The sequence below is a fragment of the Pseudomonas vranovensis genome (assembly GCF_040438935.1).
GTDB lineage: Bacteria > Pseudomonadota > Gammaproteobacteria > Pseudomonadales > Pseudomonadaceae > Aquipseudomonas > Aquipseudomonas vranovensis.
This window is the reverse complement of record NZ_CP159259.1, coordinates 2804266-3703700: the sequence shown is the minus strand read 5'-3', so window position 1 is coordinate 3703700 and position 899435 is coordinate 2804266. Positions and strand designations below refer to the sequence as shown.

Sequence of the window (899435 nt, the reverse complement as noted above, 5' to 3'; positions counted from 1 at the left end):
CCAGCGCATTGACCCTGGAAATTGTCGAGACCCACAGCTGCGCGCTGGATTACCAGCAGCTCGAAGAGCTGCTGCACCTGCGCATTCTCGGTTGCCAACTGTCCATTGATGATTTTGGTACCGGTGTTTCCAACCTGCAGCGTCTGCTGGAGCTACCGTTCAGTGAGTTGAAACTCCCCAGCGAATTTGTCCGCGGCATGGCCCAGGACGGCAAGAAGGCCGCCGTGGTGGCTGGTGCTCTGATGATGGCCCGGCGCATGGAATTGAGTGTGGTGGTCGAAGGCGTGGAGACGGTCGATGATCTACTGGCGATCAAGGCGCTGGGGCGTCCGGTCATGCAAGGCTACTTCTTTGCCCGACCGATGCCGGAGGCCGAGCTTGAGCAATGGATGAATGATCGCAACCGTACTGGCACGCCCCTGAGCGGCCCGGCACAGCCCGCCGGTCAGCTCAAGCCCTGCGCCTGAAGGTAGAGAAACAACGCCGCGTCGTTGGCTATACCCAGCTTGCGCATGGCATTGATCTTCTGCGTGCTGACGGTTTTCTTGCTGCGATTGAGCAGGACGGCGATCTCGTTCACGGTGTGGCCGGCGGCGAGCAGGCGGGAGACTTCCAGCTCCTTGGGTGACAGGGCCTGGGGGGCGCCGATACGGTCGCCTTCCTGCAACAGCAATTGCTCGACCGAGGTTGCCAGGTACGTCGTGCCCCGTGGTATGCCTCGAATGGCCTGAGGCAGTTCCTGGGCGAGGCTCGCCTTGCTCAGCAGCCCCTTTACCCCCAGGGCGAGCATGGCGCGAAACAGGCCGGCATTGTTGAGCATGGTCACCACCAGGATGGGCAACTGCGGAAAGTGTCGGCGAATCTGCTCCAACAGTTTCAGTCCGTCGTTCTGCTGTTCGACCGGCATCATGAAGTCAGTGACCAGCAAATCGCACGCCATATGCTGCAGATGCTCCATCAGTTGCTGGGGGCTGCCAGCTTCAGCAACCACCTGCACGCCAGGTATCTGTTCCAGCACAGCCCGCAAGCCAATGCGAAAGATCGGATGATCGTCCGCAAGGATTATGCGCAGGTCACGGGTGGGGGATGTACTCAAAGTTGGCTCCGCTCGATGTTCTTTGCCAAGTGAAGCACTGCTGCGCCACGAGGTCACGCCGGATATGCAGATACCCCTGTCGGCGTGGCAACTGACAAGGCTCAAGGCTGATCGTTGAAAAACTGCTGGCTGTCCTGCAGGTAGTGCTCGCGCAGGTCAGGGTCCAGCCACTGGGCATAAAGCCTGGGCAGGACAGTGCGACGCAGAGGCTGCAGGAGTTGATCGATATGGGTGACGGCTTCACGACCCAGCGGTGTATCGGAGCATCCTACATGGATGAACTGATAGGGGGCCGCGCCCTTGAGCGGATAGAACCGATAGTCATCTGCCGACCAACCTTGTTGCGCAAGCATGTAGCGGACCTCGGGCCAATAGCCGAGCAATAGCTGCAGGCGTCCGCGCTGTTGCATTTGCAGCAGGTTGGTGGCCGCATCATTGCCGTAATGGCGACTGAGCGTATTGCTGGGCAGCGTCTTGAGCAGGGCATCGACCGGGGGGCTGTAGCTGCGTTCGGCGACGACACCCAGCTTGAGTGAGGTGCTGCTGAGTACCGCTTGCAGGTCTATCTGCTGATCCTTGATGAAGGGCGCCAATAGTGCCTGATCGTGCTGGCGAGCGACCAGGCCGCTGCTGAGCATGCCCAGGCTAGGCACAGAATAGTACACGTAGCGGGCACGGTCGGCCGTCCACAGCAGGGTTGGATCACAGGTGAAACTGCGCTCCTGCAGCATCTGTATGCCGCGTGCGCGGTTGACCCGGACGATGCTGTGATCGTATTCGGGCATGTTCTCGATCAGCATGGGCAGCAGTTGGTCGATCACGCCCTGGCCTTTGCGCTCGCCTTCGTAAATGGTCAGCGGGGGCAGGTCGCGCAGTAGCCATATCAACCGTTCCTTGGCCCAGACAACGCCCGGAAGGCTACTGCCCAGCAGGCTGCACAGCAGCATCGCCATTAAGGTGCGGTGCCTGCACTTGATCATTTGCGAGTCTCCGCCGTCGAGCCGGGAGCAGGGTTGAGCACGGTGGTCTAGACAGCCCCTTGTTCACGCAAGCGAGCGATTCGCGGGGCGTCGTAGCCCAATTCACCGAGCAGCTGCTCGGTATGGGCGCCAAGCTCCGGCCCCACCCACTCGCTGGAACCTGGCGTCTGCGACAGCTTGGGTACGATGCCAGGCATCTTGAAGGGCTTGCCGTCCGGCAGTTTGGCCTGCAGGAACATTTCGCGGGCAAGGAACTGCGGGTCGCTGAACATGTCTTCGGCGCTGTAGATACGGCTGGCCGGCACCTGGGCGTCGTTGAGCACTTGCATCAGGTCATCCAGCGGCAGGGTGTGGGCCCAGCGGTCGATCACCCCGTACAACTCGTCGCGGCGCAAGTCGCGACCATCGTTGCTGGCCAGTTGCGGATCGTCCGCCAGGTCCGGGCGGCCAATGGCCTGCATGAAACGCTTGAAGATTGCATCGCCGTTGGCGCCGATCTGCACGTGCTTGCCATCGGCACTGGTATGGATCGAGGAGGGCGTGATCCCGGGCATGATATTGCCAGTGCGCTCGCGGATAAAGCCGAACACGTCGAACTCCGGCACCATGCTCTCCATCATGGCGAAGATCGCCTCGTACAAGGCGACATCCACCACCTGGCCTTCACCGCCGTTGACCTCTCGATGACGCAAGGCCATCAACGCACCAATCACGCCCCACAGCGCTGCAATCGAGTCGCCGATGGAGATCCCCGTGCGTACCGGCGGGCGATCCTCGAAACCGGTGATGTAGCGCAGCCCGCCCATGGACTCGCCTACGGCACCAAAGCCGGGCTGGTCCTTCATCGGGCCGGTCTGGCCGAAACCCGACAGGCGTACCATCACCAGTTTCGGGTTCAGCGCGTGCAGGGTCTCCCAGCCCAGGCCGAGTTTTTCCAGCACGCCGGGACGAAAGTTCTCGATCAGGATATCGGCGTCGGCCAACAGCTTCTTGAGGATCTCGATCCCTTCAGGGTGCTTGAGGTTGAGCGTCAATGACTGCTTGTTGCGGGCCTGGACGAACCACCACAGCGATGTGCCCTCATACAGCTTGCGCCATTTTCGCAACGGGTCGCCGCCGTCGGGGGACTCGATCTTGATCACCTGGGCACCGAATTCGGCGCAGATGCGCGAGGCGAACGGACCGGCGATCAGGGTGCCGAGTTCGATGACTTTGAGGCCGGCGAGAGGTTTGCTGGGCGTAGACATGGGGCATCCGTGGCGGCAGGTCAGAGCCCCCGTTTTTATCATACGCAGGCGCGCTCAGATACTGCTGCGGGGCAAGGATTGCCAGGATCGGTTAGACTGGGCGACTTTTCTTGCCGCAAGATGCTCACCATGGCCCAGCCGTCCACGACCTACAAATTTGAACTGAACCTCACCGATCTCGATCGCGGTGTGTACGAAAGCGTCAAGCAAACCATTGCCCGCCATCCTTCGGAAACCGAAGAGCGCATGGCCGTACGCTTGTTGGCTTACGCCCTGTGGTACAACGAGCAGCTGTCGTTCGGACGTGGTCTGTCGGATGTGGACGAGGCTGCACTGTGGGAAAAGAGCCTGGACGACCGCATCCTGCACTGGATCGAGGTCGGTCAACCCGATGCCGAGCGCTTGACCTGGTGCTCGCGCCGCACCGAGCGCACCAGCCTGCTCGCCTACGGCAGCCTGCGGGTGTGGGAGACCAAGGTGGTCGGTGCGGTCAAGGGCCTGAAGAACCTTAATATCGCCGCCGTGCCCCAGGACGTCCTCGAGACCCTGGCCACCGACATGCCACGTTCGATCAAGTGGGATGTGATGATCAGTGAAGGCACGATCTTCGTCACCGATGATCGCGGCCAGCACGAAGTCCAGCTCGAATGGCTCCTGGGTGATCGCGGCTAAGGCCGCCTCGCACACAGCCGTCCACTCCTGATTCACGAGAAGCCCCTTCGCCCCATGCGCATCGAACCCCGCCCGCTGCCCTCCACCTTGCCGTTTCTTGGTGATCTGCCGCCCTTGCTGACTCGCCTGTATGCCGCGCGCGGCGTGCAATCGGCCGATGAACTGGACAAGAGCCTGGCGCGCCTGCTGCCTTACCAGCAGCTCAAGGGTATCGAGGTGGCGGTCGACCTGCTGATCGAGGCGCTGACGCAGCGCCAGCGCATCCTGATCGTCGGTGACTTCGATGCCGATGGCGCGACGGCCAGCACCGTTGGCGTGCTGGGCTTGCGCCTGCTGGGCGCTGCCCATGTCGATTACCTGGTTCCCAATCGTTTCGAGTACGGCTACGGCCTGACCCCGGAAATCGTTCAGGTGGCCCTGGAGCGCCAGCCACAGCTGTTGATTACCGTGGATAACGGTATCTCCAGCGTCGAAGGCGTGGCCGCAGCCAAGGCCGCCGGGCTCAAGGTGTTGGTGACCGATCACCATTTGCCTGGCAACGAGCTGCCTGCCGCCGATGCCATCGTCAACCCCAACCAGCCGGGCTGTACCTTTGCCAGCAAGGCCCTGGCCGGAGTGGGGGTGATCTTCTACGTGCTGATGGCGTTGCGCGCACGCTTGCGCAGCCTGGGTCACTACGACAGCCGGCCGCAGCCGAACATCGGTGAGTTGCTCGACCTGGTGGCCCTGGGCAGTGTGGCCGACGTGGTACCACTGGATGCCAACAACCGCATCCTGGTGCATCAGGGGCTGGAGCGGATCCGTGCCGGGCGCGCCCGTCCAGGGCTCAAGGCGATCCTGGAAGTGGCGCGGCGCGATCATGCCCGCATCACCTCCACGGACCTTGGCTTTATCCTCGGCCCCCGCCTCAACGCCGCCGGGCGTCTGGATGACATGAGCCTGGGTATCGAATGCCTGCTCAGCGACGACCCTGGCCTGGCCCGGGAAATGGCCGGGCAACTGGACGATCTCAATCAGGATCGCAAGTCTATCGAGCAGGGCATGCAACGCGAGGCGCTGGCCCAGCTCAAGGACCTGCCGCTGGAGTCGATGCCGTTTGGCTTGTGCCTGTTCGAGCCGGACTGGCACCAGGGAGTGATCGGTATCCTGGCCTCGCGCCTCAAGGAGCGCTATCACCGGCCTACCATCGCTTTTGCCGACGCAGGCGAGGGCATGCTCAAGGGGTCGGCGCGTTCGGTGCCCGGTTTTCATATTCGCGACGCACTGGATGCGGTGGCGGCGCGTTATCCGCAGTTGATCAGCAAGTTCGGCGGCCACGCCATGGCCGCCGGGTTGTCACTGCCCGCCGACAACTTTCCGGCATTCGCCCAGGCGTTCGATGAAGAAGTTCGTCGCCAACTACAAGAAGATGACCTGACCGGGCGTCTGCTGTCGGACGGCACCCTGGCCGTCGAAGAGTTTCACCTGGAGTTGGCCCGCGCCCTGCGTCATGCCGGCCCTTGGGGCCAGCACTTCCCTGAGCCGCTGTTTCATGGCGTGTTCCAGCTGGTCGAACAGCGAGTGGTGGGTGAGCGACACTTGAAGGTGGTGCTCAAGAGCGAGTGCGGCTCGGTCCGTCTCGATGGCATCGCCTTTGGTGTGGATCGTGATGTCTGGCCTAACCCGACGGTTCGTTGGGTGGAGCTTGCCTACAAGCTCGACGTCAACGAATTCCGCGGCCAGGAAAGCGTGCAACTGATGATCGCGCACATGGAGCCGCGCTGAGGCCAGGGGCAAAGTGGTCTAGGCTCAGTAGGATTGGTCGAAGAACCTGCGGGGAAGATTCTGTAGTCGGCCGGTCAACCATCTGGAGCCTTACCACTTGATTTGAGAGGTGCCCCATGAGCCTGCTGCTTGAGCCCTACACCCTGCGCCATCTGACCCTGCCCAACCGAATCGCCGTTTCACCCATGTGCCAGTATTCCAGTGTCGATGGCCTGGCCAATGACTGGCACCTGGTTCACTTGGGTAGCCGCGCGGTCGGGGGCGCCGGGTTGATCTTCACCGAAGCCACGGCGGTGACTGCCGACGGACGGATCACTGCCCAGGACTTGGGCCTGTGGGACGACGCCCAAATTCCGGCGCTGCAACGCATTACCCGCTTCATTACGGCCCAGGGTGCCGTGCCTGGCATTCAACTGGCCCATGCCGGGCGCAAGGCCAGTACCTATCGACCCTGGTTGGGCAAGCAGGGCAGCGTCAAGCCGGAAGAGGGTGGCTGGGTTCCGATCGGGCCATCGAAAATTGCCTTCGATCCGCAGCACACCGCACCTGTCGAGATGACCAAGGCGCAGATCGACGAGGTGATCCAGGCCTTCGTCGATGCGGCGCATCGCGCGTTGAAAGCTGGCTTCAAAGTGGTCGAGGTGCATGCGGCGCATGGCTATCTACTGCATCAGTTTCTTTCGCCGCTGAGCAACCAGCGCCGTGACGAGTACGGCAGCTGCTTTGACAATCGTATTCGCCTGACCTTGCAGGTGACCGAGGCTGTGCGTGAGGTCTGGCCGGAAGAGTTGCCGGTGTTCGTGCGGCTGTCGGCCACTGATTGGGTCGAGGATGGCTGGAATCCGGACGAAACCGTCGAGCTGGCCAAGCGCTTGAGAAAGCTGGGTGTGGACTTGATCGATGTATCGTCCGGCGGGACGTCGGTGAATGCCGAAATTCCCACGGGGCCTGGGTACCAGACCCAGTTTGCGGCGAAGGTGCGGGAGGAGTCGGGGATCGCCACCGGCACGGTTGGGATGATCACCGACCCGATGCAGGCCGAAACCATCTTGCGTACGGCCCAGGCCGATATCATCTTCCTGGCTCGGGAACTGCTGCGTGACCCGTACTGGCCCTTGCATGCCGATGACGACCTGGGGGGCAACAAAGCCACCTGGCCGGCCCAATACCAGCGGGCGACCAGCCGGGCCAACCCGATTCACGAGTCTGACCTGCGCGATTGAAGGGGTTGGACACCTGTGGGCGGCAGCTTGCCAGCGATGAGGGCCAGGATTACATACGGCCGCTCTGCGGCTGATCGAGGGCAAGCCCGCTCCCACAGGTTCTATGCAAGGCAGTTGATTCCGTACTACGCCAGCTCACCTACCGCGCGCCAGGCTTCGTCAATGGCCGCATGGGCATACGCACTCCAGGCCGCATCGGAGTTGGCGATGCTCACCTTGCCCACGGGCTTGCGCGCCAGTTCCATCCATTGTTCGGTCTGCTCGGGGTCGTCATAGAGGGTGTTGGTGAAGCAGGCATAGCCGTGTGGCCAACGGTTGACGGTGATTGCCAGGATGTCCTGTTGGTGGTCGAAACCGCCAGGTCCCAGCATGCGCTGCAACTGCTCGCGCAGTTGGCTCTCCAGGGTTTCAAATGGGGTGCCGTACAACCGTGCACGCCCGGCGCGTGCCTGGTCGCGACCGTTCATCTTGCTGTCGGGGCTGGTGGGTACGTAGACCATGTGCAGGCCAATGGGCTGCGCCGGATCGCGGGGGTGCTCATAGCCACCCATGCTTACCGGGTAATCCAGCTTGATGCGGCTATAGGGCTGGGTCGCGGCATAGATCTCGTGTACACGAAGCTTCTTGAAGGCCTGCCAGTTGCGCACGATCACCTTGGTGTACACCAGCGGGAACTTCACGTTCTGGCTCAAGGCATGGGCCTGTTCAACCGACAGGTCGCGAAGCAGGTAGGGGATCATCATGTTGTAGCAGGCCAGGATGCAGTGCTTGCCGCGGACCTGGGTCAGTTTTCCGCCCTGGCTGTAGCCGACATTCACCGCGCCGTCCTGATTGCGCACGCTGACTGCGGTGCTGTTCAGGCGCAGGCGTACTGGCTGGCCTGCGCGGTCGAGTTGGCTGTAGTCGAAGTTGGCCAGGACAATGTCTTCCATGCCGGTGCCCGGCGCGACACCAGGTATCAGGTTGCGCACCAGCAGGCGCGCCAGTGAGGCGTTGCCATCCGGGAAGTGATAGATGTAGGGCTCTTCCATTTCGGCCCTGGCTTCTTCGCTGATCGGCTCCAGGTCCATGGCGGCAAAGCCTGGGAAGCCAACGTAATAGGCATCGGCGGCGGCGACGGTATCGATGCTCAGGGCCATGAAATCGTTGGTGCGCCCCTGGAAGTACTTTACCGCCACGGGCGACAGGCCGACGTCCTTGAGCAGGAAGTCCTGGTAGCTGGTGCGCTCCAGGTAGGCGGTCTTTTCGTCCTGGGACTTGCCGGCGAGGTAGTCCCGGGGCGCTTCGTGCAGGTCGACCAGAGCCTTGCGGTCGCTGTCGGACAAGGGAAAGTCGTTGATGAAGTCGCGCACCGTGCGGGCATTGAGCTGCTCGGGGGCTATATCGTCGGCGACCATGGGGGTTGGGTCACCGGTCACCAGTTTGTCTTCGCCAAAATGCTCCTTGTCGAAAAACACCCCGCGCGAAAGTCCAAGGTCCGGGTAGAAGCTGCGATCGAAGGCGGTTTCAAAGCGCTTGATGTCTACCCCAAGGTCTTTGAGCAGGCCATTGACCTCGGCGCTGTACAGGTGGTTGGGTGACTGGAAGGCTTCACTGCCGCCATAGCCGATGATCATCCGTCCGCCGGCAGTGAACTCGTTGCGCTTGGCATGGCCACCGAAGTCGTCGTGGTTTTCCAGGATCAGAATCTTTGCCTGGGGGTGCTTCTGGCGATAGAAATACGCCGCCGACAGCCCACTGATGCCGCCGCCGACCACCACCAGGTCATAGGTCTCGCTGATCGGCAGGGCATCGGTGGCGAAGGCTTTTTTCTCCCAGCCCATCTGGTGCGCGACTTCAAAGGCGCCGACGTGGCTACCACGCAAGCCGGTCAGCGCCGGAGGATAGTAGCGCCCGCCCTGGGCAGCCTGGAGCAGTTGCAGCGGGGTCAGGCCCGCTGCAATGCCGATGGCGACTCCATTGATGAAGTCGCGCCGGGTAATTTCCATGGGTTTCCTTACCTTAGTGTTTGAACATCACATGCCGAATGCAGGTGTAGTCTTCCAGTCCGTACATGGACATGTCTTTGCCGTAGCCAGACAGTTTCTGACCGCCGTGGGGCATTTCGCTGACCAGCATAAAATGCGTATTGACCCAGGTACAACCGTATTGCAGGCGTGCCGAAACACGATGGGCGCGTCCGACATCCGCCGTCCACAGTGACGAGGCCAGGCCGTAGTCGGAGTCGTTCGCCCAGGCCAGGGCCTGCGCTTCATCATCGAAGCGGGTAACCGAGACCACCGGGCCGAAGACCTCGCGCCGCACGATCTCGTCATCCTGCTGGGCATCGGCCAGCACCGTCGGCTCGAAGAAGTAACCGTCGCCCGGCACTGCTTTGCCACCAGTCACCAGGCGGATATGCGGTTGGGCGATGGCGCGCTCGACCATGGCGGCAACCCGGTCGCGATGTTGCGCGGTTATCAATGGGCCCAGCTCGGTGTCAGGGTCGTTCTGCAGGCCGTGCTTGAGGCTGGCGACAGCCTTGCCCAGCTTTTCCACGAACTGCTCGTAGATGCCGCTTTGGACGTAGAGGCGGCAGGCCGCGGTGCAATCTTGCCCGGCGTTGTAGAAGCCAAAGGTGCGAATGCCTTCGACGGCCGCATCGATATCGGCATCGTCGAAGATGATCACCGGCGCCTTGCCGCCCAGTTCCATGTGCATGCGTTTCACACTGTCGGCGGTGCTGGCGATGATGTTGGCCCCGGTCGGGATGGAGCCGGTCAGCGAGACCATGCGCACTTTCGGGTGGGTAACCAGCGGGGTGCCCACGCTCGGGCCGCGGCCGAAGAGGATGTTGAGCACCCCCGGGGGAAATATGTCGGTAGCCAGTTCGGCCAGGCGCAGCGCGGTCAGCGGCGTTTGCTCCGAAGGTTTGAGCACCACCGTGTTGCCAGCGGCCAGCGCCGGGGCGATTTTCCAGGCGACCATCATCAACGGGTAGTTCCAGGGGGCAATCGAGGCGATCACGCCCAGCGGGTCGCGACGGATCATCGAGGTATGGCCCGGCAGGTATTCACCGGCCGCCGAGCCGCTCAGGCAGCGTGTGGCGCCGGCGAAGAAACGGAACACGTCGGCGATGGCCGGGATCTCGTCCTTGAGCGCCGCAGCGTAGGGCTTGCCGCAGTTGTCCGACTCCAGGCGCGCCAGTTCCTCAGCGTGAGCCTCGATGGCGTCCGCCAGTTTCAGCAATAACAATGAGCGGTCCCTGGGTGTGGTCTGCGACCAGGTTTCAAATGCGTGGTCGGCGGTGCGCACGGCCGCGTCGACCTGGGCCTCGCTGGCTTCGTTGATGTCCACCAGCACGCTGCCCAGGGCCGGGTTCAGTACCGACAAGGCCGGGCCATCGCCAGCCACCAGTTGGCCATTGATCAGCAGTCGGGTTTGCATCGTTGAGTCCTCCAGGCGTTATTTGCCGCTGCCGGCAACGCTTTCGCCGCCGCGGGTCAGGTAATAGGCGCCCAGAATGGGCAGCATGGTCACCAGCATCACCAGCATGGCCACCACATTGGTCACCGGCACATCCCGTGGGCGGCTGAGCTGGTTGAGCAACCAGATCGGCAAGGTTCGTTCGTGGCCGGCGGTGAAGGTGGTGACAATGATTTCATCGAACGACAGGGCAAAGGCCAGCATGCCACCCGCCAGCAGGGCCGAACCGAGGTTGGGCAGGATGATGTAGCGAAAGGTCTGCCAGCCGTCGGCACCGAGGTCCATCGACGCTTCGATCAAGTTCTGGGAGGTACGGCGCAGGCGGGCGATGACGTTGTTGTAGACGATCACCACGCAGAAGGTGGCGTGGCCGACCACGATGGTGAAGATGCCAGGCTCGACTCCCAGGGTCTTGAAGGCCGATAGCAGGGCGATACCGGTGATGATGCCGGGCAGGGCGATGGGCAGGATCAGCATCAGCGAGATGCTTTCCTTGCCGAAGAAGTTGCGCCGGTACAAGGCAGCCGAGGCCAGGGTGCCGAGCACCAGGGCGATCAGCGTGGCCAGGCAGGCCACTTGCAGCGACAGTTTGATCGACTCCAGCACATCGGGCCGGGAGAACGCCACGCCGAACCACTTCAAGGTGAAGCCCTGGGGCGGGAAGCTGAAGGCGGCATCTTCGGTGTTGAAGGCATAGAGGAAGATGATCAGGATCGGGAAGTGCAGGAACACCAGCCCGCCCCAGGCCGCCAGGCGCAGCCCCATTGACGCGCGTTCAGAGTGCATCGAAGGCCCCCAGGCGTTTGACGATGGACAGGTAGATGGCAATCAGCACGATCGGTACCAGGGTGAACGCGGCGGCCATCGGCATGTTGCCGATGGCGCCTTGCTGGGCGTAGACCATGCTGCCGATGAAGTAACCGGGGGGGCCGACCAGCTGCGGCACGATGAAATCGCCCAGGGTCAGGGAGAAGGTGAAGATGGAGCCCGCGGCAATTCCCGGCACCGACAGCGGCAGGATCACCTGCACGAAGGTTTGCCGTGGCTTGGCGCCCAGGTCCGCCGAGGCTTGCAACAGCGAGGGCGGCAAGCGTTCCAGGGAGGCCTGGATCGGCAGGATCATGAATGGCAGCCAGATGTAGACGAACACCAGGAAGCGCCCCAGGTGCGAGGTCGACAAGGTGCTGCCGCCCACTCCCGGAATACCGAGGATGAACAACAGCACCGAATCCAGGTGCATGTGCTGGACGAACCACTGGGCCACGCCGCCCTTGGCCAGTAGCAGTGTCCAGGCATAGGCCTTGACGATGTAGCTGGCCCACATCGGCATCATCACCGCGATATAGAAAAACGCCTTGGTCTTGCCGCTGGTGTAGCGGGCCATGTAGTAGGCAATGGGGAAGGCCAGGATGGCGCTGGCGATGGACACGGCGATGGCCATGCTCAGGGTGCGCAGGATGATGTCGAAGTTCGAGGGGTTGAACAGCGCGGCGAAGTTGGCCAGGGTCAGTTCCGGGCTGACCGCCATGGTGAAGTCGTCGAAGGTGTAGAAACCTTGCCACAGCAGGCTCAGCAGCGAGCCCAGGTAAATCGCGCCGAACCAGATCAGCGGCGGAATCAACAGCAGCGCCAGGTACAGATTGGGGCGCCGGTACAGCAGGTTGGAGAAGCGCCGCAGTGGCGATGTGGCCTGGGCGCTGGTGTCCGGGCTCATGTCACGGCCCCTCCTGCAGCACGGTTTCCTGCAGTGCTGTCATGGCCTGGCGCGCCCAGCTGGCCTTCAGTTGCTGGCCGGTCTGCCAGGGAGCGGTCTGCGCCTGCCATTGGTTATTGGCCTGGCTGACGCAAAGCAATTGGCCGCTGTCCAGTTTCAGTTCGTAGCGGGTGGCACTGCCCTGGTACTGGATGTCGTGCAGCAGGCCACTGACCTGGATGTCATCGCTGGTCGCAGGTTGTTCGCCCAGGCGTATGTGTTCGGGGCGAATCGAGAAAGGCTGCGGGCTACCGCTCAACTGCACGGCCAGCTCGCCGCGCAGCACGTTGGAGGTGCCGACGAATTCGGCGACGAAGGTGGTGGCCGGCTTCATGTAGAGGTTGCGCGGCGTATCGACCTGCTCGATGCGGCCACGGTTGAACACGGCAACCCGGTCGGACATCGACAAGGCTTCGGTCTGGTCGTGGGTGACGAAGATGAAGGTAATGCCGAGCTGGCGCTGCAGTTTTTTCAACTCGCCCTGCATCTGTTCGCGCAATTTCAAATCGAGGGCACCGAGAGGTTCGTCGAGCAGCAATACCCGTGGGCGATTGACCAGCGCCCGGGCCAGGGCCACACGCTGGCGCTGGCCGCCGGACAACTGCACCGGCTTGCGCTGGCCGTAGCCATCCAGGGCGACCATGGCCAGGGCCTCCTCGGCGCGGGCCAAGCGCTCCTGCTTGGCGACGCCCTTGACCTTCAGGCCATAGGCGACGTTGTCGCGCACGTTCATGTGCGGGAACAGGGCGTAATCCTGGAACACCGTATTGACGTCGCGCTGATAGGGCGGCAGGCCGGCGGCCTCGGCGCCGTGAATGCGAATGGAGCCTGCGCTGGGCTGCTCGAAGCCTGCGATCAGGCGCAGGCAGGTGGTCTTGCCTGAGCCTGAGGGGCCGAGCATCGAGAAGAACTCGCCGTCTTCTATGTCGATGGATACCCGGTCAACGGCCTTCACCTCGCCGAAGTGGCGTGATACCTCGGTGAACTGGACTGCAAGGGTCATAGCGTGCTCCGAAAAGTTGCGCGTTTTCGCGGGGCGATGTCTCGACTTGCCCGGCGATAGGGGCTTAACGGCCACCCATGATCGCAATGTAGTCCTGGGTCCAGCGACTATAGGGCACGAACTTGCCACCCTCGGCCTGTGGTGTCTTCCAGAAGGCGATCTTGTCGAAGTTGTCAAAACCATTGGTCTTGCAGCCCTCTGCCCCCAGCAACTCACTGCCGGTACACGCTGCCGGTACCGCTGGCAGCGAGCCGAACCAGGCAGCCACATCGCCCTGGACCTTGGGTTGCAGCGACCAGTCCATCCACTTGTAGGCGCAATTGGGGTGTTTGGCATCGGCATGCAGCATGGTGGTGTCGGCCCAGCCGGTGGCGCCTTCCTTGGGAATGGTCGAACTCACCGGCTGCTTGTCGGCCTTGAGGGTATTGACCATGTAGCCCCAGGAGCTGGTGGCCACCACCCCTTCGTTCTTCACGTCGCTCATCTGGACCGTCGCATCGTGCCAATAGCGGTGGACCAGCGGTTGCTGCTGACGCAACAGGTCAAGCACCGCCTTGTACTGGGTCTCGTTGAGTTCGTAGGGGTTCTGGATGCCCAGCTCGGGCTTGGCCGATTTCAGGTAGAGCGCCGCATCGGCAATGTAGATCGGGCCGTCATAGGCCTGTACGCGGCCCTTGTTCGGCTTGCCGTCGGGCAGGTTCTGCGGCTCGAACACCACGCCCCAACTGGTGGGTGCTTCCTTGAAGACGTTGGTGTTGTAGAGCAGTACGTTGGGGCCCCACTGGTACGGGGTGCCATAGGCCTGCTTGTTCACCACGTACCAGGCCCCGTTGGCCAGGCGTGGGTCGAGGTTCTTCCAATTGGGAATCAGGGCCGTGTTGATCGGTTGTACCCGCTTGCCGGCGATCAGACGCAGCGAGGCGTCGCCTGATGCAGTCACCAGGTCGTAGCCACCCTTGGTCATCAGGCTGACCATTTCGTCCGAAGTGGCGGCAGTCTTGACGCTGACCTTGCAGCCGGTGTCCTTCTCGAAGCCGCTGACCCAGTCATAGGCCTTGTCGCTTTCACCGCGCTCGATGTAGCCGGGCCAGGCGACGATATCCAACTGGCCTTCGCCGGCCCCCACGGCTTTGAGCGGTTCTGCAGCCTGCACGCTGGCGCTCGCCAGCAGGGCGGTGCCCAAGGCACAGAATGTGGCGGTCTTGTTCACGAACATGGTGTTCCCTCTTGTTCAAATTATGATCGAGGCAGTCATGGCGGCAGTGACACATCCCCATAAGCGTAGTGCCGATATTCGGGTCCATCCCGGGGGCGTATCCGGGCATGTCGTTTTTTGACTGCTTCGAGCAACATCTGGAAGCAAATGCATTCAGCTTCGCTTCAGCCAGCGGCAGTACTCTTGGGGTTTCTTTCCTCCCCATGGAGATGCTCGATGAACACCCGTGGCTTGCTCGATCAGTTGCTCAAATCCGGCCAGGACATGCTGCAGAACCAGTCAGGCAAAACCCCTGCCGGCAAATCCGGCGCAGCCGGCGGGCTCGGCGACCTGCTGGGCGGTAAAGGTGGCAGCGGTGGCCTGGGCAGCCTGCTGTCAGGCGCCGGCGGTGGCGCACTGGCTGCCGGCGTAATGGGCTTGCTGATGGGCAACAAGAAAGCCCGCAAGTATGGCGGCAAGGCCCTGACCTATGGTGGCCTGGCGGCACTCGGCGCACTGGCCTACAAGGCCTATGGCAACTGGCAGGCCAAGCAGGGCGCTACCAGCCAGGTCGAACCGCAAACGCTGGATCGCCTGCCGCCTGCCCAGGTCGAGCAGCACAGTCAGGCGATCCTCAAGGCACTGGTGGCCGCCGCCAAGTCCGACGGGCATGTCGACGAGCGCGAGCGGGCACTGATCGAGGGCGAGTTCGTCAAGCTCTCCAGCGACCAGGAGCTGCAGCACTGGCTGCACGACGAGCTCAACAAACCGCTGGACCCAGCCGATGTGGCTCGTGCTGCCAGAACCCCGGAGATGGCTGCCGAGATGTACATCGCCAGCGTGATGCTGGTGGATGAGGAACACTTCATGGAGCGCGCCTATCTCGATGAACTGGCTCGCCAGCTCAAGCTTGATCCAGCGCTTAAAACCGAGCTTGAAAATCAGGTGAAACTGGCCGCCAACCAATGATTCCGGGCTAATGGCCACCAGGGCGACCTGGTGGCTGGTACCTGTGCGAATGTCGCCCGCAAAACCGCGTAACACCTGGGCTATACTCTGCCCATTTTTCTGCGCGCGTAGAATATTTGAGGGCTGACTGTGAAAAACTGGACCTTGCGCCAACGGATCCTGGCAAGTTTCGCCGTGATAATCGCCATCATGCTGTTGATGGTGGTTGCCGCTTATTCGCGCCTCGAGGCGATCGAGACCGACGAGGAAGCGGTTCGCACCGACAGCATCCCGGGCGTCTACTACAGCTCGATGATCCGCAGCGCCTGGGTCGACAGTTATGTGTTGACCCAACAGTTGGTGGGGCTCAGTGGCGACCGCGAGCTCACTGCAGCCGACAAGCTGCAGTACAAGGAATTCGACGATCGCCTAAAACAGCACATGGCCAGCTACCAGGCAACCATCCAGGACCCGAGCGACCAGGCCAGCTTCGATGAGTTCGGACGTCTGGAAAGCGCCTATGACAAGTCCATCGACGCAGTGCTGGACGCATACGCACGCAAGGACTTCGCCCAAGCCCGCCTGTTGATCGACAATGAGCTGACCCCGGCCTGGATCGCGGGCCGCAAACACTTGAACGGCGTGATCGAGCACAACCGCAAGTCGGCCGAAATGGCGGCCGAATCCATTGTCAGTGCGGTGATCACCGCCAAGTTCAGCATGATCATTTCCCTCGTCCTGGCGATCATCGCAGCCGCCATCTGCGGCCTTTTGCTGATGCGCGCCATCACCGCACCGATGCAGCGCATCGTGCATGCCCTGGACAAGCTCAGCAGCGGCGACCTCAGCGTGCGCATGAAGCTGGACCGCAAGGACGAGTTCGGTGCCGTGGAAACCGGCTTCAACGACATGATGGGCGAACTGACCAACCTGGTTTCCCAGGCCCAGCGTTCCTCGGTGCAGGTCACCACCTCGGTGACCGAGATCGCCGCCACTTCCAAGCAGCAGCAGGCCACCGCCACCGAGACCGCCGCCACCACCACGGAAATCGGCGCCACCTCGCGTGAAATTGCCGCCACTTCCCGGGACCTGGTACGGACCATGACCGAGGTTACCTCGGCCGCCGACCAGGCCTCGATCCTGGCCGGTTCCGGCCAGCAGGGCCTGGCACGCATGGAAGAGACCATGCACCAGGTGATGGGCGCAGCCGACCTGGTCAACAACAAGCTGGCGATCCTCAACGAGAAGGCCGGCAACATCAACCAGGTGGTGGTGACCATCGTCAAGGTTGCCGACCAGACCAACCTGCTGTCGCTCAACGCCGCCATCGAGGCGGAAAAGGCCGGCGAATATGGCCGTGGATTTGCCGTGGTCGCGACCGAAGTGCGCCGCCTGGCCGACCAGACCGCCGTGGCCACCTACGACATCGAACAAATGGTCCGCGAGATCCAGTCGGCGGTTTCCGCCGGGGTCATGGGCATGGACAAGTTCTCCGAAGAAGTGCGCCGCGGCATGTTCGAAGTGCAGCAGGTGGGCGAACAACTGACCCAGATCATCCATCAGGTCCAGGCCCTGGCACCCCGCGTGCTGATGGTCAACGAAGGCATGCAGGCCCAGGCCACCGGTGCCGAGCAGATCAATCACGCCCTGGTACAACTGGGTGATGCCAGTAGCCAGACCGTGGAGTCGCTGCGTCAGGCCAGCTTTGCCATCGACGAGCTGAGCCAGGTGGCGACCGGGCTGCGTGGCGGCGTTTCGCGGTTCAAAGTCTGACCGCCGATGGACGACCTTAACGTTCACCGCCGCCAGGATGCGGCCAGCAACGCAACGCTGCACCTGTTGTTCCGGGTCGGCGACCAGCGTTTTGCCATCGATGCCCATGAAGTCGCCGAAGTGTTGCCACGCTTGCCGCTCAAGCCGATCGCCCAGACGCCTGCCTGGGTGGCCGGGGTGTTGACCCATCGTGGCGCAGTGGTGCCGGTGATTGATGTAGGTGCCTTGAGTTTCGGCCAGCCGGCCCGGTGCGTACCAGTACCCGCCTGGTGCTGGTGCACTACCGGGTCGACCCGCAGCGCCCGGAGTTACTGCTGGGGTTGATTCTGGAACAGGCCACCGACACGTTGCGTTGTCGCACCGAGGAGTTCCAGCCCTATGGGCTGGACAATCATCAGGCGCCTTATCTGGGGCCGGTGCGCGAGGATGCCCGGGGGCTGGTGCAGCGCATCAGTGTCCAGGACCTGCTCAACGACGAGGTGCGTGCGTTGCTGTTTCCGCTGCCCGACTCCCAGGCCCCTGACGCGTGGGAGCCTCGATGAGCAGCGAGCAGCGCTTCTTCCGTTTCCTGCAGGACCGTATCGGCCTGGATGTCGCCTCGGTTGGCGCACCAATGATCGAGCGTGCCTTGCGCCAGCGCTGCACGGCGCTCAATGCCCGTGACCTGGATGATTACTGGCTGCAGTTGCAGCAATCGCGGGACGAGCAGCAGGCATTGATCGAGGCGGTGATCGTTCCGGAAACCTGGTTTTTCCGCTACCCGGAATCGTTCACCGCACTGGCAGGCCTCGCCAGCAAACGCCTGGCGGAGTTGGCTGGAACGCGCCCGTTGCGCATTCTCAGTCTGCCATGCTCCACGGGCGAGGAGCCTTACTCCATTGCCATGGCCCTGCTCGATGCGGGAATCCCCGGGCAGGCCTTTCAGGTCGACGGGATAGACATCAGTCCCAACTCGATCGCCCGTGCCGAGCACGCCCTGTATGGGCGCAACTCGTTTCGCGGCTCGCACCTGGATTTCCGCCAGCGGCATTTCGATGAGTCCGGCGACGGCCAACGCCTGCACGAACGGGTTCGCCTGCAGGTCAATCTGCAGGTGGGCAATGTGCTCGATACTGCGTTGAAGTCCCGTGAAGGCGCCTACGATTTTGTCTTCTGCCGCAACCTGCTGATCTATTTCGACGTGCCCACCCAGCAGCGGGTGTTCGAGGTGCTCAAGGGCCTGATCCATGAGCACGGTGTGCTGTTCATCGGCCCGGCCGAGGGCAGTCTGCTGGCGCGCATGGGTATGCGGCCGCTGGGGATCGCCCAGTCGTTCGCCTACGTTCGCCAAGCGCCCGTCGAGCCGCTGGTCGTCAGCAAGCCGGTTGTTGCGCCGCCGGCTGTCAGCCTTTCCCGGCCGTTGCCGCCACCTCTGCGCAGGGCCACCAGCGCCCCAGCGAAACCGCTTTCCCGTCCTGCGCCTGTCGATACGGGCGCCGATCTGTTGGTAGAAATCGCCCGGTTGGCCAACGCCGGCAGCAGTGCTGAGGCCACCGCAGCCTGCGCACGCTACCTGCAGCTCTATCCGCCCAATGCCCAGGTGTTCTATTGGCTGGGCCTGCTCAGCGATACCGCCGGTGAGAGCGCGCAGGCGTTGAATCATTACCGCAAGGCGTTGTACCTCGATCCACAGCATCATGAGGCGCTGGTGCACCTGGCCGCGTTATTGGCCTCCCAGGGCGACAGCGCCGGTGCCAGGCGCCTGCAGGAGCGCGCCGCACGCCGGGCCGATCGGGAGTCTGAACAATGATGGGAGAGCATGATGTGCAGTTGGTTGCCTCCGATGCCGCCGCCATCGACGATTGCTGGAACCGTATCGGCGTGCAGGGCGACAAGAGCTGCCCTTTGCTGGTCGAACATGTCCACTGCCGTAACTGCGCCGTATACGCGACCGCTGCAACCCGGTTGTTGGATCGCTACTCACTCAGCCAGACCGTGCATGAGCAGGTCCATGTGCAGGAGGAGGGTGTTGGCCGCTCGATGCTTCTGTTTCGTCTGGGCGAGGAGTGGCTGGCGCTGGCCACCCGTTGCCTGGTCGAAGTGGCGCCGCTGCAGCCGGTGCATTCGTTGCCGCACCAGCGCGCACGCATGCTGCAAGGCGTGGCTAATGTACGCGGCTCCCTGGTGCCGTGTTTGTCGCTGGCAGACCTGCTTGGCCTGGAGGTGCTCGGCGACGGCGTCACCTCGGCCCGGGTCATGCCACGCATGTTGATCATCGCGGCAGCCGGAGGCTCGGTGGTGGTACGGGTGGATGAAGTGGATGGAATCCATGGCCTGGACCCGGCGCGGGTGGTGCACGAGCAGGGTGAAGCACGCTTTACCGCAGCGGTCCTGCAATGGCGCGGACGCAGCGTTCGGGTACTGGACGAAGAACAAGTGCTGTCTGCCGTGAACCGGAGCCTTTCATGACACCAGAGCAAATGCGCGATGCCTCCTTGCTCGAGCTGTTCAGCCTGGAGGCCGAGGCCCAGACCCAGGTGCTCAGTGCCGGGCTGCTGGCCTTGGAGCGTAATCCGACCCAGGCCGATCAGCTTGAAGCCTGCATGCGCGCAGCCCACTCGCTCAAGGGGGCGGCGCGCATCGTCGGTGTCGATGCCGGTGTCAGCGTCGCCCATGTAATGGAAGATTGCCTGGTGGGTGCCCAGGAAGGTCGACTGCTGTTGCGCCCCGAGCATATCGATGCCTTGTTGCAGGGCACCGATCTGTTGATGCGTGTCGCCACCCCTGGGGACCCTACCCTCGATTCGGCGGTACAGGCCTTTCTGGTGCAGATGGCGGGCTTGCTCGATCCTGCTGGAATGGCCGCCGCAGCGGTGCCCGCACCGCTGCAGGCGCCGCCGCCTGCTCCGTTGCCGCCAATGACCGACGCTCTGTTCGTGCCGCCGCTTGAAACCGAGCCCGAACCTGAGCCTGTGGCTGCGCCCAAGGGCATGCGTGGCGGTGAAGGGGGCGAGCGGGTGCTGCGGGTCACGGCCGAGCGCCTGAACAGCCTGCTCGATCTGTCGAGCAAGTCGCTGGTCGAAACCCAGCGGCTCAAGCCCTACCTCGCCACCCTGCAGCGCCTCAAGCGCATGCATGGCCAGAGCATTCGCGCCCTGGACGGGCTCAAAAGCCAGCTTGAGGCCAGCGGCCACAGCTCGGAAGTTCGGGAGGCATTGGCCCAGGCCCAGCAACTGTTGGGCGAAACCCAACAGATGTTGCTGCAGCAGGCTGCCGATCTTGATGAGTTCGGTTGGCAGGCCAGCCAACGGGCGCAGTTGCTCTACGACACGGCCCTGGCCTGCCGCATGCGTCCGTTTGCCGATGTGCTGACGGGTCAGAGCCGCATGGTTCGTGACCTGGGGCGTTCGCTGGGCAAGCAGGTGCGGCTGGACATCGAAGGCGAAAAGACCCAGGTCGACCGCGATGTACTGGAAAAACTTGAAGCGCCGTTGACGCACCTGCTGCGCAACGCGGTCGATCATGGTATCGAACTGCCGGAGCGGCGGCTGTTGGCCGGAAAGCCGCTGGAAGGGCAGATCCGCCTGCGTGCCTCGCACCAGGCCGGCCTGCTGGTGCTGGAGTTGAGCGACGACGGTGGAGGCGTTGACCTTGAGCGTCTACGCCGCAGCATTGTCGAACGCCAGCTGTCACCGGCCGAAACCGTGGCGCAGATGAGTGAAGCCGAATTGCTGACGTTCTTGTTCCTGCCGGGCTTCAGCCTGCGCGACCAGGTCACCGAGGTCTCGGGGCGTGGCGTCGGCCTGGATGCTGTGCAGCACATGGTGCGTCAGCTGCGTGGCTCCATCGAGCTGACCCAGACCACAGGCCAGGGCAGTTGTTTTCACCTCGAAGTGCCGCTGACGCTCTCGGTGGTGCGCAGCCTGGTGGTGGAAGTCGGCGGTGAGGCCTACGCTTTCCCCCTGGCCCATATCGAGCGCACCCTGGAGCTGCCGGCCGAGGCCATCGTGCAGATCGAGGGGCGTCAGCATTTCTGGCATGACGGGCGTCATATCGGCCTGGTTGCTGCCAGCCAGTTGCTCAACCGTCCGTCCAGCCAGACGGATGGCCAGACCATCAAGGTGGTGGTCATTCGCGAGCGCGAGATGCTCTATGGCGTAGCGGTCGAGCGCCTGATCGGCGAGCGGGTGCTGGTGGTGATGCCGTTGGATGCGCGACTCGGCAAGATTCAGGACATTTCTGCCGGCGCCTTGCTGGATGACGGCTCGGTGGTACTGATCATCGATGTCGAAGACTTGCTGCGTTCGGTGGACAAACTGCTCAGCACCGGTCGCCTGGAGCGAATCGAGCGCGGTCAGCGCAATACCCGCGAGGCGGCGCGCAAGCGCGTGCTGGTCGTCGACGACTCGCTCACCGTGCGCGAGCTGCAGCGCAAGCTGCTGAGCAACAAAGGTTACGACGTCGCCGTGGCGGTCGATGGCATGGACGGCTGGAATGCCTTGCGCAGCGAGGATTTCGACCTGCTGATCACCGACATCGACATGCCGCGCATGGACGGTATTGAACTGGTGACCTTGTTGCGCCGCGACAGTCGCCTGCAGTCACTACCGGTCATGGTGGTTTCCTACAAAGACAGAGAAGAAGATCGTCGTCGTGGACTGGACGCTGGAGCCGACTACTATTTGGCAAAGGCCAGTTTCCACGATGATGCCTTGCTAGATGCAGTGGTCGAGTTGATCGGGGGAGCCCAGGGATGAAGATCGCTATCGTCAACGACATGCCCATGGCCGTGGAGGCCTTGCGCCGTGCGTTGGCGTTTGAACCGGCACACCAGGTCATCTGGGTAGCCAGCGACGGGGCCGAGGCAGTGAGGCTATGCACCGAGCAGTTGCCGGACCTGATTCTGATGGACCTTATCATGCCGGTCATGGATGGCGTCGAGGCGACTCGACGGATCATGGCCGAGACGCCCTGTCCCATCGTGATTGTCACGGTAGACCGCAAGCAGAACGTGCACCGGGTGTTCGAGGCCATGGGGCACGGCGCTCTGGATGTGGTCGATACCCCGGCCCTGGGTGCCGGCGATCCGAAGGAAGCGGCCGCGCCGCTGTTGCGCAAAATCCTCAACATCGGCTGGTTGATCGGCCAGCAGCGCAACAACACCCCGCGGCCATTGGCCGCGCCGTTGCGTGAGTCTGCGCAGCGCCAGGGCCTGGTTGCCATTGGCTCGTCGGCCGGCGGCCCGGCCGCGCTGGAAATATTGCTCAAGGGGCTGCCCCGTGACTTTTCTGCCGCCATCGTGTTGGTCCAGCATGTTGACCAGGTGTTCGCCGCCGGTATGGCTGACTGGCTGAGCAGCGCCTCGGGCCTGTCGGTTCGCCTGGCGTGCGAAGGCGAGCCACCACAGCCGGGGCAGGTGTTGCTGGCCGGCACCAATCACCATATTCGCTTGTTGAAAAACGGCACCCTGGCCTACACCGCAGAGCCGGTCAATGAAATCTACCGGCCTTCGATCGACGTATTTTTTGAAAGCGTGGCCCGCTATTGGCGTGGCGACGCAGTGGGCGTGCTGCTGACCGGCATGGGGCGCGATGGCGCCCAGGGCTTGAAGCTGATGCGCCAACAAGGCTACCTGACCATTGCTCAGGACCAACACAGCAGCGCCGTCTACGGCATGCCAAAAGCCGCGGCCGCGATAGACGCTGCGGTGGAGATACGCCCACTGGAGCGGATCGCTGCACGATTGATGGAAATTTTTCCGAAATGACGATATGTATTGAGCCACGCCGGCCTGCCGGCAGTGACCAGGTGACAGCGCATGAATGATTTACCGCTCGACGGTTTTCCGACCATGAACGAAAACTCGGCCATGGTCCTGTTGGTCGACGATCAGGCGATGATTGGGGAGGCGGTGCGCCGTGGCCTGGCTCACGAAGAAAACATCGACTTCCACTTCTGTGCCGACCCGCACCAGGCGGTGGCGCAGGCGATGCGGATCAAGCCCACGGTGATTCTCCAGGACTTGATCATGCCTGGCCTGGACGGCCTGAGCCTGGTGCGCGAGTACCGCAACAACCCGGCCACCCAGGACATTCCGATCATCGTCCTGTCGACCAAGGAAGACCCGCTGGTCAAAAGCGCCGCCTTTGCCGCGGGCGCCAACGATTACCTGGTCAAGTTGCCGGACAACATCGAACTGGTGGCGCGCATCCGTTACCACTCACGTTCGTACATGACCCTGCTGCAGCGCGACGAGGCGTATCGTGCCCTGCGTGTCAGCCAGCAACAGCTGCTCGACACCAATCTGGTACTGCAGCGCCTGATGAACTCCGACGGCTTGACCGGGCTTTCCAACCGGCGTCATTTCGATGAGTACCTGGAACTGGAGTGGCGGCGTGCCATGCGTGAGCAGGCCCAGCTGTCTTTGCTGATGATCGACGTCGACTACTTCAAGTCGTTCAACGACAACTTCGGCCACCTGGCCGGTGACGAAGCCCTGCGCAAGGTGGCCGAGGCCATCCGCAACTCCTGTGCTCGCCCAAGCGACCTGCCGGCCCGCTACGGCGGTGAAGAGTTCGCCCTGGTGCTGCCGAACACGTCGCCGGGTGGTGCGCGCCTGGTGGCTGAAAAGCTGCGCCAGAGCGTCGAGGCGATGCAGATTCCCCACAACATGCCCGATGCAGGCTCCAGCCTGACCGTGAGCATCGGCCTGGCCACTTACACCCCGAGCATCGGCAGCCATTGCCGGCAGCTGATTTCGGCGGCAGACAAAGGCCTGTACCTGGCCAAGAACAACGGCCGCAACCAGGTGGGCGTAGCCTGACCCGTGGGGGCGGCGATCTGCCGCCCGACGGGCTGCCGTGCCGATACATACTCGGTTATACTCTGCGGCTTTTCTACAGAATACGCACGAGAGCTGCCGACCATGGAAATCAACCCGATCCTGAATACCATCAAGGACCTGACCGAGCGTTCCGAATCAATTCGGGGGTATCTTTGACTACGATCAAAAGCATGAGCGCCTGATCGAAGTCAACCGCGAGCTTGAAGATCCAAACGTCTGGAACAAGCCCGAATACGCCCAGGAACTGGGCCGCGAACGTTCTGCGCTGGCACAGATCGTCGAGACCCTGGACGAGATGTCCAGCGGCCTGACCGATGCGCGCGAACTGCTCGACATGGCCGTTGAAGAGGACGACGAAAGCGCCGTCAACGATGTTGTCGAGATGCTCGAAGGCCTTGAGGCCTCGCTCGCCAAGCTGGAATTCCGTCGCATGTTCAGCGGCGAAATGGACATGAACAACGCCTACCTGGACATCCAGGCCGGTTCCGGCGGCACCGAGGCACAGGACTGGGCCAACATCCTGCTGCGCATGTACCTGCGCTGGGCGGCCAAGCGTGGCTTCGACGCCACCATCATGGAACTGTCCGAAGGCGAAGTCGCCGGCATCAAGGGCGCCACGGTACACATCAAGGGCGAGTACGCCTTCGGTTGGCTGCGTACCGAGATCGGCGTGCACCGGTTGGTGCGCAAGAGCCCGTTCGACTCCGGCGCCCGCCGCCACACCTCGTTCTCGGCTGTGTTCGTATCGCCCGAGATCGATGACAAGGTCGAGATCGAGATCAACCCGTCTGACCTGCGCATCGACACCTACCGCTCCTCGGGCGCCGGTGGCCAGCACGTGAACACCACCGACTCGGCGGTACGTATCACCCACGTGCCGACCAACACCGTGGTCAGCTGCCAGAACGAACGCTCCCAGCACGCCAACAAGGACACCGCCATGAAAATGCTGCGGGCCAAGTTGTACGAGCTGGAAATGCAGAAACGCAGTGCCGCGTCCCAGGCCCTGGAAGACAGCAAGTCGGACATCGGCTGGGGTCACCAGATCCGTTCGTACGTGCTCGACGCCTCGCGGATCAAGGACCTGCGCACCAACATCGAGCGCAGCGACTGCGACAAGGTGCTCGACGGCGATATCGACGAATACCTGGAAGCCAGCCTCAAGCAGGGGCTGTAACCGCGACAAAGATGCCGCGGGCAGTCTGCTCCTGCGTAGGAGCGGGCTTGCCCCGCGATCCCGGCCCCGGCCTGGGACAATGAACCCGTGATGGAAAATGTGACGACATGAGCGACCTCAAACTCGATCCGCAAGACCTGCAACAGGAAGAAAACACCCTGATCGCGCTGCGCAAGGAAAAGCTTGCAGCCGAGCGTGCCAAGGGCAATGCCTTCCCCAACGACTTCCGCCGTGACAGCTACTGCAACGACCTGCAGAAACAGTATGTCGACAAGACCAAGGAAGAGCTGGAAGCTGCAGCGATTCCGGTCAAGGTTGCCGGCCGCATCATGCTCAACCGTGGCTCGTTCATGGTGATCCAGGACATGACCGGCCGCATCCAGGTCTACGTCAACCGCAAGACCCTGCCAGAAGAAACCCTGGCCGCGGTCAAGACCTGGGACCTGGGCGACATCATCGCCGCCGAAGGTACCCTGGCCCGTTCCGGCAAGGGTGACCTGTACGTCGAGATGACTAACGTGCGCCTGCTGACCAAGTCGCTGCGCCCGCTGCCCGACAAGCACCACGGCCTGACCGACACCGAGCAGCGCTACCGCCAGCGCTACGTCGACCTGATGGTCAACGAAGAAGTGCGCGACACCTTCCGCGTGCGCTCGCAGGTCATCAACCATATCCGCAACTTCCTGATCAAGCGTGACTTCCTGGAAGTGGAAACGCCGATGCTGCAGACCATCCCCGGTGGTGCCGCAGCCAAGCCGTTCGAGACTCACCACAACGCCCTGGACATGGCCATGTTCCTGCGTATCGCGCCGGAGCTCTACCTCAAGCGCCTGGTGGTCGGTGGTTTCGAGAAAGTTTTCGAGATCAACCGCAACTTTCGTAACGAAGGTGTTTCGACCCGGCACAACCCCGAGTTCACCATGCTCGAGTTCTACCAGGCCTACGCCGACTACGAAGACAACATGGACCTGACCGAAGAGCTGTTCCGCGAACTCGCTCAGTTGGTCCTGGGCAGCACCGACGTGCCGTATGGCGACAAGGTGTTCCACTTCGGCGAGCCATTCGTGCGCCTGTCGGTGTTCGACTCGATTCTCAAGTACAACCCCGAACTGACCGCTGACGATCTCAACGACATCGACAAGGCCCGCGAAATCGCCAAGAAAGCCGGTGCCAAGGTCCTCGGCTTCGAAGGCCTGGGCAAGCTGCAGGTGATGATTTTCGAAGAGTTGGTCGAGCACAAGCTGGAGCAGCCGCACTTCATTACCCAGTACCCGTTCGAGGTGTCGCCACTGGCCCGTCGCAATGACGAGAACCCGAACGTAACCGACCGCTTCGAACTGTTCATCGGTGGCCGCGAGATCGCCAACGCCTACTCCGAGCTCAACGACGCGGAAGATCAGGCCGAGCGCTTCATGGCCCAGGTGGCCGACAAGGACGCCGGTGACGACGAAGCCATGCACTACGACGCCGACTTCGTCCGTGCGCTGGAGTACGGCATGCCGCCGACCGCCGGTGAAGGTATCGGTATCGACCGCCTGGTGATGCTGCTGACCAACTCGCCGTCGATCCGCGACGTGATCCTGTTCCCGCACATGCGTCCTCAGGCCTGAGCGTTCTGAACAAGCCGCCTCACGAGGCGGCTTTTTCATGCCTGTAGAAAACGCAGCCATCGGATCCAATTCATGGGGAGAGAACCAGCAGTGACTCCTGCAATGGCTCAACAAGGTGCGGCCGACGTTGCCACGGCGGTCGCCGAAAGCGTGCAGTACCAAGGGCGCAAGGCCAGTCGCCTGGGCAGTGAACAGCGTCGCCAGGACATCCTCGACGCGGCCATGCGGATTGTCGTGCGCGATGGTGTGCGAGGGGTGCGCCACCGTGCGGTGGCAGCCGAGGCGGGCGTGCCGTTGTCGGCCACCACCTATTATTTCAAGGACATCGAAGACCTGCTCACCGACACCTTCGCCCAGTACGTGGAGCGCAGTGCGGCGTACATGGCCAAGCTATGGGAAAACACCGAGGTGGTGCTGCGTCAGCTCTTGTCCCAGGGGGACGGTAGCCCGCAGTGGCGGGCACGGCTGGCCGATGAGGTGGCGAAGATGACCGCCGATTATGTGCAGCGCCAGTTGCACAACCGGCGCGACTTCCTCATGGCAGAGCAGGCGTTTCGCCAAGAGGCCCTGTTGTGCCCGCGCCTGGCCGAACTGGTCAAGCTGCACGAGCAGATTCTGTTGCGTGGCACCTGCCAACTGCTTCAGGTCGGGGGCTCGCGCCAGCCACAACAGGATGCGCTGGTGTTGACGGCGATTATCGAGCAGATGGAATATCAGGGCCTGCTCGACGGCTCACGCGCCGATGCGCAAGCGCAGATGCTCGCTATCCTTACCCGGTACATGCACCTGGTGCTGGCCGACGTGTGAGGCGCAGCCCCATTTCAAGGAGAACCCGATGAAAGCCAGAAGTCTGCTGTTGGCGCTGTCGTTCCTGCTGCTTGGCGGTTGTCTGGTGACCTTCAACGAGCCGATGCCGGCCAATGAAGCGGCGCCCAAGGTTTTGCTCGGCAAATGGTCGAGCAAGGACGCCTGGGGCGAACCCCTGACCCTGCAGATCAGCCGTAGCGGTGGCAATGCTTATAAAGCAGTGGCCATCGGCAAGGATAAAAAACGCGATGAATACGCCTTTACCGTCTCCAGGCACGGCAACCGCTGGTACCTCTCGGCAGGCGTTCCCAAGCGTCTGGGCGGCAACTTCCTGATCGGCGGGTTCGAGGTCATCGACGGCAAGGAACTGGTGCTCTACAACCTCGATGTCGAACAGGTCAACCAGGCCGTAGAGAAGAAAGAACTCAGCGGCCGCACCTACGAGGTGCCCGAGGACAACGGCGAGGGCGTGCTGATCGACAGCCCGGCCGAGCGTGTCCTGGCTTATCTGGACGACCCGGCCAACTCCGACCTGTTTATCGAAGTGGCGCGGTTCCAGCGGGCCGGCAAGTAATCAAGATCATTCAAGGAGAGTAGGGTGGACGAGTACCAGCAGACGATACGTGCCCTGTCTGACCGCATTGTCCTGGCACAAACCCCGATTCGCGTACTCGATGCGGTGAAGTGGGACGACAATATCCGCCAGGGCTTTCTCAAGGCCAAGGGCAAGGAGATGCCGGCAGTGGACCGTGCCTATTACCAGGGGCGGCCACTCTCGTTCGATTCCAGTGCGGTCAAGCTCGAGTTCCAGAACATCGAACGCGATATCACCCGCCAACTGGGGCAGTTCAATCCGGTCGGGCAGATCATGCGGCGCATGTGCAAGGAGTACCGCATGGTGGTGCGTATGCTCGAAGCGCGCGGCACCGAGGATTTCGGCCTGATTTCCCAGGAGTTGTACGGGGCGGCGTCCGATGCCTTCCATGCCGGTGATCCGACCCTGGCTGACCTGGGCCTGATGCTCTCGGATTATCTGAACAACATCGACGGCCGTGGCGACCTGAAGGACGAACCCAAGGACCTTACTGCCAAGCAGGCCGTGGAGATGCTTCAGGGGCGCCTGAACAAGGTGTTCAACGAGGCCGAGGACACCATCCGGGTGTTCGAGTCCGACGGTATCGTCGCCGATGCCGCCGCAGGCGCCGACTACATCAAGATCCGCGCCGATGCCATGTTCAACAGCCGTGACGTGCGCGCCCTCGAAGTCCATGAGGGGCTAGTGCATGTGGGCACCACCCTCAACGGCCTGAACCAGCCGATCTGCACCTTCCTGGCCAAGGGCCCGCCCTCGTCGACCGTGACTCAGGAAGGCCTGGCAATCCTGATGGAGGTGATTGCCTTTGCTTCCTACCCCAGCCGCCTGCGCAAGCTGACCAATCGTACCCGGGCCATCCATATGGTCGAGGAAGGTGCCGACTTCATGCAGGTGTACGAGTTCTTCCGCGCCCAGGGCTTCGGCATGCCGGAAAGCTACGGCAATGCCAGCCGGGTCTTCCGTGGGTCGGTGCCCAACGGGCTACCGTTCACCAAAGACTTGTCCTACCTCAAGGGCTTCATCATGGTTTACAACTATATTCAGTTGGCCGTGCGCAAGGGCAAGCTTGAACAGATCCCTTTGCTGTTCTGCGGCAAGACCACGCTGGAAGACATGCGCACGCTGCGCCAACTGGTCGATGAAGGCCTGGTGGAACCGCCCAAGTACCTGCCGGAGCAGTTTCGCGACCTCAATGCGCTGTCGGCCTGGATGTGTTTCTCCAACTTCCTCAACCACCTGAGCCTGGACCGGATTGAAGCCGACTACTCGAACATTCTCTGAAGCATGGCGCAGGCCCTTGGGCATGCTGCTGGTGATGCTGAGTCTGGGCGGCTGCAGTTCGCTGCTGTTCTATCCGGAGCCGGGCCAGCCGTTCACACCTGAGAAAGCCAAGCTTGAATACCGCGACGTCACCCTGACGGCGGCCGATGGCACGCGCCTGCACGGCTGGTGGTTGCCTGCCAAGCCGGGCGTGGAAGTGAAGGGCACAGTGCTGCATTTGCATGGCAACGGCGGCAACCTGGCCTGGCACTTGGGCGGCAGTTGGTGGTTGCCCAAGCAGGGCTATCAGGTACTGATGGTGGACTACCGCGGTTATGGCCTGTCCCAGGGCGAACCGGCGTTGCCCGAGGTCTACCAGGACATTGCCGCCGCGCTGGACTGGCTGGACAAAGCCCCCGAAGTGCAAGGCAAGCCCCAGGTGCTGCTCGGGCAAAGCCTGGGCGGCGCCATGGCCATTCATTACCTGGCCCAGCATCCTCAGCAGGCCCGTCGCTTCAAGGCTATGGTCTTCGACGGCGTACCGGCCAGTTACCGTCAGGTCGGGCGCTTTGCACTGAGCACCTCGTGGTTGACCTGGCCATTGCAGGTGCCGCTGTCATGGTTGGTGCCGGATGGCGACAGCGCGATTCGTTCGATTGCCCGGATCAAGACACCGCCCAAACTGTTCTTCCACAGCATCGACGACCCTATTGTTCCACTGGTCAACGGCATCCAGTTGTATCAGGCTGCGCCACCACCACGGGTGCTGCAGTTGACTCGAGGCGGCCATGTACAGACCTTTTCCGACCGCACCTGGCGCCAGGTGATGGTGCGGTTTCTCGACGACCCCGAACACTTCAATGGATTGCGGCGCCTGGCCGAGGTCCCCAATTACCCTGACGAGACGTCACAATGAGTGAAGAACGTAACGCGATTCCCCTGATCATTACTGGTGTATGCAGCATCATCGGTACTGTCTGCGCCTTGTGGTATTACGGGTACCTGCACTTTGCCAAGCCTGAGGATGCACTGCTATTGAGTGACTTCACCATGCTCAAGACCGTGCCAGGGGAGGACTACAAGATCTCGCTCAAGCCGGCCAACCAGGTCGCGCAGTGTGTGGATGGCGTGTTGGTATTGTTTGATATGTCGCAGAAAGGCCTGACGGGTGTGCTGGTAGACAGCAAGAAGCAGGCGGTGCGGTGCATGGGGCAGGAAACACCGCAACAACAACAGTAGGAGCGGGCTTGTCCCGCGATGCGTTGTTTATGACACACCGCCATCGCGGGAAAGCTCACCCCACTGCGCCGTCAATGCGCCTGGCTTACCGAACGTGGTGCCACCGGCTGGTTGTCATTGGAAATCGTCACTTCCACCCGACGATTCTGCGCCCGGCCCGAGTTGCTCGCGTTGTCGGCCACCGGGAACTCCTTGCCATAACCCTGGGACACGATGCGCGCCGGATCGACGCCGGCGCGGACCAGTGCGGTGCGCACAGCGGCAGCGCGGCGTTCGGATAGCGACTGGTTATAGCTGGCGCTGCCCTTGCTGTCGGTATAGCCCTCGACAATTACTTTGCGGTCGGGGTTCTCCTGAAGGAACTGAGCAAGTTTGGTGACGTTGGGCAAGGCACTGCTCTTGAGGTTTGCCTTGTCGAAGTCGAACAGTACGTCGCCAAAGGTCACCAGGGTACCCCGGTCAGTCTGCTTGGCGTTGAGGCTGTCCTGCAGCTTTTTGATCTGCGCATCGCGGGCATCGAGTCTTGCCTGAGCGCGCTTGTCGGAGGCGTCGTTGAGGTTGGCCTCGGCCGTGCGCAGGGCAATGGTCTGCTTCGCCACCTCGATACGCTGGTTGGTCAGGTAGGCGAGCTGATCGACCTTCTTCTCGTCCTCCTTGTCCATGTAGGCCTTGTCGGCCTGGTTCAGCGAGTCCTGGGCCTCTTTGGTTTCCAGGGCGGCGACTTTGCTCGACTGCGGGTTGCTCTGCAGGGTCGAGAAGTTGGTCCGGGCCGATTCCAGGTTGGCGTTCGGCTGCGTGGAGCAGGCGGCCAGGCCAACGCTAATGGCCAGAAGGGCGGGGATAAAGATGTGTTTACGCATAGTGTTCGTCCTTTGATCGATTAGCAGATGCACGGGTCGACAGCGCAGCCTCACTGGGTGCTGCGCATACCTTCCTCACGCAAGTCCTGAACGCCCTCGTGGGCATCTTTCACAGCCTTCTCGGCCTTGGCGGCCTGGGCCTTGCGCTCGGCGACACGGGCGTCCCACTCGGCCTGCTCGGCGAGCATCTTGGCGTCGTCGTACTTTTTGTCGTGCATGGCGATTTCGGCTTGCTTGAGCTTGTCCTGAGCGGCTTTCATTTCCACGGCGGCAAACTCGGTACCGCCGGAGCTCACCGCAGAATTGACCGCCGATTGGGTCACGGCGAACTGCTCAGTAGGCGGGTTGCCGGCACAACCGGCCAGGACCAGGCTGCTGCCCAGTGCCAGCGCGGCCAGTTTGAGCCCGCGCAAAGGGGAGGATGAGGTGTTAGCGGTGCGGGTCTTCATAGTGGTCAACTCCATTGGATCACTCCTGATGAACAACGAATTCCGTAACATTCCATTGGCGCGACCCGCCGGTCTCGAGACAGCCATCAACCCGAGTCCTGGAGGGTTTTGCCATGATGGTTACTGGGTGTGACCGAGGCGTTTTTTCAATAGTTCAGAAAAAATTCCCGCACGATCGCGGTTTTTACTGACTGATCGGTCAGCCGGTTTTTCTCGAAACTTTGCAGGCAGGCAGCGGTACGCGGGCGCCTGCGCGGCGCCCGATACCAGCAAACAGGCGGGGGAAATCAGTGGGTTGATTCGTCCTTGCGGCTGCTCATGTCGTGTAGATAACGGCGTGACAGAGCGAGAAAACGCGGCGTTGGGCCGATGTCTTCATACAGTGGGTCGCCTTCTTCATCGGTGGCGATCACCTGGTGACCCTGCACGTACGGAAAGCTCGCTTCCAGTTCTTCAAGGGCTGCGCCCAGCAGTTCGCCCAGCAGCTCTTCAGGGCGGCGCTTGGGGTACATCTCGGTGAGGGCGGCCAGGCGTGCCGCGGACTCCACATCCAGATGCAGGACGTGACCGGTGGGGCTCAGGCGGCCTTTGGCGTTCTGTTCCCAGTGCTGGGCAAGCTCGCGGATTTTCATGATCACCTCATCAACGCTATGTACCTGATTTGAGCGTAGCTACTGTGCAGGCTTTGGTCTGCCTTGAAAGCACGACCGGTAGTGGGGCACTCTGAACCTAGAGCGGTTTTCCAGGAATGCCGGAGACAAGGCTGATGACTGATATCGATGTGCGCTTGCGTGAAGATGTTCATTTGTTGGGTGAGTTGTTGGGGGACACCGTGCGCGAGCAGTACGGTGAAGCGTTCCTGCAAAAGATCGAGGACATTCGCCGCAGTGCCAAGGCTGACCGCAGTGGTAGCGCCGAGCAGTTGAGCTCGACGCTCGATGACTTGGCTGAAGACGAACTGCTGCCGGTGGCACGCGCCTTCAACCAGTTTCTCAACCTGGCCAATATCGCTGAGCAATACCAGTTGATACGCCGCCGCGATGCCGGCCAGGCCGAGCCCTTCGAGGATCGGGTGCTGCCCGAACTGCTGGCGCGGCTCAAGGCCGAGGGGCACAGCGACGATGCCCTGGCGCGTCAGTTGGGCAAATTGAACATCGAGCTGGTACTGACTGCGCACCCTACCGAAGTGGCACGCCGTACGCTGATCCAGAAGTACGATGCCATCGCCGCTCAATTGGCTGCCCAGGACCACCGCGACCTGATTCCGGCCGAGCGCGAACAGATCCGCGAACGCCTGCAACGGCTGATCGCCGAAGCCTGGCACACTGAAGAAATCCGCCGTACCCGACCGACGCCGGTGGACGAAGCCAAATGGGGCTTCGCAGTGATCGAGCATTCGCTCTGGCAAGCCATTCCTCATCACCTGCGCAAGGTCGACAAGGCCCTGCATACCGCCACCGGGCTGCACTTGCCACTGGAGGCCGCACCGATTCGCTTCGCTTCCTGGATGGGCGGTGATCGCGACGGCAACCCCAATGTCACCGCACCTGTCACCCGAGAGGTGCTGCTGCTGGCGCGCTGGATGGCCGCCGACCTGTTCCTGCGCGACATCGACGCCCTGGCCGCCGAGCTGTCCATGCAGCAGGCCAGCGAGGCGCTGCGGGCCAGGGTAGGCGAGTGTGCCGAACCGTACCGGGTGCTGCTCAAGCTATTGCGTGATCGGTTGCGCGAAACCCGGGCCTGGGCACACAGTGCCCTGAAAGCGCCACAAGCACCGTCTGCTCAGGTGCTGCACGACAACCACGACCTGTTCGAGCCCCTGCACCTGTGTTTCGAGTCGCTGCATGCCTGTGGCATGGGGGTGATCGCCAACGGGCCGCTGCTCGACTGCTTGCGCCGGGCGGTGACCTTTGGCCTGTTCCTGGTGCGCCTTGACGTGCGCCAGGATGCAGCGCGCCACACCGCCGCGCTGAGCGAAATCACCGACTACCTCGGGCTGGGCCGCTATGGCGACTGGGACGAGGAGGCGCGCATTGCCTTTCTCCAGCAGGAACTCAACAGCCGCCGCCCACTGCTGCCCAGCTACTTCAAACCCCAGGCCGACACCGCCGAAGTGCTAGCCACCTGCCGCGAGATCGCAGCGGCGCCAGCGGCGTCGTTGGGCTCGTATGTCATCTCCATGGCGGGTGCCGCCTCCGATGTGCTGGCAGTGCAATTGCTGCTCAAGGAAGCCGGCGTGCTGCGCCCCATGCGCGTGGTACCGCTGTTCGAGACCCTGGCTGACCTGGACAACGCCGGCCCGGTAATGGAGCGCCTGCTTGGCCTGCCAGGTTATCGCAGTGCGTTGCATGGCCCGCAGGAAGTGATGATCGGCTACTCCGATTCGGCCAAGGATGCGGGTACTACGGCCGCTGCCTGGGCCCAGTACCGCGCCCAGGAGACGCTGGTGCGCATCTGTCGCGAGCAACAGGTCGAGTTGCTGCTGTTCCACGGCCGTGGCGGTACCGTCGGACGAGGCGGCGGCCCGGCCCATGCGGCGATCCTGTCGCAACCACCAGGCTCGGTGGCCGGACGCTTCCGCACCACGGAACAGGGTGAAATGATCCGCTTCAAGTTCGGCTTGCCGGACATTGCCGAGCAGAACCTCAACCTGTACCTGGCTGCCGTGCTCGAGGCGACCTTGTTGCCGCCGCCACCGCCACAACCGGCCTGGCGCGAGCTGATGGACCAACTGGCCGCCGACGGAGTCAAGGCCTACCGTGGCGTGGTCCGCGACAACCCCGAGTTCGTCGAGTACTTTCGCCAGTCCACCCCGGAGCAAGAGCTGGGCCGCCTGCCGCTGGGCAGTCGCCCGGCCAAGCGACGTGCCGGGGGCATCGAAAGCCTGCGGGCAATCCCGTGGATTTTCGGCTGGACCCAGACCCGCCTGATGCTGCCGGCCTGGCTAGGCTGGGAGGCGGCACTGAGCAACGCCCTGGCGCGGGGCCAGGGCGAGCTGCTGGCGCAAATGCGTGAGCAGTGGCCGTTCTTCCGCACGCGCATCGACATGCTGGAAATGGTCCTGGCCAAGGCCGATGCCGACATTGCCCGCTCCTACGACGAACGTCTGGTGCAACCACAACTGCGACCTTTAGGTGCACATTTGCGCGACCTATTGTCGCAGGCGTGCCAAGTGGTGCTGGGCCTGACCGGGCAGCCGGTGCTACTGGCGCACAGCCCCGAGACCCTGGAATTCATCCGTTTGCGCAATACCTACCTGGACCCGCTACATCTATTGCAGGCGGAGTTGCTGGCCCGCTCCCGAGTGCGCGAAGCCGCTCTGGATAGCCCGCTGGAACAGGCCTTGCTGGTCACGGTGGCGGGTATCGCAGCGGGTTTGCGCAATACCGGTTGAAGAGGGCCGCAAGGTCGCCGATGGGTGATAGAAGGAGGGGAGATTGCTTGCAAAGCAATAGGTTGCGCTCGGCGCAACCTGTGCTTTGTGCGGCCGATGTGTGTGGTTTTTTCCGACTTTCGACCGCTTGTGTGGCTTGAAGGCGCTGTGTATCTTGAGCAGCCTTTTGACCGATTTGTGGTCATTACCCAAATTCCGGACTTGGCCCTCTGCGCCGACTCCATTGATTTGCTTACAAAAATGAGGAGCACAAGATGCGCGTGATTCTGCTGGGAGCTCCCGGGGCCGGTAAAGGTACTCAGGCAAAGTTCATCACCGAAAAATTCGGCATTCCACAAATCTCCACTGGCGACATGCTGCGCGCCGCTGTCAAGGCCGGCACCCCGCTGGGCCTGGAAGCCAAGGCGATCATGGACGCTGGCAAGCTGGTTTCCGACGAGTTGATCATCAACCTGGTCAAGGACCGCATCGCCCAGCCTGACTGCGCGAACGGCTTCCTGTTCGACGGTTTCCCGCGCACCATTCCTCAGGCTGAAGCCCTGGTAACCAATGGCGTCGAGCTGGATGCCGTGGTCGAAATCGCCGTCGAAGACGAAGAAATCGTCCAGCGTATCGCTGGCCGCCGCGTTCACGAAGGTTCGGGCCGCGTCTACCACGTGGTCTACAACCCGCCGAAAGTGGAAGGCAAGGACGACGTCACCGGCGAAGCGCTGGTTCAGCGTAAAGACGACACCGAAGAAACCGTGCGTCATCGCCTGGCGGTCTACCACGAGCAAACCAAGCCACTGGTGGACTTCTACCAGAAGCTGTCGGCTGCCAATGGCGGCAAACCTGCCTACGCACACATCGAAGGCGTTGGTTCGGTCGAAGCCATCACCGCCAAGGTGCTGGCTGCATTGAGCTGATTGACGCTCGGTAGTGCAGACAACGGCCCGCTTGCGGGCCGTTGTTGTTTATAATGCCGCTCTTTTTTCTTACGCCTGGATACACCGATGACCACCTTGTTGGCCCTGGATACCGCCACTGAAGCCTGCTCTGTCGCCTTGCTGCATGACGGCAAGGTTTCCAGCCACTACGAGGTGATCCCGCGCCTGCACGCGCAAAAGCTGCTGCCGATGATCCAGCAACTGCTGGCAGATGCCGGCACTACGCTGGCTGCGGTCGATGCCATTGCCTTTGGCCGTGGGCCAGGCGCCTTTACCGGTGTGCGTATCGCCATTGGCGTGGTCCAGGGCCTGGCCTTTGCGCTCGAGCGTCCGGTGGTGCCGGTGTCCAACCTGGCCGTGTTGGCCCAGCGGGCCCTGCGCGAGCAAGGTGTGCATCAGGTGGCCGCTGCCATTGATGCGCGAATGGATGAGGTGTACTGGGGCTGCTATCAGGATGTTGGCGGTGAAATGCGCCTGGTGGGCAGCGAAGCGGTACTGCCTCCGGAGCAAGCCGTTTTGCCAGCTGACGCCAAAGGCGACTGGTTCGGTGCCGGCACCGGCTGGGGTTACGCCGAACGTATCCCGGTGGCGCTGAGCGGCCAGGATGCAAGCCTCCTGCCCCATGCCCAGGACCTGCTGGCCCTGGCCACCTTCGCCTGGCAGCGTGGCGAAGCCATCCCCGCCGACCAAGCGCAGCCTGTGTACCTGCGCGACAACGTAGCTACGCCCAAGGCACGTTGAGTGCATCTCGTCGGTTATTCCCAGGGTAAATAAAACCTTTTGCCTAGATTGTGGTCCAGTTATCAGTCGGGCATTAGCGAAGGATCTCTGATGCTGCTAAATTGCCATCAATGGTCCTGAGTAGATCGCCATGCGTATCGACGGTTTTTCCTCGCAGTCCTATCCAATCAAGCGTACCGCGCGCAAAGCGCCGGCTCGCAGCGATGACGTGGACGAGGATCTGCCCGGCGAGTACGAGGTACAACCCCAGGCCAGTACTGGCCAGGCGCGCACCGGTGGATTGCCGGCCCGCCCGCAGGACATGATCTTCCCCCGTGCCTGCAACAAGCGCACAGCCCAGGCCCTGACCAGCTACCTGACGACTGCAGGCTTCGTGGATTGGGAGATGGAAGTGCTGGGGCTGGACCTGTACATTTGATGGATGAGTCTGTCCACGCTTCCCTATTTTCTTGGTTGCCCGTCCTGGAGTGAAAACGCCTGGCGCGAGTACCTGTATCCCGCTGACGCTAAAAGCGGCGATTTTCTAAGCCTCTACAGCCAGGTGTTCAACGCCGTAGAAGGCAACACTACCTTTTATGCCCGTCCGGCCCCGGCGACCCTCGAGCGTTGGGCTCAAATAATGCCCGCGCACTTTCGCTTCACCGCCAAGTTTCCCGGCGATATCAGCCATGGCGGCGACCTGCACGGGCAATTGGCTGCGGCGCAGGCCTTCATCGAGCTGCTCAAGCCCCTGGGGGCACGGGTTGCCCCCTATTGGCTGCAACTGCCGGCGACCTTCGGGCCGGCGCGCCTGGGCGAACTGGTGACGTTTCTCGATGAAATCACCGTGCCCATCGCCGTCGAGGTGCGCAACCAGGCGTTTTTTGCCAAGGGCAATGAGGAGCGGTTGCTCAACCGGCTGCTGCTTGACCGTGGTGTGGAGCGTATCTGCCTGGACCCACGGGCACTGTTCAGTTGCACATCCCGTGATCCGGGTGTGCTCCATGCCCAGTCGAAAAAGCCCCGTGTTCCTCCGCGTCCCACCGCCTTCAGCCAACACCCTCAGGTGCGCTTCATCGGCCACCCGGAACTGGCGGCCAATGAATCCTTTCTACTGCCTTGGCTGGACAAGGTTGCTGCCTGGATCGAGGAAGGGCGCAGCCCCTATGTTTTCCTGCATACTGCTGACAACCGCCTGGCCGCAGCGCTGGCGCAGCGTTTTCATCGAGGTTTGATGGAGCGCCTGCCGGGGCTTGCGGCCTTGCCTGAACTGGACAGGACGCCTGAGGCCGAACAACTCGGCTTGCTTTGAACACGTCCTGCCGCCTGCCCGGGAGCCGTGATCATGGATGTACAAACCCTGCGTGCCGAAGCCTTCAAAGCCCTGCATGAGCGTGACACCGCCTTCGTCATCCCCAACCCCTGGGATGCCGGCTCCGCCAAGCTGCTGGCGAGCCTGGGCTTCGAGGCGCTGGCGACCACCAGTGCAGGCCTGGCGTTCTCGTTGGGGCGGCCGGATGCCGAAGGGGCGATGAACCTGGGTGAAACCCTGGACAATGCGCGCGCCATTGTCGATGCCACCGCCTTGCCGGTGGCCGCTGACCTTGAGAACGGCTTCAGTGATGACCCCAAAGGTTGCGCCGAGACGATTCTTCAAGCGGCACAGGCCGGCCTGGTGGGGGGGGCTATCGAGGATGCCAGCGGCAATCCCGATGAGCCCATCTACAGCTTCCATCATGCAGTTGAGCGAGTTGAAGCCGCCGTGGCCGCGGCCCGCAGCCTGGACTTCCCTTTCATGCTCTGTGCCCGCGCCGAGAACCTGCTGCACGGGCGCTTGGACCTGGACGACACTATCGCCCGCCTGCAGGCCTTCGCCGAAGCTGGGGCCGACGTGCTCTATGCCCCGGGCCTGCGCACGGCCGAAGAAATTCGAGCGGTGGTCCAGGCGGTGGCGCCCAGGCCTGTGAACGTGCTGATGGGGCTCAGCGGCGTGCAGTTGAGCGTCAACCAATTGCAGGACCTGGGCGTGCGGCGCATCAGTGTCGGTTCTTCCATGGCGCGGGCCGCCTACGGGGCGTTCTACCGCGCAGCGCAAGAGATCCAGGATCAGGGCAGCTTCACCTTTTGCGAGCAGGCGCTGCCGTTTGACCAGTTGAACCAGTTGTTCAGGCGCTGACCTGCCGTGGGCAAGGGCCTGCTGCTGTGTCTGTTGCTGGTGGCGGCAGGTGTAGTTGCCTGGTACCAGGGTGTGCGTGTGCCGGACGCCTGGAACCCGTGGGCGGTGCTCGACGTACGCCAACCCCCCAATCTGCTGACGGCGTACAAGCTTGGGCGTTTGCAGGATGACCCACAACGCTGCGCGCAAGCGTTGGCCACTTCGGGTCTACGTTATCGCCAGCAGGCCGACAGCCCGGCGCAGGCGCCCTGTCCGCTGGAAAATGTGCTGCGTGTGGAAGGCAGTGCGGTGCGCCTGAGTAGCAGTTTTCTGGCCAGTTGCCCGCTGGCGGTGGCCTATGCACTGTTCGAGCACCATGCCTTGCAGCCGGCGGCACAGCGCGCGTTCGCCCAGCCGGTGGTGCAGGTCGATCACCTGGGCAGCTTTGCCTGTCGCAACGTCTACAACCGCAAGGACGGTCGGCTCAGCCAGCACGCGACGGCCAATGCCCTAGATATCGCCGGGTTTCGGCTGGCGGATGGGCAGCGGATCACACTGTTGAAGGACTGGGGCGGCGAGGGCGCCAAGGCGCAGTTTTTACGTGAGGTGCATGCGCGGGCTTGCGACAGCTTCAATACGGTGTTGGGGCCGGACTATAACGCCGCCCACCATAACCACTTCCATCTGGACATGGGCTTCTGGCAGGTGTGCCGCTGACTCAGGCGGCGATGCGCACGTTGTTCAGCACTACGGGGCGCGCCCAGCGGTTGTCGAAGTCCAGGGCTGATTGCTGGGCCGCCAGGGTCGGTTCGTCAAAGGGCTCGGGGGCCTTGTCCAGCAGGTCCAGCTCGAACTCGGCGATCGGCAAGTACAGCGGCTTTGGCGTGGGGCCTGGGCTCGGTTCTGCAATCGGATGCCCCTGGCTCATGACCACCGGGCGCACCCAGGTGTTGCTGATATCCAGTTGGCGCTGCTGCTCGATCAGTTCGGCATCGCTATAGGGTGGGGCGAGCTTTTCCAGCAGTTCCGGCTCGAATTCGGCAATCGGCAGGAACAGAGGCTCGGGCGGAGCGATTTCGGTGTCCAGCACGTTGCACAGGCGCTGGCTGTGAATGTGTGCCAGTACCTGGCTACCACCCAGTGGCTCGCCTGTTGCCTTGTCGTACTGTTCGAGGGTGAGGTTGCCGGTTTTGCCGTCTTCACCCTGTTGCTCGGCCAGGGCACGGGCGAAGAAGTCCTGCCACAGGTGGCTGACGCCACCCAATGCCTGGGTGTTATGCCGCCCGTAGTTGCCGACGGGCGATAAATAACCTGAGCTGAGCTGAAGAATATCGGTCATGGCAGTCGCAGGCGCTGAAGGTCTGGCAAAATAGCGAATACTTCGTATATCGGCCGTGGCCGACGATCATTTAATTTTTTTGAGTACAGGATGTGATGGTGGAGCTACTGGCGGACGGCGGCATCCGGGTCGAGGCACTGACGGCCGACTATCAGGCCCAGGCCAATGAGTGGGCGCAGCGCCTGGAGCTGCCGCTGGCGGACGATAACGCAGGCTTTGCCGTGCAGGTTGGTGCCAGCGGGCTGCAGATCCAGCAGTTGGGCCCACAGGCGCCGGGCCCGGTGCGGGTCGACTTCGTCGAAGGCGCGGCGGCGCACCGGCGGGTGTTCGGCGGCGGCAGCGGGCAGATGATCGCCAAGGCGGTGGGCATTGCCCAGGGCATTCGCCCGCAAGTGCTCGACTGCACGGCGGGGCTGGGCAAGGATGCGTTCGTGCTGGCCAGCCTGGGTTGCCGGATGACCCTGATCGAGCGCCAGCCGCTGGTTGCCGCGCTGCTGCAGGATGGCCTGGCCCGGGCGGCCAGCGATGCCGAAGTCGGCCCGATTGTCGCGCGGATGCAGCTGCTTGTCGGCAATGCCATCGAGCACCTGCGCAACTGGCAGGGCGAGCCGCCGCAGGTGATCTACCTCGACCCGATGTTTCCCCATCGCGACAAGAGCGCCCTGGTGAAAAAGGAAATGCGCGTATTCCGCCCGCTGGTCGGTGACGACCTGGATGCACCGGCCCTGCTCGAAGCGGCGCTGGCCCTGGCCAGCCACCGGGTGGTGGTCAAGCGCCCGCGCAAGGCGCCGATCATCGAAGGGCCCAAGCCAAGCCACAGCCTGGAAGGCAAGTCCAGCCGCTATGACATCTACCCGAAAAAGGCCCTCAAGGCCTGATCAGGGCCGATAGGCGTTCAGGAACATCCTCACCACTTCTTCGACATGGGCCTGCGTGGCCTCGGCGTCCAGGGCCGGGGCGTAGCCGAGCAGCAGGCGATAGTTCGGCGCGCCCTTGAGCAGGCAGAAGAAGTGTTCTGCTGCTTTGTCCGGATGCTCGATGCGCAGCAGTCCGCGCTGATCGACGCGTCGCAGCAAGGCTTCCATCTCCCGCAACACCCGCAATGGGCCGGCCTCAAAGAAAATCTGGCTGAGCTTGGGGTCCTGAGTGCCCAGGGTCATGATCAGGCGTGTCAGTTGCACTGACTGCTCACTGCTGATCAGCGCCTGGAAGCCGCAGCCGATATTGAGCAATACCTGCTCCAGCGGCGCACCGTCAGGCAGCTCGAAGATCAACTCCGGCAATTGTGCCGTGCAGGTTGCCGAGATGGCTGCGGTAAACAGCGTCTCCTTGTCGGTGAAGTGGCTGTAGACCGTGAGTTTTGAAACACCTGCCGCTGTCGCGACCGCATCCATGCTGGTGCTGGCATAGCCAAGGGTCAGAAACAGCTGCTTCGCCGCCTCGAGTATGGCCTGGCGCTTGACCAGGTCTTTGGGCCGGCCGGGGCCGACGGGAGCGGTGAGATCGTTGGGCATGAGTACGTGTACAGGTTCCGGTTGGTGCACATGGTACATCGCCGACCTGTCCGTGGCTGGCAGATATCGTCATAAAGGAATCGCGTTAATACGATTTTTCTCTTGGGCCGCGGCTTCCCGGCTGTGGTTCCCTGATTTAATATACCCGCCAGTATAAATATTCAAAGTGTCACTCGCGAAAGGTCATTCACCATGTTGCGCCATGCCTTGCCCCTCGCTCTGCCCATCGGCCTTGCCGTGCTGCTCTCTGCCTGCGGGCAGGAGAGTGCACCGCAGACTTCCCTGCGTCCTGCCATGGTCGTGCAGCCGCAACCGGCCAGCGCCGCTGCCGACAGCTACCCGGGCGAGGTGCGTGCGCGCTTTGAGCCGGAGCTGGCGTTCCGCATCGGGGGCAAGGTCAGCAAGCGCCTGGTCGAAGAGGGGCAGCGGGTCAAGGCCGAGCAGCCGCTGGCACAGCTCGACCCGCAGGATGTACGCCTGCAACTGGAGGCCAGTCGCGCCCAACTGGCCGCCGCTGAAGCCAACCTGACCTTGGTCAAGGCCGAGCGCGACCGCTACAAGACCCTGCTTGACCGTCAGATGGTCAGCCATTCCCAGTATGACAATGCCGAAAACCTCTATCGCGCCGGTCTGGCCCGGCTCAAGCAGGTGCGTGCCGAATACGACGTGGCTGGCAACCAGGCCGAATACGCCGTGTTGCGCGCCTCTCAGGACGGTGTGATCGCCAAGCGCCAGGTCGAGGTCGGGCAGGTGGTATCCGCCGGCCAGACCGTATTTACCCTGGCCACCGATGGCGAACGCGAAGTGCTGATCGGTTTGCCGGAACAGCAGTTCGGCCGCTTCAAAGTCGGTCAGCCGGTGTCGGTTGAGCTCTGGTCGCAACCCGATGAACGCTTTACCGGACGCATTCGTGAGCTGTCGCCCTCGGCAGACCCGCGCTCGCGGACCTTTGCCGCGCGCATTGCCTTCACCGCGGGCAAGGTGCCCGCAGAGCTGGGCCAGAGTGCCCGGGTGTACATCCAGCACGATGAGCAGGTGCCGTTGGCGGTGCCGCTGTCGGCCCTGACCGCCGAAAACGGTCAGACCTACGTATGGCGTGTGGACGCCAACAACACCCTCAAGCGTGTGCCAGTACGGGTGGGCGCCTATGGCGAGAACAGTGTGCCAGTGCTTGAAGGGCTCAATGCCTCGGACTGGGTAGTGGCGGCCGGCGTGCATGTGCTCCAGGAGGGGCAACAGGTGCGTCCGGTGGATCGTTCCAATCGTGTGGTGAATCTGGCGGCCAAGGAGTAAGTCCCGATGGGTTTCAACCTTTCCGCCTGGGCCCTGCGCAATCGGCAGATCGTGCTGTTCCTGATGATTCTCCTGGCGCTGGTCGGCGCGCTGTCCTACACCAAGTTGGGGCAGAGCGAAGACCCGCCATTCACCTTCAAAGCCATGGTGATCCGCACTATCTGGCCCGGCGCCAGCGCCGAGGAAGTCTCGCGCCAAGTCACCGAGCGCATCGAAAAGAAGCTGATGGAGACCGGCGAGTACGAGAAAATCGTGTCGTTCTCGCGCCCGGGTGAATCGCAGGTCACCTTCGTGGCCCGCGACTCGATGCATTCGGCCGATATCCCCGAGCTGTGGTACCAGATCCGCAAGAAGGTCGCCGACATCCGGCATACCTTGCCGCCTGGTATTCACGGGCCGTTCTTCAACGATGAGTTCGGCACTACCTTTGGCAACATCTATGCACTGACCGGCGAAGGCTTCGATTACGCCGTGCTCAAGGATTACGCCGACCGCGTGCAGATTCAGCTGCAGCGCGTCAAGGACGTGGGCAAGGTCGAGCTGCTGGGGCTGCAGGACGAAAAGATCTGGATCGAGCTGTCCAACGTCAAGCTGGCAACCCTCGGCTTGCCCCTGGCGGCTGTTCAGCAGGCCCTGGAGGAACAGAACGCCGTCAGCACCGCCGGCTTCTTCGAGACCCCCAGCGAGCGCTTGCAACTGCGGGTGAGCGGCCGCTTCGATACTGTCGAGCAGATCGAGCAGTTCCCCATTCGTGTTGGCGACCGCACTTTCCGTATCGGTGATGTGGCCCAGGTCCGCCGTGGGTTCAACGATCCTCCCGCGCCACGCATGCGCTTCATGGGCCAGGATGCCATCGGCCTTGCGGTGTCGATGAAAGCCGGTGGCGACATCCTGGTGCTGGGCAAGGCCCTGGAAACCGAGTTCGAGCGTATCTCCCACAACCTGCCGGCCGGCATGGAGCTGCGCAAGGTGTCGGACCAGCCTGCGGCAGTGAAAACCGGGGTGGGCGAGTTCGTTCAGGTGCTGGTCGAGGCCCTGGCTATCGTGTTGCTGGTGAGCTTCTTTTCCCTCGGTGTGCGCACCGGGCTGGTGGTGGCCCTGGCCATTCCGCTGGTGCTGGCCATGACTTTCGCCACCATGTACTACCTGGGCATCGGCCTGCACAAGATTTCGCTGGGTGCGCTGGTGCTGGCCCTGGGGTTGTTGGTGGATGATGCGATCATTGCCGTCGAGATGATGGCGATCAAGATGGAACAGGGCTTCGACCGCATCAAGGCCGCCAGCTACGCCTGGACCAGCACGGCCTTCCCGATGCTCACCGGTACCCTGATCACCGCCGCAGGCTTTTTGCCGATTGCCACGGCGCAGTCCAGCACCGGCGAGTACACCCGATCGATCTTCCAGGTGGTCACCATTGCCTTGATCGCCTCCTGGATTGCCGCCGTGGTGTTCGTGCCGTACCTGGGCGAACGCCTGTTGCCTGACTTGGCCAAGCTGCATGCCGCCAAGCATGGCACCCCCGAAGGCGGGCCGGACCCCTATGGCACGCCGTTCTACCAGCGTGTGCGGCGAGTGGTGGGCTGGTGCGTCGAGCGGCGCAAAACCGTTATCATCGCAACCATCGCGCTGTTCATTGGCAGCATCTTGTTGTTCCGTTTCGTTCCCCAGCAGTTCTTCCCGGCTTCCGGCCGACTGGAGCTGATGGTCGACCTGAAGCTGGCTGAAGGTGCCTCGCTGAGCAATACCGCTGAACAGGTCAAGCGCCTGGAGGCCATGCTCAAGGACCGTGCGGGTATCGACAACTACGTGGCCTATGTCGGCACGGGTTCACCACGCTTCTACCTGCCGTTGGACCAGCAATTGCCGGCGGCAAGCTTTGCCCAGTTCGTGGTGCTGGCCAATACCATCGAAGAACGTGAAGCCCTGCGCAGTTGGTTGATCGCCACCCTCGACGAGCAGTTCCCGGACCTGCGCTCGCGCGTTACCCGCCTGGAGAACGGCCCACCCGTGGGCTATCCGGTGCAGTTCCGGGTGACTGGCGAGCATATCGAGCAGGTGCGTGCCCTGGCACGCAAGGTCGCGATCAAGGTGCGCGAGAACCCCCATGTGGTCAACGTCCACCTCGACTGGGAAGAGCCGAGCAAGGTGGTGTACCTGAACATCGACCAGGACCGTGCCCGGGCCCTGGGCGTGAGTACCGCCAACCTAGCCAAGTTCCTGCAAAGCTCGCTCACAGGGTCGGCGGTCAGTCAGTTCCGTGAAGACAACGAACTGATCGAAATCCTCCTGCGCGGTACCCAGCAGGAGCGAACCGAGCTTGCCAACCTGCCGAGCCTGGCAGTACCGACCGACAACGGCCGGAGTGTGGCCCTGTCGCAGGTAGCAACACTCGAATACGGCTTCGAGGAAGGGATCATCTGGCACCGCAACCGTCTGCCCAGCGTCACCGTTCGTGCCGATATCTATGGCAAGGAACAGCCGGTGACTCTGGTCAAGCAGATCCTGCCGACCCTTGACCCGGTGCGTGCCGAATTGCCCGATGGCTACCTGCTGGAAGTCGGTGGCACGGTGGAAGACTCTACCCGCGGACAGAAGTCGGTGAACGCTGGCGTGCCGCTGTTCATCGTGGTGGTGTTGACCTTGCTGATGCTGCAACTGCGCAGCTTCTCGCGCACGGTGATGGTGTTCCTCACCGCGCCCCTGGGGTTGATCGGGGTGACCTTGTTCCTGCTGGTGTTCCGCCAGCCATTCGGCTTCGTGGCGATGCTCGGGACGATCGCGCTGTCGGGGATGATCATGCGTAACTCGGTGATCCTGGTGGATCAGATCGAGCAGGACATTGCGGCGGGGCTGGATCGTTGGCAGGCGATTATCGAGGCGACCGTGCGACGTTTCCGGCCGATTGTACTGACCGCGCTGGCGGCGGTACTGGCGATGATCCCGCTGTCGCGCAGCGTGTTCTTCGGGCCGATGGCGGTGGCGATCATGGGTGGCTTGATCGTGGCCACTGCGTTGACGCTGTTGTTCTTGCCGGCGTTGTATGCAGCGTGGTTCAGAGTGAAGAAGGCTTGAGGTTGATCGCGGGGCACGTCGAGACGTCGCCCCGCGATGCCTTTACAAGGCCCCGAATACCTTCTTGGCCACACTGGTTGCTGCCGCGGCAGGATTCTGGCGAATGCTTTCTTCCTGCTTGGCAATCATTTCAAACAACCCGTTGAGCGCCTGCTCGGTCACATAACCTTCCACGTTGGCGCTCTTGGCATCCACTACGCCCAACGCCGCTGCCTGCCCGGCAAAGCTGTTGTACTGCTGGACCAGGCCCACCTGGTCGGTGGCCTGCTTGACGATCGGCAGGAACTTGGCGCGGATCTGCTCACGGCTGGTCTTGCTCAGGTACTGGGTGGCCGAGTCGTTGCCGCCGGCGAGGATGCCCTTGGCATCGTCGACGGTCATTTTCTTCACGGCATCGACCAGCAGGGCCTGGGCCTGGGGAACGGCCGCTTCGGCCGCCTTGTTCATGCTGGTCTCTAGCTGCTCGACCTCGGCACCCATGCCGAACTTCTTCATGGTCTTGGCAGCCTTGCCCAGTTTCCCAGGCAGTTCAATGCGTACCTCGGGGTTAGTACTGAAGCCACCGGGCGTGCCCAACTGCTTGACTGCAACTTGCGCACCTTGGGTCAGGGCATCCTTGAGGCCGACGGAGGCGTCTTTCTGCGTGAGATCACCCAGCGACAGTGCCAGGGCACTGGCCGAGAACAGCAGGCCGGCGCACAGGCCGGTGAAGGTGAGGGCAGGGCGTAACATGGGAGCATCCTTATCCAAAAGCGGGCAATCAATCAACGAACGGCATCAACCTTGATGCGTACCGATTGCGGGTCGGTGCCATCGAGTTGCACGCCGTGGTGTTCGGTGTTGATGAACAACAGCTTGCCGTCGAGTTCGATCCGCGCGCTGACGGCGTAGCGGTGGCCAGGCTTGACCTGGGCTGGGTCGTAGCTCAGATGAAAGGGCAGCGGCACCTGGCCTTTGACTGGGCCGCTCTGTCTGGCGAGGGTGACCGCCGGAGCGTCCATCAGCGAGACATCCTGCAGGCTGACGCTAAGGGTCGCGGCCGGTGGCAGGGCAATGCGCTGCAGGTAGAACACCTCACCGTCGAGGCTGGCTTTGGAAGCGGGCGGGGTACTGCTGCAGGCGGCGAGCAGGCTGCCAAGCAGGATCAGGGACAGTTTTTTCATCAGTAGCTCCTTGTGGGTGGAGCCGCCAAGGCGGCGACCAACCCAGGTTAAGTCGTGTTGCTCCAGGGCACAGGCCAGTAGGGACTATGCCGGTACTTCGGGGTGCTCTTCGCTGCGGTGCAGGGCAACCTGGCGAATCGACAGGCGGATTTCGGCCGACAATACGCGCTTGGCCGCACCTTCGGCCAGTTCACTGAGTTTTTCGTGGTAACCCAGCTTGCCGTGGGTGTCCGGGCGCAGGACGCCTTGTTCGATCTGGGTCTGGATGAAATGGCGGAACAGGGTCTTGTCGAAGAACTCCGGGGCGTTGAGGCCATGCAGGATCGACAGGCGCTGGGCCATGACCACGCACAGGTCTTCCAGCTCTTCGGCGCTGAGGGTGTGTTGGCCGCTGTTGAGCAATAGCGCGGTGGCCATGTAGAAACGCTGCAGCGTCTGGGTGATGGCCCGGGCCAGCAAGGTCAGCAGCACGAACTGGCGTGAGCTGGGTGCCGGGCGCAGGTACACGTCGTTCTCGAAGCGCAGCAGGCCATGGTCGACGAAGGCCTGCAGCCACTGGTCGATCACGCCGTCGAGTTCGTCCAGCTCCCAGCGAATGAACAGCTCCGATTGCAGGTACGGGTACAACGCCCGGGTGTATTGCAGGATCAGCTCGCGGCTCATGCGCGAGCTGCTCTGGAAGAAGCTTGCCAGTAGCGCCGGCAGGGCGAAGATGTGCAGGACGTTGTTGCGGTAGTAGGTCATCAGCACCGCGTTCTGTTCGTCCAGGTACAGGATCCTGCCCAGCGCATCGCTCTGCTCGGCCAGCAGGCCCATGCCCTTGACGTGGCTGATCAATGCCAGGCCGTCACCTTCGGGCAGGGTGGTGTGCGGTGAGTAGGGCACCTGGCGCAACAAGGCCAGGTACAGGTCCAGCACACGCGCCAGGGCACGCTCGTCCAGGGCCAGCCGGCTGGTGGAGAGCAGGGCCAGGGCAGCGAGATTGACCGGGTTTATGGCTGCGGCCTCGTTGAGGTGGCGGGCGACCTTTTCACCCAGGCGCGAGGTGGTTTCGTTCAACCAGGCTGGGCGGAACTGGGGCGCATGGGCCTGCTCGCGCCAGCCCGGTTGCTGCTGGTCGAGGAAGGCGCCCAGGCGAATCGGTTCGCCAAAGTTGACCGCCACCTGGCCGAAGCGCTGCTTGAGGGCGCCCAGGACCTTGAAGATGTCAAAGATCGACTCCTTCTTTTTGCTCGCGCCGCGCAGCTCACCCAGATAGGTACGGCCTTCAAGCACGCGCTCGTAGCCGATGTACACCGGCACAAAGACGATTGGCGTGCGCGAGGAACGCAGGTAGCTGCGCAAGGTAATGGCCAGCATGCCGGTCTTTGGCTGCAGCATGCGTCCAGTGCGCGAACGGCCACCCTCGACGAAGTACTCCACCGGGAAGCCCTTGGTGAACAGGGTATGCAGGTATTCATTGAACACCGCCGTGTACAGCGGGTTGCCCTTGAACGTGCGGCGCATGAAGAACGCCCCGCCACGGCGCAGCAGGCCGCCGATCACGGGCATGTTCAGGTTGATGCCGGCGGCGATGTGCGGTGGTGTCAGGCCGTTGCGAAACAGCAGGTAGGACAGCAGCAAATAGTCGATGTGGCTACGATGGCAAGGTACGTAGATCACCTCGTGACCCGGAGCGATGCCCTGCACCTGCTCGATGTGATTGACCTTGATGCCGTCGTAGATCTTGTTCCAGAACCAGCTGAGCACCACTTCGAGAAAACGGATGGCGGTGTAGGTGTAGTCCGAGGCAATCTCGTTGCCATAGCGCAGGGCCTGGGCCTCGGCCTTGGCCAGGGGAATGCTCTGGCGTTCGGCTTCGTCGGCGATGGCTTGGCGAACCAGTGGATCGTGGACCAGGCCTTTGACCAGGTTGCGTCGGTGCGAGATGTCCGGGCCGATGACTGCAGTCTTGAGGTTGCGAAAGTGTACCCGCAGCATGCGCTGGGCCATGCGCACCGTGCGTTCGTGGCCTTTGTTGTGCTGCACCAGCTCACGCAGGTGGATCGGCTCGGAAAACTGCACGCGGGTCTTGCGGCCCAGGATCAGCACGGTCAGCAGTCGCCGCAAGCGGCCGGTGACGGCCCAGCTGTCGGCGAACAGCAGCTTCCAGGGGCTGGACTCGCTGGCCGGTGACTGGCCCCAGAACACGCTGACCGGAATGATCTGTGCGTCTTCCTCGGCATGCTGGCTGATGGCATTGACCAGACGGGCGAGGGTCGGCGGTGCGCCACGCTTGTCCTGGCGGCCAAGCCAGTCGGGCTCGGGTGTGAGGTAGAAGAACGCGGCAGGCTCGTGCAGGGTGCCCACCGACACCGGCAGTACCGGGCGCGGAAGCCCCGCTTTGGTGCACTCGCGGTCGAGCACGGCCAGGTCGGTCAGGGAGGGCGATTGCAGGGCATAGAACACCGGACGGCTGCGGTCCAGGTTCAGGGTGAAGGCTGACTGGTTGATGGTCTCGGAGCGAACCCACAGGTACAACAGGCGACGCAGGGCGCCAAAGATCAGGCGGCGCAGGGGGGAACGGGTCATACGGTGTGTGCTCTGGATGAGATTTTCGAGTGATTGCTCAGTCGGTTAGTGTGCCGTATCTGCGCAAGTTCAGCAAAAAGCACTCCGGTCATGAAATTTAATTTAAGTGTGTCTTATACTCGGTCCGCCGCTTGCAGGAGTTTTCTGCAAGCTGCGTCGGTGGAGGGTGGTGACCCCTCTGCAAGCAAGGCGATTCCAAAATAAAAATTCGGAGTAGTTCAGATGTCGTCTCGTGAAACTGGAAGTGTGAAGTGGTTCAATGACGCCAAGGGTTATGGCTTCATTCAGCGTGAAGGTGGCGCGGACGTGTTCGTTCACTACCGTGCCATTCGTGGTGAGGGGCATCGCACCCTCATCGAGGGGCAACAGGTCGAATACAGTCTGACTCAGGGCCAGAAAGGCCTGCAGGCGGAAGATGTAATCGGGCTGTAAGCACCGGGTCACAAGCCTTGAGCCTGGGCCCACCAGCGAAAAGGCCCGCCGCCGGACGACCGGGGCGGGCCTTTTCGTAGAAGCCGGCTCAGCTGGTACGCCAGGTGATTTCCTCTTCACCGTCGGCGCTGATGCGGATCCAGCGATCGGCATCGTCCTCACCTTCTTCCTCGACCCAGGTACCCGGCGCACAGCGTACTTCGACGTTCAGTGCGGCAAAGGCGGCGCGGGCGCAGGCGATGTCATCGTCCCACGGGGTCTGGTCACTTTCCAGGTAGAGACTGTTCCATTTGCCTACAGCCTTCGGTAACCAGGTAACTGGAATGTTACCGGCCGTGCATTTCCAGGTCTGGCCTTTTTGCTGCCATTCGCTGCAAGGGCCCAATGCCTGGGTCAGCCAGTCAGCGATCTGCTTGTGGTCGACGTCGGCGTCTTTGAGGTAAATCTCGATATCGGGTTGGCGCATGGGGGCTCCGGGTGTGCTCAGTCTTGGCGCACAAAGTAATCGTAACGCATCGATACCGTGACCTCGAAAGGTTCGGCCTGTTCGATGACGCCGGCTCGTTTTTCCGCGCTGGCGCGCCAGCCATGAGGGGTCATGGCCAGCAGGTCGGCGCGGGACTTGCCATCGACAAGGCTCAGGCGGAATCTCAGGGTTTCACTGTGGGCATGCTGCATGCCTGCCGGGACCAGCGCCAGGTGCTTGTCGTCGGCGTAGTCGCGCACTTCATCGTAGAGCTTGTGGCGCAACTCGATCAGGTGCTCGTTGGTCGGGCCGACCCGCATCAGGCCGCCGCCAGGGGCGAGCAGGCGCAGCGCCTCCTGCCAGTCCAGGGGGCTGAACACGCTGGCCAGGAACTGGCAGCTGGCATCGGCCAGGGGCACCCGCGCCATGCTTGCTACCAGCCAGGTCAGTGCCGGGTTGCGCCGGCAGGCACGCTTGACCGCCTCGCGGGAGATGTCCAGCGCGTAGCCGTCGGCCTCGGGCAGCGCCTCGGCGATCTGGGCGGTGTAGTAACCCTCGCCGCAGCCGATATCCAGCCAGCGCTCAGGCGCACGCTGTGCGGCAAGCTCCGCCAGCCGGCGGGCCACCGGGGCGTAGTGCCCGGCGTTGAGAAAGTCGCGGCGGGCTTCGACCATGGCCTGGTTGTCGCCGGGGTCGCGACTGTTCTTGTGCTGCACCGGCAACAGGTTCAGGTAACCCTGACGGGCACGGTCGAAACGATGCCCGGCCGGGCAGGCCACACCGTTGTCGAGAGTGCTCAGCGGAGCGCTGCAGATAGGGCAGGTGAGCATCAGGCAAGCAACCGGGTCAGGGTCTGGTAGTAGATCTCGGTCAGCACATCCAGGTCGCTGGCCAGGATCCGCTCGTTGACCTGGTGGATGGTCGCGTTGACCGGGCCCAGTTCAACCACCTGGGTACCGAGGGTGGCAATGAAGCGCCCGTCGGAAGTGCCACCACTGGTCGAGGCTTGGGTTTCACGGCCGGTCACGGCCTTGATGCTGGCCGAGACGGCATCGAGCAGGTCACCGGGCTCGGTCAGGAACGGCAGGCCCGACAGCGCCCAGTCCACATGCCAGTCCAGCTGGTGGTTGTCGAGGATTGCGGCGACACGCTGCTGCAGGCCTTCGACCGTCGACTCGGTCGAGAAGCGGAAGTTGAACAGCGCGGTGAGCTCGCCCGGCACCACGTTGGTGGCACCGGTGCCGGAATTGAGGTTTGAGATCTGGAAGCTGGTCGGCGGGAAGAATGCGTTGCCTTCGTCCCAGTGCTCGGCCGCCAGTTCCGCCAGGGCCGGGGCGGCCAGGTGGATCGGGTTCTTGGCCAGGTGCGGGTAGGCCACATGCCCCTGCACACCGCGTACGGTCAGCTTGGCGCCGAGGGAGCCGCGACGGCCGTTCTTGACCACGTCACCCACCAGGCTGGTGCTCGACGGCTCGCCGACGATGCACCAGTCCAGGCGTTCCTTGCGCGCGGCCAGGCGCTCGATGACCGCCTTGGTACCGTGGTGGGCCGGGCCTTCTTCGTCGCTGGTGATGAGGAAGGCGACCTTGCCGCGGTGGTCGGGGTAGTCGGCGACGAAGCGCTCGGTGGCCACTACCATGGCCGCCAGGCTGCCTTTCATGTCGGCGGCGCCGCGGCCACAGAGCATGCCGTCGGCATCGATCAGGGCGTCGAACGGATCGTTCTGCCAGGCCTGCACCGGGCCGGTCGGCACTACATCGGTGTGACCGGCAAAGCACAGCACCGGACCATCCTGGGTACCGTGGGTGGCCCAGAAGTTATCGACGTCTTCGATGCGCATCGGCTCGAGCATGAAGCCGGCATCGCCCAGGCGCTGCATCATTTGTTTCTGGCAATCGGCGTCCACTGGGGTCACCGAGGGGCGACGGATCAGGTCGCAGGCCAGTTCAAGGGTAGGCGAGAGGTCGGCTGGGGCCGTCATTGAAGGAACTCCGGGGGCAAGGCAGGGCACGAATTCGAGGGGCGTTATCTTATAGCAAAACTACTGGAGCGACGATCTGTAGCCGCTGCCGTCGGGCTGCGATCGACTGCATAGCAGTCGCCATTCAATCTTGGCGGCCACATTGTGGCCGATCGCAGCCTGGCGGCCGCGGCTACAAAAGACCGGTCAAGATGCCTGGGCAGGTTGGACGGCATCCACGGGTTTTGGCAGCGACGACAGCATCGCCATGATCAAGGCCGCCAGGTACGGCAGCGATTGCACCAGCAGCATGGTCACCCAGAAGCGCATGTCATTGCTCGGCAGGCCCTGGACCAGGTAGATCCCGGCCGCAGCGCCCCACAGCAAGACCATGATGAACAGCTCTTCGCGGGCCTCGGAAATAGCCACCAGCAGACCATGGCTATCGGCATGCTTGGGAGTGCGAATGAACGGAATGCTGCTGGTAAAGAACCCGTACAGCACCGCCTTGGCAATGGTGTGCGACAGCGCAAGGCCCGCCAGGGCCGCGGCGAAGGCGTCCTTGAGGTTGACCCCGACCGCGCGGCGGTACAAGAACACGATCTTGCCGACCTTGAAGACGAACAGCGCCAGCGGCGGAATGGCGAAGATCAGCAGCGGCGGGTCGACCCGTTGCGGCACGATGATCATCGCTGCCGACCAGAGCAGGGCGCCCACGGTGAAGAAAATGTTCATGCCGTCGGCGATCCAAGGTAGCCAGCCGGCCAGGAAGTGATAGCGCTGGCCACGGGTGAGTTCCGAATCTTTGCCGCGCAGCAGCGCCGCGGAATGGCGCTTGATGATCTGGATGGCGCCATAGGCCCAGCGGAAGCGCTGCTTCTTGAAGTCGATGAAGGTGTCGGGCATCAGGCCCTTGCCATAGCTCTCATGGGAGTACGCCGCCGAGTAACCTTTCTCGAACACCCGCAGGCCCAGTTCGGCGTCTTCACAGATGCACCAGTCGGCCCAGCCCAGTTCTTCGAGCACCGAGCGGCGGGTCATGGTCATGGTGCCGTGCTGGATGATCGCGTCGCGGTCGTTGCGAGTCACCATGCCGATATGGAAGAAGCCCTTGTACTCGCTGTAGCACAGCTTCTTGAAGGTGCTTTCGTTCTGGTCGCGATAGTCCTGCGGCGATTGCACCACGGCGATTTTCGGGTCGGCAAAGTGCGGCACCATGTGCTTGAGCCAGTTGCGGTCCACGCAGTAGTCCGAGTCGATCACTGCGATTACCTCGGCGTCCTTGGCCGTATGCGGGATCAGGTAGTTCAGCGCACCGCCCTTGAACCCGGCAAGGGGCGAGACATGGAAGAACTTGAAGCGCTCGCCGAGCATCTCGCAGTGGGCCTTGATCGGCTCCCAGACGGCCGGGTCCTTGGTGTTGTTGTCGATGATCAGGACTTCGTAGTCCGGGTAATCGAGGGCGGCGAGGGCATTGAGGGTCTGTTTGACCATCTCCGGCGGCTCGTTGTAGCACGGCACATGCACCGACACTTTCGGCCGGTAGGCGCTGTCGGCCTGCACCGGCAGGAATTCCCGGCGACGCTTGTGAATCCATACTGCCTCGGCCAGTTCATGGGCTTCGGTCAACAGCACGATGAATACCCCAAGGGCACCCAGGGCGAGCAGAAAGCCTACGGTCAAGCTGAACCAGGTGCTGTATTGCTGGCTGTAGTCATAGCCGATCCACACCAGTACCGAGCCGCAGAGAAAGGCGATGAAGGTCAGGAAGGTGCGGCCGCGCTGGCGCAGGGCCGAGCCGTCGATCAGCAGCAGGGTCAGCGACAGCATCGCCAGCACCACTGAACCTACCGCGAGTACGCGCCATTGTGGGATGGCCACGACCGGCCCTTCAAAATTGAATTTCTGCTGGCGAGCGGCATTGAACACGCCCCAGTAGGCACCCACCGAACCTTCGTCGCTGGCTTTCCAGGGTTGATCGTAGGCCTCGATGACGAAGTAGTTGTAGCCCTGGCGGTTGAGGGTATTGACCAAGGTGCGCAAGTAGATTGCCTGGTCGGCCTGGGTGGCGTCGGCGCCTCCGCGCATGCGGCCATTGCTGGGCCAGCCGACCTCGGAAAGCAGCAGCGACTTGCGCGGGAAGAGCTGTTTGAGGTCGCGGGCACGGTCGAGCACGAACTGACCGGCTTCTTTCATCGGGATGAACTCCCAGTACGGCAGAATGTGAGCTGCAATCAGGTCGACGTGCTTGGCCAACTCGGGGTGTTCCTTCCAGATGTGCCACTGTTCGCTGGTGGTCACCGGTACTTTCACGGCGGCCCGGACCCGGTCCAGGTACTGGATCAACGCCTCGGGGGTGATTTCTTCGCGGAACAGGGCCTCGTTACCGACCATCACGCGCACGACGCTGCGCGAGCTGTTGGCCAGTTCGATGGCTTTCTGGATTTCCCGTTCGTTGCGTTCGAGGTCCGGACTGATCCATACCCCGAGCGTCACCCGCAGGCCGAACTCCTCGGCCAGGCGCGGTATCTCGGCCTGGGTACCTTCGACGGTGTAGATACGAATGCTGTCGGTGAGCTTGCTCAACTGCTCCAGGTCTTGGCGCAACTCGTCTTCGTTGGGGTACTGGCCCTTCTGCGGGCTTTCGCCTAGACGAAACGGCGAGTAGGAGAAGCCGGAAATCTGCTCCGGCCAGTCGGGTGCAGATACGGGGCGGTTGATCAGTGCCCAGAACCCGGTGAATAGTGCGGCAATCGCCATGACTATCACCAGGTTGATACCAAATTTACGCGATGACATAGATAGTTCGGGTTCCGAAGGGTGGAACGGGCGAGCGCCACACGGCGCGGATCCTGCTCTTAGCCCGCCTATGCTGTGTAGGAACAGGTTGGCGGCTGTAGGTTAGATAGACTCCACGTATTGAAGTTCTTGGGCCCGTGCTGTTGTCGTCCAAGACTGAAGATTGCATCGGACATTAAAGCAGGATTAGCGCCGACTTTACCAACTCCGGCGTGGCGTCCGGTCTGAAGCGGGATGGCATCGGGCCGCAAGAGGCCTATAATGCGCGCCGGTTTTTTCGGGGTATGGCCATGAGTACAGATGATCCACGCTTTGCCGGTGTTGCAAGGTTGTATGGCGATAACGGCCTGCAGCGCCTGCGCGAAGCCCATGTGGCAATCGTCGGCATCGGCGGCGTCGGTTCGTGGGCGGCCGAGGCGATGGCCCGTAGTGGCGTCGGTGAAATCTCGCTGTTTGACCTGGACGATGTCTGCGTCAGCAACACCAACCGCCAGTTGCATGCGATGGAAGGCACTATCGGTCGCGCCAAGGCCGAGGTCATGGCCGAACGCCTGCGGGCGATCAATCCTGCGTGCAAGGTGCATGCGGTGGTGGACTTCGTGACCAAGGAAACCCTGCCCGAATACATCGGCAAGGACATCGACTGTGTGATCGACTGCATCGACAGTGTCATGGCCAAGGCGGCGTTGATCGGCTGGTGCAAGCGGCACAAGGTCACCATCATCACCACCGGCGGCGCCGGTGGGCAGATCGATCCGACCCAGATCCAGGTGGCCGACCTGAACAAGACCTTCAACGACCCGCTGGCCTCTCGCGTGCGTTCGACCTTGCGCCGGGACTACAACTTTTCGCGTACGGTCACCCGCAACTACAGCGTGCCGTGCGTGTTTTCCACTGAGCAGCTGCGCTACCCCAAGGGGGACGGCAGTGTTTGCCTGCAGAAGAGTTTTGTCGGCGAGGGCGTCAAGCTCGATTGCTCCGGCGGCTTCGGCGCGGTGATGATGGTGACGGCGACCTTCGGCATGGTCGCCGCCAGCAAGGCGGTGGAAAAGCTGGTAGCGGGTGCCCGTCGCCCCTCCGAGCGCAACAAGGCTCAGGCGTCGGCGGCGAGCTGAGCCATGCGCTGCAGCACGGCGTTCAGGCCGTTGCTGCGCGAGGGGGAGAGCTGGCGGCCCAGGCCCAGCTGAAGGAACCAGGCGGGCAGGTCGAGCTGCACAAGTTCAGCGCTGGACAGGCCCTCGACCCGCACCAGCAGCAGTGCCAGCAGGCCGCGAATGATCCGTGCATCGCTGGCACCCTTGAATCGCCATTGGCCATCGTGTTGTTCGGCGACCAGCCACACCTGGCTTTCGCAGCCATGAACCCGGTTGGCCTCGGATCTTTCCTCGTCACTCAACGGTGCCAAGCGCTCACCCCATTGCATCAGCAGGCGGGCCCGTTGTTCCCAGCCGGCCGCCTGCTCAAAGCTGGCAAGGGCTTCTTGTGCGCTATCGGGCAGGCTCATCGCAGCAGCTCCAGGGCTTGATCCAGTGCCTCGAAGAAGCGCTGCAGGTCGGCGGAGTCGTTGTACAGGGCAAGGGAAACGCGGATGGCACCGTCCAGGCCGAGGCTTTTGAGCAGCGGCATGGCGCAGTGATGTCCGGCGCGTACAGCAATGCCTTGTTCGGTCAGCATATGCGCGAGGTCAGCGTTGTGGACGCCTTCGACCACGAAACTGGCCAGGGCCAGCTGCGGCTGACCCAGCAGGCGGATGCCTTCGCGATCATTGAGGCCGCGCAACAGATGGCGATGCAAGCCGGCTTCGTGTTCGATCACAGCGCTCGGGTCGAGCCCGGCCAGGTAATCGAGGCTGGCCCCCAGGCCGATGACGCTCGCAATAGGCGGTGTGCCAGCCTCGAAACCCAGGGGCGCCGGACGAAAGCTTGCGCTCTGGTAGTCGGCGATCTGGACCATTTCGCCGCCGAACTGCCAATGGCGCAGGCGTGCCAGGGCTTCGCTGCCGCCGTAAAGCACGCCGACGCCGTCGGGGCCATAGAGTTTGTGGCTGGAAAACACATAGAAGTCGCAGCCCAGTTGCTGCATGTCCTGACGACCATGCACCACCCCTTGGGCGCCGTCGACAACGGTCAGCGCGCCTTGGGCGCGGGCGTGGTCCAGCAGCGGTGCGAGGGGCTGCCAGGCGCCCAGAACATTGGACAGCTGGCTCACCGCCAGCAAGCGGGTGCGCGGGCCAATCAGCTGGAGTGCAGTTTCAAGGTCGATCAGGCCGCGGCCATCCAGGGGCAGGATCACCAGCTTGAGGCCGCGACGATGGGCCAGCTGTTGCCAGGGTAGAAGGTTGGCGTGGTGTTCCAGGGCGCTGATGACGATTTCGTCACCGGCCTCGAACTGTCCTTCAAGGCCATAGGCCAGCAGGTTGAGTGCCGACGTGGCGCCATGGGTGAAGATGATGCTCTGGGTGTCACCGGCATTCAGCCAGCTGGCAACCTTTTCCCGGCTACGCTCGAAAGCCTGGGTAGCCAAGGCGCCGGGGAGGTGTTGGGCACGATGCACATTGGCGGCGCCGTGGCCGTAATAATGGCTCAGGGCATCGAGCAGGATTTGTGGCTTTTGCGTGGTGGCAGCGCTGTCCAGGTAGGTCTGGTGCTGGCGTTGCAGGGCGGCGATGGCTGGGAAGTCAGTACGCCACGGGGAGGGCTGGAACATGATGATCGGACCTGAATATCGGGCCTGGCGTTAGGCCAGGCCCGATGGTACCACTTAGTTGTGGGCGTGCAGCGCTTCGTTCAGTTCGATCGCCGACTTGTGCGTCTTGCACTCTACTGCGCCGGTTACCGAGTTACGACGGAACAGCAGGTCGGTCTGGCCCGCCAGATCGCGCGCCTTGACCACTTTGACCAACTGGTTCTGCTCGTCGAGCAGTGCCACTTTGGTGCCTGCAGTGATGTACAGGCCGGCTTCGACGGTGTTGCGGTCACCCAGCGGGATGCCGATACCGGCGTTGGCGCCGATCAGGCAGCCTTCGCCGACCTTGATGATGATGTTGCCGCCGCCCGACAGGGTGCCCATGGTCGAGCAGCCGCCGCCCAGGTCCGAGCCCTTGCCGACGAACACGCCCGCCGAAACGCGGCCTTCGATCATGCCTGGGCCTTCTGTGCCGGCGTTAAAGTTGACGAAGCCTTCGTGCATGACGGTGGTGCCTTCACCAATGTAGGCACCCAGGCGTACGCGGGCGCTGTCGGCAATGCGCACGCCTGCAGGTACTACGTAGTCGGTCATTTTCGGGAACTTGTCGACCGAGAACACTTCGAGCAGTTCGCCCTTCAGGCGTGCTTCGAGCTGCTGTTCGGCCAGTTCGGCCAGGTCGACGGCACCCTGGCTGGTCCAGGCCACGTTCGGCAGCAACGGGAAGATGCCGGCCAGGCTCAGGCCGTGCGGCTTGACCAGGCGGTGCGAGAGCAGGTGCAGCTTGAGGTAGGCCTCCGGGGTGGAGGTCAGGGCGGCGTCTTCGGCCAGCAGGGTGGCAACCAGCGGCTTGTTGCTTTCGGCCAGGCGGGTCAGCAGGGCGGCCTGAGCGGCGTCGACACCCTTGAGGGCATCGGCCAGCTGTGCGGCCTGGGTGTTGCTGAAGGCGATGGCCTGGTTGCCACCTTCATAACCCAGTACGGGCGAGATGGCGGCAACCAGTTCGGCACTCGGATTGATCAGTGGCTGTGCGTAGAAGACTTCCAGCCAGGCGCCCTGACGGTTTTGGGTGCCGACACCGAAGGCCAGGCTGAACAGGGAAGTGGACATGCAGTTACCTCTTGCGAATTTGAATGAAAGCTTGGCGCCGCGTTATTTAAGGGCGGCTGCGTACAGGTCGGGCTTGAAGCCCACCAGGGTCCGCGCGCCGAGGTCGAGCACCGGGCGCTTGATCATCGACGGTTGGGCCAGCATCAGTTCGATGGCCTTGGCCTGGTCGAGGTCGGCCTTCTGAGCGTCGTCGAGCTTGCGGAAGGTAGTGCCGGCACGGTTGAGGACGGTTTCCCAGCCGTGTTCGTTACACCAGCGGGTCAGGCTGTCACGGTCAATGCCTTGGGTCTTGTAGTCGTGAAAGTCGTAGCCCAGGCCTTTGTCTTCCAGCCAGGTACGGGCTTTCTTCATGGTGTCACAGGCCTTGATTCCATAAAGGTGCAATGGCTTGTCGCGGTTGATCATGTCTTGCCCCTCCTGGGAAAAAATGGTGAAGGATTATGCCACGGTCAACCGGTTTGGGTTGGCCTTGCCTAGGCACTTTGTAGCATTGTGTTACAGGTTTCGGCAGCCTCTGCGACTTTTGTGCAGCGGTGTGCCAGCAGCCTGAACGGCTACTATGTCGTTTCAATGGCAAGCCCTGCCCGGGCCATGTATGCCGTTGATTGCGCATGAATTGAACAGGAACACGCCGTATGCAATCAGCCTACACCGTTCTCATCCTGCTGATGCTGGTGAGTGTCTCCAAGCTCGTGGGGCGGGTAATTCCACTGCCGCTGCCGCTGGTACAGATCGGCGCCGGCGCCTTGCTGGCATGGCCGACCCTGGGGTTGCACGTGGCCCTGGACCCAGAACTTTTCCTCTTTCTGTTCCTGCCGCCTTTGCTGTTTGCCGATGGTTGGCGCATGCCCAAGCGTGACCTGTGGCGCTTGCGGGGTCCGATCCTGACACTGGCTGTTGGCCTGGTGCTGTTCACTGTGGTGGGGGCCGGCTATTTCATTCACTGGATCTTGCCGAGCATTCCGCTGCCGGTGGCTTTTGCCCTGGCGGCTGTATTGTCGCCGACCGACGCCGTAGCGGTATCGGCCATTGCCCAGGATCGCTTGCCAACCCCGCTGATGCACATGCTTCAGGGCGAAGCCTTGATGAACGATGCCACCGGCCTGGTGACCTTCAAGTTCGCCCTGGTGGCGGCGATTACCGGGGCGTTCTCGCTGGCGCAGGCCAGTCTTACCTTCGTTCTGGTGGCGGTGGGTGGCCTGGCGATTGGTGTTGCGCTGAGTTGGTTGGTAGGGCGCTTGCGCGCCTGGATGATCGCGCGCGGTTGGGATGATCCGGCCACCCACGTAGTGTTCATGTTGCTGCTGCCGTTTGCCGCCTATGTGCTGGCCGAGCGCCTTGGCGCCTCCGGGATTCTCTCGGCGGTGGCGGCGGGGATGATGCAGAGCTGGCTCGACCTGCTGCCGCGCCAGACCAGCACCCGGTTGCTCAACCGCAGTGTCTGGTCGCTGCTGGAGTTCAGTTTCAACGGCTTGATCTTCCTGCTGCTGGGCCTGCAATTGCCGGACATCATCAAGGCCGTCACCAGCCATGAGGCGTCGCTGTGGCCGACCCTGTTGTGGCGCTGCCTGGATGTGGTGGCGATCTTTGCGGTGCTGGTGGTGCTGCGTTTTGTCTGGGTGCAGGGCGTGTGGCGCCTGATCGGCATGGTCCGCCGCTGGCGCGGCAAGAAGGACTTGGTGGAGGTACCCAATGCACGTTCCTGCTGGCTGCTGACCATTGGCGGTGTACGCGGGGCCGTGACGCTGGCCGGTGTCATGTCGGTGCCGCTGCTGATCAGCGCCGGCACTGCATTCCCGGAAAGGGACCTGCTGATCTTCATCGCCGCGGGGGTCATTTTGCTGTCGCTGGTCTCGGCCTGTATCGCCTTGCCGATTTTGTTGCGTGGGGTGCCCAAGAGTCCGGATGACACGTTGCGTCAGGAAGCCAAGGATGCCTGGCGGCGCACGGCTGAAGCTGCAATCCATGCCCTGGAAGCCGAAGAGCTGGCCGAGCCCGGGTCCCCGCAGGATGCGGCTCAGGCAGCGCTGGCGGCAGAACTCAAGGCGCGTTTGATGGCCGAGTACCGGCATCAACTGGACACCTTCAATGACAATGCCGAGGCCCAGGCCCTGGCCGAACAGATGGACCAGTTGGAGCGGCGCTTGCGGTTGCGTGCGCTGCGGGCGCAGCGGCTGGAGCTGTACAGGCTGCACCGGCATCACCAGGTGGGTGATGATGTAGTGCGCGAAGTGCTGGGGGAGCTGGACTTGAGCGAGGCGAACCTGGGGGCAGTTAAATGATTCGCTTGGCAAACCCGCTCCTACGGTAGGAGCGGGCGTACCCCGCGATAACTTACTTCTTCAAGAAGTCGCGAATCCGCTCAGCGGCTTCCACGCATTCGGCCAGCGACGCAACCAGCGCCATGCGCACGCGGCCGGCCCCTGGGTTGATGCCATTCACTTCACGGGACAGGTAAGAGCCAGGTACGACGGTCACGTGCTGGGTCTTGTACAGGTCGCGGCAGAACTCGGCATCGTCACCCGGCACCCTGGCCCAGAGATAGAAGCCGCCGTCCGGGCGCTGCACGTCGAGCACCGGCGCCAGAATTTCCAATACCGCATCGAACTTCTCGCGATACAGGTCGCGGTTGGCCAGTACGTGCTCCTCATCGTTCCAGGCCGCAATGCTCGCCAGTTGGGTCTGGATGGGCATGGCGCAGCCATGGTAGGTGCGGTACAGCAGGAACGGCTTGATGATCTCGGCGTCACCGGCGACGAAGCCCGAGCGCAGGCCCGGCAGGTTGGAACGCTTGGACAGGCTGTGGAATACCACGCAACGCTTGAAGTCGCTGCGACCCAGCTCGACGCAGGCGCTGAGCAGGCCAGGCGGCGGAGTTTGCTCATCGAAGTACAGTTCGCTGTAGCACTCATCGGCAGCAATCACGAAATCGTGCTCATCAGCCAGGGCAATGAGCTTTTTCAGGGTTTCCATCGGCACCAGGGCGCCGGTGGGGTTGCCGGGCGAGCACAGGAACAGGATCTGGCAGCGTTTCCATGTTTGCGCCGAGACGGCGTCGAAGTCCGGGTTGAAACCGTTGCTGTCGAGGCAGGGCAGGTAGTGCGGGGTGGCGCCGGCCAGCAGGGCCGCACCTTCGTAGATCTGGTAGAACGGGTTGGGGCTGATCACCAGGCCGTCTGCGTCACGGTTGACCACGGCCTGGGTGAAGGCGAACAGGGCTTCACGGGTGCCGTTGACCGGCAGCACGTGTTTGTCGGCATCCAACCAGCCGCTGGGCACCTTGAAGCGACGCTCGCACCAGCGGGTGATGGCCTGGCGCAGGGCTGGAAGGCCAGCAGTCGTGGGGTAGACGGCCATCTGCTGCAGGTTGTCGGCCAGTGCCTGGGCGACGAAGGCCGGCGATTCATGCTTGGGCTCACCGATCGACAGGGCAATGGCGCGTTTGTCGGCGGCTGGCTGAACGCTGCCGAGCAATGCACGCAGTTTCTCGAACGGGTAAGGCTGAAGCTGAAGCAAATCGGTGTTCATCGGCGCAAGGTCTCGTCAAACGTTAAATGGTCAGGCGGGAAATCGGTGCCGCGGCGGCCTGGTCGACGCGCAATTGCTCGACAATGGCATCCTGCAGGCGGCTGCACAGCTGGGGGTCGGACAGCGGCTGGTTGTCGGCGTCGGTAATGAAGAAAACGTCTTCGACCCGTTCACCGAGGGTGGCAATCTTGGCATTTTGCAGCGACAGGTCGAACTCCAGGAAGATCTTGCCGATCCGCGCGAGCAGGCCCGGGCGGTCGGGGGCGCTGAGCTCGAGGATGGTGACCGGCCGCTGGGCGTCGTTGTGGATGGTGACCTGCGGCGCAAAGGTGAAGTGCTTGAGCTGGCGCGGTACGCGACGCTTGATGATGGTCGGGTAATCATCCGGGTTGCGCAGGGCGTCGGTCAGGCCGTCGCGAATCTCCTTGACCCGCTGCGGATTGTCGCCGATCGAGCCACCATCGTTGTCGAGCACAATATAGGTGTCGAGGGTGAACTGGCTGCTGGAGGTGATGATGCGGGCGTCGTGGATGTTCAGGTTGAGCTGGTCCATGGCCGCTACGGTCACGGCGAAGAAATCGTGCTGGTCGGGGGCATAGATGAAGATCTGCGTGCCGCCTTCGAACTCGCGCTGGGTGGTTTCCTTGATCAGCACCAGCGGGCCGCCGTCGGCTGGCTGCTGCAGGATCGCGTCGCTGTGCCAGGCCACGTCGGCGGCGGTATGGCGCAGGAAGTAGTCGTCACCCAGTTGCGCCCAGAGCTGCTCGACGTCGTCCGGGTCGGTGCCCTCGCGGATGAGAATGTCCAGGGCGGCACTCTGGGTCTGGCGGATCTGCTCTTCGCGGTCCAGTGGGTTCTCAAGGCCGCGGCGCAAGGCGCGCTTGGTCTCGGTGTAGAGCTGGCGCAAGAGGCTTGCACGCCATGAGTTCCACAGGCTCGGGTTGGTGGCGTTGATATCGGCCACGGTCAGCACGTAGAGGTAATCCAGGCGGGTTTCGTCACCCACCAGTTGTGCAAAATCGTGGATCACCTGTGGATCGGAGAGGTCCTTGCGCTGGGCGGTGGTCGACATCACCAGGTGATGCTGCACCAGCCAGACGATCAGGCGGCTGTCCCACACCGGCAACTGGTGGCGTACGCAAAAGGCCTGGGCGTCGACGGCGCCAAGCTCGGAGTGGTCGCCCTGGCGCCCCTTGCCGATGTCGTGATAGAGCCCGGCCAGGTAGATCAGTTCAGGCTTGGGCAGTCGGCCCATGAGCTTGCTGGCCAGCGGGAATTTCTCGGACACCGGGGTGTACTGCAGTTTGCGCAGGTGCTTGATCAGGTTCAGGGTGTGGGCGTCGACCGTATAGATGTGGAACAGGTCGTGCTGCATCTGCCCGACGATCAGGCCGAACTCCGGCAGGTAACGGCCGAGGATGCCGTAGCGGTTCATGCGCCGCAGGTTGCGGTGAATGCCGATCTCGCACTTGAACAGCTCGATGAACAGGCTGGTGTTGCGAATGTCGTTGCGAAAGTCGTCGTCGATCAGGTGCCGGTGTTCGCGCAGCAGGCGAATGGTGTCGGCACGCACACCTTTGATTTCCGGGTGTTGCGCCATCAGCACGAAGATTTCCAGCATGGCGAATGGCGTACGCTTGAACACGTTCGGCCTGACCGCCTCGATGTAGCCGTCATGCAGGCGGAAGCGAGCGTTCAGTGGCTGGGTATTGCCACTGTCGTCGTCGAGGATGACCTCCTCGAAGTGCTGGATGATCAGGTCGCTGAGCTCGGCGATGCTCATGACCACCCGGTAGTATTGCTGCATGAACTGCTCGATGGCCCGCTTGGGGTTCTCATCGGTAAAACCCAGCAAGCTGGCAATACTGCGCTGGTGGTCGAACAGCAAGCGGTCCTCGGCGCGGCCCGCCAGCATGTGCAAGGCGTAGCGCACTTTCCACAGGAACTCCTGGGAGGAGGCCAGCAGGGCATTCTCGCTTTCCAGCAGGAAGCCTTCACCGGCCAGGGCGTGCAGGTTGAGGGTGCCGTATTGGCGACGGGCGATCCAAAGCACGGTCTGGATGTCGCGCAGCCCGCCTGGTGAGCCCTTCACGTTGGGCTCAAGGTTGTATTCGGTGTCGTTGTACTTGTGGTGCCGGGCCTTCTGTTCCGCGCGTTTGGCCAGGAAGAACTCCTTGCTCGGCCACATGTGCGCGGTGCTGGTGACCTCGAGCATGCGCTGGCGCAAGTGCTCGGGGCCGGCGATGGTGCGACTTTCCATGAGGTTGGTGACCACGGTCAGGTCGGCACGCGCTTGCTCTGCACATTCCTCGACCGAGCGCACGCTCTGGCCCACTTCCAGGCCGATGTCCCAGAGTAGGGTCAGGAAGCGTTCGATCGAGTCGCGAAACACTTCATGGTCGGCACTGTCGAGCAGGATCAGCAGGTCGATGTCGGAGTGCGGGTGCAGTTCGCCGCGCCCGTAGCCACCGGTGGCAATCAGGGCGATATCGGCGTCTTCGCTCCAGGTGAACTGGTTCCAGGCCTGCTGCAGGATGTTGTCGACGAACCAGGCGCGGTCCTCGATCAGCCGGCGGATCTCGCGGTTGTCGCGAAAGCGCTTGTCGAGCACTTCGCCCGCCTGGCGGATGGCCTTCTTGAAGGCAGCGATGGGGCTAGCCTTGAGGGCCAGTTCCGCCTGGAACTGGCCGCGATCGAACAGCTCGGGATCCACCTGGGGCATCGAGTCACTTTCCTGTTTGAATCAGGCCGACGTGCGGGGAATGGTGTCGTCTTTACGCAGGGTGAAGATCTCGTAGCCAGTGGCAGTCACCACCAGGGTGTGTTCCCACTGCGCCGAGAGCTTGCGGTCCTTGGTGATGGCGGTCCAGCCGTCGCCCAATACCTTGGTGTCGGCGCGGCCCTGGTTGATCATCGGCTCGATGGTGAAGGTCATGCCTTCCTTGAGCTCCATGCCGGTGCCGGCACGGCCATAGTGCAGGATCTGCGGCTCTTCGTGGAACACCTTGCCGATACCGTGACCGCAGAACTCGCGAACCACCGAGAAGCCGTTCTTTTCAGCGTGCTTCTGGATCACTTCGCCGATGTCGCCCAGGCGGCAGCCCGGCTTGACCAGCTCGATGGCCTTGTACATGCATTCCTGGGTGACCTGGGACAGGCGCTCGGCCCAGACCGGCACGTTGCCGACGTGGAACATGCGGCTGGTGTCGCCGTGGTAGCCATCCTTGATGACGGTCACGTCGATGTTCAGCGTGTCACCGTCCTTGAGCGGCTTGTCGCCGGGGATGCCGTGGCATACCACGTGGTTGACCGAGGTGCAGATCGACTTGGGAAAGCCCTTGTAGTTCAGCGGCGCCGGGATGGCCTTCTGGACGTTGACGATATAGTCGTGGCACAGGCGGTCGAGCGCTTCGGTGGTGACACCGGGCTTGACGTGCTCTTCGATCATCTCCAGGACTTCGGCGGCCAGGCGGCCGGCGATACGCATCTTTTCGATGTCTTCGGCGGTTTTGATGGTTACGGTCATTGCAGGCTCTCTACGGCGCTGGGATGCGCGAATAAACTGAGGAAAGGCCGGATTCTACCAGAGCACTGCCCACTCAGGCGGCTATGGCGCTGATACAGCCTTTATATAGAGGCATTCTGGCGCGATTGTGGCGCCGGTGCAAAAGGCGCTGACGACCGATGTTATTTCGGGTTCCGTTTGCCCTGCTTCTGTGATATAAAATGCGCCGCTTTGCGGGGATAGCCCCGAAAGCTTAAACCCACACACGTGTCGACACGATGACCTGGGTGCTTCGGATCACAGGTCCGGGGTTGGTCATTGGGATACGTGGAGGCCCAACCCGACTTATCAAGGAACTATCATGTCCCAAGTCAACATGCGCGATATGCTGAAGGCCGGTGTGCACTTCGGTCACCAAACCCGTTACTGGAATCCGAAAATGGGCAAGTACATTTTCGGCGCGCGCAACAAGATTCACATCATCAACCTTGAAAAAACCCTGCCAATGTTCAACGACGCACTGACTTTCGTCGAGCGTCTGGCCCAGGGCAAAAACAAGATTCTGTTCGTCGGCACCAAGCGTTCCGCTGGCAAGATCGTTGCTGAAGAAGCAGCACGTTGCGGTTCGCCGTACGTCGATCACCGCTGGTTGGGCGGCATGCTGACCAACTACAAGACCATCCGTGCTTCGATCAAGCGTCTGCGCGACCTGGAAACCCAGGCCGAAGATGGCACTTTCGCCAAGCTGACCAAGAAAGAAGCCCTGATGCGCACCCGTGATCTGGAAAAACTGGATCGCAGCCTGGGCGGTATCAAGGACATGGGCGGCCTGCCTGATGCGCTGTTCGTGATCGACGTTGACCACGAGCGCATCGCTATCACCGAAGCCAACAAGCTGGGCATCCCGGTCATCGGCGTTGTCGATACCAACAGCAGCCCAGAAGGCGTTGACTACATCATCCCAGGTAACGATGACGCCATCCGCGCTATCCAGCTGTACATGGGTTCGATGGCTGACGCCGTTATCCGTGGTCGTAACAATGTTGCCGGCGGCACCGAAGTTTACGCGGAAGAAGCAGCACCAGCTGCTGAGTAATTGACGCCTGGCGTCTACTCGGCACGCAAAAAGGGGGCTAGGCCCCCTTTTTGCCACCTTGAAATCCTCTTGTCAGCATCGCCGTTGCAACCTTGTCAGGGCATGAGTGCTGGTGAGTGGATTTACAGAATTGAACGCCCGTCAAGTATCGGGTGGAATGGTTGAAAACCTATCCAAGAGGAATTTGAAATGGCAGCAATTACTGCAGCGCTGGTCAAAGAACTGCGTGAGCGTACTGGCGAAGGCATGATGGATTGCAAGAAGGCCCTGGAAAAGGCCGGCGGCGACATCGAAAAAGCCATTGACGACATGCGCGCTTCGGGCGCCATCAAGGCCGCTAAAAAGGCTGGCAACGTTGCCGCTGAAGGCGCTATCGCCATCAAGGCCGACGACAAGGCCGCTGTCCTGCTGGAAGTCAACTCGCAGACCGACTTCCTGGCCCTGCAAGACGACTTCAAGAACTTCGTCGCTGAAAGCGTTGAACAAGCTTTCGCCGAGAAGCTGACCGATGCCGCTCCGCTGATCGCTGCTCGCGAATCGGCTCGTGAAGCACTGGTCGCCAAAGTAGGCGAGAACGTCAACATCCGTCGCCTGGTGCGCGTTGAGGGTGACGTTGTCGGTACCTACCTGCACGGCAACAAGATCGGTGTTGCTGTTGTCCTGAAGGGTGGCGACGTCCAGCTGGCCAAAGAAATCGCCATGCACGTAGCGGCAAGCAACCCAGAGTTCCTGCTGCCATCGGAAGTCTCGGCTGAGGCGATCGAGCGTGAGAAGAACGTCTTCCTGACCCTGAACGAAGAGAAGATCAAGGGCAAGCCTGAGAACATCGTCGAGAACATGGTCAAAGGCCGTATCTCGAAGTTCCTGGCCGAAGCCAGCCTGGTCGAGCAAGCGTTCGTCATGAACCCGGAAATCAAGGTCGGTGAACTGGCCAAGAAAGCCGGCGCTGAAATCGTTTCCTTCACCTACTTCAAAGTAGGCGAAGGCATCGAGAAGCCAGTCGACAACTTCGCTGAAGAAGTTGCTGCTCAACTGGCTGCTGCCAAGCAGTAAGACAGAGTCAAATCTGTCGCCCCGAAGAGGCTGCCCGCTCACGCGCGCAGCCTCTTTGTCAAAGCGGGAGTGGTTTACGAGACCGCCTTTCGCTGGCGCAGTCGCTGCGCCACGCTTAGAGTTACGCGCGGGCTGAGAACAGCCCGCAAGATTTTTACAAACGCCGCAGGAGAGATTCGCAATGGCTCAGCAGGGCAGTGGTTATCAAGCTCGCTATAAACGCATTCTACTCAAACTGAGCGGCGAGGCCCTGATGGGCTCGGAAGAATTCGGGATCGACCCCAAGGTCCTGGATCGCATGGCGCTGGAAGTCGGCCAGCTGGTCGGCATCGGTGTTCAAGTAGGCCTGGTGATCGGTGGTGGCAACCTGTTCCGTGGCGCGGCGCTCAGTGCAGCCGGCATGGATCGCGTCACTGGCGACCACATGGGTATGCTGGCCACCGTCATGAACGGTCTTGCCATGCGTGATGCGCTGGAACGCGCGAACATCACCGCTATCGTCATGTCGGCAATTTCCATGGTAGGCGTGACCGATCACTACGATCGCCGCAAAGCCATGCGCCACCTGAACGCCAAAGAAGTTGTAATCTTCGCTGCCGGCACCGGCAACCCGTTCTTTACCACTGACTCCGCCGCTTGCCTGCGCGCCATCGAAATCGATGCCGACGTGGTATTGAAGGCAACCAAGGTCGATGGTGTATACACTGCAGATCCATTCAAAGACCCGCATGCCGAGAAGTTCGATCATCTGACCTACGATGAAGTGCTGGATCGCAAGCTGGGCGTGATGGACCTGACGGCAATCTGCCTGTGCCGCGACCACAAGATGCCGCTGCGCGTCTTCAACATGAACAAGCCTGGCGCCCTGCTGAACATCGTGCATGGCGGCGCTGAAGGAACTCTGATCGAGGAAGTTCAAAAATGATCAACGAAATCAAGAAAGACGCCCAAGAGCGTATGCAGAAATCGCTGGAGTCCCTGGCGCAGGCCTTCAGCCGTATTCGTACCGGCGCGGCCAACCCACAGATCCTGGCTGGCGTCCAGGTGCCTTACTACGGTGCCGACACCCCGATCAATCAGGTTGCCAACGTCACTGTAAAGGACGCCCGCACGCTGCAAGTGGTCGCTTTCGAGCGCAACATGCTGGCCGCAGTAGAGAAAGCCATCCTCAATTCGGGCCTGGGTTTCAACCCGACCAACCTGGGTGAGCTGCTGCTGATCTCGATGCCGGCACTGACTGAAGAAACCCGCAAGGGTTTCACCAAGCAGGCCCGTGACGCAGCCGAAGATGGCCGCATTGCCGTGCGTAACATTCGTCGTGACGCGTTGAGCCAGCTCAAAGACCTGGTCAAAGAGAAAGAAATCAGCGAAGACGAAGAACGTCGCGCCGCCGATGACATCCAGAAGCTGACCGACAAGTTCGTGGCTGACATCGAAGTTGCTGTGAAGCAGAAAGAAAAGGACCTGATGGCCGTTTAAGGGTCGGGACTTTTTTGATGGAAAAGACCAAGCAGGGTGTATCCCCATCGGTGCCGCGCCATGTCGCGATCATCATGGATGGGAATAATCGCTGGGCGAAAAAGCGCCTGTTGCCCGGTGTAGCCGGGCACAAGGCAGGCGTTGATGCGGTGCGCGCGGTCATCGAGGTGTGCGCCGAGGCCAAGGTCGAGGTACTGACCCTGTTCGCCTTCTCCAGCGAAAACTGGCAACGACCGGCCGACGAGGTCGGTGCGTTGATGGAGCTGTTCTTCTCGGCCTTGCGCCGGGAAGCCAAGCGCCTCAACGACAACAACATCTGCCTGCGTATCATTGGTGATCGCTCACGCTTTCATCCCGAGCTGCAGGCTGCCATGCGTGAGGCCGAGGCGCTGACCGCAGGCAACAACCGCTTTATCCTGCAAATCGCCGCCAACTACGGCGGACAATGGGATATTGCCCAGGCCGCCCAGCGCCTGGCGCGCGAAGTTCAGGCCGGTCACCTGCGTCCTGACGACATCACCCCGGAACTGTTGCAAACCTGTCTGGCGACTGGCGACCTGCCGTTGCCTGACCTGTGCATCCGTACTGGTGGCGAGCATCGCATCAGCAACTTCCTGTTGTGGCAGCTGGCCTACGCCGAGCTGTACTTCTCCGACCTGTTCTGGCCGGACTTCAAACACGAGGCCATGCGCAAAGCGCTGGCCGATTATGCTTCGCGCCAGCGCCGCTTCGGTAAAACCAGCGAGCAGGTCGAGGCTGGAGCCCGTGCTTAATGCTTAAACAACGCATCATCACTGCGCTGATCCTGCTACCGATTGCCCTGGGCGGCTTCTTTCTCCTCGATGGGGGGGACTTTGCCCTGTTCATCGGGTTGGTGGTGAGTCTTGGTGCCTGGGAGTGGGCGCGTCTGGCAGGCCTGGCAGCTCAAGCGTTTCGTGTCGCCTACGCCGCCGTGGTGGCCGGCTTGCTCATGCTGCTTTACCTGATGCCAGACCTTGCTCCCTGGGTGCTGGGTGCTTCGGTGCTGTGGTGGGGTGGGGCGACCTGGCTGGTGCTGACCTATCCGCGAACCAGCGAGCTTTGGTCCAGTGTTGCCTGCCGCCTGCTGATCGGCTTGTTGATCCTGTTGCCGGCCTGGCAAGGCCTGGTGCTGCTCAAGCACTGGCCGTTGGGTAACTGGCTGATCATGGCGGTCATGGTGCTGGTCTGGGGTGCTGACATTGGCGCCTACTTCTCCGGCCGGGCCTTCGGCAAGCGCAAGCTGGCGCCACAGGTCAGCCCGGGCAAAAGCTGGGAGGGTGTCTACGGCGGCCTCGCGCTGAGCCTGGTGATCACCGCAGTCGTAGGTGTGAGCCGCGACTGGAGTTTCGGTGAGCTGCTGCTTGGCCTGCTGGGTGCTGCTGTCGTGGTGTTGGTGTCGGTGGTCGGTGACCTGACCGAAAGCATGTTCAAGCGTCGCTCCGGGATCAAGGACAGTAGCAACCTGCTGCCGGGTCATGGTGGCGTTCTGGATCGTATCGACAGCCTGACCGCGGCCATTCCGCTGTTTGCGGTGCTGCTGTGGGCAGCCAACTGGGGCGTGATGTGAGCAGCGTGCAGCGTATTACCGTACTTGGGGCTACCGGCTCCATCGGCATGAGCACCCTGGATGTCATTGGTCGTCATCCCGAGCGCTATCAGGTGTTCGCGCTGAGTGGTTACTCACGGCTCCAGGAGCTGCTTGCGCTCTGCCTGCGGCATGCGCCGAGCTTTGCCGTGGTGCCCGGCGCCGAGGCGGCGCAGCAGTTGCGCGCAGGCCTGGCGGCGGCCGGGTCGGCCACCGAAGTGCTCGAAGGCGAAGCCGGGTTGTGCCAGGTCGCCTCGGCACCTGAGGTCGATACGGTGATGGCGGCCATTGTGGGGGCAGCGGGCTTGCGTCCGACCTTGGCGGCAGTCGAGGCTGGCAAGAAGGTCTTGCTGGCCAACAAGGAAGCATTGGTGATGTCCGGTGCGCTGTTCATGCAGGCAGTGCAGCGCAGTGGCGCCGTACTCCTGCCCATCGACAGTGAGCACAACGCGATTTTCCAGTGTTTGCCAAGCGACTATGCGCGCGGTCTGTCCCAGGTCGGTGTGCGGCGCATCCTGCTGACCGCCTCGGGCGGGCCGTTTCGCGAAACGCCATTGTCGGCCCTGGCCGAGGTCAGTCCGGAGCAGGCCTGTGCCCACCCTAACTGGTCGATGGGCCGCAAAATTTCGGTCGATTCGGCCAGCATGATGAACAAGGGGCTGGAGCTGATCGAGGCCTGCTGGCTGTTCGATGCGCGGCCGAGCCAGGTTGAAGTGGTGGTACATCCCCAGAGTGTCATTCACTCGCTGGTTGACTACGTCGACGGTTCGGTGCTGGCCCAGTTGGGTAACCCGGACATGCGCACGCCAATTGCCAATGCGCTGGCCTGGCCGCAGCGGATCGATTCCGGTGTCGCGCCGCTGGACCTGTTCGCCATCGCGCGCCTGGATTTCCAGGCCCCCGATGAGCAGCGGTTTCCGTGCTTGCGCCTGGCGCGCCAGGCCGCTGAAGCGGGCAACAGTGCGCCGGCGATGCTCAATGCCGCCAACGAAGTGGCGGTGGAGGCATTTCTCCAGCGGCGCATCCGCTTCCCGGAGATCGCGAGTATGATCGAACAAGTGCTTGATCAGGAGCCGGTCGTGGCGGTGCAGACGCTCGACGCGGTGTTTGCCGCCGACCAGCGTGCGCGGCAACTGGCCGGGCAATGGTTGAGTCATCACGGGCGCTGAGGCCAGGCGCACTGCGTCAGGCCCGGCTGCGCTGAACGTCATTCGGAGAAAGACATGAGTGCGCTCTACATGATTATCGGCACCCTGGTGGCATTGGGTGTGCTGGTCACCTTTCACGAATTCGGTCACTTCTGGGTGGCCCGGCGTTGTGGTGTCAAGGTCCTGCGTTTTTCCGTCGGTTTCGGCATGCCGTTGCTGCGCTGGCATGACCGCCACGGCACCGAGTTCGTGGTGGCGGCCATTCCCTTGGGTGGCTACGTCAAGATGCTCGATGAGCGTGAAGGTGACGTACCGCCAGGCCAGGCAGAGCAGTCCTTCAATCGCAAATCGGTACGCCAGCGCATCGCGATCGTCGCGGCTGGGCCTATCGCCAACTTTCTCCTCGCCATTGTGTTCTTCTGGGTGCTGGCAATGCTGGGCACCCAGCAGGAGCGCCCGGTCATTGGTGGGGTTGAGCCGGGCAGTGTGGCTGAAGTGGCGGGCCTGAAGGCGGGCCAGGAAATCATGTCCATCGATGGTAAGCCGACCAGTGGCTGGGCTGCCGTCAACCTGCAGCTGATTCGCCGCCTGGGTGAGAGTGGCCAGTTGCACATCAATGTGCGTGAGGAGGGCGCGACCGTCGACAGCGCCCATGTACTGACGCTCGATAACTGGCTCAAGGGTGCCGATGAGCCCGACCCGATCCGCTCTTTGGGGCTGCGCCTCTGGCGCCCGGCGTTGCCCCCGGTGCTGGCGGAGCTCGATCCTAAAGGCCCTGCCAAGGCAGCTGGCCTGAAAACCGGCGACCGCTTGCTGAGCCTGGATGGAAAAGCCTTGAGCGACTGGCAGCAGGTGGTCGATACCGTGCGCAGCCGTGCCGGCAGCAAGATCGTGCTGCAGGTCGAGCGTGACGGCGCCAGCCTGGACATACCGGTTACCCTGGCCACCCGTGGCGAAGGTAAATCGGCCAGTGGCTACCTGGGAGCAGGGGTGAAGCCGGTGAAGTGGCCAGATGCCATGCTTCGCGAGGTCAGCTATGGGCCGTTGGAGGCTGTTGGCGAGGGGGTTTCGAGGACCTGGAGCATGAGCGTCCTGACCCTCGAATCCTTGAAGAAAATGCTGTTCGGCGAGCTCTCGGTAAAAAACTTGAGCGGACCGATAACCATTGCTAAAGTGGCGGGCGCTTCGGCCCAGTCGGGTGTTGGAGATTTCCTGAATTTCCTCGCCTACTTGAGCATTAGCCTGGGGGTTCTTAATTTGCTGCCCATTCCTGTACTGGATGGGGGGCATTTGCTGTTCTACCTGATCGAGTGGGCGCGTGGTCGCCCGCTTTCGGATCGGGTGCAAGGTTGGGGGATCCAGATCGGTATCAGTTTGGTAGTCGGGGTGATGTTGCTTGCCCTGATAAACGATTTGGGTCGACTGTAAAGCTTCGCTCAATTGCGAACCTGCCGCGTCCCGCGGCGGGTCGTTTATTGCCAGTTGGAATAAGAAAGGACTTCATGAAACGTCTGCTGCTAACTGCGGTTCTCGCCGTACTGATGATCGCTGAAGTTCACGCCGAGTCCTTCACCATCTCCGATATTCGTGTCAATGGTCTGCAGCGGGTTTCCGCGGGCAGCGTTTTCGGCGCTTTGCCATTGAACGTCGGGGATGAGGCCGATGACCGTCGCCTGGTGGAATCCACCCGCGCGTTGTTCAAGACCGGTTTCTTCCAGGATATCCAACTGGGCCGTGACGGTAACGTCCTGATCATTACCGTGGTCGAGCGTCCTTCGGTGTCCAGCATCGAGATCGAAGGCAACAAGGCCATCAGCACTGAAGACCTTATGAAAGGTCTGAAACAGTCGGGCCTGTCCGAAGGCGAAATTTTCCAGCGCGCCACCCTCGAGGGTGTGCGTAACGAACTGCAGCGCCAGTACGTTGCCCAGGGCCGCTACTCGGCCGAGGTCGAGACCGAAGTGGTGCCGCAACCGCGCAACCGCGTCGGCCTGAAGATCAAGATCAACGAAGGCACCGTCGCTGCCATCCAGCACATCAACGTGGTCGGCAATACCGTCTTCCCGGACGAAGACCTGATCGGCCTGTTCGAGCTCAAGACCACCAACTGGCTGTCGTTCTTCAAGAACGATGACAAGTACGCCCGCGAAAAACTCTCCGGCGACCTTGAGCGCCTGCGTTCCTACTACCTGGACCGCGGCTATATCAACATGGACATCGCCTCTACCCAGGTATCCATCACCCCGGACAAGAAGCACGTCTACATCACTGTCAACGTCAACGAAGGCGAGAAGTACACCGTTCGTGACGTCAAGCTCTCTGGTGACCTCAAGGTGCCGGAAGACCAGGTCAAGTCGCTGATGCTGGTGCAGCCAGGCCAGGTATTCTCGCGCAAGGTGATGACCACGACCTCCGAGCTGATCACCCGCCGCCTGGGTAACGAGGGCTACACCTTCGCCAACGTCAACGGCGTACCTCAGCCAAACGACCAGGATCACACTGTCGATATTACCTTCGTGGTCGATCCGGGCAAACGTGCCTACGTCAACCGTATCAACTTCCGTGGCAACACCAAGTCCGAAGACGAAGTGCTGCGCCGCGAAATGCGCCAGATGGAAGGCGGCTGGGCTTCGACCTACCTGATCGACCAGTCCAAGACCCGTCTGGAGCGCCTGGGCTTCTTCAAGGAAGTCAACGTCGAGACCCCGGCTGTTCCAGGGACCGACGACCAGGTCGACGTCAACTACAGCGTCGAGGAGCAGGCTTCCGGTTCGATCACCGCCAGCGTTGGTTTCGCCCAGAGCGCGGGCCTGATCCTCGGTGGCTCGATCAGCCAGACCAACTTCCTGGGTACCGGTAACAAAGTGTCCATCGGCCTGACTCGAAGCGAATACCAGAGCCGCTACAACTTCGGCTTCGTCGACCCCTACTGGACTGCCGATGGCGTCAGCCTGGGTTACAACGCCTTCTATCGCACCACCGACTACGATGACCTCGACGTCGACGTGGCCAGCTATGCGGTAGACAGCCTTGGTGCCGGTGTCAGCGTTGGCTACCCGATCAGCGAAACTTCGCGCCTGACCTTCGGTCTGACCGTGCAGCAGGACGAAATCAAGACGGGTAAGTACACCGTTGACGAGATCTTCGACTTCGTCAACGAAGAGGGTGACAAGTACCTGAACTTCAAGGCTTCGGCCGGCTGGTCCGAGTCGACCCTGAACAAGGGTGTGCTGGCGACCCGTGGTCACTCCCAGAGCCTGGTGCTCGAAGCGACCACGCCGGGCAGCGACCTGTCGTTCTTCAAGCTCGACTACCGTGGCCAACTGTTCAAGCCGATCACCAACGACTACACCCTGCGACTGCACACCGAGCTGGGCTATGGTGATGGTTTCGGTGGTACATCGGGCCTGCCGTTCTACGAGAACTACTATGCCGGTGGTTTCAACTCGGTCCGTGGTTTCAAGGACAGCAGCCTGGGCCCACGCAGTACCCCAAGCAACGGTCACAACCCGGGCACCATTGCCGACCCGGACCAGGATCCACTGCCGTTCGGTGGTAACGTCCTCGTGCAGGGCGGTGTAGAGCTGCTGTTCCCGCTGCCGTTCGTCAAGGATCAGCGTTCGCTGCGTACCTCGGTCTTCTGGGATGTGGGTAACGTGTTCGACACCAACTGCGGTTCCAAGCCTGATTGCGAAGATGTCGGCCTGTCGGGTCTGGCCAGCTCCGTCGGCCTGGGCGTTACCTGGATCACTGCGCTGGGCCCGTTGAGCTTCAGCCTGGCCATGCCGGTCAAGAAGCCGGACGAAGCCGATACCCAGGTGTTCCAATTCTCTCTGGGCCAGACCTTCTAAGGTCTGCCCCTTGCTAACAACGGATTCTGTAGGAGTGCATCGTGCGTAAGTTGACCCAACTGGCAGTACTGGCTGCGGCCCTGGTCGCAACCCCGGCTTTCGCCGAAATGAAAATTGCCGTGCTGAACTATCAGATGGCCCTGCTTGAATCGGACGCGGCCAAGAAATACGCCGTCGATGCCGAGAAAAAATTCGGCCCGCAATTGACCAAGCTGAAAAACCTGGAAAGCAGTGCCAAGGGCATCGCCGACCGCATTCGTGCCGGTGGCGACAAGATGGCCCAGCCAGAGCGTGAGCGTCTGGAGCTTGAATACAAGCAGAAAGCCCGTGACTTCCAGTTCCAGTCCAAGGAATTGAACGAGTCCAAGGCCGTGGCTGACCGCGAAATGCTCAAGCAGCTGAAGCCGAAGCTCGATGGCGCTGTTGAAGAAGTCATCAAGAAAGGCGGTTTTGATCTGGTTCTCGAGCGTGGCGCGGTCATTGATGTCAAGCCTCAGTATGACATCACCCGCCAGGTCATCGAGCGCATGAATCAGTCCCGTTGAGTATGACTGTGACTATGAAACTCGGTCAGTTGGCCGAGTTCCTCGGGGCTACCTTGAGTGGCCCCGCGGAGCTGGAAATCACCGGCCTGGCAACCCTTCAGGAAGCTGGGCCGGGTCAGTTGAGCTTCCTCGCCAATCCGCAGTACCGCAAGTACCTCGGTGATAGCCATGCGGCCGCCGTGCTGCTCAAGGCTGCCGATGCCGAAGGCTTTGCCGGTCATGCACTGATTGTCGCCGACCCGTACCTTGCCTACGCGCGCATCTCCCACCTGTTCGATCCAAAGCCCAGGGCTGTAGCGGGAATTCATCCCAGCGCCGTGGTTGCCAGTGATGCTCAGGTAGATGCCAGCGCCAGCGTTGGTGCCTTTGCGGTAATCGAGAGTGGTGCGCAGATCGGTCCGGGGGTATCCATCGGTGCCCAGTGTTTCATCGGCGCGCGCTGCGTGATCGGAGAGGGTGGCTGGTTGGCGCCGCGAGTAACCCTGTACCACGATGTGCGCATTGGCAAACGCGTGGTGATCCAGTCGGGCGCGGTGATCGGTGGTGAAGGCTTTGGCTTTGCCAACGATAAAGGCGTCTGGCAGAAGATCGCCCAAATTGGCGGCGTGAGCATCGGTGACGATGTCGAGATCGGCGTGAACACCGCGGTAGACCGTGGCGCCCTGGCCGACACCCGGATCGGAGACGGGGTCAAGCTCGACAACCAGATCCAGATCGCCCATAACGTACAGATCGGTGATCACACGGCAATGGCTGCGTGCGTCGGTATTTCCGGCAGTACCAAGATCGGCAAGCATTGCACCATCGCCGGCGGTGTCGGCATGGTGGGGCATATCGATGTCTGTGATGGCGTATTCGTATCCGGCATGACCATGGTCACTCGCTCCATTACCGAGCCAGGAGCCTATTCTTCCGGTACGGCGATGCAGACACTGGGCGAGTGGCGTAAAAGTGCCGCCCGGATTCGTCAACTCGACGAGATGGCCAAACGGCTCCAACAGCTGGAAAAGCGTGTCGAGGCCGTGACCTCAGGCAGCCAGCCTTCATCTGAAGGCTGATACCATTTCCTGATCGAGAGTGAATAGCCGCAGGCTGACTCTTTGATTTTGCAAAAGGAGCGCCTGGCGAATACGGGCGCTCCCTATCTTTACTACAGGCTTCCCCCCGAAATGATGGACATCAACGAGATTCGCGAATACCTGCCTCACCGTTACCCGTTCCTGCTGGTGGACCGTGTAGCGGAGCTGGACGTCGAGGCCAAGCGCATTCGTGCCTACAAGAATGTCAGCATCAACGAACCTTTCTTTAATGGTCACTTCCCGGCGCACCCGATCATGCCGGGCGTGCTGATCATCGAAGCCATGGCTCAGGCAGCCGGTATCCTTGGCTTCAAGATGCTCGATGTGAAACCGGCCGATGGCACTCTTTACTACTTCGTTGGCTCCGACAAGCTACGCTTTCGTCAGCCTGTATTGCCGGGTGACCAGCTGATCCTCGAAGCCAAGTTCATCAGTTGCAAGCGCCAGATCTGGAAGTTCGAGTGCCAGGCGTCGGTCGACGGCAAGCCGGTATGCTCGGCCGAGATCATCTGCGCGGAACGTAAACTATGAGTTTGATTGACCCTCGGGCAATCATCGATCCATCGGCGAAGCTCGCCGACGGCGTCGAGGTCGGCCCTTGGTCTATCATCGGTGCCGGGGTTGAGATCGGCGAGGGGACCATCATCGGTCCGCACGTGATACTCAAAGGCCCGACCCGTATTGGTAAGCACAACCGCATCTACCAGTTCTCCTCGGTAGGTGAAGACACCCCTGACCTCAAGTACAAGGGTGAAGCCACGCGCCTGGTGATCGGTGATCACAATGTGATTCGCGAAGGCGTGACGATCCACCGTGGCACCGTGCAAGACCGCTCGGAGACCACGCTGGGTGATCACAACCTGATCATGGCTTATGCCCATATCGGTCACGACAGCGTCATTGGCAATCATTGCATCCTGGTCAACAACACGGCGCTGGCAGGTCATGTACACGTCGACGACTGGGCGATCCTGTCCGGTTTCACCCTGGTCCATCAGTTCTGCCATATCGGTGCGCACAGCTTTTCCGGCATGGGAACGGCGATCGGCAAGGATGTTCCGGCCTATGTCACGGTGTTCGGCAACCCGGCCGAAGCTCGCAGCATGAACTTCGAGGGCATGCGTCGCAGGGGTTTCAGCGAAGATGCCATTCATGCCCTGCGTCGCGCGTACAAGGTGGTTTACCGCCAGGGCCTGACGGTCGAGCAAGCGATTGCCGAACTGGCGGAGCCTGCGACCCAATTCCCTGAAGTCGACGTGTTCCTCAAGTCGATCCAGAACTCCACCCGCGGCATCACCCGCTGATATGGCTGAACTCTGTGTAGCGCTGGTGGCGGGTGAGGCCAGCGGTGACATCCTCGGTGCCGGGTTGATGCGCGCGCTCAAGGCGCGCCATCCTCAGGTGCGCTTCATTGGCGTCGGCGGCCCGCTGATGCAGGCCGAAGGCCTGGTCTCCTACTTTCCCATGGAGCGTCTGGCGGTCATGGGCCTGGTCGAAGTGCTCGGGCGCCTGCGCGAGTTGCTCAAGCGGCGCAAGGCGCTGATCCAGACGCTGATCGAGGCACGACCGGATGTGTTCATCGGCATCGACGCCCCGGATTTTACCCTCAACATCGAATTGAACCTGCGCAAGGCCGGGATCAAGACCGTGCATTACGTCAGCCCCTCGGTTTGGGCCTGGCGGCAGAAACGCGTGTTGAAAATCCGTGAAGGCTGCGACCTGGTGCTGACACTGTTCCCCTACGAGGCCAGGTTCTACGAAGAGAAGGGTGTGCCGGTGCGTTTTGTCGGTCATCCGCTGGCCGACAGCATTCCACTGCAGGCCGACCGAGCTCAGGCTCGTGAGCAGCTTGGCCTGGGCGATGGGCCCCTGGTGGCCTTGATGCCAGGCAGTCGTGGCGGAGAAGTGGGGCGTCTGGGAACATTGTTTCTCGATGCTGCGCATCGCTTGCAGGCGCTGGTTCCCGGTGTTCGCTTCGTTTCGCCGTGCGCCAATGCCGAGCGTCGCGCGCAGCTTGAGCAGATGATGGTAGGCCGCGATTTGCCCCTGACCCTGCTCGATGGCCGCTCCCACCAGGCGCTGGCGGCCTGTGACGCGGTGCTGATCGCCTCGGGTACTGCCACCCTGGAAGCCTTGCTGTTCAAGCGCCCGATGGTGGTCGCCTACCGCATGGCGCCGCTGACTTACTGGATTCTCAAACGACTGGTCAAAAGCCCTTACGTCTCCCTGCCCAACCTGCTGGCACAGCGCATGCTAGTGCCTGAGCTGCTGCAGGAAGCCGCCACCGCCGAAGTCCTGGCCCAGACCCTGGCGCCATTGGTAGAAGGTGGCGAACAGCAGACCGAAAGTTTTGACCAGATTCACCGTACCCTGCGCCGCGATGCCTCCAACCAGGCAGCTGACGCGGTGCTGGCCTTGCTGGAAGCCCGATAGATGCAAATGGGACTGGACTTCACCCTGGTCGAAGACCTGGTGGCCGGGGTTGACGAAGTCGGCCGTGGGCCGTTGTGCGGTGCGGTGGTGACTGCCGCCGTGATTCTCGATCCGCAGCGGCCGATTCTTGGCCTGAACGACTCGAAGAAGCTCACCGAGGCCCGTCGCGAGAGGCTGTTCGACGAAATCTGCGAAAAAGCCCTGAGCTTCTGTATTGCTCGTGCCGAAGTCGAAGAAATCGATGAACTGAATATTCTGCATGCCACTATGCTGGCCATGCAGCGGGCAGTCGAAGGCCTGAGCATTACGCCAAAACTGGCCCTGATCGACGGCAATCGCTGTCCCAAGCTGTCGATTCCGGCCGAGCCGGTGATCAAGGGCGATAGCCAGGTGCCGGCAATCGCTGCCGCGTCGATTCTGGCCAAGGTCACCCGAGACCGTGAAATGGCCGCCTTTGAGTTGATTTACCCAGGCTACGGCATCGGCGGACACAAGGGGTATCCGACGCCGGTGCATCTCGAAGCCTTGGCGCGCCTGGGGCCGACGCCTATTCATCGGCGCTCCTTCGCGCCAGTGCGCGCCGCTTATGAAGCTCGAGAGGCCCTGGGTAGCGAGTTCGTCGGGGCCTGATGGCTTCGGACAGGTATCAGCAGCCCTGCGCTGGCTGATGTTTTGATCAAGGCCCGGTACAATCCGGGCCTTGTTGTTTTGTGCTGCTATAGGATCATCATGTCGGCTTCTTTCGTTCATCTTCGCCTGCACACCGAATACTCGCTGGTCGATGGCCTGGTGCGGATCAAGCCGCTGGCCAAGGCGCTGGCCGCGATGAACATGCCGGCCGTAGCGGTCACCGACCAGAGCAACATGTGTTCGCTGGTCAAGTTCTACAAGAACGCCATGGGCGCCGGCATCAAGCCGATCTGTGGTGCCGACCTGTGGTTGAGTAACGGCGACCCGGATGTTCCGCTGGCGCGCATTTGCTTCCTGGCCATGGACCCGAAGGGCTATCGCAACCTGACCGAGTTGATCTCGCGGGGCTGGGTTGACGGGCAGCGCAACGGCTTGGTGATTATCGAGCGTGACTGGATTGCCCCGGCCAGCGAGGGCCTGATCGCCCTGTCGGCCGCCAAGGAGGGTGATATCGGCCTCGCCCTGCTCAACGGCAACCCTGATGAAGCCGAGGCCTTGCTGCGCGACTGGATGGCGATGTTCCCCGATCGCTTCTATGTCGAAGTACAGCGCACCAACCGCGCAGGCGACGAAGAGTACTTGCATGCGGCAGTGGCGCTTGCCGACAAGCTGGGTGCGCCGCTGGTGGCGACCAACGATGTGCGCTTCATCAAACAGTCGGACTACGACGCCCACGAGACCCGGGTATGCATCGGTGAAGGCCGCGCCCTGGATGACCCGCGGCGCTCACGCAACTACAGCGACCAGCAGTACCTCAAAAGCCCGGAGGAAATGGCCGAGCTGTTCAGCGACCTGCCCGATGCGGTGGAAAACACCGTCGAGATTGCCAAGCGCTGCAATATCCAGGTTCAGCTGGGCAAGCACTTCCTGCCGGACTTCCCCACGCCCAACGGCATGGGCATCGACGATTACCTGCGGCATGTCTCCCACGAGGGCCTCGAAGAGCGCCTCGCGGTGCTTTGGCCGAAGGACACCACGCCCAACTATGAAGAGAAGCGCCAGGTCTACCTCGACCGCCTGAAGTTCGAGCTGGATATCATCATCCAGATGGGCTTCCCGGGTTACTTCCTGATCGTTATGGACTTCATCAAGTGGGCCAAGAACAACGGCGTGCCGGTGGGCCCGGGCCGGGGATCGGGTGCAGGCTCGCTGGTGGCCTATGTACTGAAGATTACCGACCTCGACCCGCTGGCTTATGACCTACTGTTCGAGCGTTTCCTCAACCCCGAGCGGGTTTCGATGCCCGACTTCGACGTCGACTTCTGCATGGACGGTCGCGACCGGGTGATCGAGTACGTGGCAGACGCGTACGGCCGTAACGCGGTCAGCCAGATTATTACGTTCGGCACCATGGCCGCCAAGGCGGTGGTGCGTGACGTTGCGCGGGTCCAGGGCAAGTCCTACGGCCTGGCCGATCGCCTGTCGAAGATGATCCCGTTTGAAGTCGGCATGACCTTGGAGAAGGCTTACGAGCAAGAGGAAATGCTCCGCGACTTCCTCAAGACCGACGAGGACGCCAAAGAAATCTGGGACATGGCGCTCAAGCTCGAGGGTGTCTGTCGGGGTACCGGCAAGCACGCCGGTGGCGTGGTTATCGCGCCGACCAAACTGACCGACTTCTCGCCTATCGCCTGTGATGAAGAGGGCGGTGGCCTGGTAACCCAGTTCGACAAGGATGACGTCGAGGCGGCGGGCCTGGTGAAGTTCGACTTCCTCGGCTTGCGCACGCTGACCATCATCAAGTGGGCGATGGAGACCATCAACCGCGAACAGGCCAAGAAAGGCCTGGATGACCTGAACATCGACTTCATCCCGCTGGATGACAAGAAAACCTACGACCTGCTGCAAAAAGCCGAAACCACGGCGGTATTCCAGCTTGAATCGCGAGGCATGAAGGAGCTGATCAAAAAGCTCAAGCCCGACTGCCTGGAAGACCTCATTGCACTGGTGGCACTGTTCCGTCCGGGCCCTTTGCAGTCCGGCATGGTGGATGACTTCATCAACCGCAAGCACGGCCGCGCAGAGCTGGCCTATCCGCACTCGGACTACCAGTACGAAGGCCTCAAGCCCGTATTGGCACCGACCTACGGCATCATCCTGTATCAGGAACAGGTGATGCAGATCGCCCAGGTCATGGCCGGCTATACCCTCGGTGGCGCAGACATGCTGCGCCGGGCAATGGGTAAGAAAAAGCCCGAGGAGATGGCCAAGCAGCGGGGCGGTTTCATCGAGGGTTGTGCGTCCAACAATATCGACCCCGACCTGGCCGGTAACATCTTTGACCTGGTAGAGAAATTCGCCGGCTACGGCTTCAACAAATCCCACTCCGCCGCCTATGGCCTGGTCTCGTACCAGACCGCCTGGTTGAAAACCCACCATCCGGCGCCATTCATGGCTGCGGTGCTGTCGGCGGATATGCACAACACCGACAAGGTCGTGACCTTGATCGAGGAAGTGCGCAGCATGAAGCTGCGCCTCGATGCGCCGGATGTGAATACCTCCGACTTCAAGTTCACGGTCAATGATGACGGTCGGATCGTCTATGGACTGGGTGCGATCAAGGGCGTGGGCGAGGGGCCGGTCGAGGCGATCGTCGAGGCGCGGATGGCCGGGCCGTTCAAGGATCTGTTCGATTTCTGCGAACGAGTCGACCTCAAGCGCATCAACAAACGTACCCTCGATGCCCTGATCCGCAGCGGCGCGCTGGATCGCCTGGGGCCGTATTTCCATGACGAGCTCAAGGCCTACCAGGCCAATATCGACCGCAATCGCGCGGTGCTGCTTGCAGCGATGGAAGAGGCGATCAAGGCGGCCGAACAAACCGCGCGTACCGCCGACAGCGGTCATGCCGACCTGTTTGGCGGGTTGTTCGTCGAAGCAGATGCCGATGTCTATGCCAATCACCGCAAGGCCCGCGAACTGACGCTCAAAGAGCGCCTGCGCGGCGAAAAGGACACGCTGGGCCTGTACCTCACCGGTCACCCGATCGACGAGTACGAAGGCGAGATCCGTCGGTTTGCCCGTCAGCGCATCATTGATCTGAAGCCGGCCCGCGATACCCAGACGGTGGCCGGCATGATCATCGCCCTGCGGGTGATGAAGAACAAAAAGGGTGACAAGATGGGTTTTGTCACCCTCGACGACCGCTCCGGGCGTATCGAGGCTTCACTGTTCGCCGACGCTTTCATGGCGGCCCAGGCGCTGTTGCAGACCGACGCGATGGTGGTGGTCGAGGGCGAGGTCAGCAACGATGACTTCTCCGGCGGCCTGCGACTGCGGGTCAAGCGGGTGATGAGCATGGAAGATGCCCGCACCAACCTTGCCGAAAGCCTGCGCCTGAAGGTGCACAGCGATGCCCTCAAGGGCGATCGCTTGAACTGGCTGGGCGAGTTGTTCAAGCGCCATCGTGGCGCGTGCCCGATCACCATGGAGTACACCGGCAGTGATGCGAAGGCCATGCTGCAGTTCGGCGAAGGTTGGCGAATCGACCCGGCCGATGGCCTGATTCAGGCACTGCGTGACCAGTTCGGACGTGAGAACGTCTTTTTGCAATATCGATGAATTTTTAATCTCGACCTGAATGCGCCTGATCCCTTAAGGTAGGGCGCCAAACGGATCAACCGGCCGGCCGCCTGGCCGTAGACCCAAGACGGATGCCTATGAACCCGAATTTCCTGGATTTCGAACAGCCGATTGCTGACCTGCAAGCCAAGATCGAAGAGCTGCGCCTGGTGGGCAATGACAACTCGCTGAACATCGGCGATGAGATCGCCCGTCTGCAAGACAAGAGCAGCACCCTGACCGAAAGCATCTTCGGCAACCTGACCAGTTGGCAGATCGCCCGCCTGGCCCGTCACCCCCGTCGTCCGTACACCCTGGACTACATCGACCATATTTTCACCGAATTCGACGAGCTGCACGGCGACCGGCATTTTTCCGACGATGCCGCGATCGTTGGCGGTATCGCCCGTCTGGATGACAAACCGGTGATGGTGATCGGTCACCAGAAAGGCCGTGAGGTCCGCGAGAAGGTGCGTCGCAACTTCGGCATGCCGCGTCCGGAAGGCTACCGCAAGGCTTGTCGCCTGATGGAAATGGCCGAACGCTTCAAGATGCCGATCCTGACCTTCATCGACACCCCAGGTGCTTACCCCGGCATCGACGCTGAAGAACGCAACCAGAGTGAAGCCATTGCCTGGAACCTGCGTGTCATGGCGCGCCTTAAAACCCCGATCATCGCCACTGTCATCGGTGAGGGCGGCTCTGGCGGCGCATTGGCCATTGGTGTGTGCGACCAGCTGAACATGCTGCAGTACTCCACTTACTCGGTGATCTCGCCGGAAGGCTGTGCCTCGATCCTGTGGAAGACCGCCGACAAGGCGTCCGATGCTGCTGAAGCCATGGGTATCACTGCCGAGCGCCTCAAGGGCCTGGGTATTGTCGACAAGGTGATTTCCGAGCCACTGGGCGGTGCGCACCGCGACCCGGCGAAAATGTCGGAAAGCATCCGTGGCGAACTGGTCGAGCAGTTGGCCATGCTCAAGAAGTTCGACAACGACGCGCTGCTCAAGCGCCGTTATGATCGCCTGATGAGCTACGGGCTCTGATCTCGAGCCCGCTCCCACACCCTGTAGGAGCGGGCTTGCCCCGCGATCGCCAATGATCGACATCACCCGCCAACTATCCCCCTGGCTTCAAGCCCCTTCCTGGTGCGTCGCCCTCTCCGGCGGCCTGGACTCCACCGTCCTCCTGCACGTGCTCGTCCACGCCTCGCATCACCAGCCACTCCCGCCCATTCGAGCGATTCACATCCATCATGGCCTGCAAGCCAGCGCTGACAGCTGGCCGGCGCATTGCCAGCGCCTGTGCGACGCCTTGGGTGTCAGGCTGCAGGTCGTCAATGTCAAGGTCGCCCCAGGGGCGAGCCTCGAGCAAGGCGCGCGTGATGCCCGCTATGCGGCCTTCGCGCAATCCTTGCAGGCAGGTGAGGTCTTGCTGACTGGCCAGCACCGCGAAGACCAGGCGGAAACCCTGCTGTTCCGGTTGCTCCGTGGTGCAGGAGTCCGTGGCCTGGCGGGCATGCCACAGGTCCGTGCGCTGGGGCAGGGGGTGTTGCTGCGGCCATTGCTCGATGTACCACGTCAGGTTCTTGAAGCTTATGGTCGCGAGCAGCAGTTGCAGTGGGTGGAGGACCCGTCCAACAGCGACACCCGGTTTTCCCGCAACTACCTGCGTCATGCAGTGTTCCCCGTACTACAGCAACGCTGGCCCCAGGTGGCGCAAAACCTGGCGCGAAGCGCCGAGCACCTGGGCGAGGCGCAAGGGTTGCTCGATGAACTGGCCGTTCAAGATCTTGCCCGGGCCTCGACCCCAGGTGGGATTGACTGGCTGATCCTGGCTTCGCTGGACTTGACCGTGCTGCGCGGGCTTTCGCCGGCGCGCCAGCGCAATGCACTGCAGTACTGGCTGGCCCCGCGCACGCGCTTGCCCGATGCGCGACACTGGGCTGGTTGGGAAAGCCTGCGCGACGCAGTGGGGGATGGGCAGCCCTGCTGGCAACTGACCGACGGCGAACTGCATCGCAGTCACAGCCGTATCTGGTGGTTGGCCGACGACTGGCTGAAGACGCCACAGGTGCAAAGCTGGGATTGCCCGGGTCAGGCGCTGGAGTTGGCCGACAATGGCCGTGTGCAGTTGAGCGGCATCTTGCCGCAGGGGCCGCTGCACATTGCCTACCGCCAGGGTGGCGAGGTCTTGCAGGTTGCGGGTCGCGGTCGCCGAGACCTCAAGCGCTTGCTCAACGAGCACCAGATGCCGCCGTTCGTCCGCTCGCGCCTGCCGCTGCTCTATCGTGGCGAGCAGTTGCTGGCCGTGGCCAACCTGCCCGGCTTGAGCCAGGGCGAATGGCAATTGCATTGGTGTGTACCGACGAGCGAGCAAGGTTTGAGATGAAAGGCACATTCGGGTAGACTACGCTCCCTTCTTGATACAGCTTCTGTGGCTTCCCCGAAATCACAGCAGTTGCCGATTACCAAGCAGTTTTTTGCTGGGCGATTCTAAAAATGTTTAGCGAGCTCCTAACCGGGATTCCAACCCCTGGTGTGTCCAGACGCGGCAGTTTTTTAAGATGCACTGTGATTGACGCAGGTGATCGGGGGCTTCGGCCTTCCTTCGCTTTCCCCGGCGGCACTGACCGCTTTAACGCAGACTTCTAGGGTTTTTCATGACGCGCTACATATTCGTCACGGGCGGTGTTGTTTCTTCATTGGGGAAAGGCATTGCCTCGGCTTCATTGGCGGCCATCCTGGAGGCGCGGGGGCTCAAGGTCACCATGCTCAAGCTGGACCCGTACATCAACGTCGACCCGGGCACCATGAGCCCGTTCCAGCACGGTGAAGTGTTCGTCACCCACGACGGCGCCGAGACCGACCTGGACCTGGGCCACTACGAGCGGTTCATCCGCACGACCATGACCCAGAACAACAACTTCACCACCGGCCGTATCTACGAGCACGTGCTGCGCAAGGAGCGCCGTGGTGATTACCTGGGCGCGACCATCCAGGTCATTCCGCACATCACCGACGAGATCAAGCGCCGCATCATTAAGGGCGCCGGCGATGCCGACGTGGCCCTGGTGGAGATCGGTGGCACCGTGGGTGACATCGAGTCGCAACCGTTCCTCGAGGCGATTCGCCAGTTGCGCGTTGAAGTGGGTTCCAAGCGCGCCATGCTGATGCACTTGACCCTGGTGCCGTACATCGCCACCGCTGGCGAGACCAAGACCAAGCCAACCCAGCACTCGGTCAAGGAGCTGCGCTCCATCGGCCTGCAGCCTGATGTGCTGATCTGCCGTTCCGACCATCCGGTCGACGTCTCCTCGCGTCGCAAGATTGCCCTGTTCACCAACGTCGAAGAGCGTGCGGTGATCTCCCTGGAAGACGTCGATACCATCTACAAGATCCCGGCCGTGCTGCACGCCCAGGGCCTCGATGACTTCGTCGTCGAGCGTTTCGGCCTGCAGTGCAATGGCGCCGACCTGTCCGAGTGGGAAAAGGTCGTCGATGCCAAGCTCAATCCAGAGCACGAAGTGACCATCGCCATGGTCGGCAAGTACATGGAACTGCTGGACGCCTACAAATCGTTGATCGAAGCGATGAGCCATGCCGGCATCCAGAATCGTACCAAGGTCAACCTGCGCTACATCGACTCCGAAGACATCGAGAACCAGGGCACCAGCCTGCTCGAAGGCGCCGATGCCATCCTGGTACCGGGCGGCTTCGGTCTGCGCGGTGTCGAAGGCAAGATCACTGCCGTGCAGTACGCTCGCGAGAACAAGGTCCCTTACCTGGGTATCTGCCTGGGCATGCAAGTGGCGGTCATCGAGTTCGCTCGTAACGTCATGGGCTGGAAAGACGCCAACTCCACCGAGTTCGATCGCAACAGTGGTCACCCGGTCGTTGGTCTGATCACCGAGTGGGAAGATGCCACTGGCGCGGTCGAGACCCGCACCGAAGCGTCCGACCTGGGCGGCACCATGCGTCTGGGTGCCCAGGAGTGCCAGCTGGAAAGCGGCTCCAAGGTCCATGACTGCTACGCCAAGGATGTGATCGTCGAACGTCATCGTCACCGCTACGAAGTGAACAACAAGTTGCTGCCACAGCTGGTCGAAGCCGGCCTCAAGGTTTCCGGTCGCTCCGGTGACGGCGCGCTGGTTGAAGTGGTCGAGTCCCAGGATCATCCATGGTTCGTCGCTTGCCAGTTCCACCCTGAGTTCACCTCGACCCCGCGTGACGGCCATCCGCTGTTCAGCGGCTTCGTCAAGGCGGCACTGGCTCAAAAGAACAAGGCCTGATCCATGACCCAGAAGATCATCCGCGTCGGTAACATCGAGATCGCCAACGACAAGCCGTTCGTCCTGTTCGGCGGCATGAACGTGCTGGAGTCTCGTGACCTGGCCATGCAGATCTGCGAAGAGTACGTAAGGGTTACGGAGAAGCTCGGTATCCCCTACGTGTTCAAGGCAAGCTTCGACAAGGCCAACCGTTCGTCGAGCCACTCTTACCGCGGCCCCGGCCTGGAAGAGGGGCTGAAGATCTTCGAAGAGATCAAGCAGACCTTCAAGGTTCCGGTGATCACCGATGTCCACGAGCCGCATCAGGCGCAAGCCGTTGCGGACGTCTGCGATATCATCCAGTTGCCGGCGTTTCTGTCGCGCCAGACTGACCTGGTCGTGGCCATGGCCAGGACCGGTGCGGTGATCAACATCAAGAAGGCTCAGTTCCTCGCACCCCAGGAGATGAAACACATCCTGTCCAAGTGCGAGGAAAACGGTAACGATCAATTGATCCTGTGCGAGCGTGGTTCCAGCTTCGGGTATAACAACCTGGTGGTGGACATGCTCGGTTTCGGGATCATGAAGCAGTTCGAGTACCCGGTGTTTTTCGACGTGACCCACGCCCTGCAAATGCCGGGCGGTCGTGCCGACTCCGCCGGTGGCCGCCGCGCCCAGGTTACCGACCTGGCCAAGGCCGGCCTGAGTCAAGGGCTGGCGGGGCTGTTCCTCGAGTCCCACCCCGACCCGGACAACGCCAAGTGTGACGGTCCATGCGCCCTGCGCCTGGACAAACTGGAGCCATTCCTGGCCCAGCTCAAGCAACTGGACGATCTGGTGAAAAGTTTTCCGACGGTAGAAACCGCGTAAAGCTCATTTCTCCGGTAAAGTACCGCCCGTTCAACCCCTGACCCGTGGGTCAGGGGTTTGCCATCGTCAGGCCTGCCCACTATCAACAGCCAGGCGAGCGGCAAGGATTTTTCTCAGCTGCGTTGTTTTCGTCAATTCTGGAGTGCTTACAACAATGGCAAAAATCGTCGACATCAAAGGTCGTGAAGTTCTCGATTCGCGTGGTAACCCCACCGTAGAAGCGGACGTACTGCTCGACAACGGCATCATCGGCAGCGCTTGCGCGCCGTCCGGTGCTTCCACTGGCTCGCGCGAAGCGCTGGAGCTGCGTGATGGCGACAAGAGCCGTTACATGGGCAAGGGCGTCCTGAAGGCCGTTGCCAACATCAACGGCCCGATCCGCGACCTGCTGCTGGGCAAGGATCCACTTGACCAGAAAGCCCTGGACCGCGCCATGATCGAACTGGACGGTACCGAGAACAAGGCCAAGCTGGGTGCCAACGCCATCCTCGCCGTGTCCCTGGCTGCCGCCAAGGCCGCTGCCCAGGACCAGGACCTGCCGCTGTACGCGCACATCGCCAACCTCAACGGTACCCCTGGCCAGTACTCCATGCCTGTCCCGATGATGAACATCATCAACGGCGGCGAGCACGCCGACAACAACGTCGACATCCAGGAGTTCATGGTTCAGCCGGTAGGCGCCAAGACCTTCTCCGACGCGCTGCGCATGGGCACCGAGATTTTCCATCACCTCAAGGCTGTACTGAAGGCTCGTGGCCTGAACACCGCCGTGGGTGACGAAGGTGGTTTCGCTCCTAACCTGGCATCCAACGAAGACGCCCTGTCGGCCATTGCCGAAGCCATTGCCAACGCTGGCTACAAGCTGGGTACCGACGTGACCCTGGCCCTGGACTGCGCGGCCAGCGAGTTCTACGAAGATGGCAAGTACAACCTGTCCGGCGAAGGCAAGTCGTTCGACGCTGCCGGTTTTGCCGACTACCTCAAAGGCCTGACCGAGCGCTTCCCGATCATCTCGATCGAAGACGGTCTGGACGAGTCCGACTGGGCTGGTTGGAAGATCCTCACCGACAAGATCGGCGACAAGGTACAGCTGGTCGGTGACGACCTGTTCGTGACCAACACCAAGATCCTCAAAGAAGGTATCGACAAGCAGATCGGCAACTCGATCCTGATCAAGTTCAACCAGATCGGCTCGTTGACCGAAACCCTGGAAGCCATCCAGATGGCCAAGGCTGCCGGTTACACCGCGGTGATCTCGCACCGTTCGGGCGAAACCGAGGATTCGACCATTGCCGACCTGGCCGTGGGTACCGCTGCTGGCCAGATCAAGACCGGTTCGCTGTGCCGTTCCGACCGCGTTTCCAAGTACAACCAGCTGCTGCGTATCGAAGAGCAACTGGGCAGCAAGGCTGTGTACCGTGGTCGTGCCGAGTTTCGCGGCTAAGCAAGAGATGGTAAAAAGACAGCAGCCCAAGCGCGCCGAGCAGTCATACTGACTGTTCAGCCGCTTTTTGCCGCAGGTCTGTGAACACAAAGCCTGGCTTCGGCCAGGCTTCGTGCCATCAGCGCCCTGCACAAGTGGCGGTCTTTTTCCACTGGATACCCTGATGCGCAGTCCCTATTGGTTGTTCCTCGTCTTGCTTCTGCTGCTCGGTGGCCTGCAGTATCGTTTGTGGGTGGGCAATGGCAGCCTGGCCCATGTCACCGAACTCCAGCAGCAGATTGCCGACCAGCACGCCGAGAATGAGCGCTTGCTGGAACGTAATCGTGTGCTTGATGCAGAAGTACTGGAGTTGAAGAAAGGTATGGAAACCGTCGAAGAACGGGCACGCCATGAATTGGGTATGGTCAAGGAGGGTGAAACCCTCTACCAGTTGGCCCAATGAGCCAGAACTTGCCGGCCTTCTGGGCCGTGATTCCCGCCGCGGGCGTTGGTGCCCGCATGGCTGCCGACCGCCCCAAGCAATATTTGCAACTGGGCGGGCAGACCATTCTCGAGCATAGCCTCGACTGTTTTCTCGACCATCCTTGTGTAAAAGGGGTGGTTGTCAGCGTTGCTGCTGACGATCCTTACTGGCCCGGCCTGCGTTGCGCCCATGATCCGCGCATCCAGCATGCAGCTGGCGGTCAGGAACGCGCCGACTCCGTGCTCAATGCCCTGCTGTTGCTGCATGCCCAAGGCGCCGCCGACAGTGACTGGGTGCTGGTTCACGATGCGGCGCGGCCAAACCTGGCGCGCAGCGATCTGGATCGCTTGTTGGCCGAACTTGCCGACGATCCGGTCGGAGGCCTGCTGGCCGTGCCTGCACGTGACACCCTGAAACGCGCCGATGCCAAGGGTCGGGTCAGTGCAACCATTGACCGTAGCACTGTGTGGCAGGCTTACACGCCGCAGATGTTTCGTCTCGGTGCCTTGCATCGGGCGTTGGCCGACAGCCTGGTGGCCGATGTGGCCATCACCGATGAGTCTTCGGCTATCGAGTGGGCTGGGCAGGCGCCTCGTTTGATTGAAGGGCGCAGTGACAACATCAAGGTGACCCGGCCGGAAGACCTGGAGTGGTTGCGCCAACGCTGGGCCAAGCGCTGACGTGAAACCTGCACTGTAGGGGCGGGCTTGCCCCGTGATGCTGGGCTAAGCACCTCGGTACTCCGGTAACGTCGCCAACCCCTCTCGTAAAAAGTCCACTAGTTTGCGCACCTTGGGTGACAGATGCCGCTGCTGCGGATACAGCGCCCACACCGCGGTGTTGGGCGGCTGGTGGGTTTCCAGCAGCGATACCAGGGCACCGCTCTTGAGGTGTTCCAGAACGTAGTAATCCGGCAACTGGCACAAGCCTATCCCTTGCAGTGCGGCATCCAGCACCGCCTGGCCACTGTTGCAGCGCCAGTTGCCCTGTACCCGCAGGCCGTATTCGCGGCCATCCTGCTGCAGTGGCCAGGTATCCGTGCTGCCGATCAGGCAGTTGTGTCGCGCCAGTTCCGACAGGCTGTGCGGTCGACCATAGCGCTTCACGTAGGCCGGTGAGGCGCACAGGTACATGCGCCTGGGCGCCAGGCGGGTGGCCACCAACCGCGAGTCCTGCAGGCGGCCCAGGCGAATGGCCAGGTCCAGTCCTTCATGCAACAGGTCCAAGGTGCGATTGCTCAACTCGATGTCGACCCGCAACTGCGGGTATAACGCCATGAAGCGGGTCACCAGTGGAACGATAAAGCGCTCGCCATACGCCACTGCACATGTCATGCGCAGCAAGCCCTTGGGCTCGCTGGTGAGGTCGCCCATCGCGCGCAGGGCTTCTTCGCGGCCATCTTGCAGGCGCTGACAATGTTGCAGGAACGTCTGCCCGGCTTCGCTCAACGTAACCTTGCGGGTACTGCGGTAGAGCAGGCGTGTTTGCAGGCGGTCTTCCAGGCGCGCGATCTGGCGGCTGATGTGGGATGAAGAAACGCCCAGGCGCTCGGCGGCGGCAGTGAACTGACCCGATTCGGCGACAGCGACGAACTCGTCGATGCCTTCCCAGCGGCTGATCATTGATTATCCCTGTATGGCAATAATGTTTTGTCTTCGGCCGGATTATTCATCAAATACGGATGAATTACACTGCGGACTTGAACTGACCCCTTGTTGGAGAAGATTGATGATCAAGTCCCGTGCCGCCGTTGCTTTCGAGGCCAAGAAACCGCTGGAGATCGTCGAGGTCGACGTGGCCATGCCCAAGGCAGGTGAAGTGCTGCTTCGCGTGGTCGCCAGTGGCGTCTGCCACACCGATGCCTACACGCTCTCCGGTGCAGACCCTGAAGGCATCTTCCCATCGATCCTCGGCCATGAAGGCGGTGCGGTCGTCGAAGCGGTGGGCGAGGGCGTCACGTCGGTCGCAGTCGGCGATCATGTGATCCCGCTGTACACCCCCGAATGCGGCCAGTGCAAATTCTGCCGCTCCGGCAAGACCAACCTGTGCCAGGCCATTCGCGCCACCCAGGGCAAAGGGCTGATGCCTGATGGCACCACGCGCTTCTCCTACAAAAGTCAGCAGCTGTTCCACTACATGGGCACCTCGACGTTCTCCGAGTACACCGTGCTCCCGGAAATCTCCGTGGCCAAGATCCAGAAAGAAGCCCCCCTGGAGAAAGTCTGCCTGCTCGGTTGTGGCGTCACGACGGGCATCGGCGCCGTGCTTAACACCGCCAAGGTCAAGCCGGGCGATACGGTGGCCATCTTTGGCCTGGGTGGCATCGGCTTGTCGGCGATCATTGGCGCGGTAAAAGCCAAGGCTTCGCGAATCATTGCCGTTGACATCAACCCGGGCAAGTTCGAGATTGCCAAGCAGCTGGGCGCTACCGATTGCGTCAACCCGAAAGACTACGATCGCCCGATCCAGGAGGTCATCGTCGACCTTACCGACGGTGGCGTGGACTTCTCCTTTGAATGCGTGGGTAACGTGCAACTGATGCGAGCAGCGCTGGAGTGTTGCCACAAGGGCTGGGGTGAGTCGGTGATCATTGGAGTGGCCGGTGCCGGCCAGGAAATCTCTACGCGTCCGTTCCAGTTGGTGACCGGTCGTGTCTGGCGTGGTTCGGCCTTTGGTGGCGTGCGTGGCCGCAGCGAGCTGCCAAGCTACGTCGAAATGTCGGAAAAAGGCGAGATCCCGCTGGATACCTTCATCACTCACACCATGGGTCTGGAAGACATCAACAAAGCGTTCGACCTCATGCATGAAGGCAAGAGTATCCGTAGCGTCATTCATTTCTGAGGTTTGCCATGAGCCTGGAAAACATCTCTTGCCAGAAAAGCTTCGGCGGCTGGCACAAGCGCTACCGACACCGTTCCCAGGTGCTCGGTTGCGACATGGTCTTTGCGGTCTACCTGCCACCACAGGCCGAGCAGGGCGAAAAACTGCCGGTGCTGTATTGGCTCAGCGGCCTGACCTGCACGGATGAAAACTTCATGCAGAAGGCCGGGGCACACAAGCTTGCCGCGGAGCTCGGGTTGATCATCGTCGCCCCCGATACCAGTCCGCGCGGGCCTCAGGTCCCGGGCGACCCGGAGGGTGCCTGGGACTTCGGGCTGGGAGCCGGTTTCTACCTCAATGCCAGCGAGCAGCCCTGGTCCCAGCACTACCGTATGCATGACTACGTGGTACAGGAGCTGCCTGCGCTGGTCGAGGCGCATTTCCCGGCGTCTGATCGTCGCGGTATCAGCGGCCACTCCATGGGCGGGCATGGTGCGTTGGTGTGCGCGCTGCGCAATCCCGGGCGCTACCGTTCGGTGTCGGCCTTTGCGCCGATCAGCAATCCGATGGACTGTCCCTGGGGCCAGAAGGCCTTCACCCGTTACCTGGGGGAAGACCGGGCGCGCTGGCGCGAATGGGACGCCACGGTGTTGATGGCCGAGGCACAGGAGCGTCTGCCGTTGTTGGTGGATCAGGGCGATCGCGACGATTTTCTCGACAATCAGCTCAAGCCCCAGGCATTGATCCAGGCGGCCAAGGCGGCCGGTCATCCGCTGGAGCTGCGTTTGCAGCCAGGCTATGACCACAGCTATTACTTTATCGCCAGCTTCATTGATGAGCACTTGCGCCACCATGGCGTGGCCCTGGGTTTGTTGTAGGCGCTGCCCTACAAATAAGCCCAAGGCCCGGCAAAGCAGGTAGAATCACGCCCTGACTCAATCAGGGCGTTTTTTTATGCGTATTGGCCACGGCTACGATGTGCACCGCTTCGCGGAAGGCGATTTCATCACCTTGGGTGGGGTGCGCATTGCGCACAAGTTCGGGCTGCTGGCCCATTCCGATGGCGACGTCGTGCTGCATGCCTTGAGCGATGCCTTGCTGGGCGCCGCTGCGCTTGGGGACATCGGCAAGCATTTCCCCGATACCGATCCGCAGTTCAAGGGCGCTGACAGCCGCGTACTGTTGCGCCACGTAGTGAAGATCGTCCAGGCCAAGGGCTGGAAGGTCGGTAACGTCGACGCCACCATCGTGGCCCAGGCGCCGAAGATGGCACCGCATATCGAAACCATGCGCCAACTGATCGCCCAGGACCTTCAGGTCGAGCTCGACCAGGTCAACGTCAAGGCGACGACCACTGAGAAGCTTGGTTTCACAGGTCGTGAAGAAGGCATTGCCGTCCACGCCGTGGCGATGTTGTTGTCAGCATGACCGAACTGGAACTTCTGGGCCCGCGCGCATCGGGCCAGGCGCTGGGCAGCGCGATTCTCAAGGCTACTGCCGAAGACTTCCAGGTGGACGAAGTCCTGGATATTCCGCTCTCGGGCAATGGTGAACACTTGTGGCTGTGGGTCGAAAAACGCGACCTGAACACCGAAGAGGCGGCACGCCGCCTGGCTCGGGCAGCAGGCGTACCGCTGCGCAGCATCAGCTATGCCGGCCTCAAGGACCGTCAGGCGCTGACCCGCCAGTGGTTCAGCCTGCACTTGCCCGGCAAGGCCGATCCTGACTTCGGCGCAGCCGAGAACGAGACCCTCAGCATCCTCAAGCGCACCCGGCACTCACGCAAACTGCAGCGCGGCGCGCATTCGGCCAATGGCTTCACCCTGCGCCTGACAGGCCTGGTCGCCGACCAGGCGGCCCTGGATGCGCGACTTGAACTGCTGCGTTGTCAGGGCGTGCCGAACTATTTCGGCACCCAGCGCTTCGGTCACGCCGGCGGCAACGTTCATGATGCCCGGGATTGGGCTTCCCGCCAGGCATTGCCGGAGCAACGCAACGTGCGTTCACGGCTGCTCTCCAGTGCCCGCAGTTATTTGTTCAACCAGGTGTTGGCAGCGCGTGTTGCCGACGGCAGCTGGCAAACGGCCCAGGTCGGTGACCTGCTGGCGTTCACCGACAGTCGCAGCTTTTTCCCGGCCGGCGAAGCGGAGTGTTCCGATCCTCGCCTGGCCATTCTGGACCTGCACCCCACCGGCCCGCTGTGGGGCGAAGGAGCACCGGGCACCGGTGGTGCTACCGGCGAGCTCGAGCAGGGCATTGGCGAGCAACACGCTTCGTTGTGCCAATGGTTGGCGCGAGCAGGCCTGAATCAGGAGCGTCGTATCCTGCGACTGCCCATTGGCGGCCTGACGTGGCATTATCCCGAGCCTGATATTCTGCAACTGGAATTCGTCCTTCCGGCCGGATGCTTTGCCACCGTCGTGGTGCGCGAGCTTGTTGATCTGGTGGCGGCAGGGCAGACGGATAGCCCATGCGTATTCTGATTTCGAACGACGACGGCGTCACCGCACCCGGACTTGCAGCGCTGCATGCTGCGCTGGCGGATTATGCTGATTGTGTGGTCATCGCCCCGGACCAAGACAAAAGCGGTGCCAGCAGTTCGCTGACGCTCGATCGGCCGCTGTGCCCGCAAACCTTGGCCAACGGCTACATCAGCCTCAACGGTACACCGACCGACTGCGTGCACCTGGGGCTCAACGGGTTGTTGGAGCAAACGCCGGACATGGTGGTGTCGGGGATCAACCTGGGTGCCAACCTGGGCGATGATGTGCTGTACTCCGGGACAGTGGCAGCAGCATTGGAGGGGCGCTTCCTGGGTGGCACCTCCTTTGCCTTTTCGCTGCTTTCACGTTTGCCTGACAACCTGCCGACGGCTGCCTATATTGCACGCAAGCTGGTTGAAGCTCACGAGAGCCTGGCATTGCCACCTCGTACGGTGTTGAACGTCAACATCCCCAACCTGCCGCTTGAGCATATCCGGGGTATCCAGCTGACTCGCCTGGGGCATCGTGCACGCGCCGCGGCACCGACCAAGGTGGTCAATCCCAGGGGCAAGGAGGGTTATTGGATTGCCGTGGCCGGGGATGCCGAGGATGGCGGACCAGGCACGGATTTTCATGCGGTGATGCAGGGCTATGTATCGATCACTCCATTACAGTTGGACCGCACCTTCAATGACGCTTTCGAGCGCCTGGATGGCTGGCTGGAGGGGTTGCTCTGATGCGAGAACAGGAGGATCTGATGCGCCACGGTATCGGTTTTACCTCGCAGCGAACCCGTGAACGGCTGATTCAACGTTTGATCGAAGAAGGTGTATCCAACCCCCAGGTGCTCGATGTGCTGCGGCGCACGCCACGTCACCTGTTTGTCGACGAGGCGTTGGCTCATCGCGCCTACGAAGATACCGCGCTGCCTATCGGCAACAACCAGACCATCTCCCAGCCGTTCATGGTTGCGCACATGAGCGAACTGCTGCTCAAGGCCGGCCCATTGGACAAGGTGCTGGAGATTGGTACCGGCTCCGGTTATCAAACAGCCATCCTTGCTCAACTGGTAGAGCGGGTTTTTTCCGTGGAGCGCATCAAGGTCTTGCAGGATCGCGCCAAGGAGCGCCTGACCGAACTCAACCTGCGCAATGTGGTGTTTCGCTGGGGTGATGGCTGTGAAGGGTGGCCGGCGCTGGCACCGTATAACGGCATCATTGTCACCGCCGTGGCGCCCGAAGTTCCCCAGGCCTTGCTCGACCAGCTTGCGCCTGGCGGGCGCATGGTCATTCCGGTGGGGTCGACCGGGGAGTCGCAGCAGCTGATGCTCATCGTGCGTGAAGAACAAGGGTTCTCGCGGCGGGTAATGGGCTCCGTGCGCTTTGTGCCCCTGCTCAGCGGCCCGCTGGCCTGATCGAATCTATTTTTTTGCCGCGGCAGAATTTCACCGACATTGCCCTGTCTATCTGGCGGGCTATCTTGGTTTGTCGGGTGTCACATTTTGCGTATGCCTGTGATCCGCAAGGTGTAGGTGCTCGGGTATAATTGCAACAATATTGCATTTTCACAGCAGTCACCATCAGAGGGAGCGGCGGGTGGGTCACACAATCAGTCGGCAGCGCAGGGACTTTTCGAGCTACAAGCTTCTGGTGATTGCACTTGCCCTGGGTACGCTGATTTCCGGTTGTTCAAGCACGTCCTCCAATAGTGCGCGAGTTGTCGATCGCAATGCGCCTGTAGCCAAGCGCCCTGCAGTTACCAGTGGCCAGTACGTCGTGCGTCCGGGCGATACCTTGTACTCCATCGCGTTCCGTTATGGCTGGGACTACAAAGACCTGGCCGCGCGCAATGGCATCACGGCGCCCTATACCATTCGCGTCGGGCAGGCGATCCGTTTCGACGGTCGCTCCGGTGCGCCTGCCGGGGGAACGACGACCGTTGTCACCAGTTCGTCCTCGCCGTCGAGCAAGACCACCGTCACCACCCGGCCTGCCGGTACGCCTGCCAAGGCGGCGACCCCGGCGCCCCCTGTGCCCCCTCCGGTTGCTACGCCTGCCACACCTGCAGCGCCCGCCCAGGTACCTGCTGCAGAGCGTTCGGTGGGCGGCTGGGCCTGGCCGGCCAATGGCGTGTTGATTGGAAAATTCGCTTCAAACGGTAGTTTGAATAAAGGCATTGATATCGCCGGTGATTTGGGACAGCCTGTTTTTGCTGCGTCTGATGGTTCAGTTGTCTACGCCGGGAGTGGCTTGCGGGGCTACGGCGAGTTGGTAATCATCAAGCACAGCGATACCTACGTCAGCGCCTACGGTCACAACCGCAGGCTATTGGTTCGGGAGGGACAGCAGGTCAAAGTTGGGCAGACAATTGCCGAAATGGGTTCCACGGGCACGGACCGGGTGAAGCTGCATTTTGAGATTCGCCGCCAGGGCAAACCTGTTGATCCGCTGCAATTCCTGCCGCGTCGTTGATTGCTAGACCCGGCCTGTTCCTCGCGTAGAGGGGACAGGCTCCAGCGTTGCCAGGGATATAGGCGTCGCTTGAGTCTGAGTTCGAACTCAGCAAAGGACTATAACAATGGCTCTCAACAAAGAAGTGCCGGAGTTTGACATCGACGATGAAGTGCTCCTGATGGAGACGGGCATCGTTTTGGAAACGGATGTGGTGTCAGACGAACCTGCTGTATCTTCGGTTCGGACAAGGGCCAAGCAAGGCTCTTCGCTAAAGCAACACAAGTACATCGATTACACTCGGGCACTTGACGCAACCCAGCTTTACCTCAATGAAATCGGTTTCTCGCCTCTTCTCTCGCCAGAGGAAGAAGTCCATTTTGCACGGCTGTCGCAAAGTGGCGACCCAGCCGGTCGCAAGCGGATGATCGAAAGCAACTTGCGCCTGGTAGTGAAAATCGCCCGACGCTATGTGAATCGGGGGCTTTCACTGCTGGACCTGATCGAAGAGGGCAACCTTGGGTTGATTCGCGCGGTCGAGAAGTTTGACCCTGAGCGTGGTTTCCGATTCTCTACCTATGCTACCTGGTGGATTCGGCAAACCATCGAACGGGCGATCATGAACCAGACCCGTACCATTCGCTTGCCCATTCACGTGGTCAAGGAACTGAACGTCTACCTGCGCGCCGCACGGGAACTCACCCAGAAGCTCGATCACGAACCGTCCCCGGAAGAGATTGCCAGTCTGCTGGAAAAACCAGTGGGTGAAGTCAAGCGCATGCTTGGGCTGAACGAGCGGGTGTCGTCGGTTGATGTGTCCCTGGGCCCGGATTCTGACAAGACGCTACTCGATACCCTCACCGATGACCGCCCAACCGACCCTTGCGAGCTGCTTCAGGATGATGACCTGTCCCAGAGCATCGACCAGTGGTTGAGCGAGCTCACCGACAAGCAGCGTGAAGTGGTGATTCGCCGCTTCGGCCTCAGGGGGCATGAGAGCAGCACCCTGGAGGATGTAGGTTTGGAGATTGGCCTGACGCGTGAGCGGGTTCGCCAGATCCAGGTCGAGGGCCTCAAGCGCCTGCGTGAGATCCTCGAGAAAAACGGTTTGTCCAGCGAGTCGCTGTTCCAGTAACAACGCCTTGCAGCAAAGAACGCCTCGACTTTGTCGGGGCGTTTTTGTATGTGACTTCACCGCTTGAAGGGGAAACCTCTCCTGCTGTTGCAGCGGAAACATCCGGTTCTGGATAAAAGCGTCCTCACGCCGTTGGTACTGTTCTTGTTTGTGTAAGACTTAGCTTACGCATCATGTAAGCCATTGCTGTGAGTTTAAGTAAATGGTTGTCGTTTTTAGTGTGGTCTTTTATTTAAGCTATTGATTTAAAATGCATTTTTTAAATGCAGCCACTAAGTTCAAGCTACATCGCCAGCGTTGGGTGCTATTGCTTGTAACGCTGCAGGCGCTAGTATTTGAACTGTGTCTACGGACTGACACAGGCTTTCAAGGATGAAGGTCAGGACATCGCAGGATGCGATTCATCAGGATGATGAAAGGGATCAAAGGGACTACGGAAAAAATGTGGGCGGGTCAAACCGCCCCTTTTTTTGCCCGGCCCAAACATGAAAAAAAGGCCCCTAGGGGCCTTTTTTTGATCTTCAAACGCCTAGCGTTCCAGATCGGCGATCTTGCCTGGCTTGCCGTCCCACTCTTCGGCATCTGGCAGAGCGTCTTTGCGCTCGGTGATGTTCGGCCAGATTTCCGCAAGCTCGGCATTGAGCTCAATGAAGTTCTCCATGCCACTTGGCACTTCATCTTCCGAGAAAATGGCTTGGGCGGGGCATTCAGGCTCGCACAGTGCACAATCGATGCACTCATCCGGGTGAATGACCAGGAAGTTCGGGCCTTCGTAGAAGCAGTCCACCGGACAGACTTCTACGCAGTCGGTGTACTTGCACTTGATGCAGTTGTCGGTGACGACGAAGGTCATTTCTAATTCTCTCCTCAGGCGACGGCAGCGATACCCTTCCAGACAGGGTCGCGCGGTTTGGTCGTTCGGCTGCAGGCCAGGCTAGTAACCTGCAGCATCGCCAAACCGCGCGGGATTCTATCAGCTTGTGCGGGCGCGCGTTATAACAGAGTCTTCAGTGTATAGAGCATTTCGATAGCTTGGCGTGGCGTCATATTGTCCAGGTCCAGCTTCCCGAGCTTCTCGATGGCTGGGTGTGGCAGGCTGGCAAACAGGTCGCTCTGGTGCGGGATATCTGCCGCACCCTTGGTCAAGACAGGTGTTTCATGGGGTAGGCTGGCCGTTTCGAGGCGCCCCAGATGCTCACGGGCACGCTGGATAACCGGAGTCGGCACACCGGCCAACTGGGCAACGGCCAGGCCGTAGCTCTGGCTGGCAGGCCCGGGAAGTACGTGGTGCAGGAATACGATCCGCTCATTGTGCTCGGTAGCGTTCAGGTGGACGTTCGCCACCAGCGGCTCGTTTTCCGGCAGTACGGTCAATTCAAAGTAATGCGTGGCGAACAGCGTGTAGGCGCGCAACTGGGCCAGGCGCTCGGCTGCCGCCCAGGCCAGCGACAGGCCGTCGAAGGTGCTGGTGCCGCGGCCCACTTCGTCCATCAGCACCAGGCTGCGGTCGGTGGCGTTGTGCAGGATGTTGGCGGTTTCGCTCATCTCGACCATGAACGTCGAGCGTCCGCCCGCCAGGTCATCGCTGGAGCCGATTCGGGTGAAGATTCGATCGACCAGCGACAGCTCACAGCTGGCGGCCGGCACGAAGCTGCCGATATGTGCCATCAGGACAATGAGGGCAGTCTGACGCATGTAGGTGGATTTACCGCCCATGTTCGGACCGGTGATCACCAGCATACGAGTGTTGTCGTCCAGCGACAGGTCGTTGGCCACAAACGGAGTGGTCAGCACTTGCTCGACCACAGGATGGCGACCCTGGTTGATGCGCATGCACGGCTCGTCGACGAAGGTCGGGCAGTTCAGGTCCAGGTTCAGCGCACGTTCGGCCAGGTTGCTCAGCACATCCAGTTCGGCCAGGGCGGCGGCGGTGTCTTGCAGCGGTGCCAGATGGCTGATCAGGGTTTCGAGCAGCGCGTCATAGAGCATCTTCTCTCGAGCCAGGGCGCGGCTTTTGGCCGACAGTGCCTTGTCTTCGAAGGTTTTCAGCTCCGGAGTGATAAAGCGCTCGGCGCCTTTTAGGGTCTGGCGCCGGATATAGTCGGCAGGTGCCTGCTCGGCTTGTTTGCTCGGCAGTTCGATGAAATAACCGTGAACACGGTTGTAACCGACCTTGAGATTGGCAAGGCCGGTACGCGCTTTTTCCCGGGCTTCCAGGTCGATGAGGAACTGGCCGGCGTTCTCGCTCATGGCCAGCAGCTCGTCCAGCTCTCCGTCGTAGCCGGTCTTGAGCACGCCGCCGTCACGAATTACCGCGGGTGGACTATCGACGATGGCTTTTTCCAGCAGATCGGCCAGCTCCGGGTAGGTACCGGCGATGGCTGCCAGGCGGGCGAGATGCGGCGCCTCAAGTTCGGCCATGGCATTTTGCAACTCAGGCAGGGCGCCGAGGGCATCTCGCAGGCGGGCCAGGTCCCGTGGGCGAGCATTGCGCAGGCCGATACGGGCGAGAATCCGCTCGATGTCGCCGATTTCCTTGAGTTGTGGTTGCAGCTTCTCGAAGCGGTAGCCGTCGAGCAGGCAGCGAATCGACCCCTGGCGAGCCTGAAGCACTTTCAGGTCACGCAGCGGACGGTTCAGCCAGCGGGTCAGCAAACGGCTGCCCATGGCGGTCTGGCAGCGGTCGATGACCGACTGCAGGGTATTGTCGCGCCCACCGGCCAGGTTGACGTCCAGCTCCAGGTTGCGACGGCTGGCGCCGTCGAGCACCACTGTGTCGTCCAGGCGCTCATGCTTGAGGCTGCGCAAATGGGGCAGGGCGGTGCGCTGGGTTTCCTTGGCGTAGCCGAGCAGGCAGCCCGCAGCGCCAATGGCCAGGGTCAACTTTTCACAGCCAAAACCCTTGAGGTCCTGGGTTGCGAACTGCTGGCACAGGCTCTTGCGTGCCGAGTCACGGTCGAAGTCCCAAGGCGCGCGACGACGGGCGCCACGGCGCTTCTCGGCCGGCAGGCCTTGAGGCCAGTCGTCCGGAATCAACAGCTCCACCGGATTGATACGTTCGAGCTCGGCCAGCAGGTTTTCCCAGCCTTTTATCTCCAGCACGGTGAAGTTGCCGCTGGTGATGTCCAGCACTGCCAGGCCGAACAGGCGTTCGTCTCCCAGCACGGCAGCGATCAGGTTGTCGCGGCGCTCATCGAGCAGCGCTTCATCACTGACGGTGCCCGGCGTGATAATCCGCACCACCTGGCGCTCGACCGGCCCTTTGCTGGTGGCCGGGTCGCCGATCTGCTCGCAGATCACCACCGACTCGCCCAGCTTTACCAGCTTGGCCAGGTACCCTTCGGCTGCGTGGAAGGGGATACCACACATGGGGATCGACTGGCCCGCCGACTGCCCGCGGGCAGTCAGGGTAATATCCAGGAGTTTTGCGGCTTTCTTCGCATCTTCATAGAAGATCTCGTAGAAGTCGCCCATGCGGTAGAACATCAGCTGGTCCGGGTGCTGGTTTTTCAGCTTCCAGTACTGCTGCATCATCGGAGTGTGTGCGGAAAGATCGCTCATTACAGAAACTTGGCTCGCAGTGTCGTTTAGACCAAAGGCAAGCGGGCAATGGTACAGGGATTTTGCCCTGGATGCCGAGGCCATCGGCCGCGCCGCGACCTTTTGTCCATGCACTTTCGTGCATTGGAGCAATTGCAATTTGCCCAATCGCTCTGCATTATGCAGTTTATGCAAAAACGCAACGTAGCATCCGTCCTCAGAGCACTGCTCGACCGCCACGGTATCTCCCCCACGGAGCTTCACCGGCGTACCGGCGTGCCGCAATCCACCTTGTCGCGCATCCTCAGCGAGAAAATCGTCGATCCGTCCGATAAGCATGTGTCAAAAATCGCCGAGTACTTCGGGGTAAGTACCGATCAACTGCGTGGTCGTGTCGACCTGGGCGAGAGCCGCGAGGCGGTGCCAGCCCGCAGCCATGCCGAGTTGCACGACATCAGCCTGTGGGATGACGACACCCCGATCGAGGACGACGAGGTGTCCATTCCGTTTCTTCGCGAGGTCGAATTGGCAGCAGGATCAGGACGATTCGTCATCGAGGAAAGCGAGAAGGCCAGCCTGCGCTTCGGCAAGCGCAGCCTGCGCCACAACGGCGTGCAATTCGACCAGGCCAAATGCGTCACCGTACGTGGCAACAGCATGCTGCCGGTGCTGCGCGATGGCGCCACGGTGGGGGTCAATGCCGGCAAGAGCGGCATTGGCGACATCGTCGACGGTGATCTCTATGCCATCAATCACAATGGTCAGCTGCGCGTGAAGCAGCTCTATCGCCTACCTACCGGCATCCGCCTGCGCAGCTTCAACCGCGACGAGCATCCGGATGAAGACTACAGCTTCCAGCAGATGCAGGAAGAGCAGATCAGCATCCTCGGCCACGTCTTCTGGTGGGGCATGTACGCCCGCTGAAGTGTCTACGCGATGTGAAAAACCCGCCTTGGCGGGTTTTTTTTCGCCTGCTGAAAACCCGTAAGCCCTTACCAGGCAAGGCTCCAATGCATATGCGCATATCGGCGCGCATAAATATTTCCACAAATGCATTGACTGCATATGCATCAATGCATAATCTTTGTCTCAAGCCGGCCGACACCGGTAGCAGAAAAGGCAGCGATGGATCGGCCTCAACGATTCAGAGGGTTGGCAACTGGCCCGGGTGTGCAGCGTAAAGCACCACAAGCAGTTATCCGGCGGGCAGGCGGCCGCGGTCGGAGGAACAATTTGAAGCGCAGTTGCACAGGGCACCAGACGTGGCTGGCAACTGAACAACGCATTACTGAAAAGCCTGGGCAGCCCCGGGCTTTTTGGAATGCCGAGTGACCGGCTCTACAACAGACGCCGCAGGCAACCTGCCGAGCGGACTTACCAAAGGAGACAGGACAGTGACAAGCGAGCAACAGACGTTGCTGGAAATGCCGATCTGGCTGGTGATCGTCCTGGCTTTGCTGGGCGGCTTGAGCGGCGAAATGTGGCGTGCAGACAAGGAGGGCGCCCGTGGCTGGGCACTGGTCCGGCGCCTGCTGCTGCGCTCGGGGGCCTGCATGGTCTGCGGTGTGTCCACGGTAATGCTGTTGTATGCCAGCGGCATGTCGATCTGGAGCGCCAGTGCCTTTGGCTGCCTGACGGCCATGGCCGGGGCTGATATGGCGATCGGCCTTTATGAGCGGTGGGCGGCGAGGCGGTTGGGTATGGAAATGCAACGGCCGGATATTCACCACCGGGGTCATAAAAAGAGGGAGTGATCATGTGCGAACTGACGACCTTGCACCAGGCTATCACCGCGACCATCAAGACAGCCATGCCAGAACTGGCAACGGTCGATGCCTATGGGGGCGCCGATAGCAGCACGGCCATGCCGGCGCTGTTTCATTCCATTACCGCCTTGAGGCCCGCTGTCGACCCTGGCGATGGTCGCTCATGCATCCTGGCGACCATCGAGGCACGGATCCTTGTGGATGTCGGCGATACCCAGGCGCCCCTGCGCGCTGTCACGCTGGCTACCCAGTTGGCGGTGCTCTTGCGCAAGCAGTTCTGGGGGGTCGACTTCGTTGAAGAAGCGAACAACGTTCGAGCGGTACCGGTTGTAGCCGACCCGGTCTTACCAGCCCCAGTCACCTGGCAAGTGAAGTGGGAGCAGGTTCTACGCCTTGGCACCATGCAATGGCCCTGGCCTGATGAGCCAGGCCCGGTGGCTTTTGCCTTCAGCCCAGACACCGGCCCCGGCCATGAAGCCGATTACCAGTCGCCGGAGGACCTCTCATGAGTTATGCCAGTGCCATGCACGACCGCATGCTCGCCGGCCTGGTCATCCCCTGCTACGTGGTGGCGGTGGACCTGGCAGCCGCCAGGGTGCGTGTATCTGATGGTGCCGGCTGGACCAGTGCCTGGTTACGCTGGCACAGCCTGGGTGCGGGCAAGGCGCGGCACTGGCGTGCCCCCAGTCTCGGCGAGCAGGGCGTGCTGATCAGTGCCAGTGGCGAGCCAGGCCCAGGGTACCTTTGTGCCGGGCCTGTACGGCAACGCCGGTGATCCGCCGGACAACCGTGACCACGTCGAGGTCTGGCGCTTTGAGGATGGTGGCTCGCTGATCTACGACTGGCAGTCCAGCAGCTACAGCATCGACCTGCCCAGCGGCACGGTCACTCTTCGGGTCGGCAGCAGTTCGGCAGTGATCAGCGCCGATGCCATTCAAGCAACCGCAGCCACAGTTACCGTAACCGGCGAGGTGCAGATCAACGGCTCCCTACGAGTCACCGGCGACATTTTTGGCGCCGCCAGGATCATCGACACCGGCGGCAATACTGCCAACCACAAACACTGAAACCAGCCCGCCACCTGCGGGCTTTTTTATGCCTGGAGGCATCATGGGTACTTCGAAAAAAAATACGGACGCGTCAGCGGGCATCCCTGCCGTGGCGTGCCTGTACAAGCAACCGGACCTCAATCCAATGGAGTAGCGCCATGATCGGAATGGATCGCCGGACCGGCGCGCCGATTTCAGCTTCCGCGCATTTGCGCCAATCCATCGAAGACATATTGACCACGCCGCTGGGCAGTCGGCGCATGCGGCCGGACTACGGCAGCAAGTTGCGCCGATTTGTCGATTTGCCGGTGAGTGAAGGGTGGAAAAGTGCGGTGCAGGGGGAGGTGGCAAGGTCCCTGTTGCGGTGGGAACCGCGTCTGAAACTTGAACGAGTCCGGGTGCTGGCTGTGGTGGGTGGTCAGATCACCTTGCAACTCACCGGACAGTATCTGGGCGATAGCCAGACACTGGAGGTAACGGCATGAGCAGTGTGGATTTGTCGGCGCTGCCCGCGCCTCTGGTGCTGGAGGAACTCGATTTTGAAGACATCTTCCAGGCAGACCTGGCGACTTTCAGGTCGCATATGGGCGACAGCTGGGATGCGGCTCTGGAGAGCGATCCGGTCATAAAACTGTTGGAGGTTGGGGCCTATCAAATCGAAGACTGGGCCCGGTGAGGCCGATGCAGGAGTGCCGCCGCACAAGGTGAAGGATGCTCCGGCACCACCCGAGTCAACGCCCGCCGAAGCAGCGCGACCTGCACGACCTGCGCGAGCCGTTGGTCGAACAATGCTGGGCGCAGCTCCTTTGGCATTGCTCGAGTCTGGAATCAAGGTGGTTGATACCTTCATGACAGCCGAGACCCGGGAGCAAAAAGCCGAAGGTTATGGTGGTGCTATTGGAGGACTGGGCGGGGCGCTGTTGGGCGCTGCGGTGGGCTCGGTCATTCCGGTGATCGGTCCGCCGGTGGGGGCTGCCATTGGTGCGCTGCTATTCGGGATGGCAGGCGATAAACTCGGCAGCAACCTGGCCAAGCGCTGGTTTGCAGGTTCCGATCAGCAAAAGCCTGCAGCAGGCAGGACGAACGAGACAGCAAAGGCCGACAGGGTGGAGCCGGGTGCGCTTGTGCGGGCCCAGGCACCCATGGCGCCTGTACCGAGGCTGATGCCCCTGCTGACGCGAATGGGTTCGATGGCTCCGCCTGCCACGGCGGGTAACGCATTGCCTTCCCCTGCCACAGCCCAGGCCAGTGTTCCGCCCCCGCCGATCAATCAGCAGTTCAACTTCACTTCGAACATGCCCATCACCGTACAAGGCTGCATGACAGACCCTGTCCAACTTGCCCAGACCATCGAACCCATGGTCCGTCGTCAATTCGAAGCGCTGATCCGCCAGGCAACCAGCCGACAGTTGTATGACGTACCACACGTAGCTTAAGGAGCAATCCATGACGTACATGGACCAGCTGCAAGCCGCACTCAAGTCCCTGGTCGCGGCCGGGGAGGCGGGCCGGCACAGTGTCGAGCAGATGCTGGCGCCGGTGAGTGGCGCCCTGGAGGATATCCGTGAAGCCGCATCGGCGCTGGAGGGCCTGCCATACATTGGCCCGGCCATTGGCGCCAGGCTGCAACGGACCCTGCGCGCGATCACTTCGGCGCAGGCAACCGCCGGCAACGTATTGGCACAGTACGATCGAGCGGTGGCGGTCGTGGCACGGGTGCAAACGCGCATAAGCGAGGTACGCACTCAGGTGGCCAGGGCCAGCGCCGCGATAAACCGGGTGGCAGGCAGGGTCAACCCAGCCTTGGGCGATATTCTGCCGGCCCGTATTTTTGCCTTCGAGGCGTCACCAGCGGGTAACGCGGTGAAGCCGTTTCCTCACCTGTTGATCCTCCAGCCACTGGCGCCACAGGCCCCGGCGTTTTACTTCAATCTCGATACGGCAGCTTTCGATACGTTGCGCCGTGAGAGTCGCTTCCGCTGGGCAGCACAGGAGCGGCTGGCACGAAGTACGGCGCAGCAGGCCGTGGGGCTGGGGGACGAGACGATCAGCATCAAAGGGGCGATTTTTCCGATATTCAAAGGTGGACTTGGTCAATTGCAGGCGTTGCGCAGTATCGGGCGGCAACTCCAGCCGATGACACTGACCACCGGCTACGGCGAGGTGCTGGGGACCTGGTGCCTTACCCGCATCGAGGAAGACCAGAGCCGTTTCCTGGCCGGTGGTATACCGCGAAAACAAGCCTTTTCACTGGAGTTTGCAAGTTATGGCAACGATATGCAGGACGTCTGACGGGGATCTGCTCGACACCTTGTGCCAGCACTATTACGGCCACTTGAACGGCAGCGTCGAGGCTGTGCTCGATGCCAACCAGGGGTTGTCCGATGAGCCGCAACCCTTTCGTGCCGGTGTGTTGATCGCGTTGCCTGCGTTGCCCCCCGCGGCAGAGGCCACGGTGCAGCTGTGGGACTGATCTCCGGCAATTCAAATTACGACCAGACCCCGCCACGTGCGGGGTCTGCCTTTTCAGGAGCGTGAGTCATGCAACCTGTGTTTCGCCTTGTCGCGGATGGCAAGGACATCACCAGCCTGATCAATGACCGGCTGCTGCTGTTACGCACTACGGACAAACCCGGCATGGAGTCCGATGAGTTCGAACTGCGTATCGATGATCGCGACGGGGCCGTGGTGTTGCCCGCTCGCGGCGCCACGATCGAGGTGCATCTGGGGTACTCGGGGCAGACGTTGACGCGGCTGGGGCGCTACACCGTGGATGAGGTCGAGCTGGCGGGTCCGCCGGACAGTATTGTTATCCGGGGCAAGGCCAGTGACATGCGTGGCACGGGCAAGGCGATACGCAGTGGCAGCTGGGAGGGCGTGACCTTGCAGCAGATCGTGCGTGACATCGCCGCACGCAATGGTTGGCAACCGTTGTGTCCGGTCATTACGCCCGTGTCGCGGGTCGATCAGTTGAATGAATCGGACTTCAATTTCATCACTCGCCTGGCCAGGCAGTTCGACTGCACCGCGAAGATCGGAGATGGCAGCCTGTTGGTTCTCCCGCGTCAAGGCGGGCACAGCGGCAGCGGCAAAACGCTTGGCATCGTCACCCTGGAGCGTGGTGACGTGAGCCTTTGGCACATTCACCTGGCTGACAAGGGGGCCTACAAGGCTGTGCGAACTCGCTATCAGGACGCCGGCAGCGGCCAGGTGAGGGCCATAGACCTGAGCAATGGCGCCTCTCCCGATGGCCTGCAGCCGGTGCATATCGACCGGCATCTTTACCCGAACAAGACAGCCGCGGAGCAGGCGGCCCGGGCACGTCTGGCCGCATTCAACCGAAGTACCGCCCAGGTACGCCTGGAAATGGCCGGGCGCACAGACTTGTTCGTTGAACGGATCATCAATACCCAAGGGTTCAAGAACGGCCTGGATGGCGAGTTTCTGATCGAGTCGGTGGCGCATACGTTCACCGCATCCGGCTGGAGCACCATCGTCGAGTGCAACGGCGGCAAGCAGGGCAAGGCCCGGGCCAAGGGCAGTCAAGCCAGCCGGGCAGCGTCATTGAAGGCAGAGCAACGTTGATCGCCATACCTGGACATGGAGGATGTATATGACATTGGAACAACTTGCTGCCGTGTTCCCGAGCGCCCGCCTGAACGCGGGCGTTTTCTTACCGGCATTGAATCAGGCCATGACTCGCTGGGAGATCAACACTCCTCGGCGGGTCGCAGCCTTCCTGGCCCAGGTGGGGCACGAATCCGGCCAGCTGCGCTACGTCAAGGAACTGGGGAGTGAGCGCTACCTGGCGCGGTACGACACCGGCAACCTGGCATTGCGCCTGGGCAACACCGTCGAAGCCGATGGTGATGGCCAGTTGTACTGTGGGCGAGGACTGATCCAGATCACCGGGCGCAACAACTACCGGGCCTGCAGCGTGGCGCTGTTCGGCGATGATCGCCTGCTGGGTCAACCGCAGTTGCTTGAGCAGCCGCAATGGGCCGCGGAGTCTGCCGCGTGGTTCTGGCATTCGCGGGGGTTGAACCCGTTGGCTGATCGCGGCGAGTTCAACCGCATTACCCGGCACATCAATGGCGGGCTCAATGGCCTCGAAGAGCGGTTGAAGCTTTTGGCGCGGGCCCGTGAGGTGTTGGGTTGAGCCGCGTGCAACTGGGTGGAGTGCTGGCGTTGATGCTGCTGGCTTGTGCGCTGACCTGGCAGGTTCAGGGCTGGCACCTGGAGCGGCAGTTGGCGCAGCAGGCACATGCCTGCGCGCGGCAGCGGCAGGCCCAGGCCGAGTCCGCCAGTGCGCAACTGCTTGCCGAGCGCCAGCAACGCGTGGGGCTTGAGCAGCAGATGCAGGCCAGTGATCAACTTCATTATCAGGAGCTTGTCGATGCTCGCGAATATCAGGCGCGTTTGCGTGACCGTCTGGCTACTGCTGATCTGCGGCTGTCGGTCGTGGTCGAGCGTAACGCTGCCGGTTGCACCACTTTGCCCTCCGCCGCCAGCGCCGGCCGCCTGGATCATGATGCCGTACGCGCCCGACTTGAGCCGGCGCATGCTCGACGAATTATCGCCATCACCGATCGGGGCGACCAGGGATTGATCGCCTTGCGCGCGTGCCAGGCCTATGTGCGGGCATTGGCGCATTGAGGATGTGTGGCCGGGCGGAGCTGGTGTAGGGTAGGCGGCAGTCTTTCAAGGAGCTTGCCATGGACCCGATCACAGCGCTTTCTGCCCGGCTGGGTGAGCACATGCGCCGTTTCAACGCCCACGTCACCACGGCCGAATCCTGCACTGGCGGCGGTATTGCAGAAGCCATTACCCGGATTCCGGGTAGCTCGGCCTGGTTCGAGGCTGGTTACGTGACCTATTCCAACCAGCAGAAAACCCGTCAGTTGGCTGTTCCCGAGGCCTTGTTTGCCAAGGTGGGAGCGGTCAGCCAGGAGGTGGTCGAGGCCATGGTGCGTGGCGCCCAGTCTGCCAGTGGCGCACGATTTGCCGTGGCGGTCAGTGGCGTGGCCGGCCCCGATGGCGGCTCGCCGGCAAAACCGGTGGGCACCGTGTGGCTGGCCTGGGCCGATGGCAGCCATGTAAGCAGCGAGCGCCGGCACTTCGATGGCGACCGCGACGAGGTGCGCCGACAAACGGTAATCGCCGCGCTAGAGGGCTTGTTACACCTTGGCGCGGAGTAAATCGCAATTCGGGGGTAGGCGGAAAGAAAACCCTGTGGAATAATACTGGCTACTTATACAGGTGTTCTGGCCGTCAGGCCCTATCGATTACGTGAGGACTTCAATGGACGACAACAAGAAGCGCGCCTTGGCTGCGGCCCTGGGGCAAATCGAACGTCAATTCGGTAAAGGCGCGGTCATGCGCATGGGCGACCACGAGCGCCAGGCAATCCCGGCCATTTCCACCGGTTCCCTGGGCCTGGACATCGCCCTGGGCATTGGCGGCCTGCCAAAAGGCCGTATCGTCGAGATCTACGGTCCTGAATCCTCGGGTAAAACCACCCTGACTCTGTCGGTTATCGCCCAGGCTCAGAAAATGGGCGCTACCTGTGCCTTCGTCGACGCCGAGCACGCGCTCGACCCCGAGTACGCTGGCAAGCTGGGCGTCAATGTCGACGACCTGCTGGTTTCGCAGCCTGACACCGGTGAACAGGCCCTGGAAATCACCGACATGCTGGTGCGCTCCAACGCTGTTGACGTGATCATCGTCGACTCCGTCGCCGCCCTGGTACCGAAGGCCGAGATCGAAGGCGAGATGGGCGACATGCACGTGGGCCTTCAGGCCCGTCTGATGTCCCAGGCGCTGCGTAAGATCACCGGTAACATCAAGAACGCCAACTGTCTGGTGATCTTCATCAACCAGATCCGCATGAAGATCGGCGTGATGTTCGGTAGCCCTGAAACCACTACCGGTGGTAATGCGCTGAAGTTCTATGCCTCGGTTCGTCTCGACATCCGCCGTACCGGCGCGGTGAAGGAAGGCGACGAAGTGGTCGGTAGCGAAACCCGCGTCAAGATCGTCAAGAACAAGGTGGCGCCACCTTTCCGTCAAGCTGAGTTCCAGATCCTCTACGGCAAGGGTATCTACCGCAACGGCGAAATCATCGACCTGGGCGTGCTGCACGGCTTCCTGGAGAAATCGGGCGCCTGGTACAGCTACCAGGGCAGCAAGATTGGCCAGGGCAAGGCCAACTCTGCCAAGTTCCTCCAGGAAAACCCGGAGATCGCCGCGACCCTCGAGAAGCAGATCCGCGACAAGCTGCTCAATGCCGGTGCTGTCCAGGCTGCTGGCAAGGCTGCAGAGGCCAACGCCGAGCCTGAAGACGATCTGGCAGACGCCGAAGCCGGTTACTGATCCCTCCCATGTCCGTCGTACTCGACACCCCCGTCGCCGTAAGGCGGACAGCAATGGACCTGCTCGCACGCCGCGAGCATGGTCGAGTCGAGCTGACGCGCAAGTTGCGTCAGCGCGGCGCTCCCCCCGAATTGATTGACCAGGAGCTCGACCGTCTGACGGAAGAGGGCCTGCTCAGTGAATCCCGTTACCTGGAAAGCTTCATCAGCTATCGCTCGCGCTCTGGCTACGGCCCGGCACGTATACGCGAAGAGCTGGGCCAGCGCGGCTTGCAACGTGGTGATATCGATCAGGCTCTGCGTGAATGCGGGGTGGACTGGGCGGCTCAGTTGCAGGATGTCTGGCAGCGCAAGTTTTCGGGGCAACGCCCCGTCGATCCGCGCGCCCGCGCACAGCAAACCCGTTTCCTGGTCTACCGTGGCTTCTCCATGGAGATGATCGGCCGCCTGCTGAGCGGCCGAGGCTTCGACGACTAGCTACGCGTGGGTCTCAGGTGACCTTCAGTGCTTCGCGGGCGCGTTGTGTGGTGTGCATCGGCTCTGGCTTGGCCCAATTTTCCGACAAGTTGATGAAGTCCACCAGTTCGCGTAGACGCCCCTGGTCACGACCGTTGAAGGCGAACGTCAGGCGGGTCAGGTGACTGAACCGGGCTTCGTCGTGGTGTTCGCCGGCATAAGCGTGCTGGTGATAGTGGCCGCTCAGGCGCAGATCGGCGAAGCCTTCCTGCAAGTCGAAGAGCGCAGCTTCGCTTAGTGGGTGATGCATACGAATCACGAACTGGTTCTTTAGCCAGCGGCTTGAATGATAGTTGCTGTAGAACTGGTTGATCTCTTCCACCGCCTCTTCGGCGCTGTACACCAGGCGCAGGAGCTTCATGTCGCTGGGCAGGATGTAGCGGTTTTCTTCCAGTTGCCGAGTAATGAAGTTCAGGGCCTCCTGCCAGAAGTTGCCACCCGGTGAATCCAGCAGCACCACAGGCACCAGCGGGCTTTTGCCGGTCTGGATCAGGGTGAGTACTTCCAGCGCCTCGTCCAGGGTGCCGAAGCCACCAGGACAGAGCACCAGTGCATCGGCCTCCTTGACGAAGAACAGCTTGCGAATGAAGAAAAAGTGGAAGGGCAGCAGCTTGTCCGTGCCGTCCACCGTGGCATTGGCGTGCTGCTCGAACGGCAGGGTGATGTTGAACCCCAGACTGTGATCAACCCCTGCACCTTCGTGAGCTGCGGCCATGATCCCGCCGCCAGCGCCGGTGATGACCATCAGGTTGGAGCGTGCGAGTGCCGCGCCAAGCTCCCTGGCCAAGGCATACATGGGGTGTTCGATCGGGGTACGGGCCGAGCCGAAGACAGTGACCTTGCGCCGCCCCTTGTACTGTTCCAGGGTACGAAACGCATGGTCCAGTTCGCGCAGGGCCTGCAGGGTGATCTTCGCGTTCCAGCGGTTGCTATCGTCATGGGCCATGCGCAAAACGGTCAGCATCATGTCGCGGTAAAGCGGCAGGTTGGGGCTATCGGGGGCAACCTGCGTCAGTTGTTCTTCCAGTTTGCTCAGGTCAATTCCGTTGTTCTTGAAGTGACTCGAGAGTAATTCATTCGGTTGATAAGGCATTCAACGTCTCCTTCTGCAGCAAAACCTCTGACCGGAAACAATGTGTTGTCCGGCCGCGACACTGCATGTGTCGCTGGCTGCCGTGGCTCGAGTGTGCGCCCCGAGCATTGCAGTAGACCTGCAAGGTCTCAATGCAGTGATGATGAGTGTTCAGTCGTTATTATTCGGTAATGCAGATACGGCCCGTCGGCAGTCGTCCCCCCTCCGTTGCGTGCCTGGAAAGCAGCTGGCACCTGCTATCAATCTAGACCCTGCGGGGTGTTTGTGCCTAAAGGTTATCCTGGATGACAGGCAGGGTTGGCGGGGCGCGGAGCACCATTCGTCAGCCGGGATCCAACCTGGGCGAGGGTCTGGTTAACTGGAGTTCACAGCGACTGTAGCGGTGCGGGAGGCATGGCACATGCAACGGCTGAATCTGGAGCTGGAACCACAGTTGTTCGAGTTGCTCGAACGTGCGGCGCACGCCAACAACCTGAGTATTGAAGAGGAGTGCCTGCGTCGCCTGGGGGGAGGGGATCGGCACTCACGTTACATCCAGGCCCTGGTGGCAGAGCTGCGCGCCGATGAAAAACAGCGGCGCGATAGTGAGCAAGTGGCCTAGGCCTACTTGGTTGTCTTGATACCGCAGCTGGCGGCATTGAAGGCCTGCTCGCTGACCGGGCGATTGGTCTTGTACTCGGTAAAGCGATAGGTCAGCACTGCACCTTTGGCGAGCAACTGGCGAAAGCCGGTGTTCTTGCACACGCTGTCACCCAGTTGGCTGCGTACCCGATTCGGGTCGGCCTTCATCTTCTCGGCGTGGCTGGGAAGCACGCTCAAGTGGTTGATCAGTTGTTTGCCCTCGACGGTATAACCCTGGTCGAGGATGTCTTCATTGATCGCTCGCGGCGTGCCCACGCTGCTTTCCGTAGCTACTTTTTGCAGCATCTTGCTCAGTTCGTACTCCTGCTTGGAGGCAGCATTGGCCGCCAGGGGCAGGGCGAGCAACAGGCTCAAGGACGGGGCGATGAAACGCAGCATGAATTTCTCCTGGTTCGGTAACTGGCGTTTGGACCGGCAACTGCGCTCGGTGTTCCGTCACGGCGTAGTGGCGGTGCCAGTGGGTAGCGACAGGACGTGGATTATAGGGGAGTCAGCACTGTCGCTGCACGGCAATTACCGTCTGCCTGTAGGCAGGCTCTGATAAACTAGTCCGGTTTTTCTGTCTTGCTGAGTCTGTGCAGTGCCATCCGTTTCCTACCTATGTAGTCCGCTGTCATGAGCCATGCCGTATCCCGACTGCGCGCCGAGCGCCTGGCGCGCAGCGTCAAACCTTTTCTAGCTCGCGGTTCACGGGCGCCACGCTGCCCGCACTGCCGGGTGGTGTTCAGCCACTGCCTGTGTGCCTGGCGGCCTCGTGTACCGGCCGATTCAGCCATGTGCCTGCTGATGCATGACACCGAGCCTTTGAAGCCAAGCAACACTGGCTGGTTGATCGCTGACCTGATTGCCGATACGTCGGCATTCGGCTGGCAGCGCACCTCGGTGGACGAGGCGCTGCTGGCGCTGCTGGAGCAGCCCCATTGGCAGCCCTACATTGTGTTCCCCGGCGAATTTGTCGCACCAGAGCGGGTCGTCAGTGAAGTGGTGCGTGAGCCTGGCAAGCGGCCGTTGTTCATCTTGCTGGATGCCACCTGGACCGAGGCGCGCAAGATGTTTCGCAAGAGCCCTTACCTGGAGCGATTCCCGGTGCTCAGCCTGCAACCCGAGCAGATCTCGCGTTATCGCCTGCGTCGCTCCAAGCGCGACGATCACTTCTGCACCGCCGAAGTCGCCGCCATGTGCCTGGAGCTGGCCGGTGACCAGCGCGCCGCCGAAGCGCTGGATGCCTACCTGGATGTGTTCAGCACCCACTACCTCAGTGCCAAGCACCAATGGGCCATTGATGAAGGGGATGCAGTGCATCAGCGCTTGCATACCTTCCTATAGTACAAGGGGCAGGTGCTGCTCATTGGGTCATAATAGGCAGGCATGGCGTCCAGACGTGCCTGCCATGACCGGGCAATCAACTTGACCACCCGGTCGTGGCTGGGCATTCTTGGCGCCGATTCAGGCCGGTACAAGGTTTGAAACACTGTTTTCCCGACCTTGAGATGCCTTTTGGGTGCGCGGTAGTGCCGCCAGCACCTTGAGTTGCCCGCCAGGCGCCTATTCTTCCTCCCTGCGCCTGCACAGAACAGGATCATTAGATCGATGGCCACGTACGAAATCCTGATTGCCGATGACCACCCACTGTTTCGCAGCGCTCTGCGCCAGGCTGTAACCCTGGGCCTGGGGCCTGATGTACGCCTGGTTGAGGTGGCGAGCATCGCCGAACTGGAAACGCGCCTCACCGAGAAGTCCGACTGGGACCTGGTGTTGCTGGACCTCAACATGCCTGGCGCCTACGGTTTTTCCGGGCTGGTGCTGTTGCGCGGCCAGTACCCGCAGATTCCGGTGGTGATGGTGTCGGCTCAGGAAGAAGCCTCGGTGGTGGTCAAGTCCCGCGAGTTTGGTGCCAGTGGATTCATTCCCAAATCCAGTCCGCTGGAAGACATTCAGGATGCGGTGCGAAAAGTGCTGGATGGCGAGGTCTGGTGGCCGCCACAGGCATTTGAAAAGGTGGATGTGTCTGCCGAAGCCAAGGCCGCCAGTGAGGGCTTGGCCAGCTTGACGCCCCAGCAGTTCCGGGTGCTGACCATGGTCTGTGAAGGCCTGCTGAACAAACAGATCGCCTATGAGCTGAGTGTGTCGGAAGCCACGATCAAGGCGCACGTCACTGCGATATTCCGCAAGCTGGGCGTACGAACCCGGACCCAGGCGGCCTTGCTGCTGCAACAATTGGAATCGGTTTCCTCAAGTTGAGGCCAATGGCCTTCACGCTTTTTTTACTCGGCTTCCCGTAGGCTTCAGCGCTTTTCAGTGGACGAACTAACTCTCTATGTCATCGCCTTTCAAGGGCCAGACCGGCCTCAAGCGTATCCTCAATGCTGCCGGCTATTCGTTTGACGGCTTGCGTGCCGCGTTTACCGGCGAAGCGGCGTTTCGCCAGCTTGTACTGCTCAACGTCATACTGATTCCGGTGGCCTTCTGGCTGGATGTCAGTCGTGCTGAGCGCGCGATCCTGATTGCCGTGTGCCTGTTGGGATTGATCGTCGAGCTGTTGAACTCGGCCGTAGAAGCGGCGATCGACCGGATTTCCCTCGACCGCCACCCGTTGTCCAAGAATGCCAAGGACATGGGCAGTGCCGCCCAGTTCGTGGCCCTCACCATGGTGGGACTGGTCTGGGCGGTGATCCTGCTCTAGGCAATAGTCGGCAGGACGATTTCATCGCTGCGCTGTACCCCGGCGGTGAAGCTGCGGCACAGCTCGAGAAACTCGCGCATGGCAGAAGTCTGGTACTTCTGTTTGTGCCAGATGAAGTAGAACTGCCGGGCCAGGTCCAGGTCCGGTGTTTCCACTGCCACCAGGCTGCCGCGACGAAAAGCATCGCGCAGGGCCAGCCGCGAGATGCAGCCGATGCCCAGCCCGGACTCCACTGCGCGCTTGATCGCTTCGGTGTGTTCCAGTTCAAGGCGGATGTTCAGGTTGGAGCGGTGATGACGCATGGCCTGGTCGAAGGTCAGGCGGGTACCGGAGCCTTGTTCGCGCAGGATCCAGGCTTCGCGGGTCAGTTCCTCCATGCTCGCCTGGCCTCGACTGGCCAACGGGTGCTGCGGCGCGCAGAACACCACCAGTTCATCTTCGACCCAGGGTTGCACTTCCAGGTCCGGGTGGTTGCAGTCGCCTTCGATTAGACCCAGATCAATTTCATAGTGGGCAACCTGTTGCACGATATGCGCAGTGTTCTGCACATGCAGCTTGACCTGACTTTCCGGGTGGACCTGCATAAAGCTGCCAATCAGCAGCGTGGCCAGGTAGTTGCCGATTGTCAGGGTGGCGCCGACCGCCAGCGAGCCAAAGCCGGATTTGCCGTTGAGCAGGTCTTCGATTTCCTTGGCCTGGTCGAGCAAGGCCACGGCCTGGGGCAGCAGTTGGTGGCCCAGGGCGTTGAGGCTCAGGCGCTTGCCAGCGCGATCGAACAGCTGGCAACTGGACTGGCGCTCAAGTTCGGTGATCGATGTACTGGCGGCCGACTGCGATAGCGCCAGTATGCCCGCAGCGCGTGAGACGCTTTGGTACTGGGCTACGGCGACGAACACCTGGAGCTGACGAAGGGTAAATCGCATATCTATATAACCGATAAGACATATCTTGATAATTCATTTAACAGATATTGTCGCTCGCACTAAACTATCGCGCAATCGCGCTCTAGGTTAGCGCTGCGTTTTATTTCAGGAGCCCGTACATGAGCAACATGAACCACGAACGTGTCCTCAGTGTTCACCACTGGAACGACACCCTGTTCAGCTTCAAGTGCACCCGCGATCCGGGCCTGCGCTTCGAGAACGGTCAGTTCGTGATGATCGGTCTGCAACAGGACAACGGTCGACCGCTCATGCGTGCCTACTCGATCGCAAGCCCGAATTGGGAAGAGCATCTGGAGTTCTTCAGCATCAAGGTGCCGGACGGCCCGCTGACCTCGCAGCTGCAGCACCTGAAGGAAGGCGATGAGATCATCATCTCCAAGAAGCCTACCGGTACCCTGGTACTCGATGACCTGAACCCGGGCAAGCATCTGTACCTGCTGAGCACCGGCACAGGCCTGGCGCCCTTCATGAGCGTCATCCAGGATCCGGAAACCTACGAGCGCTTTGAAAAAGTGATCCTGGTTCACGGTGTTCGCTACGTCAACGAAGTCGCTTACCGTGAATTCATCACCGAGCACCTGCCGCAGAACGAGTTCTTCGGCGAAGCGCTGCGTGAAAAGCTGATCTATTACCCAACCGTGACCCGTGAACCGTTTGAGAATCAGGGGCGTCTTACCGACCTGATGCGCAGCGGTAAGTTGTTCAGCGACATCGGCCTGCCACCGATCAATCCGCAGGACGACCGTGCGATGATCTGCGGTAGCCCAAGCATGCTCGACGAAACCAGCGAAGTGCTCGACAGCTTCGGCCTGAAAATCTCGGCCCGTATGCGTGAGCCGGGTGACTACCTGATCGAGCGTGCGTTCGTTGAGAAGTAATCGACGCTGAAGCAAAAAAGCAGGCCCAGGCCTGCTTTTTTTGTGCCCATCGGTAGGCGCGGCGGTGCGACGTCTCCTACAGCACTACTTCCAGTACGGTGATCTGGTCGGGTTGCGGGTAGTGCCAGCGCACCTGCACATCCCACAGCTTGACGCCGTACACGCGCTCGGGTGGTGGGAGCTGGTAGGCCGGGCGTGGGTCTTGTGCCAGGCATTGTTCGATCAGTTCCACCAGCGGTTCGCCAAGGCGAAGGGCATGCTCATGGGCCTGGAGCAGGGCGTTGTCGCGCCACGTCACTGAAATTGGCTCAGGAGACGCACTGGCCATCTGGTTGGTCGCCGTGGCGACCGCGTCGGCGTAGGGCACATAGGGCTTGATGTCGATGACCGGTGTACCGTCGAGCAAATCGATGCCCGACAGCAGCAGTCGACCGGCTTCGACTTTTTCCAGGCGCACCACGGACTGGCCAATGCCGTTGGGGCGATGCGTCGCGCGCGTGGCGAACACGCCCATGGAGATGTTGCCGCCCAGGCGCGGCGGGCGCACCTTGAGCCGGGGCTTGTCTTCCAGGACCTGGTGGAACAGAAACAGCAACCAGACATGGCTGACCTGCTCAAGCCCCGCCACGGCGTCACCGCTGTTGAAGGGCGGTACCAACTCCAGTACGCCACGCGCGGCGGGTGCCAGTTGCGGCTGGCGCGGGATGGCGAACTTTTCCTTGAAGCAGGAGCGGACGAAGCCGACCGGTGCGACGCTGTAGTTCATCGTTGGCTCAGCCACGGACTCGCAGGGTCAGCCCCTTGAGGAAATTGCGCAGCAACTGGTCGCCGCAGGGGCGGTAGTTGTTGTGGCCGACCTTGCGGAACAGGGCGCTCAGCTCCGGCTTGGACACCGGGAAGTCGGCCGCCTTGAGGATCGCATGCAGGTCGTCTTCCTTCAGTTCAAAAGCCACCCGCAGCTTCTTCATGATGATGTTGTTGGTTACTGGCAGTTCGACCGGCAGCGGCGGGCGACTGTCGTCCTTGCCACGCTTGAAGATCACCAGGCCATCGAGGAAGTGTGCGATGACTTCGTCAGGGCAGCGTACGAAGCCTTCTTCATCTTCCTTCTTGAGGTAGGAGGCGATGTCGTCGATGGCGACTTCGTAGCCGCTCAGCTTGATGATATCGGTCAGCTTGGCGTCGTTGACTTCGAGCAGGTAGCGCAGGCTGCGCAGTACATCGTTGTGAATCATGGTGACAATCCTGTTCGGGGCGCCGCCCGGGTGGCGGCGCCTTGTTGCTTAGAATTTTTCGGTGCTCGCCAGGTAGCGCCACTGGCCCAGGGGCAGCTTGCTCATGGCGACGCCGCCCAGGCGAATTCGTCGCATGCTCACCGGGGTGACGCCGACACTGCTGCACAGCAGGGCGATCAGGCCGGGTTGCGGGTTTTTCAGGACCATGCGCAGGCGCGTTTCGTTCTGCCAGCTGGCCTTGATCTTCGGCAGCTCGTTGCCTTTCCAGTTGAACCCGCGGTTGAGTCGCTCCAGGCCGTGGGCGATCATCTGGCCACTGACTTCGACGATGTATTCCTGCTCGAGCTTGGCCAGGTCGGTGCTGAGCTTGCGGGTGACTCGCCAGTCCTGGGTAAACACCTGCAGGCCGCTGGCACCTTGTTGCAAGGGGGCCACGCAGCTCAGGCGGGCAAAGTGGCCCTTGAGCGGGCGCCGGCCATCACGATGGGCTTCAGACAGGCTGTCGGCACTGATGCTGTTGCAGGCGCTGTCGATATCGAGATCGGTGGGCTGGTTGAGCAGCAGGGTGACCGGCTCCAGGGCTTCGGCACGGGCGCCGGCCTGCAGTTCAACCTTTTGCCCGGCTACTTTGAATTGCGGCTCGTCGACCACCGTACCATCCACGGTGACCCAGCCGCCTTCGATGTACAGCTCGGCCTCCCGTCGGGAGCAGCCGACCAGTTCAATGAGGCGTTTGGAAAGGCGAATGGGTTCAGACATGACGATAGCCGTAGGCGCAGGGAAAGGCGCCCATTGTAACCGCCTGGGCAGGGCCTGGGCCGGCTACATTCGCCCATCGGGCCATTAATCTGCGATTTCGCAGCATTTCAGAAAAGTATGACGTCTTCTGTCAGCCAATCTGCGCCGTCTTTGTCTGAATTAGCCTCAGATGCAGCAAGGGGTAAGGTTGACCCATGCCGTCCGTTTCCGAGCGTCCGACAACCTCGAATCCTTGATGTAAGTAGAAACCTACTGCCTGGGTGTTCTGTTCGTTGACGTCGAGTTGAACGGCGTTGAGTTCGTCGATGGCATAGCGCAACAAACGCTTGCCCAGGCCCTGGCCGCGCATCGCCGGATCGACGAAAAGCATTTCCACGCGCCCGGCGGCAACTCCGGCAAAGCCGGTGATCCGTTGGCGGGCATCGCGACAACAGATCAACATCACCGCGTCCAGGTACTGGTTGAGCAGCAGCTCGCGTAACAGGCAGATGTAACTGTCGGGAATAAAATCGTGGGTAGCGCGAACGGACGCTTCCCAGACCCGAGCCAGCTCCGGATAGTCATCAAACCTGGGGGTATGGATGCCATTGTGCCTGTACATCGCGTGCTCTCCTTGGGCAACAGACAGAACGATAGTTGCAAAAAAAAGCCCCGCCAGGGACGACGGGGCTATTTTTCAGCGGCGCGGCCTCAGACGGGTTCTGCCCACAAGTCATACTCGTCGGCATCGACGACTTTGCAACGGACCTTGTCGCCGGGCTTGAAGCCGTGGTCACCGTCGATGAACACGTTGCCATCGATTTCAGGTGCATCGAAGAAGCTGCGGCCTACCGAACCTTGCTCTTCGACTTCGTCGATCAGCACTTCGATTTCCCGGCCGATACGCAGTTGCAGGCGAGCGCTGCTGATGGCCTGCTGGTGGGCCATGAAGCGGTCCCAGCGATCCTGCTTGATGTCGTCCGGTACTTCGTCCAGGCCCAGGTCATTGGCCGGAGCTCCTTCCACTGGCGAATACTGGAAGCAGCCGACGCGGTCGAGCTGGGCTTCGGTCAGCCAGTCGAGCAGGTACTGGAAGTCTTCCTCGGTCTCGCCTGGGAAACCGACAATGAAGGTGGAGCGAATGATCAGGTCCGGGCACTGTTCGCGCCATTTCTTGATGCGCGCCAGGGTGCGGTCTTCGAAGGCTGGGCGCTTCATCGACTTGAGCACCTTGGGGCTGGCGTGCTGGAACGGGATATCCAGGTACGGCAGAATCTTGCCGGCCGCCATCAGCGGGATCACATCGTCGACGTTCGGATAAGGGTAGACGTAGTGCAGGCGCACCCAGGCACCCAGGCTGCTCAAGGCTTCACACAGCTCGAGCATGCGGGTCTTGACCGGGCGACCGTTCCAGAAGTCGGTCTTGTACTTGACATCCACGCCATAGGCGCTGGTGTCCTGGGAGATTACCAGGATTTCCTTGACCCCAGCCTTGACCAGGCGCTCGGCTTCGCTGAGCACTTCTCCGACCGGACGACTGACCAGCTTGCCGCGCATCGACGGGATGATGCAGAAGCTGCAGCTGTGGTTGCAGCCTTCGGATATCTTCAGGTAGGCGTAGTGGCGCGGAGTCAGCTTGACGCCCTGTGGTGGCACCAGGTCGATCAGCGGATTGTGGTCCTTGCGCGGCGGTACCACTTCGTGGACGGCATTGACCACTTGCTCGTACTGCTGCGGGCCGGTGACAGCCAATACACTTGGGTGTACGTCGCGGATATTGCCTTCTTCGACACCCATGCAGCCGGTGACGATGACCTTGCCGTTCTCCTTGATGGCTTCGCCGATCACTTCCAGGGACTCTGCCTTGGCGCTGTCGATGAAGCCGCAGGTGTTGACCACCACCACATCGGCATCCTGATAGGTGGGCACGACTTCATAGCCTTCCATGCGCAGCTGGGTCAGGATGCGTTCGGAATCGACCAGGGCCTTGGGGCAACCCAGGGATACGAAGCCGACCTTGGGCGTGGTGGGCGTAGGGGTGGTGGACATGACTAACCTCGGTATTGAAGAGCTTGCAGGCCACAGGGCCGAGCAACCTTTGGCGGGCGTTTGGGGCGCCTCTGATCAAAAAGTGCGCAATTCTAGCGAGCGCAAAGTCACTTGACCAGCAGAAATGCGACGAACGCTCAGCTATGCTTCGCGGCGATGGGCCTGTGTTTGTCTCAAGAGTCTAGATTGCAGGAGTAATGGATGGTTCAGGCAAGCAATCAGGCAGAATCCGCGCAATCGGTGGCAAAGCCGATTGGCCTGCTGGTGGCTGCGGTGGGGGTAGTTTACGGCGATATCGGCACCAGCCCCTTGTACACCCTCAAGGAAGTGTTCTCCGGTGACTACGGTGTACCGGTGAACCACGACGGTGTGCTGGGCATCCTGGCCCTGATCTTCTGGTCACTGGTCTGGGTGGTCTCGATCAAGTACATGGTCTTCATCCTGCGCGCCGACAACCAGGGCGAGGGGGGCACCATGGCGCTCACGGCCCTGGCCAGGCGTGCCTCGGCGCCTTATCCCAAGCTGCGCGCGGTCATGGTGGTGTGCGGCTTGATCGGCGCGGCGCTGTTTTATGGCGACAGCATGATTACTCCGGCCATTTCGGTACTGTCGGCCGTGGAGGGGATGGAGCTGGCGTTCGATGGCATCGATCACTGGGTGGTGCCGGTGGCCTTGATCGTGCTGGTGGGCCTGTTTCTGATCCAGAAGCACGGCACAGCACGCATCGGTATTTTTTTCGGGCCTGTGATGGTTACCTGGTTCGTGGTCCTGGGGGCCCTGGGCGTACATGGCATCCTCCAGAGCCCTGAAGTGCTCAAGGCGCTCAATCCGATGTGGGCCGTGCGCTTCTTTATTGTCCATCCGGGCATGGGGGTGACGATCCTGGGTGCTGTCGTCCTGGCCCTGACCGGCGCCGAGGCACTGTACGCCGACATGGGCCATTTTGGCCGCAAGCCGATTGCCCGGGCGTGGTTCATCCTGGTATTGCCAGCCCTGGTGCTCAACTATTTCGGTCAGGGTGCCTTGCTGTTGCAGAACCCGGAAGCGGCGCGCAATCCCTTCTATCTATTGGCGCCAGGCTGGGCGTTGATACCGCTGGTCGGCCTTTCCACCCTGGCCACGGTGATCGCCTCCCAGGCAGTGATCTCCGGCGCCTTCTCCCTGACCCGCCAGGCGATCCAGCTTGGCTACGTGCCGCGCATGCAGATCCAGCACACCTCCAGTGACGAGCAGGGGCAGATCTACATCGGGGCGGTAAACTGGGCGCTGATGGTCGGCGTGGTCTTGCTGGTACTGGGCTTCGAGTCGTCAGGGGCGCTCGCCTCGGCCTACGGGGTGGCGGTGACTGGCACCATGTTGATGACGACGATTCTGGTGTCCACAGTCATGCTGTTGCTGTGGAAGTGGCCACCGGTGCTGGCGGTGCCCGTTTTGCTCGGCTTCTTGTTCGTCGACGGCCTGTTCTTTGCTGCGAACGTTCCGAAAGTGGTGCAGGGCGGGGCGTTTCCGGTGTTGGCGGGGCTAGCGTTGTTCGTGCTGATGACCACCTGGAAGCGCGGCAAGCAAATCCTGGTCGAACGTCTGGATGAAGGCAGTCTGCCGCTGCCACTGTTTATCGGCAGCATTCGCGTGCAGCCGCCGCACCGAGTCGAGGGCACTGCAGTGTTCCTCACGGCGCGCCCGGATGCCGTCCCCCACGCCTTGTTGCACAACATGCTGCACAACCAGGTCTTGCACAATCAGGTGGTGCTGCTGACGGTGGTCAGCGAAGACATGCCGCGGGTGCCGGCGCAGCAGCGTTTCGAGGTCGAGGCGTATGGTGAAGGGTTCTACCGGGTGCTTCTGCACTTTGGCTTCATGGACGAGCCCGATGTCCCAGCGGCGTTGAAGCTGTGCCATTTGGAGGGGCTGGATTTCAGTCCGATGCGAACCACGTTCTTCCTGAGTCGCGAGACGGTCATCCCTTCGCGTCTGGTCGGCATGTCCCATTGGCGGGCGATGCTGTTTGCGTTCCTGTTGAAGAATGCCAACGGCAACCTGCGTTTCTTCAACCTGCCGTTGAACCGGGTGATCGAGCTGGGCACCCAGGTCGAAATCTGATCGCAGAGGCGGGCTTGACCCGCGATGAGGCCTTCAAAGCCAATTCATCATCGCGGAGCAAGCCCGCTTCTACGTGAAGGTCAGTTTTGTGTGGCAACGCTGGTTTTGCCCTGGCGGTTCTCGATGTCGCCGATCAGGCGTTTGGCCAGGGCCGGGTAGTTTTCGTCGAAGTGATGCCCACCCGGCAGCTTCAGGCGCTCGCCGACAGCCGTGTGGTCGGTGCAGCCGCTTTCATCGGCTTCTTCCTCGCCATAGATACACACCACCTTGGAAGCTGGCAGCTTGGCCATTTCCGGTCCTGTAGGGGCCTCTTTGCCGGCATTGCCCAGCCAGCCCTCGACTTCAATCTCGAAGCTGCCACTGCGGGCAAAAGCCAGCAGGATCACCGCGTCGATACGCTGCTGGTCTTCGGCCGGCAGGCGATTGTAGATGGCCGGCAACACGTCGGCTCCGAAGGAGTAGCCGGTCAGCACAAAGCGCTTGGTGCCCCATTTTTGCCGGTAGTGCTGCATCAGCTCCGACAGGTCGATTGCGCTCTGCTCAGGCGTCTTGTGTTGCCAGTAGTAGCGCAGGGTGTCGATACCGACCACCGGGTAACCCAGCTTGGCCATTTCGCCTGCCACGTCGCGGTCAAGGTCTCGCCAGCCACCATCACCTGACAAGAACAGGGTGACCGTGTCGGTGGTCTGGCCGGCTGGGACCTCCACCACCGGGATGCTCATGGCGTTGCCGTCTTCACCCACCAGCGCCTGGGTCAATTGTGCCTTGAGAACCTGCGGCAGGTGAATGTCGTAGTCGCTGATACTGGTTTCGGCATTGGGCTGGTCGCGTACGAAGGCGGCACTGGCGTCATCCGGGTTGTCGTTCCAGGCCACGCTCCAGTGACCATGGGCGGCCGACTTGGGCAGAGGGGAGGTACAACCGGGGCGTTCGACGTTGAAATCCACCGAGATGGCCTGGGCCTTGTCGTTACTCTGGTTTGCCAGCCAGCTCCAGGCTTGTGCCGCACCCGGGCCGATACCTGCTACCAGGGTCGCAGGGCCATTGAGCTGTTGCAGGGCTTGCTGCAGGGCGGTTTGCTGCAAGGCGCAATCGGCTGGGGGCAGAATGACCTGGACCATCTGCGCTTCGCCACTCTGGCTGAGATTCAGCAGTTGTTTGTCCGTGAGGGCCTGGTCCTGTGGAACGGCAATGGCGACGAGGGCCTTGGCACGCGAGCCAGGGCTGACCCGGGTCAGGCCGCTGCCATCACTCAAGGCCAGGTGCTCAAGACTGGGCTCGGGCGCCGGGCGCGTCCATAACCAGAAGACCAGGGCGGAAGCGAGCAGACCCAGGGTCAGAATTACCAGAAGGTACAGCCAGTAGCGTCGAATCATCAGCGTTTCACCAATCCGGTCAGGCCGCCTGCGATCAGGGCGGCAGTATCGGCCAGTGCCACCAGTGGATCGAGTCCGGCAGGCACGGCCATGTAGCGGGGTTCCCAGTCGGGCTGGAATTTGTCCTTGAAGCGGCGCAGGCCCTGAAAGTTGTAGAGCTGTTCGCCTCGCTGGAACACCATCGAGCCCAGGCGTTGGGTCAGCGGGGCGCCACGGCGTGGTTGCAGGCCCGACAGGGGCACCATGCCCAGGCTGAAACGGGCATAGCCCAGGGTCTTATAGTGTTGGATCAGGCCGACCATCATGAACTCCATGGTCAGCTTCGGAGCCTGAGGGTGGGCGCGCATCAGGTCGAGGCTGGCCAGCTCCCGGCTGTGGGTTTCCAGCAGGTTGGCAAAGGCCACCGGGCGTCCCTCGAAGCGGATCAGTGCGATGCGAAAGTGCTGTAGGTACTCGGGGCTGAAGCGGCCGAGGGAAAAGCCTTTCTCGCGTACGTTCTTGCCGCTCAGCCAGGCATCGGAGATCGCCTTGAGTTCTTCGAGCGGTGCTTGCCCCGGCTCATGTACTTCAAGGCTCAGGCCGTCGCGCCCGCCGCGATTCCAGGTGTAGCGCAAGTCCTTCATCTCCTTGCCCTTGGCTTCCAGGTCAAAACGGTTGAGGTCGACCCGGGCTTCCTCCCCCAACTTGATCGCGGTCAGGCCGATGTCCATGTAGAACGGCAAGTTTTCGGCGCGCACCTGATAGAACACGGGGCGGGCATGGTGGACGTCGCACAGGTCGCGAAACTGCCAGATCATTTCGGCGCGTTTGTGGGGCGGGCCGATCGGGTCGTACAGGGCGACCAGGCTGCGGCCGCGCCGGGCATACATCAGGAAGGCATCGTCATCGGGGTGGAACAGCAGGGCCTTGTCGCCTGTCAGGGCCAGGCCGCCGTCGGGCTGGTCCGAGGCCTGCAGAATACGGCTGGCCCGTTGCAGCTCATCGACATTTGGCAAGTGGATCACCGGGCGTGCGGTACGCAGCAACCAGGTCAGTGCAACCACCACCAGCAGTACCGCGCTCCCCAGCGCCGAGCGCAGCCCGCGTGGCGCGTCGGCATCCAGGGTGAATTGCCACCACAGTTGATGACTGTAGGGCACGTCCTGATAAGCGAACAACAATAGCCAGATCGAGGCGCCAATGACACACGCGCTGGCGGCCAGGTAAACCGGTGAGAACGGCAGCTCCAGCAGGCGGCTGGGACGATAGAAAGAACGGCGAAACAAGGCCAGCAGGCACGCCGTGAATGTGAGGATGGTGGCTTCTTCCCAGTCGAACCCCTTGAGCAGCGAGAGCAGGGCGCCCACCAGCAGCAAGATGGTGGTCAGTATCCAGGCGGCAGACAGGCGTCGGCGCAGGCCTTGGGCCAGCAGGAGGCATAGCACGCCAATCAGGCTGGCGCCAAAGTGCGAGGCGTCAATCAGCCGGTGGGGGATAAGAAAGCCCAGGTGCTCCAGGCGCCCGTCGATTTCCGGCGTGGCGCCGGAAAACAGCAGGACCACGCCGGAGAGAAACACCAGCACCGCCAGCACTGGCGCCGCCAATCCGGAAGCAGCCTTGATGGCCTGGCGAGCAGCGATAAAGCGCTGGGCTTCATTCACCAGCAGTACTACGCAGGCCAACAGCAATGGCATGACCACGTAGATCAAGCGGTACAGCAACAATGCGGCAGCCAGCGGCGCTGCGCCAAGCTGATCGGCGAAGGCGGCCAGAAGGATCGCTTCAAACACCCCGACGCCCCCTGGAACATGGCTGAGCACGCCAGCGGCCAGAGCCAGCAGGTACACCAGCAAGAAGGCACCGAAGGGCGGCGCTTCAGGCAACAGCAGGTACAGCACGGTCGCGGCAGCGGCAACGTCCAGGGCAGTGATGAGTAGTTGCAAGAAGGTCAGGCGGGTGCCTGGCAGGCTCAAGGTGCGTCGCCCAACGCGTATCAGCAGGCTGTCTGCCCGAGGTTGTTCCGGCAGGCGCCGGCGATAGAGGCCGTAAACCAACAGTGCTGCCAGGCCCAGGACCGACAGTGCAATGCTGGCCAGCAGGGGCTGGGGGACGTGCAGTGCGATAGAAGCCGCGGGCAGGTTGCTCAACGTCGCCAGGGCGGCCAGTGGTGGTAGCGCGCAGCCCAGAGACAAGCTGGCGAACAGGGTCATGCGCGCAACCTCGGTCGCACCGACACCTTGGCGGGCGTACAGCCGATAGCGCACCGAGCCACCTGAGAGCAGGGACAAGCCAATGGCGTTACCAATGGCAAAGGCGCTGAAACCGCCCATGATCAGTGTTCGAGTGGGTAGATCGACAGCGGCGTAGCGGCTGGCCGACCACTCATAACCCAGCAGGATAATGAAGCCAACGAACGTTGCCAGCACTGCCCCGGCCAGGGCAGTGGAGGGGACGCTGAGCAGCGAGTCATGCAGGGCGTAAATGTCCAGCTCGCTGAGCAGGTGACGGCAGGCGATAAGCGCAATGGTGAACAGCAACAAGGTGACCGCCAGGCCAATGGGTTGCCGGTAGCGGCTCAAGCGGTCGAGCCAGCGCAGGTGCTGGATGGCATTAGGCAATGCAGTGGTGACGGGGGCTTCTGTTTCAGGCGTTTGGGTGCGCATCAATCACCTCGTGGGTGGTGAGCGCCAGGATGAACGTATCCAGCCAAGGTACCAATCCCTATGGAAAGTAGTGGCCGCTATGATCGGGCCGCTGCCTGCATTGAGGATAGTTAAAGAATATTTATGTTGTCGCTGGAAAGGGGCTGAATCGCAGATGCAAAAAAGGCCACTTTTTTCAAAGTGGCCTTTTCTTTTGTTTGGTTGCGGGAGCCGGATTTGAACCGACGACCTTCGGGTTATGAGCCCGACGAGCTACCAGACTGCTCCATCCCGCGTCTGATGTGGCGGATTCTACAGCGTTTGGCAAAGCTGTCAACGCTTAATTGTTGATTTACAATAATTTTATGCCTGGGCACTTTCTTCAGGCAAAGAAAAAGGCCACTCGTTAGAGTGGCCTTTCTTTGAATCTGGTTGCGGGAGCCGGATTTGAACCGACGACCTTCGGGTTATGAGCCCGACGAGCTACCAGGCTGCTCCATCCCGCGCCTGTGAGATGAGATTCTACAGTTATTCGCTGGGGTGTCAAGCACTGATTCAAAGAAATCCTTTTTTCTTCAAATGCTTAGCGCTGTCTCTGGGTGCTGGAGGGCAGCTGCGCCGTGGCTTGCAGAGTGAAAATATGTATGTTTATCCAGTGCCTGTGGTGCGTTGGGCGTATCGGAGTGAGATACTGCCTACATAACCTTCTAACTGTGCCTACGATAGACGATGTCCCAGCGCAAGATCATCCACATAGATTGCGACTGCTTCTATGCCGCCATTGAAATGCGCGACGACCCGCGTCTGGCCGGGCGTCCGTTGGCAGTGGGGGGATCGGCTGAGCGGCGTGGGGTCATTGCTACCTGCAACTATGAAGCGCGTGCCTATGGCGTGCGTTCAGCGATGTCGTCCCGGCATGCTCTCAATCTTTGCCCTGACCTGTTGATCGTCAAACCGCGCATGGATGCCTATAAAGAAGCATCCCGCGAGATCCACACGATTTTCCGCGACTACACCGACTTGATCGAGCCCTTGTCGCTGGATGAGGCCTATCTGGATGTGTCGGACAGTTCATGGTTTGCCGGTAGTGCAACACGCATTGCGACCGACATCCGTCGCCGGGTGGCCCAGCAACTGCACATTACTGTCTCGGCCGGTGTGGCGCCGAACAAGTTCCTGGCCAAGATCGCCAGTGACTGGCGAAAACCCAATGGCTTGTTTGTGGTTACACCGGATCAAGTAGAAGACTTTGTTGCCGCATTGCCGGTCAGCAAACTGCATGGCGTGGGCAAAGTCACTGCGGACAAGCTTGGGCGCCTCGGAATTGTCAGTTGCCTGGATCTGCGGGACTGGACTCGTCTGGCCCTGGCCCGTGAATTTGGCAGTTTCGGCGAGCGGTTGTGGGGGCTAGCGCGAGGAGTCGATGATCGCCCGGTGCACAACGACAGTCGTCGGCAGTCGGTGAGTGTCGAGAACACCTACGACACAGACTTGCCCGACCTGGCCAGTTGCCTGGAGAAATTGCCTGAGCTGTTGGAAACCCTGGCAGGGCGCATGGCCCGTATCGACGACAGTTACCGCCCGGGCAAGCCGTTCGTCAAAGTGAAGTTTCACGATTTCACTCAGACCACCCTCGAGCAAGCCGGGGCAGGGCGGGACCTCGGCAGTTACCAATTATTGCTGAGCCAGGCGTTTGCCCGGGGTAGTAAGCCGGTACGGCTGTTGGGGATCGGCGTGCGCTTGCAGGATTTGCGTGGCGCTCATGAGCAACTGGAGTTGTTTGGCCGCGATTGAATAAAAAAACGCCAGCAAGCTGGCGTTTTTCAAGGTTGGGGTAACTCAGTGTACGCCTGGGTCGGCGACCAGGCGGCCGGCATCCTTGGTCAGGGACTGCAGAAACTCCTGCTGCAGTTCAGGATCGTTGCGCGTCAGCTCGATCAGGCTCTGCTCCAGTTCACTGGCTTCTTCTTCAAGGCCCAGTTCCGACAGTCGCTTGACCCGATGCACCCACTGGCTGACTTCATCGTCTTCCAGATCGTCGAAGATCAGGTCATGAGCTTCAACCAGCTTGCCGCGCAAAGCGCTGCTGATCAGCAGGCTGGAGTCACCGCGCACGTTATTGTCTTCATCGGCCACTTGCAGGTGCAGGGTGCCAATATGGGTCAGGTTCTGCTCGGTGAATGGACTGTCGAGCAAGTTCAGGTGCAGCACGCCATTGCGGTCGGTGGTCAGCGTATGGCTGACCTTGCCAGCCTTGACTTCGACCGGGCGGTCGCTCCACGGCAGGCTGGTGTATTCCTGGCGTTTGTCCTTCTGCACCTCGGTGATCCCGGCAAGGTTCTGCTGGGCGCGCCCGTTGGACTGGGTATTCATGAGCGGGTTAAGCCCGTCGACGCCATAGCTCAACCAGTCATGCGTCACGCTTTCAGGCAGGTTGCCCAAGGCGAAGATGTTGACCACGTTGGCGCCTACACCGGCGACCACGGCCACCGCGCCCAGGGGGATCTCGTAGACTTCCCGCCAGGGCTGGTAAGGCGTGTAGCGATCATAGCGACGCGTCACTTCGAACTCGGTAACTTCGAAGTTTTTCTGTTCGTTGATGCGCACACGCCGTTGCGGTAGCTCGAGTACCTTGGGGTCCCCGACATCGATCTGCAGGCTGTGTTCGAGCAGCTTGCGCTCGATGCGTTCCTCATGCTCGCTGCGCTGGGACATCTGGTTGGCGCAGCCGCTGAGCAACAGGGCGCCGCACAGTGCGGCGCCCCCCAGGGTAAAGGTACTTCGCTTGAACATGATTACTCTTGCGTTAGCTTAGCGGCGGATTCGGGCTTGCAGGAAGGACAGCACCTCGGCCAGTGGCAGCGGTTGCGCGTCACGCTCCTTGCGGTGCTTGTATTCCAGGTTGCCTTCGGCCAGGCCGCGATCGCTGATCACGATCCGATGTGGAATGCCGATCAGTTCCATGTCGGCAAACTTGATCCCTGGGCTGGTTTTCTTGTCGCGGTCGTCCAGCAGTACTTCGAAACCGGCGGCGGTCAGCTCGGCATAGAGCGTATCGGTGGCTTCGCGAACCTGTTCGGTTTCGTAGCGCAGCGGAACCAGGGCGATCTGGAACGGCGCCAGAGTGTCACTCCAGATGATGCCGTTCTCGTCGTAGTTCTGCTCGATGGCGGCAGCCACCACGCGGGATACGCCAATACCATAGCAGCCCATGCTCAGGGTTACCGGCTTGCCGTTCTCGCCCAGTACCTGGCACTTGAGTGCTTCGCTGTACTTGGTGCCCAGCTGGAAGATATGCCCGACTTCAATGCCGCGCTTGATCACCAGGGTGCCCTTGCCGTCCGGGCTTGGGTCGCCTTCAACGACATTGCGCAGGTCGGCAACTTCAGGAACGGGCAGGTCGCGCTCCCAGTTGACGCCAAAATAGTGCTTGTCGTCGATGTTGGCGCCGATACCGAAATCGCTCATCAGTGCTACGGAGCGGTCGATAATGCAAGGCAGTGGCAGGTTCAGCGGGCCGAGGGAGCCTGCGCCGGCGCCAATGGCGGTACGCAGCTCTTCGTCGGTGGCCATGACCAGCGGGCTGGCAACCTGTGGCAGGTTGGCGGCCTTGATTTCGTTCAGTTCGTGGTCGCCACGGACGATCAGGGCAATCAGCTTGCCTTCTTCAGCCGCGCGGACGATCAGGGTCTTGACGGTCTTCTCGACCGGCAGACCGTAATTTTCCACCAACTGGGCGATGGTCTTGGCATCGGGGGTATCGACCAGGCGTAGTTCTTCGGTCGGCGCAGGGCGCACGGTTTCCCGAGGGATCGCTTCGGCTTTCTCGATATTGGCGGCGTAGTCGGAGCTGTCGCTGAAGATCACATCGTCTTCACCGGACTCGGCCAATACATGGAATTCGTGGGAGTAGCTGCCACCGATGGAGCCGGTGTCTGCTTGCACCGGGCGGAAATCCAGGCCCAGGCGGGTGAAGACATTGCTGTAGGCCTGGTGCATGCGGTCGTAGGTTTCCTGCAGGGAAGCCTGGTCGGCATGGAAGGAGTAGGCGTCCTTCATGATGAACTCGCGGCCACGCATCAAGCCAAAGCGTGGACGGATTTCGTCGCGGAATTTGGTCTGGATCTGGTACATGTTCAACGGCAGCTGTTTATAGCTGTTGAGCTCGTTGCGGGCCAGATCGGTAATCACCTCTTCGTGGGTCGGGCCCACGCAGAAGTCGCGACCGTGACGGTCTTTCAGGCGCAGCAACTCAGGACCGTACTGCTCCCAGCGGCCAGACTCCTGCCACAGCTCGGCAGGCTGGATGCTGGGCATCAACACTTCCAGTGCACCGGCGGCGTTCATTTCCTCGCGCACCACCGTTTCGACCTTGCGCATCACCCGAAGGCCCATCGGCAGCCAGGTATAAAGGCCGGAGGCGAGTTTGCGGATCATGCCGGCGCGCAGCATGAGCTGGTGGCTGATCACCACCGCGTCGGACGGGGTTTCTTTCTGGGTAGCGAGCAAATATTGACTGGTGCGCATGGTAGGCCGTTGTCGGTTGCTTAGACTTTAAATGACCCCGCATTGTACGGGGGCGATTCGGTGGCGTACAGGATGCCGGAGCACGAAGGTGTTGTCAGCCCGAATCGAGACAAGAAAAAGCCCGGCGGTGCCGGGCTTCTTCGTACTGAGGATACAGAAAGCCCAGGGCTTACAGGATGCTCAGTGGGTACTCGACGATCAGACGCAGTTCGTCGATGGACGGCGAGCCGTAGTAAACGCCGTCTGCGGAGCGGTAGGTAGCCTGACGGACGCGGAAGCTCAGGTCCTTGGCTGGGCCTTCTTGCAGGACGTACTTGGCCTCGATGTCGCGTTCCCATTCCTTGCCGTTGGTGGTGCCTTCGACGTTGGCGCCTTCACCGGTAACGTAACGGGCCATGAAGCTCAGGCCTGGTACGCCGTAGCTGGCCATGTTCAGGTCGTAGCGAGCCTGCCAGGATTTTTCGTCTTCGGCGTTGAAGTCGGAGCGGGCCACGGAGTTGGCCAGGAAGATGGTGCCGCCACCATCCACGCCGTAGGCGTAGTCGCCGTCACCGGTAATTTGCTGGTGGGCAATGGTGAAGGTGTGGGCGCCGATGTTGTAGGCAGCCGAGAGGCTGTACGCCTGGTTGTCCAGCTCGGTTTCACCGTCAAAGGTGCGAACCTTGCCATCACCGTCGCTCTTGGTGTCATAGAAGTTGACGTCGAAGACCAGGCCTTGATCATCGCTGATAGGCAGTGCCCAGTTGATGTTGGCGTAGTACTTGCGCCAGTAGTCTTCTACTTTCGAGTAGTAGAGGCTGGTGCTCAGGTTGTCGGTGAAGGCGTAGGTACCGCCGAACACGTCAGCCTTGGTCAGGTGCAGGCTGTCGCGGAAGGTCTGGGCTTGAGCGTTCAGGCCGGTGAAGTGACCAGCGTGCAGGGTCAGGCCTTTGATCTCATCCATGGTGATGAGTGCGCCTTCGGCAACTTCTGGCAGCAAGCGGCTGTCGTCAGTGGCCAGGACCGGCAGGGCGGTGAATTGGTTACCGACTTTCAGGACGGTGTCGGAGATGCGCAGTTTGACCGCGCCGCCACCCTCGGAGTAGTCATCTTGCGAGCGACCGTCGGAGCCTTCAGGGAACAGGCCGGTGCCGGCGCGACCCTTGCCGCTGTCCAGTTTCAGGCCCAGCATGCCGATGGCGTCGACACCGAAGCCGACGACGCCTTGGGTGAAGCCCGACTCGTAGGTGCCGAGGAAGCCTAGGCCGGTTTCTTCTACGCGGCTTTGCGAACCGTTAGGAACGTTGCGGAAGTCACGGCTGAAATACAGCATGCGGGTTTTGACATTGAGCTTGCTGTCTTCGATAAAACCTTTGGACTCATCCTGAGAGGAGGCCACAGCCATCTGCGAGGTGCCTGCTGCAACAGCCAGGGCGATAATGCTCCACTTCATCACGCGCATCGTGATTTGCTCCTTTGGTTTTTAGGAAGAGTACTGCCGTCGCCGATTGGTTTTTTTATGCGGCGCGGCTCTTTCTTTTTGTGTCGGCGGAAATGTATATCACGCAGACTGTTGTTTGCGATATGGGGAGAAAGATCCTTTCGGTAACTTTACGGTCATGTCGCTAACTGTTATGTCCCTGTCGCAAATTACGTCCCGAGTTTACGGGTCGTACAACTCCAGCGCTGTTCCGGACGGCATAGGGGTAGGCCAGAACACGCTATCCCCCGATTCCCGAACTCCCTGGCTCACCCATGCAGCTGTTGTTATTTGTCGCGCTCCACCGCAGCGATGCAGGTGTCGTGCCGACTGTGGCGGATGAGAAAGCAATAACCGTGCTCAAAACGTGGGGTGGTTCACGAAATTTTCACTTCGATCGCGCAGGTGGTCGGAGAACCCCCGTAAAACCGGGGGCTAAGAACCTTTGGTTCGATCGGAGGGTCAGCGCTGGAATAAGCGAAAAAGTTGCCTTGAAGGTCAAAGCGTTACCGGGGTGGGTGGGGGCTGAGTAGTTTGCGGATGCTTTGCAAGCTTGATGGTGCCGATCGGCTTCATTTTGGTGCGAAAAGTAGCGCTTCGTAACCGGCTGGGTCGTTACCCTGCTCTTTGGAGGCGGAAAGAGAAGGGCTGGGCGTGTGAACCAAAGCAGTGCAGTGCATTTTCAATGGCAGGTCGGCAATGCTCTGGCGAGCGATCGGAGGTATCCTGCAGCTAGCGGTCTGCAGCACAGGTCAGGTGCGAGTGGGCAAGGTATTAAACAGTTGTAGGAGATTTATCTGTGTTTGTTATGGATCCGCGTCTGCAGGAAGACACCTTCGTTCTGGGGGACTTTCCCCTTAGTCGTCTATTGCTGAGCAAGGACGCCAACTATCCATGGTTTATTCTGGTGCCGCGTCGCGCTGACATCAGTGAATTGTTTCAACTTGATGACCACGACCAGCGACAACTCTGGAGCGAAACTACTGCCTTGGCCGAAACCCTCAAGGACAGTTTTGCTGCCGATAAGATGAACGTCGCAACACTGGGTAATGTCGTCAGCCAATTGCATATGCACGTTATTGTGCGTCGACGTAATGATCCGGCCTGGCCCGCACCTGTGTGGGGAAACAAGCCGGCGATTGCTTACACCGCCCAGCAGGTCGCGGACATTCGCCAGCGTCTGAAAACGGTGCTGGATGATGACTTCACGTTTGCCGAGGAGTGAATCATGACGCTTGAAACGCGGATAACCGAGCTGGAAAGCCGTCTGGCCTTTCAGGACGATACGCTGCAGGCTCTCAATGATGTTCTGGTCGACCAGCAGCGAGTGGTGGAGCGCCTGCAATTGCAGATGGCGGCACTGCTCAAGCGCTACGAGGAAATGGTCGGGCAGTACCAGAGCAGCGAAGAAGAGGCGCCGCCGCCTCATTATTAAGAGGGGGAGAGGCAAGTACAAAAAAACCGCGGTCGCTCAGGCGCCGCGGTTTTTTGTTTGCTGCGGATCAGCGCCTCGGGGCGGCGATTACATCTTCGGCTTGCAGGCCCTTGTCACGGTTCATGACCGAGAACTCCACGCGCTGGCCTTCGACCAGGACGCGGTGGCCCTCGCCACGAATGGCGCGGAAGTGAACGAAGATGTCATCGCCCGAATCGCGGGAGATGAAGCCAAAGCCCTTGGATGTGTTGAACCACTTCACCGTGCCGGTATCGCGGTTGCTCATGTCGTACTGGGTGTGTTGATTGCGGGCAGTGCCGGTTTTGATGAATGCAGCGGCCAAGTGGAGTAATACCGCAAGTACGGTGCAGGCAAGCGCTGGCAGGTTGCCCAGTTCCGGGCGGGCCAGCAGGGTCAGGGTCTGCAGGACGACAGCGATGACCAGCAGGGCGCTGGAAAGGCGTTGCAGGTGCAGGCGGGCGCCTTTGTAGTGCTGGGGGACAACGGGGGCAAGCACCAGGTTGAGCAGGCCGAAAAGTGCCAGGTAGACAGCTTCCGGTTGCTGTAGGAGTGTTACGGCATCAGCTCTGAGGCTGGGTATGAAGGACAGCAGCAATGCTGCAGCGCCCGTCAACAGGTGGACGATCTTGAACATGTTGGTTGGCTCACATTGATAAGGCAGATCACAGGAAGAGCTGACGTCACGGCGCGCGTTGGGTGTAAGAAGCGCAAAAACGTGAGAAGAAGGCCAGCCTATGCGCCCCTGCACTGACAATCCTCAGGGGCGGCACGTTGCCTATTTAACAGCAAAGGCCAAGGCTTCTCAAATGATCGGCAAGCCGCGTGTCGCTTGGCCTTGGCCGGAGTGTCGGCAACCTGCTGCACTGTGACGCAGGTGGGAGGCTGCAGGGGGTGGCTAGTCTTGATACAGTGGGGGCACCTGCTTGATGATCAAGCATCATGGAAAGGGGAATGATATGGCAATTGATATCGGTATAAGCGAAGAAGATCGCAAGTCCATCGTCGATGGCTTGTCGCGACTGTTGTCGGATACTTATGTTCTTTATCTGAAAACCCATAACTTCCACTGGAACGTGACCGGGCCTGCGTTTCGTACATTGCACTTGATGTTCGAAGAACAATATAACGAGTTGGCGCTGGCTGTGGACTCCATTGCCGAGCGCATCCGTGCCCTGGGCTTTCCGGCGCCAGGCGCCTATTCGATCTACGCGCGCTTGTCTTCCATCAAAGAGGAAGAAGGTGTGCCGGCTGCCAATGAGATGATCAAGCAACTGGTGGACGGTCAGGAGGCCGTAACCCGTACGGCCCGCAGCATTTTCCCGCTGCTCGACAAAGTCAGTGACGAACCCACCGCCGACTTGCTGACCCAGCGCATGCAGGTGCATGAAAAAACAGCCTGGATGTTGCGCTCGTTGCTCGAAGACAAGTAATAGAAGCACGTTGTTGAAAAAGCGCCCGGACCGAACATCAGGTTCGGGCGTTTGACAGTGAAGGGGAAGGGTTTCTGCAGTTTCATTATTCCCGCTGTCTTGCTGAGTAATCCTACGGCGAGAGTGAGCAGGTCTGCTGGAATCAAACAGTGCGGCGGCGCTTTATTAGGGCGAACTCCTGAGTGGATGGATGTACTCGGGATGGTTTCCCTGTCAATCAAAGCGCGTGGTGCCAGCTATGTCTGAATGGATGAATCGTAACAAGCGTGTGGGTGGAGCCGGCGAGGAAGGTGTCGATCCGTTCGATGCAGGCTTCAACATGAGCCTGGCGCAGCCACTGTCCCGCTCGGTGCGCTTGAATGGGTTTTCCACCTGCCTGCGCCTCGAACAAGTCTACTGGCGGATCCTGGAGCGCATCGCCGAAGCCAACCAGTGCTCGGTCAGCGCCGTGCTGTCCTACGTGGATCGGGAGGTGCACCTGCGTCATGGCGGGGTAAAAAATTTCAGCGGCCTGATCCGAGTGGTCTGCGTGGCCCATCTGCTGGGGGCGCAAGTGACACGCTAGTCAGTGCCGGGCTGCACAGCACTCCTTAACCATATATAATCCCGCGCTTTACTGCCTGAACCAGCCTGTGCTGTGGTTAACGAGACGCGCCTATGCCCATGTACGACTATCAATGTGCTTCCTGTGACCACCATATGGAAGTCCTCCAGAAGATCAGCGCCGCGCCGTTGACCGATTGCCCGGCGTGCCAGAAGCCCGAGCTCAAGAAGCTGATTTCTGCCCCGGGTTTTCGCCTGGGGGGTACAGGTTGGTACGAAACCGATTTCAAGACCGGTGCCAAGAAGAACCTCGCAGGCGGCGACAAGGCTGACTGAGTTGAATTGCACCGGCAGGGTCTTGCACTATTAGCCCTTTGTGGCGCCAAGGCCTCCACTGAACATACGAATGACGAGAAGCGAAACCACCATCATGATGCGCAGCCATTATTGCGGCCAACTGAACGAGAGCCTGGAAGGTCAGGAAATTACCCTTTGCGGATGGGTCCACCGTCGCCGCGACCACGGCGGGGTGATTTTCCTCGATATCCGTGATCGCGAAGGCATGGCCCAGGTCGTCTTCGATCCGGACCGCGCAGACAGCTTCGCCGCTGCCGACCGCGTGCGCAGCGAGTACGTGGTGCAGATTACCGGCAAGGTGCGTCCGCGTCCGGCGGGTGCGGTGAACGCCAACATGGCTTCCGGTGCCATCGAAGTGCTGGGCTACGAACTGACCGTGCTGAACGAGGCGGAAACCCCGCCGTTCCCGCTCAACGAGTACTCCGATGTCGGCGAAGAGACCCGCCTGCGCTATCGCTTCATCGATCTGCGTCGTCCGGAAATGGCCGAGAAGCTGCGTCTGCGCTCGCGGATCACTTCCAGCATCCGTCGCTACCTCGACGAAAACGGCTTCCTGGACGTCGAAACGCCGATCCTCACCCGTGCTACCCCTGAAGGTGCGCGTGACTACCTGGTGCCTAGTCGTACCCACGCCGGCAGCTTCTTTGCCCTGCCGCAATCGCCGCAGCTGTTCAAGCAGTTGCTGATGGTCGCCGGCTTTGATCGCTACTACCAGATCGCCAAGTGCTTCCGTGACGAAGATCTGCGTGCCGACCGTCAGCCGGAATTCACCCAGATCGACATCGAGACCAGCTTCCTCGATGAGTCGGAGATCATGGGCCTGACCGAAAACATGATCCGCAAGCTGTTCAAGGAAGTCCTGGACCTGGAGTTCGGCGAGTTCCCGCACATGACCTTCGAAGAAGCCATGCGCCGCTACGGTTCCGACAAGCCAGACCTGCGCATTCCGCTGGAGCTGGTCGACGTTGCCGATCAACTCAAGGATGTCGAGTTCAAGGTCTTCAGTGGCCCGGCCAACGATCCGAAATGCCGCGTTGCCGCCCTGCGTGTGCCTGGCGCTGCCAGCATGCCGCGCAGCCGCATCGACGAGTACACCAAGTTCGTCGGCATCTACGGTGCCAAGGGTCTGGCGTACATCAAGGTCAACGAGCGTGCCAAGGGCGTCGAGGGCCTGCAGTCGCCAATCGTCAAGAACATCCCTGAAGCCAACCTCAATGTGATCCTCGATCGTGTTGGCGCGGTCGATGGCGACATCGTGTTCTTCGGTGCCGACAAGGCCAAGATCGTCAGCGAGGCGCTGGGCGCCCTGCGGATCAAGGTCGGCAACGACTTCAACCTGCACACTTGCGAGTGGGCACCGATGTGGGTTGTCGATTTCCCGATGTTCGAAGAGAACGACGACGGCAGCTTCACCGCATTGCACCACCCGTTCACGGCGCCGAAGTGCAGCCCCGAAGAGCTGGAGGCCAATCCGGCCACCGCCCTGTCGCGTGCCTACGATATGGTCCTCAACGGTACCGAGCTCGGTGGCGGTTCGATCCGTATCCATCGCAAGGAAATGCAACAGGCGGTGTTCCGCCTGCTGGGCATCGAAGCGGCCGAACAGGAAGAGAAGTTCGGCTTCCTGCTCGACGCACTGAAGTTCGGTGCACCACCTCACGGTGGTCTGGCCTTCGGCCTGGATCGCCTGGTCATGCTGATGACCGGCGCGCAGTCGATTCGTGAAGTCATCGCCTTCCCGAAAACCCAGAGTGCTGCCTGTGTCATGACCCAGGCCCCAGGCCTGGTCGATGCCAAGGCTCTGCGTGAGTTGCACATCCGTCTGCGCGAACAGCCCAAGGCTGAATAAGCGGACCCCGGGCGCATCCACATGGATGCGCCTTTGCGTTCAGCTGTACAGATTTCATGGTTCCTGCCCGGCGTCATGTCGAGCAGGTGCGTAGCATTGTTTCAAAGGATTCGGAGTGCGTTATGGCTGGTCATTCCAAATGGGCAAACATCAAGCACCGCAAGGAGCGTCAAGACGCCAAGCGGGGCAAGATCTTCACCAAGTGGATTCGTGAGCTGACCGTCGCCGCCAAGCAGGGCGGTGGCGACCCAACCTCCAACCCGCGGCTGCGCCTGGCCCTGGACAAGGCCTTGGGTGCCAACATGAGCCGCGACATCATCGACCGGGCGGTTGCCCGTGGTGCTGGCGCGACCGAAGCCGACAACGTCGAAGAACTCAGCTACGAGGGCTACGGCCCAGGTGGTGTGGCGATCATGGTCGAGGCCATGACCGACAACCGCAACCGTACGGCTGCTGCCGTGCGTCATGCGTTCAGCAAGTGCGGTGGCAACCTGGGGACGGATGGCTCCGTGGCTTACCTGTTCGAGCGCAAGGGGCAGATATCCTTTGCCGCTGGCATCGATGAAGACGCGCTGATGGAAGCGGCCATGGAAGCCGATGCCGATGACGTGGTCAGTAATGATGACGGCTCGTTCGATGTCTTCACCTCGTTTGCCAGTTTCTATGCCGTGCGCAATGCACTGGAAGAAGCCGGTTTCAAGGCGGCGGACGCGGAGATCGTGATGCAGCCGACTACCAGTGCCGAACTGGACCTGGACGGCGCGCAGAAGGTGCTCAAGCTGATCGACATGCTTGAGGACCTCGACGATGTGCAGAACGTCTACTCCAACGCCGAGATTCCCGACGAAGTGATGGAAAAACTCGGCTAAGGTACAGCCCTGGCTGGTTGGAAGCCGGGCCCGCCTGCAGTTGCGATGCGACTGCAAGCGGGTCCGGCTTCTGTCTTTGGAACGACGCCTACAGGCGTCAATGGATACGCAGGCGATATGACTCTGATTCTTGGCATCGACCCCGGCTCGCGCATCACCGGTTACGGTGTGGTGCGCCAGGGGGCGCGGGGCTGCGAATACGTGGCTTCCGGATGCATTCGGACCGGCAGCGGCGAGTTGCCCGAGCGCTTGCAGATCGTGTTTCGCGGCGTGCGCGAAATCATTCACCAGTACGGCCCGGTGACCATGGGCATCGAACGCGTGTTCATGGCGCGCAACGCCGACTCGGCGCTCAAGCTCGGCCAGGCCCGCGGCGCGGCGATCGTCGCGGCTGTCGAAGAAGGGCTGGAGATTGCCGAATACAGTGCGACACAGGTCAAGCAAGCGGTTGCCGGCACTGGTGGGGCCAACAAGGAACAAGTGCAAATGATGGTCATGCACCTGCTGAAACTGACCCAGAAGCCGCAAATTGATGCTTCCGATGCCCTGGCCATTGCCCTGTGCCATGCACACACACGCTCCAGCCTGGTGCCGCATGGCCTGGGCACTGCTCGTAGCCGCGGCGGACGCTTGCGGCTCTGATAGCATCATGCGTTGAAACAAATTTTGACCGGGCAATGCCTTCGGCCATTGCATTTGCTGTTAGGGTTGACCGGTTGTTTGCCGGCGCCCATGAGGAAGGACTGCAACGTGATTGGACGTTTGCGCGGAACACTGGCTGAAAAGCAGCCGCCGCACCTGATTGTCGATGTCAACGGCCTGGGCTATGAGCTCGAAGTGCCGATGACCACCCTGTATCGCCTGCCCAAGGTCGGTGAGGCGGTGACCTTGCATACCCACCTGGTGGTGCGCGAGGATGCCCACTTGCTCTATGGCTTCCATGAGAAGCGCGAGCGAGAGCTGTTCCGTGAGCTTATCCGGCTCAATGGCGTTGGCCCCAAGCTGGCCCTGGCGCTGATGTCGGGGCTGGATGTCGATGAGCTGGTACGCTGTGTCCAGGCACAGGACGCCTCGGCCCTGGTCAAGGTGCCAGGCGTCGGCAAGAAAACCGCAGAGCGCCTGCTGGTTGAGCTCAAGGACCGATTCAAGGCCTGGGAAACTTCACCGGCGATGTTCGCCCTGGTGCCGAACGGCCCCTCGCCGATTGCCACCGTATCCAGTGCCGAAGCCGATGCAGTGAGCGCCCTGATCTCGCTGGGCTACAAGCCCCAGGAGGCCAGCAAGGCGGTTGCCGCCGTTGACGCCAAGGGCTTGAGCAGCGAAGAGCTGATCCGTCGCAGCCTGAAGGGAATGATCTAAGTGATTGAAGCCGACCGACTGATAGCCGCCACCGGGCGTGACCGCGAAGAGGTCCAGGACCGGGCGATTCGTCCCCTGCGCCTGGCCGAGTACATCGGCCAGCCGGTGGTGCGCGAGCAGATGGCCTTGTTTATCCAGGCCGCCCGCGGGCGCAGCGAATCGCTGGATCACACCTTGATCTTCGGCCCGCCGGGGCTTGGCAAGACCACCCTGGCCAACATCATTGCCCAGGAAATGGGCGTCTCCATCAAAAGTACCTCGGGGCCGATTCTCGAGCGCCCGGGTGACCTGGCTGCCTTGCTGACCAATCTTGAACCCCATGATGTGCTATTTATCGACGAAATCCACCGGTTGTCACCGATCGTCGAGGAAGTGCTGTACCCGGCCATGGAGGATTTCCAGCTCGACATCATGATCGGCGAAGGCCCGGCAGCCCGCTCGATCAAGCTCGACCTGCCCCCCTTTACCTTGGTCGGCGCCACCACACGTGCAGGCATGTTGACCAACCCCCTGCGCGACCGCTTTGGCATCGTCCAGCGTCTTGAGTTCTATAACACCGAAGACCTGGCCACCATTGTCAGTCGCTCGGGCGGCATTCTTGGCTTGCCGATCGAAGATGATGGAGCTTTCGAGATCGCCCGGCGTGCGCGGGGTACGCCGCGAATTGCCAACCGCCTGCTGCGCCGTGTGCGTGATTTTGCCGAAGTACGTGGCAAGGGCCATATCACCAAGCCCATCGCCGACATGGCGCTCAACTTGCTGGATGTCGACGAACGTGGCTTCGATCATCAGGACAGGCGCTTGCTGCTGACCATGATCGAGAAGTTCGACGGCGGTCCGGTGGGCGTCGACAGCCTGGCGGCGGCCATCAGCGAGGAGCGCCACACCATCGAGGACGTGCTCGAGCCCTACCTGATCCAGCAGGGCTACATCATGCGTACGCCACGAGGGCGAGTTGTTACCCGCCATGCCTACCTGCATTTTGGTTTGAACATCCCCAATCGACTGGGCGAGTCGAGCAGCAGCGAAGGTTTTTCCGCCCAGACCGATGAATGACAGATTTATCCAGTGATTTTGTGGTCCTATCGGCTGGCATGGAAGGACCACGCTGGCAATACGACATAATCGATGAAAAAACAGTTGTCGGGGCGGATTGGCAAGCTGAGGAGTTAGCACTAGAGTATGCGCGCGCAAAATGGGCTTGAGCCGTTCGCACACCGTTGTCGGGTCTACTACGAAGATACCGATGCGGGCGGCGTGGTGTATTACGTCAACTACCTGAAATTCATGGAGCGTGCCCGCACCGAGCGGTTACGCGCACTGGGTTTTGCCCAGTCGGCATTGGCGCAGGAGAACCTGCTGTTCGTGGTCCACTCCAGCGAGGCGCGCTATCACGCGCCTGCGCGACTGGACGACGAATTGCGGGTCACCGCGCAAGTGCTTGAATTGAACCGGGCCAGTCTGCGTTTCGTACAGCAGGTCTGGCGCGAAAAAGATGCAACGCTGCTCTGCGAAGGGCAGTTCCTGGTGGCCTGTGTGCGCGCCGATACTTTCAAACCCCGGGCCATTCCCCCAGCGCTACGTACGGCATTTGCCGAGGCGGGCGATCCGGGTACTCATTCAAATGCAGGAGATTAAGCGTGGAAGCTAACGTCGTCGACCATACCTCCATGTGGAGCCTGGTCAGCAATGCCAGCATCGTGGTACAGCTGGTCATGCTGATTCTGGTTGCCGCATCGGTAACGTCATGGATCATGATTTTTCAGCGCAGCACCATGTTGCGCGCCGGTCGTCGAGCCCTGGACAGCTTCGAAGAGCGCTTCTGGTCGGGGATCGACCTGTCCAAGCTGTACCGTCAGGCCGGCAGCAACCCGGACCCGGACTCGGGTGTCGAGCAGGTCTTCCGCGCAGGCTTCAAGGAGTTTTCCCGTCTGCGCCAGCAACCAGGCGTCGATCCAGATGCGGTGATGGAAGGTGTTGGTCGCGCCATGCGCGTTGCCATCTCCCGCGAAGAAGAGAAGCTTGAGCAAAGCCTGCCATTCCTGGCCACCGTAGGTTCCACCAGCCCGTACATCGGTCTGTTCGGTACCGTGTGGGGCATCATGAACTCCTTCCGCGGCCTGGCCAGCGCCCAGCAGGCCACTCTGGCCACCGTGGCACCGGGTATCGCCGAAGCGCTGATCGCCACCGCCATCGGCCTGTTCGCCGCGATTCCAGCGGTTATTGCCTACAACCGTTTCGCTGCTCGCAGTGAAGTCTTGATCGGCCGTTACTACACGTTCGCCGACGAGTTCCAGGCCATCCTGCACCGTAAAGTGCACACCAGCGAAGAGTGATCAGGTAAAAGCCCATGGCCCGAGTTCGCCACAAACGCAAGCCGGTCGCCGAGATGAACGTGGTGCCATACATCGACGTGATGTTGGTACTGCTGGTCATTTTCATGGTGACCGCACCGATGCTCAACCAGGGCGTGAAGGTCGACCTGCCCAAGGTTTCCAGCGAAGCCTTGCCGCAGGACAACAACGTCCAGGTCCTGACCATTTCGATCAAGGCTGACAAGACCTACTTCTGGAACCTTGGCAGCGAAGTCGATACCGAAAAGCAGATGGACAAGGCCATGACCTTGCCGCAAATGACCGACGCCGTAACCAAGATCATTGCCGCCGGACGCGACCAGGGCAAACAGACCCAGGTTTTCATTCGTGGCGACAAGTCCGTTGACTACGGCGCGGTCATGGGTGCCATGGGCGGGTTGCAGAAGGCAGGTGTCGGTAACGTTGGCCTGATTACCGAGGCGCCCTGATGCAACAGCGAGAGCCATCCGCCTCGGAAAGCTATTTCTGGCCCAGTGTCTGGGCCATTGCGCTGCACGTCCTGGTGTTCGGCATGCTGTTCGTCAGCTTTGCCATGACCCCGGAGCTGCCGCCGGCCAAGCCTATTGTCCAGGCAACCCTGTACCAGCTGAAATCTAAAAGTCAGGCGACCACCCAGACCAATCAGAAGATTGCCGGGGAGGCCAAGAAGACGGCTTCGCGCCAGACCGAAGAAGAGCAGATGGAGCAGAAGAAGGTCGAGCAGCAGGCTGTGAAAGCTGCGGAACAAAAGAAGGAAGAGGCTGCTCAAAAGGCCGAAGAGGCCCGTGAGGCTGCCGAAGCGAAGAAAGCCGAGGAAGCGAAGAAGGTCGACGAGGCGAAGAAAACCGCCGAGGCCAAAAAAGCCGAAGAGGCGAAGAAGGCTGCTGAAAAGCAGCAGGCTGATATCGCCAAGAAAAAGGCCGAGGAAGAAGCCAAGAAAAAGGCTGACGAAGAGGCCAAGAAACAAGCGGCTGAAGAAGCCAAGAAGAAAGCTGCCGAGGACGCCAAGAAGAAGGCGGCCGAGGATGCCAAGAAAAAAACGGCGGCTGAAGAGGCGAAGAAGAAAGCCGCTGAGGACGCCAAGAAGAAAGCTGCAGCTGATGCGGCCAAGAAGAAGGCACAGGATGCAGCCCGCAAGGCGGCTGAAGACAAGAAGGCCCAGGCCCTGGCCGAGCTTCTGTCGGACACCACCGAGCGGCAGCAGGCACTGGCTGACGAGCAGGGCGACCAGGTGGCCGGCGACTTCGACGACCTGATCCGTGCACGTGCAGCCGAAGGCTGGGCACGTCCACCTTCTGCGCGCAAGAACATGACGGTGGTTCTGCAAATCGGCATGTTGCCCGATGGCACCATTACCTCGGTGAGCGTAGCCCGCTCCAGTGGCGATGGTCCGTTCGACAGCTCGGCCGTTGCCGCGGTCAAGAACATTGGCCGTCTAACCGAAATGCAGGGCTTGAAACCGAGCGAGTTCAATCCCTATCGTTCATTCAAGATGACTTTCACACCTGAGGATCTAGCCTTGTGATTAAACTTCTTCGAGGACTGCTGGTCGTTCTCTGCTGCGCAGCAGGGTTCGCCATGGCAGAGGAAAAGAACATTCTGGTCACCAGTGGCAGTGACCGGGCAACGCCTATTGCGGTCGTGCCGTTCGGTCTGCAGGGCGGTAGCGTGCTGCCGGAGGACATGGCGGATATCATCGGTAATGACCTGCGCAACTCCGGTTATTACTCGCCGATCCCGCGCCAGAACATGATCAGCCAGCCTAGCCAGGCCAGCGAAGTGATCTTCCGCGACTGGAAAGCCCTGGGCGCCCAGTACGTCATGGTCGGCAGCATCGTGCCAGCGGGCGGCCGCCTGCAGGTGCAGTACGCGCTGTTCAACGTCGCCACCGAGCAGCAAGTGCTGACCGGCAGCGTTTCGGGCAGCGTCGATCAATTGCGCGACATGTCGCACTACATCGCCGACCAGTCGTTCGAGAAGCTCACCGGCATCAAGGGTGCATTCTCCACCCGCATGCTGTACGTGACTGCCGAGCGCTTCTCCACCAACAACACTCGCTACACCCTGCAGCGTTCGGACTATGACGGCGCACGCGCCGTGACCCTGCTGCAATCGCGCGAGCCGATCCTGTCGCCACGTTTTGCCCCCGATGGCAAGCGTATCGCCTATGTGTCGTTCGAGCAGAAGCGTCCGCGCATCTTCGTTCAGCACATCGACACTGGCCGTCGCGAGCAGATCACCAACTTCGAAGGCCTCAACGGTGCGCCAGCCTGGTCGCCGGATGGTTCGCGCCTGGCGTTCGTGCTGTCCAAGGACGGCAACCCGGACATCTATGTGATGAACATGGGCTCGCGTCAGCTGTCGCGTGTCACTGCAGGTCCTGGCATCAACACCGAACCGTTCTGGGGTAAGGATGGCTCGACCATTTACTTCACTTCTGATCGCGGTGGCAAACCACAGATCTATAAAACCAATGTTTCGGGCGGCGGTGCCGAGCGTGTAACTTTCGTTGGTAACTACAACGCCAACCCTAAACTGTCGGCGGACGAAAAGACCCTGGTGATGATTCATCGTCAACAAGGTTTCACCAACTTCAAAGTGGCTGCGCAAGATTTGCAACGCGGCAGTGTAAAGATTCTCTCTGAAACAAGTCTTGATGAGTCCCCCACTGTTGCGCCTAACGGCACCATGCTAATCTACGCCACCCGCCAGCAGGGCCGGGGAGTCTTGATGCTCGTCTCTCTCAACGGACGCGTGAGGCTCCCGCTTCCTACCGCTCAAGGCGAAGTCAGAGAACCGTCCTGGTCCCCTTACCTGAACTGACGCGGCGCTTTACGTTTTACTTAACACATTGGGGTTCATTAGGAGTTTCACGATGGAAATGCTGAAGTTTGGTAAGTTTGCTGCGCTGGCTCTGGCCATGGCCGTAGCCGTAGGTTGCTCTTCCAAAGGCGGCGACGACGCTGGTCAAGGCGCTGTTGATCCTAACGCTGGTTACGGTGCCAACACTGGCGCTGTTGACGGCAGCCTGAGCGAAGAAGCTGCTCTGCGCGCAATCACCACCTTCTACTTCGAATACGACAGCTCGGACCTGAAGCCAGAAGCCATGCGCGCTCTGGACGTTCATGCCAAGGACCTGAAAGGCAACGGCGCTCGCGTCGTGCTGGAAGGTAACACCGACGAGCGTGGTACTCGCGAATACAACATGGCTCTGGGCGAGCGTCGTGCGAAAGCCGTTCAGCGCTACCTGGTCCTGCAAGGCGTTTCTCCTGCCCAACTGGAACTGGTTTCCTACGGCGAAGAGCGTCCAGTTGCCACCGGCAACGACGAGCAGTCCTGGGCTCAGAACCGTCGCGTCGAACTGCGTAAGTAATTCGATATGCGAATGTGCCGCCGTGCTGTAACCGTCCTGGCGCTCAGCCTGCCACTCGTGGCATTGGCTGAGGTTCCTGTTGTTGATGACAACGCAGGCTATAGCGGCGCTAGCAGCTATCCACCTGCGGGTTATGGTACGAACGGCGCCTACGCCGGGGGAGGGGTTACGGCCCCTGCCTCGGCGCAGGGTCAGCTGTTCATGCAACTGCAGCAGATGCAGGATCAGCTGTCGCGTCAACAAGGCATCATCGAAGAGCTGCAAAACGATGTTGCGCGCATGAAGCAGGAAAGCCTGGAGCGATACCAGGACCTGGATCGGCGTATTGGAACTGGCGGTGCTCCTGCCGCAGCTCCCGAGAATTCCGCAACCGGTGGCGCTGCCGCCGGTGCCGCTGCAGGTGCTGCCGCCGCGCAACAACCTGCAGCCAGTAGCGAACCTGGTGATCCGGCCAAAGAGAAGCTCTACTACGATGCGGCTTTTGACCTGATCAAGGCCAAGGACTTCGACAAGGCCAGCCAGGCGTTCAATGCCTTTCTGCGCAAGTATCCGAATAGCCAGTACGCCGGCAATGCCCAGTACTGGCTTGGTGAAGTCAACCTGGCCAAAGGTGATCTGCAAGCCGCCGGACAAGCCTTCGCCAAGGTCAGCCAAGTGTATCCCAAGCACAACAAGGTGCCGGATTCACTGTACAAGCTGGCCGACGTAGAGCGCCGCCTGGGGCACACTGACCGGGTCAAAGGCATTTTGCAGCAGGTCATTACCCAATATCCGGGAACCTCTGCTGCACAACTGGCCCAGCGCGACCTGCAAAAGCTCTAAACCGGTCGCTTTAAAAGAAACCCGCGCTAGTCGCGGGTTTTTTCGTTAGAATCTCAGCCCTTTTATTGATCTACGCTGCTGTGAACTACGCGATGACGGGTTTTCAGCGGTGCCTGACGGAGGCGGACAGCCTGTTTAGCTGTTACGCCCGTGGCGATTATGCAAGACACATTACGTATCACCGAAGTTTTTTACTCTTTGCAGGGTGAAACGCGTACCGCTGGCCTGCCCACGGTATTTGTCCGTCTCACCGGGTGCCCGTTGCGCTGCCAGTATTGCGACAGCGAATACGCATTCAGTGGCGGCACCGTTCGCACACTTGATTCGATCCTTGAGCAGGTAGCAGCTTTCAAGCCGCGCTACGTCTGCGTCACCGGTGGCGAGCCGTTGGCCCAGCCCAATGCCATCCCTTTGCTGGAAAAGCTCTGCGACGCCGGTTACGAGGTGTCGCTCGAGACCAGCGGCGCCCTGGATATTTCCAAGGTCGACCCGCGGGTAAGTCGCGTGCTCGACCTCAAGACCCCGGGTTCCAAGGAAGCCGCTCGCAATCGCTACGAGAACATTGAGCTGCTGACCGACAACGACCAGGTCAAGTTCGTCCTCTGTTCGCGGGAAGACTATGACTGGGCGGTGTCCAAGCTGATCCAGTATGGACTGGACCAGCGAGCGGGCGAGGTGCTGTTTTCGCCAAGCCATCACGAGCTGCGGGCAACCGACCTTGCCGACTGGATCGTGGCTGACAACCTACCGGTGCGCTTGCAGATGCAGTTGCACAAATTGCTCTGGAATGACGAGCCCGGCCGCTGAAAGGAGTGAATGCAATGACTGAGAAACGCGCGGTAATCCTGCTGTCCGGTGGCCTTGATTCGGCCACCGTGGTCGCCATGGCGAAGGCCGAGGGCTACAGCTGCTACACCATGAGCTTCGACTACGGCCAGCGCCATCGTGCTGAGCTCAATGCCGCTGCGCGAGTTGCCCGCGACCTGGGCGTGGTCGAGCACAAGGTCATCGGCCTGAACCTGGACGGTATCGGTGGTTCGGCCCTGACCGACAGCAGCATCGATGTGCCTGAAGCGCCAAGTGAAGGCATTCCGGTTACCTACGTGCCGGCCCGCAACACCGTGTTCCTGTCGCTGGCACTGGGCTGGGCTGAAGTACTGAATGCACGGGATATCTTCATTGGCGTCAACGCTGTGGACTATTCCGGTTACCCGGATTGCCGCCCCGAGTTTGTCGAGGCTTTCCAGCGCATGGCGAACCTGGCTACCAAGGCCGGTGTCGAAGGGCAGGGCTTCCGTATCCAGGCGCCGCTGCAGAACCTGAGCAAGGCGCAGATCGTTCTGGCCGGGATAGCCCGTGGTGTGGATTACAGCCTTACTGTTTCCTGCTACCAGGCCGACGATGAAGGCCGTGCCTGTGGCAAATGTGACAGCTGCCGCCTGCGCGCCGACGGCTTCAAGGCGGCGGGTGTAGAGGACCCGACACGATATTTTTAAATTATTTTGCGATGGGGTGTTGATTTCCTGTTAGAAATCAGTATTATACGCGCCATCCAACGGGTCGTTAGCTCAGTTGGTAGAGCAGTTGGCTTTTAACCAATTGGTCGTAGGTTCGAATCCTACACGACCCACCAGACGCTGTAAGAGAAAGCCCGCTACCTGAAAAGGTCGCGGGCTTTTTCGTTTTCGGGATAAAAGCATTGCGGGGCAAGCCCGCTCCCACAGCATCTGCAGGAGCGGGCTTGCCCCGCGATCACACGTTAGAACGCGTACGTGGCCGAAAGAATGGCCGACCGCGCATCCCCATACTCAATGGCCGACGAACGGGCATCCGTACCGTTCTGCTGGCGCACCCGCTCCACATAGTCCTCGTCGAACAGGTTGTTGACGTTCAGCTGCAGGTCCAGCTGTTCGTTGACCCGGTAGGCAACCATGGCGTTGTGTACCCAGTAGGCATCAAGCTTGGCGGTGGTACTGGAGGTCACGTTGCGCTCGCTGACGTAGCGCGCGCCATAGCCGACCGTCCAGTCGGCCGGCAGTTTGTATGTCGTCCACAGGTTGAGCGAGCGCGGCGGAGTGTTGCCCAGCGCCTGGCCTTCACGGGCGATGCCGGCGGCAGTATCGGCGGCATCGAGCGTTTCGCTGTCGAGGAAGGTGTAGTTGGCGAACACGTCCCACTGCTCGGTGATGTGGCCGGTCACGCCTACTTCAAGCCCCTGTACCCGCTGCTTGCCCGCCAATTGGGTGGAGCCATCGGCCATGGTTTCGCGCGCGTTGGTCTTCTCTACACGAAACAACGCTGCATCGAGCTCCAGGCGCTTGTCCAGCAACTCCCATTTGGTGCCCAGTTCCCAGGTTTCGTTCTTCTCGGGCGACAAGTCTGCAGTGGCAGTGGTCAAGCCGCCGCCGGTGGAGGCCAGGCTTTCGGCCGAGGGGTTGAAGGAGTTGCCCCAGGCGACATAGATGCGACCGTTCTCGGTGGGCTTGTAGACCAGGCCTGCGCGGCCGCTGAGTTTTTCATCGGTAGAGTCGACGTCAGAGGTTTTCACGTGATCGGCGCCGTAGCCTTGGGCTTCGCCTTTGAACTTGTCGTAGCGCAGGCCCAGGTTCAGGTCCCACTGCTCGTGCAGGGCGATGGTGTCGAAGACATAGAGGGCCTGGTTGGTCAGTTCGGTCTCGGTATAGCCGCTGGTGGCCTTGTTGCTCGGCCCGGTCCATTTCCCGGGCGGGTTGCTCAGGTCGTAGCCATCGGTGGGGTACAGGGCGTTGCCCAGGCCATGTCCGTAGGTTTTCAGGTCCAGGGTTTCACGCGAGACCTCAACGCCGGTGACCAGGTCGTGGCGCATGCCCAGCAGGTTGAAATTGCTCACCAGGTTCGTCTGGTTGATCCACATTTCGGTTGTCGCGTCTCGGCCGTAGCCTTGCGGGCCGGCAGGGCGGTAGCGGCCAGCCGGCACGCCGGTTGTGTTGACATGCGAAGCAGACACAATGGTGTCGCGGGCAATGTGGCTGTAGCGGGTGAGGTTCTGCAGGCGCAGGTTGTCGTTGAAATCGTGCTCGAAGTTGGCGGTGAAGGAGCTTTGCTCGACCTCCTCCTTGTCCAGGTTCTTCCAGCCGAAATAATCTTCACGGCTGACCCCGCCCAGCTTCTTGCCATCCAGGGCCGGTACGCCGTAGTCGGGCAGATTGTCGTCCACCTGGTGGAAGGCGCTCAGGGTCAGGCGTGTGGACTCGCTGAAACCCAGGCGCAAGGAAGGCGCAAGCCCCCAGCGTTCGCGGTCGATCTCTTCGCGCCCGGCCACATCGTTCTGGTGGCCCATGAGGTTGACCCGGAACGCGCTGTTCTCGCCTACGCCTTCGAGCGGCTGGTTGCTGTCCAGGGTCATGCGGTAGTAGTTGTCGGTACCGACACTGCCCCCCAGGCGAGTAAACGCCCGGTCCTGTGGCTGCTTGCTGATGATGTTGATGCTGCCGCCGGTGGTGCCTGCACCACCGAACACCGAGTTGGGTCCTTTGATGACTTCGACTTGCTCGATGTTGAAGGTGTCGGTGCGGTTGGTCTGGGCGCTGTCGCGCAGGCCGTCGATCTGGATGTTGCTGTTGGCCGAGAAGCCGCGGATGTTGATGCTGTCGCCAGAGCCGCCACCCCCTTCACCGGCGTTGAAGGTGATGCCCGAGACGTTTGACAGCACCTGGCGCAAGCTCAGCGCTTGTTGCTCCTGAATGACCTGGGCAGGGACCACAGTGATGGTCTGCGGCATATCGAGCAGGGGCTTGGCCAATTTGCTGGAGGCCGAGTGCTCGGTTTTGTAGGGGCTGCCGGACTGGGCGTCGACGTTGATATTGTCCAGTTGCAGGGCTTTTTGTCCGGCCTGTTCGGCAATGGCGTAACCACTTGAGGAAGCAACGGCAAGACCCAGTGCACAGGCCTTGAAAGGGCGGGGGGAGCGGGTGGAGGCGTTGGAGCTTGTCATGGGCAAGGAAACCTGAGAAGGCAGAAGTTACATTTGTTATTGAGAAGCATTAACAAGTGTACGCCTGAGGCACCTCGGGTGAGAATGATTTACAGAAACTGTATGTGTGAGCAAATATTGCAGAGATTATTGCCACATTCACAGATACGAAAAGCGTCGTAATCCGTGATGCACAATGCCGTGCGAAGCGTCTGACTGCTTTATAGTAGCGGCCTTCAAAATGGCGCCTGCGGGAAAGGAAGTGGTGTGTTTTTCAGGTTAATTCTGATCGCCTTCGTGTTGGCGATATCGGCGTGCAGTTCCCACTCCCCCAGCCCGGGCCCAGCGGCCAATAAAGTGGTCAGCGGCGTATACAAGGTCAAGCGCGGCGACACCCTGTATTCGATTGCCACGCGCCACGGCTGGAACTTCAAGGCGTTGGCACGCTACAACGGCATCAGCGCGCCTTATGCGGTGAATGTCGGCCAGACCATTCGCTTTGGTGGCTCGAAAGCTTCCAACCGCACGACCACCACGACTGCCAGCAAGGGCAAGCCCGTGGCCCCGTCCACCAAGGTTACCCTGCGTGGCTGGGCGTGGCCGCTGGAGGGCGCGGTGATCGGCCGCTACTCATCGGCCGACAAACTCAACAAGGGCATCCGCATCGCCGCCACCCGGGGCCAGCCGGTTTACGCCAGCCTGGGCGGCAAGGTGGCGTTCGCGGTGAACATCCGCGGCTACGGCAACCTGATCATCCTCCAGCATGGTCCTTCGCATGCCAGCGTTTATGGCCACAACAGCAAGTTGCTGGTCAAGGAAGGGCAAACGGTCAGCAAGGGCCAGAAGATTGCCGAGGCAGGCGACCTGGATACTGACCGCGTGCAGCTCTACTTCGAGATCCGCCAGAACGGCAAGCCCATCGACCCGTTGAGCGTACTGCCCGCAGCCAGCTGAAGTCAGCCACGATTGGCCGGCCTTGGCTGCAGCAACGGATCGTGCGGGTTGATCTGGCGCAGTGCTTCCAGCACCTTGTTGGCCTCGCCGGGTTGCTGGTTCTGTTGCAGGTAATGGATCAGGGCCAGGCGCAGATCACGGTTGTACGGTTGCTGTTGCAGATTGCGCCAGAGCTGTTCGCGGGCTTTCTCTCGCTGGCCTTGATCATGCAACGCTACGGCCAGCACATAGCCGTAGCCGGTATTTTCCGGCTCCAACTGCACCGCCTTCTGCAATGCTTTTAGCGCCGCTTCGCGTTGCCCCTCGCGGATCAGGGCCAGCCCATTGGCCTGGTGCAGCAAGGCGGCTTCGGGATGTTCTGCCAGTGCCTGAGTCAGTTCGCTGCGGGCTTCGCTACCGCGGCCATGGCGGCCGAGCCACTGCACTAGCGCTACCCGTGCCGGGAGAAAATCGGCATCGCGCTTGATCGCGGTGCGCAGGTATTTCTCCACCTCGGCGTCGCGGCCGTTGGCCTGATACAGCAGCGCCAGGTTGAGGTTGGCTTCGGCGCGCTCCAGCAGGCTCATCTGCACATGTTCGTATTCGCCAATCGCTTTGTTGAAGGCCGCCTCATCGTTGCCAAGCCCGACTGCACCTACCGGCAACAGGGCGTAGGCGGCTGCGATGCGCACAGCCAGCGCCGGGTCGCGCAGCAGGGGCGCCAGCAGGCGTTGGCGTTGTTCCGGTGGCAGCAGCGCGGCGACAGCTTCCAGGGCGCTCAGGCGCACTTGCGCGTCCTTGTGCTTGAGGTCGCGGGTGGCGGCATTGAACGTCTGTTCGCTCGGGTAGTTGGCCAGTTCAGCCAGCAGGGTGGCGCGGCGAATGGCGGGCAATGCGTTGCCCTGCAGTTGTTCGAGCAACGATTGCACCGCGCCGGGCTTGCCACCACGCAGCAGGTCCAGGCTGGAGGCATAGGTGCTGTCGCCGTCCTGGCCATACCAGAGGCGGAACTGATCGGCGATCTGTTGCCCCTTGGTGGATTGGTGGCAGCTCAGGCAGGCATCGGGTGTACCCAGCTGCAACGCCTGGGCCGGTGCAGGAATGCTGAAGCCGTGGTCGTGACGCCAGTCGTTGACCATGTAGAACTTGCCCGGCATGTGGCAATCCACACACTGCGAGCCGGGTTGGCCAGGGGTGTGCCGATGATGCTCGGTCGAGGTGTAGTCCTTGGCCTTGAGGCCCGCGCCATCGACACCGGCAATGGTGATCTTGCCGGCGGTGTTGTGACATTGCAGGCATACACCATCACCGGGGGCCTTGAGCTGGGTGCTGTGCGGGTCGTGGCAATTGCTGCAGCGCACACCCTTGGCGAACATCTTGCTCTGGGTGAAGGCGCCGTATTCGAACACCTCGTCCTTGATCTTGCCGTCGAGTGCATACAGCTCGCGGGTCAGGCGGCTTGGCAGGTAGTCATCCATCAGACGACGATCATTGTGAAAGCCATCACCCAGCGGAGCACGGCGGGCATGGCAACGGGCGCAGGTCTCCACTTCGCTGAGGTTGTCGCTCTGGTGCGCGCTTCGACTGAAGCCTACATTGGCTTGCTTGCCCGGTTTGGCGGCCCATTGCAGATGGTTGGACGCCGGCCCATGGCAGGCCTGGCAACCTACGCCCAGGCTGTTCCACTGGCTGTCGAACGCGCCGCTTTCGGCGTCGAAATTTCGCTTGAATCCGGTGGTATGGCATTCCACGCACATGAAGTTGGCGTTCTGCTGTGGCTTGCTCCAGTGCAGCGGGTCTTTGAAGTCCACGCCCTGGCCCGGGTAGAGGTGAAACCATTGTTTTTTCTGGGTATCCCAGGCAACGCCCAGGGCTTGCAAGTGGCCCTCGCCGGTATCGATCAGGTACTGCTGCAGGGGCTCCACACCAAAGGCATAGGCCACGCGAAAATCCTTGTTCTTGCCGTCGGCACCAACGGTGTTGACCCAGAACTGCTCGCCCTGGCGGAAGAACCGGGTGGTCTCGTTCTCAGCCTTGAACTGGCGGTCGGCGAAATCGCCGAGCACTGATTGTTCGCTGGCATCCTGCATGGCCAGTTGGTGGTGTGAGCCTTTCCAGTGGTCGGTCTGGGCCTTGTGGCAGCCTTGGCACTGGGCTTCATCGACCAGTGTTGCAGGAGGTGCCGGGGGCGCGGCGACCGGAGCAGGGGGCGCAGCGGTCGTGGTCACGGCGGTGATGGGGGTTGACTGGTCGACCAGCACCCAGGCAATCACGCTCAACAGCAGTGCCAGGCCGGCCAGTACAGGCCAGAACCATTGGCGGGTGGGGGCGGCAGGTGTGGCGGTATCGGTACGCTTGCGATGAGGCTTGGACATGCAGACTTCCGTGATCCGATGAACTGAGGGCAGCTTGGGTGAGGCAATGATTGGCTGTCAAAGGTTTCAGGGCATGCCGAGGAACCAGCGCAAGTAAGGATTCTGGCCGTCGTCACGAGCCACTTCGCGCACTTGCCGGGCCCAGGTTTCGCGTTGGCCCCGGTAGGCCGTCAGGCCAACCTGATAGAACCGCAGCAAGCGCTGGCGCTGCTCGTTCAGTCGCAGGCGGAACAGGCTGTCATCGCCCTGAAGCGGCGGTGGGCTGTACAAGGCCAGCAACTCGGGCAGCACTCGAATGATTTCATCGCTGCGCACCCAGGGTGCGTATTCGATGCGTGGCTGGTCATCAGTGACTGCCGGGGTAGTGCCTGCGTAACGCTCAAGGCCTGCACGGTCGGTCACCCAGGTGGCCAAAAGGCTTGCCGGTGAATCGATGCCCACCGCGCTCAGGGTGCTGAGGACGTCAGGTTGCTGAAGACGCTGGCTGATGCGCGCCAAATCCAGCTGCACCGGTTGCTGAGAGCCCACCAGCAGCATTTCGTGGAACTCGGTGGTCCACAGCGAGGCATGCGGGAATACGTCGAGAAAGCTTTGCACCAGCGCGCGGCTGTCATCGTTGTTCTGCGTAGGCAGCGGCAGCCATTGGGCGACCAGACCCTGAGGATTCAGGCGGCTTGAAGCCAATTGATAGAAATCACGGGAGTACAGGTTGACCACGCCGGCTGCCGAAGGGGGTGGCGGCTCCAGGGTAATCAGGTCGTAGGTTTGCGGGTTGCCGAGCAGTTCGCGGCGACCATCGCGCAGGCGCACCTGCAGGCGCGGATCGCTGGCGGCGTTGTAGTTGCCCTGGAACAGCGCCGAGGCGCTGACCACCCCGGGCAGCAGTTCGGCGACCACCCGATGCTCAAGCCCCGGATAGCGCAACAAGGCCCCGGCGGTAATCCCGGTGCCCAGGCCGATGACCAGTGCCGAGCGCGGCTCGCCATTGTGGATCAGCAGGGGCAGCAAGGCCTGCAGGCGCATGTAGCGTAGCGATGGCATGGCATCGCCGGTGTTGGACACACCCTGGATGTACAAGCGGCGAAAATTGCCCTGGCGCTTGTGTTGCTCGACCACGGCCACCGTGCCGCCTCGGCCTTCCTGGTAGAACACCAGGTCGCTGCCGCGTGCGCCAGGCAGCAACTTTGCCAGGCGATCGGCAGGGGTGAGCAGGGCCACGGCGAGGCTCGCGATGCCCAGGGCGATCACCGCCCGGCGTTTGCCAATGGCGACCTGCTCGCCGCGCAGCACCGCCAGCAACGCGACCAGCGCCGCCAGTACGGCTAGCACACCCAGCGTTCGAACCAGGCCCAATTGAGGCACCAGCACGAAGCCGCAGAGCATCACCCCGACGATACCGCCCAACGTGTTGAAGGCCACCACCGAACCGACATCACGGCCCACATGCCCTTGTTCGCTGACCAACCGCAAGGCCAGCGGGAATGCCGCTCCCAGCAAGGTGGTGGGCAAAAATACAATGCTCAGGGCCACTACGGCAAAGCGTGCGCACATGCCTGCCAGGGCACTGCCGCCCATTGCCAGCACAGCAGCTTCGGCCTGGGTCTGCAGTTGAATCAGCCAGCGACCCAGGCCGGCAATTTCCAGCAGGGCCAGCAACCCTGCGCCGGCAATCAGCAGGGCGAAGGCGCCCCACGGATCGCTGATCCGGTCGGCACGCCGGGCATACAACGCGCTGCCCAGTACCAGCCCGCCCAGGTAGGTGGCCAATACCACGGCGAAGGCGAAGGTGCGGGTACTCATGAATTGAACGATGGCCTGGGACCAGACCACTTCGTAACCCAGGGCGATACCGCCGGCGATGGCATACAACACCAGCGCCAGGTAGGCCGCACCTTTACGTGATTGAACGGTGGCCACAGGCGCGTCGCTGGCAGGGCTGCCCTGGGCCAGCCAGAAGGCGCCGCCAGCAGCCACCAGGTTGAGCACGGCAGCGGCGCAGGCACTGCCAAAGATACCCAGCGCCGGAATCAAAAGGAAAGCGGCGAGCAGGGTGCCGACAATGGCGCCTGCGGTGTTGGCTGCATACAACTGGCCCCCGGCACGACCGATGCTTTCGACGTCGCGGGTTACCGCACGCACCAGCACCGGCAAGGTGCCGCCCATCAATACGGCCGGTACCCCGACCAGGGCAAAGGGCAGAACCCACGCCAGCAAACCGATGCTGTTTTCCATCCGCGCGAAGGGGCCGGCGGCCATGCCCAGTGCCCAGGTGGCGGCGACCCCGACTACTGCCACGGCCAGTTCAAGCACGGCGTAGAAACGCATGGGTCGCTGCAGGCGGTCAGCCCGTCGTCCCAGCCACAAGCCACCCAGGGCCAGGCCGGAAAAAAAAGCGCTGATGCCCGCGGTAATGGCGTACACCTCGACACCCACCACCAGTGATAGCTGCTTGATCCACAACACCTGGTAGATCAGCGCTGCAGCGCCGGAAGCCACTAGCAGCAGGGCTGCCAGGGTGACGCTGGACCGCGATTGGGACGTGGATCGGGTGGTGGCTTTGCTGCGTCGGGAGGTACTGGCTACCGGCATCGGGCGAAGGCCTTGTATTGGTCTGCGAAACATTCTGTATAGCGCATTGCGCGTGCTTGAGCCTAGCAGCTCAAGTGCCAACTAGAGCGCCAGATACGCTGGCCCAGCCATAAAAAAGCCCGCCCGCAACCTGAGGGTCGCGGGCGGGCGGGGGTGGAGTTACTGCTTGTTCTGCTTCATCTTCTCTTCGATCTTCGCATCCACATCGGCGCGGATCTGGTCGATGCTGAAGCTTGCCGGACGCTGGCTTGGTGGGTACTCGACGAAGGTCTGCAGGAATGCAGCGGACTTCATCACGGCCACTTCGGTCAGGTAAACGTTCTTGGTGGTCCAGTCGTAGTACTGGTCGGACACCACGTCAGCACGCTCGTACGGGTCCATGCGCAGGTTGAAGATCTTCGGTACCCGCAGGCACACGAAGGGCTCGCTCCACACCTTGAAACCGCCCGGTGCGCGTTGTTCGCAGAACACGGCTTTCCAGTTGTCGTAACGCATGGAAACCAGCACGCCGTCGTCGTTGAAGTAGTAGAACTCCTTGCGCTCGCCTTTAGGCTGCTGACCGGTCAGGTATGGCAGTTGGTTGTAGCCGTCCAGGTGTACTTTGAAGTTGGTGCCACCAGAGACCGGCGCCCAACCCTTGAGCAGCTTGTTTTTCACATCGGCATCGCCAGCGGCCGCCAACAGCGTTGGGAACCAGTCCAGGCCCGAGAACATCTCGTTGGAGATTTCGCCCGGTTTGATCTTGCCTGGCCAGCGAACCATGGCCGGTACGCGGTAGGCGCCTTCCCAGTTGGAGTTCTTCTCGTTGCGGAACGGCGTGGTCGCCGCATCCGGCCAGGAGAACTGGTTCGGGCCGTTGTCGGTGGTGTAGACGACAATGGTGTTGTCGGCGATCTTCAGGTCGTCCAGGGTCTTGAGCAGTTTGCCGACGTCTCCGTCGTGCTCAAGCATGCCGTCTGCGTACTCGTTGCCAGACATTCCGCTCTGGCCCTTCATCGAGTCACGCACGTGGGTGAACAAGTGCATGCGGGTGGTGTTCATCCAGACGAAGAATGGCTTGTCGGCCTTGACCTGCTTCTCGATGAATGCTTGCGCCGCTGCTGTGGTTTCGTCGTCGATGGTTTCCATGCGCTTGGTATTCAGCGCGCCGGTGTCTTCGATCTTGCCATCGGCGAAGCTGTGGATCACGCCACGCGGAGTGAAGGCCTTGGTGAATTCCGGGTTGTCCTTGGGCCAGTTTTCACGTTCCGGCTCTTCCTCGGCATTGAGGTGATAAAGGTTGCCGAAGAACTCGTCGAAACCGTGGGCGGTCGGTAAGTACTCGTCGCGGTCGCCCAGGTGGTTCTTGCCGAACTGCCCGGTGGCGTAGCCCATCGACTTGAGTGCCTGGGCGATGGTGATGTCGCGCTTTTGCAAACCGACGGTTGCGCCGGGCAAACCCACTTTTGACAGGCCAGTACGCAGTACCGTCTGGCCGGTGATGAACGAGGAGCGCCCTGCAGTGCAACTGTTCTCCGCGTAGTAATCGGTGAACATCATGCCTTCCTTGGCGATTCGGTCGATGTTCGGGGTCTTGTAGCCGACCACGCCCAGCGCATAGGCACTGATATTGGTCTGGCCGATATCATCACCGAAGATCACCAGGATATTGGGCTTTTCAGCAGCGCTGACCGCGCCTGCGGTAATACCTATCACCGACGCCGCGACCATCGCGAGCTTCGGTATCCATCTGCGTTTGCCAGTCATTCGACTTGCCTCCCTTTCACGATCAAGACCGCCACTCGACGATCAATGAGTTGCTCACTGCGTTGCTCTTTCACCACTTCACTGTGCATGCTCATTTCGAGGCGCTCTCGAAAGGGAATACTCGTGCCCAGTCCTTAGCCATATCCACAGTAGTCCAGTCCTGCTTTTTGGCCTCATCCAGGGCCTTGTCCAGACGTCCAATTTTTGATCCCCGGTCATAAGCCCACTCGCGCTCGGCATCGGTGTGGTGTACCAGGCCCATGAAGCGCGCGCCTTTGCCGGCGGCGGTCCACTGCAGCATTTGCAAGTCGCCATCGGAGTTGCCGAAGGCCAGGATGGGGCGACGGCCGATGATGGCGTCGATGCTTTCCGGCTTGCCGGGGCCATCGTCGTTGTGGGCAAGTTTTGGCGTGCGCAGAATTGACGGCTGGCCGTCGATGATCTGGAACTGGCTGACGAACGAGGTGCCGATCACCTGTTCCGGCGGGATGCCGTAGACCTCCTGGGCGAAGGTGCGCATGAAAGCGGTTTCGCCACCGGATACGATGTAGGTCTTGAAGCCCTGGCTGCGCAGGTAGTCGAGCAGCTCGAGCATCGGCTGGTAGACCATTTCGGTGAACGGTCTGTCGGTCTTGGGGTGCCTGGCCTTGGCCAGCCAGGCCTCGGCGTTGGCCATGAACGCCTCGGTGGTGATACCGGTATGGGTGGCACCGACGATTTTCATCAGGCCCTCCATGCCGCTCGCTGCCAGGGTCTTCTGGTCGTCTTCCAGCACGGCCTTGAAGGGTTGCTGGTCTTTCCATTCGGGATGCTCAGGGGCCATGCGCTTGACTTCAGCGAGGGCGAACAACAGTTGGAAGTAGGCCGGTTGCTCGCTCCACAGGGTGCCGTCGTTGTCGAATACGGCAATACGTTCATCGACTGGCACGTAGGTTTTCGAACCCTGGGTCGTCACTTGCTCGACGAAGTTCAACACGGCCGTTCGGGTCGCTCCCTCACGCCAGCTCGGCAATGGCTCGGCGGCTTGCAACGGCAGTGACCAGTGCAGCAAGAGCAACAGCACCAGCCACAGTGGCTGACGAAACTTGGCGATCATGGCAACTCCTTGTCGTGTCCAGGGTTCAGCGGGCGCAAGCTGTGGGGCCGGGGGGCGCCACGGGCCTGCCTGACGGTTTCATGGTGCAGGGTAGTGAGGCGGGGCAGGAGCGCCTCCGGCGACGCGTCAGCCTGTGCGTTGGCGCTGTAGCACTGGCGCAGCACATCCGGATCGGCGCCGGCCAGACGCAGGCTGCCTCGGCTGCGGCGCCACCATTGGTACAACGCCGTGAGCTGTGGCGGGCGTTGCCTGAGCTGGCCCGGTACCTGCTGCCAGGCGTAGTCGGCCGATGCTTCGCGGCGAGCCTTGCGGGTGGCTTGCCAATGCTGCCAGGACGTTCGCCATTGCGCGCCAAAGCGGCGTAGCAGCAATCCCAGCAGCACCAGCACGGCCAGGATCAGCCCGGCCGTCAGCCAATGGCGAGACAGGTGCAGGCGGGTCTGCTGGCCGAGCCGCTGGAGGTCCTCGGTCACTGAAAAGGGGGGCTGGTAGGCCGGGTTGGCGCTGGCCGTGAAGCTGATGGCCGGTAGCGTGGCGCTGTGCAGGGTTTTGTCCTGGGTGCTCCACCATTGCACCTGCAGGGCGGGCAACTGGTACTTGCCGGGCTTTTCGATGCGATAGGAAGCGGCGTCGATGCGTTGCCCGCCGAGGGTGTAGCCGCGACCGTTGTCGAGGGTCTTGACCTGCGGGGTCTTGAGGTAACGGCTCAGGCCGTCCACATCGCCCAGCGGGGTGACCGGCAGCATCAGGCTCATGGCACCTTCGGCCTTGAGGGTCACAGTACGGGTCAGGCTGTCGCCCACCTTGAGCGCCGCGGGATCGGGGCTGGTCTGCTGGGTCAGGCTGAGCTGGCGGGCCACCAGCACCCGCTGGCCGGCGGGAACACCTGCCGGCAGTTGGGCATGAAGGGTCAGTGGCTGGCTGGTGGCGCTCAGCGGCGCCTGGGCCGTGCCTGGCGTTGCGCTCACCGTCAATGCCGGGATCTGCAGGTCACCGGTCTGTTGCGGGGTGATCTGGAACAGGTAGCGCATGCCGTAGAAGTTCGTGCCGTCCAGGCGTTGGGTCAGGTGCTGGGCCTGGTCGCCAGGGGGCGTGACCACGGCGCCGGGTAGGGTCAAGTCGGGAAGCTTAGGTGCGCTGCTGAACCAGGTGTCCGTATACAGGTCCAGTTGCAGTTGCACGGTTTCGCCGACCACCGCCGTGTCGCCGGGCACCAGTGTTGCCTGTACGCGCAGTTGCGGGTCGGCCGCCAGAAGGGAGGTACTGAACAGGGCGAGTACGAGCGCGAGTAGTTTCATGGTGCCCCCTGCACAGTCTGGTCCTGCAGACTGAATTTGCGTCGCAGGAAATCGGCGGGCGAGGTGGTGAGGTTCTGCAGCCACAGTTCATCGGAACCGGCCTGGGCCTTCTCCACCGGCTTGCTCTTGCCTTTGCCGGCCGGCTTGTCGAAGACCACCTTGTCGGGTTTGACCTCGGGGGTGTTGTCCTGGGCCGAGTCGTAGTCCTTGGCCAGTGCCTGGGCCAATGCCAGGTTGGCCTTTGCTTCAGCAAAGTCTGGCTGCAGTTTCAATGCCTGGGTGTAGGCGGCGATGGCCTGGTCGAACTTGAAGCGCCGGGTGTAGATATTGCCCAGGTAGAAATAGGCCTGTGCGGTATCGAGCTGGGCAAAGCTGGCCAACGCCAGGTCGTAGTCGGCGGCGTTGTAGGCGGCAATGCCTTTCCAGTAAGGATCGGTAAAGTGCGCTGCCGCTGCCGGGTAATGCTGGTGCTCGAAGGCCCAGCGGCCTTGCTGGTCGGGTGTCATGAAGGCATCGACCAGGGCATTGGCACGGGCATCGTCCACCGGCAGCAACAAGCCCAGTAGCAGGCAGGCGCTCCAGTTCAGGCTCCAGCCACGACGGATACACAGGAAGGCGATCAGCAGCAGCGGCCAGCACAGCCAGTAGCCGGCGTCCTTCCAGTGCAGGGGCTGATTGTCCTGATTGGCGCTTTCGAAGTGCTGCTGGGCATGGGCTTCGATCCAGTCCAGGTCATCGTCATTGAGGGTCAGGCTGCCCAGCGGGGCATCCAGCGCCGAAGCCAGTTGCTTGAGACCGTCCTTGTCGAAACGTCCCAGCTGTGGTCGACCCTGGCTGTCGATCAACGGTTGGCCGTCGGCGCCTTTGATCATCCCGCCATCGGTATTGCCTACGGCCAGCACCAGCACTTGCAGGCGGCTGCCATCGAGCACCTTGTCCAGCTGCGACAGCTGTGATTTGTCGGCGCCATCACTGACCAGCACCACTGTAGCGGGTGTGCCCTCGGCGGCGACCAGGGTCTTGGCCTGCTCTACCACCGCCAGGGCGTTCTTGCCGGGTTTCTGGATCAGGGTGCTGGACAGGGCTTGCAGGAAGCCGTCCAGCAGGGCCGGGTCGCGTGTTGGGGGGAGTACCAGGTGAGCGCTGCCGGCATAGGCGATCAGGCCGGTGGCGGCGCCCTGGCGACGCTGGATCAGGCTGTGCAGCTTGTGCTTGGCTGCTTCCAGGCGAGTGGGGGCGATGTCGCTGGCGTCCATGGAACTGGACAGGTCCAGGGCCAGAATCAGTGGCGCACGGTTGTCGAGGAAGGCCGGGCGGTCCTGCTCCCAGGTGGGGCCGGCAACAGCGACGGCACCGAGGATCAACAGCGCACTGGCCAGGTGAACGGGGCGCAGGCGGTGCTGGTCTTCACCGTCCAGGCGCAGGTGTGCCAGCAGATGGGGGGCAATATTATTGCTCCAGCTGCGCAGTTGCTGGCGACGATGACGCCAGATCCACGGCAGCAGCACACCGGGCACCAGCAGCCAGAGCCAGGCCGGGCGCAGAAAGTGAAACGCCTGCAGGTCAATGTCCATGTTCGGCGACCTCCACTGGCGTGCTGCGCGGCCGGTAAGACAGCGCCAATACGAGCAGGTGATAGCCGCCATACAGCAGCAGGGCAGCGCCCAGCGCCATCCAGAACAGGTCGCGTTTGGGTTGGTGGGTGAGGGTCTTGACCTGGTGCGGGGTCAGCTTGTCGAGGGTGGCATAGACCTGCTGCAACGCGTCGCGGTCGGCGGCGCGGAAGAACTGGCCGCCGGTCTGTTCGGCGATCTGCTGCAGGCTCTTGAGGTCGACCTTGGCCTCGGCTTCGGCCTGCGGGTCGCCAATACCGATGGTGTGGATCACTACGCCTCGATCTGCGGCCATGGCGGCGGCCCGGGCGGGCGTGATGGCGCTGCTGGTGTCGTTGCCGTCGGTGAGCAGAATCACCACTTTTTCTGGTTCCTTGGCTTGCTCCAGCAGTTTCAGGCTCAGGCCGATGGCATCGCCGATGGCGGTATTGGGGCCGGCCATACCGACGTCGGTTTGCTGGAGCAGTATCGACAGGCTGGCGTGGTCGAGGGTCAAGGGTGCCTGGGGGTAGGCGGCACTGCCGAACACCACCAGGCCCAGGCGGTCTTTCGGGCGTTGGCGGATAAAGTCCTGGACCACCGCCTTGACCGCGCTCATGCGCGACACCGGGTTGCCGTCGGCGCCCTTGAGGTCGACCGTCTGCATGGATTGGGAAATGTCGATGGCCAGCATCAGGTCGCGCACCGGCTCTTCATGCTGCTGCGGTGGCTCGACCAGTACCGGGCGGGCGATGGCCACCACCAGCAATGCCCACACCAGCCAGTGCAGGATCAACTGCCAGGTGTTGTGACGTGTGCCGGGTACGCCGGGCTCTTGACCGCTGACACGGCTGATGGCTTCGAAGAATGGCACGCGGATGGCACTGCGCGCCTCGATGTAGGGTGGCAGCCAGCGGTAGCCCAGCACGGGCAGCGGCAGCAGGATCAGCAACCAGGGATAGTCAAACTGCCACATGATGATGCTCCACCCAGGTTCTGCACTGTTGTACCAGCGCCTGTGCATCGACCGCCGCCAGGGTGCGCTCGGGGGCGTAAGCGAGATGCGCCAGTTGCTCGGCGAAGTCTGCTGGCAACGGGGTGCGGCTGTGGGCACTGAGAAAGGCTTGCCAGTCACTGTTGTGCAAGGTCGCGACCGCAGGGCGTGCAGGCATCGACAGCGCCACGCGCTTGAGCAGTTCCGGCAATGCGCGCAGGGCTGCAAGGCGTTGGTGCGGGTCGGTCAGAGCAGCCTCCAGCGTCGCCAGCTGCTGCAATGCTTCGCGCCGGTAGCGGTTCAACTGCCAGCGTCGGTAGCGCCAGGCACCATAGAGCACCACGGCCAGTACCAATACGACGCCCAATGCGGCCCAGCCCCAGGTCTGTGGCAGGTAGCTGGGCGCAGGCGGCAAGGCCAGTTCCTTGAGTTGGTCGATATTGGGCACATGGGCAGTCATGGGTGGTACCCCTGACGCTTGCCCAGTTCCAGGCGCAGTTGCTCGGCGGCGGGCAGGGCGGTGCTGAACATCATCAGGGGCACCTGACTGCGGCGCAGCAGCACGGCGACCTCCTGCAAACGGCCCTTGAGAAAATCGCTCAGGGGCGTGTGTACCTGGCGGCGCTCCACGGCGAGCTCCACCTGCAACTGGCCCTGGCTGACCATGATCCGGCCTTCGCGCGGCAGCTCCAGGGCCAGGGGGTCGTAGACCTGAAGGGCGATGACGTCGTTGTGCGCGCGCAGTTGGCGCAACTGGTGCAGGGTGCGTTCAGTTGCCCCGGCAAAATCGCTGATGATGCAGATCAAGTGATCGTGGGCAGCCACGCTCAGGCAGCGTTGCAACACGTTATCCAGGCTGCTGGTCGAGTCGCTTTCTTCAGCCCTGGCATCCAGCGCCTGGTTGAAGCGGGCGATCGCCGCGCAAATGGCCTGGACCCGGCTACGGCTGCGCAAGGGGGAGATGCTTTCAATACGACTGTCGTCGAACACCAGCGCGCCGACCCGGTCGCCGCCCTTGAGGGCCATCCACGCGGCCAGGGCTGCCAGTTCTGCGGCCAGGGCGGATTTGAAGCTGCGCTGGCTGCCGAAGAACATCGACATGCGCTGGTCGATCACCATCAGCGCCGGGCGGTCCCGCTCCTCGGTATAGGTGCGCACGATCGGCGTGCCACTGCGCAGCGAGGCCTTGGTGTCCAGGTGGCGCAGGTCGTCCCCCGGCTGGTAGCGGCGCAACTCGTCGAAGTTCAGGCCGCGCCCACGCACCCGCGAAGCATGGCTGCCGGCAAGCACGCTGGCACGTGGTTGCCGGGCCAGAAAACTCAAGCCCTGGGCATCGGCCTCAAGGGCCATGAGCTGGGCCAGCGAGACGTACACCAGCCCGTCAGGTGCCTGCGCCTTCAATGCCATGCTCTGTTCCTCATGCCGGGATGGCGACCTTGTCCAGCAGCCGGTCGAGGATCTGCTGGCTGCCGACACCATCGGCCACCGCGTCGTAGCTGGGTTGCAGGCGATGGCGCAGCACCGGGTGGACCATCGCGCGGACGTTGTCGGGCGAAACGAAATCCTGCCCTTGCAACCAGGCGTCGGCACGCGCGCAGCGATCCAGGCTGATGCCGCCGCGCGGACTTGAGCCCAATTGCAGCCAGCGGGCGAGGTCTTCGTCGTAGTCGGCGGGGTGGCGGGTGGCGTTGATCAGGTCGATCATGTAGCGGTCGATGGCAGGTGAAACGTGGATCGCCGCGATCTCCTGGCGGGCCTGGAACACCACGTCCTGGGTCAGGCTGAACGTGCTGGCTGCCGCGTGGGCGGTGCTGTTCTGTTCTTCTTCGCGCAGCAGCTGCAACACACGGGTTTCGTTGTCGGGGGCCGGATAGTCGAGCAGCACCTTCATCAAGAAGCGGTCCATCTGTGCTTCGGGCAGGGGGTAGGTGCCTTCCTGCTCGATGGGGTTCTGGGTGGCGATGACCATGAACAGGTCAGGCAGTTTGTGGCTGTTGCCGGCCACGGTAATCTGCCGCTCTTCCATGGCTTCGAGCAGTGCTGCCTGGACCTTGGCCGGGGCCCGGTTGATTTCATCGGCCAGAATCAGGTTGCCGAACAACGGCCCGGCCTGGAACTGCACCTGGTGCTGGCCGTTGACCTGTTGCAGCACTTCGGCACCCGTGATGTCCGAAGGCAGCAGGTCGGGGGTGAACTGGATACGGCTCATGTCGGCATCCAGGTGCCGGGCCAGGGCCTTGACCGTGCGGGTCTTGGCCAGGCCCGGGAGACTTTCCAGCAGCACATGCCCGTTGGCCAGCAGGCCTACCAGGATTTGCCGGATCACCTCGTCCTGATCCAACACCGTTTCGGCAATGGCGGCGTGCAAGGCCTTGATATCTGTCAGTGCGCTCATCCTTTCCCCCTACCACGCATAGTTAAGGCGCAACGTCCAGGTGTTGACGTCTGGTGACTTGTTGCGCTCGGACACGGTGTCGCTGTAAGCGATCAAGCCGCCGAACTGGGGCGAAAGCATGAAGCCCATGCTGGCGCCGAGCATTACGTTCTCTTGCTTGTTGTCCTGGCCCACACCGTCGATCTTGGTTTCGCCGCCGGCGCTGTAAGTGGCATCGAGCGAGGCCCACAGCGCACGGTTGAAGGTGTAGCTGTAATGGCCTTCGACGGCGTAGAGCGGGTCTTGCTCCAGCTTGCCGCTGCCCTGGTAGTCGTCGTTATCGCCAAACAGCGAGACCCAGGTATTGATCTCCAGCCAGGTCGGGCCGAAGGGGGTGCCAAAGCCGATTTCCGGTTTGACCACCCAGCGGTTGGCGCCGATGTTGATCACCCGGTCCTTGTCGTAGTCGCCGTTGGGAATGGTCAGCCAGACCGCACCGGTCATGAAGGTTTCCGGTGTCCAGTTGGCGTATTCCTCGGTGGTGAGTGCCGGGCCACCGAAGAAGTTGTGGGCGAACACGATCTGCGTGTCGCCCATGCCGCCGTTGTGTTTGGTGCCACTGAAAAAGCGCGCATCGTCGAACGAGGCCGAGACGTCGGCATAGGTCTGCAGCAACTGGATACCGCTGCTGCGCCCGTCGATACCGAAGGTGCGGGCATAGCGGAACAGGTACAGGTCGGCATCCAGCGACAGGCCGTCGATCGGCAGCGAGGTGTCGATAGGGGTGTTGGCGTCGATACGGTTGTAGTAGCCAAAGACCATGTTCAGGTCGGTTGGGATGTTCTGCCAGTCGCGGGCGTTGTCGGCCTGCGCCATCAAGGGCGTCAGGGCCAGCAGTGCTGTGGCGGTTGTGTGCATCCTCATGCTGAGGCTCCTGGGGCCGACATCTGGTTATTTCGCCACTGGCGTGAGCAATGGCAGTTTCCACTGACCGCTGGCCACTTGCGGGCCAGGCATGTACAGGCGCAGTACGCCGTAGAACGGCCCGTTGGGTGCCGGCAGCCAGTTGCTCTCACGGGCTTTGCCGGGGGAGTCATGCTGCAGGTAAAGGGTCAGGCCGCCGTCGGCGTCGCGCTTCAATTGATTGAGCATCCGCGAGTTGATCAGGTAGCGGTCCAGTGGGTTGTCGACCAAAAGGCGGGTTTTGCCGTCGTACATTGTCAGCGACCAGAACGCTCGAGCTGGAGGTAACTGGCCCTTGTCGAAGTGCAGGGTGTAGTTCTGCTTGCCGGCATCGACCGGCCTGCCGCTGCTGTCGGTGAAATAGCCCATGTAGTTGGCTTCTTCGGCAGAGTTGCCAAAAATTCCGAGCCTGGCTCCGGCATAGCGGTACAGGTAGTTGTTGTTCAAGTGTTCCCGGGTACCGAACAGGTCACCGCTGCTGATCTTGTGGCTATCGATGTCGGACTTTTTGAACGCGGCGAACTCGGCCTTGCCATCTTCAATGCCGGCTTGCAGGGCTTGGCGTTGTTCGGCGTTCAGCACGCTTTCTTCGAACGGCTTGTTGGGGTCGATGCCGATTTTCCTGAAACGCTGCAGCAACTCGCTTTCGCTTTCCACCGGCGGGGCGAAGGCCATCATGAAATTCAGGTAGCGAAACAGCGCGGGTGTCTCGGTCATGTCCGGTTGAGGTTTGAGCCAGGCCACGGCCGGCAGGACCGGAGGTGGCGACTGACCGAGAAAGGCGCTCAGCGGCTGGACCTTGTAGCCCAGCTGGATGGCTTTGACGTTGTCCAGGTCTGCCTCGTTGAACAACTGGGTGCGGTACAGGGCGTAGACAACCTGGGTTTCGCTGTGGATGACCTTGTCGATGCCTTCCGGGGCAGGCCCTTGCCAGCCAGGGCCGGCTATCAGGAAATTGCCGCCCTTGTTGCCGGTGCTGCGGGTGCCCAGGTAGTCGAAGTTCTGGGTGTAGATGTCGATCAACTGGGTCGAGTAGTAGCGATCTTCTCCGATGGCTGGCAGGGTCAGAACCAACGGTTCGCTGCGCAGGTCCATCCACACGAACGAGTAGGGCGTGTCGGAGTTGGGGGTGATGAAAGCGGTGTCTTTGGGTGTGAAGACCTTGGTGCTGTTGCCGATCTGGTTGAAGGGCGCCTTGTAGTCAGGGCTACCGCTGTCTACCGCCTGGGTGTAGAGGGTCTTGTACATCTCCACCACCGGAAAGCCGTACAGATAGGCTTCTTTGGCAATCTGCCGGGCTTCGTCGAGGCTGGCGTTGAACTCGGCCTGAGCGGCCTGGCTGAGTAGCAAGACACAGGGAAAGATGACGTGAGCAGCAGTAATCCGTTGCATAGCAATAACGCCTGATCAATAAATCAATGCACTAGCGGTACTTGATAACGATGCCTTTGAGCTTGCGCCCTTCAATGGTGCGGATGTCCCGGTCCCAGAGCGGCCCGCTGACATAGGCCGAAACCGGCGCGATGCGGTCGTAGACCACGACCACCGCATCACCGCCGATCTTCGCTGCCTCCTCGCGCAGTTTCTGTTCGACCTCGGCAATCGGTGGCGCCGGCTCGACACTGGCGTCGACCACGATCTCGCCGAGGCGATCATGGGCGCGCAGTGGCTCGCGACGGAGCACTTCGACATTGGCGGCGCTGCTGGGCGCAGCATGGGGGGCACCAACATATTCGGTGGTGCGGGCGTCGATACTGCTGCAGCCAGCCAGGGCCAGCAGCAGTGTGCCAAGCAGCCAGGTCCCTGGGCGGTACAACATCTGAACTGCAGCCATGCTCCGATTCCCTCCGAGGCCAGTCATACGCTGAAACAAAGACTTAACTGAAAGTAGCTGCAAATCCGTCTGTCGCAAGTTGGCAAATCGAATTACCTACCGCTGTCACCCCAGCACTTCGCGCAGCCGGTACCACATCATGCCCAGTGCCAGCAGCGGCGAGCGCAACGCCTTGCCGCCCGGAAAGGTCATGTGCGGCACGGCGCTGAACACATCCATGCCCTGGCTGTGGCCAGCATCGATGGCTTCCGCCAGCAGGCGGGCAGTCCAGTGGGTGACGTTCAGGCCGTGGCCGGAATAGCCCTGGGCGTAGTACACGTTGGGGTGCTGGGACAGGCGCCCGACCTGCGGGAAGCGGTTGGCAGTGATACCGATCTTGCCGCCCCACTGGAACGCGATGCGGGTGTCGGCCAGTTGCGGGAACACCTTGAGCATCTTCGGTCGCATGTAGGCGGCGATATCCAGCGGGTCGCGTCCGGAGTAGTGACAGGCGCCGCCAAACAGCAGGCGGTTGTCTGCCGTGAGCCGGTAGTAGTCCAGGCCGACTTTCTGGTCGCACAGTGCCAGGTTCTGCGGGATCAGCGCCTTGGCTTGTGCGGCACTCAACGGCTCGGTGGTAATGATGTAGCTGCCGGCGGGCAGCACCTTGCCGCTCAGGCGTGGCTCCAGCTCGTCCAGATGGGCGTTGCAGCCCAGCACCAGGCTGCCGGCTCGCACGCTGCCGTGGGCACAGCGTACTTGCACGGTCGCGCCGTGGTTGATCTCCAGCACCGGGCTGTGTTCGAAGATGCGTACGCCAAGGGAGGCGGCCACCCGGGCCTCGCCCAGCACCAGGTTGAGTGGATGCAGATGGCCCGAGCCACGATCGATCAACCCGCCGGCATACGCCGAGGACGCCACGACCTCGTGCATCCGCTCGGGGCCGATCAGTTGGGTTTCATGGCGATAGTCCAGCGCTGCCAGGCTCTCTTGCTCGCTGCGAAAGGCGGCGAACTGCGCCGGAGTGTTGGCCAGTTCGCAAAAGCCCCAGCGCAGGTCGCAATCGATGTTGTGCGCGCGGATTCGATCGGCCACTACCTCGACCGATTCGATTCCGGCCCGCTGCAGGTACTTGACTCCCTCCTGGCCAACATAGCGGGCAAAGCCCTCGACCTCGTGGCCAATGCCACGGATCAACTGGCCGCCGTTGCGACCGCTGGCTCCCCAGCCGATGCGCCGGCCTTCGAGCAGGATCACCGAGAGGCCGCGCTGGGCCAGTTCGATGGCGGTGTTGACGCCGGTGAAGCCGCCGCCGATGACACACACATCGGCGCTCAGTTCTCCAATCAGTGCTGGGTGTTCAGGCATCGGTCCGACCGATGCCCGGTAGTAGGAGCTGGCATGTTGCGCAGCAGGATTCATAGAGGCTCCCTGGCTCATTTGTTCGACTTCACTTTGCTCCAGGAGCGGGTCATCACCCGCATGATCTGCGGGGTCGGGGTGTTGGAAACGTAAAGCTTGTCCAGCACCGCCTGCGGTGGATACACCTCGGGGTTCTTGACCAGGTCGGCGTCCATGTACTGCTGGGACGCTGGAATGGCGTTGGCATAACCGACGGAGGTGCTGACCTTGGCAATCACTTTTGGATCGAGCAGGTTGTTGACGAAGGCATAGGCTTCTTTCGGGTTGCTGGCGTCAGCGGGAATGGCCAGCAGGTCGAACCACAGGTTGGCGCCTTCCTTGGGAATGGCATAGGCGATATTGACGCCGTTGTTGGCTTCCTTGGCGCGGTTGGCCGCCTGGAACACGTCGCCGGAGTAACCGAAGGCCACGCAGATGTCGCCGTTGGCGAGGTCCGAGACGTACTTGGATGAATGGAAGTAGGTGATGTACGGGCGCAGGGTCAGCAGCTTGGCCTCGGCTTTTTTATAGTCTTCGACACTGTTGCTGCGGGGGTCCATGCCCATGTAGTTGAGGACTGCGGGGAACAGCTCATCGGCCGAGTCCATGAACGACACGCCGCACTTGCTGAGTTTCTTGAGGTTCTCAGGCTCGAACATCACCGCCCATGAGTCGATGTGATCGACGCCCAGTACCTGCTTGACCTTGTCGACGTTGTAGCCGATGCCGTTGGTGCCCCACAGGTAGGGCACCGAATGCTGGTTGCCGGCGTCGTTCTCTTGCAGGGCCTTGAGCAGCACCGGGTCCAGGTTCTTCCAGTTCGGCAGTTGCTCGCGGTCCAACTTCAGGAACGCGCCGGCTTTTACCTGGCGGGCGAGAAAGTGGTTGGAAGGCACCACCACGTCGTAGCCGGTACGACCGGCCAGCAACTTGCCTTCCAGGGTTTCGTTGGAGTCGAACACGTCATAGATGACCTTGATACCGGTGCTGCCCTGAAAGTCCGCCAGGGTGGTATCACCGATGTAGTCGGTCCAGTTGTACACGCTGACACTGGGCTGGGCCTGGGCCGCGGCGCTGACCAGCAGCGCCAGGGTTGCACTTGCAACTGTTTTCAATGAACGCATGTCGACACCTCTTCGAATTGTTTTTTTCGATGTTTGCTACGGGGCTCAGACGCTGAGCAGCAGGAACTCGCGCTCCCACGAACTGATCACCCGCTTGAAGTTCTCATGTTCGGCACGCTTGACCGCCACGTAGCCGCGAATGAACTTGCTGCCCAGGTGCTGCTCGATGCTCGGGCAGTCTTCCATGTTTGCCAAGGCATCCTCGATGGTGATCGGCAGCCGCAGGTTGCGACGCTCGTAGGCACGGCCCTGCACTGGGGCGCTGGGGTTGATCTTCTCGACCATGCCCAGGTAGCCGCACAACAGGCTGGCGGCAATGGCCAGGTAGGGGTTGGCGTCGGCGCCGGGCAGGCGGTTTTCAACGCGCATGGCCTCGGGGCTGGACGTCGGTACGCGCAGGCCCACGGTGCGGTTCTCCTCGCCCCACTCGACGTTCACCGGTGCCGAGGTATCGGGCAGGAAGCGGCGGAACGAGTTGACGTTGGGGGCGAACATCGGCAACACCTTGGGGATGTACTTCTGCAGGCCGCCGATGTGGTGCAGGAACAGTTCGCTCATCTGCCCATCTTCGTTGACGAAGATCGGCTTGCCGGTGGCGATGTCGATCACGCTCTGGTGCAGGTGCATGGCGCTGCCTGGCTCATCGCCCACCGGCTTGGCCATGAAGGTGGCGGTGACGTTGTGCTTGAGCGCAGCCTCACGCATGGTGCGTTTGAACACGGTGATCTGGTCCGCCAGGTCCAGCGCGTCGCCGTGACGGAAGTTGATTTCCATCTGTGCCGGGCCGTCTTCGTGGATCAGCGTATCCAGGTCCAGGCCCTGGGCTTCGCACCAGTCGTAGACGTCTTCGAACAGTGGGTCGAATTCGTTGGCAGCATCGATGGAGAACGACTGCCGGCCACTTTCGGCGCGGCCCGAACGGCCCAGCGGCGCTTGCAGCGGCAGGTCAGGGTCGTCGCAGCGCTGGGTCAGGTAGAACTCCATCTCGGGGGCGACGATGGGTTGCCAGCCTTTGTCTGCGTAAAGCTTGAGGACCTTTTTAAGCACGTTGCGCGGCGACAACTCGATGGGGTTGCCTTGTTTGTCGAAGGTGTCGTGGATAACGATGGCGGTGGGTTCCAGAGCCCACGGCACCATGTACACCGCCGAGGAGTCCGGGCGGCAGACCATGTCGATGTCGGCGGGATCGAGCAGGTCGTAGTAGATATCGTCGTCGACAAAATCCCCGGTTACCGTCTGCAACAACACACTTTCCGGCAGGCGCATGCCTCGCTCATGCAGGAACTTGTTGGTGGGTGCAATTTTGCCGCGGGCGATACCGGTCAGGTCACTGACCACGCACTCGACTTCGGTAATCTTGTGTTCTTTCAGCCACGCAGACAGCTGATCGAAAGGGGCATTCATAAAGACCTCGTTATTGGTTTTATTACGCGCCAGGACCAGCGATCAAGGCTGGTATGCCGTCTGGACGACTTCCCCTGCAGCGCGTTGAGGGCTATCTTGGGTGACGCTTGCGCATTCGATCTATCCACTTTTCGCAGAATAAAATGCACCAAAAGAGTGCATAAAGAGCAGCTCATGACAGTGCCAAATCCGTTTCAGGTCCAGGCTTTCAGCACCGCCACCGTGATTGAGCAAGAGCGCGCGTCGCCGAACTGGACCGTGCATTACCAGCAGATGTCGCCAGGGCATTTCGCCGGCCGCATCCGTTGCCTGGAACTTGAAGGCGTGGAGATCTACGAAGAATCCATGAACACACGGGTAGAGCAGAGCTTTCGTGCCCCGCCCGGCGCCCTGACATTCTGCTTCGACCGCACGGACAACAGCCTGTACCTGCTCAATGGCGAAAGCCGCAACATCTGGATCACCCCGGAGAACTACCAGGAAGTGGCCGTGGTGTTCGGGCCTGAGTTCGTTCAACGCCACCGGGTCGACATCGCGCGCCTGGAGGGGCTGTTCATGGCTCCGCTCAATTCCATGCAGAACGCACTGTTCAGCCGTTGGTTGAGCGGCACCCTGACGCGCCTGGGACAGGAGGTCGACCCGCCGAGCCGCGAAGGATTGGCCGAGCAGTTGCTTCAGGATTGCCTGTTCATTCTCGACAGCGCGAGTGTCTGCCTGGATCGCAGCGCCTTGTGGCGCCGTTCCGAAGAGCGCCTGATCATGCGTCGGATCGGCCAATGGGCCGGTGACTGCCCGGAAGAAACCCTCAACCTGCTGGAGCTGGCGCAGGTCGCCGAAGTCCCCCTGCGTCAATTGCAGCAAGCCTTCAAGACCTACACCGGGATGACCCCTGCCCACTGGCTGCGCCTGCGCCGCCTGAACAGCGCCCGGCGCGAGCTGTTGAGTTGCAAGGCGGGGGACAGTACGGTCGCCGAAGTCGCCATGCACTGGTCGTTCTGGCACCTCGGACGGTTCTCCAGCAGCTACCAGCAATTGTTCAAGGAATTGCCCAGCGAAACACTCAAACGAGCACATCGACACACCTGAGACACAAATAGCCATCTATCTGACCCTGTCGGGCAACCGGGCCGCAGTGGTATGTTCTCTCCAATAAATGAAGTCGATAGATTGGAAAGACCATGCCAAGAGCCTCCCACCAAGACCTGCGTCGCGCGTTTCGTAAACTCCTTGCTTCTCCTGCCTGCTACCACACGGCCTCCGTGTTCGACCCGATGTCGGCGCGTATCGCTGCCGACCTGGGTTTCGAAGTGGGCATCCTGGGTGGATCGGTCGCTTCCCTGCAGGTGCTTGCCGCACCTGATTTCGCCCTTATCACCTTGAGCGAGTTCGCCGAGCAGGCCACACGGATTGGCCGGGTGGCCCAGTTGCCGGTGATCGCCGACGCCGACCACGGCTATGGCAACGCATTGAACGTGATGCGCACGGTGACCGAGCTCGAGCGCGCCGGTATCGCCGCGCTGACGATCGAAGACACCCTGCTGCCAGCGCAATTCGGGCGCAAGTCCACCGACCTGATCAGCGTTGCCGAGGGCGTCGGCAAGATCCGCGCGGCCCTGGAGGCGCGTGTCGATCCGGAGCTTGCGATCATCGCCCGCACCAACGCCGCACTGATTCCGGTCGAAGAGGTGATCGCGCGTACCGTGGCCTACCAGAACGCTGGTGCCGACGCACTGTGCATGGTCGGCATCCGTGACTTCGAGCACCTTGAGCAAATCGCCTCGCACCTGAGCGTGCCGCTGATGCTGGTGACCTACGGCAACCCGCAACTGCACGATGATGCGCGCCTGGCGCAATTGGGTGTGCGCATTGCCGTGGACGGCCACGGAGCCTACTTTGCCGCGATCAAGGCCACCTACGACTGCCTGCGCGAACAACGCCGGATCACCAGCAGCGCCTCGGACCTCAGCGCTACCGAACTTACCCATACCTACACGGTGCCTGGCGACTACATCGTCTGGGCCCGCGAGTACATGGACGTCAACGAATAGGCCACAGGCCTTGCAGCAGCAATTCCCTACAAATGGACAAGCGAAATAATTCATGAAGAAAACAGTGGGTGTACTGTCAGGGCTCGTCGTCGCCGTGGCCGCAGTATGTACGGCAGGCGCCTGGTACACCGGCAAGCAATTGCCTGAGGTGCTCGACAATGCCATTGCCCAATCCAACGTCCAGCTCAAGCAGTCGATGGTTGGGGTCGGTGGCAGCGCAAACCTGGAGCTGATATCGCTGGAGTCGCATCTGTATTCGAGCACCGCTCGTTACCGGATCAAGGTCAACGACCTGATGGTCGGCGATGAGCCGCACAGTTTCGAGCTGGGCTTTGTCGATCGTATCGAGCATGGTCCGTTGCCCTGGACGCGGCTCAAGGCGTTGAAACTCATGCCGGTCATGGCTGCCAGCAACTACACCCTGGAAAAGGACGCCAGCAGCGCCGAGTTGTTCGTTGTCAGTGGTGGGGTGGCGCCGTTGCAGGGCCAGACCAGCCTGGGCTACGACGGTTCGACCGACAGCACGGTGACCATGCCGCCGATGCAATGGACAGACGCGGGCGGTTCGGTGCTGAAGTTCTCGGGGCTGGAGGTGCGTGCCACGGGTACCAAGGATGCCGGGCAGGTCACCTTCAATGGCCATTCCGCGAACGTGAGCCTGAATGTGCTGGAGCCGGGGCGCGCGCCGTGGAACGTGGAGGTCTCCGGGCTGAAACTGACGGGGGATATGAGCAAGACCGAATTTGGCTACTACGTCGGTACCAGCGCGCTGGGAGTGGCTGAGACGAAGGCGGTGCTGGGCGAGCAGCAGAAAGTGCTGGTGATCAAGCAACTTGAACAGAACGCCGCCTCCGAGATCAATGGCGATACCCTGACCGGAAAAGTGGCCTACAAGGTGGGCGATATCAATTTCGACGCCAAGCCGGTGGGGTCCAGCGAAATGCTCTTGAGCTTCAAGCGCATCGACGTGCCAGCCATGCAATCACTGATCGCCTGGTACCAGAAGCGCCTGCCGGAATTGCAGGCCGCCCAGGCCCGGGGCCAGGCAATGCCATCGGTGCCGATGACCGAGGCGGAGAAGGCCCAGGTCAGTGCCGATGTACAAAAGGTGCTGGCCGCCAAGCCGCAGTTCGCCCTGGAGAACCTGTCGTTCAAGACGGCCAACGGTGAAAGCCGCTTCAGCTTGAGCGTCGACCTGGACAAACCGGCTTCACTGGAACTGCCACAGGATGAGCTGTACCGGCAGATGATCACCCAGGTGCAGAGCAAGCTGCAGTTGTCCAAGCCGATGATCGGCGACCTGGCTGCCTTGCAGGCGCGTCTGCAGGGCCAGAGCGAGGCGCAGATCCAGGCCCAGCAAGTCGCCCAGACCGGCGAAATGGTCGGCATGATTGCACTGCAAAGCCAGATGGCCACGGTGCAGGGCAATGACATCCTGTCCAGCGTGCATTACGCCGATGGGATGGTGGACATGAACGGCCAGAAGATGACCGTCGAGCAATTCGCCCACCTGATCATGGCCAACCTCGGGGCGCTCCAGCCACGAGGCTGAAAAACAAGCCCCGGTGCGGCAGGTCTGTCGCACCGGGGCTTGTTTCACTAAAAAAACCTTTTGAATTCATCCGATTAACTGTAGCCTTCGGCATCCCATAAAAACCCGAGGCCGCAGAAGGTCTTTGGTTCTGCCTGCAGCGCCGTTCAGCGCCTTGCTCGCAGAGCCTGTAGCCGATTTGCCAGGGCTCGGTGATACACTCGACTTACGCGCACAGGCGCCTGCAGGTCCAGCGATCATGACCCAGATTTCCGAACGCCTTTTGGTCCAAGCCCACCTCGATGCCAAGCAGCCCAAGCCGCTGACACCCGAGCAAGAGGCCGACTACCGCGCCGCCATCGCCGCCGAACTCAAGGCGCAGAATGCGGTGCTGGTTGCCCATTACTACTGCGATCCTGTGATCCAGGCCCTGGCCGAGGAAACCGGCGGTTGCGTGTCCGATTCGCTGGAAATGGCCCGCTTTGGCAACAAGCACGAAGCCAGCACCGTGATCGTCGCCGGCGTGCGCTTCATGGGCGAAACCGCCAAGATCCTCAACCCTGAAAAGCGCGTGCTGATGCCAACCCTGGAAGCGACCTGCTCGCTTGACCTGGGTTGCCCGGTGGACGAGTTTTCGGCGTTCTGCGACCAGCACCCGGAGCGCACCGTGGTGGTCTATGCCAACACTTCCGCGGCGGTCAAGGCCCGGGCCGACTGGGTGGTGACTTCCAGTTGCGCGCTGGAAATCGTCGAGAGCCTGATGGACAACGGCGAGACCATCATCTGGGGGCCAGACCAGCACCTGGGTCGCTACATCCAGAAGCAGACCGGCGCCGACATGCTGCTGTGGGACGGTGCCTGCATCGTTCATGAAGAGTTCAAGTCGCGCCAGCTGGCCGACATGAAGGCGCTGTACCCCGATGCCGCGATCCTGGTACACCCGGAGTCGCCTGAGGCGGTGATTGATCTGGCAGATGCCGTGGGCTCGACCAGTCAGCTGATTGCCGCGGCGCAAACGCTGCCGAACAAGACCTTCATCGTGGCGACCGACCGCGGCATCTTCTACAAGATGCAGCAGCTGTGCCCGGACAAGATCTTCATCGAAGCGCCTACGGCCGGCAACGGTGCGGCCTGCCGCAGCTGCGCCCACTGCCCGTGGATGGCGATGAACACGCTGGAGCGCACCTTGCAGTGCTTGCGTGAAGGTAGCAATGAGATCTTCGTGGAACCTGCGCTGATTCCCCAGGCAATCAAGCCGCTCAAGCGCATGCTCGACTTTACCCAGGCGGCGCGGATGAAGTTGTCCGGTAACGCTTGATGCACAGATCGCGGGGCAAGCCCGCTCCTACCGGATCATGGTAGGAGCGGGCTTGCCCCGCGATGCATTTGAGGACCTCAGCGCATCATTTCCTTGACCATGCGCTGTTGCTCCATCAGTTCACGCTGACGCGCGTCGATCTTCTCCTTCAGCACCCTGTTGCCTGCCCGCTGCTTGGCGTAGTCGAGCTGCTGAACCGCCTGGTCGTAGTCACCCACCAGGGCAAAGTACTCGGCACGCGCCTGATGCAGGCCGACCGTGTTGCCGGCCAGTCCTCGCACTTCTGCCACGTCATACCAGACATCCGGGTCTTCCGGACGATTCTTGAGCAACGCATCCAGCGCCTTCTCCGCTTCGGCGGGGCGGTTCTGCTTGAGCAGCAGGTCGATCCGCGCCTGTTGCAGCGGGTAGTTGGCCGGGTACAGGGCGCGCATGCGATCAACCCGCTGCTGGGCATCGGCCAGTCGGTTGTTGGTAATCTCCAGGTCGATCTGCGCCAGGTTGTAGGTGATGTCGTTGGGGGCCTTGGCCAGCAGCGGCTTGAGGCTTTCGCGTGCTTCGTTGAGCTGGCCGCCCTTGATCAGGGCCAAGGCCAGGCCATAGCGGGCTGCATCCATGTTCGGGTTTTCGTCCAGCTGGGCACGGAAACGCTTGGCGGCCAGGCCCGGGGTGCCTTCATAGATCAGGGCAACGCGGGCGCGAATCAGTTGATAGCGCTGGCTGTCTTCGGTACCGCCTTTGGGTGCCTGCTCGGCGCGGTTGCGGGTATCGGCGATACGCGATTCGGTCACCGGGTGAGTGAGGAGGAACTCCGGCGGCTTGGCATCGTAGCGGTACTGACGCATCAGGCGTTCGAACATGCTGGGCATGTTGCGAGGGTCGTACCCGGCTTTTTCCAGGTTGAGGATACCGATGCGGTCGGCTTCCTGTTCGTTCTGTCGGGAAAAGCGCCGTTGTTCCTGGATGGCGGCAGCCTGGGTACCGGCAATCGCGGCAATACCCGCGTCGCCTGCGCCGGCTGCGGCAGCGACGATGCCCGCGAGCAGTGCCGCCATCATCGGCAGTTGCATACGCTGCTGGGCCTCGACCCCCCGGGCGAAGTGGCGTTGCGACAAGTGAGCCAGTTCGTGGGCCAGTACCGAGGCATATTCGCCTTCGGTCTGGGCGTTGAGGAACAGGCCGCCGTTGACCCCGACAATCCCGCCGGGGGCGGCGAAGGCGTTGAGTTCTCGGCTGTCGATAAGGATGAATTCGAGGCGGCGGTCCTGCAGCTGGCTGGTTTCGGCCAGGCGATAGACGCTGGTCTCGACATAATCCTTGAGCTGGGGGTCGTTCAGCTGATTGACGTTGCCCCGCAGCAAACTGAGCCAGGCGCGGCCCAGCTGGTGTTCTTGTTGGGGGGACACAATCGCAGAACTGGCGTCGCCGAGTGACGGCAGGTCGTCGGCATGGCTGGGTAGCGCCATCAAACAGGCCAGCGTCAGCAGGGTAGGGCGCAGTAAATTCATGCACGAAGCTCTGGTCGACAAAGAGCCTTACTGTAGCCCGCTCACACGTCGGCGACCAGTGGCGGTATTCTAGCGGGCTCGATTGAACGTGCCTGCCTGGAGAACCCCGATGAGCGATAACCCGACCTTTGATGCCGAACTCGACGCCAGCGGCCTGAACTGCCCGCTGCCGCTGCTCAAGGCGAAGATGGAGCTCAATCGCCTGGGCAGCGGCGCAGTGCTCAAGGTGGTGGCGACCGATGCAGGATCCCAGCGCGACTTCCGCACTTTTGCCAAATTGGCCGGTCATACGCTGCTGCTCGAAACAGCCGAGGGTGGCGTGTACACCTACTGGCTGCGCAAGGCCTGAGTTTTTCTCCCCTTAAGGATCGTCAATGTTCAAGGTGCTTCGCGACTGGATGCAACGCTACTTCTCTGACGAAGAAGCCGTGGTGCTGGCGGTCTTGCTGTTTCTGGCGTTTACCGCCGTCCTTACCCTGGGCGGCATGCTGGCGCCGGTGCTGGCGGGTATGGTCCTGGCGTTTCTCATGCAGGGCCTGGTCAATGCCCTGGAACGTCTGCGGGTGCCGACCCGCTACGCAGTCGGCCTAGTGTTCGCCCTGTTCATGGCGGCGCTTGGGGTCTTCCTGTTGGTGCTGGTGCCGTTGCTCTGGCATCAGTTGATTACCCTGCTCAATGAACTGCCAGGCATGCTCGGCAAATGGCAGTCGCTGTTGCTGTTGCTTCCTGAGCGCTATCCGCACCTGGTGTCTGATGAGCAGGTACTGCGGGCCATCGAGGCTATGCGCGGGGAGATAGGCAAGTTCGGCCAGTGGGCGTTGACCTTCTCGTTGTCCAGCCTGCCGTTGCTGGTCAACATCATGATCTACCTGGTGCTGGTGCCGATCCTGGTGTTCTTCTTCCTCAAGGACCGCGAGCTGATTGCCCGCTGGGTCAGTGGCTACCTGCCGCGCGAGCGTGCATTGATGACCCGGGTGGCCGAAGAAATGAACCGCCAGATCGCCAACTACATCCGTGGCAAGGGTATCGAGATTCTGATCTGCGGCGTAGCGACCTACATCGCCTTCATCACCCTGGGGCTCAACTACGCGGCATTGCTGGCCTTGCTGGTGGGGCTGTCGGTGGTGGTGCCGTATGTCGGCGCCGTGGTGGTGACGGTGCCGGTGACCTTGATCGCGCTGTTCCAGTGGGGCTGGGGCGACCAGTTCATCTACTTGATGGCGGTGTACGCAATCATTCAGGCGCTCGATGGCAACGTGCTGGTACCGCTGTTGTTCTCCGAGGCAGTGAGCCTGCACCCGGTGGCCATCATCTGTGCGGTGTTGTTGTTTGGTGGTTTGTGGGGCTTCTGGGGGATCTTCTTCGCGATTCCGCTGGCAACCTTGTTCAAGGCCGTGCTGGATGCCTGGCCAAGGCAGGAGCCGGTGGTAGCACCGTTGCTTTGAACAGGCATCGCGGGGCACGTCTCGACGTGCCCCGCGATCGGTCTACTTGTCGTTCAGCGCCTGCGCTTCAGCCAGCACGGCATCCACGTGCCCCGGCACCTTCACACCACGCCACGCCTTGCGCAGCACACCGTCCTTGTCGATCAGGAAGGTGCTGCGGTCCACGCCCAGGTATTCCTTGCCGTACAGCTTCTTCAGCTTGATTACGTCGAACAGCTGGCACAGGGTCTCGTCCTTGTCGCTGATCAGCTCGAAGGGGAAGGCCTGCTTGGCCTTGAAGTTCTCGTGCGACTTGATGCCGTCACGGGACACGCCGAACACCTCGGTGTTGGCCGCCTGGAAGGCTGCGTACTGGTCACGGAAACCCTGGCCTTCGGTGGTGCAGCCCGGAGTGCCGTCCTTGGGGTAGAAGTAGAGCACCACTTGCTTGCCCGCCAGGTTCGCCAGGCTGATGCTCTGGCCACTGGTGGCCTGGGCCTGGAAATCGGCGACGGGTTGGTCGAGTTCTACGGCCATGAGGGCTTCCTTACAATGGGTTTTGTGGGCGCCAAGGTTCGATCAGAGCGTCCAGGTTCAGGGCGTCGGCGAAGTCCAGGAACTGGTCGCGCAGCCAGCTGATCTGCGTGCCGGCCGGCAGGGTCACGGTGAAGGTGGCGTTGAGCATGGTGCCGCCGGTCTGTGGCGCCTGGTAGGTGTCGCAGGTCAGGTTCTCGAGTTCCACATGGTGGTCGATGAAGAACTGGCACAGCTCGTTGATGATGTCCGGGCGATAGGCGGCGCTGACATAGGCCACGTACGGCAGGGCCAGCGGGCGCACTTCAAGTTCGGCGCTGCGGACCACATTCACGGTGAAGGTGTGTTTCTTGGCCAGGCCCGGCAGGGCTGCCTCGAAACGCGCCAGGGCATCCCAACTGCCGGCAACCTGCAGGACCAGGGCGCTGCACTCGCCATGGCGGGTCAGGCGCGAGGTCACGACCGAGCAGCGATTATCGTTGCTGGCCCGGCACAGAATGTTGGTCAGCTCCATGGGATTGGCGCCCAGGGCACTGATGACAAGGAATTGTTCGCGAACGGTGGGGGTGGACATGCAGCATTCCTAAAGCGATGAGCGGTCGGTACCTGACGGGGCAAATCGGCGGGAGGGCGTGGTCCCGGGGCTCAGGATCGAGGCTTTGGGCACTGCCTGCGCAGGTTGTCGGCAGCCCGGCGGGCCGCTGTGTACCGATCAAAGAGAGAAGGGTAGCGAAAATGGCCGCCGAGGGGAATGCTCCGGCCTTCTGCTTCGCTTGTGCAAGCCCGGTGGCGCCAGTACCATTACCGCTCTCTTTTTCCGGCAGGAGCAGTTTCATGATTGCGGGCAGTATGGTGGCATTGGTCACACCCATGGATGCACAAGGGCGTCTGGACTGGGACAGCCTCAGCAAACTCGTGGACTTCCACCTGAAAAACGGCACCCATGCCATCGTTGCGGTCGGTACCACCGGCGAGTCGGCAACCCTGGATGTCGATGAGCACATTGAAGTCATCAAGGCCGTGGTCAAGCAGGTCGGCGGGCGTATCCCGGTGATCGCCGGTACCGGTGCCAACTCTACCAGCGAAGCGGTACACCTGACCCAGAACGCCAAGGACGCCGGCGCCGATGCCTGCCTTCTGGTCGTCCCGTACTACAACAAACCGACCCAGGAAGGCCTGTACCAGCACTTCAAGCACATTGCCGAAGCCGTCGACATCCCGCAGATCCTCTACAACGTTCCCGGCCGCACCTCCTGCGACATGCAGGCCGAGACCGTGATCCGCCTGTCCACCGTGCCGAACATCATCGGCATCAAGGAAGCTACCGGCGACCTGAAGCGCGCCAAGGCCATCCTCGACGGCGTGAGCAAGGACTTCATCGTACTGTCCGGCGATGATCCGACTGCCGTTGAGCTGATCCTGATGGGCGGCAAAGGCAACATCTCCGTCACCGCCAACGTCGCCCCGCGCGAAATGGCCGACCTGTGCGAAGCCGCGCTTGAAGGCGATGCCGAAAAAGCCCGCGCCATCAACGAAAAACTCATGCCTTTGCACAAAGACCTGTTCGTCGAAGCCAACCCGATTCCGGTGAAGTGGGCTTTGGTTGAAATGGGCCTGATGCACAAGGGCATCCGCCTGCCGCTGACCTGGCTGAGCGAATCCTGTCACGATACGGTACGCCAGGCCATGCGCCAGTGCGGCCTGCAGTTTTAATTGAGGACGTACACCGCATGAAGCGATTGGCTGGTCTTTCCGCCCTTGCCTTGATCATCTCCAGTACCAGTGGTTGTGGCTGGTTGTGGGGCGAAGAGGGTTACTTCCGTGACCGTGGCAGCGACTATCTGGAGGCCACTCAGAAGGCGCCGATGCAACTGCCACCTGACGTTGCCAACGTCAAGCGCCTGGACCCGCTGCTGCCGATCCCGCGTAACGTCGCCGACGACAACGTCAAGGGCGAGTTCGAAGTGCCACGCCCGCAGCCGCTGAGTGCCGGTGCCGATATCAGCGACTTCAGCCTGCAGAAAAGCGGCAGTGCCCGTTGGGTCCTGGCCCAGCGCTCGCCCGCCGAAGTCTGGCCGGTGGCCCGACAGTTCTTTGAAGACAACGGTTTCCGCATTGCCGAAGAGCGTCCGCAAACCGGTGAGTTCAACACTACCTGGCAGCGCTTCGACGAGCTTTCCGCCTCCATGGCCAAGCGCCTGGGCAGTGCCTCGAGCAGCAGCGACAACGAAGTGCGTACCCGTGTGCGTATCGAGCCGGGCGTCCAGCGCAACACCAGTGAAGTCTACATCGTGACCGTCGAGCGTCCGGCCGGCAGCACTGCCGAGCAAGCGTTCCCGGAGCGTTCGAACAACACCGGTGTCGACGCTATCCTGGTTGACGAAATGCTCGCCAGCATGACCCGCAGCGCCGAGAAGGGCGGTTCGGTGTCGCTGCTCGCTGCCCGCGACTTCGACGCCCCGAGCCGCGTCAGCCTGAGCGAAGACGGCAGCGGCAACCCGGTGCTCAACCTGGGTGCCGACCTCGATCGCGCCTGGTCCAGCGTTGGCCGTGCCCTGGAGCAGGGCGAATGGCGTGTCGAAGACATCAACCGCAGCCTGGGCCTGTACTACATCAACCTGGCCGAAAAAGCCGAGACCAAGGACCAGGAGCCTGGCTTCTTCAGTCGACTGTTCGGCAGTGCGCCGAGCAAGGAAGAGCGTGAAGCCCGTGCCGAGCGTTACCAGGTTCGCCTGAGCAAGGTCGGTGACAGCGTCCAAGTGACCGTCGAGAAGAACATCAACACCGTGGCCCCGGCTGACGTCGCTCGCCGCGTGCTGAGCGTGATTCAGGACAACCTGGGTTAAGTGCGCTTCGCCGTACTTGGAAGTGGAAGCCAGGGAAATGGCACGCTGATCGCCAGTGACAACACCCTTGTCCTGGTCGATTGCGGCTTTTCCCTGCGTGAAACCGAGCGGCGCCTGGCGCTGCTCGGCGTTTCTGCGCAGCAATTGAATGCCGTACTGGTCACCCATGAACATGCCGACCACGTGCATGGGGTCGGGTTGCTGGCGCGGCGCTACAATGTACCGGTCTACCTCAGTCGTGGCACCTTGCGCGGCATGCGCAAGCCGGTCGAGGCAGCGGGATTTCTGGCTGCAAACGACACACTGCAGATCGGTGGCTTGACCATCAGCGCTGTCGGGGTCACCCACGACGCACTGGAGCCGCTGCAGTATGTGTTTGACGACGGTAGCCGGCGCTTTGGCGTGCTGACAGACCTTGGCTCCTACGATTGCGCCTTGCTCGACAGCTACCAGGGCCTGGATGCCTTGATGATCGAGGCCAATCACTGTCGCGACCTGCTCGGACGCGGGCCTTACCCGATGTTCCTCAAGCAACGGGTGGGCGGCGACTACGGACATTTGAACAACCACCAGGCCGCGCGCCTGGTGTCGGAGCTGGGCTGGCAGAACCTGCAACACCTGGTGCTGGCCCACCTCAGCAGCAAGAACAACCAGCCACAGCTGGCCCGGCAATGTTTCGTCGACACCCTCGGGTGCGACCCGGACTGGCTGCAAGTGGCCAACCAGGATTGCGGGCTCGACTGGCGCGAAATCGCCTAGCCCATCTTATTTAGCAAGCGGAGCCCATCATGGAAAAACGTGAAGAACTCTACCGCGGCAAAGCCAAGTCGGTTTACAAGACCGACGACGCCGACCGCTTGATCCTGCTGTTTCGCAACGACACCTCGGCGTTCGACGGCAAGCGCATCGAACAACTCGACCGCAAGGGCATGGTGAACAACAAGTTCAACGCCTTCATCATGCAAAAGCTTGAAGAAGCCGGCATCCCGACCCAGTTCGACAAATTGCTGGGCGACAATGAATGCCTGGTCAAGAAGCTCGACATGATCCCGGTTGAATGCGTCGTGCGTAACTACGCCGCCGGCAGCCTGGTAAAACGCCTGGGTGTGGAAGAAGGCATCAAGCTTGAGCCTTCGACTTTCGAACTGTTCCTCAAGAACGACGAGAAGGGCGATCCGTTCATCAACGAATCCCACGTGGTCGCCTTCGGCTGGGGCACTGCCGAGCAACTGGCAAAAATGAAAGCCCTGTCGCTCAAGGTCAACGAAGTACTGAACAAGCTGTTCGACGACGCCGGCCTGCTGCTGGTCGACTTCAAGCTGGAGTTCGGTGTATTCCACGGCGAAATCGTCCTGGGCGACGAGTTCAGCCCGGATGGCTGCCGCCTGTGGGACAAAGAGACCCGCAAGAAGATGGACAAGGACCGCTTCCGCCAGGGTCTGGGCGACGTGATCGAAGCCTACGAAGAAGTTGCCAAACGCCTGGGCGTGCCGCTGTAAGCGGCAAGTTCACGCAAGCGCCTGATACCACGCGAATTTTTTTCGCAAACAGGCTTTGCCTTTAGGCAAACTGCTGGTATCATGCGCGCCACTGGAGAGATGCCGGAGTGGCCGAACGGGACGGATTCGAAATCCGTTGTACTGGCAACAGTACCTAGGGTTCAAATCCCTATCTCTCCGCCATATTTAGAAAAGCCTTATAAATCAATGATTTACGAGGTTGTAAAAATGGTGATTTGTAGCAAGGTTTTGTAGCAAAAACCTGACCTACAGATCGCCATTTTTTTTCGTCTGTCGTTTGCTCTTCCTGCCTCTGTGCTGCCCTATGACCTTGAAGCCTCTGTGGGGGCGTAGGAGCGGATTTGTGGATAATGCCCCGCCGTTGCCCGTAGTGGCTTGATCAAGACCCTTTGATGTGCTGCGGCTCTGCAGCAGTGCGTCGAAGGGTTAGATGGGTTCCCTGTCTATCCATACACCATGTTAGTATCACCGATTTTTAAGAAGCCGCTTTGAAACAGAGCGTTGCGAGGAGACAAAATGAGCCTATTCACGTCATTGGAAATGTGTGCCGGAGCTGGCGGGCAAGCTCTCGGCCTAGAAATGGCGGGCTTTGGGCACGAAGTATTGGTGGAAATTGAACCTCCTGCCTGTGCAACTCTCCGTTTAAACCGCCCTGAGTGGAACGTGCAAGAGCAGGATCTGCGTCAATTTAACGGTCTTCCTTATTTTGGGGTTGATTTGGTCGCCGGTGGGGTTCCTTGCCCTCCTTTTTCCAAAGCTGGTAAGCAGCTTGGGGCTGATGATGAACGTGACCTTTTCCCCGAAGCGTTACGTCTTGTTGATGAGTGCCGACCGAAAGCCGTGATGCTGGAAAACGTGCGAGGTCTTCTCGACGCTGTTTTCGATGACTACCGCAATAAGGTTGAGAAACAACTTAAAAAGCTTGGCTATGTGCCGGGCTGGCGGCTGTTGAATGCTTCCGATTTTGGCGTTACCCAGCTTCGGCCTCGTGTGGTTTTCGTTGGCATCAGGAAAGACCTTGCTGATGGTTTTTCATGGCCTGAGCCAAAGCTAATCACTCCACCGACTGTTGGTGAGCTTCTTCACGATCTAATGCAGGCCGATGGCTGGCGTGGTGCTGATGCATGGCGAGAGCAGGCGAACACAATCGCACCAACGCTCGTCGGCGGATCTAAAAAGCACGGTGGCCCGGATCTGGGGCCAACAAGAGCTAAGAAGGCTTGGGCTTCCATTGGTGTGTGTGGGATGGGTATTGCCAATGAACCTCCTACGGAGTTTTTTGAAGGGATGCCGAGGCTGACTACCCGCATGGCTGCACGTATTCAGGGGTTCCCTGATGACTGGCAATTTTATGGAAAGAAAACTGCAGCATATCGACAGATAGGGAACGCTTTTCCACCTCCTGTTGCGTGTGCAGTTGCGAAACAAATCTTCAAAGCTCTTTCTGTAAAACGCTTGGTACAGGTTGCCTAATGAATATTCCACCCGAGTTTCTACAAGCACGGAAAGAGTTCCATGCTTCGCTGCTCAAAACAACGCTGACCATCAATGATAAGGGTGTGCCAAGCAACGCCGACAGTAGCAATAGAAGCAGTATTGCCATTGCAAAAGGCATTGCGGAGTTATTGAAGGCTGAGACAATTGCAGAACGCCAAGCTGGTCAAACTTCTGGTAATGAGTTTGAGGGTATTTGTGCGGAGTATGTAAAAAATACTTTCTTGAAGCTGGGGCATCTTCGTCCCGGTGACTGGGACGTGCATCAGGTATCTGGGCGTAATCGTTTAGAGATTGCTAAATATGAGCAATATGCACATCTGATAGCATTGGATCGGGCTGCAAAAGCTGACCCTGAACTTGCCGCTGCTTTGGGAAGCGACTACACAATTACCCCTGATATTGTCGTGGTTAGGGGCTTAGAAAGTGACGAGAATATCAACCGTCATGAGTTTTTGGTTGATAGTTCTGTAAGCACTAGAGCCAGCTTGAGGGCTGCTGCCGGGGGCAAGCCGCTTCTGCATGCAAGCGTGTCATGTAAGTGGACTATCCGAAGTGATAGGGCACAGAACGCACGTTCCGAAGCTTTAAACCTGATGCGTAACCGGAAAGGCCACCTGCCTAATATCATGGTGGTGACTGCTGAGCCCACTCCTAGCAGATTAGCTTCAATCGCTCTAGGCACAGGCGATATTGATTGCGTTTATCATTTTGCCTTGTATGAGCTACAAGCAACATTGAAAGAACTAGGCATGGACGATTCGGCGGAGCTTTTAGCTATCATGGTTGATGGTCGTCGTTTGAAAGATATAAGCGATTTACCACTAGATTTGGCAACTTAAAATCATGCAGTTATAAGCAGAAGGCCGGTATCGGCCTTTTGTTTGTTCTGCTACATATATGGTGTGAAGAGGGTAAAGGTTGGGGGATGTATCCTTGAAGCTGAGCCTGCTAAGCCATGTAGCGAAAAAACGCTGCATGGATATATGTTTATGATATTGATGTTCGCATTTCTTGAATTTTTTGTCTCTTGTATTCATTTGCATCATCTTCAATTTTTTTCTTTGCATCGTTCCATAGTGACTTATACGTCTCGCTATATCGCTCTGTTAAAACCAGCACGATATCGTCAAGGTTTTGCTGTTTTATCTTGTTGCCGGGCTTCCCAAACTCCTTTATCAAAACATCGTTTGAGATTGATTTGCAGCCAGAGAATGCTGCTATTAGTTTTTTTGCAAGGCATGATGTCAGTTTCAAGTCTGGAAATTCTTCCATTTCTACCAGCTTTATGAATATTACTAAAAACTTTTGACGTTCTCTTCTTTTAAATCCACCAACTAGCCCGCCTATTTTTCCTGCTTGTTCTGCTTTGTTCATGTTATAACTCCTATGTTGTTATAATACAATTATCATAAGTTTTATGTAAGTCAATGCTTCAGGGTTATATCTCCGAACCTATAGATTTGCTTCGGGGATATACATTGTAAGAGTTTCGCCATTTTCATTTTTTGAACTTTCGATGTGACCAATACCTCACGTTTTTTTGTGAGATTAATTTGAGAGCGATTTTTTGAATTTTGTAGGTGCCATTTTTTCGCTGCTTTGTAGCAAAAGTGAACTAAGTAACTAATTTAGGGTTGAACCCTTTTTAACGGTTATGGTTGAACCTTATATTTATTTTCATTTTGCTCTTGACAAGATGTTTTGCAGTTTTTAAGCCATAATCCGATGGTTGGAAAAATCCATATATCAATAATTTGGTATAAATCCTTGAAATTTCTTTGGCGTATTTTTAGAGAAAAATGAGTTTCTCCAAATACCCTTTTTTCAGTGCTGGCCAAAATCTCTTTCGGGATATTTAGGCTCATTAGCCCAGTGAGGGATATTCACCGTTTTCGATGAATTTGAGAAAGTGTAAAAATTTCATCAGGAGAGTAAGTTGATATGTATGTATACATACATATAGGTTCAGGGATATATCTCCAAACCTATGGAAGTGAGGGGTTGGGTGGTTAACGCTATTTGGGTCTAGTTTTGATATAGGCTTTTGCACTTTGTGAGGTGTAACGCATTCGGCTATTTTAGGCGTGTAGTGGGGTGGCTTGGTGTCGTTGTATCAACGGAGTGGAAGAAGGCCGATTTTGACCAATTCCGTGCGTTATATCTCTATCGGTGGTGCGGTGTATGTATATGTGGGGGATGCGGGGAGGAAAGGGAGGGGTTGGGCGGGAAAGGACGAAGAAACACCCTCGCCGGGTGCTATTATCTGATATAGGCTATTTAGACAGATTATAATGTTACGGAGTCTCTCTCCAGTTGTATGCTGTCGCTCTGCTTACATTTAACTCCTTCATGACTTGCTGAATAGACGCCCCGGCTTCAAGCAAGATAATGCCTCGTTCTCTCTTGGTTTTACCTTTTGCTTTTCCGCCTTTCTTGCCTCGGATTGCTTGAATTTTGCTTGTGTGAGTTCTTGCGACATAATCGTCAAAGGTTCCACGGGTAAAGTTTCTATGTGTCCACTTCGCTACACTTTTAGCCGTGTGTTTAACTTCGGATATGTCCAAGGGTGTGGAAAAATTGACGTTGTAGCCAGTGGCACGGTCAAGGCAAGCGTTTAACCATTGATTGTAGTCGGGCCAACCTTGGCGGATTGCTTTGTATGCCCACTCTCTTAGTTGGTCGAAAAGCATACAGTTACGGCCAAGGCCATAATCCTCTACAGGCTTCTCTCTGGCCTTTTCTTGGGTTAGGTCGATGTAGTCGGCCAAGTCGTCCAGCGTGTATGGATCGGCCTGCCATTGGTGAACCATCCAGTGGGCATTGATCGGGTTTTTACAGATCAGGCCGCTGTAGCCTCTGTCTGCTCCAAGGCGACTACGCAAGCCCGCCTCAACGGCTGCAGCGTAGCGTAAAGGGGCGGTTTTGCCGTCCATAGCGGTTCGGACAGGGGTTTGTAGCAAGTAGAGTAAATGAGCGTGCCCATTGGCCGGATTTCGAGCTATTAGGTTTGGAGCTGGTGCCCCTACGCTATCCCAGTGCATACCTGCATCGGTTCGGTCTAAGTCAAAAACCATCCAATATCTATGCGTTGGGCCGTTCGGCTGTATAAGTCGTGCAAGTTTTGCTTTTTCTTTCTTGTTGATTTTTAAGCCGCTGATTAAATCATCGGTGTGATAAGGTCTCTTTGGTAAGTAGTCCTCAAATAGTTTTACGCATCCCATATATTCCTCTTATAATAAGTTATTTAGAAAAAGAAAACCTCGGAAAGTGACTTGACAATAATTTTTTTGATGATTAAATAATTGTGTTGATTTGAGATTTATTGTTGTATATCGAGCCACCTTGCAGGGTGGTTTTCTTTTTCTGCTGCTTTCAAATTGCCATACTTTCGAGGTTTGTCAAATTTGAATGGTAAAAAGCCCGCAATTAAGCGGGTTTTTTATTGAGTGGGTTTGGCTATTGATAAGGGTCATAAGGGTCTTGAAATGGGCTTGGGGGCCTAGGTTTTAAAAGTCTTCTCCTTCTGGCCTGTTTTGCCTGCTCGGCTTCTTCCTTGTCAAATTCAACCACTTGCTTGTTAGTGAACGTGTCGGATGCCCATAATCTAAATTTATCAGCAATGCCTAGCTCCACCTTCGTGTGGTCTAGTCCTCGTTCTTTAAGCTGTTCCCTCGCATTAAAAAGGTAGTCCTTTCGTTTCTCTGAACCTAAGCGGCTTGCCATTTTATAGGTGTTTTCTCGTAGCCTTTTGTAGTATTGCTCTGGGTTTTCGTCCACTCTTCGGGCTTCAAGTATTTGATCCACTAGAATATCAAATCGTTTTATCAAGGGTTCAAGCTCTTCCTCGTAGACCTTAATGGCATTTTCTAACACTGATTTTCGTTTGGTGTCCTCCACTATCTTTCTCCTTAGGTCGTGTAGTTCCTTGGTCATTCTTTCTTTTGTGGCTTTGAAGTTTTCTCTTAATTCTTCGGTTTTGTTTGTCTTCTTGGTTATGTCTTCGGCAAGTAGTTGTCTGTGGTTATCGAGTTTTTCATTTTCTTTTTTCTGCTCCGTTGCATGAATTTCCAAGCTCTGGATTTTGTTTTGGTAGGTTGAAACAGTGTTTTGAAGGTCGGTTATAGTGGCTTTGAGCGTTACGACATTCGTATTTTGTTCGGCTAGTTCTTCCTTCTTTTCTATTAGCTCTTGTTCAAGTTTTTCTACTTGTCTTGTGTAATAGTTGTGGCTTCGCTCGCTTTTTGGTTTTTTTGCTTCTTGCTCGATTTTGCTTAAATACTCCTTTTTTTCTTTTGTCTTTGGTAGGAATTTGGCCTGTAAGTCATATGCAGCGGCTAATCCGTTAAAGTGTTCGTAAAAGGCCGCCTGCATTACTTTTGACTTCCATGACTCACGTTCTCGGATAAACCTATGGTTTTGCTTTTCTTCGCTACGGTTGGGAAGTTTGAAGCCTTCTAATGTTGGCGGCTCAGATATTTTTTCAAGGTGAGCTTTATTCCTCGCGTAATATTGTGATGCGAATTCAAATTCTTGAGCTGAAAAATCATACTTCCCCGTCTTCTCATTTTGAAGGTCAAGAAACGCATGAACGTGGTTTGTTGTCTCGTCCAAGTGGCTGAATGAAAAAAGCATCTTGTTGTTGGGGAAATTCTTTTGATAGAACTGGTGCATGGATTTCTGCAAAAGATCAGTGTATGCCTTTGTGATTGCCAGTTTATTAGGTTCGGGTATCACAAGGATGATTTCTTTTACCCTGTTGACCGTCCTTGATACCGCTCGATCTGGTTTGTTTTGCTCGATCTCTCGCTTCTTGGTGGTGTAGTTCTCTAAGAGGTCGATTCGCTGAGCTATACGGCTGATTTTGTGCTGATTGAGTAGGGCGGCGTAGTCTTGGACTACTAGCGGCCTTTCTCCTTCCATTACAGAGGTGATGTATTCTTTTATCTCAGTGGGTTCGGTTGCGTTGATAAATTTGACCAGCTTCGATTTTAGTTTTCGGAGCTTTTCTTTTTCTGCTGCTATCTCGTCAGTCGCTTCTGTTGCTTTGAGTTTGGTTTGTATTTGGTCGTTGAAGTCGGCCAGCAATTGCTCTGCCAACCCTCTTGTTAATACCTGTTCAACACCACCTACAATGGCGATATTTGGGTGGTCTGGATTGGGGTTGAATTCAAAGTCGTCATACTCGTTTTGGTCCAGTCTAAGCGAGTGTTTCAGCGAACTGTCCAGCCCCTTGAGGTTGGAATAGTTTCTGTCTCTTTTGGTCAGTGTGATTGTCTGCAAATTGGTGTCATTCATTTCATCCTCAGTGGTGGGTTTGTTTTTGCTCTTGGCTTTTGCTTCTGTCCTGCCGACTAGGCACCTGCGTTAACCGTCACATCTTTTGCGTAGCAAAAGTGGGATGGTTAACATAGCAGGTATGTTTCTAAGGGCTTCTTTGAAAACTTGAACCATATGCATATATTGAACCACATAAAAAATGTATATCAAGCATGATGGTGTAGGTGGTTTTGTATGGGGGTGTTGGTTGGGTATGTGCGTGCGGTGTAGTAATCTTTATTATTGTTATCTAATTTATATGTTATCTATATATTGATAACTAAAGACGTGTGTGGGTGCGTGCGTATACATGAGGCGTGTGCAGGGGAGTGCATTATGCGAGACGAATTTTAAAAAAGATACTCGTTTAGAAAAGGTCAAAAGCTCTTCTGGTGGGTAAGAGCTTCGAAGCCTTTGATTGTTGTTATGGGTTTTAATGTGTAACGCTTGCGGTTTTAGAGTTTTAGCTTGTATTTTAGTTTTGATATTGCATCGTATTTTTGCTTTGGGCTTGGTCCTGCACTATACACGTCAAATGTGATGGTTCCCGTCTCATGTCCAACGATTGACGCAATGAGTATTCCGGGCACGTCTGCACGTTGCAATTGAGTGATAACAGTCTTACGGAAGCTATGGAAAACGTATTGGCTATTATATTCAAGGGTGGTTTTTAATCGGCCAAACTGTTTGCTGAGTGCATCGGAACGGTTACCGTATTTGTTTCCTGCTGGTGAGCTAATCAAGAAACCGTCCTTTGAATTGCGGATCAATCTTTCCACTGTTTCTTTTATGGCTGGGTGTATCGGTGTATGTCGCTCACTGGCTGCGGTTTTCCCATCGTAGAAGTAGAAGCATTGAACGCCTTCCTCGGTGACTACATCTTGGGTTTGAAGCTGGCAAAGCTCTTCAATCCTTGCTCCAGTGTGAGAACCTAATAGTATAAGGTCAGTGAGTGTTTCACGGTTTTTTGTAGCTTTGGCTGCCTCATGCAGTCTTGTAACGTCTTCTGGTGTAAAAGCCTTTCTATCTGTTGAGCCGTCGCCCCTCTTGCTGCGATTTACTGGGAAATCATGCTTTTCGAAGGGGGATTGCTGGTCTCGGTGTAGCTTTTTAAAATTCTCGTCGTGCTTAATAGCCCATTTCCAAAAACTTGACCCGGCGAAGAGGTATTGTTTTTTAGTCTTAATGGAAAGGTTGAGCGTATCGAGATAGCTGGCAATGCTTTCTTGGTTGAGGTCGCGTTGCTCTGCTTCAAGCCAAGCATTCATCAATTTCAAACGATTTGCCTGCGTATCTACAGTCTTTTGAATAATCCCCTTGGTCTTAACTTGATACGCTTCAAATGACGTTATTCTGTTAGTTGTAATAGGAGATTTGATTTTGTAATTTTTTGGACTATCGAGGATTGATTTTACTTCGTCGATACTTTCGATACTGATTGGCTGACCAACTGTAATTAAATAATTGTGCATGACTTTATTTAATCGAATGAAGTCATTGAACCTTTCAATTTTCTGCTCAAGGGAAATTCCTTCGCCTCGCTCTGACCATTTTTCCTTAAAGGTCTCAAACTCAAGGTAGGGTCTTTCGCCACACGGGTCAAAATCGGATTCAAATGCCTCCTTTGGACTTTTCCATTTTTGAGCATTTGAAATTAGGTCAAAAGTTTCAATTTCGATGTGCTGGAATTTCTCTTGGCTGAACGTGAGGTCTAGCTCATCCGTCTGCGTGCTGGTGACGATGTTCATCAAGCCCGATTGCTGGCGTGTCTCGATCAGCTTTGAAATGTCATAGGACTTTTCTGACAGTTCGTCAGGGGTCGGCCCCGCAACGAGCCTCCTAGCGTTCGCTATCGCCTGTTTCCATGAATGTAGGAACGCCAACTTCTTTACCTGAGCTTCAGGCTTGCTCCCGGTCTTCAGCGACTCGGTGAACTCGGTTCGGTTGAGGATGTGCCTAACGTCCTTGGGGATGCTTAGGCGGACGTGCCAATTTCCTGACCGTAGAACTAGGTTGTCGCTTGCCATTTTCGTCCCTAAGCCTTGGGTGTTGATGCCGAAAAGGTAGCTGATTTTTTCTACGATTTGTAGCAAAAATTTGTAGCAAAATGGCCTGTTGTTCCTGTAACCATTGATTTCAAAGGGCTGAATGGTCGGATTCGGAAAGTCCCTATCTCTCCGCCATACATCGAGAAGCCCCGCAGACTAAGGTCTGCGGGGCTTTTTCGTTTCTGGATTGTACGTAACAATTTAGTCCTGAGACCCAACCCTACACGCCCTTCACCGGTATGTGCTTGAACTTGTAGTGGTCTAATGATTCCGGACACTCATTTAGGGAACCTCCAATCAACGTGCCGCACGGTGCGGCACGTTGATCGGAGGTTCCGTAGGCTGTCCTATTCCGTCTTGAACCCCTCATCTGGCGGAATTCGATCCAGTTTCGGCGACGGCGATGAAATGACGAGTTGGGCGCGATCACGGCGCCCTAAAACCGGCCCAACCGATATGCCTCGATCCCTTCGACAGCCCGCGCCTCCATCAGCCCCGCCACCATCTCCGCCGTCACCGCCGCCTGGGTCAGCCCCAGGTGTTGATGGCCGAAGGCAAGCAGCACGCGGCCATCACACACCCGGTCTATGATCGGCAATGAGTCCGGCAGCGAGGGCCGAAAGCCCATCCACGGCGTCGCCGCGTCGGCATTCAATTCGCGCTTGAACAGGCCCTGGCTCAGCCGCTGCAACTGCCAGGCCCGGGCCATGTTGGCCGGGCGCTGGAGCCCGGCGAATTCGACGGTTCCGGCCAGGCGCAGGCCGCCGGACATGGGGGTCATGATGAACTTGCGCTCCAGCGAGGTGACGGCGAACGGCAGCCGGTTGTGCTCGCGGGGCAGCATCAGGTGATAACCGCGCTCGGTGTCGAGCGGTACCCGCGTGCCGGTCAGCGCTTCGGTCAGGTGGGCCGAATGGGCGCCGCAGGCGATCAGCACGCGAGGCACCACCAGTTGGCCCTGATCGGTGCGCAACGCGACGCCGTCGGCCTTGAGCTGTCCACCCTGCACGTCACGCCGGGCAAACTGCACGCCCGCGGCCATGGCAGCGTCGAACAACGCCTCCACCGCCTGGTGCGGATCGAGGAAATGCCCGGTGGCCGGGAAGAACAGGCCGCCCAACACGTGCTCGCTCAGTTGTGGCGCGGCGGCGCGCACGGCGTCCGCTTGCCACAGTTCTACCTCGACATTCTGCTGGCGCATGCGCGCTTGCAGGGCGTCGATGGCCGGGCGTGATTCGGCGCGCTCGAAGACCAGCAGCGAACCGTCCTGCTTGAGCATTTCCGCCCGGCCAATGGAGTCCAGCAGACGCCGCCAGGCCGACAGGCTGCCTTCGTTGAGGGCGCGGATGCCGGCCGCGCTGCGGCGGAACGGTGCCGGGCGCAGGTTGAGCAGCAGGCGGGTAAACCACGGCAAGGCCCGCGGCAGGTATTTCCAGTCCAGGCGCAGCGGGCCCATGGGGTCCATGAGCATGGCCGGCAGGCGCTTGAGAATCGACAGGTCGGCGATGGGAAAGACTTGCTCGGTCGCCAGGTGGCCGGCGTTGCCGAACGAGGCGCCCATGCCCGGCGCCTGGCGGTCCACCAACAACACCCGCTGGCCCTGGCGGGCCAGTTGTAGCGCGCAGGCGACGCCGACGATGCCGGCGCCGACCACAGCGATGTCCACGTTGGGGGTAAAGGTCGTGGCCATCGATCAGGCTTCTCTCTGGCCGTCGAGCAGGCGCCGCAAGTGCAGCGGGTTGCCGTGTTGCAGCGCGGTGGGCAGCAGGTTGTCGGGGAAGTCCTGGTAGCACACCGGACGCAGGAAGCGCAGGATCGCCGCGGTCCCCACCGAGGTGCTGCGGGCATCCGAGGTGGCCGGGAAGGGGCCGCCATGAACCATCGCATCGCAGACTTCCACCCCGGTCGGCCAGCCATTGACCAGCAGGCGTCCGGCCTTGCGTTCCAGCGTCGGTAGCAGGGCGCGGGCGTTGTCCAGGTCGCCGTCGTCCAGGTGCAGGGTTGCGGTCAACTGGCCTTCTAGGTGTTCGGCCACCTGGCGGACCTGTTCGTCATCGGCGCAAGTCACCACCAGCGACGCGGAACCGAACACTTCCGCTTGCAGGCTCGGATCGGTGAGGAAGTCCCGCGCCTGGGTGACGAACAGGTGCGTCTGGCACTGGTTGGGGCCTTCCGCGGCGAGGCCGGCGGCGGCGGTGTCGGCCTTGGGGTTGCCGGCCAGGGCTTCGATGCCGTTGCGGTAGGCGCTGAAGATGCCCGGGGTGAGCATGGTCTGCGCCGGGCTCCGCAGAATTTGCTGGGCGGCGGTGGCGATAAAGCGGTCGAGGTCGGCACCCTGGCGGGCGATCACCAGGCCGGGGTTGGTGCAGAACTGCCCGGCGCCCTGGTTCAGCGAGGCGACGAAGCCCTGGGCCAGCGCTTCGGCGCGCGCCTGCAGGGCGCAGGGGAAGAGGAACACAGGGTTGATCGAGCTCATTTCCGCGTACACCGGAATCGGCTCGGCGCGCGCCGCGGCCGCCTGGCACAGGGCGATGCCGCCGCTGCGCGAGCCGGTGAAACCCACCGCCTTGATGCGCGGATCGCAGACTAGGGCGATGCCCACTTCACGGCCCGAGCCGTATAGCAGCGAGAACACCCCTGGCGGCAGGTCGCACGCTTTCACCGCGCGGGCCAGCGCCTGGCCGACCAGTTCGCTGGTGCCCGGATGGGCGCTGTGGGCCTTGACGATTACCGGGCAACCAGCGGCCAGGGCCGAGGCGGTATCGCCGCCGGCGACGGAGAAGGCCAGGGGGAAGTTGCTGGCGCCAAACACGGCCACCGGGCCTAGCGGTACCTGGCGCTGACGCAGGTCGGCGCGGGGCAGCGGCTGGCGTTGCGGTTGTGTGTTGTCGACGCGTACGTCGAGCCATTCACCGGCGCGTACGGTGCGGGCGAAGGTGCGCAATTGCCCGCAGGTACGTCCACGTTCGCCCTGGATCCGGGCGCGGGGCAGGCCGCTTTCGGCCACGGCGCGATCGATCAGTTCGTCGCCCAGCGCTTCGATCTCGCTGGCGATGCTTTCAAGAAAGTGCGCACGGGCTTCAAGCGAGGTTTCCCGGTAGCTGTCGAATGCCGACCAGGCCAGGGCGCAGGCCTGGTCCACCTGCTCGGTGGTGCCGCCCGGATAAGCGGGTTCGAGCACCAGGTTGGTGGCCGGATCGATCGCCCGGATGGCTTCGCGGCTGCCGGTTACGGTGTGCTGACCGATCAGCATGTTGCCTGTCAGGGTCATGTCGGCTCCTGAAATGAATTCGAGGGGGCCGGCTGCGTACAGCCGGCAAGAAACGGAAGCGGCGCACAAGGCGCCGCGTGGGATCAGGCGACGTTGTTGCTCGCCGACCAGGTGGCGAACCACTGGCGGAACAGCGTGTATTGCGTCTCGGCGTAGTTGCGCTGGGCCTCGCTGAGTACGTCGGTTTCGTTGAAGTGCAGGCTGTACTCGGTGTCGCCATTGAGCACCATCAGGTGCTTGTAATACAGCACCAGGTCACAGCCTTCATCGAAGCTCGACAGCACTTGCAGGGCGTCCGACAGCTCCAATGCCTGGCGGCGGGCGACGGCGTCACCCTTGGCGGCTTTCTTGCTCAGGTCGACCAGCAACAGCACTTCACGCGGCAGGGCGTTGCCGATACCAGTGATGGCACCGGTGGCGCCGCAGTTGACGAAACCGTGCACGACCTGGGTGTCGACGCCGGCCATGAGGATCACGTCCTGGTCCTGTGAGGTGATGTGCTCGGCGGCGTAGCGCATGTCGGCGGCACCGCCGAATTCCTTGAAGCCGATCAGGTTCGGGTACTGGCGGCGCAGTTTGAAGAACAGGTCGGCGCGGGTGGCGAAGCCGTAGTAAGGGCTGTTGTAGATAACCGCTGGCAGTTTCGGCGCGGCTTCAAGGATTGCCGCGAAGTGCGCTTCCTGGGCCGCCGGCGAGGCGCCACGGGACAATACGCGTGGAATCACCATCAGGCCATGGGCGCCGACCTTGGCGGCGTGCGCGGCGTGGGACACGGCTTCGCGGGAGTTGACCGCACCCGTGCCGACGATGGTTGGAATGCCGGCGGCCACCAGGCGTGCCACGCCTTCCTGGCGTTCGGCTTCGGTCAGCAGCGGCCAGTCACCCATGGAGCCGCAATAAACCACGGCGCTCATGCCGGCTTCGATCAGCTCGCGGCCTTTTTTTACCAGCGCGTCGAAATCCGGTTTGCGCTCCGGGGTGCAAGGGGTCATCAGGGCGGGGATGGTACCGGTGAAGATGTTGGTAGTCATGAGTCTTGTCCTTATCGGTTCAGTTAGAGGGTTGCCCTTGAGGGCCTCATCGCCGGCAAGCCAGCGACGCTTTTTCAGATGCCCCAGGCAAAGGGGTCGTTTTCGTCGATGAGCAGCGTGGCGTCGGCGGTCATGTAGGCGCGGCCGGTGATGAACGGGCGGATACGCTCGCCGTCCCATTCGTAGCGACCTTCGAAGCGGCTGTCGGTGATGCTCGCCTGCACCCAGCGTTCGCCCGCGGCCAGCTTGCCGTCAGCGGCCAGGCAGGCCAGCTTGGCGCTGGTGCCTGTGCCGCAGGGTGAGCGGTCGTAGGCCTTGCCCGGGCACATGACGAAGTTGCGGCTGTTGGCCTCGGTGTCGTCGGCGAACAGTTCGATATGGTCGATCAACGCGCCGTCTTCGCCGTGGATGCCCTGGTCTTCGAGGGCACGAAGCATCTTCCAGGTGAAGTCGGTGAGCAGCTCGACGTTGCTCAGGTGCAGTTCCTGGCCGTGCTCGGACACCAGGAAGAACCAGTTGCCGCCCCAGGCGATGTCGCCGAAGACGCGGCCGTAACCCGGCACGTCCACTGGCACCTGCTTGCGGTAGCGATAGGACGGCACGTTGGCCACGGTGACCGCGCCGTCGCCATGCAGGGTGGCGCTGACCTGGCCGACCGGGGTGTCGATCTTGTGCTCGCCGGGGGCGATCCTGCCCAGATGGTGCAGCGAGGCGACCAGGCCGATGGTGCCGTGGCCACACATGCCCAGGTAACCGGCGTTGTTGAAGAAGATCACGCCGCAGGTGGCGTCTTCCGACACCGGTGGGGTGTACAGCGCGCCCACCAGGACGTCGTTGCCGCGGGGTTCCAGCAGGCAGGCGCGGCGCCACTGGTCATGCTGCTGGCGCAGGGCATCGCGCTTTTGCGCCATGGTCTGGCCGACCGGTTGCGGAAAACCGTCCAGCACCAGGCGGGTGGGTTCGCCTTCGGTGTGGGAATCGATCACGCGGAGCTGTTTCATCAGTCTTTCCTTCAAGAATGCGTTGTTGTCAGGTCAGCAGGCCTTCGATATCGCGCAGCAGGCTGCGCTCCACCCAGACGCCCTCGGCCTGCGAGCGCTGGCGCGCAGTGAAGCGGCGTTGCGAGGGCAGGCGCGCGCCCTGGCCGGTGATGGCGTGGAACAATTGCTCGGCGCGCTGCTGACCCTGCTCGAAATCGTCTGCGCCAAAGCGCTGCGGATCGAACGCCAGCAGCAGCTCGCCATGGCACGGCGTGGCGCCGGCACCGGCGTCGAAGGTCAGGGACTCGGCGCTGGTGAGGTCGCCGATCAGCGCCCCGGCCAGCAACTCGATCATGGCCGCCAGTGCCGAGCCCTTGTGCCCGCCGAAGGTCTGCATGGCACCGTCCAGCGCGGCGCGGGCGTCGGTAGTCGGTACACCGTCGGCATCCAGGCCCCAGCCCAGCGGGATGGCTTTTTCCTGGCGGGCGTGCAGCTCGATGTCGCCGCGGGCGATGGCGCTGGTGGCGAAGTCGAAGACGAATGGCTCCTGTCCCGCCCGTGGCCAGGCGAAGGCCAGCGGGTTGGTGCCGAACACGCCCCGGTTGCCGCCTTCCGGCGCCACCCAGGCATGGCTCGGCGTCATCGCCATGCCCACCAGTCCGTGGGCGGCGATGGCTTCCACTTCCGGCCACAGCGCCGAGAAGTGGAAGCAGTTGCGGATCACCAGCGCCGCCACGCCCTGTTTGTGCGCCGCTTCAACCAGCCGCGGCAAGCCGTGTTGAAAGGCCAGCAGCGAGTAGCCGAAGTGCGCATCCACTTTGACGATGGACGGCGCGGGCTGGCTCAGGGTCGGTTGCGCCGCTGGATCTACCTTGCCCGAGCGCAGCGAGCGCACGCATACCAGCACCCGATAGAGGCCGTGGGAGTGACATTCGTCGCGCTGGCCCTGGGTGATCACCTCGGCGATCGCCCGGGCATGGTCGTCGGCCATGCCGTTGTGGGTCAGGGCGCGGTGGGCCAGGTCGAACACCTGGTCGAGGCTGAGGTTGATGCGCGTGCTCATGGCGGGTCTCCGTTGGCTCAGGACAGTTGGGTGCGGGCGCCGGCCGGGGCGAACTGGGTGCTGTGCTCGACGTCGCTTTCAGCGTCGTCGGCCTCCAGTTGCACCAGGTGCGCCGGTACGCCGGTGGCCGCGCCCCAGTAGTAGATGCCGAGGGCACACGCGGCCACGACCAGGGTGTCGAATGGATGAGCGATGACACCCATGCCGCCGAAACTGCCGAGCCAGGAGAGCAGGATGGTCACGGCGTAGAAACCGATCAGCCAGGCCGACGAGCGCACTTGCTGGGCCAGGCTCAGGTGCTCGGTCGGCACGAAGCGGCCGCACATCAGGTAGATCACGAACATCAGGATTTGCAGGCTGAGCAGCCACGACACGGTCTTCCAGCCGGACCAGTAGACGATCAGCGCGGCGATGATGAACGACAGCGGACCAAGCAGCGCCATGCGGCGGACGCGAAACGGACGCGGTAGGTCAGGGGCGTTGCGGCGCAGCGCGGCGACCGACACCGGGGCGACGGCGTAACTGAGGATCAGCGCGGCGGAAACCACGTTGATCAGCGCTTCCCAGGACGGGAATGGCAGGGTCCAGAACACCGACAGGCCGAAGGTCAGCCACAGCGCCGGGCGCGGGATGCCGGATTGTTCGTCGATGCGGGTGAACACCTTGAAGAAAGTGCCGGTCTTGGCCCAGCCGTAGACCACGCGCGGGGTGGCGTTCATGTAGATGTTGCCGCAGCCGCTTGGCGAGATCACCGCGTCGGCGACCACCAGGTACGCCAGCCAGCCCACGCCCAGTGCCAGGGCGATGTCGCGATATGGCAGGGCCAGTTCCTTGGCGATGCCGGACCAGCCGTTGGCCAGCATTTCGGTAGGAATGCCGCCGAGGAAGGCGATCTGCAGCAAGGCGTAGATGGCGGTGGACAGCAGCACCGAGAGTATCAGTGCGATCGGGATGGTGCGTTGCGGGTTCTTCACTTCCGAGGCCACCGAGATGATCGGGGTCAGGCCCAGGTAGGCGAAGATGATGCCGCCTGCGGACACCGCCATTTCCACTCCGGAAAGGCCGAACGGCATGAAGCCCTGCGACGTGAAGTTTTCCGGTTTGAAGAAGGTGAACAACACGCCGATTACCAGCAGCGGCACGATGAACTTGAACACGCTGATCAGGTTGTTGGACTTGGCGAAGGTCTTCACGCTGTAGTAGTTGAGGGCGAAGAACAGGCAGAGCAGGCCGAACTGCACCAGCCAGCCGAGCACGGTCGGGTCACTGGAGCCGACCTTGGTCAGCTCCGGGAACCAGGCCGCGGCGTACTGGCGCGCGGCGACCACTTCGATGGCCACCAGGCTGGAAAACGCGATCAGCGTGATGAAGCCCATCAGATAGCCCAGCAGCGGGCCGTGGGAATAGACCGGGTAACGCACCACGCCACCGGCGCGGGGCAGGGCAGCGCCCAGTTCGCAGTAGACGATGCCCAGCAGCAGAACGGCGAAGCCGCCCAGCAACCAGGAAAAGATCCCCGCGGGGCCGGCGATGGCGGACACATGGCTGGCGGCGAACAGCCAGCCGGAACCAAAGATGGCCCCCAGCCCGATAAAGGTGAGGTCCATCAATGAAAGTTGTTTTTTGAACTTGCCTTTGCCTGACATGGCGTCGCCTTCTTGTGGGTTATTGGATAGGCAGAAGTGATGTCACTTTGAATTCACTGTTTCGGGGATCCCCGATGCAATGTTTACGGTTGTGGGCAACCGCGCTCTTATAAGAAATCTGTATTCATGGCGTCACCGCGTTGTGGTAGCGAAGACACACTTCCTCGCTACCCCGCGCACGCTCGCCCATACATTCCAAGGCGCGGCTTTGGGTCTTGCCTGTACTTCGCCACAACGCTTTCGACGACTCAGGCAATGCCAATACAGTGGACGCATCGGCGCCCCGGCGCTTGATGGTTTTCTTCATGGGGAATGACGAAATCGGCATAGTCAGTAAATTTTCCTGTTCGTCTTCGGCAAACTGCTAAACCCTTACAGGCCACGCACTCTTTGGCGTCCATCGAGGCTCGACAGCTCGCAGAGGGTGCGGCAAAGTGTCCGCCTGGTGAGAGCCTGCTTGTGGATTTTTACCAACCGGTCAAGAACGAGAGCCCGGCCCATGACCCCCAGTGCATTTGCCATCCTTTGCCAGAACAACGATCAGTGCCGTCCTGAAAGCATTGAAGAGCTGTTATCCGGCATGGCGTTCTTATTGCCGTTGTTCGATGCCATTTCCAATGTGGCGATATTCATCAAGGATGTTCAGGCGCGTTATCTGTTGGCCAATCAGGCGTTGATACAGCGCTGTGGTTTCAAACAGTTGAAGCCATTGTTGGGTAAAACCAGCGCCGAGGTGTTTCCGGCGCAATTGGGCCCCGGATATACCGAACAGGATCGCCGGGTGCTGGAAGAAGGCCGGGTATTGGAAGATCAACTGGAGTTGCACTTGTATGGCTCGCGCGAACCGGGCTGGTGTTTGACCCACAAGCGCCCGTTATACAATCGGCGCGGTGAAATCATCGGCCTGGCCGGGGTGTCCGTGGACTTGCAGTCGGCCAGCGATTCACACCCCGCGTATCAGCGGCTGGCGGCAGTGGATGAGTACATCCGGGCGAATTTTCACCAGCCGGTGACCATGCGCGAGTTGACCCGTGTGGCGGGGATTTCCGTGGCGCAACTGGAACGCTACTGCAAGCGGGTGTTCCACCTGACGCCGCGGCAGATGATCCACAAAGTGCGGCTTGAGCATGCGCATCAGTTGTTGCATACGGCGTTGCCAATTACCGAGGTGGCGTTGCGCTGCGGGTATACGGACCATAGTGCGTTCACGCGGCAGTTCAAGGTGTTGACGGGGTTTACGCCGAGGCAGTATCGGCAGGCTACAGGGGGGATGGTGGGTTAGGGATACTCTGCAAGAAGCCCACGGCCAGATCTGCTACTATGCCGCCCCTCAGAAAAAGAGCCAGCGCAGCCTGGCCAATGCGAGCCCCGACCCTCGGCATCAATTGTCACTACACTGACCAGGCCGACGGCGTTGCTGAAACTGTGGGCGTCTCCCATCGTTACAGGCCATTCATATTGAAGAAGGCACTGGTCGTGCGTGCACGCCGGTTGCTTTACAGACTGAGCAGCGCCTTACCAAGGCCCTGCGCTTTACTTGGGAACATACGATGACAGCCGTGATCAACGCACTGAATACCTTCTTCTGGGGGTATGTCCTGATCTATGGCCTGCTGGCCGCAGGTATCTACTTCACTGTCCGTCTGGGCTTTCTGCAATTTCGCCATCTGCCCGAATTCTTTCGCTCGGTATTGCGCGCACCGGCCAAGGATGCCAGTGGTATTACGCCGTTCCAGGCGCTGTGCACCAGCCTGGCCTCCCGGGTAGGCACGGGTAACCTTGCCGGTGTGGCCGTGGCCATCACCCTCGGTGGACCGGGTGCGGTGTTCTGGATGTGGGTAGTGGCGTCACTGGGCATGGCCACGGCCTATGCCGAAAGCACCCTCGCTCAGTTGTACAAGGTACGCAACGACAAGGGTGAGTACCGCGGCGGCCCGGCGTTCTATATTGCCAAGGGCCTGAACGCACCCTGGGCAGCGGCGATTTTCTCAGTGTGCTTGATCATCGCCTTCGGCTTGGTATTTGGCGCCGTGCAGGCCAACTCCATTGCCGATGCCACCCAGGGCGCCTTCGGCGTGCCCAAGCTGACCACCGGTGTAGTGGTGGCGGTGCTGGCCGGCCTGGTGATCTTCGGCGGCATCAAGAAGATTGCCCGTTTCGCTGAATGGGTCGTGCCGTTCATGGCGGGCGCCTACCTGCTGGTAGCGGTCTATGTGATCCTCACCAACCTGGGTGAAGTCCCGGGCGTGCTGATGCTGATCATCAAGAGTGCCTTCGGCATCGAGTCGGCGGCAGGCGGTGTAGCCGGGGCCCTGCTCAATGGCGTGAAACGCGGGTTGTTCTCCAACGAGGCCGGCATGGGCTCGGCGCCGAATATCGCGGCCGTTGCGACTCCCAATCCCCACCACCCATCGTCGCAAGGTTTTGTGCAGGCGCTGGGTGTGTTCATTGATACCCTGCTGATCTGTACCGCCACCGCGATCATGATCCTGCTGTCGGGCGTGGTTCCTGGCCCCGACATGACCGGCACGCCGCTGACCCAGGCGGCCATGAACGAGCACATTGGCTCGGCAGGGCAGTACTTCATTGCCATTGCGATCTTCTTCTTTGCCTTTACCTCGATCATCGGCAACTACACCTATGCCGAAAACGCCATGGTGTACCTGAAGCTCAACACCCGCGTGGGCCTGACCGTGCTGCGTACCGCTGCCCTGCTGATGGTGGTGTGGGGCGCCTATGAAAGCGTTGCCACGGTGTTCGATGCGGCCGACGCAGCGATGGGCCTGATGGCGACTATCAACCTGATTGCCATCTGCCTGCTGTCGGGCGTGGTGGTCAAGCTGACCCGCGACTACTTCGCCCAACGGGCGGTGGGCACGCCGGAGTTCAATGCCAAGGACTATCCGGAGTTGTCGGGCAAGATCGATGCCGAGATCTGGGGGGCGGCCGATGGCGGGCGTGCCGATCCGGTCGAAGTGTTGAAGGAACGCTAGTCGCTTTGCGGGGCAAGCCCGCTCCTACGGTAGGAGCGGGCTTGCCCCGCGATAGGCCATAATGCCCCGACACCATCACCCGGGGCATTGCGATGATCGGTTTCACTTTCCGCCAGCTTGAGTATTTCGTCGCTGCCGCCGAGCAGGGCAGTGTCAGTGCGGCGGCGCGGGCCAAGCACATCTCCCAGCCTTCAGTGTCCCTGGCCCTGTCGCAGCTGGAGTCGATCCTCGGTGAAAAGCTCTTCCATCGCCAGGTCAGCCGAGGCCTGGAACTGACCCCGGCCGGGCGCAAGCTGTTGGAACAGGCGCGCGGTATCCTCGACATGGCAACCGCCATCACTGGCCCAGGCGAGCAGCAAACCAGCCTGCGCGGAGCCTTGAGCCTGATCTGCTTCCAGGATTTGGGGCCGTATTACGCACCACGGCTGTTGAGCGGCTTTCGCCAGCGTTATCCCGACGTCAGCATCACCTTGTTCGAGGCCGATCTTGCCGAGGTGAATCGCAGGTTGGGCGATGGCAAGGCAGAGCTTGCGCTGACGTACGACGTGGGGCTCGACTCACCGATAGAGAAACGCGTGCTGGCGCAACTGACGCCCTATGCACTGCTGCCGGCCGATCATCCCCTGGCCTTGCAGGACAAGGTGTCGCTGGTAGACCTGGCCGCCGAATGCCTGATCCTCGAAGACATCTCCAGGACCCGTGAGTACTTTCTCTCGTTGTTCTGGGCTCACGATCTGCAACCTGCCGCCCTGCAACTGACCCAGACCTTCGAGATGCAGCGCGGGCTGGTGGCCCATGGTTATGGCGTGGCGTTATCGTGTACGCGACCGGTGAGTGATTGCAGCTACGACGGCAAACCGTTGGCCTGCCGCCCGTTGCTGGAGACGGTAAGCCCGCAGCCGGTGGTACTGGCCCAGTCCAGTGCCATGCGCCCGTCGGCGGCAGCGCAGGCATTCCTGGACTGGGCCACGCAGCAGTTTCCTGCCTAGATCAGCCGTTGACCGGCCCAGGCGCCGCGACCAGCGCCTTGGGTTGGCGCGCCACGAATAACCAGTAGCCCAGAGACAGCAAGGCCAGCCAGCCAATGCCCACATACAGCGCCATGCGGGTGTCCGGGAACCAGGCCAGCACGCCGAAGATGAACAGCATGAAGATTGCCGCGCAAGCCGGGCCTACAGGCCACAAAGGCACCGGGAAATGCAGCTTGGCCACTTCTTCTCGGCTCATGCCACGGCGCATCACCATCTGCGACAGCAGGATCATCAGCCACACCCAGACAATCGAAAAAGTCACCACCGCGGCCAGGATCAGGAACAGGTTCTCTGGCGCCAGGTAGTTCAGTACTACACCGAACAGCAACGCCGCGCCCATCACCACCACGGTCATCCATGGCACCCCGAAGCGTGACAGGCGCGAGAAGCCTGAGGGTGCCTGGCCGTTCTGGGCCATGCCGTACATCATGCGGCCGGCAGCGAAGATATCGCTGTTGATCGCCGATACGGCGGCAGAGATCACCACGATGTTCAGCAAGGTGGCGGCAGAGCCGATGCCCAGGCCACTGAAGATCTGAACGAAGGGGCTGCCTTCGCTGCCGATGCGGGTCCAGGGGTAGATCGACATCAGGATGAACAGGGTGAACACATAGAACAGCAGGATACGCAGCGGCACCGAGTTGATTGCTTTGGGGATCACCCGTTGTGGGTCCTTGGCCTCGCCTGCCGTAATGCCGATCATCTCGACGCCGCCGAAGGCGAACATCACCACCGCAAACGAGGCAATCATGCCGCTGACGCCGTTGGGGAAGAAGCCGCCATGAGTCCACAGGTTGCTGATTGTCGCCACCTGTTCGGCGGAACCGCCCAGCTGAATGCCGAACATCAGCACCGCCGCCCCGGCCAGGATCATCGACACGATGGCGGTGACCTTGAGCAGTGACAGCCAGAACTCCAGCTCGCCGAACACCTTGACGCTGCACAGGTTCAAGGCGCCGATGAAGAACACGATGCCCAGCACCCAGATCCAGCGCGGCGTCTCCGGGAACCAGAAGCTCATGTACACGCCGAAGGCGGTGACGTCCGCCAGGCACACCACCAGCATCGAAAAGGCATAGCTCCAACCGGTGAGAAAGCCCGGAAAGCGTCCCAGGTACTGGCTGGCGTACTGGCCGAAGGAGCCGGATACCGGGTTGCGCACGGCCATTTCACCCAGGGCGCGCATCATCATGTAAATGGCCGCGCCACCAATCAAGTACGCCAGCAATACAGACGGCCCGGCCAGCTTGATGGCCGAGGCCGAGCCATAGAACAGCCCGGTGCCGATGGCCGACCCGAGCGCCATGAAACGGATATGGCGGGTACTCAGACCTCGCCGCAAGGCGGTGTTGTTATCATTCATCCCAGGTAACTCCTCATTGTTCTTATTGTTCAGTGGCAAGGCGCCGAAGGAGACAGGCAGGGCTATTAACCGGCCAATTGGCGGGGGTGACAATAAGGCAGGCCATACAGAATGCTGATAGTGGCGAATAGGCAAAGTGTCGTTTACCGGCGGCGGGCACGGGTTCAATACTTTTGGCCATTACAACAAGAGAGGACTGCCCCCGATGAATGCCGATATCGAACAATTTCAACGCGACGGTGCAATCGTGCTGCGCGGTGTGTTTCGCGACTGGATCGAGCGCTTGCGCGAAGGGTTCGAGCAAAACCTGGCAGCCCCCAGCGCCTTTGCCATCGAGAACGTGGGCAGTGGCGAAGGCGGGCGCTTCTTCGAGGACTACTGCAACTGGCAGCGTATTCCGGCATTCACCGACTTTGTCCTGAATTCTCCGGCGGCGGGGATTGCCGGGGGGCTGATGCAGTCTCGGGAAGTACAGGTGTTCCATGAACACATCCTGGTCAAGGAGCCGGGTACCTCCAAGCCCACGCCCTGGCATCAGGATTTGCCCTATTACTGCGTGGACGGCCAGCAGACGGCCAGCTACTGGATTCCGCTGGACCCGGTCACTCGCCACAACACATTGAGTGTGGTGCTGGGGTCGCATCGCTGGCCGAAGCCGGTGCGCCCCAAGAGCTGGGCCAGCAACAAGGATTTTTACGGCGCAACCGATGCAGGCTCGGGTGAAAGCCTGTTCATGGATATGCCGGATGTGGAGAGCGGCGAATTTGAAATCCTCTCGCCCGAGCTTGAGCCGGGCGATGCAGTGGTGTTCGATTTTCGCACCGTGCATGGTGCTGCCGGGAACATTGGCGGCAACCGCCGGCGGGCGTTTTCGACCCGTTTCATGGGCGACGATGTGCGCTATGTCCAGCGCCCGGGGCGTACCTCGCCGCCGTTTCCCGGTATCAACCTGAAGACCGGCGATCGCATGCGCGAAGACTGGTTCCCGGTGGTCTGGTCGCGCAACTGACACCGACAACCGCGCAAACAAAAGCCCCGCAGCGAGCTGCGGGGCTTTCTACTGTTCGGCGGGGCGCTACGATTTTACGTGAGCGACGATTTCATCCTTGATCATCAGGCGTTTTTTGCGCAGTTGGGTGATCTGGTCGTCAGTGGCGCTGCTGCTCTCTGCCTTGAGCACCTCGGTGTCGATGGCGTTGTACTTCTCGTGCAGCTCGCTGAGCCTCTTGTCAGTGGTCTTCTTGGCGTCGAACGCCTCCTTGGTCATGTTCAAGTCTGCGAGCAAATCGTGCTTGACCGGCATTTCTTCACCTCTCCGGGGGTTTGGGGTGGAAGTCATGAACTTAGAGGATAGTCGTCTTTGCCAGGTTTCGGGGCTGCGGTAGTCTGTCGCATCATTTGCCCGCCAAGGATTCAGAGCAATGCCTCACCTGAACGTGGAATACAGCGACAACCTGCGTGACCTGGACGTCGACCGGCTGCTGCTGTGCCTGAACCATGCGCTGGTGGGCAGTGGCCAGTTCGCCGACGAGCTGGACATCAAGAGCCGCGCTGCCGCCTTTGCGGGCTTTCGAGTCGGTATTGCACCGACCGAGCGGGCGTTTGCCCATGCCAGGCTGTCGATCCTCAGTGGGCGCTCGCCCGAGGTCAAGCGCCAGTTGTCCGCCAGCTTGCTGGAGGTGCTCAAGGAAGCTATCCCGGCGCGCGCCGGACTAGATATCCAGCTGTGCGTCGAAGTGCTGGATATCGATCGGGGTTCCTATGCAAAGGTTCATGTGCCGGGTTACGTGCAAGTGACATAAGTAACGTGAAAAAAATGTCATGATAAAAAAGACGCCAATGCATTAAACGTTGGCGTCTTTTTCACGAAAAATTGAGGGTGTGCTACTTAAAGTTCTGATTGTTTCAAGGGGGTGCCGCAAGGGCACTGTTTCCGACGATCAATCAAGTGAAGCGCCATGTTCAAGGTCAAACCACTGCGGGCCGAATGGGTTACGTTGTGTGCCAGTCTTTATCTGCTTGTCGGCGTCAACTCGGTACTCTGGCACCATTTGTCCAGCGTTGTTCAGCCCGGTGTGGCGGGAATATTCCTGCGGCTGGCCTTTGGTGTACTGATCGTCTGTGCGTTCAACGTGATCTTGACCTTGCTCGCCTTCAAGGGTGTTTTAAAACCACTATTGATTACCTTGTTCATGGTCAGTGCCGGGACCGCTTACTTCATGAGCCAGTATGGCGTGTTGATGGATGTGGGTATGTTGAGAAATACCGCAGAAACCAATACTGCTGAAGTAATGGATTTGTTGTCGATTAAGTTATTTGCTTATCTTTTCATGGTGGGTGTGTTGCCGTCGGTGCTGCTTTACAACACGCCCATCCAGTACCGGACCTGGTACCGCGAGTTGTTGTTCAAGTTACTTGCTGGCGGCGCGTCGGTGGCATTGCTCGGTGTGGTGGCGCTGGCCAATTACCAGGGGCTCGCCTCGCTGTTTCGCAACCATCACGAGATCCGCCTGATGCTGGTACCCAGCAATGTGGTTGGCGCTTCGTTCGGCTATGTCGGCGAGCGCATCGGTACTGCGGCCAAGCCATTTGCCACAATAGGCGAGGACGCCCGGCGCGATCTGGCCTGGCAGCAGCATTCGCGCAAATCCCTGACCGTGCTGGTGGTGGGGGAGAGTGCGCGGGCTGCGAACTTCGGCTTGCTTGGCTACGACCGCGACACCACCCCGGAACTGAGCAAGGAAGCCGGGCTGATCGCCTTCAGCGATGTGCATTCCTGCGGGACCGAAACTGCCGTGTCGGTGCCGTGCATGTTCTCTAATCTCACTCGCAAGGGCTACCAGGCCACCCAGGCCAAGAACCAGGAAGGCCTGCTGGACATCCTGCAGCGCGCTGGCCTGGCGGTGCGCTGGCGTGATAATCAGTCCGGCTGCAAAGGCACCTGCGACCGGGTGCAGTTCGAGGATGTCAGCAACCTCAAGGACCCTGCGCTGTGCACCAGCAGCGAATGCCACGACGAGATCCTGCTCAAGGGCCTGGCCGAGATGATCGACAACCTGCAGCAGGACACCGTGGTGGTTTTGCACCAGATGGGCAGCCATGGCCCCGATTACTTCAAGCGTTATCCGATGCAGTACGAGCGCTTCACCCCGGTGTGCCCGAGCAACGCCTTGAACCAGTGCAGCGAGCAGAGCATCGTCAACGCTTATGACAACACGCTGGTCTATACCGACCATGTGCTGGCGTCGCTGATCGACATCCTGCGCAGCAAGCAGGACAAGGTCGACACCGCGATGCTCTACCTGTCCGATCATGGTGAATCCCTGGGCGAGTACAACCTGTTCCTGCATGGCACTCCGTACATGCTGGCGCCGGAACAGCAGAAGCACGTGCCGATGCTGGCCTGGTTTTCCGACCACTACCGCCAGGCATTCGGCGTCGACACAGACTGCTTGAACAGGAACCGCAACAAGCCGTTGAGCCAGGACAACCTGTTTCATTCCATGCTCGGCCTGCTGCAGGTGCATACCGCGGTCTATAAGCCGCAACTGGACCTGTTTGCCTCGTGCCGCCCGGCACTGGCCAGCCATTGAGAACCTGCGCAGGCGCGCAGGCCGTTGTAGCAGTCGAGTGGTTTCCCGGCAGTGGCCTGCGCCGTATATACTGCGCGCCATTGTTTGTGGGAGAGCCTTGTGGCCATCGATATTCACTGGATTTGCGACGACAGCAGCCTGGCTGAACACTGTCTGCAGTGGCGCAAGCTGCCCTTCGTGGCACTCGACACCGAGTTCATGCGGGTTGATACCTTTTATCCGATTGCCGGTTTGATCCAGGTCGGCGACGGGGCACGTGCCTACCTGATCGATCCGCTGCGCGTCAGCAACTGGCAGCCGCTGGCCGAGCTGCTCGAAGACAGCCAGGTGATCAAGGTGCTGCATGCCTGCAGCGAAGACCTCGAAGTGCTGTCGCGCCTGACCGGCAGCCTGCCGGCGCCGTTGTTCGACACCCAACTGGCCGCTGGCTACCTGAACCTGGGCTTCTCCATGGGCTACTCGCGCCTGGTCCACGAAGTGCTTGGCATCGAGCTGCCCAAGGGCGAAACCCGCTCCGACTGGCTGCAGCGTCCGTTGTCCGAGACCCAGGTCAGCTACGCCGCTGAAGACGCCGTACACCTGGCCGAGCTGTACGAGCGCCTGCGCCCGCAGTTGTCGGACGAAAAAAATGCCTGGGTGTTGGAAGATGGCGCCGAGCTGGTCGCCCAGCTGCGCCGCGAGACCGACCCCAACGAGTTGTACCGCGACGCCAAGCTGGCCTGGAAGCTGTCCCGCGCCCAGTTGGCGGTGCTGCGTGAACTGTGCGCCTGGCGCGAGCGCGAAGCCCGTGCCCGTGACCTGCCGCGCAACCGCATCCTGCGCGAAAACGCGCTGTGGCCCATGGCCAAGACCCAGCCGCAGACGTTGTCGGCGCTGGCGAAAATCGAAGACATGCACCCGCGTACCATCCGCCAGGACGGCGAGTTCCTGCTCAACCTGATCAAGCAGGCCGCCAGCCTGCCGGCCGAGCAGTGGCCAGCGGCCCTGCCCGAGCCGTTGCCGATCGAAGCCTCGGCGCTGCTCAAGCAGCTGCGCGCCATTGGCCAGGCCGAAGGCGAGCGCCTGAACATCGCCCCCGAGCTGATGCTGCGCAAGAAAATCCTCGAGTTTCTGCTCAAAAGCGGCTACCCCAACGGTCCTTATCAACTGCCCGATTCGCTGCGTGGCTGGCGCCGTGAGCGGATGGGGCAAGCGCTGCTCGATTGTCTGGCCGGCGCTGGAGAACAACCATGAAACGCATCTGCTCGATCTACAAGAGCCCACGCAAGAACGAAATGTACCTCTACGTGCTCAAGGCCGACGGCCTTGAGCGTGTTCCCGAAGGCCTGCTGCCGTTCTTTGGTACGCCGGTACATGCCTTTGACCTGGTGCTGACCCCTGAGCGCAAGCTGGCCCGCGAAGACATAGCCAAGGTGCTGGAAAACCTCGAGCAGCAGGGCTATCACCTGCAGATGCCGCCGCTTGAGGATGAGTACATTGAGCACCTGCCTGAAGAGCTGCTGCGCCGCAACGACCCGGTCTGAGCCCGCCTGCCTGATGTGATGCCGCCACGCCGGATGGCCTGGCGGCCTTCGAAGTTTCTGCCAAGGTTGTAACGAACATGCGCGTTTTGATCGCCGAACAGGACCATGCCCTCTACGCTCGCCTGCTGCGCGAGGCGGCACCGGACCTGAACGTCCTCACCAGTGGCGACTCGGCGGAACTGACCCGCCAGGCCGCCGATTGCGATGTGTGGCTGGGCCAGCCAGACCTGCTGGCAACGTTGCTGCGCCAGGGCCATCAGCCCCAGTGGTTGCAGTCGACCTGGGCCGGCATCACGCCGCTGCTGGCCGACGGCTTGCAGCGCGACTACCGCCTGACCCGCGCAGTGGGCATCTTCGGCCAGGTGATGGCCGAGTACGTGCTGACCTACATGCTCGGTCATGAGCGCGAGGTGATGGCGCGCCTGGTCAGCCAGGTCGAACGTAAATGGGATGATCGCCCCGGACGTACCCTGGAAGGGCGACGGGCGCTGATCGTCGGCACCGGTGATATCGGCCAGCGTGTCGCGGAGTTTCTCCTGCCCTTTGGCATCAAGCTCTACGGCATCGCCAGCGAGGCTCGTGAGCAATCGCCTTTCATCGAAGTGGCAGCCATCAGCGAGCTGGGGCGCCTGGTCGGCGAAGTCGACTACGTGATCAACCTGCTGCCCGACACCCCGGCCACCCACGACCTGTACGATGCTGCGCTATTTGCTCGCTTCAATCCCGAGGCGTTGTTCATCAACGCCGGTCGCGGTGTGGCGGTGGTCGATGGTGATCTGGTCGAAGCCTTGAAACAGGGGCATTTGGCCGGCGCGGTGATCGACGTTTGTCGTCAGGAGCCATTGCCGGCGCGTCATCCGTTCTGGACGGCCTGGGGGCTGCTGCTGACCGGACACAGCTCGGCGCCCACCTCACCGACGGCGATGGTGCGGTTGTTCGTCGAGAATCTGCGGGCGTATCAGGCGGGAGAGGCGTTGCGCGGGGAAGTGGATTTTGTGCGTGGCTATTGAGTAATGGAATCGCGGGGCACGCCTGCTCCTAGCGCTGTAGGAGCGGGCGTGCCCCGCGATTGATTACAGCGAGAAATCACCTTCAGCCGCCAGCTCGCTCAGCGAACGACGCGGGCTAGGCTCTTCGCGGGCCTGCAGGGCTTCTGCCAGGCTGGCCTTGTCACCCAGCTTGCCGATCGCCACCACGGCGTGCAGTGCGTAGCCCTCGGGAATCTTCAGCTCCTGGCGGGTCAGCTCTTGGTCGAAGCCGGCCATGCCGTGGGTATGCCAGCCGCTGATGCTCGCTTGCAGGGCCAGGTGGCCCCAGGCCGAACCGGTGTCGAAGGTGTGCCACAGGGCCGGTTTTTCTTCGCTGGAGCCCGGGGCGGCGAAGGTGGTCTTGGAGATCACGATCACCAGGGCCGAGGCGTGTTGCGCCCAGCTGCGGTTGAATTCGTTGAGCAGGCCCAGGTAGCGCTCCCAGTTCGGCGTGTCACGGCGGGCATAGAGGAAGCGCCATGGCTGCGAGTTGTAGGCCGACGGGGCCCAGCGCGCCGCTTCGAGGAAGCTCAGCAGGGTGGCTTCGCTGATCGGTTCGGCGGTGAAGGCGCGTGGCGACCAACGCTTGATGAACTGTTCGTCGATGGCATGTTCGGCAATGCGAGGATTAGCACTCATGGCGAGTTCCTGAAAGTAGGTGGGGACCGTCGGTAAAACTACTGTGTCGACTCGGCACTGACAAGCGGTCTGGCATTGCTGCAAGACTCGCCCTAGACTGGCGCCGCCGCACCGCGGCGCCTCTTTTGAACAGGACACCCGTTACATGATTGCCAGCGCCGACGCTTTCTGGAAGCGTAAGACCCTCGAACAGCTGGACCCCCAGGAATGGGAGTCGCTGTGTGACGGCTGTGGCCTGTGCTGCCTGCAAAAGCTTGAAGATGAAGACGACAACAGCGTCTATTACACGCGCATTGCCTGCAAGCTGCTGGACCTGAAGACCTGCCAGTGCAGCGACTATCCCAACCGGTTGAAGATCGTGCCTGACTGCATCCAGCTGACGCCGGGCAAGGCCGACCAGTTCAAATGGCTACCAACCACCTGTGGTTACCGCCTGATCAGCGAAGGCAAGGACCTGCCAAGCTGGCACCACCTGGTATGCGGTGACCGTCAACAGGTACACAAACAGCGAATTTCCCAGTCCGGGCGCATGCTCAGCGAAGAGAGCGTGGACGAGGATGACTGGGAAGATTATCTGATTTTCCGCGCCGGCTGAGCCGCCCGGGTTTGCCGGGTATCGCGTCTGGGGGAACAAGGAGTTTCTGTATGCGTGTGCGTTGCCATTGGTTGCTGGCCCTGAGTCTGTTGGCCTGTTCGCCGGCCTTTGCCAAGAAAGTCGACCTGGACTATCACGTTCGCCTGCTGCCCCAGAGTGAACAGGCCGAAGTACGCCTGACCCTGGCTGAAGGGGCGGCGGTGCGCAGCCTGGATTTCGACCTGGGCAAGGCGGGGGTCTACAGCGATTTCAAGGCCGACGGCCAATGGCTGCTGCGGGGCGACGGCCAGCGTGGGCATTGGCAGCCGGCAGCGGGCAAGAGCCAGCTGACGTACCGGGTGCGCTTGTCCCAACGGCTTAAAAACGGCAGTTACGAGACCCGCATGACGCCCCACTGGGCGCTGTTTCGCGGTGATGACCTGGTACCCCCGGCACGCCTCGACCAGCAGGACGGTACCGAACTGGTCGCCCGCCTGAGTTTTGAATTGCCCAGCGGCTGGAAGAGTGTCGAGACGCCCTGGCCGCGCATCGGCAAGCAGCGCTTTCGCATCGACAATGTCTCGCGCCTGTTCGATCGCCCGACCGGCTGGATGGTCGCGGGCACCATCGGCACCCGTCGTGCGCGCCTGGGCGAAACCGACCTCAGCGTGGCTGCGCCGCAAGGGCAAGGCATGCGTCGGCTGGATAACCTGACGTTGCTGACGTTCGTGTGGCCGCAGTTGCAAGCGGTGTTCCCGCGCAATCCGCCAAAGCTGTTACTGGTGGGGGCCAAGGATCAACTCTGGCGCGGTGCCCGAGCGGGGCACAATTCGATCTACCTGCACAGTAGCAGGCCGCTGGTCAGCGAGAACGGCTCAAGCCCGCTGTTGCGGGAGCTGGTACATGTCTTCGCACAGATCAACGACCGTCAGGCCAGTGACTGGATTGGCGAGTCCCTGGCCGATTACTACGCCATCGAATTGCTGCGACGTGCCGGGGGCATCACCGAGGATCGCTACCAGGCCGTGCTGGCCGGCCTTGAGCGTAACGGTGCCAAGGTCAGCAGCTTGCGCGGTGAACAGGTGGACAGCGCGACCACGGCCCGGGGTGTACTGCTGTTGCAGGCACTGGACCGGGAGATTCGCTTGCACAGCCATAACCAGCGTTCGCTGGACGACGTCACCCGCGCAATGATGCGGCTCAACAGCGTCAGCACCGAAGAGTTCGTCCAGCTCAGTGAAAGTGTGCTGGGGCGCGAATCCGAGGTGCTGGCGAGCAAGCTGCTGCGTTAGGGCTTGGGGTTAGTCAGCGAGTCGTTGCCGGTAACCGTGGCGCTGCGGGTAGCGGCGTCGGCGCTGGCCTTGAGAGCGCGCAGTTCGGCGCCGTTGCGCTCGATGGTCGAGCGCAGGTTGTCGAGGTCGCTGCGACCGCGCTCCATCAGGCTCTTCATCGAACTGTGACCGGTAATGCCACGGGCCAGGGCCACGCCGCCGATGGCCATCTGGATCAGGCCGAACAGCCCACCACGGCGCAAGCCCTTGCCCACCATGATCACACCGCCGGCCACGGAGCCGGCGCGTTCCCAGCCGTGCACGTTGTGTTCGGGCTTGTCTTGCAGGGCAGGGATCAACGTCTTGTTCTCGGACATGGTCATTCTCCAGTGGGGGCGATGATATGCAGCAGACCACCGCAGTCGACGGACTGTTCCTTCGGATTTACTTGAACTTGGGGCCAGAGCGAGTGTTCAGGCCTTTGGCCAGTCGGTCGTAGAGCACCACGTTGACCGTGGCGGCCAGGTTCATGCAGCCGTTGGTCGGGATGTAGATGGTCTCTTCGCACCAGGCCCGCACGCTTGGATCGAGGGAGCCGTCCTCGGGGCCGAAGATGTAGATGGCGCGGTCGGGGTGGGTGTACTCGGGCAGGGGGCGGGCGCCGTCGACCAACTCAACGGCCACGGGCGTGCAGCCCAGGGGAATGATTTTTTGCAGATCGTCGATGCCGATCAACGGGATGTCGTAATGCACGCGCTTGGTGTCTGTGACAAAGTCGCGGGCACGCTCATAGCGCTTGCCGGTGTAGAACACCGAGTTGACGCCGTAGCAACCCGCCGCGCGCATTACTGAACCGACGTTCTCCGCTGACTTGGGGTTGAACAGACCAATGCAGCTGTACCGTTTGTTCGCCACGTGCCGGGGCCCTTCGCAAAAAAGAACGCGATTATACGGGCTTGCCGGCGCGGGTGGGGCGCGGGTTTGCGCTCAGTCTTTTTTCAGCAGGCCCGCCAGTCCCGCAAACGGGTTGTGGGTGGCCTTGGCGATGCTCGGGCTGCTGGTCGAGCCTTCGCTGAAATATTGCTGGTCGGTGTAGCGGGAATGTTCGTTGTCGTGACAGTACAGGCACAGCAACTCCCAGTTCGAGCCATCCTGGGGGTTGTTGTCGTGGTTATGGTCACGGTGGTGCACGGTCAGTTCGCTCAGGCGCTTGCCGGAGAACTCCCGGGCGCAGCGACCGCAGACGTGCGGGTACATTTTCAGGGCTTTGTCGCGATAGCCCATTTCTTTGTCGCGCTTGGCGTCGGCGAGGATGCGGTCGAGCCGTGCGGTGGCGGAGGCAGTGGATGCCGAACTCATGGGATTACCTTTTCTCGGGCTTGTTACGGTTATGCCTTGAAGTTTAGCCCGATGGCGGGCGTTTCGGACAGGCTACGCTTGGGAGTAGGCTGTCGGGTCGTTACCAAGGAGCCTGCGTATGCGTTATTTGACCATCGCCGCCTTGATTCTGGTGTGTTTGCAATCGGCTGTGGCCGCCGAGCTGCAGCCGCGGCCCATTGCGCCGGTGCCAGGGGCACCAGGAACGGCGACGCCGACGCCGTATCCGCAGATTACCCCCAGTACGCCACCCCGGGCCGGTGATGCGACGCCCGGCTCACCGTTGTTGCCGTCGATTCCGGTGCCTTCGCCGCCAAGGGACCAGCCCTTGCCGGGGTTGACGCCGCAGCAGGAGAAGCCGAGGTCGGATTAGGGGGGCAGATCCACAACCTGCAGGAGCGGGCTTGCCCCGCGATACGCAATTCAGACAACCCAGGATGTGCAGGCTGTACTGGCCATCGCGGGGCAAGCCCGCTCCTGCAGGCGTGTTGTGTGTCAGGCATTCACACCCAGCACCTTGAACACAAACCCATACTCCAGCGCCACATCCCGCAGCCCTTGGTACCGCCCACTCATGCCGCCATGCCCGGCATCCATCTCGGTCTTGAGCAGCAGCAAGTTGCTGTCGGTCTTGGTCACACGCAGTTTGGCCACCCACTTGGCCGCTTCCCAGTACTGCACGCGGCTGTCGTTGTAGCCCGCCACCACCAGCAGCGCCGGGTAGGCCTGGGCCTTGACGTTCTCGTAAGGCGCGTAGGCCTTGATGCGCTCGTACACTTCAGGTTCTTCAGGGTTGCCCCACTCGTCGTACTCGGTGACGGTCAACGGCAGGTCGGGGTCGAGCATGGTATTGAGCACGTCGACGAACGGCACTTCGGCAATGGCCGCCTTGAACAACTCCGGGCGCTGGTTGAGCACCGCGCCAATCAGCAGGCCACCGGCGCTGCCGCCACTGATTGCCAGTTGGTCGGCGCGGGTCACGCCCTGGGCGATCAGGTGTTCAGCGCAGGCGATGAAGTCGTTGAAGGTGTTGGTCTTGTGCTCCTGTTTGCCAGCCCGGTACCAGGCTTCACCCAGCTCGCCACCGCCGCGCACATGGGCGATGGCAAAGGCCACGCCGCGCTCCAGCAGGCTCAGGCGGGCATGGGAGAACCATGGGTCGAGGCTTTCGCCGTAGGCGCCGTAGCCATAGAGGTACAGCGGTACCGGCTTGCCCAGGTCGGTGCGGCGTTGCACCAGGCTGATCGGCACTTGGGTACCGTCGCTGGCAGTGGCCCAGAGTCGCTGGCTCACGTACTCATCGGGGTCGAATGGGCCCAGCACCGGAGTCTCTTTAAGAACCTGCTGAGCACCACTGGCGAGCTCCAGCTGGCGCACCTGGGCCGGGCGATTGAGGGCCTGGTAGCGCAGGCGGATGCGCTGGCTTTCAAACTCGAGGCTGTCTTGCACATACAGGCTGTAGGCCGCATCCGGCAGCTCCACCCGGTACGGGGCAAGCCCTTGTGGGCGCACTTCGATGATCGGTAGGCCGCCTTCGCGCAGGCTCAGGCTCAGGGCGCTGGCGTTCAGGCTCAGGCCTTCGAGCATGACGGCGTCGCGGTGCGGCACCAGCAGTTGCCACTGCGCGCGGGTCGGAACCTGCTCACTGCCGGCGTGGTACAGGGCGAAGTTGATGCCGTCCTGGTTGGTGCGGATAAACCAGTGCCACTGCCCGTCGAGCTGGCCGTGGTCCGGGAAGTATTCATGGCCTTCGACCCGTGGCGCCAGGCAGGTGAAATCGCCGTCCGGCTGCTCGGCGTCCAGCACCCAGGCTTCGCTGGTGGTCTTGCTGTTGAGCAGCAGGATCAGTTGGCGCTCGGAGCTGGCGCGGTAGCAGTGCAGGAAGAATCGCCCGTCGGTCTCTTCGAAAATGGCCTGGCAACCTTCGCGGCCCAGGCGGTGGCGCAGCAGTTTGTGCGGCCGATGGGTGTCGTCCAGTTCGGCGAAGAACAGCGTCTGGCTGTCGTTGGCCCAGGTCATGCTGCCGTCGCACTGCTCGAACGGCAGTTGCTCTATGGCACCGCTGGCCAGTTCCTTGACATATAGGGTGTAGATTTCGTCGCCCGTGGTATCAAGGCTGTAGGCCAGGCGCTGGTGGTCGGGGCTGACGTTGAAGGCGCCCAGCGAGAGGAAGCCGCCATTGGCCAGCTGGTTGGGGTCCAGCAGCAGTTCTTCCCGGCTTTCATCGACTGTGTTGGAGTCGTCGGCCGGGCGCGGGCAGCGGTAGTGACGTGGGTACTCTTCGCCGGCGGTGGTGCGGCTGTAGTACAGGTACGGGCCCCAGGGCGAAGGCAGCGACAGGTCGGTTTCGAGGATGCGGCCCTTGATCTCTTCGAACAGCTGGTCGCGCAGTTCGGCCTGGTCGGCCAGTTGCGCCTCCTGGTAAGCGTTCTCGGCGTTCAGGTAGGCGATCACGTCGGGGCTGTCGCGCTCCTGCAGCCAGGCATAGGGATCGGCGCCTTCGGCCTTGCGGGCAATCGGGGCGCGGGGGGCGGTGACGTCTGCGGACATGCGGGGTTCTCTTGGCTGGGGGGCGCCTGCGCGCTCAAATGTGTTTATCATAAGCGTCTATTTGCCTAGCTTGCCACGGACACCATGACCGAGAACGACTATCTGCTCGCCTGGGGCCTCTACGCCCTGGCCGCCCTGGGGTGCCTGGCGGTGGGCTTTCGCCTGACCCGCTGGATGTGGCGCTGGCTGCGCGAACCGCTGCGGGTGCTGATGGCAGTACTGCTGCTGACCCCGACCATCATCGATCCCGTCAAAGACAAATTCGCCCCGGCTATCGCCATTGCTGCTCTCGACCTGCTGTTCAAGGTCGGCAACAACATGCTGCGCGCCGCGGCCGACCTTGCCATGTATGGCATGATCGCCTTCGCGCTCTACGGAGTGTTCGTGGTGCTGCGCTGGCCGCTCGAGAAACGCGCCAAGGCCCGTCGTGAGCAGGCCGAGGCCGCCGCCAAGCGCGATGCCGAAGAGGCCGTGGCCGATGCACCGATGGCCGCCGACAGCCGCGACCGTTATCGCAACCCGCCCGAAGCACCGTTGGGCGGGAGCCGTTCGCGGGTCGAGCCGCGCTTGTAGCCATTTGCCCGGGAGCAGCCAGAATGTGTGAACTGTTGGGCATGAGCGCCAATGTACCCACCGATATCGTCTTCAGTTTCACCGGGCTGATGCAGCGCGGTGGACGTACCGGCCCGCACCGCGACGGCTGGGGCATCGGATTCTACGAAGGCCGTGGCCTGCGTCTGTTCCAGGACCCGGCAGCCAGTTGCGAATCGGAAGTGGCCAATCTGGTCCAACGCTACCCGATCAAGAGCGAAGTGGTGATCGGCCATATTCGCCAGGCCAACGTCGGCAAGGTCTGCTTGTCCAATACCCATCCTTTTGTACGCGAGCTTTGGGGACGCAACTGGTGTTTCGCCCACAACGGCCAGTTGGGTGAATTCAAGGGCCAGGCCACGTTCTACCGCCCCATTGGCGACACCGACAGCGAAGCGGCCTTCTGCGACCTGCTCAACCGCATCCGCGAGGCGTTCCCGGAGCCGGTGGAGGCTGAAGTGTTGTTGCCGGTGCTGGTCGAGGCCTGCGCCGAATACCGTGGCAAGGGTGTGTTCAATTGCCTGCTCAGCGATGGCGACTGGCTGTTCTGCTTCTGCTCGACCAAGCTGGTGCATATCACCCGGCGCGCACCGTTCGGGCCGGCGCGGCTCAAGGATGTCGACATGATCGTCGACTTCCAGGCCGAGACCACCCCCAACGACGTGGTCACCGTGATCGCCACCGAAGCGCTGACCGAGAACGAGACGTGGCAGCGCTACGAGCCGGGCCAGTGGGCGCTGTGGCGCCGTGGTGAATGCATCGCCCAGGGACAACGCTAAGGGATAGCCCATGTTCAGAAGTTACCTGCGGTTGTTGCTGTTTACCTTCGGGTTGCTGGTGGGGGTGCAGGTACCTGGCCTGATCAACGACTACAGCCAGCGGGTCGAAGCGAAACTGCTTGAATCGCGCGAGGGTCTCAAGGGCTTCGAGGACACCGCCCGGCGCTTTTTCAATGGAGACCTGCAAGCGCTGGTGCGCCACTACCGCAGCAGTGACGACCCGGTGTTCAACAGCGACGCCAACAGCATCGACAGCCTGCTGATCCGCAATCGCCTGCTCGAACGGGAATGGCAAATCCTCCAGGGGCCATGGCTGGAGCGCACCTGGCATGTGCTGGTACAGGCCGACAGCCAGCTGCGCGAGGAAACCCTCAAGGGCTACAACTACCAGATCCTCCTGGCACCCGAAGCCCTGGCCTGGGGCCTGAGCTTCGCCTTGTTGCTGGCCCTGAGCATTGAAAGCCTCTTGCTGCTGTTCGGCTGGGTGGCCCTCGGCGGGCGGCGCAAAGCGGTGAAAGAGAGCTGGCGCTAAACCAGCTTGATGCGCTGGGGGCCAGCATCTGCGGCATAACGCTCCAGTACGTTGCGACACAGCGCCACCACTTCGTCTACCAGTTCGACCCCGGTCTGCCAGGCCACCACCAACTCCAGGCTCGGCGGTTGCTGCGCTAGCGGCAGCAGGGTCAGTTCCCCTCGCGCCAGTTCCTCGCTGACCAGCGCCGGGGGCAGGGCGCCGATGCCGAAGCCATCGCGCAGCAGACGGGTAATCGCCGCCACCGAGTTCACGCAGTTCAGCCGTGGCGCACTGACGCCTTCGGCCTGGAGCAGGCTGAGCACCTCCTGGTGTGGCCGGGAGTTTTTCGAGAAGGTCACGATGCGCTCGCGGGCAAGCTCGGCGAGGGAGGCATAGTCGCGGTTGTAGATCGACTGGCTGGCCACGATCCAGCCCATGGGGTAGCGCGCCAAGTCCAGGCTGCGGATCGATTCCTGGCGCAGAAGGTCGGTTTGCAGAATTACATCGAGAAAGCCTTTTTGCAGCTGTTCGCGCAAGTTGAGCGCAGTATCGGCGATCAACTCGATTTCAACCTGCGGGTAGCGCTCCATCAGTTCCGACACCAGCGGGCTCATCCAGGTATGGATAACCGTGTCCATTACACCCAGGCGAATCCTGCCGACCTTGGCCCGGTCGCTGTCCAGCGATTGCTTGAGCGCCTTGGCCGTGTCGAGCATCTGCTCGGCGTATTCGAGCACCTTGCTGCCTTCGGGCGTCAGGCTGACCCCACGGGAATCGCGCAGCAACAGCTTGACCCCAAGGTCGGCCTCCAGCGCAGCGATGCGGCTGGAGATCGAGGCCTGGGTGGTAAAGAGCTTTTCGGCGGTCAGGCGAAAGCTCTTGAGCCGGGCGACCCAGACGAAGGTTTCGAGGAACTTGAGGTTCATGGTGCGCTCACTGATCAAATTTTTCTTATGCCAGACCGCTGGTTTTTCTCGTTGGACGGCGATGCGCACCCATCGAAAAATGACAGTCAGGTTGCGACAAAGATCGTCGCCTTTAAAACAATACCAACAAGCTGAGGCAACCATGAACCCATCGGGCGTGCAGCAACAGGTCAAAACCAGATCGGTGGCGGGTCCCTTCGACTGGTACCGCAACATCAACAAGCAAGAACGACGGACCTTCTGGAGCTGCAAGATCGGCTACGGCCTCGATGGCATGGACACCCAGATGCTCAGCTTCGTCATCCCCACCCTGATCGCCCTGTGGGGCATCACCACCGCCGAGGCCGGGCTGATTCACACCAGCACTCTGATCGCTTCGGCGCTGGGCGGCTGGATCGCCGGCATCCTCTCCGACCGCATCGGCCGGGTACGCACCCTGCAATTGACCGTGCTGTGGTTTGCCTTTTTCACCTTCCTCTGCGGCTTTGCCCAAACCTACGACCAACTATTGATCGCCCGCACTCTGATGGGCTTCGGCTTCGGCGGCGAGTGGACTGCCGGCGCCGTGCTGATCGGTGAAGTCATCCGTGCCAAGGACCGCGGCAAGGCGGTGGGCATGGTGCAGTCCGGCTGGGCCATTGGCTGGGGCCTGACGGCGATTCTGTACGCGGTGCTGTTCACCTGGCTGCCGCCTGAAGACGCCTGGCGCGCCCTGTTCCTGCTGGGTATCGTGCCGGCGGTGTTCGTGATTTTTGTCCGTCGCCTGGTCAAGGACCCGGAAGTTTATCGACTGGCCAAGGCGGCGGAAAAAACCGAAGCGCCGTCGCACTTCTATGAAATTTTCGCCCCTGGCATGCTCTTCACCACCGTCCGCGCCTCGCTGCTGACCACTGGCGCCTTGGGCGGTTACTACGCCATCACCTCCTGGCTGCCGACCTTCCTCACCAACGAACGTGGCCTGAGCGTATTGGGCACGGGCGGCTACCTGGCCATGGTGATCGTCGGCTCATACGTCGGCTACGTGATCAGTGCCTACCTCACCGACCTGTTGGGGCGCAAAAAGAACTTCATCCTATTCGCCGTGGGCTCGTTCATCATCGTGCTGCTCTACACCCAGATGCAGGTCAGCGATGGCGTGATGCTGTGGCTGGGCTTCCCGCTGGGCTTCTTCGCCTCGGGCATTTTCAGCGGCATGGGGGCATTCCTGACCGAGCTGTTCCCCACTCGTATTCGTGGTTCGGGGCAGGGCTTTTGCTACAACATCGGTCGCGCCGTGGCGGCACTCTTCCCGCTGCTGATCGGCATGCTCAGCCAGAAGGTCCCGTTGGGGCTGGGTATCGGCGGCTTTGCGGCAGTCAGTTACGGTGTGGTAATTCTGGCGGCACTGAGCCTGCCGGAAACCCGCGGCAAAGAACTTGAAGCCCAATAAGGCCGAGCCTGAAGGAGTGCCACACGTGAGCCGCCTGCTATTGAATTGCGACATGGGTGAAAGTTTCGGCAGCTGGACCATGGGCCTGGATGCCCAGGTCATGCCGTTTGTCGATTGCGCCAACATTGCCTGCGGTTTTCACGCAGGCGACCCTGGCATCATGCGTCACACTGTGGGCCTGGCCGTGGCCAGCAAGGTGCGCATCGGCGCGCACCCGGCGTATCAGGACCTGGTCGGTTTCGGCCGTCGTTCCATGGCCTGCAGCGCCGAAGAAATCCGCGACCTGCTGCACTACCAGATCGGCGCGCTGGACGGCATCTGCCGTACCCAGGGCACCCGCGTTACCTACGTCAAACCCCATGGCGCGTTGTACAACGACATGATGGCCGACCCGCAGAAGCTGCGTGCGGTGCTCCAGGCCGTGGCCGAGTACGACCGGCAACTGCCGCTGATGCTGATGGCCACCGCCGATAATAGTGCGGCCCAGACGCTGGGCGACGAGTACGGCGTGCCGCTGTGGTTCGAGGCCTTTGCCGACCGTGCCTACGACGCCGCCGGGCGCCTGGTGTCGCGGCGCCTGCCGGGTGCGGTACACCACGATCCGGCAACGATTGTCGACCAGGCCTTGCGCCTGGCCCGTGGCGAGCCCCTGGTCGCGGTCGATGGCAGCGAACTGCGCCTGCAAGCCCAGACCCTCTGCGTACACGGTGACAACGACAGTTCAGTGGCCGCGGTCCAGCAGATCCGCCAGGCCCTCGATGCGCAGGTGGCGTCATGACCTATCGCATTGAAACGGTGGCCATTGACTGCCTGATGGTGCGGCTGTTCGACGCCATCGATGAAACCAACATGCCGTGGATGCTTGCCGCCAGCCAGCGCCTGCGGGCGGTATTCGGCGAGTACCTGATCGACCTGGTGCCGTCGTATACCACGGCAATGGTGCATTTCAACCTGCTGCAGTTGTCGCCAGGGCAGGCCCGGGTGCTGGTTCGCGAGGCACTGGAAAACCTGCAGCCGGACAACGGCAGCGGCGGGCGCCAGCACGAGATCCCGGTATGGTACGACCCCAGCGTCGGGCCGGAGCTGAGCCTGCTGGCCGAGCGTTGCCACACTTCGGTGGCCGACATCGTGCGCCGCCACAGCGAGCGCGAGTACCAGGTGTTCGCCCTGGGCTTCGCCCCAGGCTTTGCCTTCATGGGCCTGGTCGAAGAGGCGTTGGCGGCGCCGCGCCTGGCCACGCCACGCAAGCGCGTTGCCGCCGGCAGTGTGGGCATCGCCGAGCGTCAGACGGCAGCCTACCCGGCGGTGTCGCCCGGTGGCTGGAACCTGATCGGCCGCACCCCGAGCAAACTGTTTGACCGCGAGCGTGACGGTTACAGCTTGCTGCAGCCGGGCGACCGGGTGCGCTTCGTGGCGGTGGATCGCGCCACCTTCATCAATCAGGGCGGCGACGATACGCCACTGGAGGCGCAGCCATGAGCCGCTTGATGATCGAGGCCAGCACGCCGCTGTGCCTGTTGCAGGACGCCGGGCGCTTTGGCGTGCGTCACCTGGGCGTGACCCAGGGCGGCGCGCTGGACTGGGTGTCGATGCGCTGGGCCAACTGGCTGCTGGGCAATGCCGCCGATGCCGCTGTGGTAGAGATAACCTTGGGTGGTTTCAGCCTGGTGGCGGAGCAGGACTGCTGCCTGGCCCTGGCCGGTGCCGACCTGGATGCACGCATCGACGGCGAGCCGCTCAAGCCCTGGTCCAGTTTCGTACTCGGCAAGGGCCAGCGCTTGCGCCTGAACCAGCCGTTGCAGGGCGCGCGGGCCTACCTGGCGGCGCCCGGTGGTTTTCACGCACCCCAGGTGCTGGGCAGTTGTGCCAGCGTGGTACGTGAGGAGCTGGGTGGGCTGGACGGCCTGGGTTCGACCCTGCTCAAGGGACAGCACCTGGCTTACAGCGGCCAGGCAGCCGGCGGGCGGGAAGTGCCCCAGGCAATGCGTGTGGACTTCACCCGCAACAGCCTGGACCTGGTGCTGGGTGCTCAGGCGGGTGATTTCAGCGGCATGAGCCTGTTCGAAGTGTTCAATCGCGACTGGACGTTGGACAGCCGCGCGGATCGCATGGGTATGCGCTTGCTGGGACCGGCCTTGCAGTATCAAGGGGCGCCGATGATTTCCGAGGGGATTCCGTTGGGCGCCGTGCAGGTGCCGCCGGACGGGCAGCCGATCGTGTTGCTCAATGATCGCCAGACCATTGGCGGGTATCCGCGGTTGGGGGCGTTGACGCCGCTGGCATTGGCGCGGCTGGCGCAGATGTTGCCGGGGAGCGTGGTGCGGTTTGTGCCAGTGGTTCAGGACCTGGCCTGGCAAGAACAACGGGCATTTTTGCAGCGCTTCGCAGAGTGATTGCGGGGCGGGCCCGCACCTTGTGGAACCACGACCGCTGTGCGGCCGATCGCAGGCTATTGCCAGCGGCTACATCGGTAATCTGTAGCCGCTTGCCGAGGTATGGGGCTGCGATCGACTGCGCAGCAGTCGCCATTGCCCGACGAGGCTACTTGGACAAGAACCGCATCCCTTCTTCCAGTCCGCGCAAGGTCAACGGGAACATCCGGTCCTCCACCAGTTCGCGCACGATGTTGGTCGAGGCGGTGTAGTTCCAGGTTTCCTTGGGGTACGGGTTGATCCAGATGAGCTTCTTGTACTTCTCCATGAAGCGCTGCATCCACACATAACCGGCTTCTTCGTTCCAGTGCTCGACGCTGCCGCCCGGCTGGGTGATTTCGTAGGGCGCCATGGCTGCGTCGCCGACGAAGACCACTTTGTAGTCGGCGCCGTACTTGTGCAGCAGGTCCATGGTCGAGGTACGTTCGGAGGTGCGGCGCAGGTTGTTCTTCCACACCGACTCGTAGACGAAGTTGTGGAAGTAGTAGTACTCCAGGTGTTTGAACTCGGTCTTGCAGGCCGAGAACAACTCTTCGCAGATCTTCACGTGGGCGTCCATCGAGCCGCCGATGTCGAACAGCAGCAGCAACTTGACGCTGTTGCGCCGCTCCGGTCGCATCTGGATGTTGAGCAGGCCGGCATCGCGGGCCGTGTGGTCGATGGTGCCGTCGATGTCCAGTTCTTCGGCCGCGCCCTGGCGGGCGAACTTGCGCAGGCGGCGCAGGGCCAGCTTTATGTTGCGTGTGCCCAGCTCGACCTGGTCGTCGAGGTTCTTGTACTCGCGCTGGTCCCAGACCTTGACCGCCTTGCCCTGGCGCTTGCCGGCATCGCCGACGCGAATGCCTTCGGGGTTGAAACCACCCGAACCGAACGGGCTGGTGCCGCCGGTGCCGATCCACTTGTTGCCACCGGCATGGCGTTCCTTCTGTTCTTCCAGGCGCTTCTTGAATTCTTCGATCAGCTTGTCCAGGCCACCCAGGGACTGGATCTGCGCGCGCTCCTCATCGGTCAGGGAGCGCTCGAATTCCTTGCGCAGCCAGTCTTCCGGAATCAGGGCCTCCAGGTGTTGGTTGAGGTTTTCCAGGCCCTTGAAGTAGGCCGAGAAAGCACGGTCGAACTTGTCGAAATGCCGCTCGTCCTTGACCAGGATCGCCCGTGACAAGTAGTAGAACTCGTCCATGTCGGCAAAGGTGACTCGCTGCTTGAGCGCATTGAGCAGATCAAGCAACTCGCGCACCGATACCGGCACCTTGGCGGCGCGCATTTCATTGAACAGATTGAGCAGCATGGCAATTGCCCCCAGGCTCAGCGGTTACCGCGACGGCTCATGAACGCCAGGCGTTCAAGCAGTTGCACATCCTGTTCGTTCTTCACCAAAGCGCCGGCCAGCGGCGGGATAGCCTTGGTTGGGTCGCGTTCACGCAGCACCGCTTCGCCGATGTTGTCGGCCATCAGCAGTTTGAGCCAGTCGACCAGCTCGGAGGTAGACGGCTTTTTCTTCAGGCCCGGTACCTTGCGCACGTCGAAGAACACGTCCAGCGCTTCACTGACCAGGTCTTTCTTGATGTTGGGGTAGTGGACATCGACGATTTTCTGCAGGGTGTCGCGGTCGGGAAAGGCGATGTAATGGAAGAAACAGCGGCGCAGGAAGGCGTCGGGCAGTTCTTTTTCGTTGTTGGAGGTAATGATGATGATCGGGCGCTGCTTGGCCTTGATCGTCTCGTCGGTCTCGTAAACGTAGAACTCCATCTTGTCCAGTTCCTGCAACAGGTCGTTGGGGAACTCGATGTCGGCCTTGTCGATTTCGTCGATCAGCAGGATGACCCGCTCCTCGGACTCGAACGCCTCCCAGAGCTTGCCTTTCTTCAGGTAGTTGCGCACGTCGTGGACTTTGTCCACGCCCAGCTGCGAGTCACGCAGGCGGCTGACCGCGTCGTACTCGTACAAGCCCTGGTGAGCCTTGGTGGTGGACTTGATGTGCCAGGTGATCAGCTTGGCGCCAAAGGACTCGGCCAGCTGTTCGGCGAGCATGGTCTTGCCGGTGCCCGGCTCGCCCTTGACCAGTAGCGGTCGCTCCAGGGTGATCGCCGCGTTGACTGCCAGTTTCAGGTCGTCTGTGGCGACGTATGCGCGGGTGCCTTCGAACTTCATGAACCGATCCTCTAACGTAGCGCCGGGGTACATGGCCCCTGGCGGAAAAATTGTCATGCACGACTATAACGCGGGCTCTGGCTGGCTGGGAACGCAGGCGCCTCATTCAGTCTCTGAATGAGGCGTCACGTCGTGACTCAGTCAGACTTGGGCGGCGGTTGTTCATAGCGTGCGTTGAATGCCTGGATGAAGCCGTTACGCAGGATCTGCAAAAACGCTTCGAAGGCGCTGATGTCGCTTTTATGCACGCTGCCACTCAATTCCACCCGGGTGGCGAACTGGTTCTTGCGCTGGTTCTTGAGGACGGTTTCGCTGCCGCCCACCAACGCCTCCCAGATCGACCGGAACAAGCCTTTGTCTTCCTCCTTGACGTCCTGCTGCCAGTTGAACACATCGACGTCGCGCAGCAAGGGCTTGATATAGCCGTTGAGCCGGCCTTTTTGTGCTTCGGCTTCGATAACCAGGTCACCGTGGCCGGCATTGAAGTCGAACTTGCCGTAGGCACTGGCAAAGTCGTTGAGTTGGCGCAGCTGTATACCGCTGGCGCGCAGGCGGAACTGGAAATCGTCGAAGTCGCTGAACGGGTCGAAAGTGGCGCTGCTTTGCACACTGGCATCGCCCAACACCCTGGCCTTGCCCTCGAAGCGGGCATCGCGCCGGCCCTTGTGGTCCTGGACGTTGGTCAGGTTGCGGATGCTGGCATCGAGCTGTGTGGCCTTGAGGTTGACCGGCGGCTTGGAATTGAAATTGCGAAAGGTCAGGGTACCGTTGTCGATACGCACTTCGTTGAGGGTGATGGGCACCAGCTTTTCCAACTGTTGGCGCCAGTCAGTGCCCTGGCCGGTCTGGGATGCCTGTTTGCTGGGGCCGTCGACGAAATTGAGTTCCGGGCGCATGAACGCCACCTCGGCGACCACTGCGTGGTCATACCATAGCGACCGCCAGCTCACCGACAAGTCGATCAAGGGGGCCTGGAGAAAGGGTACGGGTACCTTGCCCGTGGTCTTGACGATGGTCAGGCCGTTGATCTTGTATGCGCCGCGCCACCAGGCCAGGTCGACGTCGGTGACCTGGCCGCGGTAGTCGCCCATGTCGGCGAGCTTGTCGTTGAGGTAGTCGCGCACCAGCCAGGGCAGGGCGAAGTGCAGGCTGACCAGCAACAGCACAATGGCGAGCAGCCCCCACAAGGGCCAGCGATAGCGGCGTTTCATTGGCGGTATTTCCATGAGAGGTATAGATCGATTGACTCCTGTCGATCGCGTCGGTTCGTTGTATGTGGACGCACTGGCGCGGCGGGCTTACCCTTGAAGTTTTCCGTCCGCTGCATAATTAAGGACCCCTGCCATGAGCCGTATCTTCGCTGACAACGCGCACTCCATCGGCAATACGCCGCTGGTGCAGATCAATCGCATCGCCCCTCGTGGCGTGACCATCCTGGCTAAGATCGAGGGCCGTAACCCGGGCTACTCGGTCAAGTGCCGGATCGGCGCAAACATGATCTGGGATGCCGAAAGCAGCGGCAAACTCAAGCCAGGCATGACCATCGTCGAGCCGACCTCGGGCAACACCGGCATTGGCCTGGCCTTCGTCGCCGCCGCCCGTGGCTACAAGCTCCAGCTGACCATGCCGGCCTCGATGAGCATCGAGCGCCGCAAAGTGCTCAAGGCGCTGGGTGCCGACCTGGTGCTGACCGATCCGGCCAAGGGCATGAAAGGTGCCATCGAAAAGGCTGGCGAGATCGTCGCCAACGATCCGGCCAAGTACTTCATGCCTGCCCAGTTCGATAACCCGGCCAACCCGGCGATCCACGAGAAAACCACCGGCCCCGAGATCTGGAACGACACCGACGGCGCCGTGGATGTGCTGGTGGCCGGCGTCGGTACCGGTGGCACCATCACCGGTGTGTCGCGCTACATCAAGCAGACCCAGGGCAAGGCGATCCTGTCGGTGGCCGTGGAGCCGATCACGTCGCCGGTCATCACCCAGGCCCGCGCCGGTGAAGAGATCAAGCCCAGCCCGCACAAGATCCAGGGTATCGGTGCCGGTTTCGTGCCGAAAAACCTCGACCTGTCGCTGGTCGACCAGGTCGAGTTGGTCAGTGACGATGAGTCCAAGGCCATGGCCCTGCGCCTGATGCAGGAGGAGGGGATCCTTTGTGGTATCTCCAGTGGTGCGGCGATGGCAGCGGCCGTGCGCCTGGCGGAAAAACCCGAGATGCAGGGCAAGACCCTCGTGGTGATCCTGCCCGACTCGGGTGAGCGTTACTTGTCGAGCATGCTCTTCAGTGACCTGTTCACCGACCAGGAGAACCAGCAATAAAGCGCCTTGGCGCTGACTCGGGACAATAAGTGCCCCGCGTGCTTTGTTGCACAATCCTTAACACTGAATGCTGGCCCCGGTTATTTTTACCGGGGCTGGATCGGTTTATGATGCTCGATTAATCCGGCAGTGATGGCCTGATCGAAATTCCAAGGAGTGTTGCATGACTGTTTCCTTTGTCGCCAAGGCAGGTGTATTGCTGCTGTTTTTCGGCAGTACGCTGTATGTTCACCTGCGCGGCAAGGCGCGTTTGCCAATGTTGCGCCAATTCGTCAATCATTCGGCGCTGTTCGCCCCGTACAACGCCTTGATGTACCTGTTCTCCGGCGTACCGTCCAAGCCTTACCTGGACCGCACCCGCTTTCCCGAGCTCGATGTGCTCAAGGACAACTGGCAAGTGATCCGCGAAGAGGCCATGCACCTGTTCGACGAGGGTTACATCCGCGCTGCGGAGAAAGACAACGACGCAGGCTTTGGCTCGTTCTTCAAGAAGGGCTGGAAGCGCTTTTACCTCAAGTGGTACGACAAAGCGCTACCGTCGGCCGAGGCGTTGTGCCCCAGGACGGTCGAGCTGGTCAACAGCATCCCCAACGTCAAGGGTGCGATGTTTGCCTTGCTGCCGGGTGGCAGCCACCTGAACCCGCATCGTGATCCGTTTGCCGGCTCCCTGCGCTATCACCTGGGGCTTTCGACGCCCAACTCCGATCACTGCAGGATCTACGTCGACGGCCAGCCCTATGCCTGGCGCGACGGTGAAGACGTGATGTTCGATGAAACCTATGTTCACTGGGTGAAGAACGAAACCGAGACTACCCGGGTGATCCTGTTCTGTGACGTCGAACGCCCGCTCAGCAGCCCGCTGATGACCCGTATCAACCGCAAGGTCAGTGCTTTCCTGGGCCGTGCCACGGCGCCGCAGAACACCGACGATGAGCGCGTCGGCGGGATCAACCAGGCCTATGCCTGGAGCAAGCGCTTCAGCACTGTCATCAGCAGCCGGGTCAAGCAGTTCAAACGTGCCAATCCAAAGGCCTACCGGGTATTGCGTCCGGTGTTGGCGGTGGTGGTGGCCTACCTGCTGTATCACTGGTTGTTCTGATCGCATCGCGGGGCACGCCGTTCCCACTGTGGGAGCGGGCTTGCCCCGCAATGAAGTCGCCGTTATATTCAGACACAGTTCACCTCACCGAAGACCTGCCCATGCCAGCTTCCCCGCTCACCACTGTATTTGCCACCGCGCCCGACGCGGTTGTAGTCGTGCGTGGGAATCAGCAGCCGGCCATGATCAGCCACTACCCACCACCTGTCAGTAGCGTGGTAGTGCTGGGCTGAGCGGCCAATCGCTGCGTCCCATCACACCTGCATCCTCTACTGAACACGGTTGACTGCCCGTAGCGGGCAGCACCGTTCGGCTTTTCTGCCCGAATTACAGGTGGCACTCATGTTTGCTCTATCGAAAGAATCCGTGGCCTCGGCGGCCACCACCAGCCTGTTTGTCCTGCTCTGGAGTAGCGGGGCGATCGTTTCCAAGTTGGGCCTTGCCCATGCCAGTCCTTTTGCCTTTTTGTTGCTGCGTTCGGCCCTGGCCCTGTGTGGCCTGTTGCTGCTGGCGCCGTTGCTCAAACTGCGCTGGCCGCGCGGACGGGGCGGGGTGTTGCAGGCACTGGCCACCGGTGCCGTACTGCTGGGCGCCTACCAGATTTTCTACCTGCTGGCGCTGAACACCCAGGTGACCCCCGGCATCATGGCTACGGTCATGGGCGTGCAGCCGATCCTCACCGTGGTACTGATGGAGCGCCAGCGTTCCTGGAGCCGGCTGTTCGGCCTGGGTCTGGGATTGAGCGGGTTGATCATGGTGGTCTACCAGGGCATCGGCCTGGGCGGCATTTCCCTGGCCGGGATGCTGTTTGCCTTGTTGGCGCTGGTGAGCATGACGTTTGGCTCGATCATGCAGAAGCGCATCACCGACAACCCGATGGGCACCTTGCCGTTGCAATACATGGCCGGGTTGCTGATGTGTGCGTTGTTTGCACCCTTCCAGCCACTGCAGGTGGAAATGACGGCCGGCTTCATTGGCGCCTTGCTGTGGATGGGGCTGGTGGTGTCGTTGCTGGCGACCTTGCTGTTGTACCGGCTGATCGCCCGAGGCAACCTGGTCAATGTCACCAGCCTGTTCTACCTGGTACCGGCGGTGACGGCGGTGATGGACTACCTGATCTTCGGTAACCGCCTGGCGGCATTGAGCGTGCTGGGGATGGCGCTGATCGTGATCGGCTTGCTGTTTGTGTTTCGCAAGTCGGCGCTGAGTGCCGGGCAACTGCAGGCCGATTGAGCTGTTCGCGGGGCAGGTATCGACTTGCCCCGCGATCTTCATTTACTGGCTGGCTTGAGCACCAACCAAAGCGCCACCGCAATCAACAACCCACCCCACAGGTGTGCCATCGACAATGGTTCATCCAGCAACCACGCCCCCCACAACACACCAAAGGCCGGAATCATGAAGGTTACAGTGGTGGCCTTGACCGGACCAATCTCGCTGAGCAGGCGGAAGTACAGAATGTACGCAAACGCCGTGCAGACCAGCCCCAACCCCAGTAGCGATAGCCATACATCCCAGCCACCCCAGCTCGCAGGCGGGGCAGTCAGCACGCTGTAGCCAAACAACGGCAACAGCAGCAGGGTTGCGCCCAACATGCTGCCCAACGCCGACAGGCGACTGTCCAGGCCGCCCGCCTGGTCAAGCCAGCGCCGGGCCAGAAAGCCGGCAAAGCCATAACAGGTGGTCGCCGCCAGGCACGAGATCGCGCCTTGCAGCAAGCTTTGGTCAAATGCCACCGGCCCCGCGCCACTGAGAATGCCGACGCCGAACAGACCGAGGAAGATGCCGCAGAGTTTGGCCAGAGTCATGGGTTCACGAAAGAACAGCGCGCCAATCAACACGCCCATCAAGGGCGTCGTGGCATTGAAGATGGCCGAGTAACCGGCTGGCAGCACTTGCGCCGCGACGGAATACAGCGTGGCCGGAATCCCCGAATTGATCATGCCCAGCACCAGGCAGGCCTTGAGCTTGCCGTTGAAGTCCCAACGCACGCGCAGCAGGGCGAGGATCACCATCAACCCGGCGCAGGCGATGGACACGCGAAAGAAGGCCGTGGGCAGTGTGCCGAGCACGGGTGCGATGATGCGCATGAACAGGAAACTTGCGCCCCAGACAGCGGCAAGAATCAACAGGCGGGTAATGGCGATGGGGGTCATGGGCTATCCGGGTCCTTTTGGGCAGGGCGCGAGTTTACGCCAGAACCTTTGGCCGCCTCTCTCCCTTTCTTGCGCTTGAATTGCGCCGGGGAGAATTTGGCCGATACAGACGGGCCAACAGGCTTTCCCTGGCATCGGCGACTGGCTAAGCTCAGGCTTCGACATTCCCGCAGAGGTCTGATGTATGCCCCAGCAATGGCCGGCCGCCGATATCGCCCGGATGATCCTCGATGGCTTCGACGATTACCGTGAGCATTTTCGCCAGATCACCATCGGCGCCCGCGCCCGCTTCGAGCAGGCGCAGTGGCAGCAGATCCAGAGTGCTTCGGCCGCACGGATCAACCTCTACGAAGAAAAGGTCAGCGAGGTCAGTGGCTGGCTACGCCAGGCATTCGAGGCCGACGTGCTGCTGGACGTGTCGCTCTGGCCGCTGGTCAAGAGCGCCTACATCAGCCTCATCGACCCACGGTTGGACGATGAACTGTCGGAAACCTGGTACAACTCGATCTTCTGCAGCCTGTTCAGCCATGACCTGATCAGCGACGGCTGCATGTTCATCCACACCACTCGGCCGTCGCTGCGCAGTCACGAGCGCGCGGCGCAAACCCGCACTTACCGCCCCCAGGGCAGCCTGGGCAGCGTGCTGGGGCAGATCTTTGCCGACTACGGTTTCGATGTGCCCTACGGTGACTTGCAAGGCGATCTGGTCCGCCTCCAGGCGCAGCTGCGCGAAAGCCTGCCCGACTGGGTCTGCAAGGACCCGGCCCTGGCGGTGGAACTGTTTTCGCCGGTGCTTTACCGCAACAAGGGGGCCTACCTGGTGGGGCGGCTGTTCACCCAGGACGAGCAATGGCCACTGGTGATCCCGCTGCTGCACCGCGAAGGCCATGGGATCGAGATCGATGCGCTGATCACCGACGAAGCCGATGTGTCGATCATCTTCTCGTTCACCCGTTCCTATTTCATGGTCGATGTGCCGGTGCCGGCCGAGTTTGTCGGTTTTCTCAAGCGCATCCTGCCAGGCAAGCACATTGCCGAGCTGTACACCTCGATCGGTTTCTACAAGCATGGCAAGTCGGAGTTCTACCGGGCGCTGATCAATCACCTGGCTGGAACCGACGATCGCTTCATCATGGCCCCCGGAGTGCGTGGCATGGTGATGAGCGTGTTTACCCTGCCGGGTTTCAATACCGTGTTCAAGATCATCAAGGACCGATTCTCGCCGTCCAAGACCGTCGACCGAGCCACGGTGATCGAAAAGTACCGGTTGGTGAAAAGTGTCGACCGGGTCGGTCGCATGGCCGATACCCAGGAGTTCTCCGACTTTCGCTTCCCCTTGAGCAAGTTCGAGCCCGAATGCCTGGCCGAGTTGCTGGAGGTGGCGCCCTCGACGGTGGAAGTGCATGGCGACACGGTGCTGGTGCGACACTGCTGGACCGAGCGGCGCATGACGCCGCTGAACCTCTATCTGGAGAATGCCAACGATGCCCAGGTGCGCGAGGCCCTGGAAGACTACGGCCTGGCCATCAAGCAGTTGGCGGCGGCGAACATCTTTCCGGGCGACATGCTGCTGAAGAACTTCGGCGTTACCCGCCATGGTCGGGTGGTGTTCTACGACTACGACGAAATCTGTTTTCTTACCGAGGTCAACTTCCGCTACATCCCGCCGCCTCGCTATCCGGAGGACGAAATGTCCGGTGAGCCCTGGTATTCGATCGGGCCGCACGACGTGTTCCCCGAGGAGTTTCCGCCGTTCCTGTTTGCCGACGGCGGCCAGCGGCGGTTGTTCAGCCAGTTACATGGCGAACTGTACGACGCCGACTACTGGAAAAGCCTGCAGGACGCGATTCGCGGCGGCAAGGTGATCGACGTGTTCCCCTACCGGCGCAAGGCCCGGTAGGCGCTGGCTTACTGTAGGAGACGTCGCACCGCCGCTCCTGCAGCAAACCACCTCCCCAATCAGCCTTTCATGCACTTCAACTCACTGAAGTCCTTGCGCACCTGGTCCAGCTTTTGTTCCAGGTGCGTACGTTGCTGCTCGCTGCTCTGGGCCATCAGGTCCACAAGCAATTGCCGGGCAGCTTTTTCCGTGCGCTGGTAGGCCTGGCGGTATTCCGGTGTCCACAGGCTTTCCCGGTTCTTGAGCAGGCGTACCAACTGTGGCTCGAAGGCGTCAGTGTGGCGCTGGTCCATCGCGGCACTGAAGTGCGCCTGCCAGTTGGCCCGGTTGGCGATCCACTGGCGGTTCTGTTCACCCAGCCCCTGTGACCAGGTCATGATCCGCAGCCGCTGTTGTGAGCTGAGCTCGCCCAGCCATGGCGTGAGGCGTTTTTCCATGCGCTCGGCGCGTTGTTCGATCTGCCGCGCCAGGGGCGTTTTCACATACTTTGCCTGGCGCTCACTGATGTCTTCGGCAAAGGCCTGGCGCATCTCGTGGACCTGTTCATCGTCCATCGCCCGCAATAGCTGGGCTGCCGAAGGGGTGATCTGGTCGGCCACTTTGGCGATCGCCTGTTTCGCTTCCTGGGTGCGCAGTTGCAATTGCTGGTCGGTTACCTGGTTGTCGGCGACCATCTGTCGGACTTCGTCGATCCAGGTCAGGTAGCCCGGCAGCTGCGTGCGGCAATGCCACGCCAGGTGCTGCTTGAGGCGTTGGTTGAGCCAGGTTTTTTGCTGGCGGTTCATGTTCAGGTAGTCGTTCAGCGACCAGGGCACCAGCATATCGAGGTTGCGGTAGGCGAGGTCGATACGGCTGCAGGCCAGCACCAAGAGGGCCGGCAGGACCAGTAGCAGGAGGGTGCGCAAGTACTTGGGCAGGCAGGCGTACATGAGCGAATCCTTGCGAGGGCTTGCTTGAATTTATAGAACAGCGCGCGGCACCCCGGTTCCTTTTTACCGATGGGTAGCCAACGGCGACCGGGCGGTGTGGCCGGTTCGGGTGTAGAATGCCGGGCTCGCAACGAGGATTTCCGGAAATGGCTTTAGTTGGGCGTTACAACAGTTTGCAAATCGTGAAACACACGGACTTCGGCCTGTACCTGGACGGCGGCGCGGATGGTGAAATCCTTCTGCCCAACCGCTACATCCCCAAGGACACGCCCACCGAGGTCGAAGACTGGCTGAACGTTTTCGTGTACCTGGACAGCGAAGACAAGCTGATCGCGACCACCGAAAAGACCAAGCTGCAGGTCGGTGAGTTCGCCAGCCTCAAGGTCAAGGAAATCAACAGCATCGGTATCTTCCTGGATTGGGGCTTGCCCAAGGACCTGCTGATGCCGTACTCCGAAGAAAAACGCCAGATGCGCCAGGGCGAGTATTGCGTGGTGCATGCCTACCTGGACAAGCGCACCCGTCGGATCACCGCCACCGCGCGCCTGGACCGCTACCTGGACAAGGTGCCGGCCACCTACGCGCAAGGCCAGGAGGTTGATTTGCTGGTGGTCGAAGAAACCCCGATGGGTTTCAAGGCGATCATCAACAACAAGCACTGGGGCCTGATTCACAAGAACGAAGTGTTCAAGTTCCTGCGTTCGGGCAAGCAGGAGAAGGGCTACATCAAGGAGATGCGCAGCGACGGCAAGATTGCCTTGAGCCTGCAGCCCCTTGGCCAGGACCTGGCCAACAGCCTGCACGACAAGATCCTGGCCAAGCTCAAGGACGCCAATGGCGTGCTGCCGGTAAGCGACAAGAGCGATCCACAGGCGATCAGCGACTTGTTCGGGGTCAGCAAGGGCAACTTCAAGAAAGCCATCGGTGCCTTGTACAAAGATGGCCGTATCGTCATCCACGCCGACCGCATCGAGCTGGTTTGATCAGGCCTGGCGAAAGCCTGCAAAGTTCAGGTTCTCGCCGCCCGGACGCAGGTCCTGGAGCATCGAGTCGCGGTCTGCGCTCAGCGCCAGACTGATGGTGGAGCGCCGCTTGCCGGGGTGGCGCACTTCCATCTTCTCCAGATGGGCCTTCAAGAAATTCACCGGCACCTTCAGGTGCTGCAGTTCGTCGGTCTCGGGCGTGTGCAGCAGCAGGTTGACCCAGTCAGCCGCGTCTTTTTTCAGCACCAGCTTTACCGGCACATCGAACCACCACAGGCTGCGCTTGGTGTCGAGCACGGCAAACAGGGTGTTGTCGCTGGAAAGTACCGGTCTTTCCAGTTCCTGGTTGCGACGGGCAATGGCGGTGGGTTTGTCGAGTTTCATGCAGGTTCCTACGGGTGACGCTTGAAAGGTCGCTCATTGTGCTGGGATTGGCCTGAAACATAAAGCAGCCAGATGCGCCGCTTGCCAGCCTGGCAAGCGGCGCTCGCTCTGTTTCAGCGGTTGGCGTGGCCCACGGAAGCCGAGAGTGGCTGGCTCAAGGGCGAGGTGGCGCCATCGGCGCGGGTGACGGTTGCGGTGAAGGAGCCGAACGTCGTGCCTTGCTCCAGCACATAGTCGAACTGACCCTGGCCCTTGGCATCGGTGGCGACCAGGGACTCGCCCAGGTAGTGCTCGGCTTCAGCGCTCTGGGCCTGTTGATTGGCGAACACTTCTACCCGCAGCAGGCTGTCAGGTTCGCCGTTCACGGTGCCGCGGAGGCGATTGCCTTTGAGGGCGGTCAGCAGCGGAGCTGGCTGATTGTGATTGGGCATCGGCTGGCAGCCCTTCACCTGCGCCTCGTCGCTGCAGATGATTGCCCGGTTGTTGCCCGACTGATCGACCCCGATGCCGCGCGAACCCTCATAGAGGGCATGCTCGATGGCCGGAACACCGAAGACGATGGCGCCGGTCTGCTGCTTGGCCAGGCATGAACCTCCGGCCTGGCAGCGGCGGATGTCCAGGTTGTTGTTCCAGATCTGGTTGGCACTGAGACGGTTGCTGGTGGAGGTAGGCTCCGGGCGCAGGGCAACGCCGATGCGGTTGCCGTGGATCTGGTTGCCGTCGAGGATATTGCCCGCGCCGCTGACGCTCACGCCAATGGAGTTGCCGGTGAAGGTGTTGGCACCCAGGTAGTTGCGCTGTCCCCAGTTGATCTGCAAACCGTCGGAGTAGTTCTCGAAGCGGTTGCGCACCACGCTGTTGTCATTGCCCCAGAGAATCTCGATGCCCTGGGACGGCTCCGGGTTGGCGGCGGTGGAGCGGAACAGGTTGTCGGCCACCAGGTTGAACGCCGCGCCACGGGTCAACTCCAGGCCGTCGCCGTTGTCGATCAACTGGTTGCGCAGCACCTTGTTGTTATTGGTGGTGGTGGCGGTTGGATTGCCCTGGCCATCGTCGCCGGTGAGCATGATGCCGGCACCGCCCTTGTTGGCAAGGATGCGGTTGTCCTGAATCACGTTGTTGCTGGCGCGGTTGATCAGGATGCCGATGCAGAAATTGCGCACCTCAAGGCCTGAGATGCTCACGCCACGGGTATCACGCAGGACCAGGCCGGGACCGGTGGTGGTGCGCACGTTGGTGCCGAACTGGCCGGCCACTGCGCCAGGGCACGCCTGGGTACCGTCACCGATGATGTAGGCCGAACCGTCGATGGCAATGAATTGTCCCGTGCGCGGCCATGCGCTGCCCTCGATACTCACCGGCCCCTGGATTGCTGGCAACGGTGATGTCGGCTTGATTACATAGGGCGCCTTGCCCACTGGGCGGATCTCGATCCGGAACTGGCCGGGGTTCTGGTTGTTGCGCTCGATCGCCCAGCGCAGGCTGCCAGGTTGCAGGTCATCGACATAGCGATCCACCACCAGCGTGGTCAACGCCGGTGCCGGTGCGGCGGCAGTGGCGCTAAAGGGCAGGGCAGACAGGGGCAGCAGTAGGGCTGCCAACAAAGGCATGACACGCATCGTAGGACTTCCACAATCGGCTGTTGTTTTTATCGCAGCGGTACACAAGGCCTGCCGCGCTGTTGCGAATTCTAAGGGAAGCCCTCGCCAGTCGGCGGCAGGGTGCAGCGAATCGGGGCGGTATTCGCCCGCTGTTTGGCCGTCGGGCAAATAATTGAAACTCCCGAACAAGGCCACAGGTCCATTGACTGTCGACTCTGACAGCCCGTTTTTCCCCTTCAGGAGAACTCCTATGAGTGGCACCAAAGATAAAGTCAAAGGTATGGCCAACGAAGCGGTCGGTAATGTCAAACAAGGTATTGGCAAAGCCACTGACAATGAGCGCCTTCGCGCCGAAGGCGAGTTGCAGGAACGCAAGGGTGAAGCCCAGCAGGTGGTCGGCAAGGTCAAGGATGCGGTGAAGAAGCCTTGATCGATGCCAGTGACGAATCACGGCGGCCACCTGGAGTGGCCGTTGTGCTATCTGCAGCAATCAATCGCAACTTTGGCGCGATCGTCGTTTAGACTTTACTGCAGACTTTAGTGAGGAGCCTTTTCCATGACCCTCGAACGGCGAAAGGAGACGCTATGATTTTCCCCGACCTGCGCGGCTTGCCCTTGCACCGCGTGCTGGTGCGCACCGTCAAGGAGTTTCTCGATGACGAGATGTCCACCTATGCGTCGGCACTGGCCTACCAGATGCTGTTTTCGCTGTTCCCCTTCCTGCTGTTCCTGATCGCCCTGATCGGCTTTTTGCACTTGCCGGACTTCTTCTCCTGGCTGCGGCTGCAATCTGAGCTGGTATTGCCGCCCCAGGCGCTGGAGCAGGTGAACCCTGTGATCGACCAGTTGCAGCAGTCCAAGGGCGGCTTGCTTTCAGTAGGTATCGTGATCGCCCTGTGGACGGCCTCGGCCGGTGTGCGGCTGATGATGAGCGCAATGAACGCGGCCTACGACGTGATCGAAGGGCGCCCGGTCTGGAAGCGCATTCCCTTGTCGATCTTCTACACCGTGGGTATCGCCGGCATGTTGCTGGCAGCGGCGGCGCTGATGGTACTGGGCCCGCAGGTGATGGAGTGGATCGCTTCGCAGATCGGCATGCAGGAATTCATCGTCACCTTGTGGACGGTGTTGCGTTGGCCGGCAATTATCATTCTGATGATGGTGGCAGTGGCATTGATTTACTACGTGATGCCGGACGTGAAACAGGAGTTTCGTTTTATTACCCCGGGCTCGGTACTGGCCGTGGTGGTATGGATACTGGCGTCATTGGGGTTTGGTTATTACGTCAAGACGTTCGCCGACTACAACGCGATGTATGGCAGCATCGGTGCAATTATCGTGTTGCTGCTGTATTTCTATATTTCTGCCGCGGTTTTGTTGCTGGGGGCGGAAATGAATGCCGTGATCGAGCATCTGTCTGCCGAAGGCAAGAACCCCGGTGAAAAAGAGGCCGGTGAGGATGCCCATGAACATGATAAAAAGCATGTTTCCGGGTTGGGGCGTGATCATTCGCTTGACCACCCGGCCACGCCCGAAGGCGAACCCTTGAGTCGAACTTCCCATGATTCGTGACATTCTGAAAATGGGCGATGAGCGCTTGCTGCGCATCGCCCCGCCAGTGCCGGCGCAACTGATCGGCAGTGCCGAACTGGACCAGTTGATTGCCGACATGTTCGAGACCATGCGTCACGTGGGCGGCGTTGGCCTGGCCGCGCCGCAGATCGGGGTCGACCTGCAGCTGGTGATCTTCGGCTTCGAGCGCAGCGAGCGTTATCCGGATGCCGAACCTGTGCCGCAGACGATCCTGCTCAATCCGGTCATTACCCCGTTGGGTACTGAAGTGGAAGAGGGCTGGGAAGGCTGTCTGTCGGTGCCGGGCTTGCGCGGGGTGGTGCCGCGTTACCGACGCATCCATTATGCCGGGATCGACCCTCAGGGCCAGGTGATCGACCGCCTGGCCGAAGGCTTTCACGCACGGGTGGTGCAGCACGAGTGCGATCACTTGATCGGGCGGTTGTACCCCTCGCGTATCCACGACTTCAACAAGTTCGGCTATACCGACGTGCTGTTCCCCGGCCTGGACTCCGCCAGCGACGACTGATTGCGGGCCATCGCCAGCAACGGTTTGCTGCGCTGATAGCGGGCCAGGCGTTCGCCCAGCGCCGCCGGCAAGTGCATGCAAGGGGCGAAACCCAGGCGGTTGTAGAAGTGCTGCAGATCCGGGTGGCAGAACAGCCACACCGTCCCTTGAGCAGAGTGCAGCGCCGCCTCCAGCAGGTGGCGGGCGATCCGCTGTCCGCGCCAGGGCGTGGCCACCCATAAGCCGGTCAACCAGCGCCCTCCTGTGACAGGGCTCAGGCACAAGGCGGCAACGATATCATTGGCGCGGGCCACCCAGAGTTGTCCGTCGGTGGCTGCGCGCATGGGCGAATGCTGGCTTTTATAGAATTTGTTGAGCAGTGGCCGCTCGAGGCCAGTCAGCGGGCAGTAGCGAAGCGAAGGCACCGAAAATCTCCTGCGGGGGCTCTGGTCCGGGCTTGTACACTGGTGCAGTCAGGCTGTCGAGGGGCACCGCCCTTGCCATTGTTACGATTACGGTAACAGTGATTGTCTGGCGCAGGGCTTAAAGCCATCATCCCAAGTTGTAAACTACCCCTGTCCCACGCAGAACATAAACAGTGGGATCGGTACTTCGTGTTATGTCGTGTGTGATTGATATAACAACTTCTCCGCGCCCCTGTTGGCCAATGAAGTCAATCGATTAGTTTGATTGCTTTGCAGGCTTATACGATGAAAAGTTTAATGGTGCTTGCCCTGGTGGGGGTGTCTTCCTTTGCCATGGCTGATGAAATCAACACCGCAGCGGTACAACCGGCTGTCGAACAGTATGACTACACCCAGGACCTGGATATTGCCAAAGTTATCAACTTGTCGACCATTCCCAATGTCTGTGAAGTTGTGCCGGCGACCATGACCTATGAAGACCACCACGGTCAGCGTCACACCATAGAATACCGCGCCATGGGCAGTGGTTGCAGTAACGGTTGATTGATGGTGGCGCGAGCGTTAACCGCGTTATTGTCAAAACCACCTGCAATAACGAGACCTGACCCTGGTGTCTACGGAGCCTCACGCTCCAGCAACTGGCGCTTGCGTTCCACGCCCCAACGATAGCCCGACAAGTTGCCGTCACTGCGCACCACTCGGTGGCAGGGAATGGCAACGGCCAGGCTGTTGGCTGCACACGCCTGGGCTACGGCACGCACTGCCTTGGGAGCGCCGATACGCTGGGCGATTTCTGCGTAGCTGGCGGTAGTGCCAGGCGGAATCGTGCGCAATGCCTGCCACACGCGTTCCTGAAAAGCGGTGCCGCGCAAGTCCAGCGGCAGGTCCAGGCCGATGCCCGGAGTTTCGACCAGCCCCACCACCCTGGCCACCAGGGTTTCAAACGAAGCGTCTGCGCCCAGCAGGTTGGCCTTGGGGAATTTGTCCTGGAGGTCCTGCAGCAATGCTTGCGGGTCATCACCCAGCAGGATCGCGCAGATCCCTCGTTCACTTTGCGCCACCAATATCGCCCCCAACGAACACTGACCGATGGCAAAGCGGATATCGGTATTGACGCCGCCATCGCGGTAAGCCCCCGGCGTCATGCCCAGGCGCGCGTTGCTGGACTCGTAGAAGCGGCTATTGGAGTTGAAGCCGGCCTCGTACAGGGCGTCGGTGATCGTCGAAGACTGCTGCAACTGCTTGCGCACCTTGCGCGCCCGGTGGGCCGAGGCGTAGGCCTTGGGCGTGAGCCCGGTGACGGCTTTGAACACCCGGTGAAAATGAAACGGACTCATGGCCAGTTGCGCGGCCAGTTGGTTCAGGCTCGGAGCCGACTCGGCGCTTTCGATCAACTGGCAGGCACGGGTGATTTGGGTGCGGTGCTGTTCGGCCATTCGGGTCTGGTCTGCGCCCCGGCGTCTGCTCGGGCGATAACCGGCAGCTTCGGCTTGCGCCGGGGTGTCGAAAAACTCGACGTTTTCGATTCGCGGCAGCCGCGAGCTGCTGCTGGGGCGGCAGTACACACCGGTGGTACGCACCGCGTAGACAAAGTCCCGGTCGGCTGCCGGGTCGCGCGCCACGATGGCTTGCCAGCGTGGATCGGATTCGCTGATACGGGGTTTGCCCTGGTTCATGCCGATAGTCTCTTGGTGAGGGTCGATACGTTCAGGTTAGAGCGGACCGGTTGCAGAAAAACTCCGGGTCTTGCGTTCAAACTCGCGTGTTCGGCACGCGCCACAGGTACCAGGCGGCAACGGTGCGATAGGGCTGCCAGGCCTGCCCGAGCTCGATCATCTGCCGGCGGGTGGGCTGGGCATCGAGCCCCTGCAGCCGACGGTAGCCCTCGCGCACGCCAAAGTCATCTGCCGGGAGGATGTCCATGCGCTCCAGGGTGTAGATCAACAGCATCTCCACTGTCCAGCGACCGACGCCGCGCAGGCTGACCAGGCGTTCGATCAGTTGCTCATCCTCCAGAGCCATCGCCTGCTGGTGATCCGGTACCACACCGTCGATCCGGGCCCGGGCGATGCCCTGAATGGTCGCAAGCTTGCTGGCGGAAAAGCCACAGGCCCGCAGTTGTTCCGGGGTGGTCGCCATTACCTGTGCCGGACTTGGAAAATCGCACCCCGGATACAACGCAATGAACCTGCCCAGAATCGCGTCGCCGGCTTTGACATGCAACTGCTGGTAGGCGATAGCGCGCACCAGCGCCTGGTAGGGGTCGCGGTGCGGCAAAGGTTTATGCAGGCATGGGCCGATGGCCTGCACATGCAAAGCCCAGCGCGGGTCCAGTGCGGCGAGAAATGCCTCTGCCTGGCGATAGCAATCAGTCATTGCGTCTCCATGGCCTGCGCCACGCGCTCAAGGCCCTGTTTGAGTTCGGCGCGGCTGCTGGCTGCCGACAGGCTGATGCGAATGGCCGGCAGATCGTTCTGTTTTACCGCAAACACCTCGGCCGGTACCACTTCCACGGCGTTAGCCCTGCAACGTTGCACCAGTGTCTGTGCCGGTTGCGGGCAGCTCACCCATATATGCGGTGAAGGGTGTTGGCTGTAGAGCCGCTCACTGCCGAGGATCTTGCGCGCCAGGCGCCAGCGCTGTCCCATCTCTTCACGTTGCCAGGCCAGTCGTCGCGCCGTCGTGCCATCGGCGATCCAGCGACAGGCAATGTGCAGGTTGAGCGGCGAAACCTGCCAGTGGGTTGCCTGGGCATGGGGATCGACCTTGGCCAGCAGCGGCGGGTCGGCGACGATCCAGCCCAGGCGCAAGCCGGCACCCACCGTTTTGGACAGGCTGCTGACCAGGACGCTCTGCTGGCCGAGCAGTGCCCACAGCGGCGGCTGGTCGGTCAGCGCGCCGTACACATCATCCTCGATCAGCAGCAGGCCATGACGAAGCACCACTTGGGCAACAGCGTGCTGGCGCTCGAGCCCCATGCAGGCGCCGGTGGGATTCTGCAGGCTGGGCGTGAGCACCAGCACCCGGGCGCCGGTGGCACGCGCGACGCGGTCCAGGTCGTCCGGGAGGATGCCCTGGTGATCCTGAGCCACACCGTGCAACGGCAGGCGCAGCTGGCGGCAGGCGGCCTTGATGCCCGGTGCGGTGAGGGATTCAACCAATACCGGCTCGCCGGGTTGGCACAGCGACAGCAGCAGACTGAACAGCCCTTGCTGGGCTCCGCCACATAGCAACAGCTGATCGGCGTTCAATTGCAGGCCGCGATTGGCCAGCCAGGCGGCGCCTTGCACCCGGGCCAGCAGCAGCGCTTCGGCGCTCAGGTAACGGTCCAGGCTGCGCACCTCGCCGGCGTGCAGCAAGGCGTGCAAGGTGCGCTCGATATCGTTGTTGTCGGGGTCTATCACCGGGACGTTGGTCGACAGGTCGATCAAGCCCGGTTGCAGGTGACGTTGCTTGAGGTGAAACAGCGTGGCTTCCTTGCTGCCGGCCAGCACGTAGGTGCCGCGCCCCACCTCGCCGCTGACCAGGTGGCGGGCAGCAGCTTCGCGGTAGGCCTGCTGGGTGGTGCTGGGGTTGAGTCCCAGGTTCCACGCCAGGCGTCGTTGGGGTGGCAGGCGTTCGCCGACTTTCAGCTCACCCCCCTCGATGGCGGCAGCAATGGCCTCGACCAACGCCAGGTAACGCGGCTGGTCATTGTCGGGCAGGGTAGGAGTCCACATTTATTGTTGGCCATGCAATATAGGGTTTGGCCCATACAATGCGCCGGGGCTAGGATCAGGTCAAATCCACTGCTGCCGAGGTGTTCCATGTTCGACCTGCCTGCCCTGCGCGACGCTGCCCGCCTGGTTCACGCCAGTGTGCCCGCCACCCCCCAGTACGCCTGGCCACGGCTGGCCGAGCGGCTGGGTTGCCAGGTGTGGGTCAAGCACGAGAACCATGCACCCACCGGCGCCTTCAAGGTGCGCGGCGGCTTGCTTTATGTGCAGTGGTTGCTGGCGCACAAGCCAGGCGTTCGCGGGCTGGTCACCGCCACCCGTGGCAACCACGGCCAGAGCATGGCCCTGGCGGCGCACAATGCGGGCTTGCCGATCATCATCGTCGTACCCGAGGGCAACTCGCGGGAAAAGAACGCGGCGATGCGGGCCCTGGGCGCGGAGTTGATCGAACACGGCGCGGATTTTGACCAGTCCCGCGAAGAAGCGGCACGCCAGGCACAGCAGCACGGCTATGAAATGGTGCCGTCCTTCCATCCGCAGTTGGTACGAGGGGTGGCCACCTATGCGCTGGAACTGTTCGATGCTGTACAGGACCTGGATTGCGTGTACGTGCCCATCGGCATGGGCTCGGGCATCTGTGGGCTGATCCAGGCTCGCAACCTGCTGGGCCTGCGCACCGAAATTGTTGGCGTGGTCTCGACCGAGGCGGATGCCTTCGCCCAGAGCTTCGAGCAGGGCAACATCGTCACCACCGCCACGGCCAACACTTTCGCCGACGGCATGGCCTGTCGCATTCCGGTGCCAGAAGCTTTCGACCTGGTCCGTGAGCATGCCGCCCGCATTGTCCGGGTCAGCGATGAAGAAATCGCCCAGGCCATGCGCATTTATCACGAAGACACCCACAACACCGCCGAAGGCGCTGGCGCCGCCGGTTTGGCCGCGCTGCTTCAGGAGCGCGAGCGCCAGCAGGGGCGTAAGGTGGCGGTGATCCTCAGTGGGGCCAATGTCGATCGAGAGCGGTATGCGCAGGTGCTGACGGGCCAGAGCTAAGGCAATTTCTTCCAATACAGCCAAGGCAATTGCCGCTTTAATGGCGCCTGCCTTCAACGCTGTCTCTGGAACCCTCAATGCCTTTTTCCAATGGTTTTCTTCTCAGCTTGTCACTGTGCCTGGATATCGGCATCGCCAATATCGCCATGATCACCCTGGCCATGCAGCGCGGTTTTCTGCAGGGCTTCTGGTTGGGCCTTGGCACGTGCGTGGGCGATCTGGTGTACGCCGTGGCGGCGCTGGCGGGGATGACCGTGCTGCTGCAGTTCGAGACGGTCCGCTGGGTGTTGTGGCTGGGCGGCTCGGTGTTGCTGGTGTGGTTTGCGGTCAAGATGCTGCTGGCGGCCTGGCGTGGGGAAGGCCATGTGCAGGCGGGCGAGGTGGTGGTGGAGTCGGCCTGGCGCGAGTTCGTTCGCGGGATCTTCCTGGCCATGTCTTCGCCCAGCGCGATTCTTTGGTTTGCCGCGGTGGGGGGCGTGCTGATCTCCCGCTCCGCGGGTGGCGGGGTGATGGAAGCCGGGCTGTTTCTGTCCGGCTTTTTTGCCGCCGGTCTGCTCTGGTGCCTGTCGCTGTGCCTGATCGCAAGCCATGGCGGGCGACTGCTGGGTGATCGGCTGCTGACGTGGTCGTATCTGCTTTCGGCGGCGATTTTCTGCTACTTCGCCGTCTATGTGATTGTCTCGGGCTACCGCGAATTCATCCTCGCCGTGCCCGCCGCCACAGCAGGTCTATAATCAGTCGGGGCACCCGCGCGCAGGTGCCGTCCGGCCGGAGGATCTTCGAGATGAAAGGTCTTGATGCGAAAAAGATGGCCAAGAAAAAGCCCCTGAAAACGGCTGACGAAAAACGTGCCGCCAAACGTGCCAAGCGCTCGGCAGGCAGTGGTTTTCTTCCTTAGCAATGACCAGAGCCCCGTAAGGGGCTCTTTTGTTCAGGGGCGCCGGAACGCGGCTGAGTAGGCGGTCGGGGTGACGCCCATGACCCTGCCAAACGCATTGATGAAATGGCTCTGGTCGTAGAAGCCCAGGCCCAGCGCCACATCCCTGGGGTGTGCGCCTGTGCGCAGCTGCTGCCGCGCTTCGATCAGGCGCAGTTGCATGTGGTACTGCAGCGGCCCCAGGCCCCTGGCTTTTTTGAAGCAGCGCACGAAGTGAAATTTGCTCAGGCCCGCCGCGTGCGCCAGTTGTTCAAGCGTCAGGCGTTGATGCAGGTGGGCGCGCATCAGTGCCACGCTGCGTTCGATGGCCGGTGCCTGCTCACCAATGGCCGAAGGGGCCTGCTCAAACAGATTGGCCAGCAGCTGCAGCAAGGCTGCTTCTTGTTCGGCCGCTGTGTCAGCGCCGGCGAAGTCGATGATCGAACGGTACAACTCAGGTTGATGCAACACCCCTTGTGCAAAGGTCGGGCAACCGTGCCCAGGGCCGAGATTGTGCTCACGCATGATGCGTTGCAACGCGCTGATGTCCAGGTGCAGGCTGATGTACTCGACACCTTGCGGGCCGAACTCTGACGCCTGCACCGCCAGCGGGTTGTACAGCGTCACAGCACCGGCTGGCACCTCCAGGTGCTTGCCGTCGAGCCAGATCTGTTCGTGCCCGGCCAGGTTGGCGCCCAGCACCAGCTCATCATGGGTGTGCCGGGGAAAACTCGCGGCGCTGGCGCGCACCCATGACGATTCGACCAGGCCGCAGGCGTGCAGGGGTTCTGCGATCAGTGTCATGGGTTGATTCCGCATCGGAGCAATTGCGACTACGCTAGCGGACGACCCAGCTGCCCTGCAATGCCCGGGCAGGCCAACGATTCATTAAAGGAGGCAATGGACATGTCCATCCCGAATCACGTTGCAATCGAACCCGTGCGAATCGAAGAGGGCCAGGCCCTGGTCATCGCAGGCATGGGTGGACGTTTCACGCAGTCCACGACCCACACCATTCCTGAATTGTGGCAGCGCTTCGAGCCGCACATCGGCCGGGTGGCCGGGCAGATCGGCGCGTACACCTACGGCGTGTGCTGCAACGCCTACGGCAAAGGCCATTTCGACTACATCGCCGGGGTGCAAGTGGAGGACGCCGAGGTATTGCCGGCCGATTTCCAGCATGTGCAGCTCAAGCCGCAGCGCTATGCGGTGTTCGAGCACCATGGCAGCGTCGAGAATCTCAAGGCGACGTTCCAGGCTATCTGGAATGACTGGTTGCCCACCTCTGGCGAGCGAGTTGCCCAGGCACCGGAGTTCGAGCGCTATGGCAAGGATTTCGATCCGTTCGATCGCCGCAGCGTGATGGAAATCTGGCTGCCACTGGAGCGGCGCAACTAAAAAAGTGACCCGGTACTGTCGATTCCTCGCACCCTGATTCGACCACTTGTGAACGCGCCGAACTGTTCGGCGCCTGACACCTGTCGAATCGCAGAGGACACGACCATGAGCAGTGCCGCCGAAACCGAGATCCGCCAGCTGATAGAACGCTGGATCCCCGCCGTCCGTGCCCGAGACATTCCCGCCATCACCGCCCCATACGCCGACGATATCGTCGCCTTCGATGCCGTAAAGGAACTGCAGTTCAAGGGCAAGGCCGCCTATAAGGCCCATTGGCAGGCCTGCATGGAGCATTGCCCCGGCGAGATGGTCTTCGAGATGGAGCAATTGCAGATCCACGCTACCCCGGAACTGGCGTTTGCCCATTGGCTCAATCGCTGTGGCCCGGGTGGGGAAGAGGGCGGCGAGGACAAGAGCTGCTATATGCGTGTAACCGTCGGCTACCAGCGTATTGGCGGGCAGTGGAAGGTCATTCATGAACACTGGTCGGCACCGTTCGATATGGAGACGGGCGCCGCGCTGTTCACGCTCAAGCCTTGAACTGAAAACGTCAACGGTTATGCCAAATCGCGCTTTCTCCGGGAGCGCGGACTGCAGCCATAGTGAGCATCTGCTGTGGAGACGACGATGAAATACCTTTGCCTGGTCTACTGTGAAGAAGGTCTGCTGCACAGCCTGCCCGACAGCCCCGCCGATGCCGAGTGCATGGCCTATGCCGAGTCGATCCAGGGCAGCGGGCGGATGCTGGCCGCCGAAGCGCTCAAGCCTGTGCAGACGGCAACCACGGTGAGGATGCGCGGAGGGCGCATGAGCCTGACCGATGGGCCTTTTGCCGAGACCAAGGAGCAACTGGCCGGTTTCTATCTGGTCGATGCCCGTGACCTGAACGAAGCGTTGAATATTGCCAAGGGAATCCCTGCCGCCCGGGTCGGCAGTGTCGAAGTGAGGCCGATCCGCGAGCTCCAACCCTGAAACGAAGGAGAACAACAAGATGAGCCTTCATCCACCAGGAACAGCGCAGCACGAGCTGTCCCTCACCCGCCTGATCGATGCACCTCGTCGCAAGGTGTTCCAGGCATGGACCGAGCCCGAGCTGCTGGCGCAGTGGTGGGGGCCCAACGGCATGACCACGCCCCTGTGCGAGATGCAGTTGTGGGTCGGGGGGCTGTTTCGCACGGTGATGCAAGCGCCAGACGGTACGGAATACCCGAACCAGGGCGTATTCCTGGAGATTGTCGCGCCTGAGCGTATTGTCTTTACCGATGCTTTCGGGCCCGGCTGGGTGCCATCGAACAAGGCCTTCATGACGGCGGTGGTGACCTTTGAAGACGTGCGCGGCAAGACCCAGTACACCGCACGCGCCTGGCACTGGAACGCTGCCGATTGCCTGGCCCATGAAGAAATGGGTTTTCATCGCGGCTGGGGCGAGAGCCTGGACCGGCTGGTGGCGCTGGTGACTACCCAGATGCCGGACTGATGGCGACGCAGGCGTTGGTACGGGCCGAGGTCGAGTCGGTCTACAAGCGGGAGTCGCGGCGAATCCTGGCAACCCTGATTCGCTTGCTGGGGGATTTCGACCTGGCCGAGGAGGCCATGCACGAAGCGTTTTTCGTGGCGGTCGAGCGTTGGCAGCGCGATGGCATCCCGGCCAACCCCCGGGCCTGGCTGGTGTCCACCGGGCGCTTCAAGGCCATCGATGGGCTGCGTCGACGTGCGCGTTTCGACCGTTCCCAGGCGCAGTTGATGATGGCCCTGGAGGTGCAGGAGGACGATCAAGTGAATGTCGAGGAGCTGGAAGACGATCGTCTGCGCCTGATCTTCACCTGTTGCCACCCAGCGCTGGCCGCTGACGCCCAGGTACCGCTCACCTTGCGTGAGGTCTGCGACTTGACCACCGAGGAGATCGCCCGGGCCTTTCTGCAGAGCCCGGCCACCATTGCCCAGCGTATCGTACGGGCCAAGGCCAAGATTCGCGATGCGAAAATCCCTTATCAGGTGCCTACGCTGGCCGAGTTGCCCGAGCGACTCGATAGCGTCTTGCGGGTGATCTATCTGGTGTTCAACGAGGGCTATTCGGCGTCATCGGGCGACAACCTGATGCGCAATGACCTCAGCGATGAAGCAATCCGCCTGGGGCGGTTGCTGCAGCAATTGCTGCCTGACCCGGAAGTGCTGGGACTGTTGGCCTTGATGCTGCTACAGGCCTCGCGACAGGCGGCGCGCAGTGATGAGCAGGGCGAACTGATCGTGCTGGATGAGCAGGACCGCCGCTTGTGGAACCGCGCATTGATCGCCGAGGGCAGCCAACTTGTGCAGCAGGCGCTGCGCAGTCAGCAGTTCGGGGTGTACAGCCTGCAGGCGGCGATTGCCGCTGTACACGCTGAAGCCGCCAGTGCCGAGGAGACGGACTGGGAAGAGATTGTCGGTTTATACGATGCGCTGCTGCAGGGTTGGCCGTCGCCGGTAGTGGCGCTCAACCGTGCTGCGGCGCTGGCGCGGCGCGATGGTCCGGAAGTGGGATTGCAGGCGGTGGAGGCGATTCTGGCCAGCGGCCAGTTGCAGGACTATCACCTTGCCCATGCCGCCCGGGCCGAACTCTGTCGGCAACTGGGGCGGCTGGAGCAGGCGCGCGATGCGTACCAGACCGCCTTGGGCCTGACCCAACAAGGCGCCGAGCGGCGCTTCATCGAGCGCCGCCTGAGCGAGCTGTGAACCTTAGCCGATGGAGATCGGCGGCGGGCTTACCAGGTCGACGGTCTGCTGTTTGCGGGGGGCGAGGATCTGCGCTTCGCCATCGACCACCAGCTCTTCGTTCTGGTTGAACACGCGGGTAGCGATGCGCACTTTGAACTTGGGCAGCTTCTCGAGGATTTCCAGGCGCACGGTGAGGGTGTCACCAATCTTCACCGGCTTCTGGAAAGTCATCTGCTGACCCAGGTAGATGGTGCCAGGGCCGGGCAGCTCGCACGCGACGGCGGCGCTGATCAGCGCGCCACTGAACATGCCGTGGGCAATGCGTTCCTTGAACATGCTCTTGGCGGCGAACTCGGCGTCCAGGTGTACCGGGTTGTGGTCACCGGACATCGCTGCGAACAGCTGGATGTCACGTTCTTCGACGGTCTTGCTGAAACTGGCGGTCTGGCCGACTTCAAGGGCTTCGTAAGGCGTGTTGGTGACCTGGGTCATCGTTGGGGTTCCTGCATCTGGAAACGAGGTCGGCCGTCATTCGCTGCGGGCAGGGCGGCCAAGGGCCAACGCCTGCTCCAGCCAGTCGATGATCGCGGCCGTGACCTCGTCACGGTTGGTTTCATTGAGCAGTTCATGCCGTGCCTTGGGGTACAGCTGCAACTGGACATGCTGGTTGCCGGCCAGGCGCAAGGCACCGGCCAGATCTTTCAGACGCTTGCCGGCACTGACCGGATCACATTCGCCGCCCATCACCAGAATCGGCAGGTTCGGATCGATCTGCTTGAGGTTGGCTGGCTGGCTGATTTGCTCAAGGCCCATCAGCAAGTCAATCCACAGGCGGTTGGTGCAGCGAAAGCCACACAGTGGGTCGGCGACATAGCGGTCAACCTCGGCGTTATCGCGGCTGAGCCAGTCGAACGGCGTGCGGTTGGGTTTGAAGGCCTTGTTGAATGAACCGAACGACAGCCATTCGATCAATGCACTGTGCCCCAATGGCCCCTGTCGCCAGGCTTCGAAACGGGCGATCACGCAGGCGGCGCGGTACAGCGCCGGTGGCTGGAAGTTGGAGCCGCTGAGAATGGCGCCCTGCAGGCTGGCGCCGTGGTGCATCAGGTAGGCCTGGGCAATATAGCTGCCCATGCTGTGGCCGAAGATGAAGACCGGCGTGCCGGGGTACTGCTGGCCGATGTGCTGGCTGAGCAGGCCCAGGTCGTTGACCACCGCGCTCCAACCCTTGTGCGCGGCGAACAGGCCCAGGGTGCCGAGTTCGGCGCTACGGCCGTGGCCGCGTTGGTCATGGGCGATCAGGGCAAAACCTGCGGCGCTCAAGGCTTCGCCCAGGCGCTGGTAGCGTCCGGCATGCTCGGCCATGCCATGGGCCAGCAATACCACCGCCTTGATGGGCGTGCTCGGCAGCCATTGATAGACATACAAGCTGCAATGGTCGCTGGCCGGTAGCCAGAACGCGTCGTGATGCATGGCGGGTCCTTGTGCACGCAGATCGGTGGGGTGAGCACAGTGTATAACCCAAGCACAGAATTGAAGGGCGTCTACCAACAAGATTCACAATGTAAATGACAGCGCTTGGCATATTTGCCACCTGCGACATACCTGCTAACGTCGGCAAAGCACCTTCTTCGCCAAGCAGGCAAGGGGGCCGGAACGGCTCAGGTATGAGGACAAGAATAAATGCAAGCTGATTTCTGGAATGACAAGCGCCCCGAAGGCGTTCCTTCGCACATTGACATGAATGCTTACAAGTCTGTGGTCGAAGTATTCGAACGCTCTTGCAAGAAGTTTGCTGATCGCCCGGCGTTCAGCAACCTGGGGGTGACCCTGACCTATGCCGAACTCGAACGTCACTCTGCGGCCTTCGCCGCCTACCTGCAGCAGCACACCGACCTGGTGCCGGGCGACCGCATCGCCGTGCAGATGCCCAACGTGCTGCAGTATCCCATCGCCGTATTCGGTGCCTTGCGCGCCGGGCTGATCGTGGTCAACACCAACCCGCTGTACACCGCCCGCGAGATGCGCCACCAGTTCAAGGATTCCGGTGCGCGCGCGCTGGTGTACCTGAACATGTTCGGCAAGCTGGTGCAGGAAGTGCTGCCCGACACCGGCATCGAGTACCTGATCGAAGCGAAGATGGGCGACATGCTGCCAATGGCCAAGGGCTGGCTGGTCAACACCATCGTTGCCAAGGTCAAGAAGATGGTGCCCGACTACCAGTTGCCCCAGGCCGTGCGGTTCAAGGCTGCCTTGAGCCAGGGCCGAGGCCTGGTGCCAAAGCCGGTGGCCCTGAGTCTCGACGACATCGCCGTGCTGCAGTACACCGGCGGCACCACGGGCCTGGCCAAGGGCGCGATGCTCACCCACGGCAACCTGGTGGCCAACATGCTCCAGGTTCTGGCTTGCTTCTCCCAGCACGGGCCTGACGGCCAGCGGCTGATCAGGGAAGGGCAGGAGGTGATGATCGCGCCGCTGCCGCTCTATCACATCTATGCATTCACCGCGAATTGCATGTGCATGATGGTCACCGGCAATCACAACGTGCTGATTACCAACCCGCGGGATATCGGCGGTTTCATCAAGGAGCTGAAAAAGTGGAAGTTCTCGGGGCTGCTCGGGCTCAACACCTTGTTCGTGGCGCTGATGAATCACCCCGAGTTCAAGAACCTGGATTTCTCTGCCCTCAAGGTCACCAACTCGGGCGGCACCGCCCTGGTCAAGGCCACCGCTGAGCGCTGGGAAAGCATCACGGGCTGCCGCATCGTCGAAGGCTACGGGTTGACGGAAACCTCGCCGGTGGCCAGCACCAATCCCTACGGCCAACTGGCGCGCCTGGGCACGGTGGGCATTCCGGTGCCGGGCACGGGGTTCAAGGTGATCGACGATGAGGGCAACGAGCAGCCGCTGGGCGAGCGCGGCGAGCTGTGCATCAAGGGCCCGCAGGTCATGAAGGGCTACTGGCAGCACCCGGAGGCCACCGCCGAGGCCCTGGACAGCGATGGCTGGTTCAAGACCGGCGACATCGCCGTGATCGACCCCGATGGCTTTACCCGGATTGTCGACCGCAAGAAGGACATGATCATCGTCTCGGGTTTCAACGTGTACCCGAACGAGATCGAAGAAGTGGTCATGAGCCATCCAAAGGTGGCCAACTGCGCAGTGATCGGCATTCCGGACGAGCGCTCCGGCGAGGCGGTGAAGTTGTTCGTGGTCGCGCGTGAAGGCGGCGTGAGCCTTGAGGAACTGAAGACCTACTGCAAGGCCAACTTCACCGGCTACAAGGTGCCCAAGCACATTGTGCTGCGTGACTCCTTGCCGATGACGGCGGTGGGCAAGATCCTGCGCCGCGAGCTTCGCGACATTGCCTGACGGCACGTGGTAGGAGCGGGCTTTCCCCGCGATGAAGCCGATCAATTGGCCCATCGCGGGGCAAGCCCGCTCCTGCGATTGCAGGTCTTTAGGTTTTTTACTCTAAAAATGACTATTAAATAATCAAGAGTCATTTCCGTGACTGTTCGGGCTACTTTAGCTCTAGTCGACCCTTGGCAAAGCTGCTACTCTCGGCCCGCTTCCGATTACCTGGTTTGCAATAAACCGTAATCTCATATCAATAATAATCGCATCGACTGCGGTGAAGAATTCGCTGTTGCTGGAGGAGTGGGCTTCCATGATCGAAAATTTTTGGAAGGATAAGTACCCAGCCGGGGTTGCTGCGCAAATCAATCCCGACGAGTACCCGAATATCCAGGCAGTATTGAAACAGTCCTGCCAACGCTTTGCTGACAAACCCGCCTTTAGCAACCTGGGCAAAACCATCACATACGGCGAGTTGTATGAGTTGTCGGGCGCCTTTGCCGCTTACCTGCAGCAACATACCGACCTGCAACCCGGCGATCGTATCGCCGTGCAATTGCCCAACGTGCTGCAATACCCGGTCGCCGTGTTCGGGGCCCTGCGTGCAGGCCTGATCGTGGTCAACACCAACCCGTTGTATACCGCGCGGGAAATGGAGCACCAGTTCAACGACGCCGGTGCCAAGGCGCTGGTGTGCCTGGCCAACATGGCGCACCTGGCCGAGAAGGTGGTGCCCAAGACCCAGGTCAAGCACGTTATTGTCACCGAAGTGGCCGATATGCTGCCACCGGTAAAACGCCTGTTGATCAACAGCGTGATCAAGTACGTGAAGAAAATGGTGCCGGCCTACCACCTGCCCAAGGCCGTCAAGTTCAATGATGTGCTGAGCAAAGGCGCCGGCCAGCCGGTCAAGGAAGCCAACCCCGGCAGCAATGATGTGGCCGTGCTGCAGTACACCGGCGGCACCACAGGCGTAGCCAAGGGCGCGATGCTCACCCACCGCAACCTGGTGGCCAATATGCTGCAGTGCCGCGCGCTGATGGGCTCCAACCTCAATGAAGGTTGCGAGATCCTGATCACCCCGCTGCCGCTGTATCACATCTACGCCTTCACCTTTCACTGCATGGCGATGATGCTTATCGGCAACCACAACATCCTGATCAGCAACCCGCGCGACTTGCCGGCGATGGTCAAGGAGCTGTCGAAGTGGAAGTTCAGCGGTTTTGTCGGCCTGAACACCTTGTTCGTTGCCCTGTGCAACAACGAAAACTTCCGCAAGCTGGACTTCTCGGCACTGAAAATCACCTTGTCCGGTGGCATGGCCCTGCAGATGAGCGTGGCCGATCGCTGGAAGGCGGTCACCGGTTGCGCCATTTGCGAAGGCTACGGCATGACCGAGACCAGTCCGGTGGCAACGGTCAATCCGGCCCAGCACAACCAGGTCGGCACCATCGGCATTCCCGTGCCTTCGACCCTGTGCAAGATCGTCGATGACGCCGGTACCGAATTGCCGTTGGGTGAAGTTGGCGAACTGTGCGTCAAAGGCCCGCAGGTGATGAAAGGCTACTGGCAGCGCCAGGACGCCACCAACGAGATCCTCGACAGCGAAGGCTGGCTCAAGACCGGTGACATCGCGCTGATCCAGCCGGACGGCTACATGCGCATCGTCGACCGCAAGAAAGACATGATCCTGGTCTCCGGTTTCAACGTTTATCCCAACGAGCTCGAAGATGTCTTGGCCGCATTGCCTGGCGTGCTGCAATGCGCGGCCATCGGCGTACCGGACGAGAAATCCGGTGAAGTGATCAAGCTCTTCATCGTTGCACGGCCGGGTGTGACCCTGACCAAGGAACAAGTGATGGAGCACATGCGTGCCAACGTCACCGGCTACAAGGTGCCGCGGTTCATCGAGTTCCGCGAGGCGCTGCCGACCACCAACGTCGGCAAGATCCTGCGTCGTGAGCTGCGTGATGAAGAGTTGAAGAAGCTGGGGCTGAAGAAGATCGCCTGATCGCTTCTGTGCAGGACAGTCGCGGGGCAAGCCCGCTCCTACAAACGTTGTAGGAGCGGGCTTGCCCCGCGATGCTTTTGCGCTTAGCGCAGCTTCTCGAGCATCTGGTAATACCACATCCCCGCCGCCAACAACGGATTGCCCAGCACATCGCCCATGGGCACCTTGATGTGCTTGCAGCCGGCAAACGTATCGTATTTCTCCAGCGTGCCGGTCAGGGCCTCGGCCATGATCTCGCCCATGATATGGCTGGTGGCAATGCCGTGCCCCGAATAGCCCTGGCAGTACCAGACGTTGTCTGACAGCTTGCCCAACTGCGGAATGCGGTTGACCACGATGCCCATCGCGCAACTCCACTGGAACTCGATTGGCACACCCTTGAGCGCCGGGAAGGTACGTTCGATGCACGGGCGCAGTTCGCCGGCGATATCCCGCGAGTCACGCCCTGAGTAGTTGGCGCCGCCACCGAACAGCAGGCGGCCATCGGCGGTCAGGCGGTAGTAGTCGAGCACGAAACGGCAGTCGTACACCGCCAGGTCCTGGGGGTTGATCTGCGCAGCCAGCTCGCCCAGCGGTGCAGTGGTGACGATGCCGCCCATGGCCGGGAAGATCTTGCCCTTGAGCTGGCGGTTTTCCAGTTTGTGGTACACGTCGCCCGCCAGCAGGATCTGCTTGGCTTCGACCCGCCCCTGGGACGTGACGATGGCAGGGTGTTCGCCGTGGACGATATCCAGTACCTCGGAATTCTCGAAGATCAGCGCACCCAGGCTGTGGGCAGCGCGGGCTTCGCCCAGGCACAAATTGAGCGGATGCAGGTGCAGGTTGCGCAGGTTCTTCAGGGCGCCTAGGTACAGCGGGCTTTGCAGGTGTTCGGCCATGTCGGCGCGATCCAGCAGTTGCACCTGATCGCCCATGCCGCGGCGCCGCGCCTCGGCCTCGAAAGCCTGCAGTTCTGTCATGTGCGAGGGCTTCATCGCTGCATGCAAATGGCCGCGCTTGAGGTCGCAGGCAATGCCGTAGCGCTCTACCCGTTGCTCGATGATCTGGTGGCCGCGCCAGCGCAGGTGCCAGATAAAGTCGTCCACCTCGTTGCCCAGCCTGTCGCGCATCTGCTTGCGCATGGCTTCATCGCCCGACAGGCTGCCGGTGACCTGGCCACCGTTGCGCCCGCTGGCGCCCCAACCAATGCGGTTGGTTTCGACGATAGCGACCTTGAGCCCGCGTTCGGCCAGTTCCACGGCGCTGGCGACACCGGTAAAGCCGCCGCCGATAATCGCCACATCAACGTTTACCGTGCCCTTGAGGGTGGGGTACTGGGTAGCGTCGTTCAGGCTGGCGGTGTAGTAGGAAGCACTGCGCTGGGCGGTGCCGGTATTCACGGCTGCGTTCATAAAAAATCCTTGGCGCAAAAATAAAGGGATCAGGCCTGGGTCAGGTACCAGCGCCAGTCCTGTTCACCGACTTCGGCCATGAACTGACGGTACTCGGCGCGTTTGACCGCCAGGTAAACGCCGAGGAAGGCTTCACCGAACGCCTCGCGCGCCCAGCTTGAAGACTCCAGGGCCTTGAGCGAGGTCAGCCAGTCGGTGGGCAGCAGTTCCTTGGCCTGGGCATAGCCGTTGCCTTCGACCGGGGCGCCCGGGTCGAGCTGCTGGCGAATGCCGTGGTGGATGCTGGCGAGGATCGCCGCTGCGGCCAGGTACGGGTTGGCATCGGCTCCGCAGATGCGGTGTTCGATATGCCGACTGTTGGCCGGGCCGCCCGGTACGCGCAGGCTCACGGTACGGTTGTCGACGCCCCAGGTCGGCGCCAGCGGTGCATAGCTGTTGGCCTGGAAGCGCCGGTACGAGTTGGCGTTGGGGCAGAACAACAGCAGCGAGTCGAGCAAGTGCTCGAGCATGCCGGCCACCGACTGGCGCAGCAGCGGGGTGCCGGCCTTGTCGTCGCTGGCGTAGAGGTTGTTGCCTTCGGCATCGGCCAGGCTCACGTGCATGTGCATGCCGGTGCCGGCCAGGTCGTCGAACGGCTTGGCCATGAAGCACGCCTGCATGCCGTGCTTGTGCGCCACGCCTTTGACCAGGCGCTTGTAGCGCACCGCCTGGTCCATCGCCAGCAGTGCATCGCCGTGCTCCAGGGTGATTTCCACCTGGCCTGGGGCGTATTCGGAAATGGCGGTACGCGCCGGAATCCCTTGGGCCTTGCAGGCGGCATACAGGTCGGCGAGGAACGGCTCGATCTGTTCCAGTTCGCGCAGGCCATACACCTGGGTACCGCGAGGGCGCCCGCCGTCGCTGTCGAGTGCCGGTTGCGGCCGACCATGGGCGTCGCGCTTCTGATCGAGCAGGTAGAACTCCAGCTCGCACGCCATGACCGGGTGGTAGCCCTCGGCCTTGAGCGCATCGATCACCTTGACCAGCAGGTGGCGCGGGTCGGCGATGGTCGCCGGCATGCCTTCGCTGGGGTGCATGCTGACCTGCACTGCGGCCGTGGGGATCTGCCGCCAGGGCAGGCGCACCAGGCTGTTTTCCAGCGGGTAGGCGCGGCAGTCGATATCGCCCACGTCCCACACCAGCCCGGAGTTCTCGACATCATCGCCATTGAGGGTCAGCCCGAGGATGGTGCTGGGCAGCGGCCGGCCGCTTTCATACACCGCCAGCAGTTCTTCGCGGTGCAGCAGCTTGCCGCGGGGCACGCCGTTGGCATCGAGGATGAACAGCTCGATCATTTCGATATCGGGGTTTTGTGCCAGGAAACTTCGGGCCTGCTCAAGGGGGGCAAATTGCATCGGGTGCTCGCTCGCGCCATCAGGCGCACAGGACTGTATTCGCCATCAGGCGACAGCCATCGACAAGGAAAGTCGGCCAGGGGTTGGCCGCACGGTTCAGTGCAGAGCGAGGCGAGTATCGGGTGGGCGGGCATGGCGGCAGTGCCACAAGGCCCAGAAGGCGAGAATGATATGAACCAGCGGGTTTTCGCCAGAGCGAGCCCGCACCTTCGGGAACGAAGGGCGCAACAGCGGGCGGGGCATACACAGGGGCGAAGTCATGCCTGGATACTCCCACGCCAAGGAAGGTTCATTAAATCAGCCTTTGTATACCTTCAGATCATCAACGGCTAAACATACTGGTCGCCACCCGCAACCGTGCCGAGCGGGGGCAAATCTGCGACAATCGCAGCCCTTCCTATGCCAATCATGAAAAAGCAGGCTCACCTGCACAACTAAAAGCCCCCATGACTGACCACGCTATCGATCAACTGCTGAAAAACCTCGACCACGCCATGATTGCCGAGCGCCACCGCCTGCGCCGCCAATTGCATGAATTGCGCAAGCGCCCGGACGAGGCGAAGTTGGCCCAATGGGTGGAGAAGGTCCAGGCGTCCTGCGCCCAGGTCACCGCGCGCAAGGCCAGTGTGCCGAGCATCCGTTACGACGACAGCCTGCCGATTGCGGCCAAGCGGGACGAGATCAAGAAGGTCCTGGCCGAGCATCAGGTGTTGATCATTGCCGGGGAGACCGGCTCGGGCAAAACCACCCAGCTACCGAAAATCTGCCTGGAACTGGGCCGTGGCCAGCATGGCCTGATTGCCCACACCCAGCCACGGCGTATCGCGGCGCGCAGTGTGGCGACCCGGGTGGCCGAAGAACTCGGCACGCCGCTGGGGGCTTTGGTGGGCTATCAGGTGCGCTTTGAAGACCAGAGCGATGCCAACACCCTGGTCAAGCTGATGACCGACGGCATCCTGCTGGCTGAAACCCAGCACGACCGTTTTCTCGAGCGCTACGACACCATCATTGTCGACGAAGCCCACGAGCGCAGCCTGAACATCGACTTCCTGCTCGGCTACCTGAAGACCCTGTTGCCGCGTCGCCCGGACCTCAAGGTGATCATTACCTCGGCGACCATCGACCTGGAGCGTTTTTCCAAGCACTTCAACGATGCGCCGATCATTGAAGTGTCCGGCCGCACCTACCCGGTGGAAACCTGGTACCGGCCGCTGACCAGCGAGCAGGATGAGGAGGGCAACCGGGTCGAAGACGACCTGACGGTGGACCAGGCCATCCTCGCCACCCTCGACGAAATTGCCGCCTTCGAGCGCAGCCAGGGCAAGGGGCCGGGCGATGTGCTGGTGTTCTTGCCAGGTGAGCGCGAGATTCGCGACGCCGCCGAAATGCTGCGCAAGGCCCAGCTGCGCCACACCGAAATCCTGCCGTTGTATGCGCGCCTGTCGCCGGCCGAGCAGCAGAAGATCTTCCAGTCCCATCCGGGCCGTCGCGTGGTACTGGCGACCAACGTTGCCGAGACCTCGCTGACAGTGCCGGGCATTCGCTACGTAATCGACAGCGGCACCGCACGCATCAGCCGCTACAGCTACCGCGCCAAGGTCCAGCGGCTGCCGATCGAGGCCGTGTCCCAGGCCAGCGCCAACCAGCGCAAGGGTCGCTGCGGGCGGGTGGAGCCGGGCATCTGCGTGCGCCTGTACAGCGAGGAAGACTTCAACGCCCGCCCGGCCTTCACCGACCCCGAGATCCTGCGCACCAACCTGGCTGCAGTCATCCTGCAAATGCTGCACCTGCGCCTGGGCGAGATCGACGCGTTCCCGTTCATCGAGCCGCCAGATGGCAAGGCTATCAGCGACGGCTTCAACCTGTTGCAGGAGCTATCGGCGGTCAACCGCGAGAACCAGCTGACGCCGCTGGGCCGGCAACTGGCGCGCCTGCCGGTCGACCCGCGCCTGGGCCGCATGCTGCTCGAAGGTGCCAAGCAGGGCAGCCTCAACGAGCTGTTGATCGTCGCCAGTGCCCTGTCGGTGCAAGACCCGCGCGAGCGTCCGCCCGAGCGTCAGCAGGCTGCCGACCAGGCCCATGCCCAATGGAAGGATGTCGACTCGGACTTCGCCGCCCTGGTCAATCTGTGGCGTGGCTTTGAAGAGCAGCGCCAGGCCTTGACCGCGAGCCCCTTGCGCAACTGGTGCCGCAAGAACTTCCTCAATTACCTGCGCCTGCGTGAATGGCGCGATGCCCACCGGCAGTTGAGCCTGATCTGCCGCGACCTGCAGTTGAGCATCAACAAAGAACCGGCCGACTACCCGAGACTGCACAAGGCAATCCTTTCGGGCCTGATCAGCCAGATCGGCCAGAAGACCGAGGACGGTGATTACCTCGGTGCGCGCCAGCGACGCTTCTGGGTGCATCCGTCGTCGGGGCTGGGGAAAAAGCGCCCGCAGTGGATCATGACCGCAGAGCTGGTGGAAACCACCAAGCTGTATGCGCGCATGGTGGCCAAGATCGAGCCGGACTGGATCGAGCCACTGGCAGGCCACCTGATCAAGAAGAACCACTTCGAGCCGCACTGGGAGAAGAAACGTGGCCAGGTGGTGGCCTTCGAGCAGGTCACGCTGTACGGCATGATCGTGGTCGGTCGGCGCCCGGTACACTTCGGGCCGATCGACCCGGTGATGTCCCGCGAGCTGTTTATCCGCGAGGCGCTGGTGGGTGGCGAGATCCAGTCCAGGGCCAGGTGTCTGGCGGCCAACCGGCAACTGCTCGAACAACTTGACGAGCTGGAGGCCAAGGCCCGTCGCCGCGACATCCTGGCCGACGAGGAAACCCTGTACGGCTTCTATGAAGCGCGCTTGCCGGCTGAAATCCACCAGACCGCCACCTTCGACAGCTGGTACCGGGTCAACAGCCAGAAAGACCCGCAGCTGTTGATAATGCGCGAGGAAGACGTGCTGGCTCGGGAGGCCAGTGAAGTGACGGCGGCGCAGTACCCCGACACCTTGCGCCTGGGCGAACTGAGCCTGGCCTTGAGTTATCACTTTGAGCCCAACCATCCACGCGACGGCGTTACGGTGCGGGTACCGGCGCCATTGCTGCCGAGTCTGCCGGGTGAGCGTCTGGAATGGTTGGTTCCGGGCTTGCTCGAAGCCAAGTGCATTGCCCTGGTGCGCAACCTGCCCAAGGCCTTGCGCAAGAACTTCGTGCCGGTGCCGGACTTCGTCAAGGCCGCCCTGCAGCGCATGACCTTTGCCGAAGGCTCGTTGCCCCAGGCGCTGGGGCGTGAACTGCTGCGCATGACCGGGGCGCGGGTCAGTGACGAGGCCTGGGCCGAAGCGGCAGGCCAAGTGGACAATCACCTGAAGATGAACCTGGAAGTGGTCGACGCCCGGGGCAAGTTCCTGGGTGAAGGTCGCGATCTTGCCGAGTTGACTGCACGCTTTGCCGCGGCAAGCCAGGCTGCGCTGGCGGTGCCGCAGACGGAAAAGAGTCAGCAACCGGTGCAGGCCAAGGCGTTTGCCCAGGTGGCCGAGACAGCGCAACAGAAGATTGCCGGCCTGTCGATGACGGTCTACCCAGCCTTGGTGGAAGAGAACGGCACGGTCAAGGAAGGGCGCTTCTCGACCCTGGCCGAGGCCGAGTTCCAGCACCGCCGCGCCTTGCAGCGGCTGTTGCTGCAGCAGTTGGCAGAGCCTGCCAAGTTCCTGCGCGGCAAGCTGCCGGGGCTCACTGAACTGGGCCTGCTGTACCGTGAACTGGGGCGCATCGAGGCGCTGGTCGAGGACATCCTGCTGGCCAGCCTCGACAGTTGCATCCTTGAAGGTGAAAGTACCCTGCCTCGCGATGGTGCGGGCCTGGCGACGCTGGCCGAGCGCAAGCGCGGCAGCTGGACCGAGCACGCCGAGCGCCTGGCACGCCTGACACTGGAGATCCTCAAGCTCTGGCACGGCCTGCAAAAGCGCTTCAAGGGCAAGATCGACCTGGCCCAGGCCGTGGCACTCAACGATATCAAGCAGCAACTGGGCAACCTGGTGTACCCGGGCTTTGTCCGCGAAACCCCGGGGGTGTGGCTCAAGGAGTTGCCGCGCTACCTGAAGGCCATCGAACTGCGCCTGGAGAAGCTTGGCAGCCAGGTGCAGAAGGACCGGGTGTGGAGCGGCGAACTGGGCAACCTGTGGACCCAATACAAGAGCCGCGCCGACAAGCATGCCCAGGAGGGCAAGCGCGATGAACAACTGACGTTGTACCGCTGGTGGCTTGAGGAATACCGGGTTTCACTGTTCGCCCAGCAGTTGGGTACCAAGGTGCCGGTTTCCGACAAACGACTGAGCAAGCAGTGGGGCCAGGTGGAAGCCTAACCCCGGCAGTTGTGGCACACTTGGACGATATCCGCCGCGTCCCCCGGATTTTTCAGGGGCTGCGCGGCGCCAGAATCAAGTACAGCGCAGTGATCCCTGAATGGGGTCATTGCCAGATCAACTTGGTACCTTGGTACCAATAAAAAACGACCGAACAGAGGAACGACCGTGCATAACGTCGTCATCAGCGGCACCGGCCTGTACACCCCGGCCAACAGCATCTCCAACGAAGAGCTGGTGGAATCCTTCAACGCCTATGTGCAGCAGTTCAACGCTGACAACGCCCAGGCCATCGAGCGCGGCGAAGTGCAGGCCCTGGCCGAGTCCAGCGCCGCGTTCATCGAAAAGGCTTCCGGCATCAAGAGCCGCTTTGTCATGGACAAGGCCGGTATCCTCGACCCGCAGCGCATGGCGCCACGCCTGCCCGAGCGTTCCAACGATGAACCTTCGATCCTTTGCCAGATGGCCGTGGCGGCTGCCGAACAGGCGCTGGAACGCGCCGGCCGCACTGCCGCCGATGTCGACGCGGTAATCGTTGCCTGCTCCAACCTGCAGCGCCCATACCCGGCTATCGCCATCGAAGTCCAGCAGGCCCTGGGCATCAACGGCTTCGGCTTCGACATGAACGTGGCATGCTCCTCGGCCACCTTCGGCATCCAGACTGCCTGCAACAGCGTGCAGCTGGGCCAGGCTCGCGCCGTGCTGGTGATCAGCCCGGAAATCTGCACCGGCCACCTCAACTTCCGTGACCGCGACAGTCATTTCATCTTTGGTGATGCAGCCACTGCGGTGCTGGTCGAGCGTGCCGACCTGGCGACGTCGGCGCACCCGTTCGACATCGTCAGCACCAAGCTGCTGACTCAGTTCTCCAACAACATCCGCAACAACTTCGGCTTCCTCAACCGGGCGGCCGAAGAGGGTATCGGTGCGCCCGACAAACTCTTCGTCCAGGAAGGCCGCAAGGTGTTCCGCGAGGTCTGCCCGATGGTCGCCGAGCTGATTGGCCAGCACCTGGCCGAGAACAACCTCAACGTCAGCGACGTCAAGCGCTTCTGGCTGCACCAGGCCAACCTGAGCATGAACCACCTGATCGTCAAGAAGCTGCTGGGCCGCGACGCCCTGGAAGAAGAAGCGCCGGTGATTCTCGATACCTACGCCAACACCAGTTCGGCCGGCTCAGTGATTGCACTGCACAAGCACCAGGACGATCTGCCCAAGGGCTCGCTGGGTGTACTCAGTTCCTTTGGTGCCGGCTACTCGATCGGCAGCGTGATTCTGCGCAAGCGTTGAGTGCGGCTGTAACAAACCGCGCGGTTCACCGTCCATTGGGCTCGTTCAGGAAGAGGTGGCGATGACGGTCGAGTCCGATGCACGCTTGCTTGAACGCCTGTTGCTCGGCGAGCAACAGGCGTTCAAGGAATTGGTGAGCACTTACCAGGGCGCCATGCGCGCCGTGGCTTATGCCATCCTCGGCAGCCGCCAGGCCGATGAAGCCGTGCAGGATGCCTGGCTGGCCGTGGTGCGCGGCTTGCCGGGCTTTCAGGGGCGCTCAAGCCTCAAGACCTGGCTGCTGACCATTACCGCCAACGCGGCCAAGAATCGCTACAAGCAGAATCGCCGCGAAGTGCTGCTTGATGATCTCCCGTCCCCCCACGGCAGCGTCGGCGATGACCGGTTCGCCAGTGACGGTCATTGGCTGCTGGCGCCTCATGCCTGGCACCAGGACTCTCCAGAAGCGCTGCTGAGCCAGGACCAGTTGCGCGAATGCCTGGAGCACACCTTGCTCAGCCTGTCGCAGCTGCAAAGCAGCGTGCTGGTTCTGCGCGAGCGCCAGGGACTGGAACTGGAGGAGATCTGTAATCTTCTCGACATCTCGCTCTCCAATGTCCGCGTGCTGTTGCACCGGGCGAGGCTGAAGGTCTTCGCCACCCTGGAACACTTCGAGGAAACCGGCCAATGCTGAGCTGCAAGGACCTGGTCGCCCGCTCAAGCGATTACCTGGATGGCCAACTGACCCTGGGCGAGAACCTGCTGGCACGCCAGCATCTGCTGTTCTGCAAGAACTGCCGGCGGTTCATCAAACAGATGCGCCTGGCCCAGGCGACGATCAAGGCACTGCCCGAAGCGCCGGTAGACGATGTCGATGAAATCGTCCAGCGCCTGACAGACGCCCGGCGCGAGCAAAAAAGCCGCTGAAAGCCCGCCCGGAGGCCCTGCAATGGGGCTTTCAGGCTTATTTCCTTTCGAAGTAAAAAAGTTCCGTTGTCATAAAACATTTATATAAAAGCCACTGATCTGACATAAGCCCCCGCCAAGATTCCTCCCCAGCACAAGTGGCCCAAGCCGCGTGTTTTTCCAACATTATCAAGACCATAAAGTAGGGGAGCTTCTTCGATGATCCGTAAGCACTTCGCAGGTTTCGCAGCCAGCGCCTTGGCAATGGCCGTTACCGCCCAGGCTTTCGCGGGTACCGTGACCACCGACGGCGCCGATATCGTAGTCAAGACCAAAGGTGGCCTCGAGGTCGCTACCACCGACAAGGAATTCAGCTTCAAGCTGGGCGGTCGTATCCAGGCTGACTACAGCCGTTTTGACGGTTTCTACACCAACAACGGCAACACCGCGGACGCCGGTTACTTCCGGCGCGCCTACCTGGAACTGGGCGGCGTGCTGTACACCGACTGGGCCTATGCGATCGCCTACGACTTCTCGCACAACTCCGGCGGTGACAACCGCTCCGAAGATGGTTATTTCGACGAAGCGTCGCTGGCCTACAACGGCTTCAAGCCGGTCTCGATCAAGGTTGGCCGTTTCGACCCTGAGTTTGGCCTGGAAAAAGCCACCAGCTCCAAGTGGGTCACCGCTCAAGAGCGTACCGCCGCGTACGACCTGGTCGACTGGACCAACTCGCACAACGGCGGCATGGGCCTGCAGGCCTCCGGCAACGCCGGTGACTCGCTGTACGGTTCGGTCGGTGTGTTCGCCAAGGACGCTACCAACCAAGACAAGGACGGCGACAGCACCAAGCAGTTCAACCTGCGCGGCGTCTTTGCCCCGATGCACGAAGCTGGCAACGTTCTGCACTTTGGCGTCAACTACGCCCAGCGTGACCTCTCCGACACCGCGTTCGACGGCCGTATCCGCAGCCGCCTGGGCATGCGTGGCGTGAGCACCGATGGTGGCCAGGATGCCGGCAGCAACGGTAACCGCCTGACCCTCGGTGGCGCCAACAACTCCCCGGTCGGTTCCTACGACACCGACAAGGCGTGGAACCTGGAAGCCGCCTGGGCCATGGGCCCGTTCTCGGTACAGGGTGAATACATCAAGCGTGAAGTCGAAGCCGACAGCGCTGCCTTCTCCGACATCAAGGCCGACGGCTACTACGGTCAACTGGCCTACACCATCACGGGTGAGTCCCGTGGCTACAAGCTGGGCAAATTCGACGCCATCAAACCGTCGAACAAGCAGATCGGTGCCTGGGAAGTCTTCTACCGCTACGACCACCTGAGCGTCGACGACGACAACGGTGCGTTCGCCAACATCGACGACGTCGAAGCCAAGGTCCACAACGTGGGTGTGAACTGGTACGCCAACGAATCGATCAAGCTCAGCGGCGTGTACGTCAAGGCTAATGTCGACAACGCCGAGAACGCTGCCGGCGACGACAGCGGCGACGGTTTTGTAATGCGCGCGCAGTACGTGTTCTAAGCAACATCGCTCCTCATCCGTTAGATCTTCAGCCCCGCTCTGGCGGGGCTTTTTTTCGTCCGCATGAAGAGGCAGACTGCGCCCATGCCCAACCTCATCCTGCCTCGCCTCGCCGACCTCACACCTGCCACCTGGGATGCCCTGGTGCCGGGGGAACAGCCATTTTTGCGCCATGCCTTCCTGAGCAGCCTGGAGGACAGCGGCAGCGTCAGCGGCCGTACCGGCTGGACGCCGGCTCATCGCCTGCTCACCGATGCCGCGGGACAGGTGCAGGCGGCCCTGCCGGCCTATGTGAAAACCCACTCCTTTGGCGAATATGTCTTCGACCACGGCTGGGCCGATGCCTGTGAGCGGGCCGGGATTGCCTATTACCCGAAGCTGCTGTGTGCCGTGCCGTTTTCACCGGTCACTGGCTCGCGCCTGTTGGGCGATGCCCACGCGTGTGGGACCTTGATCGATCTGCTCGGCGAGGCGCTGTTCGAGCAAGGGTTGTCTGGGGCGCATGTCAACTTCACCGATGAACAGGGTGATGCGGTGATGCGCAGCCGTGAAGGCTGGATGGAGCGCCTGGGCTGCCAGTTTCATTGGCGCAACCAGGGCTATCGGGATTTCCAGGACTTTCTCGACAGCCTCGCCTCCCGCAAGCGCAAGCAAATGCGCAAGGAGCGCGAGCAGGTGGCGGGGCAGGGGATCGAATTTCGCTGGATGCGGGGTGATGAACTCAGTGAGGTGCAGTGGGATTTTGTCTTTGCCTGTTATGCCAACACCTATGCCGTGCGGCGGCGCGCGCCGTACCTGACGCGCTCGTTCTTCAGCTTGCTGGCCGAGCGCATGCCCACAGCGATCCGGGTGGTCATGGCGCGCCAGGCCGGGCGTGATGTGGCCATGGCATTCAGCCTGGTCGGCGGCGACAGCCTGTATGGTCGGTACTGGGGCTGCCTGGATGAGTTCGACCGGCTGCATTTCGAGACCTGTTTCTACCAGGGCATGGACTTCGCCATTGCCGAGGGGTTGCAGCGCTTCGATGCCGGGGCCCAGGGCGAGCACAAGTTGATTCGCGGGTTCGAGCCGGTGATTACCCGGTCCTGGCATTACCTGTTGCATCCAGGCTTGAGGCGGGCGGTGGAGGCGTTCCTGGAACAGGAGCGGGCGGGGGTGATGGCGTATGCAGAGGATGCGCGTACGGCGTTGCCTTATCGGCAGGTGTGAGGGCATTATCGCGGGGCAAGCCCGCTCCCACAGGCGCTGCCTGGACAGGGCATTGTGGTAGCGGGCGTGCCAGCGATGAACGCACAGCAGATTTCAGTCGATGCCCACAAACCCACCGGTCTGGTGATGCCACAACCGCGCATACAAGCCCTGGTGAGCCAGCAACTCGGCATGGCTGCCCATCTCGGCAATGCGGCCCTTCTCGAGCACCACCAGGCGATCCATGCGGGCGATGGTCGACAGGCGGTGGGCAATGGCGATCACCGTCTTGCCTTGCATCAGGGTTTCCAGGCTCTCCTGGATCGCCGCCTCGACTTCCGAGTCCAGCGCCGAGGTCGCTTCGTCCATGATCAGGATCGGCGCGTTCTTGAGCAGTACCCGGGCAATGGCGATGCGCTGACGCTGGCCGCCCGACAATTTCACCCCACGCTCACCCACATGGGCATCGAAGCCGGTACGCCCCTGGGCGTCTGACAGCTGCGGGATGAACTCGTCGGCGCGGGCCCGGCGCACCGCCTCCCAGAGGTCTTCTTCACTGGCGTCCGGGCGACCGTACAGCAGGTTGTCGCGGATCGAGCGGTGCAGCAGGGAGGTGTCCTGGGTGATCATGCCGATCTGTGCACGCAGGCTGGCCTGGGTTACCTGGGCGATGTCCTGGCCGTCGATCAGGATGCGACCGCTCTCCAGGTCGTACAGGCGCAGCAGCAGGTTGACCAAGGTCGACTTGCCAGCACCCGACGGGCCGATCAGGCCGATCTTCTCGCCGGGACGGATCTCCAGGTTCAGGCCGTCGATGATCCGGCTGCCCTTGCCGTAGTGAAAGCCCACGTTCTCGAACTTCACTGCGCCGCGGTCGACCTTGAGGCTCGGGGCGTTGGGCGAGTCGGTCACGCTGACCGGCTGGGCGATGGTCTGCAGGCCGTCCTGGACCATGCCGATGTTCTCGAAGATGCCGTTGACCACCCACATGATCCAGCCCGACATGTTGACGATGCGGATCACCAGGCCGGTGGCCAGGGCAATGGCGCCGACACTGATCAGCGACTGGGTCCACAGCCACAGCGCAAGGCCCGTGGTGCCGACGATCAGCAGGCCGTTGAGGCTGGTAATGACCACGTCCATGCTGGTGACCACGCGGGCGGCCAACTGGGTTTTTTCGGTCTGCTCGCTGATGGCTTCGCGGGCGTACTGTTGTTCGTAGTCGGTATGGGCAAAGAGTTTGAGGGTGGCGATGTTGGTGTAGCCATCGACGATCCGGCCCATGAGCTTGGAGCGGGCGTCGGAGGAGACCACCGCCCGGGCCTTGACCCGTGGCACGAAGTAATAGAGCGCGCCGATATAGCAGAGGATCCAGGTGATCAGTGGCAGCATCAGGCGCCAGTCGGCCTCGGCAAACAGCACCAGCGAGCTGATGGCATAGATCAGTACATGCCAAAGGGCATCCACCGCCTGCACCGCCGAGTCGCGCAGCGAGTTGCCTGTCTGCATGATGCGTTGAGCGATACGCCCGGCGAAGTCGCTCTGGAAGAAGTTCAGGCTCTGATTGAGCACGTAAGTGTGGTTTTGCCAGCGAATCATGCTGGTCATGCCGGGGCTGATGGTCTGGTGGACCAGCAAATCGTGCAGGCCGACGAACACCGGCCGCAGGATCAGCGCCACCACCAGCATCCACAGCAGTTCACCGGCGTGCTCGCTGAAGAAATTGATGTTCGGAGTGCCCTGGGCCAGGTCGATGATCCGGCTCAGGTAGCTGAACAGCGCCACTTCGATCAGTGCGCCAACAAGACCGACCACCAGCAGGGCGGCAAAGCTTGGCCACACCTGGCGCAGGTAGTAGAGGTAGAACGGCAGCACCGTACTGGGCGGTGCTGCGCTGGGCGCTTCTCGGAAGATATCGATCAGCTTTTCGAAGCGGCGGAACAACATGAACGGGGTAACTCCTGTCTGGTCGACCCAAAGGCCTTGGTTCACGTCCCTGTGAAACCTTGGGATCAGTCGATGCGTTTGGCCGACTTGATGAATACCGGGTCAACCGGCACATCACGCATGCCTTTCTTGACGGTGGTTGGCGAGTTGACGATCTGGTCGACTACATCCATGCCCTTGACCACTTTGGCGAACACGGCATAACCGGCATCGCGGCCCGGGTCGAGGAAGGCGTTGTCGGCCACGTTGATAAAGAACTGGCTGGTGGCCGAATTCGGGTTGGAGGTACGCGCCATCGACAGCGTGCCACGGGTGTTGTGCAGGCCGTTGCTGGCTTCGTTACGGATCGGGTCCTTGGTGGGCTTTTGCACCATTTGCTCGGTAAAGCCGCCACCCTGGGCCATGAAGCCTGGAATCACCCGGTGGAAAATGGTGTTGTTGTAGAAGCCGCTGTCCACGTATTGGAGGAAGTTCTTGCTGCTGATCGGCGCCTTGACTGGGTCCAGTTCCACTTCGATCTGGCCGAAGCTGGTGTCGAGCAGTACGTGAGGCGCCTTGTCGGCAGCCATCAGGCTGGTGGCGAAGACGACCGAGCAGGTGGCGAGCAGGAGTTTTTTCAGCATGGGCTCAATGTTCCTTGAGGGGTGGTGGACGCTGCCAGAAACTGCAGCAGCGTCTGATTGAAAACCTGGGGTTGGTCCAGCGGCGTAGCGTGCCGCGAATCCTCGATGACCGCCAGTCGTGCCTGGGGAATCAGGCTGACATAGCGTTCTTTCAGTTGTACCGGGGTGTAATCCTGGTCGGCGCTGATGACCAGGGTAGGACAGCGGATCTGCCCGATGCGTTCGCTGACGCCCCAACCGACAATGGCGTCGAAGCTCGATAGATAAGCGCGTTTGTCGTTCTTAGCCCAGCGCTCGGCCATCGTGCGTCGCAGGCTTGCCTGCTCGGGTTTGGGGAACAGGCGGGCAGCCAGGGCCTTGCCAATGGTTTCAAGGCTCAGTGCGCGGGCCATGGCCCAGCGCTTGGCCCACCAGACCCAGTCGCTGCGGGTGCGGCGCTTGACCTCGGGGGCACTGTTGACGATGCACAGGCTGCGCAGCATTTCGGGGTGGTCGACCGCAAACTGGAACCCCACCATGCCACCCATGGACAAACCCACCAGATGCACCGGGCCGGTTTGCAGGTGTTCGAGCAGGGCCAGCAGGTCGGCACTGAAACTTGCGATGCTGTAGCGCTCGCGGGGCTTGTCGGAGCGCCCGTGGCCGCGGATATCCATCAGGATCACCCGGTAGTGCCGGGCAAGGGTTGGCACCTGCATTTCCCAGTCCTGGCAACTGGAGCCCAGGCCATGCAGCAGCACCAGTGGGTCGCCCTGGCCGTATTCCTCGTAGTGCAGCGAGCAACCTTCGTGTTCGAAATAGGCCATGGGCGTGATTCCTGTCAGGCTTGGGCGGGGGCGGCGAAGGGCACATCCAGCGGTGCGGTATCGAAGTTGCGCAGCAACTCGATGAGAATCTGTGTGGCCGGGCCCAGGGGTTTGTCCTTGTTGGAGTAAAGGTAGAACAGTGGATGACGGCTGCCACCCTGATCCAGCGACAAGGGCTTGAGGATGCCTTCGCGCAGCTCGCGCTCGATCAGGTGGCGCGGCAGCCAGGCAAAACCCAGGCCGCTGCTGACGAAGGTGGCGGCGGTGGCCAGGCTGCCGACCGTCCAGCGCTGTTCGGCACCGAGCCAGCCGACATCGCGCGGCTGGGCTCGTCCCGAGTCGCGGATCACGACCTGCAACTGGCTTTCCAGGTCCTGGAAGCTTAGCTCCCGTCCAAGGCGATGCAGGCTGTGGTCAGGGTGGGCGACGGCGACGAACTCCACCGAGCTCAACTCGGTGCCCAGGTAGCCGGAGATATTGAAGCCGCTGATGGCAAGGTCGGCGATGCCTTCATGCAGCACCTCCTCGACCCCGGACAGCACCTCTTCGCGCAGCCGCACCCGGCAGCCACGGCTTTGCGGCATGAACGCACTCAAGGCGCGGACCAGGCGGGCATTGGGGTAGGCGGCATCGACCACCAGGCGCACTTCGGCTTCCCAGCCCTGTTCCATGTGATGGGCCAGGTCTTCGAGTTGGCTGGCCTGCTTGACCAGTTGCCGGGAGCGGCGCAGCAACACATTGCCGGCTTCGGTCAGCACCGCCTTGCGTCCGTCGATGCGCAGCAACGGCACGCCCAGTTGATCCTGCATGCGGGCCACGGTGTAGCTCACCGAGGATTGCGAGCGGTGCAGGGCTTCGGCCGCCTGGGCAAAACCACCGTGGTCGACCACCGCCTGAAGGGTCCGCCACTGATCCAGGGTAACGCGCGGCGCTTTCATCTTCGGCTCCTGTTGTCCTAAGCTGGCGCTCTTTCATGGAGAGCGTCGTATGAAGAAATGTTGTGCTGTATTGCTGGCCCTGCTTCCGCTCACGGCGCTGGCTTACCCCATCGATGTGGACAAGCAGCTGGACGGCGTCAAGGTCGACTACACCACCTATGACACTGACTACGACATGGGTTCGATCACCCTGAACAACTACGGTGACGTGCCGGCCCAGTGCAAGGTCCGGTTCCAGAACGGCCCGGAGGCGCCTCGGGTGCGTCGGGTCCAGGTGCCGGCCAAGCAAAGCCGGGATGTCACCGCCAAATTCAATCGCAAGATCATCAAGCTGCGCATCACCCTGGACTGCAAACCTCAAGAGTGAAAGGCGGCTCACGCCGTTCTTGAGGGTAGAGCATTGGGCTAATAAAACAAATTAACTGATAGGTTGCACCCAGATTTTACGCTTTTTAATCGATCGGTCACCGATTAATCTTACCTCCATCGACTGACCGCATTCGCCGATGGAGGCAAACCCAATGTCCCGTGTACTTGTTATCGAAAGCAGCGCCCGCCAGCAGGACTCGATCTCCCGGCAACTGACCCGTGACTTTGTCAGCCAGTGGCAGGCGGCTAACCCGACCGACCCGATCACCCTGCGTGACCTGGCCGTGAACCCGGTGCCGCACCTGGATGCCAACCTGCTCGGTGGCTGGATGAAACCTGAAGACCAGCGCAATGGCGATGAACTGCAGGCCCTGGCCCGCTCCAACGAGCTGACCGATGAAGTGCTGGCTGCCGATGTGCTGGTGCTGGCTGCGCCAATGTACAACTTCACCATTCCGAGCACTTTGAAAGCCTGGCTGGACCATGTACTGCGTGCCGGTATCACCTTCAAGTACACCGAAACCGGCCCGCAGGGGCTGCTGACCGGCAAGAAGGCCTACATCCTCACGGCCCGTGGCGGCATCCATGCCGGCGCTTCCAGCGATCACCAGGAACCCTACCTGCGCCAGGTGATGGCATTCATCGGTATCCACGACGTGACCTTCATTCACGCCGAAGGCCTGAACCTGGGTGGCGACTTCCACGAGAAGGGCCTGAACCAGGCCAAGGCCCAGCTGGCTGCGGTGGCGTGAGCACACTGAATTTTCCCGCCTGACACCTGTTGCTCCTTTGGGTGTACCTGCCCGGTCTTTGACCGGGCTTTTTTGTGCCTGAAGAGGCGGGCTTGCTCAGCGACAGGCGAGCGGATAAGGTCGCCGCCTCTACAGCAAGGGGCAACCATGGGCTATTTATTGATCGTCGCGCTGATCCAGGCGTTTTCCTTCAGCCTGATCGGCGAGTACCTGGCCGGTCACGTCGACAGCTATTTCGCCGTGCTGGCGCGTGTGGTGCTGGCCGGGCTGGTGTTCCTGCCCCTGACCCGCTGGCGTCAGGTCGAGCCGCGCTTCATGCGCTCGATGCTGCTGATCGGCGCGCTGCAATACGGCATCACCTATGTGTGCCTGTACTTGAGTTTCAGGGTGCTGACGGTGCCCGAAGTGCTGCTGTTCACCATTCTCACGCCCCTGCACGTGACCCTGATCGAAGACGCCCTGAACCGGCGCTTCAACCCCTGGGCACTGGTGGCAGCGCTGGTCGCGGTTGGCGGTGCGGCAGTGATCCGTTTCGACAGTATCAGCCCGGATTTCTTCATCGGCTTCCTGCTGCTGCAACTGGCCAACTTCACCTACGCCGCCGGGCAGGTGCTGTACCGTCACTTGATCGCGCGCAACCCCAGCGACTTGCCGCATTACCGGCGCTTTGGCTATTTCTACCTGGGGGCATTGATGGTGGTGTTGCCGGCCTTCCTGGCTTTCGGCAACACCCAGCACCTGCCAAGCACCGATGTGCAGTGGCTGGTGCTGTTGTTCCTGGGGCTATGCCCGACGGCGCTGGGGCTGTACTGGTGGAACAAGGGCGCGTGCCTGGTGTCCGGCGCGACCCTTGCGGTGATGAACAACCTGCATGTGCCAGTGGGGCTGTTGCTCAACCTGCTGATCTGGAACCAACACGAGCCCCTGGGCAGGTTGTTCATCGGCGGTGCGGTGATCCTGGCCTCACTGTGGATCGGCCGTCTCGGCAGTCAGGGTGCGCTGCGGGCGGGGCAGGCTGGCCGGTAGCAGGCCGGCACGCAGATCGTTGCCGCTCGGCTGCTGGTACAGGCTCAGGCCGAATTCCGGCATCACCGACAGCAAGTAGTCGAAGATGTCACCCTGGATGCGCTCGTAGTCGGCCCACACCGTGGTGCGGGTAAAGCAGTAGATTTCCAGCGGCACGCCCTGGGCAGTGGTCTGCATCTGGCGGACCATGCAGGTCATGTTCGGCTGGATCTCGGGGTGGCTCTTCAGGTAGGCCAGGGCATAGGCGCGGAAGGTGCCGATGTTGGTCATGCGCCGGCGGTTGGCCGACATTTCGGCCACGTTGCCCTGGGCCTCGTTCCAGGCCCTGAGTTCACTGCGCTTGCGGCTCATGTAGTCGGTCAGCAGGTGGACCTGGCTCAGGCGATGTTCTTCTTCATCGGTCAAGAAACGTACGCCGCCGGCGTCGATGAACATGCTGCGCTTGATCCGGCGGCCGCCCGACTGCTGCATGCCTCGCCAGTTCTTGAACGACTCGGACATCAGGCGCCAGGTCGGAATGGAGACGATGGTCTTGTCGAAGTTCTGCACCTTGACCGTGTGCAGGGTGATGTCGACCACATCGCCATCGGCACCCACCTGGGGCATCTCGATCCAGTCGCCGACCCGCAGCATGTCGTTGCTGGTCAATTGCACGCTGGCCACGAACGACAGCAGGGTGTCTTTGTACACCAACAGGATGACCGCCGACATGGCACCCAGACCGGAAAGCAGCAACAGCGGCGAGCGGTCGATCAGGGTGGCGACGATGACGATGGCGCTGAACACGAACAAGACCATCTTGGCCAACTGCACGTAGCCCTTGATCGAGCGGGTGCGGGCGTGTTCGGTGCGGGCATAGATGTCCAGCAAGGCATCGAGCAGGGCCGAGATGGCCAGGGTCAGGAACAGGATGGTGAAGGCCAGCGCCACGTTGCCGAGAAAGTGCTGGCTGGTGGCATTGAGCTCGGGCACCAGTTTCAGGCCGAACTGCACCACCAGCGAGGGGGTGGTCTGGGCCAGGCGGTGGAAAACCTTGTTCTGGCGCAGGTCGTTGAGCCAGTGCAGCGGCGGTTGCCTGCCGAGCAGACGGGCGGCGTGCAGAATCAGAAAGCGCGCCACCCGGCCGAGCACCAGTGCGATGACCAGCAACACCGTCAGGCCCAGGCCCGCGTGCAATACAGGGTGTTGATCGAGGGTGCCCCACAGGTCCAGGGCGTTTTGCCACATCTGTTGAATATCCATTGCCGTAGTGAAATTTGTCCGCAAACGTGAAAAGGAGGGTCATTAGAGCGCGGATTGGCGACAAGTTGCCAAAAGAATTCGGCGGCGACGCCGGAAAACGTTACCCTATGCAACTGAATTTTTTGCACATGCCCGAGGTACACCCGTGTTTTCCCAATTCGCCCTGCACGAACGCCTGCTCAAAGCCGTGGACGAGCTGAAATTTGTCGAGCCGACCCCGGTGCAGGCAGCGGCCATTCCGCTGGCGTTGCAGGGACGGGACCTGCGGGTGACGGCGCAAACCGGTAGCGGCAAGACCGCAGCCTTCGTCCTGCCGATGCTCAATCGCCTGGTCGACCTCAAGCAGAAACGCGTCGAGATCCGCGCCCTGGTGCTGCTGCCAACCCGCGAGCTGGCCCAGCAGACTCTCAAGGAAGTCGAGCGCTTCGCGCAGTTCACCTTCATCAAGGCTGGCCTGATCACCGGTGGCGAAGACTTCAAAGAGCAAGCTGCCATGCTGCGCAAGGTGCCGGACGTGCTGATCGGCACTCCGGGTCGCCTGCTTGAGCAGCTCAATGCCGGCAACCTGCACCTGGAGCATGTTCAGGTCATCGTTCTGGACGAAGCCGACCGCATGCTCGACATGGGCTTCTCCGAAGACGTCGAGCGCCTGTGCAACGAGTGTCCGAACCGCGAGCAGACCATGCTGTTCTCCGCCACCACCGGCGGCGCCGGCCTGCGCGACATGATCGGCAAGGTATTGAAAGAGCCTGAGCACCTGATGCTCAACAGCGTCAGCCAGCTGGCCGAAGGTACTCGCCAGCAGATTATCACCGCCGACCACAACCAGCACAAAGAGCAGATCGTTCAGTGGTTGCTGCAGAACGAAACCTACGAAAAGGCGATCATCTTCACCAATACCCGGGTCATGGCCGACCGCATCTACGGTCACCTGGTGGCCAAGGACTACAAGGCGTTCGTCCTGCACGGTGACAAGGACCAGAAGGACCGCAAGCTGGCGATCGAGCGGCTGAAGCAGGGCGGTGCGAAGATTCTGGTTGCCACCGACGTGGCCGCCCGCGGCCTGGACGTCGACGGCCTGGACCTGGTGATCAACTTCGACATGCCACGCAGCGGCGACGAATACGTTCACCGTATCGGCCGTACCGGCCGCGCCGGTAACGAAGGCCTGGCGGTCTCGCTGATCTGCCATGGCGACTGGAACCTGATGTCGAGCATCGAGCGCTACCTCAAGCAGAGCTTCGAGCGCCGGGTCATCAAGGAAGTCAAAGGCACCTACACCGGGCCGAAGAAGGTCAAGGCCTCGGGCAAGGCGGCCGGGGTCAAGAAGAAAAAGACCGACAAGAAGGGCGACAAGAAAGTCGCGGCCAAGCGCAAGCCGACGGCCAAGCCGAAGCCCAATGCACCGCTGGCCAGTGCCGATGGCCTGGCACCGCTGAAGCGTCGCAAGCCGGCACCGGCTGCGGAGTGATGCAATGATCGCGGGGCAAGCCCGCTCCTACTGTAGGAGCGGGCTTGCCCCGCGATAACGTCAGACCTGCTTCTCTGCTGTCCTCAATTCCTGCAACCGCTTGTCGATCAGCTGGCATTTGTCGGGCAGGTCCTTGCTGGCGCTGTCTAGCTTCATGCCTTTCAATTCTTCGTTGATCTCCTTGGCCTTCTGCGGATTCTGCTCCGTCAGTCGCGTGACCTCCTTGGCCAGTTCCTCGCGTTTTTCCGTGGCTTCCTCAAGCGTGCAGGCCCAGCTGGGCAGGGCCAGCAGCAGGCTGGCAGCGGCAGCGATGTTCAACAGGGTCTTCATGGGCAGGGCTCCGTTGGCGTGCGTTATCCGGTTGAGGTGCCACAGGCGGGTAAAGTTCAGTCGAACCGCTGCCCCCCGCATCGGTCACAACCTTACACACCCTTGAGTGAGGCCATGCCGATGATCACCTACGACTGGGACCTGATCGAACGCCTGCTGCATGAAGTGCAGAACGGCGCCGGTCACAGTTTTACCCCGCGCCCCTATGCCGAACAGCACGCCGCCGCCCTGGCCGCCAAGGGCGAGCCGGTACCGGAGCTGGATCACCTCAAGACCCGTGCGTGCGAGTACGAAAAGCTGCTGTTCGATCGCAGCTTCATTGAAAGCCGGCCCGAAGATCAGGGCGGCAACGGTGAAAACTTTGTGCTCACCGAGCGTGGCGCTCGCTTGCTCAGCCTGATCGACAGCAGCATTCCGGGCAATGACCATCCGCGCCAGGTACTCGATGAACAGGAAGACGCACTGGAGCCGACCTTGTTTGACCAGGTGGCGTCGCGGCCTCAAATTGCCTGAGCACGACACAACGCTGGCATTGACCGTACAGCGGCGCTGATAATTGGCAACTGGATCCACAGCTGCCGAGACTCTGCCATGCCGTTCGCCAACAGCGGGTGCCCGCAATGAGCGCCACCCGCCGCAACACTGATGCCTTCGCCCTGCAAATCATGCTGGTGCTGTGCCTGATCTGGGGCATCCAGCAAGTGATGATCAAACTGGCGGCCCCCGATATTGCCCCGGTCATGCAACAAGCCTTGCGGTCGGGAATGGCGGCGGTGCTGGTGGGGCTGTTGATGTGCTTTCGCGGGGGCTGGGACCAGGTCTCTCATACCTGGCGCGGCGGCCTGTTGGCCGGTGCGCTGTTCGGGCTGGAGTTCCTGTTCATTGCCGAAGGCCTGAAGCTGACGTCGGCAGCGCATATGTCGGTATTCCTCTACACCGCCCCGGTGTTCACGGCCCTGGGTTTGCATTTTTTGCTGCCGAGCGAGCGCCTGAGGCCCCTGCAGTGGTTGGGCATCGTGCTGGCCTTTGGCGGTATCGCCTATGCCTTTGCCGGTGGGGTGTCATTCGCCGATATGGACAGCCGCGTGCTCCTGGGCGATGCCTTTGGCGTACTGGCAGGCCTGGCCTGGGGCGCGACCACGGTGGTTGTGCGAGGCTCACGGTTGTCCGAGGCGCCTGCGACCCTGACCTTGTTCTATCAACTGGCGGTCGGTTTCGTCGGCCTGCTGTTGATTGCCGCGCTCAGCGGCCAGGTCACCCAGGTGCATTTCACCCCGATGTCGATTGGCAGCCTGTTGTTCCAGGGATTGATCGTTTCGTTCTTCAGTTACCTGACCTGGTTCTGGTTGCTGCGTCGCTACCTGGCCTCGAACCTGGCGGTGTTCTCTTTCATTACCCCGTTGTTCGGCGTGACCTTTGGTGTGCTGTTGCTCGGTGAGCCGTTGAGCCTGAACTTCGTGCTCGGGGCGGTCATGGTGTTGCTCGGCGTAACGCTGGTCAGCGCTGAGCAGTGGGTGCGACGGCGCTTGCGCAGCCTGCTCGGTTAGGCGCAGGGCGCAACAGCAAGGCGCCAGCCAGCATCAGGCCGCTGCCGGCAACCACCAGCGCCGGCTGCAGGCTGGCGGCGAACTGAGTACTCAAGGCCGCCAGCAACGGGCCGCTGAGCTGGCCCAGGGCAAAGCAGGCGGTCAGCAAGCCGGTGTTGCGTTGGCTGGCCTGGGGCGATAGCTCTCGCAGCCGCTGCATCATCAACTGCATGCAGGCCAGAAACGGCATGCCACACAAGATCACTCCCAGGGCCAGGCTCGGCCCGCTGCCCAGCAGGCAGGCGAACACGCCGGCAGCTTGCAGCCACAGCGTTGCCATCAACCACTGTGAGGTGCTGCCCCAGTGTGGGCGGCGATAGCTGACCATCACCACACCCAGTGCCGCTGCCAGGCCGAACCCCGGCCAGAACAGGTCTGCCAGCCAATGCCCGTGAAACCGCGCGCTGGCCATCTGTGACATGAACGTGGCCGGGATGATGTAGCCGATACCGTACAGCGCATAGATCAGGCCCAGGCGGGCAATGCCCCGCGTCGGCGTGGCCACGCTGGTGCTGGCAGGTGCCAGGGCCTGTGGCCGAGGCAGGAACGGCAGCACGGCCAGCAACACCAGCAGCGCGGTAGCGGCGTAGATCAGCCACAACGGCGCTGAGCCCAGGCCGTAGAGGTTGGAAAACAGCGCCAGCAATCCTGTGAGCATGATCCCCACGCCGGGCCCGGCGAACACCAGTGCGCCCAGGCGTTGCCGGTTGCTGGCCACCGCCAGTTGCTGGGTCAGGCTGGTGAGCATCACCAACACCCAGGCGCTGGCCACTCCGGTGCCGAAGCGCAGCAGCAGGTGGCTCCAGAAGTCATGCGCCCACACAGAGGCCAGGGTCAGCGACACGCACAGCCACAAACCGCCGTGCAAGCGGGCGCGGACTTGCCCGGGGCGGCGGGCGAACATGGCGTCCAGCGCACCGAGCAGGTAACCCAGATAATTGGCGGCGGCAATCAGCCCGGCTGCGGTCAGGCTGATCTGCCCTTCGTTGAGCAGGTGCGGCAGCTGCGGGGTCAGGGCGAAGCGGCCGATGCCCATGGCCATCATCAGGGCGACAGCGCTGGCGAGCAGGCGAATGAACGGGGACATGGTCAGGTTCCTGAAACGGATTCGATGACCGTCAGGCTACGAGTGATTGACTTTCAGAAAAATTGAATAATTATGATGAACTTGTTCTGTTCTGGAGAATGTTTCGTGGAGCTCAGCCAACTGCGGATCTTTCAGGCAGTCGCCGAGGAAGGCTCGATCACCCGCGCTGCGGAGCGCTTGCACCGGGTGCCGTCGAACCTGTCCACGCGCTTGCGCCAACTCGAAGAGCAACTGGGCGTCGAGTTGTTTCGTCGCGAACGCCAGCGTTTGCAGTTGTCGCCGGCAGGCAAGGTGCTGCTCGACTATGCCGGGCGCATGCTGGCGCTGCATGATGAAGCCTGTGCGGCGGTGCAGGGCGGGCAGCCGGCAGGCGATTTCGCGCTGGGCACGATGTACAGCACCGCGGCGATTCATCTGCCAGCGTTGCTGGCGCGCTATCACAAGGCGTATCCGGCGGTGAATCTGCAGGTGCAAGCGGCGCCCAGTGGTGAGTTGCTCGAAGGCCTGATCAGTGGTCGCCTGGATGCGGCGCTGGTGGATGGCCCGCTGGCGCTGGCCGGGCTCGACGGTGTGCCGCTGTGCGATGAGACTCTGATACTGATCACGGAGCCGGATCATCCGCCGGTGCGCAGTGCTCAGGATGTCACTGGGCGGGCGGTGTTCACCTTTCGCCAGGGCTGTTCGTACCGCATGCGCCTGGAGGCCTGGTACGCACACGATCACGCGGCCATGGGCCGGGTGATGGAGATCGAGTCGTATCCGAGTATGTTGGCGTGCGTGATCGCCGGGGCGGGGGTGGCGCTGATGGCACAGTCGATGCTCGACAGCTTGCCCGGACGTGAACGGGTTGCGGTGCACCGCTTGCAGGTACCCTTTGATCAGGCCACCACCTGGCTGATGTGGCGCAAGGGTATGCGGGGGGCGAACCTGAGCGCCTGGATAGATCTGCAACAAGGGGAAACAGTTGCAGGGGCGGGCGAAGTGGCGGTCAGTGCTTGATCGAGATCAAACTAGCCCCAACTTGTAGACCATGAGCATGCGTAAAGTACGACATAGGACTATGATCTGTATGAAGCATCGCAGGATTGAATCGCCGTGCAGGCTGACCCGTAAGGGGGAGTTATGAGAAATAATCTGTTCAACTGGCTTCATGACCTGGCTGCGGCCCTGGGCTTGATTCCACCGCCGTTGCAGCCGGTGCCGATCCCCACCGATGAGGAGCAGCGCAAGCGCCAGCCTCGTCGCTAGCGCCTGGCTCGGGCCGCCGCATCAGCTTGATGCGACGGCCACCGCTGGCCTGATCAGGCCAGATTCACTGCACCCGCCGTCCGGCGGGACATCAGGCTTACCACCACAAAGCTCACCAGCGCGATCGCCAGGCTGTAGTAGATCGGCGTGTTGGCATCCATCCCATCCTTGACCATGAACACCAGGGCGGTGACAAAGCCCAGGGTCATGCTGGTGATGGCGCCGGCGGTGGTAGCACGTTTCCAGTAGATCGCACCGATCAGTGGCACCAGCATCCCGCCTACCAGCAGGTTGTAGGCCAGGGTCAGGGCGCTGATAACATCTTCCACCACCAGGGCGATTCCCAGCACGGCAATGCCGGTCAGCAGGGTGAACAGGCGGTTGATGCCCAGGCTCGATTGTTTGCCGCCGCGCAGTTTTGGCAGCAGGTCTTCGGTGAGCACGGTCGAGGCCGCCAGCAGGCCGGCACTGGCCGTGGACATCATCGCTGCCAGGGCTGCAGCAATCACCAGGCCGCGGATGCCGTCAGGCAGGGCGGATTTGACGATGGCGGCGAAGGCGTTGTTGGCATTGCCCAGGTCCGGCAGCAGCACATGGGCGGTCATACCGATCACCGCACACACCAGGCCATAGATCACGCAGTAGATGCCTGCAGTGGTACCGGCGCGCTTGGCGACTTTTTCGTCACGGGCAGTGAATACTCGCTGCCAGATGTCCTGACCGATCAGGATGCCGAAGAAGTAGATCAGGAAGTAGGTGATGATGGTGTCCCAGCCGATGGTGGTCAGGCTGAAGCTCGATGCCGGCAGCTTGGCCACCAGCTCATCCCAGCCGCCTACGCGGTAGAGGCAGATCGGCAGCAGGACAAACATCAGGCCTACGGTCTTGATCACGAACTGGACGATGTCGGTCAGGGTCAGCGACCACATGCCGCCGATGGTCGAGTACACCACCACCACGCCACCACCGAGCAGGATCGCAGCCCAGAATGGCATCTCGAACAGCACTTGCAGCACGGTGCCGATGGCCAGGGTCGAGGTCACGGCGATCATCAGTGCGTAAGCGAGCATGATCACGGCGCTGGCCTGGCGGGCCATGGGGTTGTAGCGCTGCTCCAGTACCTGGGTCACGGTGAAGATCTTCAGGCGCAGCAGGGGTTTGGCCAGGAACAGGTTCAGGGCAATGATGCCCAGGCCCAGGGCAGCGCACAGCCAGAAGCCCGAGAGGCCGTGAACGTAGCCCAGGCGTACAGTGCCAACAGTGGAGGCGCCGCCCAGTACCGTTGCTGCCATGGTGCCCATGTACAGGCTTGGGCCCAGGTTGCGCCCGGCCACCAGGTAATCTTCATGGGTTTTTGCCCGGCGCATGCCGTAATAGCCCAGCGCGAGCATGCCAGCCGCATAGATCAGAACAACGAATAGGTCCAAAGCCATGGGGGTGTCTCCGATTATCTTTATTATGGTGAGATCGATCCTGACGCCAGGCATGCCCGGCGCCGGTCATTCGTCTACGGCTCAGGCCGCGTGTGCGGCCCGGCTTTCATGGCTCCTGCCTGTGTAGCTTCCCTGGTGTTTGTCGGTCAGCGGCGCGCGACGCCCGGCAAGACACAGAGCATTTCGTACAGCAGGTTGGCACCCAGCAACGAGGTGTTGCCGGTGGTGTCGTAAGGGGGCGAGACTTCTACCAGATCGCAGCCGATCAGGTCCAGGCCCTGGCAGCCACGGATGATTTCCATGGCCTGGATGGTGGTCAGGCCACCGATTTCCGGGGTGCCGGTACCTGGCGCCCAGGCCGGATCGATACCGTCGATGTCGAAGCTCAGGTAGACCGGACCGCCGCCGACCTTTTCACGTACTTCAGCCATCAGCGGCTCGAGGGATTTGTGCCAGCACTCTTCGGCCTGGACCACACGGAAGCCCTGTTTGCGGCTCCAGTTGAAGTCTTCGGCGGTGTAGCCCTGGGCGCGCAGGCCGATCTGCACCACGCGGTCGCAGTCCAGCAGGCCTTCTTCCACGGCGCGGCGGAAGGTGGTGCCGTGGGCGATTTTCTCGCCGAACATGTGATCGTTGACGTCGGCGTGGGCATCGATGTGCACCAGGCCTACCTTGCCGTGCTTCTTGTGGATGGCACGCAGGATCGGCAGGGTGATGGTGTGGTCGCCACCCATGGTCATGGGGATGACGTTGTGTTCGAGGATTTCGTCGTAGGCTTCTTCGATGATGCGCACGGCTTCAAGCAGGTTGAAGGTGTTGATCGCAACGTCACCGATATCGGCCACCGACATCGAATCGAAGGGCGCAGCGCCGGTCGCCATGTTGTAGGGACGGATCATTACCGACTCGGCACGGATCTGCCGTGGGCCAAAGCGGGTGCCGGAACGCAGCGAAGTACCGATATCCAGCGGGATACCGATGAAGGCCGCGTCCAGGCCCTCGGCGCTTTGCAGGTGAGGAAGGCGGAGCATGGTGGCGATGCCGCCGAAACGCGGCATTTCGTTGCCGCCCAGTGGTTGGTGCAGAATCTTGTCCACGGTCGGGCCTCATCGATTCGATTGTTCTAGTTGTTGGAACCTGTCTGCCTGGGTTGGGAAAAACCCTGAAGCGCCGGCTGACAGGTGCATTGCGGCAGAGTCTGCAAAAGGTAGTGCTCGAAAAGAATCGCTACAGGCAAATACTTAGTTCATGTTTTTCTAAACTAATGCCGAGAATCTGGTTAGACTTTTGCCACTTGCCGCCTTTCGGACTCCGCTTTCCATGGCCTCTGCACTGCCTGACCTGAAACTCCTGCGTATCTTCGTCAGCGTGGTACGCCACCAGGGTTTCGCCAGCGCCCAGCGCGAACTGAACCTCTCGACCTCGGCCATCAGCACCTACATGAGCCAGCTCGAAGCGGCACTGGGCATCGTGCTGTGCCATCGAGGGCGAGGCGGCTTCAGCCTGACCAGCAAGGGCGAGCTGTTCCACCAGGAGACCTTGCGCCTGCTGGCGGAAATGGACGGCTTCGAGCAGTACGCGGCCGCCCTCAAGGGCGAGTTGCGCGGCACGCTGAACCTTGGGGTGATCGACTCCACCGTTGGTGACCGTGCCTTGCCCCTGGCCGAGGCCATCGGCGCCTACAGCCAGGAACACCCGGCTGTTCACCTGCACCTGTCGGTCTCGAGCCCCTACGAGTTGCAACTGGGCGTGCAGGACAACCGCCTGGACCTGGCCATCGGTGCCTTCTCCACTCGCATGAGCGGGCTGGTCTATCAGCCGCTGTACCGCGAACAGCACTGGCTGTACTGCAGCAATCGTCACCCGCTGTTCAACGAGCGGCGCATTCCCGAGCAGGTTATCACTCAACAGCGCATGGTCGGACGCGGCTACTGGAGCCAGGCCGAGCTTGCCCGCCACGGCTTCAAGCACAGTGCGGCCACGGTGGAGAGTATGGAGGCGCAGCTGATTCTGGTGCTGTCGGGCGCCTACATCGGCTATCTGCCGGAGCACTACGCCCAGGCCTGGGCCGACAAGGGTGACTTGCGCGTACTGTCGCCGGCAACCTTCGGCTACCAGGCGCCATTTTCCATGATCATCCGCCGTGGCCGCAGCCGCGAACCCTTGATCCAGACCTTTCGCGACCTGCTCAAGGCGCAGTTGACCCCCGCCTGAATGCAAGAGCCCCTGAAAATGTCAGAAGGGCCCTCGAAATTCCTGAAACTATTGGCAACACCGGTATGAAGGCTCTGCTAAACCTGTACCTGCTTTGATGAATGTCCCCATCGTCTTTCAAGCAGAGACCGCCCGATGCGCATGAATTTGCCCGTCACAGAACACGAAAGAACCTTCCCCGCCGATCAACGGCTTATTTCCACCACCGACCTCAACAGCCGCATCACCTATTGCAACGACGCTTTTGTCGCCATCAGCGGTTTTACCTACGACGAATTGCTTGGGCAACCACACAACCTGGTGCGTCACCCGGACATGCCGCCTGCGGTGTTCGGTCATATGTGGGAAACAATCAAACAGGGCAAGCCGTGGATGGGCGTGGTGAAGAACCGGGCCAAGAACGGTGATTATTACTGGGTCAGTGCTTATGTGACGGCCATCTACGAGAATGGTCGGGTCAGTGGCTACGAGTCGGTGCGCTCGGTGCCGAGCCGCGAGCAGGTCCGTCGCGCCACGGCGTTGTACGCGCGCCTGCGCCAGGGGCGGGCAGCCGTGTCCTGGGCTGCTCGCGCGGGTGAGGTGGTCGAACATGGCTGGCCCCTGCTGGGTGCCGGCGCGCTGTCGGCGGCCGGCTACCTGTGGCTGGCGCCCTATGCGGCCCTCGGAGTACTGATGAGCAGCCTGCTCAGTGCCTGGTACTTGATCGAGTCGCGTCAGAACCGGGTGATCAAACGCACACTGGCGGAACACCCCAAGGCGTTCACCAGCCCGTTGGTGGCCTTGACCTACAGCAGCAACAGCGGTTTGCAGGGGCAACTGGACCTGGCCATCCTGAGCGAGGAGGCGCGTTTGCAAACGGCCCTGACCCGCCTGGTGGATGCGGGAGTGGGGGTCAAGTCGCGTGCGGCGCAATCTTCGGACCTGTCTGGCGCGCAGGCGCAGATGCTGGACCGCCAGCGCAGCGAAACCGACCAGTCAGCCACCGCTATTGCGCAAATGGCGGCAACCATTCAGGAGGTTACCCACAACGTGCAGAGCACCGCCACGGCAGCGGCCGACGCCGATCAACTGGCCCAGCAGGGCAGTGACCTGGCCCAGCAGAGTCTGCGGGCCATGGGTAGCATGAGCGAGGCGGTCAGTGATATCGGCCAGGCGGTCAACGAACTGGCCGGCCAGACCCAGTCGATCGGCAGTGTGGTGGATGTGATTACCTCGATTGCCGAGCAGACCAACCTGCTTGCGCTCAATGCTGCCATCGAGGCGGCGCGGGCGGGGGAGCAAGGTCGCGGCTTTGCGGTGGTGGCCGACGAAGTTCGCTCCCTGGCCCAGCGCACTCGGGCGTCCACAGAAGAAATCCACCAGATCATCGCCTCACTGCGTGCCGGCGCGGATCGGGCGGTGTCGACGGCCAGTCGCGGCGAACAGATATCCCGCGACAGCGTGCAGCGGGTCGAAGCGGTGCAGTCGGCGCTGGTGGGTATCACCCAGGCGGTTAGCCGCATCACCGGCATGAGCCAGCAGATGGCCACGGCGTCCGAGCAACAGAGCCATGTGGCCGAAGACATCAACCAGCAGATCACCCGTATCGCCCAGCTGTGTGACCACAGCGCCGGGCAAGCCAAGCAGGGGGCCGAGATCAGCCAGGATCTGGAGCGCATGGCCGACTACCTGTACAGCCTGGCCGAACGCTTCAACCGCTGACCCTTTACATCCCTCCCACAGGGAAGTGGGCTTTTTACGGGACTGCTGTGGCACACTTTGCCCGCCCAGGAGAACCCGATGTCCAGAATCCAGTGCGAGCGCTGCCTGCGCCCACAAGCCCATTGCCTTTGTCCGCTGATCCCCTCCCTCGACAGCCGTACGCGCGTGCTCGTATTGCAGCACCCCAGCGAAGTTCGCCATGCTCTGAACACGGCAAAACTGGCTGCACTGGGGTTGCGCAATGCCGAATTGCGGGTGGGGGAGGTGTTTGAAGACCTGGCGGGGTTGATCGAGGTGCCGGGATATCGAAGTGCGTTGCTGTTTCCCGGTGACGATGCACAGCCCCTGGTGAGCTATGCCGACGGCGATGAACGCCCGTGGCTGCTGGTGGTACCCGACGGTACCTGGCGCAAGGCGAGCAAGCTGCTGCACCTGAACCCGCCGCTGGCGGCCTTGCCGCGGGTAACCCTGGCGCAGGTGTTGCCGTCACGCTACCGCTTGCGCAAGGCCCCGGCCGAAGGGGCGTTGTCGACCCTGGAGGCGGTGGTGCAGGCGTTGAATGTGTTGGAGGCACCCGTGAGTTTCGATACCTTGCTCACGCCGTTCGAGGCGTTGATCGAAGGGCAGATCGAGGCAATGGGCCGCGAGACCTACGAACGCAACCACGTAAGCGTGGGCTCAGTGGGAGCGGGCTTGCCCCGCGATGAGGGGTGACGGGTAGATCGCTTTCGCGGGGCAAGCCCGCTCCCACAAGTTGGGTTGCAGCGGAGGTATCAGCGTTCGCGCATGGCCTCGGTACGCGCCTTGAGCACGGGTTTGAGCAAGTAGTCGAGTACGCTTTTCTGTCCGGTGATGATGTCCACCGTGGCAGTCATGCCGGGGATGATCAGCAGCGGTTTGTTGTCGCCGCCGAGGTGATTCTTGTCGGTGCGCACCTGGATCAGGTAGAAGGAATTGCCCTTGTCGTCGGTCACGGTGTCGGCACTGATCAGTTCGAGCTTGGCCTTCAAGCCGCCATAAATGGTGTAGTCATAGGCGCTGAACTTGACCATCGCTGTCTGCCCCGGATGCAAGAACGCCACGTCCTGGGGGCGGACCTTGGCCTCGATCAGCAGGTTGTCCTCCAGCGGTACGATCTCCAACAGGTCACTGCCCGGCTGTACCACGCCGCCGATGGTGTTGACCTTGAGCAATTTGATGATGCCATGCACGGGTGAGACCACCGTGGTACGGGTGACGCGGTCATCGATGGCGATGCTCGAGGCGGTGATCTTCGACAGGTCGGTGCGTTTCTCGTTGAGCTCCTTGGCCGCCTCCGAGCGAAAGCCGGCTTCCGATTCTTCTATCTTGCTCTTGATCTCGGCCACTGCCGCCTCGGCGCGGGGAATGGCCAGGGTGGTGGCGTTCAGCGAGCCGCGGGCTTCTACGGTACTGCGCTTGAGTCGCAGGATCTCCACCGGCGAGATCGCCCCGGTGCCCACCAGCGGGGTCGACATGTTCAGTTCCTGCTGCAGCAGGGCCAAGGCCGAGCGGTATTGCTCGGCCTTGGAACGAAACTCGGCCAGCTCCTGGGTTTTCTGCCGCAGTTGTTCATTGAGGGTCTGTTTTTCGCTGGTAAGGCGCCGCAGGCGGGACTGGAACAGCGACAGCTCATCTTCGGCCACCTGGGGTGCCTTGCTGCGCACTTCCTCGGAGACCTGGAAAGGCCGGCCCTCGGCTTCGGCCGACAGGCGTTCGACCTGTGCGGTGAGGGCGTAGCGATCGGCCTCGCTTTCCCCCTTGTTGGACAAGAAACGCGTGTCGTCCAGGCGCAGCAGGGTATCGCCCTTGTTCACCATCTGGCCTTCGCGCACGAAGATCTCGGTAACGATGCCGCCTTCCAGGTTCTGGATCACTTGCACCTTGCTGGATGGGATCGCCTTGCCTTCACCCATGGTCACTTCGTCGAGCACCGCGAACCAGGCCCAGGCCACGGCGACCAGAATCAACGCTGCCGCCAGCCATACGGTGATGCGCGACAAACGCGGGGAATCCTGCAGGGTGGCGCCGGCCACATCGGGCATGTAGTCGCGTTCGGCAGTCTTGCCGAAACTCTGGAAGTAGCTGCGCGGGCCTTGGTTGCTGGACATGAGTCGCCCCCTTAGATGGCTGTACCGACACGACCTTTACGCAGTGCATCGATGACCGCTTCCTTCGGTCCGTCGGCGACCACCTTGCCGTTGTCCAGCACCAGCAGGCGGTCGACCAGGCTGAGCATCGAGGTACGGTGGGTGACCAGCAGCAGGGTCTTGCCCTGGACCCAGTCGTGCAGGCGATGACGCAACTGGTCTTCGCTGGCGTTATCCATGTGGCTGGTGGGTTCGTCGAGGATCATGATCGGTGGCTCCAGCAGCATCGCCCTGGCCAGTAGTACGGCCTGGCGTTGGCCGCCGGACAGCAGCTGGCCACGCTCGCCCACAGGACGGTCGAAGCCTTGCGGGTGCTGGCGGGCCAGTTCGCTGACACCGGTGAGCTCGGCCACTTCAAGCATGCGGGCATCGCTCACGTAGCGCGCGCCGAGGGTGAGGTTGTCGCGCAGGCTGCCGGCCAGCAAGGGCAGGTCGTGGGCCACGTAGCCGATCTGGTTGCGCAGGTCGGCGATGTCGAGTTGGCGCAGGTCGAGGTTGTCGAGGAGTATCTGGCCTTCGTCGGGGGCATAGAACCCCATCATCAGGCGGGCCAAGGTGCTTTTGCCCGAGCCGCTGCGACCGATGATGCCGATACGTTCGCCCGGCTTGACGCTGAAGCTCACGCCATTGAGCGCGGCGGCGTTCTGTCCGCCATAGCGAAAGGTGACATGGCTGACCTCGAGGGCGCCGTGCAGTTGTGTGCGCTCCAGCGGTTGCTGGCCAGCCTGGCGCTCCTGGGGCAGGGCCATAAGGGCGTCGGTGCTGCGCATGGTCAACTGCGCTTGCTGGTAGCGAGTGATCAACCCGGCGATCTGCCCCAGTGGGGCCAGTACCCGGCTGCCGAGCATATAACTGGCCACCAGGGCACCGACGCTGAGGTTGCCGGCGATGATGCTGTAGACGCCGGCAACGATGGTTGCCATGCCGCAGAACTGCTGGATGAACAGCGTGCCATTGGTGGCCAGGGCCGAGAGATTGCGGGCGTGGGCGTCGAGGCGGGTGAGGGCGCCGTGGGTGCTTTCCCACTGGTACTGGCGCTCGCTTTCAGCACTGCAGGCCTTGAGGGTTTCAAGGCCACCCAGGGTCTCGATCAACAGGGCCTGGCGCACGGCACCGAGCGCCAGGCTTTTCTGTACGGTGTCGCGCAGGCGCACCTGGATGAACAGCGCAAAGAGAATGGTCACCGGAAAGGCGACCAGCGGAATCACCACCAGCCAGCCACCGAGCAGGCCGATGACCAGGAGCATCAGCACCACGAAGGGCAGGTCGATGATGCTGGTCAGGGTCACGGCGGTGAGAAACTCGCGCAGCCCCTGGAAGTCATGGATGCTCTGGGCAAATCCGCCGATGGTGGCCGGGCGGGCTTTCATCGACATGCCGGTGATGCGTTCGAACAGGGTGGCGGAAAGAATCAGGTCGGTTTTTTTGCCGGCCTGATCGAGCAAGTGGGCGCGGACCACGCGCAGTATCAGTTCAAAGAGGGTGCCGATCAGCAGGCCGGCGACCAGGACCCACAAGGTCGAGAGGGCCTGGTTGGGCACCACCCGATCGTAGGTCTGCATGACGAACAGCGGCACCATCAGGCCGAGCAAGTTGATCAGCAGGCTGGCAAGAATGGCATCGCTGTACAGCCAGCGCGACAGCTTGAGCGTATCGCGAAACCAGGCATTGACCCGTGGCATCAGCGGTGCGCGCAAGTCTTCGAGTTCATGCCGGGGGCGAGCGAACAACGCCTCGCCACTGTAGGCCTGGTTCAGTTCCTCGCGGCTGACCCATTGCTCGCCGCCTTCGGCCTCGCTGGGCAGGATCAGCAGTCGGCCGTCATCGCCAAAGCGCCGCAACACGGCACATCGACCTTCCTTGAGCAGCAACAGCACCGGCAGGTTGAGCGCCGAGATGGCGCTCAATTCCCGGCGCAGCACCCGTGCCTGCAAGCCTGCGCGGGCGGCAGCCCGGGGCAGAAGCTCCAGGCCAAGGCGTTGCTGTGCCAAGGGCAGGCCGGCGCTGAGGCCAGCGCGCGTGACCGTGCAACCATGCAGCTTGCAGAGAATCAGCAGTCCATCGAGTAACGGGTCATCGAAACTGTGGCGCGGATCCGTCGCAGGGCTTGCAGGTTGCATGCTGGTCACAATGGCCTACTCCTGCTGCGTGGAGGGGGATCAGCGCATATCGGGCAAACGCGCCTCGCTCTTCACTTCGCTCTTGGCGATGGCCTCGGGCGGCAACGAGATACGTTGCTTGGTCAGCAGCTCACCCATGTTGGCCAGTACCCGGTACATCGAGAACTCCTCGGTGTAGCGCACTTCGGTGTAGCGGCGGTTGGCGTTGTACAACTCGTTCTCACTGTCGAGCAGGTCGAGCAGGGTTCGTTGCCCCAGGCCAAACTGATCCTGGTAGGCCGCGCGCACCCGGGTGGTGGTGTCGGCATATTCGCGGGCGGTCGGGGTTTGCAGGCGGGCGTTGGTCATGGCGTTCCACGACAGCGCCAGGTTCTCGTTGAGCGTACGCAGGGCGTTGTTGCGGATGTCCATGGCCTGGTTGATCTTGTGCGCATCGGATTGCAGGCGTGCCTTGTCGCTACCGCCGCGGAACAGGTTGTAGCTCAACTCGACACCCGCCTGCCAGTCGTTGTTGTCGTGGCCGACCTGGCCTGCGGTGTTGTTGTTGGCACCCGTGGCCAGCACGGCATCCAGGCGTGGGTAGAACGGCGACTTGGCCACCTCGTACTGCTGCTCGGCGGCTTGCACGTCCGCCTGGGCCGATTTCAGGTAGGGGTTGTTGTCCAGCATGCCCTGCCGAGCGTCGGGCAGGGTGGGGGGCATTTCACCCTTGATGGTGACCGGCGTTTCCAGTTCGTCGGCCTGGCGGCCGATAACGCTATAGAAGTTGGCTTCGGCGTCGGCCAGGTCCACTTCGGCGGTGTACAGGTTGTTCTCTGCCAGTGCGCGACGGGCAGTGGACTGGTCACGGTCGGCGTTACTGCCTACACCACGTTCGCTGCGCAGGCCGATCTGGTCATTGACGCGCAAGTGAGCCTGCAGGTTGTTCTTGGCCAAGGTGACCAGTTCGCGGCGCTTGAGTACCTCCAGGTACACCTCGATGGCGCGCAGGGCAATGCTCTCGGCAGTTGCCTGGGTGTAGTAGGCGCGGGAGTTGACCACGGCCTCGGTACGGCCCACCTCGTTGGGGGTGTTGAATCCGTCGAACAGCATCTGCCGCAGGCGCAGGTCAGACTGGGTGTAGGTCAAGGTTTCTTTGTTGTGGTTGCGCGAACCGTCGGCATTGAAGCCGCGGGTGTTGGTGTTGTCTGAGCGCTGGCGGCCATAACCACCGACCAGGTCGACGCTTGGAAAGTAGCCCCCTCTGGCTACCTTGACGTCTTCATCTGCCGAGAGCCGGCTGTTGCGGCTGGCGTTGATTTCCGGATGTTGGTCCACGGCGCTTTGCACAGCTTCCGTAATCGACATCGCCTGAGCATTGGCACATGCCATGGCCAAAAGAATTGCGCTGGTGATGGGGGTCAAAACGCGCATGGGGTACTTCTCCCTGATTTCTAATAAGGTATTGCTGTCGCCATAAATTTGACGGTTTTTTTAGCTCAAACCGTTTCAGGCTTGTAACAAGACAGCTAAGAACATTTATAAAGCCAGCTAAGAAGATTTTTTCATAAGGGTTATGCGAAAAAAAACTTATGCGATCTAAGGAAACCGCGACATTGTTGATATCAGGCGGTCCGGTTGAATCAACGCCAGTGTGTATTTTCGGGCGCCGGAGAAAGTTCAACGTACATTTGCAGCAAAGGGCACGGATGTAGCGGTGGGGAGGGAGGAAAAGCGCTAGCTGGCGACAATTTATTGGCAGATGCCAAAAGGCCAGACCACTTTTCCGCTAACCCGGGACACTGCCAGCGAAGCGTCGATTGCAGTGCAATCGACTTCGCTGGCCGCGCATTCCGGGTGTTGGCCCAGGACAGTCCTGACGGCCCTTCCACGCGAGTTCAAAGCACTTTCCTGTGAAACCGTTCTGCAACCCAGGAGAGCGCCCATGGCCAAATTAATCGGTGTCGTCAGCAAAGTTGTCGGAGAAGTCTTCGCGGTTGCCAGTGACGGGACACGCCGGGCGCTGGCTGAAGGCGATCGGCTGTTTGTAGGTGAACAATTGGACACAGGCCTTGCGGGTGCCGTGGCCGTTCATTTGCAAAATGGTGCCGAGCTGACCCTGGGGCGTGGTAGCAGCTTGCAGCTGTCGGCAGATCTACTGGCCAACCGCGTGCCTCATGTGGACACACCCGAGTCGTTGACGCCGAGTCAGGCGCAGCTGACCGATGTGGAAAAACTCCAGCAAGCCATTGCTGCCGGCACTGACCCGAGCCAGGAAGCTGAACCAACCGCAGCGGGGCCCGGCAGTGGCAGTGGGTCGGGGGCATTGGGCGGTGGCCACTCTTTCGTGTTGCTCAGTGAAGTAGCCGGGCGGGTGGATCCGGTGATCGGCTTTCCGACGGCGGGCTTTAACGGCTTTCCGGAACTGGCGGAACTGGATGTCGGTTTGATCAACAACAATGACGCCCCTCCAGCGTTAGTGGCGCCACCCGAGCCGCCAGCAGACAATCCGGTCAGCCTTGAAGGCCTGGCGGTAGGCGGTGGCGAGCTGAGCTTGAACGAGGCCAACCTGGCGCAGGGGTCGGCCAGCAACCCGGCTGCCTTGACCCAGGCCGGTAGCTTCACGGTGGTGGCACCAGACGGGGTGTTCAACCTCAATGTCGGTGGTATCAACGTGGTGACTGCTGGCGCGGTGACCGGCGTGGGGCAATCCATCACCACCGGGCTTGGTAATGTGCTGACCATCACCGGTTACGATGCGGCAACGGGTGTCGTCAGCTACAGCTACACCCTTGCAGGTGCCGAGGCGCATGCGGCCGGCGAGGGCGCCAATGGGCTGGGCGAAAGCTTTACAGTGCTGGTCAGCGACACCGATGGCGATGTGGCCAGTGGCTCCCTGGATGTCACCATCATTGACGATGTGCCCCGCGCAGTAGGCGACACCAACGCGGCTACCGCCACCGAAAACCAGCTGACCTTGACCGGCAACGTGCTGACCAATGATGTGCAGGGCGCCGATCGCGTGGCCTCCGGGCCCATCACCGCAGGCACCTTTACCGGTACTTACGGCACCCTGGTGCTGGCGGCAGACGGTACCTACACCTATACCCTGAACACTGCCGATCCGGACTTCATCAACCTGAAGGGGGGAGGCAATGGCATCGAGACCTTTACCTACACCCTGAAAGACGCCGATGGCGATACCAGCACGGCCAACCTGGTGCTTAACGTCAGCAACCTGAATGACCCGGTGGAAATCAACGGCCTGGGCATCAATGGCGGCGCACTGGTGTTGTTCGAGAAAAACCTGGCCGATGGCAGCAGCCCGGATATCGCTGCATTGACCCGCAGCGGATCGTTCACCATCAAGGCCGTCGATGGTCTGGACTCGCTGACTGTCGGCGGAATCAGCGTGATCAGTGGCGGGGTGGCCAATACTTTCCCGCAATCGCTTACCACAGGCCTGAACAACACTTGGACCATCACCGGTTTCAACCCGGCCACAGGAGAGGTGAGTTACAGCTACACCCTGCAGGGCACTGATGCTCATGCCGGTGGTGGCGGTGTCAACAACCTCACTGAAAGCTTCACGGTGGTAGGGACCGATAGCGATGGCAGCACAGCCAGCGTGAATTTCAGCGTCACGGTCGTTGATGACGTACCGACGGCGAATGCCGACAGTAATTCTGTGACCGCTACCGAAAACCAGCTGACCCTCACCGGCAACGTGCTGACCAACGACGTGCAGGGCGCCGACCGCGTGGCTGGCCCGATCACCGCCGGCACCTTCACCGGCACCTACGGCACCCTGGTGCTGGCGGCTGACGGCACCTACACCTACACCCTGAACACCGCCGATCCGGACTTCATCAACCTGCACGGTGGCGGCAACGGCGTCGAGACATTCACCTACACCCTCAACGATGCCGATGGCGATAGCACCACCGCGACCCTGACCCTGAACGTCAGCAACCTCAACGACCCGGTCGTCATCAACGGCCTGAATGTGAACGGAGGCGAGCTGACCGTTTTCGAGAAGAACCTGGGTGACGGCAGCGCCCCGAATCCCTCGGCACTGACCCAGACCGGCAGCTTCACCATCAGCGCACCGGACGGTGTGCAGAGCATGACGGTGCATGGCGTGAGCGTGATCACGGGTGGGGTGGCGAACAGCTTCCCGCAAGTCATCAACACCCCGTTGGGCAACACGCTGACCATCACCGGTTTTGATCCGGCAACGGGTGTGGTCACCTACAGCTACACCCTGGGCGACAACGAAGCCCATGCGGCAGGTGCAGGAACCAACAGCCTCGGCGAAAGCTTCGCGGTGGTGGTGACTGACACCGACGGCAGTACCGCCAGTGGCAACATCGATGTGAATATCGTCGATGACGTGCCGACCGCACATGCCGACAGCAATGCCGTGACGGCCACCGAGACCCAGCTGACCCTCACCGGCAACGTGCTGACCAACGACGTGCAGGGCGCCGACCGCGTGGCTGGCCCGATCACTGCGGGCACCTTCACCGGCACCTACGGCACCCTGGTGCTGGCGGCTGACGGCACCTATACCTACACCCTGAACACCGCCGACCCGGACTTCATCAACCTGCACGGTGGCGGCAACGGCGTCGAGACATTCACCTACACCCTCAACGATGCCGATGGCGATAGCACCACCGCGACCCTGACCCTGAACGTCAGCAACCTCAACGACCCGGTCGTCATCAACGGCCTGAATGTGAACGGAGGCGAGCTGACCGTTTTCGAGAAGAACCTGGGTGACGGCAGCGCCCCGAATCCCTCGGCACTGACCCAGACCGGCAGCTTCACCATCAGCGCACCGGACGGTGTGCAGAGCATGACGGTGCATGGCGTGAGCGTGATCACGGGTGGGGTGGCGAACAGCTTCCCGCAAGTCATCAACACCCCGCTGGGCAACACGCTGACCATCACCGGTTTTGATCCGGCAACGGGCGTGGTCACCTACAGCTACACCCTGGGCGACAACGAAGCCCATGCGGCAGGTGCAGGAACCAACAGCCTCGGCGAAAGCTTCGCGGTGGTGGTCACTGACACCGACGGCAGTACCGCCAGTGGCAACATCGATGTGAATATCGTCGATGACGTGCCGACCGCACATGCCGACAGCAATACCGTGACGGCCACCGAGACCCAGCTGACCCTCACCGGCAACGTGCTGACCAACGACGTGCAGGGCGCCGACCGCGTGGCTGGCCCGATCACCGCCGGCACCTATACCGGCAAATACGGAACCCTGGTGCTGGCTGCAGACGGTACCTACACCTACACGTTGAATACTGCCGATCCGGACTTCATCGACCTGCACGGCGGCGGAACGGGTACAGACACCTTTACCTATACCCTGACCGATGCCGATGGCGATGTCAGCACGGCCAACCTGGTGCTGAACGTCAGCAACCTGGACAACCCGGTCGTGATCAACGGCCTGGATGTAACCGGTGGCGAACACACCGTCTACGAGAAGAACCTCAGTGATGGCAGCAGCCCGGATGCGTCGGCGCTGACCCGCTCGGGAACCTTCACCGTGACGGCTCCCGATGGCCTGCAAACCCTGACCGTGGGCGGCATCAGTGTGGTCACCAATGGTGTGGTCAGCGGCTTTCCGCAAACGGGCACCACGCCGCTGGGTAATTCGTTGACCATCACCGGCTACAACCCGAGCACGGGGGTAGTCAGTTACACCTACACCTTGCTGGACAACGAAAGCCATCCGGATGCCGGTGGCGTCAACAACCTGTTCGACAGCATCACTGTCACGGCAACCGACAGCGACGGCAGTTCGGCCAACGCCAGCCTGGATGTGACCATCGTCGATGACGTGCCTGCGGTGGTGGGCGCCGAGCGTTCGATCACGCCGGGGCAAGTCGACTCCAACCTGCTGCTGATCATCGACGTGTCTGGCAGTATGACTAGCGCATCCGGGGTTAACGGGCTGACGCGTTTGCAACTGTCCAAGCAAGCGATCAATACCCTGCTCGACAAATACGATGAAATGGGCGATGTCAAAGTCCAGATTGTCACCTTCGGAACCAATGCGTCGGCCCCGATGACTGTCTGGCTGTCTGTTGCCGATGCCAAGGCTTATGTTGCAGGACTCAGTGCTGGTGGCAACACCAACTACGATGCGGCGGTCGCCGCCGCACAATCGGCCTTTGTGACCAGCGGCAAGATTGCCGGTGCGCAGAACGTGGGTTACTTCTTCTCTGATGGTGACCCGAACCCTAACGACCGGGGAATAAATGCGCAGGAAGAGGCGGACTGGAAAACGTTCCTGGACGACAACGGGATCAAGACCTACGCCATTGGCCTGGGTAATGGTGTCAATGTCAGTAACCTCAACCCGCTGGCCTACGATGGCAGCACCCACACCGACACCAATGCCGTGGTGGTCACCAACCTCAATGTCCTGAACCAGGTGTTGTCGGGTACGGTCCAGGGCGCACCGATCACCGGCAACCTGATGACCGATGGGCACTTCGGCGCCGATGGCGGCTTTATCAAGTCGTTGCTGATCGATGGCACCACCTACACCTACGACCCCAAGGCCAACAACGGGCAAGGCAGCTACACCGCCACGGGTACGGACCGGGGCACTTTCGATACGGTCACCAACACGTTCAACATCAAGACCGTGGCGGGCGGTACCTTGGTGGTGGACATGGACACCGGTGAATTCACCTATACGCCGCCCAAGGACGACGGTACGACGCGGATTGAGAATATCGGCTTCACCGCCAGCGACAACGATGGTGACCTGAGCAGCGCCAACCTCACGGTGAACGTCCACGGCAATACGGCGCCGGTAGCGGCGCCTGACCACATCATCACCAACGTGCTCTCCAGCAACATTGTGGTGCCGGCCGAAGCTTTGCTGGCCAACGACAGCGATGCCGACAATGATCGGCTGAACACAGGTACCGCTTTGTTCAACACGGGGTGGGAGGCCAAGGGCGCGGGCTTCACCGTGACCAACGCTGCAGCGCAACAGATTGATTTCAACGGTACCGGCAGCAGTTTGAGCAACCGGGAGAAGTCCCTGGACCGCAGTGCCTTCAGGGGCGCGGCCAATGTCACTACCGCTGCATTGATCGTCAATGGCTACCTGGGTGCCGTCTCCACGAGCAGCGCCAATGATGAAGACGTGTTGACCGTGACGTTGAAGAGGGGCGAGAAACTTACCCTCCAACATGACGTTGCCGAGGGGAACATCCTGTTGCAGTGGAAGGATGCCACGGGCAGCTATGACGACCTCCTCAACGGTGGCTCGTTTACGGCCAGCCACGATGGGGTCTACAGCATCCATGTGGTCAACCTGAGCAATACCTCCGGAAGCAATGCCAACGCGGCCGAGTTCTATAACCTGACCATGACCGTCGACTATTCCGGCACGCAGCCGGAGGTGTACAACGGTACCTACGCCGTCAGTGACGGTCATGGTGGCAGCAGTACCGGCAACGTCGATATCACCTACCACGCAGGCAGCACCCTCACCGGTACTGACGGTGGCGACACCTTGCTGGCGGGCGCGGGCAACGACACGCTCAATGCCGGAGCAGGCAACGACGTGCTGATCGGGGGGGACGGCGACGACACACTGCACGGGGGAGACGGCAACGATTTGCTGATTGGAGGTGCCGGAAACGACGTGCTCGATGGCGGCGCGGGTATTGATACCGCCAGTTATGCGGGGGCGGCCAGTGGGGTTACGGTCAGCCTGAATACCACGGGTGCACAGAATACCCTGGGTGCAGGTACCGATACGCTGACCGGTATCGAGAACCTGGTCGGCTCCGACCATAGCGACACCCTGACCGGCAATGACTTGGCCAACCTGCTCAAGGGCGGACTGGGCAACGACACCTTGCTCGGTGGCGGCGGTGACGATGTGCTGGTCGGTGGGCCTGGCAACAACACCCTCACAGGCGGTGCCGGTAGCGACACTTTCCTCTGGCAACAAGGCAACAACGGCCATGATCTGGTGACGGACTTCACGCCGGGGACCGACCGGCTCGACCTTTCACAACTGCTGCAGGGGGAGAATGCGACTTCCGCATCGCTGGATGATTACCTGCACTTCAAGGTGACGGGCAGTGGGACGGGGGTTGTGTCGACCATCGAGGTCAGTGCGGTGGCGGGTGCTGCGCCGGTACAGACGATAGACCTGGCGGGGGTCAACCTGGCTCAGCATTACGGCGTGACAGCGGGGGCTGGCGGGGTGATTGCGGCAGGGCAGGATACCGCGACCATCATCAATGGGATGCTCAATGATCATTCGTTGAAGGTGGATACGGTGTGAAACCATCGCGGGGCAAGCCCGCTCCTGCATCTGGTGGGAGCGAGCTTGCCCCGCGATGCTCATGAAGGGCGACGCAACGTCTTCTGCCGCAGGATGTAGATACTGACCAGCACTGCGCTGGTCAGCATGAATCCGCGCGCCCACACCAGCGGCACCAGGTAGCACGACAAGCCAATGCTCAGCCACATCAGGCCAATGGCGTAGACCTTGCCCTTGAGTGGAATACCTTCGCCACTCAAATAGTCACGAATCCAGGGGCCGAGGCGTGGGTGGTTGATCAACCAGTCATGAAAGCGAGGAGAACTGCGGGCAAAGCAGGCCGCGGCCAGGAGCAGAAACGGGGTGGTCGGCAATACCGGCAGGAAAATGCCAATCACCCCCAACGCGACGCTGAGCCAGCCGATGGCCAGCAGCAGGTAGCGCACCGACGCCAACTCAGTGGTGACGTGGTTTGAGCAGTGCTGGTTTTTCGTCCGGTGCGTGCAGCAGCAAGTACAGCGCAGTCAGCGCCTCGGGGATCTGCACGATCATGTCGTCCATCAGGTTGGCATCGCTGGCGATGTCGGCGAACTCGGGTTGTTCATCGAACAGGCCGGAGCCGACCATGATCGGCAGGAGCATTTCGCTGACTTCTTCCTCGGCCGACTCGAACCAGGCTTCTTCGCGCAGGAACACGCCTTCCATGAAACCGATGCACCAGCCGCGCAGGTCGGAATCATCCGGCTCTTCGCCCAGGTCCAGGTCGCAGGGCAGCTCGAACTCTTCGTCGCTGGCCAGTTGGCGGGCGATGTGGGCCTTGAGGGCGAGCAGGGTGGTTTCGATCTCTTCGCGCTGGGCGTCGTCCTTGTAATGCGGCTCTTCAGCGAACAGGGCGTCGATCCATTCGCGGTCTGGGACCTGCTCGGAGCAGATAGACAGCGCGGTCATGTAGCCGTGGGCGGCAACGTAGTCCAGCGCCTCTTCGTGCAGCTCGTCGGCGTCGAGGAAGGCTTGCAGGCGGGTCAATTGCTCGGCGAAGGACATTACGGGGCTACCTTGGGAATAAACGATACTGAATTCTAGCACCTTGCAGCGCAATCAAGGCAAAGGAAGACGTCTATCGCTGAGCATCCTGCGAAGCCGCAGGCTCCGGTATAATGCCCCGCTTTTACCCTAGGCCGTCCGTGTGGCAAGGCCCGGGTAAAAGCCGCTTACGCAATTTCGGGTGTAGCGGGGAAGGTTTTCATCCAGCCTGTGCCCAGGATGGTTTTGCGATTTTTGGAGTTTTTATGCTCGAACAGGCTCAGCGCGTCCTCAAGGACATCTTCGGCTATGACAGTTTTCGGGGTCGCCAGGGCGCGATCATCGAACGCGTGGCCAAGGGTGGCGATGCGCTGGTGCTGATGCCCACCGGGGGCGGCAAGTCCCTGTGCTTCCAGGTGCCGGCGCTGTTGAGACCTGGCCTGGCGGTGGTGGTGTCGCCCCTGATCGCGCTGATGGAAGACCAGGTGGCGACCCTCGACGAGCTGGGGGTGGCCGCCGCCTCCCTGAACTCCACCCTGAGTGCCGAACAGCAACGCGAGCTCGCCGCACGCATCCGCCGGGGCGAGGTAAAAATGCTTTACCTGGCGCCGGAGCGCCTGGTGCAGCCACGCATGCTGGACTTCCTGCGCACCCTGGATATCGCCCTGTTCGCCATCGACGAGGCCCACTGCGTTTCGCAATGGGGTCACGACTTCCGCCCTGAGTACCTGCAGCTGGGGCAACTGGCCGAGCTGTTCCCCGATGTGCCGCGTATTGCCCTGACCGCCACCGCAGACATGCGCACCCGCGAAGAAATCGTCACGCGCCTGCACCTGCAGAATGCCGAGCGCTTTCTCTCCAGCTTCGACCGCCCGAACATTTTCTACCGCATCGTGCCCAAGGAGCAGCCGCGCAAGCAGTTGCTGGCGTTCCTGGGTGAGCGCCGCGGCAACGCCGGTATCGTCTATTGTCTGTCGCGCAAGAAGGTCGACGACGTGGCCGCCTACCTGTGCGACCAGGGCTTTCCGGCACTGCCTTACCATGCCGGCCTGCCTGCCGAGACCCGTGCCGCCAACCAGCGACGCTTCCTCAACGAGGAAGGCCTGATCATGGTTGCTACCATTGCTTTCGGCATGGGCATCGACAAACCCAACGTGCGCTTCGTTGCCCACCTGGACCTGCCCAAGTCGCTGGAAGCCTACTATCAGGAAACCGGCCGGGCCGGCCGAGATGGCCTGCCCGCAGATGCCTGGATGGCCTATGGTCTGCAGGACATGGTGATGCTCAAGCAGATGTTGCAGAACTCCGAAGGGGACGAGCGCCACAAGCGTATCGAACAACACAAGCTCGACGCCATGCTCGCCTTGTGTGAAGAAACCCGTTGCCGCCGGCAGATCCTGCTCAACTACTTCGATGAAGAGCTGCTGCAACCGTGCGGGCACTGCGACAACTGCATCGATGGCGTGCAGACCTGGGACGCGACCGAGCCTGCACGCCAGGCATTGTCAGCGGTGTACCGCACCGGTCAGCGCTATGGCGTGGGCCATCTTGTGGATGTACTGCTGGGCCGCGACAACGAAAAAATCCGCAACTTCGGTCATGAAAAGCTGGCTGTGTACGGCGTCGGCAAGGACCGCTCCGAAGGCGAGTGGCGTTCATTGTTCCGCCAGCTGGTTGCCCGTGGGCTGGCCGATATCGACCTTGAAGGCTACGGCGGCCTGCGTCTGTCCGACACCTGCAGGCCGTTGCTGCGCGGTGAGATCAGCCTGGAACTGCGTCGCGACCTCAAGCCGCAAACCACCAGCAAGGGCAGCAGCATTGGCGGCAGCCCGGCCAGCCAGCTGGTGCGTGGCGAGGAGCGCGAGCAGTGGGAAGCCTTGCGTGCCTTGCGACGCAAGCTGGCCGAAGAGCATGGCGTGCCGCCGTACGTCATCTTCCCTGATTCGACCTTGCTGGAAATGCTGCGCAGCCAACCCGCCAGCCTCAGTGAAATGGCCCGGGTCAGCGGTGTGGGGGCGCGCAAGCTCGAGCGCTATGGCGAGGCCTTCCTCGAAGTGTTGGGGGGGGCGGCCGAGGCGCCACCGGTGGTGGCTGACCTGCGTCACGAACTCACCAGCCTCGCCCGTGCCGGCATGACGCCGGCGCAGATCGCCGGGCAGCTCAATTGCAGCGAAAAGAACGTCTACAGCATGCTGGCCGAGGCCATTGGCCGCCAGCAATTGTCGTTGGAGCAGGCCCTGGACCTGCCCGAAGACCTGCTGGCGGAAGTCCAGGATGCGTTCCTTGACGGCGAGGGCGAGCTACCACCTGTATCGGCCATCGCCGAGCAGTTTGGTACACGGGTGCCGGAGGGTGTGTTGTATTGCGTGCGTGCAGCATTGGCCGCTGAATTCGAAATGTAATGCAAGGTTTGTCATCATTTCTAACGATTACCGGGTAGCGGGCGGCTTTATGAGCCTTGCCTGTTACGCAGGGTCATGGTTAGCTGGCTAATAATTAGTTCTGATGATGAGTTTTTTATGCCGTTGACTGACCACCACCGCTTCGGAATGCAGATAGCCCAGATGTCCCGAGGCTGGCGTGCCGAGCTGGACCGTCGCCTGGCCGGGTTGAATCTGTCCCAGGCCCGCTGGCTGGTGTTGTTGCACCTGGCGCGTTTCGATGAGGCCCCCACCCAGCGCGAGCTGGCCCAGAGCGTCGGCGTTGAAGGTCCCACCTTGGCGCGCCTGCTCGACAGCCTTGAATCCCAGGGGCTGGTGCGCCGCCAGGCTGTCCTTGAAGACCGCCGCGCAAAGAAAATCCATTTGTGCCCGCCGGCCAAGCCGCTGATCGAGCAGATCGAAACCATCGCCAACGCCTTGCGCGCCGAGCTCTTTACCGGAGTCGACGAAGAAGAGTTGCGCGTGTGCATGAAGGTCCACGCGCGTATCCTCGCCAACCTCGAAAAGTCCTGACGTAGTTCAGAAGGTGTGACCCAGGTTCAGGTACAACGCCTTCTGATTCTCGCTGTTTGCCCCGTAGCTGAAGTTCAGCGGTCCCAGGGGCGTCTCGAACCCAACGAAGATGCTGGCTGCATTGATGTAGCCACTGTCGAACTCGTTGTCATTGTTCCAGGCCCTGCCTCGCTCGAGCGACCCGCCCAGGTACAGCGGGAAGTCCAGCGGCAGGTAGGCGCGTGGGGTCAGCCTGCGGTAATAGACCACGCGCATCAGGCTCATGTTCTGGCCGGACACCGAGTCCTGGCGAAAGCCTGAAAGCTGCCTGGCACCGCCGAACACAAAGCTTGAAGTGATCACATCGGCGTCATCCAGCGTGCGACCGTACTGGGTGCCCAGTACCCAGGTGTTGGGCCCGCTGCTCAAGGCCTTGTCCAGTTTGAAGTTCCACTGCCGGTAACGCTGGTCAGAGCCAAGGTCCGGCTCGAACTGCCGCAGGGTCAGGCTGATGTCTTCACCTTCGTGCGGGAAGTAAACGTTGTCCAGGGTGTCGAAGGAGTACTTCAGCTCGTAGAAGCCCTCGTTGAAGCTGAAATGCGGCAGGTCCTGGTCGCCGATGCGTACATCCGCCTTGCCCCAGGCCTGGCCGACACCAAAGCGTACTTCACCGCTGTTGCCTATCTGGCGGCCCAGGTTCAGGCCGAAGCCGTAGCGCTGCAGGCGGTATTCGGCTACCGGGTCGTCGTCCAGAGTGGCTTCGACATTCTGTGAGCCCAGGTCCAGGTAGGGGGCGACGAAGTAGCGCGAGCCGGCATCCAGTGGTTGATAGAACTCGCTGTAGAGTTCCTGCTGATCACCAATCTGCGCCCGGGTCAGCCATTCGGCGCCCAGCTCGTTGATGCCGTTGACCCGATAGCTTGCGCCAATGTTGAAGGCGCTGTCGCCGCGCATGTCATCCGACAGGTTCAGGCCCAGGCGCAGGTAGTCGGTACCGCCGCGTCGACCGCGGGCGTTGATCACCAGGGTGTTGTCGCTGCCCTTGTGGACAACCCGGTATTGGACCCGATCGAAGTAGTCCAGGCCATACAGGGTACCCATGTCGGTCTGCAGGCGACCCAGTTCCAGTGGCTCACCGATCGGCTGGCGAATATAGAAGCGGATCACGTCATCGCTGACCTTGGAGTCGTTCTCGATCCTGATAGCGGTGATCACCGGATTGCGCTGGCTTGGCGAGCGGGCGACATCCAGTTCGGCATCGATGTTTTCCGGACGCTTGAGCACCGCCAGGCGCGCGTCCAGGGCGCGGGCGGCCCGGTAGCCGGCATCGATCATTTCCTGGGCACGGCCAAAGTCGGTCACACCGAAGCTGGCCAGCGGCGGCTGGATCAGGATGTCGTCACGGTGCAGGGCTGCCAACTGCTCTTCGGAGTTGCGACGGGTCATCAGGGTGATCGACTGATTGAGCACATCGACCACGGTTGCCAACTCTTTGCGGCTGCGCAACGGGGTGCCGATATCAACGACGATCGCCATGTCGACGCCCATCTCGCGGGCGACGTCCAGGGGAATGTTATCGACCATGCCGCCATCCACCAGCAGGCGGCCATCCAGTTCCACCGGGGCGAACACCGCCGGGATCGACATGCTGGCGCGAATTACCTGGGGCAGGTGACCACGGCGGAATACCACTTTCTCGCCGCTGGCGATGTCGGTGGCCACTGCGCGGAACGGAATTGGCAGTTTGTCGAAGTCACGGGTGTCACTGGTATGGGCAAGCATGCTTTCCAGCAGCAGGGCCAGGTTCTGTCCCTGGATCACCCCCAGCGGCAGGCCAAGGCTGCCATCGTCGCGAAAGCTCAGCTTCTGTTGGACCAGAAAGTCACGATCATCCTGCTTGCGCCGGAACGGGACGTCCTTGCGGGGCGGGGCGTCCGACAGCGCCTGTTGCCAGTCGATACCCAGGGCGAGCTTTTCCAGCTCTTCGACTTTGTAGCCGGAGGCGTACAGGCCGCCGACCACCGCGCCCATACTGGTGCCGGCGATGGCATCGACCTGGATACCTTGCTCCTCCAGGGCCTTGAGCACACCGATATGGGCCAGGCCACGAGCGGCACCGCCCGACAGCACCAGGCCGACTTTCGGTCGTGGTGGTTCGGCAGCCAGAAGTGGAAAGGAAACGACGAACAGCAGCAGGCTCAACAGCAGGCGGTGCATCATGGCTCTCGGAGCTAAGGCTAAAGACCGCTAGTATAAGCGCGCCCGCCTGTCAGGAGTCTTTCGTCCCATGAATGCGCACAAAGCTGAAATTGTCATCACCTATTGCACCCAGTGCCAGTGGCTGCTGCGTGCTGCCTGGCTTGCCCAGGAGCTGCTCAGCACCTTTGGTGAAGATCTGGCCCGTGTTGCCTTGGAGCCTGCCACCGGCGGCGCCTTCCGTATCACTTGCGACGGTGTGCTGATCTGGGAGCGCAAGGCCGATGGCGGCTTTCCCGAGGCCAAGGTGCTCAAGCAGCGCGTGCGCGACCAGATCGACCCACAGCGCGACCTGGGCCACAACGACCGCCCGTGAGCCTCAACCTTGCGCCGCAGCCGTCTTGACGGTCGTGTTGCTGGCCGCCAGGCGGCTGGAGATGACGATGGCCAGGATGATCAAGGCACCACCCAGCAACATGCGCAGCGTCGGGGTCTCGGCGAAGATCAGCCAGGCCATGGCAATGCCATAGACCGGTTCCAGGGCGAACACCACCGCTGCAGTGCGAGCCTTGATCACTGCCAGGCTTGCGACGAACAGGCTATGGGCAACACCGGTGCAGAACACCCCCAGCAACGCAATCCACAACCAGTCCATCGCGGGCACATCAGCCAGCGCGGGGGCCGCAGCCGGCAACAGGCACAGGGCGACCACGGCGTTCTGGCACAACGCTGCCTGCACGGCTGGGATACGTCCGTTGGACGCGCGGTTTGTCAGTGACAGCAATGAAAACAACAGGCCCGACAATAAGGCCCAGAGCAGACCGCCGGTGGCCTGGCTGGCCAGGTCGAAATCCGGGGTGACCAGGACCAGGCCGATGCTTACCAGCAGTACCAGGATGATTTCGTTGCTGCGGATCCGCTCGCGAAACAGCAGCCCTTCGAGTATCACGGTAAAGGCCGGGAAGCTGGCAAAGCCCAGGGTGGCGATGGCGACCCCGGCAACTTTGACGGCAATGAAAAAACTCACCCAGTGTCCGGCCAGCAAAATGCCGCCCAGCAGCAGGCGGCGCCAGTCCTGGCCTTGCAGCGGTTGCCAGCCCTTGCGCGCGCAACCGGCGAAAATCGCCAGCGCCAGCACGGCAAAGGCAGCACGGCCGAAGACGAGGATCGACGGTGCCGCCTGGGCCAACTTGCCGAAGACGCCGGTCAGGCCAAAGAACAGCGCGCCGATGTGCAGGGCGCCGAGGGCAGTGCGGTGGTTCATGGTGATCCTTTTGGTAGGCGGGACAGCCCGGCCAGTCTACGAGGCTGTGGCGGCGGCTGTCTGTCGCGTTCCTCGCGTCAGTTGTCGTCAGGCTCTCGTCGCATGTCCCGGGGCGCACGACCGAACGCCTTGAGCATGGCCGCCGAAAATGCGCTTTGTGAGCTGTACCCGACCCGGCTGGCAATTTCGCCGATGGCCAAGGAGGTTTCGACCAATAGTTTGCGCGCCTGCAGCAGCCGGCGCTGGCGGATGTAATCCATGGGCGTCATGGCCGCTTCGAGCATGAAGCGGGCATGCAGGCGGGCACTGGAGAGGCCGGCCAGGCGGGCCAAGTCGGCCACTTGCAGAGGATGGGCGGCGTGTTGGTCGATGTGGACATCAAAGGCGGCGTAGGGCAACAGCTTCTGCTCAACAACCGGAACCTGGACGCTGCAGAGGCTGGCAAGCAGCAATACGGCACCTTGCTGGGCTATCACCGGGTCGTCCACTGGGCTTGCCGCCAGCCAGTCGACCAGTTGCTGCTGGCGATTGTCCAGGTTCAACGGACCACGGTGTTCGACCAGGCGCTGGCTGGCCGAGGTATGTTCGCCAAGGCTTCGGGAAAGCCACGTATCACCTGGCACGTCGAGCACCAGGCAATGGCTGCCTGCTGCGCTGCCACAGGTGTGGTGGGCGCCTGCCGGCACTACCATCAAGCCTTGGCGATCAACCCGCGCGCCACGGCCATCGAGCTCGAAGTCCAGTTGCCCGCGCAGGCCGAACACCAACTGCGGGTGCTCATGGCTGTGGGCGATCAGGTCGTCGCGATAATGGCGCAGGGAAAGTAGCGAGCTGCCGCTCATTGCAGTGTCCTCCAGGCAGTGGCGGCAGTGTACAGGCTGGCGCGGGCAGCGGGTGTGTCATCAGATCGACGTGGTTTCGTCACCTTGGCTTCACTGCCCACTGGCACGCTCGACAAAACAGCCCCGGAGCCCGCTCATGAGCCATGCCGAGCTTGTCAGACCTTCACGCAAGCAGCGTGTGCGCACGTTGTGGATTTCCGACGTACACCTGGGCACCCGAGACTGTCAGGCCGAACACCTGTCGCACTTTCTCAAGGGGTTCCAGGCCGATCGGATCTACCTGGTGGGCGACATTATCGACGGCTGGAAGCTGCGTGGCGGCATGTATTGGCCCCAGGCACACACCAACGTGATCCGCCGCCTGCTGACCATGAGCAAGCGCGGCACCGAGGTGATCTATGTCACCGGCAACCATGATGAGTTTCTGCGGCGCTACTCCAAACTGGTGCTGGGCAATATCCAACTGGTCGATCAGGCCGAACACCTGACCGCCGACGGTCGTCGGTTGCTGGTTATCCATGGCGACCAGTTCGATGTCATTACCCGTTATCACCGCTGGCTGGCGTTCCTCGGGGACTCGGCCTATGAATTCACACTGACCTTGAATCGTTGGCTCAACCACTGGCGTGCTCGCTATGGCTACGGGTACTGGTCGTTGTCGGCGTACTTGAAGCACAAGGTCAAGTCGGCGGTCAGTTTCATCAGCGATTTTGAAGAGGCCATTGCCCATGAGTGCGTCAAGCGCGGGTTTCATGGGGTGGTGTGCGGGCATATCCACCATGCCGAGATTCGCAAGGTAGGCGGGGTCGACTATTTGAATTGCGGCGATTGGGTCGAGTCATGTACGGCCCTGATCGAACATTGGGACGGCAGTATAGAACTCTACCGCCTGGCCGACGCCCAGGCCCGCGAGGCGCGGCGCCTGGCCGGGCTGGAGCTGGTTTGACTCAGGCGTTTTCGCTCATCTGCTGCAATGCCGCCTTGTAGATCGACTGGCGTGGCTGGGCGAACAGGCGCTTGAGCATGGGCTCGAAGAAACTCAGCGGCAGATTGTCGTAGGCCGGGTCGAAGGCGGCGGCATCGTAGCGGGCGCAGAATTCGATGGTTTGCTGGTACTGCGGGTGGTGCTGGAACTGCTCGCGCAGGTGTCGATCCATCCCCAGATGGTGGAAAAAGTAGTAGCCCTGGAAGATCCCGTGCTTTTCGACCATCCACAGGTTTTCAGCGCTGACGAAGGGCTTGAGGATGGCGGCGGCAATGTCGGGGTGGTTGTAGCTGCCCAGGGTGTCGCCGATGTCGTGGAGCAGGGCGCAGATCACGTACTCTTCGTCGCGCCCATCACGCCATGCGCGGGTAGCGGTCTGCAGGGAATGACTGAGACGGTCGATGGGAAAGCCACCAAAGTCGCCGTCGAGCAAGCGCAGGTGCGCGAGGATCCGTTCAGCCAACTGGCTGGCATAGGCCCTGAAGTCACTGGCGATGATCGCCCAGTCCTGCTGGGTGCCGTCTTGCATATGGGTGAAACGGGCCTGCTGATTCATCGGCGCTCCAGGGGCGGTAGGGCAACCCACTGTAGCGCGACCGCCTGTCGGGACAGTGGCCAATGAAGACGGGTTTCTGACCTTGTGGGCCGAAATCAGAACGATACTTTTCCACGCAGCATGTCGCGGTACATGGCGAAATCGCCGATCAGGCTGTACAGCGGGTGCTTGAAGGTGGCTGGACGGTTCTTTTCATAAAAGAAGTGCCCGACCCAGGCAAAGCCATAACCGGCAAGGGGCACGGCAAGTAGCAGTAGCCAGGTGCCGCTGGCCATGGTGTAGGCGAGCAGGGCGATCACCAGCGTTGTGCCGACAAAGTGCAGGCGACGACAGGTGGGGTTGCTGTGCTCCTCCAGATAATAGGGATAGAACTCGGCAAAGCTGCGAAATTGCTGGGGGCTGTTCACGGCACTGCTCCCGGGACTGTCGATACTGACGAAGATACACGGCGTGGAGCCTGATCTGAGTCTAGAGTGACTAACACTACAGAGCAGTGACAATAGGCGCCAATTAAGTATCCTTTGAGTTCGCCGCAGGAGCGGTCAGTTCGAACATAAGAAGCCAGCCATGAGCGAGAGAACCACGTCAGCAAGCTGGGCATCAGGGATCGTCAAGGCACTCGAGCTCGAAGGGCTGGATTGTCGTGCCATGTTCAAAAAGCTCGGCCTGGACTTTGCCGCCCTGGATGACCCCGACGCCCGTTTCACCCAGGACTCCATGACCCGCCTCTGGCAACTGGCGGTCGACCTGTCCGGCAACCAGGCGATCGGGCTGAACATGGCCCGGGTAGTACGCCCGGCGTCTTTCCATGTGGTTGGCTATGCCCTGATGTCGAGCCGAACCCTGGCCGAGGGGTTCGAGCGCCTGGTGCGCTATCAGCGCATCATCGCCGAGAGCTCAGACCTGAGCTTCCGCCTGGAACCCGACGGCTATGCCTTGATCCTCACTGTCCACGGTGATCACCTGCCGCCTACCCGGCACAGTGCCGAAGCGTCACTGGCTTGCGCATTGTCGTTGTGCAGCTGGCTCAGTGGGCGAGTGATCCAGCCCCGGCGGGTGCTGATCCAGGGGCCACAGCCGGTTGATGTCACGCCCTACAAGGTAGCCTTTCATTCGCCGCTGTTGTTTGGCGCAGCCCATGATGCGCTGGTGTTCGAGCGTGCCGACATGGAGGCCCCCCTGCCCACCGCCAACGAGGCCATGGCCACCTTGCATGATCGCTTTGCCGGGGAGTACCTGGCGCGTTTTTCCGAAAGCCGCGTAACCCATCGTGCTCGCCAGGTGCTGTGCCGGGTATTGCCCCAGGGCGAGCCCAAGCGCGAGACGATTGCCCAGGCACTGCACTTGTCGCAGCGCACCCTGCAGCGGCGCTTGCAGGAAGAAGGCACCAGCTTCCAGACACTGCTTGACGATACCCGTCGCGAACTGGCGGAGCAGTACCTGGCGCAGCCAAACATGACTCTGTTGGAGACCGCCTACCTGTTGGGTTTTGCCGATCCGAGCAACTTTTTCCGGGCCTTTCGTCGCTGGTTTGATGTCACTCCCGGCGAATACCGGGCACGGATTGCTACCAGCACACCGGCGCCCGAACCGGACGCCGAAGCAGCGGTCAGTGACGCCAGAACGCCGGCATAAACAGCACCAGTACCGTAATGATCTCCAGGCGTCCCAGCAGCATGCCGAACGCCAGGATCCACTTGGCAGCATCCGGCAGGGTGGCGAAATTGCCGGCCGGGCCGATAGTTTCGCCAAGGCCAGGGCCGACCCCCGACACGGTGCTGGCGGCGCCGGTCAGCGCCGTCATCCAGTCGACCCCAAGCAGCGACAGCAGCAACGCGATCACGCAGATGGTGATGGCGAAGAAGAACGAGAACGTCAGGATCGAACGGACGATTTCTTCGTCGAGGCGGTGACCGTTGTACTTCTGCTTGATCACCGCGCGCGGGTGGATCAACTGATTGAGGTTGGCCTTGAGCAGGATATAGGCGACCTGGAAACGGAAGATCTTGATCCCGCCGGCGGTCGAGCCGGAGCATCCCCCGATAAAGCCCAGGTAGAAGAACAGCATCAGTGAAAAGTTGCCCCACAGGCTGTAGTCACCCAGGGCGAAGCCGGTGGTGGTGACCACCGAGGTGACGTTCAATGCCACATGGCGCAAGGCGTCTAGCCAGTGCAGATTGGTGGTGGCCCAGTACCAGGTGCCCAGTACCAGCCAGGTGACTACCAGCAGCGCCAGCAAGCCCTGGACCTGCTGGTCCTTGATCAGCGCCTTGCGATTGCCACGCAACGTGGATACATACAGGGCAAAGGGTAAGCTGCCGAGGATCATCACCACGACTGCGACCCAGTGCACTGCAGGCTGGGTCCACTTGGCCAGGGACTGGTCGGAGGTGGAGAACCCGCCAGTGGAAATCGCCGACATGGCGTGGTTGATTGCATCGAACACGTTCATGCCCGCCAGCCAGAAGGCCAGGCCGCCCAGTGCGGTGATGCCGACGTACACTGCCACGATCGACTTGGCGACCATGTGCGAGCGTGGCATGACCTTTTCGGAGCGGTCCGAGGACTCGGTCTGGAACAGGCGCATGCCACCGATGCGCAGCAACGGCAGGATCGCCACGGCCATGGCGATAAACCCGATGCCGCCGAGCCAGTGCAGCAGCGAGCGCCACATCAGGATGCCTGGCGACATGGTGTCCAGGCCACTGAGTACGGTGGCACCGGTGGCCGTGATGCCGGACATGCTCTCGAAGAAGGCGTCGGTATAGCTGATGTGCTGGGTCAGCAGGAACGGCAGGGCGGCAAAGATACACACCACCAGCCAACTGCTGACCGTCAGCAGGTACATGTCCCGTGGGCGCAGGTGAACGTGTTCCGGTCGGCCGGGGATCACCAGGGCGAGCCCGCCGATGAAGGTGATCATGCTGGCCCACAGGAACGACGGCAGATCGCCCGTGCGATCGAAGATCACCAGGGTGGCCATGGGCACGACCATGCTGATCGCCAGGGTGATCAGGAAGATGCCGATGATGAAACCAATGATCCTTAAGGTCGGCAACGCCATGTGATCTGCTCTGACTCGAAACGGAAGGGCGCCATTCTACCTATGGACCTTTTTAAGTAAACGCTAGAATAGCCGCACATTTCTCTTCAGGGGGTAGCCGATGGAGGCTCTCGACGCATTGCTCAACCGTGTTTCCGTTCCACGCCTGACGGAACCTGCGCCCAATGCCGCACAACGCGAGGCCCTGTTCCAGGCCGCCTTGCGGGCGCCGGACCACGGCCAACTGCGGCCTTGGCGCTTCTTGACGGTCGAAGGTGAGGGCCGCGAAAAACTCGGTGCCTTGCTGGCCGAGGCGGTGAAGCTCGAGGGCGACGCTACCGAAGCGGCCCTGGACAAGGCACGCGCCATGCCGTTGCGCGCCCCGCTGCTGGTGGTGGTGATTGCCCGGGTGCAGGATCACTTCAAGGTGCCCGCTTCGGAGCAACTGCTGGCAGCGGGTTGTGCGGCCCACGGAATTCTGCTGGCGGCCCATGCGCAGGGTATCGGCGCGGTGTGGCGTACCGGCGACCTGGCCTACAGCAAGCATGTGGCCAAGGGCCTGGGGTTGGCGGACAACGAAGAGATCGTTGCCTTCTTGTACCTGGGTACGCCGCTGAACGAGCCACGCACGGCACCGGTGCTGGCGACCGCTGATTTTGTGACTGCCTGGGGGCAGTAAGCACTTCGTACAGCACCACGGCCGCTGCGCGGCCGATCGCAGGCTGTCGCCAGCGGCTACAGGGGCTTGTCAGCCACCTGTAGCCACTATCCCGTCACCCAGGCGTTCCGGGGCCCGTCAATGGCAACTCGAGGCTCGCCACGAATCCACCCTGGGGATGATTGCTCAAGCTCAGGTTCCCGCCATGACGCTCTGCCGCCTTGCGTGCGATGGCCAGGCCAAGGCCATGCCCGGCTGCGCTCTGCCCAGGCGCACGGTAGAACGGCTCACCCAATTGTGACAGGTGCTCCTCGGCCACCCCTGGCCCATGATCACGCACGCTCAGCACGATCCGATCGCTGTCGCGTACCCCAGCGATCTCGATGGGTTGTCCCGGCGGGTTGAAGCGCAGGGCATTGCGTAGCAGGTTGTCCAGCGCTCGCTCGATCAGTGTCGGCCACCCCTGCAAGCGCAAACCGCTTTCATGCTGCAGCTGGATGTCCTGCTCCGGCGCGCTGTGCTGGGCATCCTTGTGGACGGTCTGCAACACGACATCCAGGTCCATCGGCTCGGCCCGCGTCTGTTCGGCATCGACCCGGGCCAGCACCAGAATCTCGCTGATCAGCGCTTCCAGGCGGTCGCACTCTCGGGTCAGGCGTGGCCACAAGGCTTCGCGCTGTGCCGGTTCGGCGCGTTCGGCCAGGGCCAGGGCGATGCGCAGGCGCGCCAGGGGGGACCGCAATTCGTGGGACACGTCTCGCAACAGCTGGCGCTGACTGCCAATCAGGCTCTGCAAGCGCGCGCCCATGCGGTTGAAGTCGTTGGCCAGCACGCCGAATTCATCGCGCCGATTGGCCAGGCGCGCCAGGCTGTTCTGTTGATAGGTGGTTTGCCCAAGGTCATGTACGGCCCCGCGCAGGCGGCTCAGCGGGCGGGTGATGGACAGGGTCACCAGCAGGCTGAACAAGGTCAGTACCACCAGGGCGATACCCAGCGCGCTGAGCGGCCAGAGCAGGCTGTCGCGGTGCCAGGCGTCAAGCTCGGGGTGCGGGATTCGGTAGATCAGCAGGTAGGTCTCGCCGCTGTCGGGGCTGGTGTACTCCTCGGTCAGGCGGCGCCAGGGCAGTCGGCGTTCATCGTTGTGGCGGCGGGCCTCGAACGCCGCTGCGCGACGCGGGAACGTGCCGGGGACCACAGCATCGCCGCTGTCGTTGAGCACCTGCACATCGATGTTGAAGCGGTGCTTGCGTCGCTCAAGAAATCGCTGGGCCGACTCCGGCCCTTGCTGTTCGTACAGTTGGGTCCACTTGGGTGCCAGCGTGTTGAGGCCAGGATGGCGACTGAGAATCCAGGCGTCCTGGTTGAGCATGTGCCCGAGCAGGATCGACAAGCCGGCGACCAGGGCGATGGCCAGCCAGAAACTGGCCAGGATGCGCCAGAACAATGAACGCAAGGGAGGCTCCTTCAACGGCAAAAAGCCCGGCCTGCACAGGGGCAGGCCGGGCGGGTGGCTGACAGCTTACTGGGCCTTGGTGGCTTTTTCAGCCTTCCAGGCCTTGAACTCGTTCCATTCGGCGCGACGTTGGTCCTGTTCTTTCTTCAGTTCATCGAACTTCTTTTGCTGGTCAGGCTTGAGCAGGGCGCGGATGTCGGACTGGGTCTTGTCCTTCTTGGCTTGCAGCTCGTCTTTCAGGGCTTTCTGGTCGGCTGCCGGGAGTTTTTCCAGGTAGCGCTTGGTGATTTCCTGGCGGCTCTTCATTTGCTCGCCCATCAGCTTGCCGATCTGCTGGCGCTGCTCGCGGCTCAGGTCCAGCTGGGCGAAAGGCGCTCCACCGCGGTGGTGATCGCCGTGGCGTGGGCCGCCTTCTGGCATGGCCATGGCGACGGTCGGCAGTGCGGCAGCGAACATCAGGGCGATAAGGGTCTTGCGCATGGTGTCTCTCCTTTCAAGGGCCGGTGATGACCGGATGTGCCCAGTTTAGGGAGATCAAGGTCAACGGCGGTCAGGCAAGGGTAAAGCTTGCGTAAAGATGCCCCGTTGCCTTGCTGACATTACAGGCTGTAGTAGTAACCGCGGCTGCGCAGGGCGACGATGCGCGGGCGCCCGTCAGGGTGGGGGCCGACCTTCTTGCGCAGGTTGCTGACATGCATGTCCAGACTGCGGTCGTACAGGGTGAGCTTGCGACCCAGGGCGATCTGCGCCAGCTCCTGCTTGTCCAGGGGCTCGCCAGGCTGGCGCAGCAGAGCTTCGAGGATGCGGCTCTCGGAAAGGGTCAGGGTCAGTTCCTGTTCGTCGACGCTGACCACGCCTCGGGCGGGGCTGAAGCACAGGTCGCCGACTTCGATCTGGCTGGGCGTTGCGCTGGGATGGCTACGGCGCAGTACGGCGCGCAGGCGGGCGGTGAGTTCGCGTGGATCGCATGGCTTGGCCAGGTAGTCATCGGCGCCCAGTTCAAGGCCAAGGATCCGGTCCAGCGGCTCGCCACGGGCCGAGAGCATCAGTACCGGCAAGTCGGCATGCTCGCTGCGCAGCTGCTTGAGCAGCTCCAGACCGCTGCCGTCGGGCAGCATGACATCCAGCACCACCGCAGCCGGTGCCTGCTCGGCCAGGGCCTTGCGGGCGCTCTGGCCGTCGTGGCACGCACGCACTACAAAGCCTTCCTGGGTCAGCCAGCTGCCTAGCAGCTCGCAGAGTTCCTGGTCATCATCAATCAGTAACAGCTCGCTCATGACTCACTCAATTCAACCATTGCCGACGCTTTCTGTGTCCGCCGCTGGCAAAGATACCGCAGAGTGCAGCCAACAGGGCAACTGCACCGCCAATCAGGAACCATTGTTGCTGATCGGTGATCAGTCGCTCAGCGGGTTTGGCCTGAAGTTCCTTGAGGGCCAGCTTCAATCGCTGGTTTTCCTGGCGCAGGCGGGTCAGTTGGGCGCTTTCGCGTTCGTTGTCGGCATTGTGCAGTTGCTGGGTCAGGGCCTCGCGCAGGCGTTCGCTTTCCTGCAGGCGCTGAGTAAGCTCGGTGATCTGGCTGCCGGCACTGAGCGACAGCGGGGTGCTGGTGGCGGGCTCTTCACCCTGGGCAAGCGGGCTCAGCAGCAACAGGCACAGCAGGGACAACGGACCTTGACGCATTGGAACTCCTGATTCTTGTCGGTTCAGCAGGTTGTCGGCTGTCGGGCGAGAATAATGAGCAGTTGCGTCGGCAAGAGGCGCAAGGCGGTGCGCACAGTGGCGCACCGCATGCAGGAGGTTACGGCAGGACTTGTTTGAACGGCTTGACCACGACCTTGTCGTAGACGCCGGCGGCAATGTACGGGTCGGCATCGGCCCAGGCCTGGGCGGCGGCCAGGGAGTCGAACTCGGCGACGATCAGGCTGCCGCTGAAACCGGCAGCACCCGGGTCGTTGCTGTCGATGGCCGGGTGTGGGCCGGCCAATACCACGCGGCCTTGTTCCTTGAGTTGCTGCAGGCGCTCGATGTGCGCAGGGCGAGCGGCCAGGCGTTTTTCCAGCGAATCGGCAACGTCACTGGCGATGATGGCGTAGAGCATGTCAATCCTCGTGCTTCGGAGTGGAAGGCGGGGTGGTGGGGTCGCTGTCGTGCAGGTGGCGTGACAGGTACACGCCCTGGGCCACCAGGAACAGTACGGTCATGCCGAGGCTGCCGAATACCTTGAAGTCGACCCAGATGTCCTGGAAGGTAAAGGCCACGAACAGGTTGGCCGCGCCGCAGAACAGGAAAAAACCGATCCAGGCCAGGTTCAGGCGCGACCAGACAGGCTCTGGCAGGTTGATGGCATGGCCCATGATGCGTTTGATCAGCACCCGGTCGCCGATGAAGTGGCTACCGGCGAAGGCCACGGCGAACAACCAGTTGACCACCGGGGCTTTCCACTTGAGGAAGGTTTCGCTGTGGAAGGCCAGGGTCAGGCCACCGAACACCAGGCAGGCGACCAGGGTCAGCCATTGGCCCTTTTCCAGCTTGCGCTGGCGGATGAACAAGGCGCCGTAGACCACTACGGAGCTCAGGATCAGCATCGCCGTGGCACTGAAGATGCCTCCAAGTTCGAAGCTGTGACCGGCGAATTCGACGGCACGAGGTTCAAGCTTGAAGACGATGAAGAACAGGAGCAGCGGGATGAAATCGATGAATTGTTTCACAGTGGCAGCCAGAAGCAGGATGTGACGGCATAATAACAAACATCAATGACAGCGAAAGCGCCACCTATGAATGTTGATCTGCACTGCCACAGTACGGCCTCCGACGGCGCCTTGTCGCCTACGGCACTGGTCGCCCGGGCCCATGAGCATGGCGTGCGGATGCTCTCGCTGACCGACCACGACACCCTCGAGGGCCAGGTCGAGGCACGCGTCGCCACCCAGGCCCTGGGTATACAGTGGGTCAGCGGGGTGGAACTGTCGTGTACCTGGGGCGGCGCGACCATCCATGTGCTGGGCTACAACTTTGCCCTCGACGCCGAGCCCCTGGTGGTGGCCATCGAGTCGTTGCACCGTGGGCGCTGGCTGCGCGCCGAAGAAATCGACCGACGGTTGGGCCTCAAGGGCATGCCCGGGGCGATGGACGGTGCGCGGGCCGTCCAGCAGGAGCTGGGCGACAGCGGTAATGCCCCGGCACGGCCGCACTTTGCCGAGTACCTGGTGCGAGCAGGCCATGTAAAAGACCGTGCTGAGGCGTTCCGCAAGTGGTTGGGGGCCGGCAAGCTGGGCGATGTCAAACTGCACTGGCCAACCCTGGAAGACACGGTCCAGACCCTGCGCCAGTCCGGTGCCTGGGTAAGCCTTGCGCATCCGATGCACTACGAATTAACCCGCAGCAAGCGCCGCCGGCTGATTGCCGACTATATTCAAGCAGGCGGCCAGGCACTGGAAGTGGTTAACGGGATGATGCCGGCCGAGCAGGTGGGCACCCTGTCCATCCTGACCCGTGAATTCGGCCTGCTGGCCAGTGCTGGCAGTGACTTCCATGGCCCCGGCACCTGGGGTGAGATCGGTGCCTACCGGCCATTGCCGGAGGACTTGCCGCCCTTGTGGCGTCGATTCAAACATGAGCAGCCTATCGCGGCCGTCTGAACAGGAAGAGAACGTGAGTCAGTTTTTCCAGATTCATGCGGAGAACCCGCAACCGCGCCTGATCAAACAGGCCGTTGAAATCATTCGCAAGGGCGGAGTTGTCGTCTATCCGACCGACTCGTCCTACGCCATGGGTTGCCAGATCGGCGACAAGAATGCCGTAGAGCGCGTTCGGCGCCTGCGTCAGCTGGACAAGAATCACAATTTCACCCTGATCTGTTGTGATCTCTCGCAGATGGGCCTGTTCGCCAAGATCGACACGTCGATCTTTCGTTTGCTCAAGGCGCATGTACCGGGACCGTACACCTTCATCCTCAACGCTACGCGCGAAGTCCCCCGCCTGTTGCTCCATGAAAAACGTCGCACCATCGGCTTGCGTGTACCGTCCAACCCGATTGCCCTGGCGCTGCTTGAAGAGCTGGGCGAGCCGTTGATGAGCGTCAGCCTGATCATGCCCGGCGAAACCGAGCCGATGACCGACCCCTACGAGATTCGCCAGGCCCTGGAGCACCATGTCGACCTGATCATTGACGGTGGTTTTGGCGATTTGAAGGCCTCCACCGTGATCAACCTGGCCGGCGACGAGCCCGAGGTGATCCGCGTTGGTTGCGGCGACCCGGCGCCCTTCATGGTCGAAGCGTGAGCCAGGCACCTACCACCGAGTCGATCCTCGATCCCCAAGCAGGTGCTCAGCAAGAGCTGCCACTGGTGCTGGTCTATGGCGAAGCCATGACCGAAATGCCGGTGGACCTGTACATCCCACCAGACGCCCTCGAGGTGTTTCTCGAAGCCTTTGAAGGCCCGCTGGACCTGCTGCTCTATCTGATCCGCAAGCAGAACGTCGACATCCTTGATATTCCCGTGGCGGAAATCACCCGCCAGTACATGGGCTATGTCGAGCTGATGAAAACCGTGCGCCTGGAGTTGGCCGCCGAGTACCTGGTCATGGCGGCGATGCTGGCCGAGATCAAGTCACGCATGTTGTTGCCGCGTTCGGTCGAGATCGAGGAGGAAGAGGGTGATCCGCGGGCCGAATTGATCCGTCGTCTGCAGGAATATGAACGCTTCAAAGCCGCGGCAGAAGGTATCGATGGGCTGAGTCGGGTGGGGCGCGAGATCATCGTGCCGCGACTGGAAGCGCCCCAGGCCAAGGTGCGCAAGTTGCTGCCAGACGTGAGCCTGGAAGAGCTGCTGGTGTCGATGGCCGAAGTGCTGCGCCGCGGCGACCTGTTCGAGAGCCATCAGGTCAGCCGTGAGGCATTGTCGACCCGCGAGCGCATGAGCGAGGTGCTCGAACGCCTCAAGGGCGGTGGCTTCGTGCCTTTCGTCGCGCTGTTCAGCGCCGAAGAAGGCAAGTTGGGGGTGGTGGTGACCTTCATGGCGATTCTTGAACTGGTGAAGGAATCCTTGATCGAACTGGTGCAAAATGAGCCCTTTGCGCCGATCCACGTCCGCGCCCGGGCCGAGTGACCACGAGCAACGCCATGAACCTGAACGATCCGCGCGACCTGGCGCCCCTGCTTGAAGCCTTTTTGCTGGCCTCGGGAAAACCGCAATCGATGGAGCGCTTGTTCGAGCTGTTCGAAGAAGCCGAGCGCCCTGAGCCTGCGGTGTTCAAGAAAGCCCTGGAGGTACTGCGCAAGTCCTGCAGTGGCCGCGCCTTCGAGCTCAAGGAGGTGGCCTCGGGCTATCGCCTGCAGATTCGCGAGGATTACGCTCCCTGGGTGGGTCGTTTGTGGGAGGAACGCCCGCAGCGGTATTCCCGGGCATTGCTTGAGACCATGGCGCTGATTGCCTACCGCCAGCCCATCACCCGTGGCGAAATCGAGGACGTACGGGGCGTGGCGGTCAACAGCAATATCATCAAGACTTTGCTTGAGCGTGAGTGGATCCGCATTGTCGGCTACCGCGAAGTGCCGGGTAAGCCGGCAATGTTCGCCACTACCAAGGCCTTCCTCGATCACTTCAACCTCAAGAATCTCGACGATCTTCCTGCCCTGGCCGAGCTGCGGGAAATGGAGCCTGAGCCGCTGCTTGAAGTCGATGACGCGCCGGTGCCCGCTCACCTGCAGGCCCTGGCCGACGAAAGTGCCGAGCCAGCAGACGGGAAGGAAGAAACCAGCTTCCGCAGCCTGCTGGTGGAGCTCGACTCGATGGAGGAAGGGCTCAAGACCGACTTTGACGACCTGGTCGATGACACGGCGGCGGTCGAAGACGCCGAAAACCTTGAGCCTGAGACGCCACGCGAGTGAACGGCGGCCTTCGGGCGGAAACAGACGGTGGCCTGGATAAATTCAGCTAGTCTCAGGTGCGCTCCACGCGTGATCAGCGTATGATTCGCGACCTTTTTGGCGCATGTTCGCCTTAATCAGTTTTCAATACCTACACCGGGAGGTGCCCAGATGAGTGATAAAGATCTGCAAGAAACCCAGCCGTTGCCGCCATCAGGCGAGAAGCTGCAAAAAGTGCTGGCGCGTATCGGCGTGGGCTCGCGCCGCGATGTCGAGGCCTGGATCAGCCAGGGCCGGATCAAGGTCAATGGCAAAGATGCCACCTTGGGCCAGCGCGTCGACCTGCATGACGCGATCTCCGTGGATGGCCGCGTGATCAAGCGTGAAGAGTCTGCCGAGACCGTGCGCCGGGTCATCATGTACAACAAGCCCGATGGCGAAATCTGCACCCGTGACGACCCGGAAGGCCGTCCGACCGTGTTCGACCGCCTGCCGCGGCCAAAAGAAGGCCGCTGGATCAACATCGGTCGCCTGGACATCAACACCACTGGCCTGCTGATGTTCACCACCGACGGTGAGCTGGCCAACCGCCTGATGCACCCTTCCTACGAGATGGACCGCGAGTACGCAGTGCGTGTGCGTGGGGAAGTGGACGAAGACATGATTGCCCGCCTCAAGGCCGGTGTCGTGCTTGAAGACGGTCCTGCGCGCTTTACCGATATCCAGGAAGCGCCAGGCGGCGAAGGTTTCAACCATTGGTACCACTGCGTGGTGATGGAAGGGCGTAACCGCGAAGTGCGTCGTCTGTGGGAATCCCAGGGCCTGGTGGTCAGCCGTCTGAAACGCGTGCGTTTCGGCCCGGTGTTCCTCAATTCCGACCTGCCGATGGGCCGCTGGCGCGAAATGAGCCAGCAGGAAGTCGATATCCTGGCGGCCGAAGTGGGCCTGACCCCGGTGGCCATGCCAACCTTGAACCACAAGTCCAAGGACAAGCTGGAGCGCCTGCAACGTAAGTCCACCCGTCCGCTGGGGCGTGGTGAGCGTGTGCGCACCTTGCGCCCCGCCCAGGACGCCGGTGCCGCCGAACGTCCTGCGCGCCAGCCGCGTGGTGAGGCCGAGCGTCCTGCGCGCCAACCGCGTGGTGAGGAGCGTCCAGCACGTCAGCCGCGCGGTGATGAGCGTCCAGCACGTCAGCCTCGTGGGGAAGCCCCGCGCAAGGACTCGGGCCGTGGCAGCGCCGTGGCCGAGCGTCCGAGCGATATGAACAAGCGCGGCAAGCCAGCACCGAAGCGTCCAGGCAGCACCCGCAACAAACCACGCCCGTAACGTATCGTGTGGGAAAAAAGCCAACCTTCGGGTTGGCTTTTTTTTGCCTTGAAAATCCGTGTCTTACAGAAATTTCGCTAAGGGGTGGAAAGTTTTTGAACCGGCTTGTAAATAAATCGTTACAAAGATTGGCGCCTTTACCTGGCCTGCCAGTGGCCGCTCGTCGCTGTAAACAGAACTTGCCGAAAACCCCGCGCTAAAGCGGTTTCCGCGAACGTCAACCGCTTGCCCCAAGGCTGCCGCAGGGTTGAGATGTGTGCCATTGCCGTGTGCAAAGCCAGGGCCGGAGAGCCGGGCATTCAATAAGAACAAATGGAGGCGCCATGTACGCCGATTACCCCCAAAGGCTTGAACCTTTCCTCAGGACCGGTGCGTTTTGTCATCAGACAGTCACGCAACGTGTTGACCCCTGCGCGTCTGCAGGGGTATACAATGCGCCGCGTTTTAACTGTGACCCCAATGCGTACCGCGCACTCTTGCTGACACCCGGCTGATTCGACCACGGCGTTTGCCCTGGATGGGCAGCAGTTGGCCAAGAACCCTCAAGGTAACCACCTTGTTAATTCCGCTGCGCCACGAGCGTGGTGGGTCCGATTCCGTCACAGATAAAAACAAGCAGGTGACTTCGTTCATGAGTGGACAAAACACGCATTCAGGCGAGCTGAAACGCGGCCTGAAAAATCGCCATATCCAATTGATCGCCCTGGGCGGTGCGATTGGTACCGGCCTGTTCCTGGGTTCGGCCGGGGTGATGAAGTCGGCGGGTCCGTCGATGATCCTCGGCTATGCGATCTGTGGCTTCATCGCCTTCATGATCATGCGCCAGCTCGGCGAGATGATCGTCGAAGAGCCGGTGGCCGGTTCGTTCAGTCACTTTGCCCACAAATACTGGGGCGGTTTCGCAGGCTTCCTGTCGGGCTGGAACTGCTGGGTGCTGTACATCCTGGTGGGCATGTCGGAGCTGACCGCTGTCGGTAAGTACATCCACTACTGGTGGCCGGAGATCCCGACCTGGGCTTCGGCGGCAGCTTTTTTCATCCTGATCAACGCCATCAACCTTGCCAACGTCAAAGTCTTTGGCGAGGCCGAGTTCTGGTTTGCGATCATCAAGGTACTGGCCATTGTCGGCATGATCGCCCTGGGCAGCTGGATGCTGACCACCGGTAGCGGCGGCCCGCAAGCCTCGGTCAGCAACCTGTGGGAGCACGGTGGGTTCTTCCCCAATGGCGTGAGCGGCCTGGTGATGGCGCTGGCGATCATCATGTTCTCCTTTGGCGGCCTGGAAATGCTCGGTTTCACCGCAGCCGAGGCCGACAAGCCGAAGACTGTAATCCCCAAAGCGATCAACCAGGTGATCTACCGCATCCTGATTTTCTACATCGGTGCCCTGGTCGTGCTGTTGTCGCTGACCCCGTGGGACAGCCTGGTCACCAGCCTCGATGCCGCCGGCGGCACCTATGGCGCCAGCCCGTTCGTACAGGTGTTCTCGCTGCTCGGTAGCGATGTGGCTGCTCACATCCTCAACTTCGTGGTACTGACGGCGGCGCTATCGGTTTACAACAGCGGTACCTATTGCAACGCCCGCATGCTCTACGGCATGGCCGCGCAAGGCGATGCCCCGGCCGGACTGGCCAAGATCGACAAGCGCGGTGTACCGGTGCGTTCGATCCTGGCCTCGGCTGCCGTGACCCTGGTCGCGGTGCTGCTCAACTACTTCATCCCGCAGCACGCGCTGGAGCTGCTGATGTCGCTGGTGGTTGCAGCCCTGGTGATCAACTGGGCGATGATCAGCTACTCGCACCTGAAGTTCCGCCAGCATTTGAACAAGACTGGCCAGACGCCGTTGTTCAAGTCCCTGTGGTACCCCTACGGCAACTACATCTGCCTGGCCTTCGTGGTGCTGATCCTGGGCATCATGCTGCAGATCCCGGGTATCCAGATCTCGGTCTATGCGATTCCGGTCTGGCTGCTGGTGATGGTTATCTGCTACAGCCTCAAGTCCAAGCGTGGTAAGCCTGTGGAAAGCGTCGCTGCCGAGGCGCTGAAGCACTGAGTCACCGCTGTTAGCTGAAACGCCCCGCATTGCGGGGCGTTTTGCGTTTACAGGTAAACGATTTCGAGGGTCGCCGAGCCATCCAGGGAGATGTCCTGGCGCAGGTCCAGGTCCAGCGTCGGGGCTATCACCGGTTTGATCTCGATGCTGGTGCTCAGGTTACGAAACGGCACCGGGCCCTTGGTGGTGTTGTCTTCATCGGTGAAGGCGAGCAGGGTCTTGCTGGTGATGCTGTTGCTCTGGGCGCTGGCATTGCTCCAATACGTCCCGCCGCCGGTGGAGTAGGTCAGGTAGGCCGCGGGCACTTGATCGGCGCTAATCAGTCTGGGGTCGAAGACCACTTCGAAAAGGCCGATGCGGTTGCTGGCGGCGTCCAGGCCCAGGCCATAGAACACCATGGAGTTGACCAATGCGGTGCCGTCGCGGTTGTCGTGCATGAGCAAGGCATAGCGTGCCGGGCTGTCGCAGCTGATGGTCAGGTTCAGGTGGCGTGATGGCAGCCGTGTACGCTTGTCGGGTTGCAGCGATTGCGCCGAAATCTTGCCGTAATCCACCACGCCGTTATTCGACAGCTGCGGTGTACAGGCAGCCGGCTGGATCTGCCAGTGCAGGTCAAGGTTGCTGGTGGCGCCACTGGCCGGTGCCTGCAACTGCCCGCTGGCGGTGGACTGGATCATCCCGTGGACCTGGAAGGCCGAAGCGGACAGCTCACCCTCTAGGGTCAAGGTCAGGCTCAGGCTGCGCCCACGCAGTGTCTGCCCCGCGCGAACCGGGGTCATGCCATGTTGCGGGCGCCAGTCCAGGCTGGCGGCGGCAGGTCCCGGGGCGGCGCCGGGGTGGCTGAGCAGGCCGAGCTCGACCGGTTCACCATCAACCACGGCATTGCCAGCCTTGATGCGCAAGTGACCGTTGTCGGTGAGTCGCCAGCGCTCGCTGTCCAGGAATTCGGCCTTGAAGAACAGGCTGAGGTCGACTGGGTGGGTACAACTGAGGTGGATCTGGGTGGTTTTTTCGGGCAGGGCCAAGGCCGGTTGCTGGGGGGTGAGCCGGGAGCGATCCAGGGTGCCGTAGTCAATCTGCTCGGGGCTGCTCAGCAGTCTGCATTCGTCGGCGTTGGCAGCCAGGAGGGGGAGTGCTCCGGCACAGGCCAGGGCCAGGGTCAGCAGTCGTTTCATGGAAATGTCCTTGGTCGGGTCGATTGCGAGAACGCGGCGGCGGTTCAACTACAGGTGCGTTGGACGCTGGTGTAGTAGGTCTTTTGCGGCGCATCTGCGGCGGCATCGAGGACCACCCGGCATTCACGGGCCTGCGGATCGCTGACAATCAAGTGGCTGATGGCTTCGCTGCTGTCGATAAACACCAGGCCACCGGGTTGGACCAGGCTGATGAAGCGGCCCCGGTCATCGAACACCGAAGCGCCGGCAGGCAAGGGCTGGCCGCGGCCGTCGGTGACGGTCAGGAGCATCCGCCGTACGCTCCATGCATTGAAGGTCAGCCGCGGCACAGCACCACGGCTGGCCTTGAGTACCGCGGCGCCTTCCTCGACATTGACGTTGATCGGCAGGCTCTGGTTGTCGACCTGTACGGCGCTGCGGCCATAGGGACTCAGCGCCGGGATCACCGCACGGCCGGCAAAGTCCGTCCATACCGGGCCGTTGGGCGTGCTGGCTTTGACGCCAGGGGTGTCGGTCACGGTGAGAATGGCAAAGGTGTCGCGAATCGGGTAGGGCGAGGGGGTGATGCCGGCGCCGTGCACTGCCAGGCCACCGCGCAGGCCGACGTTGTAATTGGCGTCGCGCCCGTCGCCAGCATAGTTCAGGTCTAGCTGGGTATAGCGCGGGATTGCCGAAAGGCCCGCACTGGCCAGGTTGTTGCTGTCTCCTGAGCGGTGTTCGGCGCCCAGGCGGTAGCCGAAACTGTCGGTGACCTGCTGCTGGTAGTTCACGGTACTGGTGGTGTCATTGTCGCGGTGACGTATGCTGCTGCGCACACGAGCGGTACTGCCCAGTGGCAGACTGACGCTGAGGTAGATCGCGTCGCCATTGTCGCCGTTGGTGTCGCCGACCGATTTTTCCACAGACGCCGAGACACTCACCCCGTTGTAACTGTTGCCCCAGGACAGGAACAGGCGTTGATTGCTGTCGTGCTGGTAGTAGGTGGTCTGGGTGTAGCCAAGGCTGAAACTGCCAATCACCGGGCTCCCCCAGCGCAGGCTGGTGCTGAGCTGGTCGCGGTAACTGGAGGTGTTGTCGCTCGCGTGGTAGGTGCTGTCGAGGAGCTCGCGGTAGCCTTGGCTACGATGATTTACGGCGACCAGGCTCGACCATTGTTCGTGCAGTTGCCAGTTCAACTGCCCGCCCAGTTGCAGTCCCTGGTGCTCCAGCGCCGTTGCCTGCGAGCCGATGGCAGATGCCTGGGCACTGAGCGAAGGGCTTAAGGCACCGTCGAGGCTGGCGCCTATGCTGCGATAGCCTTGGGCCAGGATCAGACCGCTGCTCAAACGCGAGGTCTGACCAATGGCGTCGGTCTGTCCCAGGCTCAGTACGGCCGGCTCGTCGGCTTCGTGGCTATAGCTGCGCACCCTGCCGGCACCGATACTGAAGCCTCGTTGAGCGGGCGCAGCAGCAGCCAGGTTGGCCGGTACGCGAAAACTGCGGCGCTCACCACTGGTTTCGATCACCGTCACTTCCAGGTCCGATTGGGAGGTGAGGCGAGGAATGTTGCTGATGCTGAACGGACCTGGCTGCACCACCGTGGCGTACAGCAAGGCACCGTTCTGGTGGATCTCCACCCGCGCCTGGCTGTTGGCGATGCCTTGCACACTGGCGTTGTCCAGTTGGGACAGCAAGCCATGTTCCGGGGTGAGCTGGGCGCCAATAATCTGCGCACCGTTGAGCGCAGGGTTGACCAGGCTGATCTCGCCGGCCTGGAAGATGCTGCGGCTCTGGACAAAGCTGCGTTGTGCATAGGTGTCGAGCATTTCACTGTGGACCCGGCCATCGGAACGGCTGTGTACCTGGCGGCTGCGCAGGATCCAGTTGTCAATGTTGATGCCGAATTCTGTGTTGGCGGCTGCATAGCGGCTCGATTCGCCACCATAGCGGTTGAAGGTGCCGAACAGGTCGTAGTTCAGAAGACCTGCAACGCCACCCTGGCTGAAGCCATCGACGTTGTGCGGACGTCGCTCCAGGGCTTGATCGGGGATCACCAGTCGCACCTGCTGCCGTCCCGGGTCGAGTTCCACCTGCATGTGCGGGTAGGCTTCGCGCAAGTCTCGGCAGTCAGGCGCCAGGGGTGCCTTTGGTTCATCAACTACCGTCGGCCAGTCGGCGGGTCTCGCTGCCCCGGCAAACTGCAGCAACGCGTCGTCAAAGCACAAGGCACCGCTGACGTCGAAGCGCGCGGCGGTCGAGCCCTTGTCATGACCGTTGACGTTCAGGCCGATGTGCTGCCTGCCAGGAGGGAAGCGTGCATGCTGGCTGAACAGCTGCGCCAACTGCGGGTCGATGCCGCGCAGGCGCAGGACCTCGTGGTCGAACACGGTAGGCGGCTCCGGGCTGTTCGAGGCGTGGGCAAGCTTGACGGATTCAAGGCTGATCAAACCTAGGCAAAGCCCAGCCAGCAGTTGATTCGGGCAGTTGAAACTGCTCTTGTTAGGGGGAGAGGCGATCACTGTATGGCGGCCTCGTAGGGGTCAGTGGCGTAACCGTATACCGTCGCCGGCTGGAAGCGCACGCTGGACGCGGCACCGATGGCGGTGGGTAGCTCAAGGCTGACGTGCTCGTTGGCCAGTACGTAGCTGCGGGGAAGGTCCACGCGCAATTGACCGGGGTTGAGCAACAATTCGCGGCCCAGGCGTACCACGTAGGGCGTGTTGTTCTCGACCCGCAACTGGTTGCCGTCAACGTGCCAGGTCAACCCCTCCCAGGGCGAACGATTTTTTGCCAGGCCCTTGGGGTGGAGGATCACCGGCAGGTTCTGGCGCACGCCGAAGCTGACGCGCATGCTGCCATTAGCGCCTGGGGCTTGCTCACGAATGCCTTCGAAGATCACCCGTTTCAGGCGCTGTTCCTTGAGCGGTTCAGTGCCGACGTAGTGGAACAGCACCTGTTGCTCGTGACCTGCCTCGACTCGGGTCACGGTGGGTTGCACCACCAGCAGGTTGTCCTGGTCTTCGGGCAGGTTTTCGATGAACACCGCCAGCAATGAGGCATGTGGGTCGGTATTGGTGACCAGGAAAGCGGTGCCGCTGGTATTGGCTTCCTCGAGAATCACCACCGAAGATTTGGGCACCATGCCGTCAGCCAGGGTGCTGGTTGCATGGGCAAGCAGTAAAGCTGCAGGCAGCAGGGAGCCGGTAATACAGTCGCGTAGGTATTTCATCGTATCGATTCATTGATGGCGTGCGGCGCAAGACCTTTGAGATGACTTCCTTGAGCTACTGGAAGGCGGTGCGCCGGCCGGGTGTGTCATGAAGGGCGAGCATCCGTTGTTCGCCATCTGAATGGGCTCAACGGTTCAGAGGTAGCGGACTTCGAAAGTTGTGCTGCCGTCGATCTGGACATCGCTGCTGTAGTCAATTCTTGAGTCCGCCCGACCTATTACCGTTAGGGTGGTACTCAGGTCCTTTGCCGGTGTGGGGCCGCTGGCGACGTCGCTTGGATCTCCGAAACCGAGCAGGAAGTCTGGTCTGAGTTGGGCACGTTCAAAGTCCTGAGTAGTTCCACCGACACGTACCCAGTTTTCCCCCCGATCTCGAGAGGTGATGGTGTGCCGCACTACACCATCCACCAAGGCCGTAGTGGCTTGTATAAACATGTAGCCAATGACTTCATCTTTATGCGTGCCGAGCCCAAAACGGTTGACAGCCCCTGTCGCGTTATCAATTCGGTTGTCGAAGTTGACAAGTGCGAACAGTGTGGCGACTTCGCACTTGATAGTCAGGTCCAGCTGTTTGACCGGCAGTTGGTAATGAACGGTAGCTCCAGTGTCGAGGTCGTCAACGAAAAGGGGACCATAGTCAATCACACCGCCATTGCTCAGTGCTGGCGTGCAGGCCGAAGGGGTGAGGGTGCCGGTGAGTGTAACGTCGCTGGTAGAGGCGATGACGTGTGTACTGGCAAGGGTCGCGAGGAGTGAAAAGGATGCTACGGAAATTCTCATTATTATTTCCTTGGTTAGGGAGTTCGGGGATTTAGCGATCCCTTCTTGTTTTAAATTCAGGTCGTGCTTGATCAGAGATAAACAATGTTGAACGTTGTACTGCCGTCGATCTGAATGTCTTCGTTGGCAGGCAATGCCTTGTAAATAAAACTATTGATATCGAGGTTTGCGCTCAGGCGAGTGGCGGGAACAGGGGTATTCAAGTCGCCGAAAGCCACGCGGTTATCGGGCATTTTTTGAGAGGGGGCGAAGTACTGAAAAATACCGGCGAACCAGGTGTTGCCGGCGTTGTACGACACCAGGGTATTGACTGGTATGCCATCCAGTTCAGGGGTGCTGAGGCCTATCCCCATGGTGCCGATTTGCTGCTGTTTGTGCATGCCCAGGCCATGGCTGACGGGACTGATGCCGGAACTTTCGTGGCGGTTGTCGGTGGTGGTCAGGGCGAACGAAGTTTCACTGGCACATTGGATGGTCAGGCTCAATTGCTTGGCCGGAAGTTTGTATAAAGTAGCGTTCTCGTCTTCGAGGTCCCCGGTGGATACATGGCCATAGTCGACCACGCCGCCGTTGCCCAGCATGGGTGTACAGGCCGAAGGGGTCAGGGTGCCCGTGAGGGTGATCTCAGCGGTTGATGCCAAGGCGTGATTGCTGGCGAGGGTCAAGAGAAGTGCCAGGGGCACAACGAACTTCTTCACTGTTATTTTCCTTGGTGGATGAGTGAGGGCTTCTGACGTCCCTCTTAATAGAATGTCTAGGCGATGAATCAGAGGTACTTGATCTCGATGGTGCTGCTGCCGTCGAGATCGATATCGTCGGTGAAGGGCAGGTCTTTATTGATCGAGCCCTGAATGCGCATGGTGGCGCTCAAGAGCGTTGTCGGTTGCGGAGTGGTGTTGCCAAACGCCAGCCTGAAGTCCTGGGCTGTCGTCGAGTCGCGCATCAAGACATTATTGCTGGCTTTCCAGGTGGCGCCACCGTCCAGAGATTCCAGTGCACCCCTCTGCTGACCATCGACCTGGGCGTTCTGGAACGCCATCGAATAGCGTCCGATGGGCATGGACTGGTAGGTTCCCATGCCGAAGTGGATGTCGCCGGTGGTGCTGGCGGTGCCGCTGCGGTTGTCTGTTGCAATCAGGGAGATGGGAGCTTCGGCCCCGCAACTGATGGACAGGGTCAGGGTTCTGTCTGGCAGTTGGAAGTTGTCGAGGGTCTGGGCATGGATCGGGCCGTAGTCGATGACCCCGTTGTTGCTTAGTGTTGGAGTGCACGCGTACGGCGTGATGGTGCCGGTGACAGTCATTTCGGTGGTGGAGGCGATCGCGTGAGTGCCAGCCAGGGAAGCGACAAGGGAGAGGGACAATACGGACTTCTTCACAGGTTTTTCCTTTATTGGTTCTTGTGTTAAGTGGTGCGGATGTCCCGTTTTTGAGCGCAGAAATGCGTCACTGGCCACGTGGGGCAATGTGCAGGTCTGCAGTCGACGGGATTCTGTAAGGCCGATCAGGCCATGTTCTTCTGGTAGGTGCTAGAGGTACTGGACCTCGACGGTCAGGTTGCCATCCATGAGCGACTGGTCGAAATGGATGATGTCGTTGCGAACCCAGCCGCTGACTTCCAGTTCCAGGCTCAGTTGCCGCGCGGGCGTCGGGCTGGTGCTGCCAGTAGAGGCAAAGCCGAACCTTGTATCGGGGCGGTCGCCCAGGTGCTTGAACAATGCGCTGGTCAAGGGCGTCCAGGTCTGGCCCTGGTCAGTGGAATAGAGGGTGTCCGCCGGAAGATTGTCGAGCAGGACAGTGCCGCCAGCCCAGCCCGCGGTATAGAATCCGATAGGCTCGCCTTTGGGCGTATTGCCCAGGCCGAAGGTACGGGCTTCGCCGGCGGAGTTGCTGTCGCGACGGTTGCCGGTCGCTACCAGGGCCAGCGGCGTCGGCTCACCACAGTTCACCAGCAGGGTCAGGTTACGCAGTGGCAGGGTCGAGTGCGTGGGATCGTCGGGGTCGATCGGCAGCTCAGGGATGCTGAGGTCTCCGTAATCCACCCGCCCACCCAAGGACAGCGACGGCGTGCAGGCGGACGGTGTGAGGGTACCGACCAGGCTGACATCCGTGGTACTGGCGTTGGCGCCGAGACTGAGGCAGGTTAGTAATGCTGCCAGGGTGCATGGCGTTGCGTTGCTCATGACTCGGTCCTTTGACTAAGGGAAGGAGCCTCCGCGCCGGTGCAGACACTGTTGAAGCATCGACGCCGGAAGGCACTTCGGGTCGCAACCTAACTCGGTTTTGCCCGTTACCAGAAACCGGTTTCTGGTCCTGTGTCATCCATGACGGTACTGCTGGTGCATAGGGTTGAGGGTGAGCGCTGTGAATGTGCTTTGCTTAAAATGGCCTGACCAAAACTGCAAAAGCGAGCTTGTCTGCGCTGTGAGGGTGCCGATTATGCCCAATAAAATGTTCCTGTAAAGAGGTGGTGATTGAAAATTTGTGCTTATGACGCAGTGCGATCAACAGAGTGCGGAGAGCGTTTGCGTCATGAGCGCACCCGCCTTGGGATGCGGCAGGATGATTTTTCCCGTCTGGGCGGCGTCAACCGCAATACCCAGGGAAGCTATGAAAAGGGCGAGCGCAATCCCGATGTCGCCTACCTGGCTGCGGTGGCACAGGCGGGGGTTGATGTGTGCTTCGTCATCACTGGAATGCGTACGGTTGAAGCCGCGCAGGGACTGACCGAACCGGAGCAGCGTCTACTGGCGCGCTACCGTTCGTTGGCCAATGCCGACCAGGAAATTGTGCATCGAGTGATTGGCGCAATGGCCAGTGCGATGAGTGATGTCGAATAGCGGTTGTTCACTCTTCCTACAAAATTATCAGACCGATTAAGGTCTATTTTAATACGATTCCCCGTAACGTCTTTCCTTTCAAAAATCCAAGGGAAGGATGGTCATGCCTACGTACAAAATTTGTTTCCCCGATCAGGCGTCCGGCATTCACCCTGACAGTCAGCTCAATGAATCGGAGTGCGATCTGGTCGTGTTGTTTCGACAGTTGTCCTCGGCCGATCAAGTTCGGGTCAGGCGAGTGATCGAGGTGTTGGCCCGGAGTACATCTGTCATGATCGACGAGGCCTCCTGAGGCGGGAGGGCAGCGTCGTTTTTTACTGTTTTGCAAGGGTAGGTGAAAGTGCAACTTTCAAACACGGTGCAATTGCCCGATGACGAAATCGAACTGACGGCCATCCGTGCCCAGGGGGCGGGCGGGCAGAACGTCAACAAGGTTTCCAGCGCCATGCACCTGCGCTTCGACAGCCAGGCATCGTCATTGCCGCCGTTCTACAAGGAGCGCTTGTTGGCCCTGCGCGACGGCCGTATCACCCGCGATGGGGTGATCATCATCAAGGCTCAGCAGTACCGCACCCAGGAGCAGAACCGCAATGATGCGCTGGAGCGCCTGCGCGAGTTGATTCTCTCGGCCATCAAGGTTGAGAAGACGCGACGCCCGACCCGACCGACCCTGGGTTCGAAAACCCGGCGGTTGGACACAAAAAGCAAGCGTGGAGCGATCAAGGCCGGACGCGGCAAGATCGATTATTGAGGCGGGGAAATGAGGCCGTTGCAGCGAGGGGATTCTTGACGGTGTGAAAACGTGTTGACGGGGTAGTCCCTGCATCAGCCGTTTTCACACAGTCTGATCGGTGCGCGATTATTCCTGGTCGGCGCTTGAGGTGTCGTCGCCGTCGTGGTCAGCCTGAGCTGGTTCGGCGCTGTGAGTGGCAGGAGTCTGCTCTTCTGGGTTCAGGCTTGGGAAGGGAAGATTCGGGATTTCATGCATCTCGTCGTTCCTCGCAAGTGTGTGGAAAGGCTGCGCAAGGCGCGCGTGGCTTTTGAAAGCCTGTGCAGGATACAGGAAGCTGAATGACAGTATGAATTTTCCTGCCGATTGGTGTTTGAACGCCTTGCGGGGCAAGCCCGCTCCCACCTGTCCGGTGGGAGCGGGCTTGCCCCGCGATGGTTCTACCGGCAGACGTCGGCTATCGCCGCCGCCAACGCCCCGAGCCGCGAGGCATCAGCCCCGGCGACATTCGCCCGGCCAGTGCCGACCATGTATACGCTGTGCCGGTCACGCAACTGCCTGACCTGCTCTGGCGACAAGCCTGTGTAGGAGAACATTCCGCGTTGCTCGGCGATGTGTGCAAAGCGTTCGCTCAAGCCATGCGGTGCAAGCGCTTCGACCAGTCCGACCCGCAGCTGGGCAATGCGCTGACGCATGGCCTCGACTTCTTCGATCCATAGGCGTTTCAAGTCGGCATCGCCAAGAATCTGCGCCACGACCGCAGCACCGTGATCCGGTGGCGTCGACCACAGGTTGCGGGCCAACCACGCCAGCTGACTGCGTACATCCACCAGCTTCTCGGCATCATGGCTGCACACCAGCAAGGCGCCGGTGCGGTCACGGTATAGGCCGAAGTTCTTTGAACATGAACTGGTGATCAACAGCTCAGGCAGTTCGGCGGCAAAGAGTCGGACTGCCCAGGCATCCTCTTCCAGGCCATCGCCGAACCCCTGGTAGGCAAAGTCGATCAGCGGCAGCAGCTCGCGACGGCGGACCACTTCAAGCACTGCGCGCCAGTCGTCCTGCGACAGGTCGAACCCGGTCGGGTTGTGGCAGCAGGCATGCAGGAGCACCACATCGCCTTTTGGCGCCGACTCCAGTGCAGCCAGCATCCCGGCCACGTTCAGGCAGTTGTCCGCACCGACATAGGGGTAGTGACTGACCTTGAGGCCAGCCCCGGCAAAAATGGTTTCGTGGATCGGCCAGGTAGGATCGCTCAGCCAGATGCCGCGGCCGGGCAGGCAGTGTTCGATGAACTCTGCCGCCAAGCGCAGGGCGCCGGTACCGCCCGGGGTCTGGGTGGCGCCGGCGCGCTTGTTGCTGAGCAACGACGAGTCACTGCCCAACACCAGTTCGCTGACCAAACGACCGAAGTCTGCGTCGCCATGACCGCCCACATAACTCTTGCTGGCCTGCTGCTCAAGCAGGCGCTGTTCGGCGTGCTTGACCGCCGCCGGAATTGGCGTCAGGCCCTGGGCATCCTTGAACACGCCGACGCCCAAGTCGAACTTGTTTGGATTGCTGTCTTTGGCATACGCCTCCATCAGCCCCAGGATCGGGTCGCCGGGTACGCGCTCGATCGCGCCAAAGTGCATTACTTGCGGCCTTCGGCGGTGTTGGCGACCTCGTCGGTGCGCGCGGCCATGATGAAGTCGTTGCGATGCAGGCCCTTGATCGAATGGCTCCACCAGGTCACGGTGACTTTGCCCCACTCGGTCAGCAGGCCAGGGTGATGGCCTTCGGCTTCGGAGATTTCGCCGACGGCATTGGTGAAGGCCAGGGCGTGTTTGAAATTCTTGAACAGGAAGATCTTTTCCAGCTGCATGATGCCGTCACGGACTTCGATGTTCCAATCCGGGATCTGCTTGATCAGTACCGGCAGTTCTTCGTCGCTGACCTGTGGGGCATCGGCACGGCAGGCTTCGCAGTGGGCTTGGTTCAAGGCGTTCATAAGGTTTTCCGCAAGTGGTTTGTTATTGGTTTGCAAGGTCGCTCAGGCAGCGACCTTGGGTGGAAATTTAGGTGCGTGCAGGCCCATCTTCATTGCAGTGTGGACCATGCCCATGATGTCTTCGTGGGCAAGATCGAACAGGCGCTTGAGGTTGGGCAAGGCAAAGTACAGCGGCTGCAGGATGTCGATGCGGTACGGGGTACGCATGGCTTCCAGCGGGTCGAAGGCCTGGTGCTCAGGCTCGTCGGACAGGCTGTAGACAGTTTCTTTTGGCGAGGAAAGAATGCCGCCGCCGTATATCTTCCGGCCCTGCGGGGTATCGACCAGGCCGAATTCGATGGTCATCCAGTACAGCCGCGCCAGGTACACGCGCTCTTCCTTGGTAGCCTGCAGGCCAAGTTTGCCGTAGGTATGAGTGAATTCGGCGAACCAGGGGTTGGTCAGCAGCGGGCAGTGGCCAAAAATCTCGTGGAAAATATCGGGCTCTTGCAGGTAGTCGAGCTCTTCTTCGGTACGAATGAAGGTCGCTACCGGAAAGCGCTTGCTGGCCAGCAGTTCAAAAAAGGTCTGGAAGGGGATCAGCGCAGGAACCCGGGCGACTTGCCAGCCGGTGGTGGCGCCCAGCACTTTGTTGATTTCGCCCAACTGCGGAATGCGGTCGTGCGGCAGGTTCAGCTGGTCGATGCCGTCCAGGTATTCCTGGCACGCGCGACCTTCGATCACCTTCAACTGACGGGTAATCAGGGTGTTCCACACCGCATGCTCTTGCTGCGGGTAGTCGATAAACCCTTGCGCATCGGGCTCGCGAGCCACGTATTGCGTCTGTTTCATACTGCTCTCCTGCTGAGGGCCTTTTTTGTTATGTGATCAAGCCGTTGCTTAAGTGATAACCCGCTGGGCGGCACTTTGCATCGGTCCCGGGCCCGCTGGCGGTGGTGGCTGCCCGCTCAAATCGTAACGATAACTTTACAAAAAAGACAAAAGGCCGAAAAATCGGAGGCGGCTGTGAGGATGATTCCCGGTTTTCGTCACGTAATCTTTACAAAAATTCTTCGGCGCTGATAAATAAATGCCTGTCGGGTAGGCGCCAAAGCTTGTTGTAGACCTACTAGTAGGACATTTCATGCGTATCAAAGTGCATTGCCAGAACCGCATCGGCATTCTGCGCGACATCCTCAACCTGCTGGTGGAGTACGGCATCAACGTTGCCCGTGGCGAGGTGGGTGGCGAGCATGGCAATGCCATCTACTTGCATTGTCCGAACCTGATCAATCTGCAGTTCCAGGCCCTGCGGCCCAAGTTCGAGTCGATTACCGGTGTATTCGGGGTCAAGCGGGTAGGGCTGATGCCCAGCGAGCGGCGCCACATGGAACTCAACGCCTTGCTCGGCGCCCTGGACTTTCCGGTGCTGTCGATCGATATGGGCGGCTCCATCGTTGCCGCCAACCGGGCGGCCGCACAATTGCTGGGAGTGCGGGTGGATGAAGTACCCGGCATTCCGCTGTCGCGCTATGCCGAAGACTTTGACCTGCCGGAGTTGGTGCGGGCCAACAAGTCGCGGATCAACGGGCTGCGGGTCAAGGTCAAGGGCGATGTGTTCCTGGCCGATATTGCTCCGCTGCAGTCGGAGCACGACGACAGCGAGGCTCTGGCGGGGGCAGTCTTGACCTTGCACCGTGCCGACCGCATAGGTGAGCGTATCTATAACGTGCGCAAGCAGGAATTGCGCGGTTTTGACAGCATCTTCCAGAGCTCGCGGGTAATGGCGGGGGTGGTGCGTGAAGCGCGCCGCATGGCGCCACTGGATGCGCCGCTGCTGATCGAGGGCGAGACGGGCACCGGCAAGGAGTTGCTGGCGCGCGCCTGCCACCTGGCCAGTCCTCGCGGTCAGGCACCCTTGATGGCACTCAACTGCGCCGGCCTGCCGGAGTCCATGGCCGAGACTGAACTGTTCGGTTACGGGCCGGGTGCTTTTGAAGGCGCGCGTGCCGAAGGCAAGCTCGGGTTGCTGGAACTGACGGCGGGCGGCACCTTGTTTCTCGACGGTGTCGGCGAGATGAGTCCGCGGCTGCAGGTCAAATTGCTGCGCTTTCTGCAGGACGGTTGTTTTCGCCGGGTCGGTAGTGACGAGGAGGTTTACCTGGACGTGCGGGTGATCTGTGCCACTCAGGTCGATCTCTCGGAATTGTGTGCCCGCGGCGAGTTTCGCCAGGACCTGTACCATCGCCTGAACGTGCTTTCGCTGCATATTCCGCCGCTGCGCGAGTGCCTCGATGGCTTGGCGCCGCTGGTGGAGCACTTCCTTGACCAGGCCAGCCGACAGATCGGTTGCCCCCTGCCACGCCTGGCGCCAGCGGCAATGGAGCGGTTGAGCCAGTATCACTGGCCGGGCAATGTGCGCCAGTTGGAGAACGTGTTGTTCCAGGCGGTATCGCTGTGTGATGGCGGGGTGGTGAAGAGTGAGCACATTCGCTTGCCGGATTATGGCGCTCGGCAACCCTTGGGCGAGTTTTCGTTGGAGGGGGAGCTGGGGGATATTGTCGGGCGTTTCGAGAAGGCAGTGCTGGAGCAACTGATCAATGAGTTTCCCAGTAGCCGGGCGTTGGGTAAACGCCTGGGGGTTTCACATACAACCATTGCCAACAAGTTGCGCGAACATGGACTAGGTAAATCAACTGAGTTAAGCGACGTTAAATAACAGCGTTGTCAGTATTTGGGGCGATTCACTATAAATCGCCCGCCCTGCCTCAGGGGCAGGGCGGGCGAAACAAGAGTGTTGTGATTAGCCGTTGGAGCAGCCGTCCCCCATCACGCGGTATTCGAGAATGTGCTGTTGGCCCTGGGAGTCTTCATAGGTCATGCGGACCGGGACCACTTCGCAAACGTGCGGGACTTCACTCATGGAGATGACCTTGGCGATGTCCAGGTGCTGCGAGTAACTGTACTGTTCAACCGGAATCTGCCCGGCAGAATCGTTTGCAACTTCAGCGGCCATCGCCGTGGTGCAAAGACTGCCAAGTACCAATACCAGTAACGCTTTCATTTTCATTTTACCTGTCTAAGGTCGAGAGGGGGCACGCAGCGCGCGTGGCGCCGCGTGTGCAACTTAAGTTCAACTATCACAGTTATCGCGGGATTAACGGCCTTCGTGGGGGTGTTACAAGAAGTTAATCTCGTTGCCGTTGCTGGCGAGGTGAATTTTAGGCAGGTGCGCCTGCCTTAAACAGATGACGTTTTGATAAACACTGTTGGCAAAAAACGTAACAATCGCCTTGCGGGTGCAATTGAAAATTATTTTTCCAGGCGCCGAGGCCCGGCCTTGAGCCCGCCGTCAATTGCAGGGGTGCAAAAAGAGCAGGGCGTTACTACCAACGTCGAATGGCCCGCCCGGTCTGGTACAGTTACAAACGAGGTCATACAAAAACAACTATTACACCGAGGTAGATAAAGATGAGTGCGGCTCCCCTGTACCCCGTTCGTCCCGAGGTTGCGGCCAACACGCTGACTGATGAGGCGACCTACAAGGCCATGTACCAGCAGTCGGTGATCAACCCGGACGGCTTCTGGCGTGAGCAGGCGCAGCGCCTGGACTGGATCAAGCCCTTTACCAAGGTCAAGCAGACTTCCTTCGACGATCACCATGTCGATATCAAATGGTTTGCCGACGGCACTCTGAACGTCTCCTACAACTGCCTGGACCGCCATCTGGCCGAGCGCGGCGATCAAGTCGCAATCATCTGGGAAGGTGACGATCCTTCCGAGCACCGCAACATCACCTACCGCGAACTGCACGAGCAGGTCTGTAAATTCGCCAACGCCCTGCGTGGCCAGGACGTGCACCGTGGTGACGTGGTTACCATCTACATGCCAATGATCCCCGAAGCCGTGGTCGCCATGCTGGCGTGCGCCCGCATTGGTGCGATTCACTCGGTGGTATTTGGTGGCTTCTCGCCAGAGGCGCTGGCCGGCCGCATCATCGACTGCAAATCAAAAGTGGTGATCACTGCCGACGAGGGGCTGCGTGGCGGCCGTCGCACCCCGCTCAAGGCCAATGTCGACCTGGCGCTGACCAACCCGGAAACCGCCAGCGTGCAGAAGATCATCGTGTGCAAGCGCACCGGTGGCGACATTGCCTGGCACCAGCATCGCGATATCTGGTTCGAAGACCTGATGAAGGTTGCCTCCAGCCATTGCGCGCCAAAAGAAATGGGCGCCGAAGAGGCGCTGTTCATCCTCTACACCTCCGGCTCCACCGGCAAGCCCAAGGGTGTGCTGCACACCACCGGCGGCTACATGGTCTATGCCGCTCTGACCCATGAGCGGGTGTTCGACTACCGTCCGGGCGAAGTCTACTGGTGTACCGCCGACGTCGGCTGGGTCACCGGCCACAGCTACATCGTCTACGGCCCGCTGGCCAATGGCGCGACCACCGTGCTGTTCGAAGGTGTGCCGAACTACCCGGATATCACCCGCGTGTCGAAGATCATCGACAAGCACAAGGTCAACATCCTCTACACCGCGCCTACCGCGATCCGCGCAATGATGGCCGAAGGTCAGGCTGCGGTCGCCGGTGCCGATGGCTCCAGCCTGCGCCTGCTAGGCTCGGTGGGCGAGCCGATCAACCCGGAAGCCTGGAACTGGTACTACCAGACGGTGGGCAAGGAGCGTTGCCCGATCGTCGATACCTGGTGGCAGACCGAGACCGGCGGCGTGCTGATCAGCCCGTTGCCAGGCGCCACGGCGCTCAAGCCGGGCTCGGCAACCCGTCCGTTCTTTGGTGTGGTGCCGGCCCTGGTGGACAACCTGGGCAACCTGATCGAAGGCGCTGCCGAGGGCAACCTGGTGATCCTCGACTCGTGGCCAGGCCAGTCGCGTTCGCTGTACGGCGATCACGACCGCTTCGTCGACACCTACTTCAAGACTTTCCGTGGCATGTACTTCACCGGCGACGGTGCCCGTCGCGACGAAGACGGCTACTACTGGATCACCGGCCGGGTCGATGACGTACTCAACGTCTCGGGTCACCGCATGGGGACCGCCGAGATCGAAAGCGCCATGGTTGCCCACCCGAAAGTCGCCGAGGCCGCCGTGGTTGGCGTACCGCACGACATCAAGGGCCAGGGCATCTATGTCTACGTCACCCTCAACGGTGGCGAAGAGCCAAACGAGGCGCTGCGCATGGAGCTGAAGAACTGGGTGCGTAAAGAGATTGGTCCGATTGCTTCGCCGGATGTCATCCAATGGGCACCGGGCCTGCCCAAGACCCGTTCGGGCAAGATCATGCGCCGTATCCTGCGCAAGATTGCCACGGCCGAGTATGACGCCCTGGGCGATATCTCCACCCTGGCCGACCCGAGTGTGGTGCAGCACCTGATTGATACGCACAAATCGATGAGCCTGGCTTCGGCCTGATAAACCCACCGCGGGACAAACCCCGCGATGAACGCCACAAAGCCCCGCTGCTCACCCAGCGGGGCTTTGTGCTTTCTGTTACTTCGACAATCATCGGTAACCTATGTGTCACCACGCTCGCGCACAAACGGGGCGAAGGGAAACGTTATCGCACCGTTTGAAGGCGTTTTCGGCAGCAATTCAAATGCACTGAAACGCTACGCTTGCCGGATTAGAAGGGTTTGCCAATAATAGGCCCGGTTATTGCTTCGTTGATAGGTTATTTGTCTTTTGCTTTTGCATATTTTGCCAAAGCTGTCAATATCTCCAGCCGCTACTTCCTGTGCTTCTGTAATTAGTTGTCGCATTGAGGAAATATCGGCTACGGAGCTGTCGTTAAAATGCCGATCACTCGCTCGTGGCGTTCGACCTTCGTCGACCCTGCGCGGCTCGCGTTGTACCCATTTGCATATGGGGCAGTTTCTACCCTGCCTTGTAGTGCCCTTTACCGATGGAGTTCCAGATGAAGAAACTCGCACTGCTTGGCGCCCTGGCGCTGTCTGTGTTTTCCCTGGCATCGCTGGCTGATGAGAAACCGTTGAAGATCGGGATCGAGGCCGCCTACCCGCCGTTCGCCTCCAAGGCGCCGGACGGCAGCATTGTTGGTTTCGACTACGACATCGGCAACGCCCTGTGCGCCGAGATGAAGGTCAAGTGCACCTGGGTCGAGCAAGAGTTCGACGGCCTGATCCCTGCGCTGAAAGTGCGCAAGATCGACGCCATCCTCTCGTCCATGTCGATCACTGAAGACCGCAAGAAGTCCGTTGACTTCACGGGCAAGTACTACCTGACCCCGGCTCGCCTGGTGATGAAGCAAGGCACTACTGTCAGCGACAGCCTGACTGAGCTCAAGGGCAAGAAAATTGGCGTGCAGCGTGGCTCTATCCACGATCGCTTCGCCAAGGAAGTCCTGGCTCCACAAGGCGCGACCATCGTGCCTTACGGCACTCAGAACGAAATCTACCTGGACGTCGCTGCCGGCCGCCTGGACGGTACCGTTGCCGATGCCACCCTGCTTGAAGACGGCTTCCTGAAGACTGATGCAGGCAAGGGCTACGCCTTTGTCGGCCCGTCGTTCACTGACGGGAAATACTTCGGCGACGGTATTGGTATTGCCGTGCGCAAAGGCGACAAGGCCAACCTGGATCGCTTGAATGCTGCCATTGCGGCCATCCGCGCCAATGGCGAGTACAAGAAAATCCAGGATAAGTATTTCAACTTCGACATCTACGGCCCTGAAGCCAAGTAAATCGTCGACGTTTCACCTGTGTAATGGTGCAAGCAGCAGAGACTCTGAGGTTTGCACCATTTTTTCATCCCTAAGGTCGAGGACCTCATCATGTTGAAAGGCTACGGGGCAGTCATCCTCGACGGCGTGTGGCTCACGCTGCAGCTCGCCTTGTCGTCCATGGCCCTGGCTATCGTACTCGGCCTTATCGGTGTGGCCCTGCGTCTGTCGCCGGTGCGCTGGCTGGCCTGGCTGGGTGACCTGTACTCCACGGTGATCCGCGGGATTCCCGATCTGGTACTGATCCTGCTGATTTTCTACGGCGGCCAGGATCTGCTCAACCGCGTCGCGCCGTTGCTCGGCTACGACGACTACATCGACCTCAATCCGCTGGTGGCGGGTATCGGTACCCTGGGTTTCATCTTTGGTGCCTACCTGTCGGAAACCTTCCGTGGCGCCTTCATGGCTATCCCCAAGGGGCAGGCTGAAGCCGGCATGGCCTATGGCATGAGCAACCTGCAGGTGTTCTTCCGGGTCATGGTGCCGCAGATGATCCGCCTGGCGATTCCAGGCTTCACCAACAATTGGCTGGTCTTGACCAAGGCGACGGCACTGATTTCGGTGGTCGGCCTGCAGGACATGATGTTCAAGGCCAAGCAGGCGGCCGATGCCACCCGCGAGCCTTTCACCTTCTTCCTGGCGGTCGCAGCCCTGTACCTGGTAATCACCAGTGTCTCGCTGCTGGCCCTGCGGTACCTCGAGAAGCGCTACTCGGTTGGCGTAAGGGCGGCTGATCTATGATTTTCGACTACAACGTGATCTGGGAAGCGCTGCCGCTGTACCTGGGTGGTTTGCTGACCACGCTCAAGCTGCTGGCGCTGTCGCTGTTCTTCGGTTTGCTCACGGCCATTCCGCTTGGCCTGATGCGGGTGTCCAAGCAGCCGCTGGTCAACCTGACCGCCTGGCTCTACACCTATGTGATCCGCGGCACGCCGATGCTGGTGCAGTTGTTCTTGATCTACTACGGCCTGGCCCAGTTCGAGGCGGTGCGCGAGAGTATCCTCTGGCCGTGGCTGTCGAGTGCGACCTTCTGTGCGTGCCTGGCCTTCGCCATCAACACCAGTGCCTACACTGCTGAAATCATTGCCGGCAGCCTCAAGGCCACGCCCCATGGTGAAATCGAGGCGGCCAAGGCCATGGGTATGTCGCGGGTCAAGATGTACCGCCGCATTCTGCTGCCATCGGCCCTGCGCCGGGCCCTGCCGCAGTACAGTAACGAAGTGATCATGATGCTGCAGACCACCAGCCTTGCCTCGATCGTGACCCTCATCGACATCACTGGTGCCGCGCGTACGGTCAACGCCCAGTATTACTTGCCGTTCGAGGCCTATATCACTGCCGGCGTGTTCTACCTGTGCCTGACGTTCATTCTGGTGCGCCTGTTCAAGTTGGCCGAACGCCGTTGGCTCGGCTACATGGCGCCGCGCAAGGCCTGAGGCCTGCGGTAACTAATTCGCCTGAGCGTTAGCTCAAACTGACTGCTTTGTGAGAACCGACAGCATGTACAAACTCGAAGTCCAAGACCTGCATAAACGCTACGGCAGTCACGAAGTGCTCAAGGGCGTGTCCCTGGCCGCCAAGGCGGGCGACGTGATCAGCATCATCGGCTCCAGTGGTTCGGGCAAGAGTACCTTCCTGCGCTGCATCAACCTGCTCGAGCAGCCGCATGCGGGCAAGATCCTGCTCAACAACGAAGAGCTCAAGCTTGTGGCCAACAAGGACGGCGCCCTCAAGGCCGCCGATCCCAAGCAGCTGCAGCGCATGCGTTCGCGCCTGTCGATGGTGTTCCAGCATTTCAACCTGTGGTCGCACATGACTGCGCTGGAAAACATCATCGAAGCGCCGGTACATGTGTTGGGCATGTCGAAAAAGGAGGCCCTGGAAAAAGCCGAGCACTATCTGGCCAAGGTCGGGGTTTCCCATCGTAAAGACGCCTATCCTGGGCATATGTCCGGTGGTGAGCAGCAGCGTGTGGCCATTGCCCGGGCGCTGGCGATGGAGCCGGAAGTGATGCTGTTCGACGAGCCGACCTCGGCGCTCGACCCGGAGCTGGTGGGCGATGTGCTCAAAGTCATGCAGTCGCTGGCCCAGGAAGGCCGGACCATGGTGGTGGTGACGCACGAAATGGGCTTTGCCCGCGAGGTGTCCAACCAGCTGGTGTTCCTGCACAAGGGGTTGGTGGAGGAGGCGGGCAACCCGCGTGAGGTGTTGGTCAATCCGCAGTCCGAGCGTTTGCAGCAGTTCTTGTCGGGCAGCTTGAAGTAAGATTGCCGCGTCGCACCAAAATGGGTCATGCTGCGTGCCTTGCGCAGCCTGACCGGCTCCATCCTCTTGACCTTTCTCAGGTTTCGGACCGCACCCAATGACCACCCAGCGAATCGGTTTTCTCATCTGGCCCAGCACCAAAGCCCTGACCCTGGCGCTGGCCGAAGAGGTTTTGCGGGTTGCCCAGAAAGTGCATCCGGAAGTGGTCTACGAACTGTTGTTCCTGCAGGCCGAGCCCGCAGCCGAAGGCGCCTGGCGTTTGCCGGGCGAGCCGTGGGCGGGGCGCCTGGAGGGCTGCCAGAAACTGTTCTTGCTGGCCGATGAGCCGCCCCATGCGGTGGCATCGGGGCTGGGCAGCGCGCTCAAGCAGCTGGCGCGCGCCGGATGTGTGATCGGCGGCCTGTCGGCCGGGGTATACCCACTGGCGCAGTTGGGTTTGCTCGATGGTTACCGGGCGGCGGTCCACTGGCGCTGGCAGGATGATTTTGCCGAGCGATTCCCCAAGGTCATCGCTACCAGTCACCTGTTCGACTGGGATCGTGATCGCCTGACCGCCTGCGGCGGTATGTCGGTGATCGACCTGCTGCTGGCGGTGCTGGCCCGTGATCATGGTGCCGAGCTTGCCGGTGCGGTGTCCGAGGAGCTGGTGGTCGAGCGGATTCGTGAGGGCGGGGAGCGTCAGCGTATTCCACTGCAGAATCGTCTGGGCTCGAGCCATCCGAAGCTGACCCAGGCGGTGTTGCTGATGGAAGCCAACATCGAGGAGCCGCTGACCACCGACGAGATCGCTCAGCACGTATGTGTCTCGCGGCGTCAGCTGGAGCGGATCTTCAAGCAATACCTCAATCGTGTACCGAGCCAGTATTACCTGGAGTTGCGCCTGAACAAGGCGCGCCAGATGCTGATGCAAACCAGCAAGTCGATCATCCAGATCGGTTTGTCGTGTGGCTTCTCCTCGGGGCCGCATTTCTCCAGTGCCTACCGCAACTTCTTCGGCGCAACGCCGCGGGAAGATCGTAATCAGCGACGAAGCAGCAGTCCGTTCGAGTTGTCGTCGGCACCCGCCGAGCGCGGCTGACACCGTGGGAGCGGGCTTGCGTCGCGATTCGATGTAGCGTCTAGATTGCCATCGCTCGGCAAGCCCGCTCCTACCACCCCACCTTCGCACCGTTTAAACTGCGCCTTTGCGACCCTATTTGTCGCATTGCCGAAAGCCTTGGTAAAACAGGGTTTGGCGCTATAAGAAGTTGTCGCTTGGCGGCAATGTCGGGCGCCGATCTGTCCTTACAATCCCCCCATCGCTCGCCAGTTCCAGGCAGGCGTTCCTTTTCAGGAGACTCCGATGTCCGCTCCGCAAGCTCCAGTGCAACGCGCCGATTTCGACCAGGTAATGGTCCCCAATTACGCACCGGCGGCCTTTATCCCCGTTCGTGGCGCGGGCTCCCGAGTCTGGGATCAGTCGGGCCGCGAGCTGATCGACTTCGCGGGCGGGATTGCCGTGAACGTTCTGGGGCATGCTCATCCGGCGCTGGTGGGCGCCCTGACCGAGCAGGCCAACAAACTGTGGCACGTGTCCAACGTCTTCACCAACGAGCCGGCCCTGCGCCTGGCCCACAAGCTGGTCGACGCGACCTTCGCCGAGCGGGCGTTCTTCTGCAACTCCGGCGCTGAAGCCAACGAGGCCGCCTTCAAGCTGGCCCGTCGTGTCGCCCACGATCGTTTCGGCCCTGAAAAACACGAGATCATCGCTACCGTCAACAGCTTCCACGGTCGCACCCTGTTCACCGTCAGTGTGGGCGGCCAGCCCAAGTACTCTGACGGTTTCGGCCCGAAGATCACCGGTATCAGCCATGTGCCGTACAACGATCTTGAGGCGCTCAAGGCACAGATTTCCGACAAGACCTGCGCGGTGGTGATCGAGCCGATCCAGGGCGAGAGCGGTGTGGTACCGGCCGACCTGGCCTACCTCAAAGGCGCTCGCGAGCTCTGCGACAAACACAACGCCCTGCTGATCTTCGACGAAGTGCAGACCGGCGTTGGCCGTACCGGCGAGCTGTTTGCCTACATGCACTACGGCGTCACCCCGGACATCCTCTCCAGCGCCAAGAGCCTGGGTGGCGGCTTCCCGATCGGTGCCATGCTGACCACCGAAGACCTGGCCAAGCACCTGGCTGTTGGCACCCACGGCACCACCTACGGTGGCAACCCACTGGCGTGCGCCGTGGCCAATGCCGTGCTGGATGTGGTCAATACCCCTGAAGTGCTGGCAGGCGTCAAGGCCAAGCACGCGCGCTTCAAGGCGCGTCTGGAGCAGATCGGCCAGCAGTACGGCTTGTTCACCCAAGTGCGTGGTGTGGGTCTGCTGATCGGTTGCGTATTGTCCGAGGCCTGGAAAGGCAAGGCCAAGGACGTCTTCAATGCGGCCGAGAAAGAAGGCCTGATGGTGCTCCAGGCCGGTCCCGATGTGGTGCGTTTCGCCCCGAGCCTAGTGGTCGAGGATGCCGACATCGATGAAGGCCTGGACCGTTTCGAGCGTGCCGCAGCCAAATTGACCCAGGCCTGATTTAGCCTGTGGTCCGTTCACCGGCCCAGTGGGGCCGGTGAATCCGAATTCCAGAGCGTGCGCCCTGTGGGCGCCTGCTGTTTTTTTCTGTGCCGGCAGACGCTGGCCTGTTTTCCCGAAAGGAGTGACACCATGCTGGTGATGCGCCCCGCGCAAATGGCTGATCTGGGCGAAGTACAGCGTCTGGCAGCGGACAGCCCCATTGGTGTCACGTCCTTGCCGGATGATACCGGGCGCCTGGGCGACAAGATTGCCGCCTCCGAGACGTCCTTTGCCGCCGAAGTCAGCTTCAACGGCGAAGAAAGCTACTTCTTCGTGCTCGAAGACAGCAGTAACGGCAAGCTGGTCGGCTGCTCGGCCATTGTCGCGTCGGCCGGCTACTCCGAGCCGTTCTACAGCTTTCGTAACGAGACGTTCGTCCACGCCTCGCGCGAGCTGAAGATCCACAACAAGATCCATGTGCTTTCGCAGTGCCACGACCTGACCGGCAACAGCCTGCTGACCAGTTTCTACGTACTGCCGGAGCTGGTGGGTACTGGCTGGTCGGAGCTCAACTCTCGCGGTCGCCTGCTGTTCATGGCTGCGCACCCTGAGCGCTTCGCCGACTCGGTAGTGACCGAAATCGTCGGCTACAGCGACGAGAACGGTGACTCGCCATTCTGGGACGCCATCGGCCGCAACTTTTTCGACCTCAACTATGCCGAGGCCGAACGCCTGTGTGGCCTCAAGAGCCGGACCTTTCTCGCCGAGCTGATGCCGCATTATCCGATCTACGTGCCGCTGCTGCCGGATGCCGCGCAAGAAGCCATGGGCCAGGTGCATCCACGTGCGCAGATCACCTTCGACATCCTGATGCGCGAAGGCTTCGAGACCGATCACTACATCGACATTTTCGACGGGGGTCCGACCCTGCATGCACGGGTGTCGAGCATTCGCTCGATCGCCCAGAGCCGAGTGGTTCCGGTCAAGCTGGACAGCACCATGGTCAAGGGTGGGCGCCCGTACCTGGTCTGCAATGGCCAGCTGCAGGACTACCGCGCCGTGCTGCTGGAGCTGGACTGGGTACCTGGCAAGCCGGTCACCTTGAGTCGTGAAGCCGCCGAGGCCCTTGGCGTTGGCGAAGGCGCCAGTGTGCGCCTGGTCGCGGTTTGATACCTGCGGTTCGATAACCGCGCACCCCAGGTCGAGTTTCGCGGCAGGCCACAGGCCGCCGCCCGAGGAGATAGCATGATCGTTCGTCCCGTACGCAGCAGTGATTTACCTGCGCTGATCGAGCTGGCGCGCAGCACCGGCACCGGCCTGACCACCTTGCCGGCCAATGAAGAGCGCCTGGCACACCGGGTCGGCTGGGCCGAGAAGACCTTCCGTGGCGAAGCCGAACGTGGCGATGCCGACTACCTGTTCGTACTGGAAAACGACGAAGGTGTGGTGGTCGGTATTTCCGCCATCGCCGGTGCCGTCGGCCTGCGTGAGCCCTGGTACAACTACCGGGTAGGCCTGACCGTCAGCGCTTCGCAAGAGCTGAACATCTACCGCGAAATTCCTACCCTGTTCCTGGCCAATGACCTTACCGGTAATTCCGAACTGTGCTCGCTGTTCCTGCGTGCCGATCACCGCAGTGGCCTCAACGGCCGTCTGTTGGCCAAGGCGCGGATGCTGTTCATTGCCGAGTTCCCGGAGCTGTTCGGCAACAAGATCATCGCCGAGATGCGCGGCATGTCGGATGAGCAGGGCCGTTCGCCGTTCTGGGAAAGCCTGGGCCGGCATTTCTTCAAGATGGAATTCAGCCAGGCCGATTACCTCACCGGCGTCGGCAACAAGGCGTTCATCGCTGAGTTGATGCCCAAGTTCCCGCTGTACACATGCTTCCTCTCCGAGGCAGCACGTAACGTGATCGGCCGCGTGCATATCGACACCGAACCTGCACTGGCGATGCTCAAGAGCGAAGGATTCAGCTACCAGGGATACGTCGATATCTTTGATGCGGGCCCTGCCGTGGAATGCGAGACCAGCAAGATCCGCGCGGTACACGACAGCCAGGCGCTGGTACTGGCGGTGGGTACGCCGGGCGACGACGCAACGCCTTTCATCATTCACAACCGCAAGCGTGAGGACTGCCGTATCACCGCGGCACCTGCGCGTCTGGCGGCCGGTACCCTGGTGGTCGATCCGCTGACCGCCAAACGCCTGCGCCTGAGCGCCGGCGACCAGGTGCGTGCCGTGCCGCTGTCTGCTGCCCGGGAGGCCAAATAATGACGACTCACTACATCGCTGGCACTTGGCAGGCAGGGCAGGGCGAGGCCTTGCAGTCGCTGAACCCGGTTACCCAGGAGATTGTCTGGGAAGGTCGCGGTGCTACCGCCGAGCACGTTGATGACGCCGTAAAGGCTTCGCGTCAGGCGTTCCCGGCGTGGGCGCTGCAGTCGTTGGAGGCGCGCATCAGTGTGCTGGAGGCGTTCGCCGCTGCCCTCAAGGCCAGGGCCGACGAACTCGCCCGCTGCATTGGTGAGGAAACCGGCAAGCCTTTGTGGGAGTCGGCGACCGAAGTCACCAGCATGATCAACAAAGTAGCGATTTCGGTGCAGAGCTACCGTGAGCGCACGGGCGAGAAGAGTGGCCCGCTGGCGGATGCCACCGCGGTGCTGCGCCACAAGCCACACGGTGTTGTCGCCGTTTTCGGCCCGTACAACTTCCCGGGGCATTTGCCTAACGGGCACATTGTTCCGGCGCTGCTGGCCGGCAACACCGTGGTGTTCAAGCCCAGCGAGCTGACCCCCAAAGTAGCCGAGCTGACGGTCAAGTGCTGGATCGAAGCCGGCTTGCCGGCGGGCGTGTTGAACCTGGTCCAGGGTGCCCGTGAAACCGGCGTGGCCCTGGCCGCCAACCCGGGTATCGACGGTTTGTTCTTCACTGGCTCCAGCCGCACCGGCAACCTGTTGCACCAGCAGTTCGCCGGGCGCCCGGACAAGATCCTGGCCCTGGAAATGGGGGGCAACAACCCGTTGGTGGTCGACGAGGTAAAAGACCTCGACGCGGCGGTCTACACCATCATCCAGTCTGCATTCATTTCTGCCGGCCAGCGCTGCACCTGCGCCCGTCGCCTGCTGGTACCGCAAGGCCCCTGGGGCGATGCGCTGCTCAAGCGTCTGGTCGAAGTCTGCAAGAACATCAGTGTTGGTGCTTTTGACCAGCAGCCAGCGCCTTTCATGGGCTCGGTGATCTCCCTGGAGGCGGCCAAGGCGCTGCTCGATGCCCAGGTGCAATTGCTGGCGGGTGGTGGTGTATCGCTGCTGGAAATGACCCAGCCACAAGCGTCGGCAGCCTTGCTCACGCCGGGCATCGTCGATGTCACGGCCGTTGCCGGCCGCCCCGACGAAGAGTTCTTCGGCCCGCTGCTGCAGGTGATCCGCTACAGCGATTTCGACGCAGCCATTGCCGAGGCCAACAACACCCAGTACGGCCTGGCTGCCGGCCTGTTGTCCGACTCCCGTGCGCGCTACCAGTATTTCTGGCTCAACAGCCGCGCCGGCATCGTCAACTGGAACAAGCAGCTGACCGGTGCCGCCAGCAGTGCGCCATTCGGCGGTGTGGGGGCCAGTGGCAACCACCGCGCCAGTGCCTACTACGCAGCCGATTACTGCGCCTACCCGGTAGCCTCGCTGGAGACCGCCAGCCTGACCCTGCCTGCCACATTGACGCCGGGCGTCTCCCTATAACAAAAGGTCTACGGAGCCTTGCCGATGAAATCGTTTGAAATGAATTTTGATGGTCTGGTGGGACCGACGCATAACTACGGCGGGCTGTCCTACGGCAACGTTGCTTCGCAAAGCAACAGCCAGCAGGCGTCCAACCCGCGTGAAGCGGCGCGCCAGGGCCTGGCAAAAATGAAAGCGCTGATGGAAATGGACTTTCAGCAGGGCGTGCTGGCTCCGCAGGAGCGTCCGGATGTCGCTGCGCTGCGTCGCCTGGGCTTTTCCGGTAGCGATGCCGAAGTGATCCAGCGTGCGGCCAAAGAAGCCATGCCGTTGCTGGTCGCCAGTTGCTCGGCGTCGAGCATGTGGGTGGCCAACGCTGCTACGGTCAGCCCAAGTGCCGACACGGCTGATGGCCGCGTGCATTTCACCGCGGCCAACCTCAACTGCAAGTATCACCGCAGCATCGAGCACCCGACTACCAGCCGTGTGCTGGGGGCGATGTTCGCCGACAGCAGGCACTTCGCCCACCATGCCGCCTTGCCGGCGGTGGCGCAGTTCGGTGATGAGGGGGCGGCCAACCACACACGTTTCTGCCGTAGTTACGGCGAGGCGGGGGTGGAGTTCTTTGTCTATGGCCGTAGTGCATTCGACAGCCGGGTTCCGGCGCCCCAAAAATACCCGGCACGCCAGACCCTTGAAGCCTCGCAAGCGGTTGCCCGCCTGCACGGCCTGAGCGAGGAAGGTGTGGTGTTCGGCCAGCAGAATCCGGCCGTGATCGATCACGGCGTGTTCCACAACGATGTGATCGCTGTGGGGAACGGCGAAGTACTGTTCTATCACGAGGATGCCTTCCTCGAGACCGAAGCGATGCTTGGCCAACTGCAGGCTAAACTGGCTAAACGGGGTGGCAACTTCAAGGCGATCTGTGTGCCGCGCTCGGCTGTCACGGTAGAAGATGCAGTGCGATCCTACTTGTTCAACAGCCAGTTGCTGACCCGTGCCGATGGTTCGATGTTACTGATCGTGCCGGAAGAATGCCGCAACAACGAGCGGGTCTGGGCGTATCTGTCGGCCCTGACGGCTTCGGGTGGCCCGGTTGCCGAGGTCAAGGTGTTCGACCTCAAGCAGAGCATGCAGAACGGTGGCGGCCCGGCGTGCCTGCGTTTGCGCGTGGCACTCAATGAAACGGAACTGGCGGCGGTCAATCCAGGGGTTATCATGACGGCGCCGCTGTACGACACCTTGACCCAGTGGGTCGACAAGCACTACCGCGATCGCCTGAGCGAAACCGATCTGGCCGATCCGCAGTTGTTGATTGAATGTCGTACGGCACTGGATGAACTGACCCAGATCCTCAAACTGGGTTCGGTCTATCCGTTCCAACTCCAACCTTGAGAGAGAATTCGACTATGTCCGACGCCCTGCAGCTGATCCTTGAAGATGACGATGGTACCCAGCTGGAAACTTCCTGCACCCGCTTTGCGGTGGTCTGGCAAGGCAAGGAGGTATGGATTCAGCAGGATGGCCGTGGTCAGCTGCTGATTGGCGTCGATGTCGAAGAAGACGACGCCGAGTACGCCAACCTGCTGCTGCGTCCGCTGGCCACCAACCTGGTCAGCCTGCAGCTGGAAATGGAACCGGCCGACGCCGGCGACGATGATGATCACGTTCATGGTCCCGATTGCGGCCACCATCACTAAGGAATAGCCCATGCTCGCCCTCGGCAAACTGCTCGACCTGACCCTGGCCGGTCGTGAACCGGCAGAGAAGACCCAGCTGACTGTCGAAGGCGTGCGTATGCGCTGGCTCGGCGAAGGCGCACTTGAAGTGCGCCCGGCCGAGGCGCGGGACAATGGTATGGACTTGCTGTTATCGGCCGGCATCCATGGCAATGAAACTGCACCGATCGAACTGCTCGACGAGCTGTTGCATGGCATTGCCCGGGCTGAAATCAAGCCGCGCGCCCGTATCCTGTTCCTGTTCGGCAACCCTGAAGCGATTCGCAAGGGAGAGCGGTATATCGAGCAGGACGTCAATCGCCTGTTCAATGGCCGGCACGAGTTGTCCAGCGGCAGTGAAGCCTTGCGGGCGGGACAGCTGGAGCAGTTTGCCAAGACCTTCTTCAGCGTGCCGGGGCGTACGCGCCTGCACTACGACCTGCACACCGCCATTCGTGGCTCGAAGATCGAACAGTTCGCACTGTATCCGTTCAAGGAAGGTCGCCAGCATTCGCGTCGCGAACTGGCGCGGTTGCGTGCGGCGGGCATGGAGGCCGTGCTGCTGCAGAGCAAGGCGTCGATTACCTTCACTGCCTTTACCTACGAGCAGCTGGATGCCGAGGCCTTTACCCTGGAGTTGGGCAAGGCGCGCCCCTTCGGGCAGAACGAGCAGGTCAATCTTGATCGGCTGGAGACCCGTCTCAAGCAGATCATCGAAGGCAATGAGCCAGAAGAGGCCGATGCGCTGGATGGTTTGCAGCTGTTCAGCGTGGCCCGTGAGATCATCAAGCACAGCGACAGCTTCCGCCTGCACTTGCCGGCAGATATCGAAAACTTCTCGGAGTTGTCCAAGGGCTATCTGCTGGCCGAAGACCTGGCCGAATCGCGCTGGATCGTCGAAGAGGAGGGGGCCCGTATCATCTTTCCCAACCCAAAGGTCAGGAATGGGCTGCGGGCCGGCATTCTGATCGTGCCCACCTCGCCCGACCAACTCGCCTGACCTGCAGGGGCGGGCTTGCCCCGCGATAGCGATCTACGTGTTACATCGCATCGCGGGGCAAGCCCGCTGCTGCATTCAGCCAGCCATTTTCTGTGGCGCGTCGATGCGGCGCAGGGCACGCAGCTTCTGCAGTGTATCGGCACAGGTCTTCGCCGCCTCGGCACCCTTGACCAGGAAATGCTCGAAATAGAAGTTCTGGTGTTCGTCACCGGCATGGAAGTGGTGCGGGGTCAGTACTGCCGAGAATACCGGTACTTCGGTTTCCAGCTGCACTTGCATCAGGCCGCTGATCACGGACTGGGCGACGAACTCGTGGCGGTACAGGCCGCCATCGACCACCAGGCCTGCTGCAACAATACCGGCATAGCGGCCGGTACGCGCCAACAGCTTGGCATGAAGCGGGATTTCGAATGCGCCACCGACTTCAAAAAAGTCGATATCGCTCGCTTGATAGCCTTGTTTTCCCATTTCCTCGACAAAAGCCTTGCGCGCCTGGTCGACAATATCCTTGTGCCAGCAGGCCTGGATAAACGCGATGCGCTCGTGGGATGGGTTCTTGCTATCGATTGCGGTAGGTTGCATTGAAACGGACTCCTGTTTGTATGAGAAACAGGGCATCTGGATCGAAGGGGATTCCGTCGCGCAGCTGCGCAACGACAGGCGCAGACGTGCCTATCCCGTTCTCTCTTTATCCGGACTATGACCGTCGGCCCCGGAATCACACCGGGTCTGCTGACCTTGCAGGGTGGCCTGCAAGCGCTCGCGGGCTATGCGCAATGGGCGCAATTACCGCCGGTGGGGAATTGCACCCCGCCCTGAGAACGTTGCCACCGGTCGCCGGCGGCGGGGAATTATTAGCACAACTCTCAGGCTAACGTATAGGCTGCTAACGGTTTTTTTGCCGATGAATGACATTTCATCCGGCAGGCCTTGCCAATTGCAATTGGTGACCGCAGTAATACCGTATCAGCAGAATCAGCCAGGTCTTGGTATTGCGGCCGTGTGCAGCGAAGGGGGTTTCCATCACTTTTGTCTGCCCGGGTCGTTGCAGAGCGTCCAATTGACGGTTTCTATAGCATAAACACACTGCACCCAAGCCGAAGGCCCGATATAATGCGGCCCTTTGCCGTCGTTTCGTCAATTTGACGCAAGCATTTGCCTTAAGGCCGCCGTTTCCGTGGAAGAACCTATGAAAAGCGCAGAAATCCGTGAAGCCTTCCTTCGCTTCTTCGAAGAGCAGGGACACACCCGAGTTGCCTCCAGCTCCTTGATTCCGGGCAACGACCCGACCCTGCTGTTCACCAACGCGGGGATGAACCAGTTCAAGGACTGCTTCCTTGGCCAGGAAAAGCGTGCCTACACCCGCGCAACCAGCAGCCAGAAGTGCGTGCGTGCCGGTGGCAAGAACAGCGACCTGGAAAACGTCGGCTATACCGCCCGTCACCACACCTTCTTTGAAATGCTGGGCAACTTCAGCTTCGGTGATTATTTCAAGAAGGACGCCATCACCTACGCCTGGACCTTCCTGACCAAAGTCCTGGGCCTGCCGGAAGAAAAGCTCTGGGTGACCGTCTATGCCAGCGACGATGAGGCATACGACATCTGGACCAAGGAAATCGGCGTTCCCGAAGAGCGCATGGTGCGCATCGGCGACAACAAGGGTGCCCCTTACGCCTCCGACAACTTCTGGACCATGGGTGATACCGGTCCGTGCGGCCCGTGCACCGAGATCTTCTATGACCACGGCCCGGACATCTGGGGCGGCCCACCCGGCTCGCCGGAAGAAGACGGTGACCGTTACATCGAGATCTGGAACAACGTTTTCATGCAGTTCAACCGTACTGCCGATGGCGTGCTGCACCCACTGCCAGCGCCCTCGGTGGATACCGGCATGGGCCTTGAACGCATCAGTGCGGTCATGCAGCACGTGCACTCGAACTATGAAATCGACCTGTTCCGCAGCCTGCTCGACGCTTCTGCCGTGGCCATCGGCTGCAAGAACGAAGATCAGTCGTCGCTCAAAGTGGTATCTGACCACATCCGTTCGTGCGGCTTCCTGATCGCCGACGGTGTACTGCCTTCCAACGAAGGCCGCGGCTACGTGCTGCGCCGCATCATTCGCCGCGCCTGCCGTCATGGCAACAAGCTGGGTGCCACCGGCAGCTTCTTCTACAAGATCGTGGCCGCACTGGCTGCCGAGATGGGTGAAGCCTTCCCGGAACTCAAGCAGCAGCAGGCCAACATCGAGCGCGTTCTCAAGGCTGAAGAAGAGCAGTTCGCCAAGACCCTGGAGCAGGGCCTGAAGATCCTCGAACAGGACCTCGCCGAGCTCAAGGGCAGCGTGGTTCCGGGTGACGTGGTGTTCAAGCTCTATGACACCTACGGCTTCCCGATGGACCTGACCGCCGACATCGCCCGCGAACGCGAGCTGACCATCGATGAAGAAGGTTTCGAGCGCGAGATGGAAGCGCAGCGTGAGCGTGCGCGTTCTGCCAGCGCCTTCGGCCTGGACTACAACACCCTCGTCAAGGTTGATGTGGCCACTGAGTTCACTGGCTACACCACCACAGAAGGCGAAGCCAGCATCGTTGCTATCTATAAGGATGGCAAGGTTGTCGAGCAACTGGGTGAAGGCGAGGAAGGTGTGGTCATTCTCGACCGTACGCCGTTCTACGCCGAGTCGGGTGGCCAGGTCGGCGATACTGGCTACCTGCAGGCGGGCGGCGTGCGCTTCGATGTGCGCGACACCACCAAGACCGGCGGCGCGTTCCTGCATCACGGCATCGTGGCCAGTGGTTCGCTGGTGGTCGGCGCCAAGGTTCAGGCCAAGGTCGATGCCGATGTTCAGCACGCCACCTCCTTGAACCACTCGGCGACTCACTTGCTGCATGCTGCACTGCGCCAGGTGCTGGGCGATCACGTGCAACAGAAAGGCTCGCTGGTGGATAGCCAGCGCCTGCGTTTCGACTTCAGTCACTTCGAGGCGGTCAAGCCAGAGCAGCTTAAGGCACTGGAAGACATCGTCAACCGTGAAGTGCGTAAGAACTCCGAGGTGCAAACCGAAGAGACCGACATCGAGACCGCCAAGCAGAAGGGCGCCATGGCGCTGTTCGGCGAGAAGTACGGCGACAACGTTCGGGTGCTGAGCATGGGCGGCGATTTCTCCGTCGAGCTGTGCGGTGGTATCCACGCCAAGCGTACCGGCGATATCGGCCTGCTCAAGATCATCAGCGAAGGTGGCGTGGCCTCCGGTGTGCGCCGTATCGAAGCGGTCACCGGGGCGGCGGCACTGGCTTACCTGAACGCTGCTGAAGATCAGCTCAAGGAAGCGGCGCAACTGGTCAAGGGCAGTCGCGACAACCTGATCGACAAGCTTTCGGCTGTGCTTGAGCGCAACCGTCAGCTGGAAAAACAGCTGGAGCAACTGCAGGCCAAGGCCGCCAGCGCTGCTGGTGACGATCTCTCCAACAGTGCTGTCGAGGTCAAGGGCGTCAAGGTCCTGGCCGCGCGCCTGGATGGCCAGGACGGCAAGGCGTTGCTGGCGCTGGTCGATCAGTTGAAGAACAAACTCGGCCGCGCAGTGATCCTGCTCGGCAGTGTCCATGAGGAAAAGGTCGTGCTGGTAGCCGGTGTGACCAAAGACCTGACTGGCCAACTCAAAGCCGGTGATTTGATGAAGCAAGCTGCTGCTGCCGTGGGCGGCAAGGGTGGCGGTCGTCCGGACATGGCGCAAGGCGGTGGCGTTGACACTGCTGCGCTGGACAACGCGCTGGCCCTGACCGTGCCATTCGTGGAGCAGGGCGTTTAAGACACCGCTTGGCCCGTCGTCTAGTGGCGGGCCATGGTGTCGTTTGAATGTTTATTGGGTGCCCTTCATGGGCTGAGGCGGCTTTGAAATGGCGTTGATCGTACAGAAATTTGGCGGCACTTCCGTTGGCACGGTCGAACGAATCGAACAGGTTGCCGACAAGGTCAAGAAATTCCGCGATGCCGGCGATGACCTGGTGGTTGTACTGTCGGCGATGAGCGGCGAAACCAATCGTCTTATCGACCTGGCCAAGAAGATCAGCGATCAGCCGGTTCCGCGTGAACTGGATGTGATCGTTTCCACCGGCGAGCAGGTCACCATCGCCTTGCTGGCCATGGCGTTGATCAAGCGTGGCATTCCGGCGGTGTCCTACACCGGTAACCAGGTGCGTATCCTCACCGACAGCGCGCACAACAAGGCGCGCATCCTGCAGATCGACGACCAGAAGATCCGTGCCGACATCAAGGCTGGGCGTGTGGTTGTTGTGGCAGGCTTCCAGGGTGTGGACGAGCACGGCAACATCACCACCCTCGGTCGTGGTGGCTCCGACACCACAGGTGTGGCCCTGGCGGCTGCGCTCAAGGCTGATGAGTGCCAGATCTACACCGATGTCGACGGTGTCTACACCACCGACCCGCGTGTGGTCTCGCAGGCCCAGCGGCTGGACAAGATTACCTTTGAAGAAATGCTGGAAATGGCCAGCCTTGGTTCCAAGGTGCTGCAGATTCGTGCCGTCGAGTTCGCCGGCAAGTACAACGTTCCGCTGCGCGTGCTGCACAGCTTCCAGGAGGGTCCGGGTACCCTCATTACTATTGATGAAGAGGAATCCATGGAACAGCCGATCATTTCCGGCATCGCCTTCAATCGCGATGAAGCCAAGCTGACCATCCGTGGCGTACCGGATACCCCGGGCGTTGCTTTCAAGATCCTCGGCCCGATCAGTGCCGCGAACATCGAAGTCGACATGATCGTGCAGAACGTTTCGCACGATAACACCACCGACTTCACCTTCACCGTACACCGCAATGACTACGACAAGGCGCACAAGGTGCTGGACACCACGGCGCTGGAGCTCAATGCCCGTGAAGTGGTTGGCGATACCAACATCGCCAAGGTCTCGATCGTGGGGGTCGGCATGCGTTCCCACGCCGGTGTTGCCAGCCGCATGTTCGAATCCCTGGCCAAAGAGAGCATCAACATCCAGATGATCTCTACCTCCGAGATCAAGGTTTCGGTTGTTATCGAAGAGAAGTACCTGGAACTGGCTGTGCGTGCCCTGCACACCGCGTTCGAACTGGATGCCCCCGCCCGACAGGGTGAGTAATGCAATGCCTCAAGGGCGCGGCTTAGCCGCGCCCTTCGTTTTTCTGGCTGGTGTGAGAAATCTGTCGTTTCGCTCGCGCTAGACAATACTTAGGCATAGGTCGGTAGCCGTCACGGGTTGCAGGCTGAAGCCCTTTTTTTTGCAGACTGTTGACCCTGAACTGAATTTCGTGAGGAGAAAGGTATGTTGATTCTGACTCGTCGGTGCGCCGAGAGCCTGATCATTGGCGACGGCGAAATCACCGTGACCGTGCTCGGCGTCAAAGGAAACCAGGTGCGAATCGGTGTAAACGCCCCTAAGGAAGTCGCCGTCCACCGTGAGGAAATCTACCTGCGGATCAAGAAAGAGAAGGACGAAGAACCAACCCATTAATTTTTATCGAGTTTTTTTCAAAAAAGAGTTTGCAAACGGGGAAGGGTCTGGTTATTATACGCCCCGTGTTGCGGAGAGGTGGCCGAGTGGCCGAAGGCGCTCCCCTGCTAAGGGAGTATACCTCACAAGGGTATCGGGGGTTCGAATCCCCCCTTCTCCGCCATTATTCATGTAGAGCGCTGTAATCAGCCTTGAATCGCTAAGTAGTTGAAATTAAACGAAAAAGTGGTTGGCAAAAAGATTTAGCGGTCTATAATGCGCGGTAACAAATGCACTCATAGCTCAGCTGGATAGAGTACTCGGCTACGAACCGAGCGGTCGGAGGTTCGAATCCTCCTGAGTGCACCATACGACGAAGCAGTTTTCACCTAGAAAGCAGCTTCAGCTTCAACCAGAGGTGATCTGGTCCATCAAGCGCCAACCCTGCACTCATAGCTCAGCTGGATAGAGTACTCGGCTACGAACCGAGCGGTCGGAGGTTCGAATCCTCCTGAGTGCACCATACGACGAAGCGGTTTTCATCTAGAAAGCAGCTTCAGCTTCAACCAGAGGTGATCTGGTCCATCAAGCGCCAACCCTGCACTCATAGCTCAGCTGGATAGAGTACTCGGCTACGAACCGAGCGGTCGGAGGTTCGAATCCTCCTGAGTGCACCATACAACAGAAAGCCCGCCTACCAAGGCGGGCTTTTTGCTTTTCTGCGTTTAAACTTTTTATACCCGCCATGTGTTTTTTTATGTGCAGCCGCCGTCGCACTGATGCGTGCATGGGGTGTCATGACTATGTCTCGCAAACGATTGTTCTAGCCACGATTTTTTCAGCACCCTGACAGCTCAAGCGGTGTATGATTGCGCCCGTCAGCCCCGCCGGGGCTTGTGGAATACCACCATGGACTTACCCAGTAGTTACTCAATAGCAAGTTTTGCCAATCAAGATCTGACTGATTGAATCTCCCGGCGTGCTCCGCTGCTGGGAGTGGAGTTCGCCTATGACTGAAAATGAAGTAAAAAAGACGCAAGAGAGCTTGCAGGATCGCCTTGCCCAGGTGGTCGAGCTGCTGCAGCGTCAACGCGTGGTCGAAGACCTGACCCATCGTCAGGAAGGTCATCACCATGACCTGGTAGAAAACCTCGTTCACCGCCAGAACCTTGTCGAGTTGCAACGCAAGCTCGACGATCTGCACTCTGCCGACGTCGCCTACATTCTCGAAGCCTTGCCCCTGGATGATCGTCTGACCGTCTGGCAGCTGGTCAAGGCCGAGCGCGACGGTGACATCCTCCTGGAAGTATCCGACTCGGTTCGTGAGACGCTGATCGCCGACATGGACGATCACGAGTTGCTCGCGGCTGCCAAGGAAATGGACGCCGACGAACTCGCCGACCTTGCGCCTGAGCTGCCGCGTGACGTTGTCCACGAGCTGATGGAAACCCTTGATGCCCAGCAGCGTGAGCGCGTGCGCTCGGCGTTGAGCTATGACGAGGAGCAAGTCGGTGCGCTGATGGACTTCGAGATGGTCACCATCCGCGAAGATGTCAGCCTGGAAGTGGTCCTGCGCTACCTGCGTCGGCTCAAGGAGTTGCCAGGGCATACCGACAAACTGTTCGTGGTCGATTACGACGGCATCCTCAAGGGTGTGCTGCCGATCAAGCGTTTGTTGGTCAACGATCCGGAAAAGAAAGTTGCCGACGTCATGGCCGACGACCCGGTGGTGTTCCAGCCCGAAGAAGACGCCTACGACGCTGCACAGGCCTTCGAGCGTTACGACCTGGTATCGGCTCCGGTGGTGGACAAGGGTGGTCGCCTGATCGGCCGTCTGACCATCGACGAAATGGTCGACCTGATTCGTGAGGAAAGCGAGACCGAAGTCCTGAACATGGCCGGTCTGCGCGAAGAGGAAGACATTTTCGCTTCGGTCTGGCGCTCGCTGCGCAACCGTTGGGCGTGGTTGGCAATCAACCTGATCACGGCATTCGTGGCCTCTCGTGTGATTGGCCTGTTCGAGGGGTCGATCGAGAAACTGGTGGCGCTGGCTGCCTTGATGCCGATCGTTGCAGGTATTGGCGGTAACTCCGGCAACCAGACCATCACCATGATCGTGCGCGCCATGGCGCTCGACCAGGTCAGCCCGGGCAACACATCGCGACTGATGCGCAAAGAGCTCGCGGTTGCCTTGATCAACGGCCTGGTGTGGGGTGGGGTAATCGGTGTGGTGGCGTACCTGCTGTATGGCAGTTGGTCGCTGGGTGTGGTGATGACCGCGGCCATGACCCTCAACTTGCTGCTTGCCGCGTTGATGGGTGTATTGATTCCAATGACCCTGGCGCGCCTGGGGCGCGATCCGGCGATGGGTGCCAGCGTGATGATCACCGCCATGACCGACAGTGGCGGGTTCTTTATCTTCCTGGGCTTGGCGACCATCTTCCTGCTCTAGCCAGCCTTCAAATCGCAGCGACAAAAAAGCCAGCTTTCGCTGGCTTTTTCAATTGCGGTGACCGGTATCAGGAAGCGTCAGCTGCCATTTCGACGTCGTGGGCAATCAGGGCCACCAGCGCATTCTGCTGGCGGTGGGAAAGTTGGCGGAAGCGTTGCAGCAACTCGCGTTCGTGCAGTGACAGCTCGGGGCTGTCCAGGCGCATGCTCAAGTCATCACCCAGGGCTCCTTCCTGGATCAGGCTCTGCTCCAGGCGGGCGATGATTTCCGAGTTCATGCTGCGGTGGTGGTTGCGCGCTACCTCGGCAATGCGCTCACGCATTCCGTCGGGCAGGCGGACGACGAATTTGTCAGCGGTGCGGCTTGAGTAAATAGCCTGTTTCATTGGGCGCATATAATTGACCGGTTTTAGTTCAGGGGGAAGCGGTTCTCGAAATTGGCCGCACGATGTCACTACGACCATCAGGGCAACAAAATGTTCAACCTGAATTGTGAATGAGGTGCGAATCATGCCTCATTGTCGCCGGTTCCTTGGCGTCAATTCTGTGACAAATCTTGATCCGGATAAAGGCGTTATGCCAGTACCAATTATCAGAAATGAGTACTGGTTTGAAAAGTTTTCATTTTGTTCGGTGCCAGTCCGTCGGCCCGCGCTCCATCCCTTCGCATCACAGGCGCAGGGGACCTGCAAAGCGTCTAGAATGCGCAGGTTTCCCTTCCAATGAGCATAGTGGCTATGCAGCATGACGCAAGCGCGGCCCCGCGTACAGTGATCCCTGGCCGCTTGATCTATCTGATGGGGCCATCCGGTGCCGGAAAGGACTCGCTGATCGATGCGGTGCGAGCAGTACTCGACAAAAGCCAGGTGGAAATTGCCCAGCGCGTCATCACCCGTTCGGCTGAGGCAAAGGGGGAGAAGGCGGTGGGTGTTTCAACCGAGCGCTTCGAGCAGCTGTGTGCCGAAGGCGCCTTTGCCTTGCATTGGCGAGCCAATGACCTGGCGTACGGGGTGCCCGTGGTAATCGACTCCTGGTTGGCAGGCGGGCGTGCGGTACTGGTCAATGGGTCGCGGGCGCACTTGGCCAAGGCCCGGGAGTGCTACCCGAATCTGCTGGCGATACTTGTCACGGTCGAACCCCGTGTGCTGCGCCAACGTTTGCTGGCCCGCGGGCGTGAAAACCTCGAGGAGATCGAGCGACGCCTGGCCCGAAGCCAGCAAGTGTCATTGCATGACCCCGCCATCCATTTGCTGGATAATTCCACCTCGCTGGAGGATGCCGCCAGGCGCTTGCTTGACCTGCTGCGAGAGCAGGGGCTGCTGGCGCGAGAGGGCGCGTCAGAAGGTGATGCGCCCAGTCCCCACGTTGCCTAGCGCACGCGGCTGTTCAGCGACGTTCGCGGCGGCCCTGTCGAATACTGCCACCTGTGCCCGCATGGCGGGTGCAGACCGAGCCTGCTCGAGCGCTGCAACGCTTTGCCCTTGTACAGCCAGGCCCACGACGGCGATCAGTGCCAGGGCATTGAGTAGAAGCAGGGTGCGGTTCATCGAGCGTGCTCCACAAAAATCGTTTTTATGAAGCGAGAAATGCACGTCGCATGCCATCCGATAATTCCAATATTTTCTTTTAAAAACAGTTGGTTGCATGCATTGTTGGGCGGCGTCTTCGTGCGCTTTGCAATGATGGCTCGACGCCTTGTTGCAAAATGCACGAATACCGACACAAACCGTAGGCAAAAAGCCCCACGGATGACATGACAAATGGTTGCATGGTAGTTAACATGCTCGCCGTCCTCTGCCGAGCAACGTCTGTTGCCGGCCTCAGTGTCTCAGTAGCTCAATTGGATAGAGCATCCCCCTCCTAAGGGGAAGGTTGGCAGTTCGAACCTGCCCTGGGACACCATTCAACGCTTGGCCACGCAGCCGCACGCGCCTTTTCCTGTCGACGAATTCGAGACTTTTCGCTGCCCTGCGAAGGTCATGCCTTGCCTCGGTATCTTGCGCTGGAAGCGGGTTTCGCGACCTGCCCCGGGTTCCGCTGGCCAATGGCTACGTACGTTCTAGAATCTACGTGTTTATGGCAAGGCAGGGACGACGTCGTCCGGGACAAGGGGGAGAGTCCATGAGTCAAGAGCCGGCAGCACCGAAGGTTCCGTCAATCGCGTTCGAGCGTGAGCAACTGCAAACTCTGCTGGACCTCATCAGCGATGGTATCTGGGATTGGAATGCCAACACCGGCTACGTCTATCGCAACCCGGGCTGGTACAAGATGCTCGGCTACGCCAGTCATTCTCTGGACAATTCGGTGTTCACCTGGGAGAGCGTCATCCATCCGGATGATTACTCGCGGGTAATGGCTCACTTCGAGGCTTACATCACGCAGCGTGCCGAACAATACCGGGTGGAATACCGCTGCCGATGTGCCGACGGCAGTTACCTGTGGATCGAGGACAGTGGGCATATCATCGAACGCAATCCTGACGGTTCGGTGGCGCGGATGCTCGGTGCGCATCGCGATATCGATGCCGGCAAGCGCCTGGTGGCGCATCTGGAACAACAGAACCACTCACTGGAAACGATGGTGGCTGATCGCACGCGGGAACTGTCCTGGGTCAATCAGCAGTTGCAACGCCAGTTGGATGAAAATCGTGATCTTGCCGAGCGTGATGCCTTGACCCTGGTCGCCAATCGCTACCTGTTGGAAAAAACGCTGCAGCAGGCTTGTGGCCGTGCGGGGCGTTTTCGTCAGCCGTTGGCGCTGGTCGCGATGGATGTGGACGACTTCAAGCCGATCAATGACCAGTACGGTCATGCGTGTGGCGACCGCGCCCTGGTCGATCTGGTGGAGCGGGTTCGAAACTGCCTGCGTGCCAAGGATCTGCTGGCCCGTTGGGGTGGCGATGAGTTTGTGGTGGTGATGGTCGACGCCTCCATCGACGATGCTCACACGCTGGCGCAGGCGATCCGCCAGGCATTGGCGCAGGCTCCGCGTATCGGTGAGCGTCAACTGACTATGAGCTATGGTGTGGTCCAGCGCCAGGATGACGAAGACCAGGCGCAAATGCTGAACCGGGCCGACCGGGCTTTGTACCGGGCCAAGGCGGCTGGCAAAGACAGGGTATGTGAATAAAAAAGCCCACCGCGATGCGCGCAGTGGGGGGGAGAAAGTGCCGAGTCGCTATTACCAGTGTTGCGCCAGAGGCTGCGGTCCTTCGTGGGAGGGAAACAAAGGCAGGACCTCTTCGCCCAGCTCCTGAATGATTTCCCCTGCCGGTCGTTGCGCCATGTGGATGCCCAGTGCCCCATGGTTCACCCCGGCATCACGCCATTCGCCGAGCAGTTCGATCAGGCCCTTGCGGCCGGTCTTGAGTACATAGCCACCGCGTAGCGGGGTACGAGGGCAGTCCGGGTTGTCGTCCAGGTCAATCCATTCGTTGGTGACGTGGGGGCGAAAACCGAGGTCGGGGATATGGCTGCGCCAGGCGCGGATTTTCTCTGCAAGTTGTCGTGGGCCCGCGGCAGTGTGCGTTGCATGCGGGTAGGTCAGCCAGCCATCGGCCTGCTCCCCCAGCCATTGCATCGACTGGCGCGACGAGCCGGTGACCAGCAGCGGAATGCTGCCGGTGGCCGGTCGGGGCAGCAACTGCGCGCCGCTCAGGTGCCCGAGGGATGAGTCGATGCTGCTATCAGTGCCTTGCAGCAGTCGACGGAAATAGTCCACCGCTGCGGCGAAGCGTTCACCGCGTTCGCTGTGCTCCAGGCCATACGCCGGAAATTCCACCGGTCGGTCGCCGGAGGCAATGCCCATGACCAGGCGTCCGCCCGACAGTTGATCGATGGTGGAAGCCGCTTTGGCCAGGTCGATCGGATGGCGCAGCGAGAAGATGGCGCTGCCGGTTGCCAGGGCGACTCGCCGGGTCCTGGCGGCGAGGTAGGCCAGGTAGGTAAAGGGGTCGAAGACCTGGCCAGCATCGCCAAAGTACGGATCGAACAGGGGAACGTCCCGAACCCAGGTCGCCGCAAAGCCGAGCCGATCGATTTCGCCGACCAGATCTGCCTGCCCGACCAGAACACTCATGTCGCCCTCATAGAAGCGCAGCGGTAAAAAAATCCCTAGCGTCAGTTGGTCTTGCGCGAACATCCGGTTGTAGCCTGGATGACTGGCAAAGCAGGGTGCGCTCGCGCCCTGTGTGCGAACGGGGGCGATGCGTGTCGTGGTGTCGTTCATGCCGGTTCTCCTCCAGGTGAATTTGTCAGGGACCCGTTGCAGGCTGGGGCAGGCGAATGCCGCGTTGCACGGCAGGACGCTGGTTGACGCGCTCGTACCAGTCGCTCAGGTGGCGGTAATGGCTGAAGTCGAACGCGACGATGCGCACGATGTGCATCCAGCCGAAGGTGGCGATATCGGCGATGCTGTATTCGCTGCCGGCCAGCCACTCGTTGTGCTCAAGACGCGTGTCCAGGGTGGCGAAGGCGACCTCGGTCAGGCGGCGAAAGCGCTTGGTGACCGTGTCGATGGCCGGGGTTTCGAACAGCTCGTAGTGCACGCGCTGACCGAGCAGGGGGCCCATGCTCGAGGCATGAAACATCAGCCAGGTGATGGCCGACCAACGCGATGCGCTGTCGCCGGGCAGCAGGCGGCCGGCTTTTTCAGCCAGGTACATCAGAATGGCTGCCGACTCGAACAGCGTGATGCCGGCACCTTCGTCAACCAGCACTGGAATGCGTCCATAGGGATTGAGGGTCAGAAACCCCGCCTGGCGATGTTCGCCCCGGTCAATCTGCACATGCTTGAGGGTGTACGGCAAGCCGAGTTCTTCAAGTGCGATGGTGATCTTGAATCCATTGGGGGAGCTGTCGGTATAGAGGATCAATTCAGGGGCTTTCATTTATCGTTTTCTACCTTAGGTCTGCTGCTTTCTAGGCAATGCCTTGATTGCTATCCTAGATAGGCTGGGCTTGATTGAGAAACGATGAATTCTCCATTGAGGCATTAGAATTTCTAAATAGAGGATGACCACATGGGAGCGGTTCTGCCGTTGCTTGCACTGCGTGCCTTTACCGAAACCGGGCGCCTTGGCAGCCTGAAGGCGGCGGCTGAGAGTCTCGGCGTTACGCCGGGGGCTGTCAGTCAGCAGATCCGACTGCTCGAAGATCGTATCGGTGTTGCGCTGTTTGTGCGCGGCCGCCATGGGGTTCATCTCACCGAAGCGGGCGCACGCGTTCACCCCGGACTGTTGCGCGGCTTTGATCAGATTGAGAAGTCACTCTCGACGCTGGAAAGCCTGGCGGTCGAAAAGACCCTCACCATCAGCACGGTGCCTTCGTTTGCCTCGGCTTGGCTGGTGCCGAGAATCGGTCGGTTCAGCGAGCTGCATCCGCAGATCGAGGTGCGGGTAGAGGCGTCGGCCAAGTTGGTCGACTTCAAGCGCGACAGAATTGACGTGGCCCTGCGTCATGGCTTGGGCCATTATCCCGGGCTGGAATCTATCCGGCTGATGGCGCCGGTGTTACTGCCGGTCGCAAGCCCCGGGTTGCTGGCCCAGGGGCCGACGATTCTGGAGCCGGCCGATTGCCTGCACTACCCGTTGTTGCAGGATGGTGACCGCGCCGACTGGGGGCTCTGGCTGCAAGCCCATGGCGTGCAGGTGGGTGATGAAGGACGGCGCGGGATGAGTTTTGAAGAAGACCTTTTGCTGTTGCGGGCGGCAGCAGCCGGGCAGGGCATCGCCCTGGTCCAGGATACCCATGTTCAGGAAGACATCGACTCGGGCAAGTTGGTCGTGGCCCTGGACAAGCCCTGGCCATCGCGCTTTGCCTATTACGTGGTCAGCCGTCCCGAGGCTATGCAGCGCCCCGAGGTGCAGGCATTTATCGATTGGATCCGGGCCGAGGCTGGCAGCCCTGTGCAGCTGCCAGCGTTGCAGGGCGAGGCTTGATTCATTCCTCCCTATGGGTGCTGACGATGCGCTGCTGCTGTTGCAGAGCGTCGTCCCAGCCGCCACCCAATGCCCGGATCAGGCGCACCGTCGAGCGCGCCTTGTCGCCATTGAGGCGCGCCGTTGCCAACTGCTGACTGAGCATCGTGCGGTCCGCGTCGATGGTATCGAGCTGGGTATGTGAGCCTTCGCGATACTGCAGGTGCGACAGTTGCGCCGCGCGCTCCGAGGCGGCCAGGGCGATCTGCTGGGCGCGGCTCTGTTCGGTCATGATGCGCAAAAGTGCAAGATTGTCTTCAACCTCTCCGAACGCCTTGAGCACTGTTTCTCGATACTCGGCCACATCCGCTTCGTATGCTGCGCGTGAGTAGTTCACGCTGGCCTGGCGACGTCCGCCGTCGAACAGGGGCAGAGTCATGGCGGCACCTGCCAGCGGACCGAGGAGAAAGGTGCGGCTCGACCACTCGAACACATTGCCCAGTTCGCTGGACTCGAAGCCGCCAGAGGCGGTGAGCGCAAGTTTTGGAAAGAACGCAGCTTTGGCAATGCCGATCCGCGCATTGGCCGCAGCCATGGCCCGTTCCGCCGCAGCAATGTCGGGGCGGCGTTCGAGCAGGGAGGACGGCAGGCCAGGCGGTATTGCGATGTCTGTGGCAACCAGCAATTGGGGTGCGAGGCTGAACTTCGCCGGGGGGACCCCAAGCAGGATTGCCAGGGCATGCTCTGCCAGGGCGCGATTGCGTTCCACCCCCAGCGCTTCGGCGCGAGCAGCTTCAAGTTCGCTGCGTGCGCGCACCAGGTCGAGCTCGCCGGCATCGCCGTTGTCGTGACGATGTTTGATCAGGCGATAGGTGTCATCGCGCAGCGCCAGGGTGCGCCGGTAGACGTACAAGTGTGTGTCCAACTCGCGTATCAGGAAGTAGTGTTCTGCAACGTCGGCCTGCAAGGCCAGCAACACCGTCCGATACAGCGCACCACTTTTCTCGAGCTCGGCAGTGGCTGCTTGCACTTGTGCGTCGATCCGGCCTGCCAGATCAACCTCATAACTGACCCCTAGTTCTGCGCGCCAGAGCGTAAAAGTGTTGGCCGGTGCGCTGTCGGGCAGGCCCAGGGAGGCGGGGGATTCGCGTTGACGCGACGGGCCGAATGCGGCGTCCACGCGGGGCATGCGGTCTGCTTGCGCGTCGCGTTGCAGTGCCCGTGCCTGCTTGAGGCGCGCCGCGGCTGCGTGCAGTCCCGGGTTGGCCAGTGCCGCTTGCTCTTCAAGTGCGTCGAGGCGCGGATCGTCAAACACCCGCCACCACTGGCCGCGCAGTTGCTCTTCAGCGGGCTGGGCCTGTTTCCAGGCGCCGGTCTGGTCTTGGGAGCCTTTCGGCGCCTCTTTGAAGACCCAGTATTGTGGTTCGCCCGGAGCGGCATACTCGGGTGTGAGCGAGCAGCCACCCAGCAATGCCAGGGCGAAGGGCAGGCCCAGGGTTTGCGGCAACCTGCTGCCGGTGAAGGGGGAGGTCTTTTCAAGGCTTCTCATTGGATATCCTTTTCGCTGAGCATTCCTGAGCGCGGCGCTCAGGTGTGGTCAGGCGCCACGTGCAACGGTTGTTTGGACGGTTCGGGTTGATGATTCGCCAATTGGCGGCCAAAGCGGGCGTATACCGCAGGCAGCACGAACAGCGTGAACAGCGTGCCGACCATCAAGCCGGCTACCAGCACTACGGCGATCGAGCGCTGGCTACCGGCGCCGGCGCCGCTTGCGAACAACAAGGGGAGCAGCCCGCCAATCATGGCGGCAGTGGTCATGAGAATGGGCCGGATACGGGTGCGAGCGGCGGCCCTCACCGCTTGCACCCTGTCCAGGTGTTGGTTGCGTTGCGCGGCATTGGCGAACTCCACAATCAGAATCCCGTGTTTGGCAATCAGGCCAATCAGCGTCACCAGGCCGATCTGGGTGTAGATATTCAGCGTGGCCAGGCCGAAGAACATGGCGGTCAACGCGCCGCATGCCGCCAGCGGTACCGTGGTGAGGATCAGCAAAGGGTCGCGAACGCTTTCAAACTGGGCCGCCAGCACCAGGAAAATGAACGCCAGCGCAAATGCAAAGGTGATGGCAAAACCGCCTTGTTCCTGCAGGAACTGGCGTGATTCGCCAAGAAAATCATGTTGGTAGTCTGCTGGCAGCTTTGCCGCTTCTTGCTGCAGGAAGAGAATGGCTTGGCCCAGGGTGACGTCGGGAGCCGGGATCGCTACCAGGGTGGCGCTATTGAGCTGGTTGAACTGCGTCAGTGCGTTGGCCTCGACGCCGCGCTCCAGGCTGATCACCGTGGAGAGCGGCACTTGTCCGCCGCTTGCCGTACGGATGTAGTAGCTCTCGAGAAGCGCCGGCGTCAGGCGCTGGTCTCGCGGGGCCTGTGGAATGACGTCGTAGGAGCGACCCTGGGCGCCAAAGCGGTTGACGTAGGATTCGCCCACCAGGCGAGCAAAGGTGTCACCGATTTCCTTCATGTCCAGGCCCAGGTCGTGGGCTTTGGAGCGGTCGATGCGAACCAGTACGGTTGGATTGGTAAAGGTCAGGTCGGAATCAATGAAAGCAAACAGTCCGCTGTCGCGAGCGGCAGCCTTGAGCTTCTCCATGTTTTCATAGACCTGTTCGTGCTCTGAGGCGGAAGTCACCACCAGTTGCACAGGAAAGCCGCCCACCGAGCCGGGTAACGGGGCAGGCAGGAAGGCGGACCCTGCGATGCCTTCCACGGAGGCCAGTCTGGTCTGCAGCTCGGCCATGATGTGCTCTGCCGAGCGCTCGCGCTCCTCCCAAGGTTTGAGCATGACGCCTGCCCAACCCTTGTTCAGCGAGGCGCCGGTGCCTGCCACCATGTAGACGGTGCCGGTTTCGGGAATCGACAGTAGCGTCGCTTCGACGCGTTTGGCCTGTTGCTCCAGAAACTCCAGGTTGCTTGCTTGTGGCGCCTTCATGTCGACGACGATCTCGCCCTGGTCTTCGGCGGGCGCCAGCTCCGATTGCAGGCCATTGAACAGCACGGGCAGGCTCGCCATGGCGCCCAGTCCAATCACCAGTGCCAGGCGAACGTCCTTGAGTACCTTCCCCAGCGCGCGGTCGTAGGCGTTCACCATCCGGTTGGTGGTGGATTCGACTGCGCGGGCAAAGCGGCCGGGCGAATCGTGATGCAACATTCTGGCGGCCACCGTCGGCGAGACGGTGAGGGCGACGACGGCCGAAACCGCGACGGCAGCCGCCAGGGTAAAGGCGAATTCACTGAATAGGGCGCCGGTCAGGCCGCCGATCAACCCCAGTGGCGCATACACGGCGATCAGGGTGGCTGCCATGGTCAGGACGGGGCAGGCGATTTCTCGAGCGCCGTTCCTGGCCGCCTCGAAAGAGGACTCACCTTCTTCCATGCGCCTGTGAACGTTCTCCACCACGACAATCGCGTCGTCGACCACCAGGCCAATCGCCAGGACCATGGCCAGTAGCGTGAGCAAGTTGAGGCTGAACCCCAGGGCCAGCATGATGGCGGCGGCGCCCAGCAGCGACAGGGGTATGCTCAGTACAGGTACGGCGACTGCGCGCATGGAGCCCAGGAACAGGAAGATCACCAGTACGACCTCAAGGCCGGCGATCACGAACTTGACCAGCACGTTGTCGATCGCCGCATCAATGAACACCGTGACATCGTAAGGGATCGCCATTTTCACCCCGGCGGGCAGGTTCAGCGTGTCGAGCACCTGCCTGGCCTGGCGTGAGATGGTCAGTGGGTTGCCCCCTGGCGTGGCCATGACCTCAAGGTAGACCGCTGCTTCGCCGTTCATGCCGGTGATCTGGTCACGGCTTTGTGTGCCGATCTCGACAGTGGCGATATCGTCTAGTCGAACCAGGTTCTCGCCCTTCTTCACCACCAGCCGCTTGAAGCCTTCGACGCTATCGAGGTGGGTGTCGATGCGCACATTGGCAACCACCAGGGCGCCTTTGATCTGGCCGGGCGCGGCCTGGTAGTTGTTCTGCTCGATGGCCCGGTCGACGTCGGCGGTGGTAATGCCGTGGGCAGCCATGCGCAGCGGGTCGAGCCAGATGCGCATCGACAGATTCTGCCCGCCCAGAACGTTGACGGCGGCTACGCCTTCGACCGTGGTCAACATGGGGCGGGCCACACGCATCAGGTAGTCGGTGATGCCCGTCAGGGGTTCGCCTTCGCCAGGGCTGAAACCGGCATAAATGACACCGATCGCTCCGGGTGCCTGGCGTACCACCACAGGGTCGTAGGCTTCCTCCGGAAGCAGATATCGCACCTCGTTGACCTTGGCCAGTACTTCGGTCAGGGCTGCATCGGAGTTGGCGTTCAGGTGCAGGTAGGCGGTGATTGTGCTCAATCCCTGTTCAGAGGATGAGCTCAGATATTCCACACCTTGGGTGGTGGCGACCGCTTGAGCCAGCGTGGTGGTCACAAAGCCCTGCATCAGTTCGGCTGGTGCGCCGGGGTATTCGGTGGTCACGGTGATCACGGCGCTTTCGATCTTCGGATACTGGCGCAAGGGCAAATCCATCAGTGCGCGAATGCCCACCAGAATGATCAGCAGGGCAAACGCCAGCGTCAGCACTGGTCGGCGAATGAACAGGTCGGTGAAAGCCATGTCGGTCTATTCCTTTTGGCCGGTAGGGGACCCGACAACCTCGGCTCCAGGCGTGAGAGCCTCAGGTGGGTGTGGTGCAACCAGTGCGCCGTCCTGCAAGTTGATCTGGCCGGCGACCACTACCAGGTCTCCTTCTTCGAGCGAGTCGCCCAGCACTTGTGTGCGGATGTCGGAGTGGGCGCCTGTGCGTACGGGAATGAGGTGCGCGCGCAGGGCGCCGTCGGTTTCGCGCAGGGCATAGACACGCTCGCCAGATAACGAAGTTTCCAACGCCACGGTGGGGATGGTGGTAACGGCGGGGCCGGGGCTGAGCTCAAGCGCCACGTGGGCAAATTTGCCCGGCCACAACGCGTTTTGCGCGTCATTGCGCAGGGTGGCGCGCACACGTATGGCGTGGTTTTCCTTGTCCACCTGCGGGTCGATCGCAGAGACCTGGCCGCGGAGCGTGGTGTCGCTTTCATCGTTGCTCTTGATCTGGACGTGCAGGCCTGTCTTGAGCGCTGCACGATGCCGTTCGGGCACGGTGAAGTCGATGTGCAGGACACGATTGTCGGTCAGTGTGGCAATCGGCGTGCCGGCTTCCACGTACTGCCCCAGGTTGATTCGCCGCAGGCCAAGCTCGCCGGCAAATGGCGCGCGTACCAGGCGCAGGGATATCTCTTCTTGCGATTGTTCAACCAGTGCCCGGGCTTCGTCATGGGCTGCAATGTGCTGCTCGTATTCGGCGCTGGACAGGGTCTGGCCGTGCAGGCGCCGGGCGCGGTCAAGGTGCGTTCCGGCGAGGCGCAGTGCAATACGGCGACGCTCCAGGTCGCTGCGCAGCGGGCCGTCGTTCAGTTGCACCAGCGGTGTGCCGGCGGCGATGGTCTGGCCACTGGTGAAGTGAATATGGGTGATGCGCCCGGCTACCTCGGCGGCGACCAGCACCTGCTGATCGGCAACCACTGTACCGATGGCATTGAGTGTGGCGGGCAGCACCTCGCTGCGAACTGCAGCCACTTGCACGGGGACAGGACCTGCTTCGCCGATCGCCAGTGCGGCCTGGGTGGCGGCTTGCTTGCGGTGGCTGTCGTAAAGGTAAAGCCCGCCAATCGAGCAGAGCAGGGCGAGGGTCGTCAGGGTCAGTGGCTTGGAGAGCGTGTGATTCATGATTGGCCTCGCGCCGCAGGCTTGTGCCATGAGAGAGGCTGAATCGAGCGCAAGGTGTGCAGGTGTTGAGGGCGTGCGTGTGCAGCGCAGGTTGCAGGCATGATTATCCCCGGCAGAAAGGTGAGAATTACTAAAGTCAAACAGGCTGTGTGGCCTGGATGGTATTTAGCTTTCTGCTTGAGGAGAAACGATAATAACTGGGGCTAGAAGTTAGCTTTTCTAAACTATGTGGGCCGTCGATGCAGCGCCTGTTGATTGCGCGGAGCTCAGCCAAAAAAATACCCGCTGCACAAGCGTGCAGCGGGTCAAATCGGCCTCAGCCGCTTCAGTGTCTTTTTTACAGGTGCAGGGCGTGGCCCAGTGCTCGCAATGCGGCTTCCTGCACCGCCTCGCCGAGGGTCGGGTGGGCATGGATGGTGCCGGCCACATCCTCAAGGCGTGCGCCCATTTCCAGTGACTGGGCAAATGCCGTGGACAGCTCCGAGACGCCTACGCCGACGGCTTGCCACCCCAGGATCAGGTGATTGTCGCGACGGGCGACCACCCGCACGAAACCGCTTTTGGATTCCAGTGTCATGGCCCGGCCGTTGGCGGCGAACGGGAACTGCGCAACGATGCAGTCCAGGCCATCCTGCTCGGCGTTCTCCGGCGTCTTGCCGACCACCACCAGCTCCGGATCGGTGAAGCACACGGCGGCAATGGCGCTGGGCTCGAAGCGGCGGGTCTTGCCGGCAATGATCTCGGCGACCATTTCGCCCTGGGCCATGGCCCGGTGGGCGAGCATCGGTTCACCGCTCAGGTCGCCGATGGCCCAGACGTTGCGCATGCTGGTCTGGCAGCGCTCGTCGATGGCCACCGCCGCGCCGTTCATCTTCAGGTCCAGACATTCCAGGTTGAAGCCCTGGATGCGTGGCTTGCGACCCACCGCCACCAGCACCTGGTCGGTGTCCAGTTGTAGCAGTTCACCGGCCGGGTCGCGTACCTGCAGGTGCTGCTTGTCGGCATCGAACCCTTCAACGCTGTGCTTGAGGTAGAGCGTGATGCCGAGCTTCTTGATCGACTCGGCCACCGGTGCCGTCAGTTCGCTGTCGTAGGTTGGCAGGATCCGCTCGCGGGCCTCGACCACGCTGACCTCGACGCCGAGCTTGCGGTAGGCGATGCCCAGCTCAAGGCCGATGTAACCACCCCCGACCACTGTCAGGTGCTTGGGCAGTGCCTTGGGCGCCAGGGCTTCGGTGGACGAGATGATCGCGCCACCCAGGGGCAACATCGGCAGTTCGACACTGCTGGAGCCGGTAGCCAGCAACAGATGCTCGCACTGGATGCGCTGGCCATCGACTTCGACGTTCTTGCCGTCGAGAATTTTCGCCCAGCCGTGGATCACCTTGACCCCATGCTTTTTCAGCAAGGCGGCGACGCCGCTGGTCAGGCGATCGACGATGCCGTCTTTCCAGGCCACGCTCTGGCCGATGTCCAGGCTCGGTGGCGACACTTTGATGCCCAGGCTCGACTGCTGGCTGTGATGGCGAGTTTGATGAAACTGCTCGGCCACATGAATCAGTGCCTTGGACGGAATGCAGCCGATGTTCAGGCAGGTGCCACCCAGGGCCTGACCCTCGACCAGTACGGTCGGGATGCCCAGTTGACCGGCACGGATGGCTGCGACATAACCGCCAGGGCCGCCACCGATGATCAGCAGGGTAGTGTTTTGAGTCTGCTGCATGGTCACTCCACAAACAGGCTGGCGGGTTGTTCGAGCAGGCCGCGGATGGCCTGGATGAAGAGCGCCGCATCCATGCCATCGACCACGCGATGATCAAAGGACGAGGACAGGTTCATCATCTTGCGGATAACGATCTGGCCGTTGATCACCATCGGCCGTTCGACCATGCGGTTGACCCCGACAATAGCGACCTCCGGCGTGTTGACTACCGGCGTCGAGACGATACCGCCCAGGGCACCGAGGCTGGTCAGGGTAATGGTCGAGCCCGTCAGTTCTTCACGGCTGGCCTTGTTGCTGCGGGCGGCATTGGCCAGGCGCACGATTTCGCTTGCGTTGCTCCACAGGCTACCGGCCTCGGCGTGACGCACCACCGGCACCATCAGGCCGTTGTCGCCCTGGGTGGCAATGCCGACATGCACCGCGCCGTGACGGGTGATGACCTGGGCTTCGTCGTCGTAGGTAGCGTTGATCTGCGGGAACTCACGCAATGCCACAACCATGGCGCGCACCAGGAACGGCAGCAGGGTCAGCTTGCCGCGGCTGTCACCCCACTTCTTGTTCAGGTGCAGGCGCAGCTCTTCCAGCGCGGTGACGTCGATCTCTTCGACATAGCTGAAGTGCGCCACGCGACGCTTGGCATCCTGCATGCGCTGGGCAATCTTGCGGCGCAGGCCGATCACCGGGATCTGCTCGCTGTCGCTGCGCTTGGCGTAGCCAGAGGCACTTTGGGTGTGGGTGGTCGGCTGGGTGAGGAAGGCATCCAGGTCTTCATGCAGGATGCGCCCGGCCGGGCCGCTGCCCTGTACGTAACGCAACTCGATGCCTGCATCCAGGGCGCGCTTGCGCACGGCCGGGGAGGCCAGGGGGCGCTCGCCGGCATCGCGCGGGACGATGGTGGCGGGTTGGTGGTTGGTGAGGGCGGGTGCCGCTGCCGCTGCCGCTGCAGGGGCGGGTTTGGCGGGCGCTTCTTCGCGGGGCAAGTCGAGACGTTGCACCGCCGCTCCCACAGGCGTTGGAGTGGGGGGCGGGGTGGAGGGCTCGCTGTGGTTGCCGGAGCCTTCGACTTCGATGCGGATCAGTTCGCTGCCCACGGCCATGACTTCGCCGGGCTGGCCACCCAGGGCCAGCACCTTGCCGCTGACTGGCGAAGGGATTTCCACGGTGGCCTTGTCGGTCATGACGTCAGCCACGACCTGGTCTTCAGTGACGGTATCGCCGACTTTGACGAACCACTCCACCAGTTCAACTTGTGCGATGCCTTCACCGATATCCGGCATCTTGATGACGTGCGTGCCCATTCAGACCTCCATGACCCGTTTCAATGCCGCGCCCACTCGCGAGGGGCCGGGGAAGTACGCCCATTCCTGCGCGTGCGGGTAGGGGGTATCCCAGCCGGTTACGCGCTCGATCGGCGCTTCGAGGTGATGGAAGCAGTGTTCCTGGACCAGCGAGATCAGCTCGGCGCCAAAACCGCAGGTACGGGTGGCTTCGTGAACCACTACGCAACGACCGGTCTTTTTCACCGAGTTGACGATGGTTTCCAGGTCCAGTGGCCACAGGCTGCGCAGGTCGATGACTTCGGCATCGACGCCGGTCTCTTCGGCGGCGACCTGGGACACGTATACGGTGGTGCCGTAGGTCAGCACGGTCACGTCATTGCCCGGGCGGGTGATGGCGGCCTTGTCCAGCGGCACGGTGTAGTAGCCGTCGGGTACGGCGCTGGCCGGGTGTTTCGACCACGGCGTTACCGGGCGGTCGTGGTGGCCGTCGAACGGGCCGTTGTACAGGCGCTTGGGCTCCAGGAAGATCACCGGGTCGTCGTTTTCGATCGAGGCGATCAGCAGGCCTTTGGCGTCGTAGGGGTTCGATGGCATCACGGTGCGCAGCCCGCACACCTGGGTGAACATCGCCTCCGGGCTCTGGCTGTGGGTCTGGCCGCCGTAGATGCCGCCGCCGCATGGCATGCGCAGGGTCAGCGGGGCCACGAACTCGCCGGCCGAGCGATAGCGCAGGCGGGCCATCTCGGAAACGATCTGGTCGGAGGCCGGGTAGAAGTAGTCGGCGAACTGGATCTCGACCACCGGACGCAGGCCGTAGGCACCCATGCCCACGGCGGTGCCGACGATGCCGCTTTCGGAGATCGGCGCGTCGAACACGCGCGACTTGCCGTACTTGGTCTGCAGGCCTTCGGTGCAGCGGAACACGCCGCCGAAATAGCCCACATCCTGGCCGTAGACGACCACGTTGTCATCGCGCTCAAGCATGATGTCCATGGCCGAGCGCAGGGCCTGGATCATGGTCATGGTGGTAGTCGCCATGGCGGTGTCCAACTGTATTGAAGTGTTGTGATCGTTCATGTCAGATCCCCAGTTCCTGGCGCTGCCGGCGCAGGTGCTCCGGCATCTCCTTGTAGACGTCCTCGAACATGGAGGCCGGGCTCGGCATCTGGCCACCGGCCAGGGTGCCGTACTGCTCGGCTTCTTTCTGCGCCTTGATGATCTCGGCCTCGAGCTCGGCGGTGACCGCCTGGTGCTCTTCTTCGGACCAATGACCGATGGCGATCAGGTGCTGTTTGAGGCGGGCGATCGGGTCGCCCAGGGGGAAGTGGCTCCAGTCGTCGGCAGGGCGGTACTTGGACGGATCGTCCGACGTCGAGTGCGGGCCGGCACGGTAGGTGACCCACTCGATAAGGCTCGGGCCCAGGCCGCGACGAGCGCGTTCGGCGGCCCAGCGCGAGGCGGCGTAGACGGCGATGAAGTCGTTGCCGTCGACCCGCAGCGAGGCGATACCGCACCCCACGCCACGACCGGCGAAAGTGGTCGACTCGCCTCCGGCAATGGCCTGGAAGGTGGAGATCGCCCATTGGTTGTTGACCACGTTGAGGATCACCGGCGCGCGGTACACGTGGGCGAAAGTCAGGGCGGTGTGGAAGTCGGACTCGGCAGTGGCGCCATCGCCGATCCAGGCCGAGGCAATTTTGGTGTCGCCCTTGATGGCCGAAGCCATGGCCCAGCCAACGGCCTGGACGAACTGGGTCGCCAGGTTGCCGCTGATGGTGAAGAAACCGGCTTCGCGCACCGAGTACATGATCGGCAGCTGGCGGCCCTTGAGCGGATCGCGCTCGTTGGACAGTAACTGGCAGATCATCTCGACCAGCGATACATCGCGGGCCATCAGGATGCTTTGCTGGCGGTAGGTGGGGAAACACATGTCGGTGCGGTTCAGGGCCATGGCCTGGCCGCTGCCGATGGCTTCTTCACCCAGGCTCTGCATATAGAAGGACATCTTCTTCTGCCGCTGGGCCACCACCATGCGGCTGTCGAACAGCCGGGTCTTGAGCATGGTGCGCATGCCCTGGCGCAGGATCTCGGGGCTGATGTCCTCGGCCCATGGGCCCAGGGCATTGCCTTTTTCGTCCAGCACCCGGATCAGGCTGTAGGCGATATCAGCGGTATCGGCAGCTTCTACATCGACGGGAGGTTTACGGACCTTACCGGCATCGTTCAGACGCAGGTAGGAAAAATCAGTCTGGCAGCCTGGCCGGCCGGTGGGCTCGGGCACATGCAGACGCAGGGGGGCGTACTCGTTCATGCTTTTTTACGCTCGCTCTGTCTTGTGTTTTTGTTGAGCTTTGAAGCGGTCGCTGCTGAATCCCTGGCTTGTGACTAGGGAGTCAGCCTTGTCCTACATGATATTCGGGCGCCTGAAGAATATTTCTCTCAAGTTCGTTGCCTTTGTTCTGGCTTGAGGATAAACATTCCTTACAAAGACAAAAAACAGGTGAAATTCTCTCATGCGCAAACTGGATCGTACGGATATCGGCATTCTCAACAGCCTCCAGGAAAACGCCCGGATCACCAACGCAGAGCTGGCGCGCTCGGTAAACCTGTCGCCCACACCTTGTTTCAATCGGGTCAAGGCCATGGAGGAGATGGGGGTGATCCGCCAGCAGGTGACCTTGCTGGCGCCGGAGGTGCTGGGGCTGGACGTCAATGTGTTCATCCATGTCAGCCTCGAAAAGCAGGTGGAGCAATCCCTGCATCGATTTGAAGAAGAAATTGCCGAGCGCCCGGAGGTCATGGAGTGCTACTTGATGACCGGCGACCCTGACTACTTGCTGCGTGTGTTGCTGCCGAGCATCCAGGCGCTGGAGCGGTTTCTCGATTACCTGACGCGCTTGCCGGGGGTGGCCAACATCCGTTCCAGCTTTGCCCTCAAGCAAGTGCGCTACAAGACGGCATTGCCGTTGCCGGCGAACGGCCTGACCTTGCCGCTGTGAACAGCCACAGGGCTTGTGTGCTCCCAGCAGGGCTGTAGAAAATTACGATCATATTCATCGGTGCTGCTTGAAATTTCGAACGCCCCGCGCCTATGTTGTAGCTGTCGCCGTTCCCGGCATGCGAAAACAAAAAGGATAGTGTCATGACGACCAGTGGCCAGCGTTCTCTCGCGGAGCGATTGACGGGCATTGATGAGATCGAGTGCGTCACGCCGGACCTCAACGGTGTGCCGCGCGGCAAGGTAATGACCGCTGAAGGGTTTCTCGAAGGCCGCCGTTTGCAGATGGCCCGTGGCGTGCTGTTGCAATGCATCATGGGCGGTTATCCACCGGCACGCTTCTACGGCAGTGATGATGGTGACCTGGCCCTGGTGGCCGATACCCAGCAGATCCACCGCCTGCCCTGGAGTGACGAACCCCGCGCGCTGGCCATCTGCGATGCCGTCGAGCTGAGCGGTGAAAGTTCTGGCCTGTCTTCTCGTGGGCTGCTCAAGTCAGTGATCGCCCGCTATGCCGCCCGTGGCCTGGCGCCGGTGGTGGCCACCGAGCTCGAGTTCTTCGTGTTCGCACCCAACAGCGACCCTTCCCAGCCGTTCCTGCCGCCACTGGGCAAGGATGGTCGCCGTGAAGAGGGATACTCGGCCTTCAGCGTCAGCTCCAACAATGGCCTGCGTCCGTTCTTCAATGAAGTCTACCGCTGCATGGAGGCGCTGGGCCTGCCACGCGATACTTTCATGCACGAGATGGGGGTCAGCCAGTTCGAAATCAACCTGCTGCACGGTGATCCGCTGCTGCTGGCCGACCAGACGCTGCTGTTCAAACACCTGCTCAAGGAAGTGGCGCTCAAGCACGGCCTGACCGTGGTGTGCATGGCCAAGCCGCTGGCGCATACGCCGGGCAGTTCCATGCACATTCACCAGAGCCTGGTCGAGATCGAAAGTGGGCGTAATGTGTTCAGTGATGCCGAGGGCAAGCCGACCGCGACCTTCCATCATTTCATCGGTGGCTTGCAGGCATGCATGGCCGACTTCACCGCGTTGTTCGCACCCAACGTCAACTCCTATCAGCGCCTGTGCCACCCCTATGCTTCGCCCAACAATGCCTGCTGGTCCGAAGACAATCGCGCTGCCGGGTTGCGCATTCCGGCCAGCTCGCCGGTGGCGCGACGGGTCGAGAACCGTTTGCCCGGTGCCGACACCAACCCGTACCTGGCCATTGCCGCAAGCCTTGCCGCCGGCCTCCACGGCATCGAGCAGCAGTTGGAGCCGACGTCGCCGATCCAGGGCGAGTTCGAGGTGCCGGATCATTTGAGCCTGCCTTGTACCTTGCATGCCGCCCTCGAGCGTCTGAAGCGAAGCGAGCTTGCGCGGGAACTGTTCGGCAAGGAGTTCATCGAAGGCTACATCGCCACCAAGACCATGGAGCTGACCAGCTTCTTCGATGAAATCACCCCGTGGGAGCGACGCGTGCTGGCCGCGCAGGCATAGCCATCGCCGTGCGTTGAGTTGTGATCGAAAAGCAGGTGGTAGACGTTCCTGATCGGAAGGTCACCGCCTGTTTTTTTTATCCCTGGCGCCTACAGCGCCGGTATTTTCACTTATGCTTTCAAGCAGTTTTTCCACCTGTTCAAGGGGCCGTTAGGGACGCTGATGCGACAGATCTGGAAGTCTTTTCGCGCGCTGTATTTCGCTGCGCTGATGATGTTGATCGGCTCCGGCTTGTTGAGTACCTACCTGACCTTGAGGCTGGCTGCCGATCACGTCGACAGTCTGTGGGTGGGTGCCTTGATGGCGGCCAACTATTTCGGCCTGGCCCTGGGCGGCAAGATTGGCCACCGGTTGATTGCCCGGGTGGGGCACATTCGCGCGTACGCCACCTGTGCCGGGATCGTCGGTGCGGCGGTACTGGGCCACGGCCTGGTCAGCTGGTTGCCCGCCTGGTTGTTTTTGCGGGTGATCGTGGGCCTGGGCATGATGTGCCAATACATGGTCATTGAAAGCTGGCTCAACGAGCAGGCCGATGCCAAGCAGCGGGGCGCGGTGTTCAGCGGCTACATGATCTTCTCTTACCTGGGCCTGGTGCTGGGTCAGCTGATTCTGGTTGCGCATCCGCAATTGGGGCTCGAGCTGCTGATGCTGGTCGCCATGTGCTTTGCCTTGTGCCTGGTGCCTGTCGCGCTGACCCGGCGCATTCACCCGGCGCCGTTGCGCCCGGCGCCGATGGAGCCGCGGTTCTTTATCAAGCGGGTGCCGCAATCATTGAGTACCGTGCTCGGGTCCGGTCTGATCGTCGGCTCCTTCTATGGCCTGGCGCCGTTGTACGCCGCCAAGCAGGGGCTCAGTACCGAGCAGATCGGCCTGTACATGGGCTGCTGTATTTTTCCGGCCTGCTGGTGCAATACCCGCTGGGTTGGTTGTCGGACCGTTATGACCGTGCCTTGTTGATTCGTTGTGTTGCCATCGGCCTGGTGGTGACTGCTTTGCCCTTGGCAATCATGCCGACGGTGCCGCTGGTGGTGTTGTTCGGTGCTGGTTTTGCCGTGTCCCTCCTGCAGTTCAGCCTGTACCCGTTGGCGGTGGCATTTTCCAACGACCATGTGGAAAGTGAGCGGCGGGTATCGCTGACCGCCATGCTGCTCGTGACCTACGGCGTGGGCGCCAGCATCGGGCCATTGGCGGCGGGTGTACTGATGAAGCTGTTCGGCACGCAGATGCTCTACGCGTTCTTTGTGTTCTTCGCGCTGGTGCTGGTGTGGCGGATTCGACCGAAGGCGGTCACCGGCTTGCATCAGGTCGACGATGCGCCGCTGCACCACGTGGCGATGCCGGCGGCAGGCTCGCCCTTGTCGGCAGCCCTTGACCCGCGGGTGGATGAACAGGTGGTACAGGATCAAATGCAGGCGCCGGTGGCGGCTGAAGATACCGAGGGGGAGGAAGGAGAGCCTGAGGCTCAGCCGGATAAGCCGGTGTGATGCAATCGCGGGGCAAGCCCGCTCCTACGGATGGTAGGAGCGGGCTTGCCCCGCGATGGTTTACCGATCAGTAATCGTCTTTATCGAAGCGCCGCGCCTCACGCTGCAGCTGATAGACGAAGGTCTCGACCTTGCGCTGCATCGGCCCGTTCAGGTTGTGAAAGCGTACCCCGGCAAAGGTCGCGTTCAGGCGCTCTTCGAAGTGCAGGTGGCGCAGCTCCACCTCAACCTGCGACAGCCCCAGCGGCGCTCCCGTAGCAAATTTCTCGTACACCTGGCCCAGTTGCAGGCGCTCTTCGATGTTGCCGTCAAAGCGCAGCTTGCAGCCGGTCGCCGAGATATCCAGCAGCTTGCCCTTGAGTTCGCCCTTGCCCTTGAGCTTGTCGCCGTCGAGCTTGACATCGACCAGTTGTGACAACTTCAGCGCCGCACGGAAGGCATTGCGGCGCTGGTGATAGGCGACCTCGGTGGGCAGTGCGCCGCGGTAGCAGCGGTGGCCATCGACCTCGCTGATGGTCAGCGGGGTGTTGCACTCCCAGGCAATGCGCACGCCATCGTGAAAGCCTTCGACGCGGAAAGGCTCGCCATTCTCAAGAAAGCGTTCGCCGTCGCGGGGGATCATTTCATCAAAGGCCAGGCGATTGCCTTCGCGGTCGACTTCGACCACGTAGCTCTGAAAGCGCTGGCTGCGTTCGTGAAAGGTGATGATCAGCGGGTCATGGCTCTCTAGCAGCGACCGCAGGTTGGCGGCAATTTCCAAAGGGGTGGTGAGCACCTTCGGAGGCTGCGGAGCTTCAGCTTCATTGAACACGGGTAATCAATCTCCAGGCAAAAACGACACACGCAAGTTACGGCATTTTGCCAGTATGTTCCGTGCCTTGATACAGAGGAATCAAGCCTGGCTCAGAGCCCGTGGCTTGGCGAGGGGCGAGGTCGAGCCGCGGCTGTCGTAGAGCGTCGGTGATTCGCCGCCCATGAGGATCCTGATCTGGTTGGCCGTGGTCTTTTGCTGGATCTGGATCGACAGGCCATTGCGTTCGTTGATGGCCTGGCAGTCTGCAAGCAGCTTGCCCAACAGGTCCAGTCGCTGCAGCAGGGTTTCACCCAGGTGAGACTGGGCGGCCAGTTGCTCGACGCCCTGGCGGTCCTGGCTCAGGCCCAGGCTTGCGAGCAACTCACTACGCCGCCGGCCTTGCTGATCGAGCAGGATCACCAGCGACTGCTTGCGTGCCAGGAGGTTTTCCAGCAGTGGCATGTCGCGACCGTGCAGTGCAATCGCCTCGGTCTGCAACAATTCGAGCAGTTGTTGCGCTGGAGCAATGTCGTCTTCGATCAGTTTCAGCAGAGTAGTGTCGTGCATGGCTGGCTCTTGGGTTCTAGCGTCCTGAAGTCAGCGCGCCAGGGGCTAGCGCTGGGCTTCGAAATTAAGCAGTTTGCTGGCGACGCGGTTGCTGTCGACCTGGTAGCTGCCGTCGGCGATGGCCTTTTTCAACTCGGCCACCCGGGCGCTGTTGACAACAGGTTGTTCGCGCAGCTGTTCGCTGACCTTTTGCAACTGCTGGGCCTCGTGGCTCAGGTGTACGGTTTCCCCGCTGGCGCTGGCTTGGGCCGCCGTGTCGGCCTTGGCCGGGGCGGCATTGGCGGCGCTTTCCTGGCTGTTGCCAGTGCGCCCGGCGGTGCCAACCGACGGGGAGTTATTCAAACGACTGAAGTCGATGACCATGATCAGAAAACCTCTGGGTATTTGGACGCTTGCCTTGTTTTCGGCCAACCCGAAAAAAACTTTAGGCGCAATTGCAGGGCAACGTGCGCGGCAGGTTCTTGGCACCCAATGGGACACAGTTTAGGAAAAGCGGTTCCCGACCGCCAGGGTTGTTCACTGTTCATGGGCCTACATAGCAACTTCCACCTGGCCTGGGCCTGTGACCCTGGCCTTGACCACGCGTTTGGAATTGAGATTGCGCACCCGAATCTGCTCGCTCAGGCTGCCCTTGACCAGGGCCTCGCCCGGCATGCGCACGCTGAGGGTGCCGCTGCGGGCGGTGATGACCACCTGGTCGCCCTTGCGGATCACCTCGGCCTGTTCAAGGTGTTGAGGTGTCAGTACCTGATCCATGACCGTTGGTCGGATAACTTTCAAGCCGACCGCCTGGTCCAGGCTGGTCAGGAAACCCTGGTTGAGCAGCCCTACGTCGCGTTCGCGCAGGCCGACATCCTGTTCGCCGACAATGCTTTCGCGCTTGAGCGGCCGCGCCACTGTCACCACCTCGCGAAAAAGACGTACCTGAGCCGGCACGAACACCGTCCACGGGGAGCTGCCATTGCAGCGAACCCGCACGGTGACGCGCCCCAGCGGCTGCGCAGGGCTCTCCAGATTGGCGTCCAGTTGCTGGTCGCACAGCGGCATGCGCAAGCGTGGATCGAGGGTGTTGACCTGGATTTCGTAGCGGCCTTCGGTCTGGCTGCTGGCCAGATAATCTTCAACGGTGAACTCAAGAAACCCTTGGGTGACACCGATAAGCTGTTCAGGCAAGGTGAAAGCGTCAGCCAGGGTTCGTCCACCTGGCGCCACCAGGCACAGCACAGCAAGGATGCCGGGCAGGTGGCGGGTCAGGCGTCGGGAAAATGTCGTTTTCATGTTCATGAAATTCAAATAGCAAAGCGCGTGCCGATTGGGTACGAGGCTCGAAGCGTAGGGTGAAGGAGTCTGGCATGGCAGGTGTAATGGATTCGGTGAACCAGCGCACGCAGCTGGTGGGGCAGAATCGCCTTGAGCTGCTGCTGTTTCGACTGAATGGGGATCAGCTCTACGGGATCAACGTGTTCAAGGTGCGGGAGGTGCTGCAATGCCCACCCCTCACGGTACTGCCCAAGTCAAACCCGGTGGTGCGCGGCGTTGCCAATATCCGTGGGGCAACCATTCCGATCCTCGATCTGGCGATGGCGACCGGCATGCCCGGCCTGCGGGAAGAAACCAGCAAGAGCTTCGTGATCATCACGGAGTACAACACCAAGACCCAAGGCTTTCTGGTGCACTCGGTGGAGCGCATCGTCAACATGAACTGGGAAGAGATTCATCCGCCACCCAAGGGCACTGGTCGCGATCATTACCTGACCGCCGTGACGCGGGTCGACAACAAGATGGTCGAGATCATCGACGTGGAGAAGGTCCTTGCCGAAGTGGCGCCGACCTCCGAGGCGATCTCTGCGGGCGTGGTCGATGCCGAGGTGCAGGACAAGGCGGTGATGTTGCGGGTGCTGACGGTCGATGATTCATCGGTGGCGCGCAAACAGGTCAGTCGTTGCCTGCAAACGGTGGGGGTCGAGGTGGTGGCGCTCAACGATGGTCGCCAGGCACTCGATTACCTGCGCAGGCTGGTGGATGAGGGCAAGCGTCCGGAAGAAGAGTTCCTGATGATGATCTCCGATATCGAGATGCCGGAAATGGACGGCTATACCCTGACCGCGGAGATCCGCAACGACCCGCGCATGCAAAAACTGCACATCATCCTGCATACTTCGCTTTCCGGGGTATTCAACCAGGCGATGGTCAAGAAGGTCGGGGCCGATGACTTTCTGGCCAAGTTCAAGCCCGACGACCTCGCTCAACGTGTCGTCGATCGCATCAAGGCTACGCACTAACGGCCAGGGCTTTGCCCCTGGCGGTTCACACGATTTAAGAGGCGGCATCATTGTCTACGGGTAATTTGGATTTCGAACAGTTCCGGGTCTTCCTGGAAAAAGCCTGTGGCATCCTGCTGGGCGAAAATAAGCAGTACCTGGTCTCCAGCCGTCTCAACAAGCTGATGGAGCAGCAGGGCATCAAGTCCCTGACCGAACTGGTGCAGCGCATTCAGAGCCAGCCGCGCAGTGGCTTGCGCGAGCAGGTGGTGGATGCCATGACCACCAACGAAACCCTGTGGTTTCGCGACACCTACCCGTTCGAAGTGCTCAAGAACAAAGTCCTGTCCGAGCAGATCAAGGCCAACCCCGGCCAGCGCCTGCGCATCTGGTCGGCGGCCTGCTCCTCGGGGCAGGAGCCGTACTCGATCTCCATGGCCATCGACGAGTTCGAGCGCAGCAACATCGGCCAGTTGAAGATGGGGGCGCAGATCGTGGCCACCGACTTGTCTGGAACCATGCTGAGCAACTGCAAGTCGGGCGAGTACGACAGCCTGGCGATTGCCCGTGGCTTGTCCCAGGAGCGGTTGCAGCGCTACTTCGACGTGAAGTCGCCGGGACGCTGGGCGGTGAAGGCGCCGATTCGCAGCCGTGTGGAGTTTCGCTCCTTCAACCTGCTCGACAGCTACGCAAGCCTGGGCAAGTTCGACATCGTGTTCTGTCGCAACGTGCTGATCTACTTCTCGGCCCAGGTCAAGAAAGACATCCTCTTGCGCATTCACAGCACCCTCAAGCCAGGTGGCTATCTGTTCCTGGGTGCGTCCGAAGCGCTGAACGGATTGCCGGAGCATTACCAGATGGTCCAGTGCAGCCCGGGGATCATCTACCAGGCCAAGTAACCTCGTGGGGGCAGCTGTCTTGCACTGGCTTGGCGGGCTTGCCCCGCGATAGCGATCCCACTGTCACGTCGCACTGCCGCCCCTACAGGCCGCCATCAAATTGCCGCTCCGGCGGAAAGCCTTTGCCGCTTTTCTGGCATTGCCGCTCTCAATACCCTCTCGAAACCCCGTATTTACGGGGTTTTGTTTTTTTGGCATGGCTCTTGCTCTAGCTCTGCCAACGATCTATCCGGTCAACCTTCGAAGGTTTCCCCGACATGAGCATCAGCTTCGAAAAAGCGCTCGGCATTCACGAAAAAGCACTGGGCTTTCGCGCCCAGCGTGCCGAAGTGCTGGCCAACAACATCGCCAACGCCGACACGCCCAACTACAAGGCGCGTGACCTGGACTTCGCCTCGGTGCTGGCCGCCGAAAGCCAGAAGACCAAGAGCGGCCACTTTGCCCTGGACCGGACCAACAGCCGGCACATCGAGGCCGAAGGCCTGAGCATGGGTGACGAAACCCTGCAGTACCGCACGCCCATGCAGCCGTCGATCGACCAGAACACCGTCGACGCCCAGCTCGAACAATCGAGCTATGCCGAAAACGCCGTGGGCTTCCAGGCCAGCTTCACGCTGCTCAACAGTAAATTCAAAGGGCTGGTATCGGCCCTGCGCGGAGAGTAAGTCATGTCCCTCGCCAGTGTTTTCAACATTGCCGGTAGCGGCATGAGTGCCCAGACCACGCGTCTGAACACCGTCGCTTCGAACATCGCCAACGCCGAGACCGTGTCCTCGAGCATCGACCAGACCTACCGTGCTCGTCACCCGGTATTCGCCACCACCTTCCAGCAGGCCCAGGGCGGCGTCAGCCAGTCGCTGTTCCAGGATCAGGGCGAGGCCGGCCAGGGCGTGCAGGTGCTCGGTGTAGTCGAAGACCAGAGCAATCTCGAGGCGCGCTACGAGCCCAATCATCCGGCGGCGAACAAGGACGGTTACGTGTATTACCCGAACGTCAACGTGGTCGAGGAAATGGCCGACATGATCTCTGCCAGTCGCTCGTTCCAGACCAATGCCGAGTTGATGAACACGGCCAAGACCATGATGCAGAAAGTACTGACCCTGGGTCAGTGATAGGAGCATCAGCATGAGCACAACCGATTCGGTCAACAACGTCAGCAACTCGGTGCTGCAGTCCCTGCAAAAGCAGGAGGGCAGCGGCAACAGTAAAACCGGCACCGCCGGCAGCGCCCTGGGCAAGGATGCATTCCTGCAGCTGCTAGTCACCCAGATGAAGCACCAGAACCCGCTGGATCCACAGGAAAACGGCGAGTTCGTCGCCCAGTTGGCGCAGTTCAGCAGCCTGGAAGGTATCGAGTCGCTCAACAGCTCGGTCAGTACCATTGGTGGTGCCTTCCTGTCGTCCATTGCCCTGCAGGCTTCCTCGCTGGTCGGGCGCAATGTGATGGTGCAGACCGACAAGTCGGTCGTCGATACCAGCAAGGACATGAAAGGCTCGGTCAACCTGACCTCGTCCAGCACCGTGACCACCGTCGGCATCTACGACAGTGACGGTGAGCTGGTGCGCACACTCGACCTGGGCAGCCAGAAGGGCGGCCAGGTGGACTTCACCTGGGACGGCAAAGACAGCCACGGCGAAGTGGCACCTGCGGGTACATACACCTTCAAGGCCTCCGGCACCATCGAGGGCGTCGCCACCACCATGACCACCAACCTGCCGGCGTCGGTCAGCAGCGTGACCATGGGCAGCAACGGTTCGGAAATGATGTTGAACCTGGCCGGTCTTGGCAGCATCGCGCTGTCGAAAATTCAATCGATTGGAATCTAGGGCCGATAACGCGGCAGGAGTGAGCATATGTCTTTCAATATCGGCCTTAGCGGGCTTTATGCGGCAAACAAGGCCCTGGGCGTTACCGGCAACAACATCGCCAACGTTGCCACTACCGGCTTCAAATCGTCGCGCGCAGAATTCGCCGACCAGTACGCCTCGTCCATCCGGGGCACCAGTGGCAAGACCGCCATGGGTAGCGGCGTGACCACTGCGGCAATCTCGCAGATGTTCACCCAGGGCAACTTCACCGGTACCGGCCAGAGCCTGGACCTGGCCATCGACGGCAGCGGCTTCTTCGCCATGAACGACAACGGCTCGCGGATCTACACCCGTGCCGGTGCGTTCTACAGCGACAAAGAGGGTTACGTCGTCAACGCCCAGGGTGCCAACCTGCAGGGTTATGGCGTGGATGCCGACGGCAAGATCATTCCGGGCGCACTCGTCGACCTGAAGATCGACACCTCGAACCTGTCGCCCAACCCGACCGGCCGCATCAACGAGACCCTCAACCTGAACTCCAGCTCCACCGAGCCGAAGATCACCCCGTTCTCGCCGACCGACGTGGGTAGCTACAACTACACCTTCAACACCGACGTATTCGACAGCCAGGGCAATGCGCACCAGCTGAACCAGTATTTCGTCAAGGATTCGGCCAGCAACTCCTGGACCATGTACACCACCGTCGATGGCCGCAATCCGGCCGACCCGTCGCTGGCCACGCCGCTGGTCAACAAGCTGCCGTTCAAGTCCGACGGTACCCTGGACACTGCAGCAATGGCCGCAGGCGCTGTTCCCGGTGGCCTGACCATCGCCGAGAACAAGACCTTCCAGCTCGATGGCTGGGTGCCGGCCGAGAAGAACGCCGCCGGCACCTGGGTTGCCAATGGCTCCGTTGCCAAGACCGGTGGCGTGACCCTGGATATGCTGGCGACCACCCAGTACAACGCTGCTTCCGCCACCTCGGCGAAAAGCCAGGATGGCTATGCCACTGGTGAGCTGGCGGGCCTGACCGTCGACCAGAGCGGCAACATGTTTGCCAACTTCACCAACGGCCAGGACAAGGTGATCGGCCAGGTGGCAATGGCCAACTTTGCCAACGCCCAGGGCCTGACGCCGGTAGGTGGCACGGCGTGGAAAGAGTCCTACGGCTCTGGCGTTCCGGTGGTGGGTGAGCCGAACACCGGCACCCTGGGCAAGATCTATGGTGGCTCCCTGGAAGACTCCAACGTCGACCTGACCGGCGAGCTGGTCAACCTGATCAAGGCGCAGAGCAACTACCAGGCGAATGCCAAGACCATCTCCACCGAAAGCACCATCATGCAGACCATCATTCAGATGACCTGATAGCTGGGATGTAGCCGCAGTCTGGCGGTAGCGGCTACGAGGGGTGTCAGGCTGGGAGGTGGAATGAAACGCTGGACCCTGATAACGGCACTGATACTCGCCGTCACCGCACAAGCAGCCCCCGCCTCCTGGTATCAGTGGCAGAGCAAGGCCACCGGCCGCTACATGTGCGCGCAAATCGATCCCGGCGATGCCTGGGTTCGTCACTCCGGCCCTTACAACAACGCCGGTTGCCGCCCTCGGTAGAGCACCCTTGCCGCAGGCGGCAACAGATCGCCGACAAACTGACGGCGCATCGCCATGTATAACGTCAAAAGCCCCGGAATACGGGGCTTTTGTCATTCTGGTTCGATAATTGCTTTAACGCTTGCCAAGGTGGCAGCGCGGCAAGGTTTCGCGCAGAGGAGATCCTGTGGACAAGATGCTTTATGTGGCCATGACCGGCGCCAGCCAGAACGCGCTGGCGCAGAAGGCCCATGCCAACAACCTGGCGAACATTTCTACCAGCGGTTTTCAGCGTGACCTGGAGCAGGCGCGCTCGATGCCGGTGTTCGGTGACAGCTTTCCGGCGCGCGCCTATGCCATGACCGAGCGCCCGGCAACCGACTTCACCCCGGGCTCACTGCTGGAAACCGGCCGTGACCTGGACGTTGCCGTGGGTGGCGACGGCTGGATTGCCGTGCAGGCCCCCGATGGCAGCGAAGCCTACGTGCGCACCGCGAGCATGAACATCGATGCCCTGGGCGTGCTGCGTGCCGGCAACGGTATGCCGGTCATGGGCAATGGCGGGCCGATTGCCGTGCCGCCGGAGCAGAAGATCGAGGTCGGTGAAGACGGCACCATCAGCATTCGCGCCCTGGGCGAGGGGCCGCAGGTGATGGCCGAAGTCGACCGGATCAAGATGGTCAATCCCGACCTCAAGTCCATGACCAAGGGGCTGGACGGTCTGATCCATACCACCACTGGCCAGCCGGCGGCGGCCGATGCCAACGTCAAGCTGGTGTCGGGTTTCCTTGAGAACAGCAACGTCAACGCCGTCGAAGAAATGACGTCGGTGCTGGCCCTGTCTCGTCAATTCGAACTGCACATCAAAATGATGACCGCGGCCAAGGAAGGCGATGAAGCCATGGCTCGTGTTTTGCAAATCGGCTAATTACACAGACGTAGCGCCGTAAAACAGGCGCACGAGGAGAACAGCATGCTTCCGGCTCTTTGGGTGAGTAAAACCGGTCTGTCCGCCCAGGACATGAACCTGACCACCATTTCCAACAACCTGGCCAACGTCTCGACCACCGGCTTCAAGCGTGATCGCGCCGAATTCCAGGACCTGCTCTACCAGACCCGCCGCCAGCCGGGTGCCCAGTCGACCCAGGACAGCGAGCTGCCTTCGGGCCTGCAACTGGGTACCGGTGTACGCATCGTCGGCACCCAGAAGAGCTTCACCGCCGGCAGCCTGCAGACCACCGAGAACCCGCTGGACATGGCCATCGATGGCCGCGGTTTCTTCCAGATCCTGCAGCCCGACGGCACGCTCTCCTATACCCGTGACGGTACCTTCCACCTGAACTCCGACGGCCAGATCGTCACTGCCAGCGGCTTCGCCCTGGAGCCGGCCATCGTCGTGCCGCCAGAAGCGCAAACCTTCACCGTGGGCCGTGACGGTACCGTCTCGATCACCACTGCCGGCAACCCGGCCGCCCAGGTGATCGGCAACATCCAGACCGCCGACTTCATCAACCCGGCCGGCTTGCAGGCGGTGGGTGGCAACCTGTTCCTGGAAACCGCTGCCAGCGGCGCGCCACAGGTCGGTACGCCGGGCCTGAACGGCATCGGTGTGGTCCAGCAGCAAACCCTGGAAAACTCCAACGTCAGCACCGTGGAAGAGCTGGTGAACATGATCACCACCCAGCGTGCGTATGAGATGAACTCCAAGGTCATTTCCACCGCCGACCAGATGCTCTCGTTCGTTACCCAGAACCTGTAAGTGAAGTCTTCGAGGTCGCTTGAACAGCGCTTGTTACACCGTGAGGTCAGCGTCATGAGTCGTTTGTTTTCCGTACTTGCCCTGAGTGGGATCACCGTCCTGGCCGGCTGCGTTGCGCCGCCGCCAAAGCCCAACGATCCGTACTACGCGCCGGTATTGCCGCGTACCCCCCTGCCGGCAGCGGCGAACAACGGCTCGATCTACCAGGCCGGTTTCGAGCAGAACCTGTACAGCGACCGCAAGGCGTTCCGGGTCGGTGACATCATCACCATTACCCTCAACGAGCGCACCCAGGCGAGCAAGAACGCCAACTCGCAGATCGCCAAGAACAGCAAGGCCGATATCGGCCTGACCTCGCTGTTCGGCTCGAGCGCGACCACCAACAACCCGTTCGGCAGTGGCGACCTGAGCCTGAGTGCCGGCTACAGCGGCGACCGTGCGACCAAGGGTGACAGCAAGGCGGGGCAGGGCAACAGCCTGACCGGCTCGATCACTGTGACCGTCGCCGACGTGCTGCCCAACGGCATCATTGCCGTGCGTGGCGAGAAGTGGCTGACGCTCAACACCGGTGATGAACTGGTGCGCATTGCCGGCATGATCCGCGCCGACGACATCGCCACCGACAACACCGTGCCATCGACCCGGGTAGCCGATGCGCGCATCACCTATTCGGGAACCGGCTCGTTTGCCGACGCCAGTCAGCCAGGTTGGCTCGACCGTTTCTTCATCAGCCCGCTCTGGCCTTTCTAGGTTCCGATGACCATGTTCAACTTCAAGCAGCTGATTGCCGCCGTGTTCCTGATGTCTGCCGCGTTTGCGGTGCAGGCTGAACGCCTGAAGGACATCGCCAGCATTTCCGGCGTGCGTACCAACCAGCTGATCGGCTACGGCCTGGTGGTCGGGCTCAATGGCACGGGTGACCAGACCACCCAGACGCCGTTCACCCTGCAGACCTTCAACAACATGCTCTCGCAGTTCGGCATCAAGGTACCGCCGGGATCGGGCAACGTGCAGCTGAAAAACGTCGCGGCGGTGTCGATCCATGCCGACTTGCCGGCGTTTGCCAAGCCGGGCCAGGTGGTGGACGTGACCGTGTCTTCGATCGGTAACTCCAAGAGCCTGCGCGGCGGTAGCCTGTTGATGACCCCGCTCAAGGGTATCGATGGCAACGTCTATGCCATCGCCCAGGGCAATCTGGTGGTGGGCGGCTTCGATGCCGAGGGTCGCGACGGCTCCAAGATCACCGTCAACGTGCCGTCGGCCGGTCGTATTCCCGGTGGTGCCAGCGTAGAGCGTGCCGTGCCCAGTGGCTTCAACCAGGGCAACAGCCTGACCCTCAACCTCAATCGCCCTGACTTCACCACCGCCAAGCGCATCGTCGACAAGGTCAACGAACTGCTTGGCCCGGGTGTGGCCCAGGCACTGGACGGCGGTTCGGTGCGTGTCAGTGCGCCGCTCGACCCCAGCCAGCGCGTGGATTACCTGTCGATCCTGGAGAACCTCGAAATCGATCCGGGTCAGGCGGTTGCCAAGGTCATCATCAATTCGCGTACCGGCACTATCGTCATCGGCCAGAACGTCAAGGTGTCGCCGGCAGCGGTGACCCACGGCAGCCTGACCGTGACCATCACCGAAGACCCGATCGTCAGTCAGCCGGGGGCGTTCTCCAATGGCCAGACGGCTGTGGTGCCGCGCTCGCGCGTGAACGCCGAGCAGGAAGCCAAACCGATGTTCAAGTTCGGCCCGGGCACCACGCTGGATGAAATCGTCCGTGCAGTGAACCAGGTGGGCGCAGCCCCCAGTGACTTGATGGCGATCCTCGAAGCCCTGAAACAGGCCGGCGCCTTGCAGGCCGACCTGATCGTGATTTGAGGGCCGGGCCATGGACATGCCGAAAGTTTCAGTCGCCGCTATGGCTGACAGCGGGGCCTACACCGACCTCAACCGCCTCAACTCGCTGAAGGTCGGTGACCGCGACAGCGAGGCCAACCTGCGCAAGGTGGCACAGGAATTCGAGTCGCTGTTCCTCAACGAGATGCTCAAGTCGATGCGTTCGGCCAGCGACGTCCTGGCCAAGGACAACCCGCTCAACACCGAGACCACCAAGCAGTACCAGCAGATGTACGACCAGCAGCTGGCGGTGAGCATGTCCCGCGAGGGCGGTGGTATCGGTTTGCAGGATGTACTGATGCGCCAGCTGGCCAAGCAGAAAGCGGCATCGGTGAGCAGCAGCCCGTTCCCGCGCTTCGATATTCAGCCGCGTGCGCTGGGCGCCACCGCCGTTGGCGTGGCCGAGCGCTCGGGCGACGTCGCTGCGCGCAACGATGTGGCCGCGCTCAACTCGCGCCGCCTGGCCTTGCCGGGCAAGCTCACCGACCGCTTGCTGGCCGGGCTGGTGCCATCCGCTGGCGCCACCAATACCGCGCCGATTCCGGGGCGCACGAACCTGGTCGGCGATGCCGTGGCCAAGGGTGACTGGGAACCGGCGACCGCCTTTGCCGCACCGGGCGAGATGCGCATCTACGGCCGCGCCGTGGCCCAGCCGCCGCTGGCGCCCGCCAAGCGCGCGTTCAGCTCCTCGGATGAATTCGTCGCGACCATGCTGCCGATGGCCGAAGAGGCTGCCAAGCGCATTGGTATCGATCCGCGTTACCTGGTGGCCCAGGCCGCCCTGGAAACCGGCTGGGGCAAGTCGGTCATGCGCCAGGCCGATGGCTCCAGCAGCCACAACCTGTTCGGCATCAAGGCCACCGGCAATTGGCAGGGGGCAGAGGCGAGGGCGATCACCAGCGAGTTTCGTGATGGCCAGTTCGTCAAGGAGACGGCGGCGTTCCGCTCCTACGATTCGTACCAAGACAGCTTCCACGACCTGGTAAGCCTGTTGCAGAACAACAGTCGCTATAAAGATGCGGTCAGCGCTGCCGATAACCCGGAGCAGTTTGCCAAAGAGCTGCAAAAGGCCGGCTGACGCCACTGACCCTGACTACGCGCGCAAGATCATCAGCATTGCCCGGCAGTTGCAGCCAACCCAGCAATACGCCATGGCTGGCGGTACCACGAATCTATAAGGATTGAAGTATGTCGAATCTGATCTCGATCGGGCTGAGCGGCCTGAACGCCAGCCAGGCAGCGTTATCGGTCACCTCCAATAACATTGCCAACGCCGGGACCTCGGGCTACTCGCGTCAGCAAGCGGTGCAGACCACCGGCGGCATGCAGAACATTGGCGTCGGCTTTATCGGTACCGGCACCACGCTCTCGGATGTTCGACGTATCTATAACGGTTACCTGGACAACCAGCTGCAGACCGCCACTTCGTTGAACACCGACGCCGCCGCGTTCCAGGATCAGATCACCAGCGTCGACAAGCTGCTGGCCGACAGCAACACCGGTATCAGCTCGGTGCTCACGGCATTCTTCTCGGCCCTGCAGACCGCCTCGGCAACCCCGGGTGACGTCGCTTCGCGCCAGTTGCTGCTGACCCAGGCGCAGACCCTGAGCAACCGTTTCAACGCCATCTCCTCGCAGATGAGCCAACAGAACGACAGCATCAACTCCCAGCTCGAGACCTTGAGTGGCCAGGTCAACAAGCTCAGCTCCAATATCGCCGAGTACAACAAGCAGATCGCGCAGTTGTCGGCCTCGGGCAACACCCCCAACAACCTGATCGATGCGCGCAACGAAGCGGTACGCTCGCTCAATGAGCTGGTGGGGGTGACCGTGCAGGAGCGTGACGGCAACCTTGACGTTTACCTGGGCACCGGCCAGTCGCTGGTTACCGGTAATAGCGCCAACACCCTGTCGGTTGCCCCTGGCAGTACCGACAAGAGCCAGTACAGCCTGCAGATCAACTACCAGACCTTCAGCTCCGACGTCACCTCGGTGGTCACCGGCGGGCAGATCGGCGGCTTGCTGCGCTATCGCAACGACGTGCTCGCGCCGTCGATCAACGAGCTGGGGCGTGTGGCCCTGGTGGTTGCCGACAGCATCAACAGCCAGCTGGGCCAGGGCCTGGATGCCAACGGTCAGTTCGGCAGCGGCCTGTTCTCCAGCATCAACAGCATTACCGCAATCAGCCAGCGCAGCCTGGCGGCCTCGAGCAACAGCGCAGGCTCCGGCAACCTGGATGTGACCATCGCCGACAGCGGTGCCTTGACCACCTACGACTACGAGGTCAAGTTCACCAGCGACAAGCAATACACCGTGCGCCGCTCCGACGGCACCGAGATGGGCAACTTCGACCTGGATGCCGACCCAGCGCCGGTGATCGACGGCTTCAGCCTCAAGCTCAACGGTGGCGGCCTGGCCGCAGGCGACAGCTTCAAGGTGATCCCGACCCGCGCCGCCGCCGGCAGCATCAACACCGTACTGACCGACGCCAACAAGCTGGCCTTCGCCGGCCCCATCAGTGCCACCGCCGGTAGCGGCAACGGCGGTACCGGCACCATCACCCAGCCGAGCCTGGGCGAGCGCCTGGATATCTACGGCGGTGCCGAGCAGGCGCAACTGCAGGAGGCGATCAAGCACTCGATGCCCGTGCGAGTGGTGTTTGGCGAGGCCAGTGGTGGCACGCAAAGCTATAAGATCTTCGACGCGAAGGGCGGCGAGATTTCTGCCGGCAATATCGTGCCGGGCCAGGACAATGACCTGGCCATCAATGTGCCGATGCGCGATGCCGCCGGCAATCCAATGCTCGATGCCAGCGGCAATCCACGTACCTTCAAGGTAGAGACCACCATCGCTGGCAGCCCCTCGGCAAACGACAGCTTCACCCTGGGCTTCAACGCTGACGGTAAGTCCGACAACCGTAACGCCAAGGCGCTGTTGGGCCTGCAAACCCAGTCCACGGTCGGTACCGGCTCCGGTGGCGGCATCAGCTTTACCTCCGCCTATGCCTCGCTGGTCGAACGCGTCGGTGCCAAGGCCGCCCAGGCCAAGATCGACACCACCGCCAGCGGCGCCGTGCTCGATTCGGCCAAGGCTAGCCGCGCGTCGGTGTCCGGGGTCAACCTGGATGACGAGGCGGCCAGCCTGGTCAAGTTCCAGCACTACTACACCGCGTCGTCGCAGATCATCAAGACCGCGCAAGAAACCTTCAGCACCTTGATCAACGCCTTGTAAGGAGTAGCCGATCGTGCGTATTTCCACTGCTCAGTTCTATGAGACCAGCGCCACCAGCTACTCGAAGACCTTCTCCGATGCGGCCAAGACCCAGGAGCAGGTGTCGTCGGGTATCCGTATCCAGACGGCGGCAGATGATCCGGTGGGGGCTGCCCGCTTGTTGCTGCTGCAGCAGCAACAAGCGCTGCTGGGGCAGTACAGTGCCAACATGACCACGGTGAACAACGCGCTGTTGCAGGAAGAGAGCGTGCTCTCGACCATCAACGAAGCCATGCAGCGTGCCAGTGAGCTGGCCATTCGTGCCGGCGGCAGCAGCTTGAGCGATGCCGACCGCACTTCGATCAGCAGCGAGCTGAAGGAGATCGAGGCCAACGTATTTGGCCTGCTCAATTCCCGCGATGCCAACGGCAACTACATGTTTGGCGGCTCCAAGACCTCGTCGCCACCCTACGTGCGCAACAGCGATGGCACCTACAGCTATCATGGTGACCAGACCCAGCTCAGCCTGCAGGTTTCCGATACCTTGCACCTGGCCACCAATGACAGCGGCTACAGCGTGTTCGACCAGGCCATCAACAAGGCCCGTACCGAATCCACTTTGCAGGCGCCTGCGGTGGATGACGGTCGTGTTGGCGTGTCCCAGGGGCTGGTGAGCTCGGTCAACACCTACAACGACGGCGGCTTTGCCAGTGGCCAGCCCTACAAGCTGACCTTTACCAGCGCCACCCAGTACAGCATCACCGATGCCAACGGCAAGGACATCACCAGCGAGACGCCCACCAACGGTGTTTTCGACAGCAGCACCGAGGGCGGCAACCGCATCGCCCTGCGCGGAGTCGAGTTCGAGATCGACGTCAACCTCAAGGAGGGCGACGATCCCGACACCGCCGTGGCCGGGCACGTGTTCAGCCTGCAGGCGCGTCCCGACACGCTGACCACCACCCGCGGCGCCGGCAACCCGTCCACCGCGCAAGTCACCGGTAGCAGCATCAGTGATGCCGAGGCCTATCGCAGCACCTTCCCGAGCGACGGTGCCGTCATCAAGTTCACCAGCGACAGCGAATTTGCCCTGTACGCCCAGCCTTACAGCGCCGACAGCAAACCTATTGCCAAAGGTGCCGTCGCGGGTAATTCGCTGACCGTCGCCGGCGTCACCTACGAACTCGATGGTGCGCCAAAGGCGGGCGATCAGTTTGCGGTCACGGCCAACGCCCACAAGACCCAGAACGTTCTTGACACCCTGGGTCAGCTGCGCGCGGCACTGGACAAGCCGGTCACTGACAACGCGTCCGAATTCGCCCTCAAGCAAGCGGTAGCCTCGGGCATTGCCAACCTGGCCAGTGCGCGCGAGCGCATCGACATCACCCGTGGCTCGATCGGTGCGCGCGGCAACTCGTTGGAAATCCAGACCCAGGAAAACACCAGCCTGTCGCTGGCCAACAAGAGCACCCAGAGCGCGATCGGCAATACCGACATGTCCACGGCAGCCATCGCCCTGACCTTGCAGCAGGCCATGTTGGAGGCCTCGCAGCTGGCATTCTCGCGCCTGTCGTCGCTGAGCCTGTTCAACAAGCTCTGAGGCAGCCCCGACAACCCCGGCCGGCAGTCATGCCTGCCGGGGTTTTTTATGCCTGTTGTGATGAGCGTCGCTACCGCTTAGACAATTGAGTGTGACCAATGAGTCAAATCGGGCATCTTCCCTGTATTCTATCGGTGGCATTTGCAAGAATTTGTTGCCGTTTTTTTTGTGTGCAGGACCCGGCAACAACGCTGCCATGTGCCACCCAGGGGTGGTGCAACCCCGGTTTTTGGCGCCCTCAGTTCTGCGAGCGGCAGTCTTTGAAGTTTTGATTGGGAAGCCAGAATGATTGGCATAAAAAGTATCGCGAGTTACGTGCCCACCGCTGGCCTGGACAACTACGCCCAGGGTGCGAAATTCGGCAAGGATGAAGCGTTCATCTTCGGCAAGATCGGCTCGACCTTTCTGCCGCGCAAGGCAGACGAGCAAGAAACCTCCGACCTCTGTGTAGAGGCGGCCAAGGCCCTGTTTGCCAACAACCCCGGCCTTGATCCGCAGGCCATCGATGCGCTGATCGTGGTCACCCAGAATGGTGACGAAGAAGGCTTGCCCCACACGGCTGCCATCGTCCAGGACAAACTGGGCCTGTCGACCCGCGTGGCGGCCTTTGACGTGTCGCTGGGCTGCTCGGGCTACGTGTACGGCCTGTATGCGATCAAGGGCTTCATGGAGGCCGCAGGCCTGAAGAACGGCCTGCTGATCACCGCCGACCCGTACTCGAAGATCGTCGATCCGGAAGACCGCAACACCACCATGCTGTTCGGTGACGCCGCCACCGCCACCTGGATGGGCGAGGATGCTACCTGGCAACTGGGCCAGGCGCGTTTTGGTACCGACGGCTCCGGTGCGGCGCACCTGAAGATTACCGACGGCAACTTCTTCATGAACGGCCGCCAGGTGTTCAACTTCGCCCTGGTCAAGGTGCCCGCGCACCTGCACGAGCTGCTCGATGCCTCGGGGCTGAGCGCGGCGGACATCGACGCGTTCTGCATCCACCAGGGCAGTGCGGCCATCGTCGATGCCGTGGCCCGGCGCTTTGAAGAGGACCCGGAGTCGACGGTGAAGGACAAGTTCGTCAAGGACATGCTCGAAACCGGCAACACCGTGTCGTCCAGCGTGCCCCTGCTGCTGGAGAAGCACATGCTCGATGGCGCCTGGAAGCGCGTTGCCATCAGCGGCTTTGGTGTTGGCCTGTCGTGGGGTTCGGCGATTCTTTATCGCTCGTAACTTTTACGTAGTGCCGTACACAAAAACGCCCATGACCGAAACGTCATGGGCGTTTTTTATTGGCGTCAAAATTACCGCGAAAGCACGATTTTTACGGTGCCTAAGGCCTTGAATTGCAAGGGGGTGGCACGGTGCTAGTAAAAAATTTGAAAAAACCCCTCAAGCAACCTGCGTTCACGACGATAACCATTACGAAGGTTCTCTAGGCCACACCCGGCGGTTGCCAGGGCCGGAAGCCGCAGTATCCATCCAACGAGGATTTCGTCATGGCATTAACCGTAAACTCCAACATTGCGTCGATCACCACTCAGGGCAACCTGAACAAGGCTGGCAACGCTCTGGCAACCTCGATGCAGCGCCTGTCCTCCGGCCTGCGTATCAACAGCGCCAAAGACGACGCTGCCGGCCTGCAGATCTCCAACCGCCTGACCAGCCAGATCAACGGCCTGGGCCAAGCGGTCAAGAACGCCAACGACGGTATCTCCATTGCCCAGACCGCTGAAGGCGCAATGCAGGCGTCGACCGACATCCTGCAGAAAATGCGTACCCTGGCCCTGTCCTCGGCTACTGGCTCCCTGAGCGCCGAAGACCGCAAGTCGAACAACGACGAATACCAGGCGCTGACTGCCGAACTGACCCGTATCTCCCAGACCACCACCTTCGGTGGCCAGAAGCTGCTGGACGGTTCCTACGGCACCAAGGCCATTCAGGTTGGCGCGAACGCTAACGAAACCATCAACCTGACCCTGGACAACGTTGCTGCAAACAACATTGGTTCGCAGCAGGTCAAGAGCGTTGCGATCACCCCTACCGATAAAGGTGTAGCTGGTGGTGACATCGTCGTGACCGGTAACGGCCAGTCGGAAACTGTGACCATCAAAGAAGGTTCTTCGGCGAAGACCACCGCAGCTCTGCTGAACGGCGCCGTAGGTGGCCTTTCGGCAACTGCCAGCACTGAGGTCAAGTTCGAAGTAGATAGCACTGCAATTACTGGATCTACCACTAAGTCTGCAAACTTCACTTTGGAAGTAGGTGGTCAGAAAGTTGAGTTTGTTGGTGTCACCGATACCGCGGGCCTCGCTGATCAGTTGAAGTCTAACGCTGCCAAACTGGGTATCAGCGTCAACTACGACGAATCCAACGGCGGATCGCTGTCGGTTAAGTCCGATACCGGCGAAAACCTGAAATTCAGCGCTACCGATGCTGGTGCTCAAGCAGGCATTAAGGTTTCGGCTAAAGACGGCGACGGCGAATACCCAACTGCCGGCGGCACTGCATTGGCTACAACCGACCTGATCGTTACTGGTCAAGTGTCGCTGGATTCGGCTAAGGGTTACTCGCTGACTGGCGATGGCGTGAAGGGTCTGTTCGGTGATGCTACCGCCACTGCAGCCACCTCCAAGAAAACCACCATCGCTGACACCAACGTCACCGACGCCGCCCTGGCTCAGAACGCCCTGGCAGTTATCGACAAGGCCATCGGCTCGATCGACGACGTGCGTTCGAACCTGGGTGCTACCCAGAACCGTCTGACCACCACCGTCGACAACCTGCAGAACATCCAGAAGAACTCCACCGCTGCACGCTCCACCGTGCAGGACGTGGACTTCGCGGCTGAAACTGCCGAGCTGACCAAGCAACAGACCCTGCAGTCGGCTTCGACCTCGATCCTGTCGCAAGCCAACCAGCTGCCATCCGCTGTACTGAAGCTGCTTCAGTAATATCGGCGCCTGGTAAATAACGGAAGGGCGCGTTTACGTGCCCTTCCGTTTTTTCGTGATAAGGAGTCCGGACATGGACATGAGCGTCAAGTTGAACCTGACTTATCAGCCGGTCGTGCCCCAGAACGCTACGCCGAACAACGAACCGGCTGCGCGTGCCAAGGCCCTGGAGGCGGTAGCGCCTGTGGCGGAGCCCAAGCGCGACGAGCTGGAAAAAGCGGTGAAGGATATTCGCGAATTCGTCCAGGCCAGCCAGCGCAAGCTGGATTTCGCCCTCGATGATTCCACCGGCCGGGTTGTGGTCAAGGTCATCGCCACCGAGTCGGGTGACGTGATTCGCCAGATTCCGTCGGAAACCGCGCTGAAACTGGCGCAAAGCCTCAGCGAAGCCGGCAGCCTGTTGTTTACCGACAAGGCCTGAGCTGGCATGAATTTTGTTGCTGCCTGAACTTTGCGACGCCGTTCGTCAAGAAAGTGGCAGCCACTGAACAAGGAGCACAATGATGGCGGGTACAACAGTCAGCGGTATCGGTTCGGACATCGATACCCAGGCCATTGTGAAGTCCCTGGTTGACGCCGAGCGCGCGCCCAAGCAGGCACAGATCAATACCCAGACACTGAAGGCGACCACCACATTGTCTTCCATCGGCAAGATCCAGGCAGCCCTGGATGCCTTCCGAGGCGCGTTGGCGAGCATGGGTACGGATAACAGCTTCGCCGGCCTGAGCCTTACCTCTTCCGACGAAAAAGTAGCGACGTTCACCTCGGCAGCAGGTGCGTCGACGGGCAGCTTCACCTTGCTGGTCACTCAAATGGCCAGTGCTTCCAAGTTGTCCACCAAGGTATACGCCGGTGGTACCAGTTCGGTAGTCAATGCCGGGACGACCCCGACCACCCTGACCATTTCGCAGGCTGGTAAGCACTACGACCTGAGTGTGCCGCCGGGCGCGACCCTGCAGCAGGTGCGCGACAGCATCAACACTCAGTTCGGTACCTCGGGCCTGAGCGCCAACATCCTCACCGACGCCAATGGCTCGCGCCTGGTACTGACCTCGACCACCATGGGCGAGGGCTCTGACCTGACGATGTCGGGCAACTCGGGCATCGACACCGGTTACACCGTGGTCGATGAGCCGAAGAATGCCAAGTACAGCATCGACGGCATCGACATGGAGTCCAAGACCAATAACATCTCTGACGCTGTGAGTGGGCTGAATATCAAGTTGACCGGTGTATCCGGGAAAAACGCCACCACGGGTGAACTCAATCCGACGGTGCTGTCATTGAGTACCAGCCCCGCAGCGCTCAAGTCTGGCGTCAAAGGTTTTATCGATACCTACAACGCTCTGATAAAGGTCATCAACACTGAGACCAAGGTCACTATGGGGGCCGATGGTCAGCCTATTGCTGGCGCACTGACCGGCGATGCCACGATGCGTACCTTGATGTCCTCGATCCGGAGCGAACTCAATGTGCTCTCGGGCAATGGCACCATGAAGTCCCTGGCGGCATTCGGCGTCACGTCTTCGCAGGACGGCGGCTTGTTGAGCCTGGACGACAAGAAGTGGGACAAGGCCGTAGCGACCAATGCCGCAGATATCTCCAGTATCTTCAACGGCAAGGATGGTTTGCTGGCGCGCATGACCAAGGTCACTGACGATTACGCCAAGGCCACAACCGGCACGCTGGCCGAACGCAGCAAATCGCTGACCGAAAATCTGAACGACCTGAAGAAACAGCAAGACTCGTTGGACGAGCGCATGACCGCCTTGCAGAAGAGTCTGCAGGACAAGTACAACGCCATGGACTCGCTGGTCGCCCAGTTGCGCGCCCAGAGCAACAGCGTGATGACCACCCTCAACGCCCTGAACGCGCGCAGCAAGAACGAGTGATTCGGCGTAGCGACAAGCAAGCCCGGGTTGGCCTTTGTGCCACCCGGGCTTTGTGCTTGAACAGGGCGGGTAAAGTTTTGCCAGCGCCCGCCGATACGCTGGTTAATCCACCTAATGCAGTTTTGCCTGTTACGAGGTAGCAACATGAACCCCATGAGAGCCCTTCGTCAGTACCAGAAGGTCAATTCCCATGCTCAGATCTCCGAGGCCACGCCCCATCGCCTGGTGCAGATGCTGATGGAAGGCGGCCTGGACCGCATGGCCCAGGCCAAAGGCGCCATGGCCCGTGGTGACATCGCCGAGAAGGGTCTGATGCTGGGCAAGGCCATCGATATCATCATCGGCCTGCGCGATGGCCTCGATGCCAGCAAGAGCGATGACCCAGCCTACGTCGAGCGTCTGGACAGCCTGTACGTCTACATGACCAATCGCCTCATGCAGGCCAACGTCGACAACGATGCCGAAATCATCGATGAAGTGGCGCGCCTGCTGATCACCGTGAAAAGTGGCTGGGACGAGATCGCTGCCGCTGCCCCTGTTGAATAGGCCGGTCGGCCGAGGATGATGCCATGAGTCACGCACTGCAACGAATGGACGATACCCGCAACGCGCTGCTGAGCGCGCTGAGCGAGCGCAACTGGGAAGCCATCGGCAAACTGGACGAGACCTGCCGCTCGTGCATCGATGAGATGCTCAACGAGGAGGCGATGGACGAGGCGGTGGTGCGTGAAAAGCTGGAAGGGTTGCTGCAGGTCTACCGTGAATTGCTGGACGTGACCATCGGCGAGCGCCAGGCAATCGCCAATGAAATGACCCAGATCAATCAGTCCAGAAATGCTTCAAAAGTGTATCAACTATTCAGCTAATATTGCGCCGAGCTGAATTAGGGGCGCCATAAATTTGACTGTGCCCGCTTTTTTGACTTAACTAGTAGCTGTTTTCCAATATTCAGACGTCCGAAACTGACCGTTCAGTCGGAATGATGTCGAGCATGCCCAGAATAGGGCGCCGAAATGACTAGGGAAGTTGCTATTGCATGTGGCGTGAAACCAAAATCCTGCTGATCGATGACGATAGCGCCCGCCGCCGCGATCTAGCGGTGGTACTGAATTTTCTTGGGGAAGAAAATTTGTCCTGCTCCAGCCTTGATTGGCAGCAGGTGGTCGAGTCGTTGTCGTCCAGTCGTGAAGTACTCTGTGTCCTGATCGGGACCGTAAACGCTCCGGCAAGTCTGATGGGCTTGCTAAAGACAGTAGCAACCTGGGATGAGTTCCTTCCGGTTTTGCTAATTGGTGAAATTTCTTCTGTCGAGCTTCCAGACGACCTGCGTCGTCGCGTGCTGTCCAACCTCGAAATGCCGCCCAGCTACAGCAAATTGCTGGACTCGCTGCACCGTGCCCAGGTCTATCGCGAGATGTACGACCAGGCCCGCGAGCGCGGTCGCCAGCGCGAGCCGAACCTGTTCCGCAGCCTGGTCGGCACCAGCCGCGCCATTCAGCACGTGCGCCAGATGATGCAGCAAGTGGCCGACACCGATGCCAGCGTGCTGATCCTTGGCGAGTCGGGCACCGGCAAGGAAGTGGTCGCGCGCAACCTGCATTACCATTCCAAGCGCCGCGAAGCGCCGTTCGTGCCAGTCAATTGCGGCGCGATCCCGGCCGAGCTGCTGGAAAGCGAACTGTTCGGGCACGAGAAGGGCGCTTTTACCGGGGCCATCACCAGTCGTGCCGGGCGATTCGAGCTGGCCAACGGCGGTACCTTGTTCCTCGACGAAATCGGCGACATGCCGCTGCCGATGCAGGTCAAGCTGCTGCGCGTATTGCAGGAGCGTACCTTCGAGCGCGTAGGCAGCAACAAGACCCAGGGCATCGACGTGCGCATCATCGCCGCGACCCACAAAAACCTCGAGAGCATGATCGAGGCGGGGACCTTCCGCGAAGACTTGTACTACCGCCTCAACGTATTCCCGATCGAGATGGCCCCGCTGCGTGAGCGCGTCGAGGACATCCCGCTGCTGATGAACGAGCTGATCTCGCGCATGGAGCACGAGAAGCGTGGCTCGATCCGCTTCAACTCGGCGGCGATCATGTCGCTGTGCCGCCACGGTTGGCCGGGCAACGTCCGCGAGCTCGCCAACCTGGTCGAGCGCATGGCGATCATGCACCCGTACGGGGTGATCGGTGTGTCGGAGCTGCCGAAGAAATTCCGCTATGTGGATGATGAAGACGAGCAACTGGTCGACAGCCTGCGTTCGGACCTGGAAGAGCGCGTGGCCATCAACGGTGGTTCGCCAAGCTTTGCCACCCACGCCATGCTGCCGCCCGAAGGCCTGGACCTCAAGGACTACCTCGGTGGCCTGGAGCAGGGCTTGATCCAGCAGGCGCTGGACGATGCCAACGGTATCGTTGCCCGCGCCGCGGAACGCCTGCGCATTCGTCGTACCACCCTGGTGGAGAAGATGCGCAAGTACGGCATGAGTCGTCGAGACGGCGAGGAGCAGGCGGAGGATTGACGCCTGCTTGAACACAGCGGGGCGCTCAGGCGCCCCGTTTTGCGTTATATCCCTACCTTTTACAGGGCTGTAATGCCCGTCCTGCCTGCCTTTGGCCGGTTGCAACCGGGTGGGTTGCACCCGCTGGTCAAGTACCCGGCACGCCTATTGCTTTATCGCTGCCAACACACCGTTTTATGACGGTCAGTCACGCGAGAGAGCACGATGCCCCAGGCCGCCCCCATCTCCTGTGTCCCTGAAGTGAAGGGGCAGAACGCCGCCGAACAGGAAAGCCGCCTTGGCCTCGAGCAGGCCTTTGCCTTGTTCGATCAGGTCTCCAGTCAGTTGAGCGAGTCCTACAACCTGCTCGAAGCCCGGGTCACCGAACTCAAGGGCGAGTTGGCGGTGGTCAGTGCCCAGCGCATGGCCGAGCTTGCCGAGAAGGAGCGCCTGGCCAACCGCTTGCAGAACCTGCTTGACCTGCTGCCCGGTGGCGTCATTGTCATCGATGCCCAGGGGCGCGTGCGCGAGGCCAATCCTGCGGCCTGCGACTTGCTGGGCGAGCCGCTGGAAGGGGAGCTGTGGCGTGAAGTGATCGCCCGCAGTTTTGCCCCGCGCGATGACGACGGCCATGAAGTGTCGCTGCGTGACGGGCGCCGCCTGTCGATCGCCACGCGTTCGCTGGATGCCGAGCCCGGGCAGTTGGTGCTGCTCAACGACCTGACCGAAACCCGTCAGTTGCAAGGGCAGTTGGCCCGCCATGAGCGCCTGTCTTCGCTGGGGAAAATGGTCGCTTCACTGGCCCATCAAATTCGTACGCCGCTGTCGGCGGCCCTGCTGTATGCAAGCCACCTGGCCGAGCAGGCCCTGCCAGTGGAAACCCAGCAGCGTTTTGCCGGCAACCTCAAGGAGCGCCTGCACGAGCTTGAGCATCAGGTGCGCGACATGCTGGTGTTCGCCCGCGGCGAGCTGCCGCTGACCGACCGGCTCACGCCCAAGGCACTGTTCCAGGCCCTGCAGCAGGCCGCCCAGGCTCATGTGCAGGGTCATGAAGTGCGCTGGCAGTGCGACAGCCACCTGGGCGAGTTGCTGTGCAACCGCGACACCCTGGTCGGCGCCTTGCTCAACCTGATCGAAAACGCCCTGCAGGCCAGCACTGAGCCGGGCGCGCCTGAAGGTCCACCTGTACCGCCGTGGGCAGGTGCTGCGCCTGTGCATCAGCGATGCCGGGGCGGGCATCGACAGCGCCTTGCTGGCGCGACTGGGTGAGCCCTTCCTGACCACCAAGGCCACCGGTACCGGGCTTGGTCTGGCGGTGGTCAAGGCGGTGGCGCGAGCCCACCAGGGCGTTCTGCAACTTCGCTCGCGGCCTGGCCGCGGCACCTGTGCGCTGGTCACGTTGCCGTTGATCGATGCGCGGAACATGGAGAGCACGCAATGAAGGCAATCAAGGTGCTGCTGGTCGAAGACGATCGGGCACTGCGTCAGGCTCTGGGCGATACCCTGGAGCTGGGCGGCTTCGAGTACCGCGCTGTCGGTTCGGCCGAAGAGGCGCTGGAATCGGTGGCCGCCGAGGCGTTCAGCCTGGTGGTCAGCGACGTCAACATGCCGGGCATGGACGGGCACCAGTTGCTGGCCCTGTTGCGGGCGCGCCAGCCGCACCTGCCGGTGCTGTTGATGACCGCCCACGCGGCGGTCGAGCGCGCGGTCGAGGCCATGCGCCAGGGCGCTGTGGATTATCTGGTCAAGCCGTTCGAGCCACGGGCACTGCTGGACCTGGTGACGCGTCACGCCCTTGGCGTGGTGGCAGGGCAGGCCGATGAAGGTCCGGTGGCCTGTGAGCCCGGCCAGTGCGCAATTGCTGGAGCTGGCCGCGCGGGTGGCGCGCAGCGATTCCACGGTATTGATCTCCGGCGAGTCGGGCACCGGCAAGGAAGTGCTGGCGCGCTACATCCACCAGCAGTCCCGGCGTGCCAGCGAGCCGTTTGTGGCGATCAACTGTGCCGCGATCCCTGACAACATGCTCGAGGCGACCCTGTTCGGTCACGAGAAGGGCTCGTTCACCGGCGCCATTGCTGCCCAGGCGGGCAAGTTCGAGCAGGCCGACGGCGGCACCCTGTTGCTCGATGAAATTTCCGAAATGCCCCTGGGGCTGCAGGCCAAGCTGCTGCGCGTGTTGCAGGAGCGGGAAGTGGAGCGGGTGGGCGGGCGCAAGCCGATTGCGCTGGATATTCGCGTGGTAGCCACTACCAACCGTGACCTTGCGGGTGAAGTGGCAGCGGGGCGTTTCCGTGAAGATCTGTTCTATCGCCTGTCGGTGTTCCCGCTGGCATGGCGCCCGTTGCGCGAGCGCAGCGCCGATATTCTGCCGCTGGCCGAGCGCCTGCTGGCCAGGCACGTCAATAAAATGAAGCATGCCCCGGTGCGCCTTTCGCCCGAGGCCAAGACCTGCCTGCAGGGTTATGCCTGGCCCGGCAATGTGCGCGAGCTGGACAACGCTCTGCAGCGCGCCTTGATCCTGCAGCAGGGCGGGGTGATCGAGGCGGCGGATTTTTGTCTGGCCGGGGTCATGCCGATGTTCGCCACCGCCCCGGCTCCGGCCCTGCCGGTAGCGCCGCTTGAGCAGGCGGCCAGTGGCCTGGGCGATGACATGCGCCGCCATGAATTCCAGATGATCATCGATACCTTGCGCGCCGAACGCGGCCGGCGCAAGGAAGCGGCCGAGCGCCTGGGTATCAGCCCGCGCACCCTGCGCTACAAGCTGGCGCAGATGCGTGATGCCGGGATGGATGTCGAGGCCAGCCTCTACGCCACATAAGGGTCGGGTGCATTCGGGCTTTTGTCCGCTGTACGGACAGAGCTGGCACTCTTGTTGCTAAGTCCTGCCTATCCGCTGCGTGAGTGTCAAAAAAATGCGGGTCGTCGGAGAGAGAAGTCCATGAGCCAAGGTGTTGAATTTAATCGATTGATGTTGGACATGCGGGCCATGCAGATGGACGCCATGTCGATGCCCAAGGCGGCTGCTGCGCCTGAGCTCGGCTCAAGCAATTTTGCCGACATGCTGGGGCAGGCCATCAATAAGGTCAGCGACACCCAGCAGGCTTCCACGCAACTGGCCAATGCCTTTGAAATCGGCAAGAGCGGCGTGGACCTCACCGACGTGATGATCGCTTCGCAGAAAGCCAGCGTTTCCTTTCAGGCCTTGACCCAGGTGCGCAACAAGCTGGTCCAGGCCTATCAAGACATCATGCAGATGCCGGTATAAGGGCGAGATTGAGTCATGGCCGAAGCAGTCGTCGATAACATGCCCGCCAAAGGCAGCGCAGCCGCGTCCAAGCCGCCGCTGTTCGGCATGTCGTTCCTTGAGAACATCTCGCAGATGCCGATGCTGCGCCAGGTGGGCCTGCTGGTGGGCCTGGCGGCGAGCGTGGCGATCGGCTTTGCCGTGGTGCTCTGGTCGCAGCAGCCCGACTACCGGCCGTTGTACGGCAGCCTGGCCGGCATGGACACCAAGCAGGTCATGGAAACCCTGGCCGCCGCTGATATTCCTTACACCGTCGAACCCAATTCCGGCGCCTTGCTGGTCAAGTCCGAAGACATTTCCCGCGCGCGCCTGAAACTTGCCGCTGCCGGCGTGGCACCGGGCGATGGCAATGTCGGCTTTGAAATCCTCGATAAAGAACAAGGGCTGGGCACCAGCCAGTTCATGGAAGCCACTCGTTACCGCCGCGGCCTTGAGGGTGAGCTGGCGCGCACAGTGTCGAGCCTGAACAACGTCAAGGCTGCACGGGTACACCTGGCGATTCCGAAAAGCTCGGTGTTCGTGCGCGATGAGCGCAAGCCGAGCGCCTCGGTACTGGTCGAGCTGTATCCGGGCCGCGCCCTGGAGGCGGGCCAGGTGATGGCCATCGTCAACCTGGTGGCGACCAGCGTGCCGGAGCTCGGCAAGTCTGACGTGACCGTGGTCGACCAGAAGGGCAACCTGCTCTCCGACCAGGTACACAACTCCGAGCTGACCATGGCTGGCAAGCAGTTCGACTACAGTCGCCGCATGGAAGGCATGCTCACTCAGCGTGTACACAACATTCTGCAGCCGGTGCTGGGCAACGACCGCTACAAGGCCGAAGTGTCGGCTGATGTCGACTTCAGCGCCGTCGAGTCCACTTCCGAGCAGTTCAACCCTGATCAGCCGGCGCTGCGCAGCGAGCAGTCGGTCAATGAACAACGCTCCAGCAGCATGGGCCCGCAAGGCGTGCCCGGTGCCCTGAGCAACCAGCCGCCAGGCCCTGCCACCGCGCCGCAGACCACCGGCGGTGCCGCTGCTGCAACCGCTGCCGTGCAGCCCGGCCAGCCGCTGCTCGATGCCAACGGCCAACAGATCATGGACCCGGCCACCGGTCAGCCGATGCTCGCTCCGTACCCGGCCGACAAGCGCCAGCAGTCGACCAAGAACTTCGAACTTGACCGCTCCATCAGCCACGTCCGCCAGCAGCAGGGGCGCCTGAACCGCCTGTCGGTGGCAGTGGTGGTCGACGACCAGCTCAAGGTCGATCCGGCTACCGGCAACAGCACCCGTGCCCCCTGGGCTGCCGAAGACCTGGCGCGCTTCACCCGCCTGGTGCAGGACGCGGTGGGCTTCGACGCCAGCCGTGGCGACAGTGTCAGCGTAATCAACGTGCCGTTCGCCGCCGACCGTGGCGAGGTAATCGCCGAGATTCCGTTCTATTCCCAGCCCTGGTTCTGGGACATCATCAAGCAAGTGATGGGTGTGTTGTTCATCCTGGTACTGGTGTTTGGCGTGCTGCGCCCGGTACTCAACAACATCACCGGCCACGGCAAGCAACCCGCCGCGGCCGATGGCGACATGGAACTGGGCGGTATGCTCGGTCTGGATGGCGAGCTGGCCAACGACCGCGTCAGCCTGGGTGGTCCGCAAAGCATTCTGCTGCCGAGCCCGAGCGAGGGTTACGACGCACAGCTCAACGCAATCAAGAGCCTGGTGGCCGAAGACCCGGGTCGCGTGGCCCAGGTCGTGAAAGAGTGGATCAATGCCGATGAGTGATAACCGAGCCCTTACCGCCAAACTGTCCCGGGTCGACAAGGCAGCGATCCTGCTGTTGTCCCTGGGTGAGACCGACGCTGCCCAGGTGCTGCGGCACATGGGCCCCAAGGAAGTGCAGCGGGTCGGCGTGGCCATGGCGCAGATGGGCAACGTCCATCGCGAGCAGGTCGAGCAGGTGATGAGCGAGTTCGTCGAGATCGTCGGCGACCAGACCAGCCTGGGCGTCGGCTCCGACGGTTATATCCGCAAGATGCTCACCCAGGCCCTGGGCGAGGACAAGGCCAACGGCCTGATCGACCGCATCCTGCTCGGTGGCAACACCAGCGGCCTGGACAGCCTCAAGTGGATGGAGCCGCGTGCCGTGGCCGATGTCATCCGCTTCGAGCACCCGCAGATCCAGGCCATCGTGGTGGCCTACCTGGACCCGGACCAGGCCGGCGAGGTACTGGGCAACTTCGACCACAAGGTGCGCCTGGACATCATCCTGCGCGTGTCGTCGTTGAATACCGTGCAACCGGCGGCGCTCAAGGAACTCAACCAGATCCTCGAGAAGCAGTTCTCCGGCAACTCCAATGCCGCGCGTACCAACCTGGGTGGCATCAAGCGCGCTGCCGATATCATGAACTTCCTCGACAGTTCGGTGGAAGGCCAGCTGATGGACGCGATCCGCGACATCGACGGCGACCTCTCCGAGCAGATCGAAGACTTGATGTTCGTGTTCAACAACCTGGCCGACGTCGACGACCGCGGCATCCAGGCGCTGTTGCGCGAAGTGTCTTCGGATGTGCTGGTGGTGTCGCTCAAGGGCGCCGACGAGAAGGTCAAGGACAAGATCTTCAAGAACATGTCCAAGCGGGCCTCGGAACTGTTGCGCGACGACCTGGAGGCCAAGGGGCCGGTGCGGGTCAGCGACGTCGAGGCGGCGCAGAAGGAAATCCTCACCATCGCCCGCCGTATGGCCGAAGCCGGAGAGATCGTGCTCGGTGGCAAGGGCGGCGAAGAGATGATCTAAGCGATTTTTCGCGGGGCAAGCCCGCTCCCACCCTGCAATGTGGGAGCGGGCTTGCCCCGCGATCAGAATGAGTGCGTGCAATCATGTCAACCAACGAGCATCTGAGTGAGCTGATTCGCGCCAACGACGTCGAAGGTTTCGATCGCTGGGCGCTGCCCAGTTTCGACCCGGAACCCGAGCCTGAGCCCGAGCCAGAACCTGAAGTCGTTCAGGAAGAGGTCGAGGAAGTGCCGCTGGAAGAAGTCCAGCCGCTGACCCTCGAAGAGCTCGAAAGCATCCGCCAGGAGGCCTACAACGAAGGCTTCGCCACCGGCGAGCGCGAAGGGTTCCACAGCACCCAGCTCAAGGTCCGCCAGGAGGCTGAAACAGCCCTGGCTGCCAAGGTGTCGAGCCTTGAATGCTTGATGAACAACCTGCTTGAGCCGATCGCCGAACAGGACAACCAGATCGAGAAATCCCTGGTACACCTGGTCGCGCACATGGCCCGTGAAGTCATTGGTCGCGAGCTGCGCAGCGATTCCAGCCAGATCATCCAGGTACTGCGTGAAGCCTTGAAGTTGCTGCCCATGGGTGCGGACAACATACGCATCCATATCAACCCGCAGGACTTCGCCTTGGTCAAGGCGCTGCGCGAGCGTCATGAAGAGCGCTGGAAACTGCTCGAAGACGACACGCTGCTGCCCGGCGGTTGTCGTATCGAAACCGACCAGAGTCGCATCGACGCGAGCATGGAAACCCGAATCGAAAAAGCCCTGGCGCAACTGTTCGACCAGTTGCACGACCAGGGCCTGCATCCTGCAGCGCCCGACCTGCAGGTAGACCTGGGCAGCGCTGATGCGCCTTGACCGCACCAGCTTCGGCAAGCGCCTGGGTACCTACGCCGACACCATCAAGTTGCCTGTACAGCCAGTGGTCGAAGGCCGTCTGCTGCGCATGGTCGGCCTGACCCTGGAAGCCGAAGGCCTGCGTGCAGCTGTCGGCAGCCGATGCGTGGTGATTAACGACGACAGCTACCACCCGGTGCAGGTTGAAGCCGAAGTGATGGGTTTTTCCGGCGGCAAGGTGTTCCTGATGCCAGTCGGCAGCGTCGCCGGCATCGCGCCGGGCGCACGCGTTGTGCCGCTGGCCGACAACGGCCGCCTGCCCATGGGCATGAGCATGCTCGGACGGGTGCTCGATGGTGCCGGACGCGCGCTCGATGGCAAGGGCGGGATGAAGGCCGAAGACTGGGTGCCGATGGATGGCCCGACCATCAACCCGCTCAACCGTGACCCGATCAGTCAACCGCTGGACGTCGGTATCCGCAGTATCAACGGCCTGTTGACGGTGGGCCGCGGCCAGCGCCTGGGCCTGTTCGCCGGTACCGGCGTGGGCAAGAGTGTGCTGCTGGGCATGATGACCCGCTTCACTGAGGCCGACATCATCGTGGTCGGCCTGATCGGTGAGCGGGGCCGTGAGGTGAAGGAATTCATCGAGCACATCCTGGGCGCCGAGGGCCTGAAACGTTCGGTGGTGGTGGCCTCGCCAGCCGACGATGCGCCGCTGATGCGCTTGCGGGCGGCGATGTACTGCACCCGTATTGCCGAGTACTTTCGCGACAAAGGCAAGAACGTCCTGCTGCTCATGGATTCGCTGACCCGTTTCGCTCAGGCTCAGCGGGAAATCGCCCTGGCCATCGGTGAGCCGCCTGCCACCAAGGGTTATCCGCCTTCGGTATTTGCCAAGTTGCCCAAGCTGGTGGAGCGTGCCGGTAACGGCGAGGCCGGTGGCGGCTCGATCACTGCGTTCTATACCGTGTTGTCCGAGGGGGACGACCAGCAGGACCCGATTGCCGATTCGGCCCGGGGGGTGCTCGACGGCCACATCGTGCTGTCCCGGCGCCTGGCCGAAGAAGGGCACTACCCGGCCATCGATATCGAAGCCTCGATCAGCCGGGTCATGCCCCAGGTGGTCAGCCCGGCGCAGATGGGCCAGGCTCAGCAGTTCAAGCAGCTGTGGTCGAGGCTGTCCCAGAGCCGTGATCTGATCAGCGTCGGTGCCTACGTGGCCGGTGGCGATGCCGAGACGGACCTGGCCATCGCCTTGCAGCCGAAGTTGGTGCATTACCTGCGCCAGGGGCTGCACGACAATGTCAGCCTGGAGCAAAGCCGCGAGCATCTGGAAAGCGTCTTTGCCCAGCCCAATCCCGGCGCGGGGGGCTGATAGGCCATGGCCCAGCCTGGTCGTGCCGCGCGCCTGGCGCCGGTGGTGGAGATGGCCGAGAACGCCGAGCGCCAGGCCGCCCAGCGCCTGGGCCAGTTCCAGCAGCAGGTGAGCCTGGCCCAGGCCAAGCTTGCCGAACTCGACCGCTTTCGCGAAGACTATCAACTGCAATGGATCAACCGCGGTGGCCAGGGGGTCTCAGGCAGTTGGCTGGTGAACTACCAGCGCTTTCTCGGCCAGTTGGAAAGCGCCATGACCCAGCAGCGCCAGAGTCTGGCCTGGCACCAGAACAACCTCACCAATGCCCGTGGCACCTGGCAACAGGCCTATGCCCGGGTCGAAGGCCTGCGCAAGCTGGTGCAGCGCTACATCGACGAAGCCCGCCTGGTCGAGGACAAGCGCGAGCAGAAGCTGCTCGACGAACTGTCCCAGCGCCTGCCCCGCCACGATCGCTACTGATCCGGGCCTGGGGGCAAGAGTTGCCCCGCCGGAGCGGGGCTGCTACACCTTCTAGTTGTCTGTCATCGTCGTCTTCGAAGGAATCGCCTACATGGCCGTTGAAACCGTGGTCTCCCAGGATGGGAAAAAACTGACGATCAAAGTCAAAGGCCGCTTTGACTTTGGCAAGCACCAGGAATTTCGCGAGGCCTATGAGCGCAAGCCGGTACGGCCGGATTCAGTGGTGGTCGACCTGAAAGAGGCGACCTACCTCGACAGTTCGGCGCTGGGCATGCTGTTGATGCTGCGCGATCACGTGGGAGGCGATGAGTCGGAGGTCCAGGTGGTCAATACCAGTTCCGATGTGCGCAAGATTCTCGCCATCTCCAATTTCGACAAGCTGTTCGACATCAGTTGATCCAGGCCATGCCTGACTCGACCCTGACCGTGCTCATTGCCGAGGATGGGGCGGCCGATCGCCTGCTGCTGGCGCGCATCGTCAGCAAGCAGGGACATGCGGTGCTCACTGCCGAAAATGGCGAGCAAGCCGTGGCGCTGTTTGCCGAGCAGCGTCCGCAGGTGGTGCTGCTCGATGCGTTGATGCCGGTGATGGATGGTTTTGAAGCGGCGCGGCGGATCAAGGCCCTGGCAGGCGAAACGCTGGTGCCGATCATCTTCCTGACGTCGCTGAGTGAAGATGAAGCGTTGGTGCGCTGCCTGGAGGCCGGTGGCGACGATTTTCTGGCCAAGCCCTACTGCCCTGTGATCCTGGGCGCCAAAATTAAGGCAATGGACCGCCTGCGCCGCTTGCAGGCGACGGTGCTGGAGCAGCGCGACCAGATCACCCGTCACCATCATCATCTGCTCAACGAACAGCGCGTGGCCAAGGCGGTGTTCGACAAAGTGGCCCATGCCGGCTGCTTGAGCGCGCCCAATATCCGCTATTTGCAGTCACCCTACGCCTTGTTCAACGGTGACCTGTTGCTGGCGGCCTTCACTCCGTCCGGGGATATGCATGTGCTGCTGGGGGACTTCACCGGTCACGGCTTGCCGGCAGCGGTCGGTGCCATGCCGCTGGCAGAAGTGTTCTACGGCATGACGGCCAAGGGCTATGGCCTGGCTGAAACCCTGCGCGAGATGAATGCCAAGCTCAAGCGCATCCTGCCCGTGGATATGTTCTGTTGCGCAGTACTGCTCAACTTGAGTTTTCAGCGGCGTGTGGTCGAGGTGTGGAATGGCGGCATGCCGGATGGCTATCTGCTGCCGGCCGCCGGTGGTGAGCCCTTGGCGCTGGTGTCCCGGCACTTGCCGTTGGGCGTGTTGGCGCCGGAGCGCTTCGATGATTCGACCCAGGTGCTGCCGCTGGGCCTGGGCGAGCGGTTGTTCTTGCTGTCGGATGGGGTAGTCGACACCAGTGACGATCAGGGCCAGCTATTCGGGGTAGAGCGCCTGCGCCGGGTGCTCGTCGACAATCGCCAGCCTGCCTTGCTGTTCGAGGAAGTGCTGCATGCGCTGGACTCCTTTCGCGGGCGCTCCCGTGACGACGTCAGCCTGCTGGAAATCAGCATGGTGGAGCCCGAGGCGTTGTCGCCGCCACCTTTGATCTATTCTGACAGCGGCCAGAGCGCACCGCTGGATTGGTCGCTGCAGTTCGAGTTTCGCGCCCAGACGCTCAAGCGCTTCAACCCGCTGCCCTACCTGTTGCAGTTACTGCAGGAAGTACACGGTATGCGGGCCCAGAGCGGGGCGTTGCACAGTGTGTTGAGCGAGTTGTATTCCAACGCCCTGGAGCATGGGGTGCTGGGCCTCGATTCAGGGCTCAAGCGAGATGCCGCCGGCTTTGCCGAGTACTACCGCCAGCGCAGTGAGCGCTTGCAGGCTCTGAGTGCGGGCTATATTCGAGTAGGCCTGCGGGTTGAACCTCGGGGCCCGGGCGGGCGTCTGATCATTGAAGTGGACGATAGCGGCAAGGGTTTCAACGTAACCAGCGTGCTGGCACGACCGCTTATCGAGCAGGGCTTGAGCGGGCGAGGGCTGAACCTGATTCGCCGGCTGCAGCTGGCATGCCGAATGGACTGACCAGGGGTGCCGCGCATGCGTGGAGTTCACCTGGGACGCTCTGGCATAATCCAACTTGATCAAGGAGTGAGCAAGTGACTGATAACCACATCGATCGCAAGGTACTCAGCGACCTGCAGGAGGTCATGGACGATGGCTACCTGCATTTGCTGGAAACCTTTCTCGACGACTCCGAGAAACGCCTTAGCCAATTGCATGAGGCCAAGAATGCAACCGAGCTTGGGCATGCCGCACACAGCTTCAAGGGCAGTAGCAGCAACATGGGGGCGCTGGCCCTGGCCGAGTTGTGCAGGCAACTGGAAGAGCGTGTCAAACAACAGCCCTTGTATGGGATCGAAGACCTGATCAACCAGATCGACCGCGAGTACACGCTGGTTCGCCAGTTGTACAGCGATGAACACCAGCGTGTTTTGATCGGTTGATTGCCTGCAGGCAAAGCTGGCGCGACTTTTGCTGTACCTTCGCCATTGAACGTTTAAGATGCCCTGCAGCGGAGACGCTTACATGCCTGTTGCTTCCAACCCTTTGCTCCAGCCCGGTGTCGCGGCCAAGCCGACGCGGGCTGCGGCCAGCCAGCCGGACGCGTTGTTGCAGAACGCCAAAGACAAGTCGCAAGGCTTCTCCAAGGTCTATGCGCAGCAGTCCCGCAGCCCGGAGCAGGCCACTGCCGCCAGCGGCAAGGACAAGCAGGCAGTTGCCGACAGCGGCAAGAATTTGCCTGAAGACAAGGACGATGCTGTCGAAGACGCGGCGTCTGGCGTCGATCCGACCGCGCTCGACCCCAAGCTCGTCGCCGGCCAGGTAACCGATGCCCAGCCCGGGTCGCAGTTGATCCAGGCTCAGGCCGAGGCGGTGGCGCCGGTCGTGCAGGCGGCACAGTTGCAGGCCCAGGTGGGTGTGGCGCCCGAGGCAGGTGAAGCGCTGCCTTTCGACCCTGACGCCGATCCGCTGGCGGACATGCCAGCCTTGCGCATGGCCCTTGAGCAGAGCGCCCAGGCCCAGGGCACCACCTCGGCCCATGCCGCAGGCAAGGCGACGCAGGCCGATGCTTCCGCGCAGCCGGTCGCCAATGCCCTGGCGGCGCTGGTGGACGAGGCGGGCGCCGATGCCGAGCAGGGCGAGCCCGGCGACAAGGCCTTTTCTGCGCTGCTCGATGACGGCCTCAAAGACCTCAAGAGCTCTGCCAGCGATACCCGTGTGGATAACTTCGCCGAACGCTTGAGCGCCCTGAGCCAGGCCGCCACGGCAAAGCCCGCCAACCCTACCGTAGCGCCTGCGCCATTGCACCAACCCTTGGCGATGAACCAGGGCGGCTGGACCGAAGGGCTGGTCAACCGCGTCATGTACCTCTCCAGCCAAAGCCTCAAATCTGCCGATATCCAGCTTGAGCCCGCCGAGTTGGGGCGCCTGGATATCCGCGTACACCTGGCGCCCGAGCAGCAGGCGCAGATCACCTTTACCAGTGGTCATGTGGGGGTGCGTGAGGCCCTGGAAAACCAGGTGCATCGGCTCAAAGAGATGTTCGCCCAGCAAGGCTTGGGGCAACCGGACGTCAATGTCGCCGATCAGTCCCGTGGAGAGCAGCAGCAGGGCAATCCTGACTCGCCGCGCCTGAGTGGCGTGGCGGCGCGGCGTAATGAGGCGGGTGAAGTCGCCGCGGCGACCGCGCCGGTCGAGCAGCAAGTGGTCATCGGCTCGAGCGCCGTCGACTACTACGCCTGAAACCTACAGTCAGTTGGCATAACACTTGCTCAACCCACGCCATGTGACTGAATTCTCCGATGAATGACGGAATATTGGCATGGCGAAGAGCGACGCAGAGAAAGACCCCGCCGCAAAAGGCAAACTCAAGCTGATCCTGCTGCTGGTGCTGGCATTGCTGCTGGCCGTCGGGCTGTCGGTGGGGGCCACCTGGTTCTTCCTGAACAAGAGCCAGAGCGAGCCGCAAGCCGATCCCGCGCTAGCCGGCAATCTCAAGCCAGCAGCGATCTACGAGCCATTGACGCCAGCCTTCGTGGTCAACTTCAACCAGAACGGTCGCCAGCGCTACATGCAGGTGAGCATCACTCTGCAGGGCCGCGATCAGGCGGCCCTGGATGCGCTCAAGGTGCATATGCCGGTCATCCGCAACAACCTGGTGATGCTGTTCTCAGGCCAGGGATTCGACACCCTGGCCAGCCCCGTGGGCCAGGAAATGCTACGCCAGAAGGCGACCGTCAGCGTTCAGGAAGTGGCGCAGAAAGAAGTCGGCAAGCCGGTCGTGGACCAGCTGCTGTTCACCAATTTCGTATTGCAGTAGGAGCCCCCGATGGCCGTGCAGGACCTGCTGTCCCAGGATGAAATCGATGCCTTGTTGCATGGCGTCGACGATGGCTTGGTGCAAACCGAGACCAACGCTGAACCGGGTAGCGTCAAAAGTTATGACCTGACCAGCCAGGATCGCATCGTCCGCGGACGGATGCCGACCCTGGAGATGATCAACGAGCGTTTTGCCCGTTACACCCGCATCAGCATGTTCAACCTGCTGCGTCGCTCCGCCGACGTGGCGGTGGGTGGCGTGCAGGTGATGAAGTTCGGCGAGTACGTGCATTCGCTGTACGTGCCGACCAGCCTGAACCTGGTGAAAATCAAGCCGCTGCGTGGCACTTCGTTGTTCATCCTCGACGCCAAGCTGGTGTTCAAGCTGGTGGACAACTTCTTTGGTGGTGACGGACGTCACGCCAAGATCGAGGGCCGCGAGTTCACCCCGACCGAACTGCGCGTGGTGCGCATGGTGCTCGACCAGGCCTTCGTCGACCTCAAGGAGGCCTGGCAGGCGATCATGCCGGTGAACTTCGAGTACATGAACTCGGAGGTCAACCCGGCCATGGCCAACATTGTCGGCCCGAGCGAGGCGGTGGTGGTGTCGACCTTCCACATCGAGCTCGACGGCGGTGGCGGCGACCTGCACGTGACCATGCCGTACTCGATGATCGAACCGGTGCGCGAAATGCTCGACGCGGGCTTCCAGTCCGACCTGGATGACCAGGACGAACGCTGGATCAAGGCCCTGCGTGAAGACGTGCTGGACGTCAGCGTGCCGCTCAGCGCCACGGTCGCCCGGCGTCAGCTCAAACTGCGCGACATCCTGCACATGCAGCCCGGTGACGTGATTCCGGTCGAACTTCCCGACGAACTGGTGTTGCGGGCCAACGGCGTGCCGTCGTTCAAGGCCAAGCTGGGTTCGCACAAGGGCACCCTGGCCCTGCAGATCATCGATCCGATCGAGCGCCGCTGAGCGGCGCCTATGTTTCAAACTCCGAATTGATTGCCCGTCGAGGACAAAATGGCTAACGAAAACGACATCACCTCCGCGGAGGACCAGGCCCTGGCCGATGAGTGGGCTGCGGCCCTTGAAGAAACCGGCGACGCCGGCCAGGCCGATATCGATGCCTTGCTGGCCGCCGACAGCGCCAGCAGCGGCTCGGGTTCCAACCGCCTGCCCATGGAAGAATTCGGCAGCTCGCCGCGCAGCAACGAGCCGGTGAGCCTGGAAGGCCCGAACCTGGATGTGATCCTGGACATTCCGGTGAGCATCTCCATGGAAGTGGGCAGCACCGAGATCAATATCCGTAACCTGCTGCAGCTCAACCAGGGCTCGGTGATCGAGCTCGACCGCCTGGCCGGTGAGCCGCTCGATGTACTGGTCAACGGCACGCTGATCGCCCATGGCGAAGTGGTGGTGGTCAACGAAAAGTTCGGTATTCGCTTGACTGACGTGATCAGCCCAAGCGAACGCATCAAGAAGCTGCGCTGAGTGAAGGCCGTGATGCGGGCCGCGCTGGCCCTGGGGGCGGGTTTATACCTGAACGTCAGCCTGGCGGTGCAGCCACCGGCGGCGGCTGCGGCCACGGCGGGCGGTGGCAGTGTCGTCGGCCAGTTGGCACAGCTGGTGCTGGGGTTGTTGCTGGTGGTGGGGTTGATCCTGCTGCTGGCCTGGCTGTTGCGCCGGGTGCAGAACGCCGCGCCGGGCAGCCAGCAGGTCATCGAGGTGCTCGGCAGCCGCTCGCTGGGGCCGCGCGACCGCCTGGTGCTGGTGCAGGTGGGCAACGAGCAGATCCTGCTGGGCCACACCCCGGGTTCCATCGAGGCATTGCACGTACTCAAGGAGCCGGTAGCAGTGCCGGCCTCCGCCCGCCCGGCCACCCCCGAATTCGCCCAGCGCCTGCTGGAATTGATGGGCAAGGATCAGAAGGACAAGTCGTAATGGGTGCCTGGCGTATTGTATTGACCCTTGCGCTGATGCTGGCGGCGCCCCTGGCGTTGGCTGCCGATCCGTTGTCGATTCCGGCGATCACCCTGTCCAGCGGTGCCGACGGGCAGCAGGAATACTCGGTAAGCCTGCAGATCCTGCTGATCATGACGGCGCTGAGCTTCATTCCAGCATTCGTCATTCTGATGACCAGCTTCACCCGCATCATCATTGTCTTTTCTATCCTGCGTCAGGCCCTGGGCCTGCAGCAGACGCCGTCGAACCAGATTCTCACGGGCATGGCGCTGTTCCTGACCCTGTTCATCATGGCGCCGGTATTCGACCGCGTGAACAAGGACGCCCTGCAGCCCTACCTCAACGAGCAGATGGTGGCCCAGGAAGCGATCGCCAAGGCCCAGGTGCCACTCAAGGACTTCATGCTCGCGCAGACGCGCCAGAGCGACCTGGACCTGTTCATGCGCCTGTCCAAGCGCACCGACATCGCCAGCCCCGACCAGGCGCCGCTGACCATCCTGGTACCGGCCTTTGTCACCTCCGAGCTCAAGACTGCGTTCCAGATCGGTTTCATGATCTTCATTCCCTTCCTGATCATCGACCTGGTGGTGGCCAGTGTGCTGATGGCCATGGGCATGATGATGCTGTCGCCGCTGATCATCTCCCTGCCGTTCAAGATCATGCTGTTTGTGCTGGTGGACGGCTGGGCCTTGATCATGGGCACGCTGGCCGGCAGTTTCGGTGGCGTCTGACGCCTCTAGGAGAAGTAGCCCATGACCCCTGAAGTCGCCGTCGACCTGTTTCGCGATGCGCTCTGGCTGACCACCCTGATGGTCGCCGTGCTGGTAGTGCCGAGCCTGCTGGTTGGCCTGATCGTGGCGATGTTCCAGGCCGCCACCCAGATCAACGAACAGACCCTGAGCTTCCTGCCGCGCCTGTTGGTCATGCTGATCACCTTGATCGTGGCCGGGCCGTGGCTGGTGCAGAAGTTCATGGAATACATGCTGTCGCTATACGGCAGCATCCCGCAGCTGATCGGTTGAGCCGGGCATGCTGGAGCTGACCGACACGCAGATCGGCACCTGGGTGGCCAGTTTCATCCTGCCGTTGTTTCGCGTGGCCGCCGTGCTGATGACCATGCCGGTGTTCGGCACCACCTTGGTGTCGGCGCGGATTCGCCTGTACTTCGCCGTGGCCATCACGGTCGTTATCGTTCCCGCCTTGCCGCCGTTGCCTGAGGTACACGCCCTGGACCTCAGCGCGCTGTTGCTGGTTGCCGAGCAGGTGATCATCGGCGCGTTGCTGGGCATGTCGTTGCAGTTGCTGTTCCAGGTGTTCGTGGTGGCCGGGCAGATTGTCGCGATCCAGATGGGCATGGGCTTTGCCTCCATGGTCGACCCGGCCAACGGCGTCAACGTGGCGGTGATCAGCCAGTTCCTGACCATGCTGGTGACCCTGCTTTTCCTGGCCATGAACGGCCACCTGGTGGTGTTCGAAGTGCTGACCGAGAGCTTCACCACGTTGCCCATCGGTGGTGGTTTGCTGGTCAATCACTTCTGGGACCTGGCAGGGCGCCTGGGTTGGGTATTTGGCGCGGCCTTGCTGCTGGTGCTGCCGGTGATCACCGCCTTGCTGGTGGTCAACATCGCCTTCGGCGTCATGACCCGTGCCGCGCCGCAGTTGAACATTTTCTCCATCGGTTTCCCGCTGACCCTGGTCATGGGCATGGGTATTTTCTGGGTCGGCCTGGCCGACGTACTTCCTCACTACCAGGCGCTGGCCAGCGAAGCTTTGCAGTGGCTGCGTGAACTGGCACGGGCGCGCTGAGCATGGCAGAGAGCGAAAGCGGTCAGGACAAGACAGAAGACCCCACCGAGAAACGCAAGAAGGACTCGCGCGAGAAAGGTGAGATCGCCCGTTCCAAGGAACTCAACACCGTAGCCGTGACCCTGGCAGGCGCGGGTGGTCTGTTGGCGTTTGGCGCAGGCCTGGCGGAAACCCTGATGGAGCTCATGCGGATCAATTTCAGTCTCTCGCGGGAGGTGCTGATCGATGAGCGCTCGATGGGCATCTTCCTGATGGCCTCGGGGAAAATGGCCTTGCTGGCCACCCAGCCGGTGCTGCTGGTGTTGCTGCTGGCGGCGATCATCGGCCCTATCTCGCTGGGTGGCTGGCTGTTTGCCGGCGGCACCCTGGCGCCCAAGTTCAGTCGCATGAACCCGCTGGCCGGCATCAAGCGGATGTTCTCCATGCATGCCCTGGTCGAGCTGCTCAAGGCCCTGGCCAAGTTCTTCGTGATTCTGATCGTGGCGGTGGTGGTGCTGGCCTCTGATCGTGACGACCTGTTGTCCATCGCCAATGAGCCCATCGAGCAGGCGATTATCCACAGCGTGCAGGTGGTGGGCTGGAGTGCCCTGTGGATGGCAGCGGGGCTGTTGCTGATCGCCGCGGTGGATGCGCCGTTCCAATTGTGGCAGTCGCTGAAGAAACTGAAGATGACCAAGCAGGAAGTGCGCGACGAGTACAAGGACAGCGAGGGCAAGCCTGAAGTAAAACAGCGTATTCGCCAGTTGCAGCGCGAGATGTCGCAGCGCCGGATGATGGCGGCGGTGCCTGAGGCGGACGTGATCATTACCAACCCGACCCACTACGCCGTGGCGCTCAAATACGACCCGGAGAAGGGCGCAGCGCCACTGTTACTGGCCAAGGGCACGGATTTCCTGGCCCTGAAGATTCGCGAGATCGGCCAGGAGTACAACATCCAGTTGCTCGAATCGCCGGCGCTGGCGCGTTCGATCTACTACTCCACCGAACTTGAGCAGGAAATCCCTGCCGGCTTGTACCTGGCGGTGGCCCAGGTGCTGGCCTATGTCTACCAGATCCGCCAGTACCGGGCGGGCAAGGGCAAGCCGCCGGAGCCGCTCAAGGACCTGCCGATCCCGCCGGACCTGCGCCGCGATTCCTGATCTTTCGTGGTGATAGGAGCGCGACTGCTGCGCAGTCGATTGCGGCCTCGTTCCTCGGCAGCGGCTACAGATTGCAGGCTTGGCTCGCGTAGCCGCTGGCGGGAGCCTGTGATCGGCTGCGCAGCGGTCGCGGTCCAGCTCCTGGTGCATTAATCCCCGGTATTTCGAAAGTTGGAAAGCTTCTTGCAAAGGCAGCGCTGCGCGCGTCATTTCGCGTCAAAGTTTTGCTTGAGCTAACGAGGAATACCGGTGGATCGCTCTCAGTTAATCAACAGTGCCCGCAACAACCTGGCCGGCCTCGGCCGGGGCAATCTGGGTGTGCCGCTGTTGCTGCTGGTGATGCTGGCAATGATGATGTTGCCGATCCCGCCGTTCCTGCTCGACGTGTTTTTCACCTTCAACATCGCCCTGTCGATCGTGGTCCTGCTGGTCTGTGTCTACGCCCTGCGCCCGCTGGACTTCGCCGCCTTCCCGACCATCCTGCTGGTGGCCACCTTGCTGCGCCTGGCCCTGAACGTGGCGTCCACGCGCGTGGTGATGCTCCATGGCCACGACGGCCATGCCGCCGCCGGTAAGGTGATCCAGGCCTTTGGCGAGGTGGTGATCGGCGGCAACTATGTGGTCGGTATCGTGGTGTTCGCGATCCTGATGATCATCAACTTCGTGGTGGTGACCAAGGGTGCCGGGCGTATTTCCGAGGTGAGCGCACGCTTTACCCTCGATGCCATGCCAGGTAAGCAGATGGCCATCGACGCCGACCTCAACGCCGGCCTGATCGATCAGAACCAGGCCAAGGCGCGGCGTTCGGAAGTGGCTCAGGAGGCCGAGTTCTACGGTTCAATGGACGGTGCCAGCAAATTCGTGCGCGGTGATGCCATCGCCGGCCTGCTGATCCTGTTCATCAACCTGATTGGCGGCATGCTGGTCGGTATGTTCCAGCACGGCATGACGTTCGGCGACGCTGGCAAGGTCTATGCGCTGTTGACGATTGGTGACGGTTTGGTGGCGCAGTTGCCGTCGCTGTTGCTGTCTACCGCGGCTGCGATCATGGTGACCCGTGCCTCCGGCTCCGAGGACATGGGCAAGCAGATCAATCGGCAGATGTTCGATTCGCCCAAGGCGCTGGGTGTGTCGGCGGGCTTGATGATTGTCATGGGCCTGGTGCCGGGCATGCCGCATGTTGCCTTCCTCAGCCTGGGCCTGCTGGCCGCCGGCGGTGCCTACCTGGTGTGGCGCAAGCAGAACCAGGTCAAGCTCAAGGCCCAGGAAGAAGTGCAGCGCCAGCAAGACCTGTTGCCATCGCCACAGCGTGCCGCCGATACCAAGGAGTTGGGGTGGGATGATGTCACGCCCATCGACATGATCGGCCTGGAAGTGGGCTACCGGCTGATCCCCCTGGTGGATCGCAACCAGGGTGGGCAATTGCTGGCGCGGATCAAGGGCGTGCGCAAGAAGCTCTCCCAGGACCTGGGCTTTCTGATGCCCACGGTTCACATCCGCGACAACCTGGACCTGGCGCCCAGTGCCTATCGCCTGACCCTGATGGGGGTGATCCTGGCCGAAGCCGAGATCTACCCGGACCGTGAGCTTGCGATCAACCCGGGGCAGGTGTTCGGCACCCTCAACGGCATTGCCGCCCGCGACCCGGCCTTCGGCCTGGAGGCGGTGTGGATCGACGTCGGCCAACGCAGCCAGGCGCAGTCGCTGGGCTACACCGTGGTGGATGCCAGTACCGTGGTCGCCACCCACCTCAACCAGATTCTGCACAAGCACTGCCATGAGTTGATCGGCCACGAAGAGGTCCAGCAACTGTTGCAGGTGCTGGCCAAGGCATCGCCTAAACTTGCCGAGGAACTGGTGCCGGGTGTCATTTCATTGTCGGGTCTGCTCAAGGTGCTGCAGGCGCTGCTTGCCGAGCAGGTGCCGGTACGTGATATCCGCAGCATTGCCGAGGCCATCGCCAATAATGCCGGCAAGAGTCAAGATACCGCCGCGTTGGTGGCAGTGGTGCGCGTCGGATTGTGTCGCGCCATCGTGCAAAGCATTGTCGGCGTTGAGTCCGAGCTGCCTGTGATCACCCTGGAGCCAAGGTTGGAACAGATTTTGCTCAATAGTCTGCAAAGGGCCGGGCAAGGTCAGGAAGACGGTGTTCTTCTTGAGCCGAGCATGGCTGAAAAGCTTCAGCGTTCGTTGATCGAGGCTGCCCAGCGTCAAGAGATGCAGGGGCAGCCGGCGATCCTGCTGGTCGCAGGACCGGTACGTGCAATGCTGTCGCGCTTTGGTCGCCTGGCTGTACCGAATTTGCATGTTTTGGCGTATCAGGAAATACCTGACAACAAGCAAGTTACCATCGTTGCCACAGTAGGCCCCAACGGCTGAGGTAGTGGGTTATGCAAGTTAAGCGTTTTTTCGCTGCCGATATGCGTCAAGCCATGAAGCTGGTTCGAGATGAGCTGGGGGCTGATGCCGCCATCATCGGCAACCGACGGATTGCTGGCGGTGTCGAGCTGACGGCTGCGCTGGACTACAAGCTGTCTGCCCTGGCGCCACGGGTTCCGAATGTGGAACTGGAAGATGAACTGCGCAAGACGCAGTCGCGAATTGTCACGGCCCAGGCCGAGCTCAGTACCCGCAACGACAGCGACGATGCCAACCGCCAGCTGTTCGCCGGCCTGCCGCTGACCGCCTCCGAGCCGCTGGTCGACACGCACGTGGATGAGCCGGTCGCGCCGCAGGTACCTGCGCCGGCACCGGTCGACCCGCGCCTGTTCGATGCCATGCGCTCGGAACTCAATGGGTTGCGTGAATTGCTCGAAGTGCAGTTGGGTTCGCTTGCCTGGAGCCAGCTGCAGGGCAGCCAGCCACAGCAGGCCAACCTCTGGCGGCGCCTGCAGCGCATTGGCCTGACCGGCCCGATTGCTCGTGAGCTGCTCGACCAGATCGCCGGTATCGACGAACCGCGCCATGCCTGGCGCATGCTGCTGGCGCACCTGGCGCGGCGTATCCATGTGCCGGAAGTCGAGCCGATCGAAGAGGGCGGCGTCATTGCCATGGTCGGCCCGGCCGGCATGGGCAAGACCACCACTCTGGCCAAGCTGGCGGCGCGCTATGTGCTCAAGTACGGCGCGCAGAACATGGCCCTGGTGAGCATGGACAGTTTCCGTATTGGCGCGCAGGAGCAGCTCAAGACCCTGGGCCGCATCCTCAACGTCTCGGTAACCCACGTCGACCCCGGCCAATCGCTGGCCCAGGCGCTGGAGCCGCTGCTGCGCAAGCGAGTGATCCTGATTGACACCGCCGGCCTGCAGGCCAGTGACCCGGCCCTGCGCATGCAGCTTGAAACCCTTGCCGGACGCGGCATTGCGGCCAAGAATTACCTGGTGCTGGCGACGACCAGCCAGAAGCAGGTGCTCACTGCCGCCTATCACAGCTACAAGCGCTGTGGGCTGGCCGGGTGCATCCTGACCAAGCTTGATGAAACGGCCAGCCTCGGCGAAGTCCTGAGCCTGGCCATCAGTCATGAATTGCCAGTGGCCTATCTAACCGATGGGCCGCGCATTCCTGACGATCTGCACTTGCCGCGTCGCCACCAGCTGGTGAGCCGTGCGGTCAGCGTGCAGATGCAGGAGGAGCCCAGCGAAGAGGCGATGGCCGATATGTTCGCTGATCTCTACCACAGCCACGGCAAGCGTGTTGGCTGAGGTGATTGTGAAGACGTTGCAAAGTATCTGCATTGATGGTCTGCCATGCATTTTTCAGGTGTTGAAAGCGCAGCCGGCTATGTGGCCTCGGTCTAAGCAAGACAAGGTATTGAACAAACATGGGTAGCATGCATCCCGTACAGGTAATCGCCGTAACAGGCGGTAAAGGTGGCGTCGGCAAGACCAATGTGTCGGTGAACCTGTCGTTGGCGTTGGCAGAGCTTGGCCGTCGGGTCATGCTGCTGGACGCCGACCTGGGCCTGGCCAATGTCGACGTCCTGCTGGGGCTTACTCCCAAGCGGACCCTGGCTGACGTCATCGAAGGCCGCTGTGAATTGCGCGACGTGCTGTTGCAGGGGCCGGGCGGTGTGCGCATCGTACCGGCCGCCTCTGGCACACAGAGCATGGTGCACCTGGCACCGGCACAGCACGCAGGCCTGATCCAGGCGTTCAGCGAACTGGGTGACAACCTCGATGTGTTGGTGATCGACACCGCTGCGGGTATCGGTGACTCGGTGGTCAGTTTTGTCCGCGCCGCGCAGGAAGTGCTGCTGGTGGTGTGCGACGAGCCGACCTCGATCACCGACGCCTACGCGCTGATCAAGCTGCTCAATCGCGATTACGGCATGAACCGTTTCCGCGTGCTGGCCAATATGGCGCAGAGTCCGCAGGAAGGTCGCAACCTGTTCGCCAAGTTGACCAAGGTCACGGATCGCTTCCTGGACGTGGCCCTACAATACGTCGGCGCCGTTCCGTACGACGAATGCGTGCGCAAGGCGGTGCAAAAGCAGCGTGCGGTCTATGAAGCCTTCCCGCGTTCCAAGTGCGCGCTGGCATTCAAGGCCATTGCCCAGAAAGTCGACACCTGGCCGTTGCCGGCCAACCCGCGGGGTCACCTGGAGTTTTTCGTCGAGCGCCTGGTGCAGCCGACGAGCGCGGGCCCTGTGCTATGAGCGCCAGCGGATATCGGATGTACAGCAAGGCATCGCGAGATGCCCAGTATGAGTTGATCGAGCGTTATGCGCCGTTGGTCAAGCGCATCGCCTATCACCTGCTGGCGCGTCTGCCGGCCAGTGTGCAGGTGGAGGATCTGATCCAGGCCGGCATGATCGGCCTGCTCGAGGTGTCCAACAAGTACGACGCCAGTAAGGGTGCCAGTTTCGAGACCTACGCCGGCATCCGAATCCGCGGCGCAATGTTGGACGAAGTGCGTAAAGGGGACTGGGCGCCACGTTCGGTTCACCGCAACACCCGTATGGTCAGCGACGCGATTCGCGCAATTGAAGCAAAAACCGGTCGTGACGCTAAAGATCACGAGGTTGCTGCCGAACTTCAATTGAGTCTCGATGATTACTACGGGATCTTGAATGACACCCTGGGCAGTCGCCTGTTCAGTTTCGACGACCTGTTGCAGGACGGCGAACACGAAGGCCTGCACGAGGATGGCGCCAGTGCCCAGCTCGAGCCGTCGCGCGACCTGGAAGACGAGCGTTTCCAGGCAGCCTTGGCCGACGCCATCGCCAACCTGCCGGAACGTGAGCGTCTGGTCCTGGCCCTGTACTACGACGAAGAGCTGAACCTCAAGGAAATCGGTGAGGTCCTGGGGGTCAGCGAGTCACGTGTCAGCCAGTTGCACAGCCAGTGTGCAGCGCGTTTGCGCAGTCGCCTGGGAGAATGGCGAGCGCGTTGAACGCAGGTTCAATGCAGTCGCGAAATGTAGTGCCCGAATTGATTGAATGCGCGTTCTGCGCTGAGCGCGTTAAAGACTGCTTGGAGGTCTAATTGAACAAAGACATGAAAATCCTCATCGTCGACGATTTCTCGACGATGCGGCGGATCATCAAGAACCTGCTGCGTGACCTGGGCTTCACCAACACCCAGGAAGCTGACGACGGCAACACCGCATTGCCGATGCTCGAAAGCGGCCATTTCGACTTTCTCGTGACCGACTGGAACATGCCTGGCATGTCCGGCATCGACCTGCTGCGCAAAGTGCGCGCCGACGAGCGCCTCAAGCACCTGCCGGTGCTGATGGTCACCGCCGAGGCCAAGCGCGAGCAGATCATCGAAGCGGCCCAGGCCGGCGTCAACGGCTATGTGGTCAAGCCTTTCACGGCCCAGGTGCTGAAAGAAAAGATCGAGAAGATCTTCGAGCGCGTCAACAGCTGAAGACACGCCACGGGGGCGCTATGGAGCAAACACAAACATCCTTGGGCGAGTTCGAGTCCACGCTCAAGAAGCACGCCCAGGAGCTGGTCGACAGCCTCGAGCGAGGCAAGTTCGGCGACGCGGTACAACTGATCCATCAGCTGAACCAGACCCGTGACCGTGGCCTGTACCAGGAAGTCGGCAAGCTTACGCGCGAGCTGCACAGTGCGATCGTCAGCTTTCAGATCGACCCGCACATGCCGCAGGCCGAAGAAGTGTCGCAGATCACCGACGCGACCGAGCGCCTGTCCTACGTGGTCAAGCTGACCGAAGGCGCGGCCAACCGCACCATGGACCTGGTCGAAGCGAGTACCCCGGTACTCAATGAGCTGGGCGAAGAGGCGAGGGCGCTGAGCGTTGACTGGCAGCGCTTCATGCGTCGCGAAGTGGCGGCACCGGAGTTTCGTGAGCTGGCCAAGCGCGTCGACAGTTTCCTGACGCGCAGCGCCGAGGGCAACCGCAAGGTCGCCGGGCACCTCAACGACATTCTGCTGGCTCAGGACTACCAAGACCTGACCGGCCAGGTGATCAAGCGCGTTACTGCGCTGGTCACCGAAGTAGAAAGCAATCTGCTCAAGCTCGTGCTGATGGCCAGTCAGGTCGACCGCTTTGCCGGTATCGAACATGACCACCAGCAGCTGCGTGCTGAAAAAGATCAAGAAAAACATCCGGCCCGGGGTGAAGGTCCGCAGATTCATGCCGATAAACGTGAAGACGTTGTGTCCGGTCAGGACGATGTCGATGATCTGCTGTCCAGCCTGGGTTTTTAGGGAGCACGTTTAATGAGCTTCGGCGCCGATGAAGAAATCCTTCAGGATTTTCTGGTAGAAGCCGGCGAGATTCTTGAGCAACTGTCCGAGCAACTGGTCGAGCTGGAAAGCCGTCCGGATGATGCCGACCTGCTCAATGCGATCTTTCGCGGTTTTCACACTGTAAAAGGGGGCGCCGGCTTCCTCCAGCTCAACGAGCTGGTGGAGTGCTGCCACATCGCCGAAAACGTTTTCGACATCCTGCGCAAGGGTGAGCGGCGCGTCGATGCCGAGCTGATGGACGTGGTCCTGGAAGCCCTGGATACCGTCAACAGCATGTTCGGCCAAGTGCGTGAGCGCACCGATGTCACCCCGGCCACGCCTGAGCTGCTGGCGGCCTTGTCGCGCCTGGCCGAGCCGGCTGGCGCCGAGCAGGCACCGGCGTCGGCACCAGAGCCGGCGCCAGAAGCCCCGGTTGCTGCCGAAGCGGACATTACCGATACCGAGTTCGAACAACTGCTCGACTCGCTCAATGCCGTCAAGGCCGAGGCTGAAGCCCAGGCCCAGGCACCCGACGCCGCCAGCGATGAAATTACCGATGCCGAGTTCGAGTCGTTGCTCGACCAGTTGCACGGCAAAGGCCAGTTCGCCCCCGACAGCCTTGCGGCGCCCGCGGTGGCGGAACCGGTAGCGGCCCAGGGTGCCAGCGACGAAATCACCGATGACGAATTCGAAGCGTTGCTTGACCAATTGCATGGCAAGGGCACCTTTGCCGTCGATGCGTTGCCTGCTGCTGCGGCCCAGGCGTCTGCGCCGACATCCGAGCCAGCCGGCGATCACATCAGCGAACACGAATTCGAAGCCCTGCTCGATGAACTGCACGGCAAGGGCAAGTTCACCCCCGACAGCGTGGCCCCGGCCGCGTCGCCAACCGCGGCGGTAGCGGCCAAGCCTGCACCGGCCCCGACCCCGGTGGCGGCTGCCAAACCAACGGCCCCGGCTGCGCCTGCCAAGGCTGCCGCACCCGCACCGGCCCGACAGCCGTCGCCCACTGCCGAGAAGCACCCGGCCAGCGAAGCGGAAACCACCGTGCGGGTCGATACTGCACGCCTGGACGAGATCATGAACATGGTCGGCGAGCTGGTGCTGGTGCGTAACCGCCTGGTGCGCCTGGGTCTGAACAGCGGCGATGAAGCCATGTCCAAGGCGGTGTCGAACCTTGACGTGGTCACGGCCGACTTGCAGACCGCGGTGATGAAAACCCGCATGCAGCCGATCAAGAAGGTCTTCGGGCGCTTCCCGCGACTGGTGCGCGACCTGGCCAGGCAGTTGAAGAAAGAGATCAACCTCGAGCTGGTCGGTGAAGAAACCGACCTCGACAAGAACCTCGTCGAGGCGCTGGCCGACCCGTTGGTGCACTTGGTGCGCAACGCCGTCGACCACGGCATCGAAACTCCCGAAGAGCGCGAAGCCGCCGGCAAGACCCGCAGCGGCAAGGTGGTGCTGTCGGCCGAGCAGGAGGGCGATCACATCCTGTTGTCGATCTCCGATGACGGCAAGGGCATGGACGCCAACGTCCTGCGCGCCATTGCGGTCAAACGCGGGGTGATGGACAAGGATGCCGCCGAGCGCCTGAGCGACACCGAGTGCTACAACCTGATCTTCGCCCCGGGCTTCTCGACCAAGACCGAGATCTCGGACGTCTCCGGGCGTGGCGTGGGCATGGACGTGGTGAAAACCAAGATCGCCCAGCTCAACGGCTCGATCAATATCTACTCGACCAAGGGGCTGGGCTCGAAGATCGTCATCAAGGTCCCGCTGACCCTGGCGATCATGCCGACCCTGATGGTGATGCTGGGCAACCAGGCGTTCGCCTTCCCGCTGGTCAACGTCAACGAGATCTTCCATCTGGACCTGTCGCGCACAAACGTGGTCGACGGCCAGGAGGTCGTGATCGTGCGCGACAAAGCCTTGCCGCTGTTCTACCTCAAGCGCTGGCTGGTCAGTTCCGCCGCTCATGAAGAGCAACGCGAAGGGCACGTGGTGATCCTTTCGGTAGGCACCCAGCGGATCGGCTTCGTTGTCGATCAACTGGTGGGCCAGGAAGAAGTGGTCATCAAACCGCTGGGCAAGATGCTCCAGGGCACCCCGGGCATGTCGGGCGCCACCATTACTGGTGACGGGCGCATTGCGCTGATCCTCGATGTGCCGAGCATGCTCAAGCGTTACGCCGCCCGGCGTATTTGATTCTGGTGGCGCGGCGTCACGCCGCGCCCCCTAATGGAGTGTTTATGGCAGTCAAGGTCCTGGTGGTGGATGATTCCGGTTTCTTCCGCCGCCGTGTCTCGGAAATTCTTTCAGCGGACCCGACTATCCAGGTCGTGGGTACCGCGACCAACGGCAAGGAAGCGATCGACCAGGCACTGTCGCTCAAGCCCGATGTCATCACCATGGACTATGAAATGCCCATGATGGACGGCATCACCGCCGTGCGGCACATCATGCAGCGCTGCCCGACCCCGGTGTTGATGTTCTCCTCGCTGACCCACGAAGGCGCCCGGGTAACCCTCGATGCGCTGGATGCCGGTGCGGTCGACTACCTGCCCAAGAACTTCGAAGACATCTCGCGCAACCCCGAGAAGGTCAAGCAACTGCTGTGCGAAAAGGTCCACACCATTTCGCGCAGCAACCGTCGCTTCAGCGCCTTTGCCAGCCCCACGCCTGCCCCCCAGCCAGTGGCCCACGCCCAGCCAAGTGTCAGCAGCCTGGGCGCCAGCCCTGCGCCGCGCGCCGCTGCGCCGGTACGTGCCGCCACGACGTCGGCCGCGCCCAAGCGCAAGCCCTACAAGCTGGTGGCGATCGGTACGTCCACCGGTGGTCCGGTGGCACTGCAGCGGGTGCTGACCCAGCTACCGGCCAATTTCCCGGCGCCGATCGTGTTGGTCCAGCACATGCCGGCGGCGTTCACCAAGGCTTTTGCCGAACGCCTCGACAAGCTGTGCAAGATCAGCGTCAAGGAAGCCGAGGACGGCGACATGCTGCGCCCCGGCCTGGCCTTGCTGGCCCCGGGTGGCAAGCAGATGATGGTCGATGGGCGTGGTGCGGTGAAAATCCTCCCGGGCGATGAGCGCCTCAATTACAAACCCTGCGTAGACATCACCTTTGGTTCGGCCGCCAAGTCCTACGGGGACAAGGTGCTGTCGGTGGTGCTCACCGGCATGGGGGCCGATGGCCGTGAAGGCGCGCGCCTGCTCAAGCAGGGCGGCAGCACGGTGTGGGCCCAGGATGAGGCCAGCTGCGTGATCTATGGCATGCCCATGGCGATCGTCAAGGCCAACCTGGCCGACGCGGTGTACAACCTGGACGAGATCGGCAAGCACCTGGTCGAGGCCTGTGTCTGATGGATGTCTTGAGCCTGATCGGCATCATCCTGGCCTTTGTCGCCATTGTCGGCGGCAATTACCTCGAGGGAGGACACCTGTCGGCCCTGATCAACGGCCCGGCCGCGTTGATCGTACTGGGCGGTACCCTGGCGGCGGCATTGCTGCAGTCGCCCATGAGCGCCTTCAAGCGGGCGCTGCAAATTGTCCGTTGGATCATCTTCCCGCCGCGGGTCGACCTGGCCGGTGGCATCGACCGGGTCGTGAACTGGAGCCTGACCGCGCGCAAGGAAGGCCTGCTGGGCCTTGAAGGGGTGGCCGATGCCGAGCCCGATCCGTATGCGCGCAAGGGCCTGCAGTTGCTGGTCGATGGCGCCGAGCCCGAAGCCATTCGCAGCATTCTCGAAGTGGACTTCTACACCCAGGAAAGCCGCGACATCCAGGCCGCCAAGGTGTTCGAGTGCATGGGCGGCTACGCGCCGACCATCGGTATCATCGGTGCGGTCATGGGCTTGATCCATGTGATGGGCAACCTTGCCGACCCCTCGCAGTTGGGCACCGGCATTGCCGTGGCCTTCGTCGCCACCATCTACGGGGTGGCCAGCGCCAATCTGATCCTCCTGCCGGTGGCCAACAAGCTCAAGGCCCTCGCCCTGCGTCAGTCGCGCTACCGGGAAATGCTCCTGGAAGGGCTGCTGTCGATCGCCGAAGGCGAGAACCCGCGCTCGATCGAGTTGAAGCTTCAGGGCTTCATGGAGTAACGCATGGCGCGCCGCCGACAACCCGAAGAGCATGAAAACCACGAACGCTGGCTGGTGTCCTACGCGGACTTCATCACCTTGCTGTTTGCCTTCTTCGTGGTCATGTACTCGATCTCCTCGATCAACGAGGGCAAGTACAAGGTCGTTTCCGAGGCCCTGATCGGCGTGTTCAACGACCCCGAACGGAGCATGCGGCCGATCCCGATCGGCGACGAGCGCCCGCTCAGCGTCAGGCCCGCCGAGCCTCTGATCAAGGAAAGCGAGCAGATTGACGCAGGCCTTGCGGGGGCGAGCGTTGATCCGCTCAAGTCGATTGCCGACGATGTCCGCGATGCCTTTGGCGACTTGATCAAGTCCGACCAGATGACCGTGCGTGGCAATGAGCTGTGGGTGGAGATCGAACTCAACTCCTCGCTGTTGTTCGGCAGCGGCGATGCCATGCCCAGCGACATTGCCTTCAGCATCATCGAGAAGGTGGCCAAGATCCTCAAACCCTTTGCCAACCCCGTGCATGTCGAAGGTTTCACCGACGATCTGCCGATTCGCACCGCCCAGTACCCGACCAACTGGGAACTGTCATCGGCGCGGGCGGCCAGCATTGTCCGCTTGCTGGCCATGGACGGTGTCAATCCGGCGCGCATGGCCTCGGTGGGCTATGGCGAGTTCCAGCCAATTGCCGGTAACGACACGGCCGAGGGGCGCGCGCGCAATCGTCGGGTCGTGCTGGTGATTTCGCGCAACCTTGAAGTACGCCGCAGCCTGACCGCTTCGGGCAGCGCCAATGCCACGCCGGACGCCGCGTTGAAGCGTGCTGGCACACAAACTGCACCGCCAGCACAATCACCGTCGTCGGAGGGCAGTCGCGTCAATCCTCCGTCACCGAACTTATAACCGTTCCCGGCAGGGCCACCGCCGTACCGGGAGGAAGCAACGTAATGAGAGTCTGGGCAGTAGCCAATCAAAAAGGTGGCGTCGGCAAGACCACCACGTCCATCGCCCTGGCCGGTTTGCTGGCCGAGGCGGGCAAGCGTGTGGTCGTCGTCGACCTCGACCCCCATGGGTCCATGACCAGCTACTTCGGGCATAACCCGGACGTGCTGGAGCACAGTTGCTACGACCTGTTCCTGCACAAGGGCGCGGTGCCTGAAGGCTTGCCCGGGCAACTGCTGCTGCCAACCAGCGACCCGAATATTTCCCTGCTGCCCTCCAGTACTGCGCTGGCGGTGCTGGAGCGCCAGTCGCCCGGGCAAAGCGGCCTGGGCCTGGTAATCGCCAAGTCTCTGGCGCAGCTGTGGCAGGATTTCGACTACGCCATCATCGACAGCCCGCCGTTGCTCGGCGTGCTGATGGTCAATGCCCTGGCGGCCAGCCAGCAGTTGGTGATCCCGGTGCAAACCGAGTACCTGGCGGTCAAGGGCCTTGAACGTATGGTCAGCACCCTGGCGATGGTCAACCGCTCGCGCAAGCAGGCGTTGCCCTATCACATCGTGCCGACCCTGTTCGACCGTCGCACCCAGGCATCGATGGGCACCTTGCGCATGCTGCGTGACGCGTACCCGGAGACCATCTGGCAAGGCTACATCCCGGTGGATACCCGCCTGCGCGATGCCAGCCGGGCCGGGCAGACGCCCTCCCAGTTCGATGGCAAGAGTCGCGCAGTGGTGGCCTACCGGGCCCTGCTCAAGCATCTGCTGACGCAGAACCTAACCCAGCAGGTGGCCTGATGAATCGTCCGCTACAGCTGGCCTCCGGGCCGCAATTGGCCCTGCAGTCCTACCTGGACGGCTTGTTGTATGAGGCCACCGAGGCGCTTGAGCTTCCCGCGCCGGCAGTCGAGAGCGATGACTTCGAGGCTGCCGTGCTCGAAGAGCAGGTTCGCGATGCAAGGGGCGCCAGCTCGCAGATCGCCGTCGCGGCACAGGCGGACCCGCTGCCACTTCCCGAACCGGAATGTCCTGTGCTGCCAGCGCTCATGCCGGTGGCCGAGCCCATGCCGGCCACGGTCGAGCCGCTGGTGGAGGTACACCTGCCGGCCTCGATCAGCCAGCCTGCACAACCGGCGAGCGTTGACGGTCGCCCGGCATGGGCGGCCGAGCCCTTCGAGTGCCTGCTGTTCGATGTCGCCGGGTTGACCCTGGCGGTGCCGTTGGTATGCCTGGGCTCGATCTACTCGCTGGCAGGCCATGAGCTGACGCCGCTGTTCGGGCAGCCGGACTGGTTCCTGGGCATCCTGCCCAGCCAGGGCGGCAACCTGAAGGTGCTGGACACTGCGCGCTGGGTCATGCCAGACCGCTACCGCGACGATTTTCGCCAGGGCCTGCAGTACGTGATTTCGGTCCAGGGCCATGAGTGGGGGCTGGCGGTACACCAGGTCAGCCGTTCGCTGCGCCTGGACCCCAACGAGATCAAATGGCGCAGCCAGCGTGGCCAGCGGCCTTGGCTGGCCGGTACGGTCATCGAACACATGTGTGCATTGCTCGACGTCGCGGAACTGGCAGGGTTGATCGCCAGCGGCGCGGTCAGGCAAATGAACATCAGCCATAAATGATCGGTCGCACCGCGACCGCACTGAGCACACCGCCGATGGCGGATTTTGAGGGATAGGGGAATGAAAAAGTCGTCTGCACAAGGTTCCGAAGATCCGATCCTGCAGTGGGTTACCTTCAAGCTGGACAACGAGTCCTATGGCATCAATGTGATGCAGGTGCAGGAAGTCCTGCGCTACACCGAAATCGCCCCGGTCCCGGGTGCCCCGAGCTACGTGCTGGGCATCATCAACCTGCGCGGCAATGTGGTCACTGTGATCGACACCCGTCAGCGTTTCGGCCTGATGTCGAGTGAAATCACCGACAACAGCCGTATCGTCATCATCGAGGCCGACAAGCAAGTGGTCGGCATCCTGGTCGACAGCGTTGCCGAAGTGGTTTACCTGCGCCAGTCCGAGATCGAGACCGCACCGAATGTCGGTAACGAAGAATCGGCCAAGTTCATTCAGGGCGTGTGCAACAAGAACAACGAACTGCTGATCCTGGTCGAGCTGGACAAGATGATGACCGAGGAAGAGTGGTCCGAGCTGGAGAACATCTGAGTTGATCCTTGAGGTTGCAGTCATATTTCTGGCACTGCTCTGGGCGGTGAGCCTGTGGTTCTTCCTGAACTACAGCAAGCGCCAGCGTGAACTGGCCGCCCAGCAGGCCCAGGGTGATGCGTTGCGCGACCAGCGCATCAAGGACCTGGCCAAGCGCCTGGACGACTACCAGAACGGCAGCGTGCGCATGGGCGAGGCGCTGCACGAGCTGTGCACAGTCGTGGCGCCGTTGCCCGACAAACTGTTGCAACTGGAGCAGCGCGACCCCAACAGCCTGTCGTTTGCACAAGCGGCGCGGCTGGTGAGCATGGGGGCCAGTGTCGATGAACTGACCCAGACCTGTGGCCTGACCCAGGCCGAGGCCGAGTTGATGAGCAAGGTGCATCGCAATTGAAGGCCAGGCGACTGCTGCGCAGCTGATCGCAGCCTCGCTCCTAGCGGCTGCAGACGCCCGTGCAGCCGCTGGCGACAGCCTGCGATCGGCCGCGCAACGGTCGTGATCAGGTGCAGCGGCTCAAGGTGGGGTGATATCCCGCTCCTGCGGCTCCTGATCGACAAACCCCACCGGCACCTTGCCCTTGAGCTGCCAGGCAAAGGCGATGATTTCGGCAAGGGTCAGATACAGCGCCTCGGGTATCTGATCGCCCAGTTCCATGCGTGCCAATAGCCGCACCAGTTCGGCGTTTTCGTAGATCGGTACTTCATGTTCGCGGGCAATGGCCAGGATCGCTTCGGCCAGTTCGTCGTCACCCTTTGCGCTCAGGGTGGGCGCTTGTTGGCCGTCGTAGGTCAGGGCAATGGCTGTTTTCTCAGTCATGCGTATTTCCTTGTGGGGAGCGGCGGTGCGACGTCTCGACTTGCCCCGCGAAACGAAGTTCCGGTTGAAATACGTTCGCGGGCAAGCCCGTTCCCACAAAATTCATGCGGTTTCATCCACCCAGCGTTGTTCCAGGCGCGTGCGCGGCCCCTGGGGCGGTGTGCCGTGATGACAGCACAGTTCGGTTACGTTCAGGCCGCGGGCCAGCAGGCGCTCGCGCAGGTTGCCCAACTGACTGTCGATCAACTGTGCGGTGCGGGGCAGCTCGGCCCACAACTGGCTCGACAGGCTGCCCTGGCTGATCTGCGCCTGGACTTGCAGCGGTCCCAGCGGCTGCAGGTCGAACGACAGCTCGATGCGCCAGCGCATTTCCAGCGGATCGCGCTGTTCACGTTGTGGATCGTTTTGTTGCTCCGGCGTTTCTTCGCGTTGCAGTTTGAACTGCAGGGGGATGAAGTCCTGGCCGCTGCGCAGGGGGATTTCCAGTTGCCAGGTGGTTTGCAGGTTGCCCTCGGGCGTGGTGCCGGTCTGCTCCAAACTGGCCAATTGATGGCTCTGCAGGCGTGAGATGGCGGCGGCAGCCAGGCGCAGCAGGTGTTCAAGGTCGGCTTCGCCGTCCTGGCTCTTCAGTAGCCGCGAGGGCAGGGGGAAGCTGCCAGGGTGGGGGCGTGGGCTGACCTGGCCGAGCATCCCCAGGGCATTGCGGACCATGCCGGGCATCACCTGGGCCAGGGTGCTGGCGGCTGCGGCCGGGTTGAACGTGCTGGTGCCCGGCAGCCCCGGCAGCAACTGCGCCACCAGGCGCACGACCTGGGCCTTGAAGTCCGGCGCCAACTGTTGCCCCAGGCCGCCCAGCAGCTTGGCTTCCAGAAACGCACCGCTGTTGTTCAGCGCCTGGGCCAGGCCCTTGGGGTCGCTGAGCTGGCGGGCATCCGGCAGGCTGGCCAGCAGCTTGTCGACGCTGTTGCGCACCTCGCCGTTCTGGTTGCTGTCCTGGCGCAGTTGCTGCAATGCGCTGAGCAACCCCTGCAACGACGCCTGTCGGCTTTGCTGGGTGCCCAGTTGCTGGGTGATAGCCAGTTGATCCTGGCGTCCGCTCAGGGGGACGAATTGCAACGACTGGTCCCCTAGTACCCGCGCACTGAGCAGGCTGCCCACCGCCAACGGCCGCGGGCTGTCGAGGGTGAGTGTGGTGCCGGCTTGGGGGCCCAGCAAGCTCACCAGCGAACGGTACTGGGCCACCTGGCCGGCGGCCTGGGGCAACATCTGGCTGGTGACTACCTTGCCTTGCAACAGGCTGCCTACCGGCGTCTCACGGGTGTCGAGCCGGGTCAGGCTGGCCACGCTGCTGGCGAGCACTTGCTGCAGGCTGATGGAGAGATTGCTGGCGCTGCTCTGGCTCACCGCCAGCAGGCTGCCCTGGGGCAATGCCAGGTTACTGCTGGCCTGAACGTTGATCTGCTTGCCGTTTTCCTGGGTCAGTTTGAGCAGAAGCTGGAAGTCCTGCCCAACCTGGCGCAGGGCCAATACTTCGGCCTTTGCCGTTTCACCGGGGGCCAGCAGGGCCTGTTGGGGTTGCAGCAGGCGCAGCAGTTCACCCGTTGCCGACGAGCGCATCGAAGGGCCGGCTGGAGCCTGCGGGCCAAGGTTGTTAATTTCACCTGTCATCAGCTGGCAACCTGTTGAAATAGCCCTCTTTGCAGTAGGACATCACATGTATAATGCCGCCCGATCATTCGCGCTCAGCGCGCTCGGGCCTTGTATCCATTGCCACTATAACGGCAAGGTCAGGGCCGACTTGAGACAGGCATCCCAGCATAAGGCGAAACCGTGACCCCTCATCTCCAAGCCGTAGGCCTGGCCTGCGAGCGCGACTGGCGAATGCTCTTCGAAAATCTCGAGCTGCACCTGGCCGCCGGTGACATGTTGCAGATCAGCGGCCCCAACGGCAGCGGCAAAACCAGTTTGTTGCGCCTGTTGGCCGGCCTGATGCAGCCGACGGCCGGCGAGATCCGCCTGCACGGCAAGCCGTTGCTCGAACAGCGCCATGAACTTGCGAAAATCCTCCTGTGGATCGGCCACGCTGCCGGTATCAAGGATTTGCTCAGCCCTGAAGAAAACCTGGCCTGGCTCTGCGCATTGCATACCCCGGCCGACCCTGCAGCCATCTGGAAGGCCCTCGAAGCGGTCGGCCTGCGCGGTTTTGAAGATGTACCCTGCCATACCCTGTCGGCTGGCCAGCAGCGCCGTGTGGCCCTGGCCCGCTTGTACCTGGACAGCCCGCCGCTGTGGATTCTCGACGAACCCTTCACTGCCCTCGACAAGCAGGGCGTGGCCCAGCTTGAAGCGCACCTGGCCGCCCATTGCGAGCAGGGCGGCATGGTCGTGCTGACCACCCACCACACCCTGGAACGCAAGCCGTCCGGTTACCGTGAACTGAACCTGGGGCAGTGGGCCGCATGAGTGTGTTCGTTTTGTTGTTGCGCCGTGAAGCGCGCCTGCTGTGCCGCCGTCCTGCAGAGCTTGCCAACCCCCTGGTGTTTTTCGCTATTGTGATCGCGCTGTTCCCATTGGCGGTCGGTCCTGAGACTCAATTGTTGCAAACCTTGTCTCCGGGACTGGTCTGGGTGGCTGCACTTTTATCGGTTCTGCTCTCGCTGGACGGGCTTTTTCGCAGTGATTTCGAGGACGGATCGCTGGAACAGTGGGTCCTTTCGTCGCACCCCCTGCCTCTTCTGGTACTGGCGAAAGTGCTGGCACACTGGGCCTTTTCCGGTCTGGCACTGGTATTGTTGGCGCCCTTGCTGGCACTGATGCTGGGATTGCCTGCGGCGTGCCTGCCGGTATTGCTGGCATCGTTGTTGCTGGGTACCCCGGTGCTGAGCCTTCTGGGTGCAGTGGGAGCGGCGCTGACTGTTGGTTTGAAACGTGGCGGCCTTTTGTTGGCGCTACTTATTTTGCCGTTATATATCCCGGTGTTGATCTTGGGCAGTGGCGCCTTGCAGGCGGCATTGCAAGCTATGCCGGCGACCGGTTATCTGCTCTGGCTTGGCAGCCTGACCGCCTTGGCAGTAACTCTGGCACCCTTTGCAATAGCGGCTGGCCTGAAGATCAGCGTCGGCGAATAATGAGGTCTGGGCACTGCCCAGCAAAGACCCTGGATGTACCGTGATGAAGAGCAGCGTAATCAGCTGGACGTGGTTTCATAAACTGGGTTCGCCCAAGTGGTTCTATGCCATCAGTGGCCGCATGCTGCCCTGGCTTGCGGTTGCCGCGATCCTGTTGATTGGCATCGGCGTGATCTGGGGCCTGGCCTTTGCGCCCCAGGACTACCAGCAGGGCAACAGTTTTCGCATCATCTACATCCACGTGCCCGCTGCCATGCTGGCCCAGTCGTGCTATGTGATGCTGGCGGTGGCTGGCGTGGTCGGGCTGGTCTGGAAAATGAAAGTCGCCGACGTCGCCCTGCAGTGCGCCGCGCCCATCGGTGCCTGGATGACCGCCGTGGCGCTGGTTACCGGTGCCATCTGGGGCAAGCCGACCTGGGGCAGTTGGTGGGTCTGGGATGCACGCCTTACGTCGATGCTGATCCTGCTTTTTCTGTACTTCGGTCTTATTGCCCTGGGCCAGGCCATCAGCAATCGTGAGAGCGCGGCCAAGGCCTGCGCCGTGCTGGCCATTGTCGGGGTGATCAACATCCCGATCATCAAGTATTCGGTGGAGTGGTGGAACACCCTGCACCAGGGCGCCACCTTCACCCTGACCGAGAAGCCGGCGATGCCCGCCGAAATGTGGCTGCCGCTGCTGATGACTGTACTGGGCTTCTATTGCTTCTTCGGTGCGGTGCTGCTGTTGCGCATGCGCCTCGAAGTGCTCAAGCGCGAAGCTCGCGCCAGCTGGGTCAAGGAGGAGGTCATGAACTGCCTGGGTCGGGGGATGGCGCGATGAGTTTCGCCTCCTTCAGTGATTTTCTCGCCATGGGCCATCACGGCCTGTATGTCTGGTCGGCCTATGGCATCTGCCTGCTGGTGCTGGCCGTCAACGTTGCCTCGCCCTTGCTGGCACGGCGGCGTTACCTGCAAGAAGAGGCGCGCCGTCTGCGCCGGGAGAGCAACCAGTGAATCCGCAACGCAAGAAGCGTCTGTTCATCATTCTCGGCCTGCTGGCGGGCGTGGGTGTCGCCGTGGGCCTGGCCCTGAGTGCCTTGCAACAGAACATCAACCTGTTCTACACCCCCACCCAGATCGCCAACGGCGAAGCGCCGCTGGACACCCGAATTCGCGCTGGCGGCATGGTCGAAGCCGGCTCGCTGCAGCGCTCGGGCGATTCGCTCGACGTGCGTTTCGTGGTCACCGACTTCAACAAGTCGGTACCGATCACCTACCGCGGTATCCTCCCCGACCTGTTCCGTGAAGGGCAGGGCATCGTCGCCCTGGGCAAGCTCAATGCCGAGGGCGTGGTAGTGGCCGACGAAGTGCTGGCCAAGCATGACGAGAAGTACATGCCGCCTGAAGTGACCAAGGCCCTTCAGGAAAGCGGCCAGGCCGCGACCACCACCGGAGCCAAGCCATGAACGCGGCGCTGATCATTCCTGAACTCGGCCAGTTGGCCATGATCCTGGCGATCTGCTTTGCCGCCGTGCAGGCTTCCGTGCCGCTGCTGGGCGCCTGGCGTGGCGATAGCCTGTGGATGAGCCTGGCAAGGCCTGCGGCCTGGGGCCAGTTCGCCTTCCTGGCGTTTGCTTTCGCCTGCCTGACCCACGCCTTCATGACTGACAACTTCTCGGTCGCCTATGTGGCCAACAACTCCAACAGTGCCTTGCCCTGGTACTTCAAGTTCAGTGCCGTGTGGGGCGCCCACGAAGGTTCGTTGCTGCTGTGGGCGATGATCCTCGGCGGCTGGACCTTCGCCGTGTCGATCTTCTCGCGCCAGTTGCCGCAGGTGATGCTGGCCCGGGTACTGGCCGTGATGGGCATGATCAGCGTCGGCTTCCTGTCGTTCCTGATCGTCACCTCCAACCCCTTCAAGCGCCTGCTGCCACAAGTGCCTACCGATGGCGCCGACCTCAACCCATTGCTGCAGGACATCGGCCTGATCGTTCACCCGCCGATGTTGTACATGGGGTATGTGGGCTTCTCGGTCGCCTTCGCCTTTGCCATCGCCGCCTTGCTCGGGGGGCGCCTGGACGCCGCCTGGGCGCGCTGGTCGCGGCCCTGGACCCTGGTAGCCTGGGCGTTCCTGGGTATCGGTATCACCCTGGGCTCGTGGTGGGCCTACTACGAGCTTGGCTGGGGAGGCTGGTGGTTCTGGGACCCGGTGGAAAACGCCTCGTTCATGCCCTGGCTGGTGGGCACCGCACTGATCCACTCCCTGGCTGTCACTGAAAAACGTGGCGTGTTCAAGAGCTGGACGGTATTGCTGGCCATCGCCGCGTTCTCCCTGAGCCTGCTCGGTACCTTCCTCGTACGTTCCGGGGTGCTGACCTCGGTACATGCCTTTGCCTCGGACCCCGAGCGCGGCGTGTTCATCCTCATATTCCTGCTCTTTGTGGTGGGGGGCTCGCTGACGCTGTTCGCCCTGCGCGCACCGGTGGTCAAGAGCCAGGTCGGGTTTGCCCTGTGGTCCCGTGAAACCCTGCTGTTGGCCAACAACATCGTGCTGGTGGTCGCCGCCTCGATGATCCTGCTCGGCACGCTCTATCCGCTGTTCCTCGACGCGCTGACCGGGGCCAAGCTGTCGGTCGGCCCGCCGTACTTCGACGCGCTGTTCCTGCCGTTGATGGCCTTGCTGATGGTGGTCATGGCCATTGGCGTGATGGTGCGCTGGAAAGACACCCCCACCCAATGGCTGGTCAGCATGCTCACCCCGGTGTTGATCGCCAGTGCCGTGCTGGCCCCCGTCGGTGGCTTGCTGGTCGACGATTTTGACTGGGAAGTGCTGACCACCTTCGCCCTGGCGGCGTGGATCGTGCTGGCCGGCGCCCGCGACATCCTCGACAAGACTCGCCACAAGGGCCTGGTCAAGGGCCTGCGTGGCTTGAGCCGCAGCTACTGGGGCATGCACGTGGCGCACCTGGGCCTGGCGGTGTGCGCCCTGGGCGTGGTGCTGTCGAGCAACAACAGTGCCGAGCGCGACCTGCGCCTGGCACCGGGCGAGTCGGTGGAACTGGCCGGCTATCACTTCACCTTCGAAGGCGCCAAGCACTTCGAGGGGCCGAACTTCACCTCCGACAAAGGCACCGTGCGAGTGGTCAAGGACGGTCGCGAGATCAATGTGCTGCATCCGGAGAAACGCCTGTACACCGTGCAGCAGTCGATGATGACTGAAGCGGGTATCGATGCAGGCTTCACCCGTGACCTCTACGTCGCCCTGGGCGAGCCGCTGGAGAACGGCGCCTGGGCCGTGCGTGTACACGTCAAGCCTTTCGTGCGCTGGATCTGGCTGGGCGGTCTGCTGACCGGTCTTGGCGGGTTGTTGGCGGCAATGGACGGTCGTTATCGAGTCAAGGTCAAAGCCCGCGTGCGTGAAGTGCTGGGCATGTCTGGAGCAACTGCATGAAGCGTTGGATCATGGTGCTGCCGCTGGCGGTGTTTCTGCTGGTGGCGGTGTTTCTCTACCGGGGGCTTTTCCTGGACCCCACCGAGCTGCCGTCGGCAATGATCGGCAAGCCGTTCCCGGCCTTTGCCCTGGCCTCGGTACAGGATGGCAAGCCGCTGACCCAGGCCGACCTGATCGGCAAGCCAGCACTGGTGAACGTCTGGGCCACCTGGTGCCCCTCGTGCAAGGTCGAGCATCCGTACCTGAACAAGCTGGCCGAGCAGGGCGTGGTGATCCACGGGGTCAACTACAAGGACGACAACGCTGCCGCGCTCAAGTGGCTGGCCGAGTTCCACAACCCCTATCAGCTGGATATCCGCGACGAGCAGGGCAGCCTGGGCCTGGACCTTGGGGTGTATGGTGCGCCGGAAACCTTCGTTATCGACGCCAAGGGCATCATCCGCTACAAGCACGTCGGCGTGGTCGATGCCACGGTCTGGCGCGAGCAACTGGCACCGATCTACCAGGGCCTGATCGATGAGGCCAAGCCATGAAGCGCTGGCTGGCAGCTGCTGTACTGGGCCTGAGCCTGGCCGGCGTCACCCAGGCGGCCATCGACACCTATCAGTTTGCCGACGAGGCCGAGCGCGAGCGTTACCACGACCTGACCAAGGAACTGCGCTGCCCCAAGTGCCAGAACCAGGACATCGCCGATTCCAACGCACCGATTGCCGCCGACCTGCGCCGGGAAATCTTCCGCATGCTGGGCGAGGGCAAGAGCAATCAGCAGATCATCGACTTCATGGTCGACCGCTATGGCGACTTCGTTCGCTACAGGCCTGCGCTGACGTCGCGTACCTGGCTGTTGTGGTTCGGCCCGGGCGTGTTGCTGGTGGGCGGTTTCGGCCTGTTGGCCATGATCGTGCGCAAGCGTCGGGCGCAGAGCGCTGCAGAGGCTGTCGACCTTTCCCCCGAGGAGCGTGAGCGCCTCGCCAAATTGCTGGACAAAGAACAGACCCATGACTGATTTCTGGCTTGCTGCAGGCCTGCTGTTGCTGGTGGCCCTGAGCTTTTTGCTGATCCCGGTGTTGCGCGGCCGTCGTGCGCAACTGGAAGAAGACCGCACTGCGTTGAACGTTGCCCTGTACCAGGAACGGGTGGCAGAGCTGACGGCCCAGCAAGCGGCCGGCGTGCTCGATGACGCGCAGTTGGCCAAGGGGCGTGATGAAGCGGCCCGCGAGCTGCTGGACGATACCGAAAATGCCGAACCCCAGCGCCTGGGGCGCCTGGGCAAGCCATTGCCGTTGCTGGCCGCCGTGCTGGTGCCGCTGATGGGCCTGGGCCTGTACCTGCATTTTGGTGCCAGCGAGCAGGTCGAGCTGACCCAGCAATTCGCCAAGGCGCCGCAGTCGATGGAAGAGATGACCGCGCGCCTTGAGCGTGCCGTCGAGGCGCAGCCGGATTCAGCTGAAGGCCTGTACTTCCTCGGTCGCGCCTACATGGCCCAGGATCGCGCCGCCGATGCCGCCAAGGTGTTCGAGCGGGCCGCGACCCTGGCCGGGCGCCAGCCGGAACTGCTGGGGCAGTGGGCCCAGGCCCTGTACTTTGCCAACGACAAACAGTGGACCGAGCAACTGCAAGCGCTGACCGACGAAGCCCTCAAGGCGGACCCGAACGAAGTCACCAGCCTGGGCCTGCTCGGCATTGCCGCGTTCGAGCGCGAGCACTATCAGGAGGCCATCGACTACTGGAACCGCCTGCTGGTGCAACTGCCTGAAGGCGACACCTCGCGCGCAGCCCTGCAGGGCGGCATCGACCGTGCCCAGGACCGGCTGAAGGCGGGCGAGGGCAAAGCCGCATCGCCAGCACCGCAAGCTACGCCGGCCGTTGCCGCCACTGCGCGGCTCAAAGTGCGGGTAGAGCTGGCGGCGGCGCTCAAGGACAAGGTCAAGCCAGACGACACCGTGTTCATCTTTGCCCGCGCAAGTGCTGGTCCACCCATGCCGCTGGCGGCCAAGCGGGTGACAGTGGCCCAATTGCCGATCGAGGTAGAACTGAGTGACAGCGACGCAATGATGCCGAACATGAAACTGTCCAGCTTTCCCGAAGTCCAACTGGTTGCGCGCGTCTCGCGTGCTGGCCAGCCGACCCAGGGTGAGTGGATCGGTCGCAGCAGCCCGCTGGCCAGCAGCACGACTGCCGCACAGCACTTGACCATCGACAGCCCGGACCAGTAAGAGATCACTATGAACAGCATTGCACGCCTTGCCCTTCTTTCCCTGGCCGTTGGCCTGAGTGCGTGTACTGTTCATCAGCCCTCCGAACCCACTGCGCCCCCGATCGAAACCCTGCCCCCGGGGCCAAGCACCAAGCCGACACCGCCGCCCACCACCAAGCCGAGCAAGCCGGTGATCACTCCGGCACCCAAGCCGATGCCGCGCACCTCGGCAAGCTTTGCGCCACCGCCCGGTGGCGCCAGCCACTGGGACCCGCGCCTGGGTGTGTACGTGCTCGAAGGCCAGACCAACACCTTCTACCGCCAACGCACCTACTACCGCTGGAACAACGGCTGGAGCTGGTCGACCAACCTCAACGGCCCCTGGCAGGAAACCGATAGCAGTGGCGTGCCGGGTGGTTTGGGACGGGCTTTTGCCCAGTAACCGGAAGTCCGCATAATGCGCCCTCGCAAACAGTCGGGAGCATGGCATGACACAAACGGTACTGGTGCTGGTAGAAACGGTCGATGACTACCTGCCACTGTTGGAAGACAGCGGCTTTCACCTGATTCGCGCGCCGACCCCAGCCCTGCGCGCCGAAGCCATTGCCCGCCATGGCGGCAAGATCGATGCGGTGCTGACCCGCGGCCCCCTGGGCCTGCATGCCGACGAGATCGGCGCATTGCCCGCCTTGAAAATCATCTGCGTCATCGGCGCCGGCCACGAACAGGTCGACCTGGCCGCGGCGGCTGCTCGCGGCATCACCGTCACCAATGGTGCGGGCGCCAATGCCACGGCAGTGGCCGACCACGCCATGGCCCTGCTGCTGGCAGTGGTGCGCGACATTCCCCGCGCCGATGCCTCTACCCGACGCGGTGAGTGGAACCGGGTCATCAGCCCTTCGGTCAGCGGCAAGCGCCTGGGTATCCTGGGCCTCGGCGCAGTGGGGCTGGCGATCGCCAAGCGTGCGGCGCAAGGGTTCGACATGCACGTCAGCTACCACAACCGTAGCCCGCGCAGCGATGTACCCTACAGCTATTGCGACAGCCCGCTGGCGCTGGCCCAGGCCTCGGACTTTCTGGTCATTGCGACTCCCGGTGGGGCCCATACCCGTCAATTGATCGACAAGCCGGTGCTTGAAGCATTGGGCGCGGACGGCTTTCTGGTGAACATCGCCCGGGCCAGCGTGGTCAATACCATCGATATGGTCGAGGCCTTGCGCAATGGCGTGATCGCCGGCGCAGCACTGGATGTGTTCGACGATGAACCTGCAGTGCCGGATGCCCTGAAAGCCTTGCCCAACACCGTACTCACCCCTCACGTCGCCGGCCAGTCCCCGGATGCCGCGCGCGATACCGTGGCGTTGGTGCTCAAGAACCTGCAGGCCTTCTTCGCCGGCAAACCAGTGCTGACGCCAGTCACCCTGTAGGCGCGACGCTGCGACGTCTCGACTTGCCCCGCGATCGCGATGTGTCAGGCACATGCATCGCGGGGCAAGCCCGGTCCTACCGGTCTACACTTGGCGCCTCACTTCCTTGCGTGGAGCCTCGAACATGTCCTTCGAAAAACACGGAAGCTGCCTGTGTGGCGCCGTCAAACTCAGCGTCAACGTGGAAAAAGCCAGCGTCGATGCCTGCCACTGCAGCATGTGTCGCAAGTGGGCGGGAGGCCCGTTGTTGTCGGTGCATTGCTCGGAACCGGTCACGTTCACCGCCGGGCAACCGGTAATCTACGACTCCTCCGCATGGGCCGAACGCCTGTTTTGCGGGCAGTGCGGCACGCACCTGCTGTATCGGTTGAAGTCCGGCGACTTCGACTCGGTGTCGGTGGGCGTGCTGGACGGTGACACCGACTGGGTCTTCGATCTGCAGGTGTATATCGATGAAAAACCGAGTTACTACTGCTTTGCCAACGACACCAAGACCATGACCGCTGCCGAAGTCGAAGCCCTGTTCAGTTGAGCCCCAGCAGCCAGCCCTGGAACACCTGTGCGGCGGGTGAGCAGGGGGCCTGTTTGTCGTGCACCAGGTAGTCGGCCTGGCCTGTGTGCACGACAAGCGCCGATACCGGGTAGATATCGCCATTGTCGATGCGCTCGCGAACCATGAATTCCCAGCCCAATCCCACGCCCATTCCTTGCAGTACAGCCTCGAACACAAGATTCACCTGGTTGAAGGTCACCGCATCGGCGGGTGCCTTGTAGCGCACACCCTGGTGGGCGAACCAGTCTGGCCAGTCCAGGCAGTTCCAGGCCGAGGCGTCCAGTTGAATCAACGGCAGTGCCTGCAGTTCGCTCAATGAACTGACCGCCGGCAGGCTGCGTTTGACGCTGGCGATGGGGTAGATGGTTTCGTCGAACAGTTTATCGGCATTGAGTGAGCTCCAACGACCATGGCCATAGAGGATGCCGAAGTCGTAGTGGGCAATGTCGCTTTCGCTGATTTCGTTGCTGGCGTGAATATTCACGGTCAGTTCCGGGTGCAGTGCGTTGAAGCGCAGCAGCCGTGGGAACAGCCAGTACTGGGCCACCGCATGGGTGCAGATGACGCTGACATTGCGGCTGCTGTGGCCGGTTTTCAGGCGCAACACATTAGCCAGAAGGCTCTCCAGCATGGGTTCGACAATGCTGTTGAACCCTTCGCCGGCCGCAGTCAGGGCAATGCCTCGGGCGCGGCGCTCGAACAGCACCGCACCGAGGTGATCTTCAAGCACCTTGATCTGCTTGCTCACCGCGCTCTGGGTCAGGTACAGCTCGCTGGCGGCGCGAGTAAAACTGCCGGTGCGCACCACTGCTTCAAAGGCAATCAGGGTGTCCAGCGGGGGCAGGTGACGGGCAAAGCGACTCATGCTGAGGGTCCGGTCCAGGGAATGGCTGCATCATAGAGTCGATGCTTTCACGACGAAAGCCATTCCCCGAAGGAATGGCTGCATGCCGAATGATCTTTTGTCCTGTTTCAGGTCGAGCGGTAGCCTGCGCCCATCATTGAACAGGAGCAGGCAGCGTGAAACAGGGTGTGGCCTATGCCGGTGTAGCCGGGGCGATGTGGGGACTGGTGCTGATGGTGCCGCAATTGTTGCCAGAGTTCAGTCCGGTACTGCTCAGTTGCGCCCGCTTCGTATTGTTCGGGCTGGTGACCCTGGTGCTGGCCATCCCGATGCGCAAGGCCCTTGGCCGCCTGACCCTGCCGGATGTGTGGATGCTGGGACGCCTGGCGCTGATCGGCAACCTGCTGTACTTCATTTGCCTGGTGGCAGCGATCCAGCGGTTGGGTGTGGCGCCAGCGTCGTTGATCGTGGGGGTGCTGCCGTTGACCATTACGCTCTATGGTCGCCACGACAGCGGCGGGGTGGCACTCAAGCAACTGTTCGTGCCTTTGATGCTGATCCTTGCCGGTATGCTTTGCATCAACCTGCAAACCTTCGCCGTCGAGCAAGGGGCACTGGAAGACAAGATCGCCGGCGTGCTCTATGCCCTCGCAGCGCTGGCCTGTTGGACCTGGTACGCCGTACACAACAGCCGTTACCTCAAACAGTGCGGACATTTCGACAGCCACCAATGGTCGGTGCTGTGCGGGGTGATGACCGGTGTGTTCAGCCTGGTGCTGGTGGCCCTCCTTGCACTGTGGCAGCCCGCGCAACTGCAGGTGCAGGTATCGACCGAGCGCTGGTGGCTGTTCTGGGCATACAGCCTGGCCTGCGCGATTTTCGGCTCATGGTTGGCGGCGTTGCTGTGGAATGCCGCGTCCAAGCGTATGCCATTGACCTTAAGCGGCCAATTGATCGTGTTTGAAACCTTGTTCGCCCTGCTGTACGCCTTCATCTGGCGCCAAAGCGGCCCGAACCTGCTGGAAGGCGCAGCCATCGTCCTGGTGATCGGCGGCGTATGCCTGTCGATGCGCCGACACGGCCCGGGTAGGAGCGGCGGTGCGACGTCTCGCCTTGCCCCGCGATGCAATGTAACTTGAATTATCGTGATCGCGGGGCAAACCCGCTCCCACAGGTTTGAGCAAGACCGTTGCTCCCACAGCAAGCTCCACGGCGCTTGCAAACGCTGTTCATTCCTGCGAAAAGGCTGCCATGAAATACAGCGCTCGAACGAGGTAAACCATGAGCAGCGAACTGCAAATCATCGATATCCAGCTCGGCGACGGCAAGGAAGCGGTCAAGGGCGCCCTGATCACCACGCAGTACACAGGGTGGCTCGAAGACGGCACAAAATTCGACTCTTCCTATGATCGCGGCAAGCCATTCCAGTGTGTAATCGGCACTGGCCGTGTCATCAAGGGCTGGGACCAGGGCCTAATGGGCATGAAGGTCGGTGGCAAGCGCAAGCTCGTGGTACCTTCGCACCTGGCCTACGGCGAACGCAGCATGGGCGCGATCACGCCCCACTCGAACCTGACCTTCGAGATCGAGTTGCTGGAAGTCCTGACCCGCGACGATTGATGGCCGTTGGTCTTATTTGTGCAATATCAAGGTATTAAAGTCACTCGTGCTCAGGGTTGAGCGCTCAAGGATCGAACCAAACGGGCTTATCGCACTCTCAGTTAGCCCGCTCCACGGATGGAACGACAGACAGGGATCACCCGCGGCCTCGGCCGCGGTGTGTCACAGGCGGGTCCGCCACATCCCTTTTGCCGTAGAAGAGTTCGCTCCATGAAGTTGTCGATCCTGTTCAAGCGTCACCGCCACGCCGTGTGTTCCCTGGCCCTGCTCGGTGGTGTCACGCTGCTGGCCGTGGAAGCCGTCGAAAGCCGCGCCGAGCCTGTGGATGGCGTCCAGACCCTGGTGTTTCTGCGCCATGCCGAAAAGCCTGGCGAAGGCTTGGGGCAACTCAACTGCCAGGGACTCAATCGTGCGCTGGACCTGGCCACCGTGCTTCCGGAAAAGTTCGGCAAGGCCGACTACGTGTTCGCTGCCAACCCGTCCCGCCATGTGGAAGAGGGCAGCAAGGACGATGCCTACAGCTACATCCGCCCGCTGATGACCATCAGCCCCAGCGCCATCAAGCTCGGGCTGCCGGTGAACATTGACTTCGGTGCCAACGACACCGGTGCGCTTGCCGACGAACTGCTGCAAGACAAATACCGCAACGCCACCGTCTATACCGCCTGGTCCCACGGCTACCTGCCCGAGTTGATCAATACCGTGGCCGGCAAAGCCGTGGGCGAGAAACAGGTCATCACCGAGGACTGGGACGGTGGCGATTTCGACTCGCTCTACGTGCTGACCCTGACCTGGCACAACGGCAAGGCCAGCCTGCTCAGTCGCAACTACAAGCAGGGCCTGAACAACGGTGAGCAGAGCTGCCCGAGCTGATTGCCGGCAGGTTCAGGAACTTTGCAAGGCAGGGACTTTGGCGATCTGCTCGCGGGCGCGCTGGCCAAACAACTGCAGCAAGTCGTCCAGGGTGTGCGGATGGCTTTCATTGACGCGCGTGAGTGCGTACAGGGTGATTGGCAGGGGCGGATTCAACGGACGTACCAGGGTGTGTTTTGAGCCCAGGGCAGTGAACGGGTCGATCAATGCCAGCCCGGCGCCTGACTCGACCATGGCCCGGGCCAGTGAGTAGGTCTGCACGCGTATGCCAATGCGCGGCGCAGGTTCCAGATTCTTCAGGTAGCTGCCCACCTGCGCCGCCAGCGGGTCGCTGCTGCTCAAACCGATCAGCGGTGCGCCGGCCAGTGCTTCGACCGACAGCGGTACGCCCTGGCTTTCTTCGGCCCAGTAACCCTTTGGCGCCAGCGCCACCAGCACACCATGAGCCAACGCCTGGGCGTTTAGCCCCGGGTGTTCCGGGTGACGCAAGGTCAGGGCGACGTCGATCTCGCGCATCAGCAACTGCTGCACCAGCTCGCGACTGTGGTAGCTCGACAGCTCGCATTCGGACTGCGGATGACGTTCGGACCACAGGCTGATCACCGGTGGAAACAGCGACAAGGCCAGGGCCGGCGTCGCGCCGATACGCAAACTCATGCCCGGCTGGCGGCGCAGGCTGGCGGCCAGACGCCGAACCCCTTCGACGCTGTCGCTGACCTTGTCCACTTCGCGTTCCAGGGCCAAGGCCTCGGGCGTGATCTGCAACTTGCCACGCACTCGCAGGAACAGCGGGAATCCCAGCTGAGCCTCGGCGTGCTGGAGAATTTTCGACACTGCCGGCTGCGTCACGTGCAGCAACTGTGCCGCGCCGCTGATCGAGCCGGTCTGGCGGATGGCCTGGAATACTTCGATATGACGCAAGCGCATGGCAATAACCCATAACCTTTGTTTATGGCTGAGCCATTTTTATTCATTATCCAGCGGCTGTCACCGCCCCTAGTCTGAAGGCCTTCGGATTTGTGGATGCAGGCACATGGCACAGCGGGTAACAGTGATCGGCGGCGGCGTCATCGGCCTGGCAACGGCTTACGCCCTGGTACGCGAAGGTTTTGCAGTTGATCTGATCGAGGCGCGCAAGAGCCTGGCCGGTGGCACCAGCTACGCCAATGGCGGGCAATTGTCCTACCGCTACGTATCGCCGCTGGCCGATGCCGGGGTGCCGCTGCAGGCGCTGGGCTGGCTGTTGCGCAGCGACTCGCCGCTCAAGTTGCGTCCGCGCCTGGATCTGGCCCAATGGCGTTGGATGGGGGCGTTCATGGCCGCGTGCCGCAGCTCGGTCAACCGCACCAATGCCGCTCACCTGTTGCGCCTGGCCCTGCACAGCCAGGCCACTCTGGCTCACTGGCGTGAGGAAGACCAACTGGGCGGTTTCGCTTGGCGGCGCAATGGCAAGTTGGTGACTTTTCGCAACCCGGCCAGTTTTGCCCATGCCCGCCATCATCTGCTCGATCCCCAGGGGCAGCAGGTGCTCGATGCTGTCGGCATCGCCGCACTGGAACCGGCACTGGCCGATGCTCCCTTCATCGGCGGGGTGTACACCGCCGATGAAGAAGTCGCCGACTGTCATCGTTTTTGCCTGGCCCTGGCCGAACGCTTGCAGGCCTCAGGGCAGTGCCGCCTGCTGCTGGGCCAGAGCGTCAGTCGAATTCGTCATGCCGATGGTGTGGTCCAGGCGCTGGAGCTGGGCGACCAGGTGGTGCCGGTGGAGCGCCTGGTACTCTGTGCCGGGCACCGTAGCACCCGTCTCGGCCTGCCGGGCCTGCAGGTACCGATCTATCCGCTCAAGGGCTACAGCCTGACCGCGCCGATAAGGGCGGGGCAGCAGGCTCCGGCTGTCAGCATCACCGACTACGACCGCAAGATTGTCTATGCCCGTCTCGAAGACCAACTTCGCGTTGCGGCCATGGTCGATATCGTCGGCTTCGACGAATCGCTGGACCCTGCGCGGTTGGCCAGCATGCGCCAGCTGGCGGTCAGTACCTTGCCCCATGCCGCTGACTATGCGCATGCCCGGGAATGGGCCGGCATGCGCCCGGCAACGCCCAGTGGCGTGCCCCTGCTGGGGGCCACCCGCTACCGCAACCTCTGGCTCAATCTCGGCCATGGCGCCCTCGGCTTTACCCTGGCGTGTGCCAGTGGCGCATTACTGGCCGAACTGATCAGCGGCCGCGCGCCGTCGATCGACTTGCACGGCCTGTCCCCTCGGGCTGCCTGACCTGTAGAAAAACAACAATCGCAAGGAGTGTCCTGATGTCGATAACCCGTTTGCACAGTAACGAGCGCTTGAGCGCCGCCGCCCTGTTTGGGCAATTGGTGTTCCTCTCCGGCCAGGTACCCACCCAGGCCCGCGACATCCGCGAGCAGACCCAGGAGGTGCTGGACAAGATCGACGCCCTGCTCGCCGAGTCGGGCAGCGACAAGCGCCAGTTGCTCAGCGCCACCATTTACCTCAAGGACATTGCCACCGACTTCGAGGCGATGAACGATGTCTGGTCGGCCTGGCTCGCACCTGGTCATGTACCGACCCGCACCACCGTGCAGGCCGAACTGGCGCGCCCGAGTGTGCGCGTGGAAATTACTGTGACTGCCGTGCGCGGCTAGGAGGTCATCATGTTCAAACCTGCCCTGATTGCCCTGTCGCTGCTGTTTGCACATTCTGCGATGGCCGACACCCCACCCCTCACTGGCACAATGAAAAAAATCGCTGATTCCGGGCGCATCACCCTGGGCTATCGCGACTCATCCATTCCTTTTTCTTACATTGGCGACAACAGTGGCAAGCCCATGGGCTACTCGGTCGACCTGGCCGGTGAAATCGTCAAACACCTGCAGACCAAGCTGGCAGTGCCTGAATTGAAAGTGCGCTACAACCTGGTGACCTCGCAGACACGCATCCCATTGGTTCAGAACGGCACCGTCGACCTGGAGTGCGGTACCACCGGCGTTACCGCAGAGCGTGCCAAACAGGTGGATTTCTCCTACGGCTTCATCTTCGTCAAAGGCCAGTTGCTGACCAATAAAGACAGTGGCATCCACAGCCTGGACGACTTGAAGGGCAAGAACGTCGTGAGTACCGCAGGCACCACCAACGAAAAGTACCTGAAGAACTACAACCTCGAACACAAGCTGGGGGCTTCGGTCATCAGCGCCAAGGACCATGGCGAGGCGTTCAAGATGCTGGAGACCGGTCGCGCGGCTGCGTTCTACATGGACGATGCGTTGCTCTACGGTGAACGGGCCAAGGCGCGCAACCCGCATGACTGGGTAGTGGTGGGGGAGGCGCAGTCCCAGGAAATCTACAGTTGCATGGTGCGCAAGGGGGATACGCAGCTGCTGACACTGGTCAACGAAGCGCTGGCGGATGTATACCGCAGCGGCAAGATCGATGGCATCTACAAACGCTGGTTCGAGCAACCGATCCCGCCAAACGGGTTGAACCTGGAGTTCCCGATGACCAGTGAGCTCAAGGGGCTGATTGCCAAGCCGTCGAGTGAGCCGGTAGAAGCGGGCTCACGCCTCGATGCAATGTGACTGGCTGAGGCAATCGCGCAACACCTGGCGACCGCTGCGCAGTCGATCGAAACCATTGCAGCACAGGCCGGCGTAGCCGCTGGCGACAGCCTGCGATCGGTCGCGCAGCGGCCGTGGTTCGTGCCCCAAGGGGCTACGCCATCGGCGGCAACCGGCGCTTCACCGGCGTTTTCTTCACAATCGCCGTGTTGGTTTCGGCATGGCTGTTGAGCTTGTCGAGAACCGTGTCGAGTTCTTCCATCGAACGCACATGCAAGCGCGCGATAAAGCAGTCATCCCCGGTCACCTTGTCACATTCGGTGAACTCGGGGATGGCCATGATCTGGCGCTCTACTTCCTGCAACTGCCCCGGCAATGGTCGCACCCGGACGATGGCTTGCAGCTGGTAGCCAAAACAGCGCGGGTCGATTTCTACCGTGTAGCCTTTGAGCACGCCGCGCTCTTCCAGGCGACGCAGGCGTTCGCTGACGCTGGGTGATGACAGCCCGCTCAGTTGTGCCAGGGCCTTGAGCGAGCGCCGGGAGTCTTCCATCAGCGCTTTTATCAATACCTGGTCAATATCGTCGGTCATAGTGGCCTCGTTAGGCGGATTTAGAAATCTGCCTTGATAGTAAAGGTAGATTTTCAGCTTAGCCTGTTTTATCCACTGGAACCGCCCCGTCGCGCTGGTGATAATTTGCCCATCGTCAAGGAGGTGGGTGATGGACAGTTCAATACGCCGTGGGTCGTTCGAGATGGTCGCCGCGATGCTGATTTCGGGGACCATCGGCTGGTTTGTGCTGGTGTCCGGGCAACCGGTGCTGGATGTGGTGTTCTGGCGTTGCGTGTTCGGGGCCGGTACGTTGCTGTTGATCTGCCTGGCCATGGGTTTTCTCAAGCCGGGTATCCTGACCCGCGTCACCTTCGCCCTGGCGGTTCTCAGTGGGGTGGCGATCGTGGGCAACTGGGTGTTGTTGTTTGCCTCCTATTCTCGCGCATCGATCGCCATCGGCACGGCGGTGTACAACGTCCAGCCATTCATGCTGGTGGGGCTGGCGGCGGTGTTCCTCGGCGAGAAGATCACGCTGCAGAAGCTGTTCTGGCTGGCGTTGTCGTTTCTCGGGATGCTGGCGATCGTCAGTGCCCATGGCAGCCAGGGCGGCAGCGGCAATGAGTATTTGCTGGGCATTGGCCTGGCGCTTGGCGCAGCGTTTCTCTATGCCGTGGCGGCGTTGATCATCAAGCGCTTGAGCGGTACACCGCCACATCTGATTGCGCTGGTCCAGGTATGCACCGGCATCTTGCTGCTGGCGCCCTGGGCCAACACGTCGGGCCTGCCCAGCGAAGCCGGTGAGCTGGGCTCGTTGATCACGCTGGGGATTGTCCACACCGGGGTGATGTATGTGCTGCTGTACGGCGCAATCCAGAAGCTGCCGACCGCCTTGACCGGGGCCTTGTCGTTCATCTACCCGATCGCGGCGATCTTCGTCGACTGGTTCGCCTTTGGCCATCGCCTGGAGCCGCTGCAATGGCTGGGTGTGGCGGCGATCCTGCTGGCGGCGGCTGGCATGCAGCAGGGGTGGTGGTTCAAGCCAGCGGCCAAGGCGGCTGCGGTCAAGCCAGACTGAGTGCGGCGCGGTCGATCAGGGCGGCCACTTCGGCGGCCCTGGAGACCAGTGACGCATGGCTGGCCTCCAGGTTGAGTGTTTCTTTGGGCTTCGTGCGTTCAGCCATGAAGGCCTGGTTGTCGGGGTGAATCATGCGGTCGTGGGTCGAGCGCTGATACCAGCAAGGCTTGTGCTTCCACGCGGGGTTGCTGATGGTGTCGGCAAAGGTGCTGGCCAGCGGCGCCTTCTGGGTGACGCTCATGACCAGTCCTTCATCCTTGCTCAGGTCCTGGCAGAAGCTTTCGTGAAGTTTGTCGGGCTTGATCCACAGGTAGCCGTCGGTGTCCGGTTGCAGGTTGGCCGCCGCTTCAGGTGGATTGTTACCGGTGATGCTGCCCGGGCTTTCGCCGTCATCGGGGGCGAAAGCGGCGATGTACACAAGGCCGGCGACATTGGGCTGGTTGCCCATTTGGGTAATGACCGCGCCGCCATAGGAGTGGCCGACCAGCAGTACCGTGCCGGGAATCGAGGCGACCATCTTGCGCGTGCGTTCGGCATCGTCGGCCAGCGAGGTGAGGGGCATTTCCACGGCGTGCAGGTCGCGGTGACCCAGGCGTGACAGTTCGAGGATGACCTTGCTCCAGTGGTCGGCACCGCCCCAGAAGCCGTGAACCAGAACTATGGTGGGTTTCTCGCTCATGATCGTTGCCCGGCAAAAGTGGTGGGAGTGGTAGTTTAGGTGCATTTGCCAGACACCGACGGCTGGCGATCGACAGGGAGGTCATGATGTTTTCAAGGATCAGTCTCGACCAGTGGCGCGCGTTCGTGGCTACGGTGGAATGCGGGGGCTTTCAGCAGGCGGGCGAGCACTTGTTCAAGTCGCAGTCGGCGATCAGCCACGCGGTCAATCGTATGGAGGCGCTGCTCGATCAGGAACTGTTCATCATCGAAGGCCGCAAGGCGGTGTTGACGCCCCTGGGCGAGGCACTGCTGCCCCAGGCCAAGCACTTGCTGGGCGCTGCGCACAAGCTTGAGCAACTGGCCAACCAGTATCAGCCGGGCCTGTTTGCCGAACAGGGGGTGGCGGTGGATGTGCTGTTCCCGTTCGAATTGCTGCAGCAAGCGCTGCATGAGTTCTCTTCGACATTCGCCCATCACCGTATCCGCCTGTATGAAACAGCGTTGTCCGGGGCCGCTGAATTGCTGGAGGACGGCAAGGTGGAGCTGGGTGTCGCCAGCAGTTTGCCGGCGGGCTACGTTCAGGAATTCTTGATCAGCGTGCCGCTGATCTGCGTGGTGGCCGTCGGGCATCCGTTGGCGGCAGCGCAGGGTGAGGTGAGCCTGGACGCGATGAAGGCCCACCGGCAAGTGGTGATTCGTGACTCCGGCGCGCGCCACGTACAGAACAGCGGCTGGCTCGGCACCTCCCAGCGCTGGACCGTCAGCAGCCTGGCCGCAGCCAGTTCGTTGGTCGAGCGTGGCCTGGGGTTTGCCTGGCTACCCAGGCATGCCATTGCCCGGGAACTGGCTGAAGGGCGCTTACGCCCTGTGCCACTGCAGCATCAGCGTGAGCGCGAGGTGCCGATGTACCTGGGGTATGCCGACGTGTTCAGGCACAACCCCGAGGTGCAGGCGATGGTGCTGATCCTGCGTCAGTTGTGTGCCCAGCAGGCTGGTCGAGGTGCGAGCGAATCTGGGTGAGCGCTTGACGCAACTGCTCAACGCCCACGGCGCCGGCAATCACATACCGCTCGGCCACTACCAGCGAAGGTACCGAGCGGATATTCAGGCCTCGTCCAAGTTGCAGGTCGCGGTCGAGCAAGGCGGGTGCCTGATACTGCAGGCTGTGGTGGAACGCCTGGGGGGCGAAGCCAGCTTCAGCGGCAATGGCCACCACGGTGTCCGGGTCGCCGATGTTGCGACTGTGCACCAGGTGCGCCGCCTGCAATCGGTCGAACAGCAACCCATGGGCGCTGTTGCCACCCAACGCATGAGCGGCCTGGCAGGCCCGGGCGGCGAGCAGGCCGTTGGGGTACTCGAAACGTTGCTGGCGCATGCCTTCGATGTTGATGCGTTTTACATCCTCGGCTTCGGCACAGGATTGCCAGTGGCCGAGAATGGTCTGTTTGGCCTGGACCATCGAGCCGAAGCGCTCGATCATTTCGTCGCGGCTCGATTGCAGGATGAAGCTGCGGTGCTGGATATCCAGATCGAGTTCGCGCTGCAGTAGCTTGAGTTGCGGGGCAAGCACAAAGCACCAGCCACAGACAACGTCGTGGAAGAACTCGACTTTCAAGGAAGACATGGCAGTGACCCGTTGCTGAAGGGGAGGCGGGTACTATCGCCAGTGCCAGCGGTCGAAAAAAAGCGACAAAAATACGGGTTATCGGCGCACTTCTTTCATGGGTGAACGGGCAGGGTAGAATAGGCCGCTTTACGCCATCGACTTTGCCCATGACTTCTGTGATCGACACCCTCCAGCACCACCTGCTCGCGGCCCTTGACCCGGCGCCGACAGAAACCCGACGGCTGTTTCATGGCCGCGGCCGGTGCTGGCCGGGGCTTGAGCAGATCACCGTGGATTGGTTGCAGGGCGTGTTGCTGGTGTCGCTGTTTCGCGAGCCGCCCGAGGGGCAGTTGCAGGCGCTGGAGCAGATGCTGCTGGCACTGGCTGAAGCGCCTTGCTGGGCAGGGCAGGCGATCCTGATCCAGCACCGTTACCTGCCCGACAGCCCGGGCCACTGGTTGCTGGGCACGCCCAGCGAGCACTGGCTGATCGACGAAGATGGCCTTCGCTACCAGCTGGACCTGGGCGTCAAGCAGAACACCGGCCTGTTCCTCGACATGCGCTACGGCCGCCGCTGGGTGCGTGAGCGGGCGGCCGGCAAGCGGGTGCTCAACCTGTTCGCCTACACCTGCGGGTTTTCCGTGGCGGCGGTTGCCGGCGGTGCCGAGCACGTGGTCAACCTGGACATGGCGCGCTCGGCCCTGAGCCGGGGGCGGGACAACCATCGGCACAATGGCCATGATCTGTCGCGGGTGAGCTTTCTGGGGCATGAGCTGTTCAAGTCGTGGGGCAAGGTGCGCAAGTCCGGGCCTTATGACCTGATCATCATCGACCCGCCCACCTTTCAGAAAGGCAGCTTTGTGTTGACCCAGGACTACCGCAAGATCCTGCGCCGTTTACCGGAACTGTTGAGTGAGTCGGGGACGGTCCTGGCGTGTGTGAACGATCCGGGGATCGGGCCTGAGTTCCTGATCGAGGGCATGGCGCACGAGGCGCCGGCCCTGACTTTCGTGGAGCGCGTGGCCAATGCGCCGGAATTCCCGGACGTCGATCCGGCCGGCGGACTCAAGGCAATGGTTTTTGCAGGAGCGGCGGTGCGACGTCTCGATTTGCCCCACGATGTGACGTAACTTTCAGTTCGCTAGCGCCACCCTTGCGACGGCTGCGCAGTCGATCGCAGCCTCGTTCCTCGGCAGCGGCTACAGAATGCCCGGTAGCCGCTGGCGACAGCCTGCGATCGGCCGCGCAGCGGTGGGGTATTCAGGATACTCCTACCGCAGCCTGCGCCAGCCCAGCACGATACCGCTGACACTGATCACCAGCCCGCCGATGCTGAGCACTATCATCCACACATCCCAGAGTGGCCTTCGCTCCAGCAACGGCAGCCAGTCCCAGCTGTGCAGCAAGGCAAACAGCCAGCGTGACGCCCGCCTGGGCTGGTCCATCACCCCGAGCAGTTCGCCGGTGTACAGGTCCAGGTGCAGCCAGCTCTGCTGCGGGTCGTCAAACCGTACTCGCAGCACCGGCAAGCGTTTGTCCAGGTGCCCGAGCATGCTCTGTTCGGCCCGTGCGTAATAGTAGAAGTCGTAGGTGTCGAGTTGTTCGCTGTGCATTTTCACCGCCGGCAGCACCGCCTGGGCAGCACGATCCAGTACTGCCTTCGGCAAGCGCCCAAGCACTTCCCCGTCGGCTAGCAGCCGGGTGCGGCCGGCACCGTCATGCCCCACCAGATACCCCGTTCCCCCGATCAACCGCCACTCCAGCTCCCGTACTGCAAAGCCTTCATCGGCAAAGCGCGCGATCGCCTGCTGCGCCGACTCCGGGAAGGCTTCGGCCTTCAGTACCCCGCCTTGATAGGCAGCGGTATTCAGCGGCGCCGCGCTACTGAACACCCGCCACGGGTTCATCGACATCAAGCCGCTGAAGATCCAGGTGATCGCCAGCACGCCGAACAGCAAGCCACCGATATGATGCCAGCGGGCAAAGCCTCGGTAGGGCGAGCGCGAGCCGCTGCGGTAGGGCTTGCGCAACCGCCAGCGCAACACGCCGATCACCGTGCCCAGCAGTGCCATGAAGGTAGCGCCCAGCGACAGGTAGATCACCAGGTTGCTCCACAGCCCGTCCAGGCCGATGCCGCGCAGCGGGTACAGCCAGTGCAGCCAGGCACCGACCAGGTTCCAGCCACGCTCTACGGCGCTGGCATCGCGCACCACTGCGCCGGTCTGACCGGAGACATAGAGCAGAGTGCCTTCGGCATCGTCGAGTTGCACGCGCTGTAGCGGACGATCGGCATCCAGGGCCCGGGAGTGCGTCCACAGGTCTTCCTGCACCAGGCCGCGGTAGCGCGCTGGCGCCAGTGGGTCGTATTGATGGGCGCTGGCCACGGCCTGGTTGTGATCGGTCGGCCCCAGGCGCCGGCCCGTGCGAGCATCCACGGCCACATTGCTGCCACCGCTGTAGCTGAGCAAGTAGCGCGGCGTACCAGCCACGGTGCTCAAACGGATGCTCGATGGGCTCCGGTCCGGGTCGGCGGCAGCCAGGGCGCTGCCCAGGTCGACACAGCAGCCCTGCAGGTCGAGCACCGGCAGGTGCGCGAGGTGTTCCCGGGGGGTCAGCTTGGGATAGCCGACATAAAGCATGACCACGCCCGAGAAGAACCACAGGGCCATGAACAGGCACAGTCCGATGCCGAGCCAACGGTGCCACAGGTACAGGTAGCGTTTCATCGCGGGCGTCCTAGAAGCGCGTCTGCACGGCCAGCTCCAGGGAGCGCGGGGCACCCAGGTAGAGCATGCTGGCGCTGGTCCAGCGGGCATAGACTTCGTCGGTCAGGTTGCGCACCCGGGCGGTGATGCGGGTGTCGGTGTCGACCTTGTAGCCGACAAAGGCACCAAACACCGTGTAGGACGGCGCATGCCGGGTGTTGGCTGCGTCGGCGTACACCGACGACACATAGCGACTGTCGCCACCCACTTGCCAGTTGGGGTCGATGTCGTAGGTCAGCCACAGGTTGGCCACGCGCTCGGGAATGTTGGTCGGGGTGTTGCCCTTGCGCGACACGCTGGTGCCACCGACGTTCTCGTTGAACTCATCGTACTGGGCATCGACGTAGGCGAGGTTGCCCTCGGCCAGCAGCTGCGGGGTCACGCGCAACGAGCCCGCAAGCTCGACGCCGCGCGACGACTGCTTGCCCACTGGCTGGGTGAAGCCAGGGTTGGCCGGGTCGGCTGTGGCGAGGTTCTTGCGCTCGATATGGTAGGCAGCAAGGGTGGCGGCGCCACGGCCGTCGAGAAAGTCGAACTTGCTGCCCACCTCGACCTGCTTGCCGGTACTCAGGTCGAAGTCGCGTACCTGGGCGAAGGTGGCGGTGGTGAGGATGCCGGCGGGTGGGTCGGCGGCGGTGCTGTACTGCACGTAGACGTTGGCGGCCGGGGTCAGTTGGTAGACCAGGCCGACTCGCCCGGTGGTGGGCTCGTAGGTCTGCTTGAAGTCCAGCGGGTTGTTGGCGTCGACAGTGCGGTAGTTGTGGACCTCAAGGTCGATATGGTCGTAGCGCAGGCCGGTCAGCAGCGACAGGCGCTCGGTCAGTTGCAGGCGGTTTTCCAGGAACGCCGCCCAGGTGTCCACGGTGTTCTGGCGGTTTTTCTGGTAGCCCGGGACCATGCCGTTGAGGTCGTAGAAGTGACCGGGGTCGAAGTGCGCAGGGTCGACGCTGTCGAACACCCCGGTGACTGAGCGCGGGTAGTTCATCTGCACGTTGTGGCTGTAGTCCAGCCCGGCTGACCACTGGCTGTTCATGCCCAGCAACTGGCCCTGGTGCAGCAGCTCGAAGCGGTTGCCGTTGAGCTCCTGGTCGTGGCGCTGCAGCAAGGCATTGGAGCGGTTCACGTGGCTGTTGTCGGCGGTGTAGGCATAGGTTTCAAGGTTTCGGAAGTTACGCTCGGTGTTGTAGTGGTAGAGGGTATTGCGCACCGAGGTGTCGTCGTTGAAGCGGTACTCGGTGATCGAGCGCAGCCAGCGCACCCGCTGCTCGTAGCGGCCATCCTCGACGTTGTAGTTCTCGAAGCGCCGGCTTTCGTCGACCTTCATTTCCCCGCCCAGTGGGTTGAGCACCGGGCTGCCCCAGTAGGGGCTGTCGACGGTCTCGTTCTGGTATTCCAGGGCCAGGGTGTGGGAGAGCTGATCGTTGATGTCGGTGAGCAGCGAGAACGCCATGCTCCAGGCATCGCGCTCCTCGCGGTCGACGTAGCCGTTGCTGTGGGTATGGCTGAAGTCCAGGCGCGCGTAGTTGCGGATGCCGTCGCCTTCGTTCAAGGCATGGTTGAAGCCGAACGAGGTTTCGCTGCTGTCGTAGGAACCGTACTTGATGCGGCCTTCGTTGAAGTTTTCGTCACGGCTGGCGAGCTTGGTGATGTAGTTGATCGAACCACCCACGGCACCGGCGCCGAACAGGAAGCTCGATGGGCCGCCAATGGCTTCGACACGGTCGTAGATCCAGCTGTCTACCGGGCGTGCGGCAATCGAGTCGTACTGCACGCTGATGCCGTTGAACAGCTGAGTGATCTGCGCCCCGGAAAAGCCCCGGTAGGCCACCGAGCCTGCAGAGCCGGGTGGCGAGGCGGCGGTCATGCCAGGCACGCCGTTGAGGGCGTCCTGGGTGGTCTGGGCGCCGCGTTGCTCGAGCTGATGTCGGTTGACGATGTTTACCGAGGCCGGGGTTTCCCGCGGGGTCAGGCCCAGGCGCGAACCGGTTTGTGAAGGGGTGTCGAGCAGTACGCCGTCTTCGCTGTCGGCGCGGCCTTCGATACGCACATCAGGCAGGGTCAGTTGGGCCTCGGCCGAGGCATTCATGGACAGCGCGCAGAGCAGCGCCGCGCAACCGGAAAGGCGATAGGAGTTGGGCATTTGTCGAACTCTGGAAATTGAGCCAGCGGCCAGCGGCACCTGTGGGTCAGGTACGGCAATGAGGCCGATTACAGGCAGCCGCACGGGCGGCCAGGTGGTTCAAGCCAGAAAGGGGGAGGCGCGGGGGTTGGCGGCAGGCCAGCAATAGCGGGGTGGCGCCTTGCTGCGCAGTTCACGGTGATAGCGGCGGATACGCGCGGCGGCCAGCAGCCAGCCGATGACCAGCACCAGGCCCAGGCACACCACAGCTGCAGCGCACACCGGGCAGGTTTGCAGGCTGTCCCAGCCGGCGACCGATTGATCGCCGAAATCGCTCTTGAAGGTTGGGCCCGCTGAGCCCATGGCCGAGCAGAAGGCGCCGCCGATGCCGTTGAGCTTGAGGCCCATCATTTGCCCATGACCGATACCGCAGGCGAACAGATTGAACAGGACACAGAAATACAGGGTCCAGGCAATCAGCGGGCGGTGGGCGCGGGTGGGGTTCATGGGCGCGACTTTATCACCGATGTCAGGGGCTAGAAAGATCAATCAGGCCTGTCCTTCGCCTCGGCCGGGCGGGGCTGGATAGTACTGAGCAAAGCTGACGTCATCGGTTTCGTCCACGCGCTTTTTCAGGCGTTCGTTGAAGGCCCGGTTGACCGCGTACTGGCCGCCGGAGCTGGTACGAAACTGCGCGGTAAGGGTGATGCCGTTGAGGTTCATGCTGTCGACCCCGAACACCTGCAGCGGCCCTTGCAGGCTGTGGCGCAGCATCGGGTCTTCGCTGATCGAGTGGCCCACTTCGCGGATCAGTTTCAAGGCGCTGTCGACGTTGGTGGCGTAGCTGAACTGTACGGAGAAAAACGCATAGGCGAACTGCCGCGACTGGTTGGTGACTGCCTTGATCTGGCCGAACGGCACCGAGTGTACGAAGCCCTTGCCGTCGCGCAGGCGCAGGGTGCGGATGGTCAGGCTTTCGACAGTGCCGGCGTGGCCGGAGTCGAGCACCACCCAGTCGCCGATGGCGATGGTGTCTTCGATGAGGATGAACAGGCCGGTGATCACATCCTGCACCAGTTGCTGGGAGCCGAAGCCGATGGCCAGGCCCACCACGCCGGCACCGGCCAGCAGCGGAGCGACGTTGATGCCCAGGTTGGCCATGGTGGTGATGGTGCAGATCACCACCAGGATGATTTTGATGGCGTTGCGCAGCATCGGCAGGATAGTGCGCACCCGGGTGCTGGGTTGGCGCGAGGCTCGGCGTCCGACGGTGGGCTTGAGCGCTTCCTGGATGGCGGTGTCGATCACTACCCACAGCAGCCAGGTCACCAGCAGGATCAGGCCAATGCTGCTCAACGAATCGCTGATGGCCCGGCCCAGGCGGTTGCGCAGGGCGAAATCGAGTACGGAGAAGCCCCAGATACGCCCCAGCAGCTCGATGAAGGCCACTGCCATGGCGATGCGCAGCAGTGCATAGGCCAGGTTGCGCAGCAGTTCCTTGTAGGGCCGCAGGCGCTGCCTGGCGTCCTGCTCCTGGTGGATGAACATGCGCTGCAGGACGGTGCTGAGGAACACTGTGCCGATCAGCAGGATCGAGGTCAGCAGGGCCTTTTGCAGGGCGCGCTGGCTTTCTTCGCCGGCGCCGATCAGGTGGATGGCCGAGACCAGAATCATCATCAGGATCGGCAGGAACCACAGTGCCGAGAAAATGCGCAGGGTTTCCTGTACCGCACGGTGTTCCAGGCGGTCGGGCAAGGCGCGGTTGCGGATCAGGTGCGCGACCGGGCGGCGCAGCTTGAGCACCAGCACTGCGAACGCCAGGGTTGCCAGCAGGCCGGTCACGGCGGCGATGCTGCTGGTGATGTTGCCGCCCAGTTGCCGGGCGATCTGCGGGCTGGTGAGCGCATCGCTCCAGGCCGCCAGGAAGCCGATCAGAAACAGTGGCCGTGGTGCCACCTGGTAGATGATGCGCACTGCAGTGCGCTTGTGCCCGGTGTCGAACAGGGTGATCAGGCAGAGAATGATCGAGGTTGAAAAGGTACCGCTGCTGGTGGCATAGGCCAGGCTCATGCCCAGTGCGCGACCGGCCGAAATAGCCAGAAAGTGGCTGACGTAGAGGGTGATGATCAGGCTGGCCAGGGCGGGCAGGGTGTAGACCAGCAGGTATTTGACCACCTGGCTCGGCCGCGGTCGCTTGCGCAGCAGGCGGGAGCGGCTGCTGCTGAGGGCCAGAAAACGCCCCAGCTGGGTGAGCACGACAAAGGCGATCAGCCAGGTGACGGTGAGAATGGCGAAATCGCGCCACAGTTCCAGGGAGCTCAACCCCGCCGGCTTGGTGACCAACTGATCGACTTCATCGGCGGCGCGGTCGGCGCGCAGGCGCCAGTTGTCGATCAGGTGGTTGTCGACATCCAGCTCCTGGCTGACGTCGTCCAGGCCATCGGCAATCGCGCCCAGCAGGCCACCCTGGACCACCGGTTCGGCGGGTTCAGTGGATTTGTCAGCCTTGGGCAGCAGGGGTACCGCGGCCGCCAACTGGATGCTTAGCAGGGCGCCGAGCAGCAGGGCGAGGAAAGATCGGGTCACTGGGTACTCCTTGAACCGTGGATCACGGAAAGGGTAGTCAATGAACGGATCGTTGGAGGAGCAATCGCGGAGCAGGAGCAACTGTCTTGAGGCACGACCGCTGCTCGGCCGATCGCAGGCTGTCGCCAGCGGCTACACGGGTAATCTGTAGCCGCTGCCGAGGGCCTGGTTACTGGCCGGTGTAGATCTGGTCGAACACACCACCGTCGTTGAAGTGGGTCTTCTGCACGGTGCGCCAGTCACCGAAGGTCTTCTCTACCGACAGGAAGTCGACTTTGGGGAAGCGGTCGGTGTACTTGGCCAGCACGGTTGCATCACGGGGGCGCAGGTAGTTGTTGGCGGCGATTTCCTGGGCCTCTGGCGACCACAGGTACTTCAGGTACGCCTCGGCAGTGGCGCGGGTGCCTTTCTTGTCGACCACTTTGTCGACCACGGTCACCGGTGGCTCGGCTTCGGCGGAGACGCTTGGGTAGATGACCTCGAACTGATCGCGGCCGAACTCGCGAGCGATCATCTCGGCTTCGTTCTCGAAAGTCACCAGCACATCGCCGATCTGGTTGGTCATGAACGTGGTGGTGGCGGCGCGACCGCCGGTGTCGAGCACTGGCGCCTGCTTGAACAGTTTGCCGACGAAGTCCTTGGCCTTGTTCTCGTCTCCGCCGTTCTTCAACACATAGCCCCAGGCCGAGAGGTAGGTGTAGCGGCCGTTACCCGAGGTCTTGGGGTTGGGCACGATGACCTGGACGCCGTCCTTGAGCAGGTCGGGCCAGTCTTTGAGGGCCTTGGGGTTGCCCTTGCGCACGATGAACACCGTGGCCGAGGTGAACGGCGCGCTGTTGTTCGGCAGGCGGGTCACCCAGTTGTCGGGCACCAGCTTGCCGTTGTCGGCCAGGGCGTTGATGTCGGTGGCCATGTTCATGGTGATGACGTCGGCCGGCAGGCCGTCGATGACCGAGCGCGCCTGCTTGCTCGAACCACCGAACGACATCTGCACGGTGAGTTTCTCTTTGTGCTCGGCTTCCCAGTGCTTCTGGAAGGCGGCGTTGTAGTCCTTGTAGAAGTCGCGCATCACGTCATAGGAGACGTTCAGCAGCGGCGGCGCTGCGTGGGCCAGGTTGCTCAGGGCGAGGCCTGCGGCCAGAAGCGAGGCACTGAAGAGTTTTTTCACTGCGCATTCCTTGTTCGAATTGGCATCAAAGGCATTTTGCCAGCGACTATAACGGTTCGGCTTTAGGCGCTAAAAGATTAAAAAGTGCTGTGCTTATTCCATTTTCTTAAACAACGCGTTGCCACAACGGGAGCAGAACGCTGCCCCATGTTCATGGTTGTTCTTGCGGCACACCGGACAGTCGTGCTGCAGCTGTTCGCCGCGCATGGCATTGGCCAGCTCGGCAGTGAAGATACCGGTCGGCACGGCAATGATCGAGTAGCCGGTGATCATCACCATCGAGGAAATCACCTGGCCCAGCGGCGTCTTGGGCACGATATCGCCAAAGCCCACGGTGGTCAGGGTGACGATGGCCCAGTAGATCCCCTTGGGGATACTGGTAAAGCCGTGCTCGGGGCCTTCGACCACATACATCAAGGTGCCGAACACCGTCACCAGGGTCGAGACGCTGACCAGGAAGACGATGATCTTCTGCTTGCTGCCCCGCAATGCCGCGAGCAGGTAATGCGCCTGCTTGAGGTAGGGGCTGAGCTTGAGCACGCGAAAGATGCGCAGCATCCGGATCACCCGGATGATCAGCAGGTACTGGGCATCGCTGTAGTACAGGGCGATGATCCCCGGCACGATCGCCAGCAGGTCGACCAGGCCATAAAAACTGAAGGCGTAGCGCAGGGGCTTGGGCGAGCAGTACAGGCGCACCACATATTCGGCCAGGAAGATCGCGGTGAAGCCCCACTCGATGCCGGCCAGCAAGCCGGCGTAGTTCTGGTGGACTTCATCGATGCTGTCGAGCACCACGGTGATCAAGCTGGCGAGGATGATCAGCAGCAGGAGGCTGTCAAAACGTCGGCCAGCGACGGTGTCGGTTTGAAAAACGACGACGTAGAGCCGCTCTCGCCAGCTCAAGGGGGTATCCATGTTCAGCTCCATTTCACAATGGAGCTGAGCCTAGGGGCAGCCCTTCAGCTATGCAAGCGGCCGGCACGGCGAACCAGCGGACGGCGCGTCAGGCGCTGGCCGATCAGCACCAGCCAGCAGGCCAGGATGAACGGTGCGGTAAGGCCTGGGACCGGCAGGTGCGCGACCACAGGTTGCAGGACGATCGCCAGGAGCATCGCCAGCAACGGCAGCCAGGGTTGCTGGCGGGTCTGGCTGAAGGCCAGGGCGGCGAGTGCGGCATTGAAACCGCAGAGGCCGGCGTAGGCCGCACTGGCTTCGCCACCGAGCAGGGCGACGCTGCCGCCCAGCGCTGCACCGAGCAACGCCCAGGCGGCGGCATAGCGGTTGGCGATCAACAGGCCGATGGCAATCAGCAGGCCGGCCAGCGGGTTGTCCAGGAGGAAGATCTGGCCCAGGCCGCGCGCCAGTGCGTAGAGCGCATTGTGCTCAAGTGGGGTTGCAGTGCTGGTAGCCGGTTCGCTGACCAGCAGCACCGCCCAGCCGATCAGCACGAAGGGCGCGGTGTAGGCCGGCAACAGCAGGTTGGAGCTGGCGCGCTTGAGCCACTGGTGTACGAGCATGCTGCTCAGGCCACCGGCGGCGATGATCAGCGGCGGCAGGATGGCCGACCAGGGCAGGGCGTAGCTCAGCAACAGGCCGAGCAGTACGCCGTTGTAGCTGTACAGGCCGGCCTGGCGATCGGTGCGGTTGTAGCCGCGGCGCTGGGCTGTGAGCAGCCCGGCGAGGGCGCCCAGCAAGGCGCCGCCGACCAGGTCGGGGGCGGTCAGTGTGATGGCCAGCAGGCAGAGCAGGCCGCACAGCGGGCTGCGCTGCAGCAGGACCTGGCTGAAGCCATTGAGCAAGGCCGTGGCCCAGTCGGGGCACGGGTTGACGAAATTCTTGGTGTACATGGGGGCAGTCTGGGTTGATGTGGAGTGGGGAGGCCTCTGTCGGGCCGGGTTTTCCCACATGAATTCTTTTTGCTGATCATCGCGGGGCAAGCCCGCTCCCACAGTATTGCCTGTAGGAACGGGCTTGCCCCGCGATGGGTTATTACCCTCAGATCAGTGTTTCGATCCGCAGCGTGTTAGTCGATCCTGGCTTGCCAAAAGGCACACCGGCAGTGATCAACAGCGTGTCGCCACGGCTGGCCATGCCCTGGGCCTGGGCGATTTCCAATGCGGTGGAGCAGATTTCATCAACCTGGCGCAGACGATCGTTGACTACCGAATGCACGCCCCAGGCCACGCTCAGGCGACGAGCAGTGGACAGGTTGGGGGTCAGGTTGAGGATCGGCGCCCGTGGCCGCTCGCGAGCGGCGCGCAGGGTCGAGGCACCCGATTCACTGTAGTTGACCAGCACGGCCACCGGCAGGATGCCGCTGATCCGACGGATCGCACAGCTGATGGCGTCCGACACGGTCGCTTCGGCCTTGGGACGACCGACGTCCAGTTGCGCCTGGTAGTCCGGGCCGTTCTCGACCTGGCGGATGATCTTGCTCATCATCTGCACGGCTTCGAGCGGGTAGTCGCCCGAGGCGGTCTCGGCCGACAGCATCACCGCATCGGCGCCTTCTGCCACGGCGTTGGCCACGTCGGTGACTTCAGCGCGGGTCGGGGCTGGGGAGAAGCGCATCGATTCGAGCATCTGGGTGGCGACGACCACCGGTTTGCCCAGCTCGCGGCAGGTGTTGATGATGCTTTTCTGGATCTGCGGCACGCTTTCGGCCGGCACTTCCACGCCCAGGTCGCCACGGGCAACCATGATCGCATCGCTCAGCTCGGCAATCGCACGCAGTTGGGTAACTGCCGAAGGCTTCTCGATCTTGGCCATCAGGTAGGCGCGGTCGCCAATCAACTGACGTGCTTCAACGATGTCTTCCGGGCGCTGCACGAACGACAGCGCCACCCAGTCCACACCCAGCTCCAGGCCGAAGGTCAGGTCGCGGCGGTCCTTGGCGGTCAGCGGGCTGAGGTCCAGAACGGCCTGGGGCACGTTGACGCCTTTGCGGTCCGACAGCTCGCCGCCGTTGAGCACTTCGGTCTCGATGGCATCGGCGTGCTTGGCGGTAACCCGCAGGCGCAGCTTGCCGTCATCGAGCAGCAGGTCCATGCCTGGCTCAAGCGCCGCGATGATTTCCGGGTGCGGCAGGTTGACCCGCGAGAGGGTGCCCGGGGTGGTGTCGAGGTCCAGGCGCAACGCCTGGCCGCGCTGCAGTTGCACCTTGCCGTCGGCGAAGCGGCCCACGCGCAGCTTGGGGCCTTGCAGGTCCATGAGGATGCCCAGCGGGTAGTTGAGCTGGCTCTCTACCTCGCGGATCCACTGGAAGCGCAGGGCGTGGTCTTCGTGTTCGCCGTGGCTGAAGTTGAGGCGAAAGATGTTCACCCCGGCTTCGACCAGTTGGCGGATGTCGTCGATGCCCTTGATGGCAGGGCCGAGGGTAGCGAGGATTTTGACTTTTTTGTCAGGCGTCATGGTTGGCACTCTCGAGGATCAGAATGGCGCGAAAATCGTTGACGTTGGTCCGCGTCGGCTCGGTGACGATCAAGGCATCGAGAGCGGCGAAGTAGCCATAGCCGTTGTTGTTGTCCAACTCGTCGCTGGCCGACAGGCCCAGGGCCGCGGCGCGCGCGTAGCTGTGCGGGGTCATCAGGGCGCCGGCGTTGTCTTCGGAACCGTCGATGCCATCGGTGTCACCGGCCAGGGCGTAGACGCCGGGCAAACCCTTCAGGCTTTCGGTCAGGCTCAGGAGGAACTCGGCGTTGCGTCCGCCGCGGCCATTGCCGCGCACGGTCACGGTGGTTTCGCCACCGGAAAGGATCACGCAGGGCGGCGACAGCGGTTGGCCGTGCAGCACGATCTGCCGGGCGATGCCGGCATGTACCTTGGCGACTTCCCGCGATTCGCCTTCCAGGTCACCCAGGATCAGCGGGCTGAAGCCGGCCTGACGGGCCTTGACCGCGGCCGCTTCCAGCGACTGCTGGGGACGGGCGATCAACTGGAAGTGGCTGCGCGCCAATGCCGGATCATCGGCCTTGACCGTCTCGGAGGCCGGGTTGTTCAGCCAGGCGGTGACGGCAGCAGGCGCTTCGATGTTGTAGCGCTTGAGGATCGCCAGGGCTTCGGCCGAGGTGCTCGGGTCGGCCACGGTGGGGCCGGAGGCGATCACGGTTGCCAAATCGCCCGGTACGTCGGAAATCGCATAGGTGTAGACGGTGGCCGGCCAGCAGGCCTTGGCCAGGCGGCCGCCCTTGATCGCCGAGAGGTGCTTGCGCACGCAGTTCATCTCGCCGATGGTGGCGCCGGATTTGAGCAGGGCTTTGTTGATCTGTTGCTTGTCGGCCAGGGTCAGGCCTTCGGCTGGCAGGGCCAGCAGGGCAGAGCCACCGCCAGACAGCAGGAAGATCACCCGGTCGTCGGCGCTGAGGTTGCTGACCATCTCCAGCACGCGCTTGGCCACGGCCAGGCCTGCGGCGTCGGGCACCGGGTGGGCGGCTTCGACCACCTCGATCTTGGAGCAGCTGGCGCCGTGACCGTAGCGGGTCACCACCAGGCCGGAAACCGGGCCTTTCCAGCTGCGCTCGACCACTTCGGCCATAGCCGCTGCGGCCTTGCCGGCGCCGATGACAATGACGCGACCGCTGCGGTCGCTGGGCAGGTGGGCTTCAAGGACCTGGCGAGGGTGCGCGGCATCGATGGCCGTGGCGAACAGCTCGCGCAGAAATTGTTGCGGATCGACCGACATGGCAGGCTCCAATCTTATTGTTCTTCAAAATCAAAAACGCCCCTGGGTTCGCCTCCGTGCAGGCAGACCCAGGGGCGGTGTTGCGCGTTGAACCGTGTAGCGTGCAGCGTTGTTTATTTCTCTTCGCGGATCGAGAAGTTGGCCATGTGCTCAAGGCCCTTGATCAGCGCGGAGTGGTCCCAGTTGGCGCCACCGATGGCCGCGCAGGTGCTGAACACTTGCTGGGCGTTGGCGGTGTTGGGCAAGTTGATGTTCAGTTCCTTGGCGCCTTGCAGGGCCAGGTTCAGGTCCTTCTGGTGCAGGCTGATGCGGAAGCCTGGATCGAAGGTGCCTTTGATCATGCGATCGCCGTGTACTTCCAGGATCTTGGAGGAGGCGAAGCCGCCCATCAGTGCTTCACGCACCTTGGCAGGATCGGCGCCGTTCTTGGCGGCGAACAACAGGGCTTCAGCCACGGCCTGGATGTTCAGGGCAACGATGATCTGGTTGGCAACCTTGGCAGTCTGGCCGTCGCCGCTGCCGCCGACACGGGTGATGTTCTTGCCCATGGCCTGGAACAGCGGCAGAGCGCGTTCGAAGGCATTCGGGCAACCGCCGACCATGATGCTCAGGGTCGCAGCTTTGGCGCCAACTTCACCGCCGGAGACCGGGGCGTCCAGGTAGGTAGCGCCGGTGGCCTTGATCTTCTCGGCGAAGGCTTTGGTGGCGGTAGGGGAGATCGAGCTCATGTCGATCACCACCTTGTTCGGGCCAACGCCCAGCGCCACGCCGTTCTCGCCGAACAGTACCGAGTCTACCTGTGGGGTATCGGGCACCATGACGATGATGAATTCAGCTTCCTGGGCCACTTCTTTCGGGTTGGCCAGGGCAACGGCGCCAGCGGCGATCAGGTCGGCCGGGGCGGCATCGTGGTGGGTGGACAGGAACAGGCTGTGACCGGCTTTTTGCAGGTTCTGCGCCATTGGGTGGCCCATGATGCCGGTGCCGATAAATCCGATTTTAGCCATGAGAAAAGCCTCTTGTAATTTTTGGATGCGGGTGCCGGTAGGAGCGGGGTTGTCCCGCGATAGCGCCACTGCGGTCGCTATCACATCGCGGGGCAAGCCCGCTCCCACAGAATCCTCAGATTGCGTTGTGCGATTTCAACCAGCCAAGGCCAGCTTCGGTGGTGGTCAGCGGCTTGTATTCACAGCCCACCCAGCCCTGGTAGCCGATGCGGTCCAGGTGTTCGAAGAGGAAGCGGTAGTTGATCTCGCCAGTACCCGGCTCGTTGCGGCCCGGGTTGTCGGCCAGCTGGATGTGGTTGATCTTGGCCAGGTTGCTTTCCATGGTGCGGGCCAGGTCGCCCTCCATGATTTGCATGTGGTAGATGTCGTACTGCAGGAACAGGTTGCTGCTACCGACTTCAGCCTGGATTTCCAGGGCTTGCTTGGTGTTGTTCAGGTAGAAGCCCGGAATGTCGCGGGTGTTGATCATTTCCATGACCAGCTTGATCCCGGCGGCTTCCAGTTTGTCGGCGGCAAATTTCAGGTTGTCGACGAAGGTCTTGCGCACAGTGGCGCAGTCCGGACCTTGTGGACGAATACCGGCCAGGCAGTTGACCTGGGTGTTGCCCAGTACCTTGGCGTAAGCGATGGCCAGGTCCACGCCTGCGCGGAACTGCTCGACGCGGGCCGGATCGCAAGCGATACCGCGATCGCCATTGGCCCAGTCACCGGCCGGCAGGTTGAACAGCACCTGGGTCAGGCCATGGGCATCGAGCTGCTGCTTGATTTCAGCCGAGCTGAAGTCGTACGGGAACAGGTACTCGACACCGCTGAAGCCTGCATCGGCGGCAGCCTTGAAACGGGCGAGGAAGTCCTGCTCGGTGAACAGCATGGACAAGTTGGCGGCAAAACGTGGCATGGATGTCTCCTTGCAAAAGTGGGCCCTGTGCATGACGCAGCAGGGCCGCTCAAGCGATCAGTCGAGCATGGAAATCGCGGTTGGCGCGTCGTTGCCGACCAGGGCCAGGTCTTCGAATTCGTTGACCGCGTTGATTTCGGTGCCCATGGAAATGTTGGTCACGCGCTCGAGGATAACCTCGACCACTACCGGTACCTTGAACTCTTCAGCCAGTTTCTGCGCCTTGAGCAGGGCCGGGGCGATTTCACCTGGCTCGGTCACGCGCAGGGCCTTGCAGCCCAGGCCTTCGACCACGGCGACGTGATCGACACCGTAACCGTTGAGTTCCGGTGCGTTGACGTTCTCGAACGCCAGCTGCACACAGTAGTCCATCTCGAAGCCACGCTGTGCCTGACGGATCAGGCCCAGGTAGGAGTTGTTCACCAGAACGTGGACGTACGGCAGGTTGAACTGCGCACCTACGGCCAGCTCTTCGATCATGAACTGGAAGTCATAGTCGCCCGACAGTGCAACGACCTTGCGGGTCGGGTCGGCCTTGACCACGCCCAGGGCTGCAGGGATGGTCCAGCCCAGTGGGCCGGCCTGGCCGCAGTTGATCCAGTGGCGAGGCTTGTACACGTGCAGGAACTGGGCGCCGGCGATCTGCGACAGACCGATGGTGCTGACGTAGCAGGTGTCTTTGCCGAATACCTGGTTCATTTCCTGGTAAACGCGCTGTGGCTTGACCGGCACGTTGTCGAAATGGGTCTTGCGCTGCAGGCTCGATTTGCGCTGCTGGCAGTCTTCCAGCCAGGCGCTGCGATCTTTCAGCTTGCCGGCGGCTTTCCACTCGCGGGCCACTTCCAGGAACACGTCCAGTGCGGCGCCAGCGTCGGACACGATACCCAGGTCCGGGGTGAACACGCGTCCGATCTGGGTCGGTTCGATGTCGACGTGGATGAAGCGACGACCTTCGGTGTAGACGTCGACGGAACCGGTGTGGCGGTTGGCCCAACGGTTACCGATACCCAGCACCACGTCGGACTTGAGCATGGTGGCGTTGCCGTAGCGGTGCGACGTCTGCAGGCCGACCATGCCGACCATCAGCGGGTGATCGTCAGGGATGATGCCCCAGCCCATCAGGGTCGGGATGACCGGAATACCGGTCAGTTCAGCGAACTCAACCAGCTTGTCGCACGCATCGGCGTTGATGATGCCGCCACCGGCCACCAGCAGTGGGCGCTCGGCGGTGTCGAGCATGGCCAGGGCTTTTTCGACCTGGACGCGGTTGGCGGCAGGCTTTTGTACAGGCAGTGGCTGGTAGGCGTCGATGTCGAATTCGATTTCAGCCATCTGCACGTCGAACGGCAGGTCGATCAGCACAGGCCCTGGACGGCCGGAGCGCATTTCGTAGAAGGCTTTCTGGAACGCGTACGGCACTTGGCCCGGCTCCAGAACGGTGGTCGCCCACTTGGTCACCGGCTTGACGATGCTGGTGATGTCGACGGCCTGGAAATCTTCCTTGTGCATGCGGGCACGCGGCGCTTGGCCGGTGATGCACAGGATCGGGATGGAGTCGGCGGAGGCGCTGTACAGGCCGGTGACCATGTCAGTGCCGGCAGGGCCGGAGGTGCCGATGCACACGCCGATGTTGCCGGCCTTGGTGCGGGTGTAGCCCTCGGCCATGTGCGAGGCGCCTTCAACGTGACGAGCGAGGACGTGATCGATACCGCCGACTTTCTTCAGGGCCGAGTACAGCGGGTTGATTGCAGCACCCGGAATACCAAACGCGGTATCAACACCTTCGCGGCGCATCACCAGAACGGCTGCATCAATTGCTCTCATTTTGCTCATGGTTTTGTGCCTCTTTGATTTTGTAATTGTATACAAATTGCTTTTCGTCAGAGTGTATTCACGCCAGGCGACTCTGGTCAATCCATTTTCATCAGCGATGGGTGCTTTCGTCGGGAAGCCCTCAAAAAAGGCTTTTCGTCAGAATTGGGTTATCGCGTTGAAAATATTGTATACAAAAAAATTCGCCATTGTGTTCTATTTGTTCTATTGATTTTTACACCTGCCCTCGGGCTCCTAACAACAAGAGGACCTTTCCATGAACGCATTGACCTTGAAAGTCGCCGTCAGCCTGGTGAACGCCGCGCTGGTAGCGGGCCGCAAGATCAACTCTGCTCCCCTGACCGTGGCCGTACTCGACAGCGGCGGCCACCTGCTGGCGCTGCAACGCGAAGACGGTGCCAGCCTGCTGCGCCCGCAAGTGGCGATGGGCAAGGCCTGGGGGGCGATCGCCCTGGGCAAGGGCTCGCGCCTGCTGGCGCTGGACGCGCAGCAGCGCCCGGCGTTCTTCGCCGCGCTCAATGGTCTGGGGCAGAGCCCTGTGGTGCCGGCGCCGGGTGGCGTGCTGATCCGTAATCAGCAGGGCGTGGTGGTGGGGGCGATCGGTATCAGTGGCGATACCTCGGACATCGACGAGCAGTGTGCGATCAGTGCGATCGAAGAGGCAGGCTTGACGGCGGATGCCGGTGTAGCGGCATAAAGCTTAACGCACGTAGCCGCTGCCGCCAGGCTGCGATCGGCCGCAAAGCGGCCGTAGAGGTTTCAAGGCGACTGCTGCGCAGTCGATCGCAGCCTGGCGGCAGCGGCAACGATGACAGTTATCTGCAGGGGATCAGGCGTCGGGCTCGCAGCCCTTGAGCACCAGGCGGATGATGGTCTGCGCTGCGGCTTCATAATCGCTGTCATCGAGCTTGGCCTTGCCGGTGACCACCGAAATCTGCCAGTCGAAATCAGCGTAGGTCTGGGTCGCTGCCCAGATGCTGAACATCAGGTGGTGCGGATCGATCGGGGCGATCTGGCCGCGGTCGATCCAGCCCTGGATACATTCGATGTTGTGCCGGGCCTGTTCGTTGAGCTGCTCCACCTGGCTCGGGCTCAGGTGCGGGGCACCGTGCATGATCTCGCTGGCAAATACCTTGGAAGCGAAGGGCAAGTCGCGGGAAATGCGTACCTTGGAGCGGATGTAGGCGCTCAACACCTCTTTGGCATCACCGTCGGCATTGAACGGGGTGGATGCCTGCATGATCGGTTCGATGATGCTTTCCAGGACCTCGCGGTAAAGGTTTTCCTTGGATTTGAAGTAGTAGTAGACGTTGGGCTTGGGCAACCCGGCCTTGGCGGCGATGTCGCTGGTCTTGGTGGCGGCAAAGCCCTTGTCGGCAAACTCCTCGCTGGCCGCGCGCAGGATCAGTTCTTTGTTGCGCTCGCGAATGCTGCTCATGGTTGACGCTGTTCCTCGTGTCGGGCCGCAGGCGGCACCGGGCCTGAAAGGGCGGTTGCGCATGGTAGCACCGCGCTCGCAAAGGGCTCAAGGTGGCGACTTTGGGCTATGCTGAGCACCTCTCAACCCGCTGGAATCAGGCAAACATGGCAGGAAGCAGTCTTCTGGTATTGATCGACGATATCGCCACGGTATTGGACGATGTCTCGGTAATGACCAAGGTCGCGGCGAAAAAGACCGCAGGGGTGCTGGGCGACGACCTGGCGCTCAATGCCCAGCAGGTCACCGGCGTGCGCGCCGAGCGGGAAATCCCGGTGGTCTGGGCGGTGGCCAAGGGCTCGTTCGTCAACAAGCTGATCCTGGTGCCGGCGGCGCTGTTGATCAGTGCGTTCATCCCCTGGGCGGTAACGCCGCTGCTGATGATCGGTGGTGCCTTCCTGTGTTTCGAGGGTTTTGAAAAGCTCGCCCACAAGTTCTTGCACAACAAGGCTGAAGACCAGGCCGAGCAGGAGGCGCTGATCGAGGCCGTGGCGGATCCAGCGGTCGATCTGGTCGCCCTGGAAAAGACCAAGATCAAGGGCGCGATTCGCACCGACTTCATCCTCTCTGCAGAAATCATCGCCATCACCCTGGGCGCGGTCGCCGACGCACCGCTGCCCCAACAGATCATCGTGCTGTCGGGCATTGCGATTGTCATGACCATCGGTGTGTATGGCCTGGTGGCGGGCATCGTCAAACTCGATGACCTGGGCCTGTGGCTGACCCAAAAGGCCTCCCGTGCCGCCCAGGGGCTGGGCAACGGCATCCTGAGCGCGGCACCGTACATGATGAAGAGCCTGTCGGTGATCGGTACGGCGGCGATGTTCCTGGTCGGCGGCGGGATTCTGGTACACGGCGTGGCGCCGTTGCATCACGCCATCGAGGCGTTCAGCGCAGGACGGGGCGGAGCGTGGATGGGGGCACTGCTCAATGGCGGGGTGGGGATTGTTGCCGGGGCTGCGGTGCTGGCGGTTGTGGCGGTTGTTGGCAAGGTGTGGCGGGCTGTGAAGGGCTGAGATTGATCGCGGGGCAAGCCCGCTCCTACCGGTGGAGTAGGAGCGGGCTTGCCCCGCGATTTCAATCAGAAATGAACCTTGACCAGGAAGCTGGCAGTGTTCTGGTCGGTATCGAAGGCGTCGCTGTCCTTGATGCCGTACTTGTTCTTCCAGTAGTCGTATTCAAAACCGACGTACAGCTGCTTCTCGCCCCAGTTCAACGCCTTGCCCAGGTCGTATTTGACCTGTGGGTTGAAGTGCAGGTTGGCGTGGTAGGTGCCACGGCGGCTGGTGGCATCGTTGTCGACGACCCAGTCCATGAAGCCATCGATGAGGATGTCGGACTTGCCCACCGGAATGGTATATGCCCATACCGGGGTGATCTGCCAAACGTTGTCACCGGCACGGCTGCCTTCGGTGTTGCGCTGGTAGAAGTTCAGCTGGAAGTAATCGAAGCCCGGGATTGCCAGGTCGAAACCAGGACCGATCAGGTAGGACTCGGTATCGCCCTCGCCAAATTCGTAGGTCATGGCCAGCAGCACGTCCTTGATCGGGCCGAACTCCAGCTTCTGGTCGAAAATCTTGCCGAACGACAGGCGCGGTTGAATCTCGCCGTAGTAGGTGTTCGGGCCGTTGTTGAAGTCCTTGTCGCCGTTATAAAAAATCTTGTCGACGAAGATGAAGTTGTCACCGTATTTCCAGGCGTCGGCGTGCTCGAAGGTCACGGTCTGCTGGATTTCCGGGTTGACGGCAAAGTTCTTGCCCCACAGATAGGTCAGGCTGTTGTTCTGCCATTGCAGCAGATCACCGGCGGTGGCGGCAGTACTGGCCGCCAGCAGGCCGCCGGCGAGAATCAGGCTATTGGTAATGCGCATCGCTGTGTTGCTCCCTTGATTGAATCTGTTGTCGGTACTCTGAGCGGCACCGTTGGGTTCGTTACTTGTCTTTCGAGTCAGTTTTTTTCGATTGGCCACAGCTATTTGGCAAGAGCTGCGCCAACTTTCCGGGTACGGCACAACAATCCTGCTCGACGTCTTTCTGAACAGTTGAAAAAGGGACATCAGGTTGGCATCACGCCTGCCAACCGCCCGAATTCATTGACTGAGCGGTCAGCAAACGCGGGCAGAATCCATCCTGCCCTATCGAGGGGGCGCGCAGATTACTGGCTTGCGCGCGGGTCCTCAAGTGCTCCGTCATGGAGCGAGTGCGGCTAAAACTGTGCGTTTGGTCAGGTTTTAGAAATGAACCTTGACCAGAGCACTGGTCACGCTCTGGTTGGTATCGAGTCGTCCGCTGTTCTCGATGCCGTATTTGTCTTTCCAGTAGCTGTACTCAACACCCACGTATAACTGCTTGGCGCCCAGGTTCAGGGCCTTGCCCAGGTCGTATTTGACCTGTGGGTTGAACTGCAGGTTGGCGTGGTAGGTGCCGCGGCGGCTTTCGTCGTTATCGACCACCCAGTCCATGTAGCCGTCGATGAGCACGTCGGATTTGCCCACTGGAACGGTGAAGGAGAAGGTCGGGGTAATCTGCCAGACGCCATCACCCGGGCGGCTTCCCTCGGTGTTGCGCTGCATGATGTTGAGGGTGAAGTAGTTGAAACCGGGAATCGCCAGGTCAAAGCCGGGGCCGATCAGGTAGGCCTCGTTGTCGCCCTCGCCAGACTCGTAGGTCATGGCGATCAGTACGTCCTTGATGGGGCCGAATTCGAATTTTCGCTCGAAGATCTTGCCGAACGACAGGCGTGGGCTGAACTCGCCGTAATAGGTGTTGTTGCCTTTGTTACGGTCGGTGCCGCCGTTGTAGAAGATCTTGTCGACGAAGAAGAAGGTATCGCCGTATTTCCACTTGTTGGCGTGTTCGAAGGTCACCGTCTGCTGGATCGCAGGGTTGACCTGGAAGTCCTTGCCGTAGAGATAGGTCAGGCTGTTGGTGTGCCAGAGCAGCAAGTCCCCTGCGGTGGCTGGCAAAGCGGCCAGCAGACTGCTGCCCAGCAGAAGGGAAGTGGTGATGCCTTTCATGTTGTGATTCCCGGCATTGTTATTGTTGGTTTTGGGTTTTTCGGCGCGAGGCGCCCCGGCCGACCCGCTCCTACGGGTCGACGGTCCTGCGTATTGCTCGGGTGAAACCGGGCGGCATGCGCCGCCCAAAGGCTCAGTGCTGGTGGGCGGCTTCGTTGTGCGCTGCGCGCTCGGCGCCGCCCAGGATGTTGAACAACAGGTTGAGGATCAGGGCGCTGACCGTGGCCATGGCAATACCGCTGTGGGTGATCGGTTCCATCCACTGGGGCATCTGCGAGAAGAACTCGGGACGCACCACCGGGATCAGGCCCATGCCGACGCTGACGGCTACCAGCAACTGGTTGCGACGGTCGGCGATGTCGGCTTCCTGGAGGATCTTGATACCGGTGGCCGCGACCATGCCGAACATCGCGATCGAGGCGCCGCCCAAGACTGCAGGGGGGATCGAGGCGATCAGGAAGGCGGCCTTGGGCAGCAGGCTGAGCAGGATCAGGAAACCACCGGCCACCACGGTTACATAGCGGCAACGCACGCCGGTCATTTGCACCAGGCCGATGTTCTGGGCGAACGAGGAGTGGGTGAAGGTGTTGAAGAAGCCGGCCACGAAGGAGGCGCCGGCGTCGCACATCAGGCCGCGGCGCAGCATGCCCGGGGTGACTTCACGGTCGGTGACCTTGCCCAGGGCGAGGAACATGCCGGTGGACTCGACAAAGATGATGACCACCACCAGGCACATCGACAGGATCGGCGCCAGGCTGAAGGTCGGCATGCCGAAGTGCAGCGGGGTCACCACTTGCACCCACGGCGCGTCGTCCAGGCCGGACAGGTCGACCATGCCGATGGAGCCGGCAAGGATGTAGCCCAGGCCCATGCCGATCAGCACCGAGACATTGACCCAGAAGCCACGCATGAAACGATTGACCAGCAGGATGGTGGCCAGCACCAGGGCTGCGACGGTCAGGTAGACAGGGGAGCCGAAGGTTTCGGCTTCGGCACCGCCACCGGCCCAGTTGACGGCAACCGGGAACAGCGACAGGCCGATCGAGGTGATGACCGTGCCGGTCACCAGCGGTGGGAAGAACCGCACCACCTTGGACATGAACGGGGCGATCAGCATGCCGAAGAAACCGGCGGCGATGGTCGCACCAAAGATACCTTGCAGGCCGACACCGGGCATCCCGGCCATGGCCACCATGCTGCCGACAGCAGCAAAGCTTGCACCCATCATGACTGGCATGCGGATGCCAACAGCACCAATGCCGAACGACTGGACGATGGTGGCGACACCAGCGACCAGCAGGTCGGCATTGATCAGGAAAGCGACTTCTTCACGAGAAAGGCCGGCGGCCTGGCCAATGATCAGTGGCACGGCGATCGCGCCTCCGTACATCAGCAAGACATGTTGTAGACCCACCAGGAACAGTTGGAGCATTGGCAGTGGCTGTCGTGGGGGCGCAACGGGGATGTACGCCTTGCGTGACTCGGACATGCAACACCTCGGTTTTGTTTTTATTCTTTAGCGCTGCAAGCTTCAAGCGCCAGGCTTCGGGTAGAAGCATCACGTGGCGCTTGGCTTGCAGCGTTCTTGCTTGTCACTTACAGCTTGAAGCGTGGCGCAACCTCAGTTGGTCGGCGCGCCTTTGGCGATCCAGGCACCAATCAGTTCACGTTCCTGCTGGGTCATCTGAGTGATGTTGCCCAGTGGCATGATCTGCGTGGTGACGGCCTGCGCCTGGATGCGCGCAGCCTGTTGCTGGATCTGTTGCGGGGTGTCGAGCATCACACCGGCAGGTGCGGCGCTGAACAGCGGGCTGGTCGGCTTGGCCGAATGGCACACGGCGCAACGTTCCTGGATGACGCTGTGGATCTTGTCGAAACCGGCGTCGTCGAGCTTGGCAACGGTGGCTGCCGGGGCTTCGGCTGGGGTAGCAGCCTGGGCCGGTTCGGCGGCTTTCTCTGCCGATTTTTCGGCGGCGGTCTTGCCACCCAGAGCGGTTTCCGGCAGCGGCTGGTACTCGACCTTGGCTGCGGCTTGCTCAGGGGCGGTTGGCATCGGCGCAGGGCCAGTGACGTAGGCCAGGCAGATCATCGACAGGGCACCGACTGGCAGGGTCCAGGCATACTTGTTGCTGTCATGACGGGTGTTGAAGTAGTGACGAACCAACACTGCAGCCACTGCGATACCGGCCAGGATCAGCCAGTTGTACTGGCTGCCGTACGTGCTCGGGAAGTGGTTGCTGATCATGATGAACAGCACCGGCAGGGTGAAGTAGTTGTTGTGCCGCGAGCGCAGCAGGCCCTTGGCCGGCAGTACCGGATCAGGCGTCTGGTTGGCTTCGATGGCGGCCACCAGCTGGCGCTGGGCTGGCATGATGGTGCGGAACACGTTACCGACCATGATGGTGCCGATGATTGCGCCGGTGTGCAGGTAGGCACCACGACCGCTGAACACCTGGCTGAAGCCGTAGCAGGCAGCAATGACCAGCACGAACAGCACCAGGCCCAGCAGGGCAGGGCGCTTGCCCAGGGGCGAGTCGCAGAGGAAGTCGTAGATGAACCAGCCAGCGATCAGCGAGCCAACGCCGATGGCGATGCCTTCACCACCCGAAAGGGTGCTGCCAGGGGCCAGCAGGTACAGGGTCGGGTTCCAGTAGAACACCAGGCACAGCAGGGCAATACCCGACATCCAGGTGAAATAGGCTTCCCATTTGAACCAGTGCAGGTTCTCCGGCATTTTTGGCGGAGCCAGCTTGTACTTCTCCAGGTGGTAGATCCCGCCACCGTGAATCGCCCAGAGATCACCGGAAAGTCCGTCGCGCGGATTGGCGCGGTTGAGGTTGTTCTCCAGCCAGACGAAATAGAACGACGCGCCAATCCAGGCCACGCCAGTGATCATGTGAACCCAACGCACGCTCAGGTTCAGCCATTCCAACAGATGTGCTTCCACAGTCTTTACCTCTACCCTGGCATCCTGTCGCCGGATGCTCAGGTCTTCTCTTATTGGTGGGGGGCGAGGATCAGTTGCTCATCCTCATTGAAAAAATGCTCATCGCAGTTGTTGCCAGTGCCACTGCGATCAACCACCAGGAAGTCATCCCGCTTTTCGATCGTCAGCACCGGATGGTGCCAGACGCCGCGATGGTAATTGATGCCCTGCCTTCCATTGCTGCGGAAGGCGCGGACAAGGCCCGATACAGGTGCATCGCCAACTGGCGCGACCACGATCAGAAAGGGGTTGCCGAGCAGCGGAATGAAAGCCTGGCTGCCCAGCGGATGGCGCTCCAGCATGCGAACGGTCAGTGGCATGTCCTGCGCGTCGGCGCGGAAAATGCTGATGATCGCGTTGTCCTCGGGCTGGGCGGTCTCGACCGTCGCCAGCTTGTGGAAGCGCATGGTCGAACCGTTGTTGATCATGAAGTGGTCGCTACCCTCGGTTTCGATCACGTCACCGAAAGGGGCGAAGGCTTCTTTGGTCAATGGCTCAATCACTAAAGTGCGCATGCGGATTCTCTTTATTCTGTGTTGTGGAGGGTGTCGCTTTAATTGCCGGGGCCCTGGGTACGCTCATGTCGCGCACTCGGGCCCACGGGCATCGGCGTCCCTTAAAGTTGCAGCAGGCGGAACAGGGCAATCAGGTTGATCTGTGCCAGCGCTTCCTTGAACTCGGCCTCGACCGAGTTGTGGATGCGTTTTTCGAACGCGGCGAGGATCTGGTGCCGGTTGCTGCCTTTAACTGCCATGATGAACGGGAACTTGAACTTTGCTTTGTAGGCGTCGTTGAGTTCGGTAAAGCGCTCGAACTCCTCGGCGGTGCACTGGTGGATACCAGCGCCAGCCTGTTCATTGGTGCTCGATTCGGTCAACTCACCCTGGATCGCGGCCTTGCCAGCGAGGTCCGGGTGAGCGTTGATCAGTGCCAGTTGGGCGTTATGCTCGGCGCTGAGCAGGATGTCGCTCATGCGCTGGTGCAGGGCTTCGATCTGGTCGACTTCCTGCAGCTGGCCCAGGTCGTAGGCCTTTTCGGCAACCCAGGGCGAGTGTTCGTAGATGTCGGCAAAGGCTTCGACAAACGCAGCGCGTTCCAGGGACGAAGGCTTGAGGGTCTTGAAAGCGGTCATTAGGCGTTCTCGGCTTTGTAGGGGTGGGTGGCATGCCAGTGACGGGCGATGTCCACGCGCCGGGCGAACCAGACCTGATCATGGCTCTTGGCGTATTCGACGAAGCGCTTGAGTGCAGCCAGGCGGGCCGGGCGGCCGACGAGGCGGCAGTGCAGGCCGATTGACAGCATCTTCGGTGCTTCGGCGCCTTCTTCGTACAGCACGTCGAAAGCGTCCTTGAGGTACTGGAAGAACTGCTCGCCGCAGTTGAAGCCCTGAACCTGGGTGAAGCGCATGTCGTTGGTGTCCAGGGTGTATGGGATCACCAGGTGCGGCTTGCCGGTCGGGTTGTTCGGTTCCCAGTAGGGCAGGTCGTCGTCGTAGGTGTCGCTGTCGTAGAGGAAGCCGCCTTCCTCCATCACCAGGCGACGGGTGTTCGGGCCGGTGCGGCCGGTGTACCAGCCTACTGGACGCTCGCCGGTGAGCTCGGTGAGGATGCGGATCGCTTCGAGCATGTGCTCGCGTTCCTGGGCCTCATCCATGTTCTGGTAGTCGATCCAGCGGTAGCCGTGGCTGCAGATTTCGTGGCCGGCTTCGGCCATGGCACGGATCACGTCGGGGTGACGCTGGGCGGCCATCGCAACGGCAAAGACGGTCAGCGGGACACCGGTGTCCTTGAACAGCTTGAGCAGGCGCCAGACGCCGGCGCGGCTGCCGTATTCGTAGAGCGATTCCATGCTCATGTTACGAGCGCCCTGCAGGGGCTGGGCGGCGACCATTTCCGAGAGAAAGGCTTCCGATTCCTTGTCTCCGTGAAGAATGTTGCGCTCGCCACCTTCTTCGTAATTGAGCACGAAAGACAAAGCGATGCGGGCATTCCCCGGCCAGCGCGGATGGGGTGGGGTATTGCCGTAACCGATCAGGTCGCGAGGATAATCAGCGCTCACTGCAGTCTTCCTTCTTATACGTGTCAACGGAGGGCGTGGCGCCCGAGGTAGGGTATCGGCCACGTCGATGAGGTGATTGTATACAACTTTGTTTGCGGTTTGTAAGTCTGTTTTTTCGTATTTCTTTGCCTTTTTACCCCGAAACCCCACTGGGAGAGCCCTGCAAGAAACCTGCCTGATCGGTCAGTTAATGACGTTGCCGTCGGCGATTGGCGTGGTTTTTCGACTGATGGCGTATTTACAGAGGGTGAGCGGTGTGCCGGTAAAGAATACAGAATTATTGTGTACAATTTTACAGAAAAATGTCTTAATAATCCGACAGCCGTAAGCTGCCATGCTTCTTCCTGGTGGCTTGCGGGTATTTTTTGCCCACAGATAGAACAGAGGCGAGCAAGCAATGGGACGTTTGACCACGCATGTACTGGATGCCGCTCATGGCTGCCCTGGCAGCTCGATCAAAGTCGAGCTGTACCGGGTCGAAGGCCAGCAGCTGGAACTGGTGAACACCACCCTGACCAACAGCGATGGCCGTTGCGACGCGCCGCTGCTGCAAGGCGACGACTACCGCAGCGGTGTGTACCAGCTGCAGTTCAGCGCCGGCGACTACTACCGTGCTCGTGGCGTGAAGTTGCCAGAGCCTGCATTTCTTGACGTGGTGGTACTGCGTTTTGGCATCAGCGCCGAGCAGGATCACTACCACGTGCCACTGTTGATCTCGCCGTACAGTTACTCGACCTATCGCGGAAGCTAGTTGGTCGCTAGATGAATCTTCGTAGGTCCTTGCCCGCTCACACTGGCGGGCTTTTTTTTGCCTGGAGTTTGAGGGCCCGATCGCGGGGTGAACTCGCCCGCGCCGGCAGGAGCAATTGCTTTGAACCACGACCGCTGTGCGGTCGATTGCAGGCTGTCGCCAGCGGCCACATGGCAATCTGTAGCCGCTGGCGAGGAACGGATTGGCCCGCGAGAGGCCCTCAGGCAATAAAAAAGCCCCACCCGAAGGTGAGGCTTTGGGGTGTTGCAGGCCGCGCGGTTACAGGAACACAAACTTGGCAATGAAGATCGCGGTCAGCACCCACAAGCTCGCCGAGATTTCGCTGAAGCGACCGGTACCGGCCTTGAGTACCACATAGGTAATAAAGCCCAGGGCAATGCCGTCGGCGACCGAGAAGGTCAGCGGCATCATGATCGCGGTGACGATCGCCGGGATGCTGTCAGTCGCCTCGTCCCAGTTGATGTGGGCCATGCTGCCCATCATCAGCATCGCAACGTAGATCAATGCACCTGCCGTCGCGTATGCCGGAATCATCCCGGCCAGCGGGGCGAAGAACATCGCGGCAACAAAGAACAGGCCCACCACGACCGCCGTCAGGCCCGTACGGCCACCCGCAGCAACACCGGCAGCACTCTCTACATAACTGGTGACCGGCGGTACACCCACCACTGCACCAAACACGCTGGACGCACTGTCAGCCTTCAGCGCCCGCGACAGGTTCTCGATGCGCCCGTCTGCATTCACCAGGTTGGCCCGTTGGGCCACGCCCATCAGCGTGCCGGCGGTGTCGAACATATGGACGAAGAGGAAGGCAAATACCACGGCGATCATGCTGACGTTGAACACCCCCGCCACGTCCATGGCCATCCAGGTCGGTGCCAGGCTCGGTGGCAGCGAGAACAGCCCGCCGTATTCCACCAGGCCCAGGCCCCAGCCAGCGAGAGTGACGCTGATGATGCTGATCAGGATCGCACCGAACACCCGGTGGTAGCTGAGCACGGCAATCATCAAGAAGCAGATGGCTGCCAGCAGTGGGCCAGGCTCATGCAGCGAACCCAGCTTGATCAGGGTGGCCGGGCTGTCGACGACAATACCCGCTGTTTTAAGACCGATCAGTCCGAGGAACAATCCGACGCCGGCACCCATTGCATGACGCAGGCTCACGGGAATGCTGTTGAGCAGCCATTCACGCACCCGCGACAAAGTCAGCAGCATGAACAACACCCCGGAGACGAACACTGCGCCCAGTGCAGCTTCCCAGGTGTAGCCCATGGTGCCGACCACGGTATAGGTAAAGAAGGCGTTGAGCCCCATGCCGGGTGCCAGGCCGACCGGCCAGTTGGCATACAGGCCCATCAACAGGCAGCCCAGGGCGGCGGCGATGCAGGTGGCGACGAACGCCGCTCCGTGATCGATGCCGGCATCGGCCATGATGTTGGGGTTGACGAAGATGATGTAGGCCATGGTGATGAACGTGGTGAGGCCCGCGATCATCTCGGTCTTGACGGTGGTGCCATGTAGCTTGAGTTTGAAAATCCGCTCCAGCCAGCTCGTTTCGAGCGGTGGGGCAAGATCCAGCGTAGGGGCTTCGGATTTGCGGCTTTCCACAGCGTGTACTCCTCAAGTCTTTTCTTGTTTTTCAGAGCCGGTCCTGCGCACGCACTAGGGGGTTCTGTGAGGCGGATGGGATGGCAAGCGACCGGACCGTTTGTTGACTTCTGGGTCAGGAAGTTGCACGGGTGGATTATGCGTTTGTATACAAAGAATGCAAATAATGTTTTTGTTGTTGTGCGCAGATAATTTCGCCGAGCAGCTATAAAGGCCATCATCCACTGCAGAAATCCCTGCGGCTGTGTACAATGTGCCCATACCTTAATCGTTTAATTTTCTTACCAAGACTTGCCATCGCCCCACTGGCTGCTATTAAAGTCAGGGTCCGACTGGCGGATCTCCGTGCTCGAGTGCCCATGAACGAACAGCTGCAACCTCTCAAGAAACCAGTGCGTACCGGCAAGGCCGGGCGCAGCGGAACCCAGGACGACATCGTCTACGCGCACATTTTCGAGGCCATTCTCGAACAGCGCCTGGCGCCGGGTACCAAGTTGAGCGAGGAAGCCCTGGGCGAGATCTTTGGCGTCAGTCGCACCATCATTCGTCGCGCCTTGTCGCGCCTGGCCCATGAAAGCGTGGTGCTGCTGCGGCCCAACCGCGGTGCGGTGGTGGCCAGCCCTACGGTCGAGGAAGCTCGCCAGGTGTTTTTCTCGCGCCGCATGGTCGAGCGTGCCATTACCGAGCTGGCCGTCGAGCACGCTACGGCCGAGCAGCTCAATGAACTGCGCCAGATGGTGCGTGAAGAACGCGACAGTTTTTCGCGCGGTGATCGCGGCGCCGGCATCCGCCTCTCTGGCGAGTTCCACCTGAAGCTGGCCGAGGCGGCGGGCAATGCGCCCCTGATCAGCTTCCAGCGCAGCCTGGTGTCGCAAACCTCCTTGATCATCGCCCAGTACGAAAGCGGCAACCGCTCGCACTGCTCCTACGATGAACACATGCAACTGATCGACGCCATCGAGGCCCGTGATGTGAACCAGGCGGTCAGCCTGATGATGCATCACATGGATCACATCGACAGCAAGCTCAACCTCGACGAAGAAAGCGCCTCGGATGACCTGCATGCGGTGTTCTCGCACCTGCTGCAAACCAAGAAGCGCAGTTCGGTACCGGTCAAAGGCTGATTTGAATCGCGGGGCAAGCTCGCTCCTACAGCGTTCTGTGGGAGCGGGCTTGCCCCGCGATGCGTTTGACACCGCTGGCACTTCACCCAGCCTCTGCTAGATTCTCACCTGCTCCACACCGCAAACCTTCATCAAGCAGTTGGGCTTGCACGCGTTGCGTAGAACTTCAACTACTTGAGGACAGGTATATGTCGATGCCCCTGAGCAAACGCATGGGTGCTGAACTGATCGGGACGTTCTGGCTGGTATTGGGTGGTTGTGGCAGCGCGGTGCTGGCAGCGTCACTGCCTGCCGGCATCGGCCTGGTGGGGGTCGCAATGGCGTTCGGTCTCACCGTGCTGACGATGGCGTTCGCCATCGGCCATATCTCCGGTTGTCATCTCAACCCTGCCGTTTCGGTTGGCCTGGTGGTGGGCGGTCGATTCCCGGCCAAGGACCTGCTGCCCTACATCATCGCCCAGGTGATCGGCGCGATCCTCGCCGCTGCCGTGATCTATTTCATCGCCAGCGGCAAGGAAGGCTTCGATGTGGCCTCAGGCCTTGCCTCCAATGGCTATGCCGAGCATTCACCGGCCGGTTACTCACTGGCGGCAGGCTTTGCCAGTGAAGTGGTGATGACCGCGATGTTCATCCTGATCATCATGGGCGCCACCGACAGTCGAGCCCCGGCAGGTTTTGCACCGATTGCCATCGGCCTTGCCCTGACCCTGATCCACCTGATTTCCATTCCGGTCACCAACACCTCGGTCAACCCCGCGCGCAGCACCGGACCTGCGTTGTTCGTCGGCGGTTGGGCGCTGCAGCAGCTGTGGTTGTTCTGGGTGGCGCCGCTGATCGGGGCTGTGATCGGCGGCGCGGTGTACAAGGGGTTGTTCCGCGAACCTTAGCGTTGGTGAACGCAGCGACCGGCAGCGAAGGTCTGCTTGACGGTGCGGTCATCACCCAGGGTCATCAGCACGAACAGCGTCTCATCGATGCTGTTCGATTGCTGGATGCGGTAGTCCATCAATGGCGTGGCCTTGTAGTCCAGCACCACGAAGTCGGCATCGTTGCCAGGCTTGAGGCTGCCAATCCGGTCGTCCAGGCACAGCGCCTGGGCGCCGCCCAAGGTGGCCAGGTACAAGGACTTGAACGGGCTCAGGCGTGCGCCCTGCAGCTGCATGACCTTGTAGGCTTCGTTGAGGGTGTTGAGCAGCGAGAAGCTGGTACCGGCGCCCACGTCCGTCCCCAGGCCCACCTTGACCTTGAACTTCTCAGCCTGTGGCAGGTTGAACAGGCCGCTGCCCAGGAACAGGTTGGAGGTCGGGCAGAACGCTACGGCCGAGCCAGTTTCCGACAGACGCTGGCATTCTTCGTCGCACAGGTGTACGCCGTGGGCGAACACCGAGCGCTCGCCGAGCAGCTTGAAGTGGTCGTAGACGTCCAGGTAACCCTTGCGCTCCGGGAACAGCTCCTTGACCCAGTCGATCTCCTTGAGGTTTTCGCTCAGGTGGGTGTGCATGTACAGGTCGGGGAATTCCCCCAGCAATTGACCGGCCAGGGCCAGTTGTTCCGGGGTACTGGTGGGGGCGAAGCGTGGTGTTACTGCATAGTGCAGGCGACCCTTGCCATGCCAGCGCTCGATCAGCGCCTTGCTTTCGGTGTAGCCGGATTCGGCGGTGTCGGTCAGGTAGTCGGGGGCGTTGCGGTCCATCATGACCTTGCCGGCGATCATGCGCAGGTCCAGGCGTTGGGCCTCTTCAAAGAAGGCATTCACCGACTCGGGGTGAACACTGCCGAACACCAGGGCCGTGGTGGTGCCGTTGCGCAGCAGTTCCTCGACGAAGATCTTCGCAACCTTGTCGGCGTGGGCCTTGTCGGCGAACTGTTTTTCGCACGGGAAAGTGTAGGTGTTGAGCCAGTCCAGCAACTGCTCGCCGTACGAACCGATCATGCCGGTCTGTGGGAAGTGGATATGGGTATCGATAAAACCTGGGGTGATCAGTGCATCCTGGTAGTGCTCGACGTCGATATCGGCAGCGAGGGTCGGCAGCAGTTCACTGGCGTGCCCCAGGGCACTGATCTTGCCCTCGTCGATCACCAGCAGGCCGTCTTCAAAATACTGGTAGGAGGCTTCGATACCAACTTCGGCAGGGTCGGCGACGCTGTGCAGGATGGCGGCACGGTAGGCTTTGCGGGTTGCGCTCATAGGGCTCTCGTCATATGGCTTGGCTGCGCCGTGACGGCGGCAGCAATTGGGCAATCGGGCCGGCATTGGCAGCGGTGTCGTGCTGGCCGAAGCTGGCGTTGTAGGTGGCAATGATTTCTGCAGCGATGGACACGGCGATCTCGATCGGCAATTTGCCCTTGACCTCGGCCAGGCCCATCGGGCAACGCATGCGTTGCATGCGTTCTTCGCTGAAGCCGCGATCGCGCAGGCGATGCTCGAACTTGACCCGTTTGGTCTTCGAACCGATCAGGCCGAACCAGGAAAAATCATTGCGTTTGAGGATCGCAGCGGTCAGCTCAAGATCCAGCTGGTGGTTGTGGGTCATCACAATGCAGTAACTGCCGACGGGCAAGTCGTCGACCTCATCGACCGGCTCTTCGCTGACAATCTTGCTGACCCCTTGCGGGATGTACTCGGGAAACTCCTGCTCGCGCGAATCGATCCAGCGTACCCGGCAGGGCAGCGCGGCGAGCAAGGGTACCAGAGCGCGGCCGACATGACCTGCTCCGAATACCGCGATTTGCGCCTGCACCTGGCCCATCGGCTCGAACAGCAGCACGGTGGCGCCGCCGCAGCACTGCCCCAGGCTGGCGCCGAGGCTGAAGCGCTCCAGATGGGGAGATTCGCGGCGCTCCTCGAGCATCTGCCGGGCGATCTTCATCGCCTTGAATTCCAGGTGCCCGCCACCGATGGTGTCGAACAGCTGCGAGGCGCTGACCACCATCTTGGAGCCGGCATTGCGCGGGGTGGAGCCGCGCTCTTCGATGATGGTCACCAGTACGCAGGGTTCGCCGCGGGCTTGCAGGTCGGCGAGGGCGTTGATCCAGGTGTGCATATTCAGTTACCTGTGTGGTGCCTGTCTGGGCCTCATCGTTGAGCAAGCCCGCTCCTACCGGTAGGAGCGGGCTTGCCCCGCGATGGACGCCTACGGTGTCACGGTCTCGACTTCGGCAGCCGGCTGCTGCGCCGCTACCGCCTGGCGCATCTGCTCGCAACCCCAGAGCACTCGCTCCGGCGTAGAAGGCGCATCGATCTTCGGTTGCACGCGGTAGTCTGCAAGGCTCGCAACCGCGTCCTTGATCGCACACCAGGCGGCGATACCGAGCATGAACGGCGGTTCGCCCACGGCCTTGGAATGGAACACCGTGTCTTCCGGGTTCTTGCGGTTCTCCACCAGCTTGACCCGCAGGTCGATCGGCATATCGGCCACGGCCGGAATCTTGTAGCTGGCCGGGCCGTTGGTCATCAGCTTGCCCTTGGCGTTCCACACCAGTTCTTCGGTGGTCAGCCATCCCATGCCCTGGATGAAGCCACCCTCGACCTGGCCGATGTCGATGACCGGGTTCAGCGAGGCGCCGACGTCATGCAAGATGTCGGTGCGCAGCATCTTGTACTCGCCGGTCAGGGTGTCGACGATCACCTCGGCGCATGCCGCGCCAAAGGCAAAGTAGTAGAACGGCCGCCCGCGAGCCTGGCTGCGGTCGTAGTAGATCTTGGGCGTCTTGTAGAAGCCGGTGCTCGACAGTGACACCTGGGCGAAGTAAGCCTGCTGCACCAGCGACTCGAAGCTGAGGATTTCATCGCGCGCGCGCACATGACCGTTGCGGAATTCGACGTCTTCCTCGCTCACTTTGTACTGGCGGGCGGCAAATTCGGTCAGGCGCTTCTTGAGGATTTCAGCTGCGTTCTGGGCCGCCTTGCCGTTCAGGTCGGCGCCGCTGGACGCTGCAGTCGGCGAGGTGTTGGGCACCTTGTCGGTGTTGGTGGCGGTGATCTGGATGCGCGAAAAATCAACCTGGAACACTTCAGCCACCACTTGGGCAACCTTGGTGTTCAAGCCCTGGCCCATCTCGGTGCCGCCGTGGTTCAGGTGAATACTGCCGTCGGTGTAGATGTGCACCAAGGCGCCGGCCTGGTTGAGGAAGCTGGCGGTAAACGAAATGCCGAACTTGACCGGCGTCAGCGCCAGGCCTTTTTTAAGGATCGGGCTGTTGGCGTTGAAGCGGCGGATCGACTCGCGGCGTTGCTGGTAGTCACTGCTGGCTTCGAGCTCGGCCGTGATTTCCTCGAGCATGTTGTGCTCGACGGTCTGGTAGTAGTGGGTGACGTTGCGCTCGGTCTTGCCGTAGTAGTTGACCTTGCGCACCGCCAGCGGGTCCAGCACCAGGTGACGGGCAATGTGATCCATCACCTCTTCGATGGCAACCATGCCTTGCGGGCCGCCAAAGCCTCGGTAGGCGGTGTTGGAGGCCGTGTTGGTCTTGCAGCGGTGACCGTGGATGGTGGCGTCGCCCAGGTAGTAGGCGTTGTCGGAGTGGAACATCGCCCGGTCGACGATCGAGGCCGAGAGGTCTGGCGAGCAGCCGCAGTTGCCGGCCAGGTCGAAGTTGATCCCGTGCAGGCGGCCGCTGTCGTCGAAACCGACGTCGTACTCGATGTAGAACGGGTGGCGCTTGCCGGTCATCAGCATGTCTTCGACCCGCGGCAGGCGCATCTTGGTCGGCTGGCCGGTGAGGTGGGCAATCACTGCGCACAGGCAGGCAGGGCTGGCGGCCTGGGTTTCCTTGCCGCCAAAGCCGCCGCCCATGCGGCGCATGTCGACGACGATCTTGTTCATCGACACGTCGAGTACTTCGGCCACCAGTTTCTGCACTTCGGTGGGGTTCTGGGTGGAGCAGTAGACGATCATCCCGCCGTCTTCGGTGGGCATTACCGAAGAGATCTGGGTTTCCAGGTAGAAGTGCTCCTGGCCACCGATGTGCAGGGTGCCCTGCAGGCGGTGCGGGGCGCTGGCCAGGGCGCTGACCGAGTCACCGCGCTGGTGGGTATGGCTGTCGAGGACAAAGTGCTTCTTGCGCAGGGCCTCGACCACGTCCAGTACCGGCTCCAGGTCTTCGTACTCGATGATCGCAGCCATGGCGGCGCGGCGAGCGGTGTCCAGGTCACGGGCGGCAACCGCGACCACTGGCTGGCCGACGAACTCGACCTTGTCGATGGCCAGCAGCGGGTCACCGGGCAGCAGCGGGCCGATGTCTTTCAGGCCTGGCACGTCTTCGTGGGTAATAGCAATGCGCACACCTTCAAAGGCGTAGCAGGGGCTGGTGTCGATGCTCAGCACCCGGGCGTGGGCGCGGTCGGACAGGCGCGCATACACGTGCAACTGGTTGGGGAATTCCAGGCGGTCATCGATGTACACCGCTTCACCCGACACATGCTTGTCGGCACTGTCGTGCTTGATGCTGGCGCCTACACCGGTGGTCAGGCCCTGGCTGAACAGTTCGGCCATTTCGGCCTGGCTTTTGGGGGCGTGATGATTAGACATAAGCGGTCACCCGAGTCTCGATGTGCGGTGTTTGCAGTTCGATGAAGTATTTGCGCAGCAGGTTCTGGGCACCGAGCAGGCGGTACTCCTTGCTGGCGCGGAAGTCCGACAGCGGTGTGAAGTCTTCCGCCAGCGCCTGGCAGGCGCGTTCGATGCTGGCCTGGGTCCAGGGCTTGCCGACCAGGGCGGCTTCACAGGCGCGGGCCCGTTTCGGGATCGCCGCCATGCCGCCGAAGGCCATGCGTGCAGCCTCGACTACGCCGTTCTCGATGCGCAGGTTGAAGGCGGCGCACACCGCAGAAATGTCGTCATCCAGACGCTTTGACACTTTGTAGGCGCGGAATGTCCAATCGGCCTTGGCCCGGGGCACGATGATCTTCTCGATGAACTCGCTTTCCTGGCGCGCAGTGATGCGGTAGTCGATGAAGTAGTCTTCCAACGCCAGGGTGCGGGTGCTGTCGCCCTTGCGCAGGACGATCTGTGCATCGAGCGCAATCAGCAGGGGCGGGGAGTCGCCGATGGGCGAGGCGTTGCCGATGTTGCCGCCCAGGGTGCCCTGGTTGCGGATCTGCAGGGAAGCAAAACGGTGCAGCAGTTCGCCGAAGTCGGGGTACTCGCGGCTCAGGGCGTCGTAGCAGTCGGTCAGCGGGGTGGCTGAGCCGATCTCCAGGTGATCGTCCCGGGTTTCGATGCGCTTGAGTTCGGCGACGTTGCCGACATAGATCATCACTGGCAGGGTCTTGTGGAACTGGGTGACTTCCAGTGCCAGGTCGGTACCGCCGGCCAGCAGGCGTGCTTCAGGGTGAGAGCCATAAAGGTCGGCCAGATCGGCCACGGTCAGCGGCACCAGGCAGCGCTTGTCACCGCTGTTGAGTTCGCCGGTCTCGCTGGGTGCGATGGCTTTGAGCCGGGCGATGGTCTGGGCTTCGCCATTGTCGAACTGGTCAGGCTTGGCCTGGCAGCACGATTGCTCGGCGGCAGCGAGGATGGGGCGGTAGCCGGTGCAGCGGCAGAGGTTGCCAGCCAGGGCTTCCTGGGCCTTGTGCAGATCGGGTGCATCGCTGTTCTTTTGCAGGGCAAACAGCGACATGACGAAACCAGGGGTGCAGAAGCCGCACTGGGAGCCATGACAGTCGGCCATGGCCTGCTGCACACTGTGCAGTTCGCCCTGATGCTTGAGACCTTCGACGCTGATCAATTGCTTGCCGTGCAGCGACGAAACGAAGGTCAGGCACGAGTTGAGGCTACGGTAGCGAATGTGCTCGCGGCCATCATCGTCCTGGCTCAATTCGCCGACCACCACGGTACAGGCGCCGCAATCGCCGCTGGCGCAGCCTTCCTTGGTACCGGATTTGCCCAGATGCTCGCGCAGGTATTGGAGCACGGTCAGGTTGGGGTCCAGGGCATGCTCACTGCGCAGCTCCTGGTTGAGTAGAAACTGGATCACGGGAAGGCCTCACACGCGGTTTATTGTTGTTGAGCGGACTGTAAGCAGACTTGATTTTCAGGTCAACAATTTTCTGACCTTCGGGTCAGGAAATTTTCCACGCCATTGCCCACCTGCCACAAGCGCTCTTCTATAGAGCATAGTCCTTGTAGCCACGCCGAATCTTTTGCGCCATTCGTGCCAACTTCTACGCCCTGGCCCCTGCGCGGCGCTGGGGCAAGTGCGCTACAATTCGCCCCTTGTACACAGTTCAATGATTTTGAAGGAAAACCATGACGTTCAAGGCGCCGGACAGCCTCTCCGAGCAAATTGCCCATTACCTGGCCGAGCGGATCATTCGCGGCGAGCTCAAGCCTGCCGAGCGTATCCAGGAGCAAAAGGTCACCCAGGCGTTGAATGTCAGCCGTGGCTCCGTGCGCGAGGCTCTATTGATCCTCGAGCGGCGTCATCTGGTGACTATCCTGCCGCGTCGCGGCGCCCATGTGACCGAGCTCGACGAGCACAATGTGCGCAGTCTCTGCACCCTGATGGGCGAGCTCTATACCTTGCTGGGCAATTCCGTGGCGCAGAACTGGCGCACCGAAGGCGACCTGTCGCCCTTCCTCAAGATTCAGCAGCGCCTGACCACGGCCCTGGAGCGCCAGGACATCCGCGCCTTCGTCGAGGACAGTTTTGCGGTGATGCGCGCGGCATACCCGTTCGCCAACAACCCCTACTTGCAGGAAACCGTCGAGAATCTGCAACCGGCCATGAGCCGTGCCTATTTCCTCGCCCTGGACCAGCGCAAGGCCGAGATGAGTGATTTTCTGGCGCTGTTTGCCAACCTGCTCGAAGCGGTGGTCGCTCGCGACCAGGCGCGCATCCGCACCGTACTGGCGGAGTACTGCCAGCGCAGTTGCGAGCTGGTACTGGCGGCACTGGCGACTGCCTGAGCATGCGCCTCAAGTGCATTCGCCTGGCCGGGTTCAAGTCGTTCGTCGACCCCACCACGGTGAACTTCCCCAGCAACATGGCGGCGGTGGTCGGGCCCAACGGTTGTGGCAAGTCCAACATCATCGATGCCGTGCGCTGGGTGATGGGCGAAAGCTCGGCCAAGAACCTGCGTGGCGAGTCGATGACCGACGTCATCTTCAATGGCTCCACCAGTCGCAAGCCGGTAAGCCAGGCGAGCATTGAACTGGTCTTCGACAATTCCGACAGCACGCTGGTGGGCGAGTATGCCGCCTATGCGGAAATCTCCATTCGCCGCAAGGTGACCCGCGACGCCCAGAACACCTATTACCTCAACGGCACCAAATGCCGGCGCCGTGACATCACCGATATTTTCCTCGGCACGGGCCTGGGCCCGCGCAGCTACTCGATCATCGAGCAGGGGATGATCTCCAAGCTGATCGAGGCCAAGCCTGAAGACCTGCGCAACTTCATCGAAGAAGCCGCTGGCATCTCCAAATACAAGGAGCGTCGGCGCGAGACCGAGAACCGCATCCGCCGCACCCATGAAAACCTCGAGCGCCTGACTGACCTTCGCGAAGAACTCGAGCGCCAGCTGGAGCGGTTGCACCGCCAGGCCCAGGCCGCCGAGAAGTACAAGGAGTACAAGGCTGAGGAGCGCCAGCTCAGGGCGCAGTTGTCGGCGTTGCGCTGGCAGGCGCTGGATGAGCAGGTAGGGCAGCGCGAAGCAGTGATTGGTGACCAGGAAGTGGCCTTCGAGGCCCTGGTGGCCGAGCAGCGCAATGCCGATGCCAGCATCGAGCGCCTGCGTGACGGGCACCATGAGTTGTCCGAGCGTTTTGGCCAGGTTCAAGGTCGCTTCTATTCGGTCGGTGGCGATATCGCCCGGGTCGAGCAAAGTATTCAGCACGGCCAGCAACGCTTGCGCCAGTTGCAGGACGATCTGAAGGAAGCCGAGCGTACCCGCCAGGAGACCGAGTCGCACCTGGGCCACGACCGCACGATGCTCGCCACCTTGGGCGAAGAGCTGGAAATGCTCGAGCCCGAGCAGGAAATCACTTTGGCCGCCGCCGAGGAATCCGCCGCGACCCTTGAGGAAGCCGAAGCCACCATGCATGGCTGGCAGGAACAGTGGGACAGCTTCAACACCCGCTCGGCCGAGCCGCGGCGCCAGGCCGAAGTGCAGCAGGCGCGAATCCAGCAGCTGGACCAGGCCCTTGAGCGCCTGTTCGAGCGCCAGCGCAAGCTGGGCGAGGAACGCGACCAGCTCAATGCCGACCCTGAAGATGCTGCTTTGCTTGAGTTGGCCGAGCAAGTGGCCAGCAGCGAGCTGGTACTGGAAGACCTGCAGCTGCAAGAACTGCAAGTGGTCGAACAGCTTGAAACCCTGCGTGATCAGTTGCAGCAGGCCGTCCTGGCCCAGCAGCAGGCGCAAGGTGAGCTGCAGCGGCTGGGCGGACGCCTGGCGTCACTTGAGGCTTTGCAACAGGCGGCCCTGGACCCGGATTCCGGTACCGCGCAGTGGTTGCGCGACCAAGGTCTCGATCAGCGTCCGCGCCTGGCCGAAGGCCTGCGGGTGGAGCCTGGTTGGGAACTGGCGGTAGAAACCGTGCTGGGCGCCGACTTGCAGGCGGTGCTGGTGGATGATTTCACCGGGCTCGACCTCGCGGCGTTCAGCCAGGGCGATTTGCGTTTGCTTGATGCCTCTGCTGATGGCGCGCGCGTGCCAGGCAGCTTGCTGGACAAAGTTGAGGGGCGGGTTGATCTGGCCCCCTGGCTGGGGCAGGTCCGCCCGGTAGAAAACCTGGAGCAGGCATTGGCCCAGCGCAGCCACCTCGGTGCCGGTCAGAGCCTGGTCAGTCGTGATGGCTATTGGATAGGTCGGCATTTTTTGCGGGTCAACCGTGCCAGTGATGCACAAGGTGGCGTGCTGGCCCGTGGTCAGGAGCTCGAGCGTCTGGGGCTTGAGCGTGTGGAGCAAGAGGCTGCGCTTGAGCAGCTCGACCTCACGCTTGAGCAGTCGCGCGAACAGCAGCAGGCCCTTGAAGAGCGCCGCGAGCAGCTGCGCCGGCATGCTCAGGACGAAGCCAGGCAGCAAAGCGAGCTCAACGCCCGGCTGTCGGCCGGTAAGGCGCGGGCCGAGCAGGTGAGCCTGCGGCGTCGGCGTCTGGAGGAAGAGTTGCTCGAACTGAACGAGCAGCGTGCATTGGAAAGTGAAAACCTCGGTGAATCACGCCTGCAATTGCAGGAGGCCCTCGACCTGATGGCCCTGGACACCGAGCAACGTGAGTTGCTCCTGGCCCAGCGCGACAGCCTGCGGGAGCGCCTCGATCGGGTGCGTCAGGAGGCCCGTCAGCACAAGGATCATGGTCATCAGCTGGCCGTGCGGCTGGGATCGCTGCGGGCGCAGTACGACTCGACCCGCCAGGCCCTTGAGCGCTTGGAATTGCAGTCGGAGCGCCTGAGCGAAAAGCGCGAGCAACTCACGCTCAATCTGGAAGAGGGCGAGGCACCGCTTGAAGAGCTGCGCCTTAAACTTGAAGAGCTGCTGGAAAAGCGCATGAGCGTCGACGAAGAAATGCGTCAGGCGCGCCTGCACATGGATGAGGCCGACCGCGAACTGCGTGATGCGGAAAAACGCCGGACCCAGGCCGAGCAGCAGGCCCAACTGCTGCGTGGCCAATTGGAGCAGCACCGCCTGGAGTGGCAGGGCCTGAGCGTGCGTCGCAAGACCCTTCATGAGCAACTGCAGGCCGACGGATATGACCTGCAGGGTGTGCTGACGACTTTGGGCGAGGCAGCCAGTGAGCAGGAAGCCGAACAAGAGCTTGAGCGCATTGATGCGCGCATCCAGCGCCTCGGTGCGATCAACCTGGCAGCCATCGACGAATACCAGCAACAGTCCGAGCGCAAGCGCTACCTGGATGCGCAGGATGCCGATCTGGTCGAAGCGCTGGACACGCTGGAAAACGTCATTCGCAAGATCGACAAAGAAACCCGCAACCGCTTCAAGGATACCTTTGATCAGATAAATGCCGGATTACAGGCACTTTTCCCAAAAGTTTTCGGTGGTGGCAGCGCTTACTTGGAACTGACGGGCGAAGATCTACTCGATACAGGGGTGACAATCATGGCGCGGCCGCCGGGCAAGAAGAACAGCACCATTCATTTGCTCTCGGGTGGTGAAAAAGCGCTGACTGCCCTGGCCCTGGTTTTCGCCATTTTCAAACTCAACCCGGCACCGTTCTGCATGCTCGATGAAGTCGATGCACCACTGGACGATGCCAACGTCGGGCGATATGCCAAGCTGGTCAAGGAAATGAGTCAGACTGTGCAGTTCATCTACATCACCCACAACAAGATAGCCATGGAGATGGCTGACCAGTTGATGGGCGTGACCATGCATGAACCGGGTTGCTCACGTCTTGTTGCAGTTGATGTAGAAGAGGCAATGGCCATGGTCGACGCCTGATTTTGTGGGATACGGCGTGAACCTGCAGTAAATGGGCCTGTCAGTTGCGACAGACGGTGTAAAGTTATCTTTGGTCGTGCTAGCTTAATGTCACTTATCTTTTGCGTGGGTAAAACGCCTGTCAGAACATAGAGTTGGCGCCACGTTTTAAAGGGGTTTAAACCCTTTATTTTTCAGCATTTTTTACAGAGGCACGGGATTACATGGAAATCGGTCTGCGCGAGTGGCTGATCGTCATCGGCATCATTGTCATTGCCGGTATTCTTTTTGACGGCTGGCGCCGTATGCGCGGCGGCAAGGGCAAGCTGAAATTCCGTCTGGATCGCAGCTTTTCAAACCTGCCTGACGAAGAAAGTAGCGGCGGTGCAGAAGTGTTGGGCCCGCCACGGGTGCTGGACAACCATAAAGAACCCGAGCTGGATGAGCATGACCTGCCGTCCATGAGTGCGCCTGCCCGCGAGCGTGACAACAAGCCCAAGGCTTCCAAGCGCAAGCGTGGCAACGAACCCCAGCAGGGCGACCTGAACCTGGCCGCCGAACCGCGTGAGCGCGAGCCTGACCTGTTCGCCAGTGTTGACGACGATTTCCCGGATGAGACCCGTAGCAGCAACGGCTACGGTGCCAACGAAGCTCGCGACCTGCCGCCCGTCGAAGAAGTGCTGGTGATCAGTGTGATTTCCCGTGACGAAGGTGGCTTCAAGGGGCCGGCCCTGCTGCAGAACATCCTCGAAAGTGGCCTGCGCTTCGGCGAAATGGATATCTTCCACCGTCACGAGAGCATGGCCGGTAACGGCGAGGTGCTGTTCTCCATGGCCAACGCGGTCAAGCCCGGCGTATTCGACCTGGACGATATCGATCACTTCAGCACCCGTGCCGTGAGCTTCTTCCTCGGCCTGCCAGGGCCGCGCCATCCGAAGCAGGCCTTTGACGTGATGGTGGCTGCCGCACGCAAGCTGGCCCACGAGCTCAACGGCGAGCTCAAGGATGACCAGCGCAGCGTGATGACTGCCCAGACCATCGAGCATTACCGCCAGCGCATCGTTGAGTTCGAGCGTCGTGCGCTGACTCAGAAACGCTAAAATCATCACCCCCGGTGGGAGCGGGCTTGCCCCGCGATGAAGCCCCAAACGCAAGAGCAGCCCCGGCTGCTCTTTTGCTTTGCAAGAGAATACGAACATGACTGCCCAATCCCGAATCCTTGAGTTGCGTGCCGAGCTCGATCAGCACAACTACCGCTACTACGTGCTCGACGAACCCAGCGTGCCGGATGCCGAGTACGATCGTCTGTTCAACGAACTCAAGGCCCTGGAGGCCGAGCACCCGGAACTGGTGACCGCTGATTCGCCCACCCAACGCGTTGGCGGTGCAGCGTTGTCGGCATTCAGCCAGGTGCGTCACGAAGTGCCGATGCTGAGCCTCGGCAACGCCTTCGAGGAAGACGACCTGCGCGAGTTCGACCGTCGGGTGGTCGAGGGCCTGGATCTGCCGGCGGGAGATCTGTTTGGTGGCGGTGCGGCGGTCGATTACAGCTGCGAGCCCAAGCTCGACGGCCTGGCGGTCAGCTTGCTGTACCGCGACGGCCAACTGGTGCAAGGCGCAACCCGTGGCGACGGCACAACCGGTGAAGACATCAGTGTCAACGTGCGTACCGTGCGCAACATCCCACTCAAGCTGCAGGGTGAAGGCTGGCCAGCCGTGCTTGAGGTGCGCGGCGAGGTGTACATGTCCAAGGCCGGTTTCGAGCGCCTGAACCAGGCGCAGATCGAGATGGGCGGCAAAACCTTCGCCAACCCGCGCAACGCCGCTGCCGGCAGCCTGCGGCAACTGGACTCGAAAATTACCGCCAGCCGACCGCTGGAGTTCTGCTGCTACGGGTTGGGCCAGGTGTCGGCGCAGATCGCTGATACCCATATCGGCATCCTGGAGCAGCTCAAGGCCTGGGGCATGCCGATCAGCCGTGAGCTTCGTCATGCCGCGGGTATCGCCGAATGCCTGGAGTACTACCGTGACATTGGCCAGCGGCGCAATGACCTGCCGTACGAGATCGACGGCGTGGTGTTCAAGGTCAACAGCCTGGCCTCTCAGCGTGAACTGGGCTTTCGCGCCCGAGAGCCGCGTTGGGCCATCGCCCACAAGTTCCCGGCCATGGAAGAACTGACCGAAGTGCTGGATGTGGAATTCCAGGTCGGTCGTACGGGGGCGGTGACCCCTGTGGCCCGGCTCAAGCCTGTCAAGGTGGCCGGTGTCACGGTGTCCAATGCCACCTTGCACAACATGGACGAAGTGGCGCGCCTGGGCTTGATGATTGGCGACACCGTGATCATCCGCCGTGCCGGCGATGTGATCCCTCAGGTCATGCAGGTGGTCACCGAGCGTCGCCCGGCTGATGCCCGTCCAGTCCATATCCCTGGCGAATGTCCGGTGTGTGGCTCGCAGGTCGAGCGCACGCAACTGGTCAAGCGCAGCAAAGGCAAGGAAACCGTCAGCGAAGGCGCGGTGTACCGTTGCGTTGGCCGCCTGGCCTGCGCCGCACAGCTCAAGCAAGCCATCATTCACTACGTTTCGCGGCGGGCGATGGACATCGAAGGCCTGGGCGAGAAGAGCGTCGAGCAACTGGTGGACGAGGGGCTGATCCGCTCGCCGGCCGATCTTTATCAACTGACGTTCGAGCAGGTCGTCGACCTTGAAGGCTTCGCCGAGCTGTCGAGCAAGAACCTGCTGGCAGCCATCGAGGCCAGCAAGCGGCCTGGCCTGGCACGTTTCATCTATGCCTTGGGTATTCCTGATGTCGGCGAAGAGACGGCCAAGGTTTTGGCTCGATCACTGGGTTCGCTGCAGCGGGTCATGGCAGCGTTGCCGCAGGTGCTTACCTACCTGCCGGATATCGGTCTGGAAGTCGCCCACGAGATCCACAGCTTCTTTGAAGACGAGCACAACCGCACGGTCATCGCGCAACTGCTCGAGCGTGGCCTGGAGTTGCAGGATGAAGGCGAGCTGGCGGCCGAGTTTGCTGCCAGCACCACCCTGGCCGGGCTGATCGCCAAGCTGGACATCCCTTCGGTAGGCCCGACCGGCGCCGAGAAACTGGTGACCAAGCTCGATAGTCTGGAAAAGATTATCGCTGCCGATGGCATCGACTTGCGCCAGGCGCTGGCCGCCAAGCCGGCCGAGGCGGTGCGCACCTTCTTCCAGGTGCCTGCCAATGTGGAACTGGCACTGACAATCGAAGCGCAGTTGCGCGCGTTCGGCATGCACTGGTCGAGCGAGAAAAAGGTCGCGGCCGGGCTGCCGTTGGCTGGACAGACCTGGGTGTTGACCGGCTCGCTGGAACGCATGAGTCGCGATGTTGCCAAGGACAAGCTCGAGAGCCTCGGCGCCAAGGTTGCCGGGTCGGTTTCAGCCAAGACGCACTGCGTGGTGGCCGGGCCTGGTGCAGGATCGAAGCTTGTCAAGGCCAATGACCTTGGCGTGAAGGTGCTGGACGAGGATGCGTTCGTGGTGTTTCTCGGTGAACATGGCATCGAGGCCTGACAGCGATAAACACAACGTTACCCATGGTCTAGTCTTGGCGGGCAGCCAGGAGGATCAGCATGTATCGTTTTTTCGAGCAGTTGGGGGCCCGGATCGCGGCCCCTTTTGCCAGCCAGGCGCAGCGTCCGGACCGCGTCTGGCAGTGTCAGTGCGGCCAGTCGGTGTTCTTTCGCAACAGCCAGTGCCTGGCCTGTCAGTCGGCGCTCGGCTACTGGCCGCTGAGCAACCGGGTTGCGAGTCTGTTGCCGGGAGCGGAGGAGGGCGCCTGGCTGCTTGATGGAGAGTCGGAGCTCGGCCCCCTGCGTCGTTGCGCCAACCTCGATACTCCCGCAGCCTGCAACTGGCTGCTGGCGGCCGATGAGCCACACAGCCTGTGTCTGGCCTGCCGCCTGAATCGGACGATTCCCGATCTTTCCCTTGCTGAAAACCATCCGCGCTGGCGCAAGCTGGAAACCGCCAAGCGTCGTCTCGTTGCACAACTGTTGCACTTGGGCCTGCCAGTCGAGCCCAAGACCGAGGGCGAGGGCCCCGGGCTTGCCTTCGACTTCATCGGCATCGACCTTGAAGGCAACGCACCCATCACTGGCCATGCCAACGGCCTGATTACCCTGGATGTGCGTGAAGCCGATGACGACTGGCGCGAACGGGTGAGGGTGCAACTGCATGAGCCTTACCGAACGCTGCTTGGCCACCTGCGTCACGAAGTGGGGCATTACTACTGGGATCGGCTGGTTGCCAATAGTGAATGGCTCGACGGCTTTCGCCAATTGTTTGGCGACGAGCGCGAAAGCTACAGCGAGGCTCTTGAGCGGCATTACCAGCAGGGTGCGCCGAGCGACTGGGCACTGGCTCACGTGAGTGCCTACGCCACCATGCATCCCTGGGAAGACTGGGCTGAAACCTGGGCGCACTACCTGCACATGACCGATGCGCTGGACACCGCCCTGGCCCTGGGCATGAACGCCCGAAGCCTGGAACTGGATTATCCGCCTTACCAGGTGCAGGACCTGTTTCGGCCGGAAGATCCGGGCGCCAGGGATTTTCTTGCCTTCATCAACGCCTGGGTCGAGCTCTCGGCCATGCTCAACGAACTGTCGCGCAGCATGGGGCAGGTGGATTTCTACCCGTTCGTGCTGTCGTCGGCGGTGGTGGCGAAACTGCACTTCATCCACCTGTGCGTGACCGGAAACCCGCCAAGTCATTGAGTAGTGATGATTTTTTATCAACTAAAGGTTGTATCTTGGCCTCAGGCCGGTACAATGGCGCGGCTCGTCGCCAGATGAGCATGCGTTATGGTGGCCCCATCGGTCCCCCCGCAACGATCAACCGTGAACCCGGTCAGGCCTGGAAGGGAGCAGCCGCAGCGGTGACATTGTGTGCCGGGGTGTGGCTGGTGGGGCCGCCACCTATCTCTAAGTCCTTGATTATAAAGGGCTTATCTTGCTCAAAATCTCGAAGTGGAGCAGTGCTTAGGTGAACCTGAGTGGTGCATCTTACCGAGCATTCTAGCTTTCTCCGACCATCTCTCCAATATGCTTTCTCCATCGGGTTGATCCTGGTACTGGGCGTCCCTCGCGCATCTGCTGATTGTCGGTGTTTGGCCTAGAGTGATTTGCAATTGCCAGTACTGCGGGCTGCTACTAGGATGTGGCATCCGAGCGAGGAGCGAGATATGGAATTCGTAGAGCGACTGAACGCGTTATCAGCCAAAATCCGCCAGCAGGGTCCGGCAATCCAGACGGAAGAGGCGACCAAGATCGCTTTTGTCATGCCCTTCATCAACTCCGTCCTGGGCTACGATGTCTTCGACCCTTCTGAGGTGACGCCAGAGTACGTATGCGATGTGGGGACGAAGAAGGGCGAGAAGATTGACTACGCCATCATGAAGAATGGGGAAATCCAGATTCTGATCGAGTGTAAGAAGATTGGAGAGCCGCTGCACATCAATCACGCCAGCCAGCTCTTCCGGTATTTCCACGTAACCAGCGCTCGCATTTCGATCCTCACCAACGGTCAGGTATACCGCTTCTTCACTGACCTCGATGCTCCCAACAAGATGGATGAGAAACCCTTCTTGGAGCTGGACCTTCTGGACATCGATGAGCATGCTCTACCTGAACTTCAGAAGCTGACCAAGTCCGCATTCGACGTTGATTCGATCATCAGCGCTGCGGGCGAACTTAAGTACGTTGGGCAGATCAAGAAAGAGATGGCTACTCAGTTCAGTCAGCCTAGTGATGACTTTGTGAAGTTCTTCGCTACTCGTGTATACGATGGAATCATCACGCAAAAGGTCAGGGAGCAGTTCACTACCTTAACCCGGAAGGCGGCAATTCAGTTCCTGGGTGATCAAGTTAATGATCGCCTAAAGTCCGCAATGAGCGGGGCTGTTGAGCCCTCATATGCTATGGCTGCTGTCCAGCCTGCTGCGGAAAGCGAGTCGGTTGATGAGACTGGAGAAGATCGAGTCCAAACGACACTTGATGAGTTGGAGGGCTTCCATATCGTCAAGGCAATAGTCAGGGCGGTTGTGGATGCCAAGCGAATCGTTCATCGCGATACTCAAAGCTACTTCGGTGTTCTGCTAGATGACAACAACCGCAAGCCGATTTGCCGACTTCACTTCAATCGTAGTCAGAAGTACATAGGCATCTTCGATGCTGAGAAAAACGAGACACGCCATCCAATCGCTTCTGTGGATGATATCTACGGATTTACGGAGCAATTGAGGGGGACTATCTCGTTATACGAGTAGGCACTTGTTGCTCGCACTCTAGACTCTAAATCTAGGGTGCGAACCCTTTCAAAGCTGGTGTCGTTGTGGCTAGACAATCCGAGTTACGCTCTTCGGCTACCTACGGCAGCGCCAGCACCTTTGTTTCGATGTCGGTGAGTAAGCTAATGCGCTCCTGCCGCAATTTAAGTGCCACACGTCAATGGCAATCCCTGCTGCGATAAGTCACAGGCGTTTGACTTGCATTGTCCCATCGAAGGCTTTCGGAAGGGCGGTTGCTGCGTTGTGTCGCGCCAGCATGTCTGGGGCTGTAGGTTAGTGATCCGGCTGGCGAAAGGCGGGTATTGAATCTTCTCAGGCTGCAACTGAGGGTGGGTTGGCGGGCGAGCTTTTTCGACTGGCTGACTACCTCGAACTGGCTCGCAATGGTCCGATACAAGCCTTCAGTTCGCTTGAGATCCGGGTACAGGCGCTACAAAGCCTGCGCGCTGCACTGCAGATGCCGGCGCCGACACAGTTGCTTGGTTTTGCCCGGTCTCATCTCAATCTGCAGCGGTTGATTGATTATGTCAGCGAGCAGTTTGTGCTCCAGCCGGATCTGAGGATTCGTCATCGTGAAGTGATGTCGACACTACCGTGTGGCTCTGCATGAACGTCTGGCGTTGCCCGGGGTGCGTCAGCACCTCAGGCCAGATGGTTTTACCTTGACTGAGCAGCAGGTCAGCGCCGCTGAGTCATACCTACAGCAGCGCGCTCACCGGCAGCGGATGCGCGAGGCGCACTTGCCGGAGGCAGAGCGTGCACGCTGCGAGCAGGCGCGCCAGCAACAGCAGGCCGGTGATGAGCAGGCGTTGCTGATGCAACTCACCCGAGAAGCACTGGGCCTGCCTTTTGATCCTCTTACCGCGCCGCGTCGGGGAGTTTAACGCGCATGGCGAAGTAGCGGCAGCGATGGGCGGGGTGCAATTTTGCCCCCGCTCCGCTACGATTAGCGGTCTTCAGCTTGCCAGTCGCGACGGTTTTCGATGAGTTATCAGGTTCTTGCACGTAAATGGCGTCCGCGCTCGTTCCGCGAAATGGTCGGCCAGACCCATGTGCTCAAGGCCTTGATCAATGCGCTGGACAATCAACGCCTGCACCATGCCTACCTGTTCACCGGTACCCGCGGCGTGGGCAAGACGACCATTGCGCGGATTATCGCCAAGTGCTTGAACTGCGAGACCGGTATCACCTCTACCCCGTGTGGAACGTGCTCGGTGTGCCGGGAGATCGATGAGGGCCGCTTCGTCGACCTGATCGAAATCGACGCCGCCAGCCGCACCAAGGTCGAGGACACCCGCGAACTGCTCGACAACGTGCAGTACGCACCTAGCCGCGGGCGCTTCAAGGTCTACCTGATCGACGAAGTCCACATGCTCTCCAGTCACTCGTTCAACGCCCTGTTGAAAACGCTGGAAGAGCCGCCGCCCTACGTCAAGTTCATCCTGGCGACCACCGACCCGCAGAAGTTGCCGGCGACCATCCTGTCGCGCTGCCTGCAGTTTTCCCTGAAGAACATGACGCCGGAACGGGTGGTCGAGCACTTGAGCCATGTGCTGGGTGCCGAGAACGTTCCGTTCGAAGACGATGCCCTGTGGCTGCTCGGCCGTGCGGCCGATGGCTCCATGCGCGATGCCATGAGCCTGACCGACCAGGCCATTGCCTTCGGTGAAGGCAAGGTGCTGGCCGCCGATGTGCGGGCCATGCTCGGTACCCTGGATCACGGCCAGGTCTATGGTGTGCTGCAGGCACTGCTCGAAGGCGACGCCCGCGCACTGCTCGAAGCGGTAAGGCATCTGGCAGAGCAGGGTCCCGACTGGAATGGCGTGCTGGCCGAGATGCTCAATGTGCTGCACCGCGTGGCCATTGCCCAGGCGCTGCCCGAGGCGGTCGACAACGGTCAGGGTGACCGTGACCGCGTGTTGGCCCTGGCCCAGTCCCTTCCCGCTGAAGACGTACAGTTTTACTACCAGATGGGCCTGATCGGCCGTCGCGACCTGCCGTTGGCGCCAGACCCTCGCGGTGGTTTCGAGATGGTGTTGCTGCGCATGCTGGCATTCCGGCCTGCCGATACCGATGACGCACCGAAACCGGTACTAAAGCCGGTGGGGATCAGCCAGGCCACAGCTGATTCTGCAAGTACGGTGGCAGCGGCCACCGTGGCTGCGCTTGCGGTGATTGCTGCGCCGGTTGTCGAACCCGAGCCGGTTGCCCCGCCGCCAGTAGCAGAGTCGGAACCAGAGCCAGAGCCAGAGCCAGAGCCCACGTCGGTTGAGCCCCCGGTACAAGCGCCTGAGCCTGTGGTCGACCTGCCGTGGAACGACCCGGTAGAGACGCCGACTGCCGTTGAGCTCGAGCCAGAGCCTGAACCTGACGCCCCGGCGCCACAACCTGAACCGGTTGCGGCTGTCGTTCGCGAGGAAGCGCCGGCGCACGATGACAGCATCAGCTACAGCCCGGCCGGCATGGACCGCGACGACGAGCCGCCGCTGGATGAGGACTATTACGAACCGGAAATGGACCCGGCCAGCTACAGTTACCTGGATGAGCTGGCGATCGAGCATGTACACGAGGCTGCTCCTGTCGTGGAGCCCGAGCCGCTGCCAGCCGCCCAACCGGCCACCGGCCTGGCGCTGCAATGGCTGGAATTATTCCCACAGTTGCCGATCTCAGGGATGACCGGCAGTATCGCCGCCAACTGTACGTTGATGGCCGCCGAAGGCGATGACTGGCTGCTGCATCTGGACCCGGCCCATAGCGCCCTGTTCAACGCCACCCAGCAACGGCGCCTCAACGAGGCCCTGAACCAGCATTTCGGGCGTACGCTCAAGTTGTCCATCGAGCTGATTCGTCCCGAGCAGGAAACCCCGGCCCAGGCGGCATCGCGCAAGCGTGCCGAGCGCCAGGGCGAAGCTGAGGCGTCGATCCAGGCCGATCCGCTCATCCAGCAGATGATTCAGCAGTTTGGTGCCATGGTCCGACACGATACCATTGAGCCTGTAGACGCCCAGGTAGCACAGGGCGAATGACCGAATAACTAAAGCAGCCCGGGCCAGGCCCGCGCCGCACCCCGTAACTCTTATTTGAGGTGATCCCCATGATGAAAGGTGGCATGGCCGGCCTGATGAAGCAGGCCCAGCAGATGCAGGAAAAAATGGCCAAGATGCAGGAAGAGCTGGCCAACGCCGAAGTGACTGGCCAATCGGGCGCTGGCCTGGTCAGCGTGGTGATGACCGGTCGTCATGACGTCAAGCGCATCAGCCTGGATGACAGCCTGATGCAGGAAGACAAGGAAGTGCTCGAGGACCTGATCGCCGCGGCCGTCAACGATGCCGTGCGCAAGGTCGAGCAGAACAGCCAGGAGAAAATGGGCGGTATGACCGCTGGCATGCAACTGCCACCCGGTTTCAAAATGCCGTTCTAAGGCAACCCTTGTGGTACCCACGGTGGGAGCACAGCTGTGAAGCTGTCGCTCCCATCGTCGTTTTTCTCGTGCTTTATTGATATTCAGGCTAATTGACCATGAGCTTCAGCCCCCTGATTCGCCAACTGATCGATGCCTTGCGTACCTTGCCCGGTGTCGGCCAGAAAACCGCTCAGCGTATGGCGCTGCAGTTGCTTGAGCGCGACCGCAGCGGCGGCCTGCGCCTGGCCCAGGCCTTGAACCAGGCCATGGAAGGCGTCGGCCATTGCCGCCAGTGCCGGACCCTCACCGAGCAGGAACTGTGCCCCCAGTGTGCCGACACGCGCCGAGACGACACGCTGCTGTGCGTGGTCGAAGGGCCGATGGATGTGTATGCGGTCGAGCAGACCGGCTATCGCGGTCGCTATTTCGTACTCAAGGGGCACCTGTCGCCGCTGGATGGCCTTGGGCCTGAGGCGATCGGTATTCCGCAGTTGATGGCGCGTATTGAAGAGCAGGCCAGCTTCACCGAAGTGATCCTGGCCACCAACCCGACAGTGGAAGGTGAGGCGACGGCCCATTACATCGCCCAGTTACTGGCCGACAAAGGCCTGGTTGCCTCGCGCATTGCCCACGGGGTGCCGTTGGGCGGGGAGCTGGAACTGGTGGATGGCGGGACCCTGGCGCATTCTTTTGCCGGGCGCAAGCCGATCTCGTTGTGAATGCAATCGCGGGGCAAGCCCGCTCCTGCAGTAGGAGCGGGTTTGCCCCGCGATGTATTAGAGCTCGCTCAACGAAAACGCAGTCAGGCAAAAAGTCGGCACGCCCGCATCATTCAGCCGCTTCGACCCATCCAGCTCCGGCAGGTCGATGATCGCGGCAGCCTCGAACACTTCGGCGCCCATGCGCCGTACCAGCTTGGTGGCTGCCAGCAAGGTACCACCCGTGGCGATCAGGTCATCGAACACCAACACCGAGTCGCCTTCGCACAGGCTGTCGGTGTGTACTTCGAGGAAGGCTTCGCCGTATTCGGTCTGGTAGCCTTCGGCGATCACGTCGGCTGGCAGTTTGCCTTGCTTGCGAAACAGGATGAGGGGTTTGTTCAGTTGGTGGGCGATGATCGAGCCGATCAGGAAGCCGCGGGCGTCCATGGCACCGATGTGGCTGAATTCGGCCTCGACATAACGCTCGATGAAGGCGTCTGCCACATGGCGCAGGCCTCGTGGCGACTGGAACAGCGGAGTGATGTCGCGAAAGATCACGCCTGGTTTCGGGAAGTCCGGGACCGGGCGGATCAGGGCTTTGAGGTCGAAGGGTTCGCTGTGCATGAGGCGGGTATCCTGAAAAACGAATGCCCGCCAGTATACCCTTTATCCTGCTGGCTCAGCTGTCCAGCGAGCCACCGGCCAGCGCACACAGCTGGATCGGATCGAGGATATGGATTTCCTTGCCTTCGGCAGAAATCAGGCCATTTTGCTGGAAGCGGGTGAACACGCGGGAAACCGTTTCCACGGCCAGGCCCAGGTAGTTGCCGATCTCGTTGCGCGACATGCTCAGGCGGAACTGGTTGGCCGAGTAGCCACGGGCACGGAAGCGCGCCGAGAGGTTGACCAGGAAGGTGGCGATACGCTCGTCCGCGGTTTTTTTCGACAGCAGCAGCATCATTTGCTGGTCGTCCCGAATCTCGCGGCTCATCACTCGCATCAATTGCCGGCGCAGTTGAGGCAACTGGACCGACAGCTCGTCGAGGCGTTCGAACGGGATCTCGCAGACCGAGGTGGTTTCCTGGGCCTGGGCCGAGACCGGGTAAGCTTCGGTGTCCATGCCGGACAGGCCGACCAGCTCGCTGGGCAGGTGGAAGCCGGTGATCTGTTCTTCGCCGCCGTCGCTCAAGCTGAAGGTTTTCAGGGCGCCGGAGCGCACCGCGTAAACTGAGCCGAAGTTGTCACCCTGGCGGAACAGAAACTCGCCTTTCTTCAACGGTCGCCCGCGTTTGACGATTTCATCCAGTGCATCCATGTCTTCCATGTTCAACGACAATGGCAGGCATAGAGGCGCCAGGCTGCAATCCTTGCAGTGGGCCTGGTTGTGAGGGCGCAGTTTAACTGGCTCGGACATTTCTTCATTCCTTGTGGGAAAGCACACATAAGCCGTAAGGGTAACTCAGGGCATGGGGTTTCGGCCAGTCTGTGCCGGGTAAGGCGTGCTGGCAGAGGTGCGGTTTATCGTCCGACCTCACTAAACATAGTGTGCTTTACAAGGAATTCTGTAAATCAGATGACCCGTGAGAATCGCTGCTGGCTGTGCATGCCCAGGTAGGCGTCGAACGCCATGCAAACCGAGCGTACCAGCAGCCGTCCGGCAGGCAGCACCTCGATGCCCTTGGCACTGAGGTAGATCAGGCCGTCTTTGTGCATGGCTTGCAGTGCGGGCCACTCGTCCTTGAAGTAACCGCGAAAGTCGATGGTGAAGGCCTGTTCGATGGTGTCGAAATCCAGCTCGAAATGGCAGATCAGTTGCTGGATCACAGCACGGCGCAAGCGGTCGTCAGCGGTGCAGACCAGGCCACGACTGGTGGCCAGCTGGGCGCTGAGCAGCGAGTTCTGGTACGTGTTCAGGTCGCTGCTGTTCTGGCAGTAGAGGTCGCCGATCTGGCTGATGGCTGAAACGCCAAGGCCGATCAGGTCGCAATGGCCGTGGGTGGTGTAGCCCTGAAAGTTGCGTTGCAGTGTCGACTCTTCCTGGGCAATGGCCAGTTCGTCATCAGGGAGGGCGAAGTGGTCCATGCCGATGTAGCGGTAGCCGGCGGCAGTCAGTTGCTCGATGGTCCGCTGCAGCATTTCCAGTTTGGCGGCCGGTGCGGGAAGGTCGTTGCTGTCGATGCGTCGTTGGGGCATAAAGCGTTCCGGCAGGTGCGCATAGTTGAACACCGACAGGCGATCCGGTTGCAACTTGATGACTTCATCCACCGTGCGGGCGAACCCGTCGGGGGTTTGCTTGGGCAGGCCGTAGATCAGGTCGAGGTTGATCGAGCGGAACTGCAGGGTACGTGCAGCTTCAATGATCGCGCGTGTCTGCTCCAGGCTCTGCAGGCGATTGATCGCCCGTTGCACGACAGGGTCGAGGTCTTGCACGCCGAGGCTGACTCGGTTGAAACCCAGCTCGCGCAGCAGGCCCATGGTCGACCAGTCGGCTTCGCGAGGGTCGATTTCGATGCCATAGTCGCCGGAGTCGTCATCCAGCAGGTTGAAGTGCTGGCGCAGGTACGCCATCAGGCGCCGCAGTTCGACATGGCTGAGAAAGGTCGGGGTGCCACCGCCAAAATGCAGTTGCTCGACAGTTTGTTTAGGGTCCAGGTGGCAGGCGATCAGCTGGATCTCCTGCTCCAGGCGCTGCAAGTAGGGCAGGGCGCGGCCCCGGTCCTTGGTGATGACCTTGTTGCAGGCGCAGTAGTAGCAGATGTTGGCGCAGAACGGCACGTGTACATAGAGCGACAGCGGGCGCACGGCGCGGCGGCTGTCACGCAGGGCGTGCAGAAGGTCGAATGAGCCGACTTCGCTGTGCAGTTGCACGGCGGTTGGGTATGAGGTGTAGCGTGGACCTGCCAGGTCGTAACGACGGATCAGGTCAGAGTCCCAACGAAGTGCGTCGAGCATGTGGGCGGTCCCCGGATAAAGCAGCTAGTGTCCGGAGTCTAGGGAGTTGGGCACAATTGCGTGTTGATTTGTATCAACGCGGCTTCAGTGGCCCATAAGCCAGTGCTGGTGCGGCCCGGGCAGGGTCCAGAGGCCGAACAGGATCACCAGCAGTCCACCGGCAACCCGGACGCCGCGTTTGCGCAGCAGTGCGCTGGTGCGCTCGGCGGCAAGCCCTGTGGCCAGCAGCACCGGCCAGGTACCCAGGCCGAAGGCGAGCATCAGCAGGGCGCTGTCGACGGCATTGCCCTGGCTCGCCGCCCACAGCAGGGTGCTGTAGACCAGGCCGCAGGGCAGCCAGCCCCACAGCGCGCCCAGCAGCAGGGCGCGGGGCAGGCTCGACACGGGCAGCAGGCGGTTGGCCACAGGCTGGATGTGCCGCCACAGGCCGCGTCCCAGGGCTTCGATGCGGGTCAGGCCGCTCCACCAGCCGGCCAGGTACAGGCCCATGCAGATCAACAGCAGTGCTGCGACCACGCGCATGCCCAGGGCCACCGGGCTGTTGGCCACGGCCCAGCCAGCCAGGCCCAGCAGCAAGCCGGCCAGGGCGTAGCTGAGGATGCGTCCAAGGTTGTAGGCCAGCAGCAGACGAAACCGGCGACTGCGCTGTTCCTTGGGAATGGCCAGGGTCAGGGCGCCCATCAGGCCGCCGCACATGCCCAGGCAGTGACCGCCGCCCAACAGGCCCAGAATCAGCGCCGAGCTGAGCAGTGGGAGCAGTTCAAGCACGGGGTGGGGCGCCGTCGTCGGGTTTCTTGCCGTCGGCTTCGTCCATGGCGGCGGTATGCTGAGGGTCCTGGTCATCGAACAGGATGCTGTGGGCCGGGCCGTCGAGGTCGTCGTACTGGCCGCTGTCCACCGCCCAGAAAAAGATGTACACGGCGATGGCGACGATCAGCAGCGCGGCGGGAATCATGACGTAGAGCGCGGGCATGGTGACTCCTGATCAGGCCGTGGCAGGGTGTGAGGTGCTGGCCGGCGCACCCGTGGCGGCCTGGCCGCTGAGCCGGGTAAGGCGCAGGGCATTGAGCACCACGATCAGCGAGCTGACCGACATGCCGACCGCGGCCCAGACCGGTGTGATCCAGCCCAGGGCGGCGAAGGGCAACATGAGGCCATTATACAGCCCGGCCCAGAGCAGGTTCTCGATAATGATCCGCCGCGTGCGGCGCGCCAGGCTGAAGGCCTGGACGAGAGCATCGAGACGGTTGGACAGCAGCACCGCGTCGGCGCTGGTCTTGGCAAGGTCGGTCGCAGAGCCCATGGCAATGCTGATGTCGGCGGCGGCCAGCACCGGCACATCGTTGACCCCGTCGCCCAGCATCAACACCTTGCGGCCCTGTTGCTGCAACGCCTTGAGTTTTTCCAGCTTGTCATCCGGGCGCAGCCCACCAATGGCCTCGTCGATCGAAAGCTCCGCGGCCACGCTCTGTACCATCGGCGAGCTGTCGCCAGAGAGCAGCAGGGTGTGCCAGCCACGTGCGCGGCAGGCAGCGAGCAGGTCGGCGGCGTCGCTGCGCAAGCGGTCATCCAGCACCAACCATGCGAGCGGCCCCGAAGTATCACCCAGCAGCAGCCACTGGCCGGGCTCATCGGGCATGGAAGGCGCTGTGTCGCCACTCAGGGCGCAGACAAAGCCGGGCTCGCCAATGCGCAGGCGTTGGCTCTGTACCAGGCCCTCGAGACCCAGGCCAGGCTCGGCATGAACTTCTTCGGCGGGGATGCTGGCGCGGCCGAAGGCGCGCGCGATCGGGTGTTCGGAGCGGTTTTCAAGGGCGGCGGCGAGCATCAGGCACTGGTCGGCGTCCTGCTGGCCCAGCGGACGGATGCTGCGCAAGGTCAGGCGCCCTTCGGTCAGGGTGCCGGTCTTGTCGAAGATCACCGTGTCGATCTGGTTCAGGCCTTCCAGCACGTGGCCACGGGTCAGCAGCAGGCCGAGCTTGTGCAGGGTGCCCGTGGCGGCAGTGAGTGCGGTCGGAGTGGCCAGCGACAGCGCGCAAGGGCAGGTGGCGACCAGCATGGCCAGCACAATCCAGAATGCCCGTGACGGATCCAGCTGCCACCAGAGCAGGCCGATGGCAGCGGCGGCGACAAGGGAAAACAGCAGAAACCACTGCGAGGCGCGGTCGGCGATCTCGGCCAGTCGCGGCTTTTCCGACTGGGCGCGCTCCAGCAGGCGGACGATGGCCGACAGGCGGGTGTCCTGGCCCAGAGCCTGCACCTCGACGGTCAATGCACTCTCGACGTTCAGGGTTCCAGCGGTAACCGCATCGCCGGCGCGGCGCGGCTGTGGCAGGTATTCGCCGGTCAGCAGCGATTCGTCGACACTGGACTGGCCGCTGACGATACGACCGTCGGCCGGTACTACATGGCCCGGCTGAATCAACACGCAATCGCCCAGCTGGAGCTCACGCAGCAGGATGCGCTCGCTCTGACCGGCTGCGCCCAGGCGCAGGCAGGACGCCGGCAACAGGTTGACCAGCTGTGCCGTGGCGGCGGCGGTGCGCTCGCGGGCGCGGCGCTCAAGGTAGCGGCCAGCCAGCAGGAACAAAGCGAACATGCCCACGGCATCGAAATACAGCTCGCCACTGCCGGTGATCGCCGTCCAGATGCCAGCGCCATAGGCCAGGCCGATGGCCAGCGACACCGAGACATCCATGGTCAGGTGGCGGGTGCGCAAGTCGCGGGCCGCGCCGCGGAAAAACGGCGCACAGCTGTAGAACACGATAGGCGTGGTGAGGAACAGCGCGACCCAGCGCAGGATCGTGTGCAGCTCGGGGCTCAGGTCGATGTTGAATTCCGGCCAGGTGGCCATGGTCGCCATCATGGCCTGGAACCATAGCAGGCCGGCGACGCCCAATTGGCGCAGAGCGGTGCGGTTCTCGTTGGCCAGTTGTTCGGCGGCGCGGTCGGCCTGGTAGGGGTGGGCGGCGTAGCCGATGTGGCGCAGCTCGGCGAGCAACCGGGACAGCGGCAATTGGCTGTCGGCCCAGTTGACCTGCAGGCGGTGGTTGGACAGGTTCAGGCGCGCCTCGGCAACGCCGGGCAAATTGCGCAGGTGCTTTTCGATCAGCCAGCCGCAGGCGGCGCAGCTGATGCCTTCGATCAGCAGGGTGGTTTCAGCCAGTTCGCCACTGTGGCGCACAAAGGGCTTTTGCACGTCGGCGCGGTCATACAGGGCCAGTTCATCGACCAGTTGCTGGGGCAGGGCCTCGGGGTTGGCGCTGGCTTCGCTGCGGTGCTGGTAATAACTTTCCAGGTTGCCGGCGACAATGGCTTCGGCCACGGCCTGGCAGCCAGGGCAGCAGAACTGCCGGGGCTGGCCGAGTACCACGGCGGTGAAGTGGCTGCCGGCAGGAACGGGCAGGGCGCAGTGGTAGCAAGGCGTGGGCGAGGTCATGGTGGTCGGTCGTTTGTTTTTTGGAGGGAGGGATCGCGGGGCAAGCCCGCTCCTACCGGCGGGGCGTCCCTCAATTCTCGTGGTGTTCAGCCCCTTGCAAGGCTTCGTCGCCCAGCTGCAGGGTTACCCCGTGCGCGACTTTCTCTTCCTCGAACAAGCGCCATACCTGTTGGTTCTCGCTGCCCAGCAGTTCGACAAAACGACGACCATCAACTTGGTCGGTCAACTGGCCCAGGTAACGTCCGGCCTCGCTTTCGCTACGGGCCAGGATCACCCGGCGGTCTTTTTCCGGCTGGGTCGGCGAGATCAGGTTCAGTTCCAGGGTCTTTGGCTGGCTGTTGCCGGTCAGGCGCAGGTCGACTTCACCGGTCAGTTCGTCCAGGTGGATGCTGGCCTTGAGCTTGAGAGTCTGGGCCAGCAGTTCACGGTCCAGGGAGCGGTTGATGCCTTTGCCGGCCTCGTAGTAGTTGTCGTTGACCAGGTTGTCCGGGTTGTTCACCGCAATGGTCACCATGGTCAGGCTCAAGGTCACCGAGGTGGCCAGCACCCCGATGATAATCCAGGGCCAGAGGTGCTTGTACCAGGGGCTGGCGGCAGTTGCAGAAGGCATGGGCGCAATCTCTTATCGAATTTGTGGGCCGATGAAACGGCTCTTGGCTTCAACCTGGGTGGCGCTGTCGTCGGCGTCCTTGAGGATGAAGGTGACTTCGTTGGTGCTCGATGGCAATTTTTCCGGGGCCATCGACAGTTGTACCGGCAGGCTGACAATATCGCCGGCTGCCACGCGGATTTCCCGTGCGCCTTCCAGCTTGAGGTCCGGCAGGCCGGCGGCGTCGAGCACATAGACGTGGTCGCGCTGGTCCTTGTTCATCACTTTGAGGCTGTAGACGTTCTCGATCCGGCCCTGGGCGTTCTCGCGGTACAGGACCCGGTCCTTGCTGACATCGAAGCCCACCAGCGAACGCATGACGAAGGCGCTGGCGAGCAGGGCGATCATCGCCAGCAGCACCACTGCGTAGCCGATCAAGCGAGGGCGCAGCATATGGGTTTTCTGGCCCGAGAGGTTGTGCTCGGTGGTGTAGCTGATGAGGCCCTTGGGGTAGTTCATCTTGTCCATGATGGTGTCGCAGGCATCGATGCAGGCGGCGCAGCCGATGCATTCGATCTGCAGGCCATCGCGGATGTCGATACCGGTCGGACAGACTTGGACGCACATGGTGCAATCGATGCAGTCACCCAGGCCCTTGGCCTTGTAGTCGAGGTCTTTCTTGCGCGGGCCACGGGTTTCGCCGCGACGCGGATCGTAGGAGACGATCAGGGTGTCCTTGTCGAACATCACGCTCTGGAAACGTGCATACGGGCACATGTACACGCACACCTGCTCGCGCAGCCAGCCGGCGTTGCCGTAGGTGGCCAGGGTGAAGAAACCGACCCAGAAGTAGGCCCAGCCGTCGGCCTGGCCGGTGAAGAATTCCACCACCAGTTCGCGTATAGGGGAGAAGTAGCCGACGAAGGTCATGCCGGTGACAAAGCCGATCAGCAGCCACAGGCTGTGCTTGGCCAGCTTGCGCAGGAACTTGTTGCCGCTCATGGGGGCCTTGTCGAGCTTCATGCGCTGGTTGCGATCACCTTCAGTGACCTTTTCGCACCACATGAATATCCAGGTCCAGACGCTCTGCGGACAGGTATAGCCGCACCACACACGCCCGGCGAACACCGTGATGAAGAACAGGCCGAATGCGGCGACGATCAGCAGGCCCGAGAGCAGGATGAAGTCCTGGGGCCAGATGGTGGCGCCGAAGATGTAGAACTTGCGCTCCGGCAGGTTCCACCAGACCGCCTGGTGCTCACCCCAGTTCAGCCAGACCGTGCCGAAATACAACAGGAACAGGAAGGCGCCGCCGACCATGCGCAGGTTGCGGAAGATGCCGGTGAATGCCCGGGTGTAGATTTTTTCCCGCGAGGCGTAGAGGTCGACGCTGTCCTTGTCTTTGTTGGCAGGCGGGGTGACATCATGTACTGGAATCTGCTTGCTCATCATTGAGTCCCACGGCAGTGGAATAATGCCGCGATCAGTGCGTGCCGACCGCAGTCAGAAGTTTATGCTGCTCTGCGGCGAATGATACGCCTGTACTGGCCCCGTGGGGCACGGATGCGGCGTTTAGTCGCGTTGGGTTTGCCTGGCTATTGGTGTAGTGGGCGTGTCAATTGATCTGGGTCATGCACGGTGTGATGACCTCTCCTGGGTGCGGGCTTGCCGGGGGTGTAAAAAAGCCCCGGCAGTCTGCACTGACGGGGCTTCTTGTTACCGGGCGAATTACTTCGCGTCGGCGGTTTTCTCAGGCTGGTGCGACAGGCTGTAGACGTAGGCCGCCAGCAGGTGGACCTTGTCGTTGCCCTGGATCGCTTCCTGGGCAGGCATCTGGCCCTGGCGGCCGTAGCGGATGGTCTGCTGCAGTTGAGCGAAGCTCGAGCCGTAGATGAACGCCTGTGGGTGAGTCAGGTTCGGTGCGCCCATGGCTGGGGTGCCCTTGCCTTCAGGACCGTGGCAGGCTACGCAGTTGGCGGCGAAGAGCTTCTGGCCATTGGCCGGATCTGCCTTCGCGCCTTCCGGCAGCTTGCGGCCATCCAGGTTGGTCAGCACGAACGCGGCAACGTCGGCCACGCCTTGCTCGCCAATGACTTCGGCCCAGGCCGGCATGACACCATGACGACCCGCCATGATGGTGGTCTTGATGGTTTCAGGCTCGCCGCCCCAGCGCCAGTCGTTGTCGGTCAGGTTGGGGAAACCGTAGGAGCCCTTGGCGTCGGAGCCGTGGCATACCGAGCAGTTGGAGGCGAACAGGCGGCCGCCCATTTTCAGGGCTTGTGGGTCCTTGGCTACTTCTTCAATGGGCATCGAAGCAAATTTGGCGAAGATCGGACCGAACTTGGCGTCCGCACGGGCCATTTCCTTTTCCCACTCATGCACGCCGGTCCAGCCGGCCTGACCGTTGGCAAACTCGGTCTTCTTCTCGTTATCCAGGTACTGGTAGCCCGGCAGGATGCCTTTCCAGTTGCCCAGGCCCGGGTACAGCACGAGGTAGCCGAGTGCAAAGATGATGGTGCCGACAAACAGCATGAACCACCATTTTGGCAGCGGGTTGTCGTATTCCTCGATACCGTCGTAGGCATGGCCCACGGTTTCTTCGGTGGTTTCGCTGCGCTGGCCCTTGCGGGTGGACAGCAGCAGCCAGGTCAGGGCGAAGATGGTGCCCAGACTCAAAACGGTGACGTACAGACTCCAGAAGGTAGTCATTCGTTGTTACTCCTAGACGCTTTCGCTTGCGCTTGCTCGACGTGCTTGCTGGCTTCGGGATCATCCGCGAAGGGCAGCATGGTCGCTTCGTCGAACTCAGACTTGCGCCGAGAACTGAACACCCACAACGCCAGGCCAACAAAGGCCACCATCACAACGACGGTGCCCAGGCCACGAATCATCCCGATATCCATCAATGTCACCGTTTGCTTTTGATGATGGTGCCCAGGCCTTGCAGGTAGGCAACCAGGGCGTCCATTTCAGTCTTGCCCTTGACTGCGTCGCGGGCACCGGCGATGTCTGCGTCGGTGTACGGCGTGCCGAGGGTGCGCAAGACTTCCATCTTCTTGACCGTGTCCTTGCCGTCGAGCTTGTTCTCTACCAGCCATGGGTAGGCAGGCATCTTCGACTCGGGCACGACGTTGCGCGGGTTGTACAGGTGGGCACGGTGCCAGTCATCGGAGTAACGGCCGCCGACACGGGCCAGGTCCGGGCCAGTACGCTTGGAACCCCACAGGAACGGGTGGTCCCAGACGCTTTCACCGGCCACCGAGTAGTGGCCGTAGCGCTCGGTCTCGGCACGGAACGGACGAATCATCTGCGAGTGGCACTGCACACAGCCTTCGCGGATGTAGATGTCGCGGCCTTCGAGTTCCAGCGCGGTACGTGGCTTCATGCCTTCGACCGGTTTGTTGGTGACGTCCTGGAAAAACAGCGGGACGATCTGGGTCAGGCCGCCGATGCTCACGGCGATGACCATGAAGAAGGCCAGCAGGCCGATATTCTTCTCGACTACTTCATGCTTCATCAGTGAGCTCCAACTACAGCGATCTGAGCGGCGGCTTCAGCTTCGGCCGGCTTCGAAGCGCGCACGGTACGGTAGACGTTGTACGCCATCAGCAGCATGCCGGAAGCGAAGAACGCACCGCCCAGGGCACGGACGATATAGCCAGGGTGGCTGGCCTGCAGGGCTTCGACGAAGGAGTAGGTGAGGGTGCCGTCGTCGTTGATTGCACGCCACATCAGGCCCTGGGTGATGCCGTTGACCCACATCGAGGAGATGTAGAGCACGGTACCGATGGTTGCCAGCCAGAAGTGCGCGTTGATCAGGCCGATGCTGTGCATCTGCTCGCGGCCGTAGACTTTCGGGATCATGTGGTACAGGGCGCCGATAGAGATCATTGCTACCCAGCCCAGGGCGCCGGCGTGTACGTGGCCAACGGTCCAGTCGGTGTAGTGCGACAGCGAGTTGACGGTCTTGATGGCCATCATCGGGCCTTCGAAGGTCGACATGCCGTAGAACGCCAGTGAAACCACCAGGAAGCGCAGGATCGGGTCGGTGCGCAGCTTATGCCAGGCGCCCGACAGGGTCATCATGCCGTTGATCATGCCGCCCCAGCTTGGTGCCAGGAGAATGATCGACATCGCCATGCCCAGCGACTGCGCCCAGTCTGGCAGCGCGGTGTAGTGCAGGTGATGCGGACCGGCCCAGATGTACAGGGTGATCAGCGCCCAGAAGTGCACGATCGACAGGCGATAGGAGTAGATAGGGCGTTCGGCCTGTTTCGGCACGAAGTAGTACATCATGCCCAGGAAGCCGGTGGTCAGGAAGAAACCTACGGCGTTGTGGCCGTACCACCACTGGATCATGGCGTCGGTTGCACCCGAGTAGGCCGAGTACGACTTGAACAGGCTGACGGGCAGGGACGCGTGGTTGACGATGTGCAGCATCGCGGTCACCACGATGAAGGCACCGTAGAACCAGTTACCCACGTAGATGTGCTTGGTCTTGCGCTTGACGATGGTACCGAAGAACACCACGCCATAGGTCACCCAGACAATGGCCAGCAAAATGGCGATTGGCCATTCCAGCTCGGCGTATTCCTTGGTGGTGGTGTAACCCAGTGGCAGGGTAATGAGCGCACCGACGATCACCGCTTGCCAGCCCCAGAAGGTAAAGGCGGCGAGGCTGTCGGAAATCAGTCGCGTCTGGCAGGTTCGCTGCACGACATAATAAGAAGTGGCAAACAGTGCACAGCCACCGAAGGCGAAGATCACCAGGTTGGTGTGCAGTGGGCGCAGGCGGCCGAAGCTCGTCCATGGCAGGTCCAGGTTGAGCTGGGGCCATACCAGTTGCGAGGCGATGTAGACGCCAAGCCCCATGCCAAGGATCCCCCAGACCACCGTCATGATGGCGAACTGGCGGACGACCTTATAGTTATAAGCAGTCGGACTGATTGCTGTGCTCATTCTAAGGTTCCACGGTTTGGGTGTTTTTGTAGGTTAAAAAATCGGCGCAAGTATGTATAAACCGTGTGGTTATTGCAACGCGATGGCTCCCGCGCCGACCTTTGCCAAAGCCCGATCTACCGCTGTTTCGAGCATTGTTGGCGGACGAAGTGTACACAATTATCTGCTTGATATGTGTACCGTTATCCACAAATTCTTGTCCAATCGGTCAGGCTTGCTGTGACCATATTTCGTTTGCCCTGAAGGGGGACGAAGAGGTCGAGCCGATCCCATCTACCTTTGCACGCATTCTTCAACTGGCACCGCCGCCCGTGGGGTTCATCGGCCCTTCGGTTGCGGTCGCTGTGGCAACAAGCTTAGTTGTGTTCAAGGCGGGTGCAAGGCGGGGTGGCGGGGGAGGTGCGACACTTGGTCGCAAGCGGGAAAGGGGACCGCCGCATCCGGGTGGAGGCGGCGGTTTGAGTCAAGGCTCAGTTACGCGAAGATTTCACTTGGCAGTCAGGCTCTCGCCCTGGGCCGGTTCTTCCTGGGACAGGCTGTAGACATAGGCGGCCAGCAGGTGGACCTTGTCGTTGCCCTGGATCTCTTGCTGGGCAGGCATCTGGCCCTGGCGGCCGTAACGGATGGTCTGCTGCAGCTGGGCAAAGCTTGAACCGTAGATGAACGCCTGCGGGTGAGTCAGGTCTGGCGCGCCCATGGCCGGGGTGCCCTTGCCTTCAGGACCGTGGCAGGCCACGCAGTTGGCGGCGAACAGCTTCTGGCCATTGGCGATGTCGGCCTTGGTGCCTTCAGGCAACTTGCGCCCGTCGAGGTTGGTCAGCACGAAGCCGGCAACATCGGCCACACCTTGCTCGCCGATCACTTCCGCCCAGGCTGGCATCACGCCGTGGCGACCGCTCATGATCGACTGCTTGATGGTGTCCGGCTCGCCGCCCCAGCGCCAGTCCTTGTCGGTGAGGTTGGGGAAGCCGTAGGCACCCTTGGCGTCGGAGCCATGGCACACCGCGCAGTTGGAGGCGAACAGGCGGCCACCCATTTTCAGCGCTTGTGGGTCCTTGGCTACTTCCTCCACCGGCATGGCAGCGAACTTGGCGAAAATCGGGCCGAACTTGGCGTCCGCCTTGTCCATTTCCTTTTGCCATTCGTTGACCTGGGTCCAGCCATTCTCATAGCCGGGCAGGATGCCTTTCCAGTTGCCCAGGCCCGGGTAGAGGATCAAATAGCCGACCCCGAAAGCCAGGGTGCCCACGAACAGCCAGAACCACCACTTGGGCAGCGGGTTGTCGTACTCCTCGATGCCGTCGAAGCTGTGGCCCATAGTCTGGTCGCTGGTGCCGGGCTTCTCGCCCTTGCGCGTTGCCAGCAACAGCCAGGTCAGGCCGATCAGGCTGCCGATGGTCAGTACGCTGATGTACGTACTCCAGAAGGTGGTCATTGCCCGTTACTCCTCGATTCGGGTTCATTGGCAGGTGCCTGGCGGTCGTCGGCAAACGGCAGCAGGCTGGCTTCGGCAAATTCCCGGTCGCGCCGACCGTTGAACACCCACAGCGACAGGCCGATGAAGGCGATGGCCACCAGGAGGGTGCCCAGGCCGCGCAGTTGACCGATATCCAGTGTCAAGTCCATGGCCCTTACCTCTTGTTCTTGATCGCGGTGCCCAGCACCTGAAGGTAGGCAACCAGCGCATCCATCTCGGATTTGCCCTTGAGCGACTCAACCGCGCCGCTGATGTCGGCATCGGTGTATGGCACGCCCAGGGTGCGCATGGTGCGCAGCTTGGTCTCGGTGTGGCTGCTGTCGACCTGGCTTGCCACCAGCCACGGGTAGGCTGGCATCTTCGACTCGGGCACGACGTTGCGCGGGTTGTACAAGTGGGCACGGTGCCAGTCATCGGAGTAACGGCCGCCGACACGGGCCAGGTCCGGGCCGGTACGCTTGGAACCCCACAGGAACGGGTGGTCCCAGACGCTTTCACCGGCGACCGAGTAGTGGCCGTAGCGCTCGGTCTCGGCACGGAACGGACGAATCATCTGCGAGTGGCACTGCACACAGCCTTCGCGGATGTAGATGTCGCGGCCTTCGAGTTGCAGCGCGGTGTAGGGCTTCATGCCCTCGACCGGCTTGTTGGTGACGTCCTGGAAAAACAGCGGGACGATCTGGGTCAGGCCGCCGATGCTGACGGCAAACACCATCAACAGCACCAGCAGGAAGACGTTCTTCTCGATTACTTCGTGTTTCATCTCGGTCTCCTCAGGCCAGCTGCGCAGCGGCAGGGGCGGTCGTGGCCACCGGAGCACGCACGGTGCGCCAGGTGTTCCAGGCCATCAGCAGCATGCCGGTCAGGAAGATCGCCCCGCCGACGAAGCGCACGATGAAGCCAGGGTGGCTGGCCACCAGGGTTTCGACGAAGGAGTAGGTCAGCGTGCCGTCGGCGTTCACTGCACGCCACATCAGGCCCTGGGCGATGCCGTTGACCCACATCGAGGCGATGTAGAGCACGGTACCGATGGTGGCCAGCCAGAAGTGCGCGTTGATCAGGCCGATGCTGTGCATCTGCTCGCGACCGAAGACTTTCGGAATCATGTGGTACAGCGCGCCGATCGAAATCATCGCTACCCAACCCAGGGCGCCGGCGTGTACGTGGCCGATGGTCCAGTCGGTGTAGTGCGACAGGGCGTTGACGGTCTTGATGGCCATCATCGGGCCTTCGAAGGTCGACATGCCGTAGAACGCCAGCGAGACCACCAGGAAACGCAGGATCGGATCGCTGCGCAGCTTATGCCAGGCGCCGGAGAGGGTCATCATGCCGTTGATCATGCCGCCCCAGCTCGGGGCCAGGAGGATCAGCGACATGATCATGCCCAGCGACTGGGCCCAGTCGGGCAGCGCGGTGTAGTGCAGGTGGTGCGGACCGGCCCAGATGTACAGGGTGATCAGGGCCCAGAAGTGCACGATCGACAGGCGATAGGAGTACACAGGGCGTTCGGCCTGCTTGGGCACGAAGTAATACATCATGCCCAGGAAGCCTGCGGTCAGGAAGAAGCCCACGGCGTTGTGGCCGTACCACCATTGCACCATGGCGTCGGTGGCGCCGCTGTACAGCGAGTAGGACTTGGTCAGGCTGACCGGCAGTTCCAGGTTGTTGACGATGTGCAGGATGGCCACGGTGATGATGAATGCACCGAAGAACCAGTTACCCACATAGATGTGCTTGGTGGTGCGCTTCATCAGGGTGCCGAAGAACACCACGGCGTAGGCGACCCAGACGATGGTGATCAGGATGTCGATCGGCCACTCCAGTTCTGCGTACTCTTTGGAGCTGGTATAACCCAGCGGCAGCGTGATGGCAGCCAGCACGATTACCAGTTGCCATGACCAGAAGGTAAAGGCGGCAAGGCGTGGAGAGAACAGGGTGGTCTGGCAGGTACGCTGGACCGAGTAGTAGGAGGCGGCGAACAGTGCGCAACCGCCGAAGGCGAAGATCACCGCGTTGGTATGCAGTGGACGCAGGCGTCCAAAGCTGGTCCAGGGGAGGTCGAAGTTGAGCGAAGGCCAGACGAGTTGCGCGGCAAGAAAAACGCCGAGCCCCATCCCGACGATTCCCCACACCACCGTCATAATGGCGAATTGGCGGACCACCTTGTAGTTGTAGGCGGTACTGCTGGTTGTGTTCATGTATGGGTTCCCATCCACGGTTATAGGCAGACTAAACAGCGAGGCAAGCATGAGTAATGGGCAACTGGCCGGTATTGACGGGGATCAATGGGCACAGCTGGTCGAAACCCGCGGCTGGCGCTGGAATGCCCCGCAAAATCAGGGGGATGGCGCGCCTGTGCGGTGCCTGATCCTGGCCCATGGCGCAGGGGCGCCGATGGACAGCGGGTTCATGGACGACATCGCGCAAAGGCTGGCGGCGCAAGGGCTGGGGGTACTGCGCTTCGAGTTTCCGTATATGGCGCAACGGCGCCTCGATGGTGGCAAAAGGCCGCCGAATACGCAGGCCAAGCTGCTTGAGTGCTGGCGCGAGGTGTACGCGCAGGTGCGACCTTTGGTCACTGGGACGCTGGCCATTGGCGGCAAGTCCATGGGCGGGCGCATGGCCAGTCTGCTGGCTGACGAATTGGGCGCCGATGGGCTGGTGTGCCTGGGGTATCCGTTCTACGCGGCGGGTAAGCCGGAAAAGCCACGGGTAGCACACTTGGCGGAACTGAAGACGCCGACGCTGATCATTCAGGGCGAGCGAGATGCCCTGGGGAACCGCCAGGCAGTGGAGGAGTATGTGTTATCGCCGGCGATCGAAGTGTGCTGGTTGGAGGCGGGGGATCATGACCTGAAGCCGTTGAAGGCGTCGGGGTTCAGTCATGCAGATCATCTGGCAACTGCGGCGCAGAGGGTTGCAGCGTTTTTGCGATGATACCGAGGGTGGAAGCGGATGAATCCGCCCCCACCCGGTCAGTGCAGTACCCGGTTCAGCCGCGGTACTCACACAGGTAGGCAGTGTCCACCGCTACCTTGAGCTGGAACTTGCTGTTGGCAGGCACATTGAACTGGCTGCCGGCGCTGAAGGTTTCCCAGTTGTCGCTGTCAGGCAGCTTGACGGTCAGGGCGCCAGACACCACGTGCATGATTTCACGCTGGGCGGTGCCGAATTCGTACTCGCCGGGGGCCATTACGCCAACCGTGGCCGGGCCTTCGGCAGTGCCGAAAGCGATCGACTTGACCGTGCCATCAAAGTACTCGTTGACCTTAAACATGGGCGACTCCTGAAAAGGGGCTGAAAAGGCTGGCCAGTATGCCCAAGGCTCCTGGCGCCGTCATCCGCTTTCAGAAGCCGCCTGGCGGCAGGGTCAACGGCAGCAGGCGCGCCGTGTTGCGGGCGTCTTCCAGGGCCCGGTGCTGCTGGCCGCTGAACTGCAATCCGGCCAGCTGCAATGCACCGTTCAGGCCCAGTGGCCGTTGCAGGTGCCGAGCCTTGGCAAAGCGTTGCTTGAGGTTGATGTGGGGTGTGCTGGCCAGCAGGCTCTGGAGGTTGTGCAGTTGCCACTCCTGAACCAGTTGCTGTCGATCGTAATCACCCCAGCTGACCCAGGCTTCCAGATGCGCCTGATGATGGCCGATCCAGCGCTCGAATTGCCCCCACACCTCGCCGAACCCCGCCGCCGTGTCGACATTGGCCTGACTGATATGGGTCAGCTCTCGGCAGAAGGGGGTCAGCTGCGGCCGGCGCCGCGGTTTGATGAAACGCTGGAAATGATCTACCTCACGACCCTGGCGGTTGACCAGCGTCGCTCCGATTTCGATGACTTCCATATCCGTGACTGGCCAACCGCCGTCATCCGTGGTTGCTTCCAGGTCGATCACCAGCCAATGGCCCATAGTAGGCTCCCTTGCAAGACTCGCTAGAGCGTAGCCAAAGTCGGGCCTGTGGGGTATCCCCTGGCGAAATGCCGCTTGCTGGCCTTTTGGCACAATCGGCTGTTGTACCGCGCGCGGAAAACGCCTAGCTTAGATTCAATTCGGCTCTAACCCGCAAAGAGTGTGTTGCTTTGACTCCAACGCCCATGGCGCAGGCCAGATCCTTGCTGCTCATGTTCACCACCCTGTGGATGGTGATACCAGCCCAGGCACGCGAGGAAATCGAAGTCAAAATCGGCGCGGCGCATTTTCCTCCCTATACGGTGCGCCCGGAGAAAGGCGCCGACACCGGTTTGCTGCCGCAGTTGGTCGATGCCTTGAACGCTGCCCAGCAGCACTATCGGTTCGTCCTCGTGCCCACCTCGATCCCGCGGCGCTTTGGTGATTTCAAGCAAGGTCGCACCGACATGGCGATCTTCGAAAACCCCCAGTGGGACTGGCAGGAGATCCCCCACGTGGCGGTGGACATGGGGCTGGAAGATGCCGAGGTGTATGTCACCCAGCACTTGCCCGAGCGCGACGAAAGCTATTTTTCCGACCTCACGGGCAAGCGCCTGGCCCTGTACAGCGGCTATCACTACGCCTTCGCCGATTTCAAGTCCGACCCCAAGTACCTGGTCGAGCACTTCACGGCGACCCTGACTTATTCCCACGACAGCAACCTGTTGATGGTCGAGCGCGGGCGGGCGGATGTTGCCCTGGTCACCCGTTCCTACCTGAGTGATTTTCAGGCCCGCAATCCGCAGAGTGCCCAGGCGTTACGCGCTTCGGAACGGGTTGACCAGGTCTATCACCACTATGCACTGCTACGTCCCGGTGCACCGATCAGTGGCGAGGCGTTCGCCGGCCTGTTGCAGCAATTGCGTGACCAGGGCGAACTGCTGCGCATCTTCCAGCCGTATCAGATCATCGTTAGCCAGCCCCGGGCCGATTGAGCTCCGGCCTACTTCATTGCCGGCGTTCTGGGCGCCAGGGCGTGCGCTCAGGCTGTCAGCGTTTACCCAGGATCTTGCCGAGCATTTCTGGCCGTGGCGCACCTTGCTGGGTTTTCAGCTGTTGCTGCTCGTCGAGGTAGAAGATCGCCGGGGTGGCCGACAGGCCCAACTCTTCCATGGTGGCCAGGTTTGCGTCGAGCTTGGCCTGGACGTCGGCCGGGATCTTCTCCAGTGCCTTGAGGGTGCTGGCCTTGCCGGCCTTTTCGTGAGTGTGCAGGGCCTTGATCGGGTCTTTGCTGGCCAGCAGTGCGGCCGACTTGCCTGGGCTGTCTTCACGGATGATACCGACCATGATGTGGCGCAACTGCACCTTGCCCGACTCGACCCACGGCCGTGCCTGCTGCCAGAACATGTTGCAGTACGGGCAGTTCGGGTCGCTGAACAGGTAGACGATGCGTGGCGCGTCGGCCTTGCCGTCGGCAATCCAGGCGGTCTTTTCCATCTTCGCCCAGATCTCCTTGGCCATCGGGGCGTAGACCAGTTTCTCCAGGGGCGCTTCGCTCAGGTCCTTGCCCTGTTCATCGAACAGGCTGCCGACCAGTACGTGCTTGCCATCGGGCGTCAGGTAAAGGGCCATGCCGCGGCTCTGGTATTCACCGGCATAACCGCGCAGCCCATTGGGCGCGTCGAAGCTGCCTTTGATTTTTACCCCCTTGGCTTCCATCTGCTGGACCGCCTTGGGCAGGTCTTCGGCGATGACCGCCTGGCTGGCCAGCAGGCCGAGGGTGAACGTGAGGGGCAGTTTCAGCAAAGCGTGCATGTGTCATTCCTTGAAGTGTCGGAGACGGCGGGTGCGGCGGGGCGCTCGAAGGATTCCAGGGCGTGGCTGAGGCTGGCCCGCGACAGCTCGCCCAGGTGGCTGCCGACCAGTCGACCGTCGGCGTTGTAGAACAAGGTAGTGGGCAGGGCCATGGAGCCGACCTGCTGGGCCAGTTGGCCGCCGCTGTCGAACAGCACATGGGACAGGTTCAGGCCGGTGGTGGCGAGGAAGTTACTGACCGTTTGCGGCGATTCACCCTGGTTGACGAACAGGAAGGTGATGTCCGGGCGTTCATTCTGGCCTTGCTGCAAAACGGGCATTTCGCGCCGGCACGGCGGGCACCAGGTGGCCCATAGGTTGATCACCAGGGGCCGGCCACGGTAGGCGCTCAGCTGTACGGCCTGGCCGTCGGCCTTGCGCAGGCTGGTGTCGGGTAATTGCGTGCCTTGCTCATACAGGTGACTGCCCAGGCTGCCCAACAGCCAGAACAGCGCACCGCTGAACAGTCCCCAGCCCAAGGGGCGGCGCAGAGTGGGACGGCGAAAACCCTGCCACAAGGCGCCCACCGCCACGGCCAGCAGGCCGGGCCAGGGCAGAAAGCCGCCATCGCGCAGGTCGACAATTTGCAGGGGGTCATCGCGGTACATCGGCCAGTAGCTGAGCACAAAGCCCAGGCGGGCGGCGAGCAGGCCGAGCAGGAACAGGCTGAACAGCACGGACTCCGGGTTGTCGCCCCCGCGTTTGGCCACCCGCCAGCCGACCAGGGTGGCCAGCGTCAGCGCGCAGAGCAGCAGCAGGTGGTTCATGGCCATGTTCAACGGCCCGAGGTTTACGGTCAGCATCAGCCTTGACTCCGGGTCTGCGCCCATTGTTCGAGGAAACTCTTCGCGTCGATTTCACCCGTGATACGGCGCGCTCGACGCTCGTTGCCCTCCGGCCCGATCCAGATCAGGCTGGGTGGGCCCGGCACCTGGTAACGCTGCATCAGCTCGCGGCTCGGCGTGGCATCGGCGGTCACATCCAGGCGTATCAGGCGTACGCCGTCCAGTGCGGCCAGCACATCGGCGCGGGCGAATACCTGTTTTTCCATTACCTTGCACGACACGCACCAGTCGGCATAGTAGTCCAGCATCACCCATTGGCCCTGGGCTTTGGCCGCATCCAGTTCGCGCTGCAGCTCGACTGGCTGGGTCACGGTGGCGAAGGCGTCGGTGTGCGCCACGCTGGCGACCGTGCCGCTGCCGGCACGGAAAGGCTGTAGCGGTTGCCAGGGGTCGTCGCCACCGGCAGCGGCACCGATCACCAGCAGGCTGCCCCAGAAACCCAGTATCAAGGGTGCGGCACGCACAGCCCGCAGGTTATGCAGCGCCGGCCATGCCGCCCAGGCCAGGGCAATCAGCCAGGCACCGGCCAGGCCCAGCCACAGCGAAGGCTCGAGCACGGTGCGCAAGGTGTACAGCGCCATGGCCAGGAACACGAAGCCGAACAGGCCCTTGACCAGGTTCATCCACGGGCCGGGGCGCGGCAGGTAGCGATTGCCCAGGGTGACCAGCAACAGCAGTGGCAAGCCCATGCCCAGGCCCAGGGTGAAGAGCACCAGGGCGCCATGCACCGCGTTGCCACTCTGGGCGATGTAGAGCAGCGCGCCGGCCAACGGCGCGGTCATGCACGGCCCCATCAGCAGCCCCGACAGGGCGCCCAGCAACGCCGCGCCGTACAGGTTGCCGCCCTTGGTGCCATGCCCGGCGCGTTCCAGGCGGTCACGCAGCCAGACGGGTAACTGCAACTCGAAGGCGCCGAACATCGGCAAGGCCAGCAGTACGAACAACGCTGCCAGGGTGCCCAACAGCCAGGGTTGTTGCAGCCAGGCCTGCAGGCTGGCACCCAACAGCGCGGCAACCACGCCCAGGGCGGCATAGACCAGGGCCATGCTGAGTACATAGACGCTGGCCAGCGCCCAGCCACGGCGGGCGCTGACACCATTGCCCAGCACCAGCCCGGCGAGAATCGGCAGCATCGGCAGCGAGCACGGGGTAAAGGCCAGTAGTAGGCCAAGACCGAGGAACGCCAGCAGGCTCCAGGCCAGGCTCGACTGTTGCAAGCCGCCGGCCAGCGCCTGATCGCTGGCTTGCCCAGCCGCCTGCCCGTCGGCCGGCGTGTCGCTCAGGCTGACCAGGCTGGTTTGCGGCGGGTAGCACAGGCCGGCATCGGCACAGCCTTGCCAGCCCATGCGCAATTGGCCGCTTGCGTCGGCGGGCAGAATCAGCTCCAGCTCACCGCGATACACCAGGGTTTCACCGAAGTACTCGTCCTGGTGGGGCAGGGCCTCTGGCAGTGCAGGTTGCTGCTCGGCGGGCAGGCCGTCGAACTTCAGGCGCTTCTGGTAGAGGTAGTAGCCGTCGGTGATTTTCCAGTGCAGGCGCATTTCGCCGCTGGCCAGCCGTTCGCTGCTGAACACGAACGCCTCGTTGACCGGCAGGAATTCACTTTTGGCAAAGGGGTTGGCCTGGGTCAGGCCACTGAATACGAACATCAGGACAATCAGTAAAACGCGCATCTCGAAGCCTTGGCAGTGCGATGAGCGGTCGATGCTGGCCGGGTTCGATTAACCGAGTGTTAACCGCTCGGCATCGATTGTCGGCCCGACCGCGACGTTCCGGCCCTGGCACGGCATAATCCTGACTTAATGCGCCTGCGCTTCACTGCCCACTTTTAGCCCCGAGACCGACCATGCACGTACTGCTCTGCGAGGACGACGACCTGATTGCCAGTGGCATCGCCGCAGGGCTTGCCGCCCAGGGCATGACCGTGGATCGGGTGGCTACGGCCAGCGCTGCGCAGGCGCTGCTAGAGGCGGCAAGCTTTGATGTAATGGTCCTGGACCTGGGCCTGCCCGACGAAGACGGGCTCAAGCTGCTCCAGCGCCTGCGCCAGCAGGGCCACAGCCTGCCGGTGCTGGTGCTCACCGCCCGCGACGCTATCACCGACCGGGTCGACGGCCTGCAGGCCGGTGCCGACGATTACCTGTTGAAGCCCTTCGACCTGCGGGAACTGGCGGCGCGTTTGCACACCTTGTTGCGCCGGTCGGCAGGCAGGGCTGTCAACATCATCGAACATGGCCCGCTGAGCTACGACCCCAGCAGCCGGGAAACCTGCCTGGGCGGTGTCCCGGTGGATTTGTCGCGGCGTGAGCAGGCGCTGTTGCAGGCGCTGCTGCACAACCGTGGCCGGGTGCTGTCCAGCGAGCAACTCAAGGACAGCGTCTATGGTTTTGGCGACGAGGTCGAGAGCAACGCCTTGAACGTGCATATCCATCACCTGCGCCGCAAGCTGGGCAACGGCATTGTCGAAACCGTACGCGGCCTGGGTTATCGCCTGGGCCCTGCGCAACTGCCCGAGACCTCGCAATCATGAGCCTGCGTGTACGCCTGACCCTGATCCTGGGGGCTGCCTTCGTGGTGATCTGGGCACTGGCGGCGGCCTGGATGCTCCGCGATCTGCGCCATCAGATGATGTTCTCCCTGGACCAGCGCCTGGTGGCCTCGGCGCGTATGGTTGCAGGCCTGATCGACCAGATGCCGCAGCCGCTGGTGAGCAAGGGCGAGAGCACCAAAATCAGTGCCGACCAGCTCAGCGTGCCCGATGGCATGGCGTGCCAGGTCAGTTCGTTGCGCGGTGAAATCATCGCCCGCAACCACAGCAACGACCAGGTGTTGAACGATGATCGCAGCGGTTTTCGCGACCAGACCATCGATGATGCGCGCTGGCGCACCTTCACCTATTACCGTGGTGATGTACGCATTACCACGGCAGACCGTCATCAGGAGCGCGAGGCGCTGAACCGCTCGATTCTGCTGGCCGCCTCGGCGCCGGTACTGGTCGCCCTGCTCGGGAGCCTGGGGCTGCTGTGGATCGGTGTCGGCAAGGGCCTGGCGCCGCTCAACCGCATGCGCGATGCCCTGCGCAGGCGCAGCCCCGATGCCCTGGAGCCCTTGCAGGTGCGTGGCCTGCCCGGCGAATTGCAGCCGCTGCTCGATACCCAGAACCAGTTGTTCCAGCGCATCGCCCAGACCATCGAGCGTGAGCGCCGGCTGACCGACGATGCCGCCCATGAGCTGCGCACACCCCTGACCGCGATCAAGACCCACCTGCAGGTGGCACGGATGACCGATGGCGACATCCGCGAGCAGGCGCTTGAACACGCCGAACAGGGCGCCGACCGGTTGCACCGGACTTTGGAGCAATTGCTGTTGCTGGCGCGGGTGGAGGGCAGCCTGTCGTTCGAGGACGGCGTGCAGTGCAGCGCAGAGCAGGTGGCGCGCCAGGCCATTCAGGACACCGGGTTGGGTGATTCGCAGCGCATCGCGCTGCAGCTGGACCCAGGCGCCGCCCAGGTTTATCTGGGCATGCCGGCGCCGCTGGCAGTGACGGCCTTGCGCAACCTGTTGGACAACGCCCTGCGCCATACCCGGGGCACCGAGCCTGTGGAACTGGCCGTACACATGGACAAGGGCCGAGTGGCCTTCACCGTGCGCGATCACGGCCCCGGTATTGCCGAGCAGGACCTGGAGCACTTGACCGAGCGCTTCTGGCGTCATGGCCAGAGCGGCGGTTGCGGCCTGGGCCTGGCGATTGTCCAGGCCATTGTCCAGCGCTGTGCCGGTACCCTGCGCTTCGACAGTCGCAGCGACGGGTTGCGCGTGCTGCTGCAGGTGCCGCTGCGCACGGGTTGATCCGCTTCGGCACACTCAGGTGGGGCCTAGCGGGCCTGCCAACCGCCACCCAGTGCCTTGTACAGTGCCACGCTGCCTTGCAGCCGAGCCAGGCGCAGCTGTACTTGCAGGTCCTGGGCCTGGTACAGGGTGCGCTGGGTTTCAAGCACCGTCAGCAAGGTTTCGGCGCCGGCTCGGTAGCGGCGTTCAGACAGGGCGAAGGCAATGTGCGCCTGTTCGACTTCCTGGTCTTGCCACTGGCGCTGGTTGTCCACGCCGCTGATGCCGTTCAGCGCTTTTTCGACATCGGCAAAGCCGTCCATGATGCTGGCGCGATAACGCTCCAGTAGCTCCTGTTCCACAGCCCGGGCCTTGTCGCGCTCGGCGTTCAACCGACCATTGTTGAAGATCGGTGCCGCGAGCCCCGCACTCAGGGTGTAGTAGGGGCTGCGCAGGATGCGGGCGAATGTATCGGCCCCCGAGCCCAGATCCGCACCCAGGGTAAAGCTTGGCAACATCGCCGCGCGGGCCACGGCGACATCCGCCTGGGCCGCCGCCAGGCGTGCCTCGGCGGCGGCGATATCAGGCCTGCGGCTGAGCAGGTGGCTGGGCACGCCACTGCCGATGCCAGGCCAGCGCAGCCCATCGATGACCTCCTGGATCGGCGCCAGTTGTTGCACCGGCTCACCCAGCAAGGTCGCCAGCGTGACACGCGCTTCTTGCAGTTGCTGTTCGAACAATGGCACCTGGCGTGCTTGTCCGGCCACCAGGCTGCGTTGCTGGGCAAGCTCCAGGGCGGTCGCCGATCCCGAGTCGTAACGAGTCTGCACCAGGCGCAGCACGTCCTCGGCATTGGCCAGGTTGAGCCGGGCTATGCGTACCTGTTCGGCCAGGGCCAGGCTTTGCAGGTAGCTGTTGGCGACGCCGCTGAGCAGGGTCAGCTCGACGGTCTGGCGATCGAAGCGGCTGGCGTCCAGGTCATGCAGGGCACTGTCGCGGGCCGCGCGCTTGCCGCCCCAGAAGTCGATCTCGTAACTGGCGCTCAAGCGGGTGTTGAACGACGTACTGGTTCGCTCATAGTCGCTGGCATCGAGTTGGTCGAAGCCATCGCCGCGCAGCAGGCGCTGGCGGCTGGCGTCCAGGCCGAACGTGACCTCCGGCAGCAACGGCGCCCCGGCGATCACCGCCGAGGCCTGGGCCTGGCGAACGCGCGCTGCGGCGGCGGCCAGGTCGAAGCTGCCGAGGCGTGCCTGCTCGATCAGTTGATTGAGCGGTGCGCTGGCAAACGCTTGCCACCAATGGTCGCCAGGCAGCGGCTGGTCGGTGCTGGCGTCCAGACTTTGCCAGCTTGTCGGCGCTTGCAGTCCACTTTGTGGTGGCGTGGACGTGGCGCTGCAGGCGGCGATGAACAGGCTGATGGACAACAGGCTGAGACGGCTGGGCAGGTTCATGGATTATTCGCTGGTAAGGGCTTTGACCGGGTCGAGTCGGGCGGCTTTGCGCGCCGGCATGAAGCCGAACACCACCCCGGTAACCACCGCGCAGGCAAAGGCGCCGAGGACTGCAGTCAGGGAGAAGGCCACGGCGATGTTGGCCAGCAGCAGCACGCCGCCGATCAGAACGGCCAGGGCGATGCCGGTGAGGCCGCCGACCATCGACAGCAACACCGCTTCACTGAGGAACTGACGCAGGATGTCGCGCTGCCGCGCGCCGGTGGCCATGCGGATGCCGATTTCGCGGGTGCGCTCGCGCACGGTCATCAGCATGATGTTCATCACACCGATGCCGCCAACCAGCAACGAGATGGCGGCGATCGAGCCGAGCATCAGCGACAGCGTGTTCTGGGTACGTGCTTCGGCCTGGATCAGCGCCGCGTCGTTGCTCAGTTCAAAGTCGTGCTTGTCGTTGTGCAGTTTGCGCATCAGCGTGTCGATGGCCGCTTCCGTTTCGGCCACCCGTCGCGAGTCGGCGGCGGCGATGGTCACGTACTCTGGGTCGCGACTGCCGAACAGGCGGATGGCGGCGGCCGAGTAGGGCACCACGATGCGCTCGTCGCTGTCCTGGTCGCCAGAGCTGGCGCCCTTGCCCTCGAGTACACCGACCACCTGGAAGGGCACATTCTCCACCAGGATGTACTGGCCGATGGGGTCGACCTGATCGCCCATCAACTTTTCCCGGACCTTCTGGCCGATCACCGCCACGGCGGCCGCGGACTGTTCGTCGGCTTCGGTGAAGAAGCTGCCCTTGACCACGGGCCAGTTGAAAATCTCGGAGAAGAAGGTGTTGTTGCCGCCCACATAGAACGACTGGTTGTTGTTGCCGTAGCGCACCATCAGCGTGTTGCCGATCACTGGCATGATCATCTTCACCTGGGGCAGGCTGCCCACGGCGGCAACATCATCCAGGGTCACGACGCCCGCCGGCTCGCGCAGGGTTGGCGCACTGCCACTGAGATAGAGGATGTTCGAGCCGAACGCCGCCATCTGCGCCATGACCTGGCGCTTGCTGCCTTCGCCAACGGCGAGCATCACCACTACCGAGGCCACGCCGATGACGATGCCAAGCAAGGTCAGGGCGGTGCGAAAGCGGTTGATCCACATGATCCGCCAGGCCGCCTGCAGGGCCTCGAGCAGTTCGCCTTTCCAGGCGTCGCTCTGGGTAGCGCCCTGGTCCAGGCGCTGGCGCAGGTCTTCAGCCTGCAGGCCGGGGGCATGACCTTGCTCGATGGCGTGTTCGCGGGTCGAGTCATCGACAATCAGGCCGTCGCGGATCTCGATGACGCGCTTGGCCCGCGCTGCCACTTCGCGGTCATGGGTGATCAGGATGACCACGTGGCCTTGGCTGGCCAGCTCGTCGAGCAAGGCCATGACCTCGGTGCCACTCTGGCTGTCGAGAGCACCTGTGGGTTCGTCGGCGAGAATGATATGGCCACCGTTCATCAGTGCCCGGGCGATTGACACGCGTTGTTGCTGGCCGCCGGAGAGTTGATGGGGGCGATTGCCGGTACGGCTGGCGAGCCCCAGTCGATCAAGCAGGGCGGCAGCACGGGCATGGCGTTCGGCGGCCGGTGTGCCGGCATAAATCGCCGGCATCTCGACGTTCTCCTGGGCCGAGCCCGAGGCAATCAGGTGGTAGCCCTGGAATACGAAACCGAAGGCTTCACGGCGTAGCCAGGCCAGCTCGTCGCTGTCCAGGTCGGCCACGTTCTTGCCAGCGAACAGGTACTCACCCGACGTCGGGCGGTCCAGGCAGCCGAGGATGTTCATCAGGGTCGATTTGCCGGAACCGGAGGCGCCGACGATGGCCACGAACTCGCCGGGGTGGATGGCCAGGCTGATGCCGCGCACCACCTCGACCTTGGGCGTGTCGACCCCGCCATAGGATTTGCGAATGTCGCGCAGTTCGATCAGCGGTGTGCTCACCTCAACCTCCGCTGGCAACGGGTGCGCCGATCAAAAGCCGCTCACCTTCGGCCAGGCCATCGAGTACCTGTACCCGCAAGCGATCACTGAGCCCGGTGCGTACCCGGCGCTGCTCGACCTTGCCATTGGCGTCCAGCACCTGGGCGATACGCATGCCCTCGGCGTTGGCATCGTCATCCAGCGCGGCCACTGGCACGGTCAGCACCTTGCTGGCGCGTCCGGCGACGAAGAATACTTGGGTAGTCATCTCGGCCATCAGGGCGTTGTCGGGGTTGTCGACATCCAGCAGCACGGTGTACAGCACCACTTTGCCGCTGGCGCCGCTGCCACTGGTACTGGCCGGGTTGCCGCCACCCTGGCCGGAGGGGTCCAGCGGTTTTGGCGGTACCGGGAGGATCTGGCGTACTGTGCTGTTCCAGCGACGCTTGCCGCCGGCCAGGGTAGTGAAATAGGCCGCCATGCCAGGTTTGACATGACCGATGTCGGCTTCCGATACCTGGGCCCAGACGGTCATCGGTGACAGCTTGGCGATACGCAGGATCAAGGGGGTCTGTTGCTGGGCGTTTAGGGTCTGGCCCTCGCGGGCATCGACGGCCACCACAGTGCCCGACATCGGTGCGTAGATACGGGTGTACCCCAGTTCTGCTTCATCGCTGCGCAGGTTTGCCTGCGCCTGGCGGATCTGGGCGCGGTACATGTCGATGCGCGCCTGGGTAACCTTGAGCTGGGCCTGGGCACTTTGCACGTCTTCTTCGCGGGTAGCACCGCCAGTGGCCAGGTTGCGTTGGCGCTTGTACTGTTGCTCGGCCAGTTGGTACTGGGCCTGCTGTTCGGTGAGCTGGGCCTTGAGGTTGTCGATGGAGTAGCGTCCGGCATCGAGCCGGGCCTGCTGAGTCGAGGGATCGATTTCGACCAACAGTTGGCCGGCTTTGACCGGGTCACCCACCTCTACATGCAGCGTGCGGATCTGCCCGGAAGCCTGCGCGCCGACATCCACGTAGCGTCTGGGCTGCAAGGTGCCCAGTGCCGTGACACTGCTTTCGATATCATTGCGGGTGACGCTGACCGTACTCAACGGGTCGCCGCCGGCAGGCAGGGTCTTCCAGGCGAGCAGGGCGCTCAGGCTAAGCAGACCAAGGCCGCAAAGTAGCAGGCGGCGTTTGTTCAAAGGACGTCTCATGCAGGGTTCCAGCTGAAAAGGGTGCGGGGTACGGTCAACAGGTGATCAGGTGGCGCAACGTTCGGAGCGCGATAGATGCAAATGATTGTAATTTGTATTATTGCAAACTGCCATCATTCATATCTGCTCGATACGATCACTCGCTAGCAGAGTCAGGAAGATGCCGTCGTCGCGGCCAGGTGTTGTGTTGGAAAACTACTATCGAGAACTGGTGAGTTTCCTTTGTGCCCGCCTGGGTAACCGCCGGGCAGCCGAAGATGTTGTCCATGGCGCCTACACGCCCGCGCTGGAGCGAACAGGCAAGTCCGACATCGAACACCCCCGCGCCATCCTTTACCGTACGGCCTTGAACCTGGTCATTGACGGGCATTGCCGTGGCTTGTTGAGGCAGGTCGAGCCGCTGGAGGTGCTCGCCACCGATGAGCGTTTCTTTTCGCCGTCGCCGTCGCCGTCCCGGGACCTGGAACTGCGCCAGCGACTGGTACTGATGCCACGGGCGCTGGATGAGCTGAGCGCACCGTGTCGCGACAGCTTTCTGTTGCGAAAGCTCGAAGGCCTGTCCCATCCGGAGATTGCCGAGCGCCTGGGGATCTTTCGCAGCCTGGTGGAAAAGCACATCGTCAACGCCATGAAACATTGCCGTGTCGGCACGCGTCAGAAGGAGGGTTAGGGGCAAGAGCCAGGGGTACTGAAAATTCCGTCCTGGCTTTGCTTGATTTCTGGCCGATTCCCTACAACTATCAGTGAAGACCCTTTCACAGGCGGATTGCCCGCCTCCAGCCTGTAGTTGAAATATTGGCGCAGTATGGTCAAGGAACGTCACTAACGCTCTCAAGCCTTGGTCATAGACGATGCCAAACAAATCCATGCGGATTCTGATCGCCGACGAACACCCGATGCAGCTGATGCAACTGGAGAAGATGCTCAACGGCATGGGCTATTACCGCATTGCCCCCGTGGAGTGCTTCGAAGACCTGCAGCGTCTGGTGCAAAGTGCGTTGCAGCCATTCAACCTGTTGCTGGGCAATATCGACCTGGCCAACCATGTCGGTGTAGATCTTGAGCGTTTCTGCCGGGTCAATTCGCAGATCCAGCATGCCTTGCTGTACCAGTCCCAGCACCTGAAGGTGCCCGCTATACCGAACGCCCAGCGCCAGGCTGTGAACATCAGCCTGCCCAAAGTGCCCGACAACGAGACCCTGCAGACCTTCATGGGCATCATTGATGCGCCCAGGGTGCTGGGGCAATTGCCGGGTGTTGCGGAGCGCCTCCCGCATCCAGCCTATACACCACGACGGATGAGCTTTGGCGCGAGTGCGTTCTCCCGTCAGTCCTGAGCCGTGCTATCACTTGCGCACCCTTGGGGTGCGTTTTGTTATCCTCTTGCGCTTGCCCAGGCGCGCCGGCGTGCGCGTTGATTTGCCCACTGATTGATGGATGCCCCTATGACAGCCACCACGCCTGCGCCAGCGACTCGCTTGGGCCGCAGTGACCACAAGACCTTGAGCCTGGCGGCTTTGGGTGGCGCGCTGGAAATCTACGATTTCATCATCTTCGTGTTCTTCGCCCTGACCCTGAGCCAGCTGTTCTTCCCACCAGAGATGCCGGAGTGGCTGCGCTTGCTGCAGAGCTTTGGCATTTTTGTCACCGGCTACCTGGCCAGACCCCTGGGCGGCATCCTGATGGCGCATTTTGCCGATCACCTGGGGCGCAAGAAGGTCTTCAGCCTGAGCATCCTGATGATGGCCTTGCCGTGTTTGCTCATCGGCATCATGCCGACCTACGCCGACATCGGGTACTTCGCCCCATTGATCCTACTGGCCCTGCGCATTCTGCAGGGCGCGGCGGTGGGCGGCGAGGTACCCAGTGCCTGGGTGTTCGTCGCCGAACATGCCCCGGTGGGTCGCCGCGGTTATGCCCTGGGTTTCCTCCAGGCCGGCCTGACGTTTGGCTACTTGCTCGGCGCCTTGACAGCGACAGCTCTGGCGCAGTGGTTCACGGCCGAGGAGATTCTCGACTACGCCTGGCGCTACCCCTTCCTGCTGGGCGGTGTGTTCGGTGTGGTCGGGGTGTGGCTGCGTCGTTGGTTGAGCGAAACACCGGTATTCCTGGCCTTGCGCGAACGTCGTGAGCAACCGGTGGCCTTTCCGCTGCGCACCGTGCTGCGCGAGCATCGGCGGGCACTGGCGCCAGCGGTGCTGCTGACCTGCGTGCTGACCTCGGCGGTGGTGGTACTGGTGGTGATTACCCCGACCATCATGCAGCAGCGCTTTGGCATGGACGCCGGGCATACATTTGCCTTGAGCAGCATGGGCATCGTTTTTCTCAATATCGGCTGCGTGCTGGCGGGGTTGCTGGTTGACCGCATCGGTGCCTGGCGTGCGCTGATGTTCTACAGCGTGATGCTGCCGTTGGGTATTGGCACCTTGTACGCAAGCCTGGTGAGCGGTTGGGAATGGCCTGGCGTGGCCTATGCCCTGGCGGGTTTGGCGTGCGGTGTAGTGGGCGTGGTGCCGTCGGTGATGGTCGGTTTGTTCCCGGCGCCGATTCGTGTGTCGGGTATTTCCTTTACCTACAACATTGCCTACGCCCTGTGGGCCAGTACCACACCGCTGATGCTGATCGCGTTGATGCCGTGGAGCCCTTGGGTATGTGCGGGGTTTGCGCTGGTGATGGGGGTGGTGGGGTTATTGACGGCGATGTATTTCGGGGGGCGGGAAGTCGCAGCGTTCGAGGAAGATGTAGTGCGATGCTGAAGATTATCGCGGGGCAAGTCCACTCCCGCAGGTAGCGGTAGGAACGGTCTTGCCCCGCGAGCATTAAAAAGCCCCCTGGCCACGAGGCGAGGGGGCTTTTTTGTTGCCAACCGGCTTACATGTTCGGGTAAGTCGGACCACCGGCACCTTCCGGCGTGACCCAGGTGATGTTCTGCGAAGGGTCCTTGATGTCACAGGTCTTGCAGTGAACGCAGTTCTGGGCGTTGATCTGGAAGCGCTTGGCGCCGTCTTCCTGAGTGACGACCTCGTATACGCCTGCCGGGCAGTAGCGTTGAGCGGGCTCGTCGTACAGCGGCAGGTTGGTGCCGATCGGGATGCTCGCATCGGCAAGCTTGAGGTGGCACGGCTGCTCTTCTTCATGGTTGGTGCTTGAGAGGAACACCGAGCTGAGCTTGTCGAAGCTCAACTTGCCATCCGGTTTTGGATAGTCGATTTTCTTCGAGTCGGCAGCCAGCTTCAGGCAGGCGTAGTCTGGCTTGGTGTCGTGCAGGGTGAACGGCAGCTTGCCGCCGAACCAGTTCTGGTCGACGTAGTTGAACGCCGCACCGAGCATCGGGCCGAACTTGTGCATGGCCGGGCCGAAGTTGCGGCTGGCGAACAGTTCTTCATACAACCAACTGGCCTTGAACGCCTCCACGTAGGTGTTGAGCTGGTCGCCGCCTTCGCTACCGGCCAGTAGGGCGTCGGCCACTGCGTCGGCGGCGAGCATGCCGGACTTCATGGCGGTGTGGCTGCCCTTGATCTTGGCCACGTTCATGGTGCCCAGGTCGCAGCCGATCAGGGCGCCACCGGCGAAGACCATCTTCGGCAGCGAGTTCAAACCGCCCTTGGCCAGGGCGCGGGCGCCGTAGCTGATGCGCTTGCCGCCTTCGAGGTACTGGCTGATCACCGGGTGGTGCTTGAGGCGCTGGAACTCGTCGAATGGCGACAGGAATGGGTTGGCGTACGACAGGTCGACGATCAGGCCGACTACCACCTGGTTGTTCTCCAGGTGATACAGGAAGGAACCCCCGGTATTCTCCTTGGCCATCACATCCAGCGGCCAGCCGGCGGTGTGTACCACCAGGCCCTGCTCGTGCTTGGCCGGGTCGATTTCCCAGATTTCCTTGAGGCCAATGCCGTAGTGCTGGACGTCGGCGTCGCTGTCGAGGTTGAAGCGCTTGATCAGTTGCTTGCCGATATGACCACGGCAGCCTTCGGCAAACAGGGTGTACTTGCCACGCAGTTCCATGCCGGGGGTGTACAGGCCGTCTTTTGGGTTGCCTTCACGGTCGACGCCGAGGTCGCCGGTGATGATCCCGCGGACCACACCGTTCTCGTCGAACAGCGCTTCCTGGGCGGCGAAGCCTGGGTAGATTTCCACGCCCAGGTTCTCGGCCTGCTGGGCGAGCCAGCGGCACAGGTTGCCCAGCGAGATGATGTAGTTGCCTTCGTTGTGCATGGTCTTGGGCACGAACAGGTCAGGGACCTTGATCGAGCTGCCAGCATCCTTGAGCACATAGATGTCGTCGCGTTTGACGGCGGTGTTGAGCGGGGCGCCGAGCTCTTTCCAGTCCGGGAACAGTTCGTTCAGGGCGCGTGGTTCGAACACTGCGCCGGAGAGGATGTGGGCACCGACTTCAGAGCCTTTCTCAACCACGCAAACGCTGATTTCGTTACCGGCTTCGGCGGCCTTCTGCTTCAGTCGGCAGGCGGCGGACAGGCCCGCCGGGCCGGCGCCGACGATGACCACGTCGAATTCCATGTATTCGCGTTCCACAGGTTCTCTCCTACTCAAGGCTCATCGGTTTTTCTTTGTTGGCGGGTGTCAGGCGGTCATTTTGAGTGCGCTCGGGCTGTAGCTCGAGTGATGACGGACTACACCGCTTTCTCTTGGCCGCGCATTATATCTACACCACTCGCGGGGTCCAATACAAACGTTTGTTTGAATTTGCCGCAGGCCAGTAAAATCAAAGAAGCGCGGCTTGAAGCTGACCGGTTTGCCGTATTGACCGGATTGGGCGTTACGGTCAAGATACGAGCGGTTTTGCGCTCGCCGTAGGCTGACCGTCGGATGCAGGTGCACCCCTAAAAACCAGGCGAAAAGCAGGGCATTGAGGCCTTTACCCGCTTTGTAGTGGAGTTTACACACCACGACAGAAAATGAACCACGGGTTTTGCTCCTGCGAGGTCAAATTGAGACTGCTGGGTCAGGGTTGAATTCGACCGGCTGCAATCGTTTTTAGAGGTGCCCTTGTACCCACGCGCAATCGCCGGGTTTGCCCCAGGCGACATTCTTTTCACCGGAGAGTAACGAGGAATCCATGAAGGTTCTTGTAGCTGTCAAACGAGTGGTCGACTATAACGTCAAGGTTCGCGTCAAGGCGGACAACTCCGGCGTCGACCTTGCTAACGTCAAGATGTCCATGAACCCCTTCTGCGAAATCGCCGTAGAAGAAGCCGTACGCCTGAAAGAGAAGGGTGTTGCGAGCGAAATCGTGGTCGTTACCGTAGGCCCGGCCACTGCTCAGGAGCAGTTGCGTACTGCCCTGGCACTGGGTGCCGACCGTGCAGTGCTGGTTGAGTCTGCCGATGAGCTGACCTCCCTGGCCGTAGCCAAGCTGCTCAAGGCTGTGGTCGACAAAGAACAACCTCAGTTGGTGATCCTTGGCAAGCAAGCCATCGACAGCGACAACAACCAGACCGGCCAGATGCTGGCTGCGCTGACCGGTTTCGCTCAGGGTACCTTCGCCTCCAAGGTTGAAGTTGCTGGCGACAAGGTCAACGTCACCCGCGAAATCGACGGCGGCTTGCAGACTGTTGCGCTGAACCTGCCTGCGATCGTCACCACCGACCTGCGCCTGAACGAGCCACGCTACGCGTCGCTGCCGAACATCATGAAGGCCAAGAAGAAGCCGCTGGAGACCGTTACTCCAGACGCGCTGGGCGTTTCCACTGCCTCCACCAACAAGACCTTGAAAGTCGAAGCGCCGGCTGCTCGCAGCGCGGGTATCAAGGTCAAGTCGGTTGCTGAACTGGTCGAGAAACTGAAGAACGAGGCGAAGGTAATCTAAATGACTATCCTGGTTATCGCTGAACACGAAAACGGTGCCGTAGCCCCGGCCACCCTGAACACTGTTGCTGCTGCCGCTAAGATCGGTGGTGACATCCATGTGCTGGTCGCTGGCCAGAACGTAGGTGGTGTTGCCGAAGCTGCTGCGAAAATCGCTGGCGTTGCCAAGGTCCTGGTTGCCGATAACGCAGCTTATGCTCACCAGCTGCCAGAGAACGTTGCTCCGCTGGTCGCAGAGCTGGGCAAAGGCTACAGCCACGTGCTGGCCCCTGCCACTTCCAACGGCAAGAACATCCTGCCGCGCGTTGCCGCCCTGCTGGATGTCGACCAGATCTCCGAGATCATTGCGGTTGAATCGGCTGACACCTTCAAGCGCCCGATCTATGCCGGTAACGCCATCGCTACCGTGCAGTCCAACGCTGCCGTCAAGGTCATCACCGTTCGTGCCACCGGCTTCGATGCCGTTGCCGCTGAAGGTGGTTTGGCTGCGGTCGAAACCGTAGCTGCCGCCCACAACGCTGGTACTTCGGCTTTCGTTGGCGAAGAGCTGGCCAAGTCCGATCGTCCTGAGCTGACCGCTGCCAAAATCGTCGTTTCCGGCGGCCGCGGCATGCAGAACGGCGACAACTTCAAGCACCTGTACGCCCTGGCCGACAAGCTGGGCGCTGCCGTCGGCGCTTCGCGCGCTGCCGTCGACGCAGGTTTTGTACCCAACGATATGCAGGTCGGTCAGACCGGCAAGATCGTTGCGCCACAACTGTACATCGCCGTCGGTATCTCCGGCGCGATCCAGCACCTGGCCGGCATGAAAGATTCCAAAGTGATCGTTGCGATCAACAAGGACGAAGAAGCGCCGATCTTCCAGGTGGCCGACTACGGCCTGGTGGCTGATCTGTTCGAAGCCGTACCTGAGCTGGAGAAGCTGGTTTAATCCCGCTGCTTCACTTATAAAGGGCCCGGTCCGGGCGGGTTGCACAAGCCAGTCTTGCGCAACTTGTGGGACCGGGCTTTTTTATTGTGCAAGAAGGGTAAGGAGTCGGTTGCATGGGATGGCTTGGCCGGATCAATACGGCGCTGGTGCTCGCTGCGGTGTTGCTGCCGTCGCAGGCAATGGCTGTGGGCAAGTGCGAGCGCCTGGTGGCCACTGGCAGTCCTGACGCACCGCCTTATCTGTGGCGTGACCCTAAAGACCCCAGGCATCTGATCGGCGCCAACGCCGATCTGCTCAACCAGGTTGCGACGCAGCTTGGGGTGAAAGTCGAAATTCTCTACGCTGGCAGCCGCAGCGAGGCCCTTGAAGAAGTGCGCAGCGGACGGGTGGACATGCTGATCGATGCCCCCCTGGTGGTGGCAGAGCTGACGGCCTTGGACTATGTGCATCCGCCGCTGATGCACAACGAGTACCTGGTGTGGACACGTCACGATTCACCGCTGCTCTACGATGGCCTGGCCGATCTGCACGAGCGTCAGGGCAGTCTGTCGCAAAAGTCGCGACTGACGCCTGAATTCGAAGCCTTTGCCAAGTCCAATTTGAAGCTCTCATCGGCACAGAGCCTCACCCAGGCGTTCCAGCAGCTGTTGCTTGGCCAGGTGGAGTACGTGCTGGCCGGACGTTACTCCGGCATGGCCATGGCGCAATCACTGGGTATGGGCAATGAGCTGGTGGCGCGCGGCTTGCCTCTGGATCGCCCGGGGTTGTATGTGGCGCTGTCCCATAATTCAGCCTGTAATGACGCCTGGATACGCGGACAATTGGCAAAAAAGCTGACAGAATTGCCGGCCTCCGGCGTGTCTCAGGCGGTGCTGCAACGCAATATCGAGCGCTGGAAAGCGCAGATGCAGGCGCCGCTGGATGCCCCTAAACAGTAGGAAGATTGTGTGAGAATCCAACCACTATTCGCCGCCCTGGCGCTACTGGCCTTGGCCGGATGTGCCAACGACCCGGCACCCAATGAGCAGTTTCGCTTGTCTGAGCAGGCGCTGGAGCAGGCCAAGGCCGTCGGCGCGACCGATGATGTGGCCGAGCTGAAGCTGGCCGAAGACAAAATGGCCAGGGCTCGGGTCAATATGACCAGTGAGGCTTACCGCGACGCTCGCATGCGTGCCGAGCAGGCCGAGCTCGATGCGCGCCTGGCCGAAGCGCGGGTGTTGACCAGCAAGAGCAAAGATCAGCTGGACCTGCTGCAAACGCGCGTCAATCGCTTGCGCAAACAGTTGGGGGAGCAGCAGTGAGTTCGATCAAACCTATGGCGGCCCTGCTGCTGGTCGGCCTCGTGGGCCTGCAGGGGTGTGCCAGTCAGCGCAGCGAATCGGCGCTCGATGATGCGGCGGCCAAGTTCCAGACCGTCAAGGACGATTCCGATGTGTTGCGCAGTGCGCCTCGGGATGTAATTCGTGCCGGTGAGTCCCTGGCCCGTGCCGATCGTCTGTCCACTTACCTGGGTACCGGTGCCGATGTTCGCCACTACGCCTACCTGAGCGAGCGCTACAGCGATATCGCTCGCGAGCACACCAACCTGGTGCTCAATCAGGAGCGCCTGGCGAAGCTGGAGCTTGAGCGCCAGCGTCTCCAGTTGGCACTGCGCGAAGCCAAGCTTGCCAGCGTGCAGCAGCAGGGCAAGTGGGTGGAGGCGCAAATTGTCAGCCTGGCCACCAGCGAAGGTGATCGCGGCCTGGTGATGACTTTGGGGGATGTGCTGTTCGATACCGGGCGTGCAGAGTTGAAGAACTCGGCCAGCCGTACCGTGCTCAAGCTGGTGCAGTTCCTGCAGCTCAACCCCAAGCGTATCGTGCGTATCGAGGGCTACACCGACAGTACCGGCGCACCGGAAGACAACCTCAAGCTGTCTCGCGATCGGGCCCAGGCTGTTGCGGATATGCTGGTCGACCTGGGTGTCGACGAGAAACGTATCCAGGTTGAAGGCTATGGCGACCAGTACCCTGTCGAGGCCAATGCCTCGGAGCGGGGCAGGGCGCAGAATCGCCGGGTCGAGATTGTGTTCTCTGACGAAAAGGGCAAACTCGGCGCCGCACGCTGACGCAGTACTGCAAAAAACCCGACGAGTGACCTCGTCGGGTTTTTTTGTGGCCTGTGAAAGGGTCGACAGCAGGCGCTGTCACACAACTGTATTGTCTACTATTCTGCAATCTGTCCCAGTACACTTTGCAACTGTTCCGGTATTCTGGCTCGAGAATCGAGTCCTACAACAATAACTACATTGCCTGCGTGTCGAGAACCCATCATGACTAACTTGCTGCTCTATCAACGCATCGCCCAGCAACTGGCCGAAGATATCCGGCGCGGTGTGTATCAGCCGGGTGAGCGTGTGCCGTCGGTGCGCAAGATGAGTTCGCAGCTCAACGTCAGTCATGCCACGGTGCTGCAGGCCTATGCCAATCTCGAAGACCAGGGGCTGATTCGCGCCCGGCCGCAGTCCGGCTACTATGTGCACCAGACGCCAGCACTGACCGCGCAAACCCCGGACATCGCCAGGGTAGAGCGGCCAGGCCTGGTGACCCGCAGCAGTATCATCCAGCAGGTACTGGCCGAGGCTCGGCGTGACGGCGTGTTCCCGTTCGGTGCAGCGGTGCCGCATGTGGACTACCTGCCAGTGCGCGCGCTGCACCAGCAATTGGCCAAGGTCACACGCTTTCATAGTCCGCGGGCCTTCAGTTATATGTTCAGCCCGGGCTTTGAACCCTTGCGCCGACAGATCGCCATCCGCATGCGCGATGCCGGAGTGGTGGTCGATCCCAGTGAGGTGGTGGTCACTCATGGTTGCGTCGATGCCCTGCAAATGTCATTGAGGGTGTTGACCAAGCCTGGCGATCTGATTGCCGCGGAATCGCCTACTTATTATGGTCTGCTGCAACTGGCAGACCTGCTGGGGCTCAAGGTCATCGAGATTCCCAGCGATCCGTCGACTGGTATCAGCCTGGAGGCGTTGCAGCTGGCAGCCAACCAGTGGTCGATCAAGGCATTGGTGTTGACCGCGCGCCTGAGTAATCCGCTCGGCGGCACCATTCCCGAAGATCGCCAGAAGCAGTTGTTGCGCCTGGCCTCGGATTTTGACATTCAGATCGTCGAAGACGACATTTATGGCGAATTGATGTTCGAGCAGGGCAAGACTAAGGCACTCAAGGCGTTCGATCGTCTGGGGCGGGTGATCTACTGTTCGAGTTTCTCCAAGACCTTGTCGCCAGGTGTGCGCATCGGCTGGATGATCGCAGGCAAGTATCAGGCGGAAATCCAGCGCTTGCAGACCTTCACGACCCATTCAGCCTGCAGTGTGACCCAGATGGGGGTGGCCGCTTATCTTGAAAATGGCGGCTATGACCGGCACCTGCGCTACATCCGCCTGGAGTACCGGAAGAACCTCAGCGCCTATCAATTGGCGGTGCAGCAGCATTTTCCCGAGGGTACGCAAATGACTCGGCCGACCGGCGGGTTTATTCTCTGGGTGAGCTTGCCGGGCCGGGTCAACACCCAGGAGCTGCATGTGCGAGCATTGCAGCAGGGGATCAGCATTGCCCCGGGGTTGATCTTCAGCAACACAGAACAGTTCAACCACTGCATCCGCCTGAACTGCGGTATTCCGTGGAACCGCGAGGCGGAACGTGCCTTGATGACCTTGGGGATGTTGGCCAGTCAGCTGTGCCAGGAGACCGGTTCTGCCGGTTTCTTCTGACTTGCCAGTTTTCTCGGGAGCGCGGAGCATAGACACTTTACGGAATGTGCGTCGGTGTTTATGAAAGCGTTGCGTGGTGCGGGCCTGATCCTGTGTTTGCTGATCGTGTGGGTTGGCAGCGGCCCGGCAATGGTTCAGGCGGCGCCAGAGAGTGGTGCGTCGACGACGAAAAAAGTCCATCCGGCCGAAAAAGCCAAGCCGCCGGTGCGGCACGCGGCGACAAAGTCCTCCAAGCCTGCGCCCGAGCCTCTGCCCAGTGCCAGGGTTGATCTCAGCCTGCCGGTCGAGATGGTCAAGGAGCTAAAGCCTGCGTCCCAGGATACGGTGGCAACACCAAAGCCGTTGCTACCTTATCTATTTGGTGAAAAACCTCCCTCCGATAGCCCATTTCAGCTCAACGGCCGTTTATTGAGCAACGAGATGCAGCTGCAGCTGCGCAACGATGCCCGTCAGGAAATCGAAGGCGCCGCCATCGAGTTCGAGTTCAAGCAATAATCGAGATGACCCATCAGTCACCGGATGTCTGGTGATTTTTCGTTCCCCGAAGAATTTCAAACGCCTGTTTAAACGCGTACTATCCAGGTTCAATCATCATTTGTTACACCGAGGATTCTGTTGTCATGAATTGCCGTGAAGGCTGTGGCGCGTGCTGCATAGCGCCCTCCATCAGCTCCCCGATCCCCGGCATGCCCAAGGGCAAGCCGGCGGGGGAACGTTGCCTGCATCTGTCGGTTGCCAATCTCTGTGGTTTGTTCGGCAGGCCCGAGCGACCAGCGGTGTGCGGCGGGTTCAAGGCCGATGTGGAGGTGTGTGGCAGTGATCGCGACGAGGCGATCAGAATTCTTGGTTGGCTGGAGCAAATGACGGCAGCTTGAAACGCAGATCTTCGACAATAAGGAACAATAGAATGGGATCGTTTAAGCAAGTGGCAGTGGTCATCGGGTTGAGCGCAATGCTGGCGCCGCTAGCGCATGCCGATGACTGGAAAGTGGCCAAGGATGAAGACGGAATCAAGATTTCGCTGAGCGAAGTGGCCGGTTCCGAGTACAAGGCCTACCGCGGCGTCACCGTGATCAAGGCGCCGCTGGCCAGGGTCAAGGCGTTGCAGGAAGACGTGGTCGGCGCTTGCGCGTGGATCCATGAGTGCAAATCGCAAAAATTGCTCAAGCATGAAGGCGACCAGACCTGGACCTACACCCAGTTCAATACTCCATGGCCGGTTACAGCGCGGGATTCGGTTCTGCACGTCACCACTACTCAGGATGCCGATGGAAGCCTGACCCGCAAGCTTGAAGGGGTGCCCAAGTACCAGCCCGAGGAGAAGGGTTTTGTGCGGGTGTCCCAGGTCGAAGGTTTCTGGAAGTTGGTGCCCAAGGGCGATACCACTGAAGTGACCTACCAGGTGCATACCGAGCCGGGCGGCAGTGTGCCGTCGTGGCTGGCCAACAAATTTGTGGTGGATGCGCCGTTCAATACCTTGAAGGCGTTGAGGGCGAAGGCTGAGAAGCAGTAGGTATACAGTTTTAGAAAGTTGGGTCCTGGGCCCAACTGTGATCGCGGGGTCGGTGGGCGCGGGCTTTTCCCGCGATCAAGGTCCATAAAAAAAGGCTGCCCGAGGGCAGCCTTTTTTTGCGTTCGGCCCAAAGGCTTACTTGCGGTCTTCCAGCTTGGTGATGTCGCGCGACTCGTAGCCGGTGTACAGCTGGCGAGGGCGGCCGATCTTGTAAGGGCTGGAGAGCATTTCTTTCCAGTGGGAGATCCAGCCGACGGTCCGCGCCAGGGCGAAGATCACGGTGAACATGCTGGTCGGAATGCCGATCGCCTTGAGGATGATCCCCGAGTAGAAGTCGACGTTCGGGTACAGCGAGCGCTCGATGAAGTACGGATCGGTCAGGGCGATCTCTTCCAGGCGCATGGCCAGTTCCAGCTGCGGATCGTTCTTGATGCCCAGCTCGCGCAGGACTTCGTCGCAGGTCTGCTTCATCACGGTTGCGCGTGGGTCGCGGTTCTTGTAGACGCGGTGACCGAAGCCCATGAGCTTGAACGGATCGTTCTTGTCCTTGGCCTTGGCGATGAAGGTGTCGATGTTCGAGACATCGCCGATTTCATCGAGCATGGTCAGTACGGCTTCGTTGGCACCGCCGTGAGCGGGGCCCCAGAGTGCGGCGATACCGGCGGCGATGCAGGCGAACGGGTTGGCGCCCGAAGAGCCGGCCAGGCGGACGGTCGAGGTCGAGGCGTTCTGTTCGTGGTCGGCGTGGAGGATGAAGATCCGGTCCATTGCCTTGGCCAGTACCGGGCTGATCGGTTTGATCTCGCACGGGGTGTTGAACATCATGTGCAGGAAGTTTTCCGCGTACGACAGGTCGTTGCGCGGGTACATCATGGGCTGGCCCATGGAGTACTTGTACACCATCGCTGCCAGGGTCGGCATCTTGGCGACCAGGCGAACCGCGGAGATTTCGCGGTGCTGCGGGTTATTGATGTCCAGCGAGTCATGGTAGAACGCCGACAGGGCGCCGACCACGCCGCACATGACGGCCATCGGGTGGGCGTCGCGGCGGAAGCCGTTGAAGAACGACTTCAACTGCTCGTGCACCATGGTGTGGTTCTTTACGGTGCTGACGAACTGGGCCTTCTGCTCGGCATTTGGCAGTTCGCCATTGAGCAGCAGGTAGCAGGTCTCGAGATAATCGGATTTTTCGGCGAGCTGTTCGATCGGGTAGCCCCGATGCAGCAGGATGCCCTTGTCGCCGTCGATATAAGTGATCTTCGACTCGCAGGATGCGGTCGCCATGAAACCAGGGTCGAAAGTGAAGTGGCCCGTGGCCCCCAACCCTCTAACGTCGATAACATCGGGACCAACGGTGCCGGTTAAAATGGGCAGCTCGACGGGGGCTGCGCCCTCGATGACCAACTGCGCTTTTTTGTCAGCCATGTGGCCTCCTATTAATGCTTGAAATCATCAGACAGACCCCCCACGCAGGGCCCGCACCACTATAGTGAGATAAATCCGAATGTCAATTTGCCTAAAGCATGGTTGTATAGGGCTCTGAGCGATGTTTTTCCGCGAAATTGCCGCCCGTTTACGCCTTTTGTGCATTAAAGGCAATGCGCTATTTGGGCTAGGTCTTCGCGTTGTCATTAGTAGCCTAACTGTCTATAATCGGCCCCCGACCGCCAGGGGCTTGCAAGCCCGTGTTGCTGGGGTCGTCACTCCCTGGGTGGTGGGTACCTGACCAGTACACTTACCAACAACTTTGCCCTGCTTGCTAGGGGCTCTTCAGTGTGAAAAAAGCCGTGAAAAGCCAACGACCTGTAAACCTAGACCTAAGGACCATCAAACTCCCCATTACCGGCGTTACGTCATTTCTTCATCGTGTTTCCGGCATCATCCTCTTCCTGGGCCTTGGCATCATGCTTTATGCATTGGGCAAATCCCTGGGTTCGGAGGAAGGTTTCGCCGAGGTGAAGGCATGCTTGACCAGTCCGCTGGCCAAGTTCGTGGCATGGGGCCTCCTGTCCGCCTTGCTGTATCACTTGGTAGCCGGTGTGCGCCACTTGATCATGGACATGGGCATCGGTGAAACGCTGGAAGGCGGAAGACTGGGCTCGAAAATTATCATCGCCGTCTCTGTGGTGGTGATCGTGCTGGCAGGAGTTTGGATATGGTAACCAACGTCACGAACCTCTCGCGTTCGGGCCTCTATGACTGGATGGCGCAGCGCGTTTCTGCGGTCGTTCTCGCGGCTTATTTCATTTTCCTGATCGGATACCTGGTCGCGCACCCGGGCATCGAGTTTGCCCAGTGGCACGCTCTGTTCTCCAACAACGCGATGCGTATCTTCAGTCTGCTGGCACTGGTTGCCCTGGGCGCTCACGCCTGGGTCGGCATGTGGACCATTGCCACCGACTACCTGACGCCGATGGCGCTGGGCAAGTCGGCGACTGCCGTACGTTTCCTGTTCCAGGCGGTATGTGGTGTCGCGATGTTCGCGTACTTCGTCTGGGGTGTGCAGATTCTCTGGGGTATCTGATTCATGGCTAACATTCCAACGATTTCATTCGACGCCATCATCATCGGTGGCGGCGGTGCCGGCATGCGCGCTGCGCTGCAGCTGGCCCAGGGCGGTCACAAGACTGCCGTGATCACCAAGGTTTTCCCGACCCGTTCGCACACCGTATCGGCCCAGGGTGGCATCACCTGCGCCATCGCTTCGGCCGACCCGAACGATGACTGGCGCTGGCACATGTACGATACCGTCAAGGGTTCCGACTACATCGGTGACCAGGACGCTATCGAATATATGTGTCAAGAAGGCCCTGCAGCCGTATTCGAGCTGGACCACATGGGTCTGCCGTTCTCGCGTACCGAAACCGGCCGTATCTACCAGCGTCCATTCGGTGGTCAGTCCAAGGACTACGGTAAAGGTGGTCAGGCCGCCCGTACCTGTGCAGCTTCCGACCGTACCGGTCACGCGCTGCTGCACACCCTGTACCAGGGCAACCTGAAGGCAGGCACCACCTTCCTGAACGAGTACTACGCTGTTGACCTGGTGAAGAACCAGGAAGGCGCGTTCGTCGGTGTGATCGCCATCTGCATCGAAACCGGCGAAACCCTGTACATCAAGTCCAAGGCCACCGTACTGGCCACCGGCGGTGCAGGTCGTATCTACGCATCCACCACCAATGCCCTGATCAACACCGGTGACGGCGTCGGCATGGCGCTGCGTGCAGGCGTCCCGGTGCAAGACATCGAAATGTGGCAGTTCCACCCAACCGGCATCGCCGGCGCGGGTGTACTGGTTACCGAAGGTTGTCGTGGTGAGGGTGGTTACCTCATCAACAAGCACGGCGAGCGTTTCATGGAGCGCTATGCGCCTAACGCCAAGGACCTCGCGGGTCGTGACGTTGTGGCCCGCTCCATGGTTAAAGAGATCATTGCCGGCAACGGCTGTGGCCCTGATGGCGACCACGTGATGCTCAAGCTCGACCACTTGGGTGAAGAGGTACTGCACAGCCGCCTGCCAGGTATCTGTGAACTGTCCAAGACCTTCGCTCACGTCGACCCTGTCGTCGCCCCGGTGCCAGTCGTTCCAACCTGCCACTACATGATGGGCGGCGTTGCCACCAACATTCATGGCCAGGCAATGACCCAGGACGCCAATGGCGAAGACCAGATCATTCCAGGTCTGTTCGCGGTAGGTGAAGTGGCGTGCGTATCGGTTCACGGTGCCAACCGCCTGGGCGGCAACTCGCTGCTCGACCTGGTGGTCTTCGGTCGCGCTGCCGGCCTGCACCTGGAAAAGGCGCTGACCGACGGTATCGAATACCTCGACGCCAGCGACACCGACATCGATGTTGCCCTGAGCCGCCTGAACAAGCTCAACGAGCGCAACACCGGCGAAGACGTGGCTACCCTGCGTCGCGAGCTGCAAAGCTGCATGCAGAACTACTTCGGTGTATTCCGTACTGGCGAATACATGCAGAAGGGTATCGAGCAGCTGGCCCAGCTGCGCGAGCGTATCGCCAACGTCAAAATCAACGACAAGTCCCAGGCCTTCAACACCGCGCGTATCGAAGCGCTGGAGCTGCAGAACCTGCTGGAAGTCGCTGAAGCCACTGCAATTGCTGCAGAAGTCCGTAAAGAGTCCCGCGGTGCTCACGCCCGTGAAGACTTCGAAGACCGTGACGACGAAAACTGGCTGTGCCACACCCTGTACTTCCCGGGCGAGAAGCGGGTTGCCAAGCGCGCTGTCAACTTCGCGCCGAAAACCGTACCGGCTTTCGAGCCAAAAGTCCGGACTTACTAAGGGGTGGTCGCTATGTTGCAAGTCGAAGTCTATCGTTACAACCCCGATACCGACTCTGCGCCGAAAATGCAGACGTTCCAGGTCGATACCGGTGGCAAAGACCTGATGGTGCTGGATGTGTTGGCGCTGATCAAAGAACAGGATGAAGGTTTCTCGTATCGTCGTTCTTGCCGCGAAGGTGTTTGCGGTTCCGACGGTATGAACATCAACGGCAAGAACGGTCTGGCCTGCATCACGCCGCTGTCGGCAGTGGTCAAGCGCAACAAGCTGGTCATCCGTCCATTGCCTGGATTGCCGGTGATTCGTGACCTGGTCGTCGATATGAGCATCTTCTACAAGCAGTACGAGAAGGTGAAGCCATTCCTGCAGAACGACACGCCGGCTCCGGCCATCGAGCGTCTGCAGTCGCCTGAAGAGCGTGAGAAGCTGGACGGTCTGTACGAGTGCATCCTGTGTGCTTGCTGCTCGACGTCTTGCCCATCGTTCTGGTGGAACCCTGACAAGTTCCTGGGTCCAGCTGCACTGTTGCAGGCCTATCGCTTCCTGGCCGACAGCCGTGACACCAAGACCCAGGAGCGTCTGGCTTCGCTGGACGACCCGTTCAGCGTGTTCCGCTGCCGCGGAATCATGAACTGCGTAAACGTTTGCCCTAAAGGTCTGAACCCGACCAAGGCAATCGGTCACGTACGTAACATGCTGCTGCAAAGCGGTACCTGATTCAAAAGTGTTGTACCCGTAGCACGCCGAGGTGCGGGCCTTTGCCCGCACCAAGGTGAAACTCGAGCAAGGGCTCATAAAGCCCGAGCTTTTACCTATGAAGATATGAGACCAGCAGGGGCTTCCGGGCTGGTACCCGGAAAATCTGTGGGATCCTTGGTGGCTTGGTTCGGTCGCTGCATTAGGACTTTTCCAGGCTTGCTGTGGCTCTCGCCGATCCGTCCCCTAACCGAGGGTGACCAAGCATGCAAGAAAGCGTGATGCAGCGCATGTGGGAAAGCGCCCACCTTTCAGGTGGTAACGCTGCATATGTGGAAGAGCTCTACGAGCTCTACCTGCACGACCCTAACGCTGTGCCAGAAGAGTGGCGCACTTACTTCCAGAAGTTGCCCGCCGAAGGCAGCACCGCTACCGATGTATCGCACTCTACAATCCGCGACCATTTCGTACTGCTGGCAAAGAACCAGCGCCGCGCCCAACCGGTTTCCGCCGGGAGCGTGAGCAGTGAACACGAGAAGAAGCAGGTTGAAGTATTGCGTCTGATCCAGGCCTACCGTATGCGCGGCCACCAAGCCGCTAAGCTCGACCCCCTGGGGTTGTGGCAGCGCCCTGCGCCAGTAGACCTGTCGATCAATCACTACGGCTTGACCAATGCCGATCTTGATACGACCTTCCGTGCCGGCGACCTGTTCATCGGCAAAGAGGAAGCGAGCCTACGCGAAATCTTCGACGCTTTGCAGCAGACATATTGCCGCACCATTGGCGCCGAATTCACCCACATCGTCGACTCCGAGCAACGCAGCTGGTTCCAGCAGCGTCTGGAGAGCGTTCGTGGGCGCCCGGCTTTCTCGGCAGATATCCAGAGCCACCTGCTCGAGCGTGTGACCGCAGCAGAAGGCCTGGAGAAGTACCTGGGTACCAAATACCCGGGCACCAAGCGTTTCGGCCTGGAAGGCGGCGAAAGCCTGATTCCGATGCTGGACGAGCTGATTCAGCGTTCCGGTTCCTATGGCACCAAGGAAGTTGTGATCGGCATGGCCCACCGTGGCCGTCTGAACGTGCTGGTCAACACCTTCGGCAAGAACCCGCGCGACCTGTTCGACGAGTTCGAAGGTAAGAAGAAGGTCGAGCTGGGTTCCGGTGACGTTAAATATCACCAGGGCTTCTCGTCCAACGTGATGACTGCCGGCGGCGAAGTCCACCTGGCCATGGCGTTCAACCCTTCGCACCTGGAAATTGTCTCGCCAGTGGTAGAGGGTTCGGTACGTGCCCGTCAGGACCGTCGCAACGATTCCGTTGGTGACAAGGTGCTGCCGATCTCCATCCACGGTGACGCTGCATTCGCAGGTCAGGGCGTGGTGATGGAAACCTTCCAGATGTCGCAGACCCGCGGTTTCAAGACCGGCGGTACCGTGCACATCGTGATCAACAACCAGGTTGGTTTCACCATCAGCAACCCGCTGGACTCGCGCTCCACCGAGTACTGCACCGACGTCGCCAAGATGATCCAGGCGCCGATCCTGCACGTTAACGGTGACGACCCTGAGGCCGTTCTGTTCGTGACCCAGCTGGCCGTCGACTACCGCATGCAGTTCAAGCGTGACGTGGTTATCGACCTGGTCTGCTACCGTCGTCGCGGCCACAACGAGGCCGACGAGCCGAATGGCACCCAGCCGTTGATGTACCAGCAGATCTCCAAGCAGCGCACCACGCGCGAGCTGTACGCCGACAGCCTGATCCAGGCCGGCCGTCTTGATCTGGACCGCGTCCAGGCCAAGGTCGACGAGTACCGCAATGCGCTGGACAACGGCCTGCACGTAGTGAAGAGCCTGGTCAAAGAGCCGAACAAAGAGCTGTTCGTGGACTGGCGTCCGTACCTGGGTCATGCCTGGACCGCGCGTCATGACACCCGCTTCGACCTGAAGACCCTGCAGGAACTGTCGGCCAAGCTGCTGGAGTTGCCGGAAGGCTTCGTGGTTCAGCGTCAGGTCTCCAAGATCTACGAAGACCGCCAGAAGATGCAGGCCGGTGGCTTGCCGATCAACTGGGGTTACGCCGAAACCATGGCGTACGCCACCCTGGCATTCGAAGGTCACCCGATTCGTATGACGGGTCAGGATATCGGTCGCGGCACGTTCTCTCACCGCCATGCGGTGTTGCACAACCAGAAAGACGCCAGCACCTACATCCCGCTGCAGAACCTCTATAAAGGTCAGCCACGTTTCGACCTGTACGATTCGTTCCTGTCCGAAGAAGCGGTACTGGCATTCGAGTACGGTTACTCGACCACCCAGCCAAACGCGCTGGTGATCTGGGAAGCCCAGTTCGGCGACTTCGCCAACGGTGCCCAGGTGGTTGTCGACCAGTTCATCACCAGCGGTGAGCACAAGTGGGGCCGTCTGTGCGGTCTGACCATGCTGCTGCCACACGGTTATGAAGGGCAGGGGCCTGAGCACTCCTCGGCACGTCTGGAGCGTTACCTGCAGCTGTGCGCCGAGCACAACGTCCAGGTCTGCGTACCGACCACGCCGGCTCAGATCTACCACCTGTTGCGTCGCCAGGTCATCCGTCCGCTGCGTAAGCCGCTGATCGTACTGACACCGAAGTCGCTGCTGCGCCACAAGCTGGCCATCTCGACCCTGGAAGAACTGGCCGAAGGCTCGTTCCAGACCGTGATCCCGGAAATCGATACCCTCGATCCGAAAAAGGTCACTCGCCTGGTCCTGTGCAGCGGCAAGGTCTACTACGATCTGCTGGAAAAACGCCGTGCCGAAGGCCGCGAAGACATCGCCATCGTGCGTATCGAGCAGCTGTATCCATTCCCTGAGGACGATCTGGTCGAGATCCTCGCGCCGTACACCAATCTCAAGGATGTGGTGTGGTGCCAGGAAGAGCCGATGAACCAGGGCGCCTGGTACAGCAGCCAGCACCACATGCGCCGTATCCTGACCCGCCACAATAAAGAACTGGTTCTGGAGTACGCGGGCCGTGATGCCTCGGCAGCACCTGCTTGTGGCTACGCTTCGATGCACGCCGAGCAGCAGGAAAAACTGCTGCAAGATGCCTTCACTGTTTAATGCCATCGCGCACTAGAAACCGAATTTAAGGAACCACTGATAATGGCTATCGAGATCAAAGCCCCTACTTTCCCGGAATCGGTTGCCGATGGCACCGTTGCCACCTGGCACAAGCAACCGGGCGAAGCCGTCAAGCGTGACGAACTGATCGTCGACATCGAGACCGACAAGGTTGTCCTGGAAGTACTGGCTACCGCTGACGGCGTGCTGGGCGCAATCGTCAAGGGCGAGGGCGAAACTGTCCTGTCCGACGAAGTCCTGGGTTCGATCGAGGAGGGCGGTGTTGCTGCCGCCGCTCCAGCCGCTGCCGCCGCTCCGGCTGCCGCTGCTGCTCCAGCCGCTGCTGCTTCGGACGAAGACGCCATTGGCGCGCCAGCTGCCCGCAAGCTGGCTGAAGAGAACGGCATCGCCCTGAACAGCATCAAGGGCACCGGTAAAGACGGTCGCATCACCAAGGAAGACGTTGTAGCTGCCATCGAAGCGAAGAAATCCGCTCCGGCTGCCGCTCCAGCCGCCAAACCTACCGCTGCTGCCGCCGCTCCTGTTGTCGCCACTGGTGACCGCACCGAGAAGCGTGTACCGATGACTCGCGTACGTGCCACCGTTGCCAAGCGTCTGGTCGAAGCACAGTCGAACATGGCCATGTTGACCACCTTCAACGAAGTCGACATGACCGAAGTCATGGCCCTGCGTTCGAAGTACAAGGACCTGTTCGAGAAGACCCACAACGGCGTACGCCTGGGCTTCATGTCGTTCTTCGTCAAGGCGGCCACCGAAGCACTGAAGCGCTTCCCGGCTGTCAACGCCTCGATCGACGGTTCGGATATCGTCTACCACGGCTACGCGGACATCGGCGTTGCCGTTTCCAGCGACCGTGGTCTGGTCGTGCCTGTTCTGCGTAACGCCGAGCTGATGAGCCTGGCCGAAATCGAGAACGGCATCGCCACCTTCGGCAAGAAAGCCCGTGACGGCAAACTGTCGATCGACGAAATGACCGGCGGTACTTTCACCATCACCAACGGTGGTACCTTCGGTTCGATGATGTCGACCCCGATCGTCAACCCGCCACAGGCCGCTATCCTGGGCATGCACAACATCATCCAGCGCCCTATGGCCGTTAACGGTCAGGTCGTGATCCGCCCAATGATGTACCTGGCGCTGTCCTACGATCACCGTCTGATCGACGGTAAAGAGGCCGTGACCTTCCTGGTGACCATCAAGAACCTGCTGGAAGACCCGGCTCGTCTGCTGCTGGACATCTAAAAAACAGCTGCAAGCTGCAAGCGACAGGCTTCACCTCAGAAGCCGGTCGTCTTGCCGCTTGCAGCTTGTGGCTTGAAGCTAAAAGGAATCTTTTATGACCCAGAAATTCGACGTGGTAGTGATTGGCGCAGGTCCTGGCGGCTACGTAGCTGCTATCAAGGCTGCGCAGCTCGGTCTGAAGACTGCCTGTATCGAGAAGTATGTTGACGGCGAAGGCAAACTGGCCCTCGGCGGTACCTGCCTGAACGTGGGTTGCATTCCATCCAAGGCGCTGCTGGACAGCTCCTGGAAGTACAAGGAAGCCAAAGAGAGCTTCAACGTCCACGGTATCTCCACCGGCGAAGTCAAGATGGACGTCGCTGCGATGGTTGGCCGCAAGGCTGGTATCGTCAAGAATCTGACCGGCGGCGTTGCCACCCTGTTCAAGGCCAACGGCGTTACTTCGATCCAGGGCCACGGCAAACTGCTGGCTGGCAAGAAAGTCGAAGTCACCAAGGCTGACGGCACCACCGAAATCATCGAAGCCGAGAATGTGATTCTGGCTTCCGGCTCGCGTCCGATCGACATTCCTCCGGCTCCGGTCGACCAGAACGTCATCGTCGATTCCACAGGCGCCCTGGAATTCCAATCGGTACCTAAGCGCCTGGGCGTTATCGGTGCTGGCGTCATCGGTCTGGAACTGGGTTCGGTCTGGGCTCGCCTGGGTGCTGAAGTCACCGTTCTGGAAGCCCTGGACACCTTCCTGATGGCCGCTGACGCTGCTGTCTCCAAGGAAGCCCTGAAGACCCTGACCAAACAAGGTCTGGACATCAAGCTGGGCGCTCGCGTCACCGGTTCCAAGGTCAACGGCGCTGAAGTCGAAGTGACCTACACCGACGCCAACGGCGAACAGAAAATCACCTTCGACAAGCTGATCGTTGCGGTCGGCCGTCGTCCAGTGACCACTGATCTGCTGGCTGCCGACAGCGGCGTGACCATCGACGAGCGTGGCTTCATCTTCGTCGACGATCATTGCGCGACCAGCGTACCGGGCGTTTACGCCATCGGTGACGTGGTTCGTGGCATGATGCTGGCTCACAAGGCCTCGGAAGAGGGCATCATGGTCGTCGAGCGCATCAAGGGTCACAAAGCCCAGATGAACTACGACCTGATCCCATCGGTTATCTACACCCACCCAGAGATCGCGTGGGTCGGCAAAACCGAACAGACCTTGAAGGCTGAAGGCGTTGAGGTTAACGTGGGCACCTTCCCGTTCGCGGCCAGCGGCCGTGCGATGGCGGCCAACGACACCGGTGGTTTCGTCAAGGTCATCGCCGATGCCAAGACCGACCGCGTCCTGGGTGTACACGTGATTGGCCCATCGGCTGCAGAACTCGTGCAGCAGGGTGCAATCGCAATGGAATTCGGCACCAGCGCCGAAGACTTGGGCATGATGGTTTTCTCCCATCCGACCCTGTCCGAAGCGCTGCATGAAGCCGCGCTGGCTGTGAATGGCGGTGCCATCCACGTAGCCAACCGTAAGAAGCGTTAAACAATAAGAAACCACGGCGGGCAGCCCGTCGTGAGTCTTGCGTGCATGACTCACCGCGGAACGTCCGCCGGACTCGAACTCCCGGAGCATACCGGGGGCAAGTGGTCACAGGTGGCGCGGCACTCTGAAAGAGCGCAGCGCCGAAGCGCAGTACCTAACGAAGACGGTAAAAAGCATGAATCTTCACGAGTATCAGGGTAAGCAGCTGTTCGCTGAATACGGCCTGCCAGTATCCAAGGGTTTCGCAGTCGACACCCCTGAAGCTGCAGCAGAAGCCTGCGACAAGATCGGTGGCACCGAGTGGGTTGTCAAAGCCCAGGTTCACGCCGGTGGTCGCGGTAAAGCGGGCGGCGTCAAGCTGGTTCGCAGCAAGGAAGACGCCAAGGCGTTCGCTGCGCAGTGGTTGGGCAAGCGTCTGGTGACCTACCAGACTGACGCCAACGGTCAGCCAGTGACCAAGATCCTGGTCGAATCCTGCACTGACATCGCCAAAGAGCTGTACCTGGGCGCTGTAGTCGACCGTTCGAGCCGTCGCATCGTGTTCATGGCCTCCACCGAAGGTGGCGTGGACATCGAGAAAGTCGCTCACGACACTCCTGAGAAGATCATCAAGGCTACTATCGATCCACTGGTTGGCGCTCAGCCATTCCAGGGTCGTGAACTGGCTTTCCAGCTGGGTCTGGAAGGCAAGCAAGTTGCACAGTTCGCCAAGATTTTCGTAGGTCTGGCCAAGCTGTTCCAGGAACACGACCTGGCCCTGCTGGAAGTCAACCCGCTGGTCATCAAGGCCGACGGCGACCTGCACTGCCTCGATGCCAAGATCAACATCGACGCCAACGCAATGTACCGTCAGCCTAAGCTGAAAACCTTCCACGACCCGTCCCAGGACGATCCTCGTGAAGCCCACGCTGCCAGCTTCGAGCTGAACTACGTGGCCCTGGAAGGTAACATCGGCTGCATGGTCAACGGTGCTGGCCTGGCCATGGGTACCATGGACATCGTCAACCTGCACGGCGGCAAGCCAGCCAACTTCCTCGACGTAGGTGGTGGTGCTACCAAAGAGCGCGTTACCGAAGCCTTCAAGATCATCCTGTCCGACAGCAATGTTGCGGCCGTTCTGGTCAACATCTTCGGCGGCATCGTTCGCTGCGACATGATTGCCGAAGGCATCATCGGCGCTGTGAAAGAAGTCGGCGTTAAGGTACCGGTTGTTGTTCGCCTGGAAGGCAACAACGCTGAACTGGGTGCTAAAGTACTGGCAGAAAGCGGTTTGAACATCATTGCGGCAACCAGCCTGACCGACGCTGCTCAACAAGTTGTCAAAGCTGCGGAGGGCAAGTAATGAGCGTCCTGATCAATAAAGACACCAAAGTCATCTGCCAGGGCTTCACCGGCTCGCAGGGCACTTTCCACTCCGAACAAGCCATCGCCTACGGCACCAAGATGGTTGGCGGCGTGACCCCAGGCAAAGGCGGTACCACTCACCTGGGCCTGCCAGTGTTCAACACCGTCAAAGAAGCCGTTGCGGCTACCGGTGCTGACGCTTCGGTCATCTACGTTCCGGCTCCTTTCTGCAAAGACTCGATCCTGGAAGCTGCTTTCGGCGGTATCAAGCTGATCGTCTGCATCACCGAAGGCATTCCTACCCTGGACATGCTGGATGCCAAGGTCAAGTGCGACGAGCTGGGTGTTACCCTGATCGGCCCTAACTGCCCAGGCGTCATCACTCCGGGCGAGTGCAAGATCGGCATCATGCCAGGTCACATCCACTTGCCAGGCAAGGTCGGTATCGTTTCGCGTTCCGGCACCCTGACCTATGAAGCCGTCAAGCAGACCACTGACGCCGGTTTCGGTCAGTCCACCTGCGTTGGTATCGGCGGTGACCCAATTCCAGGCTCCAACTTCATCGACATCCTGAAGCTGTTCCAGGAAGACCCGAAGACCGAAGCGATCGTCATGATCGGTGAGATCGGCGGTTCGGCTGAAGAAGAAGCGGCTGCCTACATCAAAGCACACGTTACCAAGCCTGTGGTTTCCTACATCGCTGGTGTGACCGCTCCTGCGGGCAAGCGTATGGGCCACGCTGGTGCCATCATCTCCGGCGGCAAAGGCACTGCAGACGAGAAATTCGCTGCGCTGCAAGACGCTGGTGTGAAAACCGTGCGTTCGCTGGCAGACATCGGCAAGGCCCTGGCCGAGCTGACTGGCTGGGAAGTGAAGAAGTAAGCTTCGGCTGACACTTCGCTCCAGCCACAAAGGCCACCTTCGGGTGGCCTTTGTGCTTTCTGGATCGCTGATCGCGGGACAAGGCCGCTCCTTCCAGTGGTTGTACCAGGTAGTACCTTTTTGTCGTGTCACTTTCGCGACAATCACATGCGCACATCGGACACCTCGTCAGTCTGCGGTGCGTAGCCGGTGCAACTTGGTTACACTGTCTCCACTTTCGTGTCCGCACCCCAAAAGGGTTCGGGCATGCTTTAAAGGGCCGGTCTCATCGGACGGGCTACATTTTCCCTCACCCAAGGGGAAATCCCTCTCTAAATCCCGATTTCAGAAGTGTGGTATTTCCTTAATGAAAGTGTTGAAAGGCCAGGACATCCTGGCGCTTGGTTTTATGACGTTCGCGTTGTTCGTCGGTGCGGGCAATATCATCTTCCCGCCGATCGTCGGCCTGCAGTCCGGTCCTCATGTATGGATGGCGGCACTGGGCTTTCTGATCACGGCGGTAGGCCTGCCGGTCATCACCGTGGTCGCCCTGGCCAAGGTCGGCGGTGGCATGGACGCATTGAGCAGTCCTATCGGCAAAGTCGCTGGCGGCCTGTTGGCTGCAGTCTGCTATCTGTCGGTCGGCCCGTTGTTCGCCACCCCGCGCACGGCGACGGTCTCCTTTGAAGTAGGTGTGGCCCCACTGACGGGTGAAAGCCCGACAGCGCTGTTCCTCTACAGCCTGGTGTACTTCGTGATTGTGCTGGCGGTGTCGATGTACCCCGGCAAGCTGCTGGACACCGTGGGGCGTTTCCTGGCGCCGCTAAAGATCATTGCCCTGGCTGCGCTGGGCATTGCCGCCTTCATGCTGCCAGCCGGCACCAGCGGTGACGCTGAGCCGGCCTACCAGGCCTCGGCGTTCTCCCAAGGTTTCATCAATGGTTACCTGACCATGGACACCCTGGGTGCCCTGGTATTCGGCATCGTTATCGTCAACGCCATCCGTTCCCGCGGCGTCGAGTCGCCTAGGCTGATCACCCGCTATGCCATCATCGCCGGCCTGATCGCTGGTGTCGGCCTGGCACTGGTGTACATCAGCCTGTTCCGGCTGGGTGCCAGCAGCCATGAAATCGCCGCTGGCGCGACCAATGGTGCAGCGGTGTTGCATGCGTATGTACAGCACACCTTCGGCTCCCTGGGCAGCGGCTTTCTTGCGGTGCTGATTGCCCTGGCGTGCCTGGTCACGGCGGTTGGCCTGACCTGCGCCTGTGCCGAGTACTTCAGCCAGGTACTGCCGCTGTCGTACCGCACCCTGGTGGTGATCCTCTGCGGCTTTTCGCTGCTGATTTCCAACCTGGGCCTGACCAAGCTGATCATGTTCTCGATCCCGGTACTGACCGCGATTTACCCACCGTGCATCGTGGTAGTGGGCCTGAGCTTCTGCAAGGATCTGTGGAACTCCCAAGTCCGCATCCTGGCACCGGTCATGGCTGTCTCGCTGCTGTTCGGCATGATTGACGCCATCAAGGGCACCAGCCTTGCGTCCGTGCTGCCCGATGCGATGTCGCACCTGCCACTGAGCGAGCAAGGCCTGGCCTGGCTGGTCCCCTCGGTGGTGACCCTGGCCGTGGCCGTGGTCTGCGACCGTTTGCTGGGCAAGCCGGCCGAAGCGCTGGCCTGAGAATAGGCTTGGGCCCGGCGCAGGCCACAAGCCAAGCGCGCCGGGCAGGGTCGATTCCAGAGCCCCGCATCCGAAAGGGTGCGGGGCTTTTTCATTGCTGGCGTAAAGACGTGTCTTTTTTTGTGGATAAACGTCGAAAGGCGATCAATGCGCTTTACTGTGCACGAAACCTTTTACCGGAACCTTGAATGAGCTTCATACAAAGTAACCTGATCCATTTTCTGGCAGCCTGCTGGTTTGTGATTTGCTGGGGCGGCTATACCCGCTACGCCACCTGGAAGGGGCGCGACACGGCGTGCCTGGCCAGTGTGATGCACCTGTACCGTGAAGACTGGATGCGTCGCATGCTGATGCGCGACAACCGAATTGCCGATGCCAGTGTGATCGGCAACCTGGAGCGCAACGCCTCGTTCTTCGCCTCCAGCACCCTGATTATCCTGGCCGGTATTCTCACTGTACTGGGCGCATCGGATCGTGCGGTGTCGCTACTGGCAGACCTGCCGCTAGTGCAGCAGGCGTCCCAGGGCATGTCGGAAATCAAGCTGCTGTGCCTGGCGACCGTTTTTGTGTATGCCTTCTTCACCTTCAGCTGGTGCATGCGCCAGTACAACTTCGCCGCGGTACTGGTGGGCTCTGCGCCGATGATCGGTGAGCGCCATGTCAGTGAGCTGGAGCGCAAAGCGTTTGCCCAGCGCGGAGCGCGGGTTATTTCGATGGCGGCCAACCAGTTCAACTTCGGCCTGCGCTCTTATTACTTTGGCATGGCAATGCTCAGTTGGTTTATCAGCCCGTGGTTGTTCATGCTGATGAGTACCGGTGTGGTACTGGTGCTGTACCGTCGCGAGTTTCATTCCGATGTGCTGGAGGTGATGGTATTTACCCCCACCGAAGCACCCGTTGCCGAGACAGCAAAAGAGACAAGTGCGAACTGAATCGATTAATCCGGTTCCGGTGGCCATGAAAAAACCCGACTGAAGTCGGGTTTTTTCATTCTGGTGCGCGTGCTTATTTAGCAGGCTCAGCTGGCGCTGGAGTGGCCGGAGCAGCAGGAGCGGCTTCTTCAGCGGCTTTCTGTTGCGCTTCAGCACTGTCTTTGGCAGCTTCAGCGTTTTCTTTTGCAGCTTCGTTCACTTTATCCTGAGCTTCGTCCATCTTCTGCTGAGCGTTCTCGGTATGTTGCGCAGCATCCTGAGCCTTGTCTTCGCTGGCTTTATCGCAAGCAGCGAGACCCAGGGCGGCGGCCAGCATTACGGCAAAAGCAAAAGGTTTACGCATGGGGTGTTTCTCCTTGTGGGAATAAGTTGCTTGTTCCTTTGAGCGCAAGTAATCAAAAGAAGTTCCGTTCGTGTTAAAGATATATAACGTGTGGATATATATAGACTTTTTTTCAGCCTTGTGCGTTGCCTCAATCATCCTGAAGGCCTGATGAAATGAATGACAATCCATTGATGGCCATGGCGGAGCGTTTTCTTTCTGCCTTGCGTCATTGCCAGCTGTTGCAGATGCGTGTGCATCACGCTGACGCTCAGGGCATGACCCTGATACTACCTTACTCGGCCAACATTGTAGGCAATCCTCAGACCGGCGCCATTCATGGCGGCGCACTGACCACACTGATGGACACTACCTGCGGCATGGCTACCCTCTGTGCGTTGAAAGAGTTCGAGGTGTGTCCGACCCTGGACCTGCGCATCGACTACATGCACCCGGCCAAGGCCGGCCAGGATATCTACGGCTATGCCCAGTGCTACCGCGTGACCCGTGACGTGATCTTTACCCGTGGCATGGCGTATCAGGACGACCCCGAGCAACCGATTGCCCAGGTGGTAGGAACCTTCATGCGACTGGGCAAGGGCGTGAAGGGTGGCCTGAACTTCGGCAACCGTCTTAAGGGTGGTGCGCAATGATTCCGCCAGAAGTCCACCAGCAATTGCGCCAGGCTCATGCCGAAGGCAATTACCAGCCGCTGCTGCAACTGATTCCCTACGCCGGGTTGATCGGCATTCAATGCAGCCGCCAGGGCGATGACTTGCTGTTCTGCCTGCCTGCCAACAAGGACAACATTGGTAATCCACTGCTGCCGGCCATTCACGGAGGGGTGATCGCAGGCTTCATGGAATTGTCGGCAGCGTTGTACTTGCTGATCTACAGCGAAAGCGCCGCGATCCCGAAGATCATCGATTTTTCCATCGACTACCTGCGCGCCGGGTATTTTCGCGATACCTACGCCCAGTGCCAGCTTTGGCGCCAGGGGCGGCGGGTGACCAACGTGGCGATCACCGCCTGGCAGGGCAGCCAGGACGAACCGATCGCCACGGCCCGAGCACATTTCAAGGTCGAAGAAATGACCTCGCCCTTGAAATAGCGTCCCGTGCCCCCATCTGCAGGACATCCCGCCGTAAAAGCAGGCTTGGGCCATAGGGCTCGCCTGCCGAGCGACAACTGCCATCAGATTGGAGTGTTGAAGACCATGAGTGTGGAAACTCAAAAAGAAACCCTGGGCTTCCAGACCGAGGTGAAGCAACTGCTGCACCTCATGATCCATTCCCTGTATTCGAACAAGGAAATCTTCCTTCGCGAACTGATCTCCAACGCCTCCGATGCCGTCGACAAGCTGCGCTTCGAGGCCCTGGCCAAGCCTGAGCTGCTCGAAGGCGGCGCCGAGCTGAAAATCCGTGTCAGCTTCGACAAGGACGCGAACACCGTCATCCTCGAAGACAACGGCATCGGCATGAGCCGCGAGGACGTGATTACCCACCTGGGCACCATCGCTAAGTCCGGCACCGCCGACTTCATGAAGAACCTCAGCGGTGACCAGAAGAAGGATTCGCACCTGATCGGCCAGTTTGGCGTGGGCTTCTACTCGGCCTTCATCGTCGCCGACCAGGTTGATGTATTCAGCCGCCGTGCGGGCCAGCCCGCCGCCGAGGGCGTGCATTGGTCGTCCAAGGGCGAGGGCGAGTTCGAAGTCGCCACCATCGACAAGCCCGAGCGCGGTACCCGTATCGTCCTGCACCTGAAAAAGGGTGAGGAAGAGTTTGCTGACGGCTGGCGCCTGCGCAATATCATCAAGAAGTATTCCGACCACATCGCCCTGCCGATCGAGCTGCCAAAACAGGTCGAAGCCGCCGAAGGTGAAGAGAAACCAGCCGAAGAGTGGGAAACCGTCAACCGCGCCAGTGCCCTGTGGACCCGTCCGCGTACCGAGATCAAGGACGAGGAATACCAGGAGTTCTACAAGCACATCGGCCACGACTTCGAAAACCCGCTGGCCTGGAGCCACAACAAGGTCGAAGGCAAGCTTGAGTACAACTCGCTGCTGTACTTACCGGCCCGTGCGCCGTTCGACCTGTACCAGCGCGAAGCGCCACGCGGCTTGAAGCTCTACGTGCAGCGCGTGTTCGTCATGGACCAGGCCGAGTCGTTCCTGCCACTGTACCTGCGCTTCATCAAGGGTGTGGTCGATTCCAACGACCTGTCGTTGAACGTCTCGCGGGAAATCCTGCAGAAAGACCCGATCATCGACTCGATGAAGTCGGCCCTGACCAAGCGCGTTCTGGACATGCTCGAGAAGCTGGCCAAGAACGAGCCTGAGCAGTACAAGGGCTTCTGGAAAAACTTTGGCCAGGTCATGAAAGAAGGTCCGGCCGAAGACTTCGCCAACAAGGAGAAGATCGCCGGCCTGCTGCGCTTTGCCTCCACCAGCGATGACAGCGGCGAGCAGAGCGTGTCGCTGGCCGACTACCTGGCCCGTGCCAAGGAAGGCCAGGACAAGATCTACTTCCTCACCGGCGAGTCCTACGCGCAGGTCAAGAACAGCCCGCACCTGGAAGTCTTCCGCAAGAAAGGCATCGAAGTGCTGCTACTGACCGACCGTATCGACGAGTGGCTGATGAGCTACCTGAGCGAGTTCGACGGCAAGAGCTTTGTCGACGTAGCTCGCGGTGACCTGGACCTGGGCAAGCTGGACTCTGAAGAAGACAAGAAAGCCCAGGAGGAAGTCGCCAAGGAGAAAGAAGGCCTGGTGGAGCGCCTCAAGGCCGCGCTGGGCGAAAACGTCAGCGAAGTGCGTGTATCGCACCGCCTGACCGACTCGCCTGCAATCTTGGCGATCGGCGAACAGGACCTGGGCCTGCAGATGCGTCAGATTCTTGAGGCGAGCGGCCAGAAGGTACCGGATTCCAAGCCTATCTTTGAATTCAACCCCGGCCATCCGCTGATCGAGAAGCTGGACAACGAGCAGAGTGAAGACCGTTTCGCCGACTTCTCGCACATCCTCTTCGATCAGGCCGCCCTGGCGGCGGGTGACAGCTTGAAGGACCCGGCGGCGTACGTTCGTCGCCTGAACAAGCTGCTGGTCGAATTGTCGGCTTAAGTAGAGTCAGGAAAGCCCGCTTCGGCGGGCTTTTTTCATGGTGCAAGGAGAGGACTGCATGAGCAAAGTCACAATCGAGTCGCTGGTCTATCATGTTGCCGGCAAAGCCTATGAGAGTCGCCTGGTCTACACCCAGGGTGCCTCGGGACAACCCGGGCTGCTGATGGCGCCCAACTGGATGGGGATTGGCGAGGGCGCAGAGCGTATCGCCAAGGAGGTTGCCGCCCAGGGCTACGTGGTGTTGATCGCTGACCTCTATGGCCAGACGCTGCGCCCCTCGAACATGGATGAAGCCGGGGCGGCGATGACACCGCTCAAGGATGACCGTGTAGAGCTGCGCAAGCGCATGAAAGAGGCGCTGGACCAGTTGCTCGGTCAATCCAGGGCTGTGCTGGAACCCGGCAAGCTGGCGACATTCGGTTTCTGCTTCGGCGGTTGCTGCGCACTGGAACTGGCGCGCATGGACGAGCGCTTGCAGGCAGCCGTCTCGTTCCACGGCACCCTGGACACACCGCTGCCGGCACAGGAAGGCAAGGCCAAGGCGTCGATGCTGGTGCTGCATGGCGCTGCCGACCCGTTGGTGCCTAAAGCGCAACTGCCTGCCTTCGAGGCGGAGATGGATGCGGCAAAGGTCGACTGGCAACTGGTCAGCTATGGCGGTGCGGTGCACTCGTTCACCGACACGGCGGCCAACATCCCCGGCAAGATGAAGTACGACGCGCGCACGTCCAAACGGGCGTTCAGAGCGATGTTCAATTTGCTGGATGAAGTGTTCAAGGTATAAGCCGGATCGCGGCGCAAGCGCGCTCCCACAGCTATTTAGCCGTTGGTGGGAGCGGGCTTGCCCCGCCATCAACTCATCAGGGTAGCTCGATCCGCTCACGTTCCCCTGGCACAGTCGGCCAATCGCCCGCCGCCCAGCGCGCCCGGGCCTGATCGATCAAGGCCGGATCACTGGCCACAAAGTTCCAGTTCATCCGCCGCGGCCCGTCCAGCGGAGCGCCACCGAACAGCACCAGCCGGCTTTCGCTGTCGGCGTACAGGCTCATCTCTTCAGCCTCCGGCAGTATCACCAGGCTGTGCGGCTCAATCGGCTCCTCGTTCAGGCTCACATCCCCCTCCAGCACATACAGCGCGCGCTCGGCATGTTCAGTGGGAACGGTCAGGGTCGTGGCGGACTGCATCTGTACCAGGGCATACAGGGTGGGCGAGAGCACGGGCACCGGCGACTGCAGGCAGAAGCCACTACCGGCAATCATGCGGATGCTCACGCCCAGGCTGTCGCTGACCGGCAAGTTGGTGGCCGGGTGATGGCTGTAGTGGCTTTCGCCCTGTTCAGCCTCCTTGGGTGACGCCAGCCACACTTGCAGGCCATGCAGTCGCGAGCCACTTGCCAGCAGGTCGGCGGGGGTTCGCTCGACATGGGCGATGCCGCGCCCGGCAGTCATCCAGCTGACTTCCCCGGCCTTGACTCGTTGATCGGAGCCCAGGCTGTCCTTGTGCAGCAGCTCGCCTTCAAACAGGTAGGTGAGGGTAGACAGGCCGATATGCGGGTGCTGGCGAATGTTCACGCCGCTACCCGGGGCGTAGTCGGTTTCAAGCATGTGATCGAAGAAAACGAACGGCCCCACGCTGCGACGTTGCGCCGAAGGCAATGGGCGCAGGATAGGTTGTCCTTCGACGGATTCAGCGCGAGGACGGATGACCAGGGGAATGCTCACGGTGGGCTCCAGGCCGGGAATGATTGCCTGGATCATAGCCTGTTCGCAGCCACGGCTGAACTGTGCGGCGCCGCAGCCGGTCTACCCTGTCTGAATCGCCAGGAAGGAATGTGCAATGTTCGCCAAAGGGCTGGGCTGGGTGCTGTTGATGGGGTTGACCCTGCAAAACGTACAGGCGCGGGAATACCACTACAGTGATGCGCACCTGCACTACGTGGATTTTTTCCAGGAAAGCGAAGGCATGGATGCGTTGCTCAAGGCGATGGATGAGGCGCGTATCGACCAGTCGATGATTTCTGGCATTCCGGTGGCAAAAAAATGGCATGAGGATGAACCCAAGCGCCCGCGCTACTACGCAGGCGACGATGCCGATGCCTACTGGTACAGCGCTACCGATATCTATGTGGCCGCCGCCCTGCAAAAGCTCACGCCGGCCCAGCGTCAGCGATTTCATCCGTTTCTCACCGGCTTCAATCCGGTAGACAAGAACGCCGTGGCGCACATCGAGCGCATGCTCGAGTTGCATCCGGGATTGTGGCAGGGCATTGGTGAGGTGTTTACCCGTCATGACGACCTCACGGCCCTCACCAGCGGCGACACGCCCCGGGCCAACAACGAAGCCATGACCCGCATCTATCACCTGGCGGCCGAGCAGGACTTGCCGGTGCTGATCCACTCCAATATCACCTCCAAGCGCGAGCGCAATCCGCTGTACCTCGCGGAAATCGAAGAGCCGCTGCGCAATCATCCGCACACGCGCTTCATCTGGGCCCACGCCGGCACCAGCATGGAGATCCATCGCCACCAGACGCAGCTGGATTTTCTCCTGCCAACCTTGTCGCGCATGCTCCAGGACTATCCCAACCTGTACATAGACCTGTCCTGGAGCGTGCTGCAGCCTTACCTGCTGGACGACAAGGGCAAGCCCCGTGAGCAGTGGCTCAGGTTGGTCGAACGCTTCCCGGAGCGCTTCATGCTCGGTTCCGACGTGGTGGGGAAGTTCGGTAGCCTGGGCGAGCAGATGCACGGCTTTGATGTGTTCCTTGATGCTTTGCCTGAAGACGTGGGGCGCAAGGTGGCGCGGGACAACTTTCTTGCCGTACTGCCCAGGCCGCGTGAGTGACGTGTTTGTCATCAGTCTGTCATGACCGTGTCATAGCCTGCCGCCATCAACCCTGATGGAGTGCATCATGTTTTTCAGTCGTTTCAGCGCTGTGTGCGGGCTTTTGCTGGTCAGTGGCCTGACCAGTGCCGAGGTTCGCGTCCAGGGCCCTATTGAGTACGGTCTGTTTGAAACCCGACACCAGAACTTCCAGCCCGGCGAGCGGGTGCTGACCATGAGCAACCAGACCATCCAGCAAACCGAAGAGATTCCGGCGCGCCTGGGCAGCAAGTTCGGCATGCGCTATCGCCTGGAGGGCAAGGTCGCCGAAGACACGCCGCTGATCCTGCTGTACCTCACCCCAGGCGTACGCACCCCCGACGGCAAGCGCCATGACAAATTCGAAGTGGTGCAAAAGCTGGTGCCTGGCGCTGCCCAGGATGTGATGGCCTATGAGTTCACTGAAAACCACGAAGTGGTACCGGGCCAATGGCATTTCATGGTGTTCCAGGGCGATCGCCTGCTGGCCGAGCAGCGCTTTACCGTGCGCTGAGCCAGGGCGCAGTTGGCAGTGTGATGATAAGGCACTTTGATATCAATTTTTCGTCTTACGCAAATTCTCCACTGGCCGATACCTTCTAGAAGCAAGGACTGCTGCATCGCATTGCGGCGCTTTCGGAAGGAGCCAGTGTATGAGTTTGAGAAACATGAATATCGCGCCCAGGGCTGGCCTCGGTTTTGGCCTGGTCGCGCTACTGGTGGTTGCCTTGGGTGGGTTTGCCTTGCTGCAAATGACCAGCATGCGCCAGCAGTCCGAGCAGGTCGACAGCAACTGGCTACCCAGTGTGATTGCAGTAGGGCAGATGGCTCAGGACACCATGCGCATCCGGGCCTTGACCTTGCGCCTGTTGATCAATCGTGATCCCCAGGCGCTGCAGCAGAACAAGGAGCGTGTCGAAGAGATCAAGGCCGGCCTTGGCAAGGCACAGCAGCAGTACCAGGCGCTGATCGTCCTGCCTGAGGAGCAGGCCCTGTTTGATCGCTACCTGAATCTTGAGCGCCAGTACTTCGGTTTGCAGGCCCAGGTGACGCAGCTCTCGGCGCAAAACCAGGTCGAGGCGGCCATTGCCCGGGTCAACGGTGAAATGAACCAGCTGGCCGACCAATTGACCGCCACGCTCAACGAGTTGATTGCTCTCAACCACCACCACGCCAACACCGCCACCGACCTTGCCGAGGCGGTGTTCCAGAGTGCCCGGGTATGGGTGGTTGCATTGCTGGTGGCGGCGCTGGTGCTGACGGTGATTCTTGCCCTGACCTTGACCCGCAGCATCGTTCGGCCTCTGGGCCAGTCGTTGCAAGTGGCCGAGGTGGTCGCCACCGGTGACCTGACCCCGCAGATTTCTGTACAGGGCAAGGACGAGCCGGCGCGCTTGCTGGCAGCGCTCAAGCAGATGCAGCAGAGCTTGCGCGACACCATCGGGCGAATCTCCGACTCGTCCAATCAGTTGGCCTCTGCCTCCGAAGAGCTGAGCGCAGTGACCGATGACGCTACCCGCGGCTTGATGCAGCAAAGTCAGGAAATCGAGCAGGCTGCCACGGCCGTCAACCAGATGACCACGGCGGTGGAGGAAGTGGCGAGCAACGCCGTGGCCACCTCAGAGGCATCTCGAGAGTCGGACCGGATTGCCCGGCAAGGTCGTGAGCAAGTGCGCCTGACTGTTGCTTCGATCGAATCGCTGGCGGCGGGTGTCACCTCCAATGCCGAGGAGGTGGAGCAGCTGGCGCAGCAGGTGCATGGCATCACCAAGGTGCTGGATGTGATCGGCGCCATTGCCGAGCAGACCAACCTGTTGGCACTCAATGCTGCCATCGAGGCTGCCCGCGCCGGTGATGCCGGGCGCGGCTTTGCCGTGGTGGCCGATGAGGTGCGGGCGCTGGCGCATCGTACCCAGCAGTCGACCCGGGAAATCGAGCAGATGATCGATGGCATCCAGCAGGGTACCGACCGTGCGGTGTCGGGGATGCAACAGAGCAACGAGCGCGCCCGTATCACCCTGGACGGTGCGCACGCGGCTGGGGTTGCGCTGGATGAGATCACCACGGCCATCAGCCAGATCAATGAGCGCAACCTGGTGATTGCCAGTGCGTCCGAGCAGCAGGCGCAGGTAGCGCGGGAGGTGGATCGCAACCTGACCAACATTCGCGATCTGGCGCTGCAGACGTCGGCGGGGGCTAACCAGACCAATGCGGCGAGCCAGGCATTGTCGCAGTTGGCGATCGAATTGAATGGGCTGGTCGGGAGGTTTTCAGTGTAGGCGCGGTGGTGCGGCGTTTCGACTTGCCCCGCGATGGCGACACAAACAAAAACGCCCCGAACCAGTCGGGGCGTTTTCACATAAGGGGCTGGCCCTTATTTACCTTCCCAGCGCTTGAGCACCAGGGTGGCGTTGGTGCCGCCGAAACCGAAGCTGTTGCTCATCACGGTATCGATCTTGGCGTTTTCCTGGGTCTTGGTCAGGATCGGCATGTCGGCAACCGCAGGGTCCAGTTCGTCGATGTTGGCGGAGCCGGCGATGAAGTTACCTTCCATCATCAGCATGCAGTAGATCGCTTCGTGAACGCCGGCGGCGCCCAGGGAGTGACCGGACAGGCTCTTGGTCGAGCTGATGGCCGGGGCCTTGTCGCCGAATACTTCACGAACGCCCTTGATTTCGGCAACGTCACCGACCGGGGTCGAGGTGCCGTGGGTGTTCAGGTAGTCGATCGGGCTGTCGACGGTGGACATGGCCATCTGCATGCAGCGGATGGCGCCTTCGCCGCTTGGGGCGACCATGTCGTAGCCGTCGGAGGTAGCACCGTAGCCGACGATTTCGGCGTAGATCTTGGCGCCACGAGCCAGGGCGTGTTCCAACTCTTCAACCACGACCATGCCACCGCCGCCGGCGATAACGAAGCCGTCACGGTCGTTGTCGTAGGCGCGGGAGGCCAGTTCCGGCGTGTCGTTACGCTTGCTGGACAGAGCGCCCATGGCGTCGAACAGGAACGACTGGCTCCAATGTTCTTCTTCACCGCCACCGGCGAAGACGATGTCTTGCTTGCCCATCTGGATCTGTTCCATCGCGGTACCGATGCAGTGTGCGCTGGTGGCGCATGCCGAGGCGATGGAGTAGTTCAGACCCTTGATCTTGAACGGGGTGGCCAGGCACGCCGAGACGGTGCTGCTCATGGTCCGGGTGACGCGGTACGGGCCGACGCGCTTGACGCCTTTTTCGCGCAGGATGTCCAGCGCTTCCATCTGGTTCAGGGTCGATGCGCCGCCGGAGCCTGCGATCAGGCCGGTACGCGGGTTGGACACCTGTTCTTCGGTCAGGCCCGAGTCCTTGATCGCGTCGGCCATTGCCAGGTAGGCATAGGCAGCGGCGTGACCCACGAAACGGAAGACTTTGCGGTCGATCAGTTCTTCGAGGTTGAGGTCAATGGAGCCGGAAACCTGGCTACGCAGACCCATTTCGGCATATTCCGGGTTGAATCGGATGCCAGGGCGGCTTGCACGCAGGTTGGCGGAGACGGTCTCTTTGTCATTGCCCAGGCACGAAACGATGCCCAGACCAGTGATAACGACGCGGCGCATGCGGATAACCCTTAGAAGTTGTCAGTGGAGGTGAATACGCCGACCCGGAGGCCTTCGGCGGTGTAGATCTCGCGACCGTCGACGCTGACCGAACCATCGGCGATGGCCATGTTCAGCTTGCCCTTGAGGACGCGCTTGATATGAATGTTGTAGGTGACTTTCTGGGCGGTCGGCAGGACCTGGCCAAAGAATTTCACTTCACCCGAACCCAGGGCGCGACCGCGGCCTGGCAGGCCTTGCCAGCCGAGGAAGAAACCGACCAGTTGCCACATGGCGTCCAGGCCCAGGCAGCCTGGCATCACCGGATCACCTTCGAAGTGGCAGGCGAAGAACCACAGGTCCGGATTGATATCCAGCTCGGCGACCAATTCACCTTTGCCGTACTTGCCGCCTTCCTGGCTGATGTGGGTAATGCGATCCACCATCAGCATGTTCGGGGCGGGCAGTTGCGCGTTACCTGGGCCGAACAGCTCACCGCGACTGCAGCGCAGCAGGTCTTCCCGAGTAAAGGCGTTTTGTTTGGTCATGCGAGCTCCTCAATAGTCCCCGTGCGGCAGGGGGCAAATCTTCCCGGCCGACCCAAAACGCTTGTGCTTGGGGCGGCAGCCTACACATAGACTATTGCGTTGTAGTGAAAGTCACAGCGCACGGGGCAAAGAAGTACACTTGTGCACTGAAATTTTATTTTCAGGCCTTTCGAGGGGCCTGTCCAGTCCATAAGACTGCCGCAATTTCAGATTAATCGCCAGTCGCAGCTGACTGATCGGGCAGCCATCGCAGAAGAATCTGCTGCAGATCAGTCCGTTTGAATGGCTTGGCCAGGTAATCGTTCATGCCCGCGTTGAGGCAGCGTTCACGATCGCCCTGCAGGGCATTGGCCGTCAGGGCGATGATCGGCATGGCAGCGGCCTGGGGCAGCTGGCGAATGCGCCGGGTGGCTTCATAGCCGTCGAGAATCGGCAACCGGCAATCCATGAGGGTGGCGGCAAAGCGCTGGCGGGCGACCTGGGTCACTGCCTGGGCGCCGTCCACGGCCACGCACACCTCGAATCCCAGGCTGCGCAACATGGCTTCTATCACGGTCTGGTTCACCGGGTTGTCCTCCACCAGCAGGATGCGTCGGCCCTGACCTTCGTCTTCAGGGTCGCCGAGCAGGCTGGGTACGTGGGCCGAGGGCTTGTCTGCCAGTGCCAGCGGCATCTCCAGGGTGAAGGTCGAACCCAGGCCTTCACGGCTTTCGCCGCGCAAGGTACCGCCCATCCGTTCGGCCAGGGTACGGGCAATCGACAGGCCCAGGCCCGTGCCGCCATAGCGGCGGGAGATCGAGCTGTCTGCCTGCTGGAAGGCAACGAACATGGTTTCCAGGCGTTTGCTGTCGATCCCGATACCGGTGTCGTGTACCGCACAGCCGAACCAGATCAACTGGCGGTCGAGTACCTGCCAGCGCGGCTCGATGCGCACACTGCCGTGCTCGGTGAACTTCAGTGCATTGCCGACCAGGTTGAGCAGGATCTGCCGGATGCGTGTCGGGTCGCCCACCACATGAAGCTGCTCCATGCCAGGTGGCAGCAGCAGGACGAGGTCCAGGCCGCGCTGGGCTGCCAGGTGCTGGAAAGACTGCACGCTGCTGCCGATCAGTTCGCCCAGATTGAAGTTGATGTGTTCAAGCTCAAGGTTGGTACGCTCGATCCGCGAGAAGTCGAGAATGTCGTTGATCACTTTGAGCAGATGGCCGGTCGACTCGCTGGCCACCTCGGTGTACTCGGCCTGTTCTTCGCTCAAGGCCGTGGTTTCCAGCAATTGCAGCATGCCCAGTACGCCGTTCATGGGCGTGCGCAACTCATGGCTCATCATGGCCAGGAAATCGGACTTGGCCTTGTTCGCCTGTTCAGCCTCTTCGCGGGCCTGGATCAGTTGTGACATCGCCTGCTGCTGCTCATGGCTGGCCTGGGCCAGGGCGCAGGCGAGGTTGTTGATGTGCTGGGCCAGATGCCCCAGTTCACTGTCATCGACCACAGGCAGAGGGGCGTTGAAATCGCCTTGCTGGATGGCCTTGACCGCATGCCCCATCTCGCTGATCGGCTTAGCCAGGCTCATGGCCAGGCGCCTGGCCAACAGAAAGGTAAAGAGCAGGGCGAACAAGGCAAGGATCGCGGCTTTGATCACGATCTCCTGCTGGCGCTGGCTGAAGGCGTCATTGGACATGCCGACGATTACCCGGCCCAGGTAGTCGTCACCGATGTTCTTCACCGGTGGTTTGCTGTTGTGCAGAAAGTCGTTGTCCAGGCGAATCTGCTGCAGGCGGATGGGGGCCTGGAACACCTCGACCTGCTGGGCGCGATTGGCGTGTTCATCCGGCTGCTCGACATACACCAGGATATGGTTGCTGCTGTCCTGGACCTCGAGAAAACGTACGTGTGGGATGCTCAAGGTGGCGCGCATCAGGCTTTCGAGCACTTCATCGTTTCCGGCGATCACACCATACTCGGAGGCCGGCGCCAGTTGGTTGGCAATCAGTTGGCCCGTGTGGTTGAGCTCCTGGCGCAGGTCCTGAATGCGCACGAAGGTGAAAAAGCTGATCAGCAGCAAGGTCAGCAACAGGGCTGGGCCCAGGCTGATGATCTGCGTGCGGGTGTGGATGTCCCAGCTCAGGCGTCGCCTCATGGTCTGCGTTCTCCTTCGGCCAGGGCCAGGGCCTGCGCGGCGGCCAGCGGATCAATGGTTTCAACCCCCAGGGCACGGGCGACCTGCTGGTTGCCGACGACGTGGAAGTGCGTCGGGTACTGGGCTCGGGGCCATTTGCCGGGTGATTGGTCGAGCAGGCGGTCAAGCACCGCCAACCAGTCGTCCTGGTCGCTCAAGGTACTGGCCAGGCTACCGGCACGGACAAACCCGGCCGTGGGGCCGATCAGTGCCATTTGCCGGGCGTAGCTGCTGAGTAACAGATTCTTGGCCGTCTTGGGGCTGTACAGCTGGGGGTCGTCGATGCCCAGCAGTACATCGCTGTTTTGCAGCAGGGTTTGCAAAGGGCGACTGTCGCGCAAGTCTGGCCAGGCCTGGGCGACGATCTCCAGGCCCATGGGCTGGGCGGCGCGGCGTAACTCTTCGAGCAAGAACTGGCTGTGTTGGCCATACAGCACGCCAATGCGGCGGGCTTGGGGCAGCAGGTAGCGGGTCAGGCGCAATTGGCGATCCAGTGGCGGGTCGCTCCAGAGCAGGCTCAGGTAAGCCGGACGCAGTTTGCCCAGGCGTTTTTCCGCTTGCACTCGGCTTACGCGCAAGGCAAGGGCCGGTGGCCCGGGGTTTTCGCTCAGGCGCCACTCGAGACTGGCACTGTCGAGCAGAATCAGGCGGATGGTTGGGTCGAGCTTGGCCGGGCGGCCAAGTTCATCGACCGGCACGAAGCGGACGATGTCGGCGGGTCGGCGTTCGCGCAGCGCTTGTACAAATTGCTCGACGCTGGGGCCGTCCTGGCTCGCGGTGAGCAGGATTTCACTGGCCCACGGTCCGCCCAGAGGCCACAAGCAGATGAGCAACAGCCAGCGCCGCACAAGGTGCATCAGAACGTCAACTCCGCACTGAAGTACAGCACGTGACGGCTGTCGTAGTAGTTATCGACGTTGCTGGTGGGCTCATCGTCCAGGCGCTGCTGCAGCATGCCCGCCAACTCGAGCTGGGTGCGATCCCATGTGATTTGCCTGGCAACGCGCAGGTCCACCCGCTCGAAGCGGTACTGGTTGAGCGCGTCGTCACCGTAATAGAAGAGGGCGCTGGACCAGCCTCGGCCCCAGTTGCGCAGCCAGCCGGCCGAACCACTGTTGTGTGCGCTCATTTGCCGGTCGGCAGCGTTGCTGGCCCAGGCATCGACGTGAGCGTAGGTCAGGCGAAAGCGATCGGCCAGGCTCAGGTGCCAGTCCATCTGTGCCTCGGTTCCGCTGAAGCGGGCTTTGTTGCTGTTGCTGGCAATGTATTGGTTGTTGCGCAGCGGCTCACTGATCATGCCGGTGATTTCGTCGTAGAACAGCTTGAGGTCGACGCTGATATCGGCGTCGGCGAAGTAACCGTTATAGCCCAGTTCTCGCGAGCGCATGTGCTCCTGGTCGAGGTCGCCCGGCCCACGGGTCCTGACGAAGTAGCGCGCGCTGTTCTGGCCGAAGGCTGCGGGGCTCAGGTTATTGACCTGGTAGCTCCAGTTGACGTTGTTCTCGAACATGTCGGGTGAGCGTACCGCCTCGGAGTACACCGCACGCAAGCCATGGCGCGGTGTGATCAGGTAGTTGACTGCCACGCGCGGCGTCAGCGAACTGCCGGACAGCCGGGCATCTTCGAACATTGCTCCGCCCTGGAGGATCCAGTGCTCGCTGGCACGCCACTCAAGGTGGCCGAACAAGCGCCAGGTGCTGTCGTCCAGGCTGCCATTGAAGAAAGTCTGCGAATCGGCCCGGTCATAGCGGTAATTGACACCGCTGACCAGGCGCAGGCTGTCGGACAGGCTCAGGGTGTCCTGCAGCTCAAGGTCCATGCGGGTTTCCCGGGTGCTCTGGTCGATGTCGCCACACACCTGTTCAGAGCCATCGTTGCGCCATTGTTGCTGGGCCTCGCTTGCCAGGGCGTACTTTTCAGGGCTGGCAGGGGGTAGCGGGGCGAGGATGTTGCGCGCCACCTGCTCGGCGTAGTTCGGGTCGAGCTGCCACAGGCGGGTCAACTGCGGGCTGAACGACAACGCGGCATCACAGGCGCGCCATACCTGCTTGCGCTCCCAGTGCTGGGTCGTGCCTTGCACGTACAGGCTGTGCTCCGGATTCAGATCGATGTTCCAGCGCACCGAGCCTGCATAGTTCTTGGCGTTGGCATCGGAATTGTCACCATTTTCGGTGACACCATAGAACACCGGCTGATAGGTGTAGGGGCGCTGGTTGCTGCCTTCTTTGACCGCCAGTTGCCAATCCAGGCTCTGGTTGCTCGCCAAGGCATGACTGACACTGAGGTTAAGTCGATTGAGCCGGCGGCTGTCACGGTAGTCATTGCCGTGGCGGTCTTCGTCGAAGCCGTCGTCCTGCATGCCGGAGAGCGACAGGCGCAGGTCGCCATCTTCCCAGCCTGTTCCCTGGCTTGCGTACCAGTCGTTGATCCCGCGCTGACCGCGGGTGACTTTCAGGCGCGTGCCGTGGCTGTCGGCCGGTTTGCGGGTAAGGATGTTGACCACCGCCATCAGCGCATTGGCGCCGTAGCTGACGGTGTTGGGGCCACGAAACACCTCGATGCGCTCGATGTCTTCCATGGCCAGGGGGATGTCGCTCCAGTCGACCGTGGCCAGGCCCGCGCGGTATACCGAGCGACCGTCGATCAACACCTGCATGCGCCTGGCGTCGTTGACGTTGCTGCCGTGGTAATTGACCGTCGGCTGGTTGGCGGCGCCGTAGCCGATCATCATCCCCGGCACCAGGCGCAACAATTCAGGGACATCGCGGGCGCCGCTGGCGCGAATCAAGGTGCTGTCGAGCACGGTCATGCTGCCGGGTACGGCTGCCGGCGACTGTTTGAGCCGGGTGGCAGTCAGTACCTGGGGCACGGCCTGGGTGTCTACGAACAGGTCGTCGGCTACCGCAGGGGCGCTCAACAAGGCGGTCAACAGTACAGCTGGGCGAGAGGAGGGCGGGCCAAATGACACGGCGTGGCCTTGGTATCGGGTTAAAGCCGGGCATGTTAACCGAGTGGCCAGTATTTTTCAGTCGCGGGCAGGGCAATGTACGCGTCAATTTGCTGATGTGGCGCTGGTCCTGGCCTTGTCGCTCCGTATAATGCGAGGGTCGCCACTATTATTGGTTTTAACGGATTGGATATGACTGAACAGCAGCCGGTTGGAGTTCTGGGAGGCGGGAGTTTCGGTACCGCCGTGGCGAATCTGCTGGCGCAAAACGGCATCGCGGTACGCCAATGGATGCGCGACTCCGAACAGGCCCAGGCCATGCGCGACAACCGGGAAAACCCGCGCTACCTCAAGGGGGTGAAGATCCACCCGGGTGTCGAGCCGGTCAATGACCTGCTGGCCACGTTGAACGATTGCGAACTGATCTTCGTCGCCTTGCCCTCCAGCGCCTTGCGCAGCGTGCTGGCACCGCATGCGCAGCTGCTAACGGGCAAGATGCTGGTCAGCCTGACCAAGGGCATCGAGGCACAAAGCTTCAAGCTGATGAGCCAGATTCTCGAAGAAATCGCGCCACAAGCACGCATCGGCGTGCTGTCGGGGCCCAACCTGGCTCGCGAAGTGGCCGAGCATGCCCTCACCGCCACCGTGGTGGCCAGTGAAGACGAAGCGCTTTGCCAGCGCGTGCAGGCCGTACTGCACGGGCGCACCTTCCGCGTGTACGCCAGTAGCGACCGCTTTGGCGTCGAGCTGGGCGGAGCACTCAAGAACGTCTACGCGATCATTGCCGGCATGGCCGTGGCTCTGGGCATGGGCGAGAACACCAAGAGCATGCTGATTACCCGCGCGCTGGCCGAGATGACCCGCTTTGCGGTAAGCCAGGGCGCCAACCCCATGACCTTCCTCGGGCTGGCCGGTGTCGGTGACCTGATCGTGACCTGCTCCTCGCCCAAGAGCCGCAACTACCAGGTAGGCTACGCCCTGGGGCAAGGCTTGAGCCTGGAAGAGGCGGTCAATCGCCTGGGCGAAGTCGCCGAAGGGGTCAATACCCTCAAGGTGCTGAAGGTAAAGGCGCAACAGGTGCAGGTGTACATGCCCCTGGTGGCGGGCTTGCATGCGATCCTGTTTGAAGGTCGCACCCTGACCCAGGTCATCGAGCTGCTGATGCGCGCCGAGCCGAAAACCGATGTCGACTTCATCTCCACCAGCGGTTTCAACTGAGTACAGGAGCAACACATGAACGAATCCCCCAACCAGGCCCGGCGCGAGTCGATCATATTGCGCGTGCTGTGGATGCTGGTGTTTTTGCTGGTGTGGCAAGTGGCGCAAACCCTGCTGGGCGGCCTGGTGCTGGTGCAGTTGATCTACCGTCTGATTTACGGCGCACCCAGTGCCAGCCTGATGAACTTCGGCGACAGCCTCAGCCAGTTCCTGGCACAGATCGGCCGCTTCGGCACGTTTCATACCGACCAGAAACCCTGGCCGTTTGCCGACTGGCCGGCGCCTCGCGCTCCAGAGGGTGAAGCGGCCCATAGCGTGCCGTCGGCAGCGCACCCGGCGCGTGACGAGGAACCCAAGCTGTGAAGCTCTGGGTATTGCGCCACGGCGAAGCCGAACCCCGCGCACGTAGCGATGCCGAGCGCAACCTCACGGCCCACGGTCGTGAGCAAGTGGTGCGCAGCGCGGCCCAGCTGTTGGGCCAGCCGTTGCAGGCAATCCTGGCCAGCCCCTATGTGCGGGCGCAGCAAACTGCGGCATTGGTCCACGAGGCCCTGGGCTTCGGCAAGCCGGTGGTAACAGTGCCCTGGCTCACGCCAGACACCGATCCGGGCCAGGTCATTGCCGCGCTCGATAACCTGGGCCTCGAGCATGTATTGCTGGTCAGCCATCAACCGCTGGTAGGGAACCTGGTCGGCATCCTTCAACACGGCCATGCCCGTGCCACCGAAGGCATGAGCACCGCGAGCCTGGCTCAACTCGAAGGCGACTGGCCGCTGGCCGGCTTGATGACCCTGCGTAGCATGACCCACGCCTGACGGCTGCCCCTCGGGGCACCCGGGTTACAGGGCCTGGCGCTATTGACCGGAGTGCCGTCGCCGATGGCTGTTACGGTCATTGCCCGGCCCTGGTCAGTTGCGGACAATTGAGACCTGTTTTTCCTACGGATAGCCGGGTATGTCGCAACAGGTCTTTTTCGCTCACGCCAACGGCTTTCCTTCGGCCACCTACGGCAAGCTCTTTGCCGGCCTGGGTCCGGACTACACCGTGAGCCATTTGTCACAGCATGCCCACGACCCGCGCTTTCCGGTGGACGACAACTGGCAGACACTGGTCGACGAGCTGATCCACCACCTCGAACAACTTCCCGAACCTGTGTGGGGCGTGGGGCACTCCCTGGGCGGGGTGCTGCACCTGCACGCCGCATTGCGTTGTCCGGAGCGCTACCGAGGGGTGGTGATGCTCGACTCGCCCGTACTGACCCAGGCCGAGCGCTGGTTCCTGCAATTGGCCAAGTGCTGGGGGTTTATCGACAGGATCACCCCGGCCGGTCGAACACTCGGGCGCCGGGAAGCGTTCAACGACCTGGACCAGGCGCGGGCCTACTTTGCCAGCAAGACCCTGTTCCGCGGTTTCGACCCCGAGTGCCTGGAGGCCTATTTGCAGCATGGGCTGCGCCAGGAGGGCGAGTCGCTGCGCTTGTGTTTCGACCCTGCCACAGAAATCAGCATCTACCGCAGCATTCCTCACACTCGGCCCGGACGCGCCCAGCAATTGCAGGTGCCGCTGGCAATGGTGCGCGGGAGCCACAGCCGGGTGGTGAAGCAGCACCATGCCCGCGAAGTACGACGCTTGCCCCTGGGGGAATACCACAGTCTGCCGGGCGGGCACATGTTTCCGCTGGAACGGCCCGATGACACCGCCCACCTGATCAGGCGACTGCTGGGGCGTTGGCAGGAGCGACAAGCATGAGTCATGACGTGGAAGAGGTGCGGTTGAACTTGGGGCACATCGAACTGGCGGCTCATCTGTTCGGCCCAGCCGATGGGCAACCGGTCATCGCATTGCATGGCTGGCTGGACAACGCCAACAGCTTTGCCCGGCTGGCACCCAAGCTGGCGGGGCTGCGCATTGTCGCACTGGACCTGGCCGGGCACGGTTACTCCGAACATCGTCCCGCGGGCGCGGGTTACGCCCTGTGGGACTATGCCCATGATGTGCTGCGCGTTGCCGAGCAGTTGGGCTGGGAACGCTTTGCCCTGTTGGGGCATTCGCTCGGTGCGATCGTTTCGGTGGTACTGGCCGGCTCGCTACCCGAACGCGTGACACGGCTTGCGCTGATCGACGGGGTAGTCCCGCCCACCAGTGGCCCCGAGAATGCCGCCGAACGCCTGGGCATGGCGCTGGATGCGCAACTGCGCCTGGACGGCAAGCGCAAGGCCGTGCATCCGACGCTGGAGCGGGCGGTGGAGGCAAGGATGCGCGGACAGGTGGCGGTCAGTCGAGAAGCCGCCGAACTGCTGGCCCAGCGCGGCGTGATGCCCGTGCCGGGAGGCTATTCCTGGCGCAGCGACAGCCGGCTGACCCTGCCATCACCCACGCGCCTGAGTCAGGCCCAGGCACTCAGCTTTGTTCAGCGTATTGCCTGCCCGGCTCAATTGGTGGTCGCCGCCGACGGCATGTTGACCCGTCATCCCGAGTTGCTTGAACAGTTGCCCTTTGCCTGGGAGCCGTTGCCGGGCGGTCACCACCTGCACTTGAACGACGAGTCGGGTGCAAGGCTTGTTGCAGACTGTTTCAATCAGTTTTTTGGCATTTCTTGACTTGCGGCGGGCAACTGTCGAGGCTTGGCGGGTTGAACAGGGAGACAACCATGAACAAGCACGACAACGTTTCACCCATATTCAGCCTTGGCGCCCCGTGCGGCGTGGCCAGCCAATGAGTATCACACGCTACAGACAAGCCGTGGCGGCGGGTATCGCCGTGCTGTTCAGTGCGCCACTGCTGGCCGAGGGGCTACCGGTGCCGGTCGACGCCAAGGTGGTGGTCGAGCGCAGCGCTGCCGACCAGGAGCGGATCTACCCGCTTGGCTCCTTGCGCAAGATCAGCGGCCAACTGCGGGCCGAAGGCAAGATCGAAAGCCGGGGCCAGGTCAGTTCGGTCACCTACGAGCTGCCGCCTGAGCGCAGCGCCAACGAAGCCTTTACCTCCGCCCGTGAAGCCTTGCAGAAAGAGGGTGGCTATCCGCTGTTCTGGTGCCAGGCCCGCGATTGTGGCGAAAACAGCCTGTGGGCCAACGAGGTGTTCAAGAATTCGCGCCTCGGTGGCGCCGACGATCAACAGGCCTTCATCCTGCTGCGCCGCTCCGCCGAGCAGAGCAACACGTTGGTAGCCCTCTACAGCATCACCCGTGGCAACAAGCGCGCCTACCTTCACGTAGAAGAATTCGTTGCCGACGCCCCGCTGGGTGAAGTGCTGCCGACCCCGGCAACGGTACTGCGCGAACTGCGCGACACCGGCAAGCTCGACTACCCTGATCTGGGTGAGCCTCAACCGGCCTGGGTCACGCTGCTGGGGCGCAGCCTGAACCTGGACAGCACCTTGCGTGTCACCCTGAGCGGCGTCCAGGCCGAAGCCTGGCGCGAGCAGTTGGGCAAGGCCGGGGTACGCATGGCCAGGCTTGAAGTGGGTGATGCCAAGACTGACGGTTTTCACGTCGAACTGATTCGTTGAGCGAGAAGCGCATGCCCAACAATGATCGCCTGCTGGTACAGATCATCCTGCTTGGCCTGCTCGGTGCGGGCCTGTGGGTGATGGCTCCGTTCATGTCGGCGCTGCTCTGGGGCGCCATCCTGGCCTATGCCAGCTGGCCGCTGATGCGCCTGCTGACTCGTGTGCTGGGCGGGCGCGAAACCCTGGCGGCCGGCCTGCTGACCACGTTATGGATACTGCTGGTGGCCTTGCCGCTGGTGTGGCTGGGGTTCAACCTGGCCGACCATATCCGCGATGCCACCGCCTTCGTTCGCGATGTCCAGGTCGATGGCCTGCCGGATGCGCCGAGCTGGCTGGGCAGCGTGCCATTGGTGGGGCCACGGCTGGTGGCGATGTGGGACACCATCGATCAACAGGGCGCCGCCTTGCTGACCACGGTCAAGCCATACCTGGGGCAGGTCGGCAACTGGCTGCTGGCGCGCAGCGCGCAGATCGGCAGCGGTATCCTCGAGCTGACCCTGAGCCTGGTGTTCGTGTTCTTCTTCTACCGCGACGGGCCGCGCCTTGCAGCTTTTGTCCTGCGCCTTCTGGAGCGACTGATCGGCGAGCGTGCCGAATATTACCTGGGGCTGGTTGCTGGCACGGTGCAGCGGGTGGTCAACGGGGTGATCGGGACAGCAGCAGCCCAGGCAATCCTGGCCCTGATCGGCTTTTTGATTGCCGGTGTTCCCGGTGCGCTGGTGTTGGCGATTGTTACCTTCATGCTCAGTCTGATTCCCATGGGGCCACCGCTGGCCTGGGTGCCGGCCACGGCCTGGCTGGCCTGGCAGGGCGAGTATGGCATGGCGGTGTTTCTCGGGATCTGGGGTACGTTCATCATCAGCGGCGTGGACAACGTACTCAAGCCGTACCTGATCAGCCGCGGCGGCAACCTGCCGCTGGTGATCGTGCTGCTGGGGGTGTTTGGCGGCTTGCTGGCCTTTGGTTTCATCGGCCTGTTCATTGGCCCGACCTTGCTGGCCGTGGCCTACAGCCTGTTGCTGGACTGGTCGCGCAGCGAGCAGCAAGTGCCGCCACGCGCCTGAGTCAAGGAGCGTTCAGAGCTGCGGGGCGGTGTTTTTCACCACTGCCAGCTCTGGATGTGCCACCAGTTTGTCGATATGCAGTTCGTCGTTGTTCATCCAGGTTTCGGTCAGCACACGGTAATGCTCCATGTCGCGGCAACGCATGCGCAGGCTGTAGTCGAAATGGCCACTGATCAACTGGCAATCGAATACCTGCGGGCAGGCCCGCACGCACGCCTCGAAGGCCTTCTGCGCGCTGCGCCCGCTCTGGTTCGACAAGGCCACCAGCACCAGCAACGACAGCCCCGGCGAAACCATCTGCACATCAATGATCGCGCCATAGCCGCGAATCACTCCCCGTCTTTCCAGCTTGCGCACCCGCTCCAGACAAGGTCGGGGGGTGAGGTGTACCAGTGACGAAAGCTTTTCGTAGGTGATGCGTCCGTTATGGCGCAGCACATCGATGATCGCTTCGTCGATCCGGTCCAGGGGCGGCGCGGCGTGTGGGCTGTTGACCTTGGTATCCATGCAGGTTCGGCTTCACTTCAAACGGTTGGAAAGAAATTGCTGCAGGCGTTCGCTCTGCGGCTGGTCAAGTATCTCGGCGCTTCCTTGTTCCTCGACCCGGCCCTGATGCAAGAACAACACCTGGCTCGACACCTGACGGGCAAAGCCCATCTCGTGGGTGACCATGAGCATGGTACGACCTTCCTCGGCCAGCGTCTGTATCACTTTGAGTACTTCGCCCACCAGCTCGGGGTCGAGCGCCGAGGTGGGCTCGTCGAACAGAATGATCTCCGGTTCCATGGCCAGGGCCCGGGCGATGGCCACCCGTTGCTGCTGACCGCCGGACAGGAAGGCCGGGTACTGGTCGGCGGCGCGGGCCGGCAGGCCGACCTTGTCCAGGTACTTGCGCGCCCGCGCGTGGGCTTCTTCGGCGCTGACGCCCAGTACTCGGCGGGGCGCCAGGCAGATGTTCTCCAGTACCGTCATGTGGCTCCACAGGTTGAAGTGCTGAAACACCATCGCCAGCCGCGTGCGCAAATCCTGCAGCTGTGCGGGGTGTGGCGCCCGGCTGCCGGTACGGCCCTGGCGCATTTCAATGCGCTGGTCATCGAGGGTGATGACGCCGGCATCGGGTTGTTCGAGGAAGTTGATGCAACGCAGCATGGTGCTTTTGCCCGAGCCGCTGGCACCGATCAGGCTGATCACGTCGCCCTTGCGGGCATTGAGGGATACACCCTTGAGCACCTGGTGTTCACCGTAGCTTTTATGCAGTTCCTGGACGCTGAGTTTGACGGAGGCGTCCTGGGCCACGGCAGCGATACGCGGGCTGGGGCGGAGGGCTGGCGTCGCGGCGGTCGACAAGGCGGTTGCGGTGGTAGTCATGGATTAGCCTCGGGCAGGAACAAGAAAACGCATCCAGCGTCGTTCGGCCAGGCGAAAGCCGCCGACCAGTGCAAACGACAGCAACATGTACAGCAACGCCGCGATTCCAAAGGCCTGGAAGGTCAGAAAGGTGGCAGCGTTGGCATCGCGGGCCACCTTGAGGATGTCGGCGATGGTGGCGGTAAAGGCCAGGGAGGTGGCGTGCAGCATCAGGATCAGCTCGTTGCTGTAGGCCGGCAGCGAACGGCGCAGGGCGGCCGGCAGTATCACAAACAGATTCAGGCGCCAGCCGTGCAGGCCGTAGGCGTGGGCCGCTTCGATCTCGCCGTGGGGGATGTTGCGAATGGCCCCGGCGAAGATTTCCACGGTGTAGGCACAGGTGTTGAGCACAAAGGCCAGCAGGGTGCAGTTCAAGGCATTGCGGAAAAACTGGTCGAGCAGGGCGTTGTCTCGCACCACTTCAAGGCCGTACAAGCCGGTGTAGCAGATCAGCAACTGGATATACAACGGGGTGCCGCGAAACACGAAGGTGTAGGCCTCCACCGGCCAGCGCAGCCACCGGGTGTGTGAAACGCGTGCCAGGGCAAGTGGCAGCGACAGCACGAAACCCAGCACCATGGTGACGATGAACAGCCACAACGTCATGGCCAGTCCCGAGAGCCCGGTGCCATCACTGAAGAGATAGGCCAGGCCGTATTCCTGAATCAGTTCGATCATCGCGCCAGCTCCTTGATGCCGGTGTTGTAGCGCCGCTCAAGGTGCTTGAACAGGCGGTTGGAAAGGGTGGTGATGAGCAGGTAGACCAACCCGGCGATGATCAGGAAGTACAGGGTGTTGTTGGTAGTCTTGCCGGCGTTCTGCGCTGCCTTCACAAGGTCGGCCAGGCCGATGATCGACACCAGGGCGGTGGACTTGAGCAGCACTAGCCAGTTGTTGCCCAGGCCCGGCAGGGCAAAACGCATCAGTTGCGGGAACAGCACCAGGCGAAAACGTTGCGCACGGCTCAGGCCATAGGCGGTCGCCGCCTCCAGTTGCCCGGCTGGCACGCTGAGGATCGCGCTGCGAAAGTTTTCGGTGAAATAGGCGCCGTAGATAAAGCCCAGCGTAATGACCCCAGCCGTGAAGGGGTCGATCTCGAAGTAGTCCCAGCCCAGCAGCTCGGTCAGGTCGTTGAGCCATAGTTGCAGGGTGTAGAAGATCAGCAGGATCAGTACCAGGTCCGGCACGCTGCGGATCAGGGTGGTATAGAGGGTGGCCGGCACGCGCAGCGCACGCAGGCGTGACAGCTTGGCGCTGGCGCCCAGCAGGCCCAGACCTAGGCTCAGGGCCAATGACAACAGGGCAAGTTTCACGGTCATCCAGGTACCTTGCAGCAGCAGCGGGCCGAAGCCCTGCAAGCTCAAGGCATGCAAGCCGGTAGAGTGGAAAAAGTTGTTCACTTTGAAGGCTCTCGTCAGCACACAAGACAAGGCGCAGCGCCGGCCAGGTCAACCCTGGCCGGTGGCGTGCGAATCAATCGTTGTAGATATCCAGGTCGCCCACGTACTTCTTCTGGATCGCGGCAAAGGTGCCGTCGGCGTGGACGGCGGCGATGCCCTTGTCGAGCAAGGCCTTGAGCTCGGTGTCGTTCTTGCGCAGGCCCATGGCGATGTCCAGGGGCAGGGTAGGGTCCTTGACCGCCGGGCCGCTCTGGAAGTCGGCGCCTTCAGGCCGGGACAGGAAGTTGAGCTGGGCTTCGAGCTTGTCGGTGAGGGTGGCGTCCAGGCGGCCGTTGATCAGGTCGGCGTAGTTCTGGTCCTGGGCCTGGTAGGCCTTGACCTGGGCACCCAGTGGCGCCAGCTTGGCACGGGCGTAGGCTTCCTGTAGCGAACCCTGCAGCACACCGACCTGCTTGCCCTTGAGCGATTCGGGCGTGTCACCGAAGTCGGCGCCCTTGCGCACGATCACCGAGGTGGGGCTGAGGAACAGCCGGGCGCTGAAGTCGATCTGCTTGAGGCGTGCAGGGGTCACGGCCATCGACGACATGATGGCGTCGAACTTGCGTGCCCGCAGGGCCGGGATCATGCCGTCGAACTCGTTGTGTACCCAGGTGCACTTGACCTGCAGCTTGGCGCAGATGGCATTGCCCAGTTCGATGTCGAAGCCTTGCAGGCTGCCATCAGCGGCAACGGACTCAAAGGGAGGGTATTCGGGGTAGACGCCGAAGCGGATTTCAGTCCATTCCTTGGCCTGGACACTGTTTACGCACAAAGGAAGGAGCAGCACGCCGAGGAGCTTGCGCAGCGAAGTCATGGTGGTAATCCCTGAGTTTTATAATTGATGTAGGGCAGTGGAGCGCTTCGGTCAGTCAGTGACTGATTGGTCGGGCCAAGAATGCGCGATGGCGACGATTTTTTTGTGTCGTTTCAACCGGCGTCGGCTGCCGGATTCTGCTGTTGAACGTGTAATTGCAGCCGGATCGGCTGCGCCACCTCCTGTTTGGGTTTGAGTGACAGCGGTTACGGTTGCGCCGTGCGTTGGCGCGGCGCAACCGAGGGGCCTCAGGCGCGCTTTTTCTGGGCGCTGGTCAGCGGCTGGCGCAGCAAGGCGAAGAGGTCCTTGGGGTTGTCCAGCTCGGGCACCAGGGCAATGTCGTGACCGATGTCCAGGGCCGTGGCTACATCCAGTACGTAGCGCAGGGCCGAATAGTCCTCAAGGGCGAAGCCGACCGAGTCGAAGAGGGTGACTTGCTCGTCGCTCTCGCGACCCGGCACCTGGCCGTTGACCACCTGCCAGAACTCGGTGGTGGGCGAATCGGAGGGCATCTGCTGGATTTCGCCTTCGATACGGCTTTGCGGTTCGTATTCGACGATTACCCGGGCGCGTTCGACGATGTCGCGGTGCAGTTCGGTCTTGCCCGGGCAGTCGCCACCCACGGCGTTGAGGTGCATGCCGGGTACGATCATATCCGGGGTGAGGATGGTGGCGTAGGCCTTGTCGGCGGTCACCGTAGTGACGATGTCGGCGCCGCGTACTGCCTCGGCCACAGAGCCTGCGATGCTCACCTTGAGCTGAGGGAAGGTGCTGAGGTTGGCCACCAGCTTGGCGCTGGCCGCAGGGTCCAGGTCGTACAGGCGGATCTCGTCGATACCCAGCAGGGTGTGGAAAGCCAGGGCCTGGAATTCGCTCTGCGAGCCATTGCCGATCAGGGCCATGCGTCGGCTGCCCGGGCGCGCCAGGTAGCGTGCGGCCAGGGCCGAGGTGGCGGCGGTGCGGATCGCGGTGGTCAGGGTCATCTCACTGAGCAGCACCGGTGCGCCGGTATCGACATCGCCCAGGGCGCCGAACGCCATGACAGTGAGCATGCCGCGTTGAGTGTTCCTGGGGTGGCCGTTGACGTACTTGAAGGCATAGAGGTTGGCATCGGACACCGGCATCAACTCGATCACGCCATCGGGTGAGTGGTTGGCCAGGCGCGCGCATTTTTCAAAGTCGTGCCAGCGCAGGTAGTCCTCACGAATGTACTCGGCCATCTCGCTGATGCAGGTGCCAAGGCCCTTGCGCGCCACCAGGTGGCTGAGATCGGTAATGTCGATATAGCGGGTCATGATGAACTCCTTTGTTGTAATCAGTGGCGCACCGGCAGGTGCACTTCGGCGAGCATGCAGCGGGCACTGCCGCCGCCGATGCGTTCGATATGGTCGATGTTTACCACCACCGGGTGGCTGTGCTGCTCGACCTGGCGGCGTTGCTCGACCGACAGCGAGCGCCAGGCGCTGCGCGACATCACCAGCAGCGGCTGGCCTTGCTTGTCGTGGACTTCGAGCATGTTGCCGGCAAAGCCTTCGAGCTGGTCGAAGTCCAGGGCCAGGATGTCCTTGCCGGTGTCGCGCAATGAGTGCTCCAGGGCGCGGCGCTCGTTGGCGTCGGGAAGGGCTTGCAGGCAGACCACCGAGAGCCCGCGGCCCACGCTCATCATCACGTTGCTGTGATAGATCGGCGCCTGGTGCCGGTCGACGGCGTGGAACACGCACAGGCGGTAGTCGAGTTGTTCGGCAAACAGGCGCAGGGCCTGGGTGTGAGTGCGACCGGAATGGCAGGCGTAGCTGATCCGGTGCTGGCGATCCAGGACCATGCTGCCAGTCCCTTCCAGGTACATACTCTGCTGTTCCAGCGGGCTCAGATCGATGGTCTGACGAACGGCGAAGCGTTCTTCAAGCACCTTGAGTACGCCTTTGTTGCGCTCCAGCCGGCGGTTCTGGCCTTCCATCGGATAGAGCACCAGGCTGCCATCGGCGTGGCTGCTCCACCAGTTATTGGGGAAGATCGAGTCGGGGGTGTGGGGTGCCGGGGTGTCCTGCACCACCAGCACTTCGACGCCATGCTGGCGCAGGGTATCGACATAGTCATCGAACTCTTCCAGCGCTTTCTGCTGTGCCCGGTCCGGGTCGAGCAGTGCTTGCTGGAAGCGGTTGTTGAGGGCGGTGTCCGGGTTGAAGGCGAACCGCGCCGGGCGGATCATCAAGACTGTATTTGTTGTTTGCATCGAGGCACGCATCCGGGGTTGGCGGTATGGCTATTGTCGATGCGACGGGGGATAAATCCCGGCTGAAGCACAGCGGGCGCTCAGCCGGTAAAGCTGAAATCCAGGGTGTTACAGCAGAATCGGCTGCGCGCCAGCCCGGTGGGAAATGTTGTCGATCAACCGACTATTTGGCCCTGGTCGCGCAGGCGCTTGTAGAGGGTGGTGCGGCTGATTCCCAGGTCTCGGGCCAGGGCCGATACGTTGCCGTTGAGTGTCCGCAGGCGCAGGCTCAGGTCCTCTTCGGCTGCATTGCGCCCGACACACGGAGGGGCCACCGTTTCGGCCAGGAAACTGTCCGGCAAATGCTCCACGGCAATGGGCTGGCCGTCGGCCAGGGCCAGGGCTACCTGCAGGGTGCTGCTCAACTGGCGCAGGTTGCCTGGCCAAGGGTGTTGCAACAGGTGCTGCAGGATGTTGCTGTCGAGCTGCCCGGGCGCATCGGGGGCGCGGTGCTGCTGGTGGATCTGCCTGATCAGGGCCAGGCGGTCGCTGCGCTCGCGCAAAGGCGGCAAGGTCAGGCTCATGCCGGCGATGCGGTAGTAGAGATCCTGGCGGAAACGACCTTGGCGTACCAGTGCGGGCAGGTCCTGGTGGATGGCAGAGACCACTCGGATATCCACCGCTACCGGCTCGCCACTGCCCAGTGGCTGGATGCTGCGTTGCTGAAGAAAGCGTAACAACCGCGCTTGGGTCGACAGCGGCATGTCGCCGATTTCGTCGAGAAAGACGATACCGTGGTCGGCTTTGCGGATCAGCCCCGGGTTGCCCTTGTGGTGGGCGCCTGTGAAAGCGCCTTTTTCATAGCCGAACAGTTCCGACTCTACCAGTTCTGCCGGGATTGAAGCGCAGTTGACGGCAATCAGCGGCTGGTGACGACGGCTGCTGGCGGCGTGCAGGGCGTTGACGAACACTTCCTTGCCGACCCCGGTTTCGCCCTGGATCAACACCGGGATGTCTTTTTCCAGCAGCAGGCCGGCCTGTTGCAGGGCCTTGCCGATCCGTGGGTCGCCTTCATGTGCAGGTGGCTTGACGGCGAACGGAGCGGGACGTTGCAGCGGCTCATGCAATAAACAATGAAAGCGGTTGCGGCCGGTCACCTGCACGGCAAAGGGCTCACCGGGTGCGTGCTTGAGCAGCTCCGTCAGCGGTGTCTGGAAGACTTGCTCAAGACGCTGCTGCAGGGGCGACTGGCCGAGCAGGCTGTCGGCCCGTCGATTCGCGGCAAGGATGCGTCCCAGGTCATCGAACAGCAGCAGGCCGGCCCATTGGCTGTCGAGGTTGTTCGAGCCTGAGTTGAAGCTCAGTTGCCGGCAGTGCCCGGCATAGCGGGCCATGATCAGGCGGTTTTCCAGGCTCTGGCTCATCATCCGCACCAGGCCCAGGGTTTGCGAGGCGGGCAGGTAGCTGTCGCTGGATACATCGAGCACGCCGATCAGGCGGCGCTCGGCATCGATCAGCGGCGCAGCGGCGCTGGCCATGTAGCGGTTGAGTTTGAGGAAGTGTTCATCCTGGCCCACATGCACAGCCTGGGCGCAGGCCAGCGCGGTGCCAATGGCGTTGGTGCCCACGCCCTGTTCCAGCCAGCGGGCACCGGCGACAAAACCGTGCTGCTGATGCGGGTCGATGAAGCGCCGGGTGCCCCAGGTGTCCAGCAGGCGACCTTGCTCATCGCTGAGCATGATCAGGTAGCTGGAGTTGCCCAACAGGTGACTGAACTGCGGCATGACCTCGTCGCGGGTGGTGCGCAACAGCACCTGCTGGCGCTCGAGCAGCTCGCCAAGGTGAGTGCCGGACAACTGATCGAAGTCGGGTGTGTTTTGCGGTGTCAGGCCGTACTCGCGACAGCGCGCCCAGGACGCCTGGATCAGTTGGGCATGGGTGGGGGCGGATACGGCCATGGGCCTTCCCTCTGCCGGGGCAGTGCTGTTGTTTTTGTGTGATCCAGTGTTGTTCAGTCCTGTTCATTGTCAATGCGTGGGTTGTTCAAGTGTTCAACGCTTGCTGTTCAATCGTGTTCAACGGCGAACAGGCATTGGCCGGGGTTCCCGGAAAAATACCGCGTTGACAATGGCTTAGCTGAAGCGCCCGGTACTGGCACGGATCTGGCTTTGTGGCCAATGCCTGTCTGATAACAACAACCAGGGCCGCCCATGTCGCTAACGCTGGAACATGTCAGCCGCACCGTCGATAACCAGCCGTGGATTGTCGATGCCAGCCTCAGTTTTGAGCCGGGCTCGTTCAATGTTCTGCTCGGTCGCACGTTGTCGGGCAAGACCAGCCTGATGCGCCTGATGGCCGGGCTCGATCGTCCCGACCACGGCCGGGTGCTGATGAACGGGGTGGATGTCACGGGCCAGCCGGTGCGCCAGCGCAATGTCTCGATGGTCTACCAGCAGTTCATCAATTACCCGACCCTGAGCGTGTTCGAAAACATTGCCTCGCCGTTGCGCCAGGCACGGGTGAGCGACGAAGAGATTCGCCACAAGGTGTACCAGACCGCGCAGATGCTGCGTATCGAGCCGTTTCTCACGCGTATGCCCCTGGAGCTGTCGGGCGGGCAGCAACAGCGCACGGCCATGGCTCGGGCGCTGGTCAAGGATGCCGAGCTGATCCTGTTCGACGAGCCCTTGGTGAACCTGGACTACAAGTTGCGCGAAGAGCTGCGTCAGGAGATGCGCGCGCTGTTTGCCCAGCGTCACTGCATTGCCGTGTACGCCACCACCGAACCCAATGAGGCGCTGGCCCTGGGTGGCACCACCACCGTTCTGCATGAGGGACGCATCGTGCAGAGCGGCCCCACCGCAAAGGTCTATCACCAGCCGCGCACGGTGTTGGCGGCGGAGCTGTTTTCCGAGCCGCCGATCAACCTGATTCCCGGGCGCATCAATGGCAACGAAGTGAGTTTCGCCGGTGCCGTGCATTTTGCGATGAACGCTGACCTGCGCCGTATCGGCGACGGCGAATACCGCTTTGGTGTGCGCCCCAGCCATATCAGCCTGGTGCCTTCCAACGACGACGACCTGGAGCTGGCGGTGCTGGTGGAATTGGCAGAAATCAGCGGTTCGGAAACCTTCCTGCATGTGCGCAACGAGCACTTTCGCATCATCCTGCACTTGCCCGGCGTGCATGAGTACAACGTCGATGCGTCGATCCGGGTGTTCATTCCCACGCATAAATTGTTCGTGTTCGACAGCGTGGGCAAGCTGGTGCAGGCGCCGGGCGTCCGTGAAGCAAGGGGTGTCTGATGGCCGAGATCCGCTTGCAGCACCTGGCCCACAGCTACAGCCGCACACCCGGTAGCGCTGACGACTACGCCTTGCGTGAGCTGGAACACGTGTGGGAGCAGGGCGGTGCCTACGCCTTGCTCGGGCCTTCGGGCTGCGGCAAGTCGACCTTGCTCAATATCATTTCCGGCCTGCTCAGCCCGTTGCAGGGCCAGGTACTGTTCGATGGCAAGGTGGTCAATGACCTCTCGCCCCAGGCGCGCAACATTGCCCAGGTATTCCAGTTCCCGGTGGTGTACGACACCATGACCGTGTTCGACAATCTGGCCTTTCCGCTGCGCAACCAGGGCATGGATGAGGCGCGGGTGCGCAGCAAGGTGGCGGAAATCGCCGAAGTGCTGGACCTGGGCCCGGCACTGAAAAGAAAAGCTCGCAACCTCACTGCCGACGAAAAGCAGAAAGTCTCGATGGGGCGCGGCCTGGTGCGTGACGACGTCTCGGCAATCCTCTTCGATGAGCCGCTGACAGTGATCGACCCGCACCTGAAGTGGAAGCTGCGACGCAAGCTCAAGCAGATCCACGAGCAGTTCAACATCACCATGATCTACGTCACCCACGACCAGTTGGAGGCCTCGACCTTCGCGGACAAGATCGCGGTGATGTATGGCGGCCAGATCGTTCAGTTCGGCACCCCGCGCGAACTTTTCGAGCGGCCGCGCCATACCTTCGTCGGCTACTTCATCGGAAGCCCGGGCATGAACCTGATCGAGGTGCAGGTCGCGGCGGGCGGCGTGCGCTTTGGTGCCGTGGTGCTGCCCTTGCCGGCATCGCTGCGCGAGCGCCTGGAACAGCTGCCCACTGCACGCTTGCAGGTCGGTATCCGCCCGGAGTTCGTCCAGGTGCGGGAGGCCCCCTTCGATGATGCCTTCAAGGCTCGCGTAGTGGATATCGAAGACTTGGGCACCTACCGGATCCTGACCCTGAAGCTTGAGGGTGTGGCGCTGAAGGTACGCCTGGGTGAAGACCGCGCAGTGCCGGAGGGGCATGCCTGGATCAGTTTTCCATCCCAGTGGCTGATGCTCTATGCCAACGATGTGCTGGTGGAGGCCATGCCATGAACAAGGTACCCAACAACAAGGCCTGGTGGCTGGTGCTGCCGGTGTTCCTGCTGGTGGCGTTCAGCGCTGTGGTGCCGATGATGACGGTGGTCAATTACTCGGTGCAGGACATCTTCGATCAGTCCAGTCGCTACTTTGTCGGCGCCGACTGGTACCGCCAGGTGCTGCAGGACCCGCGCCTGCACGACTCGTTGCTGCGCCAGTTCATCTACTCGGGTTGTGTGCTACTGATCGAGATTCCGCTGGGGATCGCCATCGCGTTGACCATGCCGACCAAGGGGCGTTGGTCGTCGCTGTGCCTGATCGTCATGGCCATTCCGTTACTGATTCCGTGGAACGTGGTGGGCACAATCTGGCAGATCTTTGGCCGTGCCGACATCGGTTTGCTGGGTGCCTCGCTCAACCAGCTGGGGATCAACTACAACTACGCGGCCAATACCATGGACGCCTGGGTGACGGTGCTGGTGATGGACGTATGGCACTGGACCTCGCTAGTGGCGCTACTGTGCTACTCGGGGCTGCGGGCGATCCCGGATGTGTACTACCAGGCGGCGCGCATCGACCGCGCCTCGGCCTGGGCGGTGTTCCGGCATATCCAGTTGCCGAAGATGAAGAACGTGCTGCTGATCGCGGTGATGCTGCGCTTCATGGACAGCTTCATGATCTACACCGAGCCGTTCGTGCTCACCGGTGGCGGGCCGGGCAATGCCACCACCTTCCTTAGCCAGACCCTCACGCAAATGGCGGTGGGGCAGTTCGACCTGGGGCCGGCGGCGGCATTCTCGCTGGTGTACTTCCTGATCATCCTGCTGGTGTCGTGGCTGTTCTACACCGCCATGACCCATGCCGACAACGACTAGGAGGCGGCCCGCATGAACCCGCGCAAGACGCTGCCCTTGTTGCTGTACATCCTGTTCCTGCTGGTGCCGATCTACTGGCTGCTGAACATGTCGTTCAAAAGCAACACCGAGATTCTCGGCGGCCTGACCTTGTGGCCGCAGGCGTTTACCCTCGACAACTATCGGGTCATTTTCACTGACCCGAGCTGGTACAGCGGCTACATCAATTCGCTCTACTACGTGTGCCTGAACACGGTGATATCGCTGGGCGTGGCTTTGCCGGCGGCCTATGCCTTTTCGCGCTACCGCTTTCTCGGTGACAAGCACTTGTTCTTCTGGCTCCTGACCAACCGCATGGCTCCGCCGGCGGTGTTCTTGCTGCCGTTCTTTCAGCTGTATTCCTCCATCGGCCTGTTCGATACCCACATTGCGGTGGCCCTGGCCCACTGCCTGTTCAACGTGCCACTGGCGGTGTGGATCCTTGAAGGCTTCATGTCTGGCGTGCCGAAGGAAATCGACGAGACCGCCTATATCGACGGCTACAGCTTTCCACGCTTTTTCGTGAAGATCTTCGTGCCGCTGATTGGCTCGGGCATCGGCGTGACGGCGTTTTTCTGCTTCATGTTTTCCTGGGTCGAGCTGCTGCTGGCGCGCACGCTGACTTCGGTGAACGCCAAGCCGATCGCGGCGGTGATGACCCGCACGGTGTCGGCCTCGGGTATCGACTGGGGCGTGCTGGCGGCGGCCGGGGTGTTGACGATTCTGCCGGGCATGCTGGTGATCTGGTTTGTCCGCAACCACGTGGCCAAGGGCTTTGCCCTGGGCCGGGTCTGAGGAGGCGTGCGATGGAGTGGATGGCCTGGACCTTGCCGACGGCGCTGTTTTTTAGCGCGATCGGCTGTTTGCTGCTGGGCATGACCCTGCTCGAGTTGCGCAAGCCCTGCGTGGAACGCCGGGGTTTCCTGCCGATTGCCACCACCCGTGGCGATCGGTTGTTCATCGGCCTCCTGGTCAGCGCTTACCTGCACCTGCTGGTGATCGGGGGCGGCGACTGGAATATCTGGGTGGCCTCGCTGCTGTCACTGGTGTGGCTGTTGGTGGTGATGCGTTGGGGCTGACCGGACAGGTTCGGCCAGGCTCCGTGGGAATACACAATCGGGAGATCACGATGTTCGACAACAACAAGAACCGGCGACATTTGACCCTGGCTGCATTGCTCGTACTGGGCAGCTTCAACGCCAGCGCCTGGGCAGACGCCTATGAAGATGCAGCAAAGAAATGGATCGGCAGCGAGTTCAAGCCTTCGACCCTGACCCCGGAGCAACAGCTTGAGGAGCTCAAGTGGTTCATCAAGGCGTCCGAGCCGTTTCGCGGCATGAAAATCAACGTGGTGTCGGAAACCATTGCCACCCATGAATATGAATCAAAGGTGTTGGCCAAAGCCTTCAGCGAAATCACCGGCATCAAGTTGACCCACGACCTGCTGCAGGAAGGCGACGTGGTGGAAAAACTGCAGACCCAGATGCAGTCGGACAAGAACATCTATGACGGCTGGGTCAACGACTCGGACTTGATCGGCACGCATTTTCGCTATGGCAAGACCGAGTCCATCACTGACCTTATGGCCAACGAAGGCAAGGACTACACCTCGCCAACGCTGGACCTGAAGGACTTTATCGGCATCTCGTTCACCACCGCGCCTGATGGCAAGATCTACCAGTTGCCGGACCAGCAGTTCGCCAACCTCTACTGGTTCCGTGCCGACTGGTTCGATCGCCCGGACCTCAAGGCCAGGTTCAAGGAAAAGTACGGCTATGAACTCGGCGTGCCGGTGAACTGGTCAGCCTATGAAGACATCGCCAAGTTCTTCAGCGAAGACGTGAAAGAGATCGACGGCAAGCGTGTCTACGGGCACATGGACTACGGCAAGAAAGACCCGTCGCTGGGCTGGCGCTTCACTGATGCCTGGTTCTCCATGGCCGGTGGTGGCGACAAGGGGCTGCCCAATGGCTTGCCTGTGGATGAGTGGGGCATTCGTGTGGAGGACTGCCACCCGGTCGGCTCCAGCGTCACCCGCGGCGGCGACACCAATGGCCCGGCGGCGGTGTATGCGACCCAGAAATACGTCGATTGGATGCGTGCCTACGCGCCACCGGAAGCCCAGGGCATGACCTTTTCGGAATCCGGGCCGGTACCGTCCCAGGGCAACATCGCTCAACAGATATTCTGGTACACCGCCTTTACCGCCGACATGACCAAGCCTGGCCTGCCGGTGATGAACGCCGACGGCACACCGAAATGGCGCATGGCGCCGTCACCCAAGGGGCCGTATTGGGAGGAGGGGATGAAACTTGGTTACCAGGATGCCGGTTCCTGGACCTTCCTCAAGTCGACGCCGGAGAAGCAGCGCCTGGCGGCCTGGCTGTATGCTCAGTTCGTGACCTCCAAGACCGTGTCGCTGAAGAAAACCATCGTCGGCCTGACGCCGATCCGCGAGTCGGACATCAACTCCCAGGCCATGACTGACCTGGCGCCTAAGCTCGGTGGGCTGGTGGAGTTCTATCGCAGCCCGGCGCGGGTGCAATGGACGCCCACTGGCACCAACGTGCCGGATTACCCACGCCTGGCCCAGTTGTGGTGGAGTCATATCGCCGAAGCGGCCAGCGGTGAAAAGACCCCGCAACAAGCCCTGGATGGCCTGGCCCGCGACCAGGACAAAATCCTCGAACGGCTCGAGCGCTCCAAGGCCCAGGCCACCTGTGCGCCCAAGCTGAACCCGGAGCGGGATGCCCAGTACTGGTTTGACCAGCCGGGCGCGCCCAAGTCCAAACTCGCCAACGAGAAGCCAAAAGGCGAGACCGTCAGCTACAGCGAACTGCTCAAGTCCTGGGATGCGGCACGCAAATAAGCCATTGCGGGCACAAAAAAACGGCATCTTCACAGATGCCGTTTTTTCACTACCCGCTCCACACCTTACTTATGCAGTTCTTCCGCTGCATACAAAGTGTTCTCCAGCAGGCAGGCCCGGGTCATCGGCCCGACGCCACCCGGCACCGGCGTGATCCAGCCGGCGCGGGGCAGGGCGGTCTCGTAGACCACATCGCCCACCAGCTTGCCATCGTCCTGACGGTTGATGCCGACGTCGATGACAATGGCGCCTTCCTTGATCCACTCACCCTTGACCAGGCCCGGCTTGCCAGCGGCAACCACCACCAGGTCGGCGCGGCCGACATGGCCGGCCAGGTCTTTGGTGAAGCGGTGGGTAACGGTCACGGTGCAGCCGGCCAGCAGCAGCTCCATGGCCATCGGGCGACCGACGATGTTCGAGGCGCCGACGACAACGGCATTCATGCCGTACAGGTCCTGACCGGTGCTTTCGAGCAAGGTCATGATGCCTTTGGGGGTGCATGGACGCAGCAGCGGGATCCGCTGGGCCAGGCGGCCGACGTTATAAGGATGGAAACCATCGACGTCTTTATCTGGACGGATACGCTCGAGCAGCAGCGAAGCATCCAGGTGGGCAGGCAATGGCAGCTGCAGCAGGATACCGTCGATGTTCGCGTCATCATTGAGGCGATCGATCAGGTCGGTCAGCGCTTGCTGGGAGGTCTCGCTGGGCAGGTCGAACGCCTGGGAGATAAAGCCGACCTCTTCACAATCTTTACGCTTGTGCGAGACATAGACTTGAGAGGCGGGGTCGGTGCCGACCAGGATCACCGCCAGGCCAGGCGTACGCAGGCCTTGCTGGCGACGCTCCACGACACGTTGGGCGATCTGCTGGCGCAGGCTGGCGGCGATCGCCTTGCCGTCGATAAGGTGTGCAGTCATGACGCGTGATTAACCATCGAGAGGGAATAAAAAGAGCGCGCATTCTCGCATGAAGGGGCCCGAGGGCAAAGGCGCTTGGTCCGGCAATTCCCCTAAGCCCTTAAATAAAATGAATTTTTTTCAAAAAAGAGTTGACGACCTAACCACTCGTCTATAACATTCGTCGCACTTGTCGGGCAGAGCCTAGCACTGGTTAGCAAGGTCAGGCAGAATGAGCGGATTTGGTAGCTTGTTCGGTACGGCTAAAAGTTAATTTGTAATCGTAACAGAAAGCAGATTAAATATGCGCCCGTAGCTCAGCTGGATAGAGCATCCGCCTTCTAAGCGGATGGTCGCAGGTTCGAGTCCTGCCGGGTGCGCCAATAGGCAGCTTAGGCACAAGTAAAGCGGTAAATGCAATATGGTGGGCGTAGCTCAGTTGGTAGAGCACAGGATTGTGACTCCTGTTGTCGTGGGTTCGATCCCCATCGTCCACCCCATATTCCAGAAAGGCGCCTGATGAAAATCTGGCGCCTTTGCTTTAAAAGCTTCACGCGGACGTGGTGAAATTGGTAGACACACTGGATTTAGGTTCCAGCGGCGCAAGCTGTAAGAGTTCGAGTCTCTTCGTCCGCACCACCTTGTAAATCAAGTAGTTACCAGCTTTAGAGCAACCTCCGCTCGACCCGCTGGAGTTTCAGTGTAGCGAGATTGTGACATTGGCTTGTCGAGCACACTGACCGCATCTCGCACCCTGGCCGGTGCGAGATGCGCATATTTCTCGGTCATCTGCACCGTAGAATGTCCCAACAAATCCCTCACTTCGATCAACGGCACCCCGGCACTCACCAGCCAGGCCGCACACGTGTGTCTCAAATCGTGTATGCGGAAGTCCTTGATGCTCGCCTTCTTGCAAGCCTTCTCGAATCCATCCGATAGATCGATCACCTTTTCTCCGCTCCTGCGCGAGAAAACCCAGGGTGAGCCCGGGCAATATTCCGCCCGAAACGCCATTCTTCCCTTCAGCGCCGACAGCGCCCCTTCATTCAGCGGAATGCTTCGACGCTTCCCCGCCTTCGTGTGCTCGCCCTCCAGGTAGACCAACCGGTTCACCAGGTCGACGCGGCGCCACTCCAGCCCGATCATCTCTTCCTTCCTGCACCCCGTGTTCACAGCCAGCCGGATGAAGTCTTCCAGCAGATCACCAAATCGTTGCGTACGCGCCGACCGGCACAGCGAGTCAACCTCAGCCCGGGTAATCCAGCGCACCCGGCTTTCGGCTTCGCGTAGCGTCCGGCCCTTCACAGGGTTGGGGATCTTCCATTCCAGCTCGACAGCACACCAGTTGATTGCCGCCGACAATGCCGCCAGCTCTCTATTAATAGTGGCCGGCGACTTCCCGGCTTTCGCTCGGAGCGATGAGTACTCCCGAATTTCCTTGCCGGACAGGTCGTTCATGATCCGCCCGGCGAAGAACTCGCGCAGCGCCTTCACCCGATGTTGCGTGGTGTCGAAGCTACGCTGCGTCTGGGCGGCCTGGCCCAGGTACTCGATCATCACTTCCTCGAACGTGCGCTGCCGGTCGAAGCCCATCTCCTTTTCACGCCACGCCTGGCTCCGCTGCTCCTGCTCTAGAGCCTTGGCTGCGGCATAGTCCTTGGTGCCAGAAGAGCGTCTAACGTACGTTCCGTCTGACGCGGTGTAGCTAATCCACCAAGTTTCGCCTCTTTTGTACGGCATATCCTCTCCTCGGATACGACGCCCGCGGCGGCGAGGGTAGCAGGGATGCCGGCCTCGATCATCTCAACGAGCTTTTGATAGTGAACGCGCAGCGGGCCGAAGCCACGCACGCAAGGGATCTTTCCGTCCTTCGCAAGGCGATAGGCGGTTGAGCGACCGATGCCCAGCATCTCGGCCGCCTGGGTGACCGAGATCAGCCGCAGGGTCATGCAGGTCTCCACGCCGCGCATGGCGGCAGAGGTGGGGAGGGGGTTAGGCGATCGCTTCGAAAAGATCGATCTGCGGTACCGGGGTGTCTCGGACGGTGATGGCGTCAGACATGCGCTGTTGCGCGGTACCGAAATGGTCCTGGTCTTGCTCGATGCCGATGAACTGCCGGCCAAGCTGAATGCATGCGACACCGGTTGTGCCGCTGCCCATTGTGTTGTCGAGCACCACTTGACCCGGGTTGGTGTAGGTGGCGACCAGAAACCGCATCCAGCTGACAGGCTTCTGGGTGGGGTGATAGTTCGCCGTTTGCTTGTCGCTCGAGAAGAACTGCACCGATCTTGGGTACCGCTCTGTTGAGTCGTACTCGGTGAGCGAAAGTGCCTTGCCGTAGCACTCTGAGTTGACTGTCTTGCGCTTCGCCGTTCGTCGCTCGTGGCCGCTGGTCATCTGCGGGTTGTACACGGGCTGGCGCCGGTAGAAGACCTGGGCGCTTTCGTGGGCGCGCAGTGGCTGCTTCTTGGCGTTGAGGAAGCCGGTGGCGTTGCCTTTCTCCCAGATCCATTCGTAGCGGTAGTCGGCAGGGTTACTGGCGACGACCATCGATGCGAACGGCTGGGCCGCGCAGAGCACGATGGCTGCCTCCGGCTTGGCGATCCTCAAGTACTGCTCCCACAGCGGGTCAAATGGAATGATCACATCCCAAGCGCACTGGGTGGTGCCGTAAGGGAGGTCAGCCAGCACCAGGTCCACGCTGGCACTGGGGATCGACTTCATTACCTCCAGGCAGTCGCCGTGGTAAAGGCTGATTTCGGACATAGGCCATCCTCGCCCGCCTACCGGCAGGCTTGAGTTGTTGTAGGGGGAGGGGTTAGGCGCGGCGCTTCATGAATGTGATCCAATGAGTCTTTTCGCGCTTGCCGGACTTGTGGCCAAACAGAGGCTTTTCGTCGGTCAGGGCAAGCAGCTCGCTCACCAGTACCTGGGTTTCGTTCCACTTGAAGATAAGGATGCCTTCGGGCTCCAGCACCCTGAAGCATTCGGCGAAGCCTTGGCGGATGTCTTCTCGCCAGTCGGATGTGAGCACCCCGTACTTGGCCCGCATCCAGCTGTCGACGCCGGCGTGGGTCAGGTGTGGAGGGTCGAACACCACCAGGCGGAAGGTCGAGGCCTCGAACGGCAACTGCCGGAAGTCCATGAGCACATCCGGCTCGACCTTCAGCACCCGCCCATCGCAGAGCGGGTGCTCTTCGTCCCGGATGTCTCCGAACAGGGCGCGCTGGTCTTCCTTGTCGAACCACATCATGCGGCTGGCGCTGCAGGGGTCGAGAACCTTGGCTGCAGCGCTCACGGCCTCGGCCCCCTCCAGATGAGCCAGGCCATGTAGAGCGGGGCAGCGATTGGTAGGAGGATCATGGCGTCACCTCGCGGCGCGCCCACCAACACACAGGGCCGTCGTCGGTGTCGTGGATGGCCAGACAAAACCAGTCGCCACCGAACGGCCGTTCTGGCTCCCAATAGCTGCAATCCGGGTCATGACTTTCAAAGTACCGGTTAGCTACCGCTTCGTCGGCGTACTCCAGGCTGACCATGGTGACCTGCAAGCCTTGCTCAGCGATCCAGGCCTTGCACTTGTCGCCATCGCCTTCATCGAAGTCAGGCAGGTCGGGGTGCTGGAACATTCCGTTTTCATCGCGCACTACCGGCGATCGCTGGATCAGTTTGACTTCTTCAGGCATGACTTCGTCCTTGCCGCCATATAGCGGCTGTTCAATAGAGGGGAGAGGGGGCGGAGTACAAATGTACTCCTTGGGTCAAACTTGAGCCTTGGCCACGAGCACGCCCTTGTGGGTGCTGGTACCGTCGATGGCCATCGAGGTCACGAAGTAGTGGTTCTTCTGCCGGTTGTAGACGATCTCTTCGCGCGGCGTACCTGGGTTGATGATCAGCCGGGCCTGCGCGCAGATGAAACCGCCGGCTACCGTGAAGCTGAGCCAGTCGCCTTCCTTGATCTGGCCTGGCGCTGTGATCGGCTGCCATGGGCCGCGCTCAACCGGCGCGCTCGGCTCTGCGCTGGCGGTCGTCAAAGCATCGATGTATTCAACTACATCCACATTGTCCTCAAACACAGTCCGCACCGCGTTGATGGTGGCCCGGAGATTGGCGCACTGGTTCTCCCGCTCGGCCAGCTTGGCGCGCAACTCTTCAACTTCCGGATCACGCGCAGCGAAGGCCTTGGCACCCTGGTCGGCTATGTCACCGGCGCTGAAGCCGTCGGAGGTTGGCGGGTGGCGGTAGACGGGAGCCAGCTCGATGCCTTCCGCCCTAAGGTCATGCGCGTGATCTTGGCAGGCGGTGTATTCCTTCCCGTCTTCGTAGGTCCAACCCACCGGCTCGCCTTGGTGCTGGGCGGATCGCTTCGCCTCAACTTCGGCGCAGGTCTGACACGGAACCCCTTTAGGTTGCTCGGTAAAGCAGCCGCGACAAATGGCGGTAGCGACCTCGGCGTGGTGCTGTGCGGCTGGCTGGGAAACCAGATCCTGCAAAAGCAGTACGTGTTTGTCGCATGTGAAGCGCACCAGGTTTGCATCACGTAGGCATTTCTCCAGCGCGCCCATCGGCACGCTGACCATCTGTTCGGTGTTGCTGGATCGGTTTTCTGTGGGCATGGGGATACCTCGCCGCGTATCATTCGCGACCGAAAAGGAGGGGGATATGCTCAACGATTATGGGAAAAGCTTGTTCAAACCATGGTGCTCGGTGCCGAACGCTGTGTGGTGTCTTGCGTTGCTTTATCTGGCTTGGTTGACGATCAGAATTTACGATCTCAAAAGCTCTGATATTGCCAGCTGGGTCCAGGCATTTGGCTCAATAGCTGCAATTCTAGGGGCTTTTGCAATCAGTAATCGGCAGGCGACATTGCAGCGAGAGAGCGTAGCGGCTGATGAACTTAGACGGAAAAATAGATTCAAATCAATTATGTTGCTCTTAGCATATAAGCATTTGGATGATATACGGCGGCTGAAAAAAGCTGTTCAGGAAGCTAATTATGGTTCAGAGCCTTCTAAGGCATTCGGGCCTTATATTAAAGGTGGATACTCCTTAAAGTGGCCTAGCCATCTTGAGGCTTTAAAGAGTATCGACATAAATGAGCTTGATGCCAATCACTTAAGTGCACTCATGGATATGCAGGTGGCTGCTCAGTTTTCGCTGGCGCTCTGTGGGCGACTTAAAGATTGGGAGTCTTATGGGGACGAGGAAGAGGAAGCCATGGAGCGCCTTGAACGCTTTAGCGACGAAGTTCAAGACAACATCCGGTATATCGAAAATGAGCCGTGGCACCACGATTAATATTCAGTCCCCACAGAAGCAGTCGATAGCTTCGTCGGCCTCAGCGAACAGGTCGAACTGAATCTCGGCGTAATCCATCATCTGCTGGTAGCTGGGCCGGTCCTTGCGGAAGCGCGCCCCGTCTCCGGCGAACTGGCCGGTTGATTCGGTCGATCGCTCCTGGCGTGCCCACCAGTCACCGCGGCTGCGGTCGCTGGCGATGATCGAATAGACCTGGTTCAGCGGCTTAAGGAAGCACAGGTCGCAGTTGCCCTCCAGCGTCCGGCCGTTGACGGTGGACAGCATCAAGTCGAATGGCTGGGCGGCCCAAAAGGCACCTAGCTGGTGGACTGAGACGCCGGCATCAGCCAGCGGCATGAGCATGTGCTCTTTGGGCGTTTCTGTACTGGTGCCGCGCTTGCGGATCTTCGACACCCGGCGCTGCTCGTCTGCCCGGATGCCGACCATCTGATCCCACTCACCTTCATCGTTGGTCCAGCCAATCGACTTCAGGTAGCGGTGCATGGTCCTGATTTTCAGCTCGACAGTGCAGAACCTGGTCACCGGGTTGGGCAGATACTTGCGCTTGCGGATGACCGCCTCGAACGGCTCTCCATCCCGGCTGCAGGTGTCGAAGTCCACCACGGCAAAGCCCTGCTCATCGTCGCGATACTCCAGCCAAGTGATCGGTACAGCCCAGCGCTCTGCGCACTCGCGGACGAATTCCAAGGTGGCGGGGTGTTCCTTGCCGGTGTTGGCGAAAAGTACGAGCAAGGCGCTCAGGTCGTCGTTGTGGTCGAGCACCTGGCGCAGCATGTAGGCACTGGTGCGGCCGCCTGAAAAGCTCAGGACAGTCTTGCCGCGCAGGCGGTACGGAGACATAGGCGTTCCTCGCCGGGGTGGCGTGATTCGTTGAAGTGGGAGTGGTGTTAGCGGACAGGCGGACTTGGTGTATATGGCGAATAATCTACCCTTGAAGGGCAGTTCCCATATTCCAAGGAGGTCAACATGTCCAAAGGTAGCGGCGGTAAAGGTTCTGGTAGTTCTGGCGGCTCCGGCAAAGGTTCTGGCAGTTCTTCGCGCGGACCTTCAAGTCACCCAGGGCCAGGTGGTAACTGGCCAAGTACTACAGGAAAAGTCTCGGGTGGTGACCGAGGTAATGCCCCGTCCGGTAAGAAAGGCTGACGGAAAGTTTCATCGCTGCCCGTTTGCGACTGATTGCAGGCGGGCAGCGCCGGAGGGTCAGGCTGAGACTCGCTCACCGATGACCTTGGTGCTAAAGGTGACCTCGTAGTTGAGGGTCAGCTCGAACTGGCCATCGCATACTTCGCAGGTCATGGTTTTGTCGCCGTAGTGCTCGGTTTCGATGTGGATGGCCGAGGCGCAGTGCGGACATTTGCACTCGTCCTGATACTCGAAGTCCGAGTCGTCGTATTCCGCTTCGGCGAACTTGGCCAGGGCCTCTGCTTTGGCAGCAGCGTCGAGACGCTCCTGGCAAGGCTTGCAGTTGAACCCATCTCGCGTACCCCAAGGGATATCTGTCAACTGAGAGCGGTGGGTTCCGCAACAGCTGCAGACGTTGTGCGCGTCGCAGACGATGTAGCTCCACTTGCCTACCTCGCCGTTACATTTGTTGCAGCCTGATATCCAGTACCAGGCGCCGTCGATACGCTCGGCGTACAGCCCCTTTTCTGGCGGCTCAAGCCTCACTTCCGGCAGGCCGTTCCGGTGCGGTCGGTCGTGATTTTTACCGTTCCATATGTTCGTGTGGCCGGAGCGGGTTCGCTCTGTCCATTCGCCCGGGATCTCGGTGATGAGGATCTTTGTGTCCTTATCCATGGCTTTCTCCATGCATGCGCCGCCCTCCGTGGCCGGATGCGGCATGGTGGCAATTTAGGATTGGATGTTGTTTGATGTGCGGTCGCACACAATAGGCATTGGAGGCTTTATGGGATTTTTCAGGGCGGCGCAGTGTTTCGCTACTGCGGTGGACACTCTTGACGCATGGAATGAGATCGGCAGAGAAAAAGCTGTCGAGGCTGCATTGCTTGAGTGCAACGAAGGACTTTCAAGCATTTCCCGAGACAAGCTGAGTGCACCTGCGGACGCTTGGGTTGCAGAGCTTGATTTGTTTCTTGATCCTTCAGGCGTTGTCGTTGCCCCAGGGCAAGGGCAGATTGCCGCTAAAGCCGCAACACTCACTGCAGAAGATGTGGGCCGAGTTGCTGAGCTAGCGAAAAGCCTTCAACAGTGGTTCAGCGCCGAAAATCGTAAGGGGCTGTAATCTCGTCGCCGGGATCCTGCTGAATCATCAGCATGCTCTTCCGGTCAAAGGCCAGGGCCAAGCTTGGCGATATGCTGATCTCGTGCCGCGGCGGGGTGAGAAACTTCGCCGCGTGCAGCCTGCCCAGGGCGTGGATGCCGTGGATCAGCGCCTCGATCATCTGGCTGTATGTGGCGTCAGCCCAGCCGCAAATGGCTCGCAGGTGCTGGCCGGTTCGCTTCCTGGCTGACAGCCTCAGCGGCTCAGTCCGCGCTACAGTTCGATGAGCCTCGATTTCGTGGCGCGCGATCATGAACAGTGCGTGATGCCCGAGCGCTTCGATGTGATGAATCATCAGCGTCATCGCCTCGCCCTGTTCCTCGATCCCGGCCCAGGCCATCAGATCCAGAAGGGCCTGCTTAGTTCCTGGTCGAACCTTCAAGCGCAGATCTTCTTCCTGCACCTTCGCGGACTTCTCGCGCCTGCGCCGGTCGCGCTCGGCCTGGTCCATCGCCATATGACGCCTCCTTTAAACCGCTGGGCGGCAAGTGAACATGCAGCTGCCGGCGGCGCTGCTGGGTGATCTTCTGGATGCGTCTCATGGGTGGCACACCTCAATTGGCTTCTTGTTCGTAGAGCCAGAGGGCATGACCACTAGTAGACGCTTGTTTCCGCGATACACGCCCCAGGGCCGACCAGTGGACGCGGCCATGGCCGCCGCGTACTTAGCGGCGGGGATGGGCTGGGCGATTGTGGCGATCATGGTTACGCCCCGGCCAGGTGATGCAGCGGGGCGAAGGGGATGTCGTCGTCGAAGCTGTCGTAGTCGGGCCCCGGGGCGCCTTGCTGGTTCTGCTGTTGCGCCTGCGGACGGCTCTGCTGGCGCTGCTGCTGGGGCCGAGGCTGTTGCTGCTGGCTTCCTTGCTGCACCTGCTGCGGCGGGCTGCCGGCGAACTTGATGATGATCACGCGGCCGGTGAGCTTCACTCCCTGGGAGTGATCGGCCTTGGTGTAGGTCTCGACGTGGGCGTCGTCGATGGTGAAGTGCAGTTGCTGGCCCTTGAGCAGGTAGGGCGCCATGGCTTCGGCCTGCTTGCCCCAGAGCGTGGCGTCGACCCACTGAGTGGGGCGCTTGCCATCTTGGCCTTTGCGGCCGTATTCGCAAGCCAGGGCCAGACTGCAAACGGCATCGCCTCCGGAGGTGTAGCGCAGTTCAGCGTCGCGGCCCAGGCGGCCGATTTCAGTAAGAGTAGGCATCGTGATTCCTTGGTTATGCGGCCAGGCCGAGCACCTTGTTCATGCGCTCGTCGAGGATTTCGTAGAAGGTCTTTACCCGTTCGGTGAGCTTGCGGATCATGGCTTCGTCGCGGTACACGCGCTTGACGAAGAGCGGCATGCCCGGCCAGTAGCTGATGAAGTCCAGCCACTCGCGCTCCGACACCCACAGGCCGCCTTGGCACTGGGCGACGTGCTCCTTTGGAACATCGCCGGCCAAAATTACGCCGACCTGAAACTTGGGCAGCTTGGTCTTGATCTCGGTGAGGCCGTCGTTGCCGACTAGCGCGTCAGGCGAGTAGCCGATGCCGTGGTTCAGGATGATCCCAACTGAGCGAGTCTTGAGGCTTTCGCGGTCCTCGTAGAGCCCGCGCGCGACACCCTCAAGCTCATGGCCACGTATCGTTGCTTTGGTCTGGAAAGGGATCTCGGCGGCCTCTTCAGTGATGCGCTCGCCGATCAGCTGGTCCATGTAGGTGAAGGCGGCCACGCCGAAGCCTGCTTCGCCCTTACCGCTTACCAGCAGGCAATCCAGCTCCGAGCAGGTGATGATGCCCAGGCGCAGGGCCAGCCACTCCGGCGTGCCTTGCTCGATGTCAGTGACTATCCGCATTTGCAGCCTCCGAGGCCTTGATGGCCTTGTTCAACTGAGCTACCAGGCGATCATGCGCCCCCTTCGGCACAACCTCGGCAGAGCCGTATTCGCCGATGAACCAATCGCGAGTTTTTTCCGTGCAGCGCTCCAGCAGCGCGTTAATTCCTGCCGCCTGAATGGTGGTCACATTGGCCGTTGGCACGGCCGCATGGCCGTCATCGTCTTCACCGCGAGTGGTGAGGTTGAGTAGAGCGCTCATGACATAGCGTTTTCCGTAGCTGACCGACGAACCGACCGCCTGGACTGCGTTCTTGCTGCCACTGGTGTCGAGGGGCAGCAACATGGAGGTACTCTCGCGATGCCCGGCCCGATGCATCAGGATCCCGGTGACGCTCATGCCGCCCGGCGTGTTCTCGACTTTGAAGGTGATGGCAAAGCCGTGGGTTTGCATGATCGGCTTGATCACGTCGTTGATGTCTTCGAAGGTGGCGTAGTCGCTGCGCTTCTGCCCGTTCACAACGATGGCGCCGCGCTCCGCAATACTGGGGATGTCGCTCTGCATTGCGGCCATGGCCGCGTTGAACTGTGTTTCGGCGTCCCGGGCCTGCATGCGTTCATGCATCACCATCAGGCGCTCAAACTTGTCCATATCGCAGGACGGGTCGGAGGCTACGCGGCTGATGACAGCCAGGATGCTGCTGTCGGCAGGTGCTGCAGCGGCAACCTGGCGGCGCTGCTCCGGCACGACGATTGGACTGGTCATGGTGGGGCCTCAGAAGTTGATGGTGATGTTCGGGACTTCGCCGCGGGCGATCTTGAGCACAATGGCCTTGGCCAGTTCCTCGGTGATGTTCATCGACATCAAGGCCTCTTTCGCGGCGCCCATGACCTTGGATTTGTGGGCCTTGTCGGCTTCCCGGGCCTGCTGCTGACGGAGGATCTCGGCGGCGGCTGCATCGGCGCGGCGGCGCTCGTCCAGGCGGGCTTGCTCGGCAGCCTCTTCGGCGCGGCGGGCGGCGGCCTGGCGCTCTTGCTCGGCGCGCTGCTCAACCGCGACCCGATCGGCTTCAGCCTGGGCCCTGGCGCGTTCGGCTTGCTCGGCCTGCAGTTTCAACTCCAGCTCGCGGCGGTCGGCGGCGGCCTTGGCTTCGAGCTCGCGGCGCTGGGTGGCTTCGCGCTCGGCCTGAGCCTTCTGCTCGGCTTCAATCCGGGCGCGCTCGGCGGCTTCCCGAGCGATGCGCTCTTCGCGCTCTTTCTGCTCGCGGGCTTCAGTCTCGGCGCGCAGGCGGGCCAGTTCGGCCTGTTCCGCTTCGTACTGCTGGCGGGCGGCGAGGGCGGCGCGCAGCAGCTTCAACGAATCGTCCTTGGCCCGGGCAGCTTCGGCTTCAAACTCTTGCCACTGTTCGCCCAGGGCGACGGTCTCAACCTTGGCGATGCGATCAGCCAGATCTTCGGCGGTAATGCCTTCCAGCGCTTCGGCGTGGAGCTTCAGGTGGGCAATGGCGTTGTTGTGTCCGTCTACCCGAGCATCCTCGGCTGCCTGCCAGTCGTTCAGCGGCTGACGTACCTGGTCGCGCAAAGCGTCTGCCTCTTTCACGAACTCTCGCAGTTCTGCCTCAATAACCTTTGGCAGTTCTTTGATCTTGCGGAGATAGTCACGCCCCGGCTTCTCGACAGCCGCCTTTCTCTTGCTCACTGTCGCTGCCAGGCTAGCGATGCGTTCTCGACCCTTGCGTGTGGTGAGGTCTGGAACCTCGCCGCAGACCTCATCCTTGATCATTTGCAGAAACGGCTTGAGGCCGTTCTGGACATAGACGACTGGGGCGGTTTCTTCGCTGATGTGGTCGATGGTGATCAGCTGCGTTTGTGCGGCCATACGTATCTCCCGCGCCATCCCTGCGGTGGGCGCTGATGAAGGGTTACTGAGTGATGGAGCCGGCCAGTGAGATGGCGAGCATGAAGGCAGTGCAGGCGAGAAGGGTGAGGGCGGATCCGCGCCAGTAGGCGATGCGCTTGGCGCGCTGGTAGGCGGTCATGGCGAGCACATCGACAGGGAGCTGTAGCAGTAGTAGCGCTGCTCGTTGCCGTCGTCGTAGTTCACCTCGCCAGCCGCTCCGCAGCCGCATGTTGCGACTTCTGGCTCGTCATTTTCTGGCTGATCTTCGCGCTGGCAGTTTTGGCCGCCGCAGTGCGGGCATTCGGTGTGGGTGAGGTTGCTGAGCGGTCCAATCCAGTGGATTCCGGTCTTGCCGCAGCGGTCGCAGATCATGTCCATTGCTGGCGCACCTCGTAACCCACCGTCCACTCTCCGCAAATGCAGGCCCGGCACTTCCAGGCGGCTGGGTTCTCGATGCTGGCAAGCTCAGCCTCATGCACTGCCGCGGCAAAGGTCGGCCCCTTGAACAGCATCAAAACACGGCCAGGCGGCAGGCATTGGCTAGATGGCAGCTCGGCTACTTGCTCGTCAATCAGCGACTGAATCAGTGGTGTGCTCATGCTACCTCCCTGCGCCCAGCGATGATCGCGTTCAGGCGCTTGCAGTAGTGGTTGAACTCTTCGATGGTGATTCGCTCATCAGTCAGCATTTCGGTGAGGAGCTTCTGGACCATGACGCTCCAGCTCAGGTCTGTGCTGGGATGCGCCATAGCATCGAGCTCGTTGTCGAGCAGGACGTGAGGGCTCATAGCGCGGCATCCTCTGCATCCGCCTCAACCCCGGCCTGTGCATACTGCTCAAGCATCGACTCGGCGATTTCGTAGAGCTTGCCGCGGCTGTGATCGCTCTGGCCGACGACTTCCCCGACCATGTTCTTCACGGCGCCGCCTGTTTCCGCTTGAAGCAGGAGGAGGGCCAGGGCATTGAGGTCGTCTTGCTCGGCCTCCTGCAGCGCCCTGAGGTGCTCGGCGACCTTGGCAACGAACTGGTCTTGCCGGATACCAACCGGTGGGCCAAAGCGCTGGCGGACCAAGACGTCAGCACCGTGGACCAACTGCTCAGCCTTGTCTTCGATCCAAGCCTGGATCGCTTCTTGACGCGCTGAGTCATCTTCAGGCTCAGCATGGTCATACCGCCATTGTGCTGCTCGAAGTGCGCCCATGGTCGCCTCCAGTTACGGTTGGGATGCTCGATAGCGCCGCATGAGGCCATCCGTCAGGCGCTTCATGATTCGCGGGTATCGGTCAGGGTGGTGAAGGTTGCAGGGCAGGTCGCAGTGATGGCCCTGCCCATCTTCGAAGTGGTCGCACTGGCAGTGCTGCTTGAGCAGGGCCCTTGCCTCAGCTGCGCATGCAGCGCGCAGGGTGAACCAGCGACGACCGCCGCCACGGAAGACAGCGGCTGTCTCGACTGTGACGGCCATGGTCGCCTCCAGGTGGTGGGTTACTCGGTGGGTGGACTGAGATGTGGCTGCCAGTGCGTAACGCGGTGCTCGAAACGTGAGCCATCGCTGTAACGCCAGTCGATGCCTTTCCAGTAGAGGAAGCGGGCGCCGTTGAAAGCGCTCTGTGCTTTGCGTGCTGGTGTGTAGGCGATTACCCAGGCCTTACCGCCGCCCTTCGGCAGCTCGGGCAGCCTGTCGCTGCACTTTATCCAGCCGCTCATGCGACCTCCGGGTACTTCTCACCGCAGAACATGCAGTAGCTGCCGATCATGGACAGATCTTGCTTGACGGTCTTGAAGCCACCCCCGCGCTTGGAGGCCTGGTACTCAACGTGCAGGTTGAGCTTGTTCTTGGTCTCCAGTGTCTTGCCGAGAATCATCGCCATACCCTGAAGCTCAACGGTGAGAGACTGGGCGCCGTCAGGCAGCTGCGTGGCGATCTTTTCCTTTGCTTTGGCTTCAACTTCAGATGCGCAGTTGCACATGGGGAGTTCCTCGGTATGACCGCATTGGTCAGATGCCAGGCGCAGTGACCAAACTGGGCGTGAAAAGCCAGCCTGGCACCTGCCAATACGGTCGATTTGAAGGGAAGGGGATGCAGGCGCCCGGCGCTGCCCGGGAAGCATCTGGTCTGGCCGGGTAGGCCCCGGATTCGCCTGCGTGTATGTCGATTAATGTTTGCTGCGGTGAGCCTTAACTTGCGTAAGGGTCACGGTGATGCGCTTTAAATCGATGAAAACTGCATCGGTGATCCACATTCCGGGGCAAACCGGGTGACCGGACGCCTCACCAAAGGGCGAGACGCTACCCAGGCTCACAATTCGCGGCGATCAACTCGCGTTCAATGTGGATCACCGATACAGCCTTCGATGGGGATCAGGGCATCGGGCAGTTAACGACAGGCTGTCGTGGCGCTGGTTGTCTACGGAAGTGGTTTCGCAAGAGCCAAGCGATCGAAGTACTGAGCGCGATATTTGTCCCATTGCGAACGGATACTCGGGCGATCCGCGTAGCCTTTCGAGAGGGCGAACAGCTCGCGTTGCTCTTGAATCCAGGCCTGAATGTTCACGCAGACGCCGCGAGCGCGACGGGAACGGAACTGCTCAGTGGTTTCGCCTGGCTTGCGGAACTGGTTGATGTTGCGCATCGTCTTGCCCTCCAGGGCGGTTGATTTCCCGGATGCCACTCGTTGAATGGCGCCTGGTGAAATCCCGGCCTCGCTACTGGCGACAGGCCGGGGTATTGCGTCAGCGATGTTTGACCAGTTGCCCGCTGCTGATTGCAGGGTTGGCCGATCTTCGTCGGTGTGGGCTTCGAGCTTCCTCCGCGCGGCGTCAAACAGCGCTTCTTCGCCGCGGATCACAGGTCCTTACAACATGCACGCTACAGCGCTATGTGCCCGGTTGAGTGGGGCAGGGTGCATGAGGTCCGGCACCCCTCATCGCCAAAGCTCAGGGTGCTAATTCAAATCGGTGTCTCTCCCATCTACCGCTGGGATTCGCGGGGCGCATTGCTTGCCAGGTCATTCGCACGGTTTAGGCATTTCGCCTTCGTCAGCCGTACAGGGTGGTCCCTGTCGTGGGCAGCCTTTCGGGGCTGTCTGGCGCCGGTCGCCGGTAGAGGCAATGCGGTCTGTTGGTTGTTGCGCTGGTTGTTAAAGAGCGGGTGAGGCTTGAGGGCCTCCCGAGGGGCTGTGCAGCGCCTCGGTGAACATAAATTAGCAACCGCTAAATTTATCGTCAATAGCAAATGCTAAATTAATTTTTCGCACGTACTCCTCCCGGTCCGAGCCAGGGGCTAAACATGTCGCGCATCAGGGGTTTTACATTCTGCTAATTCTGGGTATGCTTTTCGTAAATACTGTACATATATACAGCAATAAAGGAGTGAACGATGGCTCGCCCACAAAAACAGAAGCAGCAAGAACGCAAGCCAATGTCAGGAATTGAAAGGCTCAACCTAAGGGTGTCGAGCATGATCAATCACCCAATCGCTCAAGATCAGCGCTGGGTAACGATTCACCGGTTGGATACAGACGGTGATCGAGAGTGGGAGGAGGTAATGACCGTGCTTTCGGAAACTGACGGGATCGAAATGACGATCAACGACGAGGACGAGTCGGTGACGCTGAGGTGGGAGGCGCCATCTGACGAAGACCCCAGAGTAGAGTTGATCGACGAATTCTTGGCCGTTGAAGAGCCAGCGCCGTTCTAATGGCCCACAAAAAAAGCCCGCTCAGCGGCGGGCCCGCATCCCCGACTGAACCAGCCTGGCTATACCTTCCTTTACCGAGAAAGTGCTATCGGAGACAGATATGAACTGCGACGAGAGAGATCGAGCGTTGTCGGCCTGGAGCGAACTATTCAGAGAGCCAGAAGCTCGGATGGATGCAGCAGAGCAGTACGATGAGCTGGTGAGGCTGGCGGACAAATTTCAGCGCCAGGGCCTGCTCACACTTAAGGAGAGGAGTGCTTTGATCTTGGAGGCTACCGACCATTACGCGGCTGCTGTACAGAAGCTGAGGCTGAGTGCTTAAGGTTCAGTCGGCGGGCAAAGAAAAGCCCGCAGGGGTGCGCGGGCTGAAGGTGTCACTAGGAGCAACACGACTATGAACCGTCGACCGTGAAAAGAATGTGAAGGGCCGCCTGCTGATGAAAAGCCCGCACAAAGGCGGGCTGCTTTTCCACACGGGGTGCTGGTCCTTCAGCTGACCTAAGTGTAACGTGGTGATGGCATATAGCCAGAAAGCGACCTGATGCGCTCTTGGAGGGCGGCGGGCTCAATCCTCTGGTTCAACCTGATTTTCCGGCTTCCACCTGGCAATCAAGTCGACCAACAGCTCGGCAATGGCATCGCTGTTTTCTAATAGCACTTCCAGGTGCTCATTGATGCGATGGTATGTCTCAGTAGAGCCTCGCTGATCGATCCAAATTCCAATTTCCTCGATAGCAGAACCCAGGGCATTGATGTTCTGGTTCAAACGGCTGAGCAGGGCCGGGGTCGGGTCGTCAGGAAGGGCGGCCATAGCGTTTCCTCTGATTGATGAGGAAAGCGTAGCAGGCAACAAAAAGCCCGCGGGGAGGACGGGCTAAGAGAAGTACGGATGAGTTGTAACCACGGCAATGGCACGGTGAAAATTTCGTGAAGGCATGAAAAAGCCCGCGGAGGCGGGATTGTTGTCAGGCTGGTTCGGTCCCTCTAGCTCGCTGAGAGTCTCGCTTGAACAGTGTTTTCAGATCCCACATCCCTACTGCAAGTAAAGCGATGCCAGCCATGAAAAATGCAATGCTGGAATCAGCAAGCTTCGGCACATACGTGCTGTCGACAGTGCAAAGTAGGAATGCAATACCATTGGGAAGGGCACTCCAAGTAGCTGCGCGTGCAACACCATCGATAAGAGAGCTATCCTGGCTGCGCTTTACCCAGCACGACACAAAGAACGCAATGACGCCAGTAATCATAGTGATTGCTGGTAGCTTGGCGAAATACCACACGGAGAACTCAAGCATGCCGGCGTGCTCCCGAGCGATCAGAAATGATTTTCCCCAGCACAAACCCGAGCAGAGCCGCCGGTATTGCAAACTCTTTCGGGGTAGAAGAGGCGGAGAAAAGGCTCCACGCTACGCTCATCGCTGAGCCCGTGAAGCAGCCAAGTCCTACCATGATCGCCAAGTCATGAATACTCAGATCCAAAAATCTAGTCATGTAATCAGCCCTCCGGTTGGCTTGAATGCATGCTGGACGTGTGACCACGATGACGGGATCCACCACGTCCACATTTATGATTCTACCAAAAACAGGAACGTCCCCAGTGGAATCTCCAGCTATTGAGCGAAATCTCATAGCGTTTTCAGACTTCACTGCGCTGGATCGGTGAGTGGTTACCGTTGAAAAAACGTCAACGCGCATCGTGAGAGCAACTGCCATGTCACTTTTCCAAAATTTTCGATGCCACGAAGGGTGCATGAAAGAAAATAGTATGCCCGCAGTTTAGGCAGGACGCTGAATAAAGCCACATCCCCAAACCCTTGACGTGCGGAACTGGCGTTGAGACAAGGGGGGCGCATTCGCCACTCGGATCGGATGCTATTCCATAGTCGCCATGCTTACAGAACGAGCAGGTGGCATCTTCGTTTTTGGAGTTAAGGTAGTCCAGAAGCATTGCCGGCGTGACCGATCGCTCCTTTGGCTTGGGCTTCGTTTCGACCTGTGGAGCACCGGAATTCCGTTGTCCGTGCTTGTTTGTTGCCATTCCCTTCTCCGCTAATATTTTGATCGTGCAGCATATTTACTGCCATCACCGCTCTTGATTTTCTGTCGCTGACAGAGGTTATGCCACAGAGATGTCTGGACCCAATTGGTGGCTCAAACTAAGTGCGCATTCCATACCAGCAGCACCCGGGCCTGGATTTAGGTACCTTCCCGTCGAACTATCGTGTCCGCCGGATCTATTCCTTCGCCCGAATGATCCGTCCCGCCTTCACCTCATCCCCATACCCCTCCAACCGATCTTCCCCAGTCCGCTTCGCTGCAAAGATCAAACGCCCGCGCATCATTTGGCGCTGCGCTTCTGGGGTGTATCGATCCCATCAGCCAGCCTGGCACTGAATGACCTGACAGGCACACCGCTAATATTCTGGAACGCTATCGCTATGGATTTGGTGAGTGGTCGGCTTCCATTCAGAAAGCTATTCACCGTAGTGGGGCTCACGCCCATTGCGTTTGCCAGCTTACGCCGAGTAATCCGATCGGCCCGAGGCGCCGCATCGTTGAAGTCCTTGAGCGCTTTGCGCAACGCTTCGCACTCGATCTCTTCCCATACCCACAAATTTTCACTGTTCATGGAATTCAAGGCCTCCACTCCAGCACTCCGATTGCCTTGAATCTCCGCGTCCTTACGTCACGGTTTCAGTTCTTGGTTGATAGCCTCGTCCCGGAGGCTGGCCGCATGTGCCTGCAGACGATCTTCTCCAGCATGCATTACCTGGCAGATCCTGAGGACTGCTTGAGCATCTGCTTCATGCCCGGCGAGGCTCAAACGCTCAGCGATTCTCGTCAGCTCGACAGCCGACCATTTCAGGTCGGAGGCTAGGCCCTGGAGGTCGCGACGGAGTTCTTGGTTGGGCTTGGTTAGGGGCATGGCTACGCTTTCCTGGCGTTCCAGATGAGTAGCACTTTCGCGTGAATGGTCACGTCGTCGATCCGCGCTGTCTGGTTCTCGTAGTGCTGGTTGTCGGAGATCAGACGATAGTGCTCTTCGTCTAGGCGCATCATCCGCTTTATGTACAGATCCTGATGCCAGGTCATTACGTATATACCCTCACCAATGAAGTCCTTCACACCCTTGTCGACGATGACCAAGTCCTTGTCGTTGATCGTTCCTTCCATGCTCTGACCCCATCCGGTGATCATCGCCAGAGATGCTGCAGAGGTGTAGGTAACGCCTTTCTCGCGCAATAGCTCCTCTCGCACAACCAGGTTGCGCACGGCCTCGTTGTATTCAGGCGGGAGCTGGCCGTCACCCATTGCAGCGCGAATGTCGTACTGAGGGATCAGGATCTCTTCATTCGTTGGACGAAGGCTGGCCAGATTCGCAGGAAGGTAGTCGGTCGACTGACACTCTGGCTCTTCGGCCGCTGCGACTATCCGATCTCGCGCTTCGCTGGAAAACCCCTTCACCTTGGCGAGAGAGAGCTTCAACTGTTCGATAGCCGACAGCCCAGCTTTGGGTGAAGTGCTTTTTTCAAGCGCAGCAGGATTGACCAGGCTGCCGGAAGGCAAGCCAATCTTCTCTTCCAAATTCGCCGCAGCTTTTTCACCGAGGTTTCTGTGCCCATTGAGGATCTGGGACAGATACGAGGCATCGAGCCCGTGCTGATTGGCGAAGTCTTTCTGGGATGCCCCGGCCATCACGGCTTTCAGGGCATTCACTCTCTGTTGGTTTATATCCATTTGCCAATAATCGCGCCCTGTTAGCAATCAGTAAATTACAGTCTGCTATTGCTTGCCGTATTAGCAGTTGCTAATCTGGCGACAATAGGAGGTGCACTATGACTCTGCACGACTACATCAAGCCGTTCGACAAGCAAGAGCTGGACAGTTTCGCTGCCAGGTGCGGAACCACAGCGGGCCAGTTGAAGCAGGTTGCATATGGCTATCGCCGCCCAGGTGCAGCACTGGCCATCAGCATCGAGCGCGAATCCTCGCGCGCGGTTACCTGCGAAGAAATGCGCCCGGATATCGACTGGGCATATCTGCGTAGCACCGACCCCACTAAAGCCGCTGCCTAACTATTTCAACCGCAAGGAGCAATACCGCATGGCATATCACGACCAAAGTCACCTGAAAGACCGGGAGATTAAGTCGCGTTACGACGAGGAAACCTACGAGGCGCTGAAGGCCGTGGCGCGACTCCACAAGCTGCAGCTGGCTGTGTTCGTTCGCATGTGCGTCGAGGAAAAGCTGGAAAGCATCATCGAGAGCGATGTTACCGATAAAAGCCAGATGGCCTGAAGGCCCGGAAGGAGGCCTACGTGCCCGAAACCACGATCTGCCATGGGATCGATGGACGCCTCTACGAGAAGCTTGAGCGGTTGGCAAAGAAGGCGGGTATGTCGCCCGAACAGTACGCCGCACAACTTGGAGCAGAGCGTTTCTTCGAGAAGACCAGGCCAAAAGGCGCCGGAAAAATCCGGAATCTACCGGTACCGAAGAGAGGTACGGACTCAATAGTCCCTGAAAAAGGCGGGACTGATGAAGACCTCAGCTGAATCCCCAAATCGCAGGCACAAAAAAACCGACGGGCAAGGTCGGCTTTTTCAACTGCATATGTAACAACACTGTGAGGTCGATTATGCACACCCATCACATTGATGTACAGGCCCTCAAAAATCCCGCGCCACGAAACGCGAACCACGAAAACGTGGCGCGCACGATGAGCAGCATCGAGCTGAGAGATCTCATCAACGATGCGCGCTTTACCGCTGGCGAGCCAAAAGTCAGGAATGACCAGTTCCTTTCTCGGGTTGAGGACGAGCTGGGCGATGAGCTTGAGGGGGTGCAAAAATATTACACCCCTGTTCACGGCAACCAAGTAGCCACCTACAGCCTGACGCTGGATCAATGCATGTTGGTTGGCATGCGTGAGTCGAAGGCTGTCCGTCGAAGCGTCCTGGCCAAGCTCAAGTCCTTCGAAGCGCCACGCGTCATTGCAACACTGCCGGACTTCTCCAATCCAGTGGCAGCTGCACGCGCCTGGGCCGATGAGATGGAGCAGAAGCAGGTCGCCCAGCAGGCCCTGGCCATTGCCGCCCCCAAGGTTGAGTTCGTCGACAAGTACGTTGAAGCCACAGGCCTGAAGGGCTTCCGCCAAACGGCCAAGCTCCTGCGTGCTAATGAGGCTCGATTCCGCGAGTTCCTCCTGGACAAAAAGATCATGTACCGCATGGGCGGGGAGTGGCAGGCCTATCAGCAGCACATCGACGCAGGTCGTTTCGATATCAAGACCGGTACCACCGATGGCGGTCACGCATTCAATCAAACGAAATTTACCCCGAAGGGCGTCACTTGGGTGGCCGGCCTGTGGGCTCAGTACAACCTGAGCGAGATCTGACATGCAATTCACCGTGACGATCAACCAGGCGAAGGCACTTGAGTGGGGGTTGAACTCCCAGCAAGCGCTGCTGTTCGCGTTCGTCTACGGCTGCCCGAGCTGGGCAAAAGCGTTGAAGACTGATGACGGGATCTTCTTTGCACTGAGCAAGGCCAAGATCGTGGAAGAGTTGCCTTTGCTGACCGACAAGCCCGACACGGCCTATCGGATGCTTAAGGCCTTGGAAGAAGCCGGTTTGATCGAGCTTTCCAGCACTTCGAACATCACCCTTTTTCGCCTGACCGACAAGGCAGCTGAGTGGAACAAGAAACAGGATGGGTCGGAAAAATATCCGACCCCACCACAAACCAAGGGTCGGAAAAAAATCCGATCTACCTCGGAAAAATCTCCGAGCAAGGTCGGAAAAAAATCCGAGCCAGGGTCGGAAAAATCTCCGACAAATCAGGATACCAGTAATCAGGATACCAATCAGGGTACCAGTCACAGCTTGCAGGACGGCTCGGACAAGCCGAACCAGTCCCGCGGTCTGGTGCTGGTTGTTGATCGCTCCGACACCCCCCGGGTTGAAATCCCCGCTGACATGCCGGGCCCCAAAGACCAGACCTGCAAAACCTTCAAGGTCTGGGCGAACTACGCCATGGCTTATCGCAAGCGCTACAGCACTTGGCCGGTTTGGAACGCCAAGGTTGGTGGCCAACTTGGACAACTCGTTGACCGCCTCGGCGCTGATGTCGCCCACCACGTCGCCGCCCACTTCCTGAAAACCAGCGATGCTGCTGTCCTTCGCAAGTGTCACAGCCTCAACGAGCTGCTGGTGAATGCTGAGAGTTACCACACTCAGTGGGTGACCGGTCAGCGTATCAACGGCACCACGGCCCGCCAGATGGAGCGTACCGAAGCAAACCTGTCAGCAGCGGAGCAGGCCGCTCAACTTGTTCTGGCCAAGCGCCAGGCGGGAGAGCGCAATGAGTACCTGTGAGATGAATGATGCCCAGGTCGCAGGACTGGCTGCTGCCATCTGCGCGACGGCTGAAGCCATGGGGCAGGAAATGAACCCGGGTACCGCCGCGATGATGGCAGAGGACCTCTGTGCTTACCCAGTGGTTGCTGTTCGCTCCGCCCTGAAGTCCTGCCGCCTCGAAGTGAAGGGCAAGCTCGCGATGGCCGACATCCTGCAGCGAGTGCAGGCCGCTGACGGTCGCCCTGGCAAGGATGAGGCGTGGTCCATTGCTTTGACTGCCAGTGACGAGAGCGAAACCGTGGTGATGACGGCCGAGATTCAGCAGGCCATGGCCGCCGCACAACCGGTGCTTGCGCTGGGCGACAAGGTCGGCGCCCGGATGGCGTTCATGAGCGCCTACGAACGATTGGTTGCCGGAGCGCGGGCTGAGGCGAAGCCCGCTGCCTGGAGTGTTTCCCTCGGTTTCGATCCGGTTCGCCGAGTGACTGCCATCGAGTCGGCTGTGCGCATGCAGCTGATCACCCATGAGTCGGGCGCCCAGCACCTGGCCGAACTGCGCATCGCACCGATCACCGAAGACGGCCAGGCCATTGCCGGGCTTCTCACGGGTACCTTCGTACAGGCATCCCCAAAGCTGCGGGAAAAGCTCGCTGAGGTGCGCTCGATAGTTGAGGCAGCCAAGGCCCGGCAGGACCGCGAGAGGCGCAAGAAAGCCCAGGCTGATCGGGTCAATACGTATCTGCGCAAGCGCAAGGCTCGCGAGGCCATCGCAGCAACGCAACTGAAGGAAGGAATCTGATGAATATCGACAAAGCAAAGCTGCATCCCCTGCTGTGGGCAGTGGTAGGTGCATGGAAGACCGGCGACCAAGGCCTGCAACTGCACACCGATGCACTTGATCAGTTCCTCGGTGAGCACACGGTAGAGCAGGTGGCTCTGCAGCTGCTGGCGGAGCTCGACCTTGCAGACGAGGCGCGAGACGCTTATGCCGCCGACAAGAAGAGTCTGGCATTTGCGCTGAATGATGCGAGAGCAGAGGCCGAGGCGCTGCGCAAGGATGCCGAGCGGTATCGCTTCGTTCGTAACCCGATTGGGACCAGTTCACCCCTAGCGATCTGGAACGAGGGGAAGATGCCCTTGTTCAGCGGCATTGCGGATGCTGTCGTTGACGAGTTCATGACCAGGGAGGCATCCCATGGCTGACCTTATGCTCCGCACCGAGCAAGACCGCGCCCGCCTGATTGGATACCTCACCGGTCTGGACCTGGCCAAGCCGCGCCGCCTGACCATCGTCGAGGTGCGCAACAAGCGCAGCGATGCCCAGAACCGCCTGCTGTGGATGTGGAACGGCCTGATCCAGGAGCACCTGCGCGATTCCTACGGCCAGGCAGCGAGCAGTGAGGAGTGGCACGAGATTCTGGTGGCCAAGCTCTGGCCGGCCGAGGTTCATCCGGTGCAACTGCCCGACGGCACCCGGTATCGCGTTGGCCGGGCCAAGACCCGCAAGTTCAACACCCAGCAGATGACTCAGTACTTGGAGCTGCTGGACGCCTACTGCGCAGAGCACCTGCAGTTGCTCCTGCCGCACCCAGAGGATCTGATGATGGCGATCTACGGCGAGCGCAGGGGGAGGGCCGCATGAATAGCGCGTACGGAGCGATCACAGCATTGCTTGGTGGAGTGCTGGCGGCAGAGCTGGCCGCGATCGGGGTGTACATGAACAGTCCTGGCTTCTGGATGATCTTTGGCACTGCGCTCGCCATGGGCGGTGTGTTTTACAAGTGGGGCGACGAGATATGAGGACAGCTCTCAAGGAAGTGAAGCAGAAGACCTGCAAGGCCTGTGGCGGGAAGTTCCGGCCGAGCTTCAACAGCACGCAGGTGGTGTGCAGCGTCAAGTGCGCTCAGGCCCATGCCCCGGTCAACCAGCAGAAGGCCCGCAAGGCCATCGACCAGCGCGAGCGCCGCGAAATCAAAGTGCGCAAGGAGAAACTGAAGAGCAGGGCGGATCACCTCAAGGAGGCGCAGGTGGTGGTCAATCAGTACGTCCGCCTGCGTGACGCTGACCTGCCGTGCGTGAGTTGCGGCCGTTTCCATGACGGCCAATGGCACGCAGGGCATTTCAGATCGGCCGGCGGACACCCGGAGTTGCGTTTCGAGCCGCTCAACATCTGGCGCCAGTGCGCCCCATGCAATACCCACAAGTCAGGCGACCTGGTGAATTACCGGGCCGAGTTGGTGCGCCGCATAGGGGCTGAAAAGGTCGAGTGGTTGGAAGGGCCTCATGAGGCCAAGCGCTACACCATCGACGACCTCAAGGCCATCAAGGCCGAGTACCGGGCAAAGATCAAACAGCTCAAGGAGGCAGCAGCATGAGCACAGCATGGGCGTTTTTCTTGTTGGCCGCGATGCTCGTAGCGTCCGGCGGCGCGCTGGCCTGGGGATCGGCCTTGGCGCGCAAACGCAGCTACGAAGAATTCATTTTGAAGAAGTCCAAGCGGGCAGGGGGTGAGCAATGATCTATCGCGACGTTATCTCCGCAGTAATTCGTGCTCTGGCATCCGAGACGATCAACAGCGCTGGCGGCTGCGATTACACGCCAAAAATCCAGGCCAGCAAGCTCAAAGGCGAGATCGTGGGCAAAGAGGCGGCTTTTCTCACCGATTGCTGGGTGTTTGGCAGGCTTCACTCTTGCCTGGAGCCTAAGCACTGGATGGCCTTGAACGCTTGCTACTCAACGCACATGGCATCGAAGGTCGGCGCTATCGGGCGGATCGTATCGCACGTGTCTTCGCCTGCTCCGCGCCTGTTCCTCACCAAAGCAGTTACAGCGTGGGCATATCCGCAGCTGGGTGGCGCTGAACGGGCTCCTGCGGAGAAGGTAACGCTTGAGGTGGATGAAGATGCTCCGGCCTGGAGAAAGGCGGCTGTGGCGAAATCCCAGAAGGCTATCAACGCCAAGCTCAAGCAGCGTCAGGAGGCACCATGTGAAGGCGTCATCATCCTGCCAGCCCATAACTACGACATGAACACCTGGGACGTCGACGGCACGCCGGAGCGCACCAGGCGTGACTGGCGCAGGAAGATATTCAAGGGGTTGGATACGCTGGTGAATCAGGCGCTCCTTGAGGCTGGGGAGATCCTGACCAAGGAGGGGGTATTTTTCGATGAGCAAGATGTTGCATAGAGGGCCTTGACAGGGCCTGCCGGTTCGCCGAATATTCACCCATCCTGTCATTCCTGCGCGTTTAGGAGTGACCACAAAGAACCCGGCCAAGTGCCGGGTTTTTTATTGCCCAAAGAGGGCCTCAAGAGTCCCGGCCACTGCGCCGGGTTTTTTGTGCCTGCAAGAAAATTCACTGCAGCCAGGGCAGCCTTCGGGAAGGCCTGGACACTGATTAGCCGGTAGTACAGTGCTACGGAAAAACACCGGCAGCCCGCGCACTCATGCCCTGTACGCTTCATGGGTGGCGCGAGACCGGATCGGCGAGACTGGTGCAGTAGGGTGCCAGCGCTGGGATGGTCTTTGGCGGACGGCGGGAAAGACCGCATACCTATTCAGGGCCTCGACATTGATCGGGGCCTTTCTGTTTTCGGCTCCACTACACCCATTGCTCCGAGCTGGGAGTGCTGCTGGAGTCGAATCTAATTCGCTCCCCGAAAGGGAGGAACCCGGATGAACCATATGCCAGACAAACCAGACACCTGGCTCATCGTGCTTGCCTGGCTCAGTCAGCACGCACCCGCTTTCTACGCGGCCGGCCTGGCGGTGTCGATCTCTGCGCTGCGAATCATTTATGGCGGCGGCACCAAGAAGGCGGCCTTCCTCGAAAGTCTGCTTTGTGGCTGCATCACCCTGGCCATGCTCTCGGGGCTTGAGCTGCTGGGAATTCCCCAGTCGGCTGCCGGAATCGTTGGCGGGATGATCGGTCTGCTCGGCGTGGACAAGATTCGCGCCTATGCCGATCGATTCACTGGATTCAAGTTGCCCGGGCGCAATCCTGAGCCGTAATTCGCGCCACGCTTTCGAGGCTCATGGGTTTGCGGTGCGTCAACAAGTTCGCGGGCGGGGAAAGAGTTCGTCGGGGTTGAGGCACTCCAGGTTCATCTTCACACATGCTGTTTCTGCCAATGCCCTGGTTAAGTAGCTTGGCTTGAGTCGCAGCTTTTCCTGATTGTCGTAGATGTCAAAGCCACCGGATATGGTGGTTGAGCAATGACGGATACCCTGTCGGAAGGCTTCTTGCTCTATTGGTAACGCCGGAACGATAACGAATCTTAGCTGCATTTTCGTGACTCCCCAGGCAGATCAAGACTTTAGTATTGGTCGTATGCACTGACTTGGGGCGAGAGTTTCGGCTTTTCGCGACCAATGGCAAATTGCCACTTCACTGGCGTCATGATTATGTTTTTACCGCCTCGACGTGATTGTGGCGCCACAAACTCAAGGTGCGCCGTTTCGTGGCGCGACAACTCCAGAGGAATCACCTATGGAAAACCAGCACAAGAAGATCACCGGCTATCGCGACCTCACCCAGAGCGAGATCGACGGTATGAACTCGATCAAGGCCCTGGAGGCTGATGCCGGCAAGCTGTTCAAACAGATCGGCCAGATCGAAGGTGTGGACCAGCGCACCTTGGCCTTGGCCAAGACCAACCTGCAGCAGGGCTTCATGTGGTTCGTGCGCTCGATCGCCAAGCCGGCCGACCCTTTCAGCTGAGGTTGATTTGTCAGAGACTTGCCTCCATGTCAGTCATGGCATTTCGCCGCATGGAGAGCTTTATGGACAACCTACAGCTGCTGATCCTCAAGAACCAATACGAGATTCTGTCTTCGTTGGAGCCCAAAAATCGCGAATACCAGAACGCGATTACAGCCATCGACAGTGGCTTCATGCTCGAGATCGAACAGCTGATTGAGCAAGCGGTGGTTGAGCCTGTCTCTGTTGCTGTCTGCAAGGAGGTTCGGAACATTCTGGACATGTTCCGCAACATGCAGACCAGCCTTCGAGAATGCGAAGCTGATGAAGATCTTATGGAGGCAATCCTGTTCCCCGGCTTCGATGGCAACGAAGAAAGTGCCCATTATTCGTACGCTTTGTACCTCCTTGAAGACCGGGGGTTATGGCAAGGCCTTGAGAACTGCGAGCAAACCTGGAACTCGCACCGCCCCATGTTGCATACCTATCGAATGATGCTCGACGAGTACAGCCGCTTGAAAGGATTCCCATATTCGGAAGAAGACGTTGCGCGAGTCCTCGAAGCCAAACTGGAGTACTGATTCGACATGACAGCAAAGCAACCCGACTGGGAGGCGATCTACAGCCGTTTTGCCGAAGCCGGCATTCCTGGGGTCGTGTACCACCACCTCAATAGAGATGGCGAGGCGTTCCTGTCGGGCGTCTTTCGCAGTCTCCTCGCGGCCAGCAATGCGCATCTGAAGATTTTCGATGGGCGGGTGCCGGAGATCATCGAGGCGATTCCTGAGTTCAATGTTCCGCGCGGGCGTATCGACTACCTGCTGATCCATATCGATGGCTCCATAACGGTGTGCGAGCTTAAGGACGGAGCAAAGGGCAGGCAGCATGTATTGTCTGGGCTTGGGCAGTGCATCGCTTACGCGGTGCAGGTCGGTATGGCTCGAGCTGGCATTCCACTTATTCGCAAGGCTCTGGTGTTCTCCTCTTGGGGGAGGGCAGACGAGGAGCTTCTAGTAATCGACGCGTGTCGATCCGCAGGCGTTATCGCGGTGCCCATGGGCTCTGAGGAGGCGCACCGAGATTCGGCCATGCGCTTCATTGAAGGGTACATCGGCAATGGCGGCGAGAAAGTCCATTGACTGGGAGGCAGTAGAGGCATCGTATCGCGCAGGTTCGCCGTCAGTTCGAGCGCTGGCGGATGCGCACGGCCTCACAGAGGGTGCGATACGCAAGCGCGCCGTAAAGGAAGGCTGGGCAAGGGATCTAACCGAAAAGGTCAGAATCGCCACCAAAGAGAAGTTGGTACGCACTCAAGTACGCACCGAAAGTACGCAGCGTACCGATGCGGAAATTATCGATGATGAGTCTGAGCAGCGCGCTGGCCTGGTATTGGCGCACAGGACTGGCCTGGCTCAGTGGCGCTCAATCGCAGACAAGCTATCTGTCGCCCTGGCAGAGATGGACGTGAACGAAGATAACCTGGGCGACTTCTCGCGGGCACTGAATGCCGGCGTCGATGCCCAGCTGAAGGTTATCAAGGGAGAGCGTCAGGCGTATGGCCTGGATAGCGAAGAGGGCAACAAGGCCGTCGACGAACTGGCCGGCCTAATGGATGAACTATCGAAGGAAGCCTGACCATGAAGCCCGAGCACATGAAACTGCTCCGGGACCGGTTCTGGCGGCTGAACAACCTGTACTTCATCACCGATAAGCAGGGGAAGAAGGTCCGCTTCCGCATGACGCAGGAGCAGATCGATTACTTCCAGAGGATGCACACCCGCAACATCATCCTCAAGGCCAGGCAGCTGGGCTTCACCACGCTCGTCTGCATCGTCCAGTTGGACGCCGCGCTGTTCGAGGCCGCCAAGTGCGCCCTGATCGCCCACACCCTGAACGACGCCAAGCGCCTGTTTCGCGAGAAGGTTAAGTATGCGTATGACCACCTTCCCAAGGAGATACGCGCTGCTAACCCTGCTCGCAACGATGCTGCTGGTGAGCTTGTGTTCAGCAAAGGCGGATCGCTCTACGTGTCCACATCCTTTCGGGGCGGGACTTTACGGTATCTGCACGTATCCGAGTTTGGGAAGATCTGTGCCAAGTTTCCCCACAAGGCACGAGAGATCGTCACCGGCGCCTTTGAGGCTGTCGCCGCAGAGTGTTTCGTCACGATCGAGTCGACGGCGGAGGGGCGAGCGGGCTACTTCTTCGATTACTCGCAGAGCGCAGAGAAGCAGCAGCTTGCCGGCGTGCCCCTGGGCTTGCTGGACTGGAAGTTCTTCTTCTTCAGCTGGTGGCGGAACCCGCTGTACTGGCTGGACCCGACCGATGTCGTCATACCGGACCGGCTGACAAAGTATTTCGATGAGCTGAGCGCCAAGTACGGCATCGTCACCAACCCAGGCCAGCGCGCCTGGTACAGCGCTAAGGAAAAGACCCTCGGCGACGACATGAAACGGGAGTACCCGTCGATCCCTGTCGAGGCATTCCAGCAGACGATCGAGGGAGCCTATTACGCCAAGCAGTTCACCAAGCTCTACGCCGCCCAGCGCATCGGCAAGCTGCCTGATAACAGCCACCTGCCCGTGCACACGTTCTGGGACATCGGTGTGGGCGACTCCACGGCCATCTGGTTCGTCCGGATCGTCGGCGAGGAATACCACGTCATCGACTTCTACCAGAACAGCGGCGAGGGCCTGCGGCACTACATGAAGGTGCTGAAGGATCGCGGATACACCTACGGCGAGCACTGGGGCCCACACGACATCGATAACCGCGAGTTTGGTAGCGACGGCAAGACCCGGCGCGAACTCGCGCGCGAGGGCTACGAGATCGACGGTGAGAAGTACCGCATGACCTTCCAAGTGGTGCCCAAGCTCGGCGTTGATGAAGGCATCGAGCAGGCGCGCGAGATCCTGCCCAACTGCGCCTTCGACGAGGCCAAGTGCGGTGAGGGGATCACGGCTCTGGAAAGCTACCGCAAGGAGTGGGACGACAAGCGTGGGTGCTGGAAGGACAAACCGCTTCACGACTGGTCCTCGCACCCGGCTGACGGGTTCCGCTATTTCGCCGTTGCCATGGCGCGACGTAAACGCACAGGCGGTGTCCGCCGCATCGGAGGTTTGGCGTAATGCCTGTTCAATCCACCAACCCAGACTACGACGCTCACATTGAAGAGTGGCGGATGATGGACGACGCCCTAGAAGGCGAGGGCGCTATCAAGCGCAGCCCGCGCAACCTGCCCAAGCCGAGCGGCATGACCGAGGCTGAGAAGCTGGACGGCGCGGGCAATGCCTACCTTTACCGGAACTACACCGACCGGGCCCAGTACGAACACTGGGTTCGAGATTCGCTGCGCTCGATGATGGGCCTGGTCTCCCGGCTGATCCCTGAGGTGAAGCTACCCTCGGGACTGAAGGGCTTGGAGGACAACGCCACGGCTGATGGCTTCGGCCTGACCCAGCTGTTCCTCCGGATCGTGCGCCAGGCCATTTCGCATGGCCGGGTACCGCTGGTGGTCAACATCGACGACACGGGGCAGCCGTACTTCGCCACGTACGCGGTCCGCAACGCCATCAACTGGGACACTGCCGACCAAGGTGGCCGTCAGGACCTGGTGTTGTCCGTGTTCCGCGAGTTCAGGCGCAAGGAGCAGGATCGCTACAGCCACGAATGCGAGACAGTCTTCCGCGAGTTCTACATGGACGGCGCGGTCTGCCGCACCGGCGTGCGAAACGAGGCCGGCGAGCTGATCGAGGACGACCGCCCTCTGGGCACTGTCGACGGCAGCAACAACCTGGTGCGTGGTCTGGACTACATCCCGGTCATCTACTGCGGCTCCACTGACAACTCGCCGGACGTCGACGAGATCCCGCTACTGACCATGGCCCGGGCAGCCTTGAAGTCCTACCAGCTCAGCGCCGACTACTTCACCGCGCTACACCAGACCAGCCATCCTCAACCGTGGGTGTCCGGCCTGGACGAAAGCGTGGAGCTCAGCGTAACCGGGCCGTCTGCTGCTTGGGACCTCGGCCCGAATGGCCAATGCGGCTACTTGGAGTTTCAGGGCGCCGGCATCCAGGCCGTCCGCACGGCAATGGAAGACCAGAAGAGCGCGGCCCTTGAAGCTGGCGCCAAGGTCATGGACGTCTCCGGCACTGAGTCCGGCGAGGCCCGCAAGACCCGTCAGAACGACCAGCACGCCACGCTGCACAGTATTGTCATCACCGCTGCTGCCGGCATCGAGCAAGCCCTGCGCTATGCCGCAGAGTGGACCGGCTACAACCCGGACGAGGTCGTCTTCACAGTTAAACCGGAGTTCGTCATTCCTGAGGTCGATGCCCAGGTGCTGGCCGAACTGCAGAAGAGTGTGATGGCCGGGACCATCAGTGCCGAAACCTACTGGCAGTACCTAACCACCGGCAAGCTGCCGGAGCGCCCCTACGACGAAGAGGCCGAGCTGATCAGCGACGAGCGCGAGTCGGTCGGCATCAACCTGGATAAAGACGATGGCGACGAAACCGGAGCAGACAGCGGACGAGAAGCTGCTGGAGCAGGTAAGCCGCCACTCGGTTCTGCTTGAGCGGCTCAAGGCGGGCGAGGTCAAGAAGTTTGAAACCTATCTGCGCCGGATCGATACCCATGTTCGCGATCAACTTACCCGCAAGGAACTGACGAACTACAGCCGCAGCAGGCTCGAGGAGTTCCTGGGGCGGGTGGGCGGCAAGCTGCTGGAGATCTACAAGGCCTTCAGCGACCGGATGCAGTCCGACCTGGTGGACATCGCCCTGTATGAGGCAGCCTTTGAAGGTCGCAGCCTTGCGAAGGCGCTCCTGATCGACGCGGTCATGCCGGCGGACTCCCTGATCCGAGCTGCGATCAACACGCAACCATTGCAGGTGGCCGGCGTGGATGGCGGCAAGCTGCTCAAGCCTTTCCTCAATGGCTGGACGCGCACCGAGGCGGATAGGGTCACCAACGCCATCCGGATGGGTGTCGTGCAGGGCCAGACCAATGCCGAGATCACCCAAGCCGTGCGCGGCACTGCGGCGCAGAACTTCACCGATGGCGTGCTGGCGGTCACGAACCGGAGCGCTCGGGCAGTCGTTCAGACCGCAGTCCAGCATGTGGCCACCACCGCGCGCATGGAAACACTCAAGGCGAACTCCGCGGTCGTGCCCGGGTATCGGATCGTCGCCACCCTGGACCGGAAGACCAGCGTGCAGTGTCGGAGTCTGGATGGTCGGGAGTACGAGATGGGCAAAGGGCCAATTCCCCCGTTTCACATCCACTGCCGAACCACCATCACGCCGATCACCAGGTTGTCGGCGCTGTTCGGGCAAGGCGCTACGCGGGCAGCCGTTGGTGCGGATGGAGGAGGGCAGGTATCGGCAAGCCTCAGCTACTACCAGTGGCTCCAAACGCAGCCTGCGGCCTTCCAAGACGCGGCACTGGGACCGGTGCGCGGCAAGCTGTTCCGCGATGGCGGCCTTACGGCGGAGCGCTTTGCTGCGCTGCAGTTGGACAAGAACTTTAAGCCGCTGACGCTTGACCAGCTCAAGGAGCTGGAGCCGTTGGCGTTTGAGCGGGCCGGCATCAGCTAGCTCGCGCCACAAAACGAAGGGCCACGGTTTCGTGGCGCGATCAACGGCCTCGCAGTTGCGGGGCTTTTTCATGCCCGCCAGGCGGGCCAATCAATCCCAAGGGGATAGCCACATGCCTTTTGACTTCGACCCGGCCGCCCACGGCCTCACCCTCGACGAAAGCCAAACCGCCGCGCTGAAGGCAGCGCTGGGGGGTGAGGTGCAGAAGTTTCTGGACGGCGAGGTCTCGGGCCTCAAGTCCAAGAACCGGGAGTTGATCGACTCCAACAAGACCATCAAAACCGAGCTGGACGGCCTGAAGGGCAAGTTTGAAGGCCTGGACATCGAAGCGGTCAAGGGTCTGCTGGCCAAGGCCGGTCAGGATGAAGAGACCAAGCTGATCGCCGAGGGCAAGCTGGATGAGGTCATCAACCGCCGCACCGAGCGTCTGCGTACCGACCTGGACAAGCAGGTTAAGGCCGCCAACGAGCGTGCTGACAAGGCCGAAGCCTTCGCTGCCAAGTACAGCGACAAGGTGCTGGCCGACTCCATCCGCGCCGCTGCCATCAAGGCCGGCGCGCTGCCTGAGGCTGCCGAGGACATCATCCTGCGCGCCCGCGGCACCTTCAAACTGAGCGAAGACGGCGAACCAATCGCCACTGACCGTGCCGGCGAAGTCGTGTATGGGAAGGACGGCAAGACCCCGCTGTCTCCCCTCGAATGGGCGGAATCGCTGCGCGAGACCGCTACCCACCTGTGGCCAAGGGCTCAGGGTGCCGGGCAGACCGGCGACAACGGTGGCAAGGCCACGAAGAAGTGGGGTGAGTACACCGAGGCAGAGCGCGCTGCGATCGCCCGGGACAACCCTGAAGCTTACAAAAAACTCCAAGCCACCCGAGGAACTTAAACCATGGCATCTACCCAACTGTCGGACATCTTCGTTTCCGACTACTACGGCACCCTGGAGCCGGTGAACTCCCCCGAGAAGACCGCCGTCTTCGAGTCGGGCATTGTGACTCGCTCGGCGACTCTCGACGACATCGCCAAGAACGGCCAGGGCACTTCCGAAATCAGCTACTGGCAGGACCTGGACGCCGACGAGGCGCCGAACATTTCCAACGACAACCCCGATGACTTGGGCGAGGTCGGCAAGGCTGAGCAGGGCAGCATGCGCGCCCGTACCCTGTACCTCAACAAGGGTTACGGCGTCGCAGACCTGACTGCTGAACTGGCGAACTCTGAGCCTCAACAGCACATTCGCAACCGCTTCGGCACCTACTGGACCCGCCAGTGGCAACGTTACCTGCTGGGCTCTGCGCGCGGTGTGATCGCTTCTAACATTGCCAACAACGGTGGCGATATGGTGAAGGATTCCGGTGCGTCGATCAGCGCAAACGCCTTCCAGGACGCTGCCTTCACCGCTGGTGACGCTGCTGACATGTTCGCCGCCATCGGCGTGCACTCCGTGGTCATGAACCAGATGGTCAAGCAGGACATGATCGAGTACCTGCGCGACTCCCAGGGCAAGATCATCCTGGCCACCTATCTGGGCAAACCAGTGTTCATGGATGACAGCCTGACCTACGCGCCAGGCCAGTTTCTGTCCGTCTTCTTCGGCCAGGGTGCATTCGGCTACGGCGAGGGCTCGCCAACTGTGCCGGTCGAGCTGGAGCGCAAGCCCGGCGGCGGTAACGGTGGTGGTGCGGAGGTCCTGTGGGAGCGCAAGACTTTCATCCTGCAGCCAGCCGGATTCAGCTGGAAGGGCAGCGAGAACTTGAACCTCAGTCCCTCTGCTGTCCAATACGCCAGTGCCGCCAACTGGCAGCGCGTGTTCGACCGCAAGCAGGTCCCGTTTGCCGCGGTAATCAGCGGCACTGCCACCCCTTGACCCCATGATGCGGGGCGCCGACCTGGTGCCCTGCGCAGGAGCTCACCATGAAAGTCATCTACACCAACTCCCCGGGCAGCGAGCGCGGCACCTGCTATCGCCGCCTGGATCAGTTCTTTGGCGTCATCGACGGCGCCACCTCGGTGTCTGTGCAGGGCGATGCCCCTCATATCGGCGAGGCGTACCACCGCCAGGGAATCAGCGTCAGCGAGATCGAGGAAGGCCTGCGCCTGGACGGCCCGACCCTTGCCCAGTGGTTGGAGCAGGGCTACAAGGCTTCAGCATACCCGCCGGATGGCTACGCCTCCCTCAGTAGCCAAGCGGAGATCGACAAAGCGATGGAAGTGGAGGGCGACGGCGACGATGAGACCGACCCGCACAAGATGAAGGTCCCGCAGTTGAAGGAATGGCTGACCGCCAAGGGCATCGCTTTTGACGCCTCGGCGAACAAGCCGGACCTGCAGGCCCTGATCCCGAAGGAATAAGCCATGACCGACTTCATCACCGTCGCTGACGTCGACCAGAAGCTCGGGCCGGGTTGGGCGGGTTCCGGTGATGCAGCCCTTTCTGTGGCTATGGCCAACGCCTGGCTCACGGCCAGGATCAAACGAACGGTTCCCAGCCCGGCGCCGGACGCGATCCTGACCGCCGGTGCGCAGGTGGCCAAGTTGGCTGCCGAGAACAAGCTCTACAAGGACACTGGCAAAGAGGTGCTCAGCAAGACCGTGTCAGCTCAGGCAGGCACCTCGACCAGCAAGACCTACGCCGAGGGTTCAGTCGAGCTGTCCGCGGCTGAGAACTTCGCATTGGACTTGATAACACCCTGGGTGCGTCGTTCCGGGACCGTCATGCTCAAGAGGACATAAACATGGGCATGCGCGAAGAGATTCAGGCCGACCTGGCGGAAGCATTCGATGATCCTGACGGTCTGGCCGACGCAGTGAAACCGGTAGTCGGTAGCCGCACCATTAAGGGCGGTTATGACCCAGAGATCGGCGGCACAGCGCCTGCCACGATCATTCGCTACACCGGCCGAGGCGTGTTCGGCAGCTACTTGGCCAAGGAAATTGATGGATCACGCATCCAGACTGAGGACGTGAAGCTGCTGGTGCTGCAGAACGAGCTGTTCGTAGAGGAAAGCGGTGTGGCCACTGAAACGTCGGCCGCCCCCAAGATCGGCGACCAGGTCAGTGGCTACCGTGCGCTTAACGTTTCGGAGGATCCGGCCAAGGCCACCTGGACAGTACAGCTGAGGAAATGAACATGCCGCGCGGTTCACACATGACGCAGCGATACGGCGAGCTGCAGGGCGGATTCGCTGACAGCATTCGGGCTTTCGCAGAGCAGGCTGAGCAGGCGCTTGATGCCACGTTTCGCGAGATCGTTATTGAGATTGGTAGCAGTGTCATCCGCATGTCGCCAGTGGGCGATCCCGAGATCTGGAAGGCCAACGTAGCTCATCGAGCAGCCAACACTCGGGCTGCTGACAGCTACGACTTCAAGGTCGCGGTACGTAACACGCTGATCAGCTTGAACCAGGACAACTTCACCAAAGCCGGCAGGCTGCGCAAGGGCGTCAAGTACGCCAAGCCGCTGACCAAGGCAGAGCGCGATCAGAACTTCGCTGTGAACGGTCTTGTGGCGGGCCAGGGGTATGTCGGCGGGCGCTTTCGTGGCAACTGGCAATTCTCCATCGATGCTCCGGCAACTGGCGAGCTGGATCGGATCGACCGATCTGGTAATGAGACCATCGCAGAGCTGAAGGCGCAGGTCGCGGCGCTTACGATCGGCCAGACCGCCTACATCGTGAACAATCTGCCGTATGCGATCCCGCTCGAGTACGGCCATTCCACCCAGGCACCGCACGGAATGGTGCGGGTGACCCTGGCAAACTTCCGACGCATCGTCGACGAAGCTATCAGGGAAAACCAGGTATGAGTCACGCACGAGCCCGGCAGTCGATTGAGACCAAGTTGGCTGCCTGGGCTGTCGCGCGCCCGATCCGGGTTGCGCACATGGAGGAGGACTTCGAGGCCGCTCCGGGCGAAACCTACCTTCGGACCTTCCTACTGCCGGCCAGCACCACCACCCGCTACTTGGCTGCAGAGGCCTATGAGTACCGGGGCATCTACCAGATCAGCATCGTCTGCCCGGCGGGCCAGGCTTTGGCTACTGCTGAGGCCCTGGTCGACGAACTGAGCACGCTGTTCCGCGTCGACACCGAACTCAGCCGCAGCGGCTTCGAAGGCTTGATCGTCGAGCCGCTGGAGCAGGGGCCCACCATCACCGAGCCGGCGACCTACACAGTCCCGGCCAGCTTCACTTACCAGGGTGTCGCAGACCAACCGCCCGCTGGGGCATAACCAACCGCCGCCCGGCGGGCATCAATGAGGAAACACACCATGGCCGCACGCATCCCGCTGCCCAACGGCTCTGTTGTCGAGATCGCTTCTGTTCTCGGCACCGCTGTACCTTTCACCTCCCTGACCAACGCCAAGCCGCCGGTGGCCGCTTCCGTCGGGCACGGCATCGACGCTGGCGATATCCTGCTGATCAACTCCGGCTGGGCGCTGATTAACGACCGCGCCGTCAAGGCGTCCGGTGTTACCGCCGACGCCTTCTCGCTGGCCGGCCTCGATACCACCAACGAGGAGCGCTTCACCGCAGGTGCTGGCGCCGGGACTGTCGTACCGGTTTCGGACTGGACTCAGATCTCCAAGGTCACCGCCTTCACTGTATCCGGAGGTGAACAGCAGTTCCTCACCGTTGGTTACCTGGAGAATGACGACGACCTCCAGTTCCCCACCAACCGCAATCCGATCAGCGTTTCGATCGCCGTCGAAGATCAGCCTGAGGCAGGGTATGTCAGCGTGGTTGAGGGGTATGACGACTCTAAGGAGCTTGCGGTGGTTCGCCTGAAATTGCCGGGCAATCGTCAGATCCTGATGCCCGGCTACGTGAGCATCACCAGCACCCCGACCATGGATCGCAACCAGCTGATGACTCGCACCATCAGCATCGGCCTGTCCGGTCGCCCGACCCGCTACAACGCCTAAGGGGGCTCCATGGCGAAGATTAAGATCGCGCATAACCCAACGTTCGGAGCTGCGGTACAGCTTCCGCGTGTTGGCTCCGTCCCAGTCGAGGTTGGTTTTGAGTTTCGTTACTTGGACCGCATCGCGCTGTCCGAGATGTTCGACCGCTGGAACAAGGCGCGCGATGCCTGGGCGGAAAAAGCGAAGGAGGAGGGTGTCAGCTGGAAGGACGCCACCGCCGCCGAGATCGAACTTCAGGCTGAGCAATTGAAGGACATCGTGGTCGGCTGGGATCTCGACGACGAGTTCAGCGACGACTCCATCCTCGACCTGGTGAGAACCTGCACTGGTGCGCCAAAAGCTGTCATCGATGCGTTCCAGAACGCATACAGTCCGGCCCGCCTGGGAAACTGAAGAACGCTGCTAGGGCCGTCTACGAGCAGGGGGCCTCCGAAGGACAACTGGCGATGCTCGGTCTGAGCCGCGCCGACCTTCCCGAGGAAGAGGTAGAGGTCTGGGCGGACGCCTGGCCAGCATTTCGCCTGTTCGAGGCAATGTCCACTCAGTGGCGGACGGGCATGGGCGGCCCCTCAGGCCTGGACTACTCAATCATCCCGGCCGTCGCCTCGATGCTCGGTATCAAGCGCCGCGACCTTCCCGATATTTTTCCCGACCTCCGTGTACTGGAGGCCGAGGCCTTGGCCGTCATGGCTGAATCAGTGGAGTAGATCATGACCACCATTGCCGAACTGGGCATCCGGGTTGATTCCGGCGATGCCGCGCACGCCGCGACTGACCTGGACAAGCTGGTTGAGGCTGGTGGTCGCGCCGAAAAGGCTGCTGCTGGTGTCGAGCAGAGTGCGAAAAAGGCTGGCCAGGCCCTTCGCGGGCAGGCTGATGACCTTGGTCAGCTGCTCGGCGAGATCGACCCGACGGTTAAAGCACTGGGCCGCCTGGATGAGCTGGAAAACCGCCTGGCCAAGCAGAAGAAGTTCCTCGATCCCGAGATCTTCAGCGAGTACCAGGGCAAGATCCAGCAGTCCCGAGAGGCGCTGACTCGCTTCGATGACTCGCTGACTCGAACTGGTAACACCGCGAAGCAGAACGCCGCGGCTCTCCGTGGGGTGCCGGCCCAGTTCACCGACATCTTCGTCTCGCTGCAGGGCGGTCAGGCGCCGCTGACTGTGCTGCTGCAGCAGGGTGGCCAGCTCAAGGATATGTTCGGCGGCATCGGGCCGGCCGCTCAGGCGCTCGGCGGCTACGTGCTCGGCCTGGTCAACCCGTTCACCGTCGCAGCAGCTGCGGCCGGTGCGCTGGCCCTTGCCTACTACAAGGGCAGCAAAGAGGCGGGTGAGTACAACGAGGCGATCATCTTCACCGGTAACGCCGCAGGCACCAGCGCTGATCAGCTGGCGACCATGGCTCAGCAGGTCAGTGCCACCATCGGCACTACCGGTGCCGCAGCTGAAGTGCTGGCCAAGCTCGCCGGTAACGGCAAGATCGCCAGCGGCAGCTTCGAAACGATCTCTGAAGCCGCATTGAATATGGAAAAGGCCGCAGGCCGATCCATTGATGCAACTGTTGCCGAGTTCGCCAAGATCGCCAAAGACCCGGCCGCTGCCGCCAAAGAGCTGAACGACCAGTACAACTTCCTGACGGCGTCGGTCTACTCGCAAATCGTGGCCTTGAAGGAGCAGGGCGATACCATCGGCGCGGCCAAGCTGCTGACCGATACCTATGCCGACACCATTAGGACCAGAACCGGCGAAGTCACCGAGAACCTAGGCCTGATCGAAAGCGCCTGGAAAGGGATCAAGAGTGCCGCTGCTGAAGCTCTCGACGCCACACTAAGTGTCGGCCGGGCTCAGACCTTGGAGCAGCAGGCGGAGGTGATTCGTCAGCGGCTGCAGACCAACCAGGGGCGCGGAGGGCGCGCCGCAGCCATGGGGATTGAGACCCGGGACACCGAGAACGACAAGAGGGAGCTTGCTTACCTCGAGATGCAGATTGAGGCAGAGCGGAGTCGTACCAAGTTTGTAGCCGATCGGGTTCGGGTAGAGCGAGATGGTATCGATGCAGCTGCACGCCTCAAACAAATTAGCGATACCAACCTCACCAATGAAGAGAAGCGCAACAAGCTGATCAAAGAGTATCGGCGGGATGTCGAGGCGCTGAGGCAGGCCAACCCGAATGACCCGTTGGTGCAGGCTGATGTTGTCACCAAGACCATCCAGAACATCAAGGACAAGAACAAGGACCCGGCGGTCCGAGCCACAGCGGTAAACATGACTGGCTTCAATGACTCAAAGAACTCGCTCGCGGCGATTCTCGCTGAGTACAAGAACGCTGAGAAGGAGCTGGATGCAGCCCAGAAGGCCGGCATCATCTCCCAGGAGTCTTACGCGGCCCAACGCGCAGCCATCATCGAGCAGCAGAAGGACGAGGTTACCAACGCCTACCAGGCGGAGATTGCGGCGCTCGAAGCTGCCAAGGGCAAGGCCGACACCTCCGCCGCCCAGCGGGTCCAGCTGGACCAGAAGATCGCTGATGCCCGGGCCAGTATGGTCAAGGCGCAGAAAGACGCCGATTCGGAATTGGCGGTGCTGGCCACGAACGAGGAGGGCCGGCTGCGCAAGCAGGCCCAGGCGGTGCAGACCTACACTAGCGCACTGGAGCAGCAGGTGAAGGCGCTGCGTTTACAGGGCCAGCGATCTGCCGAAGGGCTCGGCCTTGGCGACCGGCAGCGCGGCCTGCAGGACCAGCAGAACGGCATTACCGACCGCATCAACCAGCAGAAGCTGGACCTGGCCAACCAGTACGGTGACGGCTCCCGCGGGATGAGCCTCGATGAGTACAACCAGAAGTTGGTGGCGCTCGACAAGACCCAGCGCGACCTGCAGGAAACTGCGATCGCCAACTACAACGATATGACCACTGCCCAGGGCAGCTGGAGCGCCGGCGCTTCGTCGGCCTTCCAGAACTACCTGGAGTCGGCCCGGGACGTCGCTGGCCAGACCAAGAGCCTCTTCACCAACGCCTTCAGCTCAATGGAGGATGCGGTCGTCAACTTCGCTATGACCGGCAAGTTCTCGTTCGCCGACTTCACCAAGTCGATCCTGGCGGACATGGCGCGGATTGCCACCCGGCAGGCTGCCTCAGGGTTGCTGTCGAGCATTGCCGGTAGTGCGCTGGGCGCCTGGTTCAGTGGCGGCAGCGCACCTACCTCTGCAGGCTCGACCCAGGCCGGCTACAGCCCGGAGATCATGGACAACTTTGTCTCTGGTCAACGTGCCGCCGGCGGCCCGGTAGCGGCGAACTCGCTCTACCAGGTCAACGAACTGGGCCCGGAGCTGCTGAATCAGGGAGGGAAGACCTACCTGATGATGGGGGCCGAGGGCGGCACGATCACGCCGCTGGGGACTGGGCCGGTATCCGCTGCGGCAGCCGGAGGCGGGGGAGGATCCGTGATGCACGTAACGATCAACATCGATGGCGACGGCAACACCAGCTCAACCAGCGATACCGCTGGGCTTGAGCAGTTTGCCGCCGTAGTGGGCCCGTTGATCGAGCAGAAGTACAACCAGATGATGGCCAAGGATCTCAGACAGGGCGGCCGTATCAACACTGCACTGAAGGGGCGCTGATGGCTATCGAAACTTTTACCTGGCCTGTGCAAAGCGGCGAACAGGGTGAGGTGACGTTTGCCGTACGCACAAAGAAGTTCGGCGATGGCTACGAGCAATCGGTTGGCGAAAGCCTGAACAACCGCTCGCAGTCCTGGCCCATCACTTACACCGGCACCAAGGAGCGAGTGAAAGCCATGCAGGCCTTCCTCGATCGCCACAAGGGCACCAAAGCCTTTTTGTGGACACCGCCGCTGGGCGAGCTTGGCCTGTACAAGTGCGCCGGTTACCAACCTATCAACCGCGGCGGGCGGATCTACGCCCTGGCTGCAACCTTCACGCAGACATTCCATCCATAAGGCCAACCCATGCCCCTGATCAGAGATATCCAGAAGCTGGAGCCTGGCGATGAGGTCATTCTTTTCGAGATCGACGGCTCCGAGTACGGCGCCGATGTGCTTCGATTCCACGGCCACGCCATTCCACACTCGCCAGAGGAACTGACTGCGGCCGGGGCTGATGCCGATCAGCTGCCGGCCAAGTCGATCTTTTGGCAGGGCAATGAATACGCGGCCTGGCCAGTGCAGATCGAAGGGATTGGTGCGGACAGTAACGGCTCGGCAACTCGGCCAACGCTGTCGGCAGGTAACGTAAATGGTCGCATCACGGCACTGTGCCTGGCTTTCGACGACCTGCTGAAGTTCCAACTGACTGTGCGCGAGACCCTGGCCCAGTACCTGGATGCCGAGAACTTCCCAGACGGCAACCCTGGAGCGGACCCGACCCAGGAGGCGCTCGAGATCTGGTACATCGACCAGAAGACCGGCGAAGACGGCGAGATGGTCGTGTGGGAGCTTTCTTCACCGGGCGAAATCGACGGCTTTGGTCTGCCTGGCCGGCAGATGACCACCTTCTGCCACTGGGCCATGACCAATGGTTATCGGGGCCCTGACTGCAACTACACCGGCGCTGCGATGTTCGACGACGAGGACAACCCCACGGACGACCCTTCGAAGGACCAGTGCAAGGGCTGCCTTAGCTCCTGCAAGTTGCGCTTCGGCGAAACCAACGAGCTCTCCTTCGGCGGCTTTCCGGCCGTATCCCTTATTGCTCGGAGCTGACCATGCGAAAACACATCCTGGCCGCCGTGCAAGCGCACGCCGCGGCTGAGTACCCGCGCGAGTGCTGCGGCTTGGTCGTGGCCGTCGGCCGCAAGCAGGTGTACGTGCCATGCAGCAACACCGCCAGCGACCCGGGCGAGGAATTCCGGATCGCGCCTGATGAATACGCCGCGGCGGAAGACCAGGGCGAGGTGATCGGCATCGTTCACTCCCATCCTGATGCCACCAGCAGGCCGTCCCCGCGCGATCTGGCCATGTGCGAAGCCACGGGTCTGCCCTGGCACATCCTGTCGTGGCCGGAGGGGGATTTGCGCAGTATCACACCCACTGGCCATACGCCGTTGCTGGCGCGGCCGTTCGTACATGGCGCCTGGGATTGCTGGCAGGTCTGCGCTGATTGGTACCGCCGCGAGTGGGGCCTGGAGTTTCCCCCCTATGCGCGAGAGGAGGGGTGGTGGGAGCAGGCCGACGGCCCGAGCCTGTACGAACAGACCTATGAAGCGGCTGGCTTCTACCAGGTTGGTCAGCCCCAGCGCGGCGACATGATCGTCATGGAGGTGGGGCGCACGTCGCACCCGAACCATGCCGGGATCTACCTGGGCGCAGATCCGCAGCTGCCCGGCGAGCTGGTCCAGGTGTTCGGCCAGGGCCCATTCCTGCTGCACCACCTGTACGGCAGGCCATCAGAAATCATCGTGTTCGGCGGGCCTTGGCTCGACCGGACGCGACTTGTGTTGCGTCATCGGGACGCGAAGTGAAGCGGCTGGGCCGCCATGGGGAAGTATGAGCGAGCAGAAGGCGAATGTGGTAGCCGTGAGAAGACTCGAGGCAAGGATCGACCCACGAGCAAAGGTTGTTACGGTGAAGCCTTTGGTGCCCCGTAAACGGGATGACTGTGAAGTCATCCCGTTGAGGCAGAACGGTCCTTGGGATACCAGAGAGCTGCTATTTGTTGGCCTGAGTAGTGAACTCAAACCGGTAGGTGTGTGAGTCGAAGTCCATCACGAGCACGCCATTGCTAAGCAGCTGCATACCGAGAATTGCATCGTACTGGCGACCGTTTTTTCGGAGCGGGACCGAGGTGAACTCCGCAAATTGCCTATAATGCGATGAAGATTCCGGCAGCTCGAAAAGAGCTGGATAGACCGGCTCGATGGTAGTCGCTGCGGCCGAATAGACGGTCATGGTTTTTTCGCTGAGAAACCCATTTTGCTTCGCGAAGTCTTCGTCTATGTAGACCCCCTCAGCTCCCGTGTCGATCAATGCAGTGACTTCCAGAGGGCTTGTACCTGGGACTGCAATGTTCGGGGATGCTGGCAGAGCTGGCAGTATTGATATGCGAATCACAGGAATGATTGGAGCTCGCTCTGCGGTGTCCGAAAGCCGCTCCCCTTCCTGAAGAAAATGGATGGGTGCCCCTTTAGGTGTAATTTTGCTGCTCATTCGACCTCCAAGGTCGCTTAATACCCCGGTCCATGGGCTTTCCGGCAACGGACTGGGGGCGGTTCGTTGGAGGTGCAACGCTACTGTGCCGGAATACTGGCGCGGTACTGGTTTTCCATCCACGCTGGATGGGTGGACAGCCGCTTTTTCAGGCTCGTAAAGCATACTGCGGCGAGGCTTTATCTGTAATGCCGCTGATATAGAAGGTCGGAGCACCGTTGCGCGACTCTCAAAAAATGCCAGCCAACCACTGCCATCAATCCGGTGAGGCTGTACGCCACGATCCCTAAAGCAGTGAATCCAACCTGTTCCGTCGCATGTATGAGGTCAGGTGCTACATTAACTGCCGCAGCGGCGTAATAGGTTCCAACCACAAAGCTTGGACCACCAATGAGCGCAAGCGCCCAGCTGTTGACTTCCGACCAAGGCCGCTTGCTTTCGTTTCGGATCAACCGGACTGCTTTTTTGAGCATCTTGCCCCCTAATCTCAAATCGTCTGAAGGCTAAACGCTACTACGGCGTCGAGCTGGGCGGTTACTGGGTTTCCATCCAGGTTTGAGCGAGGGCTGAGTGATGGTAATTTGATGGCGCCAAAAAATCTCGCCCACTAGGGAGCTGCACGATGAGTTCAGGAAAACAGTGGTTTACAGCTAAATATCGCCATCAGAAGCCTGGCCAACAGAGTTCCACCGCCGGCTCAAAACAGTTTTTTGTTTTCAGCCATCAAGAAGCAATCGACCAGTGCCGGAATGAACTAGAAGCAAAATACCCTGGCTACATCATCACCGTTTCTCGCGGCTGATAGATTGGCTTGAAAGAGCCCAGCCCCGCGCTGGGCTTTTTGCATTTGGATGCCCGGCCAGGTCCGCGCTACAGTCACCCATTTCAAGGGAGGGATCACATGCGAATTTTGATTGGGGCGGTGGTGGTGGCGTTGCTGACGGGGTGTGTGTCCCCGAGTGACTTGAAGGAGAGCGGTCCTAACCTCGAAGCCAAAACTGCAAAGTCCCCACGTGACTATTCAAGGTGCCTCACCCCGAAATGGCAGGACCTCAATTCGAATGTAGCGGCAACTGAGACCGAGAGCGGCTACAGCATCAAGCTCAACATTGACATGGTTGGAACGCCAGCCATGGCGCTTGTAGATGAGGCAGCAGGTGGTGCCACAGTGCGAGTTTACGTTCGCAATGGAACCTGGAATAAGTGGGTGGATGTAGCACGTACCTGTCTGTAGAGATGTCGAGTTTTCGAAGCCGCCTTTGGGGCGGTTTTTTTATGCCCGGAGAAAAAGTATGTCTGCTATTTGCTACGAGCCGATGACCATTGTCAGGTTGTACGGCTTGCTCAGAAAGTTCGGCCGAGAGTTTCGGCTTTCCGTCAAAACCCCGGCCGAGGCGGTCAAGGCGCTCTGCGTCCAGATCCCAGGGTTCGAGAAATTTATTTCCAATGCAAGGTCGCGCGGGCTTGAATTCGCCATTTTCAGAGGGTCAAAGAATCTCCAGGAAAAGGAGTTGGGCTTCAGCGGAACTGGCGAAATTCGAATTGCCCCTGTGATGGTCGGTAGTAAGCGCGGGGGGAGTCTCCAGACAATCATTGGAGCTGTTCTGGTCGCCGCAGCATACGTCGTTTCCTTCACGCCCTTTGCGGCTGCTTCGCCATTCCTCTATCAGGCAGGTGCGGCATTGATGATTGGCGGCGTCATCCAGATGCTCAGCCCCCAAGCTAAAGGCCTGAAGACCAGTGCTGCGCCGGAGAATCAGCCGGGATACGCATTTGGCAGCGCCCGAAACACCACTGCCAGCGGCAATCCCGTACCGCTCTGCCTTGGGCGCCGGCGGTGGGGCGGCGCGATCATCAGCGCCGAGATCCTCGCTGAAGACCAAATGTAAATCGCACAAAGAACACCGACCGCCGCCCGGCGGTTTTTTTATGCCTGGAGGAAAGCATGGGCGCAGCACAGAAACTGGATATCGTCGGCGCCAAGGGCGGCTCGGATAAGCCGAAACAGCCTACTGAGGCGCCGGACAGCCTGCGCTCGGTCGCCGTAGCAAAAATGCTGATCGCCGTGGGAGAGGGGGAGTTCGAGGGCACGCCAACCGCCCGTGACATCTACCTGGACAGTACGCCGCTGGCCGACCCGGCCGGCAACCTGAACTTCCCGAACGTGAAGTGGGAGTGGCGTACCGGGTCGGTGGAGCAAAGCTATATCCAGGGCATCCCATCGGTGGCAAATGAACTCCCCGAGAACGTCGAACTTCGCAGCGAGAATCCGTACATACGTGCTATCGATAAATTAGATCTCGACGCCATCCGGCTTCGCTTCGCCTGGCCAATGCTGCAGTCGATCGACGATGGTGGCAACGTCAACGGCTATCGAATTGAGTATGCCGTGGACTTGGCCACTGACGGCGGCCCCTACCAGCAGGTGCTGTTGGAAGCTGTCGACGGCAAGACCACTAGCACCTACGAGCGCACCCGTCGCATCGATCTGCCACGAGCCACCAGCGGCTGGTTACTGCGTGTTCGCCGGCTGACGCCGAACCAGAACAACAACAAGATTGCCGACACCATGCAAATCGTGGGTCGCACCGAAGTAATCGACGTCAAGATTCGCTACCCAAACACCGCGCTGCTTTACATCGAGTTCTCGGCCGAGCAGTTCCGCAACATTCCGGCGGTCACTGTGGACTGTGACGCCCGCAAATTTCAGGTGCCCAGCAACTATGACCCGCGCACCAGGGTATACACCGGGGTCTGGGATGGCACCTTCAAAGAAGCCTGGACCGACAACCCGGCCTGGCACACCTACGGCGTCACCGTGAACGACCGCTTTGGCCTGGGCCGGCGCATCAAGTCCTGGCAGGTCGATAAGTGGGAGCTGTACCGGATCGCCCAGTACTGCGATCAGTTGGTACCGAACGGAAAGGGCGGCCAGGAGCCGCGCTTCATCTGCAACCTGAACCTGCAGAGCAAGGCCGACGCCTGGAGCCTGCTGCGCGATATCTCGGCAATCTACCGGGGTATGACCTACTGGGCGCAGGGGCAGGTGTATAGCCTAGCCGACATGCCGCGCGACACCGATTTCGACTTTGCCTACACCAGGGCGAACGTCATCGACGGCAAATTCACCTACTCGAGCGCCTCGGAGCGCACGCGCTACAGCCGCGCCTTGATCAGCTACGACAACCCGGCGAACAGCTACGACACTGATGTCACCTCGGTGACCGATCAGAAGCTGCAGCGCCGCTATGGCGATAACGTGCTGGAGATCAGTGCGATCGGCTGCACCCGCGAGTCGGAGGCCCAGCGCCGCGGCAAATGGGCGCTGCTGACGAACTCGAGGGATCGAGGCATCACCTTCAAAGTCGGGCTCGATGGGCGCATCCCGCTGCCGGGCTATGTCATCCCGGTGGCGGATGAGCTGCTGGCAGGCCGGCCAATTGGCGGGCGTATCGCTGCTGTGTCCGGCCGCACCATCGGCTTGGACCGTGACACCCAGGCCAAGGCCGGTGACCGCTTGATCCTCAACCTGCCGGATGGCACCTGCCAGGCGCGCACTGTTCAATCGGTGAGTGGCCGGGGCGTAACGGTCACCGCCGCCTACTCGGTGGAGCCTGAGCCTGAGCTGGTGTGGGCGCTCGACGCTGACGACCTGGCCGTACCGCTGTACCGTGTGACCCGCGTGACCCGCCCAGAGCCTGGTGTGTTCGAGATCAGTGCGGTGCAGTACGACCCAAGCAAGTTCGCCCACATCGACACCGGTGCCCGCCTTGAGGAGCGGCCGATCAGTGTTATCCCAGTCACGGTGGTACCGCCGCCGGCTAGTGTCACCCTGACTTCGAACTCTGCGATCAACCAGGGGATCGCGATCAGCACCATGACCATCACCTGGCCTGCTGTTGCTGGCGCTGTTGCCTACGACGTCGAATGGCGCAAGGACAACGGCAACTGGATCAAGCTGCAACGCACCGGTTCGACCTCTGTCGACGTGACCGGCATTTACGCGGGCGCTTACCTGGCCCGTGTTCGTGCCGTGAGTGCGTTCGATATTTCGTCGATCTGGAAGAGCTCCAATCTGACCCAGTTGACGGGCAAGGTCGGCTTGCCGCCAGCGGTTTCGTTCCTCACCACCGCAGCGTTGGTCTATGGCATCGGGCTCTCTTGGGGCTTTCCTGCTGGCGCCGAGGACACTGAGCGGACGGAGATCTGGTACAGCAAAACCAATTCGCGCAATGACGCTATAAAGTTGGGCGACTTCGCCTACCCGCAGGCCAAGCATGAGCTGCACGGCCTGGCTGCCGGTGTGTCGTTCTTCTTCTGGGCTCGTTTGATCGACCGGACCGGCAACGTTGGGCCTTGGTACCCGGCGGGTGTGGGCGTCAACGGCCAGTCGAGTGCGGACCAGTCCGAATATGAGGAGTACTTCAAGGACAAGATCACCGAGGGTGCGCTTTACCCGGCGCTGCAGGAACGCATCGACTTGATTGATGGTCCGCCATCGCTGCCGGGTTCGGTCAGTCAGCGGGTGGAAGAGGTCAAGGACCAGGTCGAGGAGATCAACGACCAGCTGGGCGAGCAGATCTCCCAGGTTCAGGGCAGCCTGCAGCAACAGATCGACCAGGTGAGCGCAATCGCCAAGTCGGCTGAGTACCAGAAGGAGAAGGCTTATGCCGCTGGCGCTTCTACGCGCCTGAATGATCGTCTGTATCAGGCCAAGATTGCTGTGCCTGCTGACCTGACCGGAGCCAAGGCCCCGCCGAACGCCACCTACTGGCTCGATGTTGGTCAGGTGGTGTCCCAGTCCAACGGCCTGGCTGGCCGCGTCACCACGGTGGAAACCAAGGTCACCGAGCAGGACGGCAAACTCACCGCCCAATCCGAGCGGATCGACGGCGTGCAGTCGAGCCTCACGGTCACCAACGGCAACGTGACCGCCGCGCAGAATGCAGCTCAGGCCGCAGCGGATCTGGCAGGCGGGAAGGGCAAGGTGCTGACGCAGTCGGCCACCCCGGCTGCTGCCGATCACCTGGCGCAAAACTTGTGGATTGACACCACCGGTGGTGCCAACACCCCGAAACGTTGGAATGGTTCTGCTTGGGTCGCAGTTTCCGACAAGGTAGCAACGGACGCCGCTGCGGCTGCGGCCAATGCCTTGTCGGTGGCCAACACCAAGGCGGACGCCTCTGCGGTCGACAGCATCAGCTCCCGGGTAACCGCAGCTGAAGGGGCGATCACCAGCCAGGGTCAGGCGCTCACCGGTTTGAACAACAGCCTGACGACCACCAACCAGAACGTCACGGCGGCACAGCAAGCTGCAGATGCGGCCAATGCGCTGGCGGGCGGGAAGGGCAAAGTGATTATTCAGTCGGCTGCTCCGGCAGCAGCTGATCGGCTGGTACAGAACCTGTGGATCGACACCACCGGCAACGCCAACACCCCGAAGCGCTGGACCGGCTCGGCGTGGGCGGCGGTGACCGACAAGGCGGCGACGGATGCGGCTGCAGCTGCTGCATCGGCCTTGGCTCAGGTGGCCACCAAAGCCGAGGCCTCGACGGTTCAAGCATTGAGCAACGAGGTCACGCAGCAGGGGCAAACAATTACTGCCCAGGGCCAGGCAATAACCAATGTCCAAACCTCGGTGGGGAACATTGGCGGGGCAGGGGCGAATCTTCTGCCGGCTGAGTACGGTGCGTTTTCGGAGGCTGCGCCGGTCACTTCAACCAATGCCGTGTACACCATTGGCGTAGAAGCTGACCCAAACACCTACAACGGCTTTGCGTTGAAGGTAACGGCCAACCACCCGGCACCGGGCAATGCCATGTACTTCGTGCCGGCCGCCGCATCAGCGATCAAGTACACACATGCGAATATGGGCTTCAAGCGCGGTAAGTACATTGTGTCTTACAACGCGCGAGCAAGTGTTGATGGGCATGTGATTGCTCCGTTCCTCAAGAGCATCAGCACAGACAACAGCAACGTTAACTCCAACATCGCCAATCAGCAGCAGGCACTCACTACATCATGGGCAAGATATTCCGCTGTAGTGGATATGACGGCTGCTGCTCATGTTGGTGATTTGCATATGCTGTGTTTGCAAATGAACGTGTCGGGTGTCAGTGGGCGCACGATTTGGATTGACAGACTGATGGTCGAATTGGCGGTTGGAGAGAACGTCGACCCGTCGCCATTCAACTTGGGTAACAGCTTTCGGCAAATTGGCGCGTTGGCAACTGCTACTCAGTCCCTGGATGCCAGGACAACGCAGACTGAACAAGGGTTGAGCAGCCACGGTTCGGCAATCACCGGACTCAACAGCAGCCTGACCGCAGCCAACCAAAGTGCAGTAGCTGCACAGCAGGCCGCTGACGCCGCTGCAACCCTGGCCGGGAGCAAAGGCAAGGTACTGGTGCAGACCGCGACACCAGCGGTTGCTGATCGCCTGGCGCAGAATCTGTGGATCGACATCACGGGCAATGCAAACACGCCCAAGCGCTGGAATGGCAGCGCCTGGGTGACGGTGAGTGACAAGGTTGCCACCGATGCAGCCGCCGCTGCAGCGAACGCTTTGGTGGTAGCGCAGACCAAGGCAGACGCATCGACTGTCCAGGCGCTGACCAATACGGTTAGCCAGCAGGGCAACACCATTACCGCTCAGGGAACAGAGCTCACCAACATCAAAGCCACCGTGGGGAGCGTGGCTGGAGAAAACTTGCTGCTGGACCCGACTTTTTCCAACTCAAATGGAATTGGCCAGGCCGGTACGGTGTTTTTGCGAAATGATGTGGCTGTGCCTGGTGGGGCGTCGAGCGCTCGCGTAGTACGTGTAAGTCCGGCCACAGGTACCGGGAACACCTACTACGCCTTCCTTAGCGCCCTGAATGTAAGGCCGCCGGAGAATGGCAACGCGGCTCAGATTGCTGTGGTGGGCGGTGAAGTCTACGACTTCGAGTTGTACGCCTATGTCGCTGCGGCGCGTGGCCAGTGCGGTCTGTGGATTCAGTTCTACGATGTGGCAGGTGTGAGCATCGGGCATAACTGGGTAGTTGCAGCCGGTGATGGTGAGCGCGTCACCACTACGACTGGGGGCTGGGTCAAGCTCACGGGCATGGCCACTGTTCCAGCCGCAGCAATCCGCATGGCTATGACGCTACGTATCGGCGCCGGTGATGCAACAGATGTGTTCATGTCGGCGCCGGCGGCGCGGAAGCGTTCCGGTCAGGACAATGCCCAGGCTACCGCGACCCAGTCGCTTGATGGTCGTGTTACCCAGACGGAGCAAGGGCTGACCAGTCAAAGCAACCAGTTGACCCAATTGGGTAACACCGTGGCTGGCAAGGCGGACAACAGTGCCCTGCAATCGCTGGGGTCGACCGTTGCTCAGCAGGGCAACACGCTCAATGCCCAGGGTACCGCAGTGACCCAGTTGCAGAGCACGGTGGGAAACATCGGCGGGAGCGGGGCAAACCTCATTCCTGCGGAGTATTGCGTCTTCACTGATAGCCTGCCTGCCATCCAACGGCGCAACACCACTGCACTGACCGCTGAGGCGTTCTCTGCGGCTTACGCCACCCACCGTCTCAAGACAGTCGATAGCGCTACCGGATCCGGTTATTTCTGTCTGTACGCCAACAATGAGGTACTGAACTTGCGACTCAAACCGAGTCAGAAGTACATCATCTCGTTTTGGTCGGAAGCGCCTCTCGCTCGCAATATTGCGGTGCGCATTCGTTACCTGAATGCGGCCGGAGCACAAGTCGAGGTTGGCTTGGGCAACGTTGCCGTTGGCCCAGATTGGGGGAGATACAGCGCTGTAGTGACCACTCCTGCGGCTTTGGTGGACCGGGCTGAAATTCTGTTCTTTACGCAACCTGTTGCTGGCTCGATGGAGGCGTACTTCGACGGATTCATGCTTGAGGAGCAGTTGGGCACCAACACTTCGCCGAGCTCGTTCGCGACCGGCCCGTCCGCTCACCAAGCGAACGGCCAAGCCACAGCGATTAGCCAGCTCAACACCACAGTAAATCAACAAGGGACGGCGATCACCGCTCAAGCCTCGCGCCTTGACGGGCTCTATGTTCAGGTGAATCCGGAGATGGAAGGGGATTCGTCGGGCTTGGCCGGCCAGCAAGGCAGCTTGGTCGGGGTCTGGACTGAGCAGTCGGGGAGGGTTGAGGACGGCATTGCTACGGGCAAGCGAATCGACACTGTGCAATCACAGGTTGGTGATCTGAATGCATCGGTTCAGTTCGTTAGCGAAACGGTTGCAGGTGTCGACGGTAAGGTCTCAGCGATCTCGTCATGGAAGACCGAGACGAACGCCGGTGGCAAGAAGGTCGCAACCGGAATCGTCCAAGGCAGCAACGGAGAGGAGGGCGAGATTCTGCTGATGGCGCAGCGCCTGGCCATAATCGACGGCCTGGACGGCCAGATGATTTTACCGTTCGTGGTCCAGAACGGTCAGGTGTTTATCAACCAGGCGATCATCAATCAAGCGTTCATCCAGGAGATCGTCGCCGGAATGAGCATTCGGTCTGCCGCGCTCAACTCGGAAGGTCTGCCGCTGCTGGAAATCAACTTCGCCGCGGGCACGTTTGTACTGCGCGGGGAGGATGCTGATGGTTCGACGCTGCTGAACAATGGCGGCCTCTACGTTTACGACGCAGCACGTATTGAGCGCGCAGCGGTAGGGAGGATGACGTAATGGCAGTGCAATACGGCGTGCGAACCAGGGATGCATCGGGCATGGTCACGCTCGACACATCGATCACGCCAATTCGTTCGCTGAAAATGATGACGGTGACGGGAAATGGGGAGTTCGACCAGTACTTTTCGATACCTGAGATTCAAGCCCAGTCGTTTGTGGTGGTGGACACCTTGGAGGACCGGGGGGAGTACACGTTCTCCCCGCAGGCCTGGTATTCACCTGGTCAGTTGCACCTACGGCAGCCGCAGGACCGCACTTGGCAGGTGATGATCTTGTCGCAGGGTGGCGAGCCCTTCTCGGCGCCCGGTTCATATGGCATTCGCACGTTCAATAACAACGTGCGGACTCAGATTGACGCGATCAATAAAGTGCTCACCGTCCATTACAGCGGCGCATTCCAAATAGGTGTCTACTGGCGTCCAGGCATGCAGGCTCAAGTCATTGAGTGGGCCGATGTAACTTTTCCAAGCCCGATTACCACCTACGAGAGGCCGCTCATCTTTCTGAATGCGGTCGATTACATGATGGTTGGGAATTTCTCCGTGAAGGGAAGTCCAGGAAACTGGACTGGCTTCAGGCTTAAACAATGGGCAAATAAGGGGGCACACGGAAGCGCGGCAGATGATTACATGAACATCCGTTGGTACTGCTCGAGCTATCAGGCGCCCAGCACGCCTGCGGGGCAGTATGGCGCATCCGTCAGGGATGCCGCCAATAATCGGACTTTCGTTACTACTGCCAACCTTTCACTACTGAACAGCCAGCCTTCGGCTACTGGATTCATCCAGGCAGGTGATCCTATAACTGGCGGCGGCGGATATTACGCACCCAGTCAGCAGATGCCGTGGACCGGTAACACAGCGGACTTCGTATTGGCCAACGCGCTGTTCTCGCTGACAAACATCATTCAGACAACTCAGCCTTTGCGCCCGAACTTCGGCGGCTTCCTTCCAGGCAACAGGTCAATTTTGCAGATGTACTGCGACAACGGCTCAGGCATTAATCCGCTGACTGCCAATGGCAGAACGTTGTTTGCATCCAGACCAATGAAACCCCTTTAAGGATTCATCATGTCAAAACAAACTATCAACCTGGGCACGGCGCCCAGCGGTGCTGGTGGTGATGATCGCCGCAGCGCCGCATTAAAGAGCATCAACAACTTCAATGAGCTGTATGACTTTCTCACTGGCGCAGCAGGAGGAGCTACCTTGCCTGCAGCCCTGCCAGTGGCTAAGGGTGGGACCGGAGCGACAACCGCTGAAGGCGCACGTAATACGCTGGGCCTGGGGGCTGCACAGAACCCGACTTTTTCCGGCATTGAACTCATCGCCTCATACCCTTTCATCGATTTTCACCATGCTAACTCGGCGGCAGACTATACAACCCGCCTTTCCACGTTCAACAGCAACCTTCTCACTTGCACTAGTCGATTCTCACCTACTGGTGTCTCTTGCAAGTCCGGTGAGAATGCCGCCGCCTCAGCAAACTGCTTCAACATCAGCTTCGGGTCGGGCATGTGTGATCTGTGGGTGGATGTAACCCGCTTGGGCACGCTTCAAGTCACCGCCTCCGACTACCGCATCAAGAAGAACATCGAGACCGTCGAAGACGTTTCGTTCCTGGATCGAATCAGCAACTACCGGATCGTCCGATACGAGATCGGCGACTTCGATATCTGGAAAGGCGACGGCACGGTCTTCCAGGGGGTGATCGCCCATGAGGCCCAAGCGGTAAACCCGCTCGCCGTCTCAGGCGAGAAAGATGCTGTCGATGAGAACGGCCGCCCGTGGATTCAACAGCTAAACCACATGACCTTCATTACCGACCTCATTGGTGCGGTGAAGGAGCTGCGAGCAGAGGTCACCACGCTGAAGACAGAGATTGAAGCGCTGAAGGGCTGATCTGTCCAAGCCGAACAGCCCGCCTATCGCGGGCATTTTTTTACCTGGAGAAACCCATGCCCTACATTGTCGTCAATACGACCAACCACTTTGATCCCGCCAATCAGATCCATCACGCCACCGAAGAAGCCGCTGACCAGGCCGCCCGCGAATTGCTGGCCGCCCAGCCCGCAGCAATCGTGCACACGGCCAAAGTGCTCAAGCGTTACACCGCTGAGGTCACCGTGACTGTGCAGGAGCCGGAAGCGCTCGAGCAGCAGGAGGAGATCTGATGCCGCCGATCACTGCGCAGCAGTTGCTGCAGATCCTCCCCAAAGCCCGCCCAGTCGCGGGCATTTTTTTGCCTGCGCTGAACCGGGCCATGGCCCGCTTCAAGATCGACAGCCGGATTCGCCAGGCGGCGTTCCTGGCCCAGATCGGGCATGAGTCGGGCCACCTGCGCAACCTGGTGGAGAACCTGAACTACAGCGCCGAGGCGCTGATGCGGGTGTGGCCAACCCGGTTCAATGCTGTCCTGGCCAAGGAATATGCCCGGCAGCCGGAGCGGATCGCCAATGTCGTGTACAACGCGCGCATGGGCAACATCCACCCGGGTGATGGCTGGCGCTTCCGTGGGCGCGGCCTGATTCAGCTCACCGGGCGGGCGAACTACGCCGCCGGTGCCGGGCTGGGCCTGCCGCTGGAAGACCAGCCGGAACTGCTCGAGCAGCCGGAGCATGCCGCCATGTCTGCCGCCTGGTGGTGGGCGAAGCACGGGCTGAACGAACTGGCCGATGCTGGCCGCTTCCAGGACATTGGCAGCGTCATCAACACCGGAAAGCCAGGCCGGGTTCCGCACGGTGCAGATGAGCGCAAGGCGCTGTATGACTGTGCCTTGAAGGTGCTGGCATGACTGCGCGTGGCTGGTCAGCCCTGGCGGTAGCAGCGCTTCTAGTGGCCATTGCTTGTTTTGCCACATGGAAAGTGCAGGACTGGCGATATAGCGCGCAGCTGGCTGATCAAGCGGAGGCTTACCAGTGCGAGCGCGAGGCCGGAGCTTTGGCTGTTATCGATTGGCAGGAGGTCGAGAGGGGCAAGCGCCAAGCCCTGGAGGATCGCCTTCGGGCCAATGACCAAATCCACTATAAGGAATTGACCAATGCCCAAAATGACCAAGCTCGCCTACGCGATCGCCTCGCTACTTCTGATCTCCGGCTGTCAGTCCTACTCGCCGCTCCAGCCCCGGGTATTGCCTGTGGGGTGCCAGCCACTACCGGCCCCGGCGGCGTGGTTCATGGAGCCGCGCGAGGCGAACTTGACCCAGCGGCTGCTCAAAGAATTGTCGCCATCACCGATGCCGGCGACCAAGGATTAACTGCATTGCAGGCTTGCCAAGCGTACGTGCGATTAATCACGCAATGACGAAGCCCAACGGGAGGTTACAGTCTATCTGCTAAATACCTCTTTTCGAATCAAAGCTGCTCTTCGTGGAGGTCAGCTATCCAGCCGTTAGGGCTGAATCCCGGCAGGAAATGCCTGACTTCCCAACAGCTCACCCTCTACACTCTTGCCGTAATAGCCTTGGTCCGATCCATGAAATTTTTTGGCAGTGTTGCTCAGGTCACCGTCGAAGCGGGGATCTTGAGGACGCTCACGGCTATTCATGAAGGCTGCTACATCCCATGCCTGCTGCACACTAAGCTGCACACCTTTGCCCAGGGGCATGTTCTCGAAGATGAAGGTGGCGGCAGTATTGACCCGATGCATTCCAGCGCCCCAATTGTAGGACTGCGGGCCCCAGAGTGCAGGGAGCACTGGTACGCCGGCCATTTCCCGTCCTTGGCCTTGATCACCATGGCATACTGCGCAATGTTGGCTGTAGACCTGTTGCCCACGTGACGGCGAAGCGGCCTGGGGAGGCTCGGCCAGGGTAGCGAAAGCCCGCCCCGGCATGTGCTCGCGCCCAGCCATCTTGACGCGTCCTGCCAGAGGCCCGGGCAGGCTGAAGGTTTCATCTTTGCCGCCCAGTTGCAGCTGTTGATCGTTGAGTTCGGGCACTGGTTTGTCCTGCATGCCGAACATATCCAGTAAACCGCCCATCAGGAGCCAATAAGAATAGGCGGACATGGCCACCAACTCGGGCGAGTCAATGGCGGGTGCTTTCCCATTCATCGAGTAGTTAAAGCAACCCTGAATGCGCTCAGCAAAGTTGTTCACCCGATTATCTTTTTTGCGAAAGGCGGGGTAGGCCAGATAGGCAGCCCACATGGGCGCGGCATAGGCTTTGGTACCCGCATCGAGATGACAGTTAGTGCAATTGAGGGTGTTGCCGACATAGCGGCCTTTGAGCTGCTGGGTATTGACGAACAGTTCATAGCCCTTGCGCACTTTGTCACCAAAAGCACCGTTGGGAATGCGGGACAGGTCCCGTGGCGTGAAGTAGTGCATGTCTGCCGCTTTGGGCTGGGTAGCAATTTCTTCTTGCATGTCCGGATATGCCGCCAGGGCCAGATTGGGGAGTGCGCACCAGAGCAACATCGCCCGCCAGCATTTGTTGAGTCTCATGCCTGGTTCCTCACCGAATAGCCGCCAGATAACTGGTTAGCTCCTGAATGTCTTTTGCATTCAACCTTTTGGCGATAATGCCCATCATGTTGTCGGGATCACCTTTCCGCTCGCCCTTCTGCCAAGCCAGTAACTGCGAACTTAGGTAGTCCGCCTGTTGGCCGGCCAGTCGCGGGAAGGGGCCTCCGCCCACTGCCGCCGGACCGTGGCAGCTGTAGCAAGCCGGGAGGTCACGTGATGAGTCGCCCTGGTAATAGAGCTGTTCGGCGGGCGACGTAGCTAGGCGCTCGCCTCGCAGTTGCAATTGTGGTGGTTTCCCCTGGGCAGCGAAGTAGGTGGCTACCGGCTTACGCAGTTGTGGGTCGGTATAGGCTTGTGCCATAGGTGTCATCAGCACATTGTGGCGTTGCCCGGAAATGAAATGGTCGATCTGGGTGTTGATGTATGACTCGGACAGCCCAGCGAGCATTGGTCCCTGGGCTGTGCCCTCGCCACGCTCGCCATGACAGGCTACGCAGGGTTGAGCCTCCCTAGGTAAATCTTGCGCATAAACGGCGCTTGAAAGCCCTGCAATCAGCACCACCAGCGCGGCGTCATTTTTCACAGAACCCATCAAGCACCCCCTGTTCATCAGCTTGCGCAAGAATGCCTTTAGCATAGGTGAGGATTCGTGCGTGGATCACTGCTTCAAGAAATTCACGAAGTTTGCGGCTTTACAGAGACTAGCAGCATAGGGATGGGTTTAGAGATAACTACAGGGCAGATCTTGCTTCGTAGTGGGTCGAAGCCACGCAAAGCCCAGTAACTCAGACGATAAAGCATTGAATATATTAAGAACCTTATATTGGAGTAGGGCTTCTACAAGGCAAAAAAGCGCGAGTGATCTATTGTGAAGCAGGTTACTCCTGAGTTACAGCCTGGGCATTGTGATGGCGTGGGTTACCCGAAACGAGACCCAAAACCTATAGGGAGTTGTAGATATGACTCACTCGAGCAAATGGCTACCTACATTTGCCTTGTTGACAGCGTCGCTTGTATCAGCGTCAACGATGGCTGCAGATAAGCCAAATATCCTCGTTATTTTCGGTGATGACATTGGTCAGACCAATATCAGCGCCTATGCGCTGGGCGTGGTCGGCTACAAGACCCCGAACATCGACCGAATCGCCAAGGAAGGCATGATGTTCACCGATTACTACGCGGAGAACAGTTGCACTGCAGGGCGCTCCTCGTTCATCACCGGCCAGACGGTACTGCGTACTGGCCTGTCAAAAGTGGGCTTGCCCGGCGCGACCGTCGGCCTGCAAAAGCGCGACATCACCATCGCCCAGGCACTCAAGTCGATGGGCTACGCCACCGGGCAGTTCGGCAAGAACCACCTGGGCGACCGCGACGAGTACTTGCCGACCGCCCACGGTTTCGACGAGTTCTTCGGCAACCTGTATCACCTCAATGCCGAGGAAGAGCCGGAACGTGAAAACTGGCCCAAAAACGAACCGGAGTTCACCAAAGCCTTCACTCCGCGTGGCGTGATCCACAGCTTCGCCGATGGCAAGATCGAAGACACCGGCGCGCTGAACACCAAGCGCATGGAAACCATCGACGACGAAACCACCGCAGCGGCGCAGGCGTTCATCGAGAAGCAGGTCAAGGCCGACAAGCCGTTCTTCGTCTGGATGAACACCACCCGCATGCACTTGTTCACCCACGTGCGTGACTCGATGAAGGGCCAGAGCGGTATGTCTGGCAACGAGTACGCAGACGGCATGCTTGAGCACGACGGAGACGTCGGCAAACTGCTCAAGACCCTGGACGACCTGAAGATCGCCGACAACACCATTGTCGTCTACACCACCGACAACGGCCCGAACCAGTTCTCCTGGCCGGATGCGGCGACCACGCCGTTCCGCAACGAGAAGAACTCCAACTGGGAAGGCGCCTACCGCGTACCGGCCATGGTTCGCTGGCCAGGCAAGATCAAACCGGGCGAAATCTCCAACGAGATGTTCTCGGGCCTGGACTGGTTCCCGACGCTGTTGGCGGCCGCTGGCGATGCCGATGTGAAAAACAAGCTGCTCAAGGGTTGGGCGCCGGTCTCTGGTGGCACCAACTTCAAAGTACACCTGGACGGCTACAACCAACTGCCATACCTGACCGGTCAGCAGCCTAAAGGCGAGCGCAAGGAGTTCTACTACTTCAACGACGACGGCGTGCTGGTTTCCATGCGTTACGACAACTGGAAGGCCGTGTTCTGCGAACAGCGCGCACCGGGCGGTTTCAAGGTGTGGAGCGAGCCCTTCGTGTGCCTCCGTGTACCTAAGGTATTCAATCTCCGTATGGACCCGTTTGAGCGTGCGGACGTGGTCTCTGACCAGTACTACGATTGGGCTACGAAGAATGTTTACCTGACCGAATTGGCCGTGATGAAGTCCGCTGCATTCCTGCAAACCTTCGTCGAGTACCCTCCAAGCCAGCGTCCGGCAAGTTTCAGCATCGACCAGATCCGCGCTGATGTGGATGCGAAGATTGAAGAGAAAATGAAGTCCCAATCGAAGCAGTAAACGACTATCGAGAACAATACTTGTTCTTTCGATTGCTACAAAAAACCTCTTCTCTCGATGCAGTAACTCGGGAGAAGGGGCATCAACTCGAAATTTAAGGACACGAAGCTCAGCTTCACAGTATCTGGGGGGCAAAATGAAATCGGTGCTGGCCACAATCAAACATGAAGCACTCAAGGCACTTCCGCCGACCATTTTCTTTTTCATTATCCTGCACATCGTGGCCGCCATACGCGCACTCATGATCAAGAGTACCGGCGTTTCCCTGCCAGTTTCGGCGTCGATCCTGATCGCTTCCTTGGTGCTTGGGAAGTCAGTACTGGTAGCAGACATGCTGCCCTTCATCAATCGTTTTCCCGAAAAACCACTGATATGGAACGTCACCTGGAAAACACTGATGTACGCCCTGGTCGCGCTGGTGGTGCATTACCTGGAGCGGCTTTACGAATACTGGAAAGAGGCACCCAGTGTCATGGATGCGAACGCCATGCTTTGGACATCCATGAATTGGCCGCAATTCTGGGCGGTGCAGATTCTGTTGGTTACGCTGATTTTCATGTACTGCGTTATGTCGGAACTGACCCGGGCTTTGGGGAAAGAGCGCCTGAAGAGGATGTTCCTGGGGCCACTTCCTTCAGCGCATGAACAACCCCTAAATTCGTAGTGGTCTTAATTGGCTGCATTTGGCGGAAAGGTGACGATCTTGGCGCTGGCTCCATCAGCGACTCAGCCTCAAGTCGCAAACGCTCCACCTCCTCGGTGCCGTCAGAGAATCCCTGTGGTACCGGCGCATTGCGTCCATCCCCAGCTACTCAAAGGTTCGCCGGCGGCGATCTTCTCGGCCAAGTCCTTCATGCTCGGCTCCCTAATCCTTGGTTGACTGCTACCCGCTTCGACCTTCAATTTGGTTGTCTATAATTCATCTGGTTCACCCCCTCAGGCTTCAATCCCTAGCCACTGGGAAAGAAAATGACCTCAGAGTATGAGTTGCCCTTAGGCTCCGACTCGCTGTTTGATGATGCTGACTCCGGGCTGCTTCTGGCAGCAGAAGACGGGCGGATCGAACGGGTCAATCTCACTTTCTGCCGCTGGATTGGTTTCAGTCGAGAGGAGCTGCTGGGAAGCTCAATTCAGAGCTTAATGACTCTTGAGTCCAAGACCTTCCATCAGGTGTACTGGGGGCCGCTCATGCAGATCCAGGGCTCAGTAGCCAACGTGAAATTCGACCTTGTCCATCGAAGTGGGCACTCGATAGCGATGATGTTGAGCGCCATAAGTTGTGAGCATTCGAATGGCATATTTCATGAGCTTACCCTGTTTAAAGCCGAGGATCGGCGAAGGTATGAACGTGGACTAGTGAGCGCTCGAATGCTTGCTGAGGGGCATTTGGCCAAGAGCCTCAAGGCCCAGCGAGCCGAGCAAATCACACAAGGAAAGCTGCGTACGATCTATGCCGCTGCCGAAGATCGGGCGCTCTTCGCTGAACAGATGATCGGAATCGTCAGCCACGACTTACGCAATCCACTTTCGGCAATAAGAATGGCGGCCGAAATTCTTTCGCGTCGTGATCCAGATGCTAGAAGCATCCAGATGTTGGGCCATATCAGCCATTCAGTCGAACGCGCTCAGCGGCTTGTGGCCGACCTGTTGGACTTCACTCTTGTCCAAGTAGGGCGAGGGATCATTGTGACCTGTGCTCCGCTGAACTTCCACGAGGTGGTTGCCGACTGCCTTGAGGAGATTCGACTTTCGTTCCCCAAGAGCAGCCTGGTGCATCTGCGTAGCGGTCAGGGAGAGTTCTCAGCCGACAGCGACAGGCTGTACCAACTGGTGGGCAATCTTGCAGCCAACGCTATCGCTTATGGCGAAGAGGGTTCGACCGTCACTGTTTCTACTCGCATTGAGGACGAGGCAGTGACAATTTCCGTGCACAACGTCGGTACACCGATACCTGCCGGGCTACTGGAAAATCTGTTCGAGCCGATGATTCGCGGCAGTCATGACAATGCAGAGCTGCGTAGCGTGGGGCTCGGACTGTATATCGTTCGCGAAATTGTAAGAGCTCACAATGGTGAGATTACGGTCAGCTCAACTGCGGAGTTGGGAACCACTTTTATTGCAATTTTCCCTCGGCTAGAGGCTAAAACCCTGGGAGGGTAGACCGCCTTTGGATCGGTGGCAGGAGTGGAGGATGCAGTTGGCAGAACGCCGGAGAAGGGATGTGTGACAGGATTGTGCTACACACCTGAGCTGATGTGACACAGAGCGGGACATTTTGAACGGTCGCGACGATTGCGGGCGTCGTAACCTGTTGATTTAACTGGCCTATTGTTGGCCGGTCATGATTTAGGTTCCAGCGGCGCAAGCTGTAAGAGTTCGAGTCTCTTCGTCCGCACCATCCAAGCTTTCACCGCCCTTCGCTGAAGTGCGAGAAAGCACAGAAAAAGCCGCCTAGAGCGGCTTTTTTCGTTTCTGGCGATTCGCTTCTCTCCCTTCCCCAAAAATCTGATGCGGATTGGCTGCCGAGCATCTGCCTCTGAAAATTATTTAAATAATTATTATTTTCATTTCCCCTTTTCGGATCTTCGCGTGACCTCTCTACAAAGATCATTTTTCAATGTTCAGGGAGCGCCAAGTGAAGAGCACACAGCCAGCCGCCGTGCAGTGGTTGCAGCACAACGACAAGAGCAATGCATTGAAGCTGGCGCGTGGCGCGCTGACAGCCTTGACGCTGGCCATCGGGATGGCAGGTGGTTCGGCGGCGATGGCGGGCGAGACCAAGGCCGCCGAGCAGGCCAGCGCCCGCAAGCATTACGAGATTCCTTCCGGGCCCCTGGCGCCTGCCTTGAATCAGCTCGCCGGCGCAACCGGCATCATGCTGACCTACGCTCCTGAACTCAGCGAAAACCGCAGCACCCAAGGCCTCAGCGGCGACTACACCGTCAAGGAAGCCTTCGACCTGCTGTTGATGGGCACCGGTCTGTGGATCGAGCGGCTCAAGGACCGTACGTATGTGCTGCGGGTCAATGAGCAGCGTTCAGATGCCCTGGAAGTCGCGCCAACCATGGTCGGGGCATTGGCCGAGCGGCCGGGCGCTATCCAGAGCAGCCGCGAAGCGCACCCGGAGCGCCAGGACCTGAACAGCCTGGTGCGGTCGATGCCGGGCACCTACACGATGCATTCGCGTAGCCAGCCGGGCGTGTCGGTGAATATCCGAGGCCTGTCGGGCCTTGGGCGGGTCAACACCATGATCGATGGTGTCACCCAGACCTTCCGCAACAATGCAGGCCACGGTTCGGGAGGGCCAATGGCTTTTGTCGATCCCAACCTGCTGGCCGGGGTCGATGTGCAGCGTGGTTCGGTGGACGGCGCCGAAGGGGCGAACACCCTGGGTGGCACGGCGAATTTTCGTACCTTCGACATCGATGACATCGTCAAGCCTGACCACCGCGTGGGCTTTCGTTCCACCTACCGCACCGGCAACAACGGCTATGGCAATACCCGTATGTTCGCCGCTGGTGCCAGGACGCAACCTGAAGATGTCGATGGTGTGTACGGTATCGCCGCCGCCGTCAGCAGCACTCAGACTGGCGAGTACGAGACCAGTTCCGGGCAGACCAACGAGTACGACACCACCAAACAGAATCCGCGCTCCGGCCTGCTCAAGCTGCGCCTGCAGCCCAATGACATGCACCGCCTGGACCTGAGCGGGGTGAAGTACCGCAACGAGTTCTACCACAACTACCCCTGGCAGCTGGACAACGAAACCTATCGGGCCAAATACGCCTACACCCCCTACAGCGAATGGGTAAACCTGACGGTCAATGCCTATCAGAACACGACCCGGCTTGAGTATCCGCCGGTAGAAGACTCCAGCTACATTGGCCGCAAGACCCGTGACGATGCCCACGGTTTCGATTTCACCAACGTCAGTCGCTTCAACCTGGGCGAGGTGGAGGCCAACTGGAGCAATGGTGCTCGCTACTACACTGATGACTTCGTCGCCAAGACCCCGGAGAAACGCGGTGCCAACCCCGAGGGCGAGCAAGCTACCCACAGCGTGTTCAGCACCCTGGAGCTCAACTACGACATCTATGCCCTGACCCTGGCGGGCCATTACGACGGCTACAAGGTCAGCGGTCACGTACCCAAGTGCTCGATCATCGGCCAATGCCTGGACATCGGCGGTGGCGATATCGACATCACCCGCCGTGAACACAGCTTCAACCCGCGCGTCGGCTTTGCCGTCAAGCCCTACGACTGGGTGCAGCTCTACACCAGTTGGTCGCGTACCACGCGGGCGCCGCGGGTGCAGGAAATGTTCTTCGAAAAAGTCCCGCTCGAAGCCGATGCCAGCGACGCCGATGGGGTAGGGGCCAACCCATTCCTGCGACAGGAGCGTTCCACCAACTATGAGCTCGGCGTCAACTTCAGTCGTGCCGGGTTGCTCAGCAGTTCGGACTACGGGCAACTGAAGATCAACCGCTTCATCAGCAAGATCGACGGCTATATCACCCCGCAGTCTTTCGATATTGTCGACGACGATGGCGAGTATTCGGCGAAGATGAACTGGGTTAACTGGCCCGAACAAGTGCGCATGGATGGCTATGAGGTGGAAGGTCGCTACGACGTCGGCTTCTTCTATACCAACCTGTCCTGGACCCGCGCCACCACCAAGGCGCCGACCACTTCCGGCATCGAACTCGAAGACATCAACAGCCAGCCGGACCGCTACTGGACGCTGGATGTCGGCACACGCTGGTTCGACGAGCGCTTGGTGCTTGGCGCGCGCGGTGAGTATTCGGGCTCGGCCGAAGAGAGCTGGGACTGGTATGAAACCAAGAAGACGCCTTCTACCGGTGTGCTCTGGGATGTGTACGGCAGCCTGCAGGTGCAGAAGAGCCTGAGTGTGTTCTTCAACGTCGAGAACGTCGCCAACAAGGTCTACAGCTACAACGCCTCGGTGGACTCGATCATGTCTGCCTCCCTGGATCGTGGTACCGGTCGCGGCCGTACCGCTTCGATCGGTTTCACCTTCGAGTACTGAGTGGCGCAGGCTGGGGAGTAATGAATGTACAAGCAAGGATTTGCAGCGCTGTGCCTGGCGCTGCTGATGGGCTGCGCCAGCGTCAATACCGCGCCACGGGAGTCGGTTTACGCCTCGATGGAAGCGAACATCGCGCAGTGGGGAGCGATTGTCGAGCTCGGCAGTGGCCGCCAGATCAGCGCGGCTGAGCTGATCGATGCACTAGCCCCGGCCAGTACGCTGATGGTCGGCGAAGTGCATGACAACCTGGCCCATCATTTGATCGAGCAATGGCTGGTCACCCGCCTGGCCGAGCGCCGTGCCCAGGGCGCTGTGGTGTTGGAAATGCTCGACAGCGACCAGCAGCGGCCGGTTGCCGATGTGCAGGCCTGGCTGCGCCAGGGCAATCAGGTGCGGCCACCGCGCTTGCGCCAGATCATGCATTGGAATGAGCGCTGGCCCTGGGAGCAGTACGGTTCGCTGGTGGAAGCGTTGATGCCGGCGCCGTTTCCGCTGTTGGCAGGCAATCTGTCGGTCACCGAGCGCAAGCGCTTGATGAGTGCCTCGGGGGCTTCTGTGCATGCGCTGTTTCCTACGCCCGCCATTGCGGCGCGTCAACGCCAACATATCGTCAGGATGCATTGCGGCCAGATTGATCAGGAGCGGTTGAACGGCATGCTTGCGATCCAGCATGCCCGCGATCTGCGCATGGCCCAGGTACTCGACAGCGCCGAGGCGCCCCGACTGTTGTTCGCCGGAACCCTGCATACGCTCAAGAGCCTGGGTGCTCCCCAGTACCTGGCCAAGGGGCCGCTGGACCCGGGCCTGAAGGTGCTGGTGATTGGCGAGCAGGGCCAGAGCCTGGCCGCTACCGATGCCGACTTTCTCTGGTTGCTGCCTGCCCATGATGCCGATGGCTCGGCGCTGGTTGCAGCCCCTGCCGAATGTGATCAACCCGTTTCAACCGCCGGGCATTGAGCCTGCCTTCTACAAGGAATTTACCGATGACTGTACTGACTGCAGCCGAACCCGGCGTGTGCCTGGATGCCGATTGTCTGCACCTTGATGTCCCTGCCGTAGAGGTGGCCGCGCACCTGCATGCGCTGGGGCCGGTGCTTACCCGCACGCCCGCCAGCCATGCGTGGATCGAACAGTTGGGGCGTTATCCGCAATCGGACGACATCAGCGAGGCTGGCCTGGTGATTGGCGACGATGGCCTGGACCTGCGGCTGAATCTGCGTGCCTGGTACTGGGTGGGCGTGTCTCATGATGCCGGCGCCGGCAGCTATGCCCTGAAGGTGTTCGATCGTCACGGGAGGCTGTTGTTGTGCGTGATGTCGGTGCCTGAATCCTCGCTGGCGGAGTGGAGGCAACTGTATGGCCGTTGTGTGGAGCGTCGGCCTGAATTCGCCCTCAAGGAACCCTTCGTCAGGCGTGAGTTGCTTGTGGCGGGGCTAGTGGAGGAGTGGGCGGCAATGAACAATGTCCATGAGCATTTTGCCTTGCTCAAGCGACATGGCCTGACGCGTTACGAGGGCAATGAATTGGTGACGCCCCAATTCGCCCGGCGCCTGGCCGAGAGCAGCCCGGTTGCGCTGTTTCGTCAACTGGCCGGCAGCGGGCTGGAGTTGATGCTGTTTGTCTACAGTGCGGGCAGTGTACAGATATTTACCGGGCAGTTGTCGGGCATGCATGCCTATGAAAACCGCCTGGTGTTCGAAATGCCTGCAACGTCACTGGCCGCTGCAACCTGTTTCAGCATTGTGGATGCCATGGAGGCGCAGACCTGGCGCGTGCACAAACCCAACGAGCGCGGTGGAGTGACCAGTCTTGAGTTGTTTGATGCCGAGCAGCGCTTGATCGTTCAGGTGTTTGCCCGCCGTCCGGCCGGTGAGCCGGAGCAAGTGGCCTGGCGCCAGTGGCTGGATGCGCTGGAGGCGATGCAATGAAGGGGCTTTGTCTGGGCGTATGCCTGTTGGTTGGCAGCACAGGGGTGTATGCAGGTGGTCAGGCGGCGGACACATTGGTCATTGGCAACGACCTCGCTGAAATTGTCGAGCGCCTGGATGCCGGTGCGCAGTTGGTCGGGCGTGATGACTCCAGCCGCTATCCGCCAGCAATCGCCAGCCTGCCTTCGGTGGGCTACCTGCGTCAGTTGTCAGCCGAAGGAATCCTCTCGCTCAAGCCAAAGCGAGTGTTGATCAGCGATGCGGCGCGGCCGGTGATCGTGTTGCGTCAACTGCAAGCGCTGGATCTTGAAGTGATCAGTGTCGCTCGCGGCAAAGGGATCGGCGACATAGCCGGCAAAATCGAACAGGTTGCCCGGGTGATGGACCGCCAGGCGCAAGGGCACCTGTTGGCCGAGGAACAGCAGCGCCTGGCGGCCGAGCTGGCCCGGATGCCGGTGCTCGAAGGGCCAAGGGCACTGTTCATTTTCAATCGGGCCGGCATGACCCCATTGATCATGGGCCGGGGCACCGAAGCCCACGCAGCTCTTGAACAGGCGGGTATCGAAAACAGTGCGCCCTTCAACGCCTACAAGCAGGTGGCGGCGGAGGCCATGGTGGCCCTGGCGCCTGATTTTGTCATTGTCAGCAAGGCGGGGCTGGAGGCGCTGGGTGGGGAAGAAAACCTCTGGCAACTCGGCGGCCTGGCCCATACGCCCGCCGGACAGCAGCGCCGCCTGGTCCAGGTTGATGACCAGGCATTGCTCAACCTGGGGCCGCGCACGGTCCAGGCCATGTTGCAGTTGCGCCGTGATGCCGGAGCCTTGTTCCCATGATGCAGGTGCGAGGTGCTTCGACGCAGACTCTTCTGTTGATGCTGGTGGGGTTGTGCCTGTTACTGGCGGTGTGCTCGTTGGTGGGCAGCATCGGGTTGTCGCCGGCGATATTTGTCGGCGTGATGCCTGCACCGCTGGAGTGGCAAGTCTGGTACGAAGTGCGCCTGCCGCGCCTGCTGCTGGCTGTGCTGGTGGGCTCCACCCTGGCGGCGGGCGGTACGGCCATGCAGGGCCTGTTCCGTAATCCGCTGGCAGATCCGACCTTGCTCGGTCAGGCCAGTGGCGCCGGGCTTGCGGTATCGGTCTGGGTGGTGCTGGTCAATGGCCGTTTGCCGGGCTTTGAGCTGTACGGGCAGTTTTTTGCAGGCTTTATCGGTGCCTTGCTAGTGACCCTGGTGATTTTCCGCATCGGACGGGGCAATCGGGGGCGTGAGTCCACTATTACCTTGCTGTTGGCAGGGCTGGTCATCAACACCCTGACGGGCGCGGTGGGCGGCATTCTTGCCTATGTCGCCAGCGAAGAGCAGCTGCGTCAGTTGAGCTTGTGGGGCATGGGCAGTCTCAGCAGCGCCCAGTGGTCGACCCTGAGCGTGGCCTGCATGGTGCTGCCGCCGGCGCTGTGGGTGCTGGCGCGGTGCGCGGCGGACCTGGACCTGTTCCAGCTGGGCGAGGTGTCAGCCCATGCTGCCGGCCTGAACGGCGGTCGCCTGAAAAGCCGGGTGGTCCTGGCGTCCTCGCTGGGGGTGGGGCTGTGCGTGGCGCTGACCGGGATCATCGGTTTCATCGGCCTGCTGGTGCCGCATTGCTTGCGCCTGTGCTTCGGGCCTGGACATCGGTTGCTGATACCGGCGTCGATGCTGAGTGGCGCCATCTTGCTGCTGCTGGCCGACACCCTGGCCAGAAGCCTGACCAGCCCCGCAGAAATTCCGGTAGGGCTGGTCACCAGTGTGATCGGCGGGCCCTACTTTTTATGGCTGCTGCTTGGGCGCAAGGTGCGGGAGTTCTGAAATGCTTGAACTGATCGATGTCAGTCTGGCGCAGCCGTTTGCGCTGGGGCCTTTGAAAGCCTCTATAAAGGAAGGGCAGTTGCTTGGCCTGATCGGGCCCAACGGTGCCGGCAAAAGCACGTTGCTCTCCCTGATCTCCGGCTACACCCGGCCAGACAGTGGCCAGATTCGCTTGCTTGGCCGGCCGCTGTCCGATTTCAGCGCCAGGCAACTGGCAAGCCGGCGCGCCCTGGTCACCCAGCAAATGGACAGCGTGTTTGACTGGCAGGTGCTGGAATTCATCCAGTTGGGGCAGCAGCATATCGGCGAACCGTGCCCGGGAATCATCGATGCCCTGGATATCCGTCATCTATTGTCACGCGGCGTGTTGTCGCTGTCAGGCGGGGAATTGCAGCGGGTGACCATCGCCCGCGCCATGAACCAGTTGGCGGTGAGTCCGGCTGCCAATGTGCGGGGTGACAACCAGGAGCGCTTGCTGTTACTTGACGAACCCACCAGTGCGCTGGATGTCGGCCAGCAGCAGAATTTGATGCGGGTACTGCGCTCGTTGGCGCGCTTGCCACGCATTGCGGTGGTGTGTGTGCTGCACGACCTGAATCTGGCCGCACGCTACTGCGACCGATTGTGGTTGCTGGAGCACGGCAGGCTGTGCGCCGAGGGCACGCCGGTGCAGGTGCTCAGGGAGGAGCGGATCGCCGACGTGTTCGGGGCGCAGGTCAAGGTGGTCGCGGACCAGTCGCAGGGCGTGCGCATCGATCTGCTGTCGTGAGCGTCGTGCCCGGTCAACGGGCGCTCAGGGTGATCCAGTAGCGGGAGCGGCGTTGTACTTGAATGGGCAGCGCGTGGCTCAGGGCATGGAGTACTGCGTCGCTGTCGCTCAGCGGATACACGCCGGAAATACGCAGGCCGGCCACGTCTTCACTGCAGCGCAGCACGCCTGGGCGGTAGCGCGCCAGTTGCCGGGCAAAGGCGTCCAGGCGCATGTCCTCGGCCACCAGCAGCCCTTTGCTCCAGGCCGGTTCCAGGGCATCGGGGGTGTTTGCGCTGGCCTGCCAGGTGTCCAGGCGGCTGCGTTCGCCGGGTTTCAGGCGCAAGGTATTCAAAGGGGCGTTCTGTGGCTGGAGTTCCACGCTGCCTTCAAACAGCGACACCCGGGTGCTGGTGTCCAGCAGTTCGACCAGGAAGCGCGTGCCCAGGGCGCGAATGCTGCCCTGCGGGGTCAACACGCTCAATGGCGCTGCGGCGTAAGGGGCGGCATGGCCGCTGTTGATCATCAGGCGACCGCTGTTGAGTTGCAGGTGTCGGTACTCGGCGGTCAGGTACACCACCACTTCGGTCTCGGCATCCAGGGTCAGCTGGCTGCCGTCATCAAGGTGCAGGGTACGGGGCGAGCTGGCGCCGTTGTTGTAGGCAATACCGGCGGTGGACTGGCTGCGGTAGAGCAGTTGCCCTGCGCATCCAAACAGGCCGAGCAAGGCCAGGGCCTTGATTGCGCTGCGGCGACTGCTGCCCTGGTCCTTGGACAGGCTCTGGTAGCCGGCGCGCCGGTCCAGGCCCGACAAGCGTTGGCGCAAAGCGTGAATATGCAGCCAGGCGCGCTCGTTCTCCGGGTCGGCCATGCGCCAGCGGTGCAGAGCCTGTTCTTGTTCGGGGTTGAGCGGGCCGTCCATGGTCTCGGTCAACCACTGGGCCGCTTCGCGAGTGGTGCGGGCGTTGAACGGGCTGGGTCGGCTCATGATGGCTGGGCAAAAAAGCAGTGTTGATTGGCGCGCACCAGGTACAGCTTTACCGAACGGGTGCTGACCTGCAGGCGTTCGGCAATCTCGGCTATTTTCAGGCCTTGCAGGTGCGACAGCAAAAACGCCTCGCGCACCCTGGCAGGCAGGGCGTCGAGCATACGGTCAAGCAGGGTCAGGGCTTCGAGGGCCAGCAGGCGGACTTCCGGTGAGGGTTCCACTGTCTCGGGCAGCAGCGCCAATGCCTCAAGATAGGCCTGCTCGACCATGCGCCGGCGATAGGCATTGGCCATCAGGCGCCGGGCCACCGTGGACAGGAAGGAACGGGGTTCGCGGATCTGGAACAAGTCCTTGGTGCTGAGGATGCTCAGGAACGTGTCCTGGGCAATGTCGGCAGCATGCTCCGGGCAACCGATGCGCTGACGCAGCCAGCGGTGCAGCCAGTGATGATGATCCTGGTAGAGCGTGTGCAGGCAGGCGTTGAGTGAGGTGGGGGTAGGGCTGGGTTCCATCGGGATGCTTGCCGGTGTGGAGCGAAAAGGTGTCGCAGTATATCGATTATCATTATCAAATGATAATAAATAGTATTTGGGTTGTTGCAGGCCGGTGCTGCGGTGTACTGGTGACAAAGGGCCAAAAGCTGATAGATTTCAGCCGGTTGAGGCCGTGGTCAGCGGCAAGGTGTGATGAGGACGGTCCCATGGTTTCAAAAGAACGCCAGGCCAGCGCGTTGCAGCGTTTCGCCCAGGCCAATCCGCGGTTGCTTGAAGAGATTGCCGGGCTCAGTGAGCATGAGCAGCAACAGCAGATCGAGTGGGTGTTCGAGGATGCCGCCCAGGCGCAGGGGCTCGAGCCCTGGGAGTTGACCTTGCAGTTGATCGCAGGCTCTGAAGATGAGCTCAAGGCCATGCGTCTTGAAGTGCATCGGGAAGTGGCCCAGGCGCTGGGGCTTGAGTGGGAAGACTACTGCAGCTTCAACGAGATCGACGAATCAGCGCCCTGAGGCGCTGTTTGTAGTGTTTTGACATGTATTTCTGGCTGCCCGAGGCCTGGCATATCCACCGAGTGCCGGCTGTAGCCAAGCCTTGGGCGGCGGGTCTTGAGCGTCCCCGGACACACTTTTTGCCGGGGGCTGTAAATGAAATGGACCGGCGTACTTTCCCGTCGTCTTGAACGGGGTGACTTCTGGCCTTTGAGCCACTAGAATGCTTGCCCTTGATTCTGGAGTCGGGTATCGCCGGCTAACGTCTGTGCAACGAGGAATATCCATGCAAGTTTCTGTTGAAAATACTTCTGCTCTCGAGCGTCGCATGACCATCGCCGTTCCGGCCGAGCGCGTCGAGACCGAAGTCAACAAGCGTCTGCAACAGACTGCCCGTCGCGCCAAGGTTCCAGGCTTCCGCCCTGGCAAAGTGCCGATGAGCGTGATCCGTCAGCGCTACGAAGACGCCGCTCGCCAGGAAGCCTTCGGTGACCTGGTTCAGGCTTCCTTCTACGAAGCTGTGGTTGAGCAGAAGCTGAACCCGGCTGGCGCCCCTGCCGTCGAGCCAAAGTCGTTCGAAAAGGGTAAGGACCTGGAATACGTCGCCATCTTCGAAGTATTCCCTGAGTTCACCGTTGCCGGTTTCGACTCGATCGCCGTCGAGCGCCTGAGCGCCGAAGTGGCTGATGCCGACCTGGACAACATGCTGGAAGTCCTGCGCAAGCAGAACGTCCGTTTTGAAGCCGCCGACCGCGCTGCCCAGAACGAAGACCAGCTGAACATCGACTTCGTCGGCAAGGTCGACGGTGAAGTGTTCGCCGGTGGTTCGGCCAAGGGCACCCAGCTGGTACTGGGCTCGGGTCGCATGATCCCAGGCTTCGAAGAAGGCCTGGTTGGCGCCAAGGCTGGTGAAGAACGCGTTCTGAACCTGACCTTCCCCGAGGACTACCAGAACCTGGACCTGGCTGGCAAAACCGCCGAGTTCACCGTTACCGTCAACAGCGTTTCCGAGCCTAAGCTGCCTGAGCTGACCGAAGAGTTCTTCGCCCAGTTCGGCATCAAGGAAGCAACCCTGGAAGGGTTCCGCACCGAAGTTCGCAAGAACATGGAGCGTGAACTGCGTCAGGCCATCAAGACCAAGATCAAGAACCAGGTAATGGACGGCCTGCTGGCTGCCAACCCGATTGAAGTGCCCAAGGCCCTGCTGGAAAACGAAGTCAACCGCCTGCGCGTTCAAGCGGTCCAGCAGTTCGGCGGCAACATCAAGCCAGAGCAACTGCCGGCCGAGCTGTTCGAAGAGCAAGCCAAGCGCCGTGTCGTACTGGGTCTGATCGTTGCTGAAGTGGTCAAGCAGAACGAACTGAAGCCAGACGAAGACCGCGTTCGCGAAATGATCCAGGAAATGGCTTCGGCCTACCAGGAGCCTGAGCAGGTCGTAGCTTGGTACTACAAGAACGACCAGCAGCTGAACGAAGTCCGTTCGGTTGTGCTGGAAGAACAAGTTGTGGATACTGTTCTGCAGAAAGCGACTGTGACCGACAAATCGGTCTCGTACGAAGAAGCTGTCAAGCCAGCGCAGGCTCCTGCCGCTGACTGATTTCCTTCTCTCGTAGGAAAACACCACAAGCCAGCCTTCGAGCTGGCTTGTGCGTATTCAAGACATGACTATTTGGGAGTGAGTGCAGGACATGTCCCGCAATTCTTATTATCAGCAGAGCTCTGACATCCAGGCCGCAGGCGGCCTGGTCCCGATGGTTATCGAGCAATCCGCTCGTGGCGAACGCGCCTATGACATCTACTCGCGCCTCTTGAAGGAGCGGGTGATCTTTCTGGTCGGCCCGGTAGAGGACTACATGGCCAACCTGATTGCAGCGCAACTGCTGTTCCTTGAAGCGGAAAACCCGGACAAGGATATCCATCTGTACATCAACTCGCCGGGTGGTTCGGTGACTGCGGGCATGTCGATCTACGACACCATGCAGTTCATCAAGCCTGATGTCTCTACTACCTGTATCGGTCAGGCGTGCTCCATGGGCGCCTTCCTGCTGGCTGCCGGTGCCAAGGGCAAGCGTCATTGCCTGCCCAACTCGCGGGTGATGATTCACCAGCCGCTGGGTGGCTTCCAGGGCCAGGCGACGGATATCGAGATCCACGCCAAGGAAATCCTCTCCATCAAATCGCGTTTGAACGAGTTGCTGGCCTACCACACAGGCCAGGACCTGGAGACCATCAAGCGTGACACCGAACGCGATAACTTCATGAGCGCGCAACGTGCCGCCGAGTACGGTCTGATCGACTCGGTACACGACAAGCGGCAAATGGCTGTCTGACAAGGCGCCAAAGCAGGTGGTTGGGCCTTCCCGCCACCTGCGGACTTGAAAAAGCCCGCAATTGCCTTCATCTTGTGTTGCAAGCCTACCGGATTGGATCGATCGAATGACTGACACCCGTAACGGCGAGGACAACGGCAAATTGCTCTATTGCTCCTTCTGCGGCAAAAGCCAGCACGAAGTGCGCAAGTTGATTGCCGGCCCCTCGGTATTTATCTGCGACGAGTGCGTCGACCTGTGCAATGACATCATCCGTGAGGAGGTGCAGGAAGCCCAGGCCGAAAGCAGCGCGCATAAACTGCCTTCGCCGAAAGAAATCAGCACCATCCTGGACCAGTACGTCATTGGTCAGGAGCGTGCGAAGAAGGTGCTGGCCGTAGCGGTGTACAACCACTACAAGCGCCTGAACCAACGCGACAAGAAGAACGACGACGTCGAGCTCGGCAAGAGTAACATCCTGCTGATCGGTCCGACGGGCTCGGGTAAGACCCTGCTCGCCGAAACCCTCGCGCGTCTGTTGAATGTACCGTTCACCATCGCCGATGCCACCACCCTGACCGAAGCCGGTTATGTGGGTGAGGACGTCGAGAACATCATTCAGAAACTGCTGCAAAAGTGCGACTACGACGTGGAAAAGGCCCAGATGGGCATTGTCTACATCGACGAAATCGACAAGATCTCGCGCAAGTCGGACAACCCGTCCATCACCCGTGACGTCTCGGGTGAGGGCGTGCAGCAGGCGCTGTTGAAGCTGATCGAAGGCACGGTTGCCTCGGTACCACCGCAGGGTGGCCGCAAGCATCCGCAGCAGGAATTCCTGCAGGTCGATACGCGTAACATCCTGTTCATCTGTGGTGGTGCGTTCTCAGGCCTGGAAAAGGTCATCCAGAACCGCTCCACCCGCGGCGGCATCGGTTTTGGTGCCGAAGTGCGCAGCAAGCAGGAAGGCAAGAAGGTTGGTGAATCGCTGCGTGAGGTCGAGCCTGACGATCTGGTCAAGTTCGGTCTTATCCCGGAATTCGTCGGTCGTCTGCCAGTGCTGGCAACCCTCGACGAGCTCGACGAAGCTGCCTTGATGCAGATTCTCACCGAGCCGAAGAATGCCCTCACCAAGCAGTACGCCAAGCTGTTCGAAATGGAAGGTGTGGACCTGGAGTTCCGTAGCGACGCGCTCAAGTCCGTGGCCCGCAAGGCCCTGGAGCGCAAAACAGGTGCTCGTGGCCTGCGCTCGATCCTCGAAGGCATCCTGCTCGACACCATGTACGAGATTCCTTCGCAGAAGGATGTCAGCAAGGTGGTGATCGACGAGAGCGTCATCGATGGCTCTTCGCAGCCGCTGTTGATCTATGAGAACAGCGAGCCGCAAGCCAAAGCTGCACCCGACGTCTGAGTCGCCAAACGGCTCGAATCTGCAAGGGGCCTTCGGGCCCCTTTGCTTTTCCTGTCGTGGAGCTTGTTTTTTTGCGGGCCTGCCCCCACATTAACTTCACGCTCAAATTCCATCGGTTTCCGGCCACAAGGCCGCTGTAGAGGCGAAATCATGAAGACCACCCTCGACTTGCCTCTTTTGCCATTGCGCGATGTCGTCGTCTATCCGCACATGGTTATCCCACTGTTCGTGGGTCGCGAGAAGTCCATCGAAGCCCTCGAGGCCGCCATGACGGGCGAAAAGCAGATTCTCCTGCTGGCCCAGAAGAACCCCGCTGACGACGATCCAGGCGAAGACGCCCTGTACCGCGTCGGTACCATTGCTACTGTCCTGCAGCTGCTCAAACTGCCCGATGGCACCGTCAAGGTGCTGGTCGAGGGCGAGCAGCGCGGTGCAGTTGAGCGTTTCAACGAAGTCGACGGCCATATCCGTGCCGAAGTTTCGCTGATCGACGAGTCGCAGACCGCCGAGCGCGAGTCTGAAGTCTTCGTTCGTAGCTTGCTGTCACAATTTGAGCAATATGTTCAGCTGGGCAAAAAGGTCCCGGCTGAAGTCCTGTCGTCGCTCAACAGCATCGATGAGCCAGGGCGCCTGGTCGACACCATGGCCGCGCACATGGCCCTGAAGATCGAGCAGAAGCAGGAAATTCTCGAGATCCTCGACCTGCCGACCCGTGTCGAGCATGTCATGGCCTTGCTGGATGCTGAAATCGACCTGCTGCAGGTCGAGAAGCGTATCCGCGGTCGCGTCAAGAAGCAGATGGAGCGCAGCCAGCGCGAGTACTACCTGAATGAGCAGATGAAGGCCATTCAGAAAGAGCTGGGCGACAGCGAGGAAGGGCACAACGAAGTCGAAGAGCTGAAAAAGCGCCTCGACGCCGCTGGCCTGCCCAAGGATGCCTATGCCAAGGCCCAGGCCGAGCTGAACAAGCTCAAGCAGATGTCGCCGATGTCTGCCGAAGCCACCGTGGTGCGCTCTTACCTGGACTGGCTGGTGCAAGTGCCGTGGAAGGCTCAGAGCAAGGTGCGCCTGGACCTGGCCAAGGCTGAAGAAATCCTCGATGCTGACCATTACGGTCTGGAGGAGGTCAAGGAGCGCATCCTTGAGTACCTCGCCGTACAGAAGCGCGTGAAGAAAATTCGCGGTCCGGTGTTGTGCCTGGTTGGGCCGCCGGGTGTTGGTAAAACGTCCCTGGCCGAGTCGATTGCCAGCGCCACCAATCGCAAGTTCGTGCGCATGGCCCTGGGCGGTGTGCGTGATGAGGCCGAGATTCGTGGCCATCGTCGTACCTACATCGGTTCGATGCCGGGTCGTCTGATTCAGAAGATGACCAAGGTGGGCGTACGCAACCCACTGTTCCTGCTCGATGAAATCGACAAGATGGGCAGCGACATGCGTGGCGATCCAGCCTCGGCGCTGCTTGAGGTGCTCGATCCCGAGCAGAACCACAACTTCAACGATCACTACCTGGAAGTCGACTACGACCTTTCCGATGTGATGTTCCTCTGCACCTCCAACTCGATGAACATTCCGCCAGCGCTGCTGGACCGGATGGAAGTCATTCGCCTGCCGGGTTACACCGAAGACGAAAAGATCAACATTGCGGTCAAGTACCTGACGCCCAAGCAGATCAAGGCCAACGGCCTTAAGAAGGGCGAGCTGGAAGTCGACGTGACGGCCATCCGCGACATCATCCGCTACTACACCCGTGAAGCCGGTGTGCGGGGCCTTGAGCGCCAGATCGCCAAGGTCTGCCGCAAGGTGGTCAAGGAGCATGCCGGCCTCAAGCAGGTGGCGGTCAAGGTCACAGGTGAGCAGTTGGAGCACTTCCTTGGGGTGCGCAAGTTCCGTTACGGCCTGGCCGAGCAGCAAGACCAGGTTGGCCAGGTCACGGGCCTTGCCTGGACCCAGGTCGGTGGCGAGTTGCTGACCATCGAGGCGGCGGTGATTCCAGGCAAGGGCCAGTTGATCAAGACCGGCTCGTTGGGCGATGTGATGGTCGAGTCGATCACTGCCGCGCAGACTGTGGTGCGCAGCCGGGCGAGAAGCCTGGGCATTCCTGCCGACTTCCACGAGAAGCGCGACACCCACATCCACATGCCTGAAGGCGCCACGCCCAAGGATGGTCCAAGTGCCGGTATCGGCATGTGTACCGCCCTGGTTTCGGCCCTGACGCAGATTCCGGTACGGGCCGATGTGGCCATGACCGGTGAAATCACCCTGCGTGGGCAGGTGCTTGCCATTGGCGGGCTTAAAGAGAAATTGCTGGCGGCGCACCGCGGTGGAATCAAGACCGTGATCATTCCGGAAGAGAATGTGCGTGATCTGAAGGAAATTCCTGAGAATATTAAGCAGGATCTACAGATTAAACCGGTCAAATGGATTGACGAAGTCCTCCAAATTGCGCTGCAATACGCCCCGGAGCCCTTGCCAGATGTGGCTCCCGAGATTGTCGCCAAGGATGAAAAGCGCGACAGCGATTCCAAGGAAAGAATTAGCACGCATTAGTACGTATTCGGCTGGGGGGCTTTCTTGACAGTATTTTCAGGCCCTTGTTATAAAGCGGCACTTAAGTGTCAACAGGCCACCCAGCGCTCGTTAAGCTTTTCATTACATACTTAGAAACAAACTCAATAGAGATATAAGGGGACTTAGAGTGAACAAGTCGGAACTGATTGACGCTATCGCCGCATCTGCTGATATTTCGAAAGCTAGCGCTGGTAAGGCGCTGGACGCAGTAATCGAATCCGTCACCGGCGCCCTGAAGGCAGGTGATTCCGTGGTACTGGTAGGTTTCGGTACCTTCTCCGTCACCGATCGCCCAGCTCGCACCGGCCGCAACCCGCAAACCGGCAAGACTCTGGAAATCCCTGCTGCCAAGAAGCCAGGCTTCAAGGCTGGCAAGGCACTGAAAGAAGCCGTCAACTAAGTCACTTCCTTCAGGCTTACGCCTAACCAGGCCAGGCACCTGCCTGGCCTGGCTGCTGAATGTCGGGAAGCGCCATAAGGCACCCGATGTTCAGCTGGTTACGAGAAGGCGCATCCTCGGATGCGCCTTTCTTCTATCAGGACTCTACCCACGCTCCACGGTTGTTTATTCAGTAAAACCGTTTCTGGGGGACGCATGCTGCAGAATATCAGGGACAATTCACAAGGTTGGATTGCCAAGACCATCATCGGTGTCATCGTAGCCTTGATGGCGCTGACCGGCTTCGATGCCATCTTCCAGGCCACCACCAACAGCCAGGATGCTGCCAAGGTCAATGGGGACACCATTAGCCAGAACGAGCTGAGCCAGGCCGTCGACATGCAACGTCGGCAGCTGATGCAACAGCTGGGCCGGGATTTCGATCCGGCGCTGCTCGATGAGAAGCTGCTGCGTGAGGCGGCACTCAAGGGGCTGATCGACCGCAAGTTGCTGCTCCAGGGCGCTGAAGACGCCAAGTTCGCTTTCTCCGAAGCCGCACTCGACCAACTGATCCTGCAAACGCCGGAGTTCCAGGAGGATGGCAAGTTCAGTGCCGACCGTTTCGACCAGGTCATTCGCCAGATGGGCTACGGCCGTCTGCAGTTCCGTGAAATGCTGGCCCAGGAAATGCTCATCGGCCAACTGCGTGCAGGCCTCGCCGGCAGCGGTTTCGTCACCGATGATCAGGTCAACGCCTTTGCACGCCTTGAAAAGCAGACCCGTGATTTCGCTTCGCTGACCTTCAAGGCCGACCCCGCTGCGGTCAAGGTCACCGACGAGCAGATCAAGGCGCATTACGATCAACACGCCAAGGAATTCATGAGCCCTGATCAGGTCGTCATCGACTACATCGAGCTGAAAAAGTCCTCGTTCTTCGACCAGGTCAAGATTGACGAAGACGAGCTCAAGGCACTGTACGAGAAAGAGATCGCCAACCTTGCCGAGCAGCGTCATGCCGCTCACATCCTCATCGAAGTCACTGACAAGGTGAGCGATGCGCAGGCCAAGGCAAAAGCGGAAGAAATCCAGCAGCGCCTGGCCAAGGGTGAAGACTTTGCCGCGCTGGCCAAGGAATTCTCCCAAGACCCGGGCTCGGCCAACAACGGTGGTGACCTGGGTTACGCCGGCCAGGGTGTCTACGATCCTGCCTTTGAAGAAGCGCTGTACGCGCTGAACAAGGATCAGGTCTCGGCGCCGGTACGTACCGAATATGGCTACCACCTGATCAAGCTGCTCGACGTTCAGGCGCCTGAAGTGCCGAGCTTCGCCAGCCTGAAAGACAAACTGACTGGCGAACTCAAGACCCAGCAGGTCGAGCAGCGCTTTGTCGAGGTGACCAAGCAGCTCGAAGACGCGGCGTTCGAAGCCTCCGACCTGGCCCAGCCGGCTCAGGAACTGAACTTGAAAGTGCAAACTGCACCTGCGTTCGGTCGTGAAGGTGGCGACGGCATCACTGCCAACCGTGCGGTGATCCAGGCTGCTTTCAGTGCCGAAGTCCTGGAAGAGGGTGCCAACAGCACCGCTATCGAGCTGGACCCGGAAACGATAGTCGTGCTGCGCGTCAAAGAGCACCGCAAGCCAGAGCAACTGAGCCTGGATGTGGTCTCGGACAGCATCCGCAAGCACCTGGCCCAGGTGCAGGCTACCGCCGCGGTGAAAGCCAAGGCTGATGCCCTGATCGCAGGCCTGCGTGACGGCAGCATTCCGCTGGCCGCTACCCAGGAAGGCCAGAGCTGGAAGGTTCAAGAGGCGGTTTCGCGCAGCCAGGAAGGTATTGATCCGGTCGAGCTGCAGGCACTGTTCCGCATGGGCAAGCCTGAAGCCAAGGACAAGCCGGTCTACGGCAGTGTCACGCTGAATGACGGCAGCCTGGTGGTATTGCGCCTGAACGGTGTGAACGAAGGTGCTGCAGCCACCGAAGAAGAGAAGGCGAATTATCGCCAGTTCCTCGCTTCCCGTGCTGGCCAGCAGGACTTTGCGGCGTACCGCAAGCAGTTGGAAACCAAGGCAGACATCACTCGCTACTGAGTGCTGTCGCTTTAAACAGGAAAGGCCGCGCAAGCGGCCTTTTCTGTTTCTGTGGAGCTTAGCCGCTGCCGCCAGGCTGCGATCGGTCGTGAAACGACCGCAACACCGGAACGGGCAGGTGTGTCACTGCTTTGCAGTCGATTGCAGCCTCGTGCCTTGGCCGCGGCTACTCCCGTCAGGTGATGCGCTTACGGTGTTGTCGGGGCCAGGAAGGCTGCCTCCAGCAGTTGCCGGGTATAGGTATGTTGCGGGGCGGCAAAGATATCTGCCGCTGCGCCTTGCTCCACCACCTTGCCTTGCTTGACTACCATCAGTTGATGACTCAATGCCTTGACCACCGCCAGGTCGTGGCTGATGAACAGGTAGGTCAGGTTGTACTTGGTCTGCAGTGAGCGCAGCAGCTCGACCACCTGGCGCTGCACGGTACGGTCCAGCGCCGAGGTGGGCTCATCGAGCAGGATCAGTGCCGGCTTGAGTACCAGTGCCCGGGCGATGGCGATGCGCTGGCGCTGGCCGCCGGAGAATTCATGGGGATAACGGTGGCGGGCCTGGGGGTCGAGCCCCACTTCGTGCAGGGCGGCAATAATGGCCTTTTCCTGCTCCGCCGCAGTGCCGATGCGATGGATGCGCAGCCCTTCGCCTACGATATCACTGACACACATGCGCGGGCTGAGGCTACCGAACGGGTCCTGGAAGACCACCTGCATCTGCCGGCGCAGCGGACGCACTTGCTGTTGGCTCAAGCCCTGAAGTGCGGTGCCCTGGAAGCGAATGTCGCCTTGGCTGCCAAGCAGGCGAAGGATGGCCAGGCCGAGGGTGGACTTGCCTGAACCGCTCTCACCCACGATCCCCAGCGTTTGGCCCTGGGGCAGGCTGAAGTTGATGCCATCGACTGCCTTGACGTGATCGACGGTGCGGCGCAACAGGCCTTTCTTGATTGGAAACCACACGCGCAGGTCGCTGACTTCCAGCATGGGTTTTCCGGCGGGGTTGTCAGCCGGGCCACCGCTAGGCTCGGCGCCGAGCAGCATCTGGGTGTAGGCGTGCTTCGGGCTCTTGAACAGGGTCGCGCAGTCGGCTTGCTCGACGATACAGCCACGCTGCATCACGCAGACTCGGTGGGCAACGCGCTTGACCAGGTTGAGGTCATGGCTGATCAGCAGCAGGGCCATCCCCAGGCGCGCCTGCAGCGACTTGAGCAGTTCGAGGATTTTCAGTTGGACGGTTACGTCCAGGGCCGTGGTCGGTTCGTCGGCGATCAGCAGCTCGGGTTCGTTGGCCAGGGCCATGGCGATCATCACGCGTTGCCGCTGACCGCCTGAGAGCTCGTGTGGCAGGGCCTTGAGGCGTTTGTGTGGCTCGGGTATGCCTACCAGGTCAAGCAGCTCCAGGGTGCGCTCAGTGGCCGCCTTGCCACGCAGGCCTTTGTGCAGCAACAGGATTTCGTTGATTTGCTTTTCGATGTTATGCAGCGGGTTCAGCGAAGTCATCGGCTCTTGGAAGATCATCGCGATGCGGTTGCCACGGATGCGGCGCATCTGCTTCTCGTCCAGGGTCAGCAAGTCCTTGCCTTCGTAATGAATGGTGCCGGACGGGTGCCGGGCCAGGGGGTAGGGCAGCAGGCGCAGGATCGAGTGGGCGGTGACCGACTTGCCCGAGCCGCTCTCGCCGACCAGTGCCAGGGTCTCGCCGCGGCGAATGTCGAAGCTGATGCCTTCGACCACGCGCTGGACCTGCTCGCCGCTCACGAACTCGACAGCCAGGTCGCGCACTTCGATCAAGGTTTCGTTGCTCATGTCATTTCCTCGGGTCGAAGGCATCGCGGGCGGATTCACCGATAAACACCAGCAAGCTGAGCATCAGGGCCAGCACGGCGAAGGCGCTGATGCCCAGCCAGGGTGCCTGCAGGTTGGACTTGCCCTGGGCAACCAGCTCGCCCAGGGACGGTGCGCCCGGTGGCAGGCCGAAGCCAAGAAAGTCCAGGGCGGTCAAAGTGCCGATGGCGCCGGTGAGGATGAACGGCATGAAGGTCATGGTCGAGATCATGGCGTTGGGCAGGATGTGGCGGAACATGATCGGGCCATCTTGCATCCCCAGGGCACGTGCTGCCCGCACATATTCAAGGTTGCGCCCGCGCAGGAACTCGGCGCGCACCACGTCCACCAGGCTCATCCAGGAGAACAGCAGCATGATGCCCAGCAACCACCAGAAGTTGGGCTGGACGAAGCTTGCGAGGATAATCAGCAGGTACAGCACCGGCAGGCCAGACCAGATCTCCAGGAAGCGCTGCCCGGCCAGGTCTACCCAGCCGCCGTAGAAACCCTGCAGCGCGCCGGCAAGCACGCCGATGATCGAGCTGAGAATGGTCAGGGTCAGGGCGAACAGCACCGAGATGCGAAAGCCGTAGATCACCCGCGCGAGCACGTCGCGGCCCTGGTCGTCGGTGCCCAGCCAGTTCTGTGACGAGGGCGGTGCGGGGGCGGGTACCTTGAGGTCGTAGTTGATGCTCTGGTAGCTGAACGGGATTGGTGCCCACAATACCCAGCTGTCCTTGGCGGCCAGCAGTTCGCGGATGTAAGGGCTCTTGTAGTTGGCTTCCAGGGGGAACTCACCGCCAAAAGTGGTTTCCGGATAGCGCTTGAGCGCCGGGAAATACCACTCACCGTCATAGCGAACGGCCAGCGGTTTGTCGTTGGCAATCAACTCGGCGCCCAGGCTCAGACCAAACAGGATCAGGAACAGCCACAGCGACCACCAGCCACGGCGATTGGCCTTGAAGCGCTCGAAGCGCCGGCGATTGAGAGGGGACAAGTTCATCTCAGTTCTCCCGGCTGGCGAAGTCGATGCGTGGATCGACCAGGGTGTAGGTCAGGTCGCCGATCAGCTTCACCACCAGCCCCAGCAGGGTGAAGATGAACAAGGTGCCGAAGACCACCGGGTAGTCGCGGTTGATGGCTGCCTCGAAGCTCATCAGGCCGAGGCCGTCGAGGGAGAAGATCACCTCGATCAGCAGGGAGCCGGTAAAGAAGATGCCGATGAAGGCCGAAGGGAAACCGGCGATCACCAGCAGCATGGCGTTGCGAAACACATGACCGTAGAGCACCCGGTTAGGGCTCAGCCCCTTGGCCTTGGCGGTGACCACGTACTGTTTGTTGATCTCGTCGAGAAAGCTGTTCTTGGTCAGCAGGGTCATGGTCGCGAAGTTGCCGATCACCAGGGCCGTGACCGGCAGAACCAGATGCCAGAAATAGTCGAGGATCTTGCCGGTGGTGCTCAGCTCGTCGAAGTTGTTGGAGGTCAGGCCGCGAAGTGGGAACCAGTCCAGGTAGCTGCCGCCTGCGAACACCACGATCAGCAGGATGGCGAACAGGAACGCCGGAATGGCATAGCCGATGATGATCGCCGAGCTGGTCCAGACGTCGAAATGGCTGCCGTGGCGGGTGGCCTTGGCAATCCCCAGGGGAATCGAGACCAGGTACATGATCAGGGTGCTCCACAGCCCCAGGGAAATCGACACCGGCATCTTCTCGATGATCAGGTCGATGACCTTGGCGTCGCGAAAAAAACTGTCGCCAAAGTCCAGCCGGGCGTAGTTCTTGATCATGATCCACAAGCGTTCCGGCGCCGACTTGTCGAAACCGTACATCTTTTCGATTTCCTTGATCAGGGCCGGGTCCAGTCCCTGGGCGCCCCGATAGTTGGAGCCCGCTACCGAAACCTCGGCACCGCCGCCGGCGATGCGACTGGTGGCGCCCTCGAAGCCTTCAAGTTTGGCGATCATCTGCTCGACCGGGCCACCCGGGGCGGCCTGGATGATCACGAAGTTGATAATCAGGATGCCCAGCAGTGTCGGGATGATCAGCAGCAGGCGGCGAAAGATATAGGCCAGCATCCTAGTGTGCACCTTCTGCAGGTGGCGCTTCAGGTGCAGGTGTCAGTTGCACGGCGGGTTGGACGTCAGGCTTTATCCACCAGGTATTGATGCCGATGTCGTACTTGGGCGACACCTTCGGGTGACCGATATGGTTCCAGTAAGCCACCCGCCAGGTCTTGATATGCCAGTTGGGGATCACGTAGTAGCCCCATTGCAGTACCCGGTCCAGGGCACGGCAGTACTCGATCAGGCTTTGCCTGGAGTCGGCGTTGATCAGGCCTTCGACCAGGCTGTCGATGGCAGGGTCCTTCAAGCCGATGAAGTTGCGGCTGCCGGGATTGTCGGCCGCAGCACTCTGCCAGAACTCGCGCTGCTCGTTGCCAGGCGAATTGGACTGAGGGTAGCCACCGACAATCATGTCGAAGTCACGCGAACGCAGGCGATTGATGTACTGGGAGACGTCGACCCGGCGAATCACCAGGTCGATGCCTAGGTCGGCGAGGTTGCGCTTGAAGGGCAGCAGGACACGCTCGAATTCGGTCTGGGCCAGCAGGAACTCAATGGATACCGGCTTGCCCTGGGTGTCGACCATCTTGTCGTCGACGATGCGCCAGCCGGCATCCTGCAGCAGTTTGTAGGCCTTGCGTTGTTGCTCGCGGATCATGCCACTGCCATCGGTGACCGGGTTGGCAAAGGCCTGGGTGAACACTTGCTCGGGAATCTTGCCGCGCAACGGTTCGAGGATTTTCAGCTCTGCGGCATCCGGCAGGCCCCGGGCGGCCATCTCCGAGTTTTCAAAGTAACTGCCGGTGCGGGTGTAGGCGCCATTGAACAGCTGTTTGTTGGTCCACTCGAAGTCCATCAGCAGGCTGAGCGCCTCGCGTACACGCACGTCCTGGAATACGGGGCGGCGGATGTTGTAGACAAAGCCCTGCATGCCGGTCGGGTTGCCGTTGGGCAGCTCTTCGAGGATCAGCCGTTTTTGCCGCACGGCGGGCACATCATAGGCGGTGGCCCAGCTCTTGGCTGCGGTTTCCAGGCGATAGTCGAACTGACCGGCTTTCAGCGCCTCAAGTGCCACGGAGCTGTCACGGTAGTAGTCGGTGGTCATGACGTCGAAGTTATAGAAACCGCGGTTGACGGCCAGGTCCTTGCCCCAGTAGTCCTTGACCCGCTCGTAGCGGATCGAGCGCCCGGCTTTGACATCGGCAACCTTGTAAGGGCCGCTGCCCAGCGGGATTTCCAGGTTGCCCTTGGTGAACTCGCGGTTTTCCCACCAGTGCTTGGGCAGCACCGGCAACTGGCCGAGGATCAATGGCAACTCGCGATTGTTGCTGTGCTTGAACTTGAACAGCACGCGCTGCGGGTCTTCGGCGATGACTTCGGCAACGTCGGCGTAATAGTTGCGAAACAACGGTGCGCCGCTCTTGATCAGGGTGTTGAAGGTGAACACTACATCGTCGGCGTGAATCGGATGGCCATCATGAAAGCGGGCTTCGGGGCGCAGGTAGAAACGCACCCAGCTGTTGTCCGGCGCCTTTTCGATCTTGCCTGCGACCAGACCGTACTCGGTGAACGGCTCATCCAGGCTCTGAGTCATCAGTGTGTCGTAGATCAGCGAGATGTCATCGGCCGGCACACCCTTGTTGATGAAAGGGTTGAGACTGTCGAAGCCGCCAAAGCCAGCCTGGCGGAAGGTACCGCCCTTGGGCGCATCCGGGTTGACGTAGTCGAAGTGCTTGAAGTTGGCCGGATATTTCGGGGCCTCGTCGTACAGCGTCAGGGCATGTTGCGGGGCGGCCAGCGCCTGGGCACTGAAGCAGGCCAGCAGCAAGGCGCAGGCCTTCAGGCGAAGGCTTTGCAGTGACATCATTGGGCTTTCTCCGAAGGCTTTATCCACCAGCTGTTGAGCCCCAGGGTATAGGGCGGCGTGGTGACGAAGGCGAACCGGTTGCGGTAGGCCAGGCGGTGATTGTCCAGGTACCAGTTGGGGATCATGTAGTAGTGCCAGAGCAATACCCGGTCCAGGGCGCGAGCCGCCGCCGCTTGTTCATCGCGGCTCTGGGCGGCAAGCAGGGTGTCGAGCAGGTGATCGACCACCGGGTCCTTCACGCCAGCATAGTTCTTGCTGCCCTTGGTCGTGGCCTGGCTTGAGTGAAAGTACAACCATTGTTCAAGGCCGGGACTGAGGGTCTGGTTCAATGTCATCAGAATCATGTCGAAGTCGAATTGGTCCAGGCGCTGTTTGTACTGGGCCCGGTCGACAGTGCGCAAGCGCGCTTCGATGCCGATGCTGGCGAGATTTTCGACATAAGGTTGCAGGATCCGTTCAAGGTTCGGATTAACCAGCAGCAATTCGAGCTTCAACGGTTTGCCATGGCTGTCGAGCAGGCGCTGGCCGTTCAGTTTCCAGCCGGCCTGGGCCAGCAGGTTCAGCGCCTGGCGCAGGGTCTGGCGGTTGATGCCGCGGCCATCGGTATGGCTGACCTTGTAAGGCTCGGTGAACAGGGCGGCGGGCAACTGGTCGCGATAGGGGGCCAGCAGCAACCATTCCTTACCCACCGGCAGGCCGCTGGCAGCAAACTCGCTGTTGGGGTAATAGCTGCTGGCGCGACGGTAGGCGCTGCTGAACAGGGCGCGGTTGGTCCACTCGAAATCCAGCATCAGGCTCAAGGCTTGGCGTACCCGCGCATCGCTGAAGGCAGCGCGGCGGCTGTTCATGAACAAGCCCTGGGTCTGGGTCGGGATCTTGTGCGGTATCTGCGCCTTGATCACTTCGCCGCGACGCACGGCCGGGAAGTTGTAGCCATTGGCCCAGTTCTTGGCCTGGTGCTCGATGTAGATATCGAACTCGCCAGCCTTGAACGCCTCGAAGGCCACGGCAGCGTCACGGTAGAACTCGTACTCGACCTTAGCGAAGTTGTATTTGCCGCGATTGACGGCCAGGTCCTTGCCCCAGTAGTCCTTGACCCGCTCGAATACCAGCCGGCGCCCGGGCTGGACCTGGGTGATATGGTACGGGCCACTGCCCAGCGGTGGCTCGAAGGTGGTGGCCTTGAAGTCGCGACCCTTCCAGTAGTGTGCCGGCAACACCGGCATTTCACCCAGGCGCAGGATCAGCAGGGGGTTGCCGGCGCGCTTGAAGACAAAACGGATACGGCGCGGGTTGAGAATGTCGACTCGCTGCACTTCCTGCAGGTTGGTGCGGTAGATCGGGTGACCTTCCTTGAGCAGCGTGCGGTACGAGAATGCCACGTCGTCGGCGGTGATCGGGTGCCCGTCGTGAAAGCGGGCTTCAGGGCGCAGGTTGAACACCACCCAACTGCGGTCGTCACTGTACTCGACCGAGCCGGCGATCAGGCCATAGCTGGAGGTGGGTTCGTCGCCTGAGGGGTCGTACTGGCCGGTGCCGACCATGAGGGTTTCGTTGAGCTCGTTTACCCCGTACTGCAGGAAATTAGGGGTGGTGACCGGGCTTGAACCCTTGAAGGTGTAGGGGTTGAGGGTATCGAAGGTGCCAAAAGCCATGGCACGCAAGGTGCCGCCCTTGGGCGCTTGCGGATTGACCCAGTCGAAGTGGGTGAATTTGGCTGGATACTTGAGCGTGCCAAACTGGGCGTAACCGTGGCTTTCGGTGATTGTCGCGCCCGCAGGAAAGCTCAAGGCCAGGCTGAATGACAGCAACAGGAGGGGACGTATCAAGTCGGCGATCCGATCCAGGCGGCTTGGGCTTTGTTCCAACTACAGTAACAGCTTGTATCGGCTGGAAAAAGAGGCCGCCAGGATGCTTGATGCCGCGCCAGTCATTGGCTGGCGCCGGGTGCTCAATGCGGTACGTAGACGGTCAGGGTCTGGCCCGGCTTGAGGGCGTGGCCGCTGCGTGGATTCCAGCGTTTGAGGTGTTGCATCTCAACGTTGAAGCGCTTGGCGACCAGGTACAGGGAGTCGCCCTTGCGGACCTTGTACTGGGTAGGCTTTTTCGAGTCCTTGCCCTGGACAGGCTGGGCACCCTGCATCACCAGGGTCTGGCCAGCCTTGAGGCTATGACCGGAAAGCTTGTTCCAGCGTTGCAGGTCCTTGACGCTGACCTTGTTGGCCCTGGCGATCGCGCCCAGGCTGTCGCCACGCTTGACTCGGTAGCGGCTGTTGCGGCTTGCCTTGGGCGCCGAGGCTTCGGCCAGGGCAGCCTCGAACACGGCTTTTTTCGGCTGCAACGACAGCAGCTCTTCAGGCTTCATGTTCGACAGGCTGGCGGTCAGCAGTTGCGCCTTGGCGGTCGGTACCAGCAGTTGCTGGGGACCGTCGACGGTCATGCGTTTCTTGAACGCCGGATTGAGCTGGAACAGCTCGTCTTCGTCGATCTCGGCCAGGGCCGCGACCCGCGACAGGTCCAGGCGGTCCTTGATCGCGACGGCCTCGAAGTAGGGCTCGTTGGCAATCGGGTTGAGGTTGACGCCATAGGCTTGTGGTGTCATGACCACTTGCGACAGGGCCAGCAGCTTGGGCACGTAGTCGCGGGTTTCCTGGGGCAGCGGCAGGTTCCAGTAATCGGTCGGCAGGCCGAGCCTTTCGTTGCGCTCGATGGCCCGGCTGACCGTGCCTTCGCCGGCGTTGTAGGCGGCCAGGGCCAGCAACCAGTCGCCGTTGAACATGTCGTGCAGGCGGGTCAGGTAGTTCAGTGCGGCGTTGGTCGAGGCGGTAATGTCGCGTCGACCATCATAGAAACGCGTCTGGCGCAGGTTGAAATAGCGGCCGGTGGACGGGATGAACTGCCACAACCCCACTGCATGGGCCCGCGAATAGGCCATCGGGTTGTAGGCGCTTTCGATGGCTGGCAGCAGGGCCAGTTCCAGCGGCATGTTGCGCTCTTCGAGGCGCTCGACGATGTAATGGATGTACAGGCTGCCACGGTCGCCGGCGTTCTCCAGGAAGGAGGGGTTGCTGGCGAACCACAGGCGTTGTTGTTCGATGCGCGGGTTGACGGCCATGTCGTCTTGCAGGGCGAAGCCCTGGCGCATGCGTTCCCAGACATCCTGGGGCGCCTGCTCGGCTTGCTTGACCGGGACGAACACCGGCTTTTGCTTCATCCGCGCCTGGTAGTTGTGCGCGCGAACGCTCTCGGATTCGTCGATCTGACGGGTGCTCTGGCAGCCCACGAGGGTGGCGGCCAGGGCCAGCGCACTGGCTTGGGCCAGGCGCGTCAGGGTGACGGAATTGAAGGTTCTGCGGCTAGTCGACGACATTGGCTGGGACAAAGTTCCGGGCAAAAATGTCGGGCGATTCTAGAAAGCAGCCCCCCTGTGGTCAACCTTTGAGAACTTCCGGGTCCTAGCAGCGGCTGTTTAGAACTTGTCCTTCCACGCCCTCAACCCAGCAAAAACAGCACTTGGAGTGGGGTTTATCGGGCCGGTCCGTTCGTCTAGTTTTTCTTTAACGGATGTTTCGGCAGTACGCAGGAAGGGATTGGTGAGCTTTTCCAGGGCCAGGGTTGAGGGCAACGTGATGCGATCGTGTGCGCGTAGTTGGGTAACGTCGTCGAAGCGTTGGGCAATGTGCTGGTTTTCCGGCTCCACTGCCTTGGCAAAGCGCAGATTGCTCAGGGTGTATTCGTGGGTGCAGTACACCAGGGTCTGGGCAGGCAACGCTGCCAGGCGCTCCAGGGAGTGGTGCATCTGCTCGGGCGTCCCCTCGAACAGGCGGCCGCAGCCGGCAGCAAACAAGGTGTCGCCACAGAACAGCAGTGGCGTGGCAGTTTGCCCACAATAATAGGCAATGTGCCCGAGGGTATGGCCAGGCACTGCAATGATCTGGAATTCCAGGCCCAGAACGCGCACGCTGGCGTTATCGTCCAGGGCCAAGTCACGGCCGGGGATGCGCTCGTGCGCGGGGCCGCACACCCGGGCACCCGTGGCGGCCCTGAGCTGCTCGACACCGCCCACGTGGTCATGGTGGTGATGGGTGACAAGAATGTCGCTCAGTTGCCACCCCGCATGGCCTTTGAGCCAGGCCAGTACCGGCGCCGCATCGCCCGGGTCGACCACTGCACAGCGCTGGTTGGCAGAATCCTGTAACAACCAGATGTAGTTATCGGTGAAAGCGGGCAGGGCATCGATCTGTATCATGGTGCGATTCGCCAAACGTTGGACATGGGTGCATCTTAGTAGCTATGCACGCTGTCGAGAACCTTCAAGGGAGACTGCAATGACCGATCAAGCCTTTGCCCAGGCCGATCCGCAGTGGCTGGAGCTGATCAGCCTGGCCCGCGACTGGTTCGCCTGCCCTCTGGGGCAGTTGATGCTTCACGAAGAACAACGCTTGCTCGAAGAAGAACTGGGGCGCTACTTCGGTGGTTACCTGGTGCATTACGGCCCTTGCGCCGAAGCGCCACCCAAGGCTGCGCAGGTGCAGCGCAACGTGCGTCTGGGCGCGCCGTTGCCGGGCGTGGAGATCGTCTGCGAAGAGCAGGCCTGGCCGCTGAGCGAGCATGCGGCCGACGTGGTGGTGCTCCAGCACGGCCTGGACTTCAGCCTCTCGCCCCATGGGTTGTTGCGCGAAGCGGCCAGCAGCGTCCGTCCGGGTGGTCACCTGCTGATCATCGGGATCAATCCCTGGAGCAGCTGGGGCGTGCGTCGCGTGTTCGCCCATGATGCCTTGCGCAAGGCCCGCTGCATTTCCCCTTCGCGGGTCGGTGACTGGCTCAACCTGTTGGGCTTTGCGCTGGAGAAACGCCGCTTCGGGTGCTATCGTCCGCCGCTCGCGTCCCCCGCCTGGCAGCAGCGCCTGGCTGGCTGGGAGCGGATTGCCGGTGGCTGGCAGGGTGCCGGCGGCGGTGTCTACCTGCTGGTGGCGCGCAAGATGGTGGTTGGCTTGCGACCGCTGCGCCTGGAGCGCCGCGAGCCGATGGGCAAACTGCTGCCATTGCCGATGGCCAAGGTCAACCGGCGCCATTCCGAACCTTGAGCCCGAGCCCCTTGGGTGCGGGTGTCCTCACTGTTAAATAGGCTGTACATGAGCGATAGCGTCGAAATCTTTACCGATGGTGCCTGCAAGGGCAATCCCGGCCCGGGCGGCTGGGGTGTGCTGATGGTGTGCAAGGGCGTCGAGAAAGAGTTGTGGGGCGGCGAGCCCAACACCACCAACAATCGCATGGAGCTGATGGCTGCGATCAAGGGGCTCGAAGCGCTCAAGCGCGAATGCGAGGTGTTGTTGGTCACCGACTCGCAGTATGTGATGAAGGGCATCACCGAGTGGATGGTCAACTGGAAGAAGCGCGGCTGGAAGACCGCTGCCAAGGAACCGGTGAAAAACGCCGACCTCTGGCAACTGCTCGATGAGCAGGTGAATCGACACAAGGTGAGTTGGAAGTGGGTGCGCGGGCATGTGGGCCATCACGGCAACGAGCGTGCCGACCAGTTGGCCAACCGCGGCGTCGAAGAGCTGCGTGGCCGCTGAAACGCACACCGGCATCACGCTGAGGTAGAATGCCCGGCTTTCACCAGACCGCTGTACGCAACAGGAGACCACCGGCGTGGAGATTCAGAACAACAGGTCGGTCGTCTTGGACACCGAAACCACCGGTATGCCGGTTACCGACGGCCACCGGATCATCGAGATCGGCTGTGTCGAGCTGATCGGCAGGCGCCTCACCGGACGGCACTTTCACGTCTACCTGCAGCCGGACCGCGAAAGTGACGAGGGCGCCATTGGCGTTCACGGCATCACCGACGCTTTCCTGGTCGACAAACCTCGTTTTGCCGAAGTCGCCGATGAGTTCTTCGACTTCATCCAGGGCGCCCAGCTGATCATCCATAACGCGGCGTTCGACGTTGGCTTCATCAACAACGAGTTCGCCCTGGTCGGCCAACCTGATCGCGCCGATATCTCCCAGCACTGCACCATCCTCGATACCCTGGTGATGGCCCGTGGCCGTCATCCAGGGCAGCGCAACAGCCTCGACGCCCTGTGCAAACGCTATGGCGTCGACAACTCCGGTCGCGACCTGCACGGCGCCTTGCTTGACTCGGAGCTGCTGGCCGACGTTTACCTGAACATGACCGGTGGCCAGACCAGCTTGTCGCTGGCCGGGCAGGGGGCTGATGGCGAGGAAAACAGTGAAAACAGTCGCGGCAGCGAAATCCGCCGCCTCGTGGGTCGTCAGCCGGGGCGGATCATCCGCGCTACCGAGCAAGAACTGGAAGCCCACGTAGCACGCCTGGAGGCTGTCGCCAAATCGGCGGGTAGCCCGGCATTGTGGCAGCAGATGTCCGAGGCCAACTGAGGCAATCGCCGCGCAAGGGGGGCAGCCAGCTTCTACCCTGAAATGACCGACCCGTCATTCGGAGCAGGCACCCCCTCATGTACAAGGACCTCAAGTTTCCTGTCCTGATCGTTCACCGCGATATCAAGGCCGATACGGTAGCCGGCGAGCGTGTCCGCGGTATTGCCCAGGAGCTGGCCCAGGACGGCTTCACCATTCTTGCCGCCACCGACTACGCCGAAGGCCGCCAGGTCGTATCTAGTCATCACGGCCTCGCCTGCATGTTGATCGCTGCCGAAGGCGCCGAAGAAAACCCCCACCTCTTGCATAACCTGGTCGATCTGATTCGCCTGGCCCGGCTGCGTGCGCCGCATTTGCCGATCTTCGCGCTGGGCGAGCAAGTGACACTGGAAAACGCCCCTGCCGACGTGATGAGTGAGCTGAACCAGCTACGCGGCATTCTTTACTTGTTCGAGGACACCGTCCCCTTCCTGGCCCGCCAGGTGGCGCGCGCAGCACACACCTACCTGGACGCGCTGCTGCCGCCATTTTTCAGGGCGCTGGTGCAGCACACTGCGCAATCCAACTACTCCTGGCACACGCCGGGGCACGGTGGTGGCGTGGCCTACCGGAAAAGCCCGGTGGGCCTGGCGTTCCATCAGTTCTTTGGTGAGAACACGTTGCGCTCGGACTTGTCGGTGTCGGTGCCTGAACTGGGTTCGCTGCTGGACCACACCGGTCCCTTGGCGGCAGCCGAAGCGCGGGCGGCAAAGAATTTTGGCGCCGATCACACCTTCTTTGTGATCAACGGCACCTCAACTGCCAACAAGATCGTCTGGCACTCGATGGTCGGGCGCGATGACCTGGTGCTGGTGGACCGCAACTGCCACAAGTCGGTGGTCCACGCGATCATCATGACCGGTGCCATCCCCTTGTACCTGTGCCCGGAGCGCAACGAACTGGGCATCATCGGGCCGATTCCCCTGAGCGAGTTCAGCCCCGACTCCATTCGCGCCAAGATCGATGGTAACCCCTTGGCCAAGGGACGCATTGCCAAGGTCAAGATGGCGGTGGTGACCAACTCGACCTACGACGGCCTGTGCTACAACGCCGAGCTGATCAAGCAGGTGCTCGGCAATAGCGTCGAGGTGCTGCATTTTGATGAGGCCTGGTATGCCTATGCGGCGTTTCACGAATTCTTTGCCGGTCGATTCGCCATGGGTACCTCACGCAGCGCCGACAGCCCCCTGGTGTTCAGTACTCACTCGACCCACAAGCTGCTGGCAGCCTTCAGCCAAGCCTCGATGATTCATGTGCAGGACGGCGGTGCCCGACAACTGGACCGCGATCGCTTCAACGAAGCCTTCATGATGCATATATCCACCTCACCGCAATACAGCATCCTCGCCTCGCTGGATGTGGCGTCAGCCATGATGGAAGGCCCGGCTGGCCGTTCGCTGCTACAGGAAATGTTCGATGAGGCGCTGGGGTTTCGCCGGGCAATGGCCAAGCTGCGCGAGCACCTCGCTACTGATGACTGGTGGTTCAGTATCTGGCAGCCACCGCAGGTCGAAGGCGCGCACCAGGTGCGCACCGCGGACTGGCTGCTGCAGCCGCAGGCCGAATGGCACGGCTTTGGCGATGTCGGGGATGACTACGTGCTGCTCGATCCGATCAAGGTCACCCTGGTGATGCCCGGCCTCAGCGCTGGCGGTGCCTTGAGCGAGCACGGTATTCCGGCCGCGGTGGTCAGCAAGTTTCTCTGGGAACGGGGGCTGGTGGTGGAGAAGACCGGGCTCTACACCTTTCTGGTGCTCTTCTCGATGGGCATCACCAAGGGCAAGTGGAGCACCTTGTTGACCGAGCTTCTGGAATTCAAGCGCAGCTATGACGCCAATACCGACCTGCTCGACTGCCTGCCCTGTGTCGCCCAGCTGGACCCCGTGCGTTACCAGGGATTGGGGTTGCGTGACCTGTGCGACCAACTGCATGCCTGCTATCGCAGCAACGCCACCGCCAAGCAGTTGAAGCGTTTGTTCACCCGTTTGCCGGAGGTGGTGATGAAGCCCGCAGATGCCTACGACAAGCTGGTGCGTGGGGAGGTGGAAGCCGTACCGATCGATCAACTGCTGGGGCGCATTTGCGCGGTGATGCTGGTGCCTTATCCCCCGGGCATTCCATTGATCATGCCCGGCGAGCGCTTTACCGAGGCAACGCACGCGATCATTGATTACCTGGCCTTTGCTGCAGCCTTTGACACGGGGTTTCCGGGTTTTGTCGCCGATGTGCATGGCCTGCAGCACGAGACCCGCGAACAGGGGCGGGTCTATACCGTCGATTGCATCAAGGCCTGAAGCCGTTCAAGGGATGCGGATGATCTCCACGCCTGTGCGGGCCAATTCGAAGCGATCTTCGCCCAAGTGGTTGACCCGGTCGCCGATGGCCAATTTATAGGTGGTGATAGGCAGGGATGCGGCACTACCGTCGGCTTCGAGGGTGGCTTCCTGAAACTCATGGACGGGATAGATGCGGCCTTCTGCGTCCCGTGCATGAAACTGTCCGACCAGTACTGCTGTCATTTACCGTGCAACCTCTGATGAAGTGAGAATCTGTCAGGCATAGACCACTGTTTTACCGGGTAAGTTTTGCCCATTGGGAAAAAAACTTCAGCGCCGGATTGGATCATCTATACCTACAACTTCCTAATACCTTTCACGTCAGGAAATCGCCATGAGCCAGGTGTATTCGGTAGCCGTCGTCGTCGGCAGTTTGCGCAAGGAGTCGTTCAATCGCAAGGTCGCCCGTGCGCTGGCAGAGCTTGCGCCCTCGAACCTCAAGTTGACGATTGTCGAGATCGGCGACCTGCCGCTCTACAACGAAGATATCGATGTCGATCCACCGGCAGCCTACAAGACCTTTCGCGAACAGGTCCGCACCAGTGACGCGGTATTGTTTGTGACGCCGGAGTACAACCGTTCAGTGCCTGGTGTCTTGAAAAATGCCATAGACGTGGGGTCGCGGCCCTACGGTCAAAGTGCCTGGAGCGGTAAGCCCGGGGCGGTGATCAGCGTGTCGCCGGGCGCCGTGGGTGGTTTTGGCGCCAACCATCACCTGCGCCAGTCGTTGGTATTCCTTGATGTCCCCTGCATGCAACAGCCCGAGGCGTATATCGGCGGGGCCGCGACGCTGTTCGATGACAATGGCAAGCTGTCGGAGAAAGTCCGGCCATTCCTGCAGGGCTTCATCGATAAATACGCAGTATGGGTCGAACGTCATCAGGCTTGAGTCGTTCAACCTGGGGCGGGCTCAAGAACCAGAAGCCAGGGCTGGCGCCCCGGTTTCTGGCTTGGGCGGCCAGTGCCCGTGATGTTTGTTCATGGTTGCGGCTGCTCCAATCCGGCGCGGTTGGTCAGTGATTCGATCAAGTTGCGCTCGTTGTTTTTGTAAATGTGCTCCAGCGCCATAATGCGCATCGACGTCGGGTCTGGATTGTCATCGGGATACAGCTCGTGAACTTCCAGAACCTGCGCCTCATAAGCGACTTTCATCGCGTTGAACTGATCGGCATGCGTTTCACGAAAATAGCCGACCCAAAAGTCTCGATGTCTGGCGTAGTCAAGGAACGGCTGGCTGCTCTCCCCCTGGCGCACACGGTTCAAGGCAGCATCCAGCTCACCTGACTGTATGTCGGCAGCGGCTTGATACAGCTGGGGGGGTAGAAGCCAGGTTATTTGCTTGCCGGGTCAACGTAGCTAGAAGTCGACGGCACGTCGATCCGAGCGCTGCTATCGGTCATTCCCCCTGACGTGGTTTCCCAGTCTTCAAAGTTTTGTAAGGCTGAAACCAGTACTGATTGAGTGGCGGCATTTATGGCCTTGGACTTCTCGACAAGCGGTTCCCGATAGGCCATAAGGAAGGACTGGGTGTCGATTACCCGTCTGGCGTGAAACAGCGAGGTGTTGCGGACATCGACGTCCAGGCCGAAGCGCTCTTTGAGCGTCGCCTTGAGTAAAGGCTCGGCATAGTTTTCAGGTGATGGCAGTTGCGCGAGAACGGTTTTGATCTGCTGTTCAAGTTGGTAATGGCGACTAGAGGACTCCACAAGCGCCTGAACAATGCCTGGCTTTTCGCGTCGTGCCACAGCCAGCCACGCTGGCATTTCAGGGGCGGTCTGGCGAAGTGCCTGGTGCATTGCCGACGGCGCATTGATGAGCCAAGTCGGTAGAGAAATATTTCAGCAAGTCGTAATGAGGATTGGTTTTGCCGGATTGTGCGGTGGAGGGTGTAGGAAACTCATTGGATGTGGACATGCTAAATAACCTTCTTCCTTGAGTGGGTCTATGAGCATGGCGGCGTGATCTCAACGAAAAAAGTTCAATTTATACAGGGTAGATCGATCGGCTCGATCTAATACTTGAGTGCATTCAGACTATACATAACGCCGCATGATTTGAATGTGATGATGGCCGGGTAAATGAAAAGAGCACGTAGGCCAGTAGGCGCTACGTGCTCTTTTATGGCTGCTCAGTCAGAACGCTTATACCGCCTGTGGCATTTCGCCGCGCGCCAGACGACGGTTGATATCGGCAATCACCTCCGGCAGCTCATTGATGGTGTCGATCAAGTAGTGCGGGCGCGAGCCTTCGAACAGGGCATGGATGCGCTTGCGCTCGCTGTCGAGTTTGTCCGAGGCCAGGGCGCGATAGCCTTCATAGGTCAAGCCCAGGGCGTTGCCCGAGCACACCAGCGCCACGGTCCACATGCCCGCGCGGCGGCCTTCAAGAATGCCCGGTACGGTGTCGTCGACTTTCACGCACGCGGCGACATCGTCGATGCCCAGGGCAATCACGTTGGCCAGGGCCTGGGCCGGCCACGGGCGGCCGTTTGGCGTTTCATCGGTGGCGACCACATGGTCGGCGACGTAGCCGTTCTGCGCTGCCAGTTCTACCACCTTGTCCATCACTACTTTCGGGTAGCCGGAGCACGAACCGATCTTCAGGCCATCCTTGCGCAAGCCGGTCAAGGTGTCGAGGGCGCCCGGAATCAGCGCCGAGTGTACGGCGATCTTTTCGATCTGCAGGGGCATGAAGCGGTTGTAGATGGCTGTGACGTCATCGTCGGTCGGCGTGCGACCAAATACCTTGCGATAACGCTCGGCGATCTGCGGTTGGTCGCACAGGGTACGGATGTGGTCCCACTTGCCCATGCCCATCGGGCCACGGGCTTCTTCGATGGAGACTTCGACGTCGAATTCGGCGAAGGCCTCGACGAAAATCTGGGTCGGAGCAAAGGAGCCAAAGTCGACCACGGTGCCGGCCCAGTCGAGGATGGCGGCTTGCAGTTGAGTCGGGTTGTTGTAGTTCATGTGAAGATTCCTTGAGCGGGTCGGTTCGCAGGTTAGGTAAAGGGCAGACTTCAGATTTCCAGCACTTCCATTTCACGCAGTACCTCGGCCACGGCATTGACCGCGGCCTGCATGCCATCCGGGCCGACGCAGCCGATGCAACCGACGCGGAAGGTTTCGACCTGGGTCAGCTTGCCTGGATAGAGGATGAAACCCTTGGCCTTGACCCGTTCGTAGAAGTCCTTGAACTGATAACGCGGGTCTGTCGGGGCGTGGAAGGTGACGATGATCGGAGCCTGTATCTCGGCCGGCAGAAAACTGCGCAGGCCAATGGCCGCCATCCCATCGAGCAGGGCCTTGCAGTTGCTGGCATAGCGCTGGTGACGGGCCGGCAGGCCACCTTCTTCGTTGTATTGCAGCAGGGCCTCGTGCAACGCCGCCACCACGTGGGTCGGTGGGGTGAAGCGCCATTGGCCGGTCTTGGCCATGTAGGCGTGTTGGTCCTGCAGGTCCATGGCCAGCGACGGCGAGTTGCCCTCGGCTGCGGCCAGCGAGTCTTTGTTGGCAAAAACAAAGCCCATGCCCGGCACACCTTCAAGGCATTTGCCGGAGGCGGCGATCAGCGCGTCGAACGGTACTTCGCGTGCATCGATCGGCAGTGCGCCGAAGGAACTCATGGCGTCGATGATCAGGCGCTTGCTGTGACGGGCGATGACCTGGGCAATCTCTGGCAGCGGATTGAGGATGCCGGTGCTGGTCTCGCAGTGAATCAGCGCCACGTGGGTGATGGTGCTGTCGGCGGCCAGCAAGCGGTCGACGTCGGCGGCGGTAGTGGGTTCGTCTTCAGCGGTTTCAAAGGTGCTGTAGGCGCGACCCAGGACCTTGCAGATCTTTGCCAGGCGCTGGCCGTACGCACCGTTGATCAGTACCAGGACCTTGCCATCGCGGGGCACCAGGGTGCCGATTGCGGCTTCCACGGCAAAGGTTCCGCTGCCCTGCAAGGGGACGCAGTGGTGGCTGTCGGCGCCGCCGACGATGGCCAGCAGTTGCTCGCACAGGCTGGCGGTCAGTTGGTTGAAGTCACGATCCCAGGAGCCCCAGTCCACCATCATTGCTTGGCGGGTGCGGGCTGAGGTGGTCAGTGGGCCGGGGGTCAGCAGGATTGGGGCGTTACTCATTCCGGTGGTCCTCACAAGCGGTGGGCTGAATCTACGGGACCTAAGTTGCAATTCTGCGCGCCATCAATCAAATTGTTTGTTGTTATGCCAACCATAAGTCAGGCTGATAGATATGAACCTGTTCCAGCTCCGCGCTTTCGATGCTGTCGCCCGTGAGGGCAGCTTTACCCGTGCGGCCAGCCGCTTGTTCATCAGCCAGCCGGCCGTCACCGGGCATATCAAGGCGCTGGAGGAGCACTACCAGATCACCCTGTTGCGGCGTACCGCGCGTCGGGTCGAGCTGACGGAGGAGGGGATTCGACTGGCGGCGATCACCCGCGCCATGTTTGGCCTGGCTGAAGAAGCACAAGCCATGCTCGAGGCCAATCGCCAGCTGCTCACCGGGCGCCTGGAGGTGGCCGCCGACGGCCCGCACCGGGTCATGCCGATGCTGGCCAAGCTGCGCGCGCGTTACCCGGGGGTTACTGTCAACCTGCGCCTGGGCAATGCTCAGGAAACCCTGGCTGCACTGTTGTCCGAACATGCCGACGTGGCGGTCATGACCGAAGTGGAACCTCGTAAGGGGCTGCATTTGCAGAATCTTGGCGACTCACGGATCTGTGCCTTGCTGCCTGCCGGCCACCCGTGGGCGAAGGAGCCTTGGGCGCTGCAGATCAGTGCGCTGAACCAGCAGATCATGGTGCTGCGCGAGCCCAGTTCGATCACCCGGCGCACGTTCGATCAGGCTTGCAGCGAGGCCCAGGTGCAGCCACGGGTGCTGCTCGAATTGGACAGCCGCGAGGCGGTGACCGAGGCGGTGGCGGCAGAGCTGGGTATCGGCATAGTCTCCTCGGTTGAAATCAGCCACGACCCGCGGGTGGTCGCCCGGCCCATAGTCGGGCCTGGCCTGGTCAACCAGCACATGCTCGGCTGCCTGGAGCGGCGTCGTGAACTGCGCCTGATCCAGGCGTTCCTGAGCCTGGCCGCGGCCATTTGAGGCGGGGCTGGCATTTTCCGGGCGGGCCCCTAAGATGGCCCTCACATAAAGACAGGCAGGGTGAACGACGGCTGATGGCGGAGAAAGACACCATCTCGATGCAACTGGTGCGTGAAGCGCTGTTGCAGACTTGCGCCCCCGGCGCGCCGAGCCTGGCCATGCTCAGCCGCGTCGGCATCGATCCGGCGCAGCTGCACGAGGCCAGCGCCCGGGTGCCGGCGAGTGCCTACGCAGAGCTCTGGCGCCTGCTGGCGCGCCGTTGTCACGATGAGTTCTTCTGCATGGACCCGCGTGGCCTGCGCACCGGTAGCCTGGCCTTCCTCTGCCGTTCCTCGATGACCCAGCCGACCCTGGGCGCGGCAATCGAATCCGCCCTGGCGTTTCTGGGGCTGATGCTCGAACACTTGCAGCCGGTGCTGGTGCGTCAGCAAAGCCTGGCCGAAATCGTCATTGGCGAACCGCAGGAAGCGCCGCGTCGACCCTTCACCTATTTCACCTTCTGGATGATCGTCCACGGTGTGGCCTGCTGGCTGGCCGGGCGACGGATTCCGATCCTGGCCATCGAACTGCGCTGCGATGAGCCACCGTTCTGCGACGATTACCGGGTAATGTTCTCGGAAAACCTGCAGTTTGGACGCCCACGCACGCGCATGATCTTTGCCGCCGACTGCCTGGACCTGCCGCTCAAGCGCACCCCGGAGGAGCTGCAGCGGTTCCTAGCCGAGGCACCTGGCAACATCCTGGTGAAGTACCGCGACCCTGCGAGCCTGGCCCGGCGCATCAAGGCTTCGTTGCGCCAACTGCCGGCAGGCGAGTGGCCCGAGACCGAAGGCCAGGCCCAGCAACTGTGCATCTCGGCCTCGACCCTGCGCCGGCGCCTGGCTGAAGAAGGCCAGACCTACCAAGGGCTCAAGGACAGTGTGCGCAAGGAGTTGGCCATCGCCTGGCTGGCCGAAGACCAGGTGAGCTTTGCCGAAATTGCCGACCGCCTGGGGTTTGCCGACAGCAGTTCGTTCTACAAGGCCTTTCGCAAATGGTACGGCTGCAACCCGGGTCATTACCGCACGTTGATCGGCCAAGACCAGCCCGAGCGCCAAACCAGTCATCCAGATTGACAGCTTTGGCCATTGTCCTGCCCCGGCGCTAGCGCGACTATCTCCAGATCATTCGTTTTATTCCAACAATAAGAAACGAGGAGTCTGGCGATGCGTGATTACCGCGGCGCAGCGAAGGGTTTCAACTATCAGCAGACCGCTGCAGCTGTACTGCAGGGCAGCCTGGAAGCACTCAATGCCTGTGTCGAGTGCTGTGACCGGCATGTCGGCGACCACCGCATAGCGCTCAACTGTGAAAACCGCGAGGGCGACAGCGCGCAGTACAGTTTCGAGCAATTGCAGGAGGCCGCCGCGCGCCTGGCCAATGTGCTCAAGGCGCAAGGCGTTGGCGCTGGCGATCGGGTTGCAGGCTTGATGCCGCGTACTGTCGAGTTGCTGGTAACCGTGCTCGCCACCTGGCGCCTGGGTGCGGTCTATCAACCCCTGTTCACCGCCTTCGGGCCCAAGGCTATCGAGCACCGCCTGGAGCAGTCCGGGGCCAGAGTGGTGGTCACCGAGCCGCTCAACCGCAGTAAGCTAGATGACGTGCATGGCTGTCCGACGATCATCTGCGTCGGTGCCCAGGCCGGCGCCAGCGACCTGGATTTCCATACCGAACTCAATGCCGCCAGCAATCACTGCGAGCCTGTGCTGCTGGGGTGCGATGCACCGTTCCTGCTGATGTTCACTTCAGGCACCACGGGCCCGGCCAAGCCGCTGGAAGTACCGTTGCGCGCCATTGTCGCCTTCCAGGGCTACATGCGCGATGCCATCGACCTACGCCCCGAAGACAACTTCTGGAACCTGGCCGATCCGGGTTGGGCCTACGGTCTTTATTACGCGGTAACCGGCCCGCTGGCGCTGGGGCATTCCACGACCTTTTTCGATGGCCCGTTCAGCGTCGATAGCACCTGCCGAGTCATCAACAAATACGCCATCACCAACCTGGCCGGATCGCCTACCGCCTACCGCTTGCTGATTGCCGCCGGCGGCGAGTTCAGCGCGCCCATCAAGGGCCGCCTGCGGGTGGTCAGCAGCGCCGGCGAACCGCTGAACCCGGAAGTGATCCGCTGGTTCGCCGATGAGCTTGGCGTGACCATCCACGACCATTACGGCCAGACTGAACTGGGCATGGTGCTGTGCAACCACCATGGCCTGGCGCATCCGGTACACCTGGGGTCGGCCGGCTTTGCCATCCCCGGGCACCGAATCGTCGTGCTCGATGAGCAACACAACGAACTGCCCGCGGGGCAGCCGGGCATTCTGGCGGTCGACCGCGAGCAGTCGCCGCTGTGCTGGTTCGGGGGTTATCACGGCCTGCCGACCAAGTCTTTCGTCGGCAAGTACTACCTGAGCGGCGACACCGTCGAGCTCAACACCGATGGCAGTATCAGCTTTGTCGGTCGCAGTGACGATGTGATCACCACCTCCGGGTACCGGGTTGGGCCTTTCGATGTCGAGAGTGCGCTGATCGAGCACCCAGCGGTGATCGAGGCGGCGGTGGTGGGTAAACCAGACCCTGAGCGTACCGAGCTGATCAAGGCGTTCGTCGTGTTGGGCAGCGGCCAGAAGCCTAGCGAAGCGCTGGCCGAAGCGCTGAAACAGCACGTGCGCCAACGCCTCTATGCCCATGCCTACCCACGGGAGATCGAATTCGTCAGCGAGCTGCCCAAGACCCCGAGCGGCAAGCTGCAGCGCTTTATCCTGCGCAACCAGGAAATCGCCAAACAACAAGCTGCGCTGGCCCAGACCGCCAGCGCCTGAGGAACGAACATCATGCAGATCGCCAACAAGAACTTCATTGTCAGCGGCGCGGCCTCGGGCCTGGGCGCTGCTACCGCGCAGATGCTTATCGAGGCCGGCGCCCAGGTGATGCTGGTCGACCTCAACGCCGAAGCCGTTGCCGCCAAGGCTCAGGAACTGGGGCCGAACGCCCGCTTTGCAGTCGCCGATATCAGCCAGGAGGCTGCCGCCAAGGCTGCTGTCGATGCCGCAGTGACTGCATTCGGCAGCCTGCACGGCCTGATCAACTGCGCCGGCATCGTCGGCGCCGAGAAGGTGCTGGGCAAGAATGGCCCCCATGGCCTGGAAAGCTTCAGCCGGGTGATCAACGTCAACCTGATCGGCAGCTTCAACCTGTTGCGCCTGGCCGCCGCGGCCATGGCAGAAGGGGAGGCCAGCAGCGAAGGTGAGCGCGGGGTGATCATCAATACCGCTTCGATCGCCGCCTACGACGGCCAGATCGGCCAGGCCGCCTATGCCGCGTCCAAGGGTGCGATTGCCAGCCTGACCCTGCCCGCAGCACGCGAACTGGCACGCTTCGGCATCCGCGTCATGACCATCGCCCCCGGGATTTTTGAAACCCCGATGATGGCCGGCATGACCCAGGAAGTGCGCGATTCACTGGCCGCTGGCGTGCCGTTCCCGCCACGCCTGGGCCGCCCGCAGGAATATGCGGCACTGGCCCGTCATATCATCGAAAACAGCATGCTCAATGGCGAGGTGATCCGTCTCGACGGTGCCTTGCGCATGGCCGCCAAATAACTGCAGGAGGACTGAAATCATGACCCTTGCCAACGATCCGATCGTCATCGTCAGCGCCGTGCGCACCCCAATGGGGGGACTGCAGGGCGACCTGAAAAGCCTCACCGCGCCGCAATTGGGCGCCGTGGCCATTCGCGCTGCCGTCGAGCGTGCTGGCGTAACCCCTGACAGCGTCGAACAGGTACTGTTCGGCTGCGTTCTGGCCGCAGGCCTTGGCCAGGCGCCTGCGCGCCAGGCTGCCCTGGGCGCAGGCCTGAACAAGGGCACCACCTGCACCACCTTGAACAAGATGTGCGGCTCGGGTATGCAGGCGGCCATCATGGCCCATGACCTGCTGCTGGCCGGCAGCGCCGATGTGGTAGTGGCCGGCGGCATGGAAAGCATGTCCAACGCACCGTATCTGCTTGACAAGGCCCGTAGCGGCTACCGCATGGGCCACGGCAAGATCATCGACCACATGTTTTTCGACGGCCTGGAAGATGCCTACGACAAGGGTCGCCTGATGGGCACTTTTGCCGAGGACTGCGCCGAGCACAATGGCTTCACCCGCCAGCAGCAGGATGATTTCGCCATCGCCTCGCTGACCCGTGCGCAACAGGCAATCAAGGATGGCAGCTTTGCCAGCGAGATCGTTCCGGTCGAAGTGACCGTGGGCAAGGAACAGCGCCTGATCAGCGACGACGAGCAGCCGCCCAAGGCTCGCCTGGACAAGATTCCTCAGCTCAAGCCCGCCTTCCGTGATGGCGGTACGGTCACGGCGGCCAACGCCAGTTCTATCTCCGACGGTGCCGCGGCACTGGTGCTGATGCGCCGCTCGCAGGCCGAAAAACAGGGGCTCAAGCCACTGGCTGTAATCCACGGCCACGCCGCGTTCGCCGCCACCCCGGCGCTATTTCCCACCGCACCGATCGGCGCTATCGACAAGCTGATCAAACGCACCGGCTGGAACCTGGCCGAGGTCGATCTGTTCGAGATCAACGAAGCCTTTGCCGTGGTCACCCTGGCGGCCATGAAGCACCTGGACCTGCCCCACGACAAGGTCAACGTGCATGGCGGCGCGTGTGCCCTGGGCCATCCGATCGGCGCCTCGGGCGCACGAATTCTCGTCACCCTGCTGGCTGCCTTGCGCCAGAAAGGCCTGCGCCGTGGCGTGGCCGCCATCTGCATAGGCGGCGGTGAAGCGACGGCCATGGCGGTCGAGTGTCTGTATTGAGGTGCACCATGCTAGTTAACGACGAACAACAGCAAATCAGCGACGCCGTCCGCCAGTTCGCCCAGGAGCGCCTGCGCCCTTTCGCCGAGCAGTGGGACCGTGAGCACCGCTTCCCCAAGGAAGCGATCGGGGAAATGGCCGAACTGGGCCTGTTCGGCATGCTGGTGCCGGAGCAGTGGGGCGGCAGTGACACGGGCTACGTGGCCTATGCCATGGCCCTGGAAGAAATCGCCGCCGGCGATGGCGCTTGCTCGACCATCATGAGCGTCCACAACTCGGTGGGCTGCGTGCCGATCCTCAAGTTTGGCAGCGACGCGCAAAAACAGCAGTTCCTCGTGCCACTGGCCAGCGGCCAGATGCTCGGTGCCTTCGCGCTGACCGAACCCCAGGCCGGCTCCGATGCCAGCAGCCTGAAGACGCGTGCCCGCCTCGACGGCGATCACTATGTGCTCAATGGTTGCAAGCAGTTCATCACCTCGGGGCAGAACGCCGGGGTGGTGATCGTGTTTGCCGTCACTGACCCGGCCGCCGGCAAGCGCGGCATCAGTGCCTTCATCGTGCCGACCGATTCACCGGGTTACCAGGTGGCACGGGTTGAAGACAAGCTCGGCCAGCACGCCTCCGACACCTGCCAGATCGTTTTTGACGATGTACGTGTGCCGGTGGCCAACCGCCTCGGCGAGGAGGGCGAAGGCTACAAGATCGCTTTGGCAAACCTTGAAGGGGGGCGCATCGGTATTGCATCGCAATCGGTGGGCATGGCCCGGGCCGCCTTTGAAGTGGCCCGCGACTATGCCCGCGAGCGCCAGAGCTTCGGCAAGCCGCTGATCGAACACCAGGCGGTGGCCTTCCGCCTGGCCGACATGGCCACCCGTGTGGCGGTGGCCCGGCAGATGGTCCAGCACGCCGCTGCGCTGCGTGATGCCGGGCGTCCGGCATTGGTCGAAGCGTCGATGGCCAAGCTTTTTGCCTCGGAAATGGCCGAAAAGGTCTGTTCGGATGCCTTGCAGACCCTGGGCGGTTATGGCTATCTGAGTGACTTTCCGCTGGAGCGCATTTACCGCGATGTGCGGGTCTGCCAGATCTACGAAGGCACCAGCGATATTCAGCGCATGGTCATTGCGCGCAATCTTTGAACGGAGCAGCTTGCATGAGTTTTGAAACCATTCTGTTGGACATCCACGGCAAGGTCGGCCTGATCACCCTCAATCGCCCGCAGGCGCTCAATGCGCTCAACGCGCAGATAGTTGGCGAGATCAACCAGGCGCTGGACCAGCTCGAAGCCGACCCGAACATCGGTTGTGTGGTGCTGACAGGTTCGGCCAAAGCCTTTGCCGCAGGCGCCGACATCAAGGAAATGGCCGACTTGCGTTACCCGCAGATCTACGTCGATGACCTGTTCAGCGATGCTGACCGCATCGCCAACCGTCGCAAGCCGATCATCGCTGCCGTGTCCGGTTTTGCTCTGGGTGGTGGCTGTGAACTGGCCATGATGTGCGACTTCATCCTGGCGGCTGACAACGCCAAGTTCGGCCAGCCCGAGATCAACCTCGGCGTGCTGCCGGGCATGGGCGGCACCCAGCGCCTGACCCGTGCGGTGGGCAAGGCCAAGGCCATGGAACTGTGCTTGAGCGGTCGCCTGATGGGCGCCGAAGAGGCTGAGCGCGCTGGCCTGGTGGCTCGCGTGGTGCCGCAGGCCGAGCTGCTGGAAGAGGCATTGAAGGTAGCCGCGACCATCGCCAGCAAGTCGATCCCGATGACCATGATGGTCAAGGAAAGCGTCAACCGTGCCTTTGAGGTCAACCTCGCCGAAGGCGTGCGTTTCGAGCGCCGGGTGTTCCATGCTGCCTTCGCCACCGAAGACCAGAAAGAGGGTATGGCCGCGTTCATCGCCAAGCGCGAACCGCAGTTCAAGGACCGCTGAGCGTAGCATCATGTACCACCCGGGTGAGGGTGGGTAGCGTTGAGATACAGCTTCCTTTCAACAACAGGAAGCTCGCTCATGACGCTGATCCCATCCCCCCTCGGGCAGATGGCCCTGAGTGCCAAACTCTGCGGTCCGATTGCCCGGCACTTCGCTCTGCGACCCTCACTGCGAAGCGTTGCTGCGCAGATCATCGAGCAGCAATGGCGCGAGCGCGGTATCAAGGGTCCCGCGCCCTCTACCCTGACGCTGTACCGTAGGGTGCCCGGGCAGGGCTGGCGCCTCGGCAGCCTGGCCGATGCCTTGATCGTTCGTTACTGTCAGGCATCCAGTCTCAACCTCACCGCGGGTGTCGATCTGCTCAGCACGGACCGCGCATCACAAACTCCGAGCGCCACGGACGTCGACCTGTACCAGGTCCAGACGTTGCTCGACGAGTGCGGCCCATTCCTGCTCGATGAGTACAAGCGGGTGCTCGCTGAGTTCTGGAGCTATCGCGGGGATCGACCAAACAGTCCTTGGGGATGGCTGGTGAATTACCTGCATAACCAGTTCGTGACGGACTGCGATCTTGAACTGAGTGCAGGTACGCTCAGCGCCTTCGAGGCTGTCACGGCCAAGGCCGTGGCTGCGTTCCCGGAGGCGGCGCAGCGTGCGCAGCTGGACAACATGGCCGATGTCACGGTATGGCTGCTCAACGCCGATGCAACAACGACCCAGGCGCTGGAACCGGAATGGGCCAGTGCGCTGCTGATCGAACGAGCAGTGCCCGAGCAGCAGCGCACTATGGTGTTGGTCTATACCTTGGCGGGCAAGCTGCACCGTTTTGAATCGCGCGAGGCGTTGGTCAATGCCCTGCGCGGGAGTCGGCACGGCGCTCCTGTTACATTGACCCTGCACAAGATCGCTGGGCCAATGTTCCAGGCACAGGTGACGATGCTGTTCGAGCAATTGTTGGTGTTGATTGAGCGCATCGCGCAGGCGACCCGAGGCACCGATCCCGACTTGCCGGACCTGCTGATGCAGTATCTGGATGAGGCCACGTCGCTGATCGATATCTGTGCGGTCAATCAGCGTCAGACCCGCCTGCTGTATCAGCGTCAACTGCCCCTGTGGCTGCAGCAGTCCAGTATCGCCGATCGTCACGCCTATGCCAGCGGCCTGGTGCGACTGGCCAGGGCGCAGCGACGCGGTGCGGGCAGATCATTCCTGTTCGACATACCTGGGATCCTCGACTACGCAAAAGACGCAGTGCGCGCGGCAGTTCTGGCCGATCACCCGCAATCGGCGAGGTTGAATCTCGAGGACTTTGAGGTGGTCAACGAACGGGTGGACGCTGCTGCAGCGGGTAGCGGCGGCAACCTGTACCCGGTGGGTTCGGTCACGGTAGTGCGCTTGAGCCTGGCACAGCTCGCGCTGGAGAACCGCTCGGCATTGCGGGCAGGATCGGTAACGGTGCAGTCTCGCAACGGTGCCCCGGTGCCCGACTGGCTGACGCGCGGCTACCTTGAAACCTTGGTCAGCCGGCTGGACCTTGGCAAAGCGTATCCGGACTTGCTACGCCAGCAGTTGCTCGATGATGCGTCGGCGCGGGCTGCCCGCCAGACGTTGTTCGTTGATCAGGTGCGTGAGCAACTGCCACTGCTGGCACTTGAGAAGTACCTGCGCAAGACCGATGGCATTACCTCTCGAGGCGTCAAGCTGGTGCAATCGATCTGTGACGTTGTGCCTGGTCATGTCGCGTTGGCGCGGATGCGGCCGCTGGCGTTCCGGCGTCGCGCCGGTGCCAAGGCGGATGTCGCCCTGAATGCGTACTTGATCGACGCCAGGAAGTCCGAAGGCGGACCCTGTGTGCTGTACCGTTCGCTGCATCCACAGCCGCTGCTCGAGTTCACCACGGAACAAGGGTTTTGCGAGGCGTTGTACGACGGCGGGGCATTGCAGGATGACGTGTTGTCGCGCCTTGATGAAAATGCACGGCCTCTTTATGCCAGAGGCGGATTCGAGCAACCGCATATCGTTCGATTCACGCAAGGTGCGGAATTCTCGCCCATCGAGGTCTCTGCACCTTCCACCCTGGCCGAGGAGGCCCTGGGCGAAAATATGCTGGGACAGCTGTACCTTTCTTGCGCGCGGGAGTTGGTTGCCCTGGCCGAGGCTCAGTCGGTATCCAACAGTGAGAACCGCTGGATCGCTTATGAAGAATTGGGATGGCTGATGTTCAACACCCTGTTGCCCTTCTTCAATGGCCCTGTGACCGTTTCCGCCTGGATGCTGCAGTTTTTCGCCAGCCTGCAAAGTGAACTTCAGTTACCTGAGGCGCAGGAGGACGGCGAGCGGCTGGCCGTGTTGTTGTTCAATGTCGCGTCGATACTGTTCACGTTCAGGAACGAGCCGCCGCTGTTGAAAGCACCGTCTCGTGCGCCGGAGAACAACGAGACGTTAGTGCCCATGCGTCTTGTCGATGACGCTGTCGAGCGTGCGCCGAGTTCGCCCTCCGCTGCGTCACTGGCGGGCCTGGATTTCAGTTGGTCGTCGGCCAGGCCCGGCTTGACCAGTGCGCAGCGCACGGCGCTGGAGCCGTTCAAGGCTGAGTTGACCCTGGGTCGATTGGGCGAGGCGCTGCCCCACGGGCCGCGACAGGGTTTGTACCTGCACGCCGATCACCTGTGGGCGAGCGTCGACAGTAATGTATATGAGGTCGCGATCACCGAAGATGGAACACGCATCGTCGACGGGCAAGGGCAGTTGGGCCCCTGGTTGCGTCAGCAGACGCCCGGCGTCTGGGCCTTCGACCTAGGGCTGCGCCTGCGGGGTGGCATGCCGCTGAATCGGCGCATCGAGCAAATGCGTGAAGCCAATCGGCAGCGGGTGACAGCATTGGAGCATGAGCTTGCTGGTTTGAGTATCGAACGCGAGGCGCGAATTGCGCGGCTTGCTCGGAACGAGGCGGAATTCGGCTTCGACAAACATCCAGGCGAGCAGCACCTGCGGGCGTATGTCGACGACATACGTCACCACTGTCAGCAGTTGATCAAGGCCGACGAAAGTTTTCAGGCATTGAACCAGCTGAAGAGCCAGGCCAACTTCAACCGGGCTCGCGCCAGCAATCTGTTCGAACTGGCGAGTGCTCAAATCCATCTGGTTCGTATGTTGCGCTTACAGTTTATCGATAGCGTCACGCGGGCACGTACACTGCCAAGCGTGCAAGAGCCGCCGCTGCAGCAGGCGGGGGGCAATGGCGTGGCGGGCAGGCGTGAACGGTTTGTCCAGGCGTCCCGTCACGCCAAGGCACTCATCAAAGAGGCTTTGGCGAGCTTTGAAGCCATTCGTGAGGTACGTCGACAATTGCGCGGCTTATTACCAACGGGGCCGCAGAATATCGCCGAAATCGATGAGCAACTTGGGAGAGCAAACTCCTACAGGTCATGGCAATCCAGCGAGATCAGCCTGCAAGGTGTGTTGATTCTGGAGGCCGACCAAGGCGAAGTGTGGCAGTTGCTGGATACGGTGAAGTCGTCACGTATTGCACTGCAGATGCAGGCCACGCTTGAAGGCGATACCTCGTTTACGAGCCAGGAACGCGTTGAGGTGCTCGATGGCAGCGTTCGCAACTTTGCCGTTGCCTTGGAGGTGGCGCGTAACTATCAAGCGGGGCCGAGGAGTGAAGCCGCCAAACCTTTGGTCGAGGCGTATGTGCATTCGCTTCAAAGGATGTTGCTGGAAGCCGAAGGCGAGTTGGCCAGGCATATTCGCGTGTTATCCAGCGAAAGCGAGCCAGCCCAGCCAAGGGCGAACAGCAGGCATGCAGTGATCAAGACGCGCAATCGAGGAGGGGTGGTTGGTCAGCGGCGGGTGGGGACGGGCAGCAATCCGGATTCAGTGGTCGTGCTTGATCCGATCGAGAACAGCGAATTGGCGGTTTATCAGGAGTCCAGCGAAGCGGGTGTCTGGCAGCCTGTCGCTCCCGCCACACCCGTGCAAACTGCGGCACCCCGCGCAAGTCTGGGCAACCTGCTCAAACGTGTCGGCAAACTTTTGGCCGGCGCAGAGCGGCAGATGCTGCAGGCCCGGAGCCAGGCCCGAACGGCAACGATCGGTGTAGAAATGGAGGAGATTCTGGTGCAGCAGGCGACGCCATTGGAGGCGCTGGCCAACGATATCGAAGAGGCCCTGACCGCGGTGAACGAGGTCGACCGCGCTACCCAGGAACATGACGCAGCGATCGAAGCCAAGGCCTTGAGTGACAAGGCGGTGGCAATGCGTGCCCTGGGGCGCGAATTGCGCATTTCGATCACCAGGGCGCAACCTCCGACGGTAGGTCGCCTCGTCTATCTCAAGCGTCAGGGTGAGATCAGTATTACCCGGCCCAAAGGACGTGAACCGAGCGCACGGCGCACAGGCCGGCCTCAAGACTACCTGCAAGAATATGTGATCAGCGACACAACCGGGCAACCCCTGTGGTATGCCCACTTTCATTACCCAAGCATGGACACGGCGGCCAGTGACTTTACCGCAGCCCACCTGAAAACCCGTGAACAGCGATTTGATGGTGGGCAGTATCGAGTGAAAGCCGAGCAGAACAGCCAGGTGGTGATCCAGATCTACCGCAGCCTGATCGACAGGGCTTCCGCCGATGCCTTGTTCCTGGGGCTTTAGCAGCGTTGCCGGGGTGGCAGGCAACCTTGCTACCCCGGCCTGTGCCTTACTACCAAATGAGTAGTCGTTCCCTGCCAAGGGCCGATTCGTCCCGCCTGCCTCGCTGAATAAGATCGACTCACTGCCTGTCGTTGCGACAGGCCTCGATCAGCAGAGGCCCCATCATGATCTATGCAGCCCCCGGTACGCCGGATGCAATTGCAAATTTCAAATCACGTTATGGCAATTACATCGGCGGTGATTTCGTTGCGCCGCTCAGTGGCCAGTACTTCACCAATAGTTCTCCGGTCAACGGCCAGCCGATTGCAGAGTTCCCACGCTCGAACGCCGATGATATCGAGCGTGCCCTGGACGCTGCCCATGCCGCCGCCGATGCCTGGGGACGTACGTCGGTCCAGGAGCGTTCGCGCATCTTGCTGAAGATTGCCGACCGTATCGAAGCACATCTTGAAGTACTGGCCATCAGCGAAACCTGGGACAACGGCAAAGCCATCCGCGAGACGCTCAATGCCGATGTGCCGCTGGCTGCCGATCATTTTCGCTATTTTGCCGGTTGCATTCGCGCCCAGGAGGGCAGCGCTGCCGAAATCAACGACATGACCGCGGCCTACCACTTTCACGAGCCGCTGGGTGTGGTCGGGCAGATCATTCCGTGGAACTTCCCGCTGCTGATGGCGGCCTGGAAGCTGGCCCCGGCCCTGGCGGCGGGTAACTGTGTGGTTCTGAAGCCGGCTGAGCAAACGCCGTTGTCGATCACGGTGTTTGCGGAGCTGGTCGGTGACCTGCTGCCGCCGGGTGTACTGAATATTGTCCAGGGCTTTGGACGCGAAGCTGGCGAAGCCCTGGCCACCAGCAAGCGCATCGCCAAAATTGCCTTTACCGGCTCCACCCCGGTGGGCGCGCATATTCTCAAGTGCGCCGCCGAAAACATCATTCCATCAACGGTGGAACTGGGAGGGAAATCGCCGAACATTTTCTTCGAGGACATCATGCAGGCCGAGCCGGCGTTCATCGAGAAAGCCGCTGAAGGCCTGGTGCTGGCCTTTTTCAACCAGGGAGAAGTCTGTACCTGCCCGTCACGAGCCTTGGTGCAAGAGTCGATCTATGAGCCGTTCATGGAGCAGGTGCTGAAGAAAATCAGCCAGATCAAGCGCGGCAACCCCCTGGACACCGAAACCATGGTGGGCGCCCAGGCCTCGGAGCAACAGTACTACAAGATTCTTTCCTACCTGCAGATAGCCCAGGAAGAGGGCGCTCAAGTGCTGGCTGGCGGCGACTGCGAGCGACTGGGCGGCGACCTGTCCACGGGTTATTACATCCAGCCGACCCTGCTCAAGGGGCACAATCGGATGCGCGTGTTCCAGGAGGAGATCTTCGGTCCGGTGGTGGGCGTGACCACCTTCAAGGACGAGGCCGAGGCATTGGCCATTGCCAACGATACCGAGTTCGGGCTGGGCGCCGGGGTGTGGACCCGCGATATCAATCGCGCCTACCGCATGGGCCGGGGCATCAAGGCGGGCCGTGTGTGGACCAACTGTTACCACCTGTACCCGGCGCACGCCGCGTTCGGTGGCTACAAGAAATCCGGGGTCGGTCGCGAGACCCATAAGATGATGCTCGACCACTACCAGCAGACCAAGAACCTGCTGGTCAGCTACGACATCAATCCGCTGGGGTTCTTCTGATCGCCCGGGTAGCTGTACCAAATCGCTTCCAAAGTAGCATTCGACCCGTACCGACAACGGTGTATTAATAGAAGCACCGCAATCCTGTGGTGCCATTAGAGGATGGACCTATGTGGAAAAAGCCTGCGTTCACTGATCTGCGTATCGGGTTTGAAGTGACGATGTACTTCGCCAATCGTTGATCCCTCTGGCGCCGGTTGTTGTTTGCAGCAGCCGGCGTTGTCGTTTCAGGCCCTTTCGGGCCTGATTGCATTCATACCCGGATGCAGTAGGCTGGCGCTTACGACTACAACAACGATACAGGCCTCGCATGAGCCCGAAATTGAGCCAGTTGCGCAAATTCGTTTCCCCGGAAATCATCTTTGGCGCCGGTTGCCGGCATCATGTGGCCAACTACGCCAGAACCTTCGGCGCGCGCAAGGTACTGCTGGTCAGTGACCCGGGCGTGATCGCTGCTGGCTGGGTAACCGATATCGAGGCCAGTCTGCAAGGGCAGGGCATTGACTACTGCCTGTACACCGAGGTCTCGCCCAACCCGCGGGTCGAGGAAGTGATGAGCGGTGCCGAGCGCTATCGCAGTGAGCAGTGCGACGTGATCGTCGCCGTCGGCGGTGGCAGCCCGATGGACTGTGCCAAGGGCATCGGCATTGTGGTGGCCCACGGTCGCCACATCCTCGAGTTCGAAGGTGTCGACACCATCCGTGTGCCCAGCCCCCCATTGATCCTCATCCCCACCACGGCCGGCACCTCCGCCGACGTGTCGCAGTTCGTGATTATCTCCAACCAGCAGGAGCGGATGAAGTTCTCTATCGTCAGCAAGGCGGTGGTGCCCGACGTGTCGTTGATCGACCCGGAAACCACCCTGAGCATGGACCCGTTCCTGTCGGCCTGTACCGGTATCGATGCACTGGTGCATGCCATCGAAGCGTTCGTGTCCACCGGTCACGGCCCCTTGACGGATCCTCACGCGCTGGAAGCCATGCGCCTGATCAACGGTAACCTGGTGGAGATGATTGCCAACCCGAGCGATATTGCCCTGCGGGAAAAAATCATGCTTGGCAGCATGCAGGCCGGGCTTGCCTTTTCCAATGCGATTCTTGGCGCGGTACATGCCATGTCCCATAGCCTTGGAGGCTTTCTCGACCTGCCCCATGGGCTGTGCAACGCGGTGCTGGTCGAGCATGTGGTGGCATTCAACTACAGCGCAGCACCCGATCGCTTCAAAGTGATCGCGCAGACCTTGGGCATCGATTGCCGGGGTCTTAACCACAAGCAGATCAGCCAGCGCCTGGTCGAGCACCTGATCGCTCTCAAACATGCGGTTGGCTTTCATGAAACCTTGAGCCTGCACGGGGTGGGAATGACCGACATCCCGTTCCTGTCCCAGCACGCCATGGGCGATCCCTGCATCCTCACCAACCCGCGCAGTTCCAGTCAGCGCGACGTCGAGGTGGTGTATGGCGAGGCCCTCTGACCTCCAGGGTGACGCGCTGGCTGGGTTGTTGGGGCTGAGCAATCACACCGTACGCAAAAGTCATTATCCGGAGCTGGCCGTACGCCTGGAGGAACTGGAAGCAGAGCGCAATCGCTACAAATGGTTGTTCGAGCATGCTGTGCACGGCATTTTCCAGGCCAGCCTCGTCGATGGCATGCGCGCCGCCAACCCTGCGCTGGCACGTATGTTGGGCTACCCTGACGCACCTGCGCTGTTGCTCTCGCGCCGGGACCTGGCCAGCCACCTGTTCGCCGGTGGCCAGGATGAACTGCGGACCATTGCCCAGGCACTGCAACGCGAGCAAGCGCTAATCGGCTATGAAACCCAGTTGCGCCGGCGTGACGGCAGCCATATCGACGTGCTGATGAACCTGCTGCTGCGTCCGGACGAGCCGGGTGTGGTGGAAGGCTTTGTGGCTGACATCACCGAACGCAAACTGGCCCAGCAACGCCTGCAGCAGCTCAACGATCAACTGGAGCAGCGGGTCGCCGAGCGCACCAACGAACTGATCGAGGCCCGTGATGCCGCCCAGGCGGCCAATCGCAGCAAAGACAAATACCTGGCGGCCGCCAGCCACGATCTGTTGCAACCGCTCAATGCCGCGCGGTTGCTGATTTCCACCCTGCGCGAGCGCAGTTTGCCCGCTGCCGAGCAACAGCTGGTCGAGCGCGCGCACCAGGCGCTGGAAGGCGCCGAAGACTTGCTGACCGACCTGCTGGATATTTCCCGGCTGGACCAGGCCGCAGTCAAACCGGACCTGGATCTCTACAGCCTGGACGAAGTGCTGGCTCCCCTGGCCTCGGAGTTCCAGCCGGTGGCCGAAGCTGCTGGCCTGGGCTTGCGGGTTCGCAGTGGCCGGTTGGCCGTTCGTACCGACCTGCGTCTGTTGACGCGAATTCTGCGCAACTTCATCAGCAACGCCTGCCGCTACACCGAACAGGGGCACATTCTGCTCGGTGCCCGCCGACAGGGCGCGCATGTGCGGCTGGAGGTCTGGGACACCGGGCGAGGCATTGCAGCCGATCGCCTCGAATCCATCTTTCTCGAGTTCAACCAACTGGATGTGGGCCGGGCTGCCGATCGCAAGGGGGTAGGGCTGGGCTTGGCCATTGTCGAGCGCATTGCGCGGATCCTCGAGTGCCGGGTTCAGGTGCGCTCCTGGCCGGGCTGTGGCTCGGTGTTCAGCATCGAGGTGCCGTTGTCGCCGTACCTGCCACAAGCCCCGGCTGCGACGGCCTTCGTGCACGCTGCGCTTGGTGATCCGTTGCCGGGGCGGCGATTGCTGGTGCTGGATAACGAATCGAGTATCCAGCAGAGTATGGCGGCGCTGTTGCAGCAGTGGGGATGTGAAGTGGTGACCGCCGCTGACTATAGTGAAGCGCTGGCAGTGCTTGCGGGACAGGTGCCGGAGTTGATCCTGGCAGATTTTCACCTCGACCATGGGGTGACCGGGTGCGAGGTGGTGCGTGACCTGCGTGGTCATTTCGGCCAGCGCATCGCTGCCGTGATGATCACCGCCGACCGCAGCGAGCAGAGTCGCCGGGCCATGCAGCGCCTCGGTGTACCGTTGCTGAACAAACCTGTGAAGCCGGGCAAGTTGCGCGCGGTGTTGAGCCAGTTGCTGGGTTGAGGGAAACCTGCTTACAGCGGCAGACGAGAATTTGTTACAAGCTTTTTGCCGCCAATACACCGTTTGTCCCCAGGAAAGCGCCTCGCAGGTAGTTTTTTTGTTATAAACCCGCGCCAGGGGAAGCACTTGTGGGCCTTTTCGGTCAATTGCACCGTCATTCCTGTTGCCCAGTGCGAATCTCGGCCGTAGACTGCCGCCCCCTGTAAATTGAGTGCCGGATGGTGCTTGAAGAATTCCGCTGCTGGCGAGCTGTTCGCCAGGAGCACCCGATTCGCCTTAATGCACGTATTTTTTATAGAGAAATCAATGACAAAGGAAAAGTTGCTGGCCATGCCGGCCGATGATTACATGAACGCTGAGCAACTGGCTTACTTCACCGCGCTGCTGCAGTCGATGAAGGTTGAGACCCATGAGCGCATCGAGCAGAGCCGTGTAACCATCGAAAGCCTGGATACGCCTGCCGATCCTGCCGATGCCGCCTCGGTCGAAGAAGAGCGCCACTGGTTGGTGAACGCGATCGAACGTGATCAGCGTCTGCTGCCACAACTGGAAATGGCGTTGGGCCGTATTGCCGACGAGAGCTTCGGCTGGTGTGACGACAGCGGTGAGCCAATCGGCCTGAAGCGTCTGCTGATCAGCCCGACCACCAAGTACTGCATCGAAGCTCAAGAGCGTCACGAGCAGATCGACAAGCACCAGCGTCAAGCCTGACAGACACAGGTGTCCAACAAGAACCCCGGGAATCGCTCCCCGGGGTTTTTGCGTTTGTTGTCCTGCATCAAGGGTAAAGGCTGTACACCGAAAGGAGCATGGATAATGGCGTTATAGTGGCTTTTAATGGCCGTACAATAACAACATGCCGCGTTGGAGCTCGAACATGCTGCGAAATGAATCGCTGTCTGGTGACTTGCTGGAGCCTGAAGTTGCGTCGAGTGGTACTGCGCCCTGGTCGATGCTGTTACTGCAAAGCCTGGTGCTGACGGGGGTACTGGCGGCCATGGCGTTTGCCGGGGTGTCAGTCTATGTCTGCTTGCCGTTGGCATTGTTGGCCTTGTGGGTTCCTCGCTTGCGCAAGCCCCTTGCAGTTGTCCAGGCTGACAGCGACCCACTGGGTGACTTGACACGCGACCTTGCCAGGACCACCAGCCACAACGCCCTGTCGGCTGCGGGTGTGGCGTTCTCAGTGCAACAGCTGGCGAGCAAGCTGCAGTCGCAACTGGACGCTGCGGCGCAGATCGTCAGCAGTGCCGAAGTCATGATCGGCACCGAGAAGGCTACCTCCCAACTGAGCCAGCATGCTTTGGCTGCTGCGCGCACCGCTCACCAGAGCAGCGCCAGTGGGCGCGAAGTGCTGGCGGAGTCGATCCAGCGGATGCACCAGCTGAGCGCGCGTGCCAGCGCCAGCCGCGAGTTGATCGAGGCCTTGCACCAGCGCAGTGAAGACATTGCCCGGGTCACCCTGGTGATACAGTCCATTGCCAGCCAGACCAATTTGTTGGCGCTCAACGCGGCCATCGAGGCGGCCAGGGCAGGGGAGCACGGTCGTGGCTTTGCCGTGGTGGCCGATGAGGTTCGTGGCTTGGCCGGGCGCACGGCCAGTGCCACGCAGGAGGTCGGCCTGATGGTCGCTGACATTCAGGAGCGTACGGCCCAGGTGGTCGAGCAGATCCGCACATTGTCGGATGACCTGCACAGCGGTGTTGACCAGGTCGAGCACACCGGTGAGCAGTTGGACAGCATTGCCAGCCTGGCTGCCGGGGTGGAGCAGCAGATCGGCGAAATCGCCGAGGGTACCGAGACCAACCGGGTCCAACTGGACAGCCTGTTCGAGGCAGTGGCACGCATGCGCAGTGATCTGCAGGCCAGTGACCAGCAAACCCAGCGGCTGGCCCAGGCCGCGGTGCAGCTGGAAGGCCAGGCAGAGAGTATCAGCGAGCGACTGGCCGAGGTCGGCCTGGACGATTACCACCAGCGGGTCTATGACCTGGCCCGGCAAGGGGCCCAGCAGATCGAGGCACAGTTCGAGGCCGATGTTACCTTGGGGCGAATCGGCCTGGAGGATCTGTTCGATCGTCATTACCAGCGCATTGCGAGTACCTCGCCAGCGCGCTACCAGACGCGATTCGACCGCTACACCGATCAGGTCCTGCCCGCCATCCAGGAGCCCTTGCTGAAGCAGCATGAGGGGCTGGTATTTGCCATCGCCTGTACCCAGCAAGGCTACGTCCCCACCCATAACATGGCATTCAACCAGCCGTTGACCGGCGATGAGGCGGTGGATACCGCGCACAATCGCAGCAAGCGCAAGTTCGACGACCGCACAGGCATTCGCTGCGGCAGCCATCAGCAGGCGGTCCTGTTACAGACCTACACGCGCGACACGGGTGAGTTGATGCACGATTTGTCGGTACCTATTCGGGTCAAGGGACGTCATTGGGGCGGGTTGCGGCTGGGCTACCGACCACAGCAAGCGGTATTTAACTGAGTCAGCTTTGTTACCGCTGATGCAAAACAGCTATGCGGTGGATAGCTTTTTCCGCAGCGGTGCAGGCCTTATCATGGCTATATCGTTAGGTTGCTAATAAATTCCGGAGGGAATGATGCATAGCCAAGTCGATGTAGCTGTGATGATTGGAAGTGGTGTGCCCCCGTCTCTGCAGGCCTTGGGCAAGCGAGTGTGCTGGGTGGTGCTGGTCAACGGCGAGCGCCGTGGTACGGCCTTTGCCAGCCGCGCCGAAGCCCAGGAGTGCCGTGCGGCGTGGCTTGAGCAATTGAATGCAGGCAGCCGACCCGTCGTGGCGCGCCAGGCCGGCTGAGGTCGTGGCAATCAACTTTCCAGGTCGCGGGCCAGGGCACAGGCCTGGTTGTGCTCACGACGGAAGCCCTTGACTCTTCCAGTGGCATGCTCGGTGACATGGAAAAAAGACTTGCCGGCGGGGATCACCACGTAGCGGGGTGTCGACACCGTGGTGGTAGAACAATCTGCACAGGAATGGGTATTGAGCTCTCGACGTAAATCGGTGTTTTCGTGCATATTCACTCCCCTGTGTATTGCGGATGATTTTCCGGCACTCATTCTGTTGAAGAGCCTGCCTTTATCTATCGCATTTTTATTGCGCTAGTGCTGTCAGACATGGCTGTTCTGATTGAGGAATTCTGCTGAACATCCGCCACCAGGCCTGGGCTGGCAGAGAAAGGTAATTAATCCCGCTCACTTGCGCGGCTGTCAGCTCAGGCTATTCGTACGCTTATCCATTAGTCTTTCAGACTTCAAATTGAAGTGCCGGTGCCTTCACGGAACCTTGGTTTCCGTGTGGCGGCGATGTGTAATCGGTTTTGAGGAATTCTTCATTGGCAGTCAGTAATCTGGATACCCATGCCCTGTTTGTCCTGGGCGATCTTCGGGCCAAATTGGTCAAACAGTTTCAATCGCGTTTTGTCTATGTTACCGAGCAAAACGCGGAAGGCCTGTACATGGCCGAGATCGATACCGATGTTGCAATGGTGGTCGATGACAAACAACGTCTGGAGCTGAAGGTTGGCGATCACTTTCGCGCCGCCGTGTTGCCCAGCCGCGAAGGTGGCAAACTGGAAGTACGTTTTCGTGACATCAAACTGACAGTTTATGGCCTGGGCGACTATGCCTTTGTCTCTGTGCCTGAAGGCGAAGGTATCGTCTTGCGTGAAGGCCAGGGTGTGGTGTTGGTTTTTGCCGCACACCAGCAGTTGCAGGAAGGCTTGAGCAAAATTCTGAAGGCTGCCACCGGCAAGGCCGCCAAATGGCGCAAGGGTGAGCTGACCACCTTCAAGGCCAGCGAGTGAACGCACCGATAGAGACCCGTGGGCGCGCCGAGTTTCATGCACGCCACCAGGCCAAGGCGCGAGAGCAAGCTGAGCAGTGGTTGGCACAGCGTCCGCGTTTGCAAGGGGCTTGGTTGGACTGGGTCGCCACCCAGCTATATCAGCTGGGCCCCCCTGAATTCGCTGCGATGGTTCGCCGTGAGCTGCAAAAACTGACGGCTTAGGCTTTGGTTGCCCGCTCACGGGTGCTGCTGATTTCCCCCGGGACTTTGTCACCTGCCATGCGCTTGCGAAACAGCGCGGCGCGGGCCAGTAGCAAGGTGGTCACCGGCACGGTGATTGCCATCAGGATCGGGATCAGCCAGGCGTGCAGCACCGGTGTCTGCTTGAGCGTCGAGAAGTACAGGATCGAAGCGAGTGCGACACACCAGGTGCCCAGCGTCGAGGCGAGGGCAGGCGGGTGCATGCGTTGAAAGAAATCTTTCAGGCGAATCAGGCCCAGTGCCCCGCTCAGGGCAAACAGGCTGCTAAGCAGCAGCAATATCGCGACCAGCAACTCGATCCAGAACGGCAACTCGTTCAGGTTGTTCATTCGATTACCTCTCCGCGCAGCAGGAACTTGGCCAGGGCAAACGAGCCGACAAAGCCAAACAACGCGATCAACAACGCCCCTTCAAAATAGGTATCACTGGCATAGCGGATGCCCAGCACCAGCATGGTCAGCATCGCCAGGATATAGAGGTAGTCCAGTGCCAGGACGCGGTCCTGGGCCGAAGGGCCGCGAAACAGCCGGAACAGTGTCAGGGCCATGGCCAGGGCAAAAATGAACAGGCTGGCGAGAATGGCGTTGGCAAGCAGGCCAGTCATTCGAAGATCTCCATCAGCGGGCGTTCATAGGTATGTTTGAAGTGCTCGATAAACTGCGCTTCATCGTCCAGGTCGAACACATGCAACAGCAGGACGCTGCGGTCCAGTGCTAGTTCCGACCAGATAGTGCCTGGGATCACGGTGGTGATCATCGACAGCGCCGCCAGGCCGTGGGCGTCGCGCAGTTCCAGTGGAATATGCACGAAGCGCGAGCGCGGTGGGTGGCGCTTGGCCGTCCAGACACTCCTGGCAACCTGGAGGTTGGACACCAGTACATCGATGCCGACCCGCACGATCAGGCGCACTACCGTCCCCGGGTGACTGATGCGTACAGACAAGGGCCGCAGCGGTGCCATCAGGATGGGCGCCAGAATGCCCAGCAAGGCTCCCAGCAACAGGTTGCCGGGACTCACCGACACGTTCAGGACCAGCCACAGCAGCAACAACGACAACGACAGCAGGGGGGCGGGGAACAGGCGTCTCATGGTTGCACCTGTGTACGGGTGGCCAGGGTGGTCGGGCCGGGGATCGGCCGAGTACCGAATACCGCGCTGATGTACTGCTCAGGATCCTGCAGGCTGGCGGCGGTGTCCTGGGTGTAACGCAGCAAGGGCTCTGCACGCACGCTCAGGACAATGCACAGGCCGAGCAAGGCAAAGATGGGAATGCATTCGTAGCGACGCAGCAGCGGCGATGGGCGTTCCTGAGGGGTCCAGAAGCGCTGGATGCCGACCCGGGTCAAGGCGATCAATGAGGCCATGCCCGACAGCACCAGCAGCGCTACCAGTGTCCAGCCCTGTACTGAAAGCGCTTGCTCGGGGGCAACGCCCAGGCCTTGGGGATTGAACAGCGCAGCGATCAGGTTGACCTTGCCGATGAAGCCCGAGAGTGGCGGCATGCCGATGATCAGTAGCGCACACGCGATGAAGCTCAAGCCCAGGAATGCCATGGTCCAGGGGATCACCTGGCCGATCACGGCCTTTTGCTCGTCATCGAGGTTGATGCCTTTGGGAGGATGCAACGATTCCAGCGGTGAAGGGTGGCAATCGTCGTCATCGAGCGGCAACTCGTTGGCAGAGCGGGAGCGCTCGATCAACTCCGCCAGCAGGAACAGGGTGCACAGTGCCAGGGTGGAGCTGACCAGGTAGAACAAGGCGCCCGCGGTCAACGCCACCTGGCCGAAGCCGATGGCAGCCATCAAGGTGCCTGCCGACACCAGGATGCTCAGGCTGGCCATGCGTTCCAGGCGCTGGGCGGCAAGGATCGACACGGCGGCACAGGCCAGGGTTGCCAGGCCGCCATAGATCAGCCACTCGCCACCGAAGAAAGCCGAGGCCCCTGCCTGCCCGGAAAACAGCAAGGTCCACAGGCGCAGCACGGTATAGATACCCACCTTGGTCATGATCGCGAACAGTGCCGCCACCGGAGCGCTGGCGGCGGAGTAGGCCGGCACCAGCCAGAAATTCAACGGCCAGATGCCCGCCTTGGCCAGGAACGCGGTGGCCAGAATTGCCGCGCCGGCATGCAGCAAGCCACGGTCGGCTTCGGGTACCAGCGGGATTTTCACAGCCAGGTCGGCCATGTTCAGCGTGCCGGTGACACCATAGAGCATGGCCGCGCCCACCAGGAACAGCGAAGAGGCGAACAGGTTGATGGCAATGTAGTGCAGGCCGGCCTTCACCCGGGCCCGGCCCGAACCGTGCAGCAGCAGGCCATAGGACGCTGCCAGCAGCACTTCGAAGAACACGAACAGGTTGAACAGGTCGGCGGTCAGGAAGGCGCCGTACAAGCCCATCAGCTGGATCTGGAACAAGGCGTGGAAGCTGGCCCCGGCGCCATCCCAGCGGGCCATGGCAAACAACAGGGCACTGACCCCGACGATCCCGGTCAACACCAGCATAAGGGCAGCAAGACGGTCGACCACCAGCACGATGCCAAACGGCGCCGGCCAGTTGCCGGGCAAGTAGACACCGATGGAGCTGGCCTGGCCCTGGCCCTGTACCCACAGCAGCAAGGTGATGGAGATCGCCAGTCCCAGCAGGCTGGAGAACAGGTTGAGGCGGGCCTTGAGGGGGCGGCGCTTTTCGCCTAGCAGCAGCATCAATGCCGCCGTCAGCAGGGGCAGCAGGATGGGGGCGATGATCAGTTGGTTCATGAAGCTCATTCGTTGGACTCCCGGCCATCGACGTGGTCGGTGCCGGTCAACCCACGCGACGCCAGGAGCACCACCAGGAACAGTGCGGTCATGGCGAAGCTGATGACGATGGCGGTGAGCACCAGGGCCTGGGGCAGCGGGTCGGTGTAGTTGAGCAGGTCCTGGGGCACACCATCCTTGATGATCGGCTCTTTGCCGATAAACAGGCTACCCATGCTGAAGATGAACAGATTGACGCCATAGGAGAGCAGGCACAGGCCCATCACCACCTGGAACGTCCGTGGCCGAAGGATCAGCCAGACCCCGGAGGCGGCAAGCACACCAATGGCGATTGCGATGACTTCTTCCATCAGGCGGCTCCTGTCTGTGTGGCTTTGGGTTGGCTGGCAGGACGGTGTCCACGTACCGACTGGTGGGCCAGGGCAGTGAGGATCAACAGGGTCGAGCCGACCACCACGGTGAAGATGCCGACATCGAAGAACAGCGCGCTGGCAAAATGGATGTCACCCAGAACCGGTAGATGCAGATGTGCCGTATGAGTGGTCAGGAAGGGGTAGCCGAGCAGCATCGCGCCGCCGCCGGTGAGTGTGGCGCACAGCAGGCCCGTGCCCATCCAGCGTAGCGGCCGCAGGCTCATTTGCGCCTCGACCCATTGGGTGCCGGCGACCATGTACTGGAGAATGAAGGCGACCGACATCACCAGGCCGGCGACAAAACCACCGCCTGGCTGGTTGTGCCCGCGCATGAACAGGTACATCGATACCACCAGGGCAATCGGCAGCAGCAGGCGAACCAGCGCAGCTGGCACCATCATGAAGCCCAGCGCCGTATCTGCGGCCTGACGAGGGTTGACCAGATCGGTTACCACGTCCGGCGCCAGCAGGCGTTGCTGAGCCGGCAGTTGCATGCTCTCGCGAGGCGGGCGGAAGCGTCGCAACAGGGCGAACACGGCCAGGGCAACGGCCACCAGCACGGTCACCTCGCCGAGGGTGTCGAAGCCGCGGAAGTCCACCAGCATGACGTTGACCACGTTGGTACCGCCACCTTCTGGCAATGCCCGGCTCAGGTAGAACGACGAGATGATATTGGGCGTCGGACGGGTCAGCATTGCGTAGGACAGCAATGCCATGCCGGCACCGACCATGACCGCGAGGATCAGGTCGCGCAGGCGCCGCAGGCGAGCCCGCTCCTGGCTGCCCGGCAAGGGCGATACGCCTTCGATACGCCGGGGCAGCCAGCGCAGGCCGAGCAGGATCAAGACGGTGGTGACCACTTCGACCACCAGCTGGGTGAGCGCCAGGTCTGGCGCCGAGAACCAGACGAAGGTGATACAGGTCATCAAGCCGCAGACACTGACCATGGTCAATGCCGCCAGGCGGTGGTACTTGGCTTGCCAGGCCGCGCCGAGGGCGCAGGCAATGGCAATCAGCCAGAGCATGACGAACACACCGGAGCCCGGGATCTTCGGGCGGTCGCCCCAGCTCAGTCCGCTCTGCAGCATCGGCAGCAGGCCTGCCAGAAGGGCGGCCAGCACCAGCATGAACAGCTGCTTCTGCAGGCGTCGGGTGGTCAAGGTGCGCTCGATGCGCCGCGCCATGCGCATCAGCAGCACCTGACCACGCTCGAACATGCGCTTGCCATTGAAGCGTTCGATCAATGGTGGTTGAGGGAAGCGCCCCAGCTTGAGCTGGTTGCGCAGCAACAGGTAGAGCACTACACCGCCACTCATGGCGATCAGGCTCATGATCAGCGGTGCGTTCCAGCCGTGCCAGATCGCCAGGCTGTACTCCGGCAATGTGCCACCCACCACCGGCAGGGCCGCGGCGGCCAGCAGCGGCCCAACCGACTGGGCAGGGAACATGCCTACCACCAGGCACGTCAGCACCAGCAGTTCTACCGGGGCACGCATCCACCGCGGTGGCTCGTGAGGGGTGTGGGGCAAGTCGGTAGCGGGCGGGCCGAAGAACACGTCGACGGTAAAACGCAAGGCATAGGCCACGCTGAAGGTCCCCGCGAGCGTGGCGATCACCGGCAAGGCTGTTTCGATCCAGGCGCTGGACGTGATGAACACGGTTTCAGCGAAGAACATCTCCTTGGACAGGAAGCCGTTCATCAGCGGCACCCCGGCCATGGACGCACTGGCTACCATGGCCAGGGTCGCGGTAAACGGGATAAGCCGGAACAGGCCGCTCAGGCGGCGAATATCACGGGTACCGCTTTCATGGTCGATGATGCCGGCGGCCATGAACAGCGAGGCCTTGAAGGTGGCATGGTTGAGAATGTGAAACACTGCCGCGACGGCTGCCAGCGGGCTGTTCAGGCCCAGCAATAGGGTAATCAGGCCCAGGTGGCTGATGGTGGAGTAGGCCAGGAGCCCCTTGAGGTCATTCTGGAACATGGCTGCGAATGCACCCAGCAGCAGGGTGCAGGCACCGGCACCGCCGACGATCCAGAACCACTCCTCACTGCCGGAGAGTACCGGCCACAGGCGCGCCAGGAGAAACACTCCAGCCTTGACCATGGTTGCAGAGTGCAGATAGGCCGATACCGGCGTCGGCGCCGCCATGGCATGGGGCAGCCAGAAGTGGAAAGGAAACTGTGCGCTTTTCGTCAAGGCGCCGAGGAGGATCAGGGGAAGCAGGATGGGGTACAAGGCGTGGCTACGAATTTGCTCGCCGGCAGCAAGGACCTTGTCCAGGTCGTAGCTGCCGACCACATGGCCGAGCAGCAGTACCCCCGCCAGCAGGCACAAACCACCGGCACCGGTGACCATCAGGGCCATGTAGGCGCCGCGACGGGCGTCGGCGCGGTGGTGCCAATAGCCGATCAGCAGGAATGAAAACAGGCTGGTCAATTCCCAGAAGAACACGATCTGGATCAGGTTGCCGGAGATCACCAGGCCGAGCATTGCGCCCATGAAGGCCAGGAAGAAGGCAAAGAAGCGTGGCACCGGGTCCTGTGGTGACATGTAGTAGCGTGCATACAGTGACACCAGTGTGCCAATGCCCAGCACCAGCAGTGAGAACAGCCAGGCGAAACCGTCCATGCGCAGGACCAGGTTCAGGCCCAGGCTCGGCAGCCACAGAAACTCTTCCCGGATCACGCCGCCATGGGCAATCTGCGGGTACATCAAGGCGACCTGGACGGTGCCGATCAGGGCGACAAGACCGGCCAGCAGCGACTCGCTGTTGCGTGCGTTGTGCGGCAAGACAGCCGCCAGGCAGCTGCCGACGAACGGCAGAAGCAGTAGCACTATCAAGGACATAGATTTCTAATCTGCAGGAGTTTGTAAGGGATCATACGTGGCGCACTGTCGATCACCAACACACAAGCGGCGCTAGATCCCTAAGATTAGGGCGTATTAAACGATTTTTTTATAACAGTTTTTTTCAAAGGATAGACCGGTTTTGCCGACTAGCGCCCTGCTTCCTGCTCCTGGCCCCGGCTTTCGAGCGCCGCGGATTCCGGCTCGCGGCGCTTGATCTTCAGCTCACTGACGATCACCGCAACCACAATGAGCAGGCCCCCGACCAGCGCGATGCCCGGCAGTCGCTCGCCGGCAATACGCCCGACCACCCCCGCCCACACCGGCTCACCGGCGTAGATCAAGGTGGCGCGGGTGGGTGAAACCGACTTCTGCGCCCAGTTCATCGCGACCTGGATCACCGCACTCATCGCGCCAAGCCCCAAGGCGCTGAGCAACAGCAACCCGGAAAAGTCCGGCAGCGGCTCCTGGGTGGGGACGACCATCATGAACGACAGCGCCGAGGCGGTCGCCAGTTGCACCACGGTCACTCTGCGGACATCGACCTTGCCGGCATAGCGACTGATCAGAATGATTTCCGCCGCGATGGCCACCGCACTGACCAGCGTGGCAATCTCCCCCGCACTCATGTGCAGCGAGCCGCCTTCAGGCCCCGCCAGCAACATCAGGCCGACAAATGCCAGGCCGATCCCGAGGGTCGGCATCAGGCCAGGGCGACGACCCAGCACCAGCCATTGCAGCAAGGGCACGAACGGTACGTACAGCGCGGTAATGAAAGCCGACTGGCTGCTGCTGATGGTCTGCAGTCCATAGGTCTGCAAGCCGTAGCCCAGCATGATCGAGACACCGATCAAAACACCGGCCTTGAGTTCGGTCGCAGTGAGTCCCGACAGCGCGCGTGCCGAAACCAGGCCGACAAACAAGGCGGCAAAGGCGAAGCGCAGGCCAACGAAGAACATCGGCCCGCTCACCGTCATGACGTTGTGCACCAGCAGGAATGTGCCACCCCAAAGCATGGTGATGAACACCAGGACCAGTTCGGCCTTGCTCAGCCGGAAGGTAACGGAAGGGCGTTCGGTAGTGTTGGTAGGGGTCATGGCCTTGCACACGGAAGAGGAGCGACGCACAATTGCGGCGAAGTGGGCAGTATACTGCGCAAACCCTATCAGTGAGCAATATAGTGCACAAAGATTCCAGCCAGCGCGCCTCGGTGCTGCAACATGTCAGCCAGAACATCCGCCGCCTGCGTCATGCCGCCGAGCTCAGCCAGAGTGCCTTGGCAGAAAAGTCCGGGGTCAGCCGACGCATGCTGGTGGCCATCGAGGCGGGCGAGAAGAATGTCAGCCTGACCACGCTGGATCGTATTGCCGAGGCGCTCGATGTTGCCTTCACCGATTTGATCCAGGCGCCAGACAACCGCGACCCCAGCCGAATCAACGAGCTTGCCTGGGCCGGTGTTCATCCTGGCAGCAAGGCTGTGCTGCTGGCGAGTTCGCAGGCCAGTCGGGAGGTCGAGCTTTGGGAATGGCGCCTTGAACCAGGCGAGGTCTACCAGTGCGAAGCCGATGCCGATGGCTGGAGCGAGCAGTTGTATGTGTTTGAAGGTTGCCTGACCTTGGTCATCGAAGACCTGCGTCATCAGCTGCAGGCGGGAGACTTTTTCAGCTATGCCAGTAACCGCGTGCATGCCTATCGCAATGAAGGCGATGTTGCCACGCGGTTTGTGCGCAATGTGGTTATCTGATCGCAGGGCAAGCCTCTCTCCCTATAGGTGCAGGCTTGCCCCGCGATGCTCAATCCCTGTTCAGCGCCAGAAAGTCCTGGGTTGAAATCACCTGGGCGTAACCAAATGCCAGAGCAGCCATATAGGTCGCATGGACCTGGGCAGCCGGAATGGTCACGCCATTGAACTCCTGTGCGCGGGTGGCACAGGCGTCATGGATAACAGTTGTGGCATAGCCAAGGTCGGCAGCGGCCCGGGTGGCGGCGTCGATGCACATATGACTCATGCTGCCGATGACCGTAACTGCCTCTGTCTGGTGCTGGTCCAGGAGCGACTGGAGGTTGGTGTCGAGGAACGCGTTGACCTTGTGCTTGAGCACTACTGGCTCGCTCGGCAGGGCGGCGGCCTTGGGATGGATCTGCGCGCCCTCGGAGCCTGGGGTGAAGAAGGGGGCATCGCTGGACTCGAACTCATGACGCACATGCACCACCAGGTCACCCTTGGCGCGTGCAGCGGCGATCACCTTGCCGGCATTGTCTGCAGCCGTGTCTGCACCATCCAGGGTCCATTTGCCGCCGGGGAAGTAGTCGTTCTGAATATCAATGACGATCAGTGCATGCTTGCTCATTGCAAAAGCCTCGTAGGGGAGTGGTTGCGGTGTGGTGATAGTTATAGGCTTGAGCGGTGTGCTTGCGGATTGGCGCAAACGACAATTTGGCGGGAAAAACTGACAATGGCTAAAGAGTGCGACGTTGTCGAGATCGGGGTGTTGGTGTACCCCGGCGCGCAGCTGGCAGCGGTGCTTGGGCTGACTGACCTGTTTGCCGTGGCCAGTCGGCTGCGACATGACCTGGGTGCCCTGGAGCGGCCGATTTTACGTGTCACCCACTGGAGTGAAGGTGAAAGCGGGCAGCTTGCGGTGTCATATGACAGCCATCCAGGTTCCTCTCATGCCCCCCGTGTAATGATCATCCCACCCAGCCTGACCCAGGCGCCTGCACCCGAATTGCTTGATCGCTATTGTCAGGACCTGCGTCAGTGGCACGGCAGCGGTGTGCTGCTGGTGTCGGTGTGTGTGGGGGTGTTCTTTATCGCGGCCAGCGGCCTGTTGGATGGGCGGGCAGCTACCACGCACTGGAATTTTGCCCAGTCTCTGGCCGAGCGGTTCCCCAAGATCAAGGTAGAAGCGAACCTGCCGCTGCTCGATGACGGCGACATCATCACGTCGGCCTGCCTGATGGCCTGGACCGACCTGGGGTTGAAGCTGATCGAGCGTCATCTTGGCGAGACGCTGGCAGCCGAGACCGCGCGTTTCCTGGCGGTGGAGCGCATTACTGAAAATCAGCGGCCGGGAAGTGTGTTCACGCCGCGTCTGGATCACGGTGACGAAGCGGTGCTGAAGGTCCAGCACTGGCTGCAAAGCAGCGGTGCCCGGGATGTGAATCTTGCCGCGATGGCCGAGTGTGCCGGATTGGAATCGCGTACTTTCCTGCGCCGGTTCCGCAATGCCACGGGGTTGAAACCCACCGAGTACTGCCAACAGGTGCGCGTTGGCCGTGCCTGCCGGATGCTCGAGTTCACCAATCGCAGCATCGATCAGATTGCCTGGGGGGTGGGTTACCAGGACCCGGGCGCTTTCCGCAAAGTGTTCTTCAAGGTCACGGGGGTTGCCCCCAGCGATTATCGCCGCCAGATGGCAAGTAGTGCTGGCTAATCCTACTTTGGTACCGATGTGGCTGCTTTTTCCGCGTTCGCCTGCTTATTATTCCGGCAAACAAGACGGAGAAGCCCATGAGTGCGCCGCTGCAACCCGAATCCTCGAGCGCCGATGTGTTAATCATTGGCGGCGGCCTCAGTGGCGCCCTGCTTGGCGCGCAGTTGCTGCGTCAACCTGGACGCCGCCGCCTGCTGGTCATCGAACCGCGCCAGGCACTGGGGCGCGGTGAGGCCTACAGCGCCTCCCAATTGGGCCACACCCTTAACGGCAATGCGGCGCGCATGAGCGTTAACCCGGACAATGCCGACGACCTCACTCAGTGGCTGGAGCAACACATTGCCGCCGGGGGATGGCCCGAATCCGCCGAGCAGGGTGTACCGGTTGCCGAGCTGTTTCCACCGCGGGGTTTGTTCGGCTGTTATGCGCGTCAGCGCTTGGCCGAAGCCCAGGCGTGGGGGGCGCGGCAGGGGGCCTGGCTTGAGCATGTACAGGCCGAGGTGGTCGACCTGCAGGTGGAACAGCAGGGCCTCGTTGTCACCTTGGACGATGGCCGATCCTTGCGAGGCGCACGTGCGGTGTTGGCCACCGGAATGTTCGCGGCGGCCCGTACGGCGCGGGTCGACGACGATGGGTTCAACGTCGCTGCAGTGGACCCTTGGGATGTAGCCGCCATGGGCAACATCGATCCAGATGGACGGGTGTTGATCATTGGTTCTGGCCTGACCATGGTCGACGCATTGGTTTCCCTCGACGTGGCAGGGCATCGTGGGCCTGTCGAGGTGTTTTCCCGCCACGGGCTGTTGCCGCAGGTGCGCCGTCAGCCGCCGGCCTGGAACGATTTTCTCGCGGCCGATCCCGACGTGCGCAGCCCGTTGCAATTGCTGCGGGCATTGCGCGCCGAATGTCGGCAGGCATACGAGCAGGGTATTGACTGGCAGGCACCGCTGGACACGGTGCGCGTGCATATAGCAAGGCTTTGGAGCCAGGCCAGCGACCGCCAGCGCCGGCAGTTTGTGCGGCATGTGCGCCCGTGGTGGGAAAGTCATCACCATCGTTCGCCTCCCCAGGGCGCGGCAATGTTGCAGCGCCTGCTGCAAGAGGGGCGTTTGCGGATTCATGCCGCCTCGCTACAGCGCGTGATTACGGTGCCTGGCGGGTCGCCGAGCATCGCCGTGCGGTTTCGTGGTCAATCGACGATCACGGAGGTTCGCGCAGCAGCGCTGATCAATTCCAGTGGCATCGAATATGACTGGCGGCGTGTGGACCGAGCTCTGCCAAGGCAATTGCTGCAGCGTGGGCTGATTCAGCCGGGGCCGTTGGCCCTCGGGATCGGCGCCGATGCTGGCGGGGCCGTGCAGCATGCCGACGGCCACTTCAGCGATCGCCTGTTTGCATTGGGGCCGCCGCTGCGTGGGATGTGGTGGGAAAGTACCGCGGTCACCGATGTCGCATTGCAGGCCAAGGCCCTGGCCTTGCGCCTGGCAACCGTTCAGGGATGATTTGCCGATGTGTCGGGCCAGGTCCTGGCGCCACTGCTCGGATTGCTGAAAAACCTCTTGACCTTGAGTTAACTAGAGGTTTTACCCTGCTTGCCGTTGCATCTCAAGTTCAATGGCAGGGAGACAATGCCCATGATGGTTCCAGAGCGCCGCTTGTGCTTTACCCAGATGATTGAGTTCGAGGTGATACCCGCTTGCCAGCACGCCCTGGTCCTGGCATTGGTCGAGCGCAGCGAGCTGTTGGCATCGAAGCATTCGGGGTTGATGGGCGCGAGCGTCCAGGCCAGTGATGATGGCAGCCGTGTACTGCAATACCTGCAATGGCAGTCGCGTTCTGCCTGGGAGGTGGCGACCAGCAGCTTCGAGCAGGAGCCATTTCTGCAACTGATCCGTCAGCACCAGGCCAAGGGCGTGAACTTTGCCGCCTTCCAGACATTCAGCAGCCTGGCGCGCAGCACAACGGATGGCCTGCATTGCCCATTGCCACCCGCTCAAGAGTACCAGGGCGAATGATGCGGGTAATGGTCGAGTCGAGCACCGATGACCATCTCGCTGATCCAGGCCGTCAGGATTGAACTGTAGGCTTTCTGGCTGCGGTCGCTGGAGAGTGCATGGTCGGCGCCGTCGACAATCCGGTGGGTCAGTGAATGGGCACTGACAAACGCCGAGCGGTAGCTCATCAAGGTGCTGTGCGGCACATAGTCGTCCTGCTCCGATTCGACCAGCAGCACATCGCCGGCAAACTCGGCACAAGCACCTAGCGCACGATTATCGGCCGGCCCCAGTGGTCGGCGGCGGTAATCGGTCAGACGTTTGCGATCAAGGCCCTGCTTGGGCATCGTCCATTCATCGTCCCAGTACAGCGCCGGAACGCGCATGGCCAGCCACTTGACGGGGCGCAAGGCGGTGAGCAGGGTCGCCAGGTACCCTCCATAGCTGCTGCCGATGACGGCGATGGCGCTGGTGTCTACGGCAGGATGGCTGACCAGGCGGTCGTAGGCGGCCACCAGGTCAGCCAGGTTCTGCTCACGCGTGACGCTCAAGCGTTGGCTTTCGGTTTTCTCATGGCCGCGCAAGTCGAAGGTCATGCATACACAGCCCAGGCCCGTGATCTGTTTGGCTCGTGCCAGGTCCCGCTGCTGGCTGCCGCCCCAGCCGTGAACGAAGAGAATGCCGGGTATCTTGTCGCCGGGGCTGACGATGGTGCCGGCGATGCTTTCGTCATCGACCGGGATTTCGATCGGCTCACTATGGATGGTCATAGTCGCGGATCCGTGCGTACTTGCAGATTCTTCCGATTTCACTGTCGTCCCCCTGATAGAAGATGGTCGCATCGGTGGGCAGCTCAGGCGTGTCGAATGCCTCATGGGTGGAGGCGCGAATGCGTGTGAGTGCTGGATCGGCGGCAAATGCCTGCAATGCCAGAACCTCGGCACTGCTGGCGCCGCCAATACGCCAGGATTGTTCGAGTACGCCACTGCGCGGTTTGCCCTGGTCGTTCAGGCCGAGCGCGACGTCATAATTGCGGCGTGAAGCCATGAACCCGGGAAGTGTCTGGAGGGCTGCCTGCTCGTAGGTTCTGGCCTGGGTGATGGCCAGGCGCAGGTGATCTTCAAGCGGCAATTGCAACAAGGTGTCGTAATCGCCGCGTATTAGAATCAGGTCCGAACCACCATATATCTCTTCGCCGTGGTGGTCGCGTGTCAATTGCTGGGTGCCGTAGTAGCTGCACAGCATTCCGGCAACCAGCGCCTGGCCAACGCTGAAGGTCTGCACCTGGGTCAGATTCTCTTCCAGGGTCAGGCCCCAGAGTGCCAGTTCCTGCGGGTCCAGGCCTTGCAGCGCCTGCTCGACTTCCAGCATTGAGGCGGCCACCGTTTGGCCTCGTCCCGCTGTGGCGCGCACAGGCTTGATCCGTAGCGGGCCTTCGCGTAGCAACAACGCTGCTGCCTGAGTAGCGTCCTCCAGGCTGAAAACGGTGTAGCCGCGCAGCAAGGCGTCCCTGGCCTGGCGCGCAAAGTCGTTGGTCCAGCCGAGGGGGAAACGGGCATTGGCGGGTAGCGGATGAGAAATAGCCTTGGTGGCCATGTAAGGACGGCTGACCACGCCCCCGAACAAATCCGCAGTGGAGATAATGCCCATTGCCTGGTAGTGCGCCGGATCGATGAGGGTTTCGGTGGGCAGGTAATAGAAGTTGTCGCGTGCTGTGGGCGCCTGGGTGGGGGTAACGACCTGGGTCTGGAGCAACTGCGCCAGCCGCTCGGCAAGCTTGAGGTGCACGCTATGTTCGTGTTCGGGCGTGTGTTCGCGGGTGTCGAGTAGCACAACACCTTGTTTCCGGTCGGTTGAGCGGGGCATGGACGCATCCTCGGCAGCTTGGGGAATGCTGGGCTTTCCCGTTAAGGGCTCTAAGAGTTGTGAAGGCTCAAACGCCCGGAAGTTCACTGCGAAGGATCGGGGAAAAGGCTACAGGCCCGTGGGGCGGTTGCCGGGGATGGAAGGCTGCTCCATTATTTGCGCCTAAACCATCGGATGCCGTGGCAGCAGGAGTCAGCATGAATACTCAGTCTTCAACGCAGGAAGCGGTGAGCACACGCCTGGCCGCTATTCGTCAGGTGCTTGGCCAGCAAGGCATCTTTGCTTTGCTGGTGCCTTCGGCAGATCCGCATCTTTCCGAGTACCTGCCTGAGTATTGGCAGGGCAGGCAATGGCTCTCCGGCTTCCAGGGCTCGGTGGGGACCTTGGTGGTAACCGCGGATTTTGCCGGGCTTTGGGCTGACAGCCGTTATTGGGAGCAGGCAGAGCGAGAGCTTGCCGGTAGCACTATCGAATTGATGAAGCTGCGTCCCGGTAGTCCGGGTCCGTTGGACTGGCTGGCTGAGCAGACTCCGGAGGCGGGTGTGGTGGCGGTGGATGGTGCCGTCATGGCGTTGGCATCGGCGCGTCAGCTTGAAGACCGCCTTGTTGTCCGAAATGCACGCTTGCTGACCGACCAGGACCTGCTCGCCGAGGTCTGGCTCGATCGTCCTCAATTGCCCAGTTGCCCGGTGTACCAGCACCTGCCTCCAGAGGCGACGGTGGCGCGTGGCCAGAAGCTTGCCCAGTTGCGCCAGACAATGCGCGAGCGCGGTGCCGACTGGCACTTTATCGCAACCCTTGACGATGTAGCCTGGTTGTTCAACCTGCGCGGCAGTGATGTCCCGTACAACCCGGTGTTCGTGGCGTTCGCGCTGATCAGCCTGGAGCGGGCGATCTTGTTCGTTGCCCCCGGCAAGCTCGACTCGCAGGTGCGCCAGGTACTGGAACTCGACGGTATAGAGGTACGTGACTACGACGCTATTCACGCAGGGTTGGCCGCCATCCCGGCAGGCAGCCACTTGCTGGTTGATCCCGCACGAGTCACGCGAGGCTTGATCGACCACTTGCAGCCAGCAGTGCGACGGGTCGAGGGGCCGAATCCGACCACCTTGGCCAAGTCGCAAAAAAGCGCAGAGGACCTGCAGCATATCCGTCGGGCGATGGAGCAGGACGGGGCGGCGCTGTGCGAGTTTTTCGCCTGGCTGGAGTCGGCCCTGGGGCGCGAGCCTGTGACCGAGTTGACGGTCGATGAGCGCCTCAGCGCTGCCCGTGCCTGCCGCCCGGGTTTCGTTTCGTTGAGCTTCTCGACCATCGCGGCTTTCAACGCCAATGGCGCGATGCCGCACTATCGTGCAACCGAAGCATCGCATGCATGTATCGAGGGCGACGGCCTGCTGCTGATCGACTCGGGAGGGCAGTATCTGGGCGGGACAACAGATATCACGCGTATGGTGCCAGTGGGGACACCCAGCATCGAGCAGAAGCAGGACTGCACACGGGTGCTCAAGGGAGTGATTGCCTTGTCGCGGGCGCGCTTCCCACGGGGCATTCTTTCGCCGTTGCTCGATGCCATCGCGCGGGCGCCGATCTGGGCCGACCAGGTCGACTATGGCCACGGTACGGGGCATGGTGTCGGCTATTTCATGAATGTGCATGAAGGCCCGCAAGTCATTGCGTATCAGGCCAGTGCGGCTCCCCAGACGGCGATGCAGGCGGGAATGATCACCTCGATCGAGCCGGGTACCTATCGACCCGGTCACTGGGGGGTGCGCATCGAGAACCTGGTGTTTAACCGTGAGGCGGGACGTAGCGAGTTTGGTGATTTCCTGGCGTTTGAAACCCTCACGCTCTGCCCGATTGATACCCGCTGTTTGCTGCCAGAGCTGCTGAGCGAGCAGGAGCGCAGTTGGCTCAATGACTACCACCGGCAGGTGCGCGAACGCTTGGCGCCGCTACTTGAAGGGAGCGCACTAGAGTGGTTGCAGGTGCGCACCCAAGCCCTCTGAGCATGAGCGTGTGTTCAGAATGAAAACGGCAGCCTGGTGGCTGCCGTTTTGATGAAGAGGGTTTATTTGCAAATCACGATCATGCTGCGGCTGGTGTAGCCGGCAGGGTTGAGCCCGAAGAGGTAGTCGCCGGGCTCGGAATCGTCTTCACCTGAGCGAGCAATGACTCTGTAGCCTTTTTCGCCGCAAGCCACCGTCGCTTTGCTATAGCACTTGTCCCAGGACGACGAGAGGCCCGAGCAGTTGATGTGCAGGCCTTTCTTGCCGCGCTTGACTTCGGTCTTTGCAGTCGCCGCGCACCCAGCAATGGCCAACATGGCCAGGATGAGCAAAATTCGTTTCATTCCCGTCCTTAATACGTGCCGGATCTATCGCCCGGGTCTAATACCTGTAGCGTCTTCCTGATGCTCCGTTGCGTCCGTGTCTTGTCGATTAGATAGCTTCAAGGTTGACGTAAGATGACAGCTTAAAGACGTAGGCGGCGCGGCACAACGTTCTGTTTTGATTTAAATGAAAATGTTTCTCAAATCAGTCAGCAGGAACCAACGCCGGGGGGTCCTTGCGCATCGACAGTGTGGCGCCCACGGATGCGGTAATAATGGCGGCGATGGCCAGCCATTGTGCCGTCGTCAGCACCTCCCCCAGGAACAGTAGCCCGGAGAGTGCGCCAAAGGCGGGCTCGATACTCATCAATGTACCGAAGGTCCTGGCAGGCATGCGCGTGAGGGCGACCATCTCAAGGCTGTAGGGCAGGGCCGTGGACAATATTGCAACGCCCAGCGCAATTGGCAGCAGCGCTGGCGTGAGCAGGGCGCTGCCTGCATGGGCAATACCGATGGGGGCGACAAACAGTGCAGCGATCATCACGCCCAGGGCTGCAGTCTGGATACCGTTGTCGGCCCCTGCCTTTTGGCCATAAAGAATGTACAGCGCCCAGCACACGCCGGCGCCCAGGGCGTAGCCGGCACCGACAAGGTCGATGCCGGTGCCTGTCTGCCCAATGGGTATCAGCAACAAAAGGCCGATCACGGCAAGTCCGATCCAGAGAAAATCCACGGCCCGGCGCGAGGCATAAAGGGCGACAGCGAGGGGGCCGGTGAACTCGAGCGCTACAGCAATGCCCAGGGGCACCGTGCGCAGCGACATATAGAAGAGGAAGTTCATGCCGCCCAGGGCCATGCCATAGATAATGACAGTGCGCAGGGTGCTGGCAGTGAGGCGCGCACGCCAGGGGCGCAAGAGCAACAGCATGATGACGCTGGCGAAGATCAGGCGTAGGGTGGTGGTGCCTTGTGCTCCGACGACGGGAAACATGCTCTTGGCCAGCGATGCACCGGACTGAATCGAGGCCATGGCGATCAACAGCAGGCCGATGGGGAACAACGTGGCGGCCAGGCTGCGGGGTTGGGCGTTCATCGGGGGTGGGTATTCCTTATTAATAGAGGGCGCACAAGGTCGGGCCTGGCTTATGATGCTCAATGTGGGATTTTTGAGCAATATAGTGCGCATTATTCTTTTATTTGCCATTTTTGCAATTAACCCTTGACGCTTAATTTAATCTCTCTATAATTCGCCCCACTTACGGCGTAGTCGGAACCGAAAACTCCTTGAGTTTCAAAGAGTTAGCGGTTTCAGGTGGTGCTGGAAGTGCTTCGGTCGAAAGATCGGCAGCGGTGAAAAAGGTGGTTGACAGCGAATTGAAACGCTGTAGAATTCGCCTCCCGCTGACGAGAGATCGCAGCGAGTTAAGCGGTTGAAGTTGAAAGAGAAATTCTGAAAAACTTCAAAATAAACGCTTGACACACTCTGAGGAAAGCGTAGAATGCGCGCCTCGGTTGAAGCGAAAGGCTTCAGCCAACGCTCTTTAACAATCGAATCAAGCAATTCGTGTGGGTGCTTGTGAGCTCAGACTGATAGTCAAAAAGATTATCAGCATCACAAGTGACTGCACGAGAAGTCGAAAGACTTCGAATAAGTCATTTGAGATTGCTGAGCCAAGTTTAGGGTTTTCTCAAAACCCAAGCAGTATTGAACTGAAGAGTTTGATCATGGCTCAGATTGAACGCTGGCGGCAGGCCTAACACATGCAAGTCGAGCGGATGAGAAGAGCTTGCTCTTCGATTCAGCGGCGGACGGGTGAGTAATACCTAGGAATCTGCCTGGTAGTGGGGGACAACGTTTCGAAAGGAACGCTAATACCGCATACGCCCTACGGGGGAAAGCAGGGGACCTTCGGGCCTTGCGCTATCAGATGAGCCTAGGTCGGATTAGCTAGTTGGTGAGGTAATGGCTCACCAAGGCGACGATCCGTAACTGGTCTGAGAGGATGATCAGTCACACTGGAACTGAGACACGGTCCAGACTCCTACGGGAGGCAGCAGTGGGGAATATTGGACAATGGGCGAAAGCCTGATCCAGCCATGCCGCGTGTGTGAAGAAGGTCTTCGGATTGTAAAGCACTTTAAGTTGGGAGGAAGGGCATTAACCTAATACGTTAGTGTTTTGACGTTACCGACAGAATAAGCACCGGCTAACTCTGTGCCAGCAGCCGCGGTAATACAGAGGGTGCAAGCGTTAATCGGAATTACTGGGCGTAAAGCGCGCGTAGGTGGTTCGTTAAGTTGGATGTGAAATCCCCGGGCTCAACCTGGGAACTGCATCCAAAACTGGCGAGCTAGAGTAGGGCAGAGGGTGGTGGAATTTCCTGTGTAGCGGTGAAATGCGTAGATATAGGAAGGAACACCAGTGGCGAAGGCGACCACCTGGGCTCATACTGACACTGAGGTGCGAAAGCGTGGGGAGCAAACAGGATTAGATACCCTGGTAGTCCACGCCGTAAACGATGTCAACTAGCCGTTGGAATCCTTGAGATTTTAGTGGCGCAGCTAACGCATTAAGTTGACCGCCTGGGGAGTACGGCCGCAAGGTTAAAACTCAAATGAATTGACGGGGGCCCGCACAAGCGGTGGAGCATGTGGTTTAATTCGAAGCAACGCGAAGAACCTTACCAGGCCTTGACATGCAGAGAACTTTCCAGAGATGGATTGGTGCCTTCGGGAACTCTGACACAGGTGCTGCATGGCTGTCGTCAGCTCGTGTCGTGAGATGTTGGGTTAAGTCCCGTAACGAGCGCAACCCTTGTCCTTAGTTACCAGCACGTTATGGTGGGCACTCTAAGGAGACTGCCGGTGACAAACCGGAGGAAGGTGGGGATGACGTCAAGTCATCATGGCCCTTACGGCCTGGGCTACACACGTGCTACAATGGTCGGTACAGAGGGTCGCCAAGCCGCGAGGTGGAGCTAATCTCACAAAACCGATCGTAGTCCGGATCGCAGTCTGCAACTCGACTGCGTGAAGTCGGAATCGCTAGTAATCGCGAATCAGAATGTCGCGGTGAATACGTTCCCGGGCCTTGTACACACCGCCCGTCACACCATGGGAGTGGGTTGCACCAGAAGTAGCTAGTCTAACCTTCGGGAGGACGGTTACCACGGTGTGATTCATGACTGGGGTGAAGTCGTAACAAGGTAGCCGTAGGGGAACCTGCGGCTGGATCACCTCCTTAATCGACAGACATCAGCTGTCTCATGAGCTCCCACACGAATTGCTTGATTCATTGAAGAAGACGATATCGGTAACAGCTCTTAACTGGGTCTGTAGCTCAGTTGGTTAGAGCGCACCCCTGATAAGGGTGAGGTCGGCAGTTCGAATCTGCCCAGACCCACCAGTTTCTTGTTGGGGCCATAGCTCAGCTGGGAGAGCGCCTGCCTTGCACGCAGGAGGTCAGCGGTTCGATCCCGCTTGGCTCCACCACCCCCTTGCTACCGTGTCAAAGCTTAGAAATGAATATTCGGCTCGAATATTGATTTCTGAACTTTTTCAGAATCGTTCTTTAAAAATTTGGGTATGTGATAGAAAGATAGACTGGACAGCACTTTCACTGGTGCCTGTTCAGGCTAAGGTAAAATTTGTGAGTGACTCTTAAGAGTTTTGCGAATTTTCGGCGAATGTCGTCTTCACAGTATAACCAGATTGCTTGGGGTTATATGGTCAAGTGAAGAAGCGCATACGGTGGATGCCTTGGCAGTCAGAGGCGATGAAAGACGTGGTAGCCTGCGATAAGCTTCGGGGAGTCGGCAAACAGACTTTGATCCGGAGATCTCTGAATGGGGGAACCCACTCAGCACAAGCTGAGTATCTTGTACTGAATACATAGGTGCAAGAGGCGAACCAGGGGAACTGAAACATCTAAGTACCCTGAGGAAAAGAAATCAACCGAGATTCCCTTAGTAGTGGCGAGCGAACGGGGACTAGCCCTTAAGTGGCTTTGAGATTAGCGGAACGCTCTGGAAAGTGCGGCCATAGTGGGTGATAGCCCTGTACGCGAAAATCTCTTAGTCATGAAATCGAGTAGGACGGAGCACGAGAAACTTTGTCTGAATATGGGGGGACCATCCTCCAAGGCTAAATACTACTGACTGACCGATAGTGAACCAGTACCGTGAGGGAAAGGCGAAAAGAACCCCGGAGAGGGGAGTGAAATAGATCCTGAAACCGTATGCGTACAAGCAGTGGGAGCCTACTTTGTTAGGTGACTGCGTACCTTTTGTATAATGGGTCAGCGACTTATATTCAGTGGCGAGCTTAACCGAATAGGGGAGGCGTAGCGAAAGCGAGTCTTAATAGGGCGTTTAGTCGCTGGGTATAGACCCGAAACCGGGCGATCTATCCATGGGCAGGTTGAAGGTTAGGTAACACTGACTGGAGGACCGAACCGACTACCGTTGAAAAGTTAGCGGATGACCTGTGGATCGGAGTGAAAGGCTAATCAAGCTCGGAGATAGCTGGTTCTCCTCGAAAGCTATTTAGGTAGCGCCTCATGTATCACTGTAGGGGGTAGAGCACTGTTTCGGCTAGGGGGTCATCCCGACTTACCAAACCGATGCAAACTCCGAATACCTACAAGTGCCGAGCATGGGAGACACACGGCGGGTGCTAACGTCCGTCGTGAAAAGGGAAACAACCCAGACCGTCAGCTAAGGTCCCAAAGTCATGGTTAAGTGGGAAACGATGTGGGAAGGCTTAGACAGCTAGGAGGTTGGCTTAGAAGCAGCCACCCTTTAAAGAAAGCGTAATAGCTCACTAGTCGAGTCGGCCTGCGCGGAAGATGTAACGGGGCTCAAACCATGCACCGAAGCTACGGGTATCACTTAGGTGATGCGGTAGAGGAGCGTTCTGTAAGCCTGTGAAGGTGAGTTGAGAAGCTTGCTGGAGGTATCAGAAGTGCGAATGCTGACATGAGTAACGACAATGGGAGTGAAAAACTCCCACGCCGAAAGACCAAGGTTTCCTGCGCAACGTTAATCGACGCAGGGTTAGTCGGTCCCTAAGGCGAGGCTGAAAAGCGTAGTCGATGGAAAACAGGTTAATATTCCTGTACTTCTAGTTATTGCGATGGAGGGACGGAGAAGGCTAGGCCAGCTTGGCGTTGGTTGTCCAAGTTTAAGGTGGTAGGCTGAGATCTTAGGTAAATCCGGGATCTTAAGGCCGAGAGCTGATGACGAGTTGCCTTTAGGCGACGAAGTGGTTGATGCCATGCTTCCAAGAAAAGCTTCTAAGCTTCAGATAACTAGGAACCGTACCCCAAACCGACACAGGTGGTTGGGTAGAGAATACCAAGGCGCTTGAGAGAACTCGGGTGAAGGAACTAGGCAAAATGGCACCGTAACTTCGGGAGAAGGTGCGCCGGTGAGGGTGAAGGACTTGCTCCGTAAGCTCATGCCGGTCGAAGATACCAGGCCGCTGCGACTGTTTATTAAAAACACAGCACTCTGCAAACACGAAAGTGGACGTATAGGGTGTGACGCCTGCCCGGTGCCGGAAGGTTAATTGATGGGGTTAGCTAACGCGAAGCTCTTGATCGAAGCCCCGGTAAACGGCGGCCGTAACTATAACGGTCCTAAGGTAGCGAAATTCCTTGTCGGGTAAGTTCCGACCTGCACGAATGGCGTAACGATGGCGGCGCTGTCTCCACCCGAGACTCAGTGAAATTGAAATCGCTGTGAAGATGCAGTGTATCCGCGGCTAGACGGAAAGACCCCGTGAACCTTTACTATAGCTTTGCACTGGACTTTGAATTTGCTTGTGTAGGATAGGTGGGAGGCTTTGAAGCGTGGACGCCAGTTCGCGTGGAGCCATCCTTGAAATACCACCCTGGCAACTTTGAGGTTCTAACTCAGGTCCGTTATCCGGATCGAGGACAGTGTATGGTGGGTAGTTTGACTGGGGCGGTCTCCTCCTAAAGAGTAACGGAGGAGTACGAAGGTGCGCTCAGACCGGTCGGAAATCGGTCGTAGAGTATAAAGGCAAAAGCGCGCTTGACTGCGAGACAGACACGTCGAGCAGGTACGAAAGTAGGTCTTAGTGATCCGGTGGTTCTGTATGGAAGGGCCATCGCTCAACGGATAAAAGGTACTCCGGGGATAACAGGCTGATACCGCCCAAGAGTTCATATCGACGGCGGTGTTTGGCACCTCGATGTCGGCTCATCACATCCTGGGGCTGAAGCCGGTCCCAAGGGTATGGCTGTTCGCCATTTAAAGTGGTACGCGAGCTGGGTTTAGAACGTCGTGAGACAGTTCGGTCCCTATCTGCCGTGGACGTTTGAGATTTGAGAGGGGCTGCTCCTAGTACGAGAGGACCGGAGTGGACGAACCTCTGGTGTTCCGGTTGTCACGCCAGTGGCATTGCCGGGTAGCTATGTTCGGAAGAGATAACCGCTGAAAGCATCTAAGCGGGAAACTTGCCTCAAGATGAGATCTCACTGGAGCCTTGAGCTCCCTGAAGGGCCGTCGAAGACTACGACGTTGATAGGTTGGGTGTGTAAGCGCTGTGAGGCGTTGAGCTAACCAATACTAATTGCCCGTGAGGCTTGACCATATAACACCCAAGCAATTTGCGTCGAACGACCAGATTGCGGTGTTGTGAAGACGAAACGAACCGAAAGTTTGCAGCTCACAATCATCACATACCCGATTTGCTGGAGTGTCGAAAGACGGTCCGGTACACAGAATTTCTTGACGACCATAGAGCATTGGAACCACCTGATCCCATCCCGAACTCAGCAGTGAAACGATGCATCGCCGATGGTAGTGTGGGGTTTCCCCATGTGAGAGTAGGTCATCGTCAAGATTAAATTCCGAAACCCCTATCTGCACACGCAGGTAGGGGTTTTGTCTTTTCTGGCCTTGTGCAAAACAGCAGAGTCCAGGCCAAAAAAAACCACCCCGCAGGGTGGTTCTTCACATCGAGGCACTCAGTCGCCGTAGTACTCGCAACCGCTGGTGCAGGTCTCGTGGATACGGACCTTGGAAAGCTCTGGCAGCAACGGCTTGACCTGATCCCAGATCCACTTGGCAATGACTTCGCTGGTCGGGTTTTCCAGGCCAGGAATGTCGTTCAGGTAGTTGTGGTCCAACTGCTCGTACAGAGGCTTGAAGATCGCCTTGATCTCGGAGAAGTCACGAATCCAGCCAGTGTGCGGGTCCAGTGGGCCGGTCAGGTGGAGCGCGACTTTGAACGAATGTCCGTGCAGGCGGCCACATTTGTGTCCTTCAGGAACGTGCGGCAGGCGGTGCGCCGACTCGAAGGTGAACTCTTTGAAAATTTCCACGATCTCTCAACTCTGAAAACCAATGCTGTCGAGCAGTTTACCAGTATGGTCACTGCAGTGGTTGCAGATGCGCGTGCAGCTCGCCGGTTTCTAACAGCTCAAGCAACTCGTCGCCCAGGCGCTGGCTTTCGGCCATCGCTTTTTTCCAGTAGCGCTGACGGCCGCCAGCATCGCCCATGAAGCGCTTGAAGTCGCTTCGGTCCGGCAGCTTGCCGAAGGGCAGGCTGGCCAGATACTGAGCCGAAGGCGCCAGCAGCAGGACGTTACGCAAGCGCTGGGTATCTCCACGACGCCAGGGCAATGCCTTGTCGAACCAGCCAGGTATGACCCTGTCGGTGAAGTGCGGGTAAAGCACGATATCGTCACCCTGGTACGGCAGGTCCAGGTGGTAGTCGAGCAAGCCACCATCGCGATAGGTGCCTTTACCGACGCCTGGTATATCACGCACACCCTCCATGACCATCGGAATCGAACCGGATGCCAGCAGCGCATGGCGCAGGTTGGCCACATCCAGTGGCAGGCAGCGCGAAGGAAAGTCAGTCAGCGGATGCAATGGTGGGCCGTTACGGGCGTCGTGCAGGATGATCCGCTCGAAGTGTCGGGCCAATCGCGGACGGCCAATCAGGTTGTCCGCGATCACCGAAGACAAGCCCATCCCCAAGCGAGCACGATGGTCATGGGCAAGCAGCCCGTGGCTTTTCACCACCATGATATTGAGGCGGTAATCCGGGTTTTCGAGGATCTGCGCGTCGCGGCCCTGCAACAATTCGTCGAGCATGCGTTGGCAGCTACGGCTGACCTCGGCCTGGGTCACGCCTTTGGCAAAGTCCTGCTCGGTGTACAGCTGCCCCAGGCGCTGCAAGGCTTCAGCGGGATTGGGCAAACAGGCACTGGCAAAGCGCCAGGAGCCGATCGATGCGCCAATGAGCGCTCGTACACGCGGGGTACTGGGCAACCAGTGACCGAACAACGCCAGATCAAGGCCTTGTATGCCAAGCGCCTTGGGGCCCCCTGCAGCGCCTGGCAGTACGCCTACATCGGCTGCCTGCAATCCACGTTCGCGGATGCGCTGCAAGGCGCCATTGCCTGCCTTCAAGGTCAGGGCTGGATACTTGATATGGATTGCGCTCATACGGGCCTCGCTCAAGGGAGTTGGCAATTATAAAGAACAGCAGTCCAGTTGTGGGGCAGGGGTGCGCTATCATGTCGCCAGTTGTTTTCAGCTTCAATTAAGTTCGGTTGGTTAATCTAGGCCCCGTAGAAACATTATTGATCTCAACGGAGAGACACCATGAAAACTTTGACTGCCCTGTTCGCCACTGCTGCGCTTGCCCTGAGCGCCAACGTTGCCATGGCCAAGGACGTACAACCGGATGAAGTTGTGAAACTGGTTCAAGCCAAAACCATCCTGTCGCTGGACGACCTGAAGGCCAAGGCTGTCGCCAAGCACCCAGGCGCCACCGTTACCGACTCGGAGCTTGAAGACGAGTACGGCCGCTACATCTATAAGGTCGAGCTGCGTGATGCCCAGAACGTCGAGTGGGATGTCGACATGGACGCCAAGACTGGCGAAATCCTCAAGGACGCCCGGGATAACTAATGACGGTTCGATTGCGAACAGCGCAGGTGGCACTCGCTGCGCTGTTAGCCCTCTGTTCGCAGGCCTCGGCCCGCGATCTTGATCAGGACGAAGCCCTGCGGTTGCGCCAGCAAGGCATCATCCTGCCGCTCGAGCAACTGCTCAATGACGCCCTGGGTCGCTATCCCGGGGCGACGTTGTTGGAGGCGGAGCTGGAAGAAAAGCACGACCGCTATGAGTACGAAGTCGAGCTGTTGACCCCTGAGGGGGTGGTGCGCGAGATCAAACTCGACGCAACCAATGGAGCTCTGCTCAAAGACGAGGAAGATGACTGATGCGCCTGTTACTGGTCGAGGACAATGTCCCGCTGGCAGATGAACTGATCCAGGGGCTGCAGCGCCAGGGATATGCAGTCGACTGGCTGGCAGACGGTCGCGATGCCGTCCACCAGGGTAGCAGCGAACCCTATGACCTGATCATTCTCGACCTGGGCTTGCCCGGATTGTCCGGGCTGGACGTATTGGCCCAATGGCGTGCGTCCGGCCTTGCAACGCCTGTGCTGATCCTCACTGCCCGCAGTTCCTGGGCCGAACGTATCGAGGGCCTGAAGGCCGGGGCCGATGACTACCTGAGCAAACCCTTTCACCCCGAAGAGCTGCAGTTGCGAGTCCAGTCGTTGTTGCGCCGCGCGCGTGGCCTTGCCAATCAGACAACGTTGGAAGCCGCAGGCCTGCAGCTCGATGAAGGACGCCAATGTGTGATGCGTGACGGCGTCGACATCCAGCTCACGGCGGCAGAATTCCGTTTGCTGCGCTATTTCATGCTGCACCCGCAACAGATCCTCTCCAAGAGCCATTTGGCCGAGCACCTTTATGACGGTGAGACAGAGCGCGACTCCAATGTGCTGGAAGTCCACGTCAACCACCTGCGTCGCAAGCTCGGCCGTAGCGTGATCGAGACTCGTCGCGGTCAGGGTTATCGCTACGCCGGGAGCAGCGAGTGAAGTCGATCCAGGCACGCCTGAGCCTGGGCCTGGTCGCGGTGCTGGTGCTGGTGGGGTTGGCCCTTGCTCAATTGAGCCTGTGGTTGTTCGAGGTAGGTTTGCAACGCTACCTGGAAACCGGCCTGCGCAAGGAAAGCGAGAACCTGCTGGTTGCCCTGGTACGCGGGCAGACAGGCCTCGAGCTGGATGAGCGACGGATCTCCTCGGCCTATAAACGTCCGTTTTCCGGGTACTACTTCCGAATCGATTTCGAGGGTGGCAACTGGCGTTCCCGTTCGCTGTGGGACCTCGAAATGCCGACACCGGCCACGGCCGGTCTGCATACCGACCTCAAGCTGGGGCCTGAAGATCAACAACTGCTGGTTCTGCGCAGTGACTACCGGCGCTTCGGCCAGTCGATCTCGATCAGCGTCGCCCAGGACTACACCCCCGTACGCGAGCAGTTCCAGCGCATGCAGCAAATCGGCCTGGGACTGGGGCTGCTGGCCCTGGTACTGGTGCTGGTGCTGCAGCGCATTACCGTCACACGCTCATTGCGTCCCCTGGAGCGCGCGCGAGAACAGATTGCCCAGTTGCAGCAGGGCAAACGCTCGCAGCTTGATACCCAGGTGCCCATCGAGCTGGAGCCGCTGGTCGCACAAATCAACCACTTGTTGGCCCATACCGAAGACAGTCTGCGCCGCTCGCGCAATGCCTTGGGCAACCTGGGCCATGCCTTGAAAACGCCCCTGGCGGTGTTGCTCAGCCTGGCCTCCAGTGAGCGCCTGAAAGCGTTGCCAGAGGTGCGCGCGCAGCTACGTGAACAGTTGGAGCAGATTCAGCAGCGACTGAGCCGCGAACTCAATCGAGCCCGGCTGGCCGGCGATGCCTTGCCGGGTGCGCAGTTCGACTGTGATGCCGAGCTGCCCGGGTTGCTCTCGACCTTGGGGATGATCCATGGCGAAGGGCTGGAGTTGAGCCAGCAAGTCCCCCCCGGGCTGCTGCTGCCCTGGGACCGTGAAGACCTCCTCGAGCTGCTCGGCAACCTGTTGGACAACGCCTGCAAGTGGGCTGACAGCCAGGTGCAACTGAGCATCGAAGAACAGCCGGAGCATTACCGGCTGCTGATCGACGACGATGGCCCTGGTATTCCCGAGGCTGCTCGAGCGCAGGTGCTGGAACGAGGCACCCGGCTCGATGAGCAGGTCAATGGCCACGGCCTGGGGCTTGGGATCGTGCGCGATATCGTCGAAGCCTGGGGCGGGCGTATGAGCCTTGAGCAGAGCCCGTTGGAGGGGCTGCGGGTGTGCATCGAGTTACCGCGTCGAGCAGGGCGCTGATCAGGGCCCTGCCCGCCACCGGATCGATCAGAAGTCCACGGTGCCCGAGAACTTCACCAGGCGAGGCTCGCCTTGGGTCAGGTAACCCCCGTTGGCCGAGGCCCAGTAGTTCTTGTCGCTGATGTTCTCGACGTTCATGCGCAAGGTGATGTCCTTCTCCTGGACCTTGAAGCGGTAACGAGCACCGGCATCGAAGCGGTTCCAGGTAGGCAGGCTCAGGGTGTTGGCCTGATCGGCATATTGTCCGCCGGTGCGCAGCATCCGTGCATTGAGCGCCACGCCGTCCAGCCCTGGAACGTCCCAGTCGACACTCGCGTTCAGCTGGAAGGTCGGGACCCCAATGGCATGGTTGCCGTCGTTGGTGCCGTTCTGTGTTTTCTTCAGCTCCGAATCAAGACGTGTTCCGCCGGCCAGCAGGCGCAGGTCCGGCAGTGGCTCACCGAAGATGCTCAGCTCGATGCCGCGGTTCACCTGCTCGCCATCACGCAGGTAAAACCCGGTGTTGCTGTCGAGGTAGCCGTCACTGGGCTTCTCGATACGGAAGACCGCAAGGTTGGCGCCGAAGGTGCCCTGATCGTACTTGACGCCTGCTTCGATCTGCTTGGTGCGCCCGGGTGGGAACGCTTCGCCGCGGTTGATGGCGTTGGCCGAGGCCGTCGGGCCCTTGGACAGGCCTTCGATGCGGTTGGCATACAGCGACACCGATTCGGTAGGCTTGTAGACGATGCCGTACACCGGTGTGGTGATGCCCTTGTCATACAGGGCGCTGCGGCTGCCGTCGTTGGCCGGGTTGGCCACGCCGCCGGAGGTGGAGCCGTCGTACAGGTAGTTCTCCACCCGCAACTGTTGGCGGCGCACCCCAGCGGTCAGTAGCAGGGTGTCGTCGAAAAAGCCCAGAGTGTCGGAGAAGGCAATGCTGCGGTTGCGGGTCTTACCGGTGACACCCGGATCACCCAATTCGCCGCCGGTGATGGTCACAGCGGTCGGCTTGGGCAGCGGGGTGGTGTTGTAGATGTTGGTCGGTTGGCCACGGTAGAACACGTAGGCGTTTTCCTGCTGGGTCCAGATGGTCGAAGCGCCCAGGTTCAACTGGTGGCTGACCGGCCCGGTTTGCAGCTTGCCGTTGAGGCCGCCCATGAATGTAGTGTTGTCTTCGTTGTGTGGAATGAACGAGCCGCCCATGGTCGCCGCACCCGTGGCGGCATTGGTCAGGGTCGGGGTGCCGTAGAACCCGGTCTCGCGGGTGTGCTTGACGCCACCGGCCAGGTAAGCGCTCCAGTTGTCGTTCAAGTCCCAGTCGCCGCGCACCATGCCGAAGGTGTCTTCGGTCTCGGTGAAGGTCCAGTCCTGCCCGTAGTTGTGGCTGGCATCGGGGGCGCGGGGAATATCGGTGAGGCCGGCGCCGAGCTGCACCGAGTTGCGCAGGTGGTTGACGCGTTCTTTCTGGTAGCCGAAATCGGTGGACACACTGAAGCGATCACCCTGGTAGTCCAGGCCTGCGACAAACAGCTTGCTGCGCTGATCCTGATCTTCGACCGCTGTTTCGCCCTCACGTTGGGAGAGGTTCAGGCGTGCACCGAAACGGTTGTCGGCACCGAAGCGCTGGCCGATATCCAGATGCTCGCCGATGCGGCCATCGGTGGAAATGTCCTGGGTGTAGCGGCGGGTTGGCGTGTCGCCGGCACGTTTGGGTTGCAGGTTGACGCTGCCGCCCAGGCCGCCGCCGGTAGGGCTGACACCATTGATGAAGGCGTTGGGCCCCTTGAACACCTCGACCCGATCCACCCCATCGGTGGAGATGATCTGGCGCGGCAATACGCCATACAGGCCGTTGTAGGAAATATCATCGCCACTCAGGGGCAAGCCGCGAATCACGAAGACCTGCGACTGGTTGCCGAAGCCGACAGACTGGCGCACTGACGGGTCGTTGAGCAAAACATCGCCCACGTCTTCGGCCTGCTGGTCCTCGATCAGTTTCGAGGTATAGCTGGTCATGGTGAAGGGGACATCCATATTGTCCTGGTTCCCCAATACGCCCATCTGCCCGCCACGGGCAACCTGGCCGCCGGCATATTCCTCGACTGGCGCATTGCGCAGGGGCTTGGTGGCCTGGGCATTGACAGCGGTAGCGTCGAGCTCCAGAACGGCGTCGGCGCCGTGCGCGGTTACGCTGGCAGCACAGCAAACGGCAAGCAGGGTGGGGCGAAAGTGGGAGCGTAAAGCCATGGCGGAGGCCCTGTTAATGTCGAGTTGGCGCCTTCCTGGCGTTGCGAGTAATTAGTAATCGCAAATGTTAACAGGTGTATTTGCAAAGCGTTATCATTCAGATACAAAAAATTACCTTCCACTTCACACCAGCGTCAGGCTCAGCATCACCGGCAAGGTCAAGGCAGCCAGCAGGGTCTGCAAGGCAATGATGTTGGCCATCAGCGGTGCGTTACCGCCCATTTGCCGAGCCATCACATAGGAAGACGATGCGGTGGGCAGTGCCTGGAACAGGATGGCGATGATCGCCGCCTGGCCGCTCAGGCCCAGTGCCCGGCATATACCAAATGTGGTCAAAGGCAGCACCACGAACTTGAACAGCGACGCCGCCAGCAACGGCCGTCTGCCCAAACCTTGGGCACTGCTGCCCAATGCGGCGCCAACACATAGCAGGCCCAAGGGCAGAGCGGCCTGGCCAAGGGCCTTGATGGTCGGTTCAATACCTGCCGGTAGCCCCAGGCCAGTCACGCGCAAGGCAATCCCGGCGGCGCAACCAACGATCAGCGGGTTGGTGACGATCGCCTTCGCAACCGCACTGGCCGAGCTGCGCGTGCCGCTGTAGCGGGCGAACACCATCACGCACAGCACGTTCACGGTCGGCACGATGGCCGCATTTGCCACAGCGGCCAGGGCGATTCCGCCGCTGCCATAGATCCCTGCGGCGAGGGTCGCACCAATGTAGTTGTTGAAGCGCACGCCGCCCTGGAATACCGAGGTGAAACTGGCTCCGTCACTGGCCACCGCCCCCTTGCACAACACCAGCAAGGTTGCGCCGATCACCGTCGAAAGCAGCAGCACCGTCACCATGTCGAACACGGGCAGGCCTGTCAGGTCAGCCGTGGTCAGGCCGTGCATGAACAGCGCCGGCAGCAACACGAAGTAGCTCAGGCGTTCGGCCGCGGGCCAGAAGTGCTCACCCAGAAAACCCTGCGCCCGAAGCCAGCGGCCCAAGGCAATCAGCAAGGCAATGGGCACGATAGTGGCGAGGATCAGTTGCAACATCAGACGGTTTTCCTATCAGTCGGTCGTCCCACGCGAGACTCGACATCAGGCTAGCCTGAAGCACTGAAAGAAAAAAACGCAGAATTCTCAACCAACCGATGAGAAAAACTTCACGGTTGACCCAGTGCCGTCTTCAGCACCGCCGTCAGGTGCCGACGTCGACTGCTGGCGTGTTCGATCAAGCCGACATGGCGCACCCGCTGCGGTTCACCGAACGGCAACAAGGTCACATCGGGCAGGTGCTGCAAGTCTTCGTCAGCCAGGGGCACGATAGCCACGCCCAGGCTCATCGAGGCCATGTGCGTGAGGGCTTGCTGGCTGTCCAGCTCCATTTGTTCGCTGACCGGCAGTTGCAGTTTGCGCAGTTCCTGTTCGATGATGCGCCCGGCCCAGGCGCGTTTATCAAAGCGCAGGAACGGTTGGGTGGCCAGCAGCTCGCGCAAACTGACGCCGGCAAACGCAGGGCCGGCGACGGCCCAGAAGCGGTTCTGGTAGAGCGGGGTGAAGTCCAGATTGGCGGGGTAGGGCGCCACAGGCTCGGTGGTGATGGCCGCATCCAGCTCGCCGTCCTCGACGCGCCGTGCAAGCTCGGCGGACATCCCCGACAATACGCTGATGTGCAAGTGGGGATGCTCGGCCTTGATCCGTACCAGCGCTGCCGGCAGGCGACCGGCCAGGGCAGTATGAATGGCACCGATTTTCAGTCGACCACTCAGGCCCGGGCCGCTGACCAGGGCATCGGCCATGTCGTCATACGCCGCCAGAATCCCTTCGGCCCGCTCCACCACCAGGTGCCCGGCCCCGGTCAGGCTGACCTGGCGCCGACTGCGGTCGAACAGCGTGACCTGCAGTTCTTCCTCCAGGCTGCGGATATGCAGGCTGACGGCCGAGGGCGTCAAGCTGAGGATATCGGCGGCGCGGGCAAAGGTGCCGTGGCGAGCAATGGTCACCAGGGTGCGGAGGGCTTTGAGGGACACGCGTGGGCTCCGGTTGGGGGCGAGTGATGTGCATCATCGCGTTGATCAACGCTGATTGAAAGTACTCGTCTTTGGCTGTCCATACGCCTGGGTAATTCGATCAATCACCATCGCCAGCGCCACGATCGCCAACCCGGCTTCAACGCCCTTGCCGACATTCAATGTCTGAATCCCCGCCAGCACATCCTCCCCCAGCCCTCGCGCGCCGATCATCGAGGCGACCACCACCATCGACAGGGCCATCATCACCGACTGGTTGAGCCCGGCCATGATGCTCGGCATGGCCAATGGCAGCATCACCCGGCGCAGCCGCTGCCAGCGCCCGGCGCCGAGCCCCTGGGCGGCCTGGGTCAGGGACGGGTCGATCTGCGACAGGCCCAGTTCGGTCAGGCGGATCAGTGGCGGCAGGGCATAGATGAGGGTGGCGAAGATCGCCGGCACCTTGCCCAGCCCGAACAGCATCAACACCGGGATCAAATAGACGAAGCTGGGCAGCGTCTGCATGACGTCGAGTACCGGCATCATCAGTCTGCGTGCCAGTGGTCGACTGGCCAACAGCACGCCGATGGGAACCCCGATGAGAATGCACAGGCCGGTACTGACCAGCACCAGGGCGCAGGTCTGCAGGAGTTTGTCCCACAGGCCGATCACGCCAATCAGAAACAGCAGGCCGGTCAGTACCAGGGCCCGCAGCAGGCTGCGACTGGCATGCCAGGTGAGCACGGCGACGATCAGCAGCAACAGCCACCAGGGCGTAGCGCGCAGCAGGGTTTCCAGGGCTACCAGCAGTTGCAGCAAAGCGTCGGAGACGCCGCGCAACTGATCGCCATAAGCGAGCACCAACCAGTCTACAAAGCGATTGACCTGGTCGGCGAATGAGACATGCAGCGACTGCGGGAAGCCTCCACTCACAGGCCGTCCTCTACTTTGCCGGCGACCTCGGCAGGCAGCCAGGCCTTCCACACATCAGGGTGATCCTTCATGAACGCCACTGCTGCATCTCGCGGCGACTGGCGGCGCTCGCTCATGTGCGCCAGTGTCTTGTTGAGCGTGTCGATGGGCAGGTCGACCTTGGCGAAGCACTCGACCAGGTCCGGGTACTGTTGCTTGAACGCGGCGGAAACGCCAATGGACAGCTTGGCAGGCAGCGACCGGCTGCCTTGTGGACTGGGGTTGCTGGCGTCGGTCAGGGTCTTCCAGGCCTGTTCGCTGAACGGCGGTTCTTCAAGGCGTACCAGCGCGAAACGGCCCATCAGCGGGGTGGGCGACCAGTAATAGAACAGCACCGGTTTACCGCGGCGGATCGACGAAGTGATCTCGGCGTCGAGGGCTGCACCGGAGCCGCTGCGAAAGTTCACATACAGATCGTCGAGGCCATAGGCCTTGAGCTTTTGGCTGTTGACCGTCTCGGAGGTCCAGCCGCTGGGGCTGTTGAGGAAGCGGCCTTTTGCCGGGGCTTCCGGGTCGCTGAAAACCTTGGCATAGCGTTTGAGGTCGGTGACTGACCTGAGGTCCGGGGCCAGCGCTTCGATCCCGCGCCCGGCATCGCCCTTGATCACGTATTCGGGTACATACCAGCCTTCATCGGCGTTCTTCACCGTGTCACCGAGGGCGAACACCTGGCCGGCCTGCTCGGCCCTTATCCAGGCCGGGCTGCGGCCGGCCCATTCTTCGCCGATGACCTGAATGTCGTTGCGGGCCAGGGCCACCTCCATGCTGACGGTGCTGCCGGGCAGGGTGTCGGTGGAATAGCCGTAACCTTTCTCGACGATCAGGCGCAGGATTTCGGTGGTCAGGCTCCCGCTTTCCCAGGTGATGTCACCGAACAGGATGGGTTTGGAGGTGTTGGCGGCATGGCTTGGGCTGATCAGGCCCAGGGTCAGCAGTACGCTGCCCACCAGGGAGATAAGTCGATTCATCGTGCCTCGCTCGCAGGGCAATGGAGTCTGGCAAGTGTAGTCGCTGCCGCCAGGCTGCGATCGGGCGTGAAACGGCCGTCATTCAGGCCCGTCGAGGTGACTGGATGACGACTGCTGAGGGGTCGATCGCAGCCTGGCGGCAGCGGCTGCCACGCGCTTACACGCGGAACTGGTCCATCAACCCCTGCTGCTGGTTGGCCAGGCTGTTGAGCGACTGGCTGACCCGCGCCGATTCGTTGGCCTGTTCCGACAGCGACTCGGTCACATCGCGAATGGTCGCGACGTTGTTGTTGATTTCCTCGGCCACAGCACTCTGCTCCTCGGCGGCGCTGGCGATCTGCAGGTTCATGTCGTTGATCACGGTAACGGCATCACCAATCTGCTGCAGGGCGGTAACCGCCTGGCCCACTTGCTCGACACTGCCCTGGGCCTGGCGATGGCTGCTGTCCATCGCACCGACCACGTCGCGGGTGCCCGCTTGCAGTTCTTCGATCACCTGGCGGGTTTCTTCCACCGACTCCTGGGTACGGCGGGCCAGGTTGCGTACCTCATCGGCGACCACGGCAAAACCGCGGCCCGCTTCACCGGCGCGAGCGGCTTCGATGGCTGCGTTGAGGGCCAGGAGGTTGGTCTGTTCGGCGATGGAGCGGATCACCTCCAGCACCGAGCCGATTTTCTCGCTGTTCTCGGCCAGGCCTTCTACCTGGCTCATGGCCGTGCTCATGTCGGCGGCCAGGGTGTCGATGCTGGTAGTGGTGCGGTCGATCACCGCCAGGCCCTGGCGCGTGGCCTGGTCGGCATCGCGGGCTGCCTGCGCTGCTTGCGCGGCGCTGCGGGCGACATCCTGGGCAGTGGCGCTCATTTCATGGGAAGCGGTAGCCACCTGGTCGACCTGGCGGTACTGCTGCTCCATGCCGGCGCTGGTCTGGGTGGCAATTGCCGAGGATTGGTCGGCGGTGTCGCGCGCCGCCTGCACCGAGCGTTTGACCTCGGCAATGGTCGGCTGCAGTTTGTCCAGGAAGCGGTTGAACCAGCCAGCCAACTCGCCCAGTTCATCGCGTTTGTCGTAGTGCAGGCGACGGGTCAGGTCGCCTTCGCCGCTGGCGATGTCCTTGAGCATGTCAGCCACACCGAGGATCGGCCGGGTCACGCCACGGGCCATCAGCCAGATCAGCAGCAGGCCGACGACGGCCGCCAGTCCACCCAGGCCCAGTTCGATCAGCATGCCGCTGGTGTTGCTCCGGTCGAGCTCTTGCTTGAGTGCTTCGGCCGGACCGGTCAGGGCACTCTCCGGTACATCGAGCAACACGCCCCAGGCCTTGCCGCCGGGAATTGGGGCAAAGGAAGCCAGCACTTTGAGGCGCTGCTCATGGTGGATGCTGTGCAGTGGAATGCTGTCGGCCAGCAGGCGTACCAGCTCGGCGCCTTTGTCGCGGTCTACCTGGTCAAAGCGCTGGGCCAGTTTGCCGGCATCCGGGCTGTAGCCCGCCAGCAGGCCCGCCGGGCTCAAAATGCTGACGTGTGTCTGGCCCTGGTACAGGTTGCGGCTGGCCTGTTGGCTCATGGCCTGAAGGCTGTTGAGGTTGATGTCGATGGACAGGGTGGCGACGACCTTGTCGGCCACCATCAGCGGGAACACGATACTGGTCATCAGTACCTGCTGGCCGTCGATCGCGTAGAAGTAGGGCTCGATCACGCACGTCTTGCGCGTGGTGCGCGGGCACACCGACCAGAAGTTGGCGGGCTCGCCGCTGGGGCCGATGCTGGTATCGGCAAGGTCATGCTCGGGCAGGGCCATGGAGGTGAGCTGGCCCGGGGTCGGTTGCGACCAGTACAGGGCAAAGCGGCCTTTTTCGTTACTGCCCAGTTCCTCTTGATTGGCGAACAGTTCGTCCTTGTTGTCCAAGGCATTGGGCTCGAATACCAGTGACAGGCCGAGCAAGTCAGGATTGGCCTGCAAGGCTGCGCGTACCTGGCGGGTCAAATCTTCGCGCAGGTCGAAGGCGTCGAGAAAACGCTTCTCGGCCTGTTCACGCAAGAACAGTACCTGCCGGGAAAAGCCGGCACCGTACTGGTAGGCATCCATGAATTGGCGGCGGATGTTCAGGGCCTGGACTTCGCCCTGGGATTCGATGCGTCCCTGGGCCGCTTCGGTCAGCATGTGCATGCTGCTGGCCTTCACCAGTTCCGAGCTGTGCTCCATGCGGTACAGCGAAAGGCCCACCAGCAGTGTGACAATGCTGGCCAGGCACAAGCCCGCCAACAGGGTGATCTTCCACTGAATGGACAGTTGTCTGAAAGGCATGGCGAAGTCCCTTGATTCTGAAAGTCTGAGGCTGCGGAGGTTATCGGCCGGATATCCCGCTTCTTTATTCAAACGTTCAATTCAATTGCGTCGTTTTCGTTCACCCAGACGACACCCGTCCAACGCTTGACTTTGACAAGCGCGAGGGGGTGCTTCAGAGTGTGCGCCCTCCATAAAAAATACCCGTCGTTCGGCCACTGCCCCGAGCAGTCTGTTGCCGAATCGGTCGCTTTTTGTCTGGTTTCTAGAGGTCACAGGAATGAATGCAGTAATTGCCGCGGTCGGCATCATGCTGATATTGAGTCTGTCCCGCGTGCATGTGGTGATCGCCCTGATCGTCGGCGCGCTGGCCGGTGGGCTGGTGGGTGGCCTGGGTATCGAAGGTACGCTCAAGGCGTTCAATGGCGGCCTGGGCGGCGGTGCCACCGTGGCGTTGTCCTATGCCTTGCTCGGGGCGTTTGCCGTGGCCATTGCCAAGTCCGGCATGGCTCATGCCCTGGCCGATCGCATTCTGACAATGGTCGACCGCCAGGGGCACGACTCGACCGCCAAGGTCAAATGGCTGCTGATCGGCCTGTTGCTGGTGGTGGCGATTTCGTCGCAGAACATCCTGCCGATCCACATCGCCTTCATTCCGCTGCTGGTGCCGCCACTGCTATATGTGCTGACCAAGCTGCAGCTGGACCGACGCCTGATTGCCTGCGTCATGACCTTCGGCCTGATCACCCCGTACATGTTCCTGCCAGTGGGCTTTGGCAACATCTTCCTCAATGAAATCCTGCTGGCCAACGTCAGCCGCAGCGGGGTGGATGTCAGCGGCGTCAATGTTACCCATGCCATGGCGATCCCGGCGGCGGGGATGCTCTTCGGCCTGCTGGTGGCGGTGCTGTTCAGCTACCGGAAAAAACGCGTCTACGATCTTGAGAAAATCGAGAAGGTCGAGCAGGTGTCGGTGCGCTACAACCCGCTGACCTTGCTGGTGGCCGGCGTGGCCATTGCCGCGGCGTTCGTCATTCAGCTGTGGCTGGACTCGATGATCATCGGTGCCATGGCGGGCTTCCTGATTTTCTCGGTGTCGGGGATCGTGCGCTGGAAAGAAACCGACGACCTGTTCACCGAAGGCATGAAGATGATGGCCATGATCGGCTTCATCATGATTGCGGCCTCAGGCTTTGCCGAAGTGATGAAGGCCACCGGTGAGGTCAAGAGCCTGGTCGAGGCTTCGGCTGCGTGGATCAACCACAGCAAGGGCGTTGGCGCACTGCTGATGCTGCTGGTGGGTTTGTTGGTGACCATGGGCATCGGTTCGTCGTTCTCTACCGTACCGATCCTGGCCGCGATCTTCGTGCCGCTGTGCGTGCAACTGGGCTTCGACCCGGTGGCCACCGTGTGTATCGTCGGTACCGCGGGCGCCCTGGGGGATGCCGGCTTCGCCGGCCTCGGACTCGACCCTCGGTCCGACCTCGGGCCTGAACGTCGACGGCCAGCATCACCACATCTGGGACACCGTGGTACCGACCTTCATCCACTACAACCTGCCGTTGCTGGCGTTCGGTTGGCTGGCGGCAATGATGCTCTAGGGGAAAAGCGGGGTTGGGCGCAAGGCTCAACCCCGCGAAGGTGGCGGCGAGATGCGGTTCAGCACCATGTTGCCCTGCTTGTTGCGCGTCAGGTAGACCGGCAACACCTTGGGCAGGTTGCCCACCAGGCGGTTGATCTGGGCAGTGTCATACACGCCGCTGATGCGAATGTTGCCGATGCTCTCGTCGGCCAGCAGCAACGGCTTTTCCAGGTAGCGATTGATCTGTGGCAGAGCCTGCTCGAGGCTCAGGTTGTCGAGGATCAACTTGCCATTGCGCCAGGACAGACTGGTGTCCTGGGCGTAGGTCTGGCTCAAATGCGGCTCGTAGTCGCCGGCCTGGTAGCTGGCCTGCATGCCCGGGACCAGGCGGTAGCCGCCCTCGGTATCCTGGCTGTTGCTGTCGACCAGTACCGAGCCTTCGACCAGGGTCACCTTGACCCGATCCTCATACTTCCACACGTTGAACTGGGTACCGGTGACTCGGGTCTGGCCGTTGGCCGCATGCACGATGAACGGGTGCTGACTATCGTGTCGGACCTTGAAGAAGGCCTCGCCCTTGATCAGCGTGACCCGGCGTTCGCCCTTGTAGTTGCTATAGCGCAATTCGCTGGCCAGGTTCAGTTCGACCTCGCTGCCATCCTCGAGCACGGCATGAGTGATTGTATTGGTGCTTTCCAGGTGCTGGTAGCTGTTGGGCAGCCAACCTTGCTCCCAGCCGATCCAGGCGCCTGCGGGCAAGGCCGCCAGGGCAATGGCGGTAGCCAAGGCGTAGTGGCGCCAAGTGCTGCGCCGACGCTCGGAGTGGGTGATGACATTGCTTGCCACAGCCGGGCGCGAGAGATGGTCGGCGGTGTGCCAGATCTCCAGCATTGCCTGGTATTCCTGGGCGTGCAGCGGGTTTGCGGCCAGCCATTGCCCGAAGGCCTGGTGTTCAGCTGCCGTGCAATCTCCAGCCTGAAGGCGCAGGCACCACTGCGCGGCGGCATCGGTGATGGCATCGTGATCGTCGGCGCTGAGGCTGGTGTGGTTCATCGAGGCTCCCGGTTTTGCCCATTCTAACCTTGCAGGGCTGGGGGCGAGAACCGAGATAATGGCGAATAACTATCAGTCAAAGAAAGTCATTGCAGAATAATCGTGCAAAAACATCGAATTCGCAGCTATTTCGCCAGCCATCGGTGCGATAGCGACACTATCGCACCGATGGCTGGCCGTGATGAAGCTCAGAACTGTTCGGCTGCGAGGCCAAACAGTGCGGTGCTGCCCGCTCGGATGCTGGCCTGAAGCGACAAGGTGCGCGGCAGCAGGCGGGCAAAGAAAAACGCCGCACTGGCCCGTTTGGCTTCATAGAACGCCCGGTCCTGCTCCAGATGTTCACTGGCCACGGCCTCCATGCGTGCCCACATGTAGGCGTAAGCCACATAACCGAACACCTGCAGGTACTCCACCGATGCCGCGCCGATTGCGTTCGGGTCCTTTACGGCCTGTTCGCACAACCATTGACTGAGGCTTTCCAGCTCGGCCACGGCCGTGAGCAAGGGGTCGCGATAGGGTGTCCGGCCTTCGCAGAAGCTGCGGACCTGGACGGTGAACTCGGCCAGGGCCTTGCCGCCATCAGCTACCACCTTGCGCCCGAGCAGGTCCAGGGCCTGGATGCCGTTGGTGCCTTCGTAGATCTGGGCGATACGCACGTCGCGCACCAATTGCTCCTGGCCCCATTCGCGAATGTAGCCGTGGCCGCCGAACACCTGCTGACCGAGCACACAGCTTTCCAGGCCGTTGTCGGTAAAGAACGCCTTGGCCACTGGCGTCAAAAGTGCCACCTGACGTTGTGCGGCTTCACGCTCTTCGGGTGCCTCGGCGTACTTGGCAATATCTAATTGCTGGCCGACGTAGGTGGCAAACGCGCGACCGCCTTCGGTCAGGGTGCGCATGGTCAGCAGCATGCGGCGCACATCGGCGTGGACGATGATCGGGTCGGCGATCTTCTCCCGTGCCTGTGGGCCGCTGGCGGCGCGACTTTGCAGGCGGTCCTGGGCATAACGGGCGGCGTTCTGGTACGACGCCTCGGCGCAGCCGATGCCCTGGATACCGATGGACAGGCGCTCGTAGTTCATCATCGTGAACATGGCAGCCAACCCGCGATTGGGTTCACCGATCAGGTAGCCGGTGGCACCGTCGAAGTTCATCACGCAGGTGGCCGAGGCCTTGATGCCCATCTTGTGTTCGAGCGAACCACAGTGAGCCGGGTTGCGCTCGCCCAGGGTACCGTCGGCATTGACCAGGAACTTGGGTACCAGGAACAGCGAGATGCCCTTGGGCCCGGCCGGGGCGTCCGGCAGTTTGGCCAGCACCAGGTGGATGATGTTCTCGGTCAGATCCTGCTCGCCACCGGTGATGAAAATCTTGGTGCCACTGATCCGGTAGCTGCCATCGGCATGAGGTTCTGCCTTGGTGCGAATGATCCCCAGGTCAGTGCCGGCATGGGGTTCGGTCAGGCACATGGTGCCGGCCCACTGGCCGCTGTACAGCGCCGGCAGGTAGGCCGCCTTGAGTTCGTCGCTGGCGTGGGCGTCGAGGGCCAGGCAGGTACCGGCGCTCAGGGCCGAATACAGGCTGAAGCTGCAGTTGGCGGCATAGAGCATTTCCTCGAACTGCACCGCGAGCATTTTCGGCATGCCCAGGCCGCCGTGCTCCGGGTTGCCGGCAAGACCGACCCAGCCGCCTTCGCGGTAGGTCTGCCAGGCCTGGGCAAAGCCCTCGGGGGTGCGTACCTGGCCTGCATCGAACGATACGCCCTGTTCGTCACCACTGCGGTTGAGCGGGGCGATCAATTGGCCAGTGATTTTCGCCGCTTCTTCAAGGATGGCATCGGCGGTGTCGGCATCCACCCGTTCGGCCAGGGCCGGCAGGCGTGCCCACAGGGCCGGGCCCTGGAACACTTCGTGGAGCACAAAACGCATGTCGCGCAGGGGAGCATTGAATTCAGGCATGGGGATCTCGCATCAAAAGGGGGTCAGAGCGCCTTGGCCCAGTCACGTAGCAGGTACTTCTGGATCTTGCCGGTGGAGGTTTTCGGCAACTCGCTGAAGACCACGGTCTTGGGTATCTTGAAACCCGCCAGGTGCTCGCGGCAGAAGCTGATGATCTCGGTGTCGCGGGTCTGATCAAAACCGGCCTTGAGGGTGATGTAGGCGCAGGGCGTCTCGCCCCACTTTTCATCCGGACGGGCCACCACGGCGGCCTCGAGTACAGCAGGGTGCTTGTAGAGGGTGTCTTCCACTTCGATGGTGGAAATGTTTTCGCCACCGGAAATGATAATGTCCTTGAGCCGGTCCTTGATCTCGACATAACCGTCGGCATGCCATACCGCCAGGTCGCCGGTGTGGAACCAGCCGCCGCGGAAGGCTTCGGCAGTAGCCTCGGGGTTCTTCAGGTAGCCCTTCATCACCGTGTTGCCGCGCATGAAGATCTCGCCCAGGGTGTTGCCGTCGCGCTGCACCGGCTCAAGTGTCTGCGGGTCGGCGACCATCAGGCCCTCGAGGGTGGGGTAGCGCACGCCCTGGCGGGACTTGATCCGCGCCCGTTCTGCCAATGGCTGCTCGTCCCACTCGGCGTGCCAGGCGCAGACGGTCACCGGGCCATAGACCTCGGTCAAGCCATACACGTGGGTGACCTTGATGCCCATTTCTTCCACCGCGCCAATCACCTTGGCGGGCGGCGCCGCGCCGGCCACCATGGCATTGACCGGGTGATCGATGGCCGCCTTGGCCGATTCGGGCATGTTGATCAGGGCATTGAGCACGATAGGTGCTCCGCACAGGTGGGTTACCTGGTGTTCGCGAATCAGGGTGAGGATCTTTTGCGGGTCGACCCGGCGCAGGAACACATGGGTGCCGGCCAGGGCGGTGACGGTCCAGGGGTAGCACCAGCCGTTGCAGTGGAACATCGGCAGGGTCCACAGGTAGACCGGGTGGTTGCCCATGGCCCAGGTCATCTGGTTGCCCAGGGCATTGAGGTAGGCGCCACGGTGGTGATAGACCACGCCCTTGGGGTTGCCGGTGGTGCCGGAGGTGTAGTTCAGCGAGATGGCCTGCCATTCGTCCTCGGGCCAGTGCCAGACGAAGTCGGGATCGCCTTCGGCCAGGAAGGCCTCGTAGTCCAGGTCACTGACGGCCTGGCCCTCGCCGTACTCCGGATCGTCGACATCGATCACCAACGGCGGGTTTTCCATCAGCGCCAGGGCGCCTTCGATCACCTTGTGGAACTCGCGGTCGGTAATCAGTACCTTGGCCTCGCCATGCTCGAGCATGAAGGCAATGGCCTCGGCGTCCAGGCGTACGTTCAGGGCATTGAGCACTGCGCCGATCATCGGCACGCCGAAGTGCGCTTCAAGCATCGCCGGGATATTGGGCAACATCACCGCTACAGTGTCGCCCTGGCCGATACCGCGCCCGGCCAAGGCACTGGCCAGGCGCCGGGAGCGTTCGTAGGTCTGTTGCCAGTTGCGCCGGATGGCACCGTGGATCACCGCCGGGTAGTGGCCATAGACCGCCGCCGTGCGTTCGATGAAACTCAAGGGGCTCAAGGCCTGGTGATTGACAGGGGCGGGCGCCAGGCCCTGGGAGAAGATCGACATGCAATGTTCCTGTGCAGGGAGTCGGCGCGTGGCGCAGTACAACTCCCGGTGGCTGATTGTTAGCTCTGATCAGGTGTCGTGAAGGGTGGGCCCTTCAGGTGTCACATTTTTTACGTGAATCGCTATGTTACTTGGAAGATGGACTATAGCAATATAGTAGAAGTACCATATCAGGCTTCAAGGCCATCCTTTGAGTGCACCCATGACGCCCTTGCTCGACAGTGATCCCCAGCCCAGCCTGCTTCTGGACGCCTCTTGCGCGGTGCTGGCGGTCAACCCTGCACTGCAGGCCATGCTGGGGCCGTGGCCCGAACGGTCGGCAGATTACTGGTTGCCGAGCAACTTGCAGGCCCTGGTCACGGCCTGCCTGGGCCAGGTGCGGGCCATCAGCGATGTCGAAGCATCCGTAGCCGGGCGGATTCTGCTCTGGACCTTCATGCCTGCCAGCACCGGGCAAGTACTGGCGCGTTGTCGCGACGCCACCGCCGAGCGCCTGGCTGAGCGCGAGGCCAGCCAGGCCCGGCGCCTGTACCGGTTGATCACCGAGAACACCACCGACCTGATTTCCCGGCACAGCCCCGATGGCTGTTTTCTCGACGCTTCGCCCGCGTCCTACCGTTTGCTCGGGTATTGGCCCGAGCAACTGCGCGGGGTGCCGGTGCAGTCGCTGTTCCATCAACAGGACCGCCAGCAGTCGCTGATGCTGGCCGCTCAGGCCCTGGAACAGGACGGCTACCAGACCATGACCTGCCGGGTGCGTCACCGTGACGGCCGCTACCTGTGGTTCGAGATCGCCAGCCGTGCCATTCGCGAAACCTACACCGGTGCAGTGGTAGAGATCGTCAGCGTCTCACGGGATATCAGCGTGCGGATCGAGGCCCAGGAAAACCGCCGGCGGCTGGCCGAAGTGGTGGAGGCCAATACCGATCTTGTGCTGTTCACCGACCGTGACGGGCGCCTGAGTTACCTCAATGGTTCGGCGCGGCGGGCGCTGGCGTTGCAGGAAGTCGATGCACTGCCGCTGCTGCAGGCCCTGCTGGACCCGGGCCTGCAGCAACGACTGGATCGCGAAGGCTGGCAGTGTGCCGAACAAGGCGGGGTGTGGCATGCCGAGACGCGGTTGATACCCTGGCAGGGCGCTGCGGCATTCCCCGTGTCGCTGGTACTGCTGGCCCATCGCGGCACGGGCGGCGAGCGCTACTACTCGTTGGTGGCGCGAGACATGACCGAACGTGAACTGCGCGAAAGCCAGCAACGTCGGCATCAGGACGAACTGGCCCACAGCGCGCGCTTGATCACCTTGGGCGAGCTGGCCTCGGGCATTGCCCATGAGATCAACCAGCCGTTGGCGGCGGTGGTCAACTACGCCGGTGCCAGCCAGCGTTACCTACAGGCCCTGGAGCGTGATCCCCAGGCGGCCGCGCGGGTTTCTCAGGGGTTGCAGCGCATCAGCGAGCAGGCCACCCATGCCGCTGCGGTGATCAAGCGTCTGCGTGCCTTCCTGCGCAAGGAACCCCGGCGCTTGCAGGCCTTGCATGTCGGCGATATCGCCACTGAAGCGGTACGGCTGTGCGACTGGGAAGCGACGCGCGACCAGGTGACCATCGTGCAGCAGGTAGCCGATACGCTGCCGACGGTGTACGCCGACCGGGTGTTGCTCGAACAGGTGCTGCTCAACCTGCTGCGCAACGCCATTGATGCCAATCGCGAGCAGCACTCAGGCCAGCCCTCGCGTATCGTGCTCAGCGCCGCGCTGGTCGCCGGGCAGGTGCAGATCGAAGTGATCGACCAGGGGCCGGGTGTAGCGCCAGAGCGCCTGGACGGTATTTTTACCCCCTTCAACACCAGCAAGCCCGAAGGGCTCGGCCTTGGCCTTAGTATGAGCCGCAGTATCATCGAAGGTTTTGGCGGCACCTTGCAGGCGATGCCAGGTGGAGCGGGTGGGTTGGTTTTGTCTTGTCGGCTGGCTCCAGTGGCCGGCGCCGCACCAGAGGATGTGTAATGCAGCAACCGAAAGTCTATGTGGTCGACGACGACCAGGGCATGCTCGACTCCACGGTCTGGCTGCTGGAGTCGGTCGGTATCCAGGCGTTGCCCTTTACCAGTGGCCAAGCGTTCTTAAGTGCCTGTGACGGTCACTTGCCCGCTTGCGTGCTGCTGGATGTGCGTATGCCGGGGATGGGCGGGCTGGGTGTCCAGGAGGCCTTGCGCGGGCGCGGCGTCGAGTTGCCGGTGATCTTTGTCAGCGGCCATGCCGATGTACCGATCGTGGTGCGTGCGTTCAAGGCGGGCGCTTGCGACTTCATTGAAAAGCCCTATAACGACCAGCTGTTGCTGGATGCAGTCCAGGCCGCGCTGGACCGATCATCCCAGGCCCTGGCCGGCAGCGGGCCGCGTGACCAGGTGCAGGCGCGGATCGATAGCCTGACCCCGCGTGAGCGCGACGTATTTGTACCGCTGGTGCAGGGGTTCAGCAACCGGGAAATTGCCGAGCAACTTGAAATCAGCGTGAAGACCGTCGACCTGTACCGGGCACGGGTGATGAAGCGCATGGAGGCCGAAACGCTGCCAGCCCTGGTGGGGATGGCGATTGCCTGTGGGGTGGTGCAGGCGTTGAGACTGCGCTGAACGCTGTTGTAGCCGCTGCCGCGAGGCCGCGATCGGCCGCGAAGCGGTCGTAGACACCACTAGGCGATTGCTGTGCAGTCGATCGCAGCCTGGCGGCAGCGGCTACGGTTTCGGGATGCTAGGCGCGACGCCCCAGCAACAGCCCCACCACGAGCCCGAACCCGGCCGAAATCGCCACGGTCTGCCACGGGTGTCCACCGATGTAGTCCTGGGTGGCATCGACCACCGGCTGTGCCTTGCTGCGTACGTTCCCGACCGATTCACGTGCCTGTTTGAGTTTCAGGCCGATCTGGGCCCGCAGCGTGTCGGCGTCTTCTCCCACCAGCTTGGCGCTGTCCTGCAACAGCTTTTCCGATTCTTCGATCAACGCCTGCAGCTCGCTGAACGCCTGGTCCTTGATTTGCTCGGCTTCGGCTTGCACGGTGGTTTTCCTGGCCATGGGCATTTCCTCGTCAGTTGATGGGCATTGAACAGTGGATGCCGCTGTGTACGGAAAGTTGCAGCGGAGTGCCGGACTCCGGCGGCTACAGTGTAAGATAGCGCCTATTTTCCAGCGGCAGGACACCCCTCATGAGTTTCAATCTGGCCAACAAGAGTTTCGCCGAACGGGCGCAGATCGAGGACGAGAAAGCACGTTTGTTCGAGCTCTGGCAGACCAACCTGGGCAAGGCCAAGGGCGAAGCCGCCCGGCTGATCGCCGAAAAACCGCGGCGCAAGGGCAAGTGGGCCGAATGGGTTCGCACCGAGCTGGACGGCATGTCGCCGCCCGAGTTCGCCAATATGGTGCGCAGTGAAGTCAACAAGCTGATGGCTGCCGCCAAGTAACAGGCCTTTACCTGGACGGGGCGCTCGGTTGTGGCAGGCTCAGTCGACCGCTGTCACTGAAGCGCCGGGTGCCGAACAGGCCGCCGGCAAGCTTGCCACGCAGCACGTAGGGCAAGCCGTCGAGCGTCTGTACCCGGCTCAGGCCCACGGCCTGGCGCAGGACGGTGAAGGCGGTGACGCTCACCGGCACCACCAGTACGCTTTCGCCGAAGCGGCCAATGCTGCCGCTCTGGTCACTCACTCCCGCCGCCAACGGTTGGCCATTGACCTCAAGGTTCAGGGCGATGCCGTTGTAGTCGATCGGCGTTTCATTGGGGTTTTGCACCCGCAGTTTCACCGCCATGCGCACCTCGAGGTCCTGGCCGGGCAGGGGTTCGATGCCGATCACGCTGATGTTCACGGGGTCGCGCGCCTGGAACAGGGCACAGGCGTTCAGGCCAAGGAGTATCGTCAGTACCAGGCACAGTCGCAAAAGGTGACGGTAACCATGGGGCATGGGTGAAGCTCCAGGCGGCAGAATAGAAAGTTCAGTGTGGCAAATGCACGGCGACGTTGAAAGCCGTTGGCGTTATGAACGATACTGTTTCTCATTAACGTCTGTCTTCCGTTCCCAAGGCCCTTCGAATTCCTCCATGTTGACGTCTCCCGTGTCCGGGCTGCTTGCCAGCTTTCAGGAACATTACGATGACCTGCTGCAGTTCCTGACCCGGCGCATGAGCGACCGTCAGCGTGCGGCCGACGTGGCCCAGGAAACCTACCTCAAGCTGGTCAAGATCGAGCAACAGGACCTGCCGGTGCTGCACGCGCGCAGTTTCATTTTTCGTGTGGCCGGGAACCTGGCCATCGATACCTTGCGACGTGAGCAGCGCATGGCCGGCAACCTCGATGACAGCGACGCTGCGCGTGAGGTGCCGTGCCCGTCGCCTGCGCCCGAGGCGGCCCTGCTGGCCCGCGAGCGCCTGAAGCACTTGGACGAGGCGTTGCTGCAGTTATCGCCCAACGCCCGCCAGGCGTTGTTGCTCAACCGTGTCGAGGGCCTGACTCAGGCGCAGATCGCACAACAGCTGGGCGTTTCCGAGAGCATGGTGGCAAAATACATCGGCCAGGCGCTGCGCCATTGCCGCAATTGGCTCAAACACAACCATGATTGATGCCCTTTCCATGCCTGCACCGCAGCCGATCAGCGATATCTCCGACGATGCCCTCGACTGGCAGGTGTTGCTGCACTCAGGCAACGCCACCGATGCCGACCGTGGGCGCTACCTGCGCTGGCGCAATCTGAGCCCTGCCCATGCACAGGCGGCGCAGGAAGCCGAAGCCTTGTGGGGCGACCTGGGCCAGACCCGCACGGCCGCCGAACTGACACTGCCAGCGCCGCGTCGCCGTCGCTGGGGTTCGGCCCTGGCGGCATCGCTGGTGCTGGCGCTGGTGGGGTATGGCGGTTGGCAACAGGCGCCGGCCTTGCTCGCCGACTACCACACCGCGGTAGGCCAGCAGCAGCGCATTACCCTGGCCGATGGCTCGCATGTGCTGCTCAACAGTGGCAGTGCGTTGTCGGTGGATTTCACCGATGGCCAGCGGCGGGTGCTGCTCAAGGCGGGTGAGGCGCTGTTCGAGCCCGCCAGTGATCCGCGACCGTTCGTGGTCGATGCCGGTGGTGAGCCGGTGCAGGGGAGCGGAGCGGTGTTCAGTGTGCGCCGCAATGGCGGCGGTAATCGGGTCGTGATTGCCCAGGGTGAGGCGCAGGTGGGCGACCGGCTGTTGCAGGCCACCCCGGATGCGCGGGCGCTGACGGCCTGGCAGCGGGGCAAGCTGATATTCAATGGCAAGCCGTTGCGCGAAGTGCTGGCTGAGCTGGAGCGCTACCAGCATGGTCGCATTGTGTTGTCGGATCAGCAGTTGGGGGCGATGCAGGTCAGCGGGGTGTTCGACCTGGATGATCCGCAAGGGTTGTTGCGTACGCTGGAGCAGCGGTATGCGCTGAAGGTCACCTATCTGCCCTGGCTGGCGGTGGTGTACTGACCGCGGTGGGAGCAATTGGCTCAGCGGCTACAGCAGTAATCTGTAGCCGCTGCCGAGGAAAGAGGCTGCGATCGACTGCGCAGCACTCGCCCGCGCCAACCCGTTTGAAAATAATTTTGGTTTCGCACTGCAAGTTCTTCTTCGCCCAATCGTCGTAGTGAGACTGATCAGCAATTCATTCTCATTTGTACCTTTGCCTGGAAGAAAACAGTGAAGTCTATCGCCCCCTCCAGTGGCTATTTCAAACACGCGCTGCTGGCCTCTACCGCTGTTGCTGCGTTGCTCGGTCCGGTCTGGGTTCAGGCTGCCGAGGTTGCCAATGCTGCGCAGAACAGCGCCCAGCAAGACCGCGAAGTCACCCTGGAGCTGCCGGCCCAGAACCTCGATCAGGCCCTGACCGCGTTCGCCGATCAGGCCGGTCTGCACTTGTTGTTCACCACTTCCGATGTCGACGGCTTGCACAGCCAGGCGCTCAGCGGTCGCTACAGCATCGCCCAGGCACTGCAAAGCCTGCTGGCCGGCAGCGGCATGAGCTGGCAGTTCAGCGATGCGCGCACGGTGATTCTGCGCAAGGCCCAGGCAACGCCGGCCAGTGTCAGCCTCAAGCCGATCGAAGTCAGCGTCGCTTCGCGTACCAGCACCTCCATCAGCGAAATTCCCGGCACGGTCTGGGTAGTCGATCAGCAGCAGCTCAACGAGCAGATCAACAGTGGGGTGAGCCTCAAGGAAGCCATTGGCAAGCTGGTACCAGGCCTGGACCTGGCGCCGGAAGGGCGTACCAACTACGGCCAGAACATGCGTGGCCGCAATGTGCTGGTGATGATCGACGGGGTCAGCCAGAACAGTTCGCGCGGTCTGTCGCGCCAGTTCGACAGCATCTCGCCGTTCAACGTCGAGCGGGTCGAAGTGCTTTCGGGCGCCAGCGCCATCTACGGTGGCGGCGCGACTGGCGGCATCATCAATATCGTTACCAAAAAGGGCGAGGAAGGCCCGGCGCGCTTTGAAACCCAGTTGGGCGCCAGCAGCGGTTTCAACAACAGCGACGACCTTTCGACCCGCATCGCCCAGTCGGTCAGTGGCGGCAATGAACGTGTGAATGCGCGCCTGGGTATCTCGGGCGAGCAGAATGAAGCTTTCTACGATGGTGCCGGCGACCAGATTTTCATCGACAACACCCAGACCGACCTGCAGTACAACCGCACCATTGATGTGCTCGGCAGCCTGGGCCTGAAATTCAACGATGAGCAAAGCCTCGACCTGCTCGCCCAGTACTACGACTCGGGCAACCACGGCAGTACCGGGATCTACTTTCCCAACCTGAACTACAACGCCCCCTCGGACCTCGAGGACGCCGAGCTGCGCAGCGGTTACTCCACCGACCTTGAACCGCGCACCAAGCGCCTGCTGCTCAATGCCAACTACCACCACAGCGATGTGCTGGGCCAAGACTTCTACCTGCAGGCGTCCTACCGCAAGGAAGATGACAACTTCTACCCGTTCCCCTACTACAACCCCGGAAAGCCGGCCGGGTCCAAGGGTGTGTACTTCGCTGCCTCGCAGCAGAACTTCGAAGTCAGCAGCCTCAAGGCGCTGTTCGCCAAGCAGTGGGACACCCTCAAGCTGACCTATGGCGTGGACCTGGACCGCGAGCGCTTCAATGCCGACCAGACCACCTTCGATGCCTTGACCTCATCCCAAAGCGGCGGCCTGGACCTGGACAAGGCCAGCGAGGCCCCGCGTTATCCCAGCTACCGGGTGGACGGCCTGTCGTACTACGCCCAGTTGGATTGGCATGCCACCGATAACCTGACCGTCTCCGGTGGCGCCCGGCGTCAGCAGATGGACGTGGATGTCGGTGAATTCAAGAACGTGCCCGGCGGCAATAACGACTACCAGGTCAACCTGTTCAACCTGGGCGCCATCTATGACTTCAAGAACGGCCACCAGGTGTGGACCAACTACGGCGAAGGCTTCGACCTGCCGGACCCGGCCAAGTATTACGGCAAGCCCGGCCTGAGTGTTGAAGACAACCCGCTGGCCGGCATCAAGAGCCGCCAGGTGGAAATGGGCTGGCGCTACGCCGACCTGGACTGGGATGCCCAGGCAGCCGTGTACTACATCTGGTCGGACAAGATCATCACCACCGACATGGCCACCCTGACCATCAACGTCGAAGACCAGAAGAGCCGGGACTTCGGTTTTGAAGGCTCGCTGACCCGTCACTTCGAAAGTGGCTGGGAGGCGGGCAGCACTCTGCACCTGGTGCGCTCCGAGGAAGAAGACCAGGACGGCGACTGGATCAAGCGTGACGCCCGCTATGCCTCGCTGTCCAAGTCCACCGCCTTTGTCGGCTGGAAGGAGGAAGGCCGCAGCGCGCGCCTGCAGGCCAACCATGCGTTCACCCTCGAAGACGATGCCGACCACAAGATCAGCGGCTACACCACCTTCGACCTGCTGGGCAGCCAGGACACCGGTTTCGGTACCTTCAGCGCCGGTATCCAGAACCTGCTCGACAAGCAGTACAGCACCGTCTGGGGCCAGCGCGCGACGCTGTTCTACTCACCGACCTACGGCCCGGAGTACCTGTATGACTACCAGGGCCGTGGGCGTACCTACACCCTGACCTGGTCGATGGCCTATTGAGTCAGGCGAAGGCTGCCAGCAGGTCGTCACTGAAGGCCTGCTGGGCGTCGCTGGGGACCTGGGCACGGTGGCGGACGAGAACGAAGGGCACCTGGAAGTTCAGCATAGGGTCCAACCCATGCAATAGCCCGCGCTCTACCCAGGGCGCGGCGTAGTGGCAGGGCAGGTAGCCGATGTGTCGCCCTGACAAGACAAACGCCAGGGCGCCATCGACCTGCTCGGAGCGCGCCGAGGCGCGACCGCCCGTAAGCGGGTCGGGGTTTTCCATGAAGCGGTAGGGGTGCTCGACCTGGTCGGCCTCACGCAATACCTCAAGGCTTACGTGAGCCTGGCCGGCGAATGGGTGGTGGCTGGCGCAGTACAGGCGCTGGGTCTCCTCGAACAGCGGTGCGTAGTCGAAGGCCGACTGCTTGCCCGAGAAATAGCCGATTGCCAGGTCCAGGCGCTGCTGCAACAGCTGGCGCTCGAGGTCGGCCGGCATGGCGCTGACCAGTTCCAGGCGTACTGATTCGTCACGTTGACGAAAGCGCTCGATGGCGTGGGCCAGGCGCAGGGTGACGCTGCTGTCCTGGGCTTCGGAAATACCGATTCGTACCTCTCCGAGCAATCGCCCGGCCACGCCGTTGGCCTGGTGGCGGAAGGCTTCGATCTGCACCAGCAGTTCCCGCGTGGCCTTGAGCAGCACTTCGCCTTTGGCGGTCAGGCGAAAGCCGCCTTTGCCTCGACTGCACAGGCGATAACCCAGCCGCGTTTCCAGGCGGGCCATTTGCTGGCTGATGCTCGGCTGGCTCAGGCCCAGCACGCCCTGGGCGGCACTGAAGCCGCCGGCCTCGACTACAGTGACGAACAGCCGCAGCAGGTGCAGGTCCAGGTCGTGCAGTTGTCCGAGCATCAAACATTGCTCCCGCTGAATGTCAGGTTAAGTAACTTACCATTTTAGCAATGTAACCCGGCGTGCATGCTGGCGGCATCCACTCACAAAGGTGCCCGACATGCGTACGACCCTGTGGTTGCTCCCCCTGATACTGGCGTTGCCGGTGCAGGCCGAAGAAAAAGTCCTCAACCTCTACAGCTGGGCCGACTATGTGGCGCCAGAGGCCTTGCAGCGCTTTGAAAAGGTAACCGGCTACAAGGTGCGCTACGACACCTTCGACACCACCGAGGTGCTGGAAACCAAGTTGCTTACCGGAGGCAGTGGCTACGACGTGGTGGTGCCGTCGTCCAGTGTGCTGGCGCGGGCTTTGGCGGCAGGTGCATTGCAACCGTTGCAGGCGCAGGCGATGCCCGGCTACAGCAATCTGGACAAGGACCTGCTGGCCAAGCTGGCCGAGGTGGACCCCGGCAACCAGTACGCCGTGCCGTACACCTGGGGCACCCTGGGGCTGGGCATGAACCTTGAGGCGGTACGCCAGCGGCTTGGCGATGATGCGCCGCTGGACAGCCTCGATCTGTTGTTCAAGCCCGAGTACGCCAGCAAGCTCAAGGGCTGCGGGATCGCCATGTCCGACTCGCCCCAGGAAGTGATCGGCGTAGCCCTGCACTACCTGGGCAAAGACCCTTACAGCCGTAACAAGGAAGACCTGGCCGCTGCCCAGGCGCTGCTCCAGCAGTTGCAGCCCTCGATCAGCTACGTGGCCAACGGCCGGCAGATCAACGACCTGGCCAACGGTAGCGTGTGCCTGGCGCTGACCTACAACGGTGACGCCGGAATGGCCGCCGACCAGGCCCGCCAGGCCGAGAAGCCCTACCAGGTGATCTACCGGATCCCCCGCGAAGGCACGATCATCTGGCAAGACAACCTGGTCATCCCCAAGGACGCGCCGCACCCGGAGGCCGCGCGGGCCTTTATCGCCTTCATGCTGCGCCCCGACTCGGTGGCGCCGCTGACCAACACGCTGTTTTTCGCCAATGCCAATCAGGCCGCCACGGTGCTGGTGGACGAGGCGGTGCGCAGCGACCCGGATATCTACCCCTCGGATGAAGTGCGCGCGCGGCTGTTCGCCGACCGCAGCATGAGCCTGGCCGACATGCGCCAGCGCACCCGCCTGTGGACCACCTTCCGTAGCCGCCAATAACAATAGAACCAGGAGCCCGATGATGGATCTCACCCCGAACAACGACCAGGCCATGACCCGTGACAGCCTCTATGGCACCATCGCTGAAAACACCTTTGCCGGTATCACCAGTTTTTCCCGACGCCGCTATAGCCGCGACTTGCGTGGTGTCGATGTGGTGGTCAGCGGCGTGCCGTTCGATACCGCCACCAGCAACCGACCGGGGGCGCGTTTCGGCCCGCGGGCCATTCGCGCGGCCTCGGTGCAGCAGGCCTGGGCCCGGCATTGGCCGTGGGCGTTCGATCCGTTCGATCATCTGGCAGTGATCGACTATGGCGACTGCAACTTCGACTACGGCAGCCCACACACCGTACCGGACAGCATCCAGGCCCATGCCGAACATATTCTCGAGGCGGGCTGCGCCATGCTGACCCTGGGCGGCGATCACTTCATCAGCTATCCGCTGCTCAAGGCGCATGCCCGCAAACACGGGCCCTTGTCGCTGATCCACTTCGACGCCCACAGCGACACCTGGCCCGACGAAGAAGGCGGACGGGTGGACCACGGCACCATGTTCTGGCACGCCGCCCGTGAAGGCCTGGTCGACCCTGCGCGTTCGGTACAGGTTGGCCTGCGTACCACCAACGACGATACCCAGGGCTTTGCCGTGCTCGATGCGCGTCAGGTTCATCGGCAAGGCTGCGAGGCGATCATCGAGGCGATCCGTGAGCGGGTGGGCGACAACCCGGTGTACCTGACCTTCGACATCGATTGCCTGGACCCAGCCTACGCGCCCGGCACCGGCACGCCGGTGTGTGGCGGGCTGACCACGGTGCAGGCGCTGGAGATCATCGGTGGCCTGCGCGGTATCAACCTGGTGGGCATGGACCTGGTGGAGGTCGCACCAGCCTACGACCACGCCGATATCACGGCGTTGGCGGGGGCGACCCTGGCGATGGAAATGCTGTGTCTGTACGCGGCGCGACACAAAGTGGATAGGTGAGTCGGAAACAAAATGAATCACGTGTAGGAGAAATCACGGTTCCCTGACGAACCTGGCGCGCCTTAGGCTATCCAATGCTTGGGCGCGTCGTTTCGCGCAGGAGGTAAACCCGTGAACACATCACTGCCGGCGCTGGCCGGCCTGTCCCTCGGCCTGTTGTTGCTCGCGCCGGTTCATGCCGCGCAGGCACCGGTACAGCTGGCTGCCTCGCCGAACAACCCCTACAACAGCCCGATCATGCGGGCCAATCCCAACAGCCGCCAGGGCAGCGTGCAGCCCGCACCGCCGCTGCGCGGCCCCTCCACCCAGCCTGTGCCACGCCAGCCGACCCTTGAGAACAGGGGCATTGGCAATGGTCAGGACATGCGCCGCGAGCAGTCCACGCCGCGCCTGGAACCCACCCGACCGCCCCGCGAGTCGCCTCGCACGCCTTGATGGCGGCCCCTTGAAAGGAAACGCCGATGTCTGCACGCACCTGGATACCCATACTGTTGACGGCGGCACTGTTGCCGCTGATGACGCATGCCGCACCCGAGCGCGATTTCAAGAGCGAGGAGGGCACCGTCAAGGTCAGCACCCTGGCCGAAGGCCTGCGCAACCCCTGGGCCCTGGCGTTCCTGCCGGATGGCAAAGGCATGCTGGTGACCGAACGCCCGGGCAACCTGCGCATTGTCAGCGCCGAAGGCAAGGTCGGCGCACCGCTGGGGGGCGTGCCGGTGGTGTGGGCCCAGGGGCAGGGCGGCTTGCTGGATGTGGCGCTGTCGCCGACGTTCAAGCAGGACCGCTGGGTGTACCTGAGCTTTGCCGAGGCGGGTGAGGACGGCAAGGCAGGCACGGCGGTCGGACGTGGACGGCTGTCTGCCGACATGGCCAAGCTTGAAGACTTCAGCGTGATCTTCCGCCAGCAACCCAAATTGTCGACGGGTAATCACTTTGGTTCACGGCTGGTATTCGACCGCGACGGCTTCCTGTTCATCGCCCTGGGCGAAAACAACCAGCGCCCGACGGCGCAGGACCTGGACAAGTTGCAGGGCAAGGTGGTGCGCATCCTGCCGGACGGTACGGTACCGAAAGACAACCCCTTTGCAGGGCAGCAGAATGTGCGCCCGGAGATCTGGTCGTTCGGCCACCGTAACCAGCAGGGCGCGGCGCTCAACCCCTGGACCGGCGAGCTGTGGACCAATGAGCACGGGCCTCGTGGCGGGGATGAAATCAACTTGCCCAAACCCGGCAAGAACTATGGCTGGCCGATTGCGACCCACGGCATCAATTACTCGCTGCTGCCGATTCCCGAGGCCAAGGGCGAGCATGTGGATGGCATGGTCGACCCGCACCATGTCTGGGAGAAGTCGCCCGCTATCAGTGGCATGGCCTTTTACGACAACCCCCGCTTCAAACCTTGGGACCACAGCCTGTTCATCGGAGCCTTGCTCAGCCAGGAACTGATTCGCCTGCAGCTTGATGGCGACAAGGTGGTTCATGAAGAACGCTTGTTGGGTGAGCTCGATGCGCGGATCCGTGATGTGCGGGTGGGGCCGGACGGGTACCTGTACCTGCTCACCGATGCCGAGGACGGTCAGTTGCTGAAAGTGGGGCTGGACCTGTAGTCGCGGGCTTGCCCGCGATTCGCTTCGCCACCAGAATGGGCCTTTTTCCCAAAGGCCCGTTCCATGTCCGGCTCCCCCCTGCGCCTCTACCAGCAGGCCATCGACCACGACGGCTTTGTCAGTGACCCGGCCCAGGCTCAGGCTGCCAGCGCCCTGGATGCCTGCTTCAACGCCCTGCAGCGCGGCGAAACCCCACATGGCGTCTACCTCTGGGGCCCGGTAGGGCGCGGCAAGACCTGGCTGATGGACCAGTTCCATGCCTGCTTGCAGGTGCCGGCCCGACGCCAGCATTTCCACCATTTCATGCGCTGGGTGCATCAGCGTCTGTTCCAGCTCAACGGCACCGCCGACCCGTTGCAGGCGCTGGCCTTGTCCCTGGCCGACGAGATCCGTGTGCTGTGCTTCGATGAACTGTTCGTCAACGATATCGGTGACGCGATCATTCTCGGGCGCTTGTTCCAGGTGCTGTTCGAGGCCGGCGTGGTGATTGTCGCAACCTCCAACCAGCCGCCCCGGCAGTTGTATGCCGATGGTTTCAATCGCGAGCGCTTCCTGCCGGCAATTGCTGCGATCGAGCAGCACATGCATGTGCAGCCGGTCATCGGTGACCAGGACCACCGCCTGCACCCCGGCGCCGAGCAACAGCGTTATTGGGTACGCGAACCCGGACAGTCGCAAGCCCTGGCCGATGTCTTTGCGCAGCTGTGTGGCGATCAGCGCTGTACCGATCAGCCAATGCCAGTAGGCTCACGCCAGGTCCAGGTAGTGCAACGCTGCGCCACGGTAATCTGGTGCCGCTATACCGACCTGTGCGAACAGCCGCTGGCTGCCATGGATTTCATGGCCATGTGCGATACCTTCAAGGCGATCCTGCTGAGTGATGTGCCGGCCCTGGGCGCCCGCCAGCGTCCGGCGAAAATTGCCCGGGGCACCGAGGACGGTGCCGAGCGCGTGGCGGCGGGGGATCGTGAGTTGCCCCAGCTGTCGATTCACGATGACAGCGTGCGGCGCTTCATTGCGTTGGTCGATGAATGCTACGACCGTCGGGTCGCCCTGTACCTGGAGGCCGAAGTGCCGCTCGAAGCGCTCTACACTCAAGGGTATCTGGAGTTCCCGTTTCGGCGAACACTGAGCCGCTTGCGGGAGATGCAACTGCAACGCTTCTGTTGAAGGAGTCGATCATGCAGCCGCTTTCGCTTTCGCATTACCTGTTGACCATGGCCTATCAGAATGGCTGGGCCAACCACAGGCTCTACAAGGCCTGCCTGCAACTGACCCAGGACGAGTTCGTGGCGCAACGCTGCAGCTTCTTCGGGTCGATCAAGGCGACCCTCAATCACATCCTCACGGTGGACTGGTTCTACCTCAATGCACTGGAGTCCGAGCAGCGCGGCGAGGCGCCGGAGCCCGACACCGAACGCTTCTTCGAGCCCCAGGAACCCTTTGCCACCTGTGAAACCCTGTATGACGAGCAGGCCCAGGCCGATCATCGCCTGATTGCCTATTGCAGCCAGTTACGCGACGACCAGTTGCAGCGTTATGTGAGCATCGTGCGTCCTGACTGGGTTCAGCGCGAACAGCGCTTGCGCCTGCTTTCCCATCTGTTCGAGCACCAGATCCATCATCGCGGGCAGGTCCATGGCATGCTCAGCGACACGTCGGTGAGGCCCCCACAGCTCGATGAGTTTTTCTGCGAGGACGAAGCCCACCTGCGGGCCCAGGATTTCGCCGAGCTGGGCTGGACCGAAGCGCAGGTCTGGGGGCGTTAACGCCCCAGCCAGCCGAGCAGGGCCTGATGGAAACGCTCAGGTTCCTCGATCTGCGGCGCATGCCCAAGGCCCGGGAACTCCACCAGCTCGCCTTGTGGAATGAGCTTGCTGACCTCCTTGCCCAGGGTCTGGTAATGACCGAGCCGCGCCTTGACCTCGGGCGGGGCGACATCGCTGCCAATGGCGGTGGTATCGGCATCGCCGATCAGCAGCAGGGTCGGCATCTGCAGGTGCTTGAACTCATAGACCACTGGCTGGGTGAAGATCATGTCGTAGATCAGCGCCGAATTCCACGCCACCGCCTTGTGCCCGGGTCCCTGGTTGAGCCCTGCCAGCATCTGCACCCAACGTTCGTATGCAGGCTTCCAGCGCCCGGCGTAATAGGTCTTGCGCTCATAATTGCGTACCCCTTCGGCATCAAGCTTGAGCTCGCGTTCATGCCATTGATCGACGGTTCGGTAGGGCACGCCCAGGGCTTTCCAGTCCTCAAGGCCGATGGGATTGACCAGCGCCAGACGTTCGACCTGTTGTGGGTAGAGCAAGGCATAACGGGTGGCGAGCATGCCGCCGGTCGAGTGGCCGAGCAGGCTGGCCTTGCTGATCCCCAATTGCTTGAGCAGGGCGTGGGTGTTGTCGGCCAGTTGCTGGAAGCTGTACTGGTAGTGCGCCGGTTTGCTTGAGCTGCAAAAACCGATCTGGTCCGGGGCGATGACCCGGTAGCCGGCATCGCTCAGGGCCTTGATCGTGGTTTCCCAGGTGGCGGCGCAGAAGTTCTTGCCATGCATCAACACCAGGGTTCGGCCGTTGGCCTTGCCGCTGGCAGCAACGTCCATGTAGCCCATCTGCAGGGGCTGGCCCTGGGACTGGAAATCGAAATGCTTGAGGGGGTAGGGGTAGTCGAAACCTTCGAGTTGCGCGCCATAGGTCGGGGGCTGGGCGGCGAAGGCGTGGCTGGCGAGCAGGCCGCTCAGGGCCAGGGTGGATAAGCGCAGCATCAGGGTACTCCGTGTTGAGCCTCGGGTTCAGGCTCAGACTCTACCCGCTTGCAGGGATTCAATGTTGCATCCAGCCCAGTGTCACCAGCGCCAGCACCAGGTAGCGACCGGCCTTGGCCAGCGTCACCAGCACCAGGAAGCGCCAGAACGGTTCGCGCATGATCCCGGCGATCAGGGTCAACGGGTCACCGATCACCGGCATCCAGCTCAGCAATAGCGACCACTGTCCGAAGCGCTGGTATCGCTGCTGGGCTTTTTCCAGTTGGGCGGGCTTGAACGGAAACCAGCGCCGGTCGCGCAGGTGCTCGATGCCCCGGCCCAGCAGCCAGTTGACGATCGAGCCCAGCACATTGCCGGCCGTGGCAATCAGCAACAGGCTCACCACCGCCTGCGGGTCGCGCACCAGCAAGCCCACCAGCACGGCTTCCGATTGCAGCGGCAACAGGGTGGCGGCGCCAAAGGCGCTGAGAAACAGCGCCCATTCGCTCAACATTCAGGGCGGATCAGTACTTGGCAACCACTTCGTCGCGGCCATCCTGGGTCAGGCCAATGACTTCGTAGGCATCCTTGTGGTCGCCCATTTCCATGCCGGGCGAGCCCATGGGCATGCCCGGTACGGCCAGGCCCTTGAGGTCGGAGCGCTTGGCCAGCAACTTGACTTGCTCGGCCGGTACATGGCCCTCGACGAACTTGCCGTCGATCACGCCGGTGTGGCATGAGGCCAGGCGCGGTGCCACGCCCAGGCGTTGCTTGACGGCGCTCATGTTCGGCTCGACATGATCATTGACGGTAAACCCGTTGTCGCGCAGGTGGGTGATCCACTCTTTGCAGCAGCCGCAGTTCGGGTCGCGGTAGACGTCGATGGTCTGGCCGGCCTGGGCCAGGGTGCTCAGGGCCAGCAGGCCGAAAGCGGCGATTTTCTTGCTCAACATGGTGATTCTCCAAGACTAGAAACGCAGGCGGACACCGGCGACCAGGCGGGTCTGGCCGATGTCGCCGTCGTCATCACGAAGCTGTTCGGCAGCATTGCCGTAGCTTCGGTTGAAACTCACGCCCAGGTAAGGGGCAAATCCGCGGGTGATCTCATACCGCAGACGCACGCCGATCTCACTGTCGGCAAGGCCGCTGCCCTGGTCGCGGCTGGCGTCGTTACGGCCATAGAAATTGGCCTCCAGGGAGGGCTCGAGTACCCAGCGATTGGTCAGCAGGATAGCGTAACTGCTCTCCAGGCGCAGCGCGGTTTGTTGACGCTCACCCACGTAGGCAGTGGCTTCCAGCTCCAGGCCATAGAGCGGCGTGCCCTGGATACCGAATGCCGCCCAGGCCTGGCCACTGGCCGGTTTGAAATCCTGACGCACGCCACCCACCAACTCCCACCAGGGACTGATGGCGTGGCCCCAGAGTGCCTGCAGTTCAGCCTTGTGGGTGACGCCGTTTTCTCGCTCGCCTTCGGTACGCAGCCAGAGCCGGTCCACGTCGCCGCCGATCCAGGCGTTGGCGTTCCAGTTCAGCACGTCGCGGCTGTCGTAGTTCTGATACTCCAGTTGTTCAACGATCACTGCCCAATTGACCTGCTTGTCATGCACCGAGTGACCGGGCAAGGGCGGGAAAGCGGCGCGGCGGTCGGCGTCGGTGATGGGGCGCAAGGGGGTACGCGGCGTGTCCGGGGCCTGAGCATGACCCATGACGCTGTGGTCCATTGCGCCGTGCTTCATGCTGCCGTGGTTCATGGCCCCATGGTCCATCGGCTGCGCGCGCAGGTCTTCACTGGCCAGTAGGGTGAGCAGTGCCAGGCTGCCCAGCAGCGGGCGATTGAAGAATTCATTCATCGACGCGTACCTCGCGGAACATGCCCATCTCCATGTGGTAGAGCAAGTGGCAGTGATAGGCCCAGCGACCCAGGGCATCGGCGCTGACCCGGTAGCTGCGCCGGCTGCCCGGCGGGATGTCGAGGGTGTGCTTGCGCACCTGGAAGCGGCCGTGTTCGTCCTCCAGGTCACTCCACAACCCGTGCAGGTGGATTGGGTGGGCCATCATGGTGTCGTTGACCAGGGTGATGCGCAGCCGCTCGCCGTAGGTCAGGCGCAGGGGCTCGGCGTCGGAAAACTTGATGCCGTTGAACGACCAGGCAAAGCGTTCCATATGGCCGGTCAGGTGCAGCTCGATTTCCCGGGATGGCTCGCGGCCGTCCGGGTCGGCAAAGGTGCTTTTGAGGTCGGCATAGGTCAGTACCCGGCGACCGTTGTTGCGCAGGCCGATGCCCGGGTCGGCGAGGTTGGGTTTGGGGCTCATGGTCTGCATGTCTACCAGCGGGTTGTCGGTTTCGCTGGCCGGGTGGGCCTGCATGCCGGACATGGCGCCGTGGTCCATACCCTCCATGCCAGCCATCTTGCTGTGATCCATGCCTCCCATGGCATCCATGCCGCCGTGGCCCATGTCGGCCATGGTCAGGATCGGCCGTGGATCGGGAACCGGCACGGGGGCGCTGAGTCCGGCACTGCGCGCCAGGGTGCCGCGGGCGTAGCCGGTACGGTCCATGCTCTGGGCGTAGAGGGTGTAGGCGGGGAGGTCGCCCACCTCGACCAGCACATCGTAGGTTTCAGCCACGGCAATGCGCAGTTCATCCACGCTCACCGGATGCACCGGCATACCGTCGGCGGCGATGACCGTCAGCTTCAACCCCGGGATGCGAAAATCGAAGTAGCTCATGGCCGAGCCGTTGATCAGGCGCAGGCGCACGGTTTCACCCGGCTGGAACAGGCAGGTGAAGTTGCCGTCCGGGGGCTGGCCGTTGAGCAGGTAGGTGTAGGTGGCGGCGCTGATGTCGGCAAGGTCGGTAGGGCTCATGCGCATCTGCGCCCAGCCCTTGCGCTCGGCCACGGTCTTTGACCAGCCGTGCAGCGCCACGTCGTCGATGAAATCACCGACGGTGCGCTTGTGGTAGTTGAAGGCGTCGGACTGCTTTTTCAGCGTGGCCATCAATTCATCAGGTGCCTGGTCGCTCCAGTCGCTGAGCAACAGCACATAGTCGCGCTGGTAGCGATGAGGCTCGGGCGCCTTGGGCTCGATGACGATCGCGCCATACACTCCGGCCTGCTCCTGCAGGCCGGAATGGCTGTGATACCAGTAGGTGCCGCTTTGCTGCAGGGTGAACTGGTACAGGTAGTCGCCGCCGGGTTCGATGCCGGCAAAGCTCAGGCCCGGCACGCCATCCATGTTCGCCGGCAGGATGATGCCGTGCCAGTGCAGCGAGGTCGGTTCGTCCAGGCGATTGCGCACTCGCAAAGTTACCGTGTCGCCTTCGCGCCAACGCAGCACCGGGCCTGGCAGGCTGTTGTTGATGGTCAGTGCGGTGCGCGGGCGGCCGGTGATGTTCACTGGCGTCTGGCCAATGAACAGATCGAAGTCGCGGCCGGCGAGTTCATTGCCCAGCGGGGTGCTGGCAGCGAAGGCAGGCAGGCGCCAGAGACCAAGGCCGGCCAGGGTACTGGCGGCGGCGAAGCCTTTGACGAAGGTACGGCGGGTGGGGTGTCGGAGCATGTCATTGCCAATCCAGTAGCGATGGTGGCACGACATTAGTCAGTGGCGACTGTCAGGAAACTGAGACGCAGATTACAGATTTGTCAGTTGCCCTCGCGCGCCTGCAGTGACGAAGGCTATTGGGCGCTGCTTTTCGCCGGCCCCCTTCCTGCGTTAGCCTTGATGGCTCAGCACCAGTGGGGGCAAGGAGTATCCATGGACAAGGTCATCGTGATCACCGGCGCCAGCCGCGGCATTGGCGCCGCAACGGCACGCCTGGCGGCCCGTGAGGGCTATCGCATTTGTATCAACTACCTGAGCGACGACGAGGCGGCCCAGCGTGTGCTGGCCGAGGTGCGCGAGCTGGGTGCCGAGGCCATCGTGGTCAAGGCTGACGTCAGTGTCGAGGACGAGATCATCCAGCTGTTCCACCGCGTCGATGCCGAGCTGGGCCCGGTGACCGCACTGGTCAACAATGCCGGGACCATCGGCCAGAAAAGCCGGGTCGAGGAAGTGTCGGAATTCCGCCTGCTCAAGTTGATGAAAACCAACGTGGTCGGGCCGATCCTGTGTACCAAGCATGCCTTGCAGCGCATGTCGACGCGTCACGGCGGCCAGGGCGGCAGCATCGTCAACGTGTCATCGGTCGCCGCCCGCCTGGGTTCGCCCAACGAGTATGTCGACTACGCCGCCACCAAGGGCGCGCTGGATACCTTTACCGTGGGGCTGGCCAAGGAAGTGGCCGGTGAAGGCGTGCGGGTCAATACCGTGCGCCCGGGCTACATCTTCACCGACTTCCACGCCCTGAGCGGCGATCCGGACCGGGTCAGCAAGCTTGAACCCGGCATTCCCATGGGGCGTGGCGGCCAGGCCGAGGAAGTGGCCGAGGCGATCATCTGGTTGCTGTCGGACAAGGCTTCGTATTCCACCGGCAGCTTCATCGACCTGGGCGGCGGGCGCTGATCAGGTGCGCAGGTCCTCTTGCGGCTCAAGGCGCGGCAAGTACAGGTGGATGCTGGTGCCCTGGCCCGGTACCGACTGCACCCGTGCCTGGCCACCGGACTGGCGCACAAACCCGTAGACCATCGACAGGCCCAGGCCGGTGCCCTGGCCTACGGGTTTGGTGGTGAAGAACGGATCGAATACCCGTCGCTGCACCTCGGGAGGCATACCAGTGCCATCGTCGCAGACGCTCAGGCGCAGGTAGTGGCCGGGTGGCAGGTCCAGCAGCGCAGCGTCCTGGGCATCGAGCAGCAGGTTGCGGGTCTCGATGGTGATATGCCCGTAATCCGGCAGCGCATCACGAGCATTCAGGCACAGGTTGAGCAACGCATTTTCCAGCTGTGGCGGGTCAACGAAGGTGTGCCACGGCGGTGTGCTGGTGATGACGTTGACTTCAATCTGCGGACCGACGCTGCGGCGGATCAGCTCCTCCATGCCGGCCACCAGCGCGTTCATATCGGTGGGGCGTGGATCCAGCAGCTGGCGCCGGGAAAAGGCCAGCAATCGCTGGATCAACGATGCGGCGCGATTGGAGGCTTCTTCGGCGGTATCCAGCAGCCGGTCAATGTCTTGATGACGACCTTTGGCCAGCAGATTACGCGAGATCTGCAGGGCGCCCAGCACACCGGTGAGCAGGTTGTTGAAGTCATGGGCGATGCCGCCGGTGAGCTGGCCTACGGCTTCCATTTTCTGCGACTGGCGCAAGGCTTCTTCGGCCTTGTGCAGTTGATGCTGTTCTTGCTGCAGTTCAGCCACGGCCTGGGCTACCCGTTGCTCCAAGTCTTCATTGAGCCGCTTGAGTGCGCCTTGCGCCCGTATGCGCTCGGTGATGTCCTGGAACAGCACCGCCACTTGGCGGGCGCTGGCAGGCTCCATGCGAAACGCGCAAATACTCAGAAAGCGGCCGGTGGCGACCAGTTCCTGTTCAAAACGCACCGGCTCGCCTGTCAGTAACACCGGGCGGTAACGTTCAATCCAGTCATCGGCCTCGGCGGCCACCATGCTCCTGAGCGTTTGCCCGACCACATGTTCGATGCCCGCGTGCTTGGCATAGGCAGCGTTGGCTTCGATATGAATGTAGTCACTGAGGGGGCCATGGGGGCCATCGAAGAATTCGATGATGCAGAAGCCTTCGTCCATGGTGTCGAACAAAAACAGGTAGCGCTGCCGGGCTTCGGCCAGGGCCTGTTCGATCTGTGCCTGGACGCGGTCACGGGCGTTGCGCTCAGCCAACTGGGCCTTGAGTTGCGTGTTTTGCTGCCGGAGTGCATCCAGCTGTTGGCGCAGCGTGTCGAGTTCGCTTGGTGGCATACGGGAGTTCCGGCCTGGAGACCTGAAACTGTAGCGCTCCCGGCGGCGCTCAACAATGCTGTCGAGGCACGCCTGGCGGTTTAGAACGAACGCACGATCCTGCCCAGGGTTTCCATGGCCTTTTCCGACTGCTCGGTCCAGGGGCTGCCGTAGTTCAGGCGAATGCAGTTGCGAAAGCGCTGGGTCGGCGAAAAGATCGGCCCGGGGGCAATACTGATACCTTGAGCCAGGGCCATCTGGAACAGCTTGAGCGAATCCATCTGCTCGGGCAGCTCCAGCCACAGGAAGTATCCACCGGCCGGATGGCTGACGCGGGTCTGGGCCGGAAAGTGCCGGGCAATGGCGGCAAGCATGGCGTTCTGCTGCTCTTCCAGGGCGTACCTGAGCCGGCGCAGGTGGCGGTCGTAGCCACCGTGCTGCAAGTAGTCGGCGATCGCTGCCTGGGCGGGCATGGAAGCGCACAGCGAGGTCATCAACTTCAGCCGTTCGATTTTCTGCGCGTAACGCCCGGCCGCCACCCAGCCGATACGGTAACCCGGTGCCAGGCTCTTGGAAAACGAGCCGCAGTGCATCACCAGGCCGTCGGTGTCGAACGCCTTGGCTGGTTTTGGCGCCTGCTGGGCGTAGTACAGCTCGGCATACACATCGTCTTCGATCAGCGGCACCTGGTGCTCACGCAGCAGTTCGACCAATTGCTGTTTCTTTTCCTCCGGCATGCTGGCGCCCACCGGGTTCTGAAAGTTGGTCATGCACCACACGGCCTTGACCGGGTGCTTGCTCAAGGTTTGTGCCAATACGCCCAGGTCGATGCCTTCGCGCGGGTGTACGGGAATCTCCACTGCCTTGAGCTTGAGGCGTTCCAGTACTTGCAGGCAGGCATAGAAGGCCGGCGCTTCGATCGCCACCAGGTCACCTGGCTCGGTCACCGCCTGCAGGCACAGGTTCAGCGCTTCCAGCGCACCGTTGGTGATCAACAGCTCCTCCATGGGCAGCATCAGCCCGCCCACCATGTAGCGCAGGGCGATCTGCCGGCGCAGCTGGGGATTGCCCGGCGACAGGTCGGTAACGACCATGCGCGGGTCCATCTCGCGGCTGGCACTGGCCATGGAGCGGGCCAGGCGCGGTAACGGGAACAGGTGCGGGCTGGGGAAGGCCGAGCCGAAGGGCACGGTTTGCGGGTCTTTGATCGAGTCGAGGATCGAGAACACCAGCTCACTGACATCCACTTCGGTGGACTCGCTGGCCTGTTCGATGATCTGTGGTTCGTTGAACTGACGCGGGGCATGGGCATTGACGAAGTAGCCTGAGCGCGGCCGTGCCCGGATCAGCCCGCGGCGTTCCAGCAGGTAGTAGGCCTGGAATACCGTCGAAGGGCTGACCCCGTGGGTCTGGCTGGCGTAACGCACCGATGGCACCCGCTGGCCGGGGGCAAGGACCCCGGAGCGAATCAGTTCGGCAATGTCGTCGGCGAATTTTTCGTAGCGTTTCATCATGGCTCTGGACGTTTCGACTGCTGCGAAGTGTATGTGATCAACGGTTCATTGGCGCGACAAAACGGCTGTGGGCAGTGCTGGCAACGCCGGGCTCGTCGGTGTCGACCACTTCAAAACCGATCGTCTGGGAGCTGCTCGGGGCGCGTTCGGCGAGCATGGCTACCGACACCGGCAACTCGCTCATCTCGCCTGCGTCCAGGGTGAACTCGGTCTTGCCGTGCAGCTCGAAGCCCTCGGCATCGACCAGACGCAGGCGGTAGCGCTGCGGTAGCTGGGTCTTGTTGATGACTTTGAGGGTGTAGATGTTTTCGATCTGGCCGAGGTTGTTCTCGCGGAACAGGCCACGGTCCTTGATGACGTCCATCGACACCATCGGTCGTTGCTGCAGGGCGATGATCAGGGCGCCAATCATCACCACCAGCGCGGTGACGTAGCCCAGCAGGCGAGGGCGCAGCCAGTTGGTCTTGCCGCCTTGCAGGTTGTGTTCGGACTTGTAGCCGACCAGGCCACGGGCATAGCCCATTTTGTCCATGATCGAGTCGCAGGCATCGATGCAGGCCGCGCAGCCAATGCACTCCATCTGCAGGCCATCGCGAATGTCGATGCCGGTTGGGCAGACCTGCACGCACATCTGGCAGTCGATGCAATCACCCAGGCCCCTGGCCTTGTAGTCGCTGTCTTTCTTGCGCGGGCCACGTGATTCGCCACGGGCCGGGTCGTAGGCAATGGCCAGGGTGTCCTTGTCGAACATCACGCTCTGGAACCGGGCGTAGGGGCACATGTGCATGCACACCGCTTCACGCAGCCAGCCGGCGTTGATGTAGGTGGCGCCGGTGAAGAACAGTACCCAGAACAGGGCGACGCCGCTCAGTTGCAGGGTGAAGAGTTCTTCGGCCAGTGGCCGGATCGGGGTGAAGTAGCCGACGAACGTCAGCCCGGTGATCAAGGCGATGGCCAGCCACAGCGTGTGCTTGGCCGAGCGCCGGGTCAGCTTGTTCAGGCTCCATGGGGCGGCATCGAGCTTGATACGCTGGTTGCGGTCGCCCTCGGTAACCTTCTCGCACCACATGAACAGCCAGGTCCAGGAGCTTTGCGGGCAGGTGTAACCGCACCACACCCGTCCGGCCAGCACGGTGATGGCGAACAGGCCGAAGGCGCAGATGATCAGCAGTGCCGAGAGGAGAATGAAGTCTTGCGGCCAGAAGGTGGCACCGAAGATGTGGAACTTGCTTTGCGCCAGGTCCCACAGTACTGCCTGGCGACCGTTCCAGTTCAACCAGACGGTGCCGAAGAACAGCACATAAAGAAAACCCGCGCCCAGCAGGCGCAGGTTGCGAAACAAGCCGGTGAAGCTGCGGGTATGGATCTGTCTGTCGCTGCTGGCGGTCTTCTTCTTGGCGGTGGAAGGCTCGGCAATTTCAACGATCTGGACGGGAATTCTATCGCTCATGGTTCGTCGCTCATCAGGCCTCGATCAGGCCAGAGCACTATGGCGTCCCATCTGTTTGCATAACAGGCTCAGGTATTTCTATAAAAACCGTATCAGATTTATCGCCAGAACCCTGCAGCCCTCAGATTACCGAGCCTGGCTCGGTGGTCTTGAGGTGCCTGCGACCATCCACCGCACCCGCTACAGTGAGGGCGTCGGCTTCCGCTTCGGTGATTGGAATGCGTTCGCCGGCAAGCTCGGCCACCGACATGCGCAACTGTTCATCGGTCACCACGGTGACATCGCTGGCGGCTCCCTGGATGTGCAGGTCGTCGCTGATCAGGGTGCAGCGTTGGTTGGTTTCGTCGATTTCAATGGGCATGCTCGCGTTCTCCACACGTGGGGCTTACTGCTGTGACCCTAGGGTGGGGATGGTTGCTGTGGTTAACCGATCAGCGGTCGGAGTATTAGTGGCCTGGTTGGCGGTCCATCCTGAAACAGTCCTTTCGCGGAGCACGCCATGGACGCCTGGTGGCATCAAGTCTGGGTAACACTGGTGGCCGAGTTCGCTGACATCAACGATGCCAAACAACTGACCCAGGTAACGGTGCGCATGCTCATGGCTGCCCTGCTCGGCGGCATCCTCGGTTTTGAGCGCGAGCTCAAGGGCAAGGCCGCCGGGGTACGCACACATATGCTGGTGGCGATGGGCGCCGCCCTGTTTGTGCTGGTGCCACGCATGGCTGGGGTCGACGATGCCGCGCTCAGCCGGGTGATCCAGGGCATCGTTGCAGGCATTGGCTTCCTGGGTGCAGGCACCATCCTCAAAGGCCATCATCAGGCGCTTAGCCACGTCAAAGGGCTGACCACGGCGGCGGGTTTGTGGATGACGGCGGCCATTGGTGTGGCGGCGGGCATGGGCCGCGAAGCAACGGCGGTGATCAGCACACTGTTGGCATTGCTGGTGCTGGGCATGATGCCGTGGGTGGTGGATCGCTTCGAGAAGGAGGACGAGGAAGATGAGGACGAAAACGAGGAGGGCAGGAAGCACTGAGGGGAGCCGAAGCTCCCCTCAAAGATTGTTGCGTGCTCTTTTTTTGTTATTGGAGGGCGGTCTATTGTTGTTTTTGGCAACCGTTGCCTCTTGAAACGGGCGATCCCCATCCGGGATCAAGAGCAAACGTATTTTTTTGAGCGCTGATCTACTCTCATCATTGCTGATCCAACCGTGACCATCGCTACCTTGGGGTAGTTTTATTGTTTTTTGTCAGGTTGCGGGGCACGCCCCGGGAAAGCACATCCTCTCCAAAAAAATCTGTTAGCTGCGTCTCTGCCGTGTTGTTCTTGTTATGTCAGAGTCGTTACGTCTTATTTTTATTGGTGTGTCACAGTTTTTATTGTTCTTGTGCCAAAGACATAGCAGGTGCCGTGCCAACTTTTAAAAACCTAATAAAATCAATGGTTTATCTTTTTTGGCGGGAAAGAGGGGCGAGAGAATTTGTCGATTTGTTTCCGTGTTACCCGGATTTTTGCTGAAAACTGCGGGGGCGGTAACACTCAGGCCTCCTGCCTGCTGTTACCGCCGCCTTTCACACCGCGTTACGGGCGCGCGCCACACGCGAGCCGTTCGCACGACCCAGCACGTTGCTGATGCGCTGGCCGGCGAGGATCAATTGCTCAAGGTCGATGCCGGTTTCGATACCCAGGCCCTGGAGCATGTACAGCACGTCTTCACTGGCCACATTGCCGCTGGCGCCCTTGGCATATGGGCAGCCGCCCAGGCCTGCCACCGAACTGTCGAACACCTGGATACCTTCCAGCAGGCTGGCATAGACGTTGGCCAGGGCCTGGCCGTAGGTGTCGTGGAAGTGTCCGGCCAGTTGCGCGCGGGGCACATGGGCAGCGACCACCTCGAACAGCCGGCGGGTAGCCCCCGGCGTACCGGTGCCGATGGTGTCGCCCAGCGACACTTCATAGCAGCCCATCTCGAACAGCTCGCGTGCCACCGGTGCCACCTGTTCGGCTTTTACCGCGCCTTCGTAGGGGCAACCCAGCACGCAGGACACATAACCGCGCACCCGCACACCCTGCTCGCGAGCGGCATCCATGATCGGCACGAAGCGCTGCAGGCTCTCGTCGATGGAGCAGTTGATGTTGCGCTGCGAGAAGGCTTCGGAGGCTGCGGCGAACACGGCCACTTCCTTGACGCCGGCTGCCAGTGCGTCTTCAAAACCGCGCAGGTTGGGGGCCAGGGCGGCATAGGTAACGCCGGGCTTTTGCTGGATCTGGGCGAACACCTCGGCGGAGCCGCCCATCTGCGGTACCCACTTGGGTGAAACAAAGCTGCCCACTTCTATATAGGAGAGGCCTGCCGCGGTCAGGTCATCGACCAGTCGGACCTTGTCCGCCACGCTGATGGGCTGGGCTTCGTTCTGCAGGCCGTCGCGGGGGCCGACTTCGACCAGGCGAACGTTTGAAGGCAATGACATGGCGCGGTTCCTCAGGGCTCAATGGCTGTTTTTCTGATTGTTCAAGGTGGCGGCCAGCGCTTGTTCACAGCGCTCTTCGGCGGTGTCCAGCTCCAGCTGCATCTGCTGGATGTCGAGCAGTTGCTGTTCGAGCTGGGCGCGACGTTCGGCAATCTTGGCCAGCATGCTGTGCAGCTGTTTGAGGTTGCCACTGGTGGGGTCGTAGAGTTCGATCAACTCGCGGCACTCGGCCAGCGAGAAGCCGATGCGCTTGCCGCGCAGGATCAGTTTGAGGCTGACCTTGTCGCGCGCTGAATACACTCGCTCAAGCCCCCGGCGTTCAGGGCTGAGCAAGCCCTGTTCTTCGTAGAAGCGGATGGCACGGGTGGTGATGTCCAGCTCGCGGGACAGATCGGAGATGCTGTAGGTCTGGCTGCTCATTGCTTGGCTCGGAAAAGGGGCATGAGCTAACCTAATTGCACCTTTACGTATACGTCAAGCTGTGGGGCGGGCTTGCCCCGCGAAAAGGTCTACACCTCAGCCTTGGCAGCGCACTCATCCTGCGCTACCACCGCCTGGCACAACTCGATGATCTGCTCGCGCATCCAGCGGTTGGCCGGGTCCTGGTCGGTGCTTTCGTGCCAGTACAGGTGGGTTTCCAATGGCGGCACGTCATTGACCGGCAAGCTCAGGTAGTTGAGCTGGTGCCGACGAGCGAAACGCTCGGGTACCGTCATGACCATGTCGGTCTGCTGCAGCACCTGGGACGCCATCAGGTAATGCTGAGAACGCAGGGCTATCTTGCGCTGCACGCCCATCTTGCCGAGTGCCAGGTCGACATAACCCAGGCCGTTGCGCCGGCTGGAAATGTGGATATGGGTAAGCCCCAGGTAGTCGTCCAGGCTGAGTTTGTCCTTGGTCATCGGGTGGCCCTGGCGCAAGGCGCACACATAGCGGTCCTGCATCAGCTTGACGTGACGTACCTGGGGGTCGGTGTTGAGCGGTGCATCGACGGCAAAATCCAGGCGGCCGGCAGCCAGTTCCTTGGTGGTCTCGCGGCGCTTGCACAGAAAACTTTCAATGATCACCGCCGGGGCCAGGCGGCGCAGGCGCTGGAACAGCGGAGGCAGGATCACCGCCTCGGTGAGGTCGGTCATGCTGATGCGAAAGGTCTTGTTGGCCTGCAAGGGGTTGAAGATGCGGCTCTCTTGCACCGACACGCGCAGCAGCGAAAGGGCATTGCGCACCGGGCCGATGATGTTCTGCGCCATGGGCGTCGGCACCATGCCTTGGGCGGTGCGCACGAACAGCGGGTCGTTGAAGGTCTCGCGCAGTCGCGCCAGGGCGTTGGACACCGCCGGCTGAGTGATGCCGACGATCTGTCCGGCGCGGGTCAGGTTGGCTTCGGTGTAAATGGCATCGAAGACGATGAACAGATTCAGGTCGACCTTGCTCAGGTTCATGGGCGCCGCTCTTGTGGGTGTTATGGGTGGATCATATATCGGTTATGAATGTTTATACACGCCGAGAATAGACTAGGTGGATTTTGATCGCTGATCTAGTCTCTTCAACAGATCCCCTTTCCACTGAAGGTACTGCCCCATGGATTTCGCCTATTCACCCAAGGTCCAGGCGTTGCGCGAACGTGTCACGGCGTTCATGGATGCTTATGTCTATCCCGCTGAAGCGGTGTTCGAGCGTCAGGTCGCCGAGGGTGATCGCTGGCAGCCGACCGCGATCATGGAGGAGCTCAAGAACAAGGCCAAGGCCGAAGGCCTGTGGAACCTGTTTTTGCCGGAGTCGGAGCTGGGCGCGGGGCTGACCAACCTGGAATACGCCCCCCTGGCCGAAATCATGGGCCGTTCGCTGCTGGGCCCCGAGCCCTTCAACTGCTCGGCGCCGGACACCGGCAACATGGAAGTGCTGGTGCGCTACGGCAGCGAGGAGCAGAAACGTCAGTGGCTGGAGCCGCTGTTGCGCGGCGAGATTCGTTCGGCCTTTGCCATGACCGAGCCGGACGTGGCGTCGTCCGATGCCACCAACATGGCGGCCCGCGCGGTGCGCGATGGCGATGAGTGGGTCATCAACGGGCGCAAGTGGTGGACCTCCGGGGCCTGCGACCCGCGCTGCAAAATCATGATCTTCATGGGCTTGAGCAACCCCGACGGGCCGCGTCACCAGCAGCATTCGATGATCCTGGTACCTACCGATACCCCCGGGGTGAAAATCGTCCGTCCGCTGCCGGTGTTCGGTTACGACGATGCGCCTCATGGTCACGCTGAAGTGTTGTTCGAAAACGTGCGGGTACCCTACGAAAACGTGTTGCTTGGTGAGGGCCGCGGCTTCGAGATTGCCCAGGGGCGCCTTGGCCCTGGCCGTATCCACCACTGCATGCGTTCGATCGGTATGGCCGAGCGGGCCCTGGAATTGATGTGCAAGCGCGCGGTGGAGCGCACGGCGTTCGGCCGGCCGTTGGCACGCCTGGGGGGGAACGTCGACAAGATCGCCGATTCGCGGATGGAGATCGACATGGCCCGCCTGCTGACCCTCAAGGCCGCCTACATGATGGACACGGTAGGCAACAAGGTGGCGCGCAGCGAGATCGCCCAGATCAAGGTGGTGGCGCCGAACGTGGCCTTGAAGGTGATTGACCGGGCTATCCAGATCCACGGTGGAGCCGGTGTCAGCGGTGATTTCCCATTGGCCTACATGTATGCCATGCAGCGTACCTTGCGCCTGGCCGACGGCCCGGATGAAGTCCACCGGGCGGCCATCGGCAAGTTCGAGGTCGGCAAGTACGTACCCAAGGAAATGCTCCGCAGCGAGCATTGACGGATGACAGGAAAACCTCAGGCCCGCGCATGCGGGCCTGAGTCATTCATGGTGGCTGGAATTGACAGGTTGCGGTGGGCGGTCGCGGGTTTTGAGCAGCGACAGCACTACGCCGCCCGTCAACAGGCCAAGGGTCACGCCGAGTGACAGCAGCGCCGGAACCGCTCCGATCAGGCCGTGGTAGAAAATCTTGCCACCGATGAAGATCAGCACCAGGGCCAGGGCATATTTGAGATAGACAAAGCGGTGTATCAGTGCCGCCAGGGCGAAGTACAAGGCGCGCAGGCCAAGAATCGCGAAAATGTTCGAGGTATAGACAATGAACGGGTCCTGGGTAATGGCAAAGATCGCCGGCACGCTGTCGACGGCGAATACCAGGTCGGCGAGTTCGATCAGTACCAGGGCCAGGAACAGTGGCGTGGCAAACAGCACGGCCTTGTTCTGCCCGGCTGCCCGGATTCGCACGAAAAAGCGCGGGCCGTGCAGGTCATCGGTGACACGGATATGGTTGCGGACGAACTTGAGCGCCGGGTTGTTGGCCAGGTCCGGGTGGGTTTCTTCGCGGCTGAGGAGCATTTTCACCCCGGTGAACAGCAGGAAGGCCCCGAACACATAGAGGATCCAGGCGAATTCCTGAACCAGTGCACTGCCCACGCCGATCATGATCGCGCGCAGCACCACCACCCCGAGGATGCCCCAGAACAGAACTCGGTGCTGGTAGAGGCGGGGAATGGAGAAGTAGCTGAAGATCATTGCCATGACGAAGACGTTGTCCATGGACAACGACTGTTCGACAAGAAAACCGGTGTAGAACTCCAGGGCACTCTGGGCGCCCAACTCCAGCCAGACCCACCCGCCAAAGAGCATCCCGACGCTGAAGTAGCCGCTGTACAACAGCAGGCTCTCGCGCATTTCGATGGTGTGGGCCTTGCGGTGCAGTACGCCCAGGTCCAGCACCAGTAATGTCAGGACGATGCCGATGAATGCCAGCCAGAACCAGGCGCTGGTACCGAGGAAGTCGTTGTCGAGAAATGCCTGTAGAGCCGCCATGCGCCCCTCCTTGATTGTCGTCGCTGCCTTGAGGATCAAGGCAGCAGTGACTCCGACATGGCGGCTTGGCAGCCGTCAGAGGGGCCCGGCGTCACAGTTGAAAGACTAGACCCGATGACGACCGCAGCCCAACCGGGGCTGTAACAAAAGGTTGCCTACGCAACTCCAGGACATTTAGTACACCCAGACTTCCACTCTCCTATTGCGGATACGGCCTTCTTCAGCCGTGTTGGTGGCCACCGGCAATTCATCGCCCAGGCCGATGATGTCGCGCAGTTCGACTCCGGCCTTGACCAGTTCCCGGCGCACCGCCATGGCGCGCAGGCGCGAGAGCAGGTCGGCGCGTTGCGGATCGCGCTTGGCATCGCCGAATCCCACCAGCACGGCGCGTTTGTGCAGCTTGCCGTGTTGGCGCAGAAACTCGACCACCCGCTGCACATCACGTAGCGCTTTGTTGTCCAGGCTGGCATTGCCTTCTTGAAAGCGGAAGTTCACCGACAGGCGCTGGGCGTTGCGCGCCAGGTCCTGGTAACGCGCCGGCATGTCGGCAGCCGGGGGTACCGGCAAGGCATTTACCTGCTGGCCGACAAAGCCATTGCCGGTCACGATGGCCTGGCCCTGTGGGCTCTGGGCGAACTCCACCAGCGCCCGGGCCCAGGGGGAGGGGGTGTCCGGCGGCAGGTAGAAGTACAGGCGTCGCGACAGTGGGTAGTCTTCACTGGCCACCAGCGCTGGGCTTGGCAGCATCGGTCGGGAAGCGCCATCGGCAATCGCCAGGACCTTGGCGCCATGCACCGAGGCCAGGCTGCTGAAGCCAATGGCCTGGGGGTCGGACTGCACGGCTTTGCTCAGTTGCTCGCTGGACTCGAAGCGCTGGGCGGTGGCGGCCAATGCCAGGCCATTGGCGTCGAGCACCAGGGCCTTGAATGTTTCGAAGGTGCCTGAGCGATCATCCCGGGCATTCAGGTGGATCGGCCCGTGGCCCAGGCCCAGGGCGTCCCATGTGGTAATGCGCCCGGCAAAAATTCCCGCCAGTTGCTCGGTGCTCAGTTGTGGCAATGGATTATCGGGATGGACGATCACCGCGACGCCGTCCAGGCCGATGATCTGCTCGGCGGTGGCGCTGTTCAAATCGCCCAGCGGAGTGAGCGCGACCAGTTCGCTGGCCTTGATCGGGCGCGAGGCCGCTGCCAGATCAGCCTGGCCGGCCTTGAGGGCGGCGAAGCCTGTGCTGGAGCCGTGGGCGGCGATGTCGATACGCACGGGGTGGCCATTGCCGTCGTGGGCACTGACCTGGATTTCGTTGGGGATCTGGGTCGCGACGATTGAAATGTCGCTGGCGCCTTGTGCGGCCAGTAGCCCTTGCACCAGTGCCGGCGCGAGTACCGCGCCGATCGTGTTGGAACCCTGGATACGCAACAGGGGCGCCGCGTGGGTAACGAGCGGGAACAGGCACAGCAGGATCAGGCTGAGGTGGCGGAACATGCCGGCAGGCACTCTTCAGGCAGAGGGTGTGCGGCAGATTAAGACAGTGGAATGACAGTTGGATGACACGGCTGTATGGAGCCGCGACCGCTGCGCGGCCGATCGCAGGCTATCGCCAGCGGCTACGCAGGCTCGGCTTGCAGCCGGTAGCCGCTGCCGAGGAACGAGGCTGTGATCGGCTGCATAGCTGTCGCCAGGTAGGTATAGCCCCGCGATGTGGCCTTCAATATCGCCGTCGCGGGGGAGGCCCGTTCCTGCAGGTTATGCAAGCTCCAGCCAGATCGGCGCGTGATCCGAGGGCTTTTCCATGCCGCGCAGGTCGTAGTCGACCCCCGCCGCCTTGATCCGCGACAGCAGACCCTGGGATGCCAGGATCAGGTCGATGCGCAGGCCACGTTTGGGTTCGTCTTCAAAACCACGGCTGCGGTAGTCGAACCAACTGAAGCGGTCGGCCACTTCCGGGTGCAGGTGGCGGAAGCTGTCGACCAGGCCCCAGTTCTTCAGGCGGGCCATCCATTCGCGCTCTTCGGGCAAAAAGCTGCATTTGCCCGTCTTGAGCCAGCGCTTGGCATTGTCGGCGCCAATGCCGATGTCGCAGTCTTCGGGCGAGATGTTCACATCGCCCATCACCACCAGGGGGTCGTCGTTCTTGAACTGGCTTTCGAGCAGGGTCTGCAGGTCGCTGTAGAAGCGCTGCTTGGCCGGGAACTTGGTGGGGTGGTCGCGGCTTTCGCCCTGGGGGAAATAGCCGTTCATGATGGTGATCGGCGTACCGTCGGCATCGGCGAAGGTGCCCCAGATAAAGCGGCGCTGGGCCTCTTCTTCATCGCTGGCAAAGCCCTTGTGCAGGCTCAGAGGCGCCTGGCGCGAGAGCAGGGCGACACCGTAGTGGCCTTTCTGGCCGTGGAAGTGTACGTGGTAGCCCAGGGCCTGGACGTCGGCCAGCGGGAATTGTTCGTCGCTGACCTTGGTTTCCTGCAGGCCGATCACGTCAGGCTGGTGCTTTTCGATCAACGCCGCCAATTGATGGGGCCGGGCGCGCAGGCCATTGATGTTGAACGAGACGATCTTCATGGGAAACACAATCCTGGTAAAACCCAGGATGCTAGCCGACATCGGCGCCTGCGGCCAGCGTGGCGCGCCACCCCATAGGCTGCTACCGTGGTGCTCGGGGTGAACGTCGGCGCAACGTTCACCTCAAAGGCAATGAATGCCCATTTGCAGAGGTTTCCCAGCATGTCCGAATCGACTGCCGTCCCGGCCCAGATCCGCCTGCTCGATGGCGGCTACAGCCGCGAGGCGCGTTCTCTGCTGTATCACGCCTATCGTCATGAACCGACGTTCAGCTTCCTGTTCGAGGCCCAGCGCCCCGGCTACGATCAGCGCATCCGGGCCACGGTGCGTGAGCTGGTCAAACAGCATTTTCTCCAGGACCTGCCGGCATTGGGGCTGCTGGTGGATGACCGCCTGATCGGCATTGCCCTGATCGCACCACCGCAGCGGCGCCTGGGCATCACTGAAAGCTGGGCCTGGCGGATGCGCATGGTGCTCAGTACCGGGTTTCGCTGCACCCGGCGCTACTTGGATTACCAGGCTGCCCTGATGGCCTGCCTGCCAGGCGACACGGTGCATGTGTTGCCGCTGCTGGGCATACACCCGCAGTTCCAGGGCAAGCACTACGGTGAACAACTGCTGCAGGCCGTCCATGACTGGTGCGCCGAAGACGAGCATTCCGAGGGTGTGGTGCTGGACACCGGAAACCCCCACTACCTGGCGTTCTATCAACGCCAGGGTTATCAGGAGATCGGCGAAATTGCCGTTGGGCCTGTCCGTGAGCACGTGTTCTTCCACCCCAGACCGCAGTCCTCCCGACAGGCAGCGGCAGTGCCTGTATAACAGGCTGGAGAGCCTTGGGCTCCATGCAGGCGCCAAGCTCTGGTAGCATCCGCGCCTATGACGTATTCAGGACGATTCACCTGCGGTTTGATGATATGGGTTGCCAGCTTTGCCGTGTACGCACAAAGCGAGCTGGTGGTTCGAGTCAAGCCTGCCAACAACGAACTCAAGGCCAATGTCGAAGGCTATATCGGCAGCCTTGGTAAACGCGATGAAGAGGCGCTGCTGCGCTTCAGCCGCGGGGCCATCGAGCAGGCGCGCAAGGCTGCTCAGGCACTGGGCTACTATCAGGCGCAGATCGACAGTGAGGTCAAACCGCCAGCCAAGGCTGACGACCACCCACAACTGATCTTGACCATCGATCCGGGCGAACCCGTGCACTTGCGCGATGTGACCATCCGCATCGACGGCCCGGCCAGCGAACTCAAGGCCTTTCGTATCCCCAACAGCAAGGCGCTGCGCTCAGGCGAGGTGCTTAACCACGGTCACTACGAAGATGCCAAGCGCCTGATCCAGAACCAGGCATCGCGCTATGGTTTCTTCAGCGGACACTTTGTACGCCAGCGCCTGTCGGTCGACCCGATGGCGGGCGTGGCCGATATCGAGCTCATCTACGAAAGTGGCCCGCGCTATCGCCTGGGCAAGGTCAGTTTTGCCGGCGACACACCCTTCGATGAAGCCCTCCTGCAACGCATGGTGCCCTTCAAGGCCGACACGCCCTACGATTCCGAACTGATCGCTGAACTCAACAACGCCCTGCAATCGAGCGGCTACTTTGAGGGCGTGCGTGTGGATGCCGCACCCACGGCCGCCGTTGACCACAACATTCCGGTGGCCGTCCAGCTACAAACCCGAAAGCCCAGGACCATGGGCCTGGGCCTGGGGTTCTCTACCGACGTCGGTCCGCGCGGAAAAGCCAACTGGACCCGTCACTGGGTCAACCCGCAAGGCCACAGCTATGGCTGGGAAACCGAACTCTCGGCGCCGCGCCAGAACGTCGGGCTGTTCTATGACATCCCGCTCGATCCGCCCCTGACCGACAAGCTGCGCTTTGCCGGTGGCTACCAGAACGAAGAAATTTCCGGCACCGACACGGAGAGTAAATTGCTCACCGTCGGCCCGGAATGGCACAGCAAGCTGCCCAGCGGTTGGCAGCAGGTGCTGTCGCTCAAGTTCCAGCACGAGGAATATCGCCTGGGTGATGACTCGGGGTTGAGCACATTGCTGATGCCAGGGGCGAGCTATTCCTACCTGCGCAGTGACAACCGTATCGATCCGCACAACGGCTATCGCCTGCAGTTCGATGTGCAGGCGGCCAAGGAAGGGTTGGTGTCCGATACCAACCTGCTGCATGGCAGCGTAGTGCTCAAGGGGCTGACGACGCTTTGGCAGAATCATCGTTTCCTGGGCCGTGTGCAGTTCGGCGGCAGTGCCACCAATGATTATCAGAGCTCGATACCCCCTTCGCTACGTTTCTTCGCCGGTGGCGACCAGAGCGTTCGGGGTTATGACTACCAGAGCCTGTCACCGAAGAACTCCGATGGCGACCGTATCGGTGGCCGCTATATGGTGGCCGGCAGTGCCGAGTACCAGTACGCCGTGGCTGAAAAATGGCGGGTGGCGACCTTTGTCGACCAGGGCAATTCATTCAACGATCTGGAATTCCCCAGCCTCAAGACCGGTGTCGGTATCGGTGTGCGCTGGGTGTCTCCGGTAGGGCCGCTGCGTCTGGATCTGGCCCATGCGCTGGATGACGACGGCGGTTTCCGTCTGCACTTCTCCATGGGGCCAGAACTGTGAGTCGCGTTATCAAAACTGTTCTTCTCGGCGTGCTGGCGCTGGTGCTGCTGGCGGTGCTTGCCGTAGGCCTGTTGCTGGGCACCCAGGCCGGCAGCCGCTGGGCGCTCGGGATGGTGCCGGGTTTGCAGCTTGAGGCATTTGAAGGTCGTCTGGCTGGCCAGTGGCAAGCGGATCGCGTGGTGTGGGAGCAGGGCGCTGATCGGGTCGAGCTGGTAGCGCCGGTGTTCGACTGGTCGCCGGCTTGCCTGTTGCGCATGACCTTGTGCATCGAGCGCTTGCAGGCCGAGCAGGTCAACCTGGCATTCGCCCCCGGTGAGCCGACTCCCGACAGTGGTCCGCTGCAATTGCCTGCGCTGAAGTTGCCGCTGGCGATCGAGCTGGGTGACGTTCGCATCGGCCATCTGCGTCTGGATGGCAACGAACAGTTGAGCCAGCTGCAGCTGGCGGCACACTGGACCCTCGAAGGGCTCAGGATCGACAGCCTGCAACTGCAGCGCGACGATCTGCACCTGAACCTTCAGGGGCTGCTCAAGCCGGAGGGCGACTGGCCGTTGCAGGCCCAGGGGCAGTTGCAATTGCCCAAGGTCGACGGCCAGGACTGGCAATTGGCCTTGCAGGTCAAGGGTGACTTGCAGAAAACCCTCAAGCTTTCTGCCGACAGCAGCGGTTACCTGAATGCGCGCCTGAGCGGACAGCTCCAAGCCCTGGCCGAGCATCTGCCGGCTGAGGTGCAGATCAAGGCCGAGGCCTTCAAGCCCGGCGCCGACCTGCCCGACACTTTGCAATTGAACAACCTTGACCTCAGTGCCAAGGGCGACCTGCAGCGCGGCTATCAATTGCTAGGAACAGCCAGCCTGCCGGCCGAGCAAGGCCCGGTGGCGCTGAGCCTGCAAGGCAAGGTCGACGCCAAGGGCGCCCAGCTCAGTGCGCTGGACCTGACCGCCAGTGCCGAGCAGAGCCTCAAGCTCACCGCCAGCGCCGATTGGCAGGCAGGCCTGAGCGCCGAGGCAACGGTCGATTGGCTGGACTTCCCGTGGCTGCGGCTGTACCCGCTGGAGCAGGCGCCCCAAGTAACCTTGCGCCGGTTCAATGGCCAGGTGCAGTACCGCGACGGCAACTATCAGGGCCAATTCAATGGCGACCTGGATGGGCCAGCGGGTGCGTTCAGCCTGAGCAGCCCGTTCAAGGGTGACCTCGGGCAGATTGCCTTGCCCCAACTGGCCCTCACGGCCGGGCAAGGCAAGCTGGCCGGCAGCGTCAGCGTGCAATTTGCCGATACCCTGGCCTGGGATGCGGCCCTTGAGCTGTCGGCGTTGAACCCAGCCTACTGGCTGGCCGAGCTGCCGGGCACACTGGCCGGGCCGCTGCGCAGCAAAGGGCAAATGAACAACGGTGAGCTCAGCCTCGATGCCGACCTCGACCTCAAGGGGCGACTACGCGGTCAGCCGGCGGTGTTCAAGGCCGTTGCCACCGGGGCCGGAAAGAACTGGACCCTGGGGACGCTCGATATCCGCCTGGGCGACAACCACATCAACGGCAGCGGTAGCCTGCAGCAGCGCCTGGCAGGCCAGCTGGACCTCAATCTGCCGCGCCTGGGCCAGCTCTGGCCGCAATTGCAAGGCCAGCTCAAGGGCAAACTGGAAGTCGCCGGTACCCTGGAGGCCCCGCAAGGTGCTCTGGTTTTGCAGGGCCAGCAACTGGCGCACGCCGACAACCATGTACAGCGCCTTGCGCTGGATGCCCGACTGGACAGTGCCCAGCGGGCGGTGATCGACCTGCAGGCCGGCAGCATTCGCCTAGGCGACACCAACCTGGGCATGCTCACCGCCAAAGGCCAGGGCAACATTCGCCAGCAACAGTTGGAACTTGCCTTGAACGGGCCGCGGCTCAAGCTCGACCTGGGCCTTGATGGCACGCTGGACAAGGGCAACTGGCGGGGCCGCCTGGCCAGCGGCCAGATTCAGGCAGGCGGACAGGACTGGCGCCTGGAAGCTCCGGCGAAACTGCAGCGCCTGGCCAGTGGTCAACTGGACTTCGGTGCCCACTGCTGGCGCTCGGGGCAGGCCAGCCTCTGCGGCGAAGACCAGCGGCTGGCGCCGGAGCCGCGCCTGCGCTATCACCTCAAGCAGTTCCCGTTGCAAAGCCTGGCTCAATGGTTGCCCAAGGATTTTGCCTGGCAGGGCCTGCTCAACGCCGACGTCAATCTGGACCTGCCAGCCAGCGGTCCCAAGGGCACCCTGGTGGTCGATGCCAGTGGCGGTACGTTGCGACTGCGGGAGAAAGGCCAGTGGCTCGACTTCCCCTACCAGACCTTGCGTCTGGAAAGCACCTTGGCACCACGCCGCGTCGACACCCGCCTGGATTTTCGCGGCGAGCGCCTGGGCGAACTTGCCCTGGTGACGCGGCTTGACCCGGTCGCCCGGAATAAACCGCTGACCGGCAATTTCCGCCTGACCGGCCTGGACCTGGCCATTGCCCGGCCGTTCGCACCCATGGTCGAGCGCCTGGCCGGGCAGTTGAACGGTAATGGACAGTTATCAGGCACCTTGCTGGTGCCGCAGGTCAACGGCAGCTTGACCCTGAGCGGGGGGGAGGTCAGTGGCGCGGAACTGCCGATCAGCCTGGAGAACTTGAATATTCAGGCCTTGATCGCCGGTGAACAGGTACAGCTCAATGGCGCCTGGAAAAGCGGGGAAGCGGGTGAGGGTAGCTTGCGCGGACAGGTTGGCTGGGGTCAGGCCCTGGCGGTCGACCTGCAGTTGCAGGGGCAGCGCCTGCCTGTCAACGTCGAACCCTATGCCGCGCTGGAGATTGCGCCCGACCTGAAGATCAGCGTGCAGGGCGACAAGTTGGCAGTGACGGGTAAAGTGCTGGTGCCCAAGGGCAAGATCACCGTGCGCGAGCTGCCGCCTTCGACGGTCAAGGTCTCCGACGATACGGTGATCGTTGGCCGCCAGACCGAAGAGGGCAAGGCACCCATGGCAGTCGCCATGGACATCGACGTAGAAGTCGGCCAGGACAAGCTGTCGTTCTCGGGCTTTGGCCTGACGGCCAACCTGCTGGGGCATGTGCATATTGGCGACAACCTCGACACGCGCGGCGAACTGAGCCTGGCCGATGGTCGCTATCGCGCCTATGGCCAACGCTTGACCATTCGCCGCGCGCGCCTGCTGTTTGCCGGGCCGATCGACATGCCTTATCTGGATATCGAAGCCATCCGCCAGACCGATGACGTGATCGCTGGTATTCGCCTGAGCGGCAGTGCCGAACAGCCGACCACCCAGGTGTTTTCCGAGCCGGCCATGAGCCAGGAGCAGGCGTTGTCCTACCTGGTACTGGGGCGCCCCCTGGGCACCACCGGTGAAGACAACAACATGCTGGCCGAAGCAGCGCTGGGGCTCGGCCTGGCCGGCAGCGCGGGGATCACTGGCAGCCTGGCCTCGAGCCTGGGCATCGACGATTTCCAGCTCGACACCCAAGGCAGTGGTACCAGCACCAGCGTTGTGGCGAGTGGCAACCTGACCGAGCGATTGAGCTTGCGCTACGGGGTCGGGGTGTTCGAGCCGGTCAACACGGTTGCCTTGCGTTACAAGTTGAGCAAGAAGGTTTACCTGGAGGCGGCCAGCGGCCTGGCAAGCTCGCTGGATATTTTCTACAAGCGCGACTTCTGACGTGGGGGGCTAGCGCACGGTCGCCGCTTCGATGAACTCGTTGCTGTCGGCGGGACCTTGCGCAGGCTCGCAGTGGCGTCGGGGCGAGATCAGGTGGGTATATTCTTCGATGAGCCGGTTGAGGGCCTCGGGGGGGTCGCAGGCCTGGAACTGCATGCGGATCTGGACTTCGTCGGGATCGCGCCCTTCGCCACTGCGCTTGCTCTGCCCGCCCAGGGTCACGAAGAAGCGTTCACGATTCAGGCCTTGCGCCGCTTCGGCGTTGTCGGTGTTTAGGATCTTGACCGACAGATCGACCTGCATTCGCTCCAGTGCCAGCCCCCGGGGTGAAACCAGGGCAATCAGGGGGATTTGCATCCGGTGCTGTTCATCCATGGCCACTTCGACCATTTTGGCTTTCATTGGCGAACCCAGTGCTTCGGCGTCGTAATCGAAGAACTGGTCGAACAGCTTGATGTACTGCTGGGCAATCAGGGTGTTGGTGGCCGCAGCGGCCTCCTGAAGGCCACGGGTGATGTCGCACAGGTCGCTGGCAATGATCGGTACATTGTTCGATGGGCGATCGTCCACGATTTCGCTCTCCATAGGCATTGAGAGTAAGCCCCTTGTGGCCAAGGGGCTGGGTTGACAGCAATTCCAGCCAGGCTGCCGATGCGCGACTCAGGCGTTCGAGCTTGGATTGTTGGCTTGATCGGGCATTGGCAAGGCATTGTCGGTGGGCAACCTCCCGATGTTCTCGACCGCTGTGTTCGGCAACATGATCGGCTTGGTCGCAGCGTCAGTGAGCAAGTCGATTACCCGCTGCAAAGCTTCCGGTGGGTCCTGGCGGCGGACCTTGGTGTTGAACGCATAGCGGGCCCGGGTATCGGTCTTGCGCGTCTGGCTGGATTTGTGGCTGATCTGGCCTTTTACATCGAGCTTGAACGGCCCCCACCCCAGTGACGCGCCAAAGCGTGCCGTGCCGCCTGTTTCGCTGGCGCTCTCGGCTTGCTGGCTGATCGTCAGTTCAAACTCGATGTTGCCTTCTTCAATGACGATGTTGGGGTGGGTCACCGCTGCGATCAGAGGGATCTGCATCTTTTTCGAGACCGTACCCTGATAGACCCCTTGTTCGTCGGTCATGGTCTCGTCGTAGTCGAACTGGATGGAAACAGCCTTGCCGTCCTGGATGCACACACCCATGAGGAAGTCTGCGTATGATTTGCTGGCTGAGGTCTGGGCTTGAATGGAGATCATTCGGTCCAGCGGCAGTGCGTTCAGTACCGAGCCGATCAAGCTGTTATCGAGGTTGGCCATGGAGCTTTTCCTTGTCGTCGATGCACGTCAGTGTGCGGGTGAGCGAGTGCTTCTGTTCAGGCAGATCAGGTCGAAAGGCCGTGCGGCGCACACGCTTCCAGCCGTCGGATGTTGCCGATCTGGCGCAGGCTCAAGCCGTATTTGTTGGCCAACATGCTGCGTGACAGGCCATCGGCGCTTTCGCGCTGGATCTGTTGATTGCGCAGTTGTCGAAGAAAGTGGTCGACCTTGGGGATTTCCAGGGCCATGCCGGCATAGTGCTTGATCAAGGCGTCCAGGGCCGCCGGAGGCATTACCTCGGCCAACGTGGTGCGCTCGCGGTGCTTGGGGATGTATTTGGGCCGCCCCCCGTAGGCGCAGGTCAGGTTGTAGGCATGCTCGATGCCCAGGCATTGGACGAGCATTTGCAGTGAGTGGGGCAGTTGGTGGATGTCGATGCGTTCCAGGTCCTGTAGCTCCATGATGAGTTCCTTCTGGGGAGTGAGTGGGCGCCACCATGGTTGACCATCCGGGCGGGTCGCAACAGGCTGCAAGCAGGGCACGATGGGTAGGGTTTGTGTATGGGGTTTGTAGGTCTCATGAGCCGTTCAAATGGGAAAACGACACACCATTCCCCACGAGCCCTTGTTCTGCCGTTGTTGCGCGCTGGCAGCGGTGGCCAGGTTGGACAACCCATGAACATCAGCACGGGCGCGCCAGCAGCAAGCTGACCTGTCCCAGGTACGGCGCAGGTCGAGCCAGCGCATGTTCAGGCAGGGTGCGCCAGTCGACCAGGACGCAGAGGGCGTTTAGCGTGCGTTCGGCCTGGTTGCCTATCGATTGTGAGCGGAACTCGCGGCGATACAGCACTTGGGTCCGGTTTATGGCGCTGGTCTCGCTCGGATCGCTCAACGTCAGGCTCGCTGCGTTGGGGAGCAAGGTCTGGGGCAGGGTGAAATAGGCTGTCGTCGGCTGGCTGTCGAAGTGCCCTGCCAGGCGCGAGCGGTGCCACAGCTGTTGCCATTGGCTGGCACCGGCCGCATTGGCCAATTGCCTGCCCAGGGCGTGACGTTGTTCAGGTGAGAGCGCAGCAGTGGGCACTGCGTGGGCGTTGAGACAGGCCAGCAGGGCGAAGCTGCTGAGTAGGCGGCACGTGAGCATGGCGTTCGTCCGTTTATCTGGGGAAAAGCTCGGGACGCCATGGTTTCAGCTGCAAGGTGCCTGCAAAAGAAGGAAATTGTCCGGCTGCGTTGTATGATGCGCACGGCCCGACCAGGGCCTTCACCCCGATGTCGCAAGGATTAATCAATGACTCAAGGTCAACGCCTGAAATACTCCATCCTGATCTCCCTGTTGGTGCTGGGGATCATGCTCGGCCTTTCCTACCTGCAGAAGCAGGGAACGATCAGTGAGCAAGTGTTCCAGTACATTGCCATTGGTGTAGCCATTGCCGTGGTGGTGGTCAACGGCATCATGCGCCGCAAGGTCAAGCCTTGAGGTAATTTGCATGGCCGGCGTTCGCCCGCCATTCACTCAACGTGAGCGGGTGTGCTCGAGTATGTTGCGAGCCTCGGCGTTGAGGCTGTAGCACTTGTCGCTGCCCATGCTGATCACGCCTTCGGTGCACAAGCGCTTGAGCACTTCGCGCACACTGAGGAAGGACAGCGGGATATCCAGCTGTTCGAGCTGGCTATGTACACCGCGCACACCGATGCTGCGACCGTTCCTGTCAGCCATGTGCAAGGCATCGATGACTTTGAGGCGGATCAGGCTGGTGCGCAGCCCATATGAGCGCAGCAGCTCGCGAATGTGTTCGTTGCCGTGACGCTCGGTGTCGCCGCCGCTCGTGGTGTTTGCCAAGGCTTGCCGAGCCTTGAGCTTGGGTCTTTCGGCGATCAGCGACTGCTGCTGGTTGTACATGTGAATACTCCTTTTCGTGGCCAGTCCAGGTCTTTGAAAATTGTTCCCTACACCCTATAAGACGAACGAGCGTGGAAAAACTGCAGTGCCTGGCAAAAAAAATTATCGGGCCACTCAGGTAAAGACGAATCTGAGCGGTCGATCCCGTAAATTTATTGGCTGTACGTTGGTGCAGGAGTGTCCGTGAGTCCTGAGGTTCGGCGCGCTGCGCGGCCGATCTCAGGCTGTCGCCAGCGGCTACCAGGGCTTGCTTACTGAATCAGTTCTTTGAGCAGCAAGCCAAACGCCAGATCCACCTGCTCCGGGATCGGCAGATAGACGGTGTGTCCATCTCCCGGTGCCACTTCAATTGCAGCTCCCTGGCGATCACGCAACTGATGCAGGTCGAAGTGATAGTTGCCACGCGGCGTCATCAGCTCCAGGTGATCGCCCAGGGCAAAGCGGTTCTTCACCCGCACTTCGGCCAGGCCCTCGACACGTTCACCGGTCAGCTCACCGACAAACTGCTGGCGCTCCGACACCGAATTACCACGCTGGTAGTTCTGGTATTCATCATGCACGTGGCGCCGCAGGAAGCCTTCGGTATAACCGCGTTGGGCCAGGGATTCGAGGTTGAGCATCAGGCTGCGGTCGAACGCACGACCGGCCACCGCGTCGTCGATCGCCTGGCGATAGGCCTGGGTGGTGCGAGCACAGTAGAAGTGCGATTTGGTCCGGCCCTCGATTTTCAGCGAATGCACGCCCATGCGAGTCAGCCGCTCCACATGCTGCACGGCCCGTAGGTCCTTGGCATTCATGATGTAGGTGCCGTGCTCATCTTCAAACGCCGGCATGTCTTCATCCGGGCGGTTGCTCTCCTGGAGCAGGAACACCTGGTCGGTCGGTGCCCCCACGCCCAGTGTCGGTTGCACTTCACGGACGATATCGCCGCTGGCGTCTTCGGTGGCCGCGGTGGCGCTGTATTTCCAGCGGCAGGCATTGGTGCAACTGCCCTGGTTGGCGTCGCGGCGGTTGAGGTAGCCCGACAGCAGGCAACGACCGGAGTAGGCCATGCACAGGGCGCCATGGACAAACACCTCCAGTTCCATGCCCGGCACGTGCTGGCGGATCTCCTCGATCTCTTCCAGCGACAATTCACGGGACAGGATCACCCGGGTCAGTCCCTGGCTGCGCCAGAACTCGACGCTGGCCCAGTTAACCGTGTTGGCCTGGACCGACAAGTGGACCGGCATCTGTGGGAAGTGCTGGCGCACCAGCATGATCAGCCCCGGGTCGGACATGATCAAGGCGTCGGGGGCCATCTCGATCACCGGCGCCAGGTCCTTGAGGAAGGTCTTGAGCTTGGCGTTGTGCGGGGCGATGTTGACCACCACATAAAAACGCTTGCCCTGGGCCTGGGCTTCCTGGATGCCGAGGGCGAGGTTGGCGTGGTCGAATTCGTTGTTGCGCACGCGCAAGCTGTAGCGCGGTTGGCCGGCATACACCGCGTCGGCGCCGTAGGCAAAGGCGTAGCGCATGTTCTTCAGGGTGCCGGCAGGGGCGAGCAGTTCGGGTTTGGCAAGAAGGGTCATGATCGGGTCGGGGTAAAAGGCGCGGATGCTATCGCTCTTGCAGCAAACGACTATTGATCTGTATCAAGGGCACTTTTACCAGGGCGCTGCGCACTAACGTTGTGAACAGCAACGGAGCGCACATGAACCAAACCTCCCAGCAGCACAAGGCCCTGCTTCTCTTCCTGGCCCTGGTCACCATTGCTTTCATCTGGATACTGCTGCCGTTCTATGGCGCGGTGTTCTGGGCAGTGATCCTCGGAATTCTGTTCGCACCGATGCAGCGGCGGCTGCTTTTACGCCTGGGCTGGCGCCGTAACCTGGCGGCAGGCGTGACACTGCTGGTATGCCTGATGATCGCCATTTTGCCGGTGATCGTCATCAGTACCTTGCTGGTGCAGGAAGGCGCGGCGTTGTACCAGAGGATCGAAAGCGGTCAGTTGGACATTGCCGGCTACCTCGAACGTTTCCAGCAGATGCTCCCGGCCTTTGTCCAGAATGGTCTGGACCGCATGGGGCTGGGTAACTTCGAAGGCATGCGCGACAAAATCGCCAAGGGGGCGATGCAAGGCAGCCAGTTCTTTGCAAGCCAGGCCTTCAGCTTCGGGCAGGGCACCTTCGACTTCTTGATCAGCTTCGGCGTGATGTTGTACCTGCTGTTCTTCTGCCTGCGTGATGGCGCCGAACTTGCGCGTAAAGTGCGCACCGCAGTGCCGTTGGCCGAACAGCAAAAGCGTCGCCTGCAACTGAAGTTCAACCGTGTGGTGCGCGCCACGGTCAAGGGCAACCTGCTGGTGGCCGTCACGCAAGGGGCCCTGGGGGGAATCATTTTCTGGATACTGGGTATCCCGAGCCCGCTGGTGTGGGGCGTGCTGATGGCATTTCTGTCTTTGCTACCGGCAGTGGGGGCGGGCATCGTCTGGGCGCCCGTGGCGATCTACTTCCTGGCTACCGGGGCAGTGTGGCAAGGGGTGGTGCTGGCCGCCTTCGGCGTCTTCGTGATCGGTCTGGTGGACAACCTGTTGAGGCCGATGCTGGTGGGCAAGGACACGAAAATGCCGGACTACCTGATTCTGATCTCCACGCTCGGGGGCCTGGCGGTGTTCGGCCTCAATGGCTTTGTGATCGGGCCGCTGATCGCCGCGCTGTTCATCTCCAGCTGGGCGATCTTCGTTTCAACCAAGCCGCAGGTGCAGTTGCCCAGTTAGCGGAAGCTGTAGGACACGCCGGCATAGACCCCGAAACCTTCGCCCGGGGTTGAGCGGGCGATGTCCTGGCCCCGGTCGTTGTAGCCCGGCGTGACGGTGGCGGCGTAGCGCTTGTTGGTCAGGTTGCGCAGGTCGAGCCAGGTTTGCCAGTCCTGCTTGGGCGAGTTGTAGCCCAGGGTAGCGCCAAACACCGCATACGCATCGCTGGGGTAGCTGTTGGCATAGTCGACCTGGACCTTGGAGGCCATCTGGGTGTTCAAGCCGGCGTACAGGCCGCTGGGCAGGTCGAAGCGCAGCTCGGCCTGATAGTAGTGCATCGGGATGCCCGGCAGGCGGTTGTCGCCGAATGTATCGTCGTCGCGGTAGTGGAAGTCGCTGAAGGTGTAGGCCTGGCGCAGCGACAGTTTGCCCACGCCGCCACGCTCCCACAGCAGGCTGTCCAGGCCGGCTTCCACGCCCTGGTGTACGGTGGGGCTGGCGTTGAATTCAGCGGCCGGAGCACCTGGTACGATCTCGACCGCCAGCAATTCATGGCGCACGTCCGAGTAATACCAGGCCAGGTCCCAGCGCCCGATGGCCGCCTCACCCCGGGCACCGAGCTCAAGGGTGGTGGCGGTCTGGTTTTGCATCTCGATGGGTTGGGTCTGCAGGCCATTGACCGCTGGCGAGCTCCAGATCAGCGCCCAGGGGTGTGGTGGCTCCACCGAGCGGCTGAGGTTGCCGTACAGCTGCAGGTCGGGGGTCAGGTCGTAGCGCAGCCCCAGGCGAGGCGCGTAGTCCCAGTCATGCTGGCTGACCTTGCCGCCGCTTTCAGGGTAGGTGACGGCGCTTTCGCGGCGGGTGTAGATCATCGCCAGGCCCGTGCTCAGCCACAGGTCCGGGATCAGCTCCAGTTCGTTGCCCAGATGCAGAACAGTGTCTGAGCCCTGATAGGTAAAGTCTCGGGTTTTCGCGCCCAATACCCCATTGACCCGCGCGTATTGCGAAGCACCGCTGTTGGGCAAGTGCTTGGTGGTGCGCCAGCCAATGGTGGTTTTGCTCTCGTGTCCGAACACCGTGTGGCGGCGCTGATAATTCAGGGTGCCGCTGACGTCGGTGTAGGCAACCTTCAGGCGCATCGGGCCTTCGCGCAGGTCCATTGGATAGTCGTGATAGACAAGGCCTGCTTCGAGCTGCGAATCCTCATCGAGGTAGAAGGTGGTCTTGTTGCCCAGCCAGGTACTGCCCGGCTGCGGACGGCTGTCGTCGCGGCTCAAGTACAGCGGGTTGGCCGCGCGCGGATCATGCTTGATCTGGTCTTTGGTCAGGCGTCCGGCCAGGTCGTTCTCGGTTTCCCGGTAACGCAGGTAGAAGCGGGTTTCCAGGTTCGGGTTGAAGCGGTAGCCAACGTTGGCAGCGATGCCCTTGCTGCTGCCGCTGCTGTGTTCCTGGTAGCCGTCGTACTCGGCATCGGTCAGGGCCACGTAATAGTCCAGGTCTCCCAGCACCTGCCCCGAGCTGATCTGGCGCTTGGCGTATCCCCGGCTGCCCAGCTCATAGCGCACCTGCAACGGCGCGGCGTCGTGGCCCGTGTGGGTGACGTAGTCGATGGCGCCGCCCAGGGCCAGCGCTCCGCGATCAAAGCCGTTTGCACCACGCAGTACTTCGGCGCGGCTCAGCCACAGCGGCTCGAACAGTTCGTACGGCGTACCACCCGGGCCGGTCAGCGGCAAACCGTCGAACATCGTGTAGACGCCGGAACCGTGGCTGCCCGGTGCGCGGTTGATGCCTGACCCGCGGATCGATAGCTTGATGCCGTCGTTACCTGCCGACTGGGCAAACACGCCCGGCTGGTAGGCCAGTACATCCTGATTGCTGGCGACCCGGCCTTGTTCGACTCGTTGCATGTCCACCAGGTTGGTGGCGCCAGGTACTTGTCGCAGGCGTTCACGAGCGTCCTGCAGCTCGCTTTGCTCCTGTTCCTGGATCAGTACCTGGCCGAGTTCGATGCCTTCGCTGGCCTGGACCGAGGCGGTGCAGGAGATCAGCAAGGCGAGGGAGGAGCGGGGTAGGGTGGGACGCATCGATGGGGTTCCGGGACTGTTAGCGGGTATCTGACGTCGCAATCATCAGACGAAGCACAGTCGCCGATCTGTACAGGCACAGCAGCTGAAAACAAAACACCCCGCCTAAGCGGGGTGTCTGTCGTTGCAGCAGTGATCAACCGATCAGTTGAAGGCCTGCGTGTTGGACCATGTCCAGCAACGGCTGCGGGTACACACCCAGCACGAAGGCAAGCAGTGCGATTGCCAGCAGCATGACGCCGCCGGTGCGCTGCTCCCAGTTCAGCGGGGCATCGTGACGACGCAGGTTCGGCTCGATCAGGTACAGGGTGACCATCACGCGCAGGTAGTAGAACACGCCGATGGCACTACCGATCACCAGGGCACCGACCAGCCACCACAGCTGCGACTCGACGCCGGTGGCGATGATGTAGAACTTGCCGATGAAGCCTGCGGTGAGCGGGATACCGGCCAGCGACAGCATCATCACGGTCAGTACCGCGGTCAGGTACGGACGGCGCCAGAACAGGCCGCGGTACTCGTACAGTGCGTCAGCGTCACGGCCGTTGTACGGCGAGGACATCAGGGTGATCACACCGAAAGCGCCCAGGCTGGTGATCACGTAGGTGACCAGGTACACGCCGATGGCTTCCACGGCCAGGCCCTTGCTCGCCACCAGGGCGATCAGCAGGTAACCGAAGTGGGCGATGGACGAGTAACCGAGCAGACGCTTGAGGTTGCTCTGGGTCAGCGCCAGCAGGTTGCCGATCAGGATCGAGGCCACCGCGATCACCGACAGTACGGTGGTCAGCACACCGCTGCTGGCAGCAGGGGAGAGCATGAACAGGCGCACGACGACGGCGAACACCGCAACCTTGCTGGCGGTGGCCAGGAAGGCGGCAACCGGCGCCGGAGCACCTTCGTACACGTCTGGGGTCCACAGGTGGAACGGTACCAGCGACAGCTTGAATGCCAGGCCGACCAGCATCATGCCCAGGCCCAGCTGAGCCAGCAGGCTTGGCATATTGGTAGCGGCCAGGGCCTTGCCGATGCCGTCGAAGCTCAGGCTGCCAGCGTCGGCGTACAGCAGGGCCATGCCGAACAGCAGGAAGGCGGAGCCGGCGGCCGACAGCACCATGTACTTGATGCCTGCTTCCAGCGAGCGCTTGTTGAAGAAGGCATAGGCCACCAGGCCATAGACCGGTACCGACAGCAGTTCCAGGCCGATGAACAGGCCAGCCAGATGCTGCGCGCTGACCAGAACCAGGCCACCGAGGGCAGCCATCAGGATCAGCAGGTACAGCTCTTCGCGGTTGCCCGGGTAGCCTTTGCCGCCGTCACCCAGGTAGGCATGGGCGAGGGTCACGCAGGCCAGGGTGGCGATCAGTATGATCGCCATGTACAGGCAGGCGAACTTGTCGATGGTCAGCAGCGGGGTGACCGCCAGTGGAACCACTTTCAATACCGGGATGATCGACAGCAGGGCCAGGTTGAGGCCCACGGTCGACAGCAGGAAGGTTTGCGAGTGGTTGCGGCGCCAGGCGATCGCCAGCATCACCACGACAACGGTGATGGTGGTGATCAGCAGCGGCGCAAGCGCGATAAAGTGTTGAATCGTCAGGTCCATAGCGCTCTTACCGGGCCGAAGCGAGTTGAGTGAAAGCGGTACCGATCCACTGCTGCACACCGCTCATGGTGGCGGCAGAAGTGTCCAGGAACGGCTGCGGGTAGATGCCCAGCAAGATCAGCAGGCCAGCCAGGCCCAGTACCATGATCATTTCGCGGGTATCCATGCCAGCCAGGACTTCATCGGATTTCGCAGGGCCGAAGTAGGCACGGTGGATCATGATCAGCGAGTAGACCGAACCGAATACCAGGCCGGAGGTGGCGATCACAGTGACCCATGGGGAACTGACGAAGGCACCGATCAGGATCAGGAACTCACCGACGAAGTTACCGGTGCCCGGCAAGCCGAGCGAGGCGGCGGCGAAGAACAGGCTGATGGCCGGCAGGTAGGCGATGCGGTGCCACAGGCCACCCATCTGACGCATGTCACGGGTATGCAGGCGCTCGTACAGCTGGCCGCTGAGGATAAACAGCGCCGCAGCCGACAGGCCGTGGGCCAGCATCTGGATCACCGCGCCTTGCAGGGCTTGCTGGCTGCCGGAGTAGATACCGATCAGTACGAAGCCCATGTGCGAAACGCTGGAGAAGGCGATCAGGCGCTTGATGTCGGTCTGGGCAAAGGCCAGGAATGCACCGTAGAAGATCCCGATCAGACCCAGGGTCATGGCGATCGGCGCAAACTCGGCCGAGGCGTTCGGGAACAGCGGCAGGGCGAAACGCAGCAGGCCGTAGGCAGCGGTTTTCAGCAAGATACCGGCCAGGTCGACGGAACCTGCGGTAGGTGCCTGGGCGTGAGCGTCAGGCAGCCAGGAGTGGAACGGTACAACCGGTAGCTTGACCGCGAAGGCGATGAAGAAGCCGAGCATCAGCAGGTATTCGGTGCCCGCCGGCAGGTCGGCCTTGAGCAACTGGGTGTAGTCGAAGGTGATCACACCGGTGTTGCTGTAGTTGACCAGTACCAGACCCAGGATCGCCACCAACATGATCAGGCCGCTGGCCTGGGTGAAGATGAAGAACTTGGTTGCCGCGTAGATCCGGGTCTTCTTGCCGTCGGAGGAGCTGTGACCCCAGAGCGCGATGAGGAAATACATCGGCACCAGCATCATTTCCCAGAAGAAGAAGAACAGGAACAGGTCCAGAGCCAGGAACACACCGACCACGCCGCCCAGAATCCACATCAGGTTGAGGTGGAAGAAGCCGACGTGACGCTGGATCTCTTTCCAGGAGCACAGTACCGAGAGCACACCGAGCAGGCCGGTGAGCAGGATCATCAGCAGCGACAGGCCGTCGAGGGCCAGGTGCAGACTGATGCCGAAGCGCTCGATCCACAGTACTTTGAATTCGACCGCCCACTCAGGCGCAGCGCCGGGTGCAGGGGCCAGGGTGTAGTCCCCGTTGGCCCACAGCCAGAGGCCGATACCAAGCAGCAGGGACATGGTCAGCAGCGCAATCCAGCGTGGCAGGGTGGCGCCGAAGCGCTCACCCAGCCAGCACAGCAGGCCGCCGATGAAGGGGATCAGGATCAGCCAAGGCAAAATCATGACGGGCTCAATTCCTTTCGCAAAGTCGCAAGGTTCATATCAGACCGCAGCCATAACAACGGCACCGAGCACTAGCACGGCACCTACGGCGATCGAAGCGGTGTACCAGCGCAGCTGACCAGTTTCGGTTTTGCTCATGGCGGCATGACCGCCCTTCGCCATACGCGGAATCAGGCCAATGCTGCGGTCAACCGGATCCTTGCGCAGGATGTGGCTGATCAGCAGGTAAGGTTTGACGAACAGCTTGTCGTAGATCCAGTCGAAGCCCCAGGCGGCGAACCACCAGGCCGAGAGGACGCGGCCGATGCCGCTGTTGGCGATGGCCGTGACCAGGCGACGCTTGCCCAGGAACAGCACCGCGGCCAGCAGGATACCGGCGATGGCGATGGCGCCCGAGGCGATTTCCAGGCTGTGCTTGGCTTCGCCGCCGGCATGGCCGACGCTCTGTGGCAGCACGCCCGCCAGTGGTGGATGAATCCAGGCACCGACGAAGGTCGACAGCACGATCAGCACGCCCAGCGGCAGCCAGTGGGAGATGCCGTGGCCCGCATGCGCTTCGGTCTTGGCTTCGCCGTGGAAGGCGATGAAGATCAGGCGGAAGGTGTACAGCGAGGTCATGAATGCACCGACCAGACCGGCGTACAGCAGACCATTGTTGCCACTGGCGAAGGCTTCCCAGAGGATTTCGTCCTTGGAGTAGAAGCCCGCAGTCAGGATCGGCAGGGCAGCCAGAGCGGCACCACCGACGATGAAGCTGGCGTAGGCCAGAGGCAGCTTCTTCCACAGGCCACCCATCTTGAAGATGTTCTGTTCGTGGTGGCAGGCAACGATCACCGCACCGGAGGCAAGGAACAGCAGGGCCTTGAAGAAGGCGTGGGTCATCAGGTGGAAGATCGCGCCATCCCAGGCGCCAACGCCCAGGGCCAGGAACATGTAGCCGATCTGGCTCATGGTCGAGTAGGCGAGGATACGCTTGATGTCGGTCTGTACCAGGGCTGCAAAGCCGGCCAGCACCAGGGTCACGCCGCCGACCACACCGACCAGGTGCAGTACGTCAGGTGCCAGGGCGAACAGGCCGTGGGTACGGGCGATCAGGTAGACGCCCGCGGTCACCATGGTTGCGGCGTGGATCAGTGCCGAAACCGGGGTAGGACCAGCCATTGCGTCTGCCAGCCAGGTCTGCAGCGGCAGCTGGGCGGATTTACCGACCGCACCGCCGAGCAGCATCAGGGTGGCCAGGACCATCCAGAAATCACCTGCCTGGAACTTCTGTGGCGCCAGTACCAGCAGTTCCTGGACATTAAGGGTGCCCAGTTGCTGGAACAGGATGAACAGGCCGATGGCCATGAACACGTCGCCGATACGGGTGACGATGAAGGCTTTGAGTGCCGCGTTACCGTTGTTGCGGTTGCTGTAGTAGAAACCGATCAACAGGTACGAGCACAGGCCCACGCCTTCCCAACCGAAGTAGATGAACAGCAGGTTGTCGCCCAGGACGAGGAACAACATGCTGGCAATGAACAGGTTGGTGTAGGCGAAGAAGCGCGAGTAGCCGGCTTCACCGCGCATGTACCAGGACGCGAACAGGTGGATCAGGAAGCCCACGCCGGTGACCACGCCGAGCATGGTGACCGACAGGCCATCAACGTAGAGGGTGAAGTTCGGTGCAAAGCCGTCCACCGACATCCACTGCCACAGCAGTTGGCTGTATGCGCCGCCTTCCGGCGGTGCGACGTTGAATTGCCAGATCACGTAGGCCGCGACGGCGGCCGAGAGGCCTACCGAACCGACGCCGATCAGTGCCGACAGGTTCTCCGAGAACCGTCCGCGCGAGAACGACAGCAGCAGGAAGCCGATCAGGGGAAATACAAAAGTCAGGAAGATAAGGTTCATCCGCGCATCTCACTGGCTGCATCGATGTCGAGAGTGTGGAAGCGGCGATACAGTTGCAACAGGATCGCCAGGCCGATACTGGCCTCGGCGGCTGCCAGGCTGATCACCAGGATGAACATGATCTGTCCATCTGGCTGCGCCCAGCGGCTGCCGGCGACGATGAAGGCCAGAGCAGAGGCGTTCATCATGATTTCCAGGCTCATCAACACGAAAAGAATGTTGCGGCGCACCATCAGGCCGACGAGGCCGAGGCAGAACAGGATGCCGGCGACTGCCAGGCCGTGCTCGAGAGGGATAGCTGGCATGTGATTACTCCTTCGCCTCGTTGCGGCCGAGGTGGAAAGCCGTCACCGCTGCGGCGAGCAGCAGCATCGAGGCCAGTTCCACCACCAGCAGGTAAGGACCGTACAGGCTGATGCCAACGGCCTTGGCGTCGACCGTGGTGTGGCCGATGCTGGCACCGCTTTCGTTGCTGAACAGCACGTACAGCAGTTCAAGCAGCAGCAGCGAGGCCAGGACCACAGGGCCCAGCCAGATACCTGGCTTGAGCCAGCCACGTTCCTGGGCGACCGAGGCCGGGCCCAGGTTGAGCATCATCACCACGAAGACGAACAGCACCATGATGGCGCCAGCGTAGGCAATCACTTCCAGGACACCGGCGAACGGGGCGCCAAGGGCGAAGAAAGTCATCGCCACGGAGATCAGCGAAATGATCAGGTAGAGCAGGGCGTGCACGGGGTTGGTGTTGGTGATCACCCGAAGGGTGGACACCACAGCGACACCGGATGCGAAATAGAAAGCGAATTCCATCTTTCTTCCTTAAGGGAGCAAGCTCTTCACGTTGATCGGCTCGGCTTCGTTCTGCGCGGCGCCTTTCGGCTTGCCGGCAATAGCCATACCTGCAACACGGTAGAAGTTGTAGTCAGGGTTCTTGCCGGGGCCGGAGATCAGCAGATCTTCTTTCTCGTACACCAGGTCCTGACGTTTGAACTCGGCCATTTCGAAATCCGGCGTGAGCTGGATCGCGGTGGTCGGGCAGGCTTCCTCGCAGAGGCCGCAGAAAATGCAACGGGAGAAGTTGATGCGGAAGAACTCCGGGTACCAACGACCGTCTTCTGTCTCGGCTTTCTGCAGCGAGATGCAACCGACCGGGCAAGCCACGGCACACAGGTTGCACGCTACGCAGCGCTCTTCGCCATCCGGGTCGCGGGTCAGGACGATGCGGCCACGGTAGCGTGGCGGCAGGTAGACCGGCTCTTCGGGGTACTGCAGGGTGTCACGTTTGCGAAAACCGTGAGAGAACACCATCACCAGGCTGCGCAGCTGAGTGCCGGTGCCCTTAACGATGTCGCCAATATATTTGAACATGGGTCAAATCCTCACTGGGCCGCAACAGCTGGCGTGTTGAGCAACACGAGCGCAGCGGTCACCAGCAAATTGATCAGGGTCAGCGGCAGGCAGAACTTCCAGCTGAAGTCCATCACCTGGTCATAGCGCGGGCGCGGAATCGAGGCGCGCAGCAGGATGAACAGCATGATGAAGAACGCGGTCTTCAGGGCGAACCACAGGAACGGTACTTGCGGCAGGATGCCGAACGGACCGTGCCAGCCACCGAAGAACAGGGTTACCAGCAGCGCCGAGATCAGGATGATGCCGATGTATTCACCGACGAAGAACATGCCCCATTTCATGCCGGCATATTCAATGTGGTAACCGTCGGCCAGTTCCTGTTCTGCTTCCGGCTGGTCGAAGGGGTGACGGTGAGTCACGGCCACGCCAGCGATGAAGAAGGTGCAGAAGCCAAAGAACTGCGGAATGATGAACCACAGGTTCTGTGCCTGGTAGTCGACGATGTCACGCATGTTGAACGAGCCAACCTGCGCCACGATACCCATCAGCGCCAGGCCCATGAACACTTCGTACGACACGGTCTGGGCCGAGGCCCGCAGGCTGCCGAGCAGGGCGTACTTGTTGTTCGAGGCCCAGCCGGCGAACAGTACGGCATACACCGACAGACCGGCCATGGCGAAGAAGAACAACAGGCCGATGTTCAGGTCCGCGACACCCCAGGTCGGGGTGATCGGCACGATGGCGAAGGCGATCAGCAAGGCACTCATGGCCACGACCGGTGCCAGGGTGAAGATCATCTTGTCGACGAAGGGCGGGTTCCAGTCTTCCTTGAAGAACATCTTCAGCATGTCGGCCGCGATCTGGAACATACCGAACGGGCCCACGCGGTTCGGACCGTAGCGGTCCTGCCACCAGCCCAGCAGGCGCCGCTCGACGAAGCTGAGCAGCGCGCCGCAGACCACCACGGCCAGCAAGACCACGATGGCCTTGACGACGGTGATGATCACATCGATCACTTCGGGGGTGAACCAGGTCATTGTGCTGCCTCCTGCAGGCCTTCGACGGATGCACCGAAGATGGCTGGCGGGATGCCGGCCAGGCCTTTCGGCAGGGCAACCAGGCCTGCGCCCAGTTCTTCATTGATACGCAGCGGCAGACGCAGGGTCTGGCCCGCCACGTTCAGGCTGAGCATCGCACCATCGTTGACACCCAGGCGGTCGGCTTCGGATTTGGCCAGCGCGACGTAGGCTTGCGGGATGCGCTCTTGCACTGGAGCGGCGCGCGAGGAGTTCTCTTCGCTGCCGAACAGGTGGTAGAACGGCACGGCCTGCCAGGTACCACGGGCGGGCGAGAAAGCACCCGGAATGGCAGTGAACCAGTTGAGCTTGTCGCCCTGGGATTCGATCAGGCGGGTGCCTGGGTCGCCTGCACGCAGGTGACCGCCGACCTCGTCCTGGAACTTGTTCCAGGCCTGTGGCGAGTTCCAGCCCGGGGACCAGGCGAACGGCACTTGCGAGCGTGGTTCGGCCGAGCCCGAGTAACCTTCCATGGAGAAGGCAAAGGCGGTGTCTTTGTCTTGTGGGGTACGTGGTTCGTGCACGCTGATGTTGGCGCGCATGGCGGTACGACCGGAGTAGCGCAGCGGCTCACGGGCGAGCTTCATGCCCTTGATGCGGAACGCGGCCGATGGCGCGGCATTGACGATGCCGGTCAGTTGCGGGGCGGCCGAGGCGCAGGCGCTGGTGACGTGGTCCAGTTGAGTCCAGTCGACCGGCTTGTTGAGCAGGGTGGCACGCAGGGCATGCATCCAGCGCCAGCCTTCGTGAACCAGGATGCTGCTGTCCAGGTAAGTAGGGTCGAACACCTGGAAGAAGCGCTGGGCGCGGCCTTCCTGGCTGACCAGGGTGCCGTCGCCTTCGGCGAAGGTCGCCGCCGGCAGCACCAGGTGGGCGCGGTCGGTGGTGGCGGTCTTCTGGTGGTCGGCAACGATGACTACCTTGGCGGCGGCCAGGGCAGCGTTGACCTTGGCGGCCGGGACGCGGCTGAAGAGGTCGTTTTCCAGCACGACGATGGCGTCGGCCTTGCCGGCAATCACGGCATCCAGGGCGGCGTCGACGGACTCGCCACCAAGCATGGCCATGCCCAGGCTGTTGGCCTCTGGGACCACCAGGCTCAGGGAGCCGTTCTTCTCGCGCAGTTTCAGCGCCTTGGCGATGTTGGCAGCCGCTTCGATCAGGGCCTTGGAGCCCAGCGAAGTACCAGCAACCACCAGCGGACGGTTGGCAGCAACCAGGGCATCGGCAATGCGCTTGGCCAGGGCCAGGGCTTCGGCGTCCAGGCCTTCGACGGCCGGAGCGCTTGGGTCGATGGCATGGGCAACGGCAAAGCCGATACGCGCCAGGTCGTCGGGAGCGGCGTGTACGCACTCTTCGGCAACGTCATCAAGCTTGGTCTCGGCCAGGCTGGCGATGAACAGCGGGTACATGGCGTGCTGGCCGATGTTCTTCACTGCCGCATCGAGCCAAGGCTGAACGCGCATGGCATCGGCCATGGCCTCGGCCTTGCCCTTGACCGATTGGCGCAGGGCCAGGGCGACGCGGGCGGCGGTCTGGGTCAGGTCTTCGCCGAGGACGAACACGGCGTCGTGGTCTTCCATCTCGCGCAGGGTAGGAACCGGCAGCGGGCTGTCGTTCAATACCTGCAGGGCCAGGCGCACACGCTCCAGCTCACCGGCTTCCATACCCGAGTAGAAATGCTCGGCTCCGACCAGCTCGCGCAGGCCGTAGTTGCTTTCGAGACTGGCGCGTGGCGAACCGATACCGACGATGTTGCGACCGCGCAGCATGTCGGCGGCTTTGTCCAGCGCCGCATCCAGGCTCAGCTTGGTGCCGTCGGCCAGCAGCGGCTGACGTGGACGGTCCGTGCGGTTGACGTAGCCATAGCCGAAACGGCCACGGTCGCACAGGAAGTACTGGTTGACCGAACCGTTGTAGCGGTTCTCGATGCGACGCAGTTCGCCGTAACGCTCACCCGGGCTGATGTTGCAGCCGCTGGAGCAACCGTGGCAGATGCTTGGGGCAAACTGCATGTCCCACTTGCGGTTATAGCGCTCGGAGTGGGTCTTGTCGGTGAACACACCGGTCGGGCAGACCTCGGTGAGGTTGCCCGAGAACTCGCTTTCCAGCGCGCCGTCTTCAACGCGACCGAAGTAGACGTTGTCGTGGGCACCGAATACGCCGAGGTCAGTACCGCCGGCGTAGTCCTTGTAGTAGCGCACGCAGCGGTAGCAGGCGATGCAGCGGTTCATCTCGTGGGCGATGAACGGGCCGAGTTCCTGGTTCTGGTGGGTACGCTTGGTGAAACGGTAGCGGCGCTCGTTGTGGCCGGTCATTACCGTCATGTCTTGCAGGTGGCAGTGACCGCCTTCCTCGCAGACCGGGCAGTCGTGCGGGTGGTTGGTCATCAGCCATTCGACGACGCTGGCACGGAATACCTTGGCTTCTTCGTCTTCGATGGAAATCCAGCTGCCGTCGGAGGCAGGGGTCATGCAGGACATGACGATACGACCACGGGTGTCGTTCTCGTCGGTGTACTGCTTGACCGCACACTGGCGGCAGGCGCCGACGCTACCGAGCGCCGGGTGCCAGCAGAAATAGGGGATGTCGAGGCCGAGCGACAGACACGCCTGTAACAGGTTGTCTGCGCCGTTGACTTCGAGCTCTTTGCCGTCTACGTGGATAGTGGCCATGGTTCAAAGTTCTTCGTTGGCCCGCGTGTGCGGGCGTGGCTAATGGAAAACTGTGTGCCTGCAGCCCGCGACAGGTATCCCCGAGCGAGCTGAGCAAGCAACGGGCGGCACGGACCGCCCGCATTTCTATTCGTTATGCGCCGACGACGATCGGCTTCGCCAGGTCCGGGCGCAGGGCAGCGGCTGCAGGAGCAGCAGTCGCAATGCCGGCCTCGAACTCGGGGCGGAAGTACTTGATCGCGCTACCCAGCGGCTCCACTGCACCTGGTGCGTGTGCACAGAAGGTCTTGCCTGGGCCGAGGAAACCGACCAGGCCCAGCAGCGTCTCGATATCGCCCTGCTGGCCCTGGCCGTTTTCGAGGGCGCGCAGGAGCTTGACGCTCCACGGCAGGCCATCGCGGCACGGGGTGCAGAAGCCGCACGATTCGCGGGCAAAGAACTCTTCCATGTTGCGCAGCAGCGACACCATGTTGACGCTGTCGTCCACGGCCATGGCCAGGCCGGTACCCATGCGGGTGCCGACCTTGGCGATGCCACCGGCGTACATTTGCGCATCCAGGTGTTCAGGCAGGAGGAAACCGGTACCGGCGCCGCCAGGCTGCCAGCACTTGAGCTTGAAGCCATCGCGCATGCCGCCGGCGTAGTCTTCGAACAGCTCGCGGGCAGTCACGCCGAACGGCAGTTCCCACAGGCCCGGGTTCTTGACCTTGCCAGAGAAGCCCATCAGCTTGGTGCCGTGGTCTTCGGAGCCTTCGCGGGCCAGCGACTTGTACCAGTCGATGCCGTTGCCGACGATGGCCGGCACGTTGCACAGGGTCTCGACGTTGTTCACGCAGGTCGGCTTGCCCCAGACGCCAACGGCGGCAGGGAAGGGCGGCTTGGAGCGGGGGTTGGCACGGCGGCCTTCGAGGGAGTTGATCAGTGCGGTTTCTTCACCGCAGATGTAACGACCGGCACCGGTGTGGACGAACAGCTCGAAATCGAAGCCGCTGCCCAGGATGTTCTTGCCCAGCAGGCCGGCCGCCTTGGCTTCTTCGACCGCGCGGTTGAGGTTGCGCGCTGCGGTGGTGTATTCGCCACGCAGGAAGATGTAGCCGCGGTAGGCCTTGAGCGCACGGGCGCTGATCAGCATGCCTTCGATCAGCAGATGGGGCTGCTGCTCCATCAGCATGCGGTCTTTCCAGGTGTTGGGCTCCATTTCATCCGCGTTGCACAGCAGGTAGCGAATGTTCATGGATTCGTCTTTGGGCATCAGGCCCCATTTGACGCCGGTGGGGAAGCCCGCACCGCCACGACCCTTGAGGCCGGAATCTTTCACGGTCTGGACGATATCGTCCTGGGACATCTGTGCCAGTGCCTTGCGGGCAGAGGCATAGCCGTCCTTGGCCTGGTACTCGTCGAGCCAGATCGGCTCGCCGTCGTCACGCAGGCGCCAGGTCAGCGGATGGGTTTCAGCCGCACGGGCGATACGGTTGGCCGGGCCGAAGGAAGTAATGGTCATACGTAACCCTCCAGCAGTTTGGAAACGCCAGCAGGCTGGACGTCGCCAAAGGTGTCGTCGTCGATCATCAGTGCCGGTGCCTTGTCGCAGTTACCCAGGCAGCACACAGGCAGCAGGGTGAAGCGGCCGTCGGCGGTGGTCTGGCCCAGGCCGATACCCAGTTCGCTCTGGATCTGGCTGACTACGGACTCATGGCCGCCGATGTAGCAGACCATGCTGTCGCAGACGCGGATGATGTGCCGGCCAACCGGCTGACGGAAGATCTGACTATAGAAGGTGGCCACGCCTTCGACGTCGCTGGCAGGAATGCCGAGCACTTCGCCAATGGCGTAGATGGCGCCGTCAGGCACCCAGCCGCGTTCCTTCTGAACGATCTTCAGGGCTTCGATGGACGCGGCGCGCGGGTCCTCGTAGTGATGCATCTCGTGCTCGATGGCCGAGCGCTCGGTTTCGCTCAGGGCGAAACGGTCGGTTTGGATAAGCGTGCTGTTCATGCTTAGCGGTCCACGTCAGCCATAACGAAGTCGATACTGCCCAGGTACGCAATGAGGTCCGCGACCATGCTGCCGCGGATCACCGAAGGGATCTGCTGCAAGTGCGGGTAGCTCGGAGTACGGATCCGGGTGCGGTAGCTCATGGTGCCGCCGTCGCTCGTCAGGTAGTAACTGTTGATGCCCTTGGTCGCCTCGATCATCTGGAAGGATTCGTTGGCCGGCATGACCGGGCCCCACGAAACCTGCAGGAAGTGGGTGATCAGGGTTTCGATGTGCTGCAGGGTGCGCTCTTTCGGTGGCGGCGTGGTCAGCGGGTGATCCGCCTTGTACGGGCCTTCCGGCATGTTGCGCAGGCACTGGTCGATGATGCGGATACTCTGGCGCATCTCCTCGACACGGACCATGCAGCGATCGTAGGCATCGCCGTTGTGGGCCAGCGGTACTTCGAACTCGAAGTTCTCGTAGCCGGAGTAGGGGCGGGCTTTGCGCAGGTCGAAGTCCAGGCCGGTTGAGCGCAGGCCGGCACCGGTGACGCCCCATTCCAAGGCCTCTTTGGTGTTGTACTGGGCAACGCCGATGGTACGGCCCTTGAGGATGCTGTTCTGCAGGGCAGCCTTGGTGTACTCGTCCAGGCGCTTTGGCAGCCATTCGACGAAGTCCTTGACCAGCTTGTCCCAGCCACGCGGCAGGTCGTGGGCAACGCCACCGATGCGATACCAGGCCGGGTGCAGACGGAAACCGGTGATGGCTTCGATCACGGTGTAGGCGCGCTGGCGGTCGGTGAAGGTGAAGAACACCGGGGTCATGGCGCCGACGTCCTGGATATAGGTACCCAGGAACAGCAGGTGGCTGGTGATCCGGAAGAACTCGGCGAGCATGATGCGAATCACGTCGACCTTCTGCGGTACCTGGATGCCGGCCAGCTTCTCGACCGCGAGCACGTACGGCAGGTTGTTCATAACCCCGCCGAGGTAGTCGATGCGGTCGGTGTAGGGAATGAAGCTGTGCCAGGACTGGCGCTCGGCCATCTTCTCGGCACCACGGTGGTGGTAGCCGATGTCCGGGACGCAGTCGACGATCTCTTCACCGTCCAGTTGCAGCACGATACGGAAGGCACCGTGAGCCGATGGGTGGTTCGGGCCAAGGTTGAGGAACATATAGTCCTCGTTGGCGCCGCTGCGCTTCATGCCCCAGGCTTCCGGGTTGAAGCGTGCGGCTTCTTCCTCGAGCTGTTGCTTGGCCAGGGTCAGGCTGTACGGATCGAATTCGGTGGCGCGGGCAGGGTAGTCCTTGCGCAGCGGGTGACCTTCCCACGTCGGCGGCATCATGATGCGGGTCAGGTGCGGGTGGCCGGCAAAGTCGATGCCGAACATGTCCCAGACCTCACGCTCGTACCAGTTGGCGTTTGGCCAGATACCGGTCACGGTAGGAAGGTTCAGGTCACTTTCGCTCAAGGCCACCTTGATCATCACGTCGCTGTTCCGTTCCACCGAGAGCAGGTGGTAGAACACGCTGAAGTCGGCGCCTGGCAGGCCACGGCGCTGGGTGCGCAGACGTTCGTCCACACCGTGCAGGTCGTAGAGCATGCTGTACGGTTTGGCGACATTGCGCAGGAAACTCAGGACTTCCTTGAGTTTGGCGCGGGTAACCCAAAGCACCGGCATGCCGGTGCGGGTTTCCTGGGCGACGAACGCCTCGGGGCCGAATTTGTTGTTCAGTTCGACGACCACATCCTGGTCGTCAGCCTTGTAAGGCGGGATATAAATAGCGGTGTCCGCTGTCATGGTCTCGGTCGCTTTCGGTCAACGTAGAGAATGAAGCCAGGCTGCCTGTCGCACGCGCGCAGGCAACTGATAGCTGGATCAGACTTCGTCGGGGCTGCGCAGGTTGGTGACCTGGATGCGCTGTTCACGGCGTTGCTCTTTCTGTGACGGCATCTCGGCACGGTAAATGCCTTGATCACCGACAACCCAGGAAAGAGGACGACGCTCCTGGCCAATCGACTCCTGCAACAGCATCAGGCCTTGCAGGAAGGCTTCAGGGCGAGGCGGGCAGCCAGGCACATAGACATCCACGGGGAGGAACTTGTCGACCCCCTGAACGACCGAGTAAATGTCGTACATGCCGCCGGAGTTGGCGCACGAACCCATGGAAATGACCCATTTAGGCTCGAGCATCTGCTCGTACAGGCGCTGGATGATCGGCGCCATCTTGATGAAGCAGGTGCCGGCGATGACCATGAAGTCGGCCTGGCGCGGCGAGGCCCGGATGACTTCGGCGCCGAAGCGGGCGATGTCGTGGGGCGCCGTGAAGGCCGTGGTCATTTCCACGTAGCAGCAGGAGAGGCCGAAGTTGTACGGCCACAGGGAGTTTTTACGCCCCCAGTTGACCGCGCCACTGAGAACATCTTCAAGCTTGCCCATGAAGATGTTCTTGTGGACCTGGTCCTCTAGCAGCGAGTCGGAGACGGTTTCCCGTTCACCGATTGGATACTGCTCGTTAGGCGCATCCGGGTCGATTCTGGTGAGATTGTATTGCATTGCCAAAGCCTCATTGTTTCAGCTTCGCTTGCCGCTTACGACGAGCTTCCGGAGCCCAGTCAAGGGCGCCCACTCGGAATAGGTAGACAAGGCCTGCCAACAGAATTGCTATGAAAACGAGAGCTTCGACGAATCCGGTCCAGCCGCTTTCGCGGACGGACACAGACCATGCAAAGAGAAAGAGGGCTTCAATATCGAAGATCACGAACAGCATCGCGACCAGATAGAATTTGGCTGACAGGCGCAAGCGGGCGCCGCCAGTAGGCAGCATGCCGGACTCGAAGGGTTCGTTCTTGCTGCGGCCCCACGCCTTGCTGCCGAGCAGCGCGGACAGGCCGAGCATGAAGGCACAGAGGCCAACGACACCCAAAAGGAAAATGGCAAAGCCCCAGTTGTGGGCGATGAGTCCTGTCGAATCGGGCATGCTGAAAATCCTTATACAGAGACCAGTCTCTGCGGTTTGAAAAGAAGTAGAGCAGTGACGATATGTCGCAGCGGAATCTATCGCGCTGATTTTATGGGTAAACCCGGTGCAAGTAAAATTTCTGCAGCAAATTTATTCGTAGCATTAAGAACAAAAATCTTTCGTAACAGCCTGCAGGCCGCATGGCGCGGGCATTGCCCCGGCTTTTGTTAATTATGTTTCTTGCAAAGCGTAATGAATCCGAAACTTCGTAATGATAATTAATATCATTTATGGCTATAAGATTAGTCCTACTGTCGGGGTCAACTACAAAGTTGTGCAACATTGCCATCACCTGCAAGTTTCCGGGCTTGCTGTTCTAACTGATTTTTTCGCGCACTGCTGCGCTCTGGATCAAGGCTTTTGACGATGTGCGGGCGATCGCCGAGGCGGCGATCGCCCATTGCCCCAGCCAGTAGGCAACGATGATCAGGTAGGGCGCTGCGGCGAACTGGCCGACAAAGCGGTCAATGCCGATCAAGCTGTCAGAAAATACAAAGGCGACTGCCCCCAGTGCTGCCAGCCCGCCACAGGCCAGGGCGCGCCACAGCATTGCGGTGATGGCCAGGGCGTAGACCGTCACCGGGACCAGCAGCTCGCCCAGCCCATGACTGATCAACAAGGTCAGCAGCGCCGTGCCGACGATAGCCGAGCCCACGAAGGCGAGGGGCGCCAGGCGGCGAGTTGTGCCCAGGTAGGCGCGCAGGTAAGCCAAGTGGGCGCAGAGAAACGCCGCAAGGCCAAATACGAACAGGTCACCGGGAGCGGCGAGAAGAATGTCGCCCAGCAGCGAGAAGCCCAGGCCAATCATGATCCACTGCCGGTAGCGACCAGGCTCGGCAGACCCCAACCACACCAGCAACGCAATCACTGGAATGGGTTTGACGACAAGGCCCAGCAGTGGCGACTGGGTGGCCAGTGCATATATATAGAAGGCAGCGCCGAGCAGCGCCAGGCCGAGGAGGGTAATGGGACGAGGCATGGCCGATCCTTGGAAATCGTGTGCGCCTAGGATAGCCAATGGGGATTTATAAGAAAGTGCCGAATCGGCCACATCGCCGGGCACTGTAGGGGCGGGGTTGCCCCGCGACCTGAAAAAACAAAACCCGGAGCCCCATCACAGGCCCCGGGTCTTGCGTTTCACCCGAATCGGTCAGCGCTGATCAGTGATCAGTGGAACTGCTCTTCTTCAGTCGAGCCGGTCAGTGCGGTTACCGAAGACTTGCCACCCTGGATCACGGTGGTCATGTCGTCGAAGTAGCCAGTGCCGACTTCCTGCTGGTGCGCCACGAAGGTGTAGCCTTTCGACGCGTCAGCGAACTCTTGCTCTTGCAGTTTCACGTAGGCGGTCATGTCGTTGCGGGCGTAATCGTGCGCCAGGTTGAACATGCCGTGCCACATGTTGTGGATACCGGCGAGGGTAATGAACTGGTGCTTGTAACCCATGGCCGACAGTTCGCGCTGGAACTTGGCGATGGTCGCGTCGTCCAGGTTTTTCTTCCAGTTGAAGGAAGGCGAGCAGTTGTAGGACAGGATCTGGTCCGGGTATTCCTTCTTGATCGCTTCGGCGAAGCGACGGGCTTCTTCCAGGTCCGGCTTGGCGGTTTCGCACCAGATCAGGTCGGCGTATGGCGCGTAGGCCAGGCCGCGGGCGATGGCTTGATCCAGGCCTGCACGTACTTTGTAGAAGCCTTCCTGGGTGCGCTCGCCGATGACGAACGGCTGGTCGTACGGGTCGCAGTCGCTGGTCAGCAGGTCAGCGGCGTTGGCATCGGTACGGGCCAGGATGATGGTCGGTACGCCGGCAACGTCAGCGGCCAGACGAGCGGCGCTGAGCTTTTGAACGGCTTCCTGGGTTGGTACCAGTACCTTGCCGCCCATGTGACCGCATTTTTTGACCGAAGCCAGTTGGTCTTCGAAGTGAACGCCGGCAGCGCCTGCTTCGATCATGTTCTTCATCAGTTCGTAGGCATTCAGCACGCCGCCGAAACCGGCTTCAGCGTCAGCCACGATAGGGGCGAAGTAGTCGATGTAGCCATCATCACCTGGGTTCTTGCCGGCTTTCCACTGGATCTGGTCGGCACGACGGAACGAGTTGTTGATGCGCTTGACCACGGTTGGAACCGAATCCACCGGGTACAGCGACTGGTCGGGGTACATGGACTCGGCCGAGTTGTTGTCGGCGGCCACTTGCCAGCCGGACAGGTAGATAGCCTGGATGCCGGCCTTGACCTGTTGTACTGCCTGGCCGCCGGTCAGGGCGCCCATGCAGTTGACGAAATCTTTGTCTGGGCGGAAGGACGGGTGTGCGCCCTGGGTGACCAGCTTCCACAGCTTCTCGGCACCCATGCGGGCCAGAGTGTGCTCTGGCTGGACCGAGCCACGCAGACGTACGACATCAGCGGCGGTATAGGTACGGGTCACGCCTTTCCAGCGCGGGTTTTCGGCCCAGTCTTTTTCGAGGGCTGCAATTTGCTGTTCGCGTGTCAGTGCCATGGAAATAAACCTCGTCGCATCGGTCTTGGGTAAAAAATTCTCGCTCACACAGCGCAGATCAGAAGCCTGGCGCAAGTCATGTTCAGCGAAATATGCGACGGTCGAACGATGGGGCTCGAAGGGGGAAGTGAGCAGGCGTTGGCGAGGTTTTCGCTGCAGGGTGGCTCGTGGTTGCCGAACTGCAGTGAACAGTGCTGCCGGGTGCCTCTTGATGCGCTTCCGTCCCTCGGGACAACTTCGTTCCAGTCGCAATCTCGTCAAACTGCCTTGTGGGCTGTACAGACACGGGCCGACTCAGGTGGGTAGGTTAGAGTGCGGCTCGAAGGCCCTTTCCAGGGCCTCTGATTAGCGGGAGCGGGGCCATCATGCCTCTACCGATTGTGGTCGTCAAATGTTTTGTAGTGCTTTTTTATCACCACTACATCTTTCGTCTAATGCGACTCATCAGTCAGTTTCGAGGTCTTTGGTCGAGGCCTTGATTTACCTGGGGTCAGTCCATTTCATCGACTTTTACCCGTAAAGTCATGTTTTCACCGCGCTGGGTGCTGTAACTGAGGGCCGAAGCGCTGCGTTCGGACTGGCTTTGCTGGTTGACCCCCGCCAGAGTGATCCACTCACCCAGCTTGCCGGAGACTTTTGTGTCGGTGCTTTGAACGCTCACTACATCGGGACGTTCCTGGCTCATCCGGTCATTGTTGGTGCTGATGTTCAGGTGGACGGTATCGCCAGTGACGCTGGCGGTGACATAGAAGCCCTGGGTGACGTTGCGGTACTGGGTATCGCTTTGAATGCGTCCGTAGCCATCGGTGCTGGTACTGGTGACGGGAATGCTCTGGCCCACCTGAATCAGGGCAGGGCTGCCTTCGCTGGCCTGTACCTGCTGCATGCCGCCTTCGCGGTTGGCGGTGCCGTAGTGAATGATGCGGGCGCTGCCGCGGTTGTCCTGGAAGTTGCTGTCGTTGTTGTCGACGCTGATCAGCAGGCGTCGCGGGGCAGTGTCCAGTTGAGCGAGCAGGCTGCGCAGGCTGTCGATCTGTTCGGGGCTGGCGTTGACGATCAGTTTGTTTTCAAAGGCGCTGACCGTGCCGTTCTTGCCGAGGAAGGATTGCGCGGCGGGGAGCAGTTCGGCGCTGGTGCGATGGTTCAGCGGCAGGACTTCGGTGGCGGCCAGCGCAGTGAGGCTGAACGACAGAAGCAGAGAGGCGAGAAGGGGGCGTAGCGGCATGTCCATTTTCTCCGCAGGTGGAGTGGACATGATGGCAAATTTGCAGTGGTTTTGCTGGTTTGATCGTGGGGCAGGCCCGCTCCCACTCGTATTGTGGGAGCGGGCCTGCTCGCGATTACTTACTTAAACCAGCTCGCGCGACTCACGAACCATGTCCACATGCGGAATGCCGGCTTCGAGAAACTCTTCGCTGACCACCTTGAACCCGAGGCGCTCGTAGAACGGCGTGGCATGTACCTGGGCGCTGAGCATCTGCTGCTTGAGGTCGCGATTCTGGGCTTCGACGATCACCGCTTGCATCAGTGCGTCGCCAACCTTCAGGCCGCGCCAGTCCTTGAGTACCGACACCCGGCCGATCTGGCCGTCGGCCAGCAGGCGCGCGGTACCGATGGGGTAGTCGCCTTCAAGGGCCAGGAAGTGAACGGCGGTATTGTCGTCGGCATCCCATTCCAGCTCGGGCGGTACGCACTGTTCGGCAATGAACACGGCTTCACGAATACGGCGGATATCAGCGTTGTCTTTGTGCCAATCGGCGAGGCGAACCCGAATCTTATTCATTGGCAAATCCCAGGCTTCCTTGTTTGACCAGTTCACAGATCAAGGTCATGCCTTGATCGTTTTCAAGCCACTGTTCAAGGTTCTCGATGTGCAGCGCATCGGCGGCGCAGATCAGCTTGAGCAGTTCGCGCAGGTCGCCCGGCAGCAGGCGGCTCTGGCCGCTTGCGAACAGTAGCAGATTGTCATCAACTTCCGACCAGGCCAGGCGTGCGCTCGGGTTGCGGATCAGGAGTGCGCCATCGGCCAGGCTTTCGATCAGCTCTGCTTCATCCAGTGCTTCGCCGCTGACCAGTTCAGGGTAGCGCGGCTCGGTCATGAACTGGCCGAACCAGGTCAGCAGCAGGCGCTCGTCACTCATGTGCTCGGCCAGCAGCTTCTTCAGGCGATCCAGTGCATCGTGCTGGATCTGGTGCGGGTCGCTGACCGGCTGGGCGTCAGCGTCGGTGTAACGCTCTTCGTCCGGCAGGAACTGGCTGAGAAAGTCGGTGAAGTGGGTCAGCACTTCGGCTGCGCCCGGGGCGCGGAAACCTACCGAGTAGGTCAGGCAGTCGTCTTCGGCAACGCCGAAGTGGGCCAGGCGTGGCGGTAGGTAAAGCATGTCGCCGGGTTCGAGGGTCCACTCGTCGCTCTGCTCGAATTCAGCCAGGATGCGCAGGTCGGCGTGCTCCAGCAGCGGGCTGTCGCTGTCGCACATCTGGCCGATCTTCCAGTTGCGTTTGCCCTGGCCTTGCAGCAGGAATACGTCGTAGTTGTCGAAGTGCGGACCCACGCTGCCGCCTGGGGCTGCGAAGCTGATCATCACGTCGTCGATACGCCAGCTGGGCAGGAAGCGGAAGTGCTCCAGCAGTTCCTGGACCTCAGGGACGAACTGGTCGACAGCCTGGACCAGCAGGGTCCAATCGCGCTCAGGCAGGGTGCTGAAGGTGTCTTCCTCGAACGGGCCGCGGCGCAGCTCCCAAGGCCGCTCGCCGTGCTCGATGACCAGGCGCGACTCGACTTCTTCTTCCAGGGCCAGGCCGGCCAGTTCGTCGGGGTCGATCGGGCTTTCGAAATCTGGAAAGGCCTGGCGCACCAGCAGAGGTTTCTTCTGCCAGTAGTCGCGCATGAATTCACGGGCTGTGAGGCCGCCCAGCAGCTGCAGTGGAGTATCAGGATTCATGTGTAACCTATTGAAAAAAAGTAATTTTCTTTCGGTAATAAAAACGCCCGGCTGAGCCGGGCGTTTACGCGCAGGGCGTAGATCAGATGCGTTTGGCTTGAGCCGCAGCGTTACCGATGTAGGAGGCTGGGGTCAGCTTCTTGAGCTCTTCACGGGCTTCGACAGGCATGTCCAGGCCATCGATGAAGGTCAACAGCGCTTCAGGGCTGATGCCTTTGCCACGGGTCAGCTCCTTGAGCTTCTCGTAGGGGTTCTCGATGTCATAGCGGCGCATGACGGTCTGGATCGGTTCGGCCAGGACTTCCCAGCAGGCGTCCAGGTCTTCAGCGATGCGCTGGGTGTTGATTTCCAGCTTGCTGATGCCTTTGAGGCTGGCCTCGTAGGCGATCACGCTATGGGCGAAACCGACACCCAGGTTGCGCAGCACGGTGGAGTCGGTCAGGTCACGCTGCCAGCGCGAGATCGGCAGCTTGCTGGCAAGGTGCTGGAACAGCGCGTTGGCGATACCCAGGTTGCCTTCGGAGTTCTCGAAGTCGATCGGGTTGACCTTGTGCGGCATGGTCGAAGAACCGATTTCGCCGGCGATGGTGCGCTGCTTGAAGTAGCCCAGGGAGATGTAGCCCCAGATATCGCGGTCGAAGTCGATCAGGATGGTGTTGAAGCGGGCGATCGCGTCGAACAGCTCGGCAATGTAGTCGTGCGGCTCGATCTGGGTGGTGTAGGGATTGAACACCAGGCCCAGTTCGTCTTCGATGAAGGCGCGGGCGTTGGCTTCCCAGTCGATCTGCGGGTAGGCCGACAGGTGGGCATTGTAGTTACCCACGGCGCCGTTGATCTTGCCCAACAGCGGTACAGCGGCCACTTGTGCGATCTGGCGCTCGAGACGATAGACGACGTTGGCCAGTTCTTTGCCCAGGGTGGTGGGCGAAGCCGGTTGGCCGTGGGTGCGCGACAGCATCGGCACGTCGGCGAAGCGATGGGCCAGCTCACGGATCGACTGGGCGATCTGGCGCATCAGCGGCAGCAGTACGTCGTCCCGGCCTGCGCGAAGCATCAGGGCGTGGGACAGGTTGTTGATATCTTCGCTGGTGCAGGCGAAGTGGATGAATTCACTTACCTTGGTCAGTTCCGGCAGCTTGGCAGCCTGCTCCTTGAGCAGGTACTCGATGGCCTTGACGTCGTGGTTGGTGGTGCGCTCGATTTCCTTGACGCGCTCGGCATGCTCGAGGGCGAACTCATCGGCCAGGCCATTGAGCAGGGCATTGGCTTCGGCAGAAAACGCTGGAACTTCAGCGATTTGCGGGTGAGCGGCCAGGCGCTGCAACCAGCGCACCTCGACCAGGGCGCGGAAACGGATCAGGCCGTATTCGCTGAAAATAGGGCGCAGGGCCTGGGTTTTGCCGGCGTAGCGGCCGTCAACAGGGGAAACCGCAGTGAGCGAGGAAAGCTGCATGGGGTGTTCTCGGACAGTCAGGCTTTGAAAAGGGCGCATATCATACATGAAAAACGCGCCCGGGTCGGGTGGCTGACAAATGGTCTGCCGGTAAATCTGTGGCGTCAGTCATGGCCTCATCGCTGGCAAGCAAGCTCCCGCAGGTGCTGGGCATGCCTGCTCTGCGGGGGTGGCTTGCCAACGAGCGAGGTCAGCCGCGCAGCATCGGATACAGCTCTTTGAGCAGTTTGCGCCGGCTGATCACCAACTGCCAGCGGTGCCCGCCCAGCTGGCGCCACAGGCGTGCGGCGCGAATGCCGGCCAGGAGCAGGGCGCGAATCTTCGAGGCGTTGCTCGGTTGTTGCAGGTGGCGCATGTCACCATGCACTTGAATGCGTTGGCGCAGGGTGCTCAGGGTGTCCTGGTAGAGGGCGCCGCTGGAGGCAATGACGTTCTCGTGCACCAGGCCGAAATGCTCGGCCTGGGACTGGATCTGTGGCAGGCGGTTGCCGATCACGTCGAGCATGTCGGCGCGTTTGGCCAGCTGGCGTTCAAGGCCCAACATCGACAACGCGTAGCGCAGTGGCTCGCGCTGCAGGCTGCCCGGGTCGCGCTCGAGGGCGCTGGCCAGGGCGCGGTAGCCGTCGCGCAGGTTCAGGTCGTCGCCGCCGAACACTTCCAGGGTGTTCTGTGGATCGCGTACCAGCAGGCTGCCGAGCATGCAGCCCAGGTTGGCCTCGCTGGCCTGGCCGGTGCGGGCGATGCGGTCGACCAGTACAGCGGCCTGGAACACGCCGCCCAGGGCGATCAGTTGCTCTTGGATCGAGCTCATCAGTGGGCGCTCCACGGCTCTGCCGTTTCGATCACGCCGCCGCCCAGGCAGATCTCGCCGTGGTAGAAGACCACCGACTGGCCGGGAGTAACCGCGCGCTGGGGTTCGTCGAAGACGGCGCGGTAGCCGCTTTCTGTGAGTTCCAGGGTGCAGTCCTGATCACTCTGGCGGTAGCGGACCTTGGCGGTCAGGCGGCGCGGGTTGGACAGGTCGATCGGGTTGACCCAGAAAATTTCCGAGGCGAGCAGGGCGCGAGAAAACAGCCACGGGTGTTCGTTGCCCTGGCCGACCACCAGCACATTGCGGCTGAGGTCTTTCTCAAGCACGTACCACGGCTCGTCGCCGGCGTCTTTCAGGCCGCCGATGCCCAGGCCCTGGCGCTGGCCGATGGTGTGGTACATCAGGCCGTGATGGCGGCCGATCACCTCGCCGTCGGTGGTCTGGATCTCGCCCGGTTGTGCCGGCAGGTACTGCTTGAGGAAGTCGCTGAAGCGACGCTCACCGATAAAGCAGATGCCGGTGGAGTCTTTTTTCTTGGCCGTGGCCAGACCGTGTTTTTCGGCAATGGCACGAACTTCGGGCTTTTCCAGCTCGCCCACCGGGAACAGGGTGCGGGCAATCTGCTCGCCGCCCACAGCGTGCAGGAAGTAGCTCTGGTCTTTGTTCGGGTCCAGCCCCTTGAGCAGCTCGGTACGCCCGTCAGTGTCGCGGCGGCGCACGTAGTGGCCAGTGGCGATCAGGTCGGCGCCCAGCATCAGGGCGTAGTCGAGGAAGGCCTTGAACTTAATTTCACGGTTGCACAGGATGTCCGGATTCGGCGTGCGCCCAGCCTTGTATTCGGCCAGGAAGTGCTCGAACACGTTGTCCCAGTACTCGGCGGCAAAATTGGCGGTGTGCAGCTTGATGCCGATGCGGTCGCACACGGCCTGGGCGTCGGCCAGGTCTTCGCGGGCGGTGCAGTATTCGGTGCCGTCGTCCTCTTCCCAGTTCTTCATGAACAGGCCTTCCACCTGATAGCCCTGCTCCATGAGCAGGAGGGCGGAGACGGAAGAGTCCACGCCGCCGGACATGCCGACGATAACGCGTGTCTTTTCAGGTTCGTAAAGTGCTGGACTGGTCATAGGTACCGGCTGTGTATCTGGAAAAAGACGACGATTCTATCAAACTGCGGCCTACAAGGCATCGTCACCGTCAGTCGCGAATCAGTGTCAGGCTGTGCAGGGGGCCAGCCAGGTAGTCACCGATGCAGCGGGGTACCAGCTCGCTGCGCCAGCGTTCGGGGGCGGCCAGCAGTTCCTCGCGCGTCAGCCATACGGCGCGGACGATGTCGCTGTCCAGGGCGCGCTGGGGGTGGTGCTTGAGTGGCCGGGCGGCGAAGCACACGCGTTGGTACGTCACGCCGTTGCTGGGGGCCGTGTAGAGGTAGATGCCGACGATGCCGGTCAGCTCGACATCCCAGGCGGTCTCTTCCAGCGTTTCGCGGATGGCAGCCTCAAGCAGACTTTCGTTGGCCTCCAGATGGCCGGCCGGTTGGTTGAAGACATGCTTGCCGGCCTTGAACTCCTCGACCATGAGGAAGCGGCCCTGGTCTTCGACGATGGTGGCGACGGTGATGTGGGGTTGCCAGGTCATGGGATGGTCCTGTGTCATTTTTTTACCGGGATCAGCAGGAGCGGAGTTGCCCCGCGATCAAACCCGAAAAAGCAGAAGCCCCGGTGCGTGGCCGGGGCTTCCGATGTTACGTCAAGCTAGCCTTACAGTGCGGCAATCGCGCTGTTCAGGGTCTGGCTTGGGCGCATCACCTTGCTGGTCAGCTCGGCATCCGGGTAGTAGTAACCACCGATTTCTGCCGGCTTGCCCTGAACGGCGTTGAGCTCGGCGACGATGGTCGCCTCGTTCTCGGCCAGGGCTTTTGCCAGTGGGGCGAAGCGCGCTTGCAGGGCTGCGTCGTCGCTCTGTGCAGCCAGTGCCTGGGCCCAGTACAGGGTCAGGTAGAAATGGCTGCCGCGGTTGTCGATGCCGCCAACCTTGCGCGCAGGGGACTTGTTGGTGTCCAGGAACTGGCCGGTGGCCTGGTCCAGGGTCGCCGCCAGTACCTTGGCTTTCGGGTTGTCGTAGGCGCTGCCCAGGTGCTCCAGGGAAGCGGCGAGGGCCAGGAACTCGCCCAGCGAATCCCAGCGCAGGAAGTTTTCTTCGACCAGTTGCTGTACGTGCTTGGGTGCGGAGCCGCCGGCGCCGGTCTCGAACAGGCCGCCGTTGTTCATCAGCGGCACGATCGACAGCATCTTGGCGCTGGTGCCCAGCTCCATGATCGGGAACAGGTCGGTCAGATAGTCGCGCAGTACGTTACCGGTGACGGAGATGGTGTCCTGGCCGGCGCGGATACGCTGCAGGGATACCTTCATGGCCTCGACAGGCGACAGGACACGGATGTCCAGGCCGGTGGTGTCGTGGTCCTTGAGGTACTGCTGGACCTTCTCGATCAGCACGCCGTCGTGGGCGCGCTGCGGGTCGAGCCAGAACAGCGCCGGGGTGTTGCTGGCGCGTGCGCGGTTGACGGCCAGCTTGACCCAGTCCTGGATCGGCGCGTCTTTGGTCTGGCACATACGGAAGATGTCGCCCGCTTCGACGTCCTGGGCCAGCAGCAGGTTGCCCTTGCCGTCAACCACGCGAATGACGCCGTCGGTCTTGGCCTGGAAGGTCTTGTCGTGGGAGCCGTACTCTTCGGCTTTCTGTGCCATCAGGCCAACGTTCGGTACGCTGCCCATGGTGGTCGGGTCGAAGGCGCCGTGTTGCTTGCAGTCTTCGATGACAGCCTGGTAGATAGTGGCGTAGCAACGATCCGGTATCACGGCCTTGGTATCTTGCAGTTGGCCTTCGGTGTTCCACATCTTGCCCGAGTCACGGATCATCGCCGGCATCGAGGCGTCGACGATGACGTCGCTCGGCACGTGCAGGTTGGTAATGCCTTTGTCGGAGTTGACCATGGCCAGCGCTGGACGCACGTCGTAGACGGCCTTGATGTCGGCTTCGATCTGCGCTTGCTGTTCAGCTGGCAGGGCCTTGATGCGGGCGTACAGGTCACCGATACCGTTGTTCAGGTTGAAGCCGATCTCGGCCAGTACATCGGCGTGCTTGTTCAGCGCATCCTGATAGTACTCGGCAACGATCTGGCCGAACATGATCGGGTCGGAGACCTTCATCATGGTGGCTTTGAGGTGTACCGACAGCAGTACGCCCTTGGCCTTGGCGTCTTCGATTTCGGCGGCGATGAATTTACGCAGCGCCTTGGTGCTCATCACGGCGCAGTCGATGATTTCACCGGCCTTGACGGCGGTTTTTTCTTTCAGAACGGTGGTGTTGCCGTTCTTGTCCAGCAATTCGATGCGCAGGCTGTCATCGGCTTCGATCAGCGCGGCTTTCTCGCTGCCGTAGAAGTCGCCCTGGCTCATGTGGGCCACGTGGGACTTGGAGTCGGCAGCCCAGGCACCCATCTTGTGCGGGTGCTTGCGAGCGTAGTTCTTGACCGACAGCGGCGCGCGGCGGTCGGAGTTGCCTTCACGCAGAACCGGGTTCACGGCGCTGCCCTTGATGCGGTCGTAGCGAGCCTTGGCTTCTTTCTCGGCATCGGTGCTGGCGGCTTCAGGGTAGTCAGGAATGTTGAAGCCCTTGGCTTGCAGTTCCTTGATCGCGGCCTTGAGCTGCGGTACCGAGGCGCTGATGTTCGGCAGCTTGATGATGTTGGCTTCTGGCGTGGTTGCCAGTTGGCCCAGTTCTGCCAGGTGGTCGGCCACTTGCTTGTCGGCGCCGAGCTGTTCAGGGAAGGCAGAAAGGATGCGGCCGGCCAGAGAGATGTCCCGGGTTTCTACGGCGATGTCGGCGCAAGCGGTGAAGGCTTCGACGATGGGGAGCAGTGAATAGGTGGCGAGGGCGGGGGCTTCGTCGGTGAAGGTGTAGATGATCTTGGATCGGGTGGGCATATTCGGGTTAACTCTCTGTTTTGCTGAGCGTGCGCAGAATCTCGAGGTGCGCAGGGTAGGCGCTTCACTCAGACACATCTATGAGCAGAAGGTCGAGGGTTCTGTGCGGTGATGGTGGATTGCATCAGTCGAGTGTCAAACGGCTGAACTGCGGTAACAGCCCAGTCTTGTCGGGGCCTGCGAGTCTCGTTCCAGACGGTTCGCCCCCAGTGACCCTTTGGTCACCGGCGGAGTATACCAAACCCTTGGTCTTAATCATCAAGATCAACGCGCCCGAGCGGCTTTTTTAGACCAAAGATGTAGGCCGGGACGCCCCATTTCGGGGCATTCGCCCGCATGGTTCCCGTTGCCGTGCAACTGGGTTACGCTCTGGGGATCCAGATGACGTACCACACCAAAAAAACGGAGTGCAGCATGGGATACCAGAAAATCAAGGTTCCGGCAGTCGGCGACAAAATCACCGTCAACGCAGACCATTCTCTAAATGTTCCTGATAATCCGATCATCCCGTTCATCGAAGGCGATGGCATTGGCGTAGACGTCAGTCCCGTCATGATCAAAGTGGTTGATGCTGCTGTAGAAAAAGCCTATGGGGGCAAGCGCAAGATTTCCTGGATGGAAGTCTATGCGGGTGAAAAAGCCACGCAGGTATACGACCAGGACACCTGGCTGCCCCAGGAGACCCTGGATGCCGTCAAAGATTACGTCGTCTCCATCAAGGGGCCGCTGACCACCCCGGTTGGTGGCGGTATCCGCTCCCTGAACGTTGCCCTGCGCCAGCAGCTGGACCTGTATGTGTGCCTGCGGCCGGTGGTGTGGTTCGACGGTGTGCCGAGCCCGGTGAAAAAACCTGGCGATGTCGACATGGTGATCTTCCGTGAGAACTCCGAAGACATCTATGCCGGTATCGAGTGGAAGGCTGGCTCGCCTGAGGCGCAGAAGGTCATCAAGTTCCTCAAAGAGGAAATGGGCGTTACCAAGATCCGTTTCGACCAGGACTGCGGTATCGGCATCAAGCCGGTGTCCAAGGAAGGTACCCAGCGTCTGGTGCGCAAGGCCCTGCAGTACGTAGTGGACAACGACCGCAAGTCGCTGACCATCGTCCACAAGGGTAACATCATGAAGTTCACAGAAGGGGCCTTCAAGGATTGGGGCTACGAAGTGGCCAAGAACGAATTCGGTGCCGAGCTGCTCGATGGCGGCCCGTGGATGAAGTTCAAGAACCCGAAAACCGGTCGCGAGGTCATCGTCAAGGATGCCATCGCCGACGCCATGCTCCAGCAGATCCTGCTGCGTCCGGCCGAGTACGATGTGATCGCGACTCTCAACCTAAATGGCGACTACCTCTCCGACGCCCTGGCGGCCGAAGTAGGGGGTATCGGTATTGCTCCAGGTGCCAACCTGTCGGATACGGTGGCCATGTTCGAGGCTACCCACGGCACGGCGCCGAAATACGCCGGCAAAGACCAGGTGAACCCGGGGTCGGTGATTCTCTCGGCCGAGATGATGCTGCGTCACCTGGGCTGGACCGAAGCCGCTGACCTGATCATCAAAGGTACCAATGGTGCAATCAAGGCCAAGACCGTGACCTATGACTTCGAGCGCCTGATGGATGGCGCCACGCTGGTCAGCAGTTCCGGTTTTGGTGAGGCGCTGATCAAGCACATGTAATAAAAAGCAGGCAAACAAAAGCCGACCCGCTCGCAGGAACGGGTCGGCTTTTTATTGCGTTCAGCAATCAGGCGCCAATGGCGCTATCTGCTGTGGACGTGGTGGCTGGCGCGATATCGACTTTTCTGTTGGCATCCTGGATTTCGATGGCGTGCAATCCCTTGGGTCCCTGGATAATCTCGAATGTGACGGCCTGGCCGGCTTTCAACGTTTTATATCCATCCATCTTGATGGCGGAATAATGAGCGAAAAGGTCGTCGCTTTTCCCTTCTTCGTTGATGAATCCGTAGCCCTTGGCATTGTTGAACCACTTGACTTTACCGCTTGCCATCCTCATATCCCTCTGCAAAGGACTCCATCACTGGAGTATCATCCACTCCATCCGCATATGAACCTGCGAAAATTCTGGTTGACTGCGCGGATCTTTATCGACCACGGTGGGTTCTTATTGGTTGTAACACCGTTTTGCCGATAGTCAAGGTCGGGCGACAGTCGTTCAAGCGTCGGCTTTGCGGTCAACCCACAACCTTAACCTGTCGAAATGATGAATTTCTTTCCATGCATGTACATAGCCAGATTCGACTAACATTCAATCAGGATCGCCCGCAATCGCATGAGGACGATGGTTCCGGCCTGGCGGTTCAGGAAGCCAAGCCAGCGCTGCAGGCGCCACCCATGTACAAGGTGGTTTTGTTCAACGATGACTACACACCGATGGATTTCGTCGTCGAAGTGCTCGAGGTGTTTTTTAACCTGAATCGCGAGCTGGCGACCAAGGTCATGCTGGCCGTCCATACAGAAGGACGGGCAGTGTGCGGATTGTTTACCCGCGACATCGCCGAGACCAAGGCCATGCAGGTCAACCAATACGCCAGGGAAAGCCAGCATCCGCTACTCTGTGAAATCGAGAAGGACGGTTAATCGCCGACCACTTGGGTATGAGGTGAAGCTATGTTAAACCGCGAGCTCGAAGTCACCCTCAATCTGGCCTTCAAGGAGGCACGTTCGAAGCGTCATGAGTTCATGACCGTCGAACACCTGCTGCTGGCATTGCTGGATAATGAGGCCGCAGCCACCGTTTTGCGTGCCTGCGGCGCGAACCTCGACAAACTCAAACACGACCTGCAGGAGTTCATCGACTCCACCACGCCGTTGATCCCCGTGCATGACGAGGATCGCGAGACCCAGCCAACCCTGGGCTTCCAGCGTGTATTGCAGCGCGCAGTCTTCCACGTCCAGAGCTCGGGCAAGCGTGAAGTCACTGGCGCAAATGTGCTGGTGGCGATTTTCAGCGAACAGGAAAGTCAGGCGGTGTTCCTGCTCAAGCAGCAGAGCGTCGCCCGTATCGATGTGGTCAACTACATCGCCCATGGCATCTCCAAGGTGCCGGGGCAGGGTGAGCACTCCGAAGGCGAGCAGGATATGCAGGATGAAGACGGTGGCGAAACCTCGTCGTCGGGCAATCCTCTGGATGCCTATGCCAGCAACCTCAACGAACAGGCCCGTCAAGGCCGTATCGACCCGCTGGTCGGTCGCGAGCTGGAAGTCGAGCGCGTAGCGCAGATTTTGGCGCGCCGGCGCAAGAACAACCCGCTGCTGGTCGGTGAGGCCGGTGTGGGCAAGACTGCCATCGCCGAAGGCCTGGCCAAGCGCATTGTCGATGGCCAGGTGCCAGACCTGCTGGCGCAGAGCGTTGTCTACTCCCTTGACCTGGGTGCGCTGCTGGCCGGCACCAAGTACCGCGGCGACTTCGAGAAGCGCTTCAAGGCGTTGCTCGGCGAGCTGCGCAAGCGGCCTCAGGCAATCCTGTTCATCGACGAGATCCACACCATCATTGGCGCCGGTGCGGCATCCGGTGGTGTGATGGATGCCTCGAACCTGCTCAAGCCGCTGCTGTCCTCGGGTGATATCCGTTGCATCGGTTCGACCACCTTCCAGGAGTTCCGTGGCATCTTCGAGAAGGACCGTGCCCTGGCGCGGCGGTTCCAGAAAGTCGATGTCAGTGAGCCATCGGTGGAAGACACCGTCGGCATCCTGCGCGGCCTCAAGGGGCGCTTCGAGACTCACCACAACATCGAGTACAGCGATGAGGCCCTGCGCGCAGCCGCAGAGCTTGCAGCACGCTACATCAATGACCGGCACATGCCGGACAAAGCCATCGATGTGATTGACGAGGCAGGGGCGTATCAGCGCCTGCAGCCGGTCGAGATGCGCGTCAAGCGTATCGATGTGCCGCAAGTTGAAGATATCGTCGCGAAAATCGCGCGGATCCCGCCAAAGCACGTCACCAGTTCCGACAAGGAACTGCTGCGTAACCTGGAGCGAGACCTGAAGCTGACCGTCTTTGGTCAGGATGCGGCGATCGATTCGCTGGCGACTGCCATCAAGTTGTCTCGTGCTGGCCTCAAGTCGCCAGACAAGCCAGTCGGGTCGTTCCTGTTCGCAGGTCCTACGGGTGTCGGCAAGACCGAGGCGGCGCGTCAGTTGGCCAAGGCGCTTGGGGTTGAGCTGGTGCGCTTCGACATGTCCGAGTACATGGAGCGTCATACTGTTTCGCGCCTGATTGGTGCCCCTCCGGGCTACGTCGGGTTCGACCAGGGTGGCTTGCTCACCGAAGCCATTACCAAGCAGCCGCACTGCGTATTGCTGCTCGATGAAATCGAGAAGGCGCACCCCGAAGTCTTCAACCTGCTGCTGCAGGTGATGGACCACGGTACCCTGACCGACAACAACGGACGCAAGGCGGACTTCCGCAACGTGATCGTGATCATGACCACTAACGCCGGTGCTGAAACCGCAGCGCGAGCCTCCATTGGCTTCACGCAGCAGGATCACTCCTCGGATGCGATGGAGGTGATCAAGAAGAGCTTCACGCCAGAGTTCCGCAACCGCCTGGACACCATCATCCAGTTTGGCCGTCTCAGTCACGAGACGATCAAGAGTGTGGTGGACAAGTTCCTCATCGAGCTGCAGGCGCAACTGGAAGACAAGCGCGTTCTGCTGGAGGTCAGCGATGCGGCGCGCAGCTGGCTGGCTGCTGGTGGTTACGACGCGCAGATGGGCGCACGGCCGATGGCGCGGCTGATCCAGGACAAGATCAAGCGGCCGTTGGCCGAGGAGATCCTGTTCGGCGAGCTGGCTGAGCACGGCGGAGTGGTGCACGTCGACATTCGCGATGGCGAGTTGGTGTTCGACTTCGAGACCACGGCCGAGATGGCGTAGTAGTTGCTGGTCGCGGGGCACGCCCGCTCCTGCAAGTTCTGTAGGAGCGGGTTTGCCCCGCGATGCGTTTCAAGGCAAACAAAAATGCCCGGCATGTAGCCGGGCATTTTTGTTGGTGTTGCTTATCGAGCGCGGTAGGTGATGCGCCCTTTGCTCAGGTCATAAGGCGTCAGTTCGACGCGGACCTTGTCACCGGTCAGAATACGAATGTAGTTCTTGCGCATTTTTCCTGAGATATGCGCGGTAACGACGTGCCCATTTTCCAACTCCACACGGAACATGGTGTTGGGCAGGGTGTCGACGACAGTGCCTTCCATTTCGAAGCTGTCTTCTTTCGACATGCAGTAAAGCCCTCGGTGTCCAGTTAATGGCCCGGTGCACGACTGCGCCAGGCAAAAAAAGTGGCGTGCATTGTGCCCGAAAAATGGACTTCAAGCCAATGATTTCAGTTCAGGGTCACCCAGCGCTGATTGATCAACAGCTCGATGGGGCGGTACTGGGTCTTGTAGTTCATTTTTTTGCAGTTTTTGATCCAGTACCCGAGGTAGACGGCGTCCAGCCCCAGGCGCAGGGCTTCGGTGATCTGCCAGAGGATGGCATAGCGGCCCAGGCTCCTGCGCTCCTCGTCGGGTTCGTAGAAGGTGTAGACCGCCGAGAGGCCGTTGGGTAGCAGGTCGGTGACGGCCACGGCGACCAGGCGGCCTTGCAGGCGGAACTCGTAGAAGCGTGAAAACGGCAGGTCACGAACCAGGAACGTGGAGAACTGGTCGCGGCTGGGTGGGTACATGTCACCGTCGGCATGGCGTTGCTCGATGTAGCGCCGGTACAGTTCGAAGTACTCTTCCTTGAAGGCTGGGCGGGCGGGCGTGACGGTCAGGTCGGCGTTGCGCTTGAGAATGCGTTTTTGCTGGCGGTTTGGCAAAAAGCGTGCAGACGGAATCCGCGCCGGTACACAGGCGTTGCAATTCTGGCAATGCGGGCGATACAGGTGGTCGCCACTGCGCCGGAAGCCCATTTCCGACAGGTCTGCGTAGACATTCACGTCCATTGGCTGGCTCGGATCGAGAAACAGCGTTGTGGCTTGTTCGTCTGGCAGGTAGCTGCAGGAATGGGGTTGAGTGGCATAAAACTTCAACCGCGCCAGCTCTGTCATGATCAACCCCTCGGGAGGTGCGTTTGAATTAAGTGTAAGCCAGCTGGAAAAACTCGCCTAGCAAACCCAACTGGCGTTGTTGGGTTCATCCAGGTAGCGCTGCAAATAATCGGCAAAGGTCGCGCGGGCAATGGCGCGCGCGCCCAGGCTGTGCAGGTGGTCAGTGGGCATCTGGCAGTCGATCAGCACGAACCCCGCATGCCGCAGGTGTTCGACCAGGCTCACAAAGCCGACTTTCGAGGCGTTGTCGGCGCGGCTGAACATCGATTCGCCGAAAAACAGTCGGCCCATGGCCAGGCCGTACAGGCCACCTACCAGCTCACCGTCCTGGCGCACTTCCACCGAATGGGCGAAACCCTGCTGGTATAGCGTGAGGTAGGCCGCCTGCATGCTGTCGGTGATCCAGGTGCCATCGGCGTAGTCACGGGGTGCGGCGCAGGCGCGGATGACGGCAGCAAAATCCTGGTCGAAGCTGACCTGGTAGCGGCCCTGGCGCATGATCTTGCGCAGGGAGCGTGATACATGCAGTTCATCGGGGAACAGTACAGTGCGCGGATCGGGTGACCACCAGAGGATCGGCTGGCCATCCTGATACCAGGGGAAGCAGCCATGACGATAGGCCTGCACCAGGCGCTCGGCGCTCAGGTCGCCGCCAGCGGCGAGCAGGCCATTGGGGTCGCGCAGGGCTTTGTCCAGTGGAGGGAAGTTCAGGGTGTCGCGGCTCAACCAGGTCAGCATCGTCGTTCTGTGATGGAGGAGGGGAGGGTGGTCAGGATCGCCTGAAAGGCTATCGCGGGACAAGCCCGCTCCTACCGGTTGGGTTGGAGCGGGCTTGTCCCGCGATGCACTAAAGCAACTTGCGCCACCCTTTGTTGTCACACCTGCGTAAAAACCCCGCATAAGCCTTTGTCACAAAAGAAAATGCGTGCTCAAATTGCGATATAGGAAATTGGCCCCCGTTTACGCTTCCTTCTGGCGTGCCGTCATGGCGGTAGGCGGGCAGTAATGTTAAAAGTAGTGGTTTGTTGACTGTTCAATTGGGTCAATCACTGTTGGACGCGCATCGAGCGCAGGAATAGAAGCGTTTTGAAGAAATCCACCGCAACATCGAATCCCTTGCCTGTGCCGCTCTGGCGCCAGCAGCTGCATTATCGCCTCAAGGAAGGTGCGCTGATCGCCATGGGGGCGCTGTGCCTGTACCTGTGGATGGCGCTGCTGACCTACGACCAGGCCGACCCAGGTTTCAGCCACACCAGCAATGTCGAGCAGGTGCAGAACGCCGCCGGCCGCGCCGGTGCCTATTTCGCCGACATCCTGTTCATGGTGCTCGGCTACTTCGCCTACATCTTCCCGCTGCTGCTGGCCATCAAGACCTGGCAGATTTTTCGTGAACGCCACCAACCCTGGCAGTGGAGCGGCTGGTTGTTCTCCTGGCGCCTGATCGGCCTGGTGTTCCTGGTGCTCTCGGGTGCGGCTCTGGCCCATATCCACTTCCATTCCGCCGCAAGCCTGCCGGCCTCGGCCGGGGGCGCGCTGGGTGAAAGCCTGGGCGACCTGGCCAAGAACGCCCTGAACGTGCAGGGCAGCACCCTGATGTTCATCGCCTTGTTCCTGTTCGGCCTGACGGTGTTCACCGACCTGTCCTGGTTCAAGGTCATGGACGTTACCGGCAAGATCACCCTCGATCTGTTCGAGCTGTTCCAGGGTGCCGCCAACCGCTGGTGGGCCGCCCGCAACGAGCGCAAACGCCTGGTGGCCAAGCTGCGCGAGGTCGATGACCAGGTTCATGACGTGGTAGCCCCAGCGGTGTCCGATCGACGCGAGCAGGCCAAGGCCAAGGAGCGCATCATCGAGCGCGACCAGGCCCTGAGCAAGCATGTGGCCCAGCGCGAGCAACAGCCGGCCCCGGTGATCATGCCGGCCCCGGTCAAGGCGCCAGAGCCCAGCAAACGCGTGCAAAAGGAAAAGCAGGCCCCACTGTTCGTCGACAGCGCCGTCGAAGGCACCTTGCCACCCATCTCCATCCTCGACCCTGCCGAGAAAAAGCAGGTCAATTACTCGCCTGAGTCGTTGGCAGGTGTCGGTCATCTGCTGGAAATCAAACTCAAGGAATTCGGCGTCGAAGTCTCGGTGGACTCCATTCACCCGGGCCCGGTGATTACCCGCTACGAAATCCAGCCGGCCGCAGGCGTCAAGGTCAGCCGTATCGCCAACCTGGCAAAAGACCTGGCGCGTTCCCTGGCCGTGACCAGCGTGCGTGTGGTCGAAGTGATTCCGGGCAAGACCACCGTTGGTATCGAGATTCCCAACGAAGACCGTCAGATCGTGCGTTTCTCCGAAGTGCTGTCGTCGCCGCAATACGATGAGGCCAAGTCGCCGGTCACCATGGCCCTGGGCCACGATATCGGTGGCAAGCCGGTGATTACCGACCTTGCCAAGATGCCCCACCTGCTGGTTGCCGGTACCACCGGCTCCGGTAAGTCGGTGGGCGTGAACGCCATGATCCTGTCGATCCTGTTCAAGTCGGGCCCTGAAGACGCCAAGCTGATCATGATCGACCCGAAAATGCTCGAACTGTCGATCTACGAAGGCATTCCGCACTTGCTTTGCCCAGTAGTGACCGATATGAAGGACGCCGCCAACGCCCTGCGCTGGAGCGTTGCCGAGATGGAGCGCCGCTACAAGCTGATGGCGGCCATGGGCGTGCGCAACCTGGCGGGCTTCAACCGCAAGGTCAAGGATGCCGAAGAAGCTGGCGAGCCGATCTACGACCCGATGTTCAAGCGCGAAAGCATGGATGACGTGCCGCCGCTGCTCAAGACCCTGCCGACCATCGTGGTGGTGGTGGATGAGTTCGCCGACATGATGATGATCGTCGGCAAAAAGGTCGAAGAGCTCATCGCCCGTATCGCCCAGAAGGCCCGGGCCGCGGGTATCCACCTGATCCTCGCGACCCAGCGTCCGTCGGTGGACGTGATCACCGGTCTGATCAAGGCCAACATCCCGACCCGTATGGCGTTCCAGGTATCGAGCAAGATCGACTCGCGGACCATTATCGACCAGGGTGGCGCGGAGCAGTTGCTTGGTCACGGTGACATGCTCTACATGCCGCCAGGCACCAGCTTGCCGATCCGTGTGCATGGCGCCTTCGTTTCCGACGATGAAGTCCATCGCGTGGTCGAGGCATGGAAACAACGGGGTGCGCCGGACTACAACGACGATATCCTCAATGGCGTCGAAGAGGCGGGTAGCGGCTTTGAAGGCGGCGGTGGCGGCGACGGCGATGATGCCGAAACCGATGCCTTGTACGATGAAGCCGTGCAGTTTGTGCTCGAAAGCCGTCGTGCCTCCATCTCTGCGGTCCAGCGCAAGCTGAAGATTGGCTATAACCGCGCCGCGCGAATGATCGAGGCCATGGAAATGGCCGGTGTGGTGACCGCCATGAACACCAACGGCTCACGTGAAGTGATTGCCCCAGGGCCATCTCGCGACTGATGAACCACCCAGCCTGCGGCCCGTAGCGGCCGCGGGCCCATTCATACTGCAACGAGGATTTCCATGCGCCTGATTCGCATGATGTTGGTTTCCGCTATCGCCCTGTCCAGCGCTTCTGTGTTTGCCGGAGAACAGGATGTGGCGCGCTTGACCCAGCTGCTGGAAAAATCCAGGACGATCGAAGCCCGTTTCTCCCAGTTGACCCTGGACGCCAGCGGCACCAGCCTGCAGGAAGCCGCAGGGCAGATGTCGGTACAGCGTCCAGGCCTGTTCTACTGGCACACCGATGCACCGCAGGAGCAAGTGGTGGTGTCGGACGGCAAGACCGTCACCCTGTGGGACCCTGACCTGGAGCAGGCGACCATCAAGAAGCTCGACCAGCGCCTGACCGAAACGCCGGCGTTGCTGCTGTCCGGTGACGTGTCGAAGATCAGCCAGAGCTTCGACATCACCTCCAAGGAGCAGGGCGACGTGATGGACTTCACGCTCAAGCCGAAAACCAAGGACACTCTGTTCGACTCCCTGCGCCTGTCGTTCCGCAAAGGGCTGGTCAACGATATGCAACTGATCGACAGCGTCGGTCAGCGCACTAATATCCTGTTCACCGGGGTCAAGGCCAACGGGGCGATTCCGGCGAGCACGTTCAAGTTCGAGATCCCGAAAGGCGCCGATGTCATTTCGGAATAAGAGGTAGTAGCAGCGCCCATGGACCTGTTTCGTAGCGATCCCGTAGCCCAGCCCCTGGCGGCGCGCCTGCGCCCGGCCAACCTGGATGAGTACGTCGGCCAGGAGCACCTGCTGGCCCGCGGCAAGCCGCTGCGCGAGGCACTGGAACAGGGGGCGTTGCACTCGATGATCTTCTGGGGCCCGCCGGGTGTCGGCAAGACCACCCTGGCGCGCCTGCTGGCGCAGTTCTGCGATGCGCACTTCGAGACCGTCTCGGCGGTGCTGGCCGGGGTCAAGGAAATCCGCCACGCGGTGGACATCGCCAAGCAGCAGGCCGGGCAGTACGGGCGACGCACAATCCTGTTCGTCGATGAAGTACACCGTTTCAACAAGTCCCAGCAGGATGCCTTCCTGCCCTATGTCGAAGACGGCACGCTGATCTTCATCGGCGCCACCACCGAAAACCCCTCCTTCGAGTTGAACAATGCCTTGCTCTCGCGGGCGCGGGTCTACGTGCTCAAAAGCCTCGACGAGGCCGCGCTGCACAAGCTGGTAGGGCGAGCGCTGAGCGAAGAGCGCGGCCTGGGCAAGCGCCAGCTGCGCCTGGGTGAAGAAGCCTTCAAGATGCTCATGGCGGCCGCCGACGGCGATGGCCGGCGCATGCTCAACCTGCTGGAAAACGCCTCGGACCTGGCTGAAGACGGCAGCGAGATCGGCATGGAACTGCTGCAAAGCCTGCTGGGTGACAGCCGTCGACGTTTCGACAAGGGCGGCGAGGCCTTCTACGACCAGATCTCGGCGTTGCACAAGTCGGTGCGCGGCTCCAACCCCGACGGTGCGCTGTACTGGTTCGCACGCATGCTCGATGGCGGTTGCGACCCGCTGTACATTGCCCGGCGAGTGGTGCGCATGGCCAGCGAAGACATCGGCAACGCCGACCCCCGGGCCTTGAGCCTGTGCCTGGCGGCCTGGGACGTGCAAGAACGCCTGGGTAGCCCCGAAGGTGAGCTGGCAGTGGCCCAGGCCATTACCTACCTCGCTTGCGCACCGAAGAGCAACGCCGTGTACATGGGCTTCAAGACGGCCCTGCGCGAGGCGGGCGAGCACGGCTCGCTAGAAGTCCCGCTGCATCTTCGCAACGCACCGACCAAATTGATGAAGCAACTGGGCTACGGCGACGAATACCGCTATGCCCACGACGAACCAGATGCCTATGCCGCCGGCGAAGACTACTTCCCCGACAACCTTGAGCCGCGCCAGTACTACCAGCCTGTGCCGCGCGGCCTGGAGCTGAAGATCGGCGAGAAGCTCAAGCACCTGGCCGAGCTGGACCGCAAAAGCCCCCGGCAGCGGAGAAAGCCATGATTGCTGTGATCGCCGCCGTCAGTGCTGGAGGCATTGCTGGCACCCTGCTGCGCTTTGCCGCGTCCAATTGGGTCAACGCCCACTGGCCACGCCACTTCTATCTCGGTACGCTGGCGGTCAACCTTTTGGGCTGCCTGTTGATCGGCGTGTTGTACGGTCTGTTTCTGCACCGTCCGCTAGTGCCGGTCGAGCTGCGTGCCGGCCTGATCGTCGGCTTTCTTGGCGGCCTGACAACCTTTTCATCCTTTTCACTGGATACCGTGCGCCTGCTCGAAAGCGGGCAGGCGCCGCTGGCCTTCGGCTATGCTGGGCTCAGCGTAATGGGCGGGCTGCTCGCAACCTGGGCCGGCCTGTCTTTGACCAAATTCTGAACCAACGAGAGAACGATATGCTCGATTCCAAACTGTTACGCGGCCAACTTCAGGAAGTGGCGGACCGCCTGGCCTCCCGTGGCTTCAGCCTGGATGTCGCGCGCATCGAAGCACTGGAAGAACGCCGCAAGGTAGTGCAGACCCGCACCGAACAACTGCAGGCCGAGCGTAACGCCCGTTCCAAGTCCATTGGCCAGGCCAAGGCCCGTGGTGAAGACATCGCGCCATTGATGGCCGACGTCGAGCGCATGGCTGGCGAACTGGCCAGCGGCAAGGTCGAGCTGGATGGCATTCAGGCTGAACTTGACGCCATCGTGCTGGGTATCCCCAACCTGCCGGACGAGAGCGTGCCGGTTGGCGCCGATGAAGATCACAACGTTGAAGTGCGTCGCTGGGGCACCCCGCGCAGCTTCGATTTCGAGATCAAAGACCACGTGGCCCTGGGCGAACTGAGCGGTGGCCTGGACTTCGAAACCGCCGCCAAGCTGTCGGGTGCCCGTTTCGCCCTGCTGCGCGGCCCGATTGCCCGCCTGCACCGTGCCCTGGCGCAGTTCATGATCAACCTGCACACCAGCGAGCACGGCTACGAAGAAGCCTACACCCCGTACCTGGTACAAGCCCCGGCGCTGCAAGGCACCGGCCAGTTGCCGAAGTTCGAGGAAGACTTGTTCAAGATCAGCCGTGACGGTGAGGCCGATTTCTACCTGATCCCGACCGCCGAAGTGTCGCTGACCAACATCGTCGCTGGCGAGATCCTCGACGCCAAGCAACTGCCGGTCAAGTTCGTTGCCCACACCCCGTGCTTCCGCAGCGAAGCCGGTGCCTCGGGTCGTGACACCCGCGGCATGATCCGCCAGCACCAGTTCGACAAGGTCGAGATGGTCCAGATCGTTGAGCCGAGCAAATCCATGGAAGCCCTGGAAGGCCTGACTGCCAACGCCGAACGCGTACTGCAGGCCCTGGAACTACCTTACCGTGTATTGGCGCTGTGCACCGGCGACATGGGCTTCAGCGCGGTCAAGACCTACGACCTTGAAGTCTGGGTGCCGAGCCAGGAAAAATACCGCGAGATTTCCTCGTGCTCCAACTGTGGCGACTTCCAGGCCCGCCGCATGCAAGCACGCTGGCGCAACCCGGAAACCGGCAAGCCTGAGCTGGTACACACCCTGAATGGCTCGGGCCTGGCGGTCGGTCGTACCCTGGTTGCCGTGCTGGAGAACTACCAGCAGGCCGACGGCTCGATCCGTGTGCCGGAAGTGCTCAAGCCTTACATGGGTGGCGTCGAGGTCATCGGTTAAATGGAGTTTCTGCCGCTGTTCCACAAGCTGCGCGGTAGCCGTGTACTGGTTGTCGGTGGGGGCGAGATTGCCTTGCGCAAATCCCGCCTGCTGGCCGATGCCGGCGCTGTGCTGCGCGTGGTCGCGCCTGAAATCGAAGCGCAACTGGCCGAACTTGCCCGGCACAGCGGTGGTGAAATCCTCGGTCGTGGCTACCAGCAAACCGACCTGGATGGCTGCCAGCTGATCATCGCTGCGACCGACGATCCGGCGCTCAATGCCCAGGTCTCGGCTGATGCCCACCAGCGCTGCGTGCCGGTCAATGTGGTCGATGCACCGGCGCTGTGTTCGGTAATATTCCCGGCGATTGTCGACCGTTCGCCCCTGGTGGTGGCGGTGTCCAGCGGCGGCGATGCGCCGGTGCTGGCGCGGCTGATCCGGGCCAAGCTGGAAACCTGGATTCCGGCGGCCTACGGTGAATTGGCCGGGCTGGGCGCGCGCTTTCGCGACAAGGTCAAGGCACTCTACCCGGACGTCAATCAGCGTCGCGGCTTCTGGGAAGATGTGTTCCAGGGCCCGATCGCCGAGCGACAACTGGCCGGGCAGGGCGCTGAGGCCGAGCGCTTGCTGCAAGCCAAGATCGACGGTGCCAGCTACCTGGCACCGGGCGAGGTCTACCTGGTCGGTGCCGGCCCAGGTGATCCGGACCTGCTCACCTTCCGTGCCCTGCGCCTGATGCAACAGGCCGATGTGGTGCTCTACGACCGTCTGGTGGCCCCGGCGATCATCGAGTTGTGCCGTCGTGATGCCGAGCGTATCTACGTCGGCAAGCGCCGCGCCGACCATGCCGTGCCGCAGGAGCAGATCAACCAGCTGCTGGTTACCCTGGCGCGCCAGGGCAAGCGGGTGTTGCGCCTCAAGGGTGGTGATCCGTTCATCTTCGGCCGTGGTGGCGAAGAGATCGAGGAACTGGCCGAGCACGGTATTCCGTTCCAGGTGGTGCCGGGTATCACTGCAGCTAGCGGGTGCTCGGCCTATGCCGGGATTCCGCTGACGCACCGTGACTACGCCCAGTCGGTACGCTTTGTAACGGGCCACCTCAAGGACGGCACCAGCAATCTGCCCTGGAACGACCTGGTGGCGCCTGCCCAGACCCTGGTGTTCTACATGGGGCTGGTGGGGTTGCCGACCATTTGCGCTGAACTGATCCGTCATGGGCGTGCCGCTGATACGCCGGCCGCGCTGGTGCAGCAAGGCACTACGCCGAATCAGCGGGTGTTCACCGGCACTTTGGCGGACTTGCCGACGTTGGTGGCAGAGCACGAAGTGCATGCACCAACACTGGTGATCGTCGGCGAAGTAGTCCGACTACGTGAGAAGCTGGCCTGGTTCGAAGGCGCGCAGTCCTGAAAGCATCGCGGGGCAAGCCCGCTCCTACCGTAGGAGCGAGCCTGCCCCGCGATCATTCCCGCCTCTATTTCCCCCAGATTCCTTTCCCGGGCAAGCGCTCCCGATCATGCTCCACCGCAAAGTCCTGCAGCGGCCCCTTGGGTACGATCCCGTTCGGGTTGATGGTCTTGTGGCTCATGTAATAGTGCTTCTGGATATGTTCGAAATTGACTGTCTCGGCCACCCCTGGCCACTGATACAGCTCTCGTAGCCAGTTCGACAGGTTCGGGTAATCGGCCAGGCGCCGCAGGTTGCACTTGAAGTGCCCGTGGTACACCGCATCGAAACGGATCAGGGTGGTGAACAATCGCCAGTCGGCCTCGGTCAGGTATTCCCCGGTCAGGTAACGCCGCTCGCCCAGCCGCGCTTCCAGGTAGTCGAGCTCGGCAAACACTTCATCAAACGCCTGTTCGTACGCCTGTTGCGAGGTTGCAAAGCCTGCGCGGTACACGCCGTTGTTCACCGCCGGATAGATCCGCTCGTTAAGCGTATCTATCTCGGCTTGAAGTGGTGCAGGGTAGAGGTCCAGGACATTGCCGGTCAGGTCGTTGAAGGCGCGGTTGAAGATCCGAATGATCTCGGCCGATTCGTTGTTGACGATGCGTTGTTCCTGTTTGTCCCACAGCACCGGTACCGTGACCCGGCCGCTGTAGTGTGGGTCGTCACGGGTATAGCGCTGATGGAGAAAGTCCAGGTGGTCGAGCTTGTCGCCGGTAGAGCCCTGGCCCTGGTCGAAGGTCCAGCCGTTCTCGCTCATCAGCCAGCTGACCACCGACACATCGATGAGGTTTTCCAGGCCCTTGAGCTTGCGAAAGATCAGCGTGCGATGGGCCCAGGGACAGGCAAGTGATACATACAGGTGGTAGCGCCCGGCTTCGGCGGCGGGGAGCTGATTGTGGCGCTGCGTACTCTCGCGCTGGAACGCGCCGTCCTTGCTGCTTTCATACCACTGGTCATGCCAGCGTCCATCGATCAACAGGCCCATGGGGAGCTCCTCGGTGATTCGTTCGAATATAGAACCCAGTGTACGGGCCTGGGTTCGAACGAATAGCGCAAAGTCTTCGCCTGTTTGATCGATTGAGTAGATGAATCCCTCAGGCCAGGCGTTGATCCCAGTAGCGCCGGGCCTGGGCAAAGGTTGCTTCGCGAGGTTGGCCAAGGCCGCGCAGTGCCAGGGCCATGGTTGCCACCACCGCCAGTTCACCGTAGCTGTCGTGCGATTCGCCGCGCCATACAGACAGCAGTTGCTCGGGCTCGAGGCTGGCCGGTTTGACATGGCGCAGGGCGGCCAGGGCCGGCCATTGCTCGTCCCAGTCCTCACCATTGGCGGTTCCGTACAGGTGGCTGCTGGTATCGGGATTGATCTCGATTTCGCCGCCATCGCCCTTGATCACAATGGCCGTGTCGCCGAGCAGGCGGCTGGCTTCGCGGTGTACCGCCTGGTAGCCGGGGTGGAAGATACTTTGCAGGCCGCAGCGAGCGCCCAGTGGGTTGAGCACCCGGGCCAGGGAGTGGATCGGCGAGCGCAAGCCCAGGGTGTTGCGCAGGTCGATCATGCGCTGCAGGCGTGGTGCCCAGTCCTGCAGGGGGATGAACGCCAGATGCTGGTTGTCCAGGGCCTGGGCAACGGTAGTCCAGTCTCGGCACAGGGGGATCTGCAGCAATTCCAGCACCTGCTCGGTGTACAGACGTCCGGCCGTATGCGCGCCGCCGCCATGCAGCAGGATGCGCACACCGTTGGCGGCCAGGCACTTGGCGGCCAGCAGGTACCAGGGCAGGTGGCGCTTTTTGCCGGCGTAGCTGGGCCAGTCGATATCCACCGCGATCTGCGGGGCGTGCAAACGTTCGCGCAAGGCTTCGGTGAACCCCGCCAACTCCTCAGGGCTCTCTTCCTTGTGCCGAAGCAGCATCAGGAAGGCACCCAACTGGGTTTCTTCAACCTTGCCATCGAGCAGCATGCCCATCGCCTCGCGGGCTTCTTCGCGGTTCAGGCCGCGGGCGCCGCGTTTGCCCTTGCCAAGAATGCGCACGAACTGGGCGAAAGGGTGTTCGGCCGGGGTGTCGGTGATCAGTGGGCGAGGGTCGGTCATATGCAGTTGGTCGGCTTCGGCAGGCCCGCAAGCTTTGCGGCGAGTTTGGCGGGGGTGCCTTTGAACAGGCGGTTGAGGTGCAGGCTGTTGCCTTTTTCCGGGCCCAGCTTGAGTGCGGCGTACTTGATCAGCGGGCGAGTGGCCGGCGACAGCTCGAACTCCTGGTAGAACGCACGCAGCAGCGTCAGCACCTCCCAGTGTTCGGGAGTCAGTTCCAATTGCTCGTGTTCGGCCAGGGCCTGGGCGACTTCATCAGACCAGTCACTCAGTTCGACCAGGTAGCCGTCCTTGTCCAGGGCGATGCTACGGTCGCCAACAGTCAGGGTACTCATAGCCAGCTGTTGACCTTGTCGAAGTCCAGCGACAGCGCCACGAACGCCGGATAGTCGATGGCGCGGGTACCTTCATCTGCACTGATGCCGCGCGCTTGCAGGTCTTCTTCAAGGGCGAACAGGCGTCCTTGCAGGTTTCTCGCTTGCAGGGTTGCCAGTGGCGCGCTGCCGGGTTGCAGGGCATACACCGCATCGCCACACAGCAACACGCCGTCCTGATCGCCGAGCAGGCGCAGGCAGCTGGTGAGGCGATTGTCGCCAAACGGCGAGTGGGAAATTACATGCAAGGTGCTCATCAGAGGGTTACCACCTGGTCGAAACGGTCGATCAACGCAGCCAGGGCGGCGTCATCCAGCACCGCTACCGGCAGGCTCAGGCTGTCGGCAGCAAGGCCGCGTTCCTTGAGGCTGCTGTCGGCGGCAAACAGCTCTTCGACGCCGAACATCGGCAGGGCCTGCAGGTTGGCGGCGAGGTTCTTTTGCTGCAACTGCGCAGGCGCTTGGCCGGGCGCGAGCTGGAACACGCCATCGTCGAGAAACAACATGCCCAGGGGCAGGTCGAAGGCGCCACCGGCCAGGGCAATGTCCAGGGCTTCGCGGGCGGACGGGCCGGCCCAGGGCGCCTGGCGGCTGATAATCAGCAAGGACTTGGCCATCTCAATCACCTCCGAAGCACATCAGCCGGTCGGCGCTTTGCGCACCTTCATGCAGTTGACCAAGGCCGGACAGCTCCCAGGGCGCTGGCAGGTTCACCGCCGGGCGTTGGTAGCGCTGGGCTTCCTCGGCGTTGAGCACGCCACGGCGCAGGGCCGCAGCGATACACACCACGGCATCGAGGCTGTGCTCACTGATAAAGGCGCGCCACTGGGCGGCGATATCCAGCTCATCCTGCGGGGTGACCACATTGGCAGATGCGCTGTGTACACCGTCCTGATAGAAAAACAGCCGGACAATCTCGTGCCCGCCGGCAAGCGCCGCCTGGGCGAACAACAAGGCGCGACGGGAAGAGGGCGCATGGGCCGGAGAAAAAACCGCGATGGCGAACTTCATGGAAGGCTCATTCAGCAAAACTGCGCCAATCATAAAGCAAAAAGCCCGCAACAGCTGCGGGCTTCTGTGTGGGCGCGGGCTTGCCCGCGAATGTCCTCAGGCCTTTTCTTTATGCTCAGGCAGGAACCAGTTCAACACCAGCGCACAAATCCCGCCGGTAGCCACCCCCGACTCCAGCACGTTGCGCAGTGCCGACGGCATATGTGCGAGGAACTCCGGCACTTGTGCCACACCCAGGCCCAGCGCCAGCGACACGGCGATAATCAGCAGCGCACGACGGTCCAGGTTGATGCTGGCGAGGATATTGATCCCCGACGCGGCCACCGCCCCGAACATTACCATTGCCGCGCCGCCCAGCACCGGCTCCGGCACCGCCTGGATCACCCCGGCAACACTCGGGAACAGGCCGAGAATCACCAGCATCGCCGCGATCCACACACCGATATGACGGCTGGCAATACCGGTCAGCTGAATCACGCCGTTGTTCTGGGCGAAGATCGAGCTGGGGAAGGTATTGAATACCCCGGCCAGCAGCGAGTTGGCACCGTTGACCAGCACCCCCCCCTTGATTCGCTGCATCCACAGCGGACCTTCCACCGGTTGGCGCGATACCTTGCTGGTGGCGGTCACGTCACCGATGGCTTCCAGCGAGGTCACCAGGTAAATCACCAGCATCGGAATGAACAGCGCCCAGGAGAAGCCGAGGCCGAAATGCAGCGGCATTGGCACCTGGAACAGCTCGGCTTCATGCATGCCGGTGAAATCCAGGCGGCCCAGATAGCCCGCCAGGGCATAGCCCACTGCCAGGGCAATAACAATGGCGCAGCTGCGCATCCACACCAGCGGGATACGGTTGAGCACCACGATAATCGCCAGCACCACGCCCGACAGCAGCAGGTTCTCGCCGTTGGCGAAGGTACCGTTGCCCATGGCGGTAAAGCCGCCGCCCATGCTGATCAGGCCCACCTTGATCAGCGTCAGGCCGATCATCAGCACTACGATACCGGTTACCAGGGGTGTGATCAGGCGCTTAACGAACGGCAAAATGCGCGAAATGCCCATCTCCACGAAGGAGCCGGCAATCACCACACCAAAGATAGCCGCCATCACCGCCTCAACCGGCGTGCCTTGCTTGACCATCAATGCGCCACCGGCGATCAGCGGCCCGACAAAGTTGAAACTGGTGCCCTGAACAATCAACAACCCGGCACCGAACGGTCCGAAGCGACGGCACTGAACGAAGGTTGCAATCCCGGAAATCACCAGCGACATCGACACGATCAGGTTGGTATCGCGCGCCGAAACCCCCAGTGCCTGGCAGATCAACAGCCCCGGCGTCACGATCGGCACGATGATCGCCAGCAGATGCTGCAGTGCAGCCAGCATCGCGATCAGCGGCCGCGGTCGATCCTCAAGGCCAAGAACCAGTTCATTGACCTGCGCAGGTGCGCCGGGCCCTTGCTCGATTGAACTCATGGGAGTGCTGCCCCGGAAGAAAAAAGGAGCGCATTCTACGGCTTAATCCCCTCCACGCCCAGTAGGAGCGGGCCTGCCCCGTGATCCAAACCCATCACCCACAAAAAAGCCCGCCGAAGCGGGCTTTCTCACGCATTCACAACCAATCAGTCATCACGACCCATCAGGCCGAACAGCTGCAGCAGGCTGACGAACAGGTTGTAGATCGAAACATACAGGCTGACAGTTGCCATGATGTAGTTACGCTCGCCACCGTGAATGATCGCGCTGGTCTGGAACAGGATGCAGACCGACGAGAACAACACGAAACCGGCGCTGATCGCCAGCTGCAGGCCGCTGATCTGGAAGAACAGGCTGGCCAGCACCGCACCCATCAGCACGAAGAAACCGGCGGTGATGAAACCACCGAGGAAGCTCATGTCCTTGCGGGTGATCAGTACATAGGCCGACAGGCCACCGAACACCAGCGCGGTCATGGCAAAGGCCGAGCTGACCACTTCAGCGCCACCGGCCATACCCAGGTAACGGTTGAGGATAGGGCCGAGGATAAAGCCCATGAAGCCGGTGAGGGCGAAGGTAGACACCAGGCCCCAGGCCGAGTCACGCAGCTTGTTGGTGAGGAAAAACAGGCCATAGAAGCCGATCAGTACCACGAAAATGTTCGGGTAGCCAACGCGCATCTGCTGCGCGATGAAGGCCATGACGCCACTGAAGGCGAGGGTGATAGCCAGCAGCCCGTATGTATTGCGCAGGACCTTGCTGACCTCCTGCTGCTCGACCTGCTGGCCGTGATTGACGGCATAATCCTGTTCGCGCATGGCGACACTCCTGTGGGTTTGAAACGTTCAGATGCAAAGATCATAACAGAGCCTTGCAAAACAGCCCCATCGAGAGTTTGACAGCTTGTTTCATTTCGGTATTATGGCGCCCGCAATACGAGGAAGCGTGGCCGAGTGGTTTAAGGCAACGGTCTTGAAAACCGTCGATGGGCAACTATCCTAGAGTTCGAATCTCTACGCTTCCGCCACTTCTAAGGCCCTGATTATTCAGGGCTTTTTGCGTTTCTGGGGCGAGTGATTTTCCCTCGTCGAACGCCCTATCGCTTCCGCATTTTTCTGATCGTTTCCGCAACCAATCGCGCAAAGTCGACTATGACGGGCGTCTTCGGTCTGACCGCTTGCCGCATCTCCTCCGAAATCAGCCGTGTCCGAGGCAGCTTTTCTCGATTGTTGTCATGATGGCCTTGCGCTACCCTTCAGCCTCTCTCTGCGCTTTACGATTCTTTTTTTTTGGGGGGGAGGTCTCGTATCTAGAGGCATCAGGCCATGTCTCATTGGGACTAACTCTAGAGGACTTCCTAGCTTAGAAAAGCGCTTAACTAAGTGCGTTGCTATAGTTTATTTTAGGTTTATATGGAAATTCGAATACAGAAATTCAAGAAGATCGATGATGTGGCCGTTACTCTTGGTTCTTTGAATATATTTATTGGGGCAAATAATTCAGGTAAGAGCAGCTTTATCCAAGGTATCCAGTTTGCAATTTCTGGATGTCAGGCTCTCAACCTCAAAGGAGCGGCTTGGACAAAAAAAGGGGGGAGAACTCTTTCGCTAGATTCCAGTGAATACCTCTATACGCCTACGAAAAATATTGAATATCTTTATCATGGAAAAAAGCTGAGCGGTTCTCGAACTAAAGCAGATCGAAACTGGATTGAGTTTTCATTGTCGGATGGTGATAACTCAACTCTTAAGATATCTCGAGGGAAGAATGGTGGTTTTACAACCACTCTTAGTGGTCGTAAACTTGGCGACAAGTTAAGTAGTATTGAGCAGCCGTATTGTGTCTATGTTCCTGGTATAGCCGGGATCCCTACGCAAGAGAAATTTGAAGTAACAATTTCCGTGAAAAAATCGGCTACTCGAGGGGATAGCAATAATTATCTTCGTAATATTCTTTGTGCAATCAGTGGCGATGCGGAAAGGTGGGCCTCATTTAAAGGCTCGGTAAATAGTGTTTACGGTGATATTGATGTGCATTCAGAGTTTGATGAGCACAAGTCGGAATATATAAGTGTTCATGTAAGTGAGCGTGGTTTGGACCTGCCCCTTGATTCGGTTGGGACAGGTTTGCTTCAAGTTATGCAAATTTTTGCGTATATTGAATATTTTAACCCTAGAATTATATTGCTGGATGAGCCTGATGCACATATACATCCGACCAAGCAAAAGCTTCTAGCACGTGAGTTGTCTCGTCGTGCTGACGCGGATCCTGAACTGAAGATAGTGTTCTCTACTCATTCTCGATATATATTAGAGGCGCTGGAAGATAAAGCAAATGTTATCCATTTTCAAAGTGGTGTAGCTTATCAGGATGTCAAGGGTAGTAACATCTTGTTGGATATTGGTGCGGCTGATGCAGATTATCTGTTTTCTAAGAAAGATCTAAAATATGTTGTGGTTACTGAGGATAAGGTTGATGGGGTTGCAGAGAAAAAGGAATTTCTCAAAAAGTTTTTGATGGCAAACGGAATTGGTGAGGACGAGTTTGTTCTTCATTCGTATGAAGGGTGTAAAAAAGTAGATTTTGCTAAAATTCTGCAAGGATTTGTGCGTAAACAAATTCCAACTGTGAAGGTTTTAGTTCATATAGATCGTGATCAGAGAGTGGACTCGGATCGGGAGGTTATATCTCTCAAGGAAGACTGCAAAGAGAGGGGCGTGATTTTCTTTATGACTAAATACCAAGAGGTAGAGTCATATTTTTGCATGCCCAAGCATATTCATAAGATCTATGGTGTTCCGTTGGCAGAGGCTGAACAGGTTTACCAGGAATTTGTTCGTGAACTTGAGGGTGAGACTAAGAGGAAGTTGGTGAACTTCATAGGTAGGGATCGCAAGGAGCTCAGCCATAATAAAGCAGGTATGTTCGATATAGATGTTGTTAATGGTCATGTGGATACTTGGTACGCTGAGTTTGGCGAAAATCTGACTCCAGGGAAGGAGCTACTAGGAAAGCTTAAAGTCTATATCCAGCAGGTATGGAAGGAAGACCCTAATAAGATATTGGATTCGTCCGATGCCTTGGCGTGCGCTGACTTCAAAGAGCTACTGGAGCAAGATTGATTGGTGCGGCCGCTTTTGTATTGGGTGGCCGCGATATTTTCCACTCTTAACGGGTTGGTTCAACGATTTCTCCAATCCGGCGATATACTGTCTCTGTGATACGTTTATCAGTGTGTCCCAAGAGTCTACTGGCGTGATTCAAATCTCCAATTTCGCTGGCTGCTTTAGGGCGAATATCTCTGAATTGGAATTGACGAATGCGCTCTGCTAGGACTTTGTCATTTTCGGTAAGTGCATTTTTAATGGCGAAGTTTCTAGCGTCATCAAAGCGGAGGCGAAGCATGGAGGCAGTTACGTGCCGTCCATTTTCAGTAATGATTAGGTACGGGTTTAGAACTTTGCGCTCTTTTCGCTGATAGAGCAATCGCTCAATCAGTTGGCCGAGTTCATTGCTCTGGTTGCTTGTGCTGAGTTGAATTCGTAACTTCTTCGACGTCTTGCCTTGAGCTACCTGCAAGTATCCACCAATGCAGTCCGACGCTCGCATAGAAAGTACATCAGTGGGGCGCTGCCCAGTCAAATAGGCTAAGTCCATTGCGTCACGTAGTTCCGGCACTGCCTGTTTATAAACTGAATCCCAGATCTCTGGACCAGCATAAAAGTCACGCGGCCGCTCTTTATTCTTGCGCACGCCAGCCGCAGGATTCTCTTTTTCCGAGACTCCCCATTCTCGAGCCATGTTGTAGATATGCGATAGCAGGGAAATCTCACGGTTGGCGCGTACTTTGCCCGTGCGTTTGTCTCGGTACTGAGCGATGATCTGAGGGGTGATGGCATCAATCGGTGCATCGGCAAATGCGGCACGAAGCTGCTTCAGTGAAAGCAGATTGTCTTTTTGCGTACGCGGCATCTTCCCGGGAATAACATCGCGCTCATATCGATTAAATACGTCACCCAGCAGTCGAGTGATTCTTGGAACGGCCTTCCGATCAAGCTTGGCCCATTCGATTTTTGCTACATCCAGATCGGTACCAAGCGGGATCTCGATGCGTTTCCCATTTTCGTCCCGACCGTCATAGTAGTAGCCCACCCATTGTTTCCCGCTTTTCAAGGTGCGGACCCGCCGCAACATCCGCGGCGGCAGGTCACGATTGCCAGCTTTTTTAAAGCGCATTGATCAACTCACTCGTGTCAGGTCGAACGTCCAAGTTTCGGTCACCGCGTTCGTTTCAGATGGTTTCAGCCCGGCCAGTTTGAGGCGCGCATACAGACGCCCCACTATTGGGCGCCTGGAGCCACTAAGAACGTGCTGCCAGCCGTTGGAATCCAACCACTGGATCTGTTTGGAAGGGATCAAGTACCCAGTGATGGAGGCCACTTCATCGTCCGTCAGTAGCTCCCCAGGAAACGAAACGAGGGAGGCAGAGAGGTCGCTGGAAATCATTGCTGGGTTCGTTTCTTTCATGACGTCGCCTCACCATTGTCCTGAATGCAAGCCATGGAATGCTGCCGTTGCCACTCGTGGAACCTGGCCATTTCCAAGGGCTTTAAGTCGGTCCATCCTAAAGGCCACCCCATCAGCCACTCGACCCATGTTGGGTTCAGATGGCCACCGTGTCTGGCCATCACTGCGTGATCCAGGCGATCGTTGGATCGATCGGCGCCTGATTTGCGAATGAGAGCATTCAGCGATGAACCCTTGGCCATGCTGGCGACCGGGGTCGGCCAAGTCGGCATTTGCTTTTCTCTCTGTCTTCTTTGCAAGGAGCCAAATGCGATCACGTTTATGGGGCGCTCCAAGGTCCACCGCTGAAACAGCACACCACTCCGCGTCATACCCCATCTCGGTAAGCTCACCGACGACCAACGCAAGTCCTCGGCCCACAAGCATTGGTGAGTTCTCCAAGTAGACGTCGCTCGGCAATACCTCACCGATGATTCGAGCCATGTCTTTCCAGAGGCCGGAGCGCGATCCTTCAATCCCAGTACCTGGGCCGGCCCCTGATATGTCTTGGCACGGAAAGCCTCCAGAAACGACGTCAACAAGGCCTCTCCAGCGTCGGCCGTCAAAGCTGCACACGTCAGACCAAATTGGGAAAGGCGGGAGTAATCCATCGGTTTGTCGTTGCGCCAGAACCTGTGCGGCGTAGGCATCACGTTCAACTGCGCAAACCGTACGCCATCCGAGCAGGTGGCCGGCGAGTATTCCTCCACCAGCGCCCGCGAAAAGAGCCAGCTCATTCATGCAATCCTCGCAAGTCAGGTGGCAGTGCACCGACCTGCAGTAGGGCTTCGTGGATGTGCAGAGCCAGCGCCTCGGCGGTCCTTAACCCGCCGTTAGGACTCTCCGACAGCTTCGCCTTGATGGCGTCGACGATGCAGTTGCAAGCGACCTGCAGGTTGCCTACTACCGGTTTGGCGCGGTTGAACCCTTTGGCGCCGCCACCCAGGCCGCAGCACATGTGAAAGTGCTTGAGGATGTGCTTACGAGGCGTCATCAGCATCCCTGCGGTGTTGGCCTGGCGATTCTTGCCACGGCTATCGACTCCGGTGGTCACCATACCCATGAGGTGTATCAGTTCTGCCGTGTCCGTCGCTGGCGGAACGTCTTCGCGGTGAAGGGCGCAAGCAAGTCCGGCAAGCCGGTGATTGCGCAGCGGCCTTCGCTGGTGGACGTGACCTGGAAAGGGCAGACAGAGCGCAACGGGGCGGAGCTTTGGATTGTCGGTACCGACACTGCCAAAGACTGGATCTATAACCGCTATGCCTTCGAGACCGGACCTGGTGCGCTGCACTTCGCCAAGGATCTGCCGGATGACTTCTTCGCCCAGTGCGTGGCTGAACGCAAGGTTGCCCGCTACGTGAAGGGGTACAAGCGGATCGAGTGGGTGAAGGGCAAGGCTGATCGAAACGAAGCACTCGACTTGATGGTGTACAGCCTGGCAATGGCGCACTACCTGGGCTTGCACCGATATGGCGAGCAGGACTGGGACCGGCTGCGTCAGGCGCTGGCCCAGGCCACCTTATTTGATTGTGCGGGTGCGGCGAAGCCGGTGAAGGCCGAGCGCCTGGCCGAAGACAACGCTGAGCCACCCAGGCCGCAACATCAACCCGCTGCTGTCACGCCTGTAGCCCCGCCGGTTGCACGTACTGCACCACAACCTATGCAACGCCGCAGCTCCAGCAGCGGCTACCTCAAGAGACGCTGATATGGCCTACACCCAGAAGCACCTCGACGCGGTCGAGCGGGCAATTGCGCGTGGTGAAAAAGTCGTGCGCTACACCGACCGCACGGTCGAGTACCGCTCAATCGATGAACTGCTGAAGGCCCGCGATGTGATCCGAACCAGTCTGACCGAGGCAGCGGGGCCGCGCTCTCGCGTAGTCCGGCTTTACCACGGAGGGAAAGGATTGTGAGTGGCCATGAAGTACATCCAGGCCACCGACCCGGCCAAGGCCGCGAAGATGGCCGAAGCCCAAGCCAACATCAGCAAGCAAACCGATCCAGAAAAAGCCAAGGCGATGCTCAACGCCCTGGAGCAGTCGCTGCGCACCGGCGATATCTTCGCCGATATGCAGGTCAAGGCGGCGCTGACGGCCTACGCGGCCAACCGTGGGTTGTACGAGAAGCTGAAAAACGACTCGAAGAACGCGGCAGGTATTCTCGACAAGAACCTGGCCGAACGCCGCGAAGCCTCGGCGCAGATGTGGGCCGAGACAGGGCAGGCGGTCAACGACGCCATGCGCAGTGTCGGCGATGCCATTCGTCCGGCAACCGACCTGGTGGCCAAGGGCATCAAGGCGGTGGCACAAGGGCTGACCAACCTGTCGGATGGTTCGCAGACTGTTGTGCTGGGCCTTGCCGCTGCGGGCACTGGGTTTGTGGCGCTGAAGGCGATACTGAGCGGCCTCAAAATCGCTCGGGGTGTGGCCAACATCGGGCGGGGCGTAATGCTCGGACGTGCTGGCTCCAAGGGGCTGGGCGATGTTGCAGGTGCTATGGCAGAGAAAGCCCCGCAAACCGGCATCAAGCCTGTTGACGCTGGCATCAAGGCCTTGGGTGGTTTGCTGGGGGCCAGCAATGACGACAACGTTGGCAGCAGTAAGGAGCCGCAGCGGGTGTTCGTCGTCAATGCCAACGCCATTGGCGGTGTGGGTGCTACTGGAGCAGCCCCTGCCGGATCGCGCCGGGCGCGTCGTCGTCAGCGGCGAGCGGCGGGGCGTGCAACCCCCGCACCGAAAATGGCTGCGCCCGCAGTTGCACCAGGGCGGTTTGCCAAGATGCTTGGCGCTGCAGGCAAGCTGGGTGTGGTTGGTCGGGTGATGCCGGGTGGCTCTGTGCTCGAGGCCGGCGTGAAGGCGGTCGACACCTACATGAACGCCGAAACCAAGGAGGAAAAAGCCGAAGGTTATGGCGGTGCCGTCGGTGGGTTGGGCGGTGCGCTGGCGGGGGCGGCTACGGGCGCAGCGCTCGGGGCCGTCATCCCGATAGTTGGCCCTCTTGTTGGTGGCGCAGTCGGTGCGTATCTCGGCGGCATGGGTGGAGAAAGTCTGGGCGGCCTGCTGGGCAAGCGCTGGTTTGGCGGGGAGAACAAGCCAGAGGAAGTCGTTGCCGGAGAGAATGCGCCGGTGGCGGAGGTCGCGGTGACCCCGCCGTCCGGGGCTGTCGAGGTGGCGCCTGTACCGGCAGCCCCGGCATTACCTGGCCCTGTTGCGCCGCCGGTCAAGGTTGCCATGCCGGTGCCTGTCCTAATGCCAGTGCCAGCAGCAACGCCGGTGTTGGCAACAATGCCGAAACCTGTGCCGGCAGCGTCGCCTGTGATGGCTGAGAGACCGCCGGTGGTGTCCTACGACCCACTCGACCCGAACGCCAAAGATCCGTTCCTGCTGCCGGCCCTGGCCAGTCACAAGGTCCGGTTCCCCGACGCCGAGTTGGCCCGGCCGGATCCGGTCGTAGCACCGGTGGTGGCAGCAATGCCAGCGCCCGTGCCTATGCCTCTGCCAGCAGCAGCGCCGGTGCTGGCTGATAAACCGCCGAGAGTGTCTTACGACCCACGCGACCCGAACGCCAAAGACCCGTTCTTGCTGCCGGCCTTGGCCAGCCAAAAGCTGCGGTTTCCTGGTGCCGAGTTGGTGCGGCCGGAGCCTGCGGCAGCGCCGGTGGTGACGGCAATGCCGGCGCTCGTGCCAATGCCTCTGCCAGCAGCAGCGCCGGTGCTGGCTGAAAAGCCGCCGACAGTGTCTTACGACCCTCGCGACCCGAACGCCAAAGACCCGTTCTTGCTGCCGGCCTTGGCCAGCCACAAGCTGCGGTTCCCCGGTACCGACCTGGAGCGGCCGGAGCCTGCGGCAGCGCCGGTGGTGGCAGCAATGCCGCCGCCAGTGTTCAGCAGTCCGCAGCCAGGACCAAGCCGAGCGAAACCCGCGTCGCCGGCACCGCCATCCCCGGTGGTGACCAAGGTCGTGGAACAAGGCAAACCCCCGGCGCTGAGCGTTGCGCCGGGCGAGTCGTCAGGCAGGGACAACGAACTCGGTGACGTGGTGCGCACCCTAGTCGCAGCTGTACCGCCGGCGGCGGCTTTACCGGTACCGGCCAAGGCTGTCGAGCAGCGCAAGCCTGAGGCGCCAAAGGTCGACCAGCAGTTCAGCTTCTCCCCCAGCATCGCGGTCACCGTGAATGGGGACGTGAAAGATCCCGCGCAACTGGCCAATGAACTTGCTCCGCACCTGCAACGGCAATTTGAGGAATACAGCCGCCAGGCGCTGAACCGCCAACTGCTCGATGCACCACACGCATAAGGAGGGGAAATGCCCTACATGGAACAGATGGAATCCGGTTTGAAATCCCTGGTGCAAGCCGGGGAGGCTGGGCGGCAGGGGCTCGACGGCATGTTGGGCCCCATGAATGGCGCTATCGGCGACATTACCGGCGCCGCGTCTGAGCTGGAAAGTATCCCGTTTGTGGGCCCTGAAGTCGGCGCCAAACTGCAGCGAACGATGCGCGGTATCAACCTGGCGCAGTCCAAGGTAGGCGAAGTCGCGGCGATGTATGGCCAGGCCACCTCGGGAATGTCCCAGATCCAGGCGCGCATGGGAACGCTCAAGGAGCAATCGGCCAGGGCAGGTGATGCGATCAACAAGGTGGCGGGCAAGCTGAGCCCGTCGCTGGCTAACGTGGTGTCGACGGCGAGTTTTTCGCCGCTGGCCACACCGGCGGCCGACTCGGTAACGCCGTTCCCGCACCTCCTGATCATCCAGCCACTGCGGCCAGATGCACGGCCGTATTACTTCAACCTCAACACGGCGGCGTTTGATGAGCTGCGCCGGCAGACCGCGTTCCGCTGGGCCGGCCAGGAGCGCTTGAGCCGAAGCATTGCCCAGCAGGCCATCGGCCAGGGGGAGGACAAGCTGAGCCTGAAGGGCGCGATCTTCCCTGGCTTCAAGGGTGGCCTGAAGCAACTGGACACCCTGCGCAGCATTGGTAGGGCCCTGGAGCCGCTGAGCCTGATCACGGGTTATGGCGAGGTGCTGGGCAGCTGGTGCTTGCTCAGTCTGGACGAAGAACAAAGCCACCTGCTTGCCGGTGGTATCCCGCGTAAACAGTCCTTTAGCCTGGAGTTTGTGAGCTATGGCGGCGACTTGCAGAACATCTGACGGGGATTTGCTCGATGTGATCTGTCAGCACCATTACGGGCACCTCAACGGCACGGTAGAGGCGGTGCTCGATGCCAACCCCGACCTGGCCAGGCAGGCGCAGCCATACCGCGCTGGCCTGGTGTTTCACCTGCCGGATCTGCCCGCGCCAACCGAAACGCTGGTGCAGTTGTGGGATTGATTCCGCGTTACACATAACGAAGAAACCCCGCCCCGTGCGGGGTTTTGTTTTTCTGGAGCCCTACGCATGAAACCTACTTTTCGTATCGTCGCGGACGGCAGAGACATCTCCGCGATGATCAACGACCGGCTGCTGTTGCTGCGCACCAGTGACAAGCCGGGGATGGAGTCCGACGAATTCGAGCTGCGCATTGACGACCGCGACCAGGCGGTGCTGTTGCCGCGTCGCGGTGCAAGTATTGAAGTATTCCTGGGCTATTCCGGTCAGGCCCTGGCCCGCCTGGGCCGTTATACGGTCGATGAGGTCGAGCTGTCGGGTCCACCTGACAGCCTGGTCATTCGCGGCAAGGCCAGCGACATGCGCGGCAGTGGCAAGACCACGCGCAGCGGCAGTTGGGAGGGCGTGGCCCTGCAGCAGATCGTGCATGACATCGCGGCCCGCAACGGCTGGGAGCCGGTCTGCCCGGTGGCCAGCAAGGTGCCCCGCGTCGACCAGCTCAACGAGTCGGACTTCAACTTCATCACCCGCCTGGCCAAGCAGTATGACTGCACTGCCAAGGTCGGCGACGGCAAGTTGTTGGTGCTGCCGCGTCAGGCTGGGCAAAGCGCAAGCGGCAAGGCCCTGGGTACCGTCACCATCACCCGCCAGGACGTGAGCCGTTATCAGTTCCGCGTCAGTGACAAGACCACCCACAAGGGTGTGCAGACCAAGCACCAGGACCAGAAGTCGGGCGAAGTGAAAGTGGTCGACCTCGACAACGACGAGTCCCCCAGCGGCCTGCCGCCGGTGCATACCGATCGCCATATCTACCCGAACAAGACCGCCGCCGAGCAGGCCGGCAGGGCGCGCCTGGCCGCGTTCAACCGCAGCACTGCTGGTGTGCGCCTGGAAATGGCCGGCCGCACGGATCTGTTTGCCGAGCGTCTGGTTATCGCCCAGGGCTTCAAAGCCGGCCTCGATGGCGAGTACCTGGTGGATTCGGTCGAGCAGATGTTTACCCAGTCCGGCTGGACCACCACCGTCGAATGCAACGGCGGCAAGAAGGGCAAAGCCAAGGCCGGCGAGAAGAAGACCAAAGAATCCAAAGAGCTCAAGACCGTGGACCTACAACCCTAACGACCCGTATGGGTCAGCAATGGAGAAATATTGATGGCTATCACCGCGCAGCAGTTGCTGCAGATCCTCCCCAACGCCGGCCGCAATGCCGGCGTTTTTGTTCCTGGTCTCAATGCCGCGATGGGCAAGTACGGCATCGTCACTCGACTGCGCATGGCGGCCTTCATCGCGCAGATTGGTCACGAATCCGGCCAGTTGCGTTACGTGCGAGAGCTGGGTGGCGATGCCTATCTGGCCAAGTACGACACCGGCAAGCTGGCTCAGCGCCTGGGCAACACCCCCGAGGCCGATGGCGATGGCCAGAAGTATCGCGGCCGGGGATTGATTCAGATTACCGGCCACGACAACTACGAAGCCTGCAGCGAAGCGCTGTTCGGCGACAGTCGATTGCTCAACACGCCGGAGCTGCTCGAGCAGCCTGTCTATGCCGCGATGTCGGCCGGTTGGTTTTGGCAGGGCAGAGGGCTCAACTCCCTGGCTGACAAGGGTGATTTTCTGGGCATCACCAAGCGCATCAATGGCGGCACCAACGGCCTGGATGATCGCAAGGCGCTGTATCAGCGCGCTCTGGAAGTGCTGCAGTGAAAGGCTTGGATTGGCGCCTGGCCCTGCTGGCAATGCTGCTGGGGATTGTTGTTGGCGGGTGTGGCGCTTGGCAGTGGCAGGCCAATAGCTACGGCAAGGCCCTGGCAGATCAAGCGAGTGACTTTCAACGCGAGCGTGGAGCTGCTGCCAGCGCTGTGATCGAGTGGCAGGAGGCTGAGCAGTCTAGCCGGCGAGCCCTGGAGGATCGACTCCAGGCCGAAGACGAAACCCACTACAAGGAATTATTCAGTGAACAACAGACTCAGGCTCGTTTACGTGACCGCCTCGCTACTGCTGATCTCCGGCTGTCAGTCCTACTCGACACCAGCGCCGAGGGTGGTGGCTGTGGGGTGCCAACCGCCACCGGCAGCCCCGGCGTGGTTCATGGCGCCACGCGAGCCCAACTTGACCCAGCGCATGCTCGACGAATTGTCAGCATCACCGACGACGGCGACCAAGGATTGATTGCCCTGAAGGCCTGTCAGGCCTACGTGCGCGCACTCGCGCCGTGAATTGAAAAGGAGCGGGCAGGGCGGATGCGTCAACATCCGACCTGCCCACCGAACCCGCAGACCCTTCCTGCAAGTCCAGCCGAGGCTCCTGCTCCGTGCACAAAGCGCGGCGAGCCTATCACCTGTTTATCCATACAGTAAAGACTTGCTATCACATGACGAATCCAATCATTCCCTGGATGGGTGGCAAACGCCGCCTGGCCGACCGCTTGATCCCTCTCTTTCCCCCTCACGAATGCTATGTCGAAGTCTTCGCCGGCGGCGCTGCGCTGTTCTTCATGCGCCCGCAACCCGCGCCGGTGGAGGTGCTCAACGATCTCAATGGCGACCTGGTGACGCTCTATCGGGTGGTGCAAAACCACCTGGAAGAATTCGTGCGCCAGTTCAAGTGGGCGCTCAGCTCTCGACAGATCTTCGAGTGGCAGAAGATGACCCGACCCGAAACACTCACCGACATCCAGCGCGCCGCTCGGTTCTTCTACCTGCAGCAGCATACGTTCGGTGGCAAGGTGACAGGACAGACCTTTGGCACCGCGACGACCGGCCCGGCCATCAACCTGCTGCGGATCGAGGAGAACCTGTCGGCAGCCTGGCAGCGGCTGGCCGGCACCTATGTCGAGAACCTGTCCTGGTTGGAGTGCGCCGAGCGCTACGATCGAGCGCACACCTTTCATTACATGGACCCGCCGTACTGGCAGACTGCCGGGTACGGGGTCGACTTTCCGTTTGAGCAATACGAGCGCATGGCAGACTTCATGCGGCGCTGTAAGGGCAAGGTGATGGTCAGCATCAACGACCACCCCGATATCCGGCGGGCGTTCGATGGCTTCCATTTTGAAACCTTGGATATCCGCTACAGCAATACGAACCAGCGCCAAGGCAAGGCCGAGGTTACGGGCGAGCTGGTGATCATGAATTGGACGCCGGCTGCCCTCGGGGGGTTGTTTTAGTGTCTTGGGTGAGTCTGTCTTAACTAGAAAAAATCCGGTGAGTACGAAAGCCTATAGTCGGATGATGTCATGCTGACGTTTTGGCTTACTTCTTTCGAGGAATTAGGTCTCTAATATATCCAACGGCTTTCATCTTTCGCCGGATTGACTTTCTTTGTAGGAGAAATTTTGCGGCGTCTGAGAGGGCTGAAGGGCTTCCTTTGAGTAGTCCGCCTAGAAAATTAAATAACTTGAATTTTGCTTCTGAGCTTCTCATGGATGTGTTTAAGTTAATCTGCATGCCTAGCTTTCTAAACTCTTCTTCACACTCTTCCTTTAGGTGTTTTGCGATGGCTTCTGGTGAGGTGCTCCCCTGTCTGCTCACATTGTTCATTGTGTCTGTTAAAAATCCCTTTATATAGATCAATGTGTTTTGCGATTTTATGATTTCAAAAAAATCTTCATCTAATCCACCATACATCGGGATGTCCAGTTGAAGGGTTCTGCTAATGACCTCCTGCTGGGTTATGAAGTCATTTCTTACTATCTTATCCATATTGCGAGACCAGTGACCATACGCTAAGAGCGACTCTCTTGTATTTAGATAGTAGTCGCCATCTAGTTCTGTGGCCATTTTGCTCATTTCGTTGAATCGTTGTAGGTATTGGTTTACTGCGAACTCCCTTTCTTTATTCTTGCTTGAATAATACTTATCTCGTGGTAGGTCTTTTTGTGAGAACCTAATGTCGATGGCTTTGCGTCCATCATAAAAGCTAACTTTGCCAAGTTCATATGGGAGTCTTATTTTTTTTAGCCATTCTAGATAGGCGATGAGTCTGGTCATTCCGTCTTGTTGTACGTGGGGGAGCACACCTTCGGCAAGGTGTGGGAGGAAGTCAGGCAGTGGATCTCTAATCAGTAGTTCATCCGAAAATATGAGTAGCGAGTACAGGAGGTTGAGTGCGTGATTTTTGTTGTAGTCCCTTGGGCGCCGCCAGAAGTGAAATAGCTTGTGCTGTTTGTCTTCTGGCGCGGAGCCGAGAAAGTTTTCGTCGAAATATGGTCGGTATATAGTGCTCTGTTTTTTAGACTCTACGAAGGGGTGTCGTTGCTCTGTTTTTGCTTCGTAATAGATTTCTGCAAATTCGTTTACCTTGGTCGGTGTTAGCGATTTGCATGACGCGTGAAGATTTTCATTTATTTCTATATTTAAACCGGTCTCGATGAATTTTATATAGTTCATGATGCTGCCCGGCTATCTGTGGGGGAACAAGTCTAGGATAGCTTCGTTTTATACGGCCTGCAGGTGTGCTTGGTTAAAGCCTGTCTCGGGCTAAATGTCACATGCGGGTAGGCCATATCTGAAATGATGGCAAGTCGTTCATGCACATTGTGTTTTTCATTGAACTGCTTGATACCGAAGGGCTTGGTCAACGCGTCAGTCAGATAGCTTCAGACTTACCTCATCGGCTAGCGCGATGCCCCCAGGTCATCTGGTACGAATCCCTGCCCACCGCAGGCCTCACAATCTTCGCGTTGAGCGAACGAATCACAGCACACCGGGCAACACATGAACGGCGAGTATCTAACCCGATCCCGTAGGATCCGGTACCGCACCCAATCATTCCCCTCGAAAGCTTCCTGCGCTAGGTCCACCAGCACCCGATAGGCGTCAGGATCTCCAACACCCTCAAGCATCTTTCCGTCGATCATTCGTGCCGTTTCAACTAGACGAAAGGTTCTACCGTCCTGCCCTAGAATGACCAGGCCTTTGATCACGCCAAACTCGCCGGAGGTTCGCAGCACAATTCGGAGCTGGTCGCCCTCTTGGGTTACCGCTCCGTCGAAGCTGAAGGCATCAGTGCGGTCCTCTTCATAGTAGTTGCCCTGGTTGATGTAGCCGACGCGAACGCCGCTGCCCTCTGGCACTACGTTGTAGCTGGAGGCACGGCAATACAACTCCTGGGCAAACTGCTCTTCCAGTCCAGCCGTGTAAGCCGCCTGTACCTGCTCTCGCAAGTCGTGGAGCTCCAGCGGGTCGAACAGGCCAAGGGCTTCAAGGTCATCTGTGGCTGACCTCATGACCTGAACGTACACCTCAGGATTGCTCAGTCTCAGGTGTTCATTGCGCAGCATTCCAGTCCAGCGTGCCAGGGCCTCTGGTTTGGTGGGAGGCTTAATCATTGGCTGACACCACGCTGAGGATCATTCGATCAGGTGAAAGTCATCCCTGGTTCGGGGATGCCTTGTGGCGCCCCGGCAATTTTCCCCTCTCATGGGTTCGTGGCCAGGGAAGAAGATCAGGCCCTCTGCCTCCAGAGTGAAAGCCAAGGCCTGCAGCGTCACCTCGCGGAGTTCGGTCCCGGTCTCAAGGCGCCTGATGGCGTCCGGTGATACACCGGAACGGAATGCAAGGGTTTCAATGGACCATCCAAGCATCGCTCGCGCCTGGGTGCAGTGAGTGCTTGAAAGAACGACTGGTAAGTTATCCAGAATCCACGCCACATTCTTGACCTGGTCTTCATCCAGGTTGATTTGAAGTGGAGGCGGGCTGGCTACGGCGAGGGTCATGCTGGCTTCTCAGTACTGTATGTATGGACAGTATATGGCCAGTGGGTTTGGTGGGAAAGGTGCAGTGGTAGGGTGATTGCTTTAGGGCAAATTTAGGGCAAATCTCAGTCCGATATAGGCCATTTTAGGCCGTTACGATGACTGTGCATGCCTGCTTTTATTGGCCTGTGGCGGCCTGCGGCGCGGCATGGGCGGGCTCAAATCCCTATCCATTTTCCTCGCTAAGCGTCCGTTATCGAGCCAGAGTGGACACTCTATGTCCTAGCCCGCATTCGAGCCTCAATACTGAGGATAAAACCATAATTGCAAAATGCCATTCCAGGCAATATATTCCCGCGAGGGATGGCAGGTTGACATCGCTGCCCCAGGGCTTCCGAAGGCCTACTCGACCCACCAAGGAGGTGGAGGGCCTGGAGCCATGCGTTGGCTGTCGCGATTGCGACAGGCAGCTATGAGTGCTGGGTTGCACTGAAGGTGCACCTCGGCAACGACAATGCAAGGACATGTGAATGAAGTTTGATTGCGCAAAAATTACCGGCAAGCTCGACCATGTTGGGTCTGTCAGTCGTATGGACGGTGGTTTCACTGCTAGTGTAAAAATCGACGGAGCAGTGATTCCAAAACTGAAAATGGCAAGCAGGCTATACGAAGAACTGAACGTTGGCGAAAACGTTACTCTGTACGGACTCTTTAAAAATAATAAGGATAAAGGAAAAAACGAGGGGATTTTGTATGGTCTTAAAAAGGAAAGCGGCGAAAAGATGTTTTCCACCGAATTCCGTTATAAAGTTCCTATGCTCTTCGCTGTAGTTTCCGTGATCGCTTTTTGCTTTGTGTTTGTAGCCGGCTGGGCACTATCTGTCATCCCTGTGAATTACTTTATGGGTAGCTCTGACTTTATGTACAACACCACCGTGGTGGCTGTTGTAGAAGCGAGTTTGGCTGCCGCATTTTTCCTATGGCGGGCATGGGTGATGGTTCAAGCCACCGCAGATCCGGAGGCCTGGAAAGTTATGGATGCTGCAACGGTCTCATCGCGTTTTAGCAAATTTGATAAGTAATACAGGTAGGCGATCCCCACTAAGATAACGCGACCACGCGCAAACTGTGCAAGCGGAGCGCGCAGCCAGGATGGCGGAGGCGTGAGGATGGAACCCAGCGGGTCGAGCCCTATTGGGCTCGGTTTACGACAGCCGTCACCGGCAGGGGCACGCTCAAGTATCGTTGCTGGTTATTGATCAGCATCCATTGCAAAGACCCTGTGTAAGCGTACGGGAAATACGTCTTGCGCAGGTCAGTCGGGCATCCATTGATGCGGCAGCAACTGTTCGATCTCGCTGGACTTCTGTCAATGGGGCCTTGCGTTTCAGTCTGTCCAATCCATCACAGAAAAGGCTGATGATTTCGCGTGATTTGCAGCAACCTACCCGAAGTGGTAGCTGGTCCACCCCGGGCATTCATGTGCCGCATTTTAGGTTTTTCTGCATCAATGCATTCTGAAGCGTTACGCCCCGACGGATCGGAAATCCTCGTCGCACGACATGAAAACCGTGCAATTCAAAGAACGTTTCAGCCGTCTTGCTGACATCTGAAGTAAGTTCGTCGATGCCAAGTAACCTGGCTTCTTCATGGATACGGTTCATGAGTAAAGTGCCTATCCCTTGGCGAGGATGAGTGCCCGACACAAAAAAATGGTCGATGTAACCGTTCGGTTGAATGTCGGCATAGCCCACTATTTTTCCGTCTACCTCGGCCACGAATGGGCGGAGATTTTGCAGGTGCTCCGCCCATAGCGTCTGATCAAGATCAGCAGGAGCCCAGGCCTCGACTTGATCGCGAGCGTAATCGCGTGACGCGATTTCATGAATGGCAGAGTAAAAGACGTCGAACAACGCAATCTCATCCCCGATTCTGAACCGTCGAATCTCCATGGTTTTCTCACAAGGCGTTCGCAAAAAAGAAGAGTCTGTCATACCTGGTAGAAATCCGGAATGAACGATCCCAAGCTCCGTAGGCACAACTGGGTGCCTGCTTTTGGTCGTTCGCTGCCGCTAATGTTATTTTGCGGAAGGTCGTTCAAGGAAGGGTACAAAATTGGTACAAGAATTAGATTGGTGCCAGATAAGCCTTTGTTTATAGGTGTTTTGCGGTTAGTAGGTCCAATCCATCATCGAGCCTATCGGCAGTGATCTATGCTGGAAATGATTCGATTTTCTAGGCGGCAAGGATGGCGATGATGGACGCGAAAACGTTGCTTGAGCAAATGGTGCAGGGAGAGGAGTTGATGACTCAGTCCCTCGACGCCAAGCACGCTATGACGCAGCGAAGGGGAGCTCGCTGCGGAGGAGGTCGAGCAGCTTCGTAAACAGGCAGAGGAACTGTTTGAAGCTGTCCAGGCACATCAGCTACGCGCTCTTGGCGGTTCGGCCCGATTCTTCACTGAGATAATGCTGCGATGATTGGCTCAAAATTCAGTTCCGCAACTGAAAAGTCGGCCCTTGCACCGTGAGGGTTTTAGCTTCTACAGTATAGGCGATTTGCGGAATCAAAAATTGTCTATGCTATTGTTTTTAAAGGGAAATTATGTGGACTTGAAAACCGTCGATGGGCAACTATCCTAGAGTTCGAATCTCTACGCTTCCGCCACTTCTAAAGCCCTGATTATTCAGGGCTTTTTGCGTTTCTGAGGCATAGAAAAACTACCCGTGGGAACACCCTTGGGAGTGGTTTATTTCGGAAGCGCTTCCGATACCTTCGCTATTTGGTGGGTTTCGCCAGCGCTCCAACTCGGCGGTAAACCCGCTCCGTTATGTCGCCCTTGGTATGACCCAGCAGCAGGCTGGCGTGATCGACATCCGTGATTTCCGAGGCTGCTTTCGGGCGGATGTCGCGGAATTGGAATTGGCTGATGCGCCCTGCCAAGACCTGGTCGCCGGCGGAAACAGCCTCCTTCACCGCATCCTCCCGTACATCGTCCCAACGATGGCGAAGCATGGCCGTTGTGACCCGCTTGCCGGTGTCGGTCAGCAGCAGGTAAGGCGACCCGTGCGGCGCGTTGCGCTCAAGAATCTTCCTGATCACCACCCCCAAGCCACTTTCCACCCCTCTACCTCAAGCAGAATCCTCAGCTTCTTGTGCGTCTTCTTCTGCTTAACACCGAGGGCCTTGTCCTCGATGTCGTCCTTTCTCATCACCAGCACGTCTGCCGGCCGCTGGCCCGTCAAATACGCCACATCCATGGCGTCCTTCAATTCACCCACTGCTTTCGCGTAAACCGCATTCCAGATCGTATCGTTCGCATAGAAGTCCCGAGGCACCTCCTTGTTCTTGCGCACGCCCTGGCAGGGGTTCTCTTTAGTCGTCAGACCCCATTCCCGCGCCATGTTGTAGACGTGGGACAGGAGCGCTATCTCCCTATTCGCACGTACTGGAGCCGAACGAGCGTCCCGGTACTGAGCGACAAGCGATGGCGTGATGGCCTCTATGGGGGCCTTGTCGAAGACTGGGCGCAGATGACGGAGCTCCGCCAAGTTGTCCTTTTGCGTGCGGGCACCTTTCTTGGGGATTATGTCTCGCTCGTAGCGATCAAAGATCGCCTTCATCAGGAGCAAATCACGCGGCTTTTCCCTGGCCTCCAGCTCAGCCCATTTCATTCTGGCCAGGTTGAGGTCCGCGCCCAGAGGGATTTCTTTACCGTCCTTGTCGCGGTAGTAGTAGCTGATCCATGCCTTGTTCGGGTGCTTCTTGCTTTTGCTGGTGCGCTTGCGCCGGTACACGCCCGGCGGCAGATCCCTGTTTTCTTTGCTCCGAGGGCGCATATCACCTCACCTTCGAAAAATCCGGCGTCCACGCCGGTACGGGTGGCGGGGGTAGCGGTGCCAGGGGCACCACCTCAATGGTGACGCCCAGTTTCATGCGGGCGTACTGGCGTCCTACCAGGGGGCGGCCGCCGCGGCTTTCAACGAAGTGCCAGCCACGATCGTTGAGCCAGCGGCGCTGCCAGCCCCTGGCCTTGAAACCGGTCAGGTCGGCCAGTTCTTCGTCCGAAAGGATCTCCGTTTCCATGGGGTGGTCTCCACGCCGCGCGTGGCGGCAGAGGTGGGGAGGAGTTAGGCGGCTTGTTTTGTCAGGGCGGCCAGCCGTTCGCTTATGCCCGGTCATGAACGGTGAACGGCGCGGCCAGTGGTAGATGGTCTGCATCAGGCACGAAAAACCCGGCCCCGTCCTTGGTTGGGGGATCTTCGCGCCTGATGGACGAACACTGAGTTAAAGGCGCAATTACAGGTGGAAATCGCCCGCGGCCTCCGGCTGGTAAAGCACTTTCCTGATCCCAATCCGGCGTGTCCGGTCAGAAATTCGCCAATCGATGGCGTCCCCCTCCTGATAGCCCAGGATAGCGGCGCCGATGTCGGAACATACGGAATACTTCCCGGCACTGTTGTCCGCGTCTTCAGGGTAGACCAGGGCCACTTCGATCTCTTCGTCGTCCAGCTGCAGCAATGCCCTGGAGTTCATCGTGACGACATTGCGCGCCACCTGTTGCGGCTTGACGACAATGGCTCGCTCAAGCTCATGTTCGAGTTCAACAACGGCCTGGCCTTGCTCGAGCGCGATCAGGCTCTCGAGCCTGGCCTTGTCGATTTCAGTGATGTAAATCTCAGTGGAGTCGCCAATGGCACCTTCGCGCAAGAAATGGAGATAGCGCCCCGCCGTCATGGAAAATGACTTCAATGTCGGGGTTTCGCTCTCAAGCAGAAAGCCGCTGCGCAGAAAGGCTTTCAGCGAGCGCGCGTTGTCCGGGTGGATCTTGGCGATGAGCTTCTCGGCCCGCATGTCGAGGAAAGCCAGTTTCATGCCTTCGCGGATCGTGCGGGCGCCAAGGTTTCGGCCCCATTTGTCGCTGTCTCCGATGACCAGGACTATCTCGCAATTGGAGCCGGTCTTGATGAGGCGGACAAAGCCCACCGGGGCGTCATGCCGGTCATAGGCCATGAAGAATCGGCCGCCCCGGTTGAATAGATGAGTCAGGATCGGCAATTGAGTCCGATCGATGACTTGCTCGATGGAGCGGGAGACATGACGCGAATCGCTCAGATAGCAGGTGACGCGCTCATCTTCCAACCAATCCATCAGCGTCAGTGCGTGTGCCCGAGTAATCTCAGGGCACAGCGAAATGAAAGGCTTGTTCATCTTCACCACAGTCATTTGTAAAGGGTGAAAGCCCTTCATGGCTATGGCCATGACGGTTCTTTCGGCAACCGGCCATAGTAAGACAAAACGTGAGTGATGCCGAACAGGTTGCGTACCTTTCCTCCAGGTAGCATTGCTAATGGGCTGTGCGCAAAAGCTGACGTTGCAAGCACGTATTGATCAGTTCGCCACTGGGGGAAAATGTATCGCTCTGCGTTGATGGCATCTGGCCATCCGGCGGGGTATTCTCCTTCCTTAACGTTCATCGCAACAATTAAGGACATTGCATGCGCAAGCTGTTTCAAGTCTGGCTCGGTCTCACCCTCATATCGATGGTCTTTTATCTCCCATTCTACGTGTTCTCCAACAATGCTCTGGATGCCGTTGAAGAAGTCACGCCCGATGATCTCATTCCTCTCACGGGCACTCGTCTGGAGGACCCGGAGCGTAAGCACAACCTGTTGGTCGCCACGGGAATAGACACGTCCATGACGCTTGAGGATGCCTTGGAGGACAACAAAAGTTTGTCCAACGTGAGTATCCAGTACGCGAAAGGTGCCGAGGTTCAGCAGGCGGAGATGGCCAGCGGGTTCAAAATCGTCGAGGCCACGGCGGACATCGGCAATGACCGGCAGATGCAGATCATGTTCACGGTCATGCCGAAGCGGTTTCTGAAGAGTAATGCGATGGTGAACGGGTTTCTGGGCATCAAGATCACTGACGGCAAACATTCCTTCGACATGATCGATGGCGTTGATGACGAACTGTACCTTTGGGCGCTGTTCGATAAATCCGGTAAGCATGCGCCTGAGTCGATCAAGCGCATGAGCCGTCAGTTTGATGTTCTCGTCGGTCGGACCCTCGAGCATGAACAGGCGCGAGCGCATGACCTAAACCCACCAGCAGTTATGTCACAGCCGGCTCAATCGCAGTCTGCGGTCGAGTACTTCGAGGACCACCTGAGCAACACTGGAGCGGGATCACCAGCCACGACTCAAGCGTCGCCCGCGGCAGAGGCTGGCAGCCGCACCCGAGCAGGCAACCCAGGCACTGGCAAGATCATTATTTTCCAGTTTGAAGGGCAGCCAGCGTACTGTGCCGACGAGGGGGAAGACGGTGTCAATTGCCGCGGAGACAGTTCGGCGTTTATCGGGTCGGGAAGCTATCAGGATTTCATGGATCCGGGCAGCGCAATCTGCATTGCCGGCGAACCGGATTGCAAGCTGCCGGATTACTTCCCGGCAGATGTTCGCGGGTAGTGATCCCGGGGCGGTTATTGCTGCCTTCGAGCCATGTGATGGGGTGATTGGAAGTCAGTGGCTGAGCGCGCGAGTCGCCACCGAGAGGGTTCCACATGGGCAAAACAAGACCCCGGCCTGAGCCGGGGTCTTTGCTGTTGAGCGGTCATCAGGTTCGAGGCGCTGATTTGCCGAGCCGCAGGCGCATAATCATGATCATGCAACTGTCCATGACTTCAGAATATTTTCTTTAAGCTGCAGATAAACAAGTGAAGTACTCCCAGCCCAGATGGGGCCGCGGAAGTCTTGGTGAAGAAATGAGGATTTAGCAAATTGGGTCAGCCATTTTGGATTCAACTTCCCCTTGTGCGACCTGGGTAGATCACCTGCATTGACCATCCTGTTCGGATTGCCTGTGACTTTTGGATAAAATCCCATTTTTATATAGAAGCCTTCACTCCCGGGAAGAGGCGAAAGCAACGTAGTCTGTACATTTTGCTCATGGCCGAATTTCATGGCTGCATAAACTAAAAGCTGGCCTAGCCCAACATGGGGATTTGGCTTCTTTATAGTCGGATTATTTTCATTGCCCTCGACGTAAATGGCGGAGATCATCAGGTAATCACGACCCTCCGGCTCCCTGTAAATAGAGCAGCGACCATACGCCAATTCCTCGTGCCTGGGCGTAATCAGTGAAAGGTTCACTGCGTGTTGTTCATCTTCAGAGGGAAGTGTTATGTCCTCGTCCACTATCAGTGTCAAGGGATTATCGCGCTGTGGGTTTATTTCAATGAAACGCATGGCAGCACCATTATGATCGGATGTATGGGGTCAGGAAATTCACGCCAGACGTCCGTTGTCAGCAGTGTGAGCCGATAGTTGAAATCTTGATATTTAGAGGGCTTGGCATTCGTGTAAAGAATACGGCTGCAGCTACCTAACACGTCGGCAACGTACCCACTTTGGGTGAGGGTTACAAATAAGCAATTAATACATCTCTTTGCAAATCAGAAGCCTATAAGCGTCGGCGTAATACTGGCGTTGCGCCATTCCGTAACGTAGCAAGGTGAAACTGCCCGCCAATCGGCGGGCAGCGGGCAGGCCTCAAGACCCCATGTGCAACGGATCACTGATACCCAGCAGGTAGAAACCAATCATGCCAATGCTCCCCGCCAGCACGATGTAATACAGGGTCGGCAGCATGGTCTTGCGCAGCGTGATCCCTTCACGCCCGAGCAGGCCGACGGTGGCCGACGCAGCCACCACGTTGTGAATCGCAATCATGTTCCCGGCGGCAGCACCCACGGATTGCAACGCCACCATCAGTGCGCCTGAGATCCCCAGCAACTCCGCAGTATTGAACTGGAACTGCGCCAGCATCAGGTTGGACACGGTATTGGAGCCGGCAATAAAGGCCCCCAGTGCGCCCACCGAAGGGGCGAAGATCGGGTACACGCCACCGACGCTGTCGGCGACCAGGCGCGCCATGGCCACTGGCATCGATACCAGGTCCGAGGCGTTGACCCCGGAGTTGATCAGGATGCGCACCATCGGAATGGTGAAGATCAACACGAAGCCTGCGCCGAGCAGGGTCTTGCTCGATTCGTTCACGGCCGCCATCAACTCGCGTGCGCGCATGCGGTGCAGGAAAAAGGTCATCAACGAAACCACGCAGAGCAGGCCGCCTGGCAGGTAGAGCAACTCCAGGCTGGCCGATACGCCTGTCTCACCGAGGATGTCCTTCGCGCCAAAGCTCAGCGACAACATCCAGGCCTTCAGTTGCGGGATGTTGCGCGACAACACCAGCAGCACGGCGAGCAGCACATAGGGCGCCCAGGCCAGTGGCACGGAAATCGACTTCTTGCCGGCCATGTCATCGAGTTTCATCTCGATCTTGCCCATCCACTCTGCGGGCCACTCGCTGGCCGGGGCAAAGTCCCAGGTGCCCTTGGGCAGCAGGAAGCCGGCCTTGGCCGCCGGGATCACGATGCTCAGGCCTACCAGGGCACCAATCATCGAGGGGAATTCCGGGCCGAGGAATACGCCGGCGGCGGCGTAGGGAATAACGAAGGCGAGGCCGGTGAAGATCGCAAACGGCGCCATTTCCAGGCCTTCGCGCCAGGATTGGTTCTTGCCGAAGAAGCGGGTCATGATGCTGACCATGATCAGCGGCATGAGGATGCCACACAGGGCATGGATGATCGCCACCCGCGAGAAGATCAGGTGGAAGAACACCTCCCAGTTGCTGCCAACGGCAGCCAGTTGGGTGCCGATGCCGGTCTGGTCAAGGCCCCCGGCCACGCCGACCACCATGGGTGCGCCGACCGCTCCAAACGAGACCGGCGTCGACTGCACCAGCATGCCGAGTACCACGGCGGCCATGGCCGGAAAGCCCAGGGCAACCATCAACGGCGCGACCACCGCGGCAGGGGTGCCGAAGCCGGACGCGCCCTCGATGAAGCAGCCGAACAGCCAGGCCACGATCAGCGCCTGAACCCGGCGGTCAGGGCTGATGTTGGCAAAGCCGCGGCGAATGGCGCTGATGCCGCCAGAGTGCTTGAGGGTGTTGAGCAGCAGAATGGCACCGAAGACGATCCACAGGATCGCCGCGGTGAGGATAAGGCCCTGCAAAGTGGAAGCCAGGACCCGATTGAACGACATGTCCCAGGCCAGCAGGCCGATCAGTGCCGTGAGCAGGAAGACAACCGGCATGGCGTATTTGGCTGGCCAGCGAAAGCCGACCAGCAATATGCCTGCCAGTACCAGCGGCACGAATGCCAGGATCGAAAGCAACGTCTGACTCATGGTTTGGTTCCTTTTTATTGTTGTGAACCACAGTTTTCCGGGGGTATCCCGTACCACGTATCGAGAGCACCTGTGCCCTGCGACCCGCGCCGACCGGGATCACCAGTCGGCGCGTCATGCTTCGTTCAGCCCTGTTGCTTGAAGCGCAGGCGCCAGGCGTGCAACAACGGCTCGGTATAGCCGCTGGGTTGCTCGCGGCCCTTGAACACCAGGTCGCAGGCCGCCTGGAACGCCATGGACCCCGCGTAGTCGCCAGCCATCGGCCGGTACAACGGATCGCCCGCGTTCTGCTGGTCGACCACCTTGGCCATACGTTCCAGGCTGGCGCGTACCTGCGCCTCGTCGATGACCTTGTGGTGCAACCAGTTGGCGATGTGCTGGCTGGAGATGCGCAAGGTCGCGCGATCTTCCATCAGGCCGACGTTGTGGATGTCCGGCACCTTGGAGCAGCCGACGCCTTGCTCGACCCAGCGCACCACATAACCGAGGATGCCCTGGCAGTTGTTGTCCAGTTCTTCCTGGATCTGGCTGGCGCTCCAGTTCGGCTGGGCGGCCACCGGTACGCTGAGCAGGCCATCGAGCAGATCGTTGCGCTGGCTGTTCAGGTCGACGGCCTCCAGCTCGCGCTGCACCGCCTGCACATCCACCTGGTGGTAGTGCAGGGCATGCAAAGTGGCAGCGGTGGGCGAGGGGACCCAGGCGGTATTGGCGCCGGCCCTGGGGTGGGCGATCTTTTGTTCGAGCATGGCGGCCATCAGGTCGGGCATGGCCCACATGCCCTTGCCGATCTGCGCCCGGCCACGCAGGCCGCAGTTCAGGCCAACCAGTACGTTGTTGCGCTCGTAGGCCTGGATCCAGGCGCTGCTTTTCATGTCGCCCTTGCGCAGCATGGCGCCGGCTTGCATGGCGGTGTGCATCTCGTCGCCGGTGCGGTCGAGAAAACCGGTGTTGATGAAGGCTACGCGGGCACTGGCGCTGGCGATGCACGCCTTGAGGTTGATACTGGTGCGGCGCTCCTCGTCCATGATGCCCATTTTCAGGGTGTGACGCGGCAGTTGCAGCACGTCCTCGATACGCGCGAACAGCTGGTCGGCAAAGGCTACTTCGGCCGGGCCGTGCATCTTCGGCTTGACGATGTAGACGCTGCCGGTACGCGAATTGCCCTGGCGCTTGAGGTCATGCAGGGCGATCAGGCTGGTCATCACCCCGTCGAGGATGCCTTCGGGAATCTCGCGGCCTTCGCCGTCGAGAATTGCCGGGTTGCTCATCAGGTGGCCGACGTTGCGCACAAACAGCAGTGAGCGGCCGTGCAGTTTCAACGCGCCGCCGCTGGCAGCGGTGTACTCGCGATCCGGGTTGAGACGGCGGACGATTTGCTTGCCGCCCTTTTCCAGTGCTTCGCTGAGATCGCCTTTCATCAGGCCGAGCCAGTTGCGGTAGATCACCACCTTGTCGTCGGCATCGACCGCCGCAACGGAGTCTTCACAGTCGAGAATGGTCGACAGTGCAGACTCGATCAGCAGGTCCTTGATCCCGGCGGCATCGGTGGCGCCGATCTGGCTGCTGGCATCGATCTGGATCTCTACATGCAGGCCGTTGTTCTTCAGCAGCACCGCTGTTGGCGCATTGGCCTGGCCTTGGTAGCCGACGAATTTGTCGGCCTGGGCCAGGCCGGCCTGGGTGCCGTTGGCCAGGGTCACCTGGAGCTGCCCGTCGCTCACCCGGTAATTGACTGCGTCGACATGCGAGCCGCTGGCCAGCGGCGCGGCCTGGTCGAGGAAGGCGCGGGCGAAGGCGACGACCTTGTCGCCACGCACCGGGTTGTAGCTCGGCCCCTTCTGCGCACCCCCGTCCTGCGCAATGGCATCGGTGCCATACAGTGCATCGTACAAAGAACCCCAGCGTGCATTGGCGGCGTTCAGCGCGTAGCGGGCGTTCATCACCGGCACTACCAGCTGCGGGCCGGCCTGGTGGGTAATCTCGCTGTCGACATTGGCGGTGCTGGCCTGCACGCTGTCTGGCTGCGGCAGCAGGTAGCCGATGGATTCGAGGAAGGTGCGGTAGGCCGCTATATCGCTCACCGGGCCTGGGTGCTCGCGGTGCCAGGTGTCCAGCTTTGCCTGCAGCGCGTCACGTTCGGCCAGCAGGGCGCGATTGCGCGGTGCCAGGTCATGCACCAGGGTGTCGAAGCCGGCCCAGAACGCCTCGCGCTGGATGCCGCTGCCCGGCAGCACTTCCTCGTCGACGAAACGTTGCAGATTGGACGCCACTTGCAGGCGGTGGCAGTTCACGCGGTCAGTCATTTTCCACTCTCCAGAAAACAGTTAAGGGCGGCGACGCCAGCCTTGGCCACTTGTGCGTCTTGATCGGCCTTGACCCCGGAAACGCCCACCGCGCCGATGGCCTGGCCATCGACAATCACCGGCACACCGCCTTCCAGGGAGGTCAGCAGCGGGGCAGACAGAAACGCGCTGCGCCCGCCATTGACCATGTCTTCATAACCTTTGGTTTCGCGACGCCCGATGGCGGCGCTGCGTGCCTTCTCGCTGGCAATGTAGGCAGAGATAGGCGCGCAACCGTCAAGGCGTTCCAGGGCCAGCGGATGGCCGCCGTCGTCGACCACGCTGATGGTCACCGCCCACTGGTTTTTCTCGGCCTCGCTGCGGGCGGCGGCGAGAATCTTGCTCACTTCGGTCTGGCTCAGTACGGCTTTGCTAAGCATGGTGTTCTCCGATTAATGCAGGGCTTCTTCGACGAGTTCGATCCAGTGCCGCACGGGGGTACGGCCGGCGCCGTCGAGGTGGGTCTGGCAGCCGATGTTGGCGGTGACGATCACCTGTGGCTTGCCGCTTTCCAGGGCATTGAGCTTGTTGTCGCGCAGTTGCCTGGACAGCGCCGGCTGGGTCAGCGAATAGGTACCGGCCGAGCCACAACACAGGTGGCTGTCGGGTACCGTCGTCAGCGCAAAACCCAGGCGAACGAGCACACTTTCTACCGCGCCGCCGAGCTTCTGCGCGTGCTGCAGGGTGCAGGGGCAATGGAACGCCAGGCGCTTGTCGGTGCGTACGCCGAGCTGCTCCAGGGGTTCGACGCTGAGCACCTCGACCAGGTCCTTGGCCAGGGTGCTGACGCGCTTGGCCTTCTCGGCATAGGCCGGGTCATGCGCCAGCAGGTGGCCATAATCTTTGACGAAGGCGCCGCAACCGCTGGCGGTTTGCACAATGGCTTCGGCGCCCAGTTCGATGGCGGGCCACCAGGCATCGATGTTCTGCCTGGCGCGCTGCAAGCCTTGCTCCTGGGCATTGAGGTGGTAGTCCACGGCACCGCAGCAACCGGCCTCATGGATCGGCGTGACGCTGATACCCAGGCGATCGAGCACCCGCGCCGTGGCAGCGTTGGTATTGGGTGCCAGGCCAGGCTGCACACAGCCCTCTAGCATCAGCACACGGCGTGCATGCCGGGGGGCGGGGCGAGGCTTGGCGACACCCGCCGTGCGCGGCAATTTGGCTTTGAGGCTGGCGGGGAGCAGTGGCCGGAACACCTGGCCGACCTGGGTCAGCCCTTTGAACAGGCCAGCATGCGGTACCACGGCACGCAGGCTTTCACGCAGTGCCCGTTGCGCCAGCGGGCGGGGCACGGCGGCGTCGACGACGGCGCGGCCGATATCCAGCAAATTGTGGTATTGCACGCCCGACGGGCAGGTGGACTCACAGTTGCGGCAGCTCAGGCAACGGTCCAGGTGCAGTTGGGTCTTGGCGGTGACCTCGTTGCCTTCCAGCACTTGCTTGATCAGGTAGATGCGCCCGCGTGGACCGTCGAGTTCGTCGCCAATCAATTGGTAGGTCGGGCAGGTGGCGTTGCAGAAACCGCAATGCACACAGCTGCGCAGGATTCGTTCGGCTTCTTCGGCACGCGGCAGTTGCTTGGCCTGTTCACTCAAATGGGTCTGCACGTTACACCTCGGAATACAGGCGGCCAGGGTTGAAGATGCCCTGGGGGTCGAGCTGGGCCTTCAGCTGCTGGTGGTAGCGCAGCAATGGCGGGGAGAGCGGATGGAACGGGCTGTCGCAGTGCCCGGCGGTGAAGCAGGTGGCATGACCGCCGACCTCGGTGGCGAGCTGGCGGATCAGCGCGGCATCGGCATCGGACTTCAGCCAGCGCTGCGCACCGCCCCAGTCGATCAGTTGGTCGCCGGGCAGTGCCAGCACGTCGGTGCTGGTCGGTACCGACAGGCGCCACAGCGGTCCCGGGGTCGCGAAAAAATCCAGGCGCTGCTCACGCAGGTCGTCCCAGTACGCGGGCTTGATCAGTTCGCCGCCAAGACGTTCGCGGGCAGCCATTACCGAGCCTTCGCCACCTTCCAGGCGCAGGTGCAACGCACCACCATCATGACTGGCGGCGCTCAGCGGAATGGGCTGCTGGCCCCACTCGGCGAGCTTGCGCAGCGCCAGGGCAGCGTCCATTTCCAGGCGCAGGCTGAGGCACTGGCGCGGCTTGGGCAACACTTTGAGCGACACTTCGGTAATCACCCCCAGGCAGCCAAAGCTGCCGGCCAGCAAACGCGACAGGTCATAGCCGGCAACATTTTTCATTACCTCGCCACCAAAACGCAGGTGCTTGCCGGTGCCGGTGATCAAGCGGGTACCCAGGACCAGGTCGCGAACCGCGCCGGACCACGGCCGCCGCGGGCCTGACAGGCCTGTAGCGAGCATTCCGCCGACGGTCGCGGCGTCGCCATGGCGCGCAGGCTCGCACGTGAGCATCTGCCCGGCTGCGTCCAGCGCAGCTTCCAGCTCCGCCAGCGGCGTGCCCGCTCGGGCTGTGATCACCAGTTCGGTCGGGTCGTAGCTGACGATGCCACGGTGGGCACGGGTATCGAGCACTTCGCCTTCAACGTTACGGCCGAGAAACGCCTTGCTGTTGCCACCCTGGATGCGCAAGGCAGTCGAGCTGTTGAGGGCGTGATTGACGTGTTCCAGCAGCGCCGCGCTGGCGTCGCCGTCATGCTGCATAACCATTAGAAACGCTCCAGCTCGGGAAAAGGCAACTTGCCGTGATGGACATGCATGGCACCGAATTCGGCGCAGCGGTGCAGGGTGGGGATGTTCTTGCCGGGGTTGAGCAGGCCCTTGGGATCGAAAGCCGCTTTCACTGCGTGGAACAGGCTCAGCTCGTCGCTGTTGAACTGGGCACACATTTGGTTGATCTTCTCGCGACCCACGCCGTGCTCGCCGGTGATGCTGCCGCCGACCTTGACGCAGAGTTCGAGGATCTTGCCGCCCAGGGCCTCGGCACGCTCCAGTTCACCGGGCTGGTTGGCATCGAACAGAATCAGCGGGTGCATGTTGCCGTCACCGGCGTGGAATACGTTGGCCACCCGCAAGCCGAAGGCCTCGGACAGTTCACTGATGCCCCTGAGGACGCCGGGCAGCTCGCGACGCGGGATGGTGCCGTCCATGCAGTAGTAGTCCGGCGAAATACGCCCGACGGCCGGGAAGGCGTTTTTGCGTCCGGCCCAGAACTTGACGCGCTCTACCTCATCGCGGGCCATGCGCACCTCGGTGGCTCCGGCCTGGGCCAACACCGCACTGACACGCTCGCACTCGTCGTGCACATCGGCTTCCACACCGTCGAGCTCGCACAACAGGATGGCTTCGGCATCCACCGGGTAACCGGCGTGGATAAAGTCTTCGGCGGCGCGAATTGCCAGGTTGTCCATCATTTCCAGGCCACCAGGAATGATGCCGGCGGCAATGATTTCTCCGACCGCACGCCCGGCTTTTTCCACGGAGTCGAAGCTGGCCAGCAACACCTTGGCCACCTGCGGCTTGGGCAGGAGCTTGACCGTGACTTCGGTGATGATCCCCAGCATGCCTTCGGAGCCGGTGAACAAGGCGAGCAGGTCGAAGCCGGGCGAATCCAGGGCATCGCTGCCCAGGGTCATGCGTTCACCTTCAACGGTGAGAATGTCCACCTTGAGCAGGTTGTGTACGGTCAGGCCGTATTTCAGGCAGTGCACGCCGCCGGCGTTCTCGGCGACGTTGCCGCCGATCGAACAGGCGATTTGCGAGGAGGGGTCCGGTGCGTAATACAGGTCGTAAGGCGCAGCCGCCTGAGAGATCGCCACGTTGCGAACGCCCGGTTGGACGCGGGCAAAACGCCCCTCAGGGTTGACCTCAAGGATGTGCTTGAATCGAGCCATCACCAGGAGAACGCCCTGGACCACCGGCAGCGCGCCACCTGACAAGCCCGTCCCGGCCCCGCGCGCCACCACGGGTACATTGCGCTGATAACAGAGTTGGAGCAGGCGCTCGACCTGCTCGATGCGCTCAGGCAACACCACCAGCATCGGTGTGGTGGTGTAGGCAGAGAGCCCGTCGCATTCGTAGGGTTTGAGATCTTCCTGGGTGTGCAGCACTTCCATGTCCGGAAGCTGAGCACGCAGTTCAGCCAGAAGGGCAGGCTTGTCGACCTTGGGCAGCGCCCCATCGACGCGCTCGTCGTACAAAATACTCATGGCAGGTTCTCGCTTGAAGTCGTTCTTGTGTGCAGTACCGGTAGCGAGCCGATCCGCTTGTTATGGGGCTATGTGTAGAGCCTTGCACGCGTGCCGTCTATCGCCTCATCTACTGGTATGACCAGTTTGTTCCAGCGGGGGCGCGGGCAGTTTCTGCCTGGAGGCTTATAAATAACGGGTGCTGCAGCTATAGTGCGAGGCACAAGAACGACCTATTGAAACTGGTACTACCAGTTGACCGAGGCGCCCCGCATGCATGAAGAAACAGTTGGTAATCGTCGCCAGGTCAGTGATGTAGTGGCCGAGCGGATCGAGCGATTGATCGTCGATGGCGTACTCAAGGTCGGCCAGGCGCTGCCTTCGGAGCGTCGCCTGTGCGAAAAACTGGGGATCTCCCGCTCGGCCCTGCGCGAGGGGCTGAAGGTGCTGCGCGGGCGCGGCATCATCGAGACGGCCCAGGGCCGCGATTCGCGGGTGGCCACGCTGAACGGGCCGCGTGATTCCAGTCCGCTGATGCACCTGTTCAACTCACAGCCGCGCACCCTCTTTGACCTGTTGGAAGTGCGCGTACTGCTGGAAGCCGAATCGGCACGCCTGGCTGCCTTGCGCGGCACAGACGCGGATTTCGTCCTGCTGACCCGGCGCTATGAAGAAATGCTCGCCGCCCACAGCCAGGCAGAAGCAGTCGAACCGCACGAACATGCCCGTCTCGATCACGCCTTCCACCTGGCGATCTGCGAGGCCTCGCACAACCCGGTGTTGCTGCACACCCTGCAGTCATTGACCGACCTGATGCTCAGCACTGTGTTTGCCTCGGTCAACAACCTCTACCACCGGCCGGTACAAAAACGCCAGATCGACCGCCAGCATGCCCGTCTGTACCACGCGGTCATCGAGCGTCTCCCAGAGCAAGCCCAGCGCGCCGCGCGCGAACACATCAACGGCATTCGCGACAACCTCAAGGAAATCGAACTGGAGGAGCAGCGCCTCGTGCGCGCAACCATGCGCCTTGAAGGCTGGGCTTAGGCGCTGCGTATTGATCCAGCAGCCGCAGGTCGTTTGCAGTAGGATGGGGGCATTGTGCTATTAGCCCGGAAGGGGAACAGGTTGAAAGGAACTCAGGTGATGTTCAGGGCGCTGGCAGTCGTCGGTGTTTGTTCGGCCATGCTCCAGCCCGCCACTGCAAGCACTGACAAACTGAGGGTGTTGGCTGCCCATCGCTGGTACACAGAGGCCTATGTGCGGGACTACATGGCTAGAAATCATCCTACCCTCACCGATGCTTTCCATAAGTCGATCGACTATGCCTACGCCGCCGATGCCCCTGTCTCGCTGGCAGCGCCCTACACCTATCGAGCCAACCCGATGTCGAGTCGTCGCAATGCGTTTTTTTTGTGGAGCGCCGAGGATGCAGGAAAAAACCTGAATGCCGAGATTGACGATCAGTGTGTCTTGCTCATTTCGAAGTCGCTTTCGTCGTTGAAGTTCCAGGTATCGCAGGTGCTCGTCAAAGAGAGAGTGAGTGCCGTTACCAAGAACGCTGTCATTACAGCGATAAAGACAGGTGAACTGGCGGGTGCCCCGCTTGACCTGAGCCCCTACAAGACCCGGCCCATTTCGTTGATCCCGCCGGAGGGCAACGGCAGGCTTCTGTGTAATGTCTACACGTCAACGATGAGACGCAAAGGCTTGACCTACGAGTTTTCCGTTGTGCTCACTGCGCCGGGTTTCTATGCCCGACCTCGATAGCTGGCGCCGCCAACAGACCCGGTCGGCGCTATCCTGAATCAATAACCCCTTGGGGTATTTGTCATGAGCAGGATGATGCTGTTACTCGCCGTCAGTGTCGTTGCCGGCTGCCAGGCCCCGATGCCAGTGGCTGACCCACAGATGGCCTGGGTCGACTTCTCTACACCTTTTCCCAACGACAGGTTGCTGCTGGCCGAGCGCCTGGATAAGCAGCGCCTGCGCGACGGGCGCTTTTTCCAAGTCAGCCCTGGCAGTCATGAGTTGATCGTTCGGTTCGACTTCGAGGTGGCCGGGGGCGGGGGCATGGGCATGATGGGCGGGCCCTCGGTGCGCGTTTGTTACCTGACCCTCAATTACCAGCATTTCCAGGCAGGCCAACGCTATGTCCTCGAGGGGCGCTCGATTGCCTTCACCCCCGAGGCCCGCTTGTACAACGCCAAGCGCGAGATTGTCTCAGAGCTCAGCGATTTCTATTGCCTCATGTGAGGCCAATCAACTGGAGTGGACACTGCGTTCCTCGGAGAGCTCGTCCACGTTCTCGGGTTGTCCGGTCGATTCGGTGATCACGCTGAAATCACTGACCTCGACGGCGCCCAGCCCATAGCCGAGCAGATGGAAAGAGAACGCCTTGCGCGATTGCGGGTTGTCGAAACTGAAATCCATCTCCAGCGGTTTGTCGGCGGTTACCAGCATTTCTGCGGGCAGGCCCAGCGGCACATCCTGTTCCAGCTCCTTGGCCTTGAGCAGGATGTAGGCGTTCTGTTGCGGGTCTACCGAGCGCACGGTCAGGCGTACTCGCGTCTGTGAACCCTTGGGCATTTCCAGGTACTGGGCGCCGATCAGGTTGTCGGCCCAGTCATCCTTGATTTGCGCCTGGAGCGGGATGATGGCGGGGCTGCCGAACTGGTAGTGCTGGTTCAGCGGCGTGCGCAGAAGCGAACGATCCAGGGCGGTGGCTCGCGCCGTGACTTGCCGGGCGCGCGAGCCACCGTACTGGCCAATCAGGGTCTTGCGTTCGGCGACAAACCCGTCGCTTGCGTACTGCTGGCAGCGCTGCTGGAAGTCGCATTCGGCAAAGGTGCCCTGGCCATCGTGGTAGCGCAGCTTGCCATTGGTATACGACATGATCTCGCGGCCTGTCACATAGTCGCGGAACAGGGAGCGACCGCTCAAGGCGGTGGGGACCGGCAGGGCGAAATAGTCGAGAATCGACGTGCTCAGGTCGACATGGCCGTACACCCCGGTTTTCACATGGGGCAGTTGATGCTGCTCGGGTGCGAGCATCAGGTTGAAACCCCATGAAGAAGCCAACCGAACACCCTCGATGCCGTGGGATTCGTCCGAGGTAATGACCACCAGGGTGTCTTGCAGCACGCCCTGGTTTTCCAGGCCGGAGAGAAACGCGCCCAGGGCATCGTCCAGATAGGCAACGGCGGCCTGCTTGGGGGTGTCGTAGCGTTGCAGGTAGTCATCAGGCGCCGAATAGGGCTGGTGGGTGCCGACGGTCAGCAGGGTCAGCATCCAGGGCTGCTTTTGCTTTTTCAGCTGGCCGACGTAGTCCAGGGCACCTTCGAAGAACGCCTTGTCATCCTTGCCCCACGGGAACTCCAGGTAGTTGCTGTTGGTGAACCATTCAAGCCCCAGGGTCGTGTCGAAGCCGATGTGCGGCATGATCTTGTCTTTGGCCATGAAGCGCAGGCCGGCGCCCTGCAGATAGTGCGTGGCAAAGCCGTTCTGGCGCAGCTGGGCGGGCAGGCACGCCTGGTTGCGCTCATTCTGGGTCAGCATCTCGACCCCTTTGGGGGTGCCATTGTCGAGCTTGTCGTAATCGCCGCAGAGCATTGCATACAAGCCGCGAATGGTCTGGTGGCTGTGCAGCACATAGTCAGGGGTGTTCATGCCGCGTTCTGCCCAGCGACTGAGATTGGGCATGAGGTTTTCTTCGTAACTGCTGTGCAAGGCCTGGCGATTGACCCCGATGTAGGCGCCGGGAATGCCTTCCAGCGCGATGATCAGCACGTTGCGAGCGGTTCCCGGTGCCGCGAGCAGTTTGTGGCCATCCAGATCCAGCTGGGTGAGGCCCGCCATGTTCGGCACGACGTCGACAACGTCGCCCTCCAGCCATTCTGCCGCGCGTATTTGCACGTCGCCAACGCTGGCGGCCAGCAACTGATGAGGCAGGTTGTACACATACCACTGGTCTGCATCAGTGGGGTGCAGATGCTGGGCGCCCCAATGGCCAAGCAGCAGGAGTAGTGGCGCTGCCCACGCGCGGCGCGGCAAGCGCGGCGAGGGGGTGGAGCGCCCAAGCCAATGTGTCGTCAGCCAGATCACCAGCCCGAGCAGGAGGGTCGCAGCGAACCAGGGTTGAGCGAAACCACCGCCGCTGGAGTTTTCGAGGAACTGAGGGTCGATGAGGTAGTGGAGGTCCGAAACCGTTGGAAGCCGGCCCACGGCGCTGACCAGTTCGACCGTGCCCAGCGTCATCAACCCCCATGCCAGCAACACCGGCAGCGATTGCCACCAGGGACGACCCTGCAGGAGCACGATGAGCAGGCTGGCAATCCCCAGGTCTGAGACAAATCCGAGCGAGTTGGACCAACCCAGTGCCACGCGCAGGCACACGGGGATGACCAGCACCAGCCCGGTCAGGGCCACAAGGCGCGCATAAGGATGCCGTAGCAGGTGGCGGATGACGTTCACAAAAATCCTTCCAATCATCAAAGCTTCACATAAGTATGCTCAATGGTACCAAGCAATGTGAAAACGATCCGGGAAATTCATGAGCGGTCTGGGAGTGAGTAGGCTTTCCCCTGCC

848 protein-coding genes, 16 tRNA genes, 3 rRNA genes, 1 other RNA gene, 17 pseudogenes and 1 riboswitch (1 of these 886 running past the window's edge) are annotated in these 899435 nt (G+C 61.2%); of the genes and pseudogenes, 507 read left to right on the top strand and 378 right to left on the bottom strand.

Going from position 1 to position 899435, the window contains the following annotated elements; translation table 11 throughout:
• On the top strand, nt 1-467 hold the 3' end of the coding sequence (locus tag ABVN19_RS17305) for an EAL domain-containing response regulator (RefSeq protein WP_105641195.1). The gene continues 784 nt to the left of window position 1, outside the view; only the last 467 of its 1251 coding nucleotides appear in the window; its start codon lies beyond the left edge, outside the window; its stop codon occupies nt 465-467.
• Here the strand turns inward: ABVN19_RS17305 and ABVN19_RS17300 are convergent.
• The 3 genes from ABVN19_RS17300 to ABVN19_RS17290 form a co-directional block, all read right to left on the bottom strand.
• Nucleotides 446-1096 (bottom strand): response regulator, encoded by a 651-nt coding sequence (locus ABVN19_RS17300; RefSeq protein WP_028942928.1) that lies wholly within the window; start codon nt 1094-1096, stop codon nt 446-448. The genes ABVN19_RS17305 and ABVN19_RS17300 overlap by 22 nt on opposite strands.
• Before the next feature lie 101 nt (nt 1097-1197).
• The gene (locus tag ABVN19_RS17295) at nt 1198-2049 is read right to left on the bottom strand and encodes a TIGR02285 family protein (protein ID WP_036989585.1); all 852 of its coding nucleotides are present in this window, start codon (nt 2047-2049) and stop codon (nt 1198-1200) included.
• Between the two features lie 74 nt (nt 2050-2123).
• Nucleotides 2124-3323, bottom strand: coding sequence for a CaiB/BaiF CoA-transferase family protein (locus tag ABVN19_RS17290; protein ID WP_105641194.1), 1200 nt, complete (start codon nt 3321-3323; stop codon nt 2124-2126).
• 129 nt (nt 3324-3452) lie between these two features.
• Between ABVN19_RS17290 and ABVN19_RS17285 the strand changes: the two genes are divergently transcribed.
• The 3 genes from ABVN19_RS17285 to ABVN19_RS17275 all read left to right on the top strand — a co-directional run bounded on the left by ABVN19_RS17285 (nt 3453) and on the right by ABVN19_RS17275 (nt 6982).
• Nucleotides 3453-3995 carry a YaeQ family protein gene (locus ABVN19_RS17285; RefSeq protein WP_028942931.1) on the top strand — a complete coding sequence of 181 codons (543 nt, stop codon included), beginning with the start codon at nt 3453-3455 and terminating at the stop codon, nt 3993-3995.
• A gap of 54 nt (nt 3996-4049) precedes the next feature.
• Nucleotides 4050-5759, top strand: a complete 1710-nt coding sequence (recJ, locus tag ABVN19_RS17280) for a single-stranded-DNA-specific exonuclease RecJ (protein ID WP_105641193.1) — start codon at nt 4050-4052, stop codon at nt 5757-5759.
• 116 nt (nt 5760-5875) lie between these two features.
• Nucleotides 5876-6982 (top strand): NADH:flavin oxidoreductase/NADH oxidase, encoded by a 1107-nt coding sequence (locus tag ABVN19_RS17275; protein WP_105641192.1) that lies wholly within the window; start codon nt 5876-5878, stop codon nt 6980-6982.
• A gap of 125 nt (nt 6983-7107) precedes the next feature.
• Here ABVN19_RS17275 and ABVN19_RS17270 read toward each other — a convergent pair whose 3' ends face one another.
• The 6 genes from ABVN19_RS17270 to ydcS form a co-directional block, all read right to left on the bottom strand.
• Entirely contained in the window at nt 7108-8970 is a 1863-nt protein-coding gene (locus ABVN19_RS17270) for an NAD(P)-binding protein (protein WP_028942934.1), read from the bottom strand.
• A gap of 13 nt (nt 8971-8983) precedes the next feature.
• Nucleotides 8984-10408, bottom strand: coding sequence for a gamma-aminobutyraldehyde dehydrogenase (locus ABVN19_RS17265; RefSeq protein ID WP_105641191.1), 1425 nt, complete (start codon nt 10406-10408; stop codon nt 8984-8986).
• Nucleotides 10409-10426: 18 nt separating this feature from the next.
• Nucleotides 10427-11233: an ABC transporter permease gene (locus tag ABVN19_RS17260; protein WP_028942936.1), complete on the bottom strand. Its 807-nt coding sequence runs from the start codon at nt 11231-11233 to the stop codon at nt 10427-10429.
• Nucleotides 11223-12161 (bottom strand): ABC transporter permease, encoded by a 939-nt coding sequence (locus ABVN19_RS17255; protein WP_105641190.1) that lies wholly within the window; start codon nt 12159-12161, stop codon nt 11223-11225. The genes ABVN19_RS17260 and ABVN19_RS17255 overlap by 11 nt, the downstream gene beginning before the upstream one ends.
• A gap of 1 nt (nt 12162) precedes the next feature.
• On the bottom strand, nt 12163-13203 hold the full coding sequence (locus tag ABVN19_RS17250) for an ABC transporter ATP-binding protein (protein ID WP_028942938.1): 1041 nt from the start codon (nt 13201-13203) through the stop codon (nt 12163-12165).
• Between the two features lie 64 nt (nt 13204-13267).
• Nucleotides 13268-14419 carry a putative ABC transporter substrate-binding protein YdcS gene (gene ydcS, locus ABVN19_RS17245; protein ID WP_105641189.1) on the bottom strand — a complete coding sequence of 384 codons (1152 nt, stop codon included), beginning with the start codon at nt 14417-14419 and terminating at the stop codon, nt 13268-13270.
• Between the two features lie 216 nt (nt 14420-14635).
• Between ydcS and ABVN19_RS17240 the strand changes: the two genes are divergently transcribed.
• The 15 genes and pseudogenes from ABVN19_RS17240 to ABVN19_RS17170 all read left to right on the top strand — a co-directional run bounded on the left by ABVN19_RS17240 (nt 14636) and on the right by ABVN19_RS17170 (nt 30630).
• Complete coding sequence (locus tag ABVN19_RS17240) at nt 14636-15367, top strand: tellurite resistance TerB family protein (protein WP_028942940.1); 732 nt, start codon at nt 14636-14638, stop codon at nt 15365-15367.
• Nucleotides 15368-15496: 129 nt separating this feature from the next.
• Complete coding sequence (locus ABVN19_RS17235; protein WP_028942941.1) at nt 15497-17119, top strand: methyl-accepting chemotaxis protein; 1623 nt, start codon at nt 15497-15499, stop codon at nt 17117-17119.
• A gap of 6 nt (nt 17120-17125) precedes the next feature.
• A pseudogene (locus ABVN19_RS17230) lies at nt 17126-17661 on the top strand (chemotaxis protein CheW).
• Entirely contained in the window at nt 17658-18908 is a 1251-nt protein-coding gene (locus ABVN19_RS17225) for a CheR family methyltransferase (RefSeq protein WP_105641188.1), read from the top strand. Before ABVN19_RS17230 ends, ABVN19_RS17225 begins: the two are co-directional and overlap by 4 nt.
• On the top strand, nt 18905-19567 hold the full coding sequence (locus tag ABVN19_RS17220) for a chemotaxis protein CheW (protein WP_028942944.1): 663 nt from the start codon (nt 18905-18907) through the stop codon (nt 19565-19567). The genes ABVN19_RS17225 and ABVN19_RS17220 overlap by 4 nt, the downstream gene beginning before the upstream one ends.
• A complete protein-coding gene (locus ABVN19_RS17215; protein ID WP_028942945.1) occupies nt 19564-21855 on the top strand; it encodes a hybrid sensor histidine kinase/response regulator in 2292 nt (763 codons plus the stop codon). The genes ABVN19_RS17220 and ABVN19_RS17215 overlap by 4 nt, the downstream gene beginning before the upstream one ends.
• Nucleotides 21852-22865, top strand: coding sequence for a chemotaxis response regulator protein-glutamate methylesterase (locus ABVN19_RS17210; RefSeq protein WP_028942946.1), 1014 nt, complete (start codon nt 21852-21854; stop codon nt 22863-22865). The genes ABVN19_RS17215 and ABVN19_RS17210 overlap by 4 nt, the downstream gene beginning before the upstream one ends.
• Nucleotides 22866-22916: 51 nt before the next feature.
• Nucleotides 22917-23921 carry a PleD family two-component system response regulator gene (locus ABVN19_RS17205; RefSeq protein ID WP_028942947.1) on the top strand — a complete coding sequence of 335 codons (1005 nt, stop codon included), beginning with the start codon at nt 22917-22919 and terminating at the stop codon, nt 23919-23921.
• A gap of 102 nt (nt 23922-24023) precedes the next feature.
• A protein-coding gene (gene prfB, locus ABVN19_RS17200) for a peptide chain release factor 2 (protein WP_105641187.1) occupies nt 24024-25119 on the top strand; the annotation gives its coding sequence in 2 pieces (ribosomal slippage) (nt 24024-24095 and nt 24097-25119; 1095 coding nt in all).
• A 107-nt stretch (nt 25120-25226) separates the two neighbouring features.
• The gene (lysS, locus tag ABVN19_RS17195; RefSeq protein WP_028942949.1) at nt 25227-26729 is read left to right on the top strand and encodes a lysine--tRNA ligase; all 1503 of its coding nucleotides are present in this window, start codon (nt 25227-25229) and stop codon (nt 26727-26729) included.
• A gap of 102 nt (nt 26730-26831) precedes the next feature.
• Nucleotides 26832-27536, top strand: a complete 705-nt coding sequence (locus tag ABVN19_RS17190) for a TetR family transcriptional regulator (RefSeq protein ID WP_028942950.1) — start codon at nt 26832-26834, stop codon at nt 27534-27536.
• A 28-nt stretch (nt 27537-27564) separates the two neighbouring features.
• A complete protein-coding gene (locus ABVN19_RS17185) occupies nt 27565-28110 on the top strand; it encodes a hypothetical protein (protein WP_028942951.1) in 546 nt (181 codons plus the stop codon).
• A 24-nt stretch (nt 28111-28134) separates the two neighbouring features.
• Nucleotides 28135-29412 carry a flavohemoglobin expression-modulating QEGLA motif protein gene (locus tag ABVN19_RS17180; protein ID WP_028942952.1) on the top strand — a complete coding sequence of 426 codons (1278 nt, stop codon included), beginning with the start codon at nt 28135-28137 and terminating at the stop codon, nt 29410-29412.
• On the top strand, nt 29384-30307 hold the full coding sequence (locus ABVN19_RS17175) for an alpha/beta hydrolase (protein WP_105641186.1): 924 nt from the start codon (nt 29384-29386) through the stop codon (nt 30305-30307). Before ABVN19_RS17180 ends, ABVN19_RS17175 begins: the two co-directional genes overlap by 29 nt.
• The gene (locus ABVN19_RS17170) at nt 30304-30630 is read left to right on the top strand and encodes a hypothetical protein (protein ID WP_028942954.1); all 327 of its coding nucleotides are present in this window, start codon (nt 30304-30306) and stop codon (nt 30628-30630) included. Before ABVN19_RS17175 ends, ABVN19_RS17170 begins: the two co-directional genes overlap by 4 nt.
• Nucleotides 30631-30701: 71 nt before the next feature.
• On the opposite strand, the gene ABVN19_RS17165 is transcribed toward ABVN19_RS17170, so the two are convergent.
• The 3 genes from ABVN19_RS17165 to ABVN19_RS17155 form a co-directional block, all read right to left on the bottom strand.
• Complete coding sequence (locus tag ABVN19_RS17165; protein ID WP_028942955.1) at nt 30702-31490, bottom strand: OmpA family protein; 789 nt, start codon at nt 31488-31490, stop codon at nt 30702-30704.
• Between the two features lie 50 nt (nt 31491-31540).
• The gene (locus ABVN19_RS17160) at nt 31541-31954 is read right to left on the bottom strand and encodes a DUF4398 domain-containing protein (RefSeq protein WP_028942956.1); all 414 of its coding nucleotides are present in this window, start codon (nt 31952-31954) and stop codon (nt 31541-31543) included.
• Nucleotides 31955-32226: 272 nt separating this feature from the next.
• Nucleotides 32227-32571 carry a hypothetical protein gene (locus tag ABVN19_RS17155; protein WP_028942957.1) on the bottom strand — a complete coding sequence of 115 codons (345 nt, stop codon included), beginning with the start codon at nt 32569-32571 and terminating at the stop codon, nt 32227-32229.
• Between the two features lie 134 nt (nt 32572-32705).
• Between ABVN19_RS17155 and ppc the strand changes: the two genes are divergently transcribed.
• From ppc to ABVN19_RS17120, 7 genes are all read left to right on the top strand, one after another.
• Nucleotides 32706-35333: a phosphoenolpyruvate carboxylase gene (gene ppc / locus ABVN19_RS17150; protein ID WP_028942958.1), complete on the top strand. Its 2628-nt coding sequence runs from the start codon at nt 32706-32708 to the stop codon at nt 35331-35333.
• Nucleotides 35334-35587: 254 nt separating this feature from the next.
• Nucleotides 35588-36238 carry an adenylate kinase gene (gene adk / locus ABVN19_RS17145; RefSeq protein WP_028942959.1) on the top strand — a complete coding sequence of 217 codons (651 nt, stop codon included), beginning with the start codon at nt 35588-35590 and terminating at the stop codon, nt 36236-36238.
• Between the two features lie 87 nt (nt 36239-36325).
• Nucleotides 36326-37000 carry a tRNA (adenosine(37)-N6)-threonylcarbamoyltransferase complex dimerization subunit type 1 TsaB gene (tsaB, locus tag ABVN19_RS17140; RefSeq protein WP_105641185.1) on the top strand — a complete coding sequence of 225 codons (675 nt, stop codon included), beginning with the start codon at nt 36326-36328 and terminating at the stop codon, nt 36998-37000.
• Between the two features lie 130 nt (nt 37001-37130).
• Nucleotides 37131-37418 (top strand): hypothetical protein, encoded by a 288-nt coding sequence (locus ABVN19_RS17135; protein WP_105641184.1) that lies wholly within the window; start codon nt 37131-37133, stop codon nt 37416-37418.
• A 3-nt stretch (nt 37419-37421) separates the two neighbouring features.
• Nucleotides 37422-38291, top strand: a complete 870-nt coding sequence (locus tag ABVN19_RS17130) for a DUF72 domain-containing protein (protein WP_105641183.1) — start codon at nt 37422-37424, stop codon at nt 38289-38291.
• Nucleotides 38292-38324: 33 nt separating this feature from the next.
• Nucleotides 38325-39155, top strand: a complete 831-nt coding sequence (locus tag ABVN19_RS17125) for an isocitrate lyase/phosphoenolpyruvate mutase family protein (protein ID WP_105641182.1) — start codon at nt 38325-38327, stop codon at nt 39153-39155.
• A gap of 6 nt (nt 39156-39161) precedes the next feature.
• Complete coding sequence (locus ABVN19_RS17120; RefSeq protein ID WP_028942964.1) at nt 39162-39851, top strand: extensin family protein; 690 nt, start codon at nt 39162-39164, stop codon at nt 39849-39851.
• Between the two features lies 1 nt (nt 39852).
• Here the strand turns inward: ABVN19_RS17120 and ABVN19_RS17115 are convergent, their stop codons facing one another.
• Nucleotides 39853-40473 carry an energy transducer TonB gene (locus ABVN19_RS17115; protein WP_105641181.1) on the bottom strand — a complete coding sequence of 207 codons (621 nt, stop codon included), beginning with the start codon at nt 40471-40473 and terminating at the stop codon, nt 39853-39855.
• Nucleotides 40474-40568: 95 nt separating this feature from the next.
• Here ABVN19_RS17115 and ABVN19_RS17110 point away from each other — a divergent pair, with 95 nt between their 5' ends.
• Entirely contained in the window at nt 40569-41351 is a 783-nt protein-coding gene (locus tag ABVN19_RS17110) for a class I SAM-dependent methyltransferase (protein WP_105641180.1), read from the top strand.
• On the opposite strand, the gene ABVN19_RS17105 is transcribed toward ABVN19_RS17110, so the two are convergent.
• A complete protein-coding gene (locus ABVN19_RS17105) occupies nt 41352-41987 on the bottom strand; it encodes a TetR/AcrR family transcriptional regulator (RefSeq protein WP_028942967.1) in 636 nt (211 codons plus the stop codon). It lies immediately after the preceding gene.
• A gap of 192 nt (nt 41988-42179) precedes the next feature.
• Here ABVN19_RS17105 and ABVN19_RS17100 point away from each other — a divergent pair, with 192 nt between their 5' ends.
• Complete coding sequence (locus tag ABVN19_RS17100) at nt 42180-43280, top strand: efflux RND transporter periplasmic adaptor subunit (RefSeq protein ID WP_105641179.1); 1101 nt, start codon at nt 42180-42182, stop codon at nt 43278-43280.
• Nucleotides 43281-43286: 6 nt separating this feature from the next.
• Nucleotides 43287-46352, top strand: coding sequence for an efflux RND transporter permease subunit (locus ABVN19_RS17095; RefSeq protein ID WP_028942969.1), 3066 nt, complete (start codon nt 43287-43289; stop codon nt 46350-46352).
• 42 nt (nt 46353-46394) lie between these two features.
• On the opposite strand, the gene ABVN19_RS17090 is transcribed toward ABVN19_RS17095, so the two are convergent.
• From ABVN19_RS17090 to plsB, 3 genes are all read right to left on the bottom strand, one after another.
• Entirely contained in the window at nt 46395-47084 is a 690-nt protein-coding gene (locus ABVN19_RS17090) for a DUF4197 domain-containing protein (RefSeq protein ID WP_028942970.1), read from the bottom strand.
• A gap of 32 nt (nt 47085-47116) precedes the next feature.
• The gene (locus ABVN19_RS17085) at nt 47117-47515 is read right to left on the bottom strand and encodes a YbaY family lipoprotein (protein ID WP_105641178.1); all 399 of its coding nucleotides are present in this window, start codon (nt 47513-47515) and stop codon (nt 47117-47119) included.
• A gap of 84 nt (nt 47516-47599) precedes the next feature.
• Complete coding sequence (gene plsB, locus ABVN19_RS17080) at nt 47600-50086, bottom strand: glycerol-3-phosphate 1-O-acyltransferase PlsB (protein WP_105641177.1); 2487 nt, start codon at nt 50084-50086, stop codon at nt 47600-47602.
• 222 nt (nt 50087-50308) lie between these two features.
• Between plsB and ABVN19_RS17075 the strand changes: the two genes are divergently transcribed.
• On the top strand, nt 50309-50518 hold the full coding sequence (locus ABVN19_RS17075; RefSeq protein WP_028942973.1) for a cold-shock protein: 210 nt from the start codon (nt 50309-50311) through the stop codon (nt 50516-50518).
• A gap of 88 nt (nt 50519-50606) precedes the next feature.
• Here the strand turns inward: ABVN19_RS17075 and ABVN19_RS17070 are convergent, their stop codons facing one another.
• The 4 genes from ABVN19_RS17070 to ABVN19_RS17055 form a co-directional block, all read right to left on the bottom strand.
• The gene (locus ABVN19_RS17070; protein WP_028942974.1) at nt 50607-50984 is read right to left on the bottom strand and encodes a hypothetical protein; all 378 of its coding nucleotides are present in this window, start codon (nt 50982-50984) and stop codon (nt 50607-50609) included.
• 17 nt (nt 50985-51001) lie between these two features.
• Nucleotides 51002-51814 carry a putative RNA methyltransferase gene (locus tag ABVN19_RS17065; protein WP_028942975.1) on the bottom strand — a complete coding sequence of 271 codons (813 nt, stop codon included), beginning with the start codon at nt 51812-51814 and terminating at the stop codon, nt 51002-51004.
• A complete protein-coding gene (dapE, locus tag ABVN19_RS17060; RefSeq protein WP_105641176.1) occupies nt 51814-52965 on the bottom strand; it encodes a succinyl-diaminopimelate desuccinylase in 1152 nt (383 codons plus the stop codon). The genes ABVN19_RS17065 and dapE overlap by 1 nt, the downstream gene beginning before the upstream one ends.
• Nucleotides 52966-53151: 186 nt before the next feature.
• Nucleotides 53152-55743 carry a glycosyltransferase gene (locus ABVN19_RS17055; RefSeq protein ID WP_028942977.1) on the bottom strand — a complete coding sequence of 864 codons (2592 nt, stop codon included), beginning with the start codon at nt 55741-55743 and terminating at the stop codon, nt 53152-53154.
• 290 nt (nt 55744-56033) lie between these two features.
• Here ABVN19_RS17055 and tcdA point away from each other — a divergent pair, with 290 nt between their 5' ends.
• The gene (tcdA, locus tag ABVN19_RS17050; protein ID WP_084167946.1) at nt 56034-56858 is read left to right on the top strand and encodes a tRNA cyclic N6-threonylcarbamoyladenosine(37) synthase TcdA; all 825 of its coding nucleotides are present in this window, start codon (nt 56034-56036) and stop codon (nt 56856-56858) included.
• Here the strand turns inward: tcdA and ABVN19_RS17045 are convergent.
• The 4 genes from ABVN19_RS17045 to ABVN19_RS17030 are packed head-to-tail and all read right to left on the bottom strand — an operon-like array spanning nt 56837 to nt 59943.
• Nucleotides 56837-57247 carry a SufE family protein gene (locus tag ABVN19_RS17045; RefSeq protein ID WP_105641175.1) on the bottom strand — a complete coding sequence of 137 codons (411 nt, stop codon included), beginning with the start codon at nt 57245-57247 and terminating at the stop codon, nt 56837-56839. The two genes, tcdA and ABVN19_RS17045, sit on opposite strands and share 22 nt — an antisense overlap.
• Nucleotides 57244-58449, bottom strand: coding sequence for a cysteine desulfurase (locus tag ABVN19_RS17040; RefSeq protein WP_028942980.1), 1206 nt, complete (start codon nt 58447-58449; stop codon nt 57244-57246). Before ABVN19_RS17040 ends, ABVN19_RS17045 begins: the two co-directional genes overlap by 4 nt.
• 54 nt (nt 58450-58503) lie before the next feature.
• A complete protein-coding gene (gene dapD / locus ABVN19_RS17035; protein ID WP_028942981.1) occupies nt 58504-59538 on the bottom strand; it encodes a 2,3,4,5-tetrahydropyridine-2,6-dicarboxylate N-succinyltransferase in 1035 nt (344 codons plus the stop codon).
• A gap of 42 nt (nt 59539-59580) precedes the next feature.
• Nucleotides 59581-59943: an ArsC family reductase gene (locus tag ABVN19_RS17030; RefSeq protein WP_028942982.1), complete on the bottom strand. Its 363-nt coding sequence runs from the start codon at nt 59941-59943 to the stop codon at nt 59581-59583.
• Nucleotides 59944-60173: 230 nt separating this feature from the next.
• On the opposite strand from ABVN19_RS17030, the gene ABVN19_RS17025 reads away from it, so the two are divergent.
• Nucleotides 60174-61820, top strand: a complete 1647-nt coding sequence (locus ABVN19_RS17025) for a Na+/H+ antiporter (protein WP_028942983.1) — start codon at nt 60174-60176, stop codon at nt 61818-61820.
• A gap of 52 nt (nt 61821-61872) precedes the next feature.
• On the opposite strand, the gene dapC is transcribed toward ABVN19_RS17025, so the two are convergent.
• Genes dapC through map form a run of 3 tightly spaced genes read right to left on the bottom strand, consistent with a single transcriptional unit; the run spans nt 61873 to nt 66592 of the window.
• Nucleotides 61873-63066, bottom strand: a complete 1194-nt coding sequence (gene dapC / locus ABVN19_RS17020) for a succinyldiaminopimelate transaminase (RefSeq protein ID WP_028942984.1) — start codon at nt 63064-63066, stop codon at nt 61873-61875.
• A gap of 22 nt (nt 63067-63088) precedes the next feature.
• Nucleotides 63089-65788 carry a [protein-PII] uridylyltransferase gene (locus tag ABVN19_RS17015; protein WP_028942985.1) on the bottom strand — a complete coding sequence of 900 codons (2700 nt, stop codon included), beginning with the start codon at nt 65786-65788 and terminating at the stop codon, nt 63089-63091.
• A gap of 21 nt (nt 65789-65809) precedes the next feature.
• Nucleotides 65810-66592, bottom strand: a complete 783-nt coding sequence (gene map / locus ABVN19_RS17010; RefSeq protein ID WP_028942986.1) for a type I methionyl aminopeptidase — start codon at nt 66590-66592, stop codon at nt 65810-65812.
• A gap of 340 nt (nt 66593-66932) precedes the next feature.
• Here map and rpsB point away from each other — a divergent pair, with 340 nt between their 5' ends.
• The 23 genes from rpsB (at nt 66933) to ispD (ending at nt 92839) form a co-directional block, all read left to right on the top strand.
• On the top strand, nt 66933-67667 hold the full coding sequence (rpsB, locus tag ABVN19_RS17005) for a 30S ribosomal protein S2 (protein ID WP_028942987.1): 735 nt from the start codon (nt 66933-66935) through the stop codon (nt 67665-67667).
• 189 nt (nt 67668-67856) lie between these two features.
• Nucleotides 67857-68720: a translation elongation factor Ts gene (tsf, locus tag ABVN19_RS17000; protein WP_028942988.1), complete on the top strand. Its 864-nt coding sequence runs from the start codon at nt 67857-67859 to the stop codon at nt 68718-68720.
• Between the two features lie 181 nt (nt 68721-68901).
• The gene (gene pyrH / locus ABVN19_RS16995; RefSeq protein WP_008094912.1) at nt 68902-69645 is read left to right on the top strand and encodes a UMP kinase; all 744 of its coding nucleotides are present in this window, start codon (nt 68902-68904) and stop codon (nt 69643-69645) included.
• Complete coding sequence (gene frr / locus ABVN19_RS16990) at nt 69642-70199, top strand: ribosome recycling factor (protein ID WP_028942989.1); 558 nt, start codon at nt 69642-69644, stop codon at nt 70197-70199. The genes pyrH and frr overlap by 4 nt, the downstream gene beginning before the upstream one ends.
• A 17-nt stretch (nt 70200-70216) precedes the next feature.
• Nucleotides 70217-70972 (top strand): polyprenyl diphosphate synthase, encoded by a 756-nt coding sequence (gene uppS, locus ABVN19_RS16985; RefSeq protein WP_028942990.1) that lies wholly within the window; start codon nt 70217-70219, stop codon nt 70970-70972.
• Nucleotides 70972-71787 (top strand): phosphatidate cytidylyltransferase, encoded by an 816-nt coding sequence (locus ABVN19_RS16980; RefSeq protein ID WP_028942991.1) that lies wholly within the window; start codon nt 70972-70974, stop codon nt 71785-71787. The genes uppS and ABVN19_RS16980 overlap by 1 nt, the downstream gene beginning before the upstream one ends.
• Nucleotides 71784-72974: a 1-deoxy-D-xylulose-5-phosphate reductoisomerase gene (ispC, locus tag ABVN19_RS16975; RefSeq protein WP_028942992.1), complete on the top strand. Its 1191-nt coding sequence runs from the start codon at nt 71784-71786 to the stop codon at nt 72972-72974. The genes ABVN19_RS16980 and ispC overlap by 4 nt, the downstream gene beginning before the upstream one ends.
• A gap of 54 nt (nt 72975-73028) precedes the next feature.
• Nucleotides 73029-74381, top strand: a complete 1353-nt coding sequence (gene rseP / locus ABVN19_RS16970) for an RIP metalloprotease RseP (RefSeq protein WP_028942993.1) — start codon at nt 73029-73031, stop codon at nt 74379-74381.
• 74 nt (nt 74382-74455) lie between these two features.
• Entirely contained in the window at nt 74456-76804 is a 2349-nt protein-coding gene (gene bamA / locus ABVN19_RS16965; RefSeq protein ID WP_028942994.1) for an outer membrane protein assembly factor BamA, read from the top strand.
• 41 nt (nt 76805-76845) lie between these two features.
• On the top strand, nt 76846-77349 hold the full coding sequence (locus ABVN19_RS16960) for an OmpH family outer membrane protein (RefSeq protein WP_010224837.1): 504 nt from the start codon (nt 76846-76848) through the stop codon (nt 77347-77349).
• On the top strand, nt 77346-78407 hold the full coding sequence (lpxD, locus tag ABVN19_RS16955; protein WP_177431028.1) for a UDP-3-O-(3-hydroxymyristoyl)glucosamine N-acyltransferase: 1062 nt from the start codon (nt 77346-77348) through the stop codon (nt 78405-78407). Before ABVN19_RS16960 ends, lpxD begins: the two co-directional genes overlap by 4 nt.
• Before the next feature lie 111 nt (nt 78408-78518).
• Entirely contained in the window at nt 78519-78959 is a 441-nt protein-coding gene (fabZ, locus tag ABVN19_RS16950) for a 3-hydroxyacyl-ACP dehydratase FabZ (RefSeq protein ID WP_028942996.1), read from the top strand.
• Complete coding sequence (gene lpxA, locus ABVN19_RS16945) at nt 78956-79732, top strand: acyl-ACP--UDP-N-acetylglucosamine O-acyltransferase (protein WP_028942997.1); 777 nt, start codon at nt 78956-78958, stop codon at nt 79730-79732. The genes fabZ and lpxA overlap by 4 nt, the downstream gene beginning before the upstream one ends.
• Nucleotide 79733: 1 nt before the next feature.
• Nucleotides 79734-80861, top strand: a complete 1128-nt coding sequence (gene lpxB / locus ABVN19_RS16940) for a lipid-A-disaccharide synthase (protein ID WP_028942998.1) — start codon at nt 79734-79736, stop codon at nt 80859-80861.
• Nucleotides 80862-81491 carry a ribonuclease HII gene (rnhB, locus tag ABVN19_RS16935; RefSeq protein WP_028942999.1) on the top strand — a complete coding sequence of 210 codons (630 nt, stop codon included), beginning with the start codon at nt 80862-80864 and terminating at the stop codon, nt 81489-81491.
• 99 nt (nt 81492-81590) lie between these two features.
• Nucleotides 81591-85112, top strand: coding sequence for a DNA polymerase III subunit alpha (gene dnaE / locus ABVN19_RS16930; RefSeq protein WP_105641174.1), 3522 nt, complete (start codon nt 81591-81593; stop codon nt 85110-85112).
• A gap of 98 nt (nt 85113-85210) precedes the next feature.
• The gene (locus ABVN19_RS16925) at nt 85211-86158 is read left to right on the top strand and encodes an acetyl-CoA carboxylase carboxyltransferase subunit alpha (RefSeq protein ID WP_028943001.1); all 948 of its coding nucleotides are present in this window, start codon (nt 85211-85213) and stop codon (nt 86156-86158) included.
• 52 nt (nt 86159-86210) lie between these two features.
• Nucleotides 86211-87503 (top strand): tRNA lysidine(34) synthetase TilS, encoded by a 1293-nt coding sequence (gene tilS / locus ABVN19_RS16920; RefSeq protein ID WP_105641173.1) that lies wholly within the window; start codon nt 86211-86213, stop codon nt 87501-87503.
• A gap of 271 nt (nt 87504-87774) precedes the next feature.
• A complete protein-coding gene (locus ABVN19_RS16915; RefSeq protein ID WP_028943003.1) occupies nt 87775-89403 on the top strand; it encodes a CTP synthase in 1629 nt (542 codons plus the stop codon).
• 3 nt (nt 89404-89406) lie between these two features.
• The gene (kdsA, locus tag ABVN19_RS16910; protein ID WP_028943004.1) at nt 89407-90252 is read left to right on the top strand and encodes a 3-deoxy-8-phosphooctulonate synthase; all 846 of its coding nucleotides are present in this window, start codon (nt 89407-89409) and stop codon (nt 90250-90252) included.
• 154 nt (nt 90253-90406) lie between these two features.
• Nucleotides 90407-91696, top strand: a complete 1290-nt coding sequence (gene eno, locus ABVN19_RS16905; protein ID WP_028943005.1) for a phosphopyruvate hydratase — start codon at nt 90407-90409, stop codon at nt 91694-91696.
• 163 nt (nt 91697-91859) lie between these two features.
• Nucleotides 91860-92138, top strand: a complete 279-nt coding sequence (gene ftsB, locus ABVN19_RS16900; RefSeq protein WP_028943006.1) for a cell division protein FtsB — start codon at nt 91860-91862, stop codon at nt 92136-92138.
• Nucleotides 92135-92839 carry a 2-C-methyl-D-erythritol 4-phosphate cytidylyltransferase gene (gene ispD / locus ABVN19_RS16895; RefSeq protein ID WP_028943007.1) on the top strand — a complete coding sequence of 235 codons (705 nt, stop codon included), beginning with the start codon at nt 92135-92137 and terminating at the stop codon, nt 92837-92839. The genes ftsB and ispD overlap by 4 nt, the downstream gene beginning before the upstream one ends.
• 45 nt (nt 92840-92884) lie before the next feature.
• Here the strand turns inward: ispD and ABVN19_RS16890 are convergent, their stop codons facing one another.
• Nucleotides 92885-93778: a LysR substrate-binding domain-containing protein gene (locus ABVN19_RS16890; protein WP_167332100.1), complete on the bottom strand. Its 894-nt coding sequence runs from the start codon at nt 93776-93778 to the stop codon at nt 92885-92887.
• A 109-nt stretch (nt 93779-93887) separates the two neighbouring features.
• On the opposite strand from ABVN19_RS16890, the gene ABVN19_RS16885 reads away from it, so the two are divergent.
• The 8 genes from ABVN19_RS16885 (at nt 93888) to rpoS (ending at nt 101047) form a co-directional block, all read left to right on the top strand.
• Complete coding sequence (locus ABVN19_RS16885; RefSeq protein WP_105641172.1) at nt 93888-95000, top strand: S-(hydroxymethyl)glutathione dehydrogenase/class III alcohol dehydrogenase; 1113 nt, start codon at nt 93888-93890, stop codon at nt 94998-95000.
• Nucleotides 95001-95008: 8 nt separating this feature from the next.
• Nucleotides 95009-95857, top strand: a complete 849-nt coding sequence (fghA, locus tag ABVN19_RS16880; RefSeq protein WP_105641171.1) for an S-formylglutathione hydrolase — start codon at nt 95009-95011, stop codon at nt 95855-95857.
• A gap of 76 nt (nt 95858-95933) precedes the next feature.
• Nucleotides 95934-96407 carry a 2-C-methyl-D-erythritol 2,4-cyclodiphosphate synthase gene (gene ispF / locus ABVN19_RS16875; RefSeq protein WP_028943011.1) on the top strand — a complete coding sequence of 158 codons (474 nt, stop codon included), beginning with the start codon at nt 95934-95936 and terminating at the stop codon, nt 96405-96407.
• Entirely contained in the window at nt 96404-97462 is a 1059-nt protein-coding gene (gene truD / locus ABVN19_RS16870; protein WP_028943012.1) for a tRNA pseudouridine(13) synthase TruD, read from the top strand. Before ispF ends, truD begins: the two co-directional genes overlap by 4 nt.
• The gene (gene surE, locus ABVN19_RS16865) at nt 97450-98199 is read left to right on the top strand and encodes a 5'/3'-nucleotidase SurE (protein WP_028943013.1); all 750 of its coding nucleotides are present in this window, start codon (nt 97450-97452) and stop codon (nt 98197-98199) included. The genes truD and surE overlap by 13 nt, the downstream gene beginning before the upstream one ends.
• Complete coding sequence (locus ABVN19_RS16860; protein ID WP_353632762.1) at nt 98199-98876, top strand: protein-L-isoaspartate(D-aspartate) O-methyltransferase; 678 nt, start codon at nt 98199-98201, stop codon at nt 98874-98876. The genes surE and ABVN19_RS16860 overlap by 1 nt, the downstream gene beginning before the upstream one ends.
• 181 nt (nt 98877-99057) lie before the next feature.
• Nucleotides 99058-99933: a peptidoglycan DD-metalloendopeptidase family protein gene (locus tag ABVN19_RS16855; protein ID WP_105641170.1), complete on the top strand. Its 876-nt coding sequence runs from the start codon at nt 99058-99060 to the stop codon at nt 99931-99933.
• Between the two features lie 106 nt (nt 99934-100039).
• Nucleotides 100040-101047 carry an RNA polymerase sigma factor RpoS gene (gene rpoS, locus ABVN19_RS16850; RefSeq protein WP_028943016.1) on the top strand — a complete coding sequence of 336 codons (1008 nt, stop codon included), beginning with the start codon at nt 100040-100042 and terminating at the stop codon, nt 101045-101047.
• A gap of 529 nt (nt 101048-101576) precedes the next feature.
• Here rpoS and fdxA read toward each other — a convergent pair.
• Nucleotides 101577-101900: a ferredoxin FdxA gene (fdxA, locus tag ABVN19_RS16845; protein ID WP_003252355.1), complete on the bottom strand. Its 324-nt coding sequence runs from the start codon at nt 101898-101900 to the stop codon at nt 101577-101579.
• Nucleotides 101901-102040: 140 nt separating this feature from the next.
• Entirely contained in the window at nt 102041-104608 is a 2568-nt protein-coding gene (mutS, locus tag ABVN19_RS16840) for a DNA mismatch repair protein MutS (RefSeq protein ID WP_105641169.1), read from the bottom strand.
• Nucleotides 104609-104767: 159 nt separating this feature from the next.
• Here mutS and ABVN19_RS16835 point away from each other — a divergent pair, with 159 nt between their 5' ends.
• From ABVN19_RS16835 to recX, 15 genes and pseudogenes are all read left to right on the top strand, one after another.
• Entirely contained in the window at nt 104768-105511 is a 744-nt protein-coding gene (locus ABVN19_RS16835; protein WP_028943018.1) for an XRE family transcriptional regulator, read from the top strand.
• A gap of 470 nt (nt 105512-105981) precedes the next feature.
• On the top strand, nt 105982-106341 hold the full coding sequence (locus ABVN19_RS16830; protein WP_105641168.1) for a phage holin family protein: 360 nt from the start codon (nt 105982-105984) through the stop codon (nt 106339-106341).
• Between the two features lie 2 nt (nt 106342-106343).
• Entirely contained in the window at nt 106344-106862 is a 519-nt protein-coding gene (locus ABVN19_RS16825; RefSeq protein ID WP_105641167.1) for a hypothetical protein, read from the top strand.
• Nucleotides 106859-107420: pseudogene (locus ABVN19_RS16820) on the top strand (phage baseplate assembly protein V). Before ABVN19_RS16825 ends, ABVN19_RS16820 begins: the two are co-directional and overlap by 4 nt.
• A gap of 140 nt (nt 107421-107560) precedes the next feature.
• The gene (locus tag ABVN19_RS16815) at nt 107561-107887 is read left to right on the top strand and encodes a GPW/gp25 family protein (RefSeq protein ID WP_105641166.1); all 327 of its coding nucleotides are present in this window, start codon (nt 107561-107563) and stop codon (nt 107885-107887) included.
• Nucleotides 107884-108054: pseudogene (locus ABVN19_RS16810) on the top strand (baseplate assembly protein); the annotation flags it as partial. The gene ABVN19_RS16815 and the pseudogene ABVN19_RS16810, both read left to right, overlap by 4 nt.
• Before the next feature lie 196 nt (nt 108055-108250).
• Nucleotides 108251-108838: a hypothetical protein gene (locus ABVN19_RS16805; RefSeq protein ID WP_146117310.1), complete on the top strand. Its 588-nt coding sequence runs from the start codon at nt 108251-108253 to the stop codon at nt 108836-108838.
• 10 nt (nt 108839-108848) lie between these two features.
• Nucleotides 108849-109694, top strand: coding sequence for a phage tail protein (locus ABVN19_RS16800; protein WP_105641164.1), 846 nt, complete (start codon nt 108849-108851; stop codon nt 109692-109694).
• Nucleotides 109669-109875 (top strand): tail protein X, encoded by a 207-nt coding sequence (locus ABVN19_RS16795; protein WP_028943034.1) that lies wholly within the window; start codon nt 109669-109671, stop codon nt 109873-109875. The genes ABVN19_RS16800 and ABVN19_RS16795 overlap by 26 nt, the downstream gene beginning before the upstream one ends.
• A gap of 68 nt (nt 109876-109943) precedes the next feature.
• A complete protein-coding gene (locus ABVN19_RS16790) occupies nt 109944-110987 on the top strand; it encodes a contractile injection system protein, VgrG/Pvc8 family (RefSeq protein ID WP_105641163.1) in 1044 nt (347 codons plus the stop codon).
• Nucleotides 110988-111009: 22 nt separating this feature from the next.
• Nucleotides 111010-111561 (top strand): glycoside hydrolase family 19 protein, encoded by a 552-nt coding sequence (locus tag ABVN19_RS16785; protein WP_105641162.1) that lies wholly within the window; start codon nt 111010-111012, stop codon nt 111559-111561.
• Nucleotides 111558-112058 (top strand): lysis system i-spanin subunit Rz, encoded by a 501-nt coding sequence (locus ABVN19_RS16780; RefSeq protein WP_353632761.1) that lies wholly within the window; start codon nt 111558-111560, stop codon nt 112056-112058. Before ABVN19_RS16785 ends, ABVN19_RS16780 begins: the two co-directional genes overlap by 4 nt.
• A gap of 59 nt (nt 112059-112117) precedes the next feature.
• On the top strand, nt 112118-112600 hold the full coding sequence (locus ABVN19_RS16775) for a nicotinamide-nucleotide amidohydrolase family protein (protein ID WP_028943038.1): 483 nt from the start codon (nt 112118-112120) through the stop codon (nt 112598-112600).
• Between the two features lie 103 nt (nt 112601-112703).
• On the top strand, nt 112704-113774 hold the full coding sequence (gene recA, locus ABVN19_RS16770) for a recombinase RecA (protein ID WP_028943039.1): 1071 nt from the start codon (nt 112704-112706) through the stop codon (nt 113772-113774).
• Between the two features lie 8 nt (nt 113775-113782).
• On the top strand, nt 113783-114250 hold the full coding sequence (gene recX, locus ABVN19_RS16765) for a recombination regulator RecX (RefSeq protein WP_105641161.1): 468 nt from the start codon (nt 113783-113785) through the stop codon (nt 114248-114250).
• 13 nt (nt 114251-114263) lie between these two features.
• Here recX and ABVN19_RS16760 read toward each other — a convergent pair whose 3' ends face one another.
• Entirely contained in the window at nt 114264-115382 is a 1119-nt protein-coding gene (locus tag ABVN19_RS16760) for an LOG family protein (RefSeq protein WP_028943041.1), read from the bottom strand.
• A gap of 400 nt (nt 115383-115782) precedes the next feature.
• On the opposite strand from ABVN19_RS16760, the gene ABVN19_RS16755 reads away from it, so the two are divergent.
• Nucleotides 115783-115983, top strand: coding sequence for a hypothetical protein (locus ABVN19_RS16755; protein ID WP_028943042.1), 201 nt, complete (start codon nt 115783-115785; stop codon nt 115981-115983).
• A 2-nt stretch (nt 115984-115985) separates the two neighbouring features.
• On the opposite strand, the gene ABVN19_RS16750 is transcribed toward ABVN19_RS16755, so the two are convergent.
• Nucleotides 115986-116402 carry a quorum-sensing-regulated virulence factor family protein gene (locus ABVN19_RS16750; protein WP_028943043.1) on the bottom strand — a complete coding sequence of 139 codons (417 nt, stop codon included), beginning with the start codon at nt 116400-116402 and terminating at the stop codon, nt 115986-115988.
• On the opposite strand from ABVN19_RS16750, the gene ABVN19_RS16745 reads away from it, so the two are divergent.
• From ABVN19_RS16745 to ABVN19_RS16730, 4 genes are all read left to right on the top strand, one after another.
• Nucleotides 116401-116565 (top strand): hypothetical protein, encoded by a 165-nt coding sequence (locus ABVN19_RS16745; RefSeq protein ID WP_158259217.1) that lies wholly within the window; start codon nt 116401-116403, stop codon nt 116563-116565. The two genes, ABVN19_RS16750 and ABVN19_RS16745, sit on opposite strands and share 2 nt — an antisense overlap.
• Nucleotides 116566-116639: 74 nt before the next feature.
• Nucleotides 116640-117350 carry a tRNA-uridine aminocarboxypropyltransferase gene (locus tag ABVN19_RS16740; RefSeq protein ID WP_028943044.1) on the top strand — a complete coding sequence of 237 codons (711 nt, stop codon included), beginning with the start codon at nt 116640-116642 and terminating at the stop codon, nt 117348-117350.
• Between the two features lie 264 nt (nt 117351-117614).
• Complete coding sequence (gene erdR, locus ABVN19_RS16735) at nt 117615-118265, top strand: response regulator transcription factor ErdR (protein WP_028943045.1); 651 nt, start codon at nt 117615-117617, stop codon at nt 118263-118265.
• 76 nt (nt 118266-118341) lie between these two features.
• Nucleotides 118342-118707, top strand: a complete 366-nt coding sequence (locus ABVN19_RS16730; RefSeq protein WP_028943046.1) for a diacylglycerol kinase — start codon at nt 118342-118344, stop codon at nt 118705-118707.
• On the opposite strand, the gene ABVN19_RS16725 is transcribed toward ABVN19_RS16730, so the two are convergent.
• Nucleotides 118704-119630 (bottom strand): LysR family transcriptional regulator, encoded by a 927-nt coding sequence (locus ABVN19_RS16725; protein WP_028943047.1) that lies wholly within the window; start codon nt 119628-119630, stop codon nt 118704-118706. The two genes, ABVN19_RS16730 and ABVN19_RS16725, sit on opposite strands and share 4 nt — an antisense overlap.
• 119 nt (nt 119631-119749) lie before the next feature.
• On the opposite strand from ABVN19_RS16725, the gene fpr reads away from it, so the two are divergent.
• The gene (fpr, locus tag ABVN19_RS16720; protein WP_028943048.1) at nt 119750-120529 is read left to right on the top strand and encodes a ferredoxin-NADP reductase; all 780 of its coding nucleotides are present in this window, start codon (nt 119750-119752) and stop codon (nt 120527-120529) included.
• 76 nt (nt 120530-120605) lie between these two features.
• Here fpr and tsaA read toward each other — a convergent pair whose 3' ends face one another.
• From tsaA to rimO, 5 genes are all read right to left on the bottom strand, one after another.
• The gene (tsaA, locus tag ABVN19_RS16715; protein ID WP_105641160.1) at nt 120606-121295 is read right to left on the bottom strand and encodes a tRNA (N6-threonylcarbamoyladenosine(37)-N6)-methyltransferase TrmO; all 690 of its coding nucleotides are present in this window, start codon (nt 121293-121295) and stop codon (nt 120606-120608) included.
• Between the two features lie 7 nt (nt 121296-121302).
• The gene (locus tag ABVN19_RS16710) at nt 121303-121764 is read right to left on the bottom strand and encodes a DUF1456 family protein (protein ID WP_105641159.1); all 462 of its coding nucleotides are present in this window, start codon (nt 121762-121764) and stop codon (nt 121303-121305) included.
• Nucleotides 121765-121812: 48 nt separating this feature from the next.
• Nucleotides 121813-122523: an rRNA pseudouridine synthase gene (locus tag ABVN19_RS16705; protein ID WP_028943051.1), complete on the bottom strand. Its 711-nt coding sequence runs from the start codon at nt 122521-122523 to the stop codon at nt 121813-121815.
• 130 nt (nt 122524-122653) lie between these two features.
• Nucleotides 122654-123124: a GNAT family N-acetyltransferase gene (locus ABVN19_RS16700; RefSeq protein ID WP_105641158.1), complete on the bottom strand. Its 471-nt coding sequence runs from the start codon at nt 123122-123124 to the stop codon at nt 122654-122656.
• An 89-nt stretch (nt 123125-123213) separates the two neighbouring features.
• Nucleotides 123214-124551 (bottom strand): 30S ribosomal protein S12 methylthiotransferase RimO, encoded by a 1338-nt coding sequence (gene rimO, locus ABVN19_RS16695; RefSeq protein WP_028943053.1) that lies wholly within the window; start codon nt 124549-124551, stop codon nt 123214-123216.
• A 201-nt stretch (nt 124552-124752) separates the two neighbouring features.
• On the opposite strand from rimO, the gene ABVN19_RS16690 reads away from it, so the two are divergent.
• On the top strand, nt 124753-126651 hold the full coding sequence (locus tag ABVN19_RS16690) for a potassium transporter Kup (RefSeq protein WP_105641157.1): 1899 nt from the start codon (nt 124753-124755) through the stop codon (nt 126649-126651).
• An 80-nt stretch (nt 126652-126731) separates the two neighbouring features.
• Here the strand turns inward: ABVN19_RS16690 and ABVN19_RS16685 are convergent, their stop codons facing one another.
• From ABVN19_RS16685 to ABVN19_RS16670, 4 genes are all read right to left on the bottom strand, one after another.
• Nucleotides 126732-128027 carry an AcvB/VirJ family lysyl-phosphatidylglycerol hydrolase gene (locus ABVN19_RS16685; protein WP_028943055.1) on the bottom strand — a complete coding sequence of 432 codons (1296 nt, stop codon included), beginning with the start codon at nt 128025-128027 and terminating at the stop codon, nt 126732-126734.
• Complete coding sequence (gene mprF, locus ABVN19_RS16680) at nt 128027-130669, bottom strand: bifunctional lysylphosphatidylglycerol flippase/synthetase MprF (RefSeq protein WP_028943056.1); 2643 nt, start codon at nt 130667-130669, stop codon at nt 128027-128029. Before mprF ends, ABVN19_RS16685 begins: the two co-directional genes overlap by 1 nt.
• A gap of 198 nt (nt 130670-130867) precedes the next feature.
• Nucleotides 130868-130944: transfer RNA gene (locus ABVN19_RS16675), tRNA-Met, on the bottom strand.
• A 133-nt stretch (nt 130945-131077) separates the two neighbouring features.
• A tRNA-Met gene (locus tag ABVN19_RS16670) sits at nt 131078-131154 on the bottom strand.
• Nucleotides 131155-131377: 223 nt separating this feature from the next.
• Here ABVN19_RS16670 and dinB point away from each other — a divergent pair.
• Entirely contained in the window at nt 131378-132442 is a 1065-nt protein-coding gene (dinB, locus tag ABVN19_RS16665) for a DNA polymerase IV (protein WP_028943057.1), read from the top strand.
• Nucleotides 132443-132487: 45 nt separating this feature from the next.
• Here dinB and ABVN19_RS16660 read toward each other — a convergent pair whose 3' ends face one another.
• The 3 genes from ABVN19_RS16660 to ABVN19_RS16650 all read right to left on the bottom strand — a co-directional run bounded on the left by ABVN19_RS16660 (nt 132488) and on the right by ABVN19_RS16650 (nt 136616).
• The gene (locus tag ABVN19_RS16660; RefSeq protein WP_028943058.1) at nt 132488-133441 is read right to left on the bottom strand and encodes a hypothetical protein; all 954 of its coding nucleotides are present in this window, start codon (nt 133439-133441) and stop codon (nt 132488-132490) included.
• Between the two features lie 18 nt (nt 133442-133459).
• Nucleotides 133460-135175, bottom strand: coding sequence for a proline--tRNA ligase (locus ABVN19_RS16655; RefSeq protein ID WP_028943059.1), 1716 nt, complete (start codon nt 135173-135175; stop codon nt 133460-133462).
• Nucleotides 135176-135344: 169 nt separating this feature from the next.
• A complete protein-coding gene (locus tag ABVN19_RS16650) occupies nt 135345-136616 on the bottom strand; it encodes an OprD family porin (protein ID WP_028943060.1) in 1272 nt (423 codons plus the stop codon).
• An 817-nt stretch (nt 136617-137433) separates the two neighbouring features.
• On the opposite strand from ABVN19_RS16650, the gene ABVN19_RS16645 reads away from it, so the two are divergent.
• Complete coding sequence (locus ABVN19_RS16645; RefSeq protein WP_105641156.1) at nt 137434-137859, top strand: HIT domain-containing protein; 426 nt, start codon at nt 137434-137436, stop codon at nt 137857-137859.
• 3 nt (nt 137860-137862) lie between these two features.
• Nucleotides 137863-138069 (top strand): SlyX family protein, encoded by a 207-nt coding sequence (locus ABVN19_RS16640; protein WP_028943062.1) that lies wholly within the window; start codon nt 137863-137865, stop codon nt 138067-138069.
• Between the two features lie 67 nt (nt 138070-138136).
• Here ABVN19_RS16640 and ABVN19_RS16635 read toward each other — a convergent pair whose 3' ends face one another.
• The gene (locus tag ABVN19_RS16635; protein WP_028943063.1) at nt 138137-138724 is read right to left on the bottom strand and encodes a cold-shock protein; all 588 of its coding nucleotides are present in this window, start codon (nt 138722-138724) and stop codon (nt 138137-138139) included.
• Between the two features lie 322 nt (nt 138725-139046).
• On the opposite strand from ABVN19_RS16635, the gene ABVN19_RS16630 reads away from it, so the two are divergent.
• The 18 genes from ABVN19_RS16630 (at nt 139047) to ABVN19_RS16545 (ending at nt 152679) form a co-directional block, all read left to right on the top strand.
• Nucleotides 139047-139520, top strand: coding sequence for a Dps family protein (locus ABVN19_RS16630; protein WP_028943064.1), 474 nt, complete (start codon nt 139047-139049; stop codon nt 139518-139520).
• A gap of 238 nt (nt 139521-139758) precedes the next feature.
• Nucleotides 139759-140085, top strand: a complete 327-nt coding sequence (locus ABVN19_RS16625; protein WP_036989604.1) for a ribbon-helix-helix domain-containing protein — start codon at nt 139759-139761, stop codon at nt 140083-140085.
• A 92-nt stretch (nt 140086-140177) separates the two neighbouring features.
• Entirely contained in the window at nt 140178-140399 is a 222-nt protein-coding gene (locus ABVN19_RS16620; RefSeq protein ID WP_028943066.1) for a zinc ribbon domain-containing protein, read from the top strand.
• 94 nt (nt 140400-140493) lie between these two features.
• The gene (gene aspS, locus ABVN19_RS16615; protein ID WP_028943067.1) at nt 140494-142269 is read left to right on the top strand and encodes an aspartate--tRNA ligase; all 1776 of its coding nucleotides are present in this window, start codon (nt 140494-140496) and stop codon (nt 142267-142269) included.
• A 122-nt stretch (nt 142270-142391) separates the two neighbouring features.
• Complete coding sequence (locus tag ABVN19_RS16610) at nt 142392-143138, top strand: YebC/PmpR family DNA-binding transcriptional regulator (protein ID WP_028943068.1); 747 nt, start codon at nt 142392-142394, stop codon at nt 143136-143138.
• A gap of 117 nt (nt 143139-143255) precedes the next feature.
• Nucleotides 143256-143780, top strand: coding sequence for a crossover junction endodeoxyribonuclease RuvC (gene ruvC / locus ABVN19_RS16605; RefSeq protein WP_028943069.1), 525 nt, complete (start codon nt 143256-143258; stop codon nt 143778-143780).
• 108 nt (nt 143781-143888) lie between these two features.
• A complete protein-coding gene (gene ruvA, locus ABVN19_RS16600) occupies nt 143889-144497 on the top strand; it encodes a Holliday junction branch migration protein RuvA (RefSeq protein ID WP_028943070.1) in 609 nt (202 codons plus the stop codon).
• Complete coding sequence (gene ruvB, locus ABVN19_RS16595; RefSeq protein WP_028943071.1) at nt 144498-145553, top strand: Holliday junction branch migration DNA helicase RuvB; 1056 nt, start codon at nt 144498-144500, stop codon at nt 145551-145553.
• Nucleotides 145554-145679: 126 nt separating this feature from the next.
• On the top strand, nt 145680-146135 hold the full coding sequence (gene ybgC / locus ABVN19_RS16590; protein WP_051270482.1) for a tol-pal system-associated acyl-CoA thioesterase: 456 nt from the start codon (nt 145680-145682) through the stop codon (nt 146133-146135).
• 2 nt (nt 146136-146137) lie between these two features.
• Nucleotides 146138-146833 (top strand): protein TolQ, encoded by a 696-nt coding sequence (tolQ, locus tag ABVN19_RS16585; protein ID WP_010223192.1) that lies wholly within the window; start codon nt 146138-146140, stop codon nt 146831-146833.
• Between the two features lie 14 nt (nt 146834-146847).
• Nucleotides 146848-147300: a protein TolR gene (gene tolR, locus ABVN19_RS16580; RefSeq protein ID WP_028943072.1), complete on the top strand. Its 453-nt coding sequence runs from the start codon at nt 146848-146850 to the stop codon at nt 147298-147300.
• Nucleotides 147300-148376, top strand: coding sequence for a cell envelope integrity protein TolA (gene tolA, locus ABVN19_RS16575; RefSeq protein WP_105641155.1), 1077 nt, complete (start codon nt 147300-147302; stop codon nt 148374-148376). The genes tolR and tolA overlap by 1 nt, the downstream gene beginning before the upstream one ends.
• A 53-nt stretch (nt 148377-148429) precedes the next feature.
• A complete protein-coding gene (gene tolB / locus ABVN19_RS16570) occupies nt 148430-149674 on the top strand; it encodes a Tol-Pal system beta propeller repeat protein TolB (protein ID WP_051270484.1) in 1245 nt (414 codons plus the stop codon).
• Between the two features lie 52 nt (nt 149675-149726).
• Nucleotides 149727-150224, top strand: coding sequence for a peptidoglycan-associated lipoprotein Pal (gene pal / locus ABVN19_RS16565; protein WP_028943075.1), 498 nt, complete (start codon nt 149727-149729; stop codon nt 150222-150224).
• 6 nt (nt 150225-150230) lie between these two features.
• Nucleotides 150231-151046 (top strand): tol-pal system protein YbgF, encoded by an 816-nt coding sequence (gene ybgF, locus ABVN19_RS16560; RefSeq protein WP_105641154.1) that lies wholly within the window; start codon nt 150231-150233, stop codon nt 151044-151046.
• Nucleotides 151047-151205: 159 nt separating this feature from the next.
• Nucleotides 151206-151853: a 7-carboxy-7-deazaguanine synthase QueE gene (queE, locus tag ABVN19_RS16555; RefSeq protein WP_028943077.1), complete on the top strand. Its 648-nt coding sequence runs from the start codon at nt 151206-151208 to the stop codon at nt 151851-151853.
• Between the two features lie 14 nt (nt 151854-151867).
• Nucleotides 151868-152542: a 7-cyano-7-deazaguanine synthase QueC gene (queC, locus tag ABVN19_RS16550; protein WP_028943078.1), complete on the top strand. Its 675-nt coding sequence runs from the start codon at nt 151868-151870 to the stop codon at nt 152540-152542.
• A 61-nt stretch (nt 152543-152603) separates the two neighbouring features.
• Nucleotides 152604-152679 (top strand) — tRNA-Lys (locus ABVN19_RS16545).
• Between the two features lie 126 nt (nt 152680-152805).
• Here the strand turns inward: ABVN19_RS16545 and ABVN19_RS16540 are convergent.
• Nucleotides 152806-155019 (bottom strand): TonB-dependent siderophore receptor, encoded by a 2214-nt coding sequence (locus ABVN19_RS16540; RefSeq protein ID WP_105641153.1) that lies wholly within the window; start codon nt 155017-155019, stop codon nt 152806-152808.
• Between the two features lie 246 nt (nt 155020-155265).
• Between ABVN19_RS16540 and ABVN19_RS16535 the strand changes: the two genes are divergently transcribed.
• The gene (locus tag ABVN19_RS16535) at nt 155266-155952 is read left to right on the top strand and encodes a peptidoglycan DD-metalloendopeptidase family protein (RefSeq protein ID WP_028943080.1); all 687 of its coding nucleotides are present in this window, start codon (nt 155266-155268) and stop codon (nt 155950-155952) included.
• Between the two features lie 2 nt (nt 155953-155954).
• On the opposite strand, the gene ABVN19_RS16530 is transcribed toward ABVN19_RS16535, so the two are convergent.
• The 16 genes from ABVN19_RS16530 to ABVN19_RS16455 form a co-directional block, all read right to left on the bottom strand.
• On the bottom strand, nt 155955-158306 hold the full coding sequence (locus ABVN19_RS16530) for a tetratricopeptide repeat protein (RefSeq protein ID WP_028943081.1): 2352 nt from the start codon (nt 158304-158306) through the stop codon (nt 155955-155957).
• 66 nt (nt 158307-158372) lie between these two features.
• On the bottom strand, nt 158373-160895 hold the full coding sequence (locus ABVN19_RS16525; RefSeq protein ID WP_105641152.1) for a fused MFS/spermidine synthase: 2523 nt from the start codon (nt 160893-160895) through the stop codon (nt 158373-158375).
• Between the two features lie 159 nt (nt 160896-161054).
• On the bottom strand, nt 161055-162641 hold the full coding sequence (locus tag ABVN19_RS16520) for an arylsulfatase (RefSeq protein WP_264652201.1): 1587 nt from the start codon (nt 162639-162641) through the stop codon (nt 161055-161057).
• Nucleotides 162642-162732: 91 nt separating this feature from the next.
• Nucleotides 162733-163737 (bottom strand): HAD family hydrolase, encoded by a 1005-nt coding sequence (locus tag ABVN19_RS16515; RefSeq protein WP_036989611.1) that lies wholly within the window; start codon nt 163735-163737, stop codon nt 162733-162735.
• Nucleotides 163734-165035, bottom strand: a complete 1302-nt coding sequence (locus ABVN19_RS16510) for a BatD family protein (RefSeq protein WP_028943085.1) — start codon at nt 165033-165035, stop codon at nt 163734-163736. Before ABVN19_RS16510 ends, ABVN19_RS16515 begins: the two co-directional genes overlap by 4 nt.
• Nucleotides 165032-166609: a VWA domain-containing protein gene (locus tag ABVN19_RS16505; protein WP_028943086.1), complete on the bottom strand. Its 1578-nt coding sequence runs from the start codon at nt 166607-166609 to the stop codon at nt 165032-165034. Before ABVN19_RS16505 ends, ABVN19_RS16510 begins: the two co-directional genes overlap by 4 nt.
• On the bottom strand, nt 166599-167603 hold the full coding sequence (locus tag ABVN19_RS16500; protein ID WP_105642287.1) for a VWA domain-containing protein: 1005 nt from the start codon (nt 167601-167603) through the stop codon (nt 166599-166601). The genes ABVN19_RS16505 and ABVN19_RS16500 overlap by 11 nt, the downstream gene beginning before the upstream one ends.
• Nucleotides 167590-168081, bottom strand: coding sequence for a DUF4381 domain-containing protein (locus tag ABVN19_RS16495; protein ID WP_028943088.1), 492 nt, complete (start codon nt 168079-168081; stop codon nt 167590-167592). The genes ABVN19_RS16500 and ABVN19_RS16495 overlap by 14 nt, the downstream gene beginning before the upstream one ends.
• Nucleotides 168078-169028: a DUF58 domain-containing protein gene (locus ABVN19_RS16490; protein ID WP_028943089.1), complete on the bottom strand. Its 951-nt coding sequence runs from the start codon at nt 169026-169028 to the stop codon at nt 168078-168080. The genes ABVN19_RS16495 and ABVN19_RS16490 overlap by 4 nt, the downstream gene beginning before the upstream one ends.
• A 10-nt stretch (nt 169029-169038) precedes the next feature.
• Nucleotides 169039-170016 (bottom strand): MoxR family ATPase, encoded by a 978-nt coding sequence (locus ABVN19_RS16485; RefSeq protein WP_105642286.1) that lies wholly within the window; start codon nt 170014-170016, stop codon nt 169039-169041.
• 9 nt (nt 170017-170025) lie between these two features.
• On the bottom strand, nt 170026-170919 hold the full coding sequence (locus ABVN19_RS16480; RefSeq protein ID WP_105642285.1) for a transporter: 894 nt from the start codon (nt 170917-170919) through the stop codon (nt 170026-170028).
• Nucleotides 170920-170946: 27 nt separating this feature from the next.
• Nucleotides 170947-172350, bottom strand: a complete 1404-nt coding sequence (locus ABVN19_RS16475) for a DUF1254 domain-containing protein (protein ID WP_105642284.1) — start codon at nt 172348-172350, stop codon at nt 170947-170949.
• A gap of 31 nt (nt 172351-172381) precedes the next feature.
• Nucleotides 172382-172792, bottom strand: coding sequence for a hypothetical protein (locus ABVN19_RS16470; RefSeq protein ID WP_051270486.1), 411 nt, complete (start codon nt 172790-172792; stop codon nt 172382-172384).
• A gap of 105 nt (nt 172793-172897) precedes the next feature.
• Entirely contained in the window at nt 172898-174193 is a 1296-nt protein-coding gene (locus ABVN19_RS16465) for an FAD-binding oxidoreductase (RefSeq protein WP_028943094.1), read from the bottom strand.
• A gap of 14 nt (nt 174194-174207) precedes the next feature.
• Nucleotides 174208-175296: a polyamine ABC transporter substrate-binding protein gene (locus ABVN19_RS16460; protein WP_028943095.1), complete on the bottom strand. Its 1089-nt coding sequence runs from the start codon at nt 175294-175296 to the stop codon at nt 174208-174210.
• Nucleotides 175297-175341: 45 nt separating this feature from the next.
• Nucleotides 175342-176700, bottom strand: a complete 1359-nt coding sequence (locus tag ABVN19_RS16455; RefSeq protein ID WP_028943096.1) for a glutamine synthetase family protein — start codon at nt 176698-176700, stop codon at nt 175342-175344.
• Nucleotides 176701-176874: 174 nt separating this feature from the next.
• On the opposite strand from ABVN19_RS16455, the gene ABVN19_RS16450 reads away from it, so the two are divergent.
• The 4 genes from ABVN19_RS16450 to nadA all read left to right on the top strand — a co-directional run bounded on the left by ABVN19_RS16450 (nt 176875) and on the right by nadA (nt 181597).
• Nucleotides 176875-177786 (top strand): helix-turn-helix domain-containing protein, encoded by a 912-nt coding sequence (locus ABVN19_RS16450; protein WP_028943097.1) that lies wholly within the window; start codon nt 176875-176877, stop codon nt 177784-177786.
• Between the two features lie 92 nt (nt 177787-177878).
• Nucleotides 177879-178748: an oxaloacetate decarboxylase gene (locus ABVN19_RS16445; protein WP_028943098.1), complete on the top strand. Its 870-nt coding sequence runs from the start codon at nt 177879-177881 to the stop codon at nt 178746-178748.
• Nucleotides 178749-178800: 52 nt separating this feature from the next.
• On the top strand, nt 178801-180300 hold the full coding sequence (locus tag ABVN19_RS16440; RefSeq protein WP_105642283.1) for a YdgA family protein: 1500 nt from the start codon (nt 178801-178803) through the stop codon (nt 180298-180300).
• A gap of 238 nt (nt 180301-180538) precedes the next feature.
• Complete coding sequence (gene nadA / locus ABVN19_RS16435; RefSeq protein WP_105642282.1) at nt 180539-181597, top strand: quinolinate synthase NadA; 1059 nt, start codon at nt 180539-180541, stop codon at nt 181595-181597.
• Between the two features lie 77 nt (nt 181598-181674).
• Here the strand turns inward: nadA and ABVN19_RS16430 are convergent, their stop codons facing one another.
• Nucleotides 181675-183105: a M48 family metalloprotease gene (locus ABVN19_RS16430; RefSeq protein ID WP_028943101.1), complete on the bottom strand. Its 1431-nt coding sequence runs from the start codon at nt 183103-183105 to the stop codon at nt 181675-181677.
• A gap of 109 nt (nt 183106-183214) precedes the next feature.
• Between ABVN19_RS16430 and ABVN19_RS16425 the strand changes: the two genes are divergently transcribed.
• Both ABVN19_RS16425 and ABVN19_RS16420 read left to right on the top strand, forming a co-directional pair.
• A complete protein-coding gene (locus ABVN19_RS16425; RefSeq protein ID WP_028943102.1) occupies nt 183215-183454 on the top strand; it encodes a sulfurtransferase TusA family protein in 240 nt (79 codons plus the stop codon).
• A gap of 25 nt (nt 183455-183479) precedes the next feature.
• A complete protein-coding gene (locus tag ABVN19_RS16420; RefSeq protein ID WP_028943103.1) occupies nt 183480-184550 on the top strand; it encodes an AI-2E family transporter in 1071 nt (356 codons plus the stop codon).
• A 42-nt stretch (nt 184551-184592) separates the two neighbouring features.
• Here the strand turns inward: ABVN19_RS16420 and ABVN19_RS16415 are convergent, their stop codons facing one another.
• Both ABVN19_RS16415 and ABVN19_RS16410 read right to left on the bottom strand, forming a co-directional pair.
• Entirely contained in the window at nt 184593-185066 is a 474-nt protein-coding gene (locus ABVN19_RS16415; protein WP_105642281.1) for a peroxiredoxin, read from the bottom strand.
• 10 nt (nt 185067-185076) lie between these two features.
• Nucleotides 185077-185637 carry a glycine cleavage system protein R gene (locus tag ABVN19_RS16410; protein ID WP_028943105.1) on the bottom strand — a complete coding sequence of 187 codons (561 nt, stop codon included), beginning with the start codon at nt 185635-185637 and terminating at the stop codon, nt 185077-185079.
• A 260-nt stretch (nt 185638-185897) separates the two neighbouring features.
• Between ABVN19_RS16410 and dapA the strand changes: the two genes are divergently transcribed.
• The 7 genes from dapA to ABVN19_RS16375 all read left to right on the top strand — a co-directional run bounded on the left by dapA (nt 185898) and on the right by ABVN19_RS16375 (nt 191765).
• Entirely contained in the window at nt 185898-186776 is an 879-nt protein-coding gene (gene dapA / locus ABVN19_RS16405) for a 4-hydroxy-tetrahydrodipicolinate synthase (protein ID WP_028943106.1), read from the top strand.
• 17 nt (nt 186777-186793) lie between these two features.
• Nucleotides 186794-187909: an outer membrane protein assembly factor BamC gene (gene bamC, locus ABVN19_RS16400; RefSeq protein ID WP_028943107.1), complete on the top strand. Its 1116-nt coding sequence runs from the start codon at nt 186794-186796 to the stop codon at nt 187907-187909.
• Nucleotides 187910-188668: an MBL fold metallo-hydrolase gene (locus ABVN19_RS16395; RefSeq protein ID WP_105642280.1), complete on the top strand. Its 759-nt coding sequence runs from the start codon at nt 187910-187912 to the stop codon at nt 188666-188668.
• Nucleotides 188669-188697: 29 nt separating this feature from the next.
• Nucleotides 188698-189408, top strand: a complete 711-nt coding sequence (gene purC, locus ABVN19_RS16390; RefSeq protein ID WP_028943109.1) for a phosphoribosylaminoimidazolesuccinocarboxamide synthase — start codon at nt 188698-188700, stop codon at nt 189406-189408.
• Between the two features lie 93 nt (nt 189409-189501).
• Nucleotides 189502-189591 (top strand) — tRNA-Ser (locus ABVN19_RS16385).
• Between the two features lie 354 nt (nt 189592-189945).
• Nucleotides 189946-190902 (top strand): DNA cytosine methyltransferase, encoded by a 957-nt coding sequence (locus ABVN19_RS16380; protein ID WP_034126581.1) that lies wholly within the window; start codon nt 189946-189948, stop codon nt 190900-190902.
• Nucleotides 190902-191765, top strand: coding sequence for an NgoMIV family type II restriction endonuclease (locus ABVN19_RS16375; RefSeq protein ID WP_034126582.1), 864 nt, complete (start codon nt 190902-190904; stop codon nt 191763-191765). Before ABVN19_RS16380 ends, ABVN19_RS16375 begins: the two co-directional genes overlap by 1 nt.
• Before the next feature lie 148 nt (nt 191766-191913).
• Here ABVN19_RS16375 and ABVN19_RS16370 read toward each other — a convergent pair whose 3' ends face one another.
• The 11 genes and pseudogenes from ABVN19_RS16370 to ABVN19_RS16320 all read right to left on the bottom strand — a co-directional run bounded on the left by ABVN19_RS16370 (nt 191914) and on the right by ABVN19_RS16320 (nt 206281).
• Complete coding sequence (locus tag ABVN19_RS16370) at nt 191914-192300, bottom strand: hypothetical protein (protein WP_034126583.1); 387 nt, start codon at nt 192298-192300, stop codon at nt 191914-191916.
• 920 nt (nt 192301-193220) lie between these two features.
• On the bottom strand, nt 193221-194147 hold the full coding sequence (locus ABVN19_RS16365; protein WP_105642279.1) for a replication initiation protein: 927 nt from the start codon (nt 194145-194147) through the stop codon (nt 193221-193223).
• 235 nt (nt 194148-194382) lie between these two features.
• A complete protein-coding gene (locus ABVN19_RS16360) occupies nt 194383-196221 on the bottom strand; it encodes a hypothetical protein (RefSeq protein ID WP_105642278.1) in 1839 nt (612 codons plus the stop codon).
• A 476-nt stretch (nt 196222-196697) separates the two neighbouring features.
• On the bottom strand, nt 196698-197990 hold the full coding sequence (locus ABVN19_RS16355) for a site-specific integrase (protein WP_158259240.1): 1293 nt from the start codon (nt 197988-197990) through the stop codon (nt 196698-196700).
• Between the two features lie 99 nt (nt 197991-198089).
• Nucleotides 198090-198269, bottom strand: a pseudogene (locus tag ABVN19_RS16350) (DUF6538 domain-containing protein); the annotation flags it as partial.
• Nucleotides 198270-198726: 457 nt separating this feature from the next.
• Complete coding sequence (locus ABVN19_RS16345; protein WP_028943110.1) at nt 198727-199980, bottom strand: FAD-dependent oxidoreductase; 1254 nt, start codon at nt 199978-199980, stop codon at nt 198727-198729.
• A 3-nt stretch (nt 199981-199983) separates the two neighbouring features.
• Complete coding sequence (locus tag ABVN19_RS16340; RefSeq protein WP_105642276.1) at nt 199984-201561, bottom strand: aldehyde dehydrogenase (NADP(+)); 1578 nt, start codon at nt 201559-201561, stop codon at nt 199984-199986.
• Between the two features lie 83 nt (nt 201562-201644).
• Complete coding sequence (locus ABVN19_RS16335; RefSeq protein WP_028943112.1) at nt 201645-202592, bottom strand: dihydrodipicolinate synthase family protein; 948 nt, start codon at nt 202590-202592, stop codon at nt 201645-201647.
• Between the two features lie 74 nt (nt 202593-202666).
• Nucleotides 202667-203593 (bottom strand): 4-hydroxyproline epimerase, encoded by a 927-nt coding sequence (locus ABVN19_RS16330; protein WP_028943113.1) that lies wholly within the window; start codon nt 203591-203593, stop codon nt 202667-202669.
• 28 nt (nt 203594-203621) lie between these two features.
• Nucleotides 203622-204635: an Ldh family oxidoreductase gene (locus tag ABVN19_RS16325; RefSeq protein ID WP_028943114.1), complete on the bottom strand. Its 1014-nt coding sequence runs from the start codon at nt 204633-204635 to the stop codon at nt 203622-203624.
• A 17-nt stretch (nt 204636-204652) separates the two neighbouring features.
• A complete protein-coding gene (locus tag ABVN19_RS16320) occupies nt 204653-206281 on the bottom strand; it encodes an APC family permease (protein WP_028943115.1) in 1629 nt (542 codons plus the stop codon).
• A 499-nt stretch (nt 206282-206780) separates the two neighbouring features.
• Here ABVN19_RS16320 and ABVN19_RS16315 point away from each other — a divergent pair, with 499 nt between their 5' ends.
• From ABVN19_RS16315 to ABVN19_RS16305, 3 genes are all read left to right on the top strand, one after another.
• Entirely contained in the window at nt 206781-207563 is a 783-nt protein-coding gene (locus ABVN19_RS16315; RefSeq protein WP_028943116.1) for an AraC family transcriptional regulator, read from the top strand.
• Nucleotides 207564-207831: 268 nt separating this feature from the next.
• The gene (locus tag ABVN19_RS16310) at nt 207832-209274 is read left to right on the top strand and encodes a sodium:alanine symporter family protein (RefSeq protein ID WP_051270488.1); all 1443 of its coding nucleotides are present in this window, start codon (nt 207832-207834) and stop codon (nt 209272-209274) included.
• Between the two features lie 92 nt (nt 209275-209366).
• Nucleotides 209367-210263 carry a LysR substrate-binding domain-containing protein gene (locus tag ABVN19_RS16305; RefSeq protein WP_028943117.1) on the top strand — a complete coding sequence of 299 codons (897 nt, stop codon included), beginning with the start codon at nt 209367-209369 and terminating at the stop codon, nt 210261-210263.
• A gap of 1 nt (nt 210264) precedes the next feature.
• Here the strand turns inward: ABVN19_RS16305 and ABVN19_RS16300 are convergent, their stop codons facing one another.
• A complete protein-coding gene (locus ABVN19_RS16300) occupies nt 210265-211668 on the bottom strand; it encodes an amino acid permease (protein WP_028943118.1) in 1404 nt (467 codons plus the stop codon).
• 205 nt (nt 211669-211873) lie between these two features.
• Between ABVN19_RS16300 and ABVN19_RS16295 the strand changes: the two genes are divergently transcribed.
• Nucleotides 211874-212677, top strand: a complete 804-nt coding sequence (locus ABVN19_RS16295) for a phytanoyl-CoA dioxygenase family protein (RefSeq protein ID WP_028943119.1) — start codon at nt 211874-211876, stop codon at nt 212675-212677.
• A gap of 66 nt (nt 212678-212743) precedes the next feature.
• Here the strand turns inward: ABVN19_RS16295 and ABVN19_RS16290 are convergent, their stop codons facing one another.
• Nucleotides 212744-212971: a YdcH family protein gene (locus ABVN19_RS16290; RefSeq protein WP_028943120.1), complete on the bottom strand. Its 228-nt coding sequence runs from the start codon at nt 212969-212971 to the stop codon at nt 212744-212746.
• A 118-nt stretch (nt 212972-213089) separates the two neighbouring features.
• Between ABVN19_RS16290 and ABVN19_RS16285 the strand changes: the two genes are divergently transcribed.
• From ABVN19_RS16285 to ABVN19_RS16265, 5 genes are all read left to right on the top strand, one after another.
• Nucleotides 213090-213470, top strand: a complete 381-nt coding sequence (locus tag ABVN19_RS16285; RefSeq protein ID WP_105642275.1) for a 5-carboxymethyl-2-hydroxymuconate Delta-isomerase — start codon at nt 213090-213092, stop codon at nt 213468-213470.
• A 156-nt stretch (nt 213471-213626) separates the two neighbouring features.
• On the top strand, nt 213627-215261 hold the full coding sequence (locus tag ABVN19_RS16280; protein ID WP_105642274.1) for a phosphoethanolamine--lipid A transferase: 1635 nt from the start codon (nt 213627-213629) through the stop codon (nt 215259-215261).
• A 99-nt stretch (nt 215262-215360) separates the two neighbouring features.
• Nucleotides 215361-216494: a ribonuclease D gene (rnd, locus tag ABVN19_RS16275; RefSeq protein ID WP_028943123.1), complete on the top strand. Its 1134-nt coding sequence runs from the start codon at nt 215361-215363 to the stop codon at nt 216492-216494.
• Nucleotides 216491-216784 (top strand): YcgL domain-containing protein, encoded by a 294-nt coding sequence (locus ABVN19_RS16270; RefSeq protein ID WP_028943124.1) that lies wholly within the window; start codon nt 216491-216493, stop codon nt 216782-216784. The genes rnd and ABVN19_RS16270 overlap by 4 nt, the downstream gene beginning before the upstream one ends.
• Before the next feature lie 77 nt (nt 216785-216861).
• Nucleotides 216862-217794 carry a D-2-hydroxyacid dehydrogenase gene (locus ABVN19_RS16265; protein WP_028943125.1) on the top strand — a complete coding sequence of 311 codons (933 nt, stop codon included), beginning with the start codon at nt 216862-216864 and terminating at the stop codon, nt 217792-217794.
• Nucleotides 217795-217857: 63 nt separating this feature from the next.
• Here the strand turns inward: ABVN19_RS16265 and ABVN19_RS16260 are convergent, their stop codons facing one another.
• On the bottom strand, nt 217858-218451 hold the full coding sequence (locus ABVN19_RS16260) for a nitroreductase family protein (RefSeq protein ID WP_028943126.1): 594 nt from the start codon (nt 218449-218451) through the stop codon (nt 217858-217860).
• Between the two features lie 145 nt (nt 218452-218596).
• Here ABVN19_RS16260 and ABVN19_RS16255 point away from each other — a divergent pair, with 145 nt between their 5' ends.
• Both ABVN19_RS16255 and ABVN19_RS16250 read left to right on the top strand, forming a co-directional pair.
• The gene (locus tag ABVN19_RS16255) at nt 218597-219046 is read left to right on the top strand and encodes a YcgN family cysteine cluster protein (RefSeq protein WP_028943127.1); all 450 of its coding nucleotides are present in this window, start codon (nt 218597-218599) and stop codon (nt 219044-219046) included.
• Nucleotides 219047-219102: 56 nt separating this feature from the next.
• Nucleotides 219103-220317: a hypothetical protein gene (locus tag ABVN19_RS16250; RefSeq protein ID WP_105642290.1), complete on the top strand. Its 1215-nt coding sequence runs from the start codon at nt 219103-219105 to the stop codon at nt 220315-220317.
• On the opposite strand, the gene ABVN19_RS16245 is transcribed toward ABVN19_RS16250, so the two are convergent.
• The 3 genes from ABVN19_RS16245 to ABVN19_RS16235 all read right to left on the bottom strand — a co-directional run bounded on the left by ABVN19_RS16245 (nt 220314) and on the right by ABVN19_RS16235 (nt 221655).
• A complete protein-coding gene (locus tag ABVN19_RS16245) occupies nt 220314-220673 on the bottom strand; it encodes a DUF2892 domain-containing protein (protein ID WP_028943129.1) in 360 nt (119 codons plus the stop codon). The genes ABVN19_RS16250 and ABVN19_RS16245 overlap by 4 nt on opposite strands.
• Before the next feature lie 67 nt (nt 220674-220740).
• Nucleotides 220741-221211 carry an RNA methyltransferase gene (locus ABVN19_RS16240; RefSeq protein ID WP_010223125.1) on the bottom strand — a complete coding sequence of 157 codons (471 nt, stop codon included), beginning with the start codon at nt 221209-221211 and terminating at the stop codon, nt 220741-220743.
• Between the two features lie 72 nt (nt 221212-221283).
• Nucleotides 221284-221655 carry a YajD family HNH nuclease gene (locus ABVN19_RS16235; RefSeq protein WP_028943130.1) on the bottom strand — a complete coding sequence of 124 codons (372 nt, stop codon included), beginning with the start codon at nt 221653-221655 and terminating at the stop codon, nt 221284-221286.
• Between the two features lie 118 nt (nt 221656-221773).
• Between ABVN19_RS16235 and ABVN19_RS16230 the strand changes: the two genes are divergently transcribed.
• A complete protein-coding gene (locus ABVN19_RS16230) occupies nt 221774-222046 on the top strand; it encodes a hypothetical protein (RefSeq protein ID WP_084167943.1) in 273 nt (90 codons plus the stop codon).
• A 122-nt stretch (nt 222047-222168) separates the two neighbouring features.
• Here the strand turns inward: ABVN19_RS16230 and ABVN19_RS16225 are convergent, their stop codons facing one another.
• The gene (locus tag ABVN19_RS16225) at nt 222169-224223 is read right to left on the bottom strand and encodes a S9 family peptidase (protein ID WP_105642273.1); all 2055 of its coding nucleotides are present in this window, start codon (nt 224221-224223) and stop codon (nt 222169-222171) included.
• Nucleotides 224224-224307: 84 nt separating this feature from the next.
• Here ABVN19_RS16225 and ABVN19_RS16220 point away from each other — a divergent pair, with 84 nt between their 5' ends.
• From ABVN19_RS16220 to ABVN19_RS16210, 3 genes are read left to right on the top strand one after another with little or no spacing between them, the layout of a single operon-like run.
• Nucleotides 224308-224796 (top strand): MFS transporter, encoded by a 489-nt coding sequence (locus ABVN19_RS16220; protein ID WP_105642272.1) that lies wholly within the window; start codon nt 224308-224310, stop codon nt 224794-224796.
• A 23-nt stretch (nt 224797-224819) separates the two neighbouring features.
• Nucleotides 224820-225593, top strand: coding sequence for a class II glutamine amidotransferase (locus ABVN19_RS16215; RefSeq protein WP_028943133.1), 774 nt, complete (start codon nt 224820-224822; stop codon nt 225591-225593).
• Nucleotides 225594-225603: 10 nt separating this feature from the next.
• On the top strand, nt 225604-226125 hold the full coding sequence (locus ABVN19_RS16210; protein WP_028943134.1) for a DUF2937 family protein: 522 nt from the start codon (nt 225604-225606) through the stop codon (nt 226123-226125).
• Here the strand turns inward: ABVN19_RS16210 and ABVN19_RS16205 are convergent.
• A complete protein-coding gene (locus ABVN19_RS16205) occupies nt 226122-227033 on the bottom strand; it encodes a LysR family transcriptional regulator (RefSeq protein WP_028943135.1) in 912 nt (303 codons plus the stop codon). The two genes, ABVN19_RS16210 and ABVN19_RS16205, sit on opposite strands and share 4 nt — an antisense overlap.
• A 142-nt stretch (nt 227034-227175) precedes the next feature.
• Here ABVN19_RS16205 and ABVN19_RS16200 point away from each other — a divergent pair, with 142 nt between their 5' ends.
• From ABVN19_RS16200 to ABVN19_RS16185, 4 genes are read left to right on the top strand one after another with little or no spacing between them, the layout of a single operon-like run.
• Complete coding sequence (locus tag ABVN19_RS16200) at nt 227176-228462, top strand: MFS transporter (protein ID WP_028943136.1); 1287 nt, start codon at nt 227176-227178, stop codon at nt 228460-228462.
• A 25-nt stretch (nt 228463-228487) separates the two neighbouring features.
• Nucleotides 228488-229240 carry a 5-oxoprolinase subunit PxpA gene (locus ABVN19_RS16195; protein WP_028943137.1) on the top strand — a complete coding sequence of 251 codons (753 nt, stop codon included), beginning with the start codon at nt 228488-228490 and terminating at the stop codon, nt 229238-229240.
• On the top strand, nt 229237-229941 hold the full coding sequence (pxpB, locus tag ABVN19_RS16190; protein ID WP_028943138.1) for a 5-oxoprolinase subunit PxpB: 705 nt from the start codon (nt 229237-229239) through the stop codon (nt 229939-229941). Before ABVN19_RS16195 ends, pxpB begins: the two co-directional genes overlap by 4 nt.
• The gene (locus tag ABVN19_RS16185) at nt 229938-230855 is read left to right on the top strand and encodes a biotin-dependent carboxyltransferase family protein (protein WP_028943139.1); all 918 of its coding nucleotides are present in this window, start codon (nt 229938-229940) and stop codon (nt 230853-230855) included. Before pxpB ends, ABVN19_RS16185 begins: the two co-directional genes overlap by 4 nt.
• 148 nt (nt 230856-231003) lie before the next feature.
• On the opposite strand, the gene ABVN19_RS16180 is transcribed toward ABVN19_RS16185, so the two are convergent.
• The 3 genes from ABVN19_RS16180 to ABVN19_RS16170 all read right to left on the bottom strand — a co-directional run bounded on the left by ABVN19_RS16180 (nt 231004) and on the right by ABVN19_RS16170 (nt 234256).
• Nucleotides 231004-232182 (bottom strand): VWA domain-containing protein, encoded by a 1179-nt coding sequence (locus ABVN19_RS16180; RefSeq protein WP_028943140.1) that lies wholly within the window; start codon nt 232180-232182, stop codon nt 231004-231006.
• A gap of 17 nt (nt 232183-232199) precedes the next feature.
• Nucleotides 232200-233045 (bottom strand): MoxR family ATPase, encoded by an 846-nt coding sequence (locus tag ABVN19_RS16175; protein ID WP_028943141.1) that lies wholly within the window; start codon nt 233043-233045, stop codon nt 232200-232202.
• 137 nt (nt 233046-233182) lie between these two features.
• The gene (locus ABVN19_RS16170) at nt 233183-234256 is read right to left on the bottom strand and encodes a DUF748 domain-containing protein (RefSeq protein WP_028943142.1); all 1074 of its coding nucleotides are present in this window, start codon (nt 234254-234256) and stop codon (nt 233183-233185) included.
• A 133-nt stretch (nt 234257-234389) separates the two neighbouring features.
• Here ABVN19_RS16170 and cysK point away from each other — a divergent pair, with 133 nt between their 5' ends.
• The 4 genes from cysK to ABVN19_RS16150 all read left to right on the top strand — a co-directional run bounded on the left by cysK (nt 234390) and on the right by ABVN19_RS16150 (nt 237696).
• The gene (gene cysK, locus ABVN19_RS16165) at nt 234390-235364 is read left to right on the top strand and encodes a cysteine synthase A (protein ID WP_028943143.1); all 975 of its coding nucleotides are present in this window, start codon (nt 234390-234392) and stop codon (nt 235362-235364) included.
• A 163-nt stretch (nt 235365-235527) separates the two neighbouring features.
• Nucleotides 235528-236463 carry an aspartyl/asparaginyl beta-hydroxylase domain-containing protein gene (locus ABVN19_RS16160; RefSeq protein WP_028943144.1) on the top strand — a complete coding sequence of 312 codons (936 nt, stop codon included), beginning with the start codon at nt 235528-235530 and terminating at the stop codon, nt 236461-236463.
• Nucleotides 236464-236564: 101 nt separating this feature from the next.
• A complete protein-coding gene (locus ABVN19_RS16155; protein WP_256585889.1) occupies nt 236565-236696 on the top strand; it encodes a hypothetical protein in 132 nt (43 codons plus the stop codon).
• Between the two features lie 109 nt (nt 236697-236805).
• Entirely contained in the window at nt 236806-237696 is an 891-nt protein-coding gene (locus ABVN19_RS16150) for a DMT family transporter (RefSeq protein ID WP_105642271.1), read from the top strand.
• Nucleotides 237697-237734: 38 nt separating this feature from the next.
• On the opposite strand, the gene ABVN19_RS16145 is transcribed toward ABVN19_RS16150, so the two are convergent.
• On the bottom strand, nt 237735-238619 hold the full coding sequence (locus ABVN19_RS16145) for a DMT family transporter (protein WP_028943146.1): 885 nt from the start codon (nt 238617-238619) through the stop codon (nt 237735-237737).
• A 184-nt stretch (nt 238620-238803) separates the two neighbouring features.
• Between ABVN19_RS16145 and aceK the strand changes: the two genes are divergently transcribed.
• Nucleotides 238804-240519: a bifunctional isocitrate dehydrogenase kinase/phosphatase gene (gene aceK, locus ABVN19_RS16140; protein ID WP_028943147.1), complete on the top strand. Its 1716-nt coding sequence runs from the start codon at nt 238804-238806 to the stop codon at nt 240517-240519.
• Nucleotides 240520-240578: 59 nt separating this feature from the next.
• Here aceK and ABVN19_RS16135 read toward each other — a convergent pair whose 3' ends face one another.
• Complete coding sequence (locus tag ABVN19_RS16135; protein WP_105642270.1) at nt 240579-241448, bottom strand: DUF6279 family lipoprotein; 870 nt, start codon at nt 241446-241448, stop codon at nt 240579-240581.
• A 146-nt stretch (nt 241449-241594) separates the two neighbouring features.
• On the opposite strand from ABVN19_RS16135, the gene ABVN19_RS16130 reads away from it, so the two are divergent.
• Nucleotides 241595-242431: a S1-like domain-containing RNA-binding protein gene (locus ABVN19_RS16130; protein WP_028943149.1), complete on the top strand. Its 837-nt coding sequence runs from the start codon at nt 241595-241597 to the stop codon at nt 242429-242431.
• On the opposite strand, the gene ABVN19_RS16125 is transcribed toward ABVN19_RS16130, so the two are convergent.
• Both ABVN19_RS16125 and ABVN19_RS16120 read right to left on the bottom strand, forming a co-directional pair.
• Entirely contained in the window at nt 242432-242815 is a 384-nt protein-coding gene (locus ABVN19_RS16125) for a hypothetical protein (RefSeq protein WP_028943150.1), read from the bottom strand. It abuts the gene before it with no gap.
• 113 nt (nt 242816-242928) lie between these two features.
• Nucleotides 242929-244434 carry a NosD domain-containing protein gene (locus tag ABVN19_RS16120; protein ID WP_028943151.1) on the bottom strand — a complete coding sequence of 502 codons (1506 nt, stop codon included), beginning with the start codon at nt 244432-244434 and terminating at the stop codon, nt 242929-242931.
• A 232-nt stretch (nt 244435-244666) separates the two neighbouring features.
• Between ABVN19_RS16120 and ABVN19_RS16115 the strand changes: the two genes are divergently transcribed.
• The 3 genes from ABVN19_RS16115 to def all read left to right on the top strand — a co-directional run bounded on the left by ABVN19_RS16115 (nt 244667) and on the right by def (nt 246517).
• Nucleotides 244667-244846 (top strand): CsbD family protein, encoded by a 180-nt coding sequence (locus ABVN19_RS16115; protein ID WP_028943152.1) that lies wholly within the window; start codon nt 244667-244669, stop codon nt 244844-244846.
• Nucleotides 244847-245001: 155 nt separating this feature from the next.
• Nucleotides 245002-245988 carry a YihY/virulence factor BrkB family protein gene (locus tag ABVN19_RS16110; RefSeq protein ID WP_028943153.1) on the top strand — a complete coding sequence of 329 codons (987 nt, stop codon included), beginning with the start codon at nt 245002-245004 and terminating at the stop codon, nt 245986-245988.
• Complete coding sequence (gene def, locus ABVN19_RS16105) at nt 245978-246517, top strand: peptide deformylase (RefSeq protein WP_028943154.1); 540 nt, start codon at nt 245978-245980, stop codon at nt 246515-246517. The genes ABVN19_RS16110 and def overlap by 11 nt, the downstream gene beginning before the upstream one ends.
• Here def and ABVN19_RS16100 read toward each other — a convergent pair.
• The gene (locus tag ABVN19_RS16100) at nt 246469-246921 is read right to left on the bottom strand and encodes a GNAT family N-acetyltransferase (RefSeq protein ID WP_256585888.1); all 453 of its coding nucleotides are present in this window, start codon (nt 246919-246921) and stop codon (nt 246469-246471) included. The two genes, def and ABVN19_RS16100, sit on opposite strands and share 49 nt — an antisense overlap.
• Before the next feature lie 285 nt (nt 246922-247206).
• On the opposite strand from ABVN19_RS16100, the gene ABVN19_RS16095 reads away from it, so the two are divergent.
• Complete coding sequence (locus tag ABVN19_RS16095; protein ID WP_028943156.1) at nt 247207-247464, top strand: DUF2790 domain-containing protein; 258 nt, start codon at nt 247207-247209, stop codon at nt 247462-247464.
• A gap of 71 nt (nt 247465-247535) precedes the next feature.
• Here the strand turns inward: ABVN19_RS16095 and ada are convergent, their stop codons facing one another.
• From ada to ABVN19_RS16080, 3 genes are all read right to left on the bottom strand, one after another.
• A complete protein-coding gene (gene ada / locus ABVN19_RS16090; protein ID WP_105642269.1) occupies nt 247536-248597 on the bottom strand; it encodes a bifunctional DNA-binding transcriptional regulator/O6-methylguanine-DNA methyltransferase Ada in 1062 nt (353 codons plus the stop codon).
• Nucleotides 248598-248673: 76 nt separating this feature from the next.
• Nucleotides 248674-249297 carry a DNA-3-methyladenine glycosylase gene (locus tag ABVN19_RS16085; RefSeq protein WP_105642268.1) on the bottom strand — a complete coding sequence of 208 codons (624 nt, stop codon included), beginning with the start codon at nt 249295-249297 and terminating at the stop codon, nt 248674-248676.
• Nucleotides 249294-250640, bottom strand: coding sequence for a PLP-dependent aminotransferase family protein (locus ABVN19_RS16080; RefSeq protein ID WP_105642267.1), 1347 nt, complete (start codon nt 250638-250640; stop codon nt 249294-249296). Before ABVN19_RS16080 ends, ABVN19_RS16085 begins: the two co-directional genes overlap by 4 nt.
• Nucleotides 250641-250727: 87 nt before the next feature.
• Here ABVN19_RS16080 and ABVN19_RS16075 point away from each other — a divergent pair, with 87 nt between their 5' ends.
• Together ABVN19_RS16075 and ABVN19_RS16070 are read left to right on the top strand one after the other, a co-directional pair.
• Entirely contained in the window at nt 250728-251687 is a 960-nt protein-coding gene (locus ABVN19_RS16075) for a threonine dehydratase (RefSeq protein WP_105642266.1), read from the top strand.
• A gap of 77 nt (nt 251688-251764) precedes the next feature.
• Nucleotides 251765-252421 (top strand): LysE family translocator, encoded by a 657-nt coding sequence (locus ABVN19_RS16070; RefSeq protein WP_028943161.1) that lies wholly within the window; start codon nt 251765-251767, stop codon nt 252419-252421.
• 197 nt (nt 252422-252618) lie between these two features.
• On the opposite strand, the gene ABVN19_RS16065 is transcribed toward ABVN19_RS16070, so the two are convergent.
• A complete protein-coding gene (locus ABVN19_RS16065) occupies nt 252619-253407 on the bottom strand; it encodes an AraC family transcriptional regulator (protein ID WP_105642265.1) in 789 nt (262 codons plus the stop codon).
• A 102-nt stretch (nt 253408-253509) separates the two neighbouring features.
• On the opposite strand from ABVN19_RS16065, the gene ABVN19_RS16060 reads away from it, so the two are divergent.
• From ABVN19_RS16060 to ABVN19_RS16040, 5 genes are all read left to right on the top strand, one after another.
• Nucleotides 253510-254001 (top strand): GyrI-like domain-containing protein, encoded by a 492-nt coding sequence (locus ABVN19_RS16060; protein ID WP_256585887.1) that lies wholly within the window; start codon nt 253510-253512, stop codon nt 253999-254001.
• Nucleotides 254002-254106: 105 nt separating this feature from the next.
• Nucleotides 254107-254541 carry a nuclear transport factor 2 family protein gene (locus tag ABVN19_RS16055; protein ID WP_028943164.1) on the top strand — a complete coding sequence of 145 codons (435 nt, stop codon included), beginning with the start codon at nt 254107-254109 and terminating at the stop codon, nt 254539-254541.
• Nucleotides 254542-254628: 87 nt separating this feature from the next.
• On the top strand, nt 254629-254973 hold the full coding sequence (locus tag ABVN19_RS16050) for a YciI family protein (RefSeq protein ID WP_028943165.1): 345 nt from the start codon (nt 254629-254631) through the stop codon (nt 254971-254973).
• A 19-nt stretch (nt 254974-254992) separates the two neighbouring features.
• Nucleotides 254993-255478, top strand: a complete 486-nt coding sequence (locus ABVN19_RS16045) for an SRPBCC family protein (RefSeq protein ID WP_028943166.1) — start codon at nt 254993-254995, stop codon at nt 255476-255478.
• Nucleotides 255478-256713 (top strand): RNA polymerase sigma factor, encoded by a 1236-nt coding sequence (locus ABVN19_RS16040; RefSeq protein WP_105642263.1) that lies wholly within the window; start codon nt 255478-255480, stop codon nt 256711-256713. Before ABVN19_RS16045 ends, ABVN19_RS16040 begins: the two co-directional genes overlap by 1 nt.
• A gap of 3 nt (nt 256714-256716) precedes the next feature.
• On the opposite strand, the gene ABVN19_RS16035 is transcribed toward ABVN19_RS16040, so the two are convergent.
• Both ABVN19_RS16035 and ABVN19_RS16030 read right to left on the bottom strand, forming a co-directional pair.
• Nucleotides 256717-257187 (bottom strand): MaoC family dehydratase, encoded by a 471-nt coding sequence (locus ABVN19_RS16035; RefSeq protein ID WP_028943168.1) that lies wholly within the window; start codon nt 257185-257187, stop codon nt 256717-256719.
• A gap of 36 nt (nt 257188-257223) precedes the next feature.
• Nucleotides 257224-258168: an alpha/beta hydrolase gene (locus ABVN19_RS16030; protein WP_028943169.1), complete on the bottom strand. Its 945-nt coding sequence runs from the start codon at nt 258166-258168 to the stop codon at nt 257224-257226.
• A 210-nt stretch (nt 258169-258378) separates the two neighbouring features.
• Between ABVN19_RS16030 and fadD2 the strand changes: the two genes are divergently transcribed.
• Together fadD2 and fadD1 are read left to right on the top strand one after the other, a co-directional pair.
• Nucleotides 258379-260067, top strand: coding sequence for a long-chain-fatty-acid--CoA ligase FadD2 (gene fadD2 / locus ABVN19_RS16025; protein WP_105642262.1), 1689 nt, complete (start codon nt 258379-258381; stop codon nt 260065-260067).
• Between the two features lie 298 nt (nt 260068-260365).
• A complete protein-coding gene (fadD1, locus tag ABVN19_RS16020; protein ID WP_028943171.1) occupies nt 260366-262063 on the top strand; it encodes a long-chain-fatty-acid--CoA ligase FadD1 in 1698 nt (565 codons plus the stop codon).
• Nucleotides 262064-262146: 83 nt separating this feature from the next.
• On the opposite strand, the gene ABVN19_RS16015 is transcribed toward fadD1, so the two are convergent.
• Together ABVN19_RS16015 and ABVN19_RS16010 are read right to left on the bottom strand one after the other, a co-directional pair.
• Complete coding sequence (locus tag ABVN19_RS16015) at nt 262147-263454, bottom strand: FAD-binding oxidoreductase (protein ID WP_105642261.1); 1308 nt, start codon at nt 263452-263454, stop codon at nt 262147-262149.
• Between the two features lie 29 nt (nt 263455-263483).
• Nucleotides 263484-264848, bottom strand: coding sequence for a glutamine synthetase family protein (locus ABVN19_RS16010; protein WP_028943173.1), 1365 nt, complete (start codon nt 264846-264848; stop codon nt 263484-263486).
• Between the two features lie 446 nt (nt 264849-265294).
• On the opposite strand from ABVN19_RS16010, the gene hrpA reads away from it, so the two are divergent.
• The 6 genes from hrpA (at nt 265295) to ABVN19_RS15980 (ending at nt 274117) form a co-directional block, all read left to right on the top strand.
• Entirely contained in the window at nt 265295-269200 is a 3906-nt protein-coding gene (hrpA, locus tag ABVN19_RS16005) for an ATP-dependent RNA helicase HrpA (RefSeq protein ID WP_105642260.1), read from the top strand.
• Between the two features lie 168 nt (nt 269201-269368).
• Nucleotides 269369-270490, top strand: a complete 1122-nt coding sequence (locus ABVN19_RS16000) for a beta-ketoacyl-ACP synthase III (RefSeq protein ID WP_028943175.1) — start codon at nt 269369-269371, stop codon at nt 270488-270490.
• Between the two features lie 61 nt (nt 270491-270551).
• Entirely contained in the window at nt 270552-271163 is a 612-nt protein-coding gene (locus tag ABVN19_RS15995) for a sigma-70 family RNA polymerase sigma factor (protein WP_028943176.1), read from the top strand.
• Nucleotides 271157-271396: a zf-HC2 domain-containing protein gene (locus tag ABVN19_RS15990; RefSeq protein ID WP_028943177.1), complete on the top strand. Its 240-nt coding sequence runs from the start codon at nt 271157-271159 to the stop codon at nt 271394-271396. Before ABVN19_RS15995 ends, ABVN19_RS15990 begins: the two co-directional genes overlap by 7 nt.
• A 198-nt stretch (nt 271397-271594) precedes the next feature.
• Nucleotides 271595-272908, top strand: a complete 1314-nt coding sequence (locus tag ABVN19_RS15985; RefSeq protein WP_028943178.1) for an OprO/OprP family phosphate-selective porin — start codon at nt 271595-271597, stop codon at nt 272906-272908.
• 84 nt (nt 272909-272992) lie between these two features.
• Nucleotides 272993-274117 (top strand): GNAT family N-acetyltransferase, encoded by a 1125-nt coding sequence (locus ABVN19_RS15980; protein WP_028943179.1) that lies wholly within the window; start codon nt 272993-272995, stop codon nt 274115-274117.
• Between the two features lie 93 nt (nt 274118-274210).
• On the opposite strand, the gene ABVN19_RS15975 is transcribed toward ABVN19_RS15980, so the two are convergent.
• From ABVN19_RS15975 to ABVN19_RS15960, 4 genes are all read right to left on the bottom strand, one after another.
• Nucleotides 274211-276043, bottom strand: coding sequence for an ABC transporter ATP-binding protein (locus ABVN19_RS15975; protein ID WP_105642259.1), 1833 nt, complete (start codon nt 276041-276043; stop codon nt 274211-274213).
• Between the two features lie 65 nt (nt 276044-276108).
• On the bottom strand, nt 276109-276666 hold the full coding sequence (locus tag ABVN19_RS15970; RefSeq protein ID WP_028943181.1) for a peptidylprolyl isomerase: 558 nt from the start codon (nt 276664-276666) through the stop codon (nt 276109-276111).
• Nucleotides 276660-277472 carry an alpha/beta hydrolase gene (locus ABVN19_RS15965; RefSeq protein WP_028943182.1) on the bottom strand — a complete coding sequence of 271 codons (813 nt, stop codon included), beginning with the start codon at nt 277470-277472 and terminating at the stop codon, nt 276660-276662. Before ABVN19_RS15965 ends, ABVN19_RS15970 begins: the two co-directional genes overlap by 7 nt.
• Nucleotides 277473-277486: 14 nt before the next feature.
• On the bottom strand, nt 277487-278410 hold the full coding sequence (locus ABVN19_RS15960; RefSeq protein ID WP_028943183.1) for a LysR family transcriptional regulator: 924 nt from the start codon (nt 278408-278410) through the stop codon (nt 277487-277489).
• 49 nt (nt 278411-278459) lie between these two features.
• Here ABVN19_RS15960 and ABVN19_RS15955 point away from each other — a divergent pair, with 49 nt between their 5' ends.
• From ABVN19_RS15955 to ABVN19_RS15945, 3 genes are all read left to right on the top strand, one after another.
• Nucleotides 278460-278777 carry a hypothetical protein gene (locus tag ABVN19_RS15955; RefSeq protein ID WP_028943184.1) on the top strand — a complete coding sequence of 106 codons (318 nt, stop codon included), beginning with the start codon at nt 278460-278462 and terminating at the stop codon, nt 278775-278777.
• A gap of 154 nt (nt 278778-278931) precedes the next feature.
• The gene (locus ABVN19_RS15950) at nt 278932-279531 is read left to right on the top strand and encodes an FMN-dependent NADH-azoreductase (RefSeq protein WP_028943185.1); all 600 of its coding nucleotides are present in this window, start codon (nt 278932-278934) and stop codon (nt 279529-279531) included.
• Nucleotides 279532-279678: 147 nt separating this feature from the next.
• Nucleotides 279679-280557 (top strand): carboxylate/amino acid/amine transporter, encoded by an 879-nt coding sequence (locus tag ABVN19_RS15945; protein ID WP_105642258.1) that lies wholly within the window; start codon nt 279679-279681, stop codon nt 280555-280557.
• Here ABVN19_RS15945 and ABVN19_RS15940 read toward each other — a convergent pair.
• Nucleotides 280495-281799: a mechanosensitive ion channel family protein gene (locus tag ABVN19_RS15940; RefSeq protein ID WP_105642257.1), complete on the bottom strand. Its 1305-nt coding sequence runs from the start codon at nt 281797-281799 to the stop codon at nt 280495-280497. The two genes, ABVN19_RS15945 and ABVN19_RS15940, sit on opposite strands and share 63 nt — an antisense overlap.
• 145 nt (nt 281800-281944) lie before the next feature.
• Here ABVN19_RS15940 and ABVN19_RS15935 point away from each other — a divergent pair, with 145 nt between their 5' ends.
• Nucleotides 281945-283270: a DEAD/DEAH box helicase gene (locus ABVN19_RS15935; protein ID WP_028943188.1), complete on the top strand. Its 1326-nt coding sequence runs from the start codon at nt 281945-281947 to the stop codon at nt 283268-283270.
• Between the two features lie 60 nt (nt 283271-283330).
• Here ABVN19_RS15935 and ABVN19_RS15930 read toward each other — a convergent pair whose 3' ends face one another.
• The gene (locus tag ABVN19_RS15930; protein ID WP_105642256.1) at nt 283331-283600 is read right to left on the bottom strand and encodes a hypothetical protein; all 270 of its coding nucleotides are present in this window, start codon (nt 283598-283600) and stop codon (nt 283331-283333) included.
• A 120-nt stretch (nt 283601-283720) separates the two neighbouring features.
• On the opposite strand from ABVN19_RS15930, the gene ABVN19_RS15925 reads away from it, so the two are divergent.
• Nucleotides 283721-284113 (top strand): hypothetical protein, encoded by a 393-nt coding sequence (locus ABVN19_RS15925; protein ID WP_028943190.1) that lies wholly within the window; start codon nt 283721-283723, stop codon nt 284111-284113.
• 107 nt (nt 284114-284220) lie between these two features.
• A complete protein-coding gene (locus tag ABVN19_RS15920; RefSeq protein ID WP_028943191.1) occupies nt 284221-285147 on the top strand; it encodes a DMT family transporter in 927 nt (308 codons plus the stop codon).
• Here the strand turns inward: ABVN19_RS15920 and ABVN19_RS15915 are convergent.
• Nucleotides 285098-286273 (bottom strand): MFS transporter, encoded by a 1176-nt coding sequence (locus ABVN19_RS15915; protein ID WP_105642255.1) that lies wholly within the window; start codon nt 286271-286273, stop codon nt 285098-285100. The two genes, ABVN19_RS15920 and ABVN19_RS15915, sit on opposite strands and share 50 nt — an antisense overlap.
• A 105-nt stretch (nt 286274-286378) precedes the next feature.
• On the opposite strand from ABVN19_RS15915, the gene ABVN19_RS15910 reads away from it, so the two are divergent.
• Nucleotides 286379-287272 (top strand): LysR family transcriptional regulator, encoded by an 894-nt coding sequence (locus ABVN19_RS15910; RefSeq protein WP_028943193.1) that lies wholly within the window; start codon nt 286379-286381, stop codon nt 287270-287272.
• Nucleotides 287273-287395: 123 nt separating this feature from the next.
• Nucleotides 287396-287521 (top strand): PA1414 family protein, encoded by a 126-nt coding sequence (locus ABVN19_RS15905; protein WP_256205393.1) that lies wholly within the window; start codon nt 287396-287398, stop codon nt 287519-287521.
• 53 nt (nt 287522-287574) lie between these two features.
• On the opposite strand, the gene ABVN19_RS15900 is transcribed toward ABVN19_RS15905, so the two are convergent.
• On the bottom strand, nt 287575-288954 hold the full coding sequence (locus ABVN19_RS15900; protein ID WP_028943194.1) for a sodium:solute symporter: 1380 nt from the start codon (nt 288952-288954) through the stop codon (nt 287575-287577).
• A gap of 146 nt (nt 288955-289100) precedes the next feature.
• Complete coding sequence (gene speB, locus ABVN19_RS15895) at nt 289101-290051, bottom strand: agmatinase (protein ID WP_028943195.1); 951 nt, start codon at nt 290049-290051, stop codon at nt 289101-289103.
• Between the two features lie 223 nt (nt 290052-290274).
• On the opposite strand from speB (ABVN19_RS15895), the gene ABVN19_RS15890 reads away from it, so the two are divergent.
• From ABVN19_RS15890 to ABVN19_RS15880, 3 genes are all read left to right on the top strand, one after another.
• Entirely contained in the window at nt 290275-291168 is an 894-nt protein-coding gene (locus tag ABVN19_RS15890; protein WP_028943196.1) for a LysR family transcriptional regulator, read from the top strand.
• A gap of 135 nt (nt 291169-291303) precedes the next feature.
• The gene (locus ABVN19_RS15885) at nt 291304-292869 is read left to right on the top strand and encodes a PAS domain-containing methyl-accepting chemotaxis protein (protein WP_028943197.1); all 1566 of its coding nucleotides are present in this window, start codon (nt 291304-291306) and stop codon (nt 292867-292869) included.
• Nucleotides 292870-292947: 78 nt separating this feature from the next.
• On the top strand, nt 292948-293583 hold the full coding sequence (locus ABVN19_RS15880) for a DTW domain-containing protein (RefSeq protein ID WP_051270496.1): 636 nt from the start codon (nt 292948-292950) through the stop codon (nt 293581-293583).
• Between the two features lie 59 nt (nt 293584-293642).
• Here the strand turns inward: ABVN19_RS15880 and ABVN19_RS15875 are convergent, their stop codons facing one another.
• The 3 genes from ABVN19_RS15875 to ABVN19_RS15865 are packed head-to-tail and all read right to left on the bottom strand — an operon-like array spanning nt 293643 to nt 298570.
• The gene (locus ABVN19_RS15875; RefSeq protein WP_028943198.1) at nt 293643-294998 is read right to left on the bottom strand and encodes an HlyD family type I secretion periplasmic adaptor subunit; all 1356 of its coding nucleotides are present in this window, start codon (nt 294996-294998) and stop codon (nt 293643-293645) included.
• A gap of 11 nt (nt 294999-295009) precedes the next feature.
• A complete protein-coding gene (locus tag ABVN19_RS15870; protein ID WP_028943199.1) occupies nt 295010-297166 on the bottom strand; it encodes a type I secretion system permease/ATPase in 2157 nt (718 codons plus the stop codon).
• A 30-nt stretch (nt 297167-297196) separates the two neighbouring features.
• Nucleotides 297197-298570 carry a TolC family outer membrane protein gene (locus ABVN19_RS15865; RefSeq protein WP_028943200.1) on the bottom strand — a complete coding sequence of 458 codons (1374 nt, stop codon included), beginning with the start codon at nt 298568-298570 and terminating at the stop codon, nt 297197-297199.
• 511 nt (nt 298571-299081) lie between these two features.
• Between ABVN19_RS15865 and ABVN19_RS15860 the strand changes: the two genes are divergently transcribed.
• Entirely contained in the window at nt 299082-305477 is a 6396-nt protein-coding gene (locus ABVN19_RS15860; RefSeq protein WP_353632760.1) for a retention module-containing protein, read from the top strand.
• 59 nt (nt 305478-305536) lie between these two features.
• Here ABVN19_RS15860 and ABVN19_RS15855 read toward each other — a convergent pair whose 3' ends face one another.
• Together ABVN19_RS15855 and ABVN19_RS15850 are read right to left on the bottom strand one after the other, a co-directional pair.
• Nucleotides 305537-305902: a YbaN family protein gene (locus tag ABVN19_RS15855; RefSeq protein ID WP_028944740.1), complete on the bottom strand. Its 366-nt coding sequence runs from the start codon at nt 305900-305902 to the stop codon at nt 305537-305539.
• Between the two features lie 10 nt (nt 305903-305912).
• Nucleotides 305913-306500 (bottom strand): YecA family protein, encoded by a 588-nt coding sequence (locus ABVN19_RS15850; RefSeq protein ID WP_028944739.1) that lies wholly within the window; start codon nt 306498-306500, stop codon nt 305913-305915.
• Nucleotides 306501-306745: 245 nt separating this feature from the next.
• Here ABVN19_RS15850 and recQ point away from each other — a divergent pair, with 245 nt between their 5' ends.
• Nucleotides 306746-308881, top strand: a complete 2136-nt coding sequence (recQ, locus tag ABVN19_RS15845; RefSeq protein WP_028944738.1) for a DNA helicase RecQ — start codon at nt 306746-306748, stop codon at nt 308879-308881.
• A 117-nt stretch (nt 308882-308998) separates the two neighbouring features.
• Nucleotides 308999-309433: a MarR family transcriptional regulator gene (locus ABVN19_RS15840; RefSeq protein ID WP_028944737.1), complete on the top strand. Its 435-nt coding sequence runs from the start codon at nt 308999-309001 to the stop codon at nt 309431-309433.
• A gap of 6 nt (nt 309434-309439) precedes the next feature.
• On the opposite strand, the gene ABVN19_RS15835 is transcribed toward ABVN19_RS15840, so the two are convergent.
• The gene (locus ABVN19_RS15835) at nt 309440-311629 is read right to left on the bottom strand and encodes a patatin-like phospholipase family protein (RefSeq protein ID WP_028944736.1); all 2190 of its coding nucleotides are present in this window, start codon (nt 311627-311629) and stop codon (nt 309440-309442) included.
• A gap of 70 nt (nt 311630-311699) precedes the next feature.
• On the opposite strand from ABVN19_RS15835, the gene ABVN19_RS15830 reads away from it, so the two are divergent.
• Entirely contained in the window at nt 311700-311984 is a 285-nt protein-coding gene (locus tag ABVN19_RS15830) for a SelT/SelW/SelH family protein (protein WP_028944735.1), read from the top strand.
• A gap of 3 nt (nt 311985-311987) precedes the next feature.
• Here the strand turns inward: ABVN19_RS15830 and ABVN19_RS15825 are convergent, their stop codons facing one another.
• Together ABVN19_RS15825 and ABVN19_RS15820 are read right to left on the bottom strand one after the other, a co-directional pair.
• Nucleotides 311988-312872 (bottom strand): DMT family transporter, encoded by an 885-nt coding sequence (locus ABVN19_RS15825; RefSeq protein WP_028944734.1) that lies wholly within the window; start codon nt 312870-312872, stop codon nt 311988-311990.
• Between the two features lie 77 nt (nt 312873-312949).
• Complete coding sequence (locus tag ABVN19_RS15820) at nt 312950-313714, bottom strand: AraC family transcriptional regulator (protein WP_028944733.1); 765 nt, start codon at nt 313712-313714, stop codon at nt 312950-312952.
• A 136-nt stretch (nt 313715-313850) separates the two neighbouring features.
• Between ABVN19_RS15820 and ABVN19_RS15815 the strand changes: the two genes are divergently transcribed.
• On the top strand, nt 313851-314660 hold the full coding sequence (locus ABVN19_RS15815) for a UDP-2,3-diacylglucosamine diphosphatase (RefSeq protein WP_028944732.1): 810 nt from the start codon (nt 313851-313853) through the stop codon (nt 314658-314660).
• Nucleotide 314661: 1 nt separating this feature from the next.
• Here the strand turns inward: ABVN19_RS15815 and ABVN19_RS15810 are convergent, their stop codons facing one another.
• Both ABVN19_RS15810 and ABVN19_RS15805 read right to left on the bottom strand, forming a co-directional pair.
• Nucleotides 314662-315255, bottom strand: coding sequence for a phosphohydrolase (locus tag ABVN19_RS15810; RefSeq protein ID WP_028944731.1), 594 nt, complete (start codon nt 315253-315255; stop codon nt 314662-314664).
• Between the two features lie 95 nt (nt 315256-315350).
• Entirely contained in the window at nt 315351-315662 is a 312-nt protein-coding gene (locus ABVN19_RS15805; RefSeq protein ID WP_028944730.1) for a DUF962 domain-containing protein, read from the bottom strand.
• Nucleotides 315663-315822: 160 nt separating this feature from the next.
• Here ABVN19_RS15805 and ABVN19_RS15800 point away from each other — a divergent pair, with 160 nt between their 5' ends.
• Nucleotides 315823-316890: an AraC family transcriptional regulator gene (locus tag ABVN19_RS15800; RefSeq protein ID WP_028944729.1), complete on the top strand. Its 1068-nt coding sequence runs from the start codon at nt 315823-315825 to the stop codon at nt 316888-316890.
• On the opposite strand, the gene ABVN19_RS15795 is transcribed toward ABVN19_RS15800, so the two are convergent.
• On the bottom strand, nt 316865-318319 hold the full coding sequence (locus ABVN19_RS15795) for a TrkH family potassium uptake protein (RefSeq protein WP_028944728.1): 1455 nt from the start codon (nt 318317-318319) through the stop codon (nt 316865-316867). The genes ABVN19_RS15800 and ABVN19_RS15795 overlap by 26 nt on opposite strands.
• Before the next feature lie 100 nt (nt 318320-318419).
• Between ABVN19_RS15795 and ABVN19_RS15790 the strand changes: the two genes are divergently transcribed.
• Nucleotides 318420-318977, top strand: coding sequence for an NAD(P)H nitroreductase (locus tag ABVN19_RS15790; protein WP_028944727.1), 558 nt, complete (start codon nt 318420-318422; stop codon nt 318975-318977).
• A 94-nt stretch (nt 318978-319071) separates the two neighbouring features.
• On the opposite strand, the gene ABVN19_RS15785 is transcribed toward ABVN19_RS15790, so the two are convergent.
• The 6 genes from ABVN19_RS15785 to ABVN19_RS15760 all read right to left on the bottom strand — a co-directional run bounded on the left by ABVN19_RS15785 (nt 319072) and on the right by ABVN19_RS15760 (nt 323120).
• The gene (locus tag ABVN19_RS15785) at nt 319072-320409 is read right to left on the bottom strand and encodes a HAMP domain-containing sensor histidine kinase (RefSeq protein WP_028944726.1); all 1338 of its coding nucleotides are present in this window, start codon (nt 320407-320409) and stop codon (nt 319072-319074) included.
• 66 nt (nt 320410-320475) lie between these two features.
• Complete coding sequence (locus ABVN19_RS15780) at nt 320476-320889, bottom strand: LTXXQ domain protein (protein ID WP_028944725.1); 414 nt, start codon at nt 320887-320889, stop codon at nt 320476-320478.
• 119 nt (nt 320890-321008) lie between these two features.
• The gene (locus ABVN19_RS15775) at nt 321009-321686 is read right to left on the bottom strand and encodes a response regulator transcription factor (RefSeq protein WP_028944724.1); all 678 of its coding nucleotides are present in this window, start codon (nt 321684-321686) and stop codon (nt 321009-321011) included.
• Nucleotides 321687-321693: 7 nt separating this feature from the next.
• Entirely contained in the window at nt 321694-322092 is a 399-nt protein-coding gene (locus tag ABVN19_RS15770; RefSeq protein WP_028944723.1) for a translation initiation factor 2, read from the bottom strand.
• 118 nt (nt 322093-322210) lie between these two features.
• Nucleotides 322211-322510 (bottom strand): YciI family protein, encoded by a 300-nt coding sequence (locus ABVN19_RS15765; protein ID WP_028944722.1) that lies wholly within the window; start codon nt 322508-322510, stop codon nt 322211-322213.
• 1 nt (nt 322511) lies between these two features.
• Nucleotides 322512-323120, bottom strand: a complete 609-nt coding sequence (locus ABVN19_RS15760; protein ID WP_218274690.1) for a septation protein A — start codon at nt 323118-323120, stop codon at nt 322512-322514.
• A gap of 66 nt (nt 323121-323186) precedes the next feature.
• On the opposite strand from ABVN19_RS15760, the gene ABVN19_RS15755 reads away from it, so the two are divergent.
• From ABVN19_RS15755 to ABVN19_RS15730, 6 genes and pseudogenes are all read left to right on the top strand, one after another.
• Nucleotides 323187-324050 carry a PHP domain-containing protein gene (locus ABVN19_RS15755; protein ID WP_028944720.1) on the top strand — a complete coding sequence of 288 codons (864 nt, stop codon included), beginning with the start codon at nt 323187-323189 and terminating at the stop codon, nt 324048-324050.
• Between the two features lie 13 nt (nt 324051-324063).
• Nucleotides 324064-324693 carry an L-threonylcarbamoyladenylate synthase gene (locus tag ABVN19_RS15750; protein ID WP_036990014.1) on the top strand — a complete coding sequence of 210 codons (630 nt, stop codon included), beginning with the start codon at nt 324064-324066 and terminating at the stop codon, nt 324691-324693.
• 86 nt (nt 324694-324779) lie between these two features.
• A complete protein-coding gene (locus tag ABVN19_RS15745) occupies nt 324780-325520 on the top strand; it encodes a ScpA family protein (protein WP_245219092.1) in 741 nt (246 codons plus the stop codon).
• 14 nt (nt 325521-325534) lie between these two features.
• Nucleotides 325535-326248 (top strand): annotated as a pseudogene (gene scpB, locus ABVN19_RS15740) (SMC-Scp complex subunit ScpB); the annotation flags it as partial.
• 204 nt (nt 326249-326452) lie between these two features.
• Nucleotides 326453-327607 carry a 23S rRNA pseudouridine(2605) synthase RluB gene (gene rluB, locus ABVN19_RS15735; protein WP_105642251.1) on the top strand — a complete coding sequence of 385 codons (1155 nt, stop codon included), beginning with the start codon at nt 326453-326455 and terminating at the stop codon, nt 327605-327607.
• 631 nt (nt 327608-328238) lie between these two features.
• A complete protein-coding gene (locus ABVN19_RS15730; RefSeq protein WP_028944715.1) occupies nt 328239-329660 on the top strand; it encodes an amino acid permease in 1422 nt (473 codons plus the stop codon).
• Between the two features lie 47 nt (nt 329661-329707).
• On the opposite strand, the gene ABVN19_RS15725 is transcribed toward ABVN19_RS15730, so the two are convergent.
• From ABVN19_RS15725 to ABVN19_RS15695, 7 genes are all read right to left on the bottom strand, one after another.
• Complete coding sequence (locus ABVN19_RS15725) at nt 329708-330835, bottom strand: DUF1120 domain-containing protein (protein ID WP_028944714.1); 1128 nt, start codon at nt 330833-330835, stop codon at nt 329708-329710.
• A gap of 44 nt (nt 330836-330879) precedes the next feature.
• Nucleotides 330880-333201: a fimbria/pilus outer membrane usher protein gene (locus tag ABVN19_RS15720; RefSeq protein ID WP_158259239.1), complete on the bottom strand. Its 2322-nt coding sequence runs from the start codon at nt 333199-333201 to the stop codon at nt 330880-330882.
• A 128-nt stretch (nt 333202-333329) separates the two neighbouring features.
• Nucleotides 333330-334043 carry a fimbria/pilus chaperone family protein gene (locus tag ABVN19_RS15715; RefSeq protein WP_051270588.1) on the bottom strand — a complete coding sequence of 238 codons (714 nt, stop codon included), beginning with the start codon at nt 334041-334043 and terminating at the stop codon, nt 333330-333332.
• 135 nt (nt 334044-334178) lie between these two features.
• A complete protein-coding gene (locus ABVN19_RS15710) occupies nt 334179-334823 on the bottom strand; it encodes a DUF1120 domain-containing protein (RefSeq protein WP_105642249.1) in 645 nt (214 codons plus the stop codon).
• A gap of 71 nt (nt 334824-334894) precedes the next feature.
• A complete protein-coding gene (locus ABVN19_RS15705; protein ID WP_028944711.1) occupies nt 334895-335521 on the bottom strand; it encodes a DUF1120 domain-containing protein in 627 nt (208 codons plus the stop codon).
• A 68-nt stretch (nt 335522-335589) separates the two neighbouring features.
• Nucleotides 335590-336201, bottom strand: coding sequence for a DUF1120 domain-containing protein (locus tag ABVN19_RS15700; protein ID WP_105642248.1), 612 nt, complete (start codon nt 336199-336201; stop codon nt 335590-335592).
• 150 nt (nt 336202-336351) lie between these two features.
• On the bottom strand, nt 336352-337005 hold the full coding sequence (locus ABVN19_RS15695; protein ID WP_105642247.1) for a DUF1120 domain-containing protein: 654 nt from the start codon (nt 337003-337005) through the stop codon (nt 336352-336354).
• 342 nt (nt 337006-337347) lie between these two features.
• On the opposite strand from ABVN19_RS15695, the gene ABVN19_RS15690 reads away from it, so the two are divergent.
• Nucleotides 337348-337662, top strand: coding sequence for a helix-turn-helix transcriptional regulator (locus ABVN19_RS15690; protein ID WP_105642246.1), 315 nt, complete (start codon nt 337348-337350; stop codon nt 337660-337662).
• Nucleotides 337663-338002: 340 nt separating this feature from the next.
• Nucleotides 338003-338413: an alternative ribosome rescue aminoacyl-tRNA hydrolase ArfB gene (gene arfB / locus ABVN19_RS15685; RefSeq protein ID WP_036990018.1), complete on the top strand. Its 411-nt coding sequence runs from the start codon at nt 338003-338005 to the stop codon at nt 338411-338413.
• Between the two features lie 108 nt (nt 338414-338521).
• Here the strand turns inward: arfB and ABVN19_RS15680 are convergent, their stop codons facing one another.
• From ABVN19_RS15680 to phhA, 4 genes are read right to left on the bottom strand one after another with little or no spacing between them, the layout of a single operon-like run.
• Entirely contained in the window at nt 338522-338785 is a 264-nt protein-coding gene (locus tag ABVN19_RS15680) for a hypothetical protein (protein WP_036990012.1), read from the bottom strand.
• Between the two features lie 47 nt (nt 338786-338832).
• Nucleotides 338833-340026, bottom strand: coding sequence for an amino acid aminotransferase (locus ABVN19_RS15675; protein ID WP_105642245.1), 1194 nt, complete (start codon nt 340024-340026; stop codon nt 338833-338835).
• Nucleotides 340026-340382, bottom strand: coding sequence for a 4a-hydroxytetrahydrobiopterin dehydratase (locus tag ABVN19_RS15670; RefSeq protein WP_028944704.1), 357 nt, complete (start codon nt 340380-340382; stop codon nt 340026-340028). Before ABVN19_RS15670 ends, ABVN19_RS15675 begins: the two co-directional genes overlap by 1 nt.
• A gap of 42 nt (nt 340383-340424) precedes the next feature.
• The gene (gene phhA / locus ABVN19_RS15665; protein ID WP_028944703.1) at nt 340425-341213 is read right to left on the bottom strand and encodes a phenylalanine 4-monooxygenase; all 789 of its coding nucleotides are present in this window, start codon (nt 341211-341213) and stop codon (nt 340425-340427) included.
• A gap of 292 nt (nt 341214-341505) precedes the next feature.
• Here phhA and ABVN19_RS15660 point away from each other — a divergent pair, with 292 nt between their 5' ends.
• A complete protein-coding gene (locus tag ABVN19_RS15660; RefSeq protein WP_028944702.1) occupies nt 341506-343080 on the top strand; it encodes a sigma-54-dependent phenylalanine hydroxylase transcriptional regulator PhhR in 1575 nt (524 codons plus the stop codon).
• Between the two features lie 84 nt (nt 343081-343164).
• Here the strand turns inward: ABVN19_RS15660 and ABVN19_RS15655 are convergent, their stop codons facing one another.
• Nucleotides 343165-343425, bottom strand: coding sequence for a DUF2790 domain-containing protein (locus tag ABVN19_RS15655; protein WP_028944701.1), 261 nt, complete (start codon nt 343423-343425; stop codon nt 343165-343167).
• 407 nt (nt 343426-343832) lie between these two features.
• On the opposite strand from ABVN19_RS15655, the gene acs reads away from it, so the two are divergent.
• The 13 genes from acs to astE all read left to right on the top strand — a co-directional run bounded on the left by acs (nt 343833) and on the right by astE (nt 358362).
• Complete coding sequence (gene acs / locus ABVN19_RS15650) at nt 343833-345794, top strand: acetate--CoA ligase (RefSeq protein WP_028944700.1); 1962 nt, start codon at nt 343833-343835, stop codon at nt 345792-345794.
• Between the two features lie 502 nt (nt 345795-346296).
• Nucleotides 346297-347082 carry an ABC transporter substrate-binding protein gene (locus ABVN19_RS15645; RefSeq protein WP_028944699.1) on the top strand — a complete coding sequence of 262 codons (786 nt, stop codon included), beginning with the start codon at nt 346297-346299 and terminating at the stop codon, nt 347080-347082.
• Nucleotides 347083-347172: 90 nt separating this feature from the next.
• On the top strand, nt 347173-347862 hold the full coding sequence (locus ABVN19_RS15640) for an ABC transporter permease (protein WP_028944698.1): 690 nt from the start codon (nt 347173-347175) through the stop codon (nt 347860-347862).
• The gene (locus tag ABVN19_RS15635) at nt 347859-348557 is read left to right on the top strand and encodes an ABC transporter permease (RefSeq protein ID WP_028944697.1); all 699 of its coding nucleotides are present in this window, start codon (nt 347859-347861) and stop codon (nt 348555-348557) included. Before ABVN19_RS15640 ends, ABVN19_RS15635 begins: the two co-directional genes overlap by 4 nt.
• Nucleotides 348558-348621: 64 nt before the next feature.
• Nucleotides 348622-349386, top strand: coding sequence for an ATP-binding cassette domain-containing protein (locus ABVN19_RS15630; RefSeq protein ID WP_028944696.1), 765 nt, complete (start codon nt 348622-348624; stop codon nt 349384-349386).
• A gap of 97 nt (nt 349387-349483) precedes the next feature.
• Nucleotides 349484-350464: a transcriptional regulator ArgR gene (gene argR, locus ABVN19_RS15625; RefSeq protein WP_028944695.1), complete on the top strand. Its 981-nt coding sequence runs from the start codon at nt 349484-349486 to the stop codon at nt 350462-350464.
• Between the two features lie 264 nt (nt 350465-350728).
• Nucleotides 350729-351949: an aspartate aminotransferase family protein gene (locus ABVN19_RS15620; RefSeq protein ID WP_105641609.1), complete on the top strand. Its 1221-nt coding sequence runs from the start codon at nt 350729-350731 to the stop codon at nt 351947-351949.
• 132 nt (nt 351950-352081) lie between these two features.
• Nucleotides 352082-353101 carry an arginine/ornithine succinyltransferase subunit alpha gene (aruF, locus tag ABVN19_RS15615; protein WP_028944693.1) on the top strand — a complete coding sequence of 340 codons (1020 nt, stop codon included), beginning with the start codon at nt 352082-352084 and terminating at the stop codon, nt 353099-353101.
• A 75-nt stretch (nt 353102-353176) separates the two neighbouring features.
• Entirely contained in the window at nt 353177-354202 is a 1026-nt protein-coding gene (astA, locus tag ABVN19_RS15610; RefSeq protein ID WP_028944692.1) for an arginine N-succinyltransferase, read from the top strand.
• Nucleotides 354199-355665 carry a succinylglutamate-semialdehyde dehydrogenase gene (astD, locus tag ABVN19_RS15605; protein ID WP_167332126.1) on the top strand — a complete coding sequence of 489 codons (1467 nt, stop codon included), beginning with the start codon at nt 354199-354201 and terminating at the stop codon, nt 355663-355665. Before astA ends, astD begins: the two co-directional genes overlap by 4 nt.
• Before the next feature lie 24 nt (nt 355666-355689).
• Complete coding sequence (gene astB, locus ABVN19_RS15600) at nt 355690-357039, top strand: N-succinylarginine dihydrolase (protein WP_105641608.1); 1350 nt, start codon at nt 355690-355692, stop codon at nt 357037-357039.
• Nucleotides 357040-357053: 14 nt separating this feature from the next.
• Nucleotides 357054-357344: a topoisomerase II gene (locus ABVN19_RS15595; protein WP_028944689.1), complete on the top strand. Its 291-nt coding sequence runs from the start codon at nt 357054-357056 to the stop codon at nt 357342-357344.
• A 10-nt stretch (nt 357345-357354) separates the two neighbouring features.
• The gene (gene astE / locus ABVN19_RS15590) at nt 357355-358362 is read left to right on the top strand and encodes a succinylglutamate desuccinylase (RefSeq protein ID WP_028944688.1); all 1008 of its coding nucleotides are present in this window, start codon (nt 357355-357357) and stop codon (nt 358360-358362) included.
• 75 nt (nt 358363-358437) lie between these two features.
• Here astE and ABVN19_RS15585 read toward each other — a convergent pair whose 3' ends face one another.
• On the bottom strand, nt 358438-358944 hold the full coding sequence (locus ABVN19_RS15585) for a 6,7-dimethyl-8-ribityllumazine synthase (RefSeq protein WP_028944687.1): 507 nt from the start codon (nt 358942-358944) through the stop codon (nt 358438-358440).
• 93 nt (nt 358945-359037) lie between these two features.
• Nucleotides 359038-359189: riboswitch (FMN riboswitch) on the bottom strand.
• Between the two features lie 362 nt (nt 359190-359551).
• Here ABVN19_RS15585 and alaS point away from each other — a divergent pair.
• The 8 genes from alaS (at nt 359552) to mgtE (ending at nt 366297) form a co-directional block, all read left to right on the top strand.
• Nucleotides 359552-362170, top strand: coding sequence for an alanine--tRNA ligase (gene alaS, locus ABVN19_RS15580; RefSeq protein WP_105641607.1), 2619 nt, complete (start codon nt 359552-359554; stop codon nt 362168-362170).
• A gap of 88 nt (nt 362171-362258) precedes the next feature.
• Complete coding sequence (locus ABVN19_RS15575) at nt 362259-363494, top strand: aspartate kinase (RefSeq protein WP_028944685.1); 1236 nt, start codon at nt 362259-362261, stop codon at nt 363492-363494.
• Nucleotides 363495-363677: 183 nt separating this feature from the next.
• Nucleotides 363678-363866: a carbon storage regulator CsrA gene (csrA, locus tag ABVN19_RS15570; RefSeq protein ID WP_010226667.1), complete on the top strand. Its 189-nt coding sequence runs from the start codon at nt 363678-363680 to the stop codon at nt 363864-363866.
• Between the two features lie 72 nt (nt 363867-363938).
• Nucleotides 363939-364029: transfer RNA gene (locus ABVN19_RS15565), tRNA-Ser, on the top strand.
• A 108-nt stretch (nt 364030-364137) separates the two neighbouring features.
• A tRNA-Arg gene (locus ABVN19_RS15560) sits at nt 364138-364214 on the top strand.
• A gap of 77 nt (nt 364215-364291) precedes the next feature.
• A tRNA-Arg gene (locus ABVN19_RS15555) sits at nt 364292-364368 on the top strand.
• A 77-nt stretch (nt 364369-364445) separates the two neighbouring features.
• A tRNA-Arg gene (locus tag ABVN19_RS15550) sits at nt 364446-364522 on the top strand.
• 332 nt (nt 364523-364854) lie between these two features.
• Complete coding sequence (gene mgtE / locus ABVN19_RS15545; protein ID WP_028944975.1) at nt 364855-366297, top strand: magnesium transporter; 1443 nt, start codon at nt 364855-364857, stop codon at nt 366295-366297.
• Nucleotides 366298-366364: 67 nt separating this feature from the next.
• Here mgtE and ABVN19_RS15540 read toward each other — a convergent pair whose 3' ends face one another.
• On the bottom strand, nt 366365-366691 hold the full coding sequence (locus tag ABVN19_RS15540; RefSeq protein WP_015271261.1) for an Arc family DNA-binding protein: 327 nt from the start codon (nt 366689-366691) through the stop codon (nt 366365-366367).
• A gap of 342 nt (nt 366692-367033) precedes the next feature.
• Between ABVN19_RS15540 and phnN the strand changes: the two genes are divergently transcribed.
• Nucleotides 367034-367669: a phosphonate metabolism protein/1,5-bisphosphokinase (PRPP-forming) PhnN gene (gene phnN / locus ABVN19_RS15535; protein ID WP_051270629.1), complete on the top strand. Its 636-nt coding sequence runs from the start codon at nt 367034-367036 to the stop codon at nt 367667-367669.
• Here the strand turns inward: phnN and ABVN19_RS15530 are convergent.
• The gene (locus ABVN19_RS15530) at nt 367634-367843 is read right to left on the bottom strand and encodes a hypothetical protein (RefSeq protein WP_105641606.1); all 210 of its coding nucleotides are present in this window, start codon (nt 367841-367843) and stop codon (nt 367634-367636) included. The genes phnN and ABVN19_RS15530 overlap by 36 nt on opposite strands.
• Before the next feature lie 278 nt (nt 367844-368121).
• Here ABVN19_RS15530 and ABVN19_RS15525 point away from each other — a divergent pair.
• Both ABVN19_RS15525 and ABVN19_RS15520 read left to right on the top strand, forming a co-directional pair.
• Nucleotides 368122-368198: transfer RNA gene (locus tag ABVN19_RS15525), tRNA-Arg, on the top strand.
• A gap of 219 nt (nt 368199-368417) precedes the next feature.
• Nucleotides 368418-369425, top strand: coding sequence for a diguanylate cyclase (locus ABVN19_RS15520; protein WP_105641605.1), 1008 nt, complete (start codon nt 368418-368420; stop codon nt 369423-369425).
• 51 nt (nt 369426-369476) lie between these two features.
• Here the strand turns inward: ABVN19_RS15520 and ABVN19_RS15515 are convergent, their stop codons facing one another.
• Both ABVN19_RS15515 and ABVN19_RS15510 read right to left on the bottom strand, forming a co-directional pair.
• Nucleotides 369477-370523 carry an LLM class oxidoreductase gene (locus tag ABVN19_RS15515; protein ID WP_051270691.1) on the bottom strand — a complete coding sequence of 349 codons (1047 nt, stop codon included), beginning with the start codon at nt 370521-370523 and terminating at the stop codon, nt 369477-369479.
• Between the two features lie 25 nt (nt 370524-370548).
• Entirely contained in the window at nt 370549-371184 is a 636-nt protein-coding gene (locus tag ABVN19_RS15510; RefSeq protein WP_028945531.1) for a glutathione S-transferase family protein, read from the bottom strand.
• 132 nt (nt 371185-371316) lie between these two features.
• Between ABVN19_RS15510 and ABVN19_RS15505 the strand changes: the two genes are divergently transcribed.
• Complete coding sequence (locus ABVN19_RS15505; protein ID WP_028945530.1) at nt 371317-372234, top strand: LysR substrate-binding domain-containing protein; 918 nt, start codon at nt 371317-371319, stop codon at nt 372232-372234.
• Between the two features lies 1 nt (nt 372235).
• Here the strand turns inward: ABVN19_RS15505 and ABVN19_RS15500 are convergent, their stop codons facing one another.
• From ABVN19_RS15500 to ABVN19_RS15470, 7 genes are all read right to left on the bottom strand, one after another.
• Entirely contained in the window at nt 372236-373762 is a 1527-nt protein-coding gene (locus tag ABVN19_RS15500; RefSeq protein WP_105641604.1) for an efflux transporter outer membrane subunit, read from the bottom strand.
• Nucleotides 373763-373800: 38 nt separating this feature from the next.
• A complete protein-coding gene (locus ABVN19_RS15495; RefSeq protein WP_353632759.1) occupies nt 373801-376875 on the bottom strand; it encodes an efflux RND transporter permease subunit in 3075 nt (1024 codons plus the stop codon).
• Nucleotides 376876-376881: 6 nt separating this feature from the next.
• Entirely contained in the window at nt 376882-378024 is a 1143-nt protein-coding gene (locus ABVN19_RS15490; protein WP_158259224.1) for an efflux RND transporter periplasmic adaptor subunit, read from the bottom strand.
• A gap of 337 nt (nt 378025-378361) precedes the next feature.
• Nucleotides 378362-379747: a dihydrolipoyl dehydrogenase gene (gene lpdA / locus ABVN19_RS15485; protein ID WP_028945528.1), complete on the bottom strand. Its 1386-nt coding sequence runs from the start codon at nt 379745-379747 to the stop codon at nt 378362-378364.
• A gap of 2 nt (nt 379748-379749) precedes the next feature.
• Nucleotides 379750-381045: a dihydrolipoamide acetyltransferase family protein gene (locus ABVN19_RS15480; protein ID WP_105641602.1), complete on the bottom strand. Its 1296-nt coding sequence runs from the start codon at nt 381043-381045 to the stop codon at nt 379750-379752.
• Nucleotides 381046-382104, bottom strand: a complete 1059-nt coding sequence (locus ABVN19_RS15475; RefSeq protein ID WP_028945526.1) for an alpha-ketoacid dehydrogenase subunit beta — start codon at nt 382102-382104, stop codon at nt 381046-381048.
• Nucleotide 382105: 1 nt separating this feature from the next.
• Nucleotides 382106-383338, bottom strand: a complete 1233-nt coding sequence (locus ABVN19_RS15470) for a 3-methyl-2-oxobutanoate dehydrogenase (2-methylpropanoyl-transferring) subunit alpha (protein ID WP_105641601.1) — start codon at nt 383336-383338, stop codon at nt 382106-382108.
• Between the two features lie 202 nt (nt 383339-383540).
• Between ABVN19_RS15470 and bkdR the strand changes: the two genes are divergently transcribed.
• The 3 genes and pseudogenes from bkdR to ABVN19_RS15455 all read left to right on the top strand — a co-directional run bounded on the left by bkdR (nt 383541) and on the right by ABVN19_RS15455 (nt 386997).
• Nucleotides 383541-384026 carry a Bkd operon transcriptional regulator BkdR gene (gene bkdR, locus ABVN19_RS15465; RefSeq protein WP_028945524.1) on the top strand — a complete coding sequence of 162 codons (486 nt, stop codon included), beginning with the start codon at nt 383541-383543 and terminating at the stop codon, nt 384024-384026.
• Between the two features lie 245 nt (nt 384027-384271).
• Nucleotides 384272-385513, top strand: coding sequence for a glutamine synthetase family protein (locus ABVN19_RS15460; RefSeq protein WP_177431044.1), 1242 nt, complete (start codon nt 384272-384274; stop codon nt 385511-385513).
• 162 nt (nt 385514-385675) lie between these two features.
• Nucleotides 385676-386997: pseudogene (locus tag ABVN19_RS15455) on the top strand (MFS transporter).
• Between the two features lie 67 nt (nt 386998-387064).
• Here ABVN19_RS15455 and ABVN19_RS15450 read toward each other — a convergent pair.
• From ABVN19_RS15450 to flgA, 4 genes are all read right to left on the bottom strand, one after another.
• Entirely contained in the window at nt 387065-387808 is a 744-nt protein-coding gene (locus ABVN19_RS15450; RefSeq protein ID WP_105641598.1) for a flagellar brake protein, read from the bottom strand.
• A gap of 81 nt (nt 387809-387889) precedes the next feature.
• The gene (locus ABVN19_RS15445) at nt 387890-388357 is read right to left on the bottom strand and encodes a flagellar protein FlgN (RefSeq protein ID WP_028945520.1); all 468 of its coding nucleotides are present in this window, start codon (nt 388355-388357) and stop codon (nt 387890-387892) included.
• A 45-nt stretch (nt 388358-388402) separates the two neighbouring features.
• Nucleotides 388403-388720, bottom strand: a complete 318-nt coding sequence (gene flgM, locus ABVN19_RS15440; RefSeq protein ID WP_028945519.1) for a flagellar biosynthesis anti-sigma factor FlgM — start codon at nt 388718-388720, stop codon at nt 388403-388405.
• Between the two features lie 168 nt (nt 388721-388888).
• Complete coding sequence (gene flgA, locus ABVN19_RS15435; RefSeq protein WP_028945518.1) at nt 388889-389641, bottom strand: flagellar basal body P-ring formation chaperone FlgA; 753 nt, start codon at nt 389639-389641, stop codon at nt 388889-388891.
• Nucleotides 389642-389709: 68 nt separating this feature from the next.
• Here flgA and ABVN19_RS15430 point away from each other — a divergent pair, with 68 nt between their 5' ends.
• The 55 genes and pseudogenes from ABVN19_RS15430 to ABVN19_RS15160 all read left to right on the top strand — a co-directional run bounded on the left by ABVN19_RS15430 (nt 389710) and on the right by ABVN19_RS15160 (nt 442992).
• Nucleotides 389710-390639 (top strand): chemotaxis protein CheV, encoded by a 930-nt coding sequence (locus ABVN19_RS15430; protein ID WP_028945517.1) that lies wholly within the window; start codon nt 389710-389712, stop codon nt 390637-390639.
• A gap of 50 nt (nt 390640-390689) precedes the next feature.
• On the top strand, nt 390690-391517 hold the full coding sequence (cheR, locus tag ABVN19_RS15425) for a protein-glutamate O-methyltransferase CheR (protein ID WP_105641597.1): 828 nt from the start codon (nt 390690-390692) through the stop codon (nt 391515-391517).
• 257 nt (nt 391518-391774) lie between these two features.
• Nucleotides 391775-392182, top strand: coding sequence for a flagellar basal body rod protein FlgB (gene flgB, locus ABVN19_RS15420; RefSeq protein ID WP_105641596.1), 408 nt, complete (start codon nt 391775-391777; stop codon nt 392180-392182).
• 3 nt (nt 392183-392185) lie between these two features.
• Nucleotides 392186-392629, top strand: coding sequence for a flagellar basal body rod protein FlgC (gene flgC / locus ABVN19_RS15415; RefSeq protein ID WP_028945514.1), 444 nt, complete (start codon nt 392186-392188; stop codon nt 392627-392629).
• Between the two features lie 13 nt (nt 392630-392642).
• Nucleotides 392643-393344: a flagellar hook assembly protein FlgD gene (gene flgD / locus ABVN19_RS15410; RefSeq protein WP_105641595.1), complete on the top strand. Its 702-nt coding sequence runs from the start codon at nt 392643-392645 to the stop codon at nt 393342-393344.
• A 27-nt stretch (nt 393345-393371) separates the two neighbouring features.
• Entirely contained in the window at nt 393372-394691 is a 1320-nt protein-coding gene (gene flgE / locus ABVN19_RS15405; protein WP_105641594.1) for a flagellar hook protein FlgE, read from the top strand.
• Between the two features lie 63 nt (nt 394692-394754).
• Nucleotides 394755-394937 carry a hypothetical protein gene (locus ABVN19_RS15400; RefSeq protein ID WP_084168026.1) on the top strand — a complete coding sequence of 61 codons (183 nt, stop codon included), beginning with the start codon at nt 394755-394757 and terminating at the stop codon, nt 394935-394937.
• Nucleotides 394938-395103: 166 nt separating this feature from the next.
• On the top strand, nt 395104-395844 hold the full coding sequence (locus ABVN19_RS15395; RefSeq protein WP_028945511.1) for a flagellar basal body rod protein FlgF: 741 nt from the start codon (nt 395104-395106) through the stop codon (nt 395842-395844).
• Nucleotides 395845-395889: 45 nt separating this feature from the next.
• Entirely contained in the window at nt 395890-396675 is a 786-nt protein-coding gene (gene flgG, locus ABVN19_RS15390; protein ID WP_028945510.1) for a flagellar basal-body rod protein FlgG, read from the top strand.
• 54 nt (nt 396676-396729) lie between these two features.
• Nucleotides 396730-397425 (top strand): flagellar basal body L-ring protein FlgH, encoded by a 696-nt coding sequence (gene flgH, locus ABVN19_RS15385; RefSeq protein ID WP_028945509.1) that lies wholly within the window; start codon nt 396730-396732, stop codon nt 397423-397425.
• Between the two features lie 12 nt (nt 397426-397437).
• A complete protein-coding gene (locus tag ABVN19_RS15380) occupies nt 397438-398547 on the top strand; it encodes a flagellar basal body P-ring protein FlgI (protein WP_036990311.1) in 1110 nt (369 codons plus the stop codon).
• Between the two features lie 10 nt (nt 398548-398557).
• Nucleotides 398558-399743 (top strand): annotated as a pseudogene (gene flgJ / locus ABVN19_RS15375) (flagellar assembly peptidoglycan hydrolase FlgJ).
• Nucleotides 399744-399753: 10 nt separating this feature from the next.
• Nucleotides 399754-401796 (top strand): flagellar hook-associated protein FlgK, encoded by a 2043-nt coding sequence (flgK, locus tag ABVN19_RS15370; RefSeq protein ID WP_028945506.1) that lies wholly within the window; start codon nt 399754-399756, stop codon nt 401794-401796.
• A 13-nt stretch (nt 401797-401809) separates the two neighbouring features.
• The gene (locus ABVN19_RS15365) at nt 401810-403375 is read left to right on the top strand and encodes a flagellar hook-associated protein 3 (RefSeq protein WP_105641593.1); all 1566 of its coding nucleotides are present in this window, start codon (nt 401810-401812) and stop codon (nt 403373-403375) included.
• Nucleotides 403376-403660: 285 nt separating this feature from the next.
• Entirely contained in the window at nt 403661-404602 is a 942-nt protein-coding gene (locus tag ABVN19_RS15360) for a ketoacyl-ACP synthase III (protein ID WP_105641592.1), read from the top strand.
• A 266-nt stretch (nt 404603-404868) separates the two neighbouring features.
• A complete protein-coding gene (locus ABVN19_RS15355) occupies nt 404869-406323 on the top strand; it encodes a flagellin (protein WP_028945503.1) in 1455 nt (484 codons plus the stop codon).
• A 73-nt stretch (nt 406324-406396) separates the two neighbouring features.
• Complete coding sequence (locus tag ABVN19_RS15350; RefSeq protein ID WP_028945502.1) at nt 406397-406744, top strand: flagellar protein FlaG; 348 nt, start codon at nt 406397-406399, stop codon at nt 406742-406744.
• 82 nt (nt 406745-406826) lie between these two features.
• Nucleotides 406827-408215, top strand: a complete 1389-nt coding sequence (fliD, locus tag ABVN19_RS15345; RefSeq protein ID WP_028945501.1) for a flagellar filament capping protein FliD — start codon at nt 406827-406829, stop codon at nt 408213-408215.
• Nucleotides 408216-408359: 144 nt separating this feature from the next.
• A complete protein-coding gene (gene fliS, locus ABVN19_RS15340) occupies nt 408360-408761 on the top strand; it encodes a flagellar export chaperone FliS (RefSeq protein ID WP_028945500.1) in 402 nt (133 codons plus the stop codon).
• 23 nt (nt 408762-408784) lie between these two features.
• The gene (locus ABVN19_RS15335; RefSeq protein ID WP_105641591.1) at nt 408785-409081 is read left to right on the top strand and encodes a flagellar protein FliT; all 297 of its coding nucleotides are present in this window, start codon (nt 408785-408787) and stop codon (nt 409079-409081) included.
• Between the two features lie 170 nt (nt 409082-409251).
• Nucleotides 409252-410727 (top strand): transcriptional regulator FleQ, encoded by a 1476-nt coding sequence (gene fleQ / locus ABVN19_RS15330; protein ID WP_028945498.1) that lies wholly within the window; start codon nt 409252-409254, stop codon nt 410725-410727.
• 204 nt (nt 410728-410931) lie between these two features.
• Nucleotides 410932-412147, top strand: a pseudogene (locus ABVN19_RS15325) (ATP-binding protein).
• Nucleotides 412144-413524 (top strand): annotated as a pseudogene (locus ABVN19_RS15320) (sigma-54 dependent transcriptional regulator). The pseudogenes ABVN19_RS15325 and ABVN19_RS15320 overlap by 4 nt, the downstream one beginning before the upstream one ends.
• 120 nt (nt 413525-413644) lie before the next feature.
• The gene (gene fliE / locus ABVN19_RS15315) at nt 413645-413971 is read left to right on the top strand and encodes a flagellar hook-basal body complex protein FliE (protein WP_010224994.1); all 327 of its coding nucleotides are present in this window, start codon (nt 413645-413647) and stop codon (nt 413969-413971) included.
• A 15-nt stretch (nt 413972-413986) separates the two neighbouring features.
• A complete protein-coding gene (gene fliF / locus ABVN19_RS15310; RefSeq protein ID WP_028945495.1) occupies nt 413987-415768 on the top strand; it encodes a flagellar basal-body MS-ring/collar protein FliF in 1782 nt (593 codons plus the stop codon).
• Nucleotides 415761-416780: a flagellar motor switch protein FliG gene (gene fliG / locus ABVN19_RS15305; RefSeq protein WP_028945494.1), complete on the top strand. Its 1020-nt coding sequence runs from the start codon at nt 415761-415763 to the stop codon at nt 416778-416780. Before fliF ends, fliG begins: the two co-directional genes overlap by 8 nt.
• Before the next feature lie 83 nt (nt 416781-416863).
• Nucleotides 416864-417625, top strand: coding sequence for a flagellar assembly protein FliH (gene fliH, locus ABVN19_RS15300; RefSeq protein WP_105641588.1), 762 nt, complete (start codon nt 416864-416866; stop codon nt 417623-417625).
• Nucleotides 417615-418982 (top strand): flagellar protein export ATPase FliI, encoded by a 1368-nt coding sequence (gene fliI, locus ABVN19_RS15295; protein ID WP_105641587.1) that lies wholly within the window; start codon nt 417615-417617, stop codon nt 418980-418982. The genes fliH and fliI overlap by 11 nt, the downstream gene beginning before the upstream one ends.
• Before the next feature lie 6 nt (nt 418983-418988).
• The gene (gene fliJ, locus ABVN19_RS15290; RefSeq protein WP_028945491.1) at nt 418989-419441 is read left to right on the top strand and encodes a flagellar export protein FliJ; all 453 of its coding nucleotides are present in this window, start codon (nt 418989-418991) and stop codon (nt 419439-419441) included.
• 91 nt (nt 419442-419532) lie between these two features.
• A complete protein-coding gene (locus tag ABVN19_RS15285) occupies nt 419533-419838 on the top strand; it encodes an STAS domain-containing protein (RefSeq protein WP_028945490.1) in 306 nt (101 codons plus the stop codon).
• Between the two features lie 8 nt (nt 419839-419846).
• Nucleotides 419847-421548, top strand: a pseudogene (locus ABVN19_RS15280) (SpoIIE family protein phosphatase).
• 25 nt (nt 421549-421573) lie between these two features.
• Nucleotides 421574-421921, top strand: a complete 348-nt coding sequence (locus ABVN19_RS15275; RefSeq protein WP_105641585.1) for an Hpt domain-containing protein — start codon at nt 421574-421576, stop codon at nt 421919-421921.
• An 82-nt stretch (nt 421922-422003) separates the two neighbouring features.
• Complete coding sequence (locus ABVN19_RS15270) at nt 422004-423221, top strand: flagellar hook-length control protein FliK (RefSeq protein WP_105641584.1); 1218 nt, start codon at nt 422004-422006, stop codon at nt 423219-423221.
• 79 nt (nt 423222-423300) lie between these two features.
• Nucleotides 423301-423798, top strand: a complete 498-nt coding sequence (gene fliL, locus ABVN19_RS15265) for a flagellar basal body-associated protein FliL (RefSeq protein WP_028945486.1) — start codon at nt 423301-423303, stop codon at nt 423796-423798.
• Between the two features lie 9 nt (nt 423799-423807).
• Nucleotides 423808-424776, top strand: a complete 969-nt coding sequence (fliM, locus tag ABVN19_RS15260; RefSeq protein WP_028945485.1) for a flagellar motor switch protein FliM — start codon at nt 423808-423810, stop codon at nt 424774-424776.
• A gap of 48 nt (nt 424777-424824) precedes the next feature.
• Nucleotides 424825-425295, top strand: a complete 471-nt coding sequence (fliN, locus tag ABVN19_RS15255) for a flagellar motor switch protein FliN (protein ID WP_028945484.1) — start codon at nt 424825-424827, stop codon at nt 425293-425295.
• Nucleotides 425296-425745 (top strand): flagellar biosynthetic protein FliO, encoded by a 450-nt coding sequence (gene fliO, locus ABVN19_RS15250; RefSeq protein WP_028945483.1) that lies wholly within the window; start codon nt 425296-425298, stop codon nt 425743-425745. It begins immediately after the preceding gene.
• The gene (gene fliP / locus ABVN19_RS15245; RefSeq protein ID WP_028945482.1) at nt 425745-426497 is read left to right on the top strand and encodes a flagellar type III secretion system pore protein FliP; all 753 of its coding nucleotides are present in this window, start codon (nt 425745-425747) and stop codon (nt 426495-426497) included. The genes fliO and fliP overlap by 1 nt, the downstream gene beginning before the upstream one ends.
• Before the next feature lie 21 nt (nt 426498-426518).
• Nucleotides 426519-426788: a flagellar biosynthesis protein FliQ gene (gene fliQ / locus ABVN19_RS15240; protein WP_028945481.1), complete on the top strand. Its 270-nt coding sequence runs from the start codon at nt 426519-426521 to the stop codon at nt 426786-426788.
• A gap of 7 nt (nt 426789-426795) precedes the next feature.
• Entirely contained in the window at nt 426796-427572 is a 777-nt protein-coding gene (fliR, locus tag ABVN19_RS15235) for a flagellar biosynthetic protein FliR (protein ID WP_105641583.1), read from the top strand.
• A 2-nt stretch (nt 427573-427574) separates the two neighbouring features.
• On the top strand, nt 427575-428711 hold the full coding sequence (flhB, locus tag ABVN19_RS15230; protein ID WP_105641582.1) for a flagellar biosynthesis protein FlhB: 1137 nt from the start codon (nt 427575-427577) through the stop codon (nt 428709-428711).
• 249 nt (nt 428712-428960) lie between these two features.
• Nucleotides 428961-431090 (top strand): flagellar biosynthesis protein FlhA, encoded by a 2130-nt coding sequence (gene flhA / locus ABVN19_RS15225; RefSeq protein WP_028945478.1) that lies wholly within the window; start codon nt 428961-428963, stop codon nt 431088-431090.
• Between the two features lie 11 nt (nt 431091-431101).
• Nucleotides 431102-432412 carry a flagellar biosynthesis protein FlhF gene (gene flhF / locus ABVN19_RS15220; protein ID WP_028945477.1) on the top strand — a complete coding sequence of 437 codons (1311 nt, stop codon included), beginning with the start codon at nt 431102-431104 and terminating at the stop codon, nt 432410-432412.
• 119 nt (nt 432413-432531) lie between these two features.
• A complete protein-coding gene (gene fleN, locus ABVN19_RS15215) occupies nt 432532-433365 on the top strand; it encodes a flagellar synthesis regulator FleN (RefSeq protein ID WP_028945476.1) in 834 nt (277 codons plus the stop codon).
• A complete protein-coding gene (gene fliA / locus ABVN19_RS15210) occupies nt 433362-434102 on the top strand; it encodes an RNA polymerase sigma factor FliA (RefSeq protein ID WP_028945475.1) in 741 nt (246 codons plus the stop codon). Before fleN ends, fliA begins: the two co-directional genes overlap by 4 nt.
• 104 nt (nt 434103-434206) lie before the next feature.
• Nucleotides 434207-434581 carry a chemotaxis response regulator CheY gene (locus tag ABVN19_RS15205; protein ID WP_036990294.1) on the top strand — a complete coding sequence of 125 codons (375 nt, stop codon included), beginning with the start codon at nt 434207-434209 and terminating at the stop codon, nt 434579-434581.
• Between the two features lie 20 nt (nt 434582-434601).
• The gene (locus ABVN19_RS15200) at nt 434602-435390 is read left to right on the top strand and encodes a protein phosphatase CheZ (protein ID WP_028945474.1); all 789 of its coding nucleotides are present in this window, start codon (nt 434602-434604) and stop codon (nt 435388-435390) included.
• Nucleotides 435391-435402: 12 nt separating this feature from the next.
• Nucleotides 435403-437616 carry a chemotaxis protein CheA gene (locus ABVN19_RS15195; protein WP_105641581.1) on the top strand — a complete coding sequence of 738 codons (2214 nt, stop codon included), beginning with the start codon at nt 435403-435405 and terminating at the stop codon, nt 437614-437616.
• Between the two features lie 44 nt (nt 437617-437660).
• Nucleotides 437661-438770 carry a chemotaxis response regulator protein-glutamate methylesterase gene (locus ABVN19_RS15190; RefSeq protein ID WP_028945472.1) on the top strand — a complete coding sequence of 370 codons (1110 nt, stop codon included), beginning with the start codon at nt 437661-437663 and terminating at the stop codon, nt 438768-438770.
• Entirely contained in the window at nt 438770-439510 is a 741-nt protein-coding gene (locus ABVN19_RS15185) for a flagellar motor protein (RefSeq protein WP_028945471.1), read from the top strand. Before ABVN19_RS15190 ends, ABVN19_RS15185 begins: the two co-directional genes overlap by 1 nt.
• 3 nt (nt 439511-439513) lie before the next feature.
• A complete protein-coding gene (gene motD / locus ABVN19_RS15180; protein ID WP_105641580.1) occupies nt 439514-440401 on the top strand; it encodes a flagellar motor protein MotD in 888 nt (295 codons plus the stop codon).
• Nucleotides 440402-440445: 44 nt separating this feature from the next.
• A complete protein-coding gene (locus ABVN19_RS15175) occupies nt 440446-441234 on the top strand; it encodes a ParA family protein (RefSeq protein WP_028945469.1) in 789 nt (262 codons plus the stop codon).
• The gene (locus tag ABVN19_RS15170) at nt 441234-442058 is read left to right on the top strand and encodes a CheW domain-containing protein (RefSeq protein WP_028945468.1); all 825 of its coding nucleotides are present in this window, start codon (nt 441234-441236) and stop codon (nt 442056-442058) included. The genes ABVN19_RS15175 and ABVN19_RS15170 overlap by 1 nt, the downstream gene beginning before the upstream one ends.
• A 60-nt stretch (nt 442059-442118) precedes the next feature.
• Nucleotides 442119-442598: a chemotaxis protein CheW gene (locus tag ABVN19_RS15165; RefSeq protein WP_028945467.1), complete on the top strand. Its 480-nt coding sequence runs from the start codon at nt 442119-442121 to the stop codon at nt 442596-442598.
• Between the two features lies 1 nt (nt 442599).
• Nucleotides 442600-442992, top strand: a complete 393-nt coding sequence (locus ABVN19_RS15160) for a DUF2802 domain-containing protein (protein ID WP_028945466.1) — start codon at nt 442600-442602, stop codon at nt 442990-442992.
• A gap of 120 nt (nt 442993-443112) precedes the next feature.
• Here ABVN19_RS15160 and ABVN19_RS15155 read toward each other — a convergent pair whose 3' ends face one another.
• Complete coding sequence (locus tag ABVN19_RS15155) at nt 443113-443415, bottom strand: EscU/YscU/HrcU family type III secretion system export apparatus switch protein (protein WP_028945465.1); 303 nt, start codon at nt 443413-443415, stop codon at nt 443113-443115.
• A 102-nt stretch (nt 443416-443517) separates the two neighbouring features.
• On the bottom strand, nt 443518-445083 hold the full coding sequence (locus ABVN19_RS15150; RefSeq protein WP_105641579.1) for a flagellar hook-length control protein FliK: 1566 nt from the start codon (nt 445081-445083) through the stop codon (nt 443518-443520).
• A 162-nt stretch (nt 445084-445245) separates the two neighbouring features.
• Here ABVN19_RS15150 and ccmA point away from each other — a divergent pair, with 162 nt between their 5' ends.
• The 12 genes from ccmA to ABVN19_RS15090 all read left to right on the top strand — a co-directional run bounded on the left by ccmA (nt 445246) and on the right by ABVN19_RS15090 (nt 454129).
• Nucleotides 445246-445878, top strand: a complete 633-nt coding sequence (gene ccmA / locus ABVN19_RS15145; protein WP_028945463.1) for a cytochrome c biogenesis heme-transporting ATPase CcmA — start codon at nt 445246-445248, stop codon at nt 445876-445878.
• Nucleotides 445875-446543, top strand: a complete 669-nt coding sequence (gene ccmB / locus ABVN19_RS15140; protein ID WP_028945462.1) for a heme exporter protein CcmB — start codon at nt 445875-445877, stop codon at nt 446541-446543. Before ccmA ends, ccmB begins: the two co-directional genes overlap by 4 nt.
• A gap of 43 nt (nt 446544-446586) precedes the next feature.
• Nucleotides 446587-447363: a heme ABC transporter permease gene (locus ABVN19_RS15135; protein ID WP_105641578.1), complete on the top strand. Its 777-nt coding sequence runs from the start codon at nt 446587-446589 to the stop codon at nt 447361-447363.
• Complete coding sequence (gene ccmD, locus ABVN19_RS15130; protein WP_028945460.1) at nt 447360-447536, top strand: heme exporter protein CcmD; 177 nt, start codon at nt 447360-447362, stop codon at nt 447534-447536. The genes ABVN19_RS15135 and ccmD overlap by 4 nt, the downstream gene beginning before the upstream one ends.
• Complete coding sequence (gene ccmE / locus ABVN19_RS15125; protein ID WP_028945459.1) at nt 447533-447988, top strand: cytochrome c maturation protein CcmE; 456 nt, start codon at nt 447533-447535, stop codon at nt 447986-447988. The genes ccmD and ccmE overlap by 4 nt, the downstream gene beginning before the upstream one ends.
• An 11-nt stretch (nt 447989-447999) precedes the next feature.
• Complete coding sequence (locus tag ABVN19_RS15120) at nt 448000-449973, top strand: heme lyase CcmF/NrfE family subunit (RefSeq protein WP_177431042.1); 1974 nt, start codon at nt 448000-448002, stop codon at nt 449971-449973.
• Nucleotides 449970-450506, top strand: a complete 537-nt coding sequence (locus tag ABVN19_RS15115) for a DsbE family thiol:disulfide interchange protein (protein WP_028945457.1) — start codon at nt 449970-449972, stop codon at nt 450504-450506. Before ABVN19_RS15120 ends, ABVN19_RS15115 begins: the two co-directional genes overlap by 4 nt.
• Entirely contained in the window at nt 450503-450979 is a 477-nt protein-coding gene (locus ABVN19_RS15110; RefSeq protein ID WP_028945456.1) for a cytochrome c-type biogenesis protein, read from the top strand. Before ABVN19_RS15115 ends, ABVN19_RS15110 begins: the two co-directional genes overlap by 4 nt.
• Complete coding sequence (ccmI, locus tag ABVN19_RS15105; protein WP_105641577.1) at nt 450972-452189, top strand: c-type cytochrome biogenesis protein CcmI; 1218 nt, start codon at nt 450972-450974, stop codon at nt 452187-452189. The genes ABVN19_RS15110 and ccmI overlap by 8 nt, the downstream gene beginning before the upstream one ends.
• 9 nt (nt 452190-452198) lie before the next feature.
• Nucleotides 452199-452612, top strand: a complete 414-nt coding sequence (locus ABVN19_RS15100; RefSeq protein ID WP_105641576.1) for a hypothetical protein — start codon at nt 452199-452201, stop codon at nt 452610-452612.
• 46 nt (nt 452613-452658) lie between these two features.
• Nucleotides 452659-453597, top strand: a complete 939-nt coding sequence (locus ABVN19_RS15095) for a 2-hydroxyacid dehydrogenase (RefSeq protein ID WP_105641575.1) — start codon at nt 452659-452661, stop codon at nt 453595-453597.
• A gap of 124 nt (nt 453598-453721) precedes the next feature.
• On the top strand, nt 453722-454129 hold the full coding sequence (locus ABVN19_RS15090) for a GFA family protein (RefSeq protein ID WP_028945452.1): 408 nt from the start codon (nt 453722-453724) through the stop codon (nt 454127-454129).
• Here ABVN19_RS15090 and ABVN19_RS15085 read toward each other — a convergent pair.
• On the bottom strand, nt 454122-455015 hold the full coding sequence (locus tag ABVN19_RS15085) for a LysR substrate-binding domain-containing protein (protein WP_028945451.1): 894 nt from the start codon (nt 455013-455015) through the stop codon (nt 454122-454124). The genes ABVN19_RS15090 and ABVN19_RS15085 overlap by 8 nt on opposite strands.
• Before the next feature lie 155 nt (nt 455016-455170).
• Here ABVN19_RS15085 and ABVN19_RS15080 point away from each other — a divergent pair, with 155 nt between their 5' ends.
• From ABVN19_RS15080 to ABVN19_RS15070, 3 genes are all read left to right on the top strand, one after another.
• Complete coding sequence (locus ABVN19_RS15080; RefSeq protein WP_105641574.1) at nt 455171-456133, top strand: DMT family transporter; 963 nt, start codon at nt 455171-455173, stop codon at nt 456131-456133.
• Between the two features lie 142 nt (nt 456134-456275).
• Nucleotides 456276-456614, top strand: a complete 339-nt coding sequence (locus ABVN19_RS15075) for an FKBP-type peptidyl-prolyl cis-trans isomerase (protein WP_028945449.1) — start codon at nt 456276-456278, stop codon at nt 456612-456614.
• A 210-nt stretch (nt 456615-456824) separates the two neighbouring features.
• Nucleotides 456825-457487: a hypothetical protein gene (locus ABVN19_RS15070; RefSeq protein ID WP_028945448.1), complete on the top strand. Its 663-nt coding sequence runs from the start codon at nt 456825-456827 to the stop codon at nt 457485-457487.
• 12 nt (nt 457488-457499) lie between these two features.
• On the opposite strand, the gene ABVN19_RS15065 is transcribed toward ABVN19_RS15070, so the two are convergent.
• Entirely contained in the window at nt 457500-458414 is a 915-nt protein-coding gene (locus ABVN19_RS15065; RefSeq protein ID WP_028945447.1) for a LysR family transcriptional regulator, read from the bottom strand.
• A 106-nt stretch (nt 458415-458520) separates the two neighbouring features.
• Between ABVN19_RS15065 and ABVN19_RS15060 the strand changes: the two genes are divergently transcribed.
• Genes ABVN19_RS15060 through ABVN19_RS15050 form a run of 3 tightly spaced genes read left to right on the top strand, consistent with a single transcriptional unit; the run spans nt 458521 to nt 461078 of the window.
• The gene (locus tag ABVN19_RS15060) at nt 458521-459762 is read left to right on the top strand and encodes a D-amino acid dehydrogenase (protein WP_028945446.1); all 1242 of its coding nucleotides are present in this window, start codon (nt 458521-458523) and stop codon (nt 459760-459762) included.
• A 35-nt stretch (nt 459763-459797) separates the two neighbouring features.
• Entirely contained in the window at nt 459798-460148 is a 351-nt protein-coding gene (locus tag ABVN19_RS15055) for a RidA family protein (RefSeq protein ID WP_028945445.1), read from the top strand.
• A gap of 60 nt (nt 460149-460208) precedes the next feature.
• Complete coding sequence (locus ABVN19_RS15050) at nt 460209-461078, top strand: transporter substrate-binding domain-containing protein (protein WP_245219120.1); 870 nt, start codon at nt 460209-460211, stop codon at nt 461076-461078.
• Nucleotides 461079-461211: 133 nt separating this feature from the next.
• Here ABVN19_RS15050 and ABVN19_RS15045 read toward each other — a convergent pair whose 3' ends face one another.
• Nucleotides 461212-461649 carry an Lrp/AsnC family transcriptional regulator gene (locus tag ABVN19_RS15045; protein WP_028945443.1) on the bottom strand — a complete coding sequence of 146 codons (438 nt, stop codon included), beginning with the start codon at nt 461647-461649 and terminating at the stop codon, nt 461212-461214.
• Nucleotides 461650-461779: 130 nt separating this feature from the next.
• On the opposite strand from ABVN19_RS15045, the gene ABVN19_RS15040 reads away from it, so the two are divergent.
• On the top strand, nt 461780-462685 hold the full coding sequence (locus ABVN19_RS15040) for a DMT family transporter (RefSeq protein WP_028945442.1): 906 nt from the start codon (nt 461780-461782) through the stop codon (nt 462683-462685).
• Here ABVN19_RS15040 and ABVN19_RS15035 read toward each other — a convergent pair.
• Nucleotides 462672-463364: an alpha/beta hydrolase gene (locus ABVN19_RS15035; RefSeq protein WP_105641573.1), complete on the bottom strand. Its 693-nt coding sequence runs from the start codon at nt 463362-463364 to the stop codon at nt 462672-462674. The two genes, ABVN19_RS15040 and ABVN19_RS15035, sit on opposite strands and share 14 nt — an antisense overlap.
• Before the next feature lie 86 nt (nt 463365-463450).
• Between ABVN19_RS15035 and ABVN19_RS15030 the strand changes: the two genes are divergently transcribed.
• Complete coding sequence (locus ABVN19_RS15030; RefSeq protein ID WP_028945440.1) at nt 463451-464365, top strand: LysR family transcriptional regulator; 915 nt, start codon at nt 463451-463453, stop codon at nt 464363-464365.
• On the opposite strand, the gene ABVN19_RS15025 is transcribed toward ABVN19_RS15030, so the two are convergent.
• Nucleotides 464274-464969, bottom strand: a complete 696-nt coding sequence (locus ABVN19_RS15025) for a DsbA family protein (RefSeq protein ID WP_105641572.1) — start codon at nt 464967-464969, stop codon at nt 464274-464276. The two genes, ABVN19_RS15030 and ABVN19_RS15025, sit on opposite strands and share 92 nt — an antisense overlap.
• Before the next feature lie 149 nt (nt 464970-465118).
• On the opposite strand from ABVN19_RS15025, the gene ABVN19_RS15020 reads away from it, so the two are divergent.
• Entirely contained in the window at nt 465119-466081 is a 963-nt protein-coding gene (locus ABVN19_RS15020; RefSeq protein ID WP_105641571.1) for a class I SAM-dependent methyltransferase, read from the top strand.
• 141 nt (nt 466082-466222) lie between these two features.
• On the opposite strand, the gene ABVN19_RS15015 is transcribed toward ABVN19_RS15020, so the two are convergent.
• The 12 genes from ABVN19_RS15015 to gcl all read right to left on the bottom strand — a co-directional run bounded on the left by ABVN19_RS15015 (nt 466223) and on the right by gcl (nt 482011).
• Complete coding sequence (locus ABVN19_RS15015) at nt 466223-467677, bottom strand: PepSY domain-containing protein (protein ID WP_028945438.1); 1455 nt, start codon at nt 467675-467677, stop codon at nt 466223-466225.
• A 10-nt stretch (nt 467678-467687) separates the two neighbouring features.
• Nucleotides 467688-469856 carry a TonB-dependent receptor gene (locus ABVN19_RS15010; protein WP_036990289.1) on the bottom strand — a complete coding sequence of 723 codons (2169 nt, stop codon included), beginning with the start codon at nt 469854-469856 and terminating at the stop codon, nt 467688-467690.
• Nucleotides 469857-469955: 99 nt separating this feature from the next.
• Nucleotides 469956-470342, bottom strand: a complete 387-nt coding sequence (locus ABVN19_RS15005; RefSeq protein WP_028945436.1) for a DUF2946 domain-containing protein — start codon at nt 470340-470342, stop codon at nt 469956-469958.
• A 42-nt stretch (nt 470343-470384) separates the two neighbouring features.
• Complete coding sequence (locus ABVN19_RS15000) at nt 470385-472421, bottom strand: mechanosensitive ion channel domain-containing protein (protein ID WP_105641570.1); 2037 nt, start codon at nt 472419-472421, stop codon at nt 470385-470387.
• Nucleotides 472422-472590: 169 nt separating this feature from the next.
• Complete coding sequence (locus ABVN19_RS14995; protein WP_028945434.1) at nt 472591-473589, bottom strand: sulfate ABC transporter substrate-binding protein; 999 nt, start codon at nt 473587-473589, stop codon at nt 472591-472593.
• Between the two features lie 93 nt (nt 473590-473682).
• Entirely contained in the window at nt 473683-474507 is an 825-nt protein-coding gene (locus ABVN19_RS14990) for an ion transporter (RefSeq protein ID WP_028945433.1), read from the bottom strand.
• 44 nt (nt 474508-474551) lie between these two features.
• A complete protein-coding gene (locus ABVN19_RS14985) occupies nt 474552-475439 on the bottom strand; it encodes an urea transporter (RefSeq protein ID WP_028945432.1) in 888 nt (295 codons plus the stop codon).
• A gap of 148 nt (nt 475440-475587) precedes the next feature.
• Nucleotides 475588-477003, bottom strand: coding sequence for a pyruvate kinase (pyk, locus tag ABVN19_RS14980; protein WP_028945431.1), 1416 nt, complete (start codon nt 477001-477003; stop codon nt 475588-475590).
• Complete coding sequence (locus ABVN19_RS14975; protein WP_028945430.1) at nt 476993-478273, bottom strand: glycerate kinase; 1281 nt, start codon at nt 478271-478273, stop codon at nt 476993-476995. The genes pyk and ABVN19_RS14975 overlap by 11 nt, the downstream gene beginning before the upstream one ends.
• 113 nt (nt 478274-478386) lie before the next feature.
• A complete protein-coding gene (locus tag ABVN19_RS14970) occupies nt 478387-479280 on the bottom strand; it encodes a 2-hydroxy-3-oxopropionate reductase (protein WP_028945429.1) in 894 nt (297 codons plus the stop codon).
• 115 nt (nt 479281-479395) lie between these two features.
• A complete protein-coding gene (hyi, locus tag ABVN19_RS14965; RefSeq protein WP_105641569.1) occupies nt 479396-480178 on the bottom strand; it encodes a hydroxypyruvate isomerase in 783 nt (260 codons plus the stop codon).
• Nucleotides 480179-480235: 57 nt separating this feature from the next.
• Nucleotides 480236-482011, bottom strand: a complete 1776-nt coding sequence (gcl, locus tag ABVN19_RS14960) for a glyoxylate carboligase (protein WP_028945427.1) — start codon at nt 482009-482011, stop codon at nt 480236-480238.
• 256 nt (nt 482012-482267) lie between these two features.
• Here gcl and ABVN19_RS14955 point away from each other — a divergent pair, with 256 nt between their 5' ends.
• On the top strand, nt 482268-482708 hold the full coding sequence (locus tag ABVN19_RS14955; protein WP_028945426.1) for a heme-binding protein: 441 nt from the start codon (nt 482268-482270) through the stop codon (nt 482706-482708).
• A 132-nt stretch (nt 482709-482840) separates the two neighbouring features.
• Here ABVN19_RS14955 and ABVN19_RS14950 read toward each other — a convergent pair whose 3' ends face one another.
• Nucleotides 482841-483449 (bottom strand): TetR/AcrR family transcriptional regulator, encoded by a 609-nt coding sequence (locus ABVN19_RS14950; protein ID WP_028945425.1) that lies wholly within the window; start codon nt 483447-483449, stop codon nt 482841-482843.
• 146 nt (nt 483450-483595) lie between these two features.
• Between ABVN19_RS14950 and ABVN19_RS14945 the strand changes: the two genes are divergently transcribed.
• Complete coding sequence (locus tag ABVN19_RS14945; protein WP_028945424.1) at nt 483596-484504, top strand: DUF808 family protein; 909 nt, start codon at nt 483596-483598, stop codon at nt 484502-484504.
• A gap of 65 nt (nt 484505-484569) precedes the next feature.
• On the opposite strand, the gene ABVN19_RS14940 is transcribed toward ABVN19_RS14945, so the two are convergent.
• The 8 genes from ABVN19_RS14940 to ABVN19_RS14905 form a co-directional block, all read right to left on the bottom strand.
• On the bottom strand, nt 484570-485358 hold the full coding sequence (locus ABVN19_RS14940; protein ID WP_028945423.1) for an outer membrane protein OmpK: 789 nt from the start codon (nt 485356-485358) through the stop codon (nt 484570-484572).
• A gap of 360 nt (nt 485359-485718) precedes the next feature.
• Nucleotides 485719-486504, bottom strand: a complete 786-nt coding sequence (locus ABVN19_RS14935; protein WP_028945422.1) for an outer membrane protein OmpK — start codon at nt 486502-486504, stop codon at nt 485719-485721.
• Between the two features lie 133 nt (nt 486505-486637).
• Complete coding sequence (locus tag ABVN19_RS14930; RefSeq protein WP_028945421.1) at nt 486638-487993, bottom strand: nucleobase:cation symporter-2 family protein; 1356 nt, start codon at nt 487991-487993, stop codon at nt 486638-486640.
• A 132-nt stretch (nt 487994-488125) separates the two neighbouring features.
• On the bottom strand, nt 488126-489451 hold the full coding sequence (locus ABVN19_RS14925) for a urate hydroxylase PuuD (RefSeq protein WP_028945420.1): 1326 nt from the start codon (nt 489449-489451) through the stop codon (nt 488126-488128).
• Nucleotides 489452-489501: 50 nt separating this feature from the next.
• Nucleotides 489502-490005 (bottom strand): ureidoglycolate lyase, encoded by a 504-nt coding sequence (locus ABVN19_RS14920; RefSeq protein WP_105641567.1) that lies wholly within the window; start codon nt 490003-490005, stop codon nt 489502-489504.
• A gap of 101 nt (nt 490006-490106) precedes the next feature.
• Nucleotides 490107-490622 carry a 2-oxo-4-hydroxy-4-carboxy-5-ureidoimidazoline decarboxylase gene (gene uraD, locus ABVN19_RS14915; protein WP_028945418.1) on the bottom strand — a complete coding sequence of 172 codons (516 nt, stop codon included), beginning with the start codon at nt 490620-490622 and terminating at the stop codon, nt 490107-490109.
• Nucleotides 490622-491548 (bottom strand): allantoinase PuuE, encoded by a 927-nt coding sequence (gene puuE, locus ABVN19_RS14910; protein WP_028945417.1) that lies wholly within the window; start codon nt 491546-491548, stop codon nt 490622-490624. Before puuE ends, uraD begins: the two co-directional genes overlap by 1 nt.
• 183 nt (nt 491549-491731) lie before the next feature.
• A complete protein-coding gene (locus tag ABVN19_RS14905) occupies nt 491732-491884 on the bottom strand; it encodes a hypothetical protein (protein ID WP_353632758.1) in 153 nt (50 codons plus the stop codon).
• 61 nt (nt 491885-491945) lie between these two features.
• On the opposite strand from ABVN19_RS14905, the gene uraH reads away from it, so the two are divergent.
• Complete coding sequence (gene uraH, locus ABVN19_RS14900; protein ID WP_028945416.1) at nt 491946-492299, top strand: hydroxyisourate hydrolase; 354 nt, start codon at nt 491946-491948, stop codon at nt 492297-492299.
• Nucleotides 492300-492578: 279 nt separating this feature from the next.
• Here uraH and ABVN19_RS14895 read toward each other — a convergent pair whose 3' ends face one another.
• On the bottom strand, nt 492579-493898 hold the full coding sequence (locus ABVN19_RS14895; protein WP_245219119.1) for an NCS2 family permease: 1320 nt from the start codon (nt 493896-493898) through the stop codon (nt 492579-492581).
• A gap of 389 nt (nt 493899-494287) precedes the next feature.
• Between ABVN19_RS14895 and ABVN19_RS14890 the strand changes: the two are divergent.
• A pseudogene (locus ABVN19_RS14890) lies at nt 494288-495068 on the top strand (GntR family transcriptional regulator); the annotation flags it as partial.
• A gap of 172 nt (nt 495069-495240) precedes the next feature.
• Complete coding sequence (aqpZ, locus tag ABVN19_RS14885) at nt 495241-495939, top strand: aquaporin Z (protein WP_028945413.1); 699 nt, start codon at nt 495241-495243, stop codon at nt 495937-495939.
• On the opposite strand, the gene guaD is transcribed toward aqpZ, so the two are convergent.
• The 4 genes from guaD to xdhA form a co-directional block, all read right to left on the bottom strand.
• Nucleotides 495936-497240 (bottom strand): guanine deaminase, encoded by a 1305-nt coding sequence (gene guaD, locus ABVN19_RS14880; protein ID WP_105641566.1) that lies wholly within the window; start codon nt 497238-497240, stop codon nt 495936-495938. The two genes, aqpZ and guaD, sit on opposite strands and share 4 nt — an antisense overlap.
• Before the next feature lie 10 nt (nt 497241-497250).
• A complete protein-coding gene (xdhC, locus tag ABVN19_RS14875; protein WP_028945411.1) occupies nt 497251-498096 on the bottom strand; it encodes a xanthine dehydrogenase accessory protein XdhC in 846 nt (281 codons plus the stop codon).
• Between the two features lie 90 nt (nt 498097-498186).
• Complete coding sequence (xdhB, locus tag ABVN19_RS14870) at nt 498187-500583, bottom strand: xanthine dehydrogenase molybdopterin binding subunit (protein WP_105641565.1); 2397 nt, start codon at nt 500581-500583, stop codon at nt 498187-498189.
• A complete protein-coding gene (gene xdhA / locus ABVN19_RS14865) occupies nt 500576-502030 on the bottom strand; it encodes a xanthine dehydrogenase small subunit (RefSeq protein WP_028945409.1) in 1455 nt (484 codons plus the stop codon). Before xdhA ends, xdhB begins: the two co-directional genes overlap by 8 nt.
• Nucleotides 502031-502302: 272 nt before the next feature.
• Between xdhA and ABVN19_RS14860 the strand changes: the two genes are divergently transcribed.
• From ABVN19_RS14860 to recR, 12 genes are all read left to right on the top strand, one after another.
• Entirely contained in the window at nt 502303-502962 is a 660-nt protein-coding gene (locus ABVN19_RS14860; RefSeq protein WP_028945408.1) for a GntR family transcriptional regulator, read from the top strand.
• A 2-nt stretch (nt 502963-502964) separates the two neighbouring features.
• Nucleotides 502965-506453, top strand: a complete 3489-nt coding sequence (smc, locus tag ABVN19_RS14855; protein ID WP_105641564.1) for a chromosome segregation protein SMC — start codon at nt 502965-502967, stop codon at nt 506451-506453.
• A 203-nt stretch (nt 506454-506656) separates the two neighbouring features.
• Nucleotides 506657-507532 (top strand): cell division protein ZipA, encoded by an 876-nt coding sequence (zipA, locus tag ABVN19_RS14850; RefSeq protein ID WP_028945406.1) that lies wholly within the window; start codon nt 506657-506659, stop codon nt 507530-507532.
• Nucleotides 507533-507629: 97 nt separating this feature from the next.
• The gene (gene ligA, locus ABVN19_RS14845) at nt 507630-509984 is read left to right on the top strand and encodes an NAD-dependent DNA ligase LigA (RefSeq protein WP_028945405.1); all 2355 of its coding nucleotides are present in this window, start codon (nt 507630-507632) and stop codon (nt 509982-509984) included.
• A gap of 59 nt (nt 509985-510043) precedes the next feature.
• Nucleotides 510044-511189, top strand: coding sequence for a putative zinc-binding metallopeptidase (locus ABVN19_RS14840; protein ID WP_028945404.1), 1146 nt, complete (start codon nt 510044-510046; stop codon nt 511187-511189).
• Nucleotides 511190-511286: 97 nt separating this feature from the next.
• An RNA gene (ffs, locus tag ABVN19_RS14835) (signal recognition particle sRNA small type) lies at nt 511287-511383 on the top strand.
• Between the two features lie 273 nt (nt 511384-511656).
• The gene (locus ABVN19_RS14830) at nt 511657-512739 is read left to right on the top strand and encodes a type I restriction endonuclease (RefSeq protein WP_028945403.1); all 1083 of its coding nucleotides are present in this window, start codon (nt 511657-511659) and stop codon (nt 512737-512739) included.
• A 355-nt stretch (nt 512740-513094) separates the two neighbouring features.
• Nucleotides 513095-513370: a hypothetical protein gene (locus ABVN19_RS14825; protein ID WP_028945402.1), complete on the top strand. Its 276-nt coding sequence runs from the start codon at nt 513095-513097 to the stop codon at nt 513368-513370.
• A complete protein-coding gene (locus ABVN19_RS14820; RefSeq protein WP_146117317.1) occupies nt 513357-513644 on the top strand; it encodes a hypothetical protein in 288 nt (95 codons plus the stop codon). Before ABVN19_RS14825 ends, ABVN19_RS14820 begins: the two co-directional genes overlap by 14 nt.
• A 99-nt stretch (nt 513645-513743) precedes the next feature.
• Entirely contained in the window at nt 513744-515786 is a 2043-nt protein-coding gene (gene dnaX, locus ABVN19_RS14815) for a DNA polymerase III subunit gamma/tau (protein WP_105641563.1), read from the top strand.
• A 68-nt stretch (nt 515787-515854) separates the two neighbouring features.
• Entirely contained in the window at nt 515855-516181 is a 327-nt protein-coding gene (locus ABVN19_RS14810; protein WP_028945400.1) for a YbaB/EbfC family nucleoid-associated protein, read from the top strand.
• Between the two features lie 98 nt (nt 516182-516279).
• Nucleotides 516280-516882 carry a recombination mediator RecR gene (gene recR / locus ABVN19_RS14805; RefSeq protein WP_028945399.1) on the top strand — a complete coding sequence of 201 codons (603 nt, stop codon included), beginning with the start codon at nt 516280-516282 and terminating at the stop codon, nt 516880-516882.
• 57 nt (nt 516883-516939) lie between these two features.
• Here the strand turns inward: recR and ABVN19_RS14800 are convergent, their stop codons facing one another.
• The 16 genes from ABVN19_RS14800 to ccoN (ABVN19_RS14725) all read right to left on the bottom strand — a co-directional run bounded on the left by ABVN19_RS14800 (nt 516940) and on the right by ccoN (ABVN19_RS14725) (nt 532478).
• Nucleotides 516940-517488 carry an adenine phosphoribosyltransferase gene (locus ABVN19_RS14800; RefSeq protein WP_028945398.1) on the bottom strand — a complete coding sequence of 183 codons (549 nt, stop codon included), beginning with the start codon at nt 517486-517488 and terminating at the stop codon, nt 516940-516942.
• A 55-nt stretch (nt 517489-517543) separates the two neighbouring features.
• The gene (gene fnrA, locus ABVN19_RS14795) at nt 517544-518278 is read right to left on the bottom strand and encodes a Crp/Fnr family transcriptional regulator FnrA (protein WP_028945397.1); all 735 of its coding nucleotides are present in this window, start codon (nt 518276-518278) and stop codon (nt 517544-517546) included.
• 155 nt (nt 518279-518433) lie between these two features.
• Complete coding sequence (gene hemN / locus ABVN19_RS14790) at nt 518434-519816, bottom strand: oxygen-independent coproporphyrinogen III oxidase (RefSeq protein WP_105641562.1); 1383 nt, start codon at nt 519814-519816, stop codon at nt 518434-518436.
• A gap of 84 nt (nt 519817-519900) precedes the next feature.
• On the bottom strand, nt 519901-520584 hold the full coding sequence (locus tag ABVN19_RS14785; protein ID WP_028945395.1) for a sulfite exporter TauE/SafE family protein: 684 nt from the start codon (nt 520582-520584) through the stop codon (nt 519901-519903).
• Nucleotides 520577-520789, bottom strand: coding sequence for a cbb3-type cytochrome oxidase assembly protein CcoS (ccoS, locus tag ABVN19_RS14780; protein ID WP_028945394.1), 213 nt, complete (start codon nt 520787-520789; stop codon nt 520577-520579). The genes ABVN19_RS14785 and ccoS overlap by 8 nt, the downstream gene beginning before the upstream one ends.
• Nucleotides 520790-520801: 12 nt before the next feature.
• Nucleotides 520802-523255, bottom strand: coding sequence for a heavy metal translocating P-type ATPase (locus ABVN19_RS14775; protein WP_105641561.1), 2454 nt, complete (start codon nt 523253-523255; stop codon nt 520802-520804).
• Nucleotides 523256-523325: 70 nt separating this feature from the next.
• A complete protein-coding gene (locus ABVN19_RS14770) occupies nt 523326-523865 on the bottom strand; it encodes a FixH family protein (protein WP_105641560.1) in 540 nt (179 codons plus the stop codon).
• A 12-nt stretch (nt 523866-523877) separates the two neighbouring features.
• Nucleotides 523878-525293 carry a cytochrome c oxidase accessory protein CcoG gene (ccoG, locus tag ABVN19_RS14765; RefSeq protein ID WP_028945391.1) on the bottom strand — a complete coding sequence of 472 codons (1416 nt, stop codon included), beginning with the start codon at nt 525291-525293 and terminating at the stop codon, nt 523878-523880.
• A 279-nt stretch (nt 525294-525572) separates the two neighbouring features.
• Nucleotides 525573-526553 (bottom strand): cytochrome-c oxidase, cbb3-type subunit III, encoded by a 981-nt coding sequence (ccoP, locus tag ABVN19_RS14760; protein WP_028945390.1) that lies wholly within the window; start codon nt 526551-526553, stop codon nt 525573-525575.
• Nucleotides 526550-526747: a CcoQ/FixQ family Cbb3-type cytochrome c oxidase assembly chaperone gene (locus ABVN19_RS14755; RefSeq protein WP_028945389.1), complete on the bottom strand. Its 198-nt coding sequence runs from the start codon at nt 526745-526747 to the stop codon at nt 526550-526552. Before ABVN19_RS14755 ends, ccoP (ABVN19_RS14760) begins: the two co-directional genes overlap by 4 nt.
• A 5-nt stretch (nt 526748-526752) precedes the next feature.
• Complete coding sequence (ccoO, locus tag ABVN19_RS14750; RefSeq protein ID WP_105641559.1) at nt 526753-527361, bottom strand: cytochrome-c oxidase, cbb3-type subunit II; 609 nt, start codon at nt 527359-527361, stop codon at nt 526753-526755.
• Entirely contained in the window at nt 527361-528803 is a 1443-nt protein-coding gene (gene ccoN / locus ABVN19_RS14745) for a cytochrome-c oxidase, cbb3-type subunit I (RefSeq protein ID WP_028945388.1), read from the bottom strand. The genes ccoO (ABVN19_RS14750) and ccoN (ABVN19_RS14745) overlap by 1 nt, the downstream gene beginning before the upstream one ends.
• A 487-nt stretch (nt 528804-529290) precedes the next feature.
• Nucleotides 529291-530238, bottom strand: coding sequence for a cytochrome-c oxidase, cbb3-type subunit III (gene ccoP, locus ABVN19_RS14740; protein WP_028945387.1), 948 nt, complete (start codon nt 530236-530238; stop codon nt 529291-529293).
• Nucleotides 530235-530423: a cbb3-type cytochrome c oxidase subunit 3 gene (locus ABVN19_RS14735; RefSeq protein WP_028945386.1), complete on the bottom strand. Its 189-nt coding sequence runs from the start codon at nt 530421-530423 to the stop codon at nt 530235-530237. The genes ccoP (ABVN19_RS14740) and ABVN19_RS14735 overlap by 4 nt, the downstream gene beginning before the upstream one ends.
• An 11-nt stretch (nt 530424-530434) precedes the next feature.
• Nucleotides 530435-531043, bottom strand: a complete 609-nt coding sequence (gene ccoO, locus ABVN19_RS14730) for a cytochrome-c oxidase, cbb3-type subunit II (protein ID WP_028945385.1) — start codon at nt 531041-531043, stop codon at nt 530435-530437.
• A 10-nt stretch (nt 531044-531053) separates the two neighbouring features.
• Nucleotides 531054-532478, bottom strand: a complete 1425-nt coding sequence (gene ccoN / locus ABVN19_RS14725; RefSeq protein WP_028945384.1) for a cytochrome-c oxidase, cbb3-type subunit I — start codon at nt 532476-532478, stop codon at nt 531054-531056.
• A 49-nt stretch (nt 532479-532527) separates the two neighbouring features.
• Here ccoN (ABVN19_RS14725) and ABVN19_RS14720 point away from each other — a divergent pair, with 49 nt between their 5' ends.
• A complete protein-coding gene (locus tag ABVN19_RS14720) occupies nt 532528-533217 on the top strand; it encodes an alpha/beta family hydrolase (protein WP_105641613.1) in 690 nt (229 codons plus the stop codon).
• Between the two features lie 55 nt (nt 533218-533272).
• Here ABVN19_RS14720 and ABVN19_RS14715 read toward each other — a convergent pair whose 3' ends face one another.
• Both ABVN19_RS14715 and ABVN19_RS14710 read right to left on the bottom strand, forming a co-directional pair.
• Nucleotides 533273-533557 carry a pyrimidine/purine nucleoside phosphorylase gene (locus tag ABVN19_RS14715; RefSeq protein ID WP_010225980.1) on the bottom strand — a complete coding sequence of 95 codons (285 nt, stop codon included), beginning with the start codon at nt 533555-533557 and terminating at the stop codon, nt 533273-533275.
• Nucleotides 533558-533627: 70 nt separating this feature from the next.
• Nucleotides 533628-534179, bottom strand: coding sequence for an exonuclease domain-containing protein (locus ABVN19_RS14710; RefSeq protein ID WP_028945382.1), 552 nt, complete (start codon nt 534177-534179; stop codon nt 533628-533630).
• A 170-nt stretch (nt 534180-534349) separates the two neighbouring features.
• Here ABVN19_RS14710 and ABVN19_RS14705 point away from each other — a divergent pair, with 170 nt between their 5' ends.
• Nucleotides 534350-535153 carry a transporter substrate-binding domain-containing protein gene (locus tag ABVN19_RS14705; RefSeq protein WP_028945381.1) on the top strand — a complete coding sequence of 268 codons (804 nt, stop codon included), beginning with the start codon at nt 534350-534352 and terminating at the stop codon, nt 535151-535153.
• Between the two features lie 55 nt (nt 535154-535208).
• Here the strand turns inward: ABVN19_RS14705 and dsbG are convergent, their stop codons facing one another.
• Genes dsbG through dsbD form a run of 3 tightly spaced genes read right to left on the bottom strand, consistent with a single transcriptional unit; the run spans nt 535209 to nt 538530 of the window.
• Nucleotides 535209-535973, bottom strand: coding sequence for a thiol:disulfide interchange protein DsbG (dsbG, locus tag ABVN19_RS14700; protein WP_105641557.1), 765 nt, complete (start codon nt 535971-535973; stop codon nt 535209-535211).
• Nucleotides 535958-536815, bottom strand: a complete 858-nt coding sequence (locus ABVN19_RS14695) for a prolipoprotein diacylglyceryl transferase family protein (protein WP_028945379.1) — start codon at nt 536813-536815, stop codon at nt 535958-535960. Before ABVN19_RS14695 ends, dsbG begins: the two co-directional genes overlap by 16 nt.
• Nucleotides 536815-538530, bottom strand: coding sequence for a protein-disulfide reductase DsbD (dsbD, locus tag ABVN19_RS14690; RefSeq protein ID WP_028945378.1), 1716 nt, complete (start codon nt 538528-538530; stop codon nt 536815-536817). The genes ABVN19_RS14695 and dsbD overlap by 1 nt, the downstream gene beginning before the upstream one ends.
• Before the next feature lie 173 nt (nt 538531-538703).
• Between dsbD and ABVN19_RS14685 the strand changes: the two genes are divergently transcribed.
• Both ABVN19_RS14685 and ABVN19_RS14680 read left to right on the top strand, forming a co-directional pair.
• On the top strand, nt 538704-539387 hold the full coding sequence (locus ABVN19_RS14685; protein WP_028945377.1) for a response regulator: 684 nt from the start codon (nt 538704-538706) through the stop codon (nt 539385-539387).
• Nucleotides 539384-540706 carry an ATP-binding protein gene (locus tag ABVN19_RS14680; RefSeq protein ID WP_028945376.1) on the top strand — a complete coding sequence of 441 codons (1323 nt, stop codon included), beginning with the start codon at nt 539384-539386 and terminating at the stop codon, nt 540704-540706. The genes ABVN19_RS14685 and ABVN19_RS14680 overlap by 4 nt, the downstream gene beginning before the upstream one ends.
• 26 nt (nt 540707-540732) lie before the next feature.
• Here ABVN19_RS14680 and ABVN19_RS14675 read toward each other — a convergent pair whose 3' ends face one another.
• Genes ABVN19_RS14675 through ABVN19_RS14665 form a run of 3 tightly spaced genes read right to left on the bottom strand, consistent with a single transcriptional unit; the run spans nt 540733 to nt 545287 of the window.
• Nucleotides 540733-542136 (bottom strand): efflux transporter outer membrane subunit, encoded by a 1404-nt coding sequence (locus ABVN19_RS14675; protein WP_105641556.1) that lies wholly within the window; start codon nt 542134-542136, stop codon nt 540733-540735.
• A 3-nt stretch (nt 542137-542139) separates the two neighbouring features.
• The gene (locus ABVN19_RS14670) at nt 542140-544107 is read right to left on the bottom strand and encodes a MacB family efflux pump subunit (RefSeq protein ID WP_105641555.1); all 1968 of its coding nucleotides are present in this window, start codon (nt 544105-544107) and stop codon (nt 542140-542142) included.
• A gap of 1 nt (nt 544108) precedes the next feature.
• Nucleotides 544109-545287 carry an efflux RND transporter periplasmic adaptor subunit gene (locus ABVN19_RS14665; RefSeq protein WP_028945373.1) on the bottom strand — a complete coding sequence of 393 codons (1179 nt, stop codon included), beginning with the start codon at nt 545285-545287 and terminating at the stop codon, nt 544109-544111.
• A gap of 187 nt (nt 545288-545474) precedes the next feature.
• Between ABVN19_RS14665 and ABVN19_RS14660 the strand changes: the two genes are divergently transcribed.
• The 3 genes from ABVN19_RS14660 (at nt 545475) to ABVN19_RS14650 (ending at nt 548043) form a co-directional block, all read left to right on the top strand.
• Nucleotides 545475-545957: a sigma-70 family RNA polymerase sigma factor gene (locus ABVN19_RS14660; RefSeq protein ID WP_028945372.1), complete on the top strand. Its 483-nt coding sequence runs from the start codon at nt 545475-545477 to the stop codon at nt 545955-545957.
• Nucleotides 545958-546138: 181 nt separating this feature from the next.
• Complete coding sequence (locus ABVN19_RS14655) at nt 546139-546624, top strand: response regulator (protein WP_028945371.1); 486 nt, start codon at nt 546139-546141, stop codon at nt 546622-546624.
• A 108-nt stretch (nt 546625-546732) separates the two neighbouring features.
• Nucleotides 546733-548043, top strand: coding sequence for an MFS transporter (locus tag ABVN19_RS14650; RefSeq protein WP_028945370.1), 1311 nt, complete (start codon nt 546733-546735; stop codon nt 548041-548043).
• 115 nt (nt 548044-548158) lie between these two features.
• Here the strand turns inward: ABVN19_RS14650 and ABVN19_RS14645 are convergent, their stop codons facing one another.
• Nucleotides 548159-549823 (bottom strand): electron transfer flavoprotein-ubiquinone oxidoreductase, encoded by a 1665-nt coding sequence (locus tag ABVN19_RS14645; protein ID WP_028945369.1) that lies wholly within the window; start codon nt 549821-549823, stop codon nt 548159-548161.
• A gap of 544 nt (nt 549824-550367) precedes the next feature.
• On the opposite strand from ABVN19_RS14645, the gene ABVN19_RS14640 reads away from it, so the two are divergent.
• The 9 genes from ABVN19_RS14640 (at nt 550368) to ABVN19_RS14600 (ending at nt 557317) form a co-directional block, all read left to right on the top strand.
• Nucleotides 550368-551117 carry an electron transfer flavoprotein subunit beta/FixA family protein gene (locus ABVN19_RS14640; RefSeq protein WP_028945368.1) on the top strand — a complete coding sequence of 250 codons (750 nt, stop codon included), beginning with the start codon at nt 550368-550370 and terminating at the stop codon, nt 551115-551117.
• Nucleotides 551118-552047 (top strand): FAD-binding protein, encoded by a 930-nt coding sequence (locus ABVN19_RS14635; protein WP_028945367.1) that lies wholly within the window; start codon nt 551118-551120, stop codon nt 552045-552047.
• A 113-nt stretch (nt 552048-552160) separates the two neighbouring features.
• On the top strand, nt 552161-552985 hold the full coding sequence (locus ABVN19_RS14630; protein ID WP_105641554.1) for a transporter substrate-binding domain-containing protein: 825 nt from the start codon (nt 552161-552163) through the stop codon (nt 552983-552985).
• A gap of 9 nt (nt 552986-552994) precedes the next feature.
• On the top strand, nt 552995-553348 hold the full coding sequence (locus tag ABVN19_RS14625; RefSeq protein ID WP_105641553.1) for a DUF4398 domain-containing protein: 354 nt from the start codon (nt 552995-552997) through the stop codon (nt 553346-553348).
• Between the two features lie 14 nt (nt 553349-553362).
• A complete protein-coding gene (locus ABVN19_RS14620; protein ID WP_036990307.1) occupies nt 553363-554154 on the top strand; it encodes an OmpA family protein in 792 nt (263 codons plus the stop codon).
• 204 nt (nt 554155-554358) lie between these two features.
• Nucleotides 554359-555804, top strand: coding sequence for a PLP-dependent aminotransferase family protein (locus ABVN19_RS14615; RefSeq protein WP_028945363.1), 1446 nt, complete (start codon nt 554359-554361; stop codon nt 555802-555804).
• A 60-nt stretch (nt 555805-555864) separates the two neighbouring features.
• Complete coding sequence (locus tag ABVN19_RS14610; protein ID WP_028945362.1) at nt 555865-556299, top strand: hypothetical protein; 435 nt, start codon at nt 555865-555867, stop codon at nt 556297-556299.
• A gap of 125 nt (nt 556300-556424) precedes the next feature.
• A complete protein-coding gene (locus ABVN19_RS14605) occupies nt 556425-556679 on the top strand; it encodes a YkgJ family cysteine cluster protein (RefSeq protein WP_084168024.1) in 255 nt (84 codons plus the stop codon).
• Nucleotides 556680-556711: 32 nt separating this feature from the next.
• Nucleotides 556712-557317, top strand: coding sequence for an START domain-containing protein (locus ABVN19_RS14600; protein WP_105641552.1), 606 nt, complete (start codon nt 556712-556714; stop codon nt 557315-557317).
• Nucleotides 557318-557452: 135 nt separating this feature from the next.
• On the opposite strand, the gene gltA is transcribed toward ABVN19_RS14600, so the two are convergent.
• Nucleotides 557453-558742: a citrate synthase gene (gene gltA, locus ABVN19_RS14595; RefSeq protein WP_028945360.1), complete on the bottom strand. Its 1290-nt coding sequence runs from the start codon at nt 558740-558742 to the stop codon at nt 557453-557455.
• A 350-nt stretch (nt 558743-559092) separates the two neighbouring features.
• Here gltA and sdhC point away from each other — a divergent pair, with 350 nt between their 5' ends.
• From sdhC to ABVN19_RS14540, 11 genes are all read left to right on the top strand, one after another.
• Nucleotides 559093-559479 carry a succinate dehydrogenase, cytochrome b556 subunit gene (gene sdhC / locus ABVN19_RS14590; protein WP_174446946.1) on the top strand — a complete coding sequence of 129 codons (387 nt, stop codon included), beginning with the start codon at nt 559093-559095 and terminating at the stop codon, nt 559477-559479.
• Nucleotides 559473-559841: a succinate dehydrogenase, hydrophobic membrane anchor protein gene (gene sdhD / locus ABVN19_RS14585; protein ID WP_028945358.1), complete on the top strand. Its 369-nt coding sequence runs from the start codon at nt 559473-559475 to the stop codon at nt 559839-559841. Before sdhC ends, sdhD begins: the two co-directional genes overlap by 7 nt.
• Before the next feature lie 3 nt (nt 559842-559844).
• Entirely contained in the window at nt 559845-561617 is a 1773-nt protein-coding gene (gene sdhA, locus ABVN19_RS14580) for a succinate dehydrogenase flavoprotein subunit (protein WP_028945357.1), read from the top strand.
• A 12-nt stretch (nt 561618-561629) separates the two neighbouring features.
• Nucleotides 561630-562334 carry a succinate dehydrogenase iron-sulfur subunit gene (locus tag ABVN19_RS14575; RefSeq protein ID WP_028945356.1) on the top strand — a complete coding sequence of 235 codons (705 nt, stop codon included), beginning with the start codon at nt 561630-561632 and terminating at the stop codon, nt 562332-562334.
• Between the two features lie 245 nt (nt 562335-562579).
• Nucleotides 562580-565411, top strand: a complete 2832-nt coding sequence (locus ABVN19_RS14570) for a 2-oxoglutarate dehydrogenase E1 component (protein ID WP_028945355.1) — start codon at nt 562580-562582, stop codon at nt 565409-565411.
• A 42-nt stretch (nt 565412-565453) separates the two neighbouring features.
• Entirely contained in the window at nt 565454-566674 is a 1221-nt protein-coding gene (odhB, locus tag ABVN19_RS14565; RefSeq protein WP_028945354.1) for a 2-oxoglutarate dehydrogenase complex dihydrolipoyllysine-residue succinyltransferase, read from the top strand.
• A 94-nt stretch (nt 566675-566768) separates the two neighbouring features.
• Nucleotides 566769-568205, top strand: coding sequence for a dihydrolipoyl dehydrogenase (lpdA, locus tag ABVN19_RS14560; RefSeq protein WP_028945353.1), 1437 nt, complete (start codon nt 566769-566771; stop codon nt 568203-568205).
• A gap of 175 nt (nt 568206-568380) precedes the next feature.
• Nucleotides 568381-569547, top strand: a complete 1167-nt coding sequence (gene sucC, locus ABVN19_RS14555) for an ADP-forming succinate--CoA ligase subunit beta (RefSeq protein WP_028945352.1) — start codon at nt 568381-568383, stop codon at nt 569545-569547.
• Nucleotides 569547-570431: a succinate--CoA ligase subunit alpha gene (gene sucD, locus ABVN19_RS14550; RefSeq protein WP_028945351.1), complete on the top strand. Its 885-nt coding sequence runs from the start codon at nt 569547-569549 to the stop codon at nt 570429-570431. Before sucC ends, sucD begins: the two co-directional genes overlap by 1 nt.
• A 346-nt stretch (nt 570432-570777) precedes the next feature.
• Complete coding sequence (gene brnQ / locus ABVN19_RS14545; protein WP_028945350.1) at nt 570778-572091, top strand: branched-chain amino acid transport system II carrier protein; 1314 nt, start codon at nt 570778-570780, stop codon at nt 572089-572091.
• 188 nt (nt 572092-572279) lie between these two features.
• Complete coding sequence (locus tag ABVN19_RS14540; protein WP_028945349.1) at nt 572280-573023, top strand: DUF599 family protein; 744 nt, start codon at nt 572280-572282, stop codon at nt 573021-573023.
• 73 nt (nt 573024-573096) lie between these two features.
• Here ABVN19_RS14540 and ABVN19_RS14535 read toward each other — a convergent pair whose 3' ends face one another.
• Nucleotides 573097-573366 carry a hypothetical protein gene (locus tag ABVN19_RS14535; RefSeq protein WP_028945348.1) on the bottom strand — a complete coding sequence of 90 codons (270 nt, stop codon included), beginning with the start codon at nt 573364-573366 and terminating at the stop codon, nt 573097-573099.
• 155 nt (nt 573367-573521) lie between these two features.
• Between ABVN19_RS14535 and ABVN19_RS14530 the strand changes: the two genes are divergently transcribed.
• The 4 genes from ABVN19_RS14530 to ABVN19_RS14515 all read left to right on the top strand — a co-directional run bounded on the left by ABVN19_RS14530 (nt 573522) and on the right by ABVN19_RS14515 (nt 577250).
• Entirely contained in the window at nt 573522-573998 is a 477-nt protein-coding gene (locus ABVN19_RS14530; RefSeq protein ID WP_028945347.1) for a PaaI family thioesterase, read from the top strand.
• On the top strand, nt 573995-574456 hold the full coding sequence (locus ABVN19_RS14525; RefSeq protein WP_028945346.1) for a PaaI family thioesterase: 462 nt from the start codon (nt 573995-573997) through the stop codon (nt 574454-574456). The genes ABVN19_RS14530 and ABVN19_RS14525 overlap by 4 nt, the downstream gene beginning before the upstream one ends.
• A gap of 105 nt (nt 574457-574561) precedes the next feature.
• Complete coding sequence (gene htpG / locus ABVN19_RS14520; RefSeq protein WP_028945345.1) at nt 574562-576466, top strand: molecular chaperone HtpG; 1905 nt, start codon at nt 574562-574564, stop codon at nt 576464-576466.
• A 58-nt stretch (nt 576467-576524) separates the two neighbouring features.
• A complete protein-coding gene (locus ABVN19_RS14515) occupies nt 576525-577250 on the top strand; it encodes a dienelactone hydrolase family protein (RefSeq protein ID WP_028945344.1) in 726 nt (241 codons plus the stop codon).
• A 76-nt stretch (nt 577251-577326) separates the two neighbouring features.
• On the opposite strand, the gene ABVN19_RS14510 is transcribed toward ABVN19_RS14515, so the two are convergent.
• Nucleotides 577327-578187 carry a pirin family protein gene (locus ABVN19_RS14510; protein WP_028945343.1) on the bottom strand — a complete coding sequence of 287 codons (861 nt, stop codon included), beginning with the start codon at nt 578185-578187 and terminating at the stop codon, nt 577327-577329.
• A 115-nt stretch (nt 578188-578302) separates the two neighbouring features.
• Here ABVN19_RS14510 and ABVN19_RS14505 point away from each other — a divergent pair, with 115 nt between their 5' ends.
• From ABVN19_RS14505 to ABVN19_RS14495, 3 genes are all read left to right on the top strand, one after another.
• A complete protein-coding gene (locus tag ABVN19_RS14505) occupies nt 578303-579310 on the top strand; it encodes an amidohydrolase family protein (RefSeq protein ID WP_028945342.1) in 1008 nt (335 codons plus the stop codon).
• 67 nt (nt 579311-579377) lie between these two features.
• Nucleotides 579378-579842 carry a DUF3859 domain-containing protein gene (locus tag ABVN19_RS14500; RefSeq protein WP_105641551.1) on the top strand — a complete coding sequence of 155 codons (465 nt, stop codon included), beginning with the start codon at nt 579378-579380 and terminating at the stop codon, nt 579840-579842.
• Nucleotides 579843-579981: 139 nt separating this feature from the next.
• The gene (locus ABVN19_RS14495) at nt 579982-581607 is read left to right on the top strand and encodes a methyl-accepting chemotaxis protein (RefSeq protein ID WP_028945340.1); all 1626 of its coding nucleotides are present in this window, start codon (nt 579982-579984) and stop codon (nt 581605-581607) included.
• A gap of 95 nt (nt 581608-581702) precedes the next feature.
• On the opposite strand, the gene fabB is transcribed toward ABVN19_RS14495, so the two are convergent.
• The 5 genes from fabB to ABVN19_RS14470 form a co-directional block, all read right to left on the bottom strand.
• Entirely contained in the window at nt 581703-582923 is a 1221-nt protein-coding gene (gene fabB, locus ABVN19_RS14490) for a beta-ketoacyl-ACP synthase I (protein WP_028945339.1), read from the bottom strand.
• A gap of 11 nt (nt 582924-582934) precedes the next feature.
• Nucleotides 582935-583450: a 3-hydroxyacyl-[acyl-carrier-protein] dehydratase FabA gene (gene fabA, locus ABVN19_RS14485; protein ID WP_028945338.1), complete on the bottom strand. Its 516-nt coding sequence runs from the start codon at nt 583448-583450 to the stop codon at nt 582935-582937.
• 211 nt (nt 583451-583661) lie between these two features.
• Nucleotides 583662-585587 (bottom strand): response regulator, encoded by a 1926-nt coding sequence (locus ABVN19_RS14480; RefSeq protein WP_028945337.1) that lies wholly within the window; start codon nt 585585-585587, stop codon nt 583662-583664.
• The gene (locus tag ABVN19_RS14475) at nt 585584-586483 is read right to left on the bottom strand and encodes an ABC transporter substrate-binding protein (protein ID WP_105641550.1); all 900 of its coding nucleotides are present in this window, start codon (nt 586481-586483) and stop codon (nt 585584-585586) included. Before ABVN19_RS14475 ends, ABVN19_RS14480 begins: the two co-directional genes overlap by 4 nt.
• Nucleotides 586483-588594: a TonB-dependent receptor gene (locus ABVN19_RS14470; protein ID WP_105641549.1), complete on the bottom strand. Its 2112-nt coding sequence runs from the start codon at nt 588592-588594 to the stop codon at nt 586483-586485. Before ABVN19_RS14470 ends, ABVN19_RS14475 begins: the two co-directional genes overlap by 1 nt.
• A gap of 171 nt (nt 588595-588765) precedes the next feature.
• Between ABVN19_RS14470 and ABVN19_RS14465 the strand changes: the two genes are divergently transcribed.
• From ABVN19_RS14465 to ABVN19_RS14435, 7 genes are all read left to right on the top strand, one after another.
• A complete protein-coding gene (locus tag ABVN19_RS14465) occupies nt 588766-589791 on the top strand; it encodes an NAD(P)H-dependent glycerol-3-phosphate dehydrogenase (RefSeq protein WP_028945334.1) in 1026 nt (341 codons plus the stop codon).
• A gap of 15 nt (nt 589792-589806) precedes the next feature.
• Nucleotides 589807-590154 carry a DUF4389 domain-containing protein gene (locus ABVN19_RS14460; protein ID WP_028945333.1) on the top strand — a complete coding sequence of 116 codons (348 nt, stop codon included), beginning with the start codon at nt 589807-589809 and terminating at the stop codon, nt 590152-590154.
• The gene (sixA, locus tag ABVN19_RS14455) at nt 590151-590606 is read left to right on the top strand and encodes a phosphohistidine phosphatase SixA (RefSeq protein ID WP_028945332.1); all 456 of its coding nucleotides are present in this window, start codon (nt 590151-590153) and stop codon (nt 590604-590606) included. Before ABVN19_RS14460 ends, sixA begins: the two co-directional genes overlap by 4 nt.
• Before the next feature lie 139 nt (nt 590607-590745).
• On the top strand, nt 590746-591540 hold the full coding sequence (locus tag ABVN19_RS14450) for an alpha/beta hydrolase (RefSeq protein ID WP_028945331.1): 795 nt from the start codon (nt 590746-590748) through the stop codon (nt 591538-591540).
• Entirely contained in the window at nt 591537-592391 is an 855-nt protein-coding gene (locus ABVN19_RS14445) for an alpha/beta hydrolase (RefSeq protein WP_105641548.1), read from the top strand. Before ABVN19_RS14450 ends, ABVN19_RS14445 begins: the two co-directional genes overlap by 4 nt.
• Nucleotides 592392-592506: 115 nt before the next feature.
• The gene (locus tag ABVN19_RS14440; RefSeq protein WP_028945329.1) at nt 592507-593301 is read left to right on the top strand and encodes a DUF4892 domain-containing protein; all 795 of its coding nucleotides are present in this window, start codon (nt 592507-592509) and stop codon (nt 593299-593301) included.
• An 11-nt stretch (nt 593302-593312) separates the two neighbouring features.
• Entirely contained in the window at nt 593313-594365 is a 1053-nt protein-coding gene (locus tag ABVN19_RS14435; protein WP_028945328.1) for an AI-2E family transporter, read from the top strand.
• A gap of 12 nt (nt 594366-594377) precedes the next feature.
• On the opposite strand, the gene ABVN19_RS14430 is transcribed toward ABVN19_RS14435, so the two are convergent.
• The 8 genes from ABVN19_RS14430 to ABVN19_RS14395 form a co-directional block, all read right to left on the bottom strand.
• Nucleotides 594378-594872, bottom strand: coding sequence for an Lrp/AsnC family transcriptional regulator (locus ABVN19_RS14430; RefSeq protein ID WP_028945327.1), 495 nt, complete (start codon nt 594870-594872; stop codon nt 594378-594380).
• Nucleotides 594873-594884: 12 nt separating this feature from the next.
• Nucleotides 594885-595733, bottom strand: coding sequence for an ATP-binding cassette domain-containing protein (locus ABVN19_RS14425; RefSeq protein WP_028945326.1), 849 nt, complete (start codon nt 595731-595733; stop codon nt 594885-594887).
• A gap of 3 nt (nt 595734-595736) precedes the next feature.
• The gene (locus tag ABVN19_RS14420; protein WP_028945325.1) at nt 595737-596450 is read right to left on the bottom strand and encodes an ABC transporter permease; all 714 of its coding nucleotides are present in this window, start codon (nt 596448-596450) and stop codon (nt 595737-595739) included.
• Nucleotides 596447-597172, bottom strand: coding sequence for an ABC transporter permease (locus ABVN19_RS14415; RefSeq protein WP_105641547.1), 726 nt, complete (start codon nt 597170-597172; stop codon nt 596447-596449). The genes ABVN19_RS14420 and ABVN19_RS14415 overlap by 4 nt, the downstream gene beginning before the upstream one ends.
• 73 nt (nt 597173-597245) lie before the next feature.
• The gene (locus ABVN19_RS14410; RefSeq protein WP_028945323.1) at nt 597246-598025 is read right to left on the bottom strand and encodes an ABC transporter substrate-binding protein; all 780 of its coding nucleotides are present in this window, start codon (nt 598023-598025) and stop codon (nt 597246-597248) included.
• Between the two features lie 248 nt (nt 598026-598273).
• Complete coding sequence (locus ABVN19_RS14405) at nt 598274-599320, bottom strand: ornithine cyclodeaminase (protein WP_028945322.1); 1047 nt, start codon at nt 599318-599320, stop codon at nt 598274-598276.
• 20 nt (nt 599321-599340) lie between these two features.
• Complete coding sequence (gene ctlX / locus ABVN19_RS14400; protein ID WP_105641546.1) at nt 599341-600258, bottom strand: citrulline utilization hydrolase CtlX; 918 nt, start codon at nt 600256-600258, stop codon at nt 599341-599343.
• Between the two features lie 155 nt (nt 600259-600413).
• A complete protein-coding gene (locus ABVN19_RS14395; RefSeq protein ID WP_105641545.1) occupies nt 600414-602195 on the bottom strand; it encodes a sigma-54-dependent Fis family transcriptional regulator in 1782 nt (593 codons plus the stop codon).
• 252 nt (nt 602196-602447) lie between these two features.
• On the opposite strand from ABVN19_RS14395, the gene ABVN19_RS14390 reads away from it, so the two are divergent.
• From ABVN19_RS14390 to ABVN19_RS14365, 6 genes are read left to right on the top strand one after another with little or no spacing between them, the layout of a single operon-like run.
• Nucleotides 602448-603542 carry an ABC transporter ATP-binding protein gene (locus tag ABVN19_RS14390; RefSeq protein ID WP_028945319.1) on the top strand — a complete coding sequence of 365 codons (1095 nt, stop codon included), beginning with the start codon at nt 602448-602450 and terminating at the stop codon, nt 603540-603542.
• Nucleotides 603542-604639: an ABC transporter ATP-binding protein gene (locus tag ABVN19_RS14385; protein ID WP_105641544.1), complete on the top strand. Its 1098-nt coding sequence runs from the start codon at nt 603542-603544 to the stop codon at nt 604637-604639. The genes ABVN19_RS14390 and ABVN19_RS14385 overlap by 1 nt, the downstream gene beginning before the upstream one ends.
• Entirely contained in the window at nt 604636-605499 is an 864-nt protein-coding gene (locus tag ABVN19_RS14380) for a sugar ABC transporter permease (RefSeq protein WP_028945317.1), read from the top strand. Before ABVN19_RS14385 ends, ABVN19_RS14380 begins: the two co-directional genes overlap by 4 nt.
• A 12-nt stretch (nt 605500-605511) precedes the next feature.
• Nucleotides 605512-606312: a carbohydrate ABC transporter permease gene (locus tag ABVN19_RS14375; RefSeq protein ID WP_028945316.1), complete on the top strand. Its 801-nt coding sequence runs from the start codon at nt 605512-605514 to the stop codon at nt 606310-606312.
• Between the two features lie 11 nt (nt 606313-606323).
• Nucleotides 606324-606596, top strand: a complete 273-nt coding sequence (locus ABVN19_RS14370; RefSeq protein ID WP_028945315.1) for a DUF2160 family membrane protein — start codon at nt 606324-606326, stop codon at nt 606594-606596.
• A 50-nt stretch (nt 606597-606646) separates the two neighbouring features.
• Nucleotides 606647-608386: an ABC transporter substrate-binding protein gene (locus ABVN19_RS14365; protein WP_028945314.1), complete on the top strand. Its 1740-nt coding sequence runs from the start codon at nt 606647-606649 to the stop codon at nt 608384-608386.
• A gap of 65 nt (nt 608387-608451) precedes the next feature.
• On the opposite strand, the gene folD is transcribed toward ABVN19_RS14365, so the two are convergent.
• On the bottom strand, nt 608452-609306 hold the full coding sequence (gene folD, locus ABVN19_RS14360; RefSeq protein WP_028945313.1) for a bifunctional methylenetetrahydrofolate dehydrogenase/methenyltetrahydrofolate cyclohydrolase FolD: 855 nt from the start codon (nt 609304-609306) through the stop codon (nt 608452-608454).
• Between the two features lie 285 nt (nt 609307-609591).
• Here folD and ABVN19_RS14355 point away from each other — a divergent pair.
• The 3 genes from ABVN19_RS14355 (at nt 609592) to ABVN19_RS14345 (ending at nt 609924) form a co-directional block, all read left to right on the top strand.
• Nucleotides 609592-609668, top strand: a tRNA-Arg gene (locus tag ABVN19_RS14355).
• A 41-nt stretch (nt 609669-609709) separates the two neighbouring features.
• Nucleotides 609710-609785, top strand: a tRNA-His gene (locus ABVN19_RS14350).
• Nucleotides 609786-609839: 54 nt separating this feature from the next.
• A tRNA-Leu gene (locus tag ABVN19_RS14345) sits at nt 609840-609924 on the top strand.
• A 9-nt stretch (nt 609925-609933) separates the two neighbouring features.
• On the opposite strand, the gene ABVN19_RS14340 is transcribed toward ABVN19_RS14345, so the two are convergent.
• The 6 genes from ABVN19_RS14340 to ABVN19_RS14315 form a co-directional block, all read right to left on the bottom strand.
• Nucleotides 609934-610878, bottom strand: coding sequence for a site-specific integrase (locus ABVN19_RS14340; protein WP_256585795.1), 945 nt, complete (start codon nt 610876-610878; stop codon nt 609934-609936).
• 38 nt (nt 610879-610916) lie between these two features.
• Nucleotides 610917-611234, bottom strand: a complete 318-nt coding sequence (locus ABVN19_RS14335; RefSeq protein WP_158259223.1) for a helix-turn-helix domain-containing protein — start codon at nt 611232-611234, stop codon at nt 610917-610919.
• 43 nt (nt 611235-611277) lie between these two features.
• The gene (locus ABVN19_RS14330; RefSeq protein ID WP_105641541.1) at nt 611278-612051 is read right to left on the bottom strand and encodes a site-specific DNA-methyltransferase; all 774 of its coding nucleotides are present in this window, start codon (nt 612049-612051) and stop codon (nt 611278-611280) included.
• A 52-nt stretch (nt 612052-612103) separates the two neighbouring features.
• The gene (locus ABVN19_RS14325) at nt 612104-612583 is read right to left on the bottom strand and encodes a class I SAM-dependent methyltransferase (RefSeq protein ID WP_105641540.1); all 480 of its coding nucleotides are present in this window, start codon (nt 612581-612583) and stop codon (nt 612104-612106) included.
• 61 nt (nt 612584-612644) lie between these two features.
• Nucleotides 612645-612971: a hypothetical protein gene (locus ABVN19_RS14320; RefSeq protein ID WP_028941773.1), complete on the bottom strand. Its 327-nt coding sequence runs from the start codon at nt 612969-612971 to the stop codon at nt 612645-612647.
• A 75-nt stretch (nt 612972-613046) separates the two neighbouring features.
• The gene (locus ABVN19_RS14315) at nt 613047-613901 is read right to left on the bottom strand and encodes a hypothetical protein (protein WP_105641539.1); all 855 of its coding nucleotides are present in this window, start codon (nt 613899-613901) and stop codon (nt 613047-613049) included.
• A gap of 46 nt (nt 613902-613947) precedes the next feature.
• On the opposite strand from ABVN19_RS14315, the gene ABVN19_RS14310 reads away from it, so the two are divergent.
• Nucleotides 613948-614583 carry a hypothetical protein gene (locus ABVN19_RS14310; RefSeq protein ID WP_105641538.1) on the top strand — a complete coding sequence of 212 codons (636 nt, stop codon included), beginning with the start codon at nt 613948-613950 and terminating at the stop codon, nt 614581-614583.
• Nucleotides 614584-614586: 3 nt separating this feature from the next.
• Here ABVN19_RS14310 and ABVN19_RS14305 read toward each other — a convergent pair whose 3' ends face one another.
• Nucleotides 614587-615444 carry a phosphoadenosine phosphosulfate reductase family protein gene (locus tag ABVN19_RS14305; RefSeq protein ID WP_105641537.1) on the bottom strand — a complete coding sequence of 286 codons (858 nt, stop codon included), beginning with the start codon at nt 615442-615444 and terminating at the stop codon, nt 614587-614589.
• A gap of 360 nt (nt 615445-615804) precedes the next feature.
• Nucleotides 615805-616401 carry a hypothetical protein gene (locus ABVN19_RS14300; RefSeq protein ID WP_105641536.1) on the bottom strand — a complete coding sequence of 199 codons (597 nt, stop codon included), beginning with the start codon at nt 616399-616401 and terminating at the stop codon, nt 615805-615807.
• A 64-nt stretch (nt 616402-616465) separates the two neighbouring features.
• Here ABVN19_RS14300 and ABVN19_RS14295 point away from each other — a divergent pair, with 64 nt between their 5' ends.
• Entirely contained in the window at nt 616466-616846 is a 381-nt protein-coding gene (locus tag ABVN19_RS14295; protein WP_146117316.1) for a hypothetical protein, read from the top strand.
• Here ABVN19_RS14295 and ABVN19_RS14290 read toward each other — a convergent pair.
• The 13 genes from ABVN19_RS14290 to ABVN19_RS14230 form a co-directional block, all read right to left on the bottom strand.
• Nucleotides 616818-617342, bottom strand: coding sequence for a hypothetical protein (locus ABVN19_RS14290; RefSeq protein ID WP_105641535.1), 525 nt, complete (start codon nt 617340-617342; stop codon nt 616818-616820). The genes ABVN19_RS14295 and ABVN19_RS14290 overlap by 29 nt on opposite strands.
• Before the next feature lie 248 nt (nt 617343-617590).
• Complete coding sequence (locus tag ABVN19_RS14285) at nt 617591-618082, bottom strand: single-stranded DNA-binding protein (RefSeq protein WP_105641534.1); 492 nt, start codon at nt 618080-618082, stop codon at nt 617591-617593.
• Nucleotides 618083-618095: 13 nt separating this feature from the next.
• On the bottom strand, nt 618096-618713 hold the full coding sequence (locus ABVN19_RS14280) for a lambda exonuclease family protein (protein WP_105641533.1): 618 nt from the start codon (nt 618711-618713) through the stop codon (nt 618096-618098).
• Nucleotides 618697-619458, bottom strand: coding sequence for an ERF family protein (locus ABVN19_RS14275; protein ID WP_105641532.1), 762 nt, complete (start codon nt 619456-619458; stop codon nt 618697-618699). Before ABVN19_RS14275 ends, ABVN19_RS14280 begins: the two co-directional genes overlap by 17 nt.
• Nucleotides 619459-619467: 9 nt before the next feature.
• A complete protein-coding gene (locus tag ABVN19_RS14270; protein WP_105641531.1) occupies nt 619468-620571 on the bottom strand; it encodes a hypothetical protein in 1104 nt (367 codons plus the stop codon).
• 156 nt (nt 620572-620727) lie between these two features.
• The gene (locus ABVN19_RS14265) at nt 620728-620970 is read right to left on the bottom strand and encodes a hypothetical protein (protein ID WP_105641530.1); all 243 of its coding nucleotides are present in this window, start codon (nt 620968-620970) and stop codon (nt 620728-620730) included.
• A complete protein-coding gene (locus ABVN19_RS14260) occupies nt 620961-621191 on the bottom strand; it encodes a hypothetical protein (RefSeq protein ID WP_105641529.1) in 231 nt (76 codons plus the stop codon). The genes ABVN19_RS14265 and ABVN19_RS14260 overlap by 10 nt, the downstream gene beginning before the upstream one ends.
• Nucleotides 621188-621379, bottom strand: a complete 192-nt coding sequence (locus ABVN19_RS14255) for a hypothetical protein (protein ID WP_105641528.1) — start codon at nt 621377-621379, stop codon at nt 621188-621190. Before ABVN19_RS14255 ends, ABVN19_RS14260 begins: the two co-directional genes overlap by 4 nt.
• Nucleotides 621376-621792 (bottom strand): hypothetical protein, encoded by a 417-nt coding sequence (locus ABVN19_RS14250; RefSeq protein WP_105641527.1) that lies wholly within the window; start codon nt 621790-621792, stop codon nt 621376-621378. The genes ABVN19_RS14255 and ABVN19_RS14250 overlap by 4 nt, the downstream gene beginning before the upstream one ends.
• A gap of 12 nt (nt 621793-621804) precedes the next feature.
• Nucleotides 621805-622053 carry a hypothetical protein gene (locus ABVN19_RS14245; protein WP_105641526.1) on the bottom strand — a complete coding sequence of 83 codons (249 nt, stop codon included), beginning with the start codon at nt 622051-622053 and terminating at the stop codon, nt 621805-621807.
• Between the two features lie 20 nt (nt 622054-622073).
• The gene (locus ABVN19_RS14240; protein WP_105641525.1) at nt 622074-622295 is read right to left on the bottom strand and encodes a DUF551 domain-containing protein; all 222 of its coding nucleotides are present in this window, start codon (nt 622293-622295) and stop codon (nt 622074-622076) included.
• Nucleotides 622292-622558: a hypothetical protein gene (locus ABVN19_RS14235; protein WP_105641524.1), complete on the bottom strand. Its 267-nt coding sequence runs from the start codon at nt 622556-622558 to the stop codon at nt 622292-622294. The genes ABVN19_RS14240 and ABVN19_RS14235 overlap by 4 nt, the downstream gene beginning before the upstream one ends.
• A gap of 437 nt (nt 622559-622995) precedes the next feature.
• Nucleotides 622996-623436, bottom strand: a complete 441-nt coding sequence (locus tag ABVN19_RS14230; RefSeq protein WP_146117315.1) for a hypothetical protein — start codon at nt 623434-623436, stop codon at nt 622996-622998.
• Nucleotides 623437-623966: 530 nt separating this feature from the next.
• Between ABVN19_RS14230 and ABVN19_RS14225 the strand changes: the two genes are divergently transcribed.
• Entirely contained in the window at nt 623967-624287 is a 321-nt protein-coding gene (locus ABVN19_RS14225) for a DUF1654 domain-containing protein (protein ID WP_105641522.1), read from the top strand.
• A gap of 565 nt (nt 624288-624852) precedes the next feature.
• Here the strand turns inward: ABVN19_RS14225 and ABVN19_RS14220 are convergent.
• The 5 genes from ABVN19_RS14220 to ABVN19_RS14200 form a co-directional block, all read right to left on the bottom strand.
• A complete protein-coding gene (locus ABVN19_RS14220) occupies nt 624853-625098 on the bottom strand; it encodes a hypothetical protein (protein ID WP_105641520.1) in 246 nt (81 codons plus the stop codon).
• 154 nt (nt 625099-625252) lie between these two features.
• Nucleotides 625253-625582: a hypothetical protein gene (locus ABVN19_RS14215; protein WP_105641519.1), complete on the bottom strand. Its 330-nt coding sequence runs from the start codon at nt 625580-625582 to the stop codon at nt 625253-625255.
• A gap of 1043 nt (nt 625583-626625) precedes the next feature.
• The gene (locus tag ABVN19_RS14210) at nt 626626-626925 is read right to left on the bottom strand and encodes a helix-turn-helix transcriptional regulator (RefSeq protein ID WP_353632757.1); all 300 of its coding nucleotides are present in this window, start codon (nt 626923-626925) and stop codon (nt 626626-626628) included.
• Nucleotides 626926-626973: 48 nt separating this feature from the next.
• Nucleotides 626974-627213 (bottom strand): hypothetical protein, encoded by a 240-nt coding sequence (locus ABVN19_RS14205; protein ID WP_105641517.1) that lies wholly within the window; start codon nt 627211-627213, stop codon nt 626974-626976.
• Between the two features lie 2 nt (nt 627214-627215).
• Nucleotides 627216-628025, bottom strand: coding sequence for a S24 family peptidase (locus tag ABVN19_RS14200; protein WP_177431041.1), 810 nt, complete (start codon nt 628023-628025; stop codon nt 627216-627218).
• A 98-nt stretch (nt 628026-628123) separates the two neighbouring features.
• Here ABVN19_RS14200 and ABVN19_RS14195 point away from each other — a divergent pair, with 98 nt between their 5' ends.
• The 13 genes from ABVN19_RS14195 (at nt 628124) to ABVN19_RS14135 (ending at nt 634657) form a co-directional block, all read left to right on the top strand.
• Nucleotides 628124-628363 (top strand): YdaS family helix-turn-helix protein, encoded by a 240-nt coding sequence (locus tag ABVN19_RS14195; RefSeq protein ID WP_105641516.1) that lies wholly within the window; start codon nt 628124-628126, stop codon nt 628361-628363.
• Nucleotides 628364-628391: 28 nt separating this feature from the next.
• Nucleotides 628392-628586, top strand: a complete 195-nt coding sequence (locus tag ABVN19_RS14190; RefSeq protein ID WP_028941800.1) for a hypothetical protein — start codon at nt 628392-628394, stop codon at nt 628584-628586.
• 20 nt (nt 628587-628606) lie between these two features.
• Nucleotides 628607-628843: a hypothetical protein gene (locus ABVN19_RS14185; protein ID WP_105641515.1), complete on the top strand. Its 237-nt coding sequence runs from the start codon at nt 628607-628609 to the stop codon at nt 628841-628843.
• Between the two features lie 83 nt (nt 628844-628926).
• Nucleotides 628927-629685, top strand: a complete 759-nt coding sequence (locus ABVN19_RS14180; protein ID WP_105641514.1) for a phage antirepressor KilAC domain-containing protein — start codon at nt 628927-628929, stop codon at nt 629683-629685.
• 1 nt (nt 629686) lies between these two features.
• Complete coding sequence (locus ABVN19_RS14175; protein ID WP_105641513.1) at nt 629687-630664, top strand: phage replication protein; 978 nt, start codon at nt 629687-629689, stop codon at nt 630662-630664.
• Nucleotides 630651-631445: a hypothetical protein gene (locus ABVN19_RS14170; protein ID WP_105641512.1), complete on the top strand. Its 795-nt coding sequence runs from the start codon at nt 630651-630653 to the stop codon at nt 631443-631445. The genes ABVN19_RS14175 and ABVN19_RS14170 overlap by 14 nt, the downstream gene beginning before the upstream one ends.
• A complete protein-coding gene (locus ABVN19_RS14165) occupies nt 631445-631849 on the top strand; it encodes a hypothetical protein (protein WP_105641511.1) in 405 nt (134 codons plus the stop codon). The genes ABVN19_RS14170 and ABVN19_RS14165 overlap by 1 nt, the downstream gene beginning before the upstream one ends.
• The gene (locus ABVN19_RS14160) at nt 631842-632288 is read left to right on the top strand and encodes a recombination protein NinB (protein ID WP_105641510.1); all 447 of its coding nucleotides are present in this window, start codon (nt 631842-631844) and stop codon (nt 632286-632288) included. The genes ABVN19_RS14165 and ABVN19_RS14160 overlap by 8 nt, the downstream gene beginning before the upstream one ends.
• The gene (locus ABVN19_RS14155; RefSeq protein ID WP_158259222.1) at nt 632285-632446 is read left to right on the top strand and encodes a hypothetical protein; all 162 of its coding nucleotides are present in this window, start codon (nt 632285-632287) and stop codon (nt 632444-632446) included. The genes ABVN19_RS14160 and ABVN19_RS14155 overlap by 4 nt, the downstream gene beginning before the upstream one ends.
• Entirely contained in the window at nt 632443-633021 is a 579-nt protein-coding gene (locus tag ABVN19_RS14150; RefSeq protein WP_105641509.1) for a recombination protein NinG, read from the top strand. Before ABVN19_RS14155 ends, ABVN19_RS14150 begins: the two co-directional genes overlap by 4 nt.
• Nucleotides 633018-633164, top strand: a complete 147-nt coding sequence (locus tag ABVN19_RS14145; protein ID WP_177431040.1) for a hypothetical protein — start codon at nt 633018-633020, stop codon at nt 633162-633164. The genes ABVN19_RS14150 and ABVN19_RS14145 overlap by 4 nt, the downstream gene beginning before the upstream one ends.
• Nucleotides 633161-633832, top strand: a complete 672-nt coding sequence (locus tag ABVN19_RS14140; RefSeq protein WP_105641508.1) for a hypothetical protein — start codon at nt 633161-633163, stop codon at nt 633830-633832. Before ABVN19_RS14145 ends, ABVN19_RS14140 begins: the two co-directional genes overlap by 4 nt.
• Nucleotides 633833-634321: 489 nt before the next feature.
• On the top strand, nt 634322-634657 hold the full coding sequence (locus ABVN19_RS14135; RefSeq protein WP_028941810.1) for a phage holin, lambda family: 336 nt from the start codon (nt 634322-634324) through the stop codon (nt 634655-634657).
• Nucleotides 634658-634696: 39 nt separating this feature from the next.
• Here the strand turns inward: ABVN19_RS14135 and ABVN19_RS14130 are convergent, their stop codons facing one another.
• Nucleotides 634697-634933: a hypothetical protein gene (locus ABVN19_RS14130; RefSeq protein WP_105641507.1), complete on the bottom strand. Its 237-nt coding sequence runs from the start codon at nt 634931-634933 to the stop codon at nt 634697-634699.
• 202 nt (nt 634934-635135) lie between these two features.
• Between ABVN19_RS14130 and ABVN19_RS14125 the strand changes: the two genes are divergently transcribed.
• From ABVN19_RS14125 to ABVN19_RS14025, 21 genes are all read left to right on the top strand, one after another.
• A complete protein-coding gene (locus ABVN19_RS14125) occupies nt 635136-635366 on the top strand; it encodes a hypothetical protein (protein ID WP_105641506.1) in 231 nt (76 codons plus the stop codon).
• A 62-nt stretch (nt 635367-635428) separates the two neighbouring features.
• The gene (locus tag ABVN19_RS14120) at nt 635429-635926 is read left to right on the top strand and encodes a YfbU family protein (RefSeq protein ID WP_158259221.1); all 498 of its coding nucleotides are present in this window, start codon (nt 635429-635431) and stop codon (nt 635924-635926) included.
• A 6-nt stretch (nt 635927-635932) separates the two neighbouring features.
• The gene (locus ABVN19_RS14115; RefSeq protein WP_105641504.1) at nt 635933-636484 is read left to right on the top strand and encodes a hypothetical protein; all 552 of its coding nucleotides are present in this window, start codon (nt 635933-635935) and stop codon (nt 636482-636484) included.
• Nucleotides 636462-636980 (top strand): hypothetical protein, encoded by a 519-nt coding sequence (locus ABVN19_RS14110; protein ID WP_105641503.1) that lies wholly within the window; start codon nt 636462-636464, stop codon nt 636978-636980. The genes ABVN19_RS14115 and ABVN19_RS14110 overlap by 23 nt, the downstream gene beginning before the upstream one ends.
• Before the next feature lie 2 nt (nt 636981-636982).
• Entirely contained in the window at nt 636983-638473 is a 1491-nt protein-coding gene (locus ABVN19_RS14105; protein WP_105641502.1) for a terminase, read from the top strand.
• Nucleotides 638473-639924 (top strand): DUF4055 domain-containing protein, encoded by a 1452-nt coding sequence (locus ABVN19_RS14100; RefSeq protein WP_105641501.1) that lies wholly within the window; start codon nt 638473-638475, stop codon nt 639922-639924. The genes ABVN19_RS14105 and ABVN19_RS14100 overlap by 1 nt, the downstream gene beginning before the upstream one ends.
• Nucleotides 639851-640945: a minor capsid protein gene (locus ABVN19_RS14095; RefSeq protein WP_105641500.1), complete on the top strand. Its 1095-nt coding sequence runs from the start codon at nt 639851-639853 to the stop codon at nt 640943-640945. The genes ABVN19_RS14100 and ABVN19_RS14095 overlap by 74 nt, the downstream gene beginning before the upstream one ends.
• Before the next feature lie 112 nt (nt 640946-641057).
• A complete protein-coding gene (locus ABVN19_RS14090) occupies nt 641058-641831 on the top strand; it encodes a hypothetical protein (protein ID WP_105641499.1) in 774 nt (257 codons plus the stop codon).
• 3 nt (nt 641832-641834) lie between these two features.
• Entirely contained in the window at nt 641835-642812 is a 978-nt protein-coding gene (locus tag ABVN19_RS14085) for a phage coat protein (RefSeq protein ID WP_105641498.1), read from the top strand.
• Nucleotides 642813-642859: 47 nt separating this feature from the next.
• Nucleotides 642860-643297, top strand: a complete 438-nt coding sequence (locus ABVN19_RS14080) for a HeH/LEM domain-containing protein (protein WP_105641497.1) — start codon at nt 642860-642862, stop codon at nt 643295-643297.
• A 3-nt stretch (nt 643298-643300) separates the two neighbouring features.
• Nucleotides 643301-643678: a hypothetical protein gene (locus ABVN19_RS14075; RefSeq protein WP_105641496.1), complete on the top strand. Its 378-nt coding sequence runs from the start codon at nt 643301-643303 to the stop codon at nt 643676-643678.
• Nucleotides 643679-643680: 2 nt separating this feature from the next.
• A complete protein-coding gene (locus tag ABVN19_RS14070; protein WP_105641495.1) occupies nt 643681-644073 on the top strand; it encodes a hypothetical protein in 393 nt (130 codons plus the stop codon).
• A 2-nt stretch (nt 644074-644075) separates the two neighbouring features.
• Nucleotides 644076-644750, top strand: coding sequence for a hypothetical protein (locus ABVN19_RS14065; protein ID WP_105641494.1), 675 nt, complete (start codon nt 644076-644078; stop codon nt 644748-644750).
• On the top strand, nt 644747-645175 hold the full coding sequence (locus ABVN19_RS14060; RefSeq protein WP_105641493.1) for a phage tail terminator-like protein: 429 nt from the start codon (nt 644747-644749) through the stop codon (nt 645173-645175). The genes ABVN19_RS14065 and ABVN19_RS14060 overlap by 4 nt, the downstream gene beginning before the upstream one ends.
• A 39-nt stretch (nt 645176-645214) precedes the next feature.
• On the top strand, nt 645215-645868 hold the full coding sequence (locus ABVN19_RS14055; protein WP_105641492.1) for a phage tail protein: 654 nt from the start codon (nt 645215-645217) through the stop codon (nt 645866-645868).
• 9 nt (nt 645869-645877) lie between these two features.
• Nucleotides 645878-646261, top strand: coding sequence for a phage tail assembly chaperone (locus tag ABVN19_RS14050; RefSeq protein WP_105641491.1), 384 nt, complete (start codon nt 645878-645880; stop codon nt 646259-646261).
• 53 nt (nt 646262-646314) lie between these two features.
• The gene (locus ABVN19_RS14045) at nt 646315-646575 is read left to right on the top strand and encodes a DUF1799 domain-containing protein (protein ID WP_105641490.1); all 261 of its coding nucleotides are present in this window, start codon (nt 646315-646317) and stop codon (nt 646573-646575) included.
• A 3-nt stretch (nt 646576-646578) separates the two neighbouring features.
• On the top strand, nt 646579-649491 hold the full coding sequence (locus ABVN19_RS14040) for a phage tail tape measure protein (RefSeq protein ID WP_105641489.1): 2913 nt from the start codon (nt 646579-646581) through the stop codon (nt 649489-649491).
• A complete protein-coding gene (locus ABVN19_RS14035) occupies nt 649491-649829 on the top strand; it encodes a phage tail protein (protein ID WP_105641488.1) in 339 nt (112 codons plus the stop codon). Before ABVN19_RS14040 ends, ABVN19_RS14035 begins: the two co-directional genes overlap by 1 nt.
• A 9-nt stretch (nt 649830-649838) precedes the next feature.
• Complete coding sequence (locus ABVN19_RS14030) at nt 649839-650591, top strand: phage minor tail protein L (protein WP_105641487.1); 753 nt, start codon at nt 649839-649841, stop codon at nt 650589-650591.
• A 2-nt stretch (nt 650592-650593) separates the two neighbouring features.
• Complete coding sequence (locus ABVN19_RS14025) at nt 650594-651349, top strand: C40 family peptidase (protein WP_105641486.1); 756 nt, start codon at nt 650594-650596, stop codon at nt 651347-651349.
• Nucleotides 651350-651536: 187 nt separating this feature from the next.
• On the opposite strand, the gene ABVN19_RS14020 is transcribed toward ABVN19_RS14025, so the two are convergent.
• Nucleotides 651537-652034, bottom strand: a complete 498-nt coding sequence (locus tag ABVN19_RS14020; RefSeq protein WP_105641485.1) for a retropepsin-like aspartic protease — start codon at nt 652032-652034, stop codon at nt 651537-651539.
• A gap of 622 nt (nt 652035-652656) precedes the next feature.
• Here ABVN19_RS14020 and ABVN19_RS14015 point away from each other — a divergent pair.
• The 9 genes and pseudogenes from ABVN19_RS14015 (at nt 652657) to ABVN19_RS13975 (ending at nt 664040) form a co-directional block, all read left to right on the top strand.
• On the top strand, nt 652657-652836 hold the full coding sequence (locus tag ABVN19_RS14015; RefSeq protein ID WP_136475539.1) for a hypothetical protein: 180 nt from the start codon (nt 652657-652659) through the stop codon (nt 652834-652836).
• 490 nt (nt 652837-653326) lie between these two features.
• Entirely contained in the window at nt 653327-653923 is a 597-nt protein-coding gene (locus tag ABVN19_RS14010) for a tail assembly protein (protein WP_105641483.1), read from the top strand.
• Between the two features lie 56 nt (nt 653924-653979).
• Nucleotides 653980-656436: pseudogene (locus tag ABVN19_RS14005) on the top strand (phage tail protein); the annotation flags it as partial.
• Nucleotides 656437-657852: 1416 nt separating this feature from the next.
• Nucleotides 657853-660735 carry a DUF1983 domain-containing protein gene (locus ABVN19_RS14000; protein ID WP_353632816.1) on the top strand — a complete coding sequence of 961 codons (2883 nt, stop codon included), beginning with the start codon at nt 657853-657855 and terminating at the stop codon, nt 660733-660735.
• A gap of 41 nt (nt 660736-660776) precedes the next feature.
• Complete coding sequence (locus ABVN19_RS13995; protein ID WP_256585791.1) at nt 660777-661799, top strand: hypothetical protein; 1023 nt, start codon at nt 660777-660779, stop codon at nt 661797-661799.
• A gap of 9 nt (nt 661800-661808) precedes the next feature.
• The gene (locus ABVN19_RS13990) at nt 661809-662639 is read left to right on the top strand and encodes a tail fiber domain-containing protein (protein ID WP_105641481.1); all 831 of its coding nucleotides are present in this window, start codon (nt 661809-661811) and stop codon (nt 662637-662639) included.
• A gap of 56 nt (nt 662640-662695) precedes the next feature.
• Complete coding sequence (locus ABVN19_RS13985) at nt 662696-662911, top strand: hypothetical protein (RefSeq protein WP_105641480.1); 216 nt, start codon at nt 662696-662698, stop codon at nt 662909-662911.
• Nucleotides 662911-663531: a glycoside hydrolase family 19 protein gene (locus ABVN19_RS13980; RefSeq protein ID WP_105641479.1), complete on the top strand. Its 621-nt coding sequence runs from the start codon at nt 662911-662913 to the stop codon at nt 663529-663531. The genes ABVN19_RS13985 and ABVN19_RS13980 overlap by 1 nt, the downstream gene beginning before the upstream one ends.
• Nucleotides 663528-664040 carry a lysis system i-spanin subunit Rz gene (locus ABVN19_RS13975; protein ID WP_105641478.1) on the top strand — a complete coding sequence of 171 codons (513 nt, stop codon included), beginning with the start codon at nt 663528-663530 and terminating at the stop codon, nt 664038-664040. Before ABVN19_RS13980 ends, ABVN19_RS13975 begins: the two co-directional genes overlap by 4 nt.
• An 87-nt stretch (nt 664041-664127) precedes the next feature.
• On the opposite strand, the gene ABVN19_RS13970 is transcribed toward ABVN19_RS13975, so the two are convergent.
• On the bottom strand, nt 664128-665183 hold the full coding sequence (locus ABVN19_RS13970) for a c-type cytochrome (RefSeq protein ID WP_105641477.1): 1056 nt from the start codon (nt 665181-665183) through the stop codon (nt 664128-664130).
• 10 nt (nt 665184-665193) lie between these two features.
• On the bottom strand, nt 665194-665796 hold the full coding sequence (locus ABVN19_RS13965; RefSeq protein ID WP_256585790.1) for a c-type cytochrome: 603 nt from the start codon (nt 665794-665796) through the stop codon (nt 665194-665196).
• Nucleotides 665797-666163: 367 nt separating this feature from the next.
• Between ABVN19_RS13965 and ABVN19_RS13960 the strand changes: the two genes are divergently transcribed.
• From ABVN19_RS13960 to ABVN19_RS13915, 10 genes are all read left to right on the top strand, one after another.
• Entirely contained in the window at nt 666164-667744 is a 1581-nt protein-coding gene (locus tag ABVN19_RS13960) for an arylsulfatase (protein ID WP_353632756.1), read from the top strand.
• A 136-nt stretch (nt 667745-667880) separates the two neighbouring features.
• Nucleotides 667881-668408 (top strand): hypothetical protein, encoded by a 528-nt coding sequence (locus ABVN19_RS13955; protein ID WP_028941640.1) that lies wholly within the window; start codon nt 667881-667883, stop codon nt 668406-668408.
• A 305-nt stretch (nt 668409-668713) separates the two neighbouring features.
• Nucleotides 668714-669904, top strand: coding sequence for a PAS domain-containing sensor histidine kinase (locus ABVN19_RS13950; protein ID WP_028941641.1), 1191 nt, complete (start codon nt 668714-668716; stop codon nt 669902-669904).
• 134 nt (nt 669905-670038) lie between these two features.
• A tRNA-Leu gene (locus ABVN19_RS13945) sits at nt 670039-670142 on the top strand.
• A gap of 237 nt (nt 670143-670379) precedes the next feature.
• On the top strand, nt 670380-672791 hold the full coding sequence (locus ABVN19_RS13940; RefSeq protein WP_158259251.1) for a TonB-dependent receptor: 2412 nt from the start codon (nt 670380-670382) through the stop codon (nt 672789-672791).
• Nucleotides 672792-672815: 24 nt separating this feature from the next.
• Nucleotides 672816-673748 carry a ChaN family lipoprotein gene (locus tag ABVN19_RS13935; protein ID WP_105642776.1) on the top strand — a complete coding sequence of 311 codons (933 nt, stop codon included), beginning with the start codon at nt 672816-672818 and terminating at the stop codon, nt 673746-673748.
• 26 nt (nt 673749-673774) lie between these two features.
• Complete coding sequence (locus ABVN19_RS13930) at nt 673775-674719, top strand: ChuX/HutX family heme-like substrate-binding protein (protein ID WP_105642777.1); 945 nt, start codon at nt 673775-673777, stop codon at nt 674717-674719.
• The gene (locus tag ABVN19_RS13925) at nt 674716-675552 is read left to right on the top strand and encodes an ABC transporter substrate-binding protein (protein WP_105642778.1); all 837 of its coding nucleotides are present in this window, start codon (nt 674716-674718) and stop codon (nt 675550-675552) included. Before ABVN19_RS13930 ends, ABVN19_RS13925 begins: the two co-directional genes overlap by 4 nt.
• A complete protein-coding gene (locus ABVN19_RS13920; RefSeq protein ID WP_051270678.1) occupies nt 675549-676559 on the top strand; it encodes an iron chelate uptake ABC transporter family permease subunit in 1011 nt (336 codons plus the stop codon). Before ABVN19_RS13925 ends, ABVN19_RS13920 begins: the two co-directional genes overlap by 4 nt.
• A 1-nt stretch (nt 676560) precedes the next feature.
• The gene (locus ABVN19_RS13915) at nt 676561-677328 is read left to right on the top strand and encodes an ATP-binding cassette domain-containing protein (RefSeq protein ID WP_105642779.1); all 768 of its coding nucleotides are present in this window, start codon (nt 676561-676563) and stop codon (nt 677326-677328) included.
• 13 nt (nt 677329-677341) lie between these two features.
• Here ABVN19_RS13915 and ABVN19_RS13910 read toward each other — a convergent pair whose 3' ends face one another.
• Nucleotides 677342-678295 (bottom strand): FecR domain-containing protein, encoded by a 954-nt coding sequence (locus ABVN19_RS13910; RefSeq protein ID WP_051270674.1) that lies wholly within the window; start codon nt 678293-678295, stop codon nt 677342-677344.
• Complete coding sequence (locus ABVN19_RS13905) at nt 678292-678807, bottom strand: sigma-70 family RNA polymerase sigma factor (protein ID WP_105642780.1); 516 nt, start codon at nt 678805-678807, stop codon at nt 678292-678294. The genes ABVN19_RS13910 and ABVN19_RS13905 overlap by 4 nt, the downstream gene beginning before the upstream one ends.
• A 188-nt stretch (nt 678808-678995) precedes the next feature.
• On the opposite strand from ABVN19_RS13905, the gene ABVN19_RS13900 reads away from it, so the two are divergent.
• The 7 genes from ABVN19_RS13900 (at nt 678996) to ABVN19_RS13870 (ending at nt 688032) form a co-directional block, all read left to right on the top strand.
• Complete coding sequence (locus ABVN19_RS13900) at nt 678996-679298, top strand: DUF6388 family protein (protein ID WP_105642781.1); 303 nt, start codon at nt 678996-678998, stop codon at nt 679296-679298.
• 265 nt (nt 679299-679563) lie between these two features.
• Nucleotides 679564-680874, top strand: a complete 1311-nt coding sequence (gene tig / locus ABVN19_RS13895; protein ID WP_105642782.1) for a trigger factor — start codon at nt 679564-679566, stop codon at nt 680872-680874.
• 91 nt (nt 680875-680965) lie between these two features.
• Nucleotides 680966-681607 carry an ATP-dependent Clp endopeptidase proteolytic subunit ClpP gene (clpP, locus tag ABVN19_RS13890; RefSeq protein WP_028945303.1) on the top strand — a complete coding sequence of 214 codons (642 nt, stop codon included), beginning with the start codon at nt 680966-680968 and terminating at the stop codon, nt 681605-681607.
• 106 nt (nt 681608-681713) lie between these two features.
• A complete protein-coding gene (gene clpX, locus ABVN19_RS13885; RefSeq protein ID WP_028945302.1) occupies nt 681714-682997 on the top strand; it encodes an ATP-dependent Clp protease ATP-binding subunit ClpX in 1284 nt (427 codons plus the stop codon).
• A 150-nt stretch (nt 682998-683147) separates the two neighbouring features.
• Complete coding sequence (gene lon, locus ABVN19_RS13880; RefSeq protein WP_028945301.1) at nt 683148-685544, top strand: endopeptidase La; 2397 nt, start codon at nt 683148-683150, stop codon at nt 685542-685544.
• A 148-nt stretch (nt 685545-685692) separates the two neighbouring features.
• Nucleotides 685693-685965, top strand: coding sequence for an HU family DNA-binding protein (locus tag ABVN19_RS13875; protein ID WP_010224366.1), 273 nt, complete (start codon nt 685693-685695; stop codon nt 685963-685965).
• 195 nt (nt 685966-686160) lie between these two features.
• Nucleotides 686161-688032, top strand: a complete 1872-nt coding sequence (locus ABVN19_RS13870) for a SurA N-terminal domain-containing protein (RefSeq protein ID WP_028945300.1) — start codon at nt 686161-686163, stop codon at nt 688030-688032.
• 188 nt (nt 688033-688220) lie between these two features.
• Here the strand turns inward: ABVN19_RS13870 and ABVN19_RS13865 are convergent, their stop codons facing one another.
• From ABVN19_RS13865 to gloB, 7 genes are all read right to left on the bottom strand, one after another.
• Nucleotides 688221-689828, bottom strand: coding sequence for an ABC transporter ATP-binding protein (locus ABVN19_RS13865; protein WP_028945299.1), 1608 nt, complete (start codon nt 689826-689828; stop codon nt 688221-688223).
• 1 nt (nt 689829) lies between these two features.
• Nucleotides 689830-690849 carry an ABC transporter permease gene (locus tag ABVN19_RS13860; RefSeq protein WP_028945298.1) on the bottom strand — a complete coding sequence of 340 codons (1020 nt, stop codon included), beginning with the start codon at nt 690847-690849 and terminating at the stop codon, nt 689830-689832.
• 1 nt (nt 690850) lies between these two features.
• A complete protein-coding gene (locus ABVN19_RS13855; RefSeq protein WP_028945297.1) occupies nt 690851-691924 on the bottom strand; it encodes a microcin C ABC transporter permease YejB in 1074 nt (357 codons plus the stop codon).
• A gap of 1 nt (nt 691925) precedes the next feature.
• Entirely contained in the window at nt 691926-693779 is a 1854-nt protein-coding gene (locus ABVN19_RS13850; protein ID WP_105642783.1) for an extracellular solute-binding protein, read from the bottom strand.
• Nucleotides 693776-695608 carry an extracellular solute-binding protein gene (locus ABVN19_RS13845; protein ID WP_105642796.1) on the bottom strand — a complete coding sequence of 611 codons (1833 nt, stop codon included), beginning with the start codon at nt 695606-695608 and terminating at the stop codon, nt 693776-693778. Before ABVN19_RS13845 ends, ABVN19_RS13850 begins: the two co-directional genes overlap by 4 nt.
• A gap of 122 nt (nt 695609-695730) precedes the next feature.
• Entirely contained in the window at nt 695731-697149 is a 1419-nt protein-coding gene (locus ABVN19_RS13840; RefSeq protein WP_028945294.1) for a transglycosylase SLT domain-containing protein, read from the bottom strand.
• A 99-nt stretch (nt 697150-697248) separates the two neighbouring features.
• Nucleotides 697249-698028, bottom strand: coding sequence for a hydroxyacylglutathione hydrolase (gloB, locus tag ABVN19_RS13835; RefSeq protein ID WP_028945293.1), 780 nt, complete (start codon nt 698026-698028; stop codon nt 697249-697251).
• A gap of 79 nt (nt 698029-698107) precedes the next feature.
• Between gloB and ABVN19_RS13830 the strand changes: the two genes are divergently transcribed.
• The 4 genes from ABVN19_RS13830 to ABVN19_RS13815 all read left to right on the top strand — a co-directional run bounded on the left by ABVN19_RS13830 (nt 698108) and on the right by ABVN19_RS13815 (nt 702517).
• A complete protein-coding gene (locus tag ABVN19_RS13830; RefSeq protein WP_353632755.1) occupies nt 698108-698866 on the top strand; it encodes a methyltransferase domain-containing protein in 759 nt (252 codons plus the stop codon).
• 48 nt (nt 698867-698914) lie between these two features.
• On the top strand, nt 698915-699358 hold the full coding sequence (rnhA, locus tag ABVN19_RS13825; protein WP_028945291.1) for a ribonuclease HI: 444 nt from the start codon (nt 698915-698917) through the stop codon (nt 699356-699358).
• A 76-nt stretch (nt 699359-699434) separates the two neighbouring features.
• Nucleotides 699435-700184, top strand: coding sequence for a DNA polymerase III subunit epsilon (gene dnaQ / locus ABVN19_RS13820; RefSeq protein WP_105642784.1), 750 nt, complete (start codon nt 699435-699437; stop codon nt 700182-700184).
• Nucleotides 700185-700261: 77 nt separating this feature from the next.
• Nucleotides 700262-702517 (top strand): arginine/lysine/ornithine decarboxylase, encoded by a 2256-nt coding sequence (locus ABVN19_RS13815; protein WP_028945289.1) that lies wholly within the window; start codon nt 700262-700264, stop codon nt 702515-702517.
• A 6-nt stretch (nt 702518-702523) separates the two neighbouring features.
• Here the strand turns inward: ABVN19_RS13815 and ABVN19_RS13810 are convergent, their stop codons facing one another.
• Nucleotides 702524-702742 (bottom strand): hypothetical protein, encoded by a 219-nt coding sequence (locus ABVN19_RS13810; protein WP_028945288.1) that lies wholly within the window; start codon nt 702740-702742, stop codon nt 702524-702526.
• Nucleotides 702743-702893: 151 nt separating this feature from the next.
• Between ABVN19_RS13810 and ABVN19_RS13805 the strand changes: the two genes are divergently transcribed.
• Entirely contained in the window at nt 702894-703448 is a 555-nt protein-coding gene (locus ABVN19_RS13805; protein ID WP_028945287.1) for an NAD(P)H-dependent oxidoreductase, read from the top strand.
• A gap of 89 nt (nt 703449-703537) precedes the next feature.
• Here the strand turns inward: ABVN19_RS13805 and ABVN19_RS13800 are convergent, their stop codons facing one another.
• From ABVN19_RS13800 to ABVN19_RS13785, 4 genes are all read right to left on the bottom strand, one after another.
• A complete protein-coding gene (locus ABVN19_RS13800; RefSeq protein WP_256585949.1) occupies nt 703538-703870 on the bottom strand; it encodes an NEL domain-containing protein in 333 nt (110 codons plus the stop codon).
• A gap of 20 nt (nt 703871-703890) precedes the next feature.
• Entirely contained in the window at nt 703891-704355 is a 465-nt protein-coding gene (locus ABVN19_RS13795) for a DUF6543 domain-containing protein (protein ID WP_028945285.1), read from the bottom strand.
• A 345-nt stretch (nt 704356-704700) separates the two neighbouring features.
• The gene (phnX, locus tag ABVN19_RS13790) at nt 704701-705528 is read right to left on the bottom strand and encodes a phosphonoacetaldehyde hydrolase (RefSeq protein ID WP_028945284.1); all 828 of its coding nucleotides are present in this window, start codon (nt 705526-705528) and stop codon (nt 704701-704703) included.
• Nucleotides 705529-705578: 50 nt separating this feature from the next.
• The gene (locus tag ABVN19_RS13785) at nt 705579-706685 is read right to left on the bottom strand and encodes a 2-aminoethylphosphonate--pyruvate transaminase (RefSeq protein WP_028945283.1); all 1107 of its coding nucleotides are present in this window, start codon (nt 706683-706685) and stop codon (nt 705579-705581) included.
• A 112-nt stretch (nt 706686-706797) separates the two neighbouring features.
• Between ABVN19_RS13785 and ABVN19_RS13780 the strand changes: the two genes are divergently transcribed.
• From ABVN19_RS13780 to ABVN19_RS13710, 15 genes are all read left to right on the top strand, one after another.
• Nucleotides 706798-707661, top strand: a complete 864-nt coding sequence (locus ABVN19_RS13780; protein ID WP_028945282.1) for a LysR substrate-binding domain-containing protein — start codon at nt 706798-706800, stop codon at nt 707659-707661.
• A gap of 74 nt (nt 707662-707735) precedes the next feature.
• Entirely contained in the window at nt 707736-708776 is a 1041-nt protein-coding gene (locus tag ABVN19_RS13775; protein WP_028945281.1) for an AraC family transcriptional regulator, read from the top strand.
• A 90-nt stretch (nt 708777-708866) separates the two neighbouring features.
• On the top strand, nt 708867-710519 hold the full coding sequence (locus ABVN19_RS13770; RefSeq protein ID WP_105642785.1) for an acyl-CoA synthetase: 1653 nt from the start codon (nt 708867-708869) through the stop codon (nt 710517-710519).
• Between the two features lie 12 nt (nt 710520-710531).
• Complete coding sequence (locus ABVN19_RS13765; RefSeq protein ID WP_028945279.1) at nt 710532-711299, top strand: SDR family NAD(P)-dependent oxidoreductase; 768 nt, start codon at nt 710532-710534, stop codon at nt 711297-711299.
• Nucleotides 711300-711318: 19 nt separating this feature from the next.
• On the top strand, nt 711319-712512 hold the full coding sequence (locus tag ABVN19_RS13760) for an acetyl-CoA C-acyltransferase (protein WP_028945278.1): 1194 nt from the start codon (nt 711319-711321) through the stop codon (nt 712510-712512).
• 8 nt (nt 712513-712520) lie between these two features.
• Nucleotides 712521-713648, top strand: a complete 1128-nt coding sequence (locus ABVN19_RS13755) for an acyl-CoA dehydrogenase (RefSeq protein ID WP_028945277.1) — start codon at nt 712521-712523, stop codon at nt 713646-713648.
• Nucleotides 713649-713662: 14 nt separating this feature from the next.
• Nucleotides 713663-714436 carry an enoyl-CoA hydratase gene (locus ABVN19_RS13750; RefSeq protein WP_105642786.1) on the top strand — a complete coding sequence of 258 codons (774 nt, stop codon included), beginning with the start codon at nt 713663-713665 and terminating at the stop codon, nt 714434-714436.
• Nucleotides 714437-715201: 765 nt separating this feature from the next.
• A complete protein-coding gene (locus ABVN19_RS13745; RefSeq protein ID WP_353632754.1) occupies nt 715202-719095 on the top strand; it encodes a DUF6543 domain-containing protein in 3894 nt (1297 codons plus the stop codon).
• Between the two features lie 164 nt (nt 719096-719259).
• Nucleotides 719260-720780 (top strand): aldehyde dehydrogenase family protein, encoded by a 1521-nt coding sequence (locus tag ABVN19_RS13740; protein ID WP_028945275.1) that lies wholly within the window; start codon nt 719260-719262, stop codon nt 720778-720780.
• A 110-nt stretch (nt 720781-720890) separates the two neighbouring features.
• Complete coding sequence (gene pqqA / locus ABVN19_RS13735) at nt 720891-720962, top strand: pyrroloquinoline quinone precursor peptide PqqA (RefSeq protein ID WP_009394664.1); 72 nt, start codon at nt 720891-720893, stop codon at nt 720960-720962.
• 128 nt (nt 720963-721090) lie between these two features.
• Nucleotides 721091-722254, top strand: a complete 1164-nt coding sequence (gene ercA / locus ABVN19_RS13730) for an alcohol dehydrogenase-like regulatory protein ErcA (protein WP_028945274.1) — start codon at nt 721091-721093, stop codon at nt 722252-722254.
• Nucleotides 722238-723905 (top strand): hybrid sensor histidine kinase/response regulator, encoded by a 1668-nt coding sequence (locus tag ABVN19_RS13725; RefSeq protein ID WP_028945273.1) that lies wholly within the window; start codon nt 722238-722240, stop codon nt 723903-723905. The genes ercA and ABVN19_RS13725 overlap by 17 nt, the downstream gene beginning before the upstream one ends.
• Nucleotides 723906-724211: 306 nt before the next feature.
• Nucleotides 724212-724616, top strand: a complete 405-nt coding sequence (locus ABVN19_RS13720; RefSeq protein WP_028945272.1) for a TraR/DksA C4-type zinc finger protein — start codon at nt 724212-724214, stop codon at nt 724614-724616.
• Nucleotides 724617-724782: 166 nt separating this feature from the next.
• Complete coding sequence (locus ABVN19_RS13715; protein WP_105642788.1) at nt 724783-726390, top strand: methyl-accepting chemotaxis protein; 1608 nt, start codon at nt 724783-724785, stop codon at nt 726388-726390.
• A gap of 115 nt (nt 726391-726505) precedes the next feature.
• Nucleotides 726506-726721 (top strand): hypothetical protein, encoded by a 216-nt coding sequence (locus ABVN19_RS13710; RefSeq protein ID WP_105642789.1) that lies wholly within the window; start codon nt 726506-726508, stop codon nt 726719-726721.
• An 11-nt stretch (nt 726722-726732) separates the two neighbouring features.
• Here the strand turns inward: ABVN19_RS13710 and ABVN19_RS13705 are convergent, their stop codons facing one another.
• A complete protein-coding gene (locus tag ABVN19_RS13705) occupies nt 726733-726939 on the bottom strand; it encodes a hypothetical protein (protein WP_084168021.1) in 207 nt (68 codons plus the stop codon).
• Between the two features lie 317 nt (nt 726940-727256).
• Between ABVN19_RS13705 and ABVN19_RS13700 the strand changes: the two genes are divergently transcribed.
• Both ABVN19_RS13700 and ABVN19_RS13695 read left to right on the top strand, forming a co-directional pair.
• Nucleotides 727257-727727 carry a hypothetical protein gene (locus ABVN19_RS13700; protein ID WP_028945269.1) on the top strand — a complete coding sequence of 157 codons (471 nt, stop codon included), beginning with the start codon at nt 727257-727259 and terminating at the stop codon, nt 727725-727727.
• Nucleotides 727724-727930: a hypothetical protein gene (locus ABVN19_RS13695; protein ID WP_028945268.1), complete on the top strand. Its 207-nt coding sequence runs from the start codon at nt 727724-727726 to the stop codon at nt 727928-727930. The genes ABVN19_RS13700 and ABVN19_RS13695 overlap by 4 nt, the downstream gene beginning before the upstream one ends.
• Here ABVN19_RS13695 and ABVN19_RS13690 read toward each other — a convergent pair.
• From ABVN19_RS13690 to ABVN19_RS13660, 7 genes are all read right to left on the bottom strand, one after another.
• Nucleotides 727927-728298, bottom strand: coding sequence for a Na+/H+ antiporter subunit G (locus tag ABVN19_RS13690; protein ID WP_028945267.1), 372 nt, complete (start codon nt 728296-728298; stop codon nt 727927-727929). The two genes, ABVN19_RS13695 and ABVN19_RS13690, sit on opposite strands and share 4 nt — an antisense overlap.
• Nucleotides 728295-728573, bottom strand: a complete 279-nt coding sequence (locus tag ABVN19_RS13685; protein WP_028945266.1) for a K+/H+ antiporter subunit F — start codon at nt 728571-728573, stop codon at nt 728295-728297. The genes ABVN19_RS13690 and ABVN19_RS13685 overlap by 4 nt, the downstream gene beginning before the upstream one ends.
• Entirely contained in the window at nt 728570-729058 is a 489-nt protein-coding gene (locus ABVN19_RS13680) for a Na+/H+ antiporter subunit E (protein WP_028945265.1), read from the bottom strand. The genes ABVN19_RS13685 and ABVN19_RS13680 overlap by 4 nt, the downstream gene beginning before the upstream one ends.
• Nucleotides 729055-730737 (bottom strand): monovalent cation/H+ antiporter subunit D, encoded by a 1683-nt coding sequence (locus ABVN19_RS13675; protein ID WP_105642790.1) that lies wholly within the window; start codon nt 730735-730737, stop codon nt 729055-729057. The genes ABVN19_RS13680 and ABVN19_RS13675 overlap by 4 nt, the downstream gene beginning before the upstream one ends.
• Nucleotides 730734-731078, bottom strand: coding sequence for a Na+/H+ antiporter subunit C (locus ABVN19_RS13670; RefSeq protein ID WP_028945263.1), 345 nt, complete (start codon nt 731076-731078; stop codon nt 730734-730736). Before ABVN19_RS13670 ends, ABVN19_RS13675 begins: the two co-directional genes overlap by 4 nt.
• Nucleotides 731078-733993: a monovalent cation/H+ antiporter subunit A gene (locus tag ABVN19_RS13665; RefSeq protein ID WP_105642791.1), complete on the bottom strand. Its 2916-nt coding sequence runs from the start codon at nt 733991-733993 to the stop codon at nt 731078-731080. Before ABVN19_RS13665 ends, ABVN19_RS13670 begins: the two co-directional genes overlap by 1 nt.
• A gap of 149 nt (nt 733994-734142) precedes the next feature.
• Entirely contained in the window at nt 734143-735090 is a 948-nt protein-coding gene (locus ABVN19_RS13660) for a DMT family transporter (RefSeq protein WP_028945261.1), read from the bottom strand.
• A gap of 83 nt (nt 735091-735173) precedes the next feature.
• On the opposite strand from ABVN19_RS13660, the gene ABVN19_RS13655 reads away from it, so the two are divergent.
• Nucleotides 735174-735737: an XRE family transcriptional regulator gene (locus ABVN19_RS13655; RefSeq protein WP_028945260.1), complete on the top strand. Its 564-nt coding sequence runs from the start codon at nt 735174-735176 to the stop codon at nt 735735-735737.
• 49 nt (nt 735738-735786) lie between these two features.
• On the opposite strand, the gene ABVN19_RS13650 is transcribed toward ABVN19_RS13655, so the two are convergent.
• Nucleotides 735787-736344 carry a cysteine hydrolase family protein gene (locus tag ABVN19_RS13650; RefSeq protein WP_105642792.1) on the bottom strand — a complete coding sequence of 186 codons (558 nt, stop codon included), beginning with the start codon at nt 736342-736344 and terminating at the stop codon, nt 735787-735789.
• A gap of 105 nt (nt 736345-736449) precedes the next feature.
• Here ABVN19_RS13650 and ABVN19_RS13645 point away from each other — a divergent pair, with 105 nt between their 5' ends.
• The 3 genes from ABVN19_RS13645 to ABVN19_RS13635 all read left to right on the top strand — a co-directional run bounded on the left by ABVN19_RS13645 (nt 736450) and on the right by ABVN19_RS13635 (nt 739445).
• Nucleotides 736450-737430 carry a GlxA family transcriptional regulator gene (locus tag ABVN19_RS13645; RefSeq protein ID WP_353632753.1) on the top strand — a complete coding sequence of 327 codons (981 nt, stop codon included), beginning with the start codon at nt 736450-736452 and terminating at the stop codon, nt 737428-737430.
• A gap of 77 nt (nt 737431-737507) precedes the next feature.
• Nucleotides 737508-738932: an FAD/NAD(P)-binding protein gene (locus ABVN19_RS13640; protein ID WP_105642794.1), complete on the top strand. Its 1425-nt coding sequence runs from the start codon at nt 737508-737510 to the stop codon at nt 738930-738932.
• Between the two features lie 132 nt (nt 738933-739064).
• On the top strand, nt 739065-739445 hold the full coding sequence (locus tag ABVN19_RS13635) for an antibiotic biosynthesis monooxygenase (protein WP_028945256.1): 381 nt from the start codon (nt 739065-739067) through the stop codon (nt 739443-739445).
• Here ABVN19_RS13635 and ABVN19_RS13630 read toward each other — a convergent pair.
• Nucleotides 739424-740194, bottom strand: coding sequence for an alpha/beta fold hydrolase (locus ABVN19_RS13630; RefSeq protein ID WP_028945255.1), 771 nt, complete (start codon nt 740192-740194; stop codon nt 739424-739426). The two genes, ABVN19_RS13635 and ABVN19_RS13630, sit on opposite strands and share 22 nt — an antisense overlap.
• The gene (locus tag ABVN19_RS13625; RefSeq protein WP_028945254.1) at nt 740181-741290 is read right to left on the bottom strand and encodes a DUF3182 family protein; all 1110 of its coding nucleotides are present in this window, start codon (nt 741288-741290) and stop codon (nt 740181-740183) included. Before ABVN19_RS13625 ends, ABVN19_RS13630 begins: the two co-directional genes overlap by 14 nt.
• Nucleotides 741291-741487: 197 nt before the next feature.
• Here ABVN19_RS13625 and ABVN19_RS13620 point away from each other — a divergent pair, with 197 nt between their 5' ends.
• Complete coding sequence (locus tag ABVN19_RS13620; protein ID WP_028945253.1) at nt 741488-743296, top strand: aminopeptidase P family protein; 1809 nt, start codon at nt 741488-741490, stop codon at nt 743294-743296.
• 62 nt (nt 743297-743358) lie between these two features.
• Here the strand turns inward: ABVN19_RS13620 and ABVN19_RS13615 are convergent, their stop codons facing one another.
• Nucleotides 743359-743640, bottom strand: coding sequence for a hypothetical protein (locus ABVN19_RS13615; protein ID WP_028945252.1), 282 nt, complete (start codon nt 743638-743640; stop codon nt 743359-743361).
• 184 nt (nt 743641-743824) lie between these two features.
• Nucleotides 743825-744712 carry a threonine/homoserine exporter RhtA gene (gene rhtA, locus ABVN19_RS13610; RefSeq protein WP_105642795.1) on the bottom strand — a complete coding sequence of 296 codons (888 nt, stop codon included), beginning with the start codon at nt 744710-744712 and terminating at the stop codon, nt 743825-743827.
• Nucleotides 744713-745326: 614 nt separating this feature from the next.
• Here rhtA and ABVN19_RS13605 point away from each other — a divergent pair.
• From ABVN19_RS13605 to rrf, 5 genes are all read left to right on the top strand, one after another.
• Nucleotides 745327-746863: ribosomal RNA gene (locus tag ABVN19_RS13605) — 16S ribosomal RNA — on the top strand.
• A gap of 85 nt (nt 746864-746948) precedes the next feature.
• A tRNA-Ile gene (locus ABVN19_RS13600) sits at nt 746949-747025 on the top strand.
• Nucleotides 747026-747035: 10 nt separating this feature from the next.
• A tRNA-Ala gene (locus ABVN19_RS13595) sits at nt 747036-747111 on the top strand.
• A 235-nt stretch (nt 747112-747346) separates the two neighbouring features.
• A 23S ribosomal RNA gene (locus ABVN19_RS13590) occupies nt 747347-750237 on the top strand.
• 136 nt (nt 750238-750373) lie between these two features.
• Nucleotides 750374-750489 (top strand): 5S ribosomal RNA (gene rrf, locus ABVN19_RS13585).
• The 16S, 23S and 5S rRNA genes sit together here with 2 tRNA genes alongside, the layout of an rRNA operon.
• 124 nt (nt 750490-750613) lie before the next feature.
• Here the strand turns inward: rrf and queD are convergent.
• Together queD and ABVN19_RS13575 are read right to left on the bottom strand one after the other, a co-directional pair.
• Nucleotides 750614-750970, bottom strand: a complete 357-nt coding sequence (gene queD, locus ABVN19_RS13580) for a 6-carboxytetrahydropterin synthase QueD (protein WP_010226613.1) — start codon at nt 750968-750970, stop codon at nt 750614-750616.
• 49 nt (nt 750971-751019) lie between these two features.
• A complete protein-coding gene (locus ABVN19_RS13575; protein ID WP_105642139.1) occupies nt 751020-752102 on the bottom strand; it encodes a patatin-like phospholipase family protein in 1083 nt (360 codons plus the stop codon).
• 159 nt (nt 752103-752261) lie between these two features.
• Between ABVN19_RS13575 and ABVN19_RS13570 the strand changes: the two genes are divergently transcribed.
• Genes ABVN19_RS13570 through ABVN19_RS13555 form a run of 4 tightly spaced genes read left to right on the top strand, consistent with a single transcriptional unit; the run spans nt 752262 to nt 754871 of the window.
• Entirely contained in the window at nt 752262-752570 is a 309-nt protein-coding gene (locus ABVN19_RS13570) for a PepSY domain-containing protein (protein WP_028944171.1), read from the top strand.
• Nucleotides 752570-752884 carry a PepSY domain-containing protein gene (locus ABVN19_RS13565; RefSeq protein WP_028944172.1) on the top strand — a complete coding sequence of 105 codons (315 nt, stop codon included), beginning with the start codon at nt 752570-752572 and terminating at the stop codon, nt 752882-752884. The genes ABVN19_RS13570 and ABVN19_RS13565 overlap by 1 nt, the downstream gene beginning before the upstream one ends.
• Nucleotides 752884-753552: a response regulator transcription factor gene (locus ABVN19_RS13560; protein WP_028944173.1), complete on the top strand. Its 669-nt coding sequence runs from the start codon at nt 752884-752886 to the stop codon at nt 753550-753552. The genes ABVN19_RS13565 and ABVN19_RS13560 overlap by 1 nt, the downstream gene beginning before the upstream one ends.
• Nucleotides 753549-754871: a sensor histidine kinase gene (locus ABVN19_RS13555; RefSeq protein ID WP_028944174.1), complete on the top strand. Its 1323-nt coding sequence runs from the start codon at nt 753549-753551 to the stop codon at nt 754869-754871. The genes ABVN19_RS13560 and ABVN19_RS13555 overlap by 4 nt, the downstream gene beginning before the upstream one ends.
• Nucleotides 754872-754898: 27 nt before the next feature.
• Here ABVN19_RS13555 and ABVN19_RS13550 read toward each other — a convergent pair whose 3' ends face one another.
• The 6 genes from ABVN19_RS13550 to ABVN19_RS13525 form a co-directional block, all read right to left on the bottom strand.
• Nucleotides 754899-757097, bottom strand: coding sequence for a TonB-dependent siderophore receptor (locus ABVN19_RS13550; RefSeq protein WP_105642138.1), 2199 nt, complete (start codon nt 757095-757097; stop codon nt 754899-754901).
• Nucleotides 757098-757220: 123 nt separating this feature from the next.
• The gene (locus tag ABVN19_RS13545) at nt 757221-758138 is read right to left on the bottom strand and encodes an AEC family transporter (protein WP_105642137.1); all 918 of its coding nucleotides are present in this window, start codon (nt 758136-758138) and stop codon (nt 757221-757223) included.
• Nucleotides 758139-758248: 110 nt separating this feature from the next.
• The gene (locus ABVN19_RS13540; protein ID WP_028944177.1) at nt 758249-759115 is read right to left on the bottom strand and encodes a LysR family transcriptional regulator; all 867 of its coding nucleotides are present in this window, start codon (nt 759113-759115) and stop codon (nt 758249-758251) included.
• 45 nt (nt 759116-759160) lie between these two features.
• Nucleotides 759161-760027: a proline/glycine betaine ABC transporter permease gene (locus tag ABVN19_RS13535; RefSeq protein WP_105642136.1), complete on the bottom strand. Its 867-nt coding sequence runs from the start codon at nt 760025-760027 to the stop codon at nt 759161-759163.
• Nucleotides 760024-761034 carry an ABC transporter substrate-binding protein gene (locus ABVN19_RS13530; protein ID WP_028944179.1) on the bottom strand — a complete coding sequence of 337 codons (1011 nt, stop codon included), beginning with the start codon at nt 761032-761034 and terminating at the stop codon, nt 760024-760026. The genes ABVN19_RS13535 and ABVN19_RS13530 overlap by 4 nt, the downstream gene beginning before the upstream one ends.
• Before the next feature lie 157 nt (nt 761035-761191).
• Complete coding sequence (locus ABVN19_RS13525; protein WP_028944180.1) at nt 761192-763339, bottom strand: methyl-accepting chemotaxis protein; 2148 nt, start codon at nt 763337-763339, stop codon at nt 761192-761194.
• A gap of 259 nt (nt 763340-763598) precedes the next feature.
• Between ABVN19_RS13525 and ABVN19_RS13520 the strand changes: the two are divergent.
• Nucleotides 763599-764919: pseudogene (locus ABVN19_RS13520) on the top strand (Na+/H+ antiporter family protein).
• A 26-nt stretch (nt 764920-764945) separates the two neighbouring features.
• On the opposite strand, the gene ABVN19_RS13515 reads toward ABVN19_RS13520, so the two are convergent.
• From ABVN19_RS13515 to ABVN19_RS13505, 3 genes are all read right to left on the bottom strand, one after another.
• Nucleotides 764946-765953: a FecR family protein gene (locus ABVN19_RS13515; protein ID WP_105642135.1), complete on the bottom strand. Its 1008-nt coding sequence runs from the start codon at nt 765951-765953 to the stop codon at nt 764946-764948.
• A gap of 188 nt (nt 765954-766141) precedes the next feature.
• The gene (locus tag ABVN19_RS13510; RefSeq protein ID WP_028944183.1) at nt 766142-767911 is read right to left on the bottom strand and encodes an acyl-CoA dehydrogenase C-terminal domain-containing protein; all 1770 of its coding nucleotides are present in this window, start codon (nt 767909-767911) and stop codon (nt 766142-766144) included.
• 23 nt (nt 767912-767934) lie between these two features.
• A complete protein-coding gene (locus tag ABVN19_RS13505; protein ID WP_105642134.1) occupies nt 767935-769557 on the bottom strand; it encodes an acyl-CoA synthetase in 1623 nt (540 codons plus the stop codon).
• Between the two features lie 202 nt (nt 769558-769759).
• Between ABVN19_RS13505 and ABVN19_RS13500 the strand changes: the two genes are divergently transcribed.
• A complete protein-coding gene (locus tag ABVN19_RS13500; RefSeq protein WP_051270544.1) occupies nt 769760-771559 on the top strand; it encodes a PAS domain S-box protein in 1800 nt (599 codons plus the stop codon).
• Entirely contained in the window at nt 771559-772185 is a 627-nt protein-coding gene (locus ABVN19_RS13495; protein ID WP_028944186.1) for a response regulator transcription factor, read from the top strand. Before ABVN19_RS13500 ends, ABVN19_RS13495 begins: the two co-directional genes overlap by 1 nt.
• A 118-nt stretch (nt 772186-772303) precedes the next feature.
• On the opposite strand, the gene ABVN19_RS13490 is transcribed toward ABVN19_RS13495, so the two are convergent.
• Nucleotides 772304-772624: a DUF883 family protein gene (locus tag ABVN19_RS13490; RefSeq protein WP_028944187.1), complete on the bottom strand. Its 321-nt coding sequence runs from the start codon at nt 772622-772624 to the stop codon at nt 772304-772306.
• A 131-nt stretch (nt 772625-772755) separates the two neighbouring features.
• Here ABVN19_RS13490 and ABVN19_RS13485 point away from each other — a divergent pair, with 131 nt between their 5' ends.
• Nucleotides 772756-773010, top strand: coding sequence for a hypothetical protein (locus ABVN19_RS13485; protein WP_028944188.1), 255 nt, complete (start codon nt 772756-772758; stop codon nt 773008-773010).
• Nucleotides 773011-773017: 7 nt separating this feature from the next.
• On the opposite strand, the gene ABVN19_RS13480 is transcribed toward ABVN19_RS13485, so the two are convergent.
• Nucleotides 773018-773506, bottom strand: a complete 489-nt coding sequence (locus tag ABVN19_RS13480) for an LEA type 2 family protein (protein ID WP_028944189.1) — start codon at nt 773504-773506, stop codon at nt 773018-773020.
• A 136-nt stretch (nt 773507-773642) separates the two neighbouring features.
• Here ABVN19_RS13480 and ABVN19_RS13475 point away from each other — a divergent pair.
• The 3 genes and pseudogenes from ABVN19_RS13475 to ABVN19_RS13465 form a co-directional block, all read left to right on the top strand.
• Nucleotides 773643-774146: pseudogene (locus tag ABVN19_RS13475) on the top strand (sigma-70 family RNA polymerase sigma factor); the annotation flags it as partial.
• Nucleotides 774147-774153: 7 nt separating this feature from the next.
• Nucleotides 774154-775032 carry a FecR domain-containing protein gene (locus tag ABVN19_RS13470; RefSeq protein WP_319801992.1) on the top strand — a complete coding sequence of 293 codons (879 nt, stop codon included), beginning with the start codon at nt 774154-774156 and terminating at the stop codon, nt 775030-775032.
• A gap of 210 nt (nt 775033-775242) precedes the next feature.
• Nucleotides 775243-777675, top strand: coding sequence for a TonB-dependent receptor (locus ABVN19_RS13465; protein ID WP_051270546.1), 2433 nt, complete (start codon nt 775243-775245; stop codon nt 777673-777675).
• A gap of 1 nt (nt 777676) precedes the next feature.
• Here the strand turns inward: ABVN19_RS13465 and ABVN19_RS13460 are convergent, their stop codons facing one another.
• Complete coding sequence (locus ABVN19_RS13460) at nt 777677-778567, bottom strand: LysR family transcriptional regulator (protein ID WP_028944193.1); 891 nt, start codon at nt 778565-778567, stop codon at nt 777677-777679.
• A 100-nt stretch (nt 778568-778667) separates the two neighbouring features.
• On the opposite strand from ABVN19_RS13460, the gene ABVN19_RS13455 reads away from it, so the two are divergent.
• The 6 genes from ABVN19_RS13455 (at nt 778668) to ABVN19_RS13430 (ending at nt 784108) form a co-directional block, all read left to right on the top strand.
• Nucleotides 778668-779750 carry an extracellular solute-binding protein gene (locus tag ABVN19_RS13455; RefSeq protein ID WP_028944194.1) on the top strand — a complete coding sequence of 361 codons (1083 nt, stop codon included), beginning with the start codon at nt 778668-778670 and terminating at the stop codon, nt 779748-779750.
• Nucleotides 779751-779772: 22 nt separating this feature from the next.
• Nucleotides 779773-780732 (top strand): agmatinase, encoded by a 960-nt coding sequence (gene speB / locus ABVN19_RS13450; protein WP_105642133.1) that lies wholly within the window; start codon nt 779773-779775, stop codon nt 780730-780732.
• 111 nt (nt 780733-780843) lie between these two features.
• Nucleotides 780844-781167: a hypothetical protein gene (locus ABVN19_RS13445; protein ID WP_028944196.1), complete on the top strand. Its 324-nt coding sequence runs from the start codon at nt 780844-780846 to the stop codon at nt 781165-781167.
• Nucleotides 781168-781193: 26 nt separating this feature from the next.
• Nucleotides 781194-782339, top strand: a complete 1146-nt coding sequence (locus ABVN19_RS13440; protein WP_028944197.1) for a PQQ-dependent sugar dehydrogenase — start codon at nt 781194-781196, stop codon at nt 782337-782339.
• A gap of 63 nt (nt 782340-782402) precedes the next feature.
• Entirely contained in the window at nt 782403-783509 is a 1107-nt protein-coding gene (gene zapE / locus ABVN19_RS13435; protein WP_105642132.1) for a cell division protein ZapE, read from the top strand.
• Between the two features lie 11 nt (nt 783510-783520).
• Nucleotides 783521-784108 carry a DinB family protein gene (locus tag ABVN19_RS13430; protein ID WP_028944199.1) on the top strand — a complete coding sequence of 196 codons (588 nt, stop codon included), beginning with the start codon at nt 783521-783523 and terminating at the stop codon, nt 784106-784108.
• Here the strand turns inward: ABVN19_RS13430 and ABVN19_RS13425 are convergent.
• Genes ABVN19_RS13425 through ABVN19_RS13405 form a run of 5 tightly spaced genes read right to left on the bottom strand, consistent with a single transcriptional unit; the run spans nt 784105 to nt 788643 of the window.
• On the bottom strand, nt 784105-785103 hold the full coding sequence (locus ABVN19_RS13425; RefSeq protein WP_105642131.1) for an alpha/beta hydrolase: 999 nt from the start codon (nt 785101-785103) through the stop codon (nt 784105-784107). The genes ABVN19_RS13430 and ABVN19_RS13425 overlap by 4 nt on opposite strands.
• A gap of 58 nt (nt 785104-785161) precedes the next feature.
• Nucleotides 785162-785596 carry a YqaA family protein gene (locus ABVN19_RS13420; protein WP_028944201.1) on the bottom strand — a complete coding sequence of 145 codons (435 nt, stop codon included), beginning with the start codon at nt 785594-785596 and terminating at the stop codon, nt 785162-785164.
• Nucleotides 785597-785606: 10 nt separating this feature from the next.
• A complete protein-coding gene (locus ABVN19_RS13415; RefSeq protein ID WP_028944202.1) occupies nt 785607-786035 on the bottom strand; it encodes a DUF411 domain-containing protein in 429 nt (142 codons plus the stop codon).
• Between the two features lie 15 nt (nt 786036-786050).
• Complete coding sequence (locus ABVN19_RS13410; protein WP_105642130.1) at nt 786051-786932, bottom strand: copper resistance protein B; 882 nt, start codon at nt 786930-786932, stop codon at nt 786051-786053.
• Nucleotides 786925-788643, bottom strand: coding sequence for a copper resistance system multicopper oxidase (locus tag ABVN19_RS13405; protein ID WP_105642129.1), 1719 nt, complete (start codon nt 788641-788643; stop codon nt 786925-786927). The genes ABVN19_RS13410 and ABVN19_RS13405 overlap by 8 nt, the downstream gene beginning before the upstream one ends.
• Before the next feature lie 195 nt (nt 788644-788838).
• Here ABVN19_RS13405 and ABVN19_RS13400 point away from each other — a divergent pair, with 195 nt between their 5' ends.
• Entirely contained in the window at nt 788839-789585 is a 747-nt protein-coding gene (locus ABVN19_RS13400; RefSeq protein WP_028944205.1) for an SDR family oxidoreductase, read from the top strand.
• Between the two features lie 30 nt (nt 789586-789615).
• On the opposite strand, the pseudogene ABVN19_RS13395 reads toward ABVN19_RS13400, so the two are convergent.
• From ABVN19_RS13395 to ABVN19_RS13380, 4 genes and pseudogenes are all read right to left on the bottom strand, one after another.
• Nucleotides 789616-790935: pseudogene (locus ABVN19_RS13395) on the bottom strand (ATP-binding protein); the annotation flags it as partial.
• Between the two features lie 80 nt (nt 790936-791015).
• Complete coding sequence (mapR, locus tag ABVN19_RS13390) at nt 791016-792425, bottom strand: GntR family transcriptional regulator MpaR (protein ID WP_028944206.1); 1410 nt, start codon at nt 792423-792425, stop codon at nt 791016-791018.
• 40 nt (nt 792426-792465) lie between these two features.
• Complete coding sequence (gene ccoG, locus ABVN19_RS13385; RefSeq protein ID WP_028944207.1) at nt 792466-793878, bottom strand: cytochrome c oxidase accessory protein CcoG; 1413 nt, start codon at nt 793876-793878, stop codon at nt 792466-792468.
• A gap of 121 nt (nt 793879-793999) precedes the next feature.
• Nucleotides 794000-794239, bottom strand: coding sequence for a DUF3203 family protein (locus ABVN19_RS13380; RefSeq protein WP_028944208.1), 240 nt, complete (start codon nt 794237-794239; stop codon nt 794000-794002).
• A gap of 138 nt (nt 794240-794377) precedes the next feature.
• Between ABVN19_RS13380 and ABVN19_RS13375 the strand changes: the two genes are divergently transcribed.
• A complete protein-coding gene (locus ABVN19_RS13375) occupies nt 794378-794911 on the top strand; it encodes an MgtC/SapB family protein (protein ID WP_028944209.1) in 534 nt (177 codons plus the stop codon).
• A 535-nt stretch (nt 794912-795446) separates the two neighbouring features.
• Here ABVN19_RS13375 and ABVN19_RS13370 read toward each other — a convergent pair.
• The 3 genes from ABVN19_RS13370 to ABVN19_RS13360 form a co-directional block, all read right to left on the bottom strand.
• Nucleotides 795447-796346: a hydroxymethylglutaryl-CoA lyase gene (locus ABVN19_RS13370; protein WP_028944210.1), complete on the bottom strand. Its 900-nt coding sequence runs from the start codon at nt 796344-796346 to the stop codon at nt 795447-795449.
• An 18-nt stretch (nt 796347-796364) separates the two neighbouring features.
• Nucleotides 796365-796766 (bottom strand): MerR family DNA-binding transcriptional regulator, encoded by a 402-nt coding sequence (locus ABVN19_RS13365; protein ID WP_028944211.1) that lies wholly within the window; start codon nt 796764-796766, stop codon nt 796365-796367.
• Between the two features lie 89 nt (nt 796767-796855).
• Entirely contained in the window at nt 796856-797788 is a 933-nt protein-coding gene (locus tag ABVN19_RS13360; protein ID WP_028944212.1) for a LysR family transcriptional regulator, read from the bottom strand.
• Between the two features lie 139 nt (nt 797789-797927).
• Between ABVN19_RS13360 and ABVN19_RS13355 the strand changes: the two genes are divergently transcribed.
• The gene (locus tag ABVN19_RS13355; protein ID WP_028944213.1) at nt 797928-799157 is read left to right on the top strand and encodes an acyl-CoA dehydrogenase; all 1230 of its coding nucleotides are present in this window, start codon (nt 797928-797930) and stop codon (nt 799155-799157) included.
• Nucleotides 799158-799199: 42 nt separating this feature from the next.
• On the opposite strand, the gene ABVN19_RS13350 is transcribed toward ABVN19_RS13355, so the two are convergent.
• The 3 genes from ABVN19_RS13350 to xthA form a co-directional block, all read right to left on the bottom strand.
• A complete protein-coding gene (locus ABVN19_RS13350; protein WP_028944214.1) occupies nt 799200-800207 on the bottom strand; it encodes a TerC family protein in 1008 nt (335 codons plus the stop codon).
• Between the two features lie 174 nt (nt 800208-800381).
• Nucleotides 800382-801692 carry a phosphate ABC transporter substrate-binding/OmpA family protein gene (locus tag ABVN19_RS13345; protein WP_028944215.1) on the bottom strand — a complete coding sequence of 437 codons (1311 nt, stop codon included), beginning with the start codon at nt 801690-801692 and terminating at the stop codon, nt 800382-800384.
• A 261-nt stretch (nt 801693-801953) separates the two neighbouring features.
• A complete protein-coding gene (xthA, locus tag ABVN19_RS13340; RefSeq protein WP_028944216.1) occupies nt 801954-802766 on the bottom strand; it encodes an exodeoxyribonuclease III in 813 nt (270 codons plus the stop codon).
• 162 nt (nt 802767-802928) lie between these two features.
• On the opposite strand from xthA, the gene ABVN19_RS13335 reads away from it, so the two are divergent.
• Genes ABVN19_RS13335 through ABVN19_RS13325 form a run of 3 tightly spaced genes read left to right on the top strand, consistent with a single transcriptional unit; the run spans nt 802929 to nt 809059 of the window.
• A complete protein-coding gene (locus ABVN19_RS13335; protein WP_028944217.1) occupies nt 802929-803588 on the top strand; it encodes a GNAT family N-acetyltransferase in 660 nt (219 codons plus the stop codon).
• Between the two features lie 57 nt (nt 803589-803645).
• Nucleotides 803646-805388: an autotransporter assembly complex family protein gene (locus ABVN19_RS13330; protein WP_028944218.1), complete on the top strand. Its 1743-nt coding sequence runs from the start codon at nt 803646-803648 to the stop codon at nt 805386-805388.
• Nucleotides 805385-809059, top strand: a complete 3675-nt coding sequence (locus tag ABVN19_RS13325; RefSeq protein WP_105642128.1) for a translocation/assembly module TamB domain-containing protein — start codon at nt 805385-805387, stop codon at nt 809057-809059. Before ABVN19_RS13330 ends, ABVN19_RS13325 begins: the two co-directional genes overlap by 4 nt.
• Nucleotides 809060-809068: 9 nt before the next feature.
• On the opposite strand, the gene ABVN19_RS13320 is transcribed toward ABVN19_RS13325, so the two are convergent.
• The 4 genes from ABVN19_RS13320 to ABVN19_RS13305 all read right to left on the bottom strand — a co-directional run bounded on the left by ABVN19_RS13320 (nt 809069) and on the right by ABVN19_RS13305 (nt 811495).
• Nucleotides 809069-809644, bottom strand: a complete 576-nt coding sequence (locus ABVN19_RS13320; protein ID WP_105642127.1) for a DUF2589 domain-containing protein — start codon at nt 809642-809644, stop codon at nt 809069-809071.
• A gap of 75 nt (nt 809645-809719) precedes the next feature.
• Nucleotides 809720-810355: a DUF2589 domain-containing protein gene (locus ABVN19_RS13315; protein WP_105642126.1), complete on the bottom strand. Its 636-nt coding sequence runs from the start codon at nt 810353-810355 to the stop codon at nt 809720-809722.
• 65 nt (nt 810356-810420) lie between these two features.
• A complete protein-coding gene (locus tag ABVN19_RS13310) occupies nt 810421-810816 on the bottom strand; it encodes a Mor transcription activator family protein (RefSeq protein WP_028944222.1) in 396 nt (131 codons plus the stop codon).
• Nucleotides 810817-811036: 220 nt separating this feature from the next.
• Nucleotides 811037-811495, bottom strand: a complete 459-nt coding sequence (locus ABVN19_RS13305; protein WP_028944223.1) for a hypothetical protein — start codon at nt 811493-811495, stop codon at nt 811037-811039.
• A 147-nt stretch (nt 811496-811642) separates the two neighbouring features.
• On the opposite strand from ABVN19_RS13305, the gene ABVN19_RS13300 reads away from it, so the two are divergent.
• The gene (locus tag ABVN19_RS13300; RefSeq protein WP_028944224.1) at nt 811643-811831 is read left to right on the top strand and encodes a hypothetical protein; all 189 of its coding nucleotides are present in this window, start codon (nt 811643-811645) and stop codon (nt 811829-811831) included.
• Nucleotides 811832-811867: 36 nt separating this feature from the next.
• On the opposite strand, the gene ABVN19_RS13295 is transcribed toward ABVN19_RS13300, so the two are convergent.
• Together ABVN19_RS13295 and yegQ are read right to left on the bottom strand one after the other, a co-directional pair.
• On the bottom strand, nt 811868-812254 hold the full coding sequence (locus ABVN19_RS13295) for a fe2+ zn2+ uptake regulation protein (RefSeq protein WP_028944225.1): 387 nt from the start codon (nt 812252-812254) through the stop codon (nt 811868-811870).
• 251 nt (nt 812255-812505) lie between these two features.
• Nucleotides 812506-813825, bottom strand: coding sequence for a tRNA 5-hydroxyuridine modification protein YegQ (gene yegQ, locus ABVN19_RS13290; protein ID WP_028944226.1), 1320 nt, complete (start codon nt 813823-813825; stop codon nt 812506-812508).
• A 122-nt stretch (nt 813826-813947) separates the two neighbouring features.
• Here yegQ and ABVN19_RS13285 point away from each other — a divergent pair, with 122 nt between their 5' ends.
• The gene (locus ABVN19_RS13285; RefSeq protein ID WP_028944227.1) at nt 813948-815012 is read left to right on the top strand and encodes an AI-2E family transporter; all 1065 of its coding nucleotides are present in this window, start codon (nt 813948-813950) and stop codon (nt 815010-815012) included.
• Here the strand turns inward: ABVN19_RS13285 and ABVN19_RS13280 are convergent.
• The 24 genes from ABVN19_RS13280 to ABVN19_RS13165 form a co-directional block, all read right to left on the bottom strand.
• The gene (locus ABVN19_RS13280) at nt 815009-817075 is read right to left on the bottom strand and encodes a TonB-dependent receptor (RefSeq protein WP_105642125.1); all 2067 of its coding nucleotides are present in this window, start codon (nt 817073-817075) and stop codon (nt 815009-815011) included. The two genes, ABVN19_RS13285 and ABVN19_RS13280, sit on opposite strands and share 4 nt — an antisense overlap.
• A gap of 136 nt (nt 817076-817211) precedes the next feature.
• A complete protein-coding gene (gene nuoN, locus ABVN19_RS13275) occupies nt 817212-818681 on the bottom strand; it encodes an NADH-quinone oxidoreductase subunit NuoN (RefSeq protein WP_028944229.1) in 1470 nt (489 codons plus the stop codon).
• A gap of 7 nt (nt 818682-818688) precedes the next feature.
• Entirely contained in the window at nt 818689-820221 is a 1533-nt protein-coding gene (gene nuoM / locus ABVN19_RS13270) for an NADH-quinone oxidoreductase subunit M (protein WP_028944230.1), read from the bottom strand.
• A gap of 39 nt (nt 820222-820260) precedes the next feature.
• The gene (gene nuoL, locus ABVN19_RS13265) at nt 820261-822114 is read right to left on the bottom strand and encodes an NADH-quinone oxidoreductase subunit L (protein WP_028944231.1); all 1854 of its coding nucleotides are present in this window, start codon (nt 822112-822114) and stop codon (nt 820261-820263) included.
• Nucleotides 822111-822419: an NADH-quinone oxidoreductase subunit NuoK gene (nuoK, locus tag ABVN19_RS13260; RefSeq protein ID WP_028944232.1), complete on the bottom strand. Its 309-nt coding sequence runs from the start codon at nt 822417-822419 to the stop codon at nt 822111-822113. Before nuoK ends, nuoL begins: the two co-directional genes overlap by 4 nt.
• 4 nt (nt 822420-822423) lie before the next feature.
• Nucleotides 822424-822924 carry an NADH-quinone oxidoreductase subunit J gene (gene nuoJ / locus ABVN19_RS13255; RefSeq protein WP_028944233.1) on the bottom strand — a complete coding sequence of 167 codons (501 nt, stop codon included), beginning with the start codon at nt 822922-822924 and terminating at the stop codon, nt 822424-822426.
• Nucleotides 822925-822933: 9 nt separating this feature from the next.
• Complete coding sequence (nuoI, locus tag ABVN19_RS13250; RefSeq protein WP_043209143.1) at nt 822934-823482, bottom strand: NADH-quinone oxidoreductase subunit NuoI; 549 nt, start codon at nt 823480-823482, stop codon at nt 822934-822936.
• Nucleotides 823483-823493: 11 nt separating this feature from the next.
• Nucleotides 823494-824501 (bottom strand): NADH-quinone oxidoreductase subunit NuoH, encoded by a 1008-nt coding sequence (gene nuoH / locus ABVN19_RS13245; RefSeq protein WP_028944234.1) that lies wholly within the window; start codon nt 824499-824501, stop codon nt 823494-823496.
• A complete protein-coding gene (gene nuoG, locus ABVN19_RS13240) occupies nt 824498-827212 on the bottom strand; it encodes an NADH-quinone oxidoreductase subunit NuoG (protein ID WP_105642124.1) in 2715 nt (904 codons plus the stop codon). Before nuoG ends, nuoH begins: the two co-directional genes overlap by 4 nt.
• Before the next feature lie 133 nt (nt 827213-827345).
• On the bottom strand, nt 827346-828713 hold the full coding sequence (gene nuoF, locus ABVN19_RS13235) for an NADH-quinone oxidoreductase subunit NuoF (protein ID WP_105642123.1): 1368 nt from the start codon (nt 828711-828713) through the stop codon (nt 827346-827348).
• Complete coding sequence (gene nuoE / locus ABVN19_RS13230; protein ID WP_012313767.1) at nt 828710-829207, bottom strand: NADH-quinone oxidoreductase subunit NuoE; 498 nt, start codon at nt 829205-829207, stop codon at nt 828710-828712. Before nuoE ends, nuoF begins: the two co-directional genes overlap by 4 nt.
• Before the next feature lie 2 nt (nt 829208-829209).
• Complete coding sequence (gene nuoC, locus ABVN19_RS13225; RefSeq protein ID WP_105642122.1) at nt 829210-830991, bottom strand: NADH-quinone oxidoreductase subunit C/D; 1782 nt, start codon at nt 830989-830991, stop codon at nt 829210-829212.
• Nucleotides 830992-831069: 78 nt separating this feature from the next.
• Entirely contained in the window at nt 831070-831747 is a 678-nt protein-coding gene (locus ABVN19_RS13220) for an NADH-quinone oxidoreductase subunit B (RefSeq protein WP_010220398.1), read from the bottom strand.
• Nucleotides 831748-831757: 10 nt separating this feature from the next.
• Nucleotides 831758-832171 carry an NADH-quinone oxidoreductase subunit A gene (locus ABVN19_RS13215; protein ID WP_028944238.1) on the bottom strand — a complete coding sequence of 138 codons (414 nt, stop codon included), beginning with the start codon at nt 832169-832171 and terminating at the stop codon, nt 831758-831760.
• 358 nt (nt 832172-832529) lie between these two features.
• Nucleotides 832530-833192: a lysoplasmalogenase gene (locus ABVN19_RS13210; protein ID WP_105642121.1), complete on the bottom strand. Its 663-nt coding sequence runs from the start codon at nt 833190-833192 to the stop codon at nt 832530-832532.
• A gap of 188 nt (nt 833193-833380) precedes the next feature.
• Nucleotides 833381-834706, bottom strand: a complete 1326-nt coding sequence (aceA, locus tag ABVN19_RS13205) for an isocitrate lyase (RefSeq protein WP_028944240.1) — start codon at nt 834704-834706, stop codon at nt 833381-833383.
• A 490-nt stretch (nt 834707-835196) separates the two neighbouring features.
• Nucleotides 835197-835931: a secretin N-terminal domain-containing protein gene (locus ABVN19_RS13200; protein WP_256585867.1), complete on the bottom strand. Its 735-nt coding sequence runs from the start codon at nt 835929-835931 to the stop codon at nt 835197-835199.
• A gap of 123 nt (nt 835932-836054) precedes the next feature.
• A complete protein-coding gene (locus ABVN19_RS13195) occupies nt 836055-836489 on the bottom strand; it encodes a GNAT family N-acetyltransferase (RefSeq protein WP_028944242.1) in 435 nt (144 codons plus the stop codon).
• Entirely contained in the window at nt 836482-837648 is a 1167-nt protein-coding gene (locus tag ABVN19_RS13190; protein ID WP_028944243.1) for a cupin domain-containing protein, read from the bottom strand. The genes ABVN19_RS13195 and ABVN19_RS13190 overlap by 8 nt, the downstream gene beginning before the upstream one ends.
• 82 nt (nt 837649-837730) lie before the next feature.
• Nucleotides 837731-839101: an adenylosuccinate lyase gene (gene purB / locus ABVN19_RS13185; RefSeq protein ID WP_105642119.1), complete on the bottom strand. Its 1371-nt coding sequence runs from the start codon at nt 839099-839101 to the stop codon at nt 837731-837733.
• A gap of 190 nt (nt 839102-839291) precedes the next feature.
• The gene (hflD, locus tag ABVN19_RS13180) at nt 839292-839912 is read right to left on the bottom strand and encodes a high frequency lysogenization protein HflD (RefSeq protein WP_028944245.1); all 621 of its coding nucleotides are present in this window, start codon (nt 839910-839912) and stop codon (nt 839292-839294) included.
• Complete coding sequence (gene mnmA / locus ABVN19_RS13175; RefSeq protein ID WP_105642118.1) at nt 839912-841033, bottom strand: tRNA 2-thiouridine(34) synthase MnmA; 1122 nt, start codon at nt 841031-841033, stop codon at nt 839912-839914. The genes hflD and mnmA overlap by 1 nt, the downstream gene beginning before the upstream one ends.
• A 70-nt stretch (nt 841034-841103) precedes the next feature.
• Entirely contained in the window at nt 841104-841544 is a 441-nt protein-coding gene (locus ABVN19_RS13170; RefSeq protein ID WP_028944247.1) for an NUDIX hydrolase, read from the bottom strand.
• Between the two features lie 122 nt (nt 841545-841666).
• Nucleotides 841667-843892, bottom strand: coding sequence for an NADP-dependent isocitrate dehydrogenase (locus ABVN19_RS13165; protein ID WP_028944248.1), 2226 nt, complete (start codon nt 843890-843892; stop codon nt 841667-841669).
• Nucleotides 843893-844306: 414 nt separating this feature from the next.
• Here ABVN19_RS13165 and icd point away from each other — a divergent pair, with 414 nt between their 5' ends.
• Nucleotides 844307-845563 (top strand): NADP-dependent isocitrate dehydrogenase, encoded by a 1257-nt coding sequence (gene icd, locus ABVN19_RS13160; RefSeq protein ID WP_028944249.1) that lies wholly within the window; start codon nt 844307-844309, stop codon nt 845561-845563.
• 67 nt (nt 845564-845630) lie between these two features.
• On the opposite strand, the gene cspD is transcribed toward icd, so the two are convergent.
• Entirely contained in the window at nt 845631-845894 is a 264-nt protein-coding gene (gene cspD / locus ABVN19_RS13155) for a cold shock domain-containing protein CspD (protein WP_256585865.1), read from the bottom strand.
• Nucleotides 845895-846121: 227 nt separating this feature from the next.
• Here cspD and clpS point away from each other — a divergent pair, with 227 nt between their 5' ends.
• Both clpS and clpA read left to right on the top strand, forming a co-directional pair.
• On the top strand, nt 846122-846484 hold the full coding sequence (gene clpS / locus ABVN19_RS13150) for an ATP-dependent Clp protease adapter ClpS (protein ID WP_028944251.1): 363 nt from the start codon (nt 846122-846124) through the stop codon (nt 846482-846484).
• 30 nt (nt 846485-846514) lie between these two features.
• Nucleotides 846515-848785: an ATP-dependent Clp protease ATP-binding subunit ClpA gene (gene clpA, locus ABVN19_RS13145; protein ID WP_028944252.1), complete on the top strand. Its 2271-nt coding sequence runs from the start codon at nt 846515-846517 to the stop codon at nt 848783-848785.
• Between the two features lie 122 nt (nt 848786-848907).
• Here clpA and infA read toward each other — a convergent pair whose 3' ends face one another.
• The 3 genes from infA to aat form a co-directional block, all read right to left on the bottom strand.
• Nucleotides 848908-849126: a translation initiation factor IF-1 gene (gene infA / locus ABVN19_RS13140; RefSeq protein WP_002553999.1), complete on the bottom strand. Its 219-nt coding sequence runs from the start codon at nt 849124-849126 to the stop codon at nt 848908-848910.
• Nucleotides 849127-849230: 104 nt separating this feature from the next.
• Nucleotides 849231-849938: an arginyltransferase gene (locus ABVN19_RS13135; RefSeq protein ID WP_028944253.1), complete on the bottom strand. Its 708-nt coding sequence runs from the start codon at nt 849936-849938 to the stop codon at nt 849231-849233.
• A 57-nt stretch (nt 849939-849995) separates the two neighbouring features.
• Entirely contained in the window at nt 849996-850676 is a 681-nt protein-coding gene (aat, locus tag ABVN19_RS13130) for a leucyl/phenylalanyl-tRNA--protein transferase (RefSeq protein WP_105642117.1), read from the bottom strand.
• Nucleotides 850677-851000: 324 nt separating this feature from the next.
• Between aat and ftsK the strand changes: the two genes are divergently transcribed.
• The 6 genes from ftsK (at nt 851001) to cysG (ending at nt 858522) form a co-directional block, all read left to right on the top strand.
• Entirely contained in the window at nt 851001-853433 is a 2433-nt protein-coding gene (gene ftsK / locus ABVN19_RS13125) for a DNA translocase FtsK (protein WP_177431068.1), read from the top strand.
• 63 nt (nt 853434-853496) lie between these two features.
• Nucleotides 853497-854120 (top strand): outer membrane lipoprotein chaperone LolA, encoded by a 624-nt coding sequence (lolA, locus tag ABVN19_RS13120; protein ID WP_028944256.1) that lies wholly within the window; start codon nt 853497-853499, stop codon nt 854118-854120.
• 18 nt (nt 854121-854138) lie between these two features.
• Nucleotides 854139-855464, top strand: coding sequence for a replication-associated recombination protein A (locus tag ABVN19_RS13115; protein ID WP_028944257.1), 1326 nt, complete (start codon nt 854139-854141; stop codon nt 855462-855464).
• Nucleotides 855461-855835 (top strand): fluoride efflux transporter CrcB, encoded by a 375-nt coding sequence (gene crcB / locus ABVN19_RS13110; RefSeq protein WP_028944258.1) that lies wholly within the window; start codon nt 855461-855463, stop codon nt 855833-855835. The genes ABVN19_RS13115 and crcB overlap by 4 nt, the downstream gene beginning before the upstream one ends.
• Nucleotides 855836-855852: 17 nt before the next feature.
• Nucleotides 855853-857133 carry a serine--tRNA ligase gene (gene serS / locus ABVN19_RS13105; RefSeq protein ID WP_105642115.1) on the top strand — a complete coding sequence of 427 codons (1281 nt, stop codon included), beginning with the start codon at nt 855853-855855 and terminating at the stop codon, nt 857131-857133.
• Nucleotides 857134-858522 (top strand): siroheme synthase CysG, encoded by a 1389-nt coding sequence (gene cysG / locus ABVN19_RS13100; RefSeq protein WP_028944260.1) that lies wholly within the window; start codon nt 857134-857136, stop codon nt 858520-858522.
• A 64-nt stretch (nt 858523-858586) separates the two neighbouring features.
• On the opposite strand, the gene ABVN19_RS13095 is transcribed toward cysG, so the two are convergent.
• The 8 genes from ABVN19_RS13095 to ABVN19_RS13060 form a co-directional block, all read right to left on the bottom strand.
• Nucleotides 858587-859546, bottom strand: coding sequence for a glutathione S-transferase family protein (locus ABVN19_RS13095; protein WP_028944261.1), 960 nt, complete (start codon nt 859544-859546; stop codon nt 858587-858589).
• Between the two features lie 109 nt (nt 859547-859655).
• A complete protein-coding gene (locus ABVN19_RS13090; protein WP_105642114.1) occupies nt 859656-860651 on the bottom strand; it encodes a glycosyl transferase family protein in 996 nt (331 codons plus the stop codon).
• Nucleotides 860648-860983 (bottom strand): TusE/DsrC/DsvC family sulfur relay protein, encoded by a 336-nt coding sequence (locus tag ABVN19_RS13085; RefSeq protein WP_028944263.1) that lies wholly within the window; start codon nt 860981-860983, stop codon nt 860648-860650. Before ABVN19_RS13085 ends, ABVN19_RS13090 begins: the two co-directional genes overlap by 4 nt.
• Nucleotides 860980-861279, bottom strand: coding sequence for a sulfurtransferase complex subunit TusB (tusB, locus tag ABVN19_RS13080; protein WP_028944264.1), 300 nt, complete (start codon nt 861277-861279; stop codon nt 860980-860982). The genes ABVN19_RS13085 and tusB overlap by 4 nt, the downstream gene beginning before the upstream one ends.
• The gene (gene tusC / locus ABVN19_RS13075; RefSeq protein ID WP_105642113.1) at nt 861279-861638 is read right to left on the bottom strand and encodes a sulfurtransferase complex subunit TusC; all 360 of its coding nucleotides are present in this window, start codon (nt 861636-861638) and stop codon (nt 861279-861281) included. The genes tusB and tusC overlap by 1 nt, the downstream gene beginning before the upstream one ends.
• A gap of 1 nt (nt 861639) precedes the next feature.
• Nucleotides 861640-862032, bottom strand: coding sequence for a sulfurtransferase complex subunit TusD (gene tusD / locus ABVN19_RS13070; RefSeq protein WP_105642112.1), 393 nt, complete (start codon nt 862030-862032; stop codon nt 861640-861642).
• 96 nt (nt 862033-862128) lie between these two features.
• Nucleotides 862129-863508, bottom strand: a complete 1380-nt coding sequence (locus ABVN19_RS13065; protein WP_105642111.1) for a uracil-xanthine permease family protein — start codon at nt 863506-863508, stop codon at nt 862129-862131.
• A 146-nt stretch (nt 863509-863654) separates the two neighbouring features.
• Nucleotides 863655-864326: a Bax inhibitor-1/YccA family protein gene (locus tag ABVN19_RS13060; protein ID WP_028944268.1), complete on the bottom strand. Its 672-nt coding sequence runs from the start codon at nt 864324-864326 to the stop codon at nt 863655-863657.
• Nucleotides 864327-864447: 121 nt separating this feature from the next.
• On the opposite strand from ABVN19_RS13060, the gene ABVN19_RS13055 reads away from it, so the two are divergent.
• Together ABVN19_RS13055 and ABVN19_RS13050 are read left to right on the top strand one after the other, a co-directional pair.
• Nucleotides 864448-864535 (top strand) — tRNA-Ser (locus ABVN19_RS13055).
• A gap of 424 nt (nt 864536-864959) precedes the next feature.
• Nucleotides 864960-866630 carry an ATP-binding protein gene (locus ABVN19_RS13050; RefSeq protein ID WP_158259237.1) on the top strand — a complete coding sequence of 557 codons (1671 nt, stop codon included), beginning with the start codon at nt 864960-864962 and terminating at the stop codon, nt 866628-866630.
• Nucleotides 866631-866676: 46 nt separating this feature from the next.
• On the opposite strand, the gene ABVN19_RS13045 is transcribed toward ABVN19_RS13050, so the two are convergent.
• The 4 genes from ABVN19_RS13045 to ABVN19_RS13030 are packed head-to-tail and all read right to left on the bottom strand — an operon-like array spanning nt 866677 to nt 869137.
• Complete coding sequence (locus tag ABVN19_RS13045) at nt 866677-867744, bottom strand: tyrosine-type recombinase/integrase (RefSeq protein WP_105642109.1); 1068 nt, start codon at nt 867742-867744, stop codon at nt 866677-866679.
• 3 nt (nt 867745-867747) lie between these two features.
• On the bottom strand, nt 867748-868014 hold the full coding sequence (locus tag ABVN19_RS13040; RefSeq protein ID WP_105642108.1) for a DUF4224 domain-containing protein: 267 nt from the start codon (nt 868012-868014) through the stop codon (nt 867748-867750).
• A 30-nt stretch (nt 868015-868044) separates the two neighbouring features.
• Nucleotides 868045-868815, bottom strand: a complete 771-nt coding sequence (locus ABVN19_RS13035) for a DNA cytosine methyltransferase (protein WP_105642107.1) — start codon at nt 868813-868815, stop codon at nt 868045-868047.
• Nucleotides 868808-869137, bottom strand: a complete 330-nt coding sequence (locus ABVN19_RS13030) for a hypothetical protein (RefSeq protein WP_177431066.1) — start codon at nt 869135-869137, stop codon at nt 868808-868810. Before ABVN19_RS13030 ends, ABVN19_RS13035 begins: the two co-directional genes overlap by 8 nt.
• On the opposite strand from ABVN19_RS13030, the pseudogene ABVN19_RS13025 reads away from it, so the two are divergent.
• The 9 genes and pseudogenes from ABVN19_RS13025 to ABVN19_RS12985 form a co-directional block, all read left to right on the top strand.
• Nucleotides 869039-869779, top strand: a pseudogene (locus tag ABVN19_RS13025) (terminase gpA endonuclease subunit); the annotation flags it as partial. The gene ABVN19_RS13030 and the pseudogene ABVN19_RS13025 sit on opposite strands and share 99 nt — an antisense overlap.
• 1 nt (nt 869780) lies before the next feature.
• The gene (locus ABVN19_RS13020) at nt 869781-869987 is read left to right on the top strand and encodes a hypothetical protein (protein ID WP_105642106.1); all 207 of its coding nucleotides are present in this window, start codon (nt 869781-869783) and stop codon (nt 869985-869987) included.
• A gap of 6 nt (nt 869988-869993) precedes the next feature.
• A complete protein-coding gene (locus tag ABVN19_RS13015) occupies nt 869994-872369 on the top strand; it encodes a hypothetical protein (RefSeq protein WP_146117330.1) in 2376 nt (791 codons plus the stop codon).
• 9 nt (nt 872370-872378) lie between these two features.
• Nucleotides 872379-873224 carry a phage tail protein gene (locus ABVN19_RS13010; protein WP_177431067.1) on the top strand — a complete coding sequence of 282 codons (846 nt, stop codon included), beginning with the start codon at nt 872379-872381 and terminating at the stop codon, nt 873222-873224.
• On the top strand, nt 873199-873405 hold the full coding sequence (locus tag ABVN19_RS13005) for a tail protein X (RefSeq protein ID WP_105642104.1): 207 nt from the start codon (nt 873199-873201) through the stop codon (nt 873403-873405). The genes ABVN19_RS13010 and ABVN19_RS13005 overlap by 26 nt, the downstream gene beginning before the upstream one ends.
• Nucleotides 873406-873471: 66 nt before the next feature.
• On the top strand, nt 873472-874521 hold the full coding sequence (locus tag ABVN19_RS13000) for a contractile injection system protein, VgrG/Pvc8 family (protein ID WP_105642103.1): 1050 nt from the start codon (nt 873472-873474) through the stop codon (nt 874519-874521).
• Nucleotides 874522-874554: 33 nt separating this feature from the next.
• The gene (locus ABVN19_RS12995; RefSeq protein ID WP_105642102.1) at nt 874555-875106 is read left to right on the top strand and encodes a glycoside hydrolase family 19 protein; all 552 of its coding nucleotides are present in this window, start codon (nt 874555-874557) and stop codon (nt 875104-875106) included.
• Nucleotides 875103-875618, top strand: a complete 516-nt coding sequence (locus ABVN19_RS12990; RefSeq protein WP_105642101.1) for a lysis system i-spanin subunit Rz — start codon at nt 875103-875105, stop codon at nt 875616-875618. Before ABVN19_RS12995 ends, ABVN19_RS12990 begins: the two co-directional genes overlap by 4 nt.
• 155 nt (nt 875619-875773) lie before the next feature.
• Nucleotides 875774-876568, top strand: coding sequence for a DNA adenine methylase (locus ABVN19_RS12985; RefSeq protein ID WP_105642100.1), 795 nt, complete (start codon nt 875774-875776; stop codon nt 876566-876568).
• Between the two features lie 85 nt (nt 876569-876653).
• On the opposite strand, the gene ABVN19_RS12980 is transcribed toward ABVN19_RS12985, so the two are convergent.
• The 3 genes from ABVN19_RS12980 to ABVN19_RS12970 form a co-directional block, all read right to left on the bottom strand.
• Nucleotides 876654-877790: a hypothetical protein gene (locus tag ABVN19_RS12980; protein WP_105642099.1), complete on the bottom strand. Its 1137-nt coding sequence runs from the start codon at nt 877788-877790 to the stop codon at nt 876654-876656.
• Between the two features lie 227 nt (nt 877791-878017).
• Entirely contained in the window at nt 878018-878731 is a 714-nt protein-coding gene (locus tag ABVN19_RS12975; RefSeq protein WP_146117329.1) for a hypothetical protein, read from the bottom strand.
• Between the two features lie 21 nt (nt 878732-878752).
• The gene (locus ABVN19_RS12970; RefSeq protein WP_105642097.1) at nt 878753-879118 is read right to left on the bottom strand and encodes a helix-turn-helix transcriptional regulator; all 366 of its coding nucleotides are present in this window, start codon (nt 879116-879118) and stop codon (nt 878753-878755) included.
• 509 nt (nt 879119-879627) lie between these two features.
• Here ABVN19_RS12970 and ABVN19_RS12965 point away from each other — a divergent pair.
• Entirely contained in the window at nt 879628-880179 is a 552-nt protein-coding gene (locus ABVN19_RS12965; RefSeq protein WP_105642096.1) for a hypothetical protein, read from the top strand.
• 396 nt (nt 880180-880575) lie between these two features.
• On the opposite strand, the gene ABVN19_RS12960 is transcribed toward ABVN19_RS12965, so the two are convergent.
• The 4 genes and pseudogenes from ABVN19_RS12960 to ABVN19_RS12945 form a co-directional block, all read right to left on the bottom strand.
• Complete coding sequence (locus ABVN19_RS12960; RefSeq protein WP_256585860.1) at nt 880576-881010, bottom strand: GNAT family N-acetyltransferase; 435 nt, start codon at nt 881008-881010, stop codon at nt 880576-880578.
• Nucleotides 881011-881875: 865 nt separating this feature from the next.
• Nucleotides 881876-882936: pseudogene (locus ABVN19_RS12955) on the bottom strand (tyrosine-type recombinase/integrase).
• 1 nt (nt 882937) lies between these two features.
• Nucleotides 882938-883183 (bottom strand): DUF4224 domain-containing protein, encoded by a 246-nt coding sequence (locus ABVN19_RS12950; RefSeq protein ID WP_105642095.1) that lies wholly within the window; start codon nt 883181-883183, stop codon nt 882938-882940.
• Between the two features lie 213 nt (nt 883184-883396).
• On the bottom strand, nt 883397-884359 hold the full coding sequence (locus tag ABVN19_RS12945; RefSeq protein WP_028944270.1) for a bifunctional GNAT family N-acetyltransferase/nucleoside diphosphate kinase regulator: 963 nt from the start codon (nt 884357-884359) through the stop codon (nt 883397-883399).
• A 236-nt stretch (nt 884360-884595) separates the two neighbouring features.
• Here ABVN19_RS12945 and ABVN19_RS12940 point away from each other — a divergent pair, with 236 nt between their 5' ends.
• On the top strand, nt 884596-885567 hold the full coding sequence (locus ABVN19_RS12940; RefSeq protein WP_105642094.1) for a hypothetical protein: 972 nt from the start codon (nt 884596-884598) through the stop codon (nt 885565-885567).
• A 195-nt stretch (nt 885568-885762) separates the two neighbouring features.
• Here ABVN19_RS12940 and ABVN19_RS12935 read toward each other — a convergent pair whose 3' ends face one another.
• From ABVN19_RS12935 to glcD, 7 genes are all read right to left on the bottom strand, one after another.
• Nucleotides 885763-886347, bottom strand: coding sequence for a hypothetical protein (locus ABVN19_RS12935; RefSeq protein WP_028944272.1), 585 nt, complete (start codon nt 886345-886347; stop codon nt 885763-885765).
• A gap of 303 nt (nt 886348-886650) precedes the next feature.
• On the bottom strand, nt 886651-888351 hold the full coding sequence (locus ABVN19_RS12930) for an L-lactate permease (protein WP_028944273.1): 1701 nt from the start codon (nt 888349-888351) through the stop codon (nt 886651-886653).
• Nucleotides 888352-888476: 125 nt separating this feature from the next.
• Complete coding sequence (locus ABVN19_RS12925) at nt 888477-890654, bottom strand: malate synthase G (RefSeq protein ID WP_105642093.1); 2178 nt, start codon at nt 890652-890654, stop codon at nt 888477-888479.
• The gene (locus ABVN19_RS12920; RefSeq protein ID WP_028944275.1) at nt 890651-891073 is read right to left on the bottom strand and encodes a heme-binding protein; all 423 of its coding nucleotides are present in this window, start codon (nt 891071-891073) and stop codon (nt 890651-890653) included. Before ABVN19_RS12920 ends, ABVN19_RS12925 begins: the two co-directional genes overlap by 4 nt.
• A gap of 12 nt (nt 891074-891085) precedes the next feature.
• On the bottom strand, nt 891086-892303 hold the full coding sequence (gene glcF, locus ABVN19_RS12915; RefSeq protein WP_028944276.1) for a glycolate oxidase subunit GlcF: 1218 nt from the start codon (nt 892301-892303) through the stop codon (nt 891086-891088).
• A 1-nt stretch (nt 892304) separates the two neighbouring features.
• Entirely contained in the window at nt 892305-893363 is a 1059-nt protein-coding gene (gene glcE / locus ABVN19_RS12910) for a glycolate oxidase subunit GlcE (RefSeq protein WP_105642142.1), read from the bottom strand.
• Between the two features lie 5 nt (nt 893364-893368).
• Nucleotides 893369-894868, bottom strand: a complete 1500-nt coding sequence (gene glcD / locus ABVN19_RS12905; RefSeq protein WP_028944278.1) for a glycolate oxidase subunit GlcD — start codon at nt 894866-894868, stop codon at nt 893369-893371.
• A 252-nt stretch (nt 894869-895120) separates the two neighbouring features.
• Between glcD and glcC the strand changes: the two genes are divergently transcribed.
• The 3 genes from glcC to ABVN19_RS12890 all read left to right on the top strand — a co-directional run bounded on the left by glcC (nt 895121) and on the right by ABVN19_RS12890 (nt 897103).
• The gene (gene glcC, locus ABVN19_RS12900) at nt 895121-895894 is read left to right on the top strand and encodes a transcriptional regulator GlcC (protein WP_028944279.1); all 774 of its coding nucleotides are present in this window, start codon (nt 895121-895123) and stop codon (nt 895892-895894) included.
• 99 nt (nt 895895-895993) lie between these two features.
• Nucleotides 895994-896617: a hypothetical protein gene (locus tag ABVN19_RS12895; protein WP_105642092.1), complete on the top strand. Its 624-nt coding sequence runs from the start codon at nt 895994-895996 to the stop codon at nt 896615-896617.
• 63 nt (nt 896618-896680) lie between these two features.
• Nucleotides 896681-897103: a hypothetical protein gene (locus ABVN19_RS12890; protein WP_028944281.1), complete on the top strand. Its 423-nt coding sequence runs from the start codon at nt 896681-896683 to the stop codon at nt 897101-897103.
• A gap of 6 nt (nt 897104-897109) precedes the next feature.
• On the opposite strand, the gene ABVN19_RS12885 is transcribed toward ABVN19_RS12890, so the two are convergent.
• Nucleotides 897110-899320, bottom strand: coding sequence for an LTA synthase family protein (locus ABVN19_RS12885; protein WP_105642091.1), 2211 nt, complete (start codon nt 899318-899320; stop codon nt 897110-897112).
• Nucleotides 899321-899435: the final 115 nt, after the last annotated feature.

What these genes read in the sequence shown, in the direction of transcription:
- ABVN19_RS17295 (WP_036989585.1), bottom strand. Translation starts at nt 2,049, where the DNA reads ATGGCGATGCTGCTGTGCAGCCTGCTGGGCAGTAGCCTTCCGGGCGTT.
- ABVN19_RS17290 (WP_105641194.1), bottom strand. Translation starts at nt 3,323, where the DNA reads ATGTCTACGCCCAGCAAACCTCTCGCCGGCCTCAAAGTCATCGAACTC.
- ABVN19_RS17285 (WP_028942931.1), top strand. Translation starts at nt 3,453, where the DNA reads ATGGCCCAGCCGTCCACGACCTACAAATTTGAACTGAACCTCACCGAT.
- recJ (WP_105641193.1), top strand. Translation starts at nt 4,050, where the DNA reads ATGCGCATCGAACCCCGCCCGCTGCCCTCCACCTTGCCGTTTCTTGGT.
- ABVN19_RS17275 (WP_105641192.1), top strand. Translation starts at nt 5,876, where the DNA reads ATGAGCCTGCTGCTTGAGCCCTACACCCTGCGCCATCTGACCCTGCCC.
- ABVN19_RS17270 (WP_028942934.1), bottom strand. Translation starts at nt 8,970, where the DNA reads ATGGAAATTACCCGGCGCGACTTCATCAATGGAGTCGCCATCGGCATT.
- ABVN19_RS17265 (WP_105641191.1), bottom strand. Translation starts at nt 10,408, where the DNA reads ATGCAAACCCGACTGCTGATCAATGGCCAACTGGTGGCTGGCGATGGC.
- ABVN19_RS17260 (WP_028942936.1), bottom strand. Translation starts at nt 11,233, where the DNA reads ATGCACTCTGAACGCGCGTCAATGGGGCTGCGCCTGGCGGCCTGGGGC.
- ABVN19_RS17255 (WP_105641190.1), bottom strand. Translation starts at nt 12,161, where the DNA reads ATGAGCCCGGACACCAGCGCCCAGGCCACATCGCCACTGCGGCGCTTC.
- ABVN19_RS17250 (WP_028942938.1), bottom strand. Translation starts at nt 13,203, where the DNA reads ATGACCCTTGCAGTCCAGTTCACCGAGGTATCACGCCACTTCGGCGAG.
- ydcS (WP_105641189.1), bottom strand. Translation starts at nt 14,419, where the DNA reads ATGTTCGTGAACAAGACCGCCACATTCTGTGCCTTGGGCACCGCCCTG.
- ABVN19_RS17240 (WP_028942940.1), top strand. Translation starts at nt 14,636, where the DNA reads ATGAACACCCGTGGCTTGCTCGATCAGTTGCTCAAATCCGGCCAGGAC.
- ABVN19_RS17225 (WP_105641188.1), top strand. Translation starts at nt 17,658, where the DNA reads ATGAGCAGCGAGCAGCGCTTCTTCCGTTTCCTGCAGGACCGTATCGGC.
- ABVN19_RS17220 (WP_028942944.1), top strand. Translation starts at nt 18,905, where the DNA reads ATGATGGGAGAGCATGATGTGCAGTTGGTTGCCTCCGATGCCGCCGCC.
- ABVN19_RS17215 (WP_028942945.1), top strand. Translation starts at nt 19,564, where the DNA reads ATGACACCAGAGCAAATGCGCGATGCCTCCTTGCTCGAGCTGTTCAGC.
- ABVN19_RS17210 (WP_028942946.1), top strand. Translation starts at nt 21,852, where the DNA reads ATGAAGATCGCTATCGTCAACGACATGCCCATGGCCGTGGAGGCCTTG.
- ABVN19_RS17205 (WP_028942947.1), top strand. Translation starts at nt 22,917, where the DNA reads ATGAATGATTTACCGCTCGACGGTTTTCCGACCATGAACGAAAACTCG.
- lysS (WP_028942949.1), top strand. Translation starts at nt 25,227, where the DNA reads ATGAGCGACCTCAAACTCGATCCGCAAGACCTGCAACAGGAAGAAAAC.
- ABVN19_RS17190 (WP_028942950.1), top strand. Translation starts at nt 26,832, where the DNA reads ATGGCTCAACAAGGTGCGGCCGACGTTGCCACGGCGGTCGCCGAAAGC.
- ABVN19_RS17185 (WP_028942951.1), top strand. Translation starts at nt 27,565, where the DNA reads ATGAAAGCCAGAAGTCTGCTGTTGGCGCTGTCGTTCCTGCTGCTTGGC.
- ABVN19_RS17170 (WP_028942954.1), top strand. Translation starts at nt 30,304, where the DNA reads ATGAGTGAAGAACGTAACGCGATTCCCCTGATCATTACTGGTGTATGC.
- ABVN19_RS17165 (WP_028942955.1), bottom strand. Translation starts at nt 31,490, where the DNA reads ATGCGTAAACACATCTTTATCCCCGCCCTTCTGGCCATTAGCGTTGGC.
- ABVN19_RS17160 (WP_028942956.1), bottom strand. Translation starts at nt 31,954, where the DNA reads ATGGAGTTGACCACTATGAAGACCCGCACCGCTAACACCTCATCCTCC.
- ABVN19_RS17155 (WP_028942957.1), bottom strand. Translation starts at nt 32,571, where the DNA reads ATGAAAATCCGCGAGCTTGCCCAGCACTGGGAACAGAACGCCAAAGGC.
- ppc (WP_028942958.1), top strand. Translation starts at nt 32,706, where the DNA reads ATGACTGATATCGATGTGCGCTTGCGTGAAGATGTTCATTTGTTGGGT.
- adk (WP_028942959.1), top strand. Translation starts at nt 35,588, where the DNA reads ATGCGCGTGATTCTGCTGGGAGCTCCCGGGGCCGGTAAAGGTACTCAG.
- tsaB (WP_105641185.1), top strand. Translation starts at nt 36,326, where the DNA reads ATGACCACCTTGTTGGCCCTGGATACCGCCACTGAAGCCTGCTCTGTC.
- ABVN19_RS17135 (WP_105641184.1), top strand. Translation starts at nt 37,131, where the DNA reads ATGCGTATCGACGGTTTTTCCTCGCAGTCCTATCCAATCAAGCGTACC.
- ABVN19_RS17130 (WP_105641183.1), top strand. Translation starts at nt 37,422, where the DNA reads ATGAGTCTGTCCACGCTTCCCTATTTTCTTGGTTGCCCGTCCTGGAGT.
- ABVN19_RS17125 (WP_105641182.1), top strand. Translation starts at nt 38,325, where the DNA reads ATGGATGTACAAACCCTGCGTGCCGAAGCCTTCAAAGCCCTGCATGAG.
- ABVN19_RS17115 (WP_105641181.1), bottom strand. Translation starts at nt 40,473, where the DNA reads ATGACCGATATTCTTCAGCTCAGCTCAGGTTATTTATCGCCCGTCGGC.
- ABVN19_RS17110 (WP_105641180.1), top strand. Translation starts at nt 40,569, where the DNA reads ATGGTGGAGCTACTGGCGGACGGCGGCATCCGGGTCGAGGCACTGACG.
- ABVN19_RS17105 (WP_028942967.1), bottom strand. Translation starts at nt 41,987, where the DNA reads ATGCCCAACGATCTCACCGCTCCCGTCGGCCCCGGCCGGCCCAAAGAC.
- ABVN19_RS17100 (WP_105641179.1), top strand. Translation starts at nt 42,180, where the DNA reads ATGTTGCGCCATGCCTTGCCCCTCGCTCTGCCCATCGGCCTTGCCGTG.
- ABVN19_RS17095 (WP_028942969.1), top strand. Translation starts at nt 43,287, where the DNA reads ATGGGTTTCAACCTTTCCGCCTGGGCCCTGCGCAATCGGCAGATCGTG.
- ABVN19_RS17090 (WP_028942970.1), bottom strand. Translation starts at nt 47,084, where the DNA reads ATGTTACGCCCTGCCCTCACCTTCACCGGCCTGTGCGCCGGCCTGCTG.
- ABVN19_RS17085 (WP_105641178.1), bottom strand. Translation starts at nt 47,515, where the DNA reads ATGAAAAAACTGTCCCTGATCCTGCTTGGCAGCCTGCTCGCCGCCTGC.
- plsB (WP_105641177.1), bottom strand. Translation starts at nt 50,086, where the DNA reads ATGACCCGTTCCCCCCTGCGCCGCCTGATCTTTGGCGCCCTGCGTCGC.
- ABVN19_RS17075 (WP_028942973.1), top strand. Translation starts at nt 50,309, where the DNA reads ATGTCGTCTCGTGAAACTGGAAGTGTGAAGTGGTTCAATGACGCCAAG.
- ABVN19_RS17070 (WP_028942974.1), bottom strand. Translation starts at nt 50,984, where the DNA reads ATGCGCCAACCCGATATCGAGATTTACCTCAAAGACGCCGACGTCGAC.
- ABVN19_RS17065 (WP_028942975.1), bottom strand. Translation starts at nt 51,814, where the DNA reads ATGCTCACCTGCCCTATCTGCAGCGCTCCGCTGAGCACTCTCGACAAC.
- dapE (WP_105641176.1), bottom strand. Translation starts at nt 52,965, where the DNA reads ATGACGGCCCCAGCCGACCTCTCGCCTACCCTTGAACTGGCCTGCGAC.
- ABVN19_RS17055 (WP_028942977.1), bottom strand. Translation starts at nt 55,743, where the DNA reads ATGTCATCGCGTAAATTTGGTATCAACCTGGTGATAGTCATGGCGATT.
- tcdA (WP_084167946.1), top strand. Translation starts at nt 56,034, where the DNA reads ATGAGTACAGATGATCCACGCTTTGCCGGTGTTGCAAGGTTGTATGGC.
- ABVN19_RS17045 (WP_105641175.1), bottom strand. Translation starts at nt 57,247, where the DNA reads ATGAGCCTGCCCGATAGCGCACAAGAAGCCCTTGCCAGCTTTGAGCAG.
- ABVN19_RS17040 (WP_028942980.1), bottom strand. Translation starts at nt 58,449, where the DNA reads ATGTTCCAGCCCTCCCCGTGGCGTACTGACTTCCCAGCCATCGCCGCC.
- dapD (WP_028942981.1), bottom strand. Translation starts at nt 59,538, where the DNA reads ATGTCCACTTCCCTGTTCAGCCTGGCCTTCGGTGTCGGCACCCAAAAC.
- ABVN19_RS17030 (WP_028942982.1), bottom strand. Translation starts at nt 59,943, where the DNA reads ATGATCAACCGCGACAAGCCATTGCACCTTTATGGAATCAAGGCCTGT.
- ABVN19_RS17025 (WP_028942983.1), top strand. Translation starts at nt 60,174, where the DNA reads ATGCAATCAGCCTACACCGTTCTCATCCTGCTGATGCTGGTGAGTGTC.
- dapC (WP_028942984.1), bottom strand. Translation starts at nt 63,066, where the DNA reads ATGAACACCGATTTGCTTCAGCTTCAGCCTTACCCGTTCGAGAAACTG.
- ABVN19_RS17015 (WP_028942985.1), bottom strand. Translation starts at nt 65,788, where the DNA reads ATGCCCCAGGTGGATCCCGAGCTGTTCGATCGCGGCCAGTTCCAGGCG.
- map (WP_028942986.1), bottom strand. Translation starts at nt 66,592, where the DNA reads ATGACCGTAACCATCAAAACCGCCGAAGACATCGAAAAGATGCGTATC.
- rpsB (WP_028942987.1), top strand. Translation starts at nt 66,933, where the DNA reads ATGTCCCAAGTCAACATGCGCGATATGCTGAAGGCCGGTGTGCACTTC.
- tsf (WP_028942988.1), top strand. Translation starts at nt 67,857, where the DNA reads ATGGCAGCAATTACTGCAGCGCTGGTCAAAGAACTGCGTGAGCGTACT.
- pyrH (WP_008094912.1), top strand. Translation starts at nt 68,902, where the DNA reads ATGGCTCAGCAGGGCAGTGGTTATCAAGCTCGCTATAAACGCATTCTA.
- frr (WP_028942989.1), top strand. Translation starts at nt 69,642, where the DNA reads ATGATCAACGAAATCAAGAAAGACGCCCAAGAGCGTATGCAGAAATCG.
- uppS (WP_028942990.1), top strand. Translation starts at nt 70,217, where the DNA reads ATGGAAAAGACCAAGCAGGGTGTATCCCCATCGGTGCCGCGCCATGTC.
- ABVN19_RS16980 (WP_028942991.1), top strand. Translation starts at nt 70,972, where the DNA reads ATGCTTAAACAACGCATCATCACTGCGCTGATCCTGCTACCGATTGCC.
- rseP (WP_028942993.1), top strand. Translation starts at nt 73,029, where the DNA reads ATGAGTGCGCTCTACATGATTATCGGCACCCTGGTGGCATTGGGTGTG.
- bamA (WP_028942994.1), top strand. Translation starts at nt 74,456, where the DNA reads ATGAAACGTCTGCTGCTAACTGCGGTTCTCGCCGTACTGATGATCGCT.
- fabZ (WP_028942996.1), top strand. Translation starts at nt 78,519, where the DNA reads ATGATGGACATCAACGAGATTCGCGAATACCTGCCTCACCGTTACCCG.
- lpxA (WP_028942997.1), top strand. Translation starts at nt 78,956, where the DNA reads ATGAGTTTGATTGACCCTCGGGCAATCATCGATCCATCGGCGAAGCTC.
- lpxB (WP_028942998.1), top strand. Translation starts at nt 79,734, where the DNA reads ATGGCTGAACTCTGTGTAGCGCTGGTGGCGGGTGAGGCCAGCGGTGAC.
- rnhB (WP_028942999.1), top strand. Translation starts at nt 80,862, where the DNA reads ATGCAAATGGGACTGGACTTCACCCTGGTCGAAGACCTGGTGGCCGGG.
- dnaE (WP_105641174.1), top strand. Translation starts at nt 81,591, where the DNA reads ATGTCGGCTTCTTTCGTTCATCTTCGCCTGCACACCGAATACTCGCTG.
- ABVN19_RS16925 (WP_028943001.1), top strand. Translation starts at nt 85,211, where the DNA reads ATGAACCCGAATTTCCTGGATTTCGAACAGCCGATTGCTGACCTGCAA.
- tilS (WP_105641173.1), top strand. Translation starts at nt 86,211, where the DNA reads ATGATCGACATCACCCGCCAACTATCCCCCTGGCTTCAAGCCCCTTCC.
- ABVN19_RS16915 (WP_028943003.1), top strand. Translation starts at nt 87,775, where the DNA reads ATGACGCGCTACATATTCGTCACGGGCGGTGTTGTTTCTTCATTGGGG.
- kdsA (WP_028943004.1), top strand. Translation starts at nt 89,407, where the DNA reads ATGACCCAGAAGATCATCCGCGTCGGTAACATCGAGATCGCCAACGAC.
- eno (WP_028943005.1), top strand. Translation starts at nt 90,407, where the DNA reads ATGGCAAAAATCGTCGACATCAAAGGTCGTGAAGTTCTCGATTCGCGT.
- ftsB (WP_028943006.1), top strand. Translation starts at nt 91,860, where the DNA reads ATGCGCAGTCCCTATTGGTTGTTCCTCGTCTTGCTTCTGCTGCTCGGT.
- ispD (WP_028943007.1), top strand. Translation starts at nt 92,135, where the DNA reads ATGAGCCAGAACTTGCCGGCCTTCTGGGCCGTGATTCCCGCCGCGGGC.
- ABVN19_RS16885 (WP_105641172.1), top strand. Translation starts at nt 93,888, where the DNA reads ATGATCAAGTCCCGTGCCGCCGTTGCTTTCGAGGCCAAGAAACCGCTG.
- fghA (WP_105641171.1), top strand. Translation starts at nt 95,009, where the DNA reads ATGAGCCTGGAAAACATCTCTTGCCAGAAAAGCTTCGGCGGCTGGCAC.
- ispF (WP_028943011.1), top strand. Translation starts at nt 95,934, where the DNA reads ATGCGTATTGGCCACGGCTACGATGTGCACCGCTTCGCGGAAGGCGAT.
- truD (WP_028943012.1), top strand. Translation starts at nt 96,404, where the DNA reads ATGACCGAACTGGAACTTCTGGGCCCGCGCGCATCGGGCCAGGCGCTG.
- surE (WP_028943013.1), top strand. Translation starts at nt 97,450, where the DNA reads ATGCGTATTCTGATTTCGAACGACGACGGCGTCACCGCACCCGGACTT.
- ABVN19_RS16860 (WP_353632762.1), top strand. Translation starts at nt 98,199, where the DNA reads ATGCGAGAACAGGAGGATCTGATGCGCCACGGTATCGGTTTTACCTCG.
- rpoS (WP_028943016.1), top strand. Translation starts at nt 100,040, where the DNA reads ATGGCTCTCAACAAAGAAGTGCCGGAGTTTGACATCGACGATGAAGTG.
- fdxA (WP_003252355.1), bottom strand. Translation starts at nt 101,900, where the DNA reads ATGACCTTCGTCGTCACCGACAACTGCATCAAGTGCAAGTACACCGAC.
- mutS (WP_105641169.1), bottom strand. Translation starts at nt 104,608, where the DNA reads ATGAGCGATCTTTCCGCACACACTCCGATGATGCAGCAGTACTGGAAG.
- ABVN19_RS16835 (WP_028943018.1), top strand. Translation starts at nt 104,768, where the DNA reads ATGCAGTTTATGCAAAAACGCAACGTAGCATCCGTCCTCAGAGCACTG.
- ABVN19_RS16825 (WP_105641167.1), top strand. Translation starts at nt 106,344, where the DNA reads ATGTGCGAACTGACGACCTTGCACCAGGCTATCACCGCGACCATCAAG.
- ABVN19_RS16815 (WP_105641166.1), top strand. Translation starts at nt 107,561, where the DNA reads ATGATCGGAATGGATCGCCGGACCGGCGCGCCGATTTCAGCTTCCGCG.
- ABVN19_RS16805 (WP_146117310.1), top strand. Translation starts at nt 108,251, where the DNA reads ATGACAGCCGAGACCCGGGAGCAAAAAGCCGAAGGTTATGGTGGTGCT.
- ABVN19_RS16800 (WP_105641164.1), top strand. Translation starts at nt 108,849, where the DNA reads ATGACGTACATGGACCAGCTGCAAGCCGCACTCAAGTCCCTGGTCGCG.
- ABVN19_RS16795 (WP_028943034.1), top strand. Translation starts at nt 109,669, where the DNA reads ATGGCAACGATATGCAGGACGTCTGACGGGGATCTGCTCGACACCTTG.
- ABVN19_RS16790 (WP_105641163.1), top strand. Translation starts at nt 109,944, where the DNA reads ATGCAACCTGTGTTTCGCCTTGTCGCGGATGGCAAGGACATCACCAGC.
- ABVN19_RS16785 (WP_105641162.1), top strand. Translation starts at nt 111,010, where the DNA reads ATGTATATGACATTGGAACAACTTGCTGCCGTGTTCCCGAGCGCCCGC.
- ABVN19_RS16775 (WP_028943038.1), top strand. Translation starts at nt 112,118, where the DNA reads ATGGACCCGATCACAGCGCTTTCTGCCCGGCTGGGTGAGCACATGCGC.
- recA (WP_028943039.1), top strand. Translation starts at nt 112,704, where the DNA reads ATGGACGACAACAAGAAGCGCGCCTTGGCTGCGGCCCTGGGGCAAATC.
- recX (WP_105641161.1), top strand. Translation starts at nt 113,783, where the DNA reads ATGTCCGTCGTACTCGACACCCCCGTCGCCGTAAGGCGGACAGCAATG.
- ABVN19_RS16760 (WP_028943041.1), bottom strand. Translation starts at nt 115,382, where the DNA reads ATGCCTTATCAACCGAATGAATTACTCTCGAGTCACTTCAAGAACAAC.
- ABVN19_RS16755 (WP_028943042.1), top strand. Translation starts at nt 115,783, where the DNA reads ATGCAACGGCTGAATCTGGAGCTGGAACCACAGTTGTTCGAGTTGCTC.
- ABVN19_RS16745 (WP_158259217.1), top strand. Translation starts at nt 116,401, where the DNA reads ATGAATTTCTCCTGGTTCGGTAACTGGCGTTTGGACCGGCAACTGCGC.
- ABVN19_RS16750 (WP_028943043.1), bottom strand. Translation starts at nt 116,402, where the DNA reads ATGCTGCGTTTCATCGCCCCGTCCTTGAGCCTGTTGCTCGCCCTGCCC.
- ABVN19_RS16740 (WP_028943044.1), top strand. Translation starts at nt 116,640, where the DNA reads ATGAGCCATGCCGTATCCCGACTGCGCGCCGAGCGCCTGGCGCGCAGC.
- erdR (WP_028943045.1), top strand. Translation starts at nt 117,615, where the DNA reads ATGGCCACGTACGAAATCCTGATTGCCGATGACCACCCACTGTTTCGC.
- ABVN19_RS16730 (WP_028943046.1), top strand. Translation starts at nt 118,342, where the DNA reads ATGTCATCGCCTTTCAAGGGCCAGACCGGCCTCAAGCGTATCCTCAAT.
- ABVN19_RS16725 (WP_028943047.1), bottom strand. Translation starts at nt 119,630, where the DNA reads ATGCGATTTACCCTTCGTCAGCTCCAGGTGTTCGTCGCCGTAGCCCAG.
- fpr (WP_028943048.1), top strand. Translation starts at nt 119,750, where the DNA reads ATGAGCAACATGAACCACGAACGTGTCCTCAGTGTTCACCACTGGAAC.
- tsaA (WP_105641160.1), bottom strand. Translation starts at nt 121,295, where the DNA reads ATGAACTACAGCGTCGCACCGGTCGGCTTCGTCCGCTCCTGCTTCAAG.
- ABVN19_RS16710 (WP_105641159.1), bottom strand. Translation starts at nt 121,764, where the DNA reads ATGATTCACAACGATGTACTGCGCAGCCTGCGCTACCTGCTCGAAGTC.
- ABVN19_RS16705 (WP_028943051.1), bottom strand. Translation starts at nt 122,523, where the DNA reads ATGTCTGAACCCATTCGCCTTTCCAAACGCCTCATTGAACTGGTCGGC.
- ABVN19_RS16700 (WP_105641158.1), bottom strand. Translation starts at nt 123,124, where the DNA reads ATGTACAGGCACAATGGCATCCATACCCCCAGGTTTGATGACTATCCG.
- rimO (WP_028943053.1), bottom strand. Translation starts at nt 124,551, where the DNA reads ATGTCCACCACCCCTACGCCCACCACGCCCAAGGTCGGCTTCGTATCC.
- ABVN19_RS16690 (WP_105641157.1), top strand. Translation starts at nt 124,753, where the DNA reads ATGGTTCAGGCAAGCAATCAGGCAGAATCCGCGCAATCGGTGGCAAAG.
- ABVN19_RS16685 (WP_028943055.1), bottom strand. Translation starts at nt 128,027, where the DNA reads ATGATTCGACGCTACTGGCTGTACCTTCTGGTAATTCTGACCCTGGGT.
- mprF (WP_028943056.1), bottom strand. Translation starts at nt 130,669, where the DNA reads ATGCGCACCCAAACGCCTGAAACAGAAGCCCCCGTCACCACTGCATTG.
- dinB (WP_028943057.1), top strand. Translation starts at nt 131,378, where the DNA reads ATGTCCCAGCGCAAGATCATCCACATAGATTGCGACTGCTTCTATGCC.
- ABVN19_RS16660 (WP_028943058.1), bottom strand. Translation starts at nt 133,441, where the DNA reads ATGTTCAAGCGAAGTACCTTTACCCTGGGGGGCGCCGCACTGTGCGGC.
- ABVN19_RS16655 (WP_028943059.1), bottom strand. Translation starts at nt 135,175, where the DNA reads ATGCGCACCAGTCAATATTTGCTCGCTACCCAGAAAGAAACCCCGTCC.
- ABVN19_RS16650 (WP_028943060.1), bottom strand. Translation starts at nt 136,616, where the DNA reads ATGCGCGTGATGAAGTGGAGCATTATCGCCCTGGCTGTTGCAGCAGGC.
- ABVN19_RS16640 (WP_028943062.1), top strand. Translation starts at nt 137,863, where the DNA reads ATGACGCTTGAAACGCGGATAACCGAGCTGGAAAGCCGTCTGGCCTTT.
- ABVN19_RS16635 (WP_028943063.1), bottom strand. Translation starts at nt 138,724, where the DNA reads ATGTTCAAGATCGTCCACCTGTTGACGGGCGCTGCAGCATTGCTGCTG.
- ABVN19_RS16630 (WP_028943064.1), top strand. Translation starts at nt 139,047, where the DNA reads ATGGCAATTGATATCGGTATAAGCGAAGAAGATCGCAAGTCCATCGTC.
- ABVN19_RS16625 (WP_036989604.1), top strand. Translation starts at nt 139,759, where the DNA reads ATGTCTGAATGGATGAATCGTAACAAGCGTGTGGGTGGAGCCGGCGAG.
- ABVN19_RS16620 (WP_028943066.1), top strand. Translation starts at nt 140,178, where the DNA reads ATGCCCATGTACGACTATCAATGTGCTTCCTGTGACCACCATATGGAA.
- aspS (WP_028943067.1), top strand. Translation starts at nt 140,494, where the DNA reads ATGATGCGCAGCCATTATTGCGGCCAACTGAACGAGAGCCTGGAAGGT.
- ABVN19_RS16610 (WP_028943068.1), top strand. Translation starts at nt 142,392, where the DNA reads ATGGCTGGTCATTCCAAATGGGCAAACATCAAGCACCGCAAGGAGCGT.
- ruvC (WP_028943069.1), top strand. Translation starts at nt 143,256, where the DNA reads ATGACTCTGATTCTTGGCATCGACCCCGGCTCGCGCATCACCGGTTAC.
- ybgC (WP_051270482.1), top strand. Translation starts at nt 145,680, where the DNA reads ATGCGCGCGCAAAATGGGCTTGAGCCGTTCGCACACCGTTGTCGGGTC.
- tolR (WP_028943072.1), top strand. Translation starts at nt 146,848, where the DNA reads ATGGCCCGAGTTCGCCACAAACGCAAGCCGGTCGCCGAGATGAACGTG.
- tolA (WP_105641155.1), top strand. Translation starts at nt 147,300, where the DNA reads ATGCAACAGCGAGAGCCATCCGCCTCGGAAAGCTATTTCTGGCCCAGT.
- tolB (WP_051270484.1), top strand. Translation starts at nt 148,430, where the DNA reads ATGGCAGAGGAAAAGAACATTCTGGTCACCAGTGGCAGTGACCGGGCA.
- pal (WP_028943075.1), top strand. Translation starts at nt 149,727, where the DNA reads ATGGAAATGCTGAAGTTTGGTAAGTTTGCTGCGCTGGCTCTGGCCATG.
- ybgF (WP_105641154.1), top strand. Translation starts at nt 150,231, where the DNA reads ATGCGAATGTGCCGCCGTGCTGTAACCGTCCTGGCGCTCAGCCTGCCA.
- queE (WP_028943077.1), top strand. Translation starts at nt 151,206, where the DNA reads ATGCAAGACACATTACGTATCACCGAAGTTTTTTACTCTTTGCAGGGT.
- queC (WP_028943078.1), top strand. Translation starts at nt 151,868, where the DNA reads ATGACTGAGAAACGCGCGGTAATCCTGCTGTCCGGTGGCCTTGATTCG.
- ABVN19_RS16540 (WP_105641153.1), bottom strand. Translation starts at nt 155,019, where the DNA reads ATGACAAGCTCCAACGCCTCCACCCGCTCCCCCCGCCCTTTCAAGGCC.
- ABVN19_RS16530 (WP_028943081.1), bottom strand. Translation starts at nt 158,306, where the DNA reads ATGTCCAAGCCTCATCGCAAGCGTACCGATACCGCCACACCTGCCGCC.
- ABVN19_RS16525 (WP_105641152.1), bottom strand. Translation starts at nt 160,895, where the DNA reads ATGCCGGTAGCCAGTACCTCCCGACGCAGCAAAGCCACCACCCGATCC.
- ABVN19_RS16520 (WP_264652201.1), bottom strand. Translation starts at nt 162,641, where the DNA reads ATGACTGGCAAACGCAGATGGATACCGAAGCTCGCGATGGTCGCGGCG.
- ABVN19_RS16515 (WP_036989611.1), bottom strand. Translation starts at nt 163,737, where the DNA reads ATGATCGCCAAGTTTCGTCAGCCACTGTGGCTGGTGCTGTTGCTCTTG.
- ABVN19_RS16510 (WP_028943085.1), bottom strand. Translation starts at nt 165,035, where the DNA reads ATGAAACTACTCGCGCTCGTACTCGCCCTGTTCAGTACCTCCCTTCTG.
- ABVN19_RS16505 (WP_028943086.1), bottom strand. Translation starts at nt 166,609, where the DNA reads ATGGACATTGACCTGCAGGCGTTTCACTTTCTGCGCCCGGCCTGGCTC.
- ABVN19_RS16500 (WP_105642287.1), bottom strand. Translation starts at nt 167,603, where the DNA reads ATGTGGCAGTTTGACTATCCCTGGTTGCTGATCCTGCTGCCGCTGCCC.
- ABVN19_RS16495 (WP_028943088.1), bottom strand. Translation starts at nt 168,081, where the DNA reads ATGACTGCCCATGTGCCCAATATCGACCAACTCAAGGAACTGGCCTTG.
- ABVN19_RS16490 (WP_028943089.1), bottom strand. Translation starts at nt 169,028, where the DNA reads ATGGCATTGAAGGCGCAGGCACCTGACGGGCTGGTGTACGTCTCGCTG.
- ABVN19_RS16485 (WP_105642286.1), bottom strand. Translation starts at nt 170,016, where the DNA reads ATGAGCGCACTGACAGATATCAAGGCCTTGCACGCCGCCATTGCCGAA.
- ABVN19_RS16480 (WP_105642285.1), bottom strand. Translation starts at nt 170,919, where the DNA reads ATGAGGATGCACACAACCGCCACAGCACTGCTGGCCCTGACGCCCTTG.
- ABVN19_RS16475 (WP_105642284.1), bottom strand. Translation starts at nt 172,350, where the DNA reads ATGCAACGGATTACTGCTGCTCACGTCATCTTTCCCTGTGTCTTGCTA.
- ABVN19_RS16470 (WP_051270486.1), bottom strand. Translation starts at nt 172,792, where the DNA reads ATGGCTGCAGTTCAGATGTTGTACCGCCCAGGGACCTGGCTGCTTGGC.
- ABVN19_RS16465 (WP_028943094.1), bottom strand. Translation starts at nt 174,193, where the DNA reads ATGAATCCTGCTGCGCAACATGCCAGCTCCTACTACCGGGCATCGGTC.
- ABVN19_RS16460 (WP_028943095.1), bottom strand. Translation starts at nt 175,296, where the DNA reads ATGCGTTCATTGAAAACAGTTGCAAGTGCAACCCTGGCGCTGCTGGTC.
- ABVN19_RS16455 (WP_028943096.1), bottom strand. Translation starts at nt 176,700, where the DNA reads ATGAATGCCCCTTTCGATCAGCTGTCTGCGTGGCTGAAAGAACACAAG.
- ABVN19_RS16450 (WP_028943097.1), top strand. Translation starts at nt 176,875, where the DNA reads ATGACAGTGCCAAATCCGTTTCAGGTCCAGGCTTTCAGCACCGCCACC.
- ABVN19_RS16445 (WP_028943098.1), top strand. Translation starts at nt 177,879, where the DNA reads ATGCCAAGAGCCTCCCACCAAGACCTGCGTCGCGCGTTTCGTAAACTC.
- ABVN19_RS16440 (WP_105642283.1), top strand. Translation starts at nt 178,801, where the DNA reads ATGAAGAAAACAGTGGGTGTACTGTCAGGGCTCGTCGTCGCCGTGGCC.
- nadA (WP_105642282.1), top strand. Translation starts at nt 180,539, where the DNA reads ATGACCCAGATTTCCGAACGCCTTTTGGTCCAAGCCCACCTCGATGCC.
- ABVN19_RS16430 (WP_028943101.1), bottom strand. Translation starts at nt 183,105, where the DNA reads ATGAATTTACTGCGCCCTACCCTGCTGACGCTGGCCTGTTTGATGGCG.
- ABVN19_RS16425 (WP_028943102.1), top strand. Translation starts at nt 183,215, where the DNA reads ATGAGCGATAACCCGACCTTTGATGCCGAACTCGACGCCAGCGGCCTG.
- ABVN19_RS16420 (WP_028943103.1), top strand. Translation starts at nt 183,480, where the DNA reads ATGTTCAAGGTGCTTCGCGACTGGATGCAACGCTACTTCTCTGACGAA.
- ABVN19_RS16415 (WP_105642281.1), bottom strand. Translation starts at nt 185,066, where the DNA reads ATGGCCGTAGAACTCGACCAACCCGTCGCCGATTTCCAGGCCCAGGCC.
- ABVN19_RS16410 (WP_028943105.1), bottom strand. Translation starts at nt 185,637, where the DNA reads ATGTCCACCCCCACCGTTCGCGAACAATTCCTTGTCATCAGTGCCCTG.
- dapA (WP_028943106.1), top strand. Translation starts at nt 185,898, where the DNA reads ATGATTGCGGGCAGTATGGTGGCATTGGTCACACCCATGGATGCACAA.
- bamC (WP_028943107.1), top strand. Translation starts at nt 186,794, where the DNA reads ATGAAGCGATTGGCTGGTCTTTCCGCCCTTGCCTTGATCATCTCCAGT.
- purC (WP_028943109.1), top strand. Translation starts at nt 188,698, where the DNA reads ATGGAAAAACGTGAAGAACTCTACCGCGGCAAAGCCAAGTCGGTTTAC.
- ABVN19_RS16380 (WP_034126581.1), top strand. Translation starts at nt 189,946, where the DNA reads ATGAGCCTATTCACGTCATTGGAAATGTGTGCCGGAGCTGGCGGGCAA.
- ABVN19_RS16375 (WP_034126582.1), top strand. Translation starts at nt 190,902, where the DNA reads ATGAATATTCCACCCGAGTTTCTACAAGCACGGAAAGAGTTCCATGCT.
- ABVN19_RS16370 (WP_034126583.1), bottom strand. Translation starts at nt 192,300, where the DNA reads ATGAACAAAGCAGAACAAGCAGGAAAAATAGGCGGGCTAGTTGGTGGA.
- ABVN19_RS16365 (WP_105642279.1), bottom strand. Translation starts at nt 194,147, where the DNA reads ATGGGATGCGTAAAACTATTTGAGGACTACTTACCAAAGAGACCTTAT.
- ABVN19_RS16360 (WP_105642278.1), bottom strand. Translation starts at nt 196,221, where the DNA reads ATGAATGACACCAATTTGCAGACAATCACACTGACCAAAAGAGACAGA.
- ABVN19_RS16355 (WP_158259240.1), bottom strand. Translation starts at nt 197,990, where the DNA reads ATGAACATCGTCACCAGCACGCAGACGGATGAGCTAGACCTCACGTTC.
- ABVN19_RS16345 (WP_028943110.1), bottom strand. Translation starts at nt 199,980, where the DNA reads ATGGCCACGACCTTTACCCCCAACGTGGACATCGCTGTGGTCGGCGCC.
- ABVN19_RS16340 (WP_105642276.1), bottom strand. Translation starts at nt 201,561, where the DNA reads ATGACCCTGACAGGCAACATGCTGATCGGTCAGCACACCGTAACCGGC.
- ABVN19_RS16335 (WP_028943112.1), bottom strand. Translation starts at nt 202,592, where the DNA reads ATGACTACCAACATCTTCACCGGTACCATCCCCGCCCTGATGACCCCT.
- ABVN19_RS16330 (WP_028943113.1), bottom strand. Translation starts at nt 203,593, where the DNA reads ATGAAACAGCTCCGCGTGATCGATTCCCACACCGAAGGCGAACCCACC.
- ABVN19_RS16325 (WP_028943114.1), bottom strand. Translation starts at nt 204,635, where the DNA reads ATGAGCACGCGCATCAACCTCAGCCTCGACCAGGTGTTCGACCTGGCC.
- ABVN19_RS16320 (WP_028943115.1), bottom strand. Translation starts at nt 206,281, where the DNA reads ATGTCAGGCAAAGGCAAGTTCAAAAAACAACTTTCATTGATGGACCTC.
- ABVN19_RS16315 (WP_028943116.1), top strand. Translation starts at nt 206,781, where the DNA reads ATGACCCCCAGTGCATTTGCCATCCTTTGCCAGAACAACGATCAGTGC.
- ABVN19_RS16310 (WP_051270488.1), top strand. Translation starts at nt 207,832, where the DNA reads ATGACAGCCGTGATCAACGCACTGAATACCTTCTTCTGGGGGTATGTC.
- ABVN19_RS16305 (WP_028943117.1), top strand. Translation starts at nt 209,367, where the DNA reads ATGATCGGTTTCACTTTCCGCCAGCTTGAGTATTTCGTCGCTGCCGCC.
- ABVN19_RS16300 (WP_028943118.1), bottom strand. Translation starts at nt 211,668, where the DNA reads ATGAATGATAACAACACCGCCTTGCGGCGAGGTCTGAGTACCCGCCAT.
- ABVN19_RS16295 (WP_028943119.1), top strand. Translation starts at nt 211,874, where the DNA reads ATGAATGCCGATATCGAACAATTTCAACGCGACGGTGCAATCGTGCTG.
- ABVN19_RS16290 (WP_028943120.1), bottom strand. Translation starts at nt 212,971, where the DNA reads ATGCCGGTCAAGCACGATTTGCTCGCAGACTTGAACATGACCAAGGAG.
- ABVN19_RS16285 (WP_105642275.1), top strand. Translation starts at nt 213,090, where the DNA reads ATGCCTCACCTGAACGTGGAATACAGCGACAACCTGCGTGACCTGGAC.
- ABVN19_RS16280 (WP_105642274.1), top strand. Translation starts at nt 213,627, where the DNA reads ATGTTCAAGGTCAAACCACTGCGGGCCGAATGGGTTACGTTGTGTGCC.
- ABVN19_RS16270 (WP_028943124.1), top strand. Translation starts at nt 216,491, where the DNA reads ATGAAACGCATCTGCTCGATCTACAAGAGCCCACGCAAGAACGAAATG.
- ABVN19_RS16265 (WP_028943125.1), top strand. Translation starts at nt 216,862, where the DNA reads ATGCGCGTTTTGATCGCCGAACAGGACCATGCCCTCTACGCTCGCCTG.
- ABVN19_RS16260 (WP_028943126.1), bottom strand. Translation starts at nt 218,451, where the DNA reads ATGAGTGCTAATCCTCGCATTGCCGAACATGCCATCGACGAACAGTTC.
- ABVN19_RS16255 (WP_028943127.1), top strand. Translation starts at nt 218,597, where the DNA reads ATGATTGCCAGCGCCGACGCTTTCTGGAAGCGTAAGACCCTCGAACAG.
- ABVN19_RS16245 (WP_028943129.1), bottom strand. Translation starts at nt 220,673, where the DNA reads ATGTCCGAGAACAAGACGTTGATCCCTGCCCTGCAAGACAAGCCCGAA.
- ABVN19_RS16235 (WP_028943130.1), bottom strand. Translation starts at nt 221,655, where the DNA reads ATGAGTTCGGCATCCACTGCCTCCGCCACCGCACGGCTCGACCGCATC.
- ABVN19_RS16230 (WP_084167943.1), top strand. Translation starts at nt 221,774, where the DNA reads ATGCGTTATTTGACCATCGCCGCCTTGATTCTGGTGTGTTTGCAATCG.
- ABVN19_RS16225 (WP_105642273.1), bottom strand. Translation starts at nt 224,223, where the DNA reads ATGTCCGCAGACGTCACCGCCCCCCGCGCCCCGATTGCCCGCAAGGCC.
- ABVN19_RS16220 (WP_105642272.1), top strand. Translation starts at nt 224,308, where the DNA reads ATGACCGAGAACGACTATCTGCTCGCCTGGGGCCTCTACGCCCTGGCC.
- ABVN19_RS16215 (WP_028943133.1), top strand. Translation starts at nt 224,820, where the DNA reads ATGTGTGAACTGTTGGGCATGAGCGCCAATGTACCCACCGATATCGTC.
- ABVN19_RS16210 (WP_028943134.1), top strand. Translation starts at nt 225,604, where the DNA reads ATGTTCAGAAGTTACCTGCGGTTGTTGCTGTTTACCTTCGGGTTGCTG.
- ABVN19_RS16205 (WP_028943135.1), bottom strand. Translation starts at nt 227,033, where the DNA reads ATGAACCTCAAGTTCCTCGAAACCTTCGTCTGGGTCGCCCGGCTCAAG.
- ABVN19_RS16200 (WP_028943136.1), top strand. Translation starts at nt 227,176, where the DNA reads ATGAACCCATCGGGCGTGCAGCAACAGGTCAAAACCAGATCGGTGGCG.
- pxpB (WP_028943138.1), top strand. Translation starts at nt 229,237, where the DNA reads ATGACCTATCGCATTGAAACGGTGGCCATTGACTGCCTGATGGTGCGG.
- ABVN19_RS16185 (WP_028943139.1), top strand. Translation starts at nt 229,938, where the DNA reads ATGAGCCGCTTGATGATCGAGGCCAGCACGCCGCTGTGCCTGTTGCAG.
- ABVN19_RS16180 (WP_028943140.1), bottom strand. Translation starts at nt 232,182, where the DNA reads ATGCTGCTCAATCTGTTCAATGAAATGCGCGCCGCCAAGGTGCCGGTA.
- ABVN19_RS16175 (WP_028943141.1), bottom strand. Translation starts at nt 233,045, where the DNA reads ATGAAGTTCGAAGGCACCCGCGCATACGTCGCCACAGACGACCTGAAA.
- ABVN19_RS16170 (WP_028943142.1), bottom strand. Translation starts at nt 234,256, where the DNA reads ATGAAACGCCGCTATCGCTGGCCCTTGTGGGGGCTGCTCGCCATTGTG.
- cysK (WP_028943143.1), top strand. Translation starts at nt 234,390, where the DNA reads ATGAGCCGTATCTTCGCTGACAACGCGCACTCCATCGGCAATACGCCG.
- ABVN19_RS16160 (WP_028943144.1), top strand. Translation starts at nt 235,528, where the DNA reads ATGACTGTTTCCTTTGTCGCCAAGGCAGGTGTATTGCTGCTGTTTTTC.
- ABVN19_RS16155 (WP_256585889.1), top strand. Translation starts at nt 236,565, where the DNA reads ATGCCAGCTTCCCCGCTCACCACTGTATTTGCCACCGCGCCCGACGCG.
- ABVN19_RS16150 (WP_105642271.1), top strand. Translation starts at nt 236,806, where the DNA reads ATGTTTGCTCTATCGAAAGAATCCGTGGCCTCGGCGGCCACCACCAGC.
- ABVN19_RS16145 (WP_028943146.1), bottom strand. Translation starts at nt 238,619, where the DNA reads ATGACCCCCATCGCCATTACCCGCCTGTTGATTCTTGCCGCTGTCTGG.
- aceK (WP_028943147.1), top strand. Translation starts at nt 238,804, where the DNA reads ATGCCCCAGCAATGGCCGGCCGCCGATATCGCCCGGATGATCCTCGAT.
- ABVN19_RS16135 (WP_105642270.1), bottom strand. Translation starts at nt 241,448, where the DNA reads ATGTACGCCTGCCTGCCCAAGTACTTGCGCACCCTCCTGCTACTGGTC.
- ABVN19_RS16130 (WP_028943149.1), top strand. Translation starts at nt 241,595, where the DNA reads ATGGCTTTAGTTGGGCGTTACAACAGTTTGCAAATCGTGAAACACACG.
- ABVN19_RS16125 (WP_028943150.1), bottom strand. Translation starts at nt 242,815, where the DNA reads ATGAAACTCGACAAACCCACCGCCATTGCCCGTCGCAACCAGGAACTG.
- ABVN19_RS16120 (WP_028943151.1), bottom strand. Translation starts at nt 244,434, where the DNA reads ATGCGTGTCATGCCTTTGTTGGCAGCCCTACTGCTGCCCCTGTCTGCC.
- ABVN19_RS16115 (WP_028943152.1), top strand. Translation starts at nt 244,667, where the DNA reads ATGAGTGGCACCAAAGATAAAGTCAAAGGTATGGCCAACGAAGCGGTC.
- ABVN19_RS16110 (WP_028943153.1), top strand. Translation starts at nt 245,002, where the DNA reads ATGATTTTCCCCGACCTGCGCGGCTTGCCCTTGCACCGCGTGCTGGTG.
- def (WP_028943154.1), top strand. Translation starts at nt 245,978, where the DNA reads ATGATTCGTGACATTCTGAAAATGGGCGATGAGCGCTTGCTGCGCATC.
- ABVN19_RS16095 (WP_028943156.1), top strand. Translation starts at nt 247,207, where the DNA reads ATGAAAAGTTTAATGGTGCTTGCCCTGGTGGGGGTGTCTTCCTTTGCC.
- ada (WP_105642269.1), bottom strand. Translation starts at nt 248,597, where the DNA reads ATGAACCAGGGCAAACCCCGTATCAGCGAATCCGATCCACGCTGGCAA.
- ABVN19_RS16085 (WP_105642268.1), bottom strand. Translation starts at nt 249,297, where the DNA reads ATGACTGATTGCTATCGCCAGGCAGAGGCATTTCTCGCCGCACTGGAC.
- ABVN19_RS16080 (WP_105642267.1), bottom strand. Translation starts at nt 250,640, where the DNA reads ATGTGGACTCCTACCCTGCCCGACAATGACCAGCCGCGTTACCTGGCG.
- ABVN19_RS16075 (WP_105642266.1), top strand. Translation starts at nt 250,728, where the DNA reads ATGTTCGACCTGCCTGCCCTGCGCGACGCTGCCCGCCTGGTTCACGCC.
- ABVN19_RS16070 (WP_028943161.1), top strand. Translation starts at nt 251,765, where the DNA reads ATGCCTTTTTCCAATGGTTTTCTTCTCAGCTTGTCACTGTGCCTGGAT.
- ABVN19_RS16065 (WP_105642265.1), bottom strand. Translation starts at nt 253,407, where the DNA reads ATGACACTGATCGCAGAACCCCTGCACGCCTGCGGCCTGGTCGAATCG.
- ABVN19_RS16060 (WP_256585887.1), top strand. Translation starts at nt 253,510, where the DNA reads ATGTCCATCCCGAATCACGTTGCAATCGAACCCGTGCGAATCGAAGAG.
- ABVN19_RS16055 (WP_028943164.1), top strand. Translation starts at nt 254,107, where the DNA reads ATGAGCAGTGCCGCCGAAACCGAGATCCGCCAGCTGATAGAACGCTGG.
- ABVN19_RS16050 (WP_028943165.1), top strand. Translation starts at nt 254,629, where the DNA reads ATGAAATACCTTTGCCTGGTCTACTGTGAAGAAGGTCTGCTGCACAGC.
- ABVN19_RS16045 (WP_028943166.1), top strand. Translation starts at nt 254,993, where the DNA reads ATGAGCCTTCATCCACCAGGAACAGCGCAGCACGAGCTGTCCCTCACC.
- ABVN19_RS16040 (WP_105642263.1), top strand. Translation starts at nt 255,478, where the DNA reads ATGGCGACGCAGGCGTTGGTACGGGCCGAGGTCGAGTCGGTCTACAAG.
- ABVN19_RS16035 (WP_028943168.1), bottom strand. Translation starts at nt 257,187, where the DNA reads ATGACCCAGGTCACCAACACGCCTTACGAAGCCCTTGAAGTCGGCCAG.
- ABVN19_RS16030 (WP_028943169.1), bottom strand. Translation starts at nt 258,168, where the DNA reads ATGCATCACGACGCGTTCTGGCTACCGGCCAGCGACCATTGCAGCTTG.
- fadD2 (WP_105642262.1), top strand. Translation starts at nt 258,379, where the DNA reads ATGCAAGCTGATTTCTGGAATGACAAGCGCCCCGAAGGCGTTCCTTCG.
- fadD1 (WP_028943171.1), top strand. Translation starts at nt 260,366, where the DNA reads ATGATCGAAAATTTTTGGAAGGATAAGTACCCAGCCGGGGTTGCTGCG.
- ABVN19_RS16015 (WP_105642261.1), bottom strand. Translation starts at nt 263,454, where the DNA reads ATGAACGCAGCCGTGAATACCGGCACCGCCCAGCGCAGTGCTTCCTAC.
- ABVN19_RS16010 (WP_028943173.1), bottom strand. Translation starts at nt 264,848, where the DNA reads ATGCAATTTGCCCCCCTTGAGCAGGCCCGAAGTTTCCTGGCACAAAAC.
- hrpA (WP_105642260.1), top strand. Translation starts at nt 265,295, where the DNA reads ATGACTGACCACGCTATCGATCAACTGCTGAAAAACCTCGACCACGCC.
- ABVN19_RS15995 (WP_028943176.1), top strand. Translation starts at nt 270,552, where the DNA reads ATGACGGTCGAGTCCGATGCACGCTTGCTTGAACGCCTGTTGCTCGGC.
- ABVN19_RS15990 (WP_028943177.1), top strand. Translation starts at nt 271,157, where the DNA reads ATGCTGAGCTGCAAGGACCTGGTCGCCCGCTCAAGCGATTACCTGGAT.
- ABVN19_RS15985 (WP_028943178.1), top strand. Translation starts at nt 271,595, where the DNA reads ATGATCCGTAAGCACTTCGCAGGTTTCGCAGCCAGCGCCTTGGCAATG.
- ABVN19_RS15980 (WP_028943179.1), top strand. Translation starts at nt 272,993, where the DNA reads ATGCCCAACCTCATCCTGCCTCGCCTCGCCGACCTCACACCTGCCACC.
- ABVN19_RS15975 (WP_105642259.1), bottom strand. Translation starts at nt 276,043, where the DNA reads ATGTTGTTCCGCCGCTTCGAAAAGCTGATCGATATCTTCCGAGAAGCG.
- ABVN19_RS15970 (WP_028943181.1), bottom strand. Translation starts at nt 276,666, where the DNA reads ATGCTGAAAAAACTCCTGCTCGCCACCTGCTCGGTCGTCTTCGCCACC.
- ABVN19_RS15965 (WP_028943182.1), bottom strand. Translation starts at nt 277,472, where the DNA reads ATGGCCTATTTCGAACACGAAGGTTGCTCGCTGCACTACGAGGAATAC.
- ABVN19_RS15960 (WP_028943183.1), bottom strand. Translation starts at nt 278,410, where the DNA reads ATGAAAGCGCCGCGCGTTACCCTGGATCAGTGGCGGACCCTTCAGGCG.
- ABVN19_RS15955 (WP_028943184.1), top strand. Translation starts at nt 278,460, where the DNA reads ATGAAGAAATGTTGTGCTGTATTGCTGGCCCTGCTTCCGCTCACGGCG.
- ABVN19_RS15950 (WP_028943185.1), top strand. Translation starts at nt 278,932, where the DNA reads ATGTCCCGTGTACTTGTTATCGAAAGCAGCGCCCGCCAGCAGGACTCG.
- ABVN19_RS15945 (WP_105642258.1), top strand. Translation starts at nt 279,679, where the DNA reads ATGGGCTATTTATTGATCGTCGCGCTGATCCAGGCGTTTTCCTTCAGC.
- ABVN19_RS15940 (WP_105642257.1), bottom strand. Translation starts at nt 281,799, where the DNA reads ATGGATATTCAACAGATGTGGCAAAACGCCCTGGACCTGTGGGGCACC.
- ABVN19_RS15930 (WP_105642256.1), bottom strand. Translation starts at nt 283,600, where the DNA reads ATGAAGACCCTGTTGAACATCGCTGCCGCTGCCAGCCTGCTGCTGGCC.
- ABVN19_RS15925 (WP_028943190.1), top strand. Translation starts at nt 283,721, where the DNA reads ATGATCACCTACGACTGGGACCTGATCGAACGCCTGCTGCATGAAGTG.
- ABVN19_RS15920 (WP_028943191.1), top strand. Translation starts at nt 284,221, where the DNA reads ATGAGCGCCACCCGCCGCAACACTGATGCCTTCGCCCTGCAAATCATG.
- ABVN19_RS15915 (WP_105642255.1), bottom strand. Translation starts at nt 286,273, where the DNA reads ATGTCCCCGTTCATTCGCCTGCTCGCCAGCGCTGTCGCCCTGATGATG.
- ABVN19_RS15905 (WP_256205393.1), top strand. Translation starts at nt 287,396, where the DNA reads ATGAGAAATAATCTGTTCAACTGGCTTCATGACCTGGCTGCGGCCCTG.
- ABVN19_RS15900 (WP_028943194.1), bottom strand. Translation starts at nt 288,954, where the DNA reads ATGGCTTTGGACCTATTCGTTGTTCTGATCTATGCGGCTGGCATGCTC.
- ABVN19_RS15890 (WP_028943196.1), top strand. Translation starts at nt 290,275, where the DNA reads ATGGCCTCTGCACTGCCTGACCTGAAACTCCTGCGTATCTTCGTCAGC.
- ABVN19_RS15885 (WP_028943197.1), top strand. Translation starts at nt 291,304, where the DNA reads ATGCGCATGAATTTGCCCGTCACAGAACACGAAAGAACCTTCCCCGCC.
- ABVN19_RS15880 (WP_051270496.1), top strand. Translation starts at nt 292,948, where the DNA reads ATGTCCAGAATCCAGTGCGAGCGCTGCCTGCGCCCACAAGCCCATTGC.
- ABVN19_RS15875 (WP_028943198.1), bottom strand. Translation starts at nt 294,998, where the DNA reads ATGTCCAGCAACCAAGGCCCGCGCAGCTACTTCCAGAGTTTCGGCAAG.
- ABVN19_RS15865 (WP_028943200.1), bottom strand. Translation starts at nt 298,570, where the DNA reads ATGCGCGTTTTGACCCCCATCACCAGCGCAATTCTTTTGGCCATGGCA.
- ABVN19_RS15860 (WP_353632760.1), top strand. Translation starts at nt 299,082, where the DNA reads ATGGCCAAATTAATCGGTGTCGTCAGCAAAGTTGTCGGAGAAGTCTTC.
- ABVN19_RS15850 (WP_028944739.1), bottom strand. Translation starts at nt 306,500, where the DNA reads ATGTCCTTCGCCGAGCAATTGACCCGCCTGCAAGCCTTCCTCGACGCC.
- recQ (WP_028944738.1), top strand. Translation starts at nt 306,746, where the DNA reads ATGCTCGAACAGGCTCAGCGCGTCCTCAAGGACATCTTCGGCTATGAC.
- ABVN19_RS15840 (WP_028944737.1), top strand. Translation starts at nt 308,999, where the DNA reads ATGCCGTTGACTGACCACCACCGCTTCGGAATGCAGATAGCCCAGATG.
- ABVN19_RS15835 (WP_028944736.1), bottom strand. Translation starts at nt 311,629, where the DNA reads ATGCACCGCCTGCTGTTGAGCCTGCTGCTGTTCGTCGTTTCCTTTCCA.
- ABVN19_RS15830 (WP_028944735.1), top strand. Translation starts at nt 311,700, where the DNA reads ATGAATGCGCACAAAGCTGAAATTGTCATCACCTATTGCACCCAGTGC.
- ABVN19_RS15825 (WP_028944734.1), bottom strand. Translation starts at nt 312,872, where the DNA reads ATGAACCACCGCACTGCCCTCGGCGCCCTGCACATCGGCGCGCTGTTC.
- ABVN19_RS15820 (WP_028944733.1), bottom strand. Translation starts at nt 313,714, where the DNA reads ATGAGCGGCAGCTCGCTACTTTCCCTGCGCCATTATCGCGACGACCTG.
- ABVN19_RS15815 (WP_028944732.1), top strand. Translation starts at nt 313,851, where the DNA reads ATGAGCCATGCCGAGCTTGTCAGACCTTCACGCAAGCAGCGTGTGCGC.
- ABVN19_RS15810 (WP_028944731.1), bottom strand. Translation starts at nt 315,255, where the DNA reads ATGAATCAGCAGGCCCGTTTCACCCATATGCAAGACGGCACCCAGCAG.
- ABVN19_RS15800 (WP_028944729.1), top strand. Translation starts at nt 315,823, where the DNA reads ATGAGCGAGAGAACCACGTCAGCAAGCTGGGCATCAGGGATCGTCAAG.
- ABVN19_RS15795 (WP_028944728.1), bottom strand. Translation starts at nt 318,319, where the DNA reads ATGGCGTTGCCGACCTTAAGGATCATTGGTTTCATCATCGGCATCTTC.
- ABVN19_RS15790 (WP_028944727.1), top strand. Translation starts at nt 318,420, where the DNA reads ATGGAGGCTCTCGACGCATTGCTCAACCGTGTTTCCGTTCCACGCCTG.
- ABVN19_RS15780 (WP_028944725.1), bottom strand. Translation starts at nt 320,889, where the DNA reads ATGCGCAAGACCCTTATCGCCCTGATGTTCGCTGCCGCACTGCCGACC.
- ABVN19_RS15775 (WP_028944724.1), bottom strand. Translation starts at nt 321,686, where the DNA reads ATGAGCGAGCTGTTACTGATTGATGATGACCAGGAACTCTGCGAGCTG.
- ABVN19_RS15770 (WP_028944723.1), bottom strand. Translation starts at nt 322,092, where the DNA reads ATGCGTCAAGGTCCGTTGTCCCTGCTGTGCCTGTTGCTGCTGAGCCCG.
- ABVN19_RS15765 (WP_028944722.1), bottom strand. Translation starts at nt 322,510, where the DNA reads ATGCTCTACGCCATCATCGCCAGTGACGTTGCCGATTCGCTGGAAAAA.
- ABVN19_RS15755 (WP_028944720.1), top strand. Translation starts at nt 323,187, where the DNA reads ATGAATGTTGATCTGCACTGCCACAGTACGGCCTCCGACGGCGCCTTG.
- ABVN19_RS15745 (WP_245219092.1), top strand. Translation starts at nt 324,780, where the DNA reads ATGACCGAAATGCCGGTGGACCTGTACATCCCACCAGACGCCCTCGAG.
- rluB (WP_105642251.1), top strand. Translation starts at nt 326,453, where the DNA reads ATGAGTGATAAAGATCTGCAAGAAACCCAGCCGTTGCCGCCATCAGGC.
- ABVN19_RS15730 (WP_028944715.1), top strand. Translation starts at nt 328,239, where the DNA reads ATGAGTGGACAAAACACGCATTCAGGCGAGCTGAAACGCGGCCTGAAA.
- ABVN19_RS15725 (WP_028944714.1), bottom strand. Translation starts at nt 330,835, where the DNA reads ATGAAACGACTGCTGACCCTGGCCCTGGCCTGTGCCGGAGCACTCCCC.
- ABVN19_RS15715 (WP_051270588.1), bottom strand. Translation starts at nt 334,043, where the DNA reads ATGAAATACCTACGCGACTGTATTACCGGCTCCCTGCTGCCTGCAGCT.
- ABVN19_RS15710 (WP_105642249.1), bottom strand. Translation starts at nt 334,823, where the DNA reads ATGAGAATTTCCGTAGCATCCTTTTCACTCCTCGCGACCCTTGCCAGT.
- ABVN19_RS15695 (WP_105642247.1), bottom strand. Translation starts at nt 337,005, where the DNA reads ATGAGCAACGCAACGCCATGCACCCTGGCAGCATTACTAACCTGCCTC.
- ABVN19_RS15675 (WP_105642245.1), bottom strand. Translation starts at nt 340,026, where the DNA reads ATGCACTTTGGCGCGATCGAGCGCGTACCCGGCGACCCGATCCTGGGG.
- ABVN19_RS15670 (WP_028944704.1), bottom strand. Translation starts at nt 340,382, where the DNA reads ATGAACGCCTTGAACCAAGCCCACTGCGAAGCCTGCCGTGCCGATGCC.
- phhA (WP_028944703.1), bottom strand. Translation starts at nt 341,213, where the DNA reads ATGAAACAGACGCAATACGTGGCTCGCGAGCCCGATGCGCAAGGGTTT.
- ABVN19_RS15660 (WP_028944702.1), top strand. Translation starts at nt 341,506, where the DNA reads ATGCGTATCAAAGTGCATTGCCAGAACCGCATCGGCATTCTGCGCGAC.
- ABVN19_RS15655 (WP_028944701.1), bottom strand. Translation starts at nt 343,425, where the DNA reads ATGAAAGCGTTACTGGTATTGGTACTTGGCAGTCTTTGCACCACGGCG.
- acs (WP_028944700.1), top strand. Translation starts at nt 343,833, where the DNA reads ATGAGTGCGGCTCCCCTGTACCCCGTTCGTCCCGAGGTTGCGGCCAAC.
- ABVN19_RS15645 (WP_028944699.1), top strand. Translation starts at nt 346,297, where the DNA reads ATGAAGAAACTCGCACTGCTTGGCGCCCTGGCGCTGTCTGTGTTTTCC.
- ABVN19_RS15640 (WP_028944698.1), top strand. Translation starts at nt 347,173, where the DNA reads ATGTTGAAAGGCTACGGGGCAGTCATCCTCGACGGCGTGTGGCTCACG.
- ABVN19_RS15635 (WP_028944697.1), top strand. Translation starts at nt 347,859, where the DNA reads ATGATTTTCGACTACAACGTGATCTGGGAAGCGCTGCCGCTGTACCTG.
- ABVN19_RS15630 (WP_028944696.1), top strand. Translation starts at nt 348,622, where the DNA reads ATGTACAAACTCGAAGTCCAAGACCTGCATAAACGCTACGGCAGTCAC.
- argR (WP_028944695.1), top strand. Translation starts at nt 349,484, where the DNA reads ATGACCACCCAGCGAATCGGTTTTCTCATCTGGCCCAGCACCAAAGCC.
- ABVN19_RS15620 (WP_105641609.1), top strand. Translation starts at nt 350,729, where the DNA reads ATGTCCGCTCCGCAAGCTCCAGTGCAACGCGCCGATTTCGACCAGGTA.
- aruF (WP_028944693.1), top strand. Translation starts at nt 352,082, where the DNA reads ATGCTGGTGATGCGCCCCGCGCAAATGGCTGATCTGGGCGAAGTACAG.
- astA (WP_028944692.1), top strand. Translation starts at nt 353,177, where the DNA reads ATGATCGTTCGTCCCGTACGCAGCAGTGATTTACCTGCGCTGATCGAG.
- astB (WP_105641608.1), top strand. Translation starts at nt 355,690, where the DNA reads ATGAAATCGTTTGAAATGAATTTTGATGGTCTGGTGGGACCGACGCAT.
- ABVN19_RS15595 (WP_028944689.1), top strand. Translation starts at nt 357,054, where the DNA reads ATGTCCGACGCCCTGCAGCTGATCCTTGAAGATGACGATGGTACCCAG.
- astE (WP_028944688.1), top strand. Translation starts at nt 357,355, where the DNA reads ATGCTCGCCCTCGGCAAACTGCTCGACCTGACCCTGGCCGGTCGTGAA.
- ABVN19_RS15585 (WP_028944687.1), bottom strand. Translation starts at nt 358,944, where the DNA reads ATGCAACCTACCGCAATCGATAGCAAGAACCCATCCCACGAGCGCATC.
- alaS (WP_105641607.1), top strand. Translation starts at nt 359,552, where the DNA reads ATGAAAAGCGCAGAAATCCGTGAAGCCTTCCTTCGCTTCTTCGAAGAG.
- ABVN19_RS15575 (WP_028944685.1), top strand. Translation starts at nt 362,259, where the DNA reads ATGGCGTTGATCGTACAGAAATTTGGCGGCACTTCCGTTGGCACGGTC.
- csrA (WP_010226667.1), top strand. Translation starts at nt 363,678, where the DNA reads ATGTTGATTCTGACTCGTCGGTGCGCCGAGAGCCTGATCATTGGCGAC.
- mgtE (WP_028944975.1), top strand. Translation starts at nt 364,855, where the DNA reads ATGACTGAAAATGAAGTAAAAAAGACGCAAGAGAGCTTGCAGGATCGC.
- ABVN19_RS15540 (WP_015271261.1), bottom strand. Translation starts at nt 366,691, where the DNA reads ATGCGCCCAATGAAACAGGCTATTTACTCAAGCCGCACCGCTGACAAA.
- phnN (WP_051270629.1), top strand. Translation starts at nt 367,034, where the DNA reads ATGCAGCATGACGCAAGCGCGGCCCCGCGTACAGTGATCCCTGGCCGC.
- ABVN19_RS15530 (WP_105641606.1), bottom strand. Translation starts at nt 367,843, where the DNA reads ATGAACCGCACCCTGCTTCTACTCAATGCCCTGGCACTGATCGCCGTC.
- ABVN19_RS15520 (WP_105641605.1), top strand. Translation starts at nt 368,418, where the DNA reads ATGAGTCAAGAGCCGGCAGCACCGAAGGTTCCGTCAATCGCGTTCGAG.
- ABVN19_RS15515 (WP_051270691.1), bottom strand. Translation starts at nt 370,523, where the DNA reads ATGAACGACACCACGACACGCATCGCCCCCGTTCGCACACAGGGCGCG.
- ABVN19_RS15510 (WP_028945531.1), bottom strand. Translation starts at nt 371,184, where the DNA reads ATGAAAGCCCCTGAATTGATCCTCTATACCGACAGCTCCCCCAATGGA.
- ABVN19_RS15505 (WP_028945530.1), top strand. Translation starts at nt 371,317, where the DNA reads ATGGGAGCGGTTCTGCCGTTGCTTGCACTGCGTGCCTTTACCGAAACC.
- ABVN19_RS15500 (WP_105641604.1), bottom strand. Translation starts at nt 373,762, where the DNA reads ATGAGAAGCCTTGAAAAGACCTCCCCCTTCACCGGCAGCAGGTTGCCG.
- ABVN19_RS15495 (WP_353632759.1), bottom strand. Translation starts at nt 376,875, where the DNA reads ATGGCTTTCACCGACCTGTTCATTCGCCGACCAGTGCTGACGCTGGCG.
- ABVN19_RS15490 (WP_158259224.1), bottom strand. Translation starts at nt 378,024, where the DNA reads ATGAATCACACGCTCTCCAAGCCACTGACCCTGACGACCCTCGCCCTG.
- lpdA (WP_028945528.1), bottom strand. Translation starts at nt 379,747, where the DNA reads ATGCAGCAGACTCAAAACACTACCCTGCTGATCATCGGTGGCGGCCCT.
- ABVN19_RS15480 (WP_105641602.1), bottom strand. Translation starts at nt 381,045, where the DNA reads ATGGGCACGCACGTCATCAAGATGCCGGATATCGGTGAAGGCATCGCA.
- ABVN19_RS15475 (WP_028945526.1), bottom strand. Translation starts at nt 382,104, where the DNA reads ATGAACGATCACAACACTTCAATACAGTTGGACACCGCCATGGCGACT.
- ABVN19_RS15470 (WP_105641601.1), bottom strand. Translation starts at nt 383,338, where the DNA reads ATGAACGAGTACGCCCCCCTGCGTCTGCATGTGCCCGAGCCCACCGGC.
- bkdR (WP_028945524.1), top strand. Translation starts at nt 383,541, where the DNA reads ATGCGCAAACTGGATCGTACGGATATCGGCATTCTCAACAGCCTCCAG.
- ABVN19_RS15460 (WP_177431044.1), top strand. Translation starts at nt 384,272, where the DNA reads ATGACCGCTGAAGGGTTTCTCGAAGGCCGCCGTTTGCAGATGGCCCGT.
- ABVN19_RS15445 (WP_028945520.1), bottom strand. Translation starts at nt 388,357, where the DNA reads ATGCACGACACTACTCTGCTGAAACTGATCGAAGACGACATTGCTCCA.
- flgM (WP_028945519.1), bottom strand. Translation starts at nt 388,720, where the DNA reads ATGGTCATCGACTTCAGTCGTTTGAATAACTCCCCGTCGGTTGGCACC.
- flgA (WP_028945518.1), bottom strand. Translation starts at nt 389,641, where the DNA reads ATGAACATGAAAACGACATTTTCCCGACGCCTGACCCGCCACCTGCCC.
- ABVN19_RS15430 (WP_028945517.1), top strand. Translation starts at nt 389,710, where the DNA reads ATGGCAGGTGTAATGGATTCGGTGAACCAGCGCACGCAGCTGGTGGGG.
- flgB (WP_105641596.1), top strand. Translation starts at nt 391,775, where the DNA reads ATGAGCATCAGCTTCGAAAAAGCGCTCGGCATTCACGAAAAAGCACTG.
- flgC (WP_028945514.1), top strand. Translation starts at nt 392,186, where the DNA reads ATGTCCCTCGCCAGTGTTTTCAACATTGCCGGTAGCGGCATGAGTGCC.
- flgD (WP_105641595.1), top strand. Translation starts at nt 392,643, where the DNA reads ATGAGCACAACCGATTCGGTCAACAACGTCAGCAACTCGGTGCTGCAG.
- flgE (WP_105641594.1), top strand. Translation starts at nt 393,372, where the DNA reads ATGTCTTTCAATATCGGCCTTAGCGGGCTTTATGCGGCAAACAAGGCC.
- ABVN19_RS15400 (WP_084168026.1), top strand. Translation starts at nt 394,755, where the DNA reads ATGAAACGCTGGACCCTGATAACGGCACTGATACTCGCCGTCACCGCA.
- flgG (WP_028945510.1), top strand. Translation starts at nt 395,890, where the DNA reads ATGCTTCCGGCTCTTTGGGTGAGTAAAACCGGTCTGTCCGCCCAGGAC.
- flgH (WP_028945509.1), top strand. Translation starts at nt 396,730, where the DNA reads ATGAGTCGTTTGTTTTCCGTACTTGCCCTGAGTGGGATCACCGTCCTG.
- ABVN19_RS15380 (WP_036990311.1), top strand. Translation starts at nt 397,438, where the DNA reads ATGTTCAACTTCAAGCAGCTGATTGCCGCCGTGTTCCTGATGTCTGCC.
- flgK (WP_028945506.1), top strand. Translation starts at nt 399,754, where the DNA reads ATGTCGAATCTGATCTCGATCGGGCTGAGCGGCCTGAACGCCAGCCAG.
- ABVN19_RS15360 (WP_105641592.1), top strand. Translation starts at nt 403,661, where the DNA reads ATGATTGGCATAAAAAGTATCGCGAGTTACGTGCCCACCGCTGGCCTG.
- ABVN19_RS15355 (WP_028945503.1), top strand. Translation starts at nt 404,869, where the DNA reads ATGGCATTAACCGTAAACTCCAACATTGCGTCGATCACCACTCAGGGC.
- ABVN19_RS15350 (WP_028945502.1), top strand. Translation starts at nt 406,397, where the DNA reads ATGGACATGAGCGTCAAGTTGAACCTGACTTATCAGCCGGTCGTGCCC.
- fliD (WP_028945501.1), top strand. Translation starts at nt 406,827, where the DNA reads ATGGCGGGTACAACAGTCAGCGGTATCGGTTCGGACATCGATACCCAG.
- fliS (WP_028945500.1), top strand. Translation starts at nt 408,360, where the DNA reads ATGAACCCCATGAGAGCCCTTCGTCAGTACCAGAAGGTCAATTCCCAT.
- ABVN19_RS15335 (WP_105641591.1), top strand. Translation starts at nt 408,785, where the DNA reads ATGAGTCACGCACTGCAACGAATGGACGATACCCGCAACGCGCTGCTG.
- fleQ (WP_028945498.1), top strand. Translation starts at nt 409,252, where the DNA reads ATGTGGCGTGAAACCAAAATCCTGCTGATCGATGACGATAGCGCCCGC.
- fliE (WP_010224994.1), top strand. Translation starts at nt 413,645, where the DNA reads ATGAGCCAAGGTGTTGAATTTAATCGATTGATGTTGGACATGCGGGCC.
- fliF (WP_028945495.1), top strand. Translation starts at nt 413,987, where the DNA reads ATGGCCGAAGCAGTCGTCGATAACATGCCCGCCAAAGGCAGCGCAGCC.
- fliG (WP_028945494.1), top strand. Translation starts at nt 415,761, where the DNA reads ATGAGTGATAACCGAGCCCTTACCGCCAAACTGTCCCGGGTCGACAAG.
- fliH (WP_105641588.1), top strand. Translation starts at nt 416,864, where the DNA reads ATGTCAACCAACGAGCATCTGAGTGAGCTGATTCGCGCCAACGACGTC.
- fliI (WP_105641587.1), top strand. Translation starts at nt 417,615, where the DNA reads ATGCGCCTTGACCGCACCAGCTTCGGCAAGCGCCTGGGTACCTACGCC.
- fliJ (WP_028945491.1), top strand. Translation starts at nt 418,989, where the DNA reads ATGGCCCAGCCTGGTCGTGCCGCGCGCCTGGCGCCGGTGGTGGAGATG.
- ABVN19_RS15285 (WP_028945490.1), top strand. Translation starts at nt 419,533, where the DNA reads ATGGCCGTTGAAACCGTGGTCTCCCAGGATGGGAAAAAACTGACGATC.
- ABVN19_RS15270 (WP_105641584.1), top strand. Translation starts at nt 422,004, where the DNA reads ATGCCTGTTGCTTCCAACCCTTTGCTCCAGCCCGGTGTCGCGGCCAAG.
- fliL (WP_028945486.1), top strand. Translation starts at nt 423,301, where the DNA reads ATGGCGAAGAGCGACGCAGAGAAAGACCCCGCCGCAAAAGGCAAACTC.
- fliM (WP_028945485.1), top strand. Translation starts at nt 423,808, where the DNA reads ATGGCCGTGCAGGACCTGCTGTCCCAGGATGAAATCGATGCCTTGTTG.
- fliN (WP_028945484.1), top strand. Translation starts at nt 424,825, where the DNA reads ATGGCTAACGAAAACGACATCACCTCCGCGGAGGACCAGGCCCTGGCC.
- fliP (WP_028945482.1), top strand. Translation starts at nt 425,745, where the DNA reads ATGGGTGCCTGGCGTATTGTATTGACCCTTGCGCTGATGCTGGCGGCG.
- fliQ (WP_028945481.1), top strand. Translation starts at nt 426,519, where the DNA reads ATGACCCCTGAAGTCGCCGTCGACCTGTTTCGCGATGCGCTCTGGCTG.
- fliR (WP_105641583.1), top strand. Translation starts at nt 426,796, where the DNA reads ATGCTGGAGCTGACCGACACGCAGATCGGCACCTGGGTGGCCAGTTTC.
- flhB (WP_105641582.1), top strand. Translation starts at nt 427,575, where the DNA reads ATGGCAGAGAGCGAAAGCGGTCAGGACAAGACAGAAGACCCCACCGAG.
- flhF (WP_028945477.1), top strand. Translation starts at nt 431,102, where the DNA reads ATGCAAGTTAAGCGTTTTTTCGCTGCCGATATGCGTCAAGCCATGAAG.
- fleN (WP_028945476.1), top strand. Translation starts at nt 432,532, where the DNA reads ATGGGTAGCATGCATCCCGTACAGGTAATCGCCGTAACAGGCGGTAAA.
- fliA (WP_028945475.1), top strand. Translation starts at nt 433,362, where the DNA reads ATGAGCGCCAGCGGATATCGGATGTACAGCAAGGCATCGCGAGATGCC.
- ABVN19_RS15205 (WP_036990294.1), top strand. Translation starts at nt 434,207, where the DNA reads ATGAAAATCCTCATCGTCGACGATTTCTCGACGATGCGGCGGATCATC.
- ABVN19_RS15200 (WP_028945474.1), top strand. Translation starts at nt 434,602, where the DNA reads ATGGAGCAAACACAAACATCCTTGGGCGAGTTCGAGTCCACGCTCAAG.
- ABVN19_RS15195 (WP_105641581.1), top strand. Translation starts at nt 435,403, where the DNA reads ATGAGCTTCGGCGCCGATGAAGAAATCCTTCAGGATTTTCTGGTAGAA.
- ABVN19_RS15190 (WP_028945472.1), top strand. Translation starts at nt 437,661, where the DNA reads ATGGCAGTCAAGGTCCTGGTGGTGGATGATTCCGGTTTCTTCCGCCGC.
- ABVN19_RS15185 (WP_028945471.1), top strand. Translation starts at nt 438,770, where the DNA reads ATGGATGTCTTGAGCCTGATCGGCATCATCCTGGCCTTTGTCGCCATT.
- motD (WP_105641580.1), top strand. Translation starts at nt 439,514, where the DNA reads ATGGCGCGCCGCCGACAACCCGAAGAGCATGAAAACCACGAACGCTGG.
- ABVN19_RS15175 (WP_028945469.1), top strand. Translation starts at nt 440,446, where the DNA reads ATGAGAGTCTGGGCAGTAGCCAATCAAAAAGGTGGCGTCGGCAAGACC.
- ABVN19_RS15170 (WP_028945468.1), top strand. Translation starts at nt 441,234, where the DNA reads ATGAATCGTCCGCTACAGCTGGCCTCCGGGCCGCAATTGGCCCTGCAG.
- ABVN19_RS15165 (WP_028945467.1), top strand. Translation starts at nt 442,119, where the DNA reads ATGAAAAAGTCGTCTGCACAAGGTTCCGAAGATCCGATCCTGCAGTGG.
- ABVN19_RS15155 (WP_028945465.1), bottom strand. Translation starts at nt 443,415, where the DNA reads ATGACTGAGAAAACAGCCATTGCCCTGACCTACGACGGCCAACAAGCG.
- ABVN19_RS15150 (WP_105641579.1), bottom strand. Translation starts at nt 445,083, where the DNA reads ATGACAGGTGAAATTAACAACCTTGGCCCGCAGGCTCCAGCCGGCCCT.
- ccmB (WP_028945462.1), top strand. Translation starts at nt 445,875, where the DNA reads ATGAGTGTGTTCGTTTTGTTGTTGCGCCGTGAAGCGCGCCTGCTGTGC.
- ABVN19_RS15135 (WP_105641578.1), top strand. Translation starts at nt 446,587, where the DNA reads ATGAAGAGCAGCGTAATCAGCTGGACGTGGTTTCATAAACTGGGTTCG.
- ccmD (WP_028945460.1), top strand. Translation starts at nt 447,360, where the DNA reads ATGAGTTTCGCCTCCTTCAGTGATTTTCTCGCCATGGGCCATCACGGC.
- ABVN19_RS15115 (WP_028945457.1), top strand. Translation starts at nt 449,970, where the DNA reads ATGAAGCGTTGGATCATGGTGCTGCCGCTGGCGGTGTTTCTGCTGGTG.
- ABVN19_RS15110 (WP_028945456.1), top strand. Translation starts at nt 450,503, where the DNA reads ATGAAGCGCTGGCTGGCAGCTGCTGTACTGGGCCTGAGCCTGGCCGGC.
- ccmI (WP_105641577.1), top strand. Translation starts at nt 450,972, where the DNA reads ATGACTGATTTCTGGCTTGCTGCAGGCCTGCTGTTGCTGGTGGCCCTG.
- ABVN19_RS15100 (WP_105641576.1), top strand. Translation starts at nt 452,199, where the DNA reads ATGAACAGCATTGCACGCCTTGCCCTTCTTTCCCTGGCCGTTGGCCTG.
- ABVN19_RS15095 (WP_105641575.1), top strand. Translation starts at nt 452,659, where the DNA reads ATGACACAAACGGTACTGGTGCTGGTAGAAACGGTCGATGACTACCTG.
- ABVN19_RS15090 (WP_028945452.1), top strand. Translation starts at nt 453,722, where the DNA reads ATGTCCTTCGAAAAACACGGAAGCTGCCTGTGTGGCGCCGTCAAACTC.
- ABVN19_RS15085 (WP_028945451.1), bottom strand. Translation starts at nt 455,015, where the DNA reads ATGAGTCGCTTTGCCCGTCACCTGCCCCCGCTGGACACCCTGATTGCC.
- ABVN19_RS15075 (WP_028945449.1), top strand. Translation starts at nt 456,276, where the DNA reads ATGAGCAGCGAACTGCAAATCATCGATATCCAGCTCGGCGACGGCAAG.
- ABVN19_RS15070 (WP_028945448.1), top strand. Translation starts at nt 456,825, where the DNA reads ATGAAGTTGTCGATCCTGTTCAAGCGTCACCGCCACGCCGTGTGTTCC.
- ABVN19_RS15065 (WP_028945447.1), bottom strand. Translation starts at nt 458,414, where the DNA reads ATGCGCTTGCGTCATATCGAAGTATTCCAGGCCATCCGCCAGACCGGC.
- ABVN19_RS15060 (WP_028945446.1), top strand. Translation starts at nt 458,521, where the DNA reads ATGGCACAGCGGGTAACAGTGATCGGCGGCGGCGTCATCGGCCTGGCA.
- ABVN19_RS15055 (WP_028945445.1), top strand. Translation starts at nt 459,798, where the DNA reads ATGTCGATAACCCGTTTGCACAGTAACGAGCGCTTGAGCGCCGCCGCC.
- ABVN19_RS15050 (WP_245219120.1), top strand. Translation starts at nt 460,209, where the DNA reads ATGGCCGACACCCCACCCCTCACTGGCACAATGAAAAAAATCGCTGAT.
- ABVN19_RS15045 (WP_028945443.1), bottom strand. Translation starts at nt 461,649, where the DNA reads ATGACCGACGATATTGACCAGGTATTGATAAAAGCGCTGATGGAAGAC.
- ABVN19_RS15040 (WP_028945442.1), top strand. Translation starts at nt 461,780, where the DNA reads ATGGACAGTTCAATACGCCGTGGGTCGTTCGAGATGGTCGCCGCGATG.
- ABVN19_RS15035 (WP_105641573.1), bottom strand. Translation starts at nt 463,364, where the DNA reads ATGAGCGAGAAACCCACCATAGTTCTGGTTCACGGCTTCTGGGGCGGT.
- ABVN19_RS15030 (WP_028945440.1), top strand. Translation starts at nt 463,451, where the DNA reads ATGTTTTCAAGGATCAGTCTCGACCAGTGGCGCGCGTTCGTGGCTACG.
- ABVN19_RS15025 (WP_105641572.1), bottom strand. Translation starts at nt 464,969, where the DNA reads ATGTCTTCCTTGAAAGTCGAGTTCTTCCACGACGTTGTCTGTGGCTGG.
- ABVN19_RS15020 (WP_105641571.1), top strand. Translation starts at nt 465,119, where the DNA reads ATGACTTCTGTGATCGACACCCTCCAGCACCACCTGCTCGCGGCCCTT.
- ABVN19_RS15015 (WP_028945438.1), bottom strand. Translation starts at nt 467,677, where the DNA reads ATGAAACGCTACCTGTACCTGTGGCACCGTTGGCTCGGCATCGGACTG.
- ABVN19_RS15010 (WP_036990289.1), bottom strand. Translation starts at nt 469,856, where the DNA reads ATGCCCAACTCCTATCGCCTTTCCGGTTGCGCGGCGCTGCTCTGCGCG.
- ABVN19_RS15005 (WP_028945436.1), bottom strand. Translation starts at nt 470,342, where the DNA reads ATGAACCCCACCCGCGCCCACCGCCCGCTGATTGCCTGGACCCTGTAT.
- ABVN19_RS14990 (WP_028945433.1), bottom strand. Translation starts at nt 474,507, where the DNA reads ATGGATACCCCCTTGAGCTGGCGAGAGCGGCTCTACGTCGTCGTTTTT.
- ABVN19_RS14985 (WP_028945432.1), bottom strand. Translation starts at nt 475,439, where the DNA reads ATGTACACCAAGAATTTCGTCAACCCGTGCCCCGACTGGGCCACGGCC.
- pyk (WP_028945431.1), bottom strand. Translation starts at nt 477,003, where the DNA reads ATGACGCCTGACAAAAAAGTCAAAATCCTCGCTACCCTCGGCCCTGCC.
- ABVN19_RS14975 (WP_028945430.1), bottom strand. Translation starts at nt 478,273, where the DNA reads ATGTCGGTCGATCCGCAACAATTTCTGCGCGAGCTGTTCGCCACGGCC.
- ABVN19_RS14970 (WP_028945429.1), bottom strand. Translation starts at nt 479,280, where the DNA reads ATGGCTAAAATCGGATTTATCGGCACCGGCATCATGGGCCACCCAATG.
- hyi (WP_105641569.1), bottom strand. Translation starts at nt 480,178, where the DNA reads ATGCCACGTTTTGCCGCCAACTTGTCCATGCTGTTCACCGAGCAGGAC.
- gcl (WP_028945427.1), bottom strand. Translation starts at nt 482,011, where the DNA reads ATGAGCAAAATGAGAGCAATTGATGCAGCCGTTCTGGTGATGCGCCGC.
- ABVN19_RS14955 (WP_028945426.1), top strand. Translation starts at nt 482,268, where the DNA reads ATGAACGCATTGACCTTGAAAGTCGCCGTCAGCCTGGTGAACGCCGCG.
- ABVN19_RS14950 (WP_028945425.1), bottom strand. Translation starts at nt 483,449, where the DNA reads ATGAGCAGCATTCGCGAGCGCAACAAAGAACTGATCCTGCGCGCGGCC.
- ABVN19_RS14945 (WP_028945424.1), top strand. Translation starts at nt 483,596, where the DNA reads ATGGCAGGAAGCAGTCTTCTGGTATTGATCGACGATATCGCCACGGTA.
- ABVN19_RS14940 (WP_028945423.1), bottom strand. Translation starts at nt 485,358, where the DNA reads ATGCGCATTACCAATAGCCTGATTCTCGCCGGCGGCCTGCTGGCGGCC.
- ABVN19_RS14935 (WP_028945422.1), bottom strand. Translation starts at nt 486,504, where the DNA reads ATGAAAGGCATCACCACTTCCCTTCTGCTGGGCAGCAGTCTGCTGGCC.
- ABVN19_RS14930 (WP_028945421.1), bottom strand. Translation starts at nt 487,993, where the DNA reads ATGTCCGAGTCACGCAAGGCGTACATCCCCGTTGCGCCCCCACGACAG.
- ABVN19_RS14920 (WP_105641567.1), bottom strand. Translation starts at nt 490,005, where the DNA reads ATGCGCACTTTAGTGATTGAGCCATTGACCAAAGAAGCCTTCGCCCCT.
- uraD (WP_028945418.1), bottom strand. Translation starts at nt 490,622, where the DNA reads ATGACCGCTTTCAAGACCCTCAAGCCTTCGTCCCTGGAACGCGCTGCG.
- ABVN19_RS14905 (WP_353632758.1), bottom strand. Translation starts at nt 491,884, where the DNA reads ATGGCAGCTTACGGCTGTCGGATTATTAAGACATTTTTCTGTAAAATT.
- uraH (WP_028945416.1), top strand. Translation starts at nt 491,946, where the DNA reads ATGGGACGTTTGACCACGCATGTACTGGATGCCGCTCATGGCTGCCCT.
- aqpZ (WP_028945413.1), top strand. Translation starts at nt 495,241, where the DNA reads ATGTCGATGCCCCTGAGCAAACGCATGGGTGCTGAACTGATCGGGACG.
- guaD (WP_105641566.1), bottom strand. Translation starts at nt 497,240, where the DNA reads ATGAGCGCAACCCGCAAAGCCTACCGTGCCGCCATCCTGCACAGCGTC.
- xdhC (WP_028945411.1), bottom strand. Translation starts at nt 498,096, where the DNA reads ATGCACACCTGGATCAACGCCCTCGCCGACCTGCAAGCCCGCGGCGAA.
- xdhB (WP_105641565.1), bottom strand. Translation starts at nt 500,583, where the DNA reads ATGTCTAATCATCACGCCCCCAAAAGCCAGGCCGAAATGGCCGAACTG.
- ABVN19_RS14860 (WP_028945408.1), top strand. Translation starts at nt 502,303, where the DNA reads ATGACGTTCAAGGCGCCGGACAGCCTCTCCGAGCAAATTGCCCATTAC.
- smc (WP_105641564.1), top strand. Translation starts at nt 502,965, where the DNA reads ATGCGCCTCAAGTGCATTCGCCTGGCCGGGTTCAAGTCGTTCGTCGAC.
- zipA (WP_028945406.1), top strand. Translation starts at nt 506,657, where the DNA reads ATGGAAATCGGTCTGCGCGAGTGGCTGATCGTCATCGGCATCATTGTC.
- ligA (WP_028945405.1), top strand. Translation starts at nt 507,630, where the DNA reads ATGACTGCCCAATCCCGAATCCTTGAGTTGCGTGCCGAGCTCGATCAG.
- ABVN19_RS14840 (WP_028945404.1), top strand. Translation starts at nt 510,044, where the DNA reads ATGTATCGTTTTTTCGAGCAGTTGGGGGCCCGGATCGCGGCCCCTTTT.
- ABVN19_RS14830 (WP_028945403.1), top strand. Translation starts at nt 511,657, where the DNA reads ATGGAATTCGTAGAGCGACTGAACGCGTTATCAGCCAAAATCCGCCAG.
- dnaX (WP_105641563.1), top strand. Translation starts at nt 513,744, where the DNA reads ATGAGTTATCAGGTTCTTGCACGTAAATGGCGTCCGCGCTCGTTCCGC.
- ABVN19_RS14810 (WP_028945400.1), top strand. Translation starts at nt 515,855, where the DNA reads ATGATGAAAGGTGGCATGGCCGGCCTGATGAAGCAGGCCCAGCAGATG.
- recR (WP_028945399.1), top strand. Translation starts at nt 516,280, where the DNA reads ATGAGCTTCAGCCCCCTGATTCGCCAACTGATCGATGCCTTGCGTACC.
- ABVN19_RS14800 (WP_028945398.1), bottom strand. Translation starts at nt 517,488, where the DNA reads ATGCACAGCGAACCCTTCGACCTCAAAGCCCTGATCCGCCCGGTCCCG.
- fnrA (WP_028945397.1), bottom strand. Translation starts at nt 518,278, where the DNA reads ATGTCCGAGCCAGTTAAACTGCGCCCTCACAACCAGGCCCACTGCAAG.
- hemN (WP_105641562.1), bottom strand. Translation starts at nt 519,816, where the DNA reads ATGCTCGACGCACTTCGTTGGGACTCTGACCTGATCCGTCGTTACGAC.
- ccoS (WP_028945394.1), bottom strand. Translation starts at nt 520,789, where the DNA reads ATGCCCGCGCTCTACGTCATGATTCCCGCCGCGCTGCTGATCGTCGCC.
- ABVN19_RS14775 (WP_105641561.1), bottom strand. Translation starts at nt 523,255, where the DNA reads ATGACCTCGCCCACGCCTTGCTACCACTGCGCCCTGCCCGTTCCTGCC.
- ABVN19_RS14770 (WP_105641560.1), bottom strand. Translation starts at nt 523,865, where the DNA reads ATGCCTTCTGCAACTGCCGCCAGCCCCTGGTACAAGCACCTCTGGCCC.
- ccoG (WP_028945391.1), bottom strand. Translation starts at nt 525,293, where the DNA reads ATGAGCAAGCAGATTCCAGTACATGATGTCACCCCGCCTGCCAACAAA.
- ccoP (WP_028945390.1), bottom strand. Translation starts at nt 526,553, where the DNA reads ATGACTACCTTCTGGAGTCTGTACGTCACCGTTTTGAGTCTGGGCACC.
- ABVN19_RS14755 (WP_028945389.1), bottom strand. Translation starts at nt 526,747, where the DNA reads ATGGATATCGGGATGATTCGTGGCCTGGGCACCGTCGTTGTGATGGTG.
- ccoO (WP_105641559.1), bottom strand. Translation starts at nt 527,361, where the DNA reads ATGAAGCATGAAGTAGTCGAGAAGAATATCGGCCTGCTGGCCTTCTTC.
- ccoN (WP_028945388.1), bottom strand. Translation starts at nt 528,803, where the DNA reads ATGAGCACAGCAATCAGTCCGACTGCTTATAACTATAAGGTCGTCCGC.
- ccoP (WP_028945387.1), bottom strand. Translation starts at nt 530,238, where the DNA reads ATGACCACCTTCTGGAGTACGTACATCAGCGTACTGACCATCGGCAGC.
- ccoO (WP_028945385.1), bottom strand. Translation starts at nt 531,043, where the DNA reads ATGAAACACGAAGTAATCGAGAAGAACGTCTTCCTGCTGGTGCTGTTG.
- ccoN (WP_028945384.1), bottom strand. Translation starts at nt 532,478, where the DNA reads ATGAACACAACCAGCAGTACCGCCTACAACTACAAGGTGGTCCGCCAA.
- ABVN19_RS14720 (WP_105641613.1), top strand. Translation starts at nt 532,528, where the DNA reads ATGAGTAATGGGCAACTGGCCGGTATTGACGGGGATCAATGGGCACAG.
- ABVN19_RS14715 (WP_010225980.1), bottom strand. Translation starts at nt 533,557, where the DNA reads ATGTTTAAGGTCAACGAGTACTTTGATGGCACGGTCAAGTCGATCGCT.
- ABVN19_RS14710 (WP_028945382.1), bottom strand. Translation starts at nt 534,179, where the DNA reads ATGGGCCATTGGCTGGTGATCGACCTGGAAGCAACCACGGATGACGGC.
- dsbG (WP_105641557.1), bottom strand. Translation starts at nt 535,973, where the DNA reads ATGCACGCTTTGCTGAAACTGCCCCTCACGTTCACCCTCGGCCTGCTG.
- ABVN19_RS14695 (WP_028945379.1), bottom strand. Translation starts at nt 536,815, where the DNA reads ATGCTGACCGTAAACCTCGGGCCGTTGAACATGGCCATGAACCACCTG.
- dsbD (WP_028945378.1), bottom strand. Translation starts at nt 538,530, where the DNA reads ATGCGCGTTTTACTGATTGTCCTGATGTTCGTATTCAGTGGCCTGACC.
- ABVN19_RS14685 (WP_028945377.1), top strand. Translation starts at nt 538,704, where the DNA reads ATGCACGTACTGCTCTGCGAGGACGACGACCTGATTGCCAGTGGCATC.
- ABVN19_RS14680 (WP_028945376.1), top strand. Translation starts at nt 539,384, where the DNA reads ATGAGCCTGCGTGTACGCCTGACCCTGATCCTGGGGGCTGCCTTCGTG.
- ABVN19_RS14675 (WP_105641556.1), bottom strand. Translation starts at nt 542,136, where the DNA reads ATGAACCTGCCCAGCCGTCTCAGCCTGTTGTCCATCAGCCTGTTCATC.
- ABVN19_RS14665 (WP_028945373.1), bottom strand. Translation starts at nt 545,287, where the DNA reads ATGAGACGTCCTTTGAACAAACGCCGCCTGCTACTTTGCGGCCTTGGT.
- ABVN19_RS14655 (WP_028945371.1), top strand. Translation starts at nt 546,139, where the DNA reads ATGCCAAACAAATCCATGCGGATTCTGATCGCCGACGAACACCCGATG.
- ABVN19_RS14650 (WP_028945370.1), top strand. Translation starts at nt 546,733, where the DNA reads ATGACAGCCACCACGCCTGCGCCAGCGACTCGCTTGGGCCGCAGTGAC.
- ABVN19_RS14640 (WP_028945368.1), top strand. Translation starts at nt 550,368, where the DNA reads ATGAAGGTTCTTGTAGCTGTCAAACGAGTGGTCGACTATAACGTCAAG.
- ABVN19_RS14635 (WP_028945367.1), top strand. Translation starts at nt 551,118, where the DNA reads ATGACTATCCTGGTTATCGCTGAACACGAAAACGGTGCCGTAGCCCCG.
- ABVN19_RS14630 (WP_105641554.1), top strand. Translation starts at nt 552,161, where the DNA reads ATGGGATGGCTTGGCCGGATCAATACGGCGCTGGTGCTCGCTGCGGTG.
- ABVN19_RS14620 (WP_036990307.1), top strand. Translation starts at nt 553,363, where the DNA reads ATGGCGGCCCTGCTGCTGGTCGGCCTCGTGGGCCTGCAGGGGTGTGCC.
- ABVN19_RS14615 (WP_028945363.1), top strand. Translation starts at nt 554,359, where the DNA reads ATGACTAACTTGCTGCTCTATCAACGCATCGCCCAGCAACTGGCCGAA.
- ABVN19_RS14610 (WP_028945362.1), top strand. Translation starts at nt 555,865, where the DNA reads ATGAAAGCGTTGCGTGGTGCGGGCCTGATCCTGTGTTTGCTGATCGTG.
- ABVN19_RS14605 (WP_084168024.1), top strand. Translation starts at nt 556,425, where the DNA reads ATGAATTGCCGTGAAGGCTGTGGCGCGTGCTGCATAGCGCCCTCCATC.
- ABVN19_RS14600 (WP_105641552.1), top strand. Translation starts at nt 556,712, where the DNA reads ATGGGATCGTTTAAGCAAGTGGCAGTGGTCATCGGGTTGAGCGCAATG.
- gltA (WP_028945360.1), bottom strand. Translation starts at nt 558,742, where the DNA reads ATGGCTGACAAAAAAGCGCAGTTGGTCATCGAGGGCGCAGCCCCCGTC.
- sdhD (WP_028945358.1), top strand. Translation starts at nt 559,473, where the DNA reads ATGGTAACCAACGTCACGAACCTCTCGCGTTCGGGCCTCTATGACTGG.
- sdhA (WP_028945357.1), top strand. Translation starts at nt 559,845, where the DNA reads ATGGCTAACATTCCAACGATTTCATTCGACGCCATCATCATCGGTGGC.
- ABVN19_RS14575 (WP_028945356.1), top strand. Translation starts at nt 561,630, where the DNA reads ATGTTGCAAGTCGAAGTCTATCGTTACAACCCCGATACCGACTCTGCG.
- ABVN19_RS14570 (WP_028945355.1), top strand. Translation starts at nt 562,580, where the DNA reads ATGCAAGAAAGCGTGATGCAGCGCATGTGGGAAAGCGCCCACCTTTCA.
- odhB (WP_028945354.1), top strand. Translation starts at nt 565,454, where the DNA reads ATGGCTATCGAGATCAAAGCCCCTACTTTCCCGGAATCGGTTGCCGAT.
- lpdA (WP_028945353.1), top strand. Translation starts at nt 566,769, where the DNA reads ATGACCCAGAAATTCGACGTGGTAGTGATTGGCGCAGGTCCTGGCGGC.
- sucC (WP_028945352.1), top strand. Translation starts at nt 568,381, where the DNA reads ATGAATCTTCACGAGTATCAGGGTAAGCAGCTGTTCGCTGAATACGGC.
- sucD (WP_028945351.1), top strand. Translation starts at nt 569,547, where the DNA reads ATGAGCGTCCTGATCAATAAAGACACCAAAGTCATCTGCCAGGGCTTC.
- brnQ (WP_028945350.1), top strand. Translation starts at nt 570,778, where the DNA reads ATGAAAGTGTTGAAAGGCCAGGACATCCTGGCGCTTGGTTTTATGACG.
- ABVN19_RS14540 (WP_028945349.1), top strand. Translation starts at nt 572,280, where the DNA reads ATGAGCTTCATACAAAGTAACCTGATCCATTTTCTGGCAGCCTGCTGG.
- ABVN19_RS14535 (WP_028945348.1), bottom strand. Translation starts at nt 573,366, where the DNA reads ATGCGTAAACCTTTTGCTTTTGCCGTAATGCTGGCCGCCGCCCTGGGT.
- ABVN19_RS14530 (WP_028945347.1), top strand. Translation starts at nt 573,522, where the DNA reads ATGAATGACAATCCATTGATGGCCATGGCGGAGCGTTTTCTTTCTGCC.
- ABVN19_RS14525 (WP_028945346.1), top strand. Translation starts at nt 573,995, where the DNA reads ATGATTCCGCCAGAAGTCCACCAGCAATTGCGCCAGGCTCATGCCGAA.
- htpG (WP_028945345.1), top strand. Translation starts at nt 574,562, where the DNA reads ATGAGTGTGGAAACTCAAAAAGAAACCCTGGGCTTCCAGACCGAGGTG.
- ABVN19_RS14515 (WP_028945344.1), top strand. Translation starts at nt 576,525, where the DNA reads ATGAGCAAAGTCACAATCGAGTCGCTGGTCTATCATGTTGCCGGCAAA.
- ABVN19_RS14505 (WP_028945342.1), top strand. Translation starts at nt 578,303, where the DNA reads ATGTTCGCCAAAGGGCTGGGCTGGGTGCTGTTGATGGGGTTGACCCTG.
- ABVN19_RS14500 (WP_105641551.1), top strand. Translation starts at nt 579,378, where the DNA reads ATGTTTTTCAGTCGTTTCAGCGCTGTGTGCGGGCTTTTGCTGGTCAGT.
- ABVN19_RS14495 (WP_028945340.1), top strand. Translation starts at nt 579,982, where the DNA reads ATGAGTTTGAGAAACATGAATATCGCGCCCAGGGCTGGCCTCGGTTTT.
- fabB (WP_028945339.1), bottom strand. Translation starts at nt 582,923, where the DNA reads ATGCGCCGCGTCGTTATCACTGGTCTGGGCATCGTTTCGTGCCTGGGC.
- fabA (WP_028945338.1), bottom strand. Translation starts at nt 583,450, where the DNA reads ATGACCAAACAAAACGCCTTTACTCGGGAAGACCTGCTGCGCTGCAGT.
- ABVN19_RS14480 (WP_028945337.1), bottom strand. Translation starts at nt 585,587, where the DNA reads ATGAGGCGACGCCTGAGCTGGGACATCCACACCCGCACGCAGATCATC.
- ABVN19_RS14475 (WP_105641550.1), bottom strand. Translation starts at nt 586,483, where the DNA reads ATGCACCTTGTGCGGCGCTGGCTGTTGCTCATCTGCTTGTGGCCTCTG.
- ABVN19_RS14465 (WP_028945334.1), top strand. Translation starts at nt 588,766, where the DNA reads ATGACTGAACAGCAGCCGGTTGGAGTTCTGGGAGGCGGGAGTTTCGGT.
- ABVN19_RS14460 (WP_028945333.1), top strand. Translation starts at nt 589,807, where the DNA reads ATGAACGAATCCCCCAACCAGGCCCGGCGCGAGTCGATCATATTGCGC.
- ABVN19_RS14450 (WP_028945331.1), top strand. Translation starts at nt 590,746, where the DNA reads ATGTCGCAACAGGTCTTTTTCGCTCACGCCAACGGCTTTCCTTCGGCC.
- ABVN19_RS14445 (WP_105641548.1), top strand. Translation starts at nt 591,537, where the DNA reads ATGAGTCATGACGTGGAAGAGGTGCGGTTGAACTTGGGGCACATCGAA.
- ABVN19_RS14440 (WP_028945329.1), top strand. Translation starts at nt 592,507, where the DNA reads ATGAGTATCACACGCTACAGACAAGCCGTGGCGGCGGGTATCGCCGTG.
- ABVN19_RS14435 (WP_028945328.1), top strand. Translation starts at nt 593,313, where the DNA reads ATGCCCAACAATGATCGCCTGCTGGTACAGATCATCCTGCTTGGCCTG.
- ABVN19_RS14430 (WP_028945327.1), bottom strand. Translation starts at nt 594,872, where the DNA reads ATGGATACCAAGGTCAACAGCCCACACGCCGCGCCGCCCCTGGACCGG.
- ABVN19_RS14425 (WP_028945326.1), bottom strand. Translation starts at nt 595,733, where the DNA reads ATGACTACCACCGCAACCGCCTTGTCGACCGCCGCGACGCCAGCCCTC.
- ABVN19_RS14420 (WP_028945325.1), bottom strand. Translation starts at nt 596,450, where the DNA reads ATGATCGAACTGATTCAGGAATACGGCCTGGCCTATCTCTTCAGTGAT.
- ABVN19_RS14410 (WP_028945323.1), bottom strand. Translation starts at nt 598,025, where the DNA reads ATGACTTCGCTGCGCAAGCTCCTCGGCGTGCTGCTCCTTCCTTTGTGC.
- ABVN19_RS14405 (WP_028945322.1), bottom strand. Translation starts at nt 599,320, where the DNA reads ATGACCCGCTATATCGACATTACCGATCTCAGCCACCTGGTGGCGCGC.
- ctlX (WP_105641546.1), bottom strand. Translation starts at nt 600,258, where the DNA reads ATGCAAACAACAAATACAGTCTTGATGATCCGCCCGGCGCGGTTCGCC.
- ABVN19_RS14395 (WP_105641545.1), bottom strand. Translation starts at nt 602,195, where the DNA reads ATGGCCGTATCCGCCCCCACCCATGCCCAACTGATCCAGGCGTCCTGG.
- ABVN19_RS14390 (WP_028945319.1), top strand. Translation starts at nt 602,448, where the DNA reads ATGTCGCTAACGCTGGAACATGTCAGCCGCACCGTCGATAACCAGCCG.
- ABVN19_RS14385 (WP_105641544.1), top strand. Translation starts at nt 603,542, where the DNA reads ATGGCCGAGATCCGCTTGCAGCACCTGGCCCACAGCTACAGCCGCACA.
- ABVN19_RS14380 (WP_028945317.1), top strand. Translation starts at nt 604,636, where the DNA reads ATGAACAAGGTACCCAACAACAAGGCCTGGTGGCTGGTGCTGCCGGTG.
- ABVN19_RS14375 (WP_028945316.1), top strand. Translation starts at nt 605,512, where the DNA reads ATGAACCCGCGCAAGACGCTGCCCTTGTTGCTGTACATCCTGTTCCTG.
- ABVN19_RS14370 (WP_028945315.1), top strand. Translation starts at nt 606,324, where the DNA reads ATGGAGTGGATGGCCTGGACCTTGCCGACGGCGCTGTTTTTTAGCGCG.
- ABVN19_RS14365 (WP_028945314.1), top strand. Translation starts at nt 606,647, where the DNA reads ATGTTCGACAACAACAAGAACCGGCGACATTTGACCCTGGCTGCATTG.
- folD (WP_028945313.1), bottom strand. Translation starts at nt 609,306, where the DNA reads ATGACTGCACACCTTATCGACGGCAAGGCGATCGCCGCCAGCCTGCGC.
- ABVN19_RS14340 (WP_256585795.1), bottom strand. Translation starts at nt 610,878, where the DNA reads ATGGGCTTCGACCGGCAGCGCACGTTCGAGGAAGTGATGATCGAGTAC.
- ABVN19_RS14335 (WP_158259223.1), bottom strand. Translation starts at nt 611,234, where the DNA reads ATGACCCTGCGGCTGATCTCGGTCACCCAGGCGGCCGAGATGCTGGGC.
- ABVN19_RS14330 (WP_105641541.1), bottom strand. Translation starts at nt 612,051, where the DNA reads ATGTCCGAAATCAGCCTTTACCACGGCGACTGCCTGGAGGTAATGAAG.
- ABVN19_RS14320 (WP_028941773.1), bottom strand. Translation starts at nt 612,971, where the DNA reads ATGCCTGAAGAAGTCAAACTGATCCAGCGATCGCCGGTAGTGCGCGAT.
- ABVN19_RS14315 (WP_105641539.1), bottom strand. Translation starts at nt 613,901, where the DNA reads ATGCCCACAGAAAACCGATCCAGCAACACCGAACAGATGGTCAGCGTG.
- ABVN19_RS14310 (WP_105641538.1), top strand. Translation starts at nt 613,948, where the DNA reads ATGCTCAACGATTATGGGAAAAGCTTGTTCAAACCATGGTGCTCGGTG.
- ABVN19_RS14305 (WP_105641537.1), bottom strand. Translation starts at nt 615,444, where the DNA reads ATGTCTCCGTACCGCCTGCGCGGCAAGACTGTCCTGAGCTTTTCAGGC.
- ABVN19_RS14300 (WP_105641536.1), bottom strand. Translation starts at nt 616,401, where the DNA reads ATGGATAAGGACACAAAGATCCTCATCACCGAGATCCCGGGCGAATGG.
- ABVN19_RS14295 (WP_146117316.1), top strand. Translation starts at nt 616,466, where the DNA reads ATGTTGTTTGATGTGCGGTCGCACACAATAGGCATTGGAGGCTTTATG.
- ABVN19_RS14290 (WP_105641535.1), bottom strand. Translation starts at nt 617,342, where the DNA reads ATGGCGATGGACCAGGCCGAGCGCGACCGGCGCAGGCGCGAGAAGTCC.
- ABVN19_RS14285 (WP_105641534.1), bottom strand. Translation starts at nt 618,082, where the DNA reads ATGCCTACTCTTACTGAAATCGGCCGCCTGGGCCGCGACGCTGAACTG.
- ABVN19_RS14280 (WP_105641533.1), bottom strand. Translation starts at nt 618,713, where the DNA reads ATGCGGATAGTCACTGACATCGAGCAAGGCACGCCGGAGTGGCTGGCC.
- ABVN19_RS14275 (WP_105641532.1), bottom strand. Translation starts at nt 619,458, where the DNA reads ATGACCAGTCCAATCGTCGTGCCGGAGCAGCGCCGCCAGGTTGCCGCT.
- ABVN19_RS14270 (WP_105641531.1), bottom strand. Translation starts at nt 620,571, where the DNA reads ATGGCCGCACAAACGCAGCTGATCACCATCGACCACATCAGCGAAGAA.
- ABVN19_RS14265 (WP_105641530.1), bottom strand. Translation starts at nt 620,970, where the DNA reads ATGGACATGATCTGCGACCGCTGCGGCAAGACCGGAATCCACTGGATT.
- ABVN19_RS14260 (WP_105641529.1), bottom strand. Translation starts at nt 621,191, where the DNA reads ATGAGCACACCACTGATTCAGTCGCTGATTGACGAGCAAGTAGCCGAG.
- ABVN19_RS14255 (WP_105641528.1), bottom strand. Translation starts at nt 621,379, where the DNA reads ATGAGCCCTCACGTCCTGCTCGACAACGAGCTCGATGCTATGGCGCAT.
- ABVN19_RS14250 (WP_105641527.1), bottom strand. Translation starts at nt 621,792, where the DNA reads ATGGGCGCACTTCGAGCAGCACAATGGCGGTATGACCATGCTGAGCCT.
- ABVN19_RS14245 (WP_105641526.1), bottom strand. Translation starts at nt 622,053, where the DNA reads ATGGCCGTCACAGTCGAGACAGCCGCTGTCTTCCGTGGCGGCGGTCGT.
- ABVN19_RS14240 (WP_105641525.1), bottom strand. Translation starts at nt 622,295, where the DNA reads ATGAGCGGCTGGATAAAGTGCAGCGACAGGCTGCCCGAGCTGCCGAAG.
- ABVN19_RS14235 (WP_105641524.1), bottom strand. Translation starts at nt 622,558, where the DNA reads ATGTGCAACTGCGCATCTGAAGTTGAAGCCAAAGCAAAGGAAAAGATC.
- ABVN19_RS14225 (WP_105641522.1), top strand. Translation starts at nt 623,967, where the DNA reads ATGGCTCGCCCACAAAAACAGAAGCAGCAAGAACGCAAGCCAATGTCA.
- ABVN19_RS14220 (WP_105641520.1), bottom strand. Translation starts at nt 625,098, where the DNA reads ATGGCCGCCCTTCCTGACGACCCGACCCCGGCCCTGCTCAGCCGTTTG.
- ABVN19_RS14215 (WP_105641519.1), bottom strand. Translation starts at nt 625,582, where the DNA reads ATGCTTGAGTTCTCCGTGTGGTATTTCGCCAAGCTACCAGCAATCACT.
- ABVN19_RS14205 (WP_105641517.1), bottom strand. Translation starts at nt 627,213, where the DNA reads ATGCCCCTAACCAAGCCCAACCAAGAACTCCGTCGCGACCTCCAGGGC.
- ABVN19_RS14200 (WP_177431041.1), bottom strand. Translation starts at nt 628,025, where the DNA reads ATGGATATAAACCAACAGAGAGTGAATGCCCTGAAAGCCGTGATGGCC.
- ABVN19_RS14195 (WP_105641516.1), top strand. Translation starts at nt 628,124, where the DNA reads ATGACTCTGCACGACTACATCAAGCCGTTCGACAAGCAAGAGCTGGAC.
- ABVN19_RS14190 (WP_028941800.1), top strand. Translation starts at nt 628,392, where the DNA reads ATGGCATATCACGACCAAAGTCACCTGAAAGACCGGGAGATTAAGTCG.
- ABVN19_RS14180 (WP_105641514.1), top strand. Translation starts at nt 628,927, where the DNA reads ATGCACACCCATCACATTGATGTACAGGCCCTCAAAAATCCCGCGCCA.
- ABVN19_RS14175 (WP_105641513.1), top strand. Translation starts at nt 629,687, where the DNA reads ATGCAATTCACCGTGACGATCAACCAGGCGAAGGCACTTGAGTGGGGG.
- ABVN19_RS14170 (WP_105641512.1), top strand. Translation starts at nt 630,651, where the DNA reads ATGAGTACCTGTGAGATGAATGATGCCCAGGTCGCAGGACTGGCTGCT.
- ABVN19_RS14165 (WP_105641511.1), top strand. Translation starts at nt 631,445, where the DNA reads ATGAATATCGACAAAGCAAAGCTGCATCCCCTGCTGTGGGCAGTGGTA.
- ABVN19_RS14160 (WP_105641510.1), top strand. Translation starts at nt 631,842, where the DNA reads ATGGCTGACCTTATGCTCCGCACCGAGCAAGACCGCGCCCGCCTGATT.
- ABVN19_RS14155 (WP_158259222.1), top strand. Translation starts at nt 632,285, where the DNA reads ATGAATAGCGCGTACGGAGCGATCACAGCATTGCTTGGTGGAGTGCTG.
- ABVN19_RS14150 (WP_105641509.1), top strand. Translation starts at nt 632,443, where the DNA reads ATGAGGACAGCTCTCAAGGAAGTGAAGCAGAAGACCTGCAAGGCCTGT.
- ABVN19_RS14145 (WP_177431040.1), top strand. Translation starts at nt 633,018, where the DNA reads ATGAGCACAGCATGGGCGTTTTTCTTGTTGGCCGCGATGCTCGTAGCG.
- ABVN19_RS14140 (WP_105641508.1), top strand. Translation starts at nt 633,161, where the DNA reads ATGATCTATCGCGACGTTATCTCCGCAGTAATTCGTGCTCTGGCATCC.
- ABVN19_RS14135 (WP_028941810.1), top strand. Translation starts at nt 634,322, where the DNA reads ATGAACCATATGCCAGACAAACCAGACACCTGGCTCATCGTGCTTGCC.
- ABVN19_RS14130 (WP_105641507.1), bottom strand. Translation starts at nt 634,933, where the DNA reads ATGCAGCTAAGATTCGTTATCGTTCCGGCGTTACCAATAGAGCAAGAA.
- ABVN19_RS14125 (WP_105641506.1), top strand. Translation starts at nt 635,136, where the DNA reads ATGGAAAACCAGCACAAGAAGATCACCGGCTATCGCGACCTCACCCAG.
- ABVN19_RS14120 (WP_158259221.1), top strand. Translation starts at nt 635,429, where the DNA reads ATGGACAACCTACAGCTGCTGATCCTCAAGAACCAATACGAGATTCTG.
- ABVN19_RS14115 (WP_105641504.1), top strand. Translation starts at nt 635,933, where the DNA reads ATGACAGCAAAGCAACCCGACTGGGAGGCGATCTACAGCCGTTTTGCC.
- ABVN19_RS14110 (WP_105641503.1), top strand. Translation starts at nt 636,462, where the DNA reads ATGGCGGCGAGAAAGTCCATTGACTGGGAGGCAGTAGAGGCATCGTAT.
- ABVN19_RS14105 (WP_105641502.1), top strand. Translation starts at nt 636,983, where the DNA reads ATGAAGCCCGAGCACATGAAACTGCTCCGGGACCGGTTCTGGCGGCTG.
- ABVN19_RS14100 (WP_105641501.1), top strand. Translation starts at nt 638,473, where the DNA reads ATGCCTGTTCAATCCACCAACCCAGACTACGACGCTCACATTGAAGAG.
- ABVN19_RS14095 (WP_105641500.1), top strand. Translation starts at nt 639,851, where the DNA reads ATGGCGACGAAACCGGAGCAGACAGCGGACGAGAAGCTGCTGGAGCAG.
- ABVN19_RS14090 (WP_105641499.1), top strand. Translation starts at nt 641,058, where the DNA reads ATGCCTTTTGACTTCGACCCGGCCGCCCACGGCCTCACCCTCGACGAA.
- ABVN19_RS14085 (WP_105641498.1), top strand. Translation starts at nt 641,835, where the DNA reads ATGGCATCTACCCAACTGTCGGACATCTTCGTTTCCGACTACTACGGC.
- ABVN19_RS14080 (WP_105641497.1), top strand. Translation starts at nt 642,860, where the DNA reads ATGAAAGTCATCTACACCAACTCCCCGGGCAGCGAGCGCGGCACCTGC.
- ABVN19_RS14075 (WP_105641496.1), top strand. Translation starts at nt 643,301, where the DNA reads ATGACCGACTTCATCACCGTCGCTGACGTCGACCAGAAGCTCGGGCCG.
- ABVN19_RS14070 (WP_105641495.1), top strand. Translation starts at nt 643,681, where the DNA reads ATGGGCATGCGCGAAGAGATTCAGGCCGACCTGGCGGAAGCATTCGAT.
- ABVN19_RS14065 (WP_105641494.1), top strand. Translation starts at nt 644,076, where the DNA reads ATGCCGCGCGGTTCACACATGACGCAGCGATACGGCGAGCTGCAGGGC.
- ABVN19_RS14060 (WP_105641493.1), top strand. Translation starts at nt 644,747, where the DNA reads ATGAGTCACGCACGAGCCCGGCAGTCGATTGAGACCAAGTTGGCTGCC.
- ABVN19_RS14055 (WP_105641492.1), top strand. Translation starts at nt 645,215, where the DNA reads ATGGCCGCACGCATCCCGCTGCCCAACGGCTCTGTTGTCGAGATCGCT.
- ABVN19_RS14050 (WP_105641491.1), top strand. Translation starts at nt 645,878, where the DNA reads ATGGCGAAGATTAAGATCGCGCATAACCCAACGTTCGGAGCTGCGGTA.
- ABVN19_RS14045 (WP_105641490.1), top strand. Translation starts at nt 646,315, where the DNA reads ATGCTCGGTCTGAGCCGCGCCGACCTTCCCGAGGAAGAGGTAGAGGTC.
- ABVN19_RS14040 (WP_105641489.1), top strand. Translation starts at nt 646,579, where the DNA reads ATGACCACCATTGCCGAACTGGGCATCCGGGTTGATTCCGGCGATGCC.
- ABVN19_RS14035 (WP_105641488.1), top strand. Translation starts at nt 649,491, where the DNA reads ATGGCTATCGAAACTTTTACCTGGCCTGTGCAAAGCGGCGAACAGGGT.
- ABVN19_RS14030 (WP_105641487.1), top strand. Translation starts at nt 649,839, where the DNA reads ATGCCCCTGATCAGAGATATCCAGAAGCTGGAGCCTGGCGATGAGGTC.
- ABVN19_RS14025 (WP_105641486.1), top strand. Translation starts at nt 650,594, where the DNA reads ATGCGAAAACACATCCTGGCCGCCGTGCAAGCGCACGCCGCGGCTGAG.
- ABVN19_RS14020 (WP_105641485.1), bottom strand. Translation starts at nt 652,034, where the DNA reads ATGAGCAGCAAAATTACACCTAAAGGGGCACCCATCCATTTTCTTCAG.
- ABVN19_RS14015 (WP_136475539.1), top strand. Translation starts at nt 652,657, where the DNA reads ATGAGTTCAGGAAAACAGTGGTTTACAGCTAAATATCGCCATCAGAAG.
- ABVN19_RS14010 (WP_105641483.1), top strand. Translation starts at nt 653,327, where the DNA reads ATGTCTGCTATTTGCTACGAGCCGATGACCATTGTCAGGTTGTACGGC.
- ABVN19_RS14000 (WP_353632816.1), top strand. Translation starts at nt 657,853, where the DNA reads ATGTACTTCGTGCCGGCCGCCGCATCAGCGATCAAGTACACACATGCG.
- ABVN19_RS13995 (WP_256585791.1), top strand. Translation starts at nt 660,777, where the DNA reads ATGGTCACGCTCGACACATCGATCACGCCAATTCGTTCGCTGAAAATG.
- ABVN19_RS13990 (WP_105641481.1), top strand. Translation starts at nt 661,809, where the DNA reads ATGTCAAAACAAACTATCAACCTGGGCACGGCGCCCAGCGGTGCTGGT.
- ABVN19_RS13985 (WP_105641480.1), top strand. Translation starts at nt 662,696, where the DNA reads ATGCCCTACATTGTCGTCAATACGACCAACCACTTTGATCCCGCCAAT.
- ABVN19_RS13980 (WP_105641479.1), top strand. Translation starts at nt 662,911, where the DNA reads ATGCCGCCGATCACTGCGCAGCAGTTGCTGCAGATCCTCCCCAAAGCC.
- ABVN19_RS13975 (WP_105641478.1), top strand. Translation starts at nt 663,528, where the DNA reads ATGACTGCGCGTGGCTGGTCAGCCCTGGCGGTAGCAGCGCTTCTAGTG.
- ABVN19_RS13970 (WP_105641477.1), bottom strand. Translation starts at nt 665,183, where the DNA reads ATGAGACTCAACAAATGCTGGCGGGCGATGTTGCTCTGGTGCGCACTC.
- ABVN19_RS13965 (WP_256585790.1), bottom strand. Translation starts at nt 665,796, where the DNA reads ATGGGTTCTGTGAAAAATGACGCCGCGCTGGTGGTGCTGATTGCAGGG.
- ABVN19_RS13960 (WP_353632756.1), top strand. Translation starts at nt 666,164, where the DNA reads ATGACTCACTCGAGCAAATGGCTACCTACATTTGCCTTGTTGACAGCG.
- ABVN19_RS13955 (WP_028941640.1), top strand. Translation starts at nt 667,881, where the DNA reads ATGAAATCGGTGCTGGCCACAATCAAACATGAAGCACTCAAGGCACTT.
- ABVN19_RS13950 (WP_028941641.1), top strand. Translation starts at nt 668,714, where the DNA reads ATGACCTCAGAGTATGAGTTGCCCTTAGGCTCCGACTCGCTGTTTGAT.
- ABVN19_RS13935 (WP_105642776.1), top strand. Translation starts at nt 672,816, where the DNA reads ATGTACAAGCAAGGATTTGCAGCGCTGTGCCTGGCGCTGCTGATGGGC.
- ABVN19_RS13930 (WP_105642777.1), top strand. Translation starts at nt 673,775, where the DNA reads ATGACTGTACTGACTGCAGCCGAACCCGGCGTGTGCCTGGATGCCGAT.
- ABVN19_RS13925 (WP_105642778.1), top strand. Translation starts at nt 674,716, where the DNA reads ATGAAGGGGCTTTGTCTGGGCGTATGCCTGTTGGTTGGCAGCACAGGG.
- ABVN19_RS13920 (WP_051270678.1), top strand. Translation starts at nt 675,549, where the DNA reads ATGATGCAGGTGCGAGGTGCTTCGACGCAGACTCTTCTGTTGATGCTG.
- ABVN19_RS13915 (WP_105642779.1), top strand. Translation starts at nt 676,561, where the DNA reads ATGCTTGAACTGATCGATGTCAGTCTGGCGCAGCCGTTTGCGCTGGGG.
- ABVN19_RS13910 (WP_051270674.1), bottom strand. Translation starts at nt 678,295, where the DNA reads ATGAGCCGACCCAGCCCGTTCAACGCCCGCACCACTCGCGAAGCGGCC.
- ABVN19_RS13905 (WP_105642780.1), bottom strand. Translation starts at nt 678,807, where the DNA reads ATGGAACCCAGCCCTACCCCCACCTCACTCAACGCCTGCCTGCACACG.
- ABVN19_RS13900 (WP_105642781.1), top strand. Translation starts at nt 678,996, where the DNA reads ATGGTTTCAAAAGAACGCCAGGCCAGCGCGTTGCAGCGTTTCGCCCAG.
- tig (WP_105642782.1), top strand. Translation starts at nt 679,564, where the DNA reads ATGCAAGTTTCTGTTGAAAATACTTCTGCTCTCGAGCGTCGCATGACC.
- clpP (WP_028945303.1), top strand. Translation starts at nt 680,966, where the DNA reads ATGTCCCGCAATTCTTATTATCAGCAGAGCTCTGACATCCAGGCCGCA.
- clpX (WP_028945302.1), top strand. Translation starts at nt 681,714, where the DNA reads ATGACTGACACCCGTAACGGCGAGGACAACGGCAAATTGCTCTATTGC.
- lon (WP_028945301.1), top strand. Translation starts at nt 683,148, where the DNA reads ATGAAGACCACCCTCGACTTGCCTCTTTTGCCATTGCGCGATGTCGTC.
- ABVN19_RS13870 (WP_028945300.1), top strand. Translation starts at nt 686,161, where the DNA reads ATGCTGCAGAATATCAGGGACAATTCACAAGGTTGGATTGCCAAGACC.
- ABVN19_RS13865 (WP_028945299.1), bottom strand. Translation starts at nt 689,828, where the DNA reads ATGAGCAACGAAACCTTGATCGAAGTGCGCGACCTGGCTGTCGAGTTC.
- ABVN19_RS13860 (WP_028945298.1), bottom strand. Translation starts at nt 690,849, where the DNA reads ATGAACTTGTCCCCTCTCAATCGCCGGCGCTTCGAGCGCTTCAAGGCC.
- ABVN19_RS13855 (WP_028945297.1), bottom strand. Translation starts at nt 691,924, where the DNA reads ATGCTGGCCTATATCTTTCGCCGCCTGCTGCTGATCATCCCGACACTG.
- ABVN19_RS13850 (WP_105642783.1), bottom strand. Translation starts at nt 693,779, where the DNA reads ATGATGTCACTGCAAAGCCTTCGCCTGAAGGCCTGCGCCTTGCTGCTG.
- ABVN19_RS13840 (WP_028945294.1), bottom strand. Translation starts at nt 697,149, where the DNA reads ATGTCGTCGACTAGCCGCAGAACCTTCAATTCCGTCACCCTGACGCGC.
- gloB (WP_028945293.1), bottom strand. Translation starts at nt 698,028, where the DNA reads ATGATACAGATCGATGCCCTGCCCGCTTTCACCGATAACTACATCTGG.
- ABVN19_RS13830 (WP_353632755.1), top strand. Translation starts at nt 698,108, where the DNA reads ATGACCGATCAAGCCTTTGCCCAGGCCGATCCGCAGTGGCTGGAGCTG.
- rnhA (WP_028945291.1), top strand. Translation starts at nt 698,915, where the DNA reads ATGAGCGATAGCGTCGAAATCTTTACCGATGGTGCCTGCAAGGGCAAT.
- ABVN19_RS13815 (WP_028945289.1), top strand. Translation starts at nt 700,262, where the DNA reads ATGTACAAGGACCTCAAGTTTCCTGTCCTGATCGTTCACCGCGATATC.
- ABVN19_RS13810 (WP_028945288.1), bottom strand. Translation starts at nt 702,742, where the DNA reads ATGACAGCAGTACTGGTCGGACAGTTTCATGCACGGGACGCAGAAGGC.
- ABVN19_RS13805 (WP_028945287.1), top strand. Translation starts at nt 702,894, where the DNA reads ATGAGCCAGGTGTATTCGGTAGCCGTCGTCGTCGGCAGTTTGCGCAAG.
- ABVN19_RS13795 (WP_028945285.1), bottom strand. Translation starts at nt 704,355, where the DNA reads ATGCACCAGGCACTTCGCCAGACCGCCCCTGAAATGCCAGCGTGGCTG.
- phnX (WP_028945284.1), bottom strand. Translation starts at nt 705,528, where the DNA reads ATGAACTACAACAACCCGACTCAACTGCAAGCCGCCATCCTCGACTGG.
- ABVN19_RS13785 (WP_028945283.1), bottom strand. Translation starts at nt 706,685, where the DNA reads ATGAGTAACGCCCCAATCCTGCTGACCCCCGGCCCACTGACCACCTCA.
- ABVN19_RS13780 (WP_028945282.1), top strand. Translation starts at nt 706,798, where the DNA reads ATGAACCTGTTCCAGCTCCGCGCTTTCGATGCTGTCGCCCGTGAGGGC.
- ABVN19_RS13775 (WP_028945281.1), top strand. Translation starts at nt 707,736, where the DNA reads ATGGCGGAGAAAGACACCATCTCGATGCAACTGGTGCGTGAAGCGCTG.
- ABVN19_RS13770 (WP_105642785.1), top strand. Translation starts at nt 708,867, where the DNA reads ATGCGTGATTACCGCGGCGCAGCGAAGGGTTTCAACTATCAGCAGACC.
- ABVN19_RS13765 (WP_028945279.1), top strand. Translation starts at nt 710,532, where the DNA reads ATGCAGATCGCCAACAAGAACTTCATTGTCAGCGGCGCGGCCTCGGGC.
- ABVN19_RS13760 (WP_028945278.1), top strand. Translation starts at nt 711,319, where the DNA reads ATGACCCTTGCCAACGATCCGATCGTCATCGTCAGCGCCGTGCGCACC.
- ABVN19_RS13755 (WP_028945277.1), top strand. Translation starts at nt 712,521, where the DNA reads ATGCTAGTTAACGACGAACAACAGCAAATCAGCGACGCCGTCCGCCAG.
- ABVN19_RS13750 (WP_105642786.1), top strand. Translation starts at nt 713,663, where the DNA reads ATGAGTTTTGAAACCATTCTGTTGGACATCCACGGCAAGGTCGGCCTG.
- ABVN19_RS13740 (WP_028945275.1), top strand. Translation starts at nt 719,260, where the DNA reads ATGATCTATGCAGCCCCCGGTACGCCGGATGCAATTGCAAATTTCAAA.
- ercA (WP_028945274.1), top strand. Translation starts at nt 721,091, where the DNA reads ATGAGCCCGAAATTGAGCCAGTTGCGCAAATTCGTTTCCCCGGAAATC.
- ABVN19_RS13725 (WP_028945273.1), top strand. Translation starts at nt 722,238, where the DNA reads ATGGCGAGGCCCTCTGACCTCCAGGGTGACGCGCTGGCTGGGTTGTTG.
- ABVN19_RS13720 (WP_028945272.1), top strand. Translation starts at nt 724,212, where the DNA reads ATGACAAAGGAAAAGTTGCTGGCCATGCCGGCCGATGATTACATGAAC.
- ABVN19_RS13715 (WP_105642788.1), top strand. Translation starts at nt 724,783, where the DNA reads ATGCTGCGAAATGAATCGCTGTCTGGTGACTTGCTGGAGCCTGAAGTT.
- ABVN19_RS13710 (WP_105642789.1), top strand. Translation starts at nt 726,506, where the DNA reads ATGCATAGCCAAGTCGATGTAGCTGTGATGATTGGAAGTGGTGTGCCC.
- ABVN19_RS13705 (WP_084168021.1), bottom strand. Translation starts at nt 726,939, where the DNA reads ATGCACGAAAACACCGATTTACGTCGAGAGCTCAATACCCATTCCTGT.
- ABVN19_RS13690 (WP_028945267.1), bottom strand. Translation starts at nt 728,298, where the DNA reads ATGAACAACCTGAACGAGTTGCCGTTCTGGATCGAGTTGCTGGTCGCG.
- ABVN19_RS13685 (WP_028945266.1), bottom strand. Translation starts at nt 728,573, where the DNA reads ATGACTGGCCTGCTTGCCAACGCCATTCTCGCCAGCCTGTTCATTTTT.
- ABVN19_RS13680 (WP_028945265.1), bottom strand. Translation starts at nt 729,058, where the DNA reads ATGAGACGCCTGTTCCCCGCCCCCCTGCTGTCGTTGTCGTTGTTGCTG.
- ABVN19_RS13675 (WP_105642790.1), bottom strand. Translation starts at nt 730,737, where the DNA reads ATGAGCTTCATGAACCAACTGATCATCGCCCCCATCCTGCTGCCCCTG.
- ABVN19_RS13670 (WP_028945263.1), bottom strand. Translation starts at nt 731,078, where the DNA reads ATGGAAGAAGTCATCGCAATCGCCATTGGTGTGCTTGCCGCCTCCGGG.
- ABVN19_RS13665 (WP_105642791.1), bottom strand. Translation starts at nt 733,993, where the DNA reads ATGTCCTTGATAGTGCTACTGCTTCTGCCGTTCGTCGGCAGCTGCCTG.
- ABVN19_RS13660 (WP_028945261.1), bottom strand. Translation starts at nt 735,090, where the DNA reads ATGACCCCTACCAACACTACCGAACGCCCTTCCGTTACCTTCCGGCTG.
- ABVN19_RS13650 (WP_105642792.1), bottom strand. Translation starts at nt 736,344, where the DNA reads ATGAGCAAGCATGCACTGATCGTCATTGATATTCAGAACGACTACTTC.
- ABVN19_RS13645 (WP_353632753.1), top strand. Translation starts at nt 736,450, where the DNA reads ATGGCTAAAGAGTGCGACGTTGTCGAGATCGGGGTGTTGGTGTACCCC.
- ABVN19_RS13640 (WP_105642794.1), top strand. Translation starts at nt 737,508, where the DNA reads ATGAGTGCGCCGCTGCAACCCGAATCCTCGAGCGCCGATGTGTTAATC.
- ABVN19_RS13635 (WP_028945256.1), top strand. Translation starts at nt 739,065, where the DNA reads ATGATGGTTCCAGAGCGCCGCTTGTGCTTTACCCAGATGATTGAGTTC.
- ABVN19_RS13630 (WP_028945255.1), bottom strand. Translation starts at nt 740,194, where the DNA reads ATGACCATCCATAGTGAGCCGATCGAAATCCCGGTCGATGACGAAAGC.
- ABVN19_RS13625 (WP_028945254.1), bottom strand. Translation starts at nt 741,290, where the DNA reads ATGCCCCGCTCAACCGACCGGAAACAAGGTGTTGTGCTACTCGACACC.
- ABVN19_RS13620 (WP_028945253.1), top strand. Translation starts at nt 741,488, where the DNA reads ATGAATACTCAGTCTTCAACGCAGGAAGCGGTGAGCACACGCCTGGCC.
- ABVN19_RS13615 (WP_028945252.1), bottom strand. Translation starts at nt 743,640, where the DNA reads ATGAAACGAATTTTGCTCATCCTGGCCATGTTGGCCATTGCTGGGTGC.
- rhtA (WP_105642795.1), bottom strand. Translation starts at nt 744,712, where the DNA reads ATGAACGCCCAACCCCGCAGCCTGGCCGCCACGTTGTTCCCCATCGGC.
- ABVN19_RS13575 (WP_105642139.1), bottom strand. Translation starts at nt 752,102, where the DNA reads ATGAGCGCAATCCATATCAAGTATCCAGCCCTGACCTTGAAGGCAGGC.
- ABVN19_RS13570 (WP_028944171.1), top strand. Translation starts at nt 752,262, where the DNA reads ATGAAAACTTTGACTGCCCTGTTCGCCACTGCTGCGCTTGCCCTGAGC.
- ABVN19_RS13565 (WP_028944172.1), top strand. Translation starts at nt 752,570, where the DNA reads ATGACGGTTCGATTGCGAACAGCGCAGGTGGCACTCGCTGCGCTGTTA.
- ABVN19_RS13560 (WP_028944173.1), top strand. Translation starts at nt 752,884, where the DNA reads ATGCGCCTGTTACTGGTCGAGGACAATGTCCCGCTGGCAGATGAACTG.
- ABVN19_RS13550 (WP_105642138.1), bottom strand. Translation starts at nt 757,097, where the DNA reads ATGGCTTTACGCTCCCACTTTCGCCCCACCCTGCTTGCCGTTTGCTGT.
- ABVN19_RS13545 (WP_105642137.1), bottom strand. Translation starts at nt 758,138, where the DNA reads ATGTTGCAACTGATCCTCGCCACTATCGTGCCCATTGCCTTGCTGATT.
- ABVN19_RS13530 (WP_028944179.1), bottom strand. Translation starts at nt 761,034, where the DNA reads ATGAATCGACTTATCTCCCTGGTGGGCAGCGTACTGCTGACCCTGGGC.
- ABVN19_RS13525 (WP_028944180.1), bottom strand. Translation starts at nt 763,339, where the DNA reads ATGCCTTTCAGACAACTGTCCATTCAGTGGAAGATCACCCTGTTGGCG.
- ABVN19_RS13515 (WP_105642135.1), bottom strand. Translation starts at nt 765,953, where the DNA reads ATGAACCACACCAGCCTCAGCGCCGACGATCACGATGCCATCACCGAT.
- ABVN19_RS13510 (WP_028944183.1), bottom strand. Translation starts at nt 767,911, where the DNA reads ATGCCTGAATTCAATGCTCCCCTGCGCGACATGCGTTTTGTGCTCCAC.
- ABVN19_RS13505 (WP_105642134.1), bottom strand. Translation starts at nt 769,557, where the DNA reads ATGTCGATCTTCTCCCAGGGCCTGGCGCCCGCCCCTGTCAATCACCAG.
- ABVN19_RS13500 (WP_051270544.1), top strand. Translation starts at nt 769,760, where the DNA reads ATGACGCCCTTGCTCGACAGTGATCCCCAGCCCAGCCTGCTTCTGGAC.
- ABVN19_RS13495 (WP_028944186.1), top strand. Translation starts at nt 771,559, where the DNA reads ATGCAGCAACCGAAAGTCTATGTGGTCGACGACGACCAGGGCATGCTC.
- ABVN19_RS13490 (WP_028944187.1), bottom strand. Translation starts at nt 772,624, where the DNA reads ATGGCCAGGAAAACCACCGTGCAAGCCGAAGCCGAGCAAATCAAGGAC.
- ABVN19_RS13485 (WP_028944188.1), top strand. Translation starts at nt 772,756, where the DNA reads ATGAGTTTCAATCTGGCCAACAAGAGTTTCGCCGAACGGGCGCAGATC.
- ABVN19_RS13480 (WP_028944189.1), bottom strand. Translation starts at nt 773,506, where the DNA reads ATGCCCCATGGTTACCGTCACCTTTTGCGACTGTGCCTGGTACTGACG.
- ABVN19_RS13470 (WP_319801992.1), top strand. Translation starts at nt 774,154, where the DNA reads ATGATTGATGCCCTTTCCATGCCTGCACCGCAGCCGATCAGCGATATC.
- ABVN19_RS13460 (WP_028944193.1), bottom strand. Translation starts at nt 778,567, where the DNA reads ATGCTCGGACAACTGCACGACCTGGACCTGCACCTGCTGCGGCTGTTC.
- ABVN19_RS13455 (WP_028944194.1), top strand. Translation starts at nt 778,668, where the DNA reads ATGCGTACGACCCTGTGGTTGCTCCCCCTGATACTGGCGTTGCCGGTG.
- speB (WP_105642133.1), top strand. Translation starts at nt 779,773, where the DNA reads ATGGATCTCACCCCGAACAACGACCAGGCCATGACCCGTGACAGCCTC.
- ABVN19_RS13440 (WP_028944197.1), top strand. Translation starts at nt 781,194, where the DNA reads ATGTCTGCACGCACCTGGATACCCATACTGTTGACGGCGGCACTGTTG.
- zapE (WP_105642132.1), top strand. Translation starts at nt 782,403, where the DNA reads ATGTCCGGCTCCCCCCTGCGCCTCTACCAGCAGGCCATCGACCACGAC.
- ABVN19_RS13430 (WP_028944199.1), top strand. Translation starts at nt 783,521, where the DNA reads ATGCAGCCGCTTTCGCTTTCGCATTACCTGTTGACCATGGCCTATCAG.
- ABVN19_RS13425 (WP_105642131.1), bottom strand. Translation starts at nt 785,103, where the DNA reads ATGCTGCGCTTATCCACCCTGGCCCTGAGCGGCCTGCTCGCCAGCCAC.
- ABVN19_RS13420 (WP_028944201.1), bottom strand. Translation starts at nt 785,596, where the DNA reads ATGTTGAGCGAATGGGCGCTGTTTCTCAGCGCCTTTGGCGCCGCCACC.
- ABVN19_RS13415 (WP_028944202.1), bottom strand. Translation starts at nt 786,035, where the DNA reads ATGTTGAGCAAGAAAATCGCCGCTTTCGGCCTGCTGGCCCTGAGCACC.
- ABVN19_RS13410 (WP_105642130.1), bottom strand. Translation starts at nt 786,932, where the DNA reads ATGAATGAATTCTTCAATCGCCCGCTGCTGGGCAGCCTGGCACTGCTC.
- ABVN19_RS13405 (WP_105642129.1), bottom strand. Translation starts at nt 788,643, where the DNA reads ATGCTCCGACACCCCACCCGCCGTACCTTCGTCAAAGGCTTCGCCGCC.
- ABVN19_RS13400 (WP_028944205.1), top strand. Translation starts at nt 788,839, where the DNA reads ATGGACAAGGTCATCGTGATCACCGGCGCCAGCCGCGGCATTGGCGCC.
- mapR (WP_028944206.1), bottom strand. Translation starts at nt 792,425, where the DNA reads ATGAAACGCTACGAAAAATTCGCCGACGACATTGCCGAACTGATTCGC.
- ccoG (WP_028944207.1), bottom strand. Translation starts at nt 793,878, where the DNA reads ATGAGCGATAGAATTCCCGTCCAGATCGTTGAAATTGCCGAGCCTTCC.
- ABVN19_RS13380 (WP_028944208.1), bottom strand. Translation starts at nt 794,239, where the DNA reads ATGCCCATTGAAATCGACGAAACCAACCAACGCTGCACCCTGATCAGC.
- ABVN19_RS13375 (WP_028944209.1), top strand. Translation starts at nt 794,378, where the DNA reads ATGGACGCCTGGTGGCATCAAGTCTGGGTAACACTGGTGGCCGAGTTC.
- ABVN19_RS13370 (WP_028944210.1), bottom strand. Translation starts at nt 796,346, where the DNA reads ATGTCATTGCCTTCAAACGTTCGCCTGGTCGAAGTCGGCCCCCGCGAC.
- ABVN19_RS13365 (WP_028944211.1), bottom strand. Translation starts at nt 796,766, where the DNA reads ATGAGCAGCCAGACCTACAGCATCTCCGATCTGTCCCGCGAGCTGGAC.
- ABVN19_RS13360 (WP_028944212.1), bottom strand. Translation starts at nt 797,788, where the DNA reads ATGAACCTGAGCAAGGTCGACCTGAATCTGTTCATCGTCTTCGATGCC.
- ABVN19_RS13355 (WP_028944213.1), top strand. Translation starts at nt 797,928, where the DNA reads ATGGATTTCGCCTATTCACCCAAGGTCCAGGCGTTGCGCGAACGTGTC.
- ABVN19_RS13350 (WP_028944214.1), bottom strand. Translation starts at nt 800,207, where the DNA reads ATGGCGGCTCTACAGGCATTTCTCGACAACGACTTCCTCGGTACCAGC.
- ABVN19_RS13345 (WP_028944215.1), bottom strand. Translation starts at nt 801,692, where the DNA reads ATGTTCCGCCACCTCAGCCTGATCCTGCTGTGCCTGTTCCCGCTCGTT.
- xthA (WP_028944216.1), bottom strand. Translation starts at nt 802,766, where the DNA reads ATGAAGATCGTCTCGTTCAACATCAATGGCCTGCGCGCCCGGCCCCAT.
- ABVN19_RS13335 (WP_028944217.1), top strand. Translation starts at nt 802,929, where the DNA reads ATGTCCGAATCGACTGCCGTCCCGGCCCAGATCCGCCTGCTCGATGGC.
- ABVN19_RS13330 (WP_028944218.1), top strand. Translation starts at nt 803,646, where the DNA reads ATGACGTATTCAGGACGATTCACCTGCGGTTTGATGATATGGGTTGCC.
- ABVN19_RS13320 (WP_105642127.1), bottom strand. Translation starts at nt 809,644, where the DNA reads ATGGAGAGCGAAATCGTGGACGATCGCCCATCGAACAATGTACCGATC.
- ABVN19_RS13315 (WP_105642126.1), bottom strand. Translation starts at nt 810,355, where the DNA reads ATGGCCAACCTCGATAACAGCTTGATCGGCTCGGTACTGAACGCACTG.
- ABVN19_RS13310 (WP_028944222.1), bottom strand. Translation starts at nt 810,816, where the DNA reads ATGGAGCTACAGGACCTGGAACGCATCGACATCCACCAACTGCCCCAC.
- ABVN19_RS13305 (WP_028944223.1), bottom strand. Translation starts at nt 811,495, where the DNA reads ATGCTCACGTGCCGCCTACTCAGCAGCTTCGCCCTGCTGGCCTGTCTC.
- ABVN19_RS13300 (WP_028944224.1), top strand. Translation starts at nt 811,643, where the DNA reads ATGACTCAAGGTCAACGCCTGAAATACTCCATCCTGATCTCCCTGTTG.
- ABVN19_RS13295 (WP_028944225.1), bottom strand. Translation starts at nt 812,254, where the DNA reads ATGTACAACCAGCAGCAGTCGCTGATCGCCGAAAGACCCAAGCTCAAG.
- yegQ (WP_028944226.1), bottom strand. Translation starts at nt 813,825, where the DNA reads ATGACCCTTCTTGCCAAACCCGAACTGCTCGCCCCTGCCGGCACCCTG.
- ABVN19_RS13285 (WP_028944227.1), top strand. Translation starts at nt 813,948, where the DNA reads ATGAACCAAACCTCCCAGCAGCACAAGGCCCTGCTTCTCTTCCTGGCC.
- ABVN19_RS13280 (WP_105642125.1), bottom strand. Translation starts at nt 817,075, where the DNA reads ATGCGTCCCACCCTACCCCGCTCCTCCCTCGCCTTGCTGATCTCCTGC.
- nuoN (WP_028944229.1), bottom strand. Translation starts at nt 818,681, where the DNA reads ATGGACCTGACGATTCAACACTTTATCGCGCTTGCGCCGCTGCTGATC.
- nuoM (WP_028944230.1), bottom strand. Translation starts at nt 820,221, where the DNA reads ATGATTTTGCCTTGGCTGATCCTGATCCCCTTCATCGGCGGCCTGCTG.
- nuoL (WP_028944231.1), bottom strand. Translation starts at nt 822,114, where the DNA reads ATGAACCTTATCTTCCTGACTTTTGTATTTCCCCTGATCGGCTTCCTG.
- nuoK (WP_028944232.1), bottom strand. Translation starts at nt 822,419, where the DNA reads ATGCCAGCTATCCCTCTCGAGCACGGCCTGGCAGTCGCCGGCATCCTG.
- nuoJ (WP_028944233.1), bottom strand. Translation starts at nt 822,924, where the DNA reads ATGGAATTCGCTTTCTATTTCGCATCCGGTGTCGCTGTGGTGTCCACC.
- nuoI (WP_043209143.1), bottom strand. Translation starts at nt 823,482, where the DNA reads ATGTTCAAATATATTGGCGACATCGTTAAGGGCACCGGCACTCAGCTG.
- nuoH (WP_028944234.1), bottom strand. Translation starts at nt 824,501, where the DNA reads ATGACCTGGTTCACCCCCGAAGTGATCGATGTGATCATCACCGTCGTC.
- nuoG (WP_105642124.1), bottom strand. Translation starts at nt 827,212, where the DNA reads ATGGCCACTATCCACGTAGACGGCAAAGAGCTCGAAGTCAACGGCGCA.
- nuoF (WP_105642123.1), bottom strand. Translation starts at nt 828,713, where the DNA reads ATGACCATTACTTCCTTCGGCCCGGCCAACCGTATCGCCCGTGCGGCT.
- nuoE (WP_012313767.1), bottom strand. Translation starts at nt 829,207, where the DNA reads ATGAACAGCACGCTTATCCAAACCGACCGTTTCGCCCTGAGCGAAACC.
- nuoC (WP_105642122.1), bottom strand. Translation starts at nt 830,991, where the DNA reads ATGACAGCGGACACCGCTATTTATATCCCGCCTTACAAGGCTGACGAC.
- ABVN19_RS13220 (WP_010220398.1), bottom strand. Translation starts at nt 831,747, where the DNA reads ATGCAATACAATCTCACCAGAATCGACCCGGATGCGCCTAACGAGCAG.
- ABVN19_RS13215 (WP_028944238.1), bottom strand. Translation starts at nt 832,171, where the DNA reads ATGCCCGATTCGACAGGACTCATCGCCCACAACTGGGGCTTTGCCATT.
- ABVN19_RS13210 (WP_105642121.1), bottom strand. Translation starts at nt 833,192, where the DNA reads ATGCCTCGTCCCATTACCCTCCTCGGCCTGGCGCTGCTCGGCGCTGCC.
- aceA (WP_028944240.1), bottom strand. Translation starts at nt 834,706, where the DNA reads ATGGCACTGACACGCGAACAGCAAATTGCAGCCCTCGAAAAAGACTGG.
- ABVN19_RS13200 (WP_256585867.1), bottom strand. Translation starts at nt 835,931, where the DNA reads ATGCCGCTACGCCCCCTTCTCGCCTCTCTGCTTCTGTCGTTCAGCCTC.
- ABVN19_RS13195 (WP_028944242.1), bottom strand. Translation starts at nt 836,489, where the DNA reads ATGAATAAGATTCGGGTTCGCCTCGCCGATTGGCACAAAGACAACGCT.
- ABVN19_RS13190 (WP_028944243.1), bottom strand. Translation starts at nt 837,648, where the DNA reads ATGAATCCTGATACTCCACTGCAGCTGCTGGGCGGCCTCACAGCCCGT.
- purB (WP_105642119.1), bottom strand. Translation starts at nt 839,101, where the DNA reads ATGCAGCTTTCCTCGCTCACTGCGGTTTCCCCTGTTGACGGCCGCTAC.
- hflD (WP_028944245.1), bottom strand. Translation starts at nt 839,912, where the DNA reads ATGAGCTCGATCCAAGAGCAACTGATCGCCCTGGGCGGCGTGTTCCAG.
- mnmA (WP_105642118.1), bottom strand. Translation starts at nt 841,033, where the DNA reads ATGACCAGTCCAGCACTTTACGAACCTGAAAAGACACGCGTTATCGTC.
- ABVN19_RS13170 (WP_028944247.1), bottom strand. Translation starts at nt 841,544, where the DNA reads ATGACCTGGCAACCCCACATCACCGTCGCCACCATCGTCGAAGACCAG.
- ABVN19_RS13165 (WP_028944248.1), bottom strand. Translation starts at nt 843,892, where the DNA reads ATGCCCACCCGATCCAAGATCATCTACACCTTCACCGACGAAGCCCCC.
- icd (WP_028944249.1), top strand. Translation starts at nt 844,307, where the DNA reads ATGGGATACCAGAAAATCAAGGTTCCGGCAGTCGGCGACAAAATCACC.
- cspD (WP_256585865.1), bottom strand. Translation starts at nt 845,894, where the DNA reads ATGGCAAGCGGTAAAGTCAAGTGGTTCAACAATGCCAAGGGCTACGGA.
- clpS (WP_028944251.1), top strand. Translation starts at nt 846,122, where the DNA reads ATGCATGTACATAGCCAGATTCGACTAACATTCAATCAGGATCGCCCG.
- clpA (WP_028944252.1), top strand. Translation starts at nt 846,515, where the DNA reads ATGTTAAACCGCGAGCTCGAAGTCACCCTCAATCTGGCCTTCAAGGAG.
- infA (WP_002553999.1), bottom strand. Translation starts at nt 849,126, where the DNA reads ATGTCGAAAGAAGACAGCTTCGAAATGGAAGGCACTGTCGTCGACACC.
- ABVN19_RS13135 (WP_028944253.1), bottom strand. Translation starts at nt 849,938, where the DNA reads ATGACAGAGCTGGCGCGGTTGAAGTTTTATGCCACTCAACCCCATTCC.
- aat (WP_105642117.1), bottom strand. Translation starts at nt 850,676, where the DNA reads ATGCTGACCTGGTTGAGCCGCGACACCCTGAACTTCCCTCCACTGGAC.
- lolA (WP_028944256.1), top strand. Translation starts at nt 853,497, where the DNA reads ATGCGCCTGATTCGCATGATGTTGGTTTCCGCTATCGCCCTGTCCAGC.
- ABVN19_RS13115 (WP_028944257.1), top strand. Translation starts at nt 854,139, where the DNA reads ATGGACCTGTTTCGTAGCGATCCCGTAGCCCAGCCCCTGGCGGCGCGC.
- crcB (WP_028944258.1), top strand. Translation starts at nt 855,461, where the DNA reads ATGATTGCTGTGATCGCCGCCGTCAGTGCTGGAGGCATTGCTGGCACC.
- serS (WP_105642115.1), top strand. Translation starts at nt 855,853, where the DNA reads ATGCTCGATTCCAAACTGTTACGCGGCCAACTTCAGGAAGTGGCGGAC.
- cysG (WP_028944260.1), top strand. Translation starts at nt 857,134, where the DNA reads ATGGAGTTTCTGCCGCTGTTCCACAAGCTGCGCGGTAGCCGTGTACTG.
- ABVN19_RS13095 (WP_028944261.1), bottom strand. Translation starts at nt 859,546, where the DNA reads ATGGGCCTGTTGATCGATGGACGCTGGCATGACCAGTGGTATGAAAGC.
- ABVN19_RS13090 (WP_105642114.1), bottom strand. Translation starts at nt 860,651, where the DNA reads ATGACCGACCCTCGCCCACTGATCACCGACACCCCGGCCGAACACCCT.
- ABVN19_RS13085 (WP_028944263.1), bottom strand. Translation starts at nt 860,983, where the DNA reads ATGAGTACCCTGACTGTTGGCGACCGTAGCATCGCCCTGGACAAGGAC.
- tusB (WP_028944264.1), bottom strand. Translation starts at nt 861,279, where the DNA reads ATGAGCACCTTGCATGTAATTTCCCACTCGCCGTTTGGCGACAATCGC.
- tusC (WP_105642113.1), bottom strand. Translation starts at nt 861,638, where the DNA reads ATGGCCAAGTCCTTGCTGATTATCAGCCGCCAGGCGCCCTGGGCCGGC.
- tusD (WP_105642112.1), bottom strand. Translation starts at nt 862,032, where the DNA reads ATGAAGTTCGCCATCGCGGTTTTTTCTCCGGCCCATGCGCCCTCTTCC.
- ABVN19_RS13065 (WP_105642111.1), bottom strand. Translation starts at nt 863,508, where the DNA reads ATGAGTTCAATCGAGCAAGGGCCCGGCGCACCTGCGCAGGTCAATGAA.
- ABVN19_RS13060 (WP_028944268.1), bottom strand. Translation starts at nt 864,326, where the DNA reads ATGCGCGAACAGGATTATGCCGTCAATCACGGCCAGCAGGTCGAGCAG.
- ABVN19_RS13045 (WP_105642109.1), bottom strand. Translation starts at nt 867,744, where the DNA reads ATGCGCTTTAAAAAAGCTGGCAATCGTGACCTGCCGCCGCGGATGTTG.
- ABVN19_RS13040 (WP_105642108.1), bottom strand. Translation starts at nt 868,014, where the DNA reads ATGATTTCCAGCGACCTCTCTGCCTCCCTCGTTTCGTTTCCTGGGGAG.
- ABVN19_RS13035 (WP_105642107.1), bottom strand. Translation starts at nt 868,815, where the DNA reads ATGAATGAGCTGGCTCTTTTCGCGGGCGCTGGTGGAGGAATACTCGCC.
- ABVN19_RS13030 (WP_177431066.1), bottom strand. Translation starts at nt 869,137, where the DNA reads ATGGGTATGGTGACCACCGGAGTCGATAGCCGTGGCAAGAATCGCCAG.
- ABVN19_RS13020 (WP_105642106.1), top strand. Translation starts at nt 869,781, where the DNA reads ATGGCCTACACCCAGAAGCACCTCGACGCGGTCGAGCGGGCAATTGCG.
- ABVN19_RS13015 (WP_146117330.1), top strand. Translation starts at nt 869,994, where the DNA reads ATGAAGTACATCCAGGCCACCGACCCGGCCAAGGCCGCGAAGATGGCC.
- ABVN19_RS13010 (WP_177431067.1), top strand. Translation starts at nt 872,379, where the DNA reads ATGCCCTACATGGAACAGATGGAATCCGGTTTGAAATCCCTGGTGCAA.
- ABVN19_RS13005 (WP_105642104.1), top strand. Translation starts at nt 873,199, where the DNA reads ATGGCGGCGACTTGCAGAACATCTGACGGGGATTTGCTCGATGTGATC.
- ABVN19_RS13000 (WP_105642103.1), top strand. Translation starts at nt 873,472, where the DNA reads ATGAAACCTACTTTTCGTATCGTCGCGGACGGCAGAGACATCTCCGCG.
- ABVN19_RS12995 (WP_105642102.1), top strand. Translation starts at nt 874,555, where the DNA reads ATGGCTATCACCGCGCAGCAGTTGCTGCAGATCCTCCCCAACGCCGGC.
- ABVN19_RS12985 (WP_105642100.1), top strand. Translation starts at nt 875,774, where the DNA reads ATGACGAATCCAATCATTCCCTGGATGGGTGGCAAACGCCGCCTGGCC.
- ABVN19_RS12980 (WP_105642099.1), bottom strand. Translation starts at nt 877,790, where the DNA reads ATGAACTATATAAAATTCATCGAGACCGGTTTAAATATAGAAATAAAT.
- ABVN19_RS12975 (WP_146117329.1), bottom strand. Translation starts at nt 878,731, where the DNA reads ATGATTAAGCCTCCCACCAAACCAGAGGCCCTGGCACGCTGGACTGGA.
- ABVN19_RS12970 (WP_105642097.1), bottom strand. Translation starts at nt 879,118, where the DNA reads ATGACCCTCGCCGTAGCCAGCCCGCCTCCACTTCAAATCAACCTGGAT.
- ABVN19_RS12965 (WP_105642096.1), top strand. Translation starts at nt 879,628, where the DNA reads ATGAAGTTTGATTGCGCAAAAATTACCGGCAAGCTCGACCATGTTGGG.
- ABVN19_RS12950 (WP_105642095.1), bottom strand. Translation starts at nt 883,183, where the DNA reads ATGGAAACGGAGATCCTTTCGGACGAAGAACTGGCCGACCTGACCGGT.
- ABVN19_RS12945 (WP_028944270.1), bottom strand. Translation starts at nt 884,359, where the DNA reads ATGGCCATAGCCATGAAGGGCTTTCACCCTTTACAAATGACTGTGGTG.
- ABVN19_RS12940 (WP_105642094.1), top strand. Translation starts at nt 884,596, where the DNA reads ATGCGCAAGCTGTTTCAAGTCTGGCTCGGTCTCACCCTCATATCGATG.
- ABVN19_RS12935 (WP_028944272.1), bottom strand. Translation starts at nt 886,347, where the DNA reads ATGCGTTTCATTGAAATAAACCCACAGCGCGATAATCCCTTGACACTG.
- ABVN19_RS12930 (WP_028944273.1), bottom strand. Translation starts at nt 888,351, where the DNA reads ATGAGTCAGACGTTGCTTTCGATCCTGGCATTCGTGCCGCTGGTACTG.
- ABVN19_RS12925 (WP_105642093.1), bottom strand. Translation starts at nt 890,654, where the DNA reads ATGACTGACCGCGTGAACTGCCACCGCCTGCAAGTGGCGTCCAATCTG.
- ABVN19_RS12920 (WP_028944275.1), bottom strand. Translation starts at nt 891,073, where the DNA reads ATGCTTAGCAAAGCCGTACTGAGCCAGACCGAAGTGAGCAAGATTCTC.
- glcE (WP_105642142.1), bottom strand. Translation starts at nt 893,363, where the DNA reads ATGCAGCATGACGGCGACGCCAGCGCGGCGCTGCTGGAACACGTCAAT.
- glcD (WP_028944278.1), bottom strand. Translation starts at nt 894,868, where the DNA reads ATGAGTATTTTGTACGACGAGCGCGTCGATGGGGCGCTGCCCAAGGTC.
- glcC (WP_028944279.1), top strand. Translation starts at nt 895,121, where the DNA reads ATGCATGAAGAAACAGTTGGTAATCGTCGCCAGGTCAGTGATGTAGTG.
- ABVN19_RS12895 (WP_105642092.1), top strand. Translation starts at nt 895,994, where the DNA reads ATGTTCAGGGCGCTGGCAGTCGTCGGTGTTTGTTCGGCCATGCTCCAG.
- ABVN19_RS12890 (WP_028944281.1), top strand. Translation starts at nt 896,681, where the DNA reads ATGAGCAGGATGATGCTGTTACTCGCCGTCAGTGTCGTTGCCGGCTGC.